Genomic DNA, 701,626 nt, shown 5'->3' on the forward strand with positions numbered 1-701,626 from the left:
CATAGGCATATTCATAAATTCTGGAAAGATCCTCAACTGCTTTATTACTTAAGAAAAATTGAGCCATTATTTTTTCATTTTAGCTTTCAATAATTCCAAATGCTTTTCAGGGTTGAAATCAGAGGCAATACCACTGTCTAATCCTTCCTGAATTGCATTTTTTAAAAGTTGAATTTTATTTTCTTCTTCTTCAAGTAATCTTAATCCTGCACGAATAACTTCACTAATATTTTTATATCTTCCTTCAGCAACTTTATGATCTACAAAATCTTCAAAATAGTCTCCCAGAGAGACGGAGGTATTTCGTCCCATTTTATTACATTTTTAAAACCAATCAATCAAACTTACCAATTTTTGGTAACCAAATCAATTTTTTATTGAAATAATTGTTTGAGTTTAATTATTTACCATTTAAATTCTATTCTCTCAATGCATCCCAAAGGCTCATTATGTCAACTTTATCCAATGGTTTTGGAAGTGTGATTTTTTTTGAGGTATTAGGCAGCAGATCGAAGAAGTTATCACTGAAATGAGTGTCTCCCATCAGGTAAACATCTTTGGCAAGAACGTCTGTAGAAATTTCAATTTCTGTTGGGGAAATCTGTTTAACCTGAAGATTAGGTTTTGTAAGTTTCATTTCGTTGGGTTTGGAAAAGAAATGAATATTCTGTGCAATCGTTTTCCCATTTCCGTCTTTTAATGTCAATTGTAAAAATGTTTTATTTTTATCGATTTCAGGAATCAGGTTTTCAATTTCAACCGGATCGAATTTAATGATACTTTCCAGTACTTTCCCATCCGGAGCGGAGTTGATATCCGCTAAAATTTTTCCAACAAAATTTACAACTCTGATTTCAATATTAACATCATCAAATCGATCCAAACCGTCATTAACTGCATAAAAATTTAAAATTCCGTCTTTTTCTTCTGTCAAAATTACTTGTTGCTCAAAACTTCGTTTCATCTGATAATGAAGAGCTTTCCAGTTTCCAAGATAATCTATGGAAGACCATGAAACGACAGGCCAGCAGTCGTTCAGCTGCCAGTATAAAGTTCCCATATTGTAAGGTTTTGCCCGGCGGTGGGCTTCTATGGCAATCTTCATTCCGCGGGCCTGCAACAACTGGGAAATATAATTGTATTTCACAAAGTCTTCGGAAATTTTATAATCCCGTTTCATATATCCGTTGATGATTTCCCATCCTCTGGAATGTTTTTCATGGGCTTTAACGACAGGATTTTGCAGTTTTAAGTCAGGAGTTCCTGAAAACATGGATTTTACCGCTTCTAAAGATGGCATTCCCTGAAACCCGTATTCTGACATAAAGCGTCCTACTTTATCATTATAGATTTCAAAAGGCTGTTCACCCCACCATACACCCCAATAATGGGAATCCCCTTCTGTAAGGCTTTCTTTGTGACCCCATCCTATTGACGGAGAGCTCGGCCAGTATATATTTCTGTCTGGGGTAAGGTTTTCTTTCAGGGTATTGGGAATTACTTCATGGAAAAGTTTTCTGTAATCTTTCCATACCTGCAGTGAATCATTTTTTGAATATTTAAACTGTTTCTGATAGCCCCAGTTGACAATGGCTTCATCAATTTCGTTATTACCACACCATAAAGCTACTGACGGATAGTTCTGCAATCTGCGGGCCTGATCTTTCACTTCTTCTTTTACATTCTTCAGGAAATGATCATCAGCCGGATAAAAACTTCCTGCAAACATGAAATCCTGCCAGACCAGAATTCCATTTTCATCACAGGCTTTATAGAATTCATCATCTTCATAAATTCCACCACCCCAGATGCGGATCATATTCATGTTGGCATCTTTGGTATCTTTGATGAGCTTGCGGTATTTTTCTTTGGTGATCCTTGGTGAAAAGCTGTCTCCAGGAATCCAGTTGGTTCCTTTTGCATATAAAGGTTTTCCGTTCACTTTAAAATAAAATGATTTTCCTTTTCCATCCTTTTCCTGAACCAATTCTACCGTTCTGAGACCATATCTTACATCGCTGTCTTTTATAATCCACCCTCCCTTATATTTATACAGTGTAATTTTCGTTCTTATTAAATTGGGTTTTCCCCATCCGTTGGGCTGCCACAACTTTGGTTTTTTAATGGTGTAGGGAACAGCAATGGTATTCAATCCTTTTTTAAGGTTAAAGCGGTGTATTCCTTTGTTGATATTAATTCCTACATAATATTCCCCTTCTTCTTCAGCAAAGATTTCCATATTAAAAGAAATTTTAGCCAGTGAATCCGTTACTGTATGCTGCTGAACCTGGATATTATTTACTTTGGCGCGGCTCCAGAATTCCAGTTTTACGTCTTTCCAGATTCCGGCGGTTACCAGTCTTGGGCCCCAGTCCCATCCAAACTGATATTGTGCTTTTCTTACAAAACTTCTCGGAGACTCAGGCATGGTGAACGGAACTTTTTCAGCAAGCTTTTTTCCTTCTTTAACGGATGATTTGAATTTAACTTTCAGTTCATTATCGCCTTCTTTTAAAAATTCTTTCACCGTAATTACCCACTTCCTGAACATATTATCTGTTTTTGTCAGCAGTTTTCCGTTCAGATAGATCTCTGAAAACGTATCCAGTCCGTTGAATACAAGATCGATGTGCTGTTTTGTCAATTCTTTTTGAGAAATACTGAACCGGGTCTGGTATTCCCAGTCTTCGTTTTCTATCCACTGTACTTTTTTTTCATTTTCATCTTTGAAAGGATCGGGAATGATGTTGCTATCCATCAGATCAAGATGAACAGTACCCGGAACTTTTGCAGCCAGCCACTTCTTTTCTTTTACATTTTTAAACTGCCATTTCTCAGAAGACAGGCTGCGTTCTGAAAACTGTGCAGAAGCAATGTTCTGAAGGAAGAGAAATATAAAAAGAAAAAAAGTAGTTTTATTCATCGGTAAGTTTGTTTACGATTCTGTGGATTCCGTATTTGATCTTCTCAAGTAGGCCCTATCGCTAAGATTATTTATTTTTCAATGCAATAACTTCATCAGGATTGGCCATGGAACCTCCATCTGTAATCGCTGAAGAATGGAAATAACCGGCTTTTGTAAAGTCTCTGATTTCTTCAATATTAATGGAACGAAGTCCGCCGCCGACAAGGATTTCTATTCTTCCATCGGAAAGCTCAACCAGCTTTTTCAGGTTTTCCATTCCTTCTGAAACATTAGGCTTCTGCCCTGAAGTCAGAATGGTTTTAAAACCACAGCTTATCACTTTTTCCAGAGATTCTTCCAGACTCTTCGCTCTGTCGAAGGCACGGTGAAAAGTACACGGAAGCGGTTCTGCCAATTCAACCAATGTCTTATTTTGTTCAATATTTACTTCATCATTTTCATCCAGAATCCCGAATACAAAACCGTCTACATTTAAAGATTTTAGTTGCAGCAAGTCTGTTTTCATCTGTTCAAATTCAACTTCTGAATAGGTAAAATCTCCTCCTCTTGGGCGAATCATCACAAAAACAGGAATGTCAATCTCTGTTCTGAGCTCTTTTGTTATTTCAAAATCCGGAGTTGTTCCTCCCTCGCTTAATCCGTCACATAATTCTATTCTGTCTGCTCCGTTTTCAAAAGCAATGATTGCTGATTCGGGATTGAAACATGCTATTTCTATTTTTGACATTTTATTTTTTTGATTTAATTTGAGTGATCTTCAAGAACGTCTGCAATCAGGAATTTGCCATCTTCTTTTACAACCTTGACCTGACTGGGATATTTTGCTTTAAATCCATCATCATTTAAAACGACATTGAACAGGTATGAATCTTTTGAAGAAGACTTCAGTTCACAGCTTCCAACCTCAACATTGATCCAGTCCTGTCCGGAAATAAGAAACCCGGAACCAACTCCTGCTTTCTTGGTATCAAATTTAGTTTTCCATTTATCCTGAAATTCCTTTTCCGTAAGACTTCCGTCAACATCCATATCCACATTCATGGCATCGGTTTTATACTCGTAATAATCTTTGGTCGTTATTTTCTGCATCGCTTTATCCATGCTGCCAAGATCAGTTTTAAAATAGGCTATGATATTTTCTTTCAGCCACTTTTGTGCTGCCTGAGATTCATCTTCGGTATTTTCTGCTGCTACATTTTCTTTTACCTCTACTTTTTGTGGTTCATCCTTCGCCATAAGTTCTTTCTTCTCTTCTTTACAGGCTATTACTAAAAATAAGGATGCGATAATCGTTCTTTTCATGTGTTCTTGATCATTAAAATTTTAAACGGGATTTAGTCCGTTTCTATTGAATATATTATTCCGGATACTGGTTCCGCTGATTTAAAAAAGACTAACCTTTAATTCTTTTATTTCAAGGCAAATTCCGGTTTTTCAAGGCGGTTTCCTTTCTGATCGTAAACAGCAAAGTTAAACCCGTCCTGAATGCAGTAAGAACCATATTCTCCTTTTTTATTTAAGGCAATAAAGCCTACCTGAATATCTTTAAGATTTTTATTTCTTCTCTGATCGATCTTTACAATTCTTTCCACAGCTTCTTTACAGGCCTGTTGAGGGTTCCGGCCCTGTCTCATCAGTTCTACAACCAGGTGAGTTCCTACTGTCCTGATTACTTCTTCTCCATGCCCCGTCGCAGTAGCAGCTCCCACTTCATTGTCTACAAACAATCCGGCACCTATAATGGGTGAATCTCCTACTCTTCCGTGCATTTTGAAGGCCATTCCACTGGTGGTACATGCTCCTGACAGATTTCCCTGTGCATCCAGGGCGATCATTCCTATGGTATCGTGATTTTCAATATTGGCAACGGGCTTATACTGGCTTGTTTTCAGCCATTCTTTCCATTCTTTTTCTGAATCCGGAGTGAGAAGGTTTTCTTTTTTAAAGCCTTGTGATAAAGCAAACTGTAATGCGCCATCTCCTACCAGCATAACGTGTGGTGTTTTCTCCATTACGGCTCTGGCAACAGAAATCGGATTTTTGATGTATTCCAAAGCGGCAACTGAGCCAATATTATAGTTTTCATCCATGATACAGGCATCCAGCGTTACCCTTCCATCTCTGTCCGGACGTCCGCCATAACCAACACTTCTTTCTTTGGGATCTAACTCTACAAGGCGAACTCCTTTTTCAACGGCATCCAGTGCTTTTCCTCCCCTTCCAAGTATGGTCCAGGCTTCTTCATTGGCTTTCAGTCCGAAATTCCAGGTGGACAGGACTATTGGCTTATTTAAGGGTTTATTATTTTCAGGTAATTCGCCAGCCATTAAATCTAACGGGTTTACCGCAAGTGCTGCTGTTGCTATTCCCAGTTTTTTGATAAAGCTTCTTCGGTTATTGCTCATGGTATCTAAGAATTATATAATACCTCACAAATATCTTAAAAAAACTTCAATGAAATCTGTAAAATAGGCTAACTAAATTTTCATATTATTTTTTATTTATCTTTACTCCTGTAATGGACACCTTTAAAACTTTCAGGAGTATTGCTTTCTTTCAGGAATTATCTGATGAAGAAATTAATGTTCTGGTAAGTATCAGTACTCCCCGGCTTCTTCGTAAGAAAGAAAAGCTTGCAGAACCAGGCAGATCTTTCGATCAGCTGTTTATACTTTCCAATGGACTATTAAGGTTTTTCTTTGATGATGAAAATGGGGTTGAGAGTAATTTATTCTTACCTTCGGAGAGAGAAGCTGCCATTATGGAAAGCCCGGAATCCTATTCTGATGAACATGAAAGAAAATATACGATAGAAGCTGTTATTGAAACCCAAATTTTCATGTTTAATAAAAATGAATTTGAAGAAAAGGCATTTCAGTACAGAGGTATTTACAATATGTATCTGAAGTCTCTGAAGCAAATCATCAGCATCTTAAAAGTACGCACAGAACAGTTTTGTTCTACCTCTCCGCATTCCCGTTATGAAGAATTTCTGGAATCGCGTCCTTTTACTTCCCAGAATGCCAGCAGAAAGTACATTGCTAACTTTCTCGGAATTACTCCCAACTCTCTTTCACGCATGACCGCCCGGATTCATAAAAAAAGAAACGAAAGAAAAAAATAACTTAGGAATACTTTTTCCCGTTTTATTCAGTCTAATTTTGCTTACTCAAAATACTATTACCCAAACAATTAAAAGCAAAATGAGAAAAACATCACCTAAAAACAAAATATTATTGAATAATCTTTAGTCTTTCAAAGATTTAGAGTAGCCAGCCGAATATTCATTAACGGATTGGCTGCAACGCCTTGTTTTACAATTTAATTTCATTATTACCTTATATCATTATTATTTTATGCAAAGAATATCCTTACTTCTCTGCCTGTTATTTTCATGCAATTTTGTTCATGCATCAACAGGTCATATGGAAGACACTATAGCTGATGCCGCTTCATGGCTCATTTTACTGATTTTACCTCTTGCTGGTATTTACCTTTTCTGGAAAGCTCATATTTATCCGGAAAAAGTGGCTGAGAAAAAGAATCATCCTCAGTTAAAAGCAATTAAAAGTATGTGCCTTCTTTCACTGATTTTCGGAGGTCTGCTGTGGCCCGCTGCTTTAATCTGGGCCAATTATGAATACGGGAATCAGAATACCCCGGAAGAAGACAGTGCTATTACCGAAGAAGAAGAAAAATTAGAAATAACAGAAAATTAACACTCATGCTTGAATTACTCATCGCCATATATGCCGGAATCTGCTGGCTGCTTATTAAAAAATTAAAACTTATTCCCTGGACATTCACAACTCAGGTTGTTGTTTATTCCCTTCCTATTTTTGGCTCTATTGCTTTAATATTAAGCCTCAATTATTTTTGTCCCATTACCTCAGATGTAAAGGTAGGAAACCGAAGTGTGGACATAACCACTCAGGTTCTGGGAAAGGTAAAGAAGGTGTATGTAACCACCAATCAGGAAGTAAAAAAAGGAGATACTTTATTTGTACTGGACAGGGAACCTTACGTACAGGAAATCAAATCTCTGGAGGCAAAACTCAGCAATATGAAAGCCACGGTAAGCTCTTATAATACAGATATTTCTGCATCCAGAAAAAACATTGCAGGACTTCAGTATCAGCTGGATCTGGCGAATAAGAGAGTGGCTCAGTATCAGGAATTGGTACAGGCCGGAGCAGCCAACAAATTTGATCTGGAACAGGCCATTACCAATGTACGTGATCTTCAATCACGTATCAGTGCAGCCCAATCACAACAGCAATCTCTGGAAACGAAATCCAATGCATCTTATAACGGTGAAAATTCATCGGTTTCGGAAATCCAGGCTAAACTGGATCAGGCTAAATGGAATCTTTCCCAAACGGTTGTTTTAGCTCCTACAGACGGGGTTATTCCCAATGTTCAGCTTAATGAAGGGGCTATCATGGCTCCTTTTAAATCAGCTTTTGTTTTAATTCAGAAGCAGCAGTCTGTTATTGGATTTTTTGCGCAAAACGAACTTGAAACGGTAAAAAAGGGGGATGAAGTTGAACTAGCCCTTAAAACAGAACCGGGTAAGGTGGTTAAAGCCAGACTTGAGTATGTAATTGATGCAACAAGCCAGGGAATTATGAACAATGCCGGAGGAATGCTTGGAGGAAACGGCTCTACCGCAGGGCTTCCTGATACTGCGAGACAATTACCGGAGACCGATGGAAAACTTATCGCAAAATTTGTACTGGAAGATGACCAGAAGCAGCTTACCGTTGGAGCCAGAGGAACTGCAGTGATTTATTCCGATCATATCAAACCGTTACATCTTATCCGAAAAGTAATGGTCCGTGTGAACAGTAAAATCAACTTCCTGATCCCAAAACTTCATTAATATGTATAGAAAGTTAATTATACTTGGGATCCTTTCTGTAGGTTTAACATCCTGCATAGGCTACAAAGAGCCTACCAAAGAAAATATAAACCAGCTTAAGGAAAACAGTGAAATCGCTGCTCATGTAACTATTCCCGATGACTGGATCTTCGACAGGGAGACTAATTCCAGGTCACTATCTTATGGATGGATTACAGATCTTAAAACGCCTCAGCTGGAAATACTGATTAAGGAAGGAATGCTGTACAATGCAGATCTTATTATTGCCAGAGAAAAGCTTAACCAGATTGAACTGGCTATGGAAATTGCGGGAAGCAATCTTTATCCGAGCGTCAGTGCTGTTGCCAACACCTCTAATAATCTGGTGAGTGAAAGCCAGATCCGGCGTCTTGCTTTAAAAGCCAGCTGGGAAATAGATCTGTGGGGTAAAAATAAATCAGCTCAAATGGCCAGCATAAGTGATTATTTTTCTGTGAAACATCAGAATACTCTGTTACATCAGTCCATAGCTGCGATGATTGCTAAAGCCTATTACCTGAATATTGCAGGAAACATTCAGGAGGATAAAATAGAAAGTTATATTCAGCAGACAAAGGAGCTGGAAAAGCTCTATATGATCCAGAAAAAAGTAGGAACAGCCAATGCTCTGGATCTGTCTAATATTTCTGCGGAAATTATTTCCCTGGAGGGCTATCTGGAAAAGATCAGAAATGCCAATACCCAATCCAGAAGATCTCTTGAGCTTCTCACCGGAAGATATCCGGAAGGAAAACTGGCCACACAACATTCTTTTGAGCCTGTAGAAAATGATATCCCTGAATCTTTCCCACTGGAATTATTAGAAAACAGATCAGATATACAGGCTTATCATTTCCAGATAGAAAAAGTTTTTTATGAAGTACAGCAGGCCAAAGCTGCCAGGCTTCCATCACTTACCATAAGTTCTTCTCTGGGAACAGCAGGCAGCAATGTAGAAGCTATCAACTCTATATTTTCCAATCCGCTGCTCCGGGTAGGCGGAGGACTTGTTTCTCCTTTGTTCAACGGCGGAAAACTGAAAAAGAATGTGGAAATAAAGAATTCCCGGCAGAAACAGGTTGTTGAAGAATATTCAAAGGCTGTTCTGAACGCATTGAACGAAGTGGAATCTTCATTAGCTAATTTACAGTCTGTTGAAAAGCAGATGAGTTATAACCGCAAAGCCATTGATGAACTGAAAAATAATATTAATCTCACCCGAAAGCAGATTAAAGTGGGAACCAATAACAGTTTTGTACTGATCAGAAAACAGAGGGATCTTCTTAAAAATGAAATGAACCTCATCAATCTGGAACTTCAGGACAAAATGGAACGGATTAATCTTTATATGGCTTTAGGAGCAAAAAACTTCATTTATTCATAATTTTATACATCAAAAAAGACTGTCGAAGATCATCGGCAGTCTTTTTTGATTAAACCCTTATCACTAATGGGGTAACTTATCTCTGAAATATCCATAAACCCATGTTCCGGCAATGGCACTCAATAAAGTAACGCTTACAGCCAATGCTCCCGTTCCGATCTGGGCAAAAAGAGGTCCCGGACAGGCTCCTGTAATAGCCCATCCAAAGCCAAAAATAATTCCACCGTAGATCTGCCCTTTACTGAACTTTTTGGATGCTATTGTAATGGGTTCACCATAAATCGTTTTAATTTTAAACTTTTTGATCAGCCAAACGGAAATTATTCCCACTAAAACCGCACTACCAATGATTCCGTACATGTGGAACGACTGCAGGCGGAACATTTCCTGTATTCTGAACCAGCTGATCACTTCGGCTTTTACGAAGATAATTCCGAAAATAATTCCGGCAGCGAGATATTTAAGATGATGATACCATTTGTGGTCAAGATTGGTCTCATTGGTGCAAACGACATCCTGATGACGGATATCCTGTTCTTTTTCTTTTATCATGAGTACTATCTGTTTAAATTATAATGAAAGAATAAAAGGTAATATCAAGTTAGCCATTAAAAACCCACCAATCATAAAGCATATGGTTGCCACCAATGACGGCCATTGCAGATTTGAAAGTCCCATAATCGCATGACCACTTGTGCAGCCTCCTGCATATCTGGTTCCAAACCCCACAAGAAATCCGCCGATGACCATCATGATAAATCCTCTCAGGGTAAAAAGACTTTCAAAATTCATCAGCTGACCGGGAACGAGATTGCTATAATCTGTAATTCCATAGCCTGCCAGCTCAGTTTTCAGTTCCGGATTTACGGTAATTTCTCCAGGATTGAGAAGAAATTGAGAAGCGATCAGTCCTCCGAAGAAAATTCCGAGCACAAAAAACAGGTTCCAGGCTTCTTTTTTCCAATCATACTTAAAGAAGTTGATTCCGGCAGGAACACAGGCGGCACAAATATGTCTCAGTGATGAACTGATCCCGAAAGATTTATTTCCGAGGATAAGAAGAGCGGGAACGGTAAGCCCAATCAAAGGTCCTGCTATATACCAGGGCCAAGGTTCTTTTATAATCTCCAACATAAATATTTTATTTTTAATCTTATTGGTTTAAAATTTTAGACGGGCATACGAAATTACTTTTCGGAATACCGGTTTCTGCAATAGCATTGAATCCTCCTTCAATATCGGTAAAATTTCTGTATCCCCTTACCTGAAGAATTCCGGCTGCGATCATACTTCTATACCCTCCGGCGCAGTGCAGATAAAAATGTTCTTCGGGATCTATTTCACCAATCCATTCATTGATATAGGCCAGAGGTCTGCTATATGCCCCTTCGATATGTTCTGCATCGTATTCGCTTTCCTTTCTTACATCGATGATCTTAGTATATTTTCCTTTTATTTCTTTCTCAAACTGTTCTGCTGTGATACGGTTGACAGCGTCTATTTCTCTTCCGCTGTTTTTCCAGGCGTTAAAACTTCCTTTCAGAAAACCCAGGACATTATCAAAACCAACACGACTGAGTCTGGTAACCGATTCTTCTTCGTTTTCTTCATCTGCAACCAGCAGTATTGGCTGGCTTACATCTGCAATCAGTGCTCCTGCCCATGGTGCAAAATCACCGTCAAGACCTATATTTATGGATTGCGGTATAAAACCTTTGGCAAATTTTCTGTTATTTCTTACATCTACAATTAAGGCACCGGACGCTTCCGCTATTTCTTCAAACTGTTGTGGTGATAAGGCATGCAGACTTTTAGACAATACCTCATCAAAGCTGCTGTACCCTTTTTTATTCATCACTACATTCATTCCGAAGTAAGCAGGTGGTGGCAGCAATCCATCAAGAACTTCTCTGATGAATGATTCTTTATCCGGCTGATTCAGAGCATAATTCGTTTTTTTCTGATTCTCCAGAGTATCTGCCGTTTCTTTCTGCATATTTTTACCACATGCTGAGCCTGAACCGTGTGCCGGATATACCATAATATCTCCGTTTAAAGGAAGAATCTTCTGATATAAACTGTCATACAGCAATCCTGCCAGCTCTTCCGGGGTCATATCGGCAGCTTTCTGGGCCAGATCCGGACGCCCTACATCTCCCAAAAATAAGGTATCTCCGCTAAATAACGCTTTTTCTTTTCCTCCTTCATCAATCAGCAGATAAGAAGCACTTTCCAGAGTATGTCCCGGGGTATGCAATACTTTTATTCTGATTTTCCCGATTTCAAATACTTGTCCGTCTTCAGCAATGACCGCCTCAAATTCCGGTTCTGCAGAAGTCCCATAGACGATAGGAGCTCCGGTTTCTCTGCTCAGGTCTATATGTCCGCTTACAAAATCTGCATGAAAATGGGTTTCAAAAATATATTTCAGTTTTACGCCATCTTTTTTCAACTTTTCCAGATAGGGTTTTGTTTCACGTAACGGATCAATAATAGCCGCTTCACCTTCTGATACAATATAATAAGCTCCTTGTGCCAGACATCCTGTATAAATCTGTTCTATTTTCATATTTCTTTGTTTTTTAATCATTCAAATTTCCGGCTTTCCGGTTTCCTGTACAGCTACTTTTGTTACATAAGAAACTTAAAAGAAGATTTCTTTAAAAATAATATACACTCCCATCACCATAATAAACCATCCGAATGCAGGTTTCAGTTTTTTACCATCAATCTTCCCGGAGAAATAAGAACCGATGATGATTCCTATAACGGCAATTCCTGCAATAGAAATTAAAAATTTCCATTCGATTACGGTATTACCTACTGATGAGGAAAATCCTATTAACGAATTCAGAGAAATAATGACTAAAGAGGTTCCTACTGCCGTTTTCATCGGTATTTTTAACAGTCCTACCAAAGCAGGAATAATCATAAACCCGCCACCGGCTCCTACCAGGCCTGTTAAGACCCCGATAAGAGCCCCTTCTCCTGCTGCCAGAATAATATTTTCTTTTATAACAGCTGTATTTTCATTTTTATTTTTTCTGATCATTTTATAAGAGGCAACGATCATCAGAACGGCAAAAATGAGTAATAAAAAAGTGTTTCTTGTTAAAGCAAAATCTCCTGCTCTTAAAACCTCCGCCGGAATCAAAGGCACAATATAAATCCTGGTAAGAAAAATGGAGATAATGGAAGGAATTCCAAAAACCACTGCTGTTTTAAGATCAACCTGCCCATTCTTAAGATAAGCCAGAGATCCAGCGGCACTGCTTATTCCTACGATAAAAAGTGAATATTCTGCTGCCAGAAAAGCATCCAATCCAAAAAGGTAAACCAGAACCGGAACCGTGAGAATACTGCCTCCCCCACCTATTAACCCCAGAGAAATTCCTATTAAAACTGCTGATGTGTAGCCTATAATTTCCATTTCAATCAATAATTACGGGGCAAAAGTGGAATTATTTTGCGAGGAGTACAGCTACTTTTGTTACATAACGGATTTAATTAACCACAAAAGTTTTAAATCTGCTCAATCTGCCTGATTCGCCAGAGAAAACAGCAAAAAATCTGTGAAATTCGTGTCTATCTTTGGAAAACTTCAAGGTAAAAATTTGAGAGGGAAAGTCTTATTTTTATGAAAGAAGAATAATTTTATTTCTGCCAAGCTTTACTCTACCTGCGTCTTCCAGCTGTTTGAGGAGCCTTGAGACGACTACCCTGGCGGTTCCCAGTTCATTGGCAAGCTGTTCATGGGTCGTGGTGATGGTTTGGGATTGGGTAAGTTCTGCTTTTTTATTCAACAGATCGAGCAGTCTTTCGTCTACTTTTTTAAAAGCAATGGCATTGATAATATCCAGCAGTTCTTCAAAACGTTTATGATAAAGCCTGAAAATATAATCCAGCCATTCCGGATGTTCTTTGATGAATAATGAAACTTTATCTACCGGCAGGAAAAGAATTTCGGAATCTTCTTCCACTTCTGCTTTTACAACGCTTTTTTCATTATGCATTCCGCCGAGGAAAGACATGATACAGCTTTCTCCGGATTTGATATAGTACAGCAGGATCTCGCGCCCATCCTCTTCTGTTCTGATCACTTTCATCATTCCTTTCATCACGATTGGAATGGAACGGATAGAAGCATTCTCATCTAGAATAATATCCCCTTCATGATAATGTTTGGTGATACCGTTCTGATAAAGCTTTTCTACAAGCTCCGGTGAAGAGGAAAATTCGGACGAAAGTACAGACTCCTGCATTTTTTAGTGCTTTTACGGCTAATTTACGCCAATTTCGTCAACAAACAGCCAGGCTTTGGAATCGGCACCGGGATTTCCGGATGGAATGATTCCTGCGTTTTCTATTTTAACTTTGATGTATCTTGAATTCTGACTGCCGACTCCCAATTTAATTTTCCCTTTGGCTTTCTGAATTTCTTCTTTACCAATCTCTTTGATCGTTTTGAAATTCCGGTTATCATCGGAAACGAAAATCTGTGCGGAATTGGCCAGGTGGATCCAGCTTCCCTTGTTTTCTAAAGTATTGAAATAAACTTCTGAAAAGTTGGTTTTCTGTCCGAAATCAATTACTGCGGTAACATCTTTTCCCTGGAATCCAAGCCATGTTTTGCCCAACTGTCTGGTGTTTCCGATAATTCCGTCCACCAAAGTAAAGGCTCCTCCGAAAGAATAATTCTCACTTGGCTGCTGCTCAAGGGTTATATTTTTTCCCGTTGCTTTTGAGATGGTAAACTGCTGTGATGAAACTGCACTTTTCAGCTTGCCATCTTCAAAATAAGCTGATTTAATGGTTAAAGAACCCGGAATTGAAACAGGCCCCTGATAAGTTTTAGAATTTATCGACGGATCTGTTCCGTCTAAAGTATAGCGGATTCCGTCTGAGTTTTGTGAAGTCGACAGTTCGTAAGCAATACCATTACTAGAAGGAATTACTTTTCCTGAAAGGTTGTAGATGCTTCTGGCATAGTTCACTTTCATTTTATCCAGAACTTTAAACTGATCAATCACCCGGTTTTCAAATTCTTTATAGTTTTTTGGGTCCGATGTACCCCAACTAACCTCGGAAAGTGCCATCAGTCTTGGGAAAATCATATACTGCACCTGTCTGAAATCAGTAATATATTCAGTCCACAGATTAGCCTGTACTCCCATGATGTATTTGGCCTGTTCAGCATTCAGCTCAGAAGGAATGGGGTTGTAGGAATAGATCTTGTCCAGTGGGGTAAATCCGCCGAAAGCATTGGGTTCCGACTGTGGATCGCCCTGATAATGATCAAAATAGCAATAGGCTCCTGGTGTCATTACCGCGAAATGTCCTGATTTTGCGGCTTCAATGCCTCCGTTTACGCCTGTCCAGCTCATTACGGCAGCATTTGGAGCCAGACCACCTTCTAAAATTTCATCCCAGCCAATGATTTTTCTTCCTTTACTGTTCACATATTTTTCAATTCTATGAATGAAATAGCTCTGAAGACCATGTTCGTCCTTTAAATTATTTTTCTTAATCAGTTCCTGGCAGTGGGCACATTCTTTCCATCTTGTTTTCGGGCATTCATCACCCCCGATGTGAATGTATTGTGACGGGAAAAGCTTCATCACTTCATCCAGAACATTCTCAAGAAACGTGAATGTCTCTTCTTTGGGACAGAAAACATCATCAAATACGCCCCATTTCGTAGCCGGTTCAAAAGGGCCTTTGGTACACGCTAATTCTGGATATGCAGTAAGGGCGGCAAGAGCGTGTCCCGGCATTTCAATTTCCGGAACTACGGTGATATGTCTTTGCTGTGCATATTTCACAACGTCTTTAATCTGTTCCTGAGTATAGAAAAACGGCCCGTATGGTTTTCCGTCAAATGTATTATCTACATAAGCCCCGATCATGGACTCTTTACGTTTTGACCCTAATTGGGTAAGCTTCGGATATTTTTTAATCTCAATTCTCCAGCCCTGATCATCCGTTAGATGCCAGTGAAAAGTATTCAGCTTGTACATTGCCAGATAGTCAATGTATTGCTTTACCTCATCTACCGTAAAAAAGTGACGGCAGACATCCAGGTGCATTCCACGCCATGAAAACTTTGGCTGATCTTCAATTTTTAAAACAGGAATTTTCCTGTCAGCCTGGTGATCTTCAAATAATTGAATTAAAGTCTGAAGTGCCAGAAAATATCCTTGTCGGGAGTAAGAATTTACGTGAATCTGTTTTGGAGAAATTTCTATAGAGTAATATTCTTTTTTCTTTTCGACATCTGTTACAGAAACCGGAGGAATGATGGAGTTCGTCAGATGCGTCCCACTACCCTTTTGAGCGTATTGAAACTTCATCATAGAACCCAAACGTTTTTTGAAATATTCCGTTTCTTCTTTGGGCAGGTCACCGCTTAATAATAAAGTCTCAGGAATAATAAACTCTCCTTTTAAAACTTCAATTTTCTGGGGATAAGGAATTAGGTTCAATTTATTTTGAGCTAAAATTACGTTTGAAAGTACTACAAAAAATAATAAAAGATTTCGTACCATTGGATGTGGATAAGGTTTTCGCTAAGATAATTATTTTCCAAATCTTCAGCTGCATTTAACTTATCAAAAAATAAAAGATCTAAATTTGTAAAAAAATACAATGAGAAAAAGCATTTTGCTGGCGGCCGGTTTATTATTTTCTATTTCTGCGCAGGCACAACTCTTCGATATTATTAAATCTACAGTAAAAGATAAAACAGGTGTGGATCTTGAAAATCCGTCGAAAACAAAAAATTCCACAACAACAACTCCAGTGGCTACTACTCCCACCAAAAACTCATCTGTGAATCTGGGGAGTCTTACTTCTACACAGATTTCATCAGGGTTAAAAGAGGCTTTAAGCATGGGGGTTACCGATGGTGTAAAGAAGCTGGCTCTTACTGATGGTTTCTTAAAGAATGAAGCGGTGAAGATTTTAATGCCTGAGAAATTAAGAAAAATAGACAATACTTTACGTTCTATAGGAATGGGAAGTCTGGCTGATGAAGGCGTAAAACTTTTAAACAGGGCCGCTGAAGATGCCGTAACAGAAGCTGCTCCAATTTTCACTAAAGCAATCACTTCTATGACGATTACTGATGCAAAAAATATTTTGTTAGGCAGTGATAACGCAGCGACTAATTATCTTCAGAGTAAAACCCAAAGCCAGTTGTTCACAGCTTTTCAGCCTAAGGTAAAAGCGTCCCTCGGGAAAGTAGGCGCTGATACGGTATGGAAAAACCTGATCTCCAAGTACAATACATTTACAGGGCAGTCGGTAACGACTGATCTTAATGAGTATGTGACTACAGAAACGATTAATGGGGTTTTCAAAATGGTAGCTGATAAAGAAAGCGGTATCAGAAATACTCCGGCGATGAGAACTACAAGCATTTTGCAGAAAGTTTTCGGAGCACAAGATCAGAAATAAGAAACAAATACAGATCAAAAAAAACCTTGTCGATGGACAAGGTTTTTGTTTTTACCGGAATCAGTTGCGGATATTTCTTATTCTCGCTGATCGAGCAGATGACGCTGATTTTCTAATTTTATTTAAACCATTAAGATCAATTCTATAGTTAAAAGTTTCCCACAGATCTCTCGAATTCCACAGATCTTTTTGGTTATTCTTTTCAACTCTAAATTTCAAACGATTAGATGCGCTAATAGATTGCGTAGTAAGAATATATCTTTGAAAAAAGATCTGTAAAAACTTAATATGAATGTTTTTAATAACAACATAGAAAACAATATTGAGAATTTTAAAATTGTTGATCAAATTAGTAGCAAGCAAACTTACCCCCCCCTAAAAACTATAGTATGAAATTTTCAAGTGATTTATGATTTAGAAGGAAGTTGCAAAACTTTTGGAAGAAATGAAATAAATGAAACTAATATAATAGAAATAGGGGCTGTAAAATTAGATAGGAAAACTTTTGAAATAAAAAGCGAATTCTCAATTTTAATAAAACCAAAACATTTTCCAATTCTATCTGAAATCACGGACATTACAAACATTACAAATGAAATGGTTGAAAATGAAAAGTATTTTGATGAAGCAATTCTCCTGTTTCTAGATTGGTATGGAGAAAAAAATAAATCAACTTTAGCTGGTTGGGGATTGTATTACGACTTGCCTCTTTTGAGGAAAGAATTTACGGAATTTGGATTTGATTATAATAAATATTTTGTTGGTGGAGGTTTTGACATCAGAGCACTGGGTGTTTACTGGCTGGCGAAAAAAAACATCTCTACCTCTGGAATTTCATTAGAAAGAGTGTTAGAAAAAATGAATGTAAAAGAAGATTTTAAGTTTCACAGGGCATTAGACGATGCAAAAGCAACAGCATTAATATTACAACACATTCTTAATGAAAAATAATTGTTATAAAGTTCCTGTTACTGCTTTGTAAAGAGAAATTCACTTTTTACATTGTAATTTCTTTTAATGGTAAATACCGGAACATAAAAAAGCAGCAGGAAAAAATCCTTGCTGCTTTATATTGATATTAAATTATTGATCGTTTCTCAGAACCTCTAAAACTGCATTTCAGGAATTTCACCTTCAATAATCAGATCTGCTTCTGTGGAATTGATGATATGTTCTACCGAAACTCCCGGTGCTCTTTCTACCAGTTTGAAACCTGCAGGGGTAACATCCAGAACCGCCAGTTCCGTCACTACTCTTTTCACGCAGTTCACTCCGGTAAGCGGAAGGGTACATTTTTTAAGGATTTTGCTTTCTCCTGCTTTGTTCACATGCATCATAGCTACGATGATATTTTCAGCGGAAGCTACCAGATCCATAGCACCTCCCATTCCTTTTACCATTTTTCCAGGGATTTTCCAGTTGGCAATATCCCCGTTTTCAGAAACCTCCATCGCCCCAAGAATGGTCAAATCCACCTTCTGGCCTCTGATCATCCCGAAACTGAATGCAGAATCGAAGAATGAACCTCCCTCTAAAATAGTGATGGTTTGTTTTCCGGCATTGATGATATCGGCATCTTCTTCACCTTCGAAAGGGAAAGGCCCCATCCCGAGAACTCCGTTTTCACTCTGGAATTCTACGGAAATACCTTCCGGAACATAGTTGGCAACCAAAGTAGGAATTCCTATTCCCAGGTTTACATAATAGCGATCTTTCAGTTCTTTTGAAATTCTTTTGGCAATTTGTTCTTTTGTAAGCATAGTAAAAACTTAGACTGCAATTTAATTATTTTCAGCTGAATACAAAAGGGCTTTATTCCACTTAAAAATTAACACTGTTAGTAAAAATAATATCTTTAATTTTGTACCTTTATTTAATCGAATGAAAATACTTTTAAGATACCTTAAACCTTACCAATGGCTGATTATCATTTCTTTGCTGTTGGCAACCATCAATCAGGTTTTTTCTTTATTTGCTCCCGCTATTACAGGGAATATTCTGGACAGGCTGGTCACCCATCCCAATTTCTTTGATAAGGAAAAGCTTTTACCTCGAAACCTGAACGAATATTTATACGGAACCAGCGTTTATCACGGGGCTTTCTATTTTTTAGGATTACTGATTGGAACGGCTATGATAAGCAGAATTGCCAAGGCTTTCCAGGATTATGTGGTAAGTGTGATTACCCAAAAGTTTGGGGCTAAAATCTTCACAGACGGCTTAAAACATTCCATGGCGTTGCCGTATCAGGAATTTGAAGATCAGAGAAGCGGTGAAACGCTGTCTATTTTAACGAAAGTAAGAGAAGATTCTGTAAAATTCATCACTAATTTTATTAATATTTTCTTTGGAATTTTAGTGAGCATTATTTTCGTTTCGGTATATGCGATCCGTCTGCACTGGTCTATTATGCCGGTCTACATCTGCGGAATTTTCCTGATTGCTTTTATTACCAATTTATTAAGCAAAAGAATAAAGGTTATTCAGAAGAATATTGTTTCGGAAACGACTTCTTTGGCCGGAAGTACCACAGAAAGCCTTAGAAATATAGAAATTGTAAAAAGCTTAGGATTAACTAACCAGGAAGTTATCCGTTTGAATAACAATACGTACAAGATTCTTGGGCTTGAGCTGAGAAAGGTGAAAAGCATCCGTTCTTTAAGTTTTATTCAGGGAACGATGGTTAATTTCCTTCAGCAGATGATCACTCTGACTTTACTGCTTTTAATTTTCAAAAATATTGTAACTCCAGGCCAGTATCTGTCGTTGATGTTTTATGGTTTTTTCATTTTCGGACCGATGCAGGAAATTGGGAATATCATTATTTCTTACCGTGAAGCGGAAGCCTCTCTTCAGAATTTTGACCGTTTAATGAAAAAGGATGTGGAAGAAAAGCCACTTCATCCGAAACAGATCGGAGCTATTGAGGAACTGGAATTCAGGCATGTTTCATTCAAGCACCAGTCTGCCCAGTACAAAGCTTTAAATAATATTTCTTTTGATGTTAAAAATGGAGAAACCATTGCTTTTGTAGGGCCGAGCGGCTCCGGAAAAAGTACGATGGTAAAATTGCTGGTTGGGCTTTACAGGCCTCAGGAAGGAAATATTTTTTATAATTCAATTAACGGAAAGGAATTTGATTTTGATGAACTCAGAAACCAGATTGGTTTTGTAACCCAGGATACCCAGCTTTTTGCGGGAACCATTAAGGAAAACCTTCTTTTTGTAAATCCTAAGGCTACGGAATCAGAATTGGCAGCCGCTCTGGAAAAATCAAGCTGTACTGCGTTATTGGAAAGAGCAGAAAAAGGTATTGAAACAGTAATCGGAGAAGGCGGACTGAAGCTGAGTGGCGGCGAAAAACAAAGAATTGCCATTGCAAGGGCCCTTTTAAGGAAACCTCATCTGTTAATCTTTGATGAAGCGACTTCCGCTTTGGACAGTATCACAGAGGAAGAGATTACATCTACTATTAAAAACATATCAAAAGAAAGGGAACAGATTACCGTTCTTATCGCCCACCGTTTAAGTACAATCATGCATGCAGACAAAATCTATGTGCTTGAGCGCGGCCAGGTGATCGAAACCGGATCCCACGATAATCTGATTGCCGAAAAAGGATTGTATTACGCCATGTGGCGACAACAGATCGGGGAACGGAAAATGATTGCCCCACAAGCATAAATAAAGCGCTGAATGTAGGTTCAGCGCTTTGTTTTTTTATAATCATGGTGTGGTCAGAAATTATTCTTTACTTCTCACCGTTCTCTGTTCAATTCTTTTTTCAAATTTTTCGCCCTGGAAAATTCTCTGGATCATAATTCCCGGAATATGTATCTCGTTCGGATCCAGTTCTCCCGGTGCTACCAGTTCTTCCACTTCAGCAATGGTAATTTTTGCTGCTCCGGCCATCGGGTGGTTGAAGTTTCTGGCTGAACCTTTGAAGATAAGGTTTCCGGCATGATCACCTTTCCATGCTTTTACGATAGAAAAATCTGCTTTATAGGCATGTTCAAGGATGTGAGGTTTTCCGTTGAATTCTTTTACTTCTTTTCCTTCTGCTACTTCTGTTCCATAGCCTGCAGGGGTATAGAAAGCGGGAATTCCTGCCTGTGCCGCTCTGCATTTTTCGGCTAAAGTTCCCTGTGGAGTAAGTTCTACCTCCAGTTCACCTGAAAGCATCTGTCTTTCAAATTCTGCATTTTCCCCTACATAAGAAGAGATCATTTTTTTAATCTGTCTTTTGTGAAGAAGTAAACCAAGCCCGAAATCATCTACTCCGGCATTATTCGAAATACAGGTAAGATCTTTCACATCGCTTTCTACCAAAGCATTAATTGAGTTTTCAGGGATACCGCAAAGACCAAATCCGCCCAGCATCAGGGTCATTCCATCCTTAATTCCTTCGATGGCCTCTTTCGCATTTTGTACTCTTTTATCTATCATGAAATATTAGATTTTCTGTTGGCTAAATTTAATAAAATTTTCCCGGATATCCGGTGGCCGGAATTAGTCGGTTTTTCTTCTATTTTGAATCTAAAATTTAAAATAATAATATTCAATACGTTATATAACATAAATGAACAAATCTGTCCGTTCAACATCTATTTCTCATTAAATTGATTTATATTTGGGGCTTCAAACCCTAGAGTCATGATTTGTATTGTGATTTCAGGTATCATTTAACTCAACACAACTTCTATGTAAAAAGGTTATTCTGTAACAGTTAACAGCTGTTTTCATCTTGTATTTCAGCAGTATTTCCATACTGTTCAGAACCCAGCCTTATACACCATTCAAAATCATTTAAATTTTAATAAAAACATGAAAAAATTATTGACCTCGGCGCTGTTTGTATTTGTACTCGGCTTTAATGTATACGCCCAGGAAAAAACGTATTTTGATGAAAACTGGGAACAGACTAATCAGGAAAATATGGAGTTTTACCGTGAAACTCAATCCAAAGGCAAGCTCACTTTAATCAAAGATTTTTACAAAGACGGAAAGCTTCAGATGGAAGGCCTGGCTTCAAACACTACCCCGGGCAGTGAGGTTTTTGAAGGTAAGGTAACCTGGTATACTCCAGAGGGTAAAATTGCAAGCATGGGTACATTCTCCGGAGGAAAACAGGTAGGACCTGCCCAGACGTTTGATGAAAAAGGAAGACCTACTGAAGACCTTGTTTATAAGGCTGACGGAACTTTTAAAGGAAAAATATACAGCTACAAGGATCCGGAAAACTTTTCTTACTACAACAGTATTACGGTATACGAAAGTGCGGAAAACTTTAAAACGATTGTTTACGATGAAGACATTAAAGGAATTCGTTATGAGGTAACCACTGACAGCAGCGGAAAGTATGAAACCAAATATTACGGTGAAAAAGGAAAACACATCGGAACCAGCAATGCAGGAAGCTCCGCTGATAATGTCATGGTTGAGTACTATTATGATCCGATGAGGGTTTCTAAGATCGAGAAATATAAAAGTGATGGCACGGTAAAAGAAGGAATTATCTATTCTAAAAACGGAAAAATCCTTCAGGAGGAAAAGAAAAATAAGAAAGACGGTTATAAAACAACCTATGATGAAACCGGAAAGAAAATAGGCAACCTTGTGTACCAGTACAGTAAAGAATCTGATACGTATACCGCCTGGGAAGGTGAAGATTACCAGTTCAACTATGATCTTTCCCATATTTCCATGATTGATGTTTATAAAAATGGTTCTGTGGTTCTTAATAAGAATTTTGATGATAACGGGAAACTTTCGTCTGAAAAGATTTCTGTTGATGATTCTGTTCAGGAGATCAAGTATTATTATCCGGATGGAAGATTAAAAGGTAATGTAACCTACAAGGATGAAATGCCTTACAACGGAACCGTATATGAAGATTACAGCGAACATCATTATAAAGATGGGGTTGTAACACTGTCCAAAGCATTTAAAGAAGATGAAAGGTTAAAATCTGAGAAAAAGCTGAATGCCAAACAGACAGGATATGATTCTACCGTATATGATGAAAAAGGAGCTGTTATTTATACCTATACCCAGCCTTTAGAAGGAACAGACGGCTTTACAGGCCAGATTGTGCAGTATGTAAAAGGTAAACCCGGCAATAAGGCAACCGTGAAAGAAGGTGTTCTTCAGAGCGGAAAAGTGAAATACAGAACAGAATCCGGAATGAAAGAACTGGAACGCAGCGGAAAATGGATTTTACTGAAGGTTTACAATGCAGACGGAAAGCTGATTCAGGATACCAAAGTACTGGCAGGAGCAGAAGACCAGGATGCTTACAGCGCTCTTCAAACCAACCTCAATGAGGATGATTTGTTGAATGAGTTCTAAATCATATTTGAATTACCATCTGTAATTATTAAAGATAAATTTTGAAAAAAGCGGCCGTCTGTGGAGACGGCCGCTTTACTTTTATAAGGATTTACCTGAATTTTACTGTACAATAAGCTTTAGCGTAAATAATTTTCTGGTATGAACTTTTACAAAGTATACTCCTTTCGGAAGGTTTTCATTCACCAGAGAAAAACGCTGATTGTTTATATTTTTCGATTCATACAAGAGTTCTCCTGAAGCGGATACCAGTTCGATTTTCTCAATCGGGTAATCACTTTTGATGAAAGTAGGCTCTCCTGGTTTGGTTGGATTCGGGTATAGAACGACGTTCTTTTCGGTAGCCTTAGCTTCTTCTATTCCCAGTGTTGGTGAGGTTACCTGGAACTGTACTCTGTTGGAAACTTCGGTGTAGGAATCATTGGTGAACATCACCATATAGTAATTCCCCGGTGTGGCAGGAACCGCTGTTCCCTGAATTGATTTTGTTCCCTGAGTAATCCCGTCAAAATAGGTATACGAAACAAAGTTATCATCCGGGGTCTGGATATTCTGTGGATAGATTCCCAGCCAGTCTTTGATGATTCCCGGAGAATCTGTCCATGAAGCGGTAATATTCTCCCCTAATGTATAAACCGGTTTATTGATCCATAATTCTGTAACGATATCCCCTACTTTAAAGAACACTTTATCACCAATTCCGGTATATCCGTCTTCAAGCAGATATTGGGCATAGTAATATCCTTTAGGAAGGCCTGTAAAATTCAGTGTTCCTGATGGCGTGGTTACGTAGCTCCATTTGATGGAAGTATTGGTTCCTGGGGTCTGGCCCATTTTGTAGATTCCGATCCAGTCTTTTACGAGGTTTGGTCCGTTACTGAAATTGATCACTACTGTTCCTCCTACCGGATAAGTGTCGGCAGTTGTCTGAAGCTGTACTTTCGGGCCTACATAAAAGTTCTTTCTCGGCGTGATTTCCGTGTACCCGTTATTGGCAAAGAAACCTGCGAAATACTGTCCTTTATTCGGAAGGCCGTTGCTGAATAAAGCTGTTCCCGCCGTCTGGCCATTCGTATATACAAATCCCTGAGAAGTTGTTGTTGACGGAGTTTGTCCTTTTTTATAGATTCCCACCCAATCCTGCTGGTTTCCGGGACCTCCGGTATACGTTCCTGTAATCGGTTCGTTTTGTGTGTATTCTGTTTTATCTAAAGTAAATGTAGGATTCGATACTACACTTCCTGTGATCTCAAACTGCTTTACTTCACTCCAGTCACTCCACTCTAGATTCCTATCTCTGTAACGTACCTTTACATAATAGGTTCCGTTGGAAATGGAATTGGCAGGAAGGGTCACTTTGGTAATATCTACTCCGGCATTCAGGTTTTTTGTTTTATCCGGGGTTCCGTTCCCGTCTTTTCCAAACCAGTTTTCATAATCGCGGTACACTTCTTTTTCAATGACTGAAAAATCCGGTGCTTTACTGATAAGGAATTGTGTTGTATTCAGCTGTTCTCCGTTGTTTGAGACAAAAGCGCTTCCATCCAGTGTCAAAGGTAAAGTGACAGGACCTGAGAAAGTATTGGCAACGGACGGTTTTGCAGGCTGCGGCTGGTTTTTATAACGGTGGAAAGTATCCACCAGTTCATTGTATTTTCTGTTGTAAATTCCCCCGATTGAGTAGCATTCCACATCTACTTTTCCGGTTGGTATATCTACTTCTACGATCTGGTACGTCCAGTCTGTAAGGGTTTTCTGAACATCATCAAAGTCCTGTTCATTAGACATTCCCCAATACTGGTCCCATGCAGTTCCGCCGGAAATGATCTGGTAGTTCGGAGTGTTTTTCAACTGTCCTCTGTGGTATAAATGATGGTGGGCTCCCACATGCATCAGGTATTTTCCTGAAGTCGCCAGTAAAGGAACAGCATTGTTTCTTACCCAGGTTGAAATATCCCCAACATACTGTTCAGCCTGATAAGGTCTGTGGCTTAAAGAGATAATCCAGTCTACGGTAGGATCATTATTGGCTTCATTAAGAATCTGGGAAAGCCAGGTCTGCTGGGCTGTTCCGGTGTGTTCAGAACTTAAACTTACAAATAAAACGTTTCCGGCCTGTTGGGCATAATAGTTTTCGTTTCCGGAAGTGATATTTTTGTATTTGATTTCATCAATATAAAAATGGGCGTAATAAGAATTCATCCCAAGGGTTCCATATGTTTCGTGATTCCCCACAGTGGTCTGAATCGGAAGATAAGGTGATAATTTGGTGTTCTTTTTAAAGTGTACATTTTCATAATGATCCAGTGTTCCTACATCCACCTGGTCACCTACCATGAACGTCAGTGCAATGTTATCGGAAGGATCTGCATCTACCCCATATTTTTCTTTCAGCTTTTTGAATGCATTCAGCGTAAGACTGTCATATCTTGGCTCAGCTTTAATCTGGTTATCTCCCATGATCAGGAAGCGGATTTTTCCATTAGCCGTTACAGGCTGCCCCGGAAGCGGAAGTGTCCTGAAATTATACACCGCCGACTCACTGGTTCCGGTCTTTATTTTATAATAGTATTTTGTATTGGGCTGAAGACCGACAATCTTCGCGGTGTGATAATAGTAGTTATTATTATAGCCTGTATCTGAAAAAATGTTGGTTGTTCCGGTTACGGTAACATTCAGGGTAGTGGGAGAAGTTCCGTAGATTACTGTAGTTTCGTTATTGGAAGCTGTTTTCCAGTTCACGATCATTGAATTCGGCGTCGGATTCTGGAGGTACGGAAATAATACCTGCCCGAATGCCATCTGGACGGCAAAACAGAAAAAAAAGAAATAGTGTTTCATAGTGGTTTTGTTGTAGATAATTATTTTTAAGTTTCAATTTGTAAATCAGCAGATTATAAAAAAGCATTCCAGCCTTTTTATTTTCGGGCAAAAGTAGAACTCGTATGTAAACTCAGTCTGATGGGAACTTAAAAGATCTGTTAAGTTTTAGCCTTAATCAGGGTGAAAAAATTATAGTTTTTAGCATATAATTTATTTGGTACATTCAAAAACTATTTTGTACATTTGCAACCTGTTATTTAACCTCTGACGAAAAACGTGTAAGTTGCTTAGCTTTAACATTTTATTTTATTAATAATGGATTTATTAAAGTACGTACAAGACCAGTACATTACTAAAAAAGATTTCCCTGAATTCAAAGCAGGAGACACAATTACTGTGTATTACGAAATTAAAGAAGGACAAAAAACAAGAACTCAGTTCTTCAAAGGTACCGTTATCCAATTAAGAGGTACTGGTGCTACAAAAACATTTACCATCAGAAAAATGAGTGGTGATGTAGGAGTAGAAAGAGTATTCCCAATCAACATGCCTGCTCTTCAAAAAATTGAAGTTGACAGAAGAGGTAGAGTTAGAAGATCTAGAATTTACTACTTCAGAGATCTTAGAGGTAAGAAAGCTAGAATTAAAGACGCTGCTTACAAGAAGAAATAATTCAGACAACAATACATACAAAAGAAGCTGTTTACCATGTGAACAGCTTCTTTTTTGTTCTTTATTTGGAGACCCGGGACAGTATTTTCCCGCAGATTCTGCGGATTGAGCAGATTTATCTTCAACATCAATAAAATTTTATGAAACCATTGCTGAGTGAAACGCCCTTGCACCCTAATAACATAAGCACTAAAAAGCATTGCGCCCTTTAGCGTTAAACCAACATAAGCTCTATGTATTGACTTTAGTTCGGAATAAAAATTTCTGATTCTGACAGGTAGGGTTGGTGAATTAATAGCAAAAAATTATTTTCTATAAGGGTTTCCTTTTCCTGTTTCCAGAAATAATTTCAGACTGTTGGTGAATTGCAGCCAACCTCCAGAACATATTTCATAGCATTCAATATCCGGATGAAGACCAAGATGTGTAACCTTAACTACAGTACTATTCCTCTCCTGCCCTATTTCCCATATAATGGTAGTTCCTATCCATTCGGTCTGATTCTTTAATTCAGGAAGATTGATCAGCGAATCTTCTACATACCAGACTACTTTTGAACTGGGAACTAATTCTTTCACCCGCATTGTTTTGTAAATATTTTCCCCGAATCTTATCGTGAACAGGTCATCAGCTTGTTCTGATGAGCCGCTAAACATTTCCGTCCACCAGAGAGAAATGTTATATGCCAATGCGCCATATACTTTATCTGCTGTCGTTTTGATTTCGATGGTATGGGTGTAATTATTCATGGAATTTTGTTTTTAGTTATGCATAAAATTATACCATTGATTACTACAATTTTATGTAAAATATTTCTTAGCAGACTTTGCATAAGACAAGAAATACATTCCGGTTCACTGTTCATTTTTCATCAGATACTGCAGTGGTGTAGATCCTGTATGGTTCTTGAAAAATTCAATGAACGCACTGTCTGACGAGAATTCCAGAATATAAGACACCTCGCCTATTGAATTACCTTCTACCAGAAGCTCTATCGACCTCTGCAAGCGCCATTGCTGTCTCCATTCCTGATAAGATAATCCGGTTTCTTTTTTAAAGATCCGGCTGATTGTTTTTTCTACAGCTCCTATTTCTTCTGTCAGCTTTTTTAACATGGGTGGTACAGAATTTCTTTGTGTCCACTCTTCCGTTGCTTTTTTAAAACGCCTGTCAATTGGCATTCTTAGATCCAGTTTTTCTTCAGGAGCTGTTTTTAATTCGTTCCAGAATACTTTCAGAATATTTTCCTGATGCTGACTTAGCACAGTCCATTTCCAAAAGCAGATTCTTTCGATAATTTCTTTTAGTAAAGGATTTACCTGCAATACTTTAAGATCCGCCTTCATATGTTTCCCGGCATAATCTTCATCAAAATAGATAGATCTGTACGCTACAACATTCCGAAAGTTGACTCTATGAACTTCTTTTGCAGGAATCCAGAGCATTCTGAAAGGCGGCAGAACCAACTGCTTCTCAGAGGTTGTAACCGTCATACACCCCGAAGGAGCATACAGAAGCTGAGCTTTGGTCTGATGGAAATGAAAACCAGAATCATGCATCACCATATCGGATGCTATGCCTATCACTTTTTCAGCAATATTGTCGGGATTAAATTCTTCATTCTGCTGGAGTATAGCCATGTCTTATTTTCGATGTTTTTTGTATTTATATCATTATAAATATACGTTCAATTTTTCAAAACTTTGCAGAAAAAAATGAAAAAGACTAATCCACTGTGGCTGCTTACTCTTTTGGTGATGCTTCCCCAGTTTGTAGAAACCATTTACAGCCCTGTACTTCCTATGATACAGGAACATTTTTCCATTCGTGAGGAATCTGCAGCATTGACGATAAGTCTGTATTTTATATCTTTCGCATTAGGAGTAGCTTTTTGGGGAATCCAGAGTGACCGTATCGGGCGAAAGAAAGCACTGGAATATGGACTGATCACTTATGGTATCGGGGCACTGGCTGCACTTTTAGCAACTGATTTCACCCTCATGCTTGCTGCCAGAGTTGTTTCTGCTTTTGGAATTTCTGTAGGTTCTATTATTGCCCAGACCATTTTAAGGGATCTGTATGATAAAAACAGCATCAGTAAAGTATTTTCCTGGATTGGAATTGGCTTGTCGGTAAGCCCTGTGATCGGGATGGTCTCCGGTTCTGTGCTGGCTTCATTCTCAGGGTATCAGGGAGTATTTATTACACTGGCTTTACTTGCCGTTCTGTTTTGGATTCTTTCAAAAAACAAAATATCAGAAACCATTCAGGTAAAAAAGCAAATCAATTCAGGAACATTGATTCATTTGCTGAAACGCATGCTCAGGGATCCCGAAATTATCAGAAGCTGTCTGCTGATTATGAGTTTTAATGTCCTTTTATTTTCCTATTATTCACTGGCTCCGTTTATTTTCAAAGAAAACCAGCTTAGTTCTTATGATTTTGGATACAGTAGTTTTATTTTAGCAATCGGGACTTTTATCGGTGCACAGCTTAACAGATATTTGTTATTGAGAAGTATATCTTCTGAAACGCTGGTAAAAACAGGTGTATGGATCTCATTTACTGCTTCAGTCTTTGTATGGGTCTTCGGCCGGGGAATGTTTTTTCTGATTCCTTTCTGCTTTATTGTGATGGCATTCAGTATAGCTATTCCTAATATTCTGAGTACCGCTCTGATCAGATATAAGAATGAAGCCGGAAGTGCGGGTGCTTTGCTCGGATTGATTTATTATATCCTTATTGGACTGGGATTAATAAGCATCGGTTATATTCAGAATCTGGGGATTTCATGTCTTCTTTTTTCAGGAATCGGACTTGTATCATTTTATCTGCTCCGTGGGAAAAAGTAAGTTATGAACTAAAAGATAAATTTTATTTGAAACATTAAGATTTATTAAGGGATAAGATCAGTTAAGGAAAAAATCAAAGATTTTTTATAAGCCGGATAATTTAAAAACACCTATGGATAAAGCAGAAATCAACAAAAAGAAATTCTGAATTCCGGACAGGCTCTATGGCTGAAAATACGGGGTTACCAGAATGGCACTCCTTTTTTCAGCCTTATTTGTTTTGTTAGTAAACTACTATTTTAAGGTCAGATTCAGAATTATCTTATAAAATCATATAACGTACTAAAAAACTTAGGATATACCTCAATATGAGGAAGATGGCCTACATTTTCAAGCTCTACTAATTTTGAACCGGCAATTTCACGCTGTGTTTTTTTACCAAGTTCCTGGTACTGCCCCATTTTGGGCTGAAGTTCTTTGGGAGCCCTGTCTTTCCCGATTGCCGTTCTGTCTCTTGTTCCAATAATGAGGAGCGTAGGTATTTTAATGTTTTTAAATTCATAGCAAACTGGTTGGTTATAGATCATATCGGTAGTCAGTGCAGCATCCCATGCTACCTTAGGATAATCTTTATGCAGTGTCCATCCGGCAATGAGATCAAGCCACGGCTGATATTCATCTTTCCATTTGTTGTCATAATAGAATTTCAGCTGATAATTTTTGTAGGTTTCCGCTGTATTTTTTAATTCTGACTGATAAGCCTGGTCAATGGTCTGGTAAGAAGCAAAAGTTTTATAATCTTCAAGCCCGATAGGGTTTTCCAGAATGAGCTTCTGAACTCTTTCTGGATAAAGCAATGTAAATCTCGTAGCAACCATTCCTCCCATAGAATGTCCTAAAACTATTGTTTTTTCAATCTTCAGCTGATCCAGAATGGCTTTTGTATTTTCTGCAAGCTGTGAAAAGGAAAACTGATAATTCTGAGGTTTTGAAGATTTTCCAAATCCTATCTGATCGGGAATAATCACTCTGAATCCTTTACCCGAAAGGTCTTTAGCCGTTCTTTCCCAATATGCTCCATTAAAATTCTTTCCATGAAGAAGCATAATTGTTTTTCCGTTGGCTTTTTGAGGCTGTACATCCATATACGCCATTTTCAGGTCATTATTCTGGGATTTCAGATCGAGATAATGAACTTTATAGGGATATTTGTATTCCGACAATACAGCATCTAAAGGTTTTACCTGCGAAAACATAAGAGCCGGAGCTGCTGACAGCATTATTACCGTAACTGCATTTCTGAAATTTTTCATTCCGATTTATTTTAGAAACATAAAATTAAAAAAACCGCTCCAAAGGAGCGGTCTAAGATTGTTATTTTTAGATTAATTACTATTTTTTAAGATAATTCCACGGCTTTGTATTCTTGTTTGGAAGGCAGATTCATCAATACAATAGCAAAAAGAATCAGTGCAATTCCTATCCATTGTACGAATATTACTTTCTCACCCAGTAAAACAAAGGCCATCGTCACGGAAACCGGAAGCTCCAGTGATGAAACAATACTTCCTAATCCAAGTCCGGCATTCGGGAATCCAACGTTGAACAAAATTGGTGGAATAATAGTTCCGAAGAGTGCCAGTACAAATCCATATGTCCAGAATATAGAATAGTTGAAAGAATGAATATGCTCTGTATTCTCTGTAAAATTCAGGTAAAATGACTTCAGGCTGTCTGAATACATCGGCCCGATCTGTGCGAAAAACAGGAAAGCAAATACCACTACCGCACCACCACAAAGCATGATAATACTTTTCCTGAACACCGGAAGATGAGTCGCCAGAGTATTGGATGTAAACATTGTCAGCGTATAGGAAGCTGCAGCCATCAGTCCCCAGAATATTCCATGCCAGTCCAGCTCAATCTCCATATTCATCAGGTTGGTTGCCAGAATAGTTCCTGCCAGTACAATAATTACTGATATTACTTTTCTTGCATTCGGTAATTTTTTGGAGATAAAACTTTCTACCACCACACTGAACCAAACGGACTGCATGAGTAATACAATAGCAATGGAAACATCTATGTACTGAACCGCAATATAATAAAACAGGCTGGTGCATCCCAGAGAGGTTCCTGCCAGCATTAACATTCTAACTTCTTTGCCGCTTGGAGACGACAACTTTTGTTTAGAGGTGATGGTCTGGATAAAATTCAGGACCAAAAGTCCGGTTAATCCTAGTAAAAATTGGGATGTTGTGACTTCAGAGGTGGTAAAACCATCCTTATAAGCCATCTTTACAAATGTAGCCAACATACCGTATATACTAGCTCCGATCCCTACAAATAAAACTCCTTTCAGTATATTTTTCTTCTTCATAATTTTTTTAAAACAGCCTGCAAATTTACAATATAATAATTAAAATCGCCGGCAATGTCAGCATGATAGATAAATAAAATCGCCGCAGGTATTCTCTGCGGCGATTTTTATAGGATTAAAAAAGATGATTATTTCTTTACAATCACTTTAGATGATGATTCAAAACCAAGGCCTTTTACTTTTACCATATACGTTCCGTTAACCATTTTATTGGTTGAAACGGCTTTTTTAGCATCCGGAGAAACTTTATCTTCTGAAGAAATCAGTTTTCCTGACATATCGTAAATTTCAACACTAACTTTTCCAAGCATATCGCCAGGGAAGTTAATGTAGAATTCATCTTTAGCCGGGTTCGGATAGATAGAAATTTTATTTTTAGCTGCTTTTACTTCTTCTGTGGAAAGAGCAGAACATCCTGCAGGAAGATCAAAGTTTTCCACCTGATCATTGATATCCGTTTTAGATCCTGCTGAAGCACCGACACCAAGACCTCTTTTAGCAAAAACCCTCCAGATCATACATTTATCCTGTCCGCCTGTTGTGGCTAAATCCGCATTTAAAATAGCATCTCTTCCATCAATGAAAGTAGGAAGACATCCCTGAAGCTTAAGAGCATCGGTTACTAACTGTAATACTTTGGTGCTACCGTTTGGTGTATTGGAAGTTACATCCGAAGAATATCCGTATTTTTCAACATATTTCCAATGAAGATCCCATAGCATGGTGGCCCAAACAAAGCCAATTGAGTGTACATCAGGTACTATAGCAGAACCGTTGTTGTATTCCATTCCGTTGGTATGTCCATAGGTAGCGTAATTCACGTTAAAATCAGGTGAATATTTTAATGGTCTGATTCCATTTCCGTTAGTCTGCTGCCCGATAGGATAAGTTCCCATTCCTCTTGCTACAGAAGCATTATCCCCTGGTCTGTTAGTCAGCATCAATGCAAAGAAATCTGACCATCCTTCTCCCATCTGCTCTTTATCAGCTCCTGAATTCAGACAGTTAGATCCTGTTCCTGTAAGTCTGTTGGAAATCCCGTGGCCATATTCATGAGTAACGATGCCATTATCAAAACTTCCGTCATATTTTGTATCAGCTCTTACGGCAATATTTACAGTGGTATTGGCTGCTAATTTTGTTTTGATATATTCTCCTTCAGCATTGGTAATTAATATAGAAGGAATCGTAATTGTAGTATCTGTTCCTCCCATATTTCCTAATGTAGAACCACTTGCAGCATTATTATAAATAACAACCCCTATTGCTCCTGCGTTTTGAGCATTTTTTACTTTCGCAGGGAAGCTACAGGTTCCTCCTCTCTCAATTAAACCAATTTTTCCTGTCATTTCACCAGCCGGCAGAGCAGTACAGCCATCAATAACACTGGCCAATTTTACATCTCCTGTTATTCCTATATCATTCACAGGTACTCCAAACTGTGCAACTCCTGCGTTTACATTACGACCAACAGCATCAGACGGTGCACTATAGAATAGTTTTCGATTTGAAGCCAGCCATAGATACATCTGCATAACAGGATTATAATTATCCGGATATGGGGCAAAATTAGCATTATTGAAACCGCCTCCATCCTGAGACTGTGCAAAAACCTCATCATCATCCAGACCTCCTTTTCCGAAGTTATTGCTCTGGAAATTTTTGGCAGACTCTGTAAATCCGAATTTATAGAAAATATCATGCACCATGTTACTTATATAAAATAAATTGGTTGTGGCCGCAGATAAATTGTTATATGTTAATGCATTAGGATCATATGGAAAATCAAAAGTTCTGGAAGCCCCTCCATCCGGAGAAACCCCATATGTACTTTCCCTGGCATCTTTATCATCATACGCATACACGTTATTTCCTCTTGTTACGGTATAATGGGTAGTACCGTTGGAATGCCATCCTTCCGGAGAAGAAGCCAGAATCCATGGGTTGCTTACCAAAGCTCTGGAACCAAAGGTTGGTGCCTCCACCGGTAGAGGGAATACATTGTATGTTGCATTATCTGGAGCCAGCGTAACAAAATTTGTACGATTGATATGATAAGTTCCTTCGTATTGAGGTAATGCCGCAGCTACATGTTCATCATGAGCGTAAGCCCCTTCACTGAAATTACATGAAACTGTAAGATTCGTTTTATTTAAAATTTTGCCGTCATGGGCATCTACCAGGATATCCCAGTGATTGGGTGTACCTGGTTCATTTAACAAATATTCATAAGCCAGCTTCAGGTCCTGGTTATTATCGACTGTATAAACCAAACGCTGTTTGGCTGCTGTCATTTTTCCCGGTCCTTTCTCAAAGAAAGCCATGATCTTAAGGTTGGAAATTTCTTCACTTCCCAGATCACCTGCAATTTTCTTCAGGGCTTCTTCTTTCGTCAGCCTTGCATTGGCTAAAGCAGATACTTTATAGTCTTTGATAAAGTTATCAGTATAATAAATAACTTTCTGATCTCTTACCAATGCTGTTCCTGCAGTACCATATACAGGAAGGCCGTTATATGTCTGCTGGAATTTGACAACATCCCCATTCATTGATTTTGAATGGTCAATATTATCAATAACAAAATTAGTAAGGTCTGACTTTTTATATTCTCTGATTGTGTTTTGAGAAATATAATCTTTAATCAGATTATTATTATCCTGTGAAAACAAAGTTAAAGGAAATGCTGTGAATACAGCAAATAAGAGTGGTAGAGTTATCTTTTTCATTTTTTACTAATAAAGGCGCTAATTTACAAATAATTCACAGTCAATACATGTTTTAGTAGAATATTTTTAAAAATAACACTCATTATACCATACAAAATTAATCATCATTTTTTACGATTATGCTAACTCTGCACTATCAGGCCATTTATAAAAAAAGCTGCCTTTTCAGGCAGCTCTGTTATTTACATTCCTATTATTTCTTTATTATTTTCTCTGAATAGGTTTCATTTTTATCCGTCGTTACATTCACCACATATACTCCTTCTTTTCGGGAACTCAGATCTACATTTATTTCCTTTTCATCACGTAATACTTTATTGTAGACTGTATTTCCGTTCAGATCTCTGATTTCAAGCTTTCCTGACTTAACTTCTTTATTTAGGATTACTTTAAATAATCCATTGGTAGGGTTAGGAGTAAGCTTGAACATCTTTTCTTCTGATGGTTTTGCAGCCTTTAATACTGGGCAGTTCATATTAATGTCATAATCAAAAAACGGATAGTTATTCCAGGCATATGCTACTTCAGTCTGACCGTTATAAGAGTATTCCATTGTCAATTTGAACTTCTGCGGTCCTGTTGCTCCGCCATTAATAGCAGCAGCAAAGTCTGAAGTCTGTGGATAATAGACAAAAAAGTTACCTGGTCCGAATGAAGGGTTATATGGCACAGGGAAAACAGTTCCTGTCTGTAAGCCTACCAGCTCCAGCTTAAGACTCAATAAAGTAGCCCCTGCTGGAAGATGATGATATCCGCCAACACCTTGTGTATATCCTATACATTCTCCCGGCTCGTATCTGAAATCTACGGTTCCCATACCATTCGTTTCGCATATATTCTGTGCCAGGTCTCTCCAATAACCCATTTCACCAGAGCCAACTTCAAACCCATTAGGTCTGTTAAAATATGTTCTTGGAGTTGAGTTAATATTAGGATCTCCCTGAACAGGTTCTACCGCTCCGGAATATGCCCCTGAACCATGCGAGGCAATAGCTGCTGCTGCCCTCATTGCAGACATCACTGTACTGGTATGGACCATGGTAAACCTTGCCCCTCTGCTATATTTGAACTTCAGCTCATTCACAAATGCTGCAGTAGTACCATAGGCCGGGCTGCTAGAGTTCACAAGATAAGAGCCTGTAAGAGCACTACCCAGATTTCTCATTGCGTCAGTAAATACAACCACTCTAAGATCCTGCACCAGCCCTAAAGTTGTCTGAGGACTCATAATATTAGCATTGGGATTTCCGTCAAGTGCATCGCCAATCATTCCTAAGGATTCATTAAAAAGATCTCCGAAATCCAAGCGTCTGTCAAAATTCTGGGCGACAAACTGATCGCTGGTAAAATCGGATTCAATATAAATCATGGGCTTATAGGTCCCGCTGGTATCCCCATACTTTCCTGTTCCATACTGTACAACAGCTACTCTGTTTCTGTTATTACAGGCTAGAAGCTCTTCCATCAGTTTAATAGCCCCCCGCTTCATGTTAGCGTATTCGGCAGCGGTAATAGAACTTCCGTTATCCAGCATAAAAATGTAATCAAGTCCTTGTGCTTTAAGACCACTCCACGACATCATGAATGCCATGAATAAAAATAAAAATGTTTTTTTCATAGTTAAAAGTTTGTTTTAGCTGGCTAAAAATAACATAATTTCCTTAATTGGTGAAATATTTTAACATAATTAGAAAAAAATTAAAAATATTCAAAGTCCAAGTTCAAAAACGAAGGTTTAATCCTGAGAAAATAGATGTTATTTTTATTCAAGTCTACTCGCAAACCTAACAGGTTTATTCCGTCATTACAGATAGCCCCGATAGTAACGGTTACCCCGCAACATTAATGGAGAAGTGAAGGACTCAGGCCAAGGGAAGCCATGGCGTGAGGAGTATGAGTGGATAGCGGGAAAAAGCTCCTGAAAAATATAAAACAAAAAAAGCCGCTCAAATGAGCGGCTCAATATTTATCAATGGTTCAAAGATTATTTACCTTCTTCCATTTTTCTTTTCAACTCTGCTAATGCATCGATGTCTCCAAGAGTAGATCTTTCTTCGTTGTTTGAAGAAGAAGATACGTTTCTAGAAGAAGATTCTTTAACGTTTTTCTTTTCTTCGTCTCTGAAGATCCCTGTGTGAGAAACTACAACTCTCTTGAATTCTTTGTTGAATTCAATTACTTTGAATTGAGCATCTTCACCTTTCTTGATTTTAGATCCATCTTCTTTCTCTAATAATCTTGAAGGGCAGAATGCTTCAACCTCAGCATCTTCGAATTGTACAGAAGCTCCTTTATCGTGAACTTCTACAGCTTTACCAGCGTGGATCGTTCCTTCAGCATATTTAGTTTCGAATTTATCCCATGGGTTTTCAGTCAATTGCTTGTGACCTAGAGATAATCTTCTAGCCTGGATATCTAGCTCAAGAACTACAACATCTAATTTATCACCTACTGCACAGAATTCAGATGGGTGCTTGATTTTCTTAGTCCAAGAAAGATCAGAGATGTAGATTAATCCGTCGATACCTTCTTCTAACTCTACGAATACACCAAAGTTAGTGAAGTTTCTTACCGTTCCTACATGCTGAGATCCTACTGGATACTTAGCTTCAATGTTTTCCCATGGATCTTTAGACAATTGCTTGATACCAAGAGAAATTTTTCTTTCTTCTCTATCTAAAGTTAATACTTCAGCTTCTACTTCATCACCTACTTTTACGAAATCTCCAGCAGATCTTAAGTGAGTAGACCAAGACATTTCAGAAACGTGGATTAATCCTTCAACACCTGGAGCGATTTCTACGAATGCACCATAGTCAGCAAGAACTACTACTTTTCCTTTTACTTTATCTCCAACTTTCATGTCAGCAGAAAGAGCATCCCAAGGATGAGCTTCTAATTGCTTCATACCTAACTGGATTCTTGTTTTCTCATCATCGAAATCAAGGATTACAACTTTTACAGTCTGTCCGTCCTCAAGGATTTCAGATGGGTGGTTCACTCTAGACCAAGAAAGGTCTGTAATGTGGATCAATCCATCAACACCTCCTAAGTCAATGAATACACCGTAAGAAGTAATATTCTTAACAGTACCTTCAAGAACCTGACCTTTTTCAAGCTGAGCGATGATTTCTTTTTTCTGACCTTCGATATCTGCTTCGATCAATGCTTTGTGAGAAACTACTACGTTTTTGAACTCAGGGTTGATTTTCACAACTTTGAACTCCATAGTTTTTCCTACGAACTGATCGTAATCTTTAATTGGCTTAACGTCAATTTGAGAACCAGGTAAGAATGCTTCGATTCCGTGAACGTCAACGATCATACCACCCTTAGTTCTAGATTTAACAAAACCGTTAACGATTTCTCCAGTTTCGTGAAGTTCGTTTACTTTATCCCAAGCTTTAAGCGTTCTAGCTTTTCTGTGAGATAATTGTAATTGTCCGGTTTTGTCTTCTCTCTTGTCAACCATTACTTCTACCTCGTCACCTACTTTAAGGCCTTGGTTGTAACGGAATTCGTTTAGAGAGATAACACCTTCAGATTTGAAGTTGATGTCTACGATAGCTTCTTTGTCAGTTAATCTTACAACTTTACCAACTAAAACGTCATTATCGTCCAGGTTGTTTAAAGATCCGTTGTAGATTTCTTCTAAATCGCTTTTTTCTTTTCTCGCATCTGCATCAAGACCTGATTCGAAAGAATCCCAATCAAATTGTTCTGGTGCTACGTTTTGGTTTAATAAAACCTCTGCTGAATTTGTCTCTTTTGACATTTTCTAATAAAAATTTGTATTCCTTCTTTTTTAACGGTTTGAATAAATGCGGATTAAAAAATACGGAAGTAATTAATTATAAGTAATTTACTCATCAAACCTTTTCGCCACAAAAGTGGGTGCAAAGATATAAAATTTATTTGAGATAAGCAATATTTCCACCCTGACCTTTACAGTCTGTAAACGACTGATCTAGAGAAGGATGAATTGTGAATTTTGCTGCGCAAGTGAAATGTCAATGATTACAACATCAAAAATTCACAAGCGAAGCGGATTGAGCATTCACTATTGACTCTTTATAAAATCTACTCTTCAAATCACTACCTTTGCACCATGGAATTAGAATCAATTTATCAAAAACTGCAGATTCAGGATATGAATCAGATGCAGAAATCCACATACAACGCCTCTGAGAATAATACGGACATCGTCCTGCTCTCCCCTACAGGTTCCGGGAAAACTCTTGCTTTTTTATTTCCGGTTCTCAGGAATCTGAAAAAAAATGCCCAGGGGGTTCAGGCCTTAATATTAGTTCCGGCAAGAGAGCTGGCTCTACAGATTGAACAGGTTTTCAAAACAATGGGAACAGATTTTAAGGTTTCTGTTTGTTATGGCGGACATGATAAAAAGATTGAGGTCAATAATTTAATTGAAGCTCCTGCTGTTTTAATCGGAACTCCCGGAAGAGTTGCTTATCATGTGAGAAATCATAATTTTGATCCGAAAAGCATTCAGACTTTAGTTCTTGATGAATTTGACAAAGCCCTGGAGCTGGGCTTCCATGAAGATATGGAGTTTATAGCAGGTTCACTAAAAGGTCTTTCACAAAGAATTTTAACTTCAGCCACAGCCATGGACGAGATTCCAAAGTTTACAGGCTTAAAAAATGAGAAAACGATTGACTTTTTAAAGTTAAGTGAAGTAAAACCGGATATTCAGTTACGAAAAGTAATGACCATTTCGGAGGAAAAACTGGATACATTGTTTCATTTAATCTGTAAAATAGGAAATAAAAGAACCCTTATTTTCTGTAATCACCGCGAGGCTGTGGACCGTATTTCAGAGCTTCTTCATCAAATGGGAATCGACAGGGAAACCTTCCACGGCGGAATGGAACAGGACGAAAGAGAACGCGCCTTATTGAAATTCAGAAATGATTCGGCCAGAATTCTTATCACCACCGATCTTGCTGCCCGCGGACTTGATATTCCGGAAGTGGAATCCATTGTTCATTATCAGCTGCCTCCAAAAGAAGATGCTTTTATTCACAGAAACGGACGTACGGCAAGGATGAATGCCAAAGGTTTTGTTTATCTGATTATGACTGAAGATGAAAACTTTCCCTTCATTAAAAGCAATACTCCGGAAGAAAGCGTTACGGGATTTGACAAGGCCCCTCAGAAGACGCCTTTCCAGACAATTTACATCAGTGCAGGAAAAAAAGATAAAGTAAATAAGGTGGATATTGTAGGATATTTACTTAAAAAAGGAGAGCTACAGAAAGAAGATGTTGGGGTTATCGAAGTAAAAGATACCACATCCTATGTTGCTGTTGCCAGAAATAAGGTGAATGCTGTTTTAAGAAAACTTCAGAACGAGAAACTGAAAGGCAAGAAAGTAAAAATGGAGGTTGCCTATTAAAAGGTATTTGCAAAGACGCAAAAGATTTAGCCATTTTGAGATATTGATGTGCAAACTTTATTTAGGAAAGTTTGCACATTTTTTTGTGGGTGCCATGAATACACGATTTTTTTATTTTCAGATCGCTCGCTGATCTTGATTAGGCAGATCTTTTATTCAGAGGCCAATAGAATTTGTAGATTTTCAAAACTCATGTGTCCTTTATTGACACGAATACCTAATTTTTATGTATTGTGATTTTAAAAATTGGCTGTATAAGTTTTGGCTAAAGCCAAATGGATTATTTTTTATTATTTAGGCGGACTAAAGTCCGCCTCTATTGAATAAACTCTATAAAAATTACAGGTTATCATCGATTCCGATAGAAAGTTGGAGTTTAAAAAAATTTCAACCGAATTTAAAGGTTATTTCACTCCCCGTACTTTTGTTGGTAAAATATACACTGATTTTGATGCTGTGATGAATAAAACATCATTATTTTCTCCTCCGAAAGTTACATTAGAAGTCCATTTTTCAGGAATCGGGATGTGATAGATCTTTTTCCCCTTACGGTTAAAGACATGTACACCATCACCCGTCAGGTAAAGATTTCCATGTTTGTCCAGGGTCATCCCATCGGAGCCCATTTCACAGAATAGTTTTCTCTCGGATAATTTGCCTTCGCCAAGAATGTCATATTCATAGGTTTTTCCAGCGTCTATATCTGAAATATACAGTTTCCTGATCGTTTCACTTCCTGCGATTCCATTGGGTTGGGTAAAGGTTTCTAATTTGCTGATTTTTCCATTTTTATTTCTGTAATAGAGACTTTTGTGCGGCAGCTCCTGTTTGAAATCCGTCCAGTAATCTCTTTCATACAGAGGATCTGTAAAATACATTCCTCCAAAAGCATCATTCCAGATATCGTTGTGGCCGTTCAGGCGTTTTCCTTCAAAACCTTTAAACAGAATTTCCACTTTTTTATCCTTTGAGATTTTCCACATTTCGCCCTGCTCATCGGAACAGGTAATCAGAAAATCATCTTTATCAAAATGGGTTCCGTTGGCTCGTCCTGTTTTATCGAGAAACAAAGTCACCTGATTGGTTTTCCAGTCCCACAGGTAAATTTTATCATTAGGCTGGTCCGTGAAATACACATTTCCCTCTTTATCGGATGAAGGACCTTCCGTAAAACTGAACTGGTCTGAAATTTTTTCAGGCTGTACCCCATCATAAAACATGTTGCTATTATTTACAGATTGACAGTTTATCAATGCGAAAACCAAACCAATCAGAACTATTCTGCAGATATTTTTCATACTTCATTTTTAAAGATGCAATTTACGATATCAGAAACAGTCTCCCAACCTATTTTCTCATTTTGATTAATCTCAATTTAAAAAACAAAAATGTCTCAATTGTCCTATTCTGGAAGTAGATAATATTAGTACTCAAAAAGTTTAATCCGGACCTTTGCAGAGGTAGGAGATCAACGAAATTTTCCCTTATAAAAACTGACTGAAAACAACTTGATCCGGCCTTAAATATTCCCTTACTACTTTTTCAATTTAATAAAGTAAAGCAATGAGTGCAGAATCAGGCAACAGCAAGTTCATCGAAATAGAAAATGAAGAATTCAGAAATTCGGTGGGAACCATGGATGAAACCGGGAAAAGAAAATGGGTATTTCCACGAAAGCCCAAAGGAAAATATACCAATTACAGGAATTATACCAGCTATGCCCTGCTGGCTTTGTTTTTCGGACTTCCTTTTATCAAAATAAACGGTAATCCTTTTCTGCTGATTAATGTGATTGACAGGAGATTTTTCATTTTAGGACAGCCTTTTTATCTTCAGGATTTCTTTATTCTCGCTCTGGGAGCTGTAACTTCCGTCATCTTTGTGATGCTGTTTACCGTAGTTTTCGGACGAATATTCTGCGGCTGGCTTTGTCCGCAAACCCTTTTTATGGAAATGGTTTTCCGTAAAATTGAATACTGGATAGAAGGTGACCGGAACAAGCAGATGAAACTGGACAGACAGGAATGGGATGCTGAAAAGATCAGAAAAAGAGTAACAAAATGGAGTGTATTTCTTTTGATTTCATTAATCATCTCTACGTTTATGTTCATGTATATTGTAGGGTATGAACAGGTTTTCCAGATTATGATTGAGGGACCTTCCGAGCATCCTTTAAAGTTTATCACGATGATCTTTTTCACGCTGACCTTCTACTTTGTTTTTGCATGGCTCCGCGAACAGGTGTGTACACTGGTTTGTCCATACGGAAGACTTCAGGGGGTACTGATCGATAAGCAGACCATCAATGTTTATTATGATTTCAGAAGAGGGGAAGGCCGTTCAAAATGGAGAAACAATGAAGACCGGAAGGCAGCAGGAAAAGGAGACTGTATCGACTGCCATCAATGTGTAGTGGTGTGCCCTACCGGTATTGATATCAGAAACGGACAGCAACTGGAGTGCGTGAACTGTACAGCCTGTATTGATGCCTGTGATGAGGTAATGGAAAAAGTAGGACTTCCTAAAGGACTGGTTCGTTATGCCACAGAATCTGAGATTGAAAACCAGGAGAAGTTCAAATTTACGCCAAGAATGAAAGCCACTACTGTAATTCTTGCCTTGCTTATTGGGTTCCTTGGATTTTTAATGTACGACCGCGGATCTATGGAAGCCAAGTTCATTAAACCTGCAGGCTCTACTTTCTTTGTTAAAAACGGGAAAATAACGAATACATTTATTTATACCCTCTTAAATAAATCCAATGAGAAAAAAACGCTCTACATCAAAGTGATCAGTCCTTCCAATGCGGAAATCACCTATTTCGGGTCTGAAAAAATTATTCTGAAAGGTGATGAAATTCTAAAGGGTAACATCAACATTTCTTTTCCTGAAAAGGATATTAAGCTCTCTAAACAGAATATGGTTATCGGGGTTTTTGACGAAAAGGGAATCCTCGTAGATTCATTTGATACCACATTTGAAGGACCATTTAAGCTGGTATTATAATCAGGACATAAAACCTTATCGAAAACAGCACTGAACATTGAACTTTAAACCATTAAGCCTTATATTTCCTCATAAACTGAGTAGGGGTCATTCCGGAACTTTTCCGGAAGACTCTTACAAAGTATGAATATTCCTCGTATCCCAGCCTGAAAGCAATTTCCACAAGACTTTCATCCAGATACATCAGCATTCTTTTGGCTTCCAGGACCACTCTTTCTGTAATAACTTCTGTTGCTGTTTTCTGAACTGTTGTCTGTGCTACCCTGTTTAAGTGCTTTGGAGATATTCCCAATAAAGATGCGTAGTAAGTAATGGATTTCTCATGGGTAAAGTGTTGTTCTATAAGATCTTCAAAATCCTGATAATGCTTAAAATAAGAAAGCCCGGCTGAAGAGGAAAGCATATCAATATCTTTTGAAAAAAGTCTGGTAGCATTGATAAAGATCCGGGACATGAGTGAAAGAATGCTTCCTTCCTTCATAAGAAGTTTTCCATGATGCTCGTTTTCCAACTCCTGAAACAGAAGAATCTTTTTTTCAAGTTCCTCAAGATCCAGTTGAAGTTTTCTTGGAAAAGATACGGAACCGAAGAATGGAAAATTCCTAAGTTTCTGGTTCACATAATGCATTTCATAAAATTCCTGTGAACTAAAAAAGATGTATCCGTCAATATCATCTGAAAGCTCCCAGCTGTGGATTTGTCCGGGAGACAAGAAGAAAAGACTTCCTGCTGAAACATCATATTTATGAAAATCGATCTCATGAATTCCTGTTCCCTGTGTAAAAAGAACAGCTGCATAAAAATCATGCCTGTGAGGTTTTTCAATATGACGGTGTCCTAAAATAAGATGGTCCTTCAGTGTATTGAAATAAAAATCAGAAGAGTGTCTTCCGGATTGGAAAAGGTCAATATGAAGAACAGAAATAGAATTCATTACAAGATCGGTGATGCTATTTTATGGTATAAAAATAATATAAACAAAGTCAAAACACAAGTTTTCACAAAAAAGAACCGGCAATTACCCCCTCTTCTATCACAAAGGATGGAAGTTACGTTGGATTATATCTAATAAAAGCCGCTGTAAAATCAAATTTACTTAAAAAGATAAACAACTATTATTGATGACATTCATATCTTCTCTCTTCCAGCTCCCTGCTTCAAACCTATATAAATCAGAAACCCTTATCCCAGACTGAGGTTTATTAATAAAAATGGATTGAATCGGCGTTGAGAATATATTTTGAGAGAGATTTGATCCCAGATATTTGCATCTGTTTTTGAAAAATTTTTATCTTTGGACTTTAGGATTCATCACATGAAAATAAATCTACCTGATAAGCTGTATTATTCCATTGGAGAAGTGGCAAAAGCATTTGACGTAAACACTTCATTAATACGCTATTGGGAGCAGGAATTCCCTATAATCAAGCCTAAGAAAAACAAAAAAGGGAATCGTTACTTCACTCCGGAAGACATCAAAAATCTTCAGATGATCTATCACCTGGTTAAAGAAAAAGGATATACTCTGGATGGCGCAAGGGTAGCTTTGACGACCAACAGCAAAATATCTGAAACCGTTACCTTAATTGACCGTCTGGAATTTGTGAAGGCCGAGCTTATTAAACTGAAGGATTCTCTGGCAGATCAACCGGAGTAAAACCTCATCTTTTTTATATCCACAGCACTCTTTATCTTTTCAGCAAAAAAATGCAAACCACTGGTATTGAATTATTTCACAATGCCACCATGTTTTGATTTATAATTTCCAGTAGTTCTAGTATATCTGTATTATAAAAGCATTCACTTTATTGTTTCCCATTGCCTCAACTTGTTTTTATTAATAAGTTTATGGTATGATGAGAAAAAGTTATTACCGCAAGCTTGCATTCATGGGAATGCTGCTGATTGTCCTTATGGCTTTTCAGCAATATATAAACCAAGAAAAAACGGATTTCCCAAAGGTCCGATTCATATCTGAGGCTTCAGTTTCCGCCAGCCTGTCTGATTTTGACCCCAATTCTTTAGATGAAAAACAATGGCAGAAGCTAGGTTTTTCAGAGAAACAGGTAGCGACGATTCTTAATTATAAAAAGATGATTGGCGGCCAGTTCTCCTCCAAAGAGCAGTTCAAAAAATGTTATGCCGTTTCTCCTGAAAAATTCGCAGTATTAGAGCCTTATCTTCTGCTTTCGGAAACGAATAACAAGCATTATAAATATTTTGGAAAGAAAGAAATCAGTATTTCCAAACAATTCAATCCGGACCACTTTTCTGCCGGAAACTGGGAACAGATGGGCTTCAGTGAAAAACAGGCCCAGGCTATTGTAAAATACAGAAATTACCTGGGTGGAAGCTTTATCAGTAAGGAAAAATTTAAAGAATGCTTTATTATTTCCGATGAGGTGTATGGTAAACTTGAACCGTATCTGCTGCTTCCCTCAAAAACTCCGGATCATTTCAAAAATTCAGGGAGAAATGATGCTGTAAAAGCCAATATCCAATACCGCATTTTTGATTCTAACATCTTAAATCAGGACGGATGGAAAGCACTTGGTTTTTCTGAGAAACAGGCTTCAACAATCGTTAATTACCGTGACCGGAATCTTCATGGAAGTTTCAAAAATCTTGAGGATATTCAAAAGTGTTTTGTTATCTCCCCTGAAAAATTCCGGGAAATAAAACCTTATATCAAACTAAGCTTTGTACCTGTCAAAAAAGAGGAAAGACAACAGGAAAAGACTGATTTTTCAAAAACCGATCTGAATACGATCAGTTTTAAACAGCTCATAGAATTTGGTCTGGATGAAAAAAGTGCAGGATATATTATTGGCTTCCGCAGAAAACTGGGAGGTTTTATCACTAAAGAACAAATCCTTGAAACTTATAATATTGATAAAGACAGAGTTCAGAAATTGGTTTCCATCTGCCCTCTTAATTCTTCGGAAGTTCCTAAATATACTTTAACTGATGCTCCTGAAGAATGGCTGAAAAGTCATCCCTATTTTAAGTATTCCGCAGACAAGATTATATTTTACCGCATCAGCAATCCGGATGATAAAAAAATATGGAAACTATTGAAGCTGAAACCCGAATATGAGGCAAGGATGAGATTGTATGTCAGGTAGTCATGGTAAAATCGTAGAAGTACGACACTTTTCATATTTTTCCAAAAGTATTAATTCTAAACAAGATAATATTTCTAACTTTAAAGAATTACTACCAAAACGCACTATACCATGAAAAAAAACAGCTCGAATTCAGAAAAGATTTCAGAGAATGAAATTTCGGGAATCAACCGTATCGTTAACCTTGACATTGTTATTGAAGGTAAAATTATAAAATACTTCAAGCATTTCCGGCTGAGACAAAGCATTAGAAGTCATCATGACTTTGAACTTATACTGGCTCATGATGCTTTAGAGAAAATACAGGATCATCAGTTACAGGATGCTTATTTATTTCTGGGAAAACGTCTTACGGTAACCATAAAGTATAAAGATATTGAAAATGACGGCCCGGAAAGAACATTTGTAGGGTTGATTACAGAAGTTGGGTTCAGTCAGGAAAAAATGAGCCTTGGCAATATTGTTCTGAAAGGAAAAAGTCCCACCATTCTGATGGATTCGGCCTATCACACCCAAAGTTTCGGAGGTGACCAGCCCGTTAATACATCAATTATTGCCGACAAAATTTTCAAAGAAACCCTTGGCTCTAAATACGATTATACAATAAATGCAAAAAATGCAAGCCAGATTAACTATAGTGCACAATACAAGGAAACCCATTATAATTATCTTGCAAGGCTGGCAGAAACCTATGGTGAACAATTTTATTATGATGGCGAGATATTACATTTCGGAAAGCTTCCTTCCGGTGAGCAATCTATACAACTGATCTATGGCAGCAATGTAAATGACGTCAATGTTAAGCTGAAGGCCATTCATACCAAACCTGAATTTTTCGGATATAACAGCAGTAAAAATGAGAAACTGACAAGTTCTACCGCAAATATTAAACATTTGGGACATCTTGCGTCAAAATCATATGAGCTGAATGAGGGCATCTTTAAAACCCGGTCATTAACACCTTCCCCTGCCAATGCCAACATGTATTTAAATGTGGACGACACCCAAAAAAGTATAGCAGGAAGTGCGGCTGTAGAAGTTTTTACGGTTTCCGGAAACACTACCGTTCCGTTTCTGTATCCAGGCTGTACAACAGATATTAACATGAGAAAATCCAACACGAATGACACTTCTTACTTCACCAAACTGATGATCACAGAAGCTACCCACGAAGTAGATGCCAGAGGGTATTACACAGGATTTTTTGAAGCCATTGCTGAAGGAACCGGATATATTCCTGCCCCGGAATTTAAACTTCCTCATGCAGAGCCACAGATTGCAACCGTTGTTTCCAATACAGACCCCCTGAATCAGGGACGGATACAGGTACAGTTTGACTGGCAGCTCAACGATACTACCTATTTCATCCGGATGATGAGCCCTGATGCGGGAGGTACAGATATGATCACACAAAACAGAGGATTTGTGGCTATTCCGGAAGTGGGTGATCAGGTAATGGTTGGTTTTGAATACCATCATCCCGACTTTCCTTTTGCTATGGGCGGAATGTTTCACGGAGGCGTTGGATTAGGCGGCGGAGTAAATAATCACATCAAATCTATACAGACCCGCAGTGGTAACAGGGTTATTTTTAACGATACCGAAGGCAGTATTCATATTGAAGATCCCAGCGGTAATATCTATTTTATGGATGGAAAAGGAAATATTACAGTAACTTCTCCCCAAAACATGACTTTCAATGTAGGAGCCAATCTTGACATCAATGTAGGGCAAAATATGACCACCAATGTAATGGCTAACCAAAGCAATACTGTGGGTATGAACAAAACAGAAACCGTTACCCTGAATGAAACACAAAGCATTGGTGCCATGAAAATAACTTCTGTTACAGGTGATGCAAGTATGTTCATTACCGGAAAACTCACAGAAATGATAGATGGCGACGTACACAGTGAAACAAAACAGGAAAGAAACGAGATGAGTGAAGGTAAAATCGTGACACAAAGCGCCGGAACCAATGAACAGCATTCTGATAAGATCGTAAAGAACAACAGTTCAGAAAAAAGTAATAATTTCTAAAACCTAAAACATGAGCAGGACAAGGATTGTAAAAGGAAATATTACAAAAATCATCGGTGGAAATTATAAAAGATATTCCAATGATGAGATTGAGAATATAGGCTCAAAGGTAATACAGGTTGGCAAAGAAGACGGTGTAATTTATGGGAACCCTGAAAAATACACACCCGCTGCACCGGAAGAAAGTGAATATAAGCTGGAAAGCTCTTATATCCACGATCACATCAAAATGGTTGCTTCTGAGATCACGTCTCAATTTGATGCGGATAATACAAGCATTGTCTATAAGTTTTATAAAGACATTGCGGAAGGGAAAATTGCCAATCCTCCAATTGTTGTCACCAAAAACCGTCCTTCCTTAAAAGCTTTTTATGATGAGGAAAGCAAAAACATCCTCGTTTGGGAAGCTATGCTGCCTGATATAGAAAAGGATAACGATAAAAAAATCAAATTAATTGCAGCACTTGCTGAAGCATATGGGCAATACATCAATGCTGTTTTAAAGGAAAGTCTTCCCCAAAAGGATAATTTTGACACCTATGATTATGATCTTTTCAGATTTGATGCTTCCGGAGAATCTACAGTAGTTATTGCAAAGCTGGAATCCCCAACCTATAAAGGAAATCTGGATATCAGTTTTCCAAAACCAGAAGGTGAAACGGAAGCACCTCCTCCTCCACCTGACAACTATTACTTCCGGGAAAGGGAAAAAGAAAGAGGAGGCCCCAGCGCAGGAAACTTTGATGGATATTATGAAGCACCTGATCCCTCTGCTAATAGTTCTGAAGAAGGCCCTGGAGATCCGCCTTTTAATATCGGAATGAAATTCAGTTTTAGTCTCGGAGGCGGGTTCTCCGCAAGTTTATACGCAGGCATTTCCAAACAGATCAAAATGGGTAATTTTGGTGTGATGCCAAGCTTTAATGCTGCTCTTACGTATTACGGATATGGTACTCCCGGAACCTCTCCTATGAGCCGGCATCTGGTTACTTTAAGTGGAACACCAGCCATCACATTAGGCTATAAAACCGGAAATTCGCTTAATATGAATCTATTCAACCAGTTCTCGGGCTCAGGGGTAAATAACCCTTACGAATATGCTTTTACTTTAGGATCAACAGGGGTTCTGAGCTCAGGAAGAGTAACCAGCGAATATGATAAAAACGGAAAAAGATTACAGGACAAGTATAATAAATTTGACACTCCTCACCGGCATCAGATTATTGGCGGTTCATCTATAAAAGTAGGAAATTTTATGATCTCTTCCTACAATGATATCTTTAAACCACCTTTATTCTTTGGAATGGATTCTGATCAATACTGGTCCGCAGGGGTAAATGTCCAGGCAAAGATTACGGATAAAATTAATATGGCCTATGCCTTCGATCTGTATTATGGTAAATCCAATAATGAAAATCCGTATAATCTGGATAAGAATATCGACGGGCAAAACTATGATACCCAAAGATTATTTGATTTATTATTAAACCGCGGTCAGGAAACGTTCTCTTTTACAGATGCACAGGGAAATCTGAATACCAGAACCAAATTTGGGTATGGTACCTTCTGGCCGTCTAACAATATGCATAATGCAATTGATTTCCCCAGCGAGCCCAAGAAACCCAAAGAGCCTATAGAAAGCGACTACAAAGACCGCAGTAAATTTGATGAGGCTATAATTCAGTATAAGAAGGATATGGATAAATATTATGAAAGATTGACGGATTATAAAATCAGTGTAAGATTAAAACCCAATTCAACGTTTCATCATTTATTTGTTGTTTATTCAGATGGCTCACGTAAACCTAATTTTAATCGTCTTAAAAAATATTTTGAAGCAGATATTCCCAATAAAGAATTACAAAAATTTTATAGATTAGAGTCAGAAAATGAAAATAAAAAAAATGAAACCGAGAATAAATAAAATAGTTGTTCTGCTTCTTATTTTGTTTTGTTTCGAAAGCTGTAACAGCCAGACCAAAAAACAAAAACAATATAAAGATGAAAGGAATGCAGCATTCAAAGAATATTTAAATGCTCAAAAAATTCCGTTCAAAGAATTGAATGACAGTATTTTCAGTGCTTATTATGGTGATTTTTTATTTTACGAGAAAAAGCTAAGACTGGAATCTAACCCTTATTTAAAAGTAAACAAAGTATATATCCATTATATCACTCCTGCTTCAGTACAATTTGTCGTCTATTCTGACGAGGAAACTTTCTGTATGAGTACAGTGGATCTGGATATGGATGGAAAGATATTAAGTTTTCCGGAAAACGGAGTTGTAAAAGTATTGCAGCCCATTAATCTTCAATATTTCGGCGATTATGAGTTAGCGGGCAATATCATTAAGACAAGGAAAAGCAGAGAAAGCCCCTATAAGGAAACCTACTATTACGTTAATGGAAGTATTAAAAATGATACCATCCATTTTACGGAACGGTATGAAGGAAAATCAAAAAAGTTTGAGAAAAAAATACTGGCTAAAAAGCATAAAGAAGATTTTACAGAGGTCTATCAACCCGGATTATCTGCCAGAAAATTTATTAATAATGCTAATTTGGTCTCTTATGAAGTCACAGGAGAATTTAATATTGGAAAGTAAATCTGAAAATTTAACTATAATGCCTTAATTTTAGTAACATGAGTAAGAGTATATTCATCATATTATCTGTATTATTATTTGCATTTTGTACAGGCCAGTCGGTGAGTAACAAAGAGAAAAATAATGCAGGAAAGGAAAAATCGTTTGAAAACTCTGTATATGAAGTGGCTGCTGCCGACAAAGAAATGGTAGCTGCAATTAAAACAGCAAAGAAAACCTTTGACAAATTCGAAACAGCTATAAAAAGTGAGAATCCTGATTTTAAAAATTTTGCCATAAAAAAAGCATTCCGAAGTAACGAAGGGGATGAATTTATCTGGATATCCCCTGTCTTATTTTCTAAGGAAAAGAACAAGTATGTAGGAATTATCAACAGCCCTCCTCTCCACACCAAAGAAGTGAAACAGGATGAGGTTGTGGAAATCGAAAAAAATGAAATTTCAGATTGGATGTATTTTGATCACGACATTTTACAGGGCGGCTATACAATTCGTCTTCTCAGAAACAGAATGAGCCCTGAAGACAGAAAGAGACTCGATGATGAATCGGGTTACAGATTTGAATAATCAGAAAAAAATACAATCAGACTGAAATTCATCATTCTAATCCACCGTTTTACTGGAATCCTCAAGCAGCAGATTAAGCGCTGAAAGCTCCTGATCCGTTAAATCTCTCCATTTTCCCACCGGCAGATCCAGCTTGATATTCATGATTCGGATACGCTTCAGTTTTTTTACGTCATAGCCGAGATATTCGCACATTCTCCTGATCTGTCTGTTCAGACCCTGAGTAAGAATGATACGAAAGTTCATGTCATCTATCTTTTCTACTTCACATTTTTTGGTAACCGTATCCAGGATAGGCACACCGTTTCTCATTTTTTCAAGAAATCTAGGGGTAATAGGCTTATCTACACGAACAAGATATTCCTTTTCGTGATTATTCCTTGCTCTGAGGATTTTATTGACGATATCACCGTCACTGGTCAGCAGAATCAGGCCTTCACTGGGTTTATCCAGTCTTCCGATCGGGAAGATTCTCTGCGGATGGTTAATATAATCTACAATATTATTCTTTTCCCGCTTTGTATCTGTGGTACAGACAATTCCTACCGGCTTGTTGAATGCAATATAAACAGGTTTTTCCTGTGGTTCACGAACAGGTTTTCCATCTACTTCCACAAGATCTTCATCTGAAACTTTGGTTCCCAGTTCCGGAACTTTTCCGTTAATTGTTATTCTTCCTTCTTCCAAAAGCTTATCTGCCGCTCTTCTTGAACAGTATCCTACTTCTGACAGATATTTATTGATGCGCGTTTTTTCCATTAATCTTCTCCGTAACCGGTATAATTTTTATTGCTGAAAATGGTAATTCCATAGCTTAATCCGATGAAAAAAGCATTAGAATTTCCCTTTATCTTTTGTGCTTCCAATACAATTCCTCCTTCCTGGCTCAACCTTTTTGAGTAGGAAACCATCATTCCAAGTCTCCCTCCCCAAAGTTCAGAATTAGAAACCGCTGAATGATTGATCTGCTTACCATAGTTCAGATCGATATAAAAAGGCCGGTCTCCCGGTGAAAATATAATCTTAGGCTGAATCATCCAGAACACCAGGTGATTATTATCTTCTACAAAACTGTATCGCAATCCGGTTCCGACTGCAAAGTTAGGAAGAAAATTGTAGCCGCCTATTGCTGTGACCCCATAAGTGATCTTCCCCAAACGTTGGGTCTGAATGTATTGAGAATTATTGACTTCCGGTTCTTTATATCCCGCATTATAGCCAAAATTCAGCGACGGATTGAAATAAAAGTCCATTTTGGGTTTCTTAGTTTCCGTCTCCTGTGAAAAAAACTGAGCAGAAGAAAATAGTAATCCCAACAGAAATAAATTTTTCATCATATATTTTCAAATCTGAATTCGTTTTCCAAATAATCAGAGGTTGCATTTTCAATAGTATAATCTCCAATCTTTGTACGTCTGAGCTGAGTAAGATAAGCACCTATACCCAATTCCTGCCCTATATCGTGTGCCAGACTTCGTATATAAGTTCCTTTGGAACATCCTACCATAAAGCTGACTAACGGAAGTTCTATCTTAACATCTTTAATGTAAAATATGGTGGTCTTTCTGGACTTCATTTCTACTTCCTCTCCTGCCCTTGCCAGATTGTAAGCTCTCTCGCCATCTATTTTTATCGCTGAATATACCGGCGGTTTCTGATCTATTTCTCCAACAAACTTATTGAGGGTCTCACGGATCATTTCCTCTGAAATATGAGAGATGTCCTGATGAAGGATCTCAGGTTTTTCTGTGTCATACGATTCCGTCTGAACTCCCAATTTAATTTCCGTCCAGTACTCTTTGGGCGCATCCTGAATTTCCGGAATTTTCTTGGTGAATTTCCCACAACATATAATAAGCAGGCCCGTAGCCCGTGGATCAAGAGTTCCGGCATGTCCTATTTTAAACTTTTTGGGAAGATTAAATTCTCTTTTAAGCTTATATTTCATTTTATTGACAGCCTGGAAGGAAGTCCAGTCCAGAGGCTTGTCCAATAAAAACACATATCCTGATTGCAGTTCTTCAGCTGTCATTATTCTAAAATTTCTGTGATATTTACTAAGCCGGGCTGCTGGCTTGTTTTCTGCCTACAGTCTGCGGAAGTACCTGTATTGATAAAACATTTTATATCCCCTCTCATATAATAAACTGCTTTAAAAGGATAAACAGAATTATTGGGAGCAATATTGATGGTATAGCTTACAGGCAAAGTAAATTTATAGCTTTTATTATTGACGGTATTGACCGTCTGGTGATAGCATTTCCCTTCTTTAGAATAATTGATAAAGGCTTTACTTTCAAGCTTTTCATCCGGAACCAGTTCTTTACAGATCAGAAGCTCCTTAATCTGTGTTTTCTCTTTCAGCTCAACAAAAAAGTCCAGTCTTTCATTGGTATTGTTCTTCACAAACAAGGTATGTGCCGGCGAACAGGAAATTACTGAACCGGAAACAGCCAATATCTTTAAAATATTGCTTTTCATTTATTTAAAGAAATAGAAATAGATTAACAGGGCAATCCCAACAAAGATACGATACCATCCCCAAGGTTTGAAACCATATTTATTAAGAACACCAATGAAGGCTTTGATAGCGATCAGGGCCACAATAAATGCCACTACATTTCCTACAATAAAAATCATGATGTGATCCTGAGAAGCCATAATCATTTCGTAACCTTTTTGCGGGTTTGCGGTTTCTTTCCCCCATGTTTTAAGGAAAACAGAATATACGGTTACGGCAAGCATCGTAGGTACAGCAAGGAAAAAGGAAAATTCTGCAGCGGCCTTTCGTGTAAGTCCCTGCGTCATTCCCCCAATGATGGAGGCTGCACTACGGCTTGTTCCCGGCATCATGGCCAGGCACTGCCAGAACCCAATGGTAATTGCTTTTCTTATAGTAATTCCTTTTTCATCATCAATTTTAGGATTTTTAAACCATCGATCTACGAATAAGAGAACAACCCCTCCCAACACCAGTACGGAAGAAATAGCAATCTGGTTTCCAAGAATAGCTTCAATTTTATCATCAAACAGATATCCTAAAACCAATGCGGGAACAACAGCAAAACCCAGTTTAAAGTAAAACTGGATGTTATTCAGATCAAAGAATTTTTTCCAGTAAGCCACTACCACAGATAAAATAGCACCGAACTGAATGGAAACCTGGAACATTTTGAGAAATTCATCATCCGGTAACCCAAGCAGATTAGCGGTGAATCCCATATGTGCTGTAGAAGAAATCGGAAGGTACTCTGTAAGCCCTTCAATAATAGCAATGATAATTGCTTTAATTAAATCCATATGTTGTGTCTGTAAAAAATTAAAAGATCAAGAGATCTTGAGATTCACAATCAACTTCTGAATCTCTTAATTTCTTAATCTCTCAATAAAGAATTGATTAATTACTTTCTTTTTAAAATCGCATAGACTTCAATTGCAAAACCAATTACAACAAATAAAGGTGCAATTCTGATTCTGCGGATAGAGAAAATGCCGTCATTCCATGAATTAGGATCAAACTTGCCATCCACTGTGTTGGCATCCGGTCCCATCATCAGAAGGAATCCTACAACGATAAATGCAAGTCCTATCAGCATCCACTTGAAGTTCTGCTGGCCAAAATAAAAAGCGTTTTCCTGTGGAACTTCAGTTTCCTTGCCAAACGCTGAAGCGGAAAATTTATTTGTTTTTTTACTCATGTTAAGAATAATATAAATCGTCAACATTAGATCGTAAGAATCTCCATGTTGCAATGATTGTACTTAATACACTGATGAAAATACCTACTCCAAATACCAGTACCACCAGCCATATATACTGATTAGTGTCCTGAACGAAAGGTGTTTTTATAGTGGTTGTAAAATAATACCAAAGTCCGAATAATGCCAGTAATCCAAGTAAGGCACCTAAAACTCCAAGAATAAGCGCTTCTTTGATAAAAGGAATAAGGATAAATCTTCGCTTCGCTCCTACCAGCTGCATGGTTTTAATAATAAACCTTTTTGAAAATACTTTTAGCCTGATTGAGTTATTGATCAATACAATCGCAAGAACTAGGAATAAAATACAGAATGCCAGAATCCATTTAAGGATTTGATTCAGTTTGTCATAAATCTTCTGTGAATCGGAATCATTTTTCACATCTACAATCCCCGGCACCGATTTAATTTCTGTAAGCACTTTTCCAATTTTAGTTGAATCTGTGTACTCCGGTTTCAAAGCAATCTCTACAGATGCAGGAAAAATATCGTCTTCAAAAAGAGCCTCACTGTTTACTCCTAAACTCTTCTTAGCTTCTGCTGAAGCCATTTTTTTAGAAATATAGGTTGTACGCTTCACCGATTCCAGCTTCTGGATCTGTTGAACCGCATCGCTTTCCTGTTTTAATATTTTAGCTGAATCTTTTACATCATAGTTTTCATCGAAATATGCGTTTACAACAAGTTGTTCTTTAAGATAGTCTGAATACTTTTGCGCATTGATCAGAATAAGTCCCATTAAACCCAGTAAAAATAACACTAGGGCAATACTTATCACTACTGTAATATTGCTGGACCGAAGCCTTTTCTTATTAAACTCTTCTACAGATTTAGCCATTAATATTAAAATTTTTGGCTAAAATAGAAAAAAACTTCCGAAATTTGGGACGAAATAAAGAAAATCATTGTTAATAAAATCATAAAAAACTTTGAGTGTAAAAGCAAAAAAACATCTGGGCCAGCACTTTCTGACAGATGAAAATATCGCAAGAAAAATCGTGGAAGGTCTTAGTTTTGAGAACTATAATAATGTGATGGAAGTTGGCCCCGGAATGGGCGTCCTCACCAAATATCTTCTTGAAAAAGACCAGAACGTCTACCTGGCAGAAATTGATACCGAATCTATTGAATACCTGAAAAACAATTATTCAAAGATTACAGAAAATACGTTTGTGGGAGATTTCCTGAAACAGGATTTCCAATTCGTGAACGGTGAGCAGATTGCCATCATCGGTAATTTCCCCTATAATATTTCTTCACAGATATTATTCCAGATCGTAGATCATTATGAACTGATTCCTGAAATGGTAGGAATGTTTCAAAAAGAAGTTGCCGAAAGAACAGCAGCGGTTCCCAGAACCAAAGACTATGGAATTCTTTCCGTTCTGATACAGGCTTATTATGATGTATCCTATCTTTTTACGGTACATGAAAATGTCTTCAATCCGCCTCCGAAAGTTAAATCGGGAGTGATCAGACTGACAAGAAACCCAAAAGAAGGCCTGGCCGGAAATGAAATACTCTTTAAAAAGATTGTAAAAGCCGGATTTAATCAAAGGAGAAAGAAACTTTCAAATTCTCTGAAGGTCCTGGAAATTCCGGAAGCTTTAAAAACCCATGAGTTTTTAGACAAAAGAGCGGAAGAGCTTAGTGTTCTCGACTTCATAAGCTTTGCCAATCTCTGGAAAGAAAATAAATAACCGTAATTCGGGTTAAGGAGTTTAAATATAAAAGGTTGGAAGATGGAAGAAGGAGGCTGGAAGTCACTTTTAGTTATAAATACTGAAAGCCTCTGTAAAATCAAATCAGCTAAAAAAAGAGGGAAGTCTATTATTGATAACCTTTATAACCTCTCCCAGCTTCCAAGCTCTATAAATCAAAAATTCTTATCCCGAACTGAAGTTAAATAAACAAAAAAGCCTTTCAAATTAATCTGAAAGGCTTTTTTAATGATAGACTATCGTATATTATTCTCTATTTTTCAGCATGATCCATCCAGACCAGTTCATCTGAACTTTAGACTTAGGATATTCAAAATTGAATTTATACCAGTACGTTGCAGTCGGAAGTCTCTTCCCTCCTACTGTTCCGTTCCATACAGGCAGTTCTTTAGAGAAACGGAACATTTCTACACCGTATCTGTCGAAGATTGATCCTGTAAAGTTCTTGAAGTCACCCAGAGATTTCAGGTCAAGCACATCATTGATTCCGTCATCATTTGGCGTGATGATATTCGTGATCTGAAGGGTAAAGAATTCAAATGTGCCCACACAATGTGTCCCCACTCTTCTTACCATGATGGTATAATTGGTATTATCCAACAGGTTGGTGAATACATTAGAATCCTGCCATGAAATTCCGTTATCAATAGAATATTCCAGGCTGCTTGGCATATTATTCATCATCGGATTTTCGGCAATAACAGTCAGGGTTTTCTTAGCGCTTTCATAGTTAGCAGCAGTTACAAAAGGAACTGCAGCTCCTCCTACTTTAGCCGTAAAGGTCTTTTTACAGAATCCGTTATCTACCTCTACCGTATAAACACCCCAATCGCTGGCAAGGATAGTCTGGGTAGTAGCTCCGGTATTCCATAAATATTTATAATTAGGACCAGCACCTGCATCCAGTATAACACGGTCACCTAAACACATTTCCACATCTTTCAGAGGGGAAGTAAGTTCCGGTGTAACTTCTACTGTAATGGTCGCAGGATTTAATGAACGGCAGCCTTTAGGTCCAAGAGCATATACTGTGAATGTAGTAGTCTGATAAAGCGTGGCAGTCTGTATATTCCCTGTTCCCAAGAAATTGGTCCATTGGTAAGACGCTCCTCCTTCTGCTGTCAGAGTTACTGTTTCTCCCGGACAGATTTTAATCCTGGAAGATTTTACTCCTGCTGTAGGCGTTGTTTCTTTTAGCAGCTTCAACTCTATCATTTTGCTGCAGAAGCCACCATTTGATACTACTGTGTATAAAATTTGTCCGTCCGTACCATTATAATTCAGCACATTCTGGATATAGTTATCATTCTTAGCTATGGCATCAGCCTGATCTACATAAAACCTGAATACCGCTCCAGGTGTAGGACTTATTGAGGACATAGCATTGGTTAAATCAAAAGTGGTTATATCCGGAGTTGCACAAAGAAGCAATGTAGCATCCTGTGCAAGAGGTGTAGTTCCTCCGTGAATTTCGATGGTAGCTTTTCCCGGACAAGGGTTACCAGGTACACTTACTTCGATAGTATAACTACCTGGCTGTATTGCTGTAATAGTATTACTGGTAGCACCAGGAATAGGATCTCCGTTGAAGAACCATTGATATAACAGGTTAGGATCGCTTACAGAAGCAGTAATTACCTGCGGTACATTGTCACAAACGTTGATATCTGAAGGAAGTGTAGCTCCACTCGGGTCTAAAAGTTCTACCCCGATATTGAAAGACCCTCCTTCCAGAAATACAGCAGAGTCATAAACGTGATCGGGAGAAGCGTAAGGAGTATAGTCTGCAATAACCATTTTAAAATGATATTCCTGACCAGGAGTTACAGTAGCTGTAGCCGTAAGCGGAACAGTTCTCCCGTTAAAATTGGTTTCAATATTGGTGGTATTATAGCCTGCAAAATATTGTTCGTTAAGGGCTGGACAGCCTCCAAATCCTGTTATTGCAGGACGTATATTAGTAACACTCACCGGACCGGCACCAGCGGGAAGTACCGCCATATTCTGGTAAGGTCCTCCTGATGTAGGTCTCAGTAATATCGCAAAAGCATCCGCATAATTGCAGGGATATGAGCTGTAGTACTCTTCAGAGGCAAGGATATAATTAAATTTAATCTGGGAAGTCGTAGGTACAAAGTCAAATTCCAGAAGAACTGCATCAGCAAGTGTTCCTGTAGCGCCGATAGCCTGAGCAAGATCAGAATCTGTTCCCCCACCGTTATTCGCATTAAGTCCATCTACAAAATTATTTCCGGCTTCTCTGGCAAATCCTGTAGAAAGTACAATACCATCTTTAAAAGGGAAATTCGTAGTTCCTTTATGGAAGTATCCCCAGGATCTGTTATTATTGGTAACAGCATGGTTAGGGGTTATTTTGACATTATTTACAGTAGGTGTCACACAGGTATTGGTTCCGGAAGATATCAAAACATCTTTTACCAATTGTGTGATGGAATAATTACTTTCGTTGTAGCCAGCTGCGTTCACATCAATAAAGTTCCCTGCTCTTCGGGATTGTTCAGTCGCCTGTTTCTTTACAAGCTTTCGGGGCTGTGGAGTTTGTGAAAATAAAAAAACCGGGACGACTAAAAGGAATAAATAAATAACAGATAGAATTCTTCTCATAATACTTTTGTTTCAACAAATTTAATTTTTTTTTAAACATGTCATATACATATTTAATTTTTTTACATAAAAAGTACAAAATAACATAGCAAAAGCATTTAACAATAAATTAGCAATAACCTTTATAAATCTGCACCAAATGGATGAAAATGTTGGTATTTATACGAATTAGAACAAAAAAAATATCAAAAACTTGTTTTCACTTGATTGTGAGAGAGCATTTTAAATCTTTCTCAATCATTTTAAAAATGTATATTTCCATTAATTTATTTGTAGAAAGAGATTTCTCTATATCGTCGATTCATTATTTTTCAATCACAGAAATATACAATGCTCCTTCACAAAAAACACAAAAATCTTTCATTATTGAAAGATTTCTGTGAATAATTTATGTTTTATTATTTTATTAATTTCTGTTTTTCAGTAATATCCAACCTGAGCGCTGCTCTAGCTTCTTACTCGCCGGATGTTCCCATTGTAGCTTATACCAATATGTTCCTGTAGGCAGATTAATTCCCTTCAGAGAACCTGTCCATATTGCATCTCCTTTTTTCGCCTTGAACACTTCTGCTCCATATCTGTCAAAAATTGAAGCTGCAAAATTATTATAACCGCTTACTCCCGTGAAATCTATCGTATCATTGATACCGTCCATATTCGGAGTAATAGCATTATTGATAACAAATGTAAAGAATTCCAGTGTAGAACCGCATTTTGCTCCTTTTACCCTTACCATCAGGCGGTAATTCGTATTATCCAGAATATTGGTAAATATATTGGATGTATGCCAGGTTATTCCTCCATCTATAGAATATTCCAGAGCACCTCCTGTTGGGTTGCTTGAAACAAGGGTAAGCACATGGTTTTCATAAATAACATTGGTAAACTGTGGAAGATCCGGGTTCAGTAATTGGGCAGAGAATGTTTTAGAACATACTCCATTACTTATGGTAACACTGTATGTCCCCGGAACATTGGTAGATATGGTTTGGGTAGTCGCTCCTGTACTCCACAGATAAGTATAACTTGGTCCGGCTCCCGCATCTAATGTTCCGGTATCTCCCGCACAGACTGAAACATCCGCCAAGGTAGAAACAATAGCAGGAACTACCTCAATTTTCACTGTAGCAGGCTGTGTTGAACGACATCCGTTTCCTCCCAATGCGTAAACAGAATAGGTTGTTGTAACGGTAGGCGTAACAATCTGAGTATTTCCATTACCCGGAAGGCCATCCCATTCATAGGTAAAACCTCCAGTCGCGGTAAGGGTTACAGATTCACCAACGCAAATTTTTGATCTGGAAGCTGCAATGCCTGCAATAGGAGGTCCTACTACAACCGTTACTGTGGCAGGGGTAGCAGAAATACATCCGTTGGCACCCACAGCGTGTACCGTATATACAGTAGTCATTGTAGGAGAAACTACCTGAGTACTTCCATTCCCGGTAAGACCGTTCCCCCAGTTATAAGTTGCTCCGCCTGAAGCGGTCAGTGTTACAGACTCGCCTAAACAGATTCTTGGTTGTGATGACACCAATGCAGCTGTCGGACGGGTTGTATCTTGTGTTACGGTAACAGTGGCAGTATAGGTACAGCTCAGATTTCCTGGCTGAGATACATTAGTCACTGTAAGTGTATAAGTACCTCCTGTACTTACTACCGGTGTAAGTGTATTGGCTCCGGATACAATAATCCCTCCTCCCGCTGCTGTCCAGGCGATAGTAGAACCTGTAGGAACTACTGAAGCAGATGCATTTAAAGTAACCTGAGGAGTTGTACAGGTAACGGTTTGCGGGGGTTGTATAGTAAGAGTTGTTTCAGCGGTTCTTAATAATTGCAGGGAAACTACATAATGACATCCCCCATTTTTTACAAGAACATATATCGTCTGATTACCTGGAGGTGCATAGTTTGTAGGATTCGGGATGGTATTGTTATTTTCAGCAAGCGCATCAGCCTGAAGCACATAATAGGTAAAAGTAACTCCTCCAACTGTAGTGATCTGACTCTGTGCTGTTGTAAGATCATAAGTAAGTCCCGGTGCATAACACTTATGCAGCACAGCATTCTGTACAGTAATAGGGTTTGAAACTTCAATCGTAATTGTCGCAGGATTCTGGGAAACACATCCGTTTGCGCCTACTGCGGCAACGGTATAAGTGGTTGTTGCTGTAGGGGATACGGTTTGCGTATTTCCTGTTCCCGAAAGCCCAGTCCAATTATAAGTAACTCCACCGGATGCTGTTAAGATAACAGAATCTCCGTTACAGATTTGTATTTTACTGGCTGTAAGACCTGTAACCGGAGGAGCACTGTCCCCTGTTACCGTTACATTGGTAACTGCCGTACAGGTCAGATTTCCAGGCTGGTAAGTATTTGAAATCGTTAAAGTATAGGTTCCCGGCGCATTCACCACCGGAGTTAATGTATTTTGTCCTGAAACTATATTTCCTCCTGTTGTAGTCCAGTTGAATGTAGATCCTGCAGGATAAACAGAAGCAGAAGCGTTCAAAGTAGTTTGCGAGTTCGTACAGGTTAATACTGCCGGAGGAGCTGCCGAAGCTGTCATCTGCGGAGCTTTTACCAGTTGTAATTCTGCTATTTTTGAGCAAAAACCATTCATTACCCGGACGTATACCGTTTGTCCTCCTGCGCTGGAGTACGTAGCCGGACTTGGAATTGTGCTGGCATTTCCGGCAACCGCATCAGCCTGGTTTACATAATAGGAAAAGGTTGCACCCGGAGTTCCACTGATAGAAGGTTGCGCTGAAGGCAGATTAAATGTGACATTCCCCGGTCCATAACAGGCTGTTAGCGTAGCATTCTGCACTGTAGGAGAAGTTCCGCCTACAACGGTTATCGTTGCAGTTCCCGGACAGGTATTCCCCTGAACATATACTTTTACACTATATACTCCGGGTTGTGTAGCGGTATAGCTGGGATTGGTTGCTCCGGGAATCGGATCATTGCCCAGATACCACTGATAGGTTACATTAGGTGCCTGCACAGAAGCTGTGAAAGTCTGAGGAGCATTATCACACATATTAACCGAAGCAGGAAGCTGAACTCCTGTAGGGTCTAAAATGCTCACCCCAATATCAAATGATCCAGCTTCCAGAAAAACAGCAGAATCATACCGGTAATCCGTATAATCTGCCAGAACCATTTTGAAATGATAGCTTTGCCCTGGTATTACAGTTGCCGTAGCCGTTAAAGGAACGGTACGTCCTTTAAAATTGGTTTCAATCTGAGCAGTATTCAATCCTCCGAAATAAGCTGCATTTTTAGGTCCGCAGTAAAAATCAGCAGGAACAATATTGGTAACACTCACAGCCCCCGCATTATTGGGAAGTACAGCGAGATTGGTATAGGTAGGATCACCTGCCTTTTTCAGCAATAAAGCAAAACCATCGGTAATCTGACATGGAAAATTCCCCTGATACTCGGCAGAAGCAAATAAATATCTGAACTTTACCTCTGTAGTAGTGGGTACAAAATCGAATTCTATATAAGTAGCATCTTTCAGAGCATTGTTCGGAACATTTAAAGCTGCTGCCAGATCCGCATCCCCCATTGTAGATAGCTGATCTTCCAGCGTAAGCTGAAAGTCATTACCAGCCCTTGCTGCAAATCCTGTAGAAAGAATAATCCCTTTTGCAAAAGGAAAATTGGTAGTTGCTTTATTAAAATATCCCCAGCTGCGGTTAGCATTGGTTGCAGATAAATTCGGAGAAACATTAACGTTGCTTACGTTAGAAGTTGAACAGGCTCCGCCGGATATCAATACATCTTTTACCAGCTGTGCAATACCAAAGCTGGACTCAGGATAATTGGGCGTATTTACATCAATAAAAGCTCCTGCTTTCTTGGACGCTGCAGAAGGCCGGTTGGCAACGCCCACTCCTTTTCTGGTCTGAGAAAAGACAAAGCTTCCTATTAATGCAAAAAATAATGCCAAAAATAAATTTCTGCTTCTCCTATTTAACATTTTATATTATTTTAAACAAAAATACTATTTTTTTTAATTTAAACTTCATCGAATACAACTTACATTATCATTAATACATTTTTATTTATTTTACAATAAAAACTTCCTTTATTTTGAAATCCATAAAAAAAGCTGGCATATTAGCCAGCTTCTGTATATATAAAACATGTTATTACTCGATATTCTTAAGCAGGATCCAGCCTGTTTTCACGGTTAGCTGCTTGCTTGCAGGATCCTCAAAGGTCACCTGATACCAGTAAGAAGCGGTAGGAAGACGTTTCCCCTGGAAATAACCATCCCAGTAGGTTCTTATTTTCTCTGCTTTAAACACTTCTCTTCCGTAGCGGTCAAAAACAAATCCTTTGAAGTCTTTATAATCACTCACTCCGCTGAAGTCTATGATATCGTTCACTTTATCTCCGTTAGGTGTGATTACATTCTTCATGACAAATGTAAAGTACTCTAAATATCCTTCACAGCTTGTATTTTTCACCTTAACACGGATGGTAATTACTTTGTTTTTAGGAACATTGGTAAAGACATTGGAAGACTGCCATGTAAAGCCATTGTCTACTGAATACTCTAATGTTCCATTACTTGGATTGCTCGCGGTAAGAACCATCGTTCCGCTGTCGTTATAATCTACTTTGATAATCTGCGGCACTACTGCACGAATTACCTGGGCTTTAAATTCTTTAGAACATACACCATTGCTGATCTTTACCGTATATTCTCCAGGCGTCCCTACCGTAATTGCCCGTGTGGTTTCTCCTGTATTCCACTCATAGGTATATCCGGGACCGGCACCTGCATCAAGAAGAATCATATCACCTACGCAAATATGACCGCCTTTTAAGGTGGAAACAATAGCCGGAACTACTTCAATGGTTATTCTGGCAGGCTGCAATGATTTACAACCCTGAGCACCAATTGCATACACTGTATACGTAGTGGTTTGTGTTGGGCTTACTGTTCTTACACCTACTTTTGACGAGGTATCATCCCATTGGTAAGTCACTCCTCCGGAAGCAGTAAGAACTAAAGTTTCTCCGGCACATATTTTTACTTTTGGAGCATCAAGCTGAACTACCGGTGTTTCTTCCCGTCTTAAAGTAAGGGTAGCCGTTTTACTGCAGAATCCTCCATTTTTCACCACAACATAGATCACCTGATTATCGGTTCCGTTATAGTTTGTAAGATTGGTAATATAATTGTTATTCTGAGCTGCTGCATCGGTCTGGCTGGCATAAAAACGGTATGTAGCTCCAGCCGTAGTACTGATCAGAGGTTTGGCATCTTCCAGATTAAAAGTACTCGCAGTAGGAGTCGCACAAAGTTTCATGGTAGCACTCTGTACGAGAGGGGAAGTTCCGCCAACAATGATAATACTTGCTTTCTGGCATTCTGTAGTCCCTACATAGGTTCTGACTTCGTAAGTTCCGGGTGAAGTTGCTACATAGGTAGGATTGGTTGCATAAGGAATGAAATCTCCATCCTTATACCATCTATAAGTTGTTCCCGGAGCTGCTACCACCTGTGCTTTTAGAGTCCGTGGAGTATTATCACACATGTTGATTGTTTCTCCAAGCGGATTTCCGTTTTCGTCAACAATGGTCATCCCGATATCAAAAGAGCCACCCTGAATAAATACAGCGGAATCATATCTTTGATCTGACGCATCGGCCAAAACCAGTTTAAAGTGATACGTCTGCCCCGGAATAACGGTAGCAGTCGCCTTAAGAGAAATGGTTCTTCCAATAAAGTTGGTTTCTATTGAAGGGTTATTCAAGCCTGCGAAATATTCTTCGTTCTTTGTTTCATCATCACATCCAACTCCTTCCGGAACGATATTGGTTACACTTACAGGCCCCCCTCCGTTGGGAAGAATGGCAAGGTTGGTATACGTAGGATCTCCTGCTTTTTTAAGAAGAAGCGCAAAGCTGTCTGCAAAATCCCCACAAGGATATCCGCTTGTATATTCTTCTGAAGCAAAAAGATAATTAAATTTTACCTGAGTGCTGTTGGGGACGAAATCAAATTCTACCGTTACCACATCTTTAAGATCAACAGGAGGATTAACAGCAGCTACAAGGTCCGGATCATTCAATCCCCCTCCTGCAACTTCATCCGATAACACACCGGATTCAGGACCGTTCCCTGCTTTTCTTGCTTTTCCGGCAACGAGAACAAGACCATCCGTAAAAGGAAAATTGGTCGTTCCTTTGTGAAAATATCCCCATGCTCTGTCTGCATCTGTGGGCAGCTGATTAGGGGAAACCGTTACATTGGTTACATTCGGCACAGCGCACTGCGAACCTCCTGCAATCAGTACTTTCTTTACAAGATCCTCTATGGTATACCCTGAAGGAGCATAAGTAGGTACATTTACATCTATAAATGCGCCTGCTTTCTTACTTTCTGCTGAAAGTTGCTTTTTTGCAGGATTTTTACGTAAATTTTGTCCAAAAGCACCGGCAGATATGAATAGCAATACCGAAAATAAAAAGTATTTTTTTAATCTATAGCCTAACATTTTATTCTTGTTTGTCCAAATTTAGCAAAATATTTGAACTATATCACATTTAAGTGGATTTCGTTTGCTTTTTTTAACAACTTATCACCTAATATCTTATATTACTAAATATTCCACAAATTTAGTAGAGATTATTTTTTAAAATCAGAAAACAAAAAAAACAGACCCGTCTAGAGGCCTGTTTATCATTTATCATTACTGAGATTTACCCAAGCGGTTAATCTTTCTTCAGATCTTCAATTTCATTCTGAAGCTGGGCAATAATATCTTTTAATGCTTTAATCTCATTTTTATTTGAACTTACATTGCTTTTGAGCATCACATTTTTCGCTCTTTCATTGTGGTCTTCATCTTCTTCATCTTCATTAATTTCTTCAATGTCTTCCTGAATATCTTCAATATCTTCGTTGATCTCTTCAATGTCTTCGCTGATTTCCTCGATATCTTCACTGATCTCTTCAATATCCTCCTGAATATCCTCAATATCTTCCTGGATATCTTCTATTTTTTCATGACTTTTATTTACAGACATCTGAATGAAAATAGCCAGATAAATAGCCTCTAAAGAAACCACTGTGGTAAGAATCAGCAGCATTTTATCAAATTCAACCAGATGAAGCAGTGGCAGGAGGAAGGAGATCACAAAAAATAAGGTATGAGCAATCAGTGACGGAATAGAACCTATCCACCATGTAATTCCGTTTGCAATTTTTTCTAAAACCTCTGTTTTTTCACCGTATTTCTTCATCCTTTTTCGTTTATAAAAGTTCTTTGGTCACTCCCAGTCCAAATAAAGCAAAATCATATTTGGCGGGATCATTTTCATCAAATTTTCTGACAGCAGTATCTAACTCTGCAACTGTTTTCCAGTCATTTTGTGTCCGCTGGATTAACTCCAGTTTCCTCGAAATATTTCCGGTATGGACATCCAGTGGAATAGACAGATATTTCTGATCGATATTTTCCCATATTCCAAAATCTACGCCATGTTTATCTTTTCTCACCATCCACCTCAGAAACATAATGATTCTTTTAGCGGAAGAGTTTTTATAAGGTGAACTGATATGCTTATGACTTCGGTGCTTCTCTGTTTCAAGAAATCCATGTCTGAATCTTTCGATGGCATGCAGAAAACTGGTTTCCTGATCTTTCAGCATAAACAGATTTTCCAGGCTTTCATTTTCTTTATAAATCCTGCGGAACTGTCGGATGAAATAAGCAAAATCTTCACCATTGAACGTTCTGTGAATACTTTTATCCTGAAAACTTTCCAGATCTTTCTCTGTGTGGCTGATGACGAAATCATATGGAGAATTCCCCATGATTTCAAGCATCTTTTCCGCCGATTTAATGATTGATTTCCGGTTTCCCCAAGAGATGGTTGCTGCCAGAAATCCTGCAATTTCTACATCCTGTTTTAAAGAAAAACGGTGCGGAATCTGTATAGGATCATTTTCTATAAAATCGGTAGTGTTATAACGGTCTGCCTTTTCGTCTAAAAAACTTTTTAACTCTTCAAAATTCAGCATACTGATCTTAAATTTTTACGCTTTCCAGCGCTTTTGGCAGAAAAGAATTTGGAAAAACAGCTCTTGCCTCATCGGTAAATACTGTCAGATCAGCATATCTGTTGGAAAAGTGTCCCAAAATTAATTTTCCTACCTGCGCTTTCTGAGCAATCATTGCAGCTTCCAATGCTGTAGAATGTCCTGTATAATCTGCCATTTCTTTCAGATCGTGAAGGAAGGTAGATTCATGGTAAAGAACCGTTACATTTTTAATGATCGGAATCACACTTTCCAGATAACGGGTATCGCTGCAGAATGCGTAAGAAACCGGAGGAGCAGGATCTACAGTAAGCACTTCGTTTTTAAGAACATATCCATCACTAAGCACGAAATCTTTTCCTGCTTTGAGATTATGATAATCACAGGTTTCTATTTCACTGTATTTGGCAATTTCCTTCATATTCAGATGTCTTTCTTTCGGTTTTTCCCTGAAAAGATAGCCATTACAATAGATTCTGTGGTCTAAAGGAATGGTGTATACCTCTACCCTGTTGTCTTCATAAATTTTTTCTGAATAGTCTTTATCCAGTTCATGATATACGACTTCAAAACCACGATGGGTTTCTGTAATCTGAAAAATAGTTTCCAGCATTTTCTTGATTCCTTTCGGGCCATAAACATGGAGGGGATTTTCTCTCCCAAGCAAACGGAATGAAGCAATCAATCCCGGCAGCCCAAAACAATGATCACCGTGAAGATGCGAAATAAAAATATGGTTGATCTTTGAAAACCTTGCTTTGGCTTTTCTCAGCTGTACCTGTGTTCCTTCCCCGCAATCAATCAGGAAATGTCTTTCTTCTATTTCCAGCAGCTGGGCTGTGGGTGAAGAATTAATGGTAGGAATTGCCGAATTAAAGCCTAATATCGTTAAATAAGTACTCAAATCAATAGTTTATTATAAACAAATGTACGACAAGAAAATCGAAAAATAATTCTTTATCATGATACTTCTGTGTTTTTATATTTCCCGGCTCCATAAAAAAAGGAAATTCCCCACCAATGGAAGGGAATTGTATATTATCAGCCAGCATTATCTTAAAGATCTGATATTAATCTTTTACTTTTAAAAAATCCAGAAACAGATCCAAAGCCTGTTTGCGGTGGCTTATTTTATTTTTATCTTCAGGATTCATTTCAGCAAAGGTTCTGTCGTATCCTTCAGGAACGAAGATCGGATCATATCCAAATCCTTTATGTCCTTTATTTTCTGTTAACAGATTTCCATGAACTTTTCCTTCGAAATATTTAGCTCCATTTTCGTCATAATAACAAAGAACTGTGATAAAATAAGCTTTTCTGTTTTCTGTTCCTTCTAACTCACTTAAAACTTTTTCTATATTTTTAGCAAAATCATGGTCTCCTGCATAACGGGCTGAAAAAATTCCGGGTCTGCCGTCCAGTGCTTCAACAGCCAGTCCGCTATCATCTCCCAGACTTGGAATCCCTGTTTTTTCAAAACAATATTTTGCTTTGATCAGAGCATTGGCGCTAAACGAGTCGCCGTCCTCTATAATTTCCTCATGAATAGCATAATCCGTAAGGCTTTTTACTGTAAAATCATTTCCCAGAATTTGCTGGATCTCTTCTTTTTTATGCTCGTTGTGTGTAGCAACCAATAATTCCATATCTATATTCATTTTTACTTAATTTTCTTTTTCCCGATTCTCTCTGCCTATTAAATTTCAGCGTAATGTACTTTATATTTTTTTGTAAAAAGATAGTAAAATAGTGAAAACAACACGATTCCCACCATAAGTATTACCCATTCCGGGATTTTAAATGCTTCTGCAAAGCTTTCATTTTTAGTATAGGTTATAAGCAGTGATGAACACAGGTTGTTAAAAGCATGCAGCAGCATAGGCAGCAGCAATGATTTTGTTTTATAATACACCAATCCCAGAACGCATCCCAGAAGCACTGCCCCTACAAACTGCCATGGGTTTCCATGAACCAGGCCAAAAATTACTGAAGCATAAAAGATAGCTCTTTTAGGGTTTACTCCTTTATTCATCAATCCTTTCTGAATAATCCCCCTGAAGATAATTTCTTCAAAAATAGGAGCCATGATGACCGTCATAATGATCATCATGATGGGTTCAAAAGTAAGCTGGTTCATCAACTGAGAGAAAAATTCATAGTATTCTCCCCAAAACGGACCTGTTGTAGGAATAAGTGAAGTGGTAAATTCTGCAATGAACATCATTCCGATCATCATAGGAAAAATCAGAACGTAAGTATAGAAGTTGGTTGTGGAAAAATTAAAATTAAGCTTCTTTCCCGTGGAAGGTCTTACAATAAAAAAATCAAAGAAAGCGATTGCTGTCAGAAAACCGACTGCATTGGTTATCATAAGGTACCATTCTTTAAGTTCCAGGTTTTCTTTGAAAACTATTTTCCAAAAAAGATTAAAAAAAGAAACAGACATTGTCCCTATAAATAATCCTGCCAGTAAAACAAGACCTCCGATCCATGTGAAAGTATACTTCGGATATCTGCTATTTTCCATTCTATTTCTGTAAAAAATTTAATAAAAACAAAGATAATTTTTTTGCCACCCTTAAGCAACTAAAAAAGGAAATACTTATTTTCGTCTGTTCTTGAGAAGCATAGTGAAAAATGAACCAGAAAAAACTTTTCCCGGCAGTTGAATCCAAAATCAGTGTATTGACGACGTGGCTTGTCAACGGGCTTCTGTATGGACTTCTTCTATTCTGTTTTGTTATTTTCGGAGCACTTCCTGTTTATGGAATTTATAAAAGAGGATGGGAAAATACAACAGTTCCGATAATCATCTGTCTTCTGATTTTATGTTTTATCTGGGCTCCTTCTGTCTGGTTTTATGGTATGAAAAGAAAAAAGATGGCTAATAAAATTGTGATTGATGATAGTGGTCTCTTCCATTACAATGCCCATAATGAGGTTGTGACCAGAATATTATACACCCAGCTTGTTTCTTCAGGCCGGGATTTTGACATTACCACCATCAGTACTTCTAAAGGCTTAAAATCCCTTCTTGAATTTCATGTACAGGATGAAAAGGCAGATCATGTGGTGAAACAGATCGAAATGAGCCTGCCTATGCATGTTGTAAACAACCGTTATCATTTGTATGCTCACTTTCTGAAAGGAATTTCAACGTTCCGGCCGGATCTGAAGATTGATCCGAAGGTTTTCCGGGACTATTCAATTGACAAAGAAACCTGGCAGGTATTTGATAAAAGCTCAACCTCGCTTTTGCTTCTGATGTTTTTAGCTGTATTTTTAACTGCCGGATTATTGATCTGGCTGGTGATGGTATTCACTTAATGGATTAATTATGCAGGAAAAGTTTGCCACTCTGGAATCGGAAATCAACCGGCCGCTGACTTATTTGGGAATCGCCCTTGTCTGGGCCGTGATTATTGCAACCGCTGTTGTGATACTTACCCTTTTTTATGAAGTCTTGGACTATGGATTTACCAGTTACCTTTATAACAAGCCAGATCAGTTTTTTATTCTCCTTATTGCAGGAATTGTCCTTATTGCTGTTTCTGTATTTCTTATAATCTACATGACCAAAGGCAGAAAAAATGATTACCACAGAGTGGTTGTAGATGAAAAAGGAATAGGTATGTATAATGTTGAAAACAGACTTATTTCCTCTTTACAATATTCTGACCTCTGTTCATCCAACGACAGGTATCTTTCTGATGTAAGCAGCAGAACCGGTTATCAGCCGTATTTCACACACTCGCTCCTTGTTTTTAAGTATGATAAATCCGGAGGAACGGTAATGAGCCAGATCAGTTTCAATAACAATTATTATAGTTTCAAAAATAAATATGAGCTTTACCGGCATTTCCTGCTGGGTGTACAGACTTTCCGGCCTGATCTTAAAATAAACAGTCGGACTTTGGAAGAATATCTGACACCGGAACCCCCTCCTTCCCCAAAATTTGGAAAATTTGAATGGATAATAACAATGGTAGCTTTTGCCATTGTTATCGGTTTAATCTATGTATTTTACTTATTTATAGGTTTATTTTCAAAATAGAAGTTCATCAGATTTGAAAACCTCGTAAAAAATCACGATTTTTGTAACTTCAAAATACGATATGTCAGACTTAATCAAAGAAATACAAAAAAGAAAAACCTTTGGGATTATCTCCCACCCGGATGCCGGAAAAACAACTCTTACTGAAAAGCTTCTTCTTTTTGGGGGTGCTATTCAGGAAGCAGGTGCGGTAAAATCCAATAAAATAAAAAAAGGAGCCACCTCCGACTTTATGGAAATTGAAAGACAGAGAGGAATTTCTGTAGCAACTTCCGTATTGGCATTTGAATATAAAGGCCATAAGATTAATATTCTGGATACTCCTGGTCACAAAGACTTTGCTGAAGACACCTACAGAACCTTAACTGCCGTAGATTCTGTAATTGTTGTTATTGACGTTGCAAAAGGGGTCGAAGAGCAGACTGAAAAACTTGTTCAGGTGTGCAGAATGAGAAATATTCCTATGCTGGTTTTCATCAACAAGCTTGACCGTGAGGGTAAGGATGCTTTCGATCTTCTGGATGAAGTAGAACAGAAACTGGGATTAAGTGTTGTTCCGCTTTCCCTTCCGATTGGTATGGGAAGTGACTTCCAGGGAATTTATAATATCTGGGAAAACAACATTCAGCTGTTTTTGGAAGAAAAGAAGCAGAAGGTTGGTGAAACGATAAAGTTTGACGACATTAATGATCCTTCTATTGATGAGGTAATCGGGGAAAAAGCCGCTCAAACATTAAGGGATGAGCTTGAACTGGTACAATCCGTATACCCGGAATTCAGCCGTGAAGATTATATGAAAGGTGATTTACAGCCTGTTTTCTTTGGTTCTGCTTTAAATAATTTCGGAGTGCGTGAACTTCTGGATGCCTTTATTGAAATTGCGCCGATGCCGCAGCCTAAGGAAAGTGATACCCGTATTGTGAAGCCTGAAGAAAATACCTTCACAGGATTCGTTTTCAAGATCCACGCGAATATGGATCCTAAGCACAGGGACAGACTTGCTTTCGTAAAAATTGTTTCCGGAACATTCAAAAGAAATGAAAATTATTTATTGGTAAGAGAAGGAAAAAAAATGAAGTTCTCTTCTCCAAACGCATTCTTTGCCGACAAAAAAGAAGTGGTAGATGAAAGTTTCCCGGGCGATATTGTAGGTCTTCATGATACAGGAAGTTTCAGAATCGGGGATACATTAACCGGTGGTGAAAAGCTAAGCTTTAAAGGTGTTCCTAGCTTCTCTCCTGAGCATTTCCGTTATATCAACAACAACGATCCGCTGAAAGCCAAACAGCTTTCCAAAGGTATTGATCAGTTGATGGATGAAGGTGTAGCCCAGTTATTTACCTTAGAAATGAACGGCAGAAAGATCATCGGAACAGTAGGTGCCCTTCAGTACGAGGTAATCCAGTACCGTCTGGAACATGAATATGGAGCAAAATGTACCTATGAACCGCTTTCAATGCACAAAGCATGCTGGGTAGAAGCAGATGAAAAATCTGAAGAATTTAAAGAGTTTGCGAGATTAAAACAAAGATTCCTTGCGAGAGATAAGTACAACCAGCTGGTATTCCTTGCTGATTCTTCATTCACTATTCATATGACGCAGGAGAAATTCCCGAATGTGAAACTGCATTTCATCAGTGAATTTCAGAATAGTTAAATAAAGCTTTAAAAAGCTAAAACATAATAATCCGTAGAAATTTTCTGCGGATTTTTTGTTTGTTGGGAAACTAAAGGACACAATTTATTTTTTATACCATCTAAAATAAGGTGCAAGATTATCTCCGATAAAATTGTATACCACATAATCAAGCCTAAATCTTTGCTAAAAATCTTTGATTTTTTTACGCCTTAAAAGCAGCATGATAGTTTAAAGTCCTTGCGGCTTTGCGCTTTCCAACATATAAATAGATTGGTTTTTCTCTCGCGAATCTGGCAGATTGGACAGGTCTTTTATTACAACATGTAATTTTCTTAATCTTTTTTCCATCCGGCAGCTTTGTAAATCTTTTGTAAAACAAATACAAAGTGCTGAAAATCTGAATATTGAAATTTTACCAGTATAATACATTCTATTTACAAGCGCTACAAAAGATCCGGTCTTAATTTTACTTCATCAAAAAATTACTATTATGAAAAAGTTCATATTACTAGCAGCAATATCTCTGACATTTATTACCTGTAAAAAGGGAGAAACGGCACAATCAAAAATAGAAGGTGCTGTTCATTCAGCAGACAGTACTGCTTCAGCAATGACAGAAACAGCTAACTCAATAAGTAATGAAGCTGGAAAGCTTATGGATTCTGCCAATGTAAGAATAAAAGATTTTGACGATACCAAGGAGGATATTCAGCAGAAAATAGAAAATACAGCAAAAACAGTAGATTCTTTATCAGATAAAATCGCGTCTGCAAAACTGACATCTAAAACGGAGAAAAAAGATTCCACGGAAAAGAAATCTGAGAAGATTGTAGTGAATGTACCGGCTCCAAAAGTAATTAAAGAAACCAAAGTTGTATACAAAGACAAACCTAAAAACGACAGTTATGAGCTGGCTGTAAAAAACAGACTGGTGAAATCCGGAGAACTGTCCATAACAGCTGATAATACTGAAACGATAAAAGATGTTATTAAAGAAGAAACGATAAAAAACAACGGTTTTGTAAAAAGTGAAGCGCTCTCTTATGTTGCTTCTGAATACTCAGACAGACAATCTTCTGAAGAAGCCAACGAGAAATCATATTATATGGAAATCAAGGTGCCTATCCGGAATTTTGATAATCTGATGGATGATCTAAGTAATATTGGAACGATTGAAAGTAAAAACATCCAGGCTTCCGGAGATCATTACTCAGATAATACGATATGTACTATTGCAGTAACACTTACTGATAAAGCCTATGGGAAAGAATCTGAAACTTTCGGAGGGAAATCAATGGCAGCTATTTCTTCAGGCTGGAATGTGATTACTTCTATTTTCCTTTTCCTTCTTCCACTATGGCCACTGTTCCTTATTGCCGGTATCGGATATTATTTTTATAAAAAGAGAAACAAAAATATTCCTGATAACAATTCACATTAGATTTTTATAGTCCGTCTCCTGAGGCGGATTTTTTATTGTTTATGATCGTAAATTTCAAGTGTATTTCAACTCCTGTATTTTTTAATATTATTTTAATAAAAATCAGCGATCCGTACAGTCTGTTCTTTCTATATTTAACTATTCATAAAATGATGTTGAAACAAACAATAATATTTTATGATCTGTTTCAAATATTGGGTTTGCCCTGTTCTCATAATCGGGGTAAACTATAAATATATTATAAAAAGTGGTTTGTAATGCAAAGGCTCCCTTTCAGGAGCCTTTCATTTTATTTCATATTCACTACTTTATCTACAATAAACTTTGTATTTCCTCTCCACGGAAGCGTTCCGTTGTATTCCTTATAATGAAGATCAAAAGTTTTTCCGCTGTTGGTTTCCAATTGCTTGAAAATTTCAGGATCTTCTACAGAAAATTCAAACTCATAGCTCGTTACCGTGCCTGTTTTTCCTCTTCCGAATCCTTCCTGAATCAGCTTTCCTTCATAGGTTTTGAAGACATAGCCTTTTTTCATGGCGTAATTCAGATATCCGGACTTTACTCCTTCTCCGAAAACGAAGAAAAATTTATACCATACAAATACTCCTATCAGCAAAAGGACAACTCCGAGGGTGATCCACAAAGATTTTTTCATAAGCAGTGTGTTGATGTTATTTTTATTTTGCGATGCTTCTGGAGATCACAATTTTCTGGATCTCAGAAGTACCTTCATAGATCTGCGTAATCTTCGCATCTCTCATCAGTCTTTCTACGTGGTATTCTTTTACGTATCCGTATCCACCGTGAATCTGTACAGCTTCAATGGTAGTATCCATAGCCACCTGAGAAGCGTATAATTTTGCCATTGCACCACTTTCAGAGATATCTTTTCCTGCATCTTTCTCACAAGCAGCTTTGAAACATAACATTCTTGCTGCCGTGATCTGAGTAGCCATATCTGCTAATTTGAAAGCAATTGCCTGGTGGTTGATGATTTCTGTTTTGAAAGCTTTTCTTGTTTTTGCATATTTTAAAGCCAGTTCATAAGCTCCTGATGCAATTCCTAAAGCCTGAGAAGCAATACCAATTCTTCCTCCGTTAAGTACTGCCATTGCAAAGTTGAATCCGAAACCGTCTTCACCGATTCTGTTTTCTTTCGGAACTTTTACGTTATTGAAGATCAAAGAGTGCGTATCACTTCCTCTGATTCCCAGTTTATCTTCTTTTGCTCCGATCTCGAAACCTTCCCAACCTCTTTCTACGATGAAAGCGTTGATTCCTTTATGTTTTTTCTCAGGATCTGTCTGTGCAATGACGATATAGTAAGAAGCAGTTCCACCATTCGTAATCCAGTTTTTAATCCCGTTTAAAAGATAGTAATCTCCTTTATCTTCAGCTGTTGTTTTCTGAGAAGTCGCATCAGAACCCGCTTCAGGCTCAGATAATGCAAAAGCACCAATTACCTGTCCGCTTGCAAGAGGCGTAAGATATTTTACTTTCTGCTCTTCAGAAGCAAACTTTTCAAGACCTGCACATACCAATGAATTGTTTACAGACATTACCACTGCTGCAGAAGCATCTATTTTTGCGATCTCCTCCATTGCCAGAACGTAAGAAACGCTGTCCATACCTGCACCACCGTATTTAGGATCCACCATCATTCCTAAAAGTCCCATTTCACCCATTTTCTTCACCTGTTCTGTAGGGAATTTCTGGTCGCGGTCTCTTTCAATAACTTCAGGTAATAGTTCGTTTTGCGCAAAATCTCTTGCAGCCTGCTGAATCATCAGCTGTTCTTCGGATAAATTAAAGTCCATAAAAAATAATAATTAGATAGCCGTAAATTTACACTTTTTGGCGAAATCTGAAAATAGAATCGGTAATTAGAAATCTGTAAAAAAGATGAAACTGTGTTTTTAATATTCCTGAGATCCTGAAGAAGCTTTACGGATTTATATATTATGGCAGGCATTCAATTAATTTTCAATTAGTCGTTTCTGCTATCTGCAATTAAAAAAAATGCTTATATTTAGATTTCTTTAAATATTACTTAAAAAATCATGACGATAAAGAGATTATTCGATATTCCACATTACGCTTTAGAAAAATTTCCTAAAACGGATATGTTTGTGACCAAATATCAGGGTGAATGGAAAAAAACTTCAACACAGGAGTTTATCAATGAAGGCAACAAGATATCCAGGGGGCTTCTGAAGCTGGGTATAAAACCTGGTGACAAAATTGCTTTGATCACAACAAATTCCCGTACGGAATGGGCGATTATGGATTTCGGACTATCCCAGATCGGGGTAGTTTCCGTACCTGTTTATCCGAGTATTTCTCCTGAAGATTACGAATTCATCTTTAATAATGCCGAAATACAATACTGTTTTGTCTCAGATAAAGAGCTTCTTGCTAAGGTAATGAAGGTAAAACATAACATTCCTACTCTACAGGGGATCTTCACTTTCGATACGATAAGCGGAGCAGCTAACTGGAGAGAAATTCTGGATCTTGGTGAAGATGATTCAACACAAATTGAAGTTGAGGATCTTTCCAATGCGATCAACGCTGAGGATCTGGCGACTATTATTTATACTTCCGGAACGACGGGAAGACCAAAAGGGGTAATGCTTACCCACCACAATATTGTTTCCAATGTTTTAGGTTCTGTTCCGAGAATTCCTAAGAAAAATAGTTTAGATTATAAGGATACCCGAGTTCTGAGCTTTCTTCCGATCTGTCATATTTTTGAAAGAATGCTTTTCTATCTTTTCCAATACAACGGTTTCTCCGTATACTTTGCAGAAAGCATCGATAAGATGGGGGAAAACGTGAAAGAAGTGAAGCCTCATTACATGAGCGTAGTGCCAAGACTGGTTGAAAAAGTATACGACAAAATCTATAATACAGGGTCTTCAGCCGGCGGTCTTAAATCAAAAATATTTTTCTGGGCGCTGAATCTTATCAATAAAAAGAAGGAAGTTTCCAAGCCTTCCGGATTACAGCAGATCATTGCTGACAAACTGGTATTTTCTAAGTGGAGAGAAGGTTTGGGAGGTGAGATCATTACATTGGTTTCTGGTTCTGCAGCTTTATCTACACGATTAAATCTGATGTTCCAGAACGCCGGAATTCCGATTCTGGAAGGATATGGTTTAACGGAAACGTCTCCTGTAATCTCTGTAAACAGTGTGAATAAAATGAAAATCGGAACGGTAGGCCCTCCGTTGGATAATCTACAGGTAAAGATCCAGGAAGATGGTGAAATTACGGTAAAAGGACCTTCTGTCTTCAAAGGATATTTCAAAAATGAAGAGATGACCAAAGAAGCCTTTACCGATGACGGATTCTTTAAAACCGGAGATATTGGCCACATCGACAGTGAAGGTTTCCTTCAGATCACAGATCGTAAAAAAGAGATGTTTAAAACATCCGGAGGTAAATATATTGCTCCTCAAACCATTGAAAATTTAGCCAAAGCTTCTAAATTCATCGAGCAGATCATGGTGGTAGGTGATGGTGAGAAAATGCCATGCGCATTGGTACAGCCAGATTTCGAGTTTGCCAAGAACTGGGCGATGAGAAATAATTTAAATATTGGTTCTACTCCGGCAGAAATTGCTAAAAGCCCTGAACTGAAAGCAAGAATTGAAAAAGAAATAGACGGCATCAACGAACATCTTGGAAACTGGGAAAAGATCAAAAAAATTGAGCTCACTCCTGAAGTTTGGGGCATTGACGGAGGTCTGCTTACTCCTACCCTGAAGCTGAAAAGAAAAGCCATTAAAGAAAAATTTATTGATCTCTACAATAAAATGTATGAGCATCATGAATGATAAAGAAACCGCTTCAACTGAAGCGGTTTTTATTTTGTATTAAAACAGCATAAGATTTCTTTATCTTTGAACCTTTGATTTCAGAAAATATAACCATGTTTACACATTATACCCATTTTAAAAGTTCCTTGCTTGCATTTTTATGTTTATCTGTTCCTCTGGCTTCACAAAAAAAGCTTCAGACCGATAAAACCGGAACTCTTCTCCAATCCGAGTATGTAAAGCTGAAAAAAGAAAAAGGCTATGACGGTATAGGAAAGTTCGATACGATCAGCCTTAATCCGCTTTTAATTTATGCAGGAACCGTTAAAGACAATAAGCTTGGAGTAATAGACCTTTATGGGAAAGAGATCCTTAAAAATGAATATAAACAAATCCGAGGAATCTATAATACCTGGACCGGACTTCCCGGCTATCATGATCATTTCCTTCTTCAAAATGAAAAAGGATGGGCCATTTCCGATTATTACGGCAGCCCGAAAACTCCTTTTATCTATGACCATCTCTGGTTTGAAGAATACCTGCCTGTAGCCAAAAGAATCCAACCGGAAAAGTTTGAATCAAGGATTTTTAAAGATTCTATCTTCAAGGCAAAACAGGGAGAATCTTCTATCTATCTCAATAAAAAAGGCGAACAGATCAAACATAAGGAAAGTCTGTATAAGCTTCAGGGAACTACACCTCTTGACAATAACCCCGATATCTATAAACTGTCTAAAAAGTTTAGGAAAGTTATCCCTCTCACCAATACCCTCTTTATGGTGGCCAGCCCTGCGGATAAAAATAAATTCGGAGTGTATGATCTGTCGTCATCAAAAATGGTTATTCCGGCGAAGTTCAGCTATGTCAATTATATGGAAAAAGCACAGTTTCTTGTCGCCGGAACCGATGATTATAAAAAATACGCCTATGATCTGAAAGGAAACCTCATCATAAAAGAAGCTATGCATTATTTTAATGATATAGGAAATGATAAAAATGTAGCGGTGGTCGTTCATAATCAACATAATAAAGCAGCTCTTTTCACCAAAGATCTTAAGCCGATTACAGATTTTAAATATAATTTTATCGCTGCCTCTGATTACTATGCAAAAGGAGTGGTCAATACAGGTGATGTAAAGGAACAGACAGAAGATTTGATGACCTTGGATGGAAAAAAAATAAACTTTAACGTGGATTATGATGAGATCATTTACTGGGTAAATTCTTTTGAACAACATTCAGAGCCTTTCTTGTTTTTAAGAAAAAAAGATAAGCTGGCCATTGTGAAAGAAGGAAAAGTCATTTCTGATTTTATCTATGATGAAATTCTGCCGGAAGCCTTCGTTGCTTCTAATCAGCCCATCCTTACTTTTGAGCCTTCCATGTCAGCCAACCATCCCAATCATTTTATCTACTTTAAGAAAGACGGAAAATACGGAATCATGGATAATAACTACAAAATCATCCTCAATAACATCTATGATATGATTACCGAATCAGCGATGACGGGATATGTACATGTAGCCAGAAAATCCCCTGAAACAGGTAATAAACAATGGGGAGTATATGATGTAAAAGGAGGTAAGGAAATTATTCCTACACAGTTCAGCTTCATTCGAAATACGGAACTGGATTTCTTTTTGGTAGCCCAAAAATCGAAATTCGGGATTTACGATAATACCGGAAAACAAATCCTCCCGCTGATTTATAGCCACAGGCTTTCCTCTGAGAAAAATTTTGTAGGCCTTCAGTCTTTTTATGAAAACTATGGTGAAGCCTTTGCCTACATAGATTCTTTCGGAAATGTAACGATAAAAGAAGGCTATGTCCCTAAAAATAATTGATCTCTAAGATTATACAATGTTAAAATGCTGGAAGAGGGAAGTTATTAAGAGTAAATATTGATCTGATTTATTTATTTTATTTGGCTTCCCATAATATAAAAAAAACCGCTCCATTTCTGAAGCAGTTCTGTTATTTTAAAAACCGGTAATTAGAATTTAATTACAGATTTCATTTTTTCGTTTTCTTCCATTACCAACTCATCATCAACAAGGATTTTTCCAGAGTGCTCATCAATGATGATTTTCTTTCTCTGGGCAATTTCCATTTGCTTTTGAGGTGGAATAGTGAAGAATGAACCTTTAGGAGCTCCTCTTTCCAATCCTACTACTGCAAGACCGTTGATAGAGTTGGTTCTGATTCTGTTGTAAGAAGCCAATAATCTTTCGTCAATCTGGCTTGCAAATTCTTTAGACTTCTCAATCAGATATTCTTCTTCTTTCTGAGTTTCAGAGATCAGACCGTCTAATTCTTCTTTTTTGAATTTCAAGTGATTCTTAAGATCATCTATCTTTGCATTCAGTTCACTTAAAGTTTCATTTTTATGAGCAATTTTAGCTCCGAATTCTTTAATTCTTTTTTCAGCAAGCTGAATTTCAAGATCCTGGAATTCCATTTCTTTTCCTAATGCCTCAAACTCTTTATTGTTTCTTACATTATCCTGCTGAGATTTGTATTTTTCAATTAAAGTTTTCGCATGGTTGATTACTTCATGCTTTGTCTTGATCTGGTCGTCCTGATCCTTAATGTCTGCATGAAATTTTTCAGCTCTTTTTTCAAGTCCTTCAATCTCAATTTCAAGATCTTCAACTTCAATTGGCAATTCTCCTCTGGTATTTCGGATTTCATCCAATCTTGAATCAATGATCTGTAAATCGTATAAAGCTCTTAATTTTTCTTCAACTGAAATATCGTTGGTTTTTGCCATATTTAAATGAAATAATTTACTGGGTTTGTTTTTTCAATAGATTTTGAAATTGCAAATGTACTAAATTTTTGTGACAAAATTTCAAATAATTGTTGGGTAACCAATTGTTCTGATTCATAGTGCCCTATATCACAGATCAGCATTTTAGATTCTGCCAGGAAAAAATCGTGGTACTTGATATCTCCGGTAAGATAAGCATCACATTTTTTGGATAAAGCAGACCTGATCCCGCTTGCTCCGGAACCTCCCAAAACCCCTACCCTTTTGATTTTTTTATTATTGAATGCGGAATGCCTGATCATTTCAAGACCAAATTTTTCTTTCACCAGTTGTAAGAAATCTTTTTCTTCCATAGGCTCGTCCAGCTCTCCGTACATTCCCAGTCCTGCATGATGATTTTTGTTATCCAGACTGTAGATATGGTGGGCTACTTCTTCATAAGGATGTGCCTGCTTCATTGCGGTCACAATCTGCCCTTGTTTGTACCCTTCAAAAATAACTGAGATCATATTTTCATCAGCATTTTCACGGATATTCTGCTGTCCGGAAAATGGATTGGAGCCCTCTACCGGTCTGAATGTTCCGTTTCCGTTCACCGTAAAACTGCATTCGTCATAAAATCCTATACTTCCGGCTCCTGCAGCAAACATGGCTTCTTTTACTTTCTCGGAAAACTCTGAAGGTACAAAAACCGTCAGCTGCTTCAGATTATTTTCTTTAGGCTGAAGGATTTTCATATTCTTCAGTCCCAGATGGCTGCAGATCCCATGATTCACTCCGAAGAAATCATTATCGAATGCCGTGTGTACTGCGTAAATGGCAATTTTATTTTCAATCGCTTTTAAAACCGCTCTTTCCACATAGTTTTTTCCTGTAATAGATTTCAATCCGGAAAAGATGATGGGATGAAAGCAGACAATCAGATTACAGTTTTTCTGAATAGCTTCCTCCACTACATTTTCCAGTGCATCGTGACACACCAGAATTCCTGAAACATCTCGGTCAGGAACACCACACAGTAAACCCACGTTATCAAAATCTTCCGCCTGCCTTATACTGATCTCCTCTTCAATTCTTGAAATAACTGTTTTTAGCTTCATTGTATAAATTTTCAGTTTCAGCGAAGATATTGATTTTTAGAAAAACCCGGAAAGTATTTCTGAAGCAATAAAAAAAAAGCCGGCCTGTTGAAGCCGGCTGAGTTTCAAACTAAAACCTATCCAAATTCTTTCAATCTTTAAATAAGGATACCCTGGTAAAGGAGTCTACTACTGCAGTACATGTTAAGTCTGCTTCAAGGAAAAGTTGATATCCTCTACCCGGATCAAGACTGGCAGCATCTGCAATAGTGTAAAAGTAGAAAGTAAGAATGTTTCCGGATGCCGACCCGCTGGGAACAAGCTGGATAGAGTTGATTTCAAACCCTGAATCCGGATTTTTAAAGGTAGCTTTTACAGATCCTGAAGAATTGGCTCCAGATGCCACATTCACAATAAGTCTCCAAACGTGAACCTGGCCATAAATTTCATTTTCTCTCCATTTGCCTGAATTATAGATATTGGCTGTAGTTCCGGGGAAAGGAACTGTTGTTTCCGGCCAGCTCGTTGTAGGGCTTGTAGCGAAGACTAATGGAGTGGTGTATACTACCTGCTGCCTTGGTCCATAACCACTACCTGATCCATTCAGACTGAGGGAAGGTTTTACATCTGCGTTTCCAGAATTTATTTTAACGACACCGTCGTTACCAGCCTGAGATGATGTGGGAACAAAAAGTTGCCTCCAGAGAAGGCCATCCCAGTACTGGAAATTATTTGATGTTGTATTAAAAATAAGAGTGCCCGCGATAAGATTAGGGTTCGGCATTCCAGCCGGAGGTATAGTAGCTGTAGTATTATCAGCCAGATAGGTATCTCTATCTGCATCAGTAAGACGTGGAATAAGAAGGCCTTTCTGATTGGAAACAATATCCAATACGGCTGCTCCGTTTGGAGAGCTTGTATTGATCCCAACTTGTGTGTATAAAATACTGTACATAAAAATTGAGATCCACGAAATTAAAATTTTTCTCATAATGTTTGTTTTTGTAGAATAAAATTACATATTGAATCTTAATTTATGTTAAAAAATAAGTTTTTAATTCTCATATTATTTTCGTAAATTACAAAACATAAGTCACTGAAAACCATGACAATAATATAAAATAATTCACTTTTAAATGACAGAAAAACTTTTAACATTTGAAGATATATAGTAACAATCGTATATTTACCTGGCCTATAGGGGAAATTATTAACTTTGCCGTGAAATACTGATTTTGAAATGGAAAGAGAGCATAACCTTGTTCCTGAAGATAAACTCTGGAAAAGATTCCTTTATCGTATAATTTACCGCTCCGATACAAGGCTCGGAAAGCTGTTTGACATCATCCTTTTATCTTTAATTCTTGCAAGTACAGCAATCATTATGATGGAAAGTGTGCCCAAACTTGACAAAAGATTCCATTATACGTTTCTGATTCTGGAATGGATTATTTCCCTGTTTTTCTCCGCAGAATACCTGATGCGTATTGCTGTAGTAAAAAATAAAAAACATTATGTCTTCAGTTTTTTCGGAATTATTGATTTTCTTGCACTGGTTCCTTTTTATCTGAGTCTCTTTTTCCCGATAACAAAATATTTCCTGATCTTCAGAATGCTCAGAATGCTTAGAATTTTCAGAATCTTCAACCTGCTTGATTTTATGAATGACGGTTACCTCATCGTAAGGGCACTGAAGAACAGTTCCAGAAAGATTTATATTTTCCTTCTGTTTCTGATTATTTTTTCGGTCATTGTGGGCTCTATGATGTTTATGGTAGAAGGAGGCAGGCCTGGGTTTGAAACCATTCCGCAATCCATTTACTGGGCGGTAGTTACTGTAACAACCGTTGGATATGGAGACGTTTCCCCTATTACTCCTCTGGGTAAGTTTTTTGCAGTCATTCTGATGCTTGCCGGGTATTCTATTATTGCTGTTCCTACTGGAATTGTAACCGCGGAAATGCGGAATAAAAGACAGAATCTGGAAAAGGTTTGTGACCGTTGCGGTAATGAAGATATTGATGATGATGCCAGGTATTGTAAGCAGTGTGGCAAGAAATTAGCTTGATATGAGGTAAATACTGAATTATTAACCCAATATCACAATATCATGGAACCAAAAAAGAAAAACAAACCCAACAGTCTGGTCATTATTCTATTTGCCCTGATTGTGTTAATGATTATCATTTATTTTATACTAGTCACTTTTTTCCCTACCCTATTTGACCTGATGAACACAGGGGATATACAGCCGGTACCAGATAAATAATGAGTAATGAGTAATGAATGATAAGTAATAAAAAAGACGGCTGGAGCCGTCTTTTTTATTATACAATGATACAATATGTTATTTTATTTTTTGATTGCTTTGATGGTCTGTTTAGATCCGTCTTTCATTTGTAATGTAACAAAATAAAGTCCTTGTTTTAAGTCTCCTAAATGAAGAGTAGAAGAAGGATTATCAATTGTTTTCACCAATCTTCCGGAAACATCTGAAATGGAAACGGCTTTTACCAGTTCTATTTTCGAGATGTTCAGCACATCTGTAAACGGATTCGGGTATGCTTTAACTGCGTCTTTCGCTTTAGCTGTTTCTGCTGTACTAAGAGCTCCTTTACTGATATTGATGGTAAACGGCCATTCCATTTCATCTGTAAAACCGCTGTAGTTGCCTACGTTTACATAATAAACTGTTCCGGCAACAGTAGGTATAGAAACGGTTTCGGTACCTCCTGAACCGTTATCATCCATAGAATCTTCACAGGTAAGGTTATCACAGCTTCCACTGTAAACCCCTACTTCCGGATCAAATGAACTTCCCGCTGGCATTGATACTGAAATATTGTAAGTATCTCCGTCTCCTGTAAAGGTAAACCACGTACCATCATTCATTGTTCCATCAGTACAAACTTCAATAAATCCATCATTATTCGTTGCACCGCCTGCGTCAGTTTGTGTATAGCTATATGGGAATGTTGTTGCTGCCAGTGCACCTGAACATGCATCATTAGCGGGAGGTGGAGGCAAGGTACCTACGCAGATGTTAAAGCTCTGGGCTCTGCCAGCTCCTCCATAACTGTATACTCTTATGTAGTAAGTATCTCCTGGTGTAAGATCATTAACAAGTGCTGTTGCAGGATCTGAACAGAATACATTCGACATATTGCCGCATGCGCCACTTAAAACCTGGAAATAAGTATCTGTAGTATCTGTACTTCCTATAGAAACGATATTGCTAAGCGAGATGAAATGAGTGGAAGCTGTAGCAGTAAATTTATACCATACGTCATCATCAGGATTTCCGGAACAAGTACCCGTAGCTACTCCTGAGTCTGTAGCACCTAACGTATATCCGGAAGTAGGATTACTACACTGGATATTAGCACTTACAGTAAGCTCAACAGCGCTTGTACACTCATCGTTTGCGGGTGGAGGTGGTGCGCTTTTAAAGGTAATTTCTGAGCAGCCTGCAGATTCTCCTCCCGCTCCTACAGCAGTCACTTTAAGGTAATAAGTCGTATTGGCAGCCAGAGGAGTGGAAGGGGTAAAGCTTGTTGTTGCTACCGATTCCTGGTTAACAACATTTGTTCCCCCCGGCGTAGTTCCTATAGATACTTTATAGCTTTGAGCACCCGTTGGTGCGTTCCAGGTAATATTAGGAGATAATGGAACAAACTGTGCATTATTGGCAGGATATGCCACAACAGGACATGCCGGTATAGAACTAGGAGCAAGCCCCATAATAGTAATAACGGATTTATTGCTACTTAAGTTTCCGTCTTCCGGATTCGCTGTATCAAAAGGATCATCATCATTCCTATAATAAAGAGAAGATCCTGCAGCCGAAAGATTATACACATAAAAAGCTTCACTGAAACCATTGGAGTCATATCCCGATGAATTTTCCTGAGCAGCCACTACCAGATTCTGGGTATTGTTGTAGGGAAAAGGAACTGCAAAAGTAACTTCCACTACTCCATTGTTTTGGGAAATTGATCCTGTATACACCTCTGTAAGACCAGCCGCTGGAATCCAGTCACTTTCAGAGGTAAAGTTCGTTTTTGAAGTATGTCCCAGAAAAACAGTCCAGTCAGAAGAATTGGTAAGAACCGCATTGGGACTCAGGTAAAATTTAAGCCCGGTAATATTACCTGCTGCATTGGCATTAATTTCCTGTTTTGTGAAGATCTGCTGGACATAAGAATATCCGTAATAAGTACTTATAGGGGCAACTCCTACACTCGTACTTCCTGTGCCCAAGTCAATCTGGGCATTCATGATCATGCTTAGCATTAACAAACATGAAAATAGAAGTTTTTTCATAGATTAGTATATTTTAGTGTTTAGACAACTAAATTAACAATAATTAAGCACAAAACCCCAATTAAAATTAAAAAAACATCCGATATAAATAAATATTTCATATTTCACAAAATAAAGAAAAAAACAGTATTTCCCTCCTTTTTGATATTTTACATCACAGGAAAAGCTGATGATCACACCGTTCAATTACAACAACAGATTGGATGAAAAAACAAAACCATCGACCTTATCAGGTTATCATCTGGCCACCACATATCAAAAAAAACAGCAGCCTTTTGAGCTGCCGTTCATTATTAAAAATTAAAATATTATTTTCTGATTACTTTCACAGTCTGCTTTGATCCGTCTTTCATATTTAAAATCACCAGATACATACCTTGTTTAAGATCTTCCAAATGAAGTACGGAGGAAGGTACATTTATATTTTTCACCTGTCTTCCTGATACATCAGAAATAGTAATGGATCCCACTTTTGAAATATCTGCAATATTCAATACATCTGTAAACGGATTCGGATATACCTTGATCTTATCTTTTTCTTTAGAAACTTCTGAAGTTCCAAGAGATGCATTTTTGATTGCAATGGTAAATTCTCCCTCCATATTATCCGAATAAGCACTATAATTACCCACATTTACATAATAAACAGTTCCAGCCGTGGTTTGAACAGAAATTGCTTCTGCACCTCCTGACAATCCATCATCTGCCGTTCCTACACAGGTTAAATTATCACAGCTTCCACTGTATACCCCAATCTTAGGATCAAAAGAACTTCCAGAAGGCATCGTAACTGAAATATCAAAAGTACTTCCAGTTCCGGTAAATGTGAACCATGTTCCGTCATTCATTCCCTCATCTGTACAGCTTTCAATAAATCCGTCATTATTGGTAGCACCCGCCGCATCAGCCTGAGTATAGCTGTATGGGAATACTGTTGCAGAAAGAGCTCCGGAGCATGCATCATTAGCTGGTGCAGGAGGTAATGTGCCTACACATAAGTCAAAAGTAATAGCTCCGTCATACATACTGAATACTCTTATGTAATACGTCTCACCAGGTGTCAATCCGGAAAGAACCTGATAGTCTTCATAGTCTGAACATACAATATTGGTAAGAGTATCACATGCTCCGCTGAAAACTTCAAAGAAAGCTCCTCCATATCCGGAAACAGCAGCCACATTACTTATTGAGACAATATGAGAAGTACCTACTGCAGTAAACTTATACCATACATCATCATCTGCCTCACCATCACAAGGATCAATGCCTGAATCTGTAGCCTCAGCGGTATGTCCTGAAATTTTATTACTGCAGCTCATATCTGAATTCACCGTCAATGCTACAGCTCCTGAACATTCATCATTAGCAGGAGGAGCATCAGGAAGAGTCCCTATACAAATATCAAAAGTATTAAACCCTTCAGCATCACTGAATATTCTTATATAATAAGTTTCTCCGGGATTCAGTCCGGTGAGAATCTGAGAGGTTTCATAATCTGAGCATCCGATACTGGTTAAGGCACCACATGAACCGCTAAATATTTCAAACATAGGAGAATCATATCCATAGATAGAATCTACATTGCTTAATGATATAGCATGAGAAGTTTCTACCGCAGTAAATTTATACCAGACATCATCATCTGATTCGCCTTCACACGGATCAATACCAGAATCTGTACCACCTATTGTAGTTCCTGACGTTTTATTACCACAAAAAAGATCTGCATTAACTGTTAAAGTTACCGCTCCGGAACATTCATCATTCGCTACAGGTGGAGGCAGCATCCCTACACAAATATTAAAAGTCTGAGCCCTGCCTGCTCCATAATAGCTGTACACCCGGATATAATAGGTTTCTCCCGGTGTAAGGTCTCTTACAATATTTTCTTCAGGATCAGAGCATTTAATGCTCGTCAGATTACCACAAGTCCCGTTGAATACCTGAAAATACATATCGGTAGAGTTATCACTTCCTACAGAAACAATATTTTTGAGAGAAATTACATGAATTGAAGCAGTTGCTGTAAATTTATACCATACATCATCATCGGCAGTTCCATAGCAAGGAGCTGGAGCTAATCCTGAATCTGTAGCGTCAAGTGTTGTTCCTGCAACAGTAACACCACAGTTCAGATTTGAATTCACGGTAAGCTGTACTGCATTCTCACAATCATCATTAGCCGGAGGGTTCCATGCTTTATTCCGGCCGTTATATTCTTTCTTATCAGTAGAGAAATTTCCTGTCTCTACCCGTGCATTCATGGTTATGCTTATCAGAAGCATACCCCAGAGTAAAATTCTTTTCATAGTTTATTAAGTTTTATTTTTTTGTTAAATTAATAATATTTTTTAAATATATAACAAAAAAAATAGCAGCTTATTAGGCTGCTATTCATAAAACACTGATTAATACTAAAAAATTTATTTTTTAATAGTTTTTAATGTTTGTACTGATCCGTCTTTCATTTTTAAAGAAATCAGATACATTCCCTGTTTCAAATCTCCAAGCTGAAGAGCTGAAGAAGGATTGTCAATAGTTTTCACTACTCTTCCTGAAAGATCAATAACAGAAACTGATTTTACATTCTTCACATCTGAGATATTCAGAATATCAGAGAATGGGTTTGGATACACTTTAAGGTTATTTTTCACCACTGCCGTTTCTGAAGTGGCTAAAACAGAACTGTCATAAGCTGAAACTCTGAACTCTCCATCCGGATTTGTAGGCCCGAATTTCCAAACACTTACATATAGTGTGGATCCAGGAGTTTGGCCTGTAACTGACACTTTAGAAAATCTGTTGCTGGCTCCACTAACATCATCATTACATCCTACAGAAGTAAGCGTCCCGCAGCTACCGCTATACATCTCCATAATAGAATCAGCAAACGAAGATCCTGTAAGCGAAGCTGTTTCAACGGTAACACTTCCTGATGGAGGAACTACTACAGAAAACCATACATTATTAACATTATTAGACCCGGTAGTAACACATGTTGACACTCCATTAGTCGTTGCCGATACACTTGTAGCAGTAATAGGATTTGAATTAAAGTTATTCCCTACCGTTAAAGCAACAGCGCCTGAGCACTCATCATTGGCAGGAGGAGGAGGAGGAGTTCCTACACAGATATTAAAGCTGTTGGAATATCCTGATCCATTAGAATTATAAACTCTTACATAATACGTCTGACCTGTTGTTAATCCAGGCACAACAGTTGAGTTAGAAGTTCCGCATACAAGACTTGTTAAAGATCCGCATGCTCCACTAAATACCTGAGTATACAAACTTGTTGACGAAGTGCTTCCTGTAGAAACCACATTAGACAGCATTACTGTATGAACCGGGCCTGTAGCCGTGAAAGCATACCATACATCATCATCTGCAGTACCTGTACATGGAGATACAGCTAAATTAGAATTTGTAGCACTATGTGTTGTTCCCGAAGTAGGAGCTGCACAGTTTAAATCCGCACTTACAGGAAGAGTTACGGCATTACCGCATTCATCATTGGCAGGCACAACCGGTGTTGATACACAAATCTTGAATGTGTTGGCATATCCTGTTCCAGTATTAGAGTTATATACTCTGATATAATAAGTACTACCAACTGTTAAACCTGTAAGCACTGTTGGTGTAGCAGGGCTTGTATCACATGCAAGGGATGTCATACTTCCACAAGCTCCGCTTAAAACCTGAAGATATAAAGACGTGGAAGAAGTTACTCCTACTGACACAACATCAGTTAAAGCAACCACATGAGATGTAGAGGTTGCCACAAAAGAATACCATACATCGTCATCTGCAGTACCTGTACATGGAGATACAGCAACGCCTGAGCTGGTTGCAGATAAAGTAGTTCCTACCACTGCAGAAGTACATAAAGCTCCTGAGCTTACCGTAAGGGCTGTGGCCGCTGAACACTCATCATTGGCAGGAGGCGGAGGAAGTGTTCCTATACAAATCTCAAAACTTGCAGCATATTCCGCACCTGAACTATAGGTGAAAACTTTTACATAATAAGTTTCTCCCGGCGTAAGTCCTGAAACAGAATTAGCATCAGCATCACTGCAAAGTAAACTTGTGAAAGAACCACAAGTTCCGCTTAATACCTGAAAATACATATCGGTTGTAGATGATGTTCCTGTAGAAACTACATTAGACAATTTAATCACATGACTGCTGGCTGTAGCAACAAAGCTAAACCAAACATCATCATCTGAAGTAACAAAGCTACAAGTACCTGATGATGCAGACTGTGTTGCACCCAATGTATTTCCTGTACCTTTTACAGCACAGTTGATATCTGAGTTTACTCCTAAAACTACCGCATTCGCACACTCATCATTAGCAGGAGGAGGTGCCTTGGTTGTAAATTTTCTAACTGTACAGGATGCCGATGTACTCGTCGTTCCCTGATAAGCATTTACCGTATAATAATACGCTGTATTATAGTTCAAAGGAGAGGGAAATGTGTAAGTTAATACATTCCCAAGGTCTATGTTATTCAAAACTTCAGTCCCTCCAGAAGTAGTTCCTACTGACAGCCTGTATCCCGTAGCCCCACTAACTGAGCTCCAAGTTATTGCAGGAGTCACACTTGTATTCAAGGCATTATTAGATGGTGCACTTACAGACGGACAGCCAATATTTAATGTTGTAAAAGAACTCTCTGTACAATTGGTTGTATTTCCTAAATTATTGGTAGGAATAACTTTTACGTAATAAACCGTTGAATAATTTAGAGCACTAGCCGTCGGAATACTATATGATGTAACATTCCCAACATTCTGGCCGTTAATAACATCTGTTCCTCCCGGAGTAGTTCCTACATTCAAAAGATATCCTGTAGCTCCTGCTGCCTGACTCCAGGTAATAGCAGGTGTCCTGGAAACTCCTGTCGCACCTGCTACCGGCGCTGAAATTGTTGAACATCCCGGAGGTGCAGTAACAACCTGCGTTAACTTCACGTCATCAAAACCTAAATAGAAATCAGAAGTTGCAGTATAATTTCCGGTCAGTCTGAATTTAAAATCAGCCCCTGCCGGGATTGTTCCCGCAGGAATTACTCCTGAAACAGTGGTACAAGGAACAGGTGTTGAGCTTGGATTATTCAGATTAATTGGCGCCCCCAGAGCAACCCATGTTGTTCCTCCATCTACTGTATATTCAGCGACAACGCTACCTTTAATTGCATCGCTAGAGGAATACCCTTTTGCTGCATACTGAAAGGAATAAGTAAGTTCTGTTCCGTTTGAACTTGCTGATGAATAGGTAATATTATAAGAGGTAACACCGCTATACAGATTTCTGTAAGCCATTTTCGAGCCTACGCAGGCTGTTCCTCCACTCCACATAGAAACAGTAGTGGTCTGACCTGCTGTAGATGGCAGTGCTGAGCCCGTCCATCCCGAAGGCAAAGAACTTCCTTCGAAGCTCTCATTTACAATAATTTGTGCAGATGCTCCCATACTCAGAGCCAACATACACGACAGTAAAAGTTTTTTCATACTTCGTAAAATAAAAATTAGGGAGGTAAAAGTAAGTAAATATTTAATCAAATATCAAAATTTATCTTAAAATATTAAATCCAAATATTTAAAATAGGCTGTAATTTTATAAAAACTTAAACATTTATTTAATTTTAACTAATATTTCACAATATAGAGTTAAAATTTAAAACACTGATTTTAAGAACGTTAAAACACAAGCATCAAAATACAAGCAGGAAGAAAAAACCCTACTTAACATAATATAATTGTTGATAAATTTTATAGACTAATCACTTTCAAGGGTCTTGAAAAAATAAAAAAAGCGGCAAAAAGCCGCTTTATATACCACATATTTTATTATTACTAATTGAGATAGAACTCATATTTATTCAGAAGCTGAATCTCCTTAATCAGATCTCCGTTCAGATCTACAGAATGTTTCATAGACTGCACTTCCAGATGGGAATCATCTTCTATATTTTTAATAAAGAATTTCAGTTTCTGGTTTCCTTTATTCCTGTCGAGAACTGTTCTGAAGAAATCCAGATCTTCCGGCCTGACATCCATCACATCCATTACCAGAGAAATACTTTTAGCAAATCTTTCAAAAGCTTCCTGCAGCTCGATTACATCATTCACATTCACAAAAACCCGTCCGTCTTTTACCTGGGCAAATTTTATTTTAAATATAACAAACCTCTGAACTTCCAGCTTTTCTTTCAGGCGCATATAATCTCTATCCCCCAGCCTGAAAGAATAAGATCCGGAATAATCTTCCAAAGTAACAAAAGCCACCTTCTCCCCGCTTCGGAATCCATCCTGAACTCTATATTCTGTGATAAGTCCGGCTACGGTATATTCTTTTCCGCCACCGCCATTCTCTCTTTCTTTCTGAATTGTTTTCCAGTCTTTCTTTTTCTCTTCAAAAAGCTCTTCCTGTTTATTAGAGAATGCCTGTTCTTTATAAGCATCTACTTCATCCAGATTGAGAAACAGAAAATTCCCTTTCGGTTCTGCTTTTTTAACAACCTCTTCTACAACTTCCTCTTCTCCTATGGACATTTCATCCGATACAATCTCTGTAAGATCAACAGAATCATCTTGTGCATCGGTCTCCAGAACGGGAGCTTCTTCCGTATTTGTTTTTTCTTCCTCTTCTTTTTCCAATACCGCTTTTTTGGAAAGCTGTCCCTGCATAAACTGGAACTGATATTTAAACTCATCCAGCGGATGCGCAGAAAGATAGAATCCTATAATTTCTTTTTCTTTATTCAGCTTATGCATATTGGGCCATTCCGGACAAGGAGGCAGTTTAGGCTGTTCAATCTGTACTTCTTCCGCAAAATCAGCAAACAGGGAATTTTCCATTTCGTGTTTACTCTCCTGGAAGCTTTGTCCGTATCTGATCAACCTTTCAAGATTGGTTTTTCCGGCCATATCAATATCAAAATACTGGCCTCTATGGAAAGCATCCAATTCATCAAATGCTCCCGCAAGCACTAAACTTTCCGCCACTCTCTTATTCATCTGGGAAGGCAGTATTCTTTCAAAAAAGTCGTAAATATTTTTGAATCTTCCGTTTTCTCTTTCTCGCGTAATGGCTTCACTCGGCCCTTCACCTATACCTTTAATTGCTCCCAATCCAAAACGGATCTGCCCTTTTTCGTTTACGGAAAATTTATATTGTGATTCATTCACATCAGGTCCCAGAACATCAACCCCCATACTTTTACAATCTTCCATGAACATGGTGATCGAATCCGTATTGTTAATGTTATTACTCATTACACTCGCCATATATTCTGCAGGATAGTTGGCTTTTAAAAAAGCCGTTTGATAAGCAATAAAGGCATAACAGGTTGAGTGGGATTTGTTGAAGGCATATTCCGCAAAAGCTTTCCAGTCATTCCAGATCTTCTCCAGCCTTTCCTCATTAAGATTATTCTTTCTTCCTCCTTCAATAAACTTAGGGTACATCTTATTCAGAACGTCGATCTGTTTTTTACCCATTGCTTTTCTCAGCGTATCGGCTTCACCTTTTGTAAAGTTGGCCAGTTTTTGAGATAAAAGCATTACCTGCTCCTGATAAACAGTAATTCCGTAGGTTTCTTTTAAATATTCCTCTGTTTCAGGAAGGTCATAGACAATTTCTTCAATTCCATGTTTCCTGTTAATAAAGTTCGGGATATACTTAATTGGACCTGGGCGATACAATGCGTTCATGGCAATAAGATCGGCAAAAACCGTTGGTTTCAGCTCTCTCATGTATTTTTGCATCCCGGGACTTTCGTACTGGAAAATCCCTACTGTTCTTCCTTCTTTAAATAACTGATATGTTTTTGTATCATCCAGCGGAATAAGATCCGGATCAATATCTACTCCATATCTTGCTTTAACCAGCTTTATTGCATCTTTGATAATTGTAAGTGTTCTAAGACCCAAAAAGTCCATTTTCAGAAGTCCTGCGCTTTCCGCTACTGAGTTATCAAACTGTGACACCAGAATATCAGCATCTTTCGCAGCAATAGTCACCGGAACCAGATTACTTACGTCTTCAGGAGTAATAATTACTCCGCAGGCGTGGATTCCTGTATTTCTGATGCATCCTTCCATCTTTTTTGCACTCGCAAGAACGTCATGGCGTGGATCCCCGGGGCTATCAAGAACAAATCTCATTTCATCAACGAGCATTTGCTCTTCCGGTTTCAGTTTTTCATATTTTGCCAAAGCTTTGGCAATATTCATTCCTGGTGTAGATGGAATAAGTTTCGCAATATTATTAGTATCAGGAATCGGAACATCAAGAACCCTTCCTGCATCTTTAATCGCAGATTTCCCACCCAAAACAGAGTAAGTAATAATCTGCGCCACCTGGCTCTGTCCATATTTATCAATTACCCATTTGATAACCCTGTCTCTACCTTCATCATCAAAGTCGATATCAATATCCGGCATTGAGACCCTTTCGGGATTCAGGAATCTCTCAAAAAGGAGATCATATTTAATTGGGTCAACATTAGTAATTCCAATACAGTATGCTACCGCAGAGCCTGCTGCCGATCCTCTTCCGGGACCAACCCAAACTCCCATTTTACGGGCCTCGTTACAAAAATCCTGTACAATAAGGAAATACCCCGGATACCCAGTATTGGCAATTACTTCAAGCTCAAAATCAAGACGTTCTTTAACTTCTTCTGTAATACCCTCAATACCATATCTCTTTTTAGCGCCTTCATAAGTAAGGTAAGTAAGATAAGCCATTTCACCACGTTTTCCTCCGTCTATCTCATCTTCCGTATGAATAAATTCCTCAGGAATATCAAACTTCGGCAGGAGAACATCTCTTTTTAAAGTATATGGTTTAAACTTAGCCGTAAATTCTTCATATGCTTCGAAAGCATCGGGATAAGCCAGAAAAGTTTCTTTTATTTCTTCAGCATTTTTAATATAATATTCTCCCGTTGCCAGTCCTCTTCTCTTTCCAAATCCTTTCCCAACAGGGGTTGACAGTTTTTCACCGTCTTTAATACAGCTTACAATATCCTGAATATTAGAATCGTCTTTATTGGTATAATACGTTTCGTTCTGAGCTAAAATCTTAACATTATATTTATCTGCAAAATACAGTAAAACTTCGTTCAAATGTTCTTCTTCCGGTAGCTTATGATTCTGGATCTGAACATAAAAATCATCTTCAAAAGTATCTTTCCACCATTTGAAAAGTTCCTCACCTTTTTGTTCACCGGTATTAAGAATAGCATCCGGGATATCTCCATGAATCCCTGACGTCAAAGCAATAACCCCTTCTTTATACTGGGCAATCAGCTCACGGCTTACCCTTGGAACTCCGAAATAGAAACCTTTTAAAAAACCGATACTTGAAAGCTTTGCTAAGTTTTTGTATCCGTTAAAATCCTTTGCTAAGAGAACAACCTGTGTTCTTCTGTCCGGATCATCTTTGGTAAACTGTTTCTGTTCATAGCGGTCTGAAATATAAAATTCACAGCCAACAACAGGAATCAAAGGCTCTGAAACAGGTTCTGTTTCATTAAATTCGGTTCCGTTTTCTTCAGCTTCCTGTTTTTTCGTTAAAAATTCTTTGTGCTTTTTTGCACGGTCCCCATTGGCTCCTTCTACTGCAGACACAAATTTAAAAGCACCCATCATATTTCCCAGATCCACCATTCCGACAGCCGGAAAATTGTCATCTGATGCCCTTTTAATTAAATCATTAATGCTTGAAGTAGCTGATAACGTTGAGAAGACACTATGATTATCAAAGTTAAAATATTGCCCAAGATCAATCTCGTCAATACTTCCAAAGTCCTGTTGTTTTTTCTTATTATTAAAGTCAGCTACCTGCCTTCTGATAACAATACTGAAAGGCTTGATAGGATCAGGATGAAGCGTTTTGAAATAAGCCAGCTGATCTTCAGAAACTTTTAACAGTTCTGCAGGAATCACCCCGATTCTCATCATTTCAAAAAACACCTGTGCCGTGGCATTTACGTCGGCTGCGGCATTATGTGCTTCGTCAAATTTATGTCCGTACAATTTTTCATAAAGCTCTTCCAGCTTTGGTGGTTTGAACCTTCCTCCCCTTCCGCCGCCAAGCTGGCAGTAGTTGGTTCCTAAGATCATGGTATCTGCTCTGGGCTTATCCTGAAGGTTGTCCTGTAAATTTTTTCTGTAAAATTCAGCTCCTACAATATTGTAATCAAATTCTACATTATGACCGGATACCACCCTTACTTTTTCAAGCACTTTGGAAAATTCTTCCAGGATTTCCTGAAGATCACGGCCTTCTTCATTAGCTATCTTAGTTGTAATCCCGTGAATTCTGGCAGCGTTGAAGGGAATATCATACCCTTCCGGTTTTATAATGTAGTCCTGGTTTTCAATAAGATTTCCATTGTCATCATGCACCTGCCATGCAATCTGAACCATTCTGGGCCAGTTTTCTGAATCGGAAAGCGGGGCGTTGAAATTCTTAGGTAAACCGGTTGTTTCTGTGTCAAAAATTAAATACATGTAATTTTCTAACTTTTTTAAAAAAGAGAATGTAAAGTTACTTCATTTTTTTTACAAAATTTACCCTCGAAATAGAAAAGACATCTATATTTTTTTTGTTAAAAAAGCCAATATAAATAAAAACAACAAATTACATTTAAAACAAACTAAAAATTAAACAAAACACAATAAATAAACAATAAATCAAAATTATCTTTAATAAAAATTGCTAAAAACAGATAATTTAACAAAATAAAACTTGCGTAATATTTAACTTTTTATAGATTTGTCCTGCAACAAAAATATCAACATGAAAAAACATTTATTTCTAGCAAGCACTCTGATTGCTTTTTTAGCAGGTGCACAAAAAAATGACGCATTAATGCGTGAGTTCGAAAACCAGAACAACAAAAACAGCGAAAAATTTGATGCTTACATTTCGAAAAACTACGGGACTAAAAAAGACTCCAAAACACAGCATGAAATTGAAGAGAAGAAAAGCCATCTTGCCGGATTTCTGGGTGAAATCCCCTATTTCTATGAACTTCATGATATAGACCAGATTAAAAACTCAAATTCTGATTTTCTTCAAAATGGAACCATTGCAGGACTGAACGGGTCTTTTAATGGTGAAAACATTAAATTTACCGTATTTGACGGCGGAAGAGTTTATGCAGCACACAATGTATTCAACAATGCAACCGGTCGTGTTACCAATAAAGAAGCCGGCACAATGAATTACAGCGCGCATGCCACAGCTGTTTCCAGTTTCATAGGAGGTAAATCATTCGTTTCTTCCAATAAAGACATCCAGGGTATTGCCAAGAACTCCACTTTTGATTCTTATGCATTCATGACATCAAAACTTCCGGGCAACACTTCAGAAAGTAATGTTTTTCAAAAAATAATAACCGCACAGCCTAAAATATCCAATCACTCCTATGGAACCAATTTAGGTTGGGATTACCGTCCTGTAAATGGCTCTTATGCATGGATATGGAATGGTTATTACAACAACGGGACATCTTATAATGCCCAAGGAACCTACTTAAACAATGATGAAAATTATGATAAAATTGTCTACACCAATCCTTCTTATATTATTGTAAAATCTGCCGGTAACTCTTATGGCATGACACCATCATCATATGAGACTAAATACTATCAGAATTCCTCTGGAAACCTTGTAACGTTTGGTTTCATGTCTTCCAACGTTCCTACAAAGAACTGTAATTCAGGATATGACTGTATCGGAACCGGCTCGCTGGCTAAAAATATTATCGTTGTTGGAGCTACAGATATCCTTACTGCTTCCAATAAAAGATACAGCAATGCTTCCAGCGTCATCAAATCCAGCTACAGCAGTGCAGGACCAAGAGATGACGGAGGGATAAAGCCTGACATTACAACAGTCGGCACTAACGTAGGCCATGCTTCTACAGCTGAAAATACTACAGGAAGCACCACCTATGGTTCAGGCAGTGGAACTTCTTATTCCGGACCTATTGTTACCGGAATTATAGGACTTTGGACGCAGATCAATAAGCAGTTATTCAATGGTGCTGAATTTAATGCGGCTTCTGCAAAAGTACTTATGATTCATTCCGCATCTGAAGCAGGAAATATCGGACCGGACCCTCATCACGGATGGGGATTCATTAATGCTAAAAAAGGGGCAGAATTATTGGTAGGAAAGTCCAACGGTACGGTTCTATTTACAGACGAAACCTTAAATAGCGGTGTAGCTAACAGAAAAACAATTACAGCTACCGGAACAGAACCTCTTAAAGTAACGATTTCATGGATCGATCCAGCTTACAAGGTACCCAACTATCAAACTTTTCAAGAATTACACAACGTAAGAACATCTACTTTAGTAAATGATATTGATCTTAGAATTATTGACACCTCCAATAATACAGTTTATTATCCTTGGAAACTGGATCCGGCTAATCCGCTAACAGCAACTAAAGCTGATAATAAAGTAGACAATGTAGAACAGGTAGTCATTGATGCTCCAACTGCAGGAAGATCTTACAGAATAGAAATTACCAATAAAGGAAATCTGGTTAACGATTCCGGTGCTAATGCTCCTCAAAACTATTCTATTATGGTAACCGGCTACAACAGCCAGCAAGCGCCAGCATCCAAATCAGTTACCAATGAAAAACCTCTGAACAGTAATATCAGTATCGTTCCTACACTAACAAAAAGCACTGTAAACGTACTGAATGCTCCGGAAAAATCAGTATTTAACCTATATGATCTATCAGGAAAAAAACTACATAGCGGAACAATCAACCGTGGAACAGAATCTATAGATCTTTCATCTTATCCTAATGCCATCTATATTATAGAAATCAATACAGGAAAAGAAACTGTTTCCAAGAGAGTTATTAAAGAATAGTAAATCAACATTTCTCACTTTCCAACCCGTTTCTGCAATTGCAGAAACGGGTTTTTTGCTATTATAAATTCAAAGCACAACACCAATATAACCATAGCAAGAATTAGAGTTCAATAGAATTTTCAGTAAAATACAAGCAGTACAACTTTTACAAATACATAAAACATATAGAATTAAAAAAACTAATAAAAATAATCCATTACCATTATCAAACAACAATAAATCAACAAAATATTAGAATTATTTACACGAAAAACCTAATTTATAAATATTTAACACTATATTTAACCCGTTATAATTTTTAATATTTTATCAGTTATCATGAAGAAACATTTACTTTTGGTCAGCACTTTAGCTTTTGCTTTAATAAGTGCTCAAAACAATGAAGGATTAAAAAGAGAGTTTGAGAAATTAAACAGAGAAAATAACGCAAAGTTTGACTCTTATGTAATTAAAGCATTCGGAAAAGAGAGAAATGCTGAAACACAGAAAAAAATAGATGAGATGAGGGCGAATCTGGCTGGATTTTCAGGAGATGTACCCAACTTTTATGAGACTGATGACCAAAATCAAATCTTCAATAATAATGTTGATGCTTTAACAACTGTAGGTGGTGTAAATGGATTAGCTACAGCTTTTAATGGAGAAGGAATCAAGTATACCATTTTTGACGGAGGCAGAATTTACGCTCCCCATCCTGCATTTGATAATGCACCCAACAGGATAATTAATATGGAAGCTGCTACCAATGATTACAGCAGTCACTCTACTGGTGTTGCCAGCATCATAGGAAGTAGATCAGTCCCTCTTACGCAAAGAGACGAAAATAATAATATTATAGCAACCGGAAACACAAAAGGTATTGCTCTGAATTCCACAATGGATTCTTACAGATATTCGACCACTGTACTTCCCGGAGGAACAGTTGCCAGTACTGTTTTCGAGAAAATTTTAATTGCACAGCCTAAAATCTCCAACCACTCTTACGGAATAAATCCGGGCTGGACTTATGGTACTACATCAACAGGGTATCCGAATAACGCATGGTACTGGAATGGAAATTATATTTCCGGCAATAACTATAACCTGATGGGAACCTACTTCCAAAACGATCAGGCTTATGATGCCATTGTGTACAACAATCCGGCCTATACCATCGTAAAATCTGCAGGAAACTACTTCGGATATGGCCCAGGCTACTCAAATACGACAACCAACAGTTATTATAGCACATCAAGCGGGTATGCTGCCTACCCTGCGGGCTCAGCCCCTGAAGCTAATTGCGCCCAGGGTTTTGATTGTATTGGTTATGGATCGCTGGCTAAAAATATTATTGTTGTAGGAGCTACAGACATTATTACATCAAATAATTTTCGCTACACCGCCCCAACTGATGTGGTAAGATCCGATTACAGTAATGCAGGGCCTAGAGACGATGGGGGTATTAAACCTGATATCGCCGCTCCCGGAACTGGTATCTGGATGGCCTCTACAGCTGAAAATACTACAGGAAGTGTTACTTGGCAGGTCAACAGCGGTACTTCTATGGCTGCTCCTCAGGTAGCTGGAATTATCGGTCTTTGGATGCAGATTCACAAATCACTTTTCAATAATGCTGAACTGAATGCTGCAGCGTCTAAAACATTAATGGTACATTCAGCAGCTGAAGCTGGAAACGTTGGGCCTGATCCATGGTATGGCTGGGGATATATTGATGCCAAAAAAGGAGCAGAACTGTTGGTAGGAAAATCCAATAATTCAGTCATCTTCAATAATGAAACGTTAACCAGCGGGGTTGCTAATCAAAAAACAGTTACCGCGTTAGGAAGCCAACCATTAAAAGTGACCATTTCATGGATTGACCCTGAATATAAAGTAACCTCAAACCTATGGTCAAATCTATATAACAATAGAGTTTCAAGATTAGTTAATGACCTAGATTTAAGAATCATAGATACTACAAACAACACTGTTTATACGCCATGGAAACTAAACGCCACCAGTCCAATGACGCCAGCCACAAAAGGTGACAATACAGTGGATAACGTTGAACAAGTTGTTATTGATAATCCGGTAGCAGGAAGAACTTACAGAATTGAGATAACCAATAAAGGAACACTTGTTAATAATGCGGCAACACCTGTATTGACAACGCAGAACTACTCAATTATTGTTACAGGACAGACACAAACTAATTTAGGAACTAATGAAACCAGCGCTTTAAGCGGTCTTGCTATAGCACCAAGTATTACAAAAGATATTGTAAACATATTAAAAGCTCCTAAAAAATCAACGTTCACCATCTATGATCTTTCCGGAAAGAAATTACAAAACGGAACGATCAATAGTGAAAAAGAAACGATAGATCTCTCTTCTTATACTAAAGGAATTTACATCATTGAAATAAAAACCAACAAAGATGTTATTTCTAAAAAAGTCATCAAGGAATAATCATTAATTATAATATTGTCTCAAAAAGGGATATTAACAAAAATGTTAGTATCCTTTTTTTTGCAGTACGTTTTGGGCAAAATAGGGTAAAGAAAAAGGATAAAACGAAGGTATTTAACCCATTTTTTACAAAATTAAAATCATTGAAAAATATCATATGTTTAAAATTTTAAATAAAAAAATTAAAAATACATATACAATTTAAACTAAAACTCACATAATTCACACAAAATAAAGCAACATAATGTTTAATTTATATATTTAAAAAAAATAAACCGCAATTTTTTTTAAACCTATAAACTTTATGAAGAAAATCTTTATTTCAATCAGCATATTAGCTGCTTTTTTCACATTTGCCCAGAACCATGATGATGCTCTGATAAAAGAGTTTGAAAAACAAAGGCTGGAAAACAATGAAAAATATGAAACTTATATCTCAAAACGTTATGGATTGAACAGATCCCCAGAGATGATAAAAGAAATTGAGGAACAAAGAAGTAAGCTGGCAGGGTTTACTCCAGGAGGCAAACCCTATTTTTTACAGAACCAGGACATGGATCAAATTAAAAATTCCAATTCTGATTTTCTCCAAAATGGTACTGTAAATGGATTGACGGGATCATTTAATGGTGAAAATATCAAGTTTACTGTTTTTGACGGAGGCAGAGCATTTGCCGGTCATGTTCTTTTCAACAATGCTCCCAACAGAGTTACCAATAAAGAAGCAGCCACAATGAATTACAGCGATCATGCAACTGCTGTTACGAGTTTTATCGGATCAAAAGATTATCCCTTTACATTCCAACTCAACAACGGAGGAACCCATCCGGTCAATTTTAAAGGAATTGCTCCTAATGCTACCTTCGATAATTATACGTTCAACAATAGTACTTTGCCGGGAAATACTACCGAAAGTAATGTATTTCAGAAAATACTGACTGCTGCACCGAAAATTTCCAATCATTCTTATGGTACAAATATGGGGTGGACAGATACTGTAGTTCCCGGAGCTTATTTCTGGACTGGATATTACAATGCCGGAACATCATATGATATACAAGGTACTTATTTTATCAATGATCAAAATTACGATCAGATTGTATACAATAATCCGTCCTATGTTATTGTAAAGTCTGCCGGTAATTCCTTTGGAATGGGACCCAATGGCAACTCTGTTCCCGGATACTATGAAGATGCTTCAGGTAATCCTGTACAGTTTTCGGCAACGGATGTCTTACCTCCCAACAACTGCTCACAGGGTTATGATTGTATCGGAACAGGTTCTTTAGCTAAAAATCTGATTATTGTAGGTGCTACTGATATTATTACTACTAATGATAAAAGATATACCGCAGCTGCTGATGTAATACATTCGGAGTACAGTAGCGCAGGACCAAGAGATGACGGAGGAATAAAACCCGACATTACCACCACAGGAACAGAGGTAGCTCATGCATCTACCAATGAGGACACTACGGGAAGCAATAGCATATCTGTTGGAAGTGGCACATCATATTCAGCACCAATAGTAACGGGTATTATTGGTCTCTGGATGCAGATTTATAAGCAATTATTCCCTACCCTTGAGCTTAATGCAGCTTCCGCAAAAGTGCTTACAATCCATTCAGCTTCTGAAGCCGGCAATATCGGTCCGGATCCTTGGCACGGATGGGGTTACATCAATGCTAAAAAAGGAGCCGAGCTACTTGTAGGAAAATCAAACAATTCCATCATATTCAATGATGAAACTTTAAATAATGCGGCAACCAATAGAAAAACGGTACAGGCATCTGGAACAGAACCTCTTAAAGTAACCATATCATGGATAGATCCGGCATATATAATTCCGCAAAATCTAACGTGGCAAGATGTACATAATAATAGAGCATCTAAATTAGTTAATGATCTGGATTTAAGAATCATTGACACACAAACCAATACAATATACTATCCGTGGAAACTGGATGCCAACAACCCTATGTTTCCTGCTTCCAAAGCGGATAATCAGGTTGACAATGTAGAACAGGTAGTTATCGACAATCCGGTGGCAGGAAGAAACTACAGAATTGAAATTACCAATAAAGGAACTTTAAGAAACAGTACCGGCGGTAATGCTCCCCAGAACTATTCAATTCTTGTGACAGGCTATACATCTGTTTTAGGAACCCAGGAAGCAGGAAGTGTAAGAGAATTGGCAATAGCACCAAGCGTTACAAAAGATATTGTAAACATATTAAAAGCTCCTAAAAAATCAACGTTCACCATCTATGATCTTTCCGGAAAGAAATTACAAAACGGAACAATCAATAGTGAAAAAGAAACGATAGATCTATCTTCTTACACTAAAGGAATTTACATCATTGAAATAAAAACCAACAAAGATGTCATTTCTAAAAAAGTGATCAAGGAATAGTCTTCCAACTCAAAGATTTCACACAAAATACTAACACTTGTTAGTATTTTGTTTTTTTATGTATATTTGCTATCTATGGAAAATACACTTCACGAAAAGGTTTCTCAGGATATCCTGCTAAAAGCATACAATCATATGATGCTGGCTAAGGCAATGGCAGACATCTATGAAGAAAACAGAAATATATGTAAATATGTTCATAGTACTTCAAGAGGTCATGAAGCTATTCAGCTGGCTACCGCATACCAATTAAAAAAAGAGGACTGGGTTTCGCCTTACTACAGAGACGAAAGTATTCTTTTAGGAATCGGGTTTGAACCTTATCAATTAATGCTTCAGCTATTAGCTAAGGCAGAAGATCCTTTTTCAGGAGGAAGATCGTATTATTCCCATCCTTCAAGCAGAGACGAAGATAAACCTAAAATCATTCACCAGAGTTCAGCCACAGGAATGCAGACAATTCCTACCACTGGTGTTGCTCAGGGAATAAAATACATTCAGGAATTCAATTTACAGAATTTCGAAAACAATCCGGTTGTTGTATGCAGTCTTGGAGACAACTCGGTAACGGAAGGCGAAGTGAGTGAAGCTTTACAATTTGCAGCCTTACATCAGCTTCCGATCATATTCCTCGTACAGGATAATGAATGGGGGATTTCCGTAACCAAAGAAGAGGCAAGAACCTGCGACGCTTACGATTTCGTGGCTGGATTTACCGGTCTTAGCAGAATGCGTGTAGACGGAACAGACTTCGTGGAAAGTTTTGAAGCGATGAAAAAAGCGGTTGATTTCGTAAGAAATGAAAGAAAGCCTTTAGTAGTTTGTGCAAAAACTGTACTTATCGGGCATCATACTTCAGGAGTAAGAAGAGAATTCTACAGAGATGAAGAAGATTTAACCAAACATAGAGCAAAAGATCCTGGAGAAATTCTGAGAAAACATTTACTGGAATCAGGAGCAGATGAGGATCTTTTAAAACAGATCACGAAAAAAGCCCGTCTTGAAGCTGAAGAAGCTTTCGAAAAAGCAAAAAATGCTGAAGACCCAAAACCTGAAACGGTTATGCAGCACGTTTTCGCCCCTACCCCTATAACTGAAGAAACAGGAACCCGAGAACCTGCAGACGGTGAAAAAATCGTTATGGTAGACGCAGCCATTCACGCGATCCAGGAGCTGATGTGGAAACATCCGGAAGCATTGCTATACGGACAGGATGTTGGGGAAAGAATCGGAGGAGTTTTCCGTGAAACCGTTACTTTAGGAAAAAAATTCGGAAATAAGAGGGTATTCAATACAGCTATTCAGGAAGCTTATATCATAGGCTCCACTACAGGAATGAGTGCTGTTGGATTAAAGCCGATTGTTGAAGTTCAGTTTGCCGATTATATTTATCCTGGAATCAACCAGTTGATCACAGAAATTTCAAAGTCAAGCTACCTAAGTGGCGGAAAATACCCCGTCAGCAATATCATCCGTGTACCGATTGGTGCTTATGGCGGAGGTGGTCCTTACCATAGCGGAAGTGTAGAAAGTATCTTAGCTAATATAAAGGGAATTAAAATAGCTTACCCAAGTAACGCTGCAGATTTCAAAGGACTTTTAAAAGCCGCTTATTATGACCCGAATCCAGTTGTTATGCTGGAACATAAAGGTCTGTACTGGAGCAAGGTTCCCGGAACTGAAGATGCCAAAACCATTGAACCTGCAGAAGATTATATCCTACCTTTCGGAAAAGGAAAAGTAATTATTGAAGCTGATCAGAACGAAACCGAAAAAGGCAGAACATTACTTGTAGTTACTTACGGAATGGGCGTTTACTGGGCTAAAGAAGCTGCTAAGAACTTTAACGGAAGAGTTGAGGTTATAGACCTTAGAACTTTAATTCCATTAGATGAAGAACTTGTGTTTGAAAGAGTAAAAGCACACGGAAAATGTATCGTTCTAACTGAAGAACAGCTTAACAATTCATTCGCAGAAGCTTTTGCACACCGTATTTCTAAAAACTGCTTCAGATATCTGGATGCTCCGGTAGAAACCATGGGATCACTGAATGTTCCGGCTGTTCCAATCAACCTTGTTCTGGAAAAAGAAATGCTTCCGAATGCTGAAAAACTCAGCATTAAAATAGAAGAAATGCTTAATTATTAAATATTGAAACCTCTGAAAAATCAGAGGTTTTTTTTATTAATTTTAATAAACAGAAGGGTGCCTCATTTTTGGTATCCATTTTGTTTATATGCACATCAAATTTCCTGAAGCATTATGATCACAACGAAATATGTCAATTACAGACAGGTTCTCAATCTATCCGGCGCTCATCTGATCCTGATCAGCATATGGTGTACCCTGATCGCCGTTCTTTTTTATTTTTTCAATTGGGAGTGGATGATCATACCATGGGTTCCCGTAGCTTTGATTGGTACAGCGGAGGCCTTTTTAGTAGGTTTTAAAAACAACCAGGCTTACGACAGACTTTGGGAAGCCAGAAAGATCTGGGGAGGCATTGTGAATTCCAGCCGGTCTTTTGCTTCAATGATCTATGCGTTCGATACAAAGAACGAAGAAATAGGAACCTTTGATCTTGAAGACCGGAAAAGGAGAATTGTCTACCGTCATATTGCGTGGCTCTATACTTTCCGTGAGCAGCTTCTGGTTCCTACCGAATGGGAGCATATCAGCTCGGAAAATAAATTCGGAAATATAAACCTGAGAAGAAACAGACTAATTAAAGCTGGTTTTCCCGACTACGGAAGAGCTCCTATTTTCCTGCACAAATATCTTTCAGAAGAAGAATATGATCTTAAGGATGATTATAAAAACTTTGCCACTTATCTGAACTCACAACAGGCAAAAGACATCAATGAATTAAAAAATATGAATGCTATCACAGAATTCAATCAGATGCAGCTCCAGACCTGCCTGAATGAATTCTACGGTTTTCAGGGACAGGCGGAAAGAATTAAAAAATTCCCTTCACCAAGACAGTTCGCCAGTACAGCATTTGTCTTCAATATTCTTTTTATTATGCTGCTTCCGTTGGGACTTGTTAATGAATTTGCTAAACTCGGAGATTTTGGAATCTGGGCTTCTATTCCTTTTTGTATCATCATCGGATGGATTTACATCATCATGGAATTGGTGGGAGATTATTCTGAAAACCCTTTCGCCGGGCTCATGTTTGATGTCCCAATGCTTTCGATATGCAGAACCATTGAAATTGACCTACTTCAAATGACGGGAGAAACCGACCTTCCTGAACCCATTGCATCGAAACACGGAGTTTTAATCTAAGCGCCGGAATTTCAATAATTAAAGCTCAATAGCCGTTGTATTTTTCACCTCAGAGATCATAAATGAGCTGTGAGTACTCGCAATATGTTGCAAAGCGGTCAGTTTGGTTAGCATAAAATTTCTGTAATCCTGCATATCTTTCACCCCTATTTTAAGAATGTAATCATAATCTCCACTTACATGAAAACATTCTGTAACCTCGTTAAGGTTCATGATTTCCTTTTCAAACTGCATCACAAATTCCTTTTTGTGCTGCGTTAATTTTATATGACACAGTACAATAAAATCCCGGTTTACTTTATGCCGGTCAAGAAGAGCTACATACTTTGAGATCACGCCCAGATTTTCAAGCTTCCTTACCCGTTCGTATACGGCTGTAACAGAAAGTCCAAGCTTGTAAGACAGTTCTTTGGTGGTTTGCTTGCAGTCTTCCTGAAGTAACACGAGCAGTTTTTTATCTGTTTCATCAAAATTCATAGATGTTTTTTTGGAAAAAGTTTAACATTCTCAAAGATAACAAACATATTTTCTAAGTAAAACGGAATTAATAGATTTATATTCTACAAATTTAAATTTATATTGTAATAATTCTGAAAACAAAGCATATTTAGGCCATCAATAAAACTTAAAGCTTATGGAAAATTTTAATGCGGCGAATGAGATTCAGGATCTTCAGTATTTTGGTGAATTCGGAGGAGTAAATCCTTCGATCTCTGACAGCTCTACTTATACTTTTCTTTCTGCAAAAACCATGTTCGATACTTTTGAAGGAAATGCAGAAGGATGCTATTTATATTCCAGACATTCATCCCCGATGAATCTTTATCTGGCACAGGCTTTGGCTAAAATGGAAAACACCGAAGCAGCCAATGTAACAGCATCAGGTATGGGTGCTATTACGTCAGTTTTGATGCAAATCTGTAAAAGCGGAGATCATATTATTTCCAGCAGAACCATTTATGGAGGAACGTATGCTTTTTTAAAGAACTTCCTGCCTCCTTTCAATATTGAAACCACTTTCGTAGACATCAGCAATTTTGAGTCTATCGAAAATTCCATAAAGCCAAGTACTAAAATCATTTACTGCGAAAGCGTAAGCAATCCGCTTCTGGAAGTTGCAGATCTGAGAAAACTTTCTGAAATCTGTAAAAAACATGGTTTACAGCTGATCGTAGACAACACCTTCTCCCCTCTTTCCGTTTCACCGAAATTACTGGGAGCAGATATTGTGATCCACAGCCTTACTAAATTCATCAATGGAAGCAGCGATACTGTTGGCGGAGTATACTGTGGAAGCCAGGAATTTATTAATGATACTAAAAACGTAAATAACGGAGCCTGCATGCTTCTGGGACCTACCATGGACAGCTTCCGTTCGGCAAGCATCCTGAAGAACCTGAGGACACTCCACATCAGAATGAAACAACATAGCTACAATGCCCTATACCTTGCTGAAAGGTTTGAAAAAGATGGTTTAAAAGTATCTTACCCGGGGTTAGCTTCTCACAAAGATCATGAACTGATGAAAAGCATGATGCATGAAGACTATGGGTTCGGCGGACTGCTGACATTAGATGCCGGAACAACCGATAAAGCCAATGAACTCATGGAAATGATGCAGCAGGAAAACTTAGGATACTTAGCGGTAAGCCTTGGATTCTATAAAACCTTATTCTCATGTTCCGGAAGTTCAACCTCATCAGAAATTCCTGAGGAAGAACGTGAAGCCATGGGAATATCAGACGGACTTATCAGATTCTCTATAGGCCTGGATCAGGATATAGAGAGAACTTATCAAAAAATGCGGGAATGCATGCTGAAAACAGGCGTTCTCAACCATGAAACTATATTCATATCTTAATTTATTGTTACAAAGGCTGTCGGAATTTTCCGGCAGCTTTTATTTTGTATGGAAATGTTTTGGAAAAGCCTCTTCCGGCTTCATTCTGAAAACATTCAGTAATATCCACGATTTTAAAAATCCGTAACCATAAGAAAACATCTGGATATAGGTGGAAATGACTGCCATTCCGGCAATACTTATGTTCCGGGTAACAATCAGTGCATGAAAAAGCACCATGAAAGTATACAATCCATAAAAAGCCAGGATAATTCCCCTTTGCATAAGAAAATACTCAAGGAAGCCTAAAATATATCCCAAAAGAAACAAAGTAGGAAAAGCAAAGGACATTTTCACATAATTCGGATGCCTTTGATTAAGGATAGGTCTTGCACAGCCAAACTGATATACCTGCTTGGAAAATTTTCCAAAGTCCACCCTGCGTTTATGGTAAACAGCAATATCATCAAAAAAAGCGGTTGTAAAGCCATTTTCCCAAAGAGTCATCGACAGATCCGGATCTTCACCTATTCTCATTTCGGAAAAACCACCTACTTTTTCAAAAACAGACTTCTTCACTCCCATATTAAAGCTTCTCGGCTGGAATTTAGAAACAGATTTTTTACTTCCTCTAATCCCGCCGGTTGTAAAAACAGACGTCATGGAGTAAGAAATGGCTTTCTGCATCAGGTTAAAACCTTTATGAGCCTTATCTGCTCCCCCGAATGCGTCACACGGAATGGTTTCTATGTCTTTTTTGATATTCTCAATATAGTCTTTCTCTACGATCACATCACTGTCAACAAATAGCAGCCAGTCATTCTGAGCCCGCTTTGCTCCGTAATTTCTGGTAAGACCCGGTCCTGAATTATCTTTACGGAAATATTTGACATCCAGCATTCCCTCAAAATTATGTATGGTGGGTTTAAGATCTACAAAGGAACCGTCATCTACAATAATCACCTCAAACTCTTTATCTGTCTGGTGTGACAGAGAATTCAGCAGCTCAAAAAGTTCATCTTTTCGGTTGAAAATAGCAACGACAATGGAAATAGTAGGCTTCAAATTAAAAATTTTTCAAAATTACTTATTCACAGAAGAACCCGCAAACACTTTGCCATAGATTATCCAACATTTTTTAATCAGAACAAAAAAAATACTCATAAACAATTATTTAAAATATAATTCATACATTGTTGATTAATTATTAGTTATATCTAACTTATAATTCTTAATTTTGAAGAATTTTATAACCAAAAGTACAATTTATGAAAACAAATTTAACATCTATCTTATTAGTCTTCAGCATTTTTTCATACGCCCAAGTTGGAATAGGAACAAATACGCCTAGCGGAGCATTTCACGTAGATGGGAGTAAAGACAATGCAGCTTCTCCTACCCCTGCCCAAACAGCCAACGATTTCATTGTTACCTCTGCTGGATCTGCAGCCTTAGGAACGATAACACCGGATGCTTCAGCAAAATTTCAGGTGGATGCTACCAATAAGGGGATGCTTATTCCTCGCATCAGCCTATCTACTCCTACAGATGGAGTGACAATTCCTTCTCCTGCCAAGGGTCTTATTGTTTATAATACCAATGTTACAGTGAATATGGAAGAAGGGTTTTACACCAATTACGGAACTCCGGCATCTCCCCAATGGATCACTTATCAGCAGCGTGACAAAACAGCCTGGAGGCTTGACAACGTATTTGACGTTACGGCAGCTGCTCCTGTTGATCAGCCAGTTACTGTAGGGACCACAGTAAATAATCTCAATTTAGGACTAAACATTACCATCACCATTCCACCATTTACTCAGGCCAAGCTGGTTACCACTTACAGTGTTCCCATAGGTACTACTACCATATCAACCAATTTCGGGGGATATTTCGGGATCAGATTTTTGAAAAATGGATCAGAACTTCCGGCCGGGTCCAGAAAATATACAGTTCCCGCTGTTTCAACAGGAGTAGCATCAAGAATGGCCTCAGTAAATGCAACAGTAGGTGATACTGTTGTTAATAATACAGCTACCCCAATCAACGTTATTTATGCTTTAAATGGCTATGTAGAACCTACTGCGGATACTTCAACCATCAGATTTAACATGTGGGCTACTGCGGATCCGAATTTTAACTGGGGAAGAGGATATATGTCTGTTCAGATGTTTACCAAAACAACTTTATAAAATAGTACTGTCTGAAACCAGTTTTTACAATACTTAAGCTCCTTTTTCAGGGAGCTTTTTTATTTAAACAAACAGACCGGATTTAAAGTAAATACACAGAACCAGTGAAATAAAAAACAAGATTACTGAACCACTGAAGAGAAGCAGCCTGAACAGACTTTTAAAATAATAAAGCTCTGCAATGTATAAAATAAAAAACAGGATGCCTGAAACCGCAATCCCGATTAGTGAAGCAATAATAAGAGTCTGGCTGTAGTTTTCCGGCGGAAGCGGATCTTTAAAAACAAAAAACAGCAATACAGAAGCCGCAACAACAAAAGCAGCACTGGCTTTTTCCGTAAGATATTTTATTTTTTTATTCTTCTCAGGTTGGTCATCATAATGGTGATTGGATGATGATGTTCCTCCTAGTGAAATAAGATTCGATATAAAGTCTATAACATCTACAAAATCCAGGGCCATAGTGTATTTGAATTTAGACAAAAATAAAAATTCTTTTCATAAAATAATAAAAAAAACCTTCCGGGATGGAAGGTTGATCTGTTATTTAGGGTTTTCAATTTTATGAACTTTCTTTGTTCCCTCATACATTTCGTACTGCAGGAACCGTGTTTCCAGTTTTCCGTTGAAAAGCTTAATCTTTCTGGATGGACGAAGCCCAATTTTTTTCACCGCTTCAAGGTCCGAAGAAATCAGCCATGCCAATGTATTTGGATAATGGGTTTTGAAAGTATCTCCTATTTTCTTGTAGAAATCGTCATCATTGATAGAGATTCTTTCATCATAAGGAGGGTTAAATACCATCAGTAAAGGGAAAAGTTCTTTTTTAGAATCAAAGAAGTTTTGTTTTCTTACTTCAATCACGTCTTCCATTTCTGCCGCTTCAATATTCATTCTCGCTGCGTTCAGCATACGGGCATCAATATCATAGCCGACAATTTTTCCGGTAAATTCTTTTACTCTGTTGATGCGGAATTCTTTGATCTTGGCAAATAAATCAGCATCATAATTTTTCCAGTTCTGGAAAGCAAATCTTTTTCTGAAAGTCTGTGCAGGAAGATCCATCGCAATCATTGCAGCTTCAATCAGAAGTGTTCCCGAACCGCACATCGGATCAAGGAAATTCCCTTTTCCGTCCCATCCTGCTAACTGAAGCATTCCACTGGCAAGAACCTCATTAATAGGCGCCTCGCCCTGCTCCTTCCTGTATCCTCTTTTAAACAAAGCGTCTCCGGAAGAATCTAAAGAAATGGTAATCAGCTCACGATCGATATGCAGGTGAAATTTAATATCCGGCGATCTTGTTTCTACATTAGGACGTCTCTTGAACTTATCCTGAAAATAGTCTACAATGGCATCTTTCATTTTAAGGGTCACAAACTGTGAATGCTTAAATGTTTCTGAATTCACTGTAGCATCAATGGCAAAAGATTGATCAACATCCATGAATTCTTCCCAGTTTACCTTAAAAAGTCTATCGTAAAACTGATGCTGGTTGAACGCTTTAAATTCATGAATCGGGATCAAAATTTTCAAAGCTGTTCTCGCCGAATAATTTACTTTATAAAGAAAGCCAAGGTCACCCTCACAATTAACCGCTCTGTTTTTCACTTCTACCTTTCTTCCTCCTAATTTTTTGACTTCTTCTGCCAAAATCTGTTCCAGCCCGAAGAATGTTTTTATCTGAATCTGTAGATTTTCTGTATCCATAATTAAGGTGCTAAAAGATTTAATGATTTAAAAATTAAAAGATTAGCTATCAAAATTCAAAATTCCATTGATCCTGTCAATCTTTCAAAATGCAAATACTTTGCTTTTAACAGCGCAAATTTAGTTATTTTTGTATTATGGAATGGTTTGAATCTTGGTTTGATACCCCTTATTATCATCTTCTCTATAATAACAGAGACTATACAGAAGCGGAAAACTTTATTACAGCACTCACGAAAGACCTTCAGCTTCCGCCTTCATCCAGAATCATTGATCTGGCCTGCGGAAAAGGAAGACATTCTGTTTTTCTGAATAAACTGGGCTACGATGTACTGGGACTTGACCTTTCCAGACAGAGTATAGAATTTGATAAGCAATTTGAAAACCAGACGCTTATTTTCGACGTGCATGATATGCGAAATCCGATTGATGCTGATCCTATGGATGCAGTCTTCAATTTATTTACAAGCTTTGGATATTTCGACAATGAAAATGACGATAAAAAAGTCTTTCAGTCTGTGTACAATGCCCTGAAATCCGAAGGATACTTTGTTCTGGATTATCTGAATGAAGAATACGTGAGAAAAACTTTAATTCCTGAAGCCTCCGTAAAACGCGGTGATATTGAATTTAAGATCCTTAAAAAGATCGAAGGCAGGCATATTATCAAAGACATTCGCTTTGAAGCAGACGGAAAACCTTTTCATTTCTTTGAAAAAGTAAAACTTCACTCACTGGAAGAGATCCATTCTTATGCAGCAGATTGTGGTTTCGAAAGAATAAAAGTCTGGGGAGATTACCAGTTAAATGAATTCTCTAAAGATATCTCACCAAGATGTATTAATTTATTTAAGAAAAAATAATGATGACGGTATTTTTACTGATCCTAAGTGTGATCGCAGGAGTATTTCTCGGAAAACACTTCGGGAAGAAGGAAAAACTGGCCAAAAATCTGCTGGTTCTGAGTGCAGGATTCCTGATTACGATCTGTCTGAATGAAGTGTTCCCTCAAGTGTATACCTCCGAAGCAGGCAGTAATCTTGGAATATTCGTGATTGCAGGGGTTCTTCTGCAGATGATCCTTGAAGCGCTGACAAAAGGCTTTGAGCATGGTCATTTTCACCATCACAATGAGCACAATATTCTTCCGGTAGCCTTAATGGTAGGGTTATTTGTTCATGCCTTTATTGAAGGAATTCCTTTAGCTAATGAAGAGCACGAGCTTTCACCTTATCTCTTGGGAATTCTATTTCATAACCTTCCTATTTCATTTATTCTTGGGGCCTTTTTATTCAACAGAAAAAATGAATCCAAAGGATCATCATATCCGTCACTCCTGATTGTTGCTTTGTTTGCTCTGGCTTCGCCTATGGGAATGCTTTTGGGGAATTACTTCAATCCGGATCTTCAGCCCTATTTTCTGGCCATTGTAGGCGGAATTTTTCTTCATATCTCATCTGTTATCATTTTTGAAAGCAACAAAAACCATAATATTGACTGGATCAAGATCGGACTGGTCATTGTAGGGGTTTCTCTCGCTCTGGTTATGCATCTTTTCCACAGCCACCCTCATGCGGGACATCATCATTAATATCAGTCAGGTTTGAAGCACGTAGATGGAAGGAGGAAGTTATGAAGATCATCCATAATAAAAAATATTGACCTGTTTTTATCTTTTTTAAGTAGCCTTCAATATCTATAATTAAAAGTAGCTGTCAGTCTCCTTCTTTCAGCATTTAATCTTAAAATACGCCCAATAAAAAAGCTCCGGACAATGTCCGGAGCCTCAATTTAATCACTCATTACACAATCTGGAATTAGAATTTCCAGCCGAATGTAACAAAGAAGTTATTTCTGTTATTTTTCACATCAGTTACTACAAAATGATCTGATCCTAAGATTCTATTACTAGAATAATAAGCTGTATCTGTAGCAGGATCTCCCGTTTCAATCCCTCTTAAATAAGGATTGCTATAGCTGGAAGTAACATACTGATAAGATGCATCAATATAGAATGACTTGAAATCATATCCTAATCCGAAAGAAGCCAGGTTTCTGTCATTCAACATCATATTGCTGTACGATCTGTCCGCAACAGAAGCATCAGGATTCAGCTGACTTACCGTTAAAGCATCAAAAGGATTGGATGTATAAGAATATCCACCTCTTAGTCTGAATTGTTTGATTCTGTATTCCGCACCGATTCTTACTTCTGAAATATTCTTATAATTATCTTTAAAGAAGCTGTTCAAATCACTTTCTGTTCCGGAATATACCTTATACTTAGGTCTTGTAACCCCTAAGGTATAGTCCACATTCAATGAAAAGTTTTTGCTTGCTACAAATGCTGCACTCACAGTGGCTTTAAGCGGCGTGGTCAATTTCTGATTCTCTCCACCGATACCATCTCCCCGCTGAGGATCATTATAGAAGTTATATTCCCTGTCAATAGACCAGAAAGTAGGCGTTTCAATGGAAGCTCCTACTCTGAAATTAGGATTTAACTTTCCGATAACCCCTAGTGAAGCTGAAAAACCTGTAGATCTTTCAGAAAAAGGAGTATTCTGTCTGTCGAAAAACTCTAAAGATCCGTTATCAACCATCTGAAAAGCAGCTGTATCATACTGATCAATAGATGCTCCGAAGAAATTTAAGCCGGCACCAAAATATACACTATGATTATAATTCGCTCCAACCCCAAAACTTGTTTTGGAAAGATTTCCGTATCTGTTATAAGCATGACCCGCTAATGATGCACTTTTACCATCATTGAAATCTGTGATAAGGTTATTACTTCCAGAGGATTCTATATAATTATCTAATGATTGATTGGAATAGTTGATCCCGATATTGACAAACTTCCAGGCTGTCTCAGTCATAAGCGGGAAGGTAATTACCCCTCCGATATTCCCTACATCAGTGTTTGTCTTGCTATAATTTACTGTAGAACCGTTCCAGGTACTTTTATTCCTATTTCCTGCAATGGATAAAGTTCCGGAAACTTCACTTGAAATAGCAACCCCTAAACCAGCGGGGTTAGTAAGCAAGGAATTGGCATCACCTCCCAAAGCTCCGTTAGATCCTGCCATTGCATTGAATTTTGCAGAACCTGTCATAGAAGAACCGGAATAAGCCTCTACAGTATTCCTTAATACAGAAACATCCTGAGCCTGCGCAAAAAAAGCTGCAGCAATGCCCGTTAATACTAAAGATTTTTTTAACATTATTCTTTTAATAGTTATTGAGTTTATAATTATCTGCCGCCGCTTCTGAAACCGCCGCCACCGCCGCCGCCTCTAAAACCGCCACCGCCGCCTGAAGAACCGCCTCCTCTGAAGCCTCCTCCTGAGCTGCTGTTATTGAAGCCTCCGTTCGATCTGAATCCACTGTCATTCCTGAACCCTCCATTATCTCTCTGCGGAGTGTAATTAGGTCTTGGCTGAGAATTTGAATTACGGAATCCGCCAGACTGCTGAGATTGATTTCTGAATCCTCCATTCGTGTTTCCTTGTCTGAAACCACCGTTTGAATTCCCTTGTCTGAAGCCTCCATTCGTATTTGAATTACGGAATCCGCTGTTTGAGCTATTGCTGTTTCTGAAACCGTTGTTTGAACTTCTTACAGCATCTCCACTGTTTCTGAATCCGCCTCTGTAAGTATTGGTATTGTATACCGCATTGGTTAAGCCAGGATTACTGAAGCCTCCTCCGCCGCTTCTTCTGTAAATGGGTCTGTTATAATATCCGTGGCCCCAGTAACCACCACCCCAATAAGGGTAGCCGTAACCTCCGCCCCAGAACGGATCATAATATCCTCCCCAGTAAGGTGAGTAGCCATATCCCCAGTATGGGCTTCCCCATCCGATAGAGCCTCCCCAGCCCCAACCGAATGATCCACCCCAACCCCAGGATAATCCCATACCCCAGCCACGGTTCCAACCCCAATAAGGGTTATAGCCTCCATACCATCCCCAAGGATTTCCCCATCCCCAGGAATTGTCATAATAGTTAGTCTGTGAGCCGGCAAAATTACCCCAGTCTGAATCTGTAGCATTCATATTCAGGTTAACATCACTCCATGAATTGTATCTGTTATCACGCTCCTTCGCATTAGCCTCTGCATTTTGAATCACATTGGAATCCTGATAATAATCGTAATTTTCGCCTACTCGGTTTCCGCCATCATTGATAATTACTCCTTCTGGCAGCGTATCTTTATTCGGGTCATAGTACACCCCGTCTGTCTCTGTGTATCCGCCCATCTGAGCGCCACAAGACACAAGCAGCAATCCGCCCGATATGGCTAAAATCCCTTTGGACTTTAACAAACCAAGCAAATTTTTATGTATATTTTTTTTCATGATAACGTATAAATTTTTAATTTAAATTATATTTGCAATCTGTACCAAAAATGTACCAAACACTGGTAAAAAAATCTATCAAAAATAGATCTTTATTTTTAGATTACAATAATGTACAAAAGTTAAAAAAATTTTAAAAAAATAATGGCAAAATTAACCTCAAGAAGCGAAGATTACAGCAAATGGTATAATGAGCTGGTTGTAAAAGCTGACCTAGCTGAAAACTCTGGAGTGCGGGGATGTATGGTGATCAAACCGTACGGCTATGCAATCTGGGAAAAAATGCGTGATGAAATGGATAAAAAATTCAAAGAAACAGGTCACGTAAATGCTTATTTCCCGCTTTTTGTGCCCAAAAGCTTGTTTGAGGCTGAGGAGAAAAATGCAGAAGGTTTTGCTAAAGAATGTGCAGTGGTTACCCATTACAGATTAAAAACAGATCCTGACAACCCTTCTAAACTTATTGTAGACCCGGATGCGAAACTGGAAGAAGAACTTATCGTACGTCCTACCTCTGAAGCCATCATCTGGAACACTTATAAAAACTGGATCCAGTCTTACAGAGACCTTCCGATCCTGATCAACCAATGGGCTAATGTTGTACGTTGGGAAATGAGAACCCGTCTATTTTTAAGAACGGCAGAATTTTTATGGCAGGAAGGGCACACGGCACATGCTACCAAGGATGAAGCTGTAGAAGAGGCTGAAAAAATGAACCAGGTATATGCTGATTTTGCGGAAAACTTCATGGCTATGCCAGTAATTCAGGGGTTGAAAACACCTTCTGAAAGATTTGCCGGTGCTGATGAAACCTACTGTATTGAAGCCTTAATGCAGGACGGAAAAGCTCTTCAGGCCGGTACATCCCACTTTCTGGGACAGAATTTCGCAAAAGCTTTTGATGTGAAGTTCACCAATAAGGAAGGAAAAATTGAACACGCATGGGCAACTTCATGGGGAACATCTACCCGTCTGATGGGAGCTTTGATCATGACCCACTCTGATGATTTCGGTTTGGTGCTTCCTCCTACTCTTGCACCGATCCAGGTTGTAATTGTTCCAATCTTTAAAGGAGACGAACAGCTTGCGCAGATCAGTGAGGTGGCGTTGGATATTCAGGCTAAATTAAAAGCTAAAGGAATTTCTGTGAAATTTGATAATGATACTCAGAACAAACCGGGCTGGAAATTTGCAGAATATGAACTGAAAGGAGTTCCGGTAAGAATTGCAATGGGACCAAGAGATTTGGAAAACAAGTCTGTTGAAATTGCAAGAAGAGACAATCTTACCAAAGAAGTACGTTCAATTGAAGGACTGGACAGCTACATTGAAGAGTTACTACAAACCATCCAGAAAGATATTTTTGAAAAGGCATTAAACTTCAGAAAAGATAATATCACGAAAGTGGATACCTACGAGGAATTCAAAACCGTTCTTGAAGGAAAAGGAGGTTTCATCTATGCACATTGGGACGGAACAGCTGAAGAGGAAGAGCAGATCAAGGATGAAACGAAAGCCACAATCAGATGTATTCCTTTAGATGATGACATTGAAGAGGGAATTTCCATGATTTCAGGAAAACCTTCTAAAAGACGTGTATTATTCGCAAAAGCTTACTAATAATTTTGTTAATTTCCAAAAATTTAGACGAAATTCAAATAAATATTTAAAAAAAGTGACATTTGGACAGATTTTTGTTTAAATTTATGGAACATTAATCTCAAAATAATTTATTATGTCTTTAAATGTCATTGATTTAATTAAAGGACAGCTAGGTCCGGCTTTGGTTTCACAAGCAGCTTCCCAGTTTGGAGAAAGTGAATCCGGTATTTCAAAAGCAATTGGAGGTTTACTGCCTGCTGTGGTAGGAGGACTGGCAAACAACGCAGACAATCCGGGAGTTTTAGATGCAATAACCGGTGCTTCGTCAAGCGGAATTTTAGGAAATTTATTAGGAGGTGCTTCTAATAATCCTATGATATCTAACCTTCTGACTTCCATCTTTGGAGATAAAGTAGGCGGAATTGTGAACTCTATTGCCACTTTTGCAGGAATCAGCAATAACTCATCCAGTTCACTGCTGAATCTGGTAACAGGAGCTACGGTAGGTTCTATAGGTAAGTATGCTGCAGATAATAATCTGGATAAATCTGGTATTTCAGGCTTACTGAATGACCAGAAAGGTATTATTTCTTCATTACTGCCTGCAGGACTTTCTCTTGCATCACTGAATATCGGCGACTGGGCTAAAGGGTACAAGTTTGGTAATGACAACGATACCGCAACAGCTGCAGCCAGTGAAGAGCCTAAAATAGAGGTAACAAGAAGTACTACACCTACAGGAACAGATCCTGACAGAAATAACAACAATGAAGGCGGAGGTTCAATCTGGAAATGGTTGCTTCCGCTTTTACTGTTAATTGCCGCCGGCTATTTCTTATGGAAGCAATGTGAGAAAAAACAGACCACCACAACTACTACAGCAACAGATTCTACAGGATCTTCTATGGATTCATCTACGGCAGCCACTCCACCGGATACTTCTGCTTCTACAACAGCAGCTCCGGCAGCCACCAAGACAGATGAAAACATCGATCTTAATGGGGTTATGCTGAAAGGATACAAAGGAGGAATGGAAGACCAGATGATTGCTTTCCTAAAATCAGGAGGATATAAAAATGCCGCAGATGATGCTGCCTTAAAAGATAAGTGGTATAATTTTGACCATGTAAATTTCAAAATGGGAAGCTCTACTGAACTGGAAGCTGGTTCTCAGGGACAGCTTGATAATTTAGTAGCAATTCTAAAAGCATTCCCTGAAGCTAAAGTTAAAATCGGAGGTTATACTGATAAAACAGGAAATGAAGCAGCTAACCTGAAATTATCTAAAGAAAGAGCTGAGTTCATCAAAGCTGCTGTAACAAAAGCAGGTGTAGGCGCTCAGGTTCTGGAAGCTAACGGTTACGGAAGTAAATTTGCTACGGTAGACGCTAAAGCTTCTGATGCAGAAAGAGCTGCAGACAGAAAAATGGCGGTAAGATTCGCAAAATAATTCTCTTTAGAATTAATAAAAATAGGATCCCGGAAAGTAATTTTCCGGGATTTTTCTTGTACTTATTCTTGTATTTACATTTATTTAATTAAATTTGTTAGTCATTTCTAACATTTATGAATTTCAATATAAAGAACGCCTGGCGAAAAGAGAAAACCGCTCATTCACTTCCTGAGGTCTACTCCTCGATTAAGGTCCCTAAAAAAGCGACCTTCTGGAGGAAGTACCTTGCTTTTGCAGGTCCCGGACTCATGATTGCTGTAGGCTATATGGACCCCGGAAACTGGGCAACTGACATTGCCGGAGGAGCCCAATTTGGATATACTCTGCTTTCGGTTATCCTTATTTCTAATATTTTTGCCATGGTTCTCCAGCACCTTTCCGTAAAACTGGGGGTGGTTGCAGAAAGAGACCTTGCGCAGGCCTGCCGAGACCACTTCAGCCCTACCACTAATTTTATTTTATGGATATTCTGTGAAATTGCCATCGCTGCCTGTGACCTCGCCGAGGTCATTGGTTCCGCCATTGCATTAAACCTCCTGTTTCATATTCCTCTGACCTGGGGAATCGTTATTACCACTGTAGATGTTCTGATTATCCTGCTTCTTCAGGCCAAAGGTTTCCGGTGGATCGAAAGTATTGTAGGAGGGCTTATTTTCATCATCCTCTCCTGTTTTGTCTATGAAATTGTGATTTCAAAACCGGCATTTAATGAAATTCTTGGCGGATTGGTTCCTCAGAAAGAGATTATTCAGAATCCGGCTATGCTATATATTGCAATCGGAATTCTGGGAGCCACTGTAATGCCTCATAATCTGTACCTGCACAGCAGCATTGTACAGACCAGAGATTATACGCGGGACCGGGAAGGAAAAAAAGAGGCTATCAAATTTGCCACTTTAGACAGTACGGTTTCATTAATGCTGGCATTTTTCATCAATGCTGCTATTCTTATCCTTGCTGCGGCAACATTCCACACTACAGGAAATGAACATGTAGCAGATATTCACGACGCCTATAAAATGCTCACCCCTATTTTAGGAGTTTCTATGGCAAGTATAGCCTTTGCTATTGCGCTTCTGGCATCAGGGCAGAATTCTACCCTTACCGGAACTCTTGCCGGACAGATCGTCATGGAAGGTTTTTTAAACATCAGGTTAAAGCCATGGCTAAGAAGGTTAATTACAAGACTAATTGCGGTTATCCCGGCTCTGATTGTTGCTATTATTTATGGTGAACAGGGAACTACGGATCTGCTGGTACTGAGTCAGGTTATCTTGTCCATGCAGCTGAGTTTTGCAGTGGTTCCGCTCGTTATGTTTACGAACGACAAAGCCAAAATGGGTGAATTTGCCAACAAGCCTTTCCTTAAGGTCTGTGTATGGGTTATTTCCGTGATCATTATTATTCTGAATCTATATTTATTGTACCAGACGTTTACATGAGAATAATGAGTAATCATTGAATGATTGTTTGAGCTGTTAAGAAATTGACTATTCACTATTCACTATTCATCATTGACATTTTTTTCTCTTCTCTTTTTTCTGCCTTAATGTCCTGATTTTTCCATTTGGCAGAATCTTTGTCAAACCATTGTGTAAATAAATATTGAATTATGGAAAATCAGGATATTAACGAAGAAAGCATCAATAATCAGGAAGAGAACAATATTCAGAATGAAACAGCATCTGAAGACAATGTGACAGCTTCACCTTCTGCAGAGGAACTTTTGGCAGAAGAAAAAGACCGTTACATCAGATTGTATGCTGAATTCGAAAACTATAAAAAAAGAACGGCTAAAGAGAAGATGGAATTCTTCCAGTATGCCAACCAGGACATGATGGTTTCTATGCTTGGAGTTTTAGATGACTTCGAAAGAGCATTGAAAGAAATCGCTAAGAACGGGAATCCAGCTGATCTTCAGGGTGTGGAACTTATCTATCAGAAATTTAAGAACAGACTGACGGAAAAAGGCTTAAAAACAATGGAAGTAAAAGCCGGTGACAGCTTTAATGTAGACTTCCATGAGGCGATCACACAGATTCCAGCCCCATCAGAAGATCTGAAAGGCAAAATCGTAGATGTTATTGAAACCGGATATACCCTGAACGATAAAGTAATCCGTTTCGCAAAAGTAGTAACAGGAAACTAATATTAATCATGATAAATGATGAGAGATAATTGATTAGCAAATGCTTTAAGCACTACGCCATAGACATCAATTATCATTTATCAGTAATCAGTTATAAGCATTATGTCAAAGAGAGACTATTACGAGGTTCTGGAGATCAGCAAATCTGCTTCAGGCGACGAAATAAAGAAAGCCTACCGAAAAATGGCTATCAAATATCACCCTGATAAAAATCCGGGCGACAAAGAAGCTGAAGAAAAATTTAAAGAAGCTGCAGAGGCTTACGAAATCCTGAGCGATGATCAGAAGCGTGCCCGATATGACCAGTTTGGTCATGCCGGAGTAGGCGGTAACGGTGGTTTCGGAGGCGGAGGCTTCGGAGGTGGCATGAATATGGAAGACATTTTCAGCCAGTTCGGAGATATTTTCGGTGGAGGTTTTGGAGGTTTCGGCGGTGGCGGCGGTGGCCGTCAGCAGGCAAGAGGTTCTAACTTAAGAATCAGAATCAAGCTGAGCCTTGAAGAGATGGTAAATGGTACTCAGAAAACCATCAAAGTTAAAAAAATGAAGATGGCTGAAGGGGCTACTTCAAAAACATGTCCTACCTGTAACGGATCCGGTGTTCAGCTTAAAGTGATGAATACCATGTTTGGACAGATGCAGACCCAGACTACCTGCGGAACCTGCCAGGGAATCGGGAAAGTAGCTGATAAAATTCCTGCCGGAGCTAATGCTCAGGGACTAATCAAAGATGAGGAGGAAGTGACCATCAATATTCCTGCGGGAGCAAGAGACGGTATCCAGCTTAATGTCAGAGGAAAAGGAAATGATGCTCCTTTCGGTGGAATTCCGGGTGATTTATTGGTGATCATTGAAGAGGAAGCTGATAAAACGATCAAAAGAGAAGGCGACAACCTTCATCAGGAATTATACATTTCATTTGCAGAAGCTGCTTTAGGAACTAAGAAAGAAGTTCCAACCGTTGGCGGAAAAGTGAAAATCACGGTTGACCCGGGAACTCAATCCGGAAAAATTCTGAGATTGGCAGGAAAAGGTCTTCCAAGCATTGACAGCTACGGAAAAGGCGATATGTTCATCCACATCAATGTATGGACCCCGCAAAAGCTTAATAAGGAACAGAAAGATTTCTTTGAAAAGCAGATGAACAGCGGAGATATGGTTGCAGAACCATCCGGAAAGGAAAAAACTTTCTTTGACAAAGTGAAAGATTTATTCAATTAAAATACAAAAGGATTCTTACGGGAATCCTTTTTTGTTTGTGGTAATTGGTTTTTAATTTAGCCTTTGATTAAAATTAAAATCCATGAAAAAAGGTATAGTCTATTTCTGCTGTCTGCTAATGCTGATTATTTCCTGTAAAAAAGAAATACAAAGCTCAGAGAACAGAAATAAAACAAAAACAAAAATATATACTCTGCCCAATGATGAGTTTCGCGAAAAAATACTGCCTAAATTAGAACATAAAAAGGATCAGACGCAACTTACGATTCTTTTAGACTCTCTTGATAAAATAAATTTAAGTTATTGTGACTTTATGAAAAGAGAATTTGAGATTGATGATTCTTGTTATACTGTTGCAAGAAAAAAATATCCTGATCCTACTATGCAAATACAATTTTCAAAATTACATGACGAAACTTTTGATATTGCACATGAAAAGTTTTTAAAACAAATCAATCTTAATAAAAAACAAACTGATTTTATTTCTGTATTTTATTTTTTCAACAAGGATGTGAAAAGCTTTTGTGGTATGTTAAATTGATAATTAAAAGAGGCCTTAGGGTCTCTTTTTTGTGCTTTGATTTTCTCAGGCTCATTAAAAACCTAACAGGTCTCGGAGACCTGTTAGGTTTAGTAAGTAAAAGATCTGATGACCTCAATAATCACAAATAATATCAATACAAAAAAGCTCAGCAGTAGATTACTGCTGAGCTTTTTATCAATTATAGTCAATTAATTATTTCTTTATGGCAAGGAAATAAATCATTTTATTCATCGTGAAAGAGACTTTTGTTAGTCTCTTTTTTTGGTTATAAACGTATCGGCGCGGCTTCTTCGAAGCCGCGCCGATATGTTTATTTAAATATCAAATTTCTATTTCTTCTTTACCAGAGAAACAACACCTTTTCCCATCGTGAAAAGTGCTACGGCAAATAATCCTCCTACAAGCCCTAGGATAATTTCTTTTAGAATAGTAAGCATTTCATTAGAAGACCAGGAAGGTAAAATATGGTGAAGAAATTCTATTCTGTGTGAGAAAATACCGCCGGCTACCATAATCAAAGCAATAGTACCAATAACTCCCAAAGCTTTAATAACAACAGGTAAGGCTTTCACCAAGAAGTGTCCAAGCATTCCGAAGAAGCCTTTGTCATTGCTCTTTTTGATTAATTTAAATCCTGCATCATCCATTCTTACAATCAAAGCAACAATTCCGTATACTCCTACTGTAGCGATAAAAGCAACCAAACTCGTCACCAAAATCTGGGTAATGAAAGGATGACTTTCTTCCAAAACCGTTCCTAAAGCAATGATGACAATTTCAACAGATAGAATAAAATCTGTGGTAATGGCCGATTTTATCTTTGCTTTTTCTATTTCTTCATCACTCTTTTCGTCTTCTACAATTTCTTCTACAACTTCGTGGCCTTTTTTATCCCGGTGAAAAAGAAATTCTATGATTTTCTCAACGCCTTCAAATGCCAGATATAATCCTCCGGCAATCAATACATAATTAATGGCAGGAGCATAAAGCCAGTTGAGAAGGAATACAACGGGAAGAATAATCAGTTTATTGATGAATGAGCCTTTGGTGATTGCCCATAACACCGGAATTTCGCGGGAAGAAAGAAAACCTGTTGCCTTTTCGGCATTTACGGCAAGGTCATCCCCTAAAATTCCTGCTGTCTTTTGTGTCGCTATTTTACTGGTAACTGCCACATCATCCATCAATGCTGCAATATCATCTAAAATTGCAAAAAAGCCTGACGCCATATTTTAATATTTTTTTAATATTTGTTAAGTTGAGCAAAAATAATTATTTAATTCTATTTTCAAACGGTTTATAAAACATTAATTTTTATGGAGCTCCACCTATTCTTTTTGATAACAATCTGAAGTGATATTTGTATATTCGTAACACACCGAAAATTATAAATCTAAAACCAGATATGAGATCTTTATTTTTATTTTTTGTGATTTTTTTATGTAATTTTTTTCATAGTCAAAATAAGCAGTTTTTTTACGAGTATCGATTTATTCCGGATTCTACTGAAAAGAAACAGATAGCCACCGAAATAATGATATTGGATATTGATAAAAAAAGATCTCTGTTTTTCGGACAGGAAATGTACAGGTCTGACTCTACCCTGCTCAGCGATTCCAAAAAAGGGATATTCTCCATGCCTCCGGATAAACCGATGATCAGTGAACAGGTCATCAAATATCCTAATTTATCTCAGATTGATTACGTAAAATTAGTTTCTTACGAAAAATATATTGTCAGCCAGGAAGTAAAGCTTCCATGGAATCTAGTATCTGAATTCAAAACAATCCTGAATCATAAAGTACAAAAAGCAACCGTACCATACGGTGGAAGGCGCTGGACGGCATGGTTCGCGAAAGATATCCCTTTTCAGGACGGACCCTATAAGTTCTATGGACTTCCGGGACTGATCCTTGAGCTGGAAGATGATACTAAAAGTCATCATTATACCCTTAAAGGAATCAAAGACAGTCAGGAAGAACTGGTTTATCCCTCTTTAAACAATTATAAAACATCAAAAATATCGTATCTTCAATTTGTAAAACTATATAAAAACTACCGGATTAATCCTGTTGCCAACCTCATAGGAAAAATCCCTGATTATCAGGATGAAAACGGCAATACAGTGAGCGGACGGCAAAAAGTAAGGGAAATAGAAAAAATCAAGCTTGACCAGATCAAAAAAGATAACAATATCATTGAAATTGATCTTCTTAAAAAATAAAGATGTTATTGAAAGATCTCCATATTAAAATCCGGTTTCTCCTGTTGGGTATTGCTCCATTGCTATTTTCTGCCCAGAAAGAACGTGATTACCTTAAATGTGACTTAAAATCTCTCAAAACAGTCTGTAAAGAAAGTGGCAAAACGATTTCTGAGATTAGTAGTGAGGGAGGGATTAAAATATACGGACGGCTGGAAGATCTGAAAAAGGAATTGTCCGAAAGATCCTTTGAAAAGTATAAAGAGAAGATCCGTTTCAGCTGTAATGAGAAAATACAATTTGATAGCATCAACAGGATCTACTACGTCCAAAACTCCGGAGATGACAGAAAATTTAATTTTATTTATTCCGGCCAATATAATCCTAAAATCAGATATAAAGGAACTGAAGATCTGAAAAAATTCAAAGATATTAATCTCAACTCCCCACAGAAATACCTTCAGCTTTATAGCAGAGAAAATGAAAATAACCGGGATTATGAAGTCTATTATTACTTTTATAATCAACAAGATCGGTTAGAATATAGTTTTCATCAGCATGGTAATGAGTTCATTGAATATACATTTATCTACCAGGATTCGTTGTATGGTCCGGAACTTACTGAAGTATATAAGAATGGTATACTTTCTGAAGAATATTCCTATTATAAAAATGAAGATACCTCCGAAAAAATAATTACGGAATATCCTGTAGATGAATCTTACCGGTTAGATAAAAAGAACAGACCCTTCTTAAAGAAATCAGCCTATGTTCCGGCTTCCGGCCCATGCAATTGCCCAGAAGGGTATATAACCAAAATTATTTACTGGGATGAGGACCGATGCAGTAATAAAATTATCCTTGAATAACCCTTTATCCCGCTTCTTTATCCCGTTTATTTTGTACTTTTAATCTATGAAAAAGCTCATTCTGAGATACCATTTTTTCGTAGTCGGATGCATCAGCTTCCTTCTTCAGTCGTGTAATACCAAATTCAGGGTCTGGGTAGGTCCCGGCGGCCAGCAGAAGATCTATAATTTAAAATACGGGGAACACAAAAGACAAAAAATGGATATTTTTCTTCCTCTTGATTATTCTCAAGACAGTCCTGTCGTGCTTATTGTACATGGCGGTGCATGGTCTATAGGAAAAAAAGAACATATGATCCAGGTGCAGAAAATGCTTTTTAAAAATCAGATTCCAAGCATCAATATGAATTACAGGCTGGTTTCCAAACGAAAAAAAATTACGTATAAACAGCAATTGGAAGACATTGGGCTGGCTATCGAAAAATTTAATTCCCTTTCAGAAAAAGCAGAACTGAACCCCAATAACTACATCTTGCTCGGAGAAAGTGCCGGCGGACATCTCGCACTTCTTTACGGATACAAACATCCCGATCAGATCAAAAAGATCATTTCCCTGAGCGGACCGACTGACTTTTACAGTCCTGAATACCTCAATTCTTTTTATTCTAAATACACCTCTCCTACTTTCCAGAAAGTAGTAGGAACGAAATTTGACAGGAAAAACCTATCTGAAGCCTTTAAAGAGGCCAGTCCTATTGCCAATATCACCCATGTTCCTACACTTCTTTTTCAGGGAAATACTGATTTTCTGGTCAACCAACATCAGGGGATTGCCATGGATTCAGTACTTACTCAGGAGAATATTCCGCACAAACTGGTCTTCATGAAAAAAACCGGGCATGTTCCGAGGCTTTTCAGCAAAAGAAAAAGAGACAGCATCATCTATCCGAATATCCTGGAATGGATAAAAAAATAACCTGCTCAAAGGCAGGTTATGTATTATATTCGTGTTGAATGATTATTCAAAGTCTTTGTTTTCGTACTTAGAAAAATCCTCTTTTTTCCCGAAAGCAAATTTAATGATTACCGGAAGTGTTGTTACAAGGACAATAACAATGATAATGTACTCCAGTTTTTCTTTCAAATTGATACCAAACTGTTCCATGAACAATTTATCAAGGTAATGCCCTGCAAAGATCAGAATGAACGACCATAGCACCCCGCCGATAATATTATCTCTAAGGAATTCTTTTTTATCCATCTTCACAATTCCTGCAACAATAGGAGTAAACGTTCTTACCACCGGCAAGAATCTTGCCATAATAATCGCCAATGCTCCGTGTTTTTCAAAGAAGTCATGTGCCTGGTAAAGGTATTTTTTCTTGAACAACATGGAATCCGGTCTCTTATATAAAGCAGGACCTGTTTTTCTTCCAAAATAATATCCTACTTCATTTCCTATCACAGCCGCGATGGCAACACCGGTAGCCAGGATTGTGGTATCCAGAAAATCGCTCCCTGTAGAACTAAAAGTCTCTTTGATGATTTCAACGGCATAAATCCCTGAAACGAAAAGCAGTGAGTCTCCCGGAAGGAAAAATCCCACAAAAAGTCCGGTTTCGGCAAAAACAATGAATAAAATAAGCCAGAACCCTCCCATTTTGATATAAAATTCGGGGTTCAGTAAATCTTTCCAGCTATTGAAGTCTTCCATAAATAACGATTAGCAACAAAAGTAAGCGTAAAAAGTCTGAAACAAAAATTAATTATAAGATTTTAACTAAAATACAGACATGATATTTTACAAGTCAAGGTCATCATCAGAAACTGCGGTACCATCGGCCATAAGGAAGGCTTTCAGGAATGGGGTAAGATTTCCGTTCATTACAGAATCCACATCTGATGTTTCGTGGCCTGAGCGTACATCTTTTACCAGTTTATACGGATGCATTACATAGTTTCTGATCTGGCTTCCCCACTCGATTTTCATTTTATTGGCTTCAATCTCGTTTCTGGCTTTCATGCGTTCTTCCAACTCCATTTCATAAAGTCTTGAACGAAGGAGCTGCATTGCTTTTTCTTTGTTCTGAAGCTGTGAACGGGATTCTGAGTTTTCAATGATAATTCCGGTTGGTGCGTGACGAAGACGTACAGCGGTTTCTACCTTGTTTACGTTCTGGCCTCCGGCTCCTGATGACCTCATTGTTTCAAATGAAATATCCGCAGGATTAATATTGATCTCGATGGTATCGTCTACCAGAGGATAAACATAGACCGATACAAAACTTGTATGACGTTTTGCATTACTGTCAAAAGGTGAAATTCTTACCAACCTGTGTACCCCGTTCTCTCCTTTCAGATACCCGAAAGCATATTCCCCGTCGATTTCCAGGGTAACGGTCTTTACTCCAGCCACATCACCTTCCTGGAAATTAAGTTCACGAATTTTGTATCCTTGTTTTTCCGCCCACATTGTGTACATTCTCATCAACATGGACGCCCAGTCACAGCTTTCAGTACCTCCGGCTCCAGCCGTGATCTGAAGAACTGCAGAAAGTTCATCTCCTTCATTGGAAAGCATATTTTTGAATTCCAGATCCTCTATCTTTTCTACCAGCTGAGGAAAAGTATCATCTAACTCTTTTTCAGAATCAGGATCTTCTTTTGCAAATTCCATAAGGACCTGCAGATCTTCAAACTGGGTTCTGATCTCTTCATAATCCTCTACCCATCTTTTTTTGGAACGGAGCTGTTTCAGAAAAGCCTCCGCTTCTTTCGGGGCATCCCAAAATTCCGGAGCAGCTGTTTTTTCATCATCATTGGCAATTTCTATCTTCTTTTTTTCAATCTGAAGATATTTATGTAAGTCTTCTATTCTCGACTGAACTTCTTTTATCTGGTCGTTGTTGATCACGAATTTTTAATTTTATACAAAAATAAGGAATTCTTTTGTCAGTTGGGAGTTCAGGTTTCAAGGTTTCTTGTTTAAAGTTCAGGGTTTAACGTTTAATGTTTCAAACGAAGGACTTTTTCAAGATCCCCATCTTCTTTTCTTTTCAAAAATGTATATTTACCTCTGACAAAATATAGATCGGTTTCAAAAATTAGAGAGATTTTTTTTATTAATCGCAAAGGAATACAAAAGATAAATAATAGCGACCGTTTTTAAGATAAACAAAGGTGCTTCCCTTACTTTTGAAATACAAGCTTGAGAGGATATTTGTAAGCTTGAGTTTTGTATGCTTTTGTTCCTTCTCAAGTTTTGCATCTGATCCCCAATATCATCTGAATGGATAAAAACTACATGAATATTTTAATTAATGAGCACCGGGCTCATTCTGAGCAATTAAAAAAGCTGATTATATCAATGAATATAAGCTCGGGCATGGATAAAAACTTTTGTGCTTATCTTGCGGAAAGGCTTCTTCATCAATTGGAGAAAGGAGCAGATTCCCCAAAAATACAAGGTATAATAGAAACTGAACTCTGTGTGGGATATGGTCTTTACAGATATGAATTCAATTCAGAAAAAATAACAGCCGATATCATGGATTGGTGGGAAAATCTATTGTTTTACTAAATCATTTCTGCCAGCAGCTCTCCGATTTTTGGAGCCAGCGCCACTCCCATTCCGGAAAATCTTACTCCACAGAACTGTCTTTCTGAAAGCTGTTTTACGACCGGACTTTTTTCTGATCCCATCGCCATAATTCCTGACCAGCGAAGCGCAATTTTAAAGTTCTGATCCGGTAAAATGACTTCTTGCAAAAAATTTTCCAGATGGTCCTGCAAAAACTCTGTAGTTTCAAAAGCTGCCGTTTCTTCTGTTTTGAAATCCTGATTTCTGCCGCCTCCCAATAATACTCTATTTCCCAGATTTCTGAAGTAATAAAAACCTTCATCGTAATGGAATGTTCCTTTTAACCTTAAATTTTCAATGGGTTCCGTCAGAATGATTTGTCCACGAGCCGGAATGATCTCTTCATTTTCCATGAATTTTGAACTGAAAGCATTGGTACAGTAAATTAGTTGGTCTGCTTTTATAGAAAGAATTTCTGAAAGCCAAGCCTCTACAGCATCTTCTTTTTCATCTACCCTTTTCACCTCTGTTCCGAATAGAAATTCAATGTTCAGATCCTGACATTTTTCCTGAAGTTTTTGCAGGAGTTTTCCTGAATGCAGACTTCCTTCACAAGGGTTTTCAATTAAAAATTCAGATTTCCCCAAACCTAATTCCTTTATCCTGTCCTGTTTCAGGGTATATGTTTTTTCAATTCCGGTTATTGGCTTCAGCTTTTCATTAACCGGATCCAGCTGCTGCAGAGGTTCATTATTATTTAAAATCTCGTACCCTCCATCCAGTTCAAAATCGATCTCATTACTTTTAAAATATTTCTGAATTTTCTGAAGTCCTTCAAACCTCATCCTGACCAATTCCAGCGTTTTTTCCCACCCCATTTTCTGTGAATCGGCAATAACCTCTGTTAAGCTCCCAAAGCAGGCAAAACCGGCATTCCTTGTTGAAGCACCTAGCGGAATCGTATTTCGTTCAATAATCAGAACTGATTTTTCAGGATATTTTTCTTTCACGGCCAAAGCAGTCCACAATCCTGAAAATCCGGATCCGATAATGATGATATTTCTCCTTCTGTAGAAAGTTTCGAGTTCCCAGATACTGTTCATGAGTAATAGGTAATGAGTGATTAGTAATAAAGAATTAGTAATCTGTTATCTAAAGCTGTAATTTTTTATCTGCTTATCCCTGTGAATCGTCATCTTCTACGTTATGATGGAATCCGATGGCTCTTCTTGGCTCTTCTACGACCTGATAGGTTTCGAGTTCTTTTTTCAAAGCCTGGATTCTGTAGCGAAATTCATCGAAATTATTAATGATCACATCAGCAAGGAATCTTGCGATCTGTTCCAGGTATTCTTCGGTCAGTTTCCCGGCAGCGTCTCTCAAAGCTGCATTCAGCAGGTTCTGGTCGATCTTAAGATTTTCATTTCTGGTTCTCTGGTAAAGGTTTTTAATTCGTTTTTTCAGGCTTTGGGTAAAGTCAATCAGCATGGTGTTGCTGAATACTTTCATTTTTGAAGAAATGTCATGCCAGAACGGAATTTTATCGGCTTTATTCTTTTTAAGAATCTTAAACAGGAGAGAATCTGCCTGCAGATCTTTTGTCATGGCGTACAGGATAATTTCTGAACGTTCGGAGGCATTGGGCGGGAAAATAGGAATCATTACATCAAATCTTCCGGGAGCCAGAATTTCTTCATCAATTTCTGCAATTGAGTTGGCTGAACCTACCATCAACAGTTCTTCTTTTTCAAACTTTCCGATGTAATGAAGGATAAGTTCCTGAGTTTCAAGATTACAGGAAGCAATGTCTGTTTCTGCCCTTCTCTGCATCATAATTTCATCAAAATCATCAAGGAAAAGCAACACTTTATCTTCTTTCATCATGGTGAGCAGGAAATCATTGAAATTGGTTTTATTTCCGTCGATAAATGAAGTTCCCAGATAATGTTTTTTGACTTCTTTAAAACGATACCCGATAATTTCCGCAATCTTGGTTGCCCAAAAGATTTTACCGCTTCCGGGAGGTCCATACAAGACAATTCCTGCGGGCTTGTTGATCCCCCAGTCTTTGATCTGCTGAGGATTCAGAAATGGTTCTAAAACCGATGAAATATAAAAGAAAAGATCCCTGTAACCGATAAAATCTCTGTGTTTCAGACTGGTTTTATGTCCGAAATAATCATAGACAAACTGATAATTTCCACCTAATTTATTATCAATGCCATAACTGGAAATTGATGAACGGAAGAAACCGTTGTCAAAAATATTGGGATTGGTCTCTTTAATGGCTTTTTCAATATCTTCTTTAGGCTGATTGATGACCTCAGCAATCTGCTCAACGGTTTTATTTTTATCCAGATCCTTCTCATAAAGCCTTAAAAAATCTATATTTTCCCGTGCAAATTTTTCAAAATCTTCTTTTACTTCAAAGTTGGTGCTGATGCAGACTCCCAATTCAAGGTCGAAATCCTGGATAAACTGTTTAATGGCTTCTGCCGATACATTCAGCTCTCTGGCAAGTTCAATTAACTTCATAATTCCCGATTAATTCTATCAAATTTAGTATTTTAATCTCGAAAATCTATTGAAAAAATTGCTAAAATTTGCTAAATATTGAATGCTGAAAATGAATACCACATTACTTTTGTTCTGGATTTTCTTGCTTTTCTGAAAGCTTATTCTGCATATCATTAATAGCATCTTCAATCACTTTCGGCTGATCCTGATTGATATAATGTCCGCTTCCAGAAGCAATAATCTGCCTGCTATCTGATGATAATTTCAGAAGATCTTTCTGCATTTTATCCCATGCACCCAGCATTTCGGTCTTTAATTTTTCATCTTTAATAAAACTGTTATACCTCGTTTTATCTCCCGCTGTAATTACATAGAGAGGAACAGATCCAAAAGTATTGATCCGGGCAGCTTCCTGTTTGATAGATTTCATCTGTTCCTGCTCTTCAAGCACAGCATAAGCACTTTTATAAAGCAGCGCAGGCATAACAGAGTTCTGATATTGATATTCCGTTTTATTGGGAAACATATTTTTAAACATAAGCCTTGCCACTCCGAAAGTATTCGCAAATTTCAGGAATCCGGCAGGCAGTCCCTGATTCACCATGGCGTAAAGTTCTGGTGACAAAAACTTATCATCCTCCGGATACTGGCTGTCTACCAGAATCACTCCGGCCACATCCTGTGGGTATTTCTTAACAAAAAAACGGGTAAGCATACCGCCAAAGGAATGACCTACGAGAATATAAGGTTTAGGTACGTTTGCCTTTTCCAGTAAAGTATGAAGTTCTTCGGCCATTTTCTCTCCTGTTTTTGGGCTCGTGCCTCTTTCACTCCATAAAATACCGGAACGGTCATAGGAAAATGTTGTATAAGTTCCGGGAAGCTGCTGCTGAATATGATACCATTGCAGATGCCCCGCAGGATCAAAAGCCGTTTCAAAAATAATAGAAGGTCCTCCTGTTCCCTTTTTAAAATAATGCATTTTATGATTGTCCACATTTGCCAGCTGGCCGTCAGGTTGTATTTTTTCCGCGTTTGAACGGGAAACTTTTTCAAAAATAAATCCTGAAATCAATAAAAGAATGATGAGAATAAGCAGACCCATTCCAAGTCTTTTCAGCCATTTGAGAATTTTCATAAGTTATATTTTTAATATTTTGTAATGATTATTTTCAGTATAGGTATTCTTTTCATAAAATAAGTTACACATCTATAAAATAATGATAATCTGATATTTATTACATCTTTATAAAGCACTTAACAATATCAGAAAGCAGAAAAATAGTTCCCATTTTGTAACAATCTGAAATTTTAACAGACCTACTACTATGTAAAACAAATATCATGGAAAAAGTTTTGTCAGTAAAGAATTTGACTAAAAAATTCAAACGAACTGTCGTAAACAATATCTCTTTTGATGTGGAAAGAGGAAATGTTTACGGCTTATTGGGTCCTAACGGAAGCGGTAAATCCACCACCTTCGGAATGCTGTTGTCTACCATTAATCCTACCAGCGGCGACTGGTACTGGTTCGGAGAGAGAGGAACCCAGCCCGACACCTTAAAAAAGATTGGAGCCATTATTGAACAGCCTAATTTCTACCCGTACCTGAATGCGGAAACCAACCTTAAGATTGTTGCAGAGATCAAAGGAACTCCTCATACAAGAATTGATGAAGTACTGAAAACCGTAGGTCTTCTGGAAAGAAAAAAGGATCCTTTCAGAACTTATTCTCTGGGAATGAAGCAGCGCCTTTCCATTGCTTCTGCCATGCTGAACAATCCGGAAGTTTTGATCCTTGACGAACCCACCAATGGTCTTGACCCGGAAGGAATTATCCAGATCCGGGAGATTATCAGCAATATTGCGAAACAAGGAATCACTATTATTATCGCCAGCCACCTTCTTGATGAAATTGAAAAGATCTGCAGTCATGTGATTGTATTGAAGGAAGGAAATTCAATCTACTGCGGAAGAGTGGATGAAATGACGGCCAACAACGGTTATTTTGAATTAAAAGCAGACAACAATACCCAATTGTTAAGTGCTTTGGAGGAACTTCAATGGTTTACTTCGGTAAAAACAGAAGGTGAAATCATCAAGGCCCAGATCCGTGAAGACGCTTCTATTTCGGCTTCTGCCCTGAACCAGAAACTGGTGGAAAAAGGAATTTTCCTTTCTCATTTAACCAAGAAAAAGTTGTCTCTTGAATCTCAATTCCTTGAACTTGTAAAAAACACCAATTACCATGCTTAAATTATTAAAACTCGAATATTATAAAAATCTGAACTACAGACCGTTCAAGATTTTCACAGCATTATATTTCGCTATTCTCACGGTGCTTCTTTTCATTGGTCTTGTGGATCTGGATGTTTTCGGAGCCACTATCAATCTGAAAGAACAGGGCATTTACAACTTTCCCGAAATATGGAATTTTACCACCTGGATTGTGGCCTTACTGAAGATCTTCCTTGGGCTTATCATTGTATTTTCAATTTCTCAGGAGTTTACCAACCGGATGTTTAAACAAAACACCATCGACGGGCTTAGCAGAAAAGAGTTTATTGGTTCAAAACTGTTGACTATTACTATTTTTACAGCTATTTCTACACTGTTGGTATTCATCATTACATTGTTTTTGGGGTATCAGTACTCTACTACCACAGAATCGGCTAAAGTTTTTGAAGAGATATTCTTTATCGGAAATTATTTTGTAAAGCTGTTTACGTTCTTCTGCTTCCTGATGTTCCTTTCGGTATTGCTTAGAAAATCAATGTTTGTATTTCTTGGTTTCTTTGTCTACTGGATTGCTGAAGGAATTCTGACCGTGATTGAAACCTTCCAGAAAGTAAGAGGACTTCAGGAACCGGAAAGACTGAAAGTGATGAAAGATGATTTTTTCATTACCCATCTTCTGCCATTGGAAAGTATGTCAAGCCTTATTCCTAATCCGATGATGCGTCTGAAAACAGCTAAAATGATGGGACTTCAATATGAATTCACCTATCCTGTTGAAAGCCTTATCGCCTGCATCGTATGGTCTGGTATTTTCATTTTCGGGTCTTACTGGATTCTGAGAAAAAGAGATTGGTAAATTTTCAGAAATATAAAAAATCAAAAGTGGTCCATTGGATCACTTTTTTGTTTCTATGGGATCGATCTGAAAATGTTAAAAACAGTCTCAATGTATACAGCTGACAGTTTTTTTATTATTTTTATCAAAAATGACAGGAATGAGAAAAATATATTATTTCCCTGGTCTGATAAGTGCTGTAGTAATCCCAATACTGTTCTTGTATTACATTTCTCCGCATATTGACAGGACTGTTTACAGTGTGATTGATATTGGACTGCCCTCAAAGAATGCTCCTACCGGTCCTTATGACCAGTCATCTTTTGAACCTTTAAGAAACTGGGATTATCAACAGATGTCCATCGATCCAAATGAAGCCGAAAAAAACTCAGAACTCCATGTTTCACAGCTTAAAAAGCTCAGAACAGATAATAAAAAGAACTCCGGGATTGAGTTTGTTCTTTCAGACCGGAATACTTATGGAGATTTTGTTTCTGTTCTTAATGACCTGCATAAAGCCAGAATGGATAGCTATGCGGTAGATGCAGGAAAAACCGGTCATATTTTTGCCCTGCATGAATATATTTCTCCTGTAATAAGCGAGGAAAAAGAAGATTATATCCTTTGCGGTACCTTCTAAACATTTGAAGGTAATTCTCAGAAAAATATCTGGAACTATATCAATGATTTTACTTCTCCCCAACAGTATGTTCTATTTACTGAAAATTTGGTAAAGCTTCCTCAGAAAGGTCTTTTATTTGTTTTTGGATTTCTAATCCTGTTACATATTTCAATGTTGAGCATCAGGGAACGGTTTCAGATACAATATTAAAAAAAGTCTGTAAGATTTTCCTGAACATTTTATATACATTTGTCTTCCTGATAAAATATCTACAAAGACCATGAACAGAATCGACAGGCTTATCTCTGTACTGACTACCCTTCAGTCTAAAAAGTTTGTGACTGCGGATTATATTGCTGATAAATATGAGATCAGTGTCAGAACGGTATACAGAGATATTAAAGCACTTGGAGAAATCGGAGTTCCCATTGACTATGAACCGCAGAAAGGCTACACCGTTCTACAGGGATTTTTTCTTCCCCCTGTTCTGTTAACCAGTGATGAAGCCAATGCCCTGATTATGATCGCCAAGCTTTCAGAACGCTACACAGACAAAACCATTCATAAAAATGTTTCCAATGCTATTGACAAGATAAAATCGGTACTGCAGCACAGGGAAAAAGAAAAGGCGGATCTTCTCCAGGAAAAAATCGGTATTTATGTTTCTCCGGAAACAGACCGCAACCGGGATCATCTGACCATCATTCAAAATGCGATTGTCGATAAGCAGATCCTGAAAATAAGCTACGTCAACAATCAAAATGAAGCCAGTGAAAGGGAAATAGAACCGATTGGTATGAGTTTTTATACCAATCAATGGCATCTTATCGGCTGGTGTTGGATCTGTAAGGAATACCGGGATTTTAAAGTACTACAGATCCGGGATCTGAAAAATATAGGTCAGCCTTTCAGAAAAGAAGATCATTTTACTCTTCAGGAGTATATTAATTCTTTGACGTAATTTTTTTAAAACAGACTGACATAGGGTTGTCATTCTCCCCTTTTACCTTTGCCGGAAAATACGAGAAAACATGAATCAAACCTACAAAAACTGTCAGAGCTGCGGGATTCCTCTGAAAAAATCGCCTAACGGAGGAGGAACGGATAAAGATGGAAGCATCAGCAAAATATACTGCGGCTACTGCTATGAAAACGGACAGTTTAAACAACCCGATATTACCGCTCAGGAAATGCAGCATTTCGTAAAACTGAAAATGAAAGAAATGGGATTCCCCAGATTCCTAGCAGGCCTGTTTTCAAAAGGAATTCCTAAATTAGAACGCTGGAAAAAACAAAACTGAAAAATACAATGACAATCGAAGAACTTTTTAAAGACAAGGCCATAAAAGCCAAAGAAAAAACAGATATCATCAGTAAATGGATACTGGACGGATCACTTCCAACCGATGAACTGATCGCCTTTGCCGAAAAAGCTAAAGATCCGCTAAAAGGCACCTGCGTTGAAGCACTGGAATATGCCACCAAACAGAAACCCGACATTGCAGATGAAACAGTCCTGACGTTTGTAACCTCTACCCTGCCAGAAAAAGCACCCCGGATAAAATGGGAAAGCGCTAAAGTAATCGGGAATATTGCTCATCTTTTTCAGGACCATCTGGAGAAGCCAATCAGCGGACTGCTTGCCAATACTGATCACGAAGGAACTGTGGTACGATGGAGTGCCGCATTTGCTCTGGGAGAAATCCTTAAGCTAAAAACAAAATATAATTCAGATCTTCTTCCAACCCTTGAAAGTATCTCTGAGAAGGAAGAAAAGAACAGCATTAAGAAAATCTATCTGGATGCTATCAAAAAGACCACAAAATAAATACTTTTTGTGGGGATATAACTATAAACGTTATAGGTTTTGGAAACCTATAACGTTTTAATTATAATGCAAACATCTGCTGATTTGCGAGAGAATTTTTCACATTCTCATATCGGGCAGATAACGCAGATCTTTTTCTGGGTATTCTGTGGGAAATCTTTTTAGTAAATAAAAATTATTTGCTGAAAATATCGGATTTTCTTGCGCCTAAAAACAGCAAAATAATCAAAAAAACTTTTGCCGTTGTGTTTTCCGACTATAAAAATTATAAAGTGATTTCCTTTTCTATTCCTATTTCCTCCAGAAAGATTTCATCATGAGAAATCACAATAAGAGTTCCGTGATAGTCTTTAACAGATTCCGTTAAAATTTCAACGTTCTGCAGATCCAGATTATTGGTTGGTTCATCCAGAATAATCATGTCAGGAGTTGTATTACTGACTGAAAGCCCGCAAAGGAGGAGTCTCAGGCGCTCTCCACCACTTAATGCGCCACATTTCTTATCCCAGGTTTCTTTTCTGAACAGGAATCTTGACAATATTGTTTTTACCTCAGATTCCGGGAGAGCCCCCTCATTGAACTGCTGGACAAAGTCTTCGACGGAAATCTCTTTATTGATCATTGAATATTCCTGATCGATATAAAGAGTAGTAAAATCTGACCTTATTATTTTCCCTGTCGTGGGCTGTAGATTTTCCATCAGAAGCTTTATTAAAGTCGTTTTTCCTGATCCGTTCGAGCCTTTTACTGAAATCCGGTCTCCACTGAGGATTTCAAGATTGAGACTCTCTTTCCATAGATTTTCAGAAGTATACTGATAATTAATCTCCTCTGCTGTAATCAGAATTTTACCGGAATGCAGGTTTGAATCATTGAAAATAACCTTCATCTGATCCGCATTCTTTACAGAGGTACGGAGGTTTCTGAGGTCTCCGGAAATACCGCTGATCTTTTCTGCATGGATGTTTTTCAGCTTAGATGTATTTTTTTCGGCATTATTCCGCAAGGTATTCATCATAATTCTGGCTACTCCTGATTTTTCCTGTTTCTGTTTTCCCCTTGCATCCAGCTTTTGCTTACGTTCCAATGTTTCACGTTCTTTTTCTTTTGCCTTTTTCAGGGCGCGTTCTTTTGCATGTATATCATTCTGAAGGGCTTCCTGCTCTATAGCTTTTTGTTCTGCATAGAAATCATAATTGCCGCCATAAGTATCAATTCCCTGGCTGCTGAGTTCAAATATTGTATCGGCAAGATTAAGCAAAGCACGGTCATGACTTACCATCACAACAGCTGCATCTGTTTTTTCGATAAGATCATACAGGAGTTTTCTGCCTTTCAGATCCATATGGTTGGTAGGTTCATCCATTAAAATAATCTCGGGCTGGTTAATCTGGATTCCCGCAAGGAAAACTTTTGTTTTCTCACCTCCGCTCAGGTTTTCAAGCTTCTGGTTCAGTTTCAGGTTTTCAAGTCCCCAATAGTACAAAGCATTTTGGCTGCGTTCTTCAATGTCCCAGTCATCATTTAAGGTTTCAAAATATTCTTCATCTATTTCGCCTTCTGTAATTTTCTGAAGAGCGTCCAGTTTTTTGTCAATTTTAAGGCACTCTGCCACGGTTTTATTATTAAAATCCCCGAACATCTGCGGGACATAATACAGATCACCCTTGATCGTTATGCTGCCTTCCAATGGCTGAATTTCTCCTGCCATAATTTTAAGCAGGGTTGATTTTCCCATGCCGTTACTTCCGGTTAAAGCCGATTTTGTATGGGGTTGTATGGTTAAACTGATATGATTAAAAAGGAAATCCCCTCCCGGGAACCCGTAGGATATGTAGTGAAGCAAAATCATAATTTCTTTCTTATGGAATGGTTAAAGATGGGCAGCTGTTCTGCTACCGTTAATAAAAGTCTGAAAGAAATTGAATCCTACATGTCCGTATTTTGGGTTTTGAAAGTACAAATATACTACAAATCATTTAATCTCAGTTTTTTTGATGTCCTGTTCTGTATTTCTTTTGGGCCAAACTCATTCAGAAACAGCTTTATGAAAATGGAAGCAGTATAGATTTCTGCATTCTGCCAAAAATCCGTAACTTTGCCACCTACTAAAATTTTTTATGGAAAGCATTAAAGTTCACGACAAAACTTTCGTTCCTTATCTGAAGGACGCCGAAATTCAGGAAATTGTAAAAGAAACAGCTTTAAAGATTTATGAAGACTACAAGGACGAGGTTCCTGTTTTCATCGGTGTTTTGAACGGAGTGATCATGTTCTTCTCAGACCTTTTAAAATATTATCCGGGCGAATGCGAAATTGCGTTCATCCAAATGAGTTCTTATGTGGGAACTGAATCTACGGGAATCGTTTACCAGAAAATGGAGCTTACCAAAGACGTAAGAGACCGTCACATCATTCTTGTGGAAGACATTGTAGATACCGGGAATACAGTGGAAAGTCTTTTTAAATATTTCACAGAAACACAACGTCCGAAATCTGTAAAACTGGCTTCTTTTTTATTAAAGCCTGAGGTGTACAAGAAAGATTTCAAACTGGATTATATTGGAAAAGAGATTCCTAATAAATTTGTTCTGGGCTACGGACTTGATTATGATGAACTGGGAAGAAACCTTTCTAATCTGTATCAGCTGGAAGAGGGACAGATCAACCATTAATCACTGCTACTAGCTATCGGCTATTAGCCTTTAGCTTTAAAACTTAATCGAAATAAAAGTAAAATATTAACTAAAAAAGCTAAAGGCCGAAAGGTATATTACTAAGGCCAAAAGCGCATCAAAATTATGATAAACATAGTTCTGTTCGGCCCTCCAGGAAGTGGAAAAGGAACACAAGCCCAAAATCTGATCGAAAAATTCAATTTAAAACAGATTTCAACCGGCGACCTTTTCAGGTATAACATGAAAAATGATACTGAACTTGGGAAACTGGCAAAGTCTTACATTGACAAGGGAGAATTGGTTCCGGATCAGGTGACAACAGATATGCTGGTTGACGAGATCAGAAAGCCGACTGATACCAACGGATTTATTTTTGACGGTTATCCGAGAACTACTGCACAGACAGAGGCTCTGGAAAGAATTGTTAAAGAAGAACTGAATGATAAGATCGACATCTGTCTTTCATTGGTGGTAGAAGATAAGATCCTGGTGGAAAGAATTCTGAAAAGAGGAGAAACCAGTAAAAGATCTGATGACAGCAACATGGAGATCATCGAAAACAGAATCAAAGAATATTATGCTAAAACAGCAGAAGTAGCCGAACTATACAAGCAGCAGGGAAAATATGTTGAGGTAAACGGTGTAGGTGAAATTGATGAGATTTCCCAAAAGCTTTTCGCTGAAGTAGAAAAAATAAAATAGTTAAAAGTTATGAGTAATGAGTTTAAGTTTTTACAATTCATAGCTCATAATTCATAACTCATAACTCCTAATTATAAGAAATGTCAAATTTTGTAGATTACGTAAAAATCCATTGTAAGAGTGGACACGGGGGCGCGGGTTCTGCCCATCTCCGCCGTGAAAAATATATTCCTAAAGGAGGCCCTGATGGAGGAGACGGTGGCCGTGGAGGACACATCATCATGAGGGGAAATGCCAATGAATGGACTCTTCTTCCTCTTCGTTATACCCGTCACGTAAAAGCCGACCGAGGTGTAAACGGAGGAAAAAGCCAGCTTACGGGAGCAGACGGAGATGATATTTATATTGATGTTCCCATTGGTACAATTGCCAAAAATGAAGATGGAGAAATCATTGGTGAAATTCTGGACGACAAGCAGGAAATCATCCTGATGCGTGGTGGAAAAGGAGGTTTAGGAAACGAACATTTCAAGTCTTCTACCAATCAAACGCCAAGATATGCACAACCCGGACTTCCCGGAGAAGAAGGCTATATTGTCTTTGAGCTTAAAATTCTTGCTGATGTAGGTCTTGTAGGTTTCCCCAATGCAGGAAAATCTACACTTTTAGCTTCAGTTTCCGCAGCAAAGCCTAAGATTGCCAATTATGCGTTTACCACGCTTACTCCTAATCTTGGGATTGTAGACTACAGAAATTACAAATCATTTGTAATGGCTGATATTCCGGGGATTATTGAAGGTGCCGCAGAAGGAAAAGGACTGGGACACAGATTCTTAAGACATATTGAAAGAAACTCGATCCTGCTATTCTTAATTCCTGCTGATTCTGAGGATCACTTCCAGGAGTTTAAAATTCTGGAAAATGAGCTGAAGGAATATAATCCTGAACTTCTGGATAAGGATTTCATTGTTTCTATTTCAAAATCTGATCTTCTGGATGATGAGCTGAAAAAAGAAATTTCCGCAGAATTCCCAGAGAACAGACAACCGCTATTCTTTTCAGGGGTTACAGGTGAAGGCCTTGTAGAACTGAAGGATGCAATCTGGAAAAAACTGCACGGATAGAACATTTACATTAAAACTCATCAGCTTTGGCTGAAGCTGCATAAAATAACAACCCCGGAAACCATTCCGGGGTTATTTTTATTTTATATGAAAGACAAATGCCATTTTTTTGGAACAGTTATTGAGTAAGTTTCATAAAATAAAACGATGAGATACATACTGGCATTATGTGCATTTATATTCCTGTTTTCATGCAACACTCAAAAAAGCAACCCTCAGTATTCCAAAATTGAATATGAAGCAACTCCCTGTTTCGGATTCTGCCCTGTTTTCAAAATAACGGTCAATTCGGACAGGACAGCAATTTTTGAAGCAGAACATTTTAATTTCAGTAATAAACCTTCAAAGGATGAATTCTCAAAACCCAGAGAAGGAACTTTTAAGGGAACCATCAGACAAGAGGATTATAATAAATTAGTCGGTCTACTGAATGATCTGAATGTAAAAAATTTAAATGACAAATACGGGGAAAGAAATATTACTGATCTCCCGACGTCTTATCTAAGGATAAATTTTACAGACGGAACATCAAAAAATGTTGAAGATTACGGAAAACGAGGGAGTGAAAAGCTTTCGGAAGTTTACCGTTTTTTTGAGGATCTTAGAAAGAATCAACAATGGACTAAGATAGAATAGCTTCGTTTAAAAATATTTTAATAGTAATTATATATCAATGGCTGCCCGGAAATGGACAGCCATTATTCATTTATTTACTTCAGGTATTATTTTTTAATAAACTGTTTGGAAACGGTGTCCTTTTCAGTTATAATTCTGATAAGATAGGAACCTGCAGGAAGGTTTTTCACATTAACCTTATCGTTATTTACAGGGACATTGATCTTTTTCCCGGATTTATCATAAACCTCAACTTCATTAATTTTAGCCTGGGTCTTAATATTTAAAATATCGGATGCAGGGTTAGGGTAAATAGTAACTGAAGTATCTTTCACCTCTATTCCTGTTTTTGAAGCGTTCTTTTTCCTTAAATCCAGAAACATGCTTTTCTTTTCGGACTTATTTTTCCTTTCAGCTGCTCCACACGGAGTTTCACATCCTTCAATCGTTCCCAGATAACGGGCTCCTGACTGAATATCAACTCCGGGAAGAAGGGTTATATTATTCCCCGCCTTCATCGTGATGTTATTTCCGGCATCAATTTTATAATTATCTTTTGCCGTAATGGTATTGGCCACCTGATACGTGTGATTCATATTCTGTTCAGGATTCTGCAGAATTTTATCCGGAATACAATGGGCTCCGGTACTCGCAGACAATGAGGGAACAAGTTGGGGAAATGATCTTCCAACGCCGGGATGCAGATAAATGTTGTATAAATCCAGCGTTGCTCCGCCATATACATCCGGATTAAGTATTTTTGATGCTGAATAGTTATACCCGTACTGAATGTAGATATCTCCGTCTTTATTTCTCTGCATTCCCTCTACCGCCGTGTAAGGAATAGAAGTATGATTAATGGGATATACACTGCTATATACGATATTATTATTTGTAGAAGCCTCCAGATTGATGGCATAAAGCGCCCCGACTCCAGGTTCATATCCGCCCATATATAAAATAGATGAGGTACTATTAAACTCTGTTAAAAAAGGGTTTAAGGTGGCTATTACAAGCTCATAATCGTTGGTAATCTTTCCTGTACTGTCATCAAAGGAATATACCCTGCTTTCATTATAAGAATTGTTACCTACGGATGTAAAGCTCAGATAATTTGAAAACGCGCTGCAGTTACTTAATCTGGGTGATGCTTTAAGGTAGGAATGATGGGTAAAGAAAGACGGGTTAATATTTCCGATATTCAGATTGCTTATAACCGGACTGTTATTAACGAGTCCTGTACTATCCAGAAGATAGCTGTACAGGGTTCTGTCTTCTGTAAATAACACCCAGAAGGCATTTCCATTGGCATGAGGTACAATGGTGGCACCTTTAGAAGATGTAAACTCTCCGGAATCATTTAGAATCGGGACTGTTTTAAAATTAGGTAAAACACTTCCCAAAGGCAAACCATTTTGCCCAATACTTCCCTGGGAAATATCAACTACAGAATAACGGATTACATTTCCTATTCCGGAAACTGGTGTTCCGCTTCCAAAAATATAATACAGATTAGGATTAGCAGGATGCTTTACAATACAAATCTGCCATGAAGAGTATTGATTCAGATTATCTCCATTGTCCATCAGCTGATGCTCACGGTTCCAGACGTTGTCTCCATCCGTATAAAAAAGCAGTTTTCCGCTGCTGTCACTTACAGAAGCTGTGGCTGCCCCGGCTACAAACATCTGGCTGTCATGAAGAGCTATGGGAGTAGTTCCAGAGAAATTAATTCCTGCAAACCCTCCGAAATACCAGTTGTCATTTTCCCCTTGTGAAAAAAGCATCAGAGGAATGGTCATTAATAATGTTATATAAATCTTTTTCATACTATATAACCTTTATTTAATTTTCTTTTCCAGAGCCTGAATACGCTTTTCCTGTTCCAGAGTGTAAAGGGTAAGCTCTTCTACTTTCTTAAGAAGCAGGATGTTCATCTCTTTCAGTTCAATTCCGTTTTTAATAGCTTCTTCAGTAGTAGGAACTTCCGGAAGATGCCCATTTATGCTGATAAAATGATCCAGCTCTTTCAGTGGCATTAGTTTGTAATCTTTGGCGAAAACATAATCTGCCCAGCCGTTACTGGCTGAAATATCTACTTTTACCCTTTCTGTTCTAATCCCGTCTTTTACAAAAAGTTTATACTTTGCCCCGTCTGTTGAAATACCATCTGCTGGTAATTGAGTACTAAACTGCCCGATACCGATCGTTCCATTATTTCCTACAATCCAGTTTCCGATATTTAATTCGTTTTCAGGAGAGGTTGCATTGTATGTCGTAATAAAATTCCCTATAATAATATTATTGCTTCCTGAAGTAATCAATCGTGCATTAGCATGGCCTATATTGATGTTATATGATCCTTTTGCGAGACTTCTGAAGGATTCTCCTCCAATGATTGTATTATAATTTCCGCTGTTGATATACCTTAATGCGCTTGTTCCTACAGCTACGTTGAAATCTCCTATAAGGCTTCCTGATCCTATTGCGCTGTTTCCTACTCCAATATTCCCTAATCCTTGTTTAAAGTACTCCAATGCATTCATTCCCAAAGCGGTATTATAATTTCCGGAATCTGTGTGTCTCATAGAGTTAAATCCTACGGCTACATTGCACAACCCATTGCTGAAAGATGACAGGGCATTATTTCCAAAAGCGGTATTTCCTCCTCCACCTGTAACCTGGGTAAGAGTTCCCATTCCGAAAGCTACGTTATTAGTAGTGGTGGTATTATCTGTTCCCCCTCCAAAGAATAAGTTTTTATCCCATACCATCCCCGGAGTTCCTATATTGTAAAAAATAAATCTTCCTTCCGGAGTGATTCTCATTTTTTCGGCATTATTGGTCGTAAAAACCAACGACTGGTTATCCGTTGTTCCGATAAAATTATTGTTGGGAGTAGTTCCTGCGTTTCCTGTAAGATTCCAGGCTTGTGCACTAGTTTGGATACCTGCAATAGCTGCAAGCACAATGATTGTTTTTTTCATGGTTATTTTTGTATTAAAAGTTTTCTCAAAAATAATCTCTTTACTAGTATAAAATATTACGTAATTCCCATTAATAGTTACAGATTTACTATACAACAGTATTCCCACTCATTTTATCAAAAAAACAAATACTTTTAAAGCTGGTCTTGTTTTTTGTATATGCTCCTGCAACATCATAGGCAGTAAGATCAGATTCTTAATTTTTTTTAGACTACCTTTGCAGGATGTAATTCTTTCAGACTGAAGGAATTTTTATTTAAATTTTAAAATAATTCATTTGAATTTTACAGACCTTAATTTAATAGAACCTATTGCAAAAGCAATTCAGGAACAGGGATATACCAATCCCACTCCCATTCAGGAAAAGTCTATTCCTGAAATTTTAAAAGGCAGAGACTTTTTAGGATGTGCCCAGACAGGAACTGGAAAAACGGCTGCTTTTGCCATTCCTATCCTGCAGAATTTATCCAAAAACAAAACTTCAACCCACCATATAAAAGCCCTGATTTTAACGCCTACAAGAGAATTGGCAATACAAATCGAAGAAAATATCCATGCTTACGGGAAATACCTTCCTTTGAAGGAGCTTGTTATTTTCGGAGGAGTAAAACAGGGGAATCAGGAAGCTGCTCTGAAAAAAGGAGTTGATATTCTGGTTGCTACACCAGGAAGACTTCTTGACTTTATTGCTCAGGGAATTATCAGCTTAAAAAATCTTGAAATCTTTGTTTTAGACGAAGCTGACAGAATGCTGGACATGGGTTTTGTACATGATGTAAAAAGAATCATCAAACTTCTTCCACAGAAAAGACAGACTTTATTTTTCTCTGCAACCATGCCTTCTGAAATACAAAAGCTGGCAGATTCTATCCTGAACAATCCTGTAAAAGTAGAAGTAACTCCGGTTTCTTCTACTGCAGAAACCATCAAACAGTCTGTTTATTTTGTAGAAAAAGAAGATAAACTGAATCTTCTTACTCACATTTTAGAAAATGATATTTCAGACTCTGTATTGGTTTTTTCAAGAACGAAACATGGGGCTGATAAGATTGCAAGAAAGTTACAGAAAGACAAGATCTCGGCAGAGGCCATTCACGGGAATAAATCCCAAAATGCAAGACAAAATGCCTTAACCAACTTTAAGTCCGGAAAAACAAGGGTTCTGGTAGCCACAGACATCGCGGCAAGAGGGATTGATATTGACGAATTAAAGTTCGTCATCAACTTTGAGCTTTCAGATGTTTCCGAAACCTATGTACACCGAATCGGAAGGACCGGTAGAGCTGGCGCAGAAGGGAGTTCTATCTCTTTTGTAGACGGCCTTGACCTTCTTAATCTGAGAAATACTGAAAAACTGATTGGCAAGAAAATTCCGATTGTGAAAGACCACCCTTTCCATACGGATGACTTAGTGATTCAGAAGAGAGACTCCAATAATAAGCCTGTCTCTGCGGGTGCTGAAAAAGCTCCGAATCAAAGATCAGGAAGACCACAGGCTAAAAAGAAACCTACTACGGGAAGTACTCCTTCAGTTGGTTTTAAAAAGCCTAAGAATAAGAATTTTACCAGAAAGAAATAATTCAGGGATGGAAGCCGGAAGAATGAGGATGGAAGTTACTATTAGTCATATAATTACTGACTGGCCATTTTAAACTTCAGAATCTTCCGGAATTCATTTAAATAACAAAAAAATCTTCTCATATCCTGAGAAGATTTTTTATTTTATATCCAGATGTATTATTGAAAAATTTTCAACGCATTTTCTGTCGTTATTCTGTCTATTTCTGAAAAGTCAACTCCATAGATATCTACCAGCTTTCCTGCTACCAGATCCAGATAAGAGCTCTCATTTCTCTTTCCTCTGTGCGGAACCGGAGCCAGATAAGGAGAGTCTGTTTCCAGAACAATTTTCTCTAAAGGAATTTCATTTAAAAACTGATCGATCTTTCCATTTTTGAAGGTCACTACTCCACCGATTCCCAGTATAAAATTAAGATCAATGGCGTGTTTTGCCTGCTCGAGGTTTCCTGAAAAACAGTGAAAAATTCCACGAAGTTTCGGGTGCTTTTTTCTTTCCAGAACTTCAAATGTTTCATCAAAGCTTTCTCTGGTGTGAATGACGATCGGAAGATCCATTTCTATAGCCCAGTCAATTTGCTGCTCAAAGGCTTTTATCTGAATATCCAATGTTGCTTTATCCCAGTAAAGATCAATTCCTATTTCTCCGATCGCCGGAAAATGTCTTTGATCCAGATAATTTCTAACAATTTCAAGTTCTTTTTCCCAGTATTCAGGCTTTACATAGCATGGATGAAGCCCCATCATGGAAATAATCTGCCCGGGATATTCTGCTTCCAGCCGGAGCATTTTTTCATGGGATTCAGAATCGATGGCAGGAAGATAAAACTTTGTAATTCCTTTGTCCAAAGCCCTCTGAATGGTTTCTTTTCTGTCTTCATCAAATTCTTCTGCATATAAATGAGTATGTGTATCAATCATTATTTTAAAATTTCAACAGATCTTTATAGGGATTTTCCAAACCCAGCAGCATTCCGAATGCGGGCTCTGTTTTGATTCCCTGTTTCTTAAGTTCTATTATTTTTTGTTTAAATTCTTCTCCTTTATCTCTTAATATTCTGTATTCAGCCATCATGTGACGGTAAGCATTCTGTGCCAGAGACGGTTTATTCTGACCGAAAATTTCAATAGGAAACTCTTCCAGCATAAAGTTCAGAACGATGCTTTTTTCTCCGTTAATCAAGATGTTTTCAACCTTTACTTCAGCATCTGGGGGAATTAACCGACTGAACATGATATCATCCAGAAAATCTTCCTCAAACCGGAGATCCACTTCACAGATAATATCAAGATCACTACTTTCAATATCAATCCCGATCGGAACGGTTCCCGCCAACACCGGAGAATAGGGTTTCAGCTTGGGAAAAACCTGATATTTTGTAAGAACTTCATAGGCTCTTTGCTGTCTTTCATTCCCATCTTTCAGATATTCAATGCCGGTGAAATCAATCATCTTACTATTTTTTAATCTTTTCAGTTGTGAACGTCTAAATTACAACTTCCTTTACAGTTTGTGCTGTACTAAAATGATTCAGAACTTCCTGGGTAATGTCTTTTCCTCCCTTAAAATTGCTATACAATGAAGAGATACTGTAAATAGGTCCGAAAGGGAATCCCCACCATCCAAAAACAAATGTCAGTAAAGAATATTTCCAGCTGTATTTCACAGAAACATCATCACTTTTAATAAAATAAATATCACTCCCTCTTTTAAAAGTCATGATAATAATAGAAATGGTATACTGAAAATGGACAAACCTGGCCCCTCTCTGCAGCTCATGATTAATCTGTTCATGGGTTAAGCCCTCCATATTTTTAATAGCGGCCATAGTTTTTTAAAATATGTTATGTTTAACTTTATTTCTCTGGTTATTAATTCTCTGATCCAATTTTTCCCTGAACTCAATAAACTTCGGATCTTTCGTATCGGTGGTTTTATGCTCCAAAGCTTTCATGATCTTAAAGTTTTCTTTGATAAAATCCCTGGTTTCTTCAGAGAAATAAGAATCACCAAATTTTTCAAAAATATAGTTAACCGCCTGGGAGCTCGGATGAATCATGTCTTCTTTATAAAAACGGTAATCCCTGAGGTCATCCATTAAAATTTCATACACCGGCAGATAATGGCAGTCTTCAAACATGGAAATAGACTCATGTATTGCCGTAATCAGCTTGGATTTACTTAACTGGTTTTCAACCATACCGTCTTTGGTATGTCTCACCGGCGAAACACTGAACAGAATCTGTACTCCTTCTTTACAGATATCTTTAAGATCTAAAATCGTATTGTAAATGGCATGGGTGAGTTCCTGATGAGAAAGCAGTCTTTTTTCGAAAAACTTCTGCGGAATCTTGTGACAGTTGGCCACTAACTGCTTCTTAGGAATAAATTCATAAATAAATGAAGTTCCGTATGTCACAATAATCCAGTCTGCTTCCTGAAGAAATGCATTTCCGGTCTCAATAGCACCGTTGATTTTTTCCAGCGTCTGATGAATATACCGGGTATCAAAACTTGTATGATGATCCAGCGAAATATACTCCTCATTATAAGTAATCAGGTCTTCTTCCTCGTAAAATGCAGATTCATGGAGCACCCGCACTTCCTTATAGATGGAAAAAGGATTGAAGATGGTTCCAAAAGGATTATTAAGGGTCTGAAGTTGTCCCTGCTGCAACAATTCCGACATTTCCGAGGCAAAACACGACCCTATTGAAAATATCTTATCTTCAATTCCAATCTTTTTTTCTGATCCGGGGATGCTGACTTCTGTTCTGAATTTCATTGTATAAATTTCAGGCTGCAGGCTATAGGTTGCAGGTAATCTCTGCTACCCGTAAGCTGTCTCTACTACCTCTCTTTAGCTTTCTCTTCTTAAAAGGTAATTGGCCAGTTCTATGAAAGGTTTTTTCTTTTCTTCAGGAATATTGATCTTCTCTAAATAGCTTTGGCCGATCTCGTTGTGCTTTTCAATCAGACGAAGGGCTTTTTCATCTACCTTAGTTCTTCTGAAGATCTTTTCAACTCCGTATACTTTGTCTATATTATCGGTTTTCTTGCCATACCAATAGTCCAGTTCTTTTCTTTCTTCTTCTGTAGCATGTTCTCTTGCCAAAAGATAAAGAACAGTTTTCTTGTTTTCGTAAATATCTCCTGCATGTTTCTTACCAAACTGAGCCTGATCTCCGAATACATCAAGATAATCATCCATAATCTGGAAAGCGATACCGATATGTTTTCCGAAATTGAAAATCGCTTTGGCATCTTTAAAATTAGCTCTAGCAATCAACGCTCCGATTTCAAAAGAAGAAGCACTTAAAACTCCGGTTTTATAGGTGATCATTCTGATATAGTCATCAAAAGTTACATTTTCCTGAGTTTCAAAATTGATATCATATTGCTGCCCTTCACATAATAAAAGTCCGGTATGGGTAAAAATCCGGATACAGGCTTTGAAAATTTCAGGTTCAAGATCTTCAAAGAATTTATAAGCTTTAAGCATCAGCCCGTCTCCGGAAAGAATTCCTACATTAATTCCGTGTAAAGTATGAATCGTAGGCTTGTTCCTTCTTAAAGGTGCCTCATCCATGATATCGTCATGGATCAGGGTGAAATTATGGAAAAATTCTATAGCCAGTGCTGGTTTTACAGCCTGCTTGAGATCTCCACCGAATAAGTCGCAAGCCATCAGAACCATAATAGGACGAAGACGCTTTCCACCGTGAGAAATGATATAATTCATAGGATCATACAATTCCGCAGGTTTGTCTTTGAAAGTATACTTATTGATGGCATCAGCAACGATCTGCTGGTATCTGTCTAAAAATTCCATAAAATCTTATAATTTGAACAAAAATACGATTTTTCGGGGCTTTATAAAACAAAAAACTTTGCCCAAAAGGACAAAGTTTTGTATAGATATTTAATTTTTAATCTTAAGACAAGAATGTTACCAAAAGATAGGTTATTCCTGCAACAATCGCAGAGATTGGGATTGTAAGTACCCAAGCCCAAAGAAGGCTCACGGTGATTCCCCATCTTACGGCAGAAATTCTCTTCGTTAACCCTACCCCGATAATAGAACCTGTAATAGTGTGCGTTGTAGACACAGGAATACCGAAGTGGTCTGTAATGAATAAGGTGATTGCTCCTGCAGTTTCAGCACTTACCCCTTCCAGTGAAGTTACTTTGGTAATTTTGGTTCCCATTGTTTTGATGATCTTCCATCCTCCACTCATGGTACCTAAACCAATAGCAAGGAATGAAACCAAAGGAACCCAAAGGTAATGTTCTGCAAAATAATCGAAACGTCCTGCAGAAGGTATGTTAAGATATACAGGATCGTGAAGCATTTCAACATGATAGAAAATCAATGCCGCTCCAATGATTCCCATTACTTTCTGAGCATCATTCAGACCGTGCCCTAAACTGAACAGTGCTGAAGAAGCCAGCTGTAGTCTTTTGAAAGACTGGTCTGCCTTGTGCGGGTTTGATCTTTTATAAAGGTGAACGATAATTAATGTAATAATGATTGAGATAATCATCCCTATGATCGGTGCCATGAAAATGAACAGGAAGATAGGAATTACTTTATCAAATTTCACAACACTCTGATGAGTTACCTGGCTGAAAGCTTCTTTTATGGTTCCCCATAACCCAAGATCCGGCTGTGCTGCGGCAACATCGTGGTAATCCATCATGAAAGCATGCATCAGAGCTGCTCCCAGGAATCCACCGATCAAAGTATGTGACGATGAAGAAGGGATCCCGAACCACCAGGTTAACAGGTTCCATGCAATAGCTGCCACAAGACCTGAAAAGATCACTTCAAGATTGATAAAATTCTCGTTGACGGTTTTGGCAATTGTATTACCAATTTTAAATTCTCCAATGATATAAGCAGCAATAAAGAAGGCTGCAAAGTTCCAAAGCGCCGCCCAAAGTACCGCCTGGAATGGAGTTAAAACTTTTGTAGAAACTATAGTTGCAATTGAGTTGGCTGCATCGTGAAAACCGTTGATGTAGTCAAAGATCAGCGCCAGAGCAATAATAACTATAAGTAAAATAGGAAATTCCATTTCTGTCAGTTATATTGTTTTTAGGCGTATTTAATCATGATGTTCTCAATCGTGTTGGCAACATCCTCCGCTTTGTCAGTTACTACCTCAAGATAATTAAGTACTGATGAAACTTTGATAATGTTGATTGCATCGTTTGTTTCGAACAGCTCCACCATTGAGTTGGAAAGAAGGTCGTCTGCGATGTTCTCGATAGAGTTTACTTTGATACAAGCCTCTTTTACCTGATCCATGTTTTTGAAGCCTTTAAGGTTCTTCATGGCGTTCTGGATTTCAAGACATGCTTTGTGAATCAGCAGGGAGAAATCAGAATACGCTTTCATCTCAGGAGATTTATATAAGAAAATGTATTTGGTGGAAGCGTAGATATAATCGGCAATATCATCAAGACCGGTAGCCAGGGTGTGGATATCTTCACGGTCAAACGGTGTAATGAAGTTTTTTCCTAGTTCAACGAAGATCTCGTGGGTAAGTTCATCATTTTTGTGTTCATAGTCGCTCATTTTCTTCAACATTGTATCGTCATTAAGATCGAAATCTTTGATACCGTTGTTAAAGTCTTCAGACATTGCAACTAGGTTTTCAGTTACTTTTTCAAAAAGTACAAAGAAAATTTTATCTTTTGGTTGAAAAGCGTGGAAAATATTACCAATTCCCATTTTTAAGTATTTATAATTCGTGTGCAAATTTCTTAAAAAAGGATTGTACCTGAAACAATATGACATTAAGTTTTGTTAACATTCGATTAACCTCTGATTATCAAATAAAAAAACCGGCTGTAAGGCCGGTTTTATATGATTTTAAAGTGCTTTAGTTTGCTACTTCAGCTCTCATTTCTTTTCCTTTAAATTTCATTGAAGGAATATTGCTCATCACATTGTCTTTGAATGATTTTTCAACTTCAAAGAAAGAGAATTTCTCCAGGATTTCAATGTCACCGATTTCAGCTCTTTTTTTGCTTTTTCCAGCGGTAGCTTTATTGATGATATCTAATACATCAAGTTTTTTCAGGTGATCTTTTTTCCCTAAGTTGAAGAAGAATCTTACCATGTTTTCATCTTTTCTTCTAGGTTTTCCGCCACGGTCTCTGCTATCTCTGCTTCCTCTGTCACGGTCTCTTCCTCTGTCACGATCTCTATCGCGTCCTCTGTCTCTTCTTGAATAATCATCATCTCTGCTGCTCAGTTTCTGTTCAACAAGGTCATGTTTATCTTTGTAATAAAGAGCAAGATCTTTCAGCTGGAACTGTAATAACTTGTGTACTAATTCCTCTTTAGAGAATGCACTCAGATCCGGAATTAAGCTGTCATCAAACTCGAAAATATCTTCTTCGTGTTCTGTAAATAACTTTTCAAAAACACCACCTACCTGAGCTTTGATGATATCATTACCGGTTGGTATTGTTTTCTCAACGATTTCAATTTTCGTTGCAGATTTAATTTGCTTCAGTTTTCTGCTTTCTTCAGGCTTGATCAATGCCATAGAAACCCCATCTTTCCCTGCTCTACCGGTTCTTCCGCTTCTGTGAACGAATACTTCCGGATCATCTGGTAAAGAATAATGGATAACGTGTGTTAAAGAGTTTACATCAAGTCCTCTTGCTGCTACGTCTGTCGCTACAAGAATATCAATATTTTTCAGTCTGAATTTCTTCATTACTGTATCTCTCTGTGCCTGGGAAAGATCTCCGTGAAGGGCATCTGCTGCATATCCGTTCTGCATTAAGAAATCGGCAACCTCCTGAGTCTCCATTCTTGTTCTGCAGAAAAGAATAGAATACTGGTTAGGGTTGGCATCAATTAATCTCTTAAGAGCTTCTTTTTTCTGACGGTATCCTACAACATAATATTCATGCTTAATGTTCTTTTTAACCTCGTTAATAGAACCTACAGAAATACGGTGTGGATTAGTAAGATAGTTTTTAGAAATTCTCTCCACTTCTTTATTCATCGTAGCTGAGAATAAGAAAGTCTGCTTAGTTTCCGGTGTTTCACTTAAAATTGTTTCCAACTCATCTTTGAAACCCATTGACAGCATTTCATCAGCTTCATCTAAAACCAGCCAATGAATAGCAGAAAAATCAAGTGCTTTTCTGTTGATAAGGTCGATTACTCTTCCCGGAGTTCCCACAATAATCTGTGGTTTATCCTTTAAAGAACGAATCTGATCCATAATACTGCTTCCACCGTAAACCGCTGTGGTTTTGATGTCTTTCATGTACTTGGAGTAATTTTTTATGTCTTTAGAAATCTGAAGACATAATTCCCGTGTCGGACAAAGCACCAATAATTGGATTTTGCGACTCGTATCGTCAATCATATCCAAAATCGGAAGCGAAAACGCTGCTGTTTTGCCTGTCCCTGTCTGCGCAAGTGCGATCAAATCGCGAATATCTGAAAGAATAAAAGGGATAGTCTGTTTTTGGATTTCTGTCGGGCTCTCATAGCCCAGTTCGCCAATTGCCTTAAGGATGTCAGGACTTAAATTGGTCTCCGTAAATAAATTCATTAAATATTTTAAAATTTTTGCAAAGATACAATAAATATTTGATTTGTTTTTGAATAAAGTTTTAAATATCTAAACTTAAATTCAGAATCTTTTAATATATTTTTAATTTTTAAAAAATTAAATCTAAAAAAAGAAGACTTTAATTAAAAACATGTTAAACATTATTTTTTTTTATTAAATTGGATTGATTTTTTCTGGATTATTTATGAATTTTCAAAAATAGGACCATGAAACGCAAATTTTTCTTTTCAATTCCCTTGTTTCCGGCGTTTGAAATATTTGCATAAACAACCTCTTATCCGGCAGCTCAGCGTCTGTTTTAACACCAGAAAGTAAAGAAAAAAGATTTCCATACTGTTTTTCTGATGATGTACCGTCGCCAAAGTATTTTCTTTGTTTTATTCTGTATTAAAAGCTTCCAATCCCGATCTTCCTGAAGCATTGAGATATGAATAGTTTTATGTAAATTTGGGTAAAACAACGATAAATTAAATCCAAAAATATGTCAGTCAGCATTTCTCCCCAAACATTTGATTTTTTAAATAAATTAACGAAAAATAACAACCGCGAATGGTTTAATGAAAATAAAAACCTTTATACCGAATCCCAGGGAAATGTTGTTGATTTTCTTGATGAACTGATCAAAGAAATGTCCGGATTTGATGAAGAACTTGGTAAAATTGATGCTAAAAAATCCTTGTTCCGTATTTACAGAGACACCCGTTTTTCTAAAGACAAAGCTCCTTATAAGACTAATTTTGGGGCTTCGTTAGGAATGGGAAAAGGGAGCCAGAAAGGAGGATATTATCTTCATCTTGAACCCGGCAAATCCTTTCTAGCCGGAGGAATCTATATGCCTGAGTCATCTGTTCTTAAAGAGGTACGAAAAGAAATTTCTTTATACGGCGAAGATTTCCTGAAGATCCTCCATAATAAAGAATTTAAAAAACATTTCCCGGAACTGGATCAGGATGATAAACTGAAAAAGGTTCCTCAGGGATTTGAAAAGGAAGATCCAATGGCGGAATATTTAAAGCTTAAAAATTTCATCGTTGTATATTCTCTGAAGGATGAAGATGTTTTAAATAAAAGCGCTGTAAAAAACCTGGCAAAGATATTTAAAGTAATGAAGCCTTTTAATGATTTTCTGAATGCACCCTTTTTATAAGGATTAATGGTTGGAAAACACCAAGACGCAAGGGTTTTGGTCTGTTATTACACTTTTAAGGCATAACAAAATCCAAGATTTTCTGCAAATAATTCTCACCCTTACTAAAAAAGGTTCCCACAGATTACACGGATTTCCCAGAAAAAGATCTGTGTCATCTGCCAAATCTGCGAGAAAAAACATTTAACAGGTTTACAGTTGTTTACATGGTAATAAAAACCTTATAGGTTGGTGGCTGCATTTTTCAAAAGATATTAAGAAAGTTTAATTCCTCCCGACATATTAATCAAAAAGACATGCTTTTTAAGCACATTTTATTCAAAAAAAATCAGCAGAAAAGTGATTTTCTGCTGATTTTAAATATTGGGTTTATGATTTTTCGGTTAAAACTTCATTATATCCTTCACTACTCCATTTTTTTGGGTATGCTGTAACAGTTCTTCTTCTATAAATATTTTGATCTTTTCTTCCGAGCCGTCATTCGGGAATAATAGATGTACGTTGGCTCCTGCATCCAGTGTAAAGAATAAATGCAGACCGGTTTCTCTTCTGAAATCCCAGATTTTATTGATGACTTCAAGCGTTCCGGTTTTCATCAGGATAAAGGCAGGATCACTCATCATCATCATCGCATGAAGGGTAAGCGCTTCATGTTCTACCAATTTGATAAACTGCTCCATGTTTCCACTTTTCAGGATTTCCTTCATGGGAACAAAGTTTTCTCTGGCTTCCTGAAATCTTCTTTCAGCGTAAGGGTTGTTTTTCATCAGCCCATGTCCTACTGTTGAAGAAACACTCTTCTGCCCTTCATGGATCAACAGAACCCAGTCGTTGAAGTTTTTAAATGTGTCATGAATATCACTATCCGGGTATTTTACAGCAAACAGATCCGAGCTTCCGTTTACCTCATCAGAAGTTCCCCATACAACAAGTCCGTTATACAGGCTTCGGCAGGCACTTCCACTTCCTAAACGAGCCAGAAAAGAAGCTTTTTTCAAAGATTCTTCTTCAGAAAATGCTCCGGAAAAAGTTTCATCCAACTTCATCAGACATTTTGCAATCGCTCCGAATCCTGAAGCAGAACTCGCAATTCCTGAACTGTGAGGAAATGTATTTTCTGTTCTGATGATGTATTTTCCTTTCAGAATCCATGGAAGATACTGTTCAATATTCCTGAAATATTTTTCTATTTTTTCTGCAAATTTCAGTTCTTCATTTCCCGCCAGAAAGGTCTGTACAGAGAAAGGCTCACCTGCCTGAAATTCCATTGAAGTATTGGTCTTACAATGATTCAATGTATAACTGATACTGGGATTAGCCGGTATTTGATTCTCGTATTTCCCCCAGTACTTGATCAGGGCAATATTGGACGGGCAGCTCTCTGAAACCGTTTGTGTATGTATGGTAAAATCCTGTTTTCCCAGAAATTCTTGTGTTGTCATAATCTGATTTAAATGATAAAACATTGTTATCTTAAAAAGCTTTTTTAACACTTAAGTTTTTTAAGTTACCAGCGAACTGTATATCTAAGGTCACTTAAGTTATAAAAATTAAAATTTTTAGCTTTTACATTTACTCTTTAGGACTCCGCCTGTTTTATTATTAATACATTTTTTCTATAATATCTGCGTATTTTTTAAGCACTACATTTCTTTTGACTTTCAGGGTAGGAGTAATTTCTCCGGTATTGATGTCAAATTCTGCCGGCATTAAAGTAAATTTTTTCACCTTTTCGAAATCCGCCAGATGACTTTGCAATTCTTTAAGCTTTTCTTTATAAAGGCTGTTGATTTTATCATTTTTCACTGCTTCCTCCCAGCTGCTGAACGGAATATTGTTTTTCTTCATATAATCCTGAAGGAATTCAAAATTCGGAACAATCAGGGCGGAAACAAATTGTCTTCCTTCTGCAACCAGCATGATCTGCTGGATAAAATTATTGTTCGTCAGAAGGTTTTCAATCTGCTGCGGAGCGATGTATTTACCGTTTGATGTTTTCATCAAGTCTTTGATCCTGTCTGTAATGATCAGGTTCCCTTTTTCATCAAATTTCCCGGCATCCCCGGTTTTAAACCATCCGTCTTCTGTAAATACTTTCTGTGTTTCTTCCGGCTTATTGTAATAGCCTTTCATGATCCCGTTTCCTTTTGCCTGAATCTCATCACTTTCTCCGATACGGATCTCCACTCCCGGAAGCGGTTTTCCGCTGGTGGCATGTTCAAAATGGGTTAAAGGGAAAAGCGTCAGGGTTGCTGTGGTTTCAGTCAATCCGTATCCTACCGTCACGTGAATACCTACTGATTCAAAGAATTTTGTAACTTCCGGTGAAAGCGATGCTCCTCCGCATGGCAGAAACCAAAGTCTTCCACCCATTTTCTCCTTGATTTTACTGAAAACCAAAGCATCAGCCACTGACTCTTTCAGTTTTAATCCAAAAGGAATTGGTTTTTCATTTCTTCTCAATTCAGCGGTCTGCCATCCTGTTTTCAGGGCCCAGTCGAAAATTTTCTTTTTCATTGAAGTGCCTTCTTCTGCCTTTTCCAGCACCCCGGCATATACTTTCTGGAAGAACCGCGGCACTGCACACATCATCGTCGGTTTTACTTCTTCCAGTGCTTTTGCTATATTCTTTGGGTCTTCAAGAAAATACACTCTTGCCCCTCCATACAGACAAAGTAAACTCCAGCTTCTCTCAAAAACGTGGCTCAGCGGAAGAAATGCCAAAGACAGCTCTTCCTCAAAGTTTTTAAATTTAAAGAATTCAAAATGAGAATCAAAAGCTTTAATAAAATTTCCGTGGGTAAGCATAACTCCTTTTGGCGTTCCGGTAGTTCCCGAAGTATAGATCAGCGTAGCCGTATCATCATACTCCTTCTTGCAGATCTCCAGTTTAGGTGAGGTTTTAGCAATAAAGTCTTCAAGGTAAAAACTGTTGAATTCTTTTTTGATCCACACCGCTTTTTTGGATACAATAATAGTTTCAAGGCTGTTATTTTCTTTCTGAAGCAGTTCCAGACACGCATCATACTGAGCCTGATTTCCCGTGAGAACAGCTTTAGCTCCGGAATCGTTGATGATATATTCTGCCTGTTCGGCATTATTGGTGGAATAAACAGGAACGGTAACAGCACCAATCGCCATTGAAGCAAGATCAAAGATCATCCATTCAGAGGAGTTGTCTGAATAAATAGCCACTCTGTCATTCTCCTGAATCCCGGCATTTTTCAGTGCATTAGCTGTTTTAAAAACGATTTCACCGAACTTTTTCCAGCTCAGCTCTTTCCAGTTTTCTTCTTTCTTTTTAAAGCCGATTGCCGATTTTACAGGATGTTTTTCTACATTTTTAAGGATAATTGCCTCTGCAAGATTCATTGAGTCAGCTTTTTGTCGTTAATATAATTTTTAAGATGGAAATCAATACTTTCTTCTACAGAAATAAACTGATAATCCAGCCTGTCTTTAATTTTTTGATTGGAAATGGTATTGAGGGATGAGATCGATTCTATGTTTGATCTGGTAATCATTCTCAGTTTGGGAATAATCCATCCGAATAGAATATTGGCAGCCCTTCCGATATTCAGCTGGGATCTTGTAAGAATTCTGGCTTCTTTGAGTCCCAGTTTTGATCTGATCTGTTTTCCAAGATCAGCATATCTTTTATTGTCAGAAATAAGGATAAAGCGCTCTCCGAAAACATTTCTATCCATCAATTCTATAGAAATTTTAGCTGCATCTCTTACATCCACATAACTGGTTCCTCCGGAAAATGTAAAGCTGTTTTTTTCAAAAGTAGGAAAAATATCCCCGCTGCTCTGTCCCCAGTTCCCGCTCCCTATGATCATTCCGGGATTTACGATCACGGTATTCAAACCTTCTGCGGATGCTCTCCACACTTCCATTTCAGCAAGATGTTTGGAAATTCCATAAGCGGAATGCTCTTCTTTGGGATTGAAATCTGAACTTTCATCCAGCTCTCCTTTTTCATTGTATGTATCTAAAACAGCAATTGTGCTCACATGCAGGAATTTTCTGACTTCCGAACCCTCACACGCATACAGCAGGTTTTCTGTACCTTTTACATTGGTATGGTACATTTCTTTATCGTCTTTCGGATCAAATCCTACTTTTGCGGCACAATGATAGACCTCATCTATGTCCTTCAATGCATCCTGCAGGGAATCCTGATCATCAAAATCTACATCCACCCACTCAATCTTATTGAAAAAGCCTTCAGGATCTTCCGTATAAAAACTGTAAGAATGTCTTACATCGTTTAAATTGCTGCCCGGTCTTTTGGAAGCTCGTACGTTTCTTCCCTTTTTAAGAAGCTCTAAAACGATGATCCTTCCCAGGATTCCGGTTGCACCCGTTACAAAAACCATTAATTATTCTACTTGATTGCTGACTAAAATATGACAATATTTTCTCTCTGGCAATTCTCCATTGTATCATTAGAAATTTCTGAAAAATTGCTTCTGCAAATTTGCGATTTTTAAAGCAGAATTCTGCTTAATTTGTAAAATATTTGGGATTCTGAATGGAAAATATAGTTACAAACATCATAGTTTTTGAAAACCGATAACGTTTTAATTTATCACGCAAACATCTGCAAATCTGCAAGAGAATTTCTTACGCTCGCAGATCGGGCAGATGACGCGGATCTTTTTGATTTATATATTTTTTGTTGAGGTTTACGCAAAGGCGCTATTTTTTCACCTACTCCGTAGATGTAATATTTCCAACAAAAATCTGCTTTTCATTAAGCTAAGACCATATTATTTCTTCTTGGAGCTTTATCGCAAAGGACATCGGCGATACTTTTTGAGATAAGATGTCCTTCCGTAAGATTATCCAGCCAGAAAAATTCACCGGCAGCATTGATTTCAATAAAGTAATATTCATCTTCCGGAGAAACGATAATATCGATAGCGCCATAATCCACGTTATAAACGTCCAGTAGTTCCAGGATCTTCGCTTCAATATCAGCAGGTAATTCTGTTCTCTCCCATTTTTTGATGAGATTCACCCCGTCTTTTCGCCAGTCTATTTTGGCTTCTTCAGACTGTTGGGAATCGATTTCAAAAGTATATACATCTCGGCCCACAACAGTTACACGGAGTTCTTTTTTCTTTTCAATTTTCTTTTGAAACTGCATCGGGCAGTACAGAAGTGAATCCAGTTCATCAAGTTTATCTTCGCTGACTACATTGGTGAACACCACACATTCTACTCCGTCTTCATAAATAGCAAAACCGGTCTGCATTTTAGCAACTACATTCTGATGTTTCAGGATGAATTTTTTGGCTTCTTCAGGATTGTTTGTGATGCAGGATTCAGGAATTTTAAGCCCTATTTTATCAGCAATTTTAAGCTGTTCTTCTTTACTGTCTAACCTCCTGTAAACACTTGGTTTTCCAAGAGCATAAGTATCTATAGATTCCAGGAATCCGAAAAGCGTGTTGCGGATCTCTCCCATCGCTGCTCCAAAGAATTTAGGGTCCATTTCTTCTCTAAGCCCGTGGCCCATATTATATGCCCTTCTGTACCATACAGCAGCAATATCGTCCAGACGGTATTTAGCATCCGGTGTTTCAAGAATACTTACCCATTCACCATCCTGAAAAGAAGTTGTGAGTTTGTTTTGAAGCGGATAAAGGTCAACATCAAAGCGGATGACTTCACAGCCGTTCTTTTCTATGTATTCTGTTACTTTTTCAATGGAGAAATTATCTGCGGTATGGGTAATGATTAAAATTTTATTCATGGGTATAGATTCTTTTTATAAGGTTGTCGGCAATTCTTTCTGCTATGGGGAAACCCAGCTCTTTTTGCAGCATTCCCCATTCTCCCTGAGGGTTTACTTCCAGGAAATAATATTCCCCGTCTTTTCCTTTGATCATATCAATAGCTCCGATATAAAGCCCCATTTCTTCCATCATGGAAACCAATCCTGTTTTGATATGCTGCGGCAGGTCATAAGCTGACCAGAACTGACCTTCATGGGCAATTCTCCAATCGGCATGTTCACTGTTATTGATCTTTCCGGTAAAAAAATCACCGGCGATATATACGATACGCAGCTCATACTCTTTGTCGATATACGGCTGAAAGATCATGGGACAGTAAGCTATATCAGAAATATGATCCAGCGTTGTTTCATCAATGATCATGGTTGAGATCAAAGTTTCCCCGCTCATGGATTTTGAGGTCAGGCTATGAAGCTTGGCTACTGCTTTTCCTTCACAACAGGTATGAAAAAAAGAAAGTATTTTCTCTTCATCATTAGAAAAAATGGTTTTAGGAATAGTTAAGCCGTTTTTTTCGGCAAGTTTCAGCTGAAGCATTTTATTTCCGTCGATTTTCCGTTCATTTTCATAAGGGTTAATCCATGGAACATCTTCCAGCACAGTAATAAGGTTATAGCGGATATTTTCATACCCTTTAAGGAATATTTTCTCGTAGTCTTTATCCAGTTCTTCAGGAGCCTTTATTCCCCAGCCTTTTCTGTGCCACACTCCTTTTATTTCATTAGAATGAATGGTATTTCCATTTTCATCAGTCAGCTCAAATGAATCTTCAGTGACGTTTATTTTCTGAAGGTGGTTCATCCTGTCCGAATTCAGTCTGAAATAAGGAATATTCTTAGAGGCAAGATATTCAGAAAAGATATCGATATTATAAAAATCCTGTGAATGGGTAATGCAGAGAATCATTTGCCGGTTTTATTAAAAAAGGAAACTTAGTGGTAAGTTTCCTTTGATATGATTGTATTAACGTTAGTATTTCATGTCATTATTAAAGCGGAACTGTAGGTGAATCATCATCTCCGTCTGAAGGATACTTCAGCGTGTGAGCCATATCATCTTTCGGGGATGTAGCGGTATCTAATGAAGGCTTTGTGATTCCATCTTTTTCAGGGATGGTGATAATTCCTGTTCCACCACCTTTTACAGTTTCAGGGTCTGCAACCTGCTTTTCAAGAAAGGATGCAAAAAACGGTTTCTTTTTTGAATTTTTGTTTTTCATAATAATTGAATTTGGGGGTTAAAAGTTTCCAGCTTCATCGCTGTCGGATGGATACTTCTTGGTCTCGATATAGTCTTGTTTTGGAGTTGTCATATTATCGAGAATAGGCGACGTACTTCCGTCTGTAGCAGGGTGAGTGATCACATCTGTATCAGGAGTTGTTCCTCCTCCCTGTATTTTTTCAGGATCATGAATCTGCTTTTCCAGAAATGAAGCAAAAAACGGTTTCTTAGAGTTGTTCTTTTTCATAGTATTTTAGTTTGGTTGGTTAATAAAATTCTTAGGCCTTGTGGTTACAGATAATCCAGCTCTCCGGCTTCATCGCTGTCGGAAGGATGTTTCATCGTAACAATGTTGTCCTTATAGGGAAGGGTAACACTGTCAAGGGTAACTGATGTAACCTGATCTCTTGCCGGAAGAGTAATAATATCCGATGAAGGATCTGATAATCCTCCTCCCTGAATTTTTTCCGGATCCTGAATTTGTTTCTCTAAAAACGAAGCAAAGAACGGTTTTTTTGAGTTTTTCTTTTCCATAAGTTAATATTTTTAGTTTTTCTCTAAAACTAAAATACAAAAATTTCATTACCTGGGGAAATATTATCTTATTTTAAGAAAATTTTAACTAAAATATAAAACACAGAGAATCAATTTAATCCAAACCTAAAAATTGCTTAACAACTATTGCAAAATCAACAGGATTTTCAGCCTGAACCCAATGTCCTGCATTTTTTACAGTGACAATCCTGGCTTTTGGAAACTGCTGTTTAATACCGTATTCATCCTGTGGCAGGATATAGTTTGATTTTTCTCCTGCAATAAATAAAGCATCACCTTCAAACACACCAAATTTTATAGCATTTGAAACAAATTCGTTATATTTTTCAGAAAGTGTTTTAAGATTGAATCTCCAGTTCAGCTTTTTATTATCATCCCAATACAGGTTTTTCGCCAGGAACTGAATTGTTGATTTTTCAGGAATATATTGGGTAAGAACAGCTTCTACATCACCTCTTGATCCAACGATATCAAAATCCACGGTTTCCAATGCCTTAATGATTCCCTGATGATGTGGAGGGTATGCTTTAGGGGAAATATCTACGACAATCAGCTTTTCTACTCTTTCAGGATATTTTATAGCGAACTGCATTACTGCTTTCCCACCTAACGAATGTCCTAAAACATGGGCTTTCTGAATTCCGTAATGATCCATATAGCGGGCAATGTCATCCGCAAGATCATCATGGGACATCTGGTCTGAGTGAAAACTTCTGCCGTGATTTCTAAGGTCGATCAGGTGTACCGGAAGGTATTCTCCCAGGTCTTTCCCGAAGGTCCCCCAGTTATCAAGCATTCCAAACAATCCGTGGAATACAAGAAGAGGTGTTGTTGTTAAATTTTCACCGAATATTTTTGAGTTTAAGGTTTCCATTTTTTAGGAATTAAAATTTTAAAGATTAATAATCAGAAAGGAAAAAGGCCAGATATTCATCCGGCCTGATTTGTCTTTTACCATTTGGCCAGTCTCTTCAGATAAGCCTGGACTGTATTTTCAAGTCCCATATACAAAGCTTCCGAAATAAGGGCGTGACCGATTGATACTTCGAGCAGATTGGGAACATGGTCTGCAAAATATTTTAAGTTTTCAAGACTAAGGTCATGCCCGGCATTGATTCCTAATCCATGTTCTGCTGCTACAACAGCAGTATCATAATAAGGTTTTACAGCCTGCTCTTTATTGGAAAGGTAATTTTTTGCGTAGGCTTCCGTGTACAGCTCAATTCTGTCTGCACCTGTTTTCGCAGCGTATTCTACCAGTTCCGGCATTGGATCAAGGAAAATTGAGGTACGGATTCCTGCATTTTTAAATTCAGCAATGATCTCCGTAAGCAAATCTAAGTGTTTTTTAGTATCCCATCCTGCATTGGAAGTGATGGCATCATCAGCATCAGGAACCAGTGTTACCTGTTCCGGCTTTACATCAAGCACCATATCAATAAAATGACGGTGCGGATTTCCTTCAATATTGAATTCTGTAGTTACCAAAGGTTTCAGATCGTAGACATCTTTTCTTGTTATATGTCTTTCGTCAGGTCTTGGATGGATGGTAATCCCCTGCCCTCCGAATTCCTGGATTTTAACCGCTGCCTCTGTTACACTTGGCGTATCGCCTCCTCTGGCATTTCTTAATGTTGCGATTTTATTGATGTTTACGCTTAATTTTGTCATATCTTTTTGGAAGTTGGAGATTAAATTCAGAACCGGGCAGTTACTCAATTCTCTATTTATTCTCTTATTTATTATCTTATTTATTATCTATGTTGCAGGGATTAACCCTCTGTTTTTATTACACCTTTACACTCACCTGCATCACCTGCAGATCAAATTCTTTTGAGGCCACCAGCAGATGGTCGAAAATGTCAGCCTGGATCTGTTCAAAATGTTCCCATTTCGAATCATTTGCAAAACAGTATACTTCGAGAGGCAGCCCCTGTGGTGTAATATCCAGCTGACGGACCATTTTAGCCCCGTTTTTATCAATGTCAGGGTCGTTTTCTATATATTTCTGGGCATAATATCTGAAAACCCCGATATTGGTAAGCTGCCTGCCGTTGATCGTTTTATCACTGTGCTTCAGACTTTCTTTTTCTTTTTTAATCTCCTGGGTTTTCTCGTCAATATAATCCGAGATCAGGTTGATTTCTTTCAGACGCTCAATATCTTCCTCTGTTAAAAATTTAAAGGAATTAATATTAAAGTAAATCGATTTTTTGATTCTCCTGGTATTTGACTCAGACATGATCTGCAAATTTTTGATCTCTGTGGTCAACAGGTCATAGGTAGGTATGGTAGAAACGGTCTTATCAAAATTGGTGATCTTTGTGGTCAGAAGACTTATTTCCGTAATATTTCCTTCGATGCTGTATTTCGGAATGCTTACCCAGTCCCCTACCTTCAGGTTTTTAGATGTCGCTACGTGTATGCCGGTTACAAATCCTAAAATAGTATCCCTGAAAACCAATACCAATACAGCGGTTATTGCCCCCAGACTTCCTACAATAGTTGTTCCTTTGATTCCGAAGATTACACAGATTCCAACTACGGAGAAGACAAAAATTCCTAAAATCTTTACAGTTTCCGAAATTGCATTCAGCGCCATGATCTTGTAGAAATCCTGCTTAATGGTAAAGTAGTTTCTGAAACCGGTTAATGAACGGTACAGCATTCCCGCAAGAATGAGCACCAGTCCTAAATTGACAGACCTGTTGATAAATGTGGTTGTCTTGGGCAGTGCGGTAGCCGGAAATATGGAAGGATGTATAGCTCCCACAACAAGAAGAGCGGCAAAATGAGCTACGGAATTTGTAATTTTAGACTGATAGATCGATCGTATCACCGGATATTTATCATCATTCCGGAAAAACCTGAAAATAAAATTGATAGTGAATTTAAAAATAAAATCCACAACTAAAAAAACAGCGCAAAGCAATGCCAGTTTCACAATAATATGAATCACCCAATCCAAACCGGCAGGGGTTACCTGACTGATATAGATGTAAAGCTGGTCGCTGATTTCCTGCAAAAAATTTTTGGTATCCTGAATTTCGTCTTTCATTACAGCAAATTTATAAAATTAAGAAGGATCATGTTACAATTCCCAATCAATTTTCATCCCAAATTCTTAAAATACTTCTGTAAATCTTCTTTTTTCCTATCTTGCATTTATATTTTTAAAGAATGGATACTACCTTAATTAACCTTCTATGCCTTATTTTATTGGTTCTGGGGATACTTGGAACTTTTCTTCCGATCCTTCCCGGACTTCTACTGAGCATTTGTGGGCTTCTGATTTATAAGTTCGGAACAGACTCTGATCTTCCCATGATTTATGTGTGGGCATTCGGAATTCTTACGGCAGCATCTGCAGTTTTAAGCTATGTGATTCCGGCCAGAACCAACAGAAAATACGGAGGTACACGCTGGGGAAGTATTGGCTCTATCATTGGAACCATTGTTGGATTATTCATTCCTATCCCTTTAGGCTTCCTGATTGGAATGTTTGCAGGTGTTTTTATCGGGGAACTGCTTCACGACAGCAAAGATATGAAAAAGGCCTTACAGTCAACCAAAGGAGCTTTTGTAGGATTTATTTACGGAACCGGTTTTAGTTTCGTAGTAGGTGTGGCAATGTTTTTGGTAGTAGTGTTAGATATGCTCGATATTATTTAAAATTAAAAAAGAGATTATGTTCCAGAAAGCCATCATATTAACCCTGGGAATGCTTGCCTTAGCCGGATGCAATGCCCAGAAGAAAGACAAAATTCCACCCAAAACAACAGAAACAAAAATGTCTGATCCTTCAGGAACCCAGCCTAAAGAACAGAAAGGGATTGTTTACCTGAATGAAGGGGAAAATAAATTTCTGGATGAATACCAGATGAATGTTACTTTTAAAGGAATTTCTGAAGACAGCCGCTGTCCTGAAGGGGTAAACTGCATCTGGGCCGGAGCTGCCGTAGCACAGGTGGAAGCAATGCTAACTACTTCCAGACCTATGGTTCTGAATCTGGCCACTTTAAATCATCCGGGGAAAAATTATCATCAGTCGGAAGTATTCAACGGATATGTGATTACGCTTGAAGAGGTAACGCCATATCCTAAATCTCAGGATGGAGCCAGGGCTCTTTCCGGAAAATACAGAATCGGCATCAGTATTAAAAAAGCAGACGAAACTTCAGTGCCTACCAAGAAATAGGCTTCTTTCCTTTTGACATCAGATATTTGTTGATTTTTGAAAAGGGTTTGCTTCCAAAAAATCCTCTGTGAACAGAAAACGGTGACGGATGCGCCGATTTTAAAATAAAATGCTTAGCCGGATCAATAAGTTCGGCTTTTTTTTGTGCAAAAGCACCCCAGAGTACAAAGACCACATTTTCTTTTTTGTCTGAGATCTCTTTGATCACGAAATCGGTGAACTTTTCCCATCCCAGATCTTTATGAGAGTTCGGAGTATGGGCCCGAACCGTTAAAGTGGCATTCAGAAGAAGAACTCCCTGTTTGCCCCAATCGTCCAGTTCTTTAGATGTTCTCACCACTCCAAGGTCATCTTTCAATTCGATGAAAATATTTTTAAGGGATGGCGGTGCCGTTACCTGTTCAGAAACAGAAAAACACAGACCATTGGCCTGATAATCATTATGATAAGGATCCTGCCCGATAATGACCACTTCAACATCATCAAAAGGAGTGATTTCCAGTGCTCTGAAAATCTGATCTTTCGGTGGAAATACCTTTGTGGCGGCATATTCCTGTTTTACTTTTTCCCAAAGGGTTTTAAAATATTCTGTATTTTTTATCGGGGCTAAAACTTCTGTCCAGGTCATGTGGGGAATTTGTGAATTTGAAAATGAGTTAATTTGAAAATTGGCGGGCGGTTATCAATTTTATTTTATTATTTATTACAATAATCGTATACTTTGTCCTTTGCTAAAATGATATGATTGATTATTCCTTTTCCGTAGTCGAAATAGACCTGTCTTTTTGCTACAATACTTGATCCTCCCAGGTTTTTATTCACCATCTGCACAGGAACAGGTGAATTGTTATCAAGAATCATCAGGGTCATGCTCCCGCCATCGGCAAGTTCAGTCTGATCGTATTTATCGTGTATCTCCGGATTATATTTTTCATCACAGCTGATCTCGGCAATATTACGGTTAACAATCTGGCTGTGCGGTTTAAATGCAGCGGCATTTACAGGAAGATCACAGACAATCACATGTTTATCTTTGTCATAGGTTCCTTTTTCCACTCCGAAATATTCATCCATATCTTCATCTTTTACATCCAAATAAACTTTGAAAACGGCCTGATTGCTCATGATATTATTTTTGTTATACCACATAAAAACCTGCAGGACAACAAAGAAAACAAGTACCAAAATAACAATAACGGTTAAAAACTTCTTCATGGTTTATCTGATAAAAGTTCAAATATAAATTAAAAAACAGGCAATATCAAATTTTTGAATAAATCATAGAATGCAGTGTTTACATCATTTAATTTCTCAGACTAAAAACAAGGTTGTGAGGAAATCCTTCATCTATTCTGCCTTCCATTAAAGTAAAGCCATGTTTTACAAGAAGGCCTTTCGAATTTTCATTATGCTTATTGGTCATTGCCAGAATTTCCTGAAAATGCAGGTCATTAAAAGCAACATTTAAAACGGCTTTCAATGCTTCCGACATGATTCCCTGCCTGTGATATTCCGGTAATAATTCATAACCGACTTCTGCCACAGTTCTGTCTTCAGAAAAATTCCAGAGACAAATCGTTCCGATCAGATTCGGTTGATCTTTTAGAGAAATCCCCCTATAAAATGTCTGATTGTTTTGAGTTCTCTCTTTAATGGTTAAAATAAACTGCAGGGCATCATAATTATTTTTCGGAGAATTTCTCTGAACAAATTGATTGGTGATTTCGTTGCTTCGGATTTTCAAAATATCTTCAACGTAGCTTTCGTTGATTTCTTTTAATTGTAATCTTTCAGTTTCCAGTTTCATTAATTCTGATCTAAATTTTTAGCTATATGATTAAATTTTTTCCAAGATCTTCAATTAATGAAGATCTCTGACTTTTGCTAAAGTCTTTTCAAGTCTGTCATAATCACCTTTCTGTCCAAAATTATCCGTTGAGGCTTTTGTTCCGATGATCATATTCTGGTTACAGCTAAAACATATTTTGGCTATCCCGCTTATTTTTCCCTCTTTTTTAAAGATTAACACATCTCTGTAAATAGGGGTACATTTCGAATAAATGTTATCAGAGGTAGTTTTTTCTCTAAAAACTTCATTGATTTCATCAAAATCTGATGGATTAATAATAAATTTTTTAAAACCAATTTTTTCCATATCATTCAGAAATTTCATATCCCTCAGGTTCTCCGGTGTATTTCCTGACAGCAATCCATTTGACAATCCATCTGGCGTTAATTGCTGAATACCGCTATGGTAATAATCAATTTCATCATATTCAAAAAATTTTTTTACAGTTGATTTTTTACAGCTTACAGCAAAGAAAAATAAAAACAGGAAAAACAGAGTTCTTTTCATAATTGAGGCAATATAAAGATGTATAAATAAAAGTAATCAAATTTTTTAAATTTCTCACTAAATTTGCAGTGTGTATATAGATAAAGAAGATTTAAACGAATTAGAGTTTCCGCAATTGCTCGCGGAAATCTCTCCATTTGCGTATTCTCCGAAAACGAGAGAAAAAATTCTTCAACTTCGTCCGATGGAAATTGACGAGGCGGAACTTTCATTGAAAAAAACGTCGGAATATCTTTCGAGTTTTGAAAGTTCAAATGCAATTCCGTTCGATGAATATGAAGATATTGAAAGTGAGCTGAAGCTCATGCTGATCGAGAATTATCGCCTGGAAAACAGTGCTTTCATCAAAATAAAAACCATCACGGAACAGATCGGAAAACTACAGAAGTTTTTCCCGACAATGCCCGAAACCTTCCCTAATTTAATGGAGGAAGCTTCTGTTCTGGAGTTCAGAAAAGAGATCATTGATAAGGTAGATAAGGTCTTTAACCGTTTTGGGGAAGTGAAAAGTGAAGCCTCTCCTATTTTAAAGGAACTGAGAACGGAAATCCAGCATGCTAAAAAAGCGATTCAGGAAAATTTCAACCGGGCCCTGTTCAATTACGGGCAGAGTGAATTTCTGGATGACATCCGCGAAAGTATTATTGAAGATCAAAGGGTTTTAGCAGTAAAGTCCGGATTTAAGAAAAGGGTTCCGGGAAGGGTTCTGGGAATTTCAAAAACGGGATCCATTACGTATATCCAGCCGGACAGTGTTGTGAAACATTATTTCAAGCTGCGCGAAAACGAAGAGGAAGAGAAAAAGGAAATTGACAAGATCCTTAGAAAACTTACTGCAGAACTGGCGGAATTCCAGCCTCAGCTCTGGAGATATCAGATGTATATTTTTGATCTTGACCTTACGAGAGCCAAAGCCAAGTTTGGTGAACTGGTGAACGGAATTCTTCCGAAGATTAACCGCCATAAAACGTTAAGGCTGAAAGATGCTTACCATCCTTTATTGTGGCTGAGAAATAAACAGGAAAAAAAGACGATCCATCCTCAGACCCTTGCCCTTACTGAACATAACCGAATCATCTGTATCTCAGGACCGAATGCCGGGGGGAAATCAATTACCCTGAAAACAGTGGGGCTGCTTCAGCTAATGATTCAGAGTGGTATTCTTGTTCCGGTACATCCGAGATCAGAAATGTTTTTCTTTGATAAGATCATGACGGATATCGGGGATAATCAATCCATCGAAAATCATCTGTCTACCTATTCTTCCAGACTGAAAAAGATGTCAGGAATCATTCGTGAAGCGGATGCAGAAACCCTGCTTCTTATTGATGAATTCGGAACAGGTTCGGATCCTGAATTGGGAGGAGCGCTGGCTGAAAGTTTCATGGAATATTTCTACGACAAGAAGAGTTTCGCTATTATTACCACGCACTATACGAATATCAAACTGGTGATTGAACAGCTTCCGAATGCTCAAAATGCTGCCATGCTTTTCAATGAAGAAACACTGGAACCGATGTATAAGCTGGAAGTGGGACAGGCAGGAAGCTCCTTTACTTTTGAAGTGGCAGAGAAGAACAGAATTCCAAGATTTATCATTCATGCTGCCAAGAAAAAGGTAGAGCATGATATCGTTAACCTGGATAAAACGATTGTAAAACTGCAGCAGGAAAAGTTTGAGGTTGAAAAACTGAAGTCTGATCTTGCTGAAAGAAAAGAATCTGTTGAAGATAAACGGGACAACCTTCAGAAGCTGAACGACCAGCTACAGCAGAAACTGTTCAATTTCCAGAAACTGTATGAAGAGGAACACCGCAAGCTTCAGTTTGGAAATAAGATTGAAACTTTCATCGACAGCTATACGAAAGGAAAATCCAGAAAAGACGTGGTGAAAGATTTCGTTAAATTGCTGGAACAGGAGAAATTCAGAAAGATTGGAGCAGATAAAGATGAATCAAAGCGTTTACAGGTTGTGAAAAGAAAGATCACCCAGCAGCTTAAAAAGGAAGAGGTTATCGAAAAGATTGCTGAAACTAATGAAAAGCTTGAGGAACAACGTAAAAGCGACCGTGCCATCTGGCTGAAAGTAGGACAGCGTGTACGAATCACTGGAAGTACCAGTGTAGGAACGATTGAGAAAATTTCCAGAAATAAAGTAATCGTAAACTACGGAACTTTTAAAACCACGATTGATTCAGAGGAACTGGAAAGAATTTAATGAGGAGAATCCTTGCCAAGATAAAGAACAGCACTGAATTTCAGTGCTGTTTTTATTTTTTAAACCATTAGGGTTCTGTTAAGAGTATGTGATAAATTCCTAAATTTGATTTTTTGTATTACATTCAAATCGTTGTTTAATTCACATTCTTTGTATTTTTCCTAAAGCAAAGATCATTTTTGAAACTGCTGATTTTAAGAGTTAAGATGAATTAAAGAAAAAATCATTTTTTTTATAAGCTAAAGATCTTAACGTGAAACCCGGCTTAATTCTAAAAACCTTAAAGAAATTTAAGGGTTAAAAATAAAATTCTTCAATTTAAACAAAATCTTATTTCTTTATAAATTTCAGGCGGGTTGTATGATCTTTGTCTTTTAATTGCAGGAAATAGACTCCTTTTGTAAGCCGGCTGATTGTAATTGTATTTCCTGAGACTTTCCCTTCAGCTGCTTTTTGTCCTGTTGCCGTATAAATTTCATATGATGCATTATCTGAAGACAATCCATCGATATTCAGAATGTCTGAAGCCGGGTTAGGATACATATTCAATTCATTTGACTTTACGTTTTCATTGACAGACAGTGAAGTATTGGTTAAATTTACTCCGTAATCTTCCACCTCTCCGTAAGTGAATGTTCCGCAAGCGTTTGAAGGCTGTGTCAGGCTGACCATCACTCTCATTGTTACTCCACATTGTGTAATTGCAGCCAAAGAAGGAACCGCAAATGAAGAAACGGCAGGAGTTGAAGAGTTAGCAGACTGTGTCATCACTTTTTCAGAGGCTTCAAAAACTCCATTGGCATTAAAATCTATCCAGGCTGTTACATTTACTGTACTTTGCGGAGCTGTCCAACCCAAGGCTACTGCAAGGGTATTGACAGGGCTTCCAACAGACAGCTGTACTCTTCTTGACGAATCATATCGGTAATCAGTATATTGGGAAGGTCCGGAAGAACTGTTCATCTGGGGCACTCCTCCGTAAGGAATGACTGTAACATTAGAGATATGCATAATACTTGAATCTGTAGATCCTGTGGAACAGTAATTAAGCCCTGTATAAAAAAATACAGAAGCTGAAAAAGGGGTATTTCCATCAGCAACCTGAACTTCGTAGGCCGTACAGGGGGTAAGAGAGGTAATCTGATAAGCAGCAGCTCCGGAAGTGACTACCGCCATTACCCATACAGAGTTACCTACAGGTCTGAATCTCACGTTATAACTGGTCGCGCCAGGTACCGGATCCCAGGTGACATCTGCTGAGGTTGCTCCGATATTAGATACCATAACATTAACAGGTGTTTTGAAGCTGTTTACGAAAATATCTTTTCCGGTAATTTTTGCGGCCTGAAGCAGCATTGTTCCTGTAGAAAGCAGGAGCATAAAAAGTAGTTTTTTTCTCATAGTCAATGGTTATTGAATTTTCACCTTAAAATTACACTAAAAAATCAAATATTTTTACATTTTTTAAAGCATGGGTCCTATATTATGGTTATATACAGACACTTTTCTTTGTATTTTTGAAATATGGATAAAAACATCAGGGTTCTCTGGATCTTTTATTACAAACTTCTGTTTCCGGCGGTATTATTTTCTCTGCTGGTTTGTTTTTTAAGTGGATTCAGCATTGGAAATTTCGGACTATGTTTTCTATTGATTCTTCCCCTGCTTCATTTTTTCATCTATGAAATAAGGTTAAAAGGTGAATATTTCTTTTATGCGAACTTTGGATTTTCAAGAATATTCCTCTGGGTCTTCACTTTATCATTAAGTTTAATTGTAAAAATGCTCTCAGGATTATGGTAAACAGGCTTCATGCAGACAGTATAACCCAATCTTTCGGCACCAAAAAAATTCTTCAGGATGTTTTTCTAAGCTGTGAAACCGGGAAAATCTCAGGAATTATCGGCCCGGCGGGCGGAGGAAAGTCTACGCTGCTCCAGATCATGTTCGGAACAATAAAAGGTGATACCCAGTTTATTAAATATAATGACACCATTCTCAAAACCCTGTCTGACCGGAAAAGCAGAATTGCTTACCTGCCTCAGCGTACTTTTTTCCTTCCGAAAAATATCAGGATAAAAAACTTAATTTCACTGTTCTGTAATGAAGAAAATAGGGAAAAACTTTATCATCTTAATATGATGAAACCCTTTTTAGAGGAGACAACCAGGGATCTTTCCGGGGGAGAAAAAAGAATCGTAGAAACACTACTTATCCTCTATTCTGAAGCTGATTTTATTTTGCTGGATGAACCTTTCAGCGGGATTTCTCCTAAATTCTGTGATGAAATGGAAAGAATCATCAAAAGGCAGTCAGCCTATAAAGGCATTATTATTTCTGATCACAATTATGAACCTCTATTCAGGATGGCTGATGATATTTACTTTCTCGCCCAAACCTATTTGAGAAAAATCAAAGATTTTGAAGAACTGAAACAATTTAATTATCTTCCGAAAAGTTTTTAATTTATATATTTGAGGGTCAAAAAAATTTCATCATGATTTCTGTAAACAAGGCATTGTATCTCTCCGCTTTCAGTATTTTTTCTTTAGCATTTGTTAAAGGGCAGAATAAAGTTCCTTTCGGTGTTGTAAAAGCTGAGGAAGGTTATGCCAATGTACGTGTACACAAAGAGGATTACAGAAAGATTGTAGATAAGATCCGTATGCGTAAAGGGGACGTGTTTGTTTATGTAAAACCGGCTCCGGGAGAAACGGAATGGATCTGGATTAAATATCCTGAAAAACAAGATGATGATAAACCTTTTGTAAGGTATGAAACCCTTGACAAAGAAGGAATGGTAAACAAAGGACGTATTTCTTTTGTTGATCAGCTTCCTGCTTTTACCCCTACCAAATCTAAAAACGGGAAATCTTTAATTTTCACAGACAACAGCAATCCTAAGATCCCTACCTCTCAAAGAACCAAAGTGGTGATTGATGTATATCCTTCCAACGCAAGCTATCGTAAGCAGGAAAAAGATGCTGACGGAAAAATTCTTACCATTGATAAAGTAAAGCCGTGGGGTATCAAAAATGAAATTCCAGAAGGAATGACTGAAATCAAATCAATCAGAGTACAGCAGCCGGGAAGAGGTTCTGTTTTTGTTCGTGAAGCGATTAAAAATATGTTCCAACCTACCATGGATTTCAACAATATTGGTGTAACCGCTCTTGATAACGACCATATCTATCTCTACATGATTAACGGATCCGGTGAAAACAGGTATACTACCCTCTGGACGATCAAGGAAGGAAGGGTAATGAGCCAGATCATTTATAATAATCCGGAATAATTGCTGTTTTTCTCTGTATTATCCTTATTTTTGCAACTGAAAAAGTTTTGTACTTATTCATCATAGAAACTGGTTCTGCTTTACGCAGATTAAAAGGGAACCGTGTGGAAATCACGGACTGTCGCGCAACTGTAAGTAACTGAATTTTTTATCAAAAGATCCACTGTGCAGGGCACGGGAAGGAGATAAAAGATGTTACAAGTCAGGAGACCTGCCTTTTCTTTAAACAAAAAACTTTCGCGATTTGAAGTTTATTGATCCGATGAATTGTTTCAGGAATTCCTATGATTCCTGTTATTGTTCTGTTGTTTTAATTTATTTCATCTCGCTTTAATTAATAATGAAATATGACTACAGAAGAAAGAATTGAAGCATCCGAAACCAGGATTTTTAAAGCGGTTTTCCCCAACACTACGAATCATTATGATACTCTTTTCGGAGGTACGGCCATGCAGCTGATGGATGAGGTAGCTTTTATTACGGCAACCCGTTTTGCCCGTAAAAGAGTGGTCACGGTAAGCAGCGACAAAATTGATTTTAAAAAGCCTATTCCTGCCGGTACGATTGTAGAACTGATCGGAAAAGTATCTTACGTCGGAAAGACCAGTATGAAGGTGAATGTAGAAATCTACACGGAACAGATGTATTCTTACGAAAGAGAAAGAGCAATTGTTGGTGATTTCACTTTTGTAGCGATCGATGAATTCAAGAAACCGATCCGTATTCTATAAAAGCATTCCATTGCCATAATTATTCAAGATAGGTATAGGACTCTTTGATGAGTTCTTCGGGGTACCCGTACATTTTCAAAATTCTTATGGCATTTGGTTTTTGATTGACTCCCTGGTTCAGCTGATAAGTAAACCTCAGTTTATCTTCCTGTATTTCTTCCGAAAAATAGTACAAGGCATAATTATTTTTTTCCAGGAAATGGGCTATTTCCAGATCATGGGTGGTAATGCAGATTAAGTTTCGCTCAGAGTTCATGGCTTTTAAAACAGCTTTACTTATGGCTATTCTTTCTTTGGTTCCCGTACCTTTAAAAATTTCATCAATCAGGATCAGATTAAAACCTTCTTTTTCATTAAAGAAATCTTTGATTCTTAATACTTCTTCCAGATAATAACTTTTGTTTTCATTAATGTCGTCTTTAATTGAAATTGAGGTTAAGATCTTCATGAAAGGAGCTTCATAAGCATCTGCAAAGCAAAATCCGAATAGCTGAGCCATCAGTGCATTAACAGCCAGGCTTCTCATAAAGGTTGTTTTACCGGACATATTTGATCCCGTAAGAACAATACCGGAATCTGAAATATGCAGATCATTTTTCACACAGTCATCAATCAGAGGATGATAAATTTTCTCTGCCTTTATTTCTTTCTTTTCACTGAAAACCGGTCTGCAAACCGTATATTGATGCTTAATTTCAGAGAGGGTTACAGCAGTATCGATTTTACCGATATATTCATAAATTTTCAGCAGATTGTCTTTGGAAGCATTCAGAATATTTACGTTCCTGCTGAATCCGAAAATCTCCAGATTGCAGGTGATCCTGGCAATTTCCAGTAATAACCAGAAAACGATCAGAAACTCATTTTTCGCCAATTGTTGTGCTGCATTTGCCGACCATATGACCCGCACTAATCTTTTGAGATCAATGGTCTTATATTCTTCCGCCAGAGCCTTTGTTTTGCTTATATTTTTCGCTACTATAATGGCAGTATATAATCTGGAAATAATCGCATTGTAATATTCCACATAGCTTTTATTGGCATAATGAAAATAAGCATTGACTAAAAACAAGGGAACAATAAATCCGAGAACAGGCTTCACAAAAATACCGCAGACCAGGATAATACAGAGTAAGGTGAGTGAAAGTTTTGCGTAATTAAGGTATTTCTGATTAATAAAAATTCTGTTTTCAATCAGATCAATGATTTCATAATCATGAAATTTATTCAGTTTTTCGAGTTCTTTCTCAATAATATCCGTTTTATTTTCACTGCAGTAGTCCATGTAATGGTCAAAGAAAGGATCTTTATTTTGAGGGATGATCCTCAGTTTGGAGTAAAAATACTGCCTCCCTATTTTGGATTTTGTCTGATCCAGTTTAAAAAAGAGGAAATCAAGATTTAAATCTTCAGCCGTTTCATCCGGAATATTCTGAAATACTCTATTATCATGGCTTTTAAACAGATAATATTTCCTTATAGAACTTAAATCAAAATCCATTTTTATTTTAATTAGACTTTAAAATAGTTGAATCGTTACAAGGGATTTCTTAAGTAGAAGAGATTATAAATTTTGAGGAAAAAGTTTCGGGCGGCCTCCGGCCGCCCGAAACTCTCTATTAAAATACAAAAAAACAACTGTCGTTATTTTTTGACTATTTTTTTAGTTGTGCTCAATCCGTCTTTAAAATTGATTCTCAGAAAGTAAATTCCGGAAGACAGGTTACTCACATCTATTTTATTGTCCATTAATCCTGAGTTGTTCATTCTTCTTCCGTTTAGATCTAATATATCCACAGAATTCACAGAACGTTTGCTTGTGATTGTAACAAAATCAGAAGCAGGATTAGGAGAAACTTCTGCATCTCCGATTGTTTTTACTTCTGCTACTCCTAAATTCTGACCAATCAGCGTAAGAATAGGCTTGTACTTTTTAGACTGTGCCTGGGTTGTGGAGGTAGAAGACGGTCCTGTATAGTTCATCGGAGGGTTGGCAGGATCAGGATTGTCATCATCATTCCTGTTGATGAGTGTCATATCCTCGGTATAATCGGCAGTCTGGTAGAAGGGATAATTTGATCCGTCATCTCCTGGCAGATTCTCATCCACCGTAATCACAAGATTATCTGTACCATTGTAGGAAAATGGGGTATCTAAAATAAGTGTAATTTCATTTCCATTGATGGAAACACTTCCGCTTGTAAGTGATTTTTGCTGCTGTGCTATAGGAATCCATCCTGCTCCGGTGGTGCTTACGGTATTCTGGAATCCATTCAAAGCGGTGTGACCGATCCAGACCTCTATTTCTCCTGTATTATTCAATGCAGACGGAGCCGTTTTTGTATAGAATTTTAATTGCTGAATCATCATCGGACCTCCGATCTCACTGGCTAGATAAAGCTGCTGAGACAAACTGTATCCATAATAAATCGATATAGGAGCTGATAAGCCTACGTTGGAATCAACTCTCGTTCCTGAACCTATTGTTACCTGCGAATAAGAAAGACTTGCAGCCAACAAACTAATAAATAGTAATTTTTTCTTCATAATAATCCTTTTTATAAATATTTTACCTAAATGTACGAATATTAAACATATACGGAATTAAAAAATCAAATAATTCACCAAATCAACAATAAAACTGAGATTGATTTGTATTATACATTAAATTCTCTTACCCAATAAAAAAAGCACTGCTCAATTCTGAACAGTGCTATCATTTTTTATAGAAAAACAGGGTTATTTTAGAACCTTTTCTGTTTCCAGACTTCTGCTTAACAGGAGTTCAAAAGCCTCACCCATTTCATCTGAGGCTCTGGTAATAGCTGTTTCCAGCATGTTTCTGATTTGCTTTTCTGTCACACCAGCTTCTGTCCAGCTTTTTCCTGAGGTATGAGAATTCAGAATAAAAGGCATAATCCGGTCTATAGAGCAGGCAAATATGGCATCCGGAGTTTTTTCTTCTTCAAATTCAAGCCACAGGTTAAAAAACTCTGTACGCAATGGCTCATCCAGAATACCAAAAATCTTCTGTGCTGAAATTTTTTCTCTTTCAAATTTCCCTACCATGGCCTGTTCGTCAAAAAGGAAAGTGTCTCCGGCTTCAATTTCCACCAGATCATGAATAGAAAGCATTCTGATCACTCTCAACAGATCTATACCGGCACGGTTTTTCGCATAGGGATACAGGATCTGCGCCAGAATAATAATCTGCCATGAGTGTTCAGCTGTATTTTCTCTTCTGGAATCGTCTGCGTTATAATTTCTTCTCTGTACATTTTTCAGGGCATCTACTGCCAGGATAAAATCAATCTCCTTCTGTATTTTCATCTTACTTTATAATTATCATTTTATTCGGTAGTTTTTTTCACTATCCATTTATTTTTCACTTTCTTTTTTACGGTAATTTTTACGACTTCATGAGTGTGGTCCTCGATCTTTTCATAGACCAATACAATTCCTTTTCTGGGAACTACTTCATATTCGTAAGTATAATAAACAGGACCGGATCTGGCAAAGGTGCTCAACCTTTTGTTCTTTTCATCCACTCCAAACATTCCCTGGTATCCGCTTGCCAATTCTGTAAGTTCTGCACTGGGTACGAACTGCATTTTTGTTGAGTTAAAAACATAAACATCATACGAAGGGCTTCCGTAATTTCCTCCGCTGCCATTTCTCACCGCTACATCTTCTGTTCCGTCAAAATTGAAATCACCAAAATATAAAGGTTCATCACGCAGCATTTCATGGGTAATCGTCATGATACCTTTGAAAGGTTTAAAGTTCTCCTTAAAATAAAATCTAAGGTCTGGTGACTGAAACGACTGTTTTTTATTTCCGTTTTTATCAAATAAGATCACAGTCCCTTTCCCTCTGCATCCATCATCCACGCATTCTTCTACCATAATTTCGGCATTGTATTTTGGGGAGGCATCCTTGATTTCAAAGTGATGCTGTCCGAAACATAAAGGCCCCAGCAGCGCTAAAGGAGACAATAAACGGTAAATAAAATAAATATTTGTCATTTGGATAATGGTATTTACACTAAAAAAGCATCAAACAAAAATACAAATCATTAGCCTATTTTGACATTTCCGGATCGTATTTTAACCTAATTTAATTTTAACAAAATTATCGATTAAAAATTATTAAACTGATTATCAATTACTTATAATATTTATTTAAAAAATTTCACTACTTTGTATTGCATAATACCATTTTAATTACATATCTTTGTAATGTAAAATCAGAATAGAATCATCTAGCTAGGCTTTTATTCTGAAACTATATAACTAATTAACAAAACTTATTAAAGATGAATACCGAAAATACCAAAGCGCAGATGCGAAAAGGAATTCTGGAATTCTGTATTTTAAGTCTCATCAATCACCGCGAAATGTATGTTTCCGACCTTATAGATGAGCTAAAAAAAGGAAAACTGGATGTAGTGGAAGGAACCCTCTACCCTCTCCTTACAAGACTTAAAAATGGCGAGTTCTTATCCTACAGATGGGAAGAATCTACAGGAGGACCGCCAAGGAAATATTATCAGATCACCGAAAAAGGAAAGCTTTTCCTGGATGAACTTCAGAATACATGGAATGAGTTGACCACTTCAGTAAACCATATCACTCAAAAAAATTAAAAAAACAAAGCTATGAACAAGACACTCTCAATAGGACTCGCAGGTTTTTCTTTTACTATAGAAGAACACGCATATATAAAGCTAAGCGATTACCTGAATGCACTGAGAAGCTCACTGGATGCTTCAGAAGCGGATGAGGTAATGCATGACATAGAAATCAGAATGGTGGAAATTTTCAGAGATTCTCTTGGAAAACGTGAAGTGATCAACGATACCGATGTAGAAAAGGTAATCGCACAGATCGGGAGCCCAGAAAAAATTGAAGAGCAGGAAGAAGCTTACTATTCTGAAAAGAGCACCAAAAAAACCTATCAGTCAGGAACTGAATATACTGATAAAAAGCAGTTATTCCGTGATCCTGAAAGACAAAAGATTGCAGGAGTTTGCGCAGGTCTTGCCCACTATGTAGGAATGGACATTACGGCAATGAGAGCTATCTGGTTAGGAATCTTTGTACTGGGGATCTTTACAGCAGCCATCTCTTCTTCTCTGATCGGACTTCTTTATGTTATTCTTTGGATTGTACTTCCAAAAGCTGAAACAGCAGCAGATTTCCTGAAAATGAAGGGAAAGCCTATGAACTTCGACAATCTTAAGAATGAGTCTAATAAATTGGTACAGTTTGCCAATGAATCTACTCAGAGGGTCGGAGAAATGTACAACGAGACCAAACCTTACATCAACAATGCCGGGAGCGGAATCTGGAATGTACTGAAATATATCGTAGGAGGTATCTTCGTTCTGATGGCGGTAAGCAGCATCATAGGAATCTTCGTAGTCTTCGGACTTTTCGGAACAGGTGCAGATTTCCCTGGAGCCAATAAAATGGAGTTTTACATGGGTGAAAACGGACTTGATAAAATCCTGGTTGCGATCATGGTATTAGGAAGTTTAATCCCGGCCATCATCTTCAGCTTATTAAGCATCAAGATATTTTCTCCAAAAACAAAACTGAGAAATATAGGATGGGTATTGGGAGGTATATTCCTTTTACTTCTGGGACTGGGATCCTATTTCGGAGTAAGCATGGCTAAGAAAAACCTGATCTATAAAGGAAGCAAGGAAGACACTGAAAATATCGCGATCAATACAACATCAGATACTTTATATGTAGATGTAAAACAGGTAAGCATCCCTCAAAGCTTCAAAGCCTATGATGATGATATTTATTCTGACAAGAGAACGGTATATGAAGAAGACTATATCTATGTAGAAGTAACAAGAAAACCGGATATTAAAACACCATACCTGATCATCAAAAAAGAAGGAAGCGGCTATAACGTTCCTGTTCAGGTGACGGTACCTGTAGAAGTAGTGGATAACAAAATAATCCTTCCAAACTACATCAAGTATCCTTACGAGCACAGATTCAGAAATTACAGAGTAAATTATGAATTGGTAATTCCTCAGAATGCAGTAGTGATTCCGGTGAAAAATGACAGAATTGATTTCGATGGAGATCTGAACGGAGACGGTATTAATGATGATGATCAGGACAAAGATGAGCACGGAAAAATCAGAATCGAAAAGAATAAGATCTCTGTGAACGGCTCTACCATTGAATACAATTCCGATGATAAAGACAGCGTCATCATCAACGGAAAAAAAGTTCCAAGCTCTCAGGCTGACCAGGTAATCGATTCTATGAAGTCCAGCATCAAAAAAATGAATAAAGATGTAGACATCAAGATCAAAGACGGAAAAAATGAAATTTCCATACAAACTAAATAATTAACTTCAGAGAGTGCAGAAGGTGTGAAGGAAGAGCAACCGTTTGAAATTCACACTCTTCTTCTCTCAGAAAGAGAAAAAAAGATAAATATTTAGTTCGCTATGTTAAAAAAAAGTTATAAATTCGTGTAGTTAAAATAATTAACCAAATCAATTAAAAAAATACCCTAACCATGGTACAAGTAGCACTAGAAATTGTAATAAAAATCGTAGATTTCATCAGCGGTTTGTTTTAAGAGCGATAATATTTCAATATATTTGTAAAGTATAACCACTTTGGTTATACTTTTTTGTTTTTAATCCAACGATTTATGAAAAAACTGATAGGTAAATTAATGCTTAAGATCCTGGGCTGGAAAGTTGTCCTTCAGGGCGATGTCAACAGTCTGAACAGATGTATTCTGGTAGTGGCTCCCCACACCCATAATATGGAATATCTGCTGGGAAATCTTGCCTATTGGTCTTTAGAAAAACCGTTGAAAATCATCATTAAAGACGCTCACACCAAAGCATGGTACGGAAGTGTCGTAAAAGGATTGGGCGGAATCGGGATCGACAGAAGTCAGAAAAATGACCTCGTCAATTTCGTTGCCAAACAATTTGAAAAAGAAGATTTCAGTCTTGTCATTACCCCTGAAGGCACCCGAAGCTGGGTTCCGAAATGGAGAAAAGGATTCTACCACATGGCGTTAGCTGCTAAAGTTCCTATTGTTTTGGCTGCCGGCGACTTTAAAAGAAATATTGTCTATTTGGGGTACACCATTCCTTACGAAAGAATAGCCTCTGTTCCTTTTGCAGAGATTATGCAGGAGATTCAGGATTATTACGTTAAAAATGACATTGTACCGAAAATACAGGCCAACTGGAATCCTGATATTATGGGAAGCGGGCAGGAAGAAACTAAAAGTTAGAAGTTAACAAATCAGCAAGTACTTATTGACATGTATACTAAAGATAAAACGAAAGAAGAGATATTAGCATTTCTAAACAGCTGGGGCGGAGAAGTTACTTTAGCCAAAAATGTGGAAATAAAATTCATTGATATTGATCTGGAAAATGAAACCCTTACAGCCACGATGCCTGTTCAGCCAAAAGTTCATCAGCCATTTGGAATTTTGCATGGAGGCGCAAGCTGTGTTCTGGCAGAAACAATGGGGTCAAGCCTGTCTAATCTTTTCATTGACGGTGAAAAATATTATGGTGTAGGTACCAATATCAATTCCAATCATTTAAGAAGTAAAAAAGACGGAATGGTAACAGCTGTAGCCAGATTCATCAGAAAAGGAAAAACCATGCATGTCTCTGAAATTGAGATCCGTGATGAAAAAGGAACACTCATCAATCATACCACGATGACCAACAATATTATCAACAGATAAATTTCAACTCCTATAAAAAATAAAAGACTCAAAATATTGGGTCTTTTTTTATATACTTGCTGCAACCTTTTTAATTTTCTGCATCTTATAAGAAAAAAGAACTATGAAAACATTATTTATTCCTTTCTTATTCGTGTTAAGCCTGTTCGTATCCTGCAGCGATGCTAAAGATGATCAGGAACTGTCAGAAAAAACAGTTTCATATGATGTATACGTGGCCGGAAGAGAAAACAATACTGCCTGCTACTGGAAAAACGGGCAGAAAACCAACCTCGCAGATGGCACCAACATCACTCCGTCAAAAATCATCGTGGAAAATAACCATGTGTTTTTGAAAATAATGTCTTCTGGAAAGATAATATAAAGACAGATATCAGGCAGTATCTTGCGGTTCCAGCTGCACTTGTATTAAGAATCCGTGAATTTTATGTGAAAGACGGAGATGTTTATTTACTGGGGTATGTAGAAGATCCCAACCCTGTCAATCCCTCACAAAGATACCAGCTCTGCTATTGGAAAAACGGAGCCAAAACAATTGTTTCCTACGATCCGGGAGAAATGGTTTATAATAACTCCAATTATTCAATGACCATTTTTCAGTCTGTGGTATATGTTTCGGGACATCAGAAAATCAACGGAACCGTTAATTTCGGTTATTTCAAAAACGGAACATTCTATCCCGTTGCCACCGGATACCAGACTAATGCAATATCATCCAACACTTCCAGCATTTACCTTTCCGGAAACAATTTTTACAAAAACTTACTTACGGGAACAGAAACTCATCTCACTCCGGTACCCGACGCATTCAATGCTTCATCCAATAAAATACTAATAGATAACAATGATGTATATCGGATGGCCTTAAAAAAATATTATAAAAACGCTAATGAAGTATCTGTAAACTGGTCTACATTCCATGGCATAGCAGATATGAAAGCCCTGAATGAAAACATTTATATGATCAGATGGCTGGATGGTTCAAATTTGACTTATAAAGTATATATCAATGATGTGGAGACCCAAAGTATAGCGAGTGGCGGCAGTTTTAGCTCCATCTTTGTTGTGCAGAATTAAATATTTCCATTATGTATAACAGCAGTGACTGGCAAAAAATCTACAGCACATATTCCCCAAAACTTTTGGGGATTTGCCGTAGGTATATACAGGATCTTTCTACCGCAGAAGATATCCTTCAGGACAGCTTTATCGCTGCAATGCAGAAAAAACATCAGCTTAAAGATGAGAAAGCAATCTTTGCCTGGTTAAAGAAAATTATTGTTAATAATGCCTTACAATACCTCCGGAAAAACAGCAAAGAAACTTTCATTGCTGAAGAGCTTTCAGAAATTCCCGAAATATCTTTTGCCATGAACAACACTATTGAAGAAAAATCTCATATTCTTGCTTATGATTTTACGCGTGAAGAGCTTCTGGCTTCTATTGACAGTCTTTCTTCTCATCATAAATCAGTTTTTAATTTATACTGTATTGAAAATTATTCCCATTCAGAAATTTCACACATGCTGGGAATTCCTGTTAATACTTCAAAATCTCACCTTTTAAGAGCCAAAAAATCAATACAAAATTATCTTCTCAATACTATCCTAAAACCCGGCACTCCCAAAAGCAAAAAAAAGCTCACCCAGCTGCTTATTTTCCTTGGTTTTGGCGGATTGCTCTGGGCACAGACTTTCAGAAATAGTTTTACCGGCTTTTCGGTATCACCTTCTCAACCGTTTACCGTTCCTGATAATATAAATATTCAAAATCTCAGTTTTACTTCCCATTCAAACAATCAATGGAAAATAAAAATCATTGCTGCTTCTGCTGTACTTATGGTCTTAAGTTATATTCTGTTTTTCCGTCCTCAGAAAAATAATTTCTCCAACAGTAGTATTGTTACTGAAAACAATACAGAATCTATAACAGACAAAAAAGAGATTAAAGCAGTAAGTCTGAATAAATCCGTTACAGGATTTTCTGGTCAGGAATATTCAGAAAACGGAGAACAGACGAAGTCTAATCAAATATTAGAAAAAAAAGAAATGCCTGTTGAAAAAGCCAATACAATCAAATCAAAAGAACCCAGATTGAGTACAAAAGATTCTGCACAGGAAAAGGTCATTGTTGTAAAAAAAATCATTCAGAGAGATACTATATATGTTGAAAGATAAATTAAGTTTCTGTATTCCTCTGCAAAAAATAGCAGTCCTGCTCATTTTTTTCATCCTATATCCGTTGAATGCCCAACGGAAAAAGAAAGATACGGTATATGTATATGAGAAAGTCATTATACGTGATACGATTTATTTAGAAAAAGCTTTAAAAATACAGCCCAAAGGACTTTCTTTGAATCTGCCGGAAATTACAATGCCCCAGCCAGAGGAATTCTTTTCTTTCAAAGATGAGGTAAAAGGAATTACCTTCTCTTTCTCCAAAAGAACAGAATTTGGAATTGAAGCAGGCACAGGGATAAAAAGAAGCTTCTGGGCCATAGATTCTTCCGGAAAGAAAACGCAATCCGGATTCAATGCCGGAATATGGGCTTCAAAACCAATATATAAAAGATTTTCATTACTCCTTTCTGCCCATCTGTATTACTGGAATTCTACTTTTAATCTCGATGGTACTAAAGAAGATACCTGGCTGAGCGGCTATTATTTTACAAAAGACCATCAGCCTCTGCTTTTTCAAAGATTCAACAATAAACATCTTGAATATGCTGCCCAGCTTAAAATCCTTTATGAATGGAAAAACATCCGCCCGTTCATCGGATTTCTGGCCAACCGGAACAGCTATAAAATGCAGTTTCTGGTTCCTGAAAACAATGTGCTTAATAAACCCGATGATTTTAAGAGTAATCAGATCAATTTTGGATATACACTAGGACTGCAATACCGGATCATGAAAAAATTTCTTGTTTCTTTGGAATACCAAGAATATAAGATGAGGAATATTTCGTTAAAAAACAGCTCGTTTAATTTTGACATTTTTAAGACTAATAATACCTTTGCTGAAAGGAAAATCAACCTCGGAATTTCCTATTCTGTTTCCGGGTGGTGATTTCTAAAAACTTTCTACAGCTCATGATTTATTTCAAATTTCCTTTCGACGAAAAATTATATTCAACCGACCCTCAGCAAGACACAGAATCCATAAGTTTTTATTCTTTTGACAGGTTGAGGCAGATTGATTTTAAAGGAAACATCATTGAGGCTTCAGAAGAGTTTTCACAAGCCGTAATTACCAGTGATGACCTGTTGAAAGATGAAAGTCATTTTCATGCAGAGATAAAAGATGAATATCTGCAGACTTTGCACAGTGTCATTGAAGTTATTAAAGAAGAGCAGCTTCCCAAACTCGTTTATTCCAGAAGGAAGATCTTCAGAAATTTTAGCAGAATTGATCTTAAAAAGAGTTTTAACAACTTATGTACTTCTTATCCGAATGCATTCCGGTATATTTTTAATGACGGAGAACATGCATGGATGGGAGCTTTCTCCGAAGTCCTTGGAAAATTTAATAAAACAACCTGTGAATTTGAGACCATGAGCCTTGCCGGAACGCTTCCTGTATCTGAAGCGTGGTCAGAAAAAGAAATTGAAGAGCAGAAACCTGTTACCTCATACATCCGGAATGTCCTTGAAAATTATGCTAAAAATATTGAGATCTCAGATACCTATGATCATATTTCGGGAAACATTAAGCATCTTCGTACAGATTTTAAGGCCCTAATAAAACCGGAGGAACTTGATTTTATTATTACAGAACTCCATCCTACTCCTGCAGTCTGTGGAATTCCAAAAGAGGTATGCAAAAGAAATATTCAGAAGTTTGAAAAATTTCCACGCGAACTGTATGCCGGATTTATAAGAATTGAAACGGAAGAAAATATTATGTACTTCGTGAATCTGCGATGTGCAAGGCTTTATCAGGATTCTGTACATGTATTTGTAGGCGGCGGAATTACCGCACAAAGCAACCCGGAAAAAGAATGGAAAGAGACAGAACTGAAATCTGAAGCTATTCTCAAAAACCTAGTAACTATTTAACCTGAGTTCGGATTAAGGGGATTAAGTATAAAAGGTTGGAAGATGGAAGAAGGAGGCTGGCTGGAAGTCACTTTTGGTTATAAATACTGAAAACCTCTGTAAAATCAAATTAGCTAAAAAAGATGGCAATCTATTATTGATGCCCTTCAGAACCTCCCTCTTCCATCCCCAGCTTCCAAGCTCTATAAATCAAAAATTCTTATCCTGAACTGAGGTTAATTATCAGGTCGCTCCTACGGAGCTTACCTTAGATCATATATTAAATTCTATGAACAGAGTATTCCTAAGGAGTACTTAAAAGACTCAAATAACATCATATTTTTCACAAAAAAATATAAATTGATCATCAATTATAACACTGCTGAGTCCAACAAAGATGAATAATATTGGTGTGTTTTTAAGACAAACAAGGCCGCTTCGTTTATTTTCGAAATACAAGGTCTTATTCTAAACTTACTTCATTGAAAAAAGAGTTTACATCTGATCTGTTATCTCCGAAATTTCTCGTCCTGATCAAAAAAAAACTCTCCCATAAGGAAGAGGCTGTATATCAGATATAAATCTTAATTATTTTTTTACTCCGATTCTGCTCCAGGTATCCAATACAAATAAGAGGATAAGACCAATCACAGCGGATGCAATTGAAAATACGAATTTCAGGTTATCTTCAGATAAAATGTCAGTCTGCCAGTCGATAGCATAAACATTGATGGCAATGAAAACGATAAATATTACTAAAAATACTTTATAAAACTTCTGCATGATTCTTAAAAATTAATATAATTCTGCACTAATTGGGCAAAGTTTGCGGTGAATAATTTTATTGAAATAGCCAAAAGGATGATTCCGAAAACTTTCTGAAGAATAGACAATGTTGCCTCTCCCATTTTGTTCTCCAGCCACTTTGCTGATTTCAGCACCAAATATACGAAAATTGTATTGAGAACGATTCCTAAAATGATATTAATATCATGAAATTCAGCTCTGAGGGATAAAGTTGTCGTTAGTGTTCCTGCCCCTGCTACCAATGGAAACGCGATAGGAACGATGGAAGCGGCTTTGGCCTCTGTCGTTTTATTGATTTCAATTCCCAGAATCATTTCCAGTGCAATGATAAAAATCACAAAAGCACCTGCTATGGCAAACGAGTTTACATCTACTCCGATAAGCTTAAGGATCTTATTTCCAACAAACAGAAAAACAATCATAATTGCTCCGGCTGTAATAGCGGCCTTTCCTGCTTCAATCTGACCGAACTTCTGCTGAAGGCTTACCACGATAGGAACAGAGCCGATAATGTCAATCACGGCAAAAAGAACCATAAAGCAGGTAAAGATTTCTTTAATAGAAAAATCATTAAATATTTCCATCTTTTTGTAATTAAAAATTTCGCAAAAATATGAAAAAAAATTGATTATTTGTTAATTTTAGAATACAAATTAACAACTGCTTTTAAAAGATCCTCCATTCCTTCTGATGATTTCAATGGAGAATATTTCTCCATCTCAATTCTTTGCATCAGATTTCTATATTCCTCTGCAACAGATAAACCTTTTTCATTCTCTAAAAATGCCATGAAGTCTTTAGAATCAACCTGTGGATACTGATTTCTTACTTCTATATCCATTTCTTCAAGGGTATCAAAGAATTTCGGATATTCTCCGTTATCTTTAAGATTTTCCAGATAGCTGAAATAATCATTGATGTCTGTTTTCAGCATTTCTTTGATCTCTTTTTCTGTTTCTGCCACAGAACCAAGAGGTTTTGAAGATACTGTTTCTCTAACTAACGCGCGTTTTTTTTGCCAAGTCTTAAACAAAAGATAGACAATAAATAATCCTATAAGAATCGCGATATTAGTTAAAAGAATATTCCAGTGAAATTTATGCTTTTCCTTAACTTTAAGGGTTGTAGTTTTTAATACAGGAGTATTCACTGTTTCCAGAAGGGTATTGGTATATTCATTTACTTTTTCAACGGTAGTACGTGATTCCAATATCTGCTCATGGGAAAAAGCGTTAAGTGCCAGAGATTTTTGCCCCATCTCTATGTATTCACGGCTCTCAGGATCAAAGAAGGCAAAGAGTTCTGTTTTTACAGAAATTGCTCCCGGTTTTTTAGGAATTAGTACATAATTTGCCAAAATCTCACCTTTCATTCCTGTAGACCCGGGAACCACTTTAGACGTGATTTTAGGAGTAAAGAATTCATAATCCGGAGACGTTATTATTTTAGGCAGATCCATATCCGGAAGATTTCCTTCTCCCGAAACTTTCACCACAACGTTTACAGGTTTATCAACTTCAATTTTATCTTTCGAAGTATTGTAAACACTTACCTTAAAGTTTCCTACTGCATTTTTAAAACCTTCAGGTGAACCCTCAGGAAGCTTCTTTACATTCAATTTTACTTTATTGGAAACAATTTTATTCTTTTTTGCATAGGAATTCACCGAAGCTGATACCGATGGAACTTCCACATAACCGGCTTCATTGGGGAATATCATAAATACGGCCAGAACCTGGGAAGCCATATTCCCGGAGCCGGACGGGTCAATTTCTGATTTCCCAAAGCTTACAGGATGTACATTGATATTATCCTGTTGAGGAAGGCGGATATTCTTCACCTTCCTGAAGTTATCCATATTTTTGGAATACACCCTCAGAACAGCCAAGGTAGGCTGATCCTGGTAGACCTCCCGGTCTTCAATCTCCATATTCAGATACACATCACCGGAAGTATTGGTAGCCAGAGATCTTTTATCAACAATATCCTTGATATTGATGTCAAAAGGTTCTGTTTTATAGATTTTATTATTGAGGGTTACCAATACAGAACCAATCTTGATTTTACCTTTTTTCTTCGGTTCAAGGGCGATTCTGGATATTTTCTGGGTAATAACGGTATTGGTAGCGGGATCAACCAGGGTATTGGTTACCGATCCGCTTCCGATCATCGTAAATTTTGAAAGGTCAGGAAGCTGAAAACGGGTCTGATGATCAATATCGCTTCCATTGATCTCGAGAATAATAGTAAGATTTACGATATCTTTTCCGCTGTACTCACTTTTATCTGTTTCCAAAGATAAGTTTACCTGTCCGTAAGAAATTACGGAAACAAGAATGAATAATATGTAGATCAGTCTATGCTGCATCACCAGTCTTTCTCATTGCTCTGAGGCATGGAATAAGAATCTTTATTTAGTATTCTTCGGGCGGTTTCTTTTTCCTTTTCGTTTACTTTATCTAATATGACATTTTCCAGATCTTTTGGTATTTTGCCTTCTTCATTAGGCTTCTTTTTTTGGGCATCTCCCTGATCGCTTTTCCCTTCATTTTGTTGTCCGCTTCCCTGATCCTGTTTTTGATCTTTCTGATCCCCTTTCTGATCGTTGCTTTTACTAGGTTCGTTTCCGCCGCCTTTTCCGGAATTGCTCTTTTTATTTTTTTCCTGCTGCTGTTTTTCTTTCTCTTTCAGCTTGGCAATTTCATAATTCTTTCTTGTTGCTTCATTATAAGGATCCTGCTTCAGAGACTGTTTATAATAATCTGCCGCTTTTTCCGGTTGGTTCATCTGCATATAAGTGTTCCCAAGATTATGAAGAGCTGCTGCTGCATCAGGAAGAGTTTGAGAAAGTTTCTGAGCTTTTTCAAATTCTTCTTTGGCTTCTTCATATTTTTTACTCTTATACAATGCGTTCCCCAAATTGTAATGAGCTGTAAAATCTTTTTCATCCGACTTTACCGCTTCCATGTATTTGGAAGAGGCTCCGTCATAGTCTTTACCATTGAATTTCTGGTTTCCTTCATATACTAAAGTCTTGTATCTATCCTGCCCGGACAGAACACCTGGGAACATGAAAGCAATAATTAACGATAAAAATAAGATTTTAGTATTCATCCTCTGCAAAATTATTTCTTTATATGTTAATAAACAGGTCTCTATTTGTTAAAATTGGGTTAAAGTGCTTATTTAAAATCTTGATAAACAAGCCGAAGAAATCTATACATTCAGATCCTTTTTCGGATTTAATATATAAATTAAAAAGAAAAAGAAAATAGATACGGCAAGAAAATATTGATAATAATGAACAGCATTCTGTGACTGAACCATGGTTTCTGAAAATGAAGCCTTTTTGCTTAATGCATCAATGATCCTGTCAGGTGCTTCATTCACATTATTTCCGTCAATGTATTCTCCTCCTGTAGATCCAGCCATTTTTTTAAGGGCCTCAGTCTGTCTTTTGGAGATCACCGTTGCCCCATCCATATCTGTTTTATATCCCATCAGCTGTCCATAAACATATTCAGGAACCGGAGCTCCTTCATCTGTACCTATTCCAACCGAGGTTATGCTGATCCCTTCTTTATTCGCCAGCCTGATGGCTGCATTATCGTTTCCTTCATTATCTTCCCCATCACTCATCAGAACTACTTTTCTGGAACCTTTGCTTACATTTCCAAACTTTTCTGCGGCGGCTTTCATTCCTTTCAGAAAATCAGTTCCCTGGGCTTTCATCGAATTGGTTTCTATCGCGGTAATATAAGTTTCCGCAGAACCGTAATCTGTTGTCAGCGGCATAATAGAGACTGCTTCTCCTGCAAAGATCACGATCCCTATCCTATCACTCTTCATTTTTTTCATGGTGTTGATCATCAGGTTTTTGGCTTCATCCAGACGGCTGGGATCAATATCTTCTGCATTCATAGAGTTGGAAACATCCAGCATAAAGATCACATTATTAAGCTTCTGATTGGATTTTATTTCTTCCGATCCTTTCAGCAGATCAATAATAGAGAATATCAGAAAAAGGGTTCCCAACAGATATAATGCCGGAAAAAACTTTGTAAATCCGGATTTTTTTTCAAATAAACTGTCATGAAACTTAGCGTCTGCAAAAACCTCTTTTCTCTTGTTTTTCCATTTCAGAAAACGGATCAAAAAGGAAGCTAACAGCGGCAGCAGCAACAGCAGTAATAAATACCAGTAATTTCCTAAAGACCAACTCATCAGCTCAAAAATTTATATATACCCCATCTCAACAGCGCATCAAAGAACAACATTCCCAACGCTATCCAAAGGAAAATTTTAAAATACTCATCATAATTGTAAAGTTTAGAGACCTTAATATCGGATTTTTCTAATTGATTGATCTCATTATATACTTCTTCCAGACTGCTGTTCGAGGTAGCCCTGAAGTATTTCCCACCGGTAGTCTGCGCTACTTCCTGTAATGTATTTTCGTCAATTGTCACTTCTGTTTCAGTAAAGACCAGATCTCCGAAAATATCCTGTGAAGTAGGCATTAGCGCATAACCGTTTGTTCCGATTCCAATGGCATATACCTTAATATGATTATTCTTGGCGAGTTCCGCTGCTACCTGTGGAGGAATTGCATTCTGGATATTGCTTACCCCGTCCGTCATCAGGATCACGATCTTACTTTTCGCTTTGCTTTTAGTAAGGTGACTGACTGCTACAGAAAGGCCTTCCCCAATAGCTGTTCCCGGTTCAAGACCGGTAGAGTTAAGGTTTTTGATTTCGTCAATAACCACCTGATGATCTGAAGTTACAGGTACTTTAGTAAATGCTTCTGCAGCATACGCTACTACTCCGATCCTGTCATTAGGCCGTTTTCTAACAAACTTTACTGCAATATCTTTCAATGCTGTTATACGATCCGGGTTAAGGTCTTTAGCCAGCATACTCAGGGAAACGTCTATGGACAGCATAATATCTACGCCTTTGGTATCATCGCGGTCCTGGGAAACCGTAAAAGTTCTAGGTCGTGCCATCGCAATGATCAGCGCAGTAAGAATAATATACTTCGACAGTTTAAGAAGAAAAAGTACAGCATGAATTCCCCCGCTGCCTTCCATATTCCGGACTGTAGGAACTTTTATCCCTTTTTTCTTCCGTGTCCCGGCATCTTTAATAAAAAGAGGAATGAACAGCAGGAAAAGGAGTAGAAACCACGGACTGTAAAACTCAAAATTAAACATCCTTTCTCAAGTTTTCAAATTCCAGATCTTTTGAAGACCTTCTCACAAAGTCACTGATATCACTAAAGTCTTTTTCCATTGTTGCCTCATCAGGAAAAGTCTTGGCAAATTTTACAAGATCTCCTCTTAAAAAGACCTCTTCCACTATTTTTTCATTTTCCTGAGAAATGGTGTTATTCTTCTTCATCACATCAATAAGATCGTCTGTAAGAAGAACTTCCGCCGGTAAGTGATATTGCTTTGTAATAAATGCCCTGGATATATCTATTAATTCAACATAGAACGAACGGAAATCTCCGCCTTCAATATATTTTTTCTTCTTTAAAGAATCCAGTTCTTTCAAAGTCTGATTGGTAGCCACAACAGGAGAGCTTTTGGCTTTTCTTCCCCATTTGATGATCATAACAACAGCAATAATCAGTGCAATAACTGCTAAAGCGGCCAGAATGTAAAATTTGTAGAGTTCCCAGTAATCTTTAGGATCAAGCTTTACTTCTTTGTTCTTCATGATATCATTGATCTGATCTGCTTTCTGAGCCGTGTTGATCACATCAATCTCATAAGGAATGGTCTTTAAAACCTGACCATCCACACTGAACTCCAATTCGGGAATTTTAAATTTTCCTTCTTCATAAACAGAAAATTCAATCCTCCTTTCGTAGGAATTTTGATTCTGTCCGATACTGTCTTTTATTTCTTCAAAATGAAAAGGAAGAAGTTCATTTTTTGCTGCGGAACTTACCTGTTTCCCGTTCAGATTATCGATTTTAACTATAAAACGGTTTATTTCTCCCAGAGCAATCGTCTTCTTTTCAAGATTAGACGAAAGTATCTGCGAAAAAGCGGTTCCACAGATCAAAAGGGACAGTATAAATAATATTTTTTTCAATTCTATATAATAATCATTTCGGCCGGAGCCTTATTTTATATTCCTTTAAGATAGGATCTTTCCATCAATATTGTTTATTTCCTCTGAAAATAATTGTACAATAGTTTAGAATAATCCGATCCTGTATTGATATTCATGAAACTTGCCGAACTGTTTGCAAAATCGTCTTCCAATGCTTTCACCTTCTGTTTTTGGGCCTCAGCAAAGGTATACCTCCATCTTGCGCTGGACGTATTTGCCCAGACTTTATTTCCGGTTTCAGCATCATACAAAAGTGCATATCCAATATCCGGAATTTCATTATCCTTTTCATCGTAAACCCTCATTCCCAGCAGCTGATGTTTTTTGGAAGCTACTCTAAGCATTTTGGAATCGTATTCATCTTCAAAATCGGACAAAAGGAAAACCAGAGATTTTCTCTTGAAGATTCCCATCATATATTCCAGTGCTTTATCAATCTGGGACACTGCCGGCACATAATCAGCCGTAAGAATAGTGCTGATAATGGAAAGAATATGTTTTCTCCCCTTCTGCGGAGGAATCACTTTGTATACTTTGTCTGCAAATAAGATCAGTCCAACCTTATCATTATTTCCTGCAGCAGAAAACCCAAGGCTTGCGGCTATTTCTGCCACATACTCTCTTTTCAGCTGAACTTTGGTCCCGTAATCCATAGAAGCGGAAATATCTACCAGAATCATCATGGTGAGTTCTCTCTCCTCTTCCATCACCTTCACAAACGGCTCACGGAAACGTGCGGTCTTGTTCCAGTCGATTCTTCGGATTTCATCTCCAAACTGATAAGGACGTACTTCAGAAAAAGTCATTCCCTGACCTTTAAAAGCACTGTGATACTGCCCCATAAGTGAAGCCTCCGTCTTTTTTCTGGTACGGATTTCAATCTGCTTTACTTTTTTTACAATATCTTTTATTTCCATAAGTCCTCTACTGTCAAATATTTATCTTAACTTTTAAATTCAATGGAAACATTCAGCCACTCATTATCAAATTTCGGACTGTATTTTTTATAAAAATTAATGGCCGGTTCATTCCAGTTCAGTACTTGAAAAACCATTCCGCTGTATTGTCCGGATTTTCCAAATTCCAATGTTGCATCAAACAGCATTTTTCCGATCTGCTTTCCTCTCATTCTTTCGGTTACTACAAGATCTTCAAGATACAGCCTTCTGCCCTTCCACGTTGAAAAACGATCATAATAGAGGGAAATTCCTACGATCTCACCCGCTGTTTCTGCTACGAAAGCTCCCCAAACAGGAGATTCTCCGAAACCATCATTAATGAATTCGTCCAGCGTTAAAGTCACTTCATGAAGTGCTTTCTCATATTCCGCAAGTTCTCTGATGAGTTCCAGCATCGGGGCACAGTCTTCCTGAACGGCTTTTCTGATAATTACTTCACTCATTAGGGCGCCTGAATTTTTGCCAATATTCTGTTAACAATCTCTTCAGACGAAATTTCTTCCGCTTCTGCCTCGAAGGTAAGACCTATTCTGTGTCTCAATACGTCCTGTGCGAGCGCCTTTACATCTTCAGGAATTACGAAGGCTCTTCCTTTTAAGAATGCATAGGTTCTGGATGCAATAGCCAGGTTGATTGATGCTCTTGGTGAAGCACCGAAACCAATATAGTTCTTCAATTCCGAAAGTCCGTATTTTTCCGGATAACGTGTGGCAAACACCATATCCAGGATATATTTTTCGATTTTTTCGTCCAGATAGATCTGATTGATCAGTTCTTTGGCATCTATAATATCCTGAAGAGAGATCACAGGTTTCACCACAGGCTGATGTGAGGTAGAAACCATTCTCATAACAGTTCGTTCATGTTCGAAATCAGGATAATCAATCTTACATTTCAGCATAAAACGGTCACTTTGCGCTTCCGGCAGCAGATAAGTTCCTTCCTGATCGATAGGGTTTTGTGTTGCCAGTACTAAAAACGGCTTGGGCAGCTTCATGGTTTCATCACCAATGGTTACCTGCTTTTCCTGCATGACTTCCAGCAGTGCCGACTGTACTTTTGCCGGAGCACGGTTGATCTCATCCGCCAGCACAAAATTGGCAAAAACAGGACCTTTTTTTATGGAAAAATCATTGTCTTTGATATTATAGATCATGGTTCCCACTACATCTGCAGGCAGCAGATCCGGGGTAAACTGTATTCTTGAAAAATCACCATGAACAGCTTCTGCCAGGGTTTTAATCGCTAAAGTTTTTGCCAGTCCCGGCACTCCTTCCAAAAGAACATGCCCGTTCCCCAAAAGACCTACCAGAAGGCGGTCTATCATATATTCCTGTCCAATGATCACTTTATTAATTTCCTGTCTCAGAAGAGAAAATAAGTAGTTTTTTTCCTTTACTTTTTCCGTCAGCTGGCGGATGTCTTCAGCTTGATATGTATCTGACATAGCTTGATTTAAAATAATTGGTAAATTTCTGATAAATACTTGCAGTAATCAACACAATCAATGCCATTTTTGAGTTAAAGTTTGTTAAATATTCCGGAAAGCCTGACAGAATGGCCCATGCAGGCAACGTGAGTTTCTTTGTAGGAATTTGCGGAATAACAAAACTTCTTTATAATAATTTATTTCCTAACCATTTAGAAACTTCCATCTAAAAGCATAAACAGGCAGTTGTGAGTAGACGGGAAACAAAATAACCAGCCTAAAAAGCCGGTTATCTGTTGTTAGAAATAAAAATCCAGAATCAGAAAATAGAATCAACCTCTGTCAATTACTATACACAGCACGTATCTGTTCTAAATTTTTGTCATGGTTATAGTAAATACATCTTCAGGAACATCTTCTGTTTCCTCATAAGATCCTATATTGATATAATATTCAACGCCTGCTGTTGTTGTAAGCGTAACTCCTTCTGCTGCCCCTGCTCCTCCACTATCCACTGTTCCCAGACATGTAAGACTACTGCAACTGCCTCTGTAAAAGCCCATTTGAGGATCAAAAGTACTGCCGGAAGGCATTGTTATTCTGATCGTATATTTACTACCGTCGCCTATAAGCTTAAACCATACACCATCATTCATCGCATCAGCACATATCTGTACAAAGGCTCCGTTATTGGTAGCTGATACCGCATCAGTCTGGGTATAGCTATAAGGGAACGCAGACGGCACTAAGGCACCGGAACAGGCATCATTCACCGGCACCGGTGGAATTTTAAACACAACATCTGAACAGCCGGAAGATTCAAGGCCTGCAGAAACAGTTGTCACTCTTAAATAATAATCAACATTCTGCTGTAATGCTACAGATGGAGTAAAGTTCGTAGCCGTTACAACCTGCTGATTAACAATATTAGTACCTCCAGGAGTTGTTCCTAAGGAAACTTTATAAGAATCTGCTCCTGCAACAGGCATCCATTTGAAATTGGGAGACATCGGAACGGATTGAGAATTATTTACTGGGAACGTAATAAAAGGACACGGCGGGGTAGTTTTCGGAGTAAGGCCTGAAATAGTGATTGATGATTTGTAATCTGTTGTTATCCCTCCAGGCGGAGAAGCAGGATCTACAACTACCTGGTCTCCTTTATAATAAATAGTGGAAGACGGGAGGTAAGAATAGACACGAAAAACTTCATCAAAGTTATTGATATCAATATTCGGAGAATTTTCTTTTGCAGCAATGACTAAATTATCAGTATTATTATAAGGAAACGGTGTTGTAAAAACAACGTCCACTTTTCCGTTATTATTGGTTACTGTTCCCGTAAACACCTGGGTAAGCTGTGCAGCCGGAATCCAATCCGTTCCTGAAGCAAAAGTAGTTTTTGATGTATGCCCAAGGTAAACAGTCCAATTGGAAGAATCGGTGATAGTTGCCGAAGGATCCAGATAAAAGGACAAGCCTGTAATGTTTCCTGCAGCATTGGCATTGAGTTCCTGTTTAAGAAAAATCTGCTGAACATAAGAATAGGAAAAAAAACTGCTTATCGGTGCAGTACCTACATTTGTACTTCCAATATTTAGATTGATCTGAGCCTTCAACACGGAAACAACCAACAATAATGACAAAAGTAAAATTCTTTTCATAATTAATAAAATTAACATTGGATTTGATGCTAATTTAATAATAAAACTTCAAATATTATAGATAAAAACAACCATTAAGGCAAATAAATTAATACTCTACACAATTATTTAAATTAATATCTATTAAATTAAGTATTTTTGATTTTTTAGCGAATAAAACACATTACCTCATTCATTAATTTTACACATTTCATAAACAAATAGTTTTAATTTTAAAAATTAAACAACAAAACTACATATCCAAACACATATTTTAATATATTTGTATCAAACACCAAAGATATGTACAAAAAGCTATTTTTTTTAAGCGTTTTTTTTACGGGTCTTTTACAATCACAGACAACAATGACTAATGTGATTTCTCAGGCAGTCTATTATGACGGCTATGCTGCTACAGTGTCTGAACCTGTTCCTCCAGGATTGATTAGGCTGTCAAATTCCAAATATGCAAGGAAGCTTACCGATGCAGAACTCAACTCTTTTAAAGCTAAAATTGCCATGAGAGTAACTATTGGAGCGCTATGTGATAACTATGACCGTCTCGGAAGTGTCTTTTTGGCAATGGTTCCCAAAAATCAACCCACCTACACCGTAGATGATACCAATGTAAAGAGAATTGAAATAGGCAGATATATCACTCCGTTTATGAACAAAAACCGTTCACCTCTGGAAGTTCCTTATACCTATGACTTAAGCAATATGTATAGTATATTCCATGATACAAATTTGCGTACAAGCTATGATCTATATATGGAACTGGATGTTTTCGGTGTTCCCTACGCAGCACAAAATGAAGTAGCAGGGTGTAGCGGCAGAATTGATGTATTTTCCGGCACTCTGACTTTTTTCTCAACAGATGCCGGAGCAACGGCGACAAATTTCAATACAGTTACCCCTATCCTTACTTATAACAGATTAAATAATTATAACTCTACTGATGTTCCCGGTGAAACGGTGAGAATTGTCACATTCAACCTTCCCAATCCCGTCACCGATGCCCGTTTCTTTGTAATATCCACACCTCATGGAGCTAACAGCGGTGGTGAAGAATACGTAAGAAGACAAAATTACACTTATATGGATGACGTACAAATGCTGACTTATACTCCCGGAGGAATTTCCTGTGAACCATTCAGAGTATACAATACGCAGGGTAACGGAATCTATGGAGCCTCTCCAAAATCTTTTGCAGAGTGGACTTCATGGAACAACTGGTGCCCCGGAAATTCTGTTCCTATCAGAGGGTTTACCATGCCAACGATAGCAGCAGGAAATCACACGTTGAAACACACCATACCAACAGCAGTTTTTAACCAGCAGCAGGGAGATGTCTATCTATCCGTTTACATGCAGGGGAAAAGCAATGCCTCTCTGAATGTACAGGATGTAAAAACAGTGGATGTAAGCATATATCCTAATCCCACAGCTGATTTCGTGAACATAAAATCAAAGACCGATATAGCTTCAATCAGTCTTTTCGGGATAGACGGAAGGAAATTATCTGAAAACTATGGAGAAAATAAAATTGACCTAACTCCATACACAACAGGTGTTTATTTTCTGAGTATTGTTCTCAAAGACGGAACAACTTTTAAACATAAAATCATTAAGAAATAGAAGTTACGGTACTACAACCCAAGTGATCAGATTCAAATAACAACTACGAGCCAACTGATTTAAAAGATAAAAACTCCTTCCGAATACATTTCGTGGGAGTTTTTTTATGATGGGAAAGCATCACTTGTTCTAGTGTTTTACATTCACATAACAGACAACAATTAACCTATTTTTTCAGAATTTAAGAAGTTTTAATTTAATCATTGGCTCAAAAAATTGTCATTTCCAGTTTATTAAACTATTTTTGGAGATTAAAAATTTTTGCAAAATGAATTATCATTTTCAAGCCCACAGACAAGTAAGAAAGAACCTTTTGGAGATCCTTCAGAACACGTCTCATGATGACCTTCTGCTGATTCCTGACGGTTTCAACAATAATATTTACTGGAATATTGCCCATACGGTTGCTACCCAGCAGCTGCTGCATTATTACCTGAGCGGAAATCCTTTCAGAATAGATAAATACTGGATTGAAACCTATAAAAAAGGAACCCTTCCTAATTTAAATGTTCAGAAGTCAGAAGTAGAAGACCTTGAATTTCTGCTCACAGAAACGTCAAAAATTTTGATGAAAGATTATGACAGTGACTTCTTCTCGGATTATACTCCTTATACGACAAGTTTCGGGATGGATCTGAAAAGCATTCAGGATGCCATTATCTTCAACAACATGCATGAAAGCCTCCATTATGGTTATGTAATGGCACAGAAAAGGGCTATTTTGGGAGAGAAAGGAAGGTAAATTAGTTTAATGTTTTAGGTTTAAAGTTATGGCGACAATAAGAAGATTTGAAGACTTGGAGATCTGGCAATTGTCTCGTGAGCTTTGTAAGGAAATCTACTTTATCATTGAATTTACCGGACTTAAAAACAATTTTAAACTTAGCAACCAGATTGACGGATCTTCAGGCTCAGTTATGGATAACATTGCTGAAGGGTTTGAACGAAATGGAAATAAAGAATTCATTCAGTTTCTTTCCATTGCAAAAGCTTCCTGCGGAGAAACAAGATCACAACTCTACCGGATTTTTGACAGAAATTTTATTTCAGAAGAAAAACTGAGAACATTAATTGAGCGAACAGAAACACTAAGCAAAAAAATCAGCTCATTTATTAAATATTTAAAAACAACAGATTTAAAAGGAATAAAGTACAAGCCTTAAAGTTCAAAACATTGAACATTGAACATTGAACTTCATACCTTAAACATAGAAACCTTAAACAACTCAATGAAAGACGATTTTATTTTCGGGCTGCGTCCCGTGATTGAAGCAATTGAAGCGGGAAAAACGATTGACAAGATCTTTGTGCAAAACGCACTTCAGGGTCCTATTTATGCTGAGCTGAAAACCATTTTAGCCAAAAATAAAATCCGTCCCAATTATGTTCCGGTTGAAAAACTGAACCGTTTTACCCGAAAGAATCACCAGGGTGTAGTGGCCTTTATTTCGGATGTTCCTTTTCATAAGATAGAAGATGTCGTTCCACAATTATTTGAAGAAGGGAAAACTCCTTTTTTACTGATTCTGGACAGGCTTACCGATGTAAGAAACTTTGGAGCGATCTGCAGAACAGCAGAATGTGTAGGCGTAGATGCAGTAATTATCCCTGAAAAAGGCGCGGCTCCTATCAACTCGGATGCTATCAAAACTTCGGCAGGTGCCATTTACAATATCAAGATCTGTAAGGAAGCCAACCTGGCCCATGCGGTAGACTTTCTTCAGCAGAGCGGAATTTCCGTATTTGCAGCAACAGAAAAGGCCCAGAAGCTTATTTATGATGTAAACTTTACCGAACCATGTGCTTTGGTTATGGGAAATGAAGAAACCGGAATTTCTAAAGAAGTGATGCATCATGCAGATGAAAAAATAAAACTTCCTATTGAAGGGAAAACACAATCTCTGAATGTTTCTGTTGCCTGCGGAGCGATTTTATATGAAGCCGTAAGACAGAAAATGACAACGGTACAGATTTAGTATGTTTCTCTCCCGGAAAAATAAAAGTAGTAGTAAAATTTAAAAAGATTCAAATGAAAAACATAGCAGCGCTAGCATTAATATCATCAATAGCTCTTGTTTCATGTAAGAAAGAAACAGCAACCATCACCAAAGTAGATCCTAAAACCGGAAAAACAGTTACGGTAGAAGTTCCTGCTGATTCCGTAGCAAAAGTGGCAGAAAACCCGGCAATCAAAGATTCCGCTGGAGTTTTCACACAGACGTTTAAACTGGAAAAAGGAAAGACATATCCTCTTACTACATACCAGAGAGATGTAAAAACGATGACTGACCCTCAGGGAAAATCAATCACAGCTACCAGCGAATCTACTGATGAAATGAACTTCACCGTGAATGATGTGAAAGGAAATGTGTATGATATGACTCTTAACCTGGTTTCCAAAAGAAGTTCCCAAACTTCTCAGGGAAAAACCCTTGTAGTAGATACCAAGCTTCCGATTCCGAAAGAGGATGATCTTAAAATGATCTGGAACATCAATAAAGCCCTTACCGGAAACAAGCTGAACATGAAGATGGATGACAAAGGAAACGTACTTTCAATCACAGGTTTTGATGCTGTTTATAAAAAAGTATCCGATGCTGCGGGAACACTTCTTAAAGATGCCAACCAGAAAGCAAGTGTGGTAGCAAGTCTTAAAGAAACATTCAATGAGAAAGTACTGAAAGACCAGTTTACAAAAAACCTGACGATTATTCCTAAAAAAGGAGTTAAGATCGGAGGAAAGTGGACTACTTCTGAAAATGCAGATGCAAACGGAAGCATTAAAGTAACGTCAAACTATGTTTTGAAAAGCGTAGGAAACGGAGCTGCTGAGATTTCAGTAACCGGAGGAATTCCTAAGAAAACAGAAAAGAAAACACAGGGACCAATCACCCACAGCCTGAGCAGCGAGCTTGCCCAGAACGGGACGATTAAGTTTGACCAAAGTTCAGGATGGATTACCAATCAGAATATCACGGTAAAGACCACGCAGATTGAAACCATTTCAGACGGCAAGCAGTCACAATCGATGACCAGTGTTTCCAATTCTTCTGTGATGGTAAACCCTTCTTCCAAATAATTAAAATAACTGAAGTAAATAAGTTTGAGGGGTTAAGAGTCTGAGATTTGAAAGTACTGTTTCAACTACTAAACAGTGCTTTCATCAAACAACTTTGAGCCTTAAATCTAAAACCTTAAATAACATTTATTATGAAGTACATTCTTGAGTTAGTACTTATTGCAATTATTCTTTTCTTTGTCTGGAATATCCTGAAAAGGATTTTCTTTAAAACCTTTTACAGCTACAGGTTCAACAACAATGAAAATAATAACAGGCAGCAGGACATCACCAACTCGAATAAGAATTCCAGAAAGAACGTCAATTGGGACGCAGAAACGGTGGATTATGAAGAGGTAAAAGAAAACAATGACAAAAGGTAAAAATTCCAAGAAATAAAAGATAATAACCAGCATGGCTAAAAATAAAAACTTAATTTATATTGCAATTTCATTAGTTGTATTTATAGTTTTAGCATTTTTATATTCCACTCCTGTTTTTTCAGGGAAACAGCTTTTCCAGCATGATATCGTGCAGTACAGAGGAGGAGCAAAAGAACTTCTGGACTACAGAGCTGATACCGGAAAAGAAACTTACTGGAGTGACTCCATGTTTGGCGGAATGCCAACCTACCAGATGGGAAGCCAGTTTAAAGGCGATATCATCAAACAGATCGACAGGTATCTGAACTTCCTTCCAAGGCCGGTCAATTATCTGTTCCTGCTTTTCGCAGGATTCTTCTTTCTGGGAATGGTAGCTGTCAGAAACTGGAAATATGCCCTTCTCGGAGCTACCTTTTTCGGACTTTCCACCTATTTTTATATTATTATAGCTGCCGGACATAACGGTAAAGTGAATACTATTGAGTATTTCGCTCCGCTTTTAGCCGGAATTTTACTGGTTTATATCAGGAAACAATATATCTGGGGATTCATTGCCACTACCCTGTTTATGGGGCTTCAGATTGCAGCGAACCACCCACAGATGACCTACTATCTGTTCCTCGCATTAGGATTTTTATTCCTTTCCGAACTCGTAAGGGTAATCCAGAAGAAAATCCAGTTGAAGCATTTCCTTATTTCATCAGGGATTATTGCTGCATCCTGCATTATTGGTGTTGGGATGAATTCTCAAAGAATCATGGCCAATTCTGAGTATATTAAAGAAACGGTTCGTGGAAAACAGATTTTGACCAACGACAGCCATACTTCAGGAAAATCAGGAATGGATAAAACCAGCATCCTGATGTGGAGCTACGGAAAACTGGAAACTCTGAATCTTTTTATTCCAAGATTAATGGGAGGCGGAAGTCAGGAACCTGAAGGAAAAGAAATTATGAACAGAGTTCAGGAGCTTATTCAGGAAAATGTAGGTTCTCAGGCTGAAATGGATAGAATCTCCAAGGGATTCAACGGGGTAACCTACTGGGGAGATCAGCCGGGAACTTCAGGACCAGCTTATCAGGGTGCAGTGGTGTGCTTTCTTGCTCTTTTAGGGTTCTTCTTTGCATGGAAAAAATACAGATACTGGATTTTGGAAGCTTCTATTCTTACCGTTTTATTGGCATGGGGAAGCAATTTTATGCCTTTGTCTGATTTCTTTATAGATTACGTTCCTTTTTACAGTAAATTCAGAGCACCGTCTTCTATATTGGTGGTGGTAGAATTGTTATTCCCTCTGATTGCTGTAATCGGACTTTACAGATTCTTTACGGATGAAAAATTAACGGAAGAATATAAAAAGAAAATCCTTCTTTACGTAAGCGGCGGAACATTAGGTGTGCTTCTTATCCTTCTGGTTTTCGGAAAATCTATATTAGGATTCACTACGGAGAGTGAAAGAACTTACTTCCCTCCTTTCCTGCTGGATTATCTTTCCGGAGAAAGATATAAGCTATTCAGAGCAGATGCTTTAAAAGCATTGATTTATGTAGGAATCACAGCAGGCGTTCTTTTTATGGCCATGAAACAGAAACTTAACCAGAATATTGCACTGGTTATTATTGGAGTAGTAAGCTTATTTGATCTGTGGACGGTAAACAAACGTTACCTGAACGATGAGAACTATGTAGATAAAGTTTTTGCTGAAAACCCATTTCAGACAGAAAGTTCAGATCTGTTGGCTGAAAAAGTTCAGCAAAATCCGAATTTAGGATCAATTCTAAGCAGTGTGAACGTCAACAAAACTCTTGAGACCATTGCTGAAAAAGATAAAACACACTACAGAATTTTCAACAATATTTTAGGAACATTCAGTGAAACCAACACCTCTTATTTCAAGTCTTCCATCGGGGGCTATCACGCCGTAAAACTGAGAAGATATGATGATGTGATCAATGAATACTTCCAGGTAATGGATTCGGTAAAAGTTCCGAATATCCTGAATCTTCTTAATGCCAAATATTGGGTTGTAGGCGGTCCTGAAGAACCTCAGGCGATGCCAAACGCCAAAGCCAACGGAAACGCATGGTTTGTAAGTGATCTGAAGTTTGTCAATACTCCTGATGAAGAAATCAAATCCATTGGAGTGATCGACAGCAAGAGAACCGCTGTTATCGCTGCTTCTGACAAAGAGTACTTCAACGGAAAACAGATTCAGGCAGACTCTACAGCGTTTATCAACCTTACGAAATACCAGCCTAATGAGCTTGAGTTTAAAGCTGAATCAAAAACACCTCAGCTGGCCGTTTTCTCTGAGATCTATTATCCTCATGGCTGGAAAGTTTTTGTAGACGAAAAAGAAGTTCCTTATATCAAAGCAGATTATCTTTTACGTGCAGTACACGTTCCGGCAGGAAAACACCAGATCAGAATGGTTTTTGAACCTGAAGTGATTGAAAAAGGGAAATGGCTTTCATTGCTGTGCTTCGGATTGTTTATTGCATTGAGCGCGTTCGGAATTTTCTGGATGAATAAAAAGAAAAAGCAGGAAGAACCGGCTGTAAAAACAGTTTAATATTCAACGTTTAAGGTTTATTGTTCAAAATTAATGGGACAAAAGAAAATACTGATTATCACCTATTACTGGCCTCCTGCGGGAGGTCCTGGTGTTCAGAGATGGCTGAAGTTTGCCAAGTATCTGCCGGATTTCGGCTGGAATCCTGTGATCTATACTCCGGAAAATCCAAGTTATCCTTTGGTTGATGAAAGCCTGCTGAAAGATGTTCCCCAAAACATTGAAATGGTAAAAACCAAAATATGGGAACCTTATCAATTGGCTGAAAAGCTGAACAAAAGCAACAAAAAATTTAAAGCGGGGCAATTCGATGTCGGTAAAAACCAAAGCTGGAAATCCAGGCTTTCCATCTGGGTGAGAGGAAACTTTTTCATTCCTGACGCGAGAGTATTCTGGGTAAAACCTTCCATTAAATTTCTGGAGCAGTATTTAAAAGAAAATAAAATAGATGTTGTGGTTACTTCCGGACCACCTCATTCAATGCACCTGATTGGTTTAGGACTGAAAAAAAAGCTTCCGGGTCTTAAATGGATTGCTGATTTTCGTGATCCCTGGACAGAAATATCCTATTACAAACATCTGAAGCTTACCAAAAGTTCAGACAGAAAGCACAGACTTCTTGAAAGTGCCGTTTTTAAAACCGCAGATATTACCCTGGCAACCAGTTATACGGACGCTGAAAACTTCCGGAAAGCAGGAGCAAATTCTGTATGTATCACAAATGGATTTGATGAAACGGACAGTACAAAAAAGATGAATGAAACCCGCAGTGAAAAATTCACCTTAAGCTATATCGGTGTCTTAGAACAGCTTCGTAATCCTGAGAATCTTTGGACAGCACTGACCGAACTGGTTAAAGAAAATCCGGAATTTGCACAGAATTTCACGCTGAAGTTTGCAGGAAGAGTGGATGATAAAGCCCTACAGGCACTTGAATCGGATGTACTGAAAAATCACATTCTGAACCTTGGTTATCTGCCCCATCATAAAGCCGTTGAAGAAATGCAAAAATCTTCATTACTGCTGATTACCAATTTTCCTGATGAATCTTCCAAGGGTATTATTCCTGGGAAAATATTTGAATATCTGGCTTCCGGAAAACAGATCATTTCTTTTGGCCCGGAAGGTGCAGACGTCTCCAGAATCCTGAATGAAACCAAGGCAGGAAAACATTTCAGCTATCAAGACTCTAAAGCCGTTAAAAGTTTTATCCTCGAAAAATTTGAACTTTGGAAACAGGGAAACCTTTCTGATAACATCCAGAACATTGAACAGTTTTCCAGAAGAAACCTTACCGGAAAACTGGCTGAAATATTATAGTTGAAATAGATAAAATGTTGGAGGCTGGGGTTGCTTTTAGTTATAGACATTGAAAGCCACTGCAAAAAAGATTAACGCAAAGTTTATGATTAATGACCTCCATAACTTCCTTCTTCCCTCTTATAAATTAAATCGTCCACTGATCGTTAACAACAGCAATCAGGTAATATTTACCCTGGAATTCTTCCCATACCAGACGGAGCGTTTTCCAGTCCATTTCTCCGTTTTTCGCCGTTCCTTTGATGTAGTTTTCGGTAAAGTCGTCACCAGTATAGATTTCTTTTAAATTATTCAGTGAATTTCCACCAGCCTGAAACTCGTTTACAGAATATTGAGATGCTGTATAATCCTTAGAGAACACCCATTTAGAAAGGTAGTCATTGATTGTTGCTTTATACGGATCTCCGGAACCGTCCATTGCTCCCCAGGTAAATAGGGTTTTTGTAGGCTGAAATTTTTCAAAGTCGGCTTTGGAAAACTGTTTATCTTCTTTAGGCTCAACCATAGCATACATTGAAAAACGAATTCCTTTTTCCGGATGAATATAGGAAGCAAAAGCTTTATAGTCTTTATTTTTCAAAGTCTGCAATACTTCATCGTTGACTTTCTTTAAAGCCACAGTATCTGTTTTATGTTTTACCGCCTCTTTATTTTTTTCCTGCGCTACCGCCATAGAATCAATAACGTTCGGAACTGGTTTTTCAGGTGTCTTTTTACAGGCCACTGCCACACCAATAACCAATATTGAAATAATCAGTTTCTTCATAATGAATTGATTTTAATCAGAAAAAGCACCAAAACCAATGCCAGAATAGATATCAGACTCCTCTTGATATTGAAAAAATATATGCTTCCATCTATCATCTATTCGTCCATTATCTATCCGTCTATTATCTATTCATCTACCCTCTATTCTCCTTATCTGTATTTTACATGAAACCCGTACCTTTGTTCTATGGAAATTTTAGATATTCTCATTGTAGGAGGCGGGCCAATCGGACTGAACTGTGCACTTGAAGCTCAAAAAAATAAACTGAGCTATCTGGTGATAGAAAAAGGAACTATTGTCAACTCTTTATACCATTATCCTTTATACATGCGTTTCTTTTCAACGGCAGAAAAGCTGGAAATTGATGGAATTCCTTTTATTTCAACAGCCCCGAAGCCGGGCAGACAGGATGCATTGGAATATTATCAGGGAATTGCCAGGCAAAGAACAATCAACATCCATCTTTATGAAAAGGTACTGAAAGTTTCCAAAATTGATGCTTTATTTGAAATTGTCACGTCAAAAGCTATCTATCGGGCAAAAAATGTTGTTATTGCTACCGGATTCTATGACATTCCAAATCTCATGAATGTTCCCGGGGAAAATCTTCCTAAGGTAAAGCATTATTATACGGAACCTTATCCTTATGCCCAACAGAAAATTGTGGTTGTAGGATCCAGCAATTCTGCTGTAGATGCTGCTTTGGAAACGTATCGTAAAGGTGCTGATGTTACCATGATTATTCGTCATTCCGAAATTTCCAACAGTGTAAAATACTGGGTAAAGCCTGACATTGAAAACCGTATTGCTGAGGGAAGCATTAAAGCCCATTTTAGTTCAGAAATCATAGAGATAACTGAAAATACAGTTATTTTTAAAGATCAACAGGCACAGATTCATGAGATTGAAAATGATTTCGTGCTCGCCATGACCGGTTATCTTCCGGATTTTGATTTTCTGCGAAACGCAGGAATCGAATTACAGGGCGACTGTCTGAATCCATTCTATAATCCCGAAACCATGGAAACCAATACCAAAAATCTTTATCTCGCCGGAGTAGTATGTGGTGGTAAAGACACCCATCTATGGTTTATCGAAAATTCAAGGATTCATGCAGAGATGATTATGAAAAACGTGATTGACAACGGGCAAAACCTTTTCCAAGCAGTTCAGTAACTCCGAAATTTAGCACTGCTGAACTGATTGCAGAAGTTAAATATCATATTCTAACCCCGGGAAGAAACTTTACAACTTCGGGACTTCAAATTCTTTTTCCCTCTTTCCTTTCAGCATCCACGGAACGATGAAATAAAACGCTATGGCAATGCCTGCCGCAAGAACTCCGGTTCCTATCCAAAGTACAGTAAATCCCAGCTTATCGGCAATAAGGGTGCCTACATAAGGGGTAAAGATAAAAGCTAAAGAGAACGATATCCCATTTAATCCCATATAAGCTCCTTTATTATTTTCTCCCGAGCGCATAGCAGTTATCGTTGACATAAAAGGAAGGGTCCATATTTCACCGATGCAGAGAAGGGTCATAGAAACGACCAATGTGATCATCGTATAATCAAAGGCCAACATTGCATAGGAGATTCCACACAGAAAAGTCCCGATAAGCATGGTAAAAGCCAGATTAAAATATTTTTCTGCGATCTGTACAAATCCCATTTCAAGCAAAACGATCAGGAAGCCACTGTATCCGAGAATATATCCGATATTCTGCTGGCTCAGATGAGCCGTATCTTTATAAAATATAGTTAATGTACTGAACAGCTGAAAGAAACACATAGAAAAAAGCATACAGAAAAAACAGTAGATCAGAAATTTACGGTCACGGTAGGGCGAGTTTTCTTTTTTAACGGCAATAGCTTCCTTTACTTTTTTAGTTTCTTTTACAGCCTGCTTATTTCGTTCTTTGAAGAACGTGATATATAACAATCCAGCCAGCAGTGCAGCCAATGCATTACTGAAGAATAAAAACTCATAGGAAATAGCTGATAAGATTCCGCCTAAAGCAGGTCCTATCGAAAACCCGAGATTCACGGCCATTCTATTCAGTGAAAATGCTCTGGTTATATTTTCAGGTTTGGCATATTTCGTAATGGCTACCGAATTGGCAGGGCGAAACATCTCGCTGACAATACTCTGAGCTAAAATAATAGCGGCAAGACCGGCTTCTGTCTTAAAAAGAGGAATCAGGCAGAATAAAGGAACACTGAGGAGCAGACTCAGGCTTTGTACCCGGTATTCTCCGACCTTATCTGTAATCATACCTCCCAGCCAGGAACCCAGTACAGATCCTATTCCGAAAAAGCTCAGAACAATCCCGGAATTTTCAATAGTGAAATGCAAATGGGCTGTCATATAGACTCCTAAAAAAGGAAGCACCATAGAACCCGCACGGTTAATAAGCATAACCAGCGCCAGCATCCAGCTCTCTTCCGAAAGCCCTTTGAAAGAACTCGTATATACACTTATTAATTTCATGATAAATGGGGTGGGGAAAAATTTAAAAAAGCAAAATTAACCAAATTAGCTCAAAACTATGGCTCCAAGGGAGTTTTTTTATAAATGAAAGAAATAAAAATATACTATTAATATTTAGAAGCCACGGATGTTTTTACCAAAATCAACTAAAACAAACTTATAATTTTCGTAAATTGCAGTAATAATGAGGTTTTATTCTCAAGTTTCATAAAAATCATTATAATGTAACAGAATCATACTCACCAATGATCACCTACGAAAATTTACATGATACCCTTTCATTTTACCATATAGACTGTCGTGAATCTTATTATATTTCATCAGGCAATCCTATTTCCGATTTCCCCGAAACGTCTTTCCGTATAGATTATTATGCCTTATGCATCTGTACTGAAGGGAAGGTAGATCTCGAAATTGACAGCCAGAAGTATCACGTAAATGCCCACAGCTTTCTGATTGCTGCTCCTTCTACCATTGTGAAGTTTCTGAAAACCAGCAGCGATTTCAAAATGAAACTGTTGTTCTTTGATAAAAATTTTCTGATCAAAAATATATCCAATCCTTTCATCATCGAGAAAATGAATCTTTTCTCCGAAGGTTCCTACAGCCTCATAAAAACAACAGAGAAAAACTCTCTACAGATTCAGAGCCTTCTGGATTATCTCAAAAAAAAATCCAGAAAACAGGGAAAGTTTACAGAAGAAATCGTTCGCACCATTATTTTTAATCTGCTGCTGGAAACAGCAGAGATTATGGAAAAAGAACATGATGATATTGCTGAAAAAGAGGAAGGGAAGAAAGATATTTATCTTAGATTCAGTAAGCTGATCAGGGAAAATATAAGGCAGCAGAGAAGTGTACAGTTTTATGCTGATCAATTATGTGTTTCTCCAAAATACCTCATCGAAATCATCAAAAAAGCCAGTGGAAAAACGCCTCATGAAGTTATTGATGAAGCTCTGCTGAAAGAAGCCTATGTTATGCTTGGCAATCCAGCTGTCACAATTTCTGAAATTGCTTTTCAGCTTCAGTTTAATTCCGCATCAGCTTTTGGCCGTTTTTTCAAGAAACAGACTTCCGTTTCTCCTTCTGAATATCGGAACAGAGAAAATATCCAGTCTTAAAGAATTTGGGGACAATAAATCTGACATTAGGGATATACCCTGCTTTATGAATAGAGGTACCTTTATACTGTTCATTAAAAACAATATAAAAATGAGTACGATCAATTCAAAATTCGACAACATTTTAAATGCTTCTGAGCAATTTGGAAAAGTAAATCACGAACCGGATTCAAGCCGGGAAGTTCAGATCAATACGCCTGAGAAGACTATGCCTTTTTCAGACCAGATCGGAAACTACCAGCGTAACAAAGGAATCCCTTTACAATCCTATGAAAACAGCAAAATTTATATTGTAGGAAGTGGAATTGCCGGAATGTCGGCTGCTTATTATTTCATCCGTGACGGCCGTGTTCCGGGAAAAAATATTATTTTCCTTGACCAGCTTAATGTTGAAGGCGGTTCACTGGACGGAGCCGGGAATGCAAAAGACGGCTACATCATCCGCGGTGGAAGAGAAATGGACATGACCTATGAAAACTTATGGGATATGTTCCAGGATATTCCTGCTCTGGAGCTTCCTGCGCCATACAGCGTATTAGACGAATACCGTCTGATTAATGATAACGATCCGAACTATTCCAAAGCCAGACTAATCCACAACCAGGGACAGATCAAGGATTTCAGTAAATTTGGATTGGAAAAGAAAGATCAGCTGGCCATTGTCAAACTTTTACTGAAGAAAAAAGAGGAGCTTGATGACCTGACGATTGAAGATTATTTCGCAGAATCTTTCCTTAACAGTAATTTCTGGTTTTTCTGGCGCTCTATGTTTGCTTTTGAAAACTGGCATAGCTTACTGGAGCTGAAACTGTATATGCACAGATTCCTGCACGCCATTGACGGAATGAAAGATTTCTCTTGTCTTGTATTCCCAAAATATAATCAATACGACACGTATGTTACTCCTTTAAAAAACTTCCTGATTGAAAAAGGAGTGCAGATCCAATTCAATACTCTGGTAAAAGATCTGGACATTCAGATTAATACGGAAGGAAAAACTGTAGAAGGTATCATCACGGAACAGGAAGGAAAAGAAGTAAAAATCCCTATAGGTAAAGAAGATTATGTTATTGTAACTACGGGATCCATGACGGAAAGCACTTTCTATGGGGATAATAATACTGCTCCGGAAATCACCATTGATAACAGCAGCACCGGACAAAGCGCAGGATGGAAGCTATGGAAAAACCTTGCTGCCAAATCAGAAGTCTTCGGAAAACCGGAAAAGTTCTGCAGTCATATTGAAAAATCTGCATGGGAATCTGCTACACTAACCTGCCGCCCTTCAGCTTTTACCGAAAAACTAAAGGAATTATGTGTGAATGATCCTTACTCCGGAAAAACGGCAACAGGAGGTATTATCACCATTACAGACTCCAACTGGGTGATGAGCTTTACCTGCAACAGACAGCCTCATTTTCCTACGCAGCCTGATGATATTCTTGTAGTTTGGGTCTATGCCCTTTTGATGGATAAACAGGGAAATTATGTTAAAAAAACAATGCCGCAGTGTACAGGAAATGAAATCCTTGCTGAACTATGTTATCATCTTGGTATGGAAGATCAATTGGATAATGTGACTGACAACACGATTGTACGTACTTCTTTCATGCCGTATATTACCTCTATGTTCATGCCGAGAGCGCAGGGAGACCGTCCTAGAGTAGTGCCTGAAGGCTGTACGAATTTAGGCCTTGTAGGACAGTTTGTGGAAACCAATAATGATGTGGTATTTACCATGGAAAGCTCCGTAAGAACGGCAAGAATAGCGGTATACAATCTTCTGAACCTCAACAAACAGGTTCCGGATATTAATCCCCTGCAGTACGATATCCGTCATTTATTGAAAGCCACTCAGGCTCTGAATGACTATAAACCGTTCTTAGGAGAAGGCATTTTAAGAAAAATATTGAAAGGAACTTATTTTGAGCATATTCTGGTTAACCGCCCTGAAGAAAAAGAAGAGCATGAATCTTTCTTTATGGAGCAGATTGGTAAGTTTCAGGATTGGATCAAAGGAGTGAAAGGATAAAAGACCGAAGGCTGGAAGCTACTTTTAGTGATAGGCATTGATAGTAACTATACAATTTTAATGTTATCAAAAGAGTAAAAACAGATCAGTACGTATTATTGCTGACCTTCAAACCTACATCAATCAGATATTCTTATCCCAACTGAGATTTAAGGTTTAATAATTATCACATCAATAAAAAAGCAGGACCTGTAACAGATCCTGCTTTCTTTATTATTTTGCGTTAAAATTATTCTGGTTTGTAAGAGTCTTTCAACGTTACTGTACGGTTGAATACCATTACTTCATCCGTAGAATCCTGATCTTTGGTAAAGTACCCGATTCTCTGGAACTGAAGCGGCTCTCCTACTGCCACATCTTTTAAGCTTGGTTCAGCAAACCCCTTAACCATCGTTACCGATTCCGGATTGATGAAGTTTAAGAAGTCTACATCTTTCTCAGCATCTGGCTGCTCAACAGTAAACAACTGATTGTAGATTCTTACATCCACAGGCAGCGCATGTTTTGCAGACACCCAGTGCAGCGTACCTTTTACTTTTCTTAAGCTTTCTTCGGTTCCGCTTCCGGATTTACTCTTATCATCATAAGTAGCATAAATCGTTGTGATCTCGCCATTTTCATCTTTCTCCACTCTTTCAGCTTTGATGATATAAGCCGATTTCAGACGTACTTCACCGCCTAATTTCAATCTGAAGAATTTATTGTTAGCTTCTTCCTTGAAGTCTTCTCTTTCAATATAAAGCTCTCTTGAGAATGGGATTTCTCTTGTTCCTGCTCCCTCCTGCTCCGGATTGTTTTCCGTTTCAAGCCATTCTTCCTGCCCTTCAGGATAGTTTTCGATCACCAGTTTTACCGGATCTACGACAGCCATCACACGCTTAGCTACTTTATTAAGGTCTTCACGTACACAGAAATCCAGAAGCTGAATTTCAATCAGGTTTTCTCTTTTCGCCACTCCTACTTTTTCAATGAAATTTCTGATGGAAGCAGGTGTAAATCCTTTTCTTCTCATCCCTGAAATGGTAGGCATTCTTGGATCATCCCATCCTGTTACTGCTTTTTCGGCAACCAGCCTTTGCAGTTTTCTTTTGGAAGTAATCATATAAGAAACGTTCATTCTGGCAAATTCTCTCTGCTTCGGTGCTACTTTAGATTCGTCATACACCTGATCAAGGTACCAGTTATAAAGCGGTCTGTGATTTTCAAACTCTAATGAACACAAAGAGTGAGAAACCTGCTCCAGATAATCAGATTCACCATGAGCCCAATCGTACATCGGGTAAATCTTCCAGGTTGTACCGGTTCTGTGGTGAGGCCTTTTAAGAATTCTGTACATCACAGGGTCACGCATGTTCATATTCGGAGAAACCATATCGATCTTTGCACGAAGAGACATGGTTCCTTCTTCAAATTCACCGTTCTTCATTTTTTCAAACAGATCAAGAGATTCTTCTACCGGACGGTTTCTGTACGGTGACTCCACTCCCGGTTCTGTAGGACTCTTTCTCTGTTCTGTGATCACTTCAGATGGCTGCTCATCTACATAAGCTTTCCCGTCTTTGATCATTTGTACAGCCCACTCGTAAAGCTGCTGGAAGTAGTCGGATGCATACAGCTCTTTATCCCATTTGAAACCCAGCCATTCAACGTCTTTTTTGATAGAATCTACGAATTCCTGTTCTTCTTTTTCAGGGTTCGTATCGTCGAAACGAAGGTTTACGGGAGCGTTGTATTTTTCGCCCAGACCAAAGTTAATGCAGATGGCTTTCGTGTGCCCTACATGCAGGTATCCATTAGGTTCAGGGGGAAAACGGAAACGGATCTGATCTCTTTTCAAACCGTTTGCCAGATCATCTTCAATAATTTGCTCAATAAAATTGAGTGATTTTTTTTCTTCTTCCATTAAAATTAGCTTTTACTTGATGTAAAAAAGTTTTACAAAGTTAAGGAAAATTTAGGGTTTACAGAAATGATAATTTTAACACCCGATTGATGTTAATTCAGTATTTTTCATTAATTTAGATAAGACTAAAAACCGCTTATAAAATTTCTGACCATGGCTGTTTATATCCTAAGCAATCGGAAGATCATCCGTCATAAAGGCGAAAGAGTAGATTCTTTTTCCAATGACGAATATTCTATTCCTAATTTCAGGATCGCAAAATGTGATTTTGAAGGTTATAAAGAGCCTACTGCGGCCGCAAAAAAGAAAAAAGACTATACCAACCGGAATATCCTGAACTACCGGTTATTTTCAGAGCCTGAAAAACAGGGATATCAGGAAGTACTGGATGTTCTTCTCAGTGAAAAAGGCGTTAAAAAAACTTCACTCACTGCCAATAATCTAGGCGGAACCCAACGGATGTTCTATGAACTGTATAAAAACATGTCTTCCACCAAAGACAGAAGCGATGTTCTGATCTTTATCCATGGATATGCTTATGATTTTGATGATGAATTAAAAGCGATTATCGATCTTAAAAAGCTGTTTATTGATAATCCGAAATCTCCTGTAGAACATATTCTGTTCGTGAGCTGGCCAGCTTCCAGCAGTATTGTTCCGCTTACGTATTTTGATGACAAGGCTTCAAGTATTAATTCAGGAAATTCACTGATGAGGCTGTTTTATTTTTATACGCAGTTTTTAAAGGATATATTTTCCAATCGTGATCTTGTTCCCTGCAATCAGAGAATTCATCTGATGACCCACTCTATGGGAAACAGGGTTCTGCAAAGTATGCTGTACAGCCTTAAAAAAGAAAACATTCTCCAGGTTATTGATCAGGTTCTGCTGTTGAACGCAGATGTATCTTATAAAGTTTTTGAGGATTCTGAGGACTCTTTTAATAAGCTTCCGCTATTGGCCAACCGGGTTTCCATCTACTTAAACAGACAGGATGTTATTCTGGGCATTTCACAGTTTACTAAAAATATTCTTACCCCGAGACTAGGAAAAAACGGGCCAAGTGACATTGAAAAATTCAAAGATATTGTTTCTGTTATTGATTGTACTTTTGTGAAAGATGATATCCAGAGCAGCATTAAGTTTGATATTGGAAACCATTGGGGATACCTTTCCAGCTCGCAGGTTCAGAATGATATTTTCCAGAATTTATATGGTATAGACCGGAATCTTATCGAAGGCCGGATAAAAAATAACGAAAATATTTTCACAATTATTTCTTAACGATTAATTAAAAAAAAGACCATAAAATGAATCATATGTTAAATTTCGAAATAGCTAAGTAATTGGCACAGAGATTGTAAATTTTCATTAAACAGAGAAATACAAATTGTATCATCATGAAAGGAATTAAAACCCGCTTTTCTTATTTATTGAGATATATTAAGAAAGCAATTTTCGTAAAAGATGTAATTTAACCCAAGTATTAATTAATAAAATAAAAATTATCCGACCCTAAAACTACTTTATCCTTTAAAAATAAATTCAATTTAAAGTTCCTACAAAATAATTGTGGGTACTTATCTGTGTATTGGATATTTTAGGAGCTTTATCCTGCTATCCACTCCTACTCCTCGCGCCCCAATCAGTGCCCGCTCTTGCTGCGGGGTAGCCGTTACTATCAGGGCTAGGATTTCAGCGAATCCAACAAGCTGCTGGATTTTCACGAATACTCTTTGTTTTTAGTGAAGAAAGGAAGAGATTATATTCACTAATAAAACCAGCATTATGTGTTGTTCAAAAAATTGGACATACAAAAGCTAAGAATATTTTTTTATTTATCGTAAAGGCAGACAAGGATAAATTAAATGCTGATGTTTTTAAGATAAACAAATCCTTGTGACTAATTTTAACAGGAATCCAAAACCTAACAGGTCTTTGAGACCTGTTAGGTTAGAAAAACACCAGCCGCTTCGCTTTTTGAAATACAAATAATGTATTATTTCTGAATAACTTAAGTAAATTAAATCTTGTTTATGTGAAAAATCTTACCGATATTTACTTGACAATCAATATAAAATATTCACTATGAAAAATCTAAAAAAACTCAACAGAGGAGAATTGAGAACCATCAAAGGTGGAATTATTCCTCTTGGATGTAACAGATGGGACGGAAGAAACAGATGCTGCAGAGAATGGGCTCCTGACTACTGTAACCAACCTACCTGCCCAGATGCACCACCTCCATTTTGTTAGTTAATTTTCTCCGTTATATTTTGAACCAGAGTAACTCATTTCTGAGATCTAAAGTAGATTCAAAATTATTAACGAACAAAGATCCAGTGCCTAAACCTTGAGGCATTGGACTTTTTTTTGTGAAGGTATATTGAGCAATAGCATTTAACCCGACGTTACTTTCCAGCGCAGAAGTAATCCACCATCCGATGTTCAGACTTTCAGCTAGGGAAATCCATTCATCAGCTCCTGAAAAGCCTCCTACCAAAGCTGGTTTCAGAATAATGTACTGTGGCCTTATGGCTTCCAACAGTTTTCTCTTTTCGGTAGAATCAACAATTCCGATAAGCTCTTCATCCAAAGCAATCGGAGTTGGAGTAACAGTACATAATGAAGCCATGTCTTCCCAGTTTCCGGCTTTAATAGGTTGTTCTATGGAATGAATATTCAAATCCGCCAATTGCTGTAAAACAGTCATTGCTTCTTCTTTACTGAATCCACCGTTTGCATCCACCCGAAGTTCAAGCTGATCCGGTGAAAATTTCTCTCTGAGCTGTTTCAGAATCTGATGTTCCGATGGCCAGTTAACCCCGATTTTCAACTTAATACAGTGAAATCCTTTATCCAGTTTATCCTGAATCTGTTCTTCCATATAGCTGATATCTCCCATCCAGATCAGCCCATTGATGGTAATGGCCGATTTTCCTTCAGTAAACTCACTGGGGAAATAGAGATGGGCTCCGTATTTCAGGTTCAGAATAGCTTGTTCATATCCAAACCATATAGAAGGAAACTCTTTCAGCTCTTCCTGCAAATAGTTTTTATCCTGTTGGATATTTTCGCAGAGCCACTGTAACTTTTCTTCATAGTCCGGTCTGTCATCAAAACTAAGCCCTCTGAAAACCGCACACTCTCCTACTCCTTTCCTTCCCTGATCTTCAATTTCGAGAATAAAGGTTTCTTTTTCATGCAAAACGCCGCGGGATGTTCCTCCCGGGCGTTTAAATTGCAGCATATATCTGAAATAAGATGCTTTCATTTATTTTACGCTATCAATCCGCATAAATTCTTCTGCTTTTTCCACCATTTCGATACTTCCGCAGAAAAATGGAATTCTCTGATGCAGCTCTGTTGGTTCTATTTCCAGAATTCGTCTGAATCCGTCTGTAGCTTTTCCTCCAGCCTGTTCTGCAAGGAATGCCATTGGGTTACATTCATACAGAAGTCTCAGCTTTCCGTTCGGAGCCTGAGAATATGACGGATAAATATAGATTCCTCCTTTCAGCATATTTCTGTGGAAATCCGCTACCAGAGAACCAATATATCTTGAGGTATACGGACGGTCTCCTTCTTCCATCTGGCAGTATTTAAGATAATTTTTTACTCCTTGAGGGAATTTGATATAATTACCTTCGTTAATGGAATAGATTTTCCCTTTGGTCGGAAACTTCAGGTTAGGATGAGACAGGTAATAAGTTCCTAAAGAAGGATCCAGAGTAAATCCGTTCACTCCGTTTCCTGTGGTATAAACGATCATGGTGGAAGAACCGTAAATCACATATCCTGCAGCAATCTGGTTCACACCTTTCTGTAAAAAGTCTTCCAGCTGAACAGGGGTTCCCGGTTCTGAAACTCTTCTGTAAATAGAGAAAATAGTTCCTACGGAAACGTTTACATCAATATTAGAGGATCCGTCAAGAGGATCAATAAGCACTACATATTTACTTAAGTGGCCATTTTCACCACATTGAATGTCAATGAAATCATCATTTTCTTCGGAAGCAATACCACACACCACCTCTCTCTGAGACAAAGCCGTGATAAAAATGTCATTGGCAATCACATCCAGTTTCTGCTGTTCTTCTCCCTGGATATTCTGGTTGCCGGCAGCCCCTGTAATATCTACAATTCCGGCTTTATTTACTTCTCTGTTTACTATTTTAGAGGCCAATCTTATTGCACTCAGAAGACGAGAAAATTCACCCGTAGAATACTGAAAATCATCCTGCTTATCAATAATAAATTCTCCTAACGTCTGTAATGATTGATCTGACATATTTTACTTTTTATGTTTTCCCCAAATTTCGTAAAATTTATCATAGTAGGAAAGCTTTTCCAATAAAAGACTTTAGCACCTGTATTTCAAACAAATACAGCATTGGAAAAGCAACACGATCAAAATTCAGGGATCATTATTACTCCCCAATCAATGACAATATATCAATGAAATTCTGATAATATTCACCAAGTCTCAATTTTAATAAAATCTTAATTCCTGCACACCGCCTGCCTATTTCATATCTCGTTGTAAATTTATAATTTTGACCTCCGTAAAAAACTCATGTAATTTTTAATCTAACAATTTTATTTTTAACAAATTAATGAAAATTTTTAAGTTTGGTGGAGCATCAGTAAAAGATGCCGAGAGTGTAAAAAATGTGTCCATGGTTTTACAAAGCCAGGGATTTGCCAAATGTCTGCTGGTCATTTCAGCGATGGGCAAAACGACTAATGAATTGGAAAAAGTTGTAGAACTTTATTTCAAGAAGGATAACTATCAAACTGAAATTGAAAAGATAAAACGAAAACACATTGAGATTGCGGAAGGTCTTTTTCCTGAGAACCATGCTGTTTTTGCTGAGATCAATCTGTTTTTTGATGACATCGACTCTTTTTTAAGAAGAAATAAATCTCCCAACTACAATTTCGTTTACGACCAGGTGGTAAGCTGCGGAGAAATGATCTCTACAAAAATTGTGAGTGAATATCTGAACGAGATCCAGTTTACGAACCAATGGCTGGATGCCAGAGATTATATCAAAACAGACAACTCATACAGGGAAGGGATTGTAGACTGGACAAGAACAGAGGAATTTATTTCAACTTTAAACCCGGAAATCTGCTATGTAACACAGGGATTCATTGGTTCTGATGAAAATAATTTCACGGTAACTTTAGGACGAGAAGGTTCTGACTACTCTGCTGCTATTTTCGCTTACTGTCTGAATGCCGAAGCAATGACAATCTGGAAAGATGTTCCGGGAGTAATGACAGGAGATCCGAGAAAGTTCAGTGATGTATCCTTGCTTTCCCATATTTCCTATGAAGAAGCTATTGAAATGGCTTATTACGGAGCAAGTGTCATTCACCCGAAAACACTGCAGCCTCTTCAGCAAAAAAATATACCTTTTTACGTAAAATCTTTTGTGGATCCTACAAAAGCAGGGACAAAAGTGGGTGCATCAGACCAAAACCAACAGGAGGAATCCTACATTTTAAAAGAAAATCAGGATCTTTTAAAAATTTCAACAAGGGACTTTTCCTTTATTGCGGAAGATCATATGAGCCTCATTTTCGGTTATCTGTCTAAATATAAGATTAAAGTATCCCTGATGCAGAATTCTGCTATTTCACTCGCATTATGTCTGGAAGATAAATTCGGACAAATTGATGAATTAAACGAAGAACTTCAAAAAATATTTAAAACCGAAGCAGTTAAAAATGTATCTTTATTTACCGTAAGAAATGCGAAGAAGGATCACATTGATAAATTTTACCAGGAAAAAAACGTATTATTGGAGCAGATCTCTAAAAATACCCTTCAAATGGTAACACAATAATTTTAATTGCGACTAAACACATATGAGTTTAATTTCGAAAGACGATCTTATCAAAGCTTCCGGCTTAAGTAAAATCGGGTTCTTCAAGAACCCGGTAGCATCTGCTGTGATGAGCGTTGCTAAAATAAATGCAGTAAACAGACTATACGATAAACTAAAAGACAAGGAAGGCAAAGATTTTTTCGACTCATTTGTGAGAGAGCGGAATTTAAGCTATGTGGCTTTTGAGGAAGACCTCGCAAAAATTCCGAAGACAGGACCGTTTATTCTGGTTTCGAATCATCCACTGGGTGCTATTGACGGAATTTTAATGTGTAAGATCCTTTCAGAGGTACGTCCGGATTTTAAGGTGATGGGAAATTTCCTTTTGGAAAAGATCAAACCAATGGAACCGTATGTAATCGCTGTAAATCCTTTTGAAAACAGAAAAGAAGCATACAGCAGCTCTTCCGGAATGCGTGAAACCCTGAAGCACCTTCAAAACGGAGGTTGTGTAGGTATTTTTCCTGCCGGAGAAGTTTCTAACAAAAATAATCCCTACGGAGAAATTTTAGATAAAGATTGGGAAAAAACGGCACTTAAGCTGATCAGAATGGCTAAAGTGCCGGTGGTTCCTATGTATTTCCATGCCAAGAACAGCCGCCTTTTTTATCAGGTGGCCAAACTTCATCCCAATTTACAAACTCTGATGCTTCCTGCTGAAATGATGAATGACAGGGAGAAGCCCATCAGGATCAGAATAGGACGTCCTATTACGGTAAAGGCTATGGATGAAATGGAAACCATAGAAGAATTGGGCGAATTCCTTAAGCGTAAGGTGTATATGATGAAATCTTATTATGAAAAGAGAAAATCATTGGCCCAAAGCATCAATCTTCAGAATTTATCGGTAAAATTCCCTCTGCTGAAGGAAGAAAATATTGTTCAGAACATCATTGATGAAACTCCGAAAGAGGATATTCTTAAAGATATCAGTAAACTGAAAGGTACGGACAAAATGCTTTTCAGCAACGGAAATTACGAGATCTACTTTACAACCTATGAAGAAATTCCTTCTGTAATGAGGGAAATCGGGCGTCAGAGAGAGCTTACTTTCCGGGCAGTGGGTGAAGGCAGTAACCTGCCATTTGACCTTGATGAGTATGACAAGCATTATCATCACCTTTTCCTTTGGGACAGCGGTGAGGAAAAGCTTGCCGGAGCCTACAGAATGGCTTTAGGAAGGGAGGTCATGAAGAAATATGGCATCAAAGGTTTCTATACCAGTTCATTGTTTGAGTTTGAGCAGGACATTCATCCGTTCTTTAAAAAGGTAATTGAAATGGGCCGGGCTTACATCTGCCAGGAATATCAGCAGAAACCTCTTCCACTCTTCCTTTTATGGAGAGGAATTGTGCATGTATGTCTGAGAAATTCCGATCATAAGTTCTTAATGGGCGGTGTAAGTATCTCCAATAAATTCTCAGAATTTTCGAAATCGCTGATGATTGAGTTCATGCGTTCCAATTATTTTGACTCTGCAGTGGCACAATACATCACCCCGAGAAATGAATATAAAGTAAAGCTTCGTGACAGGGATAAGAACCTTTTCTTTGAGGAAATGGAATCTGATCTCAACAAACTGGATAAAATCATTGATGACCTGGAACCGGAGCTGAGACTTCCTGTTCTGATCAAAAAATACATTAAACAGAACGCAAAAGTAATCGCCTTCAATGTTGACCCGAACTTCAATGATGCGATTGACGGATTGATGTACATCAGGATCAGTGATCTTCCGGAAAGCACCATTAAACCGGTATTGGAAGAGATGAGCGACCAGATCAGAAAGGAGCAGGAAAATAATACATCTGAAAATCAGTAAGTTTTTAGTTTTATTCAAAAAAAGTACGATCAATACTTGCTTTGTATGGTAAAACTTCCTACTTTTGCATCACTTTAAAACAACGAAGTAAGTCAAACAACAATATAATGGTTTCTTAGCTCAGTTGGTAGAGCAATGGATTGAAAATCCATGTGTCCCTGGTTCGATTCCTGGAGAAACCACTTGAAAACCTCTGATTAGTCAGAGGTTTTTTTGTTTTATCTTTCATCACTCATTCACGAATATTTTGGATCAGGTACAGACATGGAGGCAAAAAAGTAATAAATAAAGATAATCCTCAAACCTTATAGGTTTATCAACATATGCATTATAAAACCTATAAGGTTTCTACAAAGCTTCTCCTCAAAACTTAGAGAGAAATATTTTTTTATTAGTGATAACATCAGGTTAAAAGTACTGGAATGAGCAGAGATTAAAGACCAGACAGATTAGAAATAAAGTTCCCGCAGGGGCGACAAAGAATATTTATACAACGTATGAATAAGATAAACAAAGGCGTAAACTTAGCAAAGTAATATAAGACTTGTATCCAAAATTTCTTCGGAAAGTTTTCAGACAGAAAAATATTTTAATTTAAAAGCCTGTTACTGTAATCCTTAAGGATTCCACCTGAATATATTATTAAAAAACATTAAAAAATCCTTGTGAGATATTATAAAATGTACTACTTTTGCATCACTTTAAAACAACGAAGTAAGTTAAACAACAATATAATGGTTTCTTAGCTCAGTTGGTAGAGCAATGGATTGAAAATCCATGTGTCCCTGGTTCGATTCCTGGAGAAACCACTTGAAAACCTCTGATTAGTCAGAGGTTTTTTTGTTTTTCAGTGATATAAACTCAACACGTTAAACCTCATTAAAGCATTAATAATCAAACTTGAAATTCATTATTAACATTTTAACAAAATAAGCAAAAAGTTAAATTTTGTTAAATGTTATAAATGTAAGGTTTATATTACTAGTTTTATATCCGTCAATAGTGACATAAATAAAAAAACTTTTAACACATGAAAAATTTAGAAAAACTGGAGAGCTTCCAGTTAGAGAATGAGAAATTGCTTAATGTTTTCGGAGGTGAAGGAGGACCTGCAAAACCTTCTTTTGACCTTGGCGTTACTTCTACAGGAGGAGGAGAAACATCAGAACAGAATTGGCCAAGCCCGGGCTATTGTACTACAATCAAATATACATCCGATACAATGGTTGCCAATGGACAATATATTTATCACAATCAAACGATAGTATACCAGGGACCAAACTAAAATAAAAAATTCAGGAGAAGTATCTCTGATACTTCTCCTGTTTTAATTACTTTCCCATGAAACTATTCATCACCTTTTTCTTTTTATGCATAGGTTCGTTCACCTACTCCCAAACACAGGAACTTACCAATAAAAAACTGATTCTCTACTACGAAATTATCAATAAGGCAGAAAACAAAATTGTCAGCAATAAATTAGACAGCGCTCTTATTTTATACAAAAAAGCATTTAAAGCTTTTGACCGTCCTCATGCAAAGGATCTTTATAACAGTATGCAAACCGCGTTAAAAATAAAGGACACAGATTATGCTTTCAGACAATATCGCTCTTTAAAGTGCCTTGATTATCCATTTGAAGACCAGTTTTTAACTCAATATTTTCCTGATCACAAAAAAACTGATGATGTACACTGTACAGTATCATTAAACCAATCCTACAAAAAGTCTCTTGATTCTTTATTTACAATAGATCAGTATTACCGAAAGCTTTCTGGAGGAGACTATGCCAAATACCAGAAAGAAATTACAAAAAATGACAGTATTGCATCTGTAAGACTGTTAAAGCTTATCCAACAAAAAGGATTTCCTAATGAATACGACTTAGGCTTACAATCTGCGGGTAAGGATTTTTTCCATCAGTTTTATTTTATTATCTGGCACCAGACTTCCAGCAACAAGCTAAAACCTCAGCAGGTCAATTTTTCCAATGAACTGATAAAAGCTTTAAATCAAGGCAAAATTACTCCTGACACCACTGCTTTTCTACTTGATCTGAATAACAGTACCAACAATTATACCTCCCGACATTTTGACATCATTGAGTTTATTAAAAACGAAGGAGATCCGGCAAGACCTCATGATAATATAACTGAAAATTTAAAAAAAGCTGACTGCTGCTATGTCCATCAGTGGTTCTATCCGAAAAACAGGGGAGAACAAGGAAATATTTTAGTTAATCCCATTAATGAAAACAGAAAAAAACTGGGTATGAGCAATCTTGATGATAACCTTAAAAAGAAAGTTTTCACTCTACGTCACAAAGATTTTATTCTTCCCCAGGCCCAAATTGTAGGCATGAGTTTCCAGACAGCAGAAGATGCTAAAAAAATAAAAAAATTCTTATTAAATTTAAATGATTCTCATCATTAGTGCAGATAACGATACCATGACAGATGCAGTCTGCGTCTGGTTGTCCCGGTTAGAAAAACAATTTGTCCGTCTTAACGAAAATCAAATCATTGAAGCGGTTTCTTTTGATTTCAAAAATTCTCTTTTTACAGTAAAAATCGACGGACTGAAATACGATCTGAAAAATTTTCAATCGGTTTTTTACAGAAACGGATCATTGGTATATGGTGGATTTACCGGAGAAATAGATGAACAGCTTCTCTCTTTTTTTAATTCGGAGCTTCATGTTATAACGCAGTTCATTTATTATTTTCTGAATATATCAGAAGCAAGAATATATGGAAATCTTACTACAAAAGAAGTGAATAAGCTGGAAGTCCTTCATATTGCTCAGACTTTGAATTTTAAAATCCCTGATACTTACATCTATTCTCAGCTTCAAAATATCCTTAACCTTGATCCTTCAGGAAAGTATATTACAAAATCAGTAGCGGAAATGGCTCATATCTTTCATGAAGGTGAGCTGTATATGAATTATACAAAAGAAATTAATATTAGTGAAATATATTCCAGGCAGGATAATATTATTCCTACCCTGATTCAGGAAAGAATAGAAAAGGATTATGAAATAAGAGTGTTTTTTTTCGGAAATAAAATATGGGCTATTGCAACATTTGAATTTTCGGAAGAAATTGATATCAGAAATACCTCTAACAGCGATAAAAAATATCTTCCGATCAATCTTCCTTCAGACCTGAAGAAAAAGATCAAGCAGCTTGCCAAAAAATTAAAGATCAATTGCGGAACGATTGATTTATTGAAATCAAAAGAGGATTATTATTTTTTAGAGGTTAATCCTGTCGGACAATTTCACACAGTCAGCCTTTACGGCAATTATCAGATAGAAAAATATATTGCAGATTTACTATGAAAAAACTACAGATAAAAGGTACTGAATTTACTTTACAGGAATGGAAAAAATGTGGCGATGTAAAAAAAGTCACGTATTCTTCCAATAAAGATATTAAAAGCAGCAATACTAAGATTTTCCGTTCTGTAAAACATTATTCATTATTACACTGATCTATGTTTTTAAAATTATATCATTCTGTAAAAATTACTGCCGGAGCTAAACAGGCAATCATATACGATACAGCTTCAGGTTTTTTAAGAATAATCCCCAAAGGGCTTTTTAATCTGATTGCCAATGAACGGACCGATTACAGTTCACTGAGGAAAGAGATGGACCCGGAAGATCTGCCGATTCTCAATGATTATCTGAACTTTATTATCACTCATAAGCTAGGCTTCACCGTAAAAGACAAAAAAGAACTGGGAAATTTTAGAAGTAATTCTTCTTTTAAGGAAAATCCAACCCTCATTGAGTATATTATTATTGATATTTCCGATCCTGTTCTACTGAATAAGCAGCTGGCTGGCCAGATCAATGATTTACAAATCAAATTTCTGGAAATCAGAATCATAAAAGAGATCAATACAGCCAATATTAAACGGATTATTTCAAAACTTACTTTGTTTGATAATTCTTCTCTACATGAAATTTCAATTGTTGCAAAATATAGTTCTGAATTAGTTGATAGTATAAAGCAAGGAAATATTCATACCAATAAACTGATCAGATTTACGTTGTATTCTTCTGATCTGGACAAAGAGGAAACTTTTGGTCCGGTTATTTTAAGCCTGATCAGACAGGATATAGCTATTCCCACCAGTTGCGGATGCATTAATGCTAAAAATTTCAACTTAAATTATCATTTTAGCTTAGAATCTAAAGCTCATAACTCCTGTCTGTACAAAAAAATTTCAATTGACCAAAATGGATATATACGGAATTGCCCATCCATGCCTGAAAGTTTTGGAAACATCAAAAATACCTTACTAAAGAACGCTGCCAACACTCCTGATTTAAAAAAATACTGGAATCTTACAAAGGATAAGATCGAAATATGTAAGGACTGCGAGTTCAGGGATATCTGCACAGACTGCAGAGCATATACAGAACGAACCCATACAGACCGTAACGGACTAGATATTTCCAAACCTTTAAAATGTGGTTACAATCCCTATACCGGTGAATGGGAAGCATGGAGCACCAATCCTTTAAAACAAAATGCCATAAAGTATTATGAAATGCAGGAATTCACCACAGATGTTTCCTGACCGTAATACCATAAATAGATTTAATTGCCGGTTTACCGTTTTAAAAACTCCAGCACAATACTATTGAACAATACAGAATTTTCATCGGGTAAAAAATGGTTTTCCCTTTTTACGATTTTCAATTCTGAATGAGGTATATTTTGAGCGATCAATTGGGTATGTTTTTCCAGAATAAGATCTTTTTCCCCAGCCATCACTAAAGTTTCCGCTTTTATTTTGGAGAGCTCAGATGCGGGGATATTGGGTTCCTTCAGAATCATTTCTAAAAGTTTTATAGTTGTCCTGTTCTTAGGATCGTTTTGTTTTTTGAGCCGGTCGATATCTTTTCGGGTCTGGGAAAGAATTTTGGAGGTAACAGCTTCCTCAGACGAGTTAAGATTGGCGCCCATCAGCACCAGTTTATGTACTTTTTCCGGCTGCTCCATGGCATAGAGCATTCCGGTGATGGCTCCGTCACTCCATCCTACAATACTGACTTTCTGAAGCTGAAGCTGGCGGATTATTTCTTCCAGGTCTTTTTCAAAAATCTGGTAGTTGAAAGATTCAGTGTCATTATCTGTACTCTTCCCCTGCCCTCTTGTATCAATGGCAATTACCTGATAGTATTTTGCGAATTCCGGAATCTGGTTCTTAAATGTGTTGATAGAATCACCATTCCCATGAAGCAGCAGAAAAGGTTCTCCCTGTCCGTATATTTCACAGTAAATCTTTTTACCGTCTGGCATGGTTATGTACTTTCCCTTAACCGGATTGTAACCGTAATAGGTTTCATAATGAAAGGTATTGTTCCGGGAATCAAACATAAGGGCATTATTATCTCCTAATTTTACAATAGAAGCCTTTATATGATCATTTTTATTTAAAGAGACTGTGTTTTTATAAGCTTTTAAAACTTTTTTCACCTCATCAGTCTCCTCAAAACCAGAGTTTTCCATCGGAATACTGATCCAGCCGCTCTGAGACTGAATGCTTAATTTGAGGTTATCGAAGTAAAATTTACCGTTTCCGAAAGCCAGCAGATAAAGCCAGATTAATTTTGACTGCGGATCAATTTTACCTTCTATGGTAATGGTTTTCCAGTTTTTATTTTCTGTGGATGGAGAAATTCTGTTCTGTGCTGCCGTATGATTCAGCAGATCAAATTTTTCTTTTCCCACCTGTACTGTATTAATCCCTATTTCTGTTATTTCATCATAGTTTTCACATCTGATGTCTGCACTGAACCGGTAATTTTTTCCACTCCATTCCGATACGTTGATTTCTCTTATTAAAGCGACTTCATTGCTGTTCTTTCTGCTTTGTGCCAATATGACATTTATATTAAGAATTAACAGTAAAACAGTACTGAAAATTTTCATCTGATTCATCATCCGGTATTTTATATAATGACATTCTTTTGATCTCTACTGGTTATGCTCCATTGGAAAAACGTATTGCTCTTTCCAGCACTTCATCTTTCTTATCCAGAATGCCTTGAACCGTAGGCTTTACTTCTATATCAGGCACAATTCCGATTCTCTGGGTTTCTGTTCCATCCAGATTATACATTCCAATTCCGGTAAAAATTGTTTTGATATTCCCCGGCAGTGAGATAGTTGCTGTTACATTGCCGTCTGCTCCGGCTGTCTGACTTCCGATGATCGTTGTATTGGGCCCTGCACGGAATGCCATAAGGCTCATTTCTGCAAAACTCTGGGTAGTCTCGTTACACAGAACAATCAATTTTCCTTTGTAATAATCGGGAGTATCTTTGCCTATTTTGACATTACTCATATATTCATTACTTAAATAGCTGAACTGTCCAGGCGTTACAACATTACCTTTGGTCATTCTGCAGAAGTCTTTCGGCTTATCAAAAAGATAGTCTCCGATTTTCATGAGAAACATGGTTTCTTTCGGATAGGTTCTCATATCGATAATAATGGCTTTGGCTTTTATGGCTTTCTGCATAATTCCGTCAAGATCTTTTACATCCAGTCTTCCAGGATGAATATAAGCGATATCATTTTCCACCATTTTGAAGGCAGGTTCTCCCTGATTTTCTTCAATAAGAGATTTTTCCAGAGGAAGTGTTGTTACTTTAATCGTTTTTAAAGTACCGGATCTTTTCACTCCTACTTCAATCTGAGGATCATTGGTTCTTAAAAGACTTACTGCAACTTTTGACAGGCGGACAGGTTCATTAGAGCCAGATGCATAGGGCAGCTGTTCCTTAAGCAGCGTTTCAACGGCCTTCTGGTTCACAGATACAATTTCATCGCCCTGAAGGAGTTCATTTTTATTTCCGTTCTTTTCTTCAAGACTTTCGGAAACCACCGGTCTGTTACCCACAAATACCAGATTCACGGCAGGTCTCATTTTACCATATTGTTCATATAAGGGAGGAGTTGTCCATATTGACAATATCGCATGTGAATCCTGTATTTCTGCAACCATAGAAGCTACTGCAAGTTTGTAACTCATTTCATTTTCTGCTTCTGCAAATTTTGGAATCAGCTCTATCAATGTTTTATCCCAGCTTTTTTCAAGAGTGTTTTTATACGGATAAAAATATTCTATCATATTCCAGTATCTGTACAGGCTCAGCAGTCTGAAACCCGCATCGGGATATTTGAACTGAGCATAAGCCGCTTCATTCTGAAAATAAGGAATAGGCATATCCTCTGAATATATTTTAACGTAATGATTTTCCGGCTTTCTCTCTGCCCTGGAAATATTCATCAGCGACTCACTAAGATCTTTACCTAATGATTTGCTGATCCATTGTAAATCCGGTTTGTATCTTACTTCTGAATTTTCTTTTACGTCTGTTCTTTTGGAGAAATCCCCAAGAGATGCTGTCCAGGTAAGAAGAATCTTATTTCTTTCTGATTCATTTTTAGCTGAAAGAATTCCGGGCATTACCTTAAAAAGTTCATAATCCCAATTGAGTGTCCCTGAATTGGCTTTCGGATGATAATATTTCAGAAAGCCCCACACTTTTCCAAGAACTGCAAGATCTCTGATCTGAGTTCCGGATAGCTTCTGAACGGATACGGATGAACCTTTATCAAAAGTATGATCTGTAGAAATATCTGTTCCCTTAGCAGTCTGGGCAAAACTAAAAATACTGAACAGAAACAGTAAGAGGGTAAGAAAAAAATTTATCATAGCGCAATAATTTTAAAATGGCCGGAACTAACCGGTGTTCATCAAAATTATTCTGTATTCAGCTGATAAAATTGTAAAAATGGAAACTAATCCGGGAAAAACCAGTTCACCGATCCTTCATTCAGTGATTTATTTCCTTTAAAGAACTGTTTGGGAGACATTCCTGTCAGTTTCTGAAAATCTTTAATAAGATGAGACTGATCATAGAATAAGTTGTCATAGGTAAGATGGGTAAGATTTCTGGATGATGTAAAACTTTGCAATGCTTTTCTGAACCGAAAAATTTTACGGAATTCAGAGGGTGTTTTACAAAGGTGCTTCGTGAACATCCGGGCCAGGTACTGCCTGCTTAATCCCATTTTATCTGCAATTTCAGAGATATCCAGATCTGTTTTATTGAGCATATCCAATGCATTTTCGAGCTGTGAAAAGTCTTTATCCCGAAACTTCCGCAGCCAATACGCTTCAATTTTCTCCTGTAAAACAGTCTCATCCGTTTCATCAAGAATCTCTGAAATAAAGGCTTTAAAATCCTCTTCATAATCAAAAAACTGAAGCCCTCCCCGTTGAAGGCCGCTTAAATCTTTGTCAACAAAATGATTAAAACCAAGAGGATAAAAACAAAACGATATTTCTCTGACTCCTGATTCGTAGGTTCCAATGAGAGGTTTCTGAAAGGCAATAGCAACCGTAGAAACAACAGATTCCCCAGGTGAATTTGAATAGTGGATTTTATTAGATTCTATATGCAACCGAACATTATGGTATATAGAAACGACACAGTGATTGGAAGGAAAAACAATATATTCTGTCTGAGCATCTGCTGTTCCGCTTTCAAAAATATAAAATCCTTCCAGATATTTTTTCAACAACTCATCTTTCGTTTTTATAAACCTGAAATTCATTTTTATCCTATTACCTGTCCTATTTTAATCTTAGAAGTCTTTTTTAAATTTAAGAATTTATTTTTAATGAATATTATTCTTAACATGATGATATTAGATTTATAAAATTTAAGTGAAAAAAATTTGTGGTTAAATTATTTCCTACGAATGCCACGGATTTTACAGATGTTTGCGGATATTTTTCTTCTGAATTTTATGAATTTATTGTATAGGAAGCCAGATGAATGATTTTATTATTTAGGCGGACTAAAGTCCGCCTCTATTGAATAAATTCTGCATTTTTTGTATTCTCTGATCCAGCATTCTATGGTAAAAAGCAAATAAAATATGTTAAAAATTAATTTGTAAATTGGCTCAGGTTAATTAACCTCCTAAAAACTAATCACTTTAACCGTATGAAAAAATCAAACCTGCTTTTCACTTTGCTTTTACTGATATTTCCTTTATTGATTTTCTCTCAGGCAAAGGATAATCCCGAACTTCAGAAAATGGCAGACGATGATCAGAATGCAAGAAAGGCTGCGAATATTGACTGGTCTGTTCTGAGTAAGGAAGACAGCGACCGAAGAGCCAGAATTCTTATTCTCATGAAGGAAGGCAAAGTGCAGACCGCTAAAGATTATTTCAATTCCGGAATTGTTTTTCAACACGGAAACGACAGTATTTCTTCAGGAATGGCTGTTAAAAGTTTCGGGCAGGCCCTGAAAATGGACCCTACCCTGAACCGCTGGTGGTATGCCGCTGCCGTAGACAGAGACCTGATGCGCAGAAACCAGCCACAGATCTACGGAACCCAGTTCTATAAAGATCATACAACTAATGGAAAATGGGCACGCTATAAAATCGATCCTTCTCAGATTACCGATGAACAGAGAAAATATTACAGTGTTGAAACCCTGAAAGAACAGGAGGAAAAGGAGAGAAAAATGAATCTCATCTCCCTGAATGAAGCCTATAACAACGAAAAATCCATTGACAAGCTGATTCCGTTTATAAAGTCAGAATATAAGAAAGGACTTGCATCAAAATATAATATGGGTGAGGGAGAAATCAACAGTTTTGGCTATCAGCTGGCCAGAGAAAAGAAAATGGATGATGCCCTGAAAATATTCAGACTGAATATAGAACTTTACCCTAATGCCTGGAACACCTATGACAGCTATGGTGAAAACCTTTTGATAGTTGGCAAAAAGAAGGAAGCCCTGGAAAATTATAAAAAATCCCTGGAGCTTAATCCTGATAATGAGAATGCGAAAAAAGTGCTGGGGAAATAGGGTTTGAAAGGAAGCTGGAAGAGGGAGGATGGAAGTTACTAGCGGTTTGTGTTGTAATGATGATTTTTTATGGGAACTTTCTTACAATGTGAGATTATTTCTCATGACACGGATGCCCCTGCTATTTGTTTTCAAAATCAGATTCCGTATCCAGCAGATGCTCAGGCAGCAGGTTTCCATTCTGGTAATAGCTTATATCTTCGGATATGGTACGCTGTAATTTATAAAAACCTTGAAGCGAAAAGTAATCCCAATCCTGTTCTGAATCGTAAGCTCTTTGGTCTATCGCAACCTCCAATAAGCCGTTCTCATCATACAGGCAACGAACAGCTTGGTATTTCTTACCATTTTCATCTGTATCGTACCAATATTTTACCGTCCTATCATGTATAGGAAGATGAGTCTTATTATCTAATGTCTGAATACAGATATGATGGGCATTAGGGTCATCAGCATTGTAAACGACTTTACCGACTAAGGGAATATGATTTCCACGGATATATCCTTTACTGGTATCCACGATAAAATTCTCTATTACCACTCTTTTTACAATATCAAATCTTTCTGATTTACTGCTCAGTGTATGGAGAACTTCTGCTTCATTTTCACCATCATAGATGTAATACTCAATACATTCAATTTCATCATTATTGATAACATGCTCTTCTTTAAAGGGAAGATTATATAATCCATCAATCCACCTGATTTTAAAATTTTTAAGCCGAAGAGCTTCCTGTTCTGTGATTTTTTCACCCCAAATGGGATAATATTCTTTGATCATTTTCTAGTTTTTTTATGTGATAATCATTCTTCAAGGAGATGAAGCAGATACCCGGGCAGCAGATCACTATTTTTGTAATAACTTAAATCGGTTGAGTTCTTATCCTGCAGGAGCTGAAAATGATCCCGGTCATAATAATTCCAGTCCTGTTCATCTGAGTTATAGGGCATTTCTATGGCTTCCCGCAATAAACCGTTTTCATCGTAAAGAAACTCTATGGCTTCATACCGTTCTCCGTTTCTACTTGTTTTATAACAGTATTTCCGGGTTCTGAACGGTATAGGAAGACGGGTTTGTGCATCCAGTACATGAATACAGATATAGTTGTCATTAGGATCATCCGTTGTATATACTGTTTTTGAAATTAAGGCTCCGTTTCCGTTGGTAAGGGAATAATCTTTATTGACATCCACCACAAAATCTTCTGCCATTATTCTTTTTTTAATCTGAAACTGTTCCGATTTACGGCTCAGATGATCGAAAACTTCCGCTTCACTCTCATCGTGAGCAATAAAGTACTGAATGAAATCCGGCTTACCATTGATAATATGCTCCTCTTCTTTGAACGGAAGATCTGATAAATGTTCTGACCACCTGATCATAAACTCTGTATGTTCAAGGGCTTCCTGTTCTGTGATCTTTTCACCTGAAAGACCGTAATATTCTTTAATCATATAATTTATTCTACTCTGTTTATACCACCGGAGACTCCGGTAATATCGGATACAATGAATGATAATAAGGATGCGCATTCCAGAAATCCCCGCCAAAGAGTTCTATAAAGTCTTCAACATTCATGGTATGGATTTCTCCGGTAGTTTCATTGACATCTTTGATGTAAGTAACAAACCGACTGATGCGCTCATCAAACTCATAGGTAAACCTGAGCTCCAGATCCAGCAATCCGTTTTCAGTATCTATATCGGTTCCATAATAGTATTTTGAAGAACAGTACGCCGAATGCCGCATTACCTCCTCCGTCTGTACATCGAAATTAATCTTTGAAACCATTCTTCCCCGGCTGTCATAAACAATCCTGCTTCTGAATCTTAAAACCCCTTCTTTGTTATAATCTCTGGCGTCCCACATTTCAAATCCGTGTGCTGTCTGTTGATTTAAATAGACGGTCAGGGAATGATTTTCAGTTTCACCCGTATACTGCCGGATAATATCCGTTTCACTTTCCGAAGGATCCAGATAATATTCGCACCAGGTACGTGTTGTTCCCGGCTTTGACATAAAAATGATATTTTCAGTCTTTTTCAGCCTTCCGGTAATGTCATCATAGGTATGAATGGTTCCTCCTTTCGTTCTGTCGAATTCCTGTTCCGTCACCATCTGTCCGTCTGAGTTTTTATATCCGGTCATATCACTTCAATATTATTTTCTGCAAAATAGTCTATTCATGTCATCATGATTTGTTTTTTAATGGGGATACCATTTCTGATAATACCGGATCCTGCTGATCACATAGGATTGAAGTGTTCCTCCTGCTCTTTCATAATATTTTTCCTTAGTAGGATCATTTACCATCTGGTTGACAGGCGGATCATCTCCTTCATCCAGAAATACAAATACAGGAAGACCATGAGAAACCAGATCGATGAAAAAGAATGGCCGCTCTATGGTAAGATCATACAAATCTTTCAGCTCTTCTCTTTCTTCAGCTTGCAGTTCTTCCTGGCTGTCATAAATGTTATAATCCAATGCATGACAGAAATTTCCGGCCAGTAATAGAAGTTCCTTTAAAGCGACAGGAAATAAGCGTCCGTCATTGTACTGTTTTTCCAGATTTTCTATTTCTGCATCGCTTATTCCTTTATTGGTAAAGGAATCTGCTGTGTGGTGATCTTTTAAAAACTGTAAATATTTCATTCTTTCTGCTCTTTGTCAATTACTCTTGAAATTCAGTTTAATCAAAATACTTCCATTTCAGATCCATTTCATAATCTTTGTGGGGCCAGGTTCTTTCCAGCATCTGGATAAGAGCATCCATTACGCGGATTAATTCTGCGGTTGGAAAGGGTTTCTTGTCAAGAATATATTTCAGGGTAAGATCATCCGTAGGAATGCTCATTAATTCTTCTACGGAGATAAGGTCTCCTTTATTTTGCAGTGTTGTCTTCACATTATCCAGGATCTGTATCATGGCCTGTTCGTCTGCCGGTGAACTGACTTTATCAAACAGGCTGAAATACATATGACCTCCGCTGTATCCATTGATATGAAATTTTGTATCCTCCAGCAGATCAGATTTATTCGGGATAAGATGTTCAGGTTTTTCCATTTCCTGAACAATATAATGCAGTACCAGCTGCATCATCGTTTCCGCGATCCAGAATCCTTTATCTTTTTCGTATTCTACAAGTGTTTGTCCCATGATATTTAGTAAGGAAAAGTATGTTATTTTTTACATTTACCGTATTCTGAAATGACGTGGAGCAGGTTTTCTTCGTTCTTAAGATCCAGGCTTTCTTTTTTCAGCTGATCGGAAAGGCTTTTACAGTCTTTGAGATAATCGGCCAGCTTTTCAGAAAGTTTGTCGTTGGATCTGTTATCGAGCATCTGCCCTTTAGGCTGAAGGTCTGTTTTGATGACATATTTGTGAAGCTCAACAGGATCCTGAAGCAGCATAATTCTATTTTCTCTGGCAACAAGTCTGTAGAAATAGGCATTATTTCCATGCATACTTCCATAATTCTGAAGTTTTTTCATGAACTCTCCTTTCACATCCAGTCCGTAATAACATTCTTCATTTCCGTTCGGGGAAACACAGAAGTGAACGCCTGAATCTGCATCATAGACTTTCGTAGCCATGCTTCTCATTCCTGGAAGCTGTTTTTTCAAAGTTACTCTTTGCCCGAACAGATCGGCTCCACCTTCGGGAAGTTTCTGGCCGGTTCTTTCCGTATCCAGCATTTCAAACCAGATGGTGATCATTCCTTCTGTTTTTTACCGGATTTTTCGACTAAATATCCTGGTACATCGTATAAATTGATGCTCCTGTTAATGGCATCATCCACTTTAGCCTGCTGAAGTTCTTCATTTTTATAATAAGCCTGATGTTCCAGTGTATATCCTTCTATGAAGAGATTGGCTATAAACTCACTCACAAAAGCATAATCTGAAGACGCATAAGATCGGGAAGCTGTAAAGGTGAATTCATTATTATCAAAAGTTCTTACCGCATAGGTTTTCATGCCCTGGGTCTGATACATCGTTGCTACTTTAATACCATCAAGATCACTTACCTCCAGACATGGCCCTGTATTATTGAACCCAACGCAGTTATATGCTCTGGAGTAACCAATGATCTTAGCCGGATAAGATCCGTTATTGATCAGGATCTCTCCTTTTGATCCCAGTCTAGGATTATAGAGGTTTCTGATATTATCCAGTCTGCTTTTTCTTTCATTATCTTCTGCAATACTGCTTGTTTTTGCTTTCAGGTATTTGTCGCCAAGATTTTCCCTTGGGGTTGTAAAGAATGTTTCCAGTTCAGCTTTATCAAAACCATTTTCATTGAAAAGCTTATATTTTACAGCCAGTTGATGAGCAACAATACGATCCGGTTTAAAAGAAGTAATGAGCACTTCATAAGGAATCTGCGTGGTCTTTCCATCTGCCGATTTCATATCCAGATAGTAGAGAATTTCTTCTTTGGCCAGGGAAACTCCTTTCAGATCGGCATCAAAAACCTTTTCATTGGCTAAGGTATAAAACTCAAAATGATCGCGGTAAGGTGATTTCAGAATGCCTATTTCTTTTTCATTGAACTGGATTTTGTCTTTCTTCAGCTGGATTTTCTGTGAAAACAGCAGGGAAGAAAACAACAGGACTGCCAGCAAGTACATTCTCATAATTTCATGTTAGTTTTAGGAGGAGAAAAATACGAAAAATATTGGATAAGGACGGAAGATGGATGCAGGAAGATGGAAGTTATGAAAGTCTGGAAAACAGATGGCTGTTTTTTATTTTCATGTTGGATGATGTTCTGCAGGAGGCCAAGAAAAAGTACTCCGCGGAACAGTAACTTCCAGCTACCCTCTTCTGGCTTCCTTTCCCTAAGAATTAAGCCAGTTCAGGCATTCCGCAATCTGCGGCTTACTGATAAATATTTCCGTATTGACTTCCGGTTCCGGGGAAAGCTTCAGCTCTACTTTCTGACTTGAATGTTTGATGATTTCGGTAACCGCTTTTTTGTTGATGATGAATTTGCGGTTCACTTTGAAGAAAACCTGCGGGTTCAGCTTCTGGATGATATCTTTAATGGTATCATCGAAAATATAGGTCTGATGATCCATCGTGGTGAGAAAAAGGTATTTTCCCGAAGCAAAAAAATACGCAGTATTGTGCTCGTGTATTGATTTGAGTTTATTTCCTTCTCTTACCATAAAACGTTTCATCATTTCTGAGCTGCCATCCTGCTGTAATGCTGAGACGGATTTCAGGAGAGGTTCGGGATCAAAATTATTTCTGATTGAAATGAATTTCTGTAAAGCTTTATGTAAGTCTTCCTCTTCAAAAGGTTTCAAAAGGTAATCTATGGTAAAATGCCTGAAAACCCTCATCGCATATTCATCAAAAGCTGTTATGAAAATGATCGGCGTGAAAAGTTCCACATGCTCGAAAATTTCAAGGCTCATCCCGTCTCCCAAATGGATATCCATAAAGACAAGATCTGCAGAATCTTTACTGAAAAAGTCTATTGCCTGTTTTTTTGAGCGAAGAATAACGGTCTCTGTGACAGGAACGATGTTCTGTTTATCCAAAAGGTTTTTCAGATAATTAACAGCCAGGAGCTCATCTTCTATAATGGCAATTTTCATAACGGTACAAAAGTACAAAAAAACCGCTAGAACGTTTAAGCTCCAGCGGTTTCAGGGGATGTTAATATGAAATGTTATAAGTTGGGGTTATTCTTCTTTGCACTCATCGGATATTCTATGGTATATCTCGGGTCATTCTGCTGAAGAATATACTCTTTACCGCTCACGGTATGTTTTATTTCTTTCTGATTGGCTCTTCTTAAATCAAACCAACGGTGTCCTTCTGCGGTAAATTCTCTGAATCTTTCATCCTGGATGAAATTCATAAATTCTGCAGCATTCATCGGGGTTATTGTATTCTGAACAGAGGTATAGCCATCCGGAGTATATCTGTTTTTGGCCACTTTAAGAAGGGTTTGCTTAGCTTCATCAAGTTTATTCAGTTTTAATAATGCTTCGGATTTAATAAAATACAATTCAGACGTTCTGAAAGACACTTTAAAATCTGCAGTTCCTTTTTTGATGATTTTATACTTATCATTCTTCTTTTCAAAATAAATTCCGAATCTTTTGTCTGCAGCCGTATTAAATTTTGAAATCAATTCCGGAGAAGCATATGATAAGTTTCCGGCAGCATCGTCAAACACAGCATCCAAAGCCATGATCGCTTCTGCTGAAGCGTAATGATTGGGTAAGGTATTGGTTGTATTCAAATCCGTAAGACTTCCTTTCATTAACAAAGCCTGCTCTGAATATTGTAACGCCTTATTCCAGTCACTCTGATAAAGGGCTATTCTTGCCTGAAGAGCATTCACTGATATCTTTGAAAATCTATAGCTGATATCTAAAGGCTGCTTCTCTGCCACCATTAAGTCCTCCGCTTTTTCCATATCCGCATGAACCTGATTGTAAACTTCCTGAACGGTAGAAGGCTTCAGGACTGCTTCCAGATCAATTTCCAGACTTAGCGGAACTCCTCTGTCTGTAGATGCAGTAGCGTTATTGTATGGTTTTCCGTATAAATTAACCATATCAAAATAGGTATAGGCACGCAATGCATACGCTTCTGCCAGAATCTGCTGTTTTTCAGGAGAATCTGCCATTGTCTTGCTTCCTTCGTTGATGATCTGGTTCAGATAGAATACCACGGAGTAAAACTTCACCCAGGGAAACTCCATCGTTGCTGCATCGTTGTTGGTGTCTTTCCACATGGCAATTTCACGGTATACATTGAATTCATTCAACGTTTCATCCAGATAAGTTTCATCTGTACGAAGGGCTGTCAGAGATTTATGACTCGGATATTTGGCATAGGCTGAGGTAAGTACTTTTCTGTAATCCTCAACAGTCACCGGAATCACTTTTCCTTCAGGCTGAATATCTAAAAATCGATCGCATCCTATGCTGGTAAAGCTGATCAATGCCAATGCGATACATGCTGTTATTTTTTTCATTTTTTTCAAGTTTTAAAAAGAAACATTAAATCCTACGGTAACTGATTTAGGAATAGGCTGTGCATAAATATTACCATAGGTTTCCGGATCAAAATACCCTTTATACCCATTACTGAATACGAACAGGTTGCGGCCTTCAACACTCAATCTCAGACTGCTGATGCCCATAGGAGCGGTAAATTCTTTAGGAAGCGTATACCCTAAACGGATGCTGCTTATTCTTATATAGCTGATCTCTTTAGCCCAGATATCAAGCAGACCGTAGGCATTGGAAGGATTGCTCGTCAGCCATTTATTCCCCATCCAGCCGGGATTGTTTTCCATTTCGGAGCCTGTAATTCCCGGAAGTGTTGTTCCTGCTTCGTAGACATCTTTTGTATAATTTCTACCTCTATCCAGTTCCATTCCCCGGTAAGAAGGTGATCTCATTACCGTCTGCTTGAAGTTGAAAGCTGCAGAAACGGTAAAGTCAAAATTATGGATTTTAAAGGTGTTGATAATACCTCCTGTAAACTTTGGATCTCTATCCCCGATATAGGTAAAAAGGCTTCTCATTTCTGCCTGTGAAAGCTTAGAATCTACAAGCTGGCCCGGAAGAAATTCTTCATATACATCATAAAGCTTGAAGAAATCTGCGATTTTTACTCTTTCATTTCCTTTCCAGAACATCGGGTTTCCGTATTCATCCATTCCTGCTGTTTTCAATGCAAAAACAGCATTCACAGGAAGACCTTCTCTGGATGGAAGGAAAGCATTATCACGAGGCTGCTCGCTAAGAACTTCACTCTTATTATGCGCGAAATTAATCGTAGTTGACCATTTAAAGTTATCCTTATTGATGTTTCTTGTGGATAAAGCCAGTTCAAAACCTTTATTGGTAAGGCTTCCCCAGTTCATCATCGTATAATTGAATCCGGTTTCAAGCGGTGTTTCTTTCATACTGATCATATCTGTCCCTTTTCTGCTGTAGACATCTAAGGTAAGGTTGATGCGGTTCTGGAATACGCCCAGATCCAGCCCAAGGTTTACATTGGTTGTTTTTTCCCAGCGAAGTTTATCATTCGGAGGGCTGATCACGTTAATCACATCTTCTTTTCCGCCCGGCAGAATGGTAGCATTATTATATTCCCCAATAAAGAATGGTGATGTATTTCGGTCAATATTTCCCTGTAAACCGTAGGATGCTCTTAATCTAAGGTTAGAAATGGCATTCAGATTCTTCATGAAATTTTCCTTCGATACCAGCCATGATCCTGAAACCGCCCAAATCGGCAGGTATTTGTACTTTTTATTAACTCCGAATAAATTAGTTCCATCATATCTTACACTTCCGAAGAAGGTATATTTCTGGTCAAAAGTATAGGATGCAGTCGCAAACATAGAAGCATAGGCGTTTTCTGCGACAGGCATTTCACGGTACGTTTCATATTTTTTATCTGCTGCAAAGTTAGAATTCGGAAAAATGATCGGAACACCTGTTTTGGTAAGACTGTCAAAACCGAAAGCTCTTGTAACCGTAGTATTGTCTTTCGTTTTACGGATTTCTGTTCCGGCCATCACATCAATTTCATGTACCGAGTTGATCTTTGTGCTGTAGGTTCCCTGAAGTTTCCAGTTGTATTGGAAAAACTCATTATCCCAGTTTTGTTTTACCCCTCCTTTAGGCAGGAAATATTGGAAGGCACCATCTTTATAATAACGGGTTCCCTCTCTCATCTTTCTGGTATAATAGGTATTTTCAGCAGCAAACTTCTCCGTTTTATTGGTGTCATACTGAAGACCTAACTGTGACGTGAACCTCAGGCTTTTTGAAACTTTATACTCAAGATCCAATATACCTTTCAAGGAATGATTTTTAAGGGTGTAATCCGTATTTTCTCTTTCCTCAAGGAAGTTAAAAGGAACATATTGATCTGCATAACCATCTATATCCCGGTCATATCTGTAGCTACCATCCGGATTGTAAGGTGTCAGATAAGGATTGGCATTTCTTGAATAATTAATGGGGCTGGCCGCCGCATCAGCATCCGTCATGAACGATGAACGCTCACTCTGTGTCCCGAAAATAGAGATTCCTGCATTTAACTTATCGCTTAATTTATAATTGTTCTTTAAGGTAAGGTTATACCGTTTAAAACCTGTACCGATAGTTGTTCCTTCTTCATCAAAATACCCTAGTGAGAAATAGTAATCTGAACGGTCACTTCCTCCGGAAACACTCAGTCCATACTGCTTATTGATTGCATTTCTGTATAGCAATTTTCCCCAGTCTGTGTTGCTGTTTCTCAGACCATCAAGCTGCTGGCGTGTCATAGAATTCAACGCATCCAAACCACCGCTTCTGAAAGCATCAAGCTGGTTATTTTTAGTTAAAATTCTCATGACTTCCCCTTTATCAGCACGGTAAGTAAGGTCAGTACGTTTGGCAAGCATTAACTCAAAGTCTACTTTTTCAGAAGCGTTCAGAAGATTTAGCTTGTCAAAGTCAGGGCGAGATGTAATAAAGGTATCTGCTGAAAAATTCACTTTCATGCTTCCTTTTTTCCCTTTTTTCGTTGTAATGGAAATCACCCCGTTAGCCGCTCTTGCTCCATAGATGGCAGTGGCGGCCGCATCTTTAAGAATAGTGATATCCTCAATATCATTAGGATTCAGGCCTGCAATAGAAAAGTTCTGAAGCTGATCGATATTATCTTTATCGCTGAAATTGGGAACATCGTTTCCCTCCAGCGGAAGTCCGTCAATTACCCATAACGGATCCTGCGGACCGGACAAAGAAGCCGTTCCACGAATTCTGATCTTTGCAGGACCTCCCGGAGATCCTGTTTCAGGAGTCACCACTACCCCGGCAATCTGCCCGGCCAGCATCTGGTCAACACTGGCAACCCCGGACTGGCTGATCGCGTCCATCTTCACTGTAGAAACCGCTGAGGTCTGCTTACGTTTTTCAATCTTCTGATATCCGGTAATAATTACTTCCTGAATTTTATTTTTTTCAGAAACTTCACCCGCCGGCGCTAATGAAATATTATAGTTGGTCTGGTCTTCATCAATCTGAATCAGTCTGGATTCATAGCCAAGATAGCTCACCAATACCGACTTGGTATCGGTAGGAATTTCTAAAGTAAAATTTCCGTTTTTATCTGTAACGGTACCAATGGAAACACTTTCAATGATCCCATCCTGATTGGTTTTGGAAGAAACAGATTGTGTTTCAATTTTAATGGATGCTCCTGCAATGATTTGTGAAGTACTGCCATCCTGAACTTTACCTGTAATCGTTTTCTTTTGCTGCGCCAGCGCAATATTAGCAGCCAAAAGAGGTAAAAGTATTAGAGTTTTTTTCATTTCCGATTATTTATTTAAAGCCTCTTCAATACGAATAATTAAGTCTGTGTAATGAGCTCTTGAAGCATCATCTCCTTTATATCTGGTCCTGTTCAGCAGATCCAGCACTTTCTGTAGTTCCGCTCTCTTGTAAGTGGTTACTTCAGATACTCTTTTCATGGATGAATAATTAATATTCCTAAGATTTTGATCTTCACCATGGAAATTACAGATGAGCGGCATATTCAGCGTTTGGTCTGTCTTCAATGCCTTTACTGCTGTTTTTTCAAATAATTTATTGACAGAAACAATCAGTGCATCTACATAGTTCTTCTGTGTCATCTTTTCAAGAATAGTCAGTGTTCCTTTTTTCCTGAAAATGGCAGTTCTTATCTGGTCAAATAGATTCTCAACGGTATAGATTTGTTCTTTTGATCCTGAAACTTCATGCTTCAGTTCATTTTCAAGCATTCTGAGCAGCCTGTCATCCATCAACAGAGCATAAATATTGGCATACTGCATTCCTCTTGCCAGCGTATAAGGCGTCTGTTCGAAAGGTCCCATCGGAGAATTCTTCACAGGATATGTTTTTTCTGAAATCGGATTAAAGAACAGCCATTCCGGAAGGTTGATGGCATTTTTCACAAGATAATCAACTGCTCTCTTCTGAGTCTCGGCAGGAACTGCTTCATACGCTTTTTTCTTATTCCCGAAAACCGTATTGTTCAGATAAATTCCTCCTACATTTGCCATTACATGACCTGTATACAAGTCCCACTGCCCGATCGCTCCCAAATACAGCTTACCTGCATCCGTATACTCTTTACCATCTTCATAAGTCCATTGTAAAAGATTATTGATAACAATTTTCAGGTTTTTCAATCCATATTCACTGGCTTTCATCGCATCATCACCAAGGTCTTCAGACTGCGAACGCGGATCAATAGTCTCCAGATAGCTTTGCTGTTCACCATAGAAATACAATGGATCATCCTGATGCTTTTCGATTAAGTTTCTGATGGCTTTTTTCTCGGAAAACTCATCTGGATACCAGCGGTAACCCCATTCTATAGCGTATTTATCATAAATTCCGATTTTTGGAGTGATCGCGGTAACGCCATCTTCCGGCTGTGCTACGTAATTGTAACGGGCATAATCCATGATAGAAGGAGCTGTTCCTCCCATTTTATCAGTAAACTCTTTTGAACGGAGCGATTCTACAGGAAATGCAAATGAAGATCCCATATTATGCTTTAATCCGAACGTATGCCCCACTTCATGAGACGATACAAAACGGATCGCTTCCCCCATATATTCGTCACTGAATTTATTTCCTCTCGCTTTCGGATCTATTGGTCCTATCTGAATTCTCATCCATTCCTGAAGAGAAGTCATTACATTATGCCACCAGATGATATCCGCTTCAATAATCTCCCCACTTCTCGGGTCTACCACCGAAGGTCCCATTGCATTTGACTTAGGAGAAGCAGCATACGTGATTACCGAATATCTTACGTCATCAATGTCAAAATCTTCATCTTTTTCATCCGGCATTTTAGCAATGACCGCGTTTTTAAAACCTGCCTGCTCAAAGGCTGCCTGCCAGTCATGCACTCCTGCTATGATTTTTTCACGCCATTGTTTTGGTGTTGCGGGATCGATATAATAAACGATCTGTTTTTTCGGCTCTACTAACTCTCCCCTCAGATATTTTTCTTTGTCTTCATCTTTAGGTTCTAAATTCCATCTGGTAATGAAGAATTTCTCATCCATTTTTTGCTGACGGTCATTGAATGCCCAATGCTTTTCACTAAAGAAACCGACTCTCTGATCGGAGACTCTTGGTTTCATAGGGATTTTGGAAAGCAACACAAGATTAGTGGTCACCCCCAATGTCACAGGCAGATCTACCCCACCTTCATTCACAGAAGTGGTCAACTGGGATTTCACCACAAGATTCTGAGGAAAGGTTTTCACTCCTTCGATATAGGAAAGGTTTGATTTCACAGATCCTCCTAACCCCACATTGGCCAGCACATCATTGAAACTCTTCTGATTACCATCAAAAACCTTATTGACTTTGATCGCTACCGAAGTAGAGTCATTGTTCTGGGCCTCAATATCAAAAACCTCAATCACAGATTCTGAAAAGTTATCTTTTACAGATTTTGTGATCGCGTCGTTTTTAGGAGATGATACTTTTACGTCTGAGGTTTTCACCCAAACTTTTTTGGCTACATTATCACGGTGAAAAGAGATGATCTTGTTTTCATAGTTCATTCCCTTATTTAATCCCGCCTCATTCACCTGCATCGGTACCTGAGACAGTTTATTCACCACCAGGAACTGACGTCCCATAAGGCTGTCTGGAATTTCAAAATAAACATCCGTTTTTACCTGAATGGTATTAAAAAGCCCTTTTTTGAAGGTTCCTTTTTTAATCAGGTCTTCAATTTTTTTTGTTTTCTTTGAAGAAACATCGGTTTTCTCCGTTTTTTCTTTATCTGTTTTTACAGAATCTTTTTTCTGTGCCAGTACTGCCGGCGATGCCATAGCAAGTCCCAGATACAGAGCCAGTCTGTAGTTCTTCATTAAAATAGTCCGATTCATTCCAAATAGTAGATTTAGCCGGCAAAGCTATAAGGTAAAGCAATATTATATATAGTGTTAGGGAGTGAAAGGTAGTTTTTCGGGAGTGAATGGATTTTTATTTTCACTTCATTAAAGGCAAAAAACATACGAAATATTCACCATCAACTGAAATATTAAGAGAATTAATCCTAAAATAATCATAAATTTGATTCAAATAATCAATCCCAAACTTTTCTCCCTCTACGGGCTCTGTTTTCGGCTGCCAAGTATTCTTTACAATAACCGCCTCTTCTTCAACGATAATCATGATTTCCAGAGGATGATCTATGGTAGCTATATTATGTTTTATCGCATTCTCCGTTACGATCTGAAGGGATAAATAAGGAATCTTTTTTTCTAAGCTTTCCGGAGCATTAATCTTCAGTTCAAAAGTCAGCTCTTCTTCAAACCTGCTTTTCAAAAGTTCCATATACTGCCGGATAAAATTAATTTCCTGCTCAACGGGAACCCTGTTTTCTTTTGGAGGCACAATAAGATACCTGTAGATCCTGGAAAGGTTCATGGTGAATTTCTGTGCGCTATCTTTATTAATCCCGATCAGCATATACAGGGAATTCAATGAATTGAAAAGAAAATGCGGATTGATATTATTTTTCAGCTGCCGAAGCTGGTTCAACACTTCTGCTTTATGCATTTTCTCATTTTCAATCAGCAGCAGGTTTTTTTCAGACTGTATTTTTTCTTTTTCCTTATAGGCTATCCTAACAGATCTCTGAAACAGAATAAACACAGTGACAATAAGAAACAATGCCGCCAGGAAAATATAGGTGGTATAAGCTTTTACCTTATAAATATTTTCATCGATGATGAAGTTAACATGATTAACAACGGTGTATCCTTCAAAATTATCTGTTTTCAACGGCTTGATAAACCGGGTTACTTCTACTCCAAGGTATTCTGAAATGGCAGTTCCCTGAGTATATCCAGATTTAGCCGTACTACACAAAGTATCTTTAGGTTTAATATCTGTAAATTCAAAAATACTTTTCCCAAGATATTTCTTCTCAGGATGGGTAATACAGATGCCTTCTTTTGTAAAAACATAAGCATACGTATTAGAATTTTTATCTACATTGATAAAGTACTGATGGAGATCATCTAAACTCACTGCAGAGCCATAATACAGCCTGTTTTTACCTGTCAGCGCAAGAGAATCATAGCTTATCCAGTACATGCTGTCTTTACGGGTGACCAGAAGGTCTTTAAAATGCCCGGGTCTGTTGGTTTTTATGGTAATGGATCGGTCTGCATTGTCCGCTTTTCTGAAAATATCCGTTAAAGGACTATTGGTCTCTGGCTTTCTTGTACTGTTGTTATCATAATAATACCAGCTGTAGGCCAGAAGGTTCCGTTTTTTGTTCAGGTCATTCAGAACAGAAGAATAATCTTTATAGTTTTTCAGCCCGTCTTTCTGAATCAGCGCACGGAGCAGATATTGATAATCTTCAATATTTTTGAATTCGTTTTCTACGGACTCGTATTTCCGGACAAAGGTTTTTCTGGCAAAATCTTCAGTATTTTTCCGGCTATCTCTGGTAATTAAAAAGCTGAGAACAGCAAGAGCTGTTACCGCAATAATACAGGCTGACAATACCGCGATGTAAACTGATTTTTGAGAGAGCGCTTGTTTAAAGTTAATGTTCAATTTCTTCTGCATTGCTATTTTCTTTAAAAGAAATCCGGGTGAAATTTTATCCCTTTTTAGTATTTCTTTTACAGATAATTAATTCGTTTGCAAAAATATAACAAAGATCTGAGGACCATAAAGTGAATTAAAAGTATCATTCTATTTTTTATAAAAAACATCAAAAAACTGACTATATTCTGACACTACTACCCGTTTTCTCTAAGATACACCGGCTGTAACCTTTTATACCTTTACGCTTTCATGTAGAAATGAGTTTAATATCTTTGTTTACAGAAAATATAATAATGACAAAAGAACAGAAATATATATTCACTTCTACCCGACTTGGTTTTAGAAATTGGGAAGAAAAAGATGTAGAAGAATTATATAAAATAAATTCAGATTCAAGAGTTATGGAATTTTTTCCTACTCTTTTAACTAAAAATCAAACAATTGAATTTATTGAAAAAATGAAAATTCAATTCAAAAAAAATGGATTTTGCTATTTTGCTGTTGAAAAATTAGAAAACAAAGAATTTATTGGTTTTATAGGACTTAGTGAGCAAAATTATGAGGCAGATTTTACTCCGTGTATTGATATTGGCTGGAGAATAAAATGTAATGAATGGAATCAAGGGTTTGCAACAGAGGGAGCAAAAAGATGTTTAGAATATGCTGAAAAAAATTTAAATATTGATAAAGTTTATTCAATTGCTCCTAAAATTAATATAAAATCAGAGGCCGTAATGAAAAAAATTGGATTGGAGAAAGTGAAAGAATTTGAACATCCGTTATTAAGAGATGATGAAAGGTTAAAAACTTGTATTTTGTATCAAAGTAAATAAATTATACATAAGAGAAGTCTTTCACAAAACAGAATGTATAGGAATCGTATACCCCCGTTCTTATGGTCTGTCTATTATTTTTGATTTTCACTTCTTTTTTTTCGTCAGTTTTTAATAATTTAGTATTATAGATATGGCGAAATAATATTTATAATGAAAAATATCCTCAACGAATACGCTACATATGGTCCTCTGTTTTTGGTTGACGAAGCCCATTATGAAGAATTCTGTGGTTATCTGCAGGAAGCAGTTTATAAAAAATCAGATTTTTTCCTGCAGGAGGGTGAAGAATGTCAATATTTAGGTTTTTTAAAAACCGGATTTATGAGAACCTTTTACCTCAATGAAAATGGTGAGGACGTTAATTTCACGTTTCATTTTGACAATTACTTTTTTACGGATTATGAAAGTATTCTTTGCAGCACCCGTTCAAAAATGAATATCAAAGCGGTAAGAGATTCAGAGGTTCTGCTGCTTCATAAAGATGATCTTCAGAAACTGTATCAGAAAGATGCCTACTGGCAGGAGTTCGGAAGAAAAATGACAGAAGTTATTTATCTGAACGCCAAAAAAAGAATTGAAGAGCTTCTCTATTATTCACCTGAAAAAAGATACCACAGACTTCTCACCGAAAACCCAAAAATTTTTCAGCTGGTTGCCCAGAAACATATTGCCAGTTATCTAGGGATAAAACCTCAGTCTTTAAGCCGAATCCGGAACCGGACTTTAAAACGTTAACTAAAGTGAACATTTTTTCACCATCAGCATCCTAAATTTGTAGTACAAAATCTAAAGTATATGGAAAATAAAAATGTTACGATCGTTTTAGTTCACGGAGCATGGGGGGATGGCTCACACTGGAGACATGTTATTGAAAACCTTCACCATGAAGGATATACCGTAAGAAGCGTACAGAATCCTTTAACGTCTATGGAAGACGATATTCAGAAAACAAAGGACCTGATTGACCTGCAGGAAGGCAAAGTTATTTTGGTAGGACATTCCTATGGAGGAGCTGTAATTTCCGGTGCCGGTCATCATGATAAAGTAGCAGGACTTGTTTATATTGCAGCTTTTGCACCTGATAAAGGCGAAAGTCTGGGAGGAATTTTCGGACGCAGGGATCAACCTTCAGGAGCAGCGAATATTGTTCCGGATGCCAAAGGGTTTTTATGGATAAAATATGACAAATTCCATGAAAGTTTTGCGCAGGACTTAAATCCTGAAGACTCTGTTGTAATGTCTTTATCTCAAAAGCCTATCCACGGGAGTATTTTTGCTGCAGAAGCCGGAGAACCTGCCTGGAAAACCAAACCTAGCTGGTATCAGGTATCAGATAATGACCGTATGATCCCTCCTGAAACAGAAAAAGAAATGGCAGAAAGAATGAATCCGAAAAAAATCATTCATCTGGATGCCAGCCATGCCTCATTAGCTACTCATCCCAAGGAAATTACAGAACTGATCAAAGAAGCAGTTAATGCAGTTTCTTGAAACTTGCTTTAAACTTACTATAATCAACAGGCTTTAGGCCTGTTTTTTTATTATAAAACAGAAATGATAGTCTTAAAAATAGTTAATATAGAGTTCTGCCTCCTCAATTTCACTGCCTATATTTCGGAAATTACCTATCTTCGCCTGTAAATTTTATTTGAAAATGAAGAAACTGATCTCCGGAATATTTGTTTTTTGTTCTGTCATTATACTGGCTCAGGAAGCCATCCAGTTTCAGGAATTACCGTTTAAAGATATTATAGCCAAGGCCAAAAAAGAAAAAAAACTGGTCTTTATAGATGCTTATGCGGCCTGGTGCGGACCCTGCAAGATGATGGAGAAAAATGTTTTTACCCAAAAATCTGTCGGAGATTATTATAATGCCAATTTCATTAATGCCAGATTCGATATGGAGAAGGGAGAAGGCAGGGAAATCGCGGCTAAATTTGGAGTACGTTCCTATCCTACTTACCTTTTTTTAAATGGAGAAGGTGAACTGGTTTCTCAGAATTCCGGCTACATGGAAGAAGGTCTTTTTGTAGCTATGGCTCAGGATATCAACTCTCCTTCCAACAAAAAGGGTTCTTTAAAAGAACGTTTTGCCAAAGGTGAAAAAGATCCTGCATTTCTGATCAATATTATGAAGCTGAACTCTAGCTCTGATTATGATTTCGCTAAAAAAGCATCTGAAAGATATTTTGAAAATAAAAAAGCTACAGAAGAACTTTCCAAAGAAGAAATAGGTTTTCTTCTGTATTTTCTGAAGTCTACTGAAGACAGCAACTATAAAACATTTTCATCAAGAAAATCCGATATTGTAAAATACCTTCCGGAAGATACCTACAAAGAATTCGACAGCCAACTAAAACTCTCGAAAATCTTAGCACAATCCATCGATGATAAAAATAAAAAGATCAACGAGGATTTTTTCATGAAATCTGCTGAACCGTTGGTAGGAAAAGAGCTTGCTCTGTCTAAGCTTAACCAGACTAAGCTAAGCTATTATGAGCAGCATGCCAACTATCCTGAGTTTGAAAAAGCTGCTATGGATTATTACAAAAATTCTGATGCCTATGATCCCAATGAGCTTCTAAGAGCTGCGTGGGTATTCAGTGATCACATAAAAACGCCATCATCATTAAAGAAAGCCACAGAATGGGCTGAGAAATCTGTAATGCGGGGCGAAACCTCTGAAAACACTTATATTCTGGCCAAACTCTACTTCCTGACCGGAAATAAACAGTTGTCCAAGACGTATGCAACCATGTCAAAGAATATAGCCATTCAATCCCATAAAGACTATAACCTTGCAGATGAATTACTAAATCAACTAAAATAAAATTAATGATGAAACAAAAATTTCTCGCCGGACTCTTTGCAATCCTGTCTATAGGAACATTATCAGCCCAGGAGCAGGAACCCGAACAGGAAAAGAAATTATATCTGAAAGGCAATGCCGTTCTTATTCCTATTGGTGTAATTAATATTGCCGCAGAGAAACAGCTGAGTGAAAAATATACGCTTCAGGGAGATGTTCTTGTCTCTCCATGGAAATCATTTGCAGGACATGAACTGCAGTATTATTCTGTTTCGGTAGAAGGAAGATATTATTTTAACAAAGCTTTCAACCATTGGTATATAGGAGCTAACATTGCTGCATCAGCATTTGTTCTGCAGAAATGGGATTATTGGAATGATAATCTGTATGGTAATGAAAGAGGGGAAACTTTCATTAGATCAAATATGTATCAAAAGGGATATTCTCTTATATTTGGTATTACAGGAGGATACCAATTTCAATTATCCGACCGCTGGAACATGGACATCTATGCAGGTATAGGTACCTCTCAGGATTTCTACAAAGGATACGACCGTGAAAGTGGCAAACGCTACGATATGGCTCAAAAATATAATAAAAGTGGCGAGATCATCCCTTATAGAGGAGGTGTTATGATTTCTTACCAGATAAAATAATCTTCATGAAACTGTTCGGAAAAAATCATATTATCATTTCAGTGACCACTTTTGTGATCCTTTTTTTAATGAATTATCTCGGGAATAATCAGCCTGACAAAATGGAAAGAGCCCTGATGACAGCCTTTGCCGGAGTTATCGGATTATCTGTAGGACTTTTCATTCTGAATAAAGGTAAGAATGATAATAAGCCTCCACAAAACTTTGATTAATTAACGTAAGTTCAGGATAAGAATATCTGATAGATGCAGGTTTGAAGCTGGATGATGGAAGAAGGAAGTTTTTGAAAGTCATTAAGAGCAAATGTTGATCTGCTTTTATTTAATTTGATTTTCTGGTGGCTTTCAATACCTATAACTAAAAGTAACTTCCAGCATCCCTCTTCCAGCTTCCAACTTTATAATTTCTTCAATTAATTAATCCTGGTACACCACATATTTGGTACGGATTTTTTCAAATTTTTCCAGATCATTTTTCCAGGAGGCTTTGATTTCCTGAATTGATTTTCCGGCAATAATCTGTTTTCTGAACTCATCTGTTCCCGCCAGTTTATCAAAAAACAAATTTTCAAGAAAGAAATTCTGCTGTGGATTTTTATAATTTTTATAAGCTTTCATAAGCCATTCGAGATTAAGTTCCCGAAGATCTTTCGGGTATTCTGAAAGGTTTTCCCCATAGCAGAGTTTCCCATTCAGGAAGGGATCTTTTGCCCCGAAATTAGGTTTTGGAGTAAACTGATAAGGCAGTTCCGGCGTCCACGGAGATCCGTATACCTGAAACGGCAGATCTGTTCCTCTTCCTGCAGAAACCTGGGTTCCTTCAAAAAAGCATAAGCTTGGGTACAGATTGATTGATTGATCATTCGGAAGGTTGGGAGAAGGCTTATCTAAAATAGGATACCGCTGTTTTTTATGATAATTTTTCATCGGGATCAGGGTGTATTTTGCCTGAACTCCATTTTTCAGCCAGCTTTCACCATTTACCATTTTACCGTATTCTCCTATCGTCAGCCCATATACTACAGGAACTTCGTGCATTCCTACAAAACTTGACCATTTTTTTCTTAAGACAGGCCCGTCTGTATACCCGTCATGAGGATTGGGACGATCCAGTACCATGACCTCAACATTATTTTCAGCTCCGGCTTCCATGAGGTAGGCTAATGTAGAAATATAAGTGTAAAACCTCACCCCAACATCCTGGATATCAAACACAACAACATCAATTCCTTTCAACTGTTCAGGTTTAGGTTTCTTGTTGTTTCCATATAAAGAAATGATGGGAATTCCGGTTTTCACATCTACTCCGTTTTTTACTTTTTCTCCGGCATCTGCATCTCCTCTGAAACCATGTTCCGGTGCAAAAATCGTTTTGATTTTAATATTATTTTTAACCAGAAAATCTACGACATGGGTTCTGTCGCTCATCAGTCCAGTCTGATTCGTCACAACACCAATCGTTTTATTTTTCAGTATCGGCAGATAAACTTCCGGCTGATCGGCCCCTGTTTTAAAATCTGTTTGATCTTGGCTCTGAGAATAATATTGATTGAATACTCCCAAAAAAATTAGGCAAATCAGAAGTAAATTTTTAATTTTGAAATCTAAATTCATAAGCTTGAAATTTCCTTTATATTTCTCTAGAAAAATAGCGTTTTCCAAAGATAACAAAAATAACCTATCAAGGGTTATCATCTTCATCGGCAGGCTTTCTGTAGCTTTGGGAATCATTGTTTCTTTAATTACCGTAGCTACCGGTTTCGGTTCAAAGAAAGCCATTAAAGAGAGACTGGCAGATTTCAGCGGCCATATTACTTTGCGGTCTACAAGATCAAATTCCTCTTATAACACCTCTATTTTAGATAATCAGGGACTTAATATTCAAAAGATCAAGGAGCTTCCCGATGTGGAAAGCGTTCAGAAATATGCTACGGTTACCGGAATTATGCGGAACGAGCATAGTTTTGCAGGAATCATTTTTAAAGGAGTCGGCAAAGATTTTGACAGCCTGAGATTTAAAAAATTCCTTATAGCCGGAACAACTCCAACGGTAACGGAAAAAGGCTTCAACAATGATGTTACCATATCACAAAAAGTTGCGAATGACCTTCACCTTAAAGTGAACGACAGTATCGTAACTATATTTTCAAAAGCGGATCAGAAACCAATCTATCGTAAATTCAGAATTATCGGAATTTACAAAACTGACATAAAAATGATTGATGATCAGTTCGTTATTGGAGGAATCAATCACGTTCGAAGAATACAGGAAATGAAACCGGATGAAGTGGGCGGAATTGATATTTTCCTGAAAAACGTCAATGATATTGATAAAGATTTTCCGGAGATTGAAAAGCTTATCGGCTATAAAAATTATGCAGAAAAAGCAACTGAGAAATACCCTCAGATCAATGACTGGATCAGTATATTTGATACGAATATTGCCCTTATCATTATCATTATGCTCGTGGTAGTGGTGATCAACATCATCATGGTTCTTTTAATTTTGATCATCGAAAGGACCAATTCAATCGGGCTTCTTAAAACACTGGGAGCGAGCAATGCTCAGATCAGAGCAACCTTCATCAATTACACCCTGATTATTATGATTCCAGGACTTCTCTATGGAAATGCCATTGGTCTTGGACTTATTCTGATTCAGAAATTTTTTGGGGTAATCAAGCTTAATCCTGAGAATTATTATGTAAGCACGGTTCCGGTAGATCTTAACCCTATCGCCATTATCTCCATTTCATTAGGAATTCTTCTTATTTCCGGACTGGCTCTGATTATTCCGAGTTATCTGATCAGTAAGATTTCACCAGTGAAAGTGATTAAATATAATTAAGGATGAATAGTGAATTCTCTGCTATCTTATTAATGATTCACAGTAAAAAATTCACCACTAATAATTAATCATTCACTTTTTATAAATCATTTCTACCAAATTACGTGGCTAATTTTTAAAGCCTTATCTTTGCAACCGCTTATAAACCATTTATGAAATACGCAAAAAATATCCTTGAAACTATCGGAAATACTCCTCTTGTAAAGCTTAATAAAGTTTTAGGTGAAGATTTTCCGGCTTTAGTTTTGGCAAAAGTTGAGACCTTCAATCCTGGAAACTCAGTGAAGGACAGAATGGCTCTTAAAATGATTGAAGATGCCGAAAAAGACGGAAGATTAAAACCCGGCGGAACCATTATTGAAGGAACTTCCGGAAATACAGGAATGGGACTGGCTCTTGCCGCTATTATCAAAGGTTACAAATGTATTTTTGTAACGAATTCCAAGCAGTCAAAAGAAAAATGTGATATTCTACGTGCTGTAGGAGCAGAAGTAATTGTTTGTCCTACCGATGTAAAACCTACGGATCCTCGTTCTTATTATTCCGTTTCCAAAAGACTGGCTAAGGAAACAGAAAACGGATGGTATGTAAACCAATATGATAATTTATCCAACAGAGCAGCTCACTATGAGTCTACTGCTCCTGAAATCTGGGAACAGACGGAAGGAAAACTAACTCATTTTGTAGTAGGTGCAGGAACAGGAGGTACTATTACAGGATGCGGAACTTTCTTCAAGGAGAAAAATCCTGATATCAAAGTAATCGGTGTGGATACTTACGGTTCTATCCTGAAAGAATTCCATGAAACAGGGGAACTTCACTACGATCATGCTTATACTTACATCACAGAAGGGATTGGGGAAGATATTATTCCTGAGAACTATGATATGTCTGTTATTGATCATTTTGAAAAGGTAACTGATAAAGACGGTGCCATCTATGCAAGAAAGCTTGCTAAGGAGGAAGGAATTTTCTGCGGATATTCTGCAGGAAGTGCGATTGCTTCTCTTATACAAATGAAAGATCAGTTTACCAAAGACGATGTTATTGTTGTGCTTCTTCATGACCACGGTTCAAGATATGTAGGAAAGATCTACAATGATGAGTGGATGAAAGAGATGGGATGGCTGGAATAATAGAATATAAAAGGTTAAATCGGACAAAGGCAGAACCGCTGATTTACTGATTCACCCATAAAATAAAAATCAGAGCAACTTGCTCTGATTTTTTATGATTTAATATTTTCTTTTAATGTTTTCTTAAGGAAATTGTAGTCTTTTTCGCTCATTGATTTCTTAGGAAACATATAGCTGTACTTTCCTTCAAGGGAAATAAACTGTTCATTATTTTCAAAATAATCAAAATCTTTCCATTCGCTGGATTCCTTTTCATCATCAATGACTACTACGAAAAAATTCTGATCAAACCGGATTTCGTATACTTTACAGTTTTCAAGCCCATTTAAGTATTGATTCACCTGTTTTTTCCATCTTGAAACTTTATTGATACTTACGGACAGAAAAACAGCACAAAGCAGGAATATAAAACTCAGAAAATATAAAATCCCCTGATTTTCTTTACTGAACTGATCTTTTAAAAGAAAAGCAGCACCTACAATCAGTGCTGAAGCTATGGTAAAAACTGTTTTACTCTTTGTTGTAGGCGAAAACAGCAAGCTTCCCTGGTTCCCGCTGAAGTATATTTCCTCAAAATCCTGTCTTTTAGGCTTTAAAATAATCACCTTTTCTTCATTCATAACGATTCTATTGCTCTAGTCTGCAAAGCTAAACGAAATAGTCTGAATCCGGAAATTATTTTAAGCTGAGTGCAGGATTTGAGAATAAATGCTATCCTGAACCCTACTCTTCCCCATACTTATCACTGATTGCAGCAAGTTTATTCATCAGTTCTCGATTTCTCCGTTTCAGGGTATCCAGTTTTTTCAGCATATGATGAATGACTTCCATTCCCGGAAGATTAATTTCAAGATCATAATGCCAGTTGACAAATTTTTCCAGATCAGGCAGGTCTTCGTACATCAGATAGCTGATTTCATCTTCGATGTGTATACTTAGTAATCCGTAGTCTACGAGTTCATTAAAAAAAGTGATCTCTATATTGTATATTTTCACTACTTCTTCGCGTGATATTCTTTCACTCATGGCTTAGGAATTTTTAAGTTGTTCAAAAAGTTCTTTCTGCTTTTCGGTAAGATTTACCGGCAGCTTTACTTCGTAAGTCACAAAAAGATCTCCATACTGACCTTCTTTTTTGTATAAAGGAAAGCCTTTTCCTTTCAATCTTACGGTCGTTCCGTTCTGGGTTTCCGGTTTAACTTTAAGATTGACACTTCCATCCAAAGTATTTACTTTTACATCTCCTCCTAACACAGCGGTATACAGATCAATGGCTACTTTCGTTTTCAGATCATCTCCTGTTCTTTCAAAATCCGGATCTGCCGGAATATTGAATGTAATGTACAAATCCCCATGCGGACCTCCATTAAATCCTGGGTTTCCATGACCTTTAAGCTTGATCTGCTGTCCGTCATATACTCCCGCCGGAATGGTAATTCTTACTTTTTTACCGTTGATCTCAAAGGTTTGCGGATGGGTTTGGGCAGCATCTCGTAAATTTAAATTCAGTTCAGCGTGAACATCCTGTCCTTTGAATTTCCCGGAGGCACTTCCTCGTGAACCTCTCCCGAAACTACTTCCACCACTGCCACCGAACATATTCTGAAAGAAATCGGAAAAATCTTCACCCTCACCAAAATCGGCACCGGAAAATCCACCTCCACCGTAATTCTGCTGTTGATACTGCCTTTGCTGCTGCTGGGCTTTTTCATATTCTTCACCATGTTTCCAGTTTTCTCCGTATTTGTCATACTTGGCACGATTTTCTGGATTGCTGAGCACTTCATTGGCTTCATTCAGTTCCTTGAATTTTCTTTCGGCCTCTTTATCATCGGGATTAAGGTCAGGATGCAGCTTTCTCGCCTGTTTGCGGTAAGCTTTTTTAATGTCATCCTGTGTTGCGCTTTTATCTACGCCCAAAATTTTATAGTAATCTATATAAGCCATAGAAACGATATTTACTCAAATTTATGAAATTTGCCTCTGAAAATTGTATAACAGAATGTTAAAAATAAACCTATCTTTGATAAAAAGTACTACATGAAAGAGGTCTTGAAAAACTACTCAGGAATTATACTTTTACTCTAAGGAATTACAGTTGGGAGCATTATAGGGATTGCAGCTCCCAGCATTGTAGAATATATTAAACCGTTGGGGGATATTTTCCTCAATCTTCTTTTTGTGAGTGTAGTTCCTCTAGTATTTTTCGCAGTATCCAATTCTATTGCCTCTCTGGAACAACAGTCTAAGTTTGGAAGGATTATCCTTACCATGTCTTTAACGTTTCTGTTCTTCATTCTTACAGCCGCTGTTTTTACCATCTGTGCGGTGTATTTGTTTCCTGTTTCCGGGGTTTCGGGAAGCAGTGAAGTCATTACAGAAACAGCGAATACTGATACATGGGGTGACCGGATTGTAGGCTTTTTCACCGTTGGGGAATTCACGGCACTTTTTTCAAGACAGAATATGCTGGCGCTTCTTATTTTTGCTTTCCTTACAGGATTTTCGGCCCGGAAGGCAGGTGAAAAGGGAGAACCTTTCAGGGTATTTATTGCTTCAGGGTATGAAGTCATGAAAGAACTTCTTTTACTGATTATGAAGCTGGCTCCAATTGGTTTAGGTGCCTATTTTGCTTATCAGGTCGCCACTTTGGGACCTCAGCTTTTTGGATTTTATGCAAAACCTCTCGGACTGTATTATATTGCCGGAATCGTTTATTTCTTTATGTTTTTTACCCTATATGCATTCATGGCAGATGGCCGCAAGGGTATCAAAGGTTTCTGGGGCAATGCTGCCTACCCTACTCTTACCGCTTTAAGTACGTGCAGCAGTTTTGCAACGATGCCCGCAAATCTTCAGGCAGCATCTAAGATCGGTATCCCGAATTCTATTGCGAATCTGGTGATCCCAATTGGGACTACTCTTCATAAGAACGGCTCTTCAATGTCTTCTATCATTAAGATCTATGTTGCATTTCTGATTATCGGGAAAGATTTTTTTGATCCAGCCAATCTTCTGCTAGCCTTAGGTATAACTGTATTTGTGAGTATTGTAGCCGGTGGTATTCCGAACGGTGGATATATCGGAGAAATGCTGATGATCTCGGTTTATAAACTGCCTCAGGAAGCTATTCCGGCCGTGATGATCATCGGAACTCTTGTAGATCCTCTGGCTACGGTTCTCAATGCGGTGGGTGATGTGGTTGCAGCTATGTTTGTGAACCGGTTTGTGAAGACCTGATTTTTTCCATATTGAACAAATCTTGTAAATTTCTTATTTGAATATTGCCCAGCTTTTATTCACTGCGCTTTACTTGTTCTAGATTTCCATATTCCTCCGGAGTAAAGAGCCGGTAATGAACTTTAAAAGTTTTACCTAAAGGGGTTTCCAGTGAGAATCCTCCCGGACCGAACCCATCAGTCACATCAAGGGTAAAGTGAGAGTATTGCCAGTATTCAAAAAGGTCTCGGTCTATCCAGAATTCATGCCCGTTTATGGTTCCGATCATAGCGTCGTTCATTCTGGGAAAGAATCCTCCTTTCTCAAAACACTGCGGCTGCGTTCCTTCACAACATCCTCCTGCCTGATAAAACATTAATGCTCCATATTTTATTTCCAGCTCGCGGATTACTTCAAGAGCTTTTTCTGTAGCGGATAGTCTGCATTTTTTTGTTTCCATAGCTGTTTTTGAATTAGTTAGTTCAGGTTTTTCTGTAGTTGGATAAACGCTAGGGCGCTATTGTTTTTTAATTCTTGAAACGCTTTAAATTGAGGCTTCTTTTATTCAGAGCTATTCTTAACTTTAAATTTTATTGATTTTTTTATGTTAAGAATCTGTTACCATCAGTGAAAATATTGTTACTAAAATTTTTCTCTCGCGAATCCGGCAGACTTAGCAATTTTTTTAATCAATGGCTGATTAATTTTATCTTTCAATACATCTTTTTAAAAGAAAAACCCGGCTATTTGACGCCGGGTCCATTAATTTGAACCGGCAATATCCAGTACGATTCGTCCGTCTATCTGTCCTTTTTTCATTTTATCAAATACCTCATTGATGTCTTCCAGTTTTGCAGAGGTCACTGTAGCTTTTACCAGTCCTTCATTAGCGAAATCCAGTGCTTCCTGAAGATCTTTTCTTGTTCCTACGATAGAACCTCTTACCGTGATTCTTTTTAAAACCGTTTCAAAGATCGGAAGTTCAAAAGAACCGGGAGGCAGACCGTTGAGAGCAATGGTTCCTTTTCTTCTAAGAACGTCTATTCCCTGCTTGAAAGCAATGGGAGAAACCGCCGTAATCAATGCACCATGCATACCGCCAACTTCTTTATGAAGATATTCTCCGGGATCTGTAGTTTTTGCATTGACTACTAAATCTGCTCCCAATTTTTTGGCTAATTCAAGCTTATCGTCTGCTACATCAATTGCTGCCACGTGCATTCCCATTGCTTTGGCATATTGAACGGCAACATGTCCCAATCCTCCGATTCCTGAGATCGCTACCCATTCTCCGGGTTTTGTTTCAGTTTCTTTCAAGCCTTTGTAAACAGTTACTCCAGCACATAAAATCGGGGCAATTTCTAAAAAGTTGACATCTGATTTTAAATGTCCCACATATCTGGAATCTGCAATAACATATTCTGCGAAACCTCCATCTACACTATATCCTCCATTTTTCTGAGCTTCACACAGTGTTTCCCAGCCGGTAATACAGTAATCACAACATCCGCAGGCGCTGTACAGCCATGGAACTCCTACGGCATCCCCTTCTTTTACCTGTGCCTCGGGCCCGCAGGCTACAACGATACCGACTCCTTCATGTCCGGGAATCAGGGGCATTTTAGGTTTTGCCGGCCAGTCACCGTCTACAGCATGCAGATCGGTATGGCAGACTCCACAGGCTATTACTTTCACGAGTACTTCATATCTTCCGGGTTCTCTTACCGGAACTTCTTCAATTTTCAGGGGTTGTCCGTAGCCTTGAACTACAGCTGCTTTCATTGTTTTTGGAATCATATGGATTAAAGTTTTTTATTAGTTATGAAGGTCGATTGAACTGTGAATTTTCTGACGGGTTATCATCAATTCACGGATAACGAATGGATACAAAAATTGGGGAGACTTTTTTATTAATAGCAAGACAAAGGTGAGTAATAACAGTATGTTTTAAGATAAACAAAACCGCTTCGCTTATCTTTGAAATACAAAGACTTTGTACTATTTGCTAAGTTTATGCATTATCTATATTCTGTATAGCTATTCTTTGTTTAATCCTTGTAGAAATATATTTGAAATTTTATTTATTCCACAACTTTTGCACCTGGTTCATGATGACCTTAGGTGGTTAAAATATTTTTTATTCAAACAGGGGTGCTGATTATCTTTTCAACCGGAATTTCCTGATCAGGAGTATATCTGTCCACGTGAGGGATGGGAAGGGCGACGAGGAACGAGCCGGTGCGGAATGAAATGAAGCACCGAAACGAAGTGAAGCCCTGGAACAGCCCGACCGTTTTGCCCCGGCTCCGCCGGGGCAAACGGGCACGCCCTAATATTAAAATTAAAAGAAACCTAATTTGTTTTTGTTGTAAGAGATCAGCATATTTTTAGTCTGACGATAGTGATCCAGCATCATTTTGTGGTTTTCACGACCGATACCTGACTGCTTATATCCTCCGAAAGGTGCTCCTGCCGGATAAGAATGGTATTGGTTTACCCAAACTCTTCCTGCCTGAATCTGGCGCGGAATATTGTACAGCTGATGTGCATCTCTTGTCCATACTCCGGCACCCAATCCATAAATGGTATCGTTGGCAATTTTTACGGCTTCCTCTTCATCTTTGAAAGTCGTGAAAGCCAGTACCGGACCGAAGATTTCTTCCTGGAAAATTCTCATCCTGTTATTACCTTTAAAAATGGTAGGCTGGATATAAAATCCGTCCTCCAGGCCTTCTCCTATATTATTAACATCTCCTCCAACAAGAACTTCCGCTCCTTCTTCTTTTCCCAATTGAATGTAGGAAAGAATCTTGTCTTTCTGAATTTGCGAGGCCTGAGCACCCATCATTACCGTCTTATCCAGCGGGTTTCCAATTTTGATGGCTTTTACTCTTTCGATCACTCTGGCGATGAAAGCATCTGCAATATCTTCCTGAACCAATAATCTGGACGGACATGTACAGATTTCTCCCTGATTAAGGGCAAAAAGAACTGCTCCTTCAATGGCTTTGTCGAGGAATTCATCATCCGCATCCATTACCGAATTAAAGAAAACATTGGGAGACTTACCGCCAAGCTCCAGAGTTACAGGAATGATATTTTCTGTAGCATACTGCATTACAAGACGCCCTGTAGCAGTAGATCCGGTGAATGCCGCTTTTGATACTTTAGGGTTGGTTACCAACGCTCTTCCTAGTTCTGCCCCGAAACCGTTGACAATATTAACAACTCCTGCAGGAAGAAGATCACCGATGATTTCCATTAAAACTAAAATGGACACCGGAGTGCTTTCTGCAGGCTTCAATACAACACAGTTTCCTGCAGCCAGTGCCGGAGCCAGCTTCCATACTGCCATCAGAATAGGAAAATTCCATGGGATAATTTGTGCGATGACGCCCAGGGGTTCGTGAACAATAAGTGATACCGTATCTTTATCCAGTTCGTTGTGAGAGCCTTCTTCGGCACGGATTACGGAAGCAAAGTATCTGAAATGGTCTATTGCTAAAGGCAAGTCTGCGGCCAGTGTTTCTCTTACTGCCTTTCCGTTGTCGATGGTTTCTACCACAGCAAGGTACTGAAGGTTCTGCTCAATTCTGTCTGCTATTTTATTCAGAATAACACTTCTTTCTGTGGATGATGTATTTTTCCAGGTCTGGAAAGCTTTATCTGCAGCATTTACAGCCAGCTCTAGGTCTTCTTTTGAGGAATGCGCCACCTGGGTAAAGTTTTTACCATCTACCGGTGAAACTACATCAAAATACTGCCCGTTTACCGGAGGTGTAAATTTTCCATCAATATAATTATCATATTTGTTTTTGAATTCAGGCCACTGCAATGCGGTCTCTGATCTCGGTTCTGTCATTGTGCTCATATTAGTATTGTTTTAATTTTTCGTTATGCCAAATTACATTTACCATAGAAAAAGCTATAGCACAATCGTATAAAAACACTTCAAAATAGTGCAGCCCTCCAATTTTATAATTTTATTAACAGCAACCCAGAGCTAAATTTTCTATATTTGAGTTATTAGGTCCTTTAAAATATTTAGAAATGATCAGTAATAATAAATTTTTATTAAATACTCCTGAATTAAAGAAGGAAAAGCAGCTGCAAAGCCTTGTAGAGCATCAGACCAAATTCAGTCTGAACAATTGTGAATTTAGTATATATGAAACTCACAAAGCGGCCTTTGGGGTTAAGCTTCATTTTGAAAACATAGCTTTTACAGCCATGCTGAGAGGAAAAAAGCATATGAAACTGGACCATAAAACCAATTACTTCGATTATTTTCCCGGTGAAAGCATTCTTGTTGCTCCGGGTGAGACCATGGTGATTGATTTTCCCGATGCGGATGAATCCCCTACTCAATGTATTTCCTTGAGCCTCAATCCTGATTTCATAGAAGATTCTCTCAATTATTTTAATTACAGCCTTCCTAAAACAGATGAAGCTTCCCAATGGAATATTCAGCTGGATGAATATTTTCTTTTTAACAATCAATCTCTGGCTTCTGCTACCAATAACATTATGAGGATTGCTATGGACGATAATTCCCAAAAGGATATCATGGCAGATCTTGCTTTAAAAGAGCTTTTGATCCGGCTTATGCAGACCCAGGCCAGAAGTATGGTAGAAAAAAATGTAGCCAAGAATAAATCCAGAATAGGTTTTGCCGTAGATTATATCCGGAAAAATCTTCATCAGAAACTTTCAATTGAGAGTATTGCCAAGTTGGCTTATGTGAGCAAATCGAATTTTTTCAGGATGTTTAAGGATGAGCTGGGCACTTCTCCCAATGATTTTATTTTACAGGAAAGGATTAATAAAGCCAAAGAATTACTTTCGAATCAGAATAGTATTAAAGAAACTGCTTACCAAACCGGATTTTCGGATACAAATTATTTTACGAGGGTATTTAAGCAGCTGGTGGGTGTTACACCGAAGAATTATCAGATGAAGGTTATTTTTTCTAGAGAATATTGAGAGGTTAAATTTTGGTTTTGAATACTGAGGTCTATATTTATAACAAAAAGCCCTGAAAAACAGGGCTTAATTTATTATCTGCTATAATTTTAATATCCTGGAAATTGTTTAATACCTAAGTTTGTATTTAATTCAGCTTGTGGTAAAGGGAGAGCTTTAAACTGAACTTTAGCTGATGTCAATTCAACCTGTGTCTGAGGATTTTTGAAAGCAAGTCCGTTTCTCTTTAAATCACTATATCTGAAACCTTCCAAGAACATTTCAAGGTTTTTCTGCATCAAAATCTCTTTCAAAAGATCTGTTCCGGTACCTGCATAAGTATATCCCACATCTCTATATGTTTTAACCCAAGTATTGAGTTTCGCAAGGGCTTCTACAGGATTGGTATAATATAAAGCTTCCAGCTGATTAAAAACAGCTTCGGTTTTTCTTAATACCACAATATCTCTATCTGTGGCAGTATATTTCATAACATCTATAGGTTTAGGATTATCAGCTAAGGTAAGAACATATCCTGTATTTCTGTACCATGTTCCTCTTCTAACATCATCAGCTCCCAATTTATTGAAAAACGTCTGGGTAGCAAAGTTCTGCTTATATCTTCCAGTAGAAGACCAGGTTGCTGTAATACCATCATTAGCACCCGGTAAATCGAGAGCATTATAATCAATCTGGAAAATTATTTCAGCATTTGTTTCTCCAGCAATATTAAAAAAGTTAGCAACTCCCGATGAAGGTAATAAAGTATATGCCGTGTTATTAAGAACTTTTTGAGCATAGGTATCTGCCTGAGGATAGTTTTTAACTGCAAGATAATATCTCGAAAATAACAAATCTATTGCAGCGGCATTAAATTTCCTACTACCATTTGTTGTCCCTACCAGCGAAGCTGCTTTTGTTAAATCTGCAAATATTTGATCATAAACCTGTTTCACACTTCCTCTAGGTAAGTTTGTACCGGGCTTAAAATCCAACGGAAGAGGAACCCCAAATTCAGGATTAGAACCGTTAAAATTATCACTGAATAAAGATACCAATGTTGTATAAGCCATTGCTCTTACGGCATAAGCCTGACCAAATAAATTGTTTGGCGTTCCTGGTGTGTTTGAATCATCTGAAATCTTTCCTTCATATCCAAGAACAAAATTAGCATTTGCAATAATTTTATACAGTGATGCCCATACAGTCGCAATATCAGCACTGTTTTGAGTATAAAAAGTAAGATTAGGATCTCTAGTTGTTGAAAATCTATTAGAATTTACCAAAGCTACAAAAGCATTATCCCCAAGCAGCTCCTGTAAAGTAGGCAATAAAGCTCCGTAAGAATTAATTGATCCATCACCATTCGTCTGATAATATCCATATAGACCATTTACCGCCGTGTTTAATACTTTTTCATTAGTAATGGCTTCATTTAAAGGAAATGTTGTAGGAGGCAATTCTTCAGAAAAATCATTTTGACATGAACTTACAACAACTCCAGTCAATAATATTAATAAAATTTTTATTTTTTTCATTTTTTTAACTTTAAATAATTAGAAATCAACCTGTACACCAAAAATAAACTGTCTCATATTGGGTTGTGTCATATCAAAAACTCCTAAATTAGAAACCGTATAAGCAAACGCATTTGAATTTGCTTCAGGATCAAAACGAAGTTTCTTATCAAATGCATAGGTATATAAATTAACGCCTCTTACATAAGCATAAATACCTTTTAATCCTTTTACATTAAGCATTGATTCTTTAAAGGTGAATCCCAATTCTACATTTCTTAATCTAATATTATCCCCTTTATAAAGATATCTTGTAGAGTTGGTATTGGAAGATCGATTACCATTAAATACCTGTTTAGGCATTGATGCATTTGGATTACTAGGACTCCATGAATCATAAAGCGCTGCGGTCGTAGTATTTACTGTAGGAAACGCTCCATCTGATTCATACACAAATCCCCATCTGTCCCATACTGAATAATCTCCCTGATAATTTAACATGAATGAAAACTTAAACCCTTTGTAAGTAAATTCATTAATTAAACTAGCTATATGGGTGGGTAAAGCTTTTTGACCTGTAAAAGCTAATTTGGCCTTATTTATATCATTCGTTGTAGCAGTTCTTGTATCATCTGTGTACCATAGTGGATCTCCGTTTGAAGAATCTACCCCTGCCCACAATCTTGTGTAATATTCTGTCGGGTTATGCCCTGGGAAAAAAGCTTTTAAACCAGGAATAATTGTAGGTACGCTATCTCCTCTTAAATAGGTAATTTTAGAATCATTATAGGAGTAGTTTGCCTTAATATCCCAACTGAAAAATTCATTATTTTTTCTATATCCTAATAAAACTTCAAAACCTTTAGATTTTACTTCTGCCTGATTTTTAACAATAGAGCTGAATCCTGTAGAAGGAGAAATTGGAACATCATAGATTTGATTAGGATTTTTATTGGAATAAACATCAAAAGTTCCATAAAAGCTTCCATTTTTGCCCAATGAAAAATCCAACCCGATATTTCTTTTATTAGATTTTTCCCATATTAAGCCATCTGGTGCTCCTGGAGTTAGGATAAATCCTGCATTGGTTTGAAGATAGTTCCCCGCCAAAGAATATTGTGGGTATTTTTCATAAGGACCTGCTGCCTGATTACCATTTTCTCCATAACTTGCTCTAAGTTTTAATGTATTGATATAGGATGGCAGAAAATCCATTTTACCTAAATCAAAGCTGGCTCCAACACCAAAGAAATTTCCTGCTTTAGTATAACCTGAATAGGTATCCCTTCTGGCAGAACCTGTAATGGTTGCAAATTTCTTAAAGGTATATGATGCTCTCGCAATATATCCCACAAGCGTCCAGGCATCAGTTCTGCCAGTTGCAGCCGTAACGTTAGCTGCTGCATCTGCAAACAGTATTCTTGTCCCTGCTGGAAAACCTCTCTTCGTAAACGAATTATATTCTAGCGTTCTTCTTGTTGACTCCATACCTACAGAAGCAGAAATATCATGTTTTCCATCAAATGTTTTGTTAAAGTTTAAGAAGTTATACCAGTTCCAGGTGAAAAAGTTTCTCAAACTTTTAAAGTAGAGACCATTTCCATTTCCATTTGATGGCTCGTATCCATCTCCAAAATCAGGATTCCAATAAGTAAATTCGTTTCCAGAGGTGTTATCAATACCAAAATTTGAATTAAATGTTAGATAAGGTAAAATTTTATAGTCGACGTTTAATGAAGTAAGTACCTTATCAAAGGTTCCTTTAGTGATATTCGTCCCGGTTATTGCTAAAGGATTAAACTGTGGATTTAAGTAAACTAAATTCAAATTATAAGCACCATTACTCAGGTACGGATTTTGTGTAGGAGAAAGTAATGTTCCTGAAAAAATAGGATTTGAAAATGCTGACGCATCAGATGGCCCTGCCTGTACTGTTCTTGATAAATTGGTCCCAAAAGTAATATTTAATTTATCTGTTGCTTTCCAGCTAGCCTTGATTGCTCCTGTATATCGGTCAAAGGCTGCATCATATGATAAACCTTCTTGCTTTAAGTATCCTAATGATGCATACATGGTGAAATCTTTAAAACCACCTGAATAACTTAAATTATACCTGCTTGTAATAGGAGAATTTCTTCTGGTTAGTTTTCTCCAGTTTGTATCAGTAGTACCATCCCATTTCAATATACCTACTCTTGCGTCATCAGTCGCTTCCTGCACATTTGCATATCCATCTGGAGATGTAGCTGGAAATCTATTATACAGAGCTTGTCCAAGATAGTTTACATGTTCCTGAGCATTCAGCATATTCAGTTTATCAAACGCAATATCTGATGTACCTATCTCACTAACAAACTGCAAATTAGATTTTCCTTTCTTACCTGTTTTTGTTGTAATAACAATTACACCATTAGCCCCTCTGGAACCATAAATTGCCGTTGCAACACCATCTTTCAAAACCTGTACATCTTCGATATCGGCAGGATTTATCAATGATAAGGCGTTTTGCGTCGTCAACGCACCAGAAATATCACCAGACTGAACCGGTACACCATCAACAATATACAGAGGATCATTACCCGAAGTAAGAGAAGATATTCCTCTAATTAATGTGATAGTAGATGCACCAGGTTGCCCTGAACTTGCGGTTGACATTAACCCTGCTACGGTTCCCTGTAAAATATTATCAATAGAAACAGCCGAAGGTTTATCTAAAACATTCCCTGACACTTTAACAAGGGCTCCTGAGGATTGTTCCGGAGTAATTTTTATCCCATAAGAACCCGTGAGCACGACCTCTTCAATCTGAGTTGATTGAGCAGTGGTATCCTTTTTTGGTTTTTGTTGCGCAAAAGCAGCCTGCCCTATGAAGAACAGTGCTCCAGCACTTATTACACGTAGTTTAACATTCATATTAACAAATTTTAATATATTTTAATGGACAAATATGTTAATAAATATCAACAGTAAAAACAATTAAAAATCTGAAAATCAAAACATTAAAGTTTAATATTTTCGCAAAAATAAAACTGTAGGATGACAAAAAGGATTTAAAAAGTTACATTTATATATATAATATTCTATATTTAAAACTATTGTTAGAAATTTATAAACTGTAAAAAAAACTAGCCGAATAAACTAAATCAGAACAAACAATAAATAAAATTCATTAAAAAAACACTTTTACAGTAAAAAAAGATAAATATTTCATCAGAAATTTTCAAAAATTAACATAAAAAACTTATAAAATTACGCAATATCGCTCTAAAAAAAACAAAACACTCTATTTGGAGTGTTTTGTTTTTTTTAGAGCGATTTAATAATTATAATCATAATACCTTGCGCCTTTTAGAACAGGATCTTCAGATTCTATAGCTAATAATCCAAATCCTTTATACTTTTTATTGACAGAATTTCCAAGCTGCTTTCTGTGTAGTCTTTCATACGTTTCAAAGTCAATGGCAGTTCTGTTCTTCAGGTTTTTAAAAAGCTGCCATTTGGAAACCACCATTCTCCAGTTTTCGGACACCTTTCCGGCAAATACTTTTGATTTTGAACCGCTTCCATATCCAAAAAATCCTATTTCGGCTCCGGCCAATTCTTCATTTTCATTAAAAGAAACCTCCAATGCGGAAAGCATGGCCATAAAAATGGAAGCAGTATACATATTTCCGATCTCTGAAGACGCTCTCTGCGTATATTCTATTTTATCACTGACCAGCTGCAGATAGCCATCCGATTTCGCTGCGGCTTTCTGTTCGTCCTGAGTATGGTAAGGAAATCCGTTTTCAAGGCTGTAGATTTCTGTAAATACTCTTTTTCCGTGAAAAGCATACGGAAGGTGGAAGATCAGGTATTTCCAGGTCTCATAAGGTTTATCTTTCCCTGTAATTTCTTTATAATGCTGATAGGCTTCTCTGATTCTGTTCTGATAACATTGGTTGGAATATTGCCCGTCAAAAACAGGCTCATCTGTAAAAATTTCAATTGTATCCGGAAAATTTTCAGGAGCATTATTCAGATCTTCCTTATTATACTGCCTTCTCGGTTTGAAAAAATCGAAAACGCTTTCCGTTGCCACTCCCCAGTTATTCTCAATTTCCAGAAGATCCGGCTGCGAAGAAATCAGTAAGGCAACAGCTCCCCCGCCCTGGGTATATTCTCCCGAAGAGGCAAGTTCATATTTAGCATAATCACTTGCAATAACCACTGCTTTTTTATCTGGATTTGCTCTTACGAAATCTAAAGAATTATGCAGTACATCAACAGCTCCGATACAGGCAAAAGTCATATCTGCCACATCACAGTTTCTGAAACATCTTTCTCCAAATTCTTTCACCAAAACTTTTTCTACCATCTGAACCGCATATGAAACTGTTGGTTTTGCGGCATCCAGGGCACTTTCTGTTCCCAGATAGATTCTTGCTATTTCTTTAGGATCAATTTCATAATCCCTGATTAGTTTTAATAAGGCTTCTGCAGCAAAAGTAGCGGTGTCTTCATGAGCATCCGGAAATCCCATTTTATATAATCCAAGTCCTTTTTCAAGTTTTGCTGCTTCAATTCCTCTTTTCTCTGCCAGATCACTGATTTCCAAATACAAAGACGGCACATACCAGCCCGCTGCTTCAATTCCAAAAGTCATATTCTTTAAATTTTTATACGAATTTAAAAAATGCGGACTGAATACTCCTTCAATATCATTTACTTTTTAAGCATTATTGTCAAATCTCATATTGTGATTTCCAACAGGGATGATTATTCATAAAAAAAGCCACTGAAAAACAGTGGCTTGAGTATTTTAATTCTGTATCTGAAACAACTTATTTGAAGCTTTCAATCGCTTTATTCAATGCGTCAATCTGCTTATTGATACTTGTCCCTTTCTGAGGATTCTGTCTTAAAAGGTCCATTTTCTTGCTCAGTCCGTCTTTAAGCATCTGGATAACCATCATTTTAGCCTGGGGATTATCACCCATCTGATCTTTTGCATTCGTGATGATCTTGGCAATATTATCTGTTGCCTTCAGATTATCTGAGCTCATGATCCAGTTGAAACCGTCTTCAGCAGCTTTTCCCAGTTCAGGATCTTTGAATTTAACAAATGGATAAAATGCTGCAAGAGGAGTGATATGAGACATCTGAGAAGTCACTTTATTCTTTACAACAACAGGAAGTAATTGTTCTAACAACTCATCAGAAGCTCCTTCCAGATCAATCTTATCTGCCAAGGCATCAGCTTTTGCAGGATCAATAGTGAGAACAGCACTTAAAGAATTCCCTTTTACTGCATTAGAAACGGCACTCACTCCTTTTTCAAAGATTGGAAGGTATTTTTTATCTTTAGTTTTAGCCAAAGCGGCAACTGCAGCAGCCTGAACTAAGGTTTTGGGATCATTTGAAGCCAGTTTTTCAACCTCAGCTCCCAGTGCTTTCATCTGATCTGCATTAGTAAGATCCATTAGTTCTAATGCTTTTATTCTAATTCTGAAAAACGGATCTTTCAGTGCTGCACCTAATAATTTTACTGCGGAAGCATTTTTTCCAGTCTGATCTTTTATCCCTGTCAGAGCTTTGTATCTGTTTTTAAATTCTTTGGAGCCTGTAAACTGCATCAGATTCTGCTCCGGAGTTTTCGTGTCGGTAATATCTGCCAGTAAAATACCATCTGCATTGATATTGACAAGATCCGGATTTTTAGAAACATCAAAAGTGAATGTATTTTTATCTTCAGCATTTACCCAAACATTATATCGCTTCGGCTTTCCACTATCATATACATCAATAGCAAGAGGAAATTCGAAAGGGAGTTCCTGTGTTTGATTAATCGTGACTGTAACCTGTTTTTTAACCGGTTCAAAAGTAGATGAATAACTGATTTTTGGGTTTCCGTTTCCAAAATACCACTGATTAAAAAACCAGTTCAGATCTTTACCGCTCACTTTCTCAAAAGACAGTCTCAGCTGGTGGGCTTCCGCGTTCTGATATTCGTTGGTTTTAAGATAATCATTCATTCCGGCAAAAAAGGCTTCATCACCAAGATAGTTTCTCAGCATATGAAGGATTCCGCCTCCTTTCTGGTAGGTAACAAGGTCGAAAACATCTTCGCGGGAATCATAGTTGAATCTCACCAGATTTTTCCTGAAATCGGAAGGATTATGGATGTACATATTTACATCAGACATCAGGTGATAATCTGCCTGATCTTTTCCATACTTATAATCATTCCACAGGTATTCGGAATAGTTGGCAAAGGATTCGTTTACGGTAAGGTTACTCCAGCTTTCCGCAGTGACAAGATCTCCAAACCAATGATGAAATAACTCGTGGGCAATAGTATCTTCCCATTTATTTTCATCAATCAGCTGCCCGGGTTTCTGAAGAATATCGCTTCCGTGGAGGGTAGCTGTTGTGTTTTCCATGGCACCGCTTACATATTCTCTTCCTGAAATCTGTGCATATTTTACCCATGGATAATCATAGTTCAGTTTTTTAGAAAAGAACTCAATCATTTCCGGTGTGTTTCCGTAGATTTGTTTCGCATAGGGTTCATATTCTTTCTCAATATAGTAATCTACAGGAATATTTTTCCATTTGTCTTTAACGATCGCATATTCTCCTACTCCCATGAAGAAAAGATAAGTAGAATGTCTCTTATCCATTACCCAATGGTCTGTTCTAAGACCAGCCCCTTCTTTTTGAGAATTTTTTAAAACTCCGTTGGAAAGTGTGACATATTTATCTGGAACAGTCATGTAAATTTCCTGAGTCGTTTTTTGGTTCGGCTTATCTATTGTAGGAAACCATGCGGAAGAAGACTCTGTTTCACCCTGCGTCCAGATCTGCGTAGGCATGTCAGGGTCTTTACCTTGTGCATTGATGAAATAAAGTCCCTTGGCATCATTAATTGCCATACTTCCTTCCTGTTTTACTTCATTCGGGCGGGCAGTGTATTTGATATAAACGGTATAATCCTGATTTTTCTGATAGATTTTATCCAGACTGATTTTTAAAACATCGTTTTTATAATCGTATTTCAGAGGTGATTTTTTCCCGTCATTATCCAGAGCAACTTCATGAATCAACATTCCTTTTGCATCCAGAACGAGTTCATTGGATGGGTAAAAGTAAGGAGATGCTGTCAACCATTCTTCTCCATTCATATGCTCTTTCTGATAATCGAAGCTGACTTTAAGTTTCGTGTGTTTAAGCTCTGTTATTTTGGTATGAGTGGCCCTGTATACCTTTTCTCTTCCTGAGGTTTCAGTCTGGGCTGATACATTTGCAGAAAATACGATTCCCAATACAGCAATCGATAAAATCACCTTTTTCATTATGGTCTACCTTATTATTTTTTAGAATTATTTTTCGTTAGTATATCAAAAATATCGTTCACCAAAGTTTCATAATCACCAGTTTTTAATTGTTTTTTGGTTTTGGCAAAAGCTTTTTTCAGCTCGCTTTCAGGGTTTTCATCATCGATGATTTCAACCGACTCTACTCCTTTCAACTGAAGCACAGCATTTTTAAGCGCTTCAACATCTGCATTTTCTTCGGTATTTATTTTTAAATATTTCATTCTATTGTTTTTTAAAAGTGAAATTATTTCCTGCCTGCGAAAAATCCATTGTTCCTTTTTCGGCATTGAATTTCATTTTGATTCCTGCTGTTTCAAATTTGAACTCGCTTTCAGAAACAGCATCCAGTGGAAATGCTCCCTGCCCTGTGGCCTGTCCTTTTAGTTTGCCTCCTTCTGAAAATATTTTGACATCCAAAGGAAATCCTTCAGCTTTATAAAGTCCTTCATACTTTTTCAAAAGGTCTCCTGCAACGGAAACTTCTTTAAAGCTGGGCATTTTAAAGTCTTTTCCTGTGGCAGTTTCCAACATTTTTATCGAAATCTCATTGTTATTGTAATCTGACTGATTGGTAATGAAGCTTACTCCTGCTTTCACTTCAGGGAAATAATATAATACGGAACGGAACTGATCTATTCCTCCGTTATGGCCATATCCCCAATATTTATCAAAAGGAACTTTAGCCAACCCATAGCCATACCCGTCAATAAATTCTTTCATCTGTTTAAGACTGTTTTTATCAACTAATTTCCCGTTTTCCAAAGCGATAATGAACTTCAGCAATTCTGTAGGCGTAGAAATAAGGTTTCCTGCACCAATCGGAACACTCATATCTGTTTCCTGCCATGGCTTGTAGCTTCCATCAGCATACTGATAAGAAAGTGCCTGGTTGTTGGAAGGTTCAATTTTACCACCTACCTTCGTAAGTGTTAATTTTAAAGGTCCTGCAATTTTGTCCTGAATAAGTTTTGCATAACTTTTTTTGTATACTTTTTCCAGGATGAAACCTAACAGGATATAACCCGAATTACTATATTCATATTTTGTTCCCGGGGCAAAATCGCTTTTATATTTTTTAATGATTGATACCAGTGATATTTCCGTTTGAGGTTTAGTATTGTATGTCCAGTACTCTTCTTCATTGGTAAGGTTATGAATACCGCTTCTGTGCTGCAAAAGGTCTTTGATGGTAATTTTAGCCGCATTTTCCACTTCAGGGTAAAACGCAGAAAGTTTAGTATCCAGAGAAAGTTTTTTGTCTTCCACTGCTTTCATCACCAGCACCGCCGTAAATGTTTTGGAAATAGAGCCTATGCGATACTGTGTATTCATATTGGCTTTCTGTTTTTTAGCAGCATCTGAAAATCCGGTTACTTTCAAAAAGGTAGGTTTATCATTGTCTGCAAAGGCAAAACTTCCCATTACTTTATGATGAACGGATAAGGAATCAAGATAATCCATCAGTTTCTGTCTGCCTGTATTCTGAGAATAGGCCATGCAGGAAAATCCTGCCGCTGCTACAAAGAAAAGTTTTTTCAGCATCATACTATTAATTTTATTAATCAGTAGCTAATATAAGGCTATTGTTACAGTTAAAGCCCTTGAAAGAAGCATTTGATGGTATAAAAATGAGAAATAAATAACCTTCATACTTTATGCTGTTTTTATAGACGCAAAGAATGATTTATAGGCAATGTTAATTTTAGGGAGCAAAGAGTGCAATCAACTGCGTTGATCCGATGAAGCTGGCGGTTTGACAGACTTCATCTGTGGGCTGCTTTTCTTTATTTTTTAGTTAAAATAGCGTCAAAAAAAAGTTCCGGGAGTTCCGGAACTGATTATTATATAGCCACAGGAGCTTTAATGCCGGGATGCGGATCATAGTTTTCCAATGTAAAATCTTCGAAATCAAATCCAAAAATATCTTTGATCTCTGAATTTAGTTTCATTACCGGAAGTGGCCTTGGCTCTCTTGAAAGCTGTCTGTTCACCTGTTCAAAATGATTATTATAAATATGCACATCACCGAAGCTGTGCACATAATCGCCTACTTCCAGGTCACATACCTGTGCCACCATCATCAGAAGCAATGCATAACTTGCAATATTGAACGGTACACCCAGAAAAACATCGGCACTTCTCTGATACAGCTGCAGCGATAATTTTCCGTCTGCTACATAAAACTGGAACAATGCATGACAAGGTGCCAATGCCATATTTGGGATTTCAGCAGTATTCCATGCGGAAACGATCAGCCTGCGGGAATCCGGATTTTTCTTGATCTGATCGATCACTTCTGTGATCTGGTCTACAATTTTCCCATCTGCTCCCTGCCAGCTTCTCCACTGTGCTCCATACACAGGTCCTAAATTACCGTTTTCGTCGGCCCATTCATCCCAGATAGAAACTCCATTATCATTCAGGTATTTGATATTGGTATCTCCTTTCAGGAACCAAAGCAGTTCATAAATAATTGATTTCAGATGCACTTTTTTGGTGGTTACCAAAGGAAAACCTTTTGACAGATCATACCTTAGCTGATATCCGAAAACACTTCTGGTTCCGGTTCCGGTTCTATCGGTTTTGTCTGTTCCATTGTCTAAAATATGCTGTAAAAGGTCTAAATAATTTTGCATTTGAAAGCGATTTTTATGGTCCAAATTTAGAAAAAACTTCCCTAAAAAACTATTAAAAAGGCATTCACTTTCATGAATGCCCTGTATAGAAACGATATTATTTTTCTATTAAATTACTGTTGTTCAGTTAGGCTAAAAAGAATCAGAAGATTGAAATATAAGAGTCTTTTTTATCAAGATCACCAGATCTCTCCAATGGTCTGACTGATGTTATTCACCGTAAAAACCTCTCTTTTCTTCTTCCCGTACATTGCTTTTACAAGGGGTGACTCTGCTGAAACCGTCATGATCTTTTGTTTCTCAAAAACAATTTCACCTGCGGATACTGTAATATAAAATAATCCTTTATCAGTTTTCACTAAAGCTCCGTTCTTTACTTTATCCATCGGCTCGCATGATATCTTCTGAACTACAGCTTGCTGACTCAGGGTTTCATTAAGCTGCCGCTGAAGATTATTGATCTCCTGCTGAAGCATTTCACGCCCGGTTTCATATTTATCTCCCATAGAACTTTTAGTATCATTATTGGAGGCACGGGTTTCGGCGATCAGACTTTCAAAATGTATGATCTTATCTGTAATCTTTTTTGTAAGAATATTTAGTAGGTCTTGTTTGTTCATGAAAGCTTTTATCTTCTCTGAAAAAGAGAGAAATTTATAAGAGTTACTACTATATCTGAGAATTAACGATTCTCAGAAAATATTATTTTTCAAAAACCGCATAATCAGAAACTTTGAAGCTGAAGTCTTTTCCAGTGTCAAAGTTTCTTTTGGATCTGTCAAAGACATTTTTGAAAGTTCCCGACAGGTTTCCGTCTTCAATGGTGAAATTTACAGGCTCTTTGGACATATTCAAAACTACGAGAACTTCATCTTTCCCTTTCTTTCTTACATAGGCGAGGATCTTATCGTTGGCTGTAGTATTCAGAAGATAGGTTGTTACCTGGGTATCTCCACCTCTTAAAGCCGGGTTGGAAGTTTTCAGTTCCAGCAAAGTTTTATAAAAATCAGATACCTGATAAGTATTGGTCCATTTGATCACGTCTTTTTCAAAAAACTCCAGCCTTTTCATGTTGGGAAGTTCCTGTCCGGAATACAGCAGAGGAACCCCATTCCATGTAGCTGAGAAAACAGCCATCGGTTTGGTGATTACTCCATATTTTTCATATTCTGTTCCGTTCCATGAGTTTTCATCATGATTGCTGGTAAACCATGCTCTCATTGAGTTATCTCCGATATTGGAATACTGAACCAACAGATCTTTAAGCCCCTGAAGCGGTTCATTTTTCTTATAATAATCTGCTGATTTGTGCATCCATTTCCATGAGTAGCTGGCATCAAATACTTTCCCATATTCAGGGCTTTCTAATTCATCAAATTCTCCCAGCCAGAAAAGAGGTTTTACTTTTTCTACTTCAGGGCGGGCCTGTTCCCAGAAATCTACCTCTACCCATGAAGCAAGATCACATCTGAAGCCATCGATATTGGTTTCTTTTACCCAGAATTTCATGGCATCAATCATGGCCTGGCGCATTTCCTGGTTTTTGTAATCCAGTTCAATGATATCATCCATTCCGGAAGCGATATGGAATTTACCGTCCGGATCTTTCAGATAAAATTCAGGATGCGTTTTGGTCCATACATGATCCCATCCCGTGTGGTTGGCTACCCAGTCTATGATTACTTTAAATCCTAATCTGTGTGCTTCATTTACCATATGTTTAAAATCGTCCAGAGTTCCGAATTCCGGATTAATGGAAGTATAGTCTGACGCTGCATAAGGACTTCCCATGCTTCCTTTTTTATTCTGCTGGGCAATAGGAGTTATGGGCATAAACCAAAGTGTTTTCACCCCCATATTCTTCAGGCGGGGCATTTCTTTTTCAAATGCTTTGAAAGTTCCTTCTTTGGTATATTGTCTTATGTTTACTTCGTAGATATTGGTTGTATGCTTCCATTCTTTGGGCAGATCCATAGTATTTTTTGTATTTTGGGTGGTACAGGAAACAATTCCCAGACCAATGATTGCGAATAAAATTAATTTTTTCATTAATCTAATTTTAGCAAAAGTAAGGAATGTTTTTTTGAGAGAAGAGGAAAAACCAAAAGAGCCGAAGGAGAAATTCAGTCTAAGGGAATTAAAATGATAAGGTTGGGAGTTTTTTATTAAACCTGACAGGTCTTTGAGACCTGTCAGGTTTTCGATCATACAGAACGAGATAAAACAAGTTCTGCTTTCAACAAAAAACCCCGGATTATTGATCCGGGGTCTTATATTGTATTCAGATGTTATCTCTCGTCATCGTTGTCATCCTCATCATCGAAAACATCATCATTGTAGTCATCTTCTTCTTCGTCATCGAAGCTGTCGTCTTCATCTTCGAAGTTTCCACTTCCTCCGAAATCGTCTTCAAAACCAAAATCATCATCCATTAAAGGCATTGCTGATTTCTTTTTGGAGCTTCCTCCATTTCCACTTTTGCTAGGTGCCTTTAAAGGAACATTTCCGAATCTATAAACTGTAATAGGATAGGTAACTCCTTTTTTCTCGTCAATAATTTCAATTAATTCACAGAAGAACTCCCAGAGATCAAGAAGTCCATATTGGAACTGTGCTTTGTCACCTGCATTTTGGAAAGCCTCATCGATGTATACATCCGACATGATTTCGCCATCACCATCGTCACTCATATCTTCCAACGGTACACTTTTTACTATTGTTCCGTCATCTTCCAAAAGATTAAAAGTAGAAAGCTCGTCTCCCTGCAGATTGAACGCACTTTTAATTCCCAAATGTAAGTTCCATAGTGATTGTTTTCCTTTAACTTCAATATCTCGGAAAACATCTTCTTTCGCATCTAATATTACGCGGATCTTGTAAACCATATCAGTTTCTTAAATTACTTTTTTTGCCTTAATTATTATGATAAATCTCTGTTGCAAATATATAATAAATGACATGTGACAAAAAAATATTTCAGGATTTTTTAAAATATTTTTTTTTCTTACATTTTGACCGGATTATTTACTTTTCTCGAGCATAAAACTGAACTTGGTTCCTTCAAGGTACACACTTTCTACGGTAATATTTTCACTATGAGCCTCAAGAATATGCTTTACAATCGCCAATCCCAGGCCGGAACCGCCTTCCCTTCTGCTTCTGCTGGTTTCTACCCTGTAGAATCTTTCAAAAATTCTGGGGAGAATCTCTGATTTTATTCCCATCCCATTATCAATAACTTCAATAAGAACCTTGTTTTTCAGAACACTTGTTTTTACCACTACTCTTGCTTCCTGTCTGTTGGCATAATGAATGGCATTTGAAATTAAATTGATGAAAACCTGCGATATTTTCTGTTTGTCAGCATCTACAAAAATCTGCGGATGTAAGGTCTGAATCTGCAATGTGGTAGTATGCTTCTCCGCTTCAAATTCAAGAAGATCAAAAATTTCCTTGATCAGGAGATTGACATCAAATGTAGAAACTGTAAGGTTGATCTCCCCTGCTTCAAGCCTGTTGATCATATCAAGATCTGTAACAATAGCAATAAGCCTTTCTACGGATTTATCAATTCTTTCCAGATATTTATCACGGATGGTAAGATTATCCACACCGCCGTCTCTTAAGGTTTCCACGTACCCCTGAATGGAAAACAGTGGAGTTTTAAGTTCATGGGAAACGTTGCCGATGTATTCTTTACGGTAGCTTTCCATTTCCTTCATCATATCAATTTCCGTTACCTGCTGCTGATTGAGATCCGAAAACCTTTCTCCGAGCTCTTTAATGGTAATATTTTCATCATTATCATGAACAATTTCCTGCGGAAGGAGTTCAGAAAGTCCGCGGACCTGCTTTTTACCATAGTAATTGAACAGGAGTTCAAGAACTACATAATTGATCATAAAGATGAGGAGAACACAGATAAAAAGTCCGATTTTAAAAAACGGTGTCTGGTAATAGAGATCCTTCAGCGAATCAAAGATGATTACTAAAAGAAACATCACCAGTGTCAGAAGACACGAGGCGACGAGTGTAAGTCTGTAAAATTTCAATTTTACAAAATTTTTAAGGTTGGTATAAATTTAGGAATTTTAAGCCGTTAAACGATAAGTTTATAGCCAATTCCTTTCAGGGTCTGAATGGTATTGATTCCCAGTTTTTCTCTCAGTCTTCTGATGTGAACATCTATGGTTCTTTCACCTACGATTACATCATTTCCCCAGACTTTTTCAAGGATTTCTTCTCTTTTAAAGACTTTTTCTGTGTTTGAAGCTAACAGATAAAGCAGATCGAATTCTTTTTTAGGAAGAAGAAACTGCTGTCCGCTTTTGGAAACTCTGAAGTTATCCTTGTCAATCACAAGGTCGCCAATCTCGATAAGTTTAGCGTTGTCAGAAACCTGGGAAGTCAGCTGCAGTAATGCGTTAACTTTTGAAATAAGGATCTTCGGTTTGATTAGTTTTACAACGTAATCATTAGCTCCTGCCTGAAAACCGGCTAACTGAGAAAATTCTTCACTTCTTGCGGAAAGAAAAACAATCAGTGTTTTCTGAAGTTCTTTCACTTTACGAAGTTCCTGACAGGTCTCAATCCCATCTTTTTCCGGCATCATTACATCTAATAAGATAAGATCAGGGATAATTTCTTTGGCTTTTTCTATTCCTTCGTTTCCGTTGGTAGCTGTGTGGATGTCGTAGCCTTCCTTTTCCAGGTTGTAAGACAGAATCTCTAAAATATCCAGTTCGTCGTCTATTAAAAGGATTTTCTTTTGGTTCATTTTAAATTTTTGCTGATTCAAAGTTAATAAATTTTAAAGCACAGATGAACGAATCCTTTATCGTTCACATAAAGTTAACAATAATGCCTATTTATTAATGTTTAGTTAAAAAAAAATTAAATTTTACTAAACCACTTACGCCATCAAACTTTTATTCCTTTGCACCGAAAGAATCTAGTAAATAAAGTAAGTAAATAATGAAAATTAATAAACTTAGCATTGCAGTCTTATTTTTATCCGGATCTGTATTTTATGCACAGGAAACGAAGCAGGATACCATCAGTAAGGAGAAAAAAATTGAAGGCGTAGTAATCCAAGGAAGCAGTAACAAGAAAACTGAAACTGCCGTATTAGGAGAGCAGAAAAAAGCGATTATTCAAAAGCAGGCTGTAAGTGCTGAAGAGATTTCCAGAAAAGGGATCTCCAACGTAGAGCAGGGACTTACAAAGGTAACAGGAATCACTACGGTAGAAGGAAGAGGTCTTTTCGTAAGAGGTCTTGAAGAGCGTTACAATTACCTGTTGATCAACGGTCTGGGCTCTCCTTCCAACAACCCATTCCAGAAGATTATTGCTTTAAAGCAGTTTCCAACGGATGTAGTAGGTAAATTAAATATCTACAAAACCTTCAACTCCAACCTTTACGGAGATTTCGCAGGTGCTACTTTTGATATTGAAACATTGACGATTGATAAGCCTTTTTCAAAAATTGAATTCGGGATTGGTGTTAATACTGTAAGTACTTTCAGAGACGGGTTTAAAGTTTCAGAAGGAGCAGACGGGTTTACGGGCTATCTTGGATTGAATTCAAGGGATAAAAAGTTACCATCAGCGATCAGAGATTCCAGACCAAGCAATTACAGATTTTCAGGAAGTGAATCATTATCTCAGTTTAAAGACAGCTGGAATGTAGATAATGTGAAATCTTTGCCTAATACTAATATTGGATTCACCACTGTTCAAAAAATGAAAGCCGGAGAAAATGGGAATCTTGGGTTCTTATTTTCATTAAATCAAAGTTCGGAATATTCGTATAAAGAAGGGGCAAAAAATCAGTTTAAAGATTTTGGAGGGGTAATTAACCTGAACAACGAATTACAAAGAAAGCAGTATAATTATCAGATAGAATCATCCGCTTTATTAGGACTAGGATATAAAAATAAAGGTACGGTTATTAATTTAAATGCGATGTACCTTCAGAACGTTAATAATATTATTGAAGATTATTACGGATATAAAAATAACCAGGTTCAAAATAAAGATATTGGATTCTTCCGTACTAACCAACAGGATTTATCTAGATTCCTTAACATTCAGCTGACAGGCTCACAAAAAATAGGAGAAAGACATCAGGTAAAAGCAGGAGGAAGTTATGTAATTAATAACTATCAGCAGCCTGACAGAAAGATTCTTGAAGGAAGCCGTCTGGATTCAAACGGAAATATGCTTCCTGACAACCAGCTGCTTCTGGCATATGGAGGAAACAATATTATCCGTCAGTACCTTGATGTAAATTCAAGATTCTATGGTTCCGCTTACGGAGAGTACTCTGTATTTTTAGGGGAAAAAGGAGATAAAAAAGATTTCCCGATGCAGTTATCCATTGGATATAATGGCTTTGCAGATCTTAGAAAAACATCATACCGATTCATTTTCGGAAAACCTAATGGTACAGCAGGACAAAGTTTTATCATCGATAAAAATTCTCCACAGGCTAAATTTGATCAGGATCTTGCCAATAACAGATTCTTCTTCCAGGAAGAAACGGATGCGTCCAACTTCTTTACAAGCATGTATCAGTTTGTTAATGCCGGATATATTAATTTCAATTACAAGCCTTCTGAAACATGGGATATCCTTATTGGTGGAAGATATGAAAATGATATGACGTTAATCCGTTTTTCTGAGCAGGGAGCTGAGAAAAAAACAAATCTGGACAAGGAAAGAAATCTATTTCTCCCTTCCCTAGCTGTTAAAAAGGCTCTTAACAATAAGAATAACCTAAGATTTTCATTCAGTAAGACTGTTACCCGTCCTGTATTAATTGAAACAATGGAAATTTCATACATCAATCCAGATAACGAGACGATCAAAGGTAATCCGGACATTAAATTAAGTGATAACTATAACTTTGATTTGAAATGGGAATATTTCCCAACCAACAAAGAAATGTTCGCTGTGAACTTATTTGCTAAAAGAATTAACAACGCTATCGAAAGATCTTTTGTTTCTTCTGGGGATGCCAATGGGGTAACCGTTACGTTTTACAACGCTAAAAAAGCTGAGCTGGCTGGTATCGAATTAGAAGGAATCATGAGTTTGGGAAGAATTTCTGAATCTTTAGACAAGTTCACATTAGGTGCTAATGCTACTTTTATGTATACCAATGTTGAAAGAAGCGAAGAGCAGCTAAAGCTGGAACAACCTAACCCTAGCTTTTATACGGGAAAACTACGTAAAAGAGGACTTCAGGGAGCTTCACCTTACACCATCAACGCAGACTTAAAATACGAAACCAAAACCAAGAATAATTTAAGCAGAACATTATCCCTAGTATACAATGTTTCAGGATCTAAGATCTACGCTGTAGGGACTTCCGGTTCAGATAATTTCTACGAAAAACCTTTCCATCAGCTGGATTTCGTATATCAGGAGCAACTTACTAAAAACTGGAACGTAAAAGCCGGAGTTCGAAATATTTTAAATAACAGATACAGAATTCTTTTAGGAGATAAAAGCTACTATAATGTAGAAACCAACGGAACCAATACCTATACGGATTATTTCAGAGGAATAAACTTTAACCTGACTGTAGGATATACGTTCTAAATAATTAATAAAAATAAAAAATAAATAAAGTATAAAAATGAAAAGAAGAGTTTTATCATTACTATCGTTAACTGCTGTGTTAACATTAGCCTTAAATTCGTGTACAATTGATGTAAATGATGGCTTAGGAGATGGTACTCCAGTTACTCCTGGAACTACTGAAAGCGTATTAAGTGGAAGCGGAACTTTATCCGGGACCATTACTAAGGATATCTTAATTAAAAAAGGAAATTATACATTAGACGGAATCGTAAAAATAACAAACAATGCTACAATTACTATTGAAGCAGGTGCTACTTTTAACGTTTCTACAACTAAAACGAGTGGTCTTGTAGTTCTTCAGGACGGTAAGATCAATGCTGTTGGAACAGCATCTGAACCTATCGTATTTACAACTGCTACTAAAACTCCTGGTGACTGGGGTGGTATTACCTTATATGGAAGTGCTCCTATCAAAGCAATCAACGGAAACACTCAGGCTTTGTCCGAGGATGGAAACAATGTTTACTACGGAGGAAGCGATGCTAATTCAAACTCAGGAACCATGAAGTTTGTAAGAGTAGAATATGCAGGTAAAAAGATTGGTGACGGTACTTCTGAAACCAACTCTATGACTTTCTATGCAGTAGGAGCAGGAACTACATTAGAAAACCTTGTGACTTACAAAGGAACTGATGATGGTTATGAATTCTTCGGAGGTACTGTAAGTGCTAAAAACATTATTTCTTATGGAAATTATGACGATTCTTTCGACTGGCAGGATGCATGGAGCGGGCAGAACAATACGAACTGGTATGCTTTCCAGACAGGTGTAGGAAATTTCGGTATGGAGATTGAAGCTTCCAGCAATATTGATAATGTTGCCCCAAAAATTTCAAATATTACCCTAATCAGAGATGCCAATACTAATCCGGAAGTGGCCAACTCTCCTGAGATTTCAGCGATTCAGTTTAAAAAGCAGGGAACTGGTATTTTCTCTAATGTTTATATTAGCGGATATAAAAATATTGGTACTCAAAAGGCATATTCAGTTCTGATTCAGGATGCACCTACAGAGACAAGTCAGGTAAATACCAACAAAGTATCTGTTGCTCCTATGACTTACTTAAACTCTGACAATCCTGGGGTTTGGGGGTATGCGTTCACACCAAACGGAGGAAAAGTTTTCACTAATACTTCAACCGTTACAAAAGTATCTCTAACTCCTGGAGCCTGGGCTACTGTAGACGGAGTAAACCTTTTAGCCGGATTACAATAAGTAACTAGTTTCTTCATATCAAATTAAAAAGCCATCAGATTTTTTTCTGATGGCTTTTGATTTTTATTAGTCTTCCTCATTCCATTTCACCCCCTGCATTTCACTTTCTGCATGTATCATAGCTTCATTGGAAGATAAAAAAGGAATAGAAATACTTCTGGAGGATATTATTCTATGTTCATTATACTGATAATCACCAAAATATAAGTAATAGACCAGACCATCAGAATTTAAATAAGGTTCGTCTTCACTATACCCTTCCTCATAAAACTGATCCCAGTCCTGTTCAACTAAAATTATCTTTTCAAAATGAGTTTCGGAGTATTTCCACGTCCCTTCCTTTATTATTCTTTGCATTATGTTTGTTTTAAGGGATAAATCTGTTTTTACAAAAACGATAAGTATTTTAAGCTTCCTAAATGTACATAAAACCATCTGCACAAAAAAGCCACCAGAAAACTGATGGCTTCGGATTCACAAAAAACAAGTATATAAAAAATATATAGTTTAACTATTAACTTCTCCAGAACAGATTCCCGTCATTCATCAGGGCTTCTGTTGGAGATATTCTGGACACAGCTTCTGCTGAACATGAAGCGTCGATGAATACAACTGCCGCTTCATCTCCTGCTTTAGGCCACTGCTGTTTTCCTTTTTCATCCAGCGGAAGAATACTTTGGGTAGCAAACTGTAGTGCTCTTGAAAGGGCAAATTCTGTAGCATAACCATACAATTCGGCAATAAGATTGGCTTTCTGAAGCATATTTCCGGATCCGAATGTGCTCCAGTAATCCTGCACATTATCATTTCCTATCAATACATTTACTCCATGTTTCTTTAATAACGAAATAGGCATAATGGTTTTTCCGAACGGTACCGACGAAGCAATTCCTACTTTTCCTTCTGCCAGTCTCTCCGCAATCTGCTCTGCTTCTTTTGTTGAAAGAAGAGCCAGAGCAAAGGCATGACTTACGAATGTTTTCCCCTGAAGCTGAGGATTTTCAATGGCTTTATCAATCAGGTAATTGATGGTTTTCATTCCCGAATCTCCGGTTTCATGAAGATGAATATCAATTCCTTTTTTATGATCCAGGGCCAGCTGTACCGTAAAATCAAGTACTTTTTCAATGCTTCCGTCGATGCTTAAAGGATCAAGACCTCCGATAAAACCTACACTTTTCAGTTGTGCAGCTTCTTTCATCAAGGGGGCAGAATCTGTATAATAAAGTCCGTGCTGCGGAAAAGCAACCAGCTCAGCACTGAATGAGTCTTTTTTATTTTCGAGGGCTCTTTCTAAATGTTCAAGTGATTTTAATCCGGAAGTGGTATCTACATTAAAATGAGTTCTCGCAAAATGGGTTCCGTAATGCTGTAAAAGGCTGATCAGCTGTTCCGCTCTTTCTACTGAAGTTTTTAAGAGTTTTGGAATAAGTTCCTGTTCATAGGCGATCATATCTTTCACAGATCTTCTTTTCGGAGATAGTGCCTGCCATGGAAGTCCGTATAAAGTTTTATCCAGGTGAACGTGCATATCTCTGAACGCAGGAAGCATGAGATATCCTTTTGCATCTACGGCTTTGGAATCAGGATCGTTGGTTTTTACCGCTTTAATCTTTCCGTCCTCAACATCAATACTGAAAAGGCCTGTTTTTGTTCCAACCACCTCTTCATTATCATATTCAAAACCTGTTTCCAGGCGGACATTTTTCAGGGAATATTTTCCTTTTGCAGTTAATTGATAGGGAAATTGCATGATTTAAAATTTTAACCATACAAAATTACACCTGTTCCTGCTCAAAACCGGTGTATCAATTATTTCTTGTGTTGTACAAATTATTCTTTGAACTGGGACGGGGTCATTCCGGTCTGTGCCTTAAAGAATTTGGAAAAGCTGGCATGATCGTAAAATCCAAGATCATACACAATATCTTTTACAGACATTTCGGAAACTTTCAGCAGACGTTTAGCCTCCAGCAGAATACGGTCCTGAATAAGGGATGAAGCCGATGCATTAAGGTTTTTCTTACAGACAATATTCAGGTAATTGGCAGAAATATTCAGTTTATCAGCATAGAAAGAAACGGATCTTTCTGTTTTAAAATGCTGATCGATCAGATGTAAAAATTTGGAAATAATAGGGTTTGAATGATAGACTTCAAAATCTTTAAAAGCTCCTTCCACAGATTTACTTACCATCAGACCAATTAGCTCGCTGCGCTTCTGGATCATTTCCCAAAAAACAGTTTCTCCTTTCAGTTCATTCCGGATGGCCTGAAATTCATATCTGAAGGTTTCAAAAATATCTTCGGGAAGATTGATTACCGGATGATTCTGATAATAAGATGCAGAAAACCTTAAAGACGGCAGAAAACTTTCAAACCAATCCCTGCTGATCATCAGCTGATAGCCTATAGTTTCTTTTTCAATCACCCATTGATGTACCTGATCGGGGAAAACAAGGTGGATCTGATGGTCTTTTACCTGATATTCTGTAAAATCAATCGTATGGGAACCTACACCGTGCTCAAAAAGATTAATGATAAAAAAATCATGTTTGTGGGGATCATCAATGGAACGTGCCCCGTAAAGTTCATTAAACAGCAGATTACAGCCCTTCAGCTGGTTTTCACTGAACTCCTGAATTCCTAAAACCGGAAAATGATCTGTATGATGGCCCACGCGGTCTGAATTTCTCCTAAAAGTAGTAAAAATTATAAGAGGCTGTTTCAATTTATTTCAAAAAATTCTAAGTTTACATGCTAAGTGTATAAAAGTCCACATCAGTCTTTAGAAATCTACGATTTCTATTTACTACAGAATAAAAAATCTGCTCAATCTGCAGAATCTGCGAGAAAATAAAAAAACCACAAAAACAAACGATCCATCACACTTTTATATCTGTGATTACTCCGAAAGAACGGGAAAATCACAGGCTATTTCTTTGAAAAGATTTATTGCTTTTCTAAGATTCAAATGATTAAATGTCTGTAGTTTTTGTGGTCAACACTAAACTATATATATCCAAATTTTGTCTTAGGATCTTAATATCCGGGCAATTTGTTCAAATCCCATAGCCTCGGCATGCTGCAGAGGAGTTTTTCCGGAATGATCAGGAATGCTGAGATCTGCACCATTTTCTTTTAAAATCTCTACGATTTCCTGATATTTTTTGGTTCCGTTTCCAAGGATTACGGCCTCCATAAGAGCCGTCCAGCCCAAACGGTTCACGTGATTAATTGGAAATCCTTTTGTCTTTACCAATACTTTCACGGTTTCCACATGTCCTCTTTCGCAGGCAGGAATTAATGCAGTACCATTATACCGGTTGAACAGGTCAAAACGGGCTCCGTTTTCCAAAAATAATTTCACCAATTCTGTCTGACCGCTTGCTCCGGCATATAGAAACGGACTGTCCAGCTGGTCATCCTGAAGATTAACATCTGCTTTATAAGAAACCAACAGCTTTGCCATTTCAACCTGTTTTTCTCTCGTAGCGATCAGCAGTAACGAACGCCCTATCCTATCTTTGGTATTGACATTTGCTCCTTTATCCAATGCTGATTTTACTCCTGCCAGATCATTTTTCTTTACCAGACCTATTATATCTTTCTGTTCCATCCTGTTTTCTTTTGGAGAGCCATCGGGTTTTGCCTCACAAGCACTCATGCTGCCGAATGCCAGTAGAAATATTAAAACTTTCATTGCGCCTCATTTTTAAGGTTAGAGATTTAAAAGACCACATTTCCCTGATGAACCAGAGATTCTACGTTTGAAATTCGGGATACAGCTTCGGCGGAACAACTTGCGTTTATCAGTACAAAGTCTGCCTGATCTCCTGTTTTAGGCCATTGCTGAACTCCTTTATCATCCAGTGGAAGTATATTTCCTGTCGCCAGTTTTAAGCTTCTGGATAACGCAAGCTCTGTAGAATAGCCGTAAAGCTGTGCCATAAGGTTGGCTTTCTGAAGCACACTTCCCGTTCCGAAAGTATTCCAGTGGTCTACAATACTGTCATTTCCTGTTAATACCGTTACATTATGCTTATATAGAGTCGGAATTGGCATAACCAGTCTTCCGAAAGGGATTGTAGAGACAATTCCGATTTGTGCAGCTCCCAGTTTTTCGGCAACTTCTTCCTGTTTTGCAGCTTCCAATTTGCCCAATATAAAACAGTGGCTCAGATACGTTTTTCCTTTTAGAGAAGGGTTTTCATTAACTTTATCAATCAGATATTCCACGGTTTTCAACCCTGAATCCGCAGTTTCGTGCAGGTGAATGTCGATTCCTTTTTTATGATCTAAAGCCAGCTGAACCGTAAAATCGACCACCTTTTCAATATTTCCGTCAACATTGAACGGATCTACTCCACCGATAAAATCAATATCCATCTTAGCAGCTTCTTTCAGATAAGGCACTGAATCTGTATAAAACACTCCATGTTGAGGAAAAGCCACCAGCTCTGCTCCAAAGCCTTTCTTTTTATTATCCAGGGCTTTCTGTAAGTTTTTTAACGACTGTAGTTTTGACGTAGGCTCAATATTCACGTGACTTCGGGCAAATGATGTTCCTTTGGACTGTAACAGTTCAATCATCTTTTCTGCCTTGAATGTTGAGTTTTTAAGCATTTCAGGAAGCATCTTCTGCTCCAGTTCGATCATGCCTTTAATTCCTCCGGTTCTTTTTCTTACCGCCTGCCATTTATCTCCGTAGAAAGTCTTGTCCAGATGGATGTGCATGTCTTTAAATGCAGGAAGCATCAACAGGCCTTTTGCATCTACAGCTTTAGCATTGGGCTGATTCGGAGCAATTTTTGTAATTTTTCCGTTATCAACTTCAATATAAAACAGATCGGTTTTCGTAGCTATTACATCGCCTTCCTCATAGGTAAAACCTGTTTCCAGACGGACATTTTTAAGGCTTAATTTTCCTTTTGCCGAAACATTTTTCTCATCAAAAAAAGGTGATGCAGTCATGATGTTGGGTATTAAAGTTAATCCGGCCATTGCCAGCGCTGAGTTCCTGATAAAGTCCTTACGGGATATTGTATTGTCTGAAGTCGTCATTTCCAATCTCTTTCTGACAAAATTAAAAAGAACAGCTGTGAAGAAAGTGTATGGTTTATTACAAAATCTGTATAATTTATGCTTCAGGTAATTTTACCAGGCAGATTGAAAAGATTAGCAGGTATTCTTCTCCCAACTTCAAACCAGTCTAAATAAGATATTTTATCCCGGACTGAAGTTATAATTGTTTTCAAATTTTGTTTGTATTAAAGCTCTATCAGAACAACATATTAATCATTATAATTATCAGGTCGCTCCTACGGAGCTCTCCTTAGATCATGTATTAAATTCTATGAACATAGTACTCCTACGGAGCACTTAAAAAAAACTCAAATAACATCATATTTTTTTCAAAAATTTATAAATTGATCATCAATTATAACACTTAATATAAGTATAATTTTCTTATCCTGCACTGAGGTATATTTACTTTATAAAAACATTAATAATTTATATAAAGTTCCCGCAGATCGCGCCGATTTCGCAGATGTTTGCGCTGTAATCGGTGAAAGAAAAAGATGCATATAAAAAGTTATTTCTTTATAACGTTTCAACCAACAATGTGATTTTTCTTCTGTATATTAAAAAAATCTGTGGAATCTGTCGGAAATTACTTCATAAAAGTGAGAAAAGTTTGAAAATATCAATCTACATAAAGTTCCCACAGATCGCACTGATTTCGCAGATGTTTGTTATGTATTGAATTTCTGGCTGTTAAAAAAGATTTAGGAATCTGTGGAAAATAAAAAAACCGGATTTTAAACCCGGTCTTATTTTTATTTATTAGAATATTCAAATTTTCTTACTGCTTCCAGTGTCATATCAATTTCTTTTTCTTTGATGGCATCACTAATGAAGTAGGTTTCATAGCCGCTTGGAGGAAGGTAAATTCCGTTCTCAAGCATCTGATGGAAGAAATTATTAAATAATGAATGATTAGCTTCCTGAGCCTCATCAAAATTAGAAACCCTGTTGGTATGGAAGAAAACAGACATCATAGATCCTTTTCTGTTAATCTTATGAGCAATGTCTTTTTCATTCAGAATTTTTCCGATCTCAATGCTTAAGGTTTCTGTTGTTTTATCCAGTCTGTTGAAGAATTCCGGATCATTTTTAATCAGCTGAAGCGTTTTCAATCCAGCTCTCATAGCCAAAGGATTTCCACTTAATGTTCCGGCCTGATAAACCCCACCTTTTGGAGCAAGATGGTCCATGATTTCATTTCTTCCTGCGAAGGCTCCTACCGGCAGTCCGCCACCGATTACTTTTCCGTAGGTCACAAGGTCTGCTTTTACATTAAATAATTCCTGAGCTCCTCCAAAAGCCAGTCTGAAACCGGTCATTACTTCATCAAAAATCAGTAAAGCCCCGTTTTCGTCGCAGATTTTTCTAAGGTTTTGCAGGAAATTATTTTCAGGAAGTACACAACCCATATTTCCGGCTACCGGTTCAATGATAATAGCAGCAATTTCTCCCGGATTATGACGGAACAAATCCTGAACCTGCTCTATATCATTATAACGGGCCAAAAGAGTATCTTTTGCCGTACCTTCTGTTACTCCCGGAGAATTTGGATTCCCGAAAGTAGCTGCACCACTTCCTGCTTTAATCAGGAATGAATCTGAATGCCCGTGATAACAGCCTTCAAACTTGATGATTTTATCTCTTTTGGTGAAGCCTCTTGCCAGCCTTACTGCGCTCATACAAGCTTCTGTACCGGAAGAAACCATTCTGATCTGGTCAATATTGGGAACATTTTCTACAATGAATTTTGCAATTTCGGTTTCCAGTTCTGTAGGCGCACCAAAAGAGAATCCTTTTTCGGCCTGTAGTTTCAGCTCTTCCAGTACTTCAGGATGAGTATGTCCTAAAATGGCGGGTCCCCATGAATTGATGTAATCGATATAGGTATTATCATCTGCATCTGTAAGGTAAGCCCCTTTCGCTGATTTCATAAAAACAGGAACTCCTCCTACTGATTTGAATGCACGTACGGGAGAGTTTACTCCGCCCGGAATGTATTGGTAAGCTTCATCAAATAAAGCCGAACTTCTTTGGTATTTCATATATTAGTTGCTGGTTGGCAGTTCTGGGTTGCCCCTGAAAACTACCAACAAAAAATTAATTTCTTGGTTTTTTGTCTATTAAATAGATCAGCTGTCCCGCAGAAGGCTGCTGGCCTTCGTCCATACGGTTTTTAGCATAGAGTTTATTCAGCTTGATTCCGAATTTCTGGGCGATATCATGCATATCTTCGCCAGATTCTGCTTTATAAGTGGCTGTATTTCCTGCAGAATTTTTGGATTCAAGGAAGACAATGTCATTTTTCTTTAAGACATCACTGTCCAGATCATTCCATTTCATTAGTCTGCTTTCGCTTACTTTAAATTTATTGGCAATGAATTTCACATTGGTATCTTCTGGAATAACGATGTATTTCAGGCCTTCGTTCGGATGGCTTTTGATAATAATTGAATTCAGAATTTCCGCTTTTGTTTTGATCCTTTCTACCCTTTTCTGCTGCTGGGCATATGATGTTTGCTTGTAAGGAACTTCTACCGTAACAGGATCTTTAACTTTTTTTACTGCTTTTGACGGTTCCAGCTGAGCCATGAAATTTCTATCATCCTTCAGGTCCGGATACATTTTAAGAACCGCATACAATACTTCATTGGTAGTAGTATTATCGTATTCGTAAAGCTTATATTTTTCAATTTTGCTGATCAGGATGGAAGCGTAGCGCGGATTGGTGGCATAACCTGCTTTTTTAAGACCGTGCGCCCATGCTCTGTAATCTTTCATATCCAATTTGAAAAGATTCGCGTAGTATTTTCTTGTTGCTAAGAATATGGAGTGGTCTTCATAGGACTGTCTCGGATCATCATATACACGGAAACATTCGTTAGGTGCATCGTCTGTATGTTTCATGGTTTTACCCGTCCAGTCTTCCTTACATTTTATTCCGAAGTGATTTTTGCCTTCCTGAGCCAGTCTGCTCTGTCCACCCCCAGTCTCTAAAAGACCCTGAGCCAAAGTAATAGAAGCCGGAATTTTATATTTTTCCATTTCCTCTACGGCGTATTTAGCAAATCTTTGGATATACTGATCTTCAGTGGCCCAGCCCTGAGCTGAAAATTTTGATAAAACTAAAAGGCTTATTAGTAAGAGAAGTCTTTTCATGTTTTTCAATTTACTTATATAATTAAATTTCTGTTCTGTTTTTCTAAAAGCAGATTAGCGCCTTCAATTCCCTGCAGTCCGCCTGTATGAAAGCACAAAATTCTGCTGTGTTCAGGAAAATATCCTTCATCAATTAGTTCGAAAACCTTCTGCATCATCTTTCCTGTATAAACCGGTTCCAACGGAGTTCCATATTTTTCTTTGAAGTCATTGATAAAACGGATGTTCTCATCTTTTATTTTACCATAACCTCCAAAACATGAATCTATTAGATCAAAATTCCGTCTTGAAGTTAATTCAACTATTTTATTCTCCAGTGAATCATCGTCAACCACTTTAAATCCTATAACTTTCTGATTTTCTTCACAAAATTTTGAGATCCCTGCAATGGTTCCTCCGGTTCCTACCGCGGTGCAAAGATAATCAAAATCTTTTGTTTGGTCATTCAGCATCATTTTTATGCCTTCTACAGCCTCTTTGTTTGTTCCTCCTTCTGGTACTACAAGCGCTTCGGGAAATTCGAGCTGAAGAAATTCGGTTAATTTTTCTTTATGCCGATATTCTTCACGGGTTACAAATTTCAAATTCATCCCGTTTCTTTTGGCAAAAAGCAATGTAGGGTTATCCCGCCATTTATCCCGGAGTTCCTCACCTCTTATCACACCTAACGTTGGAATTCCCGCAGCATTCCCAGCTGCCGCGACCGCAGCAATATGATTGGAAAATGCACCACCAAAAGTAATAACATAAGGTTTTCCAGGATTTTTATCGAGATACCGGTTGATATTATAGAATAGTTTCCAGTATTTATTCCCCGAGATATAGGGATGAATAAGATCTTCCCTTTTAATGAAGAGCTTTATATTGTTATTAACAGCTATTTCCTGAATAGGAACAGGTTCTGCCGGGACGATTAACCGCATCTTTTTTCTTGACTATTAAGATTTATACAAAATTAATAAAAGATTTATGAAATGTTGAGATTGGGGAATGTGTGGGATTGAATATTTCGATAGAAATCAAGAATAATTTCATTCCGGATTACCGGGAGGTTAATATGATGTTTTTTTTATTTTAAATGGGCTGAAGCCCGTTTTGTAATGATACAGGATTGTTTAATAGGGTTAGAAAAAATCTATAATTTTTTAATAAATTCTGTGGTCTTTTTCAAAACCAATTCCGGAGTTTCTTTGTGGGGAGTGTGTCCTATTTCGGGAATGATGTATTTTTCTGCTGGACCGCTTACCTGGGTTACTGTTTTTTCAACCTGGTCCAGGGTTCCGTATTCATCAGCTTGTCCCTGAATGAACAATAGCGGGCATTTGATGTCTTTTAAAAGATATTCTATATTCCAGATTCTGTAGTCTTCTCTCGTCCAGGTTTCGGTCCAGGCTCTGAAGAGTGTTTCTACTTTGTCGCCATGGTATTTTTTCAGACGTTCCGGAAGATTGGTTGTTTTGTAGGCTTCCCATGCATCATATACACCTTTTAATGTGATTTCTTCTACAAAAATATGTCCTGCCTCACACACTACGGCTTTTGTCTTTTCCGGATATTTTGCAGCGGTGATCAGGGCGATTGTTCCGCCGTCGCTGTGGCCAAATAAAATGGCATTGTTGATGTTAAGTTTTGTCAGCAGTTCGTTCAGAAAATCAGCTTCCAGTTCCATGTAATTGACGGGTCTTTTATGGGTAAGCATGGGACCTGATTTCCCGTAACCTGATCTGTCATATGCCAGAAAATTACATTCTGCTGCTTCTGACAACTGAGCGGGAAGGTCTCTCCAAAGCTGTACACAACCTAACGAATCATGGAGAAAAACAATGACAGGACGGCCTTCAAAACGATTATTGTATTCTATATAAATTTCAGTTCCATTGATGTCTGTCAGCTTGCTTTGGGTCATGATTTTTTGCTGCAATTTGTTTAATTCCGTTTTATCGCTTTTATAAAACGTCCGGGCAAATGTATTAATTAATGAAAATAATTCCCACATTAAAATACAGAGTTTAAATATAAAAGGCTGGAAGACGGAAGAAGGAGGCTGGAAGTTACTTCTGTTATAGGTATTGAAAGCCACCAAAAAATCAAATTAAATAAAAACAGGTCAACACTTATTATCGATGACCTTTATAACGTCCTTCTTCCATCACCCAGCTTCAAACCTGCAACCATCAGATATTCTTATCCTGAGCTGAGGTTATTTACAAAGACGGTGATTTTGCTTCTTCAAATTCTTTCAAGAGTGTACTGAACACTGTTTCTACCGGAAGAATATCATGAATTAATGCTGACACCTGTCCGATCTCCAGTTCTCCGTCTTCCATATCTCCTTCAAACATTCCTCGCTTTGCTCTGGCTCTTCCTAAAGATGCTGTTAAAGCTTCTTTATTTCTTCCGGATTGGTAGATACCTTCCAATTCGTTAAAGAATTTATTTTTCACCATCCTTACCGGAGCCAGTTCTTTTAAAGTAAGATGGGTATCTCCTTCATTGAGTTCTGTAATTTTCTTTTTCCAGTTTTCATGAGCACTGGCTTCTACAGTGGCAGCGAAACGGGAACCAATCTGTACACCATCTGCTCCTAAAATCATAGCGGCCTTCATCTGTGAGCCTAATGCTATTCCACCCGCTGCAATCAATGGTTTGGAGATATGCTGCTTTACATTAGGGATCAGGCAGAAAGTTGTGGTCTCATCTCTTCCGTTATGTCCTCCGGCTTCAAAACCTTCAGCGACAACGGCATCTACACCTGCTTCTTCACATTTTACGGCAAATTTGGTTGAAGACACTACATGGGCAACAGTCAGACCTTCTTTCTGAAGGGTTTCTGTATATGTTTTAGGATTTCCTGCGGAGGTGAACACTATTTTCACTCCTTCTTCTAAGATAATCTGGATAATTTCTTCAAGATTAGGATATAACATGGGAACATTCACTCCGAACGGCTTGTCGGTGGCCAATTTACATTTTTGAATGTTTTCTCTCAGGATATCGGGATACATACTTCCCGCTCCTATTAATCCCAGTCCTCCGCAGTTGGAAACTGCCGAAGCGAGCCTCCATCCGGAATGCCAGATCATTCCGGCCTGAATTATTGGATATTGTATATTAAAAAGCTGTGTAATTCTATTCTGCTCTGTCTGCATCTGATGAAGTTTTTTTGCTGAATTAAAGTCTATGAAATTGCTCATGCGTAAAAATACTAAAAACAAAGTGTTTCGGAAATAAGTATTTATTTTTTTAGACACAAAAAAACCTCCAGAAATTCTGAAGGTTTATATTTTATTTTTTGAGTGATTCTTTTTTCCAGTTGGCTTTGAAATTACAACTGTCATAACGGCCGTCTATCGACATAAAGATTGTAGGAAGTTTAGAATTAACGAACTTCTCAACCATCTCGTTCTTTTTCTTATTGAGTGCCATTTGCTTGATTCTGTTATAATCTGTTTCCAGCGTAATCTGGTGAGCAGGAATTACATCTTCAATTTTGATGATCTTCACCAGCTTTCTTTTGTTTTCCTCTTCTTCAAAAGCGGGAGTGATATCTCCTTTATTCAGCCCTGCCAATTCATAGCTGATTGTTCCTGGAATGCTTTCTCTTTCAATTTTATCAGAACCATCTGCTCCGGGAATAACCCCAGCATTGAACTTGGTTCTTTTATCATCTGAAAATTTAAACGCAGCATCTTTAAATGTCATTTTCCCATCCTGGATCAATCCTTTGATGCTATCAAGCTTAGCTTTAGCAGTCTTGATTTCATCATCAGTAGGAGTAGCCTTTAAAAGAATGTGGCGTGCATCATATACTTTACCTGACTTCTTCAGTAACTGAATAATATGATATCCGAATTCAGACTCAATCGGTTCTGAAATTTCATTTTCCTGAAGATTCAGCGCAGCCGCTTCAAATGGTTTTACCATTTGTCCTTTGTAGATATTTTTATACAGACCTCCGGTGGCAGCAGATCCTTCATCCTCGGAATAAATTCTTGCCTGGCTTTCAAAAGTTTCACCGCCCAGGATATCCTGTTTGATTTTCTTAAGACGTTTAATAAGGTCATCTTTATGCGCTTCAGTCAGTTTAGGATACATGGCAATCTGAGCCATAGAAATTTCATCTTTTACCTCAGGAAGCTGCATTTTATATAGGTTATAAAAGTCTGTTACTTCATTAGGAGTAACGTCTGCTTTTTCTGTAACACGCTGATATTTTGCCTGCCCGTAGTACTGGTCAGTATCGATCTTCTCGATCGCATTTTTCATTTCATATCCGTTTCTGAACTTATAGGCAGCTAACATTGTTTTTTCGTCCGGGAACTGAGAAAGAAGCTGACGGTATTTCGCATTCGCCTGCTCTTTAATGGCAGCAGAACGGTTTTCAATTAATGTATCTTTTTTTGCTTCGTATACCAAAAGCTTATTGCTGATCAGATTTTCCAGGAACTCACACTTATCCGTATTAGAAGCTCCCTGCTGTTTTGCGTAGTGCATCTGTTCGTTTACATCAGATTCCAGAACAATTTCATCTCCGATTACAGCCGCAATACCATCCACTAATTCTCCTGGTTTTAGCTGGGCATTTATCATGTTTGAAGAGAATATCATCATGAAAATCCCAAGGAGAAAAGTGATTTTTAGTTTATTTGTCATTTTACTATTTTAAACAAGTTGCAAATTTAGAATTCTTAATGAATTACACTAAATTTTTTATTATAAATATTTCTTAAAAAGACTTATTTATTGCAGTTCAACATCAAATGTCGTTAATTCTTTGAATTGTCTCAATCTGCTGAACATATCAGATTCATTTACTTCCTGAATTCTTTCTGTTCCGAATTTTTCAACGGTGAAAGAAGCCATGGCAGAACCTACGATTAATGCAGATTTCATGGTCTCAAAATCAAATTTTCCTTTTTTAGCAAGATAAGCGGCAAAGCCTCCTGCGAAAGTATCTCCGGCTCCGGTTGGATCGAAAACTTCTTCTAACGGAAGCGCAGGAATAGCGAATACTTTGCTGTCGTGGAAAAGAAGGGCTCCGTGCTCTCCTTTTTTGATAATGACATATTGAGGTCCCATTTCGTGGATCTTTTTAGCCGCTTTTACTAAGGAATATTCTCCTGAAAGCTGTCTTGCTTCCTCATCATTGATGGTGATCACATCTGTTTTAGCAATCATATCCATCAGAATATCCCAAGCCGTATCCATCCAGAAATTCATGGTATCCAGGATCACAAGTTTAGGACGTTCATTCATTTTTTCCAATACGGAAAGCTGAACACCCGGGTGCAGGTTTCCAAGCAGCAAGATCTCTGCATTCTGCATCGAATCTGGAATTTTCGGATCAAAGTTTTCCAAAACATTCACTTCTGTAGCTAAAGTATCTCTTGTGTTCAGATCGTTGTGATATTTTCCGGACCAGAAGAACGTTTTTCCTTCTTTTACGATCTCAATTCCTTCGATGTTCACATCTCTTCCGGAGAACATATCAAGATGTTCCTGTGGAAAATCTCCTCCTACTACAGAAACAATACCAGATTTAACGCCTAAAATAGATGAAGTAATGCTGATGTATGTGGCAGCACCTCCTAAAATTTTATCTGTTTTACCAAATGGCGTCTCGATTGCATCAAATGCAACACTTCCTACAACTAAAAGTTTCATATATTTTTCAATGTATTTTAAAAGTAATTTATTTTTTCCATTCAAAAGTATCCAGCAGGTGCTTCATATCATTTTTGATATAGTTCACTGCGGGAGCCAGAGAATCCGGCTTTGGTCTTGTATTAAAGTATAAATAAGCAGTCACAAAATGTTTTGTGCTGTCTGTAATGTAAAACTGAAGATTGGAAGCACTCTGTCCTTTCAATTCATAGAAGTTTCCGTATACCTTTTTTTCAGGGTATTCAAAAGATTTGGTTTCTATGGAACTGGCTTTCACGGTATGTTCGTATACCATTTTTTCTGCTTCCTTGATATGATCTGCAAAATCGTTTTGTATCGGGTAATAGGTTACGAATACCTTAGCCTTCATTTGCGGATAGTTCAGATAATACCAGCACGGCTTTTTGGCGGGTGTTAATGATGCAAAGTCTGAATATTCAAAGGTATAAGCACAGCTGCTTTCAAATTTCTGGTATTTCGGTGCAGGATATTCCAGACGAAGTTCTCCGTAAGGTTTGGGAACCGAATCTTTCCCACATGAAACAACAAGCAGCGTGATGAAAATAAAAATGACGTTTTTAATCATTTTGCAAAAGTACAAATTAGATTTCAGATTTAGGAAGACAAATTTCAGTCTTTCAGTGAGTTTTGAATGTAGTTTTCCAAAGGCTTCGGAAAAGACCTTTCATGAAAGGCTTCAAAGTCTGTGACAATGTACTGATTCTGCTCTGTAAAGCTATTCCAGGCCGCCTCAGACACTACTTCTATATCGGTAATTTCAATGGTCAGGTTCTTGTGGGTCAGCTTATGGGAAATTGTTTTTGTGTTTCTGATAAAGGGTTTGAGTTCCGCTGGGAACTCTGATAAAAACTCAAATAATTTCTTCCAGATAAAATCGTCTTTTCTCTGCTGAATTAAAAACTGTCCGTTTCTGTGCACAAAATAGTATTGTAGAGCAAGGTCTTCTGCTTTTACTTTTTTGGTCTTCACCGGAAAATCAGAAACTTTCTGTAAAGAGAATGCTAGACAGTCTTCATTCACAGGACATTCCCCACAAAGAGGATTCTTGGGTTTACAAACTTCGGAACCTATGTCCATCATAGCCTGATTAAAGTCGCCTGCACTTTCAGGCATTATCAGGAAGGCCAGTTCAGAAAAATAGGTAAAGGCTTTTGAACTGGAAATATCGAAATCATCTGCAAAAATACGGCTCAATACTCTGTAAAAGTTGCCGTCAACTGCTGGCATTCTTCCTCCAAAACAAATACTTGAAATAGCGGCGGCGGTATATTTTCCCACCCCTTTCAGTTTTAAAATCTCTTCATACTGTTCCGGAAATGTACCTTGATAATCATTCATAATCTGCTGAGCGGCCTTATGGATATTGATTGCTCTTGAGTAATATCCCAATCCTTTCCAGTATAACAGAACCTCATCTTCTTCAGCTTCAGCTAAAGTTTTTACATCGGGAAATCTTTTAATAAAGCTATTATAATGACCCAGCCCCTGACTGATCCTCGTCTGCTGAAAAACAATTTCGCAGATCCAGATTTTGTAAGGGTCTTTCGTCTGCCTGAACGGCAGGTCTCTTGCATTCTTCTTGTACCAGTTTAAAAGCTTGTTTCCAATATGGAGAAAGCCCGAACTTTTATGATCTTTTTCCAAAAACCTCAGTCTGTTTAAATAATTGAAGGAATGCTTAGCTTAATATACAACTACACTCCCGTTATGCAAAGATAAACTTATTTTGATTTATAAAGGATTGAAGCCGGGAGCTATAAATATCATCAATAATAAGTGCTGATCTATCTTTATCTTTTTTATAGTATTTTGATTTTACAATGTCTTTCTATACCTATAACCAGAAGCAACTTCCAGCTTCCTTCTTCCAGCCATTGATTATTTATCTTTTTTAATGGAATATACCGGAGCTGCCTTCAGCCATTGGTAGTTAAGGTTTCTGTCTTTTCTGATCAGAGTATATCCTTCGAGCCTTTTCAGATAGACGTACATGGAATCATTTTTAAGCTTAAGCCTCTGGTGTGATAAAAACATGAAAGGATAGTTCATGACAGAATCTCTCACTGTTTTCAGGATTTTTCCGTTTCTCACCTGGTAAAGAAAGAACGGCTTTCCTCTCCCTGATGAACTGTCTACCAGTTTTACAGAGGAACTTCCGACCACCAGTTCACTGGCGTCAAAACATTCTTCTTCATTCATGATATAAGCTTTCCCTTCCTGGCGTTCGTTTTTAAAATAATCTATTTTATAATGATCAGGGCTTTGATATTTCTTTTCACAGCCTGTCAGAACAAGCATTACAGCTACCGGGAGAGCATATGTTTTTAAGGTTATATTAATTTTCATGTGATTTGGCAGTAAAAAACCGATGTAAAAAATGCATCGGTTTTTATTATTAAAAGTTGGGTTGTAATTATTCCTGAGTATACTGTGCATCCCATTCGTTACCATCATCACCCTTGTGTCCGTCTAGTTTGATAACGAAACTTTTTGTAGGGAAATAAGGCGTCATACGGATGTCAAGCCATACTCTGTCTTTGTTTACTCTGTCCTGTTCAAAACGAACAATTTTGAACTTTTCGATCAGTTTATCCGGGCCTTTGATGTTGTCCAGGAATGTTACAATCTGTCTTCTCAGATCATCTTCATTCTTGGCATTCCAGTTTTCAAAAGCTCTTCTGTTCAGGAAGTCCAGTAATACTTTGGTTACATAGTCGAATACACGAACTACGGAATAGGTCTGAAGACCAATGTTATCTCCTGTGAATAATGTTTTCGCAGAGAAAGCCATGATCTTTCCATATTCATTAACCATTGGTACAAGTCCCATTTTTTCCAACTGAGAAATTTCACTTTTCTTCAGTTCGAATTTTACGGCATCTACTTCGTTAATGTTACCGTGTTTTTTACCTGCTGCTACCTGAGACATCAGTGTTTTGTGGATTTTTCCAGCTAATGAAGTGGAAGGCGGAAGTTCTACGTTTTCCTCTTCTCCTACTTCTTCAGCTTTTCCTCTACCCACTAACCAGTTACATGTCATGATCACGTTACTTCTGTGAAGCTCACCACCTGTAAGGTTGGCAGAGTGGAATAAATCTACCACATCATCCGGCTTATCAAGGTTGGCGAAATCTGTAACCATCATTACTTTGTTCTCGTTACAGATCTTAGCCCATTTTTCAATCACTTTATTGGATCCTAAATATCCAGGAATCGCAAGAAGTGAGTAGTTATCTCTAAGGTCTAAACGGTCATAGTAATTTTTGAATTCTTCAGAAATAGCATCAATGAACAGTGGATTATCCAGATCTGAAACCTGTTCAAGGCTGGCGTTAACGATGCTTACGTTATCTACTTTATCCAGTTCTGTATTTTTATAGAATTGAGCTACTGTTCTGTAGTTGGTTTCCAGCATACGGACTGCATCGAGTGTATTTTTCAGATTGGTTTTTAAATTCTGATCTGCGGCCTGAGCTTTTGTCTTGCAAGTATCGGCCATTTTATCTGCAGATTCGTTTCCTTCCAACAGGCTAACCCACAGGTTAATTTTCTGGAGAAGTTCTTTTCTTTCCTCTGCTTTATTGGAGTCGTTCAGGAAGATTTCTTTTCTTGCCTTTCTTGTTGGGTTCATATTGGCGATACCGTCTACAACGGATTCAACAAAGCCAAAACCTCCCATTTTATTAAGCTCTGCAAGCGGGTTGCCCTTCGGCTGCCCGGAGTGCTGCTGCTGTTGTCCCTGCTGCTGGCTTTCTTGTGCTTGTAATTTGCTATCCATGATTTGATTTAATGTAATTATTTTTCAAGTTCTTGTGCCACTTCTTTCAATACTTCAATGAACGCAGCTCTTGTCTGATCGTTCTCCAGCATATTACGCAGTATCTTATTGGTTTTCAGCTGGCGTACGATTTTATTGTACTGCTCCTGTTCCATGCTAAGCTGCTGTAGATAATCTGATTTTTGGGTAAGACTTTTGGGTGTAAAGTCCCCAAGATTCTGAAAACGGAATTCTTCTTCTACCATACCGCCATCCTCTGTTTCATGCTGTACCGCTACAGAAGGCTGGAAATGTCTGAAGACATCTTCTACGGTTTTTAATCCTGTTACAATTTCAGGGGTATACGATTCTTCTGTTGTAAGCTGGCTTACTATCAGTGATTTATTTTCCTGTATTTCCTGGATAGCTTCATTAGCGTCTACTTTTACCTCGTTTCCGCCAACACCATAATTAAACATTGCCATATTATTATTATTTTGAGATTTCTGATTTTGATTAGGATCTGTCTAAGAGCAATTTACTGATATACTCAATAAATTACTAATCCAATGTTTAAATTTAAAAAAAAACTGTAACATACAAAATTTTGTCAAGATTTTTCTTGAAATATTTAATTTAACCAATTATATTATAACGGAATATCATCTTGTTATGTTGTCACTAAACTATGAAAAATAAAATAAAAACGCACCATTTCTGATGCGTTTTTATTTTCTAACAATTTTTTGGCAGGTCTTACCAAATTTTTATTCTGTCCTGTGGGGCTTTGTACATTTTGTCTCCAGGTTTAATATCAAATGCTTTGATAAATGCATCCTGATTAACCAGCGGCCCAAATGCTCTGAAAACTCCCGGAGAGTGAGGATCTGTCTTCACCTGATTGATCATAAACTGATCTGTAGCTTTTGTTCTCCATACGGTTGCCCAACTCATAAAGAATCTCTGATCCTGAGTAAATCCGCTGATCTTGCCCGGATTTCCTTTATCTTTAAGATACATCTGAAGGGCGTCGTATGCAACCGCTACTCCACCCAGGTCACCAATATTTTCACCGCTTGTGAATTTACCGTTCACGAAACTTCCTTTTACGGGTTCATAAGCGCTGTATTGGGCTGCCAGTTGTCCTACTTTTGCATCAAAGTTTTTACGGTCCTGATCTGTCCACCAGTTATTCAGGTTTCCGTCGCCATCAAATCGGGAGCCGCTGTCATCAAATCCGTGGGAGATTTCGTGACCGATTACTGCTCCGATTCCTCCGAAATTAACTGCGGCATCTGCCTTCGGGTTATAGAAAGGAGGCTGAAGGATTGCTGCAGGGAATACAATTTCGTTATTTGATCCGCTATAGTAAGCATTTACCGTTTGCGGAGACATTCCCCACTCTGTTTTATCAACAGGTTTTCCTACTTTATCTAAGCTTCTCTGATACTGCCATGCCGAAACATTCTGCAGGTTTGAATATAATGTAGCTCCCTGTTTTGGAGACTCCACTTTTAACTTTGTGTAATCCTTCCATTTGTCAGGATAGGCGATCTTAACCGTAAATTTAGAAAGTTTTTCCTGAGCTTTTACTTTGGTAGCCGGAGACATCCAGTCTATATCATTAATATGCGTTTTGAATGATTTTAAAAGGTAGTCAATATAGGTTTCCATCTGAGCTTTTGCTTCAGGAGTAAAGTATTTTTCAACATATAATTTCCCGAAAGCTTCTCCCAGCACACTATTCACAAGAGCAAGCCCCCTTTTGTTCATCGGGCGCTGTTCTTTCTGCCCCTGAAGATATTTGGAATAGAAATCAAATCTGATCTGTTCAAGTTTGTCATCAAGATTGCTGGCATTCCCGTTGATCAGGTGATATTTCAGGTAGTCTTTTAATAGCGGAAGATTTTTCTCTGTCAGGAACTGATCCATATTCTGATAATATTTCAGTTCACCAATGATAACACGATCTGTATTTACTCCAGCATCTTTCAGGTATTGTGCAAGGTTGATGTTCTTAATGATACCTGACAGTTCGGATACATTTTTAGGGTTATATCTAAGGTTGGCATCTCTGTTCTGCTCCAAAGTCAGCAAATAATTGGCAAGCTGCTTTTCAAAAGCCACCACATTCTGAGCCGATTGTGCAGAATTCTTATTTTCCAAAACATCAAACAGCTTTCCTACGTAGGTCTGGTATTCTGCTAATGTTTTTGTATTGGCATCATTTACTTTTTGGTAATAATCTCTTCCCAATCCTAGATCAGGACCGCCAAGATATACTGCATTCATGGTAGAATTCTTCATATCCGCACTTACTCTCCATCCATAGAAAGAGTTGTCTCCCAATTTTGTAGCTTCAAGAAGATATTTCTGAAGGTCATTAAGGTTTTTAATGGCATCAATCTTTGCCAGATCTGCTTTAATCGGAGCCAGCCCGTCTGCATTTCTTTTATTTACATCCATAAAAGATGCGTACAGATTCTGAATTTTCTGTCCTTCTGATCCTTCTGTGTAAGTTTCGGATAAAATTTTGTTCAGAATATCAAGGGAAGCATCATCCACATTTTCTCTCAACGCATTGAAAGACCCCCAACTTGCTTTATCTGAAGGAATCTGAGTAGTTTTCACCCAATTTCCGTTCACATAGCTAAAAAAGTCATCCTGCGGGCGGATACTTTTATCCATATAAGATAAATTAATCCCTTCCTCTTTCATTTTTCCTTTTACCGGTTCTGCAACGGCAGCTGTAGTTTCAGTTTTGTTTTCTGTTCCAGCCGTTTTAGCCGTACCGCACGAATTTAAAAATACAATACCCGAAAGGGCCAGTATTCCAATATTTAGCTTTTTCATTAAAGATAATTTTTGATTGTACACAAACTGATCAAATATACGAACTTTAATAATAAATAATGAGCGATAATTCATAAATGATAACAAGTCTACATCTTGAGTTTGAAGATTTATGGGTATAGAGATAAAAATATTATGGAGATTGATGTGAATGTTCATTTTGGTTAAAGCTGATGAAATGATTACAAATTAGCTCCCACCTAATACCTAATACCTAAAAAAACAAAAACCGCCCATTAATGAGCGGTTGGGTATGTTTACCAGATTTTGATTCGATCTTCAGGAGCTTTATATAGCTGATCTCCTTTTTTCACATCGAAGGCTTTGTAGAAAGCATCAATATTAATCAACGGGGCAAAGCTTCTAAGGTATCCAGGAGAATGTTTATCAATCTTTATCTGAAGAAGCAGGTATTTTTCTGGTGCTTTGGTTTTCCAGATGGTAGCCCAGCTCATAAAAAATCTTTGTTCAGGGGTAAACCCACTGATTTTTCCGGGATTCCCTTTATCGTTTAAATACATTTGTAAGGCATCGTAAGCAATATTTACACCACCTAGATCGGCAATGTTTTCTCCGTTAGTGTGGGTTCCGTTGATGAAAGATCCTTTCACAGGCTCATACTTGTCATATTGGGCGACAAGTGCTTTTGTAGCTTTCTCAAAATTGGCTTTATCTTCAGGCATCCACCAGTCTACCAGATTTCCGTCTCCATCGAACTGAGCTCCTGAATCATCAAACCCATGGCTTATTTCGTGACCGATAACGGCTCCTATCCCACCAAAATTTACTGCTGCATCAGCTTTAGGATTAAAGAACGGAGGTTGAAGAATGGCTGCAGGAAATACAATTTCATTGTTTACAGTTCTATAATAGGCATTTACAGTTTGCGGTGTCATTCCCCATTCTGATTTGTCAACGGGTTTTCCTATTTTTTCCAGTTTCTTATTATAATTCCATTCAGCAATATTCTGAAGATTTTTATACAAGGTACTTCCCGGAATAATTTCTAATGCTGAATAGTCTTTCCATTGATCCGGATAGCCCACTTTTACACTAAACTTATTGAGCTTATCCATGGCTCTCTCTTTGGTGGCGGCTGACATCCATGTCAAGTTTTTGATGTGAACCGCAAAACTTTTCTTTAAATAATCAATCAGTTCAACCATCTGGGCTTTAGATTCGGCCGGAAAATATTTTTCAACATATAATTTACCGAAAGCTTCTCCTATATTTCTGTTAATCAATTCAAGTCCTCTTTTATCCAATGCTCTCTGTTCCTGCTGACCGAATAAGTATTTTCCATAAAAGTTAAAATTAATAGTATCCAGCTTTTCACTTAGATAAGTTGCATTCCCATTAATCAGATGAAATTTCATGTAATCTTTAATCACCTGAATATTTGGGGCATTTATTAACTGATCCAGATTTTTGTAGTAATTCAGTTCTCCAATAATAACTTTATCTGTATTTACGCCTGCTTTTTTAAGATAGGCAGGAATATCAATTCCTTTTACCAGTGCTGAAAGCTCAGCCATCGTCTGAGGATTGTACTGAAGGGTATTATCACGGCTCTGCTCGTTTGTTAAATAGGTTTTTGCAATGCTTTTTTCATAATCAACGATTCCTTTTGCAGCGGCATCCGGATTGGTATATCCTAATTCTTTTAACATCAATGCGACATACTTCTGGTATTCAGTAAGAGCTTCTGTATTTTTTTCATTGATTTTCTGGTAATAATCCCTTCCTAGAAGCCCTAAAGATGGAACTCCCAAATAAACAGCATTCATTTTAGAATTTTTACGATCTGCACTTACAGACCATCCATAGAAATTGTTTTCTCCACTTTTTGTAACAGAAGCCAGATAGTTCTGAAGATCAGTAAGATTTTTGATGGCATCAATTTTATTAAGCTTTTCCTGAATAGGTTTAATTCCATCCGCATTTCTCTTCTGCATATTCATGTAACTGGCATACAGGTCCTGAATTTTCTTACCTTCACTTCCTTCAGCAAACTTATCTGTCAGAAGAGAGTTCAGAATTATCATGGAATTATTATCCGTATCCTCTGCTAATTTGTCAAAACTTCCCCAAGCCGGTTTATCGGCAGGAACTTTCGCTGTTTTCATCCATGTTCCGTTCACATAATTATAAAAATCATCCTGTGGGCGAACCGAAGGATCTATTGCTGCGAGATCTAAACCTTTCTCTGTATGATTAACTGCTGTTTTAGCCGTTTTAGTTTGTGCATTCATTGTATTCTGTGCAGAGATCCCTGTTATCAGAGATAAAGAAAATATCAGCTTTTTCATTGGTATCCATTTCTTAATAGGTATATCCTGATTTATAGTTTGTTACATGATGATGTAAATTCACTTCTAAAATCAATATTTTTAAATCCTGGATAAGGTCGATGGAATGGAATATTTATTGAAAAAGTGGGCTAAAGCCCAGAATAGGATCAATAATACAATATAAGGTGAGCGGACTAAAGCCCACTCCTCTTGAATATAGCAACCCTTCAATTTATAATAGTAAATGACAGAAAAGCAAGTTTGTAGTTTCAAATTCATTAGTTAATTTAAATAAGAAACGTTTATTACAAATTAGCCCCCACCTAATACCTAATACCTAATACCTAATACCTAAAAAAACAAAAACCGCCCATTACTGAGCGGTTGAGTATGTTTACCAGATTTTGATTCTGTCTTCCGGAGTTTTATATAATTTATCTCCTTTTTTCACATCGAATGCTTTGTAGAAAGCATCAACATTAATTAGCGGACCAAAGCTTCTGAAATATCCCGGAGAGTGTGGGTCAGTTTTCACCTGATTAATCAGGTATTTCTCGCTGGATAATGTTCTCCATACAGTAGCCCAGCTCAGGAAGAATCTCTGATCCTGAGTGAATCCACTGATTTTTCCCGGGTTTCCTTTATCTTTCAGATACATCTGAAGGGCGTCGTAAGCGATGTTTACCCCACCTAAGTCTGCAATATTTTCACCGTTGGTGAAAGTACCGTTTACAAAAGTTCCTTTTACAGGCTCATATTTGTCGTATTGAGCAGCAAGAGCTTTTGTTGCTTTTTCAAAGTTTGCCTTATCTTCAGGGGTCCACCAGTCAACAAGGTTACCGTCTGCATCAAACTGAGCGCCTGAATCATCAAATCCGTGGCTCATTTCGTGTCCGATTACTGCACCGATTCCACCAAAATTCACAGCTGCATCTGCTTTAGGGTTGAAGAATGGCGGCTGAAGGATAGCGGCAGGGAATACGATCTCGTTGTATACCGGGTTGTAGTAAGCATTTACAGTTTGCGGAGTCATTCCCCATTCTGTTTTATCTACAGGTTTTCCTACTTTAGCCAGCTCTCTGTTATACTGCCATTCGCTGATGCTCTGAAGGTTTTTATATAGAGTACCTCCTTTTGATTCAGGAATGATTTCTAATTTTGAATAGTCTTTCCATTTATCTGGATAAGCAACTTTCACGGTAAATTTGTTCAGCTTCTTAAGGGCTTTTTCCTTGGTTGTTGATGACATCCAGGCTAAGTTGTTGATGTGAACTACAAAGCTTTTCTTTAAGTAATCGATAAGTTCTACCATTTGGGCTTTAGCTTCTGCAGGGAAGTATTTCTCTACATACAGTTTACCGAATGCTTCTCCCAGATTACCGTTAATCAGCTCAAAACCTCTTTTATTCAATGCTCTTTGTTCCTGCTGGCCTCTTAAATATTTGCCATAGAAAGCAAATTTCATGTCGCCCAGTTTCTCACTCAGATAAGAAGCATTTCCGCTGATCATATGGAACTTAAGGTAGTCTTTAATAACCTGAAGGTTCTGTGCATTTACCAGTTTATCAAAGTTTTTATAATATCCTAATTCCCCAATGATTACTCTGTCTGTATTTACCCCTACTTTTTTAAGATAAGAAGGAAGATCAACTCCCTTTACCAGTGTTGAAAGTTCAGCCATCGTCTGAGGATTGTACTGAAGGGTATTATCACGGCTCTGCTCGTTTGTCAGATAGGTTTTTGCAATGCTTTTTTCATAATCAACGATTCCTTTTGCGGTAGCATCAGCATTTTTATAGCCTAATTCTTTCAGCATAGAAGCTACATATTTCTGATATTCAGCAATAGCTTCTGTATTTTTTTCGTTTACTTTCTGATAGTAGTCTCTTCCTAAACCAAGAGAAGCTTCGCCTAAGTAAACAGCGTTCATATTAGAGTCTTTCAAATCTGCATATACTCCCCATCCGTAGAAAAGATTTTCGCCCTCTTTTGTAGCAGATGCCAGATAATTCTGAAGATCTGACATATTCTTAACTGCATCAATTTTACTCAGATATTCCTGAATAGGCTTGATTCCGTCTGCATTTCTCTTCTGCATATTCATGTAGCTTGCATACAGATCCTGGATTTTCTTCCCTTCGCTTCCTTCTGCAAATTTATCTTTCAGAAGAGAGTTCAGGATCGTCATGGAATTGTTATCCGTATCTTCACCCAATTTGTTGAAACTTCCCCAGGTTGGTTTATCGGAAGGGATTTTAGCGGTTTTCATCCAGGTTCCGCTCACATAGTTGTAAAAATCATCCTGCGGACGAACTGAAGTATCCATAAGGCTGATGTCTAAGCCTTTATCAATGCTGTTTGCTGCTGTTTTAACGGCTTTTGCCTGTGCATTCAGCGTAGTCTGTGAACACACGCCCGCCAGTAAAAACAAAGAAAGCGTTAATTTTTTCATTATGATAACAATTTATGCTATAAGTATATTTTTTTTAAAGTTTGTTACTTATATGTGAAACAAATTTAAATAAATATCACGAAGTAACCACCTCTTTTACGTTTCCGGTTCTTTTCAGGAATCCCCACGACTGCATTTCTCCTTTCAATGCTTTTCTTAAGCTTCGAAATAAGACAATATACATCAGCCATCTGTATCCGAAGCGCTGCGGAATTACATACAACAGCCCGGTTAATTTTTCCCGCTGCATGATAAATGCTATTAAAGCTAACGAAGCATCCACCAAAAGGAAAATCAGATAGTAGGTAAAGATTTTCTCTCCATTTCCGGAGAGAATTCCGAAAAACATCATCAGATCAGCCAAAGGCGAAAAGAACGGAATAATATACTGGAACAGCAGAATATTAGGCATCGCCCACAATCCTAGTCCTTTATATTTCGGATTAAGGAAAGTCTGGCGCTGTTTCCAGAACATCTGCATAATTCCGTAGGTCCATCTGAAACGCTGTTTTAAAAACTGTTTTACAGTTTCAGGAGCTTCCGTCACAGCAAAGGCTCTGTTTTCATTGGCTACGGTATATCCGGCTTTCAGAATTTTCACCGTTAGATCGCAATCTTCAGCCAAAGTATCTGAAGAATATCCTCCGATCTCTGCTATCACCGACTTTTTAAATGCGCCAATAGCTCCGGGGATTACGGTAATGGCATTAATGTTCGCATACGCCAGCCTGTCAAAATTCTGACTGGTAGTATATTCTATCGATTGCCATCTGGTCAGCCAGTTTACTTTATTTCCCACCTTTACATTCCCCGCTACGGCTGCAATTTTTTCTTCAGGAGCTGAATTAAGGAATCTTGCGATCATATATTTTACGGCATCCTTCTGTAATTTGGTATCTGCATCAATGCAGACTACATATTCAGCATTGGTCTGTGCAATTCCAAAATTAAGGGCGGTAGCTTTTCCTCCGTTTGTTTTGGCAAAAATTTTCAGCTGCGGATGATCCGGAAACGCTTCTTTTGCTCTTTCATAGGTTGAATCCTTACTTCCATCATCTACCATAATAATATTGAAATTCGGGTAGGTTTGCTTTAACAGGCTATTCAGGGAAGAAACAATATTCACTTCTTCGTTGTAGGCCGGAACAATGATGGATACTTTAGGATAAGAATCCAATACAGGGAATCCACCTAGTTTTTTTTCTTTTTTTCGTTCTTTAAGGGCCCAATAAGCCATCAAAATCAGTCTGATAAGCCCCAGAATAATAAAGATGGTGAAAAGCGCTACCAGAAAATGGCTTATTCCGTAGATTACAGTTGCCAGTACGAGATTGAGCTGCATGATGTAATAGGATTTAGTTTTAGGAATTTCCGGCATCAGTTCGCTTTTGCTTTTATGTAAAATACTGGCAAGATTGGTGAAATGATATCCTTGCTTTTGTAATGTCGGAATTAAAATTTTAAGAGCTTTTACGGTTTCTTCTCTGGTTTCTCCTCCCGCATCATGAAGCAGCACAATATTTCCCCGCTGCTGTTTTAATCCTGTCATTACTCTTTGTATAATTTCATTTGCTTTTATTCCCGGCTGCCAATCTTCGGGGTCTATATTTTCGCCTATATCCAGATAGTTTTGCTGTCTTGCCAAGGCAACAGGAATAATCTCTTCCGGTGTAGTAGGTTCGGAATCTGCATTATAAGGTGCTCTGAATAAGATGGTGCTGTGACCTGTCACACATTCTATCAGAAGTCTGGTGAGCTTAAGTTCAAGCAGGGCTCGCTCAGGGCTTACTTTAGCCACATTTTCATGGGTAAAGGTATGATTCCCGATCTCATGACCTTCGCGATAGATTCTTTTAACGAGTGGAAGATTCTTTTCGGCATTCAGACCTACAAGAAAGAAGGCTGCAGGGACATGGTATTTGGATAAAACATCAAGTATCTGAGGAGTATACGTTTCATCCGGGCCATCATCAAAGGTGAGAACAAGCTCTTTCTGGGGCGCTTCACCATATTTTTTCACTTCGTAGGAACTTGGATAGGTTACATAATTTTCATCGGTGATGATCTTTTCTTTCGGATCAATTTCAAGGGCGATCTTTCCGTCGTGAGGGGTATTCAGAACATCCAGTACTTCCCCGTCACCAATATAGTCTACCATAGTCTGCCCTTTTACATTTTCCAGTGTTTTTAAATTTAATGTTGAGAGCCCGGAAAGGGTAAGGTTCTTATCATAAAAATTCCAAACTCTGCTGTCTTCACTTCCCAGTCTCCAGAGTGCTGTTCCAGCCAACGGATATTCTGAGGAATAACGCATCGTATTGAAAATAGAAGCTGCATCGTTGAAAAATACAGTGTGGGTATTATTTTTAGAATCGGTATAGGAATAATTGAGATTAAAAGTATTGTCGTCAAAGTTCATCACAGCCTTACTTGCGCTGGCTTTGGTGATTGCCTGCATATAAGTAACAGAGGTGTTGTCATCTTTATTTGTACTCCAGTCGTAGCCGTAAGCTCCCAATCCGAGGATAATTTTGTCGGGAGATGTTTTCTTTAAGATCTTATCAGTCTGCGCTTCAATCCATTTCTGTGAAGAAACAGGACCGGCATCACTATCAGCTGAATATTCATCATAAGCCATCAGGACGAAATAATCTACGTAAGGATTCAGTTTCTGAATATTATAATCGTCATTATCCGTCATAATATCCATGGTAACAAGCAGTCCGTTTTTTTTGAAAGTTTCTGACAGCTCTTTCATAAAGGCAATAAGCGGCTCATCAGAATCCAGATTCATATCTTCAAAGTCAATATTAATTCCTTTGAAATGAAGTTTCAGACACTGCTGCGTTATTTTCCGGATCAGCTGGCTTCTTTTCCGAGGGTCTTTCAGAACTTTGCCCAATCCTTCAGAATGAAATTCCTGCTGGAAGTTGTTACTCAGAATAGGCATAGCCGCCACACTGGTTCTTCTGATGACTTTGTAGCCCTCCGGATCGACATTGGTTTTTAAATCTCCCGTTTTAGGATCGAGGAAAAACCATTCCGGAAATACCAGATTGATATGTCTGATGTTTCTTTTTAAAGACATCAGCGACTGCGGATCCCAGGCAACATAAAACGCAGAACGGATTCCTCCCGGAAACCGGGACCAGCTGAGATTTTGATTTTTACGTCTTTCTGCACGCGCCTTTTCAATTTTGGCAAGGCTGGTATGCATTGTTTTTTCAAAAATAAAGCTTCTGAACCCTTTGTATTCTTTAGAAATTCTGTTTTCCTGGAGATAAGGTTTACTGGCAGTAATTACTGCTTTATAATCTTCTTTAAAAGGAAGTTTTGGGCTTTTATCCAGTTTCATCATCAGCCCTAAAGCAAGAAAAAGCAATACCGCAATGAAGATAAAAATACGGCTTCCCCACTGTACGCTTTTCCAGCGTTTTTTGCTGTCGGTCTGAAAAATCTGTTTTGAGTTTTCCACGTTTTGAAATTTATAAAACAGAGCTCAAAAAGCGTGAAAAATGATATTTATTTTAATTAAAAAAAAATTAAAAATTTAATATTCTATCAAAAGTCCCACCAGATCCTGAATAATCTTCTGGGAAACAAAATTCATAAAATCAAGTCTTTCCAGATGAGGCATATACAGCCTGGAAGTTACCTGCTGATCATGAAGCTGAATAGTATAATAAACCGTTCCAATTTCTTTGCCATCCTCTCCCTTTCCGGGACCTGCCACCCCTGTTGTAGATAAGGCAATATCTGTATTGAATAACTGCTGACATCCTTTCGCCATTTCCTGTGCTACCTGCTCACTTACCACTGTGAACTGATCTACGGTAACCTTTGAAACATTTAAGATCTCAATCTTCTTTTCTGTGGCATAGGTAACGATTCCGCCTGGGAAATAGGCTGAGCTTCCCGGATTGGATGTGATCATCTTTGCCAGCTCTCCTCCTGTACAGCTTTCTGCGGTGGAGATGGTCAGTTTTCTTTCAGTAAGAATTTCTGCCAGGATTTTTTCAATCTTATCTTCTGAAACAGCAATTACATGATCTCCCACCAAAGGTAGAAGTTTCTGAATTTCATTTTCGGTCTGCTGTTTTAAGACTTCTTCATCACTTCCGGAAGCCGTCAGTCTCAGTTTTACACGGGTTCCTACAGGTAAATAAGATAAAGAAAGGTTTTCAGGAAGGGCCAATTCCCAATCTTCAATCATGTCTGCAAGGATGCTCTCGGGAATTCCCACCACAGAAACAATTCTTGTATGGATATAGTCAAGATTGAATTTCTCTTTCAAATAAGGAATAATCTGGTCTTTGATCAGCGGTTTTACTTCATAAGGAACTCCGGGAAGACTGAAACACAGCTTTCCATCCTGCTCCATCATCATACAGGGAGCCGTTCCGAAATGGTTTTGAAAAACAACGGATTTTGTAGGGACAAAGGCCTGTTCTTTATTGCGTTCAAGAATATCAATACGGCCACGTTTTTCCATATAGGCTTTAAGGTGCTCAAATGTTACCTCATCCAGTGCAATTTCGTCATTGAAAAATTCTGCCAGTGCTTTTTTGGTCTTATCATCTCTTGTAGGACCTAAACCACCTGTTGTAATGATAAGTTCACCCAGGTCAAAAGCAGTGCTTAATGTATTTTTAATAGTATCAATTTCATCGGAAATCGTAAAGATCTGTGAAACCTGAATTCCTATATTTTTGAGTTCTGCAGCGATAAAATTAGAATTGGTATCTACCGTGTTTCCGGAAAGGATTTCATCGCCGATGGTGATCAGAACAGCTTTTTGCATATCGTATATTCTTGAGAAAAATTGTTCTGCAAATGACGGAAAAATCTGCGGCTGCAGCAATATAAATTGATTTTTTCTATTTTTGACGAAAATTGGTTATAACTATAATTAAAGACTATGTCAAAATACGATGATGCTTCATGGCATTACGGCGGTGATTTTCCGGAAGGTCTTCCTGAGAAAAACGGAGCAACACATACAGGAATGTTCCTGAACTGGTGCATTAACAACGATCTGATGTCTGATGAACTGAAAGAAGATGGAAAAGAGGAAATTGAAAAGGTAAAACGCAGAGAGATCACCGGAGCTGAATTTATTATGGATTCCTGCGACGGGAAATTTTCTGAACACGACCTGAATGACCTTGGAAATCTCTTTGCAAAAGATTATTATGCCGATGATACGGATTTCGGAAATCAATACAGCTCATTTGCGGATGACTACGTTAATCTTTTTGATACCAAGGCAGAGGAAAATGATTACGAATACGAAACGTTTTATCACATTGAAGATACCTACGAAAACTATGATCTGATGAAGCAGGTTATCGATCACCGTTTTGAAGAATGGAAAGAATATATCGGAAAATAAAAACAAAAAAAGCTGAGAGACCTCAGCTTTTTTAACTATTGGTTATGCTTTACCCAGATGAGTTCATCAGTATTATATCCTATTCTTTTTGCTTTTTCTATGAAACGCTGTCTGATGCTTTCCGGGATTGTAGTGGTTCGGGACAGAATCCAAAGGTATTTGAGGCTGCTTCCTGCCACTAATGCATATTGATAGTCTTCATCAATGTCTATGACGTTATAACCGGCCCAGATTGGTTTGAAAAATGAGACTTTCAGCCGGGCTTCGGTTTTATCTTTTACAAAACGGGCTTCTCCAACGGATTCTTTCCATTCTTTTTTAAGATAATTATAGCCTTTATTGCTTACGCTGATACTGCCATTAGGGTTTTCTGAATATTCTGCCGTAACGTTGTCCATATTTTTTTCAAATCGGTAATCGAAACGGGCTATTTCATACCATCTTCCGAGGTATTTTTTGGCATCAAAATTTTTAACAGCCGCTGCTCCTTTCGGAATTCCTACCGAATAGGAAGTGAAAATAATCAGTCCCAAAACACCCAGCGAAACGGGAACGGCAATCTTGTGAAGCGTTTTCATAATCAGAAATTTTGTGTTGTTACGAAAAAACCTTCAAAAATAATGCCTTCAGGCTGTTAAAGAACGGTAAATTCTAGGAAAACACCTTTAGAAAGTTATCTTTAAAGCTTCCGGAGACCTCAATTTCAGTATGGTCAGCAAGCATTACAGTTCCGCTTTTATGATAAGATTTTACAAAACCGGTATTGATGATATGAGAACGATGAACTCTTACAAACGGGCTTTCCAGCAGATCGTCAAAATGCTTCAGGAATCTGCAAACCATTTTCTTTGAACCGTCGGTAAGATAAACCTGGGTAAAGTTTCCGTCCGCCTGTAGTCTTACAATATCTTCTGTTTTTACCACATCGAATCCCTGAAGGGTCGGCAGGATAAGCTGTTGTTTTTCCGGTTTCAATTTTAAGTTTTCGAGGAGAATTTTATTCCGGTTGAGCTCTTCTTTCTTTTCAAGACTTTCTACAACTTTGTTGACAGCCAGAATGAGCTCCTGAATATCGATGGGTTTTAAAATGTAATAGCTCGCCGATTTATTAAGGGCCTGCAGTGAGTATTGTGAAAATGCAGTAATAAATATGGTTTCGTAGGAAAATTCTTTGGTAGCCTCCAGTACATCAAAAGCGTTTCCGAAAGGCATTTCAACATCCAGGAACACGAGTTGTGGCTGCGTTTCTGTAATCAGCGGAACGGCTTCTTTTATATTTTCAGCTTCCCCGAGAATTTCCACCTGCGGACAATATTTGGTGAGATAGCTTCTCAGAACTTCTCGTGCAATGATTTCGTCGTCTACAATTACAGCTTTTATTTTCATTTAAACAGGCCTAAAGGATTTGTTTAAAGTAAAATTAGGAATATTTGGCCAGTCACACAATCTGTCAACAAAAATCACCACAGAAACCTATATTTTTTTCCATTTCCATGCCTTCCATACAATCAGGATAGTGATGAAACTTTCCAATAAGGCCAGAAAAACATAGAATGCGCGCCAGGCTGTTAATGAAGTCGCAGCAATAAGCAGCATTATGGCGGTAAAAAATATTCCCAGAATAATGTTGAATATCCTGTTGATTTTTGCCTTCAACATCAGAGAGAGAAAAACCATTACCGCGGGAAGTGCCAGTACAACAGCGGCCATAAACAGCTTTACAGGACTATCCAGTAGATTCGTTCCTTCAACTAAGCCCTTTGCCTTCCCGGGAATATAGAGTTCAAAATAGTCTCCATAAAGATAACACAGGGTGGCAGAAGTCCAGAGCCCGGCAAGAATAATTTTTATATTGACAGAGGTTTCTTCAAAATGTATGGAGTTATTCATGATCGATTGTTTTATCAGTTAGTTAATTTTTATTCCTCACGCCTAAGATCAGCAGCCATAATCCAGTTCCTATTTCCCCTATGGAAGCGGGGAGAGTAATATAACTGGATACAGGATAAGCAGAAAAATCCGGAATTAAGGTTCTGGCAAAAACATTGGCAACATATCCCACACATCCCAGTATTAAGAAAACTCCTAAAAATTTTGGCAGAAAACCAGATTTGTAGACCAGATAGCCAAATGGCAAAAGCCAAAGCCCCCAAAAGATCTGGACAATTAAGATCCCTTTGTTATAGCTGTTAAGAAGGAGCATTATCTGGGACTGGAGCTGTTCTGCATTAACTCCTTTAAGATAATCAGCACCTTCAATAATGGTAAGCACAGAAAACCGGCTTTGCAGATTGAGAAATGATATGGGAACACTCATCAATGCAAAAATAACCATCAGCCGGGCGTGGGTTTCATTTACATTTTTTAATAATCTGTATAAAACCAGAGGTAAGAGCATAAACGCAATATAGCAGATCATACTTCCTGCAATTCCTAATCTGAACAGTTGCGGAGAGGAAGAAATATTCTGAAATGTAATCCGGGAATCTTCCCAGTTTATAAGCTGAGACGGAACATGCATTAAACTGAAGAAACCGGCTGCCATTACTATAAGATAAATAAATCCTGCCAGCCGGGCTGTTTTGTTAGGGGTGTTCATTGGGATCAAGTTTTATATATAGACAATTTCTGTTTCCATTTGGTTACAGAAAAAATCAGATTATAAAAAATCGACCCTGAAATAAAGTTTTTCTATTGGTATTTCCCACCCCTCAACTTTAAAATTTTATAAGTTGTTCTGGAGGTTTCCTTTTCATTACATTCTCCGTTGACATCTGTATTAACGGTCTTCACGGAAATAGTTTTAATTTTCAGGTCTGTGAAATTATTGGTCTTTGCTTTATCAAGAACAATAAACGAGTGATTATCTTCAAATTCACCATTGCATCGGGTATCCCATTCCCCATGGGTGGAATACATTTCAAACTGATTGAGAACTTTTTTAAGCGTTTTTCCTTCGGGATAATACATTGACATTCTTCCTGAAGCATATGGATTCGGTTTGCTGCTGCCTGCAAAATCGGCTATCACTCCAAACGCACGGATATTGGTATTGAGATTATACAATCCCGTATCTATCCCAAAATTTCTTAAGTATATAGCATCAGAAGAAATTTCCTCAGGATCTAAATATTTATTTTTTATAACCCCTTTTTCATCAGTAATTAAAATATAGTTCTGTACTGTAAAAACATAGTCTTCTTCATCCTGTTCCACCACAACCGGGACAACCACAATGTAAGAATTTTCGGCATTCGGCATTTTCTTTTCTGTGCAGAGTTCTTCTTTGATTTTGGTTTTATCCAGCTTCAGGCTTTTTACAATATTTTCATACCGGGTATCGTCAATTTGCTGTCCGTATAAGATTCCAGTCCATAAGGAGATCAATATCAATACTCTATTTTTTTTCATCGGGGTTTATGTTTTAAATAAGGTTGATTTTAATAGTCACCACTACTCCACTGCTATTTTCTTTGTCTTTGATGGAGCAGGTAATGTCTTTTTTATAAAGATCATTCAGAAGCCTTATTCTTTCGAGTGTATTTTTCATTCCGCGGCCTTCCCTGGTCTTCTGGTGCTCGGTTTTCTGCTTTTTGCTTTCTTCAATACCGATTCCGTTGTCTTCAATGGTGATCTTTAAATGAGCTTCTTCTTTTTGGAAACTTAATTTTAAAAATCCTTTTTCGGTTCTGTAGCGGAGACCGTGCCATACTGCATTTTCAAGGAACGGCTGAACCAGCATTCCCGGAATCTTAAGGCTCTGTACATTTAAATTGTCATCTGTATCGATTTCATAATCGAATTTATCTGAAAAACGGGTCTTTTCCAGGGCCAGATAGTTCTGAAGCAGGTCGAGTTCCTGTTGAAAAGGAATAAAATCTTCAGCAGAATTTTCCATTACACCCCGCATCAGCTTTGAAAATTTGGTCAGATACTGATTGGCTTCCAGTTCATTATTCGTTGCAATAAAATGATTGACACTGTTTAAGCTGTTGAAAATAAAATGGGGATTCATTTCGCGTCTCAGCGACTGCAGGGCGATCTTTTTATTTTTGATCTGAACTTTCTTCAGGGTTCTGAAAATGAAGAATACCAGACCTGTAAGCAGGATTAACGCTCCGATCAGGCCGTAATTAAAAACATTTTTCTTACGGATCAGTTCATCTTTAAGCTGTTTTTCTTTTTCCAGCTGTGATATTCTCTGTTCTGTATCTTCAAGAATCTTATTATCAATCAGGCTTCTGTCTTTGGAAACAAGATCCGGAAGTTTTCCTAGGAAATCACGGTACAATGTTACCGAAGCATCGGTATTTCCTGATATATTATAAAGGCTGTCCAGCCTTTTCACGCTTTTCTGGGCTTCCAGTGTATGTCCTTTATCCAAAGCAATTCCGTAGGCATTTTTCAAGAGAGTAATGGCTTCTTCAGGATCATTTTTTTTAATATAAATATCGGCAAGTTCCTGGATCTGGTTCACTTTTTCCTGTGAGTTTTCTTTTACAAAATCTTCTTTCAAGACCTCTTTTTTCGCTTCAATGGCTTTATCAAACTTCCTGTTTTCAACATAGAAATTGGTAAGCTTCTGATTGATTTCCAAGGCCTGCTGGGGAGCTTCTTTTTTCGAAAAAACATAGGCATTATTCAGGTTTTCTTCTGCCTTGGGAATATTATTCTGCTGGATGTTGACTTCGGCCATCTGGCTGTACCCTTCCGCCACAGCACTTTTATCTTTTTCTTTCAGACTGATATTGATATTACTCTGGATAGCATCTGCCTTCCTTTCTACTGAAGGTGCAGACAGTCTTGCCGCATCATTTGAATTGACAGTCCTGCTTTTTTCATCAAAACTCATTTCAGCTGCCATGCTGTAATTGCTGATCGCAGGGACTATTTTTTTCTGTTTTTCCTGTGACTGGGCAATTTTTCTGGTTACAATTTCGAGATTCTTTTTATCGTTAAGATCTTTATAGAGATTTCTGGCCTTGGTCAAAAATTCTTCACTCTTGGCATAATTTCCCTGATTATAATAATCATTGGCAATGCCTACATAACTGTCAGCAACCCCTTTATTATCATTATTATCAACTGCTTTCCTCAGTTTAGAAACTGATTTGGAAGCTTTGTTAACCCGTGTAGAATCCTGTGCCAGGCAGAGATTACCTGCGGCAAGACTAAAAATGAACAATATTTTAAAAACTAATTTCACGGATTTCAGATGTTTAGTGCAAAGTAACTAAAACTTTATCTAAGCTCCTTCATTCTTTACCAAGTCAAAACCTTATTTCACCAAGTCACAATTGTGATGCTATTAAATAACTTCAGTTCGGGATAAGAATATATGATGGATGCAGCTTTGAAGCTGGATGATGGAAGTTATGAAAGTCATTAACAGCAAATATTGATCTGATTATATTTAATTTGATTTTCAGGTGGCTTTCAATACGTAAAACTAAAATTAACTTCTAACCTCCTTCTTCCAGCTTCCAGCCTTTTACATTTAAACTCCTTAACCCGAACTCAGATTAAAATAAACTCCTGATCTCTTTTATCCCAGCTCACCTATTACCTATTACCTATTACCTATTACCTATTACCTATGATAACGGACATTCAATAATTCACCAAGTGAAAACCTCATTTCACCAAGTCTCCGGAATTTCCTTTCTGAACCTCCGTAATTTTACTCCAGAATTTAAAACAAGAAATTATGAAATTAAGACATTTTTTATTGATCGGAATCTTTACACTGGGAAGTTTTATGAATGCACAGGAAGTAAAGAAAAATGCAATTGAAGTAACAGGGGTTGCCGAAATGGAAATAGAACCGGATGAAATCATCTTCAGCATCGGTATAAAGGCAGACAACAAAAATGAACTGGCAGACACGGAAAAGAAACTATTTGAAACATTAAAGAATGCCGGAATTAAGAACGAAGACATCAAATTCAAATCCATGTATCAGAATACGTATGCCAAAACCGGAAAATTCACCAAGAATTATCAGTTTAAAGCCAATGCAAAGGCAGATCTCGGTAAAATATTTGAAGATCTGAATCAAAAATGGGTAAGTAATCTGAATATTGCAGAAATTAAGAATACCAAAATCGCAGATTTCAGAAAAACAGTTAAGATCAATGCCCTGAAAGCAGCTAAAGAAAAAGCAGATTACCTGTTGGAAAGTATGGGCAAAAAAGCAGGAAGCCCTCTTGAAATCGTAGAAATTGAAGATTATACCAGCGATACGGTTCTTCCGGTAGCTTACAGAGGAAAAATGAACAGCATAATGGAAATGGCAGATGCAGCGGCAGGAAACTCTTTTGAGAACATAGAAAATATCAAACTAAAATACAGTATCAAAACACGATACGAAATCCTTTAAAATAGACTACAATAACAGATTTAAGGAAACAGTCCGAAAGGGCTGTTTTTTTTATTTTTTAGATACAGTTTCCGAAAGGTATTAGCTGTATAGATTTAGGCTAAAGCCGATGGATTGTTTCTTATTATTTGGGCGGACTAAAGTACACCCCTATTGAATAAATTCTGTCTCTTTTGTATTTTCTCAGATCCGACAGATTGCGCAGATTTAAAACTTTACCGAATATTGATAGATGCTGGAATTTTATTTCTCTCAATTTTATCAAATCTAACTGAGCAAAAAATCTGCATCATCTGCCATATCTGCAACAAAACTAACATAGATATTTTCGCTTCACCAAGCCAAAGTCCCATTTCACCAAGTCTGCGGATTTCCGGTCTTAAATACTGATAATTTTACTTCAGGAATTTAAAGCAATAAACTATGAAACGTTATTTTTTAATACTCATCATATTTTCGGCAGCTCTAATCAGCGCTCAGGAAATAAAAAAAGAAATTGAGGTAAAACAGGCAACGGTATTCCTTCAGGGAGCCAAGGTCTTCGGAAATACCAGCGTAAGCCTGCAGAAAGGAAGAAATATGGTAAGAATTATCAACCTCCCCAATAATCTGGATGAGAACACGTATAAAATCAACCTTGAAAAGAATACTACCCTTCTGTCCATTACCCCGCAGAACAATTTTCTGGATAACGGCCAGCTGTCTGAAGGGGAAAGAAAGCTTGAAGATGAAAGAAAAAAATTTCAGAGACAGGTAAACCTTCTGAATATCCAGATTAAAAACCTGACCGGAGAGCAGAACATCATCAATGACAATCTGAAGGTTTCCGTGAATGATAAATCAACCCCACAGGAACAGCTGATCAAACTTACCGATTTTTACCGCAAAAGAATGCTGGAAATCGACAACCAGGTTTTTCTTTTAAACGAACAGAAGTCGGCTTTGGATGAAAGCATAGCCAAAATCAATAAACAGTCTGCTGAAGAACAAACCCATAAAAATACCAACAGAAAAGAGCTGCTTCTGGAAATCCTTGCAGATCACGATACCAGCCTGAATCTGGGAGTAAGTTATATTGTTTCGGATGCAGGATGGATTCCTTCTTACGATTTACGTGCAGAATCTGTAAAGAAGCCGCTTGAAATGGTTTATAAAGGAAAGATCTATCAGAGAACCGGACAGGACTGGAAAAATATCAAGCTTTTTGTTTCTACCTACCGCCCATCCTACAATCAGGACCGCCCTATCCTCTCTCCATTGTACGTAGCAGAATATACTCCTCACAACCCTATGAGAGAAGTGGCCTACTATAAACTGAAAAAGGAAACTTCAGCAGTAAATTCTTATCAGGTAAGAGCCGATGAAGTTGTATCACCTAGTCAGGTCCCTATTGCCTCTGTTTCTGATAGCCAGATGAATGTGATTTATGAACTCAACTACAATCAAACGATACTGAGCCAGGAGAAAGAGCAGTATGTAATTCTTGATAAAAAACAAATTGATGCCGCCTACAAATACCATACAGTTCCGAAGCTTAACAACCAGGTATTCCTGATGGCTTTTGTGAAAAACTGGCAGAACCTCAACCTTATTTCAGGAAAAGCTAATATTTATTTTGAAGATAATTATATCGGAAAAACGAATATTACCAGCAATTATGTGAAAGACGAATTCCCGATCTCACTGGGTGTAGATGAAAGAATTACTGTAAAAAGAATAAAACTGGAAGATAAAACGTCTCAAAAGACCATGAATTCTAATAAATGGAACACAGAATCTTACCAGATCAACATCAGAAACAATACGAAAGAGAATATTGAACTGGAAGTGCTTGACCAGCTTCCGATCAGTGAGAACTCCAAAATTCTGGTAAAAGCTTTAGAAACCGGCGGCGGAAGTTATGATGAAAAAACAGGAAGCATCCTGTGGAACAGAAACATCAGCAGCGGAGGTTCAGACAAGATAAACTTCTCTTATGAAGTGAAATTTCCGAAAGATATGCAGATCCAATATTACAGCAGATAACCAAAAAAAATATATTATGATGACTTCTTTTAAAATTTTAACACTGGCAGCAGGTGTAGCTTTTTTAAGCTCCGGCAGCATTTCAGGAATCCAATGTTCAAAAGACAATACATCCGGCAGAGATCCCATTGTACAGAACGCCTCTTTACCTCTGGTAAATACAACCGCAAAAGACAATAAAATCCAGGTGGCTTTGCTACTGGACACTTCCAACAGTATGGACGGACTGATTGATCAGGCCAAATCAAGGCTCTGGAATATTGTGAATACCCTTACCACCCTGAAGTATAACGGTCAGGCTCCACAGATAGAGATCGCTTTGTATGAATACGGAAATGACGGAATCCGGGATGATAATTACATCCGGCAGGTTACTCCGCTTACGCAGGACCTGGATCTGGTTTCTGAAAAGCTATTTGCCCTACGAACCAACGGCGGAAGTGAATATTGTGGGGCCGTAATCCGTGACGCATCTGCCAACCTGAACTGGGACAAGGATGAAAAAAGCATGAAACTGATTTATATTGCAGGAAATGAAGGCTTTAATCAGGGAAGAGTAGATTACAAAGAGGTGATCTCGAAGGCTAAGAATAAAAATATTTACACCAGCACTATTTTCTGTGGAGACCGAAACGAGGGCATTCAAACCTTCTGGCAGAACGGAGCTTCTCTTGGCGGCGGTAAATATTTCAATATCGACAGCGACAGAAAGGTGATTTATATTGAAACGCCATACGATGTAAGGATTTCGGAATGCAATTCAAGGCTGAACAGTACTTATATCTATTACGGAAGCCACGGCTCTGAATATAAAAACAAGCAGATCATGCAGGATAAAAATGCGGAAGTACAATCTGCAGCCAACTTTGTGGAAAGAACCGTTGCCAAATCCAAAAAGAACGCCTATAAAAATGATCACTGGGATTTGGTGGACAAAGCCGAAAAAGACGCAGGTTTTATTTCATCCGTTAAAGAAGAAGAACTTCCGGCTGAACTGAAAGGCAAAAGCAAAGAGGAAATTAAAAAAGCCGTTGCAGCCAAATCTGCCGAGCGTGGAAAGATCCAGAAAGAAATTGAAGAACTCTCCAGAAAACGCCAGGAGTATATTGATGCCGAAATGAAAAAACGGGGAAACAATGATTCCGACGACCTGGGAAAAGCAATAGAAAAATCTATTCTGGAACAGGCAAAAAAGAACGGATACAGTTTGTAATTGTTATGGTAAAATGCTGCTCAGGTTCTTGGGCAGCATTTTTTATTGATAAGAGTATTAATTATGAGTAATCGGTAACGAGTAATGCTTTTATCTTCCGAATTTGAAGTACTGTGATAATGGATGTTTTTTATTTTTCATAAACAAAGAAGCCATTTCCATACCGGTTATTGAAAATGTAATCCCGTTACCTCCGAAACCTAAGACAAAATAAGAATTTCTGAACTTCTTATGCTCCCCGATATAGGGAAGTCCGTCTTTAGTTTCCCCGAAAGTTCCCGCCCACACAAAATCTGTATAAAAATGGTAATCCGGTTTTATTTTTTTCAGGTTTTTCAAAATTTCTTTTTCTTTTTTTTCCAGCAGAGCATCCCGTTTTTTAGCATCATAAAAATCTTCATCACCGCCCCCAATCAGAATCCGTCCGTCATCTGTTGTCCGCATATAGAGATAAGGATCATCGGTATTCCAAACCAATGTACTGCTGATATTTTTAAACTTATCCTCATCTATTTCCGAAACAATAGCATAAGTGCTTTTTAAATTCACAAAGTTTTCCTTCAGCAGGTTTTTGCTTTCATATCCTATGCAGTAGATTATTTTTTTCGCTTTGATCTGATAACCGTTCAGGGTAGTTGCTATATTAAAGCCTTTATGATATTCCACATGGGTCATTTCTGTTTTATCAAAAATTCTCAGACCTTTTTTCACATTATGGGTAAACAGCTCATGGGCAAACTGAAAAGCATCAATACTGGCTCCCTGTTTCGACAAAATTCCGCCATAAGTATTTTCAAATCCGAACTGTTTTAAAATTTGGTCTTCATCCAGCCATTTCACATCAAATCCAGCCTTTTTTCTCGCCTCATATTCTTTTTTGAGCCAGACAACATCTTTTTTCTTCGAAGCGAAGTACAAAGATTTTTTACGTTTAAAACCCGCAGCAGATCTGATGTATCCGGAGAGTTTTTCAAGAGTATCTATTGCATCTGAACAGGCTTTATAGCTTCTAGCCGCTGCCTTCCCACCGATTTTCTCTGATAATTCAAAAAGCGGAACATCTATTTCATACTGCAACATTGAGGTAGTTGCTGAGGTACTTCCATTGCAGATCTCCCTTTTATCAATAAGGATGGTATTATAGCCGTCCTGTATCATCTGATGAGCAATAAGACTTCCCGTAATCCCTCCGCCAATAATTAAAACTTCACATTTTTCATCTGATTTCAGTGAGGGATATGAAGTGATCAGCCCATTTTTTATAAGCCAGAATGGTTCATTTGATTTAAGATCCATATTAATATTTTACAATAAAAATAGCAATATTTATAAGTATTTTAACTATTAATAATTGATTTATGGTGCAATTATTGTTCTCTGACTAAAACTAAACCACATTAAAATATTCATTATGATAACGATTATTCCAGAAGCTCCTGAAAATGTTGCAGCATTTAATGCAACGGGAGAAGTAACGAAAGAGGATTTTGAAAATCTGGTATTTCCACATGTTAAAGAAAAAGTGGACCAGTTTGGGGAGCTGAATTACTTATTTTATCTGGATACCGATTTGGATAAGTTTACCATGGGAGCATGGTTTGAAGATGTGCTTTTGGGGTTGAAAAATCTTGCTAAATGGAACCGTACTGCTATTGTTACGGATAAAGAAGGGGTACAGAACTTTACGGACATTTTCAGCGTCCTGATGCCGGGAGAATTTAAATCTTTCCCGAAAGAAAATTTATACAATGCACTCTACTGGTGCAAAAACGGTAATGAAGTAGAAGCATAAACTATTTCATACCCATAAAAAACGGGTTGTATCAATAGAGAATACAACCCGTTTTTTTTTACATTTTTTTACCGTAATTTTTTTTTCATGATTTATTTATCACAAGATACACATTCTGCAGAAGGCTCTACTACCGGCGTTTCTGATCTGTAAAGATACATATAGCGCACGCTGACAGCAAGCCCGATAAAGGTCATTCCCACCCCTACCAGTGACGGGTAATTGTAGGGCAGCTTGTATTCCAAAGGAATTCCTCCTAAAAATGCTCCCATCGCATTGGCAATATTAAAAGCTGCCTGCATAAATGCGGCGGCCATCATTTCACTTTTAGGTGCTGCCTTCATCATCATAATGTTGATAGGTGCTGCCACCGACATAGACAGTGCCCCGCACACAAATGTCAGAATAAGTGCGATATTCTGATGCTCCGAAAGGAAAAATACACCTGCCAAAGAAATCATCATCAGAAAAATCAGAAGCGCACATGTTTTTTCCGGGCCCAATCGGTCAGAAACAAAACCACCGGCAAGGTTTCCTACTACCATTCCCCCGCCTGCAAGAATCATTACATAGGCCATCCGGCTGCTTTCAATACCTGCTACCACCGTCATTAAAGGGGTAATATAACTGAACCACGTAAAAAGACCTCCAAATCCGATCGCTGTAATAGCCAGCACCAGCCATGCCTGTTTCTTTTTCAGAAATTTCAACTCTTCAAGGAAATGGGTATCCTGATTGGCCTCTATAGCCGGAAGCCATAACTTCAGGAACAATAAGGCAAAAATACCGATCAAAGCCACAATAGCAAAGTATAGTCTCCAGTGATACACGTGACCAATGTACGTGACCAATGGAACCATGATCAGATTCGCGACCGTAAGTCCCGTAAACATCAGGGATATATAGAATGCTTCCTTCCCTTTTCCTGCCATCCTGGATGCTACAACCGTTCCCACTCCGAAAAATGCCCCGTGTGGAAGTCCGGACATAAATCTGATGATCAGCATGGTGGTATAATCGGGAGCGATTGCAGATAATCCGTTAAATAAGGTGAAAAGAACCATTAAAACCATCAGTACTTTTTTCGGCGGGAATTTCACGGAATAACCGATCAGAATCGGCGCTCCGATTACGACTCCCATTGCGTAAGCAGAAATCATGTGACCCGCCTGCGGAATGGTGATCTGTAATGTTTTAGCAATATCCGGCAGCAGTCCCATGACGGTAAACTCCGTTGTTCCTATTCCCAAACCGCCGATAGCCAGCGGAATGATCCTTTTATCAATCTTCATTGTATATTCTTTTTAAATTAACTGGTCAATAGTAAGTATGATTCCTATCTTATTTTGACAGTGCAAAAATCGAAAGAAAGATTGACTTTCACCTCTCTTGAAATGATAAAAATTTGCTCCATATTAACCTTTTTATTTAATTTTAAATCTGTAAACAATCAAATGAGAACAAAATGAAAATTCAGAAAGAAATTATAGAGTTTGAAAAAGGAAAATCTTTCAAGCTGTTTTCTCCTTCGCTGAAAAATTGTTTTTTCTGGCATTATCACCCTGAAATAGAGCTTGTATACGTAGAAGCTCTCAATGGTATCCGCCACGTAGGAAAGGATATTTCAGGTTTTACAGACAGCGATCTTTTACTGATTGGAGCCAATGTTCCCCATCTCAACTTTGATTATGGTATTCAAACAGAATGCAGGCAGCTGGTATTGCAGATGCAGGAAAATTTTCTCCAGGATATCATTCTTCCTGTTCCTGAATTTGAAAATATCAGAACACTTTTAGAAAAATCTTATCTGGGGCTTTCATTTTTTGGAACAACTAAAGACATCGTGGTCGAAAAACTCCAGATTATCAAAGAAAAAAATTCTTTTGAATCATTAATGGGCCTGATTGAAATTCTTCAGATCCTTGCAGATTCTACTGAAGTAAGAGAACTCAATAATGAAGACACTAGGATCAAATGGTTTCTGAATGACAAGATCAGAATGGGGACGATCTATGATTATATTCACGAAAATTATGATAAAAAGCCCAATGTCAACGAGATTGCAGCCATCGTCAGCCTGAGTACTCCGGCTTTCTGCCGTTACTTTAAAAAGCAGACGAATATGACCTTTACAGATTTTGTGAATAATTACAGGATCAACCAGGCTAAAATTTTTCTGCTGAAAGATTATTCTGTGACGGAAGTCTGTTTTCAGGTAGGTTTTGAAAGTCTGTCGTATTTTAATAAGCTCTTCAAACAGCATACGGGAGATACTCCGTCAGAATTCAGGAAAAAACATTTTAAAGCAATTGAAATCAATGGACGGATTGCAGAGATTGCCAGGGATTCGGCCTGTAATAAATGAACGGTCCAGTAGGTGGTAAAGGTTTTAGGCTGCAGTTCTGTACCCACCATCAGGCAAAACCTATTTTGATCCATTTTTATAGTATTAACCCGAATGTCTATCATCTATCCGTTTATTATCTCCCTCTCTCTACAACATAAAAAAGAAACCGCTCATTGCTGAACGGTTTTTATTTTTTAGTGAATATGCTTTTCTGCATGATAAGAGCTTCTTACAAGTGGTGAACTTTCCACATGTCTGAAACCTAAGCTTCTCGCAAAATCCCCAAGCTCATCAAACTCTTCCGGGGTAATGAATTTCTTTACAGGAAGATGCTTTTTGGTAGGCTGAAGATACTGCCCCAGTGTAATAACGTCTACATTGGCATTTCTGATGTCTTCAATAGTCTGGAAAACCTCATCTTTCGTTTCGCCTAATCCAAGCATAACTCCTGTTTTGGTTCTTCGTTGCCCGGCTTCTTTCAAATATCTCAGTACTTCAAGGCTTCTTTCGTATTTAGCCTGAATTCTCACTTCTCTTGTTAAACGTTTTACTGTTTCCATATTGTGCGAAATCACTTCCGGGGCCACTTCTACCAAACGGTCAATATGTTTGGTGATTCCCTGAAAATCAGGAATAAGTGTTTCCATGGTGGTTCCCGGAGAGATTCTTCTTACAGCGTTTACAGTTTCGCCCCAAAGGATAGACCCCATATCTTTCAGATCATCACGGTCTACTGACGTAAGAACAGCGTGTTTAATCTTCATTAATTTGATTGAACGGGCTACTTTTTCAGGCTCATCCCAGTTTACATCCAGCGGTTTTCCTGTTTTTACGCCACAAAATCCACAGCTTCGGGTACAGATATTCCCCAAAATCATAAAGGTAGCTGTACCTTCTCCCCAGCATTCACCCATATTCGGGCAGCTTCCGCTCTGGCATATGGTATTTAATTTATATTTGTCTACCAAAGTTCTAAGTTCTCTGTAGTTCTTTCCGGTAGGAAGTTTCACACGGATCCACTTTGGTTTCTGAACGGTAGTATCTTGAACTAAATTTTCCATTTCTAAAATTGAAGTTCAAAGTTACGTAATTTTTAATGGAAACCATCTACCGGAGAAATTGATGAAAATGATAATTGGAGATATTAATATATATATCTGATATGGCAGATGTTGAAATTGTTGGATAAACGCAAAATATGAAAGGTCTTGGTAGAAGGTAAAATTAATAATTTCCCACGGATCACTCAGATGACACAGATCTTTTCCTGTGAAAATTGCGAACTGGAAGGAACCATTTTATGACTGGTATACGATTTTGGATTAATTTGAAAATCCGAGAGAAAAATATCCACAAACATCAGTGGAACTCGTGAGATCTGCGGGAAATATTAACCCACGAAAGTTTTTAACGCTTGAGTTTTTTTTAAGTTTAAAACTTAACGCATAGAAGTATACATGAGATTTTAAAAATCTACGATTTTTATTTATAAACCCAATAAGAAATCTGCGTAATCTGTAAAATTTGCGAGAGAAAAAATACTGACAAACATCTTCTCTTCTGTTTAGTCCGCCTAAATCAAAACAATCAATTCTCTGGCTTTAGCCAAAGCTTACACCGTCTGCGAGAGAAAAAATATTCGCCAACATTAGTGTAATCTGAGGTGATCCGTGGGAGAAATCGAATTTAGCTGTCTTCAAATTCGTTATTTTTCAGCAGTTCGGCCAGTACTTTTTTAGCGCGCATTACCCTTACTTTGGTATTGGCAACAGAAATTCCCAGCTCTTCAGAAATTTCTTTGATGCTTTTTTCTTCAAAGAACCTCAGTTTGATAATATCCTGATAATTGGCATCCAGAGACTCAATGGTTTTAATGATCTTTTTCTGTTCTTCATCAGAGATCATCAGTTCTTCCGGAGATTTAGCATATTGATTTTTTACCTCGTCAAGATTTTCAGTGGCATCCTGGTTTTCACGGCTTTTTTTCCTCCAGAAATCGATGACGGTATTCTGGGCAATAGTAAGAATCCAGGTTTTAAACTGGAAATGCGGATCATACATATCCAATTTCGACAGCACTTTTGAAAAAACATTGACTGTAATTTCGTCTGCATCATTTTCATCTCTTACCTTCTTCATCACAAAAGAGAAAACATCCACCCAAAAAATATTAATGAGTTTAGTCTGGGCTTTCTGGTCTTTTTCTTTCGCTTTCTGAATAAGCAGAAATAACTGTTCGTCGTTCATCACTAACAAATATAGCTTTTTAGGCTGAATTTGCAAAGAGCAGATTCAATTTGAAATTCCTCTTTTTGCCTTTCATGATCATACTTCTGAATTTATTATCTTTGCACCGTAAAATTTTAAACAGAAAATAGAGATGAATTCCTTTATAGAAGAACTAAAATGGCGTGGTCTTTTTGCCGATATGATGCCGGGAACCGATGAACAGCTGAATAAAGAGGTAACTACTGCATATATTGGTTTTGACCCGACTGCAGATTCTTTGCATATCGGAAGTCTTATCCAGATAAAAATACTGGCACATTTTCAACAGCACGGGCATAAGCCTGTTGCATTGGTAGGTGGTGCTACAGGAATGATTGGAGATCCGTCCGGAAAATCCGCAGAGAGAAATCTTCTGGATGAAGAAACCCTTCTTCATTACGTAGACTGCCTGAAGAATCAGCTTTCACGATTTTTAGATTTTGAAGGAAGCGGTCCTAACAAAGCTGAACTGGTGAACAACTACGACTGGATGAAGAATATTTCCTTCCTTGATTTTGCCAAAAATGTAGGAAAGAACATCACGGTAAACTATATGATGGCCAAAGATTCTGTAAAGAAAAGATTTTCCGGAGAAAGCGGTGCTGACGGAATGAGTTTTACAGAATTTACCTACCAGCTGATCCAGGGATATGATTTCCTTCACCTGTATCAGAACAACAATGTTAAACTTCAGATGGGAGGTTCTGACCAGTGGGGAAATATTACCACAGGTACTGAACTTATCCGCAGAAAAGCTCAGGGAGAAGCTTTTGCACTGACTGTTCCCTTGATCACGAAAGCTGATGGTTCTAAATTCGGAAAGTCTGAGAGCGGAGAAAACTACTGGCTTGATAAAAAGAAAACTTCACCTTATAAATTCTACCAGTTCTGGCTGAATGCTACCGATGAAGACGCTGAAAGATTCATTAAGTTCTATACTTTCTTAAACAAAGAAGAAATCGAAGCTTTAATTGAAGAGCACAAAACAGCGGCCCATGAAAGAAAGCTTCAGAAAAAGCTGGCCGAAGAAGTTACAGTATGGGTACATGGAAGGGAGGAATACGAAAAAGCGCTTAAAGCTTCTGAAATTCTTTTCGGACGCTCAACCGCTGAAGATCTGGTGAGCCTTGATGAGGAAACTTTCCTTGAGGTTTTTGACGGCGTTCCACAAAAAGAAATTGCAAAAGCAGACGTTTTGGGAATAAACATTATTGATCTTCTTTCTGAAAAATCAGGATTTCTTAAGTCTAAAAGTGAGGCCCAGAGAGAAATGAAAGGAAACTCCATTTCTGTGAACAAGCAAAAAGTAAACGATACCTATACAGCCAATGAAACTGACCTTATTGACGGTAAATTCCTGTTGTTACAAAAAGGTAAGAAAAGCTATTTTATTGTAAAAGTTCAGTAAAAAGGCTATACAAATACAATTAAAAAGACTGTGCATAACAGTCTTTTTTTGTTTAATCAAATCAAAAGAAAACCACGGATAATTCCGTGGTATTCATGAGAAAGTATCACTTTTAAAGCTCTGTCGTCATAAGGCTTTATAGGTAAAAAGATGAAAAGTTTGTTATATATGTTTGTGTATGATGTATCTTATATTTTTTTGAAATCCTAAAACTTGTAAGAAAGTCCGATTTTCCCTCCTGAAGCAAATGTTCCACCTCCTACTTCCACATTAACAGCTAAATGATCGGTGAAATAATATCTGGCACCTGCCTGTCCTGCAAGTCCTACACCTGAAGATTCACCACTGATATAATCATAATCTGATCCGTTGTAGCAATAAGAAAATGAGTTGTAAGCCAGTGCTGCTGCTGCATACACATCCCATTTATTGGGGGTTTTAAAAAGGGTATAAATGATAGTTCCCGTTAATTCCGGCTCCTATCCATCTTCCTTTGATATCTCCTGAGTATTTCTCTGAAGCTAAGCTAAACTCTGCCCTACAGTAATGTCGTTATGGATACCATAATCTAATCCTGCATAAACCGGCATTCCCCATCCGTTTGCAACACCAAGGCCTACGTTCACCTGTGCCTCTCCTTTCTGTACTCTTTGTGCATTCATCATCCCAAACATGGAAATAAGCCCCCAGTAAAAACATTTTTTATTGATATTAAAATTTATGTGTTATTTCAATCTGCCTTTGAAGACCTCTGCAAAACTATCAGAGGAAAGAGCACAATACAATCCTTAAAAAAATGTAATTTTTTCTACCTTTTTTTAGGTATTTTTAATAGATGGATTTTTAATTATATTCAACCCTTGAAATTCGAATTGAACTAATAATGAGGAGAATACTGTATTTCTTATGTTTTTTGAACTGTTTCCCGTTGTATTCACAGGAACTGTTTCCTCTTAATGAAAAAAAATATACAGATAGTCTTCAACAGGTAATCAAAGGAAACACGAACAGTCTTTCTAAAAGAGATGCTTATTTTATTTTATCTGATTATTACAGAAATACAGCCCCCCCATTAAGTAAAAAATATCTGGAAAACGGCAGAAAATCTGGAGAAAAAGATCATATTACCGCTGCTTTGTATTCTTATTATGAAGGTCAGTATTATTTTGACCTGGATAAAGAGAAAGCAGCAGTTTCTTACCAAAAAGCAATAGAGGCGCTATCAAAATTCAAAGGAAAAAAATCTGACTTTTATAAAGCTTTATCCTGGTACAGCTACGGAATTACCCTGAAAAATAAAGAAGGCTATCCTTATTGTATTAAAATAATGCTTGAAAAGAGCATTCCGGCAGCTGAACCGTATGGAGAGACCCAAATGCTTGGCTATTTATATACCCAGCTGTCTCTGATGCTGACCTATAATGCTGAATTTGAAAAAGCAGAAAGTTATAATACCCAAGCCATTCATATTCTTGAAAAAAAAGCCCCTCATTCCACCGAATTGTTTTATGCCTATCTCAGCAGGTCAGGAAATTACTCCTACCAGGCTAAAGGCAGTGTTGGGAAAAAATTTCTGGATCAGGCCGAGAAAATGATTCTTCCCTATCCTGAATCTTCTGCCAATGCTTCTTACTTTTATCACAAAGCTTTATATTTTATCACCCAGCAGGAAAATAAAAAGGCACTGGAAGCTGTAGAAAGAGGATTGTCTTACACTAAAAAGTTCAATATGAAACTGCTGATGCAGATGTTTTATTTCCAGAAGTATGATACTTATAAAAAGCTTAAAAAATATAAAGAAGCCAAAGAACTGCTGGAATATGTTCTCGCCGAGAAAACCCTGGGCATGGACCTTAACAACAGGAAAACCATCTACAGTCATTTATCCAGCCTCAATGAATTCATGGGTGATCCGGTTCAGGCCTTGGCCTGGGAAAAGAAGTATTCAAAACTGAGCGACAGCTTGCATACTGAAAATGTAAAACTGGAAATCAATAAACTGGAAGCTAAATTTAATGCATCTGAAAAAGAGAAAAAAATAGCGCTTCTTAATGCCGAGAAGAAGCAGAAACAACTGGAAGTTAATAAAAAGAATTACTATCTATGGGTATTAAGCCTCGCCTTATTATTTCTCATAAGCCTGCTAACCTTTTTATTTGTTATTTACACCAACAGTAAAAAGCTTTCTGAGCAGAAAGAGATCAATCTTCAGCAGAAAATAGAAGATATTAAACAAAAGGAAGAACTAGCCCTTACCAAAGCAATTCTTGAAGGAGAAGAAAGAGAAAGAGAGCGTGTTGCCAAGGATCTTCATGATGGTCTTGGCGGGATGCTGGCAGGCGTAAAAATCAATCTGTCTACCTGGTCTTCAACACATCTTGATCCGGAGCAGCATAAAGATTTTTACAAAATTCTCCACCAGCTTGACCATTCTGTAGCGGAGCTCAGACATGTAGCCCGGAATCTGATGCCTGAATCTTTATTTAATTTCGGATTGGAAACGGCACTGAATGATTTGTGTGAATTTTATACCCGCAATGATCTGGATATATGCTTCCAGTCTATCAATATTGAAAAAAATATCCCGCTTACCATTCAACTCAATATTTACAGAATTGTTCAGGAGCTACTGGCTAATGCAGTAAAACACGCCCAGGCCAGCAGTATTCTTCTTCAGTGTTCTCAATCCGGTGACAGTTTTATGATTACGGTTGAAGACAATGGAAAAGGATTTGAAAAAAACAGTAAAAACAATATCAAAAGCATGGGATTCAGAAATCTCAGAAACCGTGTGAATTACCTGAAAGGAAAAATGGAAGTAAGCTCCGACAGCCAGGGCACCACGATTAATATAGAACTTACGATTAATGGAGAATAAAAAAATAAATATAGCTATTGTAGACGATCACCCGATTGTTATTGAAGGACTAAAAATAATGCTGAACAGCCAGCCTTTTTTTCACGTCTCCGAAAGCTTTACTTCCGGTTCGGAGATTGTCAGCTTTATCCGTTCGAATGAAGTGGATATCATTCTTCTTGATATTGCACTGCCGGACGCCAATGGAACGGAACTTTGCAGGGAAATCAAGAAAATATCTCCGGAGACCTCCGTAATCATGTTCAGTAACAGATCGGAGCGTAGTATTATTATGCAGTCTATACAAAACGGAGCCAGTGGTTATCTGCTGAAAAATACGTCTATTAATGAACTGGTTGTATGCATCAAAGGAGCGCTTTCCGGAAATATTGTTTTCTGTAATGAGACGAAACAGATCATCAGCAAGCCCTCTTCCAATGATCTTCCGATTCCGAGGCTTACCAAAAGAGAGAAACAGATCTTACAGATGGTTGCTCAAGGGAAAACCAGTGCCGTTATTGCAGAAGAGCTCTTTTTAAGTCCTCTTACCGTAGATACTCACCGAAAAAATCTGCTGCAGAAATTTCAGGCTAAAAATTCAACGGAACTGATTAACCTTGCTGTACAGATGCATCTGATGGAGGAGTAATAAAAATAAAAAAACCGCTTCCTGAAAAGCGGTTTTATTTTTTTATATAAAGTGTAAAATTACAATTCTAAGAAGCTATAATCAATAGAAGCTACCATAGGACCCGCTCCTTTTTTCTTATCAGTTCTTACTATTTCTCCATCTATCCAAAGATTGATAACCAACTCTGAATCTGGCTGTGGAAGGTCTGCTTTAGCATCAAGGTTAAGCTGTGCCTGACTTGAATTTACAAAAAACTCACCACTAACCCATGTGGTTCCCACCGGATCAAATATGTCAGTTTTTACAGTTCCTACCTGCGTTACGATAGCTTTAATCACTCCGCCTGAAGTTGTTTTTACTTCAAACTGAACGACATGATCCTGAAATTCATCATCGTCATCCTTTTTACAAGAATTGACAACGGTAATTACAGAAAATAATAAGACGAATAAAAAAGAAAGTCTAAGTAAACTTTTTGATTTGTAAAATTGCTTCATTTCTCCAAATAGATTTTTTAATGTTTCAAATATAAGTTTTTTATTAATATAAAAATAACTTTTATGAAAAATTTCCAATAAAGATTTGCAAATAATATCAAATCAGCAAAACTACAATTTAGCAACTGTATAGCGTGTGGACAGTACAGAAAGGCAAAAATTATATGCTATTCAACTTACGGAATAAAACCGCAGTATTTGAAATCAGAAAATATGATTTATTAATTATATTTGCTGTATGAATTTAGATTACCTTGTAAGAGAACCGGAAAATATCACCTCTACGACTCCTGTACTTTTTATGCTTCATGGTTATGGCAGCAATGAACAGGATCTTTTCAGTTTCAGGGAAACGCTTCCCTCCGACTGGCTTATTGTAAGTTTCAGAGCTCCAAGAGATACTCAATTTGAAGGATATTCCTGGTTTGATATTAATTTCAATGATCCGGAAAATTTTATAGATGTTGTACAGGCTAAAGAATCCCTGAGCAGTGTTCTGGAAAGTATTCTGAAGATTGTCAACCATTACGGACTTACGGACAGTAAAGTTCACTTATGCGGGTTCAGTCAGGGTGGTATCTTATGTTATGCTCTGGCACTGAAGCATCCGGAACTTTTCAATTATGTAGCCTGTCTGAGCAGTTATCCTGAAGAAAAAATTCTGGATGGCATTGTTAAAGATAAAAAGAAGCTGGAAAGACTCCGGTTTTTTGTATCACACGGTACAGATGATGCTGTTATTCCTCTAGATTGGGGAAGAAAAGCAGCGGATCTTCTTTATGATCTGAGCTGTTATTTTACTTTCAGAGAATATATGAGCGGCCATGGCGTCAATCAGAAAAACTATATGGATCTGATGGATTTCTTTTCAAAATAGGCTTATATACCATTAAAGATTTCCAATCAATAAAACTGAATTAATTACTGTTTATACAAACATTCCTGCATTTGGAATGTTTTTTTATTTGCAATCGGGATAATTTCACTAAATTCAGTAAATGAAACCAACGCTTTTTTTACTGGCAGTATTTTTCAGCATTTTTATTGGTGCGCAGAAAAATTCTTTTGAACTGATCAATACAAAAAAAGCAGTTATTCCTTTCAAACTGATTAATAATCTGATCTTTATTCCTATCAATGTTAACGGGGCAGAATTAACCTTTCTGCTGGATACCGGAGTTGCTGAAACGCTGCTTTTCAGTTTAGATAATAAAGAAATTAAGCTTTCCAATGTTGAAAAGATGAAGTTTTCAGGTCTTGGAGAGAACGTGAGTATTGACGGTTTTAAGTCTGACCGTAATCTTGCCAAAATCGGGGATCAGATTGTGAATACTTCCATGATGTTGTATCTTATTATGGATGAAGAATTTAATATTTCTTCTCATATTGGAATTCCGGTCAATGGAGTTATCGGCTATCATTTTTTCAAGAACCATCCTATTTCAATAGATTATGTGGCTAAAAAAATAACGGTTTATCAGGATTCTGAAACCATCCAAAAAAAAGTCAGAAAGTATGAGGAAATCCCGATTACAATAGAACAGGACAAGCCTTATTTAACGGCTGATGTGGAAATGACTACTGAAAAGAAAAATTCAAAATTGCTGATTGATCTGGGAAATAGTGATGCCATATGGCTCTTCCCTGCCCTGATCAAAGATTTTGTATACAACAGGCCTAATATTGATGATTTTCTTGGGCGTGGCTTCAACGGAGATATTTATGGTAAAAGAAGCAGAATTCATACTCTTTATCTGGGAAAATTTCAGTTTGAAAAGCCTCTTACTGCCATGCCGGATGAGTATTCTATCCAGCATGTAAAAATAGTAGAGAACAGAAAAGGCTCTATAGGCGGAGAGATTCTGCGGCGCTTTACCACTTTTTTTGATTATACCGGCGGTAAGCTGTACCTTAAAAGAAACAGAAACTTCAATGATCCTTTTCATTTTAACATGAGTGGACTGGATTTCAGACAAGACGGATTGGAATGGCAGCAGGACCGCGTAAAAATAGAACCTCAGAGAAAAGCAGAATCCGGCAACGAAATTTCTGTAGGAAATACATTTCAGTATAAATTTACTTTAAAACCCCTATTTTCGATTGCCGGTGTAAGGAAAGACTCCCCGGCTTATAAGGCAGGTTTAAAAAAAGATGATCACATTATCACCATCAACGGAAGCAAAACTGCTGATATGACCATGGAAAAAATCATGGATATGATGAAGTCTGAGGAAGGAAAGAATATTACGATGGTAATCCAGAGAAATACCCAGCAGATGACGTTCAGCTTTGTATTGGAAGATCCCATCCCTTATCAAGAATAATATATGAAAACAGAAGAAACCACATTAGATAAAATAAGAACCCGGCCCAGATTCAAGATGTATACCCATCTTACAAAAGAGGAATATGCAGATAATCTGAAAAAATACCTTACTGAGCACAAAGGTGAATTTTCCGGCAACGTTAATAAAGAAGTAGCAACAATCTATGTAGAAACAGCCTATGATAATTACTGGAAACCAAGACTTTCTTTGAGGGTAGAGATTGAGGAGGAGCATACCACCATACGAGGCGTTTTTGGTCCCAGTTCAGCAGTATGGACCTTTTTTATGTTTCTTTATTTTTCTTTTTCCATTCTCTGGATGACGTTCTTCACGATGTATTATGTGGAAAAACAAATAAAAAGCGCCGAGTACCCTTGGGCCCTGAGCGCTTCTTTTGTTATGTTGTTCTTCATACTCCTTACTTATCTCGCTGCAAGATTCGGGCAGCATAAGGGTAAAGATGAGATGTTTAAGCTGAGAAGATTTGCTGAAGAATCTACTTTACAGTTTGAGAAAAAAATCAGTTAACAGGAAGTTCTTCCGGTTTTTCAGCAGGTACCGCCATTGCTTTCGCTGTTTTGATGGAATCTGCCACTCTCTCTCTGTTATCCTGTTCTTTGATCATTTTTTCAACATTCGGTTCTAAAAGCTTGTTCATTTCTTCTACTGAGATATTATTGGCATTCGGATCTTCCAGAAGTTTTCTCCATGGCTTTCTTCCGCCCCATTTATAATCCCCGAAGACCATTACCGGCGTTCCTTTTGCTTTTGTGGTTGCTCCTCCAGGATTAAGAATCCAGGTATCTGCATAAGAATACAGCCATTGCGCATCTTTCATTAAGAGACGTAAGCATGAGTGTGATGCAGGATATCCCGGCAGATCATACTGATGCCATCCGATCCCGCCTATGTTATGAATGTTGAAATTATAGGGAAGTTTCCATTCGCTGCTGACTGTTGAAATGGAAAGTTTCTTTTTCCAGTTGGCAAAAGTAAGGCCTCTGGTTGTCTGCGCAGATTTTTTCCCCATACTTGTCGGTCCCCATTTCACAAGACTTCCGTTGGAATATACTCCGTAAGCCTGAATAGGATATGAAAAGATGACAAATTTTTTAACACCGCTCAATACATCCAACTGCATAGGAAATGGTGAGTAAGCCATCAGGGTTGTATCTATTTTAGCAGGAACCACTAAGGTATCGGAATTCCATTTATTTTTAGAATCAAGTCTGTTCAGGGCCAAAATAGCGTAACGTTCGCGTTCGCTGTATTTTTTGCTGAATTCAGCATATACGGAATCTCTTAATTTTTTGTCTTTCGGAAGTGCCAGCGCGTTATAAAAACCATTTTCCTGCATTGCCGGCGGCATTGATTCTTTTTTCACCACCGAATCCTTCTTTACTGAATCTTTTTCTGCAACAGGATTTTCGGATGAAGAAACGGTATCTTTAAAAGTATCGCTGATCTTTTCAATTTCTTTTTTACATGAAATCATCAATGCAGCACAAAAACAGGCATATAAAAATGATTTTTTCACAGATATGTTTTTCATAAATAAAATAGGTCACTTAGTTTGGCTACCCAGTGCAAATATCAGACCTAAAATTGAATCCTAAAAGACATTCCGAAAAATACCGTAAAAAAACGGTAGTCAAACCCAATCTGTTTACAGCAGTTTATTGGTTTTAGCATAGGCAAATGCTTCTGCAATATTGTTTACGCCTATCTTTTCGAAGAGTTTCTTCCGGTGAAATTTTACGGTATCTGCGGTAATAAATAATTTCCCGGCTATCTCGCTGATGGTCATCCCGCTGGTATACAGGCGCAAAATCTCATGTTCTCTTTCTGAAAGTTTTATCTTTTCTTCTTTATTCCATTGATCTGCTTCCGGATCATATCTCCATATTTCATCTGATCCTTCTTTACTCAGCACAATATTCCCCGCCTCGGTACTGTTAGAAAGAGATACGAAACATAAGGCCTTCCATACCTGGCCGTTTTCTGCGAGAAACATAGGGGTAAGCTTATGATTAACAAGAATTTCATTCTTTTTCCCATTCATCAGGTGAAAATCATAAGATATGCTGTATTTTTTTCTTTCAGACACCGGTATCGTGTCGTAAAATTCAAATCCTGCTTTATTAATTTTTATTAAAAGTTCTACATCTTTCGGCCTGACATGCTGAAAATAAAAGGCATATCCCAATTCTTTCACTTCTTCGGAAGATTTTCCGCATAGAAATAAAGGATTGTCGGACACATATTCGAAAGATTTAGTCTGATAATTGATGACGTATAAGCTTTGATAAGTAATCCTGGCAAAAGCTCTTACGGCTTCCAGATAATCTCCGGACTGCGAAAAATCAATTTCAGCATCTTTGCTTACCTCATTTTTTTCGTTAAAAAATTGGTTTATTTCTTCCATGTATCCTTACGTGCTTAGAACTGCTACCCAAAAAGGTAGTATTTGTTTCTATACAGCAAATCTACACAAAAGTGTAGCAGTTATCAAAATGACGTGATATACATTTGCGAAAAATATTCACAGTACTGTATATCTTAGGAAAAATGAAGAATATATATTTCTATTCACGATTTATTTTATGTACAGCTGTACTTGTGATGCTGTCTTCTTCATTTCAGATATCCAGAGGGAGGCATATCTACCGTAATCACTGGATGATACCCGCTCACAAAGATTTAAAAATAAAAAATTCAACAAAGGAAAGTCTGGAAACGGTTTTATACAATTCTTCCAGGACAGCTCCACTCCACTATGTCATCAATAACCATGAAATAAAGGAACTGCCTATTAACGATTCGGTCACCGTTAAAGTGAATTTCGCCCATGAAGTTTTTATCGTAAATAACTCAAACCATGAGAGTCAATTCAGACTGAAAATTTTAAATAACAGCGGCCGAATTAAAGCAGTCATCCGAGATCAGTCAAAGAAATAGAATACTAAACTGGTCAAAATTATCGATCTGATAATCTCTACTATTACTGTCTTATGACAGTAATTTTTTTTGATACTATCCAGCACGTTTACAATTGTTGAAATAGCTCAGGCAGAATGATCATTTTATATTGTAAACCACTATAAATCAATTAAAAAAAATACACGGCAAATTTATCAATTTGCAACCGGGAGGAAAGTAAAAGTTTTTTTGTACACAAAAAGACTATCTCACTTTTGAGACAGCCTCCAAATACTTAAAAAAGTTATGCTCAGCGCATTGGGCCTGTTGCATAGCAAGCAAGTACCCCACCCCTAATACTATTGGTATTTTCCGCGATGTACTGTTCTGCGTCTGCCACAGAATTAAAATAGTAATAATAAGTATCGTAGCGAACTACTCCATTAATAATTTTATGCATGCGTACAGATGCATGTAATCCACATTCATTTAGTCCTTGTCCTGCAGGCTGTATAGTAAATACTCTACTTTCATTTAATTTCTGTTCTTTCGGCTGGGTTGCAAATACAGAATAAGAAGTAAATACACCAATAGCTGCCAATAGTAATTTTCTTTTCACCACTCTGAAAACAGAGCTCTGCTGAACTTTAATAAGTTCTTTTTTAATGGTATTTCTCATAATAAAAAGTTTTGATTAACAATTCGAAGATAGAAAGAACCAGACTAAACAAGTAATTATAACGAGCAACTGCAACTGTTGATTAAGTAATTGCCACGTTCTTTCAGATAACTAAGATTTCTGAAGTTGATCTACATGAAAAATATCAATATTGGTAAAAGTATAAATATTGCTTCCCCGGATGAAAATAAACGTAATATTAATCTAACCTCAGTTCGGGATAAGAATATCTGATGGATGCAGGTTTGAAGCTGGATGATGGAAGAGGGAAGTTTTGAAAGTCATTAAAAACAAATATTGATCTGTTTTTATTTAATTTGATTTTCTGGTGGCTTTCAATACGTATAACTAAAAGTAACTTCCAGCCTCCTTCTTCCATCTTCCAACCTTTTACATTTAAACTCCTTAACACGAACTCAGGTTAATCTATATCAATATCTTCTACTTTCTGTATGAAATCATTTTTCTTCCGTTGTGAAACATTGAGTATTGAGTTATCACTCATGATGACCTGTCCTCCTTTTCCTTTTATATATTCCTGAAGATGGGAAAGGTTAATAAGGTGTTTGTGATGTATCCTAAAAAAATTGTATCCTTCAAGTATTTCTTCAAACTCATAAAGAGTTCTGGACACCACTATTTTAGTATTATTGATCATATAAAACGTGGTATAATTTGAGTCTGCTTCACAGCGAATAATTTCTGCAACATTAACCATTTTGAAGCCCTGCAGTGAGGGCAAGCTAATTTTATTTTCATAAACGGTATGATGAACAGGTTTATTTTTTTTTATATTTTCCAAAGCCTTATTGACCGCAATAATAAAATCAAGCCTTTGAACGGGCTTTAAAAGATAATCGGTGGCTCCGTTTTTTATAGCCTGAATGGCGAAGTTTTCAAAAGCAGTAATAAATATAATCTGTGATGGGATTTCTTTAAATTTTGACAGCAGATCAAAAATGGTCCCGTCACGCAGCTGGATATCAAGAAACAATATATCGGGAACTTTTTTTACAAGATTTTTATATGAATCTTTAATATTTGAAGCCTGAAAACTGATCTCAATTTCGGGAAATTCTTCTTTTAGCAAGAGTGTAATATAATCTCTTCCATGTTTTTCATCATCAATGATGCAAATTTGTGTTTTGGTTTTCATTTGGTGTTATATAAAGTTTAACTGCTGTGCCCTGTTTTTCAGACTCATCAGAAAGATTAACGATTTTTAAAGTAATATCAGTTTCAAAAAGGTGCTTGAAGGTCTCAATCCTTTTTTGAGATAATTTTAGTCCGAAAGAATTACTAAGTGTAGATTCTTTTATATCGCTGATTCCTGTACCATTATCTTCAATTATTATACAAAGAAACCCATTTTTATAATCAAATGATATGCTGATAAGACCTTTCTGATTTTCAAGATCGGAAACACCGTGCTTAATTGCATTCTCTACAAAAGGCTGTATTAATAATGAAGGAATCGCCCAGTTTTTATTTACTTCTTCAGAAATATCGATACTATAGTCGAAAAGATCATCCTGACGAAGCTTTTCCATATTAAGATATAAAAAGAGATAATCAACTTCTTCATTAATCGTAATAAAGGTTTTTTCCGAATAATGAAGTGTCTTTCTGATCATTTTGGAAAATATATTTAAATAGTTTTCAGTTTTTGAATAATCACCTTTGAAAAGCAGATACTGGATAGAATTAAGACAATTATAGATAAAGTGAGGATTAATTTGTGCTTTAATAGCCTGCAATTCTAAGTCTGCTATTTTTTTCTCAAAATACAGTGCTTCCAGTTTTTTCTTACGCTGCTTTTGAAAATATAAATTAATCAGCACATATACGACAGTTAAAAGAATAAAGGTTAGGACTGAAGTAAACCACCATGTCTGCCAGAACCGGGGCTTAATTTCAAATGCCAAATTTGTAGAAGCATATGACTGTTTTCCATTGTAGCCCAAACCAATAACTCTTAACAAATATTTTCCCGGAGGTATAGAATTAAGAATAATTTTAGAGGAATTAGTTGTCTGCCAGGTATTATTAAGGCCTTCCACCTTATATTTAAATGCAATCTTTCCTTGTGAAGTATAATCTGGAAAGCTGAGATTAAAGATGACATCATCAGGAGTGATTCCTTCCAGCTTTTGGCTGATATTGGAATATTCTTTATTTCCTATTTTTACGGAATTGATAATTACTTTTTTATTAATGGATTTCTCCTGTGCAAGTAATTTCCTGATTGGAAAAATCACCAGCCCGCCGGAAGTCCCAATAAAAACAGAATCATTTCTTACAATACAACCTGCTGTTAAATTAGAAGGCAACCCATCCAGCTGAGTGAAATTATTAATTCTTATATTATTTTCTTTAATTTCAATTCTGGATATTCCGGAATTGGTGCTTGCCCAAAAAACATCAGGCGTTTCAATATTAATTTTCTTAACCTGGTTATTTATTAAACCATCATTTTTTGTGATTTTCCTTACTATACCTTTGTTATTAAAAAGAATGACTCCATTAGTATTACCAGCACCGACATAAAGATTTTCTTTTAATTTTTTAATGTCTTTAAGGTAGCATCTTTCCAAAAATATTTTTCTTTTTTTGGTTTTTATATTCAATTTATACAAATCATTGAAATTACCCATCAATATACTATCCTGACTAAAAGGCAGCGCAGTGTAAGTTCTTTCATTAGATAAAATTTCAATTTTTTCATTTTGCATATGATACGCAAATAAGCCCTGTGCTGTACAAAGTAATATAGAATTTTTGCTGTAAGGAGCTATATTTTTAGCATTGTAATTCAATATTCTCTTTTTATTTTGTTTAGTATCATAAACAAAAATCCTGTTAGAAAATGCGAAAACTAATATATTTCCGTGAGCATATATACCTTTACTATCATGTTTATAGTATTCATCAAATACTATATTCTTTAATTTACCATTCCTGTAAATGGCACTGGATGAATTATTATAACCTAAAAAAATATTCTTTCCATCGGTAGCAATAGCTTTTATATATCCTGAATTGTTTTTTAATGAGAGATTAATATAGTTATCAAAGAAAACCTTAGTAATAAAAAAAATACCGTTATTTTTTGAATTAAACCACACATTATCATCTTTATCTACGAGAACATTATGAATAGTATAATTCTGTAAAAGTTTTACAGGCTCTAATAGTTTCTTTTCGTCCAGTAATGACTGGTTAAAATATAAGGCTCCGCCAGCTTCTAAATTCAGCCATAACTTATTGTTCTTATCTATAGAACCATATATGATATTTTGTTTTAATTGGTAGGAATTTATTTTCAGAAATTTAAAAAGCCCCTGCTTTTTGTATACATTAATTGTTCCTTTATGATTGAACACAAAAAGATTATCTTTTTGACAGACAAACTCTCCTTCAGCCTGAATAATTTTTATCTTATTATCATTCATATTATAGGCTAAGACATGATCTTCAATATTATCCTCATATATAAAATATTCCTGTGAAAATCATATTTAAAGGCATTTACATTTTTTTGACCATAATTTAATGTAACGGTTTGAGTTTTAAAAGCACCATTCTCATACGTAAGAATACTTTTAGGATTATTTGTACTATATAAATACAACTTATTCCCATTTCTATCAGTTCTGGCTAAAGAATTTGCAAACTGGTTTTTGAGAGATCTGCTGAAGCTTAAATTAATAATTTTTTCATTCTTTAAATAAGCAAAATCATTCAGATATGGGATCAAAAAAACCTCTCCGTTAGGTAAAGGCTCACAGTCTATTACTTCTATATTCATCAGTCCCTCTTCTTTCCCATATTGCTTAAATTCCTTCCCATCAAATCTAAAGAGTCCGTTATCACTACCTATCCATATAAAACCATTGTTATCTTGTTTTAAACGATAGGTGTATGAACTATTCAATCCGTCATTTTCATTATAGTTCCGCAATCCGGGTATTTGGGAAATGTGAATAGAAAAAATACAACTTATAAGAATTACAAATATTTTTCTGAACATTAATATTGAGTGGTGATGGGTTATACTCAATAAAAATACGTTTTTTAGGTATTAACCTATTATTTTCTTCTATTATAGTTTTAAAGATATACCTTAAATAAAACTTGATAAGCAAAGCGGCTGCCTTGCTTATCTTAAAAACATACTGTTACTATTTTTCCCTTATCTGTTTTATTCATTATCTTCTTTGGAAGAATTCCATTTCAGGATTCCGTTTTTATCAAACCTATAGGTATCTTTATGCCATGAGGCTCCTCCCCTGCATCCGGTTTCTAATAGTTTCTTTGTTTTATTCACCCTTACATCGCATAAACAAGAGCATCGTGACCGTGAATAATCTGGTTCTTTAAGTTCTACAAAACGTTTTGTCGCAGGTTGATACAGATAAATGGTAAACATTCTGTAAACGCCCATTCCGGCATCCGGTACAGAGAATGCGACATCATCATATCCGTCAAAATTATAGTCTTCTATGATACTCTGCCTGGCAGCATCCGGGTTTTCTATAGATAAAAGTTCTATACTTTCTTTTTTACCGTTACCATAATCAAAAGTAAGGCGGTCATTGTAAAAGTGGTTGAAAGAAATCAATACGCCATGCATCAAATACTGATTGCCGCCGTCATATTTTTCTGTTTTTTCATCTACAGGTTCCAGCTTAAAATTTCTGCCGTCTTTTTTCCGGATATAGCTTACATCAAAAAAAGTATGTTTCATAAGAGAAAGCCTGTAGGTTCCGTTTACTTTCCCATCAACCATTTCATCCCAGACATAATGGTGCGTATCCGGCTGCCCATCGTCTCTTCCGCTTGTATCTAAGGTGTACTTTTTAATTTGTAAGGGAATCCTGCCTTTCTGCCCGTCATACTGCACAAAGGCTCCTTTACCTTTTGTTCCATAATAAAATGTTACTCTGAATTCTTTAGCCTCACCAACCGATTTAAAAGTAAAAGGCTGCGCATGAACTACAATAGAAAATAAGATGCTATATAAAAATAAAAGCTTTTTCATAAGATACAGTTGTTATATAACCTTATTTAAACAAGGAATTAAACCTGATATAAAAAAACACCCACAAGATGAGCCAAGGCAGGTCAAAAATCAGTAAAAGAAAAGTCCCTTGTGTATCAAATCCTTCACTTTCCGTTAAAAACAAGGAATATATCAATGGAACGGAAGGCAGCAGAAACCAGCACAGAGCTGTTTTGATTTTCCCCTGAAACGGTTTTAAAAGCGATAGAAGGCTGCTGAAAGAAAAAGTACTCAAAACCAATGTCCAAAAGACAAGAAGAACATAACCTAAACCGCTCATATCACACATTCTCCGGTAATCCTCAGGACGTTTTGTAGCATCCATGAAGATCATCAATGAAATTTCTGAAATGACTGTAGCCAAAAGCCAGGTCTTAAGCATTGACAGTAAAATGAATTTTCTTTTCGGCATTGAGTTTTGATATGGTTATGACTAAAATAGTAATAAAGTGCGGGATATGCAAAACCGTAACGTCTCTTGCTATAATGAACTTTGTTAAACTAAAGGATAGCTTTAAACGTCCAAAGGCTTTGTTTATGAACTGATAAAGGAATATTGTTCTTTCTTTTAAACCGGACGGTATAGATAATGGCCAGCGCAACGGTAAGGAACCTGCAAATATTTGCACCTGAAGAACCAATCACCGTGTGATCAAGATCAAAAAGCATCCAGACTAAATTCATCAAAGAATGAAGCACAACGGGAATCCACAGATTAAAATTCCACTCTGTGTAAAGCCAGGCATATAAAACGGAACCCAAAAAGGTAAGAATAAAGATCTGAAATAAATCAATCAGCAATGTTCCCTGATACAGATGCCCTGATGCAAAGATAACTGAAGCAATAACTACAGCGGGTATAAATCCCATTTTCAGGTACCTGAATAATATTCCAAAAATGAAGCCCCTGTAAATGACCTCTTCAAACAGACCTGCAAAGGCACTTTTAGCAAAAAGATTCGCCGGATCTGTATTGGTATTTATCCTGCTAAAAAACAGTGCATACAATACCATCGGAAGGATAAAGAGAAAGGATAGCAGGATTCCTTTTTTTAAGCCGTTTATATTCAATCCAAGTGTATTGATCATATTCTTCTCCGAAATCATATAAAGAGAGATCATCAGCGGTACAACAGCCATTATATACACTAAAAAATATGACAGCAAAGGAAAGTGAGTATAGGGATTGAAAAAATGCATGATCTTTTCAAAATGATACATCACAAAAGAATATATGAGGTATGCAAGTATTGGGATCAGAATGAGCTTAATGCTTCTTTTCATATTCTGTTTTTTAATGGCAGAAGATACATACAACTTTGCAGAAAACGATCATATTGGATAATTATAATTCTTACAATAACCAATGCTGAAAGGATAATCTATTTAACAATTTGTATTCGACCTGAATATTTGGCCCACAATGGCTTCTTGGTTCCATGATAATCCATATATCCTCCGCACGCATATACTGCATGGGCAGGGGACCACGCTATCAGTCCACAAAGTTTACCTGCTGTAAACCTCTTATGCCGTATAACCTGTTTTCCCTTCTCAAATCCTAAATATTTATAAACATCACCTGCAAAAGCTCCATATTCTAAGTCATCAAGAGCTCCCTGATAGGTTGAATATTTTTTTTCTATGTCCTGTTTATGCTTTGCCATAATAGCATAAGTTAATACAGCATATTTAAGAATTTCTCTGCTGTCCTGATTATCTTCAATCATTATAAATCCTGCGGACGTCTCGGCCAATGCTAATTCGTTGAGAGCTAATTTCACTCGTGAGTTATCCTTTAAAATTACCTTAATGGTATCATTTTCATTGCTGTTGACCATAAATAAATTGTTCATCCCATAAACTTCTAAAGACGCTTTTATCAATGCAATTGATGCACAGTTACTTCTCTCACCTTGTCTGAAGGATTTAAATAATTTCTCTGAATTAATCTGTCCAAAGCTCTTAATCGATAAGCAAAGGAAAGCTAAGATGATGGTTATTGGTTTCATATTTTAAGTTTGATTAGTTAATATTTCTACATACATCCCTTTAAGGGTTTTCTATTTTTTCCTTATTTTGAATAGCCAGTTCTTGAATTTGTGTCAGAAGAGGTGTTGGAGAGCCACCAACAGTTAAAATAGTTGCAGGCAAAATAGTTATCATGGTTTCAAAATCGTTTAGATTTCCAAGAGTATCACACCATTGATCATGAAACAACGCCATATCATTCATATAAGGCAATTTAGCCAGTCCCTGCATTAACACTCCGGTTTCGTATTTTGAAAAAAGCTGTAAACCGGCATCTGATACTGAACCAACACCAACAATTGAAACATTTCTTCCTAATTCTCTTAAGGTTAACAATTCTAACTTAGCATTCGGAATTACTAAATACTCACCAGAGTTTTCATCGAAAACCGTTGTAAACAGACTATTCCCTTCGTTATTCCTCATAATCAAATATTTATCATCAATACGGCCCAATTTCAAAACAGGACCTTCAGTAGGAGCTCTCCCTTCAATTTCCTCTAAGGTTAGCTCTTTATACTTGTTACTGGCAATTGATAACGCTGCACCTTTTAAAAAGCCTTCCAAAATAGCCTTTTCATCACCGCCACTGGCTCCAATGGCAATGGCTCCAATAGCAGAGGTTGCCAAAGCTTTTTTTAACACCTCATCTTTGGGTACTGCCAGCCCTTCTGTGCCATTTATTTCTTTTGTGTAGTAAGAAGTTAATCCCGCAATAAGCCCCGTTTTCAAGGCCAATGATAAATCCTTCGTAAGCTTATAGGTATACCATGCAGCATAAGCCGCTGCACCTGCCGGTCCCCCATATATTGTGCAAACAGAGGATGCAATTGAATTGAGAAGTGAAGAATTCTGAACCGCTTTCGCAAAGTTTTCATCTGAATATTTGAGCATGTCCGTATAAGAATGCCAAACAGCATCAACTATTTTACCCTCTAATAATCTCTTTCCTGCATTAGAAAGCATTTTTCCGTAGGCTTTAACCTGATCTTCTACAAAAGTTACCGATGCACTAATCCCTTCACCAAGGTTTTGTGCGTCCCTTTCTAATTGTTTTCCAATATCCTGAATTCCTTTTTCAAGATTCTTCCCCAGGTTTTGCCCAAAAATTTCAGCTTCCTTACCCACATTCTGAATTCCTTTTTCTATCTCTTTGCCAATAGGCTCGAGAATCTTTGCTATTTCATCCCAGAGGTCTTTCGAGAGATTATCTTCAAACTCTTTTTGCGCTTTATCGTAGGCCGCAATAATATCCTTTTCCGAATTTTTAAGTTGCTGCATTCGGGTATTTATTTCCAAAAGCTTTTTCTTTTTTTCGTCGTCGGCCATTTTTTCAATTTTCTCATTGATGAATGCCTGCCAGATCTCTATCCGATTGTTATTTAATTCCTGTATCGTATCATATTCTGTAAAAAATGAAATCGCTTTTGTATCATCAAAAGTGTCCAGGTTTTCGGAAATTTTTTCAATAGCATTTAAGGAATCATATGCTGATTTTACAAAAGCAGCATACATAAGCAGAAGCTCACCATTTGAATTCAATTTATCGATTTCTGTCTTGGCATTTTCAAATAATCTGGGTTTATTTTCTGCGTCTGTAATCTTATCTTTATCGGGCGTATTCATTAATTCTTCCCAACTTTCATTAATGAAAAAATCTAAACTTATCTGTGTAGGTGCAACCGTTCCATTTTTAGTCACTTCTTTATTAAATGTATAAACGGGTATTTCTGTAATGCTGGAATAATCTACTTCAAGTTCAGGGTAAACCTCATCTCTTTCAATCAATTGACGATCAATCAATCCAATTATCATTTTCATTTCTTCATCGTTCCAGCTATTTCCTATTTTGTATTTAAACTTTTTAAAACACATATCATAAAAAACGGAGGTAATTTCTATATCAAATAATTCACCCTCTGCTGCTCCTTTCTTTCCTAATTGACTTCCATAAACAGAAATCGTATGTTTTCTTGATTCTGAAAATTTAGTTTTATTGTAAGTATACAGATTATAGATTACGCTCTTAATTAATAAAGCATTTCCTTTTGCCTGGTCATATGAAACGTAGAGCTCTCCCTTTTTATTCGATACTTTCTCAAACCAGTTTTTGTAAGAATTAAGCACAACCCGTATATAAGATTTAGGCTGATTCGCAAACACCATAAGTAAAACCTCAAAGTGGAGACAGGTTGCCACCAATGGAATGTTAATATATCCACTCCCCATAACTTTCGCTCTGGCAAGCTGTAATTCCCTTAAAATCTCATCAAAAATCAGACTGATTCTTTCAGCGGTAATCGTTCCGCTTTCATTTTCCACAATATATGCGGACACTTTTTCCTTGAGAAGAATAAAAAGCCCTTCAATATCTTTTTGATAAAGCTCTAAAACTGTTTTTGAAGGGGTTGCATTAAGCTTTTTTTCTATTGCTTCCTGATTCTCAATAATCAGGTCTAAGGATTCTTTAATCTTATCTAATTTTGAAGACATATTTTCCAGCATATCCATCTGGATATTCAATAGATTGCCTATTGCTCCGAAATTATCATTGTCATTGCCTAATAATCCGCCAATATCATTTGAGAAGCCGAGAACTGGTCTTAGTAATGATGCCATATTTTTTAATTTTAAATGTTAATGGAATAGAGTATTGTTATTATAGAAAAACAGAGAAATCAAAGTACTTCAGTTCAACGAATATATAAAACAGGAAGTGCATAGATTCAATTCAAAAATAGATAACAAATATTGGTCTGTCAATTACCCTTTCGTGTAATTTTTATTGCTTAATCACGCTGAGATAAGGAAGTTAAATCTAAGAAATTTGTCACTGCTTAGTATAAAATTAAGATGTACTAACTGAAGACGACTAGCTTTTGAGAATAATCCTTAAACTTTTACTCCTTTTCCATTACCTCTCCCTTTCAAATTTGAACGGGTTTTTAAAATACATCTGGTACTATCTTTTTTGACCGTTATTGCAAAGTTAGTTTACTATATTTAGTTTTATAACAATAAAATCACGTTTGCCGTTAGAAAACATTATTCACTCAATATAGTCGCTCTATGAAACATCCCTTTTTCTTCTTATTTATTTTTCTGAACCTAAATAGTTATGCCCAAAAAATAAGGCCTGAAATCTTTGCAACTGTGGAACAGGCAGTAGGCAATATTGCATTTACCCACCAAGGGCAGTTGGTATACAGCCATCATCCTTTTTTTAATCCCGCTTTCCGGGTGGTGAAGTATGACGCCAAAACCCAATCAGCCTTACCTTTTCCAAATAAAGAATGGAATACACCACGCGAAACCGACGATCATTATTTGAGTAACGTCTTAGGCATCAGAAACGATGCAAATGGCATTGTATGGATGCTCGATATGGGGCAGCGCAATCCCGTTACCCCAAAAATTGTAGGCTGGAATACTGTTACCGATAAGTTGGAAAGAATTTATTACCTGCCTGTCACTTCGGTGGTTCCTACCTCTCAGCCTAATGACATGGTGGTGGATACCAAAAATCATATTTTTGTAATTGCAGACGAAGGCATAGGCAATGGCGGGGACGGTAGTACTGCCGCTTTGATAGTTGTAGATATGCGAACCGGAAAGACACGAAGGTTATTAGAAGGCCATCGTACCACTTTGCCCGAAAATGTGCCCACTGTTACAGATGGAAAGCCTTTAGCTATAAACGGCAAAAATTTACTGGTCGGCTGCGACGGAATTACAGCAGATAAAAATTTTGAATGGCTTTATTACGCTCCTTTAAACGGAAGAAAAATTTATCGTGTCCGATTGCTTGATTTGCTGGATGAAACGCTATCGGCAACCGTATTGGACAAAAGAATAGAAACTTACTCAGACAAGCCCAATAATGGAGGTTTAAGCATAGATACCGAAGGAAATCTCTACCTTACAGCGATGGAAACCAACAGTGTAGCCGTAGTGCTCGCAAAGGACAGAAGTATTCATCATATTTTTTCAGATGCCAACCTGCTTTGGCCCGATGGCGTAAGCTATAACCATGTAGATGGCTATATGTACGTATCTGCAGCGCAGGTTCATTTGGGAGCAGTTTTTAACAACAATAAAAATCTGGCAAAAGCTCCGTTTTATATTTACAGGTTCAAACCCCTGGCAAAAGGTGTTGCATACAGGTAGTTTAGAGATATGCTTTCATGCCATAAATTAATTATCTTCATGAAAGCACTTTTACCCATTATTAAAATATAAGTTATGACCACAGAGGGAAATTCTGTATGTTATTATATTGATGAAAATACTTTTTAAAAATTGTACTTCACATTAAATCCTGTAAAGAAGTAAGCTTTACTGGGACCTGGATTGACATCAGTATAAACAGCAGAATTATTATATTGGTTATCCATATCTGTATCATTAATACTGTTTCCGTAAAATAGAAAAGTATAATTAACTTGGCTGGTTAGATTATTACCTATTACAAATACATCTACATCAAATTTATTGAAAGTATGCTTATAGCCAATTTTAGAGTTTAACAGTCCAAAACTTTTCACCTTATTTGAATTGGCAAAATCTGTGTAAACACTTCCCATAAAACTATAGGTATTCTGCCAGTATAAACCCATTCTGAAGTCAAAATCCAGTCCTAAAGTTAATTTTGTCTTAGGTACACCGACTACATTTTTATTGTCATAGACGTTCACAGCTGCTGGAGAGCCATGCTCTTTCAGATAAGTGCTGAATCTGGAGTATTTAAAATCATTATATGTATAACTTGCAAAAGGTTGAATTTTTGAAATAAAATAATTCTCAGGTTTATAGGAATAACCGACACTCATTTCCAACCCTTTATTCTTTTGATCTCCCGTGTTTGCCCAATAAGAATACGGGGTTCTTTCTGCGTTGTTTATGGTTCCTCTCAATTGGGTCAGCTTATCTTTAATATGAATGTTGAACACCGATAACTGATAATCTATAGAGGTATTCCTGATTAATCCCTGAATACTAAAGTCCCACATTTTAGCTTTTTCTGCACGAAGATTATCGTTGGTTGTATTAAGACCGGTTGTAAAAGAAGTAGCAGAAGTAGGTGCATTATACCCTTCACTGTAGCTGAAGTTAAAGATCTGGTTTTCCCAGATTTTCTGCAATGCAAAATGAGGAGTTGCCACCATCTTAAACCTCTTGTCAAAAGATAGGTCTTTGTTATAAAGGTCCGTACCTTTTATTATAAACAAACCAGGTAAGGCCAATAAATCTTTCCTATTGAAACTGATCTGATTGAAGCTGACACCGGCGAGAAACATTAGATCCCAGGGCTTGTATGTCAGTTTTTCAACGATGAAATAATTGGATTGGTTGTTGATATTGTTGAAATAGGAACCCTCATATAATGGCCTTAAAATGGGTGGTTCTGTACTATTTACGCTTTTGAATCGGTAATTGGATATGGTAGAATTTGACTGCTGTATTTCAACTCCTAATTCAGTCTGGCTCCTGAAATACCTCCAGTCTTTGTTCAATACAAATACTGATCTGAGGCCGTAGTTGGATCCAGAAGATGTTTCAAAGGCTCCTGCAGCGATCCTGTCTCCCGTTGTTCCCGAATAAAAAAGAGTGGTATTGTTACTCAAAAATTCATTAATCTTCCAAATATGACCAATTCCTACTCTGGAAGTGACGAACTTGGTTTTTGCCCCCCTTCTGATGTAGGCAAAATTGCCATTGTCAATCCCTCTATAGTAATCATCATAGGAAATCTGCCCTGATACCTGCTCTAGTGAATTCCCGTGAGAAGCCAATAGAGTAACCGTTTGATTCTGATTCAGCTTAAATTCTCCATTAATATTGTAAAAATTCTTAATGCTTTTTCCGTGGGGACGGTAACCATCACTTCCTATATGGCTGAAATTAGCTGTTAAAGAGTAATTTTCGCCAACACTTGTAGCGGATGTAGAGCTTTGAAACAGACCAAAGGACCCTGTGTTAAACTGTTCAGAAACAGAATTGCCTTTTGCGGTTTCAGGTTTAATGTAGAATCTGACAGCACCTCCTGAACCGCCACCATATAGCGTTGCAGCAGGACCTTTTATTACATCTATATGGTTGACTAAGCCAAAATTGACATCATCTAAAACAGTAACACCGTCTGCGCCGGTAAGAGGCATATTGTTCAAATATATTTTGATACCCCAGTTGTTGAATTTCTGATCGTTTCCGTAGCCTCTCAGTATAATTCTCTGTCCTCCCAACTGCGTTCTTTTTTCAACCTGTACCCCTGCCATGGTATTGAGACTCTGCTCTATGAATGAAGGATTATTACGGTTAATTTCATATTCGGAGATGATTTCTGTAGATTGAGAATGCTTTTTAAATTCCTCCCGTTCTTTGTTAACTTTTGCTCTGGCGTGAATTTCTATTTCTCCAATATTTTTATCATGTTCCTGTGCATTTGCAAATCCCGTTATCCCTAGGAATAATACAATAATGTAGTTTTTTTTCATCAATTTTAAGCATTAAAAACAACAAAGTAAATAGAGATCACTTTGTTGTTTTTATCTTTAAGTTTTATTTCTTACTTTCTTACGATTACAGAAGTATGAATGATAGCTCCATTTTGCATAGCCTTCAATACATAATCGCCCTTACCCAGACTTTCAATATTAAATTCCTCGTCAGACTTTACATTCTTTTTTGTTAATACCAGTCTGCCGGATGCATCATAAATTTCAATATCTGAAGCCTTTCCATTTTCAAACTTTATGTGCATAGGACCTCTTGTAGGGTTCGGATATACCTGATTTTTAAGAAGGGTATTCTGGATGTTGCCTGTAGATAAAATCGGGTTGGTAACCTTGTTAGTAAAAGCTCCTCTTCCGTAAGTTACAGCCAGAATGGTTTTATCAGAAGGACGGTAATCAAAGTGATTAACTTTAAATTTACCTAAACCGTCAGAGTATAGCGCCCATGTAGGTGAAGCTTCCTGAAAGTTAGATGTTCCCCATACTCCATAATAGGTACCAAGAATAACTTCGTTATTGTCATGAGGATTCATGAAAATAGCTTTTACAGGAATATCAGGAAGATTCCCTTCTTTAGAAACCCATGTGGTTCCACCGTCTGTACTGTAAAATACGCTTGTTTTGTTGAAATTGGAAACAGTAACCATGATTTCATTTTCAGAAGCACCAAGTTTGATGTCAGAAATATAGCCTCCGAAATTATAATTGATTGTAGTCGTAGCTTGAGTAGCATTGGCATTGGTAACCTTAAATAATTTCCCTGAAGACAAACCAATGAAAAGTGTAGTGCTAGCGGTGGTGTAAGGAGAAACAAAAATATCTGTTACAAATTCACCTGCTGCTACTGTGGCAACGGTAATCTGGGCTCTTACCATACTTAATGGGGTACTGGCCAGTCCGCTTATTCTGTTTAATACAATAGAAGTGGCATTGGATGCATTGGCATTGGTGTAGGCAATGTCAAGATTTCTGTCTACAGCAAGAGGATTGATAAATAGCCCTCCATCTCTTTGGGCTGCAGCCAGAAGATAATATCCTCCCTGTGCATTAAAAATAATATGGTAGTTATTAACGTAAGATGCAATAAGGTAACTGTTCTGGTCATCAAAAGCTGTGTAAGCACCATCTCCGCCATATACTTCTGAACTGGTATAGAAATTATTGGCTAAAGCAGCTCCTGAAAGCTTTTTTGTACCATTATCCTGGGCACCCAGAATCATTTCTTCATTTGCAGATGTCGCAGCAGGATTTAAGGTACCATGATAAAACTGAGTCACATTAAACCGCTTATTTCTTACTCCTACAGCTGTTGTATTAGCAAGATTAGTTTTATCTGTAGCAAAGAAAATACCTCCGTCGTTACCCATGACAAACTGGTTGGGATTAACGGGGTTAAATACCAAGGCATGCTGGTCTGCATGTACCAGGGAAATGTTGGTACTGCCAAGTGCATTATTATTTGACCATTTAGTGTACTGTGTCCATGTTGCACCACCATCTGTACTTTTGTAAGAATCTATTCCTCCCACATATACATGGTCATCATTGGCCGGATCAGTTTCAAGGACCAAATCATAGAATGCCTGACCTCTTGTAAAATCATTATCAGCCTGCCCCGTATCTACCGGGTTCGGCAGAGTGATTCCTGACCCGGCTGTATTAGTAGAGATCCATGTGGCTCCTCCGTCTGTAGTCTTTACAATTCTCACAGGTTCTGAGCTTGTAGCCCCCTCCATCAATGCATAAGCTTTTAAAGGATTGGTGCTGGAAACTTCTATCATTACCCTTGAATTGTTATTCCCTAGATTATATACATTGGTGAATGTAGCACCATGATCCGTAGATTTAAAAACTCTTCCACCAGAGGAAGAATTACTGAAAAAGCTCCTTCTTGTGGATACCCATATGGAATTGTCGGAACCTACGTCTATATCCTGAATATCATACCCTCTGGTAGCGGTAGTAAGCAGGCTGTTTACCAGCGTAAAGTTTGTGCCGTCAGTAGATTTATATAATCCTGCTTCATATAACCCTGAAAAAGTTCCTGCATCTCCAAGATAGGATCCTGCAACCCCAGCATATACCTCGGATACACCATTATTATTAACCACTTTTATGGCAGGGACGTTATAGATTCCTTTTTTTATTCCATTGGATGCATATCCGCTTTCCGTATTAAATACTTGCTGCCATGTAGAACCTCCGTTGGTAGTTTTCCAGATCCCCATACCGCTGAAATCTCCGGTTTCCACTTCCCCGGTTCCCACATAAAAAATCTGGGGATTATTAGGATCCGAAGTAATACATGATACAGTGGTATTGGACCAGAATGCGTCCACAAGAGTCCATTCAGAATTGGGATTAGTAATGTCATTGTTAAACCATAATCCTCCTGAAACACCTCCTGCCCATACCTTTTTGCCGGTAGGATCGTTCGGGTCAAACATAATGCCTCTTACTCTTCCTCCCGTATCATAAGGGCCTCTTTCTACCCAAAGATTGGTAATATTCTTGCTAGCCTGGCCATCGGTGGAACCATTGAATATTTTTAAGCTTTTATCAGGCCGGAATTTACCGTCTTCAACCTTTTTTTCCAGCTCCACATAATTTTTATTGTGCACCGTTCCAGTTTCAGGGTCCATCGTGGCAATAAAATCCTGTAAATAATATTCATCTGGTGGTTTTTGATTATGTTCCTTAGCAAACTGAACATTTTTTTGATAGGTACTGGTAATGTTCTGAATGTGTTTAAGGTACTTTTTATTGACTTTTGATCCCTTACTGCCCGTATTTTTTGGACCTTCTTGTGCATTTAAATACAATGAGGCAATAGTAAATCCTATTCCGAAAATTAATTTTAAATTCATATACATTTTTTCTCTCATAAATTATGAATTTTTTAAACATTTTCAGACAAATATTATTTTTTAATAAAAAAACATTTACTTATGTTTTTTATCTATTCATTTTTAACATTTTAATTATTTTTTTCATTATTCTTATTGTTAAAGTTTATTTTTTGTTTTACCTGTTTTTTATTTTTTAGATTTTCAGAGACCAGATATACCCTCTTAAGATCAAATATTTGATTCAGTTGTGAATTTTCTGCTTTACCATCTGCATTTACTGTTATATGATTAGGGGATTCCGGTTGATAAGTACCCTGCAGATACAATATGTTGTTTTTATTTTCCTTTTTTAAGGGAATTTTCACAGTTCCTACCAGCAAATACCTGGGCTCCATTTTTGAAATATTTTTTACACTTATGTCAAAATTTTCTGTTCGGGCTCCTCTTACTCCTCCAAGATCTGTGGTATGAATCGCCTCAATTAATGTGTAACTCTGGGCGGAACAGCTATTGCTCAAAAACAATAGGATTAAAATATAATTAATGGCTTTCATTGATGAATTATAAATTATTTTCAATTCAGAAATATACACAAAAACTCTTTGGGCTATAAAAACAAATTAAAAGAAATATTGTTTATCAAAAGAGAATATATTAACAATTCCTTGCTTGGTAATATCTTCCGCAGGACTTTTAATCAACTCTTTGGCAGTAGAATATCTCCTATTAAAGTGTCCATTATCTGCGGATAGTTTCCGTCTTACACTCCCAACTCAAGCTGGTTTTTAACAAGGTTATAATATTCGTTTTTCTGTTCCACAAGGTGTAAATGACTACCCTGCTCTACTATTTCACCATTCTTAAGAACGATGATCTGGTCTGCATTTTTAACAGTCGAAAGACGATGTGCAATAATAACAACTGTTTTGCCGATGAAAAATTCCTGCATATTATCATGAATAATTTTTTCATTTTCAGCATCAAGAGCTGAAGTGGCTTCGTCAAAGAAAATAAACTGAGGATTTTTATATACCGCTCTCGCAATCAAAATACGTTGTTTTTGTCCACCCGAAAGGCTATTCCCTGTAGGGCCTATTTTGGTCTTATACCCAAGCGGTAATTCATTAATGAACATATCTATACTTGCTAAGCTGGCTGCATGATGAAGTTTGGCTTTATTAAAATCTTTATCCCCACATACAATATTCTGCTCGATGGTATCTGAAAAAATATAACCTTCCTGAAGTACAACTCCACATTTTTCTCTCCATTCATTGGGATGAATAAAATTCATTGAAATATCATCAATCAAAATTTCTCCATGGGTAGGATTATAAAATTTTAGCAAGAGTTTCAGTAATGTCGTTTTTCCACTTCCGCTTCCTCCAACAATTGCAGTTGTTTTTCCATGAGGAATGTTGAATGAGAGATCTTTCAGTATCATTCTGGATGTTGGACTTCCATACTGAAATGAAAGATTATTTATTTTGATACTGCTGTCAGACACAGTCTTAAGCAGACCTTTCTGGACTCCTTTAAATTCTGCTTCTTCGGTAACGTTTTGAACCTCATTTAATCTTTCCAAACTTAATTTAGCCTCCTGGAAACCCCTGATAAAAGTAATTAACTGATTGATAGGAGAGTTCATGAGACCTACAATATATGCGATACTCAACATTGCTCCCAAAGTGAGATGTCCGCTAATAACCTCCCTGGCTGAAAGGTAGGTTACCAAAATATTTTTTAACTGATTAACCAGATCAAATCCAACCGTTTGAAACTGTACAGTCTTCAATGTTCTGATATTAGCTCCAAATAGTTTTAGCTGTAGCGTTTCCCAATTCGTCCTTTTATATTCTTCAAGGCTGTTAAGCTTTATCTCTTCAATACCATCTACAAACTCATAAATCGTGTCCTGATTTTCAGATCTCAACTGAAACTTATTATAATCTAAGGTCTTAAGCTTGTTTACAAATAACAGTGACCACAAAATAGCGATAAAAGTAAGCAGGGTATAAGCAAGAACAATAGATACACTATAATAAAGAAGTATTCCAAAGAATACAAAGAAATTAACAATAGAAAATAATGTAATGATACTTTGAGTCGTTAAAAACGATTCAATCCGCTGCTGATCAAGTACTCTCTGATTAAAATCCCCTTTCTGCTTTGATTCAAAGAATGTAATGGGCACACGAATCACTTTTATTAAGAAGTCCGAAATAATCGCGATATTTAGTTTAGTCCCAAGGTAAAGAGTAATCCAGTTCCTTATTACATCAATAGCTGTAGCTCCTATATATATAAAAGCATGGGCTAGTAATAAAGTGGTAACCAAATTAATGTTCTTGTATGCAATACCCTTGTCGACCACCGCTTGGGTAATAAAAGGAAAAACTAATGTACAACCGCTCGTAATAAAAATAGCCACAAATATAGCTGCTATCCTCCATCGGTAAGTTTTAATTTTTTCTTTAACATATTTAAAGACATTGATCTGCTTATCATTATCATTAAGTGTATCAAAATCTTCGGTTTTCTGAAAATACAGTAAAATTCCTTCTTCATCTCCTCCCAACCAGTGTTTTACCAAATCTTTTTCCTGAATTGACATGATCCCATATCCCGGATCTGCAATCTTATAAATACACTTTCCTCTCTTCATAGTCATCCCAATTAGCACTACAAAATGATTTTGATTCCAATGTAAAATCATAGGACTGTGTTCAATAATCATCTTCAAATCCGGTAAAGAAAGTTTATAGACAGTAGATGCCAAACCTATTGATTTCGCTGCATGACTGATTCCTGCAACACTTACTCCCTCTTTTGTTAAAAAGGATTTATCTCTCAGGAACTGCAATGAAAATTTTTTGCCGAAATGCATTGCTATCATTCCTAAGCAGGCTGGGCCACAATCCATCTGGTCATGTTGAGGAATAAATTTCAATTTCATTTACTTGTTATTTCCTTGCACGGTTTTGTTCATCTATGCTTCCACTCTGTTTCTTTTCCTTGTTTTTCAGGCCGGTATTTCCAAATTTATATCTAAATGACAATTTAAACAAACGAGTGTCATTATATCTGGTAAAGCTCAGATCCTGATTAGGATAATGAATATTAACAACAGCCCGGTTTGTATAAAACAGATCATGAGCCGAAAATGATAATGTTCCTTTATCCTGAAACAATTTTATATTAACTGCCCCGCTCATATCAAAATAATTCCCGATCTGGTAAAAGCCCTGAAGGGATGACGAACGGTATCTTCCTGATAATTCTAATGAAATATCATTATTAATTTTAAATGTATTTGAGGTATTCAGCAGAAAAAAATAATTGTTCAGATTTTGCTGAATATTTTGGTAAGACAGATTATAATTTTGATACATCATCAAAAATGTATTTGATATTTCCCACCACGAAACCACTTTTACTGGCACAATGGTCTGGAATCCTAAGTTATAATTTTTTCCAATGTTATCAAATGTGTAGCGGGTTTCATTACTGTCTCCCACTCTTAGTGGCAATTCTGAAAAATACTTGGATGTTGAATTTCCAAAAACAGTAAAAATATAACGGTTATTCAATGTAGTGCTTAATTCCAGAGAGTTTGTGAAAGAAGGACGCAGCAAGGGATTTCCTGTATTGGAAAATAGAGGACTTTGGTAAGATATGAATGGATTGAGATATTCAAACGTAGGACGGTTGATACGTCTTGAGTATGATAAATTGAATGTATATTTCTTTTTTTCTGGGCTATATTGTACATAGGCTGTAGGAAATAATTGGAAATAATTATATTCCGTTTCTGTGTTAGAAGTTAGGGATATTCCTTTTGTCTGGGTATATTCCCCCCTCAAACCAGCCTGGAATGTGAGTTCATCAGAAATCTTGCTTGATAGTGAGAAATACCCTGATGTATTGGTTTCCTTATAATCAAACTGATTGCTTAGCAAAGCATTATTCATCCACTGGTTATTCTGAAAGTTTTGAAACAAAAAATCATTAGTTATTGATGTGTGGGCTATTTTAGCTCCAGTTTCAATGGTTATCTTTTTATAAGGTAATTTAAAATCCAGATTTCCGGAATATATTTTTGCACGGTTATCAAAAAAACTCCTCAGCCTTTCCTGATTGCTAAAATTTCCACTGATGAAAAAATCATTGGTAAGATTCTGGTCGTTCCCTGTAGTGAATGTTGATAAACTAGCGTTGATATTCATCGTTTTTCCCAAGGTATCCAGTTTATGATTGAAATATAAATCCATAGTATAGTTTGAAAGCTTCAATTGATGATCATTCAATGAAATAAAAGAAGTATTATCTGATGAAAATGTTTTGTTGTCAGAAGGCCTGGGGCTTTTATTAGAATATATATTTCCTGATATTCCAATATTTGAAGATTCATTTAATTTGAAATCAAACTGCCCTAAAAAAGAATGATAGACCTCTTTCCGTTTTTCATAATTTAACGAAGAAAAATCAACTCTATCTCCGCCAAGACTCCTAAAATTATTTGTTTGTTCAATTTTTTCAAAGGAACGAACATCACCAAGTGTATAATTGGAAGTAAAATCAATTCTTTTGGTCTTTATGTTCAATCCTGTATTTCCAATTATTCTGTTATATGTTCCCTGGTAGTATGTAAGTCCGGCGTTGGCATTCCATCCTTTCTGCTTACCTTTTTTAGTTACAATATTAATAATCCCTGCATTTCCCTGAGCATCATATTTAGCTGAAGGATTGGTAATTACTTCTATTGACTTAATGTTATCTGCTCCCATGCTTTTCATAAAACTTATAAGCTCGTCTGAGCTCACCTGAAGCATTTTATCATCAATCATTACTTTCACTCCAGACTTGCCCATTATATTAATAGACTCACCGTTTCCCAAATACACTCCGGGAGCATTTTTAATAGCATCAAAAGCAGTTCCGCCAGATAGTAAAGGGCTATTTTCAATATTGAAAACCAATCGATCTATTTTTCTTTCAATGAGTTTTTTAGTGCCGTTCAATACTACCTCTCCTATCTCAATATTGATATTATGAATAGGAATGGCACCTATATCCATATTATTGGAAACCTGAATGTTTTTTTCAAATAAGATCGTATTAAATCTACTGGATTTTAGTTTATAAGTTCCTCCTTTCAATGTAAGGCTAAATCTGCCAACCGAATCTGTCATAGTTCTTTGGGCAACTGTGTTTAGTGAATCTTCTGCAGAAATTTCCAAATACTCTATCAAAGGTTTATTTCCTTGTACAGTTCCTCTAATTTCATAACCGATATTCTGTGCAGATAGGTTAAAACTGAATAATAAAAGTAAAAAGAAGAAAAAAAACTTTTGCATCATCAATATATTGGTATCACTTTGTTTAGAGATTGCTCAGTTCAATTGCTCTTTTATCATAAAGAAGACTGAGAATATACAGTCCTGCTGATGCCGGCCATTGCTCAGGAAGAGCTTTCAAAAGCTCCACGGTATTCAGTTTTTTTCCTGAGTTTAATAAATCAAGCATAGCTTCAATTCCCTTATCATATCTAAATTTCAATTTTGATCCTCTGGCAAAGATGATAATCTCACTATTATTGGTGGATTTTCTATAATAAATTTTAAATGGCTCAACCAGCTTCACCGTTTTGTTCTCCAATATTAGGTAATCATTTACATCATACAGGCTTTCATCAGAAAGTGAGATTGTTCGGGTCTTCCAGCCTGCATTACTGAATAAAGCCAGCTTTAGGTCATCATGTAATAATTTTAAAAGATCCAGGAAAGGCAGATCAAACAAATTCTCCTCATCTTTAAATAAATCCATAATCTCCTGAAAGGATTCTTGACCGTATGCATCTTTAGTAGGCTCAAGAATTTCCTGAGTTTTCTCATCAGGGATCATATATTGTTTTGACAAAGATGAAATGATACTTTCAAACAGTTTTATTCTTGGTGGATTGTTGAACCAAAGAGTAACCCCAATAGACAGTCCATTCGTTTTGCCTAGGTGGTATTTATTCCAGGGCATAAAATATATATCTCCTTTTTCAAAAGGATATTTTTCGGCATATGGGATCAGCTCTTCGAATTTCTTGTCCTCATTTTTTTCTTTTCCATTAATCTCTTCATATACTTCATCCGTCCAATTGTACATTTCTTTGCCTCCAGGACCCAGATGAAAATGGATCACATTTTCTCCCCGGTTATCTTTATGAATCCCTATCGGAGTATATCCATAGTTTCCTACGAAGGTATGCACGCTGAGGCCTGTTAATGGAATTCCTTTTTTTTCAAGTAACGGAGCAATCAGCTTTAAAAGTTTTCTTGATAACGGATCTGAAAATTTTTCACATCCGTTAATGATCATACCAAACTCTTTATTGGAAAATACTCTTTCTGCGTAGTCTGTAACATCTTCTCCATCAAGAGGAGGATTATCAAAAATATAGTTTAAAGTTTCCTCGTCTGTTTTTTTCCCATCTATAAATGCTCTGTACCCATATTTATTAGTTCTGAGCCTGCACAGATGCTTTATTACAGTTAATATTTCATTTGATAAAAGATCAGAATCTTCATTTGAAAATACATTTTTTAACACCAGGGTTTTAGTGAGGTTCTCACTTTTATCTAAAAACATGTTCCACCAGTCATCCTGAACCATTGGGGACTGAGTTGGAGTATATACTTTTTCCATGGTAATATCGTTAGTTAAAGATTTTTATTAAAATGAGCCATCCCCTGTACAGAGGATGGCTCTGTTTTAGGGATTCATTTCCGTAGTTGGAAATAAACCTAAATTTAAGTTGTAACAGTAACAGTTACTGTAACTGTTACTGTAACTGTAACAGTGTCGGCAGCTGTAGCAAGACCACCAACTAATTTTTCCTGCTCCAAAGGAGAAACAACTTTAGCTCCTAGGAATTCTTCTGGATTAAATTTTTTAGTTTCCATAATAATTTGGATTTGATGAGTTTATACATATTAAAGAACCTCCGCCCTCTTTACCTAGACGTTTTGTAATATTTCGAGAGGCACAAACTATCCTCTTATTTAAAAGATTCACATTATATCTTTATTCTGGGTTAGAAAAATCAATCATTTTTTTCTGTTTATTTTTCACCAAACAAGGAAGTAAAAATAAATAACACCACAAAACATATTTCAAACAAAATTGAATTAAAACAATCAATTTAAATATAAAATATTGAAAATCAAATTTTTATATATTAATTAATTTGAATAATAATTAAAAAAACAGGCAATATTTACGTAATATAAATCCCATTAAAGTGATATTATAGTTGTTTATTTCATTCTTTAAAAGCTCAGTAAAAAACATTTGTAAATGATTAAACTCTTATTAACGAGTGTTGATAATATGAGCGACTCTCAATGAGACTATACACCAAGAGAAAATGGGTACAGCCAAAAGGAGAAAAATATTATGCAGGCAAAGATTGTCATGCCCGGGGAAGGGTCAATGCTATCGGAGCAATAACGAACTTCAAGCTATTCAATATTTGCTTATTCAGCTGTAATATAGAGGCTGACAATGCTGCTTTTCATAAAAGGAACAATGCTTTATTGAAGGAGGTCATACTTTGCTATTTCTTCCACCTTATGAATCCTAGTAAAAAATGGGTACAAGCAAAAAGCATAAGAAGAAAATTTCGATACACGCCTGAAGAGCTTTATTTAAGCAGATTTATAACGTTTTATTTTGATTTGACTACAAGAACGTCCAAATTGTTTTCTTTAACGAATCTACTCCCGCTCCATTGAAAGAACAAAGCACAAAAAACCTCTCCAGAAATCTGAAGGACTTATTCGTTAAAAATTTAATCTGACACATACAATTAAACATAAGACTGCCTTTTTAATTATTTATATTTGTAAATAACCTGCTCCATTTTTAGTAACCATGCAATTTAAACTGATCATTTTAATTATAACATTTTTTATATTTCCTGATTCTTTCGCACAAAAAGGATCTGCCGACAGTTTACAAAAAGTGCTGAAAGAACATTTTGAAATTGATAATCAACGAGTAGATCTGTTAAACACAATTGCCGGCAAAATCAACCTAACAGATCCGGCAAAAGCGATAAAATTGCTTAAAGAGTCGGAAGCACTTGCCGAAAAACTGCAATATAATAAAGGTAAAATGGATTGTTATTTACAATTGGGACGGCTTTATAATGCAGGTGAGCAGTACAAAACAGCAATACATTACGCAGCTCAAGGTTCTATAATAGCCAAAGATCTCAAGCTTACAGACTATAAAAGAGCATTCTTTCTTTTATTGACGGAAATTTATTATGATAAAAATAACAGTTTAGATGAAAAGATTTCGGTAAAAGATTTTCAGGCAGAAATAAAATACAAAGCTTTTTTAAAAGACAGTCTTAATCAATCTCGGGAAAAGGCAAGCTCTTTAAAAAAGGTAATAGAAAATCAGAAAAGTGAACTGCTGATATCCCGATTACTAGTTTTCTTAGGCATTATTACCTTTTTAGGATTGATTCTCCTCGCAGTTTATATATCAACGGTCATAAAATCGAGGAAGATAAAAATGGAAAATAAGCAGTTGCTTACTGAGCAGAAATTACGAAGATCACAAATGAATCCGCATTTTATTTTTAATTCCATACAAAATATCAGAAGCCTGATTAATGACAAAGAAGAAGCGAAGGCAGTAGATTATCTTAACAGATTTTCAAAGCTTACACGCCAGATTCTTGAAAGCTCACACGAAAATTACACTTCCCTGACAGAGGAAGTTGAACTGATAGAAAATTATATAAACCTACAACAACTTTTATATAACAAATCGTTTAACTATACGATTAAAGCGGAAGATACAATAAATACAGACTCCATATTTTTACCCCCAATGCTTACACAACCATTTATCGAGAATGCGATTAAGCATGGCTTAAACGGTAAGTCAGCAGATGGGATGATTGCAATTAAATTCTATTTAAAAGACAGAAAATTGTTTTTCGAAATTTCTGACAATGGAAGCGGGTTCAGTAACGATAAAAAAACAACACATCATAAATCTTTGGCAACGGCTATCACCAAAGAACGTTTAGCTCATTATACAAAAAACCGGGATGTTATTTTACAGACCCAAAATATACTTGATCTCAATAAAAATATTATAGGAGCTAAAGTAATTTTTGAAATACCCTATATTTACGAAAACTAAACCATATGCTTCGAGCTATTGTAATTGACGATATTGAGTCTGTAAGAAAAGATAATATTGCTGTTATTAAGACCCATTGTTCCAATATTTCCATTATAGGACAGGCTGATTCCGTTGCTTCCGGAATAGATTTAATTAATCAGCTATCACCTGATCTTGTTTTCCTTGATATAGAAATGCCGGATGGTAATGGATTTGACCTGCTTAAAAAACTAAAGGTTATTAATTTTAAAGTCATCTTTGTTACAGGTTATGAAGATTTTGCCATTAAAGCTTTTCGCTTTTCGGCCATTGATTATCTGCTAAAGCCTCTTAACCCTACAGATTTAAAAGAAGCTGTACAAAAAGCAGAAGAAGCCATCAACAAAGAAGTATTCGATGTAAAACTTCAGAATTTATTTGCCAACCTTGAAAGACCAAAATATCTTCAGAAACTGATTTTAAAAACAGCCGACAGAATTTATTCTGTCAACATTCAGGATATTGTAAATTGTGAATCAGATAAAAACTATACAACTTTTTATTTTATCAATGCCCCAAGACTGGTTGTCTCTACAAATCTTAAAGAATATGAAATATTGTTGACACCATATAATTTTTTCAGGTCACATCAATCTCATCTGATTAATATGGCTTATTTTGACCATTTTATCAGAACAGATGGCGGAAATACAATTATTATGAAAAATAAGACTGCAATACCGCTTTCTGTCCGCAAGAAAGAAGAATTTATGGAATTGCTTGAAGATCTTCAAAAACTTGTTTCAAAAAAAAATAATTTTCATCAAAAAGCTGACGGAAAAATTTAATTAGAATATGGTGCTGGCATAACAATTCCTAATCGTTTTGGAAAAGCACTTTTAGATGCTCCATTAAAAAATAATATGGAGAGAATATGGGGAAATCATAATAAACTCTTCAGCTTTGCAAACGTCACCTGACATTGTTGTTTTTTATTAATTAACCTCAGTTCGGGATAAGAGTTTTTAATTTATAGAGCTTGGAAGCTGAGAGATGAAAGAGGGAGATTCTGAAGTTCATCAATAATAGGTTGCCATCTTTTTTAGCTAATTTAATTTTTACAGAGATTTTCATTATCTATAACTAAAAGTGACTTCCAGCCTCCTTCTTCCATCTTCCAACCTTTTATATTTAAACTCCTTAACCCGAATTCAGGTTAATTACTAATGAACATGAAATAAAAAGCTTTTATGCAATACTTTAGAATAACTCAAGAGACGGATTTTGAAAGAATTGGCAAATATCCACAAGTGAAAGAATTAAAGATAGGTTTTCATGAAGCAAGGGCCTCTCAATGGGGTAAAATTACAAGTTGGAAAACGGAGGAAGACATACCGGATTTGAATAATTTTATTTTACATTCAAAATCTAAACTAACGGATAATTTATCCAATAATTTTGTTATTGAAAGTAGCGGATTATTCATAAGCCAAAAATGCAAAGAGGTTTTTAATCAATTCATTGTTAATGGTAGTTTTTATCCTTTAACTATACATAAGCCTGATGAAAAGTATGAGTATCATTTCTTGTGGTATGAAATGGGTGGTAAAAGTAAAATAAATTGTAAAGATTCAGATTTTATAGAGTTTAATACAATTGAAAAAGAATACGGAAAAACAATTAAAATATGTGATTTTGAAGACTATAAAATTAAATTCAGAAAATTATATACAGAAAAAGAAGATTGGGATATCATACCAAAAACATTAAAATTCAAAAGGCATTTCGATATTACTCCAGCTTTTAGAATAGGATTAATCTGCAGCGAAGAAGTAAAAAATGCCATTGAAGGCAATCAGCTTACAGGATTTGATTTCAGGCCTTTGGATGTAGAAATTTTGTTTGATTAAAACTTTGCTTTCCTTACATTAAATCAAATAAATAGAAAAGAAAAATTTAGGAAGAATCCTTCCGAAGAAGAAGTTGATGAATCACCGTTGACAACTTCAGGAGGAGTAAAGATAGAACATTTTCCTCTTTAAATTAACCAAACTTTTTGCTTAGCCCACAACTTTTATACTTGATCCATTTACTCCTGCTCCAGTAAAAGAATAAAGCACAAAAAAACCCCTTCAGAAATCTAAAGGGGTTTTTAAAATTAGCTGCGATCCGGACGGGACTCGAACCCGCGACCTCCGCCGTGACAGGGCGGCATTCTAACCAGCTGAACTACCGGATCAATTTTTTTTAAAAGAAATTGAGAAAACTTCTGCGATCCGGACGGGACTCGAACCCGCGACCTCCGCCGTGACAGGGCGGCATTCTAACCAGCTGAACTACCGGATCAAATTTTGTTTTAAAAGTAAATTGAAAAACTTTTGCGATCCGGACGGGACTCGAACCCGCGACCTCCGCCGTGACAGGGCGGCATTCTAACCAGCTGAACTACCGGATCATTTTCTGTTGTGATAAAGAACGTTGTTTCTTTTTTGTGATTGCAAAATTACACCTTTTTTCATTACCTGCAAATTATTTTGCAAAAAAAAGCCTCCCAAAAACGGAAGGCATTCATTATCAAACTTATTTTTTTTATAAGTGTGCGCTTAATTTCTCAGCGATCACCTCTTTTGGAGCTACACCAACTAATTTATCAACCACTTCACCATTCTTAAAAATAAGAACTGTAGGGATATTTCTGATACCATACTGCATAGAAATTTCCTGATTGTTGTCTACATCAACCTTTCCAACTACTGCTTTTCCTTCAAAATCTGATGCTACTTCTTCGATGATTGGTCCCAAAGTTCTGCATGGTCCGCACCATACTGCCCAAAAGTCTACCAATACCGGCTTATCTGATTTTAAAACCGTTTCCTGAAATGAGCTGTCCGTAATTTCTAAAGCCATTTTGTTTCTTTTATTTAAATTAATATTATTTTCTTTTTTACTCCTTAATTTGGATATTCAAAATTACGCTTTTTAAGCAATAAGACTATCTATGCTCAACATTTGTTTTTTCTATAGCGTAATCTTTTGAAATCTCTTTTAACGCCTCAACAAGCGCGTCAATTTCTTCTTTGGTCGTCATATGGCTGAAAGAGATACGAAGCGGCGTACAACCGTCCATTTCATCCTCAGAAAGCACCATCATCATCACCATAGAAGGCTTAGATGCTCCGGAAGAACACGCACTCCCCTGGGAGATCGCAATTCCTTTCATATCCAGCTGAAGACCAATCAAAGGATTTTTATAAGGCAATAATGCGCTTAAAACCGTATAAAGACTGTTCTCCTTTTCAGCACTTCTTCCGTTGAATTTAATCCCCGGAATAGCAGCAGAAAGACTTTCTTTTGCATAATCCTTGATTTCCTGCATGTGGGCAGTATATTCCGCCATATGGTTAAGAGAAAGCTCCAGTGCTTTTCCAAGTCCTACAATACCGCATACATTTTCAGTTCCGGCTCTTAAACTTCTTTCCTGAGGTCCTCCGGTAATAATCCCCTTCAGTCCCGATGATTTTCTGATAAAGGCAAAACCTATTCCTTTCGGACCATGGAATTTATGGGCACTGCATGAAGCAAAATCCACCATGATATCAGAAAAATCAAGATTCATATGAGCCATGGTCTGCACCGTATCTGAGTGGAACAAGGCATTATTTTCTTTACACAGCTGTGCAATCTTTTTAATATCAGCAATATTTCCGATCTCATTATTGGCATGCATCAAGCTCACCAGCGTTTTTTTGTCGGATGCTTTTAATAATTCTTCTAACTTATTAAGATCAATATCACCTTTTTCATTAGGACGGATATAGTTTACCTCTACTCCTTTTCTGCTTTTCATATCCAGAATACTCTCAGAAACACATTTATGTTCCAGAGGAGAACTGATGATTCGTTGTACACCAAGGTGTTCTACACTTGATTTGATGATCATGTTGTTCGATTCTGTTCCGCAAGAGGTAAAGATGATCTCTGCAGGCGTTACATGAAGATAGTCTGCCACCTGTCTTCTCACGTTTTCGATCAAAATTTTGGCTTCCTGTCCGAAACTGTGAGTAGAAGACGGATTTCCGAAATTCATTTTCATGGTACCCACCATTGCATCGATTACTTCTTCTGAAAGAGGAGTCGTAGCAGCATTATCCAGGTATATTTTATTCATTTTTATTTTGAGTATTTTAATTCTACGGAAGTAAACTGATAGTCTGAAGGCACAGCAAAGATAAACCAAGGATTGGAAAGCATCTGAATTTCCATTCCTCCGGATTCCTGATAAGGAACCTCTACATACAGGATATTATCTTTTACAGAAACACTTTTAATTGTTGTTACCGTATGGCTTCCAGATCTGAAACTTCCCAGATTGTACAAGATCACTTTCTTATTTTTCAGAAATGCAGGATAGTTTGCGGATGGTTCTTTCCCCAATTCCGCAACAATAAGACCAGAGCTTGCCTTAGTGGCTTTCTGGTACTCTTGTTCGTTTTTAATCACCGTAAATCCCGGCCGGTCTGCACCACCCTGAGACTCGGAAACAAGCAATTCTGCGTTTTTCTGCATATCTGAAGGCTTTTGAGACGGTGTTCCTGCACAGCTCATAAGGATTGCGGTACATACAACAAGCAGTCTTTTCATTTTTACATTTTTACCTTCCAAAATTAATGAAAAAATTGGTAATGACCCTCATTTGCCCATTTAAGCATCTGACGGTCACCGGAAGTGTCTCCAAAAGCGATTATTTTATCGTATTTAGAATCGTTTATTTCGGCTTTTATTCTCACCAGTTTTTCATTTCCGTTGCAGTTTTTGCCGATAAAATTTCCTGTAAAAACCCCATTTTTAAACTCTGCACGTGTAGAAACGAGCTGCATTTTGAGTTCTTCAGCGAACGGTTTCACCCAGATGTCCAGCGAAGCAGTTACCAATAAACTTTGTGTATTATTCCTATCGATATTTTGAATAAAGTCCAAGGCATTTTCCCTTACAATTTTAGGATAATGCTGTTCAAAAAACTGTTTAGACTTCATTTCAATCTTTTCTTTGGTCTGTCCTTTAAGAATAGAGCCAATAAAACTTTTCTTTACTTTTTCAGTTTCTGCCAGTTTCAGTTTCAACAGAATAAAAAGCGGGACATGTCTTAAAAACTGTATGCGGAATTTGGTAGAATCGTAGAATTTAAGATACATAAACATGGTATCTTTATACGTTAAGGTTCCGTCAAAATCAAAACAATACAATTTTTTCATAAATCTATGACTTAGGGTAAACTTTACAAATTATTTATTAATTAAAGCATTTGATAATCCAGCAATCAAAAATAAGCAAATTATTAAGAATAAAATCACAGATAAATTTTGAAAAACAAATTCGGAAGTGGTTAATGTTTTAACTTCAAACGTCCCTTCTTTCCGTTTTATTTTTTCTATTAATTTTCTCACTTCCCTGAATTCAAAATCGTTTAAAGCATAGGTTCTGATTTTTTTATCATTTTTCAGAATAATGAATGTTTCAAAAATAGTATAAACCGTTGTCTGCTTCTCAAATCCTTTCGAATACTTTACAGGTCTTGGGATCTGTTTAAATCCCCTGATATCCTCATGTGAAATCTTTCTTGAAAAAGGCAAAAACTGGTAGGAAACAATCAAGTAATTTGGGGTTACCTTAATGATCTGAGTCTTCAGAAAATAAAACAATGAGCCTGATGCAAATAGTAAAAATATAGAATCAATAATATAAACCGCAATTTTCGAATCTCCATCCTGATTTTGTTCTAAAGACCGATAAGTAAGACCTATCATTAAACTGAAGAAAATAAATCCTATAAAAAAAACGACAAGATTAATTGAAAAAGAACTGGATTTATAAATGATTTTATCTTTCAAAATAACACTAAAGCTTTAATTTTTTGAATATAAACTCAGGAATATTCCTGATAATCATCATAATAATACTCCAAATCGGCAAAACATACGCTACATTCTTCTGTTTTTTGAATGCTTTATAAATGCATGCAGCGGCCTGTTTAGGAGTTGCAGTCAGTTTAGGATTCAGTGGCAGCCCTTCCGTCATTTTGGTCGCCATAAACCCGGGTTTTATGGTCAAAACATGTACTTTTTTATCAAAAAGATAGTTTCTAAGTCCGCTTAAATAAGCTGTAAAAGCGGCTTTTGCACTTCCGTAAATAAAGTTGCTTTGTCTTCCACGCTCTCCGGCTACAGATGAAAGCCCGATAATGGTTCCCGATCTCCTGCTCTCAAATTTATGGGCAAAATAGTTCATCACCGGAACCAGCCTGGCATAATTGATATCAATAATCCGTTCTGTATTCCTGTTATCATAAAGACCTTCTTCCGTTCCTTCACCCAAATATCCTACGGCACAAAATAATACATTTGAATTGATATAATCAAATTTATTATAATCAATCTCTTTCATCAGGTCAAGTTCTACAACTTCAGACTGCTGAAGAAATTTTACGTCGATATGTCTCGCAAATCGTTCCGTAGTTTCTTTACTTGAAGTGAAAAGATAGATCTTTTCAAATTTTTCTCCTTCCTGGAGAGCCTTTTCCACAAACGCCTGTGCTACTTCAGACGTACTTCCCAGAACTATCATTTATGAATTGTTGTTTATGATTCTTTTGTGCTGCAAAGACACAAATTTAGGACTTTGAATATTTTTAAGGTAATTCGTCAATGACGAACGGCTCATGCTGTCTTTGGTCAGATAAATCCTTCCTCCGAACTCCTGAACGATGTCATCCAGTTTTTCTACCAGTTTTTTCAGTTTTGAATTCACCTTAAAATCAAGAGCCAGCGTATAGCCCTCAAAAGGAAACGAATTATAAGCCTCAGGATTATTCTTTCCGAACAGTTTTAAAACCGCCAGAAAAGAGCCGTTTCCGCTTGCAGCTATGGTTTCAAGGATCTTTTTCATTCCTTCTTTACCGGCTTCTTTTGGAATGACCATCTGATATTGGATAAAGCCGGATTTTCCATAGATCTTGTTCCAGTCATTGATGGCATCCAACGGATAGAAGAACGTTTCGTAATCGATAAAGTTTTTGACTTCTTTTTTCGTCTGTTTCTTATAATACAAAAGATTAAAAATCTTTACGGTAAGGGCATTCAGAACAAATCCGGGGAAATAAAACGGAACGGTAGGCTGCAATTTTCCTTTCAGCCTTAACGGTTGTTTTGCCAGATTTTGAGGAAGCTCATGCTGAAAGGCATGTTCCCCTCTCATCAGAATACTTCTTCCTAAATTTTTTCCTTTCTGAAGGCAGTCTATCCAGGCTACTGTATACGTCCAGTTTTCACTTTCATCAAAAAGCCGGAAGATCTCATCCAGATTTTCTGCTTTAATACTTTCCTGTCGTATATAGGCTGATTCTATATTTTTAAGTTTGAATTTTGCGGTAAGAATAATCCCGGTAAGCCCCATCCCTCCGATTGTAGCCCAGAATTTATCCGGATTTTCTTCTCTGGAACAGGTAATGATCCCTCCGCTTTCCGTCATGAGTTTAAATTCAACAACATATTCGGAGAAGCAGCCTTCAGCATGGTGGTTTTTACCGTGAACATCAGAGGCAATTGCCCCGCCTACCGACACAAATTTAGTTCCCGGAGTTACATATAAAAAATATCCCTGTGGAACAGCAATCTCAAGCACATCCGAAAGCAGCACGCCGGACTCACATTCTATGACTCCATTGAGACGGTCAAAACTAATAAATTTATTGAGTTTTTTGGTTGAAAATATGTTTTCTCCCAATGAAGCATCTCCGTAGCACCTTCCATTCCCTCTTGCAATCACTTCATTATGATTCAATACAAAGTCCTTGATTTTTCTGAAACTGTCTTCAGATCTCATTTCTTTTTCTACCACCGGGAAATTGCCCCAGTTTGTAACTTTCTGTGTGAAATTCGGCTTCATTTTTTAAAGTAGATTTGAATTAGAAATGCGGCTACCCAAAGCACTAAGGTAACTTGTATATAGCGGTCCCGGTAAACAATTTTTGTAGGAGATTCCGTTCTGTTATATACTAAAGTCTGCTGCAGATACCTCAGAAATGCAAAAACAACAAATATCACGGTATAGAAAACCCTTTGATGGAATCTTCCCTGGACCTCAGGTGATAATGTAAACATCAGATAGCATACGATAGCCAATGTTACAGAAATGGAAAGCGCAATATCAGCAAACTGTACGTTATACCCATCCAGCGCCCGTCTTGTTTTCCCCGAAACCTGTGCATTGATAAGTTCTCCTCTTCTTTTTCCGATGGCCAGCACCAGTGCCAGTACAAAAGTCAGCAGAATAGCCCACTGCGAAATATTGATTCCTGTAATATAACCGCCTGCTAATACCCTGAATACAAAACCCAGCGCTATAATAAAAATGTCAATGATCGGAACATGCTTCAGTTTAAAAGTATAGGCCAGATTCATCACAAAATAAGATGCAATAATAGCACTGAATTTCCACAAAGATTCATGAAAGTAAAGCTGGGCTGCAACTACCAAAGCAATATCGATGATAATAAGTACCGCAAGAATTCCCAATGCTTTTGATTTTGAAATAACACCGCTTGCAAGAGGTCTTCTTCTTTTTTCAGGATGTTTACGATCTGCTTCAATATCATTATAATCGTTCAGAATATATACCACACTCGCTGCTAACGAAAAAATGATGAATGCAAAGATACTTTTGCTAAGCAGATCTACATTGGTAATGTTTCCTGAAAAGAACAGAGGGACAAAAACAAACAGGTTTTTCACCCATTGCTCCACCCGGAGCAGTTTAAGGTATTTCTTCATTTATGCTATTTCAGATGCAAAAATAATAAATTCAAAATTCATAGCATAAAAATACAAAAAAAACCGCCGAAGCGGTTTCTTACGAAAATATTTATATATTAAATTAATTATTGCCCTTGTTTGGCATCATTAATCATTTTTTCATTGGCTGTAATAGCAAACTCAACTCTTCTGTTTTTAGCTCTTCCTTCATCTGTATCATTGCTTGCCACCGGCATTGCCTCTCCTTCTCCTTTAGTAAACATTCTGCTTGATGCAATTCCTTTCCCTGATAAGTATGCTTTTACAGCATCTGCTCTTCTCTGAGAAAGGGCAAGGTTGTAAGAATCAGATCCTTTACTGTCTGTATGTCCGTAGATATTAATATTGGTATCCGGGTTATCAACAAGAACTTTTGCTAATTTATCAAGGTTGGTTTGAGCAACAGAAGTAAGATTTGAAGAATCGAAAGCAAAGTTTACAATACTTTCGTTCATGGTTACTTTAATACCATCTCCTACTCTTTCTACTTCAGCTCCCGGTAAAGTTTCCTTAATATCTTTAGCCTGCTTATCCATTTTGTTACCGATTACGTTACCTGCAACACCACCGATAATACCTCCTAATACGGCTCCTAAAGCACCATTTTTACCTTTCCCTACATTATTTCCAAGGATACCTCCAATTACAGCTCCTGATGCAGCTCCTACCGCAGTACCTCTTTGTTGGTGATTAGAATTCTGAACGGCTTCACAGCTTGTTAATAACAATGCTGATGATAAGAAAAGTGCTCCTATATATGTTTTAGTAAATTTCATTTTTTTAATCTTTTATGTTTATAAATTATTTTATTCCTGTTCTCTGGAAGTTGTAAACAACTTTTACGGTATTTCCGTCAAAAGGAACATCCTGTACTAAAGAGAACTGATCTGCAGCCTGATTGGTAATTGTTAAAGAATATCCTGCAGTATTTTGCTTAGCTTTTGTTCCTGCAGCGATTTTTTTGAACATGAAAGTATCACCGTTTTTAACTTCAAATTTGATAGGTTGTGTCACTGCCGGGCATGCACCTCCTCCGTTTAAAGTATAAGCACCGCTGTAATTATTCGGGATCAGTCTCCAATGACTGCCTACAAAACACTGAGCATCTGCTCCTTCATCAAAAGGCTTGATCTTGTATCCCTTTTCATAATCTACGCTTACAATCTGCCAGTCACCTTTTAACTTAAGGTATTCAGATCTTTGGTTTTGTGATGTTTCTGCTTTTTTCACTGAGGAACAAGACACTGCAAAAAGTGATGTTCCCAACATCCCTGCAAGTAGTAACTTTTTCATTTTGTTGTTTATTATTTTGTTATTATAAAGTTACAAAAAACCGTGCCAAAATTGAAAAATAAAAATAAAAAAGTCCGAAAATTTCGGACTTTTTATGCTTTAACCTTATATACAGGCAGATATACTATTTTTTAACACCCTTTTTTACGGATTTCGCAGGCTTGCTGCTGGTTGATTTTTTTCCGTTATAGAAGTTGGTATATGCATATTCTGCAGCTTTCTTCACATCAATTACACCAGCTGCCTGAGAATACTCAGAAAACTGGCCCGCGCTATGGTTACTGCTTTTTACCAGTGCCTCTATGATCTGGTAAGGTTTAAGATCGGGCATATAAGCTAATAATACAGCTGCTGCCCCTGCTGCTACCGGGGATGCCATAGAAGTTCCCTGAAGGTATTTGTAATCATTCTTAGGAACAGTAGAATATATTTCTTCACCCGGAGCAAAGACGTTTACCATTTTTTTGTTGTAATTGGAGAAGCTTGCTCTCAGAGCATCATTTTTATTGGTACTTGCTCCTACTACCATCACATTGTTAACAAATGGTTTTTCATCTGTTACATTTTTAAAGTTGGTAGGGTAAGCCAAGTGTTCTGCTACATCTTCGTTTTCATTTCCGGCTGCTTTTACTAAAAGAACGCCTTTATCTTCAGCATATTTGAAAGCATCCCAGACTACGTTTTTCCCTGGAGACACAGGCTTTCCGAAACTCATGTTCAAAATTTTAGCACCGTTATCCACAGCATATCTGATGGCGTTGGCAACATCTTTATCTCTTTCATCACCATTGGGAACGGTTCTTACAGTCATGATTTTCGCTACTTTTGAAGCTATTCCATACTGAACGACTTTTCCTTGCGGAAGTCCAGCAATAATACCAGCAACGTGTGTTCCGTGTTCTGCATCCAGTCCTTCATAATGATTGTTTCCGTAATTTTTCTCCGTATAATCATCATAATTATCCCCTACAATCTCTTTTCTCGGATCATAGCTTAAATCGTATTGCTGAGCTTTTGGAGTATACTCATCAAGCGCTTCTTTCATCTGTTCTTTCATCAGCTTTTCAAATTCTGCTGAAGTTTTCCCGTTGAAATCAGGGCTTTGAGAAACCTGGCCTAAAACCTGAAGTGCAATGGCATCTTTCTGATCAGTCGGCTTAATAGCATTGATCGTTTCTGCCGTTACCGATTTACCGCCTAATAATCTGACCATATTAGGAATAAGATCATTGATCATGGTATACGTCTGGAAGCTTTGTCTGGCCTCAATGCTGTTTTTATTGAAAAGCTCTTTGGATTTCATGTACAGAGCAAATTCTTCCGGCATTTTCGCCTGATTGGCTTTATTTTTAGCGGAATCGCTTCCTTCGAAAACCGGCTTATATTTGGCAACCACTCTTGTTACCTCCATATTGTCAATACCAATGTCTCCATTTTTTCCACCGATGAAATTCCATCCGTGAACATCATCAATATAGCCGTTTCCGTCATCATCTTTTCCGTTTCCCGGAACTTCGTTAGGGTTTGTCCAGATATTTTTTACCAATCCCGGATGATCTACCTGAACTCCGCTGTCCAAAACTCCTACAATAACTGTTTTAGGCTTCAGACCTTTCGATTCTAAATATTTGTATGCATTTTCAGTATTTACCCCGTATACTTTTGTAGAAGAAAAATCTTTATGATACCAGGTCATCAGATCTTTATCTTCATTGGGATCTATGTTTGCCGCTTTGGCTTCCTGTGCATAAGAATAACTGAATCCTGCTAAAAAAACAGCCGCTAATAATACCTTTTTCATATGTTGATATTTATTTTATTGAGGTCACAGACAGTCGCTTTCTCTCTTACGACAACCTGTAAATTATTTGATATTTTTAATATACATCAATGATTCCGGGCCTTTGTTGCAGACAAGGTCCAGAACCGAAAGATCTTCTAAAAACCCGTATTTCTCGGAAAAGGTCTGATAATATTCTTCCATTCCGAATTCTGAAGGACGTTTTGCTGAGAATTTGTCTCTGAAATTTATCTCTTCCGGATTTTTGATATATTCTTTATTCAAAGAGTGTGCCTTTTCTGTTTTCAGTATCTGTTGGATTACTTCCAGGCCTTTAAGGTTAAAGTCAAGAAGGAATTTTTCTTTCATATCAAAGATCTTTCTGAATTTATCTTCATAATATTCGAAGTAAGGCGAACTCTGATAAGCCGTTTTGATTGATTTCCAATGAAGATTTCTCCATTCTTCCCTGTAAGAGATCTCCATATCTTTGAATTCTCTTTTCCCGTTGTGGTTGATTGGGATAATTAATGAAAGTTTTCCATTTGCCCCGTAGATATTGGCTCTGTTTCTATAGGTCTGTTTAGGAAAGTTTTCAAACTGTTCAAATATAATTTCGTTTTCAGGGTTTAAAAACACTGAGAACCATGAGATCGGAGGCATATAAAATACCGGGAGTAATACATTCGTCATATTCATAATGCAAAAATGAAGCATTTTTTCAAATACTTCATTCTATTTTGGGTTTAATTTAATTATAATTCGTCTTCTGTTTTTTTCTTTTTGAACAGTTTCATAAAATACTCCCATCCGAAGAATAAGATCAGAATCATGGCTGCAATCCACCAGTACGAAGTTTTGTTGGCTTCTCCGGTATTGGTTGCTTTAAACATTCTTTCCCAACGGATCTTGAACGGAGCCTGATAAGAAGAACCACCGTCTTTGAAAGCACCCTGAACGCTCATCCATGTAAACATTGGTTTTCCTACGATATTCTCTTCCGGAACGAAACCGAAGAACCTGGCATCCAATGAAGCATCTCTGTTATCCCCTACCATCATATAATAATCCTGTTTGATGGTATAGCTGGCCTCCCGTTTACCATTGATCAAAATCTGGTCTCCATTAACGGATACACTGTTGTGTTCATATTCTGAAATAATCCATCGGTACATTGGAAGGGTTTCTTTATTGATGGTTACCACATCTCCTTTTTTAGGAATTCTTACCGGGCCGTACCAATCCTGGTTCCAAGGTTTATTGACAGGGAAAATAGACTGGGTAGTATCTATTTTTGTTCTTTCTTCGTTTTTGTAGGCAATGGATGCTTCTCCTTTTGGCATTACATTCTCCTTCATATCAATCACCTGCGGAAGTTCTTTGATTTCTTTGGCCGTCTTATCTGTCAGCCCCTGGAAACCATATACAAATCCTGTTTGCGTCTGCTGCTCCTGTACAGGAAGAAAGCCGTAGGTGTTATATAGTGCAGGAATATCAAGCTGGCTTCCTGTAGTTACCAGGTAACCGTGCTGTACTTCCTGATCTCCAAGAATGGTTTCCGGCTTCCCGTTAACAAAAAGTCTTCCGGCTCTCATTTCAAAGGTATCTCCTGCTGTAGCTACACATCTTTTAACGTAGGGATCTTTTCTGTCGATCGCTGTATGTACAGAATCCTGCGGGTAGTTGAATACTACCACATCATTTTTCTGAGGCTTGCTGAACTGTAAAATTCTTGTATAAGGAAGCTTTACCGCATCTACATAAGATTTCGGATCATCTTTCGGGTTATTTGGCTGCCCTGTATCCATAATGGTTCCCTGAAGGAAAGGGATAGCAACAGGACGCATCGGCATTCTGTATCCATAACTCCATTTGTTGACGAAAAGGAAATCTCCTACTAAAAGGGTTCTTTCCATGGATCCGGTAGGAATTCCGAACGGCTGTGTTACAAAAACGTGGATAATGGTTGCGAAAACTACTGCAAAAGTAATAGATCCAAGGAATGTATCTTTCTTTTTAGCGTTTTTCTCTTCCTCAGTAAGGAACAGCTCATTTTCATCTTCTATTTCAACATCTTTGGAATAGTTCACCGTTGCCATATAAATAAACGGCAGAATCACGGTAAGAAGCTGGTGCTGGAAAAGGCTCTTTCCAAATTTCTTCATTAAATAAATGTGGAAAACCGACATCATAATAGGCCCTACTATCGGAAGATAGGATAAAATGGCCCACCATTTCGGATGCTTAGTTTCTTTTAAGATAATGAAATAATTATAGAAAGGGATAAATGCAAATAAAGGGCTATACCCCAATTTTTTGAACAGTTTCCAAGTGGAAATCCCCATTAATACGGATAAAATGAGAACATATACTGTATAAGTCAGAAAATAATTCATAATTTTTTTGTGCCTATTCTGATAATATATAATTAATGATGAATAATAAATGAGAACAGCTTTCCCGCTATTTGCAATTCATTATTCATCATTTCTGTTATTGGTCTGCAATTTAAAGAATTTGTTACAAATTAAAGCCCCAAAACGTCTTTCATGGCAAAGTTTCCTTTTTTGTCTTTGATCCATTCTGCAGCGACTACAGCACCCAATGCAAAACCATTTCTGTTGAACGCGGTATGTTTTATTTCAATCTCGTCTACTTCACTTCTGTAAAACACGCTGTGAGTACCGGGAACTTCATCTTCACGAACGGCAAAAATCCCCAGTTCCTTCCCTTGGGTTTCTTCAAGTTTCCATGCATCAAATTTCGGATTATTTTGAATAATTCCTTCAGCAATGGAGATTGCGGTTCCGCTTGGAGCATCTTTTTTATGGATGTGATGAATTTCTTCCAGCTGACATGAATATTCATCCACATTTTTCATCAGAGCAGCCAGTTTTTCGTTCAAAGCAAAAAATAAATTCACTCCTAAACTAAAATTGGATCCGTATAAAAATGCTGTATCGTTATCTACCGCTAATTGTTCAATTTCGCTTTTCTTCTCCAGCCATCCGGTTGTTCCGCAGATGACCGGAATTTTATTTTCAAGACAGGCTTTGATGTTATCGTATGCTGCTTCCGGCAGTGAAAATTCAATAACCACGTCCGGATTATTCAGGTTTTCAGCGGTTGGAGTTTCTTTCAGACGGGCTACTACTTCATGACCTCTTTTCTGAGCGATCTCATCGATAATCTTACCCATTTTACCGTATCCAACTAATGCTATTCTCATGTGAAATTCTTTATTTGTATGCCTGGTGAGACTTTTCAATCTGAACAGGCTCTATTAAAATCTGGTTTTTAAAATCTGTAACTTAAAGTCAATCCTGTTTTTGGTGGTGAAAACCCATACTGATCCTGAATAACTGTAGGATTGAACGTAAGATCGGGATCATGACGGCTTTCGTAAAGGTGTGCATCTACTACAGCATCCATGATATTCAGAATATAGATCAGGCCGGTAATTGCAATGGCATAATCTCTCTGTCTTTTGGATCTGTCCTGGGCATTAGCCAATGCTCTTTTATCTAATCCGGGGTTACTGTCTACGAATTCGTTCGGGGTTCCGTTGAGTTTTGCAATATAATATTCTCTGTATTTTTTATACTGATTATCGTTCCATATTGCAATTCCTACTCCGGCCCCTACTGCTCCCCAAACGACAGGAATTTTCCAGTACTTCTTATTGTAATATTGTCCTAATCCCGGAAGTACAGCGGAATAAAGCCCTGCTCTTGTAGGATTGAGTTTTATCGTTTTTTTGGTCGGGCCGTTAGCCTGTTCCAGGTCTGCTATTATTTTAGCTTCTGTTTTTGAAGGCTTAACAGGTTTCACCGATACGATACTGTCTTTCGGACGTTCCTGCATCCGGACTGTATCTATGGGGGCGACCTGTGCATAGGCCAGTGCTGTAATGCACAGAAAAAATGTGAAAAATATTTTCTTCATTATTTAATATGGGATAAAATATACTCCAGTTCTTCTTCATTTTTGAAGTCCAGGACAATTTTACCTTTTTTACCGTTTCCGGTGGTTTTGATCTCCACTTTTACATCTAAAATATCAGCGATGGTTTTCTGAGCTTTTTTATAGTTGTTGGAAAGCTCAATATTGGCCTTTTTCGCTGCGGGTGATTTAGGATTTTTCAATGCTGTTGCAGCTTGTTCGGCCTGACGGACATTTAATTTTTCCTTAATGATCAGGTCAAATAAAACCTGCTGATGTTCTTCGCTTTCAAGGCTGATGATTGCTCTTCCGTGTCCGGCAGAAATCTCACCACTTCTGATAGCGTTCTGAATATCAGGATTCAGTCTCAGAAGCCTGATAGAGTTGGTAATGGTACTTCTGTCCTTTCCTACTCTCTGGCTCAGGTTTTCCTGTGTAAGTCCTATCTCGTCCAAAAGCCTCTGATAAGTCAAAGCGATCTCTATAGCGTCCAGATCTTCTCTCTGGATATTCTCCACAAGGGCCATTTCCAGAAGTTCCTGATCGTTTACCAGACGGATATAAGCAGGAATCGTCGGAAGCCCTGCAATTTTACTTGCACGGTAACGCCTTTCCCCGGATATGATCTCGAATTTTTCACCGTCTTTTCTTAAGGTAACCGGTTGAATTACCCCTAAGTTTTTAATAGACTGGGCAAGTTCGTTTAATGCTTTTTCGTCAAAATAAGTTCTCGGCTGGGTGGGATTCGGGTAGATATCTTCAAGGGCTACTTCTACAATATTCCCTACAAACTTGTCTGCACCTTCATCGGTAGCAGAGTTGATCGTTGCTTTGGATTCGGCACTTAAAATAGCGCCCAAACCGCGTCCCATAGCTCTTTTTTTGTCCTTCATAGATAGTATTGATAAATGATGATTGATGAGCGGCAGTTAAGACCACCCGGTGTTCATTTATTTATTAATTTAATTTTTTACTAAATTTTCGTTCTTCAGCAATACTTCTTCAGCAAGCTGGATATATTGTACTGCACCTTTGCTTTCAGCATCATAGTTCAGAATGCTTTCTCCGAAACTTGGCGCCTCGCTCAATCTTACATTTCTGCTGATAATGGTTTCAAATACCATTTCCGGGAAGTGGGCATTTACTTCTTCCACCACCTGATTGGACAATCTTAAACGGCTGTCATACATGGTTAAAAGAAGTCCTTCGATACCAAGATCCTTATTGTGAATTTTCTGTACGTTTTTAACGGTATTCAACAATTTTCCTAGTCCTTCCAATGCAAAGTATTCACATTGGATCGGGATGATCACAGAATCTGCTGCGGTAAGCGCATTCACTGTAATAAGCCCTAAACTTGGCGCACAGTCGATGATAATATAATCGTAATCAGCTCTTACTTCTGCTAAAGCTTTTTTCAGCATATATTCACGGTCTTCCTTATCAACCAGTTCAATTTCAGCTGCTACCAGATCAATATGAGACGGTATGATATCCAGATTCGGGGTTGCTGTTCTTTTGATGCATGATCTTGTATCTGCACTATGTTCTAACAAATTATATGTAGAATACTGAACATCTTCCACACCAAGGCCTGAGGTTGCATTAGCCTGCGGATCTGCATCAATGATTAAGATTTTTTTTTCCAATACCCCTAATGCTGCAGCTAAATTTACAGCTGTTGTTGTTTTTCCAACTCCTCCTTTTTGATTAGCGATACCTATGATTTTTGCCATTATTCGAACTTTAGGTTTCAAAAATACACTTTTTTCTTTGCTCCCGATAAACGGTGAAATTTAAAATTGAGTTAAAATATTGTTAATAAGCAATTTAGCAATAAAAAAAATTATCCACAAAAAAAATTCTTTGTGGATAACTTTTTAATATCTGTTTATTCTGTCCTTTTACTCAAATTTCATTGAGATCGGGAACTTGAAATAACTTCTTACGGCATCACCATTTTTATTCAATCCAGGTTTCCATTTCCCTTTGACACTTTTTATCGTTCTCAAAGCTTCTCTGTTGAAATCCGCATCTCCTCCTTCTGCTTTCATTCCTGAGATTGTTCCATTGGTCTCTACTACAAAGGTAACAACGGTTCTCATGGTTTCACCGCTTCCATCAAATGAAGAACCGTCAAAATTGCTGGTTACTTTATTTCTGAATGCGTTAATCCCTCCTTCAAATGCAGCTTCAGAAGCTAACTCAGGACCTGTAACAATCCGATCATCCGGCACTTTGGGAGTTGGTGGTCCTTGCGGAACATAAGGTAAAACGGGACCTTTTCCTGTTCCTTCAAGATTGATAGGTTCTGGACCTCTTTTAACAGGTTCTGCTGTAAAGTCGTTTTTAAAGCCTGCTACTGCATCATCCGGAATAGGTTCTTTTTTACTAGTATCATCCGGAGCCGTTGATGAAGGTTCAGGAACTGTACTATCAAACTGTTTCACACTTGGTGGTGGTGTTGCTTTTGGAGGCAATACCTGTGCAGGTGGCGTTGCAGGAACATCCGGGATCACAGGATCTACAAACTCAATTTCCACTCCCTCCGGTCCTTTTGACGGTACATCTGATTTAAATGCAGAAATAACGAAAGGGGTTATTGAAACTGCAGCCAGTAAGCTTACTCCGATAAAAAGGGCTTTGGTTAATATTCTGTCTGATTCATTTCTTAAAACGTAGGCTCCGTAATCTTTGTTACGGTGCTCAAACAGGACTTCGTTAAAACGAAATTCCTGATTTTGATGTATCTGTTTCATCACTATTAAATATTTAAACTGTTAGTACAATCAATTAATTGATTTATTAAATCTGTTAGCCTTATCGATAAGCAATGAGTTAATATCAAAACATCTGCCAAAATTTTATCAAAACACCAAAATTTTAAAAAAAATTATGACAGGGGCTAAAATTTAACATTTCGAATGGAATTAATCCGAATGGAAATACAGGTTCTGGGTTTTATCATGCTTGTTTTTAATGCCACGGATACACGAATTTTTATTGTACTATGTAAAAATAAAATATCGGGTAAATAATAAAATGAATGTTTTTGAAATCTGTTTTTGCAACAAAAGCCCAATCTTTTAAAATTCAATTTTTTATAAAAAGTGAGTTTCAATTTATAAATTGATAATCAATCCGTTATATTTGTTATTTTTTAACATTAGTTTAACATTTTTGCTTATCTTTGCTTTTCGTCAAACAATTAAGGATGTCTTTATACCAGCGAATTGCAGAAAAACTACAATATATAAGTCCGAATTTTTATAAGAAAAGATATTTTAAGACCTTAACCAATCTTAATAAAGATAATTTTTCGGAGCGGAATGTAGAACCGGAATTGGTATGGATTAAAGAATACCTTTCTAAAAACGCCGTGATACTGGACATTGGAGCCAACGTCGGAACTTTTCTTTATCAATTAGAAGACAAGCTGGATTCTGAGAATATTTACGCTTTTGAGCCGAACAAAAAACTCTGTCGCCGCTTAAAAAGGTTATTTCCTGCGATGCGGGTACTGCCTTTAGCTCTTTCTGACGAAAACACTACTGCAGAATTTAAGGTTCCGGTCATTAACGGTAAAATGATTGCTTCCCGCGGAACTTTAAACACCTCCTATAAGGAAAAAGGGGAAGAAAAAAGTTATACAGAAAAAGTAAAAGTTCTGAAACTGGACGACTGGGCTGCTATAGAACACTTCAACAGACTTGATTTCATAAAAATAGATGTGGAGGGAAATGAAATGAAGACCCTTTCCGGAGCTAAAGAGATCATCCGGCAGTTCTACCCTACCCTGATGGTAGAAATGGAACAACGACACCACGAAAGCCCGATCTGGAACGATATTTCTGAAGTAAAAAGCTGGGGTTATGAAGCACAATACCTCAACAGGAATACCTTCAGACTGGAAGTTCTTACAGAAGAGATTCTGCTGCACAATACTCATGATGAAAAAAACAAAACGAACTATATCAACAATATTATTTTCATCCCTAAAAACCTTTAAAAAACAGTATGAGTGTAGTAGCGAGACAAGGCTTCAAATATTCCATCATAGGTTATATTGGTTTTTTGCTGGGTACGGTATCTGCCATTTTCATTTTTCCTAGCGATTTTGAGTTTTACGGAAAGCTGCGTTATAGTATGCAGACCGCAGAAATGCTTGTTCCGTTTGTTGTTTTCGGAATTTCCTATGCGAATGTGAAGTTTTTTAATTCTTTACAAAAAGACGGCAAAAATCAGAATATGCTTTCTTTGTCCCTCGTTACGATATTGATTAATTTCCTTATATTTTCCGTTGTATTTTTTGTTATCCCTTATTTCTATCCAAAATTTCTTCATTCGGAAGCCTGGAAGATCAAAGAAATTATTTTACCCTTAATTCTTGTTTTATCGCTCTGCGCCATTTTCAACAAATATGTATCCAACTATAAGAGAATTGTAGTTTCCAATATCTTCGACAATCTTTTTCCGAAAATAGCCAATCTGGGAGCATTCCTCCTGTTTGCTTATTTTACGTATTTACAGTACGGACAGGTTCTTTCGCAACGGATTGCATTTGTATTCTTTTTCGGGATGTTTGCTTTAATGCTCCTGGGATATGTTTATTACACGAATAAGCTTGATAAAATACATTTTGACCTCGACACGAGCTATTTTAAGAAAGACAACTTCTGGAAAGAGTTTCTCAATTACTGTTTCTTTGGCTTTTTAGGAACTTTTGGAAATTATCTGGCCATTAACAGCTTTATGATCGGGGAATTTATGGGAATGGAGGAAAACGGAATTTATTCTGTTCTGTATGCTTTAATTTCACTGATTTCAATTCCACAGCTGGGTCTGTTTAACATTTCTGCTCCTATCATCAGTAAAAACCTTGCTGACGGCGATATGGAAGCTCTTGACAAGTTCCATAAAAAAACATCACTTACTTTATATTTCCTTGGCGCTGTATTATTCTCCTGTATTATGGTAGGATTTCCTTATCTAACGCAATTTATGCCGAAGAACGGAACGATGCTGAGAGAATACGAACCCGTAGTCTGGATCTGGGGATCTGCTGTTTTGCTGGATCTTGCCACCGGATTCAACGGAAATATTATTTCTCTTTCGAAATATTACAGATTCAATATTCTGGTTATGCTTTTACTGGCCGGATTAACAATTGGACTGAATTATTATTTCATTAAAAATACGGAGCTGAAACTTATCGGTATCGCCCTGTCTACAGCGATTTCCCTGACAACCTATAATGTTGTTAAAATCATTTTCAATTATATTGTATTCAAGGTTTCACCGCTTACTATTGAAATGATTTTTGTTTCTATCATTTGTACACTGGCTATTACCGTAGCTATCGTTCTTCCGAATTTCAACAGTAATTTCATCAATCTGGTTTATAAACCTGCTGTTGTACTCATTCTGATCTATATCGGAAATTATTTTACCAAAATTTTCCCGATCGAAGATTATCTGAATATGAAGTTTATTAAAAGTATTTTTAAGTTTAAGTAGGAAGGAAGCGGAAAGATGGAGGTTGGAAGCTTTGGAAGCCTAAAAAACAAACAAACTCTATTGAATAGATTTCGACTATCAACCCATATTAAATAAGGCTTTTCAGGACGTTTTCTAATCTTTCCTGAACGGAACTTTTATTGTATGTTTTCTGAAAGTCGAACTGAGTATTTTTCAGCTCTTTGAACTGGCTGATTACATCTTGCTTTTCCGGAATAATAAATTCAAGTTTTGAAGGGTAATTTTCAGGAAAAACAGCCATTTTCCCATAGGCGACAGCATCCCCCAGATTTCCGGTCATTTTTGTTGATCCATAGGTTTCTTCAAGGCTGAAAAATTCTGTTTTCTGCTGAATCGGACACCATAAAACATCTGCTTTCCGCATCCATTCTTCAAAATTTTCATTGGAAACTCTATCCGAAAAATACTGAATCGCAATATTTTCGGGAAGGTTTTCAGATAGCTTTTCAAGTTGTTTCAATTCATTACCCTGAGCTTTTCCGAGGAAAATAAATTCATATTTTTCCTGAGTTTTCAGATCCTGAATTACGTTAAAAACATGATGATAATCTCTTCTTTTTTGAGACACACCTCCAGGAATTACAATGATCGTAAGATTGTTATCTGTTTTTTCAAAAATTTCAGTATAAAAAAGCGGCAGGAATATACGTTGATCCGAAGAAAGTTCTTCATCCAGAACCAATAGTCTTTTCGCTTTCTGATACACTTTTGAAGACTGCAACAGTCCTTCTTTCCACCAAAGCTTTATTCTGTAAATAATATCTGCTTTGAAAATACTCTTTAACAAAGACCATTTTGAAGATTGTGAAAAGTTAATATTATGCACGATAATTGCTGTATCATATTTGCGGGCTATTGCCGAAAAAGTATTAAAATACCGATGAACAGTTCCGATAATAATAAGATCATATTTTTCTGAACCTAACTGATCCAGAATCATAGAGCTATCCGACAAAAACACGTTTTCATCATTCTGCTCCATCCTATTCCTGATTCTTTCTGAAAAATAATAATCTACTGCAAAATCTGATGAATCCTTCATGATGTTCATGAAAGCCTGCGCGATTTCTGCATGAGTATCTATTTCGATGTAGGCGATTTTTTTCACTGGTGAACCGGAGATTTTAATTGGTTGGTTTATTATAGGTTTTGGCTAAAGCCGTTCGAATTTTATTTTTGTAAACTAAAGCCCGTTTCTATTGAATATTGTTGTCGTTTAATTTAAAAGCTCAATGGCCATCAAATTAACAAACCAGAATTCTTTTCTATTTGATTTTCTTACTTACTACATTTTAAGCCACTTTTTCTTCAGCATTTTCCAACGCTGATCATTGACTGCTTTTTGCTCATTTTTAGAAAGCTTCAGTTCCAGTTTTTTGGATCTGCAACTCTCATAAACGCTGGTAATTTTGAAGAAAAAAGAAACTGATCTGCTTTTTACGGCTTCTTTCGAGGCGGCAATATAGGCAAGAAATCTGTTCAGGCCTAAAAAATAAAAATACCGGCCGTAATAATCGGCAGGCCTGATGGTGTAATCAGCTCCTTTTACTTTAATAAGTTTTACATGGAGCTCGGGCAGTACAATTTCTTTCCAGCCCAGATTTTCCAATAAAATAGAATCGATATTGTCCCAGCCTAAGGTTTCTCTTAAACCTCCCATCTGAAGAAAGCATTCTTTCCGGTAGGCTTTCATAGGACCTCTTACATGATGTTTGTTTGAGTTTCCTTCATACACCCAGCTTCCTTCTTTTTCTATGTATAACAAACCTCCTACAAGCCCGTATTCAGGATTATCTTTGAATGCTTTTTCTATGGTTTCCAGATAATTTTCAGGAAGAATAATATCCGAGTCAAACTTGCAGATGATCTCAAATTCTTCTACATTTTGGGTCTGCAATCCATTTTTAAAAGCATTGACCACTTTCGATCCAGGCTGATGTGCAGATTTCTGAAGATCAACCGTTTGAAAACGGGAATCACTGTCCGTATACTTTCTGATGATCTCAGGAGTATGGTCTACTGAACCGTCATTAACGACCACTACTTTAAAATCTTTAAAACTTTGCTGCTGTAAAGAATCCAGTGTGAACGGAAGATTTTCCTCTTCGTTGTGGGCAGGAATTATAATTAAAAACCTCAAAATAATATGATAAGTACTAAATAATAAGTGATAAATGATGTACCGATGGCCACCATTTATCACTTATGGATTGTTTTTTATTTGTTATGCGGTTTCAGCATGTTTTTAGGATCAAGAATCTCATCCAGCTTTTCCTGGGAAAGAATTCCTTTCTCCAGAACAAGGTTGTACACGCTTTTTCCGGACTCCAGAGCTTCTTTAGCAATGGCTGTAGATTGCTTGTATCCGATGTATGGGTTAAGTGCAGTTACAATACCGATGCTGTGTTTCACCATATTCAGGCAGACTTCTTTATTGGCTGTAATTCCCACTACACATTTTTCACGCAACGTATCCAATGCATTGCAAAGGAAATGGATGTTTTCCATAATGGCATGAGAAAGTACTGGTTCCATTACGTTTAACTGTAATTGTCCGGCTTCTGCGGCAAAGGTTACTGTAAGATCATTTCCGATTACTTTAAAGCATACCTGATTTACCACTTCCGGAATAACAGGATTTACTTTTCCCGGCATGATTGAAGATCCCGGCTGCATAGGTGGAAGATTGATCTCAAACAATCCTGCTCTTGGACCGGAGGAAAGCAATCTCAAATCGTTGCAGATTTTGGACAATTTTACCGCCAGACGCTTCATTGCCGAGGAATAAATCACATAAGAACCTGTATCTGGTGTTGCCTCAACAAGATCCGGTGCAGAAACAACTGGAAATCCAGTGATTCTGGCCAGATTTTTCGCACAAAGAATGGCATAACCTACCGGAGCATTAAGTCCGGTTCCGATGGCTGTCGCCCCCATGTTTACCTCTACGAAAAGCTCTGCATTGTTATTCAGTTTGGAAATATCTTCTTCCAGGGTTGCCGCAAAAGCCTCGAATTCCTGCCCTAAAGTCATTGGAACAGCATCCTGAAGCTGGGTACGCCCCATTTTGATGACATCCTGAAATTCTTTTCCTTTGGCACGGAAAGCTTCAACAATTTTCTCAAGTCTTTCAACTAAGCCCATATTCATGTGAAGCAGTCCCATTTTAATTCCTGTAGGATAAGCATCGTTGGTAGACTGGGAAAGGTTGATATGATCATTAGGTGAACAGAATTCATATTCACCTTTATTCTTTCCTAGTTTTTCCAATACAATATTCGCTATTACTTCATTGGCATTCATGTTGATTGAAGTACCGGCTCCCCCCTGAATCATATCTACAGGGAATTGTTCATGGTATTTTCCTGCTGCAATTTCATCACAGGCTTCTGCTATTTTGAAATACAGGTTTTCATCCAGCAGCCCCAATTCGTAATTGGTTTTTGCGGCTGCTTTTTTCACGAAAGCCAATCCTTTGATAAAATCCGGATATGAAGACAAAAGTTGTCCTGAGATCTTGAAGTTGTCAATTGCTCTTTGAGTCTGAACTCCATAATAAGCGTTTGCCGGCACGTTCAGTTCTCCCAGCAGGTCACTCTCTTTTCTGAAATTTTCCATTACAGATGTTTTAACTTTTTTAATTTTTAAATATAACAAAAACGCATCTAACCGATGCGCTTTACATAAATTATTTCGTTGGATATTTTTGCATTAAAGCCTGAAGTATTGCCCATGTTTCGGCATCCATGATCCCGTCATAATTCTGCGGACGGAAATGGTACTGGAAAGCTTCTATTGTTTTTTTGGTAGCATCATCCCACTTCCCGCTGAATTCAAGTCCATACCCGAACTTCTGAAGAGCGGTCTGAATACCAAAGATAAATGAGGCATCGTTATATTTAGCCGCCAGATCTACCTGTGCCTGGGTAAGGAAGTTCTGCTTTGCAGCTTCATCATACCACATTCCTATCTGATATTCGTCATACAATTTCTTCCAAGGAAACATTGGTCCCGGATCCTGTTTTCTTGTCGGCGCAATATCTGCGTGTGCCAGAACATTGGTTGCCGGAATCTGGTATCTTGTCACAATATCTTTGGCCAGCGCCGCTACTTTTTTCACCTGTTCATCACTGAAAGGAACAAATACTCTTTTTCCGGTTGCATCTGTAGTAAAGCCTGTATTAACAATTTCAATACCGATTGAAGTATCATTCAGATTTTTATCGCTTCTCCATGCGCTTACTCCTGCATGATAGGAACGTTTGTTTTCATCTACCAGTTGATAAATTTCATTATCTCCGGTATTATTTACCAGATAATGGGAACTTACTGCCTGCTGAGTAAGCACCGTAACAGACTTATCATCCGGAAGAGCCGTATAATGCAGAATCAGATAACGTTGTCTGAAATTTTGTGCAATAGCAGGAAAATAGGTTTTCACCACTTTATATCCTGCAGGTTTTGCAGAAACAATGGAACCATAACTTGCCGTATTGTCATTTTTCGTGGGATCTGCTAAATTGGTTGTAAAAAACTCTACTCCATGTTCGTTTGTAATTTTAGGTTTCGGAGGTTCGGGAGCCGGAGTTTTAACGGGCGGTTTTGCCTGTACTACGGGGGTTTTCGGCTGGTAAGAACTTTTTTTCACATTTTGCTGAGAAGTACATGAAAAAACAAAAGTGCTTAATCCGATGATATATAATGTTTTACGCATCAGTTTAGTTTTTTAATGATTTATTAGCTCAAAAATACGTAAATTTTTCTTGAAATTTATTTGGTAAATAAAGAAATCTGTTCTATATTTGCACTCGCAATAACGGAACAACGATCATTAAAAAATAAACAAAAAGGAGGGTTGCCGGAGTGGTTAACGGAGCAGTTTGCTAAACTGTCGACGCGAAAGTGTCGCAAGGGTTCGAATCCCTTACCCTCCGCTTAAAATATACTTCGGGGCGTAGCGTAGTCCGGTCATCGCGCCTGGTTTGGGACCAGGAGGTCGCAGGTTCGAATCCTGCCGCCCCGACTTTTAAAGCTTATAATATTAAGCGGAAACAACTCTTTTAGGGTGCGTAGCTCAGCTGGATAGAGCATCTGCCTTCTAAGCAGACGGTCAAAGGTTCGAATCCTTTCGCGCTCACTTAAAGAGACAACTATTTGATAGTTGTCTCTTTTTTTATACCCATAAATGACAGCAAGTGGCTTCCCGGAAGCTTTTTATTATCAATAATATTGATTTCTATAAAAAAGACTGCCTTCGTCAGACAGTCTTTATTATTTCAGGTTATAGAGCTTTGATTATTATTTTCATGGTTATTTCCCTGTCTCTTTTTCAATTTTTAAAAGCATTTCTTTCGCATTTTGGTTAGCCGGGTCCAATTCAAGAACTTTTAAATAATCTTTTTTTGATAACAGGTATTCTTTTTTTCTGAAATAAGCTTCACCGCGGCTGTCATATACGTTTGAAGAGCCCGGGAATTCATGAACATTCAGATCAAAAAGCTTAAGTGCTGATTCTACTTTTCCTTCTCTCAGGAATTCATAACCCAGTTCATTCAGTTCATTTTCACTAGAGAAATTATAACCGGTACTGTGGTTTTTTTTAAGATTTTTATACAATGTAATGCCTTTATCAATATTCTTATAGCAGTCTTTTCTTATCGTTAAAGCAATAGGTTCTTTCTGAGAGACAACAGGATAGTTTTTCCATTGGTTCAATGTAGCAATACTGCTGATAATCTCATTGATCAATCCGAAATTCCGGCCATTGGTCATCACAACAATACCATTTCCATCTTCGAGGCTTCCTACATAATGACAGACAAAGCCTTCGTTTCCTCCGCTATGCTTAAAGTATTTTACTCCCTCAAAATCATCTGAAAATACACCCCAGTTATTTTCTATCCTTTTTACAGACTTCTCTTTGGGTAATATTTTATTTGATTTTCCTAATAATGACAATTGTGTTTCAATAACGTATCGGGCTAAATCAGAAGGATTCGTCCATAAGCCTGCTGCTGCTTTTTCAGGATAAATGTGGTATTTTCCTTTTACTTCTTTACCATTTCCTTCATATCCTGTTGCAAGCAGATTAATCTGGTTTTGCAATGGAGGCTGATTAAATGAGCTTTCGTTCATCCCCAATGGCTGTAAAATATTTTTCATCATATAATCTTCATATTTTTCTCCGGTTACGTTTTCCAGGATTAACTGTGAAATCGTTGTTCCCCCGCCCGAGTACTTAAATTTAAGCCCCGGTTCAAACAGAGACCGTACCGCGCCTGAATTAGAAGGGGCTAATCCATCCAGAATTTCTGTGACGGTTGGCAGTTCTTTTCCTTTTTGATAGCCGCCAAAACCACTTACCGATAAACCAGCCGTATGATTCAACAGATTAGCAATTGAAATTTTGTTCCCTTTTGACAGACTATCATACGGAAACTTCCAGGTGGTTAAATAATTATTGATATCATTATTCAAATCTAATTTACCTTCCTGAACAAGTTTTAAGATCCCAAGACTGTTAATTGATTTACTTATGGATGCTGCCTGAAAAAGCGTTTGGACAGTTGCCTCCCTTTTTTCAGAAATATCTGCATAACCATAGGCTTTCGCCCATTCTACTTTATAATTTTTAATGACTGCAATACTTACGGCATTGATGTTATAGAAAGCCAGCCTTTCTTTTAAAGACCATTTTTTAGCTTTAGACTTATCCCAATAATTCAGGTTGGTTTCAAATAATTTTATTTTATCATTTACATTTTGGGCAAAAATATTCAGTGATAAAAACAGGATGATAATCAGGCTTATTTTCTTCATATGAAATAATTGATTGTATGTTTTTTTCAATCTATTCTTAAGACACCTGAAAAAAGTACTTTATTACATTTCAAAAATAAAATTTTCCAAGAATTTGCTGATAGCCTGAAACTGTTATAAAAATTGAACAGAGCAATATCGTACTCTCTGTAAAAGCAAAAGACTGCCTTCATCAGACAGTCTTTTTATTTTTAATTAAGGGTGTTCGTTTCTGGCTCTTTTGACAAGATCTACCAGATCTGAGCCTCCGCTCGCAAAATTATCACTTGGGTTATGAGCACTTTGCGTGGCAACAGCATAAGGAGCTCCATCCCAATATCCCCAGAATGGCCCGCCGCTTTGTCCAGGCCATATATCTGCCTTGTGGCTCATGCTTTCATTATCGTCAGCGCTCCAGAAGTCGCCATCCAGTGCAATTCCCGTCTGATACGTTGGTCTTTGAGTTCCTGTCAGGTCACCGGGATACCCTGCATGCGTCCAGTAAGCTCCGCCATCCCAGGAATCGGTATAGGATTTTGAGCCCATCCATCCTGTGCTGTTTCCTATCGGACGATCTAATACGATGACCACATAGTCATATTGGATCTCGGTGGAATCAACAGTTGGTCCGGCTACTTTGTATTTATAATAAGTGAGTACGCCCCATGCGCTTCCATAAGGAGCACTTCCGTTGTAATACATCGGGGTAAATTTCAGCCACCCTGTATTGTTATTAGGCTGCCAGTCTACAATGTGTGAGCAGGTAAGCAGGTGTCTCGGCCCAATCATCACTCCGCTTCCTGTACCTAAAGGGCTTTCTACTCTTCCTACACAACGCCAAGGATAGGCTGTAGAGTTGAAGATTCTTCTCTGATCCGGGCCAAATATTGTTCTAGCTCCTTCAACAGCCTCGAAAGTTTCTCTTTCAATAAATTTGGGTTTGCGGTTCTTTTTAGGCTCCAGCTTCGGTTGGTATTCAAAATCTGCATGAACAGGATAAAAATGGTCAGTTTCAAGTTGCTGCTCACCAGATTTTTTCTCATCCATTGTCATTCCGACTGTTTTCATTCCTTTCGGATATGTACGGCCGTCAATGGTTTCCATTTCCGGTTTCTGATTTAAAAATTTCTCAGTGTTGGCTGATTTTTCAGCTGATTTTGCTTTTACAGATTTAAGTCTTGAAACTTCTTCTGCGGTCATTGGTTTTTTGTTTTCTGAATTAGACATGATTATTGTTTTTTAATCCGTTGATCCCTACTCTATTGATGGCTTTTCAGGTTACGCCTATGGTTGTTTATGAAAATATTTTTTGAGAAAATTCGGTGGAAATGCTTTCCGCCTGGTTAATCTGGGCTGCCCCCATAGCCGCTAAAGCTACAGCAACCTGCCTATCAAGGGTTTTTCTGATGACATTTCCGTTGGTCGCTCTGAGTACTTTACAGAAATGATAGGTAAAATATCCTCTGATCTGTCCGCTCATGTTTCCTTCCATAGATACCTGATTATCTTTACAGGCCGCCCATAAGGTATGATTCAGTCCGGCAACAGGTACTAAAGCCTTTGTTATTATATTGGCTTTTTTAGAATTTCCGGAGGCCTTTATTTCACTGGCATACGTCATGTAAAATTCATCTTCCAGCATTGGCGGAATGTAGCGTGCCGTTTCAAAAGTAAGCTCCGATTCAATTCCCAGATCCATTTTTCTTGTTCCGGTTCCGGAGTAGCAGCAGTCAAAAATCACTTCCATATTCACTCCTGCCTTCAGCTTATCGAGTACCGCTTTAAAATCATCATCACGGATAACTCCGGCTGTGGCATAATCATGCGGACAGATAGCTTCATCCAGGCCATCTATTTCCAGATCTGCTCCAATATTGGCCACTCTTGTTCCATGCCCTGAATAATAGAAAACCAGAGAATCTCCTTTTGAGCTGCTATTGATCAAGGCTTTTAGGTAGTTTAAGATATTGGCTCTTGTAGCATTCTGATTGGTGAGAATTTTAATCTTTGAAGGATTAAAACCACAAATCACCAGTGTATTAGCCATATCTCTTGCATCATTAATACAGCCATTCAGATCAGGACCGCCTGATCCTATAGGTGCATAATCATTGATTCCTACAATTAATGCTTTTTTCATTGTTTTAGTTTTTAAAATTTCCCTTACTCTGTTCTGGCTTTTCAGGTACCGCCGCCAATTATAATTTGACAGGTCAAAATTCCATTATTTATCACACCGGAAACAGAGGAAAAAGCACCATCTTATAGCAGGAAAAACACTTTTCCGGACTGATTAATTGAAGTTTTCAGTCCATAGCTTTTTCACCTGCTCCTACTTTTTAAAGATTGGCAGGCAAAAAAAATCCGGCAGAATCAAAATGATCCTGTCGGACGAGAAGAGTATCCTGCCTTCATCAAGCAGAATTGAAATAATAGTGAATAATAGATTATCGGATGATCAGTATGATCACTCCAATCCATGTTTTAAAGCAAAGAGTACAAGACCTACCCTGCTTTTTATTTCCAGTTTCAGAAAAACGGAATCTCTATAGCCATCAATCGTCTTGGGACTGAGAAACATTTTGTCTGCAATTTCTTTATAGGTTAGCTCACTGCAGGCCCATTTGATAAATTCCCTTTCTCTGTCTTTAAGCTCTGAAAGAAGTGATACCGTTTTAGAATCTTCCGCTTTTACTTTTAGCAGTTTCTGGGCTACAAAATCGGTATAAAAGCATCCTTTGTCAAATACCGTATCAATAGCCTGAAAAAGAATGGAAGGCTGCATATCTTTCAGCAAATACCCTTTTGCTCCCGCTTTCAGCATTTTGATTAGCACTTTTTCATCATCTTCCATGGTAAGGGCAATGACCTTAATATCAGGCTGATGCTCACTAAGCCACTCTGTTGTTTCTATTCCGTTTTTATAGGGCATATTAATGTCCATCAGTACAACGGCGGGTAATTCGGAAGCCTGCTCCAGCGCGGCGATAAAGTCTTCCCCGTTAGGGTGATTCATAATTACGCTGTACTGCGGATTTTCCACAATCATATTCTCTAATGCCTTAGACATTAAGGTATGGTCATCAACAATGGCTATCGGAATGGTATTCATGGTATAGATTTATAATAAGTTATTGAGGTTTGTGTTCCTTTATCCAGCTCTGAGCATATGGAAAATTCCGCATGAATAAGTTTTGCTCTCAGCTCCATATTTTTCAGTCCGGAGCCATCCTGTATATTCCGGGTATTAAATCCTTTCCCGTTATCTGAAATATTAATACGCAGCGTTTCATCATTATCTTCCAGTTCTATTTTAAGATTCTTGGCCCGTGAATGCTTAAGAATGTTATTGATGCTTTCCTGAATAATCCGGAAAAGGATCAGAGCATGTTTGGGCGAAATATCGATATCCTGTTTTTGGGTAATGAACTCAATTTTCAGTAATTTCAGTTTTTTTATCCGTTCCACTTCTCTTTCTATGGATTCTGTAAGTCCGAAATGAATGATCTGTTCCGTGATCAGTGTTTTAGATAAATTTCTGATGTCCTGGATACATTCTCCCAGCAGTTCACTCAGCTCGATTAATTCTTCTTTTTCTCCGTTTTTCAACTTGGTGATAAGCTGGTTCTGTCGCAGCCGGACTACTGAAAGTTTCTGCCCCACATCGTCATGCAGTTCCTGGCCGATATAATTAAGTGTCTGCTCCTTTATTTCTACCTGCGATGTGGCCAGCTCTTTTTCAAACCGCATATCTTTCTCTTTCTGCTTTATCAAAAGGGTTGTTTTCTTTTTAATAAAAACCACATAGATGAATATCATCGTTAATACAACAATGAGAAGGGTAATGGTAAAGGAAATTACTAAATTATTCTCTTCCATAATTCAAATTCAGGTTGATCTGGATCTGTCCTGTCGATTCCAGAGCAGTCCCAGTATAAATATTCCGTTACTGATCATATTCAACATAAATAAGATAAAAAAGTAAATATTCTCTGAAACCGTAGTTCTGAAAAAGGAAATCGGAATACATCCTATAAAAAAGATCAACAGAGCTACCGAGATCCAGAAAGGCAGATAGTTTTTGATCTCCAGTATTTTATCAGAATTGAAGGTTTGATACAGAAATAAAATAATAGAAAACATCAGTAAAAGAATATTGATATAGAACATATTAAAAGAAAAATGTCCCAACAGATTATCTTCTGTAAAAAACATGATCAGAATATTCAGCACAAAAAGAGCAAGAATCCCTCCCTGTATCTTCTTAAGCAAAGGCAAATAAAGCAGCTGGTAATAATAGCATAGGTACAGGAAAAAAACAATAATTAAAAATCCGACTGTATAAAATATATCAGTAGGTTTTTCTGTCCGCCTGAAATAAAAATAGCAGAATATATCGATACTGGAAGACAGTACATACCCTGCAACGAAAAACAAATTCACTTTTTCTATTTTCCTGTATTTTACTGCCATCAGCAGCATTACCGATACCGATACCGCCGCAGTTACCTGTTTCCCTATTTCTATATTCCAGCTCATGGTTTTTCGCTATTGCATTCCTGAGGAATATGTCTTAGGAGGAGGAGCCAGATTGGTCATATTCATGGCTTCTATATCCGGGATATCTGTATTTTCATCTGAAGTAGTTCTTGACATTACTTTCCCAGTATCATTTTTAGGCATTCTGGAAGTGGGTACCAGAAATATAGTCTGATATCCGGCATATTCAGGTTTTGCCATTTTACTTTTAGGATGGTTTATTGGGTATTTCCCCATATAAATCCTGATTCCTACATTTTCCTTGTTCTGTTTTTTCGCTTCTTCTTTTACGTACTGGATGTAGCCTTCCATTTCTTCCAGAGAAAACCAATACCATCGGGAATCCGGTTCTCCGTTTCTGTATTTGGTAAGAATCATGTGGTTGGTTCTGGTATACTCATCAAACAGCACCTGTCTTTCATCGTAGCTGATCAGTTTATTTTTATAGCTGTCATCTACTGGCGGCGTGCAGCTTAACATACAAAAACCTAGTATAAGCAGCATGAAAAGCATGCTTAAATTTTTAGATAAAAAAGTAGTCTTCATTTCTTGTGGTTTATAATTTTTCTTTAACAAAATTAGTCATCTTCTGATCTAAAAAAAAGGGGAAAAACACTATATCTTTGAAAATAAATTAAAAAACAAATAGGTTACCCATAAAATTCATTCATTTTACAACATATCTTTGTTTTTTCACTATTTTCTATTATCATTCCGGATCCCTAAAAACAACTTTTCTTACTTCACTCACACATGACAATTCGTCTTTATTTTACCAGATGGCATTATTTTCGACCTATAGCCTCATAATTTATCATTAAAAAACATAATTTATTATAAAAAAGTAACTAACAGATCAAAACCTATACATATATAGCAACCTATAATTTTTAATTGATGAAGAAAATACTATATACTTTTATCATTCTCGTAGCATCTGTATTAGTCCTCAACCAATTGGTCTATAAAAAGATCCCTGAAAAAGAAAAAGCAGAACTCCTATCTGGGGTTAAACGTTATCAACTCCCCATCAAAAATATTTCTATGGAGAATAGCGATGACAGCGATCTGAAAATATTTGACACGATCCTTAAAGATAACAAAATCGTTCTGCTTGGTGAAAATACCCATTACGACGGGGCTACTTTCGAGGCAAAAAGCCGATTGATCAAATATCTCCATGAGAATTTAGGATATAATGTAGTTTTATATGAAGCCGGGCAGTATGATACGTGGCTCATGAATGAGGAAATGAAGAATCACCAGCTGAAAGTTCCTTCCGATTCTATCGGTGGTCTTGGCCTCTTTGGATTCTGGTGGATGAATAAAGAAACCCAGCCTCTTATACAATATTATCAGAAAACGAAAACATCTGCTTCTCCTATTGAAGTGGGAGGGTTTGACATCCAGCTTTCGGGAGGTGCCTTAATGAGCAGACGTGTAAAACTTATCAATAACTTCCTAAGCAGAAATCATATTGACATCAAAAAATTTCCTCTCTTTAATAAACACGCCGGTGAATTTGCCTATTTTATTTATGATGGGTATACTGACAAAATTCTGAAAGGCAGTGATAAAACACATCTGGTCAATGAAATCGAAAAACTTGAAGAGGCTGTTTTGAAACTGGACAAAACCCCTGAAAACACAATGTATGCCCGGTATTTCAATGATATGAAAAATAATTTAACTAAAATCTGGAAATACAAATCCGGATCTATGTCAAGCATGAATTTCAGGGACTCTCTGATGGCCAGAAATCTTTTTTATCAGATGGATTCCTTGTATAAAGATCAGAAAATCATTGTATGGTGTGCCAACATCCACACTTTTGCATCACGGTACACTAAAGATTATCTTCCTTTGGGAGCCCATATCAAAAATAAATATGGAAAAGCCTCCTATATGATTGATTTTTCATCCTATGGCAAACCAAACAAAGCAGGAAATATTATCAACAAACCCGGAAAATTTGCTATTGAAAATACATTTCATGAAACAAAAACTCCTTATTTCTTTATCAATCTGAGAAATATCCCCGGCAGCTCATTCTTAAAACAGGAATTTGTATCTACCATCAATCAGGGAATCGATGAAAAAAAGGTATGGAGCCGTTTTTGCGACGGGATTTTTTATATCGATATTAATAAAACTGTAACCCCACTCAAAAAATAATGGAAAGCATTACAACTAAAGGCTTAAACTATACATTAGGCGACAAAACTATTTTAAACAATATCAGCCTCAGTGTTCCGCAAGGTAGTATTTACGGATATCTGGGAAGGAACGGAGCGGGAAAATCCACTACAATAAAATTACTTCTGGGGCTTCTGGAAGAAACTGATGATAAGATTTTCATCCGGAATAAAAGCCTGAAACATAACCGTACCGAAATTCTGTCCGAAACCGGCAACCTTATTGAATCTCCCTGTTTTTATACCAAACTTAGTGTTTTTGAAAATCTGAAGTACCTTGATATCATTTATGGCAAAGGAACGAAAAGGATTGATGAGGTGCTGGAACTGGTGGATCTCCACCGTGAAAAAAAGAAGAAGGCCAGCGCTCTTTCTATGGGAATGAAACAACGTCTCGGAATTGCCATGGCCATATTTCACGATCCTAAGCTGCTGATCCTGGATGAACCTCTGAACGGATTGGATCCACAGGGTATTTTTGAAATGAGAAAGCTTTTTCAATATCTGAACGGTCAGGGAAAAACGATTTTCCTTTCAAGCCATATTCTGAGCGAACTGGAAAAGACAGCTACGCATATCGGTATCATTGAAGGTGGGCAGATGATTTTTCAGGGGACAAAAGATGAATTACTGAGCCAGGTTGAAAGAGAAGTCCTTTTAAAAATAAACAACCCGGAAAATGCCATGTCTGTACTTCAGGGAACATCTTTTTCTGCCTCTCAAAACAGTCCGGATAAAATTTCGGTCAAAATCAACGATGACAAAGCGTTTCATACTCTTTTAAAAACGTTGATCGAAAGCGGAATCGAGATTTATGAAATCGATTCTCAAAGCGCGAACCTTGAACAGATCTTCATTAACCTAATCTCTAAAAACCATGACTAATACATTCTATAAAGCTTTTTCCTCTGAACAGTATAAACTGTCTAAAAACAGGGAAATATTCGGGGTCCTTTTGGTTCCGGCACTCATCATTTTCGCCATTGATCTTTACATAGCCTATGATGTCATCAGCTCCGGAATCGGAACAGGAGGCGGCACGGAAAACCCATGGAAAATGTCACTGGGAAGAATGGTACTCATGTTTTTCTATATGCTCTATCCTATTCTGGTCTCTCTTTTTGTACATGCCTGCTGTGATGTGGAATACAAGAACAATAATTATAAGATTCTTTTCACGATTCCTGTTTCAAAATCAAAGATTTTCATTTCAAAAGCATTATTTATTCAGATTACTGTTCTGTTATCTGTTCTGCTTTCTTATTTTGCCCTTCTGCTGAGCGGCTATCTTTTCAGCATAGTTTTTCCTGAGATGGGTTTCCAGAACTATGATTTCAGGGAAGTTATCTTTTATACTTTCTTAAAATTTGCGATTACCCTTTCTGCCATAGCAATGATCCAGCTGGCCCTCAGTCTGGTTTTCAAAAACTTCATCTATCCTATCGGGATCAGTATGTTTATGCTGATTTTTTCAGGACTGGCTAATGAAAAAAAGTTTTCCGATTTTCTGGTGTACACCGGAGGCTATAAATCTTATGGAAATTTTATGTCTGAAAATATTTCTTTTGAAAGACTGGATTACTGCAATATTGCCGCAATTTTTGTATTTGCTGTCATAAGTTTTTATTTATTCGTCAGAAAGAAAGGCGGATAAAAAATAAAATTCCCCGAAATATTCAATTTCGGGGAATTTTGTTTTATAATCTCCTATATTCTAAATTATATTCCACAAAATCATCGAAAGTCACGTTTGGGAGGTTTAGATTTTGATGAACTTTTATCAACGAGAATCTTGTATAAGCCTTCCAGCTCTTTCGGGGGCATTCCTGCATCGAAGCTTGATGAGGTAAAGATTTCTTTGCTTGTTGTAATAATCACAGCAGAAGCCAAAGCCCTGTCCGTAGCCCTTCCCTGTGTAGGTGATTTTAATGTTGAGATCTTAGACAGATCTATCATTTCGGCCTGTTTTACCATAGCATTCCAGTCTGCAGCTGATAATACAGCAACTGATTCAGAGCCATTCACGGATGTTATCTTAGAACCCGGGATAAACGTAGTAATCCTGTTGGTTCCTCTTGTCCGCTCTGTAACTTCTATTTTCTTGATGTCAAAATTCTTTTGCACCGTATTCAATTGTATATCAGAGTTCTTCTGTTGGGAATTACAGCTTACGTTAAATAATAAAAGTGGAGTTAATATAATAAGAAAGCCAAATTTCATCTTTTATATTTTTCAGTTAGAATTAAGAAATGATTGTAAAAAAAATATATATTTGCAAAATTAATTAAAAAAAATCTAAATGAATAGTAAAACTATTTTTAAACTATCATTTCCACTCTTTTTAATGTTTACCTGCTGGTTTTTTGGTCAAAAAAAGAAACTCCAGGACGATCAAATCGTTTTTGGAAAGGCCTATACATTGGAGGAGCTAAGAAAAACCGAAGGATTTATAAGATGTGCATCTTCTGAATACGAAACAATGCTACAAAAACAGAATCCAGGCAGAATGACAGAAAAAGAATTTGAAGACTGGATTGGTCCTTTAATTGCCAATGCGCAGGTCAACAAATCTCAAAACGGAGGTATCATTACGATTCCGGTTGTAGTGCATGTTATTCACAGCGGCCAGGCATTAGGTACTGCTCCTAATATTACAGACGCTCAGGTTCAGTCCCAGATTACTGTAATGAACAATGATTACAGAAAGTTGAGCGGAACCCCGGGATTCAACACCAATCCTGTTGGCGCAGATACGATGATACAATTTGCCCTGGCAAAAGTTGATCCAAACGGAAACCCTACTAACGGGATTGATCGTGTTAATCTTTGCCAGACATCCTGGCCTACTAACCTTATTAACAGCTATGTAAAGCCTCTTACCATATGGGATCCTACAAAATATATGAATATGTGGAGTGTAAGGTTTTCAAACAACCAACTTCTTGGTTATGCTCAGTTTCCTTCCAATTCCAATTTACCAGGAATGGCACCTAGCGGAGGATATGCTGACACTGACGGAGTTGTAGCCAATTATTCGACTTTCGGAAGTATTGCTTACAATGACGGAACATTCCTTCTTAATGCTCCTTATAACAGGGGAAGAACCATGACCCATGAGGTTGGCCACTTTCTAGGGTTAAGACATATATGGGGAGATGACACTTGTGGAACAGATTACTGTTCTGACACTCCTACTCATGAAGGTTCCAATGGTGGATGCCCTCCCCATCCAAAATCAAATAACTGCGGTACAAGTGATGAAATGTTTGAGAATTATATGGATTATACAAACGATTCATGTATGAACATTTTCACAACCAACCAGAAAGACAGAATGATTGCTGTAATGAACAATTCACCAAGAAGAGTAGAGCTAAAAGCTTCAACAGCCGATCTTCCTATTCCATTGTTTGCCAATGATGCCGAATTAAAAGGAGAAAGAAACTGCAGCGAAACTGCATGTAGTGATTCTCCAACAGCTATTACTGCAAAATTCTCATTATATAACAGAGGGACAAGCCCGCTTACTTCTGCCGTTATAATTTATTCGGTAAATGGAGGAGCACAGCAAAGTACAAACTGGAGCGGAAATTTGGCCCAGGATAAATATGCAATTATTGATATTCCTACAGGAGCCGGAGCAGGAAGTATTTCTGCAAAAATTTCATCTGTGAATGGTACTACCGATCAAAGGTCAACGAATAATTTTGCATCCGTTGCCTTAGGTAATTCTGCACCAGTATCAAGTCCAAATTTCACTTTAGAATTACAATTAGACTATTTTGGTTCAGAAACTACATGGACATTACAAAACAGCACTGGAACTACTTTATATAGTGGAGGCCCGTACCCGGATGTTGTTGATCCAGAAAATGACCCTCTTCCGGATCTTATCTCGGTAAACTGGAATCTTCCTAATGATTGCTATACTTTCACGATCAATGACAGTGAAAATGACGGAATCACTACATATGGAGGATTTTATAGAATTAAAAACTCAACCGGAAACATTATTTCTTCTGGAAATAATCAATTCGTAAGCAGCCAGAGTAAGCAATTTAAAGTAACTGGAGCGTTAGCTACCAATGAAGTTACAAAAGCAAAAAATACAGTAGGGATCTATCCGAACCCTGTAGGTGACATTCTGAATGTAACTAATGTTTCAGATAAAACGAAATATGAAATTCATAACACAGTAGGTCAGATTATCAAAACCGGAGTTATTGAAGATCAGAAAATTCATGTATCTGAGCTGACAAAAGGAGTTTACTTCATTACCTTTAAAAATGAAAAACAACAGGAAAATATAAAATTCATCAAAAAATAAATTATTTTCCAATATTGTGATCAAAGCCCTTAGATTTTTTCTGGGGGCTTTTTTTAGCAGTAATTCAACCTTATTTCCGTTAAAAATTAGAAATAACAATAGTTAAGCCTTACTAAACTGTAAGTCAGTGTAATAAATTTCAAAAAAGAAAAATATTTATTTCCCTGTAATTTTCAACGTACAGAAAAACAGTAAAATAGTATTTCCCAGTTTTGGCGGCTAAAAATCTTTTTTTACAAATTGTTTTTATTATTCAAAAAAAGTTTCTATCTTTGCACTCGCAAAAACGAAGTAAAATTTGTTTAAGATGACTGCCAATCGGGGCGTAGCGTAGTCCGGTCATCGCGCCTGGTTTGGGACCAGGAGGTCGCAGGTTCGAATCCTGCCGCCCCGACTTATTTTCAAAAACAAGGGTGCGTAGCTCAGCTGGATAGAGCATCTGCCTTCTAAGCAGACGGTCAAAGGTTCGAATCCTTTCGCGCTCACAAAAACCTCACAATTCTTATTGTGAGGTTTTTTGTTTAGATTAATTTCATGTGTTTCTGCTATACTCTTTATTCTGAATCATCAGATGAATATTACATAGGAAATTCCTGTGAAGATTTACAGGAAAGACTAAGAAACCACCGGCTAAAATAGACCAGCGCATTACTTAAAGACAGATACCCTTTTACAGCGGTTCACCACAGAGTTGTAATAAAAGCCAAATTGTTATAATTTTGTATTCTCTATTTTAAATTCAATGAAAAATTTTAACTTCATTATCACAAGCTGTTTCTTTGCTTTGGTCTTATCATGCAAAACAGCAGCACCGGATTCAAAAGCTTCCGTTCAGGACACACCTTATCAAAATCTTGGACGTGAAGGAAAAATATATGCTGCATTTTACCAGCAAAGAGCAGCAGAATATGAGGCCCTGTGCCTTCAGGCCTACAATATTGCAAAGCTCCGTTTGGATGAGGCTTTAGCACAGAAATCAGATAAACCTTTAGCTATCGTTTCAGATATTGATGAAACCTTTCTGGATAATTCCTATTACGCTGTGGAGCGTGCAAAAATGGGAAAAGACTATGATCAGGCTACATGGGAGGAATGGACAGCTAAAGGCATTGCAAAACCACTTACCGGCTCACAGGAATTTTACCAGTACGCAGCCAATAAAGGTGTTCAGGTTTTTTATGTAACCAACCGTATGGAGAAGGAACGTGCAGGAACGCTGAAAAATTTAAAAAAATATAATTTCCCTCTTCAAAGTGATACCAACCTTATCCTCAGATCAGTGGAAAGCAGCAAAGAAACCCGCAGAAAGGATATTGCTAAAAACTATAATATCGTTTTACTGTTAGGAGATAATCTTTCGGATTTCGCAGGTATATTTGATAAAAAATCAGAAACAGAACGGTCTGCGGCTGTCAAAAGTTCAGCGAAAGAGTTTGGAAAAAAATTCATCATTATTCCGAACATTGGTTACGGAGACTGGGAATCTTCATTTTATAATTACAAATACAATTATACCAGTCAACAGAAAGACTCAATGATGTACAATGCAGTAAAAGCTAATCCTTAAATCGAAATAAGCTCGCTTTTTAATCAGTTTCATTTTGAAAACCGTCAAAACAATGGACAGATATACAGAAACATTTAAAACCTGGAATAAAGTTGCTTCGTTATATCAGGAAAAATTTATGGATCTGGATCTGTATAATAACACCTATGATTTTATCTGCCGCTCAATCGCTCAGAAGAATGCAAAACTTCTGGAAATTGGCTGCGGGCCCGGAAATATTACCCAATATCTTTTAACTGCACGACCGGATTTTACAATATTCGGAATTGACATTGCCCCCAATATGATAGAACTCGCCCAAAGGAATAATCCTACAGCAAGTTTTGCCGTAATGGACAGCCGGCAGATTGATCAGATCCAAACAAAATATAAATATGACGGCATTATCTGTGGTTTTTGTTTACCCTATTTATCACAAACAGAAAGTGAAAAATTCATTTCAGATTGTTATCATTTATTAAATCAAAACGGACTGTTATATATAAGTTTCGTTGAAGGCGATCCGGATAAGTCGGGATTTCAGGTAAGCAGCAGCGGAGACCGGGTTTATTTTTATTTTCACAGACTGGACGAATTGAAAGAGCACCTTTTAAAAAATAATTTTGAACAGATCAGAATATCCAGAGTGGAATATAAAAGAAGGGAAAACGATGTTGAAACCCATACCATTCTGACCGCCATAAAAACAAAAACCGCTGCATCCAATACAACGGTTTAACTTTTTCTTATTCTGAATTATTTCAGCTTATAGGAACTTCCATTCCAAAGATAGGTTTTAGAAGACTGTGTTTTCCTTTCCCGGTCTTTGTCGTCCAGTTCCATATCTCTTGTTTTCAGGATGAAGGCATTAGGAATACCCCCTTTATCATTCGGAAATATAAATTCTTCTGAATGATAAAACACTCCGGCATCACTTACACTCGCCAGACGAGGAAGGGTGATCAGCTTTTTATCTTTGAAAAGTATATATTGATCATAGCTGGCAATACTACATGCATCTCCTGAAGTGGAAGCCTTTAAAGTAAATTCCACATTCTGCAGCTTATGATCGCTTTCTATATTGAATGTGGCAGACCTCAGCTCTTCTCCCCTTCCGGCATCAAAATATACTTCCTGAATCAGAGTATTACCTTCTATCACCTTGATTCCGGCGATATTTTGTTTTTCAACCAGATTATACTCATTTTTTCTATCGATGGTTTTTGACAGTCCGAAAAGGAAATCATACCCATTTTTGTTACGGTATCCCACACAAAGATTAGCTCCCCAGACATACCCTTCAGACACAAAATCTCCCTTTTGATAGGATACTTTATACCAGTTAGCGGCTCTTTCTCCGAGCTTCAGAACAGCATCTTCCTTTTTCAGGATCATTACCTGCTGGTTGGTTGGCAGCGAATCCAATATCTGGGATTTTACATCAGGATCTTTTCGTACCCTCGTCCAGTCAGTAAAAATTTTCTGGGTTTTATTTTCTGTAAAATCAAAAATAGTATCAGGATATATTTCTTCACTTACTTGTGCTGAAAAGCAATGAAAAATCAGCATCAATACCCCCGTCATTAAAAATCTCATATTCATTTCTGTTATTATTATTTTTCTAAAAGCAAGCTTACCCACTCTTCACGCTGAAGCTGTTTTTTAAGTTCCAGGCCATTTTCTTTACATACTTCAAGAATATCAGCTACATCAAAGAAACATAACCCGGAAAGAAGAAGCTTTCCTCCTTTATTCAGGACAGAAACATAAGTAGGAATATCAGAGATCAGAATATTTCTGTTGATATTAGCTAAAATAATATCATAATTTTCTTTTCCTAGATTTTCAGCAGTTCCCTGTTCAATATCCAGTTCAACCCCATTTCTTACCGCATTTTCTTTTGAATTTTCTACCGACCATTCGTCAATATCAATGGCTTTGGTTTCTCCGGCTCCCTGCTGTTTAGCGTAAATAGCAAGTACCGAAGTTCCGCACCCCATATCCAGAACTTTTTTCCCGTTGAAATCAATATCCATCATCTGCTGGATCATCAGGTGGGTTGTAGGGTGATGCCCTGTTCCGAAGGACATTTTAGGCTGGATAATAATTTCATGCATTCCAGGAACCGATTCATGAAACTCGGCTCTGATCAGGACCTTATCATCAATATTGATCGGTGAGAAGTTCTTTTCCCATTCTTCATTCCAGTTGATGTTCGGCATTTCTTCAAAAGAATAGCTGATCTGCACATTTTCGTTTTCAAAGATCGGAAGGGCTTTCAACTCTTCTTCATTGAACAGTTCCGTCTGAATATATCCTAAAATTCCGTCAATCTCTTCGGTAAAACTGTCAAAACCTATTTCTATAAGCTCTGCCATTAATATCTCATTCCACGGTTGCAGTGGAACGATCTTGAAATTGAATTCTAAATAATTTTGCATGTGAATAATTTGCTGCAAAAATACTAATGTTATTACGGTTAAAAAAATGGAATGGATAAGTTTTGGCTAAAGCCGGAGGATTTTATATTTTATGGAATATTAAATGTTGAATATTGATGTAATATCAGGTGAATTATGATCAGCAGGAAACAAATAAAGCGGGCTAAAGCCCGCTTTTATACGTTAAATCATTAAAACTATGGATTGGTAGAGAAGATAGATCCGTTTGCAATTAATGCTCTTCTGTTCATTTTCAGAATATCTCTTACCCATTCTGCGAAGTCTTCCGGCTGAAGTACTTTATCAGGATTTCCGTCTGTAAGTCCGCCCTGGATACTCATATCAGAAGCAATGGTACTTGGTGTTAATGTAATTACACGGATATTCTGTTTTCTCCATTCTGCCATCATCGATTGTGACAAGGAAACCACGGCTGCTTTTGAAGCGGCATAGGCTGACATATTCGGACCTCCTTTCAATCCGGCTGTAGAAGCTACATTTACAATATCACCTTCTCCTCTTTCTTTCAGGAACGGATGGACAGCTTTTGCAGCATAGTATACTCCGAATAAATTGGTTTTAATGACCTGTTCCCAGGTTTCAGAAGACATCTCTTCAATCGTCCCGAAATCCCCGATTCCTGCATTGTTGATCAGGATATCAATTCCTCCTAACTTTTCTGCCAGAGATTCGATTCCTGCTTTTACTTCAGCTTCATTATCAATACTGAACACAGCATATTCTGCTTTTACGCCAAGATTTCTGATTTCTTCAACCGTATTTTTAAGGTTTTCCTCGTTTCTGCCGGTTACTGCAATATTTACTCCTTCATTGGCCAGGGCTAAAGCAACCGCTTTTCCAAGTCCTCTTCCACCGCCGGTTACTACGGCATTTTTTCCGCTTATATTCATAATGGTATTTTTACTGTAAACAAAGTTACGAAAGATCATTTTTACGGAAGCTGAAGAGAACATATTTAATAGAATTTTAATAGTTGCCTGTATGGTATATCTGCTTTATCATTTTAAAACCTCAGGTAATTCTCCACCTATAATTCTGAAAAGCATGTGAAATAATATCCAACAAGATGCAATCATAAAAATCTGCGTAATCTGCCCCATCTGCGAGAATAAAATCAATAATATCCTGTAAAAGCACATTCTCAAAAAAATAAAACCGGCTTATAAAAACCGGTTTTGCAATCTGAAAGTATAGTAATAAATAAAAAGCTTATGGTATAAGAACCGGATTCTGAACCTCAAATTCTTCGGAAGCAGTAAACTGATTCCCATACAGATCTGAAGCTCTCACCTCAACTTTATGTTTTCCCATCGTTAATTTTTTAGGAAAACCAATGGTCCAGATATGTTTTGACATCTCCGGATTGGAAGGTCTCCTACCCGGGAAAAGATTTTGTGTACTATCCCACTTGAAAACAGAAAGGGCAAAATTCGGGTCTACGGTTTCATCATATTCCATTGCTTCCCAGTTTCCGTTGTCTATTCTGTATTCTACCTTATCTTTTTTACTTCCTATAAAGAAGTTGGCCAAAACTTTGGCTGATGTTTTTGAAGGATAAGGAATTACTTTAGGTACATACAATTGAATCTGATAATCTTCAGGCTTTCCGGCAGTTTTATATTTAACCTTATACTGATTATCATTAAAGCTGATGAAAGAATATCCTTTAGCAGTACCGTCTCTCATCGTTGAAGTAGGAAGCCCGGAATTATCAGGAGTTCCGGAATACCAGTCTCCGCAGGTGGTTCCTACGTTGTATTCATGAAGTTCTTTTATCCCAGCCCAGCCTGCTTTTTTACCGTAGAAGATCTGCTGCTGGATGTGGGTATGTGCTGATAACAGCAATACATTTTCAAAAGGCTGCAGGAAATCAAAAAGTTTCTGGCGGTCTGCATTTCTGAAATTATCTTCGTTATGATGTTCCAGCGGAATATGGAATGAAACCACGATCAGCTTATTTTTATCAACCAGCTTCAGATCGTTTTCGATGAATTTCAGCTGGTCTTCACGGAATCCGCCCCAATATCCTTTACCATCTCTTGGGTCCGGATAAAGAATATCATCCAGAATAATGAAATGGACATTCCCGTAGTTGAAGGAATAATTGGCCGGCCCGAAATTCGCTTCAAAGGTTTCGTCTGAAAGATGATCTTCTTTAGCATCATAATTCATATCATGATTTCCCATAACATTATACCATGGAAGACCGATTTCTTTCATCACATCCGCATAAGGTTTCTGAAGGCTTAAATTATCACCAACCAGATCTCCAAGACTAATTCCCAGTACAGCATTTTTCTTCGTATTTTTTACTTCGTTTACGATTCCTCTTTTGAAATAATCCAGTTCTTTTTCTGTATAAGGCTGTGGATCCCCGAAAACCAGAATATCGAAATTTTTGCTTTCATTCTGTTTATAAAGCGGGAAGTTCAGTTCTTTGGGAAGTTCACCTGTAGGTGCAGATCCTTTGTATTTAAAATCAGCAGGTGATCCGTTGGGTTTATGATGATAATAAAACTGAGGAAGATTATTACTGTTGAATGCAGTCTGATATCCGGATGGCTTAATCACAAAAATGGTCTGCCCATCCTGAACTGGAAGGCTGTATCTTCCGTTTTTATCCGTAAGAACCACCTGTACTCCGTTTGATACCGAAACTCCTTCTACTCCTTTTTCGCGACCTTCTTTCTTCTGGTTCTTATTGATATCCTCATATACATAACCGGAAACAGAGGTCTGGGAAAATGCCATTGCCGAAACCAGCAGAGAAGGCATTAAAAATTTTATTCTGATATTCATATTATTGATTCTTTTTATTTATTCCACCACATTTTCACATTGATATTATCTCCGCCCATGGATTGTACTGCTGCATTATAATTTTCAGTATTCATTACTTTGGTCGTTGTAGGATACATAAATCTTACCGGCATTATTCCACCGTTCAGCAGCCCTCCGTTGTTGGGAAGCACAGGCAGTTTAGTACGTCTGTATTCATACCATTGCTGGTGATCTACGAAAAATAATGAGATGTATTTCTGCATCATAATCCTTTGCAGAGAACCGTTATAAGCCACATTGCTGTTATTGAAGTAATCCGCAGGAACCGTTGCTCCCCATTGTTCTATAATAGATTTTACTCCTGTTTCATAGAATGTCTGCTGATTTCCGGTGATGACTCCTTTGTTAGCGAGCTCTGCCAGAATAAACTGCACCTCAGAATAGGTCATAATCAGAACTTTTAAAGGAGCTTTTGCCAGATTCTGATTAAGATTGGAAGGCTGATAATCAAAAGAACTTCCCAAAGCGTATCCGGAAGGAGCGCCTTTATACCCTAAATCGGCTCCGGACAAACTTTTAGCTTTCGTAAAAAACATACTTAACCTCGGATCATTATTATCCTTCATGGCATTTATGAAAAACTCTCCGGCAGCCCTGTATGCGGTAAAATCCTGAGGACGTGCAATAGGCGGCAGATAAGGAGATATTCCGGAAAGAGGAAGAACTGCACTATCATTATTATTCTGAAAAACCGGATAGGTGGCAGGGTTATTAACTATTTCCTGAATTCTTTCATAAACATTCACTTCTCCGTTTCTGTTCAGGATTCTTGTCAGAAGCCTTAATGAAAGTGAGTTACAGAATTTTTTCCATCCCAGAATACCGGTCTGGCTGTTGGTATTGGCATTGTAGAACAAATCTGTTTCGGTTAAAGCTTTTGTGGGATCAAATAAAGTATTAGCGGTCTTCAGATCATTCAGCAGCTGAACATAAATATCTTTCTGCTTGTCAAATTTTGGTCTTGTAATCCCTTCCTCAAGGTTTGTTGCTTCTGTGAAAGGAATATCCCCAAAAGCATCCGTAAGATTGGCAGTAATCCAGGCTTTCAGCACCATAGAGATGGCCAGATAGTTATTATTCTGCTCTTTAGTAGCATATTTTTTAAGATCATTAACCTGCTTCAGCCATCTGTAAGACATATTCCAGTATCCGTTCCCACTTTTTTCATCCATATAATATCTGCTGTAGGTATTTCCTTCATTCGGAAAATCCAGAGCGTTCTGCATAATATCAAAGGTAAAATCATCTGCCCTGTTGTAACCGTAACTCCCCATTTCGTATTGAATAGGTGCCAGAAGGCTTCCAACAGCCGGATCTTTGATCCTGCTGGTATCAGTATTAATTTCTTCAAAAGTTCTGTCACAGGAATTAAGGGCTAAGACTGAAGCCACTAATGCCAGATGTATGAATATTTTTTTCATTGTTTTAGATTTAAAATTTAAGATTTAACTGAAACCCGATAGTTCTTGCTGTAGGAAGCTGTCCCATTTCCACTCCCGGGGTAATGGTAGCATTATTCAGCGTGGCTACTTCAGGATCAAACAGCGGGAACTTCGTCCACATCCACAGGTTTTTTCCGAAGACAGCAAGGGTAAGATCTTCCAGTCCTAAAGATTTGATGGTTTCTCTTGGGAAAGAATATGCTATTCTTGCATCTCTAAGCTTGATAAAATCTGTACTGAAGCTGTTGGTTTCCACGTTGGCTCTTCTGTAATAATCTCCGTAATAGGCAGAGATATTTACTGCTTTTGTATTCGGGCTGTAGGTTCCGTCTGCATTCTGCACTACCCCTTCTCCTACGATCATCCCGGTTTCTCTTCCTGCCAGTGTAGAGGTAAGTTTTCCCTGCTCTGACATTTTATGATGGGACTGGGAATAGGCAATTCCTCCGTACTGTCCGTCAAATGAGAAACTGATAGTGAAATTTTTAATCTTAAAATCATTCTGAAGGCCGGCTCTCCATTTCGGAAATGCATTTCCTACTTTTTCTATATCTCCAGGTCTTCCGGGAAGACCGTTATCTCCGTAAATTACCTGACCGTCCGGAGTTCTTAATAGTTTAAAACCGTACATATCTCCCAGCGAACCTCCTACTTCCATTTTATAGAATACAACGTCTCCCACTCCGGAAATAATTCCGTCAAATCCTTCCGGAAGAGTCATCACCCTATTTTCATTGGTAGACCAGTTTCCTCCTACTTTCCATGAGAAGTTTTTTGTCTTTACCGGATAAATATCTGCTGAAAGTTCAAATCCTCTGTTGCGGATTTTCCCAGCATTGATCACTCTTTTGGAATATCCACTTTCATAAGGAAGGGATACAGGAATAATCTGGTCCTCACTCACATTCTGATAAGCGGTAAAATTAAGATTAAGCCTGCTTTTGAAAAGACTGAAATCCATGCCCGCTTCTATATTGGTATTCTTTTCCGGTCTAAGGTTAGGGTTATTGTAAGTGGTAGGTGCCACAACACTTCCTGTAATATTGCTTGCTGAATAATAATTATCCAACAGATATGTATCACTGTCTATACCTACTTTAGCCCATGAACCTCTCAGTTTCCAGAAATTAAGGGTATTGCTTTTCAGTTTAAAAATATCCGAAAGAATAAAGCTGGTGCTTACCGATGGATAGAAGAAAGACCTGTTCTGCTTCGGAAGCGTGGAACTCCAGTCATTTCTTCCTGTAACATCTACAAAAACCTTATTATCATACCCCAGCGTTAGCAACCCATAGACACTGTCTACCTGTTTATCATTCGGGCTAGGATATTTAACCGGAATTGAAAGGGCATTGGTAAGGATATATTCTCCGGCTGTTTTCAGACCGATGGCCTGATAATCCGTCATTACGTATTCATTATAGCGGATACTTCCTCCCGCAGAAGCAGAAAGGCTGAATTTATTAAGATCTGCTTTATAGGAGAATAGAACGTCGTTGTTATATTCATGATTTTTAATATACTGTTCTCTGTAAAAACCATTCAGATAGTTGGCAGAGCTCCAGGGTCTTCTGGTAGTCCTTTTTTCATTCAGGATTTCCACTCCTGATCTCAGCATCAGACTGAAATTATTATTGAACTGATAATCCGCCGTAATATTTCCTGTGATATTTTTCTTTCTGACCCCGTTCAGCATTTCATACGCGATAAGGTAAGGATTATCAATATAAGAACTGAACGGATGGATCTGATCTACCTGCTCCTGTCCGTACTTCCAGATCGGTTTATACCATCCGAGATCCACGTTTGGGTTCTGGAAAATCATAAAATAAGAGATCGACTGGTTGTTGTATCCTGTAGCCGGAAGGTTATCACTTTTTGTTGTGTTGTATGCGAACTTGGTAGAGATTTTTAATTTTTTGGTAAGCTGATGGGCAAAGGATAAGGCGAAATTAAAACGGTCAAAACCGGTATTAGGCATCATCCATTCATTATTCAGATAGGTAAGTGAGGTTCTGAAGCTGGTCTTATCATTTGAGCTTTCCACAGAAACACTGTTGGAATAGGTAGATCCGGGTCTCCAGAAGCCTTTAATATTGTCTTTGTAAGCTCTCCATTCCTGTCTCGCCGGGCTCTGGCCCTGTACCGTAGGATCATACTGGAAATAGTACTGACCGGCAAATTTTGGTCCGAAGGCGCTGCTCGTTCCGCCTGTGCTGGCTCCATCCGGAGAAAGTCCATAAGAATAATAAAACTGTCCGGCTGAATTTTTAGCAAGGGTTCCCTGTCCGTATTCATACTGCCAGTCCGGCCATTTCAATACGGTATCAAAACTTGAAGAGGAATTGAAGGTTACTTTCAGCTTTCCGTCTTTGGTCTTCCCGGATTTCGTAGTGATCATTAAAGCACCGTTTGCGGCACGTGAACCGTATAAGGCTGCTGCGGAGGCTCCTTTCAGAACCGTTACCGATTCAATATCGTCAGGATTAATGCTGTTTAATCCGTTTCCTAAATCAATAGGAACATCTCCCCCCGAACCGGCCCCATAAGCAGGAGTTCCGGATCCTGTGGTAGAATTTCCCAACGGAACACCATCTACTACGATCAGAGCATAGTTGTGGTCCATTATCATGGATTTTTCTCCTCTTAAGGTAATTCGGGAAGTTCCCAGAGGTCCTGCTCCGGCAGTCTGGATCTTAAGCCCTGCCACTTTTCCTTCCATCGACTGTGCCCAGTTGTTGTTCTGCGTTTCTTCAAAAACTGCTGAACCCACCTTTTCGGCAACATATCCTAAGGCCTTATCGTGCCTCTTAATTCCTAAAGCAGTTACCACCACTTCATCAATGCCTTTAATCGTATCTTTTTTTACTTTCTGCTGAGCTGTCAGGTTGACGCTGACTAATCCCAGCAGCGATAAAACCAACAGTTTCTGTGTCTCTTTACGCATATCCTTTTTGTTTGCGCAAAATTAAAACGACATTATGACTGTGACTTTAACACGATTTTAACATTTTTTAAATATTTACTAAACAAAATGTTAACTTATTATTGTTAACATTGAATACAATCCTAATAAACAGGCATTTAACAAATTAAGTATTTTTAATGCCATTTCCTGTAAGCATTTATATACCTTTATTGTCTTTTCCAGAGAAAATAAAAACAAAACCAATTTTAATACTGATAAACAATAACTTAAAATATTTTTTTTTTTAGAATTATACGGTTTTGTTGGAATTTTCGCAAGGACTCTGTTTTTTTACCTGCTTCATGCATTATAAGGCGCAATGATTTTACTGAAAGCTGAAGGTTTTGTTGCGCCTTAAAAGCCGCATAATGATTAAAAGCCTTGCATCGTTACGTTTTCAAACATAGAAATCCTACAAGATCCAGGAAAGCTATTTTTTTGGGTTCCCGCAGATCACACGGATGACACAGATTTTTTTGATGGGTATACCGATTCAAGATTTTATTGGAATTCAAATAAAAACCTGCCTCTTTTTAAGGAGACAGGCTATAAATTATAATTCTTCAGTAAAATTTATTTATTTTTAAGCTGATCAGGAATGTTAGTGGTTACAAAGCCTATTCCCTGCTTTTTTAGCTGTTCGTAGATGGCAGGATCGTTCACGGTCCAGGAATTGGTAATTAGGCCCAGTGTTTTAGCTTCAGTAATCCATGAAGGATTTTTCTGAAAAACGCTGTAGTGGTAATCCATTCCGTCCAGACCTTCTTTTTTAATCTGTTCAGGGGAAAGTTCTCCGTTCAGGTATTGTACTTTAAATGCCGGTTCCAGTCTTTTGATCTCTTTGCAGATATTCAGGCTGAAAGAAATGAACTCACTTTGATTTTCCAGCTTCATTTCTTTGATCATCTTAATCGTCTTCTGGGTGATCTCGTTTTCTTTTTCCGGGGTTTTATCCGGCTTGATTTCTACGATCAGCTTCAAAGACGGATCTTTTTTACCCTGTTTAAGATAATCTTTCAATGTCGGGAATTTTTCCCCGTTTGATAATTTCAATGTTTCCAGCTCTTTGAATGAAGTTTCGGAGATTTCCATTTTGCCGTGATGCTCATCATGGTTAATGACCAGTACTCCGTCTTTCGTCATTCTTACGTCAAATTCGGATCCGTATATCTTTAATTTCTGAGCATTTTCCAATGATTTAATGGAATTTTCCGTGGTTGCGGGCTGCGACTGGAAATATCCTCTGTGTGCAATGATCTGGGTTTGTGCCTTCATGAGAACTGTACTTAAAACTGCTAACCCTAAGATAAAATTTTTCATAATATAATCTGATAATTAATTAAAAAGTCTGACCAACTTTTGATAAAGGTACGTTTTATTGTTAAAAGCTGTGAGACGTACAAAGGTATTTTGACTTGCGGGAGCTTCTGTTTAAGGGAGTTTTAATAATTTCTTAAAAAATTATTACATCATATCAGGTTAGTATAAACACTTATTTTAAGATCAACACAACCAATCTCTTGACTGATATTAATGTTTTTTAATTTTCCTGTACTATTTGATTCTGTTATTTTTTAAATGAAATTAGTTTAGTTATTTTTGCTCAAAAGATAGAAAAGAATGTCTGAAAATATACAGCAAAAGATAGAACAGCTCAGAAAGGAGCTTCATCAGCATAACGAAAATTATTACCTTCTGGATACACCTACGATCTCTGATTATGAGTTTGATATGTTACTGGAACAGCTTCAGGATCTTGAAGCCAAACATCCAGAGTTTTATGATGAAAACTCACCTACCGTACGTGTAGGAGGCGGAATTACAAAGGTTTTCCCAACCATTCAGCACAGATTCAGGATGTATTCTCTGGATAATTCTTATGATTTTGAGGATCTTGAGGACTGGGAAAAAAGAATCATCAAGACCATCAGTGATCCTGTAGAATTTGTTGCGGAACTGAAATATGATGGCGCTTCTATTTCCATCCTGTATGAAAACGGAAAGCTGGTACAGGCCGTAACCCGTGGAGACGGTTTCCAGGGAGACGAAATTACCCCGAATGTCCGTACGATCTCAGATATTCCGTTGACGTTAAAAGGTGATTTCCCGCCTCATTTTTTCATGAGAGGTGAAATTTATTTAACCCGAAAGAACTTTGATAAGATCAATAAACTTCGTGAAGAGGAAGGACTGGATCCTTTTATGAATCCACGAAACACAGCCAGCGGAAGCTTAAAAATGCAGGACAGCGCGGAAGTAAGAAAGCGTGGACTTTCATCAGTACTTTACCAGTTTATTTCTGAGGATTTCCCTACAGAAACGCACTGGGAACTGCTTCAGAAGGCACAAAGCTGGGGCTTCAAAACATCACAGCAGGCGAAACTCTGCAAAACTTTGGATGAGGTGAAGGAATTCATCAGCTTCTGGGATACAGAACGTCATAACCTTCCTTTTGAGATTGACGGAATTGTGTTGAAAGTAAATTCTCTTCAGCAGCAGCGCCAGTTGGGTTATACCGCCAAGTCTCCGCGATGGGCTATGGCTTATAAGTTTAAAGCGGAAAAGGTGGAAACGGAATTACAGAGTGTTTCTTATCAGGTGGGAAGAACGGGAGCAATTACTCCTGTGGCCAACCTAAAACCGGTTTTACTGGCCGGAACTATCGTGAAAAGAGCTTCTCTTCACAATGAAGATATTATCAAAAAGCTGGATCTGCATGAACAGGATTTTGTATATGTGGAAAAAGGCGGTGAAATTATTCCTAAGATTGTAGGCGTAAATACGGAAAAGAGAACGGAAGAAAGCCGTGAAATAGAATACATCAAACATTGTCCGGAATGTGGAACGGAGCTGGTAAAAATTGAAGACCAGGCCATCCACTTCTGTCCGAATGAGCTTCACTGCCCGCCTCAGGTAGTGGGAAGAATGATCCATTATGTTTCCAGAAAGGCCCTGAATATTGAAAACCTGGGAAGCGAAACAATTGAACAGCTGTACAGAGAAAAACTGATTGAAAACCCTGCTGATTTCTATGTTCTCACCAAAGAACAGCTTCTTCCGCTTGAAAGAATGGCTGAAAAATCTGCCCAAAATATCATCTCAGGAATTGAAAAATCTAAAGAGATTCCGTTTGAAAAGGTTCTATACGGAATCGGGATTAAGCATGTGGGCGAAACGGTGGCTAAAAAACTGGTGAAAAATTTCCCTACGATAGAAGAACTGAAAAATGCATCTGTGGAAGAGCTTTGCCAGGTGGAAGATATCGGAACCAAAATTGCGGTAAGCATTGAAGAATTCTTCAGAAATTCTGAAAACCTCCTGATGATCGAGCGTTTAAAATCGTACGGTGTACAGCTTGAAAAGGGAGAAAATACCAATGAAGTTCTATCAAACGTTCTGGAAGGAAAAACGTTCCTTTTCACCGGAAAACTATCGCTTTTCACCAGAGAACAGGCGGAAGAAATGGTAGAGAAACACGGTGGAAAGAATATTTCTGCGGTTTCCAAGAATCTTAATTATCTTGTGGTAGGTGAGAAAGCCGGAAGCAAACTGAAAAAAGCGCAGGACATCGGAACGATTACCATTTACGATGAGCAGCAGTTTTTAGATCTGATTGAAAAACAGTAGTCAACTTTAAAAAGAAGCTGTCTCACTTTTGGGGCAGCTTCTTTTTTATCAGCAATTCCATCCCTTTATTTTTCTTGGATTTTATTATTATCTTTTCGCTTTAATTCTGCATTTTCCTGTTCAGCTTTTTCTTTTGAAAGAAAACAGTAACCGAACCTGTATCCGTATTTTGTGTCTTTCTTTTCATTAGAAGGAATCGTGTTATGGGGTTGTCTTTTGTTTAAGCTGAAAGCTGTCCACATAGACAAGGAACGCTGTTCCATTGATGTTTATTATCAGTAGTTCTCTTTCCATTTGTTTTTTTATCATAAAAAATACTGTAAATTAAAATGTGATCTTATTAAGCCCACAGTTGATCTGCTATGCCAGATTCGTAAGATTACGTAACCTTTCCAATGCTGACGCAGTTATTGAAAAAATCAACGCAGTTGCTTAATGATATGGCGCAGGTATTAGTTATCGTGGTTTTCCTGGTTATTCAGTGCCTAAATTAGAACTGGCTAATTAAAATTATCATTACCACACAATTATTTAAAATTTTACCGTTTATGAAAAAAAATCTAATACTACTGCTTTTTGCAATCGCAAATTTTATACCCCTGATGAATGCTCAATCGCCCCAATGGGTTTTGGGAAACTCTCTCGTTAATTTTCCTGCCACAGGAAATCCTCACTTATTAACAAATTCTTTAGGAGCAGGAAATTTTCCCGGATCAAATGCTGCATTTGACTCTAATGGTAATCTGTTATTTTATGTACGGGGAAACAAAATATATAACCAAAATAACGTTTTGATAGATACTATAACACCTGGTGTGAATACCGTAACCAAAGAAATTTCAGTTGTCAATGTGCCAGGTACATGTAATGAATTTTATATTATTGCGATGACAGTATATAATATGCCAGCCTTTATTAATACTCTCATTTCCGTGAAGGTAACCGTAAATAGCACTTCAATTTATGTTTCCCCACCAGAGCATTTTAACTATAAAGGAAATAGAATTTTTGCAATATCAAAACTAAGAAAAAATAAAACACGTTATTTATTTGCAGTCGGAAATACTGTAGAGCGATTTTTGATTACTAAAAATGGGATATCCCATCAACAAACATTACCTATATATCCTACAGGTGATATTTCTGATGTTGAACTATTTGAAGATGCAACTACAGGAAAGATGAGATTAGCATATGGAAATGGTAATGAATTAAGGGTTTGGACGCTCAATCAAAATGGGGACTATATCAATATTAATAATCTGAACCTTTCTGGAGTTACCAAAATTGATGGAGTGGAATTTATTGACTATAATAGAATTATTATTGCACAAAATAACTCTAATGTAGGTAATAAAGGAATTGCCATTGTTAATATTAATCCTTTGACGATAAATTTTATTCCTAATACCAGTAATTATTATAACTCTTATATTGAAAAAGCAATTGACGGGAAATTTTACGTATCAAAAGAAAATATTGTTTCAAATACTGTTCAGGGATATAAATTGTCTTCTATCAATCATAGTAATTCAACCGTTACGGAAGTGCCGAATCTTACCATTCCGAATATGGATATTGTCTATGGCGAAACAATACGATTGCTACCCGATCAAATTGATAATGAAAATTACGCTCACGCTAATTACAGATGGGATCTGGCCGCATTTGACAATGCTGCGGATACAGGCGCAGAACCTTATGTTCCCGCACCCGGAAATGAAATTATCTGGGAAAGTAATGATATATGGAACAGGAAGACAGCCAATGGACTAAGTGTGACCCATGAAAATCCGGGATATTCTTCCGATCCTTCTAAATTCAACGTGATGCGATTCAGGATAAGGAATTTAGGCTGTGTGGCATCCACTGAAAGCCGTGTAAGGTTATACTGGACAATAGGGGCAACAGGAGAATCCTGGGATAATAATGCTGTTCCGGTAAATCCTCCTTCCCCAACAGCGCTTAACTCCTGGGACGGATCAAAGTGTATTGTAAATCCACAGACTAATGCCTGTGTTCCTGCGGGAGGCGAGATCAAAGCGCGAAGCTTGGTCTTCAACAGTAATGCTCCGGACTATGATAGCAGTTCGAGTACACCTGGATTTATTATTCCACCTTTACAGCCGGGACAGGAGATCATCATTGATGCGAAGTGGCAGCCGGTAAATCCTTCATTATTCGGAGATCCCAATGTTATCAGCAATCCTGTATTGTGTTTCCTGGGAAGAATCGTTGATGTGAATGACCCTATGTTCAGTGAACTTCCAGCAAGCACAACCAATATGATGGGTGACAATGTTAAAAATAACAATAATGTGGTAACGCGTAATACTTCGTTGGTACCACTGGGGGGATTAGAAGGCTCATATTATAAATTTGACAGTTCCATCTTTATTGGAAATCCTTCTTCAGAGCAAACGGATTTTATGGTGAGGTTTGATCGGGTTGGGGTAAATGATAACAATTTTGCTAAAATAGGTAGAATAAAAATTAAACTGGATGATCGTTTATGGGAAAAATGGATGTCTGCCGGATCAGAAGGTAGCGGGATAGAGATATTGAATGCTGAGAAACGCGAGCTTACGGTTACCAATTTTGAAAATGTACAGCTGAACAATATCATGCTGGAAGCAGGAGAATACAGGGCAATAAAATTCACTTTTGAACTTAAGGAGCCGACGGATGTGATTCAGGATTATCAATATGCAGTTTCCCAGGTCGCTGCTGAAAAACCAGATCAGCAGTATGGAAGTGTCTGTATATTCAATGTAAAGATCAATCATACACAGGAAAACGGAGAATTCATCTATGATGAGGCTGGTAAATCAGGCACTGGTAATACTAATAATTCAAATTTTAAGCGTATTACTGTTTCTCCAAATCCATCGTCGGATTTCGCAAAACTGGATTTTGAATTATTACAGGACAGTCAGCTTAACATACAGGTATTTGATATGCTGGGAAAAGAAATAAAGTCTATTGAAAGGAATAAAAATTTTAACAAAGGACTAAATAATGTAAAATTTTCCACCTCTGAGCTACCAAACGGCAACTATTTCATTGTAATAACTGCTTCAGGAGAGAAGAGATCTTTACAATTAATCATAAAACATTAAATAAATATAATTTACAAACAACATAAAGGCTGTCTCGCTTTGAGACAGCCTCTTTATTATTTAAAAAACAGATCATTTATTTAAAAACAATCAGCGTATAGGGTTCTTTTGCCGTTTTCGGCTGAACGATCCTGATCTGTTGTTTGCCTTTATAATAGTCTGTGTAGCTTTCTTTGGTTATTATTTTTCCTTTTCCTGTCTGTTTATATCCGGTATCCAGAACCGCTTTAAGGTAGGTGTCATAGTCTTTTTTATCTTTAAAGGTGAATTCTATATTGTTTTGAGATTGATCTTCTTTATATTCAAACTTTGCGATTTTATATTGATATCCAGGACTTTCATATTCATTCACAACAAAGCCAAGGCCTTCGGTTTTATCGTAAAAAGTGTAATTCTGTTTTTTAATTTCTTTTTTGAACGCAACCATATCAAGGTTGTTGAATGCGGCAAGTTCTTCCAGTTTAAAAGTCTGTCCGGAGACTAATGAACAAAACAGGATAAAAAATAAACTGCTCAAAATCGTCTTCAATGTATTCATCGTTCAACTATTCTTTAATATTATTTTCTCTGATGAAATTTTTGTATTCTTTTTCCCATACCGGGAATTTTCCCAATTCAGTTTTTCTGCTGACAACAATAGCAGCCCCTTCATCGAAGAGGTTTTTATCATTCAGCATCTTTACTCCGTTCATTATAATGAGAATACCGTAAGCGCTTTCATTATTTTTAAGCCTGTCCAGCAGAACGTCTTTATTTTGCAGGATTAAAGTATTGTCTTTCAACTTTGATATAAAATCATCCACACTAAGGTCATCCACATTCTGAAAATAGCAAAGTTCTGATATTCTCTGGGAACCTGGAAATAGCGGTCGAAAATCTTTTCATCAATACTGTCTCTGCTATGATACTACTGAAATTATGCCTGCTTAATCAACGCTTTCTGAAAAAGTAAAATCTGTTCTTCGTTCAGGCCATTAAAAGAAATGGTACGTTTTGCATTGAGCATATGATCCGGATAATAGATCAGCTCAACAGAATCTGCATTGATATGAAACTCCCTGAGAACCGTTGGATTTTTTGTATTCTTTGCATCAGATTTGAATCTCAGATTAATACAGCCTCTCGGAAGGATATAAAAACTCCGGGGGAATAAAAACATCGAATTCTGATTCAGAAGAATCTCAAAACTACATCATTGAAAGCTTTTTATATTGCAGCAAATTGTTACTGACAGTCTCCATCGTTCCATTGATGCTTTTTAACATTACTGCATCCGGCTGCCTGTACTTTTCTATAATTTCACCTTTCTGTATAAAAAAGAAAATGCCTGAAACAACAAAGAATATGGGAATTGCCAAAAAAAATAAAAAAAGGGGCTGTTAGCATTAAAAGATAAAATTAAAAGTTTTTAATAGAGAATAAATTTGATATTTCCTGTTCAAATATATGACAATAATCCTCATAAAACCGGCAATCTGAAGAAGAAAGTACTTCCCTGATTCGGGAAACTTTCCACACCAATTTCACCATTTTGTTTTTCAATGAAATTTTTGGAAATAGCGAGTCCTAATCCAGTTCCGTTTTGGTGTTCTCCCGGAACCTGGAAATAGCGGTCGAAGATCTGGCGGTGGTATTTTTCATCAATACCGCTTCCTGTATCGGTAATGCTGAACTGAATGAAAGTCTCTCGTTTTTCAACCAAAATCTGAATGGTTTCATCCTGAAACGAATGTTTCACGGCATTAGTCAGGAAGTTATTCATTACCCAGACTGTTTTATCGAAATCGGCTGCAACAAAATCATCATCAGCAATAAGATATTCTGTGGTTATGGAAATATTTTTCTGTTCTGCCAGTTTTTCAACATTTTTTACAGCGGTCTGCACCATTTCTTTTGGTGAGCATTTTTCAACGGTTAAGCGGATGTTTCCTGTTTCTACCTGTGAAAGATTCAGCAGTTCTCCTGTAATATCCAGCAGGCGCTGTCCATCTTCGTTAATACTCTTCAGTAATTCCTGCTGCTGCTCATTCAACTCACCGAATTTCTGATTACCGAGCAGCTGAACGCCCATTTTTATGGCTGAAATAGGTGTTTTCAATTCATGAGAAATGGTTGCTATAAAGTTGGTTTTGGCGAAATCAAGTTCTTTAAAAGGGGTGATATTCCGGAGCAGGATTACTTTTCCGATATATTTCTTTTCTTTTTCTCCGGTTTTCGTGATGTTGATAGGGATAATATCCTGTTCGAAATAATTTTCTTTATTATCCCGGACGATCTTGATAGGCTCGACTACCGGATGATCGATATTTTTGAGCAGTTCGCGCATCAGGTCATTATTCACAGCCACTTCATGAGCCGTTTTCCCGATAATTTCCTCTTTGTTGAGATTAGTGATTTTCAATGCTTCATCGTTGATCATGTAGATAAAGTGATTTTCATCCAGTCCGATCACTGCATCGTGCATATTGTTGACCAAAGTCTCAATCCTTTTCTTATCCATCAGCTGTTTGGAAAAGCTGCTGCTCTCATATTCCTGAAGCTTTTCCGCCATGATATTAAAAGATTCTGCAAGACTGTTGAACTCCTCACTTCCTTTAAAATGAACCCTTTCATTGTAATTTTTATCCGCAATCTGCCGGATACTGAAGGTCAGCTGGTTAATTGGTTCTGCAATCGTCTGCGGAAGATTAAAAAGCAGGATAAAAGCAATCAGAAAACATACGGTTCCCAGACTTACGATCCAGAATGTAGCATTTTCAGCGGTAATGATGGCAATATCACTTTTCCGCTCGATCCCTTTCATATTCAGGGACATGATTTTGGCCAGATCTTCACGGATCAGCTTTTCTTTATCGGGAGAAGGCTGCTTCAGATAGCTCTGAAAGTGTAGATTAAGATTCTGGGTAGCTTCTCTTTCGCCGAACTCAGTAAGGTTCTTTTCCTGAAGCTTGTTATTTTTCTGAAAATCGGTTACTGCAACAGCACTATCTGTACTTATCTTGTCCAAAGCAAGCAGCATATTTTTGGAGAATTCCAGGCTGTTATAATTGGCGGTAAGAATCTTTTCCGTATCCGATTTCAGTTTGTTGATATAGACGGAACCGATTACTGAAAGCAAAACAATCAGTAAAAATAAAAGACCTACGCCTAAAGTGAGTTTCGTTTTAAGTTTCATTACTTCTAAGATAAAATAATAATATCTATCTGTCTTTCATTAAGTCTATTCATCAGCGTGTAAATCCAGCTATAACCGGAAAGGCGCTGCCAGAGGCTTGAGTGAGGCTTCCCGATACAAACCGTGGTCATATTGTGGGCAATGACATATTCTAAAATTCCTTTATGTACACTGCTTTCTTTTATCCGTACCACTTTCGCCCCCAATTCCTGTGCTAAATTAAAATTATTAATCAAATACCGCTGCTTGTCTAGGGCAATTTTTTCAGGGTTTTCAGAGGGTTTCTGAACATATAAAACCGTCCACGGACTGTTATAATAACTCGCCAGACGGGCTGTTTTACGGATGATATTCTTCGCAATCTTTTCATTACTGCTGATGCAGGCCAGAAATTTAATAGGTTTGAAATTTTCAGTCTTGATCTCAGTTTCCACCTTTCGTTCCACATGGGTTGCCACCTCTTTTAAGGCCAATTCACGAAGCTGTAAAATATGTCCACTCTGAAAAAAGTTGCTGAGCGCCGTCTGAATTTTTTCTTTTTTATAGATCTTTCCTTCTTTCAGGCGGGTTAGCAGCTCATCCGCAGTAAGGTCTATATTTACCACCTCATCGGCAAGAGCCAGAATCTTATCCGGTACACGTTCCGCCACTTCTATCCCCGTGATCTTTTTCACCTCTTCATTAAGGCTCTCAATATGCTGGATGTTCATCGCACTGATCACATTGATTCCGTTATCAAGGATTTCCAGTACATCCTGCCATCTTTTTTTATTTTTGGAACCTTCCACATTGGTATGCGCCAGCTCATCCACCAGAACCACTTCAGGATGTTCATTGATGATCGTCTGAAGATCCATTTCCTCCAGGTTTTTACCTTTATAAAAAACCGATCTTCTCGCAATCTCAGGGATTCCGTCTGTAAGAGCTACCGTCTCTTCCCGGCCATGGGTTTCAATATAACCAATCTTTACATCAATGCCGTTTCTCAATAATGCATGTGCCTCCTGAAGCATCCGGAAAGTCTTTCCTACGCCTGCACTCATCCCGATGTAAATCTTAAATTTTCCTTTCCGGGATTTCTGAATCAGTTCTAAAAAATGTTTGGCTGATGACATGGGTTGTTTATTCTATGAATTTAAAATAATTATGTTTTTAACGGGCTGAAGCCCATTTTTATTAGGTTATTAATGGTAACGGACCTCTTTTCAGTTTTTATATTTTCCTAATCTTTGTAATTAGCCTCAATTCAGATAAAAAGATCTGATTGACAAGGTTTAAAGCTGAAAGAGGAGTGATAAACGTCATTAAAAATAACTGTATATCTTTTTTTAAAACAAATTGATTTTACAGAGACTTTCAATACTTATAACTGAAAGTAACTTCCATCCTCCTTCTTCCAGCTTCCAACTTTTTTCTTTCCTTTAAAACCAGGCTGCCAGACTTGTGGTGATAAAGAAATTGCCCTGTTTCATCTGATCATTCTTTACAAAAATGGCATCTTTGGAGGTAAAGCCTCTTGCTTCCGTACGGAACACTACGTTTTTCAGAATCGCATAATCCACATTCAGGGAATAGCCGAAAGTTTGGAAGCCATTAGGTGTTTTTGTACTAATGATTACCCCATTTTTATCGTTGTAATACTCCAATCTTCCTGCCAATGCCCATTTATGATCCAACTGATATTTCATCAGAACATTGGGGGTGTACCAGATATTGTAGCTGCTGCTTCCTTTTGTTTTCTGCTCTGCACCAATGTCGAAACCCAGAACCGCTGAAAATTGGTCTGTCAATTGGAAACTTCCGTACAAATCGTGAAAATAACGCATTCTTTTCTCTTCTTTTGCTTTATCGTTTCCGATAAATGAGCTGCTGTTCATGGTAATTTTATCATTAGGTTTATAAATCACCTGATGCCCGAAAGAAAGACTTTGATTACCTTCAGCTTTGGCGATTCTCTGCCATCCGTTCAGGACAAGTCCGCTCAGGAGCCATTTTCCATTGTCTGATGTGTAGGAGATTTTAGCACCGGTCTCAAAATAAGGAGAATTTTCGGCGGCAAAACTTCTGGTCAGATTGATATTATCTTTTCCAATAGCACTTTCCCATCCGATATGGGAAGGCATAATTCCTGCATCCACCCACAGGTTTTTAGTTTTGGAAATTTTGATTCCAACGTTGGCTTCATTCACATAACGCAGGGCATCCTGTTCAGCCGCCATATTATCCTGAGCATAGGTTCCGGCCATCAGGGCCACATTGGCACGGAGATTTTCACTCTGATAATTCGCTTTTATCAATCCTAGATTAAGATTTACTTCATTATGTCTATTGTAGGAATACAGAAAATTCTGTCTCAGATGGCTTGCAGGTTCGTTAAAATCATACGTGTAAAAAAGTTCTGCATAAGCAGAAAACGTCACATTATTTCCTGTTTTCAATGAATCTGAGGTTTGTGCTTTCGGGAAGAAAACTCCGGCTAAAATTCCGGCAACGATATATCTTTTCATAAACATTTCACATTATTTTAATTGGTCTAAAGCGATGTTAAGCTTCAGCACATTTACTTTTGCAGGACCGAAAAGGCCCAGCCATGGTTTTTCAGTTTGATCTTTAATTAAATTTTGGATTTTTTCTTCAGGAAAGTTTCTTTCCTTCGCAATTCTTTTTGCCTGATACAGTGCTCCGTCGGGAGAAATATCGGGATCAAGCCCGCTTCCGCTTGCGGTTACCAATTCTACGGGAACCTCAGCTTTTTCCATTCCGGGGTTCTGCATTTTTAAGGTGTCTATTCTTTTCTGTACAGTTTCCAGATATTCTTCATTACTTGGTCCTTTATTGCTTCCACCACTTCCTCCTGCATTATAATCCACTGCTGAAGGACGGCCGTGAAAATATTTCTCAGAGCTGAAATTCTGACCGATATTTGCATAATACTTCTGTCCGTTCTGCGTAATGATTTCCGCTTTTCCTTTTGTAGGAAGCACTTTTGAGCCTCCATATACCAGAAGCAGGTAAATTCCTATAACCGCCAGCATAACCAAAGTCAGTCTGAATGCTGATACAATATGATTTTTCATTTTTTAAAAATTTTAATAGAATAAACTGATCACAACATCAATAATTTTGATTCCGATAAACGGAACGATAACTCCGCCCAAACCATAGATCAGAAGGTTTCTTCTGAGCAGTGCACTGGCTCCAATCGGTTTATAAGCCACACCTTTCAATGCCAGCGGAATCAGGAACGGAATAATCACCGCGTTGAAAATTACCGCTGAAAGGATGGCCGTTTCCGGGCTATGAAGATTCATAATATTCAGTTTCTGCAGTGAAGGGATGAAAGTGATAAAAAGAGCAGGGATAATTGCAAAATATTTGGCTACATCATTGGCAATACTGAAGGTCGTCAACGTTCCGCGAGTCATCAGCAACTGTTTTCCGATTTCCACGATCTCGATCAGCTTAGTAGGATCGTTATCAAGGTCTACCATGTTTCCGGCTTCTTTTGCGGCCTGGGTTCCGCTGTTCATTGCTACACCTACATCTGCCTGGGCAAGGGCCGGAGCGTCATTGGTTCCGTCTCCCATCATCGCTACCAGTTTCCCTTCCTGCTGCTCTTTTTTGATGTAATTCATTTTATCTTCAGGCTTAGCCTCAGCAATGAAGTCATCCACACCCGCTTTTTCTGCAATGAATTTAGCCGTTAAGGGATTATCTCCTGTTACCATTACCGTTTTCACTCCCATTTTTCTAAGTCTCTGGAAACGTTCCTGGATTCCCGTTTTAATAATATCCTGAAGTTCAATCACTCCCCAGACTTTTTCATTAACGATTACCACAAGCGGTGTTCCTCCGTTTTCAGAGATTTTAGTTACAGCATACTGCGTTTCCTCGGGGAAAGTATTCCCGGCTTTTTCAGTCAGTTTTTTTATTGTATCATAAGCTCCTTTCCTGATTCGTGTATTTTCAAAATTAATCCCTGAAGTTCTTGTTTCTGCTGTAAAATCTATATAGGTAGGATTCGGAACAAGCAGATCTTCCAATTTCAGCTGGCTTAATTCTATAATGGATTTTCCTTCCGGAGTTTCATCGGCTACAGAGCTCAATGCAGAGGCTTTAATAAAATCTTCAATCTTTATTCCGTCTGCGGGATGGAATTGGGTTGCTTTACGGTTCCCGATGGTAATGGTTCCTGTTTTATCCAGAAGCAACACATCAATATCTCCGGCTGTTTCTACAGCTTTCCCGCTTTTGGTGATTACGTTGGCTCTCAACGCGCGGTCCATCCCAGCAATTCCGATTGCAGAAAGCAGACCTCCGATAGTTGTCGGAATGAGACAAACGAAAAGTGAAATAAATGCCGCAATCGTAATCGGTGTCTGCGCATAGTCTGCAAAAGGTTTTAAAGTAAGGGTGACGATAATAAAGGTCAGGGTAAATCCTGCCAAAAGTATAGTTAATGCGATTTCATTAGGTGTTTTCTGTCTTGAAGCTCCTTCTACCAAGGCAATCATCTTATCTAAAAAGGATTCTCCTGGTTTGGTGGTTACTTTTACTTTGATTCTGTCCGACAGAACTTTTGTACCTCCGGTTACAGAACTTTTATCTCCTCCTGCTTCACGGATTACGGGAGCACTTTCCCCGGTGATGGCAGATTCATCAATGGTTGCCAGACCTTCTATAATTTCTCCATCCATTGGAATCTGATCTCCGGCTTCGCAAAGGAAAATGTCGCCCAATTTCATTTCGGCAGACATTTTTAAAACGGTTTCCACCTGAAATCCAGGTTTATTGCCCACAACCAGCTTGGCAGGAGTTTCTTCACGGGTTTTTCTAAGGGTATCCGCCTGTGCTTTTCCTCTCGCTTCTGCAATCGCTTCTGCGAAATTGGCAAACAACACCGTAAAAAACAAGATGATAAATACTAAAAAATTATAAGAGAAGCTTCCCTGTGTTTTATCGCCTGTAAGACTGAACATACTGACGATAAACATCACAATGGTTCCTATTTCCACCAGGAACATCACCGGATTTTTAAACATGATCTTCGGATTCAGTTTAACGAAAGACTGCTTAATGGCTTCGTTCACCAAATCTTTCTGAAACAATGTCTGTGACTGATTTTTCATTGTTTTTTTATATTTTTTAATTAAGAAATTCAAAAGGTTAGAAAGTCTCAGACTGCTTTCCTTTTTTTATCTTTCTTATTATTTTAAATGGATTAATAGACAGGCTCAGATGGTAAGCATTACGTTTCTCAATTCCTGAGCCTTGTCATTTTATTTAGTGAAATATTGGATTTGTTCTGCAATGGGTCCTAAAGTCAGCGCAGGGAAGAAAGACAGCGCTGCGATCAGTAATATAACCGCCAGGGTCATAAAGCCGAAAGTTGCGGTATCCGTTTTCAATGTTCCTGAGCTTTCAGGGATGAATTTTTTCTGCGCCAGCAACCCTGCAATAGCTACCGGACCGATGATTGGGATAAATCTGGACAGCAGCAGAACGATTCCTGTTGAAATATTCCACCATGGGGTATTATCGCCCAGCCCTTCAAATCCGGAACCGTTGTTGGCTGATGAAGAGGTAAATTCATACAGCATTTCGCTGAAGCCGTGAAAGCCGGGATTGTTTAATGTTTTCGCCCCGAATTCCGGCAGATAAGCTGTCAGAGCTGTTCCTACAAGAATCAGGAATGGATGGAAAAGAGCTACGATCATCGCGATCTTCATTTCTTTAGCTTCAATTTTTTTACCCATAAATTCAGGGGTCCGTCCTACCATCAATCCGCTGATGAAAACCGCAAGAATGATGAAAATGAAATAATTCAGAATTCCTACACCGCATCCTCCGTAAAAGCAATTGATCATCATGGCCAGCAGTTCATTCATTCCGGACAGTGGCATTGTACTGTCATGCATGGCATTTACTGAGCCTGTTGAAATTACGGTGGTAGCAATGCTCCAATATCCTGATGCTGCACTACCAAAGCGGATTTCCTTACCTTCCATCGCTCCCAGGCTGCTGTCTGCACCCATTTGAGTTATCAAAGGGTTGCCATTGGTTTCATTGATGATATTCGGAACTGCCAGAGCCAGAAAACCGACTGTCATCACGGTAAAAATTACCCACGAAAGCTTTCTTTTGTTCAGATAAAATCCTAGTGCAAAGACCAGTGCAAAAGGAATGATCATCTGAGTGACCATTTCGGTCATATTCGTGATATAATTTGGGTTTTCAAGCGGATGGGCCGAGTTCGCTCCAAAGAAACCACCTCCGTTTGTTCCCAGATGCTTGATCGCAACAAATGCGGCAACAGGACCTCTTGAAACATCGGCCTTCTGCCCTTCCAATGTGATGATATGATCTTTACCCTCGAAAGTCATCGGACTTCCGTTTGCTGAAAGGATCAAAGCTACCAGAATGCTTACAGGAACGAGTATTCTTATAACGGATTTTGTAAAATAATCATAAAAATTCCCCAGTTCTGTAGCTGTTTTTTCTTTAAAAGCCTTGAAAAGTACGGCCATTGCTGCCATTCCGGTGGCTGCCGTTACAAACTGAAGGAACATCAGGTAAAGCTGACTTAAATAGCTTACTCCTGTTTCTCCCGAATAATGCTGCAGGTTGCAGTTCACCAGGAATGAAATCGCTGTATTAAAAGCTAAATCCGGTGACATATTGGGATTCCCGTCAGGATTTAAAGGAAGCCAGGACTGATTGATCAGGATCATAAATCCTATGAAAAACCAGATCAGGTTGATCGTCAGCATGGCATACATATTCTGTTTCCAGTTCATCTGACGGGCCGGATTGATTCCGGAAACTCTATAAATTAATTTTTCTACAGGCCTGAAAACAGGATCTAAGAAAGTCTTTTTGCCCCCGTATACGTTAGCAATATATTTACCTAAAAATATTCCGATCACCAGCGTGATGGCAAACATGGCAATAATGCCTAAAATTTCTGTATTCATGACCGGTTAAAATTTTTCTGGTTTCATTAAAACATAACAAATGTACACGAAGGCCAGTATTGAAAGGAAAAATAAACTCCACATAACTTTATATTCTATCAAAAAATTCAACGGATTTATATAAGAGCCAAAACACGACTGCACACAGCAGTACCAAACCTAAAAGCATCATATTTTTATTATTAAGATTAAAAGAGTGAGCATTACATACGAAACCATCAGCATGCTTAAGAAAGCGTGCTCCCGTTTTTTGAACGTTTTTCCTGAAATTGTCATTTTTAAATATTTTATTCATATTCTATAGGCCAAAAGAAAGTCCAAATTCAGAAAAAAGAACACAACACATTATATATCAAAACATTATATTAAAATATATGATTATACAAAAAGACAAAAGCCTATCAAAATGATAGGCCCGTTATTGAAATGATAGGGTTTAGCTATTGGCTATTGGCTATTGGCTATTGGCTATTGGCTATTGGCAAAATTACTTATTACTCATTACCCCATTGCTCATTATTCATCACCTTAGTCCGTACTCTTCCAGCTTTCGGTACAGCGTAGCAATGCCTATTTCGAGCAGTCTGGCGGCTTCAGCTTTGTTACCTTTGGTGTATTGAATAACTTTCAGGATATGTATTTTTTCCAGGGAGCGCATACTCATGGAATCGTTTTCGGGAATAGCTTTTTCAGAATAACGTGGAAGGCTGTCAGCGTTCAGTATTTGATCATCCATTAAGATCAGGCTCCGTTCTATGGTGTTTCTAAGCTCACGGATATTTCCTTTCCAGTCGTTTTTTTCCAGGGTTTTATAGTATTCAGGATCTACCTGCACTGAAGGCATATGTAACTTCTGAGTGAATATATCGATAAAGTTTTTGGCCAGTATTTTCAGGTCTTCTTTTCTTTCCCTCAGCGGTGGAAGGCTGATCTCGAAAACGTTGAGCCTAAAATACAGATCTTCCCTGAAATGTCCCTGTTTGATTTCCTCCTCCAGATCTCTGTTGGTAGCCGCGATCAGCCTGAAATCTGATTTTGAGACTTTGGTTTCACCCATTTTGATGAATTCCCCGGTTTCAAGAACCCGAAGCAATTTAGCCTGAAGCTCTATAGGCATCTCTCCTATTTCGTCTAAAAATAAGGTTCCGTCATTGGCTTCTTCTATCAACCCTTTTTTATCTTTCACAGCCCCGGTAAAAGCTCCTTGTTTATGACCGAAAAGTTCACTTTCAAGAATTTCTTTACTGAATGCAGAGCAGTTAATGGCTACGAAAGTATTTTTCTTCCTTCCGCTTCCTTCATGAATGGCATTGGCAAAGACTTCTTTTCCGGTGCCGGTTTCTCCGGTCAGGAAAACAGCGGCATCCGTCAAAGCTACCTTTTCTGCCAGTTTTTTAGCCTGAAGAATTAAGGGGGAATTGCCTATAATCTGCCCGAATCCTTTCGAACCAGTTGATTTTTGTATTATCCGGGACCTGTTGTCTTTTACTTTTTCCAGTGCTTTATAAACCAAAGGAATGATCTTTTCATTATCGTCACCTTTTACCAGATAGTCATACGCACCGTTTTTCATAGACTGTACGGCATCGGTTATATTTCCGAAAGCCGTCATCAGGATGAGTTCAAGATGCGGATATTTGGCTTTAATGGATTTTACAAGTTCTACCCCGAATGCATCCGGAAGCCGTACATCGCTTAGCACCACATCAAAATCATACTGTTCCAGCATCGTCATGGCAGAACGTGCAGTGGAAGCTTCTTTTACATTAAAATTCTCTTGGGAAAGGATCATCCCCAATAATTTGAGGAGCTTGATCTCGTCATCGATGATCAGAATGTTTCCGGACATAGTCGTTATTTTTGGAAAACCTGATGCAAACTTATTGAATTTTCCCCGAGGGAAAAAGGGAATTTTCTGAAAGGATGAAAAAGACAAAAGCACATGCTGCCTTTTACCTGCTCTCAATCAGTCTTATAGATGTAATAATAACATAGAAGCTTAGGTTAAGGAAACTAAGATTAAAGGATGGAAGCTATGATTAAAGGTCTCTTTAAAATCAAATTATCTTAAAATGAGATTTATTATTGATGCCCTTTATAGCTTCCCTCTTCCAGCTCCCAGCTCAAACCTGCCTAAACCAGAAATTCTTATCCCAAACTGATGTTAATAAGAAAAAGCAACGCCATTTTTATCTGATTCCTTACATTTGTAATACATTCGGATTTTAGGAATGAAATGAATTGATCTATGATTGACAAAAAATATACGGAAACAGTCCATACGGATACTAATAACTACGAATATATTACCATAACACATGACGAAAATAAAGTAAGAATTTACACCCTGAAGAATGGTCTGAAGGTCTTTCTTGCTCAAAATTTCGATGCACCCAGAATACAGACTTTCATCCCTGTAAGAACGGGAAGCAATAATGATCCTTCTGATAACACTGGTCTTGCGCATTATCTGGAACATATGATGTTTAAAGGAACTTCAAGATTGGGTACTCAGAACTGGGAAAAGGAAAAAGAGCTTCTGGACCAGATTTCAGAACTGTATGAACAGCATAAGGCAGAACAGGATTCTGAAAAGAAAAAAGAAATCTATAAGAAAATAGACGAAATTTCTCAGGAAGCCAGTCAATACGCCATCGCCAACGAATATGACAAAGCGATTTCGTCACTGGGAGCCAGCGGAACGAACGCCCATACCTGGTTTGATGAAACGGTTTACAAAAATAATATCCCGAATAATGAACTTGAAAAGTGGCTGAAAATTGAAAAGGAAAGATTTTCTGAAATGGTTCTCCGCCTTTTTCATACGGAGTTGGAGTCGGTGTATGAAGAGTTCAACAGGGCTCAGGATAATGACAGCAGACTGGTGAGTTATGAACTGATGGATGCTTTATTTCCCACTCATCCTAACGGACAGCAGACTACCCTGGGAAAACCGGAACACTTGAAGAATCCTTCTATGAAGGCTATTCATAAGTATTTTGATGAATATTACGTTCCGAATAATTATGCGATGGTTCTGGTAGGTGATCTGAATTTTGAAGAAACTATTCAATTGGTTGACCAATATTTCGGAGCTCTTCCTTATAAAGAGCTGCCGAAAAAAGCTCCGGTTATTGAACAGCCTATGACTGAAATTGTCAAAAGAACGGTAAAAAGCCCTACTACCCCGAGAGTACAGATTGCCTGGAGAACAGACAGCTATGGTACAAGAGAAGCCATTCTTGCTGACATTATCGCCAATATTCTTAGCAACAGAGGAGAAGCCGGACTTCTTGACCTGAACATCAACCAGACCCAGAAAATGCTTTGGGCACAGGCTTTCTCATTAGGTTTAAAAGAATATGGTTATTTTTCTGCTGTAGCTGTTCCCAAAGAATCACAAACACTTGATGAAGCAATAGAAATGGTTCTGGAACAGATTGAGCTGATCAAAAAAGGAGATTTCCCAGACTGGATGCTTCCGGCGATCATCAGCGATTTCAAGCTGCAGAGAATGAAAGGACTGGAAACGGCAGAAGGATTGGCTACCAATCTTTATGATACCTACATCAGAGGCAGATCATGGGAACAGGAACTGAACGAAATGGATGAATATGCTTCTTTTACCAAAGAAGATGTTGTTGTGTTTGCCAATACTTTCTTTAAAGATAATTATGTGGCCATTTACAAAGAGAAAGGGATCAACGACAGGCTTCTGAGAGTTGATAATCCGGGAATAACGCCTATTAAGATCAACCGTGAGGCGCAATCGGAGTTTCTGAAGGAAATTTTAGCTGAAAAAACGGAAGATATACAACCTGAATTTATTGATTATCAAAAAGAAATAACTACTGGCTCGGTAAAAGATAAAAAAATAAGCTTTGTAAGGAACAAATACAATGATATTGCACAGGTTCACTTTATTTTCCCGTTCGGAAGTGATAACGACAGGGATCTGGGCATTTCAACGCAGCTGCTTCAATACCTGGGAACGGATCAGTTTTCCCCTGAAGACCTTAAAAAAGAGTTCTTCAAAATCGGAATTACCAATGATTTCAAAACCATCCATGACCAGCTTCTGATCTCTCTGAGCGGGCTGGAAGAAAATATAGAGAAAGGAATTTCCCTTCTTCAGCACTGGATGTATAATGCTTTTCCTGATGAGGATATCTACCGCCAATTTGTAGGAACCGTTCTGGAAAACCGCCAGGCAACCAAAAATGACAAAAACCGTATTATGACGGCACTCACTACTTATACCAAACTAGGAAGTGTCTCCCGTTTTACGGATGTTATTTCAAAAGAAGAGCTTGAAAGCAGCCACCCTCAAGTGTTTACCGACCGTATGAAAAAGCTATTCAGATTTCCTTACCAGATCTTCTTTTACGGAAAGAATTTTGATGCTTTTAAAGGATATATTGACCAATACACGGAAACAGAAAGTTTGCAGATTCCTGAAGCTAAATCCTATCCGGAACCTGAGACTGGCGGCAATGTATACTTTATCAATTACGACATGGTCCAGATGGAAATGAGTAAAATAGGAAGAGGAAAACCTGTGGATACCTCTGATTTCGGAAAGATTAATGTTTTTAATGAATATTTTGGAAGAGGTCTTTCTTCTATCGTTTTCCAGGAAATCCGCGAAAGTAAAAGTTTAGCCTATTCTGCCTATGTTTCTTATACAGCCAATTCTGAACTGGGTCACCATGATTATATTACCACTTACATCGGAACCCAGCCCGACAAGCTCCAGACCGCCGTAGATACGATGACAGAGCTTATGACAGAGCTGCCTGAAGTTCCCGTACAGTTTGAAAATGCAAGAAATACAGCCCTGAAACAGATCGCCTCAGCAAGAATTACCCGGAATAATATATTTTTCAATACATTAAGACTAAAAAAGCTGGGAATTTCACACGACTTCAGAAAGGATATTTATGAGCAGATCGGAAGTCTGAAGTTTGAAGATGTGAAACAGTTTTACAAAACAGAAATTAAACCCGTCCACTTTAATACTGCCATTATCGGCAAAAAGGAAAACCTGGATATGGATGCCGTGAACCAGATGGGCATTTTTACGGAAGTCAGCCTGAGGGATATTTTCGGACATTAAAAGATAGAGACCGTTCAGTTATTTGGGCGGTCTTTTTTTGTGAAAGACGGTGAGATAATAGACGGATAGATGAGAGACATAGGGGCTGTCAATAGTGAATTTTGCATCGCAAGTGAATGGGGAAATTTGGTAGTTTGAGATTCGGAATAAAGAATAGATAGATAGACATTCGGGTTAAGAAAAAATATAAAAAATAAATCAAAAACAGGTTTTCTCCGATGGGAATACAAAAACTGCCACCTAATACCTAATACCTAATACCTAATACCTATTACGTCATCATACAATCGCCGTCGCCGTCTTGGTAGTGGGGATCAAATCCTTCAGGGAGGGCCTGTAAGAGTTGTTTATGAAAAAGATATTCGCGTTTAAAATCCCGTTCATAGATTTTTGGAAATGTGCCTGAATCCTTTATTTTATTATTGAGAGCTGGCTGATAGCTGGTCAATCCTTTTATTTTATTTTTAACAATGAAATAAGTTAAGAATTCTACAACATGGTCTAAATTATTATTTGAAAACAGGTATGGTATTTTTAAATATCCGTCGCGGAACTGCAGCAGGAAACAGGAAGAAAGCCTGTTGTTTTCATCATAGATTTTTATCCAGAAATATTTAAAAACCTCAGCAAAACTTGAAAAGAGATACCGATGATCCTTCTTACCCTCCAGAATCCATGGATGATCTATAAAAATATTGATTTCTTCAGCATTACGCTGGCTTGAAAACTCATTAATAAAACCGGCACTTTGTGCATCAATCCTGCTAAGAACCTCATACCGGAAATCAGGCTCTTTTACCCTTATATTTTTAACTGAAAGTACAGAATTGCCTATAACATCCATAAGCTGAAAAAGAGGCTTCAAAACTTTTGTTTCCGGCTTCTTCTCAGGAATAATACCCGTGGCATCTGTTCTGAAATAGTATCTTTTGCCTTCTTTTGGGAAAACATATTCGAAAATGCCCATGATTGTATACAAAGCTTCGGCTTCAGCAGTGAACTCCGTTATGGCAATCCGGCCTTCATATTCTTCACAAGCCTTTTTCAATAATTTTTTTGCCACTCTTTTTTTCCGGAATTCAGGATGCACATATAATGTACTCAGCCATGCGTAAGAAATTACTTTTTCTCCTGTGATAATGCTGTCGGGAAAACATCCTGCATACCCTGCCAGCCTATCGTTATAAAAGGCAAGGATAAGAAGGGTTTGCTCATCTGAAGATTTTGGATTTCTGATCTGGGATTCTGCACGATGCCTGGTAACCGGAAGAAAATCATACTGCTGAAAACCTCCGGAAGAGATCAATTCTTCCAGTTCTTTTCTGTTGAATGTTTTCAATTCTATCATTTTCTTACAATCGTATTTTTATTGATCAGCTTTTTCATTTTGAAATAAGCCGTTTCTCTTTTCAGAATTTTTTCGGCTCCCTCTCCTGTTTCCATGGGGATTCTCTGAAAATTTTTTGCTACACTGTCCAGTTTTACTCCTGCACATCCAAAACTGCAGAACAAGTCTTCATTTTTAAAGAGTTCATCAAAGAAGCTTTTACTTACCCCAAAATCAGTGAACGGAAAAGCAAAGCTTTCGTATAGAAAATTGTTTTCTTTAAGATAACTGAACGTGCGGTTGGTGGTTTCTAACTGATCGTTTAAAGAAAGTTTATAGTATAAAGGATGATCCCAGCTGTGGGATGAGATTCCGAAACCTTTTTGCGTCAATATCTTTAATTGTTCCGTGCTCAGATAAGGCTGATGCTCTTGCAAATACGCTCTAAAATCCAGTTCCAGTTTTTCGGCCAGCTGATCCAGTATTTCTCTTTCTTTATATTGTATTTGTAATACCTGCTGCTTTACCGCTTCTCTTTCCAGCTCTTCCAGTGAAAGCAGCGGATATATTTCAGGATTCAGTGTTCTCTTTTTTTCAAGAGTATCAACGATCAAACTTGCTTTACATCTGAACATCAGATCCTGGTTATCAATAAAGGCAGGATTGATAAAATTGCAAGCATAGATTCCTTTTCTTTCCAGTAGGGGAACTACAGTCTCATAAAAATCACTGAACCCGTCATCAAAGGTAAGCAGGGCAATCTTTTTCTTTGGCTTGAAATTTCCTCTGACAAAATCTTTAAATTCCGACCAATTGACAAACTGGAAGTGTTTTGAAAGAAAATCCAGGTCTTCTTCAAACTGGCGGGTATTTTTATATCTGATAATATGCTTAGTATGAGGCAGGTTTTCATCAGAAACGCAATGATAGACAGGCAGACAGTATTCCAGCGGAAAAGATTTTCCAATGTCTCCCGATTCAAAGGCTGCCAATAGATTGATGATCTTGTCTTTCATCCTGTAAAAATAAAAAAGAATCTATTCAAAACTCAATTCAAATAGATTCTTAAAGGTATGTTTTTAAAAATTATTTTATCACTTTCATTTCATCGATAAGCCATTTGGAATCGGCAAATTTTTCGATGATGAAAAGGATGTATTTGGTATCTACCATAATGTTTCTGCTGAAACGCGGATCAAAGTTGATGTCGCTCATTGTTCCCTCCCATTGTCTGTCGAAGTTCAACCCAACAAGGTTACCATAGGCATCAAGTGCCGGGCTTCCTGAGTTTCCTCCGGTCGTGTGGTTGGTAGCAGTGAATCCTACCGGAACATCACCTGTTTTATCTTTATAGATTCCGTAATCTTTTTTGTTGTAAAGATCGATCAGTTTTTTAGGAACATCAAATTCGTAATCTCCCGGAACATATTTTTCAATAACTCCCGCTAAATGGGTCTGGTATGCATAAGAAACGGCATCTCTGGGATTAGAACCTTTTACTTTCCCGTAGGTTACACGAAGCGTAGAATTGGCATCCGGGAAGAATTTTCTTTCTTTGTCCGTTTGCATCTGCTGGGCCATGAACGTTTTCTGAAGAACATCAATTTTCCCCTGAAGAGTGGTATACTGAGGATCTGCTGTCTTCATGTACGTTTCTCTCATGGTAAGATATAATTGGAAAACCGGGTCTTTTTTCAATGTTTTGATCAGCTTGTCCGGATTAGAAAATGCTTTATCAATATCTGCATTCAGGGCAGCACCGTTTACCTGTGTTCTTCCTGTAATGATTGAGTTCTTCGACATCTCCTCAACAAGCGGCATATTCTGATTTTCATCTTTATATTTGCTGAATCCTGCAGGGATGAACTGCGGAGCTGTTTTATTAACATACAATGCCAATAATTTTGCCGTTACTTTGGCATCCAATTCCGCACTGTAGTCTTTGTAGAATGAAGTCAGTTTTGTCTTTAATTTAGCCAGTTCTTTTTCATCCATTCTTCCTGCTTCTACTGATGCTATATAATCAAAATAATCACTAGCAAGTTTCAGGGTTTCAGCATTTTTCACCACTTCTGTGTAGTAGGCATTGTTCAGGGCATAAGGAGCCTGATCATTATACAGTTTGTTCAGCTGGTCAAGAGTCGATTTAACTTCATGATTCTTGGCTACCAGAGAACCTTCATACATTACTTTTTTCTCTACGGCACCGGATTTCTTCAATCCTTCTACTTCCCCGATCCATTTTTTCCAGTAATTGGCTACTGATGCATATTTTGATGAATATTTGATGCGCGTTTCATTGTCTGTACGCATTTTTTCATCAAGTGTTTTCAAAGCAACTTCACGTACAGCAATTCTTGCAGGATCAATATCTGTCATGATCTTTTCTACTGCTACGGCAGGAAGATATTCTGTAGTTTTTCCAGGAAAACCAAACACAAAGGTAAAATCATTTTCATTTTTATCTTTTATGGAAACCGGAAGGTAATGTTTTGGAACGTAAGGAACGTTGTCCGCTGAATATTCTGCCGGTTTGTTATCTTTTCCTGCATAAATTCTGAAGATGGAGAAATCTCCGGTATGTCTTGGCCAAACCCAGTTATCTGTATCACTTCCAAACTTCCCGATGCTTTGAGGCGGAGCTCCTACCAAACGGATGTCTTTATAGGTCTCGATGGTATAAGCATAATATTTGTTGCCGTAATACATCGGCTTTACCGTAATCGACTGATATGATTCTATTTTTTGAGAATTCTTATAGATCTCAATATTTTTAGCGATCTTTTTAGCCAACTCGGGCTCTACAAGGTTATCTGTACCTTCTAAGATCTGATCGGTCACTTCTTTGATATCAACAATGAAGTCTACTTTCACTCCCGGATTCGGAAGTTCTCCCTGAGTATTTTTAGCCCAGAAACCATTGGATAATAGATCGTTCTGAACGGTTGAATGCGCCTGAATCTGACCATATCCACAGTGGTGGTTGGTTAATAATAATCCTTTTGGTGAAATGATTTCTGCGGTACATCCGCCGTTGAACTGCACTACTGCATCTTTTATGCTGGGCTTCTGTGTATTGAAAATATCTTTGGCAGAGATTTTCATTCCCAGATCCTTCATTTCCTTCTCATTCAATTCTGTAGGAATCCACATTCCTCCATATTGTTGTGCAAATGCCATTGCAGCCGGCAAAATAAATACGGATAAAAGTATCTTTTTTGTCATAATCAAAATTTTGCCCAATTTACGAAGAAAATTAAGAACATTGCCATTAAAAGACCGTGAAAATTCGCTTTGTGTGGTTTGAAGCGGGATGGGGAAGAAAGAGCAAAGATAATAGACGGATAGATGATAGACATTTGGGTTAAGACCATAAAAATGAATCAAGAATAGGTTTTTCCTGATGTGAGATACAGAACTGCCACCTATTACCTATTACCTATTACCTATTACCTGAAATCCCGCAGAGCTTACCCATAAAAGACCTTATTTCCATATAAAGACCTCGCAGACTTCCATCTTCCAACCCCCTTCTTCCTGCTTTCCTTATGGCGTAATTTTTGTTCACTAAGAGTAAGCTTAATATTAATATATTTAAATTACTTATCATGTTAAAAAGCAAAATGTTAATCCTTGGAATTGCATCTGCTGCATTTCTTGCATCATGTACAAAAGAAAAAACTACTGAAACAACAGCTCCTGCAACGGATTCTGCAACTGTTCAGACAACCCCCTCAGACAGTATCACTAAAGCGACACCTTCTGCACCGGGCGACACCTCAGAAAATGCACTGGACTGGCCCGGAACTTATGATGCAGTAGTTCCATGTGCTGACTGTCCGGGAATCAAGACTTCATTAACGCTCAACAACGATAAAACGTTCAGCATTACTGAAGAATATATTGATAGAAAGTCAAAATTTGATGACAAAGGTTCTTTTGAATGGGATTCAACAGGAAGCGTAATTACATTAAAAGGTAAAACCGCTAAATACAAATATAAAGTAGGTGAAAATATGCTTATCCAGCTGGATATGGACGGTAAAGAAATAGACGGACCTAACAAGGACCTGTATGTTTTCAAGAAAAAATAAAGGCTTGAGCCTTTATTTTTTTGTCTTATTTTAAAACTGGTAAGCGATTATTTTAGGGTCGTCAATCAAACTCTGAATTATTTTGTCGTGGTCCTTATTGTCTCCTGTCAGTTTCCAGGTCATAGAAAGGTTTTCCTTGGTATACTGAAGCTTAATTAACAGATATTTTAAATGATGATCTTCAAATACTTTTTCACAATACTTTATATCTTCCCGGCCTGAAACTGCTATTTTGTATTCCCTGATCTTGTGCCGGTTGTCTATAAACTCCTGAAGATAGATTAATGCACTTAAAATAAGCAGTACCAATGCTGTTCCCACCAAAGAAAGGTAAACATAGCCGGAGCCCACCGCCATTCCTATTGAAGCAGTTGCCCAGATGGTTGTTGCCGTGGTGATTCCATCAATTTTATTATCTCCTTTAAAGATTACTCCTGCCCCTAAAAAACCTATTCCCGTAATGATATTGGCCGCCAGCCGGTCAGGGTTTTCTACTCCAATACGAATAGAAAGGACTGTAAACAAACAGGATCCGAAACATACCAGAATAAAAGTGCGCAACCCCGCCGATTTGTTCCGGTATTCCCGTTCTGCCCCGATCATGAGACCAAGGATAACTGAGATCAGTATCAGCAACAGTTCATTTTGGACGGAATGGTCCTGTAAAAATTCCATAGTATATAAAAAATTTAGCCAAAATAAAATTACAATAAAAAACGTTACTGCCCTACTTTGAAGGTACAGATTTCTATATCCGATTTAATTGAATATTTTTGTATCTGCAGAGTTTTATAACCCGGAAGATTTACTTCCTGACGAATATCAAAACGAAAGCCCGGATTTTGCACACTATTGTGGACGCCGAAATCCGGCACTATTAAAAATATTGTAACAAAAAAAGAATTTATGGATACAGAAATTTCACACTTCTGGCTGGGGTATTTTAGAAACGAAGAGGAGTTTTATAATTTTGTGGAAGAGGATGACGATTATTATATTGGTGAAGAATCTGATGACCAGTACGTTTCGAAATTTGCAGAATCACAGCATATCAACTGGTTTGATTATGATTTTTTAGAATATGGATTTGAAGATGAAAGACTGGGGATCTACGAAAAGTTTTCGGAGTATTCTTACGCGGATGAATGGCTTCCGGTCATAGAGCGTAAAATTAATGAGCTTGGTATGGATACCCCTGTTAATGCCATTATTTTCGCCAGCAGATTTGCCATTCCGAAACCGGTTTCAGTGGAAACGGATGATTATTCCCTGCATTATATGGGAGAAATTGAAATTACTGTTTAGTTCTGATGAACAGAAAACCAATAAAGGATCATGAAAACTTGCTGCATGCTTTCATGATCCTTCTTGATCAAGGGGTGATTAAAACCTCTGCTATTTCCTTATGGGCTGATTCCGTTTTGGCGTCTGAGGATGAATCTGAATATGCATTCATTGAGCTTTCCACCATCAGAAACGGATATGATATGCTGCAGTTACTCCGTAAAAATTCCGAAAATGCAGATCCTGAAATTGTTTCCAGAGCCCTTCTTGGAATACTATATCATGAACTTCTGAAAGGAGAAATATCCCCGAAAAAAGCAGCTGATATTGCTACCCATATTTCTTACGAAGAAAGCCTTACTTCTGACGAACAGTTCTTACTTTACCGTTATTACGAATACAGGGAAATCAACCTTAATGAAACTGATGAAGCGTTGAAACTCTACCAATATCATTTTCTTACTTTGCTTGAGATTTATCAGGACTTTCATTTGGAAAATGATGAAAAATGGCCTGAAATTAATGAAAAATTAAAAATAAATCTTGAGGAAAAACTTGAAATGATTAAACAGCAGCATCCTTACTGAAATTGATATCGTTTCCATTAAAATTTTAATTATCTTAGTCTGAATTAATTAACCATGAAAAAACTGTTGTCTCTTTTTCTGATGCTTCAGGCGATGTGGCTGTCTGCTCAACAGGAATGTTCGCTGAAGTATGTATATCATACGGATAGTCTTCAGAATCAAGGAATAGTCAGGCTGTCTGTAACCAATATTGGTTCTAAAAAATTAAGATCAATAAAAGCTTTTCTTCTTACAGAATGCAGCTTGTGGACATTCACGAGAAAAGTCCCAATCCCGGTGTTGCCATAAAACATACCGCCGATGTAGACTGCATTAACTGTATTAAAAAGGTAAAGAAACTGAAACCTGGGCAAACCTATACTTATTCTATTCCTATAAAAGAAACGATACAGTACCGCCACCTTATATTCGGAAGAACATATCGTTTCAAATTGTGGTTTGATCTTATTGATATGACACCGGAAAACTGTTTCAAACATGATTTTACCAGCGATGAAATTATATATGAAAGAATAACCAGATAAGAAATCGTTCATTCTGTAACCTGTCTCAATACCTGAATCTTCACCATGAATAAAAGAATGGTATGTTGTAGCAGAGAATATATTTATTTTATTATTTTAGCACCAATTCTATATGAACGAAGATCTTCAAAACCAAATGTATTTACACTCCGCGGGAGCTACTGTAAGACATTCATCTATATTTACCCATCTGGAAAGCTATAAAAATGATTTCACACTAAGCCAGGAGTTCATTGATAAATGGGTAATTCCTTTCTATATGAAAATACGATATACTTCCGGTTCCTGGACTGAAGAATTAAAACAGCTCAAAGACGAAATTACAGAAGAAGTAATATTGGCTCTTTTGGGTGACTTCAACTGGCGGACCAGAACGGTAGGCGCTTATCTTTCGGCTCTAAAAAACTACGAAAATCATATTGATATCATTGGCACTCATTTTCTTAAAAGTGAAGTATGTTATGCTGGTGATCTTTATGCTCTTATCCTAGCTTTTTATAATAATGAAAAGAGTATGGAATATCTTGATCAGTATCTGACTTATTATCTGCAACAACCTCATCTTGATTTTGATCAGGAAAGTGTTCTAGAAACTGTTGCCTATCTCGATCAGTTTAATAAAACCAATCATCTTTTAAAATATACGGATGACTGGGAAAACATGACAGAATATAGAAACAGAGGATCTAAAACCGATGAATCATTTGAAATACAAGCCTCTGATATCAGTCGCATATCTGCACAGATCCAGCTACTGAAAGAACTTCAGGAATACTGCCGATAACTATTTTAATAAAGATACTATGGCTATAGCAAAAAAAGGCCTCCGCAAAATTGTTGTGGATGACAAAATTTTTTACTGGAAAATAAGAAAAGCGGTTTCACATAGAGAAAGCCATGATTCGGATTACGGGATTCCTGTACAGCATGAAAGCGAAGGACACCTTCTTCTGATCTATACAGGTTTCTGCAGATCCGGATATTATGGAAGAATGCCTATGAAAATCACTCCACATCTGATCCGATCCAAAATAAAAGAAGCCATCAAACAGGGATGGAAGTATGACCAGCCAGAAAAAGCTGTAGAACTGGTCGACGGAAAACTCATCATATAACAGCAATTTAATATTATTTATGAACATTTATTCCGCTTTACAAATCGGAGACTATCATACCAACCAATGTGAGGACCATCTGGTGATCAGAAAAACAGCTTCAGACAAAATTATCTGTGCCGTTATGGATGGATGTTCCACGGCTTTGGAAAGTCATTTTGCTTCTGTATTAACAGGAAAAATAATAAGAAAGGCTGCTATTGAAAAAAGCTATAAGGACTTATATGAAGCGGCTCCCACAAGCATAGACGAAGAACTTAAAGAAATCATGCAAAGTATTTTTGAAGAAATGTCTTTTGCTAAAAAGCAGTTAATGCTGGATGAAAAAGAATTGCTAACCACTCTTATTATCCTGTTTTATAATTTCAAAGAAAATAAAGGCGGTGTTTTAACCATTGGAGACGGTGTCATTTGCATCAACGAGGAAATAACGGAATATGACAGAGATAATAAACCTGATTATTTAGCTTATCATCTTCATGAAGATTTTAATGACTGGTATTCCCGGCAGCAACAGAAAATATTTTTTGAAGATCTGAAAGATATTTCTATTGCCACAGACGGAATCCTTACTTTTACCCAAGTTAAAAAAGCGAATACTGAGGATAAGATCAATTTTGCCCAATACCTGATGACAGATCTTACCTATAGTGAGACTGAAGAAATGCTGAACAGAAAGCTTAAACATCTGGAACAGCACTACGGTGTAAAACCTACGGATGACCTTGCTATGATCAGAATGATCCTATAGATAATTAACAAAATAAAAGCTAGATTTGTATCACTTACAAAATAAATACCCTTGAAAAAAATCCTTCTCATACTGGCTTTCTGCCTTCTGTTCCTCTATTCATGTCGTAAAAATGAAAAACTGGCAGTCCCACATTCCAAAACGAATTCTGTAAAAGTGATAAAAAAAGATACTACGATTGCTAGTTCCGAACTTCCAACTGAATCCTTCAAAACAGCTGTTAAAGCTGAAGATCTGGTTCCCAACGGCTATGAAATACAATATGATACGGAAGGTGATCTTAACCAAGACGGTCTTTTGGATAAAGCAATGGTCCTAAGAAAAAAAGATGATTCACTAAGCGAAAGAAAGATGATCATCCTGCTGAGAAATGCAGACAAAACCTACAGGCTGGACAAAACATCAGACAAGGTATTTCCTGCGGAATACAATGAATACGGATATAAAATGCATGATCCGGAAGACATCAGCATTACGAAAGGAGAGCTGCATATCAATTTGTACGACATCGGCCCCAACGGAAACATGTTCAATAAATTCAAATATCTGAACGGCGCTCTGATCCTTACTTATGTGGAAACGTATAATATGGGAGCAGGCTCTCATTCTGCATTATATTACGAACCGATGAAAGGAAAAGTAATCCATGAAACAGTGAACACTATGGAAGAAGATATGCCTTCTCAATCGAAAACCATTCTTCTAAAAAAAGAACAGTATCTGTTTGAGAAAACCTCACCGGAAGAAGTGGTTATCAAAGTTTATAATATGATTTATCATGAATAGAGCCCTTTTATAGAATCAATCATCTATTCCTTTATATTATAAAAAACTACCACAAAAAGGGGATTTTACAGATTATGAATACTTCATACCTTTAAACTGTATTTTACATCATACATTTTGATTCTAAAATACATAGGCGAACCTGAAAAAGAGGGTAAGACCATCAGATGAAAAAATAATTCCTCACAGGAAACTGTGGGAAATGAGAGAAGACCTGAATTTGGTCTTCTTTTTATTATTATAATCAGTATGAAAACAAAATATGCTGATAAAAAAACTTCCGCCTACAGACGGAAGTTTTATTTATTATGAAGATATGATCATTTTATATTAATGAGCTTCCAACCAGTTATTCCCCACTCCTACTTCTACCAGTAAAGGAACCTGTGTTTCCAGCGCGCTTTCCATTTCTTTTTTAATCAGTACTGAAGCGGTTTCAATTTCCTCAACAGGAGATTCAAACACCAATTCGTCATGAACCTGAAGAAGCATTTTGGTTTTCAGTTTCTGTGCTTCCAGTTCTTTATCAATTTTAATCATTGCAAGCTTTACAACATCTGCTGCACTTCCCTGAACTGGGGCGTTAACGGCATTTCTTTCGGCATGACCTCTTACCACGAAATTATTGGAGTTGATATCTTTTAAATGTCGTTTTCTACCCAGAATAGTTTCCACATATCCCAGCTGGCGGGCTTTATTTACCTGTTCCGCCATATATTCTTTTAATTTCGGATAGGTTTCAAAATAAGCTTCGATCATCTGTTTGGCTTCAGTTCTGGATAGTCCGGTCTGTTCCGCCAGGGCAAATGCTCCCTGTCCGTAAATAATTCCGAAGTTCACTGTTTTAGCCTGACTTCTCTGGGTTTTTGAAACTTCTTCTAAAGGAATTTTAAAGAGTTTGGCAGCTGTAGATGCGTGAATATCCTCTCCGTTCTGGAAAGCTTTGATCATATTTTCTTCTCCTGAAATTTCGGCAATCAGACGCAGCTCGATCTGTGAATAATCCGCCGAAATAATCTTTTTCCCTTCTCCCGAAACGAAAGCACCCCTGATCTGCTGTCCGCGGAGTGTTCTGATCGGAATATTCTGAAGGTTAGGATTTACACTTGCCAGACGGCCTGTTGCAGCTGTTGTCTGGGAGAAATTGGTATGTACTCTCTGATCTTCTTTATCAATCTGTGAAGGCAGTGCGTCTACATAAGTCGATTTCAGTTTCTGGTAGGTTCTGTATTCCAGAATGTGTTTGATAATTTCATGTTTTGAAGCCAGTTTCTGAAGGACGTCTTCAGAAGTCGCATACTGCCCGGTTTTGGTTTTTTTGGCTTTCGGATCAAGCTGCATTTTTTCAAATAGAATTTCACCTAATTGTTTTGGTGAGTTCATATTAAATTCTTCTTCTGACAGCTCAAAAATTTTGGTTTCCAGCTGTTTCAGATCGTTTTCAAGATCTATGCTTTCCTGGGCCAGCCATTTTTCGTCAAGTGAAATTCCGGTCAGTTCCATTTTAGCCAAAACTTCCATCAGCGGCATTTCTATTTTGAAGAAAAGATCTTCTAAGTTTTCCTTTTTAAGCTGTGGAGCAAAAAGCTCGTATAGCTGGAATGTTACATCGGCATCTTCTGCAGCATAATCGGTTTGGGTTCTCAGATCTGCATCTCTGAAATTCCCCTGCTTTTTGCCTTTTTTACCAATAATGGTTTCAATGGAAACGGGTTTATAGTTCAGATATACTTCCGAAAGATAGTCCATTCCGTGTCTTCCATCCGGATTCAGCAGGTAATGAGCGATCATGGTATCAAACATGGCTCCTTTTACCGTAATATCATATTGTTTTAAGATTTTATAATCGAATTTCAGGTTGTGGGCGATCTTCAGCAGGTCTTCCTTTTCAAAAAACGGTTTAAAAATTTCAAGGGTCTGCAATACTTCCGTCCTGTTTTCTGATAAAGGAATATAGTAAGCCAGTCCTTTTTTATAGGAGAAACTCATTCCCACCAGTTCAGCTTCCAGCTCATTCAGGGAAGTGGTTTCTGTATCGAAACAAACGGCTCTCTGTTTTAATAAATTACTGACCAGCATTTTCTGGGCTTTCGGATTATTGACAAACTGATACAAATGATCATTCTGTTCAATGGTAGATTTGGTAGAAGTGGCCTGTTCCAGTTCCTCAAAATTGGCAAAAAGATCGAGCTGCATTACCTGTCCTTTTACTTCTGTACCAGAGGCAGTCTGTTTTACCTCAACTTCACTTACTACTACGGTTTCGGCTGCTGCCGGAGCAAATGCCCTGTACAGGTTTTCGTATAGTCTTCTGAACTCTATTTCGTCAAAGACTTCTTTTACTTTCTCAAAATCAGGAGTTTCAAGATCGTACTGTTCCTGATGAAACTCTACGGGAGCATCACAGATAATGGTTGCCAGCTTTTTGGATAAGATTCCGCGTTCTGCCGAGGCTTCCACTTTTTCTTTCAGTTTTCCTTTCAGCTGATCTGTGTTGGCCAGCAGGTTTTCAATACTTCCGTATTCTTTAAGAAATTTCATGGCTGTTTTTTCTCCAACTCCGTCAAGTCCGGGAATATTGTCTACGGCATCTCCCATCATTGCCAGATAATCGATCACCTGTTTCGGGTCTTCAATTTCATATTTCGCTTTGACTTCGTCAACCCCCAGAATTTCGATATCACCACCTTTTAGTCCCGGTTTATAGATCTTAATTTTATCAGTAACCAGCTGGGCAAAATCTTTATCCGGGGTTACCATAAATGTAGTGTAACCTTCTTTTTCTGCTTTGCAGGCAATTGTTCCGATCACGTCATCTGCTTCATAACCTTCTACTCCCAATATCGGAATATGCATTGCTTCCAGAATTCTGTGGATGTATGGAACGGCAATTTTAATTGCTTCAGGAGTTTCACTTCTGTTGGCTTTATAGTCTGAAAAGTCTTCTGTTCTCACGCTGGCCTGGCCTACGTCAAAAACAACGGCAAGGTGGGTGGGTTTTTCCCTTCTGATTAATTCGATCAGGGAGTTGGTAAAACCGAAAACAGCAGAAGTATCCAGTCCTTTGCTGGTCAATCTCGGATTCCTGATCAGTGCGTAATATCCTCTGAAGATCATCGCATAAGCATCGATGAGAAAGAGTCTTTTATCTTGTGTTGCGTCCATATTGTCTATAATGAACAAATATAAGAAAATAGGGGTATAAGTTGGTAGGTCTGCCGGATTTCAGGTGAGAGGTTTTAGGGAAGAGGTTTTAGGTTATCGGTGGCAGGTAGCAGCTCTGCACTCACATCAGGCAAAACCTATTTTTGATTCATTTTTATGGTCTTACCCCAAATGTCTATCATCTCTCTGTCTATTATCTTTTTTCTGTCACTAAAGCCTATTTCCATTCACTTCCAGTGAAAACAACTCAAACGTTTCAATTTCCGGCAGAGGCGAGATCTTTTTTACGCCTTCTTTTTTGTATGATTTCGGGAGCTGGGGATCTGATTCGGAGTTTTCAAATTCGGCAACATATTTTCCGGTACTGAGATTATAGTCTATACTTGAATAGTGGGAAGCATCTCCTGAGCGTGATTCTGCGCCAATCAGATAAAATCCGTTGTTCTGGTATCTGTATTTATGTACTGCACCACCTCTAAGGAAATCATGATTAATGACAAGCAGTCCTTTTTTGATCTCTATTCCGGTAAAAAATACATTATTCATGTTTTCTCCCGCTACAGCATCACTGCTTTCTGCAGCCATCGTGTATTGACCGTCCGGCTGTTTTAAAAGGATCCTGAGAATTCGTTTTTCATTTCGCTCATGCTTAAGAAGCTTTTCCTGCTCATAGACCAATACCGCATCTTCCAGTCCGTCTTTATTAAGATCTCCTGTAGCAAGGGTATCCAACTTTTGTTGTGAGGGTAAGAAATCCTGCCATTTTGCAGATCTCAGCTTCCTGTAGTCTGTTGTTTTGGGCTGGGTTTCGTTTTTCTGTTTTAGGGCTAAGAGATAGTCTTTGTAAAGGTTTTCAGCGGTTGGTTTATATTGCCGGAGCAACACCAGGTTTTCCTGATAAATGGCTGGTGTAAGGCTGTTTTTACTATTTTCATCGCCTGGTTTATAATAGGTAAAATGACGTGTAATGGTTCCTCCTGACCCGTCTCCATATATTTCTTTACGGCTTACCCAATTATTCTGGCTATCATATTTATATTCTCTACGGATCACAAATGGTTTAGCCTTTTCTTCATCTTGTGTTTCCTGTATACAGTCTCCTTTTTCATTGTATTGATATACTTTCCGCTGCATAAAATCATCGGGTATTTTGCTGAAGTAGCCGTAATGATCAGAGACCAGCAGACCTTTGTCATTGTAGGTATAACGGTGCCCAAAGTCGGAAAGTTCCGATCCGCTGTATACATAACGCTCTTCTGTTAATTTTCCATCCTCATATCTGTACCAGGTTCCTCTTCCCGAATCATAAACATCATTTCCATGATAGTAAAAGCTTACTTTATTTTCCGGATTTCCTTTCTGTACAAACTCAAAGGTAAGGTCGTGATTATCGTCGTTATCAGAGAACGTTTTCTTTTTAACATCCGTTCCTTTGGAAAGATTTCTGTCCCATTCAAAAGGTACAAATCCTTCAGGAATTCTGAATTTCTCCAGATCTATGGATTCGTGGGTCTCCCGGTGGTATATTTCACCATCTGCAAACCATCTGATCTCATTGGTTTTGCTGCCGTAGTCGTAGATATAATAGTATGACCATTTTTCATTTTCAAGATCACCGCTGAGCCTCTTCCTTCCATTGGAATCCTGATCTTCAAGGCTTATTTTTAATTCCTTGTTATCCTGTTTATTGTAAAGTCTGGTAAGAACGGGGCTTTCAGTATTCTGATCCGGATAATAATATTCGCTTCCCGTACTGTATGGTGATACTTCCCTGATCTTCCGTCCTTTTTTATCGTATTCAAAATAGGATTTCAGTTCTTTTTTTTCTTCGGAGTAATCCTGTTTGGAGATTGACATCGTTTTTACAGGACCGTGGAAGATATACTCGGGATCAACTGCTGTTTTCTGACCCAAAAAATCAGTAGGGAGTATAAAAAAACCAATGAAAGTAAGGGTTGTGATTAAGGTATGCGTTTTCAAAGTTATTTCTGATTGTATGATATAGGCAAAGCTACAAAGATTTACTCAGGGGATAAAAAAGCAGGATAGTGAATTACTATCCTGCTTAGTTGTTATTTTAATAAAAGACTGTGGACTTATTTACCTGGCCATAATCCTTCGTATTTGGAACCTCCAAAGCCGATGATTTCTGCGCTTACTACAAAACTGATTAACATGCTGTTGCTGTCTACAGCGTCGAAATCTACTTCATGCTGGATTACATATCCGTTTTCCCAGTTCAAAGTGATCAGAGTTCCTTCTTCGTGTGATTTGTTGAAGGTAACCTCTCCTGTTGTAGGTTTATATTTTCCGTTTAATAAGCTTTCTAAAATATCAGATTTTTCAGTAGCTTCTACTGTAACTTTGATCAATGCGTTAGAAGGGTCTGACGCTACACGTCCTGAAACATCTGTAGATCTTGATACGCTGTAATTCAGTTTTAATAATTTCTGACCTTCTCCTCCATTAAATTTTAAGATTCCTCTTGAATTTGCTGCCATGATTGGTGAATTTTAAAGTGTTTATATATTGTGAATAGTGATTGATTACAGAGCAAAGATAGGCCTCAGCTCTTCAATGAAAAAGTTTTAGAATACAAATCTGAAAAATTGTAGTAATACTACGATTTGGTGTCGTAATTCTACGACTTTTGATTTAACATAATGGATCAATGGCTGTTGGGAAAGGGGTTATTCGTTCTTTTTAAATTGGAAATAGTATTATTTTACACTAAAATAAAACATCTCTTTTGGTAAATAAGCTGTCTTAATGATTGTCAAAATAATAAAATAAAAATTGTATGAGTAAAAAAAGAATTAAAAAAAATAATCCAATACCAAATACAAAGACTTGCCATGGTTCCATCTTATTGATGATTGAATACTTTATTTTATCCCCTTTTAAAACATACACCCCAAAATTTGGGAAAACATTAATGTTTATAATGTTTTTCAGTTCTTTTTGATTGAAATTCTCTCGAATATAGGGCATTAAATATTTAACAAATTCATCCAATTCTTCAATATCTTTTTCTGAAGAAAACGGCGTTAAACCTGTGTTACCTACTCTAATTTTAATAATATCTTTGTTTGTTATAAAGGTTAAATAACGAAAGCCTGCATTTCCCAAATTTTTAATCATCTTAATATCAGCCAAATTAAAAATATATTGTAGGTTTTGAAATTTTATAGTAAGATTTTCATTATTTATTACAACCACCCACTCTTTTGCTTGTATACGTTTTGCAAGCTGTTTTAAAATAAGCATACATCCCGAAAGAGTTAAGAAGGCTGCAAAAAGCAATGGATATAAAAAATGAATTTTTGGAAGCAACATATTTGTGAGTGCAAGAGTTCCAATCATTACAATTAATCCTGGAAGAATTAGGTTTAAAGCTAATTTAAGTTCTGTTTTTGTGTCTAATCCTTCAAATCTGAACTCTTTACTTTTCATTGATTACAATTATGTTTTCAAATCTCTATATGATATAAGGATAGCTTCTCATTCTTATAAAAAAGACCTTTTTCAGATCTTCTACTTTTGAGAATTCTAGATTTCAAGTTTTATTTTCTAATTAGGATTCATATTTCAAAATATACTCCAAAACATATATTGAAACAACATTATTTCATTTTTGTCTCAAGTTCTTTCAGATTATTTGAACTCGTTATATTCCCCAATTCTGCTGCCTTTTTCCAATACTTTTTTGCATTTTCTATATCATTGAGCTTAAAATAAGCAACTCCTAAATCATTTAATGCAAACTTTGAATCATTATCATTAAGGCCAATCTTACTTATGTATTTTTCAAACTTAGAAATTGCTTTTTGAGGATCTCCGGATTCAAGATAAATCGTTCCGGAATATTTTAATGCTTCAACATTGTCCAATTGTTCAGCTTTTTCAAAATAAAATAGAGCGTCATTGTATTGTTTCTGGTTATAATATTCCACTCCTTGATCAAAAAATTTTTCATTGTCATTCTTAAACAAAAAAAGATAGGCCATTCCCCCTAGTAATATAACCACACCCAATATTGCAATTAGTTTTTTCATAATATTAAAATTCCTAAAAATAAATAAACAGTAAGTGTAATGGCTTATTGCAGAGGCTGAAACATTTATTCCAATATGAGCTCTTATTTGCTTCGGATATGTTCTAAAGAATCCAAAATCTGAAGATTCCTTTTACTATCTGGATTTCCCAATTTCTGTGCTTCCTGTAAATACAATTTTGATTTATTCAGGTCTCCTTTTTGCATGTAGCATATTCCAAGAGAATTGGATATTTTATCATAATACCCTTCTTTTTCGCCTATTTTGTTATTATAAGCTTCCTGCAAATTATTTATAGCATTTTCAAAATCCTGTTTTTCTAAATAAGAAAACCCCAATGGAGCTGATATATCTGGAAATTTATTTTTATCCACGCGGTTGAGATAAAAAATTGTCAGATCATACTGTTTATTTTCATACGCAGTCCATCCATCTTTATAAAATTTAGTATCATTATCTGTAAATAACTTATATTTCACAATAACGGCTAATAGCAATAAAACTATAACCAGAATAATGATTTGCAGTATTTTTTTCATAAAATATTTTAAATAATCAGTTTTGAAATTACCAGAAAAGTAAAATTATAAAATACAATATATCTAAAAAGAACAATATTGCCAAAGTTTTATGCTGTGTAACTCCACCTAAATAATCTATGAGCCAACCAGAACCAAATGCATAAATCAAAAAAACAATTAGCAGATAAAAAAAATATTTTTCTTTCACGTACTGAAATATATCTGAGTAATAAGCAACGTTTTTTCTCTCATTATTTAAGCTAAAAAAGGGTTTTTCATTATCATTATCCGGCTTGCTCGAATCTATATAAAATGAAAGATGATTTTCACTTACAAAAGCTTCATTCTTTAAAGCAACCCGCCAGTTGGTGATCACCCCTCTATACTCTCTTTTATATTGTATTAATTTAGAATCTTTTTTTACAAAAAAATAAATTCGCCTTTTACTTGCATGCTTATCAATATATAGCTTTACCCTACTATTTTCTTTTGCTATAATAGGCATTTCACTAATAAATTGTAGTTTAGAGCTAATATCAAGCACTTTAGAATAACAAAAAATGGAAATAATTATTGGAAATAAGAGAATGAGTACAAAAAGAATATTTTTCATGAAGTTAATGTTATTAATCTTTTCCTGCCAATACAGTTATCTTAGCTCGTGCAGCCGCTTCTTCGTTAAGCATAGCATTGTTCAGGTCTTTTATTTGAGAAGCTAAAGCCCAGTTTGATGTAGCTCTGAATATATCAATACCTAAATTAATACCTAATCCTTTCAGTAAACCATTTATTCTTAAAACACCACCACCGAAAGTTTCTTTAACACCAGTAGCCATATTACTTCTCAAAGAGTTATTATATTGGGTACCATATACAGATGTCACATTTGTGGTTGAAGCATTTGTAGTATTAGGAGTGACTCTAATATTGGAATTGGTTTCACTGATTTGAATTCTGCTTGCACCAACACTGGAGTTGGGTAATTGATTATTAACTGAGACAGTTGTATTTGTAACTGTAGTTCCCGGAGGAGTAACATTCCCTGAATTATCAGCTATAAAAACCCTATTTTGTGAGAATGTAGAATTACTTGCAGTGGTACTATTATATCCGGAAATTTGTCCATTTGCGATATCTTTGCCTGAGCCCATTCCATCAGACATTGCTCCGTATAATTTATCTGTAGCTTCTCCCATTTCAACATTTTCCTGTCTATTATTTAGACCATAAGCTTCACCTGTTACATAGTTTTCAAAACCGCTAATCTCTTTAAGCCAATCATATCCGAAATTTACTCCATATGACATTACAAAAACGGAAAATACACTGATTCCCTGTACAGCTGCTGAAGTTACACCATATTCTATACCTGTTAATATCACGGTACTTACGCCGCTTACAACAGCGGTAGCCAAAGCCGTAGCAAGATAAGAAACACAAATAACAGCTCCAACTGTTAATACCGTTTCTGCTATAACTTTATCCGTAAATTCATCAGCAGCCTTTTCCGAATACAAAATCATAACATTTCCCCCTAACCGGCATGGTATCATTGAATTTTCTAATAAAGGATGGTTTCCCACTGTCAGAACATCTTTATCATAGGGCGTCCAACCTTTTAATAACATCCCACAAATTGATGGCATCATTGCAGCTCTTAAACCTACTCCTGCACCAACTGCAGCTCCTACAGCAACAGCCAAAGCACCACCTGTCACTACAGAACCAGCTACTAAAACTGCAGCAATTGCAGCCCCTAATATTGCTCCTCCAATAACCATTTTTGCACACATAAAGTTTCCTCCGGGACGATCGTCTGTTGTAGCTTTGAGATAACCACCAGCAATAGTCACTGTACTTTGGCTTGTAACTTTTATCTGCTGTTTTTTCATTCCATCCGAGCAGACTAACCATGCTCCGTCAGGTACATATAATTTACTCATTGTTTTATTTTATGTGGGATTTATAATATGTTCCATTAAATGACTATAACTATTACTTGCCTGCTCTTTGATTTTAGAATGACAGAATAACATTTTACCTTTTTCAATATCATAATGATATTCTATAGACCAAGTAAGTAGATAATTATAACCTTCTTTCAAAAACTCTCTTAATTTAGTATTATAAAGCTCTCTTAAATGTTCATTTTTTTCAGGATGAGATTCAGAATAAAATTTTAGTTTAGCAATGTTACCCTCTTTTTCTATTTTTCTTTTTATCGTAGTGTTCACTTTTTCACTATTGAAAATTTGGGAATTATATTTTTGTTCTCCTAATTGAATAAACTCTCCTGCTTCATTATATTCCTGGAAAACTTCATTAAAGAACAGATTATAGAGGATATTATTTTTTATGAGTGGTAAAGTATTACTAAAATCTTTATCTCCTCCTTCTAACATATTTTTTTCCTCCAATGTATCACCCATTTCAGATTGCAATTCTTTTCTAAGGGTTTCCCACTCTGATTTTATCTCGGACTGATTAGAAATAGCCTTAATAGATCCTTGAGGAGCTAATTCCACAACAAGATTTTCAATTGGCTTATTAAATCTCTGCATATATTCGGTCAATTGGCGATACATTGATTTAATATATTTTATTTGATGTTTTGTTTGTTGAACATTACCATAAAAAACATCTTGTTTTCCTGTCTTTTTAAATTCCCAGATAATTTCGGTTTCAGAATCAATCATACTGCTTCCTGAAACTTGCATATCAATTTTTTGTAAAATCTTATAGCTCGCTTCAACCTGCTTTTGAACCAAATTAACAATATTTGGTGATTCCCGTTGTTTTTTTATTTTCCTTAAATTTTCAGCAGAATCTGGTATAATCAATTCTTTGACCCATGATGCAACTGTAAGATCTTTTCTAATCCATTCATGGGGTTGAGAATTAGCATTATGAAATTCTATCAGGACTGTTAAATCTATTCCTAAATCTATTGCAATATCAGAAATACTATCTTTTTCTCTTAATTGAATTTTATTCATTATTAATTTTCAATTATTTTTCCTCCTTTTATTGTCACGTTCCCGTCAACTGATACTCCCGGATTTGCCTCTTTTTTTCCAATTTGTGCAAGTGAGCTTCCAATAACTTTTGTATTAGTTCCTTCTATCGTAATATTAGTTCCTTTTATTGTAATATTTCCACTTTTGTCCATTGTAATAGAACTGCTCCCTGTCTCCAGTTTTATTTCAGAAATACTATTAATATTAATTTTCCCGGCATTATCCATCGTAATTTTGGATTTTCCTTTCCCGACATCAATTGTAGTATTTGTTCCTACATTTATAGTAAGATTATTTCCAATATTCTCCGTACTGTCATTACTTACCTTTGTATCTATATTACCGGTTCCACTTAAAGTAACGTGATTTTTGTTTCTGTCTTTAATCTCAATTCCGCATCCATCATGAAACTGGATAATATTTCCACTCTTACTGCTTAAACTCATGATATTATTTCCGGCTCCTCCTCCTGCACCAATACCTCCATGAAACATTCCTCCCATCACAAACGGACGGTCCGGATGCTGGTGTACGAAATTGGTAATTACCTGGTCACCCACTTCAGGAATAGACATGAAACCACGATTTTTATTGACTTTGTCGCTGCTTCCGGCATCAGGAGACATAACACGGATAAATTCTGTAGTATCCGGTCCGCTTTGCCAGTCAAACTGTACTTTTACTCTTCCTTGGTTTAAGGGGTCTGTATTGGAGATTACTTTAGCAAACTGAGATTCTGCTTTTGGAGTATGGAATTCCGGGCGCGGAATAAATCCGGTATCTGCTGCAATGGCTTCGAAATGTCCGTCATAATATCCTCTTGCATCCACTTCGTGCACTACCCCGGTAATCATTAATTTGGTGAAATAAGCGGTATCGTTGGTATCTGCTTTACGCATTTCAATATCTGCGGTACATCCGGGATACAGGAACGGAACAGTTGTAGTTCCTGATGTGATGAACACTTCTGAAGCAGAACTTCCAGCGGTTCCTTTCTGTGAAGCATCAATATCCATGAAAGAGGATGCTTTGATAGGCGCTACTCTTAAAGATGGAGTGGTAAACGTTTTTTCTGATATTTCATAAGCACGTTTGGCAATATCTGAAGTATGGCTGATCTTCGGGCTGCCTCCTGTAAGCTTTTCATTTTTGCTACTATTGTAACCATAAAAACTTGGACTTACATGCTGTGCTTTCATTTTGATCGCAATATCACTTACACTGCTTCCATAAGTAAGTTTTACAGGTTTTTCCTGAGGCGGAAGTTTCCCGAAATGAAGCACTTCACCATCATAATAAAACTGTTCACCATAAGCTTCAGCGATTCTGGCCAGATAATTATAATGGGTTTCTTCGTACTGTGAGCTGTAAGAAACATTTCCGTACTGGGCATCTACCCTGAAATCAAACTTATTCTGTCCCAGCCCTTCTCTTATCACCTGATCGGCAATACTGTTTAAGCTAACCGGCTGTGCTCCGCCAAAGCTTTGAATATGAGGTGCCGCATCAAGAAGCACCGTCGGACTGTATCCTGTAAGCACGATATTTCCTAAACTTCCTTTTTCCTGGCTGAATCCCACTTCTGTGATCACGCCTACAAAGTTACGTTCAGGCCCCTGCTCAACATCTTTATATTTAAAAACTACTGTGATTCTCTTTCCTAAAAAACTCTGTGCCTCCTGCAGGTTATGATTTTCTGCACTCTCTAAGGTATCATGAGCTAATGTGATACTGAATTCATGATGTCTGGAAGCACTCTGTACGAGTTTAAAATGCTTGAAATGTTTAATGATCTGTCCTTCGATCACAATATCAAGCTTAACAACACGGTTGATACCGGCAATATAATTTTCAACAATACCTTCAACATTATGGATCTTGGAGGTAGGTTGTTTAGACCACACTTTATTTTCAACAATGGAAGGATCATTCGGCACCAGCGTCTGATTCATAAACATATTCGTTCCCTGTGCCGCATTTGAATAGGCCTGCTGGGTTTTCTGAATATTTTTTTGAGCTGCTTTTCCTACACCTTCCAGTTTTTGTTCTGCTTTTTTTACAACATTATCTTTTACAGCATCTGTCAGCTGGTTTTCTCCCGGCAAATCATTCATCGTATTGTTCGGGTTCTGTACTTTTATCGATTGGTCATCTTTAAACATAATGTGTGTTTTTTAAGTTAAATGAATTCAAAGAGAATATCTTTCTCTTTTTCGGATCGATTATTATTTATAAAACATTGATTATCAATTAATAAAAACCAATATTAATGATTTAGTTTCTTTAAATGGAAAAACAGAATAGTCTATTCTCTCGAATTTACTATTCTGTACCAATTTATTTTTACTAAGATGATGTTCGGATTTATTTGCTTCCGTCTGAAGGCCACATTCCACTATACTTAGAGTTACCATAGTCAATTGTTTCAGCACTGATCACAAAGCTGATCAACATGCTGTTTTCATCAATTGCATCGAACTCTACCTGATGCTGGATCACATATCCGTTCTCCCAGTTCAAAGTAATAAGAGTTCCTTCTTCGTGAGATTTGTTGAAAGTAACCTCTCCGGTTGTAGGCTTATATTTTCCGTTTAATAAGCTCTCTAAGATGTCTGATTTTTCAGTAGCTTCTACTGTAACTTTGATTAATGCGTTAGAAGGGTCTGATGCTACACGTCCTGAAACGTCCGTAGTTCTTGATACGCTGTAATTCAGCTTTAATAATTTTTGACCTTCACCTCCGTTGAATTTTAAGATTCCTCTTGAATTTGCTGCCATGATTAGTAAATTTTAATCGTTAATATTTTGTGATTTGGTGATTGATTGTTGAGCAAATATAGAACGTCCTTTTTTTAAAAAAAAGTTTTTCTATATAAATCTGAAAAATTGTAGTAGTTCTACGATTTGATGTCGTAATTCTACGACTTTTGATTTAAAAAACACCCATAAACACCTCATAACAAGACATTTAAAACTATTAAAAAATTTCAACAAAACACTCAATTTTCACACTAAATTGAGAAATATTAATATATTTTAAGATACTTTAGAATATTTTTAACCATTGATTTTATATAGATTAATGATGCCAAAACATTGAATTACAAAAACAAATAACAGATCAATAATTTCTATGTTTTTCAGGAATAAATAAAAGCTGCTTTTATCAAAGTTTTTGTATGGAGATTAAAAAGGATAAAATTTAAAAGAAATAATTGATGATATCATACAGGTTAAAAAAACAGCCGCAACTAAAAAGTACGGCTGTTTTTACTATGTTTTTCAAACTGTTTGAATTTACTGCTGTTGCTGCATTTTACTTCCTTCTTTAATGGAACGGGAAAGAATCTTATTTTTTCTTAAAAGAAAATCCGGCATAAGGTCGGTTGGCAGATAAAAAGAACTTTCACCAGTATTCTGAAGTTCTTCCTCAATTCCAGGATTCCAGGCAAGAATCTTATCTACGTCCACTTTTAATTCATCTGCGATAATATTCAAATTAAAGCCTGCGTTAATTTCTGTTTCGGCCAGAGATGGTCCATTATATTTCTGAGAACCTCCTTCCGTAAAGAAAATCTTATTGATGCGTGAAGAATTATAGTTGCTCAAAACGCTCTCCAGTTCCCCTGTTGCATAACAGGCATTGAGATATTTCTTTACATGATTGATGGTTTCTGCCGGAAGAAACCTAGAAAACTCATGATACTGAGTAGAACCTGCAGCCTGCATGGCTTTGGCAATATTTCCTTCCCCACAGTTGTAAGCGGCTACAACCGTTACCCAGTTGTTATATTTTTTATAGAGATTCGTCAGAGAAATTACGGCTGTTCTTGTACTTTTATAGCCATCCCTGCGTGCCTGCTCGGTAAGCCCATACTGATTGGCATGTGCGGTCATAAACTGCCATACTCCTACTGCTCCTGCCCCTGATGTAATATTCTCATTAAAATGGGATTCTATCATCGCCAGATTTCTCAGGTGTTTCGGTAATCCTTTTTGTGCCAGTGAATATTCAATATATTTAACAATATCTTTATTGGCATTAATAATGTTCTGATATTTCTTCACACTGCTTTCTGAGGTATCTGAAGCGGCAAGAAACTGTCCGTTTACCAATATGGAAGTTCCTGTCAGCATTAGTCCTGCAAAGATATTTTTGAATACAGTTTTCATTGTAAGTGCTTTTCTATTATTTTCTAAAAAGCGGAAAAGTAATCGGATAAAAAAGCGAAAATGCCGATAAGCAGATCCGCTTTATATTTTAGTCTACTTTCCAGCTTATTTTTTCTTCTTCTTGATTCCAGTCTACATGAATGGTCTGTCCGGTTTTCACTTCTTCTCTTACAATCATTTTGGAGATAGGCCTTGCCAGCTGGGCACGAATTACTCCGGAGATCTGTCTTGCTCCGTATTTGCTGCTGAATCCGCCTAACGCCAGATTCTTCACGGCTTCGTCGCTGATCTTTAAAGCCATTCCCAATCTCGTTAATGAAGCGTGAAGTGATTTCAGCTGAATATTGAAAATTCTTTCTGCAATAGATTCTGTGATTGGCGCAAAAGGAATAATCTCCGTAATTCTTGCAAGGAATTCTGGTCTGAATCTACCGGAATTGGACATGATCTGCATCAGTGAAGATGATTCAGGGATTTTCCCTTCTTCAAACTGCTTTACGATCTCTTCACTTCCGATATTGGAAGTAAATAATATCAGCGCATTGCTGAAATCTCCTTCTTTTCCTAATTTATCATGAACTTTTCCTTCATCCATGATCTGCAGGAATACATCAAAAACGGAATGATGGGCTTTTTCAATTTCATCAAAGAGAACCACGGTATAAGGCTGCTGTCTGATTTTGTTAACAAGCATCCCTCCTTCTTCGTATCCTACATATCCCGGAGGTGCACCGTATAAAAGGGCTGCTGAATGTTCTTCTTTAAATTCGGACATATCAAAGCGTACCATTGCTTTTTCGTCATTGAAAAGAAGCTCTGCCATTGATTTGGCCAGCTCGGTTTTCCCTGTCCCGGTAGGTCCCAGCAGGAAGAATGATCCGATAGGCTGTCCCGGTTTATTCAGTCCGCTTCGGTTTTCCACAATGGCATCTGAAAGGATTTTCAGTGCATGATCCTGGCCCACTACCCTGTTCATGAGCATAGATTCCATATTCAGGAGTTTTTCTTTTTCCTGAGCCTGGATTTTCCCGATAGGAATATTGGTTTTTGCCGCCATTACTGCTGCCAGTTCCAGACGGCCAACTTTTTCTCTTTTTTGGGCTGCATGCTGTAGAAGTTCAGCATACGTGTCATCAATTATTTTATGAATCTGCTCTACAGGCATAGCGTTATCCAGCGTGGGCTGCTCACTTAGAGATCCCCATAAAATAGGGCTTATCTTATCTCTCAGCAAATTATAGGTCCAGATCAGTTCGTCTGCCTGATGTTTGCTGTCTGTAAACTCTTCTTTCAGAATGGCTTCATAGCTTTCTTTCCAGCTTTCCAGTTCTTTTTCTGAAAGCTCGTCCAGCATTTTGATGGCGGCCATGGTTCTGTCCAGAAGATCAATAGCAGCATCCGGTAGTTTTTTACCTTTGGCATATCGCTTTGCCAGACGTACACATTCCGGAAGGGCAGCTTTTTCTACTTCAATACCATGGTGTTTTTTATAACCTTCCAAAAGTACATCAATCATTTTCACGCAGGTCTGCTCATCAGGTTCATTCACAGTCAGTACTTCAAAACGGCGGTTAAAAGCCTGTTCCGGTTCAATGATCTTTCTGTATTCTTCCTGAGTGGTGGCGCCAATTACTGTAATTTCGCCTCTTGCGAGTTCCGGCTTCAGAAGGTTCGCAACGTTTCCGATGCTTCCTTTCGGATCCAGTAAAGTGTGAATTTCATCAATGAAAAGAACTGCTTTTTCAATTTTTTTGCATTCATTAATGACTTTTTTCAGACGATCTTCAATTTCGCCTTTATAAGAAGTTCCGGCTAAAAGTGCTCCTGTATCCAATTCCAGAAGAGTTGCATTTTTTAGCATTTCAGGAACATTTCCTTTGGTAATTTCAATGGCAAAACCTTCTACCAAAGCTGTTTTTCCAACTCCCGGTTCACCGATAATGATCACATTCGGTTTGCTTCTTCGGCAAAGAATCTCAACGAGCATCCTCAGTTCTTTGTCTCTTCCTATAATATTTTCAAGTTCTCCTTTTCTGGCCTGCGCGGTTCTGTCTACGCAATAACTTTTAATGGAAGGAAAGGAGGAGTCTGTAAAGTCTGATCCATTTGAAAAAAGGGAAGAGAAATCTCCGTCTTCAGCTACAGTAAAAGGGGTATCTTTTCTGTACAGATTGAAAATTTCATGTTCTCTCAGCGGTAATGATTTCAACTGCTGGAGTGAAAAGGCAACCTGAGGTTTTACAATCGCTGTCAGGATACAGATTGGAGTAATTTCATCCAGACCCAATTTTAAACGGATATCATCTGCTTCTTCGATAAGGATATCCACTGCTTCATCCGGACGTACTTCATCCGGGAGATGGTTGGTTTTGGGATATTCTTCGATACGAACATCTGCCCATTCGTAAAAATAACCGGGATCTTTTTCTATGCTTTTCAGGAATTCATTAAGTCCGATATCTTTATGCATTAAAGCCTGCAGAATGTGCGGACCTCCATAGGTACCATTATAGTTTTCCTTCGCTATCGACTGAGCAATATGAAATAGCTGTTTTACTGTTTCGTTGGTTACTAGTACTCCCATTGATAATTTTTCTTATATTAATATGTCTGTGTTCTTTTTAATTCTGTCAGATTATTTGGTGTTTAGAGCCGGGAAATCATTCTCAGCCCGTATCATCTGTCAAAAGATACTTGTTTACAAATATATCTTTTTTATATAAATTTATACAAGGATAAAGATAGGTAATTCTTTGAATAGAGAACTAATGCTTATCTGAGGTGAACAAATACACTGTTCATCGTTGTTCAGAAGATTTCACGTCTGTCTGATAATTCCTTATATATTCAGAAAATAGAGCATAGCCAGACTTAGCCACTGCAGTCCTATATAGATATAAAAGATCATGGCAGAAGGTTCGGCAAGCTCGTGAAGCTTTTCGATCAGTTTTGTTTTAATAAGATCGTAGAAGTTAATATTTCCGCTTTTAAGATCCAGTTCATCGAAGCTCATCTTTTTTAAGGCATAGCTTATAATCTTTTTTATGATTTTGTTTTCTGAGCTGTTTTTAAACTCGTTGATCAGCTGAATTTTAACTAAAGCATAGTCTGCACTGTTCCGGATGACTGTAGGCTGGCCTGATCTGAATTTGTTCATCACTTTATCAATAGCCGGGATCAACAGGGTTTCTGCATGATCTTTAACCAACCTGCTGATTACATTGGACATGGCGTATTTTGTGGAAAATATCCCGATACAAAACGGTGCTGCAATCATCAGTAAAAAGAAAAGACTGGCGGAAACCGGCTTTGTTGTAATGGCGGCCACTATAAACAAATAAGCTCCGCTGTGCCCTAAACCACTTCCAAAGCTTGCGGATAATATATAAATTCCAGCTACCATGACGATCACCGTGGAAAGTATTCCTATTCCATAGATCTTCAATAAACTGAAAAAAAATACTGCGGATAATTTTGAAAAATATTTTAATTGATTGGTGACTTTACTCATTGATAAATCCGGGTTTTCTTGGTTTTGTTTTCAAATTTAACTATTTTTCAGGTTACCAGTTGTACTTAACCTTTCTATTTTTAAGACACTCATCAATACTGATATTAATAGGACATTTGTAACAATCATCAGGAGTGAATTTAAAAAAGTCTGTTAAAGAAATACTTTTATCAACTATTACTGACGATTTTTTTGTGCAGGTTTGAGTGGCGGGCAGGTAATCAAAATCATTTTTCTTCAGCTCTTTTTTATAAATTCCGTTGCTATAATTAAGTTCTTTAGTAATGTAAATTTTATTTTGTTTATTCTGAATATAAAGCCAGGAACTATTTCCATTTGATAAGGAATTGAACTTTAAAATTTTCGTATTTCCTCTATCTTCAATTTCAAGAATATTCTCGGTTTCAACTGGTCCGTTCCCCATCACTACAGGGGTATTAATTATGATGCTTTTATTAAATAAAACGACAGTATCCTTTCTTAAATTTTCATGATCAGCAAGCTTTATTTTTTGTGAAAAAACAGAATTAAAAATCATTAATAAGGCTAAAAGCAGCTTATATTTTGTTGAAAAGGTTTTCATATTTCCCTGATCTCTTAAGACACTTTGTTATACTGATTTTATCCGTGGTATTTAATCTATACGCTACAATCCATAGAAGCAAAATCTATGACGGTGAGATACCATTTCCCACCTATATTGGTGATATAGAAAATAAAAGTTCCGTCTTTACTGTTTACCGTTACCCTGCGGCTTTTTGTTTCCATTTTTTTGAACTTCCCAATGTCTTTTACCAGTTCGTTTTTCTTCTTTGCTTCTAATTCTTCACCAAGGATCTTAGGAGAATTTTCGAGAAAGAAATTAATGGATTCTGATAAAGCGTGAAATTTATTTTCTGAAGCGACAAAAATTCCCTCTTTCTCAATTTTTTCACATTCAAAAAATGATTTTTCGGTAAATTCAATGGTATTCAGATTGAGATCTCCTGTTTTGTATTCTTCCAAAAGTGACTGATAAGGAACTCCTGCTGATTCTGCAATTCTGTTATCAAGGCATTTTTTATCCAGACAAAGTTTCTGCACTTTTAACCAGCTGTTATTAGGACCGGTGGTTGTAATTAGGGTCAATCCTGAATTTTTATCAATCAACTGGTTAAATTTATCAGAATTTTTTTCGTTGTAGATTTCCACTACTTTTTTAACAAACTGTTCTACATCTTTATTCTGCCCCTGTAAGGAACCACATCCCGAGAAAAGGATAGATGTAAATAGGATCAATAATACGTTTCTCATAAGCATTCATTTAATAATGGAAGAATAGCATCTTTTACAACCTGGCCTTCACCTGCAGTTTTGGACTGCATTTCTTCATGGGTAAAGATATTTTCTTTTTTCAGGTTGTATTTTTTCATCAATGCAACTACAATACACTTTACTGATTTAACCTGTGCATCAGTCAGCTGATCCCAGTAAATATCAGCATCTTTCCATTTTCCATTAATCTGACGCTGTCCTTTGAAGGCTGCCGTTAATTTAACAGATTCCGGATTTTTCACCTTGGTATCATAAACGGTATACAGGTCTTTTCCATCTTTGTAATAAGCCATTCCGATCACCTCTATTCCGATGGAATTTTCTGTCTGGATTTCCATATGGGCAGTACGTGCCGTCTTATTCATAATGTGATTGGAATACTGATCCAGCTTAATCGGCTGGAATATTTCGCCATCAGTACCCCGTGATCCTTCCACATAAAAATGGGTTCCTTTTGTATGAGCAATAGCCCCGGCAATTGATGAACCGATTGTCCTGTGTAAAACAATGGCTATAATTTTCTGGATTCCCGCATTCCCTTTTACCTTACTGTCTGCTTTGGTATGAACAACATTCGGACCGTTAAGCAATTCTTTATCAATAGAGTAAACACTGCATTCACAATATTTAATCTCAAACCATTTTCCGTTTTCATCAAGCCAGTAATTGGGCTGAGAAGCTGTCTGGGAATCATTTTCACTCTCTTTTGGATTTTTCCCCATATAAGTAATTTCCACTCCGGGATTATGCTTCCCGGCATCTACCATGATGCAGGTATTTACTTTTTTGTCTTTGGCACTGTTTATTTTAGTTCCCCAGGCTTCAATATCTTTTTTTTCTGCTGTAGGCTGAAGTTTTACTTTATAAACAGCAAGGCCTTCTTTGTCTACCGTTGCCGTAAGTACTCCCTCTACATCTTTGTCATCTTGAAACAGGTCTACCAACTCATATGGCTTTGCGCTTAAAATACCATCACGGTCTTTTAGATTGACTTCTATTTTTTTACCTGCCAGCCCTGCTGTTTTCACAACTATGTATACTGTATCACCTACTGTAGCGGAACTGATTTTAGTGTAAGTTTTATCTTCAAGCCGGGCAACATAAGCATTCAGTACTGCGGCGGCTGTAATATTAACCGGATCTTTGTTGGTTCCGTAAGTCACTCCCTCTGTTCCTTCCTGTCTAAACTGTGTTCCTGAAGAATTCACAATATTTTCTTTCGCAAAACTACGATTATCTCCACCCGTGGTTTCAATATAATCTCCGCCTATGTAACTTTCCTTACTCATTGTTTAGTGGTTTTTAGATTTGGTGTATTTGACTGAACTTATTATTTCAGATCTCTATTGGAGGGTTTCTTTTTATTTTTCAGAATCATATTTATTCTATGTATGATTTTCTGTGATTATCTACCTTAAAGTTAATAAAAAAATCATCCGGTCTGTTTATTTCATAAAGGTTTCTGATTTGCGTATCTTTTGTAATACGCACAGAATAAGATTATTTCAGGCAAAAAAGACCGCCTTTTTCGGGACAGTCTTTTTTTATGAATGTGGATGTGTAGTAATGTAAGATTAAGCACCCGGCCATACTCCTTCGTACTTGGAATTTCCGAAGTCAATGTTTTCTGCACTCACTACAAAACTGATCAACATACTGTTTTCGTCTATTGCATCAAACTCCACCTGGTGCTGAATCACGTATCCGTTGTTCCAGCTCAGGGTGATCAATGTTCCTTCTTCGTGAGATTTGTTGAAAGTAACTTCTCCTGTTGTAGGCTTATATTTTCCGTTGAGTAAGCTTTCAAGGATGTCTGATTTTTCAGTAGCTTCTACTGTAATTTTAATAAGGGCATTGGAAGGATCTGATGCTACACGTCCTGAAACGTCTGTAGATCTAGATACGCTATAGTTCAGCTTTAATAGTTTCTGACCTTCTCCTCCGTTGAATTTTAAGATTCCTCTTGAATTTGCTGCCATGATTGGTAAATTTTAATCGTTAATATTTTGTGATTTGGTGATTGATTGTTGAGCAAATATAGAACGTCCATTTCTTTAAAAAAAGCTTTTCACTGTAAATCTGAAAAATTGTAGTAATTCTACGATTTGATGTCGTAATTCTACGACTTTTGATTTAAAACAATCAAAAATATCCTTTATTAGTCATTATTTATCTCTATTGATTCTATATTTATTTTCACACTAAAACGGGAAGTATCAAGGTTCATTTTCCGAATACAGAAGGATAAATCCACAAAAAAGCCCTGTTTTTCAGACAGGGCTTTTTATGGTAAAATTTTGATGTTGTTTTTTTATTCTATAATTTTTAAAATTTCACTTTAGAACTTTTTCTTTAAACTTGGGTGAAATCCATTCATAATCATTTGTAAACAGAAGAAAATGAACCGTTTTATCGGAATATAAAAAATAAGTTCCATTCATGCCTTTCAAATTTCCTAAATAATTGAATTTAGCATCATCTTTCGATATCTTCGATATTATTTTTTTTATCTCTTTTTTTATTTCTTCTTTGTCTTCTTTCAGATTTTTGTCATAAAAAATATCATGATCTTCTTTTGATAAAACGGTATTGTTTTCTGAAAAATCAAATTCTTTTACCGTAAAGTCATTTTTTTTCAATTCAAAAAACTTTGTGATCTGCCTGCCAACCCTTGAATGTGTTACGGAGAAATAAGTGTCATTATCATGATCACATTTTTCTATAAAAAATTTAGCATCCCCGAAATTATCTACAGATCCGGGAATCATATCCATTATTTTTTTCTTTGTTAAATTTCCTCCTTCCAAATCTGATTGATATAACCAAAGTGCTCTTTCTATAAAAACAAAAAAGTAAATATTATTTTTATATGAAAATCCGTCTATTAATTTCGGAATATCTAAAAAATAATCCTTTGAAGACTTAAGAAACTGATTTGTTTGAGGAGCTGGATTTTTCTTATTAATCAAAGTTTTTTTATTATTATTCGTATTTAAAATCAAATTCCAGTCAGCAGAATTCTTTTGAGAATATAATTGTATATTATCTGTAATTAATATAGTATCCATATTGTTTTCTTTTATTTGGGAAAATAAAAAATGAGTATTAATTATAAGAAATGAAAATAAAAAAATCAAACGTCTCATAAAGTATATGTTATTTTATCATCAGTTAAATAAGGTCCACCACCAAGTCCTTTATACAGACTAATGACCAAATGTTGTTCCATATTGGTTGTAATGGTTTTATATTCACTCTTTCCGGGTGTCTTCTCTCTCATATACAATACCCCAGTCAAAGCTGAAGTAGAATATTCTGCCAACAGTTTTTTATCTGTTTTCTGGCCGGATTTAAATCTGAGGCCATATGATGCATCATAATATTTCTTCACCCCATTTCTTTCAAATAAAGTAAAAACATGATCTGAAAAATAATGGAGAGGATTTGCATTTCCCTGCGCTCTATATGCTGTAGAAGGCGGCAACTCCGGAGCTAGAGGATCTTTAATATTCCAGCCTTTTACTAAAAACATTAAATTAACAAAATGAGTGGTTATCTGTGCCATAAAACTATCATTATGCCCTCTTCCTGAAAAGATTGCAAACTGGTCCAAAGCAATACCTTGAGCAAATCCTATATACAATAAAAAGGCTGTCCATTCACCACATCTGAATTCCCCATATTTTAAAATAACCCTACTGGTTCTTTCTATATAGGCACCTGTAGCCGCATCATAAAACATATATGCCCTTGGGTCCCTGGCATCTGTTAATGGATTGGCATCAACTGCGCTTATTCCCCTCCAATATCCTAATCCTTCTGCGCTCCAGTTTTTCGTTAAATACGAAGTTCCATCTGGTCTATTCTGCCCTTCTCTTCTTCTTATTATTTTTAAGGTTTCAAATTGTTTAAAGATAGAATCTAAAACTATTTCTTCATTTTCCTCTTTTGTTTTACCGGTATTCCCTTTTCCAGATCCTCCTTTACAGCCTAGCCACAATAGTGTTTCAAAAATATTCTTTTGATTTTTGTTGGGCTGGCATTTTATCTGCATTGTATCACTTACAGACGGAAGGTTCTCAAAATTGTTGTACAATGGTGTTTTCCATGTAAGATACAAACAGAACTTAACACTTTTCATGGGTACCCAATTGGTTCCGTCTTCAGAATATTCAAAATGGAGCGTAAAGTTCTCGAGATACTGAACAGTGTCTTTATAAGGCTTCGTATCACAGGTGAATGTTAGTTCGTGCTCTTCGTCCTTGTTCTTTTTAGGATGCTGCTGTTCTTTAAAAACATATTTTTTATTTGAATCCTGTACCCGGATTTTACACGTTATTGGCCCCTTTGTTTTAAAAGTGGCTGTAAACACAAAATTGTCTGTACTTGCCAGAGTGATAGGTAAAGGATCCGGCTTATTTTTATCATCAGAATTTCCTCTGAGGCTAAGCCAATGGTAATACTTTCCTTTATCTTCCAGTATCCAGAAATTTTTAAACTCACTGAAACTGGAAACTTCATCATGACATACATCAAAAGTTGTATTGATCTTAATTTTAATAAGATCCAAACTTCCTAATGAAGGTGGTGCAGCATTTGCCTTATAGCTTACTCCTGCTGTTTCTCCTGTTTGAGCAAACTGCTGTACAGAAGAGTTAACAATACTTTTTCCTGCAAAAGTCTTAGCATCGCCACCGGTTGTTTCTATATAATCACCACCTATGTAAGATTCTTTGCCCATTTCCGGAGATTAATGATTTTTAGATTTCTCTCCGGAATTATTCTGTATTTCTTTCTGAGCATGCTGCTCAAATGTTCCCTGGCTTTGGGTGGTAATCTGTCCGTTGGCTACTCTTAATCTGTCTTTTTCTGTGTGAGACTCTTTATTTCCCTGAATAAATTCTGTCATTTTCCCGGTTACATTCGTGATAAAATCGGCTCCGGTAGAAAGATATTTCATAGAGCCTACACTTTCAGAATGGTTGACCATGATGGTATCCATTTTATTGACGCCTACATTTGTTGTCATATTCTCACCAACATTAATATTCATATTTCTGCAGTTCAATGTCATGGTTTCAGGGGCAGTAATGGTAATATTGCTTCCTGTTGTATCTAAATGGATTTCGTTTCCGGATTTATCAGTAATGATGATGCTTTCATCTTCTGTAAATACTACTTTGTGGCCACTTCTGGTCTGAATAGATTTCACACGGTTATCTAATCCTCCGCCAAGTCCTACTCCGCCATGGAACATTCCTCCCATAACGAATGGCCGGTCCGGATGACTGTGTACAAAGTTCACCATTACCTGGTCTCCTACTTCAGGAATGGCAACATAGCCCCTGTTTTGAGTAATCCGGTCTGTTCCTCCTGCATCAGGGCTCATCATTCTGATAAAATGAGTTGTATCATTATTTTGCCAGTCAAATCTTACCTGTACTCTTCCCTGTCCTTCGGGATCGGCATTGGAAATCACGGTTGCAATTTGTGGTTCGGCTTTTGGGGATGTGAATTCCGGTTTTGGTAAAAATCCTGTATCTGAAGCAATTGCATCAAAACTTCCTGTATAATGGCCAATGGTATCAATTTCATGTGTAGTTTCTGTCACCATAATTCTGGTGAAATAGGATGATTCGTTGGTATCAGGCTTTCTCATCTGAAGATCAACTACACACCCCGGATGTAAAAACGGAACTGTAGTATTTCCTGATACTGAAAATACATTTACGGCCTCGCTTCCTGAAGTGCTTTTTTGTGAATATTCAACATCAAGATGAGTCGTTGCTTTTATAGGAGCTACCTGAAGAGCAGGTGTTTTATAAATTTTGTCGTTGTGTTCATAAGCTGTTTTGGCCAGATCACTTACATGCTGGATAGGTGTTGTTCCGGAAGTAAGTTTCTCGTTACGGCTGCTGTTATATCCGTAGAATTCAGGTTTCGTATGAACTGCTTTTAGCTCTACTTTAATATCATCCGCGTTACTTCCGTATGTCAGTTTAATAGGTTTATTCTGAGGCGGAAGTTTACCGAAATGCAGAACTTCGCCGTCATAATAAAATTGCTCACCGTAGGCTTCCGCCATTCTTGCAAGATAGTTATAATGGGTTTCATCGTATTGGCTGCTGTATATGATCTGGGAATAATCATTGGTATCAATTCTGATATCAAACCGGCTTTTATCAATACCCTGTTTGATAACTTCTTCGGCAATAATTCCCATATTCACAGGCTGGCCGCCTCCGAAACTCTGCACATGCGGAGCACCATCAAGAAGAATGGTTGGACTGTATCCTGAAAGGACAATATTCCCAAGACTCATCTTTTCCTGACTGAAACCTACCTTGGTAATGATTCCTACAAAATTTCTTTCGGGGCTATTCTCAATATCTTTATACGAAATAACAGCTGTGAGGCGTTTTCCCAGGAATTTATTGGCTTCTTCGAGAGTATGGGTCTGACGGTCTCCCAAAGCATCATGAGCTAAGGTTAAACTAAATTCATGGTGGCGGCTGGTACTCTGTTTCAGCTTAAAGTGTTTGTAAAATTTAATAATTTTCCCTTCTATCACTAAAGACAACTTCACCAGGCGGTTAATTCCGGAATGTTGATTTTCAGAAATTCCGTCGGCATTCTGAGACGGACGAAATGAAGAGTTTTTCGGCATATTTTGTGTTTGGGTTTTCATATTTTACTGTGTTTGAATACATTAAAGATAATAAAAAAAATCATCCGGTCTATACATTTCCGGCAGGTTATTTGTCTATTGTTTATGTAACCAACATAGAACAGACCATCACAGGCAAAAAAGACCGTCTTTCTTGGGACAGCCTTTTTTTATGAATGTTGATGTGTAATAGTGTAAGATTAAGCACCCGGCCATACTCCTTCGTACTTGGAATTTCCGAAGTCAATGTTTTCTGCACTCACTACAAAACTGATCAACATACTGTTTTCGTCTATTGCGTCAAACTCCACCTGGTGCTGAATCACGTATCCGTTGTTCCAGCTCAGGGTGATCAATGTTCCTTCTTCGTGAGATTTGTTGAAAGTAACCTCTCCTGTTGTAGGTTTATACTTTCCGTTTAGTAAGCTTTCAAGGATGTCTGATTTTTCAGTAGCTTCTACTGTAATTTTAATAAGGGCATTGGAAGGATCTGATGCTACACGTCCTGAAACGTCTGTAGATCTAGATACGCTGTAGTTCAGCTTTAATAATTTCTGACCTTCTCCTCCGTTGAATTTTAAGATTCCTCTTGAATTTGCTGCCATGATTGGTAAACTTTAATCGTTAATATTTTGTGATTTAGTGATTGATTGGTGAGCAAATATAGAACGTCCATTTGTTTAAAAAAAGCTTTTCACTATAAATCTGAAAAATTGTAGTAGTTCTACGACTTTTTGTAGTAATTCTACGACATTAGATTTAAGAACAACACTCAAAACCCCATAAATAAAAGATTTCATAATACTTATTAAACATTGATAATCAATGATATTTTACACTTAAATGAGAAATAAGACTGAATTTTCTGCATTTTCTGAGCGCTGAATGATCACAGAAATAATTCATACCGGAAATCATCAATTCATCATTTTCTGCACAAAAAAAGCAGAAGTACTGAACTTCTGCTTTTGATATTATTATACTGCCAATTAATGTTTGGTATATTCCGGTGCTTCTGTTTCCTGCATGGTTGGCATAAAGTGCTCATTAAGCCAGTAGAACGTCTGTCCGTTCTGTTCAATCTTTACAGCAGGATGTTTTCTATAGGAAAGCATTCTGTCTGCAAGCTTTTTATAGTTCAGGAAGTAGTTTCTTACCGTCTGATCTGAAATATCTTTAGATTTTTTCCAGCCTCTCAAGTTAAACTTAGCCATCAGCTCTTCTTCAGAAAGGTCAAATCCGGTACTCAAACCTACAGCGTAAGCCATAGATTTCTGATAAAGATCTCCTTTGTCCAGGAACTTTATTGTAGGATTATATTTTTTCAGCAATTTTATATATTCCCTGATAGCGCCTGCTCTGCTGAAATCTTCTCTGGCAGCTTCTGTTTTCTGATATACTTCAGTATAGAAGTTTTTCAGCTGATCAAATTCTGTTTCAGAAATCAGGATTCCTTTTTCATGTCCCGGTTTGAAATCTTTCAGGTCTTTCGGAATATGCCCTTTCACAAGGAATGGGTTTCCGTAGTTGATCAGCTGTGCAGCAATTCCTGCGGAAACAGGATTCGTAAGTCCTGGATACAGATATTTATATTTCACGTCTACATCGGTATTTCCTGCCCCTACAGAAGAGTGGAAATATTCGTTAAGTGATTTATCAATCGTCTGATTATCTAAAGTTACCTGTGCAATAAGGCTGTCTACAGACTTTTTAAGATATCCCGGCGTTGCAATTTCTCCTTTTTTAGGGAAGATCACAAATCCCTGAGACATACTCTGCTTAGGATAATCTAATGAGAAAAATCCGGCATCTCCTTCTATCAGACTAAAATTATTCTTAGTAAGAACGTCATTTTGTTTAACGATCTTCTCCTTTTTAAGCTCAGCTATATTTTTGGCCGTATTGGTTACCACGTTTTCAGACATCAATACAAAATCATTGTAATTATCAGATGATCTTGCGCTGGTCTGGAACATGATTAATCTTGCCTGGGCCTGTGAAAGTGAGCTGATCACTCCATACATATTTCCGTTCTGATTAGACGAAGAAGTTCCCACTGTGATCACGATATTCGTTTCATCCGGCATATTGGAAAGCAGGTTTCCGGCAGCAGAAAGTGCTTCGCCTACCGGCTGATACCCACTGTTGCTTACACAGTTCATTTCATTCGTTTTTTCATCAATGAATTTGGTGATCTTGCTGTAATCTGTATTTAAACTGGAAACTGCCACATTATTCCCACATGGATTGTTTTTATACAAAACAACACCATACTTTACTGTACTAAAATAAGAAGGGGTTTCAAATTTAAGCTGCAGATCCTGAAGTAATGATTTTACAATGGGCGCATACGGTGCATTAGGAGCACTTATATCCAATGCAAAAACAATATTGATGTTTTTATCTCTCTCCGTTATTTCTTTATACCGGTCAAAATAAATTTTATCTCCTAAAACATTAAATACATAATTCTTACTGTAATCCAGGATATTGGTAAAATATTTTGTTTTAGAATCAGGAGTTGGAGCCTCATTCAGTGCCAGACTTACAGGATAAATATTTTCAAGAGGAGTTCTCTTGCTCGCATCCGTCAGAAGAATAGCGGTTCTGTTTTCGGTATTGGCCCCTCCGGGATATCCTTCATGAACTCCTAAGGTAGTATCGTTATATCCGGCATCATTTTTCAGTTTCATAGCGGAACGTTCACCCCATGTAGAAATCACATTAGCATCTACCCACCCGTAAAGATTGGTACTGATACTGTCTATATCGATAGATGGTTTTTTACCTACCAGGAACCTTCTGTTGTTTTCCGCCTGCTTGTACACGTACACCATTTGTCCGTTCGGAATTTTGGTTTTAGCATTTTCTATAAGGCTTGGTGAATTGAATACCATAATGGAGTCATTCTTGTAATACCTTTCGGCACTTCTGATCACATCACTGTTATTCGGAACCACTGCTACTCTTACAGGGTAGCCGGTCTTTTCACTTTTTAAGGAGCTGTTCCATAAAAGAAGGTCAGATTCGGCAATCCATCCATAAGTTTTGATGGATTTTGACGATACTTTTTTCATTAAAGCATCCGGAACGTATTCCGCTACTTTTACCATTCCGTCTCTGTGCTTCAGGACCATTAATGGTTCCAGGAATTTAACTTCTTTATAAGACTTTTCGTCGTCTTTATCAAGATAGGCCGTGTTTCTTGAGCGGTCTGAAATAACGATCCATGGGACCGCTTTTTTCGGGTATCCATTCACTACCGGTGAGTTGTCTACCTGTCCGTATTGTGACGGCTCAGGGGTTCTTTTAGACGGCAGCTTCACCTGACAGCTCGCTAATAACACTGATAATCCTATATAATATGCTGCTAGAGGAAATTTATTTTTCATCCTATTTTATCTTTTTATGATTGGCGTAACCGGTTATCCCGGAGAATATTATTTGCTTTGGTTGATATCTACTTTCGTTACACAGGTCTGTGTGTCATCAAAGTTCACTTTCACAGTCTGAATTACTACATTCTTGTCAAACTGAAGTCCTGCACAGTACATATAGAAGTTATTAACTTTGCTGTCATTTACCTTTACCACTGAATTTTCATTGTTACACAGGTACGTTTTCAGCAGGTAGTTGTAATGTGTATTAAAGTCGTTTCCGTTGGCAATCTGCTGCAGGTGGTATTTAAAATTGTTATCAACCTTAGCATAAGCATCTTCTACAGGCAGTACGTCATCCAAAGAGTTATACTCAGGAGTAATTTTAATCGTATGATAAACAGGTTCTCTGTTTTCTTCTGTAAACAGAGCCACTTTATATTCACCCGGCTGTTTAAAAGTGTAAATGGCAAATTTTTCTCTGGCGTCTACCCCTCCGCTTTCTCCAAATCTCCATTCAAACTTGGTTGCATCAGACACCGCCCGGAATTGCACCGCTTCATTCTGCATGGCCTGAAGAGGAGCTTCAATAGTAGTGGCAGTCTTTGTGGTATCTTGCCTCATTGGTCTTTCCCTTACCATTACCTGGAAAGATTTCGTGTACTTATTATCCACAATTAAACTTACCGTGTAATATCCGGATTTATTATAGAAATGAATTCCTTTGCTTTTATCAGAGGTAGTTCCATCTCCGAAAGTCCATTTTTTGGTTTTGGCAAACTGGGTATTGTCATCGAATGAAAGGGTATCTCCTACGAACAAAGTGGAAGGATAAACGATTCCAAGAATATCATCCGAAGAGTGGATCACTTTCTTCTGAAGCCACAGTGCAACAAGTGCAGCAACCAGCAGGGATGCTATAACACCGATTATAATGTTCTTTTTGTTTTTTTGAAAATAATTCATAGTTAGTGATTGATGTGTTTTATTTTTTTAATATTTATTGATTGGCTTACTGGGTTCTGTTCCTAATTTGTTCATTTCTGTCATAAAGGCGTCCCTGTTTATTTTTGAATCCTATCTGGCAGTCCGCCAGATCTTTTTCAAGTTTCTGAATAGTTTCCGTGGTAATAGAAAGCGCCCTTTTATCTTCAAAATACATTTTATAGAATTTAACGATCTGCGGATAAGCTTCTTTACGGATATCAGTTACTCCGTCATCAAAGTGATTCCCAATATCATTAATTCCGATAGAAATTTCCTGTTCAATATAAGGTTCTGGAGCTGTGCCAGACATTTTACTGATAATAGAATAGGTACTGTCTATTCTGGGCTGAAGGAGCTTCTGCTGCTTCTCGAATTCGTTTTTTTTCTCAAGCCTCTGAATACCTATTATGTCTTCGTCCGAAAACGGTGAAGCAAATCCTTTTAAAAAGATGATCCCGAGAAATATCATGGCAGCCAGAAGCATCAGTATCAAATAAAAAAACTGGTAATGCCTCTCTTTTTTGGATAGTGTGATTTGTCCCTGCATAACTTTATTTTTTATTTATTTTCTTCTTTTACCTCCTGTGAAGTTTCTTGTAGGATCTTTCAGAAGCTCCCTGTCAACAACTCCCGTTTTTCCCATACAATCCTGCAGTTCGGCCCATGTTCCCTGCTTTTTATTCCCCTGCTTAACAATTTCTCTTTTAAGGGTAAGCATGGGATTGATCTGCTTCATCAGAATGGCATAGTGTTTAAAGCTTCCTGCACTGTCCTTACCCATCACATTTTTGACGTCTTTCATCTTATCCAGGATGCTGGTTCGTAGAAACCCATCATTTACTACCTTATCGTGCTGGCTCATTTCACTGTAAATTTCATCAACAACAGTTTTAAGCTTATCACTTTTCTCCATAAGAGTTGTATATTCACGGGCATCCCTATCAATTCCTTCTCTTTGCACAGCATAACTCTTAAAAAAGAGAAACAGACATAGAAAGGATACTACAGAAAGAACTGCAAAAGATAGGATAAACTTCAGAATGCCCGTTCTGACGTCCGATTTGTTTAATTTTTTTTCCCGAGTAGAAGACATAATTTGCAATTTGTTTGGCCTGTGAAAATATAAAAAAAAAAATTTATGCACAAGTTGTATTTTACCTGCACTAATTTCAACCTATCTAGAATTAAATTAAGATTAATTTTCACTTTAATAAGTTTTTCATAAATTAGGCCTCTGAATTTTAAATATCATAGGCCAAATCGATATTAAAAGATGAGTAAAATTTTATCCAATACGGTGCGATTTTCTATAGCTGACAGTGATTTCTATTTTAAAAAAATCATGATCAAAACGCTGATGGAGAACCCTTTCTATATGCTTCTGAATGACTGTAATAACGGGCACGAGCTGGTAAACAGAATCTACAGAAGACAGGAGGATGTGTTCATCATTGAACTATTCATGCCGGTATTAAGCGGAATTGAAGCCATCAAGTACATCAGAAAAAACAATACTGAAACGCCAATTGTAACCTATTCCAGTACCTACCAGGAAGATATGGCAGAAATTCTTTCTAAGATTCCCAATATATATTACTGCCAGAAAAAGAGCAATATTATTAAGGATATTATTAAAGGAAGCACAGGTTCTGAAGAGTTTGATTATGAGGCATATTCTAAAGAATGGGAACAACAGCCTCTTGCTGTACAGGATTATATGGAGCGGCAGAAAAAAGGACAGGAAGAACTTACCCCAACCGAAATCCAGCTGATGAAATTCTGTTATGAGGGATTCAGCAATAAAGAGATTGGAGAAAAGCTGAACCTGAGCACCAGAACGATAGATACTTACATTAACAGGCTGACAGAAAAACTGGGACTGAAAACAAAGCTCCATCTTATCCGTTTCTGTGTAGAGAACGGCTATTACAATTCCAGTATGTAGAATAACTTAATGTAATATTAATATACCGTAAACATTAAAACTCTACCATTTAAACAAAAATATTTTGCCACTAATTTGCTAGTATTCAATTTTTTTAACTAAATTTGCACACCTAAAATTTAAAATTAAAAAAGGAAATGACAAAGGCAGAATTGGTAAACACCATCTCAAATAAGTTGGGAACAGAAAAGAATGAAACACAGAAAGTTGTAGAAGCTTTTATGCAGGAGATCAGAACTTCTATGTATAATGGGGATAACGTTTATCTGAGAGGGTTTGGATCTTTTATCATTAAAACAAGAGCTGCTAAAACAGGAAGAAATATTTCTAAAAACACTGCAATTGAGATTCCTGCTCACAATATTCCTGCTTTCAAGCCTTCAAAATCTTTTGTAGAGAAAGTAAAAACAAAAGTTGCAGTAAAATAAGAACATTAACTGAATATTAACTAGTTACTAAAAAATTAAAATTATGCCAAGCGGAAAGAAAAGAAAAAGACACAAGGTTGCAACTCACAAGAGAAAGAAAAGAAGAAGAGCAAACAGACATAAGAAGAAATAATCTCTTTTTCTTGAGATTTACAATATAATAAATATAGTTGGTGGTTTTAATTTTTTAAAGTTCACCGACTATATTTTTGTTTGCAACTATAAGATTCCTCAAGGAAACAGGCTGTTTCCGGTATTTTCAAAAAAAATATAAAGATTTTTCATTCTAAATCCTTATATTTAATATCAGATGACCTGCAAAAAAAAACAGAGCCGTTTCCTATCATCTTAACCTTATTATTAGAAAAAATGAAGAAAGAACTCATCGTTTCGCATGAAGATGATCTTACAAAGATTGCACTGCTGGAAGACGGAAGACTATGTGAACTTCATGAGCAAGAGGACAAAAGCGATTTTATAGTTGGAGATCTGTTTATAGGAAGAGTAAAAAAACTGGCCCCTAATCTGAATGCCGCATTCGTTAATATAGGATATGATAAGGATGCATTCCTGCATTATCAGGATCTGGGCCCACAGTATCTTACATACAGAAAGTTTTTAAAAGATACTATTTCTAAAAAACAAAGCACTTCAAGCTTAAAAAATTTCGAGATACAGCCTGAAATAGATAAAAACGGAACCGTAGACAAAGTCATTGCAAAAGATGATCTGGTTCTGCTTCAGATTACTAAAGAACCTATTTCTACCAAAGGCCCAAGAATCTCTACCCAGGTTTCCCTCACGGGACGTTTTCTGGTTCTGATCCCTTTCGACAACAAAGTTTCTATTTCTAAAAAAATAAGAACCTCGGAAGAAAAAGAAAGACTGAGAACCCTGATTGACAGCATTAAACCTGAAGGTTTCGGTGTTATCATCAGAACAGTAGCGGAAGGAAAAAAAGTAGCCGACCTTCACAACGACATGAATCAGCTGATTCAGAAGTGGGAAAGTACTTTTAAAAACATCCAGCGAAATAAAGTTCCGTCTAAAGTTTTAAGCGAAGAAGACAAAGCTTCAGCTATTTTAAGAGACAATTTCAACCAGGATTTCGTAAATATTATCTGTGATGACGAACAGATGGTTACCGAAATGAAAAATTATCTGGAGATTATCGCTCCGGAAAGAAAGAATATTGTCCAGTTTTATAGTTCTCATATTCCTCTTCTGGAATATTATAATGTTGAAAAACAGCTCAAACAAAGTTTCGGAAAACACGTTAACATTCCGAGTTCAAAAGGCGCTTACCTTGTTATTGAACACACAGAAGCTCTTCACGTAGTAGACGTTAACTCCGGAAATAATATTACCACCGGAACTGCCGTCAACAAAGAACACGCACTGAAAGTGAATAAAATGGCAGCCACAGAAATTGCCAGGCAGCTTCGTCTCCGTGATATGGGAGGTATTATTGTGATAGATTTCATAGACATGCAGAATCCTGATCACAGAAGAGATCTGTATGAACACCTGAAAGAAGAAATGAAGCGTGACAAAGCGCGTCATAAAATTCTTCCACCGAGCAAATTCGGACTGATCCAGATCACCCGGCAAAGAAACCGCCCGGAAAAACAGATCGAAACCAAAGAAGAAAACCCGAACAAAGACGGAGAAATTGTAGCTCCAATTGTTATTGTGGAAAGAATGGGTGAAACACTGAGGAGTATTCTGCAGAAAGAAAAAGGAAAAATCTACCTGCATGTACATCCGTTCGTGGAAGCCTACCTCACCAAAGGCATCAAAAGTATCCAGATGAAATGGTTCATTAAGTACAAAAAATGGGTAACCATCATCCCAAGGGATTCTTTTAAATATTTAGAATACAGAATCTACAATTCTAAAAAAGAAGAATTGATAGAATTTTCTAATTAACAAAAAATTCAAACCTCTAGCCCTGCTGGAGGTTTTTTTATTAGATTTGCACCAACTAAAGAAAACTCAAATACAATAACAAAAAATTTATTTCTTGTGCTGCTTCTTGCAGTGCAAAACGCTTTTGCTCAAATTACCTCTAAAGATAACTCCTTTTCTTCAAACGGAATATATAACGTTGTCAACGGCACTTCTTATTCTTGGACAATGGCTCAAAATCCTGCTGGTAAAAGCTTCTTCAGACCTGACATTCCGTGGAGACCAGACAAAGCATAATCCCGAAGAACTATTTCTGTCCTCACTTTCTTCCTGCCCCATGCTCTGGTATCTTCATTTTTGTTCTGAAGCCGTTATCAATGTAATTGATTACACGGATGAAGCTACCGGAATTATGACTGAAACGGCTGACGGAAGCAGACATTTTACTTTCCTAACCCTCTATCCTACCGTTACAGTAGCCGAAGAATCGATGATTGAGAAGGCAAAAGAACTGCATCATAAAGCCAATCAATTTTGTTTTATTGCCAATTCCATTAATTTTCCTGTTCAACATATCCCTACCGTGTTAATTAAATAAATTAATTTTCAAAAAAATAATTGTCAAAACTCTTTATAATACGAGATTTATAAAACAATAACTCTAATTTTTAAATTCAAAAATCAATAAAAAGGGAATTATTTAATAAAAAATCAATAAAAATTTCATTTTACAATCATTATTAATGTAAAATTTTACAATTATTTATCAATTTTGTTTAAAATACAAAGATTTTTTCCTATTTTTATATAAACAAAACTGACCATGATGAAACCAAGATTAACCATTTTTGATGAACCGGTACTGTATACTGAAAGTTTATCAAAACTACTGGCACAAAGCCAGATTTTTAACAACATTGACATTTGTAATTCTTATGAATCTTTATTTGAACATTTAAAAGAAGAACCCCCGGAAATTCTGGTCATCAGCTCCAATATGCTGATACTTACAGATATTTTCAAACTTGTAGAAGACATTACCACCAATAACAACAGAATCAAAATTATTGTCATTGGCAATGATTATGAAGTGATTGACATCCGGAAGCTTTTCAACAAAGGCATAAAAAGCTATCTTGACAAAAACAGCAGGTATGATGAATTCATGAAATCAATCAATGCCCTGCTTCTCAACGAAATCTACATCTGCGACTACGCAAAAGAAAGAATGATCAGCTTCATCAGCAGCGAAGGCAGGCCCAGCCGTCTTATTAAAGGTCCTCTTACCCGCCGCGAAATAGAAATTCTGAAACTGATCTGCGACGGACTGAGCAGCAAAGATATTTCTGAAAAACTCTTTATAAGCATCAACACCGTAGAAACCCACCGAAAAAGAATTCTCTTAAAACTGAATGTAAAAAACTCAGTAGGAATTGTAAAATACGCCTTAGAAAACCACATGATTGATTAGAAAAAATTATTTCGATTAACCGAAAAATTCCAAACCTCGCGATTTGGAATTTTTCTTTTTATAAAGAACTGTGGAACTTTTGATGTGAAATGTGAATTTTGCTTCGCAAAATGATTAATTTCATAATCAGGGCGGTGGAAGATAAGAGACTGACAGATAACAATACGGTACCTGGAAAAAATTTAAACTTAAAATTGTGTACGTCTTATGTGTTTAGCTAAATTCATCTTCCAGTCCCTATCTTCCCTCCTAACCCTAAATACTGCACCAATCTTCCCTACTCATAGTCCGGCATTTCACCGTTACTGAAGAGTGTTGCTCTTGAAAGATCAGTCATAGAAGAGTTGAGATCAATAACCATTATATTTTTCTGCGAAATATTATCATTGGAAGAGTTCATAAAGATCACCTGTGCATTGTTCGGTGAAAATCTCGGGTCCAGATCATTAGTTCCCAAAGGTTTTTCGCTTTCCGAAGAGATATTGTATACCGTATCATTGGTGAGATTATAGATAAATATATTAGAATCAAGCTGCCTGTAATTGCCGCTTCCGTCCTGGTACCCTGAAAGATCCCGGGTAAACACAAGCATCTGTCCGTCTACAGAAAAATTCAGACCACCGGAAGCTCCTAAAGAACCTGATAAAACAGTTTTTAAGATATTACCTGTCATGTCAATAATAAAGATCTTCGTATTGTATCCGTTGTAATCATTTGTTTTCAGGGCAATCTTGCTTCCGTCATAGCTCCAGTCGCATTCGGAAATCATGCTGCCGTCTGGTGTAGTGTACACTAAATTCAGCCCGCTTCCATCTTTGTTGATCCTGTACAGTTTATTGAAATTAGAATAAATAATTTCCTGTCCGTTGGTACTCCATGCAAAATCCATTTCATAATTATTGAATCCTGCTGCAGGAACGGTAGTCACTTTGAATGGATTGGAACCATCCGGATTAGCGGTATAAATATGGGTACTTCCTCCTTCTGTCCTCAGAAACGCAATCAGGCCTGCGTTATTATTTTTCCGGGGTCTCCAGCTGTTATAGGAAGGACTTGTAAACAGGAAGCTGTTGCCCAGTTCATCACTGGACATAATGATAAAGTTTCCGTTCTGTTTCTGTACATAATGATAGCGGTTAGCAGGAACTGTATTGGTAGTAAACTTACTGATTGAGCTTAAAACTGGCGGGTGAATGTCGTCCGAAACAGACACCTGCCAGAAGTAACTTACACCAAACTTCAAATCTGAAAGCGTATAATGATTCGCCGTCAGATCATTAACCTGAATCACATTCGTATTCAGATTATTTTTCACTGTCAAACTATATTTTAGGACATCTGTTGAATCAGGATCCACAGCACTCCACGTCAATTCAACACTTAAAGGCTGGTTCACCGCGTTGTCTACTGGACTTAGCAGCTGCGGTGCTGAAGGCGGGGAATTCAGAGAGGTATCATCATCCATCTCAAAAACTACCGTAACCACCTGATCCTGTTTTTGTATGTTTACGGCCTGAAAAGTGGTAAGATAACCAGACAATTCGGCTTTTACAGAGTAATTTCCCACCGGCATGGCGGCAATGGAGAATGCTCCGTCGGTCCCACTGAAAACGGTTTCTGTGGTAGGTGCCGTAAAAATTTTCACATTGGGAATAGGTACATTAGTCCCTCTTTTTACGACTTTTCCTTTCAATATTCCTGTCTGAGCCTGCTCTACAAGGTCTTCATTACATGAAAACAGACAAAAAGCAAGGATGAATATGCTGAGTAATTTTATTAAAGTTTTCATAGTTCATGTTTTTATTTGTTTCCAAGGTAAAAGTTGATCCCAAGTGCAAAGCGAAGAGCCTGGTCTTTTCTTTTTCCGTTAACCAGCCCTTCCCAATTGTCTTTAAAACCGATATCATACTGTGAAGAAAGGCGTAGTGAGGTATTGTTTCCTATCATATATTCAAGACCTCCTCCAAACTGCCCTTTATACTGAGGCTTATATTCTGAAAACATAGCACCCAGCCCACCATAGATATAAGGACTGAACCTGTATTTCGGGAATAAGATGTATTCAAGGTTGACTTCAGGAACAAAGTAGCTTCTCTTCATAATATTTTCGTTTTCCATAGTGAAATAGCCTGCGCTGGTTTCGATATTGAAATGAGGGCTGACAAAATATTTCATTCCTAATTTTCCACCCAAATTCATCTTGGGATTCACATAATCGTCTTTGACTTTCTGGGCTTCAATATTGGCAAAAACAGATACTTTCTGTCTGTAATTTTCAGGAAATTTGTTGCCTACTGTTCTTCCTGAATTTTGTTCCTGCTCTTTATTGTAATTATTGATCATGGCCTGGTAGCCCTCCAGATTTTCGGAAGCTTTACCCCAGATTTTGTCCCGGACACCTTCAATAATCAAAGACCTAACTGCTTTTTCAATGGCTTCTGTTACGGCAAGCTGTACGGGTTCATTCTGGGTAAGTCCAACTTCAGCTTCAAGCAGTCTTTCTGTATCTATATATCTGAAAAAACTTCCGTTAACGCTGGTGGAAAGAATGGTTTTGGAGGTATAAACGGTTTTAAGAATCTCACCGTTGAGAGTAGAAACAGCCCGCAGGTAAATGGTAATCCTGTCCTGACGGTATTGTGTGGAAGCGCCTATACCGAAATACCTGGCTCCCAGACCTCCGGTCATGATATTGCTGTCATAGGAAATCACACCGCCCTCAAGGAGAATTCCTGCATATAGAAGTGGAGGAAGCGACTGATTATTTTTATCGGCATCTTTCAGATATTCCTGTCTGGTTGAACGGATAATCTGTCTTTCGTTTAAAAGATTGGCAATATTTTCTCTTTCAATAGGGATAAACCACCGGCTGTCTTCCAGCGCTTTGATCAGAATAGTGGTGGTGCCCTGTGGAACGGCTGTACTCCAGTTATTCCCATTCTCGGAAGGCTTATACTGCCCGGTCTGGTCTCTGAATTTGTACACGCCAATAACAATTTTTTCTTTAGGCAGAGGCAGATTTTTAAGTTCCGCAGTAGAGGGAGTTCCCTCGCCCATGGTAGATCTTTCGGGATCTGAAGGAAGTCCCAAGATCGAACTGCACGCCTGTATGCAGCATAGCAGGACCGTACAGAAAAAAATTCTGGTGTAAGTATAAGTTCTCATGATACGTCTGGTTTTTAGTTACTATTATTTTGGAATAACGACCTCGGACTGATCGCCTGTACTGGTATCCAAAATATTGATCAGAAGTCCCTGAGCAGTAGACGTAATCTGTAAATACAGCGATCCGAAAAGATAATTTCCGGGTTTGATACTGCCTTCTCCAAACTGATCTTCAAACAATTTTCGGGACAGCTCGCTCAGCACCTGTCTATTCAGGCTCTGGCTGAAGCTGTTGAGGGAATCCATGTCATCAAGCAAACTGCGGTAATCGTCTTTTTCATCAAACTGATTCTGTGCATTTGCTGAACTCAAAAGCCACTGATAGTTAAAAGTATCTCCTCCAAATGCTGGATTGATGGGCTTATAGACAAGCTGCTGGGATTTTCCGCAGAAAATACCCGCGATAAAGGTCAAAATAATGAGTAAAGTTTTCATGACTGACTTTTTTAGTAGATAAATTCATTTTTGATAAGATTTTTCTTTGCGTTAAACTCTTTGATATATTTCAGGCTGGCCGCCATCTGTTCTTTTAAGTAATCTTCACTTGGGTTGGTCATAAAGCTGTAAATCACTTTGTCCTCAATCTGGATATTGATCTGTCCGCTGGTTCCCCGAAGAGGCAGTTCAGAAATAGTGACTGCCGAGCTGCTTTTATCCGGAAGCTGACTGTACTGGAGATAGAAAAGATCATAAAAATCTTTACCTACCTTGGTTTTCGTCTCATCAATCGTCAGGCCTTTTAGTTCAAAAACAGCATCTTCTTCTATTTTTGCAGCTTTCTTCTTAAAGAGATCATTATTCAATTCCAGACTGTCCTTTGCGATCAGTTTCTGGGTTTCTTCATCCCTTACATACAGAAAGGCTTTCAGAGCATCTTTTTTTTCAAGATTGACATTGATTTCAGACAGTGTTTTGACTTCATTGGGATTGATGGAAAACTTCCCGCTCTGCTGATTATTGGAGAGATTCCCTCCGCTTCCCTTTTTAATGGAAACCAAAAGATAATTCAGTTCTTTATAAACTGTTGTGTTATTGGTAACAACTGCCTTCAGCCGGATTTGATTTTCAAGGATACTGCTTTCAATCTTAGCATTCACTTTTTTATCTTCCTGCCCATAACCCTGTACAGACAGGAAGACAAATAAAGTGCACAGACTTAAGGAATATAAAAGTTTCATCACTGTGTTTTAATAGTTTCTCATGAAAATAGTCCTGTTATCGCCTTTTACATGAATCTGCATTCCGTCTGAAATACTGTTGCTTCCGGTAATATCAATGATATTGTTATTTCCCTGTGCGGTAACAGCTGTTTTTGTTTCCTTATCCGTGAATGAATTGATGAATAAAAGCGTATTATAATCTCCAAGCTGCTGAACGGCAATATTGGTTCTGGCATTAAGGGAGAGTTCTGCATTGTTATAATTCCCTGCCTGGATCACCTGTGAACCATAAAGTGTCTGCTCTGCGTTCTGTCCGGCAATAACCTTGAGAACAGTACTGCTGTTGACCTTATCCCAGTCTACCTGCTGAGCATTTACAGAAACTGTGGCAAAAAATAGCAGCAGTCCTAATCCCAGCTTATATACGGCATTCATTTTTATTAAGGTATATGATGAATAGAGAATTGTAAAGTGCTTAAGGTTTAAAAAAGGAGAAACTGTATGCTTCTCCTTTTTAAGATTACATTACATCCGGATTTAGTTGGATTGGTTCACCACCATGGCGTTTCCGTTACCAACTTGTGCTCCTACGTGCATATGACCTACTCCGCTTTGAGCTACCCAGGTAAAGTTACCGTTACCCATCTGAAGATCAATGGCAGTGTTAGAATCACCAGCCTGAAGCTGATACAGTTGGTTACCGTTTCCAATCTGAGCTCCTACAGAAGTATTATCATCTCCTACCTGAGCAGAAAGTGCAATATTACCGTCACCTAGCTGAGCATTGGTAGCGCTGTTGTCATCACCGCTCTGATACTGTACTAAAATGTTGCTGTCTCCTAACTGAAGCCCGGTAGCCTCATTTCTTCTACCATCCTGTACTTGATAAGCAGCATTGTCATCTCCTACCTGAATGGCTGAAGCTGAATTTCTTCTTCCATCCTGATATTGTACGACTTCGTTTCCGCTGCCTAACTGCATAGATGATGCCTCATTTCTTCTACCTATCTGAGTCTGCTCTGTAGAGTTCTGCATTCCGAACTGCCAGGTTGTTGCAGAGTTTCTGTTACCCTGTTGGCTTACGTTGTTATAGTTGGCAACTCCGGTTTGGTCTACGTCAATTGAATTTCTGTTTCCTACGCTTGAGGCAATGTTTACGTTGAAAGCACCTACCTGGTCAATATCCGCGGTATTACGGTTCCCATCCTGTGTTAAGGAGTTGATGTTCAAAAGACCTGTCTGGTCTACTGTAGCTGTGTTTAAGTTTCCGATCTGGGCAGTCACATCTATGTTTGCTTGTGCGAAGCCGAAACTCATGGCCATTAGTGTAAATACACCTGTAATGAAGTTTTTCATCTTAGTAAAAATTAATTGGTTAATAGTGAGACAAAGGTAGAAGGTAAACCAAAGCAAGAAACCACCATATCAGCGTAAATTTTAAAAATCACGGTTTATGGTATTTAAAGTAACGGTTTATGGTTTTCACAAGGTCACTTATTGCCGTTAGGGGAAAATACGGTAACCCTCTCCTTCCTGCTTTATATTCTACAATTCCGGTAGATGATCATGATAAAATATCCCGGGATGGTTAATTAATGTTAACGGCTTCCATTCTTCAGTTTATATTATTAAATTTGAAGTATGGAAAGTTTCGGAAAAGACCTGTTAAGAAAAATAAAGAGTGTAGGCCTGCCCGGTGAAAATGCACATGGCGTATTTTCGCCACCTTACCGTCCTGTATTTACTTATGATGAAGTGCTGGCAAAAAATCCAAAGTTTGCAGCGGTTAATATCGTATTGTATTTAAAAAATAATGAGTGGTACTTTCCTTTGATTCAGAGAACGATTAACGAACATGACCGTCACAGCGGACAAATCTCCCTTCCAGGCGGAAAACGTGAGGAAATGGACAGAGACTTCGCTGAAACAGCGGTACGTGAAACTTCGGAAGAGATAGGAATAGATAAACATTATGTAAGGATCATCAGAGAAATGTCTCCCATCTATATTCCACCAAGCAACTTTTATGTATATCCTTATATTTCATATACGAAAAAGAACCCGCTCTTTGTTCTTCAGCAGAGTGAAGCTGTGGAAACCATAGAATTTCCCATCACTTCTTTCCTTAATCTGCCCGACAGTCCTGAACTGATGGCGCTTCCAAGTGCAGGAGGCCACGAAGTCCCGGTGATTAATTTCAACGGATATATTATCTGGGGCGCTACAGCAATGATATTGAGTGAGTTTAGCCAGTTGCTGAAAAAAATGTAACTTTGCATTACCGTGTTTAATTGAGAGATGGCGAAGAAAAATATTTTCACCGATGCATTCGGAACACCTTATTTTTTAAAAAGGTTAATTATTTTTATTTTAGGAGTTGTATCCTACAGAAGGTTCAACGGCTTTAATAAATTAAAAATAACCGGTACTGAACACCTTGTGGATCTTCCGGATTCCAATGTGCTTTTCGTATCCAACCATCAGACGTATTTTGCAGATGTAGCTGCAATGTACCACGCATTCTGTGCTGTAAATAACGGATATTTAAATACCATTAAAAACCCGATTTATCTGCTGAATCCCAAAATCGATTTTTATTATGTAGCTGCTGAAGAAACTATGAATAAAGGAATTCTTCCCAAGATCTTCAAGATTGCAGGTGCGGTAACGGTAAAAAGAACCTGGAGAGCAGAAGGAAAAAACATCAACAGAATGGTTGATATGAGCGAGGTTGATAATATTATGAAAGCTCTGGACAATGGCTGGGTAGCTACTTTCCCTCAGGGTACTACCTCGGCATTTGCACAGGGAAGAAGAGGTACCGCCAAGCTGGTAAAAAACCAGCGCCCGATTGTAATCCCTATCAAGATTAACGGATTCAGAAGGGCATTTGATAAGAAAGGTCTCCGGGTAAAGGTTACAGGCGTAAAACCTACGATGGAATTCAAAGCACCTCTAGATATTGATTACGATAATGAAAAGGCGCCTGAAATATTACTGAAGATCATGACTGCCATTGAGCAGACTGAAGACTTCAATCTACTACACAATTATGATGAAGAACTTAAAGCTAAAAAATTAGAACAAAAGGACTCAGATAATTAAAGTAAGTAAAAAATTATGAACAGAATATTAGGAATCTTATTCGCGGTCATAGTATTAGTTTCGTGCAACAGCCAAAAAGTATATTCCGATTTTGATATCAGCTACTCCAAGAGCGGAGGTTATGCACCGATATATGAAAATCTGCTTATTAAAGGTAATAATGTGCACTATTCTTTTGAAGGCCAGGGGAAAAAGTACAAACAGGATTTCAAAATTTCTAACGAAGATCTAAAAAAGCTGGATCAGACTCTTTCCCAAAACAATTTCAGAAGGATACAGGAGGACCGTAAAAAGCTGTATGACAATATAGCAACGTCCATCAATGTAAAGAAAGGACCTAATGAAGGCAGTAAAACTGATGCCAGCATGATTATGCCTAACTTCACCACCAACTGGAACAACATTCTGAATGCTTTCCAGGAAATTATTAATAACAACGTAAAAAAACAGTAAATAAAGTTGAAAACCCACTTCATTGCTATCGGCGGAAGCGCCATGCATAACCTTGCTATTGCGTTAAAAGACAAAGGATATCAGGTAACAGGTTCAGATGATGCTATTTTTGAACCTTCAAGATCCAGACTGGAAAAGAAAGGAATTCTGCCTCAGGAAATGGGCTGGTTCCCGGAAAAGATCACTCCGGATATTGATGCCGTTATTCTCGGAATGCATGCCCATCAGGATAATCCGGAACTGGCCAAAGCAAAAGAACTGGGATTAAAAATTTACTCATACCCGGAATTTCTTTACGAACAGTCTAAAAATAAAACCAGAGTAGTTATTGCCGGTTCACATGGTAAAACAACCATCACCTCTATGATTCTCCATGTTCTGAACTTCCATCAGAAGGATGTTGATTTTATGGTAGGTGCACAGCTGGAAGGCTTCGACTGTATGGTGAAATTAACCCAGGATAATGATTTTATGGTACTGGAAGGTGATGAATACCTTTCCTCTCCTATTGATCTTCGTTCAAAATTTCTCCTTTATCAGCCGAATATCGCTTTGATGAGTGGTATTGCATGGGATCATATCAATGTTTTCAAAACATTCGACGATTATATAGAACAGTTCAGAAAGTTTACGGCAAGCATTACCCCGGGTGGTGTTATGGTGTATAACGAGGAAGATTCTGAAGTGGTAAAGGTAGTGGAAGCTGCTGAAAATTATTTCAGAAAAATTCCTTACAAAACTCCTGAATATGAGATTAACGGCGGAAAAGTATATCTGAAAACGGAAATGGGAGATGTTCCTCTGTCTGTTTTCGGCGCTCATAATCTTCTGAATATGGAAGGAGCAAGACATATCTGCCAACAGCTGGGAATTATGGATGAGGATTTTTATGAAGCCATCATGAGTTTCAAAGGAGCTTCAAAACGTCTTGAAAAGGTAGAAAGAGATGATAAAGGCACCCTTTACAAAGATTTTGCTCATGCACCAAGCAAGGTAAAAGCAACGGTGAAGGCATTCCAGGAACAGTTTAAGAACGAAACCCAATACGGTTTCCTTGAACTTCATACGTATTCAAGCTTAAATCCTGTGTTCCTTGAGCAGTATGATCATGCTATGGACGGACTGGATGAAGCCATCGTTTTCTATTCTGAGGACGCTTTAAAGATCAAAAGAATGGAGCCTATTTCTCCGGAATTCATTAAAGAAAAATTTAAAAATGACCGTTTAAGAGTATTCACCAATGCTGAAGACCTTCATGCCTACTGGAATACTTTAGATAAGAACAAAGGGGTTTACCTGATGATGAGTTCAGGGAACTTCGGAGGGCTGGATCTTACCCAATAATAAGATACTATTCATCTATATTTCAACTCCTTTCAGGTAAACTGGAAGGAGTTTTTTTGAATATTTTGGGTAAAACTCAGTAGCGGCGGGCTAAAGCCCGCCGCTACTGAGTTTTAATTTGTTTTTTCAGAATCCCTGATCAGATTGGTCAAAATCTCTTCAGTAGAAGCTTCGTTGTAATCATGAATGGATTGTCCAGTCCAGATCCCCACAAAGTCTGTATTATTCATTGTTTTTGCAACCCGTCTTAGTTCATTAGTGAGTTTATTCTGGTATGGGTATGGGAGAATATGCTCTGAATATTCAAGGGTTTCAATGAACTTATTTCTGATTCCTCTGGCGTAGCGTCCTGAAAAGCTCCGGGTGAGCATAATATCTTTTTCAGTTACATTTTTAAGCCTTTCTTTTTCAAATGGCTGCAGGGCACTTTCCTGGGAAGCCAGCAACATGCTTCCTACCTGAAATCCCTCTGCCCCTAATTCTTTAGCTGCTCTTAAAGTTCTTCCGTTATAAATTCCGCCCGCATAGATAAGAGGAACTTTCACATGATTATATACCTCAGAAAACAAAGATATTCCTCCGATTTTCGGGATATTGTCAGCATTAAAACTGCCCCGGTGGCCTCCTGCCTCTATTCCCTGAACACAGATCATATCAATTCCGGATTTTTCAAGAATTAAAGCTTCTTCAACTGAAGTACAGGTTCCAATGAGGGTTACTCCGTTTTCTTTCAGTTTTTGAATACTTTTATCATCCAGATTTCCAAAAGTAAAGCTTAGTATTTTACAGCCTTCTTCAATTACAGCTTCTACCAGTTCCTGATAACCATTTGCTTTAAGATCACTGAGATCAGGAAGCTGTACTTCAAGATGATTTTCCCTGGCCAGCTGTTCAATAAAATACTTTGTCCTGATGTATTTTTCTTTTAATATTTCCGTGACTTCGGGAATGTTATGGGCAAACAGGTTGACCGCAAAAGGTTGATCAGTAAGCTTTTTTATTTCCCGGATCAGCTCAACAGCCTTTTCTGCGGAGAGGTCAGCAATTGCCAGAGACCCCAGACCTCCGGCTCTGGCAGCAGCGGCCGCCATTTGCGGGGTACTTACTCCAAACATCGGAGCTTGGATTATGGGATATTTTATATTCAATTTTTTGCTGATGGTGTCGGGCCAGAACATAGGTTTTATTTTACCTAAAATTTACGAAAAATCCAGAAAACCAATACTGTATGTTTTTATGATATGACTCATAAGATCCTATCCGGGATTGGCACGGATTCTTTTAATTTAGAGTCTTGATCGACAGAAAATATTAAGAGCCTGTTTAAATTTCTAAATTTGATTTTTTATAACATTTAAATTTTTATCTAAATCAAATTCTTTGAGTATTTTTTGAATAAAATGATAATGTACTGATAACGTGTTTTTTCATGCAAAGTTTTAACTTCATTATGGATATTTTCAGAGAGCAAAGGATAGAATCAACTTCGTTGATTCGTCGAAGCGTGTGGATAAGTATACCGCTTCATCAGCGACAAAGTCGCTTCACTTTCCCCACTTCAAATAAAGCGGTATTATTCATCAACCTGCGTTTATCTTTTTAATTACAAAATAATTTCAAACATGATTTATTGAGTTTTATCAACAAAACATATGATCATCAAGTGCATAAAAATTCCTGAATAAAATGTAAACAGGCTCTACCCTTTTCTGAGGTCTTTATAATGTTTTTTCATTTCGGGATCAAGCTTCTCTATGGCATAGGAAAATGTGGCGGCAGGCATTGTTTTCACATACCGGTCAAGAAAAGAACGGTGTCGCTCAGGATCTTTTTTACCGGCTTCCCTTACCCAGCTTCCCACTGCTTTATTCACCAGTTCATCAGAATCATGCACAAGGATTTCTGCAATGGCAAACGTATCTTCTACCTCATTCTCCCTGATAAAAGCATGGGTACTTACTATGGCAGTTCTTCTTTCCCAGGGACTTTCAGATTCTGCGAGTTTATAAAGAATATCTCTGGGCTTGTCAATAAGGTACTCTCCGATAATATTCCTGGCTCCTCTGTCCACAAAATCCCAATTATTCAGGCGGTCATGACGTATCAGATAAAGATCAAAAAGTTGTTTTTTCTTATCTGCAGAAACTTTCTTATTTCCGGCCTGGAAATCCATAATGCTCACGGCTCCCATTCTAACTTCATAAAATTCACTGTTAAGCAGTTCATTGATTTCCTCTAAAGGCATCGCAGAAAATTCTTTTGCCGTAGTGAATACATTTCCGAACCTTACCCCAAAATGCCGGGTTATTCCATCATTTCCCTTGAAAAACTTTTTAACCTTATCAATTTCATTCTCATCTTTGAATGATGATAGCTTTTCTATGAATTCTCCTGCTGTCATAACAATTTTTTATTTAAGCCAGTTCCTGTACTTTTCTTCCACCCATTTTTTCAGATATTGATTGAAATTAAACAATAACTGCTCGGTTTCAGAAACAAAAAATTCCTGTGGAAGCCCTTCTGTAATACTGATATAAAGAGGCTTCGCCCAATTCATTAAGAACATTTGCGATCCCGTATCCGTCATACAGAAAGTTACATTCTCGTAGATCTGTTTTAAGCTTTGATAATCAGAATCCATTAATTTTTCAAGGTAATTAAAAATGGTTTCCGGGACTTCTCCTTCTTCAGTATAAACATCTGAACCGTTCTTCGTTATTTTTTCATGCTGAAAAGCTTTCATCCGGAAGATATAATTGAAATCATGGTCAATCAGCAGTTCAGCCCCCAGCAATCTTTCACTAAAACCATCGGAAGTATCAAAAGAGAAGATATAGTCACCGTTCAGAGTAACTGTATTTTTATCTTCATCAAATTTTCTTGAATTAATCCACATAGTTTAAAAAATAATTTCCGCAGACCTGATGATCTGCGGAAAATTTATAATCGTTAAATATCTGCTACAGATTTCAGCATTTTCTGCTCCCATTCAGGATCTTTCGGATCAAAGAACAGCCTTTTTCCTGTATCCAGAGAACGGACGGTATTCATTTCATCTTCTGTCAGTTCAAAGTCAAAAACATTGAAGTTTTCTTCAATTCTGGAAGGGGTTACCGATTTAGGAATTACTACAAAACCTTCCTGAAGATGCCATCTCAGAATTACCTGGGCTGTTGTTTTATGGTATTTTTCAGCAATTGCTTTTAATTCTGCATTATTTAAAAGGTCTGCATTTCCGTTTCCAAGCGGGCTCCACGGCTGGGTAATGATATTATTCTCCCTGTCGTACACCTGAAGCTCTTTCTGCTGGAATACCGGGTGAAGCTCAATTTGGTTGATCACAGGAAGTATTGTTGAATTTTCCTTTAATTCCTCCAGTTTTTCTACCGTAAAATTACATACGCCTATTGCTTTGATCTTTCCTTCACTGTATAATTCCTCCAGTGCCTTCCATGTTCCCAGGAAATCTCCATAAGGCCAGTGGATCAGATACATATCCAGATAATCCATCTGAAGTCTGTCCAATGTTCTCTGAAATGCACTTTTGGCTTTTTCATACCCGTGATCCTGAACCCATACTTTTGAGGTGATAAAAAGGTCATCCCTGTCCACCCCGCTGTTTTTTACCGCATTTCCTACTGCTGTTTCATTCTGGTAAATAGCTGCCGTATCAATCATTCTGTATCCTGTATGAATTGCCTTAATCACCGCCTTTTCACATTCTTCCAGATTCTCCATCTGCCATACTCCAAAACCCAGTGCAGGAATATCCACTCCGTTATTTAAGGTCACTACAGGCTGTCCTGTATAGGTCTTCTTTTGCATAATTTTTACTTTAAATTTTTAATATCAAGATAAGGTATAACAAATTTGCGATAAAAATTTCAAAATCCGGCTTACCAATTTTACTGTTATTTATTAAAAAACTAGCATTGGGTGAGTTGGGAGAGCGCAAGATACGCAAAGGCTTTAAACCATTATGCTGCTTTTAATACGCGAGAAATCAAAGATTTTCAACAAATAATTTCCGTTCTTACTAAAAAAGGTTCCCACAGATTGCACAAATTTCACAGAAAAAAATCTGTGATTTGTGTATTTGTGGGAGCTAGATTTATACAAATTTTGAAATTCAATATTGTAAAATCTGCTCAATCTGCCTGATGCACGAGAGAAAAATAGATTGGCTTATTAAATCATCACTCTAATTCCTGTACACTGGGAACTACCATCTAAATTCCTATTTTTGCAAAAACAAAAACAATGTCACATACGATCAGGCTTGCCAATGCTGAAGATTATTCAAGAATTATGGAGATCTGGGAATCTGCGGTAAAAGCTACTCATGATTTTCTTGCTGAGGAAGATTTCAACTATTTCAAAGAAGTTATTCCAAGGGATTATCTTCCGAATCTTGAAGTTTATCTCATCACCGAAGATGAAAAAGCAGAAGGGTTTGCGTCTGTTGCGGAAGGTAACCTGGAAATGCTTTTCATCCATAATGATAACCGTGGAAAAGGATATGGCAGAAAGTTATATGAATTCATGAAGGAAAAAACGGGTCTTACCAAGGTAGATGTTAATGAGCAGAATCCTCAGGCCATTGGCTTTTACGAAAAAATGGGATTCAGACAGACCGGAAGATCAGAAAAAGACGGTTCCGGAAAAGACTATCCTATCATCCACATGAGTCTGTAAAATGGAGAATTATACCTTCCGAAAAATAAAACCGGATTCAGAAATTCCATACGATCTGCTTCTGCTTGCCGATGAAACCGTTGAGGCTATCAACCGATATATCTTTGATTCCGACATTTATCTATTGAATAACGGAGCGTTTGATATTGCAGTTATTGCACTTTACGATAACAGCGATACAGAGTTGGAGATCAAGAACATGGCCGTTATTGAAGATTTCAGAAGCAGAGGTATCGGCAGTATTCTGATTGATAAAGCCAAAGAAATTGCTTTGAAAAACGGGTGTGAAATTTTAACTGTGGGAACTTCAGATACCGGATTTCAGCAGATCAGATTCTATGAAAAGAATGGATTTGTTAAAAAAGGGATCCGTAAAGATTTTTTTATAGAAAATTATCCTTCTCCGATCTTCGAAAACGGCTTACAGATGCGGGATATGGTGGTTCTGGAATTTTCAATCTATCATGAACTATTTCCGTAGGTCTTCAATAGTGTAAATGACACCATTATTCCCATCAAAATCAAACTCGCGGTCGAAGATCATTCCCATTTTTTGAAGTACTCTTATGGATGCAGTATTACCGATCATTGCCCGCCCTATTATTTTTGGAAGATTCAATTTTTCAAATCCATAATTAAGGCTGGCAGCTGCACTTTCTGAAGCATATCCTTTATTCCAGTATTCTTCAAAAAACCGGAATCCAATATCTGTTTCACGGGTTTCTTCATGGTACTTTAAACCGCACCAGCCAAGAAATGTATGATCAGATTTATCCACAACAGCCCATCTTCCATAACCGTTCCTGTCATAATCTTTATAGTTCTTTAAAAAATTCCGGGCTTCTTCTACACTGGTAAATGATGAATCTCCGGTATATTTTATAACATTGGGATTTTGGTTGAGATTAAAGAAATGTTCTGCATCTTCAGGGGTTAGCTCTCTCAATAAAAGACGTTCAGTTTCGGCTATTTTTTTCATATCAGTGGGGTTATGCCGTTACTTTCTTACCCATCATCTGGCGGAACAGGCCTTTGATATGATCTATTTCAGACTGGTAATTTGTTTTCTTCCGGCATCCGAAATACAATGTGTTTTCCAGTTTTTTCTCTCCTTTCCAGATCAGCTTGATCTCACCATTATCAATTTCATTCTTACACAGGAAATCAGGGACAACGGCCAATCCTGTTCCTCCTTTCAGGCATCTTATGATTGAATTTAAATTCGGAACGATATAATTCGGACGGAAATTCGGCTTATGTCCAAAATTCATGATCCAGAACTGAAATAAATGCTCCATATCTCCGGTGGTTCCGTACCATTTTTCCTGTTTCAGCCATTCTTCAATATGTTCCGGGCCTTTTGTATGTGCGGTTTCAAGAAAACTTTCTGTATCCACATCTTTCCCGCCTACCAGAATGATCTGTTCTGAAGAAAAAGCTTCATGTTCAATATTAGGAGATACGCCTTTTTTAGGAGTAATGATAAGATCCAGAATCCCTTTATCAAGCTGTTCCAGCATTTCAGGATATTCCCCGAAACTGATGATCAGGTTGAAAGGCAGCGTGGAAACATATTGTTCCAATGTGGTCTGGAATGTTTCAAAGCACATGCCCACACTAATCGTAGGCGTCAGCTTTTCTGTAGATTTCTGGAAGTTTTTTTCTACATCTTCAAGTTTGGCTAACGGCTCTGAAACAGCATTAAACAAAACTTTTCCTCTTTCGGTAGGAATCATTTTCCGGCCTGTCCTGTCAAATAACTTATATCCTACATATGCTTCTAGGGAACTTAAATGAAGACTTACGCCCGGCTGTGAAATAAACAGGGATTCTGCAGCGCCTGTCAGTGTTCCGGTTTTATAGATGGCTTTAAAAGTGCGGTACCATTCTAAGTTGACCATAACTTTAATTATAAATATTATGATACAAAATTACAAAATAATCATAATACTAATTGCTATTTTAATTAGATCAGGAAGCTGGAGACTGGAAGAAAGAAGTTCAATGAGCCTATACAATAATGATCACCTGATATATTGATTTTTTTATTGAATCCAATAATATCTATAAATCATCTGCTCAATCTGATCTCCAAACTTCCCTCTCCTGCTTCCTGCCTTTTATTTTTGTTCAAACTGAACTCCGATTATTTTAATACCTGAAGAATTGTATTCTGAAACTTTTCCGATTCATCTTTATGAATCTGATGTCCTGAATTTTCAAATAAAAACAGATCTTTTTTAGGAGCTTTTACTTTTCTGAAATACTCGGTTGTAATTCTGGTGGAAGTTTGAATATCATTTTTGCCGACAAAGAAATAAATAGGACATTCCACTTTTTTTAAAGTCTTAGGCAGATCAATATTCATCACTTCATTCCAGGCAGGTGACCATGTTTTTGACCATTTAAGAAAACCTTTTTTAAAATCTTCACTGGTTACATTTTTCTTTCCGTCTTTATAAAAAAGCCACTTTCTTAAATAAAACAGGTCTTCATCCACTTTAAACGGAATTTGTACACTTGCTAATTCTTTAGTCGCAACAGGATCTTCTTTGAAATGATCTTTTAAAATCTGAAGTAGTTCCTTCTCACTCTCCAACTGGCTTACAACAGGATTTACGGCAAAATAAGCATGTAATAGCTCCGGATGATTTCTAACGATATAGAACCCTAAAGCATTCCCCCATGAACTTCCCAACAGGTATACTTTATCCTGTTTTAATTCTTTTCTCAGAAAATTAATAACCTGATACGTATCTTTTCCCATCAGCTCAACTGAAGGCTGCACTGGCGAAGGATTTAATTCCAGGGTTTTCCCGGCATCTCTTTGGTCCCACTGAACAATGGTAAATTTGCTTTTTAAAAGATTCGTAAAGGAATCTGCATTTGTTCTCATTGAGCTTCCGGGTCCTCCTGATAAAAAGAGCAATATCGGTTTACCGGAATCATCAGTTTTAATATCTATGGCTTGTTTTATTCCTCCAATTTCCGGAGTAAGCAAAGTATCTATTTTTCCTTTGTGTAATTGTGCCATACAAAATACAGATAATAGTAAAAGAATAAAAAGGCTTGTCTTTTTCATGATTTCTAAATTTTAATTTGATACAAATATCCTTCAGAGAATCTTTAAAAAAGACCGAATAAAAAAACTCGAACTGATTTTAGTAAAAAATGAGTTCGAGTTCCTTCAAATTAAAGTTCGAATAATTACAAAACACTACCAATCAAATACTTAAAAACACAATCAATAACTAATTTGGTATATCGAAAAAATTTCAGGATCATTCAATAAATAGTAAAAAAACATCTTTTCATGTACTTTATAAGTAAGGTAAATACGTCAATGACATAAAATACAGGCTGCAATTCTCAGAAGATTTGATCGTGATAGGTTTCAGAATGATCACAGCATGTCCAAAAAAATTAAGACATTACTATTTTTCCATTCCTTAAAAATAAAGCATAATAATCCGGAATTTCACTTTCTTCGATCTGGCGGGCTGTTTCTTCAAGCGGGTAAGCCAGTTGTACAATTTCAGGGGTCATTTTATTTTCATCCAATGTTAAAACCAGGTAGGAAGCTAATCTGTTTTCTTCTTTGGAGCGCCCTACAGAACCGCAGTTCACCGCACATTTTCCGTTATCCAGATGTTTTTTGAATGATAAATGAGTGTGTCCCATCACGATAATATCGGATTGGGATTCTTCCAGCATACACGAAAAAACCTCATCATTTTCAGATTCGTACAGATAACTATCATTGCTTTTCAAACTGGAATGAACCAACTGAATATTCCAATGCTTCTTCCCTGTTTTATAATTCAGCTTCATATGAAAAGGCAGCTGTGAAAGAAATCTTTTATTTTCTTCCGTGATATTCTTTTTAGAATGCTCAATAGCAATACATCTTGCTTCCGTTTCTTCTTGTGAATGCTTAGATAAAGGAATTACAGGAATATCAAAAGCTATTCTTTCATCATGATTCCCCATCAGACAGGGAATATTCAGGCCCTTAATTTTCTCTACCACTTCATTTCCCCAAGGAGCAAAATCTACCAGATCCCCAAGACAGAATTTCTGCTGTATTCCTCTCTTTTCTATATCCTTTAAAACTGTGTCCAGTGCCGGAAGATTCCCGTGCACATCACTAAAAACCGCAATCTGTATCATATCCATTCAATTGATCTAACAAATTTACATGAGATACCTGATCTTAAACTCCGGAAGAGTATGATTTTTACCATGTATTTGAAACTTATCACTCTACTATATAAACTTAAAGTTATAATTTCCAGTCTTTTATCTATCCATCTATTATCTTTGCTCTTCTTTTTCAATCTTAAATTCACCCTTCACTTGCAAAGCAAAATTCACTATTGACAACAGGTAGCCTGAACAGACAACCCACGTCTATCATCTTTCATCTCCACCTAATCTATAATTTTTCTAATACTTATCTATAATTCATATTATTTTTATTATACAACTACCCATCCTAACTTTGCATCAGAAAATTTAACAATCATAAAAAAATGAAAAAAGTATTAATCATCAACGGAGGACAGAATTTCGGACATTCCGGAGGAAAATATAATCAAACTATTGCAGAAAACACTTTGGCAGTATTAAAGAAATTTGAAAATACAGAAGTGAAAGTTACCAATGTAGCAGAAGGCTATGACAAGAATGAAGAGGTTAAAAAATTCGTATGGGCAGACTATATCATTTATCACACCCCTATCTGGTGGTTTCAGCTTCCGAACGGATTGAAAAAATATATCGATGATGTTTTCACGGCAGGTCACGCCAAAGGAATCTATATGAATGATGGGAGAAATGCAGAAAACCCGGAAATCAATTACGGAACCGGAGGAATGCTGGGCGGAAGAAAATATATGGTCACTACAAGCTGGAATGCACCGGAAACAGCTTTTACGCTTTCCGGAGAATTTTTTAATGAAACCAGTGTGGATAATGGGCCGTTATTTGGTTTCCACAGAATGAACGCCTTTGTTTCCTTGGAGAAAATGGAAAGTTTCCACTTCCATGATGTAGAGAAAAATGCCAATATAGAACGCGATATGAAACTTTACAGAGAACATCTTGAACATGTTTTTGAACAGGAATTAAAACCACAGTTAGTCTAATGAAAATTTATCTTACAGCAGTAATCAAGTCCAAAGAAGAACATCAGGCAGAAGTATTGGAAGTTCTTCAGAATATGGTAACAGAAACCCAAAAAGAAGAAGCCAATGAATTATACAGCCTTCATCAGGGTATTGAAGACAAAAACCAGTTTGTCTTTTATGAGATCTGGAAAAATGAAGAAGGACTTGCCCAACACAACCAGCAGCACTATATTCAGGCTTTCGGAGCCATTGCAGATGAAAAACTGCAGGAAAAACCTCAGATCTATATTACTCATATTCTTTAATATCCAATGAAAAAACTGGCCCTTTTATTTTTAAGCCTGCTTACGATAGGAATTGTTCAGGCTCAGCATCAAAAATCCCAACCTATGAAAAAGAAAATTCTATTTGTGGTAACCAGCCATGACAAAAAAGGAAATACCGGAGAAAATACAGGATATTATCTGGGTGAAGTTTCCCACCCGTGGGAAGTTCTTCACAAAGCCGGCTATGAAATAGATTTTGTAAGCCCGAAAGGCGGAACTCCCCCTGTAGACGAATTTGATTTGAAAGATCCTGTCAACAAAGCGTTCTGGGAAAACAAAGAATACAAAAACAAGATGGATCACTCTCTAACTCCGTCTCAGGTTAACCCAAAAGATTATTCAACGATCTTTTATGCCGGAGGCCACGGTGCCATGTGGGATCTTGCAGATAATACGGAACTGGCAGCTATTGCCTCAAAGATCTATGAAAACGGAGGTATCGTAGCGGGTGTATGCCACGGTCCTGCCGGTCTTGTTAATATTAAACTCAGCAACGCCCAATATCTGGTAGACGGTAAAAAAATCAACGCTTTTACCAATGAAGAAGAAGCTGAAGTAAAATTAACGGATGTTGTTCCTTTTCTTCTGGAAAATAAATTAAAAGAAAGAGGAGCAAAATTTGAAAAATCAGGACTTTGGCAGAATTATACGGTTACAGACCAGAGAGTAATCACAGGACAAAACCCACAGTCTGCAAAAAGTGTGGGGGAAGCCATTTTAAAAGAGCTTAACAAATAACAGACAATCTCTCAAGCAACTAAAAAACGGAACAATTAAGATCAATCAGATTTTGAAAATTTTTCAACATTAAGTTCTTTTAAGATTTTCAGAATATTAAGTTAAGCTTCATTTTAAGGCGTGTTGCTTATAAAAAATCTTAGATTTTTCCTTAACTAATCTTAAAACCTTCACCAATCCTAATAGTTTAAAACAAGCTTTTGGATTTTGTGGTTGCTTTTCATCAAATTTTAAAAATATAAAATGGAATACAGAACATTAGGAAATACAGACCTTGAATTATCAGTAATCACCCACGGAGCATTCGCTATCGGAGGAAATATGTGGGGAGGAAATGAAAAGCAGGACTCTATTAACTCAATCCACGCCTCTCTGGATCACGGAGTAACTTCTATTGATACCGCGCCTTTCTATGGTTTCGGGCTGAGTGAAGAAATGATCGGAGAAGCTATCAAAGGCAAAGACCGTTCAAAAATCCAGCTGTTAACAAAATTCGGACTGGTTTGGGACGGAAGCAATAACGGAAAAGGAGAGCTTTTCTTCGATGCTGAAGAGGATGGAAAAACAGTTCCGGTTTACAAATATGCTTCTAAAGCCAATGTCATCAAAGAAGTAGAAGAAAGCTTGCAGAGACTGGGAACAGATTATATTGATCTTCTACAACTTCACTGGCCGGACAGTACAACAGCGATCAGTGAAACGATGGAAGCCATGGAACTTTTGATCCAGCAGGGAAAAATCCGTGCTGCAGGAGTAAGCAATTATTCTGTTTCACAGATGCAGGAAGCGAACAGAACTCTTCATCTGGCCAGCAACCAGGTTTCTTACAGTATGCTGAACCGGGCCATTGAAAGCGATCTTATTCCTTATTCTTTAGAAAATAATTCAGGAATTATCGTTTACAGCCCAATGGAAAGAGGTCTTTTGACCGGAAAATATTTCAAAGAAAATAAATTAAAAGAAAATGACCACAGAAATGGTTACTTCTCCCAATTTGATCTGAATAAAGTAAAAACTTTCCTGGAAAAGATCGAACCTCTTGCACAGGAAAAAGGAGCTACCCTTTCTCAGCTTGTATTACGTTGGACTTCATTACAGCCATCCATCACCGTTGTTCTGGCCGGAGCCAGAAACGCCCAGCAGGCCATTGAAAATGCCAAAGCAATGTCTATTGAACTATCTCAGGAAGAATTGAACTTTATCAATTCTGCACTGAATGAGATATAAAAGGGAAAGAAAGATGGAGATAGAAAAATTTTGAATGGAAGATGGAAGCCTGAGGATGGAAGTACGATTGGACTATAAACAATGTATAACCATTCTGATTTAGGTTGTTAATAATTCAGTTTTTATAAACAGTACTGCAATTTCTACACAAACTACAAGAACTTCCCTCTCCCATCTTCCTTCTTCCTTTCTATACCAAAAGAGCCTTTCGATTTTGAAAGGCTCTTTTTGGTATAACTACTATTTCGGGATCTGCATATGCGTGCTCACCGCAATTCTGTTCCATCCATTGATTGTTACAATCGCCATAATGATTTGGGCAATCTGTGCATCATCAAAATACTGTTTTGCTTTCTGAAAAGTTTCTTCAGTAAGACCTTTATGACTGATCAGGGTGATTTCTTCAGTCATGGCAAGAAGCACCTGCTCTTCTTCTGTAAAGAAATCCTTTGCTTCTCTCCAGCCTTCAAGAATAAAAATCCTTTGAGGGTTTTCACCGTATTTGATGGCATCTTTCGCATGCATATCAAGACAGAAAGCACATCCGTTGATCTGTGAAGCTCTGATTTTGATTAATTCTTTTTGAATATGATTAAGTGAAATGTTTTGAAGATATCCTTCTAATCCTAACATCGCTTTATAAGCCGCTGCATCTACAGCAGCAATATTAATTCTTGTACTCATAATTTTATTTTTGGGTTAAATGATCTATGCTAAAAAAATATCTGGACTGTACGGCCAATAAAAACGCTCCGGCACTACCTACCCAGACTGAAAAATCAAGCGGAGCTTTAGGTCCAAGTGCTATGGTCATTGATAATGCAAAAACCAACAGCAGAAAACCTGATCCATAAGCTGCAATTCTGGTTTTCCATCCTAAAATAAGCATTACCGGGAAAAGAATCTCTAAAGTGGTAGCAGCATACGCAGAAGCTGTACTTAATGTCTCTGGAAGAAAAAAAGTAAGTTTTTGGGTATACTTTTCAAAATTTTCCCAGTTTCCCCATGCTGAATTTTCACCCCAGAACCCGAACCTGTCGGCCACCGCGGAAAGCATGGTCACGGAAATGGCAAGTCTTAAAAACAACTGCGGAATTTTATTTTTCTGGTCTGTCATTGTATTGGCTTTTAATCACATGACAAATTTCCACTTTATAATCCGTAAAAATCTTAAACTGGTTTAAGAACGTAATTTTGCCCTGATTTCACTCAGATATTCCGGGGTAAGATTGAGAAAAGAAGCAATCAGATACTGAGGAATCCTTTGAATAAACCACGGATAAAGGGTACTGAAATGAATGTAAAGTTCTTCTCTGGACATTTCATAAAGATAACGGATCCTTCTCTCCGAAGCGGCATAAGCTCTCTGATAAATCATTCTGAAATAGCGTTCCATTAGCGGGTGTTTCTGAAGCAGAAGTTCCTGCTGCTGAAGATCAATAACAAGAATCGTGGAACGTTCCACAGCCTGAATAGAAAAATCCGACGAAATCTGTCTCTCATAGGCGAAAGTATCAGTAATCCACCAGTTTTCTATGGCAAATTCTGTGGTCTGCTCCGCCCCTTTCTCATTGATGAAGAACTTTCGTAAGCAGCCTTCCGCCACAAAATATATGCATCTGCAAATTTCTCCGTTAAGCATCAGCGTCTGCTTTTTCTTTACTTCGAGCACCTTGAAAAAAGAAAATACAGAGTCATATTCCTGATCTGTAATGGTAATAAATTTGTTTAAATGTCCTTTGAAAGTATCCATCTTTACAATTGAGTAACCAAACTTAACTTTATTTTTTTAGTTTTACAATGACAAAATATAAAATCATGGAACTCATTGCCAAAATTCTTATTGCTGTAGTTGCTTTAGAACATCTTTATATCCTGTGGATGGAAATGTTTGCCTGGGAAACCAAGGGAAAAGAAGTTTTTAAAGCCGCCCTGCCGCCGGAAATGTTTAAACCCACCAAAGGATTGGCCGCCAATCAAGGGCTTTATAACGGATTTCTTGCTGCCGGACTGATCTGGTCTTTTTTTATAGAAGATCCGAAATGGCAGACCAATATTGCCTTATTCTTTTTGGGATGTGTAGCTGTAGCAGGAATCTATGGTGCTATTTCCGCTACGAAGAAAATATTTTTTGTACAGGCTCTTCCGGCTATTTTAGCCATTATCGCGGTTCTCCTGAAATAATTTACTGAAAATCCCTGATTTTTAGCAAATAATTTTTACGTTTTCAACAAACTTATAGCACTGAAATTTCCAGCAGCTTCTGTTTCATGATTTCAGGACGCATGGCACCTTCATGATAATACACCAGCTTCTGGTTCTTATCCAGAAAGATCCACAGCGGATACACCGGCTGCTTTTTATTTTTCGATAAAGCCAAAGCCAGCTCATGAATTCCGGAGTTGCCATTAGAAAGATAACCGAATTCCTTTCCTTGAAATTTTATCTTTTCTTTGGTCTTTTCAGCTTCAAAATTAATAAGGTAAAAGTTGTCATTGATTAATTTTATAGTCTCCTGATCCTTACTCAAACTGTGTTTTTCAATCTTACATACCGCACACCAGTCTGTATACAGGTGAATGATTATCGGCTTGGGATCTTTAAGCATTTCAGTTTCCAGATCAGAAAAAGTGCCTGTCTTCATCTGAGACAGATAAAAACAGGGCACTAACATTAAAAATAAAAATAAATTTTTCATTTCAGATTATATTTTATTCCGAGGAATCCTCTGATCCTCTGCATCGGAGCGTAACCATAAGCGGTATCAAAAGTATAATGATTAGGATTGTTCACCGGATCATCTGCGTACTTATCAAAAGGATCAAACGGGCGCATTAAAGGATCTTTTGGAGTAAAGTTGAACAGGTTTTTAACTCCGCAGTACACTTCAAATCCTGATTTAAAGCTTTTAGAAACCTGGATATTGGCCAGGGAATACAATGGTGAATATTCAGGACGGTAATCATCAGGAAGTACAGGTAACCTCATCGGTCCGTAGAACTGTCCTGTAAAATCTACCGTCAGATTATTCCTGAACTTATAGCTCAGATTATAAGTTCCACTCCATTTCGGAGCATGCAGCTGCTGTGATTTCTGTCCGGAATCAAATTTCTGATAGACATCCAGATAGGTTACCCCAAGACTCACGCTCAACGGAAAGCTGAAACTGAAATCCACATTCATTGAGGCTCCTCTTGAAATTCCGTATCCTTGTAGATTGTCGTAAATAATTTTATCAGGATCCGTATCAAAATCTCCTACAATCTTATTGCTGAAATACGTATAAAAGGCAGAAGCATCCAGCTGAATCAAACGATTCCCGACAGGAATCTTCCAGATATAGTTCAGATTTCCGTTAACTGATCTTTCCGGCTTAAGATCAGACTGAATCACTACTTCCCTCGATCCTGTAAGAGCCGCGTGATCTTCCGTAAACAAATTCACAACCCTGAAACCGGTTCCGAAATTGAAACGTAGGGTATGATAAGGATTCGGGGAAAATTTCCAGGCCAATCTTGGTGAGTGAACAGAATGATGGATCTTATCATAATCAAATCTGTATCCCAGAAGCAGCGTATGTTGATCGTTTATTTCCCACTGGTCCTGAACAAAAGCGCCCCAGATCGGAGATTTCATTGGTTCATTCGTTATTCCGTCTGCTGATAAGGTTCCTGGCGTATTATCATCATAAAATGTTCTTTTGAAAGTAAATCCGGCAGTCAGATCATGATTTTTAAGCTTTTTACTCCAATAAGTCTGTGCAAATGCTACTTTCTGAAGCGCATCAAACGGATTTGATCCGTAAAAGGAATTCTGATCATGGTAATTATAGGAAAACTGGGTAACTACATATTCCTTCAATGGCCATTGATACAGCCCAAAAACCTCTGCCCGGTTGGTATAAATACTTTCCCCATAGACTTCACCACTGCCGCGGTAAGACCTGTTCCATTGCATTTCTCCCCCAAAACGGTCTTCATAAAGGTATCTCATAGCAAAACTCGCCTGACGGTTTTCTTTCCTTTTAAAATTCCATTTATTAAAAACTGAAATTCTACTCTGTAATGCTGTATCGGTAAAATTATCGCCGTTCTGATCTATCTTTTCCTTAAAGCTGAAATAATTTAAACTTAAAAGTGATGAAGCATTCTTACCGGCATTGAATTTAAGGGCCAGATCAAGATTGTTTTCATTCCAGGTTGTAGTCATCAGGTCTACACTTAATTTCGGAGCGGTAAGGGCATTCTTTGTAATAATATTGATGACCCCGCCCATTGCTTCCGAACCATAGATGGAAGATGCAGGTCCTTTTACCACCTCAATCCTGTCGACAAGGCTGTTCGGAATACCGCTGAGACCATACACCGTGGAAAGTGAGCTTACAATCGGCATCCCATCAATCAGGATCATTGTATAAGGTCCTTCCAGACCATTGATATGAATATCTCCTGTGTTGCATACGGAGCAGTTCAGCTGAGGCTTTACTCCATTCACCATAGCAATTGATTCAAAGATACTTGGGGTAGGATTTTTCTGAAAAAATTTCTGAGTATAGATTTCTACTGCTACCGGGCTTTTTGATCTGCTTACCGGTTTTATGGTTCCCGTGATTACCACATCTTCAATATGACCTGTTTTGACATTCGGTTGTGAAACCGATGACGAATCTGTCTTCATCTTTTGAGGAATACTCAGACTGTCTGTTTCCTGGGCAAAGCAGTAGGAAGATAAAAAAGTAATAGAAAATAATATTCGCTTCATGAAATTAAAATTGTTAGATAAATCTAACAATTATTTTTGAAATACAAAACACTATGATAAATGTTGTTGAAACCAATTCACGAAAAATTAGTAAATTTGAGAAACGACATATAAAAGTAAAATGAGATATCATCAATCGGGAAGCATCCCACAAAAAAGGCATACCATATTTAAATCGCCGGAAGATAAATTCTATTACGAACAGCTTTTCGGAACGGAAGGTTTTCATGGAATTTCCTCTCTGCTTTACCATATTCATCGTCCTACGCAAATCAAATCCATAGGAGTACCAAAAGATGTTACCCCAAAAATTGCTGTAGAGAAAAATGTTGCTCCAAGAATGTTCAAAGGGATGAACGTAACTCCGGAAGATGATTTTATGGACAGCCGAAAAATTCTTCTGATGAACAATGACCTGAAGATGGGCCTTGCCAAACCGAGAAAATCCATGGATTATTTCTATAAAAATGCAGAATGCGATGAACTCCTGTATGTACATCAGGGAAATGGTATTCTGAAAACTTTTATAGGCGATCTTGAATTTGTTACAGGTGATTATCTTATTATTCCGAGAGGAACTATTTATCAGGTAGAATTACAGTCTGATGATACGGTATTTTTTGTGCTGGAAAGCCACTCTCCTATTTATACTCCAAAGCGCTACAGAAATGAATTCGGACAGCTTCTGGAACACTCTCCTTTCTGTGAAAGAGACATTATTGCTCCGGTTTTTAAAGAGCCAAAAGATGAAAAGGGAGAATTTTTAATTAAAGTAAAAAAGGAAAACCAGATTACAGATTTCATCTATGCAACCCATCCTTTTGATGTTGTAGGTTGGGACGGTTATTTTTATCCTTACAAATTCAATATCAAAAACTTTGAGCCGATTACCGGAAGAATTCATCAACCGCCACCGGTACACCAGAACTTCGAAGGCCACAATTTCGTAGTATGTTCGTTCTGTGCGAGAATGTATGATTACCATCCAATGGCTATTCCGGCTCCTTACAACCACTCCAATATCGACTCTGATGAGGTTCTTTTCTATACGGAAGGCGATTTCATGAGCCGTAACCATATTGATCTGATGGACTTCACCCTGCATCCGGGAGGAATTGTTCACGGACCTCACCCCGGCGCTATGGAAAGAAGCATCGGCAAAAAATTTACGGAAGAATATGCGGTAATGGTAGATCCTTTCCGTCCGTTGAAGATTACTGAAGAAGCTTTAAAAGTAGAAGATCCTTCCTATAAAACTTCCTGGCTGGAAGAAACTGACAAAACCATGGAAGACCGTTCTCAGGAATAAAAAATCATTCATAAAAAAATTTCACTATGTACAATTATATAAGTGCAGAAGAAGCTATATATACTATCAAAAGCGGAAACCGCGTATTTTTCCACGGAAGTGCATGTACTCCGAATTATCTTATTGACGAACTCGCAAGACAGGCGCACCGTCTGGAAAAAGTAGAAATGGTTTCCATTACCCAGCAGGGGAATGTGGAAATTGCAAAACCGCAATACAAAGACAACTTCTTTATCAACTCATTATTTGTCTCCACTCCGGTGCGTGATGCGGTAAATTCCGACAGAGGAGACTTTGTTCCTGTTTTTTTAAGTGAAATTCCTATTCTGTTCAGGAAAAATATCCTCCCTCTGGATGTGGCTCTGATAACTGTTTCACCTCCTGACAAACATGGATTCTGTACATTGGGAACTTCTGTAGATGTGGCAAGAGCAGCCGTAGATACTGCAAAGATCATCGTTGCAATAGTTAATCCTCTGATGCCGAGAACCCATGGTGACGGAATGATCCATATCAGCAGAATTCATAAACTGGTATGGCATGAAGAAGAACTTCCTACGGTAGATTACGGATCCAAAGTTGGTCCTGAAGAAATGTTGGTAGGAAAAAACGTTGCAGAGCTTATTGAAGACAAATCTACACTGCAAATGGGTATCGGAACCATTCCGGATGCCGTACTGAAGTGTCTGAACAACCATAAAGACCTGGGAGTTCACACGGAAATGCTTAGCGATGGTGTTATTGACCTGATTCAGAACGATGTGATCAACAATAAATATAAAGGCTACAACGATAATAAAACCATTACCAGCTTCTGCTTCGGAACCAGAAAACTCTATGATTATGTGGATGACAATACCGTTTTTGCATTCAGAGATGTAAGTGAGGTGAACTTCCCGATCAATATCATGAGAAATAAAAAAATGGTAGCCATCAACTCTGCCATTGAGATTGATCTTACGGGACAGGTATGTGCAGATTCTATCGGAACCATGCAGTACAGTGGAATCGGAGGACAAATGGACTTTATGAGAGGAGCTGCTCTGAGTGAAGATGGAAAACCGATTATTGCCATCACTTCAAGAACTAAAAAAGGGATTTCAAGAATTGTTCCTTTTCTTAAACAGGGGGCCGGAGTAGTTACCACAAGGGGGCACATTCACTATGTAGTGACCGAATATGGTACGGCTTATCTGTATGGTAAAAACCTGCGTCAGAGAGCCCAGGAACTCATTAGCATTGCCCACCCGGATGATAGGGAAATGCTGGAGAGGGCTGCCTTTGAGAGATTTAAATAACCAAAAAAATTCTGAAAGGTTTCTCTGCTATGGTATTTTTTGTTCCCCAGGCAGAGAAATTTTCCGGATAAGAATTAAACACACATCAAAAAACTTTAACATTTGGCAGTATTTTTGATTAAATCCTTTCAAAACCAAGGAAATTGAAAACGATATATAATTCGATAAGAGAAGAAGTTGTAAAGCATTCAAAAGTCAGGGATTCTGTTTTGGGGAATGTGAGTGAATGGAAGAGAAGCCATTATATCATCCTTTCCGAAATCATCAAAGATGAACTATCTGAAGCTGAGGAACTAAAAGGAGGGAAGAAATTTGAAATAGGAAACACAATTTCACATGTTACTCTGCAGCGTTTTTTTGAAAACGATTATCAGGACAAAACCCACAGCGATCTGAGATTTTTAAAAACCCTAGATAAAATCTGTATTTTTTTGGGATACAGAGATCTGAATGATTATACTTTATCAGTCAAAAAAAGAAATCAGGAAAAGAAAGAGACTGGCAGCCATGAATTTCTTACCCAATTAGTCTATGATTACTGTGCCACCACCTTTGAATTCTACAAACATTTTCCGACCCATAAGCCTGAGATTTTCAAGAATCTTGTCTTTGACGGATCTCCATTTTTAGAGAGAACCTCACAATTCAGCAAAGAACTTTGTGACAGGGATTTCCAGCTGGTAACCAAAAATAACCGCTCCAATTATGAGGTTTTTGATATTCATCTGGTGACTGACGAACCGGATAAAAAAATCCTGGAATCTCAGGAATTCTGGAATCTGCTTTTCAAAGCAGGTGAAACAGGTGAAGAACATTTTGTGAATCAACTGAATACCCAGATCTATTTTATCCGCAGAATAGACAATGTCTGGAAGATCTGGGATAATTACAATCCCGATGCAGGAAGACTCAACAGGAAAGTAGAACTTCTATAAAATAACGAAAGTCGTAGAGATTCTACGGCTTTCGTGTTTCGAAACATTTTTTTCCCACTTGTTTTTTGTGAATACAAATGTACATATCCCAACTTCAGAATAAGAAACTTAAATATACTTAAATGAACTTTTCTTTAACTTTATGTTAAGTAAATCCAAGGATTACCTATTAATATTTTCGCTATTACTCAGAATTTTGTAATTTGCATACCATTAAAATAAAAGTAAAAAGAAAATATGTCAACACTTACATTTGCCGAAAAAATTGCTCAAGCTGAGAATTTTCTGCCGATCAACGGTACGGATTACATTGAGTTTTATGTAGGAAATGCGAAACAGGCTGCCCATTATTACAAAACCGCTTTCGGTTTTCAGTCTGTAGCATATGCGGGTCCTGAAACAGGAGTGAGAGACCGTGCTTCTTATGTTCTTCAACAGGGAAAAATAAGATTGGTACTGACTACCGGTCTTAAATCTGAATCCCCAATCAATGAACATGTAAAAAAACACGGTGACGGAGTAAAGATTTTGGCACTTTGGGTAGACGACGCTTATGCAGCTTTCGAAGAAACTACTAAAAGAGGAGGAAAACCTTATTTAGAGCCTGTAACTTTAAATGACGAGCATGGTGAAGTAAGAATGTCCGGAATCTATACATACGGAGAAACTGTTCACATGTTTGTGGAAAGAAAAAATTATAACGGTGCTTTCATGCCCGGATACGAGAAATGGGAAAGTGCTTACAAGCCTGAAGAAGCCGGTTTATTGTATGTAGACCACTGCGTAGGAAACGTAGACTGGAACAGAATGATCCCTACCGTAGAATGGTACGAAAAAGTAATGGGATTTGTAAACATCCTTTCTTTTGATGACAAGCAGATCAACACAGAATATTCTGCATTGATGTCTAAAGTAATGTCCAACGGAAACGGATATGCTAAATTCCCGATCAACGAGCCTGCAGAAGGTAAAAAGAAATCTCAGGTAGAAGAGTATCTTGATTTCTATGAAGGTGAAGGTGTACAGCACATTGCTGTGGCAACAAAAGACATCATCCATACAGTAACAGAATTAAAAAAACGTGGTGTAGAGTTCCTTTCTGCTCCGCCGGAAGCATATTACGATATGGTTCCTGAAAGAGTAGGTCATATTGATGAAGATCTTAAAAAACTACAGGAACTTGGCATCCTTATTGACCATGATGAAGAAGGATATCTGCTTCAGATCTTTACAAAGCCTGTAGAAGACCGTCCTACCCTGTTCTTCGAAATTATTGAAAGACACGGTGCACAGAGTTTTGGTGCCGGAAACTTCAAAGCATTATTCGAAGCTCTGGAAAGAGAACAGGAAAGAAGAGGTAATCTTTAATTTAACAATATAATTACAAAGTTTTGTCAGGATGAAAAGTTCTGGCAAAACTTTTTTATAAAACACAGTACATGAAGAAATTTTTTATCGGAGTTTTATTTCTGGGAACATTAGGCCTTAAAGCGCAATATGGAACCATCAATGAAATTCTCAACAGACTTGAAGAAAGAAAAGGTATCAACCAGCATCTTGAAAATGTAAATATTGACAATAAGAAGTTCGTCTTCATTAAGGATGCAGCGGACCATACGGAAAGGGATTTTATCATTATTAAAGGAAATCAGGCTACCTATGTAGAGGTTTTTGATGACAAAGCTACCGGAGAAAGCAGTTCCAATGTCTTTTCCGGTGATATCGTCAGAAAAAAAAATATCGTTTCCTTGCGGGCAGATATGCTTGAAAACACAAAAGTTCCGATCCCCGTAACCAAAACTCTGCTGCTGACTAAACAGAAAGACATTCTGTATCTTATTGACATTAACACCAAAGACCGCTGGATTGACGAAGAGTCCTATTCGAAAAAGAAGAAATAAACTTCCCTCATGGCAGGAAAATAAACCGATACTGTTATTTTCTTACACCTTAATTTAAATCCAAACTTATGAAATCATTTGTAGACTATTCCCCGAATTCGGACTTCTCTATACATAATATTCCTTTCGGAGTAACTGTTTTTAACAAAGAATATATCGGATGCTGTACCAGAATCGGAGATCAGATCGTTGATCTTGCAACACTGTATGATCTAGGTTATTTTGAAGATATTGAAGGCTTAGACGATAATGTGTTTGAAGCCTATACCCTGAACGAATTTATTGAGCTGGGAAAACCGGTTACCAATGCGGTTCGTACCAGAATTCAGGAACTTCTTCAGGAAGGTTCTGCTTTATCTAAAGATCAAAAAACCATTGAAGATGCTTTCTACGATCTTGATAAGGTAAAAATGATGATGCCTGTACACATTCCGAATTACACGGATTTCTACAGTAGCATTGAACACGCTACCAATGTAGGTAAAATGCTCCGCGATCCTGCCAACGCCCTTCTTCCTAACTGGAAACATCTTCCGGTAGGTTATCACGGGAGAGCTTCCTCTATCGTAGTTTCAGGAACAGATATCAATCGTCCTAAAGGCCAAACAAAACCTGCAGATGCTGATAAACCTGTTTTCGGACCATGTAAACAGCTTGATTTTGAACTGGAAATGGCGTTCATCGTCAGCAAAAATACCGAGATGGGTGAAAGTATTTCCACAAAAGATGCTGAAGATGCCATCTTCGGAATGGTGGTTTTCAACGACTGGTCCGCAAGAGATATTCAGGCATGGGAATATGTTCCGCTTGGACCTTTCCTTGCTAAAAACTTCGGTTCATCCATTTCCCCATGGGTAGTAACCCTTGAGGCTTTAGAACCATTCAGAACCGCTTCTCCTGTACAGGATCCTGAAGTATTGGATTATCTGAAAATTGAAGGAGATAAAAATTACGACATCAATCTTGAAGTATACCTCCAGCCTGAAAACGGTGAAGAAAACCTGATCTGCGAAAGCAACTACAAACATATGTACTGGAGCATGACCCAGCAGCTGGCACACCACACCATAAACGGATGTAACATAGAAGTGGGTGATATGTATGCCAGCGGTACTATTTCTGGAAGCGATCCTAAATCTTTCGGTTCTATGATGGAATTAACATGGAGAGGTCAGAATCCTTTATCATTAAAAGACGGCCAGGAAAGAAAATTCATCGAGGACAACGATACCGTTATTATGAAAGCCTGGGCTGAAAAAGATGGTGTGAGAGTAGGATTTGGTGAAGTAAGCGGGAAAATTATTCCAACGGTATAACTTTCTAAAACACTTTAGTATTTTTAAGTTACATGATAATGGTAAATTTAAGTTCACTTTAGTTTTTTTGAAAATCTACGATTTTCAATTCTATTTTAAATATGATTACACAAAAATTGATTAATGAACTATCGTATAAAATAATAGGAGCCTGTATTGAAGTTCATAAGCTGGCCGGACCTGGTTTATATGAAGAAGTGTATCATCAATGTTTAGAAAAAGAGTTTAATCTGTTAGGTATAAAATACCAAAGTGAACTTGAGATTCCATTCTTATATAAAGGAACTCATATCAATTGTAAGCTAAATGTGATTTTTTGATTGAAGAATTAATTGTTTTGGAGTTAAAATCAGTTGCTGAAATTCATCAGATCCATAAAGCACAAACAATAAATTATATGAATCTTTTAAAAGCGCCACGAGCTATACTAGTTAATTTCAATGTTACCAATCTTTATCATGAAGGATGTGAATCTTTCGCATCAAAAGTATTTAAAGAACTTCCAAAAGAATGAAAATCGTAGATTTTCAAACTTAAGTGTACTTCAATAAACAGCTTCAGAAATAACTAAAATAACTCTTAAGTGTTAAAAAATAAAAAAATGAAAACAGTAATCCCCTCTGAAATAACCTCCGTTCAGCTGCAGACCATTATGCAGACTGCTGTATCACCACGCCCTATTGCGTTGGCTTCTACAGTTGATAAGGATGGAAATATCAACCTATCTCCATTCAGCTTTTTCAATATGTTCAGTACGGTTCCCCCGGTATTGATCTTCTCGCCTTCAAGAAGAGTGCGTGATAATACCACGAAGCATACTCTCGAAAACGTTCTTGAAGTTCCGGAAGTTGTGATTGGAACCGTTAACTTTCCTATTGTACAGCAAATTTCATTAGCTTCTACAGAATATGAAACAAGAGTAAATGAGTTTGTGAAGTCTGGTCTCACGATGAAAGATGCAGACCTGGTGAAACCAAAACTGATTGAAGAATGCCCGGTTAACTTTGAATGTAAAGTTTTAGAAGTAAAATCTCTGGGAGATCAGGGCGGTGCAGGAAATTTGGTGATCTGTGAAGTTCAGAAAATCCATATCAGGGAAGAATATTTAAATGAAGCAGGAAATCTTGACCAGGCAAAACTGGATATGGTAGCGAGATTAGGAAGCAACTGGTATTCCAGAAGCAATGAAAACAGCCTTTTTGAGGTTCCGAAACCTCTGGTGACCAAAGGAATCGGTTTTGATCTTCTGCCGGATGCCATCAAATACAGCAAAGTATTTACAGGAAATGATCTTGGAATGCTTGCCAATACAGAAGTACTTCCTGCCGGAGATTTCCATGCGGATGAAAATATCCATTCTGATGCCCAGAAATTACTGCTGGAAAGCAAAATTGAAGAAGCCTGGAAAATCTTAATCAGGTAATCAGAATGAATTAAAATATGAAAAAGGAGTGAAAGTTCATTTTCACTCCTTTTTTATCAAAAATAGAAACTTATTATCTTGTTTTCAGTTCTTCACTGACTTCTATTTTGCCTTTTTCAGCATACTCTTTCACTTTGCCGTCTCTGTCTATCAGAACATTCAGGTTATCATTTTTAGCATCAAAATAAATAAATGCATAATATCCCGGACAATTATGCTGCATACATCCATTGGCTCTGTATACTTCATTTTCCGCTTTAATAGGGCTTACAACATTGAAATTCTTAACCATTTCTTCATAATCGGCTCCCATAAGCTTTTTAAGTCTGTCGGTTAATTCTTTGTCCTCAAAGAGGTTAATATCAGTCGGATATTTGCCTACGTTCTTAGTCAGGATATTTTGTGCCAGTACAACTTCCTTAACGGTTTCAGCAGGAGCTGTTTTAGGTACCTCTTTTTTACATGAAACAGCGGCAAGCAATGAAAATGCGGCAACGCATACCATTAATTTTTTCATAATTACTTTTAATAGGGTGATTACTATTTTTTAGCGTATCGCTTCAAACTTTGTTCCAGACAAGCTTTATTTTATATTTTTTTGGATAAATTCAATACACTTTTCTGCAACAGTGTTCAGGTGCTTCGGAAGACTCTTCTCCGTCCAGGGCTCTTTTGATCCGAATGTATGATCTGCATTCTCTACTAAAAAGAGTTCAGAATTAGGGTTGAGAATATGAAGATGTTCAGCATTTTTCACACTCACACTTTCATCATCTGTTCCATGGATAACCAGCACGTAGGCTTTTGCCATTTCAGTTGCTCTTTCCACATCAAAACGGTGAATATTCTGTTCAAAGTTTTCATAAAACTGATAGTAATGAGGCATCTCCTGTCTGGTACGCCCGTTCAGGACATAATACACTCCGTTTTTCTTCCAGCTTTCAAGAGCCTCACCTTTCGGAAAGCGTTCCAGAGTATCTACACTGGCAAGGGTAATCAGCCCGTTGATCCTCTCATCTTCATACGTTTTAATAATAGAAATCCCTCCTCCCCTGCTATGACCGATCAGAATGATCTTCTGATCATCAACTTTAGGATGATGACTAAAATAATCGATAACCACCCCTAAATCGGAAAGTTCTTTAGAATAATTATTATTTCCGAAGGCTTCCAGGTCAGCAAAATTACGGAGGTCATCTACTGTTGTACCGTTATGGGAAAAATTAAATTTCACAAAGAAAAAACCGGCTTCCGCGAACTTTTCAGCCATAAGACTCCAGGCTCCCCAATCTTTATAGCCTTTATAACCATGAACAAAAATGACCAGCGGTAGTTTTGCATCGGTTTCAGAATAAAAAGCATCAGCCAGAAATGTCTTAGTATCGGGATTTTCCAGCTTTATATTAAAGTCTTTTATCAATTTCATAAATAAACATTTGATTTACTGTATTATATTTTGAATAACAGTTATATTTGTAATATCCACTCTAAATTAAATATATGAAAAAAACACTACTCTTTTTATTTTTAATTTCATTTTCATTCATCTTCAGTCAAACCGTAAAACGAGTTTTCTTTGTAGGAAACAGCTATACGTACACCAATAATCTGCCGGAGCTGGTAAAATTGATCGCAGCTTCTACCGGAGATGACTTAGCCTACGAAAGCCACGCAATAGGCGGATCCCGACTGAAACAGCATGCACAAAATCCGGACGTTACTTCAGTAATCAACCAGGGAAACTGGGATTATGTAGTCTTGCAGGAGCAAAGCCAGATTCCTTCTTTCCCTAATTCATACATCCAAAATGAAATGTTTCCCTATGCAAAGCAGCTTGCAGAACTGATAAAAAGTACCAATGCCTGCGGAAATCCCATATTTTTTATGACATGGGGCTACAAAAGCGGAGATGCAACCAATTGTGCCAATGGTAATACAGCGGTATGTACTTATGAAGGGATGGATGATCTGATCTCTACCCGATATACAGAAATGGCCAGCCTTAATGAAAGCCTTATTTCTCCCGTTGGAAAAGTCTGGAGAATGATCCGACAGCAGCATCCGGAAATGGAACTTTATTCTTCAGACGGATCACACCCAAGCTATTTAGGTTCAATGGCAGCAGCTTATACTTTCTATACCCTGATATTTAAGAAAGATCCCGAACTTGCCTCTTTCAATGGAAACCTTACTACTATGGAATCGCAGGCTATAAAAAGTATTGTAAAAAATATCGTTTTCAATGGATTGGATACATGGTTGGTCAGTACCAATGATGTTCCTACACGGTTTACCCACACTATATCCGGAAATTCCGTACAGTTCACCAATCAAACACAAAATGCAACGTCTTTTCTATGGAATTTCGGAGACGGAACGATTTCAACATTGGAAAACCCTCAACATACCTATACTTCTACTGGCAATTACCAGGTGAGTCTCACCACCAATGCATGCAATAAAAACTCAATAAAAACTAAACCTGTAGCTATTCAGACGCTTGGAACAAAAGAACAGAATATAGCTTCCATTCATATTTACCCTAATCCGGTACAGGATTTCATCAACATTGATACCGATGGGAAAATTTCAATGATCTCATTGACAGATGCTGCAGGACGGATGCTTCGTTACAAACTTGAAAAAACGGTTTCAGGATATACTATTCCTTTGAATCATCTTTCCTCCGGAATGTATCTGCTAAAATATAAAGCGGGAGAAACGGAATTCACTAAAAAGATTCTGAAAAAATAACCTTATTTTTGCTGAATGCTGGATTTAAGAACAGTAACCGTAATGCGTTACATCCTTCCTCTGAGGGAAGGCGGCTCTCTTCCTGCTTTGGCAGAAGCTGACGATGATTTTAAATATGTACTGAAATTCCGTGGTGCCGGCCATGGAGTAAAAATGCTGATCTCCGAACTTTTGGGCGGAAAGATCACAGAAGCTTTAGGGCTGAAGATCCCTGAACTGGTACTGGTTAACCTGGATGTAGATTTCGGAAGAACGGAAGCCGATGAGGAAATCCAGGATCTTTTGAAATTTTCAGAAGGCCTGAATCTGGGGCTTCATTATCTTTCCGGTTCTATTACCTATGACCCCAGTGTGAAGATCGATCCGCTTCTGGCCTCTAAAATTGTATGGCTGGATGCATTTATTACGAATATCGACAGAACATTCCGAAATACCAATCTCATGATGTGGCATAAAGAACTCTGGGTGATAGACAACGGAGCTTCTTTTTATTTCCACCACTCATGGCAGAATTTTGATGCAGCAGCCAAGACACCGTTTAAGTATGTAAAAGATCATGTACTGCTCCCACAAGCCAAAATGCTGGATGAAGCAGATGCATTTGCCCATACTGTATTGAATGATACTCTTTTCAGAGACATCGTCAATCTGATCCCTGAAGACTGGCTGCATTGGGATGATGCTGATGAAACTCCTGAAGAGATCCGTGAAATCTATTTCCAGTTCCTGAAAACCAGACTGGAAAATTCCCCAATCTTTGTAAACGAAGCCAAAAATGCAAGAGGATAAAATATACGAATACGCCGTGATACGACTGGTGCCTAAAGTTGAAAGGGAAGAATTTTTCAATATCGGGCTGGTAATGTTTTCTAAAAAAGAGAAGTTCATCCGTGTGGAATTCTACCTGTGTCCTGATAAATTCAAACTGATGCACAGCAAACTCGATTATGAAGATATTATCCACAATCTGGAAAGTTTCAAAAAAATTGCTGAAGGCGGCAAAGACGGCGGACCTATTGCCCTTCTGGACATTCCTGAACGTTTCCGCTGGCTGACGGCTGTGAGAAGCTCTGTTCTACAGACTTCCAGACCACATCCCGGAAAATCCAAAGATCTGGAGACCACCTTTGGTAAGCTTTTTGAGGAGTTAGTAAAATAACACATTCCTTAAAAAAAGTTTATTATGTATTCAAGAATTAATAACATATCACTTTACAGGTTTTTTACAAACCTGTTTTTTATTTTATTTTTAAGTTTTTCACAGTCTTTTTTTGCGCAGACTTTTTCACAATCTCCAATTCAGGCTCCGCGCGTAAAGAGTTCCCTGCTTCCGGAAATAGCATCGGTTTCCGAAGATATTGTATACAAAACCAATAGAAAAGGAAGTCCTGTTGCTCTGGATCTTTATGTTCCTAAAAATACTTTCACAGAACGGTTTCCGGTTTTAATCTACGTTCACGGAGGTGGATGGATAGAAGGTGATAAAATGATCCTTGCCGATGATTATGTTGAAAATACCATTAAAAAACTGATCGCCAGACAATATGCAGTGATCAGTATCAACTATACGCTCCTGAATGATAACACTCATTTCCCTTTACCATTAGAAGATACTAAAGATGCCGTAAGATGGGTCAGGAAAAATGCGGAGAAATATAATTTTGACGTCAATAACATCGGACTTTTCGGGGCTTCAGCAGGAGCTCATCTTTCACTGCTTGCGGCCTATACTCCTGATAACACTTATATCGGCAGCCCGGAACTTTCATCTTATTCTGCAAAAGTGAATTATGTGATCGATCATTATGGTCCAGCAGATCTTAATAAACTTTTTCATACCAGTGCGGGTACTATTCCGGTTTCTATCATCGGAATGATCTCTAAAAAGATCATCAGCCTGCAGCAGAATCTGGTAAAAGGACTTTCAGGATATGATATCAACAAAGATCAGCAAAAAGCCATAGAATACTTAAAAACCATATCGCCTGTTAATTTCGTTTCTGATGGAGTTCCTACTTTGATTGTACAGGGAAATAAGGATACGGTAGTTCCTTTAAGCCAGTCTAAAAAGCTACATAGGAAATTGAAAAGAGCAAAAGTTCAGACGTCTTTAATCGTCATTAATAATGGTGTACACAGTTTTTCCACAACTGATAAAGCCTATCTGGACCAAATGGTAGATCAGATGGTAGATTTTATTGTTTCCCAGAAGAAATAATGCACTGAAGGGCTTCTTAAAAGTTTTTATTTCCCACAGATCCCACAAATTTCACAGATGCTTGTGCTTTTAAAACTCAAAGATTGAGCAAATTTTCTGTTGGCTTAACGCAATGGCACAAAGATTTTAATTATTATAATGTTTTTAGGGCGCAAGAAAATCAAAGATTTTAAGCTATCTTTTTCAGTTGTGTTCAATTATTTATGAATTAAAACAGCCGAAGGTTAATCCACAGCTTCATCGAACCAACGCAGTTGATTCTACTCTTTGCCTCCTGAAATATGCAGTATCAAAAATAATCTTTGCGTGAAAGAAAAATTTCAACCAATCTATTTTATTTTTCTGATAAAGCAGATTACGCAGATTTTTTTGTCCTGTTGAATTAACAGGATTCGTTGAAGGCTAAAGTTTTCATCTTCTATTTTTTTAATTGAGATCAGTTTTTATTGAAAAGGACTGGATACTCCTGAAAGGAAAATGCATTGTCAGTTTTTGCCTGCTCTGATAATTTTTATACATTTGTCTTGCTTTAGGGGTATTCTGAAAAAGAATTGAGAGAGTCCCTTTGAACCTGATACGGCTTACACCGACGTAGGGAAAAGCAAAAATACATTGCCCGCAGTGTATCTTTTGTCTGGATTTCTCCTGAAGCTATTTTTTATTTTATTCTAAATGATAACAATGGAAAAAATACTTTGGGAACAGGTACAGCTTGTCAGACAAAAATCTCCTCTGGTTCACAGCATTACCAATTATGTCGTTATGAACAATACAGCCAATGCTCTTTTGGCTGCAGGAGCTTCCCCCATTATGGCGCACGCAAAATCTGAGATCCGCGAAATGGTTAATATTGTTCATTCCGTAGTTATTAATATCGGGACCCTTGATGAATACTGGACAGAATCTATGCTCATCGCTGCTGAAACCGCCCATTCCATCAATAAACCATGGATTCTGGATCCTGTAGGAGCCGGAGCTACTTCATATAGGGATGATGTTTTACAACAGCTTTTACAATATCAACCTTCGGTAATCAGAGGGAATGCTTCTGAGATCATTGCTCTTGCTAAAGTTAATAATACGGTAACAAAAGGAGTAGACAGCACTGCACAAAGCAATGAAGCTGTACACGCAGCACAGATTCTCGCAGAACAATATCATACAACAGTCTGTATTTCCGGGGAAAGAGATATTATTTTAAACGGAAAACAGGAAATTCATATCAAAAACGGACATCCGATGATGACCAAAGTAACAGGTCTCGGCTGTTCTGCCAGTGCATTAACAGGTGCTTTTGCTGGGATTCAGGAAGATAAGGTCATCGCCACCGCTGCGGCAATGGCATTGCTGGGTATATCGGGAGAACTGGCTGTCCGGGAAAGTAAAGGTCCTGGAAGTCTTCAGGTCAATCTTTTGGATAAATTGTACAACATTACTGAAGAAGAATTTTTCAGCCATATAAAAATTGAACAGAAATGAGCCTTTCTTCTTTTCCTTATCAGCTATATCTGGTTATTTCCGAGGCAGACTGTGCCGGAAAAAATTTTCTTGAAGTAGCTGAGCAGGCCATTCTTGGAGGGGTTGATGTTATCCAGCTGAGAGAAAAAAACAGCAGCACTGCTTCATTTCTTAAGAAAGCACAGCAGCTTATTGAAATTACAGAAAAATACAATATTCCGCTCATCATTAATGATAATATTGAAGTAGCGAAAAAAGTAAACGCAGCTGGAATTCATGTAGGTAACAGTGATGCCTCACCTGTTTATCTGAGACGACAGCCTCTCATTCAGAATAAAATGATCGGTTACTCTATTGAATACCTTTCACAGCTTGAAAACGAACAGACTTCAGTGTCTGATTACTTAGGAATAAGCCCTGTCTTTAAAACCTCAACCAAAACGGATACCATAACGGAATGGGGACTTGAAGGAGTGGCAAAGATCAGAAACCTTACTGATAAACCATTGGTTGCCATCGGTAATATCCATCTGAGAAATGCAAGAGAAGTTATCAACGCCGGTGCGGACTGCATTGCTGTTGTTTCTGCGATTTGCAGTGCTCCCCATCCTCAAAAGGCAGCCTATGAATTAAAAAATGAAATTTTAAAATGAAAAAATATAAATACCCATCCGTACTGACGATTGCCGGATTTGACGGAAGCGGCGGTGCAGGCATTCAGGCTGATATTAAAACAGCTTCTGCTTTAGGCTGCTTTTCCACATCGGTACTAACTGCTTTACCGGTACAGAATACACAGGGAGTAAGAAAAATATATCCTGTTCCTGTAGAAGCGGTGGCAGATCAGATCGAAGCCATTCTTGATGATATTTTCCCTGATGCTATTAAAATCGGAATGGTTCATACTCCTCAATTGGTGGAAACCATTGTCTCTACTTTAGCCAAATATAAAAAAACACCCCTTGTATTTGATCCTGTCATGGTAGCTACAAGCGGACACCGTTTGATTGAGAAAGAGACCATCACCGCCATCATTGAAAAACTTTTTCCGATAGCAGATGTTATCACTCCGAATATGGATGAAGCCGCAATTCTGGCTGATACGTCTGTTCATACCCTTGAAGATTTATACATGGCAGGGGAAAAGATCAAAAAGCTGGGTTGTAAAAGCATTCTTCTTAAAGGCGGACATCAGGAAACCTCAACGATAACTTCATTGTATTACGATGAAAATGAACAGTATCATTCTTTTGAAACGGTAAAATTCGACACCAATAACACCCACGGTTCCGGTTGTACCCTGTCCTCTGCCATAGCTGCCTATCTTGCGCAGGGTAAAACTTTGTATGATGCTGTTTCTTTGGGACAACAGTATGTATATCAGGCTATAGAAAACGGAAAAGATGTACAAACCGGCTTTGGAAATGGTCCGCTGAATCACTTTTTTAATCCTCAAAAACTTATCAAAAATGAAATGGTCTGAACACACCTGGCAGGTTATAGAAGAACGGTATCAATCTATTCTGGATATGCCTTTTATTAAAGAATTATCAAACGGTACCCTTCCTCAGGAAAAGTTCCGCTTTTATATGGCTCAGGATTCTTTATATCTTGAACACTTTGGGCGGACACTTTCATTAATTGCTGCAAAAATTCAGGATATTCATGAAGTACTGGCTTTCATGAGGTTTGCTGAAAATGCTATTGTGGTAGAAAATGCCTTACATGAATCTTATTTCGTGGATTTTGGCGTTACGGATAAAGGTATTTTACAGCCTGCCTGCCATCATTATATCCATTTTCTGAGAAGCACTGCCGCTCTGGAAGCTATAGAAGTGGCTATTGCTGCAGTATTACCCTGTTTCTGGATTTACAGGGAAGTCGGGAATTATATTTTAAGCCTGCCTAAGACCAATCATAATCCTTACCAGAAGTGGATTGATACTTATGGCGGTGATGAATTTTCCGTGGCTGTAGATCATGCTATCGCGATTTGTGATAAAGCTGCTAAAAACAGTACGGAGGAAACCCGGAAAAAAATGACCGAAGCATTTGTCATGTCATCAAGAATGGAGTTTCATTTCTGGGAAGCTGCCTATAATTTGAAAATGTGGAAATAATTCAGAGAAAATATCTGGATTCCAGATTACAAAACAAACAGGTCCTCAAAAGGGACCTGTTTTAATAATAATAGAAAGTGAAAAAAAATATTAAAAGTTGAAACTAAGTCTGGAGAACACATATCTTCCGTTCTGCCCGAACTGTGAAGTAGAACGCGAATACACAAACTGATCATTGTTGGTAGATGCAGTAAGGTTTCTGGTTGGATAAATATCGAACAGGTTATTTACCCCTACAGTCAATCCTACATTTTTTGTAAACTGATAGGCTAGTGAAAGATCCGTAATAATTTTGGCCGTGATCTGCTGGTGCTCGTTAGGCCCCACAATTCCATCGCCATTGGCATCAATAATATCTGCTCCGGTTACTTTTCCGAAATAGGTATTTCTAAGATAGAAACTGGCATTTTTCCATGAAAGGGTATGCGACAAACTGGCTTTTACCCTTGGAACTGCTTCTTCCAGATATACTCTTGATTTTTCAGAAAAATAAGTATTTTCAAGGTTGGCAGACTGCAGTAATCCGGAAGAATGAATATTTCCTACTCTCTTGGTCTGGCTGAGATTTACGGCAAAACTGTTATCCAGTTTCAATCCTGAAACTCTTATATTATGAGCAATCACAACATCTACGCCTTTTGTTTCGGTATCAATGGCATTGGTGAAAAACTGGGCGCCACTTACATTTTCCGCATCAAAAGCTTCCTGAGCTGCTGTTGGTACGTTGGCTCTTAAGAACTGATCGGTAAGAATAACTCTGTTGTCTATTTTTGTAAAATATCCGTCTGCTGTAACTGATAAGTTCGCGGATGGAATTCTGTAAGTAAATCCTACACTTGCCGATTTGGACGTTTCCTGCTTCAGCTTGGGAATTCCCAGTAATTCTGCAATTCTTGAATCATTGCTGAATGTACCTACTTCCAGAAGCTGGCTGTTCGTAAACAAAGTAGATGTTACATTATAGTAGATCTGGTGAATAGATGGTGCTCTGAACCCTGTAGATCCGGCCAATCTTACATTGAAATTGGGCGCTACTTTTATTCTTGAAGCTAATTTATAATTGAAAGTTGATCCAAAATCTGAATAATTCTCATATCTCGCTGCTGCATCCACCAAAAGCCAGTTCGTAAAATTGAACTCCACATCCGCATAGGCTGCTACTGATTGCCTGTTTTTATCTACAGCATTCACCGGCTTGAATCCTCCAAACACCTGAGATCCTCCCGGAAGTGCATTTCCGAAAAAATCCGTAGGTCTCGGGCTGTTGTTATTCCATATATTTCCGGAAACATCATAGGTTGCATAGGAAGCTTCTTCTCCTGCTGTTATTTTGAAATTTTCATAGCGATGTTCTCCTCCGAAAGCGACATTAATCCCATTCCAGACATCATATTTTTTAGAGAAATCTAAATTGATGGTATTTTGGGAAAACCTTAGCCCTCCGGCATTAAAATCTCTTGGAGAATTAAATCTTAAAGAAGTATTTCCTGTATTTCTGATGTTATAGGTAAATGAATTCTGTCCGAAGGTATTACTTAAATCAATATGCCAGCCGTTCCATTTTCCTTTGATTCCGGCTGCAAGTGATAAATCCTGAATATCTGTTCCGATCTGTGGCAGATAACCGTCTGCATACAATCCTGTGAACGTTCTGCTCTGATTAGGCTTTCTGTAAAATCCTCCTGAAACACCGTGTCTTATGCTGTATCCGCCAAATGAATACACTTTCCAGTCATCACTTACCGGAACTTCTATATTGGCAAAAAGCTGGTGATTGTTCAGCTTAGACTGGCCAACCTGCATATTGAAATCTTTCCTTGTTAGCCCTCTGTAAGCCAGTTCCTGATCGGTAACATCAAAATTCAGCAAGGACTGAAGTCCTTTCTGGATCACATTTCCCTGGGCATCCTTTATATCCTGGATAATCGATGTATTTTGAATTGCACTCTGCTGTGCCGCGCTGAAATAACCTACTCCCTGTGAATATTGGTGAATATAATCAATAAGCTGCTGTGAATTTGGGGTATTGTTGATATTGCTGAACAGAGAAGAAAGATTTACCCCGTCGTTCAGCGCACGTTTTTCAATGGCATTATAGGCATTATAGATGGATCCGCTTTCTGCTCCTGCTCTGGAAGTAGGATCTCTGAACTGTGAAGACCAGGTAATATTATAAAAACCGCCTTTATTCCCGATTTTGTTTCCATAATTAAGATCTAGCTGAATATTCTGACCGTCAAAATTTCCGGTATGGTCATTTGCGGTTGGTGTTAAATTTCCGCCGTAGCTTATCTGCCCCGTCAGCTTTCCCGTATCTTTTTTTAATTCCAAATTAATAACTCCGGCAATGGCATCTGATCCATACTGGGCAGAAGCTCCGTCACGAAGCACTTCAATTCTGTTCAGGGCAAATGAAGGAATGGCATTAAGGTCGGTTCCTACCGTTCCCCTTCCCGGAGTTCCGTTCACATTCACCAGTGCTGAAGTGTGTCTTCTTTTTCCATTAACCAGAACCAAAACCTGATCAGGTCCCAATCCTCTCAGCTGGGCGGGGTCTAAGTGATCTGTTCCATCAGAATTCGTCTGAATGGTAGAAGTAAAAGACGGAGCCAGCGAGTTCAGTATCTGTCCTATAGTTGATTGCGGAAGAACTACAGAAGCCTCTTTGATATTGAATACATCCACAGGAACCGGGCTGTCGACTTTTGATCTGGCTCCCGCTCTTGAGCCCAGAACCACGACTTCTTCTACATTATTTGTTTTCAGACTGTCTTTTTCTTTTTCCTGCCCGAAAGCAAAACTTCCCAGAAAAAATAAGACGGAAGCTGATAAGATGGTATTTTTATTTTTCATATCCTTTACATCAATTAATAGTTTATGTTTTTTTGAGTGGCAAATGTAAAGTAATTTTATTAGTCTACAAAATTAATAGACTTTTGTTTTTTGAAAAAGAGTTATAGTTTTTGTCTATGCAGATGGAAGCGGAAAGATTGGCGATGGAAATTGATGAGATCTTTATATTGGAGTAAAGCCCTCTATAGATAAACTCTACCGGGTTTTAAGTGGTAGACTGAAGGTTCCAGTTCTGTATCTCATATCAGGCAAGACCTATTTTTGATTCATTTCTTATTATTAACCTGAGTTCGAATTAAGGAGTTTAAGTATATAAGGCTGGAAGCGAGAAGTTACTTTTAGTTACAAGTATTGAAAACTATTGTAAAATCAAATTACCTTAAACATCAACACTTATTTTTAATGATCTTAATAACTTTCCTTCTCCCAGTTTCAAACCAGTCTAAATCAGACATTTTATCCCGGACTGAGATTATAATTGTTTTTCAAATTTTGTCGTATTAAAGCTCTATCAGAGTAACATATTAATCATTATAATTATCAGGTCGCTCCTACGGAGCTCACCTTAGATCATATATTAAATTCTATGAACAGAGTACTTCTACGGAGCACTTAAAAAAGCTCAAATAATATCGTTTTTTTACAAAAAATTATACATTGTTTACCAATTATAGCTCTTAATATAAGTCTGATTTTCTTATCCTGAACTGAGATTATTATTCTTAACCCGAATATCTATTATCTATCCGTCTATTATCTTTTCTCTGAATCTCAAACTCCCAAACTCACCATTCCCTTGCGCAGCAAAATTGACCATTCACCGTTACCTCTATCATCTATCCAGCTGTTATCTATCTGTCTATTATCTCAACTCTCCTTCTCTACAACAAAAAAAACGAATCCTTAACCGGATCCGTTTTATATTGTTATTTCAGTTCTGTACCGAAGAATTCTATATTTTCGTAAGCTTAGCGTATTTCAGAATCAGGTTTTTCTCACCTTCATGCATAAAAACAACTTTGGCTTTGATGTTCTGAGGATCTGTTCCATCCAGGAAAGTCACTTCTCCGATTCCAAAGCGGTCATGTCTTACTTTATCGCCTACTTCAATATCCTGGGAAGAGGCCCCGCTTGGATTGATAATTCTGGCTGTACTTACTGGTTTCAGTTTTTTTACTTCAGGAGCTGGTTGTGAAGTATCTCCCCTATCAATCGTTTTCTTTTCTACTTTTCTGAAAGAACGCTGTTCAGAAGGATACTCATCAAAAATATTGGATTTAAGCCCGGCGTTATTGATGAATCTTTTTTCCATGGCCGGATTGATGAATTCAATATATTCTTCATCTACCTCGCTTAAGAATCGTGAAGGCTCGGCATCTGTAATTTTTCCCCATTGGAACCGGGAAATGGCATATGAAAAGAACACCTGTTTCTCTGCTCTGGTCAGTGCCACATAAAACAGACGTCTTTCTTCTTCCAGGTCTTCGCGGGTTGCAGAACTCATAAAGCTCGGGAAAAGATTTTCTTCAAGTCCAACCAGGTGAACTACCGGGAATTCGAGACCTTTTGAAAGGTGGATTGTCATCAAAGAGACCATATCATCTTCCAGTTCTTTATCCTGAGTATCGGCAGAAAGGGCAATGTTTTCAAGGAAGTTGGAAAGGCTTGGGTCTCCGTCTTCCAACTGCATCTGCTCTTCAATGAATCCCTGCATGGAGTTCATTAATTCCTGTACGTTTTCTACACGAGAAATTCCTTCGGGGGTCTGATCATCTTTTAAAAACTTGATCAGTCCGCTTCGTTTTGCCACTTCCATCGCTACGCTGTAAGCCGTTTCAGTTTTCAGCAGTACCTGAAATGCTTTGATCATCGACCAGAAATCATTTAGCTTATTTAAAACTCCATTATTCAAGCCTAATTGCGGAGCATACATCGGAAGATTATCCAAAACTTTTGAAATGGAAACATTTTGGGCATCTGCAAAAACAATCAGCTTATTCTGTGTAGTTTCTCCGATTCCTCTTGCAGGGTAATTGATGATTCTTGTCAGCGCTTCAGAATCATTTTCATTGATCAGAAGTCTGAGATAAGCAATAAGGTCTTTTACTTCTTTTCTTTGATAGAAGGAAAGTCCTCCATATACTTTGTATGGAATATTTTTACGTCTTAATGCATCTTCAAACCCTCTGGTCTGAGAGTTGGTTCTGTATAAAATGGCAAAATCACTGTATTTTCTCTGGTCGCGGTTACGCAGTTCCCAAATATTTCCAGCTACGAAATTAGCTTCATCCGCATCGGAAAGGGAACGGTATACTTTGATTTTATCCCCTTCTTCATTATCACTGAATACATTCTTTTTGAACTGCTGAAGGTTTTTTGCGATCACAACATTGGCAGCATTCACAATCGTTTGTGTTGAACGGTAATTCTGTTCCAGTGAAACAGTAATGGCGTCAGGATAATCTTTTTTAAAGTTGAGGATATTATAGATATTTGCTCCTCGGAAAGAATAAATCGACTGGGCATCATCCCCTACCACACAGATATTTTCAAATTTTGAAGCCAGTGCTTTTACAATAAGGTACTGTGAATGGTTGGTATCCTGGTACTCATCCACCATGATATATCTGAATCTGTCCTGATATTTAGCCAGTACTTCCGGAAAACGGGTCAAAAGTTCATTAGTTTTTAGCAGAAGGTCGTCAAAATCCATGGACCCATTTTTGAAACAAGCATCCACATATCTCTGATAGATCTGCCCGATAAATTTCATATTGGCTTTTTCATCTGCTTCCATCAGTTCCGGATTGTTGAAATAGGCCTTTACCGTGATCAGGTTGTTTTTATACGTCGAAATTCTCGCCTGAACTTTTTTAGGTTTATAAAGATCGGCATCGATATTCATGTCTTTCAATACTTTCTTGATCACATTCAGGGCATCCTGCTGGTCATAGATTGTAAAATTGGAAGGGTATCCCAGATAGTGGGCTTCAATTCTCAGGATTCTTGCAAAAACCGAGTGAAAGGTTCCCATCCATAAACTTCTTGCATTGCTGGTCCCTACTACCTTGGCAATACGGTCTTTCATTTCGCGGGCCGCTTTATTGGTAAAGGTTAGAGCCAGGATATTGAAAGGGTCTACTCCGTTATTAATCAGGTGGGCAATACGCATCGTAAGTACACGTGTTTTTCCGGAGCCCGCTCCCGCAAGTACCATCAGAGGTCCCTGTAAAGAGGTAACGGCTTCATATTGTGATTCATTGAGTCCTTTCAGATAATCCATGCTGCAAAAAATTTTTGGAACACAAAATTAATGCATTCAAAGGAGAATTCAAATTATGAGACCAATTTAACTTCCGAACGGGTATTCTTTCAGTGCTGTAGAGGTTTGCTTATTCAAGACCTTTTATCTGAACCCATTTTCTTTCTTTGAATTGATAGAATTTTGCCGGTACATTACGGGAAGCTCCTTCAGAATCTGAAAAGCTCAGCTGGATCATAAAACCCATATGACCTTCAGTGTCGTACCTCGGATACATTGCAATCCCGAAACTCACACTCTCAATATCTATAAATTTCTCATCCTTTCTGGTAATGAATAGATCTTCAACAGGCTTTTGAGGGGAGATGTAATAAATATTTTGTATTCTTCCGTTATCATTCACTTTTCCTTTGTAAAACGGAGTGATGCCATTATTTACAAAGTAATTATTTTCATCATTTTCCAGGCCGAAAAAAATTCCGTCACCTCTTTGTAAAGTCGGTACAGGAATGATGGTACTGCTACCTGTCTTTTTTCTGAATCTGTTAAAATTTTCAGGGCTCCACAATTTATTGAAAACATCTGCCCCAATGATCTTTTCAAAATGCGGACAATCATAATAAGGGTCATTTCCACATTCCGCAGAAGGTCCTGTAATTATTTTTCTCAGGAAAATAAATTTCCTTTTGGGTATAAAGAATGTTTTAAAATCCTCATCTTCTAAAATAATGGTAAAAAGTAGATTGAAATCCATTTTCTCAACCTGTTTCAGGTCTTCTTCATATTGGGTTTTCTCTCTTTCATATACTTTTTTGCAATCTTTTTTGGGTCGAGGACAGCCAAGATTATCTGCTGCACCAAATACATCCGGACAGGCATCATCTTTATCCTGAACTCCGTCCTTATCCGTATCCATCCATGGGCATCCATTATTTTCTGCCGGCCCTGGATTTGCCGGACATTCATCATCCTGATCCAAAACTCCGTCTTTGTCCTGATCCGGCAGCAGGCAGCCGCTATTTTCTACAGGCCCAGCTTCTTTAGGGCATTTATCCAGATAAAAAAGAATTCCATCCTTATCTTCATCAGAAAGACAGGTTTTCCTGCTAAATTCCTTCAGGCACCTATTGAAGGCTTCTTTATCTGTAATTTCCTGTGCATTTATCAATACACTGAACAAGACAAACCATATAACAGAGTAAATTTTCATCCCGATTTTAAAATAATTTCTACGTCCTTACAAAAATGAAAAAAAAACATAAAGAAATGTAACAAATACTGTATTTTCTCTACTAATTTATGCAAAACAATTTCTGCTTTATGAAAAAACGACTTCTTTCTGTTGCAGCTGCATCTTTTTTCGGAATGATGCTGAATGCACAGCAAATTAAATTCGAAGAATATGACCTGCCAAACGGCCTTCATGTAATCCTTCATCAGGATAATTCTGCACCGGTAGTTACTACAGGAGTAATGTATCATGTAGGGGCCAAAGACGAGGCTACAAAAAGAACAGGCTTCGCACACTTCTTTGAACACCTTTTATTTGAAGGAACTCCTAATATAAAAAGAGGCGAATGGATGAAAATTGTTTCTTCTAACGGAGGACAGAACAACGCCAACACCAGCAACGACAGAACTTATTATTACGAGACTTTCCCTTCCAACAACGAGCAGCTAGGACTGTGGATGGAAGCAGAAAGAATGCGCCATGCTGTAATCAACCAGATCGGGGTGGATACTCAGAGAGAAGTTGTAAAGGAAGAAAAAAGACTGAGTATGGATAACAGACCGTACGGAAATCTTTTCACCGCTATTCTTAACAATATGTTTACCAACAGCCAGTACCACTGGTCTACGATTGGTTCTATGGAAGATCTTAATGCTGCCAAGCTGGAAGAATTCCAGAATTTCTACAAAAAATATTATATCCCGAATAACGCAACTTTAGTAGTAGCGGGAGATATTAAATCTGAACAGACTAAAAAATGGATTCAGGAATATTACGGAGGAATTCCGAAAGGAGCGGCTATTACAAGAACTTATACTAAAGATGCTCCTATTACTCAGGAAAAAGTGGTAACCTATACGGATGCCAATATTCAGCTTCCTGCTTATATTTACGGATACAGAACGCCTGCTAATACCGAAAGAGACTCCAAAATACTGGACATGCTTTCTGCTTACCTGAGCGGTGGAAAATCTTCAGTATTATACAAAAAACTGGTAGATCAGGATAAGAAAGCTTTACAGGTTTCCGCTAACCCGCTTGCTTTTGAAAAAGACGGGGTTTTTGCATTTTTTGCGATCCCGATGGGGCCTACACCTGAAGCGGATCTGAGAAAAGTAATTGATGAAGAAATTAAAAAAGTTCAGACTACTTTAATTTCCGAAGAAGATTATCAGAAACTTCAGAATCAGTTCGAAAATCAGTTTGTAAACGCTAACTCAAGTATTCAGGGAATTGCTGTTTCACTAGCAACCAACCACGTACTGATGGGAGATACCAACCTTATCAATAAGGAAATCGACATTTACAGATCCATCACCAGACAAGATCTGCAAAATGCTGCTAAAAAGTATCTGAATCCTAACCAAAGAGTGATCATTAACTACCTTCCTGAGAAAAAGTAATCTACGGAGTACAGGAAAAAATTGATTACCATAATAATTTTTACAAATGAAAAAGCAATTAACATATATAGCGGCAGCATTTTTATTCGCAGGAATGCTTTCTGCACAAAAAATAGACCTTAACGCAATGCCAAAGCCGGGACCAACTCCTGCCATCAACATTGCCAAGCCAAAAACATTCCAGATGAGCAACGGGCTTACTGTAATGGTGGTAGAAAACAACAAGCTGCCGAGAGTAAGCGCAAGCCTTTCCATGGACAGACCTCCATATTATGAAGGAAATGTAACCGGAGTAAGCGAGATCATGGCGGAGCAGCTTGAAAACGGAACTAAAAACTTAAGCAAAGACGAATTCAATAAAAAGGTAGACTTTTTAGGAGCCCAAATTAATTTCTCATCAGCAGGTGCGTCTGCAGGCTCATTATCAAAGTATTTCCCTGAAGTTTTAGGACTGATGGCTGATGCTATTGTCAATCCGAACTTTTCTGCAGAGGAAATCAAAGATTCCAAAGACAGAACAATTGAAGGTTTAAAGGCAGACGAGAAAAATGCTCCTTCTATTGCGTCAAGAGTTTCCAACGCATTGATGTACGGAAAAAATACTTCAAGAGGAGAATTTGAAACCGTTGAATCAATCAATAAAATTCAACTTTCTGATGTACAGAATGTTTATAGCAAATATTATACACCGGACAATGCTTACCTTGTGATTGTAGGGGACGTGAAGTTTGACCAGATAAAGCCTTTGGTTGAAAAAGCTTTTGCAGGCTGGAAAAAAGCAGGTACTAAGTTTGCTGCTTTAGAACCCGCTTCTAACGTGGCAAAGACAGAGGTTAATGTAGTGGATGTTCCTTCTGCGGTACAATCTGTAGTATCTGTAGGGAATCTCAATACTTTAAAAATGAAAGACCCTAACTATTTTGCGGCTACTATTGCCAATTATATTTTGGGAGGCGGTGCTGAAGCCAGACTTTTCATGAACCTTCGTGAGAAGAACGGATTCACTTACGGAGCTTACTCCAGCATGAGCGCCAGCAAATATACTCCGGTATTTTCTGCTGAAGCCAGTGTAAGAAATGAGGTTACTGATAAAGCTGTTAAGGAATTTATGACTGAACTTAACGGAATTACCACAATAAAACCTCAGGAATTAGAAAATGCAAAGGCTAAACTGAAAGGATCTTTCATCATGGCTCTTGAAAAACCTGAAACAATCGCAAGATTTGCTTTAAATCAGAAAGTACAGGACCTTCCGGCAGATTTCTACTCCAATTACCTGAAATCTATTGATAAAGTAACGGTTGCTGATGTTTCTGCTGCTGCTAAAGCTACAATCCTTCCTAACCAGAGCAGAATTTTCATCGCTGGAAAAGCCGCTGATATTTCTGAAGGACTGGAAAAACTGGGCTATCCGGTAAAATATTTCGACAGAGAAGCGAATCCAATTGCAAAACCTGCTGTACAAAAGGCTGACGCCAATGTTACTGCTGCTTCTGTAGCGGATAAATACATCAATGCAATTGGTGGTCTGGCGGCTGTACAGAAAGTAACGTCTATTTCTTCGGATGCTACTACTAAAATCCAGGGAATGGATATGAGCATGAAACTGATTCAGGCCAAAGGTGGTAAAATGCTTATGGAACTGAAAATGGCAGGAAATACCCTTCAGAAGATTGTTTTTGACGGTAAAGACGGTTATCAGCAGGCACAGGGACAAAAAGTACCTTTAAGCGACAAGGAAAAGGCTGAAATGGCAGATCCTGAACTTTTTCCTGAGCTTACTTTCGCAAAATCAGCGGATATTAAAGTGGCAGGAATCGAAAAGTACAACAATGAAGATTCATATGTGGTAAAAGGGCCTAAAGACACTTATTACTACAGTGTAAAGACGGGCCTTAAAACCGGAGAAATCAAAGTATCTGAAGGAGGTTCTATTCCTACAAGCTACAACAACTACAAAGATGTTTCAGGAGTTAAACTTCCGTTTACCATCATTCAGAATATGGGCGGAATGGATGTAGATCTGACTGTACAGGCTTACCAGCTGAACCAGGCTAAAGATTCAGATTTTAAATAAAAACAACCTGTTTTCATATAAAAAATGGCAGCTTTTGCTGCCATTTTTATTTTAAACGATATTTGCAGACATCTTTTTTTGTTGTTCGGTAAAAAAAGATTAAATTTGCCCATTCAAAAAGATATCAGAATTAATGGATACTATATTTACACTATTGATGGTTCTTGTTATGATTGCCAGCGTTTTATTGGTAATTGTTGTTATGGCTCAAAATCCAAAAGGTGGAGGCCTTTCCAGTACTTTCGGAGGTGCATCTTCTGCACAGTTTGGAGTACAGAGAACCAATGATTTCATGGAAAAAGCAACATGGACGTTAGGAGGAATAATTATTGTTCTTATCCTTATCAGTGTTGTGGTTACCGGAAAACCATCAACAACAGCTCCGGCACAACAGCCTGTGAAAAAAGAGGCTCCGGCAAAGCAACAGTCTGCTCCGGCTTCTACTACAACTCCGGCTCAAACCCCGGTAGCTCCGGCAAAATAATAAAAAGTCTATACTTTTATATAAAACAAAAGCAGTTCAAATTATTGAACTGCTTTTTTATTTGAGCTTGATTCTTTCAATTTTATGTCTCAGTTTTAGCCCGGCCTTTAAAAACGAATACTGAACCGGTTTGGAGCTTTTATAATACTTATCAATAAAAATCTGCATTGCTCCGTAGAATCTTTCGAGGTACACCTCATCTTTAACCGTACTCTCTCCTTTATGATGAAGAATGGAAGCTTTTCCGTAATAATAATTCTTATAGCCGTGCTTCAATAAAGTATAACAAAGATCAATATCCTCACCATACATGAAATAGGCTTCGTCTAAGCCTCCTATTTTCTCATACACGTCTTTTTTCACCAGTAGAAATGCCCCTGTAACCACCTCTACTTCTGCTACAGCATATTCATTAATATCATTCCTGTAATAGGACTTTGAATTGTTCTTTTTAAAGTTGGTAAACAGCTTTTCAAAAGAATTGAACATATCAGGAACAGAACGTTTGCTTTCAGGCAGAAAAACACCTTCCGCATCATGCATTCGGACTCCAAGTCCTCCAAAATCCGGCTTAGAATCGGCAAAATCCAGAAGTTCCTGCATGTAGAAACCTTCCAGTTCCGTATCAGGGTTTAAGATCAGAAGATATTCTCCGGATGCTGTTTTAATGGCTTTATTATTGGCTATGGCAAAACCGTCATTAGATTCTGAGGCAATGAAACGAACTTCCGGAAATTCGGAGACCAGATCTTTCCACGAGCTGTCCGTAGAGGCATTGTCAATAACGATAATTTCACAGGTCTCCTTATCTGTATATTTCTGAACAGATAAGAGACAGCTTCTGAGCAGCCGGGTAACATTATAATTAACGATAATAACTGACAGCTTCATATTAATCTTTTTCGTTATACGGAAGCCTGTTCATAATAGATCTTCCCAAAGAAATTTCATCGGCATATTCCAACTCATCCCCTACTGAAATTCCTCTGGCAATACTGGAAAAACTTACATTGAAGTTTTTAAACTTTTTATAAATATAATAAGCTGTTGTATCTCCTTCCATCGTAGCACTCAGTGCAAAGATGAATTCTTTGACTTTTCCCTCATTCAGCTTTCTTTCAATACTAGGGATATTCAGCTGGGAAGGTCCTATTCCTTCCATTGGTGATATTTTCCCGCCTAAAATCAGATATTTCCCCGTAAACTTTCCTGTATTTTCAATAGCAATAACATCTCTTACATCTTCTACAATACAGATCAGCTCACTGCTTCTCTTCTCGTTATCACATATTTCACACACATCAAAATCTGAGAAATTATGACATTCTCTACAATATTTTATTTCATTAACAAGATTAATTAAGGAGTTTCCGAGGCTCATCGCCCTGGAGCTAGGCTGTTTCAATAAATGAAGAGCGAGTCGCAAAGCCGTTTTCCGTCCTATCCCGGGCAGTCCCGAAATTTCATCTACTGCCTTTGCCAAAACTTTACTAGGGTAATCCATAGCGCAAAAATAAGGAATATAGTTGAGTAGTACCAATGGTTTTGAGTTCAAGATTTAAGGTTTAGGGTTTAGGGTTTAGGGTTTAGGGTTTAGGGTTTAGGGTTTAGGGTAAAATAAACAATAGCAGTGCAATTGCATATCTCTCATCTATTCATCCATTATCTTTTATCCTTTATCTTCTCCCTTATCCCTCTTTTTTCCTCAATCTCTAAAAAAACCTTTATCTTTGAGCTCTAAATATTAATTGGAAGAAAAAATAAACTAATGGTACTTAAAAATCTTAATTATCCGCTGGATTTCAAATTTAAAATCACAACACTAGCCGGCGATTTCAACATTACTGATAAAAACGGAAACTATGTAGCCTATGTTCGTCAGAAAATGTTCAAACTAAAAGAAGATGTTATTGTTTTCAATGATGAAAGCAAGTCTAAAGAGTTGTTCAGAATCAGAGCCAATCAATGGATCGATTTCAATGCATCATATTCCCTGAACGACATTACTGAAAACAAAAATTACGGAAGACTGGCCAGAAAAGGGATGCGTTCTATCTGGAAAGCAAGCTATGATATTCTTGATGCCAATGATCAGCCAAAATTCAAAGTACAGGAAGACAGTGCATGGGTAAGATTCTGGGATGGTTTCGTAGGTGAAATTCCAATCATCGGAATGTTTACCGGTTATTTCCTTAATCCTTCTTACACCGTAACCGGAATTGACGGGAAAGCCTATTTTAAAATGAAAAAAATGCCTTCATTCTTCGGAAGAAGATTTCAGCTGGACAGACTGATTGATATTGATGATGAAGACGAAAGTCTTGTGATCTTATCATTACTGATGATGGTTCTTCTGGAAAGATCAAGAGGCTAAACCACAAAAACAGCACACAATGAAATATCTGATTATTTTCTTTTCAGCACTACTTTTAACCGCGTGTAAAAAGGACAAAGGTTCTGTTACCAATACACCAGCTGCCGATTCTTTGAATATAACAAAGGATTCTCTAAAAGCTCAGGCTTCATCAGAAAAAATCCTGGTGGATATCTTTCCTTTTCCGAAAGAAATCAAAGAATGTTCATGTTATTTTGCCAGAAACAAGGCTGATTTTGAAGCTGAAAAATATATTTATGCCGACGATGCCGGAAAAACAGCTTATATGAAGCTGGACGGGCAAAGACTGGCTATGAACCTGATCTCTTCAAGCGATATGGAAGCTGATGAAGAACTCACCAAAGAAATAGAAAACGATAACTACAAAATCTCTGTAAAAGGTAAAAAAATAAAAGGCGAAGAGGCTTTATTATTTGAAGGAACCCTGACGATTGAAAAACCAGACGGGACTACAGAAACAATGCCGATCTACGGAGAATGCGGATGTTAAGACGATAAGGCTGCTTGGCCAATTGGGATAATTATCCTAAAAACGACTTACAAAAATGCTTCTGAATTCACGGAAGCATTTTTTATTTCGTAATTTTGAGAAAAATAAATTTCATGGAATTATCTAATATAGAACCGCAGATTATCTGGAAAAATTTCTCCAGACTGAATGCTGTTCCAAGACCATCAAAGAAAGAAGAAAAAGTAATTGCTTTCATCAAGGAATTTGGTGAAAATCTGGGACTTGAAACTACTGTGGATGAAGTAGGAAATGTCATCATTAAAAAACCGGCTACTGCCGGAATGGAAAACCGTAAATCCGTTGTGCTTCAGTCGCATTTGGATATGGTTTGCCAGAAAAACAATGACATTAATTTCGATTTTGAAACAGAAGGTATCAAGATGGAAATTGACGGAGACTGGGTAAAGGCAAAAGGAACTACTTTAGGAGCTGATAACGGCTTGGGAGTAGCAACGATCATGTCGATCCTTGAAAGCTCTGATATTCCCCACCCTGCCCTGGAAGCACTTTTCACCATTGATGAGGAAACAGGAATGACAGGAGCCTTAGGTTTAAAACCGGGACAACTAACAGGTGAGATCCTGCTGAACCTTGATACGGAAGAAGATGACGAAATCGATATAGGCTGTGCAGGAGGTGTTGATGTAACCATTACCCAGCAATATGAAACTGAAGCTCCGAAAGGGCAGACCGTAAGAATTGAAGTGAAAGGACTTCAGGGAGGACACTCCGGAATGGACATTCATAAAGGCTTCGGAAATGCCAATATTATTCTGGGAAGACTTCTTTACAAAGGTCTCGCGAAAGAAAATATTCAACTGATCTCTATTGACAGCGGAGGTCTTAGAAATGCCATTCCAAGAGAGGGTGTTGCTATAGTTTCTGTGAGAAATGCCCAAGAATTCATCGAAGAGGTAACCGTTCTTAAAAAAGAAATTTTAGAAGAATTTGCTTCCGTTGAACCGGGAATCCAGATTAATATTGAAAACTCTACTTCAGCGGAGAAGGCAGTTTCTGAAGACGATTCCAGAAAGATCATCCTGACTTTAAAATCGCTTCACAACGGAGTTTACAGAATGAGCCCGGACGTGAAAGATCTTGTAGAAGCATCTAATAACGTAGCCAGAGTGGAATTAAAAGGCGGAGAACTTAAAATATTAAACCTTACCAGATCATCTGTAGATTCTTCCAAATATTCTGTAGCGGAACAATTAAAATCTGTAGCGGAATTAGCCGGAATGAATGTAGAATTCAGCGGATCTTATCCGGGATGGAAGCCTAAGCCGGGTTCTGAGATCGTTCAGATAATGGAAAAGCTGTACACAGAAAAATTCGGAGAAAAACCTCATGTAGTAGCTTGCCACGCAGGACTGGAATGCGGAATCATCGGAGCTAATTACCCAGCAATGGAAATGGTAAGCTTCGGACCTACGATCAGAGGAGCGCACTCTCCTGATGAGAAAGCAAATATTCCTTCAGCACAGAAGTTCTGGAGCTTTACAAAAGATATTTTAGCGAATATCCCTTTGAAATAAATCAAATAATATTGTTATATTGAATATCCAAAGTCTTATGATTTTGGATATTTTTAATTTTAAACTCATTCAATGATGAAAAGTATCACCGTATTTTGCGGGTCAAGCTTCGGCTCGGATAAAATCTATGAAGAACAGGCCTTTTTATTGGGCAAAACATTGGCCAAACAAGGCATACAGCTTGTATATGGAGGCTCGGAGACCGGTTTAATGGGAACAATAGCCAACGGAGCCTTAAGTGAAAACGGAAAAGTGACCGGCGTTCTTCCTCAGTTTTTAAAATCAAAAGAAATCGCCCATAAAAATTTAACAGAGCTTATTCTTGTAGAAACCATGCATGAGAGAAAGACTAAAATGAATGAGCTTTGTGATGGTGTTATCGTCCTTCCCGGAGGTTATGGAACGTTGGAAGAGTTCTTCGAAATGATCACCTGGGCACAGCTTGGTCTTCACAAAAAACCCATTGGGATTCTTAATATTGACGGGTTTTATGATGACTTAATAAAACTGGTTCAGACCATGGTGGATAAAGGTTTTTTAAAGCAGGTGAACCTGGATATGCTTTTGATAAGTGGAAACATCGAAGAACTTTTGGAAAAGATGAGAAACTATCAGGCACCTACAGTTGGTAAGTGGATTTCGAAGGATAAAGTTTAAAATAATGATTGATAAATGATGATTAAATTTATATTGATATTATTCTCTTCATTCCTTTTAAATAATTTTTGTAAGGCGCAAAAATCAAGATACATCTTCAAAGAATATACAAATGATCTGAATAATGATAAAATTCCTGACAATATAGAAATTGAAAGCGTTAAATGTAAAAATAATTATATTGGAGATCATGATGATATGAACTGTAGAATTGTAAGAATAGACTTGTTACAAAAAGACGGAACATCTTCATTTTCTACATCAAACAATAATATTGTGCCTTGTTCAGACTGTAATGAAGATCTCACAGATCCTTTCAAGGATTTAAAAATTAGAAAGAATAGTTTTTCTATTATTCTAGCCTACCAATTGGTTCCAGAAGGGACAAAAATGAAAAAAAAAATTACTTTTAAGTATGATAAACTTTCAAATAATTTCATTCTTCACAAAGAAGTTAGAATATCTGAATCCTATAAAAATGGGGAAGTTGAAAGTAAAACAAAAGTTCAAACGGTTAAAGATTTTGGAACAATTTATTTTTCAGATTACAGATAATAGCTTTTTTAGCATAAACAAAACCTCCCGAAGAAAATCTTCAGGAGGTTTTTATATTAATTAAATTTAAAATATTCTTAAGGATAAGGAGCGATTTCTACTTCCAATCCTTCCATTTCATTAACGATGTGCAGCTGGCATCCCAGTCTGCTGTTATCCTTTACATGGAAAGCTTCTGCAAGCATGGCGTCTTCTTCGGCACCCATTGGCTCAAGCCCCGGATCGTTGATTACATATACCTGGCATGAAGCACACATAGCCATTCCTCCGCATACACCAATGGTGCCTTCTTCGGCCAGTTCATAGGAACGGATGATTTCCATGAGGTTCATAGACATATCCGTAGGGGCTACTACATCGTGGGTTACTCCTTCTCTATCGGTGATTTTAATATTGATATCGTTCATTTACTGATAATTGCTGGTTAATAGTTAATGACAAACAGATTTTTTATTTCTGATACCATCATTTTCCCTGCAGCAAATTTAGTCAATTTTTTTAACAACTGCCTTCTCAGCTTCTTTACGGCTTCCGTCAAATCCGTCTACCCCACTTACTGTTGTATATTTCAGAACGAATTTTTTCCCAGGATTTAATCTGTTGTATACACTCTGACACATTAAAGTAGCTTCGTGGAATCCACAAAGAATCAGCTTTAATTTACCAGGATAGGTATTGATATCACCAATGGCATAGATACCATCGATATTGGTCTGATAATCCAGAGCATTGTTGACTACAATCGCATTTTTTTCGATATTTAATCCCCAGTTTCCGATTTCTCCCAATTTTGGAGTAAGACCGAATAAAGGAATGAAATAGTCTGTTTCAATATCATAAGCCTCCTGACCTTCTACTTCTACCGTAATGGCTTCCACTTTACCTTCACCTTTAATACCAGTAACTTCAGCAGGAGTAATCAACTTGATTTTTCCCTGATTTTTAAGGTCCTGAACTTTTTCTACGGAATCAAGAGCTCCTCTGAACTCATTTCTTCTGTGAATCAAAGTAACTTCACTGGCAACATTAGAAAGGAAAATACTCCAGTCAAGAGCAGAATCTCCGCCTCCTGCGATCACCACTTTTTTATTTCTGAAGTGCTCAGGCTCTTTTACAAAATATTCAAGCCCTTTTTCTTCATAATCAGCGATATTCTCAATCGTAGGTTTTCTTGGTTCAAATGTTCCAAGCCCCCCTGCAATAGCGATAGCTTTTGCTCTGTGAACCGTTCCTTTGTTGGTAATCACTTCAAACCATTCATCATCTACCTTGGTGTAAGAAACCGCGGTCTCTCCCAACGTGAATCCAGGTTGAAACTGCTTGATCTGTTCCATTAGATTATCAACCAATTCTCCGGCATTTACCGAAGGATACCCCGGAATATCGAAAATAGGCTTTTTAGGATAAAGCTCGGCCAACTGTCCTCCCGGCTGTGGAAGTGCATCAATAATATGGCACTTCATTTTCAATAATCCTGCTTCAAATACAGCAAAAAGCCCGGTAGGTCCGGCACCTATGATCAATATATCGGTAGTTATCATAATAAAAAGATAATTTAATTATACATATAACTGCAAATTTACTAATTTTAATGCGAAGCATATTTAATTGATTCTAAATAAAAACCTGAGATTTATCAAATACCTTCAAAGATCCGGTATTTTTAAATTTGGCAGTGTTTTTGTAAAAGTCATATCATGAAGAAAATTTTAAATCTTTTTGCAGTATTCCTGTTCTTTTTGGGCCATGCTCAGGTTGATAATATCGCTGATGGTGAATCTATTACCCTCAGAATACATTATGGCATCCTGAATGCCGGAACAGCTAATCTTACCACCAAAACCACAAACTATATGGGAGTTCCCCATCTGTATGTGAAAGGTACAGGGCAAACCACGGGTGCCGTAAAGGCATTCTTTAAGGTAGAAGATCTGTATGAAAGCTTTATTAATATACATACCGGCCTGCCGAGTTTTTATGTAAGAAATGTACGTGAAGGCAGCTACCGCCAGCATTTTGAAACTGTTTTCAATCATAACGATAATACTTTGATCTTAACGGATAAGAAAACTCCGGCCAACGGTTCAAAAGTGATTAAATCGGTAAAAGGAGTTCAGGATATGCTTTCCTGCTTTTATTATCTGAGAAGCAAAAGCCCCAGTGAGCTGAAAGTAGGCACTGTTATCAATATGAATGTATGGATTGATGATGAAATGTTCCCTTTCCAGCTGAAAGTAACCGGAACAGAAGATCTGAAAACAAAATTCGGGAAAATCAACTGCCTGAAAATTATCCCGTCCGTAAAAAGCGGAAGAGTTTTTAAGGAAAAAGAAGGTGTTACGATGTGGGTTTCCAATGATGCCAACCATGTTCCTATGTTATTGAAAGCTGAACTGGCTGTAGGCTCTCTGAAAGCAAGTATCGATGATTACAAAAATGTAAAGTACCCTTTAAAGTTTACAAAATAAAAGGAGTAACTTTTTATAAAAAATGTCTGTAAAATTTTACAGACATTTTTTTATTCCGGATGTAATATTTTGCGAAAGACGATTGTCTTAATAATAAGAGCCGGGAGAAGTTGCTTTTCCCGGAAGCCTTAAAAAAACACGTTGTAATTTTTCAATAAGATCGTTTTTAATTACGTTTTGTTTCTTAGGTCAGTAATTAAAAACAAAAACCTCCGGAAATTCCGGAGGTTTGATTTTTTATAATGTTTTAAACTGTTCTAAAGTTCTGATATCATTTTCAAAGAACATTCGGATGTCGCTCATCTGATAAAGAAGCATTACGATTCTTTCAATACCCATCCCGAAAGCATATCCTGAATATTTCTCAGCATCGATATTCACATTTTTCAGTACGGCAGGGTCTACCATTCCGCATCCCATGATCTCAAGCCATCCTGTACCTTTGGTGATTCTATAATCTGTTTCAGAGTTTAATCCCCAATATACATCAATCTCAGCACTCGGTTCTGTGAACGGGAAATACGAAGGTCTCATTCTGATCTTTGATTTTCCGAAAAGTTCTGTAGTGAAGAACTGAATGGTCTGCTTAAGATCTGCAAAGCTTACGTTTTCATCAATATATAATCCTTCAATCTGATGGAAAATACAGTGTGAACGTGAAGAAACCGCTTCATTTCTGAACACTCTTCCCGGAGACAAAATTCTGATAGGCGGCTGGTTTTCTTCCATATAACGGATCTGTACAGAAGATGTATGCGTTCTTAAAAGAATATCAGGGTTCTGCTCAATGAAGAAAGTATCCTGCATATCTCTTGCCGGATGGTATTCAGGAAGATTCAATGCTGTAAAGTTGTGCCAGTCGTCTTCTATTTCAGGACCATCGGCTACAGCAAAACCTATCGACTTAAAAATTTCGATAATTCTATTTTTTACCAGGTTGATCGGATGTCTTGACCCCAAATCCAAAGGAAAAGCAGGTCTTGTAAGATCTTCTTTTTCAACAATAATTGAAGACTGGGAAGCTTCTTTCAGATCTTCCAGTTTTCCGTTAACGGCCAGCTTCAAAGTATTAATTTTCTGTCCGAAATCTTTTTTCTGGTCGTTAGGAATTGTCTTTAATGTTTCATAAAAATCATTCAGAACCCCTTTCTTCCCATTGTACTTGATTCGGAAGTTTTCTATTTCCTCCTTTGATGTGGCATTGAAGCCGTTTACCTCGGTAAGTAGTTCTTCTATCTTTTCTATCATTGTTTTACCCTTTCAAAATGTTTTGCAAAAATACGGTTTTTAAGTTTAATAATGAATCTGTCATAAAAAAATCTGCCCCTTTTTCGGAGGCAGACTTCAATCACTTATTTCACTTAAATAAAAAAATTATTTCTTTTCTAAAGCTTTAACGTTGATCTGAAGGGTTACCTCATCTTTAATCACTCCGTTTTCAGCAGGGGCCTGGAATTTTACTCCAAACTCTTCTCTTTTGATATCCTTAGGCTCAGTAGCAACACTTACTTCTCCATCTTTTATAGAAACATTAGCTTTAAACTGAACCGGTTTTGTAATTCCTTTGATCGTTAAATTACCATCTAATAAAGTATTATAATCCCCTTCAGTAGTAGGCGCCACTTTTGTAATTTCAAAAGAGGAGGTTGGAAATTTTTCTACTTCAAAGAAATCCCCGCTCTTAAGATGTCCGTTTAATTTACCTAAACTTTCTGCATCATCTTTTAAATCTACAGAGGTTAAAGAGTTCATATCAGCAACAAATTTTCCGCTTTCAAGCTTTCCGTCTTTTACCGTCACATCACCACTTTCAAATTTTATGGTTCCAAAATGGCTTGTATTTTCCGACTTGAATACTTTATATCCTTTCCATTCCACTTTACTGTTCAGTGTATCCAGTGTATACTGGCTTCCGTCTTTAGTAGTCGTCACTTCATTACTTTCGCTTGTAAGAGGCTTGTCTTTTTTACAAGAAACCGCTACAGCAGCGATAAATAAAGCGGGAATAGCTAATGAAAACAGTTTTTTTCTCATTTTTTGATACATTTTTATTACTTCTGCTAATATAATAAAAAAAATTATGTTTTCATAAAAACCTTACATTTGTAATATGCTATTAGAAATAAACAATTTATACTTCTCCCATACCAAAGAAAAACCGCTGTTTCAGAACCTTAATCTGAGATTTGAGGAAGGTAAAATCATTGCTCTGGCAGGAGAAAGCGGTTGCGGAAAATCTACTCTTCTAAGTCTTATTTACGGACTTCTGGATTGGGAAAGCGGTGAAATTATTTTTAATGAAACCCATCTTCTGGGCCCAAAAGGCAACCTTGTTCCCGGAGAAGCAGAAATGAAATTCGTTGCCCAAAATTTTGACCTTATGCCCTATGCTACCGTTGCGGAAAATGTAGGGAAATTTATTTCTAATATCAATTTAGCCCAGAAAAAAGAAATTGTCCTAGAACTTCTGGAAGTAGTAGGACTTCAGGAATTTGCCGATGTCCTTCCTAAATATTTAAGCGGGGGCCAACAACAGAGAGTAGCCATAGCAAGAGCTCTTTCTGTACTTCCTAAACTGCTTATTTTAGATGAACCTTTCAGTAATCTGGATTTTCCAAGAAAAATAGAACTTCGTGAAAGACTGTTCAGATATGTAAAACAGCATAAAATCTCCCTGATTATTTCTACGCATGAGCTTCAGGACATTATGCCGTGGCTTGATCAGATCGTGATTCTTCAAGGTGGAAGATTAATTCAGAATGACGGTCCTGAAGCAACCTATAAAAATCCTTATAATTCTTATGTTGCGAAACTTTTCGGAGAAGTGAATATTTTTGATGAAACTGAGATTGCCACTTTCCGGCTTTCAAAATCTTTTTATTACCCAAAAGAAATAAAACTCACTGAAAACGGACTGGAAGCCAAAGTTCTTGAAAGCAGGTTTGCCGGAACCCATTACTGGAATAAGATCAGGGTAAAAGATAAGGAAATGGTGATGTATACTGACGAAAAGATAACAGGAACTATTGGTATTTCATTGGGTTAAAAATCCGACTATTTATTCCCTACACTTCTCATAACCCAAAGATTATCTTATACTTATTGTTAGTTTGTGGATAAAAAAACACCAATACAGGAAGCTGATTTTGAAACTTTTTCCTACATTTGTATTCACACAGCATAAGGAAATTTTTGGTTAATTCTCTTTCTGCCTTAAGACGGACATTAGCAGCTCTTTGCAATTAAGTCTTTGAAAGATTACACTGTCCAATTCTTTCCTTTTTTTATGCGCTTACCACAAATAGTTTTTGGACTAATCTTAAAAAATTAAGATAAGCAAAAGCGATTCCTCTTATTAAGCTTTGTATTGATTTGTTGAGTTTACGCCTTTACACTCAATTATTATGTATTCTTTGTTTGGCTTTGCGATTAAATTTTTCTGCCACTAATACACGAATCATTATTATTAGTGCATTAGTGGCAAAAAAATAAAAAGCAGTTCGGATAATTTCTTTTATCTTTTATTAAAATCCAATTACCAGCCGCCAAAAGCCAGCGGCATTACGCTTTCTTTACAAACTCTGATTTCAGAGCCATAGCACCAAAACCATCAATTTTACAGTCAATATTATGATCGCTTCCCGGGCGAAGACGTATATTTTTCACTTTTGTTCCGGCTTTTACCGGCTTTGGAGCACCTTTTACCGGAAGATCCTTGATTACCACCACAGAATCCCCATCCAAAAGTTCATTTCCGTTAGAATCCAGAATCTTTCCTTCATTAGCGGTCTCCGCGGCGGTCTCTTCAGGATTCCACTCGTAGAAACACTGGGAACACACCATCATATTATCGCTCGGATAAGTAAATTCAGAGCTGCATTTCGGACAAAGTACAGTATCACTCATATTTTTAATTTTTTACAAAGTTAATTTTTTAATATTTTTAATTAAAATTTTCAACCATGAGATATTTATGCTTTTTATGGTTATTGCTGTCCATCGGATGTAAAAAACAAAAAATGCTGGGTGATAAAGATCAATATCTGGTGGGAAAGTGGAAAATAATGAACCAGCCTTTTGATTTTTTCCCTTTTGATTATCGTGATGAACAATGTGCATTAGATAAAAATGCAGCTGTTGAAATCAATGATAATGGAACACTTGTTTTCTCTTCTACTCAATGTGAATTTTCGGAAGATTATCGTATCCGGGATTTCTGGCTGGAAATTCAGCACAATAAAAAAACTATTGCTTACGGAATTACCAAAGTCAGTGACCGTAAAATTATTTTATTCGGGAATCACTTTCCTTCCTATATTCTAAAACATAAAAGAATTCCTGAAGAGCAGATCTTACGATATGACAAGGAAGGATTTCAGATTGTACTGGAAAAATCAGACGATTGAAAAGCACTTATTTTCATTGTACAGCTTCTCATTTAAAAATCGTACTTTTGCAGATTCAAAACAGCAGACCCAATTATGGAACTTATTCACAGAAACCTGGCGATCGGAATTCACGATGCTTTGCAGGAAACATTTTTCGAGAAAAATAAATATGCCGATAAAGTAATCGAAAGACTTTTAAAAGCTAATAAAAAATGGGGAAGCCAGGACAGAGCCGTTGTTTCTGAGATCTTCTATAATATTATCCGTTGGAAAAGACGTCTTGAATATTATATGGGGGAAGGGGTAAAACCCAACAACATTTACAAACTTATCCTTGCTTATCTGCTTTGGAGCAAGACCAATTATAAAAAGTTTGAAGAATTTGACGGAATAAAAATCGCAGATATTCTTACCAAGCTTAAAAAAAATACAGTTCCTACCAAAGCTATTGAACATTCTATCCCTGAATGGCTGGCTGAAACTTTAGAAAAAGAACTGGGCTCCAACTGGGAAAAAGAAATGCACGCCCTGAACGAGCAGGCTCCGACTGTTTTAAGAACCAATACTTTAAAAACATCAACCAAAGAGCTGATTTCTGATCTTGCTGATGAGAACGTTGTTTCCTATCCGATTAAAAATTATCCGGATGCCGTACAGCTGGAGGAAAAGAAAAACGTATTTCTTACCACGGCTTTCAAAGAAGGATTATTTGAAGTTCAGGATGCTTCGTCACAGAAGATCGGGTATTTCCTTGATGTAAAAGAAGGCCAGAGAGTGGTGGATGCATGTGCAGGAGCCGGAGGAAAGACCCTTCACCTTGCTGCATTAATGGGAAACAAAGGACAGATCATCGCTTTAGATATTTTTGAATGGAAGCTTGCCGAGCTGAAACGCCGCGCCAAAAGAGCCGGAGCTCACAATATTGAGACCCGTATGATTTCTGACAATAAAGTAATCAAACGCCTTCATGAAAAAGCAGACCGTCTTCTGATTGATGCTCCATGTTCAGGACTGGGCGTTTTAAAAAGAAACCCAGACAGCAAATGGAAAATTGATCAGGATTTCATCGACAGAATTAAAAAAGAACAGCAGCAGATTCTTCAGGATTATTCCAAGATGCTTAAAAAAGGCGGAAAAATGGTATATGCAACCTGTTCCATCCTTCCTTCAGAGAATAATCTGCAGGTAGAAGAATTCCTTAAAAACAACCCTGGATTCAAGATGATCAAGGATGAAAAGGTGATGCCAAGTACAGGATACGACGGATTCTATATGGCATTGATCGAAAGAGTTTCGTAAACCAGATTTATCAATACAATATATAAACTACTCTATTTTCAGGGTAGTTTTTTTGTTTTTTAAAGCTTTTATGTAACATCAGAACATTCAATCTCTACTCATTAATCAGGGTAACTGTTTTATTTTTAAACCTGTAAAGTCTATTTATCTTTATAGAAAACTATGTCATTATGTATAAAAGAACTGTATTAAGCTTCTTCACTCTCTTTTTATTCTGTCTGATCTCTGCACAGACCTATGAAATTCAGTACACCAGTTCCTATAACGGAAAGGTCGTATCTGATCAACCTCCTACCCTCGTGTGGGCCAATGAGAAAGAAAATTTCATTCTGAACCAGACTATCCGGGCACAGAAGAGCAGCTACCCTTTTGAGATCACCAAAGTGGAAAAGCCTTCCAATACTATTGTCTCTTATGCATTTCTGAAACCGGGAGAAACTATTTCTTCTTCCGATACGGAATCTGTGAAAAAGCAGACTTTTGAAATGACTGATGAAACTAAAAAAATATTAGGCTACACCTGTAAAAAGGCGGTCACTAAAATCAACTCCAATACCATTGAAGTTTGGTACACAAATGATTTAAAAATCAATGGTGGCCCTTCTGTTCTCGGGCAGAATTTAGGGCTTGTTCTGGAAGTTGAGAGAAATAAAAATTCACTGGTGACAGCAAGTTCCATTAAAAAGGTAAAGAAAACAGATATTGACCAGATCATCAAAGGATCTGTACAGACTACTGATCTTTTAGGCTATAAAGACCTTCTCTGGAAAAGCCGCTTCACGACATTGAAAGTTTTTGAAAATGAAACCATCAATTTTTCAGATGAATCCAAGTCCAATGAAAACGTAAAGAAATTCGCCAACGGAACTATTATTCTGAAAAAAATAAAGTTTCCCGCCATCAAAGAAGGTGAAAGTATCTTTGTAGAACTGAAGCAACAGTCCAACGGGGATGCGTATGACAGAACCGGAACCGTATTCTTCATTCCACAGGATAAATCCGTTTCTTTTTTTGATGGATTGGAAAAGGGGGCTAAAACACTTCCGGCTTATGACAACGGAAACGGAAAGCAATATTATGGAGTGGCAGCTGACGAAAACTATAATCCAGCAGTAGAAATGATGCGCTTCTTCACCTCTTTCGGAATTCAGAAGTTTAATCATATTCAACTCAAAGGAAAAGACTGGCAGACGATCAGCCCTTTCCGTCAGGATATTACGGAACTGAAACCTTCTCTTTCTGAAAAAGAATTATGGGTAGGTGCTTTTATAGGCAATTACGATAAAGGCGGCCACAAGGTAAGTCTTGAAATTACGATTCACAACAGTGATCAGACGGTTTATAAAAACAATACGGTTATTCCTCTTTTCAATACATTAAACATTATGGAAATGGCCGGACAGGACTATTCTACAATGTTTGACAAAGACAAAGGTCTTTTTGTGGAGTTTACTTTAAAGAAAGACCTGAAAAATGCCCAGCTCCGCTTTACAACAACAGGACATGGAGGCTGGGAAAACGGGGATGAGTTTGTTCCTAAACCCAATTCTATCTGGATGGACGGAAAAATGACCTTCTCTTTCATCCCATGGAGAGCAGACTGCGGATCTTACCGCCTTTACAATCCTGCTTCCGGTAATTTTCCTGATGGTCTTTCTTCATCCGACCTCAGCAGATCCAACTGGTGTCCGGGAACGGTTACCAATCCTAATTTTATTTCTCTCGGCGATCTGAAAGCCGGCAAACATACGATACAGGTAAAAATTCCACAGGGTGCTACAGAAGGAACAAGCTTCAGTTCCTGGAACGTTTCAGGGGTTTTACTAGGGTCCCAATAAAACAAAACCTTCTTGCAAAGAGAATTGCAAGAAGGTAAAAACACAAATGATGAAAAAAAATTATTTCGAGCCACAAAGTAAGGGCTAAAATTCATATAATAAATTACCATATATTAATAATTATCTCATTTTTATTTTGTATAGAGTATACGGTGAAGTCTATGAAAACGAAAAATATTAATCAAATACATCACAATTAATCTTTATAGTTAATATTTTTCGTTAAAATAAATTAATTGATTAAAAATATTAACTTTTATTCATTTTTTATTGTTATTTTTAAACATCACCTTTACTTTTGTTTCAAATAAAATATGATAAAAAATGTGCGGAATTGTATGTTTGTTTGATGCCAAACAAAAAACCGAAATATTAAGACCTCAGGTTCTGGAAATGTCAAAAAAAATCCGTCACAGAGGTCCGGACTGGAGCGGCGTGTTTCAGGATGATAACGTGATCTTTTCTCATGAAAGACTGGCTATCGTAGATCCGGCTTCCGGAAAACAGCCTTTGTTTACCAAAGACGGAAAAGTAGTTTTAGCGGTAAATGGCGAAATCTACAACCACAGAGAACTAAAGGAAGAGTTTACTGATTTTGAATTCCAGACCCAGTCTGATTGTGAAGTAATCCTTGCTCTGTACAGAAAATACGGAAAGGACTTTCTTGAGAAACTGAACGGGATCTTTGCCTTTGCTCTTTATGATATCGAAAACGGCATTTATCTTATCGCCCGCGACCATATGGGAATCTGCCCTCTTTACCAGGGATGGGATAAAAACGGAAACTATTATGTAGCTTCTGAGCTAAAAGCCTTCGAAGGCATCTGTAAAACCATTGAAACGTTTCTTCCCGGACATCTGGTTTACAGCCCGGACGGTTCTGAACTTCAAAAGTGGTACACAAGAGACTGGGAAAGCTTTGATCATGTAAAAGACAACAAAACAGATATTGCCATACTCAGAAAAGGGCTTGAAGATGCTGTACACAGACAGCTGATGAGTGATGTTCCTTATGGCGTACTTCTTTCCGGAGGATTAGATTCTTCTGTTATTTCTGCCATCACTGCAAAATTTGCAAGACAAAGAATTGAAAGCGGCGATACGCAGGAAGCATGGTATCCAAGACTTCACAGTTTTGCAGTAGGACTGGTAGGATCACCCGATCTGGCTGCAGCAAAAAAAGCAGCGGAACACATCGGTTCCGTGCACCATGAAGTAAACTTTACTGTTCAGGAAGGGCTGGATGCTGTACGTGACGTAATCTATCATCTGGAAACGTATGATGTAACAACCATCAGAGCTTCTACCCCAATGTATCTTCTGGCAAGAGTGATTAAGTCTATGGGGATCAAAATGGTTCTTTCAGGCGAGGGTTCTGATGAATTGTTTGGAGGTTATCTGTATTTTCATAAAGCCCCGAATGCTAAAGAATTCCATGATGAAACCGTAAGAAAACTGAGCAAGCTTCATCTTTATGACTGTTTAAGAGCCAATAAAGCCTTAATGAGCTGGGGAATTGAAGGCAGGGTACCTTTCCTGGACAAAGAATTTATGGATATTGCCATGGCTGTTAATCCTCAGGATAAAATGATCAACACTTCTGAAGGAAAAATTGAAAAATGGGTATTGAGAAAAGCTTTTGAAGATATTCTTCCTGACTCTATTGTATGGAGACAGAAAGAACAGTTTTCTGATGGTGTAGGATATTCGTGGATTGACACTCTGAAAGAAATAGCAGAAAAAGAAGTCACCGATGAAATGATGGCCAGCGCAAGATTCAGATTTCCGCTCAACACCCCTCAGAATAAAGAAGAATACCGCTACAGAACTATTTTCGAAGAACATTTTCCAAGTGAAACGGCAGCAGCTACAGTTCCGTCTGTTCCTTCAGTAGCCTGCTCCACTCCTATTGCTTTAGAATGGGATGAAGCTTTCAAGAAAATGAATGACCCAAGCGGAAGAGCGGTTAAAGTGCATGAAACTTCTTATGAATAATGAATGGGTGAAGTGTGAATAGTCAATTCGTAGCACTTATGAATTTATGAAGACTGTTATTCACCATTGACTTTGCGTAGCAAAAATTCACTATTGACATTAATCAGTATAACATATTTCTCACTTCTACCTGCCTAATCTTCAAAGTTATAATTATCAATCCTGTAGCAATACAGGATTTTCTTTTGAATTACCAACAATAATATCCACAGAATTTAACTGACAATCAAAAATAATATCTAATAAATAATTATATTTGGAAAACGAAAATATCAATTATAAAAAAATGAGAAGAAATCTTACTGTTTTATTTGCCTTACTATCCATCAGTTTTGCTTTTGGACAGGGAAAATACGGCAAATACTTAAATTCAAAAAAGCTTGCTTTGGCTTATAAAAGTGTAAAGGATTCTGATAAGGACGACTTCTATCAGCAGTTTTACTGGCTGGCAAAAGCTGAGGAACTTAAAACCTATCCTCACCTTAAAGATGTAAAACCGGCTGTTTTATATGAGTTTGTAAAAAAGGTAAATCCTCAGAACCCTACTAAAAAATTAGATGAAAGAGGAAAAGAGCTCAGAGCAACAGCTGAATTGTCTCTAAATCAATATTTCAAGAACAAGAATTTCACCAACAATTCTGTATTGATGTACAACCTTGAAACCTATGTAGATCCGTCTAAAGGACAATATTACACTAAGGTAGATCCTGAAAAGATCAAAGAGCTGGTTCCTAAAGAACTGTTTGCATTCAATTCTTACAACAGAAATTTAGGCGAGGAAAAAACGTACTATCTTTGGATCGACAAGAAAAAAGATGATTTCAATATCGTTGATATTATTCCTAATGAAAAAGAAGATAAAGCTTTCTATACAAGATTAAGACAATATCTTCCAAGCTATAAATTCTCTAAGTATGTTCCTACTGTAAAAAAAGGAAACAAATCAGACAAAACGGATGTTGATTACTATTACATTATGCCGTTTGAACAAAACACTGATAATATTGAATACAAAACAAAGGATTTCAAAACTTACATCTTAAGCCAGTACAGAAAAGCCGGCGACGAATGGAAAGGAGTAGAAAAACCTAGAAAATAAATTGAAAAGTCCTGTGAAAATTCACAGGACTTTTTTAATTTTATAGGAAATTCTTTATCTAAAGATCAAATCACTTAAAGCAAGTAGTGTCTTCAAAATAAATAAGTCTGAAAGCTTTTGAACATTTCAGCCTGTACATCATGACAGAATTAAGCCCGCAACAAACAAGCATAAAGAAAATCCTCCCATTCATTCTGGCCACTGCTATTTTCATGCAGATGCTGGATTCCACAATTCTGAATACTTCTCTCCCATCCATTGCCAAAGACCTCAATGAATCTCCGTTGAATATGCAGAACGCTATTATCAGCTATGTTTTAACATTAGCCGTTTTTATGCCTGCCAGCGGATTTTTAGCAGACCGGTTCGGAACCAGAAAGGTATTTATATTTTCCCTGGTGCTTTTCAGTCTGGGATCTTTATTCTGTTCACTTTCCCAAAACCTCACCCATCTGGTTATTTCAAGAGTTATTCAGGGGATTGGCGGAAGTCTGATGACTCCGGTAGGCAAGCTGGCCCTGATTAAAACGTTTGACAAGAGCGAGCTGCTTAAAGCCATGAATTTTGCCATTATTCCAGCATTGATAGGACCTGTACTTGGACCGTTGGTAGGAGGCTATATGGTAGATTACCTTTCGTGGCACTGGATCTTCCTGATCAATATTCCGATCGGAGTTTTAGGAATTATTTTGGGCTTAAAATTTATGCCTAACTATAAGTCTGATGATGTAGACTTCGACCTTAAAGGTTTTTTAATTTTTGCAGCCGCTTCTCTCCTGCTTTCAATTTCCCTGGAACTTTTCGGGGATATCCAGAACATAAGCCCGGTCCTTTTAGTCTTCATCCTTGGATTTTTATTTCTTTACTATTATTACAAACATGCCAAAAGAGACGGAAATCCTATTTTCCCTTTAAACTTATTTCAGGTAAGAACTTTCAGAGTAGGAATTGTAGGAAATCTGGCCACCCGTTTGGGGATCAGCTCTGTTCCATTGCTTTTACCGCTCATGATTCAGATTGCCTATAAACAATCGGCGGTTACTTCCGGATGGATTATTGCTCCCATGGCTTTAACCGCTATATTCGGAAAATCATCCGTCATTAAAATTCTGGATCGTTACGGCTATCGCCAGACCTTAATGGTGAATACCTTCATCATCGGAACCCTGATCTGTCTTCTTGCCATTCCGGATATTCATACTTCTTTATATTGGTTTGTCCCTATTATTGCGGTATTGGGATTTTTCAACTCTATCCAGTTTACCTCAATGAATACCATTTCTATTGCAGACCTCAGGAATTTTCAGACCAGCAGCGGAAATTCATTAATATCTGTCAACCAGCAGCTTGCTATCGGCTTCGGAATTGCTTTCGGACTGATCGTTTTAAAACTTTTTGAAAGTTCAGACCTCATCAAAGGGGAAACCCATAATGCCTTCAGATATACGTTCCTTACTGTAGGAATACTTACTATTTTATCGGGATTTGTTTTCAGGAGATTGCATATTTCGGATGGAAAGAATATGAAATCGAAGGAAGAATAATAAATGTATTTTTAATATTGCTTTGAAGCATAAGAGCTTCATATTCCTAGAGAACTAATTTTAAGATCTTTGTGAATACTTTTCTCTTGTTGATCTGTTTTCTTCCGAACTTATCACAGATCAATGCACCCGGATTTTGCCTGTCGTACTTTTGTTATATAAATCAACAATATTATGACAACTAAACAGGTAGAAATCGTAGTATCTCCAAGACCTGCGCATTTTGTAGGCGACGGTTTTAGAGTTCATAATTTTATTCCGGGCGCAAGCAGACTGGATATGAAGAGAATGGATCCTTTCATTATGCTGGATTACAATTCAAAGTTTCACTTTAACGGTTCTGAAAGACCAAGAGGTGTAGGCGTTCACCCGCACAGAGGCTTTGAAACTGTAACCATAGCTTATCAGGGAAAGGTAGAGCATCATGACAGTGCCGGCGGCGGCGGAATTATCGGCGAAGGTGACGTACAGTGGATGACCGCTGCAAAAGGAGTTCTTCACAAAGAATATCATGAAACAGAATGGTCTAAAAAAGGAGGAATTTTTCAGATGGTACAACTGTGGGTAAACCTCCCTGCCAAAGATAAAATGAGTAATCCGAAATACCAGGCGATAGAAAATTCAGCAATGGAGCGTGTAGATCTGGGTGATAACGGACTTGTGGAAATTATTGCGGGAGAATATAATGGGCATACTGGTCCTGCTGAAACATTTACCCCGGTGAATATGATGAATGCCAAATTAAACGCAGGCGGAAAAGCAGAATTCAGCTTTCCTGCTCATTTTAATACGGCAGCTCTGGTTATTGAAGGAAGCATTACCGTAAATGGAGAGGAAAAAGTTACTGCTGACCACTTTGTTTTATTTAAAAATGAAGGGGAAACTTTCAGCATTGAAGCTCAGGAAAATTCAACGGTGCTGATCATCAGCGGCGAGCCGATTAATGAACCGATCTATCCTCACGGACCTTTTGTCATGAATTCCAGAGAAGAAATCATGCAGGCTTTTGAAGACTTCAATACCGGAAAATTCGGTTATCTGGAAGATTAACAGATTTAAATTTATCTTAATCTTTGATTATTCCTTTTTTACTAACTTTATATCATGTTAGAGTAAACATATAATTGGCAAACCTAACAGGTTTTAGAAACCTGTTAGGTTTAGTCTTCAGATAAAAATTTATATAACTCCCCTTTACTACAAAATTATGAAACCAGAATTTGAAAATATACCCCTTGTAAAAACCGACAAAAGATTTGAAATAGAAGTAAACGGACATTTTGCTTTTATTGATTACCGTGAAATGGGGCACCAGATTGCATTGGTACATACAGAAGCTGAGCCTGAACTTGCAGGAACCGGTGCCGCAGCAGCCGTTGTGGAAAAAACCCTGATATACATTGAAGAACATGAAAAAAAGCTTCTTCCGTACTGTCCTTACGTTTTTGCTTATATCCAGAAACACCCGGAATGGAAACGCATCGTAGATGAAAGATTTAACGGATACGACAAACTTTAATTACACTTTTACAGGGCATTAAGAAACAACTAAAAAAATATTTTACTTTATTATGTCAAATATCGGACTTATCATAGAAGAAAAAGCGGCAGATATAGGAAATTTCCTGGTGGGAAGACTTCTTCCTTTCCGTGAAAAAAGAGCAGTGGGCCCGTTTGTTTTTATTGATCATATGGGACCTTCTGAACTGAAAGACTATCAGAATCTTGATGTTCCGCCTCATCCGCATATCGGATTATCTACCCTTACCTATCTGTTGGAAGGGTCTATTTTTCACAGAGACAGCATCGGAAGTGCCATTGAGATAAAACCAGGTGCCGTGAACTGGATGACTGCAGGAAAAGGAGTTGTACACTCTGAAAGAACCCCAGAATATTTAAGACACAGTGACAAAAGACTTCATGGATTCCAGATCTGGGTAGGTCTTCCAAAACATCTTGAACAGACAGAACCTACTTTCCATCACATTGAAGCAGATGAAATTCCTGTATGGGAAGAAGACGGAATTCAGTATAAATTAATTGCAGGTGAGGCTTTCGGCAGAAAATCTGCAGTTCCTATTCACAGCAAATTATTTTTCATTGAGATCAAAACCAAAGAGCCAAAGAAAATAAGCATTGGTAAAGATTTGTATGGTGAAGCAGCGATGTACGTTCTGGACGGAACAGTGACAACTGATGGGAATTCTTATGGTTCCAAACAGCTGATGATCGCAAAAGACACAAAACTTTGTGAATTTGATATGAGTGAAAACGGAACGGTTTATCTTTTCGGAGGCGAACCTTTTGATGAGGAACGTTTTATATTCTGGAATTTTGTGAATTCTGACAAGGAAATGATTGATCAGGCCAAAGTCAACTGGAACGATCAGAACCATGATGCGTTTCCATTAGTTCCGGGAGATGAAGAAGAATATGTACCTCTTCCCAAAGCCATTTTAAACAGAAAATAAATTCAGTCCGGAACTGATTATAAAAACCATGAAAATATTAGCATTTGCAGGAAGTACGTCTTCCACCTCCATCAACAGGGAACTGGTAAAGTTTGTTCTGAAAGATTTTCAGAATGAGGAAATCAATTTAATTGATCTTAATGATTTCAGTATGCCGGTTTTTTCTGTGGATCTTGAAAAGAAAGGTTTCCCTGATGAAGCGCACAACTTTTTAAAAGTAATTGAAGACTGTGATGTGATCATTTGTTCACTTGCTGAGCACAACAGATCATACAGTGCTGCTTTTAAAAATGTTTTCGACTGGGCATCAAGGATTAATGTAAAGGTATTTCAGAACAAACCAATGCTGCTGATGAGCACTTCTCCGGGAGGCTATGGCGGAGGAAATGTGATGAATACAGCCAAAATCTTTTTCCCTCAGTTCGGAGCGGATATCAAAGAAGCATTTTCCCTTTCCAAGTTCTACGAAAATTTTGATCTGGAAAGCGGTGTAATCAATCCTGAAATGCTTGCTGAGCTGAAAATGAAGATAGAAAACTTTAAAAATCAGGTAAAAACCAATGACTAAAGGGAGGCTGGAAGCATTCAGCGATGGTGTTTTAGCGATTATTATCACCATCATGGTCCTTGAACTGAAAGTACCGGAAGGAACCAGCTGGGCTAGTCTCAAGCCCATTATGCCTAAATTCCTGGCTTATATTTTCAGTTTTATTTATGTAGGAATCTACTGGAACAACCACCATCATCTGTTTCAGGCAGTAAAAAAAGTGGACGGCAGTATTCTTTGGGCCAATTTACATCTGCTATTCTGGCTTTCACTGATGCCTATTGCCACGGAATGGATAGGAACCACTCATTTTGCTAAAAACCCCGTTGCGACCTATGGTGTCGGACTTATTATGAGTGCCATTGCCTACACCGTTCTGGAACATGTAATTATCCGTTGTGAGGGAGAGAATTCACAGTTGAAAGAAGCAATTCATTCTAAACTCAAAGAATATATTTCAATCATATTTTATGTTTTAGGAATCGCTGTTTCATTTTTTTATCCTTATATTGCCATAGGTTTTTATTATATCGTGGCTCTTATATGGCTGATTCCGGACCGAAGAATCGAAAAATCATTAAAAGAAAATTGATATGGAAACACATGAATATCCTAACGGCAGTATCACTGTCATCTGGCAACCCCAGAAGTGTATCCACTCGGCTGTCTGCGTAAAAATGCTTCCCAAAGTCTATAATCCGAAAGACAGACCCTGGATAAAAGCAGAAAACGCAACTCCGGAAGAACTTAAAAACCAAATAGACCATTGCCCTTCAGGAGCATTAAGTTATAAATTCAATACAAAGCAATAATGGCGGTAACCGTAAAAGCAATTTTAGGAAAAACAAAATATTATACTGAGGTAACAGCCGGCGAAAACCAGATCATTACTGATGAACCTATCGACAAGGGAGGACAGAACAAAGGCTTCAATCCATTTGAAATTCTGGCAACCTCACTGGCAAGCTGTACAGCAGCTACTTTAAGAATGTATATTGACAGAAAGGAATGGGATATAGAAAATATCAATGTAGAGGTAGAGCTTGAAAATTTTCCACTAACCAAAAGGGCTGTTTTCAAAAGAGATATTAGTTTTGAAGGCAATCTGGATGATGAGCAGATGAAAAGACTTCATACCATTGCGGATGCCTGCCCTGTTCACAAAATATTAACCAACGACATAGAAATACTAACTAAATTCTCATAGCATGATCGAAGTAAAACAAAACAACGACGAGAAACACGGAAGTTTTGAAGCTTTCATAGATGGAAGACGCGCAGGAATAATGACCTATACCTGGGCAGGAGAAGAAAGATTTATTATTGACCACACTGAAGTGGAAGAAGCTTACAACGGAAAAGGCGTAGGCAAAGAAATGCTTCTGGCAGCAGTAGGTTTTGCCAGGAAAAACGGAAAAAAGATCATTCCGCTCTGCCCTTTCGCAAAAGCAAGTTTTCAGAAAAGTGAGGAACTTCAGGATGTTTTAGTGAATTAATTACTATTTTCGTCTTTTACCATACAAACCTTCCGGATATTAGCCCGGGAGGTTTTTTCATTTTTCCGATATTGAGACTATCCTATGATTTTTGAAACATGGAGGTTTCAGCAGAACAGAAAAAAACTATATTTGCTAAAATTTAATTAAAGCATGAATTCAGGAACGATCCTTTTGCTATTTGTTTTTATTTATTTCATCGGTCTTCTGGTGATTTCTTATTTTACCAGCCGAAATTCTGATAATCAATCGTTTTTTATCGGCAATAAAAAAAGTAAATGGTGGCTTGTTGCATTTGGAATGATAGGAACCAGTTTAAGTGGTGTTACCTTTATTTCGGTTCCGGGAACCGTTGGAAAAATGACGGGTTCGGAATACATTTACGGTGGTTTTGAATATTATATGATGGTGATTGGCTTTTTCATAGGATATTTTATTGTTGCCGCCATATTGCTTCCGCTCTACTATAAGATGAACCTGACTTCCATTTACACTTATCTGGGAAAGAGATTCAATGTAGAAGCTCATAAAATAGGCTCGATATTTTTTATCATTTCCAGAGCCATTGGAGCTACTGCAAGACTATATCTGGTTGTGAATGTTTTACAGATATTCCTGCTTGAAGGCCTGGGAGTTCCTTTTTGGGTTACAGCCCTTGTCCTTCTCCTTATGGTGCTTTTATATACTTTTGAAGGCGGTGTAAAGACCATTGTGATTACGGATACGTTACAAACTTCATTCATGATCATCAGTTTAGTAGGCTGTATCATTTATATCTTATCCAACCTGAATTTATCTTTTAGTGAAGCCTATACTATTCTGGAACAGAAAAATTATACTCATTTTGTGAATTCCGATCCGAATTCCAAGACATTTTTTCTTAAAACCATTCTGGGCGGTATTTTTATTACAATTGCCATGACCGGACTGGATCAGGAAATGATGCAGAAGAATATTTCCGTGGACAACCTTAAGAATTCTAAAAAGAACATGTTGACTTTTGCAGGAACTCTTCTTTTTGTAAATCTTGCCTTCTTATTCCTAGGAGGTCTTCTTTATCTTTTTGCCTTACAGAATGGTGCGGAATACGGGAAAATTAACGGAGAAACCATTACCAATATTTTCGGATTTAAAGACTCTGCCGGAAATATCAAAAATATTATGGGGGATGACCTTTTCCCTGCTTTGTCACTTCAGGGATACTTTCCAATGGCTATTTCCATTATCTTTATTATCGGGCTTATTTCTGCTTTATTCCCCTCTGCAGATGGTGCATTAACAGCGGTAACAAGTTCATACTGTGTTGACCTGCTTAACCTCAACGAGGATAAAACCAAAACTGAAAAAGAGAAAAAACGTCTTCGTATGAAAGTCCACCTGATTTTCACTGTGGTATTTTTCATACTGATCATGGTATTTAAAGCATTGAATGACAAATCTATCGTTTATCTGATCATGGAAATTGCGGGTTACACTTACGGACCGTTATTAGGACTGTTTGCTTTCGGAATTTTCACCAAATTCCAGATCTCAAGAAAATATTCAATCCTGGCAGTAACCATTTTAGCCCCTATTATCACTTATCTGATCAATTTAGCGGTTACCACATACACAGATTACCGCATCGGAGTTGAACTGATTGTTCTTAACGGCCTTCTGACCTTCATCGGTTTATGGCTGGTGAAAAACAAGCAGTATTTAAAAGTCGTTTAATCTGAAAATTAAATTCCGGATAAATTTTAAAAAGAGTAATTTTTATTGCTCTTTTTTATGCTCTTATTTGATTTTACTCTAAAAGTAAAAAGGCTGTTTTCACAAGTTGGAAAACAGCCTTTTATCAGGTAAATTTTTCAGGAACTGATTATTCTTTGATCCATTTTACGGTTTTATCCATATCTTTTGTTTTGATCTTAATCAGATAATCTCCTTTTACTAGTTGAGACAAGTTGAAAGTTCCCAGTTGATCAGTATTTAATTTATTGTTCATCTGACTGAATACCAGCCTTCCGCTTACATCATATACCATGATGTCATATGCATCTTTTTGATTGATAAATTTAATGTTCAGTATCCCTTTGCTTGGATTAGGATATACCGCGAATACATCTTTATCACCTTTTGTTTCGTCTACACCCAGTACACGGCTAATGGTAAAATTAACAGGATTGATATTAAAGAAAACATTATTTACTCCTGCTACCATAATTCTGGCTTGCGTAGTATTTACATTAGGAATTGTAATGACCTCTGATCCATCGTTGGGAGTAGAGGCTACAATAGTGGTAGGATAAGTAAGTCCTCCGTCTGTTGACAGTAAAATACTTACGTTGGCACAGCTTACAGGAGCTGCTGTTGTATTGGCTACGTCCCATGTTATAGTCTGAGAACTATTCCCGTTCCAGCTTACTGCTGTTGTAGGTGCAGTAACTTTGAATGGTCCTGAACTGGCATTAACAGTAATGGATGCATCATCATTGGCCACCCCTGCACATCCTGCATTATTATCTCTCACGGTGAGTCTGAACTCCATTGTTCTTCCGTAAGAAGGCAGAATTTCTCCTTTGGTTGTTGTATTGTTGATGATATCTGTAATCTTTGGGAAATATCTGTAAGGAACTGTTACCGGCATAAATGATCTGAACAGCGCGGCATTTCCTGTTGGAGCATTCCAGTCTCCTTCAGGGCCTACGTCGTTTTGTTCCCAGCAATAGGTAAGCGCTGTATTTTCAGCATCTGTTGCAGAACCTGTCAGTTTAAACGGAGTACTTTTAGGAATGATGTAATTATTTCCTGCATTTACCACAGGAGCTGTATTGGAAACAGGAGTTGTCACCTGACATGAGATTGACCGAACTTCTGCAGTAATAGACTCAAATGAATTGGTATGAAAAATAGGAATACTATTGTTGGCCAGGTCATTTATGTTTTCGCAAATCCCTGCATAAGCCATAATGGTAATTCCGCTTCCCGGTTCTACAGCAGTAGCTGCATTACGATTACCATCACAACTTCCTGTTACTGCATTAAAAGTATGGGGGCCGGCAAATTGATGCCCTACCTCGTGACACACATAATCTATATCATAAGGATCACCAACAGGATTAGAAGAGCCGGTAATTCCACTTGCTTTGTAATCAGCATAACATATGCCTGAGCCGGCTAAACCGCCACCTCCTGTACTAAAGGTGTGGCCTATGTCATAATTAGCCGCTCCTATGATGGCATTAATTTGCTCCTGACTTTCGTCAATTAATGTATATGCATTATTATTTCCGTTAAAAGGATCTGTAGCCGGATCTGTAAAGATAATACTGGTTTCATTAGCAATTAAAACCAATCTAACAGCGACTTCCTGCTCATATACTCCATTTACCCTGTTTACAGTGGTTACAATGGCTGATAAGGTTTGAGCAACAGTAGGAGAATTTGATCCTGTAGCAGCCCGTGCATACTCTCCGGTACAAGCTATAGCAAGACGGAAAATTCTAATTTGAGTACCTACGCTTGGTGTTACGGTTTTTTGTCCGCTTTTTTTTTCCCGTTGAAAGTTTTCATCTTTCGTTTCACACACCTTTGGGTTTTTATCAATTAAATCCCCTTTTTTGTAAACGATATAATTATTGACATCATTTCTTGCATAAGGGTCAATATACGTATCGCCTGTGGCTACTGATTTTATCTGAGCATGAAATCCAAACTCTGTAATATCCAGTTTTATGGTTGCATATTGATCATCAACCCCCTGCCCTGTTAGCGTAATTAACTGAGGGAACTTTTGGGCTAATTCCGGAGCCATTACTGAAGACTTCCAGATTTTAAATTTCGCTTTTGTTCCGTCAGGCATAGGTAAAACAATGATTGGAGCCTTATTTTTAAGATCATTATCACTCAGCTCTGGAACTGAATTAAAATAGTTTCTCATTCCGGCCATATCCAGTTTGTAAGTAAGAAACTTTTCGGGCTGTATCGTTCTGTTTTTAGGATCTGCTCTAATGGTTTTTTCACTGATTGCAGCAAAAAAATCCTGGGCCTTTCCCAAAGAAATGGATATCATAAATATCCCTACATAAAATAGCTTTTTAATTTTCATATTATGGTGATTTTTGATTTTTACAAAGTACAGTTCAGAAAAAAAAGAAGAAATACAAATCACTGTATATCAATTCATAATTTAATTCTAGAATAATTATTAAATCAATCAAATTTATGCAATTTTAGTATTCAAAAAAAACAAAAATTAACACTCATTAATAAGAGTAACTAATTTTAAATTATTTATAAAATAAAATTCTCAATAATAACCAATATTCAGCAAACATTATTCAAAAGAGCATAATTTCAGTTCCTGCATCAAAGAGGTTTCTATATTTTTAGTTTTGTTTTACTCCTCATCTATCGGAATAAATTATTCAACCATTCTATAAGTTTGTCCATTTTGAGTATCTTTGGGGGCAAATTATTAAACATCAAAACAGGAATTACACTTATGAAAAAAATGATCTCATTTCTTGTACTGGTCATCACTTTTGGTTTTGTGAATGCACAGGAAAATTTCGAAGTTTCTACTTTAAGAATCGGGCCATTCAAAATCTTTATGGACAAAAGTGAAGCTGAAAAAATAGCCGGCACATCAATAAAACTTTCAACAGGAGATGTAAAAAACACCGTAAAATATAATGGTGAACTGATTAATATTGATGTTTTTCAGGGTTACGGAGGAGAAGCCAGACCCAATGCTGTTACCATTACCGGAATAACAACCACCAGCAAAAAATTTAAAACCAAAAGCGGAATGGGAGTTGGAAGTACCAGAGACGAACTGATCAATACTTACAGAAATTATCCTACATTCAGCGTCCGTCCGGCCTGGGATGATAACGGAAAACGTCTGAAAGATACAGGTTATTTTAATCTTGAGGATTATGATGCAGGAACAGAGCTTACCTTTAAATTTGTGAACAACATTGTTACAGAAATTACAGTTTATGTTAATGAAGGCTGTTAAAAGCAGGAAATATTAAATAATTCAAAATCCGGATCTTAGGTCCGGATTTTTACATTTCCGTAAGCCATTAAAAAATCGTAAATTCGCGTGCAAATAAATCAGATATAATGAGTAAAAGTATTGAAGAGCTAAAATCTCTTACTACGCAGATCAGAAGAGACATTTTAAGAATGGTTCACGCTGTAAATTCAGGACACCCGGGCGGAAGTTTAGGTTGTACGGAATACTTCACAGCGCTTTACGGGAAGGTAATGAACTATAAACTTCCTTTCACAATGGAGGGCAAAAATGAAGATCATTTTTATTTGTCAAACGGACACATTTCTCCGGTTTTCTACTCAACTTTAGCAAGATTCGGATTCTTTCCGGTAGATGAGCTGAGAACCTTCAGAAAGCTGGATTCAAGATTACAGGGGCACCCTACTACTCATGAAGGGCTTCCTGGTATCAGAATCGCTTCCGGTTCTCTTGGACAGGGACTTTCTGTAGCACTTGGTGTAGCTGAGGGAAAAAAATTAGACGGAGACCAGTCTCTTGTTTATTCTCTTCACGGAGACGGAGAACTTCAGGAAGGTCAGATCTGGGAAGCTCTGATGTATGCTGCTGCTAAAAAAGTGGATAATATCATTTCTACTATCGATTACAACGGCCGTCAGATTGACGGGGATACTGATGATGTATTAAGCCTTGGAAATCTTCATGCTAAGCTTGAAGCTTTCGGATGGATTGTTCTTGAAGAGAAAAACGGAAACGATCTTGAAGCCGTTATCGCGATTCTTGAAAAAGCCAAAACAGAAACAGGGAAAGGAAAGCCTGTAGCGATCATCCTTCACACGGAAATGGGTTACGGAGTAGATTATATGATGGGAACTCATGCATGGCACGGAAAAGCTCCTAATGATGAGCAATTGGATACTGCATTCAAACAATTGTATTTAGAAGCTCCTGCTGATTACTAATTCTTAAATCCCGATAAAAAAAATAAAAATGAAATTTACATATACAGAAAAAAAAGATACACGTTCAGGATTCGGAGCCGGATTAGCGGAACTTGCAGATAAAAACCCTAATGTAGTAGCCCTTTGTGCAGACCTTATCGGTTCTTTGAAAATGGAGAAATTCATTGAGAAGGCTCCTGAGAGATTCTTCCAGGTAGGTATTGCTGAAGCGAACATGATGGGTCTTGCTGCCGGTTTAAGCATCACAGGAAAAATTCCTTTCACGGGAACTTTTGCGAACTTCTCTACTTCAAGGGTATATGACCAGATTCGTCAGTCTATCGCTTATTCAGGGAAAAATGTAAAAATCTGTGCTTCTCACGCAGGTCTTACTCTGGGTGAAGATGGAGCTACGCACCAGGTTCTGGAAGACATCGGTATGATGAAAATGCTTCCGGGGATGACGGTAATCAACCCATGTGACTACAACCAGACCAAAGCAGCTACAATTGCTATTGCTGAGCATGAAGGTCCTGTATATTTAAGGTTCGGAAGACCAACTGTTCCTGTATTTATTCCGGAAGATATGCCTTTCGAAATCGGTAAAGGAATCATGCTTCAGGAAGGTACTGATGTAACGATTGTTGCGACAGGACACCTGGTATGGGAATCTCTTGTAGCCGCTGATGAGCTTGAAAAAGAAGGTATTTCCTGTGAAGTGATCAATATCCACACCATTAAGCCTCTTGATGAAGAAATCATCTTAAAATCTGTTGAAAAAACAGGAAAAATCGTAACAGCTGAGGAGCACAACTATCTTGGCGGTTTAGGTGAATCTGTTGCGGGAATGCTTGCAAGAAGAAGACCTACAAGACAGGAATTTGTGGCAGTAAATGATACTTTCGGAGAATCCGCTACCCCTGCTGAACTGATGAAGAAATATAAGATTGATTCTGCTGCAGTAAAAGAAGCAGTAAAAAAAGTTTTAGCCAACTAAGATTTCTTTGATCATAAAATAAACGGCCCGGGCTGTTCCTTCGGAACAGCCCGGGCTCTGTTTTCATCATATTGTTTTTTCAAAGTTTACCTTTGAACGAAAGAAGTTCCCACAGCTTCCAGCACAGGACATAATATATCCCGGATATATTCATCCTCTCTCTTTTCGGAAATTTTGGAATTGGAAAAATAATTACTGATCCTGTAGCTTTTCACAAACTGGTTTCTCTTTTTCCCGATCGCATAGAAATATCCGCCATTGTTTACGTTGATAAAATAGGTCATCTCATCAAAACTCATGATCTTTTTGGTGAAAAGCAGCTTTCGGTAAATACGCTTCTCCGATTTGTTAAAAATATACTTCACCGGGATTCGGAAGAACAGATCAAAGAGAAAATAAATCATATAGATGCCCCATATGATCAGGGCGGTTCTGAATTGGTCTGCGGACATTTTATCCATAAAATAAATGATCACCGGGAGAGCAATTATTCCCAATCCCAGCCACCAGACCAGCGTTTTAAGGAAATTATAATTGGGCATAAAACTTATTTCATTCCCGAACTCTGTGAATTTATAGCGGTCTGCTGCATTCATCTGCTGCTTTTATTTATTCCCATAATATCTTCCGTTTCATTCACCATTTTCTGAATTCCTTTTTGAGTAACGGATTGTCCGATGGTCAGCCTTTGATCTTTACCATCTGCTTCAAAATGGATAGACAGGATGATATTGGTTGTAATAAAGCCCATATACCGGGTAGTAAATACTTCGAAATTGGTAAAATCTTTAAAGGAATAGGTTTTTGCCGGAACAAAGATGGTGTGCCGTCCCGTAATAGTCTGTCTTTCCGGATCAATAATAAATTTTTTGGTAAAGAAATTAACAATGATCAGTATTCCTACAGCGGCCAGAAACAAAGCAAATAACGGCATATTCAGCCTGTATATCATCACAGCAGCTGCAAAGATCAGAACCGTCAGTATAGTGATAAATACAGGCTGATTTTTGAAAATATAAAGGTTTCCGTCTTTTTTGTAGTGCTTGTATGTGTTCATAAGTAATATTCAATGTTGAGTACATTAGTTATCTATGTTGATGTGTTTTTTTAATTGGCACTCATGTACTTCAACACTGCCGTTATTTGTGCTTTTTATTTCTGTTAATTTTCTCTGTCTATTGCTCTTCCTATAAATTTTTCCAGTTCAACAAACATCTCTTCAATCGGAAGTACCTGCAGATCAGGATGATTTTTCAGCCATTGAGAATTTAAAATGATCAGATCTTCTTCCAGGTTATAAAACGAGCTGTTTTTCAGTTTATCTCTGGTTTTATTGGGTCCGAAATAGTCACTTTCCAGAAACTTCTGAAGCTCACCTTCTTCCAGGTCTTCCACTTTTGAGCATTGTTCGTTGAACAATTCCAGATGTTTTTCAGCCCCCATCTTTTCAAGGCCTTTTTTAATGACCTTATTCAGCTCCGGGGACCATCCGGTGTTCCAGACAAACTGAGAGAAGTTTCCGTTTCTGTACTGTGAAAGATAATAATCAACATAATAGCTTGTCACAGCATCTTCATGAATGTTTCCTATATCAATGCCCTCTTCTTCTAAAAGATTCACTACGGAAATATTGGAAGAAATAACATCATAGGGTTCAGGACTGTTAAAAGAGGTCTCAGATACAATTATTTTGTTCAGTTTCATGGGTATATTTTTAAAATGTTTTCATGGGTATTAGTTTTTATTTTATGAATGCATAGAAGATGAAAGAAGGAGGCTGAAAGTTGCTTTTGGTTAAAGGGTTAAAGGCCTATGTAAAATCAAATTACCTTGAAAAAGATAAAACAAAGTGAGACTTATTATTGATGACTTTCATAACTTCTCTCTCCAATCTTCAAACCTGTCTAAATCAGAAATTCCAGTCCAGGACTGAGACTATTTTAATAAGTTCCCCAGGTATCCATCCAGCTCAGATATTCGTCTTTATAGGAATTGTCATTAAGCCTGGCAATTATTTTTTTGAGGTCTTCTTTTTCAAATTCATAATCTGAAACGGTAAAGATCAGAAAAATATCCTCTCCTGTAATCTTTTTGAAAAAATCTTCGTTTTTGAGCTTTTCCAATACTTCAATGCAGGTTTCATAAAGCTTATTCTGAAATTCAGCAAACCATTCGTCATCTTCATATTGATCCAACACATTACGGAGACGAGTGCAGATTCCATCAAATTCATCCTCCGCTCCTTCCATTTCATAAGCCCATTCAGCGGGTTCATATTTGTAGTAAAGAAAGTCATCTTCATCTGCTTCCTTTAAATTCCGTAAAGTATTGACTGCCGGACAGACCGTCATAGCTCCTTCATCGCTATATAAAGCAAAACTGTAGATCTTTTCGGCACCATGTTTTTCATATACTTCCAGAAATGCTTTTTTCGCAGCATCTTCTATTTGTTGTTTCAGGTCTTCAAAATTCATATTTTTCTTTTTTAATGGTAGGCAAAAATACTTTTATCTTACGAAATCAGCTTAAATAATCCGGTAAAGGACCAGCCAGTTTCATGATTACAGCTATCTTATTTAACTCTGTTTACCTGTTCTTATTGTATATAATCCAACCCGGAATGATCATGACAGCAGCCAGAAGTATCGGTGGCAGCTCCCCATATCCGAACAACCAGGAAGTTTCTCTGGAAGGGCCTATTTTCACGATTACCGTGAGGCAAAATCCAATAATAATTAAAATAATACCTAATGTTTTTTTCATCATATTAAGTTTTACAATTTAGGGAATTAGTCTACGAAAGTGTTATAACGGTCAAGAACGTATCCAGCCTCTCTTTCCAGCTCATCAAGATCACTGTTGAGACTTTCGCTGTTCTCATTCAGGCAGCGCTGTGCAATCCGCATTTTACCAAGAAAATCATTCACCGAGTTATTAAAAGCAAGATAACTTCTTTCTTTCTGTTTTTCAGAATAAGGAATTTTCTCTTCTGTATTCCGGGTATACAATTTTTCCATTTGCTGATACTGTTGGGCAAACAGTTTTTTATAAGCATTGGCATCTGTAAAATTATAAGAATCATCAACAATCTTCTGGCTCAGCTCCATTATTTCTTTAGATTGGAGGATCTGATCTTTAAGGGGATGATTTTTAAGAACTTCTATTTCTGCTTTGTCTGCTCTTGGAGCAAGTTTGGTAAATAATTCATTCGCAGCATTACGGTTTTCTTTGATCAGCTGATCTGCTTTTTCACGCAGCTCGGAAATTTTCTTTCCTTGATCATCTTTCCAGTCTTCGGCATCTTTATAAGATTCCAGTTCCTTTTTCCGCAGTTTTAATTCGGAAAATGTACTGATCATTTTATCTACAAGGACCTGATAATCCTTTCCTAATACGTCCGGAACTTTCATTTCATTTTCAGCTCCCATCATGATGGTGGGTGTAAACAGGGGAGTCATCCCGGAATACTGCGGATTGGCAAGCGCATTTTTCACATAATCATCCATTTGTTTAAGGGCATTTTGAAAATTTTTGATAAATTCAGCATGAACGTCATCCATCTTCACGGCTTTATTATTAAAAGCAATAATATCCCTGTTTTCATCCCCGGAATTTACACTGAAAGGATTCATCTGTTTCGTCTTGTCCTGTGAAAGCTTATCTTTTATTTTACCTAATTTATCACAGGATACAGCAGAAAGGCTAAATATAAAAACTCCTGCAATGATTGCTGTTTTTTTCATAGTTCAATTATAATAGGGTGTGCTATCTTATGTTTTTATGAGGTCTTCCAACTCATTCACCACTTCCTGCATGGTCTTCTTACTGAAAGACTGTGAGATTACCGGGCGTTTGAAACCTGATACATTTTTAAAATTAACATACAGAAAACATCCTAAAGGAATAATTCCCATGCCGATGGTCTGTAGTTCAAATCCTTCAAATTCATCCAGATTATAGGTAAACTGTCTCCGTTTCAATCCAGTATTTACCACCGTAAGAAGCTTTGATCCGGGATCGAAATGAATTCTGGGCGGGATGAAAGCAATGATTGTGAGCAATAAAGAAAACAGAAGCAATACAATTCCTGTTTTAAGATAACTGCTGTACACCATCACCAGAATGGAAATCAATACCCACATCACTACAATAATATGCTGTAATGATATATACTGTTTCACAACATAACCTGATCCTTCTTTTTTCAGATGTTTAAATTCTTCCATAACAGCCTATCCAATGAATTAAAATTTATCTTCAACCATTTTCCCGATAAGAGGTAAAGGTTTCTGAACTTCATTGGCTGCATTAATAATCCCGATAACAGTTAATATTAATGGAATAAAGCCTAATATTCCCAAAAGACCGATGTGGGTAACCGCCATTAATATTCTAAGGATAATTCCCAGAACAAGCCAAAAAACAGCTAATCCCAGCCCCTGTTTAAGATGGTATCTCAAAAAACCGTCTGCTTTTTTCTTTCCCGTAATGAAAGCGACCAGCCAACCGATCAGGGTAATGTACGATACAATTGATAATGTTTTATTGTTCATGATAAAGTATTTTAAAATTAGCATGATGTGATTTATTTGCCGGGTCAAAATTGCAGAGGAAAAACATAAAAACACTTTTTTCTATGCCTACAAAACATCTTCAACTCCTATTAACAATGACTACAAAACGACTACACATTTAAACAACAATCTATAAATCAGAATATTATAATTTTATCTATATTTTTAAATCTTTCTTATCAATTGATCAATATTTACAATTTTTGTACTTTCACCCTATGAAGCTGAAATACTCATTTTTATACTTTCTGTTTTTATTGTCCGGTATAATCTGTACTGCTCAGAATACGTTTATAGACGGGCTGAAAAATCAGTTGAATCAAAACAGTATTTCAGTTTCTGAGAAATTTAAGATCTATAATGAACTTACGGAATATTACAGAATCAGTGATCAGTATTCTGAAGCTGAAAAGTATGTTCACCAGCAATTAAAATTGGCTCAAACTGAGCATGATGATGCAGAAGAAGTAAAAGCTCTGTCACAGCAGGGAATTATACTGCTCAATCAATCTGAATATGACAAAGTCCCGAAGATCATAGATGCAGCAAATGCTGTTGCACAGAGAAGTAAAGACCCGGTCTCCGCTCTCTATGCAGCTTACCTCAATATCTATTATCATAATACTTTAGGAGATTCTGAAAATACAATAAAACTGATCCAGAAAACCCTTTCTGAAGTAGAAAAGCATCCTTCCGAAATTCTTTTAAATGCCAAACTGAATTATCTTCTTTACGGAATTTACGCTGAATGGAATGATGCAGAAAGCGCCACCCGATATGCCCGAAAAGCAATAGATCTGGCTCAGAAATCGGGCAATAAAAATATGCTAAGCTCTGCGTATTCAGCCATGGCCGTATGCTACTCTTTCCGCTATGAAAAAACAGGAGATCTGAAAGATTTAAAAGCTGTTATCGAAATGTGTAAAAAAGCAGTGTCGCTTTATCACCAGTTTCCCGGGCATGTTTCAGACTACACCCACTCGCTGGCTTTGCTGAATCTTACCAATTATGAATTAAGCTATCCAACCATTACCCCGGAAATCCGGCTGGAAATTCAAAATAATACCAAAGAAATATTCAATCTTACCCAGCATACCACCTATAACCAGAACATCCGGGCGGGAGCATTTGGTGTATTGAGCGCCCTTGCTATGAAGGATCAGAACGATGAACTGGCTGAACAGTATCTTCTCCAGGCTGAACAATTACTCTTGACGCAAAAACCCATATACTACCACGTCATGATCAACATAGTAACCGATCTGGCCAAACTGTATGTGAAACAGCAGAACTATCAGAAAGCTTACGAATATCAGTCGAAATTAACAGAGTACAACAGTCTTCTGTATAATGAAAACCAGGTTGAAACTGCTAAAAGACTGGAAGCACAATACCAGTCCCGGAAAAAAGAATCTGAACTGAAAGCCCTGAACGAAAAAGCCAACAGTCTGAAAAAAGAAAAGTTCTTATATATAGGATTGGGAATCATAGGATTGATAGGGGCATTCTTTATGTTCCGTTCCTATCATTACAAACTGCGCTACTCCATAGAAAGAGAGAAAAAACTCAATACGGAGAAACATGAAGCCGAAATACAGGTAAAACTACAGGAAGAAGAAAAAGCCAGGTTAAAGGCAGAACAGGAACTGCTTACCTTTCAACAACAGAAACTTCAAAGTGAAGTTCTGGCCGGCCAGCTGCATATCCAGCACAAGAATGAGGTTCTTCAGCAGCTTCAAACCCAACTGTCTGATCGTAATATTAATATTCAGCAGGTTGTAAAAGAAGAAAACCGCGTAGACAATGATTTTGAAAAGACGACTTTCAGAATTCAGGAACTGCATCCCGATTTCTTCAAAAACATCAATGAAAAAGCCCTGCAAAAACTTACGGCATTAGATCTGAAATACTGCGCCTACATCTATCTAGGCATGGAAACCAAACAAATCGCCCATCTGCTGAACGTAGAACCCAAAAGTGTAAGAATGACCAAATACCGTCTTAAAAAGAAGTTCGGACTGGATGAAAATACAGCGCTGGATTCTTTCTTTCAAGGGGCATTTCCACAAAATAATACAAGATTAACTTAATATGCATACACATTTTGCATATGTTTTTATTTCTAAGATTTTATTGCAGTATTGTACATTAAAAAACACATTCCGCACATTCTATAATTTTCTTAATATTTTACTTTAAAATATTTCCAGTTATCTTATCCCTTTCTCCGATTTTCAAATTCGGATAAACCTCTCACGGCTCTATGATTAAGGGTTTGTGCAAGTAAAAATTACAAACAAAATACATTAAAAATCACAAAATAGTGAGATACTTATTTTTAGTTTTGAAACTATCAACGTTGAAGCAATTGTTCATTTTATTTTACCTGCATGTGTACAGTGCCGGATACAATAGAAGAATAAGCACCCATGCCAGGGATTATATGGCAACACAAATTTTAATTAAAAAATTATCAACATTATGAAAAAACTACAAGGAATGAAGAGCAGCTTCTCTTCATTAGAAAACAAGAAACTTAGAAATTTACAGGCGATTAAAGGAGGAAGTGCAAGCAATAGAAACTCGCCTTCACATTACACTACTCCACAAGGAGATGTGCATGATACAGATTTTTATACTGATGATGTAGCAGGTGATTGGAAGTATAAAGGTAGAACAAAATTATTTGTAGGAGAAGTGACTCCAATAAATGGTTAATCAAAAGGAAAAAGGAGGATGAATTTCCTCCTTTATATTTAAAATAGACTTTAGAAATATGAATGGTCAAAATATAATTATTAAATCTTTATTATTCCTCTATTTTTTTCTATCAATAAGCAGCTGCCAAAAGAAGAGCATCAATTATATTCTTTATTACCAAAAGGTTAATGAAATTGACAGCATTTACAGACTGGCCAATAATCCCAAACTGGCGGCAGAAGAATACAAAAAATTTTTCGAGGCGGGAGAATATGAACCTAAAAACCAGGAAAGAATCAATGAATATGAGACCTATATAACATTAGCTGATCGATATAATATCGATTTCGGAGGAAAAGAGAGCCTGAAAAAGCTGATTCTTTTGGATGCTCAACATGGTGGCAATTGTAAAAAATATTTTCCGCTTTTCAAAAAATATGGGGTTGACAGCCTGTATGTAAAGGATCAGATTGCAAACTGGAAAAAAAGCTTAAACCAAACACTCATTGATTCTTTTACAATAGCTATGAAAAGAGACCCATTGGGAAGACCGTTTGATAGCGCTGTGTCAATGCCTAATGTACGAAAAAATGCAAAACTTCTTATCTGGACGTTTAATAAATATGGCTATCCTACTCCACAAAAAATGGGAACAACGGGGCATGATAATACTTTTTTTGCTATGCCAACCTTTCTTACCCATATGGTAGAAGCAAAGGAATATCCCTTTATAAAATCTAAATTATATGAATATATAAAATCAGGAGACTGTCTTCCCCGTGATTATGCTTTGATGGTAGATGTTGATGCTTTTCTTTATGATAAAGAAGGATTATACAGATTTGCCCCGGGTGTATCAACTGATTCTGCCAAGATCAATCGCAACAGAAAAAGCATAGGCCTTCCGAGCCTAAAACACACCGCTGCTCTTAGAAGAGATTTTTTCAAAACAATTGATCAATAATAATCTTACAAAACTTTAGAGCATAGGATGAATTTCATTCTTGTCTTAAATTGAAATACATTGATCACTATGAACTATCGATATATTTTTGTCTTAAAACTTTTATTAATTCTATTCTTTGGCTTTACAATCAGCTGTAAAAAGAAAGATGTTAATTATATTCTCTATTATCAAAAAGTTAATGAGATTGACAGTATATACAGAATGGCAGGAAATCCCAAACTGGCGGCAGAAGAATATAAAAAGCTGTTCGACGAATATGAGCCCCGAAATCTGGAGCGTACCCGGGAATATGAGACCTATATTCAGCTTGCAGATAAGTATAACATAGATTTTGGCGGTAAAAAGGGACTTAAAAAACTCATCCCTTTAATAGCACCCTATGGAGAATACTACAAGCAATATTTTCCATTGTTTAAAAAATATGGAATGGACAGCCTTAGCCTAAAAGAAAAGATTGCAGATTGGAAAAAGGATTTGAATCAGACGCTTATAGATTCATTTACCGTTGCCATGAGAAGAGATCAGGAAGGAAGGCCTCTTGATACAGCCTTGGCAAGAAGAAATGTGGAAAAAAATTCACGATTTCTGATATGGGTTTTTAATAAATATGGTCCTACTCCGCAAAAAATGGGTACAATGGGGCATGATAATACTTTTTTTGCTATGACTACTTTTATTACCCACATGAACGAAACAAAAAAATATTACCCGGAAATAAAATCCAGATTGTACGGATATATAAAATCAGGAGACTGTGCTCCCCGTGATTATGCATTGATGGTAGACAATGTAGCCTTAATGAACAATAAAGAGCCTATATATCTTTTTAATCCCGGTGTTTCAAGAGATTCCGCACAAACCAACCGTAACAGAAAAAGTATAGGATTACCTAGTATAAAACATACCAACATCATTATAAAGGAATCTTCTAAGCCTGTATTAATTACTGAGAATAGAAAATAATGGACAGATCTCCACTTAAAACAAAATCTATAAAACCAGAAACTGATAATGATACTCATTATATCCAATAATAAGGAAGGAGCTACCGAATGCGTTATTGAGTGGCTGCATGCAATGGATAAAAAATTCATTCGGGTTCATGAAGATGAATTTTTTGAAATCAAGATCCATCAACAGAAAATTTTTCTGGAAAGCTCCCGCAATGCTTTTTTTCTTGACGATATCTCCAGTGTATGGTACAGAAGAGGGGGGCTAAAGTTCGGACGATTCCGGTATTTCAACGAAGCAGTAGACCAGCACATGAATGAAACCCAACATTGGCTGGAAGATTATGTTTTAAAAATATTGGAATCTAAAAAACATATTAATAAGCAAGTGAATAGCAAGGTTAATAAGCTGATTGTTCTTGAAAAAGCAAAAGAAGCGGGTCTGGATATTCCTCCTTACTTTCTTTCTGACAATACTAATTACGTAGAATTAGGAAACACCATCGTTAAACCCATTTCCGGAAATCCTACATTGAAAGATCTCAAAAAAAATACAGATGGGGTAATGTATACCAGTATTGTCAATGAACATGAAACCAACTTTTTCATTTCTTTTTTTCAGGAAAAAATAAAGAAAGATTATGAAATCAGAACATTTTATCTGAATGACAGATGCTGGTCTATGGCTATATTTTCACAAAATGATAAACAAACCGAAGTCGATTACAGAAAATACAACGACGATAAGCCTAACAGAAATGTTCCCTATCAGCTGCCTGCAAGTATTGAGGAAAAAATACATTTTTTAATGAAATCTCTGGACTTAAACAGCGGTTCTCTGGATTTTATAAAAAGTGATGAAGCATATTATTTTCTTGAAGTAAATCCTGTAGGGCAGTTCATGCACCTGTCCAGTTGCTGTAACTATTTATTAGACAAAGAAATTGCTGAATACCTGTCGTAAACCATCACACTACATCCGATGAAAAATATAATTAATGAGAAAAATAAGCTTCCGCTCACTTTCAACTATCTGGAAATTATCAAAAGAAAAAAAACAATCCGAAAATCTGTTCAAATCGCTTATTACACAAAATCAAAAAAGCACCAGACTGATTTTCTACTCATCGAAGAACCTGAAAAATCATTTGTGAGATTACTATGACCTATTTCAATTTATTCAGCAATATTCTGGTTACTAAAGGAGTTAATAGAATCCTTATTTCTGATCTTCAAAGGAATAAATCAGAACTATATCCCATTGAACTTTACGAAATCATTGAGGAACTAAAAATAAATTCCATTGAGCATATTTTACAAGATTATGCAGAGGAATCTCAACAGATTGTTCAGGAATATATTGATGTATTGCTTGAACAGGAATATGGTTTCCTGACTAATGGGAACTGGAATAAAAACGTCATTCCTCTGTCTAATCAGTTTCAGAATGCGGTTGAAATATCCAATATTTTTATAGAAATAAATGATATCTCTGTATTGCATAAGATAAAGCAATCTATTGACAATCTCGGAGTAAAACATCTCAATATCTACTGTAGAAAAGAACTTTCTGTAAGTGAACTTCAGGCCATTGATACCATCTTTATAGAATCGGTAATAAATAGTATTCAAATATTTTCACCTTTTTCATCTTGTATTGATCAAGATTCTCTAAACATTTTGAATGATACCACTTCCAGAATTTTAAATCTCGTTTTTTATAAATGTAAAAAAACTCATCTCCGGACAAAAAACAAATTCAGGTTTACTGTTAGTTTTGTTCAGGAAGAACTTGAAATCTCTTCTTGTGGAAAGGTCAATTTTAAATATTTCAACACCAACCAACCTAAAGTACTGGAAGCTATCAATCACAACTCCTGTCTTCATAAAAAAATAGGGATTGATATTGATGGAAACATTAAAAACTGTCCTTTAATGCCGGAAGTGTATGGTAATATATACAATTCCAGTCTTGAAGAAGCTTTACGGCAACCTGGGTTCAAAAAATACTGGAATCTAACCAAAGATCACATTGAAGTCTGCAAAGATTGTGAATTCAGGTATGTCTGCACAGATTGCAGGGCTTATACGGAAAGAACTCATACCGATCAAGGTTTAGATAGCTCAAAGCCTCTAAAATGCGGATATGATCCTTATACCGGAAAATGGGAAGAATGGAGCAAAAACCCGCTGAAACAAAAAGCGATCAATTATTATAAGCCGTAGCTACAATTTACCTGAAAAACTTCCACTTCGGGATAATCGCCAGCATTCCAAATCCTGTAAAAAGGAAAAGATTGGTTACATCAGTATACAGGAATGTAGACAGATAATAATTATGCATAAAGAAATGCAGCACAAGCAATGCCGGGAACATGTAAATGCCGATTTTCCTGTAGAACAGCATCAGAATAAGGCCAATCATCATCAGGGCATCTATGGAAAAAATAACGTAGAAATACCACCTCGGAATCTGAAGATATTCATGCTGAAGATATTCATCCACATCAATTCCCAGTCCCATAATCGTAAACAGCATCAAGGCTGCAAACGCCAGAATAAATCCCCATCCTTTCTTCGGATCTTCGTCAAAATAGCTGTATTCTTCCATAGGTACAAAAATAAAGAACTTATGAGTAATTTCATAAGTTCTTTGGATATATTATTCGTTTAAAATTTGAATTAAACAGAAATAGCGTTGATCAATCTGTTTTTATCACTCAAGTACTCCTCCATAGAGATCATACTTTCCGTTCTCATTACATCCTGAATGTCATCTATCTGATAGATAATTCTCTTTGCGTCATCGGTGTTTTTTGCTCTTACTTTACAGAAAATATTGTATTTTCCAGAGATAACACTCGCTTCAATTACGTTAGGAATTGTTGACAATTCTTTCAGTACTTCCTGAGTACGGTTTGATTTTGTCAAAAGAATCCCGATGAAAGCTGTAAAGTGATAGTCCAGCTTACCATAATCGATGTTAAGAGATGATCCCAAAATAATACCTGCATCTTCCATTTTTTTCACTCTTACGTGAATTGTACCAGCGGAAACATCCATCTGTTTAGCAATTTCAGTAAAAGGCATTCTTGTGTTCTCTACTAAGAAATCAAGAATCTTCTTGTCTATTTCGTCCAGTTGATAGTTCATATTAGTTAAATTACAATTTTCTTAAAAAATCTATGTATTTTTTGCAAATTTATAAAAAATAATTTAACTAAAAAAATTATATCAAATATTAACAATAATTAACACAGATGATAAAAATCATTAAAATATTACGATTATTTACTACCTGATTTTGTAGAATCTGTTTTTATTTCCGATTTAGACTCTGCCGGTTTTTTATCTTTTTTCTTCTTTTTAAATAAAGAATTAAAGCTTTTGCTCCATACAACACCCCCGCCATACGCCTGATTTGCAGAACCATTAGTACTCACCATACCAATGTTGGTAGGCTTGGAATATCCTCTCAGGATAAGGCTTCCATCATTTTTCTTGGAAATATCGTATTCAATAGAGCCCTCACCGGACAGATAATTGTTCTGGGTACTTTCTGTTTTATTCAGTGGAATACCAAGCCCGGTTTTAATATTCACTCTCGGTGAAAGCGCTACGCTTACTCCGGCATTGGCCCTGTCTCCTGTATTAGAGTTCTGATCTCCTTTTACATAATTAAGGTCAATCTGGAATTCATTACTCATGGTATTCAGAACCGACCCCAGCTGCTTAAGAAGCATATTATACCCCGAAGACTCTGCAACACCTGCCACATCAAATCCTACTCCGCCGGTATTCGATACATTAAAGGTACTCAGGAGCAGTACAGAACCAAACTGAAGTACTTTTTCCCCCTCCTGGCTCATCTTGGCAGCCAACGTTTCTTTTACCTGGCTGGAAACATCCAAGGCTGTTACATCCAGATCTATTTTAGGGTTAATAAGGCTTTGGGTAATACTGGCCTGAAGCAGTACACTGATTGGCTGCAATCTTCCTATACTTAAATATTCTCCGGCATTGGAAACCATTCTTACATAATTGGCTTTAATATCCAACGCTGGTTTCATAGCGTCTCCGTCCCATCTGATGCTGCTGTTCTTTTCTATCTGGAAGGTTTTATTCAGAATCGCTTTAGAAACAAAAGTTCCGTTATCCACTTTATAGGTACCATTCATGGCAATATTTCCCTGTCTTCCCATCTGGAAACGAAGTCTATCCGCCGTCCCTTTTACAGAAATGTTTCCTACATCATCTCCTACAAGAACATTCACGGTGGTTCCTTTATCTACATCAAGACTGAAGTCAATATTCATATTAGCTCCGGTTCTTTTCTTTTCTTCCAGAGTAATTAATCCGTCTTTTCCTTCTTTCAGGAATCTCAGCATTTTAAATTCTTCAACATTAGAAGTTGAGCTGGAATTAAATGTGAAAGTACTCCCGTTCAGGGCCTTCATGTTAGGCGTAGAAATATTCAAGCCCGAAACAGGGCCATCCACATACAAATCTCCCTGTCCGTAAACCCTTCCCCAGAATAAATCAAAATCCTTTTGTGTGGTATTCAGCATCAAGAGATTATCAGCCCTCATGATCAGGTTGACACCCATTGAGGAAAGCGTTTCAAACTGGATAGCACCGGAAATTGTTCCTTTAGAATTGGATCTCCCGTCATGCACTTCAATATTGTTAAGAATTGCAAGTCCTCTTGAAAGACCGATTACCGTATCATCAAATGAATAATCTACCCCGGTAAATAAGAGTTTCAAACCAAAATCCTTCAGAGCAATATCTCCACTATAATCCAGATCACTGAACTTTCCGCTGATTTTAAGATCTCCCGTTGCTTTCCCTCTCAGATTTCCGAAAATAGACTGTACAAACTGCTGGGTAAAGCCAAGATCAAAATCGCGCATTTCTGCGGTAAGATCAATAGTTGGTGATGCTGTATTGTTATTTACGGTACCCGTAAGGTTCAGATTATTATTTCCGATGATCCCTGCAGAATTAACCTTTACATCAATGTCATAAACGTTAAGTGAGAACCCGTTTGTGGCCGAAATGGTAAGATCTCCCATATCATTACCGTTCATCATAATATCATCCACAGTAAGGTCCACCAAAGGCTGCAGCGTGCTCTTATCCATTCTGATCTTTACACTTCCGTTGGCAAGTCCCTTAATATCCATAGGATTTCCGCCAGACTTCATTTCAAGAAGTTTTTCAATAGCAAAATCATGGATATCCGCATCTACGTAAAAGTCCTTTATCGATTTAAACTGTGCCTCTTTAATAAACAATGCACTTTTATCCGAATATACCCTAAGATTCCGGATATCAAAATCTTCCGTCTTCCTTCTGTAAGTAATAGAGTGATCCAGCTCCGGACTTGTATCTATAGCCCATGTTACATCATTGAACTTCACTTCTGTAGGTTCAAATTTAAAAACATAATCTCCCGCAGCATTGGTAGACTGATCTACATTGATCGCATATGCTTTAAGATTATCATCCGTTTCATCTTCAGGACTTCCATGCTTGAATGTTGTTGCAAGATGTAAAGCGGTTCCGTTTTCATTTTTCCCTTTCAGTTCAAAATTCTTGATGACATTTTTATTATATTCCAGCCTTGCAATTCTTGCATAAACTTGTTCATCAAGATTCGCTGTATTGATCCTTACCATAACACTATCGATCATGGCACTGTCTCTGGAGATATTGGTCCGGTCGTTGATCTTATATTCTGGATTGGCAGCAGCCAATGCTTTATCAGCATCCGAAACCTCTTCTTTCTTCGTCATGATATATTTTAAAGAAGCGGCATCCAGATTTAGGGTCAGGTTGTTTGAATTTCCGTCGTACTCACCTTCTACAACAGCGCCCTGTGGCAGTTTCAGATCCGGAAGAAAATAATTAATTACTCCCTGCTGAACATCGAAATTCATGGTAAAGCTTTGTCCTCGGTACAGCTTTCTTGGCGGAGGTCCCACCAATATTTTTCCGATTCCGTTTTCTACCATTCCGGCAAGGTCTGCCAGGTTATATTTTCCGGAGATTTTCCCGCTTGCGGCTCCCGGTGCATCAATTTCTATAACCCTTCCTCCTGCTTCAATGAACGTTTTAGCCTTAGCTTTAGGGATTACATATTTTTGAGTAGCCGTTGCGAAATGAAGATCGCTGGCATCAACATCCAGAGTAAGATCATTCATGGAAGACATGGCCATTTTGCCATCTACCTTTCCACTAACAATCTGGTTTCCGGGTTTGTTGGTGAAATAATTCATGTTGAGATAGCTGACATCTGCATTCACATTCATCGCCACCTTTGAAGTACTGAAATCAATAAGCCCTTTAATTGTTGCTTTGGCCTGTTCATCATTTACCGTGATCAGTCCGTTGTATTTTTTATGGTCTAAAAGTCCGTCAAGATACAGATTATTAATTTCCTTATCCATAATCTCAATACTGGAGATCTGGGATTTTGTAGTCAGACGCATGGTATTGACATCAAAACTCTGCCCGTTAATGTCAAATTTACCGGAAATAAGACCTACTGTTTTATTTTTTGTAATTACCGAAGTATTCAGATCCTTTACCTCAGCATATCCGGAATATTTAGGCATTGCCGTACTGTAGTCCGTAAGAGAAAACTTTGAAATCTTTGCCTGCCCGATTCCCGTTATCAGGTTTCCTGATGATACATACACCTGCTGTGGATTTACTTTTGCAGCACCGTTGTATTTCAGTTTACCGAAATCATCGGCAAAATTTTTCATTTTTTTGGCAATGAATGAAGGCATCATTGCTTTAAGATCTTTGTAGGTAAAGTCTGCGGAAAGATCGTTGGTTTCAATAGAGAAATTTCCTTTCAGCAGCCTGTCTACTTTCATGGTACTGGTTGCAATATTCACATCAGGGTTTCTGATCAGGAAGTTTTCAAGATGGAACTTATTTAATGGTCCCGTCATTTTCCCTGCCAGGTTAAAGGGTTTGAAATTATCCCAGTTGGTTACAAAATAGCTGATATCATATCCGCTAAGCTGGCTTCCCTGGTGGATATCCATATCCCAGCGCACACGGTCTGCAAAACCCGCCCATGAACCGTTATTAAGATTAAATTTAATATTTCCCTGCAGTAGTGAGTGATCTGTATTTAAGGTCAGATCTTTTAATGAAAGGAATTGATGTGTTAAAGAAAGTTCGGTTGAAAACGTATCTACAAAATGAGATTTTCCCCATCTTGATGTAACGAAGGACATATTATTGATCAATGCTGAAACATTAGGTCCGTTCACCTTTACGTTGGGCGCTTTAAGATTAAATTTTGTTGCAGTAAGCCATTTTCCGGGATCTCCGGGAGAGTTTTGATTAATGATTGATACTTTTGAATCGATGATCTGCACGCGGGAATTCAACTGAAAGGGAGGTTTCTTCGGATCTCTTTTTTTCCCGCTGTCAAACAATTCTGTAAACCTGATAAAATTCGAAATACTGTCTCCTTTATAGGTAATTACTTTAACATCTGCGTTCACAAGTGTGAGAGAGTTAAAGCTTAAAGAATTGCTGTTTCCCGAGATGGCATTATAAGCAAGAGACATCCAGTCTGAATTAGCACGGAACTCTTTTGCTGTGATAAATTCCAGTCCTTTGTAGTCTTTAACCTTCAGTCCTTTTATCGTTACATTTCCAAAATAATTAACGTCTACACTTTCTGTAGACATATCGGCTTTAAAATCTTTGTTAACAATCTGAAGAGCCTGATCCGCTGCCCACTGCTTGGTTGCAGGGAGATTAATTACAATAAGAACACCACCTACAAGAATAACGCCCAGCCAAAAAAGGATGAGAAGAAGTTTCGCCCACCAGGAATAACTGGTGACGTCTTTCATGGCCTGTTTTCCAAACTCTTCAGCAGTTTCTACCGGATGGTGAATAGCATCCGATGCCAGTTCAGACGCCTCTTTAACTGTTTCTTTCACAGCACCTTCTACATTATCAACAGTCTTTTGTACCTGATCACTTATGTTTTCAGCTACTGATTTTTTATTCTCATTCTCGTTATTATTCTCTAACTTTGCCATTATTATGAGCGACTCTATAATTTTAGGTATTGAATCGTCCTGCGACGACACCTCAGCAGCTATCATCAAGGGAAACTGCATTTTGTCGAACATTGCTGCGAATCAGGCCATCCATAAAGAATACGGTGGTGTGGTTCCCGAACTGGCATCGCGAGCACATCAGCAAAATATAATCCCCGTTGTTGAAAAATCTATTACTAAAGCAAATATACAACAAAATGCCATTTCTGCTATAGGATTTACACGCGGCCCCGGACTTTTGGGATCTCTTCTTGTAGGCACCTCCTTTGCCAAGTCTCTGGCAATGAGTTTAAACGTACCATTAATAGAAGTAAATCACCTTCAGGCCCATATTTTAGCCCATTTTATTGAGGATGCAAATCCTATGCCGCCTAAATTCCCCTTTCTGTGTCTTACGGTAAGCGGCGGACATACCATGATTGTACTGGTTAAAGATTATTTCAATATGGAAATTATCGGGAAAACAATCGATGATGCTGCGGGAGAAGCCTTTGACAAAATCGGAAAAATTTTCGATCTTGATTACCCTGCCGGACCTATTATTGACAGGCTCGCCAAAGAGGGAAATCCTGATGCCTTTACGTTTAACAAGCCTAAAATGCAGCAGTACGATTATTCGTTCAGTGGTATCAAAACTTCAGTTCTTTATTTCATTCAGAAAGAAGTTAGAAAAAACCCGGATTTTATCAAGGAAAATCTCAATGATCTGTGTGCATCCGTACAAAAAACCATCATAGAAATCCTTATGAACAAGCTTGAAAAAGCGGCCAGCGATTTAAACATCAAAGAAGTTGCCATTGCCGGCGGTGTATCTGCTAATTCTGCTTTAAGAAAAGCGATGGAAGACAACAAAGAAAAACTGGGCTGGAATATTTACATTCCAAAATTTGAATATACTACAGACAATGCAGCCATGATTGCTATGGTAGCTCAGCTGAAATTTGAAAGAGGAGAATTTACGGATCTCAGAACAACGGCTACAGCGAAATATGATTTATAAAAGGACTGATTAGCCTTTGTACTTTGTGAACAACACCCATTTTTATGAAACTATTTTACGGATCTATAGAAAACAACACGGTAACCATTAATGATGATGAGCAGCAGCATATTGTGAAAGTGCTGAGGATGAAGAATGATGAAGAAATTCATGTGACCGATGGGAAAGGAAATCTTGCTTCAGGCCAGCTGTTGATTGAAGGTAAAAAAGCAGGAATAGAAGTTTCCGAGATAAAAACTAATCTTCCGGGATTCAGTCCGAAGCTTCATATTGCTATTGCTCCTACAAAGAATATAGACAGAATTGAGTTTTTTGTGGAGAAAGCTGTGGAAATGGGAGTTTCAGAGATTAGTATTATTGTAACAGAAAAAACAGAGCGTAAGAATATCAATATCGATAAAATCAGAAAACAGGCTGTTGCTGCCTCCAAACAAAGCCTGAGGTTTCATTTCCCTGTGATCAATGATCTGATAAAGCTTACTGATTTCTTAAAAAATAGTAATCCGGAACATACCTTTGTGGCGCATTGCCATGAAAATCTTGAAAGAACTGAACTTAAAGCTATTCCTTCATTGGAGCAGCTTACTTTTTTAATCGGCCCGGAAGGTGATTTTTCTGAAAAAGAGATCTCATTTTTAGCCGAAAATAAGGTTAAAGCCGTTTCATTGGGGAACCAGAGATTAAGAACAGAAACAGCCGGAGTATTTGTAGCAGCATGGAATTATTTTAATATGGAAAGTGTTTAAGTTTTCATATTGCCCCTGATGCATGAATTTCTATTTTCCCGGTTCTCACAGACTTTGCAGATTATGTATATTTTTTATTCAGCTCCCACTGATCACACAGATGACCACAGATTTTTTTCTTTGAAATCTGAGGAATCTATGGAAACCCTATTTAGTAAGCCCGAAAATTATTTGCTGAAAAACCTTTCGTTTTCTTGTGCCTTAAAGCAGAATAAAATTTAAAACCCTTGCTCTACTGCGTTTTCCAACGTAAAATTGATCAATCCCTTAAAAGTTTATTTTTTTTGAAGTCCCCACAGATTGCACGGATTGAGCAGATTTCTTAAAACTTAAAGGGGCAACTCAAAATAACTTATACTATATCTCAAGATTGTGTTCTTTGAGATATTTATCGAAGATCTGCTGCCCGCTTCTTATTGAATTGACGGCCCAAAGTATTTTCATTCTTAACAGCTTTTCTTCATCTAATTTATAATCAATATCAGATTTTATGAGCTTCTGTTTCAATTCATACATACAGATTGAAGCCGCTACAGAAACATTAAAACTTCTCGTAAAACCATACATCGGAATGGCCAGTGTCTCATCTGCAAATTCCAGAATTTCCTGAGAAACGCCTTCCATTTCGGTTCCGAAAACCAAAGCAATAGGTTCTGTAATTTCGTATTCAGGAAGCATTTTTGCGTTATTTTCTAAAGAAACAACTACAATTTTGTATCCTCTGTCTTTAATTTTCTGAAAAGATTCCATATTTCGGGGAAGTTTTTCTACTTCCACCCAGGTGTCTGCCCCTTTTGTTACGCGGAGGTTGGGTTCAAAGCTGTATTCTTCCTGTAATGCCACCACTTTATGAAAACCGCAGGCCTCTACCGAACGTACGATGGCCGCCGCGTTTCTAAACTGATAGATATCTTCTACAACCGGCAGCACAAAATCTGAACTTTCCTGGGAAAAATGTTCAATTTTTGAGAGTCTTTCCTCTGTTAAAAATTGTTTCAAATATTCAAAAGTCTGCGTTAAATCTTTCATCTGCATCTCGTTATTTTTTCAATAGTTCAATATAACACTTACGATGACCGGCTTATTCTGATAAAATTTCATGATAAGCTTTCATTCATTTTCAAATCTTTGCAAATTAACGTAATTTTGGGCTATGAACCTGAATGAGGCTCAAATTCTTACTAAAAAGTAATTCATGAAACGAAAAGTCCTGCTCATTTATACCGGAGGAACCATCGGTATGGAAAAAGATTATGAAACCGGAAGTCTTCGCGCCTTTGATTTTGGAAACATTTTTGAAAAAATGCCCGAAATGAAATTAATGGAATGTGAAGTTTTTGTACATCCTTTCGCAAAACCGCTGGATTCATCAGATATGGGACCTGAGGAATGGAGAATCATCGCCAATTATATCTATAAGAATTATGAGGATTATGACGGGTTTCTGATCCTTCACGGAACAGATACGATGTCATACACTGCTTCCGCATTAAGCTTCATGCTGAAAGGACTTAAAAAACCTGTGATCATGACGGGTTCCCAGCTTCCGATTGGCGACCTTAGAACTGATGCAAAGGAAAATCTTCTGACCAGCCTTTATTATGCCAGTCTTTATGAAAATGATGAAGCAGTTATTCAGGAAGTAGCAATCTATTTTGAATATAAATTATTGAGAGGAAACAGAACCCTGAAATATTCCGCTGAATATTTTGATGCATATTCCAGCCCGAACTACCCCATCCTTGGGCAATCCGGAGTACATCTGAATATTATCAAAGAGAATCTTTACCGTTGTGACCCTCAAATACAATTTCATGTGGACGAACATATTTCTGAGGATATTCTGTTCTGGAGAATTTTTCCGGGGATGCACCTCAGCCATTTCAAAGAGATTCCTAAAATGAAAGTTTTAATTCTTCAGGTATTCGGTTCGGGAACAATTTTCAGCAGTGAAAAGACGCAGGAAACGCTTCAGGCTATTAGAAACAACGGGACAGAGATTGTGGTTGTAAGCCAGTGTATATCAGGGGGAATATCATTCGGAAAATATGAAAACAGCAATATATTTTCAAGGATCGGAGCGATCAGCGGAAGGGATATTACTGCAGAAAGTGCGATAACCAAGGCAATGCACCTGATAGACAACCCAAGTTATCCTGGAACATTCGCTGATAATTTCGCTAAAAGCCTTTGTGGAGAAATATCCAACTAATTTTTACAAATAATTTGCAGATTCCAGAAAATACTCTATTTTTGCAATCTCAATTAGAGAGGTGTCCGAGTGGTTGAAGGAGCTACCCTGGAAAGGTAGTATACGGGTAACTGTATCGAGGGTTCGAATCCCTTCCTCTCTGCAAACAAAACCTGCTGAATTTCAGCAGGTTTTTCTGTTTTTATATTGTAAATGCAGATTTTAAAGTCTTCTGGAATAAAAAAGCAATCAGACAAAGAGTATTATCTGATATTTCAAAAGATATAAATTTAGAGATGACTTGGTATTTCAAAAATAAGCGAAGTGGCTTCGTTTATCAAAAAAAACACTCCAATAGTATTCATTCTTTATCTGTCTTAGCCATTAATAAAAACAGATTTTAACTATTCAACATAATACTGGAATACAACATCTTACAATAAAAGTCATAAAATTGTCGTAAAACTATCATATCCCTTTGGGATAAAAACAGGTCCGGATTTCCGAATGTTGTACAAAAATCAACATGAAAGCAATCACGAGAATTTTGTCGGGTATTTTAATCATTACAGTAATTCTGTTTTTAGGCGGCTATTTTTATTTTAATCAGAAATTCACTCCGGAAAAAAATTATTTAACAGTAAAAAATGAAAGTGGAAAGATTCCGATGAAATGGCAGGAAAAGGATAAAAGCGCTTTACTTGTACCTGTCAGTTTCTCGGGAGATACAGCTATTTATTATCTTCAATTTGACACCGGTGCCGTGTATACAGAATTTTATCATTTACCCATAAAACAAATTAAAGGAATTATGGTTCATGATAACCATGCTTCATCAACCTTCTACATCGGAAAAACTAAAATCTCATCCGATAAATTCAAAATTTCTGAGATGGGAAAAGAATCCGGGAAGATCATCGGTACGCTTGGAGCCGATATTCTTGAAGACAGGAAAAGCATTATCAATTTTAAGGAAAACTTCATCATTTTTAATCTGTCTGAAGAACCTGCGGAGTTTCAAAACAGCCTTATTGATTTTACATTTAAGAAGAGAAAAATTATTATCCGCGGTATTTTAAGAGGAAAGGAAGAAAAATTCCTTTATGATTCGGGAACAAGCGCTTATGAACTACTGACCAACAAAGAGCAATGGACTGATTTAAAATCACCTCAATCAAAAATTATTATAGAAAAAGCTCAATCGAGGCCTAATATTCTGACTTCCTATACCGCAAAGAGCAACAATGCCATCCGTTTTAAAAACAAAGAAATTCCTTTAACAGAGGTAACTTACGTAGAGGGATTCTCTCAGACCCAATACATGCTCATGAAATTTTCCGGGATGACAGGAATGCTGGGTAATAAGATCTTTTTACAAAACTGTATTTACATCGACTGTTATCATAAAAAATTCGGGATTCACTAGTCTGTTATTCTTTTCATTCCTAAATCTATCCTAAATCATGTGCTTATTTTGTCATGTTTTTAAACAGTATTAAGGGATTTTGAGTAAACATTGAATTTCTTAACTGTTTAAATTTGTTAAGTCCGGATATTCCGTTTATATCTTTTGGCCTAGCATACATATTAACATTGAAGAAGTTATCATGACGTTTAGCATTAAAAAAATTTTCGCAGGGTTATTTTTATTGGGCTGTACAGGCAGTTTTGTAAAAGCACAGATCAGTCCACCGGGTCTGGGAGATGCCAATACAGCATTCTGGTCGGCTTTCGGGGTTAAGCGCCAGCTGGATTCTTTGGGAAAGAAGCAGTCTTTAAGCTATATTGCATTAGGGCGAAAGAGCAGTCCCGACAATGATAATCTGTTTTCAAAGCAGGCGATCATGGTTTTAAATCATGAGGTTTATCATTCGTTTGCTACTCACCAGCAGTACAGCTATGCCATAAGCTACCGACGCCAGCCCAAATATGAAAGTCATTCTCCTTATGAAAAAGAAGGGACAGAACAGGAATTCAGAATCTATGGACGATACGCTTATACTTTTAACTTTGGAAAAAGATGGAAACTAAAAAATACAGTACGCCAGGAGTTCAGAAAGTTTTTTGATGCTGATTTTAATAAAGCTGAAGAAAATTTTCAGCTAAGAACCCGTATCAAAAGCCAGCTTACCTACAGTTTATCTTCTAAAAACAATCAAAAACTGGCGTTAAGTGCGGAAGGGCTTTTTTCTGCAAGCTACCTGAATAATCCGGATCATGGCTGGACTCCTTTCGGATATAGAGAAATGCGTATTGCGGCTTATTATATGTTTAATATTCCCCATTCTCCTTTCACCGTAGATATTGGGTATATGGATGATCTCATCAGAGACAGCCGAAGTATAAAAAAAGGCGGTGTTCATTATCTGTCTGCTGACCTTATCTGGAATCTGCCTTATAAAAAACAATAAAATCCCAATCAAGTGATCGGGATTTTAATCTGGAAAACGCTTTAACGCTCTCCGGCAAAATATAATTTAGATATGAATGTTGGTGCGGATGATTAATTGCAGATCGTCAGAAACTGATGACTCATCTGAACTCTGAATTTTGCCTCTGATTTCAGTTTTGCATATATAGTATGTTCAAAAGCCTGTACTGAGCTGAGCTTACTGTCAATATATTCTGCAATTTGAGCTGCGGAAAAAATAAAATCCCTGTACACTGCGATATTCACGGTCTGCCCGTAATGGGGAAGATAAGCTTTCAGGAAAGGAACTGCCGTCTGATGCCTGGTGTAGTTAACACAATATCCGGCTCCTTCTCTGGATGTAATAATGCCACGATCATTGATATAATCATGAATACTGCCTGTTTCAATAGAGTTTTTGTTTTTTGAAATATACCTGTTGATTTTATCCAGAACATGCTGTGCATACTCCATCATGGTAATTGTTTTCCATTCAAATATATGGTTCATTCCTTTGATTGGCTTAGGCGTTTTCCCGTTTTCACAAGGGGTACAGAAAGAAAGACCTATTTTGTCGTAGTAAGGAAAAAAACAATCTTTAATCTCCATAGAAGCATCTGCCATAATTCTGTCATCTGTAAAACTATAATACAAATAGGGACTGTACATGTCTGCCAATGCCTGCAGGTAGTCGGTTTCACTGGTATTATGATATTCTTCAAACCATTTTTCAAGGTTGTCATAATAATGGCTTTCAAACTCATTAAAACTTAAATAAAACGGCAATTCCATAGCTCTGTAATTTTGATAAAGCAAAGCTATTGCAGTAATGCGACAGAACTTGACGTAATATATTTTTTTATTGAAAAGGATTGAGATTAATAGATAACGGACAAATACATAAGAGACGGATAGATAATAGACTGAAAAATGAAAGACACAGGAGACCTGGTATCTTTGTATATTTTGCGGCACCAATCAGGTATTATCTTTTAACGTTATCTGCTTATTGATCGTAGTTTTTCATGATATATTCAAAGTAATGAATCATCTTAAGATAGTTTTCAATGCTGATATATTCATTAGTACTATGAATACTCTGCTGCTCTGAACGGTTGATCTTGATAGGCATAAATCTATAAATATTTTTGCTTACAATCTGGTATTTATAAGCATCTGTGGCGGCCATGGTAAGGTAAGGCGTGACAATGGTTCCAGGATAGATCTCATTTACTCCGGCTTCTATCATTTTGTAGGCTTTGGTATCTGTTGGTGAAACCGCAGAAGCTTCTCTTGTATTATCAATGTCTTCTACCTCAACATCGAATCCTTCTGTTGCTTTGGCAATATGCTCGCGAACCTCTTTTACTGAATTCCCGGGAATAAGCCTGAAATTGACTACAAATTCCACTTCCGGAGAAAGAACATTAGCTCCGTCACTGCCTTTCATCATCGTGAGAGCAGTTGTGGTCCGTACCAATGCATTTGTTGTATTATTTTTGGTGAGCTGTGACAGAAGCAACGGCTTCAAAAGCCACTGATTAGCAATAGCAAGTCTGCTGGTAAAAGGCATAGCACCACCAATATTATCAAAAAAATTCTTAATCAGGGGAGTAATTACTGGTTTCATCTGATGATCCTCAAGACGCTGCATGATCACTGCCGCTTTTCCGATAGCACTTTCCATTGGTGGCATAGAAGAATGTCCTCCAAGTCCTTTTACTTTGATTTTTGCAGATAAGAAGCCTTTTTCAGCACATCCGACCGCTGCTACATCTGAATCTATTCCGGCGACATTTCCTTTTTCCATAATCAGGCCTCCTTCATCGTAAACCGCTTCAAACTTCAATCCTGCTTTTCTGAAATGTTCTGCAATCTGTACTGCTCCTTTTTGCCCTCCTACTTCTTCATCAAAACCAAAAGCAAGGTAAATATCCCGTTTGGGAACCTGTCCGCTTTTAATCATGTTGTTCATGGATTCCATTAAAGAAAAAAGCATTCCTTTCATATCTATTGCTCCTCTTCCATAAATTCTTCCGTGGGCAACCGCTCCTGAAAACGGTTCAAAATCCCAGTCTTCAGCGACTTTAGATACAGCGGAAAGGGGTTTATCATCCGGTCTGAAAACATTCTGCTCCTTACTTTTTATATCAGCATCACCGGGAGGTACTACATCCATATGGGAAAGAAATAAAACAGGTTCAAGCCCGGAAGTACTTCCTTTCAGCTTAAAAACCAGCGCATAGTTATTGATCTCGTAATTTTCAGTATTCTGATACACTAATGGGTAGGAATTTCTCAGATATTCTTTCAACTGATCAAAAGGTGTATAGTTAAAAACACCCAGACTTCCCGTAGAAACGGTAGGAATTTTGATTCCACCTGACAAACGCATCACCGCAGAATCATTTTTTACAGACTTCCATCCTTCAGAGACACCTGCTTTGTTCTTTTTAAAGGGATACGTATAGGTTTTAATCAGCAATATGGCAATCAGAATAATCATGATACCAAGAACAGCCAAAAGAATATTTTTCATAACGAAGAGATTTGGTGTGGTGTATCACAAATATAGTAAACAAATTCTCCGGAATCATTTTAAGAATCAATTATTTAATTCATTATAATAAAAAAAAACCAGCCCCCGAAGGGGCCAGCATCAAAACATTAACTGTTTTTATTGAGAATTATGATATTTTTATTTCCAGCCTCCTCCAAGACTTTTATAGATGTCTACAACGGTGCTCAGCTGTTTTTGTTTAGCTTCAATCAGTTCCATTTTTGCATCCAGAGCATCTCTTTGGTTTAAAAGTACTTCCAGATAATCTGCTCTTGAATTTCGGAACAACTGGTTGGCAATATCAATAGACTGATCCAGCGCTTTGGTTTCCTGGGATTTCAGCTGATAATACTGGTCTATATTTTTAATTTTAGACATCATGTTGGCTACATCCAGATAAGCATTCAGAATAGTTTTATCGTATTCATAAAGAGACTGTATCTGTTTGGCATCCGCAGTCTGGAAATTGGCCTTGATGGCACTTTTATTAATCAGCGGACCGGCCAGTTCTCCGGCTAAATTATAGGCAATAGATTCCGGCATTTTAACCAGATAGGAAGGTTTGAAAGCCTCCAGTCCTAAGGTTGCAGAAATTTCCAGTGACGGATAAAATTCTTTTCTTGCGGCTTCTACATCCAGTTTTGCGGCTTTCAGCTCCAGTTCTGCCTGTTTAATATCAGGACGGTTAGACAATAACTGAGACGGAATTCCGGTGTAAACCGTTTGCGGAATGGTAGCCATAAAACTTTCCTTTGTTCTTACAATAGGCTGCGGATATCTACCCAAAAGTGCATTAATCTGGTTTTCTTTTTCTGTAATCTGCTGACGGATGGTGTATTCCGAAGCTTTCGACTTTGCCAGTTCAGCCTCAAATTTTTTCACAGCCAGTTCTGTTGCTGCGGCCGCTTCTTTCTGAATCTTAGAAATTTCCAGTGCTCTTTGCTGAAGCTTGATATACTGCTGAATAATATCCAACTGATTATCAAGAGCCAGTAATTCATAATAATTATCCGCTACTTCTTCAATAAGATTGGACAATACAAAGTTCTTGCCTTCAACGGTAGAAAGATAGTGAGCTACTGCAGCTTCTTTTTCGGTTCTGAGTTTTTTCCAGATATCGATTTCCCAGTTGGCCATCAGACCTCCTTCGAAATTTCCCAGCGGATCCGGCATTTCTTTTCCGGGTTCTATTTCTGTAGTAGCATCTCCGGCTCCTTCACTGGTGTAACGTCCCGCCTTTTTAAGCCCCGCTCCTATTCCTGCTGAAACAGTAGGGCTCAGCCTTCCTTTTTTAGCTAAAACACCACTTTTAGCAATTTCAATTTCCTGAAGCGTAATCAGCAGTTCCTGATTATTTTTTAAAGCGGTTTCAATTAGGCTGACCAGATTAGGATCTGTAAAAAACTGTCTCCAGGGAGTTGTTCCACTGTTGTTATTGGTATCCTGCTGCTCTTCCTGATTGAAATTCTGAGGAAGATTTTCTTTTACTTCATCTTTTATAACGGTTGCCATCGGAGCTTTACAGGCTGTTAATACAAGCGCTATCACTGCCGCAGCGAATATATTTTTAATCTTCAAATTTTCCATCGTGTTCGTAAGGTTCGGTTTGTTCTGTTAATGGGTTTTCTTCTTCATATCTGGCCAGTCTTGATTTCTCTGCAATAGTTCCGAAGATATAATACAGTCCCGGAATGATCATCAGCCCGAAAACAGTTCCTATAAGCATACCTCCCGCTGCAGCGGTACCAATCGTTCTGTTTCCTACGGCTCCCGGACCTGTAGCCATTACCAGCGGAATAAGCCCGGCTATAAAGGCAAATGAAGTCATCAGAATAGGACGGAAACGGATGGCTGCTCCTTCAATGGCTGCCTTCACTACAGGAATTCCTTCTTCAGCTTTCTTCTGAACCGCAAATTCCACGATCAGTACTGCATTTTTACCCAGCAGCCCAATCAGCATGACCATTGCAACCTGCGCGTAGATATTATTTTCCAACCCTAATAATTTCAGACATAAAAATGCCCCGAAAATACCGGTAGGAAGTGATAGAATTACCGGAAGCGGAAGGATAAAACTTTCATATTGTGCTGAAAGGATGAGATAAACAAATCCTAAACATACCAGGAAGATGAATACGGCTTCATTTCCTCTGCTCACCTCGTCTTTAGAAATACCAGCCCAGTCAATCCCGAAGCCTCTAGGAAGCGTTTTATCAGCGACTTCCTGAATGGCTTTGATGGCCTGTCCGCTGCTGTATCCCGGCGCCGGAGTTCCACTCACTTCTGCAGAGTTATACATATTATGTCTTGTAATCTCAGAAAGTCCATATACTTTTTCAAGTTTCATAAAATCGGAATACGGAACCATCTGTTCTTTATCATTTTTCACATACAGCTTCAGAAGGTCAGTCGGAAGTGCCCGGTATTGTGGCCCAGCCTGTACGATTACCTTGTAAGGACGGTCAAAGCGAATGAAACTGGTCTCGTAATTTGATCCGATGAGAGTAGACAGGTTACCCATCGCATTATCAATGGTAACGCCTTTCTGTTCGGCAAGATCATTATCCACTTTAAGCATATATTGTGGGAAACTCGCAGAATAGAAGGTAAATGCAGATCCCAGTTCGGGACGTTTCTTTAATTCTTTTACGAAGTCGTTGCTCACCTGTTCCATCTTATGGTAATCACCGCTTCCGGCTTTATCCAGCAAACGAAGTTCAAAACCTCCTGCGGCACCATATCCCGGAATGGAAGGCGGCTGGAAGAATTCAATATTGGCTCCCGGAATATTTTTGGCCTTCTCTTCTAGCTTTTCAATAATTTCAGCGGCAGATTCTTTACGTTCCTCCCAGCTTTTGAGGTTGATCAGACAGGTTCCTGAGTTGGACCCGGTACCTTCTGTCAGAATTTCATATCCTGCCAGTGAGGAAACAGACTGCACCCCGTCAATATCTTCAGATTCCCGAAGCAGTTCTTTTGCAATCTGATTGGTTCTTTCCAGTGTAGATCCCGGCGGCGTCTGGATAATCGCATAAATCATTCCCTGGTCTTCTGCAGGAATAAATCCGGAAGGAAGGGAATTACTCAGGAAGAAGGTACAGGCGCAAAATGCCAGCAATAACGGAAGGGTAAATGCTTTTTTCGTTACTGTTTTGTTCAGTAATTTTTCGTATTTCCCGGCTCCTTTTGTAAACAGATTATTGAATTTATCCAGGAAAATAGTAACAGGTGTTCTCTTCTTGGCTTTTCCGTGGTTATTTTTCAGGATCAGGGCGCAAAGTGCTGGTGTCAGCGTTAATGCGACCACTCCGGAAAGGATAATTGCTGAAGCCATTGTAATAGAGAACTGACGGTAAAACACTCCTACCGGACCAGACATAAAGGCGATCGGAATGAATACGGATGCCATTACCAGCGTAATCGCAATAATGGCTCCACTAATCTCATGCATTGCTTCTTCTGTGGCTTTCAAAGGGGAAAGATGTTTTTCCTCCATTTTGGCGTGAACCGCTTCAATCACTACAATTGCATCATCTACTACAACCCCGATTGCCATTACCAGGGCAAAGAGCGAGATCATATTCAGAGTAATTCCGAATGCAGACATTACAGCAAATGTTCCTACCAATGAAACCGGAACCGCCAAAGCAGGAATTAACGTTGAACGCCAATCCCCAAGGAACAGGAATACAACGATAGCCACAAGGATAAAGGCTTCAAATAAAGTATGAATTACTTTTTCCATGGAAGCATCCAAGAATCTGGAAACGTCATAACTGATATCATAATGCATACCTTTCGGGAACGTATTTTTCTCAAGGTCTGCCATTAAAGTTTTCACATTTTTGATAACGTCACTTGCATTGGAACCGTATGACTGCTTTACAGTAATCGCTGCTGAAGGTTTTCCGTTCAATGTGGAATAGATATCATACATTGAACTTCCGAATTCAATATCAGCAACATCTTTCAGCCTTACAAATTCTCCGGCTGATTTTGCTTTCAAGATGATATTTCCGTAGTCTTTTTCATTATTAAAACGTCCCGGATATTTCAGGATGTACTCAAATGATTGTGAGCGTTTACCGGAACTTTCTCCTGTTTTTCCCGGAGAAGCTTCAAGACTCTGCTGATTCAGGGCTTCCATTACTTCGTCTGCCGAGATATTATAAGCGGTAAGCCTGTCTGGTTTCAACCAGATACGCATGGCATATTCACGGGTTCCGAGAATATCGGCGAATCCTACTCCGCTTACCCTTCTCAATTCGGACATTACGTTGATATCGGCATAATTGAACAGGAATTTCTGGTCAGCTTTTGGATCGTCACTGTACAGGTTGATGTACATTAGCATATTGGGTTCTTCACGGGTAATTTTTACCCCTTCACGTACTACCAGCGGCGGAAGTTTATTCACCACCGAGGATACACGGTTCTGAACATTTACTGCAGCAACATTGGGATCCGTTCCAAGATCGAATACCACCTGAATGGAAGCTTCCCCGTCATTTCCGGCATCGGAGGTCATATATTTCATACCCGGTACTCCATTCAATCCTCTTTCGAGGGGAATAACCACGGATTTGATCAATAATTCGTTGTTGGCTCCGGGATATTCTGCCGTAATATTTACTTTAGGCGGAGAAATAGAAGGGAACTGGGTCACCGGAAGTTTTACCAATGACAAAATTCCCATAAATACGATAATCAAAGAGATTACGATAGACAGAACAGGTCTGCGGATGAATTTCTTAAACATACTGTTTTTTTATTAGGCGTAAACTACTCTGCTTTTAATTTCAATGACTGAAGAACTTTTTTAGGATCCTGGAATTTTATTTTTATCTTTTGATCGTCTTTTACTTTCTGTACGCCTTCCAATAATATTTTGTCTCCTACCGAAAGCCCTGAACCCACTACATAAAGATCTGGCAATTCATAAGCTACTTTTATGTTTCTGGATTTCGCAGTTCCGTTTTTATCGATCACAAATACATATTTCTGATCCTGGATTTCATAGGTTGCTTTCTGTGGGATAATTAATGCATTATGTACCGGAAGCGTCATCTGTACCTTCCCTGTTTCTCCGTTTCTCAGGAGTTTATCCGGATTCGGGAATTTTGCTCTGAAGGCAATATTTCCGGTTTCGTTGTCAAATTCACCCTCAATAGTCTGAATCTCTCCTTTTTGAGGCAGTGTTTCTCCATTGGCCATAATTAATGATACCTGGTTACTTCCTCTATCAGCCGCATGCGTCTGATAGCTCAGATATTCTGGTTCTGAAACATTGAAGTAACTGTAAACACTTGTATTGTCTGATAAAGAAGTTAACAAATCTCCTTCATCTACAAGACTCCCCAGTTTTAAAGGAATTCTGTTAATCACCCCTGAAAACGGAGCTTTAATATCGGTAAATGATAAGTGAATCTGAGCTAATTTCATTTCAGCATTCGCTGCATCCAGCTTAGCTTTAGCCATTGCTCTTTCATTCTTGGAAACAATATTGTTATTGGCCAGCGTACTTGCATTTTTAAGTTCAATAGAGGCCTGCTCTACTTCTGCTTTCGCTTTTAACAGCTCTGCCTGGTATAGCTGAGGCATAATTCTGAACAGGGTCTGGCCGGCCTGTACATACTGTCCCTCATCTACATAAATTTTTTCGAGAAATCCTTTTTCCTGTGCGCGGATTTCAATGTTTTTTACGGATTGGATCTGGGCTACATATTCTTTATTGATCACGGTATCCATTCTTACAGGACTGGTAACCGGATAAACTGCAGCTTCTTCCTTTTCTTCCTTTTTGTGACCGCAGCTTACTGCCAACAAAAGGGTACAAAGCGCAATGCCTGAGGCAACTCTTTTCATCATAATTCTAGAGTTATATAAATTCGTTAATGTTTTGAATGGAAATAAAAAGGTAATAGGGGTTTCTACGGTGTGATGATTACCGGCATACACAACGCAGTCTGTCTCCTGTCCGTAATAAGAACAGAAAACAAATTAAAAAGAAATAAATTTTTAAATTCTGATAGAACGGATCAGAATGAATTTTTTTACATGGGAAAACAGCGAAATAAAACCATGAATATCAGGTTTTTTGCTTTTAAAGGACCTTAATCCAAAAATGTAAACGAGGTTAAAAACTCCGGCAAGAACAACAATGGCCTGAAAAGTGTCAGAGAGATGAAAATCATCTTCATAAAGTTCTAATGTGGAATTGTCTACGCTGTCTGCCATCTGCTGAACGGTAAGCTTTTCGTAAGTCTGGTTCAGGCGGTTGGCTCTTTTGGGCATATGATGAGAAACGTGTCCGGAATAGTCATTCCGAAGTGTTTTGACATTCAGACGGCTTTCTACTACAAAAAGTAGGAAAAGGCCGGTCAAAAAATATATTATAAGGTTTCTCATTTTGAAGTCGCAAATGTACATTTAGAAATGTATATCCTCATAGCAGATTAACAAAATTTAACGCTCCTTTAAATAAGCTGAATAAAGGAATCATGGGATTTTATAATTATTTTCTTATTCTTCAGATAAAATGATTAACCATTATTGCTTTACCATCTCTTTGATAGAAATGTTTTATTGAAAATATAGTTTAAATTGAATTCAAATATCTCATCCCGGTATGATTTAAATCACTTCAATCTATGTATCAGCATGTTGTAATTTTTAATACTTTTGCACCACGCTAAAACAACACAGAGAAATGATAAAAAATATATGTTTTTATTCTTAAATCAGGTCTGAAAATCCGGGTATTTCCTTTTGATTTATTCTTTAATTCTTCCCGTTCAAAAGCCTAAAAAAAGTACTTTAAAAGAAATCACACTGTTTTTTAAATAAAAAAATATAATTAATTTATGTAAAATTAACATATAATTATTAATAATATTTGTAATTTTATATAATATTAATATCATAATTTCATGCAACACTTTAAAATCACTTATCACTATGAAAAAATTAGTAACAACAGTCTTTATAGGGCTGGCATTCTTTTCCTCAACAGCGTGTAAACATCCTGCTAAAGAAACTGAAACAGTTACAGCTGTTCCGGAAAACAAAGATGAAGTATCTAAAAATGTTTTCACCGACAGCTATGGCGAAACAATAGAAGTCACTGTAAACAATACAAAAAATACGGCCATTGTTCATCTGAACGGAAAAACGTATAATCTGAAAAAAAGCGATGCACTGCCTGAATATACGGCCTCTAATGAAGAATATCAATATTCTGACATTAAAGGAAACATCACTTTTTTAAAGAAAAATGTAGATATGGTGTTATTCCACGCTAAACGTGACACTAAAGGCTCAGGATCTACAAAAATGGCTTCTTACTAAAATAAGGCAGCTCCATTACATTTAATCAAAATCTCAATTATTATGAAAAATTTATTTTACTATTTATCCACAGTATTTTTATTTGCATTCCTTATTTCATGCAAAACTCCCTCAGTTCAAAAAAGCACTGATATCACTGGAAAAACATGGAAGCTAACTGAGCTTAACGGACAGCCCATTAAACTTAAAAATCCGAAAAACAATCCTTATTTCAAACTTAACACAGAAGGAATGAGATATGAAGGACACGCCGGATGTAATGGATTTGGAGGTACTTTTGAAATTAAACCTGAAGCAATGAGAATCAAATTCAACCAGGGAATGTCTACAATGATGGCTTGTGAAGATCTGGAGATTGAAAACCAGTTTACAAAAGCGGTACTTGCTGCAGATAATTATTCTGTTAACGGAAATACTCTGACTTTAAATAAGGCAAGAATGGCTCCTTTAGCCAAGTTTACGCTTCAGTAATTGATAAAAATATATTATTAATAGCAGCGGCGGGCCGAATAGCCCGCCGCTGCTGTTATACCAAAACTCATCTTTTTTTGTAGATCACAAAACAAATTAAGAGACTTATATTCACCAGCACGGCAAATGAGTTCGACAAAATAATAGGCAGCTCATCTTTCTTAATACCGTACCATACCCATAATGAAAGGCCTGAAATGAGGATCAAAAGCATTACCAAAGAAATATCTTTCACATCCTTTTCCCTGATTACTTTTATCAGTTGAGGGATCATAGAAACGGAGGTAAGAATGCCGGCTGCTATTCCGAGAATATTTTCATTCATGGGATTATGTATTGGATAATGATTTATTTATTTGAATCTGTTTAAGGAAACCTCTTCATGCAGGGGTATGTTTTCTTCTATGAAGCGGTACAGACTACGGGAAAAATAGCATCCATTCAGAATTCCTCTTGCTCCCAACCCATTGAAGACATAGAGATTTTTATATTCTTTATGTCTTCCGATAATAGGTCTGCGATCTTTTACTGTTGGCCGAAAGCCAAAGTTTACTTCTTTTACTTCAAAGTCATAAGGGTAGATTTCAGAGAGACCATTGACAAGCTGTTCCACTGCTGAATCGTCTATATGGTGATGAAGCTGTTCTCTGTCATAGGTTCCTCCGTAAAAATATAATCCATTGTCTGTTGGAAAGAGGAAGTGTTTCTTTTTAATTGTATTATTTCCGGATAAAGGTTCAGAGAGTTTTACTTTTATATGATGTCCTTTATTAGGGTTGACTTCAATATCAGAAAAATAAGGATTCTCTTTCACTCCCATTCCTTCACAGAACACAACATTTTTAAACTGATATTCTTTGTAAGATGAATTTTGAACATCTAATTTCCCATAATCGAACTTTTCTTCTTCAATCTGACTATTTTTTTTGAAATAACTGAATAGACCTGCAAAAAAACCACTTACTTCAAGCCTGGCAGACTGATTAACCTTTCCTGCCTTAAAATCATTTTTTACCCCCTCTAAACGATCGAAATTTTTATCAAGAAAATCAGAAAGATCTTCATTTTCTGATTTTTTCAACCAGAGTTTCTGCTCGTTTTCGTCATGAAAGATTCTGTGGATAGGTGCACTGATCAGATAATTTCTATCTGTATATGATTTAATTTCATCAAGAGTAACCTTTAGAAAATCAATCTGCTCCTGGGCTTTCCAGAAAGTCGTAAATTTTTTCAGGACTACCGGATTGATAATCCCTGCAGAAACCTGGGAAGCGCTTTTCCTGCCGTCAGAATAGATGACAAAGGATTTGTTATTCTTTATAAGCTGATGGGCAAAGAAAAGCCCGGCATAGCCGTCTCCGACAATAATATAATCTACATTCTTCATAATAAAAAAACCTGAGTAAAAGTACTCAGGTTTTCTATAAATATCAAGTGAAATTTAGTAATTCCACATTTCATTTTCCATTTCAAGAATCTGCGATTTAATTCTCTCGCTTTCTTCCAGCTGATCATCAGCATCTCTAGGAATATAATCTTTGATTTTACCGTCTCCTAGACCGCTTGATGACTTATAAATAACTGAAGAGAATCTTCTTGCATTGATAATATCATCGAAAGACAGGTCTGCAGAAGAGTTCTTTCTGTTATACACATAGTTATTCGCAAGAATTTCACGTGCATTCGGATAATAGATCCAGAACAGGTCTACAAGATCATCTCCTCCTGCAAGAGGCTGGCCATCAGGACCAATTCTTCCTACAGAAGATGGATCCGGTCCCATAGCTGCAAGACCTAGAGGTCTGTACTTCATTTGTCCGTCTCTCTTATCGATGAACCACATACCCATTATCTTAAGAACTTTAACTTTATCCGTCGTTGTTCTGATGATATCTGTTAATCTCTTCTTCTCTTCCTCTGTTAATGCTCTTCCGGAGTTAAGAATATCGATAGCTTCTTCATCCAATCTTACACTTTCCAATCTCTTTTGAATAGCTTCTGGAGTAAGTCTGGTTACAAAATTATCATCATCATATACTTCCTTGATGGTTCCGTTAAGTGCCCCATCTAACAAAAGCTGATATATAGATCTTGTAGAGGAAGAAAGAAGACCATCCGGATTGTCATAGTAGAAAGGTTGGTTGATCTTATCATTCATATCAATGATCTCCCAAACGAACATACTTTTCATGATGTCTTTATCATCTACGAATCCATATTCCAGTGGTTTCACTTTATTACTGATAACAGTATCCCCTGCTTTTCTCATAGATTCAGCTCTCATCTGTCTAAATTCCTCAGGAGAAGAAGCGTTCAGAATAGTCTGGGAAAAAGCAAATCCCGAAACTAGTACTAAAAGACTGCTAATATATTTTTTCATAATATGATTTTACAAATTAACCTTATTGAACATTAATAATTACAGGTGATATCTCTTTAAGTTTTTGGCTTCCAAGACCTGTAGCTGTTGCCTGAATATCATAGATCTGAACGACATCGCCTGGTCTAAGATTTCTAAGCATACCTTCTGCACCCTGAAGTGAACTTCCTTGGATCAATGTACCTGCTCTTCCAGGAACTTTGATAATGAAGCTGTTTACTGTAAACGAAACAGGGAAATCAAAATCTGGCAACGCTGCAGATACAATCTGGTTAGGAATAGAACCTACAGGCATATAGTTAACCGTTTTTCCTCTGATTTGTCCCTGAGGTCTAGGAATATTTTTAATTCTGTATTCAAATACCTGAGAAACAGTCTTACCATAAGGATCAACTCCTGATAATGTTAACCTAACTGTATTTCCTGTAGTAGGAGTTACATCCCACTTCCCTGGACCTGTGCTCTTCACAACAGCACCCGGAGCAGATAATGAAAGTTTAGAGTTATCAGCACCTAAGATAGATCCTGAAACAGGATTCTCAAGTCCTCTGTACATTACATTCATCTTATCCGCAGAAAGTAATAGTCCTTTTTCAAGTTTTACTTCTCTTGGTCCTGCAATTACGTTATACGTATGGGTCCAAGGGAAAGGCTGAGATTTACCTGAAGCATCAGTTAATGTAATTACACCTCCTAATTTATGCTCTCCAAGTCCAGAACCTGAAATTGAAATGGTACCTTTTCCGTTTTCTACTCTGCTAACACCAGAAATACTGATCTTATTACTGTTAGAATAGTTACCCAACATTACTTTTACCTCTGCCTGCTTACCTGCCTGGATATCTACCGGACCTGAAACAATAGCTTCATAGCTTGTAAATTTGATACTCGCATCTACTTTTTCCTGAAGTAATAATGCTAATGCATCAGATTGTACATTTCTGGCATCATTTTGGATGATCTCCAAGTTAGAAATTGCAGCAATAAGCGGCTGGTGATAAAATTTGTTCTGGAACCAAGTCTTATCATTCGGAGATTTTCCTTTAGGATATTCTGCGATAAGAGATTTGTTGGCTCTGTCAACTAAATCTTTTAATTGTTCATTATTACCAAAAGTTGAATTAATATAATTTCTTACATCATCAATTTTAGCTTTTAAATCTAAAGCTCCTTTTGAAGGTGCATTTTCATCACCTTCTTTAAAGAAATATTCTGTAGTGGCTTCATTGTTGTTCAATGCAGCAAAGTTTTCACTTACATCAATATCTTTACCTGTTTTAGGATCTTTATCGTGGAACTCTGATTGTTTTTTAAGAGCATCTTTGATTCCCTGAGCAGAAGATACCAAAACATCAATCTTACCCTTCAGTACTTTATACTGTTCCCAAGGTTGAGCGTAAGTATCCGGAACCTGCTGAGCTTTAGCTTCCAGCGTTCTTTCAAAGATCTTTTCGTTCTTCTTCTCTGTTAATGTTCTTGTTTCATTCAATGCTCTGGTTGAATCATAATATGATCTGATGATTTCTGCATCAATATTGAGGGCCATCATCGCGATGAACACCAGATACATCAGGTTGATCATCTTCTGACGAGGGGTCTGTTTTCCTTGTGCCATTCTCTTTTCTTTGTTTTTTGATTAAGTAGTTAAATTTTAGAAATGGTTCAGGATTAAGACTTCATAGCAGTTAACATACCGCCATAAACTCTATTTAAGTTATTCAGATTAGATGTTAAACCTTGTAGTTCTTGATTGAATTTCTCAGACTGTTCCGCAGACTTCTGCATATCTGCTACATATTTGTTAGCAAATTCAGATTGTCTTTTCCCACTTTCAAGCTGCATTGCATATAAAGCATTCATGCTTTCCATGTGTTGAGCTGCTTTGTTAAGTTGGTCATTATACTTATGAGTAGATGCAGATACATCAACAGTTTGATTGATCTGGTCCACAGAACTTGAAAACTTGTCAATACCTGTTCTTAATCTTTCAAATAGCTGAACATCAAGTTTAGCATCTTCAAGCATTTTATCTAATTTCGTTGAAAGAGAATTTTCTAATTCTGCAAACTGCTGCTGTGCATTCACTTTAGTAGATACATTAGAGTGAAGTGGATTTGGGTTTGCATGTTTGTCTAATAATTCAGGATATACATTTTCCCAAGCATAAGACTCTTCAGATTTTGGAGGGTCGAATGCGAAAATGATAAAGATAATAGCTTCTGTAATAAGTCCCACAGTAAGAGCTATATTCCCGTTAATAGGTCCCAAGGTAATGTGAGTAATTTTAAGCCAAGCTCCAAGAATTACAATTGCAGCCCCGAATGAATAAAAGAAATTCATCCAAGCATCTTTAGTCTTAAACATATTAAGTTAGTTTTTTTAATGTTAAATAAAATTGTATTGAAAAATAATTGTCTGATTGATTATCTGTTAACTCTTCTTGGTTTAACAGCTGCTTCAGGAATATCCTGTACAGTTCTGAATCCGATATAACTTCTGGCTGAGTCTTTTCTTTCCCAATCTCTTGCACCTGTCATCAGCGCGTAGCCAACGTCTTTCCAAGATCCACCTCTTACAGATCTTTTTGTATCTATTTTATCTTTCGTAGAAGGATTTAAAGTAGAAGAGAATCCATAAGAAGAGTTGTTATAAGCAGACGAAGTCCATTCAGAAACGTTTCCAGCCATATCAAATAACCCAAACCCATTTTTCTTAAATTTCTTAACTGGAGCTGTATATGTATAAGTACCTTTTTTCTCGTCCTCCATGTAGTTACCTCTCTTAGGTTTAAAGTTAGCAAGGTAGCAACCTCTGTCGTCCATTAAATAAGGACCTCCCCAAGGGTAAGTAGCATTTTGCATTCCACCTTTTGCAGCATATTCCCATTCAATTTCGGTTGGAAGACGGAATGTTAATGGTCTTTGTTTTTTTCTTTTTAAACTTTCGTTATAATCTGTTTTCAGCTTAGATCTGAAGTTACAGTAAGCTCTAGCCTGATCCCATGTAACACCTACTACAGGATAGTTTTTATAAGCTTTGTGCCAGAAATACTGTTCAAACAATGGCTCGTTATAAGCAAAGTGGAAATCTTTTACCCAAACTGTAGTATCAGGATAGATGGCAATGCTTGAACTCTTCAGGTAGTTTGCTCCTCTTTCGTTATCAGCAATTGCAGCATCCATATCTCCCCACTGGTAGGTATATTTAAGTTTACTTACATCCAGGATTCTTTCGTTTCCGATTCTGGAAGAAGCAGGCAGATACATAGATTCTAAAACTTCCGCATATTCTACATCAGGATACTTCCCTGTAGTCCAATGCAATGGAATTTTCCAGTCTAGTCTTTTGCTTGCATCATAGCTTCCATCTTCTCTTCCTCCCTGGCCTTCTAAATATTCTTGATAAGGTGTTAAATTTTCTTCTTTTTTAGCAAGATATGCATAATCTCCTATACTTGCTCCTCTACGTCCGCCTTCTCCGCCTTCTCCGGCAGCTTCAGCAAGTAGTGTTCTAGCAATAGAATCTCTTACATAGTTGATAAATACCCTGTACTCTGCATTGGTAGTTTCTGCTTCATCCATGAAGAAAGAAGAAACGGTAACCGTTGTCAATGAAGCTTTTTCAGGAGTATTTGTTGGATCCTGATCTGCTAAACCAGCAACAAATGAACCTGCAGGAATTGCGACCATTCCGTATGGTCTTTCCGCAACAAATGATTTCGTTTTTTCTCTTGGTATCAATTCTCCTTTTGTTCCTGGCTTCCCAACTGAAGAGCTGCCACCACCTGAACAAGATACCGATGCTACTGACGCAGACAATAATAAAAGAAATATCCTTTTCATGTTAATTTTTATAATTAAGCCGTAAATATATAATTTTTTTAAGAAACTTTTAAGATTTTTTTTGAAATAACGGAAGAAATCTAAATTTATTTTATTTACAACAATTTTTTATTCCACGGTTACTGATTTTGCAAGGTTTCTCGGCTGGTCTACATTGGCCCCTCTATACACTGCTATATAGTATGCTAACAGCTGTAAAGGCACTGATGCAACGATTGGTGAGAAACACTCTGAAGTCTCAGGAACTTCAATAACATAATCTGCCATTGAACTTACCTGCTGATCTCCTTTATTCACAACAGCAATAATTTTTCCTTTTCTTGCTTTAATTTCCTGAACATTGCTTACAATCTTGTCATAATGACCTTTTTTAGGGGCAATAATAACGATTGGCATATTTTCATCAATCAAAGCAATAGGCCCGTGCTTCATTTCTGCGGCCGGATATCCTTCTGCATGAATGTAAGAGATTTCTTTTAGCTTCAAAGCTCCTTCCAGTGCTGCCGGATAGTTGTATCCTCTTCCTAAATAAAGGAAATTGGTAGCCTCTACAAAGTCTTTTGCTATATTCTGAACAAGTTCGTGAGTAGAATTCAAAACTTCTTCAATTCTCTTAGGCACTGCATCCAATTCAGCGATTAAGCTCATAAATTCAGCATTACCCAGGTTTCCGTTATGTTTTCCTAATTTAAATGCAATTAGGGTAAGAATGGTAAGCTGTGCTGTAAATGCCTTTGTAGATGCCACTCCGATCTCCGGACCAGCATGCGTATAGGAACCTGCATCTGTAATTCTTGCAATGGATGAATCCACTACGTTACATATACCATATATAAATGCTCCTTTTTCTTTAGCCAGCTTTAATGCAGCCATGGTATCAGCTGTTTCTCCCGATTGTGAAATCGCAATAACAACGTCTTTATCTGTAATAATAGGATTTCTATATCTGAATTCTGAAGCATATTCTACTTCTACAGGAATTCTTGCGTACTCTTCAATAAGATATTCTCCGATAAGACCGGCATGCCATGAAGTTCCGCACGCAATGATGATAATTCTGTTGGCATTCTTGAACTTTTCAACATGATCCCAGATTCCTGCCATTTTGATGATTCCTTCGTCTACAAGAAGTCTTCCTCTCATAGTATCATGTACAGATTTAGGCTGCTCGAAAATTTCTTTAAGCATAAAGTGCTCATAACCTCCTTTTTCGATTTGCTCTAAGCTTAACTTAAGCTTTTGGATTTCCGGCTCAATTTTAGAATTCTCTGTAATAGTTCTTATGTCTACTCCATTTTCTAAAGAGATCGTTGCCATATGTCCTTCTTCCAGATAGATTGCTTCTTTTGTAAATTCTACAAAAGGAGAAGCATCAGAAGCAATAAAATACTCCTGGTCTCCGATTCCGATAGCCAATGGAGAGCCTAATCTTCCTACTACCAGTACTCCCGGATAATCTTCATGCATTACGGTTATCGCATAGGCTCCGTATACTTCATTCAGTGCAAATCTTACTGCTGAAGGAAAATCCATATCCGAATTCAGATCCATAAAATACTGGATAAGATTGACCAATACTTCTGTATCTGTTTCCGATTTAAAGGTAAATCCTTTTTCGGTAAGCATTTTTTTAATGGTATCATAATTCTCAATGATTCCATTATGAACGATGGCTACTTTACCATTGTTTGATAAATGAGGATGGGAATTTCTGTCGCTTGGAACTCCGTGAGTTGCCCAACGGGTATGCCCCATTCCTATTTTGGCTTTTCCTTTTAACTGCGCGGAAATGTTAACTAAATCATCTACCTTTCCTTTCGTTTTTTCTACTTCAAATTTTCTTCCTGCATCTTCCAAAACGATTCCTGCACTGTCATATCCTCTATATTCTAATCTTCTAAGACCGTTGATCACAATATCATACGCATCCTGAAATCCTGTATATCCTACTATTCCGCACATATTTTTTCTAGTGTTTTTATTGTGTTATTTTTTTGTACCGTAAGTTACTTTTAACTGAATGCTATTTGGATTATTCGCTACTGTACCTACAAATACGGCTCTGTCCATCGCAAATGCTTTTGTGGTAAATTTAAATCCGGCTAATACACTTTCTGTATCTTTTATAAAATTTCCAGGATTAATCATCAGCATTTTATTTTCGGTATTTTTCTCAACAATATCTTTCAATGTTTTGGTTACATAAAACTCATAATAAGCTGGGTTTTTATCTAAATCGTAACCTTTAAACAATCCAAATGCAGTAAGATCTGAAGTATATCCGTCAGGGATAAGCAGTGATGATGTTGAAGATTGTGGTTTAGCAGTCACCAACGTCAGATTTTGTGGCTTTGTATAATTGTTAGCCCAGTCTGTAGGGTCTGTATAAATTCTGATTCTTGCATTAATGATGGCTGCTTTGTCTTTTTGATATAAAGTTCTCAGTTCATCAATTTTAGCGTCAGGAATTTTAACAGCAATGGAAGGACCTCCCATTCCCTGAAGGAAAAGTTTTTGATCACCATCCTGTGTGTTGATAGCCGTTTTTGCGGTTTCCCAGGCACTACCAGATCTGTCATATTCATAGTGACCAAGGCGTGCTCCTCCAAGAGTAAATTTAAATGGCGTCTGCTGTGCTCTTGTTGTAGTACCACCGGATGTGGTTTCATTGCTGTAATACATGATTACCTCTGTGTTTTCAGGAGAAAACTGGAAAAGATATCCATTGGTTTCATCCACAGAGATTCTAAGCCCTTTAAAATATCTAACGAAGTTAGCAGCGTTCAGAAGTTCAGGTTTTTTATTTTTATCCAGGATTTTGGTCTGGAAAATATTTTTATCCAAAGGAATTCTCATCCCGACACCTCCTAAAAATATGTTGGTATTATCTGACTTTTTAGATACAGTTACTTCACTATAATTTCCATTAAATGTTGTACTTCCTAACAAATCTCCGGTACTTATAGCAGCATTGGATTTTTGTAAAGCAACATTATTAGCATCTAAGAAAGTAGTCACTTCCTGTACTTTTACATGATACAATACGTCTGTACTTCCTATTTTACCTCTTCCGAATTTTACAACCGGATAGAATTTCTTTTCAATGGAAGCCTTTACAGTCTCACTTCCAACTAGGAAATCTATATCTGCTGCTGGTCTTGCATCTACAGAGTCCTTTTTATATTGTGTTTCATTTGCCGGCCTTATTACTAATACAACAGAGTCTACTTTTGGTGCTTTACCGAAGTCAAAGTCGTATTGGGTTAATCTAAGCTGGGAAACAAAAGAAGCTTTCTGCATCCCGAACTGGCCTTCGGAAAAAGCTCCTAAAACAGCAGTAGATGGAGATACTCCATTGGTATTAATCTGGTTGATAAGTCTTGAGGCATCGCTACTTAAACTATCTTTATTATCTATATTGTAAGCAATAACGGGGTATGATTTTTCATTTCCTTCCGTGGCATCTTTAATAAATAACTGTTCTCCAAGCGAATCTGCGTCCGGTTCACAATTATAAAGAAGTGCACTCCCGAAAAACGCCAGTAAAAGCATGGCGAAAGTCCTTTTAACAGTATGAGTCATTAAAAAAGTGTTTTTAATAAAGTTGGTTTATAGAATCTACGTCTACGTATTCTGATTTTGGAGTTGTTGTTTCATTAAAACCTTGATCAAGATCTTCATCAAGAAACTCATCTCCTTTCACTACCATATTTACATAGTTCATACTTTCGATAACAAAGCTTTTTATCGTTGGGTTATCTAACGCTTTTAGCCCGGAAATATTATCGAATGTCAGTTTTTCAGCGATATTCTTATCCAAAGCGGCATCTTTCTCATTGTACAAGGAAAGCACAATTTTGGCGTCTTTAAAATAAGTATCGGATTCGTAATAGGTTTTAAGATAAATTGGAACAAAAGAAGACATCCATCCGTTCAGATGAATTACATCCGGAACCCAGTTCAGTTTCTTAATGGTTTCAATAACTCCTCTGGCAAAGAAAATAGCTCTTTCGTCATTATCCTCAAAGGGAGTCCCTTCATCATCGAAATAATATTGTTTTCTTTTGAAGTATTCTTCATTATCGATAAAGTAGACCTGAAGTCTTTCTCCCGGAAGAGATGCTACTTTAATAATTAAGGGCTGATCCAGGTCATTGATAATAATATTCATTCCTGAAAGGCGGATCACCTCATGAAGTTGGAATTTCCTCTCACTTATTTGTCCAAATCTTGGCATAAAAACTCTTACATCATTGCCTTCATTGTGCATCTTAAGTGCCATTTTATTAACCACTGCAGCCATATTTGTATCTTCCTGATATGGATACATCTCTGTAGTAATGTACAGTATTTTTTGATTCGGCATAAACTTCTATCTATTTTTTGTAAAAATGCTTTAATGTGCAAAATTACAAAAAAACATCCAACATTATTTTAATTAACATTTTTTTACGATAATTCCCTTTTCCAAATTATTAAAAACACATATTATTTTGTGATATTTTTAGTATTTTTGAAATAGTATTAAAATAAACTATGGAAGTTATAAAGAACAGGAAAACCCTTCAGGATTTCATTGAAAGACAGAAAGAAATGGGAAAACGGATAGGCTTCGCCCCTACTATGGGAGCGCTTCATAAAGGCCATCTTTCCTTATATGAAGAAGCCAGAAAAGAAAATGACCTGGTTGTTTCTTCAATTTTTGTAAATCCCACTCAATTTAACAATGCTGAAGATCTTGAAAAATATCCAAGAGACGTTAATAGGGATATTTTAATTCTGGAAAACTCCGGGCTGGTAGATGCAGTGTACATTCCGGAAGTTACGGATATTTATCCTGAGAAAACAGAAAGTCTTCATTATGATTTTGATGGACTGGAAAATGAAATGGAAGGAAAATCAAGACCGGGACATTTTGACGGTGTAGGAACTGTAGTAGAAGAATTATTCAGACAGGTAAAGCCTGATACTGCTTATTTTGGGGAAAAAGATTTCCAGCAGCTGGCCATTATCAAAAAAATGGTTGAGAAAAAACAGCTTCCTGTAAAAATAAAAGGCGTTCCCATTTACAGAGCAGAGAACGGACTGGCATTAAGTTCAAGAAACCAAAGACTCCATGAAGACAGAAAAGAAGTCTCCAAAATCATTTGTGAAACGTTAAAGAAAGTAAATGACTGGTTCCGGACTGTTACTATTCCTGAAATTAAAGAAAGGGTAACCGATATTTTCGACCACCAGCAGGGAATGAAGCTCGAATATTTTCTAATTGCAGATGAAGACACCCTAAAAGAAACTGACTTTTTTTATAAAGACAGAAATTTCAGAGCATTTATCGTAGTTGTTGTAGACGGTGTAAGATTGATTGACAACATGCATCTGGATTAATTTCATTTAAATTTTAAAAAGAAAACACTGATAAAAGCAGCTCTGATCATTACTTTGTGATCAGAGTTTTTTTATTCTGAAAAAAAGATAGCCTACGTTTTATAAGATAAACAGGGAGTGCTTCGCTTATTTTGAAATACAATGACTTTGTATTACTTTATTGAGTTTACATCTTACTCCACAACTTTCATCCGTGATTCTTTGCACTTCCAAGGAGCAGCAATAAAAAATCAAAGGCCTCCTGAGGGAGACCTTTGAAACACCAAATCACAAAATATTAATATGAAAAAAATTTACTTTTCAGTAAACTTGTGACCCGGCTGGGATTCGAACCCAGGACCCATACATTAAAAGTGTATTGCTCTACCAGCTGAGCTACCGAGTCGGTCACTTAACAACTCTATTTTACAATATTCTTGTTTTACAGAATTGCAAAGATATATATATTTTTTGGAACCTGCAAGAGGTTTAGAAAAATCAAAGGTCTCAGGGAGACCTTTGAAACACCAAATCACAAAATATTAATATGAAAAAAATTTACTTTTCAGTAAACTTGTGACCCGGCTGGGATTCGAACCCAGGACCCATACATTAAAAGTGTATTGCTCTACCAGCTGAGCTACCGAGTCGGCCACAATTAAATGAATTACATTTCAATTAATTATTAAAAATCGTTGCAGTGCCTGCGACTGGACTCGAACCAGCACATCCTTAGGAAACCACCCCCTCAAGATGGCGTGTCTACCAATTTCACCACGCAGGCCATAAAATTACAAAAATCTAGTAATCTATTTCGCTTGTGACCCGGCTGGGATTCGAACCCAGGACCCATACATTAAAAGTGTATTGCTCTACCAGCTGAGCTACCGAGTCGGCCACTTGTTTTAACAAGTTTTCATTTAAGTAATGTCCCTTGTTTTAAGTGGTGCAAAGATATGGGTTTTTTCGTTATCTCAAAACTTTTTTGCAAATTTGTTTAAAAAAAATTCATGATAATTTCACTGATCGGATACATGGGTTGTGGCAAATCTCACGTTTCCAAAATATTAAGCGAAAAAATAAATTTTAGATTAATTGACCTCGATAAAGAGATTTCCAGACGAAATAAATTAACCATTCCAGAAATTTTTGAAAAAAAAGGAGAAATCTATTTTAGAAAGCTGGAAAGAGAGGCCTTGGAAGAGATTTTAGCGACTGAAGAAAATGTGGTTTTAAGCCTGGGCGGAGGAACCCCTGTGTATTATAATAACATGGAGATCATCAACCATAATTCTAAAAGTATATTTTTAAAAGCTTCTGTTGCCACTTTATCAGAAAGACTCTCGAAACAAAAAGAAAAAAGGCCATTAATAGCCAATATTTCTGATGAAGATCTTCCCGAATTCATCGCTAAACATTTATTTGAAAGAAATGTATTTTACAGCAAGGCCCAGTTTAGCGTTGTTACAGACTCCCGGGCCCCTGAAGATATCGTTAATGAAATAACAGAAAAGCTCTATCTCTAGAGCTTTTTATTTTTAATCTTCGTTTTCGGTATCATCACCTGTTTCACCAAAAAAGTCATCCCAGTCTGTAAAATCGGCATCAATATCATTTCCGACATAATCATCCATATCTCTTCTGTCTTTTTTAGTAGGCCTCCCTTCTCCTTTGTTCCTGTAATAATCCTGTGACATTTTACGCATCTTCAGCAGTTCATATTGTTCTTTATCCGTTACATCCTGTATATGAAGCGGAACCAACTTGGCTCCAATTCTGCTTTTGGGAATCTGAAGAACCTTGATTTTATAATCAATCTGATTCTTCCTGATCTTGATTACATCGCCCTCTTTTACCTCTTTTGATGATTTTACAGCAGACGTTCCCATCGAAACCCTGTTCTTTTTAATTTCCTCTGATGCAATACTTCTCGTCTTATAAAAACGAATACTCCATAAAAATTTATCTATTCTCATAATTTTTTATACTTTTGCCGGTATATTATCTGTAAAGTAATTAAAGTTTTTTGAAATGAAAAAAATATTTTTATATATCCTCGCGGGGTCTTTGTGTTTTACTGCATGTAAAAAGGATGATGAAGTTGATGGTTATCAGGAGCCTGAAGATATCAATGTACAGAATACCTATGATGATCAGGCCATTCAAAAATTTATGACCGAAAATTATCTGGATGCCCAGGGAAATATAAAAGCTTTCAGCAGTACTGATCCTTCTGATGACAACGAAAAAAAACTGAGCGAGCTGCCTAAAGAAACCTTACCTTCAGGTACGATATACATTACAAGACCGGGAGCCCAGCCGGATGACGTAGATCCAACTGCCGGAAAAGCCATCGGTGAAAAAGACATCATAAGAATCATGATGAGTGCTAAGACCTATCTTGCTATCAATACTGACGGAAATTCAGTTTTTTCTTCTGTGACAACCTTTTTAGGTTACAGTCCTGTTGACGGAAGCGGTATTCCTTTAGTAGATCCTAAAATCTATTATATTTCTCCTTCTGACCCATTAATTACAGGGGCTGCAACTACTGCTGCTGCACAGCAAAGTTATTATATGATAGAAGGTTTTGGAGAGGCTTTAAGAAAATTTAAAGCTTTTGATAAGGCTGACGAATCACCTTATAACCTTCAGGGAGTAATTATTGTACCATCAAGAGCTGCTTTTGCAAGGGATGCCCACTATAATTACAGCGGATATTCTTTCAGAAACAGAACATTCGTTTTCAATTTCCAGGTGTATAAAACAACTGCGAGACCGCAATAATAAAGCATAGTACAAAAAATAAAACCGTAATCTTTCGATTACGGTTTTTTGTTATTTAACCTCAGTTCGGGATAAGAATATGATGGATGCAGGTTTGAAGCTGGATGATGAAAGAGGGAAGTTATAAAGTCATTAAGAACAAATATTGATCTGTTTTTATTTAATTTGATTTTCTGGTGGCTTTCAATACGTATAACTAAAAGTAACTTCAAGCCTCCTTCTTCCATCTTCCAATCTTTTACATTTAAACTCCTTAACCCGAACTCAGGTTATTTAAGATCTTGCTTTCTGTTTTACATTTCCCAAAATATCAGGGAAGTAAAGATCTGCCAGATGATCAAACTCGTCTCCTCTCATAAACATGGTTGCATCCACTTCTTCATAAGAACTTCTTCCTGCCGCAGCAATCAGTTCATTACACGTGTGAAGCGTATTTTTATGGAAGTGGTATACTCTTTCACTTTTATCCGTTACATCAAGCCCTTTAATCAGCATTTTATCTTGCGTGGCAACACCTGTCGGGCAGTTATTGGAATTACATCTTAAAGCCTGGATACATCCTAAAGAGAACATGAAACCTCTTGCGTTATTACACATATCCGCTCCCATAGCCACAGCTCTTAAAATATCAAGACTCGTCAGTACTTTTCCACTGGCAATTACCCTTACTTTATTTCTTACATTGTAATTATTAAGGGTTCTGTTAACGAAAATCAATGCGGGTTCCAGAGGCATTCCTACTCCGTCTGAGAACTCAGGCGGTGCTGCTCCTGTACCTCCTTCAGCTCCATCAATGGTAATAAAATCAGGGTAGATCTTCAGAACATTCATCTGAACACAGATGTCTTCAAATTCTCTGGTATCTCCAATACATAATTTAAAACCTACCGGCTTACCTCCTGAAAGCTCTCTGAGATGCTGCACAAACCTCAGCAGTCCTGCCGCGTCTGAAAAAGCAGAATGAGAAGGCGGTGAAATAACAGTCATTCCTGGTGTGACGTGACGGATTTTTGCAATTTCCGGTGTATTTTTCACCCCTGGAAGTACTCCTCCATGACCTGGTTTTGCTCCCTGAGACAATTTAATTTCAATCATCTTCACATTGGGAAGTGTAGAATATTTTGTAAATAGTTCTGCATTGAATTTTCCTTCTTCATCACGGCATCCGAAATATCCGGTACCAATCTGCCAGCATAAATCTCCCCCTTCAAGATGATACGGAGAAATTCCTCCTTCTCCTGTATTGTGATAGAAATTTCCTTTTTTAGCACCTCTGTTTAAAGAAATCTGCGCTCTGTCACTTAATGCCCCAAAACTCATGGCAGAAATATTGAATAAAGATGCATGGTAAGGCTGTGTACACTGTTCTCCTCCTACCCAAACTCTTGGAAGTTCTTCGGATGGTGATTTGGCATAAATAGAATGCTTGATCCCTTCATATTTTCTATGGTTCACTTCTAACTGCGTCCCAAAAGCAACGGTATCGCTCAGATTTTTGGCACGTCTGTATACTGCAGAGCGCTGGTTTCGGGGAAATGGCTTCCCGTCTGTCTCCCTTTCGATGAAATACTGCTGCATTTCGGGTGAAATACTTTCAAAAAAGTATCTGAAGTAACCCAATACCGGGAAGTTCCTCAAAATAGCATGTTTTGACTGGTAAGCATTGTAAACACCCAATGCATAGATGGCGGACAGCAGGATCGGTATCCAGTAATGCGCTCTGATCAGTAACGCTACAATCCACGTAGCGGTTACTAATACAATTCCCCAAGATAAAAACTTATCTCTCATGAATGTAGTATTTTAAAGTTAAAAATAAATTTAGTGGAAATTTTGCAAAGAGACTACGCTTTTGCTAAAAAACTTTCGTAGGAAGATTGCACAGAAACCGTGCCATCTGACAGGATTTTTTCTAAATTCAAAAATTCGATTTGATTTACGGATGCCTGGTCAAAGTCTTTCTGGACTCTCACATAGTTTTCTGTGAAGCCAAACATTTTTCCGTCTTTATTTTCGTGCTCCCAAAGTACAGGAAGCGTTTTTCCAAGCTGGGTCTGGTAAAATGCCATTTTCTTCTTTTCAGAAAGTATTCTCAGCATTTTATTTCGTTTTTTTCTTTCGGCTACAGGTACAACGCCGTCCATACCTGCCGCTTCTGTATTTTCTCTTTCAGAATAAGTAAATACGTGAAGATAGGTAATAGGAAGTTCATTCAGGAAGTTATAAGTCTCCATGAATTTTTCTTCTGTCTCTCCGGGAAAGCCTACAATAACATCTACACCAACAGCTGCATCAGGCATTACCTCACGGATCTTGCTGATTCTGTCTCTGTACAATTTAGTCAGGTAACGGCGTTTCATTTTTTTCAAAAGATCGTCGCTTCCGGATTGCAGGGGAATATGGAAATGCGGAACAAAGCTTCTGCTTTTAGAAACCAGTTCGATGCTTTCGTTTTTTAACAGATTCGGTTCAATGGAAGATATACGGATTCTTTCAATGCCTTCTACTTTATCCAGTTCCGAGATCAGATCCAGGAAAGTATGCTCATGTTTCTTATTTCCGAATTCACCTTTACCGTAATCACCAATGTTTACTCCGGTAAGAACAATTTCTTTGATATTCCTTCCTGCAATTTCTTTTGCATTTTTAAGAACATTCTCGATAGTATCTGAACGGGAAATCCCTCTAGCCAATGGAATGGTACAATAGGTACACTTGTAGTCACAGCCATCCTGAACTTTTAGAAAAGCTCTGGTTCTGTCACCGATAGAATAACTTCCGATGAAGAAATCGGTTTCTTCAATTTCGCATGAATGAACAATGCCATCGTGATCGGTTTTTTCAAGATCATCAAGATAGCTTAAGATATTGAATTTCTCTTTAGCTCCTAAAACAAGATCTACTCCTTCAATCTGCGAAATTTCTTCAGGTTTTAATTGTGCGTAACATCCTACAATGACTACAAGCCCTTCCGGATTGGCCTTCATGGCTCTTTTCACATGAAGCTTACATTCGCGGTCTGCATTTTCAGTTACTGAACAGGTATTGATGACATAGATATCTGCTCTTTCATCAAAGCTTACCTTATCATAACCTGCATCTGTTAATTGACGGGCAATAGTAGATGTTTCCGCAAAGTTTAATTTGCAGCCCAGTGTATGAAATGCGGCAGTTCTGTGAAAAGTAGACATTTATTACTCCTGAATTTTATGGGTGCAAAGATAGTAATTTTAATAAGAATTCTAAATTGATTCGGTCTATTGTTTATATTCTTCTCTTACGTCAGGGCTGTTGAGGAAGCAGACAGAAGAAAAATTAGGATCAGGTTCGTCATATTCAGATTTTTGCAAATTTTTAATACATTCTTCCCGGATTTTCCATATTTCGTCTAAATTACAATTGATTTTTTCATCATTCAACCATTTTTGAAGAAATTTTTTATGAATTGATATTTTCTCGGAAACAATCTGGTCGTATTCTATTTCTGTTTCCGATAAAACATTGTTTTTAAAGTCGTTATATTTTGATCTGGACTTTGTGAAATCGTAATATTGATCTCCAATCCTTAAATAATTATGCGCTTCGGGAATATCAGTAAGTCCGTATTTACAGAGTGTATTTTTTATAGCCGGAGCATAATTTGAATCCATTTTAAAGATACCCAGCATTAGTTTTATATGATTTTCATTATTTTCCAGCGCCAGTTTTCTCAATACCGCGTGTTTTGTACTGCAGGTTCCGCCCTGATCATCAAAAACACAAAGGATATTATTTTTATCGGAATTTCTTTTATAGGAAAGTTCAGCCACCAATCCGGCCGCTGTATGGAAGTCGCGGATATTTAATTCAATACATTTTCTGGAAACAGTCCCATTTTCTCCATTAATTGTAAAATTATACATTTCCATGACCTGAACTTTTTGAAAACTTCTCTTTCATTTCATTATTAAACTCGTGAGATTTGTTTCTTGCAATGGAAAGTGTTTCCCAGTTGTCATTTTTCATCATTTTCGCAATATAAACCATCTGCCCTATATGATAAGGATAATGAGCTACCTGACGCACAAGGGCATCAAGAACAGAATGCGCCTCTCCTCTTATATAGATTTCGGAGTGTAAATTATCATCATTAATCTGATCCATAGCCTCAAAAAGACACTGCCAGCCTTTTTCCCAGTATTCCAGAACTTCCTGTTGGGTTTTAAATGTATTGATGAATTCATCATCACGGTTCCTCCAGGGTTTTTCACCGTCTTCTGTTAAAAAATTCGTCCATCTTGACAGCATATTTCCTGCAATATGCTTCACAATAACGGCAATAGAATTGCTTTCTCCGTTAGGCTGCCAAAAGATCTGTTCTTCAGAAAGCTGTCCGAAAGTTTTATCACCCAGTGATTTATAATATTCAAAACGTTTTACAAATAGATTCTTCATATTCATGATTCTTGAAAACTAAATGTACCATTTTTCACCCAAAAAAACCATCTCTTACGAAATGGTTTTATCTATCAATTTTATTTTTAAAAAGCTTGATATACTATTCTTTGATTATTTTTTCAGATGAAAATGTGCCATCCCCGAATTCTATATTGACAACATATACTCCTTTAGGAAATGAAGAAAGATCCAGTTTAGATGAATCTGCCATTAATACTATTCTGCCTGATGCATCCAGAACGGTTGAGGATTTAATCTTTTTATCGGTCTTTATATAGAGTTCCCCTTTTGTAGGATTAGGATAAATACCACCCCAGTTCAATTTTGTTTCCTGGGTACTCAGTTCTCTGAAACTTATCTTGTACATGGCCGCAAATTGAGCAGCTGAAGTCCATCCTGCCGAATAACAGTTATTTCCGGCACACCTTACATTCCAATGATAAACTCCTGGATCTATAGCTTCCCAAGAGGTTCCGTTATTCATACTTTTCCAGGATCCTTTTGTTATATTATCTCCACTTCCGGCGACCAGGATATTTTTACCTGGAACATAAGCAATATCATCAATTCTAGTTGTTACAGGAATCCCTGAAGATGGGACTACTGACCATGAGGCACCACCATCATCAGTTCCATATATTTTTAAATCAGTTGGAGTACCTGATGAATAGGTTTGTGAAAAAACAATACCTTTATTTACATCACTCCAGGCCATTAAAAACCCATGAGACTGCCCTCCTTCAAATGAAGTTGGAAGCGCTGACCAATGCAGCCCTTTATCAGTTGATTTATACACTTTATAATCCCAAACACCTCCCACTACATTATAAAAGCATATAAAAATGACATTATCTATTACATAATATTTCTGGTAACCAAATGTTTCTGTCATTGGATTGGAAACGTTAGCTGCCGGTATCTGTGACCAGCTGTCACCTCCATTTTGAGTGGTAAATATATCATAAACCGATGCCCGCGATCCGATAGCTAAACCGTTATTAGCATCAAAAAAATGAACAGCAATTCCACTTGATGGCAGCGTAAACTGCTTTGTCCAGCTTGATCCTCCATTGGTTGTTTTCCATACTTCTCCAAGAGTAGAAGTACTGGTAGGGCTTGTAGATCCATTGGGACTCATGACCCAGGCAGTTGTTTCATTAACTCCCGAAATATTTAGAATGTTGTATAATCTGGTATTGTTACCTATATTAAAGATTCCCGGAGTCCAGCTGGTTCCTCCATTTGAAGTTCTGGTAAAAACACCCCCGGTTCCAGAGTTGGCACATGCCCAAACGCTGTTTGCATCATACACATGCATCGATGTCTGTCCTGCACCGCCGGATCCGGCATTCTGTAAAGTCCATGTTTGAGAAAATGCAGGGATTCCTATGATTAAGCCCAGCAAAGTTGTAAAAATTCTGTTCTTCATTGATTTAATTTGTGATATTGTACGGATCTGCCCTGCAGCTCTTGTCTACAGCATCCATACTCATTGTTTTCAATAGTTTTAGTTTTTTAGCTGGCTTAAAATCGCCATAATAAAAGAGTCCCCAATATTACTGATATTATGGAGACTCTTTAAATTTTTTAATCGTATTTATTCCCTGTTTTTCACAACGATCCATCCTGAATACTTGATTGGCGTACTCATTTTGTCGTTTTCATTCCAGGTTACAGAGTACCAGTAGTTACCTGTCGGTACTTTTCCGATACCATTCACACTTCCGTCCCATTTGTAACCGTTCTGTTTGCTTCCTTCATGAATCTTAATTCCATATCGGTCAAAAATACTGAATACCAGATTCTTTTTATTAGCCAATGCAGAATAATCAATCACATCATTAATACCATCTCCGTTTGGAGTAATTACATTGACCAGATTAGGGACTACCACTCCAACTTCCATTGGGGAGCAGTTATAGGAATCTTTTACGTAGACTTTATGATCACCTCTTGAAAGATTAGTGAAAATATTAGAATCCTGCCAATTGATATTGTCCATTGAATATTGATATGGCGGCGTACCTCCTATCGCAAATATGGTAATGGTATTGCTTGAAATATCAACCCCGGTGATTACCGGCTGCTCAGACGCATATACTTTCACATTCTGCTTCACCACACAACCTCCTGAAGTAAGTTTAACCCAATATGTACCCACTCCTACATTACTAATAGTCTGGGTAATAGCTCCTGTACTCCATTGATAGTTAGTGAATCCAGGACCTGCATCCAAGGTAGTCTTATCAGCCACACAAATAATCTTGTCCTGAAGAACATTGGAATAGACAGGGGCGATCACAATCAGGGTAATCTTAGCAACATTATAGCAGCCTTGCGCATTGAAAACTCTTACATAAGCCACTCCGGTAGGTGCTATATATGCCGTTGGAGTAAGAATCTCGTTGGTCTGATTTATTGCATCTGTTAATGAAGGATAATATTTTTTGATAGCCCCCGCTTGCGTTGTTACCGTAGGCCCTGTAAGATTAAATGATCCTGTAGAAGGATTGTTTTCCAAGGAGCATGTTCTTATTTCGGCATTCTGTACTGCAGGTACAGGATAGAATTTCAGGAAGATCTGAGCCACAGAAGTACATCCGAAAGGTGAAGTGACTTTCACATAAATGGTACCTTCTGCAGAAGTAAATGTCATAGGATTGGTAATTTCTCCAACTCCCGCATTAAGATCAGAAAGGCTGTGATAATATTTTTTGGTAACATTAGGATCTCCAATGATATCGGCACTTGTAAGATCATACACTGCAGTACCTGCATTATTATTGTTGCATTGGGTTAATGTAGCATTTCTTGTCGTGATTTTTCCATCCCGGAATTTAAATAATCCAACCTGCTTACATTTATTAAGCGGACTATTAGGGTTGGTTGGGTCCGTATAACTAATACTGTAATAATAAGTAGGGCCTACTGTTACGGAAGTAGGACCCGTAATAGGATTGGTTCCCGTTAAAGCTGAATTCTGGCTTGTATGATAACTAACAGAAAAGTTTGGATTTCCATTGATGATTCCCGCAGATAAAGTGGTAAAATCAAATATAGCAGGATTAGAACAAATCACCACCTCTCTTGGGTCCGCAGGGTTAGCAGCAGGTACTCCCGGAGGAGTAAACGGAAACGGCTGGATAGTAGGATCTGTAAATGGTGATGCCAACGTTGCAGTTCCGCCCCAAGTTAAAGAGAACGGAGCCATTGTTGGATTTGTAGCACTCACCCAGTTATCCAGATACAAATAATAGGTTTGCCCCGGAAGAACATCCAGATATTTACAGTAAGGAGTTGGTGAGCCTCCGGGGGCACTAATGATTGTACTCGTCATATTTAATCCCGTATCTGCTCCAACTCCGACAACAGTGGCTGCATTACAGCGAATTGGTGTTCCCAGATTGGAACAGTTTACATTCGGACCATAAATTGCCCAGTCATAATCTGCATCCTGATCATTCGGAACCAGATTAAAAGTAAGGGTTCCGCCTGTAGCAATGGTAATTTTATACCATATGGAGTTGTGTTCCCCCTCTGTCAGACAGCCTCTTAAGTTTTCATTGACATTCCCAATCCCTGAAGGACTGTAGGTAATACTAGAATTTCCACAAACCGCCAGTGCAGACGTACAGTCTGCCTGTGAGAAAAGAAATTGCGAAAGTGAAAGAAAAATAAAAAGTAAAAGTTTCTTCATAGATACATAGTTTTTTGTTAAAAATAAATCACCAAGCATATGATATACAAGGTAATACCAAATATACTCATAATTTAATTATAAACAACAAAAACGATAAAATTTTGAATTATTTTAATTAAATTAAAGCATTAACAAAAAATTACACACCTGAAAAGTAAATTATTTTATGCTTGTAATATTTCCGCAAAGATTTTCAAGATGAAAAATTTTATGAAAGGGGCTTTTTACCTCCTGCAGATGTTCTTTATCCTGAATAAAAGTATATCGTGAAGCAATAGAGTTCATATCAGAGACGATAACCAGCCAGCATTCATCTACCGAGGTATCATAATAGGGAAATTTTTCATTTTTCTTTTCAATGAGTTCCAGAATTTTATCAGAACAGAGTTCATCAAAAAGGTTCATACTGTATTCGTGAGTGATAAAAACATTTCTCCTGTGAAAAGATTTTCTCAGACTTTTTACACAGCCTACCGCTTTATTTCTTTTGATGCTTTTACAAATATTAAGGATATTTTCCTGCTGTTCTTCGGGATTATCAAGCTTTAAATGAGGGTGAAATTCTAAAAAATAAACACCACGATATTTCGTAGTGTCTTCCTGTTCTAATAATATTTCTGCCTGACGGAACATTTTGTTCAAAGTGCTTTCTGCTTTTTTCATTTCCAGATGATTAATGACTTCAGTGAGTTCTATTCCGATTTTTTTGTCATTGAGTTTGGCGATAAAGTCAGGACTCTCGCAGGTAAGGTTTTCAAATTTTACTTCGGGAAAATGGTGCATGAAAGAATTGAGAAGCAGAATCTCAGATTTCTTCCTATATTTTTCGCGGTCATGAAGAAGAGATTCATCTATAGTACGGTGATACTTTTCTATCGGCTTTTTTTTCAAATGTCGGTTCAGGTAATACAGGCTAAGATTCTTAGTCAGATCTTCATCAGAAAATGTCTTTTTCATGTGCATTTTTTTATAGGTCTGAAGAATACATGCGTTATCCGCTTTCACTATTAGAACTTTTTGAAAATCAAAAAATTATACATTAAAGGTAAGTAAAAAAACTATTCATCGGATACTTTTAAATTAATTTATCAAATAATTAATATAAAGTTTATTTTCATAATTAATACCTTTGCCCCTTCTAATACAAAACCGTAATTTATGGATTTTAGAAATTTTAAAATACCTTACAGCATCAATCCACAATATTCTAAAAAAACCGCCTATTTTTCGATGGAATTTGCCATTGACCAGGTTTTAAAAATATATTCGGGAGGGCTGGGATTCCTGGCAGGTTCTCATATGAGAAGTGCATACAATCTTAAGCAGGACCTTATCGGAATCGGAATTCTATGGAAATTCGGTTATTATGATCAGGCAAGAAACCATGACCAGACCCTTCAGCCGGTATGGACCAGAAAAATGTACAGCTTCCTGGAAGATACCGGAATAAAGTTCCAGATCGAAATTCACAGTGCACCGGTTTGGGTAAAGGTATGGTATCTGGATCCTGAAATATTCAATACGGCACCTATGTTTTTCCTTTCAACAGATGTTCCTGAAAATGATCATGTTTCTAAAACCATCTGTCATAAATTGTATGATGCCAACGAATCTACCAAACTTGCTCAGTATATTTTATTAGGAAAAGGAGGAGCTAAACTTTTGGATGAGATGAATATTCAAAGAGATGTTTACCATCTTAATGAAGCACATGGACTTCCCGCAGCATTCTACCTTCTGAAAAAATACAATGGAGATCTGAACAAAGTAAAAGAAAAGCTGGTATTCACTACCCATACCCCGGAAGAGGCAGGAAACGAAAAGCATAATCTTAAATTATGTTATGACATGTCTTATTTCTCCGGATTCAGCATGGAGGATATAAAAAACATTGAAGGAGGTGATGACGACCGCTTCAACCATTCATTGTGCGCCCTGAAAATGGCAAGAATTGCTAATGGAGTTTCTCAATTGCATGGTGTAGTTTCCAGAGCTATGTGGAGCAAATATCCGGGCATCTGCGAGATCAAATCTATTACCAATGCACAGGAGTTCAAATACTGGGCAGACAAGCCACTTTACAATGCCAAGGATGAAAATGACGAAACCGTTTTCGATTACCGCAAAAAGCATTTAAAAAGCAGACTTTTCAAAATAGTAGCAGACCAGACCGGAAACCTGTTCAATCCGAATGTTTTCACTATTGTATGGGCGAGAAGATTTGCAGGCTACAAAAGGGCAGATCTTCTTCTTCATGATAAAGACCGATTCTACAGACTTCTGAACAACCCCAAATATCCGGTACAGATCATCTGGGCAGGAAAACCTTATCCAATGGACTATACAGCCATTTCCACGTTCAATTCACTGGTGGAAGAAAGTAAAAACCATAAAAATATGGCTGTTCTTACCGGATATGAGCTTTCTTTGAGTAAATCTCTGAAGCAGGGATCTGATCTATGGCTGAATAATCCAAGAGTTCCAAGAGAAGCTTCAGGAACATCCGGAATGACCGCTGCTATGAACGGATCTGTCAATCTATCAACTGATGATGGATGGATTCCGGAATTTGCTCAATCAGGTGAAAATTCTTTCGTTGTGCCTAAAGCAGATTATCTGAATATGAGTATTTACGAACAGGACAACTATGATCTGAACAAACTCTATGAAATTCTTGAAAATGAAATTCTTCCAACCTATTACGATCATCCGGAGCAGTGGAGGAAAATCCAGTATAATGCGATGAATGATGTAAAAGATCAATTCAACAGCGACAGGATGGCAGATGAATATTACAGATTTCTTTATAATGAACAAAACAGCTAACAGCAAGACAGCAGATAATTAGCTCAATAAAAAACCGTGCGAGATGTTCACACGGTTTTTTATTGAAATTAATCTTTCTTCTTAGGCACTTTTAGCCCTTTTTCTTTGGCCTCAGAGATACCAATAGCTATAGCCTGCTTTCTACTGGTGACCTTTTTTCCGGAAGAAGATTTTAGCTTTCCTTCCTTGTATTCGTGCATTACCTCTCCTATTTTGTCCTGAGCTTTTTCTGAATATTTTGTCTTGCTCATGATAAGATTTTTTTAAGATTTTGGCAGGGATACCCCTAATTCGTAAACTTTAGCGTGTTTAAGATATTTACAGCGTTCTCTTGAAGTTACCGATTCAAAATGATCATTTTTAAGAACAATAATCGGGTCTTCTGAATTTTCAATTTCAAAACTGGCAAAGTACCTTTCATCGGGACTTGTTTTATCATTTCTTGCCTTTATTTTCTGCAGCTCATCGGCATATTTTCTGAATCCGGGATCTGAAGAATGGATAAATTTATATTCATCACCTGCATACACATAGTAATGAAGCTGTTTTTCAATCAGTCCCGCTTCACTGGTAATCTGAGGATTATCATTTCCATCTTTAAAACTTACTTCAACTAAAGTACCGCCTTTTTTATGGGCACATTCTTCAGCATCTTTAAAACTTGAAAAACCAGTATACACAATCTGGTCGTTCAAAACATACCGATTCAGTTTCTGGTTGTATGCATTTGTTTCCATAATTATTATTTTAAATTGATTGATATTATTATACATTCAATTTTTCTGCCAAAACTATTTTCTCAATAAAATTCACCAACTAATGATATTTTTAATTACCTTAGAATTTCAATCAAAAAAACAAAATAGCATTATGAAAAATTCAAGAAAAATCACGAGAGACCAGTTAAAAGAAATACAAGGAGGAGGCTTACCCGGAATGAGAAGATGTCTGGATCCGGAAACCTGCCAGTACAGACTCGGTTTTATCGGAGGTGATCTGGAAACACCATGCAACCTGCTCTACCCTATTTGTGCTCCCAGAGATTATTACCCACCGGTGATAGAAGGCCCTATTATTGAAGGATAGCTGATAAAACCGGGAACTTATCCCGGTTTTTTGTTTTATATGGTTATATACGTAAGAATTATTAAATTTGGAATCATTAAAATTAGAAATGAAAAAATTCTTACTCACACTTACAATTGCTGCTGTATTCCAGAATGTATCGGCGCAGGAAATTACTTTAGATAAAATATACTCAGGATATTACCGTGGTAAAGGTATTGCCGGAATTACATCCATGAAAAATGGTGAGAATTACCTGGTGATTGAATCCGGAGGAATTGCAAAATATTCTTATAAAACCTCACAGAAAGAAGGAAATCTGGTGGACGGAAGCTTTGAAAGCTATGAGTTTTCTGATGATGAATCAAAAATCCTTTTACAATTAGGAAGTCAGCCTATATACAGACATTCATTCTTAGGGAAATTTGATGTAAAGGATCTGAAATCCGGAAAAGTGATCAGTCTGAATGAAGGAAAACCCGTTCAGGAACCGAGATTTTCTCCTGATGCTTCGAAAATAGCCTTCATTGCTGATAATAATTTATTCTATCAGGATCTTAATTCAGGAAAAATCACCCAGATTACTAATGATGGTAAAAAGAACTCAATCATCAATGGTCTTGCTGACTGGGTATATGAAGAGGAATTCGGACATGCAAGGCAATATGAGTGGACGAAAAATTCTGATGCCATTGTATTTGTAAAATCAGATGAAAGCCAGGTTCCGGAAATCTATATTCCAATCTACGGCAAAAAACTATATCCGGATGAAATGCGTTATAAATACCCTAAAGCCGGAGAAAAAAATTCTATTGTTTCGGCACAGCTTTATCGTCTTGATACCGGAAATATCATACCGCTTAATTTAAGTTCGTTCAAGAATTATTACATTCCCAATGTTTTCCAGACTGCAAAACCTGATGAAATTGTTCTGATCACTTCTGAAAGAATTCAGAATGCGTCTGACATTTTAAAAGTAAATACCAAAACCGGAGCAGTTCAGAAATTATTCACTGAAACGGATGAAAAATGGATCGATACAGACAGTCCGACTTTGGAATTCCTTGAAGATGATTCTTTCCTTTGGTCTTCTGAAAGAGACGGTAACCGCCATTTATACTGGTATGACAAAGACGGAAAACTTAAAAAGCAGATCACAAAAGGAAACTGGGAAGTAACCGATTATTATGGTTTCAACCCGAAATCCAAAGAAATTTATGTTCAGACTACGGAAAAAGGTAGTATTAACAAGGTGGTTTCCAAAGTAAATATTGAAAACGGAAAATCACAGCTGATTTCCAATGCTGAAGGAAATAATTCAGCACGTTTCAGCAAAAACTATAATTATTTCATTGAAGCTTCTTCTACAGCCGGAAGACCTCACACCTTTGTTCTGAAAGACGGCAATGGTAAAGCGCTAAAAGAACTTCAGAACAACAATGATCAGCTTCAGAAGTTAAAAGCAGACAATTTTGCTGAAAAAGAATTCATCACCATTCCTAATGCTGCAGGAGACCAGATGAATGCATGGATTATAAAACCTAAGAATTTCGATCCAAATAAAAAATATCCGCTGTTTATGTTCCAATATTCCGGACCGGGATCACAACAAGTGGCCAATTCATGGGATAACGGAAATACATTATGGTTCAACCATCTTGTGCAAAAAGGGTATATCGTAGCTTGTGTAGACGGGCGCGGAACCGGATATAAAGGCGCTAAGTTCAAAAAGGTGACTTATATGAATTTGGGGAAATATGAAATTGAAGACCAGATCACAGCTGCCAAATGGTTTGGAAATCAGTCTTACATTGATAAAACGAGAATCGGAATGTTCGGATGGAGTTTCGGAGGCTATATGACCAGTCTGGCAATGACCAAAGGAGCCGATGTTTTCAAAGCAGGAATTGCTGTAGCCCCGGTTACCAACTGGAGATATTATGACTCTGTATACACGGAACGATTTATGAGAACACCTCAGGAAAATCCGGACGGATATGATAAAAATTCTCCTACAGAATATGCCAAATTGCTGAAAGGCAAATTCCTTCTGATCCACGGAACAGCCGATGATAACGTACATTTCCAGAATTCCATGGAATTATCGGAAGCATTGATCCAGAATAAAAAACAGTTTGAATTCATGGCTTATCCGGACAAAAATCACGGAATCTACGGAGGACAGACAAGACCGCAGCTGTATCAGAAAATGACGGATTTTATTTTGAATAATCTGTAAAATAAAAAACAGAAAATACATTGAGATGATTCTTTTAGCTTCTCTTTCCCTATCAGAAAACTAAAACAACCCAGATATCCCTTTCATTTTTTTGAAAGGGATTTTTACTATTTGTTTTATTAATCGTTTTCAGGGTAAATTATTTATTTTATCAATTAAAATTAAAAACTTATTTTTGGAGGAATTTGAAATTTGAATATATGAAGACTAAACATCCTAAAGGCCTGCCTTACCTCTTTTTCACAGAAATGTGGGAGCGTTTCGGGTACTATCTGATTCTCGGAATCTTTGTTCTTTATGTGATTGAGCCTGCCGGTATGAAAGGCGGACTTGGACTGCCGGACAAAACAGCTGATGACATTTTCGGAACCTATATCGCATTGACCTACCTGACTCCTTTTCTTGGAGGTTTTCTGGCTGACAGGGTTTTAGGCTACATCAAATCTATTTACCTGGGCGGAATTCTGATGGCCGCAGGATATATCGGAATGGGAGTTTTCAAAGAACTTCCTCTGTTCTATGGCTCTTTAGCACTGATCATCATTGGAAATGGTTTTTTTAAACCTACTATTTCTACCCTTTTAGGAAATCTGTATTCTGAAGAACCTTATAAAGCGAATAAAGATTCCGGATATAATATTTTCTATATGGGAATCAATATCGGGGCATTTATCTGTAATATTATTGCGGCATTTATGCGTAATAAGTTCGGTTGGGGTGAAGCCTTCATCACAGCAGGAGTTGGGATGCTTATAGGTCTTGTGATCTTCAGTATCGGAAGAAAGCATTACATCCACGCAGCACAAATGAAACCTGTACAGGAAGGCGATACCAAGCTTTCTGAAATTCTGATCAAGGTTTTTGTACCTGCTATTGCTGCCGGAGTTATAGGATGGTTTATTCCCGGTAATATTTTCGGAAGCGACAGTACAGATGCATTTATTTTCGCATGTATCCCTGTTATTTATTTTTATGCATCCCTTTACTTTAAAGCTAAACCTGAAGAAAAGCCTTCCATTGGAGCACTGCTTTCGGTATTCCTGATCAGTATGTTCTTCTGGGCCGTTTTCAAACAGAACGGAACCGCTCTTACAAGATGGGCCAATTATTATACAGACAGAAGTGTTCCGGCTTCTCTGGAAAAACCTCTTGAAGGAATTTATATGGTAGACGGAAAGAGCTATGCTGATAAAGAAGTACCTGTGTATGACAACCAGTTTCAGTCTCAGAAAGATAAAGATGGCAACAGCATCAAAGAAACCGGAAAAGATATTTATTTTAGAAATATTTCTGCTGAGCAGCGTGCCGCTTTGGAAAAAAATCCAGAAAGTAAAGTATACCTTTATAATACAGAATTATTCCAGTCGATCAATCCGTTTTGGGTAATTGCACTGACTCCTGTTGTGGTAGGATTCTGGGCGTTATTGAGAAGAAAAGGAAAAGAGCCTTTAACACCTACTAAGATTGTATTGGGGTTATTTATTTCCGCTTTATCATGTCTGGTGATGGTTCTTGCAGTAATGGCCGGAGACAACGGAGCTGTGAAGGTTTCTCCATTATGGCTGGTAGCCGGATATGGAGTCATAACCATCGGGGAGTTATGCCTTTCCCCAATGGGGCTTTCCTTTGTTTCCAAACTTTCGCCTGCCAGAATCACCGCTTTGATGATGGGAGGTTTCTTCCTTGCCAACTCGGTAGGAAACAAGCTTTCAGGAATCCTAGCCAGTACCTGGTACAATTATGACAACAAAATGAATTATTTCCTTGTGAACTTTGCTTTGTTAATATTTGCGACTCTTTTAGGACTCTCTATGTTAAAAAGACTAAACAAGATCATGAAAGAAAAAGGACATTAAACCTTAATTTGAATAAAGAATATAAAGCTGCGGGACTATTCCGCAGCTTTTTTATTTAAATATAAAATTAAAACCTTGCCAAAAACTCAAAATAAACTATATTTGTCAGTCTTAACAAAAATTTAACAAGAAATATGGATACAGCTCAGCAGAAAGGACATCCTAAAGGTCTCTATCTTCTGTTTTTAACAGAAATGTGGGAACGTTTTTCTTACTATGGAATGCGTGCTATTTTTGTACTTTACATGACAAAAATACTCCTTATGGATGATGCCAATGCATCAGAAATTTATGGAAGTTATACAGGATTGGTCTATCTTACGCCACTTTTGGGTGGATATTTGGCTGACCGGTTTTTAGGTAACAGAAGAAGTATTGAAATTGGAGGATTACTGATGGCTATTGGACAATTCATCTTATTCTTCAGTGCTTCCACAACAGGAGGCAGCGCTCTTACCCTGATGTGGCTGGGTCTTACAATGCTGATCATCGGAAATGGATTCTTCAAACCGAATATTTCCACTATGGTTGGGCAACTTTATCCTCAGGGAGACCGTAGAGTAGATTCAGCATTTACCATTTTTTATATGGGTATTAACCTGGGTGCATTTATGTCACCTCTTGTGTGTGGTACTTTAGCAGAAAAAGTAGATTTTAAGTGGGGATTCTTAGCAGCCGGTATCGGAATGCTTATAGGTTTGGTTACCTTCATCACTCAAAAGAACAAGGTACTGGTAGATGCTAACAATAAACCTATCGGAATGCCAAGAGATAAATTCGGATTTGTTCAGTTGCTTATCGTTTTAGGTTCTATTGGTTTGATTTTCTTCCTGATGAATTTCAAAACAATGTTCAACAGTGATCTGGATGTTATCGGATATCTTATTTATGGAGCTATGATCCTTATGCCACTAATCGTTCTTACAGATAAAAGTCTTACCAAAGATGAAAGAGACCGTATTGTAGTGATCTTTATTCTTGCATTCTTTGTTATTTTCTTCTGGGGTGCTTTCGAACAGGCAGGTGCTTCATTAACGATATTTGCAGACAGACAGACGGACCGTAATCTTTTCGGATGGGAAATGCCTGCAAGTTACTTCCAGTCTGTAAATGCTTTGGCTATTTTACTTTTAGCCCCACTTTTCTCTTCATTCTGGCTAAGATTGGGAAATCGTGGTAAAGAACCGTCTTCTCCTAAAAAGATGGCCTATGGTTTAGCCCTTATTTCGGTGGGTTATGCTGTAATCGCTTTTGCCGTTTATGGTTTGGGAATGATGGATAAAGTTTCCATGTTCTGGCTTATTGGTCTGTATGTGATCCACACTATGGGAGAACTTTGTCTTTCACCTATCGGACTTTCTATGGTATCTAAATTATCTCCTGTACGTTTCTCTTCTTTGCTTATGGGAACATGGTTTCTTGCGAATGCTGCAGCCAATAAGTTTGCAGGAACATTATCTGCATTAATTCCTGGCGGCGGAGAAAACGGAGGCCCTGCAAAAACAACTTCTTTCTTAGGATTTGAAATTGCCAACCTATTCGATTTCTTCATCGTGTTTGTGATCATGTGTGGTATAGCTGCACTCATTCTTTTCGTGATCAGCAGATGGCTTGAAAAGAAAATGCACGGTATCAAATAATAAATTCAATCAATTATATAAAAACCTCTGTTAAGTCAGAGGTTTTTTTTATTTTCGTATGATGGAAATTTCCGAAGATTCTTTATTTCTGTCCGTAAAGGAACTCATCAGACAGTCGCACGAAAAAGTTTTTCGAATAGCGAATTCTACCCTGCTTCTTACTTACTGGCAAATCGGAAAACTGATTGTAGAAGATGAACAACAAGGAAAAGAGCGTGCAGAATATGGAAAATACATCCTGAAGAATCTTTCCCAAAAACTTACCCTGGAATTTGGAAAAGGGTTTGATGAGAGCAACCTAAGGAATATGCGTTCCTTTTATCAGACATTTCCAATTTGTGACGCATTGCGTCATGAATTGAGCTGGACTCATTATAGACTGTTAATAAGACTTAACGATTCTGATAAAATAAATTATTATATCAAATCTTTTCGCCAGCAAATATTTACTCTATCTCCCTAAAGAAGAAGAATTAAAACAAATTATTGATCAGGACAGAATTCGTTTTGAACTGGATCAGAATAACAATAGAAACCCTAATTAAAAACTTAATCATATACAATTATGAGCTTAACTCTAGAAGAAATACAGAATTTTAAAGGAAAGTATCCTAAACAGCTTTGGACACTTTTTACTGTGGAAATGTGGGAACGTTTCTGTTTTTACGGAATGCGGGGAGTCCTTACTATTTTTATGGTAGACCAGCTTGGGCTGTTGGAAGACAAAGCTAACCTTCAATACGGTGCAATACAGGCTTTCATTTATGCCTTTACTTTCATAGGCGGTATTTTTGCTGATAAAATTCTGGGATTCAAAAAATCACTGATATTTGGCGGACTTATTATGATGATCGGTAATTTGATTATTGCTTTATCCCCTCATGATTTTTTCTATTTTGGGATTACATGTTCTATCATAGGCACGGGATTTTTTAAGCCTAATATTTCATCAATGGTAGGAGAACTTTATAAAGAAGATGATCCGAGAAGAGATGCAGGATATGGTCTTTTTTACGCAGGTATTAATATCGGAGGACTTTTAGGGGGAGCTCTGTGTGTGTATTTAGGTAAATACCATTCATGGTCATGGTGTTTTCTTGCCGCTGCTGTAGTAATGCTTTTAGGGCTGATTACTTTTTTTATTACTAAAAAATCTTTAGGTCCCATCGGAGACTCACCGATACAGATGCTGCCTCAGTCTAAAAGATCGTTGCGTGAAGTATTGGTATATATAGGCGCTTTATTAAGCATGCCTTTGATCTTCATCATGGTAAAAAATACAGATTACACCGATTACTTCATGTATCTGATAGGGATTGTCGCAGTGGGCTATTTCATTATGGAAACCCTGAAGCAGACTTCAACTTACCAAAAAAAGCTGATCGCTGCATTTGTTTTCATTTTCATGTATTTCTTATTTAATTCCATCTATGAGCAGAGCGGAGGATCTTTATCTCTGTTTGCAAAAGATAACCTGGTTCACAACTTACTTGGATTTGGGATGGATCCTAATGTTATTAATAACAGTGCCAACTCATTTTTTATTATTATTTTCAGCCCGTTAATCGGTCTGGCATGGGTAGGCCTGAATAAGAAAAAACTGGAACCTAATACCATTAATAAATTTGGAATCGGATTTTTATTCTTAGCGGCAGGATTCTTTTTATTTTACAGTTTACGATTCTTTGCCGGACCAGATGGTAAATCTTCACTGAACCTGTTCACTTTCACATGGCTGGTCATTACTTTCGGAGAATTGTGCCTTGGACCGATCGGAATGTCGATTATTACCAAATTATCTCCCAAAAAAATGTTCGGAATGATGATGGGATTATGGTTCCTGGCCAGTGCATTCGGGCAGTTTGCAGCAGGAAAGATCGGAGCCAGCTTATCTGAAGCAAATACAGGAAATACTAATATGAGTAAGCTGTTAGCTTACACAGACGGATATAAAACTTTAGGAATCTATGCGTTATCTGCCGGTGTGGTATTAATTTTGTTATCTTCGCTTGTGAAGAAATTAATGCAAGATGTTAAATAAAAAGTAGGCACTTTATGCTTATTTTTACGTAAATATCAAAATATGAAGAAATTTTTAAGCATAACCCTATTATTTTTATTGAGTTTCAGCTTTGCTCAGGTAAAATGGATGACTATTGAAGAAGCGATAAAGGCTCAAAAAGAAAGTCCAAAAAAAATTCTTATTGACTTTTATGCAGACTGGTGCGGACCGTGTAAGATTATGGATAAAAAAACCTATGGTCATGCAATAATCGCTCAGATCCTGAATGATAATTTTTATCCTGTAAAATTCAATGCTGAAGAGAAAAAGACATTTGAAATTTTCGGCAGAACATTTGCCAATGAAAATACAGAACATAAAAAAGGACGGAATTCTCTGCATGAGTTTACCCAGTATATGAATGTAGGCGCTGTTCCAAGCACGGTTTTTCTGGATGAAAACGGCGGCCCTATTACCATACTTCAGGGCGAATTGTCTGCTAAAGAACTGGAACCTTATCTGGAGCTGATCTCCAAAGATCTTTTTAAAAAGATCCGTACCAGAGAGCAATGGGAAGATTACCAGAAAAAATTCAAATCTAAGATCAAAGATTAAACAGTAATCTGGCTTCGGATTTTCTTATACTAAATTCAGACTTCCAATTTTTTTTGGAAGTCTTTTTTATTTTCCCGAAATTCGAACCTTTGTTTTTCCATTCGAACCTAATTGATGACTTTAGATACTTCCATAGAATACGTAAAAGGGATAGGTCCTGAAAGAGCCAAACTCATCAAAAATGTGTTGGGTATTTCTACGGTGGACGATCTTCTGAACTTCTATCCTATCCGCTATCTTGACAAGAGTAAAGTTCACAAAATTTCCCAGCTCGAGGAAACTAGTCAGGAAATCCAGCTTAAAGGAAAAATTACTCAGGTTCAGGAGATTCAGACGGGGAAAACAAAAAGACTTTCTGCGAAATTCAATGATGATACCGGAACCATGGATCTGGTATGGTTTCAATATTCAAAATGGCTCAAAGAGCAGATTCCAATCAACAGGGAAGTTTATATTTTCGGAAAGATCAATGTATTCAACCGGCAGTTTTCTATGCCGCACCCGGAAATTGATGCAGAAGAGAAGAAAGAAGGGGACAGCCGATTGAAACCCATTTATCCAAGTTCAGAAAAATTAACCAAAAGAGGGCTGAATCAAAGATTTTTTCAGGTTGTACTAAGAAATATCTGCAGAGAAATCCCTAATCTGATTGAGGAAAATTTCCCCGAATACCTGATAAAAGCTTTTAAATTTTTATCCAGACAACATACTTTTTTAAACATCCATTTCCCGAAAGATATGGAGCATTTTGAAAAAGCAGACCACAGGCTGAAGTTTGAAGAATCCTTCTTTTTTCAGTTGGGATACGGCCTGAAAAAACTTCATCATAAAACCCAGGCTGTTGGTAATCCCTTCCCTATCATAGGAGACCATTTTAATACTTTCTACAATCATCATATTCCTTTTGATCTCACCAATGCTCAAAAAAGGGTTTTGAAAGAGATACGTATGGACATGAAGAGACCTATTCAGATGAACAGGCTTCTGCAAGGCGATGTAGGTTCCGGAAAAACAATGGTAGCTCTATTAACCATGCTGATTGCAATGGACAACAGTTTCCAAAGCTGTCTGATGGCTCCCACTGAAATTCTGGCCCAGCAGCATTACAACGGAATCAAAGATCTTTTACAGGAAACCGGCATTAATGTCCGCCTTCTGACGGGCTCTACCAAAACATCAGAACGTAAAATCATTCATCACGAACTCGAAGACGGCTCACTTTCTATTTTAGTAGGAACTCATGCGGTGCTGGAAGATAAAGTAAAATTTAAAAACCTCGGGCTTGCCATTATTGATGAACAGCACAGATTTGGGGTTGCACAGCGCGCTAAATTATGGGCAAAAAACAGAATTCCTCCACACATTCTGGTAATGACCGCTACCCCAATTCCGAGAACACTGGCGATGAGCTTTTATTCTGATCTGGATGTGTCTGTTATTGACGAAATGCCTGTCGGCAGAAAACCCATCATTACAGCTCACAGGCGCGAAAAAGACAGAACTTATGTGTATAACTTCTGCAGAGACGAAATTAGAAAAGGAAGACAGATTTATTTTGTGTATCCTCTGATTGAAGAATCTGAAACTTTAGATTATAAAAATCTAATGGAAGGACTTGAGCATGTGATGGATGCATTTTCAGATTATAATGTCACCATGCTTCACGGTAAAATGAAACCTGATGAGAAAGATGCTGCCATGAATTATTTTGCTTCCGGAAAAGCAGAGATTATGGTGGCAACTACTGTTATTGAGGTTGGAGTAAATGTACCCAACGCATCGGTAATGGTCATAGAAAGCTCTGAAAGATTCGGACTCTCCCAGCTTCACCAGCTTCGAGGGCGTGTAGGAAGAGGTGCTGAGCAGAGTTACTGTATTCTGATGACCTCTGATAAAATGTCTAAGGAAAGCAGAACCCGCATTAAAACCATGACGGAGACAAACGATGGATTTAAAATTTCGGAGGTAGATATGCAGCTCAGAGGTCCCGGAGATATTCTGGGTACACAGCAAAGCGGTGTTGTAGATTTCAAAAAACTGGACCTTGTTAATGATTCTGCCATTATTAAGACCACCAAAAATGTGGTTGATAAAATACTGGAAGCCGACCCTCACCTGAATCGGCCTGAAAATATGATCATCAAAAACTACTATCTGAAATACTATAAAGGAAAGAATAAGTGGAGTAAGATATCATAAAAAAACCGCGGAAAGAATCTTTCCGCGGCCCCCTTATAAAACTGTTATTTAGAAGAAATTACTTTTGGTTATTTTAAAAAATTTATTTTAATAGCCGGACTTTAATATTTTGTGATGTGGTGTGAAAATATTTATATATTATTTGAATGCTTATTGCCCTAACTATTAAAATAAATTATAAAAAAACAAAATGAATTATTTTTCCAACTTGCTTATTATAAAAACTAACTGTGTCTAAGTTGAAGGTGTGGGAATGAAACGAATATTAATACCCTTCAACCTGGTCAAGTTTTCATGATTGTACCGTTTTGTTTAAAGATCTTCTATGCTTTATAGCTGGAAATTGATATAATCCATTTTGTTAACTAACATCGTTATTTATATTCTGTACATCTGATCGAAATAATCAATCTTCTGTCATTCTCTGCTTTTTATATAGCTAATTTGTGTTGGCTTATTTACATTTACAAAATTGCTGATATTGACTGAATTTACTCTTATATTATTTTAATTATTAGTTATAAAATTTTCACTTTTCTGTGAATAGTATGCAGTAAATACATTTAATTTTAACAAAAAAACAATCAAGAAAACCTACTGTTCATCCTATTTTCATAATAAAGTTATCTTTATTCAATCCTGATGTATGGTATTGCCAATTGATTACAATAACTTCTGTAAGAACCTTTTTAAGATTTTCATAGGTATCAGGTTTTCTGATAAAAATATTAGCCCCGTTCACCAACAGTTCTTCAATTTCAATTTCTGAAATGGTGTCGGAATATACAGCATTCACCATATTGCTAAATCTGAAATCTTCTTTTATTTCTTTGATACAACTTAAACAGGTTTTATCCGCCATATCATAATTCATGAACAAAATTTCAGGAATTATAGCATCATCGCTATTCAAATAATCCATCAGATCGTACTTATGATAGAAACACTGAACCTTAACTTCAATTTTAAGATCTTTAAATATACTTTTAAAGAAAATCAGGTTTCCTTCATCCTGATCTGTGACAATCACATTCAAAAATTCTTTATTCATATTGCATTTTGGAATGAACAATCATACTTTGTGCTTTTCTCCTCTTTGAGATGAACTTTTGAAACTGAGAAGGTGTTATTCCTGTTGTATTTTTGAATTGGGTACTAAGATGTGCCACACTGGAATAATTCAATTTATGGGCAATTTCCGTCAGACTTTGTTTATTACTGATGATAAGCTCTTTGGCATATTCTATCTTTTGAAGAATAATGAAGTTTTCAATTGATGTGTAAGCCAGCTCCGAAAACAGATTGGAAAGATATCCATAGCTGTGCTTCAGTTTTTCAGCAATATAAATTGAAGCTTTTACAGAAACTGGATCCTCAGAGAAGACAAGCTCTACAATAGCATCTTTTATTTTCTGTACCAAGGCCGTTTTTTGGCTTTCGATAATTTCAATACCATAGTCTTCAAGATTTTTCTTAAAAAGACTATGCTGTTCCTGTGTGATGGGTTCGTAAAACTCCACTTCACCAAAGTTCAGCAGACGGTATTTTAGTCCGTGTTCTTTAAGCTTCTCATCCAACACCTTCTTACAGAGTGCGTTGAAATCAAATTTTACATACATTTTCATCCTTATTATAGTGTGTTAAATTATGAAGTAAATATAATAATTTATTTCAAGTAAAAGTGAAATAGTAGAAAATTTTTATTTATATTAATAAAAACAAAAAACTCCTGCATTGTTGAATACAGGAATTAAACACTAAGGATGAAAAAAATATACTGATAAAAAGCTGCTACAGCTCAAAACCAAGCATATGAATGTATTGTATAAGTGATTTGGTTCTGGAGCAAAGATGAATTAAAAATTGATTTCACTTGTTATAGAATTACCATATATTGTTACAGAATTTTAAGTCATTTGTTTGTGAATTAAGAATTCCATCATATAATCATCCATTACAAAACCATTCCCAATATCAAATACTCCTTCACCATAAACACTATACCCCTGAGATTCATAGAAACGTCTGGCTTCATTATGTTTATTAACATTCAGAATAATTCTTTGATCCCCGTTTTCAGCAACTTTCTGATTCAGGAACAGGAGTGCTTCTTTACCAAAACCTTTGCCTTTACTTTCCGGCACCAGATAAATACGGTGAAGCTTTGTTGTATTTTCATCATAATGATGCTCATATCCAATAAATCCTTCATAAGAATCCGTATTTTCATCTTTAATCAGGTAGTAATAGTAATTGGTATCCTGAAAATGTTTTGTAAGTTCAGCTTCCGAATACATTTCTGAAAGCATATAATCCATTTGCTCATTGGAAAGAATCTCTGCATAAGCGTTTTCCCAGGATCGTCTTGCCAGATTCCGGATCAGCGGAATATCTTTTTCTGTTGCTTCTATTAATTTCATACTTTTTATGATTAAAAAAAGTGAAAAGCCTGAACTTTCCACCTTGTTATTTATTTCAATTGTAAATTTTTACTTACAGGTCAATTGTTTAATTAAACTAACAATTCACCCTATTAGATATTAGCCATTTCTGCTTTGATCTTTGCATAAAGTCCTTCAGAAGCAGGAACCAAAGGTAGTCTCAAATAGTTTTTCACAATACCTTTCTCTGCCAGAATCACTTTAATTCCGCAAGGATTTCCTTCTGCAAAAATAAGTCTGGTAATTTCTACCAATTTATTGTGAATTTCATAGGCTTCTTTCACTTTTCCGTCAAAAGCCAACTGAACCATTGTTGAAAACTCTTTTGGATAGGCCTGCCCTATTACAGAAATCACCCCGTTTCCTCCGGCCAATGTTACCGGAAGTGTATATTCATCATCTCCGGAAACCAAAGAGAATCCTTCAGGTTTCTTTCTCAGAATGTCAAAATACTGAAGAATATTCGGTGCTGCTTCTTTAATCATTAACAGGTTCGGAAATTCTTTTGCAAGACGGATTGTAGTATCCGCCTCAATATTCTGCCCTGTTCTGGATGGAACGTTATAAATAATAATCTTCTTCCCTGTAGATGCCAGCACTTTATAGTGCTGGTAAAGCCCTTCCTGATTAGGCTTATTATAATAGGGAGACACTGAAAGCACTGCATCAAATTCAGAAAGATCTGTTTCTTCTATCTGCTTCTTGACCTCCAGAGTATTGTTTCCGCCAATTCCTAAAACTAAAGGAAGACGTTTACTATTTACCTTAATGATATGTTCAATTACCTGTTTCTTTTCTTCATCAGAAAGCGTTGCTGCCTCAGCTGTCGTTCCCAATACTACCAAATAATTGGTACCGTTGTCGATATTATATTCAACAAGTTTTGTCAAACTATCGAAGTCAACGGATAAATCTTCATTAAAGGGTGTTACCAGCGCAACACCTACTCCTTTTAAAATGCTCATCTGTTCGAATTATTTTTGTCAAATTTAATAATTTACAGTAAGAATTTATAATAAATAATAATGTTTTATTATACATATAATTATATTTGCATATACTAAAAGATATTATGAAAAATAAATTCTTGTTACTAGGAATTGCTCTGGCCTCACTGACTGCCTGCAAAACAGCTTCCACGCTGCAGCTGGCTCAGGTACAGCCCCAGAAAAACATTTCTATTAATAATGAGCTAAAGAATGATGAGGCATTTGTAAAAGTTATTGAACCTTATAAGCAGAAACTGGATAAAGAGATGAACCAAAAGATCTCCCACACCAGTGTAGACCTTACCAAACAAGGTGATAACAGCAATCTGGGTAATCTTTTGGCAGACTATACATTTGATGGAGCCGACGCATGGACGAAAACACATCTGAAAAAAAATGTAGATGCCGCACTGATCAATATCGGAGGGATCAGAACGACCATCGGAAAAGGAGATATTCTTCTGAAAAGCATATTTGAAGTAATGCCTTTCGAAAATGAAGTCATTATTGTAAAGCTAAAAGGAACAGATCTTCAGGGGCTTTATGATTATTATGCAAAAACGCAGGTAAACAATCCTGTTTCCCACTTATACATTGAAACCAATAACGGACAGCTTACTAAAACTTTAATCAACGGAAAACCTGTAAACCCTTCTGAGGAATATTATATAGCGACTTCTGATTATCTGGCTCTGGGAGGTGACAATATGAAGTTTTTCTCAAAGGGGGAAGCCATTCCTACAGGAATCAAGCTAAGAGATCTGTTTATTGAATATTTCAAAAAAAATCCTGAAATAGTTCCTAATACAGATGTTCGTTTAAATTTTACCGGTAAGAAATAATGGATAGAAAAAAATTTTTAAAAGCAATAGGCGGCGGATCTTTAGCAATGGCTTTAGCTCCCCAGATGATGATGGCGGAAGAATTAAAATTCAACCCTTTTAAATCCGCGAATAAACTTACCATTCTTCATACCAACGACCAGCACAGCAGGATAGAACCTTTTGATGCCAGTTATACAAAAAATCCCAATCAGGGAGGGTTTGCAAGAAGAGCAAGCCTGATTCAGCAGATCAGAAGTCAGGAAAACAATGTGCTTCTTCTGGATTCAGGGGATATTTTCCAGGGAACTCCTTATTTTAATTTCTTTGGAGGTGAACTGGAGTTCAAACTGATGTCCATGATGAAGTATGATGCTTCTACCATGGGAAATCATGATTTTGATAACGGTCTGGATGGATTTTTAAAAGTGCTGCCGAATGCCCAATTCCCTTTCATCTGTTCTAACTACGATTTCAAAAATACAGTTCTGGACGGAAAGACGTCACAGTACAAAATCTTTAATAAAAACGGGATTAAAGTCGGAATTTTCGGAGTAGGAATCCAATTGGACGGACTCGTCGGGAAAAAGCAATATGGAGAAACCATCTATTCAGATCCTGTAGAGGTAGCTCAGCATTATTCAAATTTTCTAAAAAATGAGCAGAAATGTGATCTGGTGATCTGCCTTTCACATATCGGCTATGATTATAAAGATGAACCTAATAAGATAAGTGATAAAATTCTGGCCGCTAAAACGGAAAATATTGATGTTATTCTTGGGGGGCACACCCATACTTTCCTTCCGGAACCTCAGACGTATACCAACAGACAGGGTAAAAATGTTCTGGTAAACCAGGTTGGATGGGCAGGTCTGCTTTTAGGCAGAATTGATTTCCACTTTGACAGTAATAAAAACATACAGCATATTTCCTGGAATAACCAGGTTATTGACAGCAGCATAACAGCATAATATGAAAAAACTTTCTATAATTTCTCTTGGTATTTTAGCATCCCTGCAACTGACAAAAGCGCAGGTCATTACCTCAAAAAAATGGACGGATCTTTTTTCCTACAACAATGTCTTAGCCATGAAGGAAGACAACGGGAAAATAATTGCCGCTACCGAAAACGGGATATTCTATTATACAATCTCAACAGGAGAGATTACAAAGTTATCAAAAGCCAATGGTCTTCATGATACAGGGATTACAGCTTTCGACTATAATCCACAAACCAAAACAGGAATTATAGGTTATAGTAATGGGTCTTTAGATATTATCACCCCGCAGGAAATCAAATATATTGTTGATATCCCCATTGCAACTGGGTACAATGGAAGCAAAAAGATCAATCATATCTCTATTACAGGAGATCAGGCAGTTATTTCTGTAGGCTATGGGCTTTCCATATTTAACCTGAAAAAGAAAGAGTTCAACGACACTACCTTTTTTATGACAGGAGCGGGCATCTATGAAGCCAGCAACGAGGCTGTTATTTTTCAGAATAAAGTATATTCTGTAACCAATAACGGGCTGAAAACCCATGAAATGAATACCACCTTCCCTGTATATTCTACCTGGGTAACAGAAATACCGGGTTCATTTAAACATATTGATGCTGAATCTTCTGTTGTATTTTCATCCGCAACCTCTGCTTTCATGTACAATAATGGAACACCCACTGCGCTTCCATCAACTTTTGGAGACATTCATGATGTAGTGGTAACGTCAGACAATATTGTGGTGACTGATCTTGCCAGAATCTATACATTCAGTACCAACGGAATGCCTCAGGGAACAGTAAGTGTAGGGGAAGAATGCAATACAGCCATAAAAGCAGCCGGAAAAATATTTGGAGGAACCATATTATCCGGAATAAAAGATGAAAACAGCATCATCTATAAACCGTCGGGACCATACTCTAATTTTGCCTACAAAATTAATTTATACGACAACGATCAGATTCTAGTATCCTCCGGAGCAAGAATAGACAGATATAACGGACCTGTAACGAACCCCAAAAAACCTGGTTTTTATTATTTTACCGGCGCTGAATGGATCTATCCTTCCTTTTTCGTAGGAAATACCGGTCCTATTAATGTTATGGATGCAGTTTTAAATCCAGGTGACGGCAGCGAAGTATTTTTTGCCAACTATACCGTTCTGGGCGCACAAGGGGTTTATAGAATGAAATATAACCCGGGCAACAAAGATTTTGATATGGTAAAATATTATGATCTAGGCAACACCAATGGATATTACAGCCGTCCTGTAGGCTTCGCGTCGGACAATCAGAATAATCTTTTCGTGTCAATTTCATTTTACGAAGCGGTTGCTTCTATAGGTATTTTTGATAAGGCAGCTGATAATTTTACTGTTAAAAAGTTTAATATATCAAGTGAGGCCCTACAAAAACCTCTCTTTTATGAAAATATGCTATGGATTCCTACTCCAAGAACAAATACTTTCATGGTCTATGATTATAAAAATGCAGCCAACCTGTCTGATGATACTGAATATATTCTAAAAGATACCAACGGATTTTCGGGTAATGCAAAAGGAACAATATCTGTTGCCATTGACAAATCCGGAGATGCATGGATCGGTTCTGACAGTGGATTAAGAATATTACCCAACGCTGCTACAGAAATAAAAGGAACATCTCCACAGGTATCCCCTATTATTATTGAACAGAACGGACTTGGAGAAGAACTTTTCAGAGATAGCCAGATCCTTCAGATAGAAGTAGATGCCGGAGATCATAAATGGATTTCCGTAGACGGAGGGGGTGTATATTACCTTTCTTCCGACGGCCAGCAGACAATTAAACATTTTACGAAAGAAAACTCTCCCCTTCCTACCAACTCCGTCACTGATATCAAAGTAGATAAAAAAACAGGCAAAGTATATTTCGCTACTTATAACGGAATTGTGGTTTATCAAGGCGATGTAGCCGATGTAAATTCTAATTTTGGAGATGTGGTAGTATATCCAAATCCTGTGGTATATTCCAACTTTAAAGGAAAAGTAACCATTAAAGGACTTGCTGAAAAAACCAATATCAGAATAGCCGATGCAGCAGGAAACGTAGTACATTCTGCAGTAGCAAGAGGAGGATATTATGAATGGGACCTTAACAATAACAAAGGTACCCGTGTTGCTTCAGGAATTTATTTTGTATTGATGACCAATGAAGACGGTTCAGATAAAGCTACCGCCAAAATAGCCGTAGTTAATTAATGAATTCACAAAACGGATTTTTACTTTCATTCATAAAATATGGCGAAAATGATGCGGTTCTGCATTGTTTCACAGAAGAAGATGGCTTTCAGACCTATTTTCTAAAAGGAGTATATTCCAAAAGAAATAAAAAGAAAGCCCTGCTTCAGCCTTTGAATAAGCTCAATTTTTCCATTAATCCTACCAGAGGAGCCGGAATCCCGTCTGTTTCAAGGATGGAATTGCTGAAAACCAACGATGCTTTTACAGATATAAGAGCCAATACGGTTCTGTTTTTCATTTCAGATTTTCTAAACCAGGTGTTGAAACATGAAAATAAGAACCTGAATATATTTTTCACTATTGATGAATTCCTTCATGAGCTGATGAATAAAAATTACCAGTGCCACCTGCTTTTTATGATCAGTATTTTAAAGATTCAGGGGGTAGCCCCGCTTGTTAATGACGGTCTTTTTTTAGATCCGGAAACCGGAACGTTTTCTATGGCCTCAGCTCATCAGTTATTTGGACAGGAAATTTCTTCGCTGTGGAAAGCAGTGCTTACTTCAGAAAATATATACTCAGCAAAAATTCATTCCACTCTAAGGAAAGATTTTCTGGACAGCCTTCTCGTCTATTATCATTATCATATAGCCGGCTTTAAAATGCCTGCCTCTCTGGAGGTTATCCAGCAGATTTTTGAATAATGAAATGGAAGACTGAAAAGTGAAAAAGCAAATTTATTTTTTTATTTTCCCAGCCACTTCCTTCGGCATTTCTGTTTCAGATGCTGCGATTTCTTTTTTGGAAAACCTTGGCTGCAGGATCTTTGCAATCAGCCCGGTCCATCCTGTCTGATGAGAAGCACCTACTCCACGGCCGTTATCTCCATGAAAGTATTCATAAAACAAAAGATAATCTTTAAAATCCGGATCTGTCTGAAATTTTTCATATTGTCCATGTACAGGCCTTTTGCCCTTTTCATCCTTTAAAAATATTTTTGCCAGTCTTCTGCTTAGAGAATCGGCGATCTGATCCAGATTAGCATAATTACCACTTCCTGTAGGATATTCAACCAAAAAATCGGGACTGTAATAAAAGAAAAAGCGCTGTAGGCTTTCAATGATCAGAAAATTAATCGGAAACCATATAGGACCGCGCCAGTTGCTGTTTCCTCCGAAAAGTCCGCTGTCGCTTTCTGCAGGCGTATATTTTACATGATAATCTGTTTCATTAAGGCTAAGGGTGTAAGGATTCTGTTCATATTCTTTGGATAACGCTCTCACTCCGTACTCACTTAAAAACTCATCCGGATTCAGCATTCTTTTCAAAAGTCTTTTCAGGCGATGCCCCCGAAGCAGAGATAAAAGGTGCTTGGAATCCTGTCCTTTCACCTCCCATCTTGAAACCAGAGAAGCCAGCTCAGGTTTATTATCCAAAACCCATCTCATTCTTTTTTTGAAATTGGGCAGATTTTCAATCATTTCATCATCAATAACCTCAACGGCAAACATGGGAATTAATCCGACTATTGTTCTTAATTTTAAATACATATGAGTTCCGTCACTGGAAGCAATCGCATCATAAAAGAACTCATCTTCATTATCCCAAAGGCTGAAATTTTCTTCCCCCATATTATCCAGAGAATTGGCAATGGACAGGAAATGTTCGAAAAACTTCATCGCCATCTCTTCATAAACATTGTTGTACAGCGCCAGTTCTAATGCAATTCTCATCATATTCAGGGCAAACATAGCCATCCAGCTTGTTCCATCCGACTGTTCCAGCTCCTCTCCATTGGGAAGAGCAGAGTTCCGGTCAAAAACCCCGATATTATCCAATCCAAGAAATCCACCTTCAAAAATGTTATTCCCGTTATTATCCTTTTTGTTCACCCACCAGGTAAAATTCATCAGCAGCTTTTGAAAAGCGCTTTCCAGAAATTCAAGATCCGGCTTTTCTTTCAGGTACTCATCAATTTTGAATACGCGGAAAATAGCCCAAGCATGTACCGGAGGATTTACATCACTGAAGTTCCATTCATAAGCGGGAAGCTGTCCGTTAGGATGCATGTACCATTCAAAGAGAAAAAGCTTCAGCTGGTATTTTGCAAAATCAGGGTCAATGAGTGAGAAACTTATTGTATGAAACGCCAGATCCCAGGTGGCATACCATGGATATTCCCATTTATCAGGCATGGAAATGATGTGTTCATTATTGAGGTGCTTCCAGTCATAATTCCGGATCTTTTCGCGGGATTTTGGAGGAGGAACCTCAGCAGGATCACCTTTCAGCCATTTTTCAACGTTGTAATGGTAATACATTTTATTCCAGAGCATTCCTGCAAAGGCCTGCCTTTGGACCAGTTTTTCATCTTCTGAAGAGATTCCTTTCTGAATCTCAGCATAAAATTCATCTGCTTCTTTCTGTCTTTCCTCAAAGACAAAATCAAAATCCTCGAACGGTTTCGTTAGATCTTTATCCGATAGCCTGAATTCAAATATTTTGGTCTCTCCTTCTTTAAAATCTTCATCTATGAAAAAAGAAGCCTTAGTTCCGCTATTCTGAGGGTTTACAGACTGGGAATTCCCGGTTATCACAAAATCATTGATGCCATCTTTACAATATTTTGATTCATTGACTGACTGATAAAGTCTTTGATTATTGGTTTCATTGTTGCAGAACAGAGTTTTTGAAGACTGTTTTGCATAGATATTTTTTATATCAACATCTTTATGATTAATGATGATCTGGTCTGCCTCTTCAGCATGGAGCTGTGGCCTATAGTCATCGTATCCCCAGTTCCACGTATTTCTGAACCAAACCGTCGGCAATAGAATAAAGGAAGCTTCTTTTTCAGATTTGTTGATCACCGTTATCCTGACCAGAATATCATTTTGGCTTTCTTTTGCATACTCAATGAAGATGTCAAAATATTCATTATGATCAAAAATCCCGGTATCAATCAGTTCATATTCGGGTTCATCTTTGCTTCTTGCTGCATTGGTTTTTACCAGATCTTCATAAGGAAAGGTATTCTGCGGATACTTATACAGCATCTTCATATAAGAATGAGTGGGGGTGGAATCCAGATAATAGAAATATTCCTTTACATCTTCTCCATGATTTCCCTGCCCGTTGGTAAGGCCGAAGAACCGCTCTTTTACCATTTTATCTTTCTTATTCCAGAATCCTACAGAAAAAATAAACCGTTGAAAATCATCACAAATTCCGCAGACTCCCTCTTCTCCCCAACGATAGGTTTTAGCTTCAGCGGTATCATGGCTGGTGTAATTCCAGGCATCACCGTTTTCACTATAGTCTTCCCGTACAAGCCCCCATTCACGGTTGCTGACATAAGGTCCCCATTTTTTCCAGGAAACATCCGAAATTCTTTGTTGTTCTGACATAAACGTTAATTATGAGTAATGAATAATAGGTAATGAGCAATATTACTCTGGATTAAGATGAAAACTTTTCACTACATTTATTCTTTTAGCCTCCTGTAGAAAAGCTTTCAAACGTGGTCATCCCTCCGTCAACAAAAATGCTGGTTCCGGTAATATAATCAGCCAGGTCACTAGCCAGAAATGCGGCTAAATTTCCTATATCCTGCGGCTGACCGATCCTGTTATAAGGAATCAGCGTAAGAAGTGAATTGAGTGCTTCAGGGGTATTCCAGGCATTGGTATTGATGGGAGTTTGAATGGCTCCGGGACAAATAGAGTTGACCCGGATTTTATCAGCCCCATATTCCTGGGCCAAAGTCTGCATCAGCATTCTCACGGCTCCTTTACTTGCTGCATAATTGGCATGCCCTGCCCAGGGAATAATTTCATGAACCGAACTGATATGAATGATTTTCCCGCACGCTAAAGAACGTGAAGGATCTATACCCCGTCGTAAAAACTCTTTTATTGCTTCTCTTGCACAAAGAAACTGCCCGGTAAGATTCACTCCGATAACAGCATTCCATTGGTCCAAGGTCATTTCCGTGAATTTCGCATCCTTTTGAATTCCTGCATTATTAATCAGAATATCTACTGTCCCAAATTCGGAAACCACATCCTGAAACATTTTGATAACCTGATCTTCCTTAGAGACATCACATTGATAGGTTATTCCTGTTCCTCCGGCATCTGTAACTTCTTTTAAGACAGCTTTTGCTTCTTCTGTAGATCTTTCCGAAGAGTGATTAATGATCACTGCAGCCCCTGCTGCTGCTAAAGATTTTGCGATTCCTGAACCTATTCCGCTGGAAGCTCCGGTAACTACAGCGACCTGATGATGAAGTGATATTTCCATATTTTGAATTTGATGTTACTCAAAGTTATGGAAGAAATCAGCAGAACAGAAGTTTTTGAATTTAAAATTTTCTTAAAGTTTTTTATACATCAGATACTGACGCCCGCTTCTTCCGATCCTCGTTTTACCATCATAAGAATATCCTGCTTTACGGTAAATATGATACGCCGATTCATTTTTCTGGTTGACGGCCAGCACAATTTCATTACAGTGACTGAAATTTTCACGGACAAAATCATCTACTTTCTGCATTGCTTCTTTTCCTATTCCTTTTCCCTGCATTTCAGGATTTACAGATAAAGACCTTAATAAGACAGAATCCTTGTTATTGGTCAAATCCAGTTTATCTTCACCAAAATCAAGGACAAAAAAACCTACAGGCAGTCCTTTATCCATAATAATAACCGCAAATGATTGATGATCATTTCTTTCTTTTATTCTCTGTATCGCCTGTTCCGCTGTGGAAGTAAAACGCAGCTGATCTTCATCCAGAGCATAATTCACTTTGAAAAGGTCATCTTCTTTGAAGAACTGTAAGGTTACCATAACTAATGATGATAAATATCTTCGTACATCACCCCTGCTTTTATTTCCACAGGAAGTTTATTTTCTTCAGGAACGATCGGACAGTTGTAATCATAAGCGTTATATGCGCAGAATGGCTGGTATGATTGGTTAAAGTCAAGTACAATGGTGTTTCCTTTCGGAATTTTCAGGTCCATATATTTTCCGCCGCCGTAGGTTTCTTTGCCATTGGTCTCATCACGAAAAGGAAGGAAAAGATAATCTTTATATTTTTTCTGCTTCATGAGGTCTAAGCTCTGATATAAGGTAAGAGTATACGGTTTTTCATTAAGCATAAAATTTACTTTTCCATATTCTCTGTATTTCTTTGTTTTGCCCGAAGAAGTAGGTAATTCAAAAGGTTCTGCATTTTTTGTTCTGGTCAGCTCTGCGATTACTCTGTACTTCCGGCTGAACGGAAAAAAAGGATGTCCTTTAAAATTGGTAAAATTATCCCCTCGCAAAGGGGTCTGTTTAGGATCTTTGTATTCCGCATTAAGGTCCTCCTGGAATTTTTTAACAGCCATAACTTCTCCTGACACGATTCTCTGTGAGAAAACCATCAGGGGAAACAGCAGAAATAAAATGATATATTTTTTCATGATCTATTTAAAATTATAAGTAAAACTATGAATTTCCAACGGTATGAAAAGTTAAAATTCTGATAAAATAGCATAATCTGTTTTAAATAAATCCCAAACCTTTTTTCCTAGCATATTTTTTGACAGGCAATGCCTATGAACAGAAAGCAATTCATCAAGACAGGCCTCTTGGCTGTATCCGGATTTTATTTCCTTAATTCCAATTTGTTTCAGGCTGCCCAGCCTCAGTCTGAAAAAAAGATTATTGATGCTCCCATTATCATTATCGGAAGCGGTTATGGAGGGGCTGTTTCTGCATTACGTCTCTGTGAATCCGGAAAAAAAGTAGTTCTTCTGGAAATGGGGCTTAACTGGGAGAAAGCCGGAATTCCTTATTCCAATCTGCTCAAACCCGGAAAAAGTGCGGCATGGCTGAAAAATAAAACGATTGCTCCGTTTATGAATATATTCTCTCTGACACCATTTACCGGAACACTGGACCGGATGGAATTTGAAAACATCAATATCTGGGCTGGCAGAGGGGTTGGCGGCGGTTCGCTAGTCAACGGAGGTATGGCAGTTACTCCTAAAGAAAGCTATTTCAAAGAGGTTTTTCCCAGCCTTGATACTCAAAAATTTTATGACCATTATTTCCCTCTTGTGCACGAAGAGCTGAAAGTTAATGTAATTAATGAACAATTTCTGAAAGACTGTCCTTATTATCAATTTACAAGAGTGGGAGAAGCAGAAGCGCACAAAGCCGGATTTAAAACAATACGGGTTCCGAATGTCTATGATTTTCAATATATGGAAAAGGAATACAAAAATGAAGTTCCCCGTTCTGCACTCAACACGGAAGTGATTTACGGAAACAACCACGGTAAAAACAGCCTGGATAAAACCTATCTGAAAAAAGCAATGGCAACGGGAAACCTGGAAATCCTTGACCTTCACCGTGTGGATTATATTAAACTGAATGATGACCAGACCTATACTTTAAAAGTTCAGGAAACTGATACTTCCGGAGCATCGGTTTCTGATAAAATATTCAACTGCAAAAAGCTGATCCTTGCAGCAGGAACTATGGGAACGCTAAAACTATTGTTACATTCTCAGGCTGTAAACGGATTTCCTGTTCATGAACGTATCGGGAAAAACTGGGGTAACAATGGTAATTTTATGACGGGAAGAAATTGGGTTAAACCTTTATCCGGCGGAACGGGATCCAAACAATCTACAATTCCTGTAGGCGGGATTGACAATTGGGATGATCCTGAACATCCTTTTTTCACAGAGATTGCACCATTACCCATGGGAATGGACGTTGCCACCGCTTTGTATTTACTGATCAATAGGGTTGACAAAAAAGGAGAAGTAACTTATAATCCTGATAAAAGCGAACTGGTATTGGACTGGAATGAACAGCATACTGCCAAAATGAGAGACAATGCAGATTATTTTATAAAAAAAATGAACAAGGCTAATGGCGGTACAAGAAGTCATCTCCTTTTTAAGAACGGATTCGGAGCTGATATATGCTATCATCCGCTAGGCGGCTGTGTTTTGGGAGAAGCCACCAATGAATACGGAAAGCTGAAAAAGCATGAGAACCTGTATGTTCTGGACGGGTCTTTAATTCCGGGAACCATTGGCGTCAATCCATTTGTAACAATTACGGCTATTGCAGAATACTGTATAGAAAATCTGATCAGGCAGAATGAATTCGTTTATAATTAAAGCATTGCTTTGACTTCTGCAAGATAGTTCCGGATATCCTCTTCTAGCTTAGTGGGATAGATAAAATTAAGCTTTTGGGCCAAAGCAGCACCCAGTTCATGAACGAGATCTGCAAAAGCTAACAAAGAAATCCAGTTATCTTCAATATTACTTCCTGAGAAGGTGGATTCTACTCTATTCCATAAATCTTCAGGAAGGTATTTCGGGAAAAGTCTTCCGTGTTTATTGGTGGTGATATTATTCCAGCCCTGTGATTCTCCAATATGCCATTCTATGAGTGGAACCAGATAGTCTGTTCTTATCACATTTTCAGTCATGAATTTTGCGTAAAAAATATCGCCACGCTGAAGGCATTTAGCCACATAGGTTGTATCCCACCAGAAGTCGTTGATCAGTTTATTAAAATCCTCTTCCTTCGGTTTGTGAATCATCACAGACTGATAGGTTGGAGGTTTTAGTTCTTTAGTCAGATCATCTTTATCAACCAGAATTTTATATCCCACATCCCAATCTTCGGGAAGGGAATCCTGTTGAATTTCTGCCAGAAAATCTTCTTTTTGGTAAAGTTTGAAATCAACTTTTACATGATCCCGATACAGCACCATTTTCATTGCGTGCTTTCCTTCAAAAACACGGTCATCTTCTTCTATCATGGAGATAGGAGTTCCAAAAAGTGAAAGCCAGTCATTATGGGTTTCATAAGGCGCCCTGTTTTCAAAAACAAGTTCCACATCAAGGTCGCTGAAATCATCTACGGGAGCATAGGGATTCACCAGTGAGCTCGTGAGCAAGACGGCACGAACGTCCGGGTTATCTTCTGCCCAGCTGATAATCTGTTTCAGTTTTTCTTCTCTTGTTTTCATAGATTTAATAAGATTCTGAAATTTTCACCCGGTAAACATCAAGTGAGTTTCTTTTGATAGATTCCACAAAAAAACCGCCTTCTTCAGGAATTACTTCTTTCAGGTCAAAACTTTTACAGTCCCGGGGAAGGCCTGAAAAGATCAGCGTAAACCAAAAATCCTGCATAAAGGGAACGGGCGTCCAATTGGGATATATGGTAATATTTTCGGCATGAATGAGGCTGCTTTTATGTTCAGACTGGTTATCAAAAAGATAGGTTGAATTCCAAATCCTGATCAGATTTCCTAAAAATGGTGATGCCGGAAAACAGCAGTGTACAATGACCTGCTTTTCCTCTTCTATCTTGGTCTGAAGAGATTCCAGGAGTTCTTTTACAATGATTGGCTTTACAACAACTTCTTCCACTTTTTTATTAGTAATGGGTAATAGGCAATGAGTAATGGGTAATGTATCCTGATTACTTATTCCCCATTGCCCATCGCTTATGTTAATATTCTAATTCTAATTTTTCTTTGGTATAGTTTCTCAGCTTCTCGGTAAGCTCCGGATGATCAGCCAGCTTTTGTCCATAAGAAGGAACCATTTCCAGCAGCTTTTCTCGCCATTCGCCATTCAGTTTTTCAGGGAAACATTTTTCAAGAACATTTAACATGGCATATACCGCTGTGGAAGCTCCCGGTGAAGCTCCGAGAAGAGAAGCAATCGTTCCTTTTTTATTCACAACCACTTCGGTTCCGAATTCCAGTTTACCGCCTTCTTTCTCATCTTTTTTAATGATCTGTACCCTCTGCCCTGCTACTTTAAGCTCCCAGTCTTCTTCTTTGGCATCTTTGATGAATTCTCTCAGGTGCTGCATTCTTTGGGATTTTGTCATCGCAACCTGCTGGATAAGGTATTTGGTAAGAGGAATGTTATGCCACCATGCTCCGAATAATGATCTTAAATTCTTCGTATTAACGCTTTCCGGCAGATCAAGATAACTTCCTTCTTTCAGGAATTTGGTAGAAAACCCAGCAAAAGGGCCAAATAGAAGGGCTTTTTTGCCATCAATAATTCTAAGATCAAGGTGAGGAACCGACATTGGCGGAGCATCTACTGTGGCCTGTGTATATACTTTGGCATGGTGTTTCTCTACCAATTCCTGATTATGACTTACCAGCCACTGTCCTGAAACCGGGAAACCTCCATATCCTTCACTTTCTTTAATATCTGAACTATCCAACAGCTGAAGTGCGTATCCTCCGGCCCCGATAAATACAAAATCAGCAACCACTTCCTGCTGATTACTATGAATTCTGTCCTTTACCTTCATCTCCCACTTTCCGTCCTCTCTAGGATCTATATCTTTCACCTCATGATACAGGAAAACCTCAACATTGGAATCTTCAAGCAAATGTCTTCCCATTTTTCTGGTCAAAGTTCCAAAGTTTACATCTGTTCCCATATCCATTTTGGTAGCAGCCATTACTTCGGATCCGTTTCTTTTACTCATTACCAGAGGAATCCATTCTTTAAGCTGCTCATGGTCAGTAGAATATTCCATACCGGAGAACAAAACAGATTCTGACATTTTCTCGTGACGTTTTCTGAGGTATTCTGCTTCTTTTTCACCGAATACCAAACTCATATGCGGACACGAGTTGATAAAATCCTTGGGATCCTGAATATATCCTTTAGTAACCAGATATGACCAGAACTGTTTTGAAATTTCGAACTGTTCGGCAATGCTTTCTGCTTTGGTAATATCAATGGTTCCGTCTGGTTTTTCAGGGGTATAATTAAGTTCACAAAAAGCAGAGTGTCCTGTTCCCGCGTTATTCCAGGCTGCGGTGCTTTCCTTAGCAAACCTTCCAAGCCTTTCAAATATTGCAATTTCCAGTTCAGGATCAAATTCGTGTAGCAGTGTTGCTAAAGTGGCGCTCATAATTCCGCCACCTATCAGGACAACATCGTACTTGGGTTTCGGTGTTCTGCTTGTAAGCGATTGTGACATAATCTAAAATTTTACTTCAAATTTCGGGAAAAGTTTTATAAAAAATAACGCGTTTAACGATTTTAACACGTTATTTTTTGACGGAAAAATTCTTTCGGTTTCCGCAAAAAAATGTGATGGAAAGTATCAATAGATTTTCATTGAAAATAGTGATTATATGATTATTTTCCCGGATTTCCCTTCATCAGGACCTCTATTTTCAAAAAAAATCCCAACCTGATTTACCATAACAAAACTCTCATAAAAAGGACTTAAAATGTTAAAAAAAGTTATAAAAACTTAAGTTATTTTAAGTTTATCATAAAAAATCTTTCAACAGTAAACATTTACGTTATAACAATTTATCAATATTTTGTGAAAAATATTAAATATAAAATTAAAATTATCACTTTTTATTGAATAAAACACAATGTTTAACATTTTAAAATGCGAAAAATTCATTAATATATAATTTATTTTATGTAATTTGCATTAAAATAAACACACATTAAGACACAATTCAATTAAAAATATTTCTTATTAAACATAGTACAGATGAAAATTATTAATTTCGTAAGTACATTTTTCGCAGCAGCGGCATTAGCCCAAAGCGGAAATGTAGGAATCAACACGTCCACACCGGACCCCAGTGCCATTCTGCACATTGAAAATTTCAACGGAATACCAGCAATCGCAACGGCAACTGTTTCAGGCGGTGCTGTTACCGGTATTACCGTAACAAACGGAGGAAGCGGCTATATTTCTGCACCAACGGTTAGTTTCTACGGAGGCGGAACGATTGTAAACGGCGGAAATAAAGCTCGCGCCACAGCTGTCATTTCAAATGGTGTTGTAACAGGGATCACTCTCAACAACGGAGGAAGTGGCTATACTTCTGCTCCATCAGTTACGGTATCGGGAGGAAACAAAGGACTTCTTCTTCCCAATCTTAACCTTGCCAGCCTCAGCAGCACAACAACACCGGTTAATGGTCCAGCCAACGGACTTATTGCTTTTAATGGAGGAACCAACAGTAATAATAAGGCGCTGCATATTTTCAACAGCACTTTAGGCCGCTGGCAGAGTACTATAGATGCTGAAGATACTCCTAAGGTAGCTTATCTGGATTTTACAGGTTCTTTATCTGCTCTGGATAATGCTGCTGCCGGTGTTAATACACTGCTTCTTGTGAATCCCCCTTCTATTTCAGGGGTTTCCAACATCAATGGTTTTAAGGTAGTACAGAATACCTTGTCAGGAGGCTACTCCTTGATTCTTCCCCAGGGAAATTATTTAGTAGAAGTGAACCTGAATCTTAATTCCCCACCGGAAAACCCTTCCGGACAGGGCGGAACTGCTCCTTTAACTGGAAGCTCCTATTACCTGATGGGATATTTTATAGATTTTTATGGGGATACTTATAATAATTCTACCAATACGTTTACCGCAGGAGTTAATACAAGAAAAGAAATTCCGATTGTTTCTAAAACCAGCACCAATCATCTGGCTTCCTGGTCCTATTATTACAGTGTTCCGGCTAATGCGAACGCCAATATCATTGGAGGGTTGAGACTGAGATTCGGGAGAATGCAGAACAGTACGTTCTATGACCTTGTTAATGTAATTCCAACCGGATCTTACATCAAAATATCTAAAATTTAAACACTTACAATATGAAAAGAAATTATATCCTGCTATTTTTATTAATAGTTCAGCTATTTTATGCGCAAGTTGCTATTGGGAAAACGAGTGTGAATGCTTCTGCTGTTCTGGAGGTATCCGAATCTACCAATAAAGGGGTGCTGCTTCCAAGGGTGGACATTGTGGATATTTTAAATAATACAACCCCGATAAACAATCCTGCTGAAGGGCTTCTGGTTTACAATAAAGGAAACTCTATCAGTCCCGGATTATATTTATGGAAAAATAACCGCTGGAGCCAGATTGCTGACACCTATAATCTGGTAAGCTATATGATCCTTCAGAGAAATACTGATTACCCGATATTAGGCAGCCTTAACAACGGTATTTATAAAGATTTTACTGATGCTGCCCTGACTGTTGTATCCAATGATATCGGGGCTTCATACAGCACTGCTACCGGAGCCATTACTCTTCCCGGAAACAGCGGGTATCTTGTGAATGTATGTCTGAATATCAAAACAACCCTGGAAAGCAGTTCTGCGGGTATTGGAAATACACCTGTACATCTTCATCAGTATCTTGTAAGACTTTGGGATCCTGCAACCAATACACAATATGGTAAAACAATCAGCATCAATGCCCAGTCTATTGCCAGTAATAAAACCCATACACTTAATCTGAGTTTTTCTTTTGTAACAACATCCACCACTCCTATTAATCTGATGCCTTCCATAGCGCATGACGCGGGAGGGACCTATCAAATGGGATCCGGGGGTACTACTCCTAACAACGGTGAGATCATTATCACCAATACAAAGGTTGATATTCAGCGGTCTGCACTTAATCAATAAACTATCAAAGAAATGAAAAAACATATTTATATCATCTGTATGGCTGTTTTTTTTGTCAGCATAACAGCAAAAGCGCAGGTTGGCATTAATACAAATGTTCCTGGAGCGGGTAGTGTTCTGGATATTAATTCAACCAACAAAGGGGTACTTTTTCCACAATATGACCTCATCACGCTGAACAGCACAAGCAGTCCGGTATCTAATCCTACGGACGGTTTGATGATCTATAATAAGGGAGGGGTATCTGTTCACCCCAAAGGGTACTATGTCTGGATCAGAAATCAATGGCAGCGCGCTATTCTTGCGGGAGCAGAACCTCAGAGCATGTCTCTGACAATAGGTTCGGGTACTCTTATTCCGGCTAACAGCACCAATAATACGCTTACAGGATTTACGGTTGCTTCCAATAAGATTACGGGAGCTTCTCTTGGTTCCGATACCTCATCCATTACGATTCCAGCCGGAACCTATATCATCCGATATTCTGTAGATACCAGCAATGCGAATAATAACAGCGGACCTGCCAATACCCAATATCTGTCTCAGAATTTTACCTGTACACGTTCTTATCTGACGAACTCCGCCGGTACAGCTGTCATCACGGAGCAAAACAAAATGTGTGAGCTCTCCAGCTCCTTTACGTTTTTCCAGGGAACCTATTTTTTGACGATAGCAGCTCCCTTAACGTTTAAACAAAGGTTCGAGTTTGATACCGGGAACGGATTTACCAACAGTAATCTTAATGCAAGATCTTCATTTGTACTGGTAATCACGAAAATGAGCCAATAAAAAGTCAAACATATATAAAAATAAGGTCTTTACAATAAGGCCTTATTTTTTTGATTATGCCGATTTCTAAAGCCTGATTAAAGGTATTGATTGATGATTAAAGAACTTATAAAAGGTAAACCATCATTAACTGCCAAGTCAATGACTCTGTATCTTGATTCCTGCTGTAAGCTGCCCCATCCAATGTATGGGAGTTTGTAATATAATATCACCCGATTGATCTCCTGGCATATACGATGTAGCAATTTCCGTATTAGTCATATTTTATAAATCCCGTTGGGTTATATTCTTTTGAAAAATCAAATAAAACAATTTTCTTCTATGAAAAAACAAGATTTCGCATCACAAACTATCCTTGTGTGGGTGTTCTGAAAAAAGAAAGAAAAAGAAGGCCAAAATAAAACCATAACAGAATACTTGTTATGGTTTTATGTGAAGACTGAGCTTCTTATTTTTTTATGATTATAGTAAGGCTGTAACCGGAATTTTACTAGTTTAATTTTGCTGTTAGCTTTCTGAACTGCTTTTCGGCGTTCTTACCTTCGTAAAGAATGGCATATACTGTATCAATAATCGGCAATTTAAGGCCTTTTTGTTTTGCAGTTTTATAAATAGAATCCGCAGCATAATACCCTTCTGCGACCATGTTCATAGACTGGATCGCAGATTTTACAGTGTACCCTTTTCCGATGAGATTACCTAAGTTACGGTTCCTTGAGAAAAGTGAATAAGCCGTTACCAGAAGGTCGCCCAGATAAGCACTTTCATTCACATCTCTTGGTGCTTCATAGATGGCTTCCAGGAAGGTTTCCATTTCACGGATGGCATTAGATACAAAAACAGCAGTAAAGTTATCTCCATATCCCAATCCGCTTGCGATACCAGCCCCAATAGCAAAAATATTTTTAAGGATCGCACTGTACTCATTTCCAAGAATATCCTTACTTGTGTGTACTTTGATAAAGTCTGAGCTAAAAACTTCTTCAAGCTTTTCAGCCGTTTCATCTTCCACAGTCGCAATAGTAAGGTATGAAAGCCTCTCCATTGCCACTTCCTCTGCGTGGCACGGTCCTGCAATCACCGCCTGGTTTCTGAAACCAATCTTAAACTCATCACGCAGGTAGTGTGCTACCACATCATTTACTTTAGGGATAATTCCTTTGATTGCTGAAACAAAGATCTTATCTGAATAATCACAGCTCATTTTGTCCAATGTATCAGACAGGTAAATAGACGGTGTAGCCAGAACGATCACGTCACAGGCAGAAACCAGTTCATTGATATCCGTTGTCAGCTTTAAGCTTTTCAGATTAAAATGGGCAGCGGTAAGATAGGTAGGGTTATGCCCACGAAGCTCTATAGCTCCTTTCACAAATTCACTTCTTACACACCAGTGCACTATTTTACAGTTTTCAACAAGCATTTTCACGATGGCAGTGGCAAAACTTCCACTTCCTACCACCCCTACAGAAATCTCCTTATTATTCTTTTTAGGATTCGAAGATTCTGAAATTATTTTCTTTTTAGCCATAATTGGAATGTGAACTGCAAATATATTAAAACAAGATGTAACAAGGCTTTTGAGAGCATGATAAAACCCATATTCTGAAAAAATTAACACATCTGCACAATTAAATACCTAATTAAACGTTAAATACAGAAAAATATAATTTTTATTTAAGAATAACCCGCAAAACTTAGTTTTTACTTAAATTTGCACGCTTAAAACCGTTTTATAATATACTAAGAGAAGAAATATGAAGAAATTTCTAAGCAGCAAAAAGAACGTAAACATTCTTCTTGGAGTACTTTTACTAGTAGTTTTTGCACAAGGCGTTGTTATTGCTAGGCTGTTTTCTCAAAAAGATGACAAGACCTATGAGATCAACCTTGTAAAAATAAACACTGAAAAAGACAGTGTAGATTACTTAAAAATGAAAACAGATCTTACTTTAGTAGATCAGACTGTGGCACAGCTTAATTCATTCCTAAAATCTAAAGACATTTCGAGTGAAAAGCTGATGACCCTGAGCAAAGACAGTATTTCAAATTCTGTATATCTGGCCAAACAATCCAACCGATACAGCCAGTATTTAATGGATCTGCAGAACAAACTGATGCAGGTTCCTCTGGGAATGCCTACAGACGGCTATATTTCATCTAATTTTGGCATAAGAAAAAACCCGATTCCTTTCAAAACCGTATTTGCATCCGTAAAATCTACTGTTTCAGCAGAGTCTAAACCTGCAGCAACCGCTGCTCCAAAACCTGAAGTAAAACCTGTACCGGTTGAAAAAATCGTAGAAGTTACAGACAGCTATGGAAACAAAAGGGAAATCAAGGTAATGGTTACTCCAAAAGTTGCCCCTGCCGCTCCGACTCCTGCACCAGCAGCTACTTCAGTAAAATCTGTTGCTGTAAACACCAATTCTAAAGCTTCAATGGAAAAAAACAACCCACCCGCAGAGGCTGACCAGATGCAGTTCCATAAAGGGCTTGATATTGCTGTTGCTTATGGTTCAGATGTAAGAGCTGCAGCAGCCGGAACTGTAATTTTCTCCGGTCAGAAAGGAGGTTACGGAAACTGCGTGATTGTTTCCCACGGTAACGGGCTGGCTACGCTTTACGGGCATTTGTCACAGCTTGTTTCAAAGGTTAACGATAAAGTAAAAGTAGGACAGGTTATTGCCAAATCCGGAAATTCAGGACGTTCTACAGGACCTCATCTTCATTACGAAGTACACAAGAACAATACTCCGGTTAATCCGAAATTGTTTATGAATTTATAACAACCAACGGCTGTCTTTCTGACAGCCGTTTTTTATTTGATGATTTTTTTGTTGGGATATGCCAAGACACTAAGATTTTTACGACTACATGCTTTTTAAGGCTCCAGGAAATACAAGATTTTCGGTTGTATTTTATGTTTTCAATCTTAAAATCTGCCTCATCTGATACATCTGCGAACCTAAAAATCTCTAGCAGATTGGAAGATGTTTGTGTGATAATTTAATTAAGCCTTATAGGTTTTGGAAACCTATAAGGTTAGAAAAAACTGCCGTCCTGATGGATAGCAGTTCGTATTTATTTTACAATTTTGAGTGTTCCTTTCAGATGTTTGAATGAACCATCCGGATCTGCAATATTCGTATATACTATATTTTTATTGTAATCCTGAATATGAGTAACATTGGAACCCAGTTTAGGCTCGTGCCAATAGACCATAAAAACATTCTTAGCCACTTCCACTGCAGTATATTGTACCGTATCAGTAGCTCCTTTTACCTTTCCGCCTGCTCCTGTAAAAGACATCTCTTTATTGTCTTTAAAGTCAAGAATAAATCTGAATGTTCCGAGATCAGCTTCCACTTTGTGCCCAATGGCAGGATACGGAGATTTAAGATCCCAATTCATTTGTCCAAGAAAAACTTTTACGCCCATTTCCAGCTCTTCTTTTCCGGGAAGCCCGGGATACTTTCTGACCATAAAATTCACAATTGAATCTGTTGTTTTATTTTCAGTTACTGCTTTTTTGTAATTCTCCAGATAACTTTTTATGAAATCAAGAGACTTGGGTGATAAAGAATTCTCTGAAAAGTGTGAAGGGACAACCTGCTCCGGTTTCAGTGCTTTCATCGCATCAATCTGGGCAATCCACTGATCAACAGCCTTTATATCCTGGGTATCTGCCATCCAAAGATGTGAACCTGTGGAGACTGAAATTCCTCCGGCTATGGTTTTCACAGATGGAATCCAAAGGAAGCTGTGCGCCGGATCTTCAGGCTTGTTGATGATTTCAATTTTATTTCCTTCAAGATCAGGAATTGCAGTTACTGCGTCGGGAACAATAATTTCTGATGGTGCATCTTCTTTGAGCTGCAGTTTCCAAACTGCTATTTTATCATCTTTTGATGCTGAAATAAGATAAGCAGTCTGGGCGGTTGAAATGATTTTTGCATTGGGAAATGCTTTACGGATCACATCTAATCCGAAATAAAAATCGGGGTCACTGTGGGAAATAAAAACAGCTTTCAGATTTTTGCCTGTAGCTTTTATTTCCTTCACCAATTGTTCGGCGTACTGTTTCTGAAACTGGGCATCAATAAGTACGGCATCCTTATCTCCGTAGATAATTGTGGAAGTAACAGAAAAGATCGCTTTTGATCCCGGATTGTATACTTTGATCTTCAAATTTCCGGCTGACAGCATATTGACGACAAACAGCAGAACAATCAGAGGTAATAATTTCTTTTTTAACATTGGTTATTTTTTGATGGATTAATAAGCAGCTGTAAAACGTTCACGGATGTGGTTATTTTGTTCCAGTTCATCCACAAGGGCTACTGCTACATCTTCTACGGAAAGGCGGCTTCTTCCGTTTTCATCAAAAACCGGAGTTTCCAGAGAAGTTCTGTATTTTCCTGTTCTTTCTCCTGTATTAGCCTGATTCATTTCAATAGCCGGGCTGAAGAAAGTCCAGTCCAGGGTATTGTTTCCTTTGATTTTGTTCAGATAATCTCTTGCAGCCGTTGCTCCCGGCTTGTAGGCTTCAGGAAAATCAGGCGTGTCTACAATCTGTATGTTATCTGGTGTATAAAGGCTTCCTGCGCCTCCTACTACGATTAGTCTTTTCACTCCGGATTCTTCTACTGCTTTTTCAATGTTCTCAGATCCGTTTAAAAAATCTTGATAAAGATTGGGGTTAGCCCATCCTGCATTGAAAGCACTGATTACGGCGTCATTTCCTTTTAAAGCTTCTGCCAGCTCATCCACATTATTTACATCAATACTTTTTGCGGTTACATTTTCCTGTGTTTTTACCTTCGATGCATCTCTTACTAAAGCTTCCACGGCATATCCTCTGCCTGTTAATTCATTTACGATCTGTGTTCCTACAAATCCTGTTGCTCCAATTACGGCTACTTTTTTCATATTGTTTTATTTTAAATTAATTGTAATAAATTTTGTTACATTTATGGGTAAAAAATTTTACTCAAACTGTTCGGAAAACTCTTTCAATGACTTGTTCCCCAGAAATCCAACAACCAACTTATCGGTTTCTTCAAATAAGGTATCCAGATGTACATTGATTTCCTTTCCTACGCTGCAGGCCGGATTGGGATTCTGATTTCTCTTCCCTAAAACTTCCGTATTTTTCACTGCTCTGTAAATTTCAGAAATACTGATTTCTTCAGCATTTCTCGCTAGGTGGCTTCCGCCGTCTTTTCCTTGTCTGCTGGCAATAAGACCCGCTTCTCTCAACACGCTGATTTCCTTTCGGACAATCACCGGATTCACATTGATGCTTCCGGCGATCCAATCGGACGTAAGCCATTCCTGAGGATTTTTCGCCAGTAAGGTCATAATATGTATTGCCGTAGCAAATCTTGTATTGTTCATTGTAATTACATGGCAAAGATAAGCAAATTTTTAAATGTAACAAATTTTATTACAATTAAATTTTTCTTAAAGGATTAAACGATCCAAATCCAGAAGTAGGTAATTGATATTCTGATTAATGGTTCTGGTAGCCGACTGCATCTGGTTAAGCATAGCCGCCCGGTTGTGAAGATCATTCGCTCTGTAGTATCCTCCATCACTGAATATCACTGACTGATCTGCATTTTGTCTGTTGTCATCAAATTGGTAGTGCAGCCAGCGTTCTTTCATATTTCCGATAATGGAACGGGCTTCTCTGTTTGAGAATTTTTTCTCTGTATACATGTACCATATAAAAGGCGGGAAATTCGGAGACTCCAGTTTTTCCCTCCAGATATCTCTCAAAAGATTTCTCTGATGAATAAATTCCACTTTCTTTCCTTTAGGATTAAGGGTAGCGAGACCGAAGCCTGCTCCCAAAACCCCTCCTCCGATATCTATAGCATTGCTCCAGCTTTCATCTTTTACAATTCCTCCGGCAATGGAAGCTGCAGCTCCTGCAATAATGGAATACAGGATCATTTTATTGTTTCTTGAATCATTCAGGTTATCCACATAATTTCCGATCTGGGCAACTCTCTCCCCTTCACAGTCAAATTCTGCTGCAACAGCATCCAGTTCTGTGAGGGCAATGGTAATTTTACTGTTGATTTTACTTTTAAGCTGTAATACTTTAACCTGGGAAGCCAGGGAAGAGTCTTTTTTAAGGTTCATGATCTGATGAACTTCATCCAGGTTATCCAGTGCATTCAGAATAAGAATACTCTGGTCTGAAAACGTCTGTTTCAGATCTTTGTTGGCCGCCAGAATAGAATCTGAATTATAAGAAGGAACTTTATTGTTGTAATTGTATTTGAAGGGTGCCTTGCAATAACTGTCCTTCAGGGTAAGGATATTCTGTCTGATGACCTGATTTTTTTTAGAAACACAGGAAGCCATCAGCAGGGAAACAGCCACAAGGTAAAACAGTTTTTTCATTCAGTCAGATTTTAAATAAGATCAGGCGGTTTGGACCGTCTGATACAGCTAATTTAAGATAAAATTTTATCCATTTGATCACTTAACTTAAAATTTAGTTCAGTTTAAGTAATGCAAATAAAAAAAATTTACCTGAATTCAGGTAAATTTTTTTTTATTTTTAAGCATTGATTACTTAATATCCAGCAGTTCCACTTCAAAAACAAGGGTGCTGTTCGGACCGATCTCTTTGCTGATCTGCTGATCTCCATAGGCTAAATGCGGAGGAATAATCAGTCTCCATTTGCTTCCTACAGGCATCAGCTGAAGAGCTTCCGTCCATCCTGCAATGACTCTGTTCAAAGGGAAAGATGCCGGAGTACCTCTTTTTACAGAGCTGTCGAAAACTTTTCCGGAAATAGTTGTCCCGTGATAGTGGCATTTTACGGTAGACTTAGGTCCTGGTTTTGCTCCGTCGCCTTCAGTGATGATTTCGTACTGTAAACCACTTGGCAGCTGTACAACACTTTCTCTCTTACCGTATTCCAGCATATATTCCTGACCGTCTTTCAGATTTTTCTCTGCTTGTTCTTTTTTACGTTTAAATAACATGTCTGCTACTCCCATACTCTATTTTTTTACAAAGATAAGTCTTTTTTGGTGTTGAAAATATTTCAGTTCTGCTGCGTTCTCTTTTGTTTCTGTAATCAAAATTCAAACAACTTTAATATTATGTTAACACAGAATCAGAAACTTGGTGTTATAATTGAATTTAAAAACTAAATGCCACATCCACTAAAATATAATAAGAAACTCGACGTACTGAATGAAGAGGAAAAGAAACTTTTGGAAATCAACAAAAAAAGTATTGCCGATTTCGTTGAACAGTCCTCTTCCATCAGCGATGTCAATTACGCTACCCGAAATGCTCATGCCAAAACGTACGCAGTCACGGAAGGCTTTTTCTATATTGATGAAAATATTCCCGAAGAACTTCGCTATTTTTTTGACAAAGACAGGTTCGACCTTATCATCCGGCTTTCCAATGCGCAGCTTAAAATTAAAAATTCCAAAAAAGATATTCCGGCTTATGGATTTGCAGTAAAAATAAAGAATGAAAACGGAGGACTTATCGCGAATTTTCCATTGGTAAACTTTCCATTATTTCCTGTTAATTCAGTTTCGACATTTTTGAAGCTGTTTACCGCTGTGAACAGGTTTTATATGAAAAAATGGAGCAGTTTTTTTTCTATCCTTGCTCAAAGCATTAAAATAGTTCCATCGTTATTCACCTTATCTTTTGCCAGAAATATCCTGAAGCTGCTCCGCAAAAGAAACGATTTTATCCTGTCTTTTGATTATCATTCTGTAGGCGCTTACCGCCTTGGAGATCATATCATCAAAATAAAATTAACTCCCAAGTCTACCGATCATCATTTTGGAAATAAATTAAAAACAAAAGAAGCCGTAAAAGTCTATTTGAAGGATCATGATTTTGCAGCCGATGTTTTCATCCAGTTTTGCTATGACCTCAAAGACCAACCAGTCAATAAGCTGAATACAGAATGGAAAAATTCTCCTTTTATTAAAATTGGTGAGGTGGTAATAATGAAAGATTCCCTGCTTGACCCGAGGGACTGTACCAATGAACTGCTATCTTTTAATCCGTTTGAAAGTATTGCCGCTTTTCAGCCAGTGGGAAAGATCCAGAAACTGAGAGACGAAGCTTATAAGGTTTCCATACAAACGAGAAGAAAAATCAATAAGCTTCTGCATGGGAAATAATTTCCACTTACCGCAAAAGAAAAAATCTGCAAGAGATTAAAAAAATTCGTACATCTGTGGCAAGGAATTTTTTTAACCACCATAGGCATAAAAGGCTTTACACTTAAGTAGAAATAAGTTTAAAGCTTTATGCATAAAAAGTACACATGAGTCTTTAGAAATCTATGATTTCTTTAGGTAATTCATTGGAACAAAAAAGACTGTCATGATAACAGCCCTTTGGGTTTATTTAAATTTCCGGTCTTCTTCTTTAATGGACAGATCGTTGATGCTTGCAAATCTTTTCTTCATCAAACCGTTTTCATCAAATTCCCAGTTTTCGTTTCCATAAGCTCTGAACCAGTTTCCGTCTTTTGTACGATATTCATATTCAAAACGTACTGCAATACGGTTGTCTGTATGGGCCCAGTATTCTTTTTTAAGCTTATAGTCCAGTTCTTTTTCCCATTTGCTTTGAAGAAACTTTACAATCTCTTCTCTTCCGTTGATAAAAGTATCCCGGTTTCTCCATTCACTATCGAGTGTGTAGGCTTTAGAAACTTTTTCAGGATCCTGACTGTTCCATGCATCTTCTGCCATCTGGATTTTTTGTATCGCCGTTTCAAGGGTGAAAGGTGGAAGGGGATGTTTCTGTTCCATATTTAAGGGATTAGATTAATGATTATTTTTTTTGAACGTTCTATTAATTCATTGGATCTGAAGACCTGACTTTCAATAATACTGCTCTCAAAAAGCATATAGACATGATCTGAAAGGGTCTCATCTTTCAGTAATTCAAGAAAATACATTCTGAGTGCTGCCTTATGTTCCATGATCTCCCTCATTATTTTTACGTTATCTGTAGGGATTTCCGAGAGAATATTCAGGAAACTGCATCCTCTGAAGTTTTCTTTTTCATTCATATGAATGAGAAAATCAAAGGCTATGAGTATTCTGGACTTAAGATCCTGGCTTTTCTCGGAAAAATGTTCGAGCTCATCAAACCAGTAAGCATGTCTTACTTTAAGAAATTCTACACACAGGTCTTCTTTGGACTTGAAGTATTGATAAAAGCTGGCTTTTGCCACTCCTGCATCGGAAATGATCTGGTTGATTCCTGTAGAGTTATACCCCTGCTTAGCAAACAGTTCAAATGTTGCTTCTACAATTCTTTCTCTTGGAGATATCATAATATTTTGTTTTTGTGTTCTGCAAATATACAATAAAAAGAGAAAATAGACAAACCAGTCTGTCTTTTTATTGTTAAATAGAAGAAAGGAAGCTGGAGGCTGGAAATTGATCACATCCATATCTTTTTCCTTCGTGGGATATTATTGATTCAAAATTGATTTTTCCTATGCAAAACAGTGCTTCTACTCTATTCACATCAAAAAAAATCCCCTGGAATAAAAATCCCAGGGGTTGTTTGTATTATTTTATCTGTTTTTCTTTCTCGTCAAGTTTCTCTTTCTCGTCGTCTTCCTTTTCAGGGAAAATAATGGATAAGAGAACTGAGATGACCAATACTCCTCCTACAATTCCCAGGGAAATTGGGGACGGAATATGGATCCATGGTGCGATCAGCATTTTCACCCCGATAAAAGACAGGATAATCGCCAGTCCGTACGGAAGTTTGCTGAACATGTGGATGAAGTTCGCCAACAGGAAATAGAGTGATCTAAGTCCTAAGATGGCAAAAATATTCGATGTATACAGGATAAACGGGTCATTAGAGATCGCAAAGATCGCCGGGATTGAATCTACTGCGAAAAGAACGTCTGTAAATTCAATTACTCCTACCACTACTAAAAGCGGTGTTGCCATTTTGATTCCGTTCTGAATCGTGAAGAATTTATCTCCATCGTAATTATCGGAAACTTTCCAGAAACTTTTGATTAGTCTGGCTCCGGCTGTATTGCTGTAATCTTCATCATCATCGTCACCACCGTCACCCCATGATTTGATCCCTGCATATACAAGGAATAATCCGAACAGGGTCATTACTATGTTGATTTTTACGGCTTCTCCGAAAACATTCATTTCAGGAAGATAGGTCAGATTAATCAGTCCTACTCCTGCAAAGATAAATATAGCCCTGAATACCAATGCACCGATGATTCCCCAGAAGAGAACTTTGTGATGAAGGTATTTCGGAACTTTAAAGAATCCGAAAACAAGAATAAAGACGAATAAGTTATCCACGGAGAGGGCTTTCTCAATCCAATAGGCCGCCTGATACTGTGTAAATTTCTCTATCGCCAGCGCATGACTTTGAGGAGTTCCGTCTGTATTGAAAACCCAATAAACAACTCCTGAGAATACCATGGACAGCGAGATCCATACGATAGACCAAATCGTAGCTTCTTTGGATGATACTTCATGACTTTTTTTATTAAATACCCCTAAGTCCAGGAGCAGCATGATAACGACTGTTATCGCGAATCCCCACACCAGGCCAGGGTGCAGATCTAAAATACTTTGATGTTCCACTTCAGTTATGTGTTATTATATGACAAAAGCAATAGCTGTACGGGGTACAAGTATTGCTGTTTTATTTATTTTTTTGATTGATAGTCTATTACAAATAGTTCATTTGTACGGTCTGAATAGTCTGTTCCAGTTTTCTGTCAGAAGTAGGGTCTCCGATAGCATTGAACTTCCACTCTCCGTTTCTCTTATAGAATACTCCCATTACCATGGCAACGTGACCGCTGAAAGAAGCATCATTAGCAACGTCATATTTAGCAAAAACTTCTTTCACATTGGTAGGTGTTCCCTCATAAATACGGATGGAGGCAAAAGGAATGGTTCCGAAGTCCTGCCCCTGGTAACTGTTCAGTACCAATGCAACATGCTCTACATTAGGTTCCAGCTGGCTGAAATCTACTGTGATTACTTCATTATCCAGTCCGTCATCACCGTTTACGTCCCCTGTAAGATCGTCTCCGCTGTGTCTTACAGAACCATTTCTGGATTTCAGGTTTCCGAAGTAAATTACTTCTGTAACGTTTTTGCTTGAGTCATATAAAATGCAGCTTCCGTCTAAGTCTACTGCTTCTTTTTTAGTTCCGAATAATCCTTTTTTTTCAATCGCCCCCCAGTTGATCCCTACACACGCCTGGTTAAGCGTTGCGCCGTCCTCCTTTTTAAGGTTGATTCTCTGACCTTTTTGTAAGTTAATAGCCATGTTTTTATGTTTGTAATTGTTGTTGTTTCACGAAAAGCAAATGCTGTATCTGCTTCTCAAATTTCGTTTAATTATTATTCAAATTCAAATTAAGCATTGCGCGCAGGATATTCGTTTCTTCATCAAAATCGAATATTTTGCTCATAATGTCTATATTTTCCAGGTTTCGGAGGTAGTCTTTCAATACGTTTTCCACTTCCGGGGTGAGGGTGCGTTTTCTTTCGTTCATAGAACCTTCCAGCTGTTCATTTTTATTTTTCAACTGATTAATAATGGAACTCTGGTTGGATTCATTTTCAGAGATATCCAGTTTATCCAGTTCATGTTCAAAAAGATAGAGCTTTTTATCGTCTATGCTGAAAATGAAATAATCATCAGACTGAAAGATTTTAAAAAGTTCATACTCATGAATCCCGATAAGATAACCGCAGACAAACCGGACTTTAAATCCCTGTATATTCAATCTTCCCAAAAGCTTTCTTTCGATGGCAAAATCCCGGTATTGATAAGCTGGAAATGTGCCCGGCTTCAGCAGTGTTTCGTCTGCCTGATTCCGGTAAAATTCCTGTGCATATTTTTTATGAAAATACATCACATTATCCCAATTTACCGTAAAAGTGTCTTCTGTTAGATCTTTATACAGTGTTTTCAGATGCTGGGAAAATATACCGCTGTACATTTTCCTGTCGGTCTCAAAACTGTCTGCTTTTTTTTCCTCAAAACCTGCAATATATTTGCTGTTGACACCAATTTCGTTAATGACAGCCAGCATTTCGTTTTCCTTCTGCCTTTTGATCTTCGTGAGAAGTTCAATCAGGCTGTCGGTATACTGAAGGTGGAAAAGTTCCAGCTTGTTAAAGTCCAATGTCTTATTTTCCTGAAACAGATTATGGATAATATCGGTTTTAATGTAAATCGATATAATGTCAATATGTTCAAAAAAATTAGCAAGAAGTTTAAGCTTTGTTAATCTTCTTCTGCTCTGAGACATTATGGTTGCTGCATCATCCCCCACCTTGGTATCCTGTTATTTAACCTCTTACGTTTGCTTTTAATTCGTGTTCTAATGTCTGAAGATCCTGATCCAGTTTTCTTCTGCTTTCTGCACCTTGTTTCTGAATCTGTTTTACTTCATTCAGCGTATTGATAAGCATTGAAGTTGTTTCTTTCAATGTTTCTACAGATACAATGGTTTGTTCGTTTGCTCTGGCAACATTCACTGAATTCTGGCCAAGACGTTCTGCATTCTTTCTTAAGATCTCTTCTGTTGTGGAAGATACTTTCTGCTGAATTTCAATATTCTGCTGCTGTCTGTACATCGCTACAGCCAATGACAGCTGGTTTTTCCATACCGGAAGCGTTGTCGTAAGGATCGTCTGTGCTTTTTCTGCAATAGAAACGTTGTTGTTCTGTACCAGTCTGATCTGCGGAAGTGACTGCATCATGATCACACGCACCACTTTAAGATCCGCCATTCTGCGGTCCAGTCTTGCAATGAAATCTCTTTTATCTGCAATCTGGTAATCCTGATAGTTCTGCGGAGCAGTTTCCATCTGAGCCAATTCTGCGGCAGCTCTTTCCATTCTCAGGCTTCCTGCAATCACAAGGTCTTCAATTTGCTTGATAGAGTTCACGTTACTTTCAAAGATCGTCTGAAGAACAGCGTTATCTTTTGTAGAAGTAATGATTCCTGCGTTTACCTTGTAAGAGATCTGCTCGATATTATTGATGATTTTATCGTATTTCGTAAACAGATTTTCTACCTGCGTTATGACTTTTTTCATGAACGGCAGTTTGCTTAGGAAACTTTTTACTTTATTGCTGTTCAGCTCATCTACGTCTACATAATTAAGTTCTACCAAAAGGTCGTTGATCAATACACCAACTTCTCCTGAATTGGATCTTCTTACATTTCCTAGAAAGCTGTCACTCTGATTGGAAAGTGTTTTCTGAAGTTCGGCTCCATAATTTACGATAGATCCAGGATTGGCTTCATCAATTGAATTAGCCAAAACTTCATATTTCTGACGGTCATCTGACTGCATCTGCGTCAGATTTACATTTCCTTCCCTGTCCACAAGAACCGGCGGTGCTGCATTTTGGGCAGGCTCAACCGGCGGCGTCATTGGAGCCGGTTCAAATGTTTTAAGAGGCTCAATAGACCCATATGGATCTGTTGGCTGATTTCCCTGATTGTCCATAATTAATTCTGATAAATTGATACAAACTTGTCAAGGCCGTCACGCTGTCCTGCGCCTACCGCCTCAAATTTCCATTCTCCGTTTTTATTGTAGATTCTTCCGAATTCTACAGCCGTTTCGATTGAGAAATCTTCATCTAATTCATATTTTAGGATCTCTTCATTCGTATCTGTATTGAAAATTCTGATGAAAGAATTTCTTACCTGTCCAAAGTTCTGTTTTCTGGATTCTGCTTCATGGATCGTTACTACAACAGTGATTTCCTTGATCGCAGAATCTATTTTTGTAAGATCTATTTTGATTTGCTCATCATCTCCCGTTCCTTCTCCTGTAAGGTTATCTCCAGTGTGGATCACCGCTTTATCCGGAGATTCAAGGTTGTTATAGAAAATAAAGTGGTTGTCTGAAACCAGCTTTCTGTCTTCACCCAACAGGAATAAAGAAGCATCCAGGTCAAATGCAGTTCCTGTAGAAGTATTATTGATATCCCATCCTAAACCTACAGTGAATTTAGGTGCGTTAATGTTTTCTCTTTGTCCTTTTTGTAAGTTAATAGCCATAGTGTAATTCCGTTTGTGTTAAAAAATTGATGTTATTTTCGTATTCTTTTATTAAATGATAATTATTGCTGATTGCCAGCTCCAGAAGAAGATCCATCTGCTCCTTCTTTACTTTAGACGTAAGATAGTCAAAATTACTTGAATCCAGGCCTAAAATATATTTTACAATTCTGGTATTGAATTGAAAACCCGGTTTCAGCATTACTTCTGCAATATGTTTTACATTTTTTACTGCATAATAATTGAAGAAGTTTTCAATTTTCGGATCAATATCAAAGTTCATCAGTTCTGCATAATACAGAAACATAAAATCTGCTTCTACCTTGTATTCGTTCAGAATTTTGTGTACCGTATATTCGTGGCTTCCCGTAATTTTTATATCGTCTATAAAAATACAAAGTTTTCCTCTTAAAAAATCTTTATCAATGTAATAAGTATCGTTTGCGATCAGATTTTTACGGTCTTCAAAGTTCAGATTCCCATAATCTGTGATATAGGTATGGTTTCTGTTGATTTTAGACAGGATGCTAGATCTCTTCCCTTTCTGAAAAAGAAAATAATCCAGATACTTTTTAAAATAAAAGCATAAAAAATTAGATGCCGTAGGAATCGCCATATACGGGCTGGGAAGCACAACGATCTCTTTATCGGTATCTAAAAGGTACTCATAGCCGGCAATAAAGCCATCGAATAATTCTTTAGCAAACTTTTCAGCATACGACTTATCGCCATATTTGAAATAGCTGTATTCTGCGGGCGAAAAAGTGAATTCATCCGCCGAATGAATGTGGTGTAAGCTGTATCTCTTGTTCATATTGATTTAGTGTTTAAGTAAGTGTGCACTGAAGCCAAAGTCTTTCGCTCCTTTATAATCAGCAATGGGATTGTCTCCGATATGCAGAATACGGTGAAGCGGCAGCTCCTGATCAGTTATCTTATTCTTTACTTCCTGAAAAATAAGCGGATTCGGTTTGGAACAGTTAATTTCATCGGAATAGATATGGAAATCAATATACTGATCCAGATTTTCACCGATCAGAAATTTCCTCATCGTTGTTCCTTTAATAAAACCTGTATTGCTTAAAATATTGATGGTCTTTCCCTGATTTTTAATTTCATCAAAAAAACTGCGGACATTTTCAAAAATAACAACGGGTCTGTATTCTAAAAACAATTCTTCACTTTTCAGATAGAATCCTTCCAGATTTTCTTTATCAATCTGTTTTACATCAACATTCATTGAGCTTAAAATCAATAAATAGATTTCAAAAGTATCTATATTCCCTCCGGTCACCTCATTGATGGTATTACAAAGATCATCATAATATTTTACGGATTTCGCAACTTCATCAATTGGTTTATCAATATTAAAATACGAGGAGAACAGCTCAACTCTTTTTGCTTTAAATTCAGGATGAGATTTGATTAAGGTGAGCCACAGGTCAAAGGAAAAGTGACAGTGGTTATGAATATCGATATCTGTTTTCAATAATTTTAAGTTAAAAGTTTTTATTTAGCTTCTTGAAAAAGATTTAAAAATTTTTAATCATCAACAAGTGTTTAATTTTCATTTCTTCCCAAAGATAAAATTTTTATCATAAACGCATCACTTTCGTTCTCTGTTTTAAGATATTTTAAGAATTTTTTATTGTTCCGGAAGATTATAAAAGACTCATTGAAAAATCTGTTTAACCCAATTTTATAAAAAAATGTTCAAAAAATTTTTGACAATTGAAAAAAAATGATAATTTCGCAACCGATTAACCATCAACAATGTCAACAAAAATGATAAATATTATAACTTTAAGCAATCCTGTCAGAGCTGTGTACTTTGGCAGCACTGAATATTTATCTGAATAGTTATATAGATCTTTTTTACTAAAAATATGTTAAAAGACCTCTCTATTCAGACAGGTCTTTTTTGCTGCCCAATTTTTCAGACTTTAACCCATCAGAAATTTCTGGTGTCCGGTTATGTCATGTTCTGAAATACCCATATCATCAATTCATCAGTTTCTCCTCTGAAAAACATCATGTCAGAATCATAGACTGGTAAAAACCCTTCAGACCGGAAATTTCCCGGTCCGGGAACTGCTATGCATTTTTTAGAATATATTCATTTCGCCGCACACTTAGAACACTGATATTCAACACTATAAATTCAACCCATATAATTAAACAAAATGAAATACAATACACGAAATATAGGAATCATAGCCCATGTAGATGCAGGAAAAACCACTTTATCGGAAAGGCTTCTTTATTATACAGGACTTATTCATAAGATCGGAAATGTTGATGACGGCAATACCACCATGGATAAAGATATTCAGGAGAAAAACCGGGGAATTACCATCTCATCGGCAGCCGTTTCTACTCAATGGAAAAAAGAAGGAAATGTATTCAACATTAATATCATCGATACGCCGGGCCACATTGATTTTGCTGTGGAAGTAGAACGCTCTTTGAGGGTTCTGGACAGTGTTGTCGCTGTTTTCTGCGCTTCTTCAGGAGTACAGCCGCAGACTGAAAATGTATGGTTCCAGGCTGAGAAACATGGTATTCCGAAAATCTGTTTCATCAATAAAATGGACAGAACGGGAGCAGATTTCTTTGCTGTTTTAAAAGAAATTGAAACCAAACTGAATGCTGTTCCGATGGCACTACAGATTCCGATCGGTGCTGAAGACCATTTTGAAGGTGTGATTGATCTTGTAAAACAAAAAGCGCTTTACTGGACTGAAGAGACCGGGGAAACCATTGTGGAAAAGGAAATTCCTGACAGTTATATCCCGGAAGCAGAAGAATACAGAACAAAGCTGATGGAAACCCTCGCGGAACATGATGAAACATTCTTTGAAATCTTTATGGAATCTGACCGGGAGGTTTCTGTAGAAATGATTATTGCTTGTATACAGAGGATCTGTACGTCAAGAGCTGCTGTTCCCGTTTTATGTGGTTCTGCTTTTAAAAACAAGGGGGTTCAGCCGCTTCTGGATGCCATTGCAGATTATCTTCCTGCACCCGAACATCTGCCTCCAATTCAGGGGAAAGATCCCGGAACCGGGGAAGTCATTGAAATACAAAGTAAGGAAACAGCATCTTTCTCAGGCCTCGTTTTCAAAGTGGTGATTGATAAGCATATGGGAAGACTGGCCATGCTCCGCATCTATTCAGGAACGATACAGCCGGGCGACTCTGTAGTAAATGCAAGAACAGGGGAAAGTTTCAGGATTTCCAGAATTCTGAGGATGCAGTCGGATAAAACATTATCGATGGAGGAAGGAAAAGCCGGGGACATTGTCGCTTTAACGGGTATAAAAGATGCTAAAACCGGAGATTCCTTATCTGCACCTGAAAGACCTGTGTTTCTTGAGTCTATTACCATTCCGGCACCTGTGATAAGGGTTGCGATTGAACCTAAAACGAACAGTGATGAGAAATCTTTCGGTTTGGTTCTGGCTAAAATCCAGGAAGAAGATCCTTCTCTGGTTGTAGAAAGAGATGGGCAGACCGGAGAAACTCTGTTAAGCGGTCTGGGTGAACTTCATCTTGAAGTAACGCTGGAAAAAATTCGTTTGAATCACGGCATTGAAGTGAATCAGGGAAAACCAAAAGTTTCATACCGTGAGATCTTAACAAAAGGGCATACCTTCAGGGAAAAGTTTTCTAAGCAGAACGGAGGAAGCGGACAATTTGCAGATATTACGTTTGAAATTGGCCCCAGAGAAAATAATGAAGCCGGTCTGGAATTCGTCAGTCTGATCAAAGGCGGTGCTGTTCCCGGTGAATTTATTCCTTCTGTTGAAAAAGGTTTCAGAGAAGCCATGGCAAACGGTCCTTTGAAAGGTTATCCGCTGGAAAGTATGAGTATCAGACTTCTGGACGGATCTTTCCACCCTAATGATTCGGCTGCACTGGATTTTGAAATTGCTGCAAGAGACGGTTTCAGAAATGCAGCTGTGAAATGTTTTCCTAAACTTATGGAACCGATTATGCTGATAGAGATCCAGAGTATTGAGGAATACACGGGAGCTATAGCAGCGGATATTAACCGCAGAAGAGGAATCATTACTTCTATTGATGAACGTTCAGGAAGAAAGATTTTCACCGCGGAAATTCCATTGGCTTCAACATTCGGATATATTTCCGATCTGAGAACCTTATCCAGCGGAAGAGCTTCCATCAGTATGCAATTCTCCCACTATGCTCTAGTGCCGGATTTCATTGCTGAAACATTAATGACCTAAACAACAGGGACTGTAAAGTAATTTTACAGTCCTTGTCTGGTTATGGGGGTATCTTTTATTAATATGATTATCTTAAATGAATAATAAATTGTCAGATGCAAATTTTGGCTAGATTTATTTCTTCTTTACAATAGGCTGAAGACCATTGCTATTGAATATATTCTAAGAGTTATCAAATAAAGTAAAGACCAATGATGTTCAAATAGAATTGTTTTGAAAATCAGTTTTTATACATCATTATATTTCCGAAATTTAAATGATTTATGTTCCCGCAGATTTCACAGATAACGCAGATCTTGTTAATCTTTCAGATGGGTTTATCTTATTTTTCCGGCATCACTTTATAGGTAGGGTCGTCCTGAATATTCACTTCAATTACAGCTTCTGCATTTCCCAGCATTTTTCGGCAGTCTTCACTAAGGTAGCGGAGGTAAAGCCTTTTATTCAGTTGACTGTATCGTTTCGACAGTTTATCCAAAGCATCAATTGCGCTCATATCTACAACGCGACTTTCTTTAAAATCTATAACGATTTCATCCGGATCTCCGGCAGGATCAAATTTATCCATAAATGCAGTTACGGAGCCAAAGAACAGAGGTCCGTATATTTCATAGTATTTGATTCCGTTTTCATCAGTGTATTTTTTTGCACGGATTCTTTGGGCATTATCCCAGGCAAAAACCAAAGCAGAAATAACTACTCCAATCAGCACAGCCAGCGCAAGATTATGAAGAACAATAGTAATTAAAGCCACTGTAATTCCTACAAATATATCTGATTTTGGCATTTTATTAACAATCCTGATGGAAACCCACTGAAAAGTGCTTATGGAAACCATCATCATCACTCCGACCAAAGCGGCCATCGGAATTTTTTCAATAACAGGTGCACCAAATAAAATAATCAGCAAGATCATCAATGAAGCTACAATCCCTGATAATCTGGCTCTTGATCCGGCATTCAGATTCACTAAGGTTTGCGCTACCATGGCACATCCGCCCATTCCTCCAAAAAATCCGTTGGTGATATTGGCAAGACCCTGGGCAACAGATTCCTTATTGGCATTTCCTTTTGAATTGGTGATTTCATCTACCATTGACAGGGTCAGTAAAGATTCAATCAGGCCAACACCTGCCATTATCATCGCATAAGGAAAAATAATCTGCAGGGTTTCCCAGGTGAAAGGCAGCTTCGGAATATGAAATGCAGGAAGGCTTCCACTGATATGAGCAATATCTGCCACCGTTTTTGTCTGGATCCCGAACCCCAAAACAACAGCAAATACTACCATAATAGCTGCCAGGGAGGCAGGAACTGCTTTTGTTATTTTCGGAAAGAAGTAAACCACTGCGATCGTAAGTGCTGTAAGGCCTCCCATAATATATAGAGATGTTCCGTGAAGCCAGCTGACTGCACCGCTGCTGTCTATAATCTTAAACTGCTCAATCTGAGCCATAAAAATAATTACTGCCAGCCCGTTGAGAAAGCCGTACATAACAGGTTGAGGGATCAATCTTACAAATTTCCCTAATTTAAAAATGCCGACCAGCATCTGAAAGATTCCGGCCAGGGCAACTGCAGCAAAAAGATATTCTACACCATGAAATTTTATCAGAGCAATCAATACAACAATGGTGGCTCCTGCCCCACCGGAAACCATTCCCGGACGGCCTCCCAAAACTGCGGTAACAAGTCCCATCATAAATGCAGCATAGAGGCCTGTTAAAGGAGATAACCCCGCCAATATAGCAAATGAAAGTGATTCAGGAATCATGGTCATTGCAACAGTAAAACCTGCAAGCAATTCATTTTTATAATTTATTTTTTTCGAAAAATCGAATAAGCTTATGGTATTTTTCATTGAGGGACAAAGGTAGGTACTCAACAGATCTTATACAATTATTATCCTTCATTATCATTCCGGTTTTCTCTATATAGCATATTTAATTATTAATGAATAAACTTAATTAACATGTTAATTTTCATTAAAATTTACATGTTAATTAAGTTTTCTATAATTTTTAATTAAATTTGAAGAATAACAAATAGATTATTTACCCAAGGCTAAAAAAGTTTAAAGTAAATCACAATCTATTTTTTATATATTTATAGAATATTACGAATAGAATTGCATGAAAGATCTTTAAAAGGTTATATTTGATTCATACTGGACTGTGAAAAAGAAGTTTGAACCAGAGGTCTGCTAAGTAAATTATATGAGAAGAGCTTGCTTTATTTAAAGCAAACAATTTACAGATAAAATAACCTGAAAACTAACGAAAGACCGTTTAGCTGATTGTATCTTAATCATCCACCTGAACATTCAAAAGAACAGGAGGAATTGTTACTGTACAACAGCCTGAACTTTATCTACAAACTGTCTCTACCGATCATCTTTGTATCAGGTATAATGATTTATTTTTCCTAATGCTTTAATCATAAAATATTGATACATGTTATACAAAGAAATTCATATCGGAAAATTTATTAAAGAGATGGTTGATGAAAATGAAGTACCGATGGAAAGGATATGCAATTTTCTCAATAAAGATGAAGAGTTCATCGAAAATGTATATTCCAGCAACTCAATAGATACAGAACTTCTTCTGCGATGGAGCAAGCTGCTTGAATATGATTTTTTCAGGCTTTACAGTTCGCACCTTATTTTATATGCCCCTCCTTCAGCAGTTAATAAAAATCATAAAAAGTCCGAAAAGATCCCTTATTTCAGAAAAAACATCTATACCCAAGAGATCAAAGACTTTATTATGAGAAGAATTTCTTCAGGAGAAATGACCCACAGCGAAGCAATCAAAGAATATTCTATTCCCAAGAGTACGCTTCACCGCTGGTTTCAGAAAAGTAATGACAATACTAACGGATAAACAGATATATTATGCGTCCCAATTACAAGAAAATTTACCATGATATGCTAAAGCTGGAACATCCTGAAAAATTAAAGGATCCCAAGATCAGAGAACTTCTGGATAAGCTTCATACGACGGAAGATGTCCTGAACTTCAATGAAAAGATCTTTGAACAGTCCCGGGAGAGCCAAAAAAGCAACCAAAGACTAAAGACCTATGATAAAAAAACAATGTTTAAACTTTTGCAATATCAGCAGAAGCATGGTTTTTCTACCAGCTATATGTCCAGAAAATATAAAATAAGCAGAACAACAATCACCAACTGGAAAAAGACTTTCGAGGAAGAGATTAAGCAAGTATTAAATGCCGGAGAATAATTTCACCGGCATTTAATTTTTTAAAGGCTACCCTTGGAAAAAACCAGTTTTCATACCGGAATAACCAGCTTCACTATTTCCCCAAAGGAATGATGCGATGGAGCTTTTTCCTGACGACACTTTATTTTAAAACAAGGCGACAACTGAATGTGTAATGTCGTGCTCTAACCAGCTGAGCTACTCTTCCTTTACATCGTATTTTGTGGAAGAGGCGGGACTCGAACCCGCGTCCCCGTCGTAATGAGCGAAGTAACACTATTCAACGGCACTTGTTATTGAGACAGATAAGGCAAAAAGCGAAAAAAGTATGCTCATTGAAGAGCGCCGTTCTTACCCATTATGGGCAGTGAACCGATAATTCGACATCTGCGTGAGACTTGCATTTTCTTACAGAAAACTTTTACCCTGCCGGATTTCAACCCGGCTTCGCTGATCCGGTCGCCCGGATTACGCTACCTTAGGACCGTTATAGTTACGAAGTAACTTTTTTCTACGGCACTTATCTGTTTTATTTTTATAAAAAAGAGGCAAAAATCGAAAAGACAGACGTGCACCTTTTACCTTACTGTTATTCAGGATTATTACACTTTTATTAGATTTTGACGTCTAAATTTTCATTCGAAGTAAGCCTTTTCTACGGCACTCTTTTTTTGTATCAGAGTAAAATATCAGAATCTTTCTTTGCCATCTGCTCTGCCTGTTGAGCTACATTCCGTTTACAACAGGAATGACAGGAATTGAACCTGCGTCTGATGGTTTAAATCGAAGTACGATTCTGAAACGACATCTGATGTTTATTTTTTTCTTCAATATCGGTTTTAACAATATTATTATTTTAATCAAACAGGGTCAGGATCTTTCGTGCATCTGCTCTACCGTCTGAGCGACCTCTCCTTTTCGGGGGAGTCGGCAGGAATCGAACCTGCGACCCAATGTTCATATTCCCGAAGTATGATCCCGAAACGACACTTGATTTTTTTATCAGGGCTACAGAGCAAACAGACGTTCACAACAGAGTGTTCCCTTTTTACACCATCTGCTATGCAGAGCAGGATTCGAACCTGCATTACTGTTCCCCAACGAAGCAATTCTGTTTTACGGCACCTGTTTTTTTATTTTCCATTGTGCTTTCCTGTATTTTTTTCAGTTCCTTTGAAATTTACGCTGCTTTGCGTTGACTACTTCGAAGCCGTGCGGAAAACAGCGGGAGCACCCCATTTCATCTCCATATAAAATTCTGGAAACCTGTACACCGGAAATTTTCCCGAGGAAATCAATCAATCCATATTCATTGATTCCAAAAGTTTGTCTTAAAGCTTTATTTTTTTTCATGAGTATTGGGCATTTACCTCAATACACAGCTTCTTTAAGACATGGTTTATAGTTATTCATGGTTATTAGTTTTGTATGCTGCAAATTTATCATGCTGGTGCGCATTCTTTTTACGCAGTTTAATTTTTTCCTATTTTTTTAAATATTCATATATAGTTTTTGTCCTTTTGTCACGATCTACACTACAAGTTTTTCAATGGTTATATTTTTGAAAAGCAGTGCCTTTTACAACACTACTTTCTGAATCATCTGAATTGCGGATTTTTTGTCTTCCAAAGCGTTCAGTATATCGAAAACTTTATCAGACCAACCTGCGATCAGATACACATCATTTTTTCTGACATCAAGCGGCTGTATACCGTAACCTCCCAGATCGAAAATATACAGCTTGGCATCAGGAGCAATTTCTTTATACCGGTTCCATAAACTTTCAAAGGAGTACCGGGTTCCGTTACTGTTCCACAGCTGGGTATCGGTAAACAGCATTACTTTATCTGCTATTTCTCTTGTGTTGATCAGGTCTTCAATCACCAGATAACCGTTGGTGGAATAACCGACCTCTCCTGCACGCTTATAAAATTCATCTACGTTTCTCAGGATACCATTTTTAGGCACCGGAATTCTTTTCCAGATGTCTCCGAACATTCCTGTAATAACATTCTTGCACTGCGATTGCAGGATCAAGGACATTAATAAGCCAATATCGTAAAGCAGCACTTTACTTTTTGGTGAAACAGGAGTCTGCATGGATCCGGAAACGTCTGCGGCAATGACCACAGAGGTATCGAAGCCAAAACCTTTGATGTTTTCCGCACTTACTGCCACTGCATTTTCCAGGGCTTCCAAAACAGATGACGAATATTTTGACTTTGTGTTTTTTAATTCTCTATAAGCTGCCAAAAATCTGAATGGAAGCTGTTTTGAGTTTTTTACGGCTTTTTCATCGGAAAGATAACGACATATTTTTTCCATGGCCTCTGCTGAGACGTCAGCTTCTAAAATATTTCTCAGATTTCGCAAAGTAGCCATATAGCCCAGTTTATTGCTGAAAATAAGTTCCTCCCATTTGTTTCTGAATGCTGATTTCTTTTCCGCTTCATCGGCAAATTTGGTCTGTCCTAATACGGAAAGTTCAACTTCCCAGGTATAAGGAACGGCTAATGTATCACTCACAATTTTATTAAAAATCGCCTGCTGGTTTTCATCTTTTGCTTTCGGATGAACCAAAAACAAGGCATCTTTTAAAGTTACGTCTGCTTTCCGGTTATATTTAGCAAACTGATACTCATCAAATTTATTGAAGGATTTTACAAGCCCTTTCTGAATCTGCTTTGAAAGTTTGTTCAGTTTTTTAAGATCCGTCCTCTCATTCGCTATCTGATAATAAGCTAGTAATTCGGTAATTTCATCGGCTCTCTGAATAACTCCGTCTACGGTTCTGCTTACAAGGTCTGTACCGGAGGTTTGTTTTGCCAGTTCTGCCGTCAAAACCAGAGGAACTGAACGCAAGTACATATTTTTTCTTGTATAAACAGCCAGTTTTGCTACAAATTCGGGATCATTCTTCCTGATCAGTGACTGAATTCTGGCTAGTCTTTCATTCCCCTTCTCATAAGCTGTATTTGATAGTCCTGTTGTAACAACAGCACTGTATAATTCTTCGGCAGGGGTCATGGAATAAGCTTTTGCCCCTTCATGGTTCATTACTGTTCCGTTTTCTTTTTTAAAAAAATTAAATTTCATGGTTACTGCTTTTATTGTTAAACATAAGGGAGATCAAAATTAGCTTCTGATTTCTGGTGCAAAGTAAAACCCTTATCGCGCAATGTTTTTGCGTAGCATATTTTTTTGAATTTTTTTTGTTTTTTCTGAAATGAAGTTGTTGGAGAAAAGTATAATTGCCACGGATGCACGAATTTTTTCTTGAAATTCCCCACAGATTCCTCAGATATCACAGATCTTTGTAAGTGTTTTTATTTTAAAGATAGGGCAGATTTTAAAGTTTGATTTTCATCTGGTTGGACTTTTAATGATATACAATTCATCTATTATTCATTTTATCTAAAAGAATGGCTAATTCATGTTTTTCATGGGCGTATTGTCTAGTTTTGCTTTTAATTAAAATCAGTAGTAATGATCAAAGGATTATATGAAACTCATATTCAGGTAAGCAACTTGGAGAATGCTATACAGTTTTACACTGAAGTATTGGGATTGAAGCTGGCTCACAGGGACGAAACACGTCCTATTGCATTTTTATGGATCGGAGAAGGAAAAGAATTTATGCTAGGGTTGTGGGAACAGAAAGAGAATCTTCAGACGCGGCATTTTGCTTTTTCCAGCAGCATAGAAGATATTTTGAATTATTCGGTAGAATTTTTAAAAAATAAAGATCTCAAGCCTTATAATTTTCTGAAAGACGGAATTGATAAGCCTATGGTTTTTGCATGGATGCCGGCTCTGGCTATTTACTTCAATGATCCTGATGGAAATCAGCTTGAATTTATTTCTATACTGGAAGGGGAAGGAAGACCTGAGCTGGGCGTAATTTCTTATGATGAATGGTTAACACTGAGAAATTAACTCAATAAAAAGGCAGACTGTAATTCAATCTGCCCTTTGTTTTTTTAAGAGACCTGTATTATTTTCTTTACGGCCAGTACATGTTTGCACGGACCTCTTTCTCCCTGATATTTACTGAACCATTCGCAGGTACATCTTTCTTTTTCGTCTTCAAGAATGACGGTGTGATGTACGCCACTCCCCTGTACACGGGCTTCGGTTCTTCCTGCATTAGTATTCAGAATTTCCACTTTACCTTCGTCAATGAGTTTCTGAGCATTTTTCATTCTGGGATTCAAACTCATGATACGGCTGAGTTTGAAAGGCAGCCTGCGGTAGAAGAATCCGTTATCATCAAGATCATACCCCAACAGTCCCATTGCTGCTAATCTTCCTGTAAGATTTTCTGTTTTTTCAGGGCTGATATTTTCACTTAAAGCAAACACTGAAGGGTTGAAGGATTGATTGGCATAGGCATATTTATCCAAAGCATCAATCCACTCATCAGATACTTCATTGATCAGGCTGTCCAATACAGCTCCTTCTCCTGAAAATCCCCTCCAGCATTCTCTTGACAATGAAAAACTGAACCGGATATTCCCAATATACAGCTGCCATGTTGTAGAATGCATCTCAGCATGCGGAAAAACCTGCATCTGATCGATATAAGGCAAAAGAGGTTCCAGCAGACGAAGCCTGTGAAGTCCGCCAATACACACTGCATCTATAGATCTTACCGGGGAAAACATGGGTTTATTTCCTCTGACGATCAGATAATAATCCGCTTTTACAGTTCCTTTAGGTATTCCTCTGAACAATTGCTGGGTCTGGATCTTGTTAAATGTATACACCTTTTCTGACTCTGAAAGGTAGATCTGAACGGTACTTAAACCTTTAATCCATTTTACAGGCAGCGGTACTTTTCTCTCCACTACCTTCTCCTCTTCTCTGTAAAGCCCCATTTCTTTTTCCCCAACAGAAAGCATAATTTTTTCATTGGGACGGATGCTGCCTAAAGCAGTAATCATTGGCTGATTAAAATCTACATTGGTGGTTCCATTTTCCAGAAATTCTCCATCCAGACCGTCCGGCAGTACATCAACTCTTGCATAGACTCCTGCGCAATGGGAAAATCCTTCGAAGCGAAGACGTCCATTCCCGGCAGTAACGATAGGATCTTTAAGCATTGCCATCTGAAACGGTGACAGATTAAAACTGGATTTCACAATATTGGAAAGCGCAATCAGACATCTTGCCAGAATAAACGGCTGACTGACATTTCCCCAGAAAAAGCAGGGCGCATCTGTTTTTTTCTGAATCTCACTGTATCTTGCCAGAAAGAGTTCTTCAGAAATATCTTTTTTTACCAGTGACGAAGGTCTCCGGTAGTTGTAAATAAGCATATCTTCCATAGTTTATTTTTTTAGAAGAAGATTGCAGATTTTTTTCAGACTGGAGTTTTCTTTCCAGCTATCAAGTTTGTTTTTTAAGTTTTCATTGACTTCTGACTGGTTTAAAGACAGAACTTCGTAATATACATCTAATATCCTTTTAAGATTGGTAACCGGAGTATCCATCTGCAGCAGGATATGAACCATGAGTTCTTCAAGAGCCAGATTATGATCTCTGCTGACGTTCAGCATCTGATGCTGTACCAGATCTGTAAATCTTTTTACAGGAGCCCATTCTAATTTTTCATGGAGACCGATTACTTCTCCAAGACGTTTATTATTCATTACTTTATAAGAGACATGTTCCAGCCAGATTTCCGCAGCAGTACCACGGATTACTTTGTCTCCGTTAAGAAAGATCGTTCCCAGAAACAGCATGCTCATTTCATCCAAAGGTTTTTTCAGTTCATGAAGCGCCTGTGTAGTGTTCAGAACCAACCCTCTTTCATACACTTCTGCTACCCCTGAATAATACAGGCAGGTTTTAATTATTTTTGCCAGTACATTTCCAGGAGTATTAGGAAAACTCCACATAAAGACCGGAACTTCAGAAAATGATGTCTGTTCTGCTATAAAATACTCCAGAAACAGCTGATGTTCTCTTTTTTCAAAATGATATTTCGGAATTTTTATATCGAGTTCTACCGGATAATATGAGTTTTTTCCACTGTCAACAGTCTTCCAGCTATATCTACCGGAAAGAAGTTCCTTAGGAATGCTATCATATCCAAAGTCTTCAAATTCTTTAAAAACAGTTTGTGGAGAACGTGTAATTCCTGCTGTCATCCACCATGAAGGATGTTCAAATGTTCCCTGAGGGGCTGCATTATTTTTATTTAAAAAGAAAAGCAGCAAATCTTTATACTCACCTTGTAGTCTGCCTGCCAGCTGTAATGCTTCAGTGGTTCTTTCCAGTGAGCAACGCTGTAATGCCAGCTGCACATCCATAGAATCAGGATTTATCCCTTTCTTCTGATATATTTCAAACCTCTCAACCAGTGTCACAGGAGATATCCAACATGGAGCATGAGTTATGGTAGAAAGCAATGGGGTCTGATCTCCCGATTGGATCTTACGGAAAGCGTGAACAGCAATCTCTCTGAACGGTTTCATGGCCAGTCCTCCTACAAAAAGATCTTCAAGAGGTACTAGCTTTTTCTGATAACTTGAATAGGCTTCTCTTGTTGCTTCATCTTCACGTGTTCTGGTATATATTTTTTCCAGATTTTTAAGCTGTACAGGGTATTTTTCCAATAAGGTAAGACCATAATTAATGATCAGGTTACATAATATCACATTGAAATAAGGAACTTCCCATTTTGCAATCGTTTTACAGGCTTTTTGAAAAACAGGTTCAAACAGCTTTACCGATTCTGTATCTGCTTCTCCTGCAAAGCGGACCATTGCTGCTATAGCCAGATCATAGTAATACGTTCCGGGATTTTCAATAGCCTGCGGAAGGAAAAACATGAGATCCTCAAAGCTTCCGGGCGCCTGAAGTTTTACGTCTTCACTAATTAGCTCTAAAGTTTCAACTGTTACCTCATCCAATTCCTGATATTTATCTTCTATAAATTCTGCCAATATAGGTTTAACATTCGCCAGAATATTGTCTGAATAATGGGATAAAGCTTCTTTTATTCCTTCAGAAACAGGAATATATTTATGGATAATTTTAGCTGCTTTGGATTGTATGCTTTCATCTTTGCTCACAAATGCCGCACTTAGTGCCATTCCAAGATCTTCTGTATCAGATTTTTTCTTCTGAAGAATCTTTTCTGTTACGGAAAGACTGGAAGTAACCACGGTTTTGATTTCCGAACTTAGCAAATTCGGAAGAAAATGTGAAAATTCGGTGGTTTTAAATTCCGGATCAGTCACTATTTTTTTCAGGTGAACAAGGATAGTATTGACTGCTTTTGACTGCAGGGAAGCCAAGCCCGCCAGCAGTTCATCCTGAAGCATAAGCAGTTCTTCATAGGTAGGTTTCAGGGTATTGAATGCCTCTATGAACCAGCCTGTGACATTTTTATTGAAATTTCTGTTGGCTGCCAGAAGGCATTCTTTTAGAAATCTTTTTCTGTCAATTTTATTTTTGGCGACCAGTTTTTGTACTAAAGGAAGCCATTCTTTATAAAAAGGAAGTGATTTGGAAGGGAATTCGCACAGATACCAAAAATGGGTTTCCAGTGTTTCCGGATACTTTTCAAGGTCGGAAGGCTGATTGCTCAGATGATATCCCAGCAATTCAGGGCTGGGCTTTACATAGCCTTTTTCTGCCCAACCTAAAATATCCTGATAGTTAAATGCCGTAAATTCAGCTTCTACAGAATCGTTGATAAAATCGGAGAACCAACTTGGGCAGCCCCATTCTAATATTTTATCCGTCTGTTCTTTATCACTAAAAAAACTCCAGTAATTTTTACCGTAATGCTTCTGATCCATACAGACAAATGATGCTATATCTATAATGGAATGCTGATCTACAGAACCGGAGGTGTGATAGGAGTTTTTCGTCATTACGATCTTGTTGATCTCACGGTCCAGTTTTTTTATGGTAGGAACCAGTGTTTTTCTTTCTTCAGCGGTAAGCTGTTTCAAAAAAGGAATAATCTCATGTTTTTTTTCCTCGTTAAGAATCTCATAAAGTCTTTCTTTCATTTGTTTTTAATTTGATAATAATTTTTTTCAGGTTATTTTCGTTTTTCCACTCTTCAAGTCTTTTATTCACAGCTGTCTCAGTTTCTGACTGGTTGAGCTGCAGGAGTTCATAGTAGAATTCAAGCAGCTTTTTAAGATTAAAAACCGGGTGATTTATTTCTCTAAGAATGGCTGTCAATAGTTTTTCAAAAGCATGATTATGACTGGTACTCAGATTGATAAAGCCATTAAGTCCATCAGTCAGTCTTTTTACGGGAGCCAGTCCGGATCTGATCATTTCCCCAATCAGCATTCCCGTAGCAGATGCATCAAAATCATCAGAAACTATCTTGTAAATAAGTGCTTCAAAAGCCGTACCACAAAGGGTTTTATCTTTATTAAGAAGTGCTGCTGAAAGGAATAAATAATGAACCGGCTGAAAAGGCAGTTCCAGCTTCATCCAGGCGTCCAGTAATTCGGTATTTCCTCTGAGGTCATAATGATATACTGCATTGGAAAGTGTTTCGTTATATTTTTTTGCAAAAACAGATCCCGAAAAGTATGGAGCCGTATACAAAACAGGAATAAGATCATCATAATATATTCCATGATAGGAATTGAACAGATAGTCCAGTAATGGAGCATTTTCCGGAATCTCTTTCTGATTTTCAATATTGAAGATCAGCTCCGGAACTTCTTCTGTCTGGTTCCATTGATAAAGTTTTCTGGTTCCGGTTTTCCAGGTAAAACGGCCCTCCAGATAGGTATTTTCGTATGTACTTTTATAATAATCAGGGTTAAAAACCGGATTCAGGAGTTGAAGATAGTTTTTATCCAGATGTTTTTCTGCATAGCGCAGAGCCTCATCAAGGTTTTCTTTTTTGGTTTTAAGTACTGCTTTCTGCAGGTCAAAAGGCATTGGTTTTTCTTTCTGTTCCTGATAGATTTTAAGTTTATCAGTCAGCAGCCGGATATTGATCCAGCATGGTGTATGATCAGGAATGGAAAGCAGAGGAAGTTTCTTTCCCTGTTTTAACAATTCAAAAATATCAAGAAGAAAACGATGATATGCTTTAAAAACCAACGGCGTCCGTTTTCCTACCCAATTTTCTAAAGCAGGAAATTCTTTCTTTGCTTCATACAATACCGGACATACTTTTTCTTGTTTCATCAGAGCATAACTGATAAAAAACGTAGCCAGCAAATGATGCATTCCTTCTCCATTCTTCCTTTTCAAAGCAGCTTTGAAAGCAGGTTCCAACTGTTTCCAATGTTCTTCCTTAATTTCTGCATCGAATCTCATCAGTGCGTCCAGAAACAGATCAAAATACCAGGATTCATTCTTAATAAAAGCTTGTGGAGCAAAAAAGATAAAGTCATTTATCGTTTTAATAGGTGCAATAGGTTCTGGCACATGCCATACTCTTATTTCATGGTTGTCATTACCGCCTGTATCAATATTTTTCTTTTCAGACAGAAATTGTTCCAATAAAATAAGGGTATCTGTAAGAAATGATTCGGAATAAGAATTCACTGCTTCCCGAATTTTATCGGATGAGGAATCTCCACACTTTGTAATTATTTTAGCTGTTTTAGTTTGTATGGCAGCATCTTTATTCAGAAATACAGGCATTACTAACAGACAGATCTCCTCACGGAATTCTGCATTATTCTTAGCTATTTTTTCTGCTATCTGAAGCAGTGTATTTAAAATATTTTTCCCCGGAAGACCAGCCAATACTTCTGCTGACTTCAGGAAATCCCACGTTTTAAAACCTTGTTCTGTACATGCCTGGCTTATCATTTTTAATACAGGGACAAAAAGTGACTGCTGGGATGACTGTAAAATAAGAAACAGCTCATCCTGAAGATCCAGAATTTCACCTGTGGAAGGTTTAAGATAGGAAAACAGCTCTATGAACCAGGTATTATGTTCTTTGGAAAAGTTTTGGTTTACCGCATAAAGGCTGGATTTCAATACTCTGAAACGGTTGATCTTGTTTTCAAGGATAAGTTGTTTCAGTATGTCTTTCCAGTTCCTTTGATGATAATTGTAAGTTATATCTGAGTTATATTCGAACAGAAACCATAAATGCGTTTCCAGTGTTTCCGGATATGTTAAAAAGAGTTCTCCTTCGGTATGATCAGAAACCAATGATTCTGAAAGCAGTTCAGCCAGAATTTCGTTACTCAGAACGCAATAGCCTTTCTGCTGCCATTCCATTGCTTTAAGGTAGCCTATATTTTTTAGAAAAGTATAACTTTCCCCAATCCAGTCCGGAACGTAAGATTCGAAAAGTTCATCCACAAGATTGACCGGAACGGCATAATATCCCGGAGAAAGTTTATCATATTCTTCTTTTGTTTTACTGCACGCCAAAGCAGTGAGCACAGAAATATGATTATGGCCCCAGTTTTTGTTTAAAGATTTCTTTAAAACAGCTGCAATTTCTCTCTTTTCTTTTATGGTAAGCTTTGTAAGAAAAGGAATGATTTCTTTGATTTTAAAGTTCAAATAAATCTTCTTAAATTCTTCTTCAATAAGCATAATTCCAATCTTGGGGGACTAAAATAACAAAAATAGGAAGACGAATAATAAATTATCCCTTTAAAGTGAGTTTTTTAACAAAATTTTATATTTTTTGAGGCTACTTAGTCTGAATTTCAGCATGAAAAACTATTTTTTTTACTATTCAATTAAAATAAATCCACATTTCATCAGTAATTAAGAATGTGGATTTATATGAAAATTTTTATACAAAGTGAACTTTTATCTTAAAGCTTTAAACATCTGTTCAATGGCTTTCTTTTTCTGTTCCATATTAGGATGCACATACAAATTAAGTGTTGTGCTGATATTTGAATGCCCTAAGAGAACACTAACCGTTTTATAGTCACAATTGCTTTCAATACATCGTGTTGCAAAGCTGTGTCTCAAACCATGAAATTTAAGCTCCGGCATTCCCAGCTCTTTCATGAGGTTTTTGTAATAGCTTCGGTAGGTTCTGGGTTCTGTGGGTTTCGCATCATTCGTTAAAACAAAGAATAAAGGATTAACAATTTTTTTGAATGGCTTCAAAATTCTCAAAAGATCTTTGCTGATCGGTATTTCACGGATAGAATTTTTGGTTTTGGGGGTATCAAGAATCAGTTCGGTACGTCGGCTTCCGTCTTCAATCATATAGATTCGCTGGATGGTTCTGTTGACACTGATCACACCATTATCGGTATCAATATCCTGCCAGGTTAGCGCACAAACTTCTCCGATTCTCATTCCGGCACTCAGACAGATATAAACTCCTAAATTTCTGAACGTGAAATGCTCCTGAATGTAGTTCATAATTTTCTTCTGATCGGCCCGGCTTAACACTTCAATACTGTGTTTTTCTCTTTCCGTAGGAAACTGAATGTCAAAAGGTGTATACTCCAGCCATTTGTTTTTTGCCCCGAATTTGAGGATCATTTTTAAAACAATCAGAATATCTTTAATTGTTTTCTGGCTCAGCCCGGCTTCCAATTTCTGAAAAACAAAGGCCTGTACATCAGCCTCTTCTACTCCATCCCTATCTCCAAAAACAGGTAATAAATGATTCTCTATCAGCAGCATATACGCTGAGAAACTTGATTTTTTCACATACTGCTTTTTATCTGCTTTCCACAGATTAATAACTTCAGAAAGTTGTTTCTGTTCCTTCATAATGATTTAAGTTTTTAAAATCCAAAGGAAAGTAATTAAGGATAAATAATCTTTAGGATTTTTTTGAGTCAAGGTTCCTAATTTGAGATTTTTCGGATTTACGCAAGATTGGGAAAGAAAGAAACTAGGAGAGATCGGGGAGACCTATAGTGGATTATCAGGGAAAACCAAAGAAGATTTTGGAACTGGGAAACCTTATATCCAGTACAAACAGGTTTTTGATAATTCTAAAATTGATATTTCAAGATTTGACTATGTTCGAATTAATGAAACCGAAAATCAAAATCGTGTAAAATATGGAGATATTCTATTTACAACATCTTCTGAAACTCCGGAAGAAATAGGAATGTCTTCAGTTCTACTTGATGAAATTGACGAATTATATTTAAACAGTTTTTG

At 37.5% G+C, this 701,626-nt stretch carries 615 protein-coding genes, 15 tRNA genes, 2 pseudogenes and 2 riboswitches; of the genes and pseudogenes, 252 read left to right on the forward strand and 380 right to left on the reverse strand.

Features of this window, described 5'->3' with window-relative positions; genetic code table 11:
* Positions 1-66: 66 nt before the first annotated feature.
* The 5 genes from J2Y40_RS06375 to J2Y40_RS06395 all read right to left on the reverse strand — a co-directional run bounded on the left by J2Y40_RS06375 (position 67) and on the right by J2Y40_RS06395 (position 5,331).
* On the reverse strand, positions 67-312 hold the full coding sequence (locus tag J2Y40_RS06375; RefSeq protein ID WP_309997850.1) for a type II toxin-antitoxin system ParD family antitoxin: 246 nt from the start codon (positions 310-312) through the stop codon (positions 67-69).
* A gap of 106 nt (positions 313-418) precedes the next feature.
* Positions 419-2,923, reverse strand: coding sequence for a glycosyl hydrolase 2 galactose-binding domain-containing protein (locus tag J2Y40_RS06380; protein WP_309997852.1), 2,505 nt, complete (start codon positions 2,921-2,923; stop codon positions 419-421).
* 67 nt (positions 2,924-2,990) lie between these two features.
* A complete protein-coding gene (locus J2Y40_RS06385; protein WP_153399520.1) occupies positions 2,991-3,653 on the reverse strand; it encodes a copper homeostasis protein CutC in 663 nt (220 codons plus the stop codon).
* Between the two features lie 14 nt (positions 3,654-3,667).
* Entirely contained in the window at positions 3,668-4,228 is a 561-nt protein-coding gene (locus J2Y40_RS06390) for a hypothetical protein (RefSeq protein ID WP_309997854.1), read from the reverse strand.
* Between the two features lie 107 nt (positions 4,229-4,335).
* Positions 4,336-5,331 carry a N(4)-(beta-N-acetylglucosaminyl)-L-asparaginase gene (locus tag J2Y40_RS06395; RefSeq protein ID WP_309997856.1) on the reverse strand — a complete coding sequence of 332 codons (996 nt, stop codon included), beginning with the start codon at positions 5,329-5,331 and terminating at the stop codon, positions 4,336-4,338.
* A 113-nt stretch (positions 5,332-5,444) separates the two neighbouring features.
* Between J2Y40_RS06395 and J2Y40_RS06400 the strand changes: the two genes are divergently transcribed.
* The 4 genes from J2Y40_RS06400 (at position 5,445) to J2Y40_RS06415 (ending at position 9,210) form a co-directional block, all read left to right on the forward strand.
* Positions 5,445-6,050, forward strand: a complete 606-nt coding sequence (locus tag J2Y40_RS06400) for a Crp/Fnr family transcriptional regulator (RefSeq protein ID WP_185152033.1) — start codon at positions 5,445-5,447, stop codon at positions 6,048-6,050.
* A 301-nt stretch (positions 6,051-6,351) separates the two neighbouring features.
* A complete protein-coding gene (locus J2Y40_RS06405) occupies positions 6,352-6,645 on the forward strand; it encodes a DUF3302 domain-containing protein (protein WP_231128779.1) in 294 nt (97 codons plus the stop codon).
* Between the two features lie 5 nt (positions 6,646-6,650).
* A complete protein-coding gene (locus J2Y40_RS06410; RefSeq protein ID WP_153399512.1) occupies positions 6,651-7,808 on the forward strand; it encodes an HlyD family secretion protein in 1,158 nt (385 codons plus the stop codon).
* 1 nt (position 7,809) lies between these two features.
* Positions 7,810-9,210 (forward strand): TolC family protein, encoded by a 1,401-nt coding sequence (locus tag J2Y40_RS06415; RefSeq protein ID WP_309997859.1) that lies wholly within the window; start codon positions 7,810-7,812, stop codon positions 9,208-9,210.
* A 63-nt stretch (positions 9,211-9,273) separates the two neighbouring features.
* Here the strand turns inward: J2Y40_RS06415 and J2Y40_RS06420 are convergent, their stop codons facing one another.
* The 6 genes from J2Y40_RS06420 to J2Y40_RS06445 form a co-directional block, all read right to left on the reverse strand.
* A complete protein-coding gene (locus J2Y40_RS06420) occupies positions 9,274-9,762 on the reverse strand; it encodes a DUF6691 family protein (RefSeq protein WP_309997861.1) in 489 nt (162 codons plus the stop codon).
* A gap of 18 nt (positions 9,763-9,780) precedes the next feature.
* Positions 9,781-10,344 (reverse strand): YeeE/YedE family protein, encoded by a 564-nt coding sequence (locus J2Y40_RS06425; protein ID WP_153399506.1) that lies wholly within the window; start codon positions 10,342-10,344, stop codon positions 9,781-9,783.
* Between the two features lie 19 nt (positions 10,345-10,363).
* Positions 10,364-11,779: an MBL fold metallo-hydrolase gene (locus J2Y40_RS06430; RefSeq protein WP_309997864.1), complete on the reverse strand. Its 1,416-nt coding sequence runs from the start codon at positions 11,777-11,779 to the stop codon at positions 10,364-10,366.
* A gap of 75 nt (positions 11,780-11,854) precedes the next feature.
* Positions 11,855-12,640, reverse strand: coding sequence for a sulfite exporter TauE/SafE family protein (locus J2Y40_RS06435; protein WP_309997865.1), 786 nt, complete (start codon positions 12,638-12,640; stop codon positions 11,855-11,857).
* A gap of 205 nt (positions 12,641-12,845) precedes the next feature.
* A complete protein-coding gene (locus tag J2Y40_RS06440) occupies positions 12,846-13,472 on the reverse strand; it encodes a Crp/Fnr family transcriptional regulator (RefSeq protein ID WP_153399501.1) in 627 nt (208 codons plus the stop codon).
* A gap of 18 nt (positions 13,473-13,490) precedes the next feature.
* Positions 13,491-15,755 (reverse strand): family 20 glycosylhydrolase, encoded by a 2,265-nt coding sequence (locus tag J2Y40_RS06445; RefSeq protein WP_309997868.1) that lies wholly within the window; start codon positions 15,753-15,755, stop codon positions 13,491-13,493.
* Between the two features lie 100 nt (positions 15,756-15,855).
* On the opposite strand from J2Y40_RS06445, the gene J2Y40_RS06450 reads away from it, so the two are divergent.
* Together J2Y40_RS06450 and J2Y40_RS06455 are read left to right on the forward strand one after the other, a co-directional pair.
* Positions 15,856-16,665 carry a DUF4197 domain-containing protein gene (locus J2Y40_RS06450; protein WP_153399498.1) on the forward strand — a complete coding sequence of 270 codons (810 nt, stop codon included), beginning with the start codon at positions 15,856-15,858 and terminating at the stop codon, positions 16,663-16,665.
* 402 nt (positions 16,666-17,067) lie between these two features.
* Positions 17,068-17,616 carry a 3'-5' exonuclease gene (locus tag J2Y40_RS06455; RefSeq protein ID WP_309997870.1) on the forward strand — a complete coding sequence of 183 codons (549 nt, stop codon included), beginning with the start codon at positions 17,068-17,070 and terminating at the stop codon, positions 17,614-17,616.
* 155 nt (positions 17,617-17,771) lie between these two features.
* On the opposite strand, the gene J2Y40_RS06460 is transcribed toward J2Y40_RS06455, so the two are convergent.
* Positions 17,772-18,425 (reverse strand): CoA transferase subunit B, encoded by a 654-nt coding sequence (locus J2Y40_RS06460; protein ID WP_153399494.1) that lies wholly within the window; start codon positions 18,423-18,425, stop codon positions 17,772-17,774.
* A 121-nt stretch (positions 18,426-18,546) separates the two neighbouring features.
* On the opposite strand from J2Y40_RS06460, the gene J2Y40_RS06465 reads away from it, so the two are divergent.
* Positions 18,547-20,349: an ABC transporter ATP-binding protein gene (locus tag J2Y40_RS06465; protein WP_309997872.1), complete on the forward strand. Its 1,803-nt coding sequence runs from the start codon at positions 18,547-18,549 to the stop codon at positions 20,347-20,349.
* Between the two features lie 60 nt (positions 20,350-20,409).
* Here the strand turns inward: J2Y40_RS06465 and J2Y40_RS06470 are convergent, their stop codons facing one another.
* The gene (locus tag J2Y40_RS06470) at positions 20,410-21,111 is read right to left on the reverse strand and encodes a CoA transferase subunit A (RefSeq protein ID WP_153399490.1); all 702 of its coding nucleotides are present in this window, start codon (positions 21,109-21,111) and stop codon (positions 20,410-20,412) included.
* Positions 21,112-21,489: 378 nt separating this feature from the next.
* Between J2Y40_RS06470 and J2Y40_RS06475 the strand changes: the two genes are divergently transcribed.
* Positions 21,490-23,013, forward strand: a complete 1,524-nt coding sequence (locus J2Y40_RS06475) for a membrane-binding protein (protein WP_153399488.1) — start codon at positions 21,490-21,492, stop codon at positions 23,011-23,013.
* Between the two features lie 102 nt (positions 23,014-23,115).
* Here the strand turns inward: J2Y40_RS06475 and J2Y40_RS06480 are convergent, their stop codons facing one another.
* Complete coding sequence (locus J2Y40_RS06480) at positions 23,116-25,854, reverse strand: fibronectin type III domain-containing protein (protein ID WP_309997875.1); 2,739 nt, start codon at positions 25,852-25,854, stop codon at positions 23,116-23,118.
* A gap of 297 nt (positions 25,855-26,151) precedes the next feature.
* On the opposite strand from J2Y40_RS06480, the gene rplS reads away from it, so the two are divergent.
* Positions 26,152-26,508 (forward strand): 50S ribosomal protein L19, encoded by a 357-nt coding sequence (gene rplS, locus J2Y40_RS06485; RefSeq protein WP_034704964.1) that lies wholly within the window; start codon positions 26,152-26,154, stop codon positions 26,506-26,508.
* Between the two features lie 305 nt (positions 26,509-26,813).
* On the opposite strand, the gene J2Y40_RS06490 is transcribed toward rplS, so the two are convergent.
* Both J2Y40_RS06490 and J2Y40_RS06495 read right to left on the reverse strand, forming a co-directional pair.
* Complete coding sequence (locus J2Y40_RS06490) at positions 26,814-27,257, reverse strand: SRPBCC domain-containing protein (protein WP_153399484.1); 444 nt, start codon at positions 27,255-27,257, stop codon at positions 26,814-26,816.
* 105 nt (positions 27,258-27,362) lie between these two features.
* A complete protein-coding gene (locus J2Y40_RS06495) occupies positions 27,363-28,148 on the reverse strand; it encodes a helix-turn-helix domain-containing protein (RefSeq protein ID WP_153399483.1) in 786 nt (261 codons plus the stop codon).
* A gap of 75 nt (positions 28,149-28,223) precedes the next feature.
* Between J2Y40_RS06495 and J2Y40_RS06500 the strand changes: the two genes are divergently transcribed.
* The gene (locus J2Y40_RS06500) at positions 28,224-29,360 is read left to right on the forward strand and encodes a multidrug effflux MFS transporter (RefSeq protein WP_153399481.1); all 1,137 of its coding nucleotides are present in this window, start codon (positions 28,224-28,226) and stop codon (positions 29,358-29,360) included.
* 257 nt (positions 29,361-29,617) lie between these two features.
* Here the strand turns inward: J2Y40_RS06500 and J2Y40_RS06505 are convergent, their stop codons facing one another.
* From J2Y40_RS06505 to rpsA, 5 genes are all read right to left on the reverse strand, one after another.
* Positions 29,618-30,613: an alpha/beta fold hydrolase gene (locus tag J2Y40_RS06505; RefSeq protein ID WP_409017677.1), complete on the reverse strand. Its 996-nt coding sequence runs from the start codon at positions 30,611-30,613 to the stop codon at positions 29,618-29,620.
* Between the two features lie 86 nt (positions 30,614-30,699).
* Positions 30,700-31,680, reverse strand: coding sequence for a DMT family transporter (locus J2Y40_RS06510; RefSeq protein ID WP_153399477.1), 981 nt, complete (start codon positions 31,678-31,680; stop codon positions 30,700-30,702).
* A gap of 128 nt (positions 31,681-31,808) precedes the next feature.
* Positions 31,809-34,406 (reverse strand): T9SS-dependent M36 family metallopeptidase, encoded by a 2,598-nt coding sequence (locus J2Y40_RS06515; protein ID WP_309997887.1) that lies wholly within the window; start codon positions 34,404-34,406, stop codon positions 31,809-31,811.
* A 193-nt stretch (positions 34,407-34,599) separates the two neighbouring features.
* Complete coding sequence (locus J2Y40_RS06520) at positions 34,600-36,024, reverse strand: T9SS type A sorting domain-containing protein (RefSeq protein WP_309997890.1); 1,425 nt, start codon at positions 36,022-36,024, stop codon at positions 34,600-34,602.
* Between the two features lie 366 nt (positions 36,025-36,390).
* Positions 36,391-38,181 (reverse strand): 30S ribosomal protein S1, encoded by a 1,791-nt coding sequence (gene rpsA / locus J2Y40_RS06525; RefSeq protein ID WP_076597121.1) that lies wholly within the window; start codon positions 38,179-38,181, stop codon positions 36,391-36,393.
* A 333-nt stretch (positions 38,182-38,514) separates the two neighbouring features.
* Here rpsA and J2Y40_RS06530 point away from each other — a divergent pair, with 333 nt between their 5' ends.
* Complete coding sequence (locus tag J2Y40_RS06530) at positions 38,515-39,822, forward strand: DEAD/DEAH box helicase (protein ID WP_309997894.1); 1,308 nt, start codon at positions 38,515-38,517, stop codon at positions 39,820-39,822.
* A gap of 404 nt (positions 39,823-40,226) precedes the next feature.
* On the opposite strand, the gene J2Y40_RS06535 is transcribed toward J2Y40_RS06530, so the two are convergent.
* The gene (locus J2Y40_RS06535; RefSeq protein ID WP_309997897.1) at positions 40,227-41,120 is read right to left on the reverse strand and encodes an SMP-30/gluconolactonase/LRE family protein; all 894 of its coding nucleotides are present in this window, start codon (positions 41,118-41,120) and stop codon (positions 40,227-40,229) included.
* Between the two features lie 265 nt (positions 41,121-41,385).
* Between J2Y40_RS06535 and ccoG the strand changes: the two genes are divergently transcribed.
* Positions 41,386-42,828, forward strand: a complete 1,443-nt coding sequence (gene ccoG, locus J2Y40_RS06540; RefSeq protein WP_153399468.1) for a cytochrome c oxidase accessory protein CcoG — start codon at positions 41,386-41,388, stop codon at positions 42,826-42,828.
* 52 nt (positions 42,829-42,880) lie between these two features.
* Here ccoG and J2Y40_RS06545 read toward each other — a convergent pair whose 3' ends face one another.
* Positions 42,881-43,762, reverse strand: a complete 882-nt coding sequence (locus tag J2Y40_RS06545; protein WP_153399466.1) for a helix-turn-helix transcriptional regulator — start codon at positions 43,760-43,762, stop codon at positions 42,881-42,883.
* 381 nt (positions 43,763-44,143) lie between these two features.
* On the opposite strand from J2Y40_RS06545, the gene J2Y40_RS06550 reads away from it, so the two are divergent.
* The 6 genes from J2Y40_RS06550 to J2Y40_RS06575 all read left to right on the forward strand — a co-directional run bounded on the left by J2Y40_RS06550 (position 44,144) and on the right by J2Y40_RS06575 (position 51,165).
* Positions 44,144-44,485, forward strand: coding sequence for a MerR family transcriptional regulator (locus tag J2Y40_RS06550; protein ID WP_153399464.1), 342 nt, complete (start codon positions 44,144-44,146; stop codon positions 44,483-44,485).
* 196 nt (positions 44,486-44,681) lie between these two features.
* On the forward strand, positions 44,682-45,953 hold the full coding sequence (locus tag J2Y40_RS06555; RefSeq protein WP_309997901.1) for a helix-hairpin-helix domain-containing protein: 1,272 nt from the start codon (positions 44,682-44,684) through the stop codon (positions 45,951-45,953).
* A gap of 111 nt (positions 45,954-46,064) precedes the next feature.
* Positions 46,065-47,993, forward strand: coding sequence for a phage baseplate assembly protein V (locus tag J2Y40_RS06560; protein WP_309997904.1), 1,929 nt, complete (start codon positions 46,065-46,067; stop codon positions 47,991-47,993).
* A 10-nt stretch (positions 47,994-48,003) separates the two neighbouring features.
* Positions 48,004-49,917, forward strand: a complete 1,914-nt coding sequence (locus tag J2Y40_RS06565; protein WP_309997906.1) for a polymorphic toxin type 23 domain-containing protein — start codon at positions 48,004-48,006, stop codon at positions 49,915-49,917.
* Positions 49,898-50,599: a hypothetical protein gene (locus J2Y40_RS06570; RefSeq protein WP_309997908.1), complete on the forward strand. Its 702-nt coding sequence runs from the start codon at positions 49,898-49,900 to the stop codon at positions 50,597-50,599. Before J2Y40_RS06565 ends, J2Y40_RS06570 begins: the two co-directional genes overlap by 20 nt.
* Before the next feature lie 38 nt (positions 50,600-50,637).
* Positions 50,638-51,165, forward strand: coding sequence for a DUF2314 domain-containing protein (locus tag J2Y40_RS06575; protein WP_309997910.1), 528 nt, complete (start codon positions 50,638-50,640; stop codon positions 51,163-51,165).
* 36 nt (positions 51,166-51,201) lie between these two features.
* Here J2Y40_RS06575 and rluF read toward each other — a convergent pair whose 3' ends face one another.
* From rluF to J2Y40_RS06610, 7 genes are all read right to left on the reverse strand, one after another.
* Positions 51,202-51,924 (reverse strand): 23S rRNA pseudouridine(2604) synthase RluF, encoded by a 723-nt coding sequence (rluF, locus tag J2Y40_RS06580; RefSeq protein WP_153399452.1) that lies wholly within the window; start codon positions 51,922-51,924, stop codon positions 51,202-51,204.
* Positions 51,924-52,499, reverse strand: coding sequence for a hypothetical protein (locus J2Y40_RS06585; RefSeq protein ID WP_309997912.1), 576 nt, complete (start codon positions 52,497-52,499; stop codon positions 51,924-51,926). Before J2Y40_RS06585 ends, rluF begins: the two co-directional genes overlap by 1 nt.
* A complete protein-coding gene (gene truB, locus J2Y40_RS06590) occupies positions 52,499-53,197 on the reverse strand; it encodes a tRNA pseudouridine(55) synthase TruB (protein ID WP_309997914.1) in 699 nt (232 codons plus the stop codon). The genes J2Y40_RS06585 and truB overlap by 1 nt, the downstream gene beginning before the upstream one ends.
* Complete coding sequence (locus tag J2Y40_RS06595; RefSeq protein ID WP_309997916.1) at positions 53,197-53,646, reverse strand: hypothetical protein; 450 nt, start codon at positions 53,644-53,646, stop codon at positions 53,197-53,199. The genes truB and J2Y40_RS06595 overlap by 1 nt, the downstream gene beginning before the upstream one ends.
* On the reverse strand, positions 53,647-54,465 hold the full coding sequence (locus J2Y40_RS06600; RefSeq protein WP_153399444.1) for an undecaprenyl-diphosphate phosphatase: 819 nt from the start codon (positions 54,463-54,465) through the stop codon (positions 53,647-53,649).
* A 101-nt stretch (positions 54,466-54,566) separates the two neighbouring features.
* The gene (locus tag J2Y40_RS06605; protein WP_153399443.1) at positions 54,567-54,863 is read right to left on the reverse strand and encodes a DUF3098 domain-containing protein; all 297 of its coding nucleotides are present in this window, start codon (positions 54,861-54,863) and stop codon (positions 54,567-54,569) included.
* 1 nt (position 54,864) lies between these two features.
* A complete protein-coding gene (locus tag J2Y40_RS06610) occupies positions 54,865-55,761 on the reverse strand; it encodes an ABC transporter permease (RefSeq protein ID WP_153399441.1) in 897 nt (298 codons plus the stop codon).
* 91 nt (positions 55,762-55,852) lie between these two features.
* On the opposite strand from J2Y40_RS06610, the gene rsmA reads away from it, so the two are divergent.
* Positions 55,853-56,623 (forward strand): 16S rRNA (adenine(1518)-N(6)/adenine(1519)-N(6))-dimethyltransferase RsmA, encoded by a 771-nt coding sequence (gene rsmA, locus J2Y40_RS06615; protein WP_309997921.1) that lies wholly within the window; start codon positions 55,853-55,855, stop codon positions 56,621-56,623.
* Positions 56,624-56,890: 267 nt separating this feature from the next.
* Here rsmA and J2Y40_RS06620 read toward each other — a convergent pair whose 3' ends face one another.
* The 8 genes from J2Y40_RS06620 to J2Y40_RS06655 all read right to left on the reverse strand — a co-directional run bounded on the left by J2Y40_RS06620 (position 56,891) and on the right by J2Y40_RS06655 (position 69,864).
* Complete coding sequence (locus J2Y40_RS06620) at positions 56,891-59,269, reverse strand: choice-of-anchor L domain-containing protein (protein ID WP_153399438.1); 2,379 nt, start codon at positions 59,267-59,269, stop codon at positions 56,891-56,893.
* A 406-nt stretch (positions 59,270-59,675) separates the two neighbouring features.
* Complete coding sequence (locus J2Y40_RS06625) at positions 59,676-63,257, reverse strand: choice-of-anchor L domain-containing protein (RefSeq protein WP_153399437.1); 3,582 nt, start codon at positions 63,255-63,257, stop codon at positions 59,676-59,678.
* A gap of 172 nt (positions 63,258-63,429) precedes the next feature.
* Complete coding sequence (locus J2Y40_RS06630) at positions 63,430-65,790, reverse strand: choice-of-anchor L domain-containing protein (RefSeq protein ID WP_153399435.1); 2,361 nt, start codon at positions 65,788-65,790, stop codon at positions 63,430-63,432.
* A 217-nt stretch (positions 65,791-66,007) separates the two neighbouring features.
* The gene (locus J2Y40_RS06635; protein WP_153399434.1) at positions 66,008-66,538 is read right to left on the reverse strand and encodes a DUF1003 domain-containing protein; all 531 of its coding nucleotides are present in this window, start codon (positions 66,536-66,538) and stop codon (positions 66,008-66,010) included.
* A gap of 10 nt (positions 66,539-66,548) precedes the next feature.
* Positions 66,549-67,319: a TIGR02757 family protein gene (locus J2Y40_RS06640; protein ID WP_394349967.1), complete on the reverse strand. Its 771-nt coding sequence runs from the start codon at positions 67,317-67,319 to the stop codon at positions 66,549-66,551.
* A gap of 7 nt (positions 67,320-67,326) precedes the next feature.
* Positions 67,327-68,241: a ribonuclease Z gene (locus J2Y40_RS06645; protein WP_153399432.1), complete on the reverse strand. Its 915-nt coding sequence runs from the start codon at positions 68,239-68,241 to the stop codon at positions 67,327-67,329.
* A gap of 166 nt (positions 68,242-68,407) precedes the next feature.
* Complete coding sequence (gene rdgB, locus J2Y40_RS06650; RefSeq protein ID WP_394349966.1) at positions 68,408-68,995, reverse strand: RdgB/HAM1 family non-canonical purine NTP pyrophosphatase; 588 nt, start codon at positions 68,993-68,995, stop codon at positions 68,408-68,410.
* Between the two features lie 38 nt (positions 68,996-69,033).
* Positions 69,034-69,864: a CPBP family intramembrane glutamic endopeptidase gene (locus J2Y40_RS06655; protein ID WP_153399430.1), complete on the reverse strand. Its 831-nt coding sequence runs from the start codon at positions 69,862-69,864 to the stop codon at positions 69,034-69,036.
* A 110-nt stretch (positions 69,865-69,974) separates the two neighbouring features.
* On the opposite strand from J2Y40_RS06655, the gene J2Y40_RS06660 reads away from it, so the two are divergent.
* The 4 genes from J2Y40_RS06660 (at position 69,975) to J2Y40_RS06675 (ending at position 74,471) form a co-directional block, all read left to right on the forward strand.
* Entirely contained in the window at positions 69,975-70,664 is a 690-nt protein-coding gene (locus tag J2Y40_RS06660; protein ID WP_153399428.1) for a hypothetical protein, read from the forward strand.
* Positions 70,665-70,674: 10 nt separating this feature from the next.
* Positions 70,675-71,391, forward strand: coding sequence for a hypothetical protein (locus tag J2Y40_RS06665; protein ID WP_309997929.1), 717 nt, complete (start codon positions 70,675-70,677; stop codon positions 71,389-71,391).
* Positions 71,392-71,452: 61 nt separating this feature from the next.
* Positions 71,453-73,048, forward strand: a complete 1,596-nt coding sequence (locus J2Y40_RS06670) for a peptide chain release factor 3 (RefSeq protein ID WP_153399424.1) — start codon at positions 71,453-71,455, stop codon at positions 73,046-73,048.
* 472 nt (positions 73,049-73,520) lie between these two features.
* A complete protein-coding gene (locus tag J2Y40_RS06675) occupies positions 73,521-74,471 on the forward strand; it encodes a DUF4349 domain-containing protein (RefSeq protein WP_153399422.1) in 951 nt (316 codons plus the stop codon).
* A gap of 289 nt (positions 74,472-74,760) precedes the next feature.
* Here the strand turns inward: J2Y40_RS06675 and J2Y40_RS06680 are convergent, their stop codons facing one another.
* Positions 74,761-75,126, reverse strand: coding sequence for a hypothetical protein (locus tag J2Y40_RS06680; protein ID WP_153399420.1), 366 nt, complete (start codon positions 75,124-75,126; stop codon positions 74,761-74,763).
* A 22-nt stretch (positions 75,127-75,148) separates the two neighbouring features.
* Complete coding sequence (locus J2Y40_RS06685; protein ID WP_153399418.1) at positions 75,149-76,288, reverse strand: acyl-CoA dehydrogenase; 1,140 nt, start codon at positions 76,286-76,288, stop codon at positions 75,149-75,151.
* A gap of 243 nt (positions 76,289-76,531) precedes the next feature.
* Between J2Y40_RS06685 and J2Y40_RS06690 the strand changes: the two genes are divergently transcribed.
* Both J2Y40_RS06690 and J2Y40_RS06695 read left to right on the forward strand, forming a co-directional pair.
* Positions 76,532-78,310, forward strand: a complete 1,779-nt coding sequence (locus tag J2Y40_RS06690) for a long-chain fatty acid--CoA ligase (RefSeq protein ID WP_309997935.1) — start codon at positions 76,532-76,534, stop codon at positions 78,308-78,310.
* A 95-nt stretch (positions 78,311-78,405) separates the two neighbouring features.
* A complete protein-coding gene (locus J2Y40_RS06695) occupies positions 78,406-80,136 on the forward strand; it encodes a hypothetical protein (RefSeq protein WP_309997937.1) in 1,731 nt (576 codons plus the stop codon).
* Between the two features lie 149 nt (positions 80,137-80,285).
* On the opposite strand, the gene J2Y40_RS06700 is transcribed toward J2Y40_RS06695, so the two are convergent.
* The 3 genes from J2Y40_RS06700 to J2Y40_RS06710 all read right to left on the reverse strand — a co-directional run bounded on the left by J2Y40_RS06700 (position 80,286) and on the right by J2Y40_RS06710 (position 83,132).
* Positions 80,286-81,062, reverse strand: coding sequence for a zinc ribbon domain-containing protein (locus J2Y40_RS06700; RefSeq protein ID WP_153399412.1), 777 nt, complete (start codon positions 81,060-81,062; stop codon positions 80,286-80,288).
* Between the two features lie 2 nt (positions 81,063-81,064).
* Complete coding sequence (locus J2Y40_RS06705) at positions 81,065-82,162, reverse strand: Nif3-like dinuclear metal center hexameric protein (RefSeq protein ID WP_309997940.1); 1,098 nt, start codon at positions 82,160-82,162, stop codon at positions 81,065-81,067.
* Between the two features lie 130 nt (positions 82,163-82,292).
* Complete coding sequence (locus J2Y40_RS06710; protein WP_231128777.1) at positions 82,293-83,132, reverse strand: hypothetical protein; 840 nt, start codon at positions 83,130-83,132, stop codon at positions 82,293-82,295.
* 249 nt (positions 83,133-83,381) lie between these two features.
* On the opposite strand from J2Y40_RS06710, the gene J2Y40_RS06715 reads away from it, so the two are divergent.
* A complete protein-coding gene (locus J2Y40_RS06715; protein ID WP_153399408.1) occupies positions 83,382-84,209 on the forward strand; it encodes an ion transporter in 828 nt (275 codons plus the stop codon).
* A gap of 284 nt (positions 84,210-84,493) precedes the next feature.
* On the opposite strand, the gene J2Y40_RS06720 is transcribed toward J2Y40_RS06715, so the two are convergent.
* From J2Y40_RS06720 to dnaE, 4 genes are all read right to left on the reverse strand, one after another.
* Positions 84,494-86,464 (reverse strand): T9SS type A sorting domain-containing protein, encoded by a 1,971-nt coding sequence (locus J2Y40_RS06720; RefSeq protein ID WP_309997944.1) that lies wholly within the window; start codon positions 86,462-86,464, stop codon positions 84,494-84,496.
* 308 nt (positions 86,465-86,772) lie between these two features.
* Positions 86,773-88,773, reverse strand: coding sequence for a T9SS type A sorting domain-containing protein (locus J2Y40_RS06725; protein WP_309997946.1), 2,001 nt, complete (start codon positions 88,771-88,773; stop codon positions 86,773-86,775).
* A 114-nt stretch (positions 88,774-88,887) separates the two neighbouring features.
* A complete protein-coding gene (locus tag J2Y40_RS06730) occupies positions 88,888-91,977 on the reverse strand; it encodes a T9SS type A sorting domain-containing protein (RefSeq protein ID WP_309997948.1) in 3,090 nt (1,029 codons plus the stop codon).
* Between the two features lie 345 nt (positions 91,978-92,322).
* Complete coding sequence (gene dnaE / locus J2Y40_RS06735; protein ID WP_309997951.1) at positions 92,323-96,990, reverse strand: DNA polymerase III subunit alpha; 4,668 nt, start codon at positions 96,988-96,990, stop codon at positions 92,323-92,325.
* Between the two features lie 289 nt (positions 96,991-97,279).
* On the opposite strand from dnaE, the gene J2Y40_RS06740 reads away from it, so the two are divergent.
* From J2Y40_RS06740 to J2Y40_RS06760, 5 genes are all read left to right on the forward strand, one after another.
* Entirely contained in the window at positions 97,280-99,376 is a 2,097-nt protein-coding gene (locus J2Y40_RS06740) for a S8 family peptidase (protein WP_309997953.1), read from the forward strand.
* A gap of 321 nt (positions 99,377-99,697) precedes the next feature.
* Positions 99,698-101,827 (forward strand): S8 family peptidase, encoded by a 2,130-nt coding sequence (locus J2Y40_RS06745; RefSeq protein ID WP_153399397.1) that lies wholly within the window; start codon positions 99,698-99,700, stop codon positions 101,825-101,827.
* A gap of 304 nt (positions 101,828-102,131) precedes the next feature.
* On the forward strand, positions 102,132-104,240 hold the full coding sequence (locus tag J2Y40_RS06750) for a S8 family peptidase (protein ID WP_309997956.1): 2,109 nt from the start codon (positions 102,132-102,134) through the stop codon (positions 104,238-104,240).
* A gap of 75 nt (positions 104,241-104,315) precedes the next feature.
* Positions 104,316-106,388, forward strand: coding sequence for a thiamine pyrophosphate-dependent enzyme (locus J2Y40_RS06755; protein WP_309997958.1), 2,073 nt, complete (start codon positions 104,316-104,318; stop codon positions 106,386-106,388).
* A 114-nt stretch (positions 106,389-106,502) separates the two neighbouring features.
* Positions 106,503-107,531, forward strand: coding sequence for a bestrophin family protein (locus tag J2Y40_RS06760; protein WP_153399391.1), 1,029 nt, complete (start codon positions 106,503-106,505; stop codon positions 107,529-107,531).
* 18 nt (positions 107,532-107,549) lie between these two features.
* On the opposite strand, the gene J2Y40_RS06765 is transcribed toward J2Y40_RS06760, so the two are convergent.
* Positions 107,550-108,008, reverse strand: a complete 459-nt coding sequence (locus J2Y40_RS06765) for an Lrp/AsnC family transcriptional regulator (protein WP_153399389.1) — start codon at positions 108,006-108,008, stop codon at positions 107,550-107,552.
* A gap of 157 nt (positions 108,009-108,165) precedes the next feature.
* Between J2Y40_RS06765 and J2Y40_RS06770 the strand changes: the two genes are divergently transcribed.
* Positions 108,166-109,392: an aminotransferase class I/II-fold pyridoxal phosphate-dependent enzyme gene (locus J2Y40_RS06770; RefSeq protein WP_153399387.1), complete on the forward strand. Its 1,227-nt coding sequence runs from the start codon at positions 108,166-108,168 to the stop codon at positions 109,390-109,392.
* Between the two features lie 39 nt (positions 109,393-109,431).
* Here the strand turns inward: J2Y40_RS06770 and J2Y40_RS06775 are convergent, their stop codons facing one another.
* Positions 109,432-110,436, reverse strand: coding sequence for a glycosyltransferase family 2 protein (locus J2Y40_RS06775; RefSeq protein ID WP_153399385.1), 1,005 nt, complete (start codon positions 110,434-110,436; stop codon positions 109,432-109,434).
* Between the two features lie 203 nt (positions 110,437-110,639).
* Here J2Y40_RS06775 and J2Y40_RS06780 point away from each other — a divergent pair, with 203 nt between their 5' ends.
* Complete coding sequence (locus J2Y40_RS06780) at positions 110,640-111,563, forward strand: hypothetical protein (RefSeq protein ID WP_309997966.1); 924 nt, start codon at positions 110,640-110,642, stop codon at positions 111,561-111,563.
* 63 nt (positions 111,564-111,626) lie between these two features.
* Here the strand turns inward: J2Y40_RS06780 and J2Y40_RS06785 are convergent, their stop codons facing one another.
* On the reverse strand, positions 111,627-112,046 hold the full coding sequence (locus J2Y40_RS06785; protein WP_231128775.1) for a branched-chain amino acid ABC transporter substrate-binding protein: 420 nt from the start codon (positions 112,044-112,046) through the stop codon (positions 111,627-111,629).
* A gap of 60 nt (positions 112,047-112,106) precedes the next feature.
* The gene (locus tag J2Y40_RS06790) at positions 112,107-113,273 is read right to left on the reverse strand and encodes a class I SAM-dependent RNA methyltransferase (protein WP_153399381.1); all 1,167 of its coding nucleotides are present in this window, start codon (positions 113,271-113,273) and stop codon (positions 112,107-112,109) included.
* 137 nt (positions 113,274-113,410) lie between these two features.
* Here J2Y40_RS06790 and J2Y40_RS06795 point away from each other — a divergent pair, with 137 nt between their 5' ends.
* Entirely contained in the window at positions 113,411-114,136 is a 726-nt protein-coding gene (locus J2Y40_RS06795; RefSeq protein WP_153399379.1) for a class I SAM-dependent methyltransferase, read from the forward strand.
* Between the two features lie 2 nt (positions 114,137-114,138).
* Positions 114,139-114,864 carry a ZIP family metal transporter gene (locus J2Y40_RS06800; protein ID WP_153400029.1) on the forward strand — a complete coding sequence of 242 codons (726 nt, stop codon included), beginning with the start codon at positions 114,139-114,141 and terminating at the stop codon, positions 114,862-114,864.
* A gap of 226 nt (positions 114,865-115,090) precedes the next feature.
* Here the strand turns inward: J2Y40_RS06800 and J2Y40_RS06805 are convergent, their stop codons facing one another.
* Both J2Y40_RS06805 and J2Y40_RS06810 read right to left on the reverse strand, forming a co-directional pair.
* Entirely contained in the window at positions 115,091-116,497 is a 1,407-nt protein-coding gene (locus J2Y40_RS06805; protein ID WP_309997969.1) for a hemin receptor, read from the reverse strand.
* Positions 116,498-116,526: 29 nt separating this feature from the next.
* Positions 116,527-117,633: a prolyl-tRNA synthetase gene (locus tag J2Y40_RS06810; RefSeq protein WP_153399376.1), complete on the reverse strand. Its 1,107-nt coding sequence runs from the start codon at positions 117,631-117,633 to the stop codon at positions 116,527-116,529.
* A 144-nt stretch (positions 117,634-117,777) separates the two neighbouring features.
* On the opposite strand from J2Y40_RS06810, the gene proS reads away from it, so the two are divergent.
* The 6 genes from proS (at position 117,778) to J2Y40_RS06840 (ending at position 124,599) form a co-directional block, all read left to right on the forward strand.
* Positions 117,778-119,253: a proline--tRNA ligase gene (gene proS, locus J2Y40_RS06815; RefSeq protein ID WP_153399375.1), complete on the forward strand. Its 1,476-nt coding sequence runs from the start codon at positions 117,778-117,780 to the stop codon at positions 119,251-119,253.
* 115 nt (positions 119,254-119,368) lie between these two features.
* Positions 119,369-120,685 carry an OmpA family protein gene (locus tag J2Y40_RS06820; protein ID WP_153399373.1) on the forward strand — a complete coding sequence of 439 codons (1,317 nt, stop codon included), beginning with the start codon at positions 119,369-119,371 and terminating at the stop codon, positions 120,683-120,685.
* A 116-nt stretch (positions 120,686-120,801) separates the two neighbouring features.
* The gene (locus J2Y40_RS06825) at positions 120,802-122,130 is read left to right on the forward strand and encodes an Nramp family divalent metal transporter (RefSeq protein ID WP_309997976.1); all 1,329 of its coding nucleotides are present in this window, start codon (positions 120,802-120,804) and stop codon (positions 122,128-122,130) included.
* A 170-nt stretch (positions 122,131-122,300) separates the two neighbouring features.
* A complete protein-coding gene (locus J2Y40_RS06830; protein WP_153399370.1) occupies positions 122,301-122,837 on the forward strand; it encodes a nucleotide exchange factor GrpE in 537 nt (178 codons plus the stop codon).
* Between the two features lie 102 nt (positions 122,838-122,939).
* A complete protein-coding gene (gene dnaJ / locus J2Y40_RS06835; RefSeq protein ID WP_153399368.1) occupies positions 122,940-124,058 on the forward strand; it encodes a molecular chaperone DnaJ in 1,119 nt (372 codons plus the stop codon).
* Positions 124,059-124,140: 82 nt separating this feature from the next.
* Positions 124,141-124,599, forward strand: coding sequence for a hypothetical protein (locus tag J2Y40_RS06840; RefSeq protein WP_309997979.1), 459 nt, complete (start codon positions 124,141-124,143; stop codon positions 124,597-124,599).
* A gap of 332 nt (positions 124,600-124,931) precedes the next feature.
* Here J2Y40_RS06840 and J2Y40_RS06845 read toward each other — a convergent pair whose 3' ends face one another.
* Entirely contained in the window at positions 124,932-125,831 is a 900-nt protein-coding gene (locus tag J2Y40_RS06845; protein WP_309997982.1) for a DUF808 family protein, read from the reverse strand.
* Between the two features lie 176 nt (positions 125,832-126,007).
* Between J2Y40_RS06845 and J2Y40_RS06850 the strand changes: the two genes are divergently transcribed.
* The 3 genes from J2Y40_RS06850 to J2Y40_RS06860 are packed head-to-tail and all read left to right on the forward strand — an operon-like array spanning position 126,008 to position 128,590.
* On the forward strand, positions 126,008-126,826 hold the full coding sequence (locus J2Y40_RS06850; RefSeq protein ID WP_309997984.1) for a GLPGLI family protein: 819 nt from the start codon (positions 126,008-126,010) through the stop codon (positions 126,824-126,826).
* 2 nt (positions 126,827-126,828) lie between these two features.
* Complete coding sequence (locus tag J2Y40_RS06855) at positions 126,829-127,674, forward strand: hypothetical protein (RefSeq protein ID WP_309997986.1); 846 nt, start codon at positions 126,829-126,831, stop codon at positions 127,672-127,674.
* Positions 127,675-127,720: 46 nt separating this feature from the next.
* Positions 127,721-128,590: an alpha/beta hydrolase gene (locus tag J2Y40_RS06860; RefSeq protein ID WP_309997988.1), complete on the forward strand. Its 870-nt coding sequence runs from the start codon at positions 127,721-127,723 to the stop codon at positions 128,588-128,590.
* A gap of 42 nt (positions 128,591-128,632) precedes the next feature.
* On the opposite strand, the gene J2Y40_RS06865 is transcribed toward J2Y40_RS06860, so the two are convergent.
* Together J2Y40_RS06865 and prfB are read right to left on the reverse strand one after the other, a co-directional pair.
* Entirely contained in the window at positions 128,633-129,328 is a 696-nt protein-coding gene (locus J2Y40_RS06865) for a VTT domain-containing protein (RefSeq protein ID WP_309997990.1), read from the reverse strand.
* Positions 129,329-129,415: 87 nt separating this feature from the next.
* Positions 129,416-130,528 (reverse strand): peptide chain release factor 2, encoded by a 1,113-nt coding sequence (prfB, locus tag J2Y40_RS06870; RefSeq protein WP_153399355.1) that lies wholly within the window; start codon positions 130,526-130,528, stop codon positions 129,416-129,418.
* 390 nt (positions 130,529-130,918) lie between these two features.
* On the opposite strand from prfB, the gene J2Y40_RS06875 reads away from it, so the two are divergent.
* Positions 130,919-131,194, forward strand: coding sequence for a hypothetical protein (locus J2Y40_RS06875; protein ID WP_153399353.1), 276 nt, complete (start codon positions 130,919-130,921; stop codon positions 131,192-131,194).
* Here the strand turns inward: J2Y40_RS06875 and J2Y40_RS06880 are convergent.
* The 3 genes from J2Y40_RS06880 to J2Y40_RS06890 all read right to left on the reverse strand — a co-directional run bounded on the left by J2Y40_RS06880 (position 131,191) and on the right by J2Y40_RS06890 (position 134,849).
* Positions 131,191-132,297, reverse strand: a complete 1,107-nt coding sequence (locus J2Y40_RS06880; protein ID WP_153399351.1) for an FAD-binding oxidoreductase — start codon at positions 132,295-132,297, stop codon at positions 131,191-131,193. The genes J2Y40_RS06875 and J2Y40_RS06880 overlap by 4 nt on opposite strands.
* 73 nt (positions 132,298-132,370) lie before the next feature.
* Positions 132,371-133,729 (reverse strand): ATP-binding protein, encoded by a 1,359-nt coding sequence (locus tag J2Y40_RS06885; protein ID WP_309997994.1) that lies wholly within the window; start codon positions 133,727-133,729, stop codon positions 132,371-132,373.
* A 103-nt stretch (positions 133,730-133,832) separates the two neighbouring features.
* Entirely contained in the window at positions 133,833-134,849 is a 1,017-nt protein-coding gene (locus J2Y40_RS06890; RefSeq protein ID WP_153399347.1) for an alpha/beta fold hydrolase, read from the reverse strand.
* Positions 134,850-135,055: 206 nt separating this feature from the next.
* Here J2Y40_RS06890 and J2Y40_RS06895 point away from each other — a divergent pair, with 206 nt between their 5' ends.
* The 6 genes from J2Y40_RS06895 (at position 135,056) to J2Y40_RS06920 (ending at position 139,234) form a co-directional block, all read left to right on the forward strand.
* A complete protein-coding gene (locus tag J2Y40_RS06895) occupies positions 135,056-135,967 on the forward strand; it encodes an ABC transporter ATP-binding protein (protein WP_153399345.1) in 912 nt (303 codons plus the stop codon).
* On the forward strand, positions 135,960-136,805 hold the full coding sequence (locus J2Y40_RS06900; RefSeq protein WP_153399343.1) for an ABC transporter permease: 846 nt from the start codon (positions 135,960-135,962) through the stop codon (positions 136,803-136,805). Before J2Y40_RS06895 ends, J2Y40_RS06900 begins: the two co-directional genes overlap by 8 nt.
* A gap of 139 nt (positions 136,806-136,944) precedes the next feature.
* Positions 136,945-137,424 carry a hypothetical protein gene (locus J2Y40_RS06905; protein WP_309997998.1) on the forward strand — a complete coding sequence of 160 codons (480 nt, stop codon included), beginning with the start codon at positions 136,945-136,947 and terminating at the stop codon, positions 137,422-137,424.
* Positions 137,425-137,686: 262 nt separating this feature from the next.
* On the forward strand, positions 137,687-138,367 hold the full coding sequence (locus J2Y40_RS06910) for a YafY family protein (protein ID WP_309998000.1): 681 nt from the start codon (positions 137,687-137,689) through the stop codon (positions 138,365-138,367).
* Between the two features lie 70 nt (positions 138,368-138,437).
* Positions 138,438-138,707 carry a zinc ribbon domain-containing protein gene (locus tag J2Y40_RS06915; RefSeq protein WP_153399337.1) on the forward strand — a complete coding sequence of 90 codons (270 nt, stop codon included), beginning with the start codon at positions 138,438-138,440 and terminating at the stop codon, positions 138,705-138,707.
* Positions 138,708-138,715: 8 nt separating this feature from the next.
* Positions 138,716-139,234, forward strand: a complete 519-nt coding sequence (locus J2Y40_RS06920; protein ID WP_153399335.1) for a hypothetical protein — start codon at positions 138,716-138,718, stop codon at positions 139,232-139,234.
* 265 nt (positions 139,235-139,499) lie between these two features.
* On the opposite strand, the gene J2Y40_RS06925 is transcribed toward J2Y40_RS06920, so the two are convergent.
* Positions 139,500-141,086: an ABC-F family ATP-binding cassette domain-containing protein gene (locus J2Y40_RS06925; RefSeq protein WP_309998004.1), complete on the reverse strand. Its 1,587-nt coding sequence runs from the start codon at positions 141,084-141,086 to the stop codon at positions 139,500-139,502.
* 268 nt (positions 141,087-141,354) lie between these two features.
* On the opposite strand from J2Y40_RS06925, the gene J2Y40_RS06930 reads away from it, so the two are divergent.
* The 4 genes from J2Y40_RS06930 (at position 141,355) to J2Y40_RS06945 (ending at position 144,314) form a co-directional block, all read left to right on the forward strand.
* On the forward strand, positions 141,355-141,909 hold the full coding sequence (locus J2Y40_RS06930; RefSeq protein ID WP_153399331.1) for a phosphoribosyltransferase: 555 nt from the start codon (positions 141,355-141,357) through the stop codon (positions 141,907-141,909).
* Positions 141,910-142,035: 126 nt separating this feature from the next.
* Entirely contained in the window at positions 142,036-142,614 is a 579-nt protein-coding gene (locus J2Y40_RS06935) for an adenylate kinase (protein ID WP_153399329.1), read from the forward strand.
* Positions 142,615-142,694: 80 nt separating this feature from the next.
* Positions 142,695-143,678 carry a GTPase ObgE gene (obgE, locus tag J2Y40_RS06940; RefSeq protein WP_153399327.1) on the forward strand — a complete coding sequence of 328 codons (984 nt, stop codon included), beginning with the start codon at positions 142,695-142,697 and terminating at the stop codon, positions 143,676-143,678.
* A 147-nt stretch (positions 143,679-143,825) separates the two neighbouring features.
* A complete protein-coding gene (locus J2Y40_RS06945; protein WP_309998008.1) occupies positions 143,826-144,314 on the forward strand; it encodes a DUF6438 domain-containing protein in 489 nt (162 codons plus the stop codon).
* A gap of 86 nt (positions 144,315-144,400) precedes the next feature.
* Here J2Y40_RS06945 and J2Y40_RS06950 read toward each other — a convergent pair whose 3' ends face one another.
* Together J2Y40_RS06950 and J2Y40_RS06955 are read right to left on the reverse strand one after the other, a co-directional pair.
* Complete coding sequence (locus J2Y40_RS06950; protein WP_309998010.1) at positions 144,401-146,122, reverse strand: T9SS type A sorting domain-containing protein; 1,722 nt, start codon at positions 146,120-146,122, stop codon at positions 144,401-144,403.
* A gap of 12 nt (positions 146,123-146,134) precedes the next feature.
* Positions 146,135-147,280, reverse strand: coding sequence for a hypothetical protein (locus J2Y40_RS06955; protein ID WP_309998012.1), 1,146 nt, complete (start codon positions 147,278-147,280; stop codon positions 146,135-146,137).
* Between the two features lie 277 nt (positions 147,281-147,557).
* Between J2Y40_RS06955 and J2Y40_RS06960 the strand changes: the two genes are divergently transcribed.
* Positions 147,558-148,859, forward strand: coding sequence for a DEAD/DEAH box helicase (locus J2Y40_RS06960; RefSeq protein WP_309998014.1), 1,302 nt, complete (start codon positions 147,558-147,560; stop codon positions 148,857-148,859).
* A gap of 158 nt (positions 148,860-149,017) precedes the next feature.
* Here the strand turns inward: J2Y40_RS06960 and J2Y40_RS06965 are convergent, their stop codons facing one another.
* The 8 genes from J2Y40_RS06965 to J2Y40_RS07000 form a co-directional block, all read right to left on the reverse strand.
* Entirely contained in the window at positions 149,018-149,779 is a 762-nt protein-coding gene (locus J2Y40_RS06965; RefSeq protein WP_309998016.1) for a TatD family hydrolase, read from the reverse strand.
* A gap of 4 nt (positions 149,780-149,783) precedes the next feature.
* Entirely contained in the window at positions 149,784-150,311 is a 528-nt protein-coding gene (locus J2Y40_RS06970) for a DUF4269 domain-containing protein (RefSeq protein ID WP_153399315.1), read from the reverse strand.
* A 34-nt stretch (positions 150,312-150,345) separates the two neighbouring features.
* A complete protein-coding gene (locus tag J2Y40_RS06975; RefSeq protein ID WP_153399313.1) occupies positions 150,346-150,687 on the reverse strand; it encodes a hypothetical protein in 342 nt (113 codons plus the stop codon).
* A gap of 6 nt (positions 150,688-150,693) precedes the next feature.
* Positions 150,694-151,644 (reverse strand): GSCFA domain-containing protein, encoded by a 951-nt coding sequence (locus J2Y40_RS06980; RefSeq protein ID WP_153399311.1) that lies wholly within the window; start codon positions 151,642-151,644, stop codon positions 150,694-150,696.
* Between the two features lie 75 nt (positions 151,645-151,719).
* Positions 151,720-152,691 carry a polyprenyl synthetase family protein gene (locus J2Y40_RS06985; RefSeq protein ID WP_153399310.1) on the reverse strand — a complete coding sequence of 324 codons (972 nt, stop codon included), beginning with the start codon at positions 152,689-152,691 and terminating at the stop codon, positions 151,720-151,722.
* A gap of 103 nt (positions 152,692-152,794) precedes the next feature.
* Positions 152,795-153,937 carry an inorganic phosphate transporter gene (locus tag J2Y40_RS06990; RefSeq protein ID WP_153399308.1) on the reverse strand — a complete coding sequence of 381 codons (1,143 nt, stop codon included), beginning with the start codon at positions 153,935-153,937 and terminating at the stop codon, positions 152,795-152,797.
* 20 nt (positions 153,938-153,957) lie between these two features.
* Positions 153,958-154,596 (reverse strand): DUF47 domain-containing protein, encoded by a 639-nt coding sequence (locus tag J2Y40_RS06995; RefSeq protein ID WP_153399306.1) that lies wholly within the window; start codon positions 154,594-154,596, stop codon positions 153,958-153,960.
* Positions 154,597-154,747: 151 nt separating this feature from the next.
* Positions 154,748-156,445, reverse strand: coding sequence for a DEAD/DEAH box helicase (locus tag J2Y40_RS07000; RefSeq protein WP_153399304.1), 1,698 nt, complete (start codon positions 156,443-156,445; stop codon positions 154,748-154,750).
* Positions 156,446-156,947: 502 nt separating this feature from the next.
* Between J2Y40_RS07000 and J2Y40_RS07005 the strand changes: the two genes are divergently transcribed.
* Entirely contained in the window at positions 156,948-157,613 is a 666-nt protein-coding gene (locus J2Y40_RS07005) for a DUF2461 domain-containing protein (RefSeq protein ID WP_309998023.1), read from the forward strand.
* 383 nt (positions 157,614-157,996) lie between these two features.
* Here J2Y40_RS07005 and J2Y40_RS07010 read toward each other — a convergent pair whose 3' ends face one another.
* From J2Y40_RS07010 to J2Y40_RS07060, 11 genes are all read right to left on the reverse strand, one after another.
* Complete coding sequence (locus J2Y40_RS07010; RefSeq protein WP_309998025.1) at positions 157,997-159,055, reverse strand: diphosphomevalonate decarboxylase; 1,059 nt, start codon at positions 159,053-159,055, stop codon at positions 157,997-157,999.
* A 160-nt stretch (positions 159,056-159,215) separates the two neighbouring features.
* Positions 159,216-160,985 carry a long-chain fatty acid--CoA ligase gene (locus tag J2Y40_RS07015; RefSeq protein ID WP_309998027.1) on the reverse strand — a complete coding sequence of 590 codons (1,770 nt, stop codon included), beginning with the start codon at positions 160,983-160,985 and terminating at the stop codon, positions 159,216-159,218.
* Positions 160,982-161,995, reverse strand: coding sequence for an NAD-dependent epimerase/dehydratase family protein (locus J2Y40_RS07020; protein ID WP_309998029.1), 1,014 nt, complete (start codon positions 161,993-161,995; stop codon positions 160,982-160,984). The genes J2Y40_RS07015 and J2Y40_RS07020 overlap by 4 nt, the downstream gene beginning before the upstream one ends.
* Positions 161,996-162,372: 377 nt before the next feature.
* A complete protein-coding gene (locus J2Y40_RS07025) occupies positions 162,373-163,377 on the reverse strand; it encodes an MvdD family ATP-grasp ribosomal peptide maturase (protein WP_309998031.1) in 1,005 nt (334 codons plus the stop codon).
* Positions 163,370-164,326 (reverse strand): MvdC/MvdD family ATP grasp protein, encoded by a 957-nt coding sequence (locus J2Y40_RS07030; RefSeq protein WP_309998033.1) that lies wholly within the window; start codon positions 164,324-164,326, stop codon positions 163,370-163,372. The genes J2Y40_RS07025 and J2Y40_RS07030 overlap by 8 nt, the downstream gene beginning before the upstream one ends.
* A gap of 82 nt (positions 164,327-164,408) precedes the next feature.
* A complete protein-coding gene (locus J2Y40_RS07035; RefSeq protein ID WP_153399291.1) occupies positions 164,409-164,639 on the reverse strand; it encodes a microviridin/marinostatin family tricyclic proteinase inhibitor in 231 nt (76 codons plus the stop codon).
* Positions 164,640-164,657: 18 nt separating this feature from the next.
* On the reverse strand, positions 164,658-164,888 hold the full coding sequence (locus J2Y40_RS07040) for a microviridin/marinostatin family tricyclic proteinase inhibitor (protein ID WP_153399289.1): 231 nt from the start codon (positions 164,886-164,888) through the stop codon (positions 164,658-164,660).
* Between the two features lie 44 nt (positions 164,889-164,932).
* A complete protein-coding gene (locus J2Y40_RS07045) occupies positions 164,933-165,175 on the reverse strand; it encodes a microviridin/marinostatin family tricyclic proteinase inhibitor (RefSeq protein WP_153399287.1) in 243 nt (80 codons plus the stop codon).
* Between the two features lie 115 nt (positions 165,176-165,290).
* A complete protein-coding gene (locus J2Y40_RS07050; RefSeq protein ID WP_153399285.1) occupies positions 165,291-166,070 on the reverse strand; it encodes an alpha/beta fold hydrolase in 780 nt (259 codons plus the stop codon).
* 77 nt (positions 166,071-166,147) lie between these two features.
* The gene (locus J2Y40_RS07055; protein WP_153399283.1) at positions 166,148-166,867 is read right to left on the reverse strand and encodes a pyridoxine 5'-phosphate synthase; all 720 of its coding nucleotides are present in this window, start codon (positions 166,865-166,867) and stop codon (positions 166,148-166,150) included.
* Positions 166,868-166,985: 118 nt separating this feature from the next.
* On the reverse strand, positions 166,986-168,254 hold the full coding sequence (locus J2Y40_RS07060) for a mechanosensitive ion channel family protein (protein WP_153399281.1): 1,269 nt from the start codon (positions 168,252-168,254) through the stop codon (positions 166,986-166,988).
* A gap of 122 nt (positions 168,255-168,376) precedes the next feature.
* Here J2Y40_RS07060 and J2Y40_RS07065 point away from each other — a divergent pair, with 122 nt between their 5' ends.
* Positions 168,377-168,868 carry a DUF456 domain-containing protein gene (locus J2Y40_RS07065; protein ID WP_153399279.1) on the forward strand — a complete coding sequence of 164 codons (492 nt, stop codon included), beginning with the start codon at positions 168,377-168,379 and terminating at the stop codon, positions 168,866-168,868.
* 16 nt (positions 168,869-168,884) lie between these two features.
* Positions 168,885-169,394, forward strand: coding sequence for a hypothetical protein (locus tag J2Y40_RS07070; RefSeq protein WP_153399277.1), 510 nt, complete (start codon positions 168,885-168,887; stop codon positions 169,392-169,394).
* Here the strand turns inward: J2Y40_RS07070 and J2Y40_RS07075 are convergent.
* The 4 genes from J2Y40_RS07075 to J2Y40_RS07090 form a co-directional block, all read right to left on the reverse strand.
* Positions 169,381-170,022: a uracil-DNA glycosylase gene (locus tag J2Y40_RS07075; RefSeq protein WP_309998039.1), complete on the reverse strand. Its 642-nt coding sequence runs from the start codon at positions 170,020-170,022 to the stop codon at positions 169,381-169,383. The two genes, J2Y40_RS07070 and J2Y40_RS07075, sit on opposite strands and share 14 nt — an antisense overlap.
* Before the next feature lie 68 nt (positions 170,023-170,090).
* Positions 170,091-170,609 carry a hypothetical protein gene (locus J2Y40_RS07080; protein WP_309998041.1) on the reverse strand — a complete coding sequence of 173 codons (519 nt, stop codon included), beginning with the start codon at positions 170,607-170,609 and terminating at the stop codon, positions 170,091-170,093.
* 88 nt (positions 170,610-170,697) lie between these two features.
* Positions 170,698-171,201, reverse strand: coding sequence for a GNAT family N-acetyltransferase (locus J2Y40_RS07085; protein ID WP_309998043.1), 504 nt, complete (start codon positions 171,199-171,201; stop codon positions 170,698-170,700).
* Positions 171,202-171,255: 54 nt separating this feature from the next.
* Positions 171,256-171,750 carry a hypothetical protein gene (locus tag J2Y40_RS07090; protein WP_309998046.1) on the reverse strand — a complete coding sequence of 165 codons (495 nt, stop codon included), beginning with the start codon at positions 171,748-171,750 and terminating at the stop codon, positions 171,256-171,258.
* A gap of 70 nt (positions 171,751-171,820) precedes the next feature.
* Between J2Y40_RS07090 and J2Y40_RS07095 the strand changes: the two genes are divergently transcribed.
* Complete coding sequence (locus J2Y40_RS07095; RefSeq protein ID WP_153399267.1) at positions 171,821-173,968, forward strand: endonuclease MutS2; 2,148 nt, start codon at positions 171,821-171,823, stop codon at positions 173,966-173,968.
* Between the two features lie 330 nt (positions 173,969-174,298).
* Here the strand turns inward: J2Y40_RS07095 and J2Y40_RS07100 are convergent, their stop codons facing one another.
* Positions 174,299-175,369 carry a GEVED domain-containing protein gene (locus tag J2Y40_RS07100; RefSeq protein ID WP_153399265.1) on the reverse strand — a complete coding sequence of 357 codons (1,071 nt, stop codon included), beginning with the start codon at positions 175,367-175,369 and terminating at the stop codon, positions 174,299-174,301.
* Between the two features lie 395 nt (positions 175,370-175,764).
* Between J2Y40_RS07100 and J2Y40_RS07105 the strand changes: the two genes are divergently transcribed.
* The 3 genes from J2Y40_RS07105 to J2Y40_RS07115 all read left to right on the forward strand — a co-directional run bounded on the left by J2Y40_RS07105 (position 175,765) and on the right by J2Y40_RS07115 (position 177,994).
* Positions 175,765-176,433: an ATP-binding cassette domain-containing protein gene (locus J2Y40_RS07105; RefSeq protein WP_153399263.1), complete on the forward strand. Its 669-nt coding sequence runs from the start codon at positions 175,765-175,767 to the stop codon at positions 176,431-176,433.
* Positions 176,434-176,465: 32 nt separating this feature from the next.
* A complete protein-coding gene (locus J2Y40_RS07110) occupies positions 176,466-177,263 on the forward strand; it encodes a hypothetical protein (protein WP_231128773.1) in 798 nt (265 codons plus the stop codon).
* A gap of 53 nt (positions 177,264-177,316) precedes the next feature.
* Positions 177,317-177,497: riboswitch (cobalamin riboswitch) on the forward strand.
* A 113-nt stretch (positions 177,498-177,610) separates the two neighbouring features.
* Positions 177,611-177,994, forward strand: a complete 384-nt coding sequence (locus tag J2Y40_RS07115; protein ID WP_153399259.1) for an acyl-CoA thioesterase — start codon at positions 177,611-177,613, stop codon at positions 177,992-177,994.
* A gap of 19 nt (positions 177,995-178,013) precedes the next feature.
* Here the strand turns inward: J2Y40_RS07115 and J2Y40_RS07120 are convergent, their stop codons facing one another.
* The 4 genes from J2Y40_RS07120 to J2Y40_RS07135 form a co-directional block, all read right to left on the reverse strand.
* Positions 178,014-179,495 carry a MutS-related protein gene (locus J2Y40_RS07120; RefSeq protein WP_153399257.1) on the reverse strand — a complete coding sequence of 494 codons (1,482 nt, stop codon included), beginning with the start codon at positions 179,493-179,495 and terminating at the stop codon, positions 178,014-178,016.
* A gap of 143 nt (positions 179,496-179,638) precedes the next feature.
* Entirely contained in the window at positions 179,639-180,541 is a 903-nt protein-coding gene (locus J2Y40_RS07125; RefSeq protein ID WP_309998052.1) for a T9SS type A sorting domain-containing protein, read from the reverse strand.
* 192 nt (positions 180,542-180,733) lie between these two features.
* Positions 180,734-181,324, reverse strand: a complete 591-nt coding sequence (locus J2Y40_RS07130) for an HD domain-containing protein (protein ID WP_309998056.1) — start codon at positions 181,322-181,324, stop codon at positions 180,734-180,736.
* Between the two features lie 20 nt (positions 181,325-181,344).
* Complete coding sequence (locus tag J2Y40_RS07135) at positions 181,345-182,019, reverse strand: XAC2610-related protein (RefSeq protein ID WP_309998058.1); 675 nt, start codon at positions 182,017-182,019, stop codon at positions 181,345-181,347.
* A 290-nt stretch (positions 182,020-182,309) separates the two neighbouring features.
* Between J2Y40_RS07135 and J2Y40_RS07140 the strand changes: the two genes are divergently transcribed.
* The 9 genes from J2Y40_RS07140 (at position 182,310) to J2Y40_RS07180 (ending at position 189,804) form a co-directional block, all read left to right on the forward strand.
* Complete coding sequence (locus J2Y40_RS07140) at positions 182,310-182,639, forward strand: PadR family transcriptional regulator (RefSeq protein ID WP_153399250.1); 330 nt, start codon at positions 182,310-182,312, stop codon at positions 182,637-182,639.
* Positions 182,640-182,651: 12 nt separating this feature from the next.
* Positions 182,652-184,370: a PspC domain-containing protein gene (locus J2Y40_RS07145; RefSeq protein WP_153399248.1), complete on the forward strand. Its 1,719-nt coding sequence runs from the start codon at positions 182,652-182,654 to the stop codon at positions 184,368-184,370.
* Positions 184,371-184,681: 311 nt separating this feature from the next.
* Entirely contained in the window at positions 184,682-185,281 is a 600-nt protein-coding gene (locus tag J2Y40_RS07150; RefSeq protein WP_153399247.1) for a 1-acyl-sn-glycerol-3-phosphate acyltransferase, read from the forward strand.
* A gap of 30 nt (positions 185,282-185,311) precedes the next feature.
* A complete protein-coding gene (locus tag J2Y40_RS07155; RefSeq protein ID WP_153399245.1) occupies positions 185,312-185,749 on the forward strand; it encodes a PaaI family thioesterase in 438 nt (145 codons plus the stop codon).
* Positions 185,750-185,852: 103 nt separating this feature from the next.
* A complete protein-coding gene (locus J2Y40_RS07160) occupies positions 185,853-186,113 on the forward strand; it encodes a hypothetical protein (RefSeq protein ID WP_309998062.1) in 261 nt (86 codons plus the stop codon).
* A 65-nt stretch (positions 186,114-186,178) separates the two neighbouring features.
* A complete protein-coding gene (locus tag J2Y40_RS07165; RefSeq protein ID WP_309998064.1) occupies positions 186,179-186,826 on the forward strand; it encodes a hypothetical protein in 648 nt (215 codons plus the stop codon).
* An 11-nt stretch (positions 186,827-186,837) separates the two neighbouring features.
* The gene (locus J2Y40_RS07170; RefSeq protein WP_153399241.1) at positions 186,838-187,926 is read left to right on the forward strand and encodes an RNA polymerase sigma factor; all 1,089 of its coding nucleotides are present in this window, start codon (positions 186,838-186,840) and stop codon (positions 187,924-187,926) included.
* Positions 187,913-188,815, forward strand: coding sequence for a hypothetical protein (locus J2Y40_RS07175; RefSeq protein ID WP_309998067.1), 903 nt, complete (start codon positions 187,913-187,915; stop codon positions 188,813-188,815). Before J2Y40_RS07170 ends, J2Y40_RS07175 begins: the two co-directional genes overlap by 14 nt.
* 23 nt (positions 188,816-188,838) lie before the next feature.
* A complete protein-coding gene (locus J2Y40_RS07180; protein WP_309998069.1) occupies positions 188,839-189,804 on the forward strand; it encodes a chorismate-binding protein in 966 nt (321 codons plus the stop codon).
* A gap of 567 nt (positions 189,805-190,371) precedes the next feature.
* Here J2Y40_RS07180 and J2Y40_RS07185 read toward each other — a convergent pair.
* The 11 genes from J2Y40_RS07185 to J2Y40_RS07235 all read right to left on the reverse strand — a co-directional run bounded on the left by J2Y40_RS07185 (position 190,372) and on the right by J2Y40_RS07235 (position 200,768).
* On the reverse strand, positions 190,372-190,566 hold the full coding sequence (locus J2Y40_RS07185; RefSeq protein ID WP_153399235.1) for a hypothetical protein: 195 nt from the start codon (positions 190,564-190,566) through the stop codon (positions 190,372-190,374).
* Positions 190,567-190,571: 5 nt separating this feature from the next.
* Positions 190,572-191,174, reverse strand: coding sequence for a MarC family protein (locus J2Y40_RS07190; protein WP_153399233.1), 603 nt, complete (start codon positions 191,172-191,174; stop codon positions 190,572-190,574).
* A gap of 44 nt (positions 191,175-191,218) precedes the next feature.
* On the reverse strand, positions 191,219-192,958 hold the full coding sequence (locus tag J2Y40_RS07195; protein ID WP_309998074.1) for a BatD family protein: 1,740 nt from the start codon (positions 192,956-192,958) through the stop codon (positions 191,219-191,221).
* A complete protein-coding gene (locus J2Y40_RS07200; RefSeq protein WP_309998075.1) occupies positions 192,958-193,704 on the reverse strand; it encodes a tetratricopeptide repeat protein in 747 nt (248 codons plus the stop codon). The genes J2Y40_RS07195 and J2Y40_RS07200 overlap by 1 nt, the downstream gene beginning before the upstream one ends.
* A 102-nt stretch (positions 193,705-193,806) precedes the next feature.
* On the reverse strand, positions 193,807-194,814 hold the full coding sequence (locus J2Y40_RS07205; protein WP_153399226.1) for a VWA domain-containing protein: 1,008 nt from the start codon (positions 194,812-194,814) through the stop codon (positions 193,807-193,809).
* Positions 194,814-195,806, reverse strand: coding sequence for a VWA domain-containing protein (locus tag J2Y40_RS07210; RefSeq protein WP_309998078.1), 993 nt, complete (start codon positions 195,804-195,806; stop codon positions 194,814-194,816). Before J2Y40_RS07210 ends, J2Y40_RS07205 begins: the two co-directional genes overlap by 1 nt.
* Positions 195,799-196,695: a BatD family protein gene (locus J2Y40_RS07215; RefSeq protein ID WP_309998080.1), complete on the reverse strand. Its 897-nt coding sequence runs from the start codon at positions 196,693-196,695 to the stop codon at positions 195,799-195,801. Before J2Y40_RS07215 ends, J2Y40_RS07210 begins: the two co-directional genes overlap by 8 nt.
* A 74-nt stretch (positions 196,696-196,769) precedes the next feature.
* Positions 196,770-197,633 carry a DUF58 domain-containing protein gene (locus J2Y40_RS07220; RefSeq protein ID WP_153399221.1) on the reverse strand — a complete coding sequence of 288 codons (864 nt, stop codon included), beginning with the start codon at positions 197,631-197,633 and terminating at the stop codon, positions 196,770-196,772.
* A 26-nt stretch (positions 197,634-197,659) separates the two neighbouring features.
* Positions 197,660-198,118, reverse strand: a complete 459-nt coding sequence (locus tag J2Y40_RS07225; protein ID WP_153399219.1) for a GNAT family N-acetyltransferase — start codon at positions 198,116-198,118, stop codon at positions 197,660-197,662.
* Complete coding sequence (locus tag J2Y40_RS07230; RefSeq protein WP_153399217.1) at positions 198,118-199,122, reverse strand: MoxR family ATPase; 1,005 nt, start codon at positions 199,120-199,122, stop codon at positions 198,118-198,120. The genes J2Y40_RS07225 and J2Y40_RS07230 overlap by 1 nt, the downstream gene beginning before the upstream one ends.
* A gap of 353 nt (positions 199,123-199,475) precedes the next feature.
* Positions 199,476-200,768 carry a hypothetical protein gene (locus J2Y40_RS07235; protein WP_309998084.1) on the reverse strand — a complete coding sequence of 431 codons (1,293 nt, stop codon included), beginning with the start codon at positions 200,766-200,768 and terminating at the stop codon, positions 199,476-199,478.
* A 282-nt stretch (positions 200,769-201,050) separates the two neighbouring features.
* Here J2Y40_RS07235 and J2Y40_RS07240 point away from each other — a divergent pair, with 282 nt between their 5' ends.
* The 8 genes from J2Y40_RS07240 to J2Y40_RS07275 all read left to right on the forward strand — a co-directional run bounded on the left by J2Y40_RS07240 (position 201,051) and on the right by J2Y40_RS07275 (position 209,718).
* The gene (locus J2Y40_RS07240; RefSeq protein ID WP_309998086.1) at positions 201,051-202,385 is read left to right on the forward strand and encodes a peptide-N-glycosidase F-related protein; all 1,335 of its coding nucleotides are present in this window, start codon (positions 201,051-201,053) and stop codon (positions 202,383-202,385) included.
* Positions 202,386-202,653: 268 nt separating this feature from the next.
* Positions 202,654-203,127 carry a DinB family protein gene (locus tag J2Y40_RS07245; protein ID WP_153399211.1) on the forward strand — a complete coding sequence of 158 codons (474 nt, stop codon included), beginning with the start codon at positions 202,654-202,656 and terminating at the stop codon, positions 203,125-203,127.
* A gap of 28 nt (positions 203,128-203,155) precedes the next feature.
* A complete protein-coding gene (locus J2Y40_RS07250; RefSeq protein ID WP_153399210.1) occupies positions 203,156-203,548 on the forward strand; it encodes a four helix bundle protein in 393 nt (130 codons plus the stop codon).
* 66 nt (positions 203,549-203,614) lie between these two features.
* Positions 203,615-204,361 (forward strand): 23S rRNA (guanosine(2251)-2'-O)-methyltransferase RlmB, encoded by a 747-nt coding sequence (gene rlmB / locus J2Y40_RS07255; protein WP_153399208.1) that lies wholly within the window; start codon positions 203,615-203,617, stop codon positions 204,359-204,361.
* Between the two features lie 53 nt (positions 204,362-204,414).
* A complete protein-coding gene (locus tag J2Y40_RS07260) occupies positions 204,415-205,464 on the forward strand; it encodes a DUF6263 family protein (protein WP_153399206.1) in 1,050 nt (349 codons plus the stop codon).
* A 131-nt stretch (positions 205,465-205,595) separates the two neighbouring features.
* Positions 205,596-205,826, forward strand: a complete 231-nt coding sequence (locus J2Y40_RS07265; RefSeq protein WP_185152032.1) for a hypothetical protein — start codon at positions 205,596-205,598, stop codon at positions 205,824-205,826.
* A 31-nt stretch (positions 205,827-205,857) separates the two neighbouring features.
* Positions 205,858-208,398 (forward strand): YfhO family protein, encoded by a 2,541-nt coding sequence (locus tag J2Y40_RS07270; RefSeq protein WP_153399202.1) that lies wholly within the window; start codon positions 205,858-205,860, stop codon positions 208,396-208,398.
* A gap of 33 nt (positions 208,399-208,431) precedes the next feature.
* Positions 208,432-209,718, forward strand: coding sequence for a glycosyl transferase family 1 (locus J2Y40_RS07275; protein ID WP_153399200.1), 1,287 nt, complete (start codon positions 208,432-208,434; stop codon positions 209,716-209,718).
* A 127-nt stretch (positions 209,719-209,845) separates the two neighbouring features.
* Here the strand turns inward: J2Y40_RS07275 and J2Y40_RS07280 are convergent, their stop codons facing one another.
* Positions 209,846-210,484 carry a hypothetical protein gene (locus J2Y40_RS07280; protein ID WP_309998090.1) on the reverse strand — a complete coding sequence of 213 codons (639 nt, stop codon included), beginning with the start codon at positions 210,482-210,484 and terminating at the stop codon, positions 209,846-209,848.
* A gap of 189 nt (positions 210,485-210,673) precedes the next feature.
* Here J2Y40_RS07280 and J2Y40_RS07285 point away from each other — a divergent pair, with 189 nt between their 5' ends.
* A complete protein-coding gene (locus J2Y40_RS07285; protein WP_309998091.1) occupies positions 210,674-211,663 on the forward strand; it encodes a YpdA family putative bacillithiol disulfide reductase in 990 nt (329 codons plus the stop codon).
* 69 nt (positions 211,664-211,732) lie between these two features.
* Here the strand turns inward: J2Y40_RS07285 and J2Y40_RS07290 are convergent, their stop codons facing one another.
* Positions 211,733-212,977: an MFS transporter gene (locus J2Y40_RS07290; protein WP_153399194.1), complete on the reverse strand. Its 1,245-nt coding sequence runs from the start codon at positions 212,975-212,977 to the stop codon at positions 211,733-211,735.
* Between the two features lie 245 nt (positions 212,978-213,222).
* Between J2Y40_RS07290 and J2Y40_RS07295 the strand changes: the two genes are divergently transcribed.
* Together J2Y40_RS07295 and J2Y40_RS07300 are read left to right on the forward strand one after the other, a co-directional pair.
* Complete coding sequence (locus J2Y40_RS07295) at positions 213,223-214,101, forward strand: AraC family transcriptional regulator (RefSeq protein WP_309998093.1); 879 nt, start codon at positions 213,223-213,225, stop codon at positions 214,099-214,101.
* A 91-nt stretch (positions 214,102-214,192) separates the two neighbouring features.
* Entirely contained in the window at positions 214,193-216,133 is a 1,941-nt protein-coding gene (locus J2Y40_RS07300) for an oleate hydratase (protein ID WP_309998095.1), read from the forward strand.
* Positions 216,134-216,362: 229 nt separating this feature from the next.
* On the opposite strand, the gene J2Y40_RS07305 is transcribed toward J2Y40_RS07300, so the two are convergent.
* Positions 216,363-218,036 (reverse strand): glutamine--tRNA ligase/YqeY domain fusion protein, encoded by a 1,674-nt coding sequence (locus J2Y40_RS07305; RefSeq protein WP_309998096.1) that lies wholly within the window; start codon positions 218,034-218,036, stop codon positions 216,363-216,365.
* Positions 218,037-218,189: 153 nt separating this feature from the next.
* Here J2Y40_RS07305 and J2Y40_RS07310 point away from each other — a divergent pair, with 153 nt between their 5' ends.
* Together J2Y40_RS07310 and J2Y40_RS07315 are read left to right on the forward strand one after the other, a co-directional pair.
* On the forward strand, positions 218,190-219,320 hold the full coding sequence (locus J2Y40_RS07310) for an alpha/beta hydrolase (protein ID WP_309998098.1): 1,131 nt from the start codon (positions 218,190-218,192) through the stop codon (positions 219,318-219,320).
* A gap of 804 nt (positions 219,321-220,124) precedes the next feature.
* Complete coding sequence (locus J2Y40_RS07315; protein ID WP_153399186.1) at positions 220,125-220,292, forward strand: bacteriocin-like protein; 168 nt, start codon at positions 220,125-220,127, stop codon at positions 220,290-220,292.
* Positions 220,293-220,305: 13 nt separating this feature from the next.
* Here the strand turns inward: J2Y40_RS07315 and menC are convergent, their stop codons facing one another.
* Both menC and fbp read right to left on the reverse strand, forming a co-directional pair.
* Complete coding sequence (gene menC, locus J2Y40_RS07320; protein WP_153399184.1) at positions 220,306-221,310, reverse strand: o-succinylbenzoate synthase; 1,005 nt, start codon at positions 221,308-221,310, stop codon at positions 220,306-220,308.
* Positions 221,311-222,327, reverse strand: a complete 1,017-nt coding sequence (gene fbp / locus J2Y40_RS07325) for a class 1 fructose-bisphosphatase (protein WP_153399182.1) — start codon at positions 222,325-222,327, stop codon at positions 221,311-221,313. It lies immediately after the preceding gene.
* Positions 222,328-222,652: 325 nt separating this feature from the next.
* Between fbp and J2Y40_RS07330 the strand changes: the two genes are divergently transcribed.
* From J2Y40_RS07330 to gwsS (J2Y40_RS07370), 9 genes are all read left to right on the forward strand, one after another.
* Positions 222,653-223,891, forward strand: a complete 1,239-nt coding sequence (locus J2Y40_RS07330; RefSeq protein ID WP_153399180.1) for an aspartate kinase — start codon at positions 222,653-222,655, stop codon at positions 223,889-223,891.
* A gap of 22 nt (positions 223,892-223,913) precedes the next feature.
* Positions 223,914-225,755 (forward strand): lysophospholipid acyltransferase family protein, encoded by a 1,842-nt coding sequence (locus J2Y40_RS07335; protein WP_153399178.1) that lies wholly within the window; start codon positions 223,914-223,916, stop codon positions 225,753-225,755.
* Positions 225,756-225,864: 109 nt separating this feature from the next.
* Positions 225,865-225,937 (forward strand) — tRNA-Phe (locus J2Y40_RS07340).
* A 554-nt stretch (positions 225,938-226,491) separates the two neighbouring features.
* Positions 226,492-226,564: transfer RNA gene (locus tag J2Y40_RS07345), tRNA-Phe, on the forward strand.
* 221 nt (positions 226,565-226,785) lie between these two features.
* Entirely contained in the window at positions 226,786-227,040 is a 255-nt protein-coding gene (locus tag J2Y40_RS07350) for a hypothetical protein (RefSeq protein WP_153399176.1), read from the forward strand.
* A gap of 56 nt (positions 227,041-227,096) precedes the next feature.
* Positions 227,097-228,188, forward strand: coding sequence for a hypothetical protein (locus tag J2Y40_RS07355; protein WP_309998102.1), 1,092 nt, complete (start codon positions 227,097-227,099; stop codon positions 228,186-228,188).
* Complete coding sequence (locus J2Y40_RS07360; RefSeq protein ID WP_309998104.1) at positions 228,172-229,098, forward strand: hypothetical protein; 927 nt, start codon at positions 228,172-228,174, stop codon at positions 229,096-229,098. Before J2Y40_RS07355 ends, J2Y40_RS07360 begins: the two co-directional genes overlap by 17 nt.
* Positions 229,095-229,250: a hypothetical protein gene (locus J2Y40_RS07365; protein WP_153399170.1), complete on the forward strand. Its 156-nt coding sequence runs from the start codon at positions 229,095-229,097 to the stop codon at positions 229,248-229,250. Before J2Y40_RS07360 ends, J2Y40_RS07365 begins: the two co-directional genes overlap by 4 nt.
* A 3-nt stretch (positions 229,251-229,253) precedes the next feature.
* Positions 229,254-230,348: a grasp-with-spasm system SPASM domain peptide maturase gene (gene gwsS / locus J2Y40_RS07370; protein ID WP_153399168.1), complete on the forward strand. Its 1,095-nt coding sequence runs from the start codon at positions 229,254-229,256 to the stop codon at positions 230,346-230,348.
* A 32-nt stretch (positions 230,349-230,380) separates the two neighbouring features.
* On the opposite strand, the gene J2Y40_RS07375 is transcribed toward gwsS (J2Y40_RS07370), so the two are convergent.
* From J2Y40_RS07375 to J2Y40_RS07385, 3 genes are all read right to left on the reverse strand, one after another.
* Positions 230,381-231,715, reverse strand: a complete 1,335-nt coding sequence (locus J2Y40_RS07375; protein WP_309998106.1) for an alpha/beta hydrolase — start codon at positions 231,713-231,715, stop codon at positions 230,381-230,383.
* A 43-nt stretch (positions 231,716-231,758) separates the two neighbouring features.
* Positions 231,759-233,498, reverse strand: a complete 1,740-nt coding sequence (locus tag J2Y40_RS07380) for a S41 family peptidase (protein WP_153399164.1) — start codon at positions 233,496-233,498, stop codon at positions 231,759-231,761.
* Positions 233,499-233,584: 86 nt separating this feature from the next.
* Positions 233,585-234,403 carry a helix-turn-helix domain-containing protein gene (locus J2Y40_RS07385; RefSeq protein WP_309998109.1) on the reverse strand — a complete coding sequence of 273 codons (819 nt, stop codon included), beginning with the start codon at positions 234,401-234,403 and terminating at the stop codon, positions 233,585-233,587.
* Positions 234,404-234,798: 395 nt separating this feature from the next.
* On the opposite strand from J2Y40_RS07385, the gene J2Y40_RS07390 reads away from it, so the two are divergent.
* On the forward strand, positions 234,799-235,677 hold the full coding sequence (locus tag J2Y40_RS07390) for a tetratricopeptide repeat protein (protein ID WP_153399160.1): 879 nt from the start codon (positions 234,799-234,801) through the stop codon (positions 235,675-235,677).
* A gap of 121 nt (positions 235,678-235,798) precedes the next feature.
* Here J2Y40_RS07390 and J2Y40_RS07395 read toward each other — a convergent pair whose 3' ends face one another.
* The 7 genes from J2Y40_RS07395 to J2Y40_RS07425 are packed head-to-tail and all read right to left on the reverse strand — an operon-like array spanning position 235,799 to position 240,318.
* A complete protein-coding gene (locus J2Y40_RS07395) occupies positions 235,799-236,458 on the reverse strand; it encodes a hypothetical protein (protein WP_153399158.1) in 660 nt (219 codons plus the stop codon).
* 23 nt (positions 236,459-236,481) lie between these two features.
* Positions 236,482-237,132: a hypothetical protein gene (locus J2Y40_RS07400; protein WP_153399156.1), complete on the reverse strand. Its 651-nt coding sequence runs from the start codon at positions 237,130-237,132 to the stop codon at positions 236,482-236,484.
* A gap of 19 nt (positions 237,133-237,151) precedes the next feature.
* A complete protein-coding gene (locus J2Y40_RS07405; protein WP_153399154.1) occupies positions 237,152-237,826 on the reverse strand; it encodes a hypothetical protein in 675 nt (224 codons plus the stop codon).
* A 57-nt stretch (positions 237,827-237,883) separates the two neighbouring features.
* The gene (locus tag J2Y40_RS07410) at positions 237,884-238,333 is read right to left on the reverse strand and encodes a hypothetical protein (protein WP_153399152.1); all 450 of its coding nucleotides are present in this window, start codon (positions 238,331-238,333) and stop codon (positions 237,884-237,886) included.
* A 37-nt stretch (positions 238,334-238,370) separates the two neighbouring features.
* Positions 238,371-238,838, reverse strand: a complete 468-nt coding sequence (locus tag J2Y40_RS07415) for a hypothetical protein (RefSeq protein ID WP_153399150.1) — start codon at positions 238,836-238,838, stop codon at positions 238,371-238,373.
* A 23-nt stretch (positions 238,839-238,861) separates the two neighbouring features.
* Complete coding sequence (locus J2Y40_RS07420) at positions 238,862-239,398, reverse strand: hypothetical protein (protein ID WP_153399148.1); 537 nt, start codon at positions 239,396-239,398, stop codon at positions 238,862-238,864.
* Positions 239,395-240,318, reverse strand: a complete 924-nt coding sequence (locus J2Y40_RS07425; RefSeq protein ID WP_153399145.1) for a hypothetical protein — start codon at positions 240,316-240,318, stop codon at positions 239,395-239,397. The genes J2Y40_RS07420 and J2Y40_RS07425 overlap by 4 nt, the downstream gene beginning before the upstream one ends.
* 41 nt (positions 240,319-240,359) lie before the next feature.
* Here J2Y40_RS07425 and J2Y40_RS07430 point away from each other — a divergent pair, with 41 nt between their 5' ends.
* Positions 240,360-240,491: a hypothetical protein gene (locus J2Y40_RS07430; protein ID WP_262885786.1), complete on the forward strand. Its 132-nt coding sequence runs from the start codon at positions 240,360-240,362 to the stop codon at positions 240,489-240,491.
* A gap of 31 nt (positions 240,492-240,522) precedes the next feature.
* On the opposite strand, the gene J2Y40_RS07435 is transcribed toward J2Y40_RS07430, so the two are convergent.
* The 5 genes from J2Y40_RS07435 to J2Y40_RS07455 all read right to left on the reverse strand — a co-directional run bounded on the left by J2Y40_RS07435 (position 240,523) and on the right by J2Y40_RS07455 (position 250,317).
* On the reverse strand, positions 240,523-241,287 hold the full coding sequence (locus J2Y40_RS07435; protein WP_309998115.1) for a LytTR family DNA-binding domain-containing protein: 765 nt from the start codon (positions 241,285-241,287) through the stop codon (positions 240,523-240,525).
* Between the two features lie 74 nt (positions 241,288-241,361).
* The gene (locus J2Y40_RS07440; protein WP_153399140.1) at positions 241,362-242,681 is read right to left on the reverse strand and encodes a RagB/SusD family nutrient uptake outer membrane protein; all 1,320 of its coding nucleotides are present in this window, start codon (positions 242,679-242,681) and stop codon (positions 241,362-241,364) included.
* Between the two features lie 12 nt (positions 242,682-242,693).
* Complete coding sequence (locus J2Y40_RS07445) at positions 242,694-246,029, reverse strand: SusC/RagA family TonB-linked outer membrane protein (RefSeq protein ID WP_309998118.1); 3,336 nt, start codon at positions 246,027-246,029, stop codon at positions 242,694-242,696.
* Between the two features lie 6 nt (positions 246,030-246,035).
* The gene (locus tag J2Y40_RS07450) at positions 246,036-248,618 is read right to left on the reverse strand and encodes a zinc-dependent metalloprotease (protein ID WP_153399134.1); all 2,583 of its coding nucleotides are present in this window, start codon (positions 248,616-248,618) and stop codon (positions 246,036-246,038) included.
* 103 nt (positions 248,619-248,721) lie between these two features.
* A complete protein-coding gene (locus J2Y40_RS07455; RefSeq protein ID WP_309998120.1) occupies positions 248,722-250,317 on the reverse strand; it encodes a histidine kinase in 1,596 nt (531 codons plus the stop codon).
* 275 nt (positions 250,318-250,592) lie between these two features.
* Here J2Y40_RS07455 and J2Y40_RS07460 point away from each other — a divergent pair, with 275 nt between their 5' ends.
* From J2Y40_RS07460 to J2Y40_RS07485, 6 genes are all read left to right on the forward strand, one after another.
* Positions 250,593-251,132 (forward strand): GNAT family N-acetyltransferase, encoded by a 540-nt coding sequence (locus tag J2Y40_RS07460; protein WP_309998122.1) that lies wholly within the window; start codon positions 250,593-250,595, stop codon positions 251,130-251,132.
* A 153-nt stretch (positions 251,133-251,285) separates the two neighbouring features.
* Positions 251,286-251,870 carry a Crp/Fnr family transcriptional regulator gene (locus J2Y40_RS07465; protein ID WP_309998124.1) on the forward strand — a complete coding sequence of 195 codons (585 nt, stop codon included), beginning with the start codon at positions 251,286-251,288 and terminating at the stop codon, positions 251,868-251,870.
* A 60-nt stretch (positions 251,871-251,930) separates the two neighbouring features.
* A complete protein-coding gene (locus J2Y40_RS07470) occupies positions 251,931-252,626 on the forward strand; it encodes an alpha/beta hydrolase (RefSeq protein ID WP_153399125.1) in 696 nt (231 codons plus the stop codon).
* A gap of 163 nt (positions 252,627-252,789) precedes the next feature.
* Complete coding sequence (locus J2Y40_RS07475) at positions 252,790-253,965, forward strand: thioredoxin fold domain-containing protein (RefSeq protein WP_309998127.1); 1,176 nt, start codon at positions 252,790-252,792, stop codon at positions 253,963-253,965.
* Positions 253,966-253,970: 5 nt separating this feature from the next.
* The gene (locus J2Y40_RS07480) at positions 253,971-254,600 is read left to right on the forward strand and encodes a DUF3575 domain-containing protein (RefSeq protein ID WP_231128768.1); all 630 of its coding nucleotides are present in this window, start codon (positions 253,971-253,973) and stop codon (positions 254,598-254,600) included.
* A gap of 5 nt (positions 254,601-254,605) precedes the next feature.
* Entirely contained in the window at positions 254,606-254,812 is a 207-nt protein-coding gene (locus tag J2Y40_RS07485; protein ID WP_153399120.1) for a hypothetical protein, read from the forward strand.
* A gap of 204 nt (positions 254,813-255,016) precedes the next feature.
* On the opposite strand, the gene J2Y40_RS07490 is transcribed toward J2Y40_RS07485, so the two are convergent.
* Positions 255,017-256,213, reverse strand: a complete 1,197-nt coding sequence (locus J2Y40_RS07490; RefSeq protein WP_309998130.1) for a DUF1343 domain-containing protein — start codon at positions 256,211-256,213, stop codon at positions 255,017-255,019.
* A 4-nt stretch (positions 256,214-256,217) separates the two neighbouring features.
* Here J2Y40_RS07490 and J2Y40_RS07495 point away from each other — a divergent pair, with 4 nt between their 5' ends.
* The gene (locus tag J2Y40_RS07495; RefSeq protein ID WP_153399117.1) at positions 256,218-257,447 is read left to right on the forward strand and encodes an FtsX-like permease family protein; all 1,230 of its coding nucleotides are present in this window, start codon (positions 256,218-256,220) and stop codon (positions 257,445-257,447) included.
* 152 nt (positions 257,448-257,599) lie between these two features.
* The gene (locus J2Y40_RS07500; protein ID WP_062703210.1) at positions 257,600-258,583 is read left to right on the forward strand and encodes a PLP-dependent cysteine synthase family protein; all 984 of its coding nucleotides are present in this window, start codon (positions 257,600-257,602) and stop codon (positions 258,581-258,583) included.
* A gap of 92 nt (positions 258,584-258,675) precedes the next feature.
* Here the strand turns inward: J2Y40_RS07500 and J2Y40_RS07505 are convergent, their stop codons facing one another.
* From J2Y40_RS07505 to J2Y40_RS07515, 3 genes are all read right to left on the reverse strand, one after another.
* Positions 258,676-259,203, reverse strand: a complete 528-nt coding sequence (locus J2Y40_RS07505) for a hypothetical protein (protein WP_153399115.1) — start codon at positions 259,201-259,203, stop codon at positions 258,676-258,678.
* Positions 259,204-259,306: 103 nt separating this feature from the next.
* Positions 259,307-259,609 (reverse strand): chaperone modulator CbpM, encoded by a 303-nt coding sequence (locus J2Y40_RS07510; protein ID WP_153399112.1) that lies wholly within the window; start codon positions 259,607-259,609, stop codon positions 259,307-259,309.
* A gap of 3 nt (positions 259,610-259,612) precedes the next feature.
* The gene (locus J2Y40_RS07515) at positions 259,613-260,530 is read right to left on the reverse strand and encodes a DnaJ C-terminal domain-containing protein (protein ID WP_153399110.1); all 918 of its coding nucleotides are present in this window, start codon (positions 260,528-260,530) and stop codon (positions 259,613-259,615) included.
* Between the two features lie 144 nt (positions 260,531-260,674).
* On the opposite strand from J2Y40_RS07515, the gene J2Y40_RS07520 reads away from it, so the two are divergent.
* Positions 260,675-261,823, forward strand: coding sequence for a dicarboxylate/amino acid:cation symporter (locus J2Y40_RS07520; protein ID WP_309998602.1), 1,149 nt, complete (start codon positions 260,675-260,677; stop codon positions 261,821-261,823).
* A gap of 55 nt (positions 261,824-261,878) precedes the next feature.
* Here J2Y40_RS07520 and J2Y40_RS07525 read toward each other — a convergent pair whose 3' ends face one another.
* The 3 genes from J2Y40_RS07525 to J2Y40_RS07535 form a co-directional block, all read right to left on the reverse strand.
* Positions 261,879-262,262: a DUF779 domain-containing protein gene (locus tag J2Y40_RS07525; RefSeq protein WP_153399105.1), complete on the reverse strand. Its 384-nt coding sequence runs from the start codon at positions 262,260-262,262 to the stop codon at positions 261,879-261,881.
* A gap of 302 nt (positions 262,263-262,564) precedes the next feature.
* Complete coding sequence (gene adhP / locus J2Y40_RS07530) at positions 262,565-263,599, reverse strand: alcohol dehydrogenase AdhP (protein ID WP_153399102.1); 1,035 nt, start codon at positions 263,597-263,599, stop codon at positions 262,565-262,567.
* Positions 263,600-264,143: 544 nt separating this feature from the next.
* A complete protein-coding gene (locus J2Y40_RS07535; protein ID WP_153399099.1) occupies positions 264,144-265,673 on the reverse strand; it encodes an aldehyde dehydrogenase family protein in 1,530 nt (509 codons plus the stop codon).
* A 179-nt stretch (positions 265,674-265,852) separates the two neighbouring features.
* Here J2Y40_RS07535 and J2Y40_RS07540 point away from each other — a divergent pair, with 179 nt between their 5' ends.
* Complete coding sequence (locus tag J2Y40_RS07540) at positions 265,853-266,785, forward strand: helix-turn-helix domain-containing protein (RefSeq protein ID WP_309998139.1); 933 nt, start codon at positions 265,853-265,855, stop codon at positions 266,783-266,785.
* An 89-nt stretch (positions 266,786-266,874) separates the two neighbouring features.
* Here J2Y40_RS07540 and J2Y40_RS07545 read toward each other — a convergent pair whose 3' ends face one another.
* The 12 genes from J2Y40_RS07545 to J2Y40_RS07600 all read right to left on the reverse strand — a co-directional run bounded on the left by J2Y40_RS07545 (position 266,875) and on the right by J2Y40_RS07600 (position 283,052).
* On the reverse strand, positions 266,875-268,302 hold the full coding sequence (locus tag J2Y40_RS07545) for a RagB/SusD family nutrient uptake outer membrane protein (protein ID WP_309998141.1): 1,428 nt from the start codon (positions 268,300-268,302) through the stop codon (positions 266,875-266,877).
* A gap of 18 nt (positions 268,303-268,320) precedes the next feature.
* Positions 268,321-271,194 carry a SusC/RagA family TonB-linked outer membrane protein gene (locus J2Y40_RS07550; RefSeq protein ID WP_153399093.1) on the reverse strand — a complete coding sequence of 958 codons (2,874 nt, stop codon included), beginning with the start codon at positions 271,192-271,194 and terminating at the stop codon, positions 268,321-268,323.
* A gap of 403 nt (positions 271,195-271,597) precedes the next feature.
* A complete protein-coding gene (locus tag J2Y40_RS07555; protein WP_153399090.1) occupies positions 271,598-272,926 on the reverse strand; it encodes a hydroxymethylglutaryl-CoA synthase family protein in 1,329 nt (442 codons plus the stop codon).
* A 178-nt stretch (positions 272,927-273,104) separates the two neighbouring features.
* Complete coding sequence (locus J2Y40_RS07560; protein ID WP_153399087.1) at positions 273,105-275,615, reverse strand: M1 family metallopeptidase; 2,511 nt, start codon at positions 275,613-275,615, stop codon at positions 273,105-273,107.
* A 14-nt stretch (positions 275,616-275,629) separates the two neighbouring features.
* Positions 275,630-275,860: a hypothetical protein gene (locus tag J2Y40_RS07565; protein WP_309998145.1), complete on the reverse strand. Its 231-nt coding sequence runs from the start codon at positions 275,858-275,860 to the stop codon at positions 275,630-275,632.
* 1 nt (position 275,861) lies between these two features.
* Positions 275,862-277,184 carry a serine hydrolase gene (locus J2Y40_RS07570; protein WP_231128766.1) on the reverse strand — a complete coding sequence of 441 codons (1,323 nt, stop codon included), beginning with the start codon at positions 277,182-277,184 and terminating at the stop codon, positions 275,862-275,864.
* 296 nt (positions 277,185-277,480) lie between these two features.
* Positions 277,481-278,275, reverse strand: a complete 795-nt coding sequence (locus J2Y40_RS07575) for a thymidylate synthase (RefSeq protein WP_153399082.1) — start codon at positions 278,273-278,275, stop codon at positions 277,481-277,483.
* Positions 278,276-278,454: 179 nt separating this feature from the next.
* A complete protein-coding gene (locus J2Y40_RS07580) occupies positions 278,455-278,895 on the reverse strand; it encodes a hypothetical protein (RefSeq protein WP_153399079.1) in 441 nt (146 codons plus the stop codon).
* Positions 278,896-278,977: 82 nt separating this feature from the next.
* Positions 278,978-280,324 carry an alpha-amylase family glycosyl hydrolase gene (locus tag J2Y40_RS07585; protein WP_309998149.1) on the reverse strand — a complete coding sequence of 449 codons (1,347 nt, stop codon included), beginning with the start codon at positions 280,322-280,324 and terminating at the stop codon, positions 278,978-278,980.
* 239 nt (positions 280,325-280,563) lie between these two features.
* A complete protein-coding gene (locus tag J2Y40_RS07590) occupies positions 280,564-281,160 on the reverse strand; it encodes an IS1096 element passenger TnpR family protein (protein WP_153399073.1) in 597 nt (198 codons plus the stop codon).
* 135 nt (positions 281,161-281,295) lie between these two features.
* Positions 281,296-282,327 (reverse strand): cell wall metabolism sensor histidine kinase WalK, encoded by a 1,032-nt coding sequence (locus J2Y40_RS07595; RefSeq protein ID WP_153399070.1) that lies wholly within the window; start codon positions 282,325-282,327, stop codon positions 281,296-281,298.
* A gap of 47 nt (positions 282,328-282,374) precedes the next feature.
* A complete protein-coding gene (locus J2Y40_RS07600) occupies positions 282,375-283,052 on the reverse strand; it encodes a response regulator transcription factor (RefSeq protein WP_153399067.1) in 678 nt (225 codons plus the stop codon).
* A 197-nt stretch (positions 283,053-283,249) separates the two neighbouring features.
* Between J2Y40_RS07600 and J2Y40_RS07605 the strand changes: the two genes are divergently transcribed.
* Positions 283,250-285,880 (forward strand): TonB-dependent receptor plug domain-containing protein, encoded by a 2,631-nt coding sequence (locus tag J2Y40_RS07605; RefSeq protein ID WP_153399064.1) that lies wholly within the window; start codon positions 283,250-283,252, stop codon positions 285,878-285,880.
* Positions 285,881-285,917: 37 nt separating this feature from the next.
* Complete coding sequence (locus J2Y40_RS07610) at positions 285,918-287,138, forward strand: hypothetical protein (protein ID WP_309998155.1); 1,221 nt, start codon at positions 285,918-285,920, stop codon at positions 287,136-287,138.
* A gap of 66 nt (positions 287,139-287,204) precedes the next feature.
* On the opposite strand, the gene J2Y40_RS07615 is transcribed toward J2Y40_RS07610, so the two are convergent.
* From J2Y40_RS07615 to J2Y40_RS07720, 22 genes are all read right to left on the reverse strand, one after another.
* Positions 287,205-287,495, reverse strand: a complete 291-nt coding sequence (locus tag J2Y40_RS07615; RefSeq protein WP_153399058.1) for a hypothetical protein — start codon at positions 287,493-287,495, stop codon at positions 287,205-287,207.
* A gap of 157 nt (positions 287,496-287,652) precedes the next feature.
* Positions 287,653-288,891 (reverse strand): amidohydrolase, encoded by a 1,239-nt coding sequence (locus tag J2Y40_RS07620; RefSeq protein ID WP_309998158.1) that lies wholly within the window; start codon positions 288,889-288,891, stop codon positions 287,653-287,655.
* Positions 288,892-288,971: 80 nt separating this feature from the next.
* Positions 288,972-289,817: a helix-turn-helix transcriptional regulator gene (locus J2Y40_RS07625; RefSeq protein WP_153399054.1), complete on the reverse strand. Its 846-nt coding sequence runs from the start codon at positions 289,815-289,817 to the stop codon at positions 288,972-288,974.
* Positions 289,818-290,171: 354 nt separating this feature from the next.
* Positions 290,172-290,840 (reverse strand): ankyrin repeat domain-containing protein, encoded by a 669-nt coding sequence (locus tag J2Y40_RS07630; protein WP_153399051.1) that lies wholly within the window; start codon positions 290,838-290,840, stop codon positions 290,172-290,174.
* A 26-nt stretch (positions 290,841-290,866) separates the two neighbouring features.
* The gene (locus tag J2Y40_RS07635; protein WP_153399048.1) at positions 290,867-292,201 is read right to left on the reverse strand and encodes an amidohydrolase; all 1,335 of its coding nucleotides are present in this window, start codon (positions 292,199-292,201) and stop codon (positions 290,867-290,869) included.
* A gap of 776 nt (positions 292,202-292,977) precedes the next feature.
* Positions 292,978-294,267, reverse strand: coding sequence for a glutamate-1-semialdehyde 2,1-aminomutase (gene hemL / locus J2Y40_RS07640; protein ID WP_153399046.1), 1,290 nt, complete (start codon positions 294,265-294,267; stop codon positions 292,978-292,980).
* A 55-nt stretch (positions 294,268-294,322) separates the two neighbouring features.
* Positions 294,323-295,381: a glucosaminidase domain-containing protein gene (locus J2Y40_RS07645; RefSeq protein ID WP_153399043.1), complete on the reverse strand. Its 1,059-nt coding sequence runs from the start codon at positions 295,379-295,381 to the stop codon at positions 294,323-294,325.
* Positions 295,382-295,395: 14 nt separating this feature from the next.
* Complete coding sequence (locus J2Y40_RS07650) at positions 295,396-296,304, reverse strand: pyridoxal-phosphate dependent enzyme (protein ID WP_309998164.1); 909 nt, start codon at positions 296,302-296,304, stop codon at positions 295,396-295,398.
* A gap of 212 nt (positions 296,305-296,516) precedes the next feature.
* The gene (locus tag J2Y40_RS07655) at positions 296,517-297,287 is read right to left on the reverse strand and encodes an alpha/beta hydrolase (protein WP_309998166.1); all 771 of its coding nucleotides are present in this window, start codon (positions 297,285-297,287) and stop codon (positions 296,517-296,519) included.
* Between the two features lie 298 nt (positions 297,288-297,585).
* A complete protein-coding gene (locus J2Y40_RS07660) occupies positions 297,586-298,575 on the reverse strand; it encodes a nitronate monooxygenase (RefSeq protein WP_309998167.1) in 990 nt (329 codons plus the stop codon).
* A gap of 91 nt (positions 298,576-298,666) precedes the next feature.
* Complete coding sequence (locus J2Y40_RS07665) at positions 298,667-300,034, reverse strand: peptidylprolyl isomerase (RefSeq protein ID WP_309998169.1); 1,368 nt, start codon at positions 300,032-300,034, stop codon at positions 298,667-298,669.
* Between the two features lie 87 nt (positions 300,035-300,121).
* On the reverse strand, positions 300,122-301,045 hold the full coding sequence (locus J2Y40_RS07670; RefSeq protein ID WP_153399025.1) for a PfkB family carbohydrate kinase: 924 nt from the start codon (positions 301,043-301,045) through the stop codon (positions 300,122-300,124).
* Positions 301,046-301,073: 28 nt separating this feature from the next.
* A complete protein-coding gene (gldD, locus tag J2Y40_RS07675) occupies positions 301,074-301,631 on the reverse strand; it encodes a gliding motility lipoprotein GldD (RefSeq protein ID WP_153399023.1) in 558 nt (185 codons plus the stop codon).
* Positions 301,632-301,675: 44 nt separating this feature from the next.
* A complete protein-coding gene (gene mutY, locus J2Y40_RS07680) occupies positions 301,676-302,710 on the reverse strand; it encodes an A/G-specific adenine glycosylase (protein WP_309998172.1) in 1,035 nt (344 codons plus the stop codon).
* Positions 302,711-302,944: 234 nt separating this feature from the next.
* Complete coding sequence (locus J2Y40_RS07685) at positions 302,945-303,412, reverse strand: hypothetical protein (RefSeq protein WP_231128765.1); 468 nt, start codon at positions 303,410-303,412, stop codon at positions 302,945-302,947.
* Between the two features lie 67 nt (positions 303,413-303,479).
* A complete protein-coding gene (locus J2Y40_RS07690) occupies positions 303,480-304,844 on the reverse strand; it encodes a DUF5458 family protein (protein ID WP_153399015.1) in 1,365 nt (454 codons plus the stop codon).
* Between the two features lie 17 nt (positions 304,845-304,861).
* Positions 304,862-305,308 (reverse strand): type VI secretion system contractile sheath small subunit, encoded by a 447-nt coding sequence (locus J2Y40_RS07695; protein ID WP_047096402.1) that lies wholly within the window; start codon positions 305,306-305,308, stop codon positions 304,862-304,864.
* Positions 305,309-305,579: 271 nt separating this feature from the next.
* Positions 305,580-307,676: a M13 family metallopeptidase gene (locus tag J2Y40_RS07700; protein WP_309998175.1), complete on the reverse strand. Its 2,097-nt coding sequence runs from the start codon at positions 307,674-307,676 to the stop codon at positions 305,580-305,582.
* A 257-nt stretch (positions 307,677-307,933) separates the two neighbouring features.
* Positions 307,934-309,985, reverse strand: coding sequence for a M13 family metallopeptidase (locus tag J2Y40_RS07705; RefSeq protein ID WP_309998179.1), 2,052 nt, complete (start codon positions 309,983-309,985; stop codon positions 307,934-307,936).
* A gap of 376 nt (positions 309,986-310,361) precedes the next feature.
* Positions 310,362-312,419 carry a M13 family metallopeptidase gene (locus J2Y40_RS07710; RefSeq protein WP_309998181.1) on the reverse strand — a complete coding sequence of 686 codons (2,058 nt, stop codon included), beginning with the start codon at positions 312,417-312,419 and terminating at the stop codon, positions 310,362-310,364.
* Between the two features lie 76 nt (positions 312,420-312,495).
* Positions 312,496-315,894 (reverse strand): polysaccharide deacetylase family protein, encoded by a 3,399-nt coding sequence (locus tag J2Y40_RS07715; protein ID WP_309998184.1) that lies wholly within the window; start codon positions 315,892-315,894, stop codon positions 312,496-312,498.
* Positions 315,895-315,969: 75 nt separating this feature from the next.
* Positions 315,970-317,220 (reverse strand): CinA family nicotinamide mononucleotide deamidase-related protein, encoded by a 1,251-nt coding sequence (locus J2Y40_RS07720; RefSeq protein WP_309998186.1) that lies wholly within the window; start codon positions 317,218-317,220, stop codon positions 315,970-315,972.
* 117 nt (positions 317,221-317,337) lie between these two features.
* Here J2Y40_RS07720 and J2Y40_RS07725 point away from each other — a divergent pair, with 117 nt between their 5' ends.
* Positions 317,338-317,811: a hypothetical protein gene (locus J2Y40_RS07725; RefSeq protein WP_309998189.1), complete on the forward strand. Its 474-nt coding sequence runs from the start codon at positions 317,338-317,340 to the stop codon at positions 317,809-317,811.
* Positions 317,812-317,846: 35 nt separating this feature from the next.
* On the opposite strand, the gene J2Y40_RS07730 is transcribed toward J2Y40_RS07725, so the two are convergent.
* The 6 genes from J2Y40_RS07730 to J2Y40_RS07755 form a co-directional block, all read right to left on the reverse strand.
* A complete protein-coding gene (locus J2Y40_RS07730) occupies positions 317,847-318,389 on the reverse strand; it encodes a lipocalin family protein (protein WP_309998192.1) in 543 nt (180 codons plus the stop codon).
* Between the two features lie 73 nt (positions 318,390-318,462).
* A complete protein-coding gene (locus J2Y40_RS07735; RefSeq protein ID WP_153398991.1) occupies positions 318,463-319,197 on the reverse strand; it encodes a LytTR family DNA-binding domain-containing protein in 735 nt (244 codons plus the stop codon).
* Between the two features lie 87 nt (positions 319,198-319,284).
* Positions 319,285-319,701, reverse strand: a complete 417-nt coding sequence (locus tag J2Y40_RS07740) for a DUF6326 family protein (protein ID WP_153398988.1) — start codon at positions 319,699-319,701, stop codon at positions 319,285-319,287.
* Positions 319,702-319,723: 22 nt separating this feature from the next.
* Positions 319,724-320,410 (reverse strand): DUF4386 domain-containing protein, encoded by a 687-nt coding sequence (locus tag J2Y40_RS07745; RefSeq protein ID WP_309998196.1) that lies wholly within the window; start codon positions 320,408-320,410, stop codon positions 319,724-319,726.
* A 92-nt stretch (positions 320,411-320,502) separates the two neighbouring features.
* Positions 320,503-321,222 carry a hypothetical protein gene (locus J2Y40_RS07750; protein ID WP_153398983.1) on the reverse strand — a complete coding sequence of 240 codons (720 nt, stop codon included), beginning with the start codon at positions 321,220-321,222 and terminating at the stop codon, positions 320,503-320,505.
* Between the two features lie 13 nt (positions 321,223-321,235).
* Entirely contained in the window at positions 321,236-323,017 is a 1,782-nt protein-coding gene (locus J2Y40_RS07755) for a histidine kinase (protein ID WP_231128764.1), read from the reverse strand.
* Positions 323,018-323,518: 501 nt separating this feature from the next.
* Here J2Y40_RS07755 and J2Y40_RS07760 point away from each other — a divergent pair.
* The 3 genes from J2Y40_RS07760 to J2Y40_RS07770 all read left to right on the forward strand — a co-directional run bounded on the left by J2Y40_RS07760 (position 323,519) and on the right by J2Y40_RS07770 (position 327,428).
* Positions 323,519-324,190 (forward strand): SIMPL domain-containing protein, encoded by a 672-nt coding sequence (locus J2Y40_RS07760; protein ID WP_153398980.1) that lies wholly within the window; start codon positions 323,519-323,521, stop codon positions 324,188-324,190.
* A 423-nt stretch (positions 324,191-324,613) separates the two neighbouring features.
* Positions 324,614-326,215 (forward strand): DUF4139 domain-containing protein, encoded by a 1,602-nt coding sequence (locus J2Y40_RS07765; protein ID WP_309998201.1) that lies wholly within the window; start codon positions 324,614-324,616, stop codon positions 326,213-326,215.
* A gap of 16 nt (positions 326,216-326,231) precedes the next feature.
* Positions 326,232-327,428 (forward strand): VWA domain-containing protein, encoded by a 1,197-nt coding sequence (locus tag J2Y40_RS07770; RefSeq protein WP_309998204.1) that lies wholly within the window; start codon positions 326,232-326,234, stop codon positions 327,426-327,428.
* 90 nt (positions 327,429-327,518) lie between these two features.
* Here the strand turns inward: J2Y40_RS07770 and J2Y40_RS07775 are convergent, their stop codons facing one another.
* Positions 327,519-328,724 carry an FAD-binding oxidoreductase gene (locus tag J2Y40_RS07775; protein WP_309998206.1) on the reverse strand — a complete coding sequence of 402 codons (1,206 nt, stop codon included), beginning with the start codon at positions 328,722-328,724 and terminating at the stop codon, positions 327,519-327,521.
* A gap of 115 nt (positions 328,725-328,839) precedes the next feature.
* Here J2Y40_RS07775 and J2Y40_RS07780 point away from each other — a divergent pair, with 115 nt between their 5' ends.
* The gene (locus J2Y40_RS07780; RefSeq protein WP_153398971.1) at positions 328,840-329,220 is read left to right on the forward strand and encodes an STAS/SEC14 domain-containing protein; all 381 of its coding nucleotides are present in this window, start codon (positions 328,840-328,842) and stop codon (positions 329,218-329,220) included.
* A 92-nt stretch (positions 329,221-329,312) separates the two neighbouring features.
* Here the strand turns inward: J2Y40_RS07780 and J2Y40_RS07785 are convergent, their stop codons facing one another.
* Positions 329,313-330,512, reverse strand: a complete 1,200-nt coding sequence (locus tag J2Y40_RS07785) for an MFS transporter (RefSeq protein ID WP_309998208.1) — start codon at positions 330,510-330,512, stop codon at positions 329,313-329,315.
* A 173-nt stretch (positions 330,513-330,685) separates the two neighbouring features.
* Between J2Y40_RS07785 and J2Y40_RS07790 the strand changes: the two genes are divergently transcribed.
* Entirely contained in the window at positions 330,686-331,585 is a 900-nt protein-coding gene (locus tag J2Y40_RS07790; RefSeq protein ID WP_309998210.1) for an AraC family transcriptional regulator, read from the forward strand.
* Positions 331,586-331,761: 176 nt separating this feature from the next.
* On the opposite strand, the gene lipA is transcribed toward J2Y40_RS07790, so the two are convergent.
* The gene (gene lipA / locus J2Y40_RS07795) at positions 331,762-332,628 is read right to left on the reverse strand and encodes a lipoyl synthase (RefSeq protein ID WP_153398962.1); all 867 of its coding nucleotides are present in this window, start codon (positions 332,626-332,628) and stop codon (positions 331,762-331,764) included.
* A gap of 625 nt (positions 332,629-333,253) precedes the next feature.
* On the reverse strand, positions 333,254-333,814 hold the full coding sequence (locus J2Y40_RS07800) for an RNA polymerase sigma factor (RefSeq protein ID WP_153398959.1): 561 nt from the start codon (positions 333,812-333,814) through the stop codon (positions 333,254-333,256).
* Positions 333,815-333,947: 133 nt separating this feature from the next.
* Between J2Y40_RS07800 and tyrS the strand changes: the two genes are divergently transcribed.
* Complete coding sequence (gene tyrS / locus J2Y40_RS07805) at positions 333,948-335,243, forward strand: tyrosine--tRNA ligase (protein WP_309998213.1); 1,296 nt, start codon at positions 333,948-333,950, stop codon at positions 335,241-335,243.
* 206 nt (positions 335,244-335,449) lie between these two features.
* Here tyrS and J2Y40_RS07810 read toward each other — a convergent pair whose 3' ends face one another.
* Both J2Y40_RS07810 and J2Y40_RS07815 read right to left on the reverse strand, forming a co-directional pair.
* The gene (locus J2Y40_RS07810) at positions 335,450-335,662 is read right to left on the reverse strand and encodes a hypothetical protein (RefSeq protein WP_309998214.1); all 213 of its coding nucleotides are present in this window, start codon (positions 335,660-335,662) and stop codon (positions 335,450-335,452) included.
* 102 nt (positions 335,663-335,764) lie between these two features.
* Positions 335,765-335,908 carry a hypothetical protein gene (locus J2Y40_RS07815; RefSeq protein WP_309998216.1) on the reverse strand — a complete coding sequence of 48 codons (144 nt, stop codon included), beginning with the start codon at positions 335,906-335,908 and terminating at the stop codon, positions 335,765-335,767.
* Positions 335,909-336,171: 263 nt separating this feature from the next.
* Here J2Y40_RS07815 and J2Y40_RS07820 point away from each other — a divergent pair, with 263 nt between their 5' ends.
* On the forward strand, positions 336,172-338,121 hold the full coding sequence (locus J2Y40_RS07820; RefSeq protein ID WP_309998218.1) for an ATP-binding protein: 1,950 nt from the start codon (positions 336,172-336,174) through the stop codon (positions 338,119-338,121).
* Positions 338,111-338,749, forward strand: a complete 639-nt coding sequence (locus J2Y40_RS07825) for a response regulator transcription factor (protein WP_309998219.1) — start codon at positions 338,111-338,113, stop codon at positions 338,747-338,749. The genes J2Y40_RS07820 and J2Y40_RS07825 overlap by 11 nt, the downstream gene beginning before the upstream one ends.
* 59 nt (positions 338,750-338,808) lie before the next feature.
* On the opposite strand, the gene J2Y40_RS07830 is transcribed toward J2Y40_RS07825, so the two are convergent.
* Positions 338,809-339,228 carry a hypothetical protein gene (locus tag J2Y40_RS07830; protein WP_231128760.1) on the reverse strand — a complete coding sequence of 140 codons (420 nt, stop codon included), beginning with the start codon at positions 339,226-339,228 and terminating at the stop codon, positions 338,809-338,811.
* Positions 339,229-339,466: 238 nt separating this feature from the next.
* On the opposite strand from J2Y40_RS07830, the gene J2Y40_RS07835 reads away from it, so the two are divergent.
* From J2Y40_RS07835 to J2Y40_RS07845, 3 genes are all read left to right on the forward strand, one after another.
* A complete protein-coding gene (locus tag J2Y40_RS07835) occupies positions 339,467-340,105 on the forward strand; it encodes an alpha/beta hydrolase (RefSeq protein WP_153398938.1) in 639 nt (212 codons plus the stop codon).
* A gap of 121 nt (positions 340,106-340,226) precedes the next feature.
* Positions 340,227-341,552, forward strand: coding sequence for a PDZ domain-containing protein (locus J2Y40_RS07840; protein ID WP_309998221.1), 1,326 nt, complete (start codon positions 340,227-340,229; stop codon positions 341,550-341,552).
* Between the two features lie 3 nt (positions 341,553-341,555).
* On the forward strand, positions 341,556-342,083 hold the full coding sequence (locus tag J2Y40_RS07845) for a hypothetical protein (protein ID WP_153398931.1): 528 nt from the start codon (positions 341,556-341,558) through the stop codon (positions 342,081-342,083).
* On the opposite strand, the gene J2Y40_RS07850 is transcribed toward J2Y40_RS07845, so the two are convergent.
* Both J2Y40_RS07850 and J2Y40_RS07855 read right to left on the reverse strand, forming a co-directional pair.
* Positions 342,076-343,092 carry a L,D-transpeptidase gene (locus tag J2Y40_RS07850; protein ID WP_231128758.1) on the reverse strand — a complete coding sequence of 339 codons (1,017 nt, stop codon included), beginning with the start codon at positions 343,090-343,092 and terminating at the stop codon, positions 342,076-342,078. The two genes, J2Y40_RS07845 and J2Y40_RS07850, sit on opposite strands and share 8 nt — an antisense overlap.
* Before the next feature lie 129 nt (positions 343,093-343,221).
* A complete protein-coding gene (locus J2Y40_RS07855; RefSeq protein WP_153398925.1) occupies positions 343,222-343,980 on the reverse strand; it encodes a response regulator transcription factor in 759 nt (252 codons plus the stop codon).
* A 143-nt stretch (positions 343,981-344,123) separates the two neighbouring features.
* Between J2Y40_RS07855 and J2Y40_RS07860 the strand changes: the two genes are divergently transcribed.
* Positions 344,124-344,513 carry a hypothetical protein gene (locus J2Y40_RS07860; protein ID WP_153398922.1) on the forward strand — a complete coding sequence of 130 codons (390 nt, stop codon included), beginning with the start codon at positions 344,124-344,126 and terminating at the stop codon, positions 344,511-344,513.
* A gap of 271 nt (positions 344,514-344,784) precedes the next feature.
* Here the strand turns inward: J2Y40_RS07860 and J2Y40_RS07865 are convergent, their stop codons facing one another.
* The 9 genes from J2Y40_RS07865 to J2Y40_RS07905 all read right to left on the reverse strand — a co-directional run bounded on the left by J2Y40_RS07865 (position 344,785) and on the right by J2Y40_RS07905 (position 354,757).
* Positions 344,785-345,153 carry a hypothetical protein gene (locus J2Y40_RS07865; RefSeq protein ID WP_153398920.1) on the reverse strand — a complete coding sequence of 123 codons (369 nt, stop codon included), beginning with the start codon at positions 345,151-345,153 and terminating at the stop codon, positions 344,785-344,787.
* Positions 345,154-345,574: 421 nt separating this feature from the next.
* Positions 345,575-346,309: a LytTR family DNA-binding domain-containing protein gene (locus J2Y40_RS07870; protein ID WP_153398917.1), complete on the reverse strand. Its 735-nt coding sequence runs from the start codon at positions 346,307-346,309 to the stop codon at positions 345,575-345,577.
* The gene (locus J2Y40_RS07875) at positions 346,278-348,605 is read right to left on the reverse strand and encodes a histidine kinase (protein WP_309998222.1); all 2,328 of its coding nucleotides are present in this window, start codon (positions 348,603-348,605) and stop codon (positions 346,278-346,280) included. The genes J2Y40_RS07870 and J2Y40_RS07875 overlap by 32 nt, the downstream gene beginning before the upstream one ends.
* Before the next feature lie 8 nt (positions 348,606-348,613).
* Positions 348,614-349,087: a two-component regulator propeller domain-containing protein gene (locus J2Y40_RS07880; protein WP_309998223.1), complete on the reverse strand. Its 474-nt coding sequence runs from the start codon at positions 349,085-349,087 to the stop codon at positions 348,614-348,616.
* Between the two features lie 267 nt (positions 349,088-349,354).
* Positions 349,355-350,194, reverse strand: a complete 840-nt coding sequence (locus J2Y40_RS07885; protein ID WP_153398911.1) for an XAC2610-related protein — start codon at positions 350,192-350,194, stop codon at positions 349,355-349,357.
* Positions 350,195-350,216: 22 nt separating this feature from the next.
* Entirely contained in the window at positions 350,217-350,627 is a 411-nt protein-coding gene (locus J2Y40_RS07890) for a hypothetical protein (protein ID WP_153398908.1), read from the reverse strand.
* 89 nt (positions 350,628-350,716) lie between these two features.
* A complete protein-coding gene (locus tag J2Y40_RS07895) occupies positions 350,717-351,499 on the reverse strand; it encodes a CPBP family intramembrane glutamic endopeptidase (RefSeq protein WP_309998224.1) in 783 nt (260 codons plus the stop codon).
* A gap of 98 nt (positions 351,500-351,597) precedes the next feature.
* Positions 351,598-352,227 carry a hypothetical protein gene (locus tag J2Y40_RS07900; protein ID WP_153398903.1) on the reverse strand — a complete coding sequence of 210 codons (630 nt, stop codon included), beginning with the start codon at positions 352,225-352,227 and terminating at the stop codon, positions 351,598-351,600.
* A gap of 40 nt (positions 352,228-352,267) precedes the next feature.
* Positions 352,268-354,757, reverse strand: coding sequence for a hypothetical protein (locus tag J2Y40_RS07905; protein WP_309998225.1), 2,490 nt, complete (start codon positions 354,755-354,757; stop codon positions 352,268-352,270).
* Positions 354,758-355,315: 558 nt separating this feature from the next.
* Between J2Y40_RS07905 and J2Y40_RS07910 the strand changes: the two genes are divergently transcribed.
* Entirely contained in the window at positions 355,316-356,413 is a 1,098-nt protein-coding gene (locus tag J2Y40_RS07910; protein ID WP_153398897.1) for an L-dopachrome tautomerase-related protein, read from the forward strand.
* Between the two features lie 125 nt (positions 356,414-356,538).
* On the opposite strand, the gene J2Y40_RS07915 is transcribed toward J2Y40_RS07910, so the two are convergent.
* From J2Y40_RS07915 to J2Y40_RS07945, 7 genes are all read right to left on the reverse strand, one after another.
* Positions 356,539-358,740, reverse strand: coding sequence for a TonB-dependent receptor domain-containing protein (locus J2Y40_RS07915; RefSeq protein ID WP_309998228.1), 2,202 nt, complete (start codon positions 358,738-358,740; stop codon positions 356,539-356,541).
* A 71-nt stretch (positions 358,741-358,811) separates the two neighbouring features.
* Positions 358,812-361,625: a T9SS type A sorting domain-containing protein gene (locus J2Y40_RS07920; RefSeq protein ID WP_309998230.1), complete on the reverse strand. Its 2,814-nt coding sequence runs from the start codon at positions 361,623-361,625 to the stop codon at positions 358,812-358,814.
* Between the two features lie 110 nt (positions 361,626-361,735).
* Positions 361,736-362,161 carry a hypothetical protein gene (locus J2Y40_RS07925; protein ID WP_153398887.1) on the reverse strand — a complete coding sequence of 142 codons (426 nt, stop codon included), beginning with the start codon at positions 362,159-362,161 and terminating at the stop codon, positions 361,736-361,738.
* Between the two features lie 206 nt (positions 362,162-362,367).
* A complete protein-coding gene (locus J2Y40_RS07930; protein WP_153398884.1) occupies positions 362,368-364,563 on the reverse strand; it encodes a peptidase domain-containing ABC transporter in 2,196 nt (731 codons plus the stop codon).
* A 7-nt stretch (positions 364,564-364,570) separates the two neighbouring features.
* Entirely contained in the window at positions 364,571-366,964 is a 2,394-nt protein-coding gene (locus J2Y40_RS07935) for an outer membrane beta-barrel protein (RefSeq protein ID WP_309998235.1), read from the reverse strand.
* Positions 366,965-366,989: 25 nt separating this feature from the next.
* Positions 366,990-368,303, reverse strand: coding sequence for a hypothetical protein (locus tag J2Y40_RS07940; RefSeq protein WP_309998237.1), 1,314 nt, complete (start codon positions 368,301-368,303; stop codon positions 366,990-366,992).
* A gap of 104 nt (positions 368,304-368,407) precedes the next feature.
* Positions 368,408-368,560 (reverse strand): hypothetical protein, encoded by a 153-nt coding sequence (locus J2Y40_RS07945; RefSeq protein WP_153398875.1) that lies wholly within the window; start codon positions 368,558-368,560, stop codon positions 368,408-368,410.
* A gap of 1,060 nt (positions 368,561-369,620) precedes the next feature.
* On the opposite strand from J2Y40_RS07945, the gene J2Y40_RS07950 reads away from it, so the two are divergent.
* The 3 genes from J2Y40_RS07950 to J2Y40_RS07960 all read left to right on the forward strand — a co-directional run bounded on the left by J2Y40_RS07950 (position 369,621) and on the right by J2Y40_RS07960 (position 372,691).
* Complete coding sequence (locus tag J2Y40_RS07950; protein ID WP_309998240.1) at positions 369,621-370,820, forward strand: histidine kinase; 1,200 nt, start codon at positions 369,621-369,623, stop codon at positions 370,818-370,820.
* 5 nt (positions 370,821-370,825) lie between these two features.
* On the forward strand, positions 370,826-371,629 hold the full coding sequence (locus J2Y40_RS07955; protein ID WP_309998241.1) for a LytTR family DNA-binding domain-containing protein: 804 nt from the start codon (positions 370,826-370,828) through the stop codon (positions 371,627-371,629).
* 402 nt (positions 371,630-372,031) lie between these two features.
* A complete protein-coding gene (locus tag J2Y40_RS07960) occupies positions 372,032-372,691 on the forward strand; it encodes a hypothetical protein (RefSeq protein ID WP_309998242.1) in 660 nt (219 codons plus the stop codon).
* A gap of 255 nt (positions 372,692-372,946) precedes the next feature.
* Here J2Y40_RS07960 and J2Y40_RS07965 read toward each other — a convergent pair.
* The 20 genes from J2Y40_RS07965 to J2Y40_RS08060 all read right to left on the reverse strand — a co-directional run bounded on the left by J2Y40_RS07965 (position 372,947) and on the right by J2Y40_RS08060 (position 389,401).
* Positions 372,947-373,020, reverse strand: a tRNA-Asp gene (locus J2Y40_RS07965).
* Between the two features lie 33 nt (positions 373,021-373,053).
* A tRNA-Asp gene (locus J2Y40_RS07970) sits at positions 373,054-373,127 on the reverse strand.
* A gap of 35 nt (positions 373,128-373,162) precedes the next feature.
* Positions 373,163-373,236, reverse strand: a tRNA-Asp gene (locus J2Y40_RS07975).
* A gap of 134 nt (positions 373,237-373,370) precedes the next feature.
* Positions 373,371-373,688, reverse strand: coding sequence for a thioredoxin (gene trxA, locus J2Y40_RS07980; protein WP_040995543.1), 318 nt, complete (start codon positions 373,686-373,688; stop codon positions 373,371-373,373).
* Between the two features lie 85 nt (positions 373,689-373,773).
* On the reverse strand, positions 373,774-374,949 hold the full coding sequence (locus J2Y40_RS07985) for a cysteine desulfurase family protein (RefSeq protein WP_153398860.1): 1,176 nt from the start codon (positions 374,947-374,949) through the stop codon (positions 373,774-373,776).
* A 2-nt stretch (positions 374,950-374,951) separates the two neighbouring features.
* Complete coding sequence (locus J2Y40_RS07990; protein ID WP_309998244.1) at positions 374,952-375,422, reverse strand: hypothetical protein; 471 nt, start codon at positions 375,420-375,422, stop codon at positions 374,952-374,954.
* A 23-nt stretch (positions 375,423-375,445) separates the two neighbouring features.
* The gene (locus J2Y40_RS07995; RefSeq protein WP_153398854.1) at positions 375,446-376,033 is read right to left on the reverse strand and encodes an HAD family hydrolase; all 588 of its coding nucleotides are present in this window, start codon (positions 376,031-376,033) and stop codon (positions 375,446-375,448) included.
* Positions 376,034-376,676: 643 nt separating this feature from the next.
* A complete protein-coding gene (locus tag J2Y40_RS08000; RefSeq protein WP_153398851.1) occupies positions 376,677-377,402 on the reverse strand; it encodes an SDR family NAD(P)-dependent oxidoreductase in 726 nt (241 codons plus the stop codon).
* The gene (locus tag J2Y40_RS08005; protein ID WP_153398848.1) at positions 377,403-378,722 is read right to left on the reverse strand and encodes an FAD-binding oxidoreductase; all 1,320 of its coding nucleotides are present in this window, start codon (positions 378,720-378,722) and stop codon (positions 377,403-377,405) included.
* Positions 378,719-379,606: a decaprenyl-phosphate phosphoribosyltransferase gene (locus J2Y40_RS08010; protein ID WP_153398846.1), complete on the reverse strand. Its 888-nt coding sequence runs from the start codon at positions 379,604-379,606 to the stop codon at positions 378,719-378,721. The genes J2Y40_RS08005 and J2Y40_RS08010 overlap by 4 nt, the downstream gene beginning before the upstream one ends.
* Positions 379,607-379,713: 107 nt before the next feature.
* On the reverse strand, positions 379,714-380,403 hold the full coding sequence (locus J2Y40_RS08015) for an OmpA family protein (RefSeq protein ID WP_153398844.1): 690 nt from the start codon (positions 380,401-380,403) through the stop codon (positions 379,714-379,716).
* Positions 380,404-380,428: 25 nt separating this feature from the next.
* Positions 380,429-380,920: a lipocalin family protein gene (locus J2Y40_RS08020; protein ID WP_153398842.1), complete on the reverse strand. Its 492-nt coding sequence runs from the start codon at positions 380,918-380,920 to the stop codon at positions 380,429-380,431.
* A 124-nt stretch (positions 380,921-381,044) separates the two neighbouring features.
* Positions 381,045-382,721, reverse strand: a complete 1,677-nt coding sequence (locus J2Y40_RS08025) for a S8 family serine peptidase (RefSeq protein ID WP_153398840.1) — start codon at positions 382,719-382,721, stop codon at positions 381,045-381,047.
* Between the two features lie 63 nt (positions 382,722-382,784).
* On the reverse strand, positions 382,785-383,399 hold the full coding sequence (locus tag J2Y40_RS08030; RefSeq protein WP_185152051.1) for a WbqC family protein: 615 nt from the start codon (positions 383,397-383,399) through the stop codon (positions 382,785-382,787).
* 56 nt (positions 383,400-383,455) lie between these two features.
* A complete protein-coding gene (gene lepB / locus J2Y40_RS08035; protein ID WP_309998250.1) occupies positions 383,456-385,096 on the reverse strand; it encodes a signal peptidase I in 1,641 nt (546 codons plus the stop codon).
* A gap of 131 nt (positions 385,097-385,227) precedes the next feature.
* On the reverse strand, positions 385,228-385,929 hold the full coding sequence (gene dapB / locus J2Y40_RS08040) for a 4-hydroxy-tetrahydrodipicolinate reductase (RefSeq protein WP_153398836.1): 702 nt from the start codon (positions 385,927-385,929) through the stop codon (positions 385,228-385,230).
* A 68-nt stretch (positions 385,930-385,997) separates the two neighbouring features.
* The gene (locus J2Y40_RS08045) at positions 385,998-386,645 is read right to left on the reverse strand and encodes a DUF5683 domain-containing protein (protein WP_153398834.1); all 648 of its coding nucleotides are present in this window, start codon (positions 386,643-386,645) and stop codon (positions 385,998-386,000) included.
* Positions 386,645-387,535, reverse strand: coding sequence for a ParB/RepB/Spo0J family partition protein (locus tag J2Y40_RS08050; protein WP_153398832.1), 891 nt, complete (start codon positions 387,533-387,535; stop codon positions 386,645-386,647). Before J2Y40_RS08050 ends, J2Y40_RS08045 begins: the two co-directional genes overlap by 1 nt.
* A gap of 69 nt (positions 387,536-387,604) precedes the next feature.
* Entirely contained in the window at positions 387,605-388,378 is a 774-nt protein-coding gene (locus J2Y40_RS08055) for a ParA family protein (RefSeq protein WP_153398829.1), read from the reverse strand.
* A gap of 168 nt (positions 388,379-388,546) precedes the next feature.
* Positions 388,547-389,401, reverse strand: coding sequence for an energy transducer TonB (locus J2Y40_RS08060; RefSeq protein ID WP_309998257.1), 855 nt, complete (start codon positions 389,399-389,401; stop codon positions 388,547-388,549).
* Positions 389,402-389,856: 455 nt separating this feature from the next.
* Here J2Y40_RS08060 and J2Y40_RS08065 point away from each other — a divergent pair, with 455 nt between their 5' ends.
* Together J2Y40_RS08065 and J2Y40_RS08070 are read left to right on the forward strand one after the other, a co-directional pair.
* Positions 389,857-390,651 (forward strand): FkbM family methyltransferase, encoded by a 795-nt coding sequence (locus tag J2Y40_RS08065; protein WP_309998259.1) that lies wholly within the window; start codon positions 389,857-389,859, stop codon positions 390,649-390,651.
* Positions 390,652-390,659: 8 nt separating this feature from the next.
* Positions 390,660-392,159 (forward strand): polysaccharide biosynthesis protein, encoded by a 1,500-nt coding sequence (locus J2Y40_RS08070; protein WP_309998261.1) that lies wholly within the window; start codon positions 390,660-390,662, stop codon positions 392,157-392,159.
* 88 nt (positions 392,160-392,247) lie between these two features.
* Here J2Y40_RS08070 and J2Y40_RS08075 read toward each other — a convergent pair whose 3' ends face one another.
* From J2Y40_RS08075 to J2Y40_RS08090, 4 genes are all read right to left on the reverse strand, one after another.
* On the reverse strand, positions 392,248-393,288 hold the full coding sequence (locus tag J2Y40_RS08075; protein ID WP_309998264.1) for a hypothetical protein: 1,041 nt from the start codon (positions 393,286-393,288) through the stop codon (positions 392,248-392,250).
* A 177-nt stretch (positions 393,289-393,465) separates the two neighbouring features.
* Complete coding sequence (locus J2Y40_RS08080; RefSeq protein WP_309998267.1) at positions 393,466-394,320, reverse strand: glycosyltransferase family 2 protein; 855 nt, start codon at positions 394,318-394,320, stop codon at positions 393,466-393,468.
* Between the two features lie 77 nt (positions 394,321-394,397).
* Positions 394,398-395,798 carry an aspartate ammonia-lyase gene (gene aspA / locus J2Y40_RS08085; RefSeq protein ID WP_153398811.1) on the reverse strand — a complete coding sequence of 467 codons (1,401 nt, stop codon included), beginning with the start codon at positions 395,796-395,798 and terminating at the stop codon, positions 394,398-394,400.
* Between the two features lie 70 nt (positions 395,799-395,868).
* Positions 395,869-396,894: an N-acetylmuramoyl-L-alanine amidase gene (locus J2Y40_RS08090; RefSeq protein ID WP_309998271.1), complete on the reverse strand. Its 1,026-nt coding sequence runs from the start codon at positions 396,892-396,894 to the stop codon at positions 395,869-395,871.
* Positions 396,895-397,029: 135 nt separating this feature from the next.
* On the opposite strand from J2Y40_RS08090, the gene J2Y40_RS08095 reads away from it, so the two are divergent.
* The 3 genes from J2Y40_RS08095 to J2Y40_RS08105 all read left to right on the forward strand — a co-directional run bounded on the left by J2Y40_RS08095 (position 397,030) and on the right by J2Y40_RS08105 (position 397,317).
* Positions 397,030-397,114, forward strand: a tRNA-Ser gene (locus J2Y40_RS08095).
* A gap of 14 nt (positions 397,115-397,128) precedes the next feature.
* Positions 397,129-397,203, forward strand: a tRNA-Pro gene (locus tag J2Y40_RS08100).
* A 40-nt stretch (positions 397,204-397,243) separates the two neighbouring features.
* A tRNA-Arg gene (locus tag J2Y40_RS08105) sits at positions 397,244-397,317 on the forward strand.
* Positions 397,318-397,490: 173 nt separating this feature from the next.
* Here J2Y40_RS08105 and J2Y40_RS08110 read toward each other — a convergent pair.
* The 7 genes from J2Y40_RS08110 to J2Y40_RS08140 all read right to left on the reverse strand — a co-directional run bounded on the left by J2Y40_RS08110 (position 397,491) and on the right by J2Y40_RS08140 (position 404,063).
* The gene (locus J2Y40_RS08110) at positions 397,491-398,999 is read right to left on the reverse strand and encodes a serine hydrolase (RefSeq protein ID WP_153398733.1); all 1,509 of its coding nucleotides are present in this window, start codon (positions 398,997-398,999) and stop codon (positions 397,491-397,493) included.
* Between the two features lie 195 nt (positions 399,000-399,194).
* A complete protein-coding gene (locus tag J2Y40_RS08115) occupies positions 399,195-400,205 on the reverse strand; it encodes a trypsin-like peptidase domain-containing protein (protein WP_309998275.1) in 1,011 nt (336 codons plus the stop codon).
* Between the two features lie 67 nt (positions 400,206-400,272).
* Positions 400,273-401,118, reverse strand: a complete 846-nt coding sequence (locus tag J2Y40_RS08120; protein WP_309998278.1) for a caspase family protein — start codon at positions 401,116-401,118, stop codon at positions 400,273-400,275.
* 327 nt (positions 401,119-401,445) lie between these two features.
* On the reverse strand, positions 401,446-402,090 hold the full coding sequence (locus J2Y40_RS08125; protein ID WP_309998280.1) for a response regulator transcription factor: 645 nt from the start codon (positions 402,088-402,090) through the stop codon (positions 401,446-401,448).
* The gene (locus J2Y40_RS08130; RefSeq protein WP_153398726.1) at positions 402,087-402,857 is read right to left on the reverse strand and encodes a sensor histidine kinase; all 771 of its coding nucleotides are present in this window, start codon (positions 402,855-402,857) and stop codon (positions 402,087-402,089) included. Before J2Y40_RS08130 ends, J2Y40_RS08125 begins: the two co-directional genes overlap by 4 nt.
* A gap of 9 nt (positions 402,858-402,866) precedes the next feature.
* Positions 402,867-403,517, reverse strand: a complete 651-nt coding sequence (locus J2Y40_RS08135; protein WP_153398724.1) for a hypothetical protein — start codon at positions 403,515-403,517, stop codon at positions 402,867-402,869.
* A 9-nt stretch (positions 403,518-403,526) separates the two neighbouring features.
* Complete coding sequence (locus J2Y40_RS08140) at positions 403,527-404,063, reverse strand: hypothetical protein (RefSeq protein ID WP_153398722.1); 537 nt, start codon at positions 404,061-404,063, stop codon at positions 403,527-403,529.
* Positions 404,064-404,414: 351 nt separating this feature from the next.
* Between J2Y40_RS08140 and J2Y40_RS08145 the strand changes: the two genes are divergently transcribed.
* The 3 genes from J2Y40_RS08145 to J2Y40_RS08155 are packed head-to-tail and all read left to right on the forward strand — an operon-like array spanning position 404,415 to position 407,366.
* Complete coding sequence (locus tag J2Y40_RS08145) at positions 404,415-405,692, forward strand: erythromycin esterase family protein (RefSeq protein WP_153398720.1); 1,278 nt, start codon at positions 404,415-404,417, stop codon at positions 405,690-405,692.
* On the forward strand, positions 405,692-406,597 hold the full coding sequence (locus J2Y40_RS08150; RefSeq protein WP_309998282.1) for an ATP-binding cassette domain-containing protein: 906 nt from the start codon (positions 405,692-405,694) through the stop codon (positions 406,595-406,597). The genes J2Y40_RS08145 and J2Y40_RS08150 overlap by 1 nt, the downstream gene beginning before the upstream one ends.
* The gene (locus J2Y40_RS08155) at positions 406,590-407,366 is read left to right on the forward strand and encodes an ABC transporter permease (RefSeq protein ID WP_153398716.1); all 777 of its coding nucleotides are present in this window, start codon (positions 406,590-406,592) and stop codon (positions 407,364-407,366) included. Before J2Y40_RS08150 ends, J2Y40_RS08155 begins: the two co-directional genes overlap by 8 nt.
* Positions 407,367-407,446: 80 nt before the next feature.
* Here the strand turns inward: J2Y40_RS08155 and J2Y40_RS08160 are convergent, their stop codons facing one another.
* The gene (locus tag J2Y40_RS08160) at positions 407,447-407,932 is read right to left on the reverse strand and encodes a hypothetical protein (RefSeq protein WP_309998285.1); all 486 of its coding nucleotides are present in this window, start codon (positions 407,930-407,932) and stop codon (positions 407,447-407,449) included.
* 259 nt (positions 407,933-408,191) lie between these two features.
* Between J2Y40_RS08160 and J2Y40_RS08165 the strand changes: the two genes are divergently transcribed.
* The 6 genes from J2Y40_RS08165 to J2Y40_RS08190 all read left to right on the forward strand — a co-directional run bounded on the left by J2Y40_RS08165 (position 408,192) and on the right by J2Y40_RS08190 (position 412,324).
* The gene (locus J2Y40_RS08165) at positions 408,192-410,039 is read left to right on the forward strand and encodes a M43 family zinc metalloprotease (RefSeq protein ID WP_309998287.1); all 1,848 of its coding nucleotides are present in this window, start codon (positions 408,192-408,194) and stop codon (positions 410,037-410,039) included.
* Positions 410,040-410,358: 319 nt separating this feature from the next.
* A tRNA-Pro gene (locus J2Y40_RS08170) sits at positions 410,359-410,433 on the forward strand.
* A gap of 17 nt (positions 410,434-410,450) precedes the next feature.
* A tRNA-Arg gene (locus J2Y40_RS08175) sits at positions 410,451-410,524 on the forward strand.
* A gap of 49 nt (positions 410,525-410,573) precedes the next feature.
* Positions 410,574-410,678: a GIY-YIG nuclease family protein gene (locus J2Y40_RS08180; RefSeq protein WP_309998289.1), complete on the forward strand. Its 105-nt coding sequence runs from the start codon at positions 410,574-410,576 to the stop codon at positions 410,676-410,678.
* A 103-nt stretch (positions 410,679-410,781) separates the two neighbouring features.
* Positions 410,782-411,606, forward strand: coding sequence for a 5'-nucleotidase, lipoprotein e(P4) family (locus tag J2Y40_RS08185; RefSeq protein WP_309998292.1), 825 nt, complete (start codon positions 410,782-410,784; stop codon positions 411,604-411,606).
* A gap of 52 nt (positions 411,607-411,658) precedes the next feature.
* Positions 411,659-412,324, forward strand: a complete 666-nt coding sequence (locus tag J2Y40_RS08190) for a class I SAM-dependent methyltransferase (RefSeq protein ID WP_309998294.1) — start codon at positions 411,659-411,661, stop codon at positions 412,322-412,324.
* 17 nt (positions 412,325-412,341) lie between these two features.
* Here the strand turns inward: J2Y40_RS08190 and J2Y40_RS08195 are convergent, their stop codons facing one another.
* The 7 genes from J2Y40_RS08195 to J2Y40_RS08225 all read right to left on the reverse strand — a co-directional run bounded on the left by J2Y40_RS08195 (position 412,342) and on the right by J2Y40_RS08225 (position 422,618).
* Positions 412,342-413,187, reverse strand: coding sequence for an SH3 domain-containing protein (locus tag J2Y40_RS08195; RefSeq protein ID WP_231128747.1), 846 nt, complete (start codon positions 413,185-413,187; stop codon positions 412,342-412,344).
* An 11-nt stretch (positions 413,188-413,198) separates the two neighbouring features.
* Positions 413,199-414,026 carry a 50S ribosomal protein L11 methyltransferase gene (gene prmA / locus J2Y40_RS08200; RefSeq protein WP_309998296.1) on the reverse strand — a complete coding sequence of 276 codons (828 nt, stop codon included), beginning with the start codon at positions 414,024-414,026 and terminating at the stop codon, positions 413,199-413,201.
* Between the two features lie 197 nt (positions 414,027-414,223).
* A complete protein-coding gene (locus tag J2Y40_RS08205) occupies positions 414,224-414,937 on the reverse strand; it encodes a 3-ketoacyl-ACP reductase (protein WP_153398704.1) in 714 nt (237 codons plus the stop codon).
* A gap of 319 nt (positions 414,938-415,256) precedes the next feature.
* Positions 415,257-416,846 (reverse strand): calcineurin-like phosphoesterase C-terminal domain-containing protein, encoded by a 1,590-nt coding sequence (locus J2Y40_RS08210; RefSeq protein ID WP_394349965.1) that lies wholly within the window; start codon positions 416,844-416,846, stop codon positions 415,257-415,259.
* A gap of 14 nt (positions 416,847-416,860) precedes the next feature.
* Positions 416,861-418,309, reverse strand: coding sequence for a SusD/RagB family nutrient-binding outer membrane lipoprotein (locus tag J2Y40_RS08215; RefSeq protein ID WP_309998299.1), 1,449 nt, complete (start codon positions 418,307-418,309; stop codon positions 416,861-416,863).
* Between the two features lie 10 nt (positions 418,310-418,319).
* The gene (locus J2Y40_RS08220; protein ID WP_309998301.1) at positions 418,320-421,277 is read right to left on the reverse strand and encodes a SusC/RagA family TonB-linked outer membrane protein; all 2,958 of its coding nucleotides are present in this window, start codon (positions 421,275-421,277) and stop codon (positions 418,320-418,322) included.
* Positions 421,278-421,871: 594 nt separating this feature from the next.
* Positions 421,872-422,618: a glycerophosphodiester phosphodiesterase family protein gene (locus J2Y40_RS08225; RefSeq protein WP_153398698.1), complete on the reverse strand. Its 747-nt coding sequence runs from the start codon at positions 422,616-422,618 to the stop codon at positions 421,872-421,874.
* Between the two features lie 300 nt (positions 422,619-422,918).
* On the opposite strand from J2Y40_RS08225, the gene ligA reads away from it, so the two are divergent.
* A complete protein-coding gene (ligA, locus tag J2Y40_RS08230; RefSeq protein WP_309998304.1) occupies positions 422,919-424,925 on the forward strand; it encodes an NAD-dependent DNA ligase LigA in 2,007 nt (668 codons plus the stop codon).
* Positions 424,926-424,990: 65 nt separating this feature from the next.
* On the opposite strand, the gene J2Y40_RS08235 is transcribed toward ligA, so the two are convergent.
* Entirely contained in the window at positions 424,991-425,188 is a 198-nt protein-coding gene (locus J2Y40_RS08235) for a hypothetical protein (protein ID WP_309998306.1), read from the reverse strand.
* Between the two features lie 285 nt (positions 425,189-425,473).
* Here J2Y40_RS08235 and J2Y40_RS08240 point away from each other — a divergent pair, with 285 nt between their 5' ends.
* Complete coding sequence (locus tag J2Y40_RS08240) at positions 425,474-428,044, forward strand: T9SS type A sorting domain-containing protein (protein WP_309998308.1); 2,571 nt, start codon at positions 425,474-425,476, stop codon at positions 428,042-428,044.
* Between the two features lie 76 nt (positions 428,045-428,120).
* Here the strand turns inward: J2Y40_RS08240 and J2Y40_RS08245 are convergent, their stop codons facing one another.
* The 10 genes from J2Y40_RS08245 to J2Y40_RS08290 all read right to left on the reverse strand — a co-directional run bounded on the left by J2Y40_RS08245 (position 428,121) and on the right by J2Y40_RS08290 (position 440,042).
* Positions 428,121-428,582 (reverse strand): hypothetical protein, encoded by a 462-nt coding sequence (locus J2Y40_RS08245; RefSeq protein ID WP_153398692.1) that lies wholly within the window; start codon positions 428,580-428,582, stop codon positions 428,121-428,123.
* A gap of 7 nt (positions 428,583-428,589) precedes the next feature.
* Positions 428,590-428,862 carry a hypothetical protein gene (locus J2Y40_RS08250; RefSeq protein WP_309998311.1) on the reverse strand — a complete coding sequence of 91 codons (273 nt, stop codon included), beginning with the start codon at positions 428,860-428,862 and terminating at the stop codon, positions 428,590-428,592.
* A 98-nt stretch (positions 428,863-428,960) separates the two neighbouring features.
* Complete coding sequence (locus J2Y40_RS08255; RefSeq protein WP_309998312.1) at positions 428,961-429,203, reverse strand: hypothetical protein; 243 nt, start codon at positions 429,201-429,203, stop codon at positions 428,961-428,963.
* 300 nt (positions 429,204-429,503) lie between these two features.
* Entirely contained in the window at positions 429,504-431,219 is a 1,716-nt protein-coding gene (locus tag J2Y40_RS08260) for an ATP-binding protein (RefSeq protein ID WP_309998315.1), read from the reverse strand.
* 5 nt (positions 431,220-431,224) lie between these two features.
* Positions 431,225-432,334 (reverse strand): sensor protein KdpD, encoded by a 1,110-nt coding sequence (locus J2Y40_RS08265; protein WP_153398684.1) that lies wholly within the window; start codon positions 432,332-432,334, stop codon positions 431,225-431,227.
* A gap of 306 nt (positions 432,335-432,640) precedes the next feature.
* Positions 432,641-433,726 carry a porin gene (locus tag J2Y40_RS08270; RefSeq protein WP_309998319.1) on the reverse strand — a complete coding sequence of 362 codons (1,086 nt, stop codon included), beginning with the start codon at positions 433,724-433,726 and terminating at the stop codon, positions 432,641-432,643.
* Between the two features lie 12 nt (positions 433,727-433,738).
* Positions 433,739-434,296 (reverse strand): K(+)-transporting ATPase subunit C, encoded by a 558-nt coding sequence (locus J2Y40_RS08275; RefSeq protein ID WP_153398680.1) that lies wholly within the window; start codon positions 434,294-434,296, stop codon positions 433,739-433,741.
* Positions 434,297-434,308: 12 nt separating this feature from the next.
* The gene (gene kdpB / locus J2Y40_RS08280) at positions 434,309-436,348 is read right to left on the reverse strand and encodes a potassium-transporting ATPase subunit KdpB (protein ID WP_309998322.1); all 2,040 of its coding nucleotides are present in this window, start codon (positions 436,346-436,348) and stop codon (positions 434,309-434,311) included.
* Between the two features lie 150 nt (positions 436,349-436,498).
* Positions 436,499-438,193 carry a potassium-transporting ATPase subunit KdpA gene (gene kdpA / locus J2Y40_RS08285; RefSeq protein ID WP_309998324.1) on the reverse strand — a complete coding sequence of 565 codons (1,695 nt, stop codon included), beginning with the start codon at positions 438,191-438,193 and terminating at the stop codon, positions 436,499-436,501.
* 523 nt (positions 438,194-438,716) lie between these two features.
* Positions 438,717-440,042 carry a sigma-54 dependent transcriptional regulator gene (locus tag J2Y40_RS08290; protein WP_153398674.1) on the reverse strand — a complete coding sequence of 442 codons (1,326 nt, stop codon included), beginning with the start codon at positions 440,040-440,042 and terminating at the stop codon, positions 438,717-438,719.
* Positions 440,043-440,441: 399 nt separating this feature from the next.
* Between J2Y40_RS08290 and J2Y40_RS08295 the strand changes: the two genes are divergently transcribed.
* Positions 440,442-443,309, forward strand: a complete 2,868-nt coding sequence (locus J2Y40_RS08295) for a pitrilysin family protein (protein WP_153398672.1) — start codon at positions 440,442-440,444, stop codon at positions 443,307-443,309.
* Positions 443,310-443,580: 271 nt separating this feature from the next.
* Here the strand turns inward: J2Y40_RS08295 and J2Y40_RS08300 are convergent, their stop codons facing one another.
* The 3 genes from J2Y40_RS08300 to J2Y40_RS08310 form a co-directional block, all read right to left on the reverse strand.
* Positions 443,581-444,657: a GNAT family N-acetyltransferase gene (locus tag J2Y40_RS08300; protein ID WP_309998328.1), complete on the reverse strand. Its 1,077-nt coding sequence runs from the start codon at positions 444,655-444,657 to the stop codon at positions 443,581-443,583.
* Positions 444,654-445,652 carry a polysaccharide deacetylase family protein gene (locus J2Y40_RS08305; protein ID WP_309998331.1) on the reverse strand — a complete coding sequence of 333 codons (999 nt, stop codon included), beginning with the start codon at positions 445,650-445,652 and terminating at the stop codon, positions 444,654-444,656. Before J2Y40_RS08305 ends, J2Y40_RS08300 begins: the two co-directional genes overlap by 4 nt.
* Before the next feature lie 70 nt (positions 445,653-445,722).
* A complete protein-coding gene (locus J2Y40_RS08310; protein ID WP_153398666.1) occupies positions 445,723-447,861 on the reverse strand; it encodes a S46 family peptidase in 2,139 nt (712 codons plus the stop codon).
* Positions 447,862-448,244: 383 nt separating this feature from the next.
* Between J2Y40_RS08310 and J2Y40_RS08315 the strand changes: the two genes are divergently transcribed.
* The gene (locus tag J2Y40_RS08315; RefSeq protein WP_153398664.1) at positions 448,245-448,730 is read left to right on the forward strand and encodes a copper resistance protein NlpE; all 486 of its coding nucleotides are present in this window, start codon (positions 448,245-448,247) and stop codon (positions 448,728-448,730) included.
* Between the two features lie 30 nt (positions 448,731-448,760).
* Here the strand turns inward: J2Y40_RS08315 and J2Y40_RS08320 are convergent, their stop codons facing one another.
* The gene (locus J2Y40_RS08320; protein WP_153398662.1) at positions 448,761-449,405 is read right to left on the reverse strand and encodes an MgtC/SapB family protein; all 645 of its coding nucleotides are present in this window, start codon (positions 449,403-449,405) and stop codon (positions 448,761-448,763) included.
* Between the two features lie 231 nt (positions 449,406-449,636).
* Here J2Y40_RS08320 and J2Y40_RS08325 point away from each other — a divergent pair, with 231 nt between their 5' ends.
* The 8 genes from J2Y40_RS08325 to J2Y40_RS08360 all read left to right on the forward strand — a co-directional run bounded on the left by J2Y40_RS08325 (position 449,637) and on the right by J2Y40_RS08360 (position 453,777).
* Entirely contained in the window at positions 449,637-450,035 is a 399-nt protein-coding gene (locus tag J2Y40_RS08325) for an immunity 22 family protein (protein WP_153398660.1), read from the forward strand.
* 5 nt (positions 450,036-450,040) lie between these two features.
* Positions 450,041-450,601: a hypothetical protein gene (locus J2Y40_RS08330; RefSeq protein WP_153398658.1), complete on the forward strand. Its 561-nt coding sequence runs from the start codon at positions 450,041-450,043 to the stop codon at positions 450,599-450,601.
* Positions 450,602-450,655: 54 nt separating this feature from the next.
* A complete protein-coding gene (locus J2Y40_RS08335; protein ID WP_185152021.1) occupies positions 450,656-450,889 on the forward strand; it encodes a hypothetical protein in 234 nt (77 codons plus the stop codon).
* Entirely contained in the window at positions 450,847-451,125 is a 279-nt protein-coding gene (locus J2Y40_RS08340) for a hypothetical protein (RefSeq protein ID WP_153398656.1), read from the forward strand. Before J2Y40_RS08335 ends, J2Y40_RS08340 begins: the two co-directional genes overlap by 43 nt.
* A 136-nt stretch (positions 451,126-451,261) precedes the next feature.
* On the forward strand, positions 451,262-451,909 hold the full coding sequence (locus tag J2Y40_RS08345; protein WP_153398654.1) for a DUF6000 family protein: 648 nt from the start codon (positions 451,262-451,264) through the stop codon (positions 451,907-451,909).
* Positions 451,910-451,928: 19 nt separating this feature from the next.
* Positions 451,929-452,240 (forward strand): hypothetical protein, encoded by a 312-nt coding sequence (locus J2Y40_RS08350; RefSeq protein WP_309998341.1) that lies wholly within the window; start codon positions 451,929-451,931, stop codon positions 452,238-452,240.
* Between the two features lie 19 nt (positions 452,241-452,259).
* Positions 452,260-452,991, forward strand: coding sequence for a protein phosphatase 2C domain-containing protein (locus tag J2Y40_RS08355; protein WP_309998342.1), 732 nt, complete (start codon positions 452,260-452,262; stop codon positions 452,989-452,991).
* Positions 452,992-453,042: 51 nt separating this feature from the next.
* Positions 453,043-453,777, forward strand: a complete 735-nt coding sequence (locus tag J2Y40_RS08360) for a hypothetical protein (RefSeq protein ID WP_309998343.1) — start codon at positions 453,043-453,045, stop codon at positions 453,775-453,777.
* 330 nt (positions 453,778-454,107) lie between these two features.
* On the opposite strand, the gene polA is transcribed toward J2Y40_RS08360, so the two are convergent.
* The 26 genes from polA to tssO all read right to left on the reverse strand — a co-directional run bounded on the left by polA (position 454,108) and on the right by tssO (position 485,657).
* A complete protein-coding gene (polA, locus tag J2Y40_RS08365) occupies positions 454,108-456,942 on the reverse strand; it encodes a DNA polymerase I (RefSeq protein ID WP_309998345.1) in 2,835 nt (944 codons plus the stop codon).
* A gap of 210 nt (positions 456,943-457,152) precedes the next feature.
* Positions 457,153-458,922, reverse strand: coding sequence for a hypothetical protein (locus J2Y40_RS08370; protein WP_309998346.1), 1,770 nt, complete (start codon positions 458,920-458,922; stop codon positions 457,153-457,155).
* 116 nt (positions 458,923-459,038) lie between these two features.
* Positions 459,039-459,443: a type VI secretion system tube protein TssD gene (tssD, locus tag J2Y40_RS08375; protein ID WP_185152020.1), complete on the reverse strand. Its 405-nt coding sequence runs from the start codon at positions 459,441-459,443 to the stop codon at positions 459,039-459,041.
* A 265-nt stretch (positions 459,444-459,708) separates the two neighbouring features.
* Positions 459,709-460,395 (reverse strand): hypothetical protein, encoded by a 687-nt coding sequence (locus J2Y40_RS08380; RefSeq protein WP_153398640.1) that lies wholly within the window; start codon positions 460,393-460,395, stop codon positions 459,709-459,711.
* Between the two features lie 170 nt (positions 460,396-460,565).
* The gene (locus J2Y40_RS08385) at positions 460,566-460,997 is read right to left on the reverse strand and encodes a tetratricopeptide repeat protein (protein WP_153398638.1); all 432 of its coding nucleotides are present in this window, start codon (positions 460,995-460,997) and stop codon (positions 460,566-460,568) included.
* An 83-nt stretch (positions 460,998-461,080) separates the two neighbouring features.
* Positions 461,081-461,536, reverse strand: coding sequence for a tetratricopeptide repeat protein (locus tag J2Y40_RS08390; protein WP_153398636.1), 456 nt, complete (start codon positions 461,534-461,536; stop codon positions 461,081-461,083).
* A gap of 28 nt (positions 461,537-461,564) precedes the next feature.
* Positions 461,565-462,131, reverse strand: a complete 567-nt coding sequence (locus J2Y40_RS08395) for a hypothetical protein (protein ID WP_153398634.1) — start codon at positions 462,129-462,131, stop codon at positions 461,565-461,567.
* A 13-nt stretch (positions 462,132-462,144) separates the two neighbouring features.
* Positions 462,145-463,461 (reverse strand): PAAR-like protein, encoded by a 1,317-nt coding sequence (locus tag J2Y40_RS08400; RefSeq protein WP_309998349.1) that lies wholly within the window; start codon positions 463,459-463,461, stop codon positions 462,145-462,147.
* Between the two features lie 9 nt (positions 463,462-463,470).
* Positions 463,471-464,514: a hypothetical protein gene (locus J2Y40_RS08405; protein ID WP_309998353.1), complete on the reverse strand. Its 1,044-nt coding sequence runs from the start codon at positions 464,512-464,514 to the stop codon at positions 463,471-463,473.
* 2 nt (positions 464,515-464,516) lie between these two features.
* Entirely contained in the window at positions 464,517-466,697 is a 2,181-nt protein-coding gene (locus J2Y40_RS08410; protein WP_153398628.1) for a type VI secretion system Vgr family protein, read from the reverse strand.
* 202 nt (positions 466,698-466,899) lie between these two features.
* On the reverse strand, positions 466,900-467,313 hold the full coding sequence (tssD, locus tag J2Y40_RS08415) for a type VI secretion system tube protein TssD (protein ID WP_185152019.1): 414 nt from the start codon (positions 467,311-467,313) through the stop codon (positions 466,900-466,902).
* 519 nt (positions 467,314-467,832) lie between these two features.
* On the reverse strand, positions 467,833-468,708 hold the full coding sequence (locus tag J2Y40_RS08420; RefSeq protein ID WP_153398625.1) for a lytic transglycosylase domain-containing protein: 876 nt from the start codon (positions 468,706-468,708) through the stop codon (positions 467,833-467,835).
* Between the two features lie 88 nt (positions 468,709-468,796).
* Positions 468,797-471,292, reverse strand: a complete 2,496-nt coding sequence (locus J2Y40_RS08425; RefSeq protein ID WP_153398623.1) for an ATP-dependent Clp protease ATP-binding subunit — start codon at positions 471,290-471,292, stop codon at positions 468,797-468,799.
* 255 nt (positions 471,293-471,547) lie between these two features.
* Positions 471,548-472,219: a hypothetical protein gene (locus J2Y40_RS08430; protein WP_309998358.1), complete on the reverse strand. Its 672-nt coding sequence runs from the start codon at positions 472,217-472,219 to the stop codon at positions 471,548-471,550.
* A 52-nt stretch (positions 472,220-472,271) separates the two neighbouring features.
* On the reverse strand, positions 472,272-472,802 hold the full coding sequence (locus tag J2Y40_RS08435) for a hypothetical protein (protein WP_153398619.1): 531 nt from the start codon (positions 472,800-472,802) through the stop codon (positions 472,272-472,274).
* Positions 472,803-472,858: 56 nt separating this feature from the next.
* The gene (locus J2Y40_RS08440; protein WP_153398617.1) at positions 472,859-473,512 is read right to left on the reverse strand and encodes a hypothetical protein; all 654 of its coding nucleotides are present in this window, start codon (positions 473,510-473,512) and stop codon (positions 472,859-472,861) included.
* On the reverse strand, positions 473,509-474,822 hold the full coding sequence (locus J2Y40_RS08445) for an N-acetylmuramoyl-L-alanine amidase (RefSeq protein WP_309998361.1): 1,314 nt from the start codon (positions 474,820-474,822) through the stop codon (positions 473,509-473,511). The genes J2Y40_RS08440 and J2Y40_RS08445 overlap by 4 nt, the downstream gene beginning before the upstream one ends.
* A gap of 285 nt (positions 474,823-475,107) precedes the next feature.
* Positions 475,108-475,512 carry a type VI secretion system tube protein TssD gene (tssD, locus tag J2Y40_RS08450; protein ID WP_185152018.1) on the reverse strand — a complete coding sequence of 135 codons (405 nt, stop codon included), beginning with the start codon at positions 475,510-475,512 and terminating at the stop codon, positions 475,108-475,110.
* A 354-nt stretch (positions 475,513-475,866) separates the two neighbouring features.
* Positions 475,867-476,679 carry a hypothetical protein gene (locus J2Y40_RS08455; protein ID WP_309998363.1) on the reverse strand — a complete coding sequence of 271 codons (813 nt, stop codon included), beginning with the start codon at positions 476,677-476,679 and terminating at the stop codon, positions 475,867-475,869.
* Positions 476,676-478,274: a hypothetical protein gene (locus J2Y40_RS08460; RefSeq protein WP_309998365.1), complete on the reverse strand. Its 1,599-nt coding sequence runs from the start codon at positions 478,272-478,274 to the stop codon at positions 476,676-476,678. Before J2Y40_RS08460 ends, J2Y40_RS08455 begins: the two co-directional genes overlap by 4 nt.
* 9 nt (positions 478,275-478,283) lie before the next feature.
* Complete coding sequence (locus J2Y40_RS08465; RefSeq protein ID WP_153398607.1) at positions 478,284-480,221, reverse strand: type VI secretion system Vgr family protein; 1,938 nt, start codon at positions 480,219-480,221, stop codon at positions 478,284-478,286.
* Between the two features lie 179 nt (positions 480,222-480,400).
* On the reverse strand, positions 480,401-480,805 hold the full coding sequence (tssD, locus tag J2Y40_RS08470; RefSeq protein WP_185152018.1) for a type VI secretion system tube protein TssD: 405 nt from the start codon (positions 480,803-480,805) through the stop codon (positions 480,401-480,403).
* Positions 480,806-481,189: 384 nt separating this feature from the next.
* Positions 481,190-483,592: a type VI secretion system protein TssR domain-containing protein gene (gene tssR, locus J2Y40_RS08475; RefSeq protein ID WP_309998367.1), complete on the reverse strand. Its 2,403-nt coding sequence runs from the start codon at positions 483,590-483,592 to the stop codon at positions 481,190-481,192.
* 48 nt (positions 483,593-483,640) lie between these two features.
* Positions 483,641-484,543 (reverse strand): PKD domain-containing protein, encoded by a 903-nt coding sequence (locus J2Y40_RS08480; protein WP_153398601.1) that lies wholly within the window; start codon positions 484,541-484,543, stop codon positions 483,641-483,643.
* 46 nt (positions 484,544-484,589) lie between these two features.
* The gene (locus tag J2Y40_RS08485; RefSeq protein ID WP_153398599.1) at positions 484,590-485,111 is read right to left on the reverse strand and encodes a type VI secretion system transmembrane protein TssO; all 522 of its coding nucleotides are present in this window, start codon (positions 485,109-485,111) and stop codon (positions 484,590-484,592) included.
* Between the two features lie 15 nt (positions 485,112-485,126).
* A complete protein-coding gene (tssO, locus tag J2Y40_RS08490; RefSeq protein WP_153398597.1) occupies positions 485,127-485,657 on the reverse strand; it encodes a type VI secretion system TssO in 531 nt (176 codons plus the stop codon).
* A gap of 180 nt (positions 485,658-485,837) precedes the next feature.
* Here tssO and J2Y40_RS08495 point away from each other — a divergent pair, with 180 nt between their 5' ends.
* The 5 genes from J2Y40_RS08495 to J2Y40_RS08515 all read left to right on the forward strand — a co-directional run bounded on the left by J2Y40_RS08495 (position 485,838) and on the right by J2Y40_RS08515 (position 490,316).
* Entirely contained in the window at positions 485,838-486,509 is a 672-nt protein-coding gene (locus tag J2Y40_RS08495; protein WP_153398595.1) for a response regulator transcription factor, read from the forward strand.
* Positions 486,510-486,646: 137 nt separating this feature from the next.
* On the forward strand, positions 486,647-486,937 hold the full coding sequence (locus J2Y40_RS08500; RefSeq protein WP_002984212.1) for an HU family DNA-binding protein: 291 nt from the start codon (positions 486,647-486,649) through the stop codon (positions 486,935-486,937).
* Between the two features lie 369 nt (positions 486,938-487,306).
* Positions 487,307-488,866: a ribonuclease E/G gene (locus J2Y40_RS08505; protein ID WP_153398593.1), complete on the forward strand. Its 1,560-nt coding sequence runs from the start codon at positions 487,307-487,309 to the stop codon at positions 488,864-488,866.
* Between the two features lie 178 nt (positions 488,867-489,044).
* Positions 489,045-489,443 carry an OsmC family protein gene (locus J2Y40_RS08510; protein ID WP_309998370.1) on the forward strand — a complete coding sequence of 133 codons (399 nt, stop codon included), beginning with the start codon at positions 489,045-489,047 and terminating at the stop codon, positions 489,441-489,443.
* A gap of 225 nt (positions 489,444-489,668) precedes the next feature.
* Positions 489,669-490,316 carry a response regulator transcription factor gene (locus J2Y40_RS08515; RefSeq protein WP_231128743.1) on the forward strand — a complete coding sequence of 216 codons (648 nt, stop codon included), beginning with the start codon at positions 489,669-489,671 and terminating at the stop codon, positions 490,314-490,316.
* Between the two features lie 277 nt (positions 490,317-490,593).
* On the opposite strand, the gene J2Y40_RS08520 is transcribed toward J2Y40_RS08515, so the two are convergent.
* The 6 genes from J2Y40_RS08520 to J2Y40_RS08545 form a co-directional block, all read right to left on the reverse strand.
* Positions 490,594-492,105 (reverse strand): carboxypeptidase-like regulatory domain-containing protein, encoded by a 1,512-nt coding sequence (locus tag J2Y40_RS08520; RefSeq protein WP_309998372.1) that lies wholly within the window; start codon positions 492,103-492,105, stop codon positions 490,594-490,596.
* Between the two features lie 11 nt (positions 492,106-492,116).
* On the reverse strand, positions 492,117-493,481 hold the full coding sequence (locus tag J2Y40_RS08525; RefSeq protein ID WP_153398589.1) for a CsgG/HfaB family protein: 1,365 nt from the start codon (positions 493,479-493,481) through the stop codon (positions 492,117-492,119).
* Positions 493,482-493,505: 24 nt separating this feature from the next.
* Positions 493,506-493,916: a curli production assembly/transport component CsgF gene (locus tag J2Y40_RS08530; RefSeq protein ID WP_153398587.1), complete on the reverse strand. Its 411-nt coding sequence runs from the start codon at positions 493,914-493,916 to the stop codon at positions 493,506-493,508.
* A gap of 11 nt (positions 493,917-493,927) precedes the next feature.
* On the reverse strand, positions 493,928-494,659 hold the full coding sequence (gene csgH, locus J2Y40_RS08535) for a curli-like amyloid fiber formation chaperone CsgH (RefSeq protein ID WP_309998377.1): 732 nt from the start codon (positions 494,657-494,659) through the stop codon (positions 493,928-493,930).
* Positions 494,660-494,668: 9 nt separating this feature from the next.
* Complete coding sequence (locus tag J2Y40_RS08540) at positions 494,669-495,076, reverse strand: hypothetical protein (RefSeq protein WP_231128741.1); 408 nt, start codon at positions 495,074-495,076, stop codon at positions 494,669-494,671.
* 102 nt (positions 495,077-495,178) lie between these two features.
* Positions 495,179-495,997 carry a hypothetical protein gene (locus tag J2Y40_RS08545; protein ID WP_153398583.1) on the reverse strand — a complete coding sequence of 273 codons (819 nt, stop codon included), beginning with the start codon at positions 495,995-495,997 and terminating at the stop codon, positions 495,179-495,181.
* A gap of 285 nt (positions 495,998-496,282) precedes the next feature.
* Here J2Y40_RS08545 and J2Y40_RS08550 point away from each other — a divergent pair, with 285 nt between their 5' ends.
* Genes J2Y40_RS08550 through murC form a run of 4 tightly spaced genes read left to right on the forward strand, consistent with a single transcriptional unit; the run spans position 496,283 to position 499,543 of the window.
* Complete coding sequence (locus J2Y40_RS08550; protein WP_153398581.1) at positions 496,283-496,912, forward strand: CoA pyrophosphatase; 630 nt, start codon at positions 496,283-496,285, stop codon at positions 496,910-496,912.
* Between the two features lie 27 nt (positions 496,913-496,939).
* The gene (locus J2Y40_RS08555; RefSeq protein WP_153398579.1) at positions 496,940-497,746 is read left to right on the forward strand and encodes a 1-acyl-sn-glycerol-3-phosphate acyltransferase; all 807 of its coding nucleotides are present in this window, start codon (positions 496,940-496,942) and stop codon (positions 497,744-497,746) included.
* Positions 497,747-497,761: 15 nt separating this feature from the next.
* Positions 497,762-498,199, forward strand: a complete 438-nt coding sequence (locus J2Y40_RS08560; RefSeq protein WP_153398577.1) for a hypothetical protein — start codon at positions 497,762-497,764, stop codon at positions 498,197-498,199.
* Positions 498,200-498,205: 6 nt separating this feature from the next.
* Entirely contained in the window at positions 498,206-499,543 is a 1,338-nt protein-coding gene (murC, locus tag J2Y40_RS08565; protein WP_309998383.1) for a Mur ligase family protein, read from the forward strand.
* Positions 499,544-499,656: 113 nt separating this feature from the next.
* Here the strand turns inward: murC and J2Y40_RS08570 are convergent, their stop codons facing one another.
* The 4 genes from J2Y40_RS08570 to J2Y40_RS08585 all read right to left on the reverse strand — a co-directional run bounded on the left by J2Y40_RS08570 (position 499,657) and on the right by J2Y40_RS08585 (position 503,368).
* Complete coding sequence (locus J2Y40_RS08570; protein ID WP_309998385.1) at positions 499,657-500,721, reverse strand: nitronate monooxygenase; 1,065 nt, start codon at positions 500,719-500,721, stop codon at positions 499,657-499,659.
* Positions 500,722-501,242: 521 nt separating this feature from the next.
* Positions 501,243-501,944, reverse strand: coding sequence for a DNA alkylation repair protein (locus J2Y40_RS08575; protein WP_153398571.1), 702 nt, complete (start codon positions 501,942-501,944; stop codon positions 501,243-501,245).
* Positions 501,945-501,953: 9 nt separating this feature from the next.
* Positions 501,954-502,439, reverse strand: coding sequence for a hypothetical protein (locus J2Y40_RS08580; RefSeq protein ID WP_153398569.1), 486 nt, complete (start codon positions 502,437-502,439; stop codon positions 501,954-501,956).
* A gap of 53 nt (positions 502,440-502,492) precedes the next feature.
* Positions 502,493-503,368: an aldo/keto reductase gene (locus tag J2Y40_RS08585; RefSeq protein WP_153398567.1), complete on the reverse strand. Its 876-nt coding sequence runs from the start codon at positions 503,366-503,368 to the stop codon at positions 502,493-502,495.
* A gap of 435 nt (positions 503,369-503,803) precedes the next feature.
* On the opposite strand from J2Y40_RS08585, the gene J2Y40_RS08590 reads away from it, so the two are divergent.
* Complete coding sequence (locus tag J2Y40_RS08590; protein WP_309998388.1) at positions 503,804-504,238, forward strand: GNAT family N-acetyltransferase; 435 nt, start codon at positions 503,804-503,806, stop codon at positions 504,236-504,238.
* A 1-nt stretch (position 504,239) separates the two neighbouring features.
* The gene (locus tag J2Y40_RS08595; RefSeq protein ID WP_153398562.1) at positions 504,240-504,719 is read left to right on the forward strand and encodes an N-acetyltransferase; all 480 of its coding nucleotides are present in this window, start codon (positions 504,240-504,242) and stop codon (positions 504,717-504,719) included.
* On the opposite strand, the gene J2Y40_RS08600 is transcribed toward J2Y40_RS08595, so the two are convergent.
* From J2Y40_RS08600 to J2Y40_RS08615, 4 genes are all read right to left on the reverse strand, one after another.
* On the reverse strand, positions 504,708-505,217 hold the full coding sequence (locus J2Y40_RS08600) for a GNAT family N-acetyltransferase (RefSeq protein ID WP_309998390.1): 510 nt from the start codon (positions 505,215-505,217) through the stop codon (positions 504,708-504,710). The genes J2Y40_RS08595 and J2Y40_RS08600 overlap by 12 nt on opposite strands.
* Positions 505,218-505,227: 10 nt before the next feature.
* Positions 505,228-506,139, reverse strand: a complete 912-nt coding sequence (locus tag J2Y40_RS08605) for a LysR family transcriptional regulator (RefSeq protein WP_309998392.1) — start codon at positions 506,137-506,139, stop codon at positions 505,228-505,230.
* Between the two features lie 245 nt (positions 506,140-506,384).
* Entirely contained in the window at positions 506,385-507,320 is a 936-nt protein-coding gene (locus J2Y40_RS08610) for an alpha/beta hydrolase (RefSeq protein WP_309998394.1), read from the reverse strand.
* A gap of 341 nt (positions 507,321-507,661) precedes the next feature.
* A complete protein-coding gene (locus J2Y40_RS08615; RefSeq protein ID WP_153398556.1) occupies positions 507,662-508,408 on the reverse strand; it encodes a metallophosphoesterase in 747 nt (248 codons plus the stop codon).
* Between the two features lie 362 nt (positions 508,409-508,770).
* On the opposite strand from J2Y40_RS08615, the gene J2Y40_RS08620 reads away from it, so the two are divergent.
* From J2Y40_RS08620 to J2Y40_RS08635, 4 genes are all read left to right on the forward strand, one after another.
* Positions 508,771-509,385: an NAD(P)H-dependent oxidoreductase gene (locus tag J2Y40_RS08620; RefSeq protein WP_153398554.1), complete on the forward strand. Its 615-nt coding sequence runs from the start codon at positions 508,771-508,773 to the stop codon at positions 509,383-509,385.
* Positions 509,385-509,672, forward strand: coding sequence for a putative quinol monooxygenase (locus J2Y40_RS08625; RefSeq protein ID WP_153398552.1), 288 nt, complete (start codon positions 509,385-509,387; stop codon positions 509,670-509,672). The genes J2Y40_RS08620 and J2Y40_RS08625 overlap by 1 nt, the downstream gene beginning before the upstream one ends.
* Before the next feature lie 6 nt (positions 509,673-509,678).
* Positions 509,679-510,431, forward strand: a complete 753-nt coding sequence (locus J2Y40_RS08630) for a type 1 glutamine amidotransferase domain-containing protein (protein WP_309998396.1) — start codon at positions 509,679-509,681, stop codon at positions 510,429-510,431.
* A 243-nt stretch (positions 510,432-510,674) separates the two neighbouring features.
* The gene (locus J2Y40_RS08635) at positions 510,675-511,658 is read left to right on the forward strand and encodes an aldo/keto reductase (protein WP_153398550.1); all 984 of its coding nucleotides are present in this window, start codon (positions 510,675-510,677) and stop codon (positions 511,656-511,658) included.
* A 240-nt stretch (positions 511,659-511,898) separates the two neighbouring features.
* Here the strand turns inward: J2Y40_RS08635 and J2Y40_RS08640 are convergent, their stop codons facing one another.
* The 3 genes from J2Y40_RS08640 to J2Y40_RS08650 all read right to left on the reverse strand — a co-directional run bounded on the left by J2Y40_RS08640 (position 511,899) and on the right by J2Y40_RS08650 (position 513,411).
* The gene (locus tag J2Y40_RS08640) at positions 511,899-512,342 is read right to left on the reverse strand and encodes a carboxymuconolactone decarboxylase family protein (protein WP_062701183.1); all 444 of its coding nucleotides are present in this window, start codon (positions 512,340-512,342) and stop codon (positions 511,899-511,901) included.
* Positions 512,343-512,346: 4 nt separating this feature from the next.
* Positions 512,347-512,775 (reverse strand): DoxX family protein, encoded by a 429-nt coding sequence (locus J2Y40_RS08645; protein WP_309998400.1) that lies wholly within the window; start codon positions 512,773-512,775, stop codon positions 512,347-512,349.
* 63 nt (positions 512,776-512,838) lie between these two features.
* Positions 512,839-513,411, reverse strand: a complete 573-nt coding sequence (locus J2Y40_RS08650) for a Crp/Fnr family transcriptional regulator (protein ID WP_153398546.1) — start codon at positions 513,409-513,411, stop codon at positions 512,839-512,841.
* A 65-nt stretch (positions 513,412-513,476) separates the two neighbouring features.
* Here J2Y40_RS08650 and J2Y40_RS08655 point away from each other — a divergent pair, with 65 nt between their 5' ends.
* Entirely contained in the window at positions 513,477-513,842 is a 366-nt protein-coding gene (locus J2Y40_RS08655) for a DUF1304 domain-containing protein (protein WP_153398544.1), read from the forward strand.
* 52 nt (positions 513,843-513,894) lie between these two features.
* Here J2Y40_RS08655 and J2Y40_RS08660 read toward each other — a convergent pair whose 3' ends face one another.
* Complete coding sequence (locus J2Y40_RS08660; protein WP_309998403.1) at positions 513,895-514,356, reverse strand: thioredoxin fold domain-containing protein; 462 nt, start codon at positions 514,354-514,356, stop codon at positions 513,895-513,897.
* The gene (locus J2Y40_RS08665) at positions 514,353-516,419 is read right to left on the reverse strand and encodes a TonB-dependent receptor (RefSeq protein ID WP_309998405.1); all 2,067 of its coding nucleotides are present in this window, start codon (positions 516,417-516,419) and stop codon (positions 514,353-514,355) included. Before J2Y40_RS08665 ends, J2Y40_RS08660 begins: the two co-directional genes overlap by 4 nt.
* Before the next feature lie 121 nt (positions 516,420-516,540).
* Here J2Y40_RS08665 and J2Y40_RS08670 point away from each other — a divergent pair, with 121 nt between their 5' ends.
* The 8 genes and pseudogenes from J2Y40_RS08670 (at position 516,541) to J2Y40_RS08705 (ending at position 524,601) form a co-directional block, all read left to right on the forward strand.
* Positions 516,541-517,728 (forward strand): homogentisate 1,2-dioxygenase, encoded by a 1,188-nt coding sequence (locus tag J2Y40_RS08670; protein ID WP_153398532.1) that lies wholly within the window; start codon positions 516,541-516,543, stop codon positions 517,726-517,728.
* 26 nt (positions 517,729-517,754) lie between these two features.
* A complete protein-coding gene (locus tag J2Y40_RS08675) occupies positions 517,755-519,026 on the forward strand; it encodes an acetyl-CoA hydrolase/transferase family protein (protein ID WP_153398530.1) in 1,272 nt (423 codons plus the stop codon).
* A gap of 143 nt (positions 519,027-519,169) precedes the next feature.
* The gene (locus tag J2Y40_RS08680) at positions 519,170-519,961 is read left to right on the forward strand and encodes a hypothetical protein (RefSeq protein ID WP_153398528.1); all 792 of its coding nucleotides are present in this window, start codon (positions 519,170-519,172) and stop codon (positions 519,959-519,961) included.
* Between the two features lie 237 nt (positions 519,962-520,198).
* The gene (gene hppD / locus J2Y40_RS08685; RefSeq protein WP_153398526.1) at positions 520,199-521,329 is read left to right on the forward strand and encodes a 4-hydroxyphenylpyruvate dioxygenase; all 1,131 of its coding nucleotides are present in this window, start codon (positions 520,199-520,201) and stop codon (positions 521,327-521,329) included.
* A gap of 71 nt (positions 521,330-521,400) precedes the next feature.
* Positions 521,401-521,862, forward strand: a complete 462-nt coding sequence (locus J2Y40_RS08690; protein WP_153398524.1) for a hypothetical protein — start codon at positions 521,401-521,403, stop codon at positions 521,860-521,862.
* A 68-nt stretch (positions 521,863-521,930) separates the two neighbouring features.
* On the forward strand, positions 521,931-523,178 hold the full coding sequence (gene fahA, locus J2Y40_RS08695) for a fumarylacetoacetase (RefSeq protein ID WP_153398522.1): 1,248 nt from the start codon (positions 521,931-521,933) through the stop codon (positions 523,176-523,178).
* A gap of 101 nt (positions 523,179-523,279) precedes the next feature.
* A pseudogene (locus J2Y40_RS08700) lies at positions 523,280-523,692 on the forward strand (GxxExxY protein).
* A gap of 87 nt (positions 523,693-523,779) precedes the next feature.
* Positions 523,780-524,601, forward strand: a complete 822-nt coding sequence (locus J2Y40_RS08705; RefSeq protein WP_309998408.1) for a flavin reductase family protein — start codon at positions 523,780-523,782, stop codon at positions 524,599-524,601.
* A gap of 73 nt (positions 524,602-524,674) precedes the next feature.
* Here J2Y40_RS08705 and J2Y40_RS08710 read toward each other — a convergent pair whose 3' ends face one another.
* Together J2Y40_RS08710 and J2Y40_RS08715 are read right to left on the reverse strand one after the other, a co-directional pair.
* A complete protein-coding gene (locus J2Y40_RS08710) occupies positions 524,675-525,118 on the reverse strand; it encodes a hypothetical protein (protein WP_309998410.1) in 444 nt (147 codons plus the stop codon).
* A gap of 66 nt (positions 525,119-525,184) precedes the next feature.
* Positions 525,185-526,027, reverse strand: a complete 843-nt coding sequence (locus tag J2Y40_RS08715) for an alpha/beta fold hydrolase (protein WP_309998412.1) — start codon at positions 526,025-526,027, stop codon at positions 525,185-525,187.
* Positions 526,028-526,101: 74 nt separating this feature from the next.
* On the opposite strand from J2Y40_RS08715, the gene J2Y40_RS08720 reads away from it, so the two are divergent.
* The 8 genes from J2Y40_RS08720 to tenA all read left to right on the forward strand — a co-directional run bounded on the left by J2Y40_RS08720 (position 526,102) and on the right by tenA (position 533,151).
* Positions 526,102-527,355, forward strand: a complete 1,254-nt coding sequence (locus tag J2Y40_RS08720; protein WP_309998414.1) for a DUF4886 domain-containing protein — start codon at positions 526,102-526,104, stop codon at positions 527,353-527,355.
* A gap of 15 nt (positions 527,356-527,370) precedes the next feature.
* The gene (locus tag J2Y40_RS08725; RefSeq protein ID WP_153398503.1) at positions 527,371-528,144 is read left to right on the forward strand and encodes a HipA family kinase; all 774 of its coding nucleotides are present in this window, start codon (positions 527,371-527,373) and stop codon (positions 528,142-528,144) included.
* Positions 528,131-528,514, forward strand: coding sequence for a DUF3037 domain-containing protein (locus J2Y40_RS08730; protein ID WP_153398500.1), 384 nt, complete (start codon positions 528,131-528,133; stop codon positions 528,512-528,514). Before J2Y40_RS08725 ends, J2Y40_RS08730 begins: the two co-directional genes overlap by 14 nt.
* A 24-nt stretch (positions 528,515-528,538) precedes the next feature.
* Positions 528,539-529,573, forward strand: a complete 1,035-nt coding sequence (locus J2Y40_RS08735) for an alpha/beta hydrolase (protein WP_153398498.1) — start codon at positions 528,539-528,541, stop codon at positions 529,571-529,573.
* Positions 529,574-530,094: 521 nt separating this feature from the next.
* A riboswitch (TPP riboswitch) is annotated at positions 530,095-530,188 on the forward strand.
* A gap of 66 nt (positions 530,189-530,254) precedes the next feature.
* On the forward strand, positions 530,255-531,052 hold the full coding sequence (gene thiM, locus J2Y40_RS08740) for a hydroxyethylthiazole kinase (protein WP_309998417.1): 798 nt from the start codon (positions 530,255-530,257) through the stop codon (positions 531,050-531,052).
* Positions 531,049-531,684 (forward strand): thiamine phosphate synthase, encoded by a 636-nt coding sequence (gene thiE, locus J2Y40_RS08745; protein WP_309998419.1) that lies wholly within the window; start codon positions 531,049-531,051, stop codon positions 531,682-531,684. Before thiM ends, thiE begins: the two co-directional genes overlap by 4 nt.
* Positions 531,681-532,514: a bifunctional hydroxymethylpyrimidine kinase/phosphomethylpyrimidine kinase gene (thiD, locus tag J2Y40_RS08750; RefSeq protein WP_309998420.1), complete on the forward strand. Its 834-nt coding sequence runs from the start codon at positions 531,681-531,683 to the stop codon at positions 532,512-532,514. Before thiE ends, thiD begins: the two co-directional genes overlap by 4 nt.
* Entirely contained in the window at positions 532,501-533,151 is a 651-nt protein-coding gene (gene tenA / locus J2Y40_RS08755) for a thiaminase II (RefSeq protein ID WP_153398492.1), read from the forward strand. The genes thiD and tenA overlap by 14 nt, the downstream gene beginning before the upstream one ends.
* A 90-nt stretch (positions 533,152-533,241) precedes the next feature.
* On the opposite strand, the gene J2Y40_RS08760 is transcribed toward tenA, so the two are convergent.
* The 3 genes from J2Y40_RS08760 to J2Y40_RS23975 all read right to left on the reverse strand — a co-directional run bounded on the left by J2Y40_RS08760 (position 533,242) and on the right by J2Y40_RS23975 (position 540,476).
* The gene (locus tag J2Y40_RS08760) at positions 533,242-536,004 is read right to left on the reverse strand and encodes a TonB-dependent receptor domain-containing protein (protein ID WP_309998422.1); all 2,763 of its coding nucleotides are present in this window, start codon (positions 536,002-536,004) and stop codon (positions 533,242-533,244) included.
* A gap of 952 nt (positions 536,005-536,956) precedes the next feature.
* Positions 536,957-539,287 (reverse strand): UvrD-helicase domain-containing protein, encoded by a 2,331-nt coding sequence (locus J2Y40_RS08765; protein ID WP_309998424.1) that lies wholly within the window; start codon positions 539,285-539,287, stop codon positions 536,957-536,959.
* A gap of 109 nt (positions 539,288-539,396) precedes the next feature.
* On the reverse strand, positions 539,397-540,476 hold the full coding sequence (locus J2Y40_RS23975) for a thrombospondin type 3 repeat-containing protein (RefSeq protein ID WP_409017683.1): 1,080 nt from the start codon (positions 540,474-540,476) through the stop codon (positions 539,397-539,399).
* Between the two features lie 110 nt (positions 540,477-540,586).
* On the opposite strand from J2Y40_RS23975, the gene J2Y40_RS08775 reads away from it, so the two are divergent.
* From J2Y40_RS08775 to secG, 3 genes are all read left to right on the forward strand, one after another.
* A complete protein-coding gene (locus J2Y40_RS08775; protein ID WP_153398484.1) occupies positions 540,587-541,900 on the forward strand; it encodes a pitrilysin family protein in 1,314 nt (437 codons plus the stop codon).
* A gap of 46 nt (positions 541,901-541,946) precedes the next feature.
* Positions 541,947-543,977 carry a pitrilysin family protein gene (locus J2Y40_RS08780; protein ID WP_153398482.1) on the forward strand — a complete coding sequence of 677 codons (2,031 nt, stop codon included), beginning with the start codon at positions 541,947-541,949 and terminating at the stop codon, positions 543,975-543,977.
* Between the two features lie 133 nt (positions 543,978-544,110).
* Positions 544,111-544,461: a preprotein translocase subunit SecG gene (gene secG, locus J2Y40_RS08785; protein WP_153398480.1), complete on the forward strand. Its 351-nt coding sequence runs from the start codon at positions 544,111-544,113 to the stop codon at positions 544,459-544,461.
* A 57-nt stretch (positions 544,462-544,518) separates the two neighbouring features.
* On the opposite strand, the gene J2Y40_RS08790 is transcribed toward secG, so the two are convergent.
* Entirely contained in the window at positions 544,519-545,358 is an 840-nt protein-coding gene (locus J2Y40_RS08790) for a glycosyltransferase family 2 protein (protein WP_153398478.1), read from the reverse strand.
* Entirely contained in the window at positions 545,354-545,965 is a 612-nt protein-coding gene (gene recR, locus J2Y40_RS08795) for a recombination mediator RecR (protein WP_153400004.1), read from the reverse strand. The genes J2Y40_RS08790 and recR overlap by 5 nt, the downstream gene beginning before the upstream one ends.
* Before the next feature lie 264 nt (positions 545,966-546,229).
* Here recR and J2Y40_RS08800 point away from each other — a divergent pair, with 264 nt between their 5' ends.
* The 5 genes from J2Y40_RS08800 (at position 546,230) to J2Y40_RS08820 (ending at position 550,114) form a co-directional block, all read left to right on the forward strand.
* Positions 546,230-546,835 carry a hypothetical protein gene (locus J2Y40_RS08800; protein WP_153398476.1) on the forward strand — a complete coding sequence of 202 codons (606 nt, stop codon included), beginning with the start codon at positions 546,230-546,232 and terminating at the stop codon, positions 546,833-546,835.
* Positions 546,836-546,854: 19 nt separating this feature from the next.
* A complete protein-coding gene (locus J2Y40_RS08805) occupies positions 546,855-547,346 on the forward strand; it encodes a hypothetical protein (RefSeq protein ID WP_309998429.1) in 492 nt (163 codons plus the stop codon).
* A 113-nt stretch (positions 547,347-547,459) separates the two neighbouring features.
* Positions 547,460-548,902, forward strand: coding sequence for an aminoacyl-histidine dipeptidase (locus J2Y40_RS08810; RefSeq protein WP_153398472.1), 1,443 nt, complete (start codon positions 547,460-547,462; stop codon positions 548,900-548,902).
* A 75-nt stretch (positions 548,903-548,977) separates the two neighbouring features.
* A complete protein-coding gene (locus J2Y40_RS08815) occupies positions 548,978-549,559 on the forward strand; it encodes a TIGR00730 family Rossman fold protein (RefSeq protein ID WP_153400002.1) in 582 nt (193 codons plus the stop codon).
* Positions 549,560-549,574: 15 nt separating this feature from the next.
* Positions 549,575-550,114 (forward strand): hypothetical protein, encoded by a 540-nt coding sequence (locus J2Y40_RS08820; protein ID WP_153398470.1) that lies wholly within the window; start codon positions 549,575-549,577, stop codon positions 550,112-550,114.
* Positions 550,115-550,191: 77 nt separating this feature from the next.
* Here J2Y40_RS08820 and J2Y40_RS08825 read toward each other — a convergent pair whose 3' ends face one another.
* Together J2Y40_RS08825 and J2Y40_RS08830 are read right to left on the reverse strand one after the other, a co-directional pair.
* Positions 550,192-550,521: a 2Fe-2S iron-sulfur cluster binding domain-containing protein gene (locus J2Y40_RS08825; RefSeq protein ID WP_062701105.1), complete on the reverse strand. Its 330-nt coding sequence runs from the start codon at positions 550,519-550,521 to the stop codon at positions 550,192-550,194.
* Positions 550,522-550,599: 78 nt separating this feature from the next.
* Positions 550,600-551,655, reverse strand: coding sequence for an NAD(P)/FAD-dependent oxidoreductase (locus J2Y40_RS08830; protein WP_153398468.1), 1,056 nt, complete (start codon positions 551,653-551,655; stop codon positions 550,600-550,602).
* Positions 551,656-551,811: 156 nt separating this feature from the next.
* On the opposite strand from J2Y40_RS08830, the gene J2Y40_RS08835 reads away from it, so the two are divergent.
* Positions 551,812-552,582, forward strand: coding sequence for a DUF3108 domain-containing protein (locus J2Y40_RS08835; RefSeq protein ID WP_153398466.1), 771 nt, complete (start codon positions 551,812-551,814; stop codon positions 552,580-552,582).
* 237 nt (positions 552,583-552,819) lie between these two features.
* Here the strand turns inward: J2Y40_RS08835 and pheS are convergent, their stop codons facing one another.
* Complete coding sequence (gene pheS, locus J2Y40_RS08840) at positions 552,820-553,830, reverse strand: phenylalanine--tRNA ligase subunit alpha (RefSeq protein ID WP_153398464.1); 1,011 nt, start codon at positions 553,828-553,830, stop codon at positions 552,820-552,822.
* 126 nt (positions 553,831-553,956) lie between these two features.
* Positions 553,957-554,616, reverse strand: coding sequence for a YceI family protein (locus tag J2Y40_RS08845; RefSeq protein WP_153398462.1), 660 nt, complete (start codon positions 554,614-554,616; stop codon positions 553,957-553,959).
* Positions 554,617-554,692: 76 nt separating this feature from the next.
* On the opposite strand from J2Y40_RS08845, the gene J2Y40_RS08850 reads away from it, so the two are divergent.
* The gene (locus J2Y40_RS08850) at positions 554,693-555,628 is read left to right on the forward strand and encodes a sulfate/molybdate ABC transporter ATP-binding protein (RefSeq protein ID WP_153398460.1); all 936 of its coding nucleotides are present in this window, start codon (positions 554,693-554,695) and stop codon (positions 555,626-555,628) included.
* Between the two features lie 515 nt (positions 555,629-556,143).
* On the opposite strand, the gene J2Y40_RS08855 is transcribed toward J2Y40_RS08850, so the two are convergent.
* On the reverse strand, positions 556,144-556,488 hold the full coding sequence (locus J2Y40_RS08855) for a zinc ribbon domain-containing protein YjdM (RefSeq protein WP_309998436.1): 345 nt from the start codon (positions 556,486-556,488) through the stop codon (positions 556,144-556,146).
* 56 nt (positions 556,489-556,544) lie between these two features.
* Between J2Y40_RS08855 and J2Y40_RS08860 the strand changes: the two genes are divergently transcribed.
* The 15 genes from J2Y40_RS08860 (at position 556,545) to J2Y40_RS08930 (ending at position 570,972) form a co-directional block, all read left to right on the forward strand.
* The gene (locus J2Y40_RS08860; protein WP_153398456.1) at positions 556,545-556,988 is read left to right on the forward strand and encodes a hypothetical protein; all 444 of its coding nucleotides are present in this window, start codon (positions 556,545-556,547) and stop codon (positions 556,986-556,988) included.
* Between the two features lie 75 nt (positions 556,989-557,063).
* The gene (locus J2Y40_RS08865; RefSeq protein ID WP_153398454.1) at positions 557,064-558,269 is read left to right on the forward strand and encodes an RsmB/NOP family class I SAM-dependent RNA methyltransferase; all 1,206 of its coding nucleotides are present in this window, start codon (positions 557,064-557,066) and stop codon (positions 558,267-558,269) included.
* 170 nt (positions 558,270-558,439) lie between these two features.
* Entirely contained in the window at positions 558,440-560,107 is a 1,668-nt protein-coding gene (locus J2Y40_RS08870) for a GLPGLI family protein (protein WP_309998440.1), read from the forward strand.
* Between the two features lie 324 nt (positions 560,108-560,431).
* Positions 560,432-562,102, forward strand: coding sequence for an asparagine synthase B (asnB, locus tag J2Y40_RS08875; protein ID WP_309998442.1), 1,671 nt, complete (start codon positions 560,432-560,434; stop codon positions 562,100-562,102).
* A 286-nt stretch (positions 562,103-562,388) separates the two neighbouring features.
* Entirely contained in the window at positions 562,389-563,201 is an 813-nt protein-coding gene (locus J2Y40_RS08880; protein ID WP_153398448.1) for a hypothetical protein, read from the forward strand.
* Positions 563,202-563,341: 140 nt separating this feature from the next.
* The gene (locus J2Y40_RS08885; RefSeq protein ID WP_153398446.1) at positions 563,342-564,745 is read left to right on the forward strand and encodes an MFS transporter; all 1,404 of its coding nucleotides are present in this window, start codon (positions 563,342-563,344) and stop codon (positions 564,743-564,745) included.
* A 174-nt stretch (positions 564,746-564,919) separates the two neighbouring features.
* Complete coding sequence (locus tag J2Y40_RS08890) at positions 564,920-565,795, forward strand: pirin family protein (protein WP_153398444.1); 876 nt, start codon at positions 564,920-564,922, stop codon at positions 565,793-565,795.
* 157 nt (positions 565,796-565,952) lie between these two features.
* Positions 565,953-566,264 carry a GNAT family N-acetyltransferase gene (locus J2Y40_RS08895; protein ID WP_153398442.1) on the forward strand — a complete coding sequence of 104 codons (312 nt, stop codon included), beginning with the start codon at positions 565,953-565,955 and terminating at the stop codon, positions 566,262-566,264.
* Between the two features lie 52 nt (positions 566,265-566,316).
* Positions 566,317-567,216 (forward strand): pirin family protein, encoded by a 900-nt coding sequence (locus J2Y40_RS08900; protein ID WP_309998446.1) that lies wholly within the window; start codon positions 566,317-566,319, stop codon positions 567,214-567,216.
* 28 nt (positions 567,217-567,244) lie between these two features.
* Complete coding sequence (locus J2Y40_RS08905; RefSeq protein WP_309998448.1) at positions 567,245-567,784, forward strand: NADPH-dependent FMN reductase; 540 nt, start codon at positions 567,245-567,247, stop codon at positions 567,782-567,784.
* The gene (locus J2Y40_RS08910) at positions 567,777-568,355 is read left to right on the forward strand and encodes a TMEM175 family protein (protein WP_153398438.1); all 579 of its coding nucleotides are present in this window, start codon (positions 567,777-567,779) and stop codon (positions 568,353-568,355) included. Before J2Y40_RS08905 ends, J2Y40_RS08910 begins: the two co-directional genes overlap by 8 nt.
* 1 nt (position 568,356) lies before the next feature.
* Positions 568,357-568,575 carry a (4Fe-4S)-binding protein gene (locus J2Y40_RS08915; protein ID WP_153398436.1) on the forward strand — a complete coding sequence of 73 codons (219 nt, stop codon included), beginning with the start codon at positions 568,357-568,359 and terminating at the stop codon, positions 568,573-568,575.
* Positions 568,575-568,970 (forward strand): OsmC family protein, encoded by a 396-nt coding sequence (locus J2Y40_RS08920; protein ID WP_153398434.1) that lies wholly within the window; start codon positions 568,575-568,577, stop codon positions 568,968-568,970. Before J2Y40_RS08915 ends, J2Y40_RS08920 begins: the two co-directional genes overlap by 1 nt.
* A gap of 1 nt (position 568,971) precedes the next feature.
* Positions 568,972-569,259, forward strand: coding sequence for a GNAT family N-acetyltransferase (locus tag J2Y40_RS08925; protein ID WP_185152015.1), 288 nt, complete (start codon positions 568,972-568,974; stop codon positions 569,257-569,259).
* Positions 569,260-569,412: 153 nt separating this feature from the next.
* The gene (locus J2Y40_RS08930; RefSeq protein WP_153398432.1) at positions 569,413-570,972 is read left to right on the forward strand and encodes a sodium:solute symporter; all 1,560 of its coding nucleotides are present in this window, start codon (positions 569,413-569,415) and stop codon (positions 570,970-570,972) included.
* 148 nt (positions 570,973-571,120) lie between these two features.
* Here the strand turns inward: J2Y40_RS08930 and J2Y40_RS08935 are convergent, their stop codons facing one another.
* Positions 571,121-573,349: a reprolysin-like metallopeptidase gene (locus tag J2Y40_RS08935; protein ID WP_309998457.1), complete on the reverse strand. Its 2,229-nt coding sequence runs from the start codon at positions 573,347-573,349 to the stop codon at positions 571,121-571,123.
* Between the two features lie 396 nt (positions 573,350-573,745).
* Here J2Y40_RS08935 and J2Y40_RS08940 point away from each other — a divergent pair, with 396 nt between their 5' ends.
* The 3 genes from J2Y40_RS08940 (at position 573,746) to J2Y40_RS08950 (ending at position 576,199) form a co-directional block, all read left to right on the forward strand.
* On the forward strand, positions 573,746-574,264 hold the full coding sequence (locus J2Y40_RS08940) for a hypothetical protein (protein WP_153398427.1): 519 nt from the start codon (positions 573,746-573,748) through the stop codon (positions 574,262-574,264).
* Between the two features lie 104 nt (positions 574,265-574,368).
* Complete coding sequence (locus J2Y40_RS08945) at positions 574,369-575,223, forward strand: transketolase (RefSeq protein WP_262885801.1); 855 nt, start codon at positions 574,369-574,371, stop codon at positions 575,221-575,223.
* Between the two features lie 28 nt (positions 575,224-575,251).
* Positions 575,252-576,199 carry a transketolase family protein gene (locus J2Y40_RS08950; RefSeq protein ID WP_309998460.1) on the forward strand — a complete coding sequence of 316 codons (948 nt, stop codon included), beginning with the start codon at positions 575,252-575,254 and terminating at the stop codon, positions 576,197-576,199.
* Positions 576,200-576,285: 86 nt separating this feature from the next.
* Here the strand turns inward: J2Y40_RS08950 and J2Y40_RS08955 are convergent, their stop codons facing one another.
* The 8 genes from J2Y40_RS08955 to J2Y40_RS08990 form a co-directional block, all read right to left on the reverse strand.
* Positions 576,286-576,795: a hypothetical protein gene (locus J2Y40_RS08955; protein WP_309998461.1), complete on the reverse strand. Its 510-nt coding sequence runs from the start codon at positions 576,793-576,795 to the stop codon at positions 576,286-576,288.
* Positions 576,792-577,256, reverse strand: coding sequence for a hypothetical protein (locus tag J2Y40_RS08960; RefSeq protein WP_309998462.1), 465 nt, complete (start codon positions 577,254-577,256; stop codon positions 576,792-576,794). The genes J2Y40_RS08955 and J2Y40_RS08960 overlap by 4 nt, the downstream gene beginning before the upstream one ends.
* Before the next feature lie 104 nt (positions 577,257-577,360).
* Complete coding sequence (locus J2Y40_RS08965) at positions 577,361-577,903, reverse strand: hypothetical protein (protein WP_309998464.1); 543 nt, start codon at positions 577,901-577,903, stop codon at positions 577,361-577,363.
* Between the two features lie 236 nt (positions 577,904-578,139).
* Positions 578,140-578,673: a DUF4303 domain-containing protein gene (locus J2Y40_RS08970; RefSeq protein WP_153398417.1), complete on the reverse strand. Its 534-nt coding sequence runs from the start codon at positions 578,671-578,673 to the stop codon at positions 578,140-578,142.
* Positions 578,674-578,785: 112 nt separating this feature from the next.
* Positions 578,786-578,962 (reverse strand): hypothetical protein, encoded by a 177-nt coding sequence (locus J2Y40_RS08975; RefSeq protein ID WP_153398416.1) that lies wholly within the window; start codon positions 578,960-578,962, stop codon positions 578,786-578,788.
* Positions 578,963-578,988: 26 nt separating this feature from the next.
* Entirely contained in the window at positions 578,989-579,942 is a 954-nt protein-coding gene (locus tag J2Y40_RS08980; RefSeq protein ID WP_309998468.1) for a DUF3829 domain-containing protein, read from the reverse strand.
* A 27-nt stretch (positions 579,943-579,969) separates the two neighbouring features.
* Positions 579,970-580,425 carry a hypothetical protein gene (locus J2Y40_RS08985; protein WP_309998469.1) on the reverse strand — a complete coding sequence of 152 codons (456 nt, stop codon included), beginning with the start codon at positions 580,423-580,425 and terminating at the stop codon, positions 579,970-579,972.
* An 18-nt stretch (positions 580,426-580,443) separates the two neighbouring features.
* A complete protein-coding gene (locus tag J2Y40_RS08990) occupies positions 580,444-580,752 on the reverse strand; it encodes a DUF4870 domain-containing protein (protein ID WP_309998471.1) in 309 nt (102 codons plus the stop codon).
* Positions 580,753-580,991: 239 nt separating this feature from the next.
* Between J2Y40_RS08990 and J2Y40_RS08995 the strand changes: the two genes are divergently transcribed.
* The 6 genes from J2Y40_RS08995 (at position 580,992) to gwsS (J2Y40_RS09020) (ending at position 587,616) form a co-directional block, all read left to right on the forward strand.
* The gene (locus J2Y40_RS08995) at positions 580,992-582,863 is read left to right on the forward strand and encodes a hypothetical protein (protein WP_309998473.1); all 1,872 of its coding nucleotides are present in this window, start codon (positions 580,992-580,994) and stop codon (positions 582,861-582,863) included.
* Positions 582,864-583,254: 391 nt separating this feature from the next.
* Positions 583,255-583,491 carry a grasp-with-spasm system A modified peptide gene (locus J2Y40_RS09000; protein ID WP_309998475.1) on the forward strand — a complete coding sequence of 79 codons (237 nt, stop codon included), beginning with the start codon at positions 583,255-583,257 and terminating at the stop codon, positions 583,489-583,491.
* A 58-nt stretch (positions 583,492-583,549) separates the two neighbouring features.
* The gene (locus J2Y40_RS09005; RefSeq protein ID WP_309998477.1) at positions 583,550-584,437 is read left to right on the forward strand and encodes a hypothetical protein; all 888 of its coding nucleotides are present in this window, start codon (positions 583,550-583,552) and stop codon (positions 584,435-584,437) included.
* A 69-nt stretch (positions 584,438-584,506) separates the two neighbouring features.
* The gene (locus tag J2Y40_RS09010) at positions 584,507-585,403 is read left to right on the forward strand and encodes a hypothetical protein (protein WP_309998478.1); all 897 of its coding nucleotides are present in this window, start codon (positions 584,507-584,509) and stop codon (positions 585,401-585,403) included.
* Positions 585,404-585,451: 48 nt separating this feature from the next.
* On the forward strand, positions 585,452-586,354 hold the full coding sequence (gene gwsG, locus J2Y40_RS09015) for a grasp-with-spasm system ATP-grasp peptide maturase (RefSeq protein ID WP_309998480.1): 903 nt from the start codon (positions 585,452-585,454) through the stop codon (positions 586,352-586,354).
* A 197-nt stretch (positions 586,355-586,551) separates the two neighbouring features.
* On the forward strand, positions 586,552-587,616 hold the full coding sequence (gene gwsS / locus J2Y40_RS09020) for a grasp-with-spasm system SPASM domain peptide maturase (protein ID WP_309998482.1): 1,065 nt from the start codon (positions 586,552-586,554) through the stop codon (positions 587,614-587,616).
* Between the two features lie 7 nt (positions 587,617-587,623).
* Here gwsS (J2Y40_RS09020) and J2Y40_RS09025 read toward each other — a convergent pair whose 3' ends face one another.
* The 3 genes from J2Y40_RS09025 to J2Y40_RS09035 all read right to left on the reverse strand — a co-directional run bounded on the left by J2Y40_RS09025 (position 587,624) and on the right by J2Y40_RS09035 (position 593,468).
* Positions 587,624-588,001, reverse strand: a complete 378-nt coding sequence (locus J2Y40_RS09025) for a hypothetical protein (RefSeq protein WP_153398400.1) — start codon at positions 587,999-588,001, stop codon at positions 587,624-587,626.
* 71 nt (positions 588,002-588,072) lie between these two features.
* Positions 588,073-588,543 carry an Lrp/AsnC family transcriptional regulator gene (locus tag J2Y40_RS09030; protein WP_029298841.1) on the reverse strand — a complete coding sequence of 157 codons (471 nt, stop codon included), beginning with the start codon at positions 588,541-588,543 and terminating at the stop codon, positions 588,073-588,075.
* A 134-nt stretch (positions 588,544-588,677) separates the two neighbouring features.
* Positions 588,678-593,468: a translocation/assembly module TamB gene (locus tag J2Y40_RS09035; protein WP_309998485.1), complete on the reverse strand. Its 4,791-nt coding sequence runs from the start codon at positions 593,466-593,468 to the stop codon at positions 588,678-588,680.
* 4 nt (positions 593,469-593,472) lie between these two features.
* Between J2Y40_RS09035 and tsaD the strand changes: the two genes are divergently transcribed.
* Both tsaD and J2Y40_RS09045 read left to right on the forward strand, forming a co-directional pair.
* Positions 593,473-594,489 (forward strand): tRNA (adenosine(37)-N6)-threonylcarbamoyltransferase complex transferase subunit TsaD, encoded by a 1,017-nt coding sequence (gene tsaD, locus J2Y40_RS09040; protein ID WP_153398396.1) that lies wholly within the window; start codon positions 593,473-593,475, stop codon positions 594,487-594,489.
* Between the two features lie 44 nt (positions 594,490-594,533).
* Complete coding sequence (locus J2Y40_RS09045) at positions 594,534-595,235, forward strand: 16S rRNA (uracil(1498)-N(3))-methyltransferase (protein WP_153398394.1); 702 nt, start codon at positions 594,534-594,536, stop codon at positions 595,233-595,235.
* 357 nt (positions 595,236-595,592) lie between these two features.
* On the opposite strand, the gene J2Y40_RS09050 is transcribed toward J2Y40_RS09045, so the two are convergent.
* Positions 595,593-596,264, reverse strand: coding sequence for an RNA methyltransferase (locus J2Y40_RS09050; protein ID WP_231128736.1), 672 nt, complete (start codon positions 596,262-596,264; stop codon positions 595,593-595,595).
* Positions 596,265-596,430: 166 nt separating this feature from the next.
* Here J2Y40_RS09050 and J2Y40_RS09055 point away from each other — a divergent pair, with 166 nt between their 5' ends.
* The 4 genes from J2Y40_RS09055 (at position 596,431) to J2Y40_RS09070 (ending at position 599,837) form a co-directional block, all read left to right on the forward strand.
* The gene (locus tag J2Y40_RS09055) at positions 596,431-597,447 is read left to right on the forward strand and encodes an asparaginase (RefSeq protein ID WP_153398390.1); all 1,017 of its coding nucleotides are present in this window, start codon (positions 596,431-596,433) and stop codon (positions 597,445-597,447) included.
* A gap of 55 nt (positions 597,448-597,502) precedes the next feature.
* Positions 597,503-597,589: transfer RNA gene (locus J2Y40_RS09060), tRNA-Ser, on the forward strand.
* Between the two features lie 363 nt (positions 597,590-597,952).
* Positions 597,953-598,852: a hypothetical protein gene (locus J2Y40_RS09065; protein ID WP_153398388.1), complete on the forward strand. Its 900-nt coding sequence runs from the start codon at positions 597,953-597,955 to the stop codon at positions 598,850-598,852.
* 181 nt (positions 598,853-599,033) lie between these two features.
* Positions 599,034-599,837 (forward strand): DUF2490 domain-containing protein, encoded by an 804-nt coding sequence (locus J2Y40_RS09070; RefSeq protein ID WP_153398387.1) that lies wholly within the window; start codon positions 599,034-599,036, stop codon positions 599,835-599,837.
* A 92-nt stretch (positions 599,838-599,929) separates the two neighbouring features.
* Here the strand turns inward: J2Y40_RS09070 and J2Y40_RS09075 are convergent, their stop codons facing one another.
* From J2Y40_RS09075 to J2Y40_RS09100, 6 genes are all read right to left on the reverse strand, one after another.
* Positions 599,930-600,628: a hypothetical protein gene (locus tag J2Y40_RS09075; protein WP_153398385.1), complete on the reverse strand. Its 699-nt coding sequence runs from the start codon at positions 600,626-600,628 to the stop codon at positions 599,930-599,932.
* Between the two features lie 214 nt (positions 600,629-600,842).
* Positions 600,843-602,375, reverse strand: coding sequence for a M20/M25/M40 family metallo-hydrolase (locus tag J2Y40_RS09080; protein ID WP_309998490.1), 1,533 nt, complete (start codon positions 602,373-602,375; stop codon positions 600,843-600,845).
* A 159-nt stretch (positions 602,376-602,534) separates the two neighbouring features.
* Entirely contained in the window at positions 602,535-603,983 is a 1,449-nt protein-coding gene (locus tag J2Y40_RS09085; protein ID WP_309998492.1) for an efflux transporter outer membrane subunit, read from the reverse strand.
* Positions 603,964-607,155 carry an efflux RND transporter permease subunit gene (locus J2Y40_RS09090; protein ID WP_153398379.1) on the reverse strand — a complete coding sequence of 1,064 codons (3,192 nt, stop codon included), beginning with the start codon at positions 607,153-607,155 and terminating at the stop codon, positions 603,964-603,966. Before J2Y40_RS09090 ends, J2Y40_RS09085 begins: the two co-directional genes overlap by 20 nt.
* Positions 607,156-607,178: 23 nt before the next feature.
* On the reverse strand, positions 607,179-608,261 hold the full coding sequence (locus J2Y40_RS09095) for an efflux RND transporter periplasmic adaptor subunit (protein ID WP_153399996.1): 1,083 nt from the start codon (positions 608,259-608,261) through the stop codon (positions 607,179-607,181).
* A gap of 153 nt (positions 608,262-608,414) precedes the next feature.
* Entirely contained in the window at positions 608,415-608,804 is a 390-nt protein-coding gene (locus J2Y40_RS09100; RefSeq protein WP_153398377.1) for a hypothetical protein, read from the reverse strand.
* A 549-nt stretch (positions 608,805-609,353) separates the two neighbouring features.
* On the opposite strand from J2Y40_RS09100, the gene J2Y40_RS09105 reads away from it, so the two are divergent.
* On the forward strand, positions 609,354-609,743 hold the full coding sequence (locus J2Y40_RS09105; protein ID WP_153398375.1) for a hypothetical protein: 390 nt from the start codon (positions 609,354-609,356) through the stop codon (positions 609,741-609,743).
* A 42-nt stretch (positions 609,744-609,785) separates the two neighbouring features.
* On the forward strand, positions 609,786-610,214 hold the full coding sequence (locus J2Y40_RS09110; RefSeq protein WP_153398373.1) for an META domain-containing protein: 429 nt from the start codon (positions 609,786-609,788) through the stop codon (positions 610,212-610,214).
* Between the two features lie 67 nt (positions 610,215-610,281).
* Here J2Y40_RS09110 and J2Y40_RS09115 read toward each other — a convergent pair whose 3' ends face one another.
* From J2Y40_RS09115 to J2Y40_RS09155, 9 genes are all read right to left on the reverse strand, one after another.
* A complete protein-coding gene (locus tag J2Y40_RS09115) occupies positions 610,282-610,539 on the reverse strand; it encodes a SemiSWEET transporter (protein WP_153398371.1) in 258 nt (85 codons plus the stop codon).
* 27 nt (positions 610,540-610,566) lie between these two features.
* Positions 610,567-611,601: an FAD-binding oxidoreductase gene (locus J2Y40_RS09120; RefSeq protein ID WP_309998498.1), complete on the reverse strand. Its 1,035-nt coding sequence runs from the start codon at positions 611,599-611,601 to the stop codon at positions 610,567-610,569.
* A 54-nt stretch (positions 611,602-611,655) separates the two neighbouring features.
* Positions 611,656-612,594: a gliding motility protein GldN gene (gene gldN / locus J2Y40_RS09125; protein ID WP_153398367.1), complete on the reverse strand. Its 939-nt coding sequence runs from the start codon at positions 612,592-612,594 to the stop codon at positions 611,656-611,658.
* 22 nt (positions 612,595-612,616) lie between these two features.
* Positions 612,617-614,209: a GldM family protein gene (locus tag J2Y40_RS09130; RefSeq protein ID WP_153398365.1), complete on the reverse strand. Its 1,593-nt coding sequence runs from the start codon at positions 614,207-614,209 to the stop codon at positions 612,617-612,619.
* 53 nt (positions 614,210-614,262) lie between these two features.
* The gene (gene gldL, locus J2Y40_RS09135; protein ID WP_153398363.1) at positions 614,263-614,958 is read right to left on the reverse strand and encodes a gliding motility protein GldL; all 696 of its coding nucleotides are present in this window, start codon (positions 614,956-614,958) and stop codon (positions 614,263-614,265) included.
* Positions 614,959-615,017: 59 nt separating this feature from the next.
* Positions 615,018-616,436: a gliding motility lipoprotein GldK gene (gene gldK, locus J2Y40_RS09140; RefSeq protein WP_309998502.1), complete on the reverse strand. Its 1,419-nt coding sequence runs from the start codon at positions 616,434-616,436 to the stop codon at positions 615,018-615,020.
* A 108-nt stretch (positions 616,437-616,544) separates the two neighbouring features.
* Positions 616,545-618,398 (reverse strand): glutamine--fructose-6-phosphate transaminase (isomerizing), encoded by a 1,854-nt coding sequence (gene glmS / locus J2Y40_RS09145; RefSeq protein ID WP_153398359.1) that lies wholly within the window; start codon positions 618,396-618,398, stop codon positions 616,545-616,547.
* A 24-nt stretch (positions 618,399-618,422) separates the two neighbouring features.
* Positions 618,423-620,018 carry a DUF4270 family protein gene (locus tag J2Y40_RS09150; protein ID WP_153398358.1) on the reverse strand — a complete coding sequence of 532 codons (1,596 nt, stop codon included), beginning with the start codon at positions 620,016-620,018 and terminating at the stop codon, positions 618,423-618,425.
* Positions 620,019-620,031: 13 nt separating this feature from the next.
* Positions 620,032-620,802: a glycogen/starch synthase gene (locus tag J2Y40_RS09155; RefSeq protein WP_153398356.1), complete on the reverse strand. Its 771-nt coding sequence runs from the start codon at positions 620,800-620,802 to the stop codon at positions 620,032-620,034.
* A 170-nt stretch (positions 620,803-620,972) separates the two neighbouring features.
* Here J2Y40_RS09155 and panC point away from each other — a divergent pair, with 170 nt between their 5' ends.
* Entirely contained in the window at positions 620,973-621,821 is an 849-nt protein-coding gene (gene panC, locus J2Y40_RS09160; RefSeq protein ID WP_309998505.1) for a pantoate--beta-alanine ligase, read from the forward strand.
* A 312-nt stretch (positions 621,822-622,133) separates the two neighbouring features.
* Here the strand turns inward: panC and J2Y40_RS09165 are convergent.
* The 4 genes from J2Y40_RS09165 to J2Y40_RS09180 all read right to left on the reverse strand — a co-directional run bounded on the left by J2Y40_RS09165 (position 622,134) and on the right by J2Y40_RS09180 (position 622,694).
* Positions 622,134-622,206, reverse strand: a tRNA-Lys gene (locus J2Y40_RS09165).
* Between the two features lie 171 nt (positions 622,207-622,377).
* Positions 622,378-622,450: transfer RNA gene (locus J2Y40_RS09170), tRNA-Lys, on the reverse strand.
* Positions 622,451-622,501: 51 nt separating this feature from the next.
* Positions 622,502-622,584 (reverse strand) — tRNA-Leu (locus J2Y40_RS09175).
* Between the two features lie 37 nt (positions 622,585-622,621).
* A tRNA-Lys gene (locus tag J2Y40_RS09180) sits at positions 622,622-622,694 on the reverse strand.
* A 116-nt stretch (positions 622,695-622,810) separates the two neighbouring features.
* Here J2Y40_RS09180 and J2Y40_RS09185 point away from each other — a divergent pair.
* Complete coding sequence (locus J2Y40_RS09185; protein WP_153398352.1) at positions 622,811-623,326, forward strand: shikimate kinase; 516 nt, start codon at positions 622,811-622,813, stop codon at positions 623,324-623,326.
* 12 nt (positions 623,327-623,338) lie between these two features.
* On the opposite strand, the gene J2Y40_RS09190 is transcribed toward J2Y40_RS09185, so the two are convergent.
* Entirely contained in the window at positions 623,339-623,776 is a 438-nt protein-coding gene (locus tag J2Y40_RS09190) for an RNA-binding S4 domain-containing protein (protein ID WP_153398350.1), read from the reverse strand.
* Between the two features lie 55 nt (positions 623,777-623,831).
* Here J2Y40_RS09190 and J2Y40_RS09195 point away from each other — a divergent pair, with 55 nt between their 5' ends.
* Positions 623,832-624,587 (forward strand): hypothetical protein, encoded by a 756-nt coding sequence (locus J2Y40_RS09195; protein ID WP_153398348.1) that lies wholly within the window; start codon positions 623,832-623,834, stop codon positions 624,585-624,587.
* A 273-nt stretch (positions 624,588-624,860) separates the two neighbouring features.
* On the opposite strand, the gene J2Y40_RS09200 is transcribed toward J2Y40_RS09195, so the two are convergent.
* From J2Y40_RS09200 to J2Y40_RS09230, 7 genes are all read right to left on the reverse strand, one after another.
* Positions 624,861-626,378, reverse strand: a complete 1,518-nt coding sequence (locus tag J2Y40_RS09200) for an FMN-binding glutamate synthase family protein (protein WP_153398346.1) — start codon at positions 626,376-626,378, stop codon at positions 624,861-624,863.
* Between the two features lie 53 nt (positions 626,379-626,431).
* Positions 626,432-627,778 (reverse strand): tRNA (N(6)-L-threonylcarbamoyladenosine(37)-C(2))-methylthiotransferase MtaB, encoded by a 1,347-nt coding sequence (gene mtaB / locus J2Y40_RS09205; protein ID WP_153398344.1) that lies wholly within the window; start codon positions 627,776-627,778, stop codon positions 626,432-626,434.
* 66 nt (positions 627,779-627,844) lie between these two features.
* Positions 627,845-628,495, reverse strand: coding sequence for a hypothetical protein (locus J2Y40_RS09210; RefSeq protein WP_309998508.1), 651 nt, complete (start codon positions 628,493-628,495; stop codon positions 627,845-627,847).
* Positions 628,482-629,021 carry a DUF1572 family protein gene (locus J2Y40_RS09215; protein ID WP_153398342.1) on the reverse strand — a complete coding sequence of 180 codons (540 nt, stop codon included), beginning with the start codon at positions 629,019-629,021 and terminating at the stop codon, positions 628,482-628,484. The genes J2Y40_RS09210 and J2Y40_RS09215 overlap by 14 nt, the downstream gene beginning before the upstream one ends.
* Before the next feature lie 103 nt (positions 629,022-629,124).
* The gene (locus J2Y40_RS09220) at positions 629,125-630,453 is read right to left on the reverse strand and encodes a T9SS type A sorting domain-containing protein (RefSeq protein ID WP_153398340.1); all 1,329 of its coding nucleotides are present in this window, start codon (positions 630,451-630,453) and stop codon (positions 629,125-629,127) included.
* Positions 630,454-630,621: 168 nt separating this feature from the next.
* Positions 630,622-632,721: a T9SS type B sorting domain-containing protein gene (locus J2Y40_RS09225; RefSeq protein WP_153398338.1), complete on the reverse strand. Its 2,100-nt coding sequence runs from the start codon at positions 632,719-632,721 to the stop codon at positions 630,622-630,624.
* A 162-nt stretch (positions 632,722-632,883) separates the two neighbouring features.
* Positions 632,884-633,681 (reverse strand): hypothetical protein, encoded by a 798-nt coding sequence (locus J2Y40_RS09230; protein ID WP_153398336.1) that lies wholly within the window; start codon positions 633,679-633,681, stop codon positions 632,884-632,886.
* A 201-nt stretch (positions 633,682-633,882) separates the two neighbouring features.
* On the opposite strand from J2Y40_RS09230, the gene glgP reads away from it, so the two are divergent.
* Complete coding sequence (gene glgP, locus J2Y40_RS09235) at positions 633,883-635,550, forward strand: alpha-glucan family phosphorylase (RefSeq protein ID WP_153398334.1); 1,668 nt, start codon at positions 633,883-633,885, stop codon at positions 635,548-635,550.
* A 68-nt stretch (positions 635,551-635,618) separates the two neighbouring features.
* On the opposite strand, the gene J2Y40_RS09240 is transcribed toward glgP, so the two are convergent.
* Entirely contained in the window at positions 635,619-635,801 is a 183-nt protein-coding gene (locus J2Y40_RS09240; protein WP_309998512.1) for a DUF6496 domain-containing protein, read from the reverse strand.
* A gap of 12 nt (positions 635,802-635,813) precedes the next feature.
* The gene (locus tag J2Y40_RS09245; RefSeq protein WP_153398329.1) at positions 635,814-636,287 is read right to left on the reverse strand and encodes a hypothetical protein; all 474 of its coding nucleotides are present in this window, start codon (positions 636,285-636,287) and stop codon (positions 635,814-635,816) included.
* Positions 636,288-636,420: 133 nt separating this feature from the next.
* Here J2Y40_RS09245 and J2Y40_RS09250 point away from each other — a divergent pair, with 133 nt between their 5' ends.
* The 8 genes from J2Y40_RS09250 to recG all read left to right on the forward strand — a co-directional run bounded on the left by J2Y40_RS09250 (position 636,421) and on the right by recG (position 647,166).
* Entirely contained in the window at positions 636,421-636,636 is a 216-nt protein-coding gene (locus tag J2Y40_RS09250; RefSeq protein WP_309998515.1) for a bacteriocin-like protein, read from the forward strand.
* Positions 636,637-636,724: 88 nt separating this feature from the next.
* The gene (locus tag J2Y40_RS09255; protein ID WP_153398325.1) at positions 636,725-638,854 is read left to right on the forward strand and encodes a S9 family peptidase; all 2,130 of its coding nucleotides are present in this window, start codon (positions 636,725-636,727) and stop codon (positions 638,852-638,854) included.
* Between the two features lie 200 nt (positions 638,855-639,054).
* A complete protein-coding gene (locus J2Y40_RS09260; RefSeq protein WP_309998517.1) occupies positions 639,055-640,710 on the forward strand; it encodes a peptide MFS transporter in 1,656 nt (551 codons plus the stop codon).
* Between the two features lie 134 nt (positions 640,711-640,844).
* The gene (locus J2Y40_RS09265) at positions 640,845-642,350 is read left to right on the forward strand and encodes a peptide MFS transporter (protein ID WP_153398321.1); all 1,506 of its coding nucleotides are present in this window, start codon (positions 640,845-640,847) and stop codon (positions 642,348-642,350) included.
* A gap of 58 nt (positions 642,351-642,408) precedes the next feature.
* On the forward strand, positions 642,409-642,813 hold the full coding sequence (locus J2Y40_RS09270) for a DUF1016 N-terminal domain-containing protein (protein WP_231128735.1): 405 nt from the start codon (positions 642,409-642,411) through the stop codon (positions 642,811-642,813).
* Between the two features lie 102 nt (positions 642,814-642,915).
* Positions 642,916-644,391, forward strand: a complete 1,476-nt coding sequence (locus tag J2Y40_RS09275; RefSeq protein ID WP_153398318.1) for a peptide MFS transporter — start codon at positions 642,916-642,918, stop codon at positions 644,389-644,391.
* A 42-nt stretch (positions 644,392-644,433) separates the two neighbouring features.
* Positions 644,434-644,967 carry a thioredoxin family protein gene (locus J2Y40_RS09280; protein WP_153398316.1) on the forward strand — a complete coding sequence of 178 codons (534 nt, stop codon included), beginning with the start codon at positions 644,434-644,436 and terminating at the stop codon, positions 644,965-644,967.
* Positions 644,968-645,081: 114 nt separating this feature from the next.
* The gene (gene recG / locus J2Y40_RS09285) at positions 645,082-647,166 is read left to right on the forward strand and encodes an ATP-dependent DNA helicase RecG (RefSeq protein WP_309998522.1); all 2,085 of its coding nucleotides are present in this window, start codon (positions 645,082-645,084) and stop codon (positions 647,164-647,166) included.
* 601 nt (positions 647,167-647,767) lie between these two features.
* Here recG and J2Y40_RS09290 read toward each other — a convergent pair.
* The 4 genes from J2Y40_RS09290 to dapA form a co-directional block, all read right to left on the reverse strand.
* Positions 647,768-648,217, reverse strand: a complete 450-nt coding sequence (locus J2Y40_RS09290; protein WP_153398312.1) for a response regulator — start codon at positions 648,215-648,217, stop codon at positions 647,768-647,770.
* On the reverse strand, positions 648,210-648,791 hold the full coding sequence (locus J2Y40_RS09295; RefSeq protein ID WP_153398310.1) for an AraC family transcriptional regulator: 582 nt from the start codon (positions 648,789-648,791) through the stop codon (positions 648,210-648,212). The genes J2Y40_RS09290 and J2Y40_RS09295 overlap by 8 nt, the downstream gene beginning before the upstream one ends.
* 282 nt (positions 648,792-649,073) lie before the next feature.
* A complete protein-coding gene (locus J2Y40_RS09300) occupies positions 649,074-649,586 on the reverse strand; it encodes a GNAT family N-acetyltransferase (protein ID WP_153398308.1) in 513 nt (170 codons plus the stop codon).
* A 113-nt stretch (positions 649,587-649,699) separates the two neighbouring features.
* Positions 649,700-650,572, reverse strand: a complete 873-nt coding sequence (gene dapA, locus J2Y40_RS09305) for a 4-hydroxy-tetrahydrodipicolinate synthase (protein ID WP_153398306.1) — start codon at positions 650,570-650,572, stop codon at positions 649,700-649,702.
* Positions 650,573-650,679: 107 nt separating this feature from the next.
* Between dapA and J2Y40_RS09310 the strand changes: the two genes are divergently transcribed.
* Genes J2Y40_RS09310 through recO form a run of 4 tightly spaced genes read left to right on the forward strand, consistent with a single transcriptional unit; the run spans position 650,680 to position 655,343 of the window.
* Positions 650,680-651,438, forward strand: a complete 759-nt coding sequence (locus tag J2Y40_RS09310; RefSeq protein WP_153398304.1) for a 5'-nucleotidase C-terminal domain-containing protein — start codon at positions 650,680-650,682, stop codon at positions 651,436-651,438.
* Positions 651,438-652,388 carry a metallophosphatase gene (locus J2Y40_RS09315; RefSeq protein WP_309998528.1) on the forward strand — a complete coding sequence of 317 codons (951 nt, stop codon included), beginning with the start codon at positions 651,438-651,440 and terminating at the stop codon, positions 652,386-652,388. The genes J2Y40_RS09310 and J2Y40_RS09315 overlap by 1 nt, the downstream gene beginning before the upstream one ends.
* A gap of 1 nt (position 652,389) precedes the next feature.
* Complete coding sequence (locus J2Y40_RS09320; protein WP_309998531.1) at positions 652,390-654,657, forward strand: hypothetical protein; 2,268 nt, start codon at positions 652,390-652,392, stop codon at positions 654,655-654,657.
* Positions 654,657-655,343: a DNA repair protein RecO gene (gene recO, locus J2Y40_RS09325; RefSeq protein ID WP_309998533.1), complete on the forward strand. Its 687-nt coding sequence runs from the start codon at positions 654,657-654,659 to the stop codon at positions 655,341-655,343. Before J2Y40_RS09320 ends, recO begins: the two co-directional genes overlap by 1 nt.
* 33 nt (positions 655,344-655,376) lie before the next feature.
* Here recO and J2Y40_RS09330 read toward each other — a convergent pair whose 3' ends face one another.
* The 4 genes from J2Y40_RS09330 to J2Y40_RS09345 form a co-directional block, all read right to left on the reverse strand.
* Positions 655,377-658,046, reverse strand: a complete 2,670-nt coding sequence (locus J2Y40_RS09330) for an MGH1-like glycoside hydrolase domain-containing protein (RefSeq protein ID WP_309998535.1) — start codon at positions 658,044-658,046, stop codon at positions 655,377-655,379.
* An 85-nt stretch (positions 658,047-658,131) separates the two neighbouring features.
* On the reverse strand, positions 658,132-658,941 hold the full coding sequence (locus tag J2Y40_RS09335) for a glucose 1-dehydrogenase (protein WP_309998538.1): 810 nt from the start codon (positions 658,939-658,941) through the stop codon (positions 658,132-658,134).
* Between the two features lie 72 nt (positions 658,942-659,013).
* Positions 659,014-659,487 carry a GNAT family N-acetyltransferase gene (locus J2Y40_RS09340; RefSeq protein WP_153398294.1) on the reverse strand — a complete coding sequence of 158 codons (474 nt, stop codon included), beginning with the start codon at positions 659,485-659,487 and terminating at the stop codon, positions 659,014-659,016.
* A 2-nt stretch (positions 659,488-659,489) separates the two neighbouring features.
* Positions 659,490-660,107 carry a DUF1684 domain-containing protein gene (locus J2Y40_RS09345; RefSeq protein ID WP_153398292.1) on the reverse strand — a complete coding sequence of 206 codons (618 nt, stop codon included), beginning with the start codon at positions 660,105-660,107 and terminating at the stop codon, positions 659,490-659,492.
* Between the two features lie 135 nt (positions 660,108-660,242).
* Here J2Y40_RS09345 and J2Y40_RS09350 point away from each other — a divergent pair, with 135 nt between their 5' ends.
* On the forward strand, positions 660,243-661,823 hold the full coding sequence (locus J2Y40_RS09350; RefSeq protein WP_153398290.1) for a GMC family oxidoreductase N-terminal domain-containing protein: 1,581 nt from the start codon (positions 660,243-660,245) through the stop codon (positions 661,821-661,823).
* Here J2Y40_RS09350 and J2Y40_RS09355 read toward each other — a convergent pair.
* The 3 genes from J2Y40_RS09355 to mqo all read right to left on the reverse strand — a co-directional run bounded on the left by J2Y40_RS09355 (position 661,820) and on the right by mqo (position 664,680).
* Positions 661,820-662,686, reverse strand: a complete 867-nt coding sequence (locus J2Y40_RS09355; protein ID WP_309998542.1) for an AadS family aminoglycoside 6-adenylyltransferase — start codon at positions 662,684-662,686, stop codon at positions 661,820-661,822. The genes J2Y40_RS09350 and J2Y40_RS09355 overlap by 4 nt on opposite strands.
* Before the next feature lie 4 nt (positions 662,687-662,690).
* On the reverse strand, positions 662,691-663,092 hold the full coding sequence (locus J2Y40_RS09360) for a hypothetical protein (protein ID WP_309998545.1): 402 nt from the start codon (positions 663,090-663,092) through the stop codon (positions 662,691-662,693).
* A gap of 82 nt (positions 663,093-663,174) precedes the next feature.
* Positions 663,175-664,680, reverse strand: a complete 1,506-nt coding sequence (gene mqo, locus J2Y40_RS09365; protein WP_309998546.1) for a malate dehydrogenase (quinone) — start codon at positions 664,678-664,680, stop codon at positions 663,175-663,177.
* Between the two features lie 534 nt (positions 664,681-665,214).
* Here mqo and J2Y40_RS09370 point away from each other — a divergent pair.
* From J2Y40_RS09370 to J2Y40_RS09380, 3 genes are read left to right on the forward strand one after another with little or no spacing between them, the layout of a single operon-like run.
* Positions 665,215-666,321, forward strand: a complete 1,107-nt coding sequence (locus tag J2Y40_RS09370) for a hypothetical protein (protein WP_309998548.1) — start codon at positions 665,215-665,217, stop codon at positions 666,319-666,321.
* An 11-nt stretch (positions 666,322-666,332) separates the two neighbouring features.
* Positions 666,333-667,154 carry a hypothetical protein gene (locus tag J2Y40_RS09375; RefSeq protein WP_309998550.1) on the forward strand — a complete coding sequence of 274 codons (822 nt, stop codon included), beginning with the start codon at positions 666,333-666,335 and terminating at the stop codon, positions 667,152-667,154.
* Between the two features lie 12 nt (positions 667,155-667,166).
* On the forward strand, positions 667,167-667,943 hold the full coding sequence (locus tag J2Y40_RS09380) for a hypothetical protein (protein ID WP_153398278.1): 777 nt from the start codon (positions 667,167-667,169) through the stop codon (positions 667,941-667,943).
* A gap of 138 nt (positions 667,944-668,081) precedes the next feature.
* Here the strand turns inward: J2Y40_RS09380 and J2Y40_RS09385 are convergent, their stop codons facing one another.
* A complete protein-coding gene (locus J2Y40_RS09385; protein WP_309998553.1) occupies positions 668,082-668,204 on the reverse strand; it encodes a hypothetical protein in 123 nt (40 codons plus the stop codon).
* A gap of 229 nt (positions 668,205-668,433) precedes the next feature.
* Entirely contained in the window at positions 668,434-669,474 is a 1,041-nt protein-coding gene (locus J2Y40_RS09390) for an NAD(P)H-dependent glycerol-3-phosphate dehydrogenase (protein ID WP_153398276.1), read from the reverse strand.
* Between the two features lie 226 nt (positions 669,475-669,700).
* Here J2Y40_RS09390 and J2Y40_RS09395 point away from each other — a divergent pair, with 226 nt between their 5' ends.
* Positions 669,701-670,732 (forward strand): M23 family metallopeptidase, encoded by a 1,032-nt coding sequence (locus J2Y40_RS09395; protein ID WP_309998555.1) that lies wholly within the window; start codon positions 669,701-669,703, stop codon positions 670,730-670,732.
* Between the two features lie 295 nt (positions 670,733-671,027).
* Here the strand turns inward: J2Y40_RS09395 and J2Y40_RS09400 are convergent, their stop codons facing one another.
* The 5 genes from J2Y40_RS09400 to J2Y40_RS09420 form a co-directional block, all read right to left on the reverse strand.
* Entirely contained in the window at positions 671,028-672,203 is a 1,176-nt protein-coding gene (locus J2Y40_RS09400) for an MBL fold metallo-hydrolase (protein WP_309998557.1), read from the reverse strand.
* An 18-nt stretch (positions 672,204-672,221) separates the two neighbouring features.
* On the reverse strand, positions 672,222-672,875 hold the full coding sequence (locus J2Y40_RS09405; RefSeq protein WP_153398270.1) for an NAD(P)-dependent oxidoreductase: 654 nt from the start codon (positions 672,873-672,875) through the stop codon (positions 672,222-672,224).
* Positions 672,876-672,932: 57 nt separating this feature from the next.
* On the reverse strand, positions 672,933-673,343 hold the full coding sequence (locus J2Y40_RS09410) for an Rrf2 family transcriptional regulator (RefSeq protein ID WP_153398268.1): 411 nt from the start codon (positions 673,341-673,343) through the stop codon (positions 672,933-672,935).
* Between the two features lie 66 nt (positions 673,344-673,409).
* Positions 673,410-674,360, reverse strand: coding sequence for a hypothetical protein (locus tag J2Y40_RS09415; RefSeq protein ID WP_153398266.1), 951 nt, complete (start codon positions 674,358-674,360; stop codon positions 673,410-673,412).
* A gap of 171 nt (positions 674,361-674,531) precedes the next feature.
* Positions 674,532-674,966 carry an FKBP-type peptidyl-prolyl cis-trans isomerase gene (locus tag J2Y40_RS09420; RefSeq protein ID WP_153398264.1) on the reverse strand — a complete coding sequence of 145 codons (435 nt, stop codon included), beginning with the start codon at positions 674,964-674,966 and terminating at the stop codon, positions 674,532-674,534.
* Between the two features lie 156 nt (positions 674,967-675,122).
* On the opposite strand from J2Y40_RS09420, the gene J2Y40_RS09425 reads away from it, so the two are divergent.
* A complete protein-coding gene (locus J2Y40_RS09425) occupies positions 675,123-676,124 on the forward strand; it encodes a catalase (RefSeq protein ID WP_153398262.1) in 1,002 nt (333 codons plus the stop codon).
* Between the two features lie 225 nt (positions 676,125-676,349).
* On the opposite strand, the gene J2Y40_RS09430 is transcribed toward J2Y40_RS09425, so the two are convergent.
* From J2Y40_RS09430 to J2Y40_RS09470, 9 genes are all read right to left on the reverse strand, one after another.
* Positions 676,350-676,763, reverse strand: coding sequence for a nuclear transport factor 2 family protein (locus tag J2Y40_RS09430; protein WP_153398260.1), 414 nt, complete (start codon positions 676,761-676,763; stop codon positions 676,350-676,352).
* Positions 676,764-676,765: 2 nt separating this feature from the next.
* The gene (locus J2Y40_RS09435; protein ID WP_153398258.1) at positions 676,766-677,293 is read right to left on the reverse strand and encodes a TetR/AcrR family transcriptional regulator; all 528 of its coding nucleotides are present in this window, start codon (positions 677,291-677,293) and stop codon (positions 676,766-676,768) included.
* Positions 677,294-677,534: 241 nt separating this feature from the next.
* Positions 677,535-678,593 carry a TerC/Alx family metal homeostasis membrane protein gene (locus J2Y40_RS09440; protein WP_153398255.1) on the reverse strand — a complete coding sequence of 353 codons (1,059 nt, stop codon included), beginning with the start codon at positions 678,591-678,593 and terminating at the stop codon, positions 677,535-677,537.
* Between the two features lie 88 nt (positions 678,594-678,681).
* On the reverse strand, positions 678,682-679,290 hold the full coding sequence (locus tag J2Y40_RS09445) for a TerD family protein (protein WP_309998562.1): 609 nt from the start codon (positions 679,288-679,290) through the stop codon (positions 678,682-678,684).
* A 67-nt stretch (positions 679,291-679,357) separates the two neighbouring features.
* On the reverse strand, positions 679,358-680,281 hold the full coding sequence (locus J2Y40_RS09450) for a hypothetical protein (RefSeq protein WP_309998564.1): 924 nt from the start codon (positions 680,279-680,281) through the stop codon (positions 679,358-679,360).
* Positions 680,282-680,321: 40 nt separating this feature from the next.
* The gene (locus tag J2Y40_RS09455; RefSeq protein WP_185152011.1) at positions 680,322-681,491 is read right to left on the reverse strand and encodes a toxic anion resistance protein; all 1,170 of its coding nucleotides are present in this window, start codon (positions 681,489-681,491) and stop codon (positions 680,322-680,324) included.
* Between the two features lie 2 nt (positions 681,492-681,493).
* The gene (locus J2Y40_RS09460; RefSeq protein WP_153398249.1) at positions 681,494-682,051 is read right to left on the reverse strand and encodes a TerD family protein; all 558 of its coding nucleotides are present in this window, start codon (positions 682,049-682,051) and stop codon (positions 681,494-681,496) included.
* A complete protein-coding gene (locus J2Y40_RS09465) occupies positions 682,041-682,865 on the reverse strand; it encodes a phosphoribosyltransferase family protein (RefSeq protein WP_153398247.1) in 825 nt (274 codons plus the stop codon). The genes J2Y40_RS09460 and J2Y40_RS09465 overlap by 11 nt, the downstream gene beginning before the upstream one ends.
* A gap of 6 nt (positions 682,866-682,871) precedes the next feature.
* Positions 682,872-683,540, reverse strand: a complete 669-nt coding sequence (locus J2Y40_RS09470) for an HAD family hydrolase (RefSeq protein ID WP_153398245.1) — start codon at positions 683,538-683,540, stop codon at positions 682,872-682,874.
* A gap of 694 nt (positions 683,541-684,234) precedes the next feature.
* Here J2Y40_RS09470 and fusA point away from each other — a divergent pair.
* The gene (fusA, locus tag J2Y40_RS09475; protein ID WP_153398243.1) at positions 684,235-686,301 is read left to right on the forward strand and encodes an elongation factor G; all 2,067 of its coding nucleotides are present in this window, start codon (positions 684,235-684,237) and stop codon (positions 686,299-686,301) included.
* Positions 686,302-686,623: 322 nt separating this feature from the next.
* Here the strand turns inward: fusA and J2Y40_RS09480 are convergent, their stop codons facing one another.
* On the reverse strand, positions 686,624-688,162 hold the full coding sequence (locus J2Y40_RS09480; RefSeq protein WP_153398241.1) for a SulP family inorganic anion transporter: 1,539 nt from the start codon (positions 688,160-688,162) through the stop codon (positions 686,624-686,626).
* A gap of 592 nt (positions 688,163-688,754) precedes the next feature.
* On the opposite strand from J2Y40_RS09480, the gene J2Y40_RS09485 reads away from it, so the two are divergent.
* Both J2Y40_RS09485 and J2Y40_RS09490 read left to right on the forward strand, forming a co-directional pair.
* The gene (locus J2Y40_RS09485) at positions 688,755-689,186 is read left to right on the forward strand and encodes a helix-turn-helix domain-containing protein (protein WP_062701380.1); all 432 of its coding nucleotides are present in this window, start codon (positions 688,755-688,757) and stop codon (positions 689,184-689,186) included.
* Positions 689,187-689,197: 11 nt separating this feature from the next.
* Entirely contained in the window at positions 689,198-689,545 is a 348-nt protein-coding gene (locus J2Y40_RS09490; RefSeq protein ID WP_153398239.1) for a helix-turn-helix domain-containing protein, read from the forward strand.
* Between the two features lie 1,143 nt (positions 689,546-690,688).
* On the opposite strand, the gene J2Y40_RS09495 is transcribed toward J2Y40_RS09490, so the two are convergent.
* Together J2Y40_RS09495 and J2Y40_RS09500 are read right to left on the reverse strand one after the other, a co-directional pair.
* Positions 690,689-690,877, reverse strand: coding sequence for a phosphate ABC transporter substrate-binding protein (locus J2Y40_RS09495; RefSeq protein ID WP_309998574.1), 189 nt, complete (start codon positions 690,875-690,877; stop codon positions 690,689-690,691).
* Between the two features lie 225 nt (positions 690,878-691,102).
* Complete coding sequence (locus tag J2Y40_RS09500) at positions 691,103-692,620, reverse strand: TROVE domain-containing protein (protein ID WP_309998577.1); 1,518 nt, start codon at positions 692,618-692,620, stop codon at positions 691,103-691,105.
* A gap of 390 nt (positions 692,621-693,010) precedes the next feature.
* Here J2Y40_RS09500 and J2Y40_RS09505 point away from each other — a divergent pair, with 390 nt between their 5' ends.
* The gene (locus tag J2Y40_RS09505; RefSeq protein WP_153398234.1) at positions 693,011-693,460 is read left to right on the forward strand and encodes a VOC family protein; all 450 of its coding nucleotides are present in this window, start codon (positions 693,011-693,013) and stop codon (positions 693,458-693,460) included.
* 44 nt (positions 693,461-693,504) lie between these two features.
* On the opposite strand, the gene J2Y40_RS09510 is transcribed toward J2Y40_RS09505, so the two are convergent.
* The 4 genes from J2Y40_RS09510 to J2Y40_RS09525 all read right to left on the reverse strand — a co-directional run bounded on the left by J2Y40_RS09510 (position 693,505) and on the right by J2Y40_RS09525 (position 701,227).
* The gene (locus tag J2Y40_RS09510; RefSeq protein WP_153398232.1) at positions 693,505-694,851 is read right to left on the reverse strand and encodes an SWIM zinc finger domain-containing protein; all 1,347 of its coding nucleotides are present in this window, start codon (positions 694,849-694,851) and stop codon (positions 693,505-693,507) included.
* 3 nt (positions 694,852-694,854) lie between these two features.
* On the reverse strand, positions 694,855-697,551 hold the full coding sequence (locus tag J2Y40_RS09515; RefSeq protein ID WP_309998580.1) for a DUF6493 family protein: 2,697 nt from the start codon (positions 697,549-697,551) through the stop codon (positions 694,855-694,857).
* A complete protein-coding gene (locus J2Y40_RS09520; protein ID WP_309998582.1) occupies positions 697,532-700,078 on the reverse strand; it encodes a DUF6493 family protein in 2,547 nt (848 codons plus the stop codon). Before J2Y40_RS09520 ends, J2Y40_RS09515 begins: the two co-directional genes overlap by 20 nt.
* Positions 700,079-700,300: 222 nt before the next feature.
* The gene (locus tag J2Y40_RS09525; protein WP_309998585.1) at positions 700,301-701,227 is read right to left on the reverse strand and encodes a tyrosine-type recombinase/integrase; all 927 of its coding nucleotides are present in this window, start codon (positions 701,225-701,227) and stop codon (positions 700,301-700,303) included.
* A gap of 82 nt (positions 701,228-701,309) precedes the next feature.
* Here J2Y40_RS09525 and J2Y40_RS09530 point away from each other — a divergent pair.
* Positions 701,310-701,626: pseudogene (locus J2Y40_RS09530) on the forward strand (restriction endonuclease subunit S); the annotation flags it as partial.

Source organism: Chryseobacterium sp. 2987, from assembly GCF_031456375.1.
In the GTDB taxonomy this organism is placed as follows: domain Bacteria; phylum Bacteroidota; class Bacteroidia; order Flavobacteriales; family Weeksellaceae; genus Chryseobacterium; species Chryseobacterium vaccae.

Bases quoted from the DNA above. Each gene is read 5' to 3' on its own strand.
- J2Y40_RS06375 (WP_309997850.1), bottom strand. From the start codon at position 312: ATGGGACGAAATACCTCCGTCTCTCTGGGAGACTATTTTGAAGATTTT.
- J2Y40_RS06380 (WP_309997852.1), bottom strand. From the start codon at position 2,923: ATGAATAAAACTACTTTTTTTCTTTTTATATTTCTCTTCCTTCAGAAC.
- J2Y40_RS06385 (WP_153399520.1), bottom strand. From the start codon at position 3,653: ATGTCAAAAATAGAAATAGCATGTTTCAATCCCGAATCAGCAATCATT.
- J2Y40_RS06390 (WP_309997854.1), bottom strand. From the start codon at position 4,228: ATGAAAAGAACGATTATCGCATCCTTATTTTTAGTAATAGCCTGTAAA.
- J2Y40_RS06395 (WP_309997856.1), bottom strand. From the start codon at position 5,331: ATGAGCAATAACCGAAGAAGCTTTATCAAAAAACTGGGAATAGCAACA.
- J2Y40_RS06400 (WP_185152033.1), top strand. From the start codon at position 5,445: ATGGACACCTTTAAAACTTTCAGGAGTATTGCTTTCTTTCAGGAATTA.
- J2Y40_RS06405 (WP_231128779.1), top strand. From the start codon at position 6,352: ATGGAAGACACTATAGCTGATGCCGCTTCATGGCTCATTTTACTGATT.
- J2Y40_RS06410 (WP_153399512.1), top strand. From the start codon at position 6,651: ATGCTTGAATTACTCATCGCCATATATGCCGGAATCTGCTGGCTGCTT.
- J2Y40_RS06415 (WP_309997859.1), top strand. From the start codon at position 7,810: ATGTATAGAAAGTTAATTATACTTGGGATCCTTTCTGTAGGTTTAACA.
- J2Y40_RS06420 (WP_309997861.1), bottom strand. From the start codon at position 9,762: ATGATAAAAGAAAAAGAACAGGATATCCGTCATCAGGATGTCGTTTGC.
- J2Y40_RS06425 (WP_153399506.1), bottom strand. From the start codon at position 10,344: ATGTTGGAGATTATAAAAGAACCTTGGCCCTGGTATATAGCAGGACCT.
- J2Y40_RS06430 (WP_309997864.1), bottom strand. From the start codon at position 11,779: ATGAAAATAGAACAGATTTATACAGGATGTCTGGCACAAGGAGCTTAT.
- J2Y40_RS06435 (WP_309997865.1), bottom strand. From the start codon at position 12,640: ATGGAAATTATAGGCTACACATCAGCAGTTTTAATAGGAATTTCTCTG.
- J2Y40_RS06440 (WP_153399501.1), bottom strand. From the start codon at position 13,472: ATGCAGGAGTCTGTACTTTCGTCCGAATTTTCCTCTTCACCGGAGCTT.
- J2Y40_RS06445 (WP_309997868.1), bottom strand. From the start codon at position 15,755: ATGGTACGAAATCTTTTATTATTTTTTGTAGTACTTTCAAACGTAATT.
- J2Y40_RS06450 (WP_153399498.1), top strand. From the start codon at position 15,856: ATGAGAAAAAGCATTTTGCTGGCGGCCGGTTTATTATTTTCTATTTCT.
- J2Y40_RS06460 (WP_153399494.1), bottom strand. From the start codon at position 18,425: ATGCTTACAAAAGAACAAATTGCCAAAAGAATTTCAAAAGAACTGAAA.
- J2Y40_RS06465 (WP_309997872.1), top strand. From the start codon at position 18,547: ATGAAAATACTTTTAAGATACCTTAAACCTTACCAATGGCTGATTATC.
- J2Y40_RS06470 (WP_153399490.1), bottom strand. From the start codon at position 21,111: ATGATAGATAAAAGAGTACAAAATGCGAAAGAGGCCATCGAAGGAATT.
- J2Y40_RS06475 (WP_153399488.1), top strand. From the start codon at position 21,490: ATGAAAAAATTATTGACCTCGGCGCTGTTTGTATTTGTACTCGGCTTT.
- J2Y40_RS06480 (WP_309997875.1), bottom strand. From the start codon at position 25,854: ATGAAACACTATTTCTTTTTTTTCTGTTTTGCCGTCCAGATGGCATTC.
- rplS (WP_034704964.1), top strand. From the start codon at position 26,152: ATGGATTTATTAAAGTACGTACAAGACCAGTACATTACTAAAAAAGAT.
- J2Y40_RS06490 (WP_153399484.1), bottom strand. From the start codon at position 27,257: ATGAATAATTACACCCATACCATCGAAATCAAAACGACAGCAGATAAA.
- J2Y40_RS06495 (WP_153399483.1), bottom strand. From the start codon at position 28,148: ATGGCTATACTCCAGCAGAATGAAGAATTTAATCCCGACAATATTGCT.
- J2Y40_RS06500 (WP_153399481.1), top strand. From the start codon at position 28,224: ATGAAAAAGACTAATCCACTGTGGCTGCTTACTCTTTTGGTGATGCTT.
- J2Y40_RS06505 (WP_409017677.1), bottom strand. From the start codon at position 30,613: ATGAAAAATTTCAGAAATGCAGTTACGGTAATAATGCTGTCAGCAGCT.
- J2Y40_RS06510 (WP_153399477.1), bottom strand. From the start codon at position 31,680: ATGAAGAAGAAAAATATACTGAAAGGAGTTTTATTTGTAGGGATCGGA.
- J2Y40_RS06515 (WP_309997887.1), bottom strand. From the start codon at position 34,406: ATGAAAAAGATAACTCTACCACTCTTATTTGCTGTATTCACAGCATTT.
- J2Y40_RS06520 (WP_309997890.1), bottom strand. From the start codon at position 36,024: ATGAAAAAAACATTTTTATTTTTATTCATGGCATTCATGATGTCGTGG.
- rpsA (WP_076597121.1), bottom strand. From the start codon at position 38,181: ATGTCAAAAGAGACAAATTCAGCAGAGGTTTTATTAAACCAAAACGTA.
- J2Y40_RS06530 (WP_309997894.1), top strand. From the start codon at position 38,515: ATGGAATTAGAATCAATTTATCAAAAACTGCAGATTCAGGATATGAAT.
- J2Y40_RS06535 (WP_309997897.1), bottom strand. From the start codon at position 41,120: ATGAAAAATATCTGCAGAATAGTTCTGATTGGTTTGGTTTTCGCATTG.
- ccoG (WP_153399468.1), top strand. From the start codon at position 41,386: ATGAGTGCAGAATCAGGCAACAGCAAGTTCATCGAAATAGAAAATGAA.
- J2Y40_RS06545 (WP_153399466.1), bottom strand. From the start codon at position 43,762: ATGAATTCTATTTCTGTTCTTCATATTGACCTTTTCCAATCCGGAAGA.
- J2Y40_RS06550 (WP_153399464.1), top strand. From the start codon at position 44,144: ATGAAAATAAATCTACCTGATAAGCTGTATTATTCCATTGGAGAAGTG.
- J2Y40_RS06555 (WP_309997901.1), top strand. From the start codon at position 44,682: ATGATGAGAAAAAGTTATTACCGCAAGCTTGCATTCATGGGAATGCTG.
- J2Y40_RS06560 (WP_309997904.1), top strand. From the start codon at position 46,065: ATGAAAAAAAACAGCTCGAATTCAGAAAAGATTTCAGAGAATGAAATT.
- J2Y40_RS06565 (WP_309997906.1), top strand. From the start codon at position 48,004: ATGAGCAGGACAAGGATTGTAAAAGGAAATATTACAAAAATCATCGGT.
- J2Y40_RS06570 (WP_309997908.1), top strand. From the start codon at position 49,898: ATGAAACCGAGAATAAATAAAATAGTTGTTCTGCTTCTTATTTTGTTT.
- J2Y40_RS06575 (WP_309997910.1), top strand. From the start codon at position 50,638: ATGAGTAAGAGTATATTCATCATATTATCTGTATTATTATTTGCATTT.
- rluF (WP_153399452.1), bottom strand. From the start codon at position 51,924: ATGGAAAAAACGCGCATCAATAAATATCTGTCAGAAGTAGGATACTGT.
- J2Y40_RS06585 (WP_309997912.1), bottom strand. From the start codon at position 52,499: ATGAAAAATTTATTTCTGTTGGGATTACTATTTTCTTCTGCTCAGTTT.
- truB (WP_309997914.1), bottom strand. From the start codon at position 53,197: ATGACAGCTGAAGAACTGCAATCAGGATATGTGTTTTTATTGGACAAG.
- J2Y40_RS06595 (WP_309997916.1), bottom strand. From the start codon at position 53,646: ATGAAAAGCAATATTTTAAAGATATTGGCTGTTTCCGGTTCAGTAATT.
- J2Y40_RS06600 (WP_153399444.1), bottom strand. From the start codon at position 54,465: ATGGATTTAATTAAAGCAATTATCATTGCTATTATTGAAGGGCTTACA.
- J2Y40_RS06605 (WP_153399443.1), bottom strand. From the start codon at position 54,863: ATGAGTAAAAAAACAAATAAATTTTCCGCTTCAGCGTTTGGCAAGGAA.
- J2Y40_RS06610 (WP_153399441.1), bottom strand. From the start codon at position 55,761: ATGGCTAAATCTGTAGAAGAGTTTAATAAGAAAAGGCTTCGGTCCAGC.
- J2Y40_RS06620 (WP_153399438.1), bottom strand. From the start codon at position 59,269: ATGAGAAGAATTCTATCTGTTATTTATTTATTCCTTTTAGTCGTCCCG.
- J2Y40_RS06625 (WP_153399437.1), bottom strand. From the start codon at position 63,257: ATGTTAAATAGGAGAAGCAGAAATTTATTTTTGGCATTATTTTTTGCA.
- J2Y40_RS06630 (WP_153399435.1), bottom strand. From the start codon at position 65,790: ATGTTAGGCTATAGATTAAAAAAATACTTTTTATTTTCGGTATTGCTA.
- J2Y40_RS06635 (WP_153399434.1), bottom strand. From the start codon at position 66,538: ATGAAGAAATACGGTGAAAAAACAGAGGTTTTAGAAAAAATTGCAAAC.
- J2Y40_RS06640 (WP_394349967.1), bottom strand. From the start codon at position 67,319: ATGCTGAATTTTGAAGAGTTAAAAAGTTTTTTAGACGAAAAGGCAGAC.
- rdgB (WP_394349966.1), bottom strand. From the start codon at position 68,995: ATGAATATAGATATGGAATTATTGGTTGCTACACACAACGAGCATAAA.
- J2Y40_RS06655 (WP_153399430.1), bottom strand. From the start codon at position 69,864: ATGGAAAATAGCAGATATCCGAAGTATACTTTCACATGGATCGGAGGT.
- J2Y40_RS06660 (WP_153399428.1), top strand. From the start codon at position 69,975: ATGAACCAGAAAAAACTTTTCCCGGCAGTTGAATCCAAAATCAGTGTA.
- J2Y40_RS06665 (WP_309997929.1), top strand. From the start codon at position 70,675: ATGCAGGAAAAGTTTGCCACTCTGGAATCGGAAATCAACCGGCCGCTG.
- J2Y40_RS06670 (WP_153399424.1), top strand. From the start codon at position 71,453: ATGTCAGACTTAATCAAAGAAATACAAAAAAGAAAAACCTTTGGGATT.
- J2Y40_RS06675 (WP_153399422.1), top strand. From the start codon at position 73,521: ATGAAAAAGTTCATATTACTAGCAGCAATATCTCTGACATTTATTACC.
- J2Y40_RS06680 (WP_153399420.1), bottom strand. From the start codon at position 75,126: ATGAAAAAATCTTTGTGGATCACCCTCGGAGTTGTCCTTTTGCTGATA.
- J2Y40_RS06685 (WP_153399418.1), bottom strand. From the start codon at position 76,288: ATGGACTTTAATTTATCCGAAGAACAGCTGATGATTCAGCAGGCTGCA.
- J2Y40_RS06690 (WP_309997935.1), top strand. From the start codon at position 76,532: ATGACGATAAAGAGATTATTCGATATTCCACATTACGCTTTAGAAAAA.
- J2Y40_RS06695 (WP_309997937.1), top strand. From the start codon at position 78,406: ATGTTTACACATTATACCCATTTTAAAAGTTCCTTGCTTGCATTTTTA.
- J2Y40_RS06700 (WP_153399412.1), bottom strand. From the start codon at position 81,062: ATGGCAAAAACCAACGATATTTCAGTTGAAGAAAAATTAAGAGCTTTA.
- J2Y40_RS06705 (WP_309997940.1), bottom strand. From the start codon at position 82,162: ATGAAGCTAAAAACAGTTATTTCAAGAATTGAAGAGGAGATCAGTATA.
- J2Y40_RS06710 (WP_231128777.1), bottom strand. From the start codon at position 83,132: ATGAGAAAAATTTTAATTTCGTGGATCTCAATTTTTATGTACAGTATT.
- J2Y40_RS06715 (WP_153399408.1), top strand. From the start codon at position 83,382: ATGGAAAGAGAGCATAACCTTGTTCCTGAAGATAAACTCTGGAAAAGA.
- J2Y40_RS06720 (WP_309997944.1), bottom strand. From the start codon at position 86,464: ATGAAAAAACTTCTATTTTCATGTTTGTTAATGCTAAGCATGATCATG.
- J2Y40_RS06725 (WP_309997946.1), bottom strand. From the start codon at position 88,773: ATGAAAAGAATTTTACTCTGGGGTATGCTTCTGATAAGCATAACCATG.
- J2Y40_RS06730 (WP_309997948.1), bottom strand. From the start codon at position 91,977: ATGAAAAAACTTTTACTGTCGTGTATGTTGGCTCTGAGTATGGGAGCA.
- dnaE (WP_309997951.1), bottom strand. From the start codon at position 96,990: ATGTATTTAATTTTTGACACAGAAACAACCGGTTTACCTAAGAATTTC.
- J2Y40_RS06740 (WP_309997953.1), top strand. From the start codon at position 97,280: ATGAAAAAACATTTATTTCTAGCAAGCACTCTGATTGCTTTTTTAGCA.
- J2Y40_RS06745 (WP_153399397.1), top strand. From the start codon at position 99,698: ATGAAGAAACATTTACTTTTGGTCAGCACTTTAGCTTTTGCTTTAATA.
- J2Y40_RS06750 (WP_309997956.1), top strand. From the start codon at position 102,132: ATGAAGAAAATCTTTATTTCAATCAGCATATTAGCTGCTTTTTTCACA.
- J2Y40_RS06755 (WP_309997958.1), top strand. From the start codon at position 104,316: ATGGAAAATACACTTCACGAAAAGGTTTCTCAGGATATCCTGCTAAAA.
- J2Y40_RS06760 (WP_153399391.1), top strand. From the start codon at position 106,503: ATGATCACAACGAAATATGTCAATTACAGACAGGTTCTCAATCTATCC.
- J2Y40_RS06765 (WP_153399389.1), bottom strand. From the start codon at position 108,008: ATGAATTTTGATGAAACAGATAAAAAACTGCTCGTGTTACTTCAGGAA.
- J2Y40_RS06770 (WP_153399387.1), top strand. From the start codon at position 108,166: ATGGAAAATTTTAATGCGGCGAATGAGATTCAGGATCTTCAGTATTTT.
- J2Y40_RS06780 (WP_309997966.1), top strand. From the start codon at position 110,640: ATGAAAACAAATTTAACATCTATCTTATTAGTCTTCAGCATTTTTTCA.
- J2Y40_RS06790 (WP_153399381.1), bottom strand. From the start codon at position 113,273: ATGGATACAGAAAATCTACAGATTCAGATAAAAACATTCTTCGGGCTG.
- J2Y40_RS06795 (WP_153399379.1), top strand. From the start codon at position 113,411: ATGGAATGGTTTGAATCTTGGTTTGATACCCCTTATTATCATCTTCTC.
- J2Y40_RS06800 (WP_153400029.1), top strand. From the start codon at position 114,139: ATGACGGTATTTTTACTGATCCTAAGTGTGATCGCAGGAGTATTTCTC.
- J2Y40_RS06805 (WP_309997969.1), bottom strand. From the start codon at position 116,497: ATGTTAAAAAAATCTTTAGTATTAACGGGCATTGCTGCAGCTTTTTTT.
- J2Y40_RS06810 (WP_153399376.1), bottom strand. From the start codon at position 117,633: ATGAAAAAAAATATACATAAAAATTTGCTTGGTTTGTTAAAGTCCAAA.
- proS (WP_153399375.1), top strand. From the start codon at position 117,778: ATGGCAAAATTAACCTCAAGAAGCGAAGATTACAGCAAATGGTATAAT.
- J2Y40_RS06820 (WP_153399373.1), top strand. From the start codon at position 119,369: ATGTCTTTAAATGTCATTGATTTAATTAAAGGACAGCTAGGTCCGGCT.
- J2Y40_RS06825 (WP_309997976.1), top strand. From the start codon at position 120,802: ATGAATTTCAATATAAAGAACGCCTGGCGAAAAGAGAAAACCGCTCAT.
- J2Y40_RS06830 (WP_153399370.1), top strand. From the start codon at position 122,301: ATGGAAAATCAGGATATTAACGAAGAAAGCATCAATAATCAGGAAGAG.
- dnaJ (WP_153399368.1), top strand. From the start codon at position 122,940: ATGTCAAAGAGAGACTATTACGAGGTTCTGGAGATCAGCAAATCTGCT.
- J2Y40_RS06840 (WP_309997979.1), top strand. From the start codon at position 124,141: ATGAAAAAAGGTATAGTCTATTTCTGCTGTCTGCTAATGCTGATTATT.
- J2Y40_RS06845 (WP_309997982.1), bottom strand. From the start codon at position 125,831: ATGGCGTCAGGCTTTTTTGCAATTTTAGATGATATTGCAGCATTGATG.
- J2Y40_RS06850 (WP_309997984.1), top strand. From the start codon at position 126,008: ATGAGATCTTTATTTTTATTTTTTGTGATTTTTTTATGTAATTTTTTT.
- J2Y40_RS06855 (WP_309997986.1), top strand. From the start codon at position 126,829: ATGTTATTGAAAGATCTCCATATTAAAATCCGGTTTCTCCTGTTGGGT.
- J2Y40_RS06860 (WP_309997988.1), top strand. From the start codon at position 127,721: ATGAAAAAGCTCATTCTGAGATACCATTTTTTCGTAGTCGGATGCATC.
- J2Y40_RS06865 (WP_309997990.1), bottom strand. From the start codon at position 129,328: ATGGAAGACTTCAATAGCTGGAAAGATTTACTGAACCCCGAATTTTAT.
- J2Y40_RS06875 (WP_153399353.1), top strand. From the start codon at position 130,919: ATGAATATTTTAATTAATGAGCACCGGGCTCATTCTGAGCAATTAAAA.
- J2Y40_RS06880 (WP_153399351.1), bottom strand. From the start codon at position 132,297: ATGAACAGTATCTGGGAACTCGAAACTTTCTACAGAAGGAGAAATATC.
- J2Y40_RS06885 (WP_309997994.1), bottom strand. From the start codon at position 133,729: ATGAAGTTAATTGAACTTGCCAGAGAGCTGAATGTATCGGCAGAAGCC.
- J2Y40_RS06890 (WP_153399347.1), bottom strand. From the start codon at position 134,849: ATGAAAATTCTCAAATGGCTGAAAAGACTTGGAATGGGTCTGCTTATT.
- J2Y40_RS06895 (WP_153399345.1), top strand. From the start codon at position 135,056: ATGGAAAAAGTTTTGTCAGTAAAGAATTTGACTAAAAAATTCAAACGA.
- J2Y40_RS06900 (WP_153399343.1), top strand. From the start codon at position 135,960: ATGCTTAAATTATTAAAACTCGAATATTATAAAAATCTGAACTACAGA.
- J2Y40_RS06905 (WP_309997998.1), top strand. From the start codon at position 136,945: ATGAGAAAAATATATTATTTCCCTGGTCTGATAAGTGCTGTAGTAATC.
- J2Y40_RS06910 (WP_309998000.1), top strand. From the start codon at position 137,687: ATGAACAGAATCGACAGGCTTATCTCTGTACTGACTACCCTTCAGTCT.
- J2Y40_RS06915 (WP_153399337.1), top strand. From the start codon at position 138,438: ATGAATCAAACCTACAAAAACTGTCAGAGCTGCGGGATTCCTCTGAAA.
- J2Y40_RS06920 (WP_153399335.1), top strand. From the start codon at position 138,716: ATGACAATCGAAGAACTTTTTAAAGACAAGGCCATAAAAGCCAAAGAA.
- J2Y40_RS06925 (WP_309998004.1), bottom strand. From the start codon at position 141,086: ATGATTTTGCTTCACTACATATCCTACGGGTTCCCGGGAGGGGATTTC.
- J2Y40_RS06930 (WP_153399331.1), top strand. From the start codon at position 141,355: ATGGAAAGCATTAAAGTTCACGACAAAACTTTCGTTCCTTATCTGAAG.
- J2Y40_RS06935 (WP_153399329.1), top strand. From the start codon at position 142,036: ATGATAAACATAGTTCTGTTCGGCCCTCCAGGAAGTGGAAAAGGAACA.
- obgE (WP_153399327.1), top strand. From the start codon at position 142,695: ATGTCAAATTTTGTAGATTACGTAAAAATCCATTGTAAGAGTGGACAC.
- J2Y40_RS06945 (WP_309998008.1), top strand. From the start codon at position 143,826: ATGAGATACATACTGGCATTATGTGCATTTATATTCCTGTTTTCATGC.
- J2Y40_RS06950 (WP_309998010.1), bottom strand. From the start codon at position 146,122: ATGAAAAAGATTTATATAACATTATTAATGACCATTCCTCTGATGCTT.
- J2Y40_RS06955 (WP_309998012.1), bottom strand. From the start codon at position 147,280: ATGAAAAAAACAATCATTGTGCTTGCAGCTATTGCAGGTATCCAAACT.
- J2Y40_RS06965 (WP_309998016.1), bottom strand. From the start codon at position 149,779: ATGATTGATACACATACTCATTTATATGCAGAAGAATTTGATGAAGAC.
- J2Y40_RS06970 (WP_153399315.1), bottom strand. From the start codon at position 150,311: ATGATTGATTTCACCGGCATTGAATATCTGAAAGATGGGAATGAAAGA.
- J2Y40_RS06975 (WP_153399313.1), bottom strand. From the start codon at position 150,687: ATGGCCGCTATTAAAAATATGGAGGGCTTAACCCATGAACAGATTAAT.
- J2Y40_RS06980 (WP_153399311.1), bottom strand. From the start codon at position 151,644: ATGAAATTCAGAACAGAAGTCAGCATCCCCGGATCAGAAAAAAAGATT.
- J2Y40_RS06985 (WP_153399310.1), bottom strand. From the start codon at position 152,691: ATGGAATTTTTAGACAGATACCAGCAGATCGTTGCTGATGCCATCAAT.
- J2Y40_RS06990 (WP_153399308.1), bottom strand. From the start codon at position 153,937: ATGGAATTTCCTATTTTACTTATAGTTATTATTGCTCTGGCGCTGATC.
- J2Y40_RS06995 (WP_153399306.1), bottom strand. From the start codon at position 154,596: ATGGGAATTGGTAATATTTTCCACGCTTTTCAACCAAAAGATAAAATT.
- J2Y40_RS07000 (WP_153399304.1), bottom strand. From the start codon at position 156,445: ATGAATTTATTTACGGAGACCAATTTAAGTCCTGACATCCTTAAGGCA.
- J2Y40_RS07005 (WP_309998023.1), top strand. From the start codon at position 156,948: ATGTCAGTCAGCATTTCTCCCCAAACATTTGATTTTTTAAATAAATTA.
- J2Y40_RS07010 (WP_309998025.1), bottom strand. From the start codon at position 159,055: ATGACAACACAAGAATTTCTGGGAAAACAGGATTTTACCATACATACA.
- J2Y40_RS07015 (WP_309998027.1), bottom strand. From the start codon at position 160,985: ATGAATCTTGCAGAGGCAATTATCCTTAAAAATGTAGAAAAACATCCT.
- J2Y40_RS07020 (WP_309998029.1), bottom strand. From the start codon at position 161,995: ATGGTTTTTGTAACGGGTGCAACCGGAATCCTGGGAAGGATCATCGTT.
- J2Y40_RS07025 (WP_309998031.1), bottom strand. From the start codon at position 163,377: ATGAATAAAATTTTAATCATTACCCATACCGCAGATAATTTCTCCATT.
- J2Y40_RS07030 (WP_309998033.1), bottom strand. From the start codon at position 164,326: ATGATTCTCTGCATTACCCATTCACAGGATTTTTATAATATCGATATC.
- J2Y40_RS07035 (WP_153399291.1), bottom strand. From the start codon at position 164,639: ATGAAAAACAAAAATTCAAAAAAGAAACCGTTTTTTGCATCCTTTCTT.
- J2Y40_RS07040 (WP_153399289.1), bottom strand. From the start codon at position 164,888: ATGAAAAAGAACAACTCTAAGAAACCGTTTTTTGCTTCATTTCTGGAA.
- J2Y40_RS07045 (WP_153399287.1), bottom strand. From the start codon at position 165,175: ATGGAAAAGAAAAACTCAAAAAAACCGTTCTTTGCTTCGTTTTTAGAG.
- J2Y40_RS07050 (WP_153399285.1), bottom strand. From the start codon at position 166,070: ATGGAAACCTTAAACTCAAAAATATTCGGTGAAAATTTAACAACAACA.
- J2Y40_RS07055 (WP_153399283.1), bottom strand. From the start codon at position 166,867: ATGACAAAATTAAGCGTAAACATCAATAAAATCGCAACATTAAGAAAT.
- J2Y40_RS07060 (WP_153399281.1), bottom strand. From the start codon at position 168,254: ATGAAAGACGAAATTCAGGATACCAAAAATTTTTTGCAGGAAATCAGC.
- J2Y40_RS07065 (WP_153399279.1), top strand. From the start codon at position 168,377: ATGGATACTACCTTAATTAACCTTCTATGCCTTATTTTATTGGTTCTG.
- J2Y40_RS07070 (WP_153399277.1), top strand. From the start codon at position 168,885: ATGTTCCAGAAAGCCATCATATTAACCCTGGGAATGCTTGCCTTAGCC.
- J2Y40_RS07075 (WP_309998039.1), bottom strand. From the start codon at position 170,022: ATGACCTGGACAGAAGTTTTAGCCCCGATAAAAAATACAGAATATTTT.
- J2Y40_RS07080 (WP_309998041.1), bottom strand. From the start codon at position 170,609: ATGAAGAAGTTTTTAACCGTTATTGTTATTTTGGTACTTGTTTTCTTT.
- J2Y40_RS07085 (WP_309998043.1), bottom strand. From the start codon at position 171,201: ATGAAACTGGAAACTGAAAGATTACAATTAAAAGAAATCAACGAAAGC.
- J2Y40_RS07090 (WP_309998046.1), bottom strand. From the start codon at position 171,750: ATGAAAAGAACTCTGTTTTTCCTGTTTTTATTTTTCTTTGCTGTAAGC.
- J2Y40_RS07100 (WP_153399265.1), bottom strand. From the start codon at position 175,369: ATGAGAAAAAAACTACTTTTTATGCTCCTGCTTTCTACAGGAACAATG.
- J2Y40_RS07105 (WP_153399263.1), top strand. From the start codon at position 175,765: ATGGTAAACAGGCTTCATGCAGACAGTATAACCCAATCTTTCGGCACC.
- J2Y40_RS07110 (WP_231128773.1), top strand. From the start codon at position 176,466: ATGATTTCTGTAAACAAGGCATTGTATCTCTCCGCTTTCAGTATTTTT.
- J2Y40_RS07115 (WP_153399259.1), top strand. From the start codon at position 177,611: ATGACTACAGAAGAAAGAATTGAAGCATCCGAAACCAGGATTTTTAAA.
- J2Y40_RS07120 (WP_153399257.1), bottom strand. From the start codon at position 179,495: ATGGATTTTGATTTAAGTTCTATAAGGAAATATTATCTGTTTAAAAGC.
- J2Y40_RS07125 (WP_309998052.1), bottom strand. From the start codon at position 180,541: ATGAAGAAAAAATTACTATTTATTAGTTTGTTGGCTGCAAGTCTTTCT.
- J2Y40_RS07130 (WP_309998056.1), bottom strand. From the start codon at position 181,324: ATGAAAATACAGAAGGAGATTGATTTTATCCTGGCAGTAGATGCCCTG.
- J2Y40_RS07135 (WP_309998058.1), bottom strand. From the start codon at position 182,019: ATGACAAATATTTATTTTATTTACCGTTTATTGTCTCCTTTAGCGCTG.
- J2Y40_RS07140 (WP_153399250.1), top strand. From the start codon at position 182,310: ATGAATACCGAAAATACCAAAGCGCAGATGCGAAAAGGAATTCTGGAA.
- J2Y40_RS07145 (WP_153399248.1), top strand. From the start codon at position 182,652: ATGAACAAGACACTCTCAATAGGACTCGCAGGTTTTTCTTTTACTATA.
- J2Y40_RS07150 (WP_153399247.1), top strand. From the start codon at position 184,682: ATGAAAAAACTGATAGGTAAATTAATGCTTAAGATCCTGGGCTGGAAA.
- J2Y40_RS07155 (WP_153399245.1), top strand. From the start codon at position 185,312: ATGTATACTAAAGATAAAACGAAAGAAGAGATATTAGCATTTCTAAAC.
- J2Y40_RS07160 (WP_309998062.1), top strand. From the start codon at position 185,853: ATGAAAACATTATTTATTCCTTTCTTATTCGTGTTAAGCCTGTTCGTA.
- J2Y40_RS07170 (WP_153399241.1), top strand. From the start codon at position 186,838: ATGTATAACAGCAGTGACTGGCAAAAAATCTACAGCACATATTCCCCA.
- J2Y40_RS07175 (WP_309998067.1), top strand. From the start codon at position 187,913: ATGTTGAAAGATAAATTAAGTTTCTGTATTCCTCTGCAAAAAATAGCA.
- J2Y40_RS07180 (WP_309998069.1), top strand. From the start codon at position 188,839: ATGATTTATTTCAAATTTCCTTTCGACGAAAAATTATATTCAACCGAC.
- J2Y40_RS07185 (WP_153399235.1), bottom strand. From the start codon at position 190,566: ATGCAGAAGTTTTATAAAGTATTTTTAGTAATATTTATCGTTTTCATT.
- J2Y40_RS07190 (WP_153399233.1), bottom strand. From the start codon at position 191,174: ATGGAAATATTTAATGATTTTTCTATTAAAGAAATCTTTACCTGCTTT.
- J2Y40_RS07195 (WP_309998074.1), bottom strand. From the start codon at position 192,958: ATGCAGCATAGACTGATCTACATATTATTCATTCTTGTTTCCGTAATT.
- J2Y40_RS07200 (WP_309998075.1), bottom strand. From the start codon at position 193,704: ATGAATACTAAAATCTTATTTTTATCGTTAATTATTGCTTTCATGTTC.
- J2Y40_RS07205 (WP_153399226.1), bottom strand. From the start codon at position 194,814: ATGAGTTGGTCTTTAGGAAATTACTGGTATTTATTACTGCTGTTGCTG.
- J2Y40_RS07210 (WP_309998078.1), bottom strand. From the start codon at position 195,806: ATGTTTAATTTTGAGTTTTACAGTCCGTGGTTTCTACTCCTTTTCCTG.
- J2Y40_RS07220 (WP_153399221.1), bottom strand. From the start codon at position 197,633: ATGGAAATAAAAGATATTGTAAAAAAAGTAAAGCAGATTGAAATCCGT.
- J2Y40_RS07225 (WP_153399219.1), bottom strand. From the start codon at position 198,118: ATGAGTGAAGTAATTATCAGAAAAGCCGTTCAGGAAGACTGTGCCCCG.
- J2Y40_RS07230 (WP_153399217.1), bottom strand. From the start codon at position 199,122: ATGTCAGATACATATCAAGCTGAAGACATCCGCCAGCTGACGGAAAAA.
- J2Y40_RS07235 (WP_309998084.1), bottom strand. From the start codon at position 200,768: ATGAAAAGAATTTTACTTTTGTCATTATTGTTGGTTGTTTCCGTGTTG.
- J2Y40_RS07240 (WP_309998086.1), top strand. From the start codon at position 201,051: ATGTACAAAAAGCTATTTTTTTTAAGCGTTTTTTTTACGGGTCTTTTA.
- J2Y40_RS07245 (WP_153399211.1), top strand. From the start codon at position 202,654: ATGAATTATCATTTTCAAGCCCACAGACAAGTAAGAAAGAACCTTTTG.
- J2Y40_RS07250 (WP_153399210.1), top strand. From the start codon at position 203,156: ATGGCGACAATAAGAAGATTTGAAGACTTGGAGATCTGGCAATTGTCT.
- rlmB (WP_153399208.1), top strand. From the start codon at position 203,615: ATGAAAGACGATTTTATTTTCGGGCTGCGTCCCGTGATTGAAGCAATT.
- J2Y40_RS07260 (WP_153399206.1), top strand. From the start codon at position 204,415: ATGAAAAACATAGCAGCGCTAGCATTAATATCATCAATAGCTCTTGTT.
- J2Y40_RS07265 (WP_185152032.1), top strand. From the start codon at position 205,596: ATGAAGTACATTCTTGAGTTAGTACTTATTGCAATTATTCTTTTCTTT.
- J2Y40_RS07270 (WP_153399202.1), top strand. From the start codon at position 205,858: ATGGCTAAAAATAAAAACTTAATTTATATTGCAATTTCATTAGTTGTA.
- J2Y40_RS07275 (WP_153399200.1), top strand. From the start codon at position 208,432: ATGGGACAAAAGAAAATACTGATTATCACCTATTACTGGCCTCCTGCG.
- J2Y40_RS07280 (WP_309998090.1), bottom strand. From the start codon at position 210,484: ATGAAGAAACTGATTATTTCAATATTGGTTATTGGTGTGGCAGTGGCC.
- J2Y40_RS07285 (WP_309998091.1), top strand. From the start codon at position 210,674: ATGGAAATTTTAGATATTCTCATTGTAGGAGGCGGGCCAATCGGACTG.
- J2Y40_RS07290 (WP_153399194.1), bottom strand. From the start codon at position 212,977: ATGAAATTAATAAGTGTATATACGAGTTCTTTCAAAGGGCTTTCGGAA.
- J2Y40_RS07295 (WP_309998093.1), top strand. From the start codon at position 213,223: ATGATCACCTACGAAAATTTACATGATACCCTTTCATTTTACCATATA.
- J2Y40_RS07300 (WP_309998095.1), top strand. From the start codon at position 214,193: ATGAGTACGATCAATTCAAAATTCGACAACATTTTAAATGCTTCTGAG.
- J2Y40_RS07305 (WP_309998096.1), bottom strand. From the start codon at position 218,036: ATGGAAGAAGAAAAAAAATCACTCAATTTTATTGAGCAAATTATTGAA.
- J2Y40_RS07310 (WP_309998098.1), top strand. From the start codon at position 218,190: ATGGCTGTTTATATCCTAAGCAATCGGAAGATCATCCGTCATAAAGGC.
- J2Y40_RS07315 (WP_153399186.1), top strand. From the start codon at position 220,125: ATGAAAAATCTAAAAAAACTCAACAGAGGAGAATTGAGAACCATCAAA.
- menC (WP_153399184.1), bottom strand. From the start codon at position 221,310: ATGAAAGCATCTTATTTCAGATATATGCTGCAATTTAAACGCCCGGGA.
- fbp (WP_153399182.1), bottom strand. From the start codon at position 222,327: ATGTCAGATCAATCATTACAGACGTTAGGAGAATTTATTATTGATAAG.
- J2Y40_RS07330 (WP_153399180.1), top strand. From the start codon at position 222,653: ATGAAAATTTTTAAGTTTGGTGGAGCATCAGTAAAAGATGCCGAGAGT.
- J2Y40_RS07335 (WP_153399178.1), top strand. From the start codon at position 223,914: ATGAGTTTAATTTCGAAAGACGATCTTATCAAAGCTTCCGGCTTAAGT.
- J2Y40_RS07350 (WP_153399176.1), top strand. From the start codon at position 226,786: ATGAAAAATTTAGAAAAACTGGAGAGCTTCCAGTTAGAGAATGAGAAA.
- J2Y40_RS07355 (WP_309998102.1), top strand. From the start codon at position 227,097: ATGAAACTATTCATCACCTTTTTCTTTTTATGCATAGGTTCGTTCACC.
- J2Y40_RS07360 (WP_309998104.1), top strand. From the start codon at position 228,172: ATGATTCTCATCATTAGTGCAGATAACGATACCATGACAGATGCAGTC.
- J2Y40_RS07365 (WP_153399170.1), top strand. From the start codon at position 229,095: ATGAAAAAACTACAGATAAAAGGTACTGAATTTACTTTACAGGAATGG.
- gwsS (WP_153399168.1), top strand. From the start codon at position 229,254: ATGTTTTTAAAATTATATCATTCTGTAAAAATTACTGCCGGAGCTAAA.
- J2Y40_RS07375 (WP_309998106.1), bottom strand. From the start codon at position 231,715: ATGAATCAGATGAAAATTTTCAGTACTGTTTTACTGTTAATTCTTAAT.
- J2Y40_RS07380 (WP_153399164.1), bottom strand. From the start codon at position 233,498: ATGATAAATTTTTTTCTTACCCTCTTACTGTTTCTGTTCAGTATTTTT.
- J2Y40_RS07385 (WP_309998109.1), bottom strand. From the start codon at position 234,403: ATGAATTTCAGGTTTATAAAAACGAAAGATGAGTTGTTGAAAAAATAT.
- J2Y40_RS07390 (WP_153399160.1), top strand. From the start codon at position 234,799: ATGAAAAAATCAAACCTGCTTTTCACTTTGCTTTTACTGATATTTCCT.
- J2Y40_RS07395 (WP_153399158.1), bottom strand. From the start codon at position 236,458: ATGATCAAAGAATATTATCCCATTTGGGGTGAAAAAATCACAGAACAG.
- J2Y40_RS07400 (WP_153399156.1), bottom strand. From the start codon at position 237,132: ATGATTAAAGAATATTACGGTCTTTCAGGTGAAAAGATCACAGAACAG.
- J2Y40_RS07405 (WP_153399154.1), bottom strand. From the start codon at position 237,826: ATGACCGGATATAAAAACTCAGACGGACAGATGGTGACGGAACAGGAA.
- J2Y40_RS07410 (WP_153399152.1), bottom strand. From the start codon at position 238,333: ATGAAATATTTACAGTTTTTAAAAGATCACCACACAGCAGATTCCTTT.
- J2Y40_RS07415 (WP_153399150.1), bottom strand. From the start codon at position 238,838: ATGGGACAAACACTTGTAGAATACGAAAAAGATAAAGGATTCTGGATC.
- J2Y40_RS07420 (WP_153399148.1), bottom strand. From the start codon at position 239,398: ATGATCACCATCTGGTTTGAAATGCTGGATACGGAAAGAACCGGCCAG.
- J2Y40_RS07425 (WP_153399145.1), bottom strand. From the start codon at position 240,318: ATGAGAATGTACTTGCTGGCAGTCCTGTTGTTTTCTTCCCTGCTGTTT.
- J2Y40_RS07435 (WP_309998115.1), bottom strand. From the start codon at position 241,287: ATGAAAATTGCCATTATAGAAGATGAGCTCCTGGCTGTTAATTATCTG.
- J2Y40_RS07440 (WP_153399140.1), bottom strand. From the start codon at position 242,681: ATGAAAAAAATAACAGCATGTATCGCATTGGCATTGATCAGCTTTACC.
- J2Y40_RS07445 (WP_309998118.1), bottom strand. From the start codon at position 246,029: ATGAAAAAAACTCTAATACTTTTACCTCTTTTGGCTGCTAATATTGCG.
- J2Y40_RS07450 (WP_153399134.1), bottom strand. From the start codon at position 248,618: ATGAATCGGACTATTTTAATGAAGAACTACAGACTGGCTCTGTATCTG.
- J2Y40_RS07455 (WP_309998120.1), bottom strand. From the start codon at position 250,317: ATGCAGAAGAAATTGAACATTAACTTTAAACAAGCGCTCTCTCAAAAA.
- J2Y40_RS07460 (WP_309998122.1), top strand. From the start codon at position 250,593: ATGACAAAAGAACAGAAATATATATTCACTTCTACCCGACTTGGTTTT.
- J2Y40_RS07465 (WP_309998124.1), top strand. From the start codon at position 251,286: ATGAAAAATATCCTCAACGAATACGCTACATATGGTCCTCTGTTTTTG.
- J2Y40_RS07470 (WP_153399125.1), top strand. From the start codon at position 251,931: ATGGAAAATAAAAATGTTACGATCGTTTTAGTTCACGGAGCATGGGGG.
- J2Y40_RS07475 (WP_309998127.1), top strand. From the start codon at position 252,790: ATGAAGAAACTGATCTCCGGAATATTTGTTTTTTGTTCTGTCATTATA.
- J2Y40_RS07480 (WP_231128768.1), top strand. From the start codon at position 253,971: ATGATGAAACAAAAATTTCTCGCCGGACTCTTTGCAATCCTGTCTATA.
- J2Y40_RS07485 (WP_153399120.1), top strand. From the start codon at position 254,606: ATGAAACTGTTCGGAAAAAATCATATTATCATTTCAGTGACCACTTTT.
- J2Y40_RS07490 (WP_309998130.1), bottom strand. From the start codon at position 256,213: ATGAATTTAGATTTCAAAATTAAAAATTTACTTCTGATTTGCCTAATT.
- J2Y40_RS07500 (WP_062703210.1), top strand. From the start codon at position 257,600: ATGAAATACGCAAAAAATATCCTTGAAACTATCGGAAATACTCCTCTT.
- J2Y40_RS07505 (WP_153399115.1), bottom strand. From the start codon at position 259,203: ATGAATGAAGAAAAGGTGATTATTTTAAAGCCTAAAAGACAGGATTTT.
- J2Y40_RS07510 (WP_153399112.1), bottom strand. From the start codon at position 259,609: ATGAGTGAAAGAATATCACGCGAAGAAGTAGTGAAAATATACAATATA.
- J2Y40_RS07515 (WP_153399110.1), bottom strand. From the start codon at position 260,530: ATGGCTTATATAGATTACTATAAAATTTTGGGCGTAGATAAAAGCGCA.
- J2Y40_RS07525 (WP_153399105.1), bottom strand. From the start codon at position 262,262: ATGGAAACAAAAAAATGCAGACTATCCGCTACAGAAAAAGCTCTTGAA.
- adhP (WP_153399102.1), bottom strand. From the start codon at position 263,599: ATGATTCCAAAAACAATGAAAGCAGCTGTAGTTCAAGGCTACGGACAA.
- J2Y40_RS07535 (WP_153399099.1), bottom strand. From the start codon at position 265,673: ATGAGCACAATGACAGAACCGAGATCAGAGACCGCATTGCAGTGGCCT.
- J2Y40_RS07540 (WP_309998139.1), top strand. From the start codon at position 265,853: ATGATCAGTAATAATAAATTTTTATTAAATACTCCTGAATTAAAGAAG.
- J2Y40_RS07545 (WP_309998141.1), bottom strand. From the start codon at position 268,302: ATGAAAAAAATAAAAATTTTATTAATATTATTGACTGGAGTTGTTGTA.
- J2Y40_RS07550 (WP_153399093.1), bottom strand. From the start codon at position 271,194: ATGAATGTTAAACTACGTGTAATAAGTGCTGGAGCACTGTTCTTCATA.
- J2Y40_RS07555 (WP_153399090.1), bottom strand. From the start codon at position 272,926: ATGACTTTTGGAATTGAAGCAGCGGGCTGGTATGTGCCGTCTTTGTAT.
- J2Y40_RS07560 (WP_153399087.1), bottom strand. From the start codon at position 275,615: ATGAAAAAGGTGATTTTATCGATTGCTGTATTGGGAATCGTATTTTCT.
- J2Y40_RS07565 (WP_309998145.1), bottom strand. From the start codon at position 275,860: ATGAAATATTTAAAAATAAATACCGAAGAAAATGCAGATGTTGAAGCG.
- J2Y40_RS07570 (WP_231128766.1), bottom strand. From the start codon at position 277,184: ATGATGCTGAAAAAACTTTTCTTTGTAGCAGCGGCAGGATTTTCCTGC.
- J2Y40_RS07575 (WP_153399082.1), bottom strand. From the start codon at position 278,275: ATGCAAAATTATTTAGACCTTTTACAGCATATTTTAGACAATGGAACA.
- J2Y40_RS07580 (WP_153399079.1), bottom strand. From the start codon at position 278,895: ATGAACAAACAAGACCTACTAAATATTCTTACAAAAAAGATTACAGAT.
- J2Y40_RS07585 (WP_309998149.1), bottom strand. From the start codon at position 280,324: ATGAAAAAATTAATTTTATTCGCAATCATTGGTCTGGGAATTGTTTCC.
- J2Y40_RS07590 (WP_153399073.1), bottom strand. From the start codon at position 281,160: ATGGTTTACAAGATCCGCGTAATATTAGATGCGAAAGAAGATGTTTTC.
- J2Y40_RS07600 (WP_153399067.1), bottom strand. From the start codon at position 283,052: ATGAACCAAAAGAAAATCCTTTTAATAGACGACGAACTGGATATTTTA.
- J2Y40_RS07605 (WP_153399064.1), top strand. From the start codon at position 283,250: ATGAAAATTAATAAACTTAGCATTGCAGTCTTATTTTTATCCGGATCT.
- J2Y40_RS07610 (WP_309998155.1), top strand. From the start codon at position 285,918: ATGAAAAGAAGAGTTTTATCATTACTATCGTTAACTGCTGTGTTAACA.
- J2Y40_RS07615 (WP_153399058.1), bottom strand. From the start codon at position 287,495: ATGCAAAGAATAATAAAGGAAGGGACGTGGAAATACTCCGAAACTCAT.
- J2Y40_RS07620 (WP_309998158.1), bottom strand. From the start codon at position 288,891: ATGCAATTTCCCTATCAATTAACTGCAAAAGGAAAATATTCCCTGAAA.
- J2Y40_RS07630 (WP_153399051.1), bottom strand. From the start codon at position 290,840: ATGAAAGTTTTAATATTTCTACTGGCATTCGGCAGCATGAGTGCTTGT.
- J2Y40_RS07635 (WP_153399048.1), bottom strand. From the start codon at position 292,201: ATGACGACTTCAGACAATACAATATCCCGTAAGGACTTTATCAGGAAC.
- hemL (WP_153399046.1), bottom strand. From the start codon at position 294,267: ATGAAATACCAAAGAAGTTCGGCTTTATTTGATGAAGCTTACCAATAC.
- J2Y40_RS07645 (WP_153399043.1), bottom strand. From the start codon at position 295,381: ATGAAAAGACTTCTCTTACTAATAAGCCTTTTAGTTTTATCAAAATTT.
- J2Y40_RS07650 (WP_309998164.1), bottom strand. From the start codon at position 296,304: ATGCGGTTAATCGTCCCGGCAGAACCTGTTCCTATTCAGGAAATAGCT.
- J2Y40_RS07655 (WP_309998166.1), bottom strand. From the start codon at position 297,287: ATGACCCAAAGCAAGCTGACAGACATCAATGGAACTGAAATTTATATA.
- J2Y40_RS07660 (WP_309998167.1), bottom strand. From the start codon at position 298,575: ATGAGCAATTTCATAGACTTTAATTCAGCAAAAAAACTTCATCAGATG.
- J2Y40_RS07665 (WP_309998169.1), bottom strand. From the start codon at position 300,034: ATGACAAATAAACTAAAAATCACTTTTCTCCTTGGGATTTTCATGATG.
- J2Y40_RS07670 (WP_153399025.1), bottom strand. From the start codon at position 301,045: ATGAAACTTTTAGTTGTAGGAAGTGTTGCATTTGATGCAATCGAGACG.
- gldD (WP_153399023.1), bottom strand. From the start codon at position 301,631: ATGATTAAAAACGTCATTTTTATTTTCATCACGCTGCTTGTTGTTTCA.
- J2Y40_RS07685 (WP_231128765.1), bottom strand. From the start codon at position 303,412: ATGAAAATTAATATAACCTTAAAAACATATGCTCTCCCGGTAGCTGTA.
- J2Y40_RS07690 (WP_153399015.1), bottom strand. From the start codon at position 304,844: ATGGATAGCAAATTACAAGCACAAGAAAGCCAGCAGCAGGGACAACAG.
- J2Y40_RS07695 (WP_047096402.1), bottom strand. From the start codon at position 305,308: ATGGCAATGTTTAATTATGGTGTTGGCGGAAACGAGGTAAAAGTAGAC.
- J2Y40_RS07700 (WP_309998175.1), bottom strand. From the start codon at position 307,676: ATGAAAAAGCTAAATATTGGAATACTGGCCCTTTCGGGTATTGTATTT.
- J2Y40_RS07705 (WP_309998179.1), bottom strand. From the start codon at position 309,985: ATGAAAAAGCTGATATTTTCTTTATCTCTGATAACAGGGATCTCTGCA.
- J2Y40_RS07710 (WP_309998181.1), bottom strand. From the start codon at position 312,419: ATGAAAAAATTAACGCTTTCTTTGTTTTTACTGGCGGGCGTGTGTTCA.
- J2Y40_RS07720 (WP_309998186.1), bottom strand. From the start codon at position 317,220: ATGCAAAAAGCTGTTCTGATCACCATCGGCGATGAAATCCTTTCCGGA.
- J2Y40_RS07725 (WP_309998189.1), top strand. From the start codon at position 317,338: ATGTCAAAATACGATGATGCTTCATGGCATTACGGCGGTGATTTTCCG.
- J2Y40_RS07730 (WP_309998192.1), bottom strand. From the start codon at position 318,389: ATGAAAACGCTTCACAAGATTGCCGTTCCCGTTTCGCTGGGTGTTTTG.
- J2Y40_RS07735 (WP_153398991.1), bottom strand. From the start codon at position 319,197: ATGAAAATAAAAGCTGTAATTGTAGACGACGAAATCATTGCACGAGAA.
- J2Y40_RS07740 (WP_153398988.1), bottom strand. From the start codon at position 319,701: ATGAATAACTCCATACATTTTGAAGAAACCTCTGTCAATATAAAAATT.
- J2Y40_RS07745 (WP_309998196.1), bottom strand. From the start codon at position 320,410: ATGAACACCCCTAACAAAACAGCCCGGCTGGCAGGATTTATTTATCTT.
- J2Y40_RS07750 (WP_153398983.1), bottom strand. From the start codon at position 321,222: ATGAAAAAAAATAGAGTATTGATATTGATCTCCTTATGGACTGGAATC.
- J2Y40_RS07760 (WP_153398980.1), top strand. From the start codon at position 323,519: ATGAAATTAAGACATTTTTTATTGATCGGAATCTTTACACTGGGAAGT.
- J2Y40_RS07765 (WP_309998201.1), top strand. From the start codon at position 324,614: ATGAAACGTTATTTTTTAATACTCATCATATTTTCGGCAGCTCTAATC.
- J2Y40_RS07770 (WP_309998204.1), top strand. From the start codon at position 326,232: ATGATGACTTCTTTTAAAATTTTAACACTGGCAGCAGGTGTAGCTTTT.
- J2Y40_RS07775 (WP_309998206.1), bottom strand. From the start codon at position 328,724: ATGGATCTTAAATCAAATGAACCATTCTGGCTTATAAAAAATGGGCTG.
- J2Y40_RS07780 (WP_153398971.1), top strand. From the start codon at position 328,840: ATGATAACGATTATTCCAGAAGCTCCTGAAAATGTTGCAGCATTTAAT.
- J2Y40_RS07785 (WP_309998208.1), bottom strand. From the start codon at position 330,512: ATGAAGATTGATAAAAGGATCATTCCGCTGGCTATCGGCGGTTTGGGA.
- J2Y40_RS07790 (WP_309998210.1), top strand. From the start codon at position 330,686: ATGAAAATTCAGAAAGAAATTATAGAGTTTGAAAAAGGAAAATCTTTC.
- lipA (WP_153398962.1), bottom strand. From the start codon at position 332,628: ATGGAAAATTTAGTTCAAGATACTACCGTTCAGAAACCAAAGTGGATC.
- J2Y40_RS07800 (WP_153398959.1), bottom strand. From the start codon at position 333,814: ATGAACGACGAACAGTTATTTCTGCTTATTCAGAAAGCGAAAGAAAAA.
- tyrS (WP_309998213.1), top strand. From the start codon at position 333,948: ATGAATTCCTTTATAGAAGAACTAAAATGGCGTGGTCTTTTTGCCGAT.
- J2Y40_RS07815 (WP_309998216.1), bottom strand. From the start codon at position 335,908: ATGATGAATGCACAAAGAGTACAGAAAGGAGAGGCACAGGTGAACGTA.
- J2Y40_RS07825 (WP_309998219.1), top strand. From the start codon at position 338,111: ATGGAGAATAAAAAAATAAATATAGCTATTGTAGACGATCACCCGATT.
- J2Y40_RS07830 (WP_231128760.1), bottom strand. From the start codon at position 339,228: ATGAAGCAATTTTACAAATCAAAAAGTTTACTTAGACTTTCTTTTTTA.
- J2Y40_RS07835 (WP_153398938.1), top strand. From the start codon at position 339,467: ATGAATTTAGATTACCTTGTAAGAGAACCGGAAAATATCACCTCTACG.
- J2Y40_RS07840 (WP_309998221.1), top strand. From the start codon at position 340,227: ATGAAACCAACGCTTTTTTTACTGGCAGTATTTTTCAGCATTTTTATT.
- J2Y40_RS07845 (WP_153398931.1), top strand. From the start codon at position 341,556: ATGAAAACAGAAGAAACCACATTAGATAAAATAAGAACCCGGCCCAGA.
- J2Y40_RS07855 (WP_153398925.1), bottom strand. From the start codon at position 343,980: ATGGAAGAAATAAACCAATTTTTTAACGAAAAAAATGAGGTAAGCAAA.
- J2Y40_RS07860 (WP_153398922.1), top strand. From the start codon at position 344,124: ATGAAGAATATATATTTCTATTCACGATTTATTTTATGTACAGCTGTA.
- J2Y40_RS07865 (WP_153398920.1), bottom strand. From the start codon at position 345,153: ATGAGAAATACCATTAAAAAAGAACTTATTAAAGTTCAGCAGAGCTCT.
- J2Y40_RS07870 (WP_153398917.1), bottom strand. From the start codon at position 346,309: ATGAAAACCAAAACACAAATTTGCATCATTGATGATGAAAAACATGGA.
- J2Y40_RS07875 (WP_309998222.1), bottom strand. From the start codon at position 348,605: ATGAATGATAATAAGATAAAAATTATTCAGGCTGAAGGAGAGTTTGTC.
- J2Y40_RS07885 (WP_153398911.1), bottom strand. From the start codon at position 350,194: ATGAAAAAGCTTTTATTTTTATATAGCATCTTATTTTCTATTGTAGTT.
- J2Y40_RS07890 (WP_153398908.1), bottom strand. From the start codon at position 350,627: ATGCCGAAAAGAAAATTCATTTTACTGTCAATGCTTAAGACCTGGCTT.
- J2Y40_RS07895 (WP_309998224.1), bottom strand. From the start codon at position 351,499: ATGAAAAGAAGCATTAAGCTCATTCTGATCCCAATACTTGCATACCTC.
- J2Y40_RS07900 (WP_153398903.1), bottom strand. From the start codon at position 352,227: ATGAAACCAATAACCATCATCTTAGCTTTCCTTTGCTTATCGATTAAG.
- J2Y40_RS07905 (WP_309998225.1), bottom strand. From the start codon at position 354,757: ATGGATATGCTGGAAAATATGTCTTCAAAATTAGATAAGATTAAAGAA.
- J2Y40_RS07910 (WP_153398897.1), top strand. From the start codon at position 355,316: ATGAAACATCCCTTTTTCTTCTTATTTATTTTTCTGAACCTAAATAGT.
- J2Y40_RS07915 (WP_309998228.1), bottom strand. From the start codon at position 358,740: ATGAAAAAAAACTACATTATTGTATTATTCCTAGGGATAACGGGATTT.
- J2Y40_RS07920 (WP_309998230.1), bottom strand. From the start codon at position 361,625: ATGAATTTAAAATTAATTTTCGGAATAGGATTTACTATTGCCTCATTG.
- J2Y40_RS07925 (WP_153398887.1), bottom strand. From the start codon at position 362,161: ATGAAAGCCATTAATTATATTTTAATCCTATTGTTTTTGAGCAATAGC.
- J2Y40_RS07930 (WP_153398884.1), bottom strand. From the start codon at position 364,563: ATGAAATTGAAATTTATTCCTCAACATGACCAGATGGATTGTGGCCCA.
- J2Y40_RS07935 (WP_309998235.1), bottom strand. From the start codon at position 366,964: ATGCAAAAGTTTTTTTTCTTCTTTTTACTTTTATTATTCAGTTTTAAC.
- J2Y40_RS07940 (WP_309998237.1), bottom strand. From the start codon at position 368,303: ATGGAAAAAGTATATACTCCAACTCAGTCCCCAATGGTTCAGGATGAC.
- J2Y40_RS07945 (WP_153398875.1), bottom strand. From the start codon at position 368,560: ATGGAAACTAAAAAATTTAATCCAGAAGAATTCCTAGGAGCTAAAGTT.
- J2Y40_RS07955 (WP_309998241.1), top strand. From the start codon at position 370,826: ATGCTTCGAGCTATTGTAATTGACGATATTGAGTCTGTAAGAAAAGAT.
- J2Y40_RS07960 (WP_309998242.1), top strand. From the start codon at position 372,032: ATGCAATACTTTAGAATAACTCAAGAGACGGATTTTGAAAGAATTGGC.
- trxA (WP_040995543.1), bottom strand. From the start codon at position 373,688: ATGGCTTTAGAAATTACGGACAGCTCATTTCAGGAAACGGTTTTAAAA.
- J2Y40_RS07985 (WP_153398860.1), bottom strand. From the start codon at position 374,949: ATGAATAAAATATACCTGGATAATGCTGCTACGACTCCTCTTTCAGAA.
- J2Y40_RS07990 (WP_309998244.1), bottom strand. From the start codon at position 375,422: ATGAAAAGACTGCTTGTTGTATGTACCGCAATCCTTATGAGCTGTGCA.
- J2Y40_RS07995 (WP_153398854.1), bottom strand. From the start codon at position 376,033: ATGAAAAAATTGTATTGTTTTGATTTTGACGGAACCTTAACGTATAAA.
- J2Y40_RS08000 (WP_153398851.1), bottom strand. From the start codon at position 377,402: ATGATAGTTCTGGGAAGTACGTCTGAAGTAGCACAGGCGTTTGTGGAA.
- J2Y40_RS08005 (WP_153398848.1), bottom strand. From the start codon at position 378,722: ATGAAGCCGAATTTCACACAGAAAGTTACAAACTGGGGCAATTTCCCG.
- J2Y40_RS08010 (WP_153398846.1), bottom strand. From the start codon at position 379,606: ATGAAGAAATACCTTAAACTGCTCCGGGTGGAGCAATGGGTGAAAAAC.
- J2Y40_RS08015 (WP_153398844.1), bottom strand. From the start codon at position 380,403: ATGAAATTTACTAAAACATATATAGGAGCACTTTTCTTATCATCAGCA.
- J2Y40_RS08020 (WP_153398842.1), bottom strand. From the start codon at position 380,920: ATGAAAAAGTTACTACTTGCAGGGATGTTGGGAACATCACTTTTTGCA.
- J2Y40_RS08025 (WP_153398840.1), bottom strand. From the start codon at position 382,721: ATGAAAAAGGTATTATTAGCGGCTGTTTTTTTAGCAGGATTCAGTTAT.
- J2Y40_RS08030 (WP_185152051.1), bottom strand. From the start codon at position 383,399: ATGAATATGACGAATGTATTACTCCCGGTATTTTATATGCCTCCGATC.
- lepB (WP_309998250.1), bottom strand. From the start codon at position 385,096: ATGAATTATTTTCTGACTTATACAGTATATGTTCTCATTTTATCCGTA.
- dapB (WP_153398836.1), bottom strand. From the start codon at position 385,929: ATGAGAATAGCATTAGTTGGATACGGTAAAATGGGTAAGATTATCGAT.
- J2Y40_RS08045 (WP_153398834.1), bottom strand. From the start codon at position 386,645: ATGAAGAAAATATTTTTCACATTTTTTCTGTGCATTACAGCACTGGCC.
- J2Y40_RS08050 (WP_153398832.1), bottom strand. From the start codon at position 387,535: ATGAAGGACAAAAAAAGAGCTATGGGACGCGGTTTGGGCGCTATTTTA.
- J2Y40_RS08055 (WP_153398829.1), bottom strand. From the start codon at position 388,378: ATGGCAAAAATCATAGGTATCGCTAATCAAAAAGGAGGAGTTGGAAAA.
- J2Y40_RS08060 (WP_309998257.1), bottom strand. From the start codon at position 389,401: ATGAAACAGATACATCAAAATCAGGAATTTCGTTTTAACGAAGTCCTG.
- J2Y40_RS08065 (WP_309998259.1), top strand. From the start codon at position 389,857: ATGTCTTTATACCAGCGAATTGCAGAAAAACTACAATATATAAGTCCG.
- J2Y40_RS08070 (WP_309998261.1), top strand. From the start codon at position 390,660: ATGAGTGTAGTAGCGAGACAAGGCTTCAAATATTCCATCATAGGTTAT.
- aspA (WP_153398811.1), bottom strand. From the start codon at position 395,798: ATGGAAAATTTCAGAAAAGAGAGTGACCTGCTGGGAGAACTGAACGTG.
- J2Y40_RS08090 (WP_309998271.1), bottom strand. From the start codon at position 396,894: ATGCGTAAAACATTATATATCATCGGATTAAGCACTTTTGTTTTTTCA.
- J2Y40_RS08110 (WP_153398733.1), bottom strand. From the start codon at position 398,999: ATGAAGAAAATAAGCCTGATTATCATCCTGTTTTTATCACTGAATATT.
- J2Y40_RS08115 (WP_309998275.1), bottom strand. From the start codon at position 400,205: ATGTCTAATTCAGAAAACAAAAAACCAATGACCGCAGAAGAAGTTTCA.
- J2Y40_RS08120 (WP_309998278.1), bottom strand. From the start codon at position 401,118: ATGAAAAAAGCATTAATTGTAGGAATCAATGATTATGCACCTATAGGA.
- J2Y40_RS08125 (WP_309998280.1), bottom strand. From the start codon at position 402,090: ATGAATACCATTCCGATAGCCATTGTTGATGACCATACCTTAATGTCT.
- J2Y40_RS08130 (WP_153398726.1), bottom strand. From the start codon at position 402,857: ATGGAAGAGAATAATTTAGTAATTTCCTTTACCATTACCCTTCTCATT.
- J2Y40_RS08135 (WP_153398724.1), bottom strand. From the start codon at position 403,517: ATGAGCTGGAATATAGAAATAGGGAAACAGGTAACTGCGGCGGTATCG.
- J2Y40_RS08140 (WP_153398722.1), bottom strand. From the start codon at position 404,063: ATGAAGACTACTTTTTTATCTAAAAATTTAAGCATGCTTTTCATGCTG.
- J2Y40_RS08145 (WP_153398720.1), top strand. From the start codon at position 404,415: ATGAAGAAAATACTATATACTTTTATCATTCTCGTAGCATCTGTATTA.
- J2Y40_RS08150 (WP_309998282.1), top strand. From the start codon at position 405,692: ATGGAAAGCATTACAACTAAAGGCTTAAACTATACATTAGGCGACAAA.
- J2Y40_RS08155 (WP_153398716.1), top strand. From the start codon at position 406,590: ATGACTAATACATTCTATAAAGCTTTTTCCTCTGAACAGTATAAACTG.
- J2Y40_RS08160 (WP_309998285.1), bottom strand. From the start codon at position 407,932: ATGAAATTTGGCTTTCTTATTATATTAACTCCACTTTTATTATTTAAC.
- J2Y40_RS08165 (WP_309998287.1), top strand. From the start codon at position 408,192: ATGCTACAAAAACAGAATCCAGGCAGAATGACAGAAAAAGAATTTGAA.
- J2Y40_RS08180 (WP_309998289.1), top strand. From the start codon at position 410,574: ATGTGTTTCTGCTATACTCTTTATTCTGAATCATCAGATGAATATTAC.
- J2Y40_RS08185 (WP_309998292.1), top strand. From the start codon at position 410,782: ATGAAAAATTTTAACTTCATTATCACAAGCTGTTTCTTTGCTTTGGTC.
- J2Y40_RS08190 (WP_309998294.1), top strand. From the start codon at position 411,659: ATGGACAGATATACAGAAACATTTAAAACCTGGAATAAAGTTGCTTCG.
- J2Y40_RS08195 (WP_231128747.1), bottom strand. From the start codon at position 413,187: ATGAATATGAGATTTTTAATGACGGGGGTATTGATGCTGATTTTTCAT.
- prmA (WP_309998296.1), bottom strand. From the start codon at position 414,026: ATGCAAAATTATTTAGAATTCAATTTCAAGATCGTTCCACTGCAACCG.
- J2Y40_RS08205 (WP_153398704.1), bottom strand. From the start codon at position 414,937: ATGAATATAAGCGGAAAAAATGCCGTAGTAACCGGCGGTGGAAGAGGA.
- J2Y40_RS08210 (WP_394349965.1), bottom strand. From the start codon at position 416,846: ATGAATATCAGAATAAAATTTTTAATGCCTTCTCTGCTGGTTTCGGCA.
- J2Y40_RS08215 (WP_309998299.1), bottom strand. From the start codon at position 418,309: ATGAAAAAAATATTCATACATCTGGCATTAGTGGCTTCAGTCTTAGCC.
- J2Y40_RS08220 (WP_309998301.1), bottom strand. From the start codon at position 421,277: ATGCGTAAAGAGACACAGAAACTGTTGGTTTTATCGCTGCTGGGATTA.
- J2Y40_RS08225 (WP_153398698.1), bottom strand. From the start codon at position 422,618: ATGAAAAATTTTATCTTAGGGTTAGCAGTTTTAAGTACAGTTCTCATG.
- ligA (WP_309998304.1), top strand. From the start codon at position 422,919: ATGTCTGAAAATATACAGCAAAAGATAGAACAGCTCAGAAAGGAGCTT.
- J2Y40_RS08235 (WP_309998306.1), bottom strand. From the start codon at position 425,188: ATGGAACAGCGTTCCTTGTCTATGTGGACAGCTTTCAGCTTAAACAAA.
- J2Y40_RS08240 (WP_309998308.1), top strand. From the start codon at position 425,474: ATGAAAAAAAATCTAATACTACTGCTTTTTGCAATCGCAAATTTTATA.
- J2Y40_RS08245 (WP_153398692.1), bottom strand. From the start codon at position 428,582: ATGAATACATTGAAGACGATTTTGAGCAGTTTATTTTTTATCCTGTTT.
- J2Y40_RS08255 (WP_309998312.1), bottom strand. From the start codon at position 429,203: ATGTTTTTATTCCCCCGGAGTTTTTATATCCTTCCGAGAGGCTGTATT.
- J2Y40_RS08260 (WP_309998315.1), bottom strand. From the start codon at position 431,219: ATGAAACTTAAAACGAAACTCACTTTAGGCGTAGGTCTTTTATTTTTA.
- J2Y40_RS08265 (WP_153398684.1), bottom strand. From the start codon at position 432,334: ATGTCATCAGCCAAACATTTTTTAGAACTGATTCAGAAATCCCGGAAA.
- J2Y40_RS08270 (WP_309998319.1), bottom strand. From the start codon at position 433,726: ATGAAAAGATATATCGTTGCCGGAATTTTAGCCGGAGTTTTCTTCCCG.
- J2Y40_RS08275 (WP_153398680.1), bottom strand. From the start codon at position 434,296: ATGAAAAATCATATTGTATCAGCATTCAGACTGACTTTGGTTATGCTG.
- kdpB (WP_309998322.1), bottom strand. From the start codon at position 436,348: ATGAAAAATCAGTCACAGACATTGTTTCAGAAAGATTTGGTGAACGAA.
- kdpA (WP_309998324.1), bottom strand. From the start codon at position 438,193: ATGAATACAGAAATTTTAGGCATTATTGCCATGTTTGCCATCACGCTG.
- J2Y40_RS08290 (WP_153398674.1), bottom strand. From the start codon at position 440,042: ATGTCCGGAAACATTCTGATCATCGATGACGAGATCAAGCTCCTCAAA.
- J2Y40_RS08295 (WP_153398672.1), top strand. From the start codon at position 440,442: ATGATTGACAAAAAATATACGGAAACAGTCCATACGGATACTAATAAC.
- J2Y40_RS08300 (WP_309998328.1), bottom strand. From the start codon at position 444,657: ATGATAGAATTGAAAACATTCAACAGAAAAGAACTGGAAGAATTGATC.
- J2Y40_RS08305 (WP_309998331.1), bottom strand. From the start codon at position 445,652: ATGAAAGACAAGATCATCAATCTATTGGCAGCCTTTGAATCGGGAGAC.
- J2Y40_RS08310 (WP_153398666.1), bottom strand. From the start codon at position 447,861: ATGACAAAAAAGATACTTTTATCCGTATTTATTTTGCCGGCTGCAATG.
- J2Y40_RS08315 (WP_153398664.1), top strand. From the start codon at position 448,245: ATGTTAAAAAGCAAAATGTTAATCCTTGGAATTGCATCTGCTGCATTT.
- J2Y40_RS08320 (WP_153398662.1), bottom strand. From the start codon at position 449,405: ATGGAATTTTTACAGGACCATTCCGTCCAAAATGAACTGTTGCTGATA.
- J2Y40_RS08325 (WP_153398660.1), top strand. From the start codon at position 449,637: ATGGATACAGAAATTTCACACTTCTGGCTGGGGTATTTTAGAAACGAA.
- J2Y40_RS08330 (WP_153398658.1), top strand. From the start codon at position 450,041: ATGAACAGAAAACCAATAAAGGATCATGAAAACTTGCTGCATGCTTTC.
- J2Y40_RS08335 (WP_185152021.1), top strand. From the start codon at position 450,656: ATGAAAAAACTGTTGTCTCTTTTTCTGATGCTTCAGGCGATGTGGCTG.
- J2Y40_RS08345 (WP_153398654.1), top strand. From the start codon at position 451,262: ATGTATTTACACTCCGCGGGAGCTACTGTAAGACATTCATCTATATTT.
- J2Y40_RS08350 (WP_309998341.1), top strand. From the start codon at position 451,929: ATGGCTATAGCAAAAAAAGGCCTCCGCAAAATTGTTGTGGATGACAAA.
- J2Y40_RS08355 (WP_309998342.1), top strand. From the start codon at position 452,260: ATGAACATTTATTCCGCTTTACAAATCGGAGACTATCATACCAACCAA.
- polA (WP_309998345.1), bottom strand. From the start codon at position 456,942: ATGGACGCAACACAAGATAAAAGACTCTTTCTCATCGATGCTTATGCG.
- tssD (WP_185152020.1), bottom strand. From the start codon at position 459,443: ATGGCAGCAAATTCAAGAGGAATCTTAAAATTTAATGGAGGAGAAGGT.
- J2Y40_RS08380 (WP_153398640.1), bottom strand. From the start codon at position 460,395: ATGAAAAGTAAAGAGTTCAGATTTGAAGGATTAGACACAAAAACAGAA.
- J2Y40_RS08385 (WP_153398638.1), bottom strand. From the start codon at position 460,997: ATGAAAAAACTAATTGCAATATTGGGTGTGGTTATATTACTAGGGGGA.
- J2Y40_RS08390 (WP_153398636.1), bottom strand. From the start codon at position 461,536: ATGAAAAAAATACTGCAAATCATTATTCTGGTTATAGTTTTATTGCTA.
- J2Y40_RS08395 (WP_153398634.1), bottom strand. From the start codon at position 462,131: ATGAAAAATATTCTTTTTGTACTCATTCTCTTATTTCCAATAATTATT.
- J2Y40_RS08400 (WP_309998349.1), bottom strand. From the start codon at position 463,461: ATGAGTAAATTATATGTACCTGACGGAGCATGGTTAGTCTGCTCGGAT.
- J2Y40_RS08405 (WP_309998353.1), bottom strand. From the start codon at position 464,514: ATGAATAAAATTCAATTAAGAGAAAAAGATAGTATTTCTGATATTGCA.
- J2Y40_RS08410 (WP_153398628.1), bottom strand. From the start codon at position 466,697: ATGTTTAAAGATGACCAATCGATAAAAGTACAGAACCCGAACAATACG.
- tssD (WP_185152019.1), bottom strand. From the start codon at position 467,313: ATGGCAGCAAATTCAAGAGGAATCTTAAAATTCAACGGAGGTGAAGGT.
- J2Y40_RS08420 (WP_153398625.1), bottom strand. From the start codon at position 468,708: ATGAAAACTGTATTCAAAAATATCTTTGCAGGACTAATGCTGACAGGA.
- J2Y40_RS08425 (WP_153398623.1), bottom strand. From the start codon at position 471,292: ATGGGAGTACTAGTAACCAACGAAACAGTAAAACAGCTATTTCATATT.
- J2Y40_RS08430 (WP_309998358.1), bottom strand. From the start codon at position 472,219: ATGAGTAAAGTCACCAATCAATTAAAATATTTTTCAAAATTATCCGCA.
- J2Y40_RS08435 (WP_153398619.1), bottom strand. From the start codon at position 472,802: ATGAAAACCTTTTCAACAAAATATAAGCTGCTTTTAGCCTTATTAATG.
- J2Y40_RS08440 (WP_153398617.1), bottom strand. From the start codon at position 473,512: ATGAGAAACGTATTATTGATCCTATTTACATCTATCCTTTTCTCGGGA.
- J2Y40_RS08445 (WP_309998361.1), bottom strand. From the start codon at position 474,822: ATGAGTAAGGAAAGTTACATAGGCGGAGATTATATTGAAACCACGGGT.
- tssD (WP_185152018.1), bottom strand. From the start codon at position 475,512: ATGGCAGCAAATTCAAGAGGAATCTTAAAATTCAACGGAGGAGAAGGT.
- J2Y40_RS08455 (WP_309998363.1), bottom strand. From the start codon at position 476,679: ATGAGACGTTTGATTTTTTTATTTTCATTTCTTATAATTAATACTCAT.
- J2Y40_RS08460 (WP_309998365.1), bottom strand. From the start codon at position 478,274: ATGGGCAAAGAATCTTACATAGGTGGTGATTATATAGAAACAACCGGT.
- J2Y40_RS08465 (WP_153398607.1), bottom strand. From the start codon at position 480,221: ATGAAAACCCAAACACAAAATATGCCGAAAAACTCTTCATTTCGTCCG.
- tssD (WP_185152018.1), bottom strand. From the start codon at position 480,805: ATGGCAGCAAATTCAAGAGGAATCTTAAAATTCAACGGAGGAGAAGGT.
- tssR (WP_309998367.1), bottom strand. From the start codon at position 483,592: ATGAAAAATAAATTTCCTCTAGCAGCATATTATATAGGATTATCAGTG.
- J2Y40_RS08480 (WP_153398601.1), bottom strand. From the start codon at position 484,543: ATGAATTATTTTCAAAAAAACAAAAAGAACATTATAATCGGTGTTATA.
- J2Y40_RS08485 (WP_153398599.1), bottom strand. From the start codon at position 485,111: ATGCAGGGACAAATCACACTATCCAAAAAAGAGAGGCATTACCAGTTT.
- tssO (WP_153398597.1), bottom strand. From the start codon at position 485,657: ATGTCTTCTACTCGGGAAAAAAAATTAAACAAATCGGACGTCAGAACG.
- J2Y40_RS08495 (WP_153398595.1), top strand. From the start codon at position 485,838: ATGAGTAAAATTTTATCCAATACGGTGCGATTTTCTATAGCTGACAGT.
- J2Y40_RS08500 (WP_002984212.1), top strand. From the start codon at position 486,647: ATGACAAAGGCAGAATTGGTAAACACCATCTCAAATAAGTTGGGAACA.
- J2Y40_RS08505 (WP_153398593.1), top strand. From the start codon at position 487,307: ATGAAGAAAGAACTCATCGTTTCGCATGAAGATGATCTTACAAAGATT.
- J2Y40_RS08515 (WP_231128743.1), top strand. From the start codon at position 489,669: ATGATGAAACCAAGATTAACCATTTTTGATGAACCGGTACTGTATACT.
- J2Y40_RS08520 (WP_309998372.1), bottom strand. From the start codon at position 492,105: ATGAAAACTTTAATAAAATTACTCAGCATATTCATCCTTGCTTTTTGT.
- J2Y40_RS08525 (WP_153398589.1), bottom strand. From the start codon at position 493,481: ATGAGAACTTATACTTACACCAGAATTTTTTTCTGTACGGTCCTGCTA.
- J2Y40_RS08530 (WP_153398587.1), bottom strand. From the start codon at position 493,916: ATGAAAACTTTACTCATTATTTTGACCTTTATCGCGGGTATTTTCTGC.
- csgH (WP_309998377.1), bottom strand. From the start codon at position 494,659: ATGAAACTTTTATATTCCTTAAGTCTGTGCACTTTATTTGTCTTCCTG.
- J2Y40_RS08540 (WP_231128741.1), bottom strand. From the start codon at position 495,076: ATGAATGCCGTATATAAGCTGGGATTAGGACTGCTGCTATTTTTTGCC.
- J2Y40_RS08545 (WP_153398583.1), bottom strand. From the start codon at position 495,997: ATGAAAAACTTCATTACAGGTGTATTTACACTAATGGCCATGAGTTTC.
- J2Y40_RS08550 (WP_153398581.1), top strand. From the start codon at position 496,283: ATGGAAAGTTTCGGAAAAGACCTGTTAAGAAAAATAAAGAGTGTAGGC.
- J2Y40_RS08555 (WP_153398579.1), top strand. From the start codon at position 496,940: ATGGCGAAGAAAAATATTTTCACCGATGCATTCGGAACACCTTATTTT.
- J2Y40_RS08560 (WP_153398577.1), top strand. From the start codon at position 497,762: ATGAACAGAATATTAGGAATCTTATTCGCGGTCATAGTATTAGTTTCG.
- J2Y40_RS08570 (WP_309998385.1), bottom strand. From the start codon at position 500,721: ATGTTCTGGCCCGACACCATCAGCAAAAAATTGAATATAAAATATCCC.
- J2Y40_RS08575 (WP_153398571.1), bottom strand. From the start codon at position 501,944: ATGACAGCAGGAGAATTCATAGAAAAGCTATCATCATTCAAAGATGAG.
- J2Y40_RS08580 (WP_153398569.1), bottom strand. From the start codon at position 502,439: ATGTGGATTAATTCAAGAAAATTTGATGAAGATAAAAATACAGTTACT.
- J2Y40_RS08585 (WP_153398567.1), bottom strand. From the start codon at position 503,368: ATGCAAAAGAAGACCTATACAGGACAGCCTGTAGTGACCTTAAATAAC.
- J2Y40_RS08590 (WP_309998388.1), top strand. From the start codon at position 503,804: ATGTCACATACGATCAGGCTTGCCAATGCTGAAGATTATTCAAGAATT.
- J2Y40_RS08595 (WP_153398562.1), top strand. From the start codon at position 504,240: ATGGAGAATTATACCTTCCGAAAAATAAAACCGGATTCAGAAATTCCA.
- J2Y40_RS08600 (WP_309998390.1), bottom strand. From the start codon at position 505,217: ATGAAAAAAATAGCCGAAACTGAACGTCTTTTATTGAGAGAGCTAACC.
- J2Y40_RS08605 (WP_309998392.1), bottom strand. From the start codon at position 506,139: ATGGTCAACTTAGAATGGTACCGCACTTTTAAAGCCATCTATAAAACC.
- J2Y40_RS08610 (WP_309998394.1), bottom strand. From the start codon at position 507,320: ATGAAAAAGACAAGCCTTTTTATTCTTTTACTATTATCTGTATTTTGT.
- J2Y40_RS08615 (WP_153398556.1), bottom strand. From the start codon at position 508,408: ATGATACAGATTGCGGTTTTTAGTGATGTGCACGGGAATCTTCCGGCA.
- J2Y40_RS08620 (WP_153398554.1), top strand. From the start codon at position 508,771: ATGAAAAAAGTATTAATCATCAACGGAGGACAGAATTTCGGACATTCC.
- J2Y40_RS08625 (WP_153398552.1), top strand. From the start codon at position 509,385: ATGAAAATTTATCTTACAGCAGTAATCAAGTCCAAAGAAGAACATCAG.
- J2Y40_RS08630 (WP_309998396.1), top strand. From the start codon at position 509,679: ATGAAAAAACTGGCCCTTTTATTTTTAAGCCTGCTTACGATAGGAATT.
- J2Y40_RS08635 (WP_153398550.1), top strand. From the start codon at position 510,675: ATGGAATACAGAACATTAGGAAATACAGACCTTGAATTATCAGTAATC.
- J2Y40_RS08640 (WP_062701183.1), bottom strand. From the start codon at position 512,342: ATGAGTACAAGAATTAATATTGCTGCTGTAGATGCAGCGGCTTATAAA.
- J2Y40_RS08645 (WP_309998400.1), bottom strand. From the start codon at position 512,775: ATGACAGACCAGAAAAATAAAATTCCGCAGTTGTTTTTAAGACTTGCC.
- J2Y40_RS08650 (WP_153398546.1), bottom strand. From the start codon at position 513,411: ATGGATACTTTCAAAGGACATTTAAACAAATTTATTACCATTACAGAT.
- J2Y40_RS08655 (WP_153398544.1), top strand. From the start codon at position 513,477: ATGGAACTCATTGCCAAAATTCTTATTGCTGTAGTTGCTTTAGAACAT.
- J2Y40_RS08660 (WP_309998403.1), bottom strand. From the start codon at position 514,356: ATGAAAAATTTATTTTTATTTTTAATGTTAGTGCCCTGTTTTTATCTG.
- J2Y40_RS08665 (WP_309998405.1), bottom strand. From the start codon at position 516,419: ATGAAGCGAATATTATTTTCTATTACTTTTTTATCTTCCTACTGCTTT.
- J2Y40_RS08670 (WP_153398532.1), top strand. From the start codon at position 516,541: ATGAGATATCATCAATCGGGAAGCATCCCACAAAAAAGGCATACCATA.
- J2Y40_RS08675 (WP_153398530.1), top strand. From the start codon at position 517,755: ATGTACAATTATATAAGTGCAGAAGAAGCTATATATACTATCAAAAGC.
- hppD (WP_153398526.1), top strand. From the start codon at position 520,199: ATGTCAACACTTACATTTGCCGAAAAAATTGCTCAAGCTGAGAATTTT.
- J2Y40_RS08690 (WP_153398524.1), top strand. From the start codon at position 521,401: ATGAAGAAATTTTTTATCGGAGTTTTATTTCTGGGAACATTAGGCCTT.
- fahA (WP_153398522.1), top strand. From the start codon at position 521,931: ATGAAATCATTTGTAGACTATTCCCCGAATTCGGACTTCTCTATACAT.
- J2Y40_RS08705 (WP_309998408.1), top strand. From the start codon at position 523,780: ATGAAAACAGTAATCCCCTCTGAAATAACCTCCGTTCAGCTGCAGACC.
- J2Y40_RS08710 (WP_309998410.1), bottom strand. From the start codon at position 525,118: ATGAAAAAATTAATGGTATGCGTTGCCGCATTTTCATTGCTTGCCGCT.
- J2Y40_RS08715 (WP_309998412.1), bottom strand. From the start codon at position 526,027: ATGAAATTGATAAAAGACTTTAATATAAAGCTGGAAAATCCCGATACT.
- J2Y40_RS08720 (WP_309998414.1), top strand. From the start codon at position 526,102: ATGAAAAAAACACTACTCTTTTTATTTTTAATTTCATTTTCATTCATC.
- J2Y40_RS08725 (WP_153398503.1), top strand. From the start codon at position 527,371: ATGCTGGATTTAAGAACAGTAACCGTAATGCGTTACATCCTTCCTCTG.
- J2Y40_RS08730 (WP_153398500.1), top strand. From the start codon at position 528,131: ATGCAAGAGGATAAAATATACGAATACGCCGTGATACGACTGGTGCCT.
- J2Y40_RS08735 (WP_153398498.1), top strand. From the start codon at position 528,539: ATGTATTCAAGAATTAATAACATATCACTTTACAGGTTTTTTACAAAC.
- thiM (WP_309998417.1), top strand. From the start codon at position 530,255: ATGGAAAAAATACTTTGGGAACAGGTACAGCTTGTCAGACAAAAATCT.
- thiE (WP_309998419.1), top strand. From the start codon at position 531,049: ATGAGCCTTTCTTCTTTTCCTTATCAGCTATATCTGGTTATTTCCGAG.
- thiD (WP_309998420.1), top strand. From the start codon at position 531,681: ATGAAAAAATATAAATACCCATCCGTACTGACGATTGCCGGATTTGAC.
- tenA (WP_153398492.1), top strand. From the start codon at position 532,501: ATGAAATGGTCTGAACACACCTGGCAGGTTATAGAAGAACGGTATCAA.
- J2Y40_RS08760 (WP_309998422.1), bottom strand. From the start codon at position 536,004: ATGAAAAATAAAAATACCATCTTATCAGCTTCCGTCTTATTTTTTCTG.
- J2Y40_RS08765 (WP_309998424.1), bottom strand. From the start codon at position 539,287: ATGGATTATCTGAAAGGACTCAATGAATCACAATATGAAGCCGTTACC.
- J2Y40_RS23975 (WP_409017683.1), bottom strand. From the start codon at position 540,476: ATGAAAATTTACTCTGTTATATGGTTTGTCTTGTTCAGTGTATTGATA.
- J2Y40_RS08775 (WP_153398484.1), top strand. From the start codon at position 540,587: ATGAAAAAACGACTTCTTTCTGTTGCAGCTGCATCTTTTTTCGGAATG.
- J2Y40_RS08780 (WP_153398482.1), top strand. From the start codon at position 541,947: ATGAAAAAGCAATTAACATATATAGCGGCAGCATTTTTATTCGCAGGA.
- secG (WP_153398480.1), top strand. From the start codon at position 544,111: ATGGATACTATATTTACACTATTGATGGTTCTTGTTATGATTGCCAGC.
- recR (WP_153400004.1), bottom strand. From the start codon at position 545,965: ATGGATTACCCTAGTAAAGTTTTGGCAAAGGCAGTAGATGAAATTTCG.
- J2Y40_RS08800 (WP_153398476.1), top strand. From the start codon at position 546,230: ATGGTACTTAAAAATCTTAATTATCCGCTGGATTTCAAATTTAAAATC.
- J2Y40_RS08805 (WP_309998429.1), top strand. From the start codon at position 546,855: ATGAAATATCTGATTATTTTCTTTTCAGCACTACTTTTAACCGCGTGT.
- J2Y40_RS08810 (WP_153398472.1), top strand. From the start codon at position 547,460: ATGGAATTATCTAATATAGAACCGCAGATTATCTGGAAAAATTTCTCC.
- J2Y40_RS08815 (WP_153400002.1), top strand. From the start codon at position 548,978: ATGAAAAGTATCACCGTATTTTGCGGGTCAAGCTTCGGCTCGGATAAA.
- J2Y40_RS08820 (WP_153398470.1), top strand. From the start codon at position 549,575: ATGATGATTAAATTTATATTGATATTATTCTCTTCATTCCTTTTAAAT.
- J2Y40_RS08825 (WP_062701105.1), bottom strand. From the start codon at position 550,521: ATGAACGATATCAATATTAAAATCACCGATAGAGAAGGAGTAACCCAC.
- J2Y40_RS08830 (WP_153398468.1), bottom strand. From the start codon at position 551,655: ATGATAACTACCGATATATTGATCATAGGTGCCGGACCTACCGGGCTT.
- J2Y40_RS08835 (WP_153398466.1), top strand. From the start codon at position 551,812: ATGAAGAAAATTTTAAATCTTTTTGCAGTATTCCTGTTCTTTTTGGGC.
- pheS (WP_153398464.1), bottom strand. From the start codon at position 553,830: ATGATAGAAAAGATAGAAGAACTACTTACCGAGGTAAACGGCTTCAAT.
- J2Y40_RS08845 (WP_153398462.1), bottom strand. From the start codon at position 554,616: ATGAGAAAAAAACTGTTTTCATTAGCTATTCCCGCTTTATTTATCGCT.
- J2Y40_RS08850 (WP_153398460.1), top strand. From the start codon at position 554,693: ATGCTATTAGAAATAAACAATTTATACTTCTCCCATACCAAAGAAAAA.
- J2Y40_RS08855 (WP_309998436.1), bottom strand. From the start codon at position 556,488: ATGAGTGATACTGTACTTTGTCCGAAATGCAGCTCTGAATTTACTTAT.
- J2Y40_RS08860 (WP_153398456.1), top strand. From the start codon at position 556,545: ATGAGATATTTATGCTTTTTATGGTTATTGCTGTCCATCGGATGTAAA.
- J2Y40_RS08865 (WP_153398454.1), top strand. From the start codon at position 557,064: ATGGAACTTATTCACAGAAACCTGGCGATCGGAATTCACGATGCTTTG.
- J2Y40_RS08870 (WP_309998440.1), top strand. From the start codon at position 558,440: ATGTATAAAAGAACTGTATTAAGCTTCTTCACTCTCTTTTTATTCTGT.
- asnB (WP_309998442.1), top strand. From the start codon at position 560,432: ATGTGCGGAATTGTATGTTTGTTTGATGCCAAACAAAAAACCGAAATA.
- J2Y40_RS08880 (WP_153398448.1), top strand. From the start codon at position 562,389: ATGAGAAGAAATCTTACTGTTTTATTTGCCTTACTATCCATCAGTTTT.
- J2Y40_RS08885 (WP_153398446.1), top strand. From the start codon at position 563,342: ATGACAGAATTAAGCCCGCAACAAACAAGCATAAAGAAAATCCTCCCA.
- J2Y40_RS08890 (WP_153398444.1), top strand. From the start codon at position 564,920: ATGACAACTAAACAGGTAGAAATCGTAGTATCTCCAAGACCTGCGCAT.
- J2Y40_RS08895 (WP_153398442.1), top strand. From the start codon at position 565,953: ATGAAACCAGAATTTGAAAATATACCCCTTGTAAAAACCGACAAAAGA.
- J2Y40_RS08900 (WP_309998446.1), top strand. From the start codon at position 566,317: ATGTCAAATATCGGACTTATCATAGAAGAAAAAGCGGCAGATATAGGA.
- J2Y40_RS08905 (WP_309998448.1), top strand. From the start codon at position 567,245: ATGAAAATATTAGCATTTGCAGGAAGTACGTCTTCCACCTCCATCAAC.
- J2Y40_RS08910 (WP_153398438.1), top strand. From the start codon at position 567,777: ATGACTAAAGGGAGGCTGGAAGCATTCAGCGATGGTGTTTTAGCGATT.
- J2Y40_RS08915 (WP_153398436.1), top strand. From the start codon at position 568,357: ATGGAAACACATGAATATCCTAACGGCAGTATCACTGTCATCTGGCAA.
- J2Y40_RS08920 (WP_153398434.1), top strand. From the start codon at position 568,575: ATGGCGGTAACCGTAAAAGCAATTTTAGGAAAAACAAAATATTATACT.
- J2Y40_RS08925 (WP_185152015.1), top strand. From the start codon at position 568,972: ATGATCGAAGTAAAACAAAACAACGACGAGAAACACGGAAGTTTTGAA.
- J2Y40_RS08930 (WP_153398432.1), top strand. From the start codon at position 569,413: ATGAATTCAGGAACGATCCTTTTGCTATTTGTTTTTATTTATTTCATC.
- J2Y40_RS08935 (WP_309998457.1), bottom strand. From the start codon at position 573,349: ATGAAAATTAAAAAGCTATTTTATGTAGGGATATTTATGATATCCATT.
- J2Y40_RS08940 (WP_153398427.1), top strand. From the start codon at position 573,746: ATGAAAAAAATGATCTCATTTCTTGTACTGGTCATCACTTTTGGTTTT.
- J2Y40_RS08950 (WP_309998460.1), top strand. From the start codon at position 575,252: ATGAAATTTACATATACAGAAAAAAAAGATACACGTTCAGGATTCGGA.
- J2Y40_RS08955 (WP_309998461.1), bottom strand. From the start codon at position 576,795: ATGAATGCAGCAGACCGCTATAAATTCACAGAGTTCGGGAATGAAATA.
- J2Y40_RS08960 (WP_309998462.1), bottom strand. From the start codon at position 577,256: ATGAACACATACAAGCACTACAAAAAAGACGGAAACCTTTATATTTTC.
- J2Y40_RS08965 (WP_309998464.1), bottom strand. From the start codon at position 577,903: ATGAAACTGAACAAAATAATTGTATCTGAGACCTCTTTTAACAGTCCT.
- J2Y40_RS08970 (WP_153398417.1), bottom strand. From the start codon at position 578,673: ATGAATTTTGAAGACCTGAAACAACAAATAGAAGATGCTGCGAAAAAA.
- J2Y40_RS08975 (WP_153398416.1), bottom strand. From the start codon at position 578,962: ATGAAAAAAACATTAGGTATTATTTTAATTATTATTGGATTTTGCCTC.
- J2Y40_RS08980 (WP_309998468.1), bottom strand. From the start codon at position 579,942: ATGAAAAAAACAGCAATCATTGCAGGAGTTTTTATATTTAGCCTTTCT.
- J2Y40_RS08985 (WP_309998469.1), bottom strand. From the start codon at position 580,425: ATGGAAGAATTTAAACATCTGAAAAAAGAAGGATCAGGTTATGTTGTG.
- J2Y40_RS08990 (WP_309998471.1), bottom strand. From the start codon at position 580,752: ATGAACAATAAAACATTATCAATTGTATCGTACATTACCCTGATCGGT.
- J2Y40_RS08995 (WP_309998473.1), top strand. From the start codon at position 580,992: ATGAAGCTGAAATACTCATTTTTATACTTTCTGTTTTTATTGTCCGGT.
- J2Y40_RS09000 (WP_309998475.1), top strand. From the start codon at position 583,255: ATGAAAAAACTACAAGGAATGAAGAGCAGCTTCTCTTCATTAGAAAAC.
- J2Y40_RS09005 (WP_309998477.1), top strand. From the start codon at position 583,550: ATGAATGGTCAAAATATAATTATTAAATCTTTATTATTCCTCTATTTT.
- J2Y40_RS09010 (WP_309998478.1), top strand. From the start codon at position 584,507: ATGAACTATCGATATATTTTTGTCTTAAAACTTTTATTAATTCTATTC.
- gwsG (WP_309998480.1), top strand. From the start codon at position 585,452: ATGATACTCATTATATCCAATAATAAGGAAGGAGCTACCGAATGCGTT.
- gwsS (WP_309998482.1), top strand. From the start codon at position 586,552: ATGACCTATTTCAATTTATTCAGCAATATTCTGGTTACTAAAGGAGTT.
- J2Y40_RS09025 (WP_153398400.1), bottom strand. From the start codon at position 588,001: ATGGAAGAATACAGCTATTTTGACGAAGATCCGAAGAAAGGATGGGGA.
- J2Y40_RS09030 (WP_029298841.1), bottom strand. From the start codon at position 588,543: ATGAACTATCAACTGGACGAAATAGACAAGAAGATTCTTGATTTCTTA.
- J2Y40_RS09035 (WP_309998485.1), bottom strand. From the start codon at position 593,468: ATGGCAAAGTTAGAGAATAATAACGAGAATGAGAATAAAAAATCAGTA.
- tsaD (WP_153398396.1), top strand. From the start codon at position 593,473: ATGAGCGACTCTATAATTTTAGGTATTGAATCGTCCTGCGACGACACC.
- J2Y40_RS09045 (WP_153398394.1), top strand. From the start codon at position 594,534: ATGAAACTATTTTACGGATCTATAGAAAACAACACGGTAACCATTAAT.
- J2Y40_RS09050 (WP_231128736.1), bottom strand. From the start codon at position 596,264: ATGAAAGATTTAACGCAGACTTTTGAATATTTGAAACAATTTTTAACA.
- J2Y40_RS09055 (WP_153398390.1), top strand. From the start codon at position 596,431: ATGAAACGAAAAGTCCTGCTCATTTATACCGGAGGAACCATCGGTATG.
- J2Y40_RS09065 (WP_153398388.1), top strand. From the start codon at position 597,953: ATGAAAGCAATCACGAGAATTTTGTCGGGTATTTTAATCATTACAGTA.
- J2Y40_RS09070 (WP_153398387.1), top strand. From the start codon at position 599,034: ATGACGTTTAGCATTAAAAAAATTTTCGCAGGGTTATTTTTATTGGGC.
- J2Y40_RS09075 (WP_153398385.1), bottom strand. From the start codon at position 600,628: ATGGAATTGCCGTTTTATTTAAGTTTTAATGAGTTTGAAAGCCATTAT.
- J2Y40_RS09080 (WP_309998490.1), bottom strand. From the start codon at position 602,375: ATGAAAAATATTCTTTTGGCTGTTCTTGGTATCATGATTATTCTGATT.
- J2Y40_RS09085 (WP_309998492.1), bottom strand. From the start codon at position 603,983: ATGGAAAATTTGAAGATTAAAAATATATTCGCTGCGGCAGTGATAGCG.
- J2Y40_RS09090 (WP_153398379.1), bottom strand. From the start codon at position 607,155: ATGTTTAAGAAATTCATCCGCAGACCTGTTCTGTCTATCGTAATCTCT.
- J2Y40_RS09095 (WP_153399996.1), bottom strand. From the start codon at position 608,261: ATGAAAAGAGTTGCCTCAGGCATTGCGCTTTGTACCCTTTTGTTGGCA.
- J2Y40_RS09100 (WP_153398377.1), bottom strand. From the start codon at position 608,804: ATGAGAAACCTTATAATATATTTTTTGACCGGCCTTTTCCTACTTTTT.
- J2Y40_RS09105 (WP_153398375.1), top strand. From the start codon at position 609,354: ATGAAAAAATTAGTAACAACAGTCTTTATAGGGCTGGCATTCTTTTCC.
- J2Y40_RS09110 (WP_153398373.1), top strand. From the start codon at position 609,786: ATGAAAAATTTATTTTACTATTTATCCACAGTATTTTTATTTGCATTC.
- J2Y40_RS09115 (WP_153398371.1), bottom strand. From the start codon at position 610,539: ATGAATGAAAATATTCTCGGAATAGCAGCCGGCATTCTTACCTCCGTT.
- J2Y40_RS09120 (WP_309998498.1), bottom strand. From the start codon at position 611,601: ATGAAGAATGTAGATTATATTATTGTCGGAGACGGCTATGCCGGGCTT.
- gldN (WP_153398367.1), bottom strand. From the start codon at position 612,594: ATGAAAAAATATATTAGCAGTCTTTTAGTACTAGTTTCGGGATTTGCT.
- J2Y40_RS09130 (WP_153398365.1), bottom strand. From the start codon at position 614,209: ATGGCACAAGGAAAACAGACCCCTCGTCAGAAGATGATCAACCTGATG.
- gldL (WP_153398363.1), bottom strand. From the start codon at position 614,958: ATGTTTAAGACTAAAGATGCTTGGATGAATTTCTTTTATTCATTCGGG.
- gldK (WP_309998502.1), bottom strand. From the start codon at position 616,436: ATGAAAAGGATATTTCTTTTATTATTGTCTGCGTCAGTAGCATCGGTA.
- glmS (WP_153398359.1), bottom strand. From the start codon at position 618,398: ATGTGCGGAATAGTAGGATATACAGGATTTCAGGATGCGTATGATATT.
- J2Y40_RS09150 (WP_153398358.1), bottom strand. From the start codon at position 620,018: ATGACTCATACTGTTAAAAGGACTTTCGCCATGCTTTTACTGGCGTTT.
- J2Y40_RS09155 (WP_153398356.1), bottom strand. From the start codon at position 620,802: ATGCCGAATCAAAAAATACTGTACATTACTACAGAGATGTATCCATAT.
- panC (WP_309998505.1), top strand. From the start codon at position 620,973: ATGGAAGTTATAAAGAACAGGAAAACCCTTCAGGATTTCATTGAAAGA.
- J2Y40_RS09185 (WP_153398352.1), top strand. From the start codon at position 622,811: ATGATAATTTCACTGATCGGATACATGGGTTGTGGCAAATCTCACGTT.
- J2Y40_RS09190 (WP_153398350.1), bottom strand. From the start codon at position 623,776: ATGAGAATAGATAAATTTTTATGGAGTATTCGTTTTTATAAGACGAGA.
- J2Y40_RS09195 (WP_153398348.1), top strand. From the start codon at position 623,832: ATGAAAAAAATATTTTTATATATCCTCGCGGGGTCTTTGTGTTTTACT.
- J2Y40_RS09200 (WP_153398346.1), bottom strand. From the start codon at position 626,378: ATGAGAGATAAGTTTTTATCTTGGGGAATTGTATTAGTAACCGCTACG.
- mtaB (WP_153398344.1), bottom strand. From the start codon at position 627,778: ATGTCTACTTTTCACAGAACTGCCGCATTTCATACACTGGGCTGCAAA.
- J2Y40_RS09210 (WP_309998508.1), bottom strand. From the start codon at position 628,495: ATGGAAATGTATAATTTTACAATTAATGGAGAAAATGGGACTGTTTCC.
- J2Y40_RS09215 (WP_153398342.1), bottom strand. From the start codon at position 629,021: ATGAAGAATCTATTTGTAAAACGTTTTGAATATTATAAATCACTGGGT.
- J2Y40_RS09220 (WP_153398340.1), bottom strand. From the start codon at position 630,453: ATGAAGAACAGAATTTTTACAACTTTGCTGGGCTTAATCATAGGAATC.
- J2Y40_RS09225 (WP_153398338.1), bottom strand. From the start codon at position 632,721: ATGAAGAAACTTTTACTTTTTATTTTTCTTTCACTTTCGCAATTTCTT.
- J2Y40_RS09230 (WP_153398336.1), bottom strand. From the start codon at position 633,681: ATGAAAAAGACATTTTCTGATGAAGATCTGACTAAGAATCTTAGCCTG.
- glgP (WP_153398334.1), top strand. From the start codon at position 633,883: ATGGATTTTAGAAATTTTAAAATACCTTACAGCATCAATCCACAATAT.
- J2Y40_RS09240 (WP_309998512.1), bottom strand. From the start codon at position 635,801: ATGAGCAAGACAAAATATTCAGAAAAAGCTCAGGACAAAATAGGAGAG.
- J2Y40_RS09245 (WP_153398329.1), bottom strand. From the start codon at position 636,287: ATGGAAACAAATGCATACAACCAGAAACTGAATCGGTATGTTTTGAAC.
- J2Y40_RS09250 (WP_309998515.1), top strand. From the start codon at position 636,421: ATGAAAAATTCAAGAAAAATCACGAGAGACCAGTTAAAAGAAATACAA.
- J2Y40_RS09255 (WP_153398325.1), top strand. From the start codon at position 636,725: ATGAAAAAATTCTTACTCACACTTACAATTGCTGCTGTATTCCAGAAT.
- J2Y40_RS09260 (WP_309998517.1), top strand. From the start codon at position 639,055: ATGAAGACTAAACATCCTAAAGGCCTGCCTTACCTCTTTTTCACAGAA.
- J2Y40_RS09265 (WP_153398321.1), top strand. From the start codon at position 640,845: ATGGATACAGCTCAGCAGAAAGGACATCCTAAAGGTCTCTATCTTCTG.
- J2Y40_RS09270 (WP_231128735.1), top strand. From the start codon at position 642,409: ATGATGGAAATTTCCGAAGATTCTTTATTTCTGTCCGTAAAGGAACTC.
- J2Y40_RS09275 (WP_153398318.1), top strand. From the start codon at position 642,916: ATGAGCTTAACTCTAGAAGAAATACAGAATTTTAAAGGAAAGTATCCT.
- J2Y40_RS09280 (WP_153398316.1), top strand. From the start codon at position 644,434: ATGAAGAAATTTTTAAGCATAACCCTATTATTTTTATTGAGTTTCAGC.
- recG (WP_309998522.1), top strand. From the start codon at position 645,082: ATGACTTTAGATACTTCCATAGAATACGTAAAAGGGATAGGTCCTGAA.
- J2Y40_RS09290 (WP_153398312.1), bottom strand. From the start codon at position 648,217: ATGAATAAAGAATTTTTGAATGTGATTGTCACAGATCAGGATGAAGGA.
- J2Y40_RS09295 (WP_153398310.1), bottom strand. From the start codon at position 648,791: ATGAAAATGTATGTAAAATTTGATTTCAACGCACTCTGTAAGAAGGTG.
- J2Y40_RS09300 (WP_153398308.1), bottom strand. From the start codon at position 649,586: ATGAAATTAATAGAAGCAACAGAAAAAGATATTCCGCTGATCCGGAAT.
- dapA (WP_153398306.1), bottom strand. From the start codon at position 650,572: ATGAGCATTTTAAAAGGAGTAGGTGTTGCGCTGGTAACACCCTTTAAT.
- J2Y40_RS09310 (WP_153398304.1), top strand. From the start codon at position 650,680: ATGAAAAATAAATTCTTGTTACTAGGAATTGCTCTGGCCTCACTGACT.
- J2Y40_RS09315 (WP_309998528.1), top strand. From the start codon at position 651,438: ATGGATAGAAAAAAATTTTTAAAAGCAATAGGCGGCGGATCTTTAGCA.
- J2Y40_RS09320 (WP_309998531.1), top strand. From the start codon at position 652,390: ATGAAAAAACTTTCTATAATTTCTCTTGGTATTTTAGCATCCCTGCAA.
- recO (WP_309998533.1), top strand. From the start codon at position 654,657: ATGAATTCACAAAACGGATTTTTACTTTCATTCATAAAATATGGCGAA.
- J2Y40_RS09330 (WP_309998535.1), bottom strand. From the start codon at position 658,046: ATGTCAGAACAACAAAGAATTTCGGATGTTTCCTGGAAAAAATGGGGA.
- J2Y40_RS09335 (WP_309998538.1), bottom strand. From the start codon at position 658,941: ATGGAAATATCACTTCATCATCAGGTCGCTGTAGTTACCGGAGCTTCC.
- J2Y40_RS09340 (WP_153398294.1), bottom strand. From the start codon at position 659,487: ATGGTAACCTTACAGTTCTTCAAAGAAGATGACCTTTTCAAAGTGAAT.
- J2Y40_RS09345 (WP_153398292.1), bottom strand. From the start codon at position 660,107: ATGAAAAAATATATCATTTTATTTCTGCTGTTTCCCCTGATGGTTTTC.
- J2Y40_RS09350 (WP_153398290.1), top strand. From the start codon at position 660,243: ATGAACAGAAAGCAATTCATCAAGACAGGCCTCTTGGCTGTATCCGGA.
- J2Y40_RS09355 (WP_309998542.1), bottom strand. From the start codon at position 662,686: ATGAAAACAAGAGAAGAAAAACTGAAACAGATTATCAGCTGGGCAGAA.
- mqo (WP_309998546.1), bottom strand. From the start codon at position 664,680: ATGTCACAATCGCTTACAAGCAGAACACCGAAACCCAAGTACGATGTT.
- J2Y40_RS09370 (WP_309998548.1), top strand. From the start codon at position 665,215: ATGAAAATTATTAATTTCGTAAGTACATTTTTCGCAGCAGCGGCATTA.
- J2Y40_RS09375 (WP_309998550.1), top strand. From the start codon at position 666,333: ATGAAAAGAAATTATATCCTGCTATTTTTATTAATAGTTCAGCTATTT.
- J2Y40_RS09380 (WP_153398278.1), top strand. From the start codon at position 667,167: ATGAAAAAACATATTTATATCATCTGTATGGCTGTTTTTTTTGTCAGC.
- J2Y40_RS09385 (WP_309998553.1), bottom strand. From the start codon at position 668,204: ATGACTAATACGGAAATTGCTACATCGTATATGCCAGGAGATCAATCG.
- J2Y40_RS09390 (WP_153398276.1), bottom strand. From the start codon at position 669,474: ATGGCTAAAAAGAAAATAATTTCAGAATCTTCGAATCCTAAAAAGAAT.
- J2Y40_RS09395 (WP_309998555.1), top strand. From the start codon at position 669,701: ATGAAGAAATTTCTAAGCAGCAAAAAGAACGTAAACATTCTTCTTGGA.
- J2Y40_RS09400 (WP_309998557.1), bottom strand. From the start codon at position 672,203: ATGTTAAAAAAGAAATTATTACCTCTGATTGTTCTGCTGTTTGTCGTC.
- J2Y40_RS09405 (WP_153398270.1), bottom strand. From the start codon at position 672,875: ATGAAAAAAGTAGCCGTAATTGGAGCAACAGGATTTGTAGGAACACAG.
- J2Y40_RS09410 (WP_153398268.1), bottom strand. From the start codon at position 673,343: ATGAACAATACAAGATTTGCTACGGCAATACATATTATGACCTTACTG.
- J2Y40_RS09415 (WP_153398266.1), bottom strand. From the start codon at position 674,360: ATGAAAAAACTGTTTTACCTTGTGGCTGTTTCCCTGCTGATGGCTTCC.
- J2Y40_RS09420 (WP_153398264.1), bottom strand. From the start codon at position 674,966: ATGGGAGTAGCAGACATGTTATTTAAACGTAAAAAAGAACAAGCAGAG.
- J2Y40_RS09425 (WP_153398262.1), top strand. From the start codon at position 675,123: ATGCCACATCCACTAAAATATAATAAGAAACTCGACGTACTGAATGAA.
- J2Y40_RS09430 (WP_153398260.1), bottom strand. From the start codon at position 676,763: ATGGAACAGAAACATCCCCTTCCACCTTTCACCCTTGAAACGGCGATA.
- J2Y40_RS09435 (WP_153398258.1), bottom strand. From the start codon at position 677,293: ATGATATCTCCAAGAGAAAGAATTGTAGAAGCAACATTTGAACTGTTT.
- J2Y40_RS09445 (WP_309998562.1), bottom strand. From the start codon at position 679,290: ATGGCTATTAACTTACAAAAAGGTCAGAGAATCAACCTTAAAAAGGAG.
- J2Y40_RS09450 (WP_309998564.1), bottom strand. From the start codon at position 680,281: ATGTCTCAGAGCAGAAGAAGATTAACAAAGCTTAAACTTCTTGCTAAT.
- J2Y40_RS09455 (WP_185152011.1), bottom strand. From the start codon at position 681,491: ATGGACAATCAGGGAAATCAGCCAACAGATCCATATGGGTCTATTGAG.
- J2Y40_RS09460 (WP_153398249.1), bottom strand. From the start codon at position 682,051: ATGGCTATTAACTTACAAAAAGGACAAAGAGAAAACATTAACGCACCT.
- J2Y40_RS09465 (WP_153398247.1), bottom strand. From the start codon at position 682,865: ATGAACAAGAGATACAGCTTACACCACATTCATTCGGCGGATGAATTC.
- fusA (WP_153398243.1), top strand. From the start codon at position 684,235: ATGAAATACAATACACGAAATATAGGAATCATAGCCCATGTAGATGCA.
- J2Y40_RS09480 (WP_153398241.1), bottom strand. From the start codon at position 688,162: ATGAAAAATACCATAAGCTTATTCGATTTTTCGAAAAAAATAAATTAT.
- J2Y40_RS09485 (WP_062701380.1), top strand. From the start codon at position 688,755: ATGTTATACAAAGAAATTCATATCGGAAAATTTATTAAAGAGATGGTT.
- J2Y40_RS09490 (WP_153398239.1), top strand. From the start codon at position 689,198: ATGCGTCCCAATTACAAGAAAATTTACCATGATATGCTAAAGCTGGAA.
- J2Y40_RS09495 (WP_309998574.1), bottom strand. From the start codon at position 690,877: ATGAAAAAAAATAAAGCTTTAAGACAAACTTTTGGAATCAATGAATAT.
- J2Y40_RS09500 (WP_309998577.1), bottom strand. From the start codon at position 692,620: ATGAAATTTAATTTTTTTAAAAAAGAAAACGGAACAGTAATGAACCAT.
- J2Y40_RS09505 (WP_153398234.1), top strand. From the start codon at position 693,011: ATGATCAAAGGATTATATGAAACTCATATTCAGGTAAGCAACTTGGAG.
- J2Y40_RS09510 (WP_153398232.1), bottom strand. From the start codon at position 694,851: ATGGAAGATATGCTTATTTACAACTACCGGAGACCTTCGTCACTGGTA.
- J2Y40_RS09515 (WP_309998580.1), bottom strand. From the start codon at position 697,551: ATGAAAGAAAGACTTTATGAGATTCTTAACGAGGAAAAAAAACATGAG.
- J2Y40_RS09520 (WP_309998582.1), bottom strand. From the start codon at position 700,078: ATGCTTATTGAAGAAGAATTTAAGAAGATTTATTTGAACTTTAAAATC.
- J2Y40_RS09525 (WP_309998585.1), bottom strand. From the start codon at position 701,227: ATGAAGGAACAGAAACAACTTTCTGAAGTTATTAATCTGTGGAAAGCA.